Source organism: Aquimarina sp. TRL1 (genome assembly GCF_013365535.1).
GTDB classification, from domain to species: Bacteria; Bacteroidota; Bacteroidia; order Flavobacteriales; family Flavobacteriaceae; genus Aquimarina; species Aquimarina hainanensis.
The window spans coordinates 1,941,271-2,864,016 of record NZ_CP053590.1 but is presented as its reverse complement, the minus strand read 5'-3'; the positions used below and the strand labels follow the sequence as shown (position 1 = coordinate 2,864,016).

Genomic DNA, 922,746 nt, shown 5'->3' with positions numbered 1-922,746 from the left:
CCCTGGATAATTCTCAATTAGACAGTAGTACTTCTTCCGACAATTGTACAAACTTTTTTCCCGGAGAAGGCTGTGCCAAAAATGACGCTTACATCAATGTTTTATACAATAAGTTTTGGAAAGATATTTGGAATGCATATAAAGACGCCCAAAACGACGAATCCCAAAAGCAAGAATTTTATAATACGTATCAAGATCGATTTGTAACCGCTTACGCTTCTACAAATCCAGGAGAAGATATTGCAGAAGTGTTTGCCACATTTGTTACCAAAGACAAAAGAGACAGTAATTCAACAATTGCCTCTCAAAAAATAAACTTGATGTATGAGTATAATGAGCTTATAAGGCTTAGGGACTTTATTAGAAAAAACACGGTTTCTTCCTCTAAATCCAAAAGGGCACTACCTGTTGCCGGACAATGGAAACAAGCATCTAGAATAGGAAAAAATCATGGTCAATGTCGAAGAAAACACTAAAATACACACCTATGAGATTAGTATTAATTGTATCATTGTTCATCACTATAATATCATGTGCTTCTAGTCAAAAAGAGTTGCCCTCCTCTTATATAAAACTTTCAAAAACTTCATGTTTGGGGACATGTCCTGTATATGATATTAAAATATCAAAAAAAGGACTTCTTTTATATAACGGGATTAATCATGTTCCAACGATGGGAGTATTACAGAAACAACTTTCTGATAAAGAACTAAACAAGATCATATCATTGTTTGAAACTTCTAAATTCAAAACGATAAAGCCCGTTATTAAAAAAGAGATTCGAGATATTCCTAAAGTAATTATTTCATACGAAAATCAGCTTTTAAAATTCCATGGAAATCAAGTACCTGAAAGTATTCAAACAATTATTACGTATCTAGAAGCTATAGTACAGCCATAGAAGGGCTCCTAAAATATGTAAAGCCTGCTTCTCAAATAGAAGCAGGCTTTACATATCTATCTCAGCAGAGTGTTATCTATTGAGATAAATATACCCTGTTTTGGTGATAACCTCTCCCTCTTTATTCTTATACTCTAACATATAATAATAAGTACCTGCTGGTAACAAATCTTCTTCTTTTACTGTTGCTCTACCTTTAGAAGCTCCCGTAAAATAAGCTGTACCTGATTGTTCATATCCGCTAGCTTCAAAAACCATTACTCCCCACCTATTATAAATATATAGAGTATTCTCCGGGTATTGTTCCAGCCCCTCAATTCTCAATCCGTCGTTCATTCCATCTCCATTAGGACTAACTCCTGTGTGAACAATTACTTCTCCTCCACAATCTAAAGAGTCAACATCTACAGTCTGGACCAATGTAATGCTTGATTCATTATAATCACAGGCACTAAGACCATCTGTCTGATCTTTTACTTCATCTCCATCAGTAACTCCATCCCCATCAGTATCTTTTCTAAGCAAATCCGTTCCGTTTGTAATTTCATCATCATTGTTTACTCCATCATCATCACAATCCATCGCCATCCAAGAATCACTAACAATATTTATATCCTGATCTTCCTGATTATAACTACAACCATCAAAAGGATCTGTATCATTTGGTCCTGCTTCTCCATCCCTATCAGGATCTACTTCAACTCCATTTACTACACCATCTCCATCACAATCAGACATCGCCCAAACATGATATGTAGCAGAAGATATATTAGGAATTACCTGATTTAAGACACTACAAGCATCCTGAGGATCTGTTCCATTAATAACTTCATCTCCATTACTATCTCCATCTCCATCACAATCCAGCTGTTCCCAATTAGTATCTGGAGATAAACTTATACTAGAAGCATTGTAATCACAATTGTCCAAACCACTAGTTCCATCTGTTTTTTCATCTCCATCTGTCACTCCATCTCCATCAGTATCTGAATCTATAGGGTCAGTACCATCTGTTATTTCTTCTTCATTGCTTACTCCGTCTCCATCACAATCCAGTACGTTCCATGCTTCATTAGGAGTTGTATCTTGATTTATAGCAAGCATACTACACTCACCTATTGGATCTGTTCCATCAATAATCTCTTGTCCATTAGTAACTCCATCTCCATCACAGTCTAAAGCTTCCCATGCTGCACTTGGTGCCGTATCTTGACTAGCCACTAGTATATCACATCCATCAATAAAATCAGTACCATCTATAATTTCCTGACCATTGGTAACCCCGTCTCCATCACAATCTAACATATTCCATGCTACACTTAGTGTAATATCTTGACTGGTTATTAATAAATCACATTCATCTATTGGATCTGTTCCATCAATAACCTCCTGACCGTCTATCACTCCGTCTCCGTCTGTATCTGGATTTGTGGGATCTGTACCAATCTCTTCTTCCTCTTCATTTGTTAATCCATCATCATCCGGATCAATCATATACTCTTTCTCCGAACTCACTTCTGTAGTATTCCCTACCGCATCAGTAACAGAAACACTTCCTTCTATTGTCACATCAGGATCTGTTAATAAAACCGTTCCGGGAACTTCTACAGAGAAAGCCCCTGTGCTATCTACTGTACCTGTATAAACAGAACCGTCAATAACTAAAGTAACAATATCTCCCGTTGTAAATTCTCCTGTTACAACTCCCGTAATAGCTATAACTCCTTCTGCTTCTTCCCCTGTAACAATATTATCTGTCGTAATATCATCTATTGATAAAGTCACCACAGGAGGGGTTGTATCGATTGTTAATTCCCCAGAAGTGGTATCCGTGGCTGTATTACCGGCTGTATCAGTAGCTGTAGCGGTTACATCATAGCTGCCATCTGTAGTTAGTTCATTACCCGCTGGAATCGTTAAGCTCCAGGTATTGTCGCCATTGTCTACCAGGTTCCCGTCTCCTTCGCTATAGGTAACACCATCTACTGTTACTGTTAAGCTGTCTGAAGAATCCGCTGTACCTGTGATCACCGGGGTTGTATCATTGGTGGTCTGACTAACCACTGTTGGAACTGTAGGCGCTACTGTATCAATTGTCAATTCCCCGGAAGTGGTATCCGTAGCCGTATTACCAGCTGTATCAGTGGCTGTAGCGGTTACATCATAGGTACCATCTGTAGTTAGTTCATTACCTGCCGGAATTGTTAAACTCCAGGTATTGTCGCCATTGTCTACCAGGTTCCCGTCTCCTTCGCTATAGGTAACACCATCTACCGTTACTGTTAAGCTGTCTGAAGAATCTGCTGTACCTGTGATCAACGGGGTTGTATCATTGGTGGTCTGACTAACCACTGTTGGAACTGTAGGCGCGACTGTATCAATTGTTAATTCCCCGGAAGTGGTATCCGTAGCCGTATTACCAGCTGTATCAGTGGCTGTAGCGGTTACATCATAACTACCATCTGTAGTTAGTTCATTACCCGCCGGAATTGTTAAGCTCCAGGTATTGTCGCCATTGTCTACCAGGTTCCCGTCTCCTTCGCTATAGGTAACTCCATCTATCATTACTGTTAAACTATCTGAAGAATCCGCTGTACCTGTGATCAACGGGGTTGTATCATTGGTGGTCTGACTAACCACTGTTGGAACTGTAGGGGCGACTGTATCGATTGTTAATTCCCCGGAAGTGGTATCCGTAGCCGTATTACCAGCTGTATCAGTGGCTGTAGCCGTTACATCATAACTACCATCTGTAGTTAGTTCATTACCCGCAGGAATCGTTAAGCTCCAGGTATTGTCGCCATTGTCTACCAGATTCCCGTCTCCTTCGCTATAGGTAACTCCATCTACCGTTACTGTTAAGCTATCTGAAGAATCTGCTGTACCTGTGATCACCGGGGTGGTATCATTGGTGGTCTGACTAACCACTGTTGGAACTGTAGGCGCTACTGTATCGATTGTTAATTCCCCGGAAGTGGTATCCGTAGCCGTATTACCAGCTGTATCGGTGGCTGTAGCCGTTACATCATAGGTACCATCTGTAGTTAGTTCATTACCCGCTGGAATCGTTAAACTCCAGGTATTGTCGCCATTGTCTACCAGGTTTCCGTCGCCTTCGCTATAGGTAACTCCATCTACTGTTACTGTTAAGCTGTCTGAAGAATCCGCTGTACCTGTGATCACCGGGGTTGTATCATTGGTGGTCTGACTAACCACTGTTGGAACTGTAGGCGCTACTGTATCAATTGTTAATTCCCCGGAAGTGGTATCCGTAGCCGTATTACCAGCTGTATCAGTAGCTGTAGCCGTTACATCATAACTACCATCTGTAGTTAGTTCATTACCCGCTGGAATCGTTAAGCTCCAGGTATTGTCGCCATTATCTACCAGGTTCCCGTCTCCTTCGCTATAGGTAACTCCATCTACCGTTACTGTTAAGCTGTCTGAAGAATCCGCTGTACCTGTGATCACCGGGGTGGTATCATTGGTGGTCTGACTAACCACTGTTGGAACTGTAGGGGCTACTGTATCGATTGTTAATTCCCCGGAAGTGGTATCCGTAGCTGTATTACCAGCTGTATCCGTAGCTGTAGCAGTTACATCATAGGTCCCGTCAGGACTGATCTCATTACCCGCAGGAATCGTTAAACTCCAGGTATTATCGCCATTGTCTACCAGGTTTCCGTCTCCTTCGCTATAGGTAACACCATCTACCGTTACTGTTAAACTGTCTGAAGAATCCGCTGTACCTGTGATCACCGGGGTGGTATCATTGGTGGTCTGACTAACTACTGTTGGAACTGTAGGGGCTACTGTATCGATGGTCAGTTCTCCGGAAGTGGTATCCGTAGCCGTATTACCAGCTGTATCCGTAGCTGTAGCAGTTACATCATAGGTCCCGTCAGGGCTGATCTCATTACCCGCTGGAATCGTTAAGCTCCAGGTATTGTCGCCATTGTCTACCAGGTTTCCGTCTCCTTCGCTATAGGTAACTCCATCTACCGTTACTGTTAAACTGTCTGAAGAATCCGCTGTACCTGTGATCACCGGGGTGGTATCATTGGTGGTCTGACTAACCACTGTTGGAACTGTAGGCGCTACTGTATCGATTGTTAATTCTCCGGAAGTGGTATCCGTAGCCGTATTACCAGCTGTATCAGTGGCTGTAGCGGTTACATCATAGGTGCCGTCAGGGCTGATCTCATTACCCGCAGGAATCGTTAAACTCCAGGTATTGTCGCCATTGTCTACCAGGTTCCCGTCTCCTTCGCTATAGGTAACTCCATCTACTGTTACTGTTAAACTGTCTGAAGAATCCGCTGTACCTGTGATCACCGGGGTTGTATCATTGGTGGTCTGACTAACCACTGTTGGAACTGTAGGCGCTACTGTATCAATTGTTAATTCCCCGGAAGTGGTATCCGTAGCTGTATTACCAGCTGTATCAGTGGCTGTAGCGGTTACATCATAGGTCCCGTCAGGACTGATCTCATTGCCCGCAGGAATTGTTAAGCTCCAGGTATTGTCGCCATTGTCTACCAGGTTTCCGTCTCCTTCGCTATAGGTAACTCCATCTACCGTTACTGTTAAACTATCTGAAGAATCCGCTGTACCTGTGATCACCGGGGTGGTATCATTGGTGGTCTGACTAACTACTGTTGGAACTGTAGGGGCTACTGTATCAATTGTTAATTCCCCGGAAGTGGTATCCGTAGCCGTATTACCAGCTGTATCCGTGGCTGTAGCCGTTACATCATAGGTCCCGTCAGGACTGATCTCATTACCCGCAGGAATCGTTAAGCTCCAGGTATTGTCACCATTGTCTACCAGGTTCCCGTCTCCTTCGCTATAGGTAACTCCATCTACCGTTACTGTTAAGCTATCTGAAGAATCTGCTGTACCTGTGATCACCGGAGTTGTATCATTGGTGGTCTGACTAACTACTGTTGGAACTGTAGGCGCGACTGTATCGATGATCAGTTCCCCGGAAGTGGTATCCGTAGCCGTATTACCAGCTGTATCCGTGGCTGTAGCCGTTACATCATAGGTCCCGTCAGGGCTGATCTCATTACCCGCTGGAATCGTTAAGCTCCAGGTATTGTCGCCATTGTCTACCAGGTTCCCGTCGCCTTCGCTATAGGTAACCCCATCTACCGTTACTGTTAAACTATCTGAAGAATCCGCTGTACCTGTGATCACCGGGGTTGTATCATTGGTGGTCTGACTAACCACTGTTGGAACTGTAGGGGCGACTGTATCGATTGTTAATTCCCCGGAAGTGGTATCCGTAGCCGTATTACCAGCTGTATCAGTGGCTGTAGCCGTTACATCATAACTACCATCTGTAGTTAGTTCATTACCCGCAGGAATCGTTAAGCTCCAGGTATTGTCGCCATTGTCTACCAGGTTCCCGTCTCCTTCGTTATAGGTAACTCCATCTACCGTTACTGTTAAACTGTCTGAAGAATCCGCTGTACCTGTGATCACCGGGGTTGTATCATTGGTGGTCTGACTAACCACTGTTGGAACTGTAGGCGCGACTGTATCGATTGTTAATTCCCCGGAAGTGGTATCCGTAGCCGTATTACCAGCTGTATCCGTGGCTGTAGCCGTTACATCATAGGTCCCGTCAGGACTGATCTCATTGCCTGCCGGAATCGTTAAGCTCCAGGTATTGTCACCATTGTCTATCAGATTCCCGTCTCCTTCGCTATAGGTAACTCCATCTACCGTTACTGTTAAACTGTCTGAAGAATCCGCTGTACCTGTGATCACCGGGGTGGTATCATTGGTGGTCTGACTAACCACTGTTGGAACTGTAGGGGCGACTGTATCGATGATCAGTTCCCCGGAAGTGGTATCCGTAGCCGTATTACCAGCTGTATCAGTAGCTGTAGCGGTTACATCATAGGTCCCGTCAGGGCTGATCTCATTGCCCGCAGGAATTGTTAAACTCCAGGTATTGTCGCCATTGTCTACCAGATTCCCGTCTCCTTCGCTATAGGTAACTCCATCTACCGTTACTGTTAAGCTGTCTGAAGAATCCGCTGTACCTGTGATCACCGGGGTGGTATCATTGGTGGTCTGACTAACCACTGTTGGAACTGTAGGAGCGACTGTATCGATTGTTAATTCCCCGGAAGTGGTATCCGTAGCCGTATTACCAGCTGTATCAGTGGCTGTAGCGGTTACATCATAGGTCCCGTCAGGACTGATCTCATTACCCGCAGGAATTGTTAAGCTCCAGGTATTGTCGCCATTGTCTACCAGGTTTCCGTCGCCTTCGCTATAGGTAACCCCATCTACTGTTACTGTTAAGCTGTCTGAAGAATCCGCTGTACCTGTGATCACCGGGGTGGTATCATTGGTGGTCTGACTAACTACTGTTGGAACTGTAGGCGCGACTGTATCGATGATCAGTTCTCCGGAAGTGGTATCCGTAGCCGTATTACCAGCTGTATCAGTGGCTGTAGCGGTTACATCATAGGTCCCGTCAGGGCTGATCTCATTGCCTGCCGGAATTGTTAAGCTCCAGGTATTGTCGCCATTGTCTACCAGATTCCCGTCTCCTTTGCTATAGGTAACCCCATCTACCGTTACTGTTAAACTATCTGAAGAATCCGCTGTACCTGTGATCACCGGGGTTGTATCATTGGTGGTCTGACTAACTACTGTTGGAACTGTAGGGGCGACTGTATCGATGATCAGTTCTCCGGAAGTGGTATCCGTAGCCGTATTACCAGCTGTATCCGTGGCTGTAGCGGTTACATCATAGGTCCCGTCAGGGCTGATCTCATTGCCTGCCGGAATTGTTAAACTCCAGGTATTGTCGCCATTGTCTACCAGATTCCCGTCTCCTTCGCTATAGGTAACTCCATCTACCGTTACTGTTAAGCTGTCTGAAGAATCCGCTGTACCTGTGATCACCGGAGTTGTATCATTGGTGGTCTGACTAACCACTGTTGGAACTGTAGGCGCGACTGTATCGATGATCAGTTCCCCGGAAGTGGTATCCGTAGCCGTATTACCAGCTGTATCAGTGGCTGTAGCCGTTACATCATAGGTCCCGTCAGGACTGATCTCATTGCCCGCAGGAATTGTTAAGCTCCAGGTATTATCGCCATTGTCTACCAGATTCCCGTCTCCTTCGCTATAGGTAACTCCATCTACCGTTACTGTTAAACTGTCTGAAGAATCCGCTGTACCTGTGATCACCGGGGTGGTATCATTGGTGGTCTGACTAACCACTGTTGGAACTGTAGGGGCGACTGTATCGATGATCAGTTCCCCGGAAGTGGTATCCGTAGCCGTATTACCAGCTGTATCCGTGGCTGTAGCGGTTACATCATAGGTCCCGTCAGGACTGATCTCATTACCCGCAGGAATTGTTAAACTCCAGGTATTGTCGCCATTGTCTACCAGATTCCCGTCTCCTTCGCTATAGGTAACTCCATCTACCGTTACTGTTAAGCTGTCTGAAGAATCCGCTGTACCTGTGATCACCGGGGTGGTATCATTGGTGGTCTGACTAACCACTGTTGGAACTGTAGGCGCGACTGTATCAATTGTTAATTCCCCGGAAGTGGTATCCGTAGCCGTATTACCAGCTGTATCAGTGGCTGTAGCGGTTACATCATAGGTCCCGTCAGGACTGATCTCATTACCCGCAGGAATTGTTAAGCTCCAGGTATTGTCGCCATTGTCTACCAGGTTTCCGTCGCCTTCGCTATAGGTAACCCCATCTACTGTTACTGTTAAACTGTCTGAAGAATCCGCTGTACCTGTGATCACCGGGGTTGTATCATTGGTGGTCTGACTAACCACTGTTGGAACTGTAGGGGCGACTGTATCGATGATCAGTTCTCCGGAAGTGGTATCCGTAGCCGTATTACCAGCTGTATCCATAGCTGTAGCGGTTACATCATAGGTCCCGTCAGGGCTGATCTCATTACCCGCAGGAATTGTTAAACTCCAGGTATTATCGCCATTGTCTACCAGGTTTCCGTCTCCTTCGCTATAGGTAACTCCATCTACTGTTACTGTTAAACTGTCTGAAGAATCCGCTGTACCTGTGATCACCGGGGTGGTATCATTGGTGGTCTGACTAACCACTGTTGGAACTGTAGGCGCTACTGTATCAATTGTTAATTCTCCGGAAGTGGTATCCGTAGCTGTATTACCAGCTGTATCAGTGGCTGTAGCCGTTACATCATAGGTCCCGTCAGGGCTGATCTCATTGCCCGCAGGAATCGTTAAGCTCCAGGTATTGTCGCCATTGTCTACCAGGTTCCCGTCTCCTTCGCTATAGGTAACTCCATCTACCGTTACTGTTAAGCTGTCTGAAGAATCCGCTGTACCTGTGATCACCGGGGTGGTATCATTGGTGGTCTGACTAACCACTGTTGGAACTGTAGGCGCGACTGTATCAATTGTTAATTCCCCGGAAGTGGTATCCGTAGCCGTATTACCAGCTGTATCAGTGGCTGTAGCGGTTACATCATAACTACCATCTGTAGTTAGTTCATTACCCGCCGGAATTGTTAAGCTCCAGGTATTGTCGCCATTGTCTACCAGGTTCCCGTCTCCTTCGCTATAGGTAACTCCATCTATCATTACTGTTAAACTATCTGAAGAATCCGCTGTACCTGTGATCAACGGGGTTGTATCATTGGTGGTCTGACTAACCACTGTTGGAACTGTAGGGGCGACTGTATCGATTGTTAATTCCCCGGAAGTGGTATCCGTAGCCGTATTACCAGCTGTATCAGTGGCTGTAGCCGTTACATCATAACTACCATCTGTAGTTAGTTCATTACCCGCAGGAATCGTTAAGCTCCAGGTATTGTCGCCATTGTCTACCAGATTCCCGTCTCCTTCGCTATAGGTAACTCCATCTACCGTTACTGTTAAGCTATCTGAAGAATCTGCTGTACCTGTGATCACCGGGGTGGTATCATTGGTGGTCTGACTAACCACTGTTGGAACTGTAGGCGCTACTGTATCGATTGTTAATTCCCCGGAAGTGGTATCCGTAGCCGTATTACCAGCTGTATCGGTGGCTGTAGCCGTTACATCATAGGTACCATCTGTAGTTAGTTCATTACCCGCTGGAATCGTTAAACTCCAGGTATTGTCGCCATTGTCTACCAGGTTTCCGTCGCCTTCGCTATAGGTAACTCCATCTACTGTTACTGTTAAGCTGTCTGAAGAATCCGCTGTACCTGTGATCACCGGGGTTGTATCATTGGTGGTCTGACTAACCACTGTTGGAACTGTAGGCGCTACTGTATCAATTGTTAATTCCCCGGAAGTGGTATCCGTAGCCGTATTACCAGCTGTATCAGTAGCTGTAGCCGTTACATCATAGGTCCCGTCAGGACTGATCTCATTGCCCGCAGGAATTGTTAAGCTCCAGGTATTGTCGCCATTGTCTACCAGGTTCCCGTCTCCTTCGCTATAGGTAACTCCATCTACCGTTACTGTTAAACTATCTGAAGAATCCGCTGTACCTGTGATCACCGGGGTTGTATCATTGGTGGTCTGACTAACCACTGTTGGAACTGTAGGCGCTACTGTATCGATTGTTAATTCCCCGGAAGTGGTATCCGTAGCTGTATTACCAGCTGTATCCGTGGCTGTAGCGGTTACATCATAGGTCCCGTCAGGACTGATCTCATTGCCCGCTGGAATTGTTAAGCTCCAGGTATTATCGCCATTGTCTACCAGATTCCCGTCTCCTTCGCTATAGGTAACCCCATCTACTGTTACTGTTAAACTATCTGAAGAATCCGCTGTACCTGTGATCACCGGAGTTGTATCATTGGTGGTTTGACTAACCACTGTTGGAACTGTAGGGGCGACTGTATCGATTGTTAATTCCCCGGAAGTGGTATCCGTAGCCGTATTACCAGCTGTATCCGTGGCTGTAGCCGTTACATCATAGGTCCCGTCAGGACTGATCTCATTGCCCGCAGGAATTGTTAAACTCCAGGTATTGTCGCCATTGTCTACCAGATTCCCGTCTCCTTCGCTATAGGTAACCCCATCTACTGTTACTGTTAAACTATCTGAAGAATCCGCTGTACCTGTGATCACCGGGGTGGTATCATTGGTGGTCTGACTAACCACTGTTGGAACTGTAGGGGCGACTGTATCGATGATCAGTTCCCCGGAAGTGGTATCCGTAGCCGTATTACCAGCTGTATCGGTAGCTGTAGCGGTTACATCATAGGTCCCGTCAGGACTGATCTCATTACCCGCAGGAATTGTTAAACTCCAGGTATTGTCGCCATTGTCTACCAGGTTCCCGTCTCCTTCGCTATAGGTAACCCCATCTACTGTTACTGTTAAACTATCTGAAGAATCCGCTGTACCTGTGATCACCGGGGTGGTATCATTGGTGGTCTGACTAACCACTGTTGGAACTGTAGGGGCGACTGTATCGATTGTTAATTCCCCGGAAGTGGTATCCGTAGCCGTATTACCAGCTGTATCGGTGGCTGTAGCGGTTACATCATAGGTCCCGTCAGGACTGATCTCATTACCCGCAGGAATTGTTAAACTCCAGGTATTATCGCCATTGTCTACCAGATTCCCGTCTCCTTCGCTATAGGTAACTCCATCTACCGTTACTGTTAAACTGTCTGAAGAATCCGCTGTACCTGTGATCACCGGAGTTGTATCATTGGTGGTCTGACTAACCACTGTTGGAACTGTAGGGGCGACTGTATCGATTGTTAATTCCCCGGAAGTGGTATCCGTAGCCGTATTACCAGCTGTATCAGTAGCTGTAGCGGTTACATCATAGGTCCCGTCAGGACTGATCTCATTGCCCGCAGGAATTGTTAAACTCCAGGTATTGTCGCCATTGTCTACCAGATTCCCGTCTCCTTCGCTATAGGTAACTCCATCTACCGTTACTGTTAAGCTATCTGAAGAATCCGCTGTACCTGTGATCACCGGGGTGGTATCATTGGTGGTCTGACTAACCACTGTTGGAACTGTAGGCGCGACTGTATCGATGATCAGTTCCCCGGAAGTGGTATCCGTAGCCGTATTACCAGCTGTATCGGTGGCTGTAGCGGTTACATCATAGGTCCCGTCAGGACTGATCTCATTACCCGCAGGAATTGTTAAACTCCAGGTATTATCGCCATTGTCTACCAGATTCCCGTCTCCTTCGCTATAGGTAACTCCATCTACCGTTACTGTTAAACTGTCTGAAGAATCCGCTGTACCTGTGATCACCGGAGTTGTATCATTGGTGGTCTGACTAACCACTGTTGGAACTGTAGGGGCGACTGTATCGATGATCAGTTCCCCGGAAGTGGTATCCGTAGCCGTATTACCAGCTGTATCGGTAGCTGTAGCGGTTACATCATAGGTCCCGTCAGGACTGATCTCATTACCCGCAGGAATTGTTAAACTCCAGGTATTGTCGCCATTGTCTACCAGGTTCCCGTCTCCTTCGCTATAGGTAACTCCATCTACCGTTACTGTTAAGCTGTCTGAAGAATCTGCTGTACCTGTGATCACCGGGGTGGTATCATTGGTGGTCTGACTAACCACTGTTGGAACTGTAGGGGCTACTGTATCGATTGTTAATTCCCCGGAAGTGGTATCTGAAACAGAAATACTTCCAGAAATTGAAGTAGCCGTCACATCATAGGTGCCGTCAGGACTGATCTCATTACCCGCAGGAATCGTTAAGCTCCAGGTATTGTCGCCATTGTCTACCAGATTCCCATCTCCTTCGCTATAGGTAACTCCATCTACTGTCACTGTTAAAGTTGTAGACGAATCATGTGTACCCGTGATCACCGGGGTTGTATCATTGGTGGTCTGACTAACCACGGTAGGAGTTACAATATCACGATAATCCACATCGCCTCCTGAATTTACATCTCCATCTGCATCAGGAAAATTATCTGTCTGCGTATTATCAAAACTACCATTGACATCGGCATAACTATCCCCATTATCATAACTATTATCTAACCCATTAACTCCAACGGCACCACTTAAAGTGAGCCCTGCTTCAGTCGTATCTGTTGCTCCATCATTATCCGAATCTAAATCCAGATAATCCACTTCATCTGTACCATCTGTATTGACAGGAGTCAATCCTTCATTACCGGACCCTTCATATGCATCATCTAACCCATCATTATCTGTATCATTTCCAGAAGGAGCTATATACCCTGTTGTCGATTGGGCTTCTATATTATCAGGAATACCATCATTTTCTGAGTCTAAATCTAAATGATTAGGTATAAGATCTCCATCTGTATCTAACATACATGCACCCGAAGTCTTTGTTATATTTACATCAATTGCTGTATTAAAGACAAATTCTTCAACTAAGAGAATCTCTAATATATCTCCTTCATTCAAGGACACTGACACAAAATTAATGTGGGGAGCTCCTGAATATACATTTTGTTGTTGTCCTATTTTAGTTCCATTTTTATAAATTAGAATATGATCATCTCCATTTGTCAAATCTATTTGGTACGTTCCTACTTCTTCAGTTCTTATTTCTTTTTTAAATAGAATAGCAAAATCATCTTCCCCATCAGCTAATATTGTTCCTGTATAATCGTCTATATCAACATTTGAATTACTCACAGCAGATCCCCAACCGGAAAAATTAATATTGAATGCTTGGTTTGTTCCTGCAAACTCTGAGTAGGTAAACCTACCTATTTCCGTATAACTAGCAGTTGGAAAAGATGTCGAAGAAGAAACCTCTGTCCAAGCATCAAAAACAGCTGCATCATAAACCGTTGCGAAATACCCTTCGAGACTCAATATAGAAGAAGGTTCACAAGTTCCTAATTCATTTATATCCAATATCCCATCATTATCATCATCCAAATCTACAATATCCGGAACTCCATCTCTATCTGTATCAGTTGGACACACTGAAGAATCAGTATTATCAGTGACTGCCGCTACAACTCCTGTATCATAAGCCGCAGCAATTACAGATCCATCTGCATTTACTTCTCCTTCAGCAACAGTTAACGGATCACCAGTTCCATATTGCCCTCCATCTCCTCCATCGGCATTGTATAGTCCATATGCTTCATTCGCATCAGAACACCCATCATCATCGCTATCTAATTCTAAATGATCATATATGGTATCACTATCTGTATCAATCCCTGCACAAGTATCTGATTTTGCAGACATCGTAAAGTTTTCAATTGTAAAAGAACCTCTAGTTAATGTGATTTTATAATCTTCTAATGGAACTGTTCCTGTATAAACAGTTGATCCATTATGAATATAATTCATGTTTCCTGCCGCATCTATTTCAAGTCTAAAGGTAGTCCCTACAATTGAAGGAGTATGCCACCCGCTTACGGATGCTCCATGACGCACATACATACCATTCGAGGCATTAAATTGAAATTTATACCCTCCGTCGTTCCATGTAGCTCCAGTTATTTCTGTTCCGCTAACAGGAAAAATCCCTATCATACCGTTAACTGCGGCAGTGACAGTTCCTTCCATCACAATTGGTAAGGTAAATGTTTGATCAGAATACGCTGTTGACCAGGCAGCGCCTCCTACTTGTAAAGTTGTATTTACAGGAGAAGAAATGTTCCCTGCTGCTGTTCCATGCCATGTCATATCCCCTGGATTCGTAATTTCTACAACATTACAATCCATCTCATCAGTATCATAAATCCCATCATTATCATCATCAACATCAACTATATCTGCTACTCCATCCCCATCTGTATCTGTACATGCATTTTGAGTATCATCTAATGCATATTCATTATATGTTGATGTATAATTTATAGTTCCTGTAGTACCATCTTCGAACTGATCTAACAGACCATTTCCATTAGCATCTGTTCCTGTATTATAGTTTACAATATCATTATTAGCTATGACAGTATTTCCTGCCTCAACACTATCACTACAACCGTCTCCATCGCTATCCAGATCTAAATGATTAAATACCGTATCCGAATCATTATCAACTGAACAATTTTCTTTTGGATGAAGGCTTGGTTTAAAAGTAGTTGGTACCTTTGGAACAATTTCATAAATACGATTATAATACGTTGCTCCTGAAACTCCTAACAATCTGTATTTGCTATATTTCTGCCCTGTCGCATTAAGTGTATAAGTATAGGTGTTATTCGTTGTTTCCGTTTCACTTAATACCCCTGTAACGTCTACCCATGTACTTCCGTTATATCCTTGCCACTTAAACGTTGCAGTAGTTCTGAAAATACTATAGTTGAAAACAACATCAATCTCAGAAAGTTCTACTGGAAATGCCATTTCTAACTCATAGACAGTCTCTCCTGTGATATCCGTATTTAATGCTCCGTAAGAAGCTATATCATTTAGTACTCCATCATATAATTCAGAAAACTGATATGCGGCATTCGTACTGTAGTTGGTCAGTGTAGTAGTTACATCAGTTATTGCCACCTCACTAGCTGTATAATAACAACTTGGGGATTCCACTGCGTCTAAAACCCCATCATTATCATCATCTAAATCAGATAAATCATTAACTCCGTCACCATCTGTATCCGCACAGACACTTAAGAAATCACTTAATGCATATTGATTATATGTTGACGTATAGTTTATATTTCCTGTAGTACCATCTTCGAACTGATCTAATAATCCATTTCCATTAGCATCCGTCCCTGTATTATAATTAACAATATCATTATTTGCTATAGAAGTATTTCCTGCTTCTACACTATCACTACAACCGTCTCCATCACTATCTAAATCTAATCTATCTGGAATAGTATCTCCATCGGTATCTGTTGTACACGTTGGGCTACTATAGCTGGTTACTTGAATATTATCCAGGTATAAATCATTATTCCCTGTATGCACATGGCGCATAACAATTTTCAAATCTACAATACCAGATTCCGTTATTATTCCTGAGAAAGAATAAGGCGTCATTGTTCCTCCAATATTTCCAGGAGCTGTCCCCAATAACTGATTTCCTACATAGACGTCAAACCCATCTTGCGTTTCATAAGCTGTACTGGTGCTTAATGATCCCACATCTATTGAAACTGTGATTTCATCCCCAGGACTCACCGTTATTGACTGAGTCAATGACACCTCCCAATTAGTGTCATTGTTGATTATATAACGCCCCCCTGAAGCATTTCCTAAGGAAGGGGACACATTCCATCCAGTAGCATCATTAGTTCCAAAATCCCCATTAGTTACCACTGGTATTACATCGCATTCATCTATATCTAAAACCCCATCATTATCATCATCGATATCAATTAAATCTCCTATTCCATCCCCATCTGTATCCGTACAAGAGTTTGCCGTATTTATTGTTGCAAAATAATACGTTGAGGAATAGTTTATAGTTCCTGTCGTTCCATCTTCGAACTGATCTAATAATCCATTTCCATTGGCATCAATACCTGTATTATAATTAACAATATCATTATCTCCTACTAATGTATTTCCCGATTCTACACTATCACTACAGCTATCCCCATCACTGTCTAAGTCCAGGCTATTAATTAATGTATCTCCATCTGTATTTACAGAATTACAAACATTTGAAATAATACTAAACCCTTCATCTCTTAAATCTGCAACTCCTGCTAAAGCCACATGAGACGCATTTAGCTCAAATGCGGACGGCAATAAATTGGTATTAAAAATAATCTTCCACGTAGGAGGGCTTGAATTTTCATACTCCGCACCTTGGAAAATAGCTTGTCCAGATGTAATCACTGTACCATCTGCTATATCTAATTGATTATCCGGATCTACTACCACTGCAGAAACAGCTGGTGTCCAGGTAAGTGTAATTGTTTGCTCGTCATTATCATTTTCGGCATCTGTATTCCCTAATAAATCAGGTCCCCACTCAATACTCTCCAGTAAACCTCCTGTTTGAGGGGTGATTGTAATTGTAGTTTCATAATCTCCTAAATTCGTATCATCAACGATATAATGCAATCCTCCTGCTACTGGAACAATATTAGCTGCAACCAGTGCCGCACTTAAATTAGAAAACTGAACATCATAATCTGCAACTCCGGGACCATTCGTAAACGTTCCTTCAATTTGCTGGCTCCCTGCTGTAAGTACCGTATTAGTTACGGCTGCGGCTCCAACCCCACATGCCAACTCAGTTACATCTAATGCGCCATCATTATCATCATCTATATCTACTAAATCATTAACTCCATCCCCATCTGTATCTGCACATGCATTGGTAACAGCACTCAGGGCATAATAATAAGTAGAAGCGTAATTAATATTTCCCGTAGTACCATCTTCGAACTGATCTAATAATCCATTGCCATTAGCATCTGTTCCTGTATTATAATTAACGATATCATTATTAGCAACTGTTGTATTTCCTGCTTCAACACTATCACTACATCCATCGCCATCACTGTCTAAATCCAAATGATTAAATACTGTATCCGAATCGGTATCTATCGAACAATCTCCTTTTGGATGTAAACTTGCTTGATACGAGCTATCAACTTTTGGTACTATTTCATAAATACGATTATAATAGGTTGCTCCTGAAACTCCTAATAATCTGTATTTGCTATATTTCTGCCCTGTCGCATTAAGCGTATAGGTATAGGTATTATTGGTTGTTTCCGTTTCACTTAATACTCCTGTTACATCTACCCATGTACTTCCGTTATATCCTTGCCATTTAAATGTAGCTGTTGTTCTGAAAATACTGTAATTAAAAATTACATCTATTTCTGAAAGTTCTACAGGGAATTCTAACTCTAGCTCATAAACCGTTTCTCCTGTAATATCGGTATTCAAAGCACCATAAGCTGCTATATCATTTGTAACTCCATCATATAATTCAGAGAACTGATAAGCTGCATTGGTGCTATAATTCGTTAAGGTAGTAGTTGCATTGTTAAACGCGACCTCATTCTCAGCATAGTAACATGAAGGTGATTCAACCGCATCTAATGCTCCATCATTATCATCATCTATATCTGTAAGATCATTTACCCCATCACCGTCAGTGTCGGCACAAAAATTAAGAAAATCGCTTAATGCATATTGAGTATATGTCGATGTATAATTTATATTACCAGTAGTGCCATCTTCAAACTGATCTAATAATCCGTTAGTATTTGCATCCGTTCCTGTATTGTAGTTAACAATATCGTTATTAGCGATAGAAGTATTTCCTGCTTCTACACTATCACTACAACCATCGCCATCACTGTCTAGATCTAAATGATCAGGAATGGTATCTCCATCTGTATCAATACTGATACATCCTCCTACAATTGGTACGACCTGATCTCCTTCTAAAATTCGGACTCCATCAACTACAGGATAATTGTAAGCAGCAGACCCTCCTACATGATTATCACTTCCTGAGTGAGCAAAAAATTCTAATCGTTGAGTTTCTCCTGTAGCTGTAAACAATAATCTTTGTTCTTCCCATATCTGATTTCCTTCTCCAAGATAAGGTTGTTCATTACTCGCTTTTGTTTCACTACCAAATAAAATGTCATATCTGGCATTATCATTTAATGCTGTTGTTCCTTCAATTCCAGCATGGGCTTGATAGAAGACAACCGTATATTCCTGACCAATCGTTAGCCCAGAAATATTTGTATAAAAAGATTCTCCTGTTCCGCCATTATTAGTCCATCCTCCCACAAATACACCACCATCAGGTGAAGATGGAGTTCCATCTGCAATTCCTCCCCAGGTACCTGAACCTGTATTAGGCATTGGAGACAACCATGAATCGGCACTTCCCGTTCCATTATTCCAACCACCAGCTGTAACATTACTATTATAAGCATCTGAACTCGCTACCCCTACTAAATCTTCAAAAGTACCGTCAACTCCTAAATCGACTACTGTATTACAATTCGACCCTTCATCTATATCCAAAACCCCATCATTATCATCGTCAATATCAATCAAATCTCCTACTCCATCCCCATCTGTATCAGCACAAACATTAAATACATTATCTATGGCGTATGAATACGTTGAATTATAATCAATAGTTCCTGTCGTTCCATCTTCAAACTGATCTAATAATCCATTTCCATTGGCATCAGTACCTGTATTATAATTAACAATATCATTATCTCCTACTAATGTATTTCCCGATTCTACACTATCACTACAGCTATCCCCATCACTGTCTAAGTCCAGGCTATTAATTAATGTATCTCCATCTGTATTTACAGAATTACAAACATTTGAAATAATACTAAACCCTTCATCTCTTAAATCTGCAACTCCTGCTAAAGCCACATGAGACGCATTTAGCTCAAATGCGGACGGCAATAAATTGGTATTAAAAATAATCTTCCACGTAGGAGGGCTTGAGTTTTCATACTCCGCACCTTGGAAAATAGCTTGTCCAGATGTAATCACTGTACCATCTGCTATATCTAATTGATTATCCGGATCTACTACCACTGCAGAAACAGCTGGTGTCCAGGTAAGTGTAATTGTTTGTTCGTCATTATCATTTTCGGCATCTGTATTCCCTAATAAATCAGGTCCCCACTCAATACTCTCCAGTAAACCTCCTGTTTGAGGGGTGATTGTAATTGTAGTTTCATAATCTCCTAAATTCGTATCATCAACGATGTAATGCAATCCTCCTGCTACTGGAACAATATTGGCTGCAACCAGTGCCGCACTTAAATTAGAAAACTGAATATCATAATCTGCAACTCCGGGACCATTCGTAAACGTTCCTTCAATTTGCTGGCTCCCTGCTGTAAGTACCGTATTAGTTGCGGCTGCGGCTCCAACCCCACATGCCAACTCAGTTACATCTAATGCGCCATCATTATCATCATCAATATCTACTAAATCATTAACTCCATCTCCATCTGTATCTGCACATGCATTGGTAACAGCACTCAGGGCATAATAATAAGTAGAAGCGTAATTAATATTTCCCGTAGTACCATCTTCGAACTGATCTAATAATCCATTGCCATTAGCATCTGTTCCTGTATTATAATTAACGATATCATTATTAGCAACTGTTGTATTTCCTGCTTCAACACTATCACTACATCCATCGCCATCACTGTCTAAATCCAAATGATTTAATATTGTATCTGTATCCGTATCAATACTACATGAGTTTTTAGGATGTAATCCAGCGACATAACCTGAAGCGACATTAGAAGTTATCTCACCGATGGTTGTAGATGTAACTGTCGTACCCCCATTTACACCAACTATTCGATAAAATTTATATTCATTTGAATTAGTACTTGTAAAAACTTTATCAGAAGTTGTAGCCATATCAACCGCTACACTGGCATCTACCCAAGTTACTCCATCGATGGAACCTTGTAATTTTGCCGTTACTCCTGCTCCCCACGTCGTATTATTAATTAAGGTTACATCCGATAATTCCACCAATGATGGATATTCGATTATAAACAAACCTGAACCAATAATATTCTGTCCTGCATCAAAATTGAATGTATAGGTTGTCGCTTCATCATGTAATAACTGAATATCTCCATCTAATTGATCATCATCAGGGCTTGTTAGTTCTGAAGTTATCTTTACAATAGTCCCTATCTCTTCCTCGGAATAAAAACAATCTGTTGCCTCAGATTCATCCAAAATTCCATCATTATCATCATCAATATCTACTAAATCATTAACTCCATCTCCATCTGTATCTGCACAACTATTCAGCACCTCTGATATTGCGTATAATTCATAGGTAGAAGAATAATTTATATTCCCTGTTGTTCCATCTTCGAACTGATCTAACAACCCATTTCCATTGGTATCTGTTCCTGTATTATAATTAACAATATCATTGTTAGCAACTAAAGTATTTCCTGATTCGACTCCATCACTACACCCATCTCCATCACTATCTAAATCCAGATGGTTAGGTATTGTATCTCCATCAGTATCAACATCAGAACAAAAAACTTGCGAATTTCCACTTGCTACTCCAATGTCAATCGTTAGCCCCTGGTTGGCTCCAGCATATTCATTGACATATAACTTCAGTTTATCCCCTTCTTCGAAATAAATATTATTAATTCCTGGGCTAGCTACTGTCCAATTAGGTTCACAAAACAAAACCGTTTCTACCCCGTTGTTATCTTCTTTGATAGCCATTTTACTATCATGTGTTCCTGATGAGGGTAAAATATCATAATACCCTTCTTCTGATGCTGAAAATGTATGAATATGCTCAATAATCCAATAAGATCCTGTTGGGTTGCTTCCTGTAACCGAACCTCCATTAGAGTTTAACGTTGATAATAAGGTAGATGCTCCTCCATTATACCAATCTACTTTTAACTGCCCAGGGAATTCATTCATGGTTCCAGAAGCAATGAGAGTGGCTGCTGCTAATCCTAAATTATCTCCACAACTTGGTCCGCTTCCTCCCTGATATACATTAATATCCCAAGCACTATCATAGTTTGGTGTTGATGAACACTGTCTTTCTACATAATCTAGAATACCATCATTATCATCATCAATATCAATTAAATCTCCTACTCCATCTCCATCTGTATCTGCACAAACGTTAAGTGTATTATCATCGGCATAATCTGTATACGTAGACGTATAATTTATAGTTCCTGTGGTTCCATCTTCAAACTGATCCAATAATCCATTACCATTCGCATCTGTTCCTGTATTGTAATTAACAATATCATTATTAGCAACTGTTGTATTTCCTGCTTCAACACCATCACTACACCCATCTGCATCACTGTCTAAATCCAAACTATTGATCAACGCATCTCCATCTGTATTCACTGCATTACAAACATTTGCAATAATACTAAACCCTTCATCTCTTAAATCTGCTACTCCTGCTAAGGCTACATGAGACGCATTTAGCTCAAATGCAGACGGCAATAAATTGGTATTAAAAATAATCTTCCAAGTAGGTTGACTGGTATATTCAAACTCTGTTCCCTGAACAATTGCCTGCCCTGAATTTATTGTAGTTCCATCTGCAATATCTAACTGATTATCTGGGTCAATTACTGTTGCTGAAATGGCAGGGCTCCAGGTTAATGTTATGGTTTGTTCATCATTATTATTTTCTGTATCAGTATTCCCTAATAATGCAGGTCCCCACTCAATGCTCTCCAATAAAGTTCCTGTTTGAGGTGTTATTGTAATTGTCGTTTCGTAATCTCCTAAATTTGTATCATCAACGATGTAATGCAACCCTGCTGTTACCGGAACAATATTAGCGGCAACCAATGCTGCACTTAAGTTAGAAAACTGAACATCATAATCTGCAACTCCGGGACCATTCGTAAACGTTCCTTCAATTTGCTGGCTCCCGGCAGTAAGTACCGTATTAGTTACAGCTGCGGCACCATTACCACACCCTAATTCAGTTACATCCAGTGCTCCATCATTATCATCGTCTATATCAGCTAAGTCATTAACCCCGTCTCCATCAGTATCTGCACATGCATTCGTAACAGCACTTAAGGCATAATAATAAGTAGAAGTGTAATTGATATTCCCTGTGGCTCCATCTTCGAACTGATCCAATAATCCATTGCCATTGGCGTCAGTTCCCGTATTATAATTAACAATATCATTATTCGCAATAGCTGTATTACCTGCCTCTACACTATCACTACATCCATCGCCATCACTGTCTAAATCCAAACGGTCCGAAATGGTGTCATTATCAGTATCCAAATCTTCACAATAATTCCTCTTAAGGTAAATATCTCCAAAAGCAACATCCTGAGCTGAAGCAGGATTATTCTCATAAATTTCTACTTTAGCAATATTATCACTTGAAGACTGAAAACTAAAAATTGTTCCTCCATCAGGGGCTGTATCAGAATACAACAAATTATCATCTGAGTCATACACATTAAAGTAAATAGTCCCTCCATTTCCAGCAGGATCTCCATGCATTTCTATATAATTCACATCTTGAGTAAAGGTCATCCCAACACCGGACCAGTTTAAAGTTCCAGATGTATTAGTTCCCCCTACTACAAGGTTATCAACAAATCCTCCATGGCTACTTCTGATAACAGAATGATACCCACTCAATGAATAAAATGAAATTCCATATGTAGCTTCTAATTGATTACTTAATTCTGAATTTGCCGCAATAGAAGATAAATCAATTAAAGTTCTTGTTACAAATGATTGAGAACAATCTTTCTCCATAGTATCTAACACTCCATCATTATCATCATCAATGTCTGTGATATCCAACACCCCATCACAGTCTGAATCCCCTGATGTTTCCACCATTGTTGTTCCTTCTCCATTGATCCCACTATAACAATCATCTGATGCGCTGTAAAATGCAGCATAGTATATCCCTGCTGTAACAGCAGCTGGAGTTCCGACTTTATTAGCTGTTGTTGCCGGGGTTCCCGTATGCCATGTAAGTGATGTATTTACAGGTCCATTACTTGCTGTTATACTTGTAAGATCATAGGTATGGACTGGGCATACATTTGATATGGTTGTCGATGATAATGCCGGAGCATCTATCCCCGCCGGACATGGGAAACACTCCTCTGTTAAAACTGTTACTGCATCAATTAACAATAAAGATTGTCCAGCTCCTGCAGGCGTTAACCGAATGTATTGATAGGACGTTGTTACACTGGATGGTATAGTATAACTTATCTGATCATATACTCCTGCTGTTTCTGAGGTCGGTGTTATTTCTGAGGATTCTGTGGTATATGTAATATTATCATCTGAGAAAGCGATTGTCATTCCCCGGGCATACCCACTACTCCATCTTCTAGCATATATCCGAACCTCTGAGCCTCCGGAAAAGGCAGTTCCATAAGATAAGACTGTTGCCGTAGTATTATAAATACTTGTCCGGTTAGCTACTACATCAACTCCTGCTCCATCAATATCCGGAGCTCCTGCTGCTCCATCAACAGCTCCCCAACTAGCATTTGCATTAGGGGATGCTGTCAGTGCATTTTGAGTGTCATTAATAGAACCAAATTCACATACTAATTCAATAGTAATTTCTTTTACACATGAAATTTCTCCTGATGCATTTTCTACCTGCACATAAATACTGTATTCAATCGGATCTGTAAGAGTTGAGCCATCTGCGACAGTTATTTCTCCAGTCGTAGCATTAATCTGAAAAATTCCCAGTAAATCAGCCGGACCAACAATAGTCCAATCTGCTAATGTAGTTCCTGAATCTACATTGGCATCTACAATTCCATTTCCGGGATCGGAAACTCCATCCACGGGATCTCCATTAGAAAATGCATCTACTGTTAATGAAAATTGCTGATTACTTATTATATCTGGAGGGGCAATTTGATTAATATTTACAAACCCACCTGCAAAACCATCTTCCGGGGTAGTACTCGTAGAAGCTGTACCATGAGCTCCTCCTGATACATCTAATGAAATTGCTGCTGGCACAGAAGTTCCTCCTAGGAAAAATGCACCACCCCCACCTCCTCCTCCAGAAGAGTGGTTACTTGTTGCATTACCTCCATTACCTCCTTTTAGAGAAACTGGTATGGTTCCAGAAAAAGTAGTTGCATCGGTATAAAAAGTTCCCCCTGCTCCTCCTCCTGCGGATCCATCTCCTGATGTACAAGTATCTCCATTTTCTCCATTAGCAAGAATACTTCCTCCATTCCCATTAATTTCATTGGCAAAAACGAAAATAATTCCTCCACCGATTCCTCCTATGGAAACTCCGGCATCGTTACTATCTCCTGCTCCTCCTCCACCTCCCATAATTGGGTATCGAACTACTGTAGGTGTCTGACCACCTAACGAACTTCCACATCCTCCGAATGCGTCTCCTCCGATTCCTCCTGATTGAATAACATTAGAACCGGCGTATTCTCCACCTCTTCCTCCTACTCCAAAGTTTCCTCCACCTGCTCCCGCAGCATTAACCCAGTTTCCTGCTCCTCCTCCATTCGCTTGTTTCCCTCGTTTTCTATCTCCTACAGTAAACTTAGCAACCCCTTCTCCTTTTTGTGCTCCCGAGGTTCCTATATATCCAGGAATACTACCGTCTGTAGTATTAATTGCACCTCCTCTGAATCCCGAATTTGAAATATTGATATTGGCATCTAATTGCAAAACATCTGCTTTCAGGGCTATAACTCCTCCTTTTGTCCCATCAAAAGCCACTCCTGTTATTTCTGAAGTTACTGTTGTCAGCGCATTAGACGAATAATCCGGGACTTTTATTATTTGGACTGTACCATTGACATCATATGTATTGGTTATACTCGAAAAAGAAATATCATTTGAAGATATGCCTGAGATAGTGACTAATTCGTAATCTCCTACCCCATTATAATCTGTTACTGTACCGTATTGATCACTATCTGTGGTATTTACTACTGCCCCCTGCATCTGGATAATCATTACCAAATCTCCTATTGAAAAAGAAGAAGCATCGTCTACTGTAAAAGTTGTTCCACTGATACCTGTAACAGAAGCGTAACTATTTACGGTTCCTCCTATATTTTGAAAACTGTATTCGTAATTCGAAACCTGAACAGGGTTTATAGCTTCTCCAATTTCTAATTTCCAATTCCCTCCAGCTCCAGTAATATCTGTAGATGCTGCAACTGAAAGAGATAATTGTTCCTCTAAATACTGAATCGTTTCTTTCCCTACTGTTCCTTTTGCAAAATTGCATCCGTAAATACTCAAGTTCTTTATGGCTGCTCTATCTATTGCTAATGACAGAAACCAGTCGACAATTTCTTCTTTTTTATGCCACTTTCCTTCTAAAAACAATTCTCCCGGTCTGGCATGACTAAAAACCTGGATTTCTTCCGGAGCTTTTGATTCAAAAAACTGCTCCTTACTATATACATCTATTGCTTTTTTTACCGATAAGTGATTTACAATTATTTTAGGTTCTTCTATTCCTTTGTCAATAATTGCCAGCGATGTTTGTGCGGTGCTCCTTATTCCAAACAATAAAGAAAAAGATAATACGATTATTGTTGTTGAAAGATTAAAGATAAAGACAGAGCTAACGTATTTTTTACTCATACAAATGCTGTTAAATGAATATTTATTTAAATAATCAGTATATAAAAATGAGTATATGTGGAATCTTATGTTTTCTCTAAAGAAATACGACATGGGTATGCTTGAGATTGTAAATAACAATCTCAAAATCTCCTTTTCTTACTATATTGCCTTTACAGTTTAGACAGTATTTAATCACACAGTTTCTGTTATCTCCTCATTAATTACATTACTTATCACCGCACTGTTTTATCTAATATGAAATACTTACAACTAAGATTTAATTAACTAAAATTCATATAAAAGCTTTATTATGCGCTTATAAAACTTTACTACTTAAATAGCACTTTTATTCTAAGTGACTATAACTTTTTATATTCTAAATCCAACATTGTTGTATTTACCAATCATAAATCTATGTATAAATAATCAATTCCTATTGATTGAAGAACTCAAAATAAATAAGGCTATACCGTAAAGATTATCAAGAAAATAAGACGAAGAAGAAATTGTTTAAAAAAAAATCATCGACAGAAAAAAAGGAAATTAGATCTACAGTTTTTTGATTGATCTAACACCGCTTTCCTTTTCCTGTCGAACACAAACTTTATTTTTCACCACGATCTGCTATACAAAACAAAGCAAATACAATGGATATATTTTTATCAATAAAAAGCGAGGAAGTAAACACAAAGAGAAAACACCTTAAACCTTCCATGGAGGATAAATCTTATCTAATATTTAGTATATATGAAAGCTAGAACAAAAGAATCTCTATATGAACAATGACTTTCTATGCCTAAGGTATTTTCTCTATAAACAAACCATTCGATTTATCCCATAGCTTTTTATTTTATTATTTCTTTTTTTAAAACTGGTAGCGATAGTATGTTATATCGCTACCATATTTATTGTAGCTGAACAATGACCACAGTTCCTACAAATGTTACTATTTCTGAGTATTTGTCTTAAATGACAGTTATTTTTTTTGAATTATTCAATAACTTAAACTGTCTACAACACCCTTTATCACAATTGCAACACTGTCGCAATATACAGTGTTTTTATTTTAATTGCAATAAAGTCGCATTTAATTTTCAACTTTTTTTCTCTGGTCTTTATATCGTATTAAAAAAAAGAGGAGAAGACTACCTATTACAGGCATCCTTCTCCTCATTGTCAATCAGAAAAAAAAGTTGAGTTTGTGAGTTATTTATTATTTTGTTTTCTGGTCTTTAGACATACTTTCTATAGCATCTTTCAGCTCACTTTTTTTTAAGAGATTTATTAAGGCTTTAAAAGGGTTTACTCCGTATATCTTATTGAAGTTTTCCATGATCGATTTAATTTCTGTTAAGGCTATAAAACCAGCTATAATTTTTAAAAAAGGAATCTCATCAACGATGTGTTCTTCCATAAAATAGGAAGCTAAAATCACCAGATTATAGATGAAAAATTTAGAAATTGTATTTCCTATACGTTCACTACTGATTGGTACTTTGCTTTTATAAGAAGCATAAGAGCCTGTTATAAAGTCTACAACAATCAAGAAAACGATGGTTATCATTACTGCATTAACAGGAGATAAGATTGTCAGCACCCAAAAAATCATATGTGTTACTCTATCCATTTTGCTTATTCTTTATAATGGTTAAACAAATTATAAATAAGTACATATATCATGTACTTTTATGTATTCCCAAGCAATTACTTATTTATCTTTCTGGTATCTTGACTCGCTTCTCTTTCCTGTTTTGTTATTAAATTTTCTAAATTTCCATTTGCTTCAGGTAAGAAATCTGCAAGTCCCCTATTTTCATTGCTTTTATCTTTCAGTACCATATCATTGCATTTTTAGTAATAATTATGATATAATATGACACCGACCTTACCCTTACTATCTACTTGTTTTCCTCCTTCTAATTATTTCTATTCACTTAATCTTTCAGAATATTATAAATAGTTCTTTCAGAGATAAACAAACGTTCTATCAACTCTTCTACAATAACTTTCATTTGTCGATCTGAATTATTTTCTACATAATTCTTTATAAATTGCTTTCTTTTTTCCAACAGCAACTGACTTCTTTGCATACAGATTAAATTGTTTTGGTTTTTTACATATTCTTCCACCCTATCCAAACAAAAGTTTGAATAGTTAGCCGTCAACAGTGTTTTTAAGCGCTTACATCAAAAAAACACCTGAAAATGTTGTAATAGAATTAGTACAAATGTTAGATTTTCATTTCTTTTTTGTATTTTAGCAAATATTTACATGACAAAAATACAACATATTACAGATAAAAACAAACATATTACGGAATAAATTCTGCAAAATGTTAAGATTTAACATTCTCTTCATCTTCGTATAATCCCGTTATATTTAATTGTCTTTACTCCTGTAATACTAAACGAAAAGGGATGGTAGAAATAGATAAGAAAATAAAGGAAATCATTGCATTCTTAGAGCTTAATAATCATTCTTTTGCAAAGAAAATAGGCGTTACCAGCACTACCATTGACAGTATCACTTCTGGGAGATTACAGACTGACGGGTCTAGAAAAAGAACAAAACCTGGGTACGATTTATTAGCGCGTATTATTTCCGAATTCAATATCAATCCTGAGTATTTATTCGGCAAAAGCACTGAATTAATCAAACATAGCACAGAATCACCTAAAACATATGATGGAATCCCGCAAGTTGTAGCAGTAAACCAAGCTGGGGAAGAAAATGTCGTCTATGTACCAATAAAAGCAAGGGCTGGTTACCTGAATGGTTATGGGGATACTGAATATATCGAAACACTTCCTTCTTTTCGAATGCCTCATCTGACAAACGGAACATATCGCTGTTTCGAGGTACAGGGAAATTCAATGGTAAGAACATTCTTTGATGGGGATTTAGTTTTTGGAAAATACATAGAAAACTTAAGTGATATAAAAGATGGTCGTGTTTATGTTATTGTCAGTCACAATGATGGGATTATTCTCAAACGGGTTATTAACAGGATAGAAGAACGAGGTAAGCTAATTCTAAAATCTGATAATAAAGATGGGAATTATCCTACTTACACAATAAATGCAGATGAGATTATGGAGGTCTGGTATGTAACAATGTTCGCTTCCAAACAAATGCCTGAACCTGTAGATGTATATGATCGATTGCATGATCTGGAAAGCAAAATCGTATTCCTTGAAGACAAACTAAAGAATAATCCTACTTACTAAGGGAAGGGATTGATTTACTCCATGGTAACTTCTGACAACCAGGTTAGCCTTTCTTTTGCTTTTATAGTAAGCTCTTTTTCTTCTACCCAGGTATGAGCACTTCCTAAATATTCCATCCCCAAATAGTTGGCCGATTCTCTAAAAGGCATTTCAAAACCTTCTATAGGCTGTCCATCTGAACTACTGCTAATCACTCCTATTTTTTTACCTCTGAATTGTCTTCCTGTTTCTTTTTCTATCATCAGACAATCTGAAATTCTATCAAAGAAGTTTTTCAGTATCCCACTCATCGAATACCAATATACCGGAGTTGCAAATACAATAACCTCATACTGTTGAGCAATGTCCTTGATTAAAGGGAGGAAATCGTCGTATTTATTTTTGAATTCATAATCAAAAGGGGCAATATCTTTACATTTTAGATCTATAAAATCAAATCCTGTTTTATCTTTAAAATACACAACCGCCTTATTCGTATTTCCCTTACTATTAGCACTTCCTTGAATAATAATTCCTTTTTTTAGCATTCTTTTACTTTTTACTATTTCAAAAATATTTCTTTCAGCAATCTCATCCAATAGGGGGTGAATTTTACACTATAAAAAATTTTTAGCATAGTCATTCATCACCTCAAATACCTCTTTTAACGCTTTTCCTTTTTCTGTTAGCGAATAGACTGTTTTTTTAGGGTATACTTCATATACTTCTTTTCGCAATAAATCATCTGTTACCATTTCTCCTAATTGTGTCGTCAGAGAGCGTTTCGATGCTTCTGGCAACCCTTTTTGTACATCTTTTAAGCGAATTGTACTACTCCTCATCAATTCACTTAAAATAGCTGGTTTCCACTTTCCGGAAATTAGTTGTAAAGTTTTTTCAATTCCACAATCTTCTTTTACTTCTGTTTTTCGTTCATATCTCCCCATACCATGTCCTTATTAGCATTAAATTTTCTTTACTTTTTATAAACTGTTTCCTCTCCCTTATAGTATTTAAGTAATACATATGACTGTCAAAAAAGATTGTATTCATCGCTGATATTTCTTAAACAAGATTTTGTTTTCTTGTCTATACTACCTTCCTTATAAAGACATATAACAAGTCCATCTTATACTCCTATAACAAGTTATTGTATTTCTTATTAAAATACAGTACCTGGATCAACATATTTTTTTCTAAAATCAGAGGGAGCTTCTCCTGTGTTATTTTTGAAAAACTTAGAAAAATGGGCATATTCATAATATCCTAATTCCCACGCTATCTCATTGAGATTCCCTCCTGAATACAATAACAATCGCTTTGCTTCAAGAATCACTCTCTCCACAATCAATTCTGTCGTTGTCTTGCCTACTGCCTCCTTGCAAATTCGATTTAGGTGTTTTGTCGATATGTTCATCATCTCTGCATATGCTTTGGATGATTTTTTTTCTTTATAATGCACGTCAATTAACTGTTCTAATTCCAAAATTTTTGAAATTACATTTTTAGATTGTAATGCTTTATGAAGGTTATCATTCACAACCAATCTCGATAATTCGATATAAATCAAATCAATGAGACTTACTATTTTTTGTTTTTTCAAAACCTGTTTCCCTAAACTCTCCTCATAAATATTTTTAAATAAGAATGCCATCTCTTTTGTCTTTGATGTCTCAAGATAGATACATGGTGTATTTTGTTTCGATAAGAAAAAAGGAAATGTATTCAGACTTTTATACCCTCCCATCGACTCGTAAAAATCTCTGGAATGAAAAAAAATATATCCTTTTGCGGCTGTTTCAAACTTCCATAAATGTGTTTGCCCTGGACGCATTACAAATACACTTCCTGGTTGTATATGATAAGATTCAAAATCAATTTCATGAATTCCAGTTCCTTCTGTAAACATTACTACTAAATAAAAGTTATGTTTATGAGCTTTCAATATCTTTTTATGGTTCTTTTTGAAGTGGTTTGTAAAATTATTCGCATAAAAACTACTCAGGTCGCCTTCTTGCTGAAACTGTTCAATATCCAATATGGGTAAACTTTGCATATCAACTTTTAAAATGTCCGAATTATACAAATTTATGAGATAATTATAAAACAACGCTCCTTCTCTCTATAGCTATATTTGTGTTATCTTATATACAATACTTATGGCACGTATCAATAATATTCTTAAGGGGAAATGTCCAAAATGTGAAACAGGAGCTGTTTTTAATAAACAGGAAAATCAATTTTTAGCAATCCCAAAAATGAATGAGAAGTGTCCTAATTGTAACCATAAATTTGAAGTAGAACCCGGATTCTTTTTTGGAGCGATGTACGTCAGTTATGGAATGACTGTTGCAGAGTGTATCGCTATTTATATTATTAGCAGTTTTTTTATTTCTAGTCTTTTGAAAATTTTTATTCTCATTGTTATTTCCATACTCTTGCTCAGCTTTGTAAACTACAAATACTCCAGATTGTTATGGATGTACTTATTTACCAAAAAAGTAGCTACCTCTTAGGCTTCTTTTTTTTGATCGCATTGTTATATAATACCCTTTATTTTTTATCTGACAACAATACTATTATTCCAGCAATATCAGATTTCATCATTTTTTGTGTAATCTGATGCCCTTCAAAAAACACCAATGGTTGTGTATAATCCAAACAGGTTTTACCTTTTAACTGAGGAATGTTTTTAATTTCCCTGGCTAATGATCTTAAAGGAAGATCCCCTATTTTGGGAATAGAGATCCCGATAACATTAGGAGTATCATCTTTCAGGCATTTTGCCAAAAAATTAGGCACATAATTATACACTGATGCCAGTTCTCTTATTTTTCTTTTTGTTTTAAAACTTATGTCCGGATCATCATGAAGTGCCTTAGAGATGGTAGAAATAGAAAAACCTGACAATCTTGATATATCTTTTAATGTGATTCGTTTACTCATTTCTTCTTCTTTTAATTGTTCTTATGCTTTACTTAGAGATAGCCTGATGATAATCTGCTAAAAACCCTGCCAGTCCTTTATTTGTTAAGGGATGTTCCAACAATTTTAAAATTGCCGATAAGGGAGCGGTCATAACATCTGCTCCAATTGATGCACATTGAATAATATGCATTGGAGAACGTATTGAAGCTGCTAGTATCTGTGTCGAGATCTGGTAGTTACCATACACCTTCTTTATCGCTGCAATTAACGCCATCCCATCTGTTGAGATATCGTCTAATCTCCCAACAAAAGGAGACACATATGTAGCTCCCGCTTTGGCTGCCAATAGTGCCTGCCCAACAGAAAAAACTAAAGTACAGTTGGTTCTAATTCCTTTATCTGAAAAATACTTTATGGCTTGAATTCCTTCTTTGGTCATAGGAACCTTCACTACAATCTGTGGATCTAACGCTGCTAAGCGTTCTCCTTCTTCTAACATTTCAGAAAAAGACGTTCCTATGACTTCTGCACTGACATCTCCCTGAACACAATCACAAATCCTTTGGTAATGTGATAAGATCGCTTCTTCTCCTGTTATTTTTTCTCTTGCCATTAACGAAGGATTTGTTGTTACTCCGTCTAAAATCCCTAATGCCTCTGCTGTTCGTATATCTTCCAGATTTGCGGTATCTATAAAAAATTTCATCTTTTTATTTTTTAATTACTAAATTCTCTTCTCCTGTATGCTTATATCTAAAAACCAAAGCAAACAGAACTCCAATAATTAGAGCATATACAGCACATATAAACCAAATACTTGCCCAATCTTTTATCCCATTATTTGCCGTGTAATAATCTACCACAAACCCACTTATGTACGCTCCCAATACAGCTCCAAAACCGTTGACCATCATCATGAATAACCCTTGGGCACTTGAACGTACTTTTGCATCTGACATCTTATCTACGTACAGAGATCCTGAAATCACATAAAAATCGAATGCCATTCCATATATAATCATGGAAGTGATCAAAAATAATAGCCCCATTCCTTCTGGGCTTCCTACTCCAAAAAAGCCAAATCTAAATACCCATGCGAACATGCTTATCAGCACTACTATTTTAATTCCAAACCGTTTTAAGAAAAAAGGAATCGCCAGAATAAAAAGAACTTCAGACACTTGTGATAAAGACATTAAAAAAACAGCGTGTTTGACCACAAAAGAATCTTTATAGGAAATCGAAAAATCATTTAAGAAAGGAACTCCCCAAATATTGGTTATTTGCAATGCTGCCCCCAGTAAAACTGAAAACACTAAGAAAATCGCCAGATTCTTATTCTTAAACAATACAAAAGCATCCAACCCGAAACGTTGAAACAGTGTTCTACTCGTATTTTTTACTATTGGGATTAACGGAAGAGAAAAAGAATACCCCCCTAATAAAACAGAAGCCGCAGCAGCAAGATAAAATTGTTCGTGACTTACTTTCAAGCCTAGTACATCCACCAGCCAGGCTGCAATGATAAATCCAACAGTTCCCCACACCCGGATTGGGGGAAAAGTGACCACCGAATCTAGTCCTTCTTTTTCTAGGTTATAATACGAAATCGAATTACTCAAGGCCAGAGTCGGCATATACACCAAAGCAACTAAAAAAGTAACCATATAAAATGAATTAAAACTCGTCATGGAGGTTAAGACTACAAACAAACCTGCTAACAATAGATGGCTAATCCCAAATAGTTTCTCTGCGGGAATCCATCGATCTGCAATGATCCCAATAACAGGGGGCATAAAAATTGATGCTATTCCCAGAGTAGCATATACAGACCCTATCTGAACTCCTGTAAACCCTAAAGTAGTACTCATATATGCTCCTGCTGAGAGTAACCATGCCCCCCATGAAAAGAATTCTAAAAAATTGAGAATTGTTAATCTCGTTTTAATATGTATTTGATTGAAAAAAGACATTTCGATTTTTCGTATTTATATATTTATGTATCTAAAAACTTTAAAAAAAGGAATAAAAAGCCCTGTCCCAGGAAAAAGCAGTCTTTTTCCGGGAGGTTAAACAACCTAAAAATTTCTGATATTTAGCTATTTATATTTCCCTAGTGCCTGGTATAATATTTCCAGAAAACGTCCCCTATCTGCTTCTAAAACAACTTGTGCGTTTGGAGGCATTCCGGTTGCTCCTGTATAATCCATAGCTGATTGTCCTCTGGAGTAATCGTCATTTGTCAGTATTCTTACATATGCATCTTTAACCACAGTAGCAACATCACTATCCAAAGCTACTGCCATTGCAATCGGATCTGGTAAGTCAAATCCTTTAATACGTGAATTATTCCTTGCATATTCATCACATTTCTTCTGGATGTCTACTGTAAAATTAGCCAGGGACGTCCCTATATCTTTTATTTTCTCTGCATCTGTTTTGTCAAAAACTGCATATGTCCTGGAAATATCCCAGCCTACCATTTTTATAGGCATTCCCGATTCGAAAACAATCTTAGCCGCTTCCGGATCTGCCCAAAAATTATATTCTGCTATTGGAGTAACATTTCCTCTTCCTTCTCCTATACCTCCCATAATTACACACTCTTTTACTTTTGAAGCTATAGAAGGATCAATCAATAAAGCCGTTGCTATATTGGTTAAAGGAGCTAAACAAATCAGGGAAATTTCTCCAGGGTGTTCATTTATTTTTTGAACTAATATGGAAACTGCATGCTCTTTTTCAGGAATATACCCCGATAACAATAAACCAATATCTCCCATACCATCTTTTCCATGAACATGTTCAGCCGTTTCTAGAGAACGAAGCATTGGTTTTCCTATACCTGCATATACAGGAATTTCTTTTTTGCACAATTCAATAGTAAACATTGCGTTTTGAACTCCTTGTTCCAAACTTACATTTCCTGCTACTAAGGTGAAGGCTTCTACTTCCACATCTGGATAATTCATAGCCATTATCAATGCCACTGCATCATCAGAAGCTGTATCTGTATCTATAATGAATTTTCTTTTCATCTTAGTTTATTTTTTATTACTATTTGTAATTTCTAATAGTTTTGTCTGGTCTTTTATAAATGTGTCCCAATCACTTTGTAATTGCTGAAGTGCTTTCTTCTTTTTTTCTAAGGGCATTCCTGAATATTCTATAGAATTAAAAACCATTTTTTTAATTGCTCTAAGATCCAGCTCCCATGCAATACATGCCATTGTAAAATCATAACTAAGCCCCTGATATCCAAAAACCCCGGGGTCATCGCTATTAATGCTGCATTGTAGCCCATTAGCCATTAATACTCTTGCCGGATGATTTCTCAAGTCATTTACATATCCGAGTATCTGATTACTCAGAGGACTTACTTCTATCAACATGTTTTTTTCTTTAATCTGTTCCATTACTTCTGGATATAACAACAAATTCAAACCATGCCCTATTCGTTTATTATTCAACAAAGAGACATCTATCAGGTTTTGGTTTTTACTTGACTTACTTTCTCCTGCATGAAGAAATAAAGGCAACTGAACTCCCAGTGTTTGTTGAAGTGAGTCTATCAGCTTCCAATTTTTTTCATAGTACGCAACAGTATGACCTCTATCCTCTTCTGCTACCAGGTCAAATCCACTGATCAAGTCCGGGTATTTTTGTTTTAAATCAAACGCTTGTTTTATCTGTGTATCAATTGCTTTAACATCTAAAAATTTAAAGCTGGTATAGATTATATTAGCACTAAAATTCGGATTTTCTTCCTGTACTTCTTCGATGACCTTTTTTATATCAGTAATCATCGTTTCTATAGGATAGCTTCCTGTTCTTTCATCATATAAGTGATCTAATATCATACGGATTTCCACGTGTGTTACCTGATCTTCTAGTAATTCTAAAAAAGCCTGTTTATAGTAAGCTTTGAACAAAGGTCTGTAATTGAGTAGCTGAGCAACTCTTCTAAATCGTTCTTCAAAAGCTGTCCAGTAATCTAAGCTATCTGACAAGCTTTGTCGTTTTAATGTAAGTAACCCATATAACTCTTTTTCAAAATCAGGTTTCTGTTTTAGTATATCTTTCAGCAAGACGAATCCTTCTGGTGATTTTTCTTTGAAATAAATACCTAAAGTCCCATACAGATGCTTATCATCTTCTTTTTTTACAAACACGTAACAGTTTGGAATTTCTTTAGCAAATGATATCAGCCATTTTATACTAGTCATTCCAATACTGTGTGTATGTAACAATCCTCCTTTGGGCATTTTTTTTAATACTTTATACAGCTCAGAAGAATCAATTACTGGCTGTACCTGATGAAAAGGCTGATTATAAAACGGAATTTTATTATGTGAAACCGCTGTATTAAAATATGTTTGATAGCTCGAAATAAAACTGTTTAATTTCTGCTCTTCTTCTGTTAAAACAATAGCTGCATCAAAAGATTTTTTTTCATTGCGTTCTATCATTTTTGCTCTTGCTTCCTGATATGAATAGTTTTCTTCTTTTGGTTGGTTCTTAGTTTTCTGTTGACAAGAGACCAAAAGCATCAGTAATACAAGACTTCCTATTATATTATATATGGGGTATTGTAATCTTATCATTACTTTTTTCTTTCTTTTATCTGTTGTTCTTTCTTCATATTCCTTTCATTATCGTTTTGCTTTTAGGGGTCATATCATACGGAAATTTCGTTTCTATATGGGGCTGAAGATTGCGCTCCCATTCTACTCACTCCTATTGAAGACGCTGAATTAGCAAACTCAACTGCTTGTCTCCATGATTTCCCTTCAGCCAGGGCAACCACTAAAGCTCCATTAAAAATATCACCTGCACCTGTTGTATCCATAACTTCTACTTCTTGTATGGGGACTAAAAATTCCTGATCCTTATTTTTGAAAAAGGCTCCGTTTTCTCCCAAAGTAATGATCACATTTTGTACTCCTTTCTCTAAAAAAACAGCTGCTGCTTTTGAAGCAGACACTTCATTTTCTACAGTAACCCCTGTTAGTGCTGCAGCTTCTGTTTGATTTGGAGTAATCAAAAAAAGTTTGGAATACAGTTCATCTCCCAAAGCGACCGTTGGCGCAGGGTTAAGAATCATTTTCTTTCCCATCTGATCTGCCTTTTTGATCACATGTTTTACGGTATCATAAGGAATCTCCAGTTGCATCAAAATAAAAGACGCTTCTGTTACAGCTTCTATACAGTCATCAATATCATTCGGAGACAACTTATCATTTGCTCCAGGATTTACAACAATGCAGTTTTGCCCTTCGTCATTTACTAAAATAGCTGCCGTTCCTGAAGGTGTTTTCATATCCCTAAGTACATACTCTGTACGCATATTATCTATAGAAAACTTTCTTTTTGCATTCTCTCCAAATGCATCATTTCCTACCTTGGTAATAAAACACACATCTCCTCCTAACCTCGCGGCTGCAACAGCCTGATTTGCTCCTTTTCCTCCAGAAAACATTTCTAATTTTCTCGCGGTAACGGTTTCTCCTGGTTCTGGAAAACACGTGGTTCGAAATACCATATCATGATTATAACTTCCTATTACAGTTATAATTTTTTTCATCTTATTTCTTTTTCTATTTAGTATAAAGTACGTATTCTGGTCTTCTTATCATAACTAAAAACACGATCTTTTCGAGTGCTGTTTTTAGCAGTAAGGAAACTCTTGCGACCGATACAAGAGTTTCCCTGATTAATCTCACAAATTGATTTTAAAGTCAACTATGAACAAAACAAGTTTTATAATTACAATTCCTGCCTTTTTTATTAAAAAATATAACGAAGTCCAAATTGCATTTGCCACCTGGACAACAAACTAGCATCTGATCCGAAAGTTTTCTTTAAGTCCGAATTAAATGTATAGGTTGGTGTATTCGTAGTCGTATCTAAAGAAACAGATAGTGGGTTTAATGTTGTTGGTTGAGAAATCACTCCCCAATCAGAATTTAACAAATTTCCAAAATTCAGGATATCAACACTAAATTGTATGGTCTGTTTCTGTTCATTAATTTCGAAATTATAATCCTGCAACACTTTTACATCCCACTTACTTCTCCAAGGAGCTAATGCTCCATATCGCTCTGCAAACTTCCCTCTGTTTTCACTTAGGTAATCATCTTGCCTGATAAACGCTTCGAAAGCCTCTGCTTGCCCTGCTCCCGAAAACTGCATTTGCTGTACTTCTGCTTCGGTTGGGATATACAACAGATCATTATTCTGTCCAGAGCTATCGTTATTTATATTTCCTGCATATGTATAATTAAATCGTCCTCCTTGTGCATACTCAAAAAACGTAGAAATAGTTGTTGACCACTGATCGCTTTTTCCATATTTAAATTGTTTTGACCCAACTCCGATAAAACGATGTGTATCTCCATACTTAGAGTGTGCTAATACATCGCCATTTGCGTTTCCGGATACGGGATTAAAATCAAAAGCATCTCCTGTAATTTCTGCTTCTATAGAGTTGATATCTTTTGCATTCAGATAGCTATATGCTAAACTGGCATACAATCCATTATTAAATGTTTTTTGTGCTTTTAAAGAGGTGTTCCAAATTCTTCCTTTATTAGAATTGATAAAAACATATCCGTTATTTCCTTTATCCGCATCGGTATATACCGGACGATTATCTCCCGGAGCATTTAAGGTTCCCGAAGGATTTCTCAGCCCCCAATTTTGTACATGAGGAGCATTGATATCTTTGGTATACGATATATCTGCCGTTAGTGTTATTCCATTCTCAAATCGGTGATCTGCACCTATATTGGTTCTCCATACCTGTGGAAATTTAAAATCAGGGCTTACGGTCTGATAGAAAAAGGAGTCAACTCCCTGTACCTGATTTCCTATCCAAACAAAAGGGAATCGCCCTGTAAAAACTCCTGATCCTCCTCTTAGCTGGGTTGTAGATTCTCCATTGATATTCCAGTTAAAACCAAGACGTGGAGAGATTAAGAAATCGTCATTAGGCAGTACTTCTGAATCAATAGTTGTTTCTTCTCCTGTATTAGGATTGAAATATACAATTGAGGGATCATAAGTTCCTTTTCTATCGATATTTTCTCTGATTTTATCAGCAGTATCAAAAAACAACGGCTTATCAAAACGGATTCCATAGGTAAGTTTAAAATCATCTGAGATATTCCATTCATCTTGCAGGTAGAATGCTAATTGCCCTACATTGGTTTCTGCCAGGGACCATCCTCCTGGAGCTCCTATTGCCAATTGATTGTTATTCTCAAAGGCATTTTGAGCAAACTGCAAATTCCCTGCTAGTCCTCCTGCCGGATTACTGGCATCATCTAAAAATTCCTGTACACTTCCATAAGGTCTGAATAATCCATAATAATTCCCTCCTGCTGCAAAATTATCATATGCGGTAAGATTAAATGAATTATCAAACTCAAATTTCTCAAACGAAACTCCAACGGTATAAGTGTGATTCCCTCTAAAATAGTTCAGGTTATTGGTTACCTGAAATACTTTCTGGTCTAATTTATTATGAATCGAAAAGGGTTCATGTCCTGCAACGATGTAATTACTTCCCTGCCCATCTTGAATGATAATACTTGGAGCTGGTGCTGATAATGGATTTCTAAAATCATCAAAATAAGAATATCCTACTTGCAATTTATTAGTAATCACATCGGAAAATGTAGAGTTTACTTCTAACTGAAATGACTGTAATCTATTATTGATTTCATACCCGGAATTTTCAAATTGAAGTGTCTGAAAATTAGGTCCTCTTGCAGCAATAGCAGTAGGGTGTGCAGGCAATTCTTTTGAGGCCCTTAAAAAATTATATATGAATGCCATTCGATGTTTGGAATTGATATTCCAATCGAGCTTTACAATTCCTTTTATGGATTCCGAACCATATGTAAATCCTTCATATGCACCTGTATTATATCCCAGGTTACTCAACGCCTGTCTTACAGCAATCAAATCACTTTCTAACACTCTTGTTTCATTAATTGCTCCTGACCCCGTATCAGGGATAAATCCATTCGTACCCAGGTCTTCTCGCTGATCATTCTCTAGGTTAGCAAAAAAGAATAATTTATCTTTCACAATAGGACCTCCCAAACTAAAACCGTATTGATACTGACTTAAATCGGGGCGAATCACTTTATCGCCTTTTACTTTTTCTCCCGTTAGGTTTTCATCTCTAAAAAAACCATATGCTGTTCCGTGAAATTCATTTGTTCCACTTTTTGTCACTGCATTAACAGACGCTCCTGTAAAACCAGATTGTGTTACATCATACGGAGCAGTAGAAACCTGAATTTGATCAATGGCATCCAATGAAATAGGTTGTGCTCCACTTTGCCCTCCGGGAGTTGGCGAATCTAACCCAAAAGGGTTATTAAACACTGCTCCATCTAGGGAGAAGTTATTGAACTGATCATTTCTCCCCCCAAAAGAATTACCACTGGCAGTAGGTTCTAATCGTGTAAAATCTTGTGCAGATCTGGAAATTGTAGGTAATTTTGTCAATTGTCTACTCGTCACACTGGTTACTGCTCCTGTTTTATCCCCATTAAACGTTCCTGACCCATCAGAAACCACAATTACTTCTCCTAATGCTTCTGCATCCGGGGTAAGTACCGTATCAAATGTCATGGTTTTTCCTAGTGAAAGGAATACATCATTCTGTGTTTGTGTTTTAAACCCTAAATATGAAATCGTAATTGTATAAGGTCCACCAACTCTAAGATTTAATAAATTAAAACGACCATCCCCATTGGTAATACTTCCATATTTTGTTCCTGTTGGTGTATGTACTACAATTACATCTGCCCCCAATAAGGCGAGTCCCTGATCATCCGACACCTTCCCCCTGATATTCGATGTCGTTACTTGTGCTGTCATTGTCCCCCCTAGGAACAGTAAAAAAATGACAATAAGAAAATTGTTTCTCATAATTACAGAAAATTAAATTAGCATACTACAATTCATTGTTCTGGTTTTAAGAAAATAAAGATGAACTGTCTTAAAAGGTCTACTCCTCTCTTCGTTTTAAACTTTAGCGAGATTAAAATACGCTTCACAATCCTTTGATTATGTTAACTGTATATTTGCGCAAACGTTTGTGCAATGTAAGTGTTTTTTTTTATTCATCAAAATCCACAGGTACACAAAACACTATAAATCAATGCTTTCTACCCTAGATTTCTACACAAAAACAGGCACTCAAACATATTGATTATCAAAAAATTAGCCCTTGTTAAGAATCTCTTAAAAAAATATTTAAAAAATTAAAATTTTAATAACAAAACACTTTGTAAACTAAAAATATCGTGAAAAAAGGCTTCGATCACTTAATTCTTCGTACAGAATCTCTTTCAATTAGGTGGGTAGGAGCTAAAATACGTTGTACTTCTTCTGTTTCTTCTTCATTAATTTGATTAAACAGCATAGCAACTGCCTTGCTTCCTATTTCATTATCGACATGAGATACTGTAGAAATAGGTGTATAAAGAAGTTCCGAATAATTATTTTCGTCAAATGAAATTAACGAAATATCTTCAGGGATTCGTATGCTTTCTTCTTTAAAAGCTTTTAATACTCCCAATGTGATCTGATTTCCTGTAGAAAAAATTGCTGTCACCTTATTTTTGTGTAGCTCTTTAATAATTTTTTTCGCTTCATTATATCCATTATCATAGCCAAAATCGTTTCCTACGATAAGTGATTCTTCTACCTTCAAACCATTCTTTTTTAAGGCTTTTTTATATCCATCTACCCGCTGTCTATTCTGAGAGGTTCCAACAAGTCCCTGAATGCAGGCAATATTGACATGCCCATAAGAAATCAAGAGTTCATTCGCATCAAAAGCCCCTTGCTCATCATTGGTGGAGACATATGGTAATTCGGCTTTCTCAAAGAAACGATCTACCAATACCAGAGGCATTCCATTTTTATACGACTTTAATAAATGTGAATATTCAATTCCTATAGGTGCCGTTATTATCCCATCTACTTTCCAGTTTTCTAATAGTTTTAATGATTCTTTCTCTACTGTAATATCTCCATTGCTGTTGCACAAAAAAATATTATATCCTCTTTTTCTGGATTCTTCTTCTATCCGCATTGCTATCTTAGCAAACCAGGGGTTAGAAATATCTGGAATTATTAATCCGACGGTAAATGTCTTTTTCAGACGAAGGCTTTTTGCAATATTATTAGGGGTGTAATTGAGCTTATCAGCCGTTTCGTGAATTGCTGCTATTGTTTTAGCACTAATTCTATATTTTTTCCCGACTCCATTCATCACTCTGGAAACTGTAGACACAGAAACTCCGAGTGTATCAGCAATGGATTGTATGGTGGCTTTATTTTTAGGCATCGCACCCGTATATTAGTTAGATCTGGTAAGATTTAATTTTTCGCTTTTCAGTTTTTAAAGGTACTTGTTTATTTTTAATTATCATTTTTCTGGATTTTTTCCCACATTTTATCCGCATTCAGCCGGAAACTTCCCAAATGTTCAAAATTACATTCCTCTGGAGCTATAATTGACAAATAAGGTTGTTCCGTTTTATCTTTATACAAATGATATATTTTCCCAACTACCGGTTCAAAATTAAACTTCGCGTTATAGATAAGATCATTATATGCATATTTTTCCATTAATGCATCGTATTCTTTTTTCAATTCTTCGAACTTTGCTTTTACCTGATTATTTACTTTATTGATATTTGCATTTTTCCAGGCAGCCGTATCGGTGATTGTAATAACAGGAGCTCCCATATCAGTTGCATATGGTTTTAAAGAAGCGTCATACTTTTCTGTTTCTTCATCAAATACTATCGAATCCGGTTTTTTCTGTTTCTTCTCCATAGCTTTTTTAATAAACATTGTATTTTACAAAGATCTATATATTCGATCAATGAATAAAGAAGTCTTTTACTTTATATTCATTCCCTACATCTATTAAAGCATATAATCTTCTATTTCCTCTTCTTTTCCCCTATACCGAAAACCTTATATTTTTCTAAAGCAGGAAGCGAATTCTCTCCTTTTAAAACCAATCGTACAATCTTATTTTTGTTTCCTATTACATATGTAATTCTGGTATTAGAAGTAACTAATGAATGCATCTCAGCCCCCTCAATAAAGTCAGATAACCGAATATTAAAAAAAGTACTGAGTCTTTCTAAATAACTTTTCAGGTTTTCGTTCACCGATATTACTAGTTCCTCAATTCCTTCTACTCCGTTATCATGAGTATGTGCAGTTTTATCAGGGTATTTATACGGGCTATAATCAGACATCACAAAGGGGAAGCTTCTTTCTTTGGGGGCAAATAATCGCCAATAAATCGTGTCTCCATTTTTATTTTTCTTATTCATTTTCAGAAGTTTTGATGACCTATTTTGTACATCCGTATGTTGTTTTTCTATTGCCGAACTATAGACGGAATAATCCAAGAACCTCTCTTTCCAGACAGCATAAGTTCCTATTCTTCTAAATGCGGTTCCTAATAAGGAGAAAAAACCAATTCTGGCAAGAAGCGTATATATTCCCGGAAAGCGACTTGGAGCTACTAATTCTATAAAGCTATGATCCTTAAAATAAATCATTGCATTATATCCTTTTTCTCCAGGATATACTGTAAAACCTTCTTTTCTAAAGTCGCCAATCCCCGTTTCCAGATTATCAACTCTGATCAGGACATGATCTAATCTTTCCATGATTTTAATTCGTTTTAAAGCTCATGAAAGATATCTTTCATTTTATTCTTTATCTCTTAAGAGACTCATAATTTTTGATCAAAAATTGTTCTTTAAATCCCAGTCTGAGATATAGTGATCTCCCCATTGAAGAAGCCTGTAAAACAGCATGTTTGCAGCCTTGATCTTGTGCTATATTTAATGATTTTTTCATGATTTGATCTGCATACCCTTTTTTTCTTTCCTCAGGTAAAATTCCCAGCGAATGTATTCCCATCACATCTTCTGTATTATGCAATAATACGGTTCCTACTACGCGCTTATTTTCTTTTACCACATAGTATGCTATCTTATCACTTGTTTTATATACAATTTCGGTCATGATCTGATAGCCAAAAGAACTCTCAAATGCAATAGCCCACTGACTTGCTTCTTCCTCAGTCTGGACTTTGTGGAGCGTAACTCCAATAGTATCTGTAAATTGATTACCTAGTGTATAATACATTGCTATTTGTTCGAATGCAATTGTATATCCTTTTTTGTCAAAAAAATCAGAGGGAATTATATCATACAAATCCCAAAAAGGAAGTATCATTGGCGCTCCGACTTTCTTCAATTGATTTTCTACATTCTCAATACCTGTCTTCGTTATTCTTTCCTTAAACCATAATCTATTTGGCCAATTACTATTTTCTATGAATACACAGGCATATTCTTCTGAATCTTTATATGCTTCAAATTGATTCCCTACAAGTTCCCAGATGGATACTAAGTTATCTATGTTTTTTCTCTCCATTGTATTCATAACATTCTCATTTAATATTAATTAGTACTATTCCGACAATCATCGTTACTACTCCAATTATTTTTTTCAGTGTCAGCGGTTCTTCTGGTAACTGAAGCCATCCGAAATGCCCAGCTATCACTGCCAGAATTAGCTGACCGCAAAGTCCAAAAGAAATCATGGTACCAACTCCTAATCTGGGAATTGTATAGTAGTATAACAAAATTCCAACCACACTAAAAACCCCTCCTGAAAACCACATATAAAATGGAATATTCCTAACGGTCCCAACTGTAGGCAAAGTTCCTTTCTTGAAGAACACACAAATCAATGCAAATAACACACTTACCCCATACGCTATCACAGTTGCCAGTAAAGGAGATTTTAACAACACTCCCAAACGAGCGTTTAATGCCCCTTGTATTGCCAAAAAAACACCTCCTAAAAATGCTAACAAAATTAAATTAAAGTAGTTCAATGATATTGCCTTTTTTGTTTGAGACAAATGTACCTCAACCTTATTCGCTATACATTTACATATGTTGATTTCCTTTCTTTTTTTGAAAAAACAATGCGCACAAAAAAACCTTGCATTCATATATAAGAAGCGTAATACTTATATACGGCAAGGTCTTAATTTCCCCTATTCATTCATTTTTTATAAAAAATGAAATATCACATATCTAAAAGATGCTTGTTTTGTAAAAAGGTTGCTTTTCTTTTCCTTTTTCTGATTCTTTTTCTCACTAAAAAGACGTAGTTTTAAACCTTAAAACTCTTATAACCATGCCTCATACAATACATCCCCCAACCACACTTGACCCTACGACTACGGTAGTGGAGAAACACATTGCTGATCTCGGAAAAATATATTTGGAGTATACTATCTCTGGAAAGAAAAATGGACAAGCCATTTTATTTGTTCACGGGTTAGGTGCTAATCAAAGTCAATTTGAGTATCAACACCCTTTTTTTAACGAGACATATTGTGTAATTGCTGTCAGCCTAAGAGGTCACGGGAATTCCTCTCCTCCAAAAAAAATGAGAATTTCTGATTTTAGATTAAAAAGGCTTTGCAAAGACTTAATTACATTGCTTCAAGAATTACATATAGAGAAAATACATTACGTAGGAAACTCTATGGGAGGAAATATCGGTTATGAAATGCTAAAATCATATCCGGAAAAATTACTTTCACTAACAACTTTCGGTACAACTGCATACCTAAAAAAATCCCCTTTTGTCGTCGGACTTATTAAATTAGTCTATCAGGTAGTTGGAACAAAGACGCTCAGTCATTTATCTAACGCTGCAGGAATAACTCCATATTCCAAACAAAAAATAAAGGATATGATCGCTGCTACTCAAACATTAACCGTGATGAATCTAATTCCACATTTACGAAAAATAAATTATCTCAAAACCATAAAAAAATCCAGAACAAGAGCTATGATCATCAGGGGGAATATGGATGATGAAATAAATAATGTTCTGGAGAGTACAATTACCTGTTTTCTTTTACGAGGTAACTTTGAATTAAAAGAATTAAAAAACGCAGGTCATTTTGCTAATCTGGATGATCCTGAAAATTTTAATCATACACTTTTATCTTTTCTAAAAACTGTATAGCCAAATAAATATATGACTAATAACCGTTATTAATATTTCAATACATGTAATCATAGGTATCGTATTTAATGTAGTTCCAGTAGCATTCCTCCCCAGGAGTATCCTGCACCAAAAGCTACCAATATTATTGTATCTCCTTTTTTTATGATTCCTTTTTCGATCCCTTCTGCAAAAGCAATTCCTACAGAAGATCCTCCTGTATTCGCATAGCGATCTATATTGATAATTGTTTTTTCTAAAGGCACAGCTAACTGACGTAATCCTTCTTTTATAATATTCAGATTTGCCTGATGCGGAATCACGAAATTAACATCTTCTATATCCAGGTTTCCTTCTTCTAATAGTTCATGAACTGTTGCTGGAAATACTGTTGTTGCATATTCCCAAATATTTCTTCCATTCATTGTAAAATACTGTCGCCCGGATGTTATATTATCGGTAGTGATCGGTTCTGCAATACCTCCTGCTGGAATAAATGCATCATAATACCCTTTAGGGCTTGTATGTAATTTTATATTTTTAATTCCTGGTCTTTCACTTTGCTGAAGTACAAAAGCAGAGGCTCCATCCCCCAGGAATACACAGGTTTTTCGATCTTCCCAATTCACTACTTTAGAGTTCATATCTGCGGAAAGTGCCAAGACTGTTTTATAAGTTCCACTTGCTATATATTGATATGCAACAGACATTGCATAAATAATTCCAGGACATCCGCCAACTCTTATATCAAAAGCGCAAGCATTTATAGCTCCTATTTTCTCCTGAACTTTTACAGCACAAGCTGGGCTTAGGTGATCTGACATATTGGTAGCTAAAACAATCAAATCAATATCCTCCGGGTTTATCGAATACGTACTCAATGCGTTTCTGGCAGCATAGGCAGCCATATCCGATGTCAACATATCTGCAGGAGCAATTCTCCTTTCTTTTATTCCTGTTTTCTGGACGATCCATTCATCTGTGGTGTCCAATGTCTTCTCGAGATCCTTATTTGTTACAATATTTTCCGGAACATAGGAACCAGATCCGATGATACTAACATTATTCATTGCTTTTTTATTTTATTTACACTTGTAATATGGTTGATGCCCAAGTCATTCCTGCTCCCTGAGACAATATCAAAACTTTTTGATTTTTTTGAAGAGAACCATCTTCTAACAGTCGCTGATAATTAACCATCGCATCTGCTGAACTTATATCTCCTGTAGTAGCTATATATTTATAGTTGGTTTTATCATGTTCTATTCCAAAAGCCTGTATTAACTTATTGGTAAAATCGAGTCTCCCATTAGGTAATATGACGAAATCAATATCCTCCATAGTACAGGAAGCATCTTTCAATGCTTTATTTGCCGTATCTAAATAATTCTGAAGATTGGTTGTTTTTAACTCTTCTAATCCTTCTGGATTATCTCCTGTTATATTATAATATTTATCTCCTGGATTATCTCCTTTCAGCCCGTCAATTCGTCCTGTTTTCATTTTAGAAATATTTCCATAATCCCCTCTTCCTGTCACTCCAAATCCCTTGACTATATTATTAGACTCTCCTCTTGACATCAATACTGCAGAAGCCCCATCACTAAAAACATATCCTCCTACAACTCTATTTTCTATAACATGTTCCCATTTTTCTCCGGAACATACCAAAATGTTTCTAATATTCTCTTCTGCCAGCAGTGTATTTCTTGCCATTCTCATTCCTGCTATAAAGCTGCAGCACCCTTGATAAACATCTATAAATCCAGCATGTTTTGCGTTTAAGTCTTCTTGTATTTTACCTGCGGTCTGCCATACTAAATAGTCTGGTAATCCTGCCTGACAACTCAAAATCAAATCGATTTCCAACGGATCAATATTTGCTTTTTCAATGGCTCTTTTTGATGCTTCTACAGCCATTTCTGTAGCGGTGTATTGCTCTTCTAGCATAGAGTGTTGAACCCCGATTCTTTTTTTTTGATCTTCATTCAACGTCGGCAATAGTTCTTCTATGGGAATTACAGCATCTGGCATGTATAACCCTAATCCTTTTATACCAATCATTCTATATTTCTTTAGTACTGAATAATGGAAGCAAACCAAGCTACTCCCCCTAATCCCATATTGAGGATGAGATCCCCTTTTTTTATTTTGCCGTCTTTTCTGGCTTTATCTAATAAGATGTAATTATCTCCTCCACTAAAATGTCCCAGGTCTACCGAATATTCTTTTGATGTCGGCAAATCTGGTCGCTCTAATACTTCCAGTATTTTATCCGGAAAATTATACTGCTGTGTCAAGGTAACCATGTAACTAATATCATCTATAGAAACTCCAATCCTGTCCATGGCTATGGTAGCTACTTCTAAAAACTTTTGAAATACTATGGGTTTTACTTTATCGTAATACAGGTCTTTATCCGCATCAAAATTCTCAATTAAATTATCTTTCCAAACGGATGTTTCTGTAAAAGGTTTCTGTGTACCTCCTATGGGAATTTTACCGAATTTGTGGTATTTAATCAGGTTAGAAGTTGCAAAACTCAAATACCTAAAGTCCGGATGGTCTTTTGTCAAAATAACTGACTGCCCCCCAGAGCTCAAAAATGTAGGCCATCCATACCCAAATAGCTTTTCTCCACAGGTAATCAATACTGTTTTGATACCAGTGTTTGCTTCAATTTGATTGGCTGCTATTTCTGTCGCCTGATAGTATGCGGCACAGCCTCCTGTCACATCCATGGTGGCAGCTCGCTTTGCTCCTATTTCATACTTGACTTTATTCGACATTTTCCACCGGTAATAATCCTTAAAAACACCTACAGCAATAATCAGATCGATCTCCTCTTCAGAAATTCCTGCATCCTCTATCGCCTTTTTAGCAGCTTTTACTGCCATATCTGACGGATGCTCATTTTCCGGGGCTTTATGTATGGTTCGAATCCCTATATTCTCAAACACTTTTCCCGGTAATGCTACCTTCGCGGCTTCTTCTTTAGTACTTACTTTTTCATCAGGAATGTAAATTCCTATTCCTGCGATACCTGCTTTTACTTCTGTCTCCAAACTAAATATTGTTTTTTGGGTTATAATGAAATAGGTTTATGGATCAGCATCCCTTCTAAATTCCCTTCCAGTCCAAGGTTTATAACCAGCATTTTACTCCCTTCTCTTATTTTAGAAGTATTCAAAAACTGATGTAAAATTTCAAAAACGCCTAAACTTCCCAGATATCCTTTTTCGGATAGAGGATCGATCAATTTCTTTGCTGGAAGCATCTTTAACAGTTCTACTGTATAATCCTGGTGAAATCCTGAAATCCCTATATAGTCAAGTGTATGAATATCAAACTTATTCTCCTCACATAATTCATTAATCATCAGACTTGCTTCCTGAATAATGGTATCTAGAATTCCATTTTGATGTTCTTTCGTGATGGTTTCGACCTTAAATGCATTTTGCTGGATTACTTCTTGTGTAATTGGATGCCTAGTTCCACCGTATGGAATTGCATAAGGAGTATTATAGGCTTCTAGAGTTCTCACTTTAATTCCCTGAATCATATCGGGGACCGTGTCTTTTTCTAATACAATAACTCCCGTCCCATCTCCTACATATGTTGGATATAAGAGTCTGTTCTCTGAGTGTGCTCCCCAGATTAGTGATGTCACAATAATTGCTTTATTTATACTAGGATTAGCAATTATCTGATTACTGATTAATTGGATGGTTTGAATTGTTCCTCCTGCTCCTCCGTATAACTGATATGTATGTATTTCGCCATCAACAATTCCTTTGATATCTTCTACGAATGTCTTTGCAGTATCCATATAGATATAGTCATCTACTCCTTCTGAAATCCAGGCAACACAATCAATGCTATCTGCATCTATATTTTCTCTTTCTACTAGTTTTTCAAAAGCCTTTACAGATAATGCAGTAGACGATATTCCTTCATCACAAGTATGTACAGAACGAATTCCATTTGCTAATATCTTTGAGTCTTTATATTCTGATGCACTTGTTAATTCTGCAAAGGTTTTTGTAGCTTCTGGAAAAAAGGTAGCTACTTTTATTGAAATATTTTTCATCGTTAGTTTTTTGGATTTAAAAAAGACGATCCCTCTTTATTTCCCTTTCTCAGGCTCGTCATTTTCATGTGCTAAAAAATTTAGTCTAATCGGTAATTTAATTATGCTAAAAGCTCCATCTCATTCTCAAAAACAGAAGATTTGATTCGCTTTTCTGATGATTTAATGTCATCTCAAATCGTTGCCCCAGTAATGACAACTCAAAATTATCTTTTATCGAATATTGAAGAGAGGGCGTAATGTAATATCCATTTTCTAATGAAGGCATGTAGATACAGGCCAGACTTCCAGACAGTAATGGATTAATTGCATAAGACACCTGACCAAACCAGGAAAACTTACTAAATGTAATAGTCTTCACTGATAACGGAACGGCATATAAGCCGGCAATTCCTTCTATGCCTATTTTATCAAAATAGCTATTATAATTTCCTTCTGCTGTAACGGTAACTGAATTCTTAAATGTATAATTAATCCCTGCAGAGGCTATAACATCTGCTGAGGTATTTTCTGTTTTTTCCTGAGGATAAAAGTATGTCAGTTCTCCATTAAACCCCATCTTCTTTATGTTTCCGGACCAACCTGCTCCCAGCACATAATCTGTCGTATCTATAACTCCTCCTATAAGCTGAATATCGTATCCCCATTTATTAAAACGATACAACCCTGCCATTGTAATATTTTCATCTTTATCAATTTTTATCACTGCTTCTGTCACTGAAGTATAATCAGGATAGTACTGTACCCTGACAGCATCGCTTCCCGGTCTTTCTTCATAATCAAAATCAAAAAAAGAATACGAATTAAAAATATCATTCGGATTCCAAACCATACTCTGCCCCCAATTAATTCTTTGCCTTCCCGCACTTATTGTTATATTTTTATACGAATACTCCAAAAATGCTCTATCAAAAGTGGTATTTATCACATATGATTCTCCTTCACTAAGGTTGTTTGTCAAAAAATGAAAATACCCGGTATCTGCCTCTAGTGAAGCGGCGTAATCGGGATTCAACCTAACCATATCTCCATAAATAATCCGATTACGCATCCCTGCTTTTACAGTAAGATTATCTGCTATATCCCATAGATAATTCAACCGATTGTGTACTAAATTATCTACGACCCAGGTAGAATCTATTTTTGTAAACATACTGGTATTCATATATTTTAGATACCCGTTTACATCCATCGTAGAAAATATGGTTTTCTTTTCCTGTGCTGAGGTAAGAGTAATACTTCCTATAAAAAGGAATACTAGCCAACTGCTTTTCATCAAAGATGTTTTATGCAAAGGATTCTAATTGCCTGTTTATTTTCTTAGCTTGTGTTTTTCGTTCATCTGATACGATTTTTCCATCTTCAACAGTAATGACTCTTCTCGCTTTATTAATTACTCGTTGATCATGTGTAGAGAATATAAATGTAATGCCTTCTTCTCTATTTAATTGTTCCATGATATTCAACAAATTTTCTGTGGATTTGGAATCGAGATTTGCGGTTGGTTCATCTGCCAAAACGAACTTTGGTTTTGATGCCAATGCCCGAGCTACAGCTACTCGTTGTTGTTGCCCCCCTGATAGATTAGATGGTCTGCTATTTATTCTTTCTTTCAGACCTACTGCAGTCAATAATTCTATAGATCTTTCTTTCCTTTCCTGCTTACTCTTTCCCTGTAGCTCCATTATAAACTCTACATTTTCTTTTGCTGTAAGTACAGGGATCAAGTTATATGACTGAAATACAAACCCGATATTATGTAGTCTAAAATCTATCAGTTTAGATGGACTTAACAAAACTATATTTTGTTTATTGACATATATTTCGCCGTCTGTTGGGGTATCTAACCCTCCAATCATGTTTAACAAAGATGTTTTTCCGGAACCGGACGGTCCTACAATAGCGGCAAACTCCCCTTCCTCAAACGATAAATTTACTCCATCAATTGCGTGAACATCTACTTCTGCATTTTTATATACTTTGACCAGATTTTTTATTTCTAATACTTTCATCTGTTTATATTTATTGTTTTTTATTGGTCAGATGGAATGCCATATCATCATACCCGCGGATATCCACATAATTGTTATGGCTTATTTCATGTAATAATCCTTTCTGCTCCTTTATTCAATTACATGTATCCTAATCGTTTCCTCAATCTACTCTTAATGCTTCGGAAGGATTCAGTTTAATAGCTTTTCTAGCTGGATAGATGGAGGCTATAATTCCCGTGATCACTACCAGAAGAGCAACCTTCAACACTTCCATTAACTGAATTTCCGGATAGATGATCGTATCAAATCCTGTTGCTTGTAAACCTTCTGTCCATACTGATAAGTCAATCCCTGTTTTATGGGTAATGGTTATCAATATTACTGCTAATACAATCCCTATGCTTCCTCCTACTATTGCCAGATATACTGTTTCCACGACGATCATTAAGAATATTTTTAATTTATTCATTCCTATTGCCATGATCATTCCCAGTTCTTTTATTCGTTCTAATATGACCATCAACATGGTATTTATAATTCCAAAACCAAGTGCCAGTAAAATAATTCCTACAAAAACATATGTCATTACATTCATATTCTCGTTAATCATTTTTATTTCGGGAATCAATGTTGTCCAGGGAGCCACTTCTAACTGAGGGAATTTGTTCTGTAACTGTTGTACCACCTTATTCTCTATATTATTCTTATTGAGCAAAATGGCTATTTCGTGTGTTATTTCTCCTTCTGCTTTAATCACTTTTTTCATATCTTTTGCTAAAGCATACACTTTTAACTCATCATTAGCCGTATTTGATGTTTTATATATTCCTGCAATTCTAAAAGCCGCTTTGGTGAGTGTTCCATCCAATTCTGAAATGGTCAGTACAATCTTAGAGCGAAGCTTTACATTTAATTTTTTGGCTAATTTCTGCCCAATTACGACTGGGTTTCTTTTAATCCCTTCAAAATACTTCCCTGCTACGATTTTAGTATGCAGATCTGTAACTTTTTGTTCTTCTTCAGGGGTAACTCCTATCAGTTGAATTCCTGATTTTGACTCTGCCGAAGCAATCATTGCATTGCTAATTAATCTTGCTGACACTCCCTGTACTTCTTTTTCTTCCAGGATCTCATCTCTTACCTTCTGAGCAGAGGGAATAAAACGATGTACATCATTTGTTCTCATATATTCTCGTTGGTGAATCTGAATATGAGACACCTCCGTTTTAATCACATTATCTATTCTTTGATTCACCCATCCGTATAAAAACGCAATGATAAACACACCTGCAAATATGCCTAGTGCAATTGCAGAAATAATCACCAGACTTCTGGTTTTACTTCGCCAAATATTTCGCCATGATATTGACCAAATCATAATTTATTAAGTTTTGTTAGCTAGGGTTAAAGGACATCCTTAATTGCCTTTTTACTGGATAATACGACTACCAAAAGGGATACTTAACTCCTCAGGGCTTCTGTTATTTTTAATTTTCTGACTTTCAGAATCGGATAAAGAGAAATCATCAATGTAATCAGAAACACGATAAAAATTTGATTCATAAAAACAGACGGAGTCGTTCCGAAGAAAAAATATGGTTCGAATCCATATTGAGCATAGGTTTCTGCTAGCTCAGGAGGTAACTTAATAGGGTTCTTTCTAAAAAGAAATATAACAGGAACACTTACTAAAAACCCTGCAACAACTCCTATAATTCCTATAAGGATGGTTTCATAAAACAAAATTGTGTATAATCGCATGCGTTGCATTCCGATAGAAATCATTACTCCCAATTCTCTTTTTCGCTCTGCTACCATCATAATAATTGTTCCAAAAATTCCGAAACCAATAACGATATACAACACTCCGATCATTACTAACCCTCCGGATTTATCACTCTCAATAAACTGGACAATTTCCGGGTTTATTTCTTTCCAATCCAACACATTATACTGATTATCGGATAAGTCTTTTATTTGTTGAACTGTAGAGGGAACACTATTATAATCATCTACCATAATCATAATAGATGAGATTTTATCTTCGGCAGAAAAAAACTGTTGCGCTAATTTTAAATCGACAAAAGCTCCCAGGTTATTCATCTGTGGGGTCGAAAATGTGATAATTCCTTTTACAGGGTATTTTGCTGCAGCAGAAACCCCATGATACCCCTGGCTGATCAGCACTACAGTATCTTTTACTCCAACCTTCAGATTTTTTGCTGTGTTTTTGGTCAATAAGATTCCTGTATCTCCTTTTTCTAAAAATGTTCCTTCTGATACCCAATGCTGTATGTTAGAGGTCTCTTTATCTTTTGATGGCTCTATCCCTATCACCGCCCCACCTCGGGTATTGGCTTCTGATGAGAATAAGGCAAATGATTCTAGTCGTTTGGTAATTGTTTTTACTGTTTTAACCTCTTCTATTGAAGATATAAAAGTATCCGTTGGAGAGAAAATAGTATTAATCGACTTTTTTTCATGAAATTTTGGATGTTGAACCTGAATATAACCTGATGATAGTTTGACCGACATCTTGATCATATTACTATAGGTTCCATCCTGTAGAGAACTCATAACCGTAGACAATACGACCCCGAAAAAGATAGAAGCTACCGTAATTATAGTTCTTCTTTTATTCCTCCAAAGGTTTTTCCATGCCATGGATAATTCATTCATAACTTTAATTGATTTTTTTATAGTTTCCCTATTTCTATACAGGAGTTTATTTTCTTAATCGTTTCATTTGTTGCTGAGAGAAAAACCCACTCTTTATAGGTATATTAAATTCGATCTCATTAGTTATCAAAATTGTTTTTTGATTGTCTTTTTCTGCCGGAATGATTTCTATTCGTGTCGGTAATTTTCTTCCTCCAATATCTTTAATCTCTTTCCCATATTCTGTCTTAACCAAGATATCATCTTCATCATAATATGTTGATTTCAGCATTAGATATTCTTCATCCTTACTAATCCACTTAACGACCTTACCCCATACAATAGCAGCGTCTTCTTTGGGTTTCATTTCGATAACCCAACAAGGAATTTCATCAATTGTCTCTTCTTTTATAATCGTATGTACAAAATCAGTGACCATGGAAGATTCTTTTAAGATGTCATCATTCGTATAGTCTGATCCCATCCAACCATCACCCATCATTGATGGAGGCAGTTTAATCATCCTTCCAATGGACGGCATCCAGTTCCACATCTCTTTTTCTCTTTTTAGAAATGTTTGCCCTGCCTCTTTTGCCGGTTTAGTGATCAATGTCATAGAATAGGCATCTCCTAATGTCCAAACTTTAAAAACAATGGTCCGTTTCCACTCAGGTCGTACAATGGTCATTGTCATTTGTCCCCGGCTGGATTTCTCCCCATTCCATTTTTGATCTGCTTTCTTTATTATTTCTGTAGCATCCTGTGCTGTTGAAGCTGTCGAAAAAAGACATAATACTACTGGTATGGCGATCCATATGATCGTTTTTATTTGTTTCATGTGTTTATACAATTGTTTTAGAAGTCACATAGAACTCGCCAAATCAACTATCACGGGACAAGCCCACAAGATACTCAAAGGCAACTACTATAAAATATTGCTTCACAAATGTCGAAGCGTTTAAATCTTATTTAGTAAGTAATCATGTTTGATGTTCTTATTTTTTCATGACTCGCTTCACTGTGTAAAAAAATTAGTTAAGAAGTTACAGCAATGTTGCTATTTTAGGAATCAAAAAGATACTATTGAATTCCTTTTACGTGTGAATTTTTATAAAGAAAGGGGAATAATTAGCTGAGCGATAAACTTCATAGAAAGCACCTATACTCCTATGGATAATAATATTACATACAAGACCTCAATCAACTTACAGCGTTTTCTGCTAGAGGGTGCTCTAATTCGAATTTCTCTACTCCAATCAACTCTACAAAGCTGAGAATTGTAGTTAAACCATCGATTTGTTCTGCCATTAGTTGAACATCAAAATGTTCATCTGCTAACGTAATTAAAAACAGTTTTGACATAGAATCATACTTACTTAATGATTCTAATTCTGTATCTAATTGTACATTTTCATCTTTAGCCAGTTCCAGGTCATCTTTGATAATTTCAATAAACCGATCAATTGTCATTGCTTTCATTTATGTGTGTTTTATAATTAGTGTTTTTTTGTAAAAGTGTGATGGGGATATTTTATAACAGACTATATCTCTACTACAGTCATTGCCCAGGAAAGTCCAACTCCAAAACCTACAAGCATGACTTTATCTCCTGCTTTTATTTTCTTACTGTTCAGACAATCCTGTATTGCGATAGGTATGGTACATGAAACTGTATTCCCTGTATTTTCTAGGTTGATATAAAATTTACTTTCGGGAATCTTTGTTTTTTTTCTCAGATATTCCAGAATATATTTATTTGCCTGATGAAAAATAACAAAGTCTATATCTTCCAGCGTAATGTTATTTTTGGACAAACATTGGGAAACTGCCTGCGGGATATTCTTAATTGTAAAATTAAAAATATCAGGTCCATTCATCATCAGGTGGTTTCTGGAAGTAATATTTCCAGACTTGTCGATCACTTCTTCTGCTGCAAATTCCGTACAATTCCTCATGGCTCCATTATGCACTATTAGCTTATCTTTTCCTCCTCCATCTGTTCCCAGAACAAAATCCATAATCTGTTCTTTATCTGAGGAAGATATGATGGTCGCAGTAGCACCATCACCAAATATAGAGCGATTTCCTCTATCCCTTTTGTGCAAATACTTAGAATAGGTTTCTGCGGTAACTAGTAATACATTCGAAGCTATATTTCCTTTGATCAATCCTTTTGCCATGGCTAATCCGTACACAAAACCGGAGCATCCCAAATTATAATCCAACGCACCAATATCTTTTTTTAGCTGTAATCTATCCTGAAGAATACAGGCGGAGGTAGGTAAAAAATAATCAGGACTTTGCGTACATAAAATCACAAAATCTATGGCTTCTTTATCAAAGTTACTCAACACATTCTCCGAAGCCTTGACTGCCAGATCTAAAGCTGTTTCATTCTGAGCACTGATATGCCTTTTCTTTATTCCTAATTTGGATTCTGTTTTATCTATATCCAGTTCCGGGAATTCTTTTTGTAATTCTTCATTGCTAAGGGTTGCTGTTGGTAAGTAATAAGCTAATTGGGATATTTTCGATGCTACCATAATGATCTATTAACGTTTGTACATTTGTTTTTAATAAAAAAGACTAATTGATAAAGTCTTCTTTACTACACCAATTCACAATGGCTGATCCCCAGGAAAAACCTGCCCCAAATGAAGCTAAGGCAATGGTATCATTTTCTTTTATTTTTTCTTGAGCTACTGCATCTGCTAATGCAATAATTACTGAGCCCGCTCCTGTATTAGCATAGTATTCTAAGTTGGTAAACACCTTATCCATTCCTAATCGCAATGTTTTCATTCCGTGTTTAATCATATTGATATTAGCCTGATGAGGTATTACTAAATCCAGCTTATCAACTTCTATATTTGCCTTGGCAGAAGCTTCTTTAACGATTTTAGGAAAAATAGTAGTTCCAAAATTCCAAACTTCTCGATTGTCCATTCTAATTCTATGGCGGTTTTCTTTGATAAGGTGTTCTGAATAGGTATGTAATGATCCTCCTTCCATCACTACCTTATCTGCTCCCCATTCACTATCTGCTCCCAGTACAGAAGACAAAATTCCTTTTCCTGGCTTGCAGGGTTTTAATATAGCGGCTCCAACCCCATCCCCAAAAAACATGGAAATATTTCGGTCGGACCAATCCAGTAGTTTGGAGTACACCTCTCCAGAAACAACCAAAACAGTATCATACATCCCGGATGTCACAAATTGTTGTCCTATTACCAAGGCATATACAGTCCCTGGACACCCTCCTACATTTACATCAAAGGTAGCTGCATTTTTTGCTTTCAGCTTTTTCTGCAATATATTGGCTGTTGCCGGAATTCTTTTATCCTGGTTCACGGCACAAACAATAATTAAATCAATATCGTCTACTGATATTTCTGCCTTTTCTATCGCTTCATTAGATGCATGATATGCCAGATCTGACAAACATTCATCTTCTGCTACGACTCTTCTTTCTTTGATACCTATTTTATCTTCTATCCAAGAAGAAGAAGTTGCCATATGTTTTTTCAAATCGTCATTACTAACTCTTTGTTCCGGAAAATAAAATCCAGTTCCTGCAATTCCAACGTTTCTAAGTGTTTTCATCTTTATTTATTATAGTCGTAAAAACCTTTTCCTGTTTTTCTTCCCAAATGACCTGACTCTACCATTGTACGCAATAAAGGGTTTGCTCTGTATTTAGGATCTTTAAAATTTTCGAATAAACTGTCTAATGTATACAGTGCAGTATCCAGTCCTACTAAATCTGCCAGTTTTAAAGGACCAACCGGAAGGTTCATTCCTAACTTAGCAATTTCATCGATTGCTTCTGCTTCTGCTACTCCCTGCATATAAATAAAAGAAGCTTCATTCACCAAAGTAGATACTAATCTACTGGCTACAAATCCGGGAAAATCCTTTACCACTACCGGTACCTTATTGATTTGTTTATTAATAGCTATACAGGTATCCAATGTTTCTTTAGAAGTCTCTAACCCCTTTACAATCTCTACTAAGTCCATTACCTGAACCGGAGACATATAATGTAACCCTATTACCTTTTCTGGTCTTTTGGTTTTTTTTGCCATTTTCCCGATAGGAATACTGGAAGTATTTGTAGCAAAAATTGTTTCGGGAGGACACAGGTTTTCCAAAGTATCAAAAAGCGCTACTTTCTCTGCTACATTTTCACTTATATTTTCTATGATTAACTGACAGTCTGCAATCGCAGACAAATCAGTGGTAGAAGTAATCTGTTTCTTTATAGTTGTGTATTGCTCTTCTTCTAATCGTCCTTTTTTTATTTCATGTCGAAAATGATCTTCTAATCGAGTGTCATTATCTCTTCTTTTAACCGCGACTACTTCAAATCCATTTTCTGCATACGAATGAATAATTCCCCTCCCCATTAATCCATGTCCAATAACTCCTATTTTTTCTTTTTGTTGACTCATTTCTGTATGTTTAATTATTTGATTTCTATTAATAAGAATGTACGTTTCTATTCTAAATGCAATTAAATGCTACACCTTAATGAAAAACCAACGATTTTTTATTGTGAAGAACCTGAGTTTGTAAACTGATTATGAACCCGATGAACGTATCGACATCTTCTTATTGATCAAAATAGAACTGATCGCTATTTGATTACTTAATTTAGAAAAGGGGGATTCATAGCATCTGATACAATCCTTAGGAAAATATTGATGTTTATTGATTGTTCACTTATGAGCAAAGCTTCGCTTCTTTAACTCACAATGTTGTCTTTTTTAGAAATTGACGTGATGAATTAATTTTTATATAGTCGACTGCTTAAGATTGTATCGACATCTAAATGCCTGAATATAGCGGCAGTCAAATATAGGTAATTTGCTATTTATGATAGATACACAAAAACCCTACAATAATTACAATAAAACAGTAAAACCAAAACAACAAACTGTTTTACAAGCGCTTACACCTCAAATAATTAACTGTTTTGTAATAAAATTTACATTTTTTTAACCTTATATAAGGATAAAAAAATGGGATTTATACCTTTTAAAGTATAGAATCCCATCTGATTTTTTTATGGAAAAGAAGGTTTAGAAACTCAATCCTTTATAAAAAATATCATTTACCAAGCGAGCACTCCCTAATAAAATTGCATCTTCCTGCAATTCACTTCTATGTAATTCTGTGTAGCACTTTCGCTTTTCTAATTCTTTTTTAAGTATAGGATAGAAAAAATTCCATGCATTTGCAATGTTCCCTCCTATAACAAGTGCACTTGCTTCATATGTGAGCAACCACGGTGCTAAAAACTGCGCCAGATTTTCTGAGAATTCTTTAAAAATTGTTGCTGTAATTAGTTTCTTATCTTCTGCTTCTGTGAGTTCTTTTACTCCTGCAATAGTTTCTCCGGTAAGTTCTGCATATTTCTTGACAAACCAACGGGTAGAGAAATAATCATCTGCAATACCTGCCTTAAACGGCACGTGATATAATTCTCCATCTTTAGGAATATCTTCTCCTGATTGAATCGGAAGCCCGTGAAAAAGAAAAGAAGCTCCAAATCCAGTCCCTAAGGTAATTGCCAGTCCTCTTTTTATATTTTTCAGTTTACCTTTCCATACTTCTCCAATTCCAAAACAGGCTGCATCATTATAAAATCGCATTAATGTATCATCGGATAATTCTAACCTTCTCACTAATATCTCTTTGATATTCATACAAAACAATGCATCGTATTTCTGCTCCATTCTAAAAGCAAAAATACCGTTGTAATAATCAAAAGGTCCAGGTATTGCAATTCCTATTCCTTCCAATGCTCCCGGGGGTATTCCTTTTTTGGCTTCTTTTATAGCATATACCCACCTATCAATAATATCGTCTGCTGTCCCCTGACTATCAACCGGTACACTTACTAATTGAGATTTTATTATTTCTTTTTTATCTATATCAATACAAGCTACTGTAATATGACTTCCTCCTATATCTACACCTAATATCATGTTATTATTCACTATCTGTTTTTACACTCAATTTGATCCAACAAAAAGACAAGTACGTAAAAACTTTTCTTTTTCTGAATTTTTCTCTTTAAAAAAACAAATTGTTTTTTTCTAATCGGATAACACACTCACTTTTAACGTAAATTATTATCTAATTTAATCCTTCAAATTTATACTATTTATTCTCCTTACAATCATCAAATCTAAAGAACAGTTTTTATTCTTTTCAAAAGTTATTTTTCTTATGTTTTTTCCTTTTTAAATCATAAAAAAACAACAAAAACAGTAATATTTACGATCTTCTGCATATTTATTTCAAAATAATGACTCATAAACTAAAAATCTTATATATTACTTTCTAAATTATGAACAGGTAGCTTATTACTAAGCAGTCATGAAATATAAAGAGTGATTATTTAGAACTATTCCCTACTGTTCAAAAGCACATTGCAGAGAAAGAATAAAAAGTGAAGAAAAAGAGTTTTTATTGCTATGGAACTATTAGACAACACAGACAAGACCATTCTTAGAATACTTCAAAGAGATTCTAAAAAAACCGCTAAGGAAATCGCTAACCTGTTAAACCTTACAGTATCCCCTATCTATGAACGTATCAAAAGGTTAGAAAAAAGAGGGTATATTGAAAAATATGTTGCCATCGTCAATAAGAATCTTATCGATTTACCTATTACTGCCTTTTGCCAGGTATCTTTGCAATCACACCATGAATCTTTTATTGACAAGTTTGAAAATCAAATTCTTAATCTAAAAGAAGTACAGGAATGTTACCACATGGCTGGGCAGGTAGACTTTTTATTAAAAATAAATATGAGAAGTCTGGAAGAGTATCATGAGTTTGTAAGAACGAAACTTTCTAAAATTGAAAATATTGGAATTCTCAATACTACTTTTTCTTTAAAAGTCATTAAACAAACTTCCGAATTGTACCTATAATATCTATACTTTATCCGAATAAAATAAAGAGCGTAGCTTCTTCTGCTACGCCCTTTTTTTGAACCCTATTAAATCATATCGTACTCTGACCAAGAACCGCGAGAAGAAAGAATACTTTTTTGAGTAATCCAAAACCAAAGATCATTTATTAAATCATCTGTTGTGTTCTAAAATTGTTATGCACTCTTTCTTATATCTCGCAGTAACTTCACATCAAAATAATCGATATCAATTTATTGTTTCACAAAACGTCCTTTATAGACTACGCTACCGTTATACCTAACCATCATAAAGTACATTTTGCTATCTATTCTTTGTACATCTAATTCATTTCCTTTGGTAACTGTTTTCAGGATCATTCTTCCCTGAATATCGTATACCTCTAATTGAACTGCCTTATTCTTAAGCTGTAATGATCTCTGAATATAGATTTTATCTCTAACCGGATTTGGATAAGTCGAAATTTCGATAGCTTCCTCCAGGTTCTTTTGGTTACTACGCAAACTTGTTTCCTTACCGAATAATTCTATCTCTGATAGCTGAAGAATGTTTCCACTGTTATTTGTTAATGTCAATCTATAATACGAGTACACACCAGCATCTTGTACTGTAAATGTTCTTTTCTCTCTTCTATTAGGGAAGTCCTGATTATTTCTCTCATCTAATACTACCCATGATCTTCCGTTATTAGAACCTTGCAACACCCAGTCTTTTGGATCTCTGGAAGGTGCATCATTCCCAGAAGTAATCGTATAAGATACTAGTTTATATGATTTTTTAGCCTTGTACTGTACCCATGCTTTGTTATGGAATGTCAGATATTTTGTAGTTGACTGATCATCAATCAGATTCTCTATTCCTTCTCTGGAAGGTGAATCCGAATACTCTCCTGATACAGTTCCTCCGTCATTGGTTATATCAACTTCTCCTCCAGGGTCTCCTCCTCCTCCATCAGAACAATCTAATACCCAAGGATAATCTCCATCATAATCTAGTTTTCCATTACTATTAATAAAATTCTTATACTCATTCCATACCTGCTCTACTCCTTTTCCTAATATGCTCTTGAATGAAGCATCAAATGACCATGATTTTCCTAAATCTTTTGCTGCCTTATTAAACTTATAGATAAAGTTTTTGTCATATTTCTGAGTTACATATTGCAAAAAGAAACCTGTAGTAGTATATCCTCCTAGCCATCTTTTTCCATTATTCACATCAGGTTGTCTGGTTTGATGATATCCTGCATAGATTCTAACCCCATCAGCTATTCCTTCTGTATATGCCCAGAATGGAGAAGAACCGTCATATGTTCCTCCTGCCTCTGGGGAATTGTTATATCCATGTGTTACTTCATGGTATAAAATCCCATCAATTTCATCCTTAATCACCTGAGGGTCATTCCCTGAATCTCTATAAATTTTTGTTAAATGTCTCGTACTTACCACAATTCCAATTGCATCTCCATCTCCATATTTATACGCTACAAAATCTCCATCTTTAATCTCAAAAGTTAATTGTCTGAACTTAGGAGCTTCTGATGACCTTCTGTACAGAATCTGAGCAACTTCTAAGCATTTTTGCTGCATATGTCTTTTTGCATCCGGAATCACCTGATGAAACACTTGAGATCCTGTCGAACTTCCATCTGAATCTTTAAAGATTATTGTTGGAGTTAGGAAATCATTCCCCCACTCACAGGTGTCAGTTCCTCTTCTAGTCACAGTAATATATCCTCTTTTTACAGCTGAATCTGACCCTGCGCTATTTGTTACTTTTAGTTGTACATCATATCTTCCTTCTCTATCATATCGAACTACAGGATTTTTAGCTGTACTTGTGGAAGGATTACCTCCTGTAAATGTCCATTCGTATTGCTGTGCTCCCGTAGAAGTATTAGAAAAAGTTATCTGGTTTCCTTCTGTGATCGTTTGCTGGTTCGCCGTAAATGAAGCTACAGGTGCATCTACAACAATATCTGAGTCTTTACCAAACAACTCTACTTCTGATAATTGCAAAATATTTCCGCTATTATTCGTAAGCGTTAAGCGGTAACTTTTAAATGTTCCTGCATTCTGTATAGTGAATGTTCTTTTTTGTCTTCTATTAGGGAAATCCTGATTATTTCTCTGATCAATTACTGTCCAGTTTGATCCATTGACAGATCCTTCTAATGTCCAGCTTTTAGGGTCTCTATTTGGAGCGTCATTCCCAGAAGTAATAGTATACGAAGATAATTTATAGGTTTTTGTCGCTTCATATTTCACCCATCCTTTATTATTAAAAGTAAGGTATTTAGTATTTATATTATCATCAATTAATTGGTTTATTCCTTCTCCGTTTGGAGAATCGTTATGTTGACTTGTTACAACTCCACCATCATTCGTAATATCTACATCATCAGTAGGGTTTCCTCCTCCTCCAGAGCAATCAAGAACCCATGGATAATCTCCATCATAATCCAACTTATTATTACTATTAATGTAGTTTTTGTATTCATTCCATACCTGTTCTACTCCTTTTCCTAATATGCTCTTGAATGAAGCATCAAATGACCAGGATTTCCCTAAATCTTTTGCCGCTTCATTGAATTTATACAAAAAGTTTTTGTCGTATTTCTGAGACACATAGTGCAAAAAGAAACCTGTAGTAGTATATCCTCCCAGCCATTTTCTCCCGTTATTCGGATCAGGAGTTCTGGTTTGATGAAAACCAGCATGTATTCTTACAGCATCTGCGATTCCTTCCGTATATGCCCAAAATGGAGAAGATCCGTCATAGGTTCCTCCTGCTTCTGGAGAATGATTGTATCCATGTGTTACTTCATGATACAATATCCCATCAATTTCGTCTTTAATAATCTGTCCATTATTCCCTGAATCCTGGTAGATTTTAGTAAGGTGTTCTGAACTCACTACAATTGTCAGTTCATTATCTCCTTTTAATAAATATGCAACAAAACTGTTTCCTTGTCCATCTTTTTTCTGGATATTAAATCCTAGTTTTCTGAATCTGGGAGCTTCTTGTGATCTTCTATACAGCACTCTGGCTACTTCCAGACACTTTTGCTGCATATACTGTTCTGGATTAGAAATCATTTGATGGAAAACTCTCGATCCAACGGAGCCTCTGTCTGTATCTTTGAAATCGACAGTTGGAGTCAGAAAACTATTTCCCCATTCACATGGTTGCACATTAATTGAATTTGTTCTTGTTTGATGGTCTCCGGAGGGTAGTTCTTTACCGGAAACCAAAATCGTGGCTATCATACTTAATCCAAGTATGACCTTTGTCTTGGTTTTCATGTTGAGTCTGTGTTATGTTTCTTATTTCTAAGAGACTATTAGTTACCAGTAAAATTACCCATTGAAAAGCAAAAAATTCAATTTTTAAGCAAATTCAGTGAATATTTTTGCCAATACTTCAATAAAAAGTTTTTTTTACTTCGAAATCCTAAAAAGAAAGTCTTTATCCTTTTTTTTTATTAGCCGTTATCCCAGACACTCTTATACTTTCATCCTAAAATTTTACAAAAAAACCTTAAAAAACTACAAAAAAACACTTAATTATTACAATATGTTACCACAAAACCCCATAAAACCTTTCAAATGTTACCATACAACTATCGTATTCTTATCCCAATATAAAAGCCCGATTTATTCTGCTGAATAAACCGGGCTTTGGCTATGCTTAATACCCTACATATTAACTATAGCAATACACTATTTTATCGCTTTACAATTTTACCTCTTACTTTCTCTTTACCTTTAGTAATAGTAAAGAAGTAGAGCCCTTCTTGTAAAGTACTTATATTAAATGTTTTTGTGTTGCTGCCTTTTTCAACTACAGTATTCTTGAAATCCAGTACTTTAATTCCATTAGCATTAAAGATTTCTAATTTAAAATCTGCGTATTTCTGTTCTGACTTCATAGTCACCTGAATTGTTTCTCCTACTACAGGATTAGGGAACACACTGATTTCACTATTATCCAAGAATATTCTGCTAGTACAAGTTCCCGTTTTAGTCCACGCTTGTTGCCAATACGCTCCTTCTCCTGGTGCATATGCCCATGCCGCTGAAGAAGAACACCATCCAGGGATATTACACTTAAACTTTTGCCCAGCATTCTTCACCTCTTCATTTCTAATATAAGAGGTTCCTGCTACATATTGAGGAATGTTAGGACATCCTCCTCCTCCAACGACTTTTACTATAATCTCAACTGACTGTGAAGATCCTGAAGCACCTTTATCATCAGTCGCTGTCGCTGTCAAGGTATAAGTCCCTGCTGCTGCATTCGTAATCGTAGTAGTATATGGAGCTGTAGTACTTTCACCTATTTTAGTTCCATTACTAAAGAACTCTACCTTAGCAATCGTACCATCTGAATCTTTTGCTGTTACATCAACAACAATAGGGGCTCCTTGATCAAAAGTAGCTCCATTCGCTGGGGACATAATCTTAGCTGTAGGTGGAGTATTAGAACCTCCTCCTTCAACAGTGATACTTACTGCAGAAGACATTCCAGTTCCTCCTTCATTATCCGTTGCTTTAACAGTTAACGAGTAACTTCCTGCGGCAGCATTTTGCCATACATATTCATATGGAGCAGTGGTGTCTTCTCCCAGCTTGGTATTTCCTGAATAAAATGCCACTTTAGTTACTGTTCCATCACTATCACTAGCAGTTGCCTGAATTGTAATAGCTGTTCCTGCCTGGAATGTACTGTTATTAGCCGGAGAAGTGATACTCGTTATAGGAGATGAGTTATTAGACCCTCCACAGTCTCCTACTTTAGTCCATGCTTGTTGCCAATACGCTCCTTTTCCTGGCTCATATGCCCATGCTGCATTTGAAGAACACCATCCTGGGACATCACATTTGAATTTTTGACTTGCATTTTTTACTTCTTGGTTCTTAGTATAAGAAGTTCCTGCTACGTACTGTGGGATATTAGCACAATCTCCTCCTCCTACAGTTTTCACAGTAATTGCTACAGCTTCAGACGTAGCCATAGCCCCTTTATCATCAGTTGCTTTTGCGGTTAAAGAGTATGTCCCTACAGCAGCATTTGTAATTGTATAACTATGAGGGCTTGCTGTACTTTCTCCTAATTTCGTTCCATTACTAAAGAACTCAACTTTTGCTATAGAACCATCAATATCTGCTGCTAATGCAGTTACTTCTATGGAAGCTCCTGCATCAAATGTAGCATTATTTGCTGGAGAAGTGATACTCACCGTTGGTGGTTCATTAGGTGTACCATCGCTTACTGTAATAGAAACAGGGAGTGAGTTTTTTGTTGCATTCTCATTGTCTGTTGCTTTTGCTGTCAATGTATAATTTCCTAATGGTACATTTTGCCATGCATATTCATATGGAGCAGTGGTATCTTCTCCTAGTTTCATTGTTCCGTTATAGAACTCTACCTTAGTAACGGCACCATCAGGATCAGATGCATTTGCCTTAATCGTAATTGTTGTTCCCGGAGCTACTGTCGTATTATCAGCCGGTGCTGTAATATCAACCACAGGAGGACGGTTTCCTCCACCACCTCCATTGGCAAATACTTCATTCATTTTATTAATCAATGGGGATTTTACATTTGACCATCTCTTTAGTTTTCTACCAAAAGAAGTCGCTGTTCCACTGATTTCCAAATCTCCATACACAGTCCATACAATTACTCCTCCTAAGTTATTATCATTTATAAACTGTGCTTTTATTCCTACTGACTCTTCATCATCATAACTCAAGAAGAAATTTCCTTTTACTAAATAAGGAACTTTTGCTTCATCATCCCACTTTCTTGTCCATCCGCTATTCGCTCCCAACGCTTTTTGTTTGATAAAGAAATGATTGGGTGTTCCATCATATACTTCTTTAGGCCAGTTCGTATAATCTGCTGCGGTTTCTATAGGCCCGTCTGGTTGGATATTTTCTGATCTTTTTACTGTTTTCACATTCAGATCTGCCGGACCATCTGTTATTACTCCTCTTCCGTAAAACGGAGCTCCGAAACATATTTTATTGCTTGGTACCCCATGCTCTTGGAGCTTTTGTAATGTTGACTGCCAGTTAAAAAATGGAACTTCTGCTCCGGTATATGGGTAAACTGGTGCATTATGTCCTGCAATATTAGACCATCCTCCATTAAAGTCATAAGTCATCATATTAAAGTAGTCCATATCTCTTACCAGATTAGCCCAATTAAATCCATCTAATTTTCTTGGATCCGCAGACATCGCAGAAGTAATCAATTTATCTGGTCCAATCGCTGCACGGATATCTTTTACTAATGATTCGAAGTTTGCAAAATCCGCATCAGTTCCAGTAAAGTTCATTCCTGGATAAGGTCCTGGGTATTCCCAGTCTAGATCAATTCCGTCAAATCCAATAGCGATTAATCTTTTACAATCATCGATAAATTTTGCTTTTTTTACAGGGTCAGCAGCCATTTCCGGAAAATGTTTACACATACTCCATCCTCCAATAGAAGCCATCACTTTTACTCCTTTCTGGTGTGCCATATCTAATAGACCTGCAACACCGTTTTCTTTTTTTAGCGGTAAAGGAAGACCTCCACTTAATCCCCATGTAGGATGAGTCCAGCGACTACTACCTACTTCTACCTGGAATCCTTGTGCTTCCGCTCTTCTTTTTATATCCGCGTTCACATAATTTACATATTCCAATTCTCCAAAAAGAATATGTAAATCCCAGCTACTATATAAATCTGTATAGAACAGATCTTTTGGCTCCTGAGAAACCCCTTGCTGGTAGATCTTTTTGTTTCTGTGATCTCCACTGTGTAGAGAACCGTCTCTTGCTACTCCAAAAAATGAAAAATTCAAAATAGTATATTTCGAATAATCAATATTAAGGTGTGTAAGTGCTCCTGCAGAAGGAACTCCTGCTTTGCTGTTTTTCCATGCATCCCAATTGGTAATATATCCTATTACCTGCTTTTGATGATTTGCCGTTGTCGCACTTCCTCCGGTATTTACCTGAGCATAGGTTAGCCCCGATAAACACAGAAAAAATAAAAATGCAGTAATCTTTAGAGACATTGTCCTTATCCTCCAAAAATTTGATTTTAATTTCGTTTTTTTCATAATTACATTAGTTAAATTAAAATGTTTGTGTGTAATAATTCGTAGAAAAAAATTAGAAAGAATAAATAACCCCAAAAAATTAATTAGCTAAACAACTTAAAACCAACTGTTTTTGGAAGTAAAACAGAACTAAAGTGCATTTTTCCTCTTTTTTTGTTTTTTTAACACTTTTTCTTTTCAAAATTACAGGAAGAAACCACCTCCTTTTTTGTACATACATCCACTCTCAAAAAACCATTTTACTCTTGTCAAAACATCCCTTTTTCTAAAATTGTGAATATCTATTATAACAGGTATCTCCTGAAGGTCTCATTAACATCTATATTTGCTCTCCTAAAAAAAGGAATATGAATACTACCTGGTACGAATGTAAAGTCAAGTATAGAAAAGTTGACGAGTCTGGTTCTCATAAAATGGTAACAGAACCTTATTTAGTTGATGCATTATCTTATACGGAAGCTGAAACTAGAATTAATGAGGAAATGTCTGCCTATATTAGTGAAGAATTCAAAATTACAAATATAAAAATAGCCAACTTTGCAGAAATTCATCCTTTCGAGAATTCTGACCGCTGGTTCAAATCAAAAGTATCTCTTATTACATTTGATGAAGAAAGTGGTAAAGAAAGAAAGTCAAATATGTATCTTTTGGTACAGGCTAATGACATAAAAGAAGCGTTTGACAATACTACTCGTATGATGAAAGATTCGATGAGTGATTATACAATCCCAGCAATAGCTGAATCTCCGATCATGGATGTTTTTCCCTATTTTACTGGAGAAGAAGATCAATTAGAAAAGTTCAAATCGATAAAAGCTTCCATGCATTCAGAAGAAGAAATTCCTCCATCAATTCCACCTACTCCGGATACTGATACTCTTGAAAGTAAAGTACCGGATTTCAGTCCGGAAGAAACAGAAGTTCTCTCTGTAAATGAAACTGATTCAACAGATAGTTCTGAGAATAATATATTCTGAGCTAATAATTTCTATATATACTCAAGGTTGCTTTTTTGGCAACCTTTTTTTTGCAATCCCCTTATGTCTTATAACAAGAAAGCAGCGCTGTATTGTTTTCTCTTATTATTTTATGCACGCTTCTACCCACTTATCTCTTTTGCGTAGTAAAAACTTCTAATCACGTTATAGGCTTTTTAGTGGATAACAATAATTTCGCACTCCATGCCTACTAATGCATATTATCTATACCTCAACACAGAGGTTATTCATACTATTTCATTAGTCGGCAGCTACTTTATACCCAATAACATTGATGAAAAAGAGTTACAAAAAAGGAGACGCAAAAAGATTGATCAGATTTATACACGAATGGATGGGATTAACCTCTGGTTTAATCGTATTTATCGTATCTTTTTCCGGAACATTATTTGTTTTTGCCGATGAGTTTGTCTCATTATGTGCAGGAGATGCTAAGTATGTAACTGTCGACCCCTCAAAAGAAAAACTTCCCGTAGCAACATTAATAGATAAATTTAAAGAACAACAACCCAGGCGAGGAATTTTTTATGTAGACACGTATACTGATTCTGATCGTAGCTTCCGAATTGCCTCGGAAAAAAACATGAAAGATTTCACATATACTTATATGGATCCTTATTCTGGGGAAATTCTAAAAAACTCAAGATCCTATTGGTTTTTCTTTTTCATCGCTGCCCGAATCCATGCCCAAATTTTAATGTATAAGGTTGGACAAACAATCGTTGGTATTGCCACTATTATTTTTTTACTGGAATTAATTAGTGGTCTTATCTTATGGTTTCCTAAACGATGGAACAAAAAAGCGAGAAAAGCTTCTTTTACCATCAAACAAAACACCAATTGGAAACGCAGAGTATATGATCTTCATAAAATCCTTGGGTTTTATGCTTTACTCCCTGCACTTCTAATAACAGTAACTGGATTAATCATGGCATATAAAGTACTGACTGGCATTACTCAAAACAGTTTTGGGGGGGCTGCTGATGGAGAGGCTTTGATAGAAGCCCACCTACCCAAACCCGATCCGACAAGAAAAATGCTTTCTATAGATGAGGTCATCTCTAAAACACAGTTATCAAACCCTGAAACTAAGCAGATAAGAATTGGATTCCCGCATGAAGCAATTGACCCTTATTATCTAACTGTAGTAGGTGAAACAATCGGATTAAAATCATGGATTAAAGGAGATTTCTTTTTTACGAATCGGTATACCGGGGATCGCGTAGTACTTCCTGCTTCCTTAGATAATTATACAAAAATTAACCAAACTGTATTTGACCTGCATGTAGGACATTGGTGGGGATTATTCGGAAAAATTATCACATTTATCATAGGAATTATCTGTTCCAGTCTTCCTGTAACCGGCTTTATTTTATGGTTGAGAAAGAAGAAAAAGGAGCGTGAAAAAAGAAGGACCAAAAAAGTGCGGATTGCATAAGTAATCGTATTCTAAACCTTTTGTTTTAGTGAATATTCTTTTTTCAAATTACTTGGTAAATAGTTAAACTTCTTTTTAAATGCAGTAGTAAAGTGTTGTGGGTTTTTATATCCCACAGCATAAGCTACCTCAGAAACCGTAAGTTCTTCTTCGATAAGCATTTTTTTTGCCTTTTCCATACGTATACTAGTAAGGTATGAAAAAATAGGTTCCTTAAAAACCAACTTAAAATTTGTTTTCAGTTTATGTTGATTAATCCCTGATAGTTTGGATAACTCCAGTATGGTTGGTGGATTCTGAATATTCTCCCTAATTAACCGCTCTGCTTTTAATATTTCTTCATGCTCGTGTTTTTTTAGCACCACACACTTCTCTTCTTTTTTCTCATCTTTCAATTGTGTGAACAGAAAACTAAAAATCTCAATTATTTTAGACTCCAGGTAGACTTGTTTAATTTCTTTTTCATAAGAGCAATTGATGATATCATTTATAATCAACGACAAGTGAGAAGGAATTTCCCTGCTTTCGGGGAACATCGCAAAAGGTATTTTTTTCTCTAAGGCTGCTCCAAAATCAGTACTTACTTCTTTAAAATTGTTTTTAAATATTTTCTTTACATACTGTTCTGTAAAAATAATTTCTAATGACTTTCTTTTACGGATTGGATACCTCAATGTCCCTTTTACTTCTGGAAGATAGAAAAAATTATATTGCCCTCCTTTTATAATAATCGGAATACTTTTGGTATTATCAGGAATATACTCACTATGCCCTTCTATTTCAAAATGAATTTTAAGAAACGGAAAATCATGCATCACCTGCATAATCAGAGGAGGTTTAATAAGGACATTCCCAATATCAATCTTAACCCCATCCAGCATAATTTCATGATTCTCTCCCTGAAAAAAATCAACATCCACTTCGATTACCTTTTCTTCAATTTCATTTGTTCTTAACCCTTCTCTTTCTTTCCTTATTAATTTCTTCCCTTGATACTGCTCAAATTTAAACGTTGATTCCATGATACTTTTTTCTTCTTTATCGCCCCTAAAAACACCAGTTTCCATACTGTATTCCAACACAATAAAACACCACCCTTTTATGTTTTATTCAGTCTAAATTATAATTGCAAAAATACAATAAAAAAAGGGGAAATTAGTTTTACTCTCCATTCTTTTGCGGCATTAAAACTTCTATTTGCGTAGGTACAGGGTGAAGAATCTACAATACTTTTGCTCATTATTTAAACTAAATAAAAATAAATGTACCCGCGTTATTTTGTACTTATCTTTTTGTTTTTGATAAGTCCCCCACTATTAAGTCAGTCTGCTCTTTCAGGAAAAATAACTGATAAACACGGACAACTATTACCTGGAGCATCCGTATTAATCAAAGGAACAACCATTGGAGCTATTAGTGATATCAATGGTTATTTTGAACTTTCTAAAACTCCTTTGGGCAATTATCAACTAGAGGTAAGCATGCTCGGTTTTAAAAAAGAAATAGTTACTGTTTTTCTTCAGAAAGGAAAACCTCTTTTTCTTAGTATTTCCTTATCAGAGACAAGTCAAAACTTAGATGAAATCGTTCTTCAAAGCAAGTCAAAAGTACAGCGAAAACGAGAAGAGCCTATTAAGATCGAAGTAATTGATGTAAAGAAGATACAAGCTCAATCCATCAGTCTCCCTCAAATCATGAATCAAACTTCTGGAGTTAAAGTACGACAAAATGGAGGTATTGGAAGTGGAACTTCTATCAATATTAATGGATTACAGGGGAATGCCATTCGTTTTTTCAAAGATGGAATCCCATTGGATTATCTTGGAAGAGCATTTGATTTGAGCATGGTTCCCATTGATCAATTAACCAATATAGAGATATACAAAGGGGTGCTACCTGTGGATTTAGGAGCTGATGCCTTGGGTGGTGCTGTTAACTTTATTTCTCAAAACAATCACAAAAACCATTTGGACCTTTCTTACGGAGTCGCTTCTTTTAATACACACCAAGTCAATCTAAACGGATATTTGACAATTCCTAATTCTAAATTTTTTGCTGCTGCTACTTCATATTTTATCACATCAGATAATAACTACACCATAAATGTGGATATCCCTGATGCCGACACTGGTGTTCTCAAATCAACTGAGGCTGAACGATTTCACGATGGTATATACAGTTTGTTCCTGGAAACAAAAATAGGTACGCGAGCTACTAAAATCGCCGATTTATTTGAAATTGGATTTTCCAGATTTGACATGCAAAAAGAGTTACAAAATAATATTCGGCTTACGATCCCTTATGGAGAAGCAATATATGAAGAAGATGCATCTATTTTTACAATCAGGTATCAAAAACAGTTCGACAAACTACATCTGGATTTTTTTACTGCCTATAGCGATCGAAATACTCTATTCGATGACACTCCCACATACAGATATAACTGGTTAGGAGAACCACTTCCTATTCCTGATAATGACAATGGAGGAGAGACCAATCAAAATGCTAAATCATATAGGAGACTTAACTTCGATAACTGGACTATTCGTGCCAATGCTAACTACCAACTCCATGAAAACCATCAATTAAACTTTAATCATAATTATATCTATGAAAAAAGAGTTGGCTCTGATCCATTGGCAGAAACTTTTGGAAGAGATGTAGATGTCTTAACGTTTCCTGCAAAATACACACGGAACATTACAGGTATTGGGGTTACCTCTTCTTTTTTAGGTAACAAAATCGACAATGTTTTTTCCGTAAAAAGATATGGGGTTATCACTAGTTCTATCTCTTCGGTTTATGATTATTATGGTGAAGTTCCAGAATTTTCCGATGATAGTTATGGTATAAGTAATTCCATGAAATACAACATTAACAAGCACCGGTACCTGCGAATATCATATGAGCGAGCTACCCGAATCCCAGAGTCTGAAGAGTATTTTGGAGATGCTATATTTATTTCTGGAAATTACAACCTGCAACCTGAGACGAGTCATAATATCAATCTCGGATTTTACTCTAATATCACTAAAAAACAAAACCTCTGGTTAGATATTAATACATTCTATAGAGCTATCGAAAACAATATTTTCCTGCGCCCCTTCAGTCTATTATATTCTCGCTATCAAAATACAGATGATGCCAGAATACTTGGGGGAGAGTTTATGCTAAAAGGGAGCTTGGTTAAAAACATTCGGTTTAATCTAGCCGTAACCTATCAGGATATACGACGAAAAAACACGGATATTAACTCCCGATTACTCGAAGATTCCAGACAACCCAATATTCCATACTTTTTTGGAAATATCGGACTTCGTTATCACCCTAAAAAATTGATCGGAAAAGGAAACTGGCAATTTTACGGCAATTATAATTACGTAGAAAAATACTTACTAAATGCGGTTTCCAAAGAGCAAGAACCCCCTCTATTTGGTGATGTTAATGGCATCACCGGAGTAAATATAATTCCAACTCAAAATCTAATAGATATAGGAATTACCTATAAAGTTTCTGGTACCCCACTCTGGGTTAACGCAGAGATCAACAATATCCTGGATGCCGAAGCCTTTGATGGATTTAGAGTCCAAAAACCTGGAATTAATTATCGTTTAAAAATCAAGTATTCAATTAATTAAAAAGTGAAAAATGAAAAAAATGACCTTTAAGATGTGTGCATACATCCTATCAATGATGTATCTCATAAGTAGTTGTAGTAGTGATGACAATTCTGAACCTTCTAATCCTGATGGAGGAGGAACAAGTCCCGAAAAATCTGGTGTTTCCTTATTTGTTATTACTGACCCTAATACTTCCAGTGGATTGTTAATTTCCTCAGAGGAGATGTTTTCCGGTACAATTGACATTTCTAAAGTCTCTAATGCAACACAAATAGCTGCTGCCCGCACAACCGGATTAGCTATTGATGGAGCTGTATACCATACATCGAACTCTGCAGGGGATAATGGGATACAAAAATTCGGTTATCAGAACAATGCTTTTACAGATGAAGGATTTATCGCTGTTAATGAGAAAATATTTACTTTTGAAGTTGTTAGTCCTACCAAGGGATATTATACAGATGCAAACAGAAGTCGTACGGCAATCCAGACATTTAACCCTTCTACTATGCAGCGAACAGGAGAAATCGACATAACAGAAGCTATTACTCCTATTCTTACCGATGAAGTTACCAGTACCAGAATTGGTTCTTTTATGCTGGAAAGCAAAGGAAAATTATATACTCAAGTATTTTTTCTAAAAGAAGATGGAACACATGCTTTTGATATAAGCTATGTTGCTGTATTTGACACAACAAATGATACCTTCATTGGATTAACTCAGCACAATGATTATATATGGTTAGGTTTCGAGAGAAAAAATTCAAATTATGCAACAGTAGCGGACAATGGGGATATCTATCTTGCAAGTCCAGTCGGGAATACTTCTGATCCTGCTCACTCCAAATGCATTCGAATCAAAGCAGGAAGTAATCAAATCGACCCTTCCTGGAAACTTGATTTTAATGAGTTCATAGGAGGAAATAGTTTTTGTCTAGCAGGACCTGCTGTTGTAGGTGATAAACTATACATAAAGCTTAAATCATCTGCTATTAATTCTGACTATAGTAATCTTGGAGAAGAAGATGTCGATGCATATATGGTAGACATAAACACCAAGAAGATCACAAAAATAGCAGGAATTCCCAGTAGTGGATCTATAAGCTCTAGTATCAGTGGTCCTGTTGTTATTGATGGCTTAGTGTATTTTGCAGTTAGTAATTCTAATTATCAAGGCTATTACACGTATAACCCGGCTAATGGAGAGGTAAATGAAGCTTTCTCTCTTTCTGGAGGAGTTCCCAGCCAGTTAAGTCCTCTATAAAAACATTACAGGTATCGCCTTCTTTTCCTGGAAATTTTATCTATAAAACTAAGAAAAAGAAAGCAATACGATACCATGTGATATGTTATTCCTTTTGCTACATAAAACACTAGGGAGATTGTTCTCCTTAGTGTTTACGTCGCATATCTTTATTACAAATTCTTTTGCAATAACTCCATTAACAGCTAAGCACTAACTTGCGTTCGTCAGTGCTTAGGGAGTTATTCTTTTACATGTACTACCTTAAAAACTCCCCTCTACATGAATAATCAACAAAAAATTCTTATTTCATGGGTATTAATTGCACTGGGTATAGCAATACACAGCACATTAGAAGTTGGAGAAAGTATTTTCTTTAAACCTCTCCCTACAGAACCTTTTAGCAATGGTGTTCCCATTGCCATTCACATCATCCACATTGTAGCGATGATCCTTCCTATGATAATGGCATTCTTAACGTTATTTTACGAACGAAAAGGGTTTAGAATATTCTCTCTCATGTATGCTTTCTTACTCGCCTTATTAAACATCTCTCATGTTATAGAAACCTTCATGGTAAGTAGCACTAATCTCTCTCAAGTTATCTTATTATCGTTTGTTGCAATTATTAATATTGTTTTGATTGTTTTGATTAACAAATGGCGTAAAGAAGTTTAAAACTTCAATATGCAAAAGCCATGTTTACTACATGGCTTTTTTTATGATATGACACTTACTCCCAACGATGATGCTTTAGAGTTGTCCATATTTCCAGAACAGCTCCCATCAATTGTTTGTCTTCATCTGCACTGATATTCGTCATCAGAAACACGCCTACATTACGGCTGGGATTTATAGCAGCAATACTTACTACCCCAGGGTCACTCCCGGAATGATTCAAAGTTCCTTTTTCATTAACTCCCCAAAAAATTCCACTGGATTCTTTTCCTATTTCTGTACGGGTAAACATTTCTTCATAAGATGCTTTTGACAATATCGCACCTTCCCCGTTTCTTCCCCGGATCATTTCTTTCAAATATTCCCCAAATTCATCTGTATTTGTGATCAACCCCCCATCTGAACTCGTAATCAGGTGGTACGCTGGTACCATCGTATTTTTAGTAACATATCTGGAGGCGAATTCCTCCCGATTATTATCGTTTATCTTCCAGGCTGTTTTCTCCATCCCCAAAGGATCAAAAATATACTGTTTTGTAAATTGCTCAAAAGGAACTCCTGTTGCATTTTCAACCACATACGCTGCCAAAGCTGCTCCAATATTACTATAGTTATATCGCTTGCCAGGAGCTTTTTTTGTGAAATTTTTATTTGAATACCATTTTCCATTTTTGGACAACACATTTTCAAAAAACATCGCGTAAGAAAGATCCTCATTCTGCGCGATAACTTTTAGATTCTTTGCAAAATCATCTGGCAAATAAGAATAATCATCTATCGGATTTTCTAACACATATGCTCTTAGATAAGCATTATCATCACTAATTCCCGAGGTATGTTGTGCCAGATGTCGCAACGTAATCGGTACATCAGGAAATTTAGGGTGTATCACCTGGAATGGCAGATATTGATTAATTGGATCGTCTAAACGTAGTTTTCCTAACTCTTGAGCTTTCATAATAGCAGCAGCAATAAATGTTTTGGAAACAGAACCAATATTATGTACCGTATGATTTGTGTACGGCTTTTGGGTCGCTACATCTGCATATCCAAAAGAATTGTTATAAAACACTTCTTTGTCATTTACTACTACAATAGAAATTCCTGTAAGGTCTGAACTTTTGAATATTTCTTCCAGTTTACTATCCAATTCCTGAATTGACTCTGTAGATTCTCCTTTTTGAGAAAAACTATTAGTTATCACTAAAAAGGCTCCCAGGCAGCAGATTAACAATTGTATTACTTTTTTCATGTTCGTTTTTTAGATTTTATACAAATGAACAGATCTTATACATATAAAACGCCCCAACAGATACTTTGGCACCTTTTTTTTCACTTTTAATTCAATTATTTCTTTTAATACTTTTTTTCAAAAAAGGAATATTTTACTATTCATTTTATAATAAAAAATATTAATGAATTACACAATAATTATAAATAAAAATATATCAATAATTAATCTAATATTTGCCCCTGTGAATAAAAATGGAGGAAACTATGAAACGGGTTACTCTGCGTACTACAAACTGTTCTTAGAGTTGCTCGTTTCTTTCTTCACCGGGGCTTAAACAAATAATTAATACTTCTGCTATATAACACGTAGATGCATTCCTATCAGCATACGAATACATTAAAGTAGAAAGAGCAGACATAACGAAAAACTATTAATTATAATTTTTTAACTGATATGACTACAACAGAAGTAATGGACAAGATACAATTGGTAGACAATACATTTACTCCTTCTGAAGCTTCGGATGTTGTGAATGCATTAATAAAAGAAAAAATAAACTTTCACAAACTACACAGGCTTTCTATACATGAAGGAAATCAACATATTGATTCCAGTTATGATGATGAACGCATTGCCCAGTTATTAAAAGAAAAAGAAGCATTTAAAGCTGTTTTTAAAGAAGCAATGACTACGGGAAAAAGAGTTGAAATAAACGGAACTTTGACGATTAAAATTACTGATTAACCCCTCTTTTAAACGTTATGGATTTATGTTTTTGGTTAGAATAGTGCTATAAATCCTACGTTCATTATTTTATTAGAGGGTTTTGAATCTTAATAAAAGAGAGTCAGAATCCTCTTTTATCATCATACAGCAAGTACCCCCTTCCGGTAAATCATAAATTTATAAGCTGAAACTTCTGTCTTATTATTTCATCTTTTCTTTCTTCTACATAGCTTAAAAATGCTGCTGCTACCGGAGAAAATTTTTTGTTCTTTAAAGATATCAGGTTCCATATTGATTTCAAAGGAAACCCCTTTACAGGTATAATCTGTAATCGATTCGCTTCCAAGTCATTTCGTATTCCTATCAATGGCATAATCGAATACCCTAACCCTGCTATTACCGCTTGCTTAACCGCTTCATTTGAGGTCAGTTCCATCTGTTTTCTCGCGACAATATTATTTTGCTCTAAATACTCTTCCATGGTATGTCGGGTTCCTGACCCTGGTTCGCGATAGATTAACGGTAGCTCAGAAAGAATCGAAGTATCATACATTTTTTTCTCAAATGTATCTGTCGTACTCCCCACTAAATACAATTGATTTTCCATCAAATTAGTCTTACTAATCTTCAAATGTTTTGGCAATACCGACACCAGTGAAAAATCAACAGAATTTTCCTCCAGACTTGATACGACCATCTCTTTGTTTGTCACCTCTAATACCAGGTTTACTTCTGAATGTTTTTTCATAAAATCAGACAAGAAATAAGGGATAATATATTTACCTGTAGACACTACTGATATCTTCAACACTCCCGACAACTGTCCTTGGTACGCTAATGTTTTATGACTAATCTGATCAACTTCCTGAATTATTTTTTGAGCTGCCTCTGCTATTTCCTTTCCGAAATCAGTAATGTATATCTTTCTACCTATTACTTCAGTAAGTGGTATAGGAAATTGATCCTGAAAATTCCTAAGCTGAATAGAAACTGCTGGTTGAGTGAGGTGTAATTCCTCTGAAGCTTTGGTGATACTTCCTTTCTCTACTATTTTTAGAAAAATCTGAAGTTGATGCAATGTATAATTCATAAATAAATGTAATATTATTTATATAATTAATAAATATATATATATTCAAAAATAATTAATAACCAACATCTAATGAAAATACTAATGTTATTTTTAAGGAAAAATTTCTATTTTTTATTCTTTATAATATTAAAACTCCCCAGTCCTGATAAACTGAGGAGTTTTTACTCTTTTTAAGATGAAAAAAATAATATAGTCTCTATCATTCAACTAATTCAAATGCTTCTGCAGCCACATATGAAACTTTAGCATATATTCCTGTATCGACAAGCTGTGCTACATTTTCTCCTTCTTTTAAGATAATTTGATTACGTTGATTTTCTATTCCCGTAAAAACCATACTGTGTAAAACTCCATTAACAGTATACTCTACTAATGTTTTTTCTACTGTTCCACTTCCTTCTGCTTCGACAACAATCGATACAAAATACTTATCATTAGGGTTTATACAATCAAAGGTTGTTACAGAAGTTCCATCTTCTTTTACAAAGTTAATATGTATTGGTTTTATAACTGAGGTTTCTGGAGCATCATCTCTAGAGCAATTACAAAATAATACAACGATTATAATCCAAAAAACTGTTTTCATACTCATACTTACTTTTTTTGATTAATGATAATTTCTTTCCGAATAGTTCCCATCTTTACTTCATATGTTGCCGCTTCCAAATTATTGAAAACAGTTTCCCCATTAGTTATTGTCTGACTAGAAAAGTTAACTCCATCCTTCAGTAGCAATACCTCTTCATTATTTCTGGTAGAAACAACTTTAATTGCTCCTCCCTCATAACAAACGGCATTTTTTCTATAGTAAGTGATATCTCCAGAGCTTACTTTGATTTTTATTGTGTATTCTCGTGTTACCGATTGATTTTCTGATACCACTTTATAATCTACTGGGGTACTAAAATCTACACTGTCTTTTCCTGACAGTTGCTCTGTCGTATTCCTATATAACTTTGCTCCCTGGCTAAGTTCAAAGATGGGAACAAGTGCCTTAACATTATCCTCAACATCTAATAAGATTGTTATTTCACTCTCTTTAAAAATCACATCTTTGGCTTTTGTATTCACAAAGCTAAAATCAATGATATCTGCCGCATCACTCAGCCTTGGTTCGGCAATGCTATATGCTCTAAAAACATCCCCGTAATGTTTATTAATTTCAAACACCTGGGTCTCAGACACCTCTGTAGTTTTTTCTTTTTCAGCATCATATATACGAAAATGTATCAATTCATTATTTTGATTTGCAAATACTGTTAAATAGGCATAATACCTATCTTCTGAAGCAACATAAGTTAAATTAGCAACTCCCCGACATACTCCATCTACAAAAGCGCCTACTACATCATTCTCAGTTTCCAAATCTTTTCCATCGACATTCAGAAAAGCTACAAAAGACATCGTATATTGATAATTATTCTCATTCACACTCCAATTAGGATTTTGTGCTTGTAACTGATACCCTGCAAAAAACAATAGTATCAGATAGTAGTTATATCTCTTCATCATTATATTTTTTATGTACTGCCGATACTGTATACCGGCAGTATTGTTTATTTATTTTTTTACTATCATATTTCTCATAATGGTATTATTAACTATCGTATACAGGTAATAGGCTCCGGAAGAAATTTCTGGTGCGATACTAAAAAAAGCTTCCCCTTTATCTACATAAAGCTCTCGTTGGTATACCTGTTGTCCTGATAAAGAATGTATAAACACCCTTACCTTCTGAGATCTATCTGAAAGTACTTTTATCCTAAGTTCATTTTCAAAAGGGTTTGGATATATATCAATCGTTTCTGATACCATCTCTAATAATACTGGGGCTTGTATTGTTCCTACAACTTTATTTGCTGAAAAAGTCATAAGTTTAGTAGTTGCTTCTTCCGTTGTTTCTCCTGACACATAGAACCGCAACATCTCATTAGCCTGTCCATAAATCGTCAGAAAACTAAGTGATTCTTCTCCTACTAATTGATTGCTGGCACTTCCTCTTCGATTGCCTTTCATATCATAAACCACTACTTTGGAATATCCTTTGGGCAGCTGTAAAATAACATTCATATTTTCTGGATACCTTGCATAGGTTACAGCGACCTGATCTTCAGAAGGAGTTTCAGTCTCTTTCTCAATCACCTTTGCCTTCGAGCTCAAATACGTTGGATATTTAAATGTTTGCGCCTTGCCAGATTTAATCATGTATCCATGACCTGCCAATAAATAGTCTAATGTACCTGTCCATCCATTGATCGGATCAAAAATCGCAAATAAATTTTGTGATTTAATAACATCTCCATCTTTTGGATCATAAAAAGCAAGAGCTTCATTTACCGGGGTATTATTCCCTATTATAAAAGGCAGCCAGTTCCAGTTTTCTTTCAATTCATAAGACCACTTGCTGACATCCACTTTTTCTCCTTTTATAATCAGTTCTCCTCCTTTAGCCAAGTTCAGCTTATACATTTTTTCTGTCGTCATCCCACCATTTGCACTTATATTCCCTGACCAACTACTCCTTGTTATGTCTGTTGGGTGTTTATAATAGGTTTCTAATTGTGCAGGGCTTAAACTTAAGATTCTATCTCCTGTTGACAATGCTAAATTCTTGGTCAATTCATTAAGGTTTTTGAAGTTAGGGTCATTTACATCAAAAGATACCCATGTCCATCCCGTGTTTAAAGAAAGGTGCTGTTCTACTACGTTTGTATTTTCGAATAAAGCTGAATTCGATTTTGTCCCTATAACTTCATTTTCCATAAATACTACAGACCTCATGTCATCAACTTCTATTTCCACTATTTTACCTTGAGAAGCATCCCATGCCTTAAATATGATTGCATCTCCAAATGCTGTATTACTAAACACGGTTAAGTATATAAAATACTCATCAAAAGCTTCATCATATAGTAAATGGGTTTCTCCTCTCGGGACCCCATTAACAAAAGCTCCTACTTTATCATATGCATCTGTAGAAATTATTCCATTGATTTTTAATTTTCCGATAAAGTTCATACTAAAATCAAAGGCACTAGGGTTTACTGTCCAATCAGGTTCTGTTTCTAACACTCTAAGATTTAACTGTAGTTTTTGATCAAGCCCAAAATCCGTTTCCAGATATAGGTTCTCTATATATTCCCCAATCGTAAACTCTGGATCAATACTTGCTTTTACTGTCATTTTACTATTAGGATCCAGCGTGCCATAGGTTTTATCTAATGACAACCAGTTCGGGATGTTTTTAATGGCAAAAGTTTGTTTTTTCCCTCCTCTGTTAATCAAAGAGATATCAAATTCATATTCGTCTCCTACAAATTTTTCTATTTCTAAGAGATCTTCTTTATCTGCAACATACCAACTGACCTCATTACGTTCTACAAAAGCCGTCCAGGTAATAGGTGATGCCTGCCTATTTTCAGCTAGATCGAATATCCTATCAACCGTTATATCCAAAACTTGCCCTTCTAGTACTGCCCAATCACTAATCTCCGGAGTAATGATCATCTCATCTCCATTAATTATATGGCGAACATCAAAACTCAATAAGTTCCTTTTAGGTTTCAATTTAGGAGCATCTTCGGAATAATTAGGAACTCCCGAACTTAAGATCGAAAAAACGGCAGGTGTCGTATTATTAGACAATGCATGATAATATTTAGGCCCTTTTCCATTCGGAAGTTCTGGTTGATTCATCGTTGTATAGAGTAGTAATCCCAATGTGGCAGGTGCTATCTCACAGGTACTATCTCTACGAAGTTGTTCTATCGTACGCGCTGTGTTCCACAATCTTACTTCATCTATTTTTCCGGTAAAAAACCTATCTGTTACTATCGTTCCATCTACTTCTGTAAAACCACGTGCTCCTATCCAGAATTTATCCCCTGAAATACCTCCAATATTCTTAGCTGAGTGCGAACTTACTAATGTATTATCTACATACGTTTTTAAGGCTCCTCTACGATTAACAATCATCGCGATATGATGCCAAGAGTTATCTGTAAGACTAGTTTCTGTTAATTTATAAGTAACGCCTTCGTTTGTAAATATCAAACTTCCTTCCTCATCTAATCCTACTTCCCATTTATTACGTTTGCCGTTAGCCTGTACCAGATCTTCAATGGTTCCTCTTCCATTAGAAAACATAGTTGCAACTTCTTTTGATGCCGTTTTCATCCAGAAGGATAATGTTATATCCATTTCGTCATGAATCTGTTTAGCTGCTCCAAACTCTGAAAAATCATTTAGATTCAATTCTATATATTGCCGATCCTTAAAATCATAGGCATTGGTTTTGGGTTTTATATCCCAAGAGGCTTCCATTTTTCCATGAATATACCTTGCCAGATCCTTCATAACATCTCCATGCCCTTCATTCATGGGCCAATACCCTATTAAATCCCGTTCAGATCCTGAAAATTGCGTATACATATTCGCTACTGATTCCGATAAGGATAACGACTTTGTCCACATTCTTAGATCATGCAAATTCCCGGAAAAAGTATTTCCTCCCAGTGTTAACCTCCCTTTATTAGTAAACTCTATCTTATCAACTGTCCTTACTGCTAATTCATAACTATCTTCATAGATTCGGAGTTCTCCTTTTGTCTCGTGATAACTCAACGTATAATGATGAAATACATCATCTTTACTTATTGAAGATTGTATTGTTTGATCTCCTAATGTCCATACTAGTTCTCCATCTATTAATGCTACTTCAAATCCATTTTCCTGCTGCATAATAATTGCATCAGATTTTGAAGAATTATTCATCCAAAATTCGATACTAAAATTTCCGCTAACAACATTGGTTTTATCTATTTCCACACTATTTTCAGGACCATTAAAGTATACTGAAACTCCATGAGAAATCGGCATATTATTTGTCTCTGCTACAATTTCAATTTTACTAATAGCATCATTAAATTGGATCGGTTCACTAAATTGTAATCTCAGATCTTCTCCAGCATTTAATATCCCATCTGTAGGAGAAGGTGTTCCGAATTGTTCTGGCTTATTCAGATCAACTGTTCCTGTTATAACTTTAGATATATATTGGGTGCCATTACTACAGGTAGAGATTGCTCTCAACTCATAAGTACCATCTGACAAGCTTAATTTATCAACATCAAATTCGTATAATTGCGTAGTTTCTGTTATGACAGAATTCTTATCTTCTCCATCAGCTATTGCTGTTGCTAAATAATCTACTAAAACTCCTCCCGCACTTGTAAAAGGTGCTTTATAATAAGTGTGTAAGCGATTCCATGAAGAGGCTGTAGATTTTCTATATTGTAGTTCTATTTTTTTGAAACTGGAAAAACTTGTATCAAATTCAGATAGCTCTATTCCCAATTTATTCGTAGTGCCATCCTGATTATAAATATCTTCATTATTTACTACCCAATTATCAAAGGGTTTTGAGATAACTACTTTAGAACATGAAGGGACAAATGAAGCTGAAACTGAAACACGATCATTCACATTATATTTATCACATAGTGATTCTAAAACAATATCAATATCCTTATACTCATATTGATCTGACACTGATTTCTCTAAAGTTAGTGCAAATGGTATTTTCTTTCCATAGGGAACACGAATAATAGTTCCGTTTAAAGCAATATTATGCTTTACATTATATGGATTTGTGGCTGGATCAATCCTCAGTTTGAAATCCATATCCGTTTCACTAACACTATTATTTTCCAATAGTAAAGTAAACTCCGCAGCACCTGCTTCTGGTACATTAGCAATATTTGCATTTTCTACACTAATAAGAGGAATTTCCACCTTTTGAGTCGCATAGTTTAAAGCAAAATCTCCTGTATAGGTATCAATTTGAGTAATTTCAAAGGAAGGTTTTTCTACTGGAGATGGTGGTGTACAACTAGGGATTTGCCCAGATAGTAATGCCAAAATCACACACCTATCAAACTTTTTCTTATCATCGAGATACTTATCGTATAAGGCTTTCTTTCTCTTATATTCATTAACATCTCTGTTGTAGGCTGTTTTTTCAAAAAACAAAGAAGTACTAATCCCTTCATAGGGGCAGGAGGTACGCCCTCCTATTGTACTAAAAACCGGTCCATTACCATCAAATGCATTAATAACATCCACACTAAGCATATTGGCTTTATCATTATCTTTTAATGTATAGGATACTTTAGTTGTTTCTACATTTTCTGTATTTATAGAACCATCTATTTTTTGCGAAAAAGCTGCTTCTGTTTTATTTAATAGTCCCACTCCATTAAACTTAAATCCTAATTCTATTGCCAATGATTCATCAATAGTTATATTATATGCAGTACTCTCTCCTGAAACAGAAGCTGTAGACATCCCTTTTGTAATATCTCCTACTCCGGCATCAAATGATATATTTTCTTCAAAATTTGCTTCCAGCATAGTTTCCAACCCTTTTAAGTCATCTAATTTTTCTTTGAGTTGCGTCTCAGAATGTAATAAACCTCCTGGTGCCAGATCTCCTTTCTCTATTTCTCTTTCCAACCTTGATTGTTGATCCTCCAGAAAAGATGTTAATTCTTTTTTATATTCACTACGTTCATTCAGCGCTTTATACTTAGTGATTTCATTTCTCAGAATCGCTTTTTTCCATAATGCTATTTGCTGTAGATATTCCTTACGAGGTAGTACCCCTGGTGTATTAGGATCTATAATACCATGATCTATGTTATATACTATCTGTTCTAATTCTGGAATTAAAACATCAATTATATGCCGCTGACTATAGACAAAAAATGTTTCTGACGGCTCTTCTACAAAATACATTGCCTTCTGCTTACTTATAAACAAAGGAATTTCATTTCCTTGAATATCCTTAAAATGTAACTCTAATGCATCTGAATCAGGTAAGTTGGTTGTATTTGCCTGAATGTTATCATAAGAACCATAAAAATAATTACTGGAATTCCCTATGTATAGATCTCCATCAGCTCCCACATAAAATGGGCTACTACTAGTCTTAATAGTTTGATCAAAACTATAGGTTGTTTTTAGACTACGGCCTTTATCCGAAGAAGTTTTTATAGAAATTCCGACTGTGGCATTATTGGTAGCTTTTGACTCAATGACGGGACCTGCTAATCCTCCTCCTGCTCCAAATTTCACTCCTAATAACACCTGTAAAGAATTGGAGATCCCTCCTGTACTGGTAAAACTACTTTTAGTGGTAAAAGAAATACTTTCTCCTTTTTCAATAGCGGCAAAACTATTAGAACCCGGAGGATCCCTAAGAATAATATCCGGAACTTCGGGAGCCGCTGTTACAAATGTCTGACTTCCATCTGACTTCCCTCCTAAGATCAAACCTTCATTATTATATCCATGGGCAGGGGTATCAACATTATTTACCCTGTAATTAATAGATAAGGTTTTTAAAAATGGTTTTGATATTCTAGGGAGTCCTGCCTTAAAACGATACGTAGACTTACTCTTATCGGTATCATTATAAGAGATACTTTCTGTATTTTCTAATGCCAGATTATTGGTTATGATAAACTCTCCATCAGTAATAGGCACTCTCACTTCTTTTCCTGCTGCGAGATCATCGTAATTTTTATATACTTCTGACGTTTCAAAATCAATAAAATATTCTTCAAATTGTTCATAGATAACCAAATCTTGACCATTATGTTTGAGCCCTTCTGTATAATATTCCACTCCACCTATATTAATCATAGGAGCAGAAGTTTGTCTGGTGACATCTAACTGTGGAGCTGATCGATATACAAAACTTTTCTCAAAATGATAAGGATCAGAAACCAATGGTTCCTCTTCTTCTCCTAATGAAAACTCTGACGTCTTAGGAGTTGGCACTGTTCGTAAATCTACTACTTCATTTGCATTTAAAAATGTATGACTAATATTATCTGTATCTATAAGAACAGTAACCCCGTCACTAGTACTCGTTTTTTCTATAACATACTGAAGTGGGGCCAGTTCCCTTCTGTATTCCCCTGAAGCTTTATTTGTTGCAATAGTAACATCTCCTGCTTCATGGCTTAGTTTTATTGTCGCTTGCCCAATGTTATTGACTGCACTCACTGCTACTTTTCGTTCGTTTGGAGTCTGTGGATCAAAAATATGTTCTACATACCCTTCTCCTCCAAAACCGATAGGTTTTTCTCCTTCTACAGACCCTCCAACTACTTTCCCTACAAGGGTTACTTTAGTTTGATCTAAAAAGGTAACAGATTGCTCCTGATGTTCAAAAAAATCAAATTCTGTTTTATGATTTTCAGTAATATACTCAGATTCTTCGGTAGTAAGAGGACTCCCTTTGAGGCGTTCTTCTTGCGCCAGGGCATCTATTATGGTCATTGGGAAACGTCCTCCATAAGTAAAATCATGTCGATCTTTTTTGACCTCGATATAATGATTCCCAATAGGTACTTCAATCACGAATTCCCCATCTTCATCCGTTAATACAGGCTTGTTATCTTTTCCTATTACAATATTTCCATCAATATATATATTGGCTCCTTCGACTCCTACATTCGGCATATCAACGATCGTATTGGGGACTTCTCCCATTTGATAATCTCCTTTTTGGTATGTCCGTTCATTTCCATCTGTCATACTTACCGTATATTCATTATAACCGGTTTCTTTGACTTGTAATACCTCTGGAACAACAACAGTCCCATCATTGTTCCTTATTGGTTCGAATGTCCCTACTACATCCATACGTGCTTTTCCTCTAAAAATAAAAGACGAAATATCTTTAAAATCGATTTTATTTGCTACCTCTGCCCCCTGTCCAAGAAAGATCAGTTGTTGGTTCGGTTCGAACTGATGCACCCCAAAAGAAGGCGTTATATTAAATGACTCTCCTGTTCCTGTGTATGGAATCGCGGCAATCACATAATTCCCATTTTCATCCGTAACCCCTAAAACCCCTAATTGATTTCCTGTAGGTCTATCCGAAATATTACCAGTCCAGCTTGCCAATTGCAAAAGAGCTTTATTCTTATTAAAATCATACCCTTTAGCCGATAAATCATACGCATAAACCCCTTGTCCTTCATTCGCACGCAAGTACATCAATAAATTTGTTTCTGTTCCACTTAAATACCGCTTAAAGTCCTGACGAATTGTTTTGCCATTTAATTTACCTTGCCATAATCGTATTTCGTCAATAATCCCATTCATTTTATCTGCGATTAGTAGACTATTAAAACTATTTGTTGAAGGATATCTATAGGTAGTGTTTATTTCTAATTCAGGAATCGTTCTCTTGTTTATATCTAATTCCTTTTGCTGGGCAGCAATTGTTTCTTCTATAAAAGCCTGATTTAATTGTCTTCCATTAATAAATAGTGCTGGTCTATCTCCTTCATTTAATACTAAAGAAAGGTGAATAAAATGAGCAGCTATTTCTGTAATTGGTTTAAAAATATCATCTCCTCTACCATTTACTTCTCCTGTAGGATAAAACTTTTTTAGTATCACTTTATGTACTCCACTTCCTTCATCTCTAATCAGAATATTCAATGTTTTTTCCTCTTCTACTTCTTCCAATTGTATCTTAGCTTCTGTAGTTGAGTTCGTCAGCTCTCCGGTAAGGAAGTCTCGCTGCTGTAATCTTACCCAAGTAAAATCAGCTGTTTCGGAGATTCGCATCCAAGATTGAAAAGTAGCTGCTGTCGTTATATTTTTATTTAAGTATTGTACTGACAAGTTCCCCTGATCAGTAACGGCAATACTACTTCCTGCTTTGATTTCTGCTCCTTGTGGTTCTGCTCTAACAACTACATCTTTCACAGGGTTTCCTCCATCAAAACTAATATTTCCCGAAACAACAGCTGTAGGATTTCGATACCCTATTCCTGTGATGTATGTTATATACCGTTCTGCAATCGCAGAAACTCCTTGGGCATATACCAGGTATTCATATAAAATACCTCCTTCAATATAATTATCTATGTATTGAAAATCATCTCGACTCAATGTAGTAATAGGAAGCCCGAAAGATGGGTGTGGGACATTCACTCCATTTTGATATTCAAAATAGGAGGTATTTTCATCAATATAAGGACGACGATAGATTTCAATTCGATCAATCGCTTCCTTATTGGCTCCGATTGACCAATCTAATTGGATTTTATCGCCATAATATCCTTTGGAAATATCAAAAGTTTCTTCTGCGAACGTATCTTCCATATACAGCACATCCCAGGGAAAATATCCCATTACCGTACCATTTGATTCTTCGGGAATAGGTAAACTATATTGAAAATAATGTTGACTAGGACCTATTTGTAGGCTCACCTTATCACCATTTGTATTATACGCCTGCTCTTGCAGGGTTGTTGCGCCTGTAATCACTTGCGGATTACTTTGTGCCCAAAGCCAATTAACCATTAGCCCTAAGCAAAGGGATAAAAGTATCTTTTTCATCTGTTTTTGTATAATAGAACACCATCTACTAATAGTCGTACATAAGCTACTTAGTACTACTATTTACTTGATGGTCTCAAAAAGTACTTTTATAATTTTATGATATAATTTACTCCATAGTTTACCGGACGTGTTTCCGCTCCACCTGTAGTATTGCTATTTCCTTTCACGGTATGAGTGTGATTACCGGCACTCGCAGTTGTTCGAGACGTTCTTTTGTTTCCATTATCATCTCCGCTACCTGTACCATGATCAGAGTGATCTGCAACTGAATCTGAATGCGCATAATCATCATATCCATGTGAATGACTTCCATTACTACTAGTAGTTAAGTTTACATAATGATTATGAGATTTGAATGTATCAGATTGAGTAGCTTTTAATCCCGGTCCACTTTGTCCATTAACAGGACTGGTACCTGTTCCTCTTAAAAACATTCCTTGTAAATTAGGTGTGTTATTCCCTATGAGAGCAACCAAAGCAGCTCCTGAAGTAGAAGGATTAGGTATTGCTGTTCCATTACATAACAACCACCCAGGAGGTGCTGTTGCACCGAGATAAGGCATAATAGCTCCTGTTGGAGCCCCATTGTTTGCATGGTATGCATACGGAGCATAGTGAAAAGGTTGATCTGAAATTACTGTCCCATCTAAACTAATAACGAGCTTTAGATGTTCTGTGCTAAAATCAACCTCACTAAAAGTTGTTCCCTGAGGGGTTCCGGTTCCAATCACATGAGAAAATACACCAAAAGCATCCGTCGTCAGGTTTTGTGTTTCTTTATACTTAGAGGTCCCATTCGAGATTTGAATATCAAAAACAAAATTTAAATTTTTGTTTCCTAAGGCTGTTTTACTAGCATCTCTAGCAATTCCCTGAACAGCAATCCCTGTATTTTGAGCAAATAGTACAGCTGTAAATAATACAGCTACAATGAATAGTAGTTTTGTTTTCATAGGTTTTAAATTTGAGTGTGGTTTGATAAAAAATAATAGTAGAAAATTCCCAGACAGATCAAATAATTGGTCTATTACTGGGTTTCATGTTGTAATTATTCAATAGTGATACTCTTCTGTATCAGCTATTTGTTTTGTAAAAAATCATACAGTATGGTTATCCTTTTTGTTTTGGCAGTACTATTGAACTAAAAGAACAGGTCATTTCGGGGCTTTGATACACTATTTTAATACGACAAAGTGCCATTCGAGAAAAACATATCTAAAGATGTTAGTCCCCGAGATTATACTTGTTGGTTAGTCTTTACTTAAAAAAATGTATCCTTACTTTTAAGACCTCTAAACTATACATAATCCTAAAAAAATAATATTTCACTATATTTCAAAGGGTTAAAATCAAATTACATACGGCATAACCACATATAATGTTGGCTATTTTCCAGCATGTATTAAATAAAAAGACACCGTTATGGTGTCTCATTTGAAGCCTAAAGCCATTTATTGGCTTTAGGCTCTTGCGAAACTTTTATTTTTTTCAGCAGATGAGGTAACAATCCAACAATATCTCAAAACAATTACCGAAAAAGGTTCTTTTTTAAAAGTTTCTAATTTTTATTTTTTCAAATTCCTAGAATTTGTTTTTAATACTATTTATCTTTTATGTTATACAATTGAAATTTGCTGTTGTTATTCGCGACAAGCAGTTTCTTTTTATTCTTATGCGTAATCAAGAGCATATCTTTAACATCTCCTGAAGTATAAAGTCCTGTTTCTCTATTTTTTTGAAACGCAAACTTTCCATCGGAAACTCCTTTAAGAAAAACACCTATTCCTGCATCCAAACGTGTTGTTTCTACCTCGGTATGATAATTATTTCCTCCCATAATTAAGTCACGAACCGAATCGTGATCAATATCTTCGTAAATGATAGCAGTAACAGGGCTCATTTGGGCTTCTATTGGGAATGGGGTAAATTCAAAACTATCGCTATTATTTATAAAAACCCCTGATCTGAGCTCTGTTACCTGGTAATGGATTGCTGCTTCAAAACTATCCCCTAACAGTTCCTGGAGATTGCTCGATGCAAATTCTTTATATGTTTTGACTCTTTCTTTTAAGTACGGCATTTGTTGAGCTGTACAATTTTTACCTCTTGCAGGAACTTGCTTCGATTTATAATTTTTTGCCAGAACAATATCTTCTGTTCCATTATTATCAAAATCATGAGTATAAATATGAAATGGTTTTTTCTCCGAGGCTTTATGTTTATAATTCAACCCTAAATTCCCTGCAATGATATCCAGGTCTCCATCCTTATCTATATCTGCCATTACTATCTTATTCCACCAGCCAGTAGCAGATGATAGCTTATCGTATTTCATGTCCTTAGACAACGTACCTTCTTTATTAACAAACACTTCAATCCCCATCCATTCTCCTGTCACGATTAAATCTATATCATTATCATTATCAATGTCCTCCCAAACTGCACTGGTAATCATTCCTATTTCTGAAATATCCGCTGCTAATTCTTTTGTCTTATCCACGAATCTTCCTTCTTCATTGATTAACAGATAACTTTCTGGTGCGTATGGATATTTTCCCGGGACAACACGTCCTCCTATAAACAAGTCTTCATCTCCATCCTGATCATAATCCGAAGCTTTTACAACCCCTCCTGCAATTCGTATCAATGGCAACTTATCAGAAGATCGTCTAAAATTGATTCCTCCATCATTTATGTATAAGCGATCTTCTAATAATGGATCATCAGATCTAAATTCATAACTCCCGCTAACCACATACAGGTCTTGGTCTCCATCATTATCTGCATCAAAAAAACAGGCGCTGACATCTTCATATGCCTGGTCTTTTATAAAATCCGGTACCGTTGCTTTTATATAGCTTCCATCTTCTCTAGCGATCATTAATTGTGATTCTTGCCGGTGTCCTCCTCCTATAAAAACATCCTCCAAACCATCATTATTGATATCTGTTTTGGCAATTGCAGGACCTGTCTGTGATAATTTATGTGGTAATAATAGCTGTTTATCAAAGTCATTGTAAACAGTGTCTTTATGCTCCAAATCAAAGGTTTCTTCTGCAAAAATAAAGTCTGATGCTACTAACTTCTTTTTTTCATTACCAGTACTACTTTCTGTATAATTGAGATGTATTTTCTGATTTACTCCTATATCCGTTAATATTTGAGAATTTCCATCTGCCCACACCACCTCTAATTTGGGTATTAAAGTTTCTTCTCCCAAACCTATATGCAGTACACTTGGCAAAGAAGATAAATACCCTCTGGAGTTTATTAAAGTACGTTTCAAAACAGCACCATTCTTCAAATACAATTTTACCATAGTTCCAACTCCAAACAGGTTTTTCTTTGATCCGGAAAAATCTATTTGCAAAAAATTATTCTTACTAATGTCTCTTGCATTATTCCTTAATATTGTTGCATGCTCATCCAGGTTATTTGTTACGATATCCAAATCACCATCATTATCTAAATCTACATAAACTGCACCATTAGAAAAGGTGGCAGCTTCATCAGACCACCTGGAAGTCATATTATCAAAGGTGAGATTGCCGTTATTTTTAAACAGATAGTTCGTCAGTTTTTGTTGTGGTAATTTCTGAGTAAACTCATAAAAATCCTGCTCTTGCAAGCTTGTCTTGTTCTTATCGATCAATGCATTGATCTCATCATTAACATCTCTATCCACTACATCCCTATAAATACCATTGGTAACATATACATCATTCAATCCATCCAAATCAAAATCTGCAAAAAGTATTGACCAACTCCAATCGGTCTGTGCCAATCCGGATAAGTATCCAATTTCACTAAATCCTTTCGCTCCATTGTTTAACTGCATTACATTATGCATATATTGGTGATGGTGATCTTCTTCTACCATCTTATTGAATCGATCAGCAGACATCATCGCCATCGTGGTTTTTGAGCGTATATGGTCTTCAGGACTCATATCTAACACCATTAAATCCGACAACCCATCATTATTAATATCTCCGATATCGCTCCCCATACTATAGTATGAGATATGTTTGAACAGTGTGTTTCTTTGCTCAGAAAAAGTTCCGTTTTTATTGTTTATATAGGCAAAATCTGGTCCTATAAAATCATTAGACACATAAATATCCAACCACCCATCATTGTTAAGATCTCCTACCTGGGCATTCAAGCCAAAACCTAAATCAGGCATTATTCCTGCTTCTATTGATACATCTGTGAAATTTCCACTCCCATCATTCGCATATAATTTATCACTGCTTTTATACGAATGCGTTTTGGGGTGTTGTTGTACTCGTTTGATATCTGCTATTTTATCTGATAATTCAAAATCCGCAGGAGCATTTGTGATATATACATCTAAATCGCCATCTTTATCATAATCAAAAAATGTAGATGCTATTGAACGGTTGGTATCTGCCAAACCATGCTTGGCAGCTTGTTCTGTAAACGTGAGATCTCCATTATTAATATATAACATATTAGCCAGTTTTTGATCCCCTTTATACCAGCCTGCTCGATTGATATAAATATCCAGAAAACCATCATTATTAATATCGGCAACAGAAACCCCGGCATCAAACCCTGCTCGTTTTTTAATCCCTGCCTGAATTGTAATATCCTCAAACTGAAAATTCCCTTTGTTTAAAAAAAGCTTGTTATGATAAATATTGGATGTAAAGAAGAGATCTTCCAAACCATCATTATTAAAATCAGCAGCAGCAACTCCTCCTCCTATATAGATATATAAGTACTTATAATAATGTAATTTTTCGGATTCCATTATTTTATTTTCAAAGGTTACTCCTGTAATACTTGCCGGAATCCTGGTAAATAATTTATCAACTGGTAAGGAATCGACGGAATCCTGACATGCACATAAAAAAACACAGACAAATACGATACTCCATTTATACATAAAAGCTCTTTTTAGTATATTAAATATAATCCATAAGGAGTTCTAATGAACCCCTTATGGAACCTAATCAATCATTCTGAATAAGAGAAGGTTGCAAAATAATTTGCTGTTCCGGGATAAACTCCACTACTCTGGGGTGTATCGCCGGAATCTCTAAAAAGGCATTCGTACCATTCAGGTGAGTTCCTGGATATTTCCTATCCATGGTTCGACCATTTCGATATACATCATATCGTCGATGCCCTTCATATGCTAACTCTAACCTACGCTCTTCCAAAACAATATCCAATACTGTTTTTCCTGTAGGAATATCGGTTAATGAATATATTGGGATTCCTGCTCTTTCTCTAATAATATTTATATTATCTAACGCTAATTGATCCATGCCTCTTTTAGCTTGAGATTCTGCCAAATTGAGATACATTTCTGATAAACGGGATACCATAGGAGACCACATATGAATATCATTCTCCTGTAATGAAGCTTTGAGAATATAAAATTTAGGATGTCCATTTCTCTTTTTCATATCATATCCTTTGGTCACATCTTGTTTCCCATTTGGTCCGTTGAAATAGTAATTTGTTTTTCCATCTATCTCCTCTGACATTACCGTATAGGTAGTTCCTTCTTCTTCAAAGCTAATAACACCTCCACTTTCACTTGTACGTCTGAATTCATATGCATATGCATCATTGACCCAATATACCGCTGGAATTTTCTCTCCATTTTCATCTTCTTCGAATTGTGGATCAATAAATGATTTCCGAGCATCATCCGGGTTTTTATTAATTAAATCCAGATATGTTCTTGAAGCATACATTTCTCCCCACCCTTTTCCTTGCACATTGGCATAAAAAGATCCTATCGTATACCAATCATCACCTCCTCCCAGGAGATCAGAAGCCGAGCTTAATGTTACAGCAAAAATTGCTTCTGCATTTTGTTCTGGAGTTAAGGTATTCATTTTAGAAAACTGATCTTTAGACAGTAGAGAATATTCTCCTGATTCTATAACCTTATTGGCATACTCCTCTGTTTTTTCATGATCTTCTTTGTATAAATACACTCTGGATAACAAGGCATAGGCTGCTTCTTTGGAAGCAAAAGAGGCTCCTTTGTTTTCTGTCATTAATGATGCAGCTTTTTCTAAATCCTTAATTACCTGTTTATACACTTCTTCTATAGTATGTCTATCTGGACGATCTTCAGTATCTGAAGTTAGTTTTAATGGAATTGACAAGTTAGAGGCTCCCTGATTATACGGTCTCCCAAATACATTTCCCATTTGGAAATATGTCAATGCGCGTAAGTAATAATTTTCTCCTAATAACTGATCTGTTTCTTCGGAAGCTCCTTCCTTGATTTTTTCTATAATAATATTACATCCTACAACGATCTTATACGAATTTCTCCAAAATCGTTCAACCCTTAAATTTGTTGTTATCGATTGGTAATTATAAAGGAAAAACAAATGATCTGTTGTCCCCCCACTTAAGCTCACATTATCTCCTGCATATTCTGATATTCGATGTAAATCATCTACCCAACCATCATAACCTACATCTCCTTTTAACAAAGCATAGTTACCTATAGTCGCTGTTTTTACTGATTCAGGATCAGAAAACAACTCATCTTCTGAAATCTGATCATATGGATTTCTTTCCAAATCACAGGAATACAATATACATGCTATAACTGGCAGCAGTACTATTAATTTTTTCATACTAATTGGTTTTTGAATGTTTTTAAAATGATACATTAACACCTAATGCATAGCGTTTTGGTATCGGATAGGTTATTCCCGGGGTTCCTGATAACCCTATGTTACTTCTATCATTTGGATTCCCTGTTACTGCGGGGTCAACACCACTAAAATCTGTAAATGTCAATAAGTTATCTCCTGACAAGTAAATATTAAAGTTACTAAGACCTAACTTCTTTAAAACCACTTTGGGTAATGTATACGATAAGGTAACATTGGTCATACGCAAGTAGCTTGCGTCTTCCAAATAACGTGATGATCGTTTGTTAGAATTATTATTCCCTCCTTCAACCACCTGAGGATGTGTCGCTATATCTCCTGGCTTTTCCCATCGGTTCCAATCATCCGCCAGTACCTGCTGGTTAAACGTGGGGTATAAACCATCGGAATCAAATAATTCTCGAGCGCTATTATATAGAGTCCCCCCTTTAGTAAAATTAAAATTGGAAGAAAGCGATAGATTTTTATAACGTACTCTTGTATCAAATCCACCGATAAAATCAGGAGAAGAGGTTCCAATTATTTGCAGAGTAGCCTCATTCCAATTAGTCGTTTCTGTTCGTTCTCCTGTATCTGGATCAACTACTTCCCAGAGAGGGCTTCCTGTAGCTGGATCAACTCCTAACCATTTTCTGATATACCATGAATTAGAGTCTTCCCCGATTTTAAAAATCTTACCTCCACTTCGTGGGATTTCTGTTTGACCATCAAACAGCTCTGTTATTTCATTTCTATTGACCCCGATATTAAACCCTACATTCCACTCCAGGTCTTTCGTTTGCAATATATCTACTGATACAGCAGCCTCAAACCCTGTATTAGTTAATCCTCCTACATTCTCCCAGAAACCTTTGTAACCGGTAACATCTGGTAAATCGACAAAGTATAAAAGATCCGATGTATCCTTATTATAATACTCAAAAGTCGCATTTATTCTATTCAAAAATCTTGCATCAATGGCAATATTTGCTTCATACGATTTTTCCCAGCTTAAATCTGGATTCCCTAATTGTTTTAAAATCGCTCCCGGAGTTCCTATATATTGTGTATCCAATCGATATGTTCCCTGATATGGATATAATTCAGAAGGTCTGTTTCCTACCGACCCGTAGCTTACACGTAATTTTAACTCATTAACAGAATTACTTGTAAAAAACGCTTCATTATGTACGTTCCATCCTGCTCCCAGGGCAAAGAAATTACCATACTGATTATTTAATCCAAAATTAGACGCCCCATCTCTTCGTACAGAAGCCTTGGCAAAATACCGACTGCCGTATGAATAATCCGTAGCAAGGAAAAACGATTGCAGTGCATAATCATTCTTGAATCCACTAATATCTCCTGCTTCACTAGCTACATTTAAAATTTCTGTTCCAGCAATGATTCCATTTCCAGACACTTTTAACTGCTCATATTCATAATCATTGTACTCATATCCTCCTAAAACAGACATAAAGTGTTCTCCAAACCCTTTGGAGTATTTTAATGTTTGCGTTGTCAATCTCGTAAAACGCTCTTTTATTTCATCCTCAATACTTCCTTTTGTAGCCAGTCCGTCGATGGATCTTGGATCTGTATATTTTTTTTCCTTTTTCCGATAATAGGTAAAGTTATTTACAGACCTAAATATAAGATCTGGTAAAACCTGAAATTCAAAATCAAAATTAGAGCTTAAATTAAAAACATTATCGGAAGAATAGTTCCATTGTTGATCATACTGATAGTTCAATTCATCTCTTCCTAACCAATCTGAATCATCTTTCGCATTGATCGCATTTCCATCGGCATCGTATGGACTATCCCAGGGTAAGTTCAGGTATAACTGGTATAAAGGTGCTTCTGTTACTCTTCCTCTATCATCAAAACTAAATGATAATTTAGGACTCAACTTCAGACGTTTAGTAATATCATAATCCAGGTTCATTCGATAGGTATACCGATCTAACTCATTCCCTCTTAATGTCCCTGTTTCATTATAATATCCCCCATTAATATACAGGTTTAATTTTTCTGTTCCAGAAGTAAAAGACAGGTTTACATCCCTGACAAAACCATCTCTTGTTCCATTTTCTAACCAATTATAATCTCTTTCTAATAATTCCGGACCAAACCAGGATTGTTCATTTTCGAACTGTGTATGAAGGTCATATAACTGCTGGGAATTCATTACTTCAAAATTTCCAGTATTAAAACGGTTAATAGACACTTTAGAACTTACTGTGATTTCTGAAGCTTTTAAATTTCCTCTTTTTGTAGTGACTATAATAACTCCATTAGCTCCTCGAGATCCGTATAAAGAGGTTGCAGAAGCATCTTTTAATACAGATATAGATTGTACATCATTTGGGTTAACAATAGGAACTTCATGTTGTATCACTCCATCAACAACCCACAAAGGAGTAACTCTCCCCCCTAAAGAAGAAGATCCTCGTATTAATATATTCGGAACAGAACCCGGGCTACCACTAGATGCTCCCAAGCGAACTCCCGCAACTTTCCCTTGTAACATCGTAGTGACATCCGGAGTTGTAACATCTTTTAATTCTTCTGATTTAATGTTGACAATTGATGAGGTTATAGTTGCTTTTTTTTGGGTTCCATAAGCCACCACAATAATCTCATCCAAACTACTGACATCTTCCTTTAATAAGATATTTATTTCTTTTTGATCCCCTACCAGCACTTCTTGTGTGACAAACCCCAAATACGATATAAGTAATATATCTTTCTCCTCTGATTCAATTGTAAAATTTCCATCAAAGTCCGAAGAAGCTCCTGTATTTGTTCCTTTAATTAAAACAGAAGCTCCCACGATAGGCATCCCCGATTCATCATGGACAGTACCTTTTATTATTTTTCTCTGGGCGACCATGCTACTTGTCAAAGCGCATATAAAGATCAATAATATAATCTTCAATTTTTCCATATAGTAATTATTTAGTGTTTAATACTTGCTATTCATCCAATCAAAAGGCTGGCGCTTCACCCACATTCCTCTTGTAAAGTCCGGAAAGTCCTGTGGTTCACCGTTATTCTCTATGGATGCTTCAGATAATGGGGTAATAGCACTCCAGGCAGCTGCATCGTATACATCTAGTGGAGGTGCTATATTCTGTTTTGCAGATTCTACAAAGGCATTTAGAACAAAGAAGTCCATTCCTCCATGCCCTGCACCAACAGCTTGTTGCTCATATTTTTTCCATAAAGGATGATCATATTTTTTAAGCCATTCATCAGCAACATCCCATCGATGTGGATTTGATTCTCCCTCTATATATATTCGATTACCATCTACCTCCCATAATCCATTAGCTCCTTGTACTCTAAACCCTAAAGAATACGGTCGTGGTAAATTACAATCATGGGTAACTATAATCGTTTCTCCTTTGGCCGTTTCAATTGTAGAAGTAATTACATCGCCTTGTTTGAATTTTACGCGAGCATTAGGGTGATCTTTCCCTCCGTGTTTCACAATGTAATTATGTAATCCTATTGCTTTTGATGCATTGGAACTTATAGACAGAAAACGGTTGCCTCTGTTAACGTCGCACATAGTAGCCATCGGTCCAACCCCATGAGTAGGATACACATCTCCATTTCTTAATACGGAATGCTGTGTTCTCCATTTAGATTCAGAAATTCCTTTCTCTCCAAACTCTACTCCTTTTCCATAAGCAGTCTTCCCATCATTTAATTTTACAAATCGAAGATCGTGCTGATATCCACATCTAAAATGAACCAATTCTCCAAATACATTTTGTTTAACCATATTCAAAACAGCAAGTATATCCCGTCGATAGTTCACATTCTCCAGAATCATTAAATGTGACCCGGTTTCCTCATGCGTATTTACCAAATCCCAACACTCCTCCAGCGTATTCGCTGCAGAAACCTCTAAACCTGTATATTTTCCTGCTTTCATAGTATCTACAGCCATCTTAGTATGCCATAACCAGGGCGTAGAAATAATCACCGCATCAACTTCTTTTAATGCCAATAAGTTTCTGTAGTCATAATCGTTTTTTCCAAATACTTTTGGTTTCTTCCAATTCGCCTTATCAATTTTATCTAATGCTACATTAATTCGGTTCGGATCAATATCACAAATAGCAGTTATGGTTACATCCTTTCTTTGTAGTGCATTATTAACATGAACCATTCCCCTTAATCCAACTCCAATAAATGCTAGTTTTAACTTTTCTCCTCTAAGACTTGTCATCTGACCAAATGACATAGTGGGTAATAATGATACTCCAGCACCGGCAAGTACTGTTTTTTTAACAAAATTTCGTCTAGAATTCATTTAAATTATTTTATGTTAAACTGTGATAATTCAAATATGACGGTTCCATTTTGTATTATGGTTGATATTTTAAGCATTTAGGGCGACAAATTCCTCTTCGAGTATGCAAATGCTTATTTTGTACCCTTTTTTGACGAATTACACTCCTATAGAAAAATAACTTACTAACGTTATTTAATTTATGATTTTAATTTTTGTTAATTATCTTAACAAATAATACCAGATTATTTTTAAAAATGTTAAAAAAACAACAATTATACTGCATTTATATTTCTAGCTAATAGTTGTTTTCAGATAACAATGACCTTCATTATAAGGAACTATTTTTATGTGTAATATGGTATGCTTCTAAAAGATGTACTACTAAAAAAGATATTCTATATGCATACGTCAAGATTCTACTTTTTGTTCATTATTAGTATATGGTATTCCTCTTTTTTGCTAGGTCAAAGCCACACAAGTTTCAAGCAACTTTCTCCCGTTAATGACAATAAGTTTGTTATTCCTTCAAAAACAATTCAGGATTCTATAGGGAATATATGGATGTTATGCAGGGAAGGAGTTTTAGTGTATAATGGATATGAATATACACTTCTTAAGAACAAAACGATCTTCCCAGACATTCAGCACAATGACTTTATTAATGATATGATTATTGATGCTGACAAACATATCTGGATTACTTCTAACTTCGGTCTCTTAACAAAATATACCACGACGACCAATACATTTAAAGACATGACTGCTTTCTTTCCTCAAAAGGAAGCTGTAAATGCAATCGTAGCAAAAAAAAATGGAGTCTGGCTAAGTACCAAACTCGGTAATTTATATCAATATACCAATAGGAATATGCAGCATATTACCACAGTTTTGAATCAGGGAACTGAAATCAAAAATATCATTGATATAGAAGTTCTGGGTACTTCTGATGTATATGTAGGAACTAATAGCGGTACGATCTATACCTATTCGCTATCCTCTGGAAAAACAACCGAAATCATAGGGACTTTTACGAATTATCCCGGAAATATTTACCTCACAGCAGATAGTAATGACAAAATATGGATAGGAACCGAAACCTATGGCTTATTTGTTTATGATCCTGTGGAAAAGCAATTTATTCAAGATTCGTTTTTTAAGGAAAAAAAGTTCAATATCAATAAGGAGATGTTTTTGACATTGTATTGTGGTAAGGATGGATATATGTGGGGAGGTACTGATGGAGGAGGACTATATAAAATAAATATTCATACCGGAGAAATCGAATTATTTACCAGGTACTATGCAAATGAGCTTTCACTAAGCAGTAATACCATCTTAGATATCAATCAAGACAACCATAAAAATTTATGGATTACAACCAATTATGGCAAGCTTAATATTTTACCGTATAAAAATAATAATATCATGTACCATGAAGGCTCTGATAATCATATTCCTCTCAGAGTTCTAAGCATGTACAAAAGCTCTAAAGGAATTTTATGGGTAGGTACTGATGGGGCTGGCTTGACAAAAATAACTTATAAACCTGATGGTACATCTCATGAAACACGTTTTTTTGAAGATCCACTATTGAACAAGAATTTTTATGTACAATCCATTGTAGAAGATCAACAATCCAATATCTGGTTTGGCACTTATAAAAATGGATTATGGTTTCACAATACAAATACGAGTACTTTTCAAAAAATTCCGGTTTATAATTCGAGTAACCAAGAAGCAACGGATATTCGCTGCGTTTTTTCTGATTCCAAGGGGCGTATTTGGGTAGGCTCAAACCTTTCTATTAACGTATACAATAAAGAACAAAAATTACTGGCCGTTTTTGATAATAATTCCAATGGACTACAAGGGGTCAATACAGAAAGTATTCTCGAAGATAAAGAAGGTACTATTTGGTTGGGAATTGACGGAGGGGGATTGTTTCAGTGTGATGAGGATCTCTCGGATATCAACCTTTCTACATTCATAGATTACTCTCTAACAAATACAAAATATATCAATGAAATGAAAGCTGCCAGGTCTATGGCTTTTGGGAATTCAAATGAAATTTGGTTGATCGATCGCTCCGGCAGACTACTAAGGTTTGATATTACTAAAAAGGAATACACCTATTTTGACCATATTCCATCTATTGGAGAAATTGTATTTCACGCGGTTCTTACTGATGAAAACGGAGATGTATGGTTGAGTTCGAAAAATAATGGAATTAGTCACTTCGATGTCGAAAAACAAACGCTCAAGACTTTTTATGATACCGATGGATTTCAGGACAACCGGTTCTTACTCAGAAGTAAGTTTAAAGATAAACAGGGGCTATTGTATTTTGGAGGAGTCATGGGAGTCAATAGTTTTAATCCATCGACTATACGAAAAAAAGCTGCTGACCCCAGATTGCATATTCATAGTGTTGAAATCCTTAATCAACCGGTCTACACCATTTTGCCCTCTAAAATGACTCATAGTATTTCCAGTCTTGATTCTCTCGAGTTAGCGCATGATCAATCCTATTTTTCTTTTAGATTTTATGCTGTCGACAATATCCTGAATCCAAGTTATTATTATGCATATCGGTTAAAGGGCTTTGACGAAGATTGGATCATTAGCCAATCTGAACGCTTAGCTACCTATACCAATATTCCTCCCGGGGATTATATTTTTGAGGTAAAAGGAGGAACCAAAAAAGGTGTTTGGGATCTTCCTTCGAAAAGTATTTCGATTCACATTCGACAGCCTTTATGGAATACAATTCCTGCATATCTTTTTTATTTTCTAATACTAGTCTTAACTATATACGGTATTAGAAGGTGGTATTCGCTAAAAAAGAAATTGTTCCTGGAAAAAGTACATTACAAAAAGGAAAGCGAGTTACACGATTTAAAGATGAATTTCTTTGCCAAAATGTCGCATGAGATTCAAACTCCTATTACCTTAATTCTGGGACCTATTGACGATATGCTTCGAAAAGCTGAAAAAAATGGAAACTTACTTCTAAAACAGCGGCTTGATATTATCTCCTATAATACAAAACGACTTTCCAGAATTGCTCGTGAATTAACTCTGGTTAGAAATAAAGAACTGGAAACATTACGATTAATCATAACTAAAAATGATTTATATAAAGATGTGCATACCATTGCCAAATCATTTAAAGAGCTTGCCCGGAAGAGAAAAGTAGATTTCGTAATAAACTGTCCAAAAAACTTAGCTAATACTTGGTATGATAGAGAAAAAATTGAACATATTATCTATAATTTGCTGTCGAATGCTTTCAAGTTCACTCCCAAAGAAGGAAATATTTTATTAAACATTGTCCCCATTAATAATAAAAAGAAAATCAAATTATCGGTAATAGATTCCGGTCCGGGAATCCCTGATGATGAATTACAGCATATTTTCAAATTATTTTATCAATCGGATATTGGCAAAAAAAACAAAGGAACGGGAATAGGATTAGCACTTACCAAAGAGTTAATAAACTTACACAAAGGAAAAATTAAAATCGATTCAAATCCTTCTGAAGGAACTACCTTCACAATCAAATTCCCCGTTACCGAAGAAGCCTATGATGACACAGAAAAAGTAACCGTTACTCATAAGGAGGAACCTAATACAATTACCCCTGTACTAGACGACCCTTCAATTACGGAGAAAGACCTAATGAAAAAAACTATTCTTATTGTAGAAGATAATTATGAATTACAATCTTTTCTGAAAGATCTTCTAAGTGATTTTTATAATATTATTCTGGCAGAGAATGGAGAAGAAGGATACAATTATGCCAAGAATACAATCCCGGACTTAATTTTGAGCGATATAATGATGCCAGAGTTAGATGGTATCGAAATGTGCCAAAAACTTCAGAAAGAGCCTATAACAAAACATATCCCGATTGTGCTGCTTACAGCTAAAAATTCTACTAACGCCAAAATTTCAGGGTTAAAATCGGGAGCTATAGAATACATCAATAAACCATTTAATACCAATGAGCTACTTCTCAAAATAAAAAACATACTAATTACTAAAGAACACATTATTTCTAAATATAGAAAAGAAGTTATTAGTCGCCCTAAAGTAAGTATGGAAAAATCACAGGATGAACTTTTTTTGGAAAAACTTATGCACAATATCAATGCCCGGTTAGACGATCCTAATTTTAAAATGGAAGAACTGGCTTCCTCCCTTCATATGGGATATTCCAGTTTATACCGAAAATGTCAATCCCTAACAGGACATAGTCTTGTTGACTTTGTCCGGGTACTCCGTTTAAAAAAAGCAGCAATTCTAATCACCAAATATGGATACAATATTTCTGAAGCTTCTTTTATGACCGGATTTAATGATCCTAAATACTTCTCAAAATGTTTTAAAAAACACTTCGAAAAAACACCTGTAGTTTTTAAAAAGGAAGCCAAAGAAATAGGTGTAACTACCTACCTCAATAAATATCAAATAGAGATTCCTAAATAGTTTTCTCGAGGTAAACATATCACACCTTATACAGAAAATAGATATTAATTCCGAAGGCGACTTGCGTTGCCTTTATCTGACCATTTTGTTTAATCTACAGACTTTCTTTAAAAAGAAGTAACCGCTTGAATCTTAATATCAGGAAAGCTCTCCGTTATATACACTTTCAGGTCTTCATTCGAATCAACTATTTTCCATTGACCACATTCATCAGAGAAACTTCCTACAAATTGCACTTTTAGGTCTGGAAAACTATTCACTATTTTTACTTTTATATCAGCTTCAGAAGCATACTCCACAAGCTTTACCCTTCCGTACAGTTTTTTTCCCTTAAAAGTACAATCATCTATTCCCTGTGGTTTTGCCCTCTCTTCTGACTTTAGAAAAAATGACACCCATAAAACCAGCATTAGATAGCCTCCTTTCATTTTACTATTTTTTTAATTGCTTTTTGCTACTAAACAAAAGACATCTTCATTTTACTATAACTCTTTAGAATATACATGTACTCTTCCGTAAAAATGTTACGATTAACACAATTGCTTAACACGTATCATACTGACTATTATCCAGCTACCTTCTTTTTATTAGTGTAATAAAAAACCTATAAAACACTGCTGATTTTCTTAAAACTAACCAACCTTCTTATATTCTAAAAAGCACAAAAGTTAAACTAATCATTCATTTTTATGTAAGAAACCAATACTTAAGATAATTAAGTTTGATTCAGATTAATTTATTTTTTTAACATATTTATTACAATAAAGATATTCAACAAACTCTTACGTATAACAATATTTAAAAAAATTGAAAATAATTTATTCACTATGAAAAGAGCGTTACTCATACTTGTCTTGCTTACGACAAGTACTGTGCTATCACAAAAAACGATTACCGGACATATATCAGACACCTCCGGGAATATCATTCCCGGGGCTTCGGTAATCATTGAAGGAACTTCAACAGGCACAACTTCAGATTTTGAAGGTAATTTCACTATTGAATCGTCAGGTAATACACCTACGCTAATTGTTAGCTTTCTGGGTTTTAAAACAAAAAAAATTAGTATTAGCAGTACTATGACAACAATCAGAGTACAGCTAGAAGAAGATGCCTTCCAGTTAGAAGACATTGTCGTTACAGCCAATAAAACGACACAACGATCACAAGATGTTCCGTTAAGTATTACTGCGGTAGGTGCAAAGGAACTAGCCAGAACAGGTTCTGTAAAGGCAGAAGACTATTTTCCTAGTATCCCAAACCTGAGTATCAGTGCTTCTGGAGGGGGAGGCGCCGGGTTAGGAGATGGAAGATCCTCTGGAAAAAATATTGCTATCCGAGGAATTTCAGGAACTAATACCACTGCTTTTTATCTGGATGAAACCCCTCTACCAGAATTTGCTGACCCCAGGTTATTCGACACCGATCGAATCGAAGTATTAAGAGGTCCGCAAGGTACCTTATACGGTTCCAATACGATGGGAGGAGCTGTAAAAGTAATCACTAATCAACCAAATGCCTATAAAACATCAGGTAACATTGATATCTCAGGAGCTTCTGTAAAAGAAGGAGATGCAGACTATAGTATTCAAGGAGTATTTAACATCCCTATTCTCGAAGAAAAACTCGCCTTACGACTAGGGACTTTCTATGCTTTTGAAACAGGGGTCTTTGACAGAAAAAGACAAACTCATTTTAATGGATTCCCTCTAAACACAGGAGATGGTACAGGGGCTAATCCCAATGCCATATGGGATAACCCTGATGGCAGTGGAACTCAAATACCATTTACCGGTGATCCTATCCCGATCACATTACAGAATAGTGATGTTAGTGATACTCATGGTTGGAGAGATGGGGAAACTCAAAAAGAAAATGTAGATGATGAAACTAGTTTTGGAATTAACGCTGCACTTGGTATTTACCCAAGTGAAAACTTAAAAATCGTTCCTAAATTCATCTACCAAAAAACAGAAGGAGATGGTTTGGATTTTGCAGATTTCAGACCGGATAATTTCGAGCAATACCGAATTGGTGGTATCGACGAAAAATACGAACTAGAATTATTACATAGCAGTCTATTAATTCAACTCGGATTGGGAGAATACGGGGAACTTACCAATAATTTTTCCTTCAGTGAGGTGAATCAATTTGACAGAGAAGATGTAACTGAACGAGAAAGTTCTGGGAATTCCAGTACTGAACTAACTCCATTTGACGAAAATGGAGATTTTGCAGACTTATCCGAGGCTTATTTTTATCCGGAATTTATGGATCGCACCGGCGCACTAACCAAAGTGGTAGAAGAGTTGCGATATTCTCTAAACAATCCTGATAAAAAACTAAATGTCACTGCAGGTTTGTTCTTTAGTTCCGAAACTTCAAAATTTGATGGTATACAACCGAGGAACTCCTATCTGGGAGCATTATCTAATTTTTTTGGAAATATTGGGCTTCCTGATCTGCAAGAAATTATCGCTGCTGAGAATTTTATTTGGTTTTCGCAGGATACCGATTTTAAAACAGATGAGTTTGCCCTATTTAGTGAAATATATTGGGATATTACCCCTAAATTAAAAGCTACTTTTGGTTTGCGTTATTTTTCTTACAAACAGGAATTAAAACAAAAACTAGGAGGATTTGTCGCTGCTGGAGGAGGAATCCCTACCGATGAAGAAATTACGGATGATGGGTTTACCCCCAAGCTTAACCTCACGTATACCATTAATGATAAAAGCTTACTTTACGGAAGTGCTACCAGAGGATATCGACTTGGTGGAGCAAATGGTATTGTCCCTGTAATTTTCGCCGAAGCAGATCTGGCTGCCCTGGGACTAGAAGAAGCACCCCGGACTTTCGAATCTGATTTTTTGTGGACATATGAAATTGGTAGTAAAAATACTTTCCTTCAAAATAGATTGATTGCCAATGCTTCTGTTTTTCATACAGTATGGAATGATCTGCAACAACGTGTTTTTCTTCCTTCTGGATTTATTTTTGTAGATAATATTGGTAAAGCAACCATCACCGGATTCGACCTCGAAGTAAAAGGGAAAGTCAGCAAGAATCTTCAGATTGGAGGAGCTTTTGGATATGTAAAGGCCGAAGTAAATGAAGGGAGTATCCTTACCGCTTCAGAAAAAGGAGATAGAATACTAAATGTTCCTGATATTACAGCCAGTGCTAATATTCAATACTCTCATCAACTAAAAACAGATCAATCCATGTTTTACCGCCTGGATTTTCAACATACCGGAGAGCGTGTGAATACATTCTCCCCAGAAACCGAACCTCAATTTATCTTTGATGCTTTCAGTATTCTAAATGCGCGAATTGGGTATTCCTCATCAAAATTTGATATTGCTGTATTTGGCAAAAATCTAACAAATGAAATTGCTAATTTTGGAGATATCATTTCTTTAGCTGCTATTCCTTTTGGAAGATATCGATATGCAGTAGGAAGACCTGCATCCTATGGTATAAATGTGCGATATAAATTTTAAACATATTTTTTGTATTCAGAGACACAATGATAATCATATAGATCCCATATTAATAACCCTCGTGGAAAACTCACAGAGGGTTATTGATCTTGATACAAATCATTACTATTTCTATTACATACATTACTCTTAGCAAACCAACCAATAATAATGAAAAATCGTTTCCTATATAGCTTACTGATTCTTTGTTGTATCAGTTGTAAAAAAGATAATAAACCACCCCTCACCATCTTTCATAATGGTTCAATACTAACCATTAATAAGCAGAATGATATTGTCGAGGCTATGGCTATTAGAAATAAAAAAATAATAGCAATCGGAAATTATCACATCTTAAAAGATTCTTTGCAAAAAATCTATTCCATAAAAGAAGTAGATTTACATCAGAACACTTTAATGCCCGGTATTTATGATTCGCATTCTCATCCAATTACTGGAGCCTTAAAAGATCTTTTTCAATTAAATTTTGAATGGGATATTCCAGCTGATTCTTTACACAAAAGTATGAAGCATTATATAAAGCACGTAAATTCTGAAATCGTCATTGGAGGTGCCTGGGCTAGTGATTTTTTTGAAAAAAATCAGATTGATCACCCCTTAAGATGGTTGGATGCAATCAATAGCACCATTCCTATATTACTAGCAGATGATACGGGTCATAATTTATGGGTGAATAGTGCTGGGTTAAAAATGGGGAACATCAATCGCGATACTCCAGACCCTAAAAATGGAAGAATTGAAAAAGACCCTCAGGGAAACCCCAATGGGGTTCTTCACGAAAATGCTTCCTTTCTGGTACTTGATAAGGTAACCTTCACCGAAGAACAATACGCGAAGTCCATAGAATATGCACAAAAACAATCGCTCTCCTATGGAATTATCGCTATTAAGGATGCAGACGCCAATAAAAAATCCATTGAAACAATGTATAAAATGGATCAAGCTGGTGCTATCAATATGTTTTTTGCCATGTGTCAATCTACACCTAAAATGGCAAGAAATCACCCCCTGGATATCCGGTCTTTTGTAGAAACTGCTAAAAAGAACAAAACCGATAATATCGACCCTTATTTTATCAAATTTTTCTTAGATGGCGTTCCCACTTCCTCTCGAACAGCCGCCATGCTATGCAATTACAAAACGGATCATCATCACCCTACTCCAACTAATGGTTTTTTGCATATTACACCAGAACTACTACAACAAGATATTGCTAATTTCGACAAAGAACAGTTTATCATTAAAATTCATGCTGCCGGAGACAGGTCGGCACGAGAAGCTATTAATGCCGTCGAATATGCTCGTAAAAATAACCCTCAAAGCACTCAAAAACATGAGTTAGCACATGCCAGTTATATACATGAGTACGACCTCCTGAGAATGAAAACACTAAATATCGCAGCAGATCTGTCTCCTTATCTATGGTTTCCAAGTCCCATTATTGATAATATTTTGGCAACCGTTTGTGATGAAAAAAATCATGACTTCTGGCCCATTAAAAACTTGGTAAAGCATGAAGTTCATTGTATAGCAGGTTCTGATTGGCCTTCAGTTGCCGTAAACCTCAATCCATGGGTTGGTATAGAAGCCATGGTAACCCGAAAAAACCCTACAGCAACAAACACTACAAAAGCATTTTGGTCCGAACAAAAAATTCCTTTATCTGATGCCTTGCGAATCTTCACTATAAACGGTGCTATATCAATGAATAAAAACCATGAATCCGGTTCATTAGAAGTTGGTAAAAATGCAGACTTCATCATTCTTGATCAATCCATCTTCGATATTGATCCAGATGATATTAGTGAAATCAAAGTACTGTCAACCTATTACAAAGGAGTTGAATGCCATAGGTTAAAACCATAAACAACAACGCACAAAACCTAAACAAAACATCTATTTTTATGTAGTGTTTTTTTACAAATGATGAATATGTTTGGAGTAGTCATTTTGCTCTTTGATTAACAGAGTTCAAGAAGATGTTATATAAAATCGAATCAGGATTACTTCCGTTTTTGTTATTAATAACAACTTATGGATTTTGAAGTTCAAAAAGACAACTCAGTGATTTGTGAATTCTATTTTACGAATTGCTATAAAAACAAACATTTATTTTAATTCTCTATACAAGCTATGAAATCAAATTTCATAAATGGTAAATGGATTGATGGTTCATCAGACGTTACTTTTAGCATACACAATCCTGCCACCGAAGAAGAAATCCAAACCATCTCAGAAGCAGGAAATATCGATATTGACACTGCTATAAATGCTGCTCATTACCAGATATATCAGGGGGATTGGTATAAAATGCTTCCAAATAAAAAGGAAGCTGTTTTACTCAAATATGCTGATATCATAGAACAACACACTACCGAATTGAGTGAATTACTCGTAGCAGAACATGGAAAACTACTTGCGGATGCCCAAAAAGAAGTGGGTGCTACTGTAAATTGTTTTAGATACTATGCCGGGTGGGCAACCAAAATAGAAGGATCTACCCTGGGAGTATCCCTAAGTGGCGGAAACCATTTTGCCTATACCCAAAAAGAACCCATTGGTGTTGTGGCTGCTATTGCTCCCTGGAATGTTCCTATGATGATGTATGCTTGGAAAATAGCACCTGCCCTTGCCTGTGGCTGTGCTGTAGTTTTTAAACCATCAGAAGAAACCCCTTTAACTGCATTACGACTAGCAGAATTATCTCAGGAAGCAGGTATCCCTGATGGAGTGATCAATGTAGTTAATGGCAGAGGGGCAACCGTCGGAAATTACCTGATCAATCACCCCAAGGTTCATAAAATAACTTTTACCGGGTCTTCTCAAGTAGGTAAAAACATAGGAAAACAAGCCGGACAAAATTTAAAAGAATTCACATTAGAACTAGGAGGTAAAAATCCAGTACTAGTACTCGATGATGCTGATCTGAATTCTCTACCCAAAGGAACTACCAAAGGGATTTTTTATAATCAGGGACAAGTATGTGTTTCCGGCTCCAGAATCTATCTTCCTAAACAAAAATATGATACCATCCTGAGTGATATAGGTGATATAGCCAAAACCATGAAAGTAGGACATGGAATGGATCAAACATCTCAAATGGGACCATTAGTTTCCAAATCACATATGGAACATGTTATAAAGTATATCGATTCTGGAATTGCAGCAGGAGCAGAAGTTATTGCAGGAGGTAATAAGCTATATAACAAAGGATATTATGTAGCTCCCACAGTATTTTCAAACCCAGATAATCATAAAATAGATATTTTAAAACAAGAAATATTCGGTCCTGTTCTCGTAGCTGTCTCCTACGATGGTTTAGATGATTTAATCCAAAAAGCTAATGATACTCCTTATGGACTGGCAGCAAGTATTTGGACAAAAAATGTAAGTAATATGCACTATTTACTGTCTAAACTACATGCAGGGATGATTTATGTCAATTCTCCTGTTCGGTCTGATCCAAATTTACCATTAGGAGGATTTAAACAATCTGGAATTGGTAATGAGCTGGGGAAAGCATCTATAGCAGCCTTCACCAGATCAAAATCCGTAGTAATCTCCTACTAAATCCCCTAATTATCAAATTAGTATATTGTAATCAGACATGTAATCTATTAACATAAAACACTTTTAATACAATTATGAGTACTAGCAATAAAAAAGTTGGAACCCCGACAGGTATCGCATCTATTCTGGGATTAATGCTACTGGCATCTTCTCTATTAACCATTACACAAGGGATTAGCCTGGGCGGCTATGTTTTCTTTATTGCACTGGTAATTTCATATGTATTAATGATGTGTCAGGCAACCAGCTTTGCAGAGCTTTCCGGAATCATTCCAACAGTAGGAGCTGTCTATGATTACATCACCATTGCAATGGGGCGATTTTGGGGAGTTACTGCAACACTCGCTTCTTATGTGATTGTTACTTTTTTTGCTTCATCAGCAGAGGTAGCTGCCGCAGGCTTATTTGCACAAAGTAATTTTCCTATTGTTTCTTCTTTCGTTTCTCCAGAAAATTCCTGGATTATTGGTTGGGGAATTGTAATTCTATGTGCTATAATCAATATTAGAGGCATCAATATGTTTGCTCTGATAGAAAACATCCTATCGTATTCCAAATATGCTTTAATGGTTATTCTAGGAATCATCGGATTGTTTATCATCCCCAAAACCAATTTAGATTTTATTTGGGGTGACTCTTCCATCGGTCATGACATTTCTGCAATTTTCACCTTGGTAGGGTTCACCTTATTCCTATTTGTAGGAGCAGAATATGTAACACCACTAGCCCCTGAAATGAAGGATCCTAATAAGAATATCAAACATTCTTTATTTATCGGATTGACAATGTCATTAATTGCAATGCTGATATTTGGCACCAGTATCGTTCGGTTAGTTCCTAATGAAGTTGTCGATCAAACAAGTAATACATTATTACTGGAAACACCTGAGAGCGCTTTGGTGTATGGTGATGCTATTTTAGGTGAGGTGGGTAAATGGGGTTTTGTTTTGGTAATATTCCTTGCCACAGTTGCTTTAATAAATACCATCATCGCCAGTATTCCCAGAATACTTTATGGAATGGCACTTGATGGAGTCTTGCCTAAAATATTTCTAAAAACACATAAAAAATATGACACTCCCTATGTTGGTATTATTTTTATTGCACTGATCCCTATGCTTGGATCTTACCTCATCGGATCTGATATCAATGGAGTTTTTGCTCTCATCCTGGCAGCTATCTGCTCCTGGATATTTTTTTATATACTGATTAATATTGCTGTAGTCTTACTACGAAAAAGACACCCTAAAATTGTACGCCCTTTTAAGACCCCTTTATATCCTCTCCCACAATTATTGGCTATTATCGGATTATTTATCACCTTTTTCTATTTGGTCCCTCCTTTCTTAACACCATCTCAGATTTATATTCCTTTTTTTGTCATACTCTCTATATGTGCTACTTATTCTTTTGTATGGCTTAAATACAAACAGGAAGTACCGCTCTGGACTCCTCTGGAAATAGAGCATGTTTTGCAAAAACACCCACATCAGGAAACCTCTTGACAAATAGTTTATTTAATCAATAAAAAAAGCACAAAACATAAATATTAATTACACTTTTATGTAAACAAGAATCCTATTTCATTTTTAATTTTAATCAGGAGTAATAAGCAAGTAATGAAAAGAAAAACAATACTTATCGTTGGTACCGCAGATACAAAATCTGACGAATTATTATTCATGAAGCATTGTATCGAAGCGCAGGGAGGAAACCCAAAAGTCATGGATGTAGGCGTTCTGGGAGATCCTGGTTTTGCCGTTGATTATAGTAAACATGATGTTGCAAAAACCATAAATACTACCAACAAAGCTATTATAGCATTAGGAGACGAAAACAAAGCCATGACTAAGACCGCTGAAGGAGCCTCTAAATTAGTCAGTCAATTATATAGTGAAGGAAAGATTGATGGAATGATTGCTTTGGGAGGTACCATGGGTACTGACCTTGCATTGGATGTTGCCTCTTCTCTTCCTTTTGGTGTTCCCAAATATGTGGTTTCTACCATTTCATTTTCTCATTTAATCCCTCCTGAAAGAATATCTCCAGACTTATCGATGATGCTTTGGTCAGGTGGCTTATATGGAATAAACAAAATATGTAAATCTGTATTGAGACAGGCTTGTGGTGCTGTAGTCGGAGCAGCAAGAGCTTCTCAAAAGCTTAAAATAGACAAACCATTGGTCGCTATGAGTTCTCTGGGAAAATCTGCTCTGAAGTATATGGTATATCTAAAACCAGAATTGGAAAAAAGAGGTTTTGAACTGGTTGTATTTCACACAACCGGTCAGGGCGGAAGAGCATTGGAGTGGTTAGCCAGTAAAAAACGATTTGCAGCCGTCCTGGATTTCAGTTTACAGGAAGTTGTCAATGATGTGTTTAATTCTATTGTTACCTCTGGAAAAGATCGGTTAGAAAATACAGGGTTAAACGGAATTCCTCAAATCATTGCCCCCGGTTCTATTAATATTGTTGATATTCCAACCTGGCAAAAACCACCAAAAAAACTGAAAGACCGCCCTTCTCATGTACATAATCGACTGATTTCTTCTGTAGTGCTAGATAAAAAAGAACTTAGAAAACTGGCAGTAAAGATTGCACAGAAAATTGCCAAAGCAAAAGGAAAAACAAAACTACTGCTTCCTCTAAAAGGGGTACTGGAATGGGATAGAAAAGGTCGAGAGTTATATGACCCTGAAACATTACACGTGTTTTTTAACGAGATGAAATCTCTTCATACTCCCAATATTGAAATAGAAGAAATCAACTGCCATATCAATGATCAGGTCTTTGCAGACAGGGTACTTGATGTATTTGATGACTGGATAGAAAAAGGAATTATATTAAAACAGCCTGTAAACGCATGAAAACGCCTATAAAAGCCTTGTTATTGGATTTTGGTAGTGTTATCAGTAAATCGCTGTTTGAGCGCCAGAATATCATAGAAGAAAAACTTCAACTTCCCAAAGGAGTATTAACCTGGAAAGGACCTTTTGACCCAAGTAGTGATCCTTTATGGATGTCCATGCAGCGAGATGAAATTACTGAACGCGATTATTGGGGAACACGTGCTCGGGAAATTGGAGCGTTAATTGGAAAAAAAAACTGGTCAATGCTTGACTTACTGAAATCCATGGGAGAAAAAACCGATTACAGTGAAGTATTGCGACCTCAGGCATTACAAGTAATTGATATTGTAAAAAAATCAGGAGGTAAGGTAGGGATCTTAAGTAATGAAATTGAATTATTCACCGGGAAAGAATTTGTAGACAACCTTCCCTTTCTTAAAGATCTGGATTCTTTTTACGACGCTACTCATAACGCTATTTTAAAACCGAATCCCAAAGCCTATGAAATAGCATTGAACACACTACAATTACACGCCAATGAAGTGTTGTTTGTAGACGATCAATTACGAAACATAGTAGGAGCTATGAAGTCAGGATTAAAAACCCTGCATTTCGACATTACACAACCAGATGCCTGCTATCAATATGTATTACATGTACTAGGCATCAACTCTCTTATCGCAACCAACAATTAAAAAAATAAAAATGGATACAACCTTATTAAATATGGACGCATCATTGAATATAGAAGAATGGAATGGGAAAGAACAATGGCATCCCATGGGACACCCGAATGACATGTTACAAAAGCCTCCTTTAATTATAAAAAAAGGAAAAGGAGTCCACATAGAAGATAATCATGGGCGCAAAATGATTGATGGATTTGCCGGATTATGGAATATCAATTGTGGGTATAATCGGCAAGAAATTAAAGACGCTATTATTAATCAATTGGATGAATTGGTATACTATTCTACCTTTAAAGGTACTTCGCACCCACGTTCGATTGAGTTAGCTCATTTACTGATGGAAATGACCAAGCCAGAAAATATGAAACGGGTCATGTTTAGCTCCGGAGGTTCTGATGCCATGGAAACCGCTATGCGGATTGCCCGTCAATATTGGAAAATGGAAGGGCAAAAAGATCGATATAAATTTATCTCTTTAAAACAAGGATACCACGGCACACATTTCGGTGCTGCTTCAGTAAATGGAAATACTCGTTTTAGAAGAAATTACGAACCTTTACTTCCTGGATGTTCTCATATTGATGCTCCATGGACTTATCGAAACCCGTATACTGAAAACCCAGAAGAATTGGGTAAAATCTGTGCTGAACTACTAGAGCGTGAAATTCAGTTTCAAAGTCCAGATACCGTAGCAGCTTTCATTATGGAGCCTGTTCTGGGAGCTGGTGGTGTAATTGTTCCTCCTGATAATTTTATGCCATTAGTAAGAGAAGTCTGCGATAAATATGATGTCTTGTTAATCGCGGATGAGGTAGTTACCGGTTTTGGTCGATCCGGTAGTATGTTTGGAAGTCGTGCCTGGGGTGTAAAACCTGATATCATGACATTAGCCAAAGGAATTTCTTCTGGTTATATTCCTTTGGGAGCAACACTTTGTAATGAACGAATTGATAATGTCTTCAAAGCAAATAATGATTCCTTCGGCGCTATTGGTCATGGATATACCTATTCTGGTCATCCGGTTGCTTGTGCAGCTGCCATTGCTGCCCTAAACATAGTTATTAAAGAAGACCTTCCTGCCAATGCACGAAAACTGGGAAATCACTTGATGAATCGATTAAAACCTTTTGAAAACACATATAAAACAGTTGGTGATGTAAGAGGAAAAGGATTGATGTTTGCCATCGAATTTGTAAAAGATAAAACGAGTAAAAAGCCCAATAGAGAGATCGTATCTAAAATTCATAAAAAAATGATCGAGAAAGGAGCCTTTGTACGTGCTTCAGGCAATGCCATTATCATCTCTCCCCCTTTGATTATCAACAAAAAAGAATTAGACAGCATTGTGGATATCTTTGAAACTTCCCTTATTGAAGCCGAAGCTTTATAATCCCGTTCTTTTTATCCGACAAGAATTGAAATAATTACAAATCAGTATAAAGGTACAGGTACAGACACCTTATTTTTCTTCTACGATATACCTGTATCCTTATACTTTATAAATCCCTGTTATCATGCCAAGTATTTCCTTAAAAGGGCATCATATGCCTGAATCTCCTGTGAGAAAGCTGGTTCCATTTGCAGAAAATGCAAAAAAAAGAGGTATAAAAGTATACCACCTTAATATTGGGCAACCAGATATAAAAACTCCTCAAATTGCCCTGGATGCTGTAAAAAATAATAGTATTGATGTGTTAGCGTATAGCCGGTCAGAAGGTTCAGAAATATATCGAAAAAAGATCGCTATGCATTACAAGAAGTATCATATTCAAGTAACTCATGATGACATTCTGGTAACTACCGGAGGAAGTGAAGCCTTATTTTTTACGCTTTCCAGCATTGCCGATGCCGGGGATGAAATAATCATTCCAGAACCTTTCTATGCTAATTATAATAGTTTTTCGATCGCTTCTGGAGTGCATATTGTTCCTGTTACCTCAAAAATTGACACTAATTTTGATCTTCCTCCTATTTCTGAATTTGAACAATTAATCTCTGACAAGACAAAAGCCATCTTAATCTGTAATCCAGGAAATCCTACCGGGTATTTGTATACCAAAGAAGAAATACATGCCCTGGCGCAATTGGCAAAAAAACACGATTTATTCTTGATTGCTGATGAAGTATATAGAGATTTCATTTATGATAATACAGAACATTATTCCATATTAAGAGAATCCGAGCTGGAAGAACATGCAATTATGATTGACTCTGTTTCAAAAAAATACAGTATGTGTGGTGCCAGAATTGGATGTATCGTTTCCAGAAACAACACTTTTATCGCTACCGCTTTAAAATTTGCACAAGCCCGGTTATCTCCCCCTACATATGCGCAAATTGCCAGTGAAGCAGCTTTGGATACCCCACAGGAATATTTTGATCAAATTATCAAAGAATACAGTGACCGAAGAAACACCTTGATCACTGAGCTTCAAAAGATACCACATGTAAAAGTTACACAACCAAAGGGAGCTTTTTACTGTATCGCAGAACTTCCGATTTGTGATGCAGATCATTTTGCTCAATGGTTATTAGAGAAGTACCATTACAAACACGAGACAGTTATGGTCGCTCCTGCTTCTGGATTTTATTCAAATACAGCATTTGGAAAATATCAGGTTAGAATTGCATACGTACTTAACAAAGACTCCATTATAAAAGCGGTAACCATTCTAAAACATGCTTTAGACGAATACCGCTACATTGATCACGAAAAGACGACTACTTCTTCTGTTGCATCTTGCGATATTCATTAGGGGTCTTGCCTGTCATCTCTTTAAACAAAGTAGAAAAATAGGCAGGGCTTTCGAACCCTAAATCATAACATATTTCTTTTAAATTGTGATTGGAATATGCCAGTAGTCGTTTGGCTTCCAAAATAATGCGATTTAACAAATAGCGTTTGGCAGTAATCCCACTAAACTCTTTAACCAAATCCGATAATTTTCTTCTGGAAAGGCTCAGCTTCTCTGTATAAAAATCCATACTATGGTTGGTCATAAAATTCTCTTCCAGCAAACTCAAGAATTTAACATACAAGGTTTTTTTATGGTTGCTGGTTGTTGTTTTAGAGGTTATAATGACAATCTCCCGAGCCATTCTTTCAATTTTAAGCATAAAACTCACAAACAAATATTGTACAATAGCCTTACTAGTAAATGCTTCATCTGGTTGCTTATATTCTTCCAATATACTTTGAAAATGTGATCGAATGTTTTTTACATCTTTCTTAGCTAATTTTATATAATTGAGATCAGCAATATATCCATTCAGCTTGGAATAAAAACTAGACTTATAACTTAACCCGGAAGAGGGAATAAATTCATTTTTATACTTTATTGAATATCCCTGTATATTCGTACCTTCAATATACGAATGTACCTGACCAATATTAATCAAGTATAAGGTATTAGGCGTAAATTCAATCAACTCATCATCAATCATATGCTTACCTTCTCCAGAAAACAAAAAGATAATTTCCTTGTATAAATGTTTATTGATTTGATGTTCATTTTTGGTTCTTACGATAGTAGAAGGCAAAGGTTCTATGGCGAATGTACTTTCTCTATTATTTCTCTTAATCATTCCTTTATCTCTTTTATACATCATATTTACTTTTCTTTTACCCAAAATAAGAAACCCCAAGTTAAGCAAATCAAAACTCAGGGTTACAAATTGTTTTGGCTAATATCAAATATCTGTAGATAGTATAAGGCATATGAGACTACTCAATTCCCCCTATACACAAATATTTAAGTTCCAGATAATCATCCATTCCATACTTTGATCCTTCTCTCCCAAACCCACTCTCTTTAATCCCTCCAAAAGGAGCCAAAGTTGTTGATATTAATCCTGTATTTATTCCAACCATTCCATACTCCAGAGCTTCTGCTACTCTCCATATTCTTGCATAATCCTTCCCATAAAAATAAGAAGCAAGTCCAAAGGGAGTATCATTAGCCATTTGAATCACTTCTTTCTCAGTTTGGAAAGAAAAAACAGCCGCTATCGGTCCAAAGATTTCTTCATGGTAAACCTTCATGGAAGTATCCAGATTACAAAGTAATGTAGGTGTATAAAAATTATTTCCAATAGCGCTTCTTGTTCCTCCATAAACCACCTTTCCTCCTTTTGCTACTGCATCTTCTACAAGCTCTTCTACAAATTCCAATGCCTGGTGGTCTATCATCGGTCCAATTGTAACCCCTTCTTCTAATCCATTTCCGACTTTTAATTTCTGAATTGCTTTGGCTAATTTAACGGTAAATTCTTCTTGTATATGTTCGTGTACAAAGATCCTATTGGTACAAACGCAGGTTTGTCCAGCATTTCTATATTTAGATACTATAACTCCTTCAACAGCCTTATCGATATCCGCATCTTCAAAAACGATAAAAGGCGCATTACCTCCTAACTCCATAGAGACTTTTTTGACTGTATCTGCACATTGTTTGATCAATATTTTTCCAATCTCTGTAGACCCGGTAAAAGACAGCTTTCTAATTATCGGATTACGCGTCAACTCTTCTCCTACCGCTCTGGAATCACTAGAAGTTACTACATTAAAAACGCCTTTGGGTATTCCTGCTTTCTCTGCTAAATACGCTAATGCCAAAGCAGACAAAGGAGTATTTTTTGCTGGTTTGACTACCACCGTACAACCTGCCGCCAAAGCAGGTGCTACTTTTCGTGTAATCATCGCATTAGGAAAATTCCAGGGAGTAATGGCTGCAACTACACCAATAGGTTGTTTTAATGTAATGATCCGTTTGTCTCTAGCGTGAGCGGGAATTACATCTCCATAAGTCCTTTTTGCCTCTTCGGCAAACCACTCTACAAACGAAGCCCCATACCTGATTTCTCCTTCTGCTTCTGCTAAGGGTTTTCCCTGCTCCAATGTCAAAATCTCTGCCAACTCCTTGACATGTTCGATTTGTAATTCAAACCACTTACGCAAACATTTGGAACGTTCTGTAGCGGTCTTCATTTTCCAGTCATGGAATGCTATATTTGCTGCCTCAATGGCTTTTTTAGTTTCTTCTTTCCCTAAATCAGCAACCGATGCAATCACAGAATCATCCATCGGATTAATTACATCAAATGTTTTATTATTAGCATCCCTAACCCACGCTCCATCGATATAGGCGCTTGTCTGGAATAACAAGGTATTACTGTTATGTTTCATTCGTTATCTGATAGCATTTTTAGTGATATCTAATCCAGTGATCAACTCTTTGACCTCTGTAGACAATATAATTTCTTTATTAGTGATCTCTTTCTGGAAATACTTTTCCAATAAACTTATTCCAATTTGAGAAAGTTTCTTTCTTACTTCCAGAGAGCGCCCTTCTCGTAATCGAAGCAATAAATTTACCATTTTATAACTGGGATTACCATCAATTATAAAATGGACAGTAGATGGTACTGCTCTACATTTTATTCCCATTGCAGAAACATAGCCTGTTTCAACCAGTTTGTTTTTCAATTCTTCAAAAAAAAGTTTGAAATCCAGCGATACATTATCAGAATATTCCAGTGTAATATGTGGCATCTGTATTAATTTGCTATGATTGGTCTTGCTTCCATTTTAGCCTCTTTTACAGGTGTATTCACAAAAGAAGTCCCATGTTCAAACCAACTTTTGGGTGCTGGTGCTCCCCAAAGCGTCTGTCGCTGTGGATCTTTCAAATCCCACCCTAAGGGTTCCAGATCCGGATCTACTGTAAGATAATCACAGGTGTATATCTCTATTCGATGTCCATCGGGATCTAATACGTACAGAAAAAAAGCATTGGATACCCCATGTCGTCCCGGACCTCTTTCAATGTTTTCAACAAATCCGGATGTTGCCATCACATCTAAGAGGTGAATAATATTGAGTGCTGTAGGCACCCATATAGCCGAGTGATGCAAACGAGGTCCATCTCCATTTGTCAACGCCATATCATGTACATTCCCTTTGCGATGCATCCAGGCGGCCCACATCTCTCCTTTTTCAGTAGTAGTATATTCAGTCAACCGAAACCCAAGCTCGTTTACAAAAAACTCATAGGTTTCCTGTGCATTTGGTGTAAACACATTAAAATGGTCAAATCGTTGCGGATGCATTCCCTGATAGGATTGGTATTCTCGTAGTTTATGAGCCACCTTTTTCATTCTGGCATAAAACTCCAGAATAAACCCTTGTGGGGTAGTGACCTTTAACGTTCTATCTTCTGCATATTTATCTACCCATTCTGATCGTATATTTTTTTGATCCAGATGTTCTTTAAGGGCATCCAAATCTTTTTCAAAAGCTACTTTAAACCCTACTGCTAAGACACAAGGTTCTTCCGTTACTTTTAAAATATAAGAATGATGTTGCTGTTCCTCGAGGCACCTGAGATATAATGCCTCATCCGTTCGTTCGGTTTCTATTAATCCCAGTGTTTCTACATAAAACTTTCTGGAAACCTCCAAATCTCTGACTCCGTATTCTACATGACTACAGCGAATAATATTGAATGGAAGGTTAAAATTGTGCTTCAGGACTTTCATTATCTTTTATTTTTTTAAATTCAGTTGTGTTGTACTTCTATAAGGTAAATCAGGTTAACCAGGTATTTGTCCAACCATTTATGTCATAATCATCCATACATTTTTGGACCATAGCGGTACATTTATCCAGAGATTTAGAAGCCATGGCTTGTCTAAGAAGATCTAATCGTTGTAAATCCTGACTTCCGGAGTAATTTCTTTCATACAAAGAGTGTCTCCCTGCAAACTCAGAATACATGGAATCCCAGATTAATTTGAATAATTTAATTCTATCCGTAGCCTCTAACCCCGTTCCTACATAATACTGCTCTATATATGGTCGTAACTCCACATTCAATAAGTCTTTATTACTAGAAATCGTATACACTGGTGCGCCTCCCAGGACGCTTTCAAAAATTTCGCGTACCCGATCCCAGCAATTGGACATATATAGGCGTAAGGCTGCTGCTACCTCTGCATTTGGAACAACTCCAGTACCACAAGAGACTACATCATTAACCATACTTGTAGTAAGCGACCACAGTGTGTTTTTTATTCCTATTAATTCTCCCGTTCCTGCTTGTACCCCTCTAAACTGTGCTGTACCAGATGCCTTGGTTCCTTCTGAAAATAACCCTATACAAAACTCCAGTTTAATCGCTAATCGAACGGCTGCCTGTAAATTATACCGATTAAAAAAACCAGATTCTTTATAAAACTGTTTGCATCGATCAATATCTCTATATACCAATACGTTTTCCCAGGGAATGAAGGCATGATCCATAATGATTACAGAATCGTTTTCATCATACCTAGAAGACAATGGTGCATCATATGCACTATTTGCATCATGCTCATAAGATGGTCTACAAATCATTTTAAGTCCCGGTGTATTCATATCTGCAAAAAATATGACAGCCATATCTTCATCTCTGTCTTTTTCCATCATAGAAGTAATATTACCGGTAAGCCCTACAAATGTTCCATGCGTCAATACAGAACCTGTAGCGACCATTTTGGCTCCTGAGACATAAATCCCTTTGTCATCCTCTTTATCTACACTCACAAAAACATTCTTTACATTAACCCTGTCTTTGGATCTATCAACTGGAGGATCTACTAATACATGATTCAGGAACAAGCATTTTTCTGCTGTTTTTTTATACCAGTTAATAGCATTTTGTTGAAACTCTTTTTGATAAAACCCAGCATTATCCTGTAAATGCGCCATAAATGCTGCTTTATATTCTGGAGTTCTTCCCATCCATCCATAATTTATGCGCTGACTAACCTCAATAGCTTTTCGAGCTTCATCCAATTCTCTAGGAGTATAACTAGGTGCAAAAAACTTATGGGTAACAATACCATTCTTATCTACCAGCAACAGATCATCCTGATAACGTTCATCATGCATTGCATCATAAAATCTGGCAATACTTCTAGCTGAATTCCTAAAAGCTTTATGTTCTGCTATATTGGTAATTCGCTCTCCATTAAACCAAATTTCTCTACCATCATCCAGAGAATTGAGATACTCCTGCCCAGTAAAAATCTTATTTTCATACTCTTTTGAAAATGGTCTGTTTTTCGCAGTGTTTTGTTCTGTAATCATGATATCTTAGATTAATGTTTTTGTATATGTTTTATAGCCCCCCGAATAATACATCAAAGGGTTTAGCTGTTCATTTCTATATAAATCCTTCACTTCACATAAGACCAAATAATGATCTCCTGCAGGGATGATTTGATTGACTTTAGTCAAGTAATACCCCAGCGCATTTTTGATTACTGGATAATTTTTTATGTTCTCAAATAAGAGATTGTGATCCAGATGGTTTTTTCCTGCAAAATGATTACTGATTTCTTCTTGCTCTTCAGACAAAATGCTAATGGTTATCTTTTTCCCTTTTTCAAGTGTTTCGAACAATCGGGTTCTTGTATCTACAGAAAATAATACCAATGGAGGAGCTAATGAAACTGACAAAAACGAATTTGCTGTCATCGCTCTCACTTCTTCATCTGCATCCCCGGAACTCACTATGGTAATCCCTGTCACAAATCCTCCTGCTACCTGTCGTAGTTTTTTTGTATCCATATCTATTGATTTTTGCCCAGTTGCGGAATGAGGTGATCACCAAGTGCAACTGATATATTTTTAGTTTCCATATAGAAGTCAAAGCTATATTCTCCTCCATCACGACCAATTCCACTGTATTTTACTCCTCCAAAAGGAGCTGGCAGATGTCTTACATTTTGAGAATTAACCCAAACCATACCTGCTTCTACTTCCTGAGCTACTCTATGAGCTCTTCCGACATCTTTAGTCCATATATATGCGGTAAGTCCATACCTTACACTATTAGCTATTGTGATCGCTTCTTCTTCTGTTTCAAAAGGAATCACGGTAAGAAACGGTCCAAAAACTTCTTCTTGAGCAATACGCATGTTTTGAGTTCCATCGATAAAAAGTGTTGGGTTCACATAACATCCCTTTTTAAGTTGATCTGGAGTTCCTCCTCCTACTACAAGAGTGGCACCATCTTCTTCTCCAATTGTTCCATATCGCAATACCTTTTCCTGATGGGTAGGATGTATCATGGGACCAACCTCTGTAACCGGATCCAATGGATTCCCTACCTTAATATTTTTTACCCGTTGAGATAACTTCTTTACAAATTCATCATACACCTTTTTTTGAAGGAGTAACCTGCTACTCGAAGTACAACGTTCTCCATTCAGGCTATACTTCATAAATACGGCTGTATCCAACGCCCTATCCAGATTTGCATCATCAAAAACAATAATTGGATTTTGCCCTCCCAGTTCGAGATGAACTCTTTTTAAGGTAGTTGCTCCCTGTTTCATGATCAAGCTTCCTGTGGTGGTTTCTCCTATAAAGGCTACTGCTTTAATAGCCTCATGCTCTGTTAGTGACTTTCCTGCTGTCTCTCCAAAACCATGTATCACATTCCAAACTCCCTTGGGTAAACCTGCCTCGTGAGCAAGCTTCACCAAATAGTCTGCAGTTATTGGGCTAAATTCGGCCGGTTTATGGACTACCGTACACCCTGATGCCAGTGCAGGTGCAATTTTCCAGGTACTCAACATAAATGGAGTATTCCAAGGAGTAATCACCCCTATAGGTCCGATGGGTTGTCGAATAGTATAATTAATATGATGAGTATCGGGGGTAGACAATCCGTTTGGAGCATCAATCACTTTATCTGCAAAGTATCTAAAGTTTGCGGCCCCTCTAATAGCAGCCTTTTTCATAAAACGGATAGGCTGTCCAGTATCGTAACTTTCCAGCACCGCGATATTTTCGGCATGTTCTTCTATTTTGGCTGCAATAGCATACAATATATTTCTACGCTCCTGATGTGGCATCTTTTTCCAGGATTCAAAAGCTTTCTGAGCTACATTTGCCGCCTGATCAACATCTTCTTTACCTGACAAGGCTACCTTAGTTATAAATTCACTATCAACAGGAGAATGCACATCAAAGGTATCTCCGGAGATGGCTGCTGTTCGCTCTCCTTCTATAAAGTTTTGAATCCCATTTTTCTTAAGACTGGGTAACAGTTGATTCAGTATTTCTAAATTAGTATCTAACATTATGTTTTGAAAAATTAGATTTGTATGAGGTTACTTACTTGATAAAAGTAGTTTAGTCAGAAAAAACACTTTTGCATTTTTATGTAAGAATTATTATACTTTTATGCGTGTTATTTTATTGTATTCATGAGTTTTTGCGCACTATTCGCCAGTAACAATGTATCGACTCCTATACCTAATAAATTAGCTCCTTTACTGCTATAAAAAGCAATCAATTCACTGGATAATGCCAGTACACCTGCCGTTTTATTTTTTTCTCGGATTTTAGTAAGAGCCTTAGCAACCATTTCTTTTACTTGGGGATGCGCTGGATTTCCTAAATGCCCCATAGAGGCAGCCAGGTCTGCAGGACCGATGAAGACTCCATCTACTCCATCAACTGCTAAAATTTCATCAAGATTATCTAATCCTTTGATTGTTTCTACCTGACAGATTAAACACATTTGACTATTTGCTTTAGCAAAGTAATTCTCCAATCGATTCCATTTTGAAGCTCTTGCAAGTGCCGTACCAACCCCTCTATTCCCTTCGGGTGGATAACGCATATCTTTTACTAACTGCATGGCTTGTTCTGCTGTTTCAACCATTGGAATCATTACATTTTGTACACCTATATCCATCAATTGCTTAATTAATACAGTATCTCCTACAGGAGGTCTTACGATTACCTGAGTATCATACGCTGATAAAGTTTGAAGTTGTAATTGTATTTTTCGGATATCGAATGGAGCATGTTCTCCATCTATCAATATCCAGTCAAAATCGGCACAAGCGAGGATCTCGGCAACAACCGTATCTACTAGACCATTCCAGACTCCATAGGTACGTGCTCTATTTACCACCTTTTTTTTCAATATATTATCTTCCAGTTGCTTCATACCTTACAAAAATTTACATTCAACTTTTCCGAGTTCATTATAATCTGCTGTAACACGATCCCCTTTACTTACTTTTATAGGTCTCGTAAATGATCCTGATAAAATGATCTGACCTGCTTCTAGGGCTATACCGTGATTCGCATACTTCTGAGCTAACCAGACAACGCCTTTTGCAGGATGATCTAGTACAGCTGCTGCTACTCCGGATTCTTCAATACATTTATTCTTATATAAAAGCGCGCTGACCCATCTCAGGTCTATTGTTGTCGGTTTCACCTTCTCCTGACCAAGAATAATTGCTGCATTCGCTGCATTGTCTGCAATAGTATCCCTAACCGTACGTGTATATCCATTCTCTGGATGTACTCGATAAGTTCTGGCTGCGATTACTTCTAATGCAGGAGTGACATAATCTGTAGCCGCTATAACATCTTCGACTGTCAGGTATTTTCCAAACAACGGTTTCTTTAATACGAACGCTAATTCTACTTCTATTCTCGGGTCTAAAAAATCAGAAGCTTTGATTGTACAGCCATGTTCAAAGTACATACTATCCAACAATGTCCCATAATCCGGCTCATCTATGGACATAGCTGCTTGCATCACTTTTGAAGTCAACCCTATTTTGTACCCTATTACCTTCTGTCCTTCGTTCTTTTTAATTCGCATCCACTCTTCTTGGATAGCATAGGAATCTTCTATTTGCATTTCAGGATATCTCACTGTAGTTGCTTCTAACTGTAGTCTTTTTTTTTCTGCCTGATGTAACAGAACAGCTTCTTCTTTTATTTGCTTCTTACTAAGCATATTGTATCTTTTTTGTATTGTACATAGTTCGTTATTTATTTAGAATCATGTTTTACAAAAAGTGTATTAATCCTTATAGTTTTATGTAAATTATTTTTTATTTAAACAAGAAAAGAGCTTCATATAAGTTAAAGAAAAGCTACACTTTAATGCAATACAAAAAGAAATTTCAAATCTATTTTTGGAATTCTAAAATGAGCGTTTAACTATGAAATTTGCATCATATAAGATCAATAACAGGATTACCTATGGATCAATAATAGAGAAGGGAAACAGTATTTTCCTGACAGATATTGGAAAAGATCATGGTTTTGACTTATGTCATTGGATCCAGACGGATCGTTTAGAAAAATTAGAAGATATTGCCCGGAATACTGGAATTGCGTATACAGAACAGGAGATCGAATATGTTCCTCCTATATTATCTGGAGAAAAAATCGCTTGTATCGGGGTTAATTATACGAATAGAAATGCTGAGTACAAAGACAATTCTGAATTACCTCAATATCCAAGTTTGTTCTTGCGATATCTGGATTCTTTTACCGGACATCAACAAAACCTGGTTCGCCCTCCTGAATCTCATCAACTAGATTATGAGGGAGAAATTGTCATTGTCATTGGTAAACCGGGAAGACGTATCCCTGAAAATAGAGCACTGGAACATATAGCAGGTTTGACCTTAATGAATGAAGGAACCATCCGCGATTGGGTTCGACATGCAAAATTCAATGTTACACAAGGAAAAAACTTTGAGAAATCGGGTGCAATCGGTCCTTGGTTTGTGACCGCTACTGAGATTACAGATTATACGAACCTAACTATAGAAACTCGTGTCAACGGGGAAGTACGTCAACAGGACACAACCGCTAATCTTATGTTCTCATTCGCTTATATCATTTCATATCTCAGTACTTTTATGACTTTAAAACCAGGTGATATGATTTCGACAGGAACACCTAATGGAGCTGGCGCCAGATTCAGTCCTCCTATCTATTTAGCTCCTGGAGATATCGTTACAGTAAGTGTTCCTGAAATTGGTATTTTAAAAAATGGTGTTGAGGATGAAAAGAGTATGTGAATAACCTTCTTATTCCCTAATGTCATCTGTCATTTTCTATACTACTCATAAAGAAAACACTTCCTCGTTTATTTCTAAGAACAATTGATCAATTATCTATTATATATCAATTCAATAGGTTTAGTTCTTTTTATTATCTGATATTCTTCTACCGGTTTTTGAATAAAAAATGTCTTATATACAAATTCCCCAGACTCATCCAGGGAATTTGTTTGAAAAACAGGTATCACCTCCTAATGCAACAGCAAGTGATATTTCTTTATTACTTTTTCAAAATCTTAAATGTTTTATTTGTCTTTTTACCTGTAATTTTAACGATATAAGTTCCTTTGGGTAAACTCTGAATATTTAAGAAATACTGTCCGATCTGTGTTCTGATCTGATTTATTTTCTTGATATTATTACCTAATGCATCAAATACGTCTATCGTTACTTTTTTATCAAATTTGCGAATCGTTTTGAAATCTATCTGACAAAAATCATGAGAGGGGTTAGGCCATAATAACAATGGTAACTCTGTTGTTTCTTCCGGTCGTTTAGACGTTTCCCCTTCTTTTACTCCAAACAACTGAAATCTTGCATCACATTTCTCGATGTAAGGAGCATACTTTTCTATCTCATGAACAGGTGTCCAGGTAGTTATATCAGGTTGATCTGAAAAAAAGTTTTTACCTAAATAATGAGCGGGAGCTCCTTTTATATCCGAACTATATATGTCATATGTTCCCCAAATCCACTGAGACTTCTCATTCTTTAGGTGAGGTATAATACTTATCCAATAGGTTCCCTCTTCTAATTGAAGTATTGAAGGTAACACTATAGAAATATCTTTATCAAGAAAATCCAGCTTATCTACAGAATACTCTTCTCTTAATGTTCCTGGTTTTCCATTTTGATCATTATACAACTGAATTTTCAAAGAACTAATATCTTCAACGGCAAAAGGTATATATTCACTAGAATGTGTAAAAGCTATAATTCTTCTAATATTCCAAATTTCTCCTGCTGGGATCGTAAAATCGTCTGCTCCTTGTGAGGCATATCCTTGATCATTAGTATACGATGTTAAAAAGGAGTTCACTGTTCCTCGTTGCTTCTGATCATATAACATTGGTTCCTTAGATATAAAAGAGAAACCTTCAGAAGTTTGTTCTTCTCCTTTTTTGGCTATCAGTGTAATTGTAGCACTTCCCACATTTGTATTTCCTTTATAGTTCAGCGTTAACAAATCTCCGTTTAATGCTGCTGTCACTAATGCTGGATTAGAATTGATAAGTGATATGGAAGGAGGGTTTCCATCATCAGTCTCAAATACGTTGGATACATCTATAGAAGTTGTATAATTATCCCGATAATCTACCTCAATATTATCCAGCATCTGTGCCACGTGTATCGTAGGTTCTGGAATTGGATTAAAAAATACCGGGAACTTAGCAGAGAACATTCCATTTCCATGAGATGATATTGCTATAAATCCATCTTTTCTGGTTTGTACTGTTGTTGTCAATGCATTTCCTACTACAAAAGGCTCTTTATACCAGTAGGTGTTTTTTCCTTTCAAATGACGAGTATAATACAACCCTGTACTAGTCGCCACAAAAACAGTTTGAAAATTCACTCCTAGAGCACTATTACTACCTCCCAAAAAAGCAGATGCTTTAGCAGAAGGACCATTTCCTTTTCCATCCGATTGTTCTTCCAGATTCCCTCCGATATCAGTCCAGGTTTCTCCTCCGTCTTCTGTAATAAAAAGACTGGGAATTCCATAATTAGAATAAGTTACTATTGCGCGATCTGAATTTGATGGGTCTACATTTATATGATTAATATACCCCTGAGGTAACCCCTTTCCGGAGCTAATATCTTTTGCCGGTCCATTGGCTACATTGGCATTATCTAGTCGATATATAGTTCCGGTTTTAGTTCCGATATACATTCGGTTCCCTACAGGGTATCTTGATAATCCAATAGCCGATGGCGTTCCTGACACTCCTAATTCTAACCCCTCCCAGTTGATAGTTATATGTTCCTGATTACCGGTAGCAGGAATACTATCCAGGTTATTATTTCTCCACACTGTTTTCCTTCCCAGATAATACATGATGTTATCATTGATCGGGTCTAACATAAACGGAACAATAAAACCATGAAGATTAGCCTCTTTTGGAGACACCACTGTTCCCGAGTCTATTACAGTGCCATTATTATCCTTTTTATATCTAATCACATATCCTCCTTGCGTCGAAACATACATGGTTTTTCCATGATCAGCAATCGCACTGTATCCTCCATCTGCCCCATGAATAAAATCCCAAGGATGATCTGATCTTCTGGAGTCACTATACCAGCTTCCATTATCCTGAAAACCTGCTAATAGTTCTTCTTTTTTAGAATTCGGGTCAAATGAAACATGATATGGTTGTGTTGTATAATATCCATTACTTAAAGATTTCCATTTCATTCCTTCACATCCTTTGCCCATAAGATTATTCGTGAGGTGAACTCCTCCATCATTTGCAGAAAGCATTTTATTAGGATCTGATTCATAAAACCATAAGGCATGTTGATCTGCATGATGGTATTCCATTCCTGTATCAGAACAATACCCCCCGACTCTGTCTTTTATCTCTAAAGGAGTTGTAAGTCCCGTTTCGGAACGAAATAAATTGGCGCCTCCTACAAAAATGATATTTGGATTTGTAGGGTGGACTTCAAAGACCATATTATAACCTCCTTGCGTGGTTAAACTATTTACAAAACCTTGATTCATTAATAGATTTTGACTCAAATCTGTCCAGGGCTCTCTATCAGTTACCTGATATCGGTAAACGTTTGCTGAGTTATAATCCTCTCTCATCGTGGTAACAAATAAATAGATTCGATTCTCATCAGAAGGATCTATTTCAATAATTGCTCTTCCATTAAAATTTTTAGTCATTTCAAGAGGTGGCGAAATATCTTTCCAGGTATTTCCCTGATCTGTTGAAGAGAAAAAAAAGGGTTGGTCAGGATTCTGATAAAAAGAAGAATCTCCATTATATGCCGCATATACCTGACCGGTAGGAGACACTGCAATATTATACCCTGATCCAAAACGTTGATTTACAGGATCAATTGTTCGAATGGTTTCAAAAGTGTTTTCTTCCCAGCGATAAACGCCTTCTGTAGAAGCCACATACAAATTACCGGTAGTAGCGTCAACTGCTAAACTATTTACGAAAGCAAATTCTTTTTTTGCTTTTTTAGTCATAGGCACTACAGAGGAAGATAGTACCGAAAAACTTCTTCCTCCATTCACCGATTTATAAATCCCCCCTGCTTCAAAAGAGATGCCATCTCCGGTTGAACCGTATCGCTCTCCTCCTCCATAATACCAGATATGCTCTTTACCTGGTCTTGGATCCTGAACAATACTGGTTATAGCAGGGTTATCATAGAAACCTGAAATTTGTCTCCAGGAATTCCCGGCATCTTCTGATCGCCACAATCCTCCAGTAACTCCTCCTGCCAGAATTACGTTTTCATTCGTTCGATCAACTGCCAATGCACGCGTACGCCCTCCAACATTTGCAGGTCCTCGTTGCTTCCAGTAGTAATAATTATGTTTTCCTGATTTTTGTTGTTTTGCAACCGATTTTGACAACTCTTTTCCTTCTAAAATTCCTTTGACAAAAGCTATTTCCTTTTTTCGAATATCCTCCGGAAGCTTTTTTGTAGAAGGATCTACTATTTTTTCCATATGATATTCCCAACGAGCTCTAGGGTTATCCCGAGGAGATGTTTGAGAATCCTTCAAAGAAACCTGTCCTTGAAAACCTGAAAAAGTATTAGTAGACGATCTTGTTTGAGTTTGTTGTGCAACTCCTGTAAGTCCGGTAGTCAATACCCCGAAAGTTAAACAGTATGTCCTTAATCGGCGAAAATTTTTTTTCCTATAAAGTTTCATATTAAGTTGATTTTGTGAGGAATAAAGGAAGAAAAACTCACGATTTTTTTTTCTTTAAAAAAGAATAATGTTTTCTTAAAAAGTTATAAAATATATAGTATAACCTTCGAAAAAATCTATATTAACCTTCAAAAATAAACTTTACAACTTATATCTAACCGCGTAAAAAAACAGTGTACAACATAGAAAAAACATTTAAAAACCTATATGCGCACATATATTTATATTGCTTGGGTTACTATAATTTCATGTGCATCAAGTGTATTAAAAATAATACTGGTTTCTCTTTCTACAAACTGCACTTCATAGAGTAACAACTTTTCTTTTACGGTTTCTAAATTCCCTACAAAATTAATTGATTTAAGACCTCTTTTATTTCGGCATAAATCAAAACCTTCTTTATATTCACTCCCCCAATAATATTGAATCTCAATAAACAAATGATTTTGTTGATACATCCATTCTCTATTTTCGATAGCATCAATGTCTGGATTCGGAGGTACTAATTCTCTATCTCCTAAAAAGTAAAGTGTAAACCCTTCTCCCTTTTCTACATACATTCGTACGAATAGCTTTAGTCCTAGAGTGCTCTCGAAAAAACGCAGCATTTTTACCGGATCTTTTGTACGAATCGTCAGTAGACCTAAAACCGGTTGTTCTTTTAAGAAGAACAAATCATTAGATACTGTCTGCCTGCTATGTTGTTCAAATGTTTTCTGAATAAATTCTATCTTATGACTTTCTGTATCCGCGGTGTGCATTAAATACCCGATATCCCCGAATTGGTATGCCTCTCCTGTAGTGTGTTTTATTTGGTTTAATCGATGATATACTCTTTTAATATCATCTACAAATAAACTATACTTCCAATAATTATCCTGCATCTCATGTGCATAACTTATATTCTCACTCTCCTGATTATAGATAAGCTCCAGATCATATCCTCTTGCTTTACTTTCCAGACAAAAAATGGTATGATTTTCAACTTGGTATTGTTCTACAAGTCTGAACCCTATTATATCCTGATAAAAAGAGAGTGTCTCTTCTGGGTGGTTTATATGTAATGAAAAACCTTTAAACTTCATTTTATTTCTCTTAAAAAAGAACTGGCTTTAAAAATATATTAAACCTCATTCTTGTTATATTTATAATATCGATTAATACTGTTTTAAAACCTGAAAATCGTCGTAATCCAATAACCATTTTCCATCTTTTAAAATCCATTTCTCCTGATAAATCTTTCCTTCTCCTATATTCATCGACCAATTAGATGAAAGTACTACTCGGTTTTCTGCTACGGATGTAAATGTAGGGGAGTGATAAATTAAATTTTTAGCACCTCCTTTGATAAGTTCTGTCCAAAATGTCTGTATGCCTTTCTTCCCTATTACCTCAGGAAAAGGAGAAGGGCTTAAAGTTGCATTTTTTGTATAGCCATCACTACATGTTTGAATATTTTGGGTATTGAATCCTGTTGTCCAATGCATAGACGCTTTAATAACTCCTTCTAATGCTTTGTGACTTGCCAATGGGTCTGTTTGTATTGTTTTGGGAGCTCTAAAGTGTTCTAAGATTTCAAAATCATCATAGGTAATTACCCATGTTCCATTTACTTTTTCCCATTTTTCCTGATAGATTACCCCTCTTCCGACATTCATCTGCCAATTGGCAGATAAAAGTACCTGTTTTTCATGTATCACTGCTACATTGACATCAGTATATACCAGATTGGAAGCTCCTGACTTAATAAAATCAATCCAAAACTGTGATATATTTTTATTTCCATTTTTACCCCCTACCGGAATCACACGCATGTAAGCATTTTTTGCATAGCTCTTCCCACATTTTTCTCCTTTTCCTTTATTAAATTCTTCTATCCATTTTTTGCTAGCTGTCAATACTTCTAGCGCTACCTGATGGTGTGCTAACGGAGGCTGTTCTATATAGTTTTGCGCTGTTTTTATCTTTTGGTTTTTAGGTTCCTGCCCTACACAAGATCCTATAAATAGAGTAAATACGCCCGTCAATACCATTAATTTATTCAGATACATCATCATAATTTTTAAACTTAAATTAGGTTGTTCATTATCATTATGATGCAAAATAACCGGGTTTTTTAATGATAAACCTGTGACAAATGTCACAAGCAATAAAAACAAGGTCTAATAACTCAGTAATTAGAAATTTTCCTGCTAAGGTCTTCCCAACCATTAGCAAAACAGGTTCTCTATTTTTGATGTAAAAAAGGGGGGCTTCTATATGGTTCTCTTCTTATTGAAAAGTTTATATTAAAACTTTAATTGTTTTTTGCCCTAACACTAATTTTTTCTCTTGCTCCAGTTTTTTTAAAATCCTAGAAATAACTTCTCTTGTCGTCCCCAATTCTTTAGCTAACTGCGAATGAGAAAGGTATAATGTACTGTCTGAAGATTCCTGGATAATGTAGTCTAACAAGCGATTTTTGAGTGGTTCAAATGCCAATTTGGAATAGTTAAAAGACATGATAGTAAGACTTTCCCTAAATGTATTAATCGTAAAATCATGCCAGGATCGATAGTTAAAACTCCACTCCTTTACAAAGCGGACAGGGATATTTAATAAAACAGTATTTTCTTCTGCAACTGCATTCACATTACTCTTACAATGCTCAAAACACGCAGAAAGTGATAGAATACATGTTTCCATAGCTCTTAAATAGTATACTAAAATTTCTTTATCTTCATATTGCTGATAAACTCTTATTCTTCCTTTGACAACAATTTTAAGAAGTGTGATATACTCATCCTCTTTAATTGCATATTCTCCTTTTTTTAAAATAGTGCTGTACGCATGTTCTTTTAATTCAGAAATCAACTCTTCTTCTGTAATGTGATAATACTTAATAAATTCCTGTAAATATTCCATCTATATCGTACTTAATCTTTCTACTACCTTTGTTACTAGTGCACAAAATATAATAGTAAGATGTAATTTTAATTTCGAGTCCCACTCAGAGCCTACACATCTCGATTATCAAGTAATAAAATATAAATATATAATATCTCAAAGCTTATTTCTTCATAAAAGAATAAGAATTTACATCCCTATCCAGAGAGAAAACACATTTGCTAATGTTATTGCATCCATTATCCTTCTTCATCATTTATTCCTTCTCGGAAAATACAGTATAGTATTATATATTTTAGAGGGGTTTCTAAAAAGCGATACTTATGAGCTGCTGATTAACACCTCATAAGTATCGGAATTATAAAAAAAAGAAATGAAAATATTATCTACCTATTATGTTTATTATTTGTGCCAATGGTACAGGTTTGGTATGACCATTTCTTGTAATATTTTGGTTTCTGTTGATTGTTGGATTATTGTTTGTCAATGCAATAACCGCAGCAACTACAGGAGAAGCAAAAGATGTTCCTGAATCACCAGGTCCTCCTACATCTACATTTCCAAAACGGTCGATAGAAGTCATTTCCACTCCAGGAGCCCAGTAATCAATCACCCTTCCAAACATGGAAGAATCCCACACCTGATCTCTATTATTTATCGCTCCTACAATGTACACATTATCATTTGCAGTACTATTCATAGATTCTACGAAGGGGTTTAGATCTAAATTGATTCCATCATTCCCTGCTGCAATTGCCCCTGGACGAATCCTTCCCAGATTTGCAATAGCAGCCGCTAATAAATCTGCCTGATCTTTAAACCCTCTACGAACCAAGCCTTGGTATGAAGAGGTAGGTCCTCCGCTCATATTCCAAACATCATTAGGACCGATATTTCTGGCTACATAATCATACGCCTCAGTAATCGATGCTAATGTTGCCCCTGTGCCAAATACTCTTATAGACACAACTGTAGCGCCATAAGCTACTCCTACAATTCCTGATCCGTTCATTTTTGCAGCTGCGATGGAAGCTACCCGAGTTCCATGGCTATCTGCCCGTGTATCTTGCCATGCATTTGCTGGCTCCCCAGCAATAAAATTACGACTTAATCTACGATCAATATTCAGTTCATTAACCTCAGCTATTCCGCCATCAAAAAACCAAATTTTTTCTCTTCGACCATCAGCATATCCTACCCTTTGATTAGCATATGGTACAATCTCTCCGTTAGGTAATCTCCTATCAAAAATAGGGTCATTCATTTTTGTCCCTGTATTTTCCTGAGTTGGTAAGTTAACTGGTGTTAAATTAAACTCCATCGGGATATTTTTAATTACACTTTTTACAGCCGGATCCTCCTGAAGTTGATTATACGTATCTTCTGAAATATCATGAAGTACAATTCCTTTGAATATACTTTGGTAATCACTTTTGATCTGATCACTGGTAATTCCATACTTTTTTAATAATCCTAAAGACTCCTGTTTTACTGCATTACTCTTAATACTTTGATTGTGAAATACTACAATGTATTCTCCCTTAACGATCTGAATGTTGCTTTCTTCTCCTAATGTTGGATCTATCCCATCTTCTTCTTTATTACAAGATGTAAAAGTTAAAGCTGCTGATAAAAGCAATGCACAGCTTTTCGGGAACATGTCGTTTTTAATTTTTGATAAATTCATATGAGTTTATGTTTTTAAAAGTTCAGGTATAAAATTAGCCGGAGGGGTACATACATATTTAGTCAAAATTTCCCTTTATGAGATATTTTGTATTTTATTAGCACCTATCCCTTAGATACTTACGGATTTTAAGAAATATCAACTCTTAAAATTGTTAATACATTGCTAATTTTCTGGAACTTCCTCCCTACTCACCTTACTCAATGAAACAAAAAAGACACTAAAGAATAACAAAAACAACAAGTAACTCCCTAATAACTTCTTTTTTGTTAGCAAAACCTCTTGTTAAAAAAGTATAATAACAAATCACCTAAGGTGTCTCATTCCCCATAAAAATCTACTCTATAAAATGTTGTATATCTCCTTAAAATGTCATTTATTTACATTTTAAGGAGATAATTTATGAAAATATTATTACTAATTACAACTGTTTTTATCATGCATACTAAATTAATATCACAGCAAATTTCTTTTAATGATATGAAGTCCTATATAGAGGTTTTTCAAGAAAAATTAAGCATTCCTAATGGCTATCATTTTCATTCGGTAAAAAAAGTTATGGCGGACAAAGTTTCTGCATACCTATTCCGATATCAGAAAAATGGAGAACAATTAATCAGTGAAGAGCATTTTTCCTTTATTATCTCTGAAAAGGAAAAGCAAATTTTAGGTTTTACCCATATGGATACAAAATATGCAACTCAAAAAATGATTTCTAAAGAACAAACTAAAGCAATTGCTATTGAATTTCTAGTTAAAGTTGACTCTACCCTAGCAATAAATGTAAGAAATTTATGGATTGCCCAACACGACGAGAAGATTGTTGTCAATGGGAAGCCGTTGACAATTTCTGGAATGAAATATAAATGTCACCGGGAAATTAAAGATGATTATGCCTGGGTAATTGTTGGTTTTGATGGATCGATAATCACATTTGAGCGGAATATTAAATGGAACTATAGAGATAAAATCAGAATTACAGAAAAATGGTTACATGATTCCTGGATTTCTGAATAAATGGCTATCATGACCTGACCTGATTTTTTTGACTTTCATGAGTGTACTTTTAAATTTTAAAAGACAAAAAAAGCGCCTTTTTAATAAAGGCGCTTTCCTAATTTACTTATTGTAGTACGATATTAATGTTTTAAGAAACGTTTTACATAACTGTTCTTTCCGGATGTTATTTTTAAAATATACATTCCGTTCTCTATTGTTTCTACGTCTATTTTCTTAGCTTTTTCTCCGCTCATAATAACTTTTCCTGTTACATCAAATATGCGATATGATGATGATTTAAGTAGTGCTTCTGGCAGAGAAATTGATAATGTACCAGAGAATGGTTCCTGATAAATTATCAGTTCTATTGCTGATGGCAGGTATGACGCCAGAGAAGTTAGCTTCTTACTTCCATTACATGCACCTAGGTTATCCCAACCTCCTGAAGCATTTTTTTGATACAAGGTATTATTATATACTACCTTATCCCCAGGTTGATATACAACTCCTGATCTCCATGGCTCTACTCCATCACAAATTCCTCCTCCGGGAGTTTTCTTGGTTGTAAATGTTATTATATCCGAATACGGAGCATCTGTTCCTTGTACATTTCCTGTAGTACCACATCTCCCTAAATTATCCCAACCATTCGAACTATTCTTTTGGTACAAGGTATCATTATATACTACCTTATCTCCTGGTTGGTATACTACTCCTGAACTCCATGGGGCAACCCCGTCACAGATATCTCCTGTAGCTCCTGTACAGGTATATTTTATACGTAACTGATAGGTTGTTTCCGGACTAAGATCTCTCAACCCTAAAGTATTTGATGTAGCTTCAACTATTGTATAAGCATTAGCAGTAGTCTTTTTATATTCCACAATATAAGTAGTCGTTCCATCTGCAACATTCCAATCAATAGTAGCTGACACATCTTTTATATCAGAAGCTACTACTCCTGTTACTTTCTGACAATCACCTCCCGTATCTCCTATTGTCTTAACAGAAACGATATTAGAAAATGCCGAATAGTTTCCTGCTGCATCTTTTGCTCTGACTTTAAAACGATATGAAGTATTAGGTGTTAATCCCATTACCTGATAACTGGTAGTAGTTCCCGAAGTTTTCAAAACATCATCTTGATAAATTTCATATCCAGTTACACCTACATTGTCAGTAGAAGCAACCCAGCTAAGATCAATAGTTGTTTGCGTTACATTTCCTGCTGTTAGATTCGCAGGTGCTGTAGGCGCTTGTGTGTCTTCTGATATTGTCGTGGCAGTAACAGTATTACTAGACCTTGATTTATTTCCTGCAGCATCCTTAGCCAATACCTTAAAAGTATACGCTGTCCCTGCTGTTAATCCCACAGCCTGGTATCTTGTTCCAGTAACCGTTCCGATCATGGTATTTCCTTGGTATACCTCATATCCGGTTACACCTACATTATCAGTAGAAGCCCCCCAGCTAAGGTCAATGGTAGTTTTAGTAACATTGCCTGCTGTTAGATTCGCAGGTGCTGTAGGCGCTTGTGTGTCCGATCCTGTTGCGTTACATTTAAACTGTCTTTCCCAGCCTGCCTTGGTAAATTCAAATACTGATTTATATTCTTCTCTCCAAGGTTTCCATTTTGCACGATCTCCTATCTCATAAAACAGTGTTTCATCCGCATCAGGAACTTTATCACAAGCCGTATTGGGTGCAGTTCCTCTGGAAGTAGTCACATTCACTATGTTACTAGCAGAAGAAATGTTCCCTGCCACATCTTTTGCTCTTACGGTATATGTATATGCTGTTTCTGGTGTTAGAGCAGTCGCATTAAACTTTGTATAGTCTGGCTTAACCGTTGCCACCTTTTTTGTCCCTTCATACACTAAATATTCTGTTACCTTTACATTATCTGTAGCTGCTGCCCACGTTAATGTCAAACTGGTTGCTGCTACATTGGATACTGCTAAGTTAAGCGGAGTTGTTGGTGCCTGTGTTTCCAATGTGGAAATAGATATCGCGTCAATAGCAATTCCTGCACGGGAATTTGTCCCTGTAGTGCGATTAAAGCGTAATTGTACTGTTTCTCCAATGTATTCTTTCAGGTCAACTGTTACAGGAGACCAAGTGGTAGTCTGATTATTTGGTGTTTGCCATATTTTCTCCCAGGTAAATCCATTATCATCACTAGCTTCCAGGTATAAAGAACCGGTATCATTCCCTCCATAGTTATAATGCTTAAAGGTAAGCTTTGCAAAACTAGCACCTGATAGATTAAGGCAAGGTGATTTGAGAATTGCTTGTTTATTAGAAGTCCCTTCTGAATTATTTATAAATAAATAATAATCCCCATCAGCAGCATTGATTGGTTCTGTTTGCCCCATTGTACTAAATTTCCAATCTAAATCATCCGCAGTATCCTGAATCCAGTCTCCTAAAGAACTTTCAAAACTTTCTTTATATGATGGATGTGCAGTAATTTCTTTCGAACAACTGGAAGCACACCAAAACGTATATGCCCCACCTTCTGCACCTGTCATTGGATATGTCATTGTCTTTCCATTATTAGAGGTAGCAGACAAATAGTACTCTATCATGTCATTGCTTGAAGCCGAAGATAATGTAATAGCAGATTTCCAATGGTTAGCTGCTTCTTTTGTCATCCTTGTTTGAGTCCAGGTAGTTGTTCCTTTTACTCTTGAAAACAATGTTGCCTGTTTTATTCCACTTTTATTAGTAATCACAGCATCAATCGGATACGAAGATTGACATCTATTTACTTCACCTCTATATGCGTAATGCTTAAATCTAACAGGGTTTTCTGCTGCAAACTCCTTTGTTACACAGTGTATAGAGCCTCCTAAACCTTGTAGAACACGACCATCAACAGTAATAATCTTATACCCAGGATATTTCTTTTTCAAAATATCCAATGCCGCTCTATCTCCTTCTATATTACCGGTTTGACCATCGTTAAATACTGGTTGTATGATTGTTTTATTAACAATTAAATGATTGCTATACGTTCTGTTGGTCCCATTAATACTTTTGGCTGTATCAAATATAGATCCATCATCACGAGTCGGAAAAGGGATGGTATTAAAAGCATAAGGTTTTCCTGCCGAACTTGTTTGTTTTTCTAAAAATTCAATGTTATTCAGGACATTTTGATAATCTACATATTCTGATATATTAGCCATTTCCATAGGCTGCTTTGTATACACGAAAGTGTTCTCATCCGTCATATCCAAATATAAATCAACATGCCCTGTTCCTCCATCATCTATAAGCCTATCTAAAACATATAACTTTTTTAAGTTAAATGACTTTTTTAACATATTTTCAACTTCTGCTTTAGAATAGTCCAAACTATTATTTTCAAACACGGCACTACTTGTAGTTAATGTCTGTTGTCCATCCATCAGGGTATTTCCTCCTTCAAATCTGATCGGCATATAAGTATAGTCTATAGCCATTTCTTTGGCCCATAGTGGAGTTAACTGATCATCCTTACCTCTACCTCCATAATTTAAATCTACCCAACCGATTTTATCATCAGCTCCATAGTAAAAATTAATCGGACCAAAATCTCTGGTCCAAAACTGATCTGAAGGGTTCACTAAAAACTGATAATTAGTAAGTGGTGTTCCTTGTTCTCTAAAATGACGAATTAGAATATCTTTATCCGATTGTTTTCGTACGTTTATATACACCTTAACTCCTGCTTGCTGTATTCCATTGATCAATTCTCTAAAAAATTTTCCATAATATGTAAAATCAGGAGCATTTGCATGATAAGGGTACGTCACAAAGATTCCTTGAACTTCTTCGAACTCTCCCGGAAACCTAGCATCAGCAGGAAGTTCCATAGTGGCATTACTTGCCGAGCTTCGCGATTTTTTACTATTCGCCTTTCGATATTTTTCTAATTCATCGTTACTTATTTTACGTTTACTTTTTTCTTTATATTCTTCTAATTCTTCTTTTGTTAACTTCTTGTTTTTTATATAATTATAAATAACTTCTAATTCTGCAGGTGATGGGTTAAAGTTACTATCGCCTTTTGTATATTTTTCTATTATCAGCTTCTTTTCTTTAGAAGTAAAAACTTCCTGAGCCTTTAATACACCTGTGAAAAATATAGCTACAATAGCTAAAATGAGATTAATTTTTCGCATGATTCATAAGTTGTTTTAATTTGTGTTTAATTAAGTATTATTACCCCCTAAGACATCAAAAAACGAATACCCCCCTAAAACTTATAGGCTAAAAAAATGTTAATATTAAGATGCTATTTTAACACAAAATCAACCAGTTAACATCTTTTCAAGATCATAAAACCATAGTTTTTGACCCTAAAAGAGACTCTTTTGCAATAGCGTGTTTCCTTTAATCTTCTCCTATTTCAAAAAAACATATATAACTATAAATCTTATACTTAGCTCATTTAAAAGTCACATCTCATCACTTTTATCTTCTAATCGACATTGAGTCTGAACAATAATGGTTTTGATTGCCTTTTTCAATGGATAGTAGTATGTTAAAATTATAGGGATATGTTATAAAATTACACCTAAGACATGGGATACCTCACTTATTAAATAACTGAAATTCTTTGATTAAGCATTATATAAAGTCTCCTGAGTTGTTTGTTTAACATTAACAAAAAGACAACTCCCTTTCAAATAAGGAAGAAGAAAACCTCATGATGAATTAATTGTCTTACTTCCTTTATTTTTGAGGTCTTCTAGAGGGTAAAAAATTTGTTGTAATTTTTTTAACAAAATTATTGTAAGAAACCCCTAAAAAGCTAAAATATAGTTAATTACACATAAATCTTCATTTGTATTTCAGCAATAACTCATTTTTAAAATTCAGACGTAAGCACATGAATTATAGACAAATACCCATTAGCACCTCTTTTTTTTGGGTTTAGAGGTTAAATCTTACATTTTTCTTGTTCGAATATGCAATTTTGCCCTCAAAATATTTTGCAATAAGCGGTGTTTAAAAAGAACAAATCATTTTAATTTTTTTAAAACCACTAAATCATGAAAAAGTTTTATGTACTTATTTTAAGCTTGTTATGTTGTGTGATCACAACGCAACTACAAGCACAGGGAAAACCTGGATCTAAGAAAAACCCAACTATGAAAATTAAGAATGGGGAAGATGTTTTAATTGAGAACCATCCATATCAAGCAGACTTAGGAGGTTGTGGAGGTACTATTCTCGGACCAACCTGGATTCTTACTGCGAAACATTGTGTTAATGGAATGGTCGGAAGAAGAATTGGAGTTGGGTACACCAAAAGAAGTGATCGTTCTACCGGGCAAACATCAACAGTAAAAAGAGTGATTAATTTTCCATGTTCGGGATGTGATTTGAGTCTTTTAGAATTAAGCACTCCATTAGATCTATCAGGAAAATATGCAAAATCTATCAGGTATGCTTCTGCAGATGTTTTTACAAAAGGGTATGTTAAACAAGGAAAGGATTGTTACGCTACTGGATGGGGAGCTTTAGGTCCTAATTCAGGTAGTCCAGACCACTTACAAGGAGCCTTATTGAAGTTTGGAGTAGTTCAATTATCTGATGAGCGCATCAGAGTAGAGGAAACAGAAGGAAGAATGGTATGTAGAGGAGACAGTGGGGGACCACTAGTTGTATACAATAGTGACAAGTCAGAAAGAATTTTAGTTGGAGCAGTAAGTGGTGGAGAAGGAACTCCATGTACTGATTATGGTTTTTGGGGGAATGTTGCTAATGCAGCTTCCTGGATCGAAAGACAAACAGGAATTAAACCTTATACAGAAACAGGAGGTTCAGACACACAAGCGCCTACAGCACCTGCGAATCTAACAGCAGGAAATGTAACGCAAACAACTATTGATCTTACCTGGACTGCTTCTACTGACAATGTAGGTGTAACTGGATATGAGGTATATCAAGGAAATACCATGATCGGAACAGTATCTGGAACAAGATACCAGGCTGTGGGATTAACAGCTGGGACAGCGTATACTTTTAAGGTATTGGCTAAGGATGCCGCAGGGAATAAATCAAGATTTAGTAATACCGCCAGAGCAACTACCCTACCAGGAGATACCTCGGATACGCAAGCTCCTACAGCTCCTACTAACTTAACTGCCGGAAATGCCACTAAAACCACCATTGACCTTAGCTGGGGGGCTTCTACTGATAATGTAGGTGTAACCGGATATGGTGTATACCAGGAAAATACCATGATCGCAACTGTAGAAGGTACACGATACCAGGTAACAGGATTAACAGCTAATACCAGATATTCTTTCAAAGTATTAGCGATGGACGCTGCAGGAAATAAATCAAGATACAGTAACACCGCTACGGCAACAACTACAGGAGATACGACTGGTGTTTGTGATGGAGTAGCTCCATGGAGATGGGGGGTTCGCTATCGCGTAGGAGATAAAGTTGTTCACAGAGGAAACCTTTGGGAACTAACGTATAGAGGGTGGAAATTCATTTCATCTTGTAATGGTAATAAATCTGGTAAAATTGCACCTCCAATAGATAAAATCAGTGTGTATCCAGTTCCCTCTAACAAAGAACTAAATATTGTTTTTAATCCAACAGAAAATGCAATGTTTAAAATCGTTGATATGCTTGGTAGAACTGTTATCAAAGGAAAATACCAGTCTACTGTAAATATCTCAGAATTAAACGCTGGTACTTATACGTTAAAGGTTACTTCTAACGGAGCCAATTATACGACTTCTTTTGTAAAAAAGTAATCTGCCAATACCACATAACGTGAATTATAATGCTAAAAAGAGGTTGTCCTGATTGGACAACCTCTTTTCTTTTTTCTTAAAGAGATCACTAATCCTCTCAATAAGACTCCTACAAAAAACGTTTTCTGGTAAAAACAGGAAACCAGCTAAAAACAATTACAATAGAAGATATCGCCTATTTTTATTCAGAGGATAAAATGACATTTATTAAATTAAAAAACGCGGAACGATTACCTATTGAATATTCATTAAAAAATGTTGAACATCTGATAAACCCAAAAGAGTTTTATAGAGTAAACAGAAAATATATTATTCATACTTCTTCTATTTCTAAAATGTATTATTCCTCTAAATCAAAAATTATCCTACACCTTACTCCGGCTACTAAGGAAGTACAGGTTACAGTCGCTATCGAAAAAATCGGTACCTTCAAAAAGTGGTTGGGTGGTGATATTTGATACTGTTATGTAATACAGAATACTCCCGTATATAAAAATAGTAAAGCCAGATAGAAATATCTGGCTTTACTATTTTTTATGTTTCCACTCATATCAAGAATACAGATGGAGAAACACTAAATTCCAAATCCTAGTAAGAAATTTTATGACCTGGACCTGAAGTTAGCTTCTTTAACGGTGGAGCAAATTGAGTTAATTTAATTCCTTCTACTGCCGCTTCATATTCTTCTATTGTAGGAGTTCGCCCCAAAATTGCAGCAAGCACTACCACTGGAGTTGATGCCAATAATGATTCTCCTTTTTTACGATCTGAATCTGCTACCACACGTCCCTGAAATAAACGTGTAGATGTAGCCATTACTGTATCTCCTTTTTCTGCTTTTTCCTGATTCCCCATACAGAGATTACACCCAGGTCTCTCCAGGTACATCATATTATCATATTCTGTACGTGCAGTACTTTTGGGAGCGGCATCATCAAATTCGAAACCGGAATATTTTTGAAGAAGCTCCCAATCTCCTTCTTCTTTGAGTTCATCAATAATATTGTAGGTTGGAGCAGTCACCACAAGAGGCGCGTTAAACTCTACATTTCCATGTTTTTTTTCTAAATTTCTAAGCATATGCGATACGATCTTAAGATCCCCTTTATGCACCATACAAGATCCTACAAAACCAAGATCTACCTTTTTGTCTCCTCCATAGAAAGAGAGTGCTCTAATCGTGTCATGAGTATATCGTTTTGAAACATCTTCATTATGTACATCAGGATCTGCAATCATTGGTTCATCAATAATATCCAAATCAACAACAAACTCTGCATAATACTTAGCATTATCATCAGGTGTAAGAGCTGGTTTTTCACCAGACTTGATTTCTGCAATTCTCTGATCTGCTTTATCAATTAGTCCCTGAAGTACTTGTTTTTCATTATCCATTCCTTTATCGATCATGATCTGAATTCTACCTTTGGCAATCTCCAGAGATTCGATAAGTGTATCATCCTGAGAGATACAAATAGAGGCTTTGGCTTTCATTTCTGCTGTCCAATCGGTAAAAGTAAAAGCCTGATCAGAAGGTAATGTTCCGATATGTACTTCAATAACTCTTCCCTGGAAAACATTCTCTCCTCCAAACTCCTTTAACATCTGTGCCTGAGTAGCATGTACTACATCCCGGAAATCCATATGATCCTTCATTTTTCCTTTAAAAGTCACTTTTACGGACTCTGGTATCGGCATGGAAGCTTCTCCTGTAGCAAGTGCAAGTGCAACAGTTCCTGAGTCTGCACCAAATGCAACCCCCTTAGACATTCTTGTATGAGAATCTCCTCCTATTATTATTGCCCAATCATTTACGGTAATATCATTTAATACTTTATGAATTACATCTGTCATTGAGTGATATGCTCCTTTCGGATCACGTGCTGTAATAAGACCGAAGTCGTTCATAAACTTCATCAATCTTGGAATATTTCTCTGCGCTTTCAAATCCCATACAGAAGCTGTATGACAACCTGATTGATAAGCCCCATCAACGATTGGGGAAATCACTGTAGCCGCCATCATTTCTAACTCTTGAGAAGTCATCAATCCTGTAGTATCCTGTGAACCTACAATATTTACCTCTACTCGTACATAGGATCCTGCATGTAATGTTGCGCCTGAAGTTCCAACAGCGTTTTTATTGAATATTTTTTCTACAGCGGTAAGTCCCTGACCCTCGTGAGAAATTTCTTTGGAAGCTGCAAATACTGGTGGTATCTCTACTCCCAATACCTTAGCCGCAAAAGTCTGAAGCTTTTTCCCAAATACAATAGCATATGACCCTCCTGCTTTTATAAACTCCATTTTCTGAGGAGTCAGTGATGAAGAAATATCAATTAATTCCTCATCTCCTTTATACAATTTCTTCTTTTTAGTATTAATAGTAAGCACTGTACCTGTTTCTACAGAATACGCCTGCTCAAGAACTGGTTCTCCATCCTCATCCAGTACAAGATTTCCTGCTTCATCATACTTTTTTACCCAGTTTTTTAGATCGATCCCAATCCCTCCGGTAACCCCAACAGTCGTAAGGAATATAGGAGAGATTCCATTGGTTCCTGCAACGATTGGAGCTATATTAATAAACGGCACGTATGGACTTGCTTGTTTCCCTATCCAAAGAGCTACATTGTTCACCCCTGACATTCTGGATGACCCTACTCCCATTGTTCCTTTTTCTGCTATGAGCATCACTGTTTTATCAGGATGTTTCTCCTGGAGTTCCATGAGCTCATTTTGTCGTTCTTTATTATGTTCGAACATACACTTACCATGTAGCTCACGATCTGATCTGGAATGCGCATCACTTCCTGGAGAGAGTAAATCTGTAGAAATATCTCCCACTCCTGCTATATAAGTAACAACTTTAATCTCTTCTGCAACCTCTGGTAATTTTGTAAAGAATTCTGCTTTTGCATAACTCTCGATAATTTCTTTGGCTATTTCATTTCCATTTTTGAACGCTTCTTCTAAGCGCTCTGTATCTGCTTCATAAAGGAATACCTGTGTCTTTAGTACCTTTGCTGCTTCATTGGCGATAGAAACATCATCACTTAAAGCTAAATCTAATAACACCTTAATAGAGGGACCTCCCTTCATATGTGATAATTGTTCGAAGGCAAAAGCAGGTGAGATCTCTTCTACAATAGATTCGCCAAGAATAATTTCTTTTAAAAATTCAGCTTTAACACCAGCAGCACTAGTGGTTCCTGGCAATACGTTATAAATAAAGAAATTGAGAGAATCTTTTCGATGTTCATTTGCTACATCTTTGATTTGTACTATGACTTCACTTAGTAATTCTGCTCCATCGATCGGCTTCGGATGAAGTCCCTGACCTTTTCGCTCTTCAATTTCCTTGAGGTATTCAATATATCTGTGCATAAAAAAATTATCTTTTGGGCATTAAGGAAAAATCTATAAGTTTACTCTTACATGTGAAATTAATTAATGCCTCCATATAGTCTATATTTCTAATGTTTTGGTTAAACGAGATTTCAGTTGATAACAGCCGCCGCTTACAATCTGACACTGTCTCCTACAATATTTCTATTGTGCGGGTAGCTAAATTAGTAAATCTTTTATGTTTTTAAACTTTTTTATTGCACCCCACGTATAAATTTTACTTGTTTTGGTTAAGTTCTTCCCTGATAAAATTGATTTTACATCACAATTTTATTATCATAAAATGAGCTCCTAGCCATATAAAATCTTCATCATTCTACTTACTAATTAACAACACCCTCTTTTTAGAATCACCTGTTTAATCAGATCTAAACATTTCAACAATTTATACAGATGCTTCTCTATGTTCTTATTTATTTTATCCCACAAAAATATTCGGAAAACACATAAAATCAAAAAAGGCTTTCGTTTTTAAATCTTTACATCAAATTAATGCCCCCTTGTTACTCAAAACATGTCTTTCGTAGCGTTCCGGTATTGTCCGTATTCTTTTCTTAGCATTCTTTTCTATTCTAGTTTGTCTCAGTCATCTTCTATTCCTTATGTTTTACTAAAATCCTACCATTCCTATCCAGTACATATTTATTCCTAAACCATATGAGTTATTTAAACAATAACTATTGTAATAACTTACTATACAATCATGTATTATTTTTATTTAGTGTTACTACTTTTTTTGAATAAAATCAACATCCATTAAACAGATGTTAATTCGAAAAATACAGATAAGCATAAGATTACTTAATATCTTATAAAATGAAAACAAACTCTTAAAACTTAATTTACAGCGAAAACTACATTTTTAAAATCCTCAACCATATTATTACCTGCCATCATGTGCATTGCAGCTTTATTTACTTCTTGTGAAAAGATAATCAGGAAACAGTAATTATTGAAGAGCTGGAAGTGCTTCAAAAAGGGAATAGGGATATTTCATTTTTAGATTCTGCTAACACTCAAAAAAGGGCAACACTTTGTTAGGTTTTCAGCTGTTTTTAAGGCTAGGGAGTATCAGCGTATTTCTGAACAATATGAATGGAACTCTTCCTTTGCTGGAATCAGTATACACAGAACAACTAACGGAGGGTAAGCTGATATTATCATATCTGGGAAAGCTAAAATCGGGTTCGGTTTTTCTCCTGTAAGGGCTGATTTCTCTGATAAAGCAGGTCGTCCTGTAGAAGGTTTTTAGTCATGACTCATGAGTTAGCTCATACTATAGGATTTCAACATAGTGATCAATCGCAAATCTATTTTATGAAAAATGGAGGTATTAAGAGAGCTTATAACTGGACCGGAATGAGGCTACAGGATAAAGCTGCTATTACAGCTCAATTTCCTGATGTTACTGCCAGATTAGAATTTCATCCATAAGGCTTTACCATTTTTTGGTAAAGCCTTATTTTAGGGATTTTAAAAATCATCCTCTAAGTATTGACAGATATGCTAGTAAAGCAGCTGTTTTCTCAGTATTATTACATCCATTAGTGATTAGAACTTTCTTTCCTCCTTCGGGATTACCACTATAATACACAGAAGTTTTTTCATATCCGTACTCTCCAGAAACAAACCCAAGTTCTTTTCCTCCTTCAGGGTTCCCACTGTAGTATACAGAAGTTTTTTCATAGGCTCTATCATTGGACATAAACCCTATTTCTTTTCCCCCTTCAGGATTTCCACTGTAATAAACCGAAGTCTTTTGATAGAATCTATTATTAGAAACAAACCCTATTTCCTTTCCTCCTTCAGGGTTCCCACTATAATAAACACTTGTCTTCTGATAGAATCTATTGTTAGAGATAAACCCTATTTCTTTTCCTCCTTCAGGATTCCCGCTATAATACACAGAAGTTTTTTCATAACATCTACATTGAGCAGTTGCTGTAACAATACCGATAAGAATAAGAAAGCTTGCCGAAATCATTAATTTTTTCATTTTTGAAAATTGTTTTATAGTTAGTATTTCCAGAAAACTACATGTTCTGGGTTGTCTTTGATCAATTTTGTAAACTGATAACAACCATATAAAAACTTCTCCCCTAGAACTACAAGATGCTTTATTCAGTAAATGAATATTAATTTTGATTCTTACTTCAGAACATTTAGCCCTTACCCCTATCTACTAAAATAACCATTCAACTATTATTATATACAGTCTTTACTCACTCCATTCTTCTTCATTTTCCTAAAAAAAAGAAGCCAATACAATCATAAGCACAATACCAAATCATCTTCCTATCTTTAAAAAAAACATGTATATATGAACAGGTTACGGTTGCTAACACTATAACGAAAGTACATCTTTTGCTTTTAAAAAAGAGGTGGTTTTGAACCCCAAAAACAGAGGAGTTTCCTCCGTTTTTTTTTCACTACCCCTCTTAAATAATTGATAAAGTATTCTATACAAAATTCAAAACACTACATAATAAAGTTTCGTTTTTTTGAATTTTTATTCGTGTATTAAGAAACCTCTACAAAAAATAAAAGAACGTAAACAAGCTCAACACAAACACAGGAACATTTTTTAGAACATAAATCTTAGCCCCAAGAATTAAAATATACATGTATTATACCGCAACCCGAATATCTTAATCACAGCACTCCATAAAACCCGGTATTCTCTTCTTATTACAAAATTTTAAAACCTTCCTTTTTTATTGTAAACACACAGCACAAAAACAAGTTTATTATCAAAAAAATAGGGATAAACCGGTGCAATAGAATGAAATATTTATAGAAAAAAAACACCTTAATTTTAAAAAACACAGGGTATAAAACCCTCAATATAAATACTAACAAAATTTATTATCCTATGAAAAACACGTTAAAAAAAGAACTTGACAACGATATTTTAGAAACTGTAATCGCTGCAGCAATAGTATATGCAGGAATATATATAGCAAGCACTGTAATCGGACCACTAACTGCATATATTAATAGTAAAATAGAAAATAGAAATTTTATTTTACAGGAAATAACCGTGACTCCTACCGGGTTAAACTTCGTTTTTAAGAGAGATCAAAATGTGAACAATGACTTCTTAACTAATGACCTACATAAAGAAGCACTTGCAGTAACTGAAGAAGCTCTTTCTTCTCTTGTAAAAGAAGGTAAAATAACATCTTTCAAAATACTATAAAGGATTTATTTTATTTCTTCAGGAATTCGAGATAAATAATCTTTCTGTTTTTTTATTTAAGAGAACAAGTAGTTTTATTTAGAAAACTATTGGAAAGTCAATTATTTTTTTGAAAACAAAAAGCAACATCTGTCATTTTGATGTTGCTTTTATTCTATTTTCTAATACAAGATTCATTTATTTTATCCCAGAGTAGTTATATACGAATCAACTATTTATATTTCAAAAAGCATTATCTATAACCGAACTTGATAATCATGGATAAATGATTCTGGAAATTGTTTACTCTATAACAATATCAGCAAGTGATTTAAAACTTTTATTCCCTATATTATCCGTAAATATTAAATGAATACCGTATGTTCCAACAGGAATATTATCCGGTATTCTAAAACTTGCATTTTCTATAGAAGAAATTGTCGTTTCATATCTTTCTTTAACCTCTTCCTGATCACCTTCACCTTCAATTTTAAAAAATGACACTGATAATTCATTCTCTTTAGAAACCAGATTACTTGATGTTGTATTTATATGTAGATCGCCACTTATCGTCATAGAAATTTCGTCTCCCCTGGTATAAACCTCTTTATCAATACCCTGAATAACAAGAGGCTCCAGAGGGATAACTTCTATCGAATTTCCCTGATGGTTGACAAATGGAAATTCATGTTTTACTCCATCATCTGGTGTTTCTATAATAAATGTATAATTAGTCCCTGAAACGGCTCCATCTTGTAACATATCACAAACAATGTCTATTTCAACTGTAGAGGATTCTTCATTCCATGTTTCATAAAACTGTGGATAAACTACAAAATCTTTCCCATTTTGTCTCAAATAAAAATTATGAGAAATGCGCTTAGAGATGTCTATATACATTTTGGCTATAAACTTGCTTCTTATATCACCACATTTAGTAAAATTAGTACTATGAGTAGAGAACAACTTTTCTATGGTAGAAAAATTTCCATTCATATCTACTGGTTCCACTTGTACAAAATTTGGTATTCCCTTATCTAGTCGAAATATCTCGCTAACATCATTATTACCGTCTTCGATCGATATTTCTAATCGATAATCACTATTTATATAAGTAGCTGGTAGCTTGGTAGTGATCGTATGAGTATCTTCATCAATTTCCTGAACATCTTGTACAGGGATAGTTATTTTTGATTGTGTAAGAAGATCCGTAAGGTATACGTGAATACGATCTTTTATTTGATGTGCTTCACTGACATTAAAAGTGATAAGATCTCCTGGTTTTTTATTTTTAAAAGCATCAACGAGTCCTTCTTTAAATTTCACCTGATCCAGGTTTCCATCTACCTTTACTATATATTTTTTAATATCTCCATTTTGTGCAGTAACAGTATAAACAACAGGCTTTGTATAATCTAATATCTTCCCTGAGGCTGGTTCAATAACAGCATGTTCACTAATAACAATTCGGGTCTTTAGCGCATTTATTGGAGATAAATAGGGTACTTTAATTGATAAAACATCTGTGTTCGGAAGATCGTTCTCTAACAACTCAAATTTATTAGTAGTGGTGTTTTCCGGTAAATTGATAAACTCAAATGATGTAATACTATTGTCCGCACTGGGTTTCTCTACAGAAATACGAACCGTAAATTTTTTGACATCACCATTTTCTGCCGTCACCGTATATGTTACTGGTTTTGTAAAATCCTGAGGAGTTCCTAAAGCAGGTTTAATCTTTGCCTTATCCGATATTCGAATAGATGGGGTTAAATTTGTAATATCAGTAAGTGCTGGTACTAAAAGGGAGGCTTCTCCGTTTTCAAATGATAATGGGAAGTTTTCCTCATTAACAGTTAGCAAAAAAGAGAGAATGGTATTCTCATTACTTAATCGTATTTCTTGCTCTCCATCATCACCAGAACAAGAAATGTACCCTAACATCGAAATAAAGGCACATAAAAGTATAAATGTATTTTTTTTCATAAAATAAAGATTTTAAAATAGAGGGTTCAAAAAAATTCTGGCGAAATTATGAAAAAGTCATTCGACATTCACACCTCAACACACACTAACAGTTAACCCATTTAAAAACCTTTATTATTTAAAACTAACACACAAACACAAAAAAAAACTACCACACAGTCACAGTAACCACAAAAAAAACACAAATATGAAACCAACAAACAATCGATCTAAACTTTATTTTTTATGTGTTTTTATGATAATTTAACTAAGTATTAGCACACTACACTGCACCACATCACTGATAAAAGTGGTTTTATGCTAAGTAGACAGAGGCATCATCTTTTTCATCTTAGAGAAAAGCAAAATTTCCTTTGTCATTATATTACTTACCTACATATCTCTTTTAGGTAGTTCATATACCAAGGGGTTTGATTGTATTTGTAAAAAAATGGTAATATTACGCTATAAAATTCATTTAGAGCATGGTATCACAAGGAGATTTAATCAATTAATTCTGCAATAGTTGTAAGCCCTGTAATATCAAACGGTCCTGAATACTGTTTTCCAATAGAGAGTAGATCTTCCCAGTTATTGGTTTTTAACGCTATTCTGAATTTTTTCTTTATCTCTTTTTCCTTTCTATTACTTTCCATCATTCCATACATATCGAAATATGCATTAACATGATGTGCATCCAGCTTCTTACAATTCAGATGAAAATTCTCGAAAAAGGCATGAATAAATTCATTTTGTCCATTTATTTCACCAGGAATAGTTCCGTGGGTTTCCAAAAAAGCAATTAATTCGGTAATAGTTCCTCCTAATCCTCCATAATATGGGTTTTCATCATAATCTGCCTGTACTGAAAAAGTATTCTCAATTGCTTCATAAAATTGTTCTGGTGACCTATCAAAACCATTGGGATCTGTAGAAAGAATATCACTCTCCGATTGATCTATACCATAATGTTCCTGATATAATTCAATAACCAATTCTTTAATTTTTTCCTTTTTTGTCCCCATATAATTCCAAAATCTAATAACTACAAATGTAGTAATAAATACGCTGTATCCAACCAAACAAACAACGCAACACACATTCTTTAAAACCTATGTAACAACAACTTACTCCATTCATCACCTTATAAATCACCCGGAAATCCGGAACAAAAACCTATCACAATACATAAGCCCTTAGCTTCCTTATCAATTACCCCTGCTCTCACTATTTAAAACATTCATTTATTCATCCATTACAAAAGGCATAAATAAGTGAATTTCTGTCCCTGTTTCATTTCCCAACAATACTTCAAATCTACAATTGGTATTAAATTCTTTTTTAAAAACCGCTAAGCGTTCTTTTACAATAGCTTCAGAAAAAGAAGTTTCTTTAGAATTCTTTTTAGAAGAATAATATCCTTTTCCATTATCTTTTATGATACAATGCAGTGTTTCTTCTTTTTCTGCTTTTTTTATATGAACATGAATTACTCCTTTTTTTGATAATCCTGAGATCCCATGTTGAATGGCATTCTCTACAAATGGCTGTACTAACATAGGTGGAATACAGGTCATTTCTTCATCTAATTCTTCAGATATCTTCAACTCAAAAGCAAAATTATTTTTAAAATTTGATTCCAGGTCCAGATAATCCTGCAACAGTTGTTTTTCTTCTTCAAGAGTGATAAAATCCTGCCTGGAGTTTTTTAAAATCATTCGTAATAACTGTGATAATTTATTGATATAAGGAATACTGTCTTTTGATTGCTCCCGGATCATGTTACACAAAGTACTCAATGCATTAAATAAAAAATGAGGATTCATTTGTGAACGCAATAACTTATGCTCTAACAATATTTTTTCATAATTTGTTTTCAGTCTTCGTTCTCGTATGTACAAGTATCCTGTCAGGCATAAAAGGATAAAAGATCCTCCTATAACCCCAATAATAATTTTTTGCTGACTAACGATAATTTCCTGTTCTTTATTCTTTTCAGAAAGTACTGCTATTCTTTTTTTCTTTTTCTCTACATCATAAATCGTTTCCAATTCTTGTAACTTTCCTGCTACAAATTCATTTTCATAAGCTTTGAGAAGTTCATCTTTTTTGTCAGATACTGCTATGATGCTTTTAAAATCCTTTTTTTTATAATAGCATTCAATCAAATAGTCATAACACGTATTTTTCAATTCTTTGGTATAATTATCTATTTTCTTGCTTTCCAAACTTTTTAAAACTTCATTTAATTTCATTTCTGCCTCTACAAAATTTCCTTCGAGAATATCCAAATAAGCCATATTAGCTTTTACAAACTTATCTTGATATACAGTTCCCTCTTCGAGACTATCTAGTCCGAATTGCTTCAGCAATTCATTTGCTCTATTAAAGTGATATCTAACCGAGTCTTTATTTTCTTTGAGAAGAAATAAGTGTCCTAAATTATTGTGACTCGCAATGATGCTTCTGGTATTATTTATTTTTTTCACAAAAGAAAGTGCCTGACGATGATAGTAAACTGCAGAATCATACTCTTTTGCATCTTCTTTTGTAAAAGCCAAAAACTGATACCCCCCTCCATAATCTTTGGACAACTTTTTAAAGGTCGTATCCTCCAACGCTATTCTTGCGTATTTATATCTTAGTTTAGCATCTCCCAGTAAATGCTGATTTGATGCGATCAAATAAGCGATATAGCCTTTGTAATTATGAGCTGGATTATACACATCTACAATTTTTAATGCATTAATCAGGTTCCTTGTGGATGCGCTGTACTCTTTTTTCTTATTCAGCATTACGCCTTTTATGTAGTAAGAGATGATAGCATAGTTAATTTCTGATTTAGGAGGCGTCTTTAATTTCTCATAAACCATTATGGCTTTATTCGCATAATACAAAGTAGAATCATGCCGTCTGTTTATTTGATAAAAATATGCTTTTCTCGTATAAAAATATGTCCATCCAATTAAGGTCGTATCGGATTTTAATGCCTTTTCAAAATGATTAAATTTTGCAGCTTCAAAAGGTCGTTTTAATGTCATTGTATCCAATTCCTGTTGTGTATATTTTTTCTGGCAGAAACTGTTTTTCGAAAAAAAAAGAACAACTAACAAAACGCTTATTAATAGATTTTTTCTAATCATTATGTGAAAACATTATATTTATCTCAAAAATAATCAGAATAATTGAACAGTATTATTACATCTATAATTGTCGAAGATCAAGAATGCTCCAGTAATTATCTGAAAAGCGTCCTTAATGATGCTTTTCCTGAAATTCGAGTTTTAACCATTGAAACTAGTATTTCGGGAGCCTTATCCGCAATTGAAACCTATCGACCTGATCTTATTTTTTTAGATATTTATTTATCAGATGGGGTATCATTTGAAGTAATAGAACGTACTTCATATACTGATTTCGAAATTATTTTTACAACCGCCCACGACACCTTCTACCAGAAAGCTTTTGAATACTGTGCTTTTAATTATATATTAAAACCTATAACTGCAGAAAAGCTATCCCCTATTATAGAAAAATTTAAAAAAGTGCTCCCTCCTGCAACAATCAATAAAAAGAAAAAACTGTTACATGCTTTTCTTGATAAAGAAAACCCAAGAATCATCATTAATCTAGGGGATGAAAATCTTTTTGTCCCAATAAAAGATATTGTTGCCTGTAAAGCCGAGGGCAGTTATTGTTCAATTGTCTTTAGTAACAAAAAACACCTCACCTCCAAACCTTTAAAATATTATGAAGAGCTTTTGGAAGGAAGACAGTTCTTTAAGGCTAATCGTTCTACATTAGTTAATATCGCTCATATTACCCGAATCCATAAAAGAGAGACACTTATACTTAGTAATAACGAAAGTATAAAGGTATCCGTTCGAAACAGAAACATGCTTTCTGACTTAATTAACCTCCATATCTAACTATTATAAGCTATCTTTCTACGCTTATCAAGTATTTATCTACGACTATACATCTATCCATTGTCTCAGAAATTCTTCTTTTATTTTTGTCTTTGTAAATCAAAACATTAGATAACAAAAATTGTACTATTCATATGGATACTACCCCAAGATATTTCAGCAAAGGTATTTTCTTGAACACAAAGACAATCATTCCACCTCCCGATTTCTTTTTTATAAACTACCATAGTTTAAGAATATAGAAAATGCTATAGACAATAAGCAGCAACCTCAATTATCGAATAAATAAAATGACACAAAAACCAAGTCTTTTTAATAACAGTAATTGCACCTGCACACTAAATCACTGACATTAATACTACATCTAATAATTACAAAAAATACACCTGTGTAACAACACCTCAAGAACATTCTTTCGCGAAGAATAAAAGACACAAACTGTAGGTGTCTATAAATGGCTACATAAATAAATATAAAACTAATCAAAATGAAAAAAAACATTCTAAACTTAATCGGAACAAGAAAATTAAATAAAAAAGAACAACAAACAATCACTGGAGGAACTGCTGCTGGTAATTTACGAATTGGAGGAGGAATTGGCAGTACTTCTCTTGAACTTTGTGAAGGTTTAACCGGTATGGATTTATACTGCTGTGAGCATCCACAATCATCAGCTTGTACCGCTCATTAATATTTAAAACGAACTATACAGGTCTGTACAAACCTGTATAGTTCTATATCAATAAAACAACTAGGGTCTTCGCGTTTATCAAATTCCACACATCTCACACCTACACACAATACACTATATTATCAAAACTTATTCATCCCTCTTATTTTTAAAGTATCTTTTTCGGGAGCATCAATGATCTATCGCTTCTAAAAAAAGAAAATTCATTAGTTTTGGATATCTAAACCGGGAATGTTATTACAATATTTACAGATCAAATCGTCTGGTTTTACCAGTAATTTTAATAGCTGGTTCTAAGATCATCTCTATTTCGAGATGTTTCCTAACAATGAAATAATCATGCAAAGACCAATTTCAGAAGTTTTTTCAAAACCTAACCGAAGTAAGCTTTGGATCGGATTGTTCTTCCTGATCATTGGTCTGTCTGTTTTACAAGATTACTTATTTAGCCAAATTCACGGTACTGGATTTTACATCTCAGATTCTTTACTTTATAACAGTATTTGGTTTTTTCTCGTCCCCTTCACATTTTTAGAAATTTGGATATTGACACTATTTCATTGCAAAAACAATATCTGGTTAGTTCTTTACAGATTGGCAATAAGCAGCATCCTATCTTTGCTGCACATTCTGATCTTCACCTCTTTTTTTGTATCGGTAAGTTATTTTGTTTTCTCTCCTTCACATCGTTTTGCACGCATCTTTACTAATGCTTTATCCAATGAATTTAGTGCTTTGATACTCTATTATTTTATCGCTCCTTTTGTGGTATTTTTTTTAGAAAAGAAGCTTCCAAAAACTACATCTAATCTTATTTATTCCCAAAATTTCAAAGTAAAAACCGGGCTTAAAACCATCGCTATAAGCTCCCAGTCTATTGAAACTATTTCAACAGACAAGCCATATACTGTTATTACTACGAGCACCAATCGTTATTTTGATACTCGAACAATGAAAGTTTTCGAAACTCTTTTAAATCCTTCGACATTTTTGCGGGTTAATCGTTCTACAATCATTAATACACATATAGTCAAAGAACTTGTATCGAGAAAGAACGGAGATTACGATGCCTTGCTTTCCAATGGCGAAACCGTTCGTTTGAGCCGACATTACAGAGCTAACTGGCAACATCTACTCCAGTAAGCTTATTTTTCACTCCACAAAGCATTTAACCTCACTGATAATCTTGACAAAAACTTTCCTTCACAATAATTTTGAGGCAAAACATTACATTTATGAAAACATTGAGAAAATGGGTCGAGGTTTATAAAACTATATGGTTAATCATACCTTTTACTCTTAGTTTCAGTATTCAGGGACAGGTAGACCCAAGGTGGTTACGTCACTGGAACGAAGCCGATAAAAAAAAGCCTATAGAAATTCCTGCTGCCAGTAGGATTGCTGCCAAAGACGAACAAGGTATTCCTCTTATTATAAAGGGAAAGATCTATAATCCTGATACTACTCCCGCTGAAGGAATCATCGTGCACTCTTACCACAGAGATGGTAATGGGTTTGATTTTGGAAAAAACGATGTTGAGCTAACAACATGGAGATTGCAGGGATGGGCAAAAACCGATAAAAACGGAAATTTTGAGTTTAAAACAATTAGACCTGCTCCTGATTATTTAGGGCGTGAAGGGGCTCATATCCATTTCACCACGATATCCAAAGAATTTGGCAGGCAATGGGCTCCAAAAGTATTCTTATCTGATGATCCAATGCTTACAGAGAAGCAACATAGCGCCTCAAAAAAAGCAGGAAAATTCGGTTGGATTTCCAAAGTCAAAGAGATAAAAGGAATTCAATATATCACAGTAAAAATCCAACTTAAAGAAAAAGGTGATTTTTAAAGTATTTTCTTATTAACAAAAAACAGCAACACAATTAACAGATATTATGTGTACAAAACAGGACAAGAGTCCCCCCTTTTTATCAACATATCTTTTTTGGTGAACCCGACAGAATGATTACTAAAACGATCCCTATAACTAAAAACTCATTATCCATAACCCGAAAAACACTCAAAATACACCAACTTACTATATTGTTATCCCTGAACAGTATTACAAATAGAAAGACCCGAAGCAAATTGCTTCGGGTCTCTAAAAAATATTGAAAGTGTGTTACTGTTTGATGATGAACTTCTTCGTTAGTGTTTTATCATTAGATATCACTGAAAAGAAATACATTCCATTTGGCAAACCGTTTAAAGTTACTTTGTTTTCGGATACTTTTCCACTTCTTACCACTTGACCAATATGATTTATAATTCTATAGTTTGAATCTTTAGCATTCTTCATTCGAATCATGATATAGTCTTTTGCAGGAACTGGAGAAAGCACAAATTCAGAAATTCTCAGATCTGTTTTTGCAATAGTACTACTACTATTGATACTATTTAATTGCGTCGTACCTACACAGAAATTTTTAGTATCTTCAGAAGTAAATGATCCACCAGAAGCTAATACTTCACCAGATGCACTATTACTCAGTTCATAAGAACCATTTCCGTAACTACAGCAAATTCCATCTCCATAGGAGTCTTTAAATACCAAAGTATAACATCCTGTATCCAGTGTTTTGGTTATTGTAAGTGTAGAGCCATCAGGTTGCGCTCCATATGTTCCTCCTGAATGCACTACCTGATTATTAGCATCTTTAATTTCCCAGCTGGTTTCTTCGGGATAATTATCAAAAGTAATACGCAGTTTTACATCATATGTAGAAGATGCTCCTGCGGTAGTTACATTTAGTGTATTACTTGCTGCAGATTCATTTCCTGCTGCATCTTTCGCTTTTACCGTAAACTGGTAGGCTGTATTAGCTGTCAATCCAGCAATATTTCTCGTGGTTGCAGTTACTGATCCAAGATTAGTAGCTCCTTGATAGACATCATATCCTACTACACCTACATTATCAGTAGCAGCATTCCAGGATAATGTAAGGGTTGTTTCTGTAACATTAGAAGCTGTTAATCCGGTTGGAGCAGAAGGAGCCTGAGTATCCGCATCAGAACCTCCTATAGCCACAGTATAGTCTTCTACTTCTCCATAAGTAAAAGATTCACATGAAGTTGGTATTCCATTATACTTCATAGATACTCTCATTCTTGTATTTCCGTTTTTCGCTGTTGCAGGTACTGTAAAACTACCACTTACCGGGGTTGTTTGTGAAGCTGCTTTTGTCCATACTTGTTCTCCTGAATCAGCAAAATCCCCATCTTGATTATAATCAATCCATACACTGTACCCTTCATTATACCTGGTTCCAGTCCATGTAGGAGTAATAGTAATAGTATTAGCATTTCCTTTAGACAAGTTAGTAGATTCGGCAGTAAAATCACTATACCCACTACTTGCTCCTGTCGATGTTTTATTAATCGAACCTAGTTTTACATTACTAATATATTCATCACTTACTCTTTGACCATTAGAATTACAGTAATTAAGCTGTACATCTGTCGTTGTAAAATTCACTGAAGCGCTATAGTCAGAAGTAGTTCCATCAGCACATTTACTTCTTACCTGAACTTCATAAGTTGTAGATGGACTCAATCCAGAAATCACTTTAGAGGTTCCATTTTCGGCAGAAGTTGTCCAATTTGTTGTTCCGGTTTGTCTGTAACGAAGGTCATAGGTAGCACTAGCTACCGCTGTCCATCCTATAGTTGCAGTATCTGCGCCTACAGCCGAAGAAGATACTCCGGCAGGTACGGTTGCCGTACATACAGTAGTTGTTTCTGTTAATCCAGTAACAATAAGAGAAAAGTTTTGGCTTCCTCCTGTTAATGTTCCTTTATGAGTAACTGTAATAGTATACGTTCCTGATGCATTGGCTATATCCACTCTCTCAAATGGATCCACTGTATTATCTCCTGTACCATTTGTAGTAATGCTAGTAAGTTTATATGGGCTAAATGTAGCAGAACCTTTAGTCACTCTAATGTCTAAATCATTAACTAATACAGCTGTATTAGAATTGGTTGCAGACACAGCTGTCCCTGCTCTATCCGTCCAGGAAATAGAAGCAAGTAATGGGCTACTACCATCGGAATCAACAGTGATAGTATACGTCTGCCCACTAGTAAGTGTTAGTTCTTCTATTTTCGAAGCAGTTCCTTTATTAGTAATAGCTTCTGCAGCAACCTTAGCGTTTAATAATCCCCATCCATGAACGGCGTCAGGTCCAGAAGGACCAATATCATCAGCAGTATGAAGTGCTACCCCTTTTAAGGTCGCTGCTTTCATCAAATTTCCATTATTATTATTGTAATGTTGCTGTAGCAATAAAAGTGTTCCTGTTACATTAGGAGCTGCCATTGAGGTTCCTGTGATGCTCCTGTAAGCAGTATCACTGTTATCAAAAGTTGAATATACTCCTGTACCATTACCCGTAATATCTGGTTTAATTCTATAATCATCAGTAGGACCTTCACTACTACTACTATTAATCGTAACACTATTTAAAGTTCCGTCATTACTAATGTTAGCATCTTGAGCATTTGCAACCACCAGATTATTTTTTGAAACAGAATGACCTGATAATTTATCATACGAAGAATTTCCATCTAATGGCCGTCCATTAGAACTATTATCATTTCCATCATTTCCTGCTGCTACTACCATAAGGTAAAAAGGAGCATTATACATAATTTCATCCCATATTCTAGCTTCTTCAATATAGGCTCCAAAATATTGATCGGGAATTCGATCCGCTCTAAAACCATAAGAATGATTTGACAATATCATTCCATTGGCAGCAGCTGTCGTCGCTTCTGAGCTGTCATTTTCCCAATCGTGTGTTTTAGCTTTTGCCTGAGGTGCCATTCCTTTTGCATTGGCTCGTACTCCAGAAGCTACTATCGTCCCTGTAACATGCTGAGCATGAAAACTATTACCATTAAGTATTGTAACACCATCATTAATAATAACTCTGTTATTCCCTCCTGCACCATCAAATTCCTGATGACTAGGTCTTGTCGCTCCTCCATCCCAAACATGGGCCGTCATACTTTGCCCGTCCAGGTTTAGTCCTAAGGAACCTCCAGAGTTTAAGTGATTTGTTCGTGTAGATTTTGCTGCATCTACATTAAATGTAGTGTAATAGATTGGTGCTCCATCCTTTGCTAATCTTTGTAATTCAGAAAAGCTTCCGTCTGTATTCGCTATTTTAACCTGCCATCCATTTCTTTTGGCAGCTGCCACAGCTTCTTTCTTCTGTAATGCTGCCTTACTTGCTAGTTCAGACTGTAATTGATTTAATTTTACCAGATTACTTTGTTGAATAATCTTTGCCTTTTGCGAAGGGGTCTGAGCGAAAAGCCCACCAGATAAAAATAGTATTGCAGAAGCAATAACTATATTTAATTTTGGCAATACTTGCTCATTAAAACCCCTCAACAAAATAAGGCTTTTGTTAGTTGTTTTCATTGTTGTTGAGTTTGAGTTAATGTTATTTTATCTTTTTTGAATTATTCAAATAAAACACTCTAATTTCTTAAATTATTCGTAACGAAAAAAGTTTTTCGATGAAGAGAAATAAAAATACTGCACAAAACACTAATATTATGATAATGCAACTTTGTTGCAAGAAAAATCTTTCTTTTATTTGATCCTATTTAAACAATTAACACAAAACCAACTATTAACAAGCAACTTACAATCTTATTATTATTTAAAATCAAGACATGTACCTCAAAAACAACTTACAAGAAGATATCAGAGATTTACAACACATAACAACAGAGAATTTTTTATTCTACCCACCTAATTTTTGTAAGTTTATTGACCAGAAACTAGCCGATCTTTCTTTTACTTTTTTACATAACAGAATTGAAAAAAAAGTATAGATATTCCCCCTGTATCCCAAAAGACTAAAGAACAACTTCCTGATTGTTTGAAGGGGTTTGAAAATTATGTATCAAAAACTGTATTCTTTTGATCTAATTACCTCTAGAATAAAAAGCGTGAAAAACCTTATCAAAAAATTAAGCAGATATAAGTTTGAAATAATAATATTTTCTTCGTGCACCAAGGATAAAGGGGTTTAATAATTTTATATCCATTACAAAAAACTATGATAAACATAGTTAATTAGTATTTTGATCACGCTTTTTCTAATCATAATTTTACAAACTAAAACTCCTAATAAAGAGATGTTTATATATAAAAATATAAGCAGACAAAATTTATTATTAAAAACAATTTTTAAAATTTATCTAAATGAAATTTTACTTATTAACAACTTATTTGTTAGTCATTTCTATTCTATTTATTTCTTGTAACGATGACAATGAACCAAGAGTTGTACAATGGGATTTAGTTTGGGAGATTAACGATTTGCCAAACCCTGAAAGTGTAGCCTTTGATAAGAAGCGTAATGTATTATATGTTTCTAATCAAAAATTAGGGGGAGAAAACGGGGAGGCCTCAATAGGAATTTTATCTCCTAATGGTACCATTATCGAAAAAGAATGGATAACAGGGATGGATGAACCAAAAGGAATTCTAATAATTGATGACAAGCTGTATGTAAGTGATAAAACAGTATTGATTGAGATTGATATTCCTTCAGCAGAAATAATTAATGAATATGAAGGAGAAGGGGCTCAATTTCTTAATGATGTTGCCAAAGATAATACGGGCAATGTCTATGTTTCTGATATGTTTACCTCTGCTATTTATAGATTAGATAAACAAGGTAACTTTAAGCTTTGGCTACAAGATGAAAACCTCCAAAATCCGAATGGACTATGGATTGAAGATAATTACATGTATATTTCAGCCTGGGGTTCTTTTGATGACCAAAACCCTTTAGGAGCATCAAAAGGAACGGTGTTAAAGATAAATATGGCTAATAAGTCTTTTGAACAAATAGGAAAAGATAATATTGGTCACCTAGATGGTATTCATCCTTATAATAATGGTTTTTTACTTTCTGATTGGATAGAAGGTAAAATATTCACATTTGAAAACGGAGTAACGACAAAGATTATTGATACCGAACAAGGATCAGGAGACATTGTTTATTTAACCGAAAATGATATTATTATAGTTCCGATTGCCCCTACAGGAAAAGTATTAGCTTTTTCCCCGATAAAACTATAGACAGGGTTTTGTATACCATAAAATTAGATACATAATAATACATGTTATTTCCTAAATAATATCTAAAAAGCTATGTAGACAGTAATGGGAAACAACATAAAAAATATGTAAAAAGCCAGTATTTATAAAAATAAATACTGGCTTTATCACTTAATTATAATTATCGGGATATGTAATTATTTCACAATACTAAATTCACTTCTTCTGTTTTCCTGATGTTTTTTGGTAGCACATGGAACGTAATTGAGGATACTCTTTCATCGCTGCAATAATCTTTTGTAATTCCACTTCAGCATCTGGTCGGATCTTTGACGTATCCAAATCAAAATAAATCTCTTCTAATGAAAGTAATTTTGCTAAGTCGTCCCCTTTTTCAACTTCTTTCTCCTCTAAAATGTCCCGTCTTTCCATCTTTACTAAAGGTCGTAGAACCCTATGAAACTTTATATTGATCTTGCCTTTTAGCTTTTTGGGAATACTTAAATCCCTATTTCCTTTTACTACATCTTTAGTCTTCAATCTCAAAAACACACCATCACAGCTAAACACAAGAAATCAACTCCAATACTATAAATATCAGACAATCACAACAAAAGACTTTAGGATAAAAATTTCAGAAGTAAGATTCTGAAGTTGTATAAATGAAGTGGTTTAAACTTTTTCAATGAAATCAATCAACACCTTATCGTATAACATTATTAAACAATAAGGTATTGATTGATTCTGTGTATTATAAAAAAGGAAAAAAAGAGGTTAATTAACTATTATTTTTTTTATTAGTGTTTCTTCTTCGCCGATAGCATTTACTTTTATACAGTATATTCCTTTTTGAAGTTGATCTAACTCAATTATTTCTGAGTTGCTATGATGAGAAAGCGTTTTTATTTCAAATCCATAAATATCAAACACAGAAATTAAATATGCTTTTGCGTTATCAGAAAGGCTTCCTATATAAGAGACATTATTGTTTCTTTTATAGAATAGTTCTTTGCTTTTTCCTATACCAGGTAAATTTCTTTTTTTACCAGAACATTCTTTTTTCCACTTGCTAATCACGTTTAAATTAGTATCTATATCAAAAATACCTCTATCCGTACACTCTAAAATTTTATTATTTCGTCCTGATATTTCATTAGCTTGTCCAACTTTAATTAAAAATTGATCTGCTCCATTACTCCTGCTAGCATCATTTTTTTTAGAAAAAGAGTGAACTATATTATTATTTAACGTTACGGAATTTGTTTGATCAATTCGAATCAGGTAGTTGTTTTTAGGAACTTTATAAAAGTGATTATCTCTAATAACGATATTGGTATGCTTACCGTTATTGGAACTTTCTGTGGTAAGCCAAATAACTTCATTAATATAATTCTCTATAAAAGTATTGTTATATATATCCCAATTTTTAACCGCTACATTCCCCAAAGCATTATCAGCTTTTATAACTGTTTTTATCAATAATGCCTGACCTCTATTTCGCTCTAGGGTATTACCATATAGTATCCCTCCTTTTGATTGACTTACAATAATTCCTCTTCCATGATTATCTCTGACAGTGTTGTTATAAATTTGTCCTCCATCAGGAAGAATATTCGTATTTCCCGCATGATAGGTTATCCCATCATCAGCTGTTCCATAAATTAAACAATTACTGATTTTTGCTCCTATTTTTCCGTTTTCCACGATAACTCCCCCGGCTAAATTGGAATATATCGCTTTTTTTCCATGAAACTGATCATCCGTTCTTCTTCCAACTTCAACATTGTTAATAACGGTTCGATCACAATCTCCTTTTAACTTGAGAGCAACCCCAGTAGCTCTTGTAATCAAAACATTATCTACTTGCATATTATCTGAATCTTTAATAAAAATAGTAGGCACCCCTATTTTCGCTTTTATTGTTATATATTCTCCAACCAGAGTTGATCGCAATGGACAACAAGAAGTATTTTCTAATTCGATTCGATAAATCGATTTGTCTTTGTCTTTTAGAGTTATTTTTTTGATTTTTAAATGATCCGTTTTATGACTTAACCGAGGAGCATTAGCATTACTCGTATAAGCCAATACTGTTACATGATTATTAGCTATATTAGGAAAAATTTTAGGGTTTGTTAATCTAATGGGATCATAAAACCCTTTATGCAACTTCATTTCAATAATATTTGATCTAATATCAGTATTGATAACTGTTCCTTGCGAGGCGTATAATTTTTTCCTTGTAAAGTGAATGTTGTTTATATGGATATTATCTGATTTTGTAATTTCCAGCCCTAATTGATCAAATTGATTAAATTGAAAAACAGTATGATTTGTGCCTTTTCCCGATAGCTCTAATGTTCCTTTTTTAATGTTATGTATTGCTATTGCAGGAGATGACTCATGTGAAAAAACGTATGTTTTTTCATCAAACAAAACACGTAACTTCCCATTATTTCTTTTAAAATAAAGCTTAGCATCTGTAATAATTTGTTTTAACAAGGCTGTTCCCTGTTGTGGAGTATAATCAGGATACCTATCAGCTACATTCCAAACCTTTGTTTGAGAAAAGGATTGTAAGATCCCGAATAAAATAAAGTAAATAGTAATTTTTTTCATAATAGATTTTGGGTTAAAATGAAGCGCGCAAATGTATCTTTCTTATACACTTACAGACAGTAATTTTCTTCATTTAACTTAACAATATGACTTATTAATATATTTTTATATTTTTTTCAGGTACAGCTCTAATCTAAATAATCCTAAAGTATGTTGCAGAATTAATACTTCTTTACAAAACACACTGAGATTACCTTTTTCCAACCTTAAAAGGAAGTATAGACGTAATTCTACTTGTGGAAACTCTCCTATACCAAAATTCGGTAGTAAGATTAGTACCAAATTAAATGGGTAACGTAAAACCTTAATGTACGAAGAGGAAATACCCTAATAATAAAACAAGGATACATCTGATATACCAGGTGTAACTCACTCTGTAATAGAAATTCGTTGATCGCTCACTAAGTTGTATCGTAAAAAAATCTTTGTAAGTAGTACTACTTACAAAGATTTTAAATATTAAAATGAACCCGAACTTTCACGGTTCAAACTTTTTGATCGTTTATTATTTTTTTATGAGTTTCTTTATTGATCTATTACCTCCTATATCTATATATTCTACTAAATAAAGCCCTTTTTTATAAGAACCAATATTTATGTTTAATAGACTATCAGTAATAGGGTAAGACGAAATTAATACTCCTGTAATATCCAATACCCGGATGATTCCTTTTTTGGGAACTAGTATTGACACCATATCTTTTGACGGGTTGGGAGAAATGGATAGTATAGCTCCAGGATTTAAAACAGGATTTTTACTTCTTAAAATTAAAGTCGCAGAATTACTTTGGGTGAGGTTGATCATTATTATATTGTTCGTCCTATCTATTTCATTAATTATGTTATTGGCATTTATCTCAATAAAAAGGTACCCTTCAGGACTATGGTTAAAACGATTTGGTCTTAAGGTTTGCGAAGTTTTAGGACATAAAGAGAAATTTCCATATATTGGATTCACTTGATTAAACCTAGGGAAAATTTTTCTATCCTTAATTTTATCTAAAAAAATATCTTCCGATAGATAATAATTATAAAAATTATTTTGAACACTTGTATTTGCTACAAGTTCAGAATGTCCTTGTCCTAAATTTTTTATATCAAACTCAACAAGAAAACTATTCGATAAAGTGTTTGCCAAAGTCACGTTTTCAATTACCAAATCAGGTTTTTGGTTTTCTATGAACTGTATTGGTATATCAATTTGGTTATTAAGCTTGCTAATTTCATCGTTATTATTGTTTATTGAAATGGATAAAAAAGATGGTCTATTTAAAATATCATTAATTTCTCCACTAATATCAGTACAAATTGGTCGAATGGAAACATTCTTTATTTGACTTTGATTTATTCCTAATGAGGTAACACTAATACTAGATATATCAAAAGATTTTGAAATATTATCATTGATATCAGTAATTATTTTAAAACTGAGTTGCAAAGAGGAAGATGATATGGCTTTATCTCCTCTATTGGTTATTTTAATTTCTATTGGAAAAGTATCCGTAAAATCAATTTCATCAGATATCTCTGACAGAACTTCTATTTTTAAATCAGGCAATAAAAAATCGATATTGGGATCAAAGTTTTTTGCCATTTCTACAGCTGATAGGGCATCCACTCTTTTAAAACCATCACTAGTGATTTTTGCACTTTCTTTTAATATATACTGCACCTGGTAGTTCTTTAAATCCTTGTTAGCTGCCAGCATGAGGGAAGCAATTCCTGCCACATAAGGGGTAGCAATCGAAGTACCAAAGCCATCGATTACATAATCTCCATTAATATTGGTAAATATGTTGGAATTACTTGTCTTTATGCAACTGGTATAACAACTACCAAGAGCACAATTACGAAAACCTGATAACCCTTGATTTACACCTGTAATGTCTGTACTAGGGATTAAAGTCCCGGGAGCCAGAATATCCATTCCCACCCCATAATTACTTCCCCATGAAAGTAAATTACGTCCTTCTTTACGAGTATCCAGATCACAAGAGGTTCTACTTTTTCTTGTATTACAAGGACTTAAAGCTCCCACTCCTATAACCTCTGAATATTGGGCAGGAAAATCTACTTTATTAGTATTGTCATTACCTGTTGCAGCTATTAAGATTGCCCCAGCTTCAATAGCTTCACTTACAGCATTTTTTACTTCCTCTTCTTTAGTGAAATCGGTTGATTTGCCAAGACTCATAGATATGATATTCGCTTTATTACTCCCTCTGTCTTGACTAATAGCATATCGTATCCCTTTAGAAATTTGAATAAACTTTCCAGGACTGGGATTTATCTTAACCGGCATGATCTTGCAATTTTGATCTATACCTGCAATACCAATTCCATTGTTTATTTCTGCGGCAATCAAACCGGCTACATGGGTTCCATGACCACTAGTATCTGTGACATCTGTAATGGTTCTGGTTTCTGTAAAATTCTGTGGGGCTACAATTCTATTAGGGTTTATATCAGGATGATGTATATCCAGTCCCGAGTCCAATATCGCTATGGTAATATCTTCTGATCCCTTCGTTATATCCTTCCATACGTCCAGAATATTAGTATCTATATCATTTACCCCAATAGGAGGAGTTATCTCTGCTGTGGAACAATCTGTGTGAAACGAAAATGCATACGGATGGTTTTCTGGACTATTACTACCCAAGTTATGATGTCCCCACTGTAAGGTAAACAAAGGGTCATTGGGCAAACTATTAGGGTTGGAAATACAACCATCTATCAATGCATCAAAATCAGCTCCTTTTATCGCATCAAAACCATCGGACAGGGTTATTTCCACTCCTGCATTATATATAACATTCGCATTAGTTTGTATAGTGTTCACACCTGTAATTGAGTTACTGGACTGAAACAATCTTGTTTGACCTGATAATACATCAGTTGTTACGATTAGATTTTCTGGACAATCCGAGGATTGTGAAAAAGAGTAATTATATATCAATAATAGAATTACTCCTAAAAAATTATATAACCTATTCATAATTTTAAATTTTAGAAGAATTTATCAAACCCTTTAACTGAACATTTTCACTTTCCAGAGCATAAACTTTTTTGTTAATTTCTATAAGATATAATGTTAACTCTTCTATTTTCTGCAAAAGTTTGGCATTCATTTCACCAATATTGATTCCTTTCTCTTTTACTTCTTTTGCTGATGGAATATTAGGTAAGTGGCCTTCTTTTTTGATATGGTTTTCTATTTCTTTTAAGGTTTTAAGACTATAATCAGGAGAGAATACATAATCTGGCCAACTTTCATATGTTCTGATTTTTAGTTCCTCGGCGATAATATTTCCTTTTACTGCAAGCTTATAACCATTGGTATTGTTAACTCCTATACCGACTTCACCATTAGTTTTTACAATAAAACGATTTCCTGCTCGTCCTACTTGAAATGTCCCATCAGTTCTCATAATTCCTCGATTATGGTAGAAGCTCTTATTACCTGAAGTTCGAATCCAACTGTTATCAATCATTTTAAAACCTCCACCATAATCAGAAAAAACAACACCTTTGTTTCCTTTTAATTGCAAGGTTCCATCGTTTTTGATACGCATACGTTCATTTCCATTAGTAGCACTTGCTGTTGACAGAGTTCCAAATACAATGTCTTTACCTCCTCCACTTCTAATATTAAAATCTCCTATTAGTGAAGTAGTATGATAATGCCCATTTATAGTAGATAATCCGATACCTGCCAGACTTAAATTGTTAGTAGATATTGGAGAAAATATAATCCCCGGAGCAGCTCCTGAGATTAAAGTAATATTGGGAGTACTGCCATGAATATGTAATTTTTGTTGTGGGTTTAAAGTCCCGATGCCTATATTCCCATTTGACGGAAATGTGTTTTGACCATAACCAACAAAAAAACAGAAGGTTAACATAAAAAACGAAACGGTATTTATTGAATTTTTCATGAGTATTTTGAATTTATTTGTGAAACATTTACTTTATTTTCTATTCTTTCTTTTTTAGGGGGGATATAAAGATTTTTCAGAGTATATTTTAATCTCCTATAATGACTTGTAGGTTAAAATCGAGGCAAAACATGAATTAGATGGTTTCTACCTGTAATCACATAATCGCATCAAGAAATAAATGATTAAACGATCTATGCAAAAGCTGATATACTGATTAATTATTGTTATAAAACCTGTAGTATAGCTAGCATTGCAGAAAGAATGACTAACCAATGGATAATAATATTGATGTATAATTTTCTTTTAGAAACTACGTAAATGAGTCCCATAATTATCCCTGTTATAAAAAACCACCAAAACTGATCTAAGGATTTTAAACCATGTTGAAAAACGAATGGAATAGCAGCTATCAGAATGGCACTCCATTTATTTATGTTATGATTTTCTAGTCCATTAATCGCAAAACCTCTGTATACAAACTCTTCTGAAATACCCGCAACTAATCCCGCTATTATAAATATGAATCGTTGTAGAGATGTTTTAGGAGTAAGGTTCGAAAAATCAGATAGTGAATTCAGTTTAGTGCTGGTAATATCAATAGAAGCTAATAAATATTCTATTACACCAAATAATATAAAGGCAAAAATCAGATACCCCAGAATAAAATATAAAGTTTCTTTTTTATTAAATCTGTAGCCAATATCATTGAAACTTAAACATGAAGAATTTAATATTCTTTTTATTATGACAATTTGAACTAAATACCAAACTATAATAATCCCCCAAAAAACACTAAAAAAATCTACCTGTTTAAAAGTAAGAAGGTCTCTTCTTAAAAGGAGCAATGAAATTATTGAAGAAATTATAGGAAAGCCCAAAAGAATTACTAGTAATCTGGATTTAGGAATAACAGATCTATTTTTTACTATTCTATTCATGACACTAAAAGCTGTTTTTAACCTGCTCTATATTAACAGGTTACTGTGTTTAAAAATAACTTCTCTTGTCAAATGTAATTTGTAATGATTAAACAAAAGTTACCATTTGTTAATTGTCATAAAATTAATTCTGAACGAATTCTACTAAGGCTTTGTGGTGTAATCCCTAAATAAGAAGCAATGTATTTTAAGTTTATATGCTTATCAGTTCCATTTTTCTTAATAATTTCGAGATATCTTTCTTTAGCTGTTTTGGTTAAAAGATCTATCTGTTGCTGTTGCTTTTCGATATAGGCTGATTCAAGTGCCAGCCTTGAAACTTCTTCCCCATAGTTTCCTTTTTCAAATACCCGTTGGAAGCTTTGATATGAAACTCTAAAAATCTTACTATCCTCAAACAGTCTTACTTCTATTGGGGATGCTTTTTGTAAAGTAAAAGAAATAAAGTCATTTATCGCATCATTTCTAAAGCTAATGTCTGTACAAACAAAATTATTTTTATCCCAAAGAAGATTCCCTCCACTTCCTTCAAGAACAAATCCCAAATACCTTTCTATACTGTTCGACTCTTTTAGAACTGTCTCTTTCGGGAATTCTATTACTTCTCCTAAGGTTGCAAAATTTTCCCAAACTTGAAGATTTAGATTAATAATGGGATCAAAATATTGTTTTAAAAAAGCTCCTAACATTTTTTAAAATTATTAATAAAAGATACAAAAAAATTAATGCCTTAGCTCCCAAAATATAGATAGTAGTGGGATATAAACTTTGAATCTATTAAAAATAGATCTTTATAATTTATTAAAAAAGTAAATAAAAAATGGAGATCATCTTCGGTAATCTGGTGAGATCCATTTTATGGAACAATTTATTGAAACGCTGTATACAAAAAAATAAAACCCTTGTAAACAACTATATACACAAGGGTTTTATCCTAACTAACAAACTCAACTGTAACTATATTAATACTATTTTATTTTAGTTTTACTAATTTTTCTTTGAAAACAATTCCTCCTGAATTAGGGTCTTTAATAAGGAGGAAATATAAATTTTCATTTAAAAAACTTAAATCTAACATTGTATTATTTCCTTCTTCTTTAGTCTTTAGATGAGTGTTATATACTTTTCTTCCTCTTAGATCATGAATACTGATCTCTAAATCATTTTTATAAAAATTATCAGGAATTTTTATATGAACAATATCCTTAACAGGATTCGGAGAGATAATTAATTTTTCTTTTTCTAATGTTTGATCTTCATCGAGACTATTATCTGATTTATTGGTTATATCATTAGAAACCGTAAAAAAAGTATATTCAGGTTCATCTTCATTATATTGCGATTTAAATACCCAATATTTATTTGGTCCAAAATCACCATTATCAAAAGTTACTTTTTCAGACCAAAAAGTCCATTCCTTATTCTCAATAGTCCCTCCCCATTCTCTATATAAAGTTCCATCAGGGGAGTATATTTCTCCCTGGATTTGATCTCCTACATTTGCATCATGAAAATATGTTACAAATGTTCTTTCTTCTCCTTCCTTAAAATCTCTATTCTCAGTTGTGGTATTATGAAAAAAATCTCCATTAGGATCAAAATCCAATATTTTTAACCCTAATATCTTCCTGTACTCAACATAAAAATAAGTCTTAGAAATACTTGTATCTCCAAGTTTTGCTTCATAATAATACCACCCTCCATCAGTAGCCCAGACATACCCCCAAAAATTCCTGTTTCTCAAAGGTTCTGTTACTATACTTGGATCCCATCCAAAAAGAAGCTCATTATTTTTTACTTTTCTAACTTCATTTTCAAACTTTAGCTCTGGTGTTTGATTTGCGATATAAGAAGTTACCCATATCTGTTCTCCACTTTTAAACCTATAGTGTGAGTAAATTGTCTCTGGATCACTACATTCATCTACAGTTTCTACTCCATTTGGAATTCCTCCTCCTACTGTTACTGGGTTAAGCTTTGGGTAATGACGATGTACGCCTCCTCCTATTACAATAGGATTTAAATAACTTTGTTTTGTTTCCCACAAATCATGAAGATAGGGGTCTAATATTTCTCCGTTTTTTTGTATTTCAAAATGTAAATGAGGAGCATCAGAATATCCGGCACTACCTATATTCCCTAGAAACTCTCCTTTTTTTACAGTTTGCCCTACTGCTTTTCTTGTTAATGAATATTTCTCTAAATGTGCATATATAGTAATTGTACCATCGTAATGCCTTACTTTTACTACATTCCAGGGAGCATTCTCGTCAATATCAGCTAATACACCGCAATTTCTATCAAAGTTTCCATCTACTTTTTCAATAATAATTCCATCTTCTGCCGCCACTGCAAATGCTAATCCCATATCCATTGTAAGCCACGGGTATGGCCACAGTGCAAAATCTGTACCTCTATGACTATCATACGTCCATTCTCCACCTCCCCAATCTTTGATAGAGTTTATACCAGGATCTTGGTCAACATAGTTGGTTATAAAATATAAAGTGTTATACCCGTATGGTAAATATCTTAATTCTATTGGAATTCGAAATTTTAATAAACAATGATTATTTTTTGAAGAATTGAAAACTCTACTTTGATCACCATCGTCTTGATATTCATTTTTCTTTTCTAATAATTTGTGTGTGTGATGTGATTGAATCGCAAAAATACTGGTCGATATGACCATGGCTAGTAAAAATGTTGCTTTTTTCATTACGTTTGTTTTAAAAATAGTTTTGTATGAATTGTTTTTTAGAGCAGTTTTTTTTTTTTAAGAACACTAAACATATAATTGTTTAATAGTGTTAAATTGGTATCCACCCCACCTGACAAAATTTAAATTTTGGATAGCTTATAGTAAATGTTCTGATAATTTATTTTATTCGGATTGAATTACTTCAATTCATAAATACTCGAAGTTATTTCTTGTCTATATAGTAATTGATACTATAAGTATGTTATGTTTTAAAATACAGATTTAATATACTTTTCAGTAATTGTAAAATTCCCATCTGTGGGATGCGAACATTGATAAGTCACTGTAATTTCTCCTCCAGGAGTATAGGTTCCACTACCCCCTGTAATATCAAAGGTATAGCCTCCCGGAGTGCTATAAGAGGTAATCGGCACTACAGTTATAGTGGCATCTGTACACGAAAACTCGAAGAAAACAGGTTGAGAATCAGTCCACCCATAAAAATTAGTACTCGACATTCTATTTGTTATATTAGGATCCAACTGTAACCACAAATCATTTCTATTATCCCAATTCCAGGAATATCCAAAACTATCGCCTGTAGTAATACTATACTTTCCTGAATAAGAGGTCAAATCCTCATTACAATCAGGAACAGGTAATTTTTTAATATTGAGAACAAACATACTTAAGTTACTGGATTCCATACTCATACCATTAACCTCTATCTGAAATACAGCTGTAGCTCTTTCTTCTTCTTCTAATTTATCAGGGTAAATAGTAATTTCAAAACTAGTACTACTACTATTTGTAGGGATATTGATTGAGGAAGGAAAACTAATCTTTTCTTCTGGTAAAGTAAGGTTTGTTTCATCTAGTTTAATCTCTGAAGTGATTACATTTTCTTGTTGTTGTCCTATTAATTGAATATCAACTGTAATTGTTTTCTCTAAAACCTCATCATAAGCAAACTCTTCTGTAGCTTCTCCTATGGAAAAGGCAAGTATTGAATTACCTTTATATAGGTAATTTTCTTCTTTAACACAAGAACATATGCTTATAAAAATTAAAAGTATTGCCCATATATTTTTCATAATATATTGTTTTTGGATTAGTAACCCGGGTTTTGAATAAGATTGTCATTAACATCAGTTTCAGAGACAGGTATATTTGCCAATACCCTAAAATCTTGATAAGAAATATTACATTCTTGTGTACAATCTATGTTTAGTATCCCTTTAGAAATATCGAGTCCTCTTCTTTTAAGGTCAAATATTCTATGACCTTCAAAAGCCAATTCTATTCTCCTTTCTTTAAGAACAGCATTAATGATTTCTTCTTTAGAACCCACCGATTCATTAGGCAATCCAGCTCTATTTCTTATTTTGTTCAGATCATTTATTGCCCCAGATAAGTCATTATTTTCTGCCAAAGCTTCTGCTCTATTCAAGAAAATTTCAGAGAGACGTAGTAATGGGATATTGTCCAAACCAAATGCACCTTGATACCCCAAATATTTTCCAATAAAATTTACATTTTCTCCTGATTTAATAGCAGGAACGTATAAGTTTAGTCTTATATCGTCAGTTTCATGTAGGCTATATAAATCATCTCTTACTACAAAATCACCATATCCAATACCAGTATTGGTATCAATATAAAAAAGCCCTTGTAATGAACCATTTAACCCAGGGTTCTCTATATCACTGTAAGACAATCCAAAAATTGTTTCTGAAGCTTCCGAAAATATTGAAGAATAATCATCTGTTTCAATATCGAAACCTACATTTTGAATAACATAATTTGCTGCAATAATAGAATTTTCCCAATCTTTTTGATAAAGGTATATTCTAGAAAGCAATCCTTGTACAGCTACTTTAGAAGCTCTATTTGATACTCCTGTGGTTACTCCTATTAAATCAAAAGCATTGGTAAGACTTGTTATTATGTGTTGATATACTTGATCTATCGAATTACGGGCTGGTAGTGCAAATATATCCGAAGGATTTGTAATAATGGGGATTCCCAATGGCTCTCCTACCAAATGATTTGGGTTACGGGCATAAGCTCTGACCAGATCAAAATGAGCTAATGCTCTTAGAAATAGCGCTTCGCCTTTTAATTGTTTTTTTTGATCTTCTGTAGCATCTGGTAGATTATCTACTCCTTCTATTACAAAATTGGCAGAATTAATGGTTTCATATGCGTTTTGCCAAAATGTAAAATGTGCGTAGGGTTGATTTTGGGATATTCCATTTAACCGGGAAGTATTGTTTATAGTCTGCCTAATATTATCTGCTAATCCATCTGCAATCACAATGAAATCCCGTTGGTAATAATCAACTCTTCGAAGTCTATCATAGGCTCCTAGTAAAGTAGCCTCTGCACTTTCAAAATCACTAACTGCTCTTTCATTAGATACTCTATCATTTGGTTCTGTTTCCAAAACATCATCACATGCAATCAAAATACACATTAATAGAAAAGACCAAATAATATTCTTGTATAAAGTGTTCATAATTATTCTTTTTTAAAATCCAATATTAACTCCCAATATGTATGATTTGGCTTGAGGATAATCTCCCGTATCATCTCCTCCTAAAAGCTCCGGATCTCTTCCCGAATATGGAGTATAGGTAAAAAGATTGTTACCACTTAAATAAACCGTCATACTCTGAAGGTTCAAGTTTTTTAGTAAGAGTTCTGGAAAATCATATGATATATTTATTTGTTTCATGCGGATGTAATCTCCTTTTTCAATATGTTTGGAGCTATAGGCATTACCTGGTCGTGCATCATAAACAAAGCCATTTAAAGCTATAGGTACATCAGTAATATCACCTGGTTTTTGCCACCTATTTAATTCACTTCGCTGTTGATTTCGATCAGCAAAACTTCCTGAAGCTCTTGTAGAAAATGCCAAACGATTTCTGATATAATTTCCTCCTGAATATTGAAATAATACAGAAAGACTGAGTCCTTTATAGGAAAAATTATTTGTGAATCCTCCATAATACGTAGGGATACTTCCTCCTACTACAATACGATCATCATCAGTTGGGTTAAAAGTAAGCTCTCCATTTCTATCATAGTACATCGGTCTTCCATCAGCAGGATTTACGCCTGCCCATCGTATAGCATACCATGATCCTAAGGATTCCCCCACCCTATGAACTAAACCAAAATCATCATCATTAATTTGTTCTACCTCCCCAGATAAAGCTTTTACCTCATTATGAACCATACTCAAATTAAAACCTGTTGACCATCTAAAGTTTTTGGTTTTAATATTTATCATATTCAGAGATAGTTCAATACCTTTATTTTCTATTTCACCAACATTATCAAAAACACGATTATAGCCACTAGTGGTTGCTAATGGTCTTTCTAACAATAAGTCATTTGTAGTTCGGGTATAATAATCCGCAGAAGCTTCAACCCGCCCATCAAATAACTTTGCATCAAACCCAATATTAAAAGTTTCAGACTCTTCCCAAGCCAAATTAGGGTTTGCTACTGTATCAGGTAGCAAAGCACCTCTTCCTACAAACGTACTAGTGGCAAAGAATCCTCTTGATGCAAAATTGTCTACATTAGCATTACCAGTAACTCCATAACTACCTCTAATTTTTAATTCGGTAATAGCATCTTGAAATCTGCTCATAAATTTTTCAGAAGAGATAAGCCATCCTAGAGAAATTGCAGGAAAAGTTCCCCATCGATTGTCTTTTCCAAATCTTGAAACTCCATCTCTTCTTATAGTTCCTGAAAAAATATATCGATCATCGAAGACATAGTTTATTCTTCCAAAAACACTAGCCATTCTCCATTCTGTATCGAAACCATCTATTTGCTGAACAGAAGCATTTCCTTCTGAAGTCAATGATGAAACTATAAACTCAGTTCCGGTAGCTGAAAAGAAGTTTCGTTTTTCTTGCCGATAATTTACACCAACAAGTGCATCAAATTTATGCACATCATTAAACATCTTGTCATAAGTCAATAGTTGGTCGATCTGCCAATTGAGGTTTCTATTATTGCTTGTTACTATTTCCCCGTTTGAACTTGCTCCTACATTGGCTTTGGGACTAGCAAAATATTTATAATTATTAGTAAGAAAATCTAATCCAAATTTTGATGTATAGATGAAATTTTTTGAGAATTCATAATCTGAAGAGAAAGAACTCAAAATTTTATAAGTAGTTGAGGATTCATCAAACAAACTAGGAACTTTATTTACGAGTGGATTTTCAGAATATAATCCAAAAAGAGGCTCTCTTATAGTACCGTCTTCATCATAAGGGTTATTTGTAGGAACAATAAAAGCAGACGCTATTGCAGGATTATTAAAGAAAAAACCATCATCTCTAGTTGCTTGATTCTGAGTTAAACTAAAATTAGTAGACAAACTAGTTCTAAATTTAGTTCCCAAACCATTATCAAGATTAAATCGTAAGGTTCCACGTTCGAAACCTGTACCAATTACATGTCCTTCTGTTTTATTATATGACCCTGATGCAAAATATCTTGTTCTCTCAGCTCCACCTGATACTGAAAGCTGATAATTACTTACTAATGCTGTAGTAAATAAAAGGTCTTGCCAATCATAATTAGGAGCATCTGAAGGGTTCCCTAAAAACGCTAGCTGATCTTGATATTGATTACTGTTTGTCCCATAGCGATTAGCATATCCTTCTAGTACCAAAGCAGTCCATTCAGGACCAGTCAAAAGATCAAGTCTGTTTATTACACTATTAATCCCCCAATGTGCATTTAGGTTTATTTTTGTTTTACCTCCTGTTGATCCTCTTTTTGTAGTGATAATGACTACACCATTTGCAGCCTGGGCTCCATAGATAGAAGCTGAAGCGTCTTTTAATATATCTATAGAAACTATATCATTTGGATTAATGGTTGATAGTACATTCTCTTGAGTATTAACCTGTGAAAATTGTCCCTGTACTACTTGTACACCATCTACGATATATAAAGGGTTATTTCCTGAGTTAATAGAACCTATCCCGCGAATTCGAACTTGAGTTGCTCCTCCAGGTGCTCCAGAATTAACAATTTGTACTCCAGTGGCACGCCCTTGTATAGCTTTATCAAAACTTTGTATTGAAGTATTTTCTAATTCGTCAAACTCAACTTGTGTAATAGCTCCGGCAATTTCTCTTTTAGCTTTAGAGCCATATCCTACAACCACCACTTCTTCTAATGCACTTGTATCTTCTTCAAGGACGATTTCAATTGTTGAGCGCCCTTTTATTTGAATCTCTTTGTCTTCAAACCCAACATATGAAATTTCTAATATTGCTCGATTATTCGTTAGTATAAGACTAAACACCCCATTAAAATCTGTAACCCCTCCTTGATTTGTCCCTTTAACTAATACGGAAGCCCCCATCAGAGGATAACCATTTTTATCTTTTACGGTTCCATTAACAGTAAATCCCTGTGCACCATTTCTTTGTGAAGAAAGTGACCTTTTTTTACCTTTCTTATTGATATGAACTCCTTCTTTTTCTAATTTTTCAATCTCTGATAAGTGATACAGAGCTTTTTCTAGATATTTACGCCCTCTTTTTGTATTTTCATAAACCACATAGTATTTATTCTCAAAAGACTTGTAATTAAAATTTGTTTTTTTGAGTAATCTTTTGATGGTAACCTCTATTTTTTCATTATCATTAACATCAAAGTCAATTAATACATTATCAAGCTTTGCCGAATTATATGTAAAGAACACTTTATATTTTTGACCTAACTCATCCAAAATCTCTGAAAGAGGCCTACTCTTTGAGTAATTTTTAGCCTCTATTGGAAGAGTTCCTACCATAATAAAACAATAACAGAAGAAGATATATTTAAGATCTTTTCTCATAATTAGTACTTTGTTTTAACGCCTAAAAAAGGGGTATTTATGTTGGTTAATTGTTTTGTCTGACAATTAGTTTGTTCTTATCTTTTATTATTTCAACATCAAGTGAAATTTCAAGAATAGGAATCACTATATCTAAGTTTTTCATAGGAATCCCAATTTTACGAGTCTCATTGTATAAGTTTTCGTCTTCTAATTCTATATTTACACCGTAGATATTTTCTATTTCTTTAAAAATTTTATCTACAGTATCGTTCATTTGTAGTGTTCCTGTTCTCCAGGAAGTATATGATTCTTGAGGAACTTTATTACGGCTAATAATTGTTTGTTTTTTAGAAGAATATGTAATAAAATCTCCTGGATAGAGATATTCTTCCTTATTATTCATTAAGAGTTTTATTTTTCCTTCTTTTAAAAAAACTTTGGTAAGATCCCCTCTGGATTGAACATTAAATTCTGTTCCTAGAACTTCAATAGTTAGATCATTAACAATAACCTGAAATTTACTATGTGTTGTAAGGTTCTTTTCTACATCAAAAAATGCTTCCCCTTCCAACCAAACCTTACGAGTATCTCGATCTTTCCAGTCTTTTGATAACTTTAATGTTGAATTTGCATTTAATTCTACAACGGAAGCATCCGGCAGTTTAACAGTTTGCCATTCTGCATAGTCGGTGGTGTAGTTTTTATTAAATTCATAACTTGACTTATAGAAAAAATATCCTAAAAAAAACAGTACTGCAAATGAGGCTGCAATTGCAAGATGTTGATTTCTTTTATTGAATAAAACCTTTCTTTTTGATCTTAATGACAGAGGAAGTTTCTTGTTAGCTAATTCAAATATATCGGTGAGTTCTAGTTGTATTTCTTCATGAGTTTTATCGTATTGTTCAAAATAGGATTTTCCAGAAAGTAAAAACATTTTTGCTTCATCTACTATCGCTTGTTTTTCTGGGTATTTTTTTAAAAATCCTTTCCAAAAATCATTATTTGATGAAGAAGGAGTATACACCCAACTCTGAAATTCAGGATTTTCTACTAATTCTTCAAAATCCATTTCTTTATATATTTCAAAATAGCTCATACCAAAATAAATATCACTTTAAGAGAATTTATTTAAACACTCCTGATCTAATTTTTAAGGAGTTTTATATGTATGATATATAAAGAAGGAATTTGTAACCCTATTTTTTTAAAAAAAATAGAGATTATGCTTGTGGTGTTTTATTTATCGGAATTTTTTAAGAGGTGAAAAACCAAATATAATGGTAAACAGAAATGTTTTTCCTTTTTCAATTTTAGAACGGATTTTCTGAATTGCTCTGGATACATAATTTCTAGCTACCTGCTTATTTAATGACGTTATTTGTGATATTTTTTCGTAACTAAATCCTTCATAATATCTCAGGTAAATAATTTCTTTTAGATAGGGAGGAAGATTTTTAATTTGCTGCACCATCCATTCCTTTTTTAAAGAGGATGTTTCTTCTTCAATGATACTTTTCTCTCTCGATATTTCGTAGTTTTCTTGATCAACTGAAAGTTTCCGAATAACCCCTCTACGATTATTTTTTTGTTTTTCTGATATCACATTTAACTTGATTGACCGAAACATATAAACCTCTATATTAAGAACATGATTAAGTTTTTCCGGATTTTTAAGTGTTTTCACAAAAAACTCTTGAATTACATCTTCAACAAGACTTGAATCATTACAAAAAAACATTCCATAGCGGTAGAGTTTATTATAATACTTTGTGTAAACCTCACAGAAGGCTAGTGTATTTCCTCTTTTGAAAGATTCAAAGGTTTCGGCTTTATTTTTTATCATTATTTAATGATTTTTTGTAAAAAAAATACGATTTCATATATCATTAACAACGAAAAACATTTTTTTTTATTTTCAGTTTTTTTTGAATATAAACTTCATCTTACACTAAATCAGATTAAATTTTGCAAAACCATTAAATATCAAAATGTAATACTCCCCTAAAGTCAGACCAATGTCCTGGTAAAAAACGAAAGTTTAAATTCAACTAATATTATGAAAGGAAAACGAAGAAAGTTCAGCCCTCAATTCAATACCAATGTCTAAATAGAAGCTATAAGGGAACGCTATACATTGGCAGAGCTTTCTGAAAGCTTAATCTTTGCTCCGTGATGATATCTCCATAGAAAACAGTGCCAAGTTGCGATATTAATAAATCAATTGATAATCAGGTTGACGGTGAGAAGCTTTACGCCCTGATCGGTCAGTTGAAAATGAAGAATGTTTTTTAAAAAGAGCTTCAATATGACAGACCTGTCATGAAAAGAAGGTAATTAATAAAGAGCTGAATTTTTATATTTTGTTTTTAATTTTTCTCTTTTTTAAAAGCCAAATTAAAAATTTGGCGGACTTTCTAAATATACATAAACCTCTCGAAAATCCTTTACCAGCTATGTTTTAGGACACCTTGTTAGGGTTAGTTTTTTATAAATTCAATAACAGGTTCATCAATTATAATATCTGATTTCAAAATAGGTCTTGTTAGTGTAATATTAGAAAGAGTTTTGCACCTACTTAAAGCTACATAAGTTTGCCCGTGAGCAAAACTTCCTGTACCAAGGTCAATTTTTACTTTGTTAAACGTTTTTCCCTGACTTTTGTGTATTGTAATAGCCCAAGCTAATTTTATAGGAATCTGAGTAAATGTTCCAATTTCTTCACGAACAAATCGACCTCGTTTAAATCTATACTTTGATATTTCCCAAGTAAAGGGTAAAACCTCAGTTATGTTTCCATTTTCCAGTTCTACTTCAACAAATTGATAATTTTCATTAGTTTCTTCATCTATTGTAGAAGCAATATTTGTTACATTACCTATTGTTCCGTTCATCCATCTTTTTTTCGGGTCGTTATTTAGAAACATTACTTGAGCTCCAATCTTTAATTTCACTTCAAAGTCATTAGGTTTAAGGTTTTCAATATTGCCAGTATGATGAGCAAAAAAACTAATTTCAGATGTGTTAAGAGTTTGTAGTTTTTGAAAATTTATACTATTTGCTATTGCGTTTGTTGGTACTAGACTGATTTGAAAATTACTATTTTCATCTTCAATAGAAGTTTTAACTTGTTGATTTAAAAGACTCAAATGAGAATCATTGGTTTTGTTTTCTCTAACAGCATTGAGAATATCTATAAATAAAAGGTCTTTTTGACGATAAATGGTTTTGAGTTCTAATGTTTTTTGGATAAATGGTGAAGTGAATAAATCCTTTTGAATAAATGAATGAGCAGAGAAAAAATAAGGAGTCTTGTATTTTTGTAAGAATTTTTCACGTTCATTATTTAATATTACAGGAGGAAGTTGAAATAAATCTCCAAAGAATATCATACGAATACCTCCAAATGGTTCTGATGTATTTCTGATTCTTTGCAGAAAAATATCAACCGCATCTAAAATATCTGCCCTAACCATAGATATTTCATCAATTATTATAGTATGAATAGCTGCATATTGACTAATCATATTATTATTTATACGAACGTGCATAGCCTCATCAAACTCATAACCTGGTTTTAATTTAAAAAAAGAATGTATCGTTTCTCCATTTACATTAATTGCTGCAATTCCTGTTGGAGCTAATACAATAATACTAGAGTCATTCTTTTGTATATATTTTAATAGTGTAGATTTTCCTGTTCCTGCTTTACCTGTGATGAATAGGTTTTCATTTGTGTTATTAACACATTCAATTATATTTATTGCTTCTTTTGAAAACTCTAATTTATCCTGCATTTTTTATTTTATAGAGAGTTTGTTTTTGTGTCGATTGAAATTAAATCTAACAATGTTATATAATCACTAAGGTAGCTTATATATCCAAATATTAAGAAATATAGTGACCTAAATGACTCTATTCTTGAGAATATAAAAAAATCCCCAACAAAAAAGCCAGACAATGTTGTCTGGCTTTTAATACTTTATGCCTCAGGGAGGATTATCTTTGATGATCCTCGATAAACTCACTACTGCAAATACAAAACGAGCAATCGCTCTGGTTCCTTATTTTATTTCAAAACCTCAAAGCCTTAAGTTTTGGGTTTTTCCATAAAACAAAGAACCACGCCAATGGCGTGGTTTTCTTTTTGATGTGACCTCGGCAGGATTATTGTCGAACTTTTTTGAGAATAAAATACTGATAATAAGCAAGTTATTATCAATCCTTCAAATTGTTTAACAATTTGTTAAGAATTTAAAAATTAAACAAAAATTCATGATGACAAAAAGTGATCTCAGGAAAATAAAGATCACTTTTTATTTCTTGTTATCTACTGACCATTTTTAATACAAAAAAAACGTTTTAGATTGCTCCTTAAAAAAGTATGGATACATATCATGCCCGAAAAAGTTGGGATACCTCTATAAAACACCTTGCAAGGCATGGAATTCTGAAAGACATATTAACCCCTGAACAAATAGCTACTATCCCCCGTTCAAATATAGCTCGCTGGAAACAGGAGAAAGAAAATAAATATGCCCTCTGTGAAATAAATACCATTGTAAAACAAGAAATAGAATTAATAAAGCGTATTAATCAATCTTCTAAGATTAAGAAAATCAATGAAGCTTATTTCAAAATAAACGATACGTTTCATCAAATCATTTTTAAAATAAAAGGACTGAAAAGCCTTATCAAAAAACATAAAGATAGTGTCGTAAATGTTATTGAAGAGGTTAAACATGATATCCCTATAGACAAAGCTCTAAAAGTATTTAACATCAATAGAAGCACTTACCAGAATTACAAAACAATTCTTATTCATACATGTAATGCTTCTTATTTTAATTGGTGTACTAAACGGTTCTCTAATCAGCTTTTAAAATCAGAAGTCGAAACAATAAAAAAATATATGCTGCATCAGCAATATAAGCAATGGTCTAAAGCTTCCGTTTATTTAAAGGCTATACGTGATGGAAATTTACAGTGTGCTATAACTACATTCTACAAGTATTGTCAATTACTTGGCTTTAAAAACAAGGTTCAGAAAAGAAAATCAGTGCATTACAACCCTGTTAAAACATCCAAAACCAATCAAATCTGGTGTGCAGATGTCACTATTTTTAAAACCAAGGATCTAACAAAGCATTATATTCATTTCTTAATGGATCATTACTCCAAATACATTCTTGGTTACAAAGTATGCAAAAAACCAGCTTCTAGTGCTATAAAAGAGCTATTAGAAAATGCCTGTAAGCAATATACTCCTGAAAAGATACGCTTCCTAACCGATGGAGGAAGTGAAAATGCAAACCTATTAGTGACTAAATTTATTGATAATTCTAAAATCCCTATTAACCATATTATAGCACAAAAAGACATCATTTTTTCTAATTCTATGGTAGAGGCACTAAACAAAGTAATCAAACATCAATTTCTGTATGCAAAAAAAATCAATAACAGTAAACAACTCTCTGAAGCTTTAGAAGAAGCTGTTTTAGTATATAATACGATACGACCACAAATGAGTTTGAAAGGAAATACTCCTGGTGAAACATGGAATGGGGTTCCTATTGATTTTTCAAAATATAACGCTAGCCTTGATACACATAAAGCCTATAGAAGACAACAAAACAAAAGAAATTCTTGTAAAATAATGTGTAGCTAACGGAAAATAGTTAAAGAAATTACTATTTTTCAACTAATTACCATTTAAGAAACACTTTGTTTTAAAATAGCTATGTAGATAGCAGCGGAACAACCAATCTTAATGCACAAGAACTTGAAGAACGTTATGGTAACAGAGTTCGTTCTCGAATGCGTGAAATGTTTAATCTAATTGGGTTTGATAAAAAGAGTAAGGATAAGAGAAAGTAATATGGATTTCCGTAAGAAACTAACTGCATAATTAGTATCTTTAAGCTTCAAAATAATTGCAGATTACATCGAAATACTAGAGGCTGATGTTAATTCATTGGCTTTTTTATTTATAAAATTTTAAACTCAATGCGTAAGTCCTTTTCAATACTTAATTCTGATCAAATCAATAAATATGGATATCTAATTCCTGTATCTGTAATGGAAGATATGATGTGGGAAAAGGCCACTGTTGGTGTACCAATGCATCTTGGACATAATATGCATAGGCCTATAGGTTGCATGATTCCATATGGTTTATATTTTAAGCCTCATTTGGTTAGACAATTAGGACTTTCTTTAGCCCCCGAATCGGATGAAGATTCAAAGGAAATAATTGATTTTAAACGTTATTCTCAGCTCCAAAATTTAAAAGAAGATATTACCAAAAATGATGGAAAATTGTTGGAATTACTGAAGGATAAATTATCAGATGATTTTAAATATGTTGGAGCGGGAACATTGACCATAAATGATAAAGAAATTACGAGTAAGTACTTTCCCGAACTTTTTGAGGGAACAGACAAAAATGGATTAATTTATATATCCGATATTGAAAAGAAGTTTACTTACAAGTATCATGGGGTATTCATTCATAATGAGTTGCCTCTTTGTATTTATTCGCATGATTATTTTAGAAAATCTCTTTCAAGGTTAAATAATTTTCATCATCTGTTTTTGGATGAATTTATGTCTCATAGAGGAAAAGAAAATGTCACACTCAGAATTGCAATAGATCGTGATATGATTGGTTATGCTCCTGACTTTAGACAAACTCTTGAATTTGAATATTGGTTTGGACCAAAATATAACGATGACATTTCTAACATATCGCCAGGGCTTACTAAACATTCTAGTAGTGAATTTGAGAAATATTATTATGAGGTTAGTTCAACTGAGTTTTATTGGAATAATAATAATAACTATAAGGAGTTCGAATTAGAGGAGTTAAAAGAAAATGAAGCTCCGATGATCGAAGATTTTTATGGATGTAGGTATGTCCATTCTATTTATGATACGAGCAAAAAAACATTTATACATTTTGATGGCGCAATTCGCGGTTATAACACTGAGTTATATCTTGACAGAATAGAACAGAAACTGACAGAGTTTGGTAGAAAAAGTGATTACAAAAAGTTGTTCAGAATTGATGGTAGTTTAAAGTTAAAAGACTGGAAAAGCCTTATCACTAAATATATGCAAGGAAATCCTCTGATCTATGAATATTTTGAAGTTGAAAAACCAGCTTCTCAATTCGATAGATTACCTAAATCAAAAAACTTATTAGAAGAGCTTGTGCCACATAACTTAAGCAAGGAAGATGGTATTCGTTTATTGGTTACGTACCATAAGGAAAATAAATATAAATATTGTAGCTCTCATAATGTTTCTATTTATGATGTTGTTCAATTAGGAGATATTAGTTATTCAACATTAGAGGTTGATGTCCTTGAAATACAGAAGGCACTAAAACGTTTAGGCAAAAATCTTCATATTAAAGAAGATACTCTATTTGGAAATATTAAAGACATATATTGGAACATCCCTTGCATTTTTCATAGCGACAAGAATCCCCAAAAAGATTTAGAGCTTACAATCTCAGCCTTAAAATTGGTATTCTCTAAAATGATCAAAAGAGACTTGGACTCAATTATTTCTTTTACTCTAGCATGGAATATGGAAGATAAAGAAGTTAGAGTTAGCGTGTGCGGACATATAGAGCTACTTCATCATTGGCTTTCTAATTTTGATACAATACCGACGATTAGGAATGATTTTAAGAAATGGCTTGAGAATCAGAGAGAGTATTTGAATTCTAATTTTCAACAAGTAACAGACAAGCCAAGGATATTAGATATTGTGCAATTTGACGGTGTAATCTACTTAAAAAGACAAATAGTTGGAGAAGAATTTAGTCCTGTGCCTAAAGAACAAGATGACTTACTTATATGTGAATACAAAATACCTAACCAAGAGAACGAAAAGTATTCTTCATTAATTGACGGAAGTATAAGACCAGTAATGGCTTATATTATAGATAAACAAGTATGCAGTAAAACGAATCTTGAGTATAGTAAAAGTCCGTATTCAAAATTTTTAGATAATGATGTGCACAAAATTGTGGAAAAAGTAAGTGGATTAAGTTTTTATTGGACAGATAAACCGATATACTAGATTTCGAAATTTAATATGAATAAAGAAATTATTAAAATATTTGAAGTAAATACAGATGCGATTGCTACTAATCGCGGTTTCTATTATCAATATTTAGTTGTATTAAAAAAGTGGATTAATAATTATATAAACAATAAAGATCTTGCCACGGCTACAGAAGTTGACGACGATATTAAAGAGATAGGAGAAGAACTTATTTTTACTCAAGTTAAGTGTTATACTTCTTCATTTAGTTTACATTCTACAGAAGTAAAAAAAGCATTATTTAACTTTTACTTATTGTATTTGAAACATTTAAATTTAAATGAAAAAACATCATTTCATTTTACTACCAACACAAAAATATCTACTAAAGAAAAACTTTTATTGAGATGGGTTCAAGAACATCCTTTAAGGGATGGTGAACTTCTTACACTTTGCACTAATAAAATTGAGACTATTCTTAGTAAGGAATTCAAAATAAGAAAGAACAAACTACTTTCAAAAGTAGTTACTAGTGATAAAAAAGACGAAGTTAAAATTGCTTATGAATCAATAATTGAAGAAATAAATAGTAATAGCACCGAATCATTTGTAAAAAGTATCAATTGGGATTTTAAAAGCAAACTTCCAGAAGACGCTATTGACTCAATTACAAACGAAATTTATGAGCTGCTTGAAAATTCAAAATTTGGAAAAATTCCAAGACACTTATTATTTAGTTCTTTATTGTCAGAAATTTATCGAGCGTCTCAAAGAAAGGTTAAGGCTGACAGATTTTTGACTAACGATTTTATTGATCAAATTCTAAGTCGTACAAATGATGAAATTACCGAACTAATAGATAAAAGATTTACCAAACTTCTAAATATTGAAATAGAGTCTTTAAAATTAAGTGTCAATGAAATACGCAAAACACAAGACCTTCAATTTGAGGAAATAAAAACTTTAAAAGAGAATCTTAAATCAAAAAGAGATATTGAAATCAAAGAATTAAATATTCTTCCAGATTTTTCATCTATTGAGGTTTTTGATTGGGATAACTTTTTAGATGAGGTTAGCTTAAGTCTAAATGATAAAAAAACACTCTCAATTAGCGCTCCTGGAGGTATGGGGAAAACTACTTTTGGTAAGAAGTTTTTGTCAGCATATTATGAAAAATATAATCACATTATATGGCTTGGTGTTGAAGGTTCTATTCAATCTTCATTCATATTAGATAGCGCTTTAAGACAGAATTTGCAAGAAATAAAGGCAGCTAATAATGAAAATGATAGCGAGGTTTTTAAACTCATTTTGAGCAAACTAAATGCATTAGATGGAATTAATTTGCTCATTCTAGATATCCAAAATTCAGTGAATGAGATAAGTGAACTTCAAAACTTAGGACTTTCTAAAAATTGGGAAAAACTCATATTAACTCGCACTAACCTTAAGACAATTCCCAATACAAAGCTACCTAAGATTACTTTTTCTAATTTGAAGAAAATATATTTGAAGAATTGCACAGCAGAATCAAGTGATGAATTGCTGAAAAAGTTATTTAGCCTAGTGGGTTATAATATTTTAGTCGTAGAATTAATAGCTAAAACAATCCACAATAGTTTTGATTTAACTCTAGAATCTTTTTTAGAATCATATTCGGAACAAAGCCTAAATCAAACAAAATTTAAGATAGATATAGATATTGCTAGTGAAGACGAGCCTATTAAAATATTTAGTTATTTATTAGAAAAATTTAGTTTGCCGAATCTTAAAAGTAATGAGAAAAATTATCTTGACTTTTTAGCACTTCTACCTTCAAACAATATAATAATTGAGGATTTAATTCTAATTAACGGTAAAGATTTTTACGAAAAGAATAAAGTTGAAATAATTAACATACTTAATTCACTAGATAAAAAAGGAATTTTGGTCGTAAGTGAGGATAGAAAAAAGTTTGATATTCACAAGATTATAAGGGAAGTAATTATCTATAAACAAAGAGAAGGAATAAGTCCATTTATTTCAAATATGTTTTCCATCAATTGGCTTATCAGGAGAATTGAAGAGGGTTACAATGAGCCTCAAAACTCTTTCAGATTTTTAAGATATGCTGAATCTATTCTTGATTCTATAAAAGAGGAATATAGGCAAAGTATATATCAACCTCTTTTGTTGTTAGAGAACGAATTTCTTTATGCTAAACGCTTTTATACAGGGGCAAAGAGCAACTTAAATAAGTTGATCGATTTAGCAAATAGGGCATCAAAATATACACCTTTAAATAAAAACAACTTAGGAGTAATTTATAATAACTTAGGACTTTGTTATGCAGAAAATGATGAAAAAGATTTGGCTATTTTATATTTTGAAAAAGCGCTAGAATCTTATGTTGATAATGATAAAAGCATTTCAGGATATAGAATAGTTACCTTAAATAACTTATCAAATATCTATCTCCTTGACAATGATTTACCAAAAATGGCTGAGAATTTTAAAAAAGTTCAAAAAATAAGAAAGCAGTACCAGCTTTATGACGATCAACAATTAAGCATAGAATATCGAATATTATCAAAATCATATTCACTTGTAGGCGATTATGAAAAAGCTATTAAATTTTTAAGGGAGGGGATAAAATTACATGAGTCTTTAAATAAAAACCAACGAAATGATTTCTATTTAGCTGCTTACCATAATGAATTGTCTAATTTATTCCTTACGACAGATGAATTTATTAAAGCAATAGACCACCAAGAAAAAGGAATTAAAATTTTAGAAGATATGGGATTAAATAATAGTAGCTATTTACTTACAATGTATGAGATTTCTAGAAATTTATATAGATACCTAAATTTAGAAGAAAAAGAAACTCTAATGAAAGAAAAGATTAAACTATTTAAGGCTTACGAGTCTTAACTAGTGTTTTATATAGTAGTAGAAATAAATCTTTTAAATTTTTCACAATCTCAACAAAAAAATCCTTTATAATTCCAGTTTTAAATAATTAGTAATTCCCATTAAAATGACCTATGCCATGGCTCTAACATTTTTAGGCTTCTTATAATAATCTGCTCTGCTATCTACATAGCTATTTTAAAACAAAGTGTCTCTTAAATGGTAATTAATTGAAAAAACAGTGATTTGTTTCTTATTAAGGATTCAAAAAAAAGAAATAAGGGTAACCTCTAAAAACAGAGGGAAAAGAGTTATTGATTTTCCAAATTTCAGATGAATTGTAGTTTAGATTAACTATTACATATTAACTATTACAATTTTATCCTATTCCTGATCTTACCACACATTTTTCCACTTCCCCTCTTCTTTAAGAAAAATCATCATTCTTCGATCATTTTCTCCGTGAAAACCTTCCTGTGAAATTACATATGATATAACAAACCCAATCGTATGCTTTTTATTAAAAACAGGGTAAGAATAACAAACAACCCATTCTTTTTTTCGATCATTTTTTATTGCCCGCCACCATTCTCTGGAAAACTCCTCATACGCTTTTTTATACGGAGCTAAATCAATCAAAGCTTCTCTGGTAATCTTGTTTTTATATGGATAATATCGTATCGGTTCATTGTTTTCTACAGCAGCTCTTTGTTTTATCAAGTAATCCAAGTCCTTTTCGTCTAAATAGGTTAATTCTTCAATCGGATCTCCTCCATCTCTGGTTATTCCATTATTCTTTTCCCACCACAGAGAATCTGGCGGAATCATCAGCTTATTATTAAGGAGTCTCTCCTCTGCATGTTTTTTATAAAAATCCTCTTCAATAAATCCTAAAATTTGTTGCACATCTTTATCCTTATCATATTGATGACAAGAAACACAGATAAGACATATAAATATACAATACCATTTCATCAGTACTCAGTATTTATTTGACTTCCTTTAGGTATTACTACATTTTTCAATGCCTTATATTTTTTATCATGATCCGTAACTACACTTCTATACAATTTATCTCCAATGAGACCTCGTAAACTCTCCTGGAAAGATTTCATTTTGCGAAGCCCCTCATCACTTATATCTTGTGCATATGCTGCATGGTCATGTTTACCTTTATATCCCGTATCTCTTTGGAATATATCAAAACATGAATCAAGATCATTATTGCACCAAGCTTTCATAGCTGGTATCGCGTTTTTCCATGCATGAATAAAAAACTCATGTCCTATAGAATGACACATCTGTGCAATTACTCGCTCTTCATCCCATTTCTCTTCCTTTGCAGCTTCTATATAGTTTCTTATATAAACTTTAATAATTACTTTTAGATAGAAATTCTTAGGACTGTTCTTTATTCTCTCTTTATTACTTACAATCCAAAATGTTCGCACAGATCTTTCAGCATGCCACTTATACGCCTCTATTTTTCTGGGGCAACGCTGATGAAATTGAGTTATGGTACTCGCTAAAGCACCTCCTTTCATATCACTCATTTCTATAAAATGCAAGGCGTGAATGTCATAAAAATCTCCACGGCAAGTTGCCGTAAACACCTTATCATTATCTAAAACGATGGAGTCTCCTTCATTTAAGAACAACCCAAACACTTCTTGTCCTTCGGGTGTCTTTAAAAACAACTTCAGCGATTTGATAACCCAGGGGTGTATAAATCCATCCTTTTTTTTATCTACTGTTTTAGTTATTTCTGTATCTTCACTTGTCCATATACAGTTCTCTATACAAACTCTACTAACGAGTAATAGAGAAGGAATCTTGCATTCTTGCTCTTTTATTTTCAGTTCTAACGATCTGGAAAAACCTGCGATATTTAATTTAAATTCATTTCTACCCATTTTCAAAATACCATTTGTTGCGTTTCTATATCACTACTCTCTGGCAATACTTCCAAAGCTATCCTCTGTATTGCTGCTTGCACCTGAATGTTTTTTAGAACATCATTTTCTACTAATTTTCCCTCATACTTGAAATCAACATTAGGATTGTGTAAATCAATAGAAAGGAGTTCGCCTATAAGATTCTTAGTTTGGATGGTTAAATACACCGTATCGCCTATCTCTGCACTCGTTAAGCGTTTGTTTGTTTCATCTGTCAGATAGTAGTCTATTAAAGCTGCCTCTTCCTCTTCTGTAATTTTTTTCGTAGTAGTTACATGCGGGTCTGTTTTAGCCCAAGGTTTTGTCAGCATAAGCACTCCATTAAAGAAAGTAGTGGCAGCTGATAACTTTAAGCGATATAAAATAGAAGAGGTGTTATTGGCATCGAATTCCAAATTATAAAATAAACAATGCACATCGAATAATTTATAAGTACTGCTTCTGCTTATTCCGTCCGCAGAAGAAAATATAATTTCACAATGTTTCGTCATTAATGGAGTAACTGCCCATTCAAAAAAATGATCATTGCGTTTATTAGTTCGTAGTACTATATCGTGTATTTTCCAGTTTGGTTTAGAAAATGGTCGCCCGTTATAGTCGCATTGCTGGGTTATTTCTGTAGTGTAGTTAATGATCGTATACGCTTCTCCCTCCAGGAGAAGTTTGCCCTGTATAGTCATAAGTTAGAGGTTTTGTGTGAATAGTAAAGTTACTAAGTATACAAACAAAAACATTGTGGGCAAACCGCAGACTTTTAACAGGTAAATAACTAAAATACAGAATTATATAAAGGTTTTTACTAGTTAAAAGAAGGACAAAATGGAAAAATTACATCTTTTGTATTATAATACAAAATAGTTAAACCAAATTTTCCTATATATTTAAAAGCTATTTCTATATTGTATTTTCATGCTTATGGCGAATCATAAAAAAACATCTAATTACCTAATGCTTACTTTTATTAAAAAGCTATTATCCAATAAAACTATTTCTAACTCTGGTATAAACACAAAAATATATACTAAGTGTGGTAAGCTCCTGGAAGATTATACGGAGGAACAATTATTAGCTATGTATGGAAAAGAAAAAACAGCATTTATCAAAAATAATCCAGATAAATGGATTTGATTTTTCTTCTCTGAATTGCCCTTTTAAGATTTTTTAGCAGACTTTAACATATAAAACACTCTGTGTAAAAGTGCTGATTTTAGGTTGTTTAACACTAATTTTAACATATTTATTATGGTTTTTTAGCACTCAAAGTACTGATAAAAAAGAGGTTACTATGGTCACCAAATGACCACGTATTTTTTTTACGGCATTACCGCAAACATTAAAAGGTGCTGATCACTTATATTTGAATTGTAAGAAGTTTTATTAAAATCGGTAGTTAGAGATATAAGCAAACATTACTTTTTTCCCCAGCGATTATAATTCCGCAAAATAATTATTGCTTAGTAGGTTCTATAACAGAATTATAGTTTCGTTTTGGCAGGAATTTCTCCTGTTTTAATTGTATTTTAGAAAGTCATATTTTTTAAAATACAATATCAAGATGAAAAAAATTATCATTCTATTCGGATTATTTAGTGTACTTCTTTCTATAACAAGTTGTGAAACACAAGATATTAACGATGAGACAGGCTTTGACAAAAGAGAGCAAAAGGCAACAGAGAAAGATGAAATCATTTCACCAGGGAGTGGCTCAGGAGGAGATGAAGACACTGTCGACTAAAAAATATAAAATTGTTTTATTCTTACTAGCTATTGTTGCGTTCATATCATTTAATGCTCCTTTAGCTAGTTTATTTTTTAATGACTCTAGTCAAATAACATCAATAAGAAACGATTTTAAAAAACAAAAAAGAGAAAGGACTAAAATTATAAATGACACATATCAACTTATTGATAATTATGAGAAAGGTAACCTGACCAGTAATGAGTTTATTAAAGAAAGTAGGAAACTTTCAAAATTACATGAAGAAAAACAATTACAAGTAATAAATACTTTTGAAAAGCTTAATTCGACCAAGAAGGAAATTAGTTACTTTAGATTTACATCGTTCAAGGTATTTATTAGTCAATTTGGAATTGTTTTTTCTTTATTTTTAAGTTCTTTAATAATTTTTACAATAAGTGTCGTATTCGTTAGACCAACTCAAGTAAAATCCCTTTTTTATATCGTTTCTTGCTTAGTAGCTATCCCAGCGATATTTTATATATTATGGATTTTTACTCCTGATATTGATCTAAGTCAAACATCATACATCTTTACTTTTATCGTTATTTCTATAGGAGTATCGATCCTATTATTCCTATCCTATAAAGTTATCTTAGAGCTATTTTTAAAAAGAATTAGTTTAAAATCTAAGATTGCTACTTTGTTAAACCTTGTTTCTTCTCTTAGATATAATTATTACTTTCCTCTAGCTAAAAAAGCTGTTAATAAAAAACTTTCAAAAGAAGAAGTCATAGATGATGCTCAAAAGCTTGATGAATCAATCTATAAAACATTCGAAAAAATCCTTTAAGATGCCTAATAAAAAAGAAATAAATAAATTATTGGAGAAGGCGTATTCTGAGTACGGTTTTGGCAGAAATGATGAAATAGTAAAGCTCCAAATAGAACTTGAAGAAGAATTATTAGAAATCACTTCTGAATTAAGCAAAAAGGATAAAAAAATCATTAATTGCAAAAACTTAAAGACGAAAAAAGAAGAGGAAGCCAGTAAGTTTCAAATCCTATTTTTTGAAAAAATATTACTTCGGCAAAACATTGAAAAATTACTATTTAAAATAGAACAAGTAAATATAAATGGTTTCACTAAAGCCATTATTCTCCCTCTTTTAATTGAGCTTTTGTAAGCAGTTCATGTTGATACTTTATAACAGCCTTTTGTTCTTTCAAACTCAAATATTTTTTAAACCTTTCATCTTGCAAAATTATTTCTTCATAAAGGAAAAACACGTCTAAAAATTTACCTACCTCTAATTGCTTATTCTTACCGATAAATAGCGGTTTTTCTTTTTCTGCTATATCATTCTTGAGCATATCTCCTTTCCCTGTGAGTACCCATTCTTTATTTATTCCTGTTTCTGATGAAATCAAATTCAGGTGATATTCTTTTAGTTTATTTCTTACAATGGACAATCTCATTCCTGATTCTGTAATACCAACAATTTCACCTAAAGCTTTATAAGTTAGTCCTAATTGTTTTCTTGCGTAATCTAATCTTTCTCCAGGTTTTTCCATAAAATTATAGCATCAACACAATAAATTACAGTTTTGTATTGTTTTTTTTAGTTTTGTACAGTATATTTGAAACTCAAATTTCTAATCAAACAAATATATGAAAACTCCTGTAAGCAATCCGCCGCCTTTTCTAATAGAATTACAAACTGTTGCCTTAGCTCGACTTTACTAAACATCATAGTAATGGAAGCTACAACAATTACTATTTCTATAGAATTATCCAAGCTGTTAAAATCCTCTTTGACATCAAAACAATTGGAAACTCTTGCTACTAAGCATAAGGTATATATTAATACGATCAGAAGAATTCGTGATCGTAAAACCAAAAAGCCTAATAAAGAGATTTTAATAGACCTTCTTAAGATGAGTATCAAAACTCATAAAAAGCAGATTACAGCTAATAAAACAGCTCTTAGTATGCTACAGCAAGAACTAAAAAAAATATCCCCAAAATAAAACAACAAAAAACTCCCCATTATGAAAAATAACAGCACAACAACGCAAAACAAGTATCTGATTTTTATTGTCAATTCATTACATATGGACATTACCTCTTTTATGCATAATCTATCCTATGGAGATACCTATGAAGTCTTAATCTATAGATGGACAAACAAACTATACAATAAAGGGATTTCTAAAGAACAAGCCTTAAAAATTATCTATAGAGCCAGATGCTTTGCTTTGCCAAAATATCCTATAGAAAAGAACAATACCCCAAAATCATCCCAAAGCCTACCGGAACTCCTGCTAAACTTGCATACACACCCTACTTATAACCGATTGTCTAATCAAACAAAAAAACAAGTCATCAAAAAAATGGAAACAGTATACCATAGCAAACAACCTTTTGCAATAGATACACTATTAGAAAAATTCCTTTGTAAAAGTCCTAAAAAGAAACGTAGTAAAATTAGTTGGTTTTTTTAAGTTGAGTTTGTGTGAAGCTCCCCCTGTCCCTTATCTACCATTACTTATGCTTATTTCTTAGTTGATCTACTATCGTCATCAGTTGCTATTAACAAAGAAATAACTCATCATGAAACACAAAAAACCAATCACCAGAGATCGTGTAGAGAGCTGGCTTATAAAAAACAGACATTTAATAAAAGTCCCTGCACTGGCAGAGGAATTAAACATAGAAAAAGAAGCCATCTATCAATGTTTTAATGTTGGAAAACGCCTTGATGATACTCAAATCCAACTACTACATAAGGTCATTAAAAGAATGAGCCAATGATAGATGATTTACATATTGATAAAACCATTTTTCTAACAGAAGTCATTGCTCAACTAGCCTTAGAACTAGATAGTTTTATGGTTTCTATAGTACATGGAGAACCCTATCAGACTCATATCTACATATGGATCGATAGATTGTATAGTCAGGGAAAAAGCAGTGATAGATCCGCTGAGATCATCCGTAGAGCTATTCGCCTTTTTCTGACCAATGTTGAAAAAAATTAATTCATATATATCGTTTTAGAGCGGATGGTTACCAGTGCCGAAGTATACTTTAGGTAATAGTATTACATATTAATCTATTGATAGGTGCACTTTCCTGTATGCTATTGCTATAGTTGCTTCGGCTATTTTCTGGTAAGCTACTCTCTAAAGTAATAACAGTAAAATTAAAAATATGACAGCCTCTATTATTTTATGTATCGCGATGCTAAATATTGCTTGTCTTCTGATATCTAAAAGGAAAAGCATCAAATGGAGATTCTTTTTAAATGGAATATCGCTTATAATCATTGCTTCCGGGCTTATTTATATAAAATGGTTCTACCCCGATAGTAAAACCATCTCTAAAGAATATCCCCTTCTACATAGCCAAAGAAGTTATAAAGGGCTTTTTGATTTGAATACTCCTCTACTAAAAGCAACCAAAGTACATACATTGTATTCGCTCTCGGGGGTTCAACTCACCTATAAAAGTGAACCTCCCTGTCTTACGCAGGTACATTTATCAAAAAAAGGGATAGAAACAAACCATTTACTTTTGCCTGATAATAAAGGTGGATTAGCAAAACTAGTAGTTAGTTATGATCATATTAAAGATTCTATTTTACAAGTAAGATTAAACAACACCTCTATTTCATTTAGCAGATTACAGCAGCTATTAAAAGAAAACAACCTACTTCCTTCAAATAAAACCCTTTATGGATTAAGGCTTCACAAACTATTTACTGCAACTACTGCAAAAAGGGGAAATTCCCCGATTGATAGAGGGATTTTAACATTTATATTTGCCCCTGAATATAAGCTTATTAACATATTTAGTTCAATCACACAAATAACTCTAAAAAATCATCTTATTATGTAAGCAAAACAGGCAGATCCCAATCTTCCTCCCTTTCACCTACTACCAGATATTGTATTGAAATTACAGTGATCATACCATTAACCAGTTTTAATGGTATAGGGAATTTCATGCCATCATTTAAACATAATTAATAATTCAAATCGATTCATAAACAACAGTTATTAAATAGCTTTTTCATGAAAAAACGACACAAAATCCGGCAATTAACCTTTATTACAGTACTGAGCTGTATTATTGGTATTCCTCTTTCTCTAAAAGCACAAAACAACAAAGTACAAATTCCTAACCCTATTGGTCCTTCTCCAGAGGCTGCCAGTATTGTAAAATACGTGGATATGACCATTAATGAGCATAAAGGGATGGTTCAAAAACAAATTCCTATCTATCAAATAGAAGAAGGTTCCATACGGCTTCCTGTTAGTCTTTTATACGCTTCAGGAGGGTTTAAGGTTACTGAAGCTTCCAGCTCAGTTGGTCTGGGATGGTCTCTGCAAGCTGCCGGGGTAGTAACCAGAACTATGAACGGCTTACCCGATGATATCTCTTCACCTGTTAAAGGGTTCCTTGCCCTAAAAAATGAAGTAGACTATAACTACCTGAGCCATGGAGATAAAAATCAAACCAGATATGGCTACCTTCAGAGTATCGGACAAGGGTGTTATGATGCACAACCGGACATTTTTAATTTTAACTTCAATGGATATACCGGTAAATTTCACTTTGACTGGAATGGAAATATTATTATTTCTTCAGAAACACAAATAGCAATTACCCCGATTCAACATGGGGGAAATGCTTCTACCATTACAGGATGGATATTTACAACTCCAGATGGGGTACGTTATACATTTAAGGCTGCTGAATTTACTGCTAATATAAAATCTGGAAGAAATCTCTGTTATCTGGCTCAGGATGGGTATATCTCTTCCTGGTACATTAGCCAAATCACAGCCCCTGTTAGTAATGCTAATCTGTTTTTTGAGTATACTCCATATACCATTAAAGATCATAACATCTATACTTCCAGAACAAGAAGTCATTTGGTTGGAGGAAGCTCCAGATGTGGAGGAAGTATCAATGATCCTATTCAATATAGCAAGACCGATATCGATATTAATGGAAAAGCGCTTAAAAGAATCTATTCAGACAGCTCCCCTGTAGAGATCTCTTTTATTCCTGCATCCTATAAGGTAATGCCTACCAGTAATGATCTTTTTGCAATCTCCGAGATACAAATCAAAAACCGTGATCAAAACAAACTCATCAAAAAATATAAACTCACTCACTCACAAGCAACAGGGCGTTTGACATTGACCAGACTTCAGGAGATTGGAAGTAACCTTGAAGGGCTTGCTCCTTATGAATTTTTCTATCATCAACAACTTCCAGAGCGGTCTTCACATCAAAAAGACCATTGGGGATTTGCCAATAACAATACCTCCAGAGATATGCTGCCTCCTTACTTTATACAAGTACCAGGCAATGGAGTTGCCAGTTTTGGAAGTGCAGACCGATCAGCTGATCTGGAAGGTTCTAAAAAAGGAGTGCTTTATAAAATAAAATACCCCACAGGGGGCTATGATACTTATTCCTTTGAACAAAATACTTATGGATATGTCGGTGGAAACAGAATCAATGAATTTGTAAGCCAAAAGCACACTGAAAAAGTAACTGCTACAGGAAATTCCGGACAAGGGTGTACAGCTATTAATACCGATACAGATCGTACCTCTTTTACCATTACTGGCGACCCTAATTCCCCTGATAAACCTGTAATGGTCAGGGTATTTGGAAAGGTAGATAAATATACTGATAATTATTTTTCCGGAGGGAAAGCCCCTAAGGCAACCCTATATAATAGCCAGAATAATGTTCTGTTAACAATCTCATTAACCAATAATGATATCGATAAAGGAATATTATTAGCTCCCGGATCGTATTCTCTGGTGGCAGAAGCAACCTGGAGAAACTGTGAGAACACCTCCAGAGATAGCGCCACTATAACCCTGATTCATCATAAAGTAACTAACATTCCTTTATATGAAAAAAAAGCAGGAGGAGTACGGGTAGCATCTATTAAAAAATACGATGCTAATAACAAACTACTTCTTTCTCAGCAATATCAATATAAAGATGCTCAAGGATACTCCTCGGGAATGATACATCAGGAACCTAATTACCTTTTTGAAAAACAAACCCTGCAATGGGTTGGTACAGGAGGGGGAGGAACCAATGTTTCTTGTCAATATATGGTAGCACTGGATACCGACAGGTCTGCTTTAGGAATCACCAACGGGTCTCATATAGGATACAGTAAGGTCAGTAGCATTCAAAAAGGGGAGGATAATCACCAAACTCCCAATGGAGTTGTTAGCACAACTTTTATAAATGCAACGAATATCATCGATCAGGAATTTCCATTTCCTCCACCCATTGACAGAGCACATTCCAATGGAAAGGTGATCACTTCTGTAATTTCCAATAGAAACGGAGAAACTTTACAACAGCAGGAACACAGCTATCAGTTTAAAGAACATTTAACCAATGCGCTAAAAGTTGATTTTAAAGGAGGAGCTGTATTAGGGGAGGAAAACTTTACCATTGGCAGGTATCGTATTTTAATGGCACACAGCCAGCGAAAAAAAGCAGAAACTACCGAGTATCTAAAGGGAGAGCCTTATACTGTTACCAGTGAGTTTACCTACAACACAGCCTTGCAAAAGGTAAAAAGTAAGACAACTTATAATCAGCAGCAAACCAAACGACAACGCTTCTTTTACCCAGAGGAGTATACCTCATTAACCGGATTAAGTCAAGAGGAAAAAACGGCTTATCAGGATCTTATAGATCAATATCGATTAGCCACACCTATCCAAAATGAAGTTTATACCATCACAAACAATCAATCAGAAAAACTAACGGCTATTCAAAGAATACGCTATACCAATGATGGTAAAGCATTGCCTAAAACTATTCTGCAAGCAAAAAACAATAAAACAGCACTCGAAGACCGATTGTATTATCATACCTACGATAGCAAAGGGAATCTTTTAGAACTTTCTAAACCTTTAGCTAGTCATATCGTATATATCTATGGATATCAGGATCAGCTGCCTGTTGCTAAAATAGAGAATGCTACCTATAGTCAGGTAAGGACTTATGTAGCCGCTATTAAAACAGCTTCTAATGCAGATACAGACCATTGTAGTGAGCCGGATTGTAAAGAACAACTTCTAAGAAACAAACTCAATGCATTGCGGGATCAATTACCAGATGCCTTGATCACTACCTATACCTATGATCCAATGATAGGAGTAACCAGTACTACTGATCCCAAAGGAATAACTACTTATTACAGTTATGATTCTCTGGGACGCCTTCACTCTATAAAAGATGCCGATGGAAACCTTATTTCAGAAAACAAATACCACTATAAAAACCAATAAAAATGAAACAGTCATATCAAAAACTACAAAATAGTTATTATAAAGGATCACTGCTGATTTTATTTTTATGCATATCCACTATCTCTTTTGCACAGCAAAGACAGACTCCTGAGCCTGAGCAAACCCCTGAACTGATAAGTGATCCCTCTATTCGAATTCCAGGAGATGGAGATGGAAACTGTACCTGGTACTATAGAGATGAAGATGGAGACGGATTTGGAAACCCAGGACGGGCAACCTGTAAAACCTCCAAACCTGCGGGCTATGTTTCTAACAACAGAGATTGTAACGATGGTAATGCAACCATTAATCCTAATACCATCTGGTATGCTGATAGGGATAATGATGGGTTTGGAGACAAAAACAATACAAAAAAACAATGTACCAAACCCTCAGGATATGTTAGAAATGATGATGATTATAATGATGGGACAGCACTCATTACCAATATTGCTCCCAGAAACTTCTACAAAGATGTAGATAAGGACACCTATGGAAATCCTAATGCAAAGGTATATCGTAGTGTACGACCTTCAGGCTATGTGACAAGAGCCGGAGATTGTAATGATAACAGGGCTGATATAAAACCCGGAGCTTTAGAGATTTGTGATGGGATTGATAATAATTGTAATGCAAAGGTAGATGAATCTCCCAAACCTGCTACCCCTGCCGCTGTAACAGTAGTTAATTCATGTGGAAAGGCTACACTTACCAGAGGTAACCCTCCTTCTGGGATTATCTGGTACTGGCAAAGTGCAGCTTCTGGAGTTAGTAGATCCAGTAACGCAAAAACGATTACAAGAGTAAATGGGTCTCGTTATTACCTTAGGGCTTTTAATAATACAACAAAATGTTGGGGAACTTCCAGAGTAGTCAACTATGCTATAAAACCTGTTCCCTCGGCTCCTCAAAGCCCGTCTGTATCAAATCAATGTGGTAAGTCTGTACTAACCAGAGGCAACCCTCCTTCTGGAATTACATGGTATTGGCAGAGCTCTGCATCTGCAACCAGTACAGCCAATTCCAGTAAAACAATTACAAGAACCAGTGGAAATACCTATTATCTAAGAGCAAGAAATAACAGTAATGGATGTTGGGGAGGCTATGTGAAAATAACCTATTCTATCAAAACAATACCACCTAGCCCCTCACTTCCTACTGTTTCTGATCAATGTGGTAAGTCTGTACTAACCAGAGGCAATCCTCCTTCTGGAATTACCTGGTATTGGCAGAGCTCTGCATCTGCAACCAGTACAGCGAATTCCTCAAAAACAGTTACCAGAACCACAGGAGATGTTTATTACATACGAGCCAGAAATAATCAAACAGGATGCTGGAGTGCTGCCAGAGCGGTATCTTATAATTTACATACAGTCCCAACTCCGCAGAGTGGTCTGATTTCTAAACAATATCACTGTGGGAGTACCACCCTTAGAAGACGAAATGCCTTATATGATCATTTTTGGCAAAAAACACCTACGGGAGTCAGTAAAGCAGAAGGACGAAATTCAATTACACTAGACAGTGGGAATACCTACTATCTAAGAGCCTATGATGCTCAAAGACAGTGTTGGAGTCCTGCCTTAAAGATTGATTATGTTATTCATAGTACCCCGCCTGCTGTACCTGCTTTACCAGCTATTGACAGGCAGTGTAATAAAACAGTGTTAACCAGAAGCAATCCTCCTTCCGGGGTTACCTGGTATTGGCAGAGCACATCTTCGGGAACCAGCACCGATACCTATCAAACAACCAGTACCCATACCACGGGAACTACTTATTACCTAAGAGCTAGAAATAACCAGACTGGATGTTGGAGTACTGCTCGTAGTATTTCTTATACGATACAACGTCCTACTGCCTGGTATGCCGATACGGATAATGATGGGTTTGGAGATCCACAGCATGTTAAAAATGCATGTCAAAAACCTGAAGGATATGTAGCTAATAAGGATGATAAATGTCCGCAGACCTTTGGAACCAATAGCGGATGTGTGCATCTGCCATATAAAACACAAGTATCAGATAACGAAAACTACATCTATACTAAAACCTATCAGACTCCTTTAAAGCGATCACAGGACATACGCTATAACAAAGATGTAATTGAAAGCATTACTTATTTTGATGATTTAGGAAGACCTAAACAACAGACAGCTATTAAAGCAGCCCCCAGTCATAAGGATATTGTAACACATATCACCTATGACAGCTATGGAAGACAAGGCAAACAGTATCTACCCTTTGTTTCTGAAACAGTAGCGGGAAGTTATAAAACAGTGAATGTAGCTACAGATATTGATGCTTATTATAAAAATAATTACCCGCAGGATTTTACAGGCACTAGTGTTAATGCTTATTCAGAAAGTGTTTTTGAAGCCTCTCCTATAAACCGGGTGATCAAACAAGCAGCTCCGGGAACAGCCTGGAAAGCTAACAGTGAGATCAGTGCCATGGCAGCTGATCATACCATCAAAACTGACTGGACAACAAATCAGGCAGATATTCCCTTGTTTGAGGTTACATTTACAGCTGGGGATACTGAAAAACCAGTACTTCGTAAAAATGGAAACTATGCTCCCAATCAATTGCTGGTTACCATTATCAAAGATGAAAACTGGACGAGAGCTGATGAAGATAATCATACCACCAGAGAATATAAAAACAAGCAGGGACAGATAGTTCTAAAAAGAACCTATAATGCAGCAGAAGCGCACGATACTCATTATGTATATGATAGATTTGGGAATTTAAGTTTTGTACTACCTCCCAAGGTAGTTGTTAATGACGGGGTGTCTGCTACAGAACTAGCAGAACTGTGTTATCAATATCGATATGACGATCGAAATAGAGTTATCGAAAAGAAAGTTCCCGGAAAAGATTGGGAGTATATTATCTATAATAAATTAGATCAACCCATACTTACTCAGGATGCTAGTCTGCGAAAAGAAAACTCAGAAAAAGCGTATAATCAGTGGAGATTTACCAAATACGATGCTTTTGGAAGAATAATCTATACAGGGATAACAAACAATGGAGCTTCCCGAAAAGTATTACAAAACAGAGTAAATAACTTTACAGGAGATATTTTTGAGTCCAGAGTAGATACTCCGGTAACATTACATGCCACCTCGGTATATTATACCAATCAGGCATATCCGACTTCTATAAGTGAGTTACATACAATACAGTATTACGATGATTATAAAGCGCCTCAGCTATTACATGGGAATACCATGCCTGCACAAAACTCCTTTGGAGTAACATTAAGTAGGAATGTAAAAGGACTGCCTACCTTTTCACAAACCAGAATATTAGATACCAGCCACTGGATTGAAACTGCTATTGGCTATGACCAAAAAGCAAGAGTTATTACCACAGCTTCCAGAAATACCTTTCTAAAAACAAATGAGATGACAGAATCCCTGTTGAGTTTTACCGGAAGGGTAGAAAAATCTAAAACACTGCACCAAAAGGAAGGAAATGCGCCTGTTATTACCATAGATACCTTTAGTTATGATCATATGGGGAGAATGCTTACCCATCAGCAGTCTATTAATGGAGATTCACCTCAGACCATTGTCAGTAATACCTATGATGCATTAGGGCAATTAAAAACTAAAAAAGTAGGGAATAACCTGCAAACAGTAGATTACAGCTATAATGTACGGGGGTGGCTTACCGGGATTAATGATGTTAACAATCTGGGATCAGATCTGTTTGCCTTTGGGATTAATTATAACAGGGTGACCGAAAATGCTTCCAGAGCTGATAAGCTATACAATGGAAATATTAGTGAGACACTCTGGAAAACTGCCAGTGACAATACCAAACGTTCTTATTCCTATCAGTATGATGATTTAAATCGGATCACTGCCGGATATGCCAATATAGGAAGTTATAACCTATTAGGGGTTACCTATGATAAAAATGGGAATATCCAAACCCTTAACAGAAACGGGCATACCAACGCAGCTGCTACTACCTTCGGGGCAATGGATAAATTAGTGTATTCCTATAATGCAGGAAACAAATTACTAAAGGTAACGGATAGCGGAAATAAAACCTTTGGATTTACAGATGGTAGTAATACAGGGAATGACTATGCATATGATGCTAACGGAAATCAAACAGTTGACAACAACAAAGGGATTTCCGGAACTGTGTATAATCACCTAGACCTTCCCAAAAGAATAAATGTTTCCGGTAAGGGGAATATTAGCTATATTTATGACGCCACTGGGGTAAAACTACGAAAAATAGTAAAGGAAGGAAATAATACCACTATGACCGATTATGTAGGTAACTACATCTATAAAAATGGTAATCTGGAGTTCTTTAATCATCCTGAGGGCTATGTAGAACCTGATACAAATGGGTATACTTATGTATACCAGTATAAAGACCATTTAGGTAACATCAGACTCTCCTATGCAGATACCAATAACAATGGGAGTATCTCAACTTCTGAGATTAAACAGGAAAAACATTACTATCCCTTCGGCTTAGAAAATCGTGGATATGGAGCACCAACAATAGGAAGTAAACATAATTATGGATTTGGAGGAAAAGAGTTCTCAGAAGAAATGGATTTGGACACCTATGATTTTGGCGCTAGGAATTATGATGCTACTTTAGGTAGATGGAGTTCTATAGACCCAGTAACTCATTTTAACATGTCTACTTATACTTCTTTTGATAATAATCCAGTATATTTTGCAGACCCTTCTGGGACTACTACGGTAAGTTCTATAACAGAAGCTTGGAACGCAACTCCTGAAAATGGTAGAAGTGTATGGAGTGCTAATGGTAATGGAGGTTTTTGTAATGATTGTCCACAAGAAGGACAAACACGTAAAACAAAAAGGGTTGTAGGATATGGGCATAGTGCTATGGCAACTTCTGCTATTCAATATTATCATTCAGGAGGGGTACATGGTTCGAAAGAGGGATGGTATTTCGAAGGAGAATATTTTGAATTATTTAGGACTACCATAAGAGCTATAGGTCAAGGAAGAGCATCGATAGAATCTCTCCATAATTATAATTTTACTGATGATGTTTTATCTGCTATGGTAGGTTGGGCTATCCAGGCTCATAATTATTATGGAGGAGAATTTCCATTAGCAAAAGGGAATGTAAATACTATGGGTTTTGATTCACCTATTTTTATGCTAACTTCACTAAGATTTGTTGGAGCAATGTTTTTGAGAACAAACACAATAAAAGCTATTCCTCCATTGAGAGCTGCTTACGAAGCTGAAGTTAAAAACTTATCTTCTCTAGCTCAAAAAATGAAATCAGCAGGTAATTCTTCTGAAGAAATAGCTAGGCACTTACATGGTTTAAGAAGAGAATTAGGAGTAAGGTATAAATCACTTACTCCTGATGAACTTTTGCAAACAATATATAAAAGAAATATTGAGAAATATGGAGATAAACTAGGACCATCTATAGATTATTTAAGACAAAAAGGTAAATCTTGGGATGATATTATAAATAGTGCTACAAGACCAGGAGGAAAGGATTTAAAATTTAAAAAATAAAAAATGATATTGTTAAAAAACTTTGATTTCGCTAAAAAATATTTTGATTTCGAAATGCAAATTGAAAAAGAATTAGAAAATATAGATGTAATAAATGGATGGTATAAAATCATAGACAGTATACTAACAGGTGTATTGGTGCAAAAGAACAAGCTTTATTTCTTATATGGTTCTGATAAATACCATATAACTAAAGATCATAATATTGTTCTAAAAAAAACAGATTCTTCTAAAAACATTAAAACACTTATTCTTTTTGATAAAAAGAATAAAATTGTTAGTTATTCATATACTGACTTTGAAGAAAATTTATACCCAACACCTTTTGATTATATTGATGACGAGGATTCCAAATGGGAGTATTTTATAGAAAAAATTATAAATGATGAAGAGAGGAAAAACAATTTCATATCTAATTTAATGGAGATAGTTAAATAATTTTAAAAAAGATAGTGAAATATGATATGAAAAATCCAAGCAAAAAACTATTAGTTAAATTAAAAAAAACACTATTTAGTTTACAATATAGGATACTAAAAAAGTTGGATTATATCTCCCCTTTAGGGAAATGATTATCAATCAAAATGAAACCTTTTCTTTTTAGGCTCTTGCAAGTCATATTTTATATCCTAATAAACATAAACTATTAAAAAATGATTTAATAAAAGTAAGACACTTTTTTACAGTTCATTAGAACTCATTTTGAGAGTAGTCGTCATTCCTGATGAACAAGACCAAACTCTTTCAAATAAAATTAATAAAAGAGCAAAAGAATTTCTAGGATTAAAACCAGTAAATGCTAGAAGGACTCATCAAAAACTACCATATATTTTAGACTATAATGATAACTAGTTTTTTTAAAGATCATTTTAATAGATATAATATTGATAATAGAAAGGCGAGGGTATTTATACCCTCCCTCTTTATAGCATTTATAGTGTTTTTATTTTGTATTTCAATTATTTTAAAAAAAATATTTCCTTTTGAAGTAGAAGAAATAGTTACTAGAACTGATAAAGATTTAAATGTTTTTAGTACTACATTTTTTTTAGTTTTTACAGCTATTATGGAAGAGTTTAAATATAGGGGGTTATTAACTAAATTTAATTACAAACTAGTAATATTTTCTTTAGCGTTATTAGGGACTAATATTTTATTTCTAATTCTTAAAATTAAAGTTCATTATTTATCTCCAGATTCTATATTTCCAATGCTTCGATATATCATAATGTTTTCTATAACTACAATCGTGATGTATTTTATTTTATTTAAAACTCTATTTGGGTATCAAAGACAAATTAAAAAGGGATTTAATAATTATTTCAATTTAATTTTATGGATGCAGGTTATTCTATTTACTTTATGGCATATTTTTTTTAGTGGTCAAGCTAATGAAAGACATGTTGTAAGTATATTTATTATGACATCTATATCTGCATTATTTTTCACTTATATACGGATTAATTATGGAGTTTTGTATTCAATAATAGTTCACTTTTTTTATAATTTTTTGATAAGTGTATTTCCTATTATTCTAATCAAAATTCTACAAACAGGTAGATAGCAAAGTTCACCACACCCCACTAATAGCGTATATGATAGAGTATATCATATACAATGTATCACTATTATATTCCTAATTTCTTATTAATAGGGAAAGGGATTGTAATGCTAAAAAACAAATAATGTTACGACATATTAACATGCAGTGGTATGGTATAATACTATTACTCTTTATCTGCTGTACACAACAAAAACAAACTGATTCAAAGAAAGAAAGCATAGGAATTGATCCTTATTATACCAATTGGCAACAGGTAGTTTCTATAGAAATACTACAAAAACGAGATCCGGTATTTACTCTTTCTAAAGAGCAAATACTTTCTTTAACAGAAACCTCTTCCGTTTCTGAATTTCTATTACTTCCCGGAATATTAGATACCAATGTATATCTAAAAATGGTGGCTATTGATAGTAATGGAACTTTTTTAGCAGAAGAATGGGCTAAACTCACAGATATGGATTCTCAAAACATCATCGAATTATTAGAGAAAACAAAAAAACAAGATTCAATATCCTTATCTCTTACAACACATAAAAAAAGATGGATACAACAACAAAAGACGGCTTTAAAAAATGAAATAGCATATAGTCTATCAAAAGACCTGTTAGGTGATACAATAACACTTTTAAAAGAGGGGTGTTATATCTCATGGGGGATTGCTAAAAATAGGATGCTTACTCTTATACTATCTCCAATGTCTGATACTACTGATTTTAATATAGTAAAAGAAATACCACCTATAAGAGGGGCTATCAAACTCCATAAAGGGTATTATCGTTTTACCAGAGAATCTCTGGAACAATTTAAATATCGATTGTCGAATAAAGACAACCCTCTCTACAATTAAAAAAAGAAGTAATACACTTAAAACCTACTTCAATATGAAAGAAAATAATGCTTTAGAAGAAAATCAGGACAAGGAATATAACACCCTTGTAAATACATACACTTTTACATGTCAGGTAGGTGATATCATTAGTCAGCCTAGCCCGGTAATAGAAGTACATAAAGCGGGAATACATTTACATTTTCTAAGATACGGTCTCTTTGATCGTAATACTCCTTTTGATAGTGATATAGAAGTCGATGCTCCTGCAAGTCCTACTATTACTCCATACACACATGGGAGTGTGATTCGTATGACCAATGGTACTCCCGAATTAGAAATCCCCCTTAGACAAGACCAACAGCTTAATACCTACTATCCTACGGTAAACTTAGAAGAAGTTACTGTTCTTGGAATAAAAGAACTGCCTAAAAATGATAATTTTTATGTTGCCAGAACTGCTATGCGAGAGGGATATCTATATCTAATTGATGAAGCTGATCCACAAAATAACTTTTTAGAATACGAAATTGATGCGCTAGGTTTTTTACACACTATTTCCTTCAAAAAGAATAAAGACACCAATGGAAACTACAAAGAATATAGAACCGCATCTAAAAAACCAGTTTCACATGTTACTGTAAAAAAAGGCAGTAACTGGTCTATTTGCTACTCCCCTGTACAGTGGGGACTCCAATACCTGCAAAAAGTAACCACTGATACAGATTATAGAAAAAAACGAATGAAGCGTATTGCCTGTACTGGTTTTACAAAAGGAGAAGAACAAACAGAAGACCCACATATTTTACCCTACTACAAAGCAGATGCTGTATTTGATAAAGAATCTGCATATAGCGGCTCATATCATAAAACATTACAACAGATATATGCTACAGAAAGAGCAGAAGAAGTAAGAGGAAATAACGAAACCCTTGAAGATATGTTCATCATCCTTGATGATCCATTAGGCTGTGCCAAAGATATGAATGAAGCTCTTTCTGATAAGGTATTACATCATCAAGCATTAATAGCTGCCATACAAAGTGGAGAAACACAACAAAAAGCCTATGATCGAATATCAAAAGGTGATATAGAAACTCCTACCCCCAAGAAAGCCTACTATGGGCATATTTACTCTTTGGCACTAACTACCTATCAGATGATATATAATGATGCTGAAACAATTCAGAAATATGATGGAGGAGGTCAGGGAAAAGATTTTTTTGAGGTGCATCCAGGAGATTTTACCATTAACAGACGGATTACCAAAGCCGGAACTATCTCTACTAGCAAGAATTATCAAATTGCATTAGGACATGGTGTGAATCGAGAAAAAATCCACGGCATATTAGGAATCAATCAAAGAGCACAAACCAGAAGTGTTGTTAATAGTTATAGAAAAGACTTAGCGACCCTACTACAAAGTGATTACTTTAAACCTACCCTTGATGACTACCTGCACAGTGGTACAGAAAAATGTGTTGAAGGAAGGGATACTTGTATGGAACTATTAGATCATCTAGGAACTACTCCAATGATCTATGAACGACATTTATTACTTCCCAGAGAATACACCAACTCAGATCAATGGGTAAGATGGGTATGGAGTATTATTGATAGTGATAATGAAAGTGAGCATTCAGGAAATAGTAATGCTGATGATTTTAAAGGAATAGATCCCCTATATGGTCTGCTAGGGGTAGGGTTAAATCTTGAAAACATTGCAGGAGATAAATTTAAAACCAGTCAGAAAATAGCTGGAGTATATACCAAACGATTAAAGCATTTGGCAAGTTTAGCTTTTACAACTAGAGAACAGGGAGGTAAAAGTTTTCAGGAGATAGATCAGATGGTTGAATTTACCGTAAAAAAACTCAACAAAAATCTAAAAGTCTATGGAAAAGAAATGTTTGAGGTACGAAAGAGTGAGATTCACCTTCGTTTAGAAGAATTAGGTGTTGAGATTGACCCTAAGTATGTGAAATCAGGAAAATATACAGGTAAAAAGGTTGATGTTTGGCGAATTCTAAAAGAATCTGAAGGTATAGAACTCAGACAAAGTCAAAAGGGTAAACATGTATTAGCCCTTCGAACAATGAAAGAAATGGATGAAGAAACCATCCTTAAAAACGCCAGACATGAACGATTAGCCAAGATGGTAAATGGACGTGCATTTAATGGGGTATTTGCAATATTAGAAGTCTATAATTTTTATAATGCTTTTGTAAAAGCAAAACAAGAAAAAAAAGGAAAAGAAGTGACCAGTTTTATTGCTTCGTCCTTCAAATTAACTGAGGCAGGAATGAACTTACAAAAAGCTTTTATGGAACATTCAGGAAAAGAAGTAACTAGGTTTTTTGAAGCAGGAACTAAAATTGCAGGAACTGTAGGAGCCGTATTTACAGCCGCTATGTGTTTTTGGGATGCAATAGAGGCTGGATCTGCTAGAGATGATGATAAATCACTAGCATTAGTTGGTGCAGGAATGGCATTTACTGTAGCAGCAGGAGTATCAATTACATCTACAGCTACTACTTTGGGTGCAACTTCCGTCGCTGCAACAGGAACTGCTCTTGGGCTTACTGGACCAGTAGGATGGATTGCTGCCGCTGTAGGGGTAGGACTATTGATTGTCTCAGAAATACTTACCGATACAGATCTAGAGTATTATTTTAAACATTATCTCTTCAGTGATTATAAAGACTTCCCTGTCATAAAAGGAGAATCCCCTATGGAATATATAGAAAGACTCTATCAAAACAGAAAACTACTGGTAGATAAAATATCTCCGGATTATCTAATCTTATCAGATCCATATAAAGCAAGTGCTACCCTACTGGATATGACCGTTTGTAATCACGCATTGGTAAAAATAGCATCCTACAAAAAAAGCTTACAACATAAAAAACGTCGTCCATCTCTGGTCATTCATGCAGAAAAAATAACAGTACAGATGACTTTTTTAAAGTTTTTTAATAAACCAGAACAATTAGATTACAAAATATATTATTTCGAAAATGGAATTTGGCAAGGGAATCCAAAGGAATTATCAAATCAAAATAAACCGACCATTGTTTTAAATGAAGCCATTAGACCTTCTGTCCAAATCAGATTTGAAATACCTAAAACGATACAAAAAAGCAGTACTTCTCAATCTGATATGCTCTTTATTTCCAGATTAACAATGGATCAGGCATTAGAGCACTATTTTCCGTATACTTTAGAAAAAAATCAACCGCGTTGGTTGGGAGCTTTATTTAAAATTGCAGGAAATCATTATGGGTTTGATTACAGCATGGAAAAAAAGTTTGTAATTAGTACTTTAGACGATCTTAAAACACCACAGGCATGGCAATAGATTATAAACGTAGTATCACCCATGAAAATTATGGAGAAGCTCAATTGGGGTTACAAAAATACTATCACAAAATAGATAAACAAATCCATGAAATGCCTCGTGATCTAACGAATGAAAAAGTTAAAAAAAAGGGGGTTTTTATTCATGCAGATAATAACTACTTAGTTTTCGAATCAGCAGCTATAGCTATTCCATTATGGGGTGGTGGAATGGCTTTATTTTCTATTTTATGTTTTATTATTTTTCTTGAAGAATGGGATATAACAAGTATTGTCCTAAATACTATCGCAATGTTAATTCTATTATTTTTTATAATCTACTACTTTACAATGCCGAAAAAAGAATACATATTGAACCGAAAAGATGGTTTAATTACATTTTCTGGTTTGTATTGGCAACCAAATATTACCATGCACTTTGACAATGCCATATTTACTTATAGTACTGGAGGAGAAGATGGTACAGGTGCCTATCGTTTAGAAGTAATAAGACCAACTAAAGGACTAACCTTTGCCAGTTTCTATGCTGGTGGGGATTGTTTCTATAGTATTTCCCTTATTACCTGGTATATGGATAAAAACAGACCTTTACCTCCGGGAGATGCTTTTGATAAATATAGGCAACGTGATTTTGAACGTCGTAAAGCAGCAGGGTTCCCCAAACCCTTATATTTCAGCAAAGTCCCAACCCCTGAAGCAACCCCAGAACAACAAGATGAACGTAAACGTATCGGAGGATGGTAAAATTAATCTAAAACTTCATTTATAGTAGAGAATTAGTATCTAAAACACAATAAACCAAAAAACACTTATAATCAACTCTTTAACATTAAAGAGCAAGGCTTCTCTTTCCTAATTTTAAAAATCATTATATCAAAAAAACAACATTAAAAAAGAAAAAATGAATGACGTTTTAATAGATCAAATACTAAAAGACTGTTTGTCTCCAGATTTTAAAGTTCTGCTCGACAGCAGTCTTATAAATGGTGTTCTTATCTCTGAAATGACACATCCTTTTAATAAAGGCAAGACGAATTGTTATGGGGGGCTATTTGGTTCTTTAATTTCGATTGGAAACATGTGCTTAAATAAGGCCTTTTTATGCCCTTCCATTATTGTATTTGATACAGAAGGGTATATCCTTTGTAATGACAAATTCCAGATAACACTTTTTAACAAGCATGCAAAAAGGCACTCTCCTTGTAACTTATATATTTATTTCTGCTATGATCCTTATGAGAATCTAGCCTATTACCATATTGATCACTCTCAAAACAATAGGGTATGCTTTGGTCATATTGATATTACAAAACTCCCTGGTTATTTAGAACAACTCCCACCGAAAACGCTTTCAAACCTTTGTTTTGAACTGCTTTTAAAGCATGATTTTTTGAATGAACCTCATTTAAGATATGCCTATGACGTTTGGATTCATCGTATTAATCTGCATACTGCTATATGGAATATCTACAGACGATAACAATAATAATCACCCCAGATGAAAAACACATACAATGGATACACTAATATCTCTCGAAAAAGACAACGTTTGTCTTTTTCAAAAAACCAAAAAACATACAATATCTCTGACCTTATTGAGCTTGAAAAAGATGCTATTGTAAATATCGCTATACAGCTAATTCGGCAGGAAAAGAGCATGTATGCTTCTATTAATCCTTTTTGTTTTGATTACATCCAAGTACTGACCAATCAAAAGAATATTATCGTTCGATTACAGCAAAATGTGCTTTTAGTGCCTTTATATTCGAGATTCTATTATGGAATTGAATTGGAGCTACCAAGTGGAAAAATAAGGAACACACATTATCGCAATAACTTCTATGGTAATGAAGGGAATTTTTACCCTAAAAGTGGCAGTTCTTTTAACTGTGCCACAAATCTTTTCTTCCCTTCAGTAGAACAAAAACAAACAATAGAAAGTGTTCTTCATGCTATCTATGGAGGCAGCTGTCTTTCTGCTTATCTGTGGGAAACAAAAATGACCATCTATGAGACTAAAGAGATTTTTCAAATTGAAGAAAAATCAGAGAATCCCAATAGCGTATATAAGGGATCATCGTATATAATTGATAAAAATACTGGTGAGATTACAGGTATTCCTATAATAGAAGAAAACTTTATCTCCGCCCCAAAAATTCCCGGGATATCCAAAGAACCTAATAGATTTTATTATTTGGGATATACCGAAATACTATAAACTACTTTTTAAAACACAGATAATGAAACATTACCATACCATTTTAATATTGCTTTGTATTGGCTGCAATAATCAACCCCATAAAGAGGACGTAGAAGACATATTTAACATTTTAAAACACTCTTTTTACTCCCAAAAACGCACCACTATAAAAATTAGTAAAACAGTAAGAACCCCTCCATCTCCATCATGGTTGAAGCATAATAATCCGCTGGTTGATGTAAGTAATGATAGTGCAGAATTCGAATTCGAATATTTCGAGGAAGAGGATTTGAAATATCTTTCTAAACAAAGAAATTATCTAATAGCACATCGGGAGCTTCTCCATCAAATCTCCGACTATTTTTGTGAGGAAGATTTAATTGATATAAGATACTATGCAAAAAAGTACAAAGAATTTTCTCCTGAATGGAAGGCAATACTAAATAAATATGACATGAAATCATTAATGTATTTTTCATATCCGGTATTTAACAAAAAAGGTAATATCTCTTTGGTGGTAGCATATAATTTATTAGGTTATGGAGGATGTACTCCTTGGTACGAAATATTATCTTTTGTTAAAACTGATGGAGTTTGGAAAGCTTCATACCCTCCTTTCCACTAATTTAACTCTCAAATTACTTTCCTAATACGCAACTAAATAGAAATCCTCATGAAAAAAGAATTACCTCCTTTTATACAAATTACATTAATCATTTTGTTTAGCATTATTGTTGCAATGCTCTTTACTGCAATAACAGGATTCAATCCCGATAAAAACGATACCCGTCCTATTGGAGTTGATCCCGAACTTTATTATGAAGATGATGATTATTAATACAAGAGGCACTATTTGTAATATAGGGAGGTAGTCAGAAATTCAGAATGTATTGTTTTAATAAATGCAATTGAAAGTAGTTTTCTCTTTTATTATTTCAAATAAATGGGTTAATTGGTGGTTTAGCACCAGAAGGATATCCCCATGCAATGTTTTGCCGTTTGGTATGGTCGTTATCCAGGTGTACAAACGTTTTTCCAACGCCAATTCGTTTAAATCCTACTAGTTTAGCAATTACTACGATTTTATTTCTAATGCTTTTAGTTGGAGTATGAATATCTACTGCCTTACAAGTAGGTATTTTATGAGAGGAATTTGATACCCCACCTACCTTTTTATTCCAATATGCAGTTCTAGCTCCAGAGTTTATATTGTCAAAAACAGGATATCCTGATTTGTTTTGTAATTGCAGTAGCATTTTAATCAACTTTTTATCCATGCATACCCCTGAGCCAGGGAGATCCGGACTATCAAATTTTTTCAGGTCAACTTTAGGTTGCTTTTTTTTAAGTAATATCCAGCATCCTACCACGACAATAGAAGTTAAAGCTATTGAAAACCAAATATATTCACGTTTTTTTTGAACCACACCTACATTGTTTTTTGGCTTTTCTTTTCTGATGCCATTCATAAATAGAAATTCCTCCTTTAGCAATACTAACAGTTAGAAAGACTCCGAAAATCACATTAATCCATATATTACCTTTATCAGCGTTCATCTATTTAGGTTTACGATTGATTACTACCACACTTATTATCAACAGACTAACTCCCATAAGGATTAAGGGAAGACCTATTTCCTTTTGGTTTTTGTTTAATTTTTTTAGTATAATAATCTGCTGTATTTCTTTCATTATACGTTTAATCTTGTTTGCATAATTGGGGTCTGTTGCATATCCAGCCTTTGCAATTTCTTCAGCAAATCGGTACGGGTTTTTCTTATGATAAAGTGCATTTTGATACCGTCTGCTTTTAAACAACATTCCTGCCCAATCTATAAAAGAATAAAAAGGGGTGGTATAGGCTCTAAATACATCTTTTATCTTATACTTCCATTTTCCATTATTGATTTGTATAGGATATCCCGGATAAACAAAAGGGAAGTTTCTTGTGGGCTTAGAGGAGTATTCTGTGGTAGTGATATACTGAGTATCTCCTTGCCACCCTCCATAATTGATACCTGCTCCTCTTTTGATTCCAAACATCATATTTCCCTTTATATATTTACCCCATCCGGATTCTAATGCACTTTGTGCCAGGGCAAACAATACCGGAATACCAGAAGACTTGGCTGCCTTTTGGGCATAGGAATAATAACGGATTACAAAACGTTCTTTGATTACAGACATTTGCTATTATTTTGATTAAGAAACAATAACAATCAGTGATAAAACTGCTACTCTAATGTGTTCCATACCTTTTTGATATACTGATTTCATACTTATTTACTTAGTAGTAAGGTTGATGCAACAACAAGACTTCCCAGAAGCAACATCTTGTGTAACTTTCCTTTTTTTAGTTTTTGGTTTGTTTGTTTGGCTATATTATTGAGCACAGTAATGTGTTGCTCTTTATTATCAATGATTCCTTTGTAGTTATATAACTGGCTATTTTTAAAACTAATCAGGCTGTCTTTTTTTTGGAGTAAATCAACTAACCGATTATTGGTTATTGATAGTTGGGTAACCAGGGAGTCATTATAGCTTCCCTTCTCAAGTAGTTTAGCCAACTCTTTGGATTGAAAGGAATTGAAGCAAAAATGTTTCTTATTTTTGATCAGTAGTACTTGTGGAGTTAAATCTTGAGAAATACCGAAATAACTCATCATCATTATACCTGCTGATATGATATATTTTTTCATTTTTTCGTTGTTTTAATCCTGTAATTTGTTCTTTATCCTGAATTAGTAAAGTTCTAAGGCTGTCTGCCTGTATCTCCAGCTCAAAAACTTTATCATCCAATATAGCATTGACCTTTGTAAGCATTTGATTATGATGCTCCAGTTCCCTTATTTTTTGTATCGATTTTTTATCCTCCTGATTATTTTCTATGGGAATAATCCATAATAATAGTATAAGAACTAACCCGGCTCCTATAAAAAAGGACAATGCATAGTTTTCCCATTTCATAAGTAATCGTTATTTGATTTGTTTTCTCTTTTGCCAGGAAAAATTCTTTTTGTTAGTAGCTCCAGAATGAACTTGTGAAATACTACAGCAAAAATAAAGGATCTAAAAAGCCTTTCTATCTGAGATAAGGTATAGGCTCTTATAAAGAAAATTACAATTCCGTAGAGCAGTCCAACAAGCAAGACACGATATCGGGTTTTTAGGGTAATTCCTAATCCGTTTTTAATCCATTGGGTAAAGGCATAATGATTAATGGCATAGCACAAAAGTATAAATGTGATAATGTATGACCAGTCCAAAGTATTCAGATAGGCGATGATGTTTTGATATACTGTTTCCATAAAGTGTTATTTAAGTTGTTTTTTAATATCAATGAGTTCTCTTTGAATTGCTCCCAATTGCATATTGGGGAAATAGTTTTTAATCAGGTGAGATATTGCTACTATTGCAATACCAGATACTAAAAAGCTAATAATAATTCGTGTCATGGTCTGGTCGGTAAGAGTAATGGTAACTTCTGTTTTTAACCCGTCCTTATCTACCAGGGCATCCAGGTAGTTAACCAGTTTTCTTTTTTTCTGTACTGCCATATCTTAATTAGGGTTGAAATTGTTGACAAATGGGAATTCCCATTTTTTTCTTTTGATAAGTATGTTTATCTACCTGATCCTTTTTAAGACTTTTTCTAACCAGTTTCAAGGTCTGATCATCATAGATACGGGTGATTTCTCCTTTCCATCCATGATTCCTAAGTAGCCATATCTGTAAACGTTCTACTTCTTTGCCCTTGCTACCAGGTTTTAAAGGAAAAACGCTTTGTTGTGGAATAGGAAGCTGCTCTACTTGGGGCTGCTTGTGTTTCACACTGGTTTGAGTTTGTTGTTTTACTTCAGTAGCAATGGGTCTGAGTATAGAAGGGGTAATTGTATCTGGTGTGTCGTCTTTATTTTTTTTTCGTTGTAACAGGTAATACAAAAGGGTTGCCCCTGTAATTACGGTTGCCATCCAAAATACTTGCTTTGTGTGTTTCTGGGTATTCATCGTTTCATCATTTTTAAACTTGTTTTTATTGACTGGATATCCTCTTTGGTAAATAGATCCTTCTTTAATCGCTGTTTGGCTGCTTTGGCAGTCTTGGCTCCAAATTGCCCGTCTACACCATCTCTGTTTTTACCAGAATATCCCAAATCTTCATTGTAAACCTTAAGGTAACGTTGTAATATCTTTACATCTTCATGGCAGTTCCCATAGGTCAACGGATACTTAGTACTACTACACTTAAACCTTGAAGTCCTGCTCCATAGAGAAGAAGAGGAAGGTCTTATACCAGATTGCCATGTCATACCCTCATTTTCTTTTGCCATCTTACGTTTTCGATACAACCAATACCCAGCTCCTGTTAAAACAGAAAAGGCGGTTATGGCAATCCATACCGATGTAAGGTTATTTTTGTTTGGGACTGACTCTTTTCTCATATCTGATTGTTTTTTGCTCTCTTTTATTTATATCAAGCTGTAGTTATCTAACTTCCTTACAGGACGGTGTACATACTTTTCCATCTCTTTGGCACTTAGAAAACTCCTTAGGTATTGCCACATGTCTTTTTTATAGTCTACCCAGAATGCTTTGGAGATACTGGCTACCTGTGTCTTGTCTTTTATTTGAGTAAAAACACTGGTTACAGCCTGGGTATCATCTCTCCATCTTCCTTTGGCTCTCTTTAGTATCCTTGCATACTCTCTGGCTTTGTTATGAGGTAGTTTTCGTATCTTCCTTTTTCCTAGCCATTTTTTAACATCTTTGAGATAATTCATATCATATGGGTTTTTCCAATTCGGTTCTTCTATTACCCTCTGGGAAGATTGCTCTTTGTCTTCCGGTATTGTTGGAGAAAGCATACCTTTGGTATGGTTCTTTTTATTGTTAATATATACCAGATATCCTCCTATAAGGAATCCTGTTAGGGCAAGTCCTGTTACCGTCCATTGTATATTGTTTCTGGTTTGCATATAGCTGTTGTTTTATATAAGAGTATAAGGATTTAACCGTGTTACTATAGATAGTACTTTTCCGATTTCTTTTGTGTCCAACTCTTTTTGTAATTGCTCCTTTAGAGGTACTTTATACAGATCAAGATATGCTTTGGCTACCTGAGAAACTTGTACTTTATCTTTAAGAGAGGTAAGTACTCCATAGATGAGTTGTTCGTTATCACCTCCCCATACATACCAGGGTTTAAATCCTGAATGCAGTAGCTTTGCCTTGTTTTGTGCAACACCAGGTTTAAGTATGGCGATACGCTCAGGAACGATTTTTATAACCCTCTCAGCATAGGTTTCATCAAAGGCTTTTTCCTGTAAAAATCCTTTTTCAGGGTTAAATTTTTGTAACAATGCCTGTTGCATTTTTACAGAAAGTCGCTTTTGTTTTCTTTTTGTAAAATGCCTGTAGAGTATAACCATAAGTAGCATGGATATCAGTGTGGATGCCCATTGTAATTGTTTGATATGAGATGCTTTTGTTTTCATTTCCCTGCCAGTTTTAATCCTTTCATTGCCCTTCCAGTAGGGGTAAGCATTGTCAGGTCAGACACCTCCATAGTTTTTGAAGTTCTCCAAAGAACCACAATAATTCCAATGAGTAATCCTGCCAGTGTCAAGGGAATTCCCCATTGTAATACAGTAGAGATGTTCTTTCCAAACCCTAATATATTACTACCGATGGCAGAAAAATCGGCCAGGGTACGACTGGCAATGGTAGATACATCTATCTGGTTACTTTGTAGCCATTTGTTAAAATTAGGATTGGTACTACATTGGGTATTGCCATTATATTTCCATGTAATCAACCATAAGGTTCGGGCATTGGAAGTCCCGACCTGTTTTTTCAGGCTGTTAAAATAACTTACCCAAAGCTCACAGGGGTCTTTTTTCTCTGGAATAAGAAAATGTTTATTTTCTATTTGTAAAACAGTTGGCATAGATCATCGTATTATATGATGGAATATTGATTTGATTATCTCTTATGGAAGAATATCTTTTGGATTTCACCCTTGTTATAATGCTGCTTATTTTAACCCGTTCTATTATGTCGCCCCAGAAGTATAAAAGGGAGTATATCTAAGAGCTGTTTTTTCATTTTAGTTACCGATATGTTGTTGTTATCCTTGAGAGGATTTAATATGTATCTGACGAAAACCTAATAATCGTTTTACTGGATAAGCTTTGATACATACGCTATTGTTTTGATTGCCTCCAAGACAATAGATATAATTTCTATTGCGGCTGTGGTTGATGTAAAACCCCACATGTCCTTTCCAGCTACTTAAATGCTCTCTCCAAAATACAACGATATCTCCCACTACAGGGATATAGGTCGCTTGTCCTATTGATAGCCAGGAGCGGGCAGTTAGTTTTCTACTATAATTATAGCCTGCTTTTTTAGCTACCCAACTGGCAAAACAAGAACACCAGGCAGTCTGATCACCTACCACCCATAAGTGACCTGTTTCTTTAAAATACTGAAGGATTCTGGGATTGTGATAGGTAGCCCCTTTATGTTCTGTAACGCCATATTCTGCTAAGGCGATGGGAATGGTTTTTCTCATAACATAGGTGTTTTATAATTTGGGTTTAACTGTTCTCTTTTGATTTGATGATAGTAGATTATCATACTAATGGTCTGACCAGGCTGAATCTTAAATTTCCATCCATGACTACCATCAAGCAGGGAGTCTTTTAAGCCTGTTACCTCATATACTTTTGCGACATTCCGGGGGTGGGTATACTTCGATAATGAAATGGGATAGCTCTTTGATTTTCCACTGATTGTTTGCTTTTCGAGTTCTAATACAGAAATAGGGGAAGCCCCGGAGAAAATAATTTTCACGTGCTCTACCAAAACAGGGTTGTATATAAAATCTTCTCTTTTTTCATAGTACTGCTGGTTGATATGTATTGCCTGAGGATGATTACTATATGAGATAACAGCGATAGAGGCTGAAACCGGATCACTACTGTAAAGCCTGTCGGTAGTAGTATCAATGGCAATACCTGTATTTACCTTTCCTAAAGAAAGGGTCGCCACTACTGTTTGTGTTATATCGATCAGAGAAAAGGTAGCATCCTCTCTGTTACCTACATAGAGCAATTCTGTTTTTGGGTGATATATGATCTTATAAGGATTGTTCCCTACAACTATTGCAGGAGCTACAGTATAGGTTTCCAGATCAATGGGGATTACCTGATTTTGTTGGGAAGCTACTACATACAAATGGTTATTCGCCGGATAATAGGCAGCTGTGGTCAGGGACTCAGCTATATCTGCAATGATTTCAATAACCTGAAAATCGGTATTGAGTACACTGATACTATTGTCTCCATAGGTAAGAACATAAGCATATCCTGTTATAGGATCAATGGTAATAGATCGTGGAGACTTTCCAACACCGACTGTTATTAATACACTTTCTGTTTGGGTGTCAATAATACTTACTGTATCATCAGAGAGATTAGCAACATAGAGCATTTGATTTACCGGGTTAAAACAAATCCCTATTGGACGTGTTCCAACTACAATCGTATTGGTTATCTCCATATCAGAGGTAATCACACTTACAGTATTGTTTAAAATATTCGCCGAATAGACCTTTCCGTAGTTGTTAGAATCAGCAATAGAGTGTACGGTCAGGTCTACCGGCGAAGGATTGTTTACTATGGGGGTGTGCCTAGCAAGGGATAACGTTTGTATCACTCCTTTTGAATGTATTATATCAATAGTACCAGATAGTTGGTATGCGATATAGGTATATCCATTGGCAGGGTTAAAGACCATCCCCTGGGGATAAATTCCTTGTTGTGATGTATTGTTTATAGAAAGCGTATTTTTCTTATGTTTAGGAACATCTCCTGGTAGCAAAGGGCTTATTGGTGGTTTTTTATGACCACTCCACAGGTGTATCTCTCTGGTCTTTTCAGAGGTGTTACCAAGGATTAATTGGGTATCTTCTTTAGAGGACAATAGATTTACAGCTGCGTTGTTTTTCGATTTTTTCCGGGATACCACAGGTGATACAACCGGAGTATGGATAAAATGGTCTTCTGCTTTATAGCTCTTCTGAGGATCAACTACAGGGGCTTTTCTTGGAGATAGCACAAGCTTATTTTTTGATCGGTTATGCAGATACCAAAACCAAAGTAGTGTAAGACCTGTCAGCGTACTTGCTATTACAATGGAGGTGTTTTTTTTCATCTTTCAGTGGTATATTGGTCAATAAAGGCAATAATGTCTTTGGTTCTTTGTATTTGCTTAGCTCCCACCAAATCAGGGTATCTCCCGAATATTTTAGTAGCAGCGTACACAGCTTCTATCTTAGGAAAGCCATAATCCAAATAATGTCGTATTCCACACAGATCAGCTTTTTTTTCACTACGTACATTTAAAAACCAATGACACCCTTCATGAGATAGAATAAATACCCGAACCGGGATGCTCAAGGTTCTAAAGATCTGTTTAGAAATTTGTACCCTTGGCATCTTTCGGTGGATTCGGGCAGGGGTAATTAATTCCTTCCCGCTTGTATCTGTAATAGCTGGCAGGTATTGGAACAAAAACTCTTGTGTAGGGCTATCATAAAACCCAGTGGGCAGGTATCCTGCCTTTTGCGCAAAATCAATGGCAAAATCCATAAAACGTTGTTGTTGCGGACTTGCCCATATTACTGGAGGGGGCATTTTCGTAATCTTAAAATCAGTGAGCTTAAAGCCACCAATGCCTCCCTGTTTATCATAGATTTTCAACTCCAAATATTCTGCACTAACAGGAAGGCATATTTCTATCTTTCTGTTTTGTCCTTTAGAGAGTTGCACTTTTCTTCTAAAATAATGGGTATAGGGACGGTATGGATCATATACCCAGATTCCAATGCTAAGCTTTCGTTTAGCCAGAAAGCGTAACCCGATAGTAAAAGATTCTTTATTGGCAGCAATAGGGATTATCATATGATAGCTTATTGTTTTATAACACCCAGATAATTTTTCTGGTTCTGAGAATAGATCACCGCTCCAATGACAACTACCCCCAGTACTACCGATCCTCCAATAATCCAAGGGGTGTATGAGGGTTTGTTATTTTTTTTGGACGATTCTAAGGCTACTGTGAAATCTTCCTGGTTCTGCACAGAAGACTTCTTGTCAATAGGGTTGTTTAACATAGTATCTATGCTTTTACCAATGGAACCTGCCCCTCCAAGATCACGATAGACCGCTCCTAGTTTAGATAAAAAAGTTCTTCGCTTTTGACGACCTTCCATTTTTGTAGCTTTTATATCCCTTCTTCTTTGGCGCTCAGCGTTTCTTATACGACGCCTTTTTAATCGTCTTGCCTTACGGGCAGCTCGACGTTTTTCACGCTGGGCTTTACTTCTGAAAAAATCATCTTCCAGTAAGTACTCAGTTTCTCCTGCAATCATTATAGTTTTGTTTAATGGTTAATAACACATCTTAAAGTACATACATCACTCTAAGGGTTGATCCCTGAGTATTAAAAGGAATTGCCCTATAGGGCTTTCCGATAAAGGGATAGCTCTTGTCTTCTCCGGGAGCCAGTGCTACCGAATTAATGATAGCAGGACGGCTTCCTGTATTTTTTACTAAGGCAAACAAAAATCCCACTGGAATTTCTCCGGTACCTCTATATTCTTGCTCAGTAATACTTGCTAGTATATCCATGTTTTAGTTCTTTTTTGTGCTTTTATAAATCCATATACCTGCCAATACAACAGTCAGAGTGATCCCTATTTTTACAGATAAGAATAATCCGTTGCCTTTCTGCTTATTTTTGTCTTTTTGAGGGGGTGTTTTCACTGTTGCTTTCGCTTGATGTTTGCCAAAGGTTTCCAATGCGAATCTGTTTTGCATGGGAATATTTTTTCTGATTCCTTTAGATTTTCTGGCAGGAGCTGGAAAATTAAGAGTAACCATTTTAGGTTTCTTTTTCTTTATCTTTTTTGTTGTTGATCTATATCTTGTAGGTTTTGATACTGTTACAGATTTTCTTGGTATTGAATTTATTCTATATGGTTTTTGCCTTGGCAAAACCATTGGGATAGCTCCCTTACGACTTATAAGTTTTCTTTTGTTTATTGGTCTTATACTTCTTGTTCTGGTTTTTTTTCTACGAATTCTTAAGGGTTGTATCCTTCTTTTATGAGATAACCTTAGTGACCTGTGAAAAAGTTTTTTTCTGGATTTAGGTCTTATACCATGTCTTCTTTGTATATGATGTAAAAAGCTATCATCTGTAGCAGAAGGATAAAAACTATAGTTAGCAGGGTTTACAAAAGTGTTCATAAGCTATGGTATCATTATCGGGGAACCCCTGGGGTGAGAGAAATAGCGGGAGTATAGGGCATTTGCATTGCAGTAGCTGGAGTGGCTTTATTCTTTGACAATACGATAAAACCTAAAAGGGTTAATCCGGTAATACCTCCTGCTACCATTAAGATCATATTTCTTGATTTTTTAGCTTTTTCTTCCAGTTCTTTTTCTCTTTGCTTTTGCTTTTCTCGTTGTTTACGAAGTTCTTGCTCTTGACGTTTGATCATCTGTTGCATTTGACGCTGCATATCCCTTCGCATTTGTTCTACCTGTCGTGCAGCCCTTTGAGCTTGTGCCCGGGAGGCAGCCAGTACTGCTGCATGGGATCTGCCACCGCCACGACTATGACTTCTTTGGCTTCTTTTATTTCCTTTTTTCTTACCAATTAATTTCCCTACAAGACCAATCCCTACTTTTGCCAAAGTCCCCCAAAAGGCATCTTCATCCTCTTGTGTAGCATCATAATAAGAAGCATACTCTTTTTGATCCAGGGCTAACATTGCTTTGCCGTTTTTCTGAATATGCAGGGTTATCAAATCCCCTAATGCCTCTTCAAAATCTTGTGAACCTTCTTTTATCTGTTCTAAAACCAAATCAATAAGCTCTTTACGGTTGGGAGGAGTATTAAAATAAGCCCCATAGGATTCCAATAAGGAAACCACCGCATGGGGCTCTGTCAGGATTAAATGGCTAATCAAATTAATCGTCTGGTTATAGGTCTGTTGTCTATGGGTCATCGTATTATCGTTTTAAAATGGAACACACCACAAAACCACCAATAAAGCTCAATCCCATAAATAATATTTCTTCTCGGTTAAAGGAAAGAGACTCCTTTGTAGAAGATCTATCGGATTGTTTAGCTTGATGTAAACGGCGTTGGCGTAATTCGTTCCATACCAGTTGTACTTCACTGGCAAGTGTTTGGTTTTCGGGTTGCTTATTGGATTTGTTAACTATCTGGTGGTAGTACTTTTCTAAAACACCATCGGAAGTATCGGCAAATTGTTGTAAGAACCTGTCCTTATCTACCAGACCTGTATAATTAGAATGTCCACAAAAACCACAATAATTATCCTCACTATTGAAATGGTCGTAGTTGCAAAAATGGCAACTCCCTTTTTTAGATGTAGAAGTATCAGATAAGGAAAGAATGGCTTTCTTATCTGGGTGTATCCTTAACAACCTGGCGATGGTATCTTTTCCCTGTAATCGTACCAGTTCCTTGGTAGCAGATACCAGCTCATGTATATCCGAGGGAGGGATATATCCACTATGATGTATCAGTTTGCGCACAGCATCGGGATTGTTATAAACAATATAGGCGATACTGTTTTGTGCAAATTTTCTATGTCGTTGTTTGTTTATAGTTTTCATAGGCTAGGTATAAAAAGATACAGTCAATGTCTTGCCGTAGCGTTATTGACTGTATCGGGTCAGGGAAGACACAAGTGGATTACCTTCTTCTTTTTAGATGAGAAGCTGCTCTTTTGAGAGATTTTACAGATTTACCTCTGCCACCTCTTTTAGAAGGATACCTGTATCGTGCCATTGGGTTATCCAATTGTGGAAGCCCTGTGGTACGTGGAGTACGAGATAGTTCAGCAACATGTCTTCCTTCCAGTAAATTACTGATATTAGTACGAGCCCGAACGGTAAAGGTAAAAACTGCTGTAGCTCCGGCATTGATTAGAAACTGTATCGAACTTTGACCACTTACATTCATGGAGAATCCTCCGGAATCGACCATCTTAGGATCAAAATTCTGTGGAGAACTTGAGTTTCGTGGTTGCCATACTCTGGTAGTAATGGTTCCCGAAGCTGTTTTATTGATAATCTTTAATACATTATCAAATTGTAAAGCATCCGATACCGAATACTTTAAACCTACGATCTTAAAAGGATTTGATTTACTTTCCTCTTTAACCTCTTTATGGCTACTCTCCTGAACCTCTACTGTTACCCCATCGGGTTGTGGTAAGTCCTGATTCGCTCCAAAGATAATAGCAGTCTTAGCCTCATCTGTAGTGTTAACTACTGTAATGGTTAAGGTACGATCATTGGCGTCAATTCTTCCATATCTTACTCGGGAATAAGAATCATAGTGTTGATCTTCAAAATCATCATCATCTACTTCCTCATCAAAATCATCGTATTGTTCTTCCATGTCAACATCTCCATCAAAATCGTCCTCCTGATCTTCATAGGGTTGCATATTTCCATAATTATCAAAACGATCCTCCGCATCGTCCTGATATCGCATTAATTCGTCATTATGATCTATCATAGTTTTTGTTTTCTGCTGCGATCTCACAGCGTTTGACATTGTTAATTTCCAAAATCCTGATGTCAATAACCTAAATGATCTGTCTCAACTCTTTAAAAGGGTTATGCTTTTTTTAGGATTTGGTTTTTCTTGGTTATAGCAAGTTTTTTTGCTTTTCTTTTCTCCAGCATTGGGCCAACATATACGACCCCTATTGCGGTAAATACTATGGCTGATATTGCAATTACAGCGCCTATAGCTTTATAGTTTAACTCTTTTGATACTGCCATTTCTTTATGTTGTTTTATGAATATTTGGCTTGGTCTATAAACCTTGTGAATGCTAAAATCAGAAGCTATTTTGGAAATTCCACACGCTATTTTCGTACCTGGTGACGTAAAAAAAAACAATCCAGACAATAACAGGGGATATCAGAGGAAATGGGGGTACGAAAAAAAAAGAGTCAAATTCCCTGAAACTTTTTAAAAGGAAGATTCCCTGTAAATTGATGATGTATCATAATTAAAATACGGTAAAACTATATTTTAATTATGGAATAATTCCATTTAATTTATATTTTTGTTGGAAATATTCCAATATGAAACGCAAACTACTTCAGGAAAAATTAGTGTTTAATCAATATGTTTTTGATTATTATTTTGCAGATGCTTTAAAAAATGGAGTGTTAGGTATTGAAAATCAACACGGAAAAGCAAAAATGGATTTAGGAGTTTACTATCTTAACGATGTACCTAAACCTAATATGGCAAAAGATCAAGCCAGGAAGATACTGTGGGGGCTTATTATGAAATATAAAACATTCTATTATTCTGAACAGCGCTTTAAATACAACCCGAAGTATTATGAATATGAACCGGACTCTAAAACCTGGGACGTATATAATAGCCCTTTAAAACAATAGGCTCTTGGGTGGTGTTCCCTTAATTAAAATGAGAGTCTAATACCCAATAGATAGCACTTTTATTGTGTTCTATTTCTATCTCCTCATAAAACTGGATATAACTTTTATTGATACAAACAGATCTGACTTCTTTTACATCCAGGGGTAATTCTTTAAGCATCGTAATACTATATTCCCGGTTGATCCCGGTTACCTTATGATATGCCAATAAAATTTCTTCGATTCCTAATATGTCCATTTTTCCAAAAATAAACATTAGTTACGGTTTTTTGAGAAGGAAAATATCGGGATATGCTATTTTTTAAAAATTGTTTTTTTATCTATTTGATATAATGATTTTTAACAGATTATTCTTATACTACGAAAGTAGAATATAAGACATATCATTTATAATCACTAGGTATTATAAAAACTGAAGAATTTAGAATGATCTAATATTTATATTTGATCATTTAGTATTAAAATTATTACTCTACTTAATGTTAGATATTACCAATTTTTTATTTTTTAGTTGCAAAATACTTCTTGACAACAAATCCCGATTTTGGTTCTTCGGTTTCAAAATCTATATACGAAATCAATAAATATTTATGCCTGGTCTCAATTACAGTTACAATTTGTCCTTTTTTAACCAATCCTATTTTTCTACTATTCTTTTTTGCAGCAAATCTTAAATTAACATTTGTCTTTGCTACACGAGTTTTAGTCATTTTTTGTAACTCGATTGATATTTTCTGAGAAAAATCACTACTTAATTTTTCAAGTTCTTTTTTTGTCTCAATTATTATTTGACTATTTGATTTATCAGTTTTCTGTTGATGTAAAGTATAAAGAGTGAGAACGAATCCAATTACTGTTATTAATTCTATAATAAAATTACGTGCTCGTTCTGAATTACTTTTCGATAATAAATTGGTTAATTTATTTAAGATAGATGTTCTAAATTCTTCTAAATCACTTTGAGTAATAGTTGTAGTTTGATTTAGAGTTTCTTCAGCAATATTTGATATTGTTTCATTAGCTTCTTCTACTATATCAAAATCTTCCCAAGTTTTTGCAATTGCAACTTCTTTCAGAAAACTATTAGAAACTCCTTGTAACGCTACGCTTAAAGTATTAAATTTATTCAAATGGGATTGCTGAATTGTTTGTGCAATCTGACCCAAGTTTCCTGTCACTGTCAATTGACTCGTCACTAGACCCGCAAGTTTATCTGAAACCAGTTTATTTTTTAATTTTAATTGTGATAAAGAAGAAATCAAACCAGATAATACAAAGTTATTTTTAGGCACTTGTAGTGAAGCGCTTTGTACCGCCAAATTACGACCTAGCATTGTATTTTTACTTAATCTTTCCGTTTGTAATACTCTATCTCTTGCAATCTCCGAAATTCCACCTAAACCTGTCAAATTGGAATTTATTTTATTCATCGATTGAATATATTTTGTATTACTTGTTAATCCAGATAAACCAACAGTATTTGGCACTGCATGATTCTGTTTCTGTATTGATTTAATTATATTATTTAAATTATTCATCTCTCAAATTACTAGTAACGGGTTTATATAAAAGTAGTAAGACTATTGTTTTCCTAAATTTAATAAAAAATGGATTTTTAAAGTTTGAAGTATTGCACTATTATCTGATTCCATTAAAAATAAGCAATATGGATTGCTCCAGTACAAGTTGACTTGATGAAAACGAAAATGTGTGCTATTTTGATTTTAATATTTCAATCTGCCTTATAGTTTTTATAAGGTGTTGGCATACATACTTACTCAATTAGTAAGTTATTTTTTAGGCATCCAAGTTCAGACCACGATTTGCCTTCCTTGTTTGGAAACACCACTTCTCCATAGATTCCACTTCCTCGAATTCCAATTTGGCATCGGTCAGGAATATTTCCCCCAAATTCTTTCTCAGCAATTTGCCATAAATCCACTCGATAATCATTTAACAAATGCCAAGTTGCTAACAAAACCATTCCACGGGGGTCTTCATTTTCTTTTGAAAGGTATTTTATCAGAGTGTGTTCTTCAAAAAGAGATCTTTTATCTATTATTTCTTTCAATGGGTTTTTAGATTTAAATTCAAAACCTTCATTTACATCTATTGGCATTCTTGGAATATTGTATAGAGTGCTTAATTTTTCAAATGCTAATTCTGCCTTTTCGTTATTCGACTTTCCCGTTGACTCTATTTCAACTATAAGATCTTGGAGTTTTTTATCACTATCTATCCAATCTTTTAAATACTGTTTCTCCATCTTTTTTCAGTTCAATTTCTTCGCCTTTCCCAGTCAATTCGTAGTGATTGTTTTTATACCAAATCCCAGAGGCTGGTTTTTGTCCCAATAATTCAATTTGTTCCCCGCCATTAAGAAAAATGATTGCTTTATTTGTGGTGTTATTAAAAGTCATATCGAGTGTTTGTCCTGCTTTGTTTTTTACCGTACTTTTTACAATTTCGTCTTCATGAGAAAAAACTACTTCCCCATCTTTTGTTAGTTGTATGTTGTGTCCCTTTCCTGTCAATTTATAGGTTTCATTTTTATAAAGGATTCCCGATGCAACCACTTGTCCGACTAATTCGATAGTTTTTCCATTATATTTTACCGTAGCTGTATTTTTTGTATTGTTAAAAGACATTTTCAACTCGTTTCCTTCTTTATCGGTTGCTGTACTTGTCAAAATTTCTTCTGAGTTTTTTTCTGATGTAGTCTCAACATTTGTTTCTATTACAGCTTCTTTGTTTTTTTCTTTCGGAGTTTCTTTACAAGAGGTGAAGGCTAAAGTTGTCAACATTGCGATTATCAAAAGATTTGGTTTCATATTTGTTTAAATTAATTTGTTGTTTTTTATTCAGTAAATTACCAATAATGTCAGTCTTTCTCAAAACTCATTCTACCTCTATAAGAATCTCATATTTGAAAACTTTCAAAGTCCCCTCTGCCTTATACTAAAATTAAAAAGTGAGGTTTTCAGACAGACTGACGGTCTCATATAACTGTCAGTTACGGGTTAATATGGATTAATTTTCGGTTTAGTACAGACATTAGCAATTCCAAGTGGATTCGGACGAAGTCTAATCCGCAGTAATTTCGGTTATACATTGTTGTCTGCTGGTTTTTCTTTATGTTCCAAACGGTCTTACTTTTTTTTCAACTGTTTTTTCAAGTTCTTCTTTTACTTTTTCTGATAATTGAGTTAAGGTTTGTCTCTTGGTTTTATTTTGCCACATCCCATACAATTCTCTAATATTACGAAAGGCAGTACCTTTTTGTCCACTGTTTATTATCAGAATTATTGGATGAAAATTTTCTACATAATCTAAAAAGGTCTTTCCTACAGTCTGGAATGCTATATCTTCATCCGCAATCTGTTTAGTAAAATGCATAGCAAAGACTTCAAACTCATTTAGGATATTTAGAAAGAACTCACTATTTGCATTAAATATTTTATCCACAGATTCAATTGTTTCTTTAGGATTTGCAACAATTATTTTAGATGAAGAATCCCAACTTTTAATTGGCTCAAGAACTTTCGGATATTGCTTGACTAATTCCACATTGTTTCTTTCAAATTCATTTATTTTCCTGAAAGTTATATCAGTAAATTTTTCACAAAGCTTTGCCGCTTCGTGAGCTGAATATCTTTTTGAAGAAATTGTGAATTCGTCTTTTGCTTGTTGTAATGAGTTTTTTGCGGTTTTTAAACTCTTTACTGCTACGATTAATTGCCAAATTATTATCAAGCTTACAATTCCAACAATTGTCGAACTTAAGTGTGATAAGTTTTCTATCAGAGATTTCGATTGGTCAAATATTTCCATTCACAATGTTTTTTAGCTTGCTAGTAACAATGATATATGTATACCAGCACATATATCCATTATATAAATAACTAAAATAATAAAACTTTTACGTTTTAACGTCACTGTAAGGATATAAAACTCGATAGTTGTACGGGGTACTTCTCTTAAATCAAAACAGAAAATGTAGTACTACGGTTCTTCAATATTAGGCTGATGGTATAGGGTATAATCACTGATCATTTTTATAATAGCAGCATTGCGATTTTTGTATTTGAGTTTTCCTTTAAAATCTCGTTCCTGTAGTAACATTCGTACTTTTTTTCCTTCTTCCTGATCAATAAATCGTTTACAGGCTCGTATAAATGCTGCCCTGCTACACCCCATAATTTTACGTTGTCTCATATTTACATATACAAAGAAACTCTTTTGTTTTTCATATTCTTTTTCAGGGAGCTTACCTTCTAAATAAGCAAGTGTGGATAGGCTGTATTGCTCATCTACAATCAATTGAGCAATACGTACCATTTGATATTTTGGGATTCTTTTTCGATAAGAGGTTGCATCATCCACCTGGTGATGCAAACGAAGCCATGTACAATTTTGCCATTCAGAAGGACTAATCTTCGCAATAGACTGATGGGTAAGTAATAGATCAATTCCCTTATGACGTACCGTACATAATGCCCCAATCATGGATTGTCCTTTTGCACCGACCATGTAATTATCAATATCATCCAGTACTACCATCCCGTTTTTATAATGCTTTAGGATTTTATAGACCACTTCTTTTTTCTGATCATCATCCATAGGGGAGCCATCAGGGTTAAATGGGCGTATTCGTCTACAAGCAATAGCAGTAAGTGCTTTTAAATAATTAGGGTTTACAGTTCTAAATTCAGAGTAATCATCATCATTAGTATCAAATGCCAGGACTTTACGTCCCTTTTTTCCAATTGAGGGGTTATCTAAGAGATACCTTTTTATTTCCTGTTTGTTTCTATGAGTCTTTCCAACTCCGGTTTCTCCACAAACAACAATAATTATATTTTGCCTTTCCAGTTTTTCTTTTCTATAAGAGATCAGTTTTTTTCCACGGGTCGGCGTATTTTTTTTTCTTCCCATATTTCTCTATTGTTTAGCCGGAGAATCTGTGGTTTCTTCCATCTCTTCTTTTGAAGAAACAGTCAAGGGGTCGATAAGGGGGGCTTGCATAGAAAAAGAATCATATTCTTCAGATTCCCCCTCTTGCTGTGACTCTGTATTTTCATTGATTTCACTATAGTCTGTATGTAGTATATCCTGGTCAGCGCTTTGTGGCTTTGTTTTCTGCTCGGAACGTTTTTTTTCCTCGCTAACAATATCCACAATACGATCATAAAGAATTTCATTTTCACCACGCAGTTCCAATACCGTTTGCGTTTTTTTTACAAGAATGGAAAAAACTGCCCCCATTAGTTGCTGTTCAACGGTAAGTTTTTTTGCCTTTTTCTTTAGCATAGCGACAATAAGAGGTTTAAGCATAGTCTTATCTTCCTTATCCAGCTTAACCCGTTGTATATTCTTTTGATTTTGTTGATCAATAAGTTCAACAATTTCGCTATACTGATAGAACTCTTTATTCTTCCGGATTTTAACAAAATAGCCACTTCCCACCCCCAATACATTATTGGTCATTCCCAATATGGTATCTGCTGCCTGTTTTGCTGTAGCGGTAGGCAGTTCAAATGTTTCCTGTGAAGAATCATCGATATCATCATCAGCACTTTCATTTTCCTGAGGATCATTTCCAATTGGTTGTTCAGGGGCATCCAGGGGAAGCTCTGAGATATTACTCTGGAAATTTTCCTGCATATTGTCCTGCCTTTGATCTATCGTATCACTTACTCTTTGATCTTTTGGATTTTCTATAGGATTAGTTTGATGGGTTGGCTTCCAGAGATTCCAGTTTTTTGTAGCTTTACCAGTATCCTTTTCTTTTTCTTTTACAGCCTTATTTAAGGGGCTATATTGTTCTGACTGTAACTCTTCTAAACCAATGGCATCAGGGTCTTTGCTTAAGGTTTCTATTATTTCTTTTTCAACATCTTTCATTTGTGGTTTATTTTAATGTGGTCATGTATTGGATGGTTTTTTGCTCCAGTCTTTGGTATTTGCTGACAAAATCTTTATTGGATTTAGGGATAGACAATAAACTCTCACACTTATTATAATGATGGATTACTGCCCGTTTGGATTGTCCGAATCGTTTTCCTAATTGCTGATAACTCATATTGGTATACTTCTTAATAAGGTGATAGGTTACCATCCTGGAGTCTTTGAACTCTTTAGAGCTTTCTGTTTTGGATTTAGACTGCTTACACTTAAAAAGGTGTTGACTCTCATAGTAAATGTAGGTGAGCAGTAACTGAGTTTTTAATTTTTCACTTTTGACTATTGTCACTGTATCGGTTATTTGTCTTATAATTGCTGCGGTTTTATCAATGCCAAATTTGCTGATAAGCAGCTCAATCCCTTTGCTTAGATCAGCATATCCTACCTTGTTTTCTCTTTGATCCATAGAGCTACTTACTTAGAAATTCAACAATAGGTTTTCCGGTAGTTTTAATAGATGCCAGCAGCTTTTTAATATGTAACCTTTTAGCGATGGGAACGATATAATAAGAAGTGGAATAATCTTCAATTCTAACTAGTTTTAATTTTCCAAAAATGGTTGTATTCCAAAACAAATCGCTTTGTAGTCCCATAGCTTTTAATTCATTGTAATGAATATCTATAGTCCACCTTGTCCTTTTAAGTAATCGGACAATCTCTATGTCATTTTCTGCGGTTTTTAAAATTCTTGCTATCAGGTGTTTTTTTATGTTTTTTAAGATTTCCAGATCCGTTTGTTGCAGTTCATTAACAATGTTCGTCTTAACCTTATCATCCTCTTTGGCAGTGGCTAAGAGTGCTATTTTATGATTAAAAGCGGCAATTTTCTCTTTGATGGATTTGTGAAGGAAATAAGAGCTAATGCCATTGATTTGTAAAAAATCCTGAAATTTTATGGTGCTGTATTGCATGATTTCTGTTCGTTTTATGAATTGATGATGATTGATGATGATCTATTTGAGGGTATTACTACTTTTGTTATCAATAATATCATAGTAGTAATAGAACCATTTTGTTTTGCGCCTCAAGGTGTTTTGACCTATTTGGGTATTTTTTCCAAGCTTTGTTTTTAACCCCATACTTTCCAGCTCTTCCCGGGTTAAATCCCTGGTTCGTCCCATACTGACTAATTCCTTGATTATGGTAATATCTGTACGAATCTTTTGCTTTACTTTCTCTTTGAAGGCTTGTGTTACCAAAGGAGATTTGATCAGCTGCTCGAATCGATCATTATTTTCCAGCTGTTCTTCATATTGCTGTTCTATATCTCCCAGGATTTCATAGTCGAGCTGCTGGAGTTGTTCGATTAATTCCTGTCGGTCAGTATCCATAATAGAATCCAGGAGCTCGTATAGTTTCCAGAAAATATCGATTTTATCTATCAGAGGTTTTGGAAGTTCAGATACCTTAAGCTTGTTTGCGGTTATAAATTCTTTAAATTTTACAGGTTTCATTGTACTTGTTTTTACTATTATTCTTTTTAACAGTTGGTTGTTTAGCTCTTAAAAGATTGCTCAATTTTATACGATAGGATGGCAGTAAGAGCAGATGTAGCTAGTACAACTCCCATATTTTTAACCAGTTGTTTTCCTTTAGGAACCCCGAATTTGAACTTCTTCTTATTGGCGTTTGTTCCCAGGTTATAGTATATCAGCGCCTCTGCAAATCCGATAGCTAATCCTACTGAGGTAATAATTATTACAGTTTTATCAATTTTCATATGCTTTTTTTAAGAGGGTTATTCTTCTAATTTTTCTTCAATCTTTTGAAAGTTCTCTTTGATCTCTGTTTGATCTCGTTTTACATTTTTTAAAGAGGTCATTTTGAAATTATTAAGGATGTCCCTATGGGCTTTCATCAGTATTTTTTTAGTTTCCTGCTGAACCTGTAGATTCTCCTTTAGCCGTGGAGGAATGAGTTTTCCCAATGCCAGGATATGCCTTTTGATCTTTGTATAGCGTGTTGGGGGTGTTTTTTGAGGAAGTGACTTCCTGCGTGCGGCATGAAAGGCTTTTAACTCTTTATTGCATTTTTCTAGTCTGGGACTCATTTTTAAGATATCTTCTTTAGTGGTTTTGGCTGACGGTTTCTTATCTTTTTGAGTTTTTTTCTTTTTGCTCGGTTTTTTAGGTTTGGCAGCATTACCTTGCTTCTTTGTAACAGGCTTTTCCTTTACAGGATCTTCACAAGGATTTTCTTCCGCTGCTTCTTGAATAATTTCAGAGGAATCCTGTTGTACCATTTCATATAATGTCTGCATTACCGATTCAAGATTGGATACAAAAAACTCCTTATCTTCAGCTTGTTTGTATTTCTCGATAATATCCTCTACCTGCTGTTTTATCTCCGGGTTTTTAATTCTTTCAACATCGAGTTGTAAAAAATCTTGGATTATACTCATCGTTTTATTGTTTTAGGATTATGTGTTTTTATGCTGCTGTCTTATTGTTTTTTTCCCTTTTTAAGCGAATAGATAATAAGGCTAGCTCTTTCTCCTTCTTTAGTTTTAAAATCTTGACTTGTTCATTGGTCAGTGTCGTTTTTTCTTTACTTTCTTCGGTATCAACTTTAATAAAAAAGGTATCGGTAAAATCAAAGACATCTTTTGATTGCACCCTTACTTTTTGATTGTCTATACCTAGGGCATATACCTTGTCCCCAGCTTCAAAAGTCGTAAGTGCCTGGTGTTTTGGAATTGGTTTCCATGCGTTTACTATTTCTGGTTCTACTGTAGTTACCACAGTAGCTTCTCCTTTATAGATGGCATATAATAAAGCATCAGCCTGTTCTGCTTTGACATTGGGCTGTGTGAAATCTTTGGATTCTTTTTTAATCAGAGCAAAAGCCTCCTTTGGATTTAATTCACTGCCGATATATTGCACAATCTCTGCCTGATTTTTTATCTCTATTTGTTCCAGGTCTTTTTCTGTCAAATCCTTTGTTTTATACATATTTTATAATTTATGATCTATCGCAAATTCCTGAGTGTATAAGGTGGTCAGTCCCAAAAAGAATGCATTAGCCTCTTTTTGATCTGAATAATGGATAGAACAATGCTGTGGGGTTCCATCCATCTCAAAACATTCGTATCGATAACATTGCACAGGTCGATCTATATTGTCAATGTCAATAGTAGTCCATCGAAGAATTAAGGTATTCACATGCGTTTTGGAAACCATAATTCTAAAGTCCCGACAATGTTCTTTACATTCCTTATTAATTTGCATAGCTCTATCCATAATAGAATGGATTACCGCTTTAGCAATCTGATTGCTTGATTGTGTTTTCATCTGTTTTTTAGTTTTTGATTATAGGTGGTTATGATGCGTATTACCTCCTGGACTACCGAGTGGATATCGTAGCTTTGTTCAAATACAATCCCGTCTGAGTCCAAAGCTTCGACAAAGCTCTTGCCTATATCATCCTTGAGCATTCCCAGGTCATACGGAATAGGTAATTCAAAATAGTTACTTAATGCAATAAGTCCCTTAAACCCACGATAGCGAAAGTACCTTGGATCAGAACTAAGTAGTAACAACATATTTTTATCCAACGGAGCTTCAAAACGCTTTAATCGAATTATCCCAACGGGGTAGCTATTGTTAAAAAAAGTTCCTAAAATGATATTGACTTCCACAGCAATGCCCCGTAGTTCCATATACTCAACTAATATTGCGCATGCTAAACCGACATAAAGCAACTGGTCTCCCATGATTCCGGCATTACCTCCCACAGAGATATAGAGCTGTAAAGATGGGATGGATGTATTTTTGTCTTTGATATAGGCATATACCTCTTTGATAGAGGTTGTTTTATTATCCCTATCCAGTTCAATTTTCATCTGGTTGATATTCTTTTGTATCTTGGGATCTGCTGCGGTTGGTTGTGTTTTAAAAAGTCCCATGGCAGCTCTATCAAAAGCAAACACTCCCAAGCCTTTATCATTATAGCTTAGTTTAGGTTTAGGCAATATCTGGTCTTTTACAAATTGAATATAGTGAGTCAGGTGTTTTCTTATTTTGAGTTCCACGCTTTGAACTAAATGCATTCCTATAAATTGAGTATGGAAATTTAATTCCTTAATACTTTTAGGGGGCGGACTTCCATACCAATTACTTTCATTGGTTATACGATCCAGCGCATTGTTGCGTATCTTTTTAAACACCCTGGCAGTATATCCATTCAATTCTTCCATCTGTGCATCTACAAAATCATGAAAGTCTGATACACTATCGAATATGAGGTAGTGGGCTATCCCTTGGTTTAACGCAACACTATGTTTTAAAGGAGACTTCATTACGCTATCGGTTTCTACGTTTGTATTCTTCTATAAAAACCTGCTTCATTTCTGCCCCTTTGTAGCGGTTTAAAAACTCTACAATATTGACCTCTTTTTTGATATGGTCAGCTTTTTCCCTGCTGATCACTCTAAAGTAGCTCTCTATGCAATCCTTGAGTGTTTTGCCATTTTTAACACCTGATATGCTACGGCCACTATGGTCTTTAATCCCTGTTTCCCGTAACATTTCCTGAAGGTATATTCGTTGAAAATTAAGCATGGTTCTAAGGGTCATAATGTCCTCCATATCTTCAGCAGTATCATCTCTTCCCTCGTATCGTAATATGGAATTTCTAATAGCAATACAGGTATCAGCTAAAGGAGGGTATACCAAAGAACGCTCTAGTGGTTCATTAAAACCAATTTCATAAATACTTCCGCTAAATCGGTCCAATAGGGAAGCATCCTGTTTGTTGTTTCCAATATAGGTGCTGCTTATTGCTTTTCCGATCACATTTCCCGTTGCAATGCATCCAAAGTCAGGATGTTTCTCTATGGGTTTATTAAGCCCATTAAAAATGATAGCGCCTTGTTTTGCTGTTTTTGCTAAAGGGTCATTTAACAATCCGGCAGTATTGGGGTCGAGCTTGGGCAACTCATCAATAATCAAAATTTTACCGTCCCGCCATGCTTCAATAAGCCCTCCTTCCTTATATCCATAGATGGTCTGACCTCCTTTAATATCAATTGGCGAGGTATATTGATTGCACGTAATAATAATAAAAGGCAACTCCTTTTTATCATGCTGCCTTCGCCCAAAATGGGCATAGGCAACTTTTTCTGCTAAAGTGGTTTTTCCTGTTCCGGCAATTCCTTTTAAAAAAACATTATTGCCTACACTGAGATCATCCAGGATTTTCATCACATCTGGAATTTGATCTATCTCAGGAATATCAAGGGTTTGTGTATATGTTCTCATGGGTCTGCTATATCAGAGTGTTTTATTTTATGTTCAAGTCAAAGGGCTGTATGCCAGTTGAAGTTTGTCTAATACGATATCTAAAGCTTCTATAGTGCTAATGGTATCTTCATAGGCAGCCCTTCCTAAATCCCGGGCAGAAAAACGTCCGAAAACAAATTCAGTATTTCCATCCTGGTGGGGATGGTTGGTTATAAAATATCCTAACAACGCTACTGCCTTGTATATGGGTAAACTTTGAGCTTGTTTAACGGTCTGTTTAAAATCTTTGGCAACGGGGCTATCTTTTATAAAGTCCTTCCACTGTAGAAAAGGAACTTCACTATTTTGATAAATAGGAATCAGGGTATAGTTGTATTTCTCCTTATCTTCTAATAGTCGGTCGTATTCTACCACTCCAAAGGGATAGTTACTATCAGGCTCATAGTATTCAACAAACCCCAATGAGGGATTACTTCCCCTGCCATATGACTTGCCCAGCTCATATCGGAAGCGTTGTTTTCCCTGTTGGGTTTGCTCATTCCAATCTTTTATGTTTTCAATCTCCCAATCTTCCAGCTCTTTGGCTTCTCCTTCTATTTTAATACCATAGTTGTCCAGGTGTTGTAAAAAAGATTGCACGTTATCATCGGATAGTACTCCAACCATATGCCCGGCATTTTGAACAAACTCAGGTAACTCATCCGACTGCTGTCCTTGTTGATGCATGATTAACCTGCGTAGTGAAGGGTCAAGGGCTAATTTGTAATACTCTTTTTTACTGATATATACCTCAAGATAGGAGGCACTTATCCGCTTGAATTTTATACCACATGTATGATCCTCCATACTGGCATCAATATCTAATAATCCAATAGTTTCACTTGCCTCTGAAATAGGTAAAAGAGCGTATGGTTCATCCTCTTTACCGTAGTTTCGAGACATCAGTATTCCGTTTTTAATGGTTCCCGTTTTTGTATTATACTTGATTAGCTTGTTTACGGTTCCTATGTGATCGGAAACAGCCAAAATATTCTCTGTCAGGATAAAACGTTTTTCTCTTTTTGAGGATGCTTTTTTAATCAGCTCATTCCACTGCTTTGGAATTTGATGGCGTTCTTCTTCAGTAATTTCTTTACTATCAGCGTAAATACCAGCCAGGTAATCACTTGAGTTTTTTAAATCATAGGTTATGGATTTGCGTTGATCCACTACAGCAAAATGAAATGAAATATTACTTAAAGTATAGGGATTAGCATTGCCTTTTCGCATCTTTATGCCTGTAAAAATACCCCAGGATGCTTCGCGGATAGCCCCTATAAAAGGAACTTTTACTACTTCGCCAATCTTCCAATACTTCGCATATCTCCCTATCTTTTTTTGGATATATTCCATCTCCATTTCATAGGAGGCTAAGGCTCTCTTTTTTTCATCTATTCGATTTTGTTGTCGTTCTCTTTTAATTTGGATTTTTTCATTAACAGCTTCATCTTTTCCTGAACCTTCTTCCGGCATTTGAGAAAGCTCTTTTTCCATCACTGTAATTACTTCCATTCGCTTTGCTTTACGTGCATCCATTATTTGAGGATATCGTTGTTCCATTTCTAACAGAAAGACGGTTTGTAATCGCTCTGGTGTACCTCCCTGTAATTGCTTGGCAATTCGCTGATCTACCTGTTTTTTGGTAAAGGGGCGTTGTAGGTTATTGATGATGGTTTGTTCACGAACTGTATCCATCCCAAATGGAGTAGTGCCTCCTTTTCCCTGATATTGCAAAAAACGCTTTTGCAGCTCTGCATCCAGGGGTAAAAATTCGGTTTCAAGATCATAGGTTCCCTGTTGTTTCTCAATTGTAATTTGATGGTGGTAACGTGCAATCAGGTTATTAAACAATTCTTCTTGCTGTTCTACATAAAGCAAACCAGCACGTCCGGTTACCTGCCGTATTGCCCCTTCTTTATTTTCATTTCGTTTTAACTCCCCATTCCACTTTTTAACAAAGGTTGGATTTCCTAATTGTTCTGCCAGATCAGGGTTCTCACTAACCCAATCCCAGGCAACCTGATCCCCGTACTTATTAAACAAATCAGGACTTTGAAAGGTAGTGTCACTTGTTTTTTGAGATCCGGTGGTATTGGCATCTAAAGATTTTAACTTTCCCTTTAACATTGTCATCAGACGCAATTCCATAGGAATATCACTGGCGATGTAAACATAAGCAGGCTTATTGACCTGTCCTGTTCTATTAATACGTCCAATTTTCTGAACCTCAGTATTGATGTCCAGCTCAAACTGATGACTGATCATAGTACGTTGTCGCCTGTCTTTAAATTCTTTAGAAGAATGGGCAGATTCTCCGGTACTTCCGCTTTGATTAATTAATAAAACATCATATTCCCCACTATTGAATAAACGATAGGATTTGCCCGTGTCACTGCGAAAAGAACTGACTACAGCATGATCGTCTTCAAAAAATAGTCTTTGATTTCTTCCGGTTACCTCGGTTACTTTAAAGTGTTTGCCATTATGGCCTCCAAGAAATGCTGGCTTTTGCTCACTTTCTATAAGATGGATTAACTGATCAATTGGACTAATAGTTAAGCCGGAACTTTCTAAAAGCATCTCTTTTCTAATCCTGTGGTATTCATTAATCCCTTGAGAGGGAATAGATTCCAGGGGGATACGCTCTTTGGTTTTTTTACCCGTAATATCCGTGTAGTTGTAGAAAAATACACTTTCCAGCCCTTTGATAAGGGTCTTGCTAAAATCCAGTTCTTCCATACTCACTATATCGCCTGTGGCTAGCTTCATTTCTTTTAAGAAGCTTCCCATAGTGGATTTAAAAGCAATTACTACTTTTTTATCTTCTTTGAGGAGTTGTATGGTATGCCTGGCAACTTCTTCTACCTTTAAGGCAAACAACATTTGATCTACAATGTTAAATACCCGTGAAAAATAGGGGGCTTGTTTGACTCCAAGACCTTTGGGCTTTACTGTCACAGATTCATCTACTTGTTTAGCTTGTTTATGAATATCACCTAAAACAGGATTGATATACTCCCTCTCAAAATCTACCACTGCATTCATAAGAGTAATAATACGATTGACCCGTTCCCTGTTCAGACTACGGGCAGGTTCTTCATCCAGGATTTTATAGGTTACTTCAATCCCTTCATTAGAGCGCTGACGACGAATAAGCTGCCCACTTTCTGCAAGATTAGAAGCCACAATTTCCTGAAGGGCTAACCCTCCTTTGTTCATTGCCTCAACTAAACCTTCATCACTTAAACCTGTCTCCAATATGGCAGTCTTTTTTCCGTAAAAAGGCATGACCTCCGGGTATTTGGCAAAAGTGGCACTTAAAAAACAACACGATTTTACCATAGGAAGTATCTCCCGCATCCATTCACCAATTTTTGTGCGAAATCCCCCTGCCATATGAGACTCGTCAAGAATCAATACCACCTCTTTGTACTTTTTGCTTCCCTTTACACTATTCTCACATAGACGTTGTAACCAATTGCGTTTGTAGGGATGAGCGCTTTGGATTTGAGAGTAGGTTGTAAAGATGACATTGTACTGATTTGGCAGATGGTCTATACCAAAAGTTAAGGTTACCTCTGGTACTGTTTCAGGGTCAGGAAAGGGAATCCCTGAGGCCTTGTGCCATGCAATAGACTCACTACTTTCAGTAGGATAGGTTTTTTGATAGGTCAACAACTCGAGTTGCTCCTTTGAGCTGAGAGGACTAAACATTACATGTCCTTGTTCATCTTTAATGGATGCTCTATCGGTATTGAGAATAAAGGGACGAATATCTCCAAAATCAATATTTTTTAAATCCTTGTACATCTCACTAAAAAGGCTGGTGGTACGGGTAAAAAAGACAGGTAAATATCCATTGACTATAGCATGACGGATAACTGCTGCTGCCTGTCTGCCTTTTCCGATACCTGTTTGATCTGCAATGATAACCCCTTGATTATTTTCAAATTGTTTTAGATACAGTGCCACACTGTCGACTTGTTCTGCTGCCAAAGCGTTCCATAAGGCGCTGGTAGAAACATATCGCAGTTCATTGCGGAGATAAGTATCAATGTTTCCCTTTTCTCTTACAATCCGGTTTAATGATTTTTGAACCTCAAAGGCCATGTTTTTGGGAATAAGAGTATTCATTACCATAGGCGCGTTAGATTTTGTGACATAAGGGACTAATGCCGTTTGGGAGGCAGCTAATTTTGCTAGTTCTGCTGCATCTTGTGTAAATTCTTCCTGGGTATCTTCGATAAGGTGGTCTTGATGTTGATGCTCCATATGTATAGTACTTTGGTATAACACATTGCCTGCGAATTAGGCTACTATGTTTGTTGTTAATGCTTCCAGGTAGGTTCTTAGCGTTACCTCACTGTACAATTGAATTGCTTCCTTTTGAGCCATTGCCCCAAACATCAAAGAATGTCCAGGCAGGGTCATATCAATACCATCCCAATTTTGCTGTAGCCTCCACAGGGCAGAAACCATCCTATCGTGATAAAATAGAAAAGAGGCAATCTCATCAAGGCTATGACCTCCCACATACGGTGTTTCCAAATATTCTTCAATAAGGGTTGTTGGGGATTCTCCTTCAGCCATAGAACGTTCAATAAGCTCATGTAAATAAATGTATATCCCTGCTTCGTGATCATCATAACTCTCAAAGGGTACAGGGTTACTGACCATGTATAGGATTGCCTGTTGTTTGTCTGGCATTAACTGGTTGTTATAAAATATCATGTTCGTTTTCGATTTTAAGTTTGTCTATCAGGATTTCTAAAGGGGTTTTTATATTCGACTTTATCCGTGCCCACAAATCTTCAAATGTGTTTACAACCACATCTAAACGTATAGCTTCTTTTCGGGTAGGGGCAATAGCGGTATTGGTGGGATTGCGTTTTCGCCCCCTGATAAGCACCAGCATGGTTTTTGCCACTGCTCCTTGTTTGTTATACAGGGTAAATCCATTTAAGTTGATCACATCATCAACCCGATAATGCATATAGAGCCAATTGAAAAAAGGACGGGATTTGGCAATAAAACCCCGGTCATCAAAGTAGATATGCCCCATTAAAATTAAGGCTGCCTTCCCACTATCTTTTAACGTACCAAGTGCCAATCCCGACATTACATGTTCTAATCGTAAGCGGTTTTTATCTAACCGTCGATAGTTGTTAAAATACTGCCTTACAATTCTCTTTTTATCAAAACTATCCGCATCCCAACTACCGAAGGGGGGATTGGTAACCATAACATCAAAAGAACGGGTAAGTTGTTTTGTAAAAGGTGTTGCTGCGTTGATATGAGTTATTGTTGCAAATCCTTGTTGTTCCAGGGAACTCCTACGGTTTTTATCTACCTCGTTGACATGGGTTTTCTTTGGGTCTGCACCTAACACCAATAATCCATTTCCGGCACTGGGTTCAAAAACGCAAGCTGCTGTTGACATAGCAGTATATTCTGCTATCATGGCTCCGATAGGACATGGAGTTGAATACTGTTTGTAGAGTTCTTTACTACTATCAGAATACTCATAACTTGGCTGTACATTATTCCAAAAAGCGATCATTGTCTTTAACCTGCTCATAAATGAACCTGGTTGATGATACAGGTTTTTATACCATAGAAGCCAGCTAAGTTCTACTGCCTCCCATAGCATCCCTTTATTGGGAACTTCTGCCTGATCTTGTATAGCTTCTATCTTTTTGAGGCTAAGATGCCTACCCTCCATATAATGATCATGCATAATAGCAATAACTTTATCCATATAATCTGAAGTTGGGGTAGCCTTGACATTTTCTTTTTGATCAGCAAAATACTCCTCTAGTAAAATGCGTACAGCCTTTCCAATAGACCTGTCAGGATAGTCTTCTATCATTTTTTGCTCAAAAAGTCCCTGCATCATGTAGATACGAAAGGCCTTTATAGTCTCCGACTCTATAGTGTAACCGTGAGCTTCTGCACGCCCTACCATCTCTACAAACAATTCGTCGAGAAACACTCTGTGTTCAAGGGCAACTAATAGTTCTAAAGCTCTGGATTCATTTTGTAAGACAGCAATACGCTCCGCTCTATGCGCCTTACTCTGCCTGCTCTTTGCGTCTTGTTTCTCTTCTAGTACCTTAATTTCTTTGGTAAGAATGTTAATCCAATGAGTATATTCTTTTTCAATCTTTTTGATCAACTTCTCCTGAATATACCTGTGACGTAATTCAAGTTTTACAATGGAAATAGTATTTCTAAATGCATCCTTTCCATTAAAGGGCATAGGGAAGCCCTGTGTTTTAAATTGTTTACGAATATGAGCTGCCCGCTCTAAAGGGATAGGTTCATAGGGTTTTTCAGTATCCCATTTTTGATATTGAAAGAGATCTACATCAGAGCTGTCTTTTTTAGTCTGTTGCGCCTCTTCTTTTGGTATTAAAACCGAAGGTGTTGTATTAGGGGGATTTTTTTGTTTTCCGTCAGAAGGTGTATCCGGTAAAGCCGCCTGACGTTTTTTAAGCACTTTACTGGCTTTGGGACGGTTTATTTTTTTCCAGTTCAACCCTTTTTCTTCTGCAAAGGTTTTGATCGCTTCTAATGCTGAATAGAGAAAAGTATCGTAAGAGTGATACGGCTTTTTGCTTTCCAGGATACTGACCTTAATTTCTAAAACGATTTCTTTTAAGGCTTGTACTAATGCTTTTTGATACGAAGGATAAAAAGAATCTCTATCACCTGCTTTTATAATACATCGCTTTTTAGGGGCAAGGGTTGACCCATGATCTACTCCAAAATAAAACTGACCTTTCTCATTTTTTCTAATCGTTACCCTGGCTGTATAGTTAGCTTTTTCAGGAAAAGGAATTTCTATGATTTCCACCTTAGTATGAGATGGGGCAGGCAGCATTAAGATTTTTGGGGGTATTGCCTTTGGTTTGTTTTGCTTCCCTGTTTTGTTACCCTGTTGTTCTTTGGTCTTTTCTTGATCTGTAGCACCCCTCTTATCCGTGGTATTGGGTGGAAGCGTATCTTTTGGTGCAGTCTGTTGCGTATATACTTGGTGATGATTGGTCAACGACTTCTCTTGAGAGGTTTCCTTTGTTTCAGATATTGATGCTGTAGGTACTTCTACCTCTATACTATGTCCTTCTCTAAATAAATCTTTTGCTTTGCTTCGGTCTTCACGTGGTGTTGCGGTCGCTTCTTTAAAATCTTCTCCATAGGTACGTTTGCCATATTGCTCTGCAATCATAGTAGCAATGGAACGTCTTGGATCAAAAATGACTTTTTCCTCCCAGGTACTACCTCCATTGTCTAAAAAATGAATTCTGGCAATGGAGAAATGCCCGTTTGAAATAGTTTGAAGCTGCGAAGGATACGAAGGCTGAATAGTAATAGTGTCATATGCCTTTCCCTGGCTAAGGTACTTTTCCAGAGTATGTGCAAATTCAATATAGGTTTTTGCCAAAAGTGCATGAAACACATTGGGGACACCTGCATTATGAACAAAGCCTAATCGCCTCAAATAGCTGCGCAATGCTTGAGGAACTTCCTGCTTAAATCGCAAATGGATTTTTCTTACTTCCTTATGAATCGTTATATCGATGTAATTTCCCATAAATACTACACTGGTTTGTAATTCAGATTTCGTACCTGTGGATTTTTGAAAGTGGCGTTTTTTAACTCCCGTTTTTCAAACGCTGATTCAGCGTTTTTTAAATGCCGTTTTTTAACTCCTGATTCAGCGTTTAATAAAATGGCAGTTAAGAATTTGTAAACTACCGTTTAACTCAGTGCTGAACGTGTTAAACGCCATTTTGTAAAATGCTAATTCAGCGTTTTATAAATTGCTGATTCAGCATTTTTTAAATACCATTTTTTAACTCCTGATGCAGTGTTTTAAAAATGGCGTTTGTGACATAGGAGTTTCAAAAATCATCGTACCGAAATACAGTATGGAAAGTTCTTCTTTTTTGGAAGTCACTTTGTGGCTCTTATATGAGCAGAGAAAATCGTATAAATGTATAGATATATAACAGAATCTTTTTAAATAAAAAGTCTCCTGTAATACGATAAAGGGAAAGACCATACCACCTCATTAAAAACCAAGGATATAAAAGGTCTTTCAGTGTCAAATATACTAAGAGTTTTGATAGTGTTTTAAAAAAAATACTAGCAAAAGGTACGTGGCTGGTTATAGGAATCCCGGCATAATTGCTTTAATTGCAGTAACCATCAAATCTCTCATTTTATACCCCCCAATAATTCAAAATGTAAAAAGGGTACGAAATTAATTATTGAAGGGTATAAAATAAAAGAGCTTTTGAAGGCAAACATTGAGGGGTTCTGTCAATGATTTGTAATATGTATGTTGACATCAATGTAGTCGTTTTTTTAGCCTGTATATCCTATATCTGTAATGATATAAGCAGGGATAATACCAACATCTTCCATTTTCCATTTCCTGTGTTCTACAGTCCAGAAATGTTCTTGCTGTATCCACTCAAAAACACATCTACGAATATTTTTATACATAAAATATTCATGAGGTCTACATGAAAAAGTGTTATTGTCTTTACATTTCTTTAGAAAATCCATTACATCAATGGTATCGGTGACATCGGGAAGTGTTGGATAATTCCAGGGTACTTTTTTTAAACGGCGTTCCCCGGCGCCATAGAGAGATGTTTCACTCCATTGCAGCGTTACATTAATCAAATTCATTGGTTGTGTGTAATATTTATGGTTACTACGTTTTTACTTATTGTTTTCTCTCCAGGGGTGAATTCTTGCCAATAGCCTGATATGACAGGGAGATTTATTATTGATCTGACCATAATTGTTGATATTTTTGATATGCTTCATAATTCTTTTTTTCCCAGTCTCCGTAATTTTCCGGATTCCATTGATTCTGTTTCTTATGAGCTGATATATGCCCGTTAAGTTGTTTGGTATCAGCGAAGGTTTTTCTACATTGCGGGCAGGTAAAAGGTTTCGCCTGAAAATCGATACCTGCCTCCATCACCTTTTGTATTGCAATCGCTTTTTTTGATGCTTCTTTAGAAACATCAGTCTGATCATTAGATTTGTCTTTTTTTAAAAATAAATGAGTGAGCGCATAAAGAGTCGCTGATAAATTCACTGATATTAGTAGCCCACTCCAAACACTACCAGGAAAGTAGAGATATACCAGGTTATGTGCCAGGGTTGAAAAAAAGTATGCAAAGGCTGTATAAAGCCAGCCTTTTCTGGTAAATATTAAAATAGCAGTATCCACACCGATAGCATAAGCCATGGCAAACCAAGTGTTTTCATAGCGGCTATGGCTCTCAAATACATATACTGTATGTGCGATCTGTGGCATTAACAATAGCAGAATCACAATAGTACCTGCGAGATTATCATTATCTTTAAAGATTCCTTTTATGTACATTTAAGTTGACAACTTTTTGTTTCCTTGTTTTATGTTTTTTAGCAAATATTTAACACACTTAGTATTAGTATACTTTCTTCTGATTCTAAGACTACTACACGCTTAATCTAGCGGGGACAGATCTAATCCCACAGGCTATCTCTGGCTTTCTATACCCTGCTGTTTCAAGTTTTTTTAAATTCAGGTAATTCCCTATAGCTATGTAAGTAGCGATACGCTTTTTCTCGCAGGGAAACCAGCGTAATATCCAGCCTGATATTTTGTAATGAAACAATATAGATTTGAAAACATATCCAGAGATGGTATCTCAAGCTACAGACTCGCTAAAGGTTTACCAAGACTCATCTGGTATGATCTGCCAACATGCTTATCCAGTGCATCATTAAAACAGATATTCCTATCCGGACAAAAGAGTGTAGCGACTGAGTTTTTTGTGAGTTTATCAATATTCATATATAACGGTTTTTATAATTTTGGTGTGTTATAATCACAAAGTCTACTGCTTGGTTATAGGGACTTCTGCACCTTTGTAATATTTGGCTACTAAGGTATCTGTCGGTCTGTGAAAGATTAAGATAGTTCTGGCCTTATCACCCCAATTATGAATGAGTTTGCGGTAGCGACTAAACCCAATATGGTAATTTTTAGTAGCAGATCGTTCATTTTTCCAATCTCTGGAATAAAAACTTCTTTTTCCTCCATCCTGGAAATATACCCGCATTACATACAAAGAATCTTTTTTGAAATATTGTTTTTTGGGTTTGCTGCTGACTTTACTGCTTTTCTTTCTCATAAGGTGAAATATTTGATAAGTGTTTTTAACGCAATAGATTGAGTGACTTTATTCCCATATACAGCCAGTATTCTTACCTGGCTTTGTTGTGCTAAAAAACAGATGTGAAATTCTGTAGAATCATCACCATGACTTGCTTTTAGATCATCCATAAACCGCAGTATCTTTTCAACAATCTTATATTCCAAACCAGTCAGTTGGGAACTACCACTAAAGAGTTCTATGAGTTCTCCAACAGTGACCTCCCGAACAACTTTTCCATCTTTATGGACATAGGTTTTAATAGTTCCCGGCTGTTTAAACATTCTGACAATGATTTGATCAGAAGGAATTCCCGTATTTTCAGATAACTTTTTAAAATAAGAAATCACATTACGGGTGACACTTTTTTCATACCCAAACACATCGGCATGAAGATGTGCTATTGCATGTTTTAGTTTTTGCTTTAAAGACAGGTTTTTTTGATTTGTTTGTCGTTTCATTGATTGACTTTTTTGATAAATTAGAGTTGTACAATGTTTTGAGCTGCTTTTTCAAAACGGTTTAACAGGATAGGGTCTGCTAGCTTTGAGATATTTTGCCAGCACTCCTTATACACGGTAATACGTGGTCGTCCCTCTGCGGTATCTTTCTGCTCATTGCGTTTAAATTTTTGGATTTGATTACGAAGGATCAGCTCCAGACTCAAGGTCTTTCGATATTCTTTTTGTTTTTTGTACCAGGGTTTTGTTCCTGTAAATCCATGGGGGTTGTCAGGATCAAAATAAAGGGAAGGCAGCTGTACATATCTCTTTTCAGGATCTCGAGCAATGTACTTTTGTACCATTTCAATACGCTGGCAGTAGATTTTATGCACCTTTTCCAGCTTTTGATTGGCTACAGGACTGTACCATTTATATAGTAATGATATAGCACTGTTATATTGGCTCTGGGTCAAATAGGTGTCATTATAGAGTTTTTCCCGGGCCAGTTTCCATAGTTTTTCGGCATACTCCAGCAGGAAAGTGTGGCGGGATGGGACGGTTTGCCAATCGCTTAAGATATTTTTTATCCCTTCTGGTTTGCTAAAAGTTAAACCATCGGACGATGCTTTGCCCCTTATCCCGCCAGCCTCTTTCAACTGTGTTACAGGGTCTTTCAACTGTGTGTAGCTTGTAACATCTAAAAAGCCCGTTCGCCCTAGCGAACACCTTTTAGGTTGCCTATCGCTGCTCAAGGCTTTGGCCAAGGCGGTAATGCTATTGTTTTTGAACTTATCAACAGCTATTAGTATATTATTCTTTTTTCCAGTAGAGTTTCTAGTATCTCTATGAGGACATTTTGTCAAATTATCTTTTTTAATGTATTGATTGTTAGTGGTTTGTGTTTTTATTGGATTTTCTTCCATTTTAGAAGATTTTGGAGTTATCAACCCATTTATCCACAAGATTTTAGGGTTTATCCACAACTCATAATTAGAACGGGAACCATGCCATACTTTACGGGTAATGATCTTAGCTTGTTGTAACCTATCGATATGACGTTGAATCGTTCTTGAGCTTAGTTTGGTGATTTTAGAAAGCTGAATGTTATTAGCCCGTAAAGAGGGTAAATTCTCTGCTGAGATATCAGCCTGTTTATTAGTCTTTAATAAAGCCCTGCCATAGACCCGTACAATCTCTTTTGCCGTATGTAGCATAGAACCTCGTAAAGGATGTCTGTCTGAGGGGCAAGAAGTATTATACGAATCTACATAATTGTCTAAGCGCTCCAGGCAAATGGAATAATTAAGTAACATAAATTGATTTCGTTTTTTAATTGATGGTATAGCTCGCCATACATTCCAATAGCATAGCAGAATGTTTCCGGATTATTTTTTTAATACAACCTTGGATATCTAGCCGGAAGAAGCAATAACAACTTTAAAGACAACTAGCGGCTCTTTGGGAGTTCCATAGCTCTCCCGCCTTCGGATACGTCCTTTGATTATGTTAAGAACTTCTTTGGCTTTTTGATTTCTGATCGTTCTGATTTTCATGTATTTATTTGATGATTGATAAATGACCCGTAACCTTATATTAGTCTTTTTGGATGATTCGTTTGTATTTTAATGTGAGTTGCTGCTGACGCTGCTGATGCTTCTCAATAACATCCAGGCAGATTTCAAATAAGTGTGCTGTATTAGCTGGTTTAATGGGATCTCTGCGTAAAAATCGTTGTATAGTGGTTCTTGATAAATTAGTGTGAGATTCCAGGACTTTGATAGGATCGTGCACAAGATCGTGTAAGGTTGCAATGGTCTTTGCAATATGCTGCTCAGTATACATAGCATCATTCATTTAAATTTAACATTTTTTGTTTCCTTATTCAGGTTGCTTTATTTTGAGGGGGGAGTTTACCAAAAATGGTATCAGGATGTAGTCTAAACCGGGTCAGTTATAGGTCTTTTTTAATTCAATTATTATTTTTTTATAATTTTTTTTATTAATTTTGAACTATAATTAAAAAAGGACGGCTTCATTTTTTTACAGGTAGCCTGCTATAACTGATGTAAATAACTACATGTCAAAGTTATATAAATATTTTTTATAAATCATATTTAAAAATAACTTTTTTTATTCAAAAACAATATTTAAAAACATAAATAACTAATAATCAATATGTTGTATTGATTGTTTTTTCTGATAAATAAGCAATGAAAGATAACCCCATTTTATATTGTATAGACAAACAATTTTTAAAAGCGATTGAGAAAATCCGAAGAATATATTCTTTAAACGACCTTAAACGCCTTAGTGACGCAGGTATAGGAAAAGAAATATACGGGAGTAATGCACATGTAGTTACTCAGGTAAGAGAAGGAGTTAAGCACTTACCGCATTTAGCAATGGTAAATTTTGCAAGATATTTTAATATCCCGATGGAATATTTCTATGACGAATCTATTGAGTTGGATTTCACTATAGAACAAGGAGACATTCATACCTCCCGGATTCACAAAAAAGAGATCGAGGTATTAATAGCTGAAAAAACACAAGAGTTTTTAGAACAAAACAAAGCAAACCAAAACTTTCAGCACACCACGGTAAAAAAAGCATTATTGGAACTTCAACAGGATTTAGCTGTTGAATTAAGCAGTGTCACCTTTATTAAAATACAAAATAACGCTGTACAAACCATTAATTTAGCTTTACAAGCTTTTAAACAAAGCATACTGGCTTTATCTTCTGTGGTTTTAAAACCTACCGGACAAGTTTCTGAATTCATATCTAATGACAAAATCACCCTTTACAAAGAACTCTTACAATCCAACCAGGTAGCTTTAAAAGCTAAAGACAGTGAAAATGAAACCTTAAAAAAATACATCAAATCCCTGGAAAAACAACTAGACAATAATCTGCTGCCCTAAGGTTTGTAATAAAGTAAACACTTGTTTCGTTGGAGTACTATTGAAATAAAAATTTAACAAGAATTACCTTACTGTAACTTGTTTTTACTATATTAGCTGCTCATTATAAGTAAAATACCTAATAAATGACAGTAGAAAACAAAATAGATTATGACATCTACGATATTCTATTAAATGAAAGGCAGTTCGAATTGCGACCTCAAAAAACAATTAGCTCCCGAAGGCTTCACAACTGGCGTAAGATTGGGCTTTTGGAAGACAATAGAGAATTTTCAGGCTCAGGTAATGTTAATTACTTTAGTCCTGTTGATTTAGTTTGGATCAGTATTATTATTGATTTAAAAAACTTACAGGTAGCTGGAGAAAAGATAAAAAATGCTCAAAAAGGACTTTTTACTCCGGTTAAAGCAGGAAATAACAAAATGTATCCGGCATTGCAATATTTTATGACTCATATTTTTGAGACCAATACAGCCGTCTATATGATCTTAAACGATACTCAGGAGTTGCTTATCTTAGATGATAAGCAATACTTTAAAAATCTTAAACAAGGTATCATTGAGAATCACATCTGTATTTATTTAAACAAACAAATCCGAGATACACTGCATGATATATATACCTATCCTGATTTCAAAGATTTTAAAGGATTAAGTTCTAAAGAAATACAGGTATTGAATATTATTCGAAGTAAAGCTTATAAATACATTAAAATCACTTCCAGCAATGGAGAAATGACCAGATTGGAAGGTACTCAGCGAATCAACAAAGAAAAGTCTTTAGCTAAGATTTTAAAAAGTGGGGATTATCAGGATTTGGAAATCAAGCAGCACAGCGGAAAGGTGGTATGGATCGACAGAACAGTCAGAAAAAAGCTGTAAGCCCTCTTTTAAAAAAAAAGTTCTAAAAAGAATATGTCTTAAGAGGTAGGTATAATATCAGAAAACACCCCATGACATATCCCAAACCTCTGGCTTTTAATAGCACTGCTTAAAAAAAACAGAAGCTTCTTTCTAAAAAAAAAAAAAAAAAAAAACAATCGAAAAAGCCCATTTATTAAAGTCAGTAGCCTATAAAAGCAAGAGTAGCCAGTAATCAGAGGTGGACAACACCCGGAGATACAGACCCGCGTGCATGACTGTTAAAAAATCAGAATACCGCGACTTGTAAATACTAAATGTTATCAATTCAGCATTGTAGAAAAAAATTAGAAAAAAACGGAAAAAAATACACAGATAAGCAAATCTTAGAAATAAGAAGGAAAATCTACACACTTATTGATGTGCAGTTACATCACCTAAAACAAACAAATGAAGACACATGAAAAACATTGTTTTATACACCAGGGTATCAACCGATGATCAGGCAGACCACGGGTTTAGTCTTCCGTATCAAAAGGAGATCCTATACAGGTATTGTCAAGCCAAAGAGTATAATATATTGAAACACTTCCAGGAGGATTATTCTGCTAAAACATTCGATCGACCTGATTGGAATATGCTTCTTAAATATTGTAGAGCCAATCGAAAACAAGTTGATCAAATTCTTTTTACCAAGTGGGATCGTTTCTCCAGAAACACAGGAGAAGCCTATCAGGTAATTGATCTGTTGCGAAGAATAGGAATCAAGGTAAATGCTATTGAGCAACCACTGGATCTTGACCAACCGGACAATAAGATTATGCTTGCTGTTTATTTAGCGGTTCCTGAGGTCGAGAATGACAAGATATCGATTCGTACTACAGAAGGGTCAAGAAAAGCAAACAAAGGAGGGTGCTGGACTTCTACGGCTCCTATAGGATATAAAAATCAAAGAACCGAGCAAGGAAAGGCTTCCTTGATTCCGTCGGAAAAGGCACATCTTGTCAGAGAAGCCTTTGAGATGATGACCACCGGAAGACCTGCTGATCAAGTTAGAAAAACAATGTACAAAAAAGGACTGAAAATTTCCCGGTCAAGATTTCATGTTCTTATTAGAAACAAGGTGTATATCGGAAAGGTAAAAGTTCCTGCCTATAAAGATGAAGATGAGTTTTATGCAGAAGGACTGCATCAGGGAATAGTTTCTGAGGTGCTTTTCAACAAAGTTCAGGACATTCTTAATAAAAGAAAACGAAAGACAAAAAAATGGTCTGCAAAAGATGAAAATCTACCCTTAAGAGGTCATATAATATGCTCAAGGTGTGGTAGACCGTTAACAGGTAGCAAGTCTAAGGGTAAAATGGGGGTATATTATCATTATTACCATTGTAGAAACGGGTGCAAAGAACGCCTGAGAGCAAAAGATGCCCATGACATGTTTGACCGTCTTTTAAAGCAGGTGACAATTGATGAAAGTATTAGCGAGCTGTATTGCGATGCCGCTAAAGAAAAACTGGGGGCAAACCAAAGAGTAAGAACCGGAAAAATGAACAAAATAAGAGAAGAAATTACCGCTTTAAAGGAGACCATAGAAAAAGCAGAAGATAGCTTATTTGAAGGAAGATTAGACCCGAATACTTTTGACAGAAGCAAAGCCAGATATATTAAAAGAATAGCAGATTTAGAATTTGAATATTCGGAACTAAAAAATCTAAAAAAGGGATATATGAAACAAATTCAAGGAGCATTAGAATTCCTTGAAAAGCTTGATAAGCTCTACTATAAAGCGAACTGGGAAGGAAAACAGGAAATTTTGAGTTCGATTTTTGACAAAAAGCTGATTTTTGAAAAAAACAAGTGTCGAACTCTTGAGCCCGATCCTTTTTTTGAAAGCATTGGACTAAAAACCAGTGATTTAGAAAACAAAAAAACAGGACAAACATTGGATTTATCAACGTTGTCCTGTCCAGTGACCCAGGGAGGATTCGAACCCCCAACCCTCAGAGCCGAAATCTGATATTCTATCCAGTTGAACTACTGGGCCATTTTATAAAAAGATAATTCCTAATTCGGATCTCTTATACTAATTTTTGTTTAACGATAGTAGAGATTGTTTTTCCATCCGCTTTTCCGGCAAGCTTAGCACTTGCGGCTCCCATTACTTTCCCCATATCTTTCATTCCTGCTGCTCCCGTAGCAGCAATTACTTCTACTACGACTTTTTCGATTTCTTCTTCACTCAATTGTTCTGGCAAGAATTGCTCTATAACTTTTGCCTGCGCTAATTCTGGTTCAGCAAGATCTTCTCTTCCCTGCTCTGTAAAAATAGCTGCACTATCTTTTCGTTGCTTTACTAATTTCTGCAATAATTTTAATTCCTGATCTTCTGATAGCTCCTCTTTTGCTCCACTTTCTGTCTGCGCTAGCAAAATAGCAGATTTTATAGCACGCAACGATGTTAACGCATTACTATCTTTTGCTTTCATAGCTTCCTTCATTGCGGTCATCACTTCCTGCTGTAAACTCATTAATTCTAAGATTTAAAATTACTGTATTATTTAGGATTGCGAAGATAAAAAATAAACCGATAATCTCTATACGGATTATCGGTTTTTATCTACAATCTATTATTTTATTTAATCTACATTGTCGTGAAGAAAAGAATTATTTCTTCTTAACTGAATATCGTCATTGCTATCCGTTCCTAAAGAGGTTCTGGATAATTCAGAAGCATCCGGTTTAGAATTTACATCAATCCCTGCTCTTTTATATGCTGGTTCTTTCTCTATATCATCAATGTTTGCTACATTATTTCTGAACTTATAGTTAAACTCCTTCATCTTTGCTCTTCGTTCTGCTGCTCTTGCTTTTAATGTTTCGGAGATAGGCTGATTTACCGGATCTACTTCTCCTTGCTCTTCCGGTTCTGCAGGGGGTACTGTTTTCTTTTCGAAAATAAGCTCCTCTTCTACAGTTTCTTCTTCTTTTACGGGCTTAGCATCAGTAAGTCGTTTCTCTTCTTCCATATAATCCTCCAGACTATACTTCAATACTTCTCCATCTTTATTTTCACTTACCGGAATTACTTCAATAGGCTCATTTACTTCCATATCCATAATATCATCCGTAAGATCAAAAACAATTGGTTTTTCTTCCTCCACTTCTTTTTCTGCCACAAAAGATTCTTCCGAAATTATCTGTTTCGCGTTTACCTCTTCTTGTGGTGGAGCGGCGTTCGTAGAACTTGGCATATCAAAAGCTAATGTAAACTGATCTGCTCCTTCATTCGTTCCTGCTCCTACTTCATCTGCATCATTTACTTCGATCTGATTCAGAATATCCTGTGCATTAATAATCACAAAATCTTCTTCTGCTTCTGAAAAAGCACTTACTTCTTCACTCTCTACATTAATATTTTTTATAAAATCTGTTGTTGGTATCAACAAGGATTTTTCCTCCTCTTCTTCATCAATCAACTGGTGTTTTATAACCGGTGGGTCTTGCACTGGTTTTTCTTCTACAGGAGTAGTTACTGGAATTGCAGTTGTCGTACTAGTCGATTTTGGTGTAAGATCCTGAGGTGTTGCCTTTTGTTCGTCCTCCAATGTATGAATGATCTTCTTTGTTTCTGTATTGACAATTTCATCCTGCTGTTCTATATCAAATCCAGTGGCTATAATTGTTACAGAAATAGCATCTTCTAAGGACTCATCTTCTCCAACTCCCATAATGATATTTGCTCCATGTCCTGCTTCTTGCTGGATATGATCATTGATTTCTCCTATCTCATCAATAGTAATTTCTTCTTTCCCGGATACGATTAACAGCAATACGTTTTTTGCTCCTGTAATTTTATTGTCATTCAGTAATGGAGAATCTAATGCTTTTACAATAGCATCATTAGCTCGGTTAGCACCAGAGGCATTAGCAGACCCCATTATTGCTGTACCGCTATTGCTAAGCACTGTTTTTGCATCACGCAAGTCAATATTTTGCGTATAATGATGTGTTATTACTTCTGCAATTCCTCTAGAAGCAGTTGATAATACTTCATCAGCTTTAGAGAATCCTCCTTTAAATCCGAGGTTTCCATACACCTCTCTTAGTTTGTTGTTATTTATAACAATTAAGGAATCTACATGTGCTCTTAATTTTTCTACTCCTAACTGAGCTTGCTGGTTACGCATACGACCTTCGAACTGAAAAGGTATGGTTACAATCCCTACCGTTAGAATATCTAATTCTTTTGCCATTTTAGCAATAACCGGAGCAGCTCCTGTTCCTGTTCCTCCTCCCATTCCTGCTGTGATAAATACCATTTTTGTATTGGTATCCAACATTCTCTTAATCTCTTCAAAACTCTCTACTGCTGCCTGCTCTCCTACTTCGGGATTTGCTCCCGCTCCTAACCCTTCTGTCAAAGATACTCCCAATTGTATCTTATTAGGGATAGGGCTATTTTCTAATGCTTGCGCATCTGTATTACATATTACAAAATCAACCCCTTTGATGCCTTGCTGAAACATATGATTGATGGCATTACTACCACCTCCTCCTACTCCAATCACTTTTATCACATTCGACTGATTTTTAGGTAAATCAAATGAAATATTCCCGAACTCCTCATTACTACTCATAATAAATTTGCTAATTTTCTAGTTCTCTCTTTTTCTTAAATATCGTTATAATTATTCGGCATTATCCAAAAAATCTTTGAATTTTTCCGTCCATTTCTCTAATATATTCTTCCGAGGCTTCACTTCCTCTTCCTTATAATTCTCTTCTTTTTCTACAGCATACTCTTCAGTATTATCTGGTGTCATTTCTTCAGTTTTCTGCTGTACCTCTACTTCTACTTTTTGAGTCTTTTTATTTCTTTCTATATGTGCCAATCCATCCATCACAAGCCCAACAGCTGTTGCATACATAGGACTAGTAGTTTCTGAATCGCTATTCCCTGCCAGATGCTCATTAGGATACCCAATTCTCGTATCCATTCCGGTTATATACTCTACTAATTGCTTTAGATGTCTTAACTGAGATCCTCCCCCTGTTAGTACTATTCCGGCAATTAATTTTTTCTTAGGAGATTCATATCCGTAATTTTTAATTTCTAAAAACACCTGTTCCACAATCTCTACCACTCTGGCATGTATGATTTTGGAAAGGTTTTTTAATGTAATCTCCTTAGGTTCTCTACCTCGTAATCCCGGTATAGAAACAATCTCATTGTCTTTATTCTCTCCCGGCCAGGCAGATCCAAACTTAATCTTTAGTAATTCTGCTTGTTTTTCTATGATAGAACACCCTTCTTTTATATCCTCTGTTATTACATTTCCTCCAAAAGGAATTACAGCGGTATGACGAATGATTCCATCTTTAAAAATGGCTAAATCAGTAGTTCCTCCTCCTATATCAATCAAAGCTACTCCTGCTTCTTTTTCTTCCTGACTGAGTACTGCATCCGCAGATGCTAATGGTTCTAAGGTTACATCTGATAACTCTAACCCGGAATTCTTAACACATCTTCCTATATTGCGAATGGAGGTTACCTGTCCGACAACCACATGAAAGTTCGCTTCTAACCTTCCTCCAAACATCCCTACGGGTTCCTTTATCTCTGCCTGACCATCTACTTTGTACTCCTGTGGTAATACATGTAATATTTCTTCACCTGGTAACATCACCAGTTTATGTACCTGATTACACAGCATATCGATATCCCTTTCATCAATCACTTCATCAGCTGTTGTTCTGGTAATATAATCACTGTGTTGCAAGCTTCTAATATGTTGTCCTGCAATCCCTACAGTTACTTTTTCTATTTTATGCCCCGAAATTCCTTCTGCTTCCTGCACCGCTTGCTGAATAGACTGGATTGTTTGTGTAATATTATTTACCACTCCTCTATGTACTCCCAGGCTTTTTGATTTTCCAACTCCCAAAACCTCCATTTTGCCATATTCATTATACCGCCCGACCATAGCAACAATTTTTGTTGTTCCTATATCTAATCCTACCGCTATTTCGTTTGATTCTCTATCCATATTGGTATTATTTTTTTGTACACACTACCTGATTCCTAAACTGCAAGCTAATTGTCCTATATTCTTTAAGGTTTTTATCTTTAATCGCTTTCTTATAAAAAGCTTTAAAATTACTGACCTTACTTTTTAAATTCTCAGCCTTACCAAAATTCACTTTAAACGCATACACACGAAATCCAAGTTCATAATTTCCCTGTCTGTTTCTATACACACTTACCACATGCTTTTTCAGAAATTCATCTTCTCTGATTTCTTTTAAAAGCGGAAATATTTCTGAAACTTCTCTTTCAGAAACATTATACACTAATGGCACATGTGCCGAATAATTATTCGACAAGGGCATTATTTCACCTTTCGTGTCAACATAAAAAGGCGTAACCGCATCTACCCTAGCAATAGGGGTGCGTTGCCTTATACTTACTTTAAGTTTCCCATCTACAGACAGATACACGTCTGAATTTTGAATCATTTCGTGTTGATCCAATTGTTTTTCTACCTTATTCAAAGCTAAAATTTCTTTCCCTACGCTCGTAGCCCGATTCTGATTTTGTATTAACAATTTATTAACCATGGTTTCATTTACATACGGACTCTGTTCTTCGATAAATTCTACCTTAATTTCTTCAATTTTTCTTTCGTGATTTCTAGCTGTTGTAAAAGCATACAACAACACTATTAACAAAAAAAGAACCCCAAATTTTATGTAACCCAATAGCTTTTTCATGCTAATAACGCTTCTCTAATCTTCACCACTTCTTCTCCTATATCGCCAGCTCCTACAGTAAGAATAACTTCTGCATCACTTGATAAAATATCAGCGACTAAATTTTCCTTTACGACCATTTTTTTATCTTCCATATCAATCATTTCCAGAAGCCACTGACTTGTTATTCCTGCAATCGGCAATTCTCTGGCAGGATATATATCTAACATAAACACTGTATCAAACTTACTGAGACTCGCCGCAAATTCTACTCCAAAATCTTGCGTCCTGCTAAACAGGTGTGGTTGAAACACTGCCAACACTTTTTTATCAGGATGCATTTGTCTCACTGCTTGATGTAAAGCTGTTATTTCTGTCGGGTGATGCGCATAGTCATCTATATATATTTTTTCTTTTGTCTTTACCTGATAACTAAACCTTCTTTTCACTCCCTTGAAAGAAGATAAAGCCTTTGCCAGCAATTTGGTTGGGGAGCCATAAAGCATTGCCATGGCAAAGGCTGTAATAGCATTCAACAGGTTATGTTCACCAGGCAAATCAAATCTTAAATCTGCAATTATTTCTTCTGGTGTCTTTAAGTCAAAAACATATGACCCATTTTCTATTTTTATGTTTTTTATACAATAATCTGCATCATCTTCAATACCAAGAGTCATGCCGCCTAATACTAGTCCATTTTTGACCAACAAATGGTCTTTTGCCCGTGATGAAAACTCCACAAATGAGGCATCCAGAGCATCTGACTGCCCATAAATATCCAGATGATCAGCATCCATTGAAGTAACTGCTGCTATATCCGGATACAATTGCAGAAATGATCTATCAAATTCATCTGCTTCCACCACAACAACCTCATCTCCTTCGAGAATCAAATTAGAGTTATAGTTTTCACTAATCCCTCCTAAAAAGGCAGTCACCTTCGCTCCACTTTCTTTTAACAAATGTCCTAAAATAGCTGTAGTGGTTGTCTTCCCATGTGTTCCCGCAACCGCCAAGGTATATTTCCCTTTGGTAATAATCCCTAGCACTTCTGCTCTCTTTTTTATCAGAAAACCTTGACTCTCAAAATAAGTAAGCTCTGAATGATCTGATGGAATTGCAGGAGTATACACTACCAATGTCTCTTCCTTATCCAAAAAACCTTCTGCAATATGCGCTACATCATCATCAAAATGAATTTCAATTCCCAATGCTTTTAGATCTTCTGTAATCTGACTTGGTGTTTTATCATACCCTGCTACATTTTTTCCTGAGAAATTAAAATAACGAGCCAAAGCACTCATTCCAATACCTCCTATCCCAACAAAATACACATTCTTTATATCTTCAATATGCTGATCCATCTATCTCTTTTCTATTTGTCAGATTGCATTAATTTTTCCACTTCGTCTACGATATCTGATGTAGCATTAGGCAATGCTAATTTTTTAATTGCATGTGTTAATTTAATTTTCATTGCTTCCAATTCTAACAATTGCATAATTCGCTTTTGAAAAAATTCTTCCAGTTCACTTTCTTTTAAAACCTTTGCTCCTTCTTTATCAGCTATAGCTTGTGCATTTTTGGTCTGATGATCCTCTGCTACATTAGGAGAAGGAATAAACAAAACTGGTTTCCCTACAATACAAAGCTCAGACACCGAACCTGCTCCTGATCTGGATATAATAGCATCTGCTGCGGCATATGCCAGATCCATTGTATCTAAAAATTCATGTACCTGAATCCCTTTTCTTTTGGAGTGTACCTTATACTCCTCATAATACAGTTTTCCACATTGCCATAGCAGCTGCACTCCTTTCTCTTCAAAAAAGTCGAGATTAGCAGCAATCAGCTCATTAATTCTTCTAGCTCCTAAACTCCCCCCAAGGATCAACACTGTTTTCTTTTCATCATCCAATCCATACTTAGTAATGGCGGTTTCCTTTTTTGTATCAATCTTCAACAAATCCTGACGTACAGGATTTCCTGTTTTTATTATTTTTTCTTCAGGAAAGTATGCCCCTAGCCCATCATAAGCAACACATATTTTATCTACTGTTTTTGACAACCACTTATTAGTAATCCCAGGAATCGAATTTTGTTCCTGGACTACGGTTTTAATCCCCGCACTACTCGCCATCTTCACAATAGGACCACTAGCAAACCCCCCAGTACCAATCACCACATCTGGATTAAAACTTTTGAGTATTTTTTTTGATCTCCACAAACTACTTAGCAGCTTAAAGGGAAATAACAAATTACTAATCGTTAGTTTTCGCTGAATTCCACTAATCCATAAACCTTCAATTTCATACCCTGCTTCCGGAACCTTGGTCATCTCCATTCTATCTTTAGCACCTACAAATAAGATCTTTGCTTCTGGATATCTTTTTTTAAATTCATTCGCGATAGCGATAGCAGGAAAAATATGTCCTCCTGTCCCCCCACCGGATAATATGATTCGTGGTTGTTCATTCATACTGCTTCTCTCAGAACCTCTACCGGGTCTTCTTCTTTATTTTTTATTTCTTTTTCAATTACGGCTTCTCTTTTTCTACTCACACTCAACACAATCCCTATAGCCAGGCAAGTCATCCATATAGATGTTCCTCCACTACTAACCAAAGGCAATGTCTGTCCGGTAACCGGAAATAACTCTACAGCTACCGCCATATTAATAATTGCCTGAAAAACTATCGGAAGCCCCACTCCTATCACTAGCAATGTACCAAATACTTCTTCGCACTTATGAGCCACAATTACCAATCTCATCAATAACAAGATATACAATGACATCAAAAACACTCCTCCTAACAGCCCCCACTCTTCAATGATGATTGCATAAATAAAATCCGAAGATGATTGTGGCAAAAAATTTCTTTGCACACTCTTCCCTGGTCCTTTTCCTATAACTCCTCCTCTGGCGATGGCTATTTTCGCTCTTTCTATCTGATAATCTTCTTGCGTATCTTTATTATCTGCAAAATTCTCCACCCTGCTTATCCAGGTATCTACCCTATTCGGAAACATCCCCGGAAATGCTTTTGCGGTCAACACAAAAAAGGCGAGTGCTACAACTCCTGTTCCTATGATTATCATCAAATATCGGATAGGGTACCCCCCTAAAAACACCAACATAACGACCATTGAAAAGATAATAGCCGTTGTAGAAAAATTTGCTGGAAGAATCAACATCAAAACAACAAATACCGGTAACCAAAGTGGCAATAAAGTCTCTTTAAACGTGATCTTTTTCCCTTTTATTTTTGACAAATATCTGGCTACATAGGCTAACAGCACTACAGCCGCCAATGTGGATGTCTGAAAAGTGACCCCCACAAACGGAATTTTAATCCATCTACTCGCATTCGCACCTCCTATAGTTGTATTTTGCGCCATCGTCAACAATAACAACACAATAACTACAGGTATCATAATAATAGATAACCCTTTAAAATAATGATACGGCACTTTATGGACTGCATAAATAATCCCAAATCCCAGCATCAAATGTGCGAAATGCTTCACTAGGTAGGTAAACGTATCTCCGTTCCCATATAAATATGCCAAATTACTACTAGCACTATATACCGGCAAGAAAGAGAATAGTGCCAATAGCGCCGCTACTGCCCATATTGCTCTATCACCTTTTATATTTGCCATTATTTTTGTCATATTCCTCTTTCTTTAGTATTCTTAAAGCTCCCTTACCGCTTCTTTAAATTGCCTTCCTCTGTCTTCGTAGTTTTTGAACAAATCAAAACTTGCACACGCCGGGGATAACAAAACATTATCATTTCGCTCTGCAATTGAGTAAGCAGCCTTTACTGCTTCTTTCATTGATTTAGCTTCTACTATATTATCCACGCAATTCCCAAAAGCATTGATGATTTTTTCATTATCTATCCCAAGACAAATAATCGCTTTAACTTTCTCGTTGATCAACGGATACAAAAGACTGTAATCATTTCCTTTATCAACACCTCCTACAATCCAAACCGTAGATGATTTCATTGCATCTAATGCATAATATGCCGCATTGACATTTGTAGCTTTCGAATCATTAATATACTGCACGTTATTAATCTTCAACACATTTTCCAATCGGTGTTCCACCCCATGAAAATTTTCCAAACACTCTCGTATCGTACTCTTTCTTATTTTTAACAATTGCGACACAGTAGCTGCTGCCATTGCATTTTTTACATTATGATTTCCTTTTAACGCTAAATCTGATGTTGACATAATAAATTCGTTGTTATCTATTTTTACTACTATATTTTTCTCCTCCAAATACGCCCCCTGATCAAACTTTTTCGTCAATGAAAAAGGCAATAACTGAGGTTTTATCTCATGCGTATTCAGATATTTTTTTATCTCTAGATCATCTGCATCATAGATGAAATAATCTTGTTCTGTTTGATTTTTTATTATTCTAAATTTTGAAGCCACATACTTCTCCAACTTATACTCATATCGATCTAAATGATCTGGAGTAATATTTGTCAAAACAGCAATGTGTGGTGCAAACTTCTCTATACCATCTAACTGAAAACTACTTAGCTCCAGCACATAATTCGCCACTTCTGTAGTTGCCACTTGCTTCGCAAAACTATATCCTATATTCCCTGCCACTCCTACATCAAGCCCTCCGGTTTTCAATATGTGATGTGTCATCATTGTAGTAGTGGTCTTACCATTACTTCCAGTAATTCCAACAATGGTTGCAGCTGTATAATTATCCGCAAACTCAATTTCTGAAACAACAGGCACTCCTCTTTCTTTTAACCGAACAACCAGCGGCACCGTATCAGGTATCCCCGGACTTTTCATCACCACTGTTGCAGTCAGAATTTTAGCTTCTGTATGCTGTTCCTCTTCCCAAGCCACTCCTAACTCATCCAATGTCTTTTTATAGGTCTCTTTTATTTTCCCTTTATCAGACACAAAAACTGTATACCCTTCCTTCTTTCCCAAGATGACAGTTCCGACACCACTCTCTCCTGCTCCCAGTACTACCAGTCGTTTTTCTATATGTCTTTTTTCTTCTCTCATATTTTTTCAGGCATAGAAATTCTTATTTTTCACCTGACTTTTAATGTGATCACGGTAATGATCGCCAAAATAATCCCAACAATCCAGAATCTGGCTACAATCTTACTCTCGTGAATTCCTTTTTTCTGATAATGATGATGCAAAGGAGACATTAGAAAAACCCTTCTCCCTTCACCATATTTCTTTTTTGTATACTTAAACCAACTTACCTGAATCATTACAGAAAGGGTTTCTATAAAAAAGATTCCACATAAAATCGGTATTAAAAATTCTTTTCTTGTCGCAATTGCCAACACGGCGATAATCCCGCCTATCGTCAAGCTTCCTGTATCTCCCATAAACACTTGCGCCGGATACGTATTATACCACAAAAACCCAACAAGTGCTCCAGCAAAAGCTGTAACAAAAATGGTCATCTCTCCTGAGTTAGGGATATACATCACATTGAGATAATCTGAAAAAATTATATTTCCAGACACCCATGCAAACAACGCAAGTGTCAACACGATAATCGCTGAAGACCCTGCCGCCAATCCATCAATTCCATCTGTCAGATTTGCTCCATTAGAAACCGCCGTGATAATGAAAATCACAAAAGGAATAAAAATAAGCCACGCATATTTAGCTAGCGAAGGACTTATCCAGGTGATCAAACTAGCGTAATCAAATTCATTATTTTTAAAAAAAGGAATGGTTGTTTTTGTCGATTTGATCGCTGGATTAAAATCACTTTCTGCCGTTGTTCCTGATACCGATTCTACTGTCTCTACAGAAGACACAATCTCCTCTTTTATGGTTATATCTTCATGAAAATACATAGTACATCCTACAATCACTCCAAGACCAACTTGACCAATTACCTTGAACCAACCTTTTAATCCGTCTTTATTTTTTTTGAGTATTTTCAGGTAATCATCTATAAAACCTATAGCCCCCATCCACAACGTAGTCACTATTAACAAAATAATGTAAACATTATCTATCTTAGCAAAAAGCAGTACAGGCACAAGGGTAGCCAGAATTATAATCACCCCTCCCATAGTCGGTGTTCCTGCCTTCTCCACCTGTCCTTCCAATCCCAAATCACGAATACTTTCCCCCATTTGCTTTTTCTGAAGAAATCTTATAATTCGTTTCCCATAAATCGTTGAGATCATCAAGGAGAGAATTATTGCCAATGCTCCTCTAAAAGTGATAAACTGAAAAAGACTCGCTCCAGGAAACTGATATTCACTCTCTAAATATTCAAACAAATAATATAACATAGCTCTCTTCTTCTAAATACTGTTTTTTAACACGTCAATACAAATCATTTATTTCCCCATTCGCTTTAATTCATCTTTTACGATCTCAAAATCATTAAAGTCATTACGGACCCCATCTATCTCCTGATATGTTTCGTGTCCTTTTCCCGCAATCAGAATAATATCATTCGCCATCGCCAATTGACAAGCGGTTTTTATAGCTTGCGCCCGATCTGTAATTGACAATGTTTTTCTATAGTGTTGAGGCTCGACCCCTTTCTCTATATCTGCAATAATATCTTCTGGCTTTTCTGTCCTGGGATTATCACTGGTAAAAATCACTTTATTACTCAATGAGGAAGCAATATTCCCCATCACTGGTCTTTTAGTTTTATCTCTATCACCTCCACACCCCACAACTGTAATCAAGGTCTCGTTATTTGTTCGTATTTCATTAATAGTATCCAATACATTTTTCAATGCATCTGGTGTATGTGCATAGTCTACAATCGCAGTAATTTTATCATTAGATATCATATACTGAAATCTACCACTCACACTTTCTAACTCACTCAACAATCGCAAAATTTCTAAGGTCTCCAGCCCCAACAATTCTGCTGTTCCATATATCGCCAACAAATTATATGCATTAAAATCACCTATCAACTTTGCCCAAAGTTCATTATCATTAAATTTTAGCAACAACCCGCCGATGCTATTCTCTAAGATCTGACCCCTATAGTCAGCGTATGATTTCAACGCATACGTATATTGTTTGGCTTTTGTATTCTGAAGCATAAATGCTCCATTTTTATCATCTTTATTTGTCAATGCAAATGCTCCCGAAGGCAAACTGTCAAAAAAACTTTTTTTAACATCTCTATATTCTTTAAAAGTTTCGTGATAATCTAAATGATCATGTGACAGATTGGTAAAAACCCCTCCTTCAAACACTAATCCTTCTATTCTTTTTTGATGGATCCCATGAGAGCTTACTTCCATAAAACAAAACTCTACCCCTACCTCATTCATCTCTTTTAAATACCTATTGATCATCAAAGGATCAGGCGTTGTATGAGTTGCTTTATACTCCTGAGTATCTACCATGATTTTCACTGTAGATAACAACCCTACCTTATATCCAGCTTTTTTAAACAGCTGAAATAATAACGTAGCAATTGTGGTTTTGCCATTTGTCCCTGTAACCCCAATCAACTTTAGGTTCTCCGATGGCACTCCATAAAAATTAGAAGCCATAATTGCCAATGCTTCTGCTGCATTTTCTACCTCTACATATGTTACTCCTTCTTTTATGTTTTGTGGTATATCCTCGCAAACAATCGCAATTGCTCCTTTTTCTATCGCTTTCGCTATAAAATCATGTCCATCCGATACCGTCCCTCTAACTGCCACAAAGGCATTCCCCTTATCTATTTCCCTGGAATCAAAATGAACAGCACTAATCTGGGTTGCCGTATCACCAACTACCTTTTCTATTGATACCTTATATAATAACTCCTTTAATTCCATTACGACAACTCTAAACTGATTCTTTGGTTTTGCTTTACTTTTTTTCCCGGTTCTATTGATTGTTTTTTCACAAACCCCTTTCCTTTTATCTCTACCCGAAGCCCCATATTCTCCAATAGTGAGATTACATCCATTGCCGGCATCCCTTTTACATTAGGCATGATCGTCTTATATTTCTGAACCTTTCCATAATATCCGTTATAGCTTCTTTCTACTTTTTTGTTACTCACAACCTCAGCAGAAATCTTATCTTCTACAGGGATATCATTATAAATTTTTTCTGCTATTCTTTTAAAAACCGGTCCAGCAACAATATTCCCATAATACCCTTTTTCTTTGTTAGGTTTATGAATCACGACTATACAAGAATACTTAGGGTCTTCTGCCGGGAAATATCCTGCAAACGAAGAAATGTATTCTCTCTCTTTATGCTTTCCATAATTCCCCCAACAAGTTCCAGTCTTCCCGGCAATCATAAAATTATCTGTCTTGATATTATCTGCTGTTCCTCGTGCCACCACATTCTTCATCATTTCCTGAACTATTTTTGCGGTTTCTTTTGAACAAATTGCGGGGTTCAACACTTCTTTATCATATTGCTCTCTAATCTTATCCCAGGACATCACTCGCTTGATAAACCGTGGTTTTACCATCTCCCCATTATTCGCTATTGCATTATAAAACGCCAAGGTTTGCAAAGGAGTTAAAGAAACTCCATATCCAAAAGCCATCCATGGCAAGGTAGTCCCATACCAATTTTTTTCTCCCGGATAAGGTATCTTAGGGGCTCCTTCTCCTTTTATAGACAGCCCTAATTTATCATTGAGCCCCATATTTATCAGGCGATCCACAAACTTTTTAGGATTATTCTTATAATGTTCAAAAACAATTTTTGCAAAAGCTGTATTTGAAGAAACTTCAAAAGCTCTTGCGGCAGATATTTTTCCATACCCTCCCCAATGAGAATCTTTTACAACTCGATCATAAAACTTTACTCTTCCATTCTCTGTATCTACCACATAACTAGAATCAATCACTTTATCTTCTAAGGCTGCCACCATCGTTACCAGTTTGAAAGACGATCCCGGCTCATGTGACTCACCTACTGCGTAATTCAACTTCTCATAATACTTCCCGGATTTGCCTCTTCCTAAATTAGAAATAGCTTTTATCTCTCCTGTCTTTGTTTCCATCACAACAGCTGTTCCGTGCTCTGCTTCAAACTTTTCCAATTGCGCCAATAAAGCATGATGTGTCACATCCTGAATATTCACATCAATAGTGGAAATCACATCATACCCATCTTCTGGCTCTACCTCATTCGCATCTCCTATTGGCTTCCATTGGTTCTTTGCTATTTTTTGTTTTTTTCTTTTTCCTTCTTTTCCTCTAAGAAAAGGACCATATGCTCCTTCCAGACCTACTCTGGTATAATACCCTTGATCATCTCTACGTTCATATCCAACTGTTCTTTCTGCAATTTTCCCTATAGGGTGCTCTCTCACTGTTCGCTGCTCAATAATCAATCCTCCTCTATTCGCTCCAAATTTCAACAACGGAAATTTTTTAAATCGCATATATCTGGAATACCCAACATTACGCGCCAGCAGCAGATATCTGTTTTTATTCGATTTCGCTGTGCGCAACAGCTTATCATAATACGAAACCGACCTACCCATCTCTTTAGCCAATGCCTCACATAGTGGTTTTATATATTTCCTGAAATCTTTTTCTTTTACCGCCAAGGCATCAAATCGGATATCGTATTTTGGTACTGAAGTAGCCAACAAATTACCATTGGAATCGTATAAGTTTCCACGATTTGCAGGGATATCAAAAGTTTTAAAAACCCGTTGTTGTGCTTTATTTCTATATTCATCTCCTTCTACAAACTGAATATTCACCAATTTTACAACAACAGCAATAGCAAAGATGAGCATACATCCTGCTACAAAATACAATCGATTCAATATGTTCTTATCTGCTACTGCCAAAACACTTACTTGGTTACTATAATTTTTTTAGGAGGTGTAGAAGGTTGTTTTAACCCCTTTTTCTTCATTCTTTCGATTACAGAAGACTCCATTTTTAATCGCATCAATTCTGTTCTTCCATCTACAAACTGCGTCCTAAGCTCTTTTACTTCATTATTTAATTTTGCAATCTCATGCACTTTACTCTCCGCATTATGAGAACTTGCAATCATTATGATTGCCAAAAAGGACAAAAACAACAACATTCTCCAGTTTTTCATAGCATCATCCGCTATCAAGAACTTTCCTTTTAATATGTCATAAATTGTCTGCTTCATTATTTTCTAAACCGTCAAAACGTATACCTATATATTATATACGCTCAGCAATTCGAAGTTTCGCACTTCTCGCTCTGTTATTTTCTCTAACCTCTTCTTCTGTTGGCACTACCAATCCTCCTACTTTTCTGAAAGGCACCGTTACATTACCATACAAGTCTTTTTCCGGTTCTCCTTCAAACATCCCATTACGGATATATCGCTTTACTAATCGATCTTCCAAAGAGTGATATGATATCAAACTTATCCTTCCTCCTTTGTCTAACAATTCTTCCGTTTGCAGCAAGAAATCTTTCAACACTTCTATTTCCTGATTTACCTCTATACGGATTGCCTGATAAATCTGTGCTAATATCTTGTGTTCTTTATGTTTTACTAAAAAAGGTCTTAACACCTCTTTTAGCATTGCGCTTGTTTTAACAGGAGCCTCAATTCTTGCTGTTACTATTGCCCTCGCTAACTTAGGCGCATTCCTCAATTCTCCATATTGCAGCAACACTCTTCTCAAATCCATTTCGTCATAATCATTTACTACATGAAAAGCAGACAGTGCTCCATCCTGATTCATCCTCATATCCAGTTCTGCTTCAAATCGGGTCGAAAACCCTCTTTCTGCAACATCAAACTGATGAGAAGAAACCCCAAAGTCTCCTAAAATACCATCAACCTTTCTTACACCATAAAATCTCAAAAAGCGTTTTATGTATCTAAAATTCTCATTAATCAACACAAAACGGTCATCCTCTAATGCATTGACCAATGCATCCTTATCCTGATCAAATGCAAACAATTTCCCCTTCTCCCCCAGTCGACTTAGTATTTCTTTTGAATGCCCTCCTCCTCCAAAGGTCACATCCACATACACCCCATCTGGCTTAATAGCCAGACCATCTACTGTTTCTTTTAACAATACCGAATTATGATATTCCATCTATCTCGTCTTCAAAACCCATTACTTCTTCCGCCAAATCCGCAAAATCATCTGTAGCATCTTCAATTGCTTTTTCATAAAGATCCTTATCCCACACCTCTATAATATTCACTGCTGACGAAAGAACTATTTCTTTTTTTATACTAGCAAAACCGATCAAATCTTTTGGAATCAAAAGTCGTCCTGTAGCATCTATATCTACCACCTTGACTCCAGCCGTAAATCTTCTTATAAAGTCGTTATTCTTCTTTTTAAAGCGATTTAGCTTGTTTATTTTCGCCATTAATTGATTCCACTCCTGCATTGGATATAGCTCCAAGCAAGGCTGAAAAACTGAGCGCTTCAAAACAAACCCTTCCTCTAACACACTAGCTAACTGCTTCTTAAAAGCAGCAGGCATCATCAAACGCCCTTTAGCGTCTGCCTTACATTCATATGTGCCGATTAGATTTACCACTTGATTTTCCCTGCCTTCTTTTATATTTCAAATATATTGAAAATATTACCACTTTTTACCACAATCTACCACATTGTTAATAAGTTATCGTTAAAATGCTTCTTTACAAGACGAATGACTCTTTAAATTTTTGTCTATCAACCCAATACAAAAAGACAAGTTCCTTCGCTCCCGCAAAAGGATTTCATCGAACATTAAAAAAACATAAATTCGTGATACACTATCAACAAAAAGCTTTGATCTAACTATGAAAGTGCTATATTTGCTGATAATTCTTGTAAGAAATATTAATGAATTACAGATTAAAAAAAAGCGGAAAGTTTAGTTACCTAGAGACAGGAGAAGGAACACCAATTGTTATTTTACACGGTTTAATGGGTGGTCTTAGCAATTTTGATGGTGTTAGTTCTTACTTTCCTAATCACGGATACAAAGTTCTTATACCAGAACTCCCTATATACACATTACCAATCTTAAAAACCAAAGTGGGCACTTTTGCTAAATACCTAAAAGATTTCATAGATCATCTGGGATACAAAGAAGTAGTCCTGCTAGGGAACTCTCTTGGAGGACACATTGCCTTGTTATGTACAAAAATGTTCCCTGAAAATGTAAAAGGCTTAGTCATAACCGGTAGTTCTGGATTATATGAAAGTGCCATGGGGGAAAGCTACCCTAAAAGAGGTGACTATGAATATATTAAAAAGAAAGCCGAGAATGTGTTTTATGATCCAGCCATTGCTACAAAAGAGATCGTAGATGAGGTTTATGCAACTGTAAATGACAGAAACAAATTAATCAGAACACTATCCATCGCCAAAAGTGCAATCAGACACAACATGGCAAAAGATCTGCCTAATATGCACACCCCAACATGTATCATATGGGGAAAAGATGATACTGTTACTCCACCAGAAGTAGCAAATGATTTCAACAAACTATTACCTGATTCTGACCTTTACTGGATAGACAAATGCGGTCATGCTGCAATGATGGAACATCCAGAAGAATTCAACCAATTACTTCATTCCTGGTTTAAAGAACGAGGTATTTAATAAGAAAACTATGAAAATAAGCAGCGCTGAATTTGTAATAAGTAACAGCGATGTTGCTAAATGCCCGAAAGAAAAACTCCCTGAGTATGCCTTTATCGGAAGATCTAACGTAGGAAAGTCTTCTTTGATAAATATGCTTACCAATAGAAAAAATCTAGCCAAAACCTCAGGGCGCCCCGGAAAAACACAGTTAATCAACCATTTTATCATTAACAAAAAGTGGTTCCTGGTCGATTTACCCGGATATGGATACGCTAGAGTTTCTAAATCAGCCAAGAAGGTGTTTCAAAAATTTATCACCTCTTACTTCTCCAAAAGAACACAGCTTGTCAATGCTTTTGTTCTAGTAGACTCTAGACATGAACCTCAAAAAATAGATGTAGAATTCATGCTTTGGCTGGGAGAAAATCAAATTCCATTTTCTATCATTTTTACGAAAGCTGACAAGTTATCCAAAAACAAACTAGAGGTCCAGATAGCAGAGTACAAAAAGAAAATATTAGAGTACTGGGAAGAAATGCCTATTTATTTTATCACTTCCTCCTCTTCTGGTCAAGGAAAAGAAGAATTACTTGCCTATATCGACAATATCAACAAACAATTACAATCATCATAAAAACACAAAAAGCTGAAAATGTATTTTTTCAGCTTTTTTATGCAGTATTAAACAATACCTTCTTTATTTCTTTTTAAGCTCCAGTTTTTCTGCAAAGTAATCACAAAAATCCTTCATAGTATCTGACATTTTCTGATCCTGTGTTGCTCTGTTAAACGTATCACTCATTGACACTAATGTTTGATGAAAAAATATCTTCATTTCATCAACAGGCATATCTTTGGTCCATAAGTCAATTCTAAGACTCTCCTTATTAGCACTATCCCAAACAGACAATAACATTGCTTTTGTCTCTTCATTTTCTACACCCCCATCTTGTGCAGTCCATTTTAATTTTTCCGGAACTCTATTTTCATCTAATTCAATATCTATCTTAATCTCCGATTTATGTACACTCGCCATTATCTTACTGGTTTATATTTTGATTTTTTAAAAACTGTTTCGGCATCTACCATCAACAGATGATGCAAAGATACGTCGTTATTTTCCATATACGAAGAAACAATTCTCTCCCCTATAAATTGCCCTATTTTTCCCGGGGCCTCCTTATCGATTTCCTCCAGATAAAACTTAGAAAAAGGAGCTGGAAACAAAAATCTTGACAACAAAGAAGTATCTGTACTGTACAACAACTGTCTATCTATAAAATACTTCCAAATCTCTTCTTCATTAGCCTCTGACCACGCATATTGTTCTTCTGTATATCCGAGCAATGAAGCTTTGGAGTGCACCGGCAGAAACAATTTTTTGAGATACTGTTCTTTTCCGTAATAAATCATATTCGATAGGAAAGTTCTGTCTTTACTTAACCTTATCATTTTTTTAGCATACATTGAGGCTACATCTGGTACAATTTGCTCCGTTACAAACCCTTGCTTTAAATACACCGAAATGTTTTCATAAAAAAAGTGATCTTTTCCCAAATACGTATCCAAAGAAATAATCAACAATCCTTCATGCAAAATCACTTTATTTCGGTAATCTACATCAGATGTAACAGTGACAATTCTCGGAATTCTCTCTTCTGGAAAATAAAATTTTACATGTTGAAAAAAAGAATGCAGCTCATTTTTTACTGTAGAAAAATCAGAAAATTTCTTTGACACCTCAGTATTAATTTCGACCTGCAAGGTATCAACTGACTTCTTCAACCACACGTCATTTTCATACCGCTCAGGAAAAAGAAAAGGAAAGCGCTCTTTCAGTTCATTCAGGTTTTCTGATGTTACTGCAGCAAAGAGCTCATCAAACCGCTCTACCTCTATCGTTACATCTACTTTAGCAATATCCTCTTCTACCCCCTTATTCTTATTACACGAAATCATCGCTACGTATAATAAACACATTAGTACTTTTTTTATTTTCATTTCAATAATCTGAATAAACCTGTTACTTTGTTCTTTATTTACAGAAACGCTCCCTATTTTTATTAATTTTATGACCGCAAAGGTACTTATTAAAGAATTATTAAATGTAAATATATGCAAACAGAAAAAGTAATCGATCACATTGTTAATTGGTTAAAAGAATATGCTACTAACGCTAAAATGGAAGGTTTTGTTGTTGGAATCAGCGGAGGAATAGACAGTGCCGTTACCTCTTCTCTATGCGCCAAAACAGGCTTAAAAACACTTTGTGTAGAGATGCCTATTCATCAGGCTAAAAGTCAGGTTGATCGTGCTCAGGAACACATCAGTCAATTAAAAGAAAGATACTCTAATGTATCTGATACTCGTACAGATCTAACTTCTGTATTCGAACAATTCAAAAATATCACTCCTGCGACAGAGGCATCTGCCACCCTTGATCTTGCTCTCGCCAACACCAGAGCCAGACTTAGAATGACTACACTGTATTACTTTGCCGGTTTACACAGATTACTTGTTGCAGGAACCGGTAATAAGGTAGAAGATTTTGGCGTTGGCTTCTTTACTAAATACGGAGACGGAGGAGTCGACCTGAGTCCAATAGCTGATTTACTAAAAAGTGAAGTATATACAATCGCAAAAGAGTTAAAAGTTCCTGACTCCATTCAAAATGCAGCTCCAACAGACGGATTATTTGGAGACAGCAGAAGCGATGAAGATCAAATCGGAGCAAGCTATGACGAGCTAGAGTGGGCTATGAAAATGAAAGATTCAGGAAAAACTGCCAATGATTTTAACGGCAGAGAATTAGAGGTTTTCACTATTTTTGATCGCTTAAATACCGTAAACCAACATAAAATGAATCCAATTCCGGTATGTAAAATACCCGTTAATCTAATATAGTGAACACTTGGTCGATAAATTAATAAAAATAAGTTTACGAGTGGGAGTTCTTAGTAATTTTGCAGATGATAAAATACTTTACTACCCCTACAAATAAATGTTTGCCCTTAATCTAAAATTAACATTAACAATCGTAAACAAGAATGACAACAGTACTAATAGCTGATCATCATCCAATCACAAGAAAAGGAATTTCTTCTTTACTACGAAATGCTGAAAACTTTGAAATTATAGGTAAGGTTAGTAATGGGAATGAAATGTATGATGTTCTTAAATCAAACACTCCTGATATTCTCATCATGGAGCTAGACCTTCCACAAATCAACGGAATTACCGCATTACGAACAATAAAGCAGGAATTCACTAAAATCAAGGTCATTATTTTTAGTTCCCATCCTGAGGAAATGTATGCATTGAGCGCCATTAAAGCAGGGGCTTCTGCGTATCTGTCTAAAACAGTATCTACCAAAACTCTAAGAAAGGCTATCGATAGAGTAGCTAGAGGAGGTATCTACCTAAACGACAACCTCACACAACAATTAGCAGATGGAAACACCAAAGAAAGTAATATGGTAGTAAAGTATAAGAAACTCTCCTCCCGAGAAATCGAAGTACTTAATTTACTCTCTTCCGGAAAAAGAAACAAAGATATAGCGGCTACCTTATCTATTAATGAAAAAACGGTAAGCACCTATAAAACAAGGTTACTTAAAAAATTAAAAGTTGATAATCTCGCGGATTTAATCCATCAATCGAGATTGTTACATATCAGCTAATCAAACTACGCGATTTAATTTTTCAAAAAGAATTTTTCGCAATGTAAGATAATCGGAAATATCTTGAATTGTTTCACGATGATCTTTGTCATACTGGGCTTTCACTTCTTGTGAAAGCTCATCTATTTTCTGACTGATCAAAAACCTTCTCAAATTAAGAATAATATCCCGGGTATACTGAGCTACTGAATACTCTTTCTTTTTTACATGAATTTCCTGATCTTCCCAACGATGTAAAGCGTAGCGTTCTTCATTCATCATTATAGCCGTTATTTCTGAAGCTATTTCCTGAGGCACATGATTAATAAAACTTTCTATCTTAAAGTCGTCATCCTGATTCAACCGATCTATCAACAACGCATAGATATCTCTAAAGCTGTTATTTGCAAACTCCACCTCATCATCTTGTAAGTCCAGATATATTTTCTCAAAAACTTTTGCTTTATACACTTCTGGTTCCATCTCCAGATCTCCTTCTTCATTTTCTTTTAACACCCAATCTTCAAATTCTTCTACTTGCTGTCCATAAAGCAACAGTATTTCTATAATCTTACACTCTAACTGATATTGCTCATCTACTTTGGGCTGTTGCGGTTCTTCCTGCGGAACCACAGCCATCGACCTTTTGTTTTTAGTTTTTTTATCCTTTCCTCCTTTTTCTTCCGTTTGATTCATCTGAGCCAATGTATCAAACAGGACATCCTCAGAAACCCCCATAATTCTAGCACATTCCTGTACATAGATTTCTTGCTTTATAACATCCGGAATCTTAGATACACTCGTTACAATATCCCTTATCAACTCTGCTCTTTTTATCGGATCATTTTCTGATTCCCGATGCAATAAAGACGCTTTAAAACTGATAAAGTCCTGCGATTTTTCATTGAGATAATTCTTTAATTCCTCTTCGGTATTCTGTTTTGCAAAACTGTCCGGATCTTCTCCTTCGGGAAACCCGCATACTTTTACATTCATCCCTTGTTCGAGAATCAAATCAATCCCCCTGATTGATGCCCTAATCCCTGCTGCATCTCCATCAAACAACACAGTTATATTTTTTGTCAGCCGATTAATCAAACGCACCTGATCACTCGTCAATGCAGTACCAGAAGACGATACCACGTTTGACACTCCCGTTTGATGAAACTGGATTACATCCGTATACCCTTCTACCAAATAACAGTTATCTTCTTTAGCAATTGCTTGTTTTGCATGGTAAATCCCATACAACACTTTGCTCTTATGATAAATATCACTTTCTGGAGAATTTAGGTATTTTGCTGCTTTTTTATCATTGGTCAGAATTCTTCCCCCAAATCCTAATACTCTTCCTGACATAGACTGAATAGGAAACATCACCCTTCCTTTAAACCGATCAAACTTCTTATCAGTTTTGACAATCGTAAGCCCTGTTTTCTCCAGGTAACTCAATTGATACCCGTTTTTAATTGCTTCATTCGTAAAAGCATCCCATTCATCAGGAGAGTATCCTAATCCAAACTTCTTAATCGTTTCGATTGTAAACCCTCTTTCTTTAAAATACGTTAACCCAATTGCTTTTCCTTTTTCGGTATTCAACAAACAGTCCTGAAAAAACGTATTAGCATATTCACTAACCAAATACATACTTTCTCTTTCATTCGACTGTTGTTTTTGCTGATCTGTCTGTTCTGTTTCCAGTACCTCAATGTTATATTTTTTTGCCAGGTACTTAATTGCTTCGGGATAAGTAAAATGCTCATGTTCCATTAAGAAAGCTACAACATTCCCTCCTTTACCCGTAGAGAAATCTTTCCAGATCTGTTTTACAGGAGAAACCATAAAAGACGGAGTACGCTCATCACTAAATGGGCTTAAGCCTTTAAAGTTACTCCCTGCTTTTTTAAGCTGCACAAAATCACCTATAACTTCTTCTAATCTAGCTGTTTCAAATACAGCATCCACTGTGGTTTTATGAATCATAAACTTTTATTCCAGAACTCTATTTCTATTATACGAGCGATAGACAAAAATAAGACAATTCATATTTATTACCAGCCAAACCCATCAAACAAAAAAAAGAGGGCACTCTTTTGAGCACCCTCTACCATGTTTAAAACGGCTATTATCATTCTTTTACAAATCTTCTGGTCACTTCTATATCTTCTGCCATAAAACGCACAAAATATGTTCCTACACTCAGATCTGACACATCAATTTCTTCTTTAGTTCCTTCAATTTCCTTCACCAGCATTCCATACATAGAAAATATCTTAATTTGATCAACCGTTTTTCCTTTCACATTAATCTTCAATACATTTTTTGCAGGATTTGGATATAAAGAAAAAACTCCAGGATCAACCGATTCCTTATCGGTTAATGCATATGTCTCTAACCTAGCTTTTTTGCTTGCCTTCACACAAAAATCCTTACTCTCCATTCTATCAAAATCGCCTCCTGATACAATCTCTCCAGAAGCACTTGCTACTGTATACGACCCTTCTCCCTGGCTACAGCATATCCCATCTCCAAAAGAATCTTCTATCGTAAACGTATAAGTCCCTTCACTCAATCCTCTAATGTTTTCCACCACTGTAGAACCATCAGGGTTAGCATTCGAATATGTCTTAGAAGCTACTTCAGCTCCTGTCCCATCGGTAATTTTCCAAGAAGTTTCTTGCGGATAATTATCAAAAGTTATCGTCACCGTAACATCTTGTGATGCACAAGAAGATCCGGTATCTCCAGCCGTTAATTTTACATCATCAATCGCCACATCAGCTCTCCAACTTCCTCCGGTTACTCTATTAAATCTTAATTGTAACCCTGATCCTATATAGGCAGACAGGTCAATAGAAGCTTTTCTCCACACATTTCCTTGATTCCCGGATCGATTCCAAACACTCGTCCATGTTTCTCCTTCATCATTAGATGCTTCTACTTCTAATGTTCCCATATCTGAAGATCCATACATATGATATTCAAAAGAGAATACTGCTGAAGCAGCATCATTAAGATCAAAACAAGGAGAGGTAATTACAGCTCTTTTATTAGGGTAACCGACACCTTCTACTGAAGCCTCTACATAAAGATAATGAGTTCCATTAGCCGCTTTACCAGGTCCTGTTCTTCTTGATGGAGTTCCATCTGCATCTAATTCCCAATCGATATCATCATCTTGAGATTGCTCCCATGCACCAATTGTATTTTCGAAACTTTCGCTATACGGTGCAGCTATACCATCTTTACACCCTGGTCCTACTGTACTATCCAAGGTAGTCACCCTAATCGTATTACTAGCTTCTGATTGGTTGTTTGAAGCATCTTTTGCTTTGACATAAAAAGTATAGGTTGTCAAAGGAGTTAAACCGGCAACAGTAAAAGAAGTCTCCGTAACTGTCTTTATCAATGTGTTATCCTGATATACATCATACCCTACTACTCCGATATTATCTGTGGATGCTGTCCAACTCAGTGTTGTTTCTCTAGCAGTAGTGTTTTCCGATGCTAAGTTCGCAGGTGCAGTCGGAGGTTCATTATCTACAACGGCAGGTGCTAATCTAAAAGCTACCACATGACTTTTCCGAACATTATCGGGTCCTTTCATGTACTCACTTATATGCCAAAAGGTTTTATCATCCAGTGGATCTATTGTCAATTGCCCGTAATCTCCATAACGACCGTCTCTTCTATTATTCTGGCTATCTCCATCTGCTGATACCTTCTCTGCAACTGTCATTGTCCCTAACGGGTCTGATGCTAATCTTCCCGTATACCGCAATGATGTATATTTTGTAGTACTAACAATCGTATACGCCAATCCAATATTTCCTAAAGCATCCATCCCAATACTTCCACAAAAGGCACTATGCCCATCTGGTTGCGTATAGGTTCCTTCCTGATATATTGTCCAAGGATCATTATCATTGTTTTGCCTCAATTCATACCAGCGAATTCCTGCCAGACTATCATTCCCATCTAAATCTACTACAAAATTAAGCACAACTGAGTTATGTGTTCCAAACCTTCTATAGTTAGTCATAAACATCATCGTAGCCTGTAGTGCATCTATATCAGGTCCAGATCCTGGCTCATCTAAATTCTGAAAGGAACCTCCATCAAATACACTGTCAAAGGGAGTAGTTGTGATTTCCTGTGGTTGTGAAATTGTTGAACTAGAAGGGTTGGTCCAATCTATAGTGGTGGTCCATACTTTTAAATGATCTTGAGACACTCCTCCCCAACTATCATCCTGTAAGTATACAATGGAATGTTTCACTCCCACTGGTGGCAAGGATGTTCCGGTAGCATTAAAACCTCCTGGACTATAGAATCCGTTTGTTTTAGCTCCTGGCAAAGGAAATCCTATCATCTGTGCCGATGTATTTCCTGCTAACATTTGATCTCTTTCTACTACAAATACTACGTTGTTGGAATCTGGTGCATTTTGGTCTTTGTTTGCTGTAATATAATATCCATCGGACCAAATAGAAAGCTTTTCATAATCAGGAAATGTCCCTGTATTAAAACGATAAGTATACCATCCATCATTAACTGGATCCGGTCCTTTTCCTATGGCAATTAAAAAACCGTTAGGCGTATTACTAAACTCCATAATAATAAAGCGTTCCGCAAAATTATCATACATTACTACCGGGTCTCCAAGGGTTTCCCCTGGAAAAATAGTTCCCAAAGAAGCTTCAGGTACTAACACATTACCAGACCTGTCTAAAATCCCAAATCCGGAATTAAATGCATACACATAATGATTAGGTCCAATTGCCCCTGTGGCATCGTTCAATACTGTTCCCGCATGTGCATCAAACGATGCTATTTCATCAGCAGTTCTTACTTGCGAAGCATTTTTTTGGCTTTGCAATAAAGGATCTCCACCTTTCGGGAATCCTTTTCCGGGAACCACTGTATTTGTTCCTCTTCTTTTTGGAGGGGCAACATGTCCAAAGCCTTTTGCAGCAATGATATTATCCATTGACGACAGAGCTGGAATCTCCCTCATATAGGAGGATGAAGTAACTAAATTCGCTTTTACAGCGCCTTTCTGTGCAAATAGTACCAGACCAGAGAACAGAAAAAATACAAGAAAAAAGTTTTTTGCATTCATTTTTTTAAATTTTGGTTAATTGTTCGTTAAACAAACACCAATGATCGCATAAGCATAGGTTTATCATCGTATTTTGCCCGGGGAAGACAACACACTACGAAATCCGGAAATCAAATAAAAAACAGACGCAATAACTAGATAATCAACGTGTAAGCAAAAGGGATTTGCCTTACTAAAGGAGTAATGTTCATAAGTTTTATTTTAAGTCTTGATTTGTGTGTGACTCAAAATTACAAATTCATTCAATAGATGATATACGGAAAAACACTACCACAGCAATGGGTTAATAATCAATACATTACACTGATCATTAAAACAAAACTCGTTTAAACAAGAAACAAAACAACATTAAATAATTAAAAAACAGATAGTTACATAAAACAAATTTAACCTGAAGCTTCTTCTTTTTTTCTGTGTTTTTTGTAAAATAAAAAATCAAACTATTTAACAGAATTAACTATTCTATTACATTATTTTAACAATTTTAACACAAAAAACTCCAAAAATAACATGATATGACTCAACAAAACATTCAATTTTACGGTTTTAAATCCCTTTAAAAATTGTTTTTAAATAAGAAAAGCCTTCATATGATAGCATATAAGGCTTTAATATTAAGCTAGATATTTTTCACAAATCAAACCTAACTCCCAAAGAAATATTATTTTGTTTTACTACTGCATTTTTAAACAATGGAGACATATCATATTTTGCATACAAAGACATATCCCCAAAACCCAGATATCCTCCTAATCCATACACAAAATTGCTAGTATTATAATCCATTTTAATTTTTTCTTTCACTTTCTCACCTTCTTCTATATATTTTAACTTCTGTCGCGTACTAATATTCAATCCTGCATATCCCCCAACACCTATTCTGAACTTCTTGTGTATACGGTATCTTATTTTTTCTGGGGTTTCTATAAACTTAGAAGGACCAAATTCCAAGTACAACGGCACCACAAGATGATCTACTCTAAATTTAGATTTGTCCAACCCTACTCTGAATTCCTCCAGAACTGTTTGCCCTTCTTTATCTACTAAATATCTATTTCCTGTCGGTTTTAGTCCATTTGATTGATATGAAATTCCATATAGGACTCTTGCAAAATTTGATTTTTCAAAAATTCTAGTCTTCCATACAATTCCCATTTCAAAAAACCTACTCCCTCCAATTCTATAATCAGAGTCTTCTAATGAAGTGCCCTCTGTAAGGACATTATTCAACCCAAAAGCGATAACAAAACTTTCATTCGTTCTCCTGTCATATACTTCTTTTTTATTGGAATTATTACCGTTAATCTTAAAACCAAATATCTCTATTTCTTTTTCAATTTTATTCCTTTCCTCTACCTCTTCATAAGCCTCTCCATTCCTAATTAGAAGTGCTATTTTATTATCTATGATTGTTAGTTGATTTTCTATATTTAACGCTCTTTTATTTGCCGCAGCTTCTTTTAGCATTATTGCTTTTTCTTTCGTAATTTCTCCATCAATTAATTGTTGATTAATCTTCTCTACTTCTTTTTTTAGCTTATTTTTTTCACTTACAACTATTTCTTCTTTGGTTTTCTTTAATTGCACTATCTTACTATTATGTATTGTATCCTGTGCAAATAAATGGGTACATAAAGCCATTGCCATCCACATGGCGATTAAAATAACTGTTTTCATTTTGATGATGATTTTTGATTTCCAACACGTCCTCCCCCTGCATATAAAACACAGGGAAAAGATCGCAATGGTTTTGATTAATGAATGTATTAATTCTCCCGATCTACAATCGAAATATGTAATTTCTTAAATCCTACTTTTAATGCTTCAAAAACTCGTTCCTTAAAGGTTTCATCAAGTTCTAGCTCTACATCATGCAAAAGCGCAGTAGCATTGACCTTATTTGATTTTGTTATTTTTTCTAACAAAATTTTTTGTTGCGCTTTGTACAAAAGCGCTTCAATCTCTTCATCCGACACCTCTTCTTTCTCTTTCTCCAGCGCCACTACTTCTTTTAGCACATTGGCTACTTCCTGCTGAATCATCTCTTTTTCGGTTTTTTCAAACACGAATCCCCTTGATTCTTCTGACGGCGCTATATTTTCTTTTGCTGGTATTTTTATATCTTGCTTTTGTTCCTTGTTCTCCTTATAAACAATGTTATTTTGAGATGTTTTTTTATCGATAGGTTTTTTATCTTCTACTATTTTTTCCAAAACAATTTCGGTGCTCTGAACTGAATCTATTTTATTTTCTAACAATATTGTATCTGTATTGGTAATTCTATCAGAAATGTTTTCTCTTTTTGTAAATCGGAATACGATAACAGCCACAATTCCTATCACGCAAGCTGCAACTAGCATTTTTACCAGCTGAAACCCTTTCTCTTTTCTTTTACCAGCATCCAGCTTCTCCTCCAAACGTGTCCATGTTGCTGCTGAAGGCGTTATTGAACGTCCTTCTAATCTCTTCTTTATTTCTTCATCAAACTTAGACGGTGCCATTATTCATTATGTTTTGATTTATCATTTTTCTCTGTAGCATCTTTCTCGCTTTGAAAAGCTGTGACTTTGACGTGCTTTCCGAAATATCCAACATTTTGGCAATTTCCTGATGTTTATACCCCTCTACAGCATATAGGATAAATACCATCCTATACCCTGAAGGTAAACTATCGATTAACGATTGAATTTCTTCAACCTCCAGTTCTGTTTCTATATTATTCCAGGAAATCTCTTTACCTCCTATTATTTCTTCGGTAAAAAGCTGTGTTTTCTCTTTTCTCAAGTATGAAATAGACTCATTAATCATAATTCTTCGAATCCAACCTTCAAAGCTTCCTTCGGACTTGAATTTATTCAAGTTCATAAATGCCTTCAAAAAACCTGACAACATCACCTCTTCTGCATGGTGTATATCTTTGATATAATACCTACACACACTAAGCATTTTGGCAGCATAACTTTTGTATAGTTTATACTGTGCCTCTTTATGCCCTTTAGCAGCTTTGCTAATGAGTAATGTTTCGTTTTTATAAAATTGAACAATTCTCAAGTCCTTTAATTTTTATGCTCTATATACATAGACGCTCATAAAATTAAAATAGTTGCCTGAGATATAAAAAAAGTATGGTTTGTTATTTTTTTCGGTCTATAACATAGGTGACCATCAACTCTAAAGAGTCTTTGTATTCTGAATCTGGGAAGGATGAAAGAATTGTTAAGGCTTCCTCTTTAAATTCATGCATTATTTTAGTAGCGTATTCCAATCCTCCACTAAGCTTAACAAAGTCAATCACTTCTTTGACTCTCTTTTTATTTTTATTGTGGTTCCTTACGGAATTAATCAACCATTTTCTCTTTTCTTTTGAGCAATGATTTAAGGTATAAATCAGAGGGAGTGTCATTTTTTGCTCTTTGATATCTATTCCGGTAGGTTTTCCTATTGCTTCATCTCCATAATCAAACAAATCATCTTTAATCTGAAAAGTCATCCCTATTAACTCTCCAAATCTTCTCATTTTCTCTACAGCATCAGAATCAGGAGCTACTGAGCATGCTCCTAAACTACAACAAGCAGCAATTAGGGTAGCTGTTTTTTGACGAATGATCTCGTAATAGACTTCTTCTGTTATATCTAAATTTCTAGCCTTTTCTATCTGCAACAGCTCTCCTTCACTCATTTCTCTGACTGCTACAGAGATAATTTTAAGCAGATCAAAATCTCCGTAATCTATAGAAAGTAACAATCCTTTGGACAGCAGATAATCTCCAACTAATACAGCTATTTTATTTTTCCACAAGGCATTTATAGAGAAGAAACCTCGCCTCATATTAGAATCATCAACAACATCATCATGGACTAAGGTCGCTGTATGAATAAGCTCTATTACAGAAGCTCCTCTATACGTTCTTTCATTTAGTTCTCCTTCTGCCACCATTTTTGCTACCAGAAAAACAAACATCGGACGCATTTGTTTCCCCTTTCGGTTTACAATATAATGCGTTATCCTATTTAATAAGGCCACTTTAGAAGACATAGATTGTGAAAACTTTTTCTCAAAAAGTTCCATTTCATCTATGATAGGTCGCTTTATTTGCTCAACTATTTTCAACAGTTACTTCTTAATTCGATCTGATTATTAGCTGCGAAGATAGCATAAATAAGTTTGTATTCTTCTTTTCGCTAATTGATATTGCATTTCTATGAAAATATTAAGATTTCTTATGTTTTGTATCTATGATTTATTCGCTAATTGCCCGCATGCAGCATCGATATCTTTCCCTCTGCTTCTTCGAACATTCACAACAATTCCTTTTGTTTCCAAAGAGCTGATATAACGATCTATTGCATGTGAGTCTGCCTGTTGAAACTCTCCGTCATCGATTGGATTATATTCTATAAGATTCACCTTGCAGGGAACATAGGAGCAAAATTTCACCAAGGCATCAATATCTTCTTTACGATCATTGATCCCTTTCCAGACTACGTATTCGTAGGTAACCTTACTTTTTGTTTTCTGATACCAATACTCTAATGACTCTCTAAGATCGGACAGGGGAAACATTTTATTAAATGGCATAATCCTGGTTCTGACATCATCGATGGCAGAGTGCAGAGAAACTGCCAAACCAAACCGCACTTCATCATCTGCCAGTTTTTTGATCATCTTAGGAACTCCGGAAGTAGAAACTGTAATTCTTTTAGGAGACATTCCCAATCCATCTTCTGAGGTTATCTTCTCTATAGATTTTAATACATTCTTATAGTTCATTAATGGCTCTCCCATTCCCATAAAAACAATATTAGACAAAGGACGGTTGTGATAAAGTCTGCTTTCTTTATCTATTGCCACTACCTGATCATAAATCTCATCAGGGTTAAGGTTTCTCATTCTTTTGAGCCTGGCTGTAGCGCAAAATTTGCAATCCAGGCTACATCCCACCTGAGAAGAAACACACGCTGTCGTTCTTGTAGCTGTAGGGATCAATACGGATTCTACTATTAAACCATCATGTAATCGCACTGCATTTTTTATCGTTCCATCCGAGCTTCTTTGCATCTGATCTACATGGATATGATTAATAACAAAGTGCTCCGCCAGCATTTTTCGGGTATTTTTAGAGACATTCGTCATATCATCAAAGTCATGTGCTCCTTTATTCCAAAGCCACTCATACACCTGATTCCCTCTAAAAGCTTTATCTCCGCTTTCTTTAAAAAAATCTCGTAATTCGTCTTTCGTTAATGACCTAATATCCTTTTTTTTCACCTTCATAATACTGCAAAAATATAAAAGATAAAGAAGTCCTCCAGATATCTTTTATTTCCCATACCAAATCGACTTATTTTCAATCCTTTTTATTGCAAAAAAAAGAGTTTGAAATTCAAACTCTTTTCATCTCTTTATTTTTTAATTCGTTTCCATTTGTGGGTTCCACCACTTCCTTTATAACGAACATTAAGAATATCTTCTTCATCTTCATCTACCCATATCTGACAATCAGACACTTCTCCATTTTTTATATTGGTAAACTTACCCCCTGCATATTTATTCTCTCCTTTGGGACGTAATCTTTTTAAAACAACCAATCCTTCGACTTGTTTATTCTTATCATCTCCTTTACATTCATAACATACCGCATCTCTTTCGGATTGCCTTAGCATTCTTTCTATGACTCCAAAAACACTGTTTTTGATAACGTAAATTTGTACAATACTAGTAGCCACTCCTGTTCTTTTATCATAAACTTTCCATCTTCCCAATACAGGATTCGTTTGCAAACTCCCCAATAAGTCTTCTTTTAATTCTTCATCAGTAGGATTTTCTCCTAACCAGATTTTGAAAAATGCTTTTTTGAAATCCAGGTTATTTAATGTCCCTAGTGATTCCATATTGCGATACACGGTAAGTCCTTTATCCTTTTTGAAAGTAATTTTTAGGATATCGTGTTTATTTACTTCTTTGGGAATATACGTAAAAAACTTTCTGATCTGATCTTCTAAAAGATAGCTATTCCCATCAGTAGCTCTCTCTAATCCATTTCTTAAAACTTCTTTTAGTTTATCCGAGTTTAATGAGCTAGATAATACTTTTATGGTCAATGCCATATTTTCATTTTTTTCAGCTACCAAGATTCCATCATCAACTCCATCAACTTCGAAGTTTAAATATAATCCTATCGCATATAATTTATCTTTTGCTCCTGCTCCATTAAGCATCAGTTCTTCTTCTTCAAAAACATCCGAATTATTAAATTGAACTTCTCCTACTCTTGTCTGAGCAAATGAAAAAACAGAAATTAATAAAACGAAACAAAACCCTATTCTTTTCATATATAATTAAATTAAACTGTCCGAAAACTTTGCGAAACTAGACAATTCAACAACAAAAATTACCCCATATTTTTGCGAATTCTTTTTTTTCGACAAAGTTCATTTTTTATCGTTAAATGACATTTTTATTTTAACAAAACTTTACGGTAAAACCGTATATTTTTTCAAAAACAAGGTGCAAAATTAATTTTTTTTTAGATAAAAAACAACCTAACAATTTAATTTTAAGACAAATAGATGTTAAAACGAAAAAGAGCTCAATTTTAACATTTGTAAAACTGAGCTCTCAAAAAAAATAAATTTTGTAGTATTTTTAGAGGTACTTTATTATATATGCAAATACTTCGTTAAAAAAACATTACAATATTAACATTGCATCTCCATAAGAGTAAAATTTATACTTCTCTTTTACGGCTTCTTCATAGGCTTCTTTTATCAAATCGTGCCCTGCAAATGCAGAAACCATCATTAGAAGCGTTGATTTTGGTGTATGAAAATTAGTAATCATACTATTAGCAATACTAAAATCATAAGGAGGAAAGATAAACTTATTCGTCCATCCTCTAAATTCATTTAATGTTTTCTCAGAAGATACTGAGCTTTCCAAAGCTCTCATCACAGTTGTTCCTACGGCACAAATTCTTCTTTTGTTCTTTATACCTGCATTTATAACCTCGGCTGCCTTTGCAGTAATATAAGCTTCTTCACTATCCATTTTATGTTTGGAAAGATCTTCTACCTCTACAGGGTTAAAAGTTCCTAGTCCTACATGTAATGTTATCTCAGAAAAATCCACTCCTTTTATCTCCAGACGTTTCATCAAGTGTTTAGAGAAATGCAATCCTGCAGTAGGTGCTGCTACTGCTCCTTCATTTTTTGCATAAATTGTCTGATATCTTTCTTCATCTTCAGGCTCTGTTTCTCTTTTTATATATTTAGGAAGTGGTGTCTCTCCTAAATCGGTTAACTTCTGCCTAAACTCATCATAAGAACCATCATATAAAAATCTCAATGTACGTCCTCTGGAAGTTGTATTATCAATAACCTCTGCTACCAGACTCTCATCATCCCCGAAATACAGTTTATTTCCTATTCGTATTTTTCTAGCAGGATCTACCAATACATCCCATAAACGAGTTTCTGAGTTTAACTCTCTAAGAAGAAACACTTCAATTCTCGCTCCAGTTTTTTCTTTGTTCCCATATAATCTAGCAGGGAATACCTTTGTATTATTAAGTACCATAACATCATTTGGCTCGAAATAATCAATAAGATCCTTAAACTGTTTATGTTCTATTTTTTGCTCCTTTCTATTTAAAACCATCAAACGAGACTCGTCTCTGTTTTCTGCCGGATACTCAGCCAATAGCTCTTTTGGGAGATTGAAATTGAAATGTGATAACTTCATTCGTTTTTACTTTTTTGAAGTGACAAATATACAATCTGAAAACAGGGGTTGTCAAGTAATTACCCAGATATATTTTAAATCTCTGAAACTTTAAAGCCTAATTCATTTAGATCTGACCAAAAGTCAGGATATGATTTAGAGACTACTTCTGCTTCGTGAATCTGTATCGACTTCCTCAATGCTAAGGGAGCAAATGCCATCGCCATTCGATGATCATCATAGGTATTAATCGTAATATTCTCTAATACATTTTCTGTCGGAAATAATTTTAAGGTATCATTTGTCACTTCTACCTTTCCTCCCAGCTTTTCTATTTCTGTCTTTAGCGCTTCCAACCTATCTGTTTCTTTTATCTTTAAGGTGTGTAATCCCGTTAAATAGCACCCTAGTCCCAACCCAAAACAGGTAACTGCAATTGTCTGCGCTATGTCTGGAGAATTGGACAAATCAAGTGCTTTAATCTCCCGCGTTAGCGTATCCGTTTTTTTTAGGGTTATCTGATGCTCAGAAAAAATTGTTTCCACTCCTAATTGCCGATAAATCTCAGCCAATGATGCATCTCCCTGATAGCTGTGATCCTTATAACTCCCTAACGATACTGATCGATTATCTGATAATGCTACAATACTATAAAAGTAGGAGGCAGAACTCCAATCCGATTCGACAACTAATGATACCGGCGCTATTTCTTTTTTATGAGATATCTGAATATTATTTCCATCAAAAGAAGCTACTACTCCAATATCTCTAAGCAAACTAATTGTCATATTTATATAGGGTACGGAAGTCACTTTCCCTAACAAGCATATCTTTAACCCTTCTGGCAAGGAAGGTGCTATTAGCATTAATGCAGAAATATACTGACTACTTACATCGGCTTTCAAGGACACTTCATTAGAATTAGGAATACTTCCTTTTATCCGTAATGGCGGGTATCCTTCCTCTCCTTCGTACTCAATATCACATCCCAATTGTCGCAACGCTTCAACTAATACTTTTATTGGTCGTTGCTTCATTCTTTTGCTTCCGGTAAGCAATACTTCTCTTCCCTCCTTACATGCAAAATAAGCTGTTAAAAAACGCATAGCAGTTCCGGCATGGTGAATATCTACTTCTTCTCCTGTGCTTTGCAATGCTTTTTGCATTACTTTTGAATCATCACTATTCGATAAATTACGTATGGTGATTTCCGGGTATAATGCCTGTAAGATTAAAAGTCTGTTTGACTCACTTTTGGATCCTGTAATCTTCAGCTCTTTATTTTCTATATTTGATATACAATCTAATCTTACATCCATCTTTTATTTATTTGATTTAATTTTTCTAGCAGTAAAATAATAGGACATAATCATCCCATATGCAACTCCTCCTACAATTCTGGACAGAAAAAAACGCATCCATCTTCCATTCGCTAATTTTGTTTCTACAAAACCTGATAAAGAAACCCCTCTAAATTGTGACACATGCTCTATGAGGCTAAATACTAATATAAATGCAATCCCTAAATACAATACTGACAACCAATATTTCCTAGAAGTAACAACTTTTTTAAACATTATTTCAGTTTCTCATTATTATGATGACGCTCGTGATCTCTCTTGGTCTTTATATCTAATTTTTTATCGAAAGAAGCCTGCAGATCTATTCCTGTCTGATTAGCCAAACACAAAACCACGAACAACACATCAGCTAACTCTTCTCCTAAATCTTTGTTTTTATCACTCTCTTTTTCACTTTGTTCTCCATATCGTCGCGCAATAATCCTTGCAACTTCTCCTACCTCTTCTGTCAACTGAGCCATATTGGTCAATTCATTAAAATATCTTACGCCGTGATTCTTGATCCATTCATCAACCGCTTTTTGTGCATTTTGAATATTCATATATTATTTTCTTTAAATTTTGTAACACGCTAGGTATAATCAATAAAACAATCACTTAAAGTTTCATTCTTACAACATAGCCCCCATCCAAATACGAAAGCATTCTCAACACATAAACCTAAAGCTATAAAACCCTTTCAATCACATATACAAACCCAGTTCGTTTATATCTTATTTCGGGGATTTATTGATGATTTTATTATTCTTTGTTTTTTGTATCAATAGTAATCGTCACCGGACCATCGTTGACGAGAGCGACTTTCATATCTGCCCCAAAAACTCCTGAACCAACCGGTTTCCCCAAATCTAATTTCAGTAGTTTCAGTAGATTTTCATATAACGGGATTGCAGTTTCTGGTCTTGCAGCTTTGATATAACTCGGTCTATTCCCTTTTTTCGTACTTGCATGTAAGGTAAACTGGCTAACCAGAATAATATCTCCATCAATTTCCTTTACACTTCGGTTCATAACACCTTTATCATCCTCAAAAACTCGAAGACGTGTAATTTTTCCTGATAGCCATACTGCATCTTCTTCTGTGTCTTGTTCTTCTATTCCTACAAGAATTAATAGCCCTTGCCCTATTTCCGAAACTAGTTCTTTATCAACTTCTACGGAGGCATTTTTTACTCGCTGAATTACTACTCTCATATCTCAACTCAAAAAAAACGGTGATTAGTCTTCTGAATAATTATTTTTTCGGTAATGCTCTTCTTCTCCTTCTAGTATCTGAAGGTAACTCTTATATCTCGACCAGGCAATTTCTTCTCTTTCCAACGCCTCCTTTACAGCACATTTTGGTTCATTAATATGCAAGCAGTTATTAAACTTACACATAGGTTTTAGTTCGAAAAACTCAGGAAAATAATCTCCTAATTCTTCCTTTTCAATATCTACTACTCCAAACCCTTTAATTCCCGGAGTATCAATAATACGAGCCCCAAAACTCAAATCAAACATTTCTGCAAAAGTAGTCGTATGCTGTCCCTGCTGATGTTGATCACTAATTTCTGCTGTCTTTAAAGAAAGTCCCGGTTCTATCGCGTTTACCAATGTAGATTTCCCCACTCCACTATGCCCTGAAAAAACACTAACCTTATCCTTCATCAGGTTTTTAACTTTGGCTATGTTTTTTCCTGTTTTAGCAGATATGCCGATACATTCATATCCTATTTTTCTGTAAAGCGCAGCCAGGTATTTTACTTCTAACAGTTCTTCTTCGTCATAGACATCTATCTTATTAAACAACAGCACTGCTTTAATTCCATATGCTTCTGCTGTTACTAAAAAGCGATCGATAAATGCAGGAAACGTTGGAGGGTTATTCAATGTAATAATCAAAAAAACAGTATCAATATTAGAAGCAATAATATGGGTTTGTTTGGAAAGGTTTACTGATTTGCGAATTATATAATTGGTTCGTTCCTCAATCCTTTCTATAATCCCTCTATTTTCTTCCGTATTTTTTTCGACAGAAAACCCGACCCGATCCCCAACTGAAACCGGGTTCGTGTTTTTTATTCCTTTGATTCTAAATTTTCCTTTAATTCTACACTCATACACTTTCCCGTTATCTGTTTTAACGGTATACCAACTTCCTGTAGATTTATAAACAGTACCTGTCATAGAGCACAAAGATGCAAATTATATCTTATGCAGTCTGTACTTTTGATATATTTTTCTGATGATTAATAGACTCCTGGTGAATTGCTTTATAAATTCTCAAAATGAATTCTTCACTCAGTCCATGTTCTTCTCCTTCCAGAATCATTCTTCCCAGTATTTCATTCCATCTTTTGGACTGCAGGATCGCCACATTTTGTTTTGCTTTTACCTTTCCTATTTCATCCGATATTTTCATCCGTTTGGCCATAATTTCGAGTAGCTGATTATCCGCCACATCTATTTTTGCCCGCAACTTATCTAATGCTTTCTGGTACGATTCATTCTCCCCTACTTCTTTTCGTATTCTAAGATCTTTCATAATTTGAACTAAGGTTTCTGGTGTTATTTGTTGTTTTGCATCACTCCATGCATTATCCGGATCATAATGTGTCTCTACAATCAAGCCGTCAAAATTAAGGTCCAATGCTGTCTGGCATAGATCGAAAATCAGATCTCTTCTACCGGCAATGTGAGACGGGTCAAGAATCAGAGGCAAATCAGGAAATCTATTTTGTAAATCAATCGGTATCTGCCACTCTGGGATATTTCTATATTTGGTTTTTTCATAGGTAGAAAACCCTCTGTGTATTACTCCCAGATTTTTGACATCCGCTGTATAAAAACGCTCTACAGCTCCTAACCATAATGACAGATCTGGATTGATCGGATTTTTTATTAAGACAGGGTTATCAATCCCTTTGCACGCATCGGCAATATCCTGTACTATAAAGGGAGATACTGTACTTCTGGCTCCTATCCACAACACATCAACATCGTGCTTTAATGCAAGCTCTACATGGTGTGGATTCGCTACCTCTGTCGCAATTTTCATCCCTGTCTCTTCTTTGGCTCTTTGCAGCCATTTCAACCCTAACGCTCCTACTCCTTCAAAGTTTCCTGGGCGTGTTCTCGGCTTCCAGATTCCTGCTCTAAGCACTGTAGCATCGGTATCCTTGAGCTGGTGGGCTATTTTTAGTACTTGTTCTTCTGTCTCTGCACTACAAGGACCTCCTATCACTAATGGATGCGCCAGATTGTAATCATCTAACCAAGTCCTTAATTCCTTTTTATTCTCCATAGGTTAATTTTTTGATTTGTATTTTTTATCAGTTAATTCCTTTTAAAATTGTCTTTATGTGGTTGGTTTCTTTCATTTCTTTATAGATCTCAGGAAACTTATCTTCTTCTATATTTTTTTTAAATTTCTCCAGATTTGCTATATATTCTTCCAATGTCTCTATCACATTGTCTTTATTTTGTTCGAAAATCGGTGTCCACATTGCCGGAGAGCTTTTCGCCAGCCTCACTGTAGAAGCGAACCCACTTCCTGCCATATCAAAGATATCTCTCTCATTTTTTTCTTTTTCTATCACTGTTTTCCCCAACATAAACGAACTAATATGCGACAGGTGTGAAACATAGGCAATATGTTTATCATGTGAAGCTGCATCCATATATCGAATTCTCATTCCCAATCTATTAAAAATCTCCATCGCTTTTTCTTGCAGTTTAAATGCTGTCTTTTCTACCTCACAAATAATATTTGTTTTTCCTCGGTAGAGATTTGCAATAGCTGCTTTGGGTCCGGAAAATTCTGTTCCTGCTATCGGATGGGTAGCCAAATAGTTTCTTCTTCTGGGATGTTCTGCCACTACCTCACATAAATTCTTCTTTGTAGATCCTGCATCAAACACCAAACATTCCTCGTTTATTTCATCTAATACATCGGGTAATAAGCGAACTGCTATATCAACAGGAGTTGTCAGAATAACTACCTCTGCCTCCTTCAACTGAACATTCGTTGCCGCCTGATCAATCAAGCCTAAATTCAGTGCTTGCTCTATATGCTCTTTGTTACTATCAACTCCATAAATTATTGCATCATTAAAAGCTGCTTTTATATCAATTGCCATGGACCCTCCAATAAGTCCTATTCCTATTACAAATACTTTCATACTGCCACCTGTAACCGTTTCATCGCTTCTTTTATACTTTCTTCATTAATGCATAAGGAAAAGCGAATATATCCTTTGCCATTACTCCCAAAAACATCTCCCGGGGTTATAAAAATGCTGTTTTCATAGAGTATTCTATCTATAAAGTCTACTGCATCTACTCCTTTTGGTAATTTAGCCCATACAAACATCCCTGTTGCATTTATATCATAGGTACACCCTAAAGAAGACGCCAATGACCAAATTAATTTTCTTCTTTCGCTATAAATAGCATTCATAGAATGATACCATTCTTCCGACAAGTGAAGCGCTGTGATCGCACCTCGCTGAATCCCCTGAAACATTCCACTATCCATGTTACTTTTTACTTTTAGAATCGCTTCTATCTTTTCTTTTGCCCCCATTACTTTACCGATTCTCCACCCAGCCATATTGAATGTTTTACTCAGAGAATTTAATTCGAGCGCCACTTCTTTTGCTCCATCAACTGACAATATACTTAGAGGAGATTCATTTAACACAAAACTGTAAGGGTTGTCATTTACTAAAAGAATGGCATGTTTTTTTGCAAACCTGATCAGTTTTTCAAACAACTCTTTACTTCCAGCAGCCCCTGTAGGCATATGAGGGTAATTAACCCACATAATTTTTACTTTTGAGAGGTTATATTTCTTTTCCAGAAAATCCAAATCCGGCTCCCATCCCCCTGCTTCATTCAAATCATAAAACAGAGGTTTAGCTCCTACTAATTTGGTTACAGAAGTATATGTAGGGTATCCCGGATTAGGGACTAACACCTCATCCCCTTCATTAAGGTACGCCATAGAGATATGCATAATCCCTTCTTTTGACCCCATTAAGGGCAAAATTTCATGGTTCGGATCCAAAGAGACTGCATACTTATTCTGATAAAAATCAGCCATTGCTTTTCGAAGTTCCGGCAAGCCCTGATAACTCTGATACTTATGTGCTCCTTCTTGATACAGGGATTCCTGTATCGACTCTATAACTTCTTTTGGCGGAGCCAGATCAGGACTTCCGATAGCCATATTGAGTATCGGTTTACCTGCTGCTGCCAGTGCTCGCACTTCTCTAAGCTTTGTAGAAAAGTAGTATTCTTCTACCGTTTCTAATCGTTTGGCTGTTTGCATTATTATCCTTTATTATTTTTATACTCTCCTAATATTTTTAATTCCAATGCCATTATTTTCATTATTGAAATCGCTTTCCCAAAATCTTCATACTCTTCGAATGTTACATCTACAAAAAAGGAATATTTCCATGGTTTATCAATAACAGGTAACGACTGAATTTTTGTCAAATTGAGATTACAATCACTCATCACATTCAATACTGTTGCCAAGCTTCCTCTTTTGTGATCTGTTACAAACTTTAAAGATGCCTTGTTAACTGCCACTTCATTTGTCGTCTGATTTTCTTTGGAATTGAGAATAAAAAATCGAGTACTGTTTGATTTGATCGTCTGAATATTTTTTGCCAGGACATCCAACTGGTATATATCAGCTGCTGTTTCTCCTGCTACTGCTGCAATTCCTTTCCATTTATTCTCCTGAATCCTCTTAGCCACATCTGCAGTATCTACATCTTCTACCAACTTTATGTGTGGATATGTTTTGAAAAACTCCTTGCATTGTAACAATGCCATCGGGTGTGAATAAACTTCCTTTATATCCTGTACCTGCTGCCCTTCCAATGCCATTAAACAATGATGTATCGGCTGATAATATTCTCCAGTGATTCGTAAGTCCGATTCATCTATGTACGCATAATTAGGTATTATAGATCCTGCTATGGAATTCTCTATTGCCATGACCGCATCCGTACTTTGTTTACTTTCTACACTATGTACTAACTCCTGAAAAGACATGCACTCCAGTACATCTACTTCTTTTCCAAAATACGCTTGTGCTACCCCATGATGATAGGACCCTTTTATTCCTTGTATAGCTACCTTTTGTTTCAACTTACTATTGTATTAAAGCATTCTTATTCTCAAAACATTGTTTTCATCAAATTCATACCATTTCAATTAATTACAAAAAAAAATCCCGATTTTCATCGGGATTTTTACTGTATAAATTTGGTCTCAATTATTTACATAGCCATCCCGCTTCTTTTTTTATAAAAGAAGTAAAAGTAAAATCGGCTCCAAGTAAATAAACTGATCATGTCTTGTCTTAATTATTACAGTGCTAAATTATAGAATAAAATTAAATTTTAAAATTCTTTTTGCTTTTTTCAACTAAAAACAGCAATTATCACGAATTTTCTACTTAATAGCATTTTTATGTAGGTATTTTTTAAAAAAAATGATGTTTGCTTACGGTATTCACATAAAAACAACCACTAACAAACGTTTGTATTTATATCACTTTCAATTCTTTACCTACTTTCACAAATGCTTTCACTGCTTTTTCGAGATGTTCCCGCTCATGTCCTGCAGACAATTGCACTCGTATTCTGGCTTTTCCTTTAGGGACTACCGGGTAGAAAAAACCAATTACATAAATTCCTTCTTCTAGCAATTTTGCTGCAAACTCTTGCGCCAATGTCGCTTCATATAACATAATTGGTACAATAGGATGATCCCCAGGTATTATATCAAACCCTGCATTTGTCATTTCTTCTCTAAAATACTTTGTGTTTTCTTCCAGTTTATCTCTCAATGCAGTAGAAGAAGTCAACAGATCCAATACTTTTATAGAAGCTCCTACAATTGAAGGTGCTACTGTATTAGAAAACAAATATGGTCTGGATCGCTGTCGAAGCATTTCCACGATTTCTTTTTTTGCTGCTGTAAATCCTCCTGAAGCTCCTCCTAAAGCTTTTCCATATGTCCCTGTAATGATATCAACACGCCCCATCACGTCTCTATACTCATGAGTTCCTCTTCCTGTTTTCCCTAAGAATCCTGTAGAATGACATTCATCTATCATCACCATTGCTCCATACGCATCTGCCAAATCACAGATTTTATCTAATTGTGCTATTGTTCCATCCATCGAGAAGGACCCATCTGTAACAATCAATATTCTTCTTGATCCCGAAGCTTGTTTCAGTTGTTCTTCGAGATCCTTCATATCATTATGAGTATAACGAAAACGTTTTGCCTTGCACAAACGAACACCATCTATGATCGAAGCATGATTAAGGGCATCTGATATAATAGCATCTTCTGCTCCTAAAATCGGTTCGAAGACTCCACCATTAGCATCAAATGCAGCAGCATATAAAATACAGTCTTCCATTCCTAGGAAATCAGCCGTTTTTCTCTCTAATTCCTTGTGTATATCCTGTGTCCCGCAAATAAAACGTACTGATGACATCCCATATCCATGTGAATCAATCGCAGCCTTTCCTGCTTCGATCACATCGGGATGAGAAGATAATCCCAAATAGTTATTTGCACAGAAATTCAACACATCTTTATTGGTTTCTGTATCAATTGCTGCTCCCTGTGGAGTTGTAATAATTCTTTCTGCCTTATACAATCCGGCAGCTTTAATTTCTTCAAGTTCTTTTTGTAAACTTTCTTTTATATTAGAAAACATAATGCTTTTAATTTAGATCAGATTCGTTTGGTTCTTATATTGCTCTCTTAATTTTTGGATCATTATCTGAGTGATTTTTTCCAGTGTATATTCCGGTTCCCATCCCCAGTCTTTTTTTGCTTCGGTATCATCAATTGATCTCGGCCAACTTGCAGCAATATCCTGGCGGAAATCAGGTTCAAATTTTACTTTAAAATTAGGATATATTTTTTGAATCTCCGCTATAATTTCATCCGGAGAAAAACTTACGCCAGCCAGATTATAAGATGTTCTTATTTTTATACTTTCCTTAGGGGCTTCCATCAATTCTATAGTAGCCCTTATAGCATCTTCCATAAAGATCATTGGAAGCATCGTGTCTTCTTTCAAAAAGCAGCTGAACTCTTGTTCCTGTACAGCTTTGTGATAAATATCTACTGCATAATCAGTGGTTCCTCCTCCTGGTAATGACTGATATCCAATCACCCCCGGATAACGCAATGAGCGTATATCCACTCCGTATTTCTCAAAATAGTATTGCGCCCAGTTCTCTCCGGCTGCCTTGCTAATACCATATACAGTTGTAGGACTTAGATTCTCATTATTAGGCGTATTCAACGGAGTTGCATTTGCCCCAAATACAGCTATTGAACTCGGATAAAAAACCCGATCAATCGAATTTGTTCTGGCAATTTCCAACACATTAAAAAGTGTTTTCATATTGATATCCCAAGTTCTCAAAGGGACTTCTTCTCCCTTAGCAGATAAAATAGCCGCCAGATGGTATATTTGAGTGACCTTATATCGAGTTACTATTTCCTGAATTCGCTCACTATCAGTAGCATCAATTATTTCAAAAATTCCGCTATACCCTTCTTTTTCCCTTAAATCAGAAGCGATCACATTTTCTTTCCCAAATTTCTCTTGCAAGGTCTGTGTCAAAACAGAACCTAATTGTCCATTTGCTCCAATTACTAATACAACGGTCTGCATATATTTCAAGTTATTATTAAAAGCATTATTTACTAACAAAAGTAACAAACATCGCTTTTACAATCATATACAGAAGAAAATTAAGTAATTTTCGCTTTATTTGTATTCATATGCAGCTGATTTTACTTTTTACAGCTATTCGAACTGAATTTTGAAGTAACTTTTTAAACATAATGGAATATTTAGACCAAACCGACCTAACAATTTTGAGGATTTTGCAAAAAGATGCTAAAAAAACTGCTAAAGAAATAGCAGAAATCCTCAACATTACTCCATCTCCTGTCTATGAAAGAATCCGTCGGCTGGAAAAACAGGGGTACATTAAGAAATATGTTGCCATTCTGGACAAGGATCTTATCAATCGTTCTATTACAACTATATGTCAGGTATCAATGCGATATCACGATGAGGCTTTTATAGAAAAATTCGAAGAACAAATTCAAAGCCTGGAAGAAGTGCAGGAATGTTACCATATGGCAGGACAGATTGACTTTGTTTTAAAAATAAACGTAAAAAGCCTTGAGGAATATCATGATTTTGTCAAGTACAAACTATCTAAGATTGAAAACATTGGTGTACTAAACAGTACTTTTGTTTTAAAAGAGATCAAACATACTTCTGAATTTTTTATCGGATAATCTATCATAATCCCTCATTCCTTTCGTTAGTACATCAAGAAATCAGATACAAATAAATGTACTTTCTTTTGAATTCAAAAAAAGAGTAGCCTTCTTCAGTATCTATTTTCCTATTTTTGAAAAAAATATTATCTCATGTCTATTTCCGTATCCAATATTTCCAAACATTACCAATCTCAAAAAGCATTAGATACTATTTCTTTTTCTATCAAAGAAGGTGAGATTGTTGGTTTTTTAGGTCCTAACGGAGCTGGAAAATCGACAATGATGAAAATATTGACTACATATCTGAATGCTTCAGAGGGAACAGCGATTGTCAATGGTCATGACACGGTTACCGAAGCTCTTTTGGTTCAAAAAAGTATCGGTTACCTCCCAGAACACAACCCCCTCTATACAGAAATGTATGTTAGGGAATACCTGCTTTTCAAAGCACAACTACACCAAATTTCTTCTTCGCGAATTGAGGAAGTAATTTCCCTAACCGGTTTAACAACTGAAGCCCATAAAAAAATCAATCAGTTATCAAAAGGATACAGACAGAGAATCGGGCTCGCCGCAGCTCTTCTACACGACCCAAAAGTATTAATACTCGATGAACCTACCACAGGTCTTGATCCTAACCAGCTGGTCGAAATCAGGGAACTTATCCGTGCGATCGGACAAACAAAAACGATCTTGCTTTCTACACATATCATGCAGGAAGTTGAAGCTATGTGCGACAGAGTTATCATTATCAAAAAAGGGAAAATTGTCAATGACTCTTACTTAAAAGATCTGACAGATGCTTCTTCTCAGATTATTGAAGTAGAATTTGATTACAGAATAGAAGATGCTTTTCTAAAAAGAATTCCTAATATCAAGACAGTCACAAATACGTATGGACTTGTTTATGAGCTAATTTTTGATACTACTACTGATATGCGTACTGCGGTTTTTGATTTTGCCAACGAAAATGAGCTAAAGATTTTACAGCTAAGAAAACAAAACAAAAGCCTGGAAAGCTTATTCCGGGAATTAACTTCTGAATAACCGCTATTGAAAGAGTAGTTTTCCTGTAAAGAAAACTTCTACAGCTACCTCATCCGGTCTGTTTACAGCAATAAGATCTCCTGTACTTCTTATTTCTCCACTCAGCCTATTCACCGGATGAACAATTACTTTATTAGCTCCTCTGTGAAAAACAGATACATCATCTGCAATGAATCGTTCCCCTTCAAACCTTCCTGTTCCCGAAGCAATATTTATGGATAAAGCCTTCGTTTTTCCTTCCAGGAAGAAAGAAGCCACGTTATTTCCTACCACACTTACCCTATTATTATCTATTGTCAGGTGAAATGTTCCATTTGTACTTCCTGTATCTTCTCCAAAATCTTCCGAAAGAATCCCTAAAGATGGGAAGCTCAACACTCCTTCTGAGGCGATATCAAATTGTGTTGCACTCCGTATTTCCGTTATATCAGGAGCCGTCACATAAAAAGTTGTTTGCTTAAAACTTCTCACTAAATTACAATCATTCGTATTATTGAGAATAAGACGCTCGTTTTCTACCACTGCACTTACCTCTTCCAGTAGGTTTTCTCCTGTTTCGACATACACAGAAAACTCATCTCCTTGCTTAATAATCATTTCTATATTTGGATTCACTAAAATTCTGGAAAACCCGGATACCTCAAATTCTTTTCTTATGGTGTCTCCTCCTTTTTGAAAACAATCCGGAGCATTTTCCGAATCACATCCACAAAAAAGTACTATAACGAACAACCAGCTTATATTTTTCATTTCTTCTTATTCTCTAATTATAAACGATACCCAATCGTGAACTCTACTGCTTCGGCCTTCGCTGCATGAGAGCGTACCGTGACAGAACTGATTATTTTATTTGTTATATAAAATTGCAGTCCTAACCTATTGTACAGTTCTCCTTCAAAATCATATGGATAATACACATAGTATCCTAATTGAGTAAGCAATGACAATCTATTAATTCGCAGTTCGTGTCCTGCAAAAACCCCAACTCTTTTAGCATCTTCGTCTCCTGTTGTTTCATTATTAAATCCTCCTACTGCCCTAAAATCTATATAACGTTCTAATGCTTTGGAAAAAAACAACTCTGTTCCCAATTGAATTGCACTTTTTTTATTTAATCGTTTATCAACAAATCCTCCTATGGTATAAAACGGATATTGTCCTGATCCTACTACATCATTTTCATTGACTCCTCCTCTAAAGAAAAAACCTACTCCCACAGGTTCTTTTCCTTTTAGCAAATCATTTTCCTTTTCTACAAATGTATATTCCTCATTATCTACGGCATAATTAACTCCTACAGTAAACAGGAATGTATTGGTACTGGTATTAGGTGCTTTAAAATTAGCATTGGAGTAATGCACCACTCCAATACCAGCTTCAACCCCCACTCCTTTTACAATATTTTCTTTTTTATAGTTTAGCAATGCATATGTAGAACTCATTATATGCGATCCATATGCTATATTTCTATAATTATCATCTATATCATAAGGATTAGTCGTATAAGCTATCCCTTGCGCAATTCGAAACATCAGAGTTCGCTTTAGAAAATAGAAATTATAATGTGCGTAAAGCCCATAATTTTCTCCCAAATATGTATTATCCATATTTTGGTAAATAAATGAAACACCATAATCCGGGTAGTTATATAAACGTTGCCATTCCCGATCTCCAAATGTTTTCCTATCAACTGACAATAAAATCCCCGATGGGTGTCCGGTAATCAGGTGAGATATTGTAGGGTTATGCTTCAACACGGTACCACTAAAAGCAGTAATCCCAACTGTATACTTACGAGCATTCGTTACTTCACTCTCCTGAGCTTTTAACAAAAAGCTTAACATCAAAAATCCTCCAAAGAAAACTTTTTTCACATTTCAAATCTTAATTTGTAACCTCTTTTTATTCAAACAAAAAATGTAATCAATCTACCTAAAGATGACTACATTTCTTTCTTTTGATATCCGGTCAAAAGTACTAATTATCTCTATATGGACAATATCCTAACATATATTTAAAAAATCGCTTCGGCTATCTGTTTAATATTATCAGATTTCCCCATAGAATAATAATGTAAAACCGGTACTCCATAATCTAATAGTTCCTTAGACTGTTGAATAGCGAATTCTACTCCCACCTGTCGCACCTGTTCTCTGGTCTTACATCCCTCTACTGCTCTTACTAATTCATCTGGCATATCTAGTTTAAAAACCTGAGGTAGTAACTGTAAATGTCGCTGTACCGCCACAGGCTTTATTCCTGGTATGATCGGTACTTCAATCCCATGCTCTCTTGCTTTTTCTACAAAAGAGAAATATCTTTTATTATCAAAAAACATCTGAGTCACAATATAGTCTGCTCCTGCATCAACTTTTTCTTTTAATCTTCTTAAGTCTGCATCGAGAGAAGGAGCTTCCATATGTTTTTCGGGATAACCAGCTACCCCAATACAAAAATCTGACTTATTGTCTGATTCTATAACTTCATGTAAAAACTTTCCTTTATTCATATTGGTAATTTGCTTTACCAATTCATTTGCATATGTATGCCCTCCTCTGGTAGGGACAAAGTACTTTTCTTCTTTCATAGCATCTCCTCTTAATGCCATAACATTATCAATCCCCAGATAATGACAATCTACTAATAAATACTCTGTTTCTTCTTTAGTAAATCCTCCGCAAAGTACATGAGGTATTGTATCTACATTATACTTATGTTTTATAGAAGCGCAAATCCCTACAGTTCCCGGTCTCATTCGTGTTAATTTCTTATCCAGCAACCCATCCCTGTCGATATAAATAAATTCCTCTCTAGAAGTTGTTACATCTATAAATGGTGGATTAAACTCCATTAACGGGTCTATATTATTATATAGTTCCTGTATGCTTTTTCCTTTTTGTGGTGGTATTAACTCAAAGGAAAACAATGTTTTCCCTTTGGCTTTTTTTATATGTTCTGTTACTTTCATTCTCGCTGCTTGGTTAATTATGTTATTGCTACTTATGGTCTTTCTGTCAATTACTCTTCTAACAGGTTTGGATTCAACCATTTTCTAGCATATGCTATATCTACATTTTTTCTTTCTGCAAAATCCTTTAACTGGTCTTCTCTTATCTTTCCTAATCCAAAATAAGATGCTTCTTTATTACCAAAGTAATATCCAGATACTGATGCTGCTGGCCACATGGCAATACTCTCTGTCAACGCTACTCCTATTTCTTCTTTTACTTTCAACAATTCCCAGATTGTTAACTTCTCTAAATGATCAGGGCAAGCAGGATAGCCGGGCGCTGGACGAATCCCGATATAAGTTTCTTTAATCAATTCATCATTAGACAACTGTTCATCAACAGCGTACCCCCAGTCTTCTTTCCTTACTTTCTCATGTAAGTATTCTGCAAAGGCTTCTGCCAGACGGTCTGCTAATGCTTTAATCATAATTGAATTATAATCGTCGTGCTCTTTTTCAAAAGCTGTGGCTAACTCCTGGGTTCCAAACCCTGTGGATACACAGAAACAACCGATATAATCTTTCTTTTCACTATCCGCCGGAGCTATAAAGTCTGCCAATGCCAGATTTGGTTTTCCTTTATATTTTTTTAATTGTTGCCTCAGGGTTCTAAAAATCACAGCTGGTGCTCCATCAGCATACACCTGAATATCATCATCATTTATGGTATTTGCTTCAAACAATCCATAAATTGCTTTTGCCGAAAGCAATTTTTCATCAAAGACTCTTTTTAATAGTTCCTGAGCGTCTTTAAACAAAACCGTTGCCTGCTCTCCAACCACCTTATCTTCTAGTATTTTTGGATACTTCCCATGTAAGTCCCATGACCTAAAGAAAGGACTCCAATCTATATAAGGTTCCAAAGTCGTTATATCGAAATTCTCTATCACATGAATTCCTAATTTATTAGGTTTCTTAATCGTTGTGGTATCCCAATCGACTTTGTATTTATTCTCTCTCGCTTCCTGAATGCTTAGGTATTCTTTTCTTTTTGTTCGTTTTAGGAAGCCTTCTCTAAACTTTTCATAATCCTCTTTTATATCTCCGACATATTTCTGATTACTCCTTTTATTCAACAGGTCTCCTACTACAGTTACTGCCCTAGAAGCATCATTAACATGGACTACTGCATTTTTATACTGTGGATCTATCTTAACTGCCGTATGCGCCTTTGATGTGGTAGCTCCTCCAATCAGCAATGGGATTTTAAAGTTTTTTCGTTCCATTTCCTTAGCCAGATATACCATCTCATCCAATGAAGGAGTAATCAAACCACTTAGCCCGATAATATCCACTTGCTCATCGATGGCTGTCTGAATAATTTTTTCAGGAGGCACCATCACTCCTAGGTCTACTATTTCGTAGTTGTTACACCCTAATACCACAGAGACGATATTTTTACCTATATCATGCACATCTCCTTTAACAGTGGCCATCAAAACTTTTCCGGCACTATCACTTCCTCCTACATCTCCTGTTGCATTTTTCTTTTTCTCTTCCTCTATAAACGGCAATAAATACGCTACTGCCTTTTTCATCACCCTAGCAGATTTAACCACTTGAGGCAGGAACATTTTTCCCGAACCAAAGAGGTCTCCTACCACGTTCATCCCTGTCATCAAAGGACCTTCTATCACCTCGATAGGTTTACTTAAGCTTTGTCTCGCTTCTTCTACATCTTCTTCTACATACTCATCTATCCCTTTGACCAATGCTCTTGTTATCCGGTCTTGCAAACTCTCTTCTCTCCATGATAGATCTACCGTTTTTTCTTTCTTAACTCCTTTAACGGTTTCTGCAAAATCCAATAATCGCTCTGTAGCATCTTCTCTTCGATCCAAAATCACATCTTCGACATATTCCAGAAGATCTTTTGGGATATCATCATACACCTCTAACATGGCGGGGTTTACAATCCCCATATTCATCCCTGCTTCAATAGCATGATACAAAAAGACTGAATGCATCGCCTCTCTTACCACATTATTCCCTCTAAATGAAAAAGAGACATTACTCACTCCTCCACTTACACTACAATGTGGCAGGTTCTCTCTAACCCACCTGGTTGCTTCTATAAAATCAATTGCATTTTTTCTATGTTCTTCCATTCCTGTTGCCACCGGGAAGATATTCAAATCAAAAATGATATCTTCTGGCGGAAACCCTACCTGATCAACCAGAACATCATAAGATCTTTTGGATATTTCTATACGGCGTTCATAGTTATCTGCCTGTCCCACTTCATCAAACGCCATTACAATAACAGCTGCTCCGTACATTTTTATCAGCTTAGCGTGTTTTATAAACTCTTCCTCTCCTTCTTTCAAGCTAATTGAGTTAACCACACATTTCCCCTGTACAACCTGAAGCCCTGCTTCAATAATATCCCATTTGGAGCTATCAATCATAATAGGTACTCTGGCAATATCTGGTTCTGAAACTATCAGGTTCAGAAATCGAACCATTGCTTCTTTCCCGTCAATCAACCCATCATCCATATTAATATCAATAACCTGTGCCCCTCCTTCTACCTGATGCCTGGCAATAGCTAATGCTTCATCAAATTTTTCTTCTTTAATCAGGCGAAGAAATTTTCGAGAACCAGCTACATTTGTTCGCTCTCCTACATTAATAAAGTTAGTATCAGGAGTAACAACCAACGGCTCTAAACCTGATAGTTTCAGATATTTTTTTTCTATGGATTGCCCTGACTTATTTTTTGTCATAATCTCTTCGTATTAACAACCTATGATAATTTATTTTTATATTCTTCTCACATGAAGAACAATTCCCCTACAACTGTCTAGGTTTATAATCTTTAGTTAAATCAGCTATTGCTTTAATATGTTCCGGAGTTGTTCCACAACACCCTCCTACAATATTAATCAAGTTTTTATCTAAATATTCTTTAATCTGATCTGCCATCTGTTCTGGAGTTTCATCATATTCTCCAAAGGCATTTGGTAATCCTGCATTTGGGTGTGCAGAAGTAGCAAATTCAGATTTTTGCGACAGTACTTCTAAATGAGGCGTTAACTGATCAGCTCCCAATGCACAATTAAACCCTATTGATAACATGGGGATATGCGAAACAGAAATGAGAAATGCTTCTGCTGTTTGCCCTGATAAGGTTCGTCCACTAGCATCTGTTATGGTGCCACTAATCATGATTGGCACTTCAATCTCTCTTTCTTCTTTTACTTCTTCTATAGCAAATAGTGCCGCTTTTGCATTTAGTGTATCAAATATAGTTTCTACCAACAGTATATCTGCTCCTCCATCCAGTAGTGCTTCTACTTGTTGTTTATAAGCAATTCTCAACTCATCAAAAGTTACTGCTCTATACCCTGGATCATTCACATCCGGAGACATACTGGCTGTTCTATTAGTAGGTCCGATCGATCCTGCTACAAACCTAGGTTTATGCGGTTCTTTTTCTGTAAACACATCTGCTACTTCTCTGGCTATTTTTGCCGATTCATAGTTTAGCTCATATACCAGCTCTTCCATTTCATAATCTGCCATCGCAATGGTCGTTCCTGAAAATGTATTGGTTTCTACGATATCTGCTCCTGCCTGAAAATACAGTTTATGCACTTCTTTAATGGCATCAGGCTGAGTTATACTCAATAAGTCATTATTCCCCTGAAGAGGAACCGGCCACTCTTTGAATCTCTCTCCCCGAAAATCTTCTTCTGTAAATTTATAGCGCTGCAACATTGTCCCCATAGCGCCATCTAAAATCAGAATGCGTTCCTTTATAATCTTATGTATATCTTTCATCGATAACTGTATTCTTTAGCATTATAACACGCAAGCCGAATTAGTATCACACTCTTTTCTAAATAATGAAAAAGAGTCCTGTGATAAAAAACAATATAAATACTCTTACTAAAAACAATGATTACATTTGTTTTAGTGAATTTATAAGGTATCAAGAAAATTAGTGAGGACAGTACAACTGCTTATAGAATTGTTATCTATTTCGCTGCGCGAATAGAATGTAGCACCTTCTTTACCAGATAAAGGGTTGCTAAGGTTTCACAGGGTCTATTCCCTCCACCTTTCTTGATAACATTAAATACGTGTAAGAACTATTTTTTTACGACAATTAGTGCGTATTAAAAAATCTGATGCAAAGAAAAGGCATCTCCTTTTGTTTTGCAAGTTTATTTTTTTGAAAAAGGTCACAGCATATACCATGACCTTTTCTAAAAAAATATTATTCTGGTGCCAATTCTATCTCTAAACCATCTAAGGCTTCTGTAATAGGTATTTGACATCCTAATCTACTATTATCTTCTACATGAAATGCTTCTGCTAACATCATATCTTCATCGTCTCCCATCTCTGGCAATTCATGATCAGACAGTACATAACATTGACAAGACGCGCACATTGCCATCCCTCCACATGTTCCTTCTACCGGCAATTCATATGCTTTGCATACTTCCATCAGGTTCATTGCCATATCTGTTGGCGCTTGTACTTCATGAACCACTCCTTCTCTGTCTTTTATTTTTATTGTTACGTCTGACATATTTTCTCCCAAGATTTACTTTAGCAAAGTAATCTTACTATTATTGAATTAATAATTAGTTTGGTCAAAATATAGAAACTATTGTTTCTATTATTCTTTTTACGTTATTGATTTTACAACTGCTTTTTTAGCTTCTTTTCTACTCCCATCGAATCCATCAATACCACTTACTGTCGTATACTTCATCACATATTTTTTGTCTGGGTGAATTCTCTGGTAAGCACTTTGACACATTAGAGTTGCTTCATGGAATCCACACAGAATCAATTTTAGCTTTCCTGGGTATGTATTCACATCTCCGATAGCATAAATTCCTGGGATATTCGTTTGATAATCTAATGTATTATCCACTTTGATTGCATTTTTCTCTATCTCTAATCCCCAATTCGCTATTGGTCCTAATTTAGGAGATAGTCCGAATAACGGAATAAAGTGGTCTGTATCTTTCACAAACTCTCCTTCTGTTTTGTGCTTTACCGTAACTCCAGTAATATGTTCTTCTCCGTGAAGTCCTACTACTTCTGCTTCGGTAATTAAGTTTACCTTGCCTAACTTCTTTAATTCCGCAACCTTTTCTACAGAATCTAAGGCTCCTCTAAATTCGTTTCTTCTATGAACCAGAGTTACTTCACTTGCTACATCTGCCAGGAAGATTGTCCAGTCTAATGCAGAATCTCCTCCTCCTGCTATAACTACACGCTGATCTCTGTATACTTCAGGATCTCTAATGATGTAAGCGACTCCTTTATCTTCAAAATCTGCAATATTAGCAATTGGTGGTTTCCTTGGTTCAAAAGATCCTAAACCTCCTGCAATAGCTACTACTGGCGCATGGTGTTTTGTTCCCCTATTTGTGGTAACAATAAACGTTCCATCCTCTTGTTTTTCTATTGTATCTGCTCTTTCTCCTAACGTAAATCCAGGTTCGAATGATTTAATCTGCTCCATTAGGTTATCTACTAGGTCTCCTGCCAATACTTCAGGAAATCCTGGTATATCATAAATAGGTTTTTTAGGATAAATCTCTGCACATTGTCCTCCAGGTTGTGGCAATGCATCTATAAGATGACATTTCAACTTCAACAATCCTGCTTCAAATACTGTAAACAATCCTGTTGGACCTGCTCCAATAATTAAAATATCTGTCTTAATCATTTCTCAACTTTTTTAGCTATTAATTCTTTGGTGAATTCGTTCAATCGTTCCACTTTTTCTCCAAAATCACCTTTTATAGTTTTTCTATACTCGTTTAAATTCTTTACTAGATCATCAATATTTTCTGGAATTACTTCTTCAAAAAACTGACGTAGTCTCTTTGCTGTAGTCGGAGATTTTCCGTTTGTAGAAATTGCTATTTTCACATTCCCTTTTGTCACAACTCCCCCCATATAAAAATCACAATAAGGTGGGTTATCGGCTACATTAACAAGAATATTCTTTTTTTGACAATCCTCGAATACTTTTATATTCACCGCTGGCACATCTGTGGTTGCAATTGCTATATGCTTACCTTTCAGAAACTTTTTTTTATATTTTTTTGTGATCATTTTCACTCCAAAATCACTTGCTAGTTTCTTTGTTCCCTGACCAAATTCCGGTGCTACAATTGTAATATTTGCATCAGGACTTGATTTTAACAAAAAAGTAAGCTTTTCTTCTGCTACATTTCCTCCTCCTACAATCAGTACTTTAAGGTTTTTTAGTTTCAAAAAAACAGGATATAAGTTATTTCTTTCCATTACGATCTCAGGTATTACTTATTCTGACGCAACTTCTTCATTTACTCTTTGGTAAATAGACTCTAACTCAACTCTGTTATTCACCACCTCTCCTATAACAATAATTGCTGGTGATGATAATCCTTTTTCAGCTACGACCTTTTGAATAGAATCAATGGTTCCAAAACCGAATTTTTCGTCTTTAGTTGTTCCATTCTGAATGATCGCAACAGGCGTACTTTCTCTATTTTCGTCTGCAAAGATACTAACTATTTCATTCAACTTACCCATGCCCATCAAAATTACAATCGTCGCATTAGACTTTGCCGCCAGATAAACATCTTCTGATAATTTATGAGCCTTTGTTGTACCTGTTATTACCCAAAAACTTTCTGAAACTCCTCTTCTAGTCAAAGGGATTCCCTGATAAGCTGGCACTGCTAATGAGGACGATATTCCTGGGATCATTTCTGTCTGTAAACCAAACTGTTTTACATAGTCGATTTCTTCTGCTCCTCTTCCAAAAATAAACGGATCTCCTCCTTTTAAGCGTACTACATGTCCTTTTTCTTTTGCTCTACTGACAATTAATTCATTGATCTGATCTTGATGATATGCATAGCAGCCTTTTCTTTTTCCTACAAAAATCTTTTCGGCATCAGAAGCATATTCCAGTAATTCTTCATTTATCAATGAGTCATATAACACTACATCTGCCGACACCAACGCTTTAATCGCCTTAAGTGTTATCAAATCTGCATCTCCAGGACCTGCTCCTACTACAGTTAATTTCGGACTTGTGTTTCTTGAAGGAGAAATCACTTTTCTTCCACGCTCCTTATCTCCGATATCATCAGAAAAAATAGTTTTTCTATCTTTTATACATTCAACATTCCTTTTCACTGTTCCCTCCTTCTTTTGTTTTTAGTTTTTTTTTACAGCTTCATGAAGCAACTTCTGCTTCTCTGAATTCTTGTACTTGCTTCAAAAACTTTTCTGCACTTTTTATATAATCTACTGCAAAATCCTGAGTCGGTGCATTTTTTTGCAACTTATACACCAATTCGGCAAAAGATGCTTCTTCTACCTTAATTTTCCCAGTAGTAACAAATTCATCATCAAACTGACTGATCACTTTGGCATGGCTATTTGTTTTCTTCTTCGCTGCCAACAACAATGCTTTTGCTGTATTGACTAAGGAGCTATACGCATGATACACTGCATCAGAGTAGATTTCATTTTCAAAAGATACTTTTGCATTTTCTATCTTCTCTTCGCTTTCCAGAAATAGCGTAGCGATCAAATCAATAACAACTCCGGCACACTCTCCTACTCCAATCGCTTTGACATATTTTTCTTCATTCCCCCAGTCAATAAAATCTTCTTGAGTAAGGTTATCTATTTCTGATAAATCTGTCAGCAACTCATAAAAATATTTTTCTCCTTTTTCCTCATAATACTCTACAAAAGGAGTGTCTTTGGCATTGGATTCGTAATCATTTAATATACGACGTAATGCTTCCGGTCCTCTTTTACTAGGGATTTTCACCACTTTATCTGCGAAGCGAGCATTTCCATCTCCTCTATTTGCTCCTCCTAACAGGACTTGCAAAGCGGGAGCTACCAGTTTATCTTTAGTTCGGATAGACATCCCCTGAAAACCGATATTAGCCATATTGTGCTGTCCACATCCGTTCATACATCCACTGATCTTAATCACTAAATCCTGATTTTCTAGATATTGTGGATACTCTGCTTTGATTACTCGCTCTAATTCTCTAGCAATCCCTGTACTACTGGCAATCCCTAAATTACATGTATCTGTTCCCGGACAAGCAGTAATATCAATCGCTTTATTATATCCTGGAGCTACAAAGCCCAGTTTTTTTAATTCATTATAAAAGAAAGGTACTAAATCTTCCCGAACATAAGGAATCAAAATATTCTGACGGAGCGACAATCTCAATTCTCCAGCTCCATATTTCTCTACCAGATCAGCAAGTAACCTTGCCTTGTCTGTATAAAAATCTCCTAAGAGTACTTTTATTCCGATTGCAACATACCCTTCTTGTTTTTGAGCCATTACATTCGTTGATTTCCACAACTCAAATGCTTCACTATCTTCTATAGTGACTTCAGGTGTTTCTACCGTTGCAGGAACCGAAATCGGATAGGCTTCATAATCAATTGGAACAGACGCGACAGAAACTGCTTTTTGCTCTGCTTCTAAAAGTTCCTTAAACGCTTCCAGACCTATTCCTTTTACCAAAAACTTCAATCTTGCTTTTGCTCTACTTTTTCGTTCTCCATGGCGATCAAAAATTCTCAACACTCCTTCCATCAAAGGAATAATTTTATCTGCTTCCAAAAAGTCATACAATACATCTGCATGTCTAGGCTGAGATCCCAACCCTCCTGCTAACATTACTTTAAAACCTCGAACACCGTCTTTTACCTTGGCGATAAAACCTAAATCATGCATATAAGAAAGTCCTGTATCCTCATCTGATCCTGAAAAAGAAACTTTAAATTTTCTTCCCATCTCCTGACAAACCGGATTCCTCAAGAAGAAACGAAATATTGCATCTGCATATGGAGAAACATCAAAGGCTTCTTTTGGATCAACTCCTGCTGTTTCTGATGCCGTAACGTTTCTTACCGTATTTCCACAGGCTTCCCTAAGGGTTACATCATCTTTTTCTAATTCTGCCCAAAGTTCCGGAGTTCTATTTAAATCTACATAGTGAATCTGAATATCCTGACGTGTGGTAATATGCAATCGCCCTCTGGAATACTCATCTGACACCTCACAGATACGTCGTAACTGATTACTCAGCATCTTCCCATAAGGCAATTTGATGCGAATCATCTGCACGCCCTCTTGTCGCTGTCCGTATACTCCTCGTGCTAATCGAAGACTACGAAACTTCTCCTCATCTACTTTCCCTTCTTTGAATAATTGAATTTTATTGGCTAATTCAATGATATCTTTTTCTACAATCGGGTTTTCTATTTCGGTTCTAAAACTTTGCATTTTTTTTGATATTTACACCCTTCAAAAATGGGCATAGTTATGACTTTTGTGTACTTTTTGTATCGCTTTTAAAAACGTGCTATTCTACTCGATATCAACTACTCTACAAATCCTACCGCAGAGGTATTATTTGTCTGAGAATCGATCAGGATAAATGAACCAGATGCTTTATTTTTTGTATAAGAATCAAAGGCCAAAGGCTTGCTTAATTGAATCTGAACTTTTCCAATTTCGTTTAATTGAAGTTCATTTTTAGAAGCGTCTTCTCCAGAAAAATCCGTTGCAATAGTTCCTTGAATGCTTTTAACTTTTGCTAAGATTCTATTACTTCCACTTTGTAAGAAATAATTAGTTCCGGGGTTCAGTTTTTTACTATCCATCCAGCATAATGTTGCTGAAAGTTGTTTCTCTACTTTTGGTTTTTCGGATATTTTTACAATCATATCTCCTCTACTGATATTAACATCATCTTCTAAGGTGATTGTACAAGAACTTCCTCTTCCTGCTTTTTCAAACTTTTTATCAAAGAAGTAAATTTCTTTTATTTTTGAAGTTGTCAATGAAGGCAATACAGTAATTTCATCACCTACTGCCAGGTCACCGCCATACAATTTCCCTGCATATCCTCTAAAATCATGGAATTCTGCCTGCTTAGGACGAATTACCGTCTGAACAGGAAATCTCAATTGTGATTTTTCAAATAAATCCTGTGCATCTAATTCTTCTAAATGCTCTAATAGTGTCTGCCCTTTATACCAAGGGGTATTTTCTGATGGCGTCACTACATTGTCTCCTTTTAAAGCACTTACAGGAATAAATGTTACATTCTGTTCTTTATAATCACTTTTTTGAATCAGTTTCTCAAAATCTGCTTTTATAGCTTCGTATTTCTCCTGAGAAAAATCTACTAAATCCATCTTATTCACAGCCACTACTACATCCTTTACTCTCAATAAATTATTGATAAAGAAATGTCTGTATGTTTGCTCCACTACTCCTTTTCTAGCATCTACCAAAACGATAGAAGCCTGAGAAGTAGAAGCTCCTGTCACCATATTTCTTGTATACTCTATATGTCCTGGAGTATCTGCAATGATGTAACTTTTTCGTTTTGTAGAAAAATAAATATGCGCTACATCAATCGTTATTCCCTGTTCTCTCTCTGCTACTAATCCATCTGTTGCTAAAGAAAAATCCAAATAGTCAAATCCATTTGCTTTACTTTTTGCCTCAATAGCTTCTAATTTATCTGTAGTCAGGGATTTTGTATCATATAAAATACGACCAATTAACGTACTTTTTCCGTCATCTACGCTCCCTGCTGTTGCTATTTTTAATACTTCCATCTTTTTAGATTGATGGTTGATTGTTTTTTTTCTACATTAACAAACCAACCTTTTCGACACTATTCTTTTTATTCTATCGACCTTCTTTTATAAGCAAGTCCTAACATTATATTTTCAACGTTTATTTTTATATCTCTTAAAAATATCCTTGTTGTTTTCTTTTTTCCATCGCTGCTTCAGATCTCTTATCATCGATTCTCGCTCCTCTTTCTGATATTTCCGAATCCCTGATTTCTGCTACTACTTTATCAATCGTTATCGCATCTGAAAGCACCGCTGCTGTACAGGACATATCTCCTACTGTTCTGAATCGAACCATTCTTTCTTCTACTTCTTCGTGTTCGTCTCTATACACCACATCATCTTCTGCTGACCAAATCATACCATCTCTGATAAATGTTTTTCTTTTATGGGCAAAATAAATAGATGGGATTTCTATTTCTTCTTTTTCTATATAACTCCAAACATCCAACTCTGTCCAGTTACTGATCGGAAATACTCGAACATTCTGTCCTAAATCTATTTTCCCATTTAAATGGTCAAACAATTCTGGTCTTTGGTTCTTTTCATCCCACTGTCCGAAATCATCTCTCACAGAAAAAATACGTTCTTTTGCTCTTGCCTTCTCTTCATCTCTTCTTGCTCCTCCTATGGCTGCATCAAACTTAAATTCTTCCAACGCATCTAATAATGTTGTAGTCTGAAGACTATTTCTACTAGCATATCGCCCTTTTTCTTCTACTACTTTTCCCTGATCGATAGAGTCCTGAACATTACGAACAATTAACTCTACTCCCAATTCTTTCACCAAACGATCTCTAAATTCAATTGTCTCAGGAAAGTTATGCCCTGTATCTATATGCAATAAAGGGAACGGTATTTTTCCAGGGTAAAATGCCTTCTGCGCTAATCTTACTAGAGTTATAGAATCTTTCCCCCCTGAGAATAGTAGTACTGGTTTTTCAAATTGTGCCACCACTTCTCTGAATATGTATATAGCTTCACTCTCTAAAGGATTAACACTAAGAGTTGTTACTCCTTCCTGAGTTCCTAAACCAGAAATTTCTCCTCCGTATTCGTCTTTCTTTTCTACTATTTCCATTTATTTATTTCTTGTTTTTATAATGAGCTTTTATCACTCTAAAAATATCTTTTATCTATTTCTAATTCCCCTTATAATGTATGCAATCCGCACTCTCTATTACTTATTACTTTTGTAGGGTCAAAATACTTAAATTCATTCGGCAATTTATTGTCTAATAAATATCCGTCAAGCTTCTCATCATCATAGTAATAAAAGGGGCTTACTTTTAAGACTCCGTCTTTCCCTAAACTCAGAATATCTAGCGAATCTCTGAGTGCTGTCTGTCCTTTTCTCAAATTCGTAAACCATACATCTGGAGTAAAATCTGCCATTGCTCTTCTAAAGGGCTCTAACTTTACTTGTTCTGTAAATACCTTATGCATCGGATCTTCCACATCGGGAATCCCCATTACTACATCTCTATGAGATGCCGTCTGTCTAGGCACATACAACTGTACATTTAACTGCAGTAACTCTATTACTTTTTCTGCATGTCTATATGTATTTGGTGTATTATACCCCGAGTCACACCATATAACCGGAATGTCTTTTTTCTCCTGTACACACACATTAAGAATGGCTGCTTCATAAGGTCTAAAATTTGTGGTTACAACAGGTTTTTTTGCCCTTGACAAAGCCCAGGAAACAACTTCCTGAGGCGTCTTATCCTTAAGCTCTTTATTTAATTCTTCAATTTCTTTTTCTGTAAATTTCATAGTACACAGCAAATTTTTTCCACTCTTAACAAACTATTCTTCTCTTATGACCCAGATTATTCTCAATATGCTAAAGACTTTCTGAGATGTGACATTTTCGGGATACACTTAATTATTTTCCCCATTTTATACGATTCCATATTCTTTCATGAAAGAAATAAAGAATCATTTTTGTTACAAAATCAATCGATGCTATAGAAGTAGCCAACATCATTTCTCCTGTTAGAAGATAAGATACAATCAAGGTATCTAATGTCCCTACAACTCGCCAGCTAACTGCCTTAGCGATGCTTCGTATTGGCTTCTCTGAAACCTTATCTGACTCATACGATGTTTTCCTTCCAGCTACTTTATCTAATATCATTTGACTTGCTAACATTTTTAAAATTCTATTACCCTATCGGATTAGTAGATTATTCAGCAAATATATACATTAATTTGACACAGAACACATTCTTTATCAATTTTTATCATATTCCCAGTAAAATTAGAATCATTATAAACAAAGCTCAACACACCTCCATAAATACCTAATATTTCGGGTTTTACCTCAGTTTTTTTTAACTAATTATTAATATCCATTTATTCTGTTCTTCCGTTTAATAGCATATTTTAGCATAACTTTTAAAATCTACAAATCAATTTTAATTATGAAAAAGACGATCTTTTTTTTATTAATTATTCCTTTTCTAGCATTCACTTCATGTTCAAGTGATGATGACAATGCTACAGACAACGAGTCTTTACTTACCGGGAAATGGCGATTAACCGCCTTTAGTGTTACAAATGGAAAAAGTATTACCACCGCTCAGGGAGCTACTTTGACTACTGATTTCACATCAGAAGGAAAAGATTTTAGTACAGAGGTTATCTTCACTAAGATTCCTAAAATAGCTGCCAGCACCGGGAAATACACTGCTGTAACCACTACTACTGTTGAAGGACAAACTTCTACGACAGATGTTACCGGAGTCAATTTTGATCTTGTTGGCTTATGGGAAATCCAAGGAAATAAATTAATAGTAGAAGACCCGAATTCTCATGAAAAACAATCAACAACCATTACTGAATTAACTTCCACCAAATTAAGCTTTACGATAGACTATAAGGACACCGTAAACAATGCTGGTGTAACAACAGAAGCTTCAGGAACTGCTAATTATACGTTTACCAAAAAATAAACCCTAGTAGTTTTTTTTACAAAAAAAGACCTTAAATACTATTTTTAAGGTCTTTTTTTATTATTGTTAAATCGCCTGGATTACAGCGATCCCAACGCTTGTTCTATATCTTTGATTACATCTTCCACAGCTTCTAGCCCTACAGAACACCTCACCATTCCATCTGTTATTCCAACTGCCAACTTATCTTCCACAGCTAATTTACTATGGGTAGTTGAGGCCGGATGTGTTACTATCGTTCTAGTATCCCCAAGGTTAGCCGACAAGGAGCACATCTTTATATTATCAAAAAATGTTCGTCCCCCTTCTACTCCTCCTTTTACCTCAAATGCTACAATATTCCCTCCTAATTTCATTTGCTTTTTTGCTACTTCGTATTGAGGATGAGATACCAGAAATGGATATTTCACCCAATTGACTTTCGGGTGTTTTTCCAGGTATTCTGCTAATTTCAACGCATTCTCACAGTGCCTATCTACTCGAACTGCCAATGTCTCCAAACTCTTAGATAACACCCACGCATTAAACGGAGATAACGAAGGACCTGTATTTCTGGAAAACAAGTAAATTTCCCTTATCAACTCTTTCTTTCCGACAGTTACACCTCCAAGAACCCTTCCTTGTCCATCAATCAATTTTGTTGCCGAATGGATCACTAAATCTGCTCCCAGTTTAATCGGGTTTTGCAAATAAGGGGTTGCAAAACAATTATCAACTATAAGCAATAATCCATGTTTCTTTGCTATCGAACTTAACAATTCCAGATCCAAGACATCAACCCCAGGGTTCGTTGGAGATTCGGCATATAGGATTTTTGTATTCGGTTTAATTAACGCTTCTGCTTTTTCTACTTCATTCACCGAAAAATAACTTGTTTCGATATTCCACTTAGGAAAGTACTTAGTAAACAAAGAATGGGTAGATCCAAATACAGACCTAGCAGAGACGATATGATCTCCACTATTCAACAATGCTGCAAAGGTAGAAAACACGGCAGCCATTCCTGTTGCAAAAGCATATCCAGCTTCGGCTCCTTCCAGGTGACACATTTTATCTACAAATTCTGTCGTATTCGGATTACTAAATCGACTATACAAATTCCGTTCTTTCTCTTCTGCAAAAGAAGCACGCATTTCTTCTGAGTCTTCAAATACAAATCCTGAAGTTAAATACAAAGGAACAGAATGCTCCAAAAACTGCGTCTTTTCTGTTTGAACACGAACTGATTGTGTTTCAAAATTCTTATACGTTTCACTCATATGGCTTCATTATTTAACACCACTTGATACACTACTACAGCAGTAGGCTCTAAGGTTTTGGACACAGAACAATATTTATCAAAAGACAACTGTGCTGCTCTCTTAGCTTTATCAGGGTCTATTTCTCCTTCTAAATAAACCGTTACTTTTATCTCTTTGAACGGAGAAGCTCCCCCTATTTTTTCTCTTCTTCCATCAACTTCTGCACTATAGGCAGTTATTTGCTGCCTTTGTTTTTTCAATATTGAAATCACATCAATCGCACTACAGCCCGCAACTCCCATTAACACATACTCCATAGGACTTGGTGCCAAATCATGCCCTCCGTTTTCTGTTTTATTATCAATATGAGTCACATGACCTCTTTCGTTTGTTAACTCGAAATGATAATCTTGATCAATTCTCTTTAATTGTATTTTCATTGGTCATACTTATTTCTTAGTAATTATTTTTTTTAATTCACAGTATTCCTTCCAGTACTTTTTTTTGAACTTATCCTTTTTCTGTCAACCTGAGAATATCTCCAAAAACCCCTCTTGCCGTAACTGCTGCTCCTGCTCCTGCTCCTTGTATCACTACGGGCTGATCTCCATAAGATTCAGTGTAAATTTCAAAAATAGAATCAGACCCTTTTACCTGCCCCAAAGCACTGCTCTCAGGAACCGAAACCAGCTTCACCTCCAAAACTCCCTTTTCCTGTGACAAATCTCCTGATAAATCTCCTATATAGCGCAATACATGTTTCTCTTTCTGATCTTCTTTTATTTTTTCATATACCGGATCCAACTCTTGCAACCTTCCTAGAAAAGAAGCTGCGTCACCATCTCTCAAATTTTCCGGGATCAAATTATCTATCTGAACATCTTCAAACTCATTGCTCAAATCTAATTCCCTGGCAAGTATCAATAGTTTTCTCCCTACATCATTCCCACACAGGTCTTCTCTTGGATCTGGTTCTGTAAACCCTTTATCTATTGCTTCCTGAAGCACTTCACTAAACTTCCTGTTTTCTACTGAGTACGTATTAAACAAGTAACTTAATGACCCCGAAAACACTCCTTTAATTCGGGTAATGTTCTCTCCTGATAAATGCAACAGTTTAATGGTATCAATCAAAGGTAACCCTGCTCCCACATTTGTTTCATACAGATACTGTTTTTGATTTTCTTCTAGTGTCTTTCTCAACTCTTTATAAAAATCAAAACTCAGCGTATTCGCCACCTTATTAGAAGACACCAAATCAAATCCATGCTTCACTAAGGTAATATAATGATCTGTAAATTCTTTACTTGCCGTATTATCAATTGCTATTAAGTTCTCTAAATGGTGTACATCTGCATATTTTATAATTTCTTCGATTTCATATACAACTCCATGCTCCTCTAAATCTCCTCTCCACTCTTTTTTAACTCCATTTTTCTGCAAGAGTACTTTTCTCGAATTCGCTACAGCAAATATATTCAGATGAATTTTCTTACGCTTTTCTATCTCTTTTGCAGATGTCAATATCTGATCAATCAAAGTCCCTCCAACTAAGCCATGACCAAAGATGGCAATATTAACTTTTTTAGAAATTTCAAAAATCTCACCATGAATCACATTTAAAGCTTTATGAAGCTGGTTCTTTTTAACCACCAAACTCACATTCTTTCCTGTAACAGTATTATTAAATAAAAGCGGCACCACCTGATTCCGTATCAATGCATTATACGGCTTGTGAAAGGTACTTAAATCCTGTCCTATTATCGAAATTACAGATACATCCTTCTCCACTGTAATACTACTCACATCTCTTTTGTAAAAATCAGACTCAAACTCTTGCTCTAGCGTCGCCTTTGCCTGTTTTGCTTCATCTGCACTTACCACCAATCCAATTCCTCGCTCTGACGACCCCTGAGATATAATACTTACACTTATATTTTTATACGCCAAAGCTTTAAAAATTCTAGCATCAACTCCCACTTTCCCCAATAACCCTCTTCCTTCCAGGTTTATCAAAGACACATTCTCCAATACAGATAATGACTTAATACCTTTTTCGCTAGCTTCTGAAGTTATAAGAGTTCCTTCATTATTATGATCAAATGTATTCAATATCCGAAGAGGGATATTTTTCTCTATTAATGGAATAATCGTTTTGGCATGTAAAATATTTGCCCCAAAATATGCTAACTCATTTGCTTCTGTAAAAGACAGTCTTTCTATCTTCTTTGCATCTGGCACGAGATCAGGGTTTGCTGTATAAATTCCATTAACATGGGTGAAGTTCTGTAATTCTTCAGCATTTAAATAATTCGCCAATAACGAAGCTGTATAATTACTCCCATTTCTACCTAAAGTCGTTGTTTCATTTTTAGCATTCGAAGCGATAAACCCTGTCACTACATTCACTGTAGTTCCATTATATTTTTCAAAATGTTTCACGACATTTTCTTTAGATAAAGTATCTAACGGTTGTGCATCTCCAAATTGACCATCTGTAATGATCAATTCTCTACTATCTGTAAAATGAGCATTCACACCTCTTTCCTTTAGCAAATGTGTCACCAGCTTAGCAGAAATCACTTCTCCCTGAGACAACACCTGATCTTTGATTCTTTTGCTATAATCTCCCAGCAGTGAAACTCCCTCAAACAACTTGTCAAGAATTTCAAATTCTTCTAAAAAATTAACATTTCCAAAATCTGCGATTTGATATTTCTTAAACGCATCCAACGCCTCTTGGTAATTTTCATTTTTCACAGCTTGCTCCAGAATTGCTTCCAATTCATCTGTAGAAGTCCCTCTTGCCGAAAGCACCACTGTTATGTGTTCTCCTTTTTTTACTTTCTGATCAATAATATCTACTACGGTTTGGATTCCTTGTCCATTTGCCAGTGATTTTCCTCCAAATTTTAAAACTTTCATTATCCGTCTTTATTTTTTAATTCTCAAAGATCTCATCCTTCTGAGCATCCTTGCTTATTTATTTCATTTTAATAGCACGTCTCTAAAACACGTGTTTTAATAATTGATGTAATTGATCATACTCTATAAAAAAAGCATCATGACCATGAACTGATTTAACAACTCCATATGTATGTTTAGGATTGTGTTTTTTCAAAATCTCAAATGTATCTTTGTTTTCTTTTGCTGTAAAAAACAAATCAGAATCTACACTGATCTGATGAATCGCACATTCTACATCTTTTATCACCTCCTCAAATGCCCCCCTGTCTTTTGTGATATCTATATTAGCCAGAATATGATTTAAGGCTTTATAAGAAGACAACCCGAACCTACTTTCGAGTTTCTTTCCGTGATGAAACAACCAGCTTTCTATATTATACATTCCTTTTTCCTCATTAAAACTTCTTTCGAATTTTTGAGAAAAAGATTCCGGGGTTCTATATACCAGCATCGCATGAAGTCTCGCATCATGAACAGGATTATTAGAATGCAATAGAATTTGCTCTTGTACCAGACAAGTTGCTTTTAGCCAATCTGTCGATTTCCAATCTGAAGCAATCGGAACAAGATGTCTGATCAATTTTGGCGCCAATACAGCTAACTCCCATGCTATTCCTCCTCCTACAGACCCTCCTATAACTGCGTATAATTCACCTACTCCTAACCGTTGTAATCCTTCAAGAAAAATGGCTGCAACATCTCTGGCGACAAACGCCTTATAATCCTCTATTTTATTTTCTTCTTCCTGATATCCATTTCCAGGAATATTAAACGATAAAATTGCATACTTATCAGTATCAATACACTTTCCTTTTCCTATAAGACCTTTCCACCAACCATCTTCTCCACACACTGAAGAGTTCCCTGTCAAAGCGTGATTGACTAGCACCACTGGCGCACGCTCCAGTGGCTGCCCAAATACTTCGTAGGTGAGTGATAGTTTTTCAAAACAAACTCCTTGTAATGTTCTAAAGGTATCGATCTGAATTCGTTGCAGCATAATCCTTTTCTAATTCTTTTTTTTAAACCGTTTCTTTAATTACAGCAAATGCGTTTTTTAAATCTGTTTTTAGATCCTCCACATCTTCCAATCCAACCGAAAGACGAATCAAATCACTCGTTACTCCAGTAGATTTTTGCTGTTCTTCTGTTAATTGCTGGTGAGTTGTACTTGCCGGATGAATAATCAAAGACTTGGAGTCTCCTATATTCGCCAGTAAAGAGAATATGCTGGTTTCATCTGCTATTCTTTTCGCTGATTCAAAACCTCCTTTTGCTCCAAAAGTTACAATTCCACTTTGTCCTTTGGGCAAATATTCATTTGCTAACTCATAGTATTCATCTTCTTTTAATCCCGGATATCGAACCCACTCTACTTCATCTTGCTCTTGCAACCATTGTGCTAATGCCAATGCATTTTCACTGTGTTTCTGTATCCTGATTTCCAGCGTTTCCAATCCTTGCAAAATCTGAAAAGCATTAAATGGACTTAGGGCTGCCCCATAATCTCTCAACCCTTCTATTCTGATTTTTGCTATAAATGCTGCAGCTCCCAACGCTTCGTGATATACTAATCCATGATACCCTGCGGAAGGTTCTGTAAACTCCGGAAACTTTCCGTTTGCCCAATCAAATGTCCCTGCATCAATCACCACTCCTCCTAAAGAGGTTCCATTTCCACTAATGTATTTTGTCAATGAATGTATAACGATATTCGCCCCATATGCAATTGGATTTAATAAGGCTGGAGAAGCAACTGTATTATCCACTATAAAAGGGATATTATTCGATTTTGATACCGCTGCAATCTTTTTCAAATCCAATACATCCAGTTTTGGATTCCCTAATGATTCTACAAATATTGCCCTAGTATTCTCCTGAATTGCCGAAGAAAAATTTTCTGGATTAGCAGCATCTACAAAAGTAGTTGTAATCCCTAAGCGCGGTAATGTGACATTGAGGAGGTTATACGTTCCTCCATAAAGACTGCTTGAAGCGACAATATGATCTCCAGACTTCAACAAAGTTAACAGTGTGGTATTAATTGCCGCTGTCCCAGAAGCAGTAACAACAGCACCAATTCCTCCTTCCAGTGTTGCTAAACGCTGCTCTAAGATATCATTAGTAGGGTTATTTAATCTCGTGTAGATAAACCCTGCCTCTGAAAGATTAAACAGATTCGCTGCATGATCAGCATTATTAAAAACATATGAAGAGGTTTGATAAATAGGAACAGCTCTGGTTCCTCCGTTACTCTTCACATCGTGTCCTGCATGCAAAGCATTTGTTGCTAGTTTTTTAGTACTCATGATTTTCTAATTCAATTTTTTTAGACTTTAACTTATTACAATTCTGACGTTGTTCTTCACAAAGTCAATAATGCATTATTTGTTTTTTTCAGAAATCATTAATCTTACAAAACAAATTTTTGCTAAGAGCCCAATACATAGCACACCCTATATTTGTTAGTAGTGTATTGTCATAGAAAATTAAAAAGAAAGGTTTTTCAATTACAGAAAGTAATTGATTTTAGTTATCTATTCCAACAATAAAATACAGTGGATAGAATTTAGCACCTTCTTTACGGATAAAGGGTTGCTAAGGCTTCATCGGGTCTATTCCCTCCGCCTTTCTTGATAACTTACTAAAATGTATAAGAAACTTGGGGTCAAAATTAGTAATTATTTTGAAACTACCATATTTTTCTCTAAAAAAACTTAGTTTAACAAAAAATACTCTTTCATAAACACGCTCATTCGCATCTGATTACATTTATTTTTTTAGTTTTTTTTATTTCTTCAACTGTCTTTTAAGCTTGCATTACTAAGTGTGTTTCCCTTAAAGAGTTCTTAATAAAATCTTTATTTTTCAAAAAAGAAAAATATTGAAACGTCAAACAGGTTTTGGTATGATCATTTTTTATACCTTTGCCGAAATTATTAGGGATAAATTTGACTGATTGCAACCCTAGAGATACCGAAATATCATTTCTGTATCGCTGTTATAGAAACAGAGAAAATGCTAAAACAGTACTTTCAAAAAATCTTTTTTTGAAATCTCTATCTCTGGTAAGCAATACGGTCTTAATCACATTCCTTTTTAAACAGATAAACGAATGGCATATTTATTCACTTCAGAAAGTGTATCTGAAGGACACCCAGATAAAGTAGCAGATCAAATTAGTGATGCGCTATTAGATAATTTTTTAGCTTTTGATCCAGAGTCTAAAGTAGCCTGTGAAACACTGGTTACAACAGGGCAGGTTGTACTGGCTGGAGAAGTAAAATCTAAAACATACCTAGACGTACAGCATATTGCTCGTGACGTTATCAATGCAATTGGCTACACCAAAGGAGCTTATCAATTTAGCGGAGACTCCTGCGGAGTAATTTCTTTAATTCACGAACAATCTCAAGATATTAACCAAGGTGTCGACAGAGAAACAAAAGAAGAGCAGGGTGCTGGAGACCAAGGGATGATGTTTGGTTATGCTACTAAGGAAACTGAAAATTACATGCCATTGGCCCTGGATATTTCTCATAAAATATTAATAGAGCTAGCTAACCTAAGAAGAGAAGGTAAAGAGATTCCTTATCTCCGTCCCGATTCAAAAAGTCAGGTAACTATAGAATACAGTGATGACAATGTCCCACAAAGAATTGTTGCTATTGTAGTATCTACACAGCATGATGATTTCGACAGTAATGACGAAGTTATGCTAGACAAAATAAAGCAAGATATTATTTCAATTCTTATTCCGAGAGTTGTTGCTCAATTACCAGCATACGTACAGCAGTTATTCAACGAAGAAATTGTTTACCACATTAACCCTACTGGTAAATTTGTTATCGGAGGACCTCATGGAGATACCGGACTTACCGGTAGAAAAATTATCGTTGATACTTACGGAGGAAAAGGAGCTCATGGAGGAGGTGCTTTCTCAGGAAAAGATCCTAGCAAAGTAGATCGCTCAGCTGCTTATGCTTCCAGACATATTGCGAAAAACCTTGTTGCCGCAGGAGTTGCCAGTGAAGCCTTAGTTCAGGTTTCATATGCAATTGGAGTGGTAGAACCTACATCTATATTTGTAGATACCTATGGCACTAGCAAAACCGGATTAACTGATGGAGAGATTGCAGAAAAAGTTTCTCAGATTTTTGATATGAGACCTGCTGCCATCGAAGAAAGATTGAAGTTAAGAAATCCTATTTATCAGGAAACTGCTGCTTATGGTCATATGGGAAAACAACCTCAAAAAATTACCAAAGTATTCGAAAGCCCATACTCAGGAAAAATAGAAAAAGAAGTAGAATTATTCACCTGGGAAAAACTAGATTATGTAGCTGCCGTAAAAAAGGCTTTTAATCTATAAAATAACCCATTATAAAATACATTCAAATCAGAACCTGAAACTACTATTGAAGTAGTTTCAGGTTTTTTTATTCTTACCCTAGACAAAGTGTGTGGTTTTGCCGTAATGAATTTTAAACAATATCCTTTATTTTAGCTACATCAAAACCTTAAAAACTTAAAAAACAACAAAATACACAAAACAAAACAACAAACGTTAACTGTTGTTTTTAGATTTTTTAAGAGTTCTATAATACTAAATTTCCTAATTTTAGGTTATACTAAAAAACAAATAGTAAGTATTGTAAATCGTAATTGTAAAACTATTAACCCCAGAATAATGAAAGTAAAAATTGTTCTAATTATTATTGCATTATGGATCGGGCAATTTTCATATGCTCAGGATCACAAAAATGTTACTCAATGCGTAAAATCTCTTGATCTTACGATTGAAGAAGGTACCTATAGTACAGAAAAGAATAGTGACACAGAAAATAATCTTATTTTTAAATCCTCAGAGACTGCATCATATAATGAAACTTTAGGAAGCAGTACTGATTTTTTTAGTCTCGAAGAATGGAAACGAACTAAAAAAATTATTCTTAAAAATAAAGAACGGATTGTAAAAATGGGAACGTATATTACTCGAAAAATAGACACTGTTTTTATCCCAATACCATCTTTTAGTGGTGAATCCAGTATTTCTGGGTGGTAACAGTATTTTCTCACTAAATAATAAAAAAACTTCCTTAGACAGGAAGTTTTTTTATTTTAATACCTTTCTCGAATTCATTAAAATTCTCAATTCATCTATTGAAATCATCTTATGTCATAAATTAATTCCCTAATTTTACGATTAAGAAATCACGCTTTGTTTAACACATCACACAATCCTCTTCAAACCATATGCCTGCATCTAATTATTGCCTTATTGATCCCAAAGGCGGTCCTATAAAAATACAACTTACTGTAAACAATGGAATTCGATCCAACTCTTCTTTTGTTCTATGGGAACTACAAGATGAAAAATGGATAAAAAAAGAAAAGTGGAATTTGATTACTGGGGATAAAGGATTCGACGAATGCATTATCCCTCAAAAACCGGATAAGTTAGAGAACAACTCTCTCGCATGGTCTGTGAACTCATGTGCTATGATTAAAAATCTGGAGCGAGGAGAATTCACCATCCGAATCATTCAGGACACAATACAACGCTGGAAAAAAACGGCTTCCAGGATTGTTCCCTTTGTAGGAGATGGAAAGCAACTTCAATTTGGAAATCACATTATCTTCAAGCATCTTATCGATTCTCAAAACCCCACAACAAACCTATGGAAGCAAATAGACTCATAAACTATCTTTTTCTGTTTGGGTGGTTATATATCGGGATCGCTCAAGAAAACAACACCGAGGCATTTCGTTATAAACTGGATTACAGCATCCCTGAGAGTCCTGCTTTTGCTGTACTTGATGCTAATCCGACAACTGTATTACGGGCTACAGCAGCACAAGAAGTCATTACGCAACTGGCTACAAATTTTATCAGTGGTAATAATGTTAGTCCTGGCTTAGCTATTGATTTTAACCCGTATTTTAACTTTGGTGGAAGATTACAAAATATAGAAGAATACAGAACAAAATACTGGAGTCGCTTTCTGGCAAATCTTCAACTATCTCTTGCTACAATTAACGCTACTGATTTCCCTGACGACATGCTATTCTCCGGAGGGCTCAGGATGACACTTTGGGATAGTAAGGATATTTTATACAATAAGGCTTTAGGTGAGAGTATCGACAGGGAATTACTTCCTAAAGAAGATCCGGGACCTCATCACCACGACCCTGGAACTATTGTAGAAAACAATGCTCTCAAAATCGCTTACGAGAAAACTAAAAAAGCCTATAGACAACAAAAAGGAGGAGCCCTTTCCATCGGATATGCTGTTGCCGGAAGAGCTCGTAATAACGCCTTCAAAACTGATAGTATCATCACCTATCGCCACCAAGCCTGGATCAGCGGGCAATATGATTTTGGAAAAAACGGCATTAGTATCAATAGCATGCTTATGTACCGATATCAACATGGAAATCTTTCTAATTCAGATGGAGTTATAGGAGGGATTGCTCTTAGAAAATACGGAGAAAAGCTCATCATATCTTCTGAGATATACCATAATGGACAAACCGAAAGCATTAATTTTGGAGCCTATGCAGAAGCTTACCTGATTCCAAACATTACGCTTTTTGCCTCCTTAAAAAAAGAAGTCAATGCCATTACAGGAGAAGAAGAAGTTCTTTTTAAACCTGGAATAAAATGGAATCTAAGTGAGTCCAAAAAGTAACATTCTTCTCCCTGCTTTTTCTAAAAACTATTTTTGCATTTATAAATTATATGTAATTCCAAACATCCAATAGCGAGGTTGTATCGCGTACTGAGAGGTACTATTATACACCTCATTAAAATGATCCTGATATATATACGCTGTGTTCAAAAGATTCGTAGCTGAAATAGCATACTCCCATTTCCCCTGAGGTTTCTGATATGATATTTCTCCATTAAGAATTCCATATTCATTTAATGTTCGCTCTTTATTCTGATACAAGAAATAATTGTAAGAAGCATTCCATAAAAATCCTTTTAAGAACTGCCATTCTAATTTTACATACGGTTGTTTTGTATAAAATACATTCTTTGCTCCGTTATTATTATATTCATTGATCGCAAGTTTGTATCCTATATCAACATTCGGACCTTGTTTAAAATTCGTCGACCCTGCTATTTCATATTCCTGAGTAAAGCTTGTACTTTTACTAGCGTCTCCATTCACAATCGTATTATACCAGGCATTATTAACATTTGCCCTCAGTTTCCCTTTCACCTTTCCAAAACTTCTGGAGAATTCACCCATAGCAGCAAATACCTCATCTGCAAAATTGGAATTGACTGGAGTATGTACCTGATTAATCCCCGAAATAACACTAGTATTTTTTATTGGGTTTTGCCGATGTGTATATTTTGCATAAGCATAAACAGTGGTATGATTAAACATATTGAAACTATGATAAGACAGAGACAAATCATTATATAAAGCATTCTCTAAATTGCGATTTCCTCTGTATAATGCATTATATGAATCAAAAACATACCCTAATGCCAGTTTGTTAACATCTGTATAATTAGCCGTCATTTGGTATCGGAAATTAACAGTTTCATTCTTTTTTAGTCGCGCTGTCGCAAAAAAATCAGGAAGGAGTTTCCAGGACTTCCTTACCTCTGTAGTTCCCAACTGTTCATCTCTTAATTGATAATTATGAAGACTAATTCCCGGATTAATTGTAAAAATTCCTTTTATAAATTTATACCTAAGTCCCAGATATGTATCTAAAAACCCATATGTTACCTGATTAGCAAATTCATTATCAGCAAAGGTGTTTTCTTCTTCTTCTAACTGTTGAAAAATTCTGGAGGTAAACCTTTGATGACTCAATGTATTACCAGCATAAAAATTAAGATTACTTTTTTTGGTTAACACTCTATAATAATCTAATCTACTATCTAATTTATTCGTTCTAATTTCTTTTTCCTGATTGATATCATATCGATCACTCTGCTTCAAAGGATAAAATGTATCTTGTGTCGGATCAATCGGATTATGTATTGTAGTAAACACTCCTCTAAAAGGAATATCATCCCGGATGGCATTATATAATGGTATTTCTTTCTGCAATAAATGTTGTGCTGAAAACGAAAAAACATCTTTCGTTGTTGCAGTATAGTATGCATTGATATTTTGTGTTAAAGAAGCTGGTTTATTTTCGCCATTCTCTCTAATATCTTCTATAGCTTCCTCTCTTCTGGACAAAAATGAAGAGGTTTCTTCTAAACTGGATATTTTCCCCAGAAGATCATAATCTATTCTGAGTTTTGTAGAAGGTTTATACACTGCATTTAATTTCAACATTCCTATCTGATTATTTTGCTCCGCAGCTTGCGTAACCTCTTCTATAGTATTATCCGTATCAGAAGGTGTATTATCAATGTATAACCGTCTGATATTAGTAAGCAGACTGGTTCTTGTCTTATTAAAAATACTATAGCCTGAAATATCTAACCCTTTAATTTTATTATACGAAAAGTTAGCTGCTCCAAATTTTGTAGCAACTTCTCTAGCCCTATTATTACCCAGTAGTGAAAGTCCGATATTATCCAAAGAAAAATCAAGACTTGTTCCTCCTTTCTCCAGGTTCCTCAAGCCTCCAGTAAAATTAAAATAGTCCTGTAATGTAAAAGGTACTTCTCCAATATCATTAATATCTCCTAATAGATTAAGACTATAAGCGGGGTTATAATAAAACAACTTTGGTTTCACCAAGTGTCTCTCTGTATTCCCTACTCCAGCGCCAGCTTTAACATCTCCAAACCAAAAATTCTTTTTCCCTTCTTTTAGCTTTACATTAATTGCTACCTGATCTTGAGAATTACTTAATCCTCTCATTTGATCCACCTCTTCGTAATTACGAAGTACTTCTACCTTATCCAAAGCATCGGCAGGAATGTTTCCTGTCGCCAATTTAGAATTTCCGTCAAAAAAATCTTTCCCCTCTACCATAACCTTGGACACTTTCTTCCCCTCTACTTCTATCTCTCCATTTTCTGTAACCTCTATTCCTGGTAACTTTTTTAATACATCTCCTAATTTTTTTTCTGCTCCATTGGTAAATGAATCTGTATTATAAACCACTGTATCTCCTTTTACCACTACCGGCATTTCATATACTAATTCTACTTCATCCAAACTGTTTTCATCCGCTTTCATTATGAAATCTATTGTCTGATCTGTCTTTGATACTTTAATTTCTCTATCATCTGCTGTTAATCCCAGGTAGCTTACTTTTAATGTATACATAGCATCCCCGGGAACTACCAGTTTATATTTTCCCTGATCATTAGAAATTCCATAAGCCACCATCTCTGTTCCTGAGTTTTTATATGCAATTACATTCGCCATCTCCAAAACATTCCCTTTCTCATCCTGAACTTTTCCTGAAAGAACTACTTTTTGAGCAGTCGCTCCCCAGGTCGCTCCTATAAGAAGCAACAACATATATATAATTTTCATGTTCGTTTTTTAATTGATGTTTTTTTGGTTACAAATAATATCTGCACCAACTTCCTTTTACTCTATACGTTAATTGATTTTCCCGTATGACTTATCCTCCTATTTTTATTTCGATACCACCATCTCCTGAACGATGACTAGAATGTATTTTCATTTCTTCTATTTTCTTATTCATAATCTCATTAAATCGTTCCTGAGTAACTACTTTTCCTTTTGCTGGTTCTTTGATCGTTACTTTATTTTTAGGATTGATTACAATTTTTTTGCAAAGCATCGTCTGCTTACCATCATTAACTTCCAATATCAAACCCGGCAGCCCTCCATACATAGAAGGTCCATTACTTACTGGTATCAATGGCGTATACCAGGCTGTTATTAGCTGTTCCTTTTTCTTCTCTTTAGCCTTTTCTTTTTCTCCATTAATTGTAATATTTCTTATTTCAATGCTCTCTACTTTTCGGGTAGCTTTATAACATAAATAATTCCCTATTTTTTTTGTTTCGTTGGTTAACTCCCATTTATTTTTTCGCAATGTATCTTTAATCAAAAACTGTTTACCAAAAATGTCATTACTACTCACATACCTTGATTCTTTTGTATTCTTATACAACACCTCTCCACCACCTGAACCTATCACAATCATTTTAACGCCCTGATTAGAAGCGGGATTCTCTAATTGTTTTTCTTCCTGATATATCGATTCATGAATAGAAAAATCCAATCGGTACTCTTTTTGAAATTGTTTGATCAACATCGCTTCAAGTTGCTCTTTCATTCCGGAAGGAGCTGCTGATTCACCTATATCAAGATCCATTTTGCTGCTTGATTGATATATTGCCACCCCCTGAAAATCCTGAGCAAACAAAGAATTAACAAACAGCATCATAAGTAGTATCATTATTCGTATCATATCTTTTTTGTTTAAATTGTATTTATAAAAAGTTTGAGACAAAGATGAGCACCTATTAAAAATCTTACGGTTAACAAGTGTTAACGAATGTTAACCCATTCATTTAAAACTATTTTAGTATTGTATTTTTGACCTATGCAGAAAAAACGTGATCAACATATTTTGTTTTTTATAGCCATAGTAAGTCTCATCACTATAGGCATACAATTATATTGGAATTACAAAAATTATAAAGCAAGTGAACAACAGCTTATTAACGATGTTCAAATCGGTCTGGATAATGCTGTCAACTATTACTATGAGAAAATTGCTAAGGATAATACACTAGATCTCGCGACGTCTATTAGCCAACATTATTATGAGTTTTCTGAAGTAAAAAGAGACGGTTCCCATCAAAGCCATAAACAATCTCACAAGGATACTTTTCCCTACCCTTATAGTCCACAGAAACATTACCCTAATTTGCAAAAAAATAAAAAACTGAATACAATGAGGGTATATACAGATTCCAGCCTTTCTAATATGGTAAAGTACAACCTTCCTGAAAAATCCCCTGAAAGCACCAGCCAAATTAAGTTTATCACCATACCTAAAACTGGGGACACTATCATTGAAATAGAAAAATTAAAATTGATAGAAGCAGAACCCATTAAAGAACTGGCTTCCAAAATTCTTATTTCTGTTTCGAATGACAATATGAATATTCATCAATTAGACAGTCTTTTGAAACATGAATTTTCCCGAAAACAAATTACCGTTGATTATTCATTAACGTATAACGATCAGTTCAACAATCAAAAAATCATCCCTTTTTCCAGTCCTCCACAAAAGACCTTAACCACTTCCACAACTTCTTTATACTTGCCATATAGCAGTACTATCGGATTATCATATACCAACACAACAACTACCTTACTCAAAAAAAACCTGCTGGGAATACTTCTCTCTTTTATTCTGATTGCTACCGTTATCTATTGCATGTTATATTTATTGAGAATCATCAACCGTCAAAAACAACTTGCAGAAGTAAAAAATGATCTGATCAGCAATATCACACATGAGTTCAAAACTCCTATTACTACCATCAATGCTGCTCTGGAAGGGATTTCTTTGTTTAATAAAAACAACAATCCTGAAAAAACAAAAAAATATGTAACTATCTCATTTGAGCAATTACAAAAACTAAATTTAATGGTGGAAAAAATACTGGAAACCGCCTCCCTGGACAGTGACAAATTACAACTAAATAAAGAACGCATAGAACTCGTTAGCTTTATGAATGATTGTATTGCCAAACATCAACACCAATTATCTCAGAAAAAAAAGATACAGTACCTACCGTCTTCTACCAAAATTTATGCACATATAGATATCTTTCATATTGAAAATGCCATAAACAATATCATTGATAATGCGATCAAATATGGAGGGAATGAGATTCATATAGCGATCAAAGATCACAACAATCAGATAACAATACAGATTAGTGATAATGGTTCTTCTCTATCAAAGGCACACAAAGACAAGATATTTGAGAAATTCTACCGTGTTCCCAAGGGCAATACCCATGATGTAAAAGGATTCGGAATTGGTTTATTCTACACAAAAACAATAATAGAAAAACACCAGGGAACCATTACTGCTACTTTAGATCACCAAATGACTAACTTTATAATTACCCTCCCCAATGAGTAACTTTACAGAAATTATTTTAGCAGAAGACGAACCCTCTCTAGCGCAAATTATAAAAGAGAGTCTAAGCACCAGATCGTTTAAAGTCCATATCGCCTGCAATGGAATTGAGGCTATACAATTATATAAAAACACAGATGCCAAACTACTTGTATTGGATGTAATGATGCCTAAAAAAGATGGATTTACTGTCGCAAAAGAAATCCGACAGATAGATGATACGATTCCTATCATTTTCCTAACAGCAAAGTCCCAAACTGAAGATGTAGTTGAAGGCTTTTCTATCGGGGGCAATGACTATCTAAAGAAACCTTTTAGTATGGAAGAACTCATTGTACGAATCAACAATCTACTTCAAAGAACACTTCTTCAAAAAAAAGCAGAAGTCATGATGATTGGTCAATACACTTTTAATTTCCCCAAACAACAACTGGAGCACAGAAACGAGACGCAGCAACTAACTCATAGAGAATCCCATTTATTGTTCCATTTAATAAAAAACAAAAACCAGGTTTTAGATCGTTCCATGATCTTAAAAAAATTATGGGGAGACGATGATTTTTTTAATGGAAGAAGCATGGATGTTTTTATTACAAAACTCAGAAAAAAACTAAAACACGACCCTCAATTACAGATTATAAACATTAGAGGCTATGGATATAAGCTTATAGATTAGTACCTATACACATTTCAAACCGATAAAACCCAATAACATTCCTTATAATTCCATAAAATTAAAACTCCCCTTCCTCTTCTTGTTCTTCCTGAGGAAAGAAAATAAAAAGGCAGAATAATCTCATCGAAATTACGTTAAAACAGTTTTATGTTAGTCAGGAAATATTTTATATTTACGACCAAACCTAAAAAGGATATTGCTTTAACACCCCAAAAAAAAATAAAAAATGCATATAGCAGTTGCGGGAAACATTGGTGCTGGAAAAACAACCTTAACACGTTTATTAGCGAAACATTACAAGTGGGAAGCTCAATTTGAAGATGTAATGGAGAATCCATATCTGGAAGATTTCTACAATAAAATGGAACGCTGGTCTTTTAATCTTCAAATCTATTTTTTAAACAGTAGATTCAGGCAAATTCTGGAAATCCGAAAAAACGGAAAAGACATTATTCAAGACAGGACAATTTATGAAGATGCTTATATCTTTGCTCCTAACCTGCATGCAATGGGGTTAATGACTAATAGAGATTTCGAAAATTACCGTTCTTTATTTGATTTGATGGAAAGTGTTGTCGAAGGTCCTGATCTTATGATTTATCTGAGAAGCAGTATCCCTAATCTAGTGGCACAAATTCACAAACGAGGTCGGGATTACGAAAACTCTATCAGTATTGATTACCTCAGTAGATTAAATGAGCGCTATGAAGCATGGGTACACGGGTATGACAAAGGGAACTTATTAATTATCGATGTAGATCACATTAATTTTGTAGATAACCCAGAAGATCTGGGAGATATCATTAATAAAATAGATGCACAATTACACGGATTGTTCTAAACTCTAAATTCTATACTCGATAAAATGGACTTTCAGCAGCTTTTTCATTTTTTAGAAAAACTTCAACAAAATAATTCCAAGGAATGGATGGATGCCCATAGGAAAGCGTATCAAAAAAACAGAACTAATTTTATCCAATGGCTAGATGAGCTGAACGATCGACTTGCGGCAATGGATCCTGATTATTTTCCTACTCCCGGAAAAAAAGGAATGAATCGGATCAATAACAATTTACTATTTCATCCTCATAAACCTGTTTACAAAGATCATTTTGGTGCAGGTTTGGACCAGTTGACAAAGCAAGGAGATTTTTATATTCATATCGGGATTTCCGAATGTCTTCTTGCTGGAGGATATTGGAAACCTGAAAACAAGATTCTAAACAGTATTCGGGAAGCAATCGATTATAACGGAGAAGAATTAAAAAAAATAATTACTAAAAAAAGTTTCAAAAAGATGTTCGGGTCACTGTATACAGATGGAAATGACCTCTTAAAAAAAGCCCCTAAAGGCTATACTACAGACCACGAGCATATCGATCTATTAAAACACAAAACATTTGCTGTAATTCACCCTCTGGAAAAGAAACAGGTACTCCAAGATGATTTTACCGATTATGTTGTACAGGTTTACAAAGAAATGCTTCCTTTTAGACGCTATTTGCGACAAGCAGTTTCTGTATAGTCTTTAATCACAAATTCCCAGATGCTGTTATGTACGTCATAATAGTATGAGTAGCTCCGGTATTGCTGTTAATAAAATGCCCTGATATCATCCCGGTTTTTTCTCTAAACTGTTTATCATCGATCAATCTGTCAATAATTACAGAGAATTCCTCCTGAGAAGAAACGGAAAACAAGCCTGCCAGTTTTTGCAATTGCTTCGCTTCCCAAAACTTATCGAAATTCTTTCCGATGATCACCGGAACTCCAAAAGTAGCCGGCTCTAAAATATTATGTAACCCCGAGGTTCCCATAGCCCCACCAACATAAGTGATATCAGCATAACTATATACCCTGGACAGATATCCAATAGTATTCATTACAAAAACCTGATATGAATTCAGTTCCTTACCTTCTCTATCCGAATAACGAATTGTTTTTTTGGTAATTTTATCGACCAATGACGCAACTCCACTCTCCTTGATTTCATGAGGTGCTATAATGAAGCATAATGATGCCGGAGCCCGATTGATATAATTAATAAAGACTTCTTCATCTTCTTTCCAGGAACTGCCTATAACTACACACAATCGCCCCCCTACAAATTCAGAGATAAAATCGACCTTGTTATTCATTTCTATTTGATGAGAAACCCTGTCAAAACGGGTATCACCACTAACTGAAACATTAGAGAATCCTATACGATTTAACAATTCTTTGGAAATCTCATCCTGAACAAAAAAATGAGAAACCGACCTCAGGACAGTACGCATAAAACCTCCATACCATTTAAAAAAAGATTGATTTTCTCTAAATGCAGCAGAAATAATCACAACTGGAATCCCTTCTTTTTTTAACTCCTGAAAATAATTTGGCCAAAACTCGTATTTTACAAATAGTGCCATTTTTGGTTGTACATACTTAACAAATCGCTTGGCATTACGAATCGTATCGACTGGTAAATACAAAACCACATCAGCAAGCGTACTTTTCTTTTTTGCCTCATACCCCGAAGGAGAAAAAAAAGTAACCAACAACTTATAGGTAGGATATTCTTTTTTCAACGATTCCATAACAGGAACTCCTTGCTCATATTCTCCTAGAGAAGCACAATGAAACCAAATAACTTTATCTCCTTTTTTTAGGTTTTTTTCTAATACTGAAAAACTGTGTTTTCTACCATTTGCAAACAATCGCAACTTAGAACTTAAAGTACCTATTAATGGTAATGACCATTGAAACAAAACAGATAGTATAGCGTATAAAATTTTCAAAAACTCGTTTTTTATATAAGCTACAAAAATACATTACTTTCTGATAAGCACATAAAATCTTCAAAAACAAGAAAATCTATCAAATATTCATTATTTTAACATATATATTATGATATTTACAAAAAACAAACACACAAACTCATTAACTATGAAATTTCAACTTATTACACTACTCTTATTTTTTTCACTTACATCTTATACTCAGAATTTTAAAGAAATACAGCTCCCCACACCAACAAAAATAACGAACAATTTTATTGGTCCTCTTTTTCATCCCACCATTCATTATGGAGCCACTCCCGAAAATTATAATGGCAAAGTCATTGTTTTTAATCATGGGTACATTGACCTTAATCAAAGTCAGTTTTTATTCAAAAACACTTTCTATCAAGATGTCTTTAACGAAGGATATCAAGCTGTTTTTGTTGCCACTACCCGAGGAGAAGGACTTTGGACAAATGGAAAATTATTAGCTAGTGCACTGGATATAATCACTCATAAATATGGCATCCCACAGGTATATCTTATTGCGCATAGTAATGGAGGAAAAGCAGCTGAAGCAGCAATGTTTCATTATGGAAAAAAAGATAAAGTAGCCAATGTTTTTGCTTTGGGAACTCCTTTTTGGGGGACTTATCTTGCTGATATTTCACAAGTACCTCTACTAAACTGGATATGGAAGTTAACAGGATTAAACGAAGGAGCAAGAACGTCCACTACTTATTATTGCAGGGATATTGTACGACCATATTTTGACAAACACCCTAGCAATCAACCTCAAAAATTTATTTCTTTTGGAGCCTCTGGTTTTTACAATAGCTCTGTACCTATTGCTGCCCCTGTCTTTTTAGTTTCCGGAGGTGTATTACTCGCTAAGCAAGGAAGTAATGACGGAGTTGCCCCTTATAGTAGTACCTTACGTCCTAATGCCACTATTCATTTTAAAGACAAAGACCCCAACGCTATTTTTGATCATCTCGATATTAGCTTCGGTCAATTTAGCTGGAAACACATCCGTCCATATATAGAGAATGATAACAAAAGAACATTTCTGGAAACTACATCTTTAAAACCATCAACAACCTCATTAGAAAGTAACTATTACCTCATACAATCAGACAAAGAGCACCGCTTACATCTAGAAAAAAGCACCTCCAAAACACAATGGATTGATATTATTCACAAAAAAGAAAATGCTATTTTTCAAACATCAAACACACATAATAAGAAAAAAGATATCATTCCTGTACACAAAATTCCTCACAGAACGATACTACAACCTACTAAAAAAGATATGGCATTACACAGTGATTCAGCATTTATCGCCTTCGTAAAAGACGCAAATGGCCCTGTCATGTCTTTTTCTAATGAAATTTCTTCACAAAAGCCTTTTTTAGAAGTTTCATTTACTACCCCTGAAAAAGAGAAGTTTTCAGTCCCTACAAATTTCGATGTTTGGGGAGTTATTTATGATACTTCTTCAGAAGATATAAACGATCCTGAAGAGATTATTAATTTTACCAAAAACGGTAATAAATTTGTATTCGACCCTTCCGTACTACCCCATGGAGTTTATAGTATCATCATCCATGCAACTAATCATCAAAACATCAAACGAAACTTAATATCTGGCTTTGTACTCGGTAACGAGGATCCTTTTATGACTTTTAATCCAGAGAGTACAACTCCAAAAGAACAACCTAATATCGTCATCACTCCTTCTGTCATAGAAGATACAGCTACGATAAGTATTCTTACTCCGCCACCTTATGATGCTACTATCACAGTGTACACAATTCATGGACAAAAAGTACTCTCACTGCCTCTTCCGGAAAGTCAAAATAATTCATATGACATTTCTGGTCCCTTACAAAAATTACAAAGCGGAGTGTATCTTTTAAAATACGATACTCAAAAAGCAATCCGGTTTATCAAAAAGTAAATAACTCCTATACAGGCAAACAAAACTGTACAATTAGGGGTAGAATGTTAATTTTTTAAACAACTCAGCCCATTAAACCCATTGAGATTTTACAAAACATGATCCCCAATAAGAAGCATTTACTTTTATCATTCAAAATAAGGAAACTCTCATTGGCAATCGTATCATTATTTCGTACTTTCGTGCATCAGAACAAACACACTTTATGAAGAAGATACAAATGGTTGACCTAAAAGGTCAGTACGAACAAATAAAAGAACGTGTTGACTCTTCAGTCCTTGATGTTATAAACTCTTCTGCCTTTATTAACGGTCCTGAAGTACATAGTTTTCAAAAAGAACTGGAAACCTATCTGGGTGTCAAACATGTCATTCCTTGTGGTAACGGAACAGATGCCCTTCAGATCGCCATGATGGGACTTGGGTTAAAACCAGGAGATGAGGTAATTACTGCTGATTTTACTTTTGCTGCTACAGTAGAAGTCATTGCTTTGCTGCAATTAACACCTGTACTTGTCGATGTAGAACCTGATTCTTTCAATATAGATCCGGCTGCTATTCGAAAAGCAATTACTCCTAATACCAAAGCTATTGTCCCTGTTCATCTTTTTGGTCAGAGTGCCAATATGGACGAGATTATGAGTATCGCAAAAGAGCATAATTTATATGTAATTGAAGATAATGCACAAGGAATTGGTGGAGAATATAAGTTTAATAACGGAAGCATCACTAAAACCGGAGGAATCGGTCATGTGGCTTCTACTTCTTTTTTCCCCTCCAAAAATTTAGGTTGTTATGGAGATGGAGGGGCTATTTTCACAAATGACGATGATCTAGCACATACGATCAGAGGGATTGTCAATCACGGAATGTACAAACGTTATCACCATGATGTAGTGGGAGTAAACTCTAGATTAGATTCTATTCAGGCAACTATTCTTAGAGCCAAATTACCGAATTTAGATGCTTATAATATCGCCAGAAATGAAGCTGCTGAAAAATATACTAAAGCTTTTGAAGGCATCGATAACATCATTACACCTAAGATCAGCAAACCAGGAGACTACAAGGCGCATGTATTTCACCAATACACACTCCGCGTTTTAGATACAGACAGAGACGCTCTTGTTAAGCATCTCAATGCAAATGACATCCCTTGTGGAGTATATTACCCTATCCCACTACACAGTCAAAAAGCATATCAGGACGATCGCTATAATGAAGCAGATTTTCCTGTGACAAACCAATTAGTCAAAGAAGTGATTTCTCTACCAATGCATACAGAACTGGATAATGAACAAATTGGCTATATAACTAAAACAGTTATTGATTTTGTAAAAAAATAAAATCAATAAAAAACCGTTTATTTTTTTGGGTATACTGAATTCAGTATACCCAAAATAATTTTAATTCACCCCAAACACTTACCTTTTCTTTCTAAAAATGGATTCTTTCTGTATCTGTTACAATCTTGTCGACCTCGAATATGCCGATGTACCACCGCTTCCGGAAGCCTATATTGCTACGATTTCTAATCAAAAAATTGGCTATATAGAAAAACAAGCCTTACCTGAAATTCTCGATACTTATAAAATCCCCTACCTAGATACTACCCACGCCAGACTACTGGAAATTTGCCAGGCATTAAAGCCTAGTGAATTGACACTTCGTTTTCAAGTCAAAAAAAGGAAAAAAAATTACACCATTGCCGAACTGTTAACAGACAAAAAAACAAAGGAAGTGCTCCTACAATACATCCATAGAAAAATGAGCACATTTTACACCTTACTTTCTGAAAACAGGTTTCCGCTTTGTTATAATGCCAAGAGAAAAGATCACCTGGCTCCTTATATGATTACCCATCAAAGTACTGCTCTCACCCCATTGCTGACCTTTGCAAAAAAAGAACAAGGAATTGAATATTCTTTCTCCATCAAAAAAGAAGACAGACAACTTCAACCAAAAGATCACGACATTCGTATTCTACTAAACAATCCTGCCTGGATTATTCTTGACAAGCAATTAGCTGCTATCGAACATCTTAATGCGAATAAATTAAAACCTTTTTTTAAAAAAAACACCATCTCTATAGAGGAAAAACATGTAAGAACGTATTTGGATAAAATCATTCTGCCTGTTATACAAAAAATAGAGGTCATCACAGAAGGGTTTGACATCATTACTCACCAAGAGGTTACTTCATACGAACTGATTATATCTCATGATTTTATCAGAGACCTATATGTAGGCACTATTAATTACCAATATAATCAGGTTTCTTTTCGTCAGAATGACACTAAGACTTCTACTTCGGATGTACTCATAAATGAGAATAATCATATCCAGATTATCCAAACCAAAAGAAATACTGAGCAAGAAAGCAAAATCGGTCAATTACTAATCGAGAAAGGTCTTTCTCTAAGCAGTAACCTCGTATACGAACTTGTTGAAGAAAAAGATCCCTACGCCATTATGACATGGCTAGGAAACTATCAAAGACAACTGGAAAAAGAAGGATTTAAACTTCCAGAAATACATATACAGGGAAAAAAAATCCATTCCGGGACACCGTCAATCTCTATAGAAAACACCCAACAAAATGATTGGTTTGATATAAAAGGGGTTATCAGTATTGGTCACCATAACTTTCCATTTACAGACCTTATTCAACACATCAAGCAAAACAATCGCGTATTCACTATTGATGACAACACTGCATTTATCATCCCATTAGAATGGATGAATCGTTATAAAAAACTGGCTATTCACGGTAGGGCTTCCAAGAATGCTTTATCTGTAAACAAGAGTAATTATCCCTTATTAAGAGATATTATTCCTGCTGCCGAGTTTACAATTGAAGAAACCTCATTAGTCTATAGCCCCTCTTCGAAATTAAAGGCGACATTACGCCCCTATCAGGAGGAAGGTGTAAAATGGCTCATCGAACATTACAACAAAAAGCTAGGGGCTTGCCTTGCAGATGACATGGGGCTTGGAAAAACCTTGCAAACCATTGCTGTTTTGACATTCATAAAGGAACAACTTATCCCTGAAGAGAATAGTGTGCAAAAAATACAATTTGATCTGTTTAGCAGTCCCCTGGAAATCAAAACCTACCTAAAAGCGCTCATTGTCCTCCCTTCTTCATTAGTGTTCAACTGGGCTCAGGAAATCATCAAGTTTGCGCCTCATTTGAATTGTGTAAAGTACACTGGTGCTGATCGAAAAAAAATCACCCCATATGTAGAGTCTTATGACATTGTTTTATCTACCTATACTACCATCTCGAAAGATATTGAACAACTCAAAAAGTTTCAGTTTAATTATCTAATCATAGATGAAAGTCAGCAAATCAAAAACAAAGAATCCAAGCTTTTTTCGGCTATTAATAGTATCCAGACAATAAATAAAATATCTTTAAGCGGAACGCCTATAGAAAACTCTCTTGCTGATTTATGGTCTCAAATGGAATTTATCAATCCCGGAATTCTCGGAAGCTATTCTTTTTTCAAAAATCACTTTAGAATTCCTATAGAAAAACATCAGGACACAGAGAAAATCGAAGAACTAAAAGAACTAATTAATCCTTTTATCCTAAGAAGAACCAAAGAGCAAGTTGCTAAAGACCTTCCTGAAGTAAGTGAGCAAATCATTTATACCGAGATGCTTCCTCTGCAAGAAAAACAGTACGAATCAGAAAAATCCGCCGCCAGAAATCTTTTATTAGGGATAGACAATCCGTCTACTAATAAAATACACATTATCAATACCCTGACAAAGCTTCGTCAATTAGCAAATCACCCTGCTCTTATCTCTCCTGAAACCAAAGAAATCTCTGGAAAATTTACTGATGTTACCAATTATCTGATGACATTAGTTAAAGCAAACAAAAAAGTATTAGTCTTTAGTTCTTTTGTTTCTCATTTGGACATATATACATCCTGGTGCTCTCAAAATCAAATTTCGTACTGCGTCCTCACAGGACAGACAAAAAGCAGTGACAGGGAACAAATTGTCAATACTTTTCAGGAGGATGATCACCTTTCCATTTTCTTCATTTCTCTAAAAGCTGGAGGAGTAGGACTCAACCTAACCAAAGCCTCTTATGTAGTACTACTAGATCCCTGGTGGAACCCCTTTATCGAAAAACAAGCAATCGCCAGAGCACATAGAATCGGGCAGACTAAAAATGTAACCGTATCTCGTTTTATTACCAAAAATACAATTGAAGAAAAAATCATTCAACTCCAAAACAAAAAGAAATCTTTATCGGACGACATCATTATGACAGAAGGACTACCCGATTACATAGAAAATGATCTGGAAAGCATCCTGAAGTAATTACGATATGTAGTGCTATAAAACATTTATTAAAGGTGATTTTTAAATAGAATCGACCTGACTTATGATCATTAGGCAACCATTAAAAAAATCACAAAAATTCATTTACAAACACTTTTTTAACATAAATTGCAAAAACCCATAAATCCTTTTATTGAAGCTACTTGCTATTTTATTTAATACTTAATGGGCACAAACTTATTAAAACACGAAACTATGAAAGTTGTTTACACCGCACTCTTTTCTTTATGTTGTTCTGTATTAATTGCACAAGACACCTACCTCCATTGCGGAAAGGTTATTGACACTAAAAACGGTACAACGCTCTCCGAAAAAACCATTGTTATTCATGGACGTAAAATTAAAAGCATACAGAATGGATACATTGATAAAAATCACAAAGATGACATTCTTATAGATTTAAAAAACAAAACGGTATTACCCGGTCTGATTGATATGCATGTGCACCTGGAAAGTGAAACCAATCCTAATGCATATCTGGAAAAATACACCGCTAGTGAAGCCGATGTTGCTTATAACTCTGTAGGATTTGCCGAAACCACTTTACTTGCAGGTTTCACTACTGTCAGGGATCTTGGTGGTAGTGGTGTCAATATTTCTTTAAAAAAAGCAATTAACAAAGGACGAATCATAGGTCCTCGTATTTTTACCGCAGGAAAAGCATTAGCCACTACCGGAGGTCATGCAGACCCCACAAATGGCAGCAACCGAAAACTAATTGGAGATCCAGGCCCTAAAGAAGGGGTTGTTAACAGTATCGAGGATGCAAAAAAAGCCGTTAGACAGCGATATAAAAACGGAGCAGATGTTATAAAAATAACTGCTACTGGCGGAGTACTTAGCGTTGCAAAAAGTAGCTCTAACCCTCAATTCTCCATAGAAGAAATTAAAGCTATTTGCGAAACCGCCAAAGACTATGGGTTCCATGTAGCTGCCCATGCTCACGGAGATGAAGGAATGCAAAGAGCTGTTATTGGCGGAGTAAAAACCATTGAACACGGTACTTTAATGAGTGAAAAAACAATGGATCTAATGAAACAATATGACGCTTACCTGGTTCCTACTATTACAGCAGGAAAAGAAGTAACCGATAAAGCAAAAATTGACGGATATTATCCTGCGATCATTGTCCCTAAAGCATTAGAAATTGGTCCCAAAATTCAAAACACATTTGGCAAAGCCTATAAAAGAGGAGTTGGGATCGCTTTTGGTACTGATGCCGGCGTATTTAAGCACGGGAATAATGGAAAAGAATTCGAATATATGGTAGAAGCAGGAATGCCCGCTATGGAAACCCTCCAAAGTGCAACTATCACTAATGCCAAAATTCTTCATATGGAAAATCAGCTAGGGCAAATTACTCCTGGGTTTATTGCTGATATTATTGCTGTAAATGACGATCCTATCAAAAAAATCTCAACTATGGAGCATGTCACTTTTGTAATGAAAGAAGGAAAGATATACAAATCAGAATAAATAAACATTCATCTTATAAATATAAAAAGCCCTTTCTAACAATAGAAAGGGCTTTTTATATTATACATTTGATTGATTTATACAGCCGCAGAAGCTGTTTCTACCGACCTTTCTATTTTCTTAACTAGTCCTTGTAAAACTTTACCTGGTCCTATTTCTGTAAAGACAGTAGCCCCATCAGCAATCATATGCTGTACACTTTGTGTCCATTTTACCGGAGCTGTTAACTGAGCAATCAGATTCTTTTTAATCTCATTAGCATCAGTAACCGCTGTTGTCGGTACATTTTGATAGATAGGACATTTTGGAGTATTAAACACCGTATCTTCAATAGCAGCTGCCAATTCTTCTCTTGCCGGTTCCATCAATGGAGAATGAAATGCTCCTCCTACAGGTAATACCAATGCTCGTTTAGCCCCCTTCTCCTTCATATATTCACATGCTTTTTCGATCGCTGGTATTTCTCCTGAAATTACTAGCTGCCCAGGGCAATTGTAATTAGCAGGAACTACAATTCCATCAATAACAGCACACCCCTCTTCTACTACAGCATCTTCTAACCCTAACACTGCAGCCATTGTAGAAGGTTTTAATTCACATGCTTTTTGCATCGCTAAAGCTCTTTTAGACACCAAACGCAATGCATCTTCAAATTCTAATACTCCATTTGCTACCAAGGCAGAAAACTCTCCCAGAGAATGCCCTGCTACCATATCTGGATTAAAAGATGCCCCCATAACCTTACTCAAAATTACAGAATGTAAAAATATAGCAGGTTGGGTAACTTTAGTTTGTTGTAATTCTTCTTTTGTTCCTTCAAACATGATCTTAGTAATTTCAAATCCTAAAATCTCATTTGCTTTATGAAATAGCGTTTTCGCTAATTCCGAATTTTCATATAAATCAAGTCCCATTCCTGAGAACTGTGCTCCTTGACCTGGAAATACATATGCATTCATATAGTATTGTTTAATTTTTAGCAAAAGTAATGTAAAAGTTATAAAACAGACAAATCGAAAATTCAGATTCCTTACAAACAAGACTCGTTATAGCGTACAACAAACGTTTCAGGACAGATACTGTGCTACGAATAGGAATCCACAATTTTTTTTGCAGACAAATAATATCCTTGTCCAAATAAATTCAAATGTACCAGAATGTAATACAACTGCCAGATTTTAATTCTTTCTTCCCATTTATTCTCTAATGGGAAAATCTCATTATACCTTTCAAACACCTGCATATCAAATCCGCCAAACAACTGCATCATGCTTATATCCATCTCCCTTGATCCATAACACACTGCCGGATCTATCAAACACGGAGCTCCCACTTCATTAACAATAAAATTTCCACTCCATAAATCTCCATGAATGAGTGAAGGGGGTTCTTGCGGAATTTCATTCTCCAGATTTTTATAAAACGTCGCTACTCCAGCAAATAAATATCCCTTTTTTTGCGCTAATTTGAACTGAGGAAATAATCGTTGTTCTATAAAAAAAGTTACCGGATCTGATTGCCAGTCATTATATTGATGAAGACTTCCTATATAATTATCAAAAGACAATCCAAACAGCCAATTGGTCTGTTGATGGATACGTGCTAATTGTTCTGCAAATAAGTTCCAGAAATTAGTCGCTGGTGCAACAGAAGCTATATAGGTTACTAATAAAAAAGAAAATTGTCCAAAGTTACCCTCATAGATAACATCAGGAACGTTTACCCCGTCTACTGCTTTTAATAATTGCAACCCCTTTGCTTCTTTTTGAAACATCCCGGGAAAAGTGGCTTTATCATTTATTTTAGCCACATACCCCTCTTGATCGACCTGCAATAAATACACCTGATTAATATCCCCTCCGGATAAGGGCATATGTGCTGTTATTTTTTTTGACAAAACAACCTCAAAATGAGCTATCAAATTTTCGGGGAGCAAGAATCTTTATTTTTTCTTATAAGTAAGGTATGTAAATGCATATTGATGGCGATCATCTGTTTCGTGTCGTTCTTCCTCGACTACTTCCCAGATATTCGTATCTATTAATGGAAAAAAAGCATCTGCTTCAAAGGTTCCATGAACTCTGGTTAACTCTATACAATCGGCAAATTCCATACCTATTGCATAAATCTCTCCTCCTCCAATAATAAAGGGTTGAGAATCATTTTTGGCAATCTCTAAGGCCGCTTCCATCGAATGAACAACAATAGCACCTTCTGCCTCATATTCCGTATTTCTGGTAATTACCACATGTACTCTATTAGGCAAAGGTTTGGGAAATGATTCGAATGTCTTTCTTCCCATGATGATATGATGTCCTGTTGTTAGTGTTTTGAATCGTTTGAAATCATCTGGAAGGTGCCAGACCAGGTCATTATCTTTTCCCAATGCATTATTTTCTGCCGCAGCAGCAATCATTGTAATCATAGTTTTTACGTGTTTTCTGGTGTTTGAGGCGGCTGAGGTTTTTGAGATTTTTCTACCATCAAATCCTCCTTTTTTTTTAGCAATTCTTCTTTGGGATGCATTAGGTCAACCTCTCGTTGTATTTGCGCAATTTCTTTTTTTTGTTCCGCTATAAGGCGTTCCATTTGACGATCAGTCCAATCTTTTCCCATAAACTTGCTAAATAACCAAACATTACAAAAATGAAGAACAAACAGAAAAGACCAAAAAAGAATCGCAAAAACAAACCAGTCTGTATCCAGAAAAGTTATTTCTTTTCCAAATCCCAATACAAGATTAAATATGATTAAAAAAAGAGAACCTACTATAAAGATTACAAAGTGTTGAAACAGCCTTTTTTTCTGTACAACTCGCTTCCGAGCATGTTCGTATAATTCTCTCTGCAAAGGATCAATCCCAGCAATCTCCTTCTTTCTTGAAAACATCCTAATGGTATATTATAATTCTCAAGTAAATATACTAGTTTTTACTAAAAATCCAGTATACTCTATTGACCTTACCTACACACGAAACAAATTAGATCCCAACTTAATTTGTATCCGAGTAGTTCACAGATATTTTTGATTAATAAAGAAAGAAGTATTTTTATACGATACGCTGTTGATTTAGTAGATTAATACGGGATATTTATGAAGTGAATTAAGTAGCACTACTACTTATAAAAAACCTAGCTAATTTATGAATGCAATCAAATTTTGGGCTTCACAAAGGTTATTGGTACAGTAAAAGCAATTGCAATCGGCTTTTGCCCCCATTTTGCCGGTTCCATTTTTGGAAGTGCTCTAATAATTCTAATTGCTTCTCTCTGCAAATAACGATGTGCTCCTGTTACCTCAAGAACTTCAACTTTTCCTTTTTTGTTAATGATAAATTCTACGGTAACTGTTCCGCTTAATCCATCTTTTAAAGCGATATCCGGATATTGAAAATTCCTGATAATATGATCTCTTAATTTATTATCAAAACACTTAATAGGTGTTTGTCTGGATCGATCACATCTGGGCCAAATTGGGGTAATCCCTTTTTCATTAGCATTTTCTCTGGATAGTATTATATTATCCTGAGCATACGAAGCCATCGTCATACAGACAAGAGCAAAGAATAGAAGTAGTTTGTTCATAATAATTCAGTTTAAATTTAGGGTTAGACTGCGACTTTTCCCTTAATATGTGGGTGTGGGTCATAGTTCTCTAAGATGAAATCATCAAAAACAAAGCCAAAAATATCTTTAACCTCTGGGTTTATTTTAATTACGGGTAATTTTTTGGGGTTTCTAGACAACTGTAACTCCAATTGTTGGGTATGATTATTATAAATATGTGCATCTCCTAAGGTATGCACAAATTCTCCATATTCATAACCACAAACCTGCGCTATCATCATTGTTAATAATGCATAAGAAGCAATATTAAAAGGAACTCCTAAAAAAATATCCGCACTTCGTTGATATAACTGACAAGACAACTTACCATCTGCCACATAAAATTGAAAAAAAGCATGACATGGAGGGAGTGCTGCTTTTCCGTTTGCAACATTTTCTGAAAAAGAAACAGTAGTATCTGGCATTACACTAGGATTCCAAGCAGAAACTAGCATTCTTCTACTATCCGGATTTTTCTTTAGTGTTTCTACCACCTCTTTGATCTGGTCAACTCCCGTACCATCCCAATTTCTCCATTGATGACCATAAACAGGTCCTAAATCGCCATTTTCATCTGCCCACTCATTCCATATTCGGACACCGTTATCTTGTAAATACTTTACATTCGTATCTCCCTTTAAAAACCATAATAACTCATGAACAATAGATTTAAAATGTATTTTTTTTGTCGTAACCATAGGGAAACCTTCACTTAGATCAAAACGCATCTGATAGCCAAATACACTTTTGGTTCCTGTACCTGTACGGTCTCCTTTTTCATTTCCATTCTCCATCACATGACGGACAAGATCAAGATACTGCTTCATAATTTCTGATTACAACTTTTTAAATCGAGTAGTGTTATTACTATATTTCCAAATATACAAAAAATTGCAAATGAAGCTATTTTCAACTCCTTGATTATTCCCTTAGAAAAGAATATTTTTTAACAATTTATTAAGAAAGTGTTAATTACCCAAGAATCATCCCTGCAATAGTGGCTGACAACAGAGAAGCTAACGTTCCTCCTATCAAGGCTTTCATACCAAATTCTGATAAATTTTTGCGCTGTTTTGGTGCCAGAGAACCAATTCCTCCGATCTGTATCCCAATAGAAGCAAAATTAGCAAAGCCGCACAACATATACGTAGCCATGATGATCGACTTATTATAAGTAAGATGAAGAACATTCCCTGGATTTTTTAAATCCGCTAATTGAATATACCCTACAAATTCACTTGCCGCGAGCTTCACTCCTAATAACTGGCCCATCAACATCATATCCTCTTTTGCTACTCCAATCAGCCACATAAGAGGGGCAAAAACAATTCCTAATATCGCTTCGAGAGAAAGCGCTTTATACGGAGTTACTGATGCGATTATTCCATTAAGAGTTGTCACCTCACCTACCCAGGTCAACACTCCATTAAGCATGGCTATCATTGCCACAAAAACCAACAACATCGCTCCAACATTCGCTGCCAGTTTCAAACCTTCTGTAGTACCATTAGCTATAGCATCCAGAATATTTGCTCCTATTTTATCCTGGGTAACTTCTATATTAGAATCTATTTTTTCTGTTTGCGGATATAAAATTTTAGAGATCACTACTGCCCCGGGAGCTGCCATTACTGAAGCCGCCAAAAGGTGTTTTGCAAAAACCAACCTCAATGCTTCATCACTACCTCCTAGAAAACCGATATAAGCCGCCAAGACTCCTCCTGCAACTGTAGCCATCCCTCCAATCATAACAAGCAGGATTTCGGAACGATTCATTTTTTCTAAATACGCTTTAATCATCAACGGTGCCTCAGTCTGTCCCAGAAAGATATTCCCTGCCACACTCAAACTTTCTGCTCCGGATATCTTTAACAACTTAGTCAAACCCCATGCTAATGCCTGAACTATCTTTTGGATGATTCCCAAATAAAACAACAAAGAAGTCAGTGCTGAAAAGAAAATAATAGTGGGCAATACCTGAAAAATAAAAATGAACCCGTAGGAAGAAACATCCATAATGCCTCCCAGTAAAAACTCACTACCAACAACTGTATAATTAAGAACTGCAACAAATAAACCTCCTACAAACTCAAAAAACTGCTGAACAAAACTTATTTTAAGTACCCCAAAAGCTAACAGCAATTGTGCTACCAAACCAATCACTACCGTTCTCCAATTAATTGCTTTTCTGTTACTGCTAAACAAAAATGCTATCAACAACAAAACGACCATCCCTAAGACTCCCCTCCATAGACTGGTAAAGGAAAAACCTTGATTAGGTATGATTGTATCAGCATTTGATTTCAAATTAATATAATCGGGATGCTTTGAAGAAATCAAGGAAACTACCTTGTTCCCTATTTTGATTTTCATAGAAATAGGAGATTCTTCGATCACTTCATAATAAACATCAATTACCTTAGGTACTTTTTGCTTACATACAAGCAACTTATTATTTTGAATCCAATACCCACTGGTGAAGACTTTATTCACTAAGAAACTGTATGTTCCATCTGCTTTGAATTCAATAAAATCTTTTCCTTTATTCACCACATTCTCTGATGCAACAACATCAGGATATGAAACATAAGAAACAGAGCTTACTACTTGCCAAAAATTGGTTCGGGAAGTCTGTTCTTTTTTTTTGACAGAAGGTGTAATATCTGATTGCGCAGCTTGTACCGTAGGTAACAATACTGCACACAGTATGAACAGAAATGCAAAAAAACCTTTCTTCATAAATTGAAAATCATTAAAATATCGGACAAAAGCTAACAGACAGCTATCTATCCTCGTTTAGAAATTTCATCTCGGATTCTGGCAGCAAGTTCATAGTCTTCATTTCCTACTGCTTGCTCTAACAGTCTGGTAAGTTCTTCTAAAGATAAATCCTGATATCCTGCTTCCTTTCCTTCCAATTCAACTTCTTCGGATATTAATTCATCCATATCCAATCCTGAAGCATCTTCATTCCCTTCATCCTTTTTAGGATTTACTTTTAAATAAATTCCTGCCTGATCTAAGATGTTTTTATACGTAAATATAGGTGCCTGAAAGCGAAGAGCTAAGGCAATGGCATCGCTTGTTCTCGCATCAATAATCTCCTCAATTTTATCTCTTTCACAGATAATACTTGAATAAAAAACACCATCAACCAGCTTATGAATAATCACTTGTTTTACCACAATATCAAATCGATCTGCGAAATTTTTAAACAAGTCATGCGTCAATGGTCTGGGAGGTTTGATTTCTTTCTCCAAAGCAATTGCAATTGATTGCGCTTCAAACGCACCAATAACAACCGGCAACTTTCGTTCTCCATCTACTTCGCTCAAGATAAGAGCATACGCACCATTTTGCGTCTGACTATATGATATTCCTTTTATATTTAGGCGGACTAAGCTCATGCATGAAATTTATTAACAAAAAAAAGGCTGTTTGAACAAACGGACTTAAAAATTAGTTCAAACAGCCCTTACGTGGGCACAATTTATGAAAATTATGCGTTATTCGCTTTAAATTCCTTTAATTTTTCTATAAGTTTTGGCACAACTTCGAATGCATCTCCTACGATTCCATAATCAGCGGCCTTAAAAAACGGAGCTTCTGGATCATTGTTGATCACCACTTTAACTTTACTAGAGTTTATTCCTGCCAAATGCTGAATTGCTCCAGAAATACCTACTGCAATATACAGGTTAGATGCTACCGGTTTTCCTGTTTGTCCTACGTGCTCTCCATGTGGTCTCCATCCCATATCACTTACAGGCTTAGAACACGCCGTTGCAGCACCAAGAACATCTGCCAACCCTTCTATCATCCCCCAGTTTTCAGGGCCTTTTAACCCTCTTCCTCCTGATACTACCACTTCTGCATCTGCTATAGAAACTTTATCAGTTGCTTTATCTACAGCAGTAACATGTACTGAGAAATTCTCATCCCCAACAGCTGGTTCAAAATTTTCTACTGCTGCAGAAACTTCATTTTCTATAATTCCGAAAGCATTACTAGAAAGTCCTATCAGCTTTACATCTGAAGAAATCTCAACAACACCAAATGCCTTATTAGAAAAAGCTGTTCTTTTCACCTTAAAAGGAGCTGTACTTTCTGGAAGAGCCACTACATTCGAAGCATATCCTGCATTCAGATTTACCGCCAAAGCAGGAGCAACAAATTTACTATCAATACTAGATCCTACTACCACTACAGTTGCATTTTCTTTTTCTGCGGCCTGCTTTATAACTTCTGCATATGCTTTTGCACTAAATTGCTCTAAATTACCAGATGATACATTTAAAACTTTATCCACTCCATAACGTCCTAGCTCCTCATTATTACTTGCATTAATACTTACTGCAGTCACTGTAGTTCCCAACATGCTTGCTACTTCTTTTGCATATGAAGCAACTTCAAAGGCGGCTTTCTTAAAGTTACCTCCTTCGCTTTCTGTATATACTAAAACTGACATATTTTTTTAAATATTTTATACCAGCACATTACTGGTTATTTTTTATTGATTTACTGTAATTTTTTTGTGATTTCTTAGATCACTTTAGCTTCGTTATGAAGAAGGTCTACTAATTCTCCAATGTTATCCGGAGAAACTAAAGTTACATCTCCTTTTGGCGCTGGCTTCTCGAACTGAACAGTTTTCACTCCTTCTTCAGCTGCAACTGGATCTACCACTGTTAACGGTTTTTTACGAGCCATCATAATCCCTCTCATATTTGGAATTCTAAGATCACTTTCTTCAACCAATCCTTTTTGACCTCCAACAATCAAAGGTAATTTTGCCGTTGCAGTTTCTTTTCCACCGTCAACTTCTCTAGTTACAGTTGCTGTATCTCCTTCTACTTCCAACCCGATGCAAGTATTCACAAAATTAGCCCCGGTTAATGCAGCTAGCATTCCTGGAACCATTCCTCCGTTATAATCGATAGACTCTCTTCCTGCTATCACCAAATCATACCCTCCGTCTTTCACTACTTTCTCTAACTGCTTTGCTACAAAAAAACCATCTGTTGCCTCTGCGTTTACACGAATTGCGTTATCAGCTCCTATTGCTAAAGCTTTTCTTAAAGTAGGCTCTGTTTCTGCTCCTCCTACATTCACCACATCTACAGAAGCCCCTTGTTTCTCTTTAAACCACATCGCTCTTGTCAATCCAAATTCATCATTTGGGTTAATCACAAATTGCACACCGTTAGTATCGAACTTAGTATCTCCCTCCGAAAAATTTATCTTAGAAGTAGTATCCGGCACATGGCTTATACAAACTAATATTTTCATTTTATATCGTTGTTTTTTTTATTATTTGACATTATGGACGAAAGTACAAATAAAAACTTTAAAATACTATGCATGCATAATAATTTTTTAAGGTTTCGGTTTCCTCTAAAAAGGATTAATTGCTACTTTTGCCAACTACGTTGTAGCACAAAAATAATTATTTTATAAATGAAAACAATACAGTTCAGAGAAGCAATTTGTGAAGCCATGAGCGAGGAAATGCGCCGTGATGATTCTATTTTTTTAATGGGTGAAGAAGTCGCAGAATACAATGGAGCCTACAAGGCTAGTAAAGGAATGCTTGACGAATTCGGACCTGATCGAGTGATTGACACTCCTATTTCTGAACTTGGGTTTGCCGGAATTGCTGTTGGAAGCGCCATGAATGGAAACAGACCTATTGTAGAGTTTATGACCTTCAATTTCTCATTAGTAGGAATTGATCAAATCATTAACAATGCTGCTAAAATGCGCCAAATGAGTGGAGGACAATTCAATATTCCTATCGTTTTTAGAGGACCGACTGCTTCTGCAGGACAACTTGGTGCCACCCACTCTCAAGCTTTTGAAAACTGGTTCGCCAATACACCTGGATTAAAAGTTGTCGTGCCTTCTAACCCTAAAGATGCTAAAGGACTTCTTAAATCTGCTATTAGAGATGATGATCCGGTTATCTTTATGGAAAGTGAGCAAATGTACGGTGATAAGGCAGAAGTACCAGAAGGAGAATACACCATTCCTCTAGGTGTCGCTGATATCAAAAGAGAAGGAACAGATGTCACTATAGTTTCTTTTGGAAAAATAATTAAAGAAGCTTACAAAGCTGCTGATCAACTAGCGAAAGACAACATTTCTTGTGAGATCATCGATTTGAGAACCGTTCGCCCGTTAGATTTTGAAGCCATTTTTACTTCTGTAAAAAAGACTAACCGATTAATTATACTAGAAGAAGCTTGGCCTTTTGCTAATGTAGCTTCAGAAATCACTTATCAGGTACAAGCTACTATTTTTGATCATCTGGATGCTCCAATCATAAAAATAAACACTGCTGATACACCTACACCATATTCTCCTGTATTATTAGAAGAATGGCTACCTAATAGTGAAGATGTTGTTAAAGCTGTCACAAAAGTAATGTACAAATAAAATAAAGTATATTAATTTGCGTCTTCGCGCAATCATATAAGCTGTAATCATTTGTTATGTAACTACAGATTTATTATCGAGAAACATACAACCTATGACGACACAAAACAAGTGTATTTAATGAAGCAGAGGATTTTCGTAATTGTATTATTTTTAATCGGCAGCGCAACTCTTTTTTCACAAACAAAAGTAAGTGGAAAAGTGTTAGACAGCAATAGTACACCTATTCCTTTTGCGAATATCGTTTTTAAGAATTCAACCATAGGAACGATTACCGATGAAAATGGAAGCTTCTATATGGAATCAGACAAAAACCACACCTCTATAAGTGTTTCTTTTGTCGGATTCCAAACTAAAAGCATCACGCTAAACAAGAGAACTTCCTACAATATGGAAATTACCCTTGAAGAAGAAGCTGCTGCTCTTGATGAAGTCGTTATATACAAAGGAAAAACCTCGAAAAAGAACAACCCTGCTATTGATATTCTTCGAAAAATATGGGAATACCGAAGAGAAAACGGGATTAAAAAGTTTAAACAATACAGCTATAATAAATACGAAAAACTGGAATTCGATATCAACACCATTGATAGTGCCTTTATAAACAGCAGAATCTTTAATGGTATGGAGTTTATCTTTGATGATATTGACACCTCCAGAATTACCGGGAAAACCTATCTTCCTATCTTCTTAAACGAGGCAATTTCAACCGTATATGGAGACAATACAACCAATGAGCTAAAGGAAGTATTAAAAGGAAATAAAAACGCCGGATTTAGCGATAATCAAACATTAATTGCTTTTGTAAAAGATTTATATTCTGATTATAATGTTTATGACAATTATCTGAAGTTTTTTGACAAAAGCTTTACCAGTCCTCTATCCAGGACAGGTATAAACGTATACAATTATGTATTAACAGACAGTGCGTATATCGACAATAAATGGTGCTACAATATCATCTATTATCCCAGAAGAAAAAACGAACTTACCTTTAAAGGTGATTTCTGGGTTAATGACACCACTTGGGCGATTAAAGAAATTAATCTGGAAGTTACTAAAAGTGCCAATATAAACTGGGTAAAAGATCTCTATATAGAACAAGAATTCAAAGTATTAAATGATTCTATTTTCTTAATTACAAAAGACTATTTCCAATCTGATTTTGCTTTTAATAAAAAAGAAAAGTCCAGAGGTATTTACGGTAAGAGAACCACGTTATACGACGATTACAAATTCGATAGAAAAAAAGACAAAAAATTCTACCGCAGTCAGGTCGATCCTTATAACTACGATGTTTACAACAGAGAAGATTCATTCTGGAAAAATGCCCGAATGGAAGAGCTAAATAAGGATGAAAAAAAAGTATACAAGCTATTAGACACTTTAAAAACAGTTAAAGCTTTTAAACGTCTTTATAATATCGGTACCATCTTAGCTTCAGGATATATTGAATTCAATAATTTTGATTTTGGTCCTTTATTTTCTACTGTAGGATATAATGATATTGAAGGTTTACGTTTAAGAGCCGGGGGTAGAACATACTTCTCTCCTAATGATCGATGGAGAATCGAAGGGTATGGTGCTTATGGTTTTAAAGACAATAAATTTAAATATGGTCTTTCTGGTAAAATACTTGTCGACAGAAAATCCAGATTGATTATCTCTGGCGGGAACCGAAGAGATGTAGAACAATTAGGAGCCAGTCTCACAAACACTAATGATGTAGAAGGAAGAAGTTTAGCTTCCTCTTCGGTAATCATGACGGGAGACAATAACCGACTTACTTCTATTAATTTATCTGCTTTTAACCTTCAGATAGAGCCTGCAAGAAATTTCACTATTGGAGTGACAGGTACTTTCCGAGCTTTAAAGCCTGCAGACAGATCTCTCTTTAGTCTTGATTTTATAGATCCCGATACTAATGAGATAAGACAAGAAATTAAACAAACAGAAATTTCGACCCGACTAACCTATACTCCTGGAAGAAAAACAACAGGATATGGCGTCGATAGAATTGTTGTGAATGATGGAGATTATGCTCAGCTATTTCTTAATTATAGTGCTGGAATAAAAGGGTTATTAGAAAGTGATTTTGACTACGAGAAAATACAATTATACTACAGACAACCATGGAACATTGGCGGATTTGGAGTTTTAAACAGCTCATTAGAGCTTGGAAAAACCTACGGAACTGTTCCTCTAGGGCTCCTAAGTGTAATTCCTGGTAACCAAACCTATCTATCGATATACAACACTTTCCCGTTACTTAATTTTTATGAATTCACAACAGATACTTATGCCTCTCTTCATTTAGAGCATAATTTTAATGGGAGAATTTTTTCCAGAATCCCCTTATTAAGAAAACTAAACCTAAGAGAATTAGTAGGTCTTAGAGGTGTTTGGGGAGAATTATCGGATGAAAATATAGCCATGAGTGCCCCTTCTAATATCCCTCTACTCGCTCCTGATGACGAGGTTTATTGGGAATATAGCTTAGGAGTGGGGAATATTTTCAAAATCTTCAGAATCGATTTTCATTTCAGAGGGAACTATTTTGACAATCCCGATGCCCGAAAGTTTGGAGTTACAGGATCTTTTGGATTTTACTTCTAATATATCATTCTTCGGAAAACCAAAATTATTTTACAGATTTTACAAAATTTCGCCTAGGGTTTTAACGTAAAGTTAATTTTGCGAAAACCATTATATTTTTCGTCTATAAATTTCCCCTACGGCTAAGGAATAACTATATTTGACGCCGATTTAAAAAAATAGAAAAAATATGAGCGCAGCAACTCGTGATAGTTTTGATGTACTAATCGAAATACCTAAGGGAAGTAGAAATAAATACGAATACGACTTTGATATGAAAAAAATACGATATGATCGTATGATTTTCTCTTCAATGATGTACCCGGCTGATTATGGATTCATTCCTGAAACTTTAGCACTAGACGGAGATCCTTTAGACGTATTAGTATTAGTTACAGAACCTACATTCCCAGGTTGCGTAATCGAAGTGAAGCCTATTGGTGTTTTTCACATGGCTGATGAAAAAGGACCAGATGAAAAAATCATTTGCGTTCCAATTTCTGACCCTATTGCTAACAGAATTTCTGATATCAATGAACTAAACCCTCATTTAATCCAGGAAATAGAGCATTTCTTCCAGGTGTATAAAGATTTGGAAAAGAAAAAAGTTGATGTAGGTGACTGGGGGAATGTTACCGAAGCTAAGGACATTATCAAAGCTTGTGTAAAACGTTTTGACGAATTAGCAGATAAACCAAAAGGACTTTTTAGCATTGCATAAATAGCACCTGATATAAAAGCATAAAAAAGCCAACTATTGAACATAGTTGGCTTTTTTATATTGCTATTTTCTACAGAAAAAACCCATATTTTATACTCTTCTTACCTCCTATTTTTCTCTTCAATTCTGAAATAACCTACATCCCGTATTAAAAATACGCGATAAGCTTTCTTTTTATTTTTAACAACTCTTTCCATCACTTTAACATAAAAAAAAGAAGCTTCTCTTTTCCTTCATCTTCTCTATCTTGATGAATTTCATTACATTTAACTACTTATTAACTAAAATCACACATATGAAATCAAACATAATTTATGTGCCAATTGCCTTATCTATATTAGGATTACTTTTCATGTTTATAAAAATGTCCTGGGTAAAAAAACAAAGTCCCGGGAGCGAGAAAATGCAGAATATCTCCAAAAGCATTAAAGAAGGAGCTTTAGCATTTTTAGCCGCAGAATACAGGTTACTACTCGTATTTGTTATTGTAGCTTCTGTTGCATTATTTAGCATATCCTTATTTGTTGAGACAACTAGCTGGATGATTGTTCCGGCTTTTATATTTGGTGCAATTTTTTCAGCACTTGCTGGTAATATCGGAATGCGAATTGCTACTGATGCCAATGCAAGAACAGCTGAAGCTGCCAAAACCAGTCTTCCTCAAGCCCTCAAAGTATCTTTTGGAGGAGGAACTGTTATGGGACTAGGTGTTGCTGGTCTGGCAGTATTAGGATTAAGTATTTTCTTTTTATTCTTCATCAACCAATTTATGGGCAATGAAGGATCTTTCTATACCAATATGACTATCGTACTAGAAGCTTTGGCTGGGTTCTCCCTTGGTGCTGAATCTATCGCTCTTTTTGCCAGAGTTGGAGGAGGAATATATACCAAAGCGGCAGATGTAGGAGCTGACCTTGTAGGAAAAGTAGAAGCAGGAATCCCTGAAGATGACCCAAGAAACCCTGCAACTATTGCAGATAATGTTGGGGATAATGTTGGAGATGTTGCAGGAATGGGAGCGGATCTTTTTGGATCATATGTAGCGACTGTTCTTGCTGCCATGGTTTTAGGTAATTATGTCATTAGAGATATTTCTGCAAATTCCCAGTTTTCAGATGATTTCGGAAATATGGGGCCTATATTACTCCCTGTAGTTATAGCTGGAGTTGGTATTCTAGCCTCGATTATTGGAACTTTTCTGGTAAGTATTAAAGATAACAATGCTAAAGAAGCAAACGTACAGAAAGCACTTGATCTAGGTAATTGGGTAGCAATTGGACTAACTGTAATTGCCAGCTACTTCCTTATTGATTTTATGCTTCCTCAAACACTACAGATGAACTTTTTTGGAGAAGGAATTAAAAACATCTCTTCTCTAAATGTTTTCTATGCTACAATCATAGGATTGGCAGTAGGTGCGTTAATTTCGATGGTTACAGCATACTATACCAGTCTGGGAAAAAAACCAGTTTTAGACATTGTACAAAACAGTTCTACGGGAGCTGCCACCAATATTATTGCCGGGCTATCTGTAGGAATGAAATCAACCTTTTCATCCGTATTATTATTTGCTGCTGCCATATATGGTTCTTATGAGCTTGCTGGTTTTTATGGGGTGGCTATGGCCGCTTCTGCAATGATGGCTACTACAGCTATGCAACTTGCTATTGATGCTTTTGGACCTATTGCAGATAATGCAGGAGGAGTTGCTGAAATGAGCGAACTGGAAGACCATGTAAGAGAACGTACCGATATTCTCGATTCTGTAGGAAACACAACTGCTGCTGTCGGTAAAGGATTTGCCATTGCATCAGCTGCACTAACCGCATTAGCACTATTTGCAGCCTATGTAACTTTTACAGGTATTGACGGAATAAATATTTTTAAAGCAGATGTACTTGCAGCCCTGTTTGTCGGAGGGATGATCCCAGTAGTATTCTCTGCACTGGCTATGAAATCAGTAGGAAAAGCAGCCATGGAAATGGTACAAGAAGTACGAAGACAGTTCAAAGAAATACCAGGGATTATGGAAGGAACCGGAACCCCTGAATATGCAAAATGTGTAGACATCTCTACAAAAGCAGCACTTAAAGAAATGATATTACCAGGACTAATCACTATTATCTCTCCAATCATAATTGGTGTATTATTTGGTGCTGAGCCACTAGGAGGGTATATGGCTGGAGTTTGTGTTTCTGGTGTGATGTGGGCAATTTTTCAGAATAATGCAGGAGGTGCCTGGGATAATGCAAAAAAATCCTTTGAAGCAGGAGTAGAAATTGATGGAGAAATGACCTACAAAGGTTCTGATGCACATAAAGCTGCGGTTACAGGAGATACGGTTGGCGATCCATTTAAAGACACATCTGGTCCTTCTATGAATATCCTGATAAAACTAACTTGTCTTGTCGGTCTTGTAATTGCTCCGCTCCTAGGTAATCACAGTGGAGAAACAGCTGTAGCTGAAACTAAAAAAGAAATACGTGTAGAAATGAAAAAAGAACACGATAGCACAACTGCAACCGTTACAATTTCTTCTACTCAAAAAGGAAAACAACTACAAGAAACACGAACTATTGTAGGTAGTGAAGCAGAAGTGAAGGCTGAAATTGAAAAGATTAAGGCAACCTTACAATAATTTTAAAACAAAATACCTTCAAAAAACCTCGCTTATAAGCGAGGTTTTCTATCTTTATCCCTCATTAACAGATCTATGTTTAAAAAAAAACCATTACGTATCAACTCATATTTAAGCTATGGATCTGCTATTAAAAGCCGAATTACCGGTCGGGCACTAAAGGATAAGAATATTGAATTTAGTAGTGGTCTCGGTATCCGAAAAACTCTCAAAAACTTTTATAAACAATTCGAGAGTGATGAAATTCCTCATATTAAAATCAAGCTAACCCTTGCTGATGGTACTACTTTTATCACCACCACTGACGAAGAAGGGTACTATCATTTTGACAAAGAAAAGATTGTACAGCATACAAATGTTCTAAAAAACACCTGGACTCCTTACACAGTATCTTTTCTGGACTGTAAACAACCTATAACAGCTAATAATAGCTTCAAAGGAGAAATCCTGATTCCAGATTCCATGGCTACCTACGGAGTAATTAGCGATATAGACGATACCATTCTCCACACAGGAGTTACTTCTTTATTTAAATGGCGTGTTATTATAAATACTCTTTTTAAAAACTTCGATAAAAGACTCCCACTAGAAGGCACAGTAGACTTTTATAAAAAACTACACCAAGGAACCAGCCCTTCTCATAAAAACCCTATTTTTTATGTAAGCAACAGCCCCTGGAACCTATACGATTATCTCACTGCATTTCTGAACACTTATAGTTTTCCTAAAGGTCCCATTTTATTAAGAGATTTCAGGACTCCATTTGACAAAACTCCAAAACCAAAAATACCACACAAAGAACAAGAAATCATCAACCTTCTTACAACCTATCCTGAAATGAAATTTATATTGATTGGTGATTGTGGAGAAAAAGATGCTGATATTTATATCGCTATTACCAAAAAATATCCAGATAGAATCCTGGCAATTTATTTAAGAAGTGTAAATCACCAAAAAAAAGAACAGAGAATCCAAAAACTAATTGATACTCACAGCTCTTGTCCCACGCTTATCATTCACTCTTCTGCAGAGGCAGAACAACATGCGCAAAAAGCAGGATTCATCAAATAATTATTTTTTTAAAGATCTCACCTCCTCGGTTAAACTCATCATCGCATCCTGAAGTTTTTTAATATCCAATGTTTCTCCCGTCGTATCAATATTAAAACTCAACTTACTATTGACTTCCCATAATTCCATAATATCGTGAGATGCTATTGTTACCGGAGGATATTCAGGATTCAGAGAAATTAATGTAACTTCGGTATTATCATCACTTCTGCGAATCTTTTTAACCAGTACACTATCTGCCAAGACGACAACACAGATACTATTATTACCAATCTCCGCCAACGATGCAACTCCTTTGCCAATTACCCATTCTTTAGGTTCTAAAGAAGGCAACATACTATCCCCTTCTACCTGAAACCCTCTATAGCTAGCATGTCTGTATTCGGGCAGAGGAATATCAAAAGCCGGTAATTGCTGATACCAATCTACATCTTGAATATTATGTGGATATCCAGCAGCTGCTTTAATATTAACCAAGACCATATTTTCATTATCAGTGCTATCAACCGTTACTACTTTTGGAGAGACATCTACACTATTCCAATAAATTTCTTTTTTATTACTCTCTCCAAACAACCACAGAGGATTTATATTAAAGTGTTCCAACAATTTAGCCACTACTAATCCTGAAATTTTTGTTTTCCCTCTTTCTATATCTGCTGTTGAATTTTTTATTCCTAGTAATTTAGCAAATTCAGATTGTGTATATCTGTGATCTTCCCTTATTTGTTTAAATCGCTTTATAATGTCTGAAGTATCTCCCATAGAAAGAGTATTAGAATATTTTTAAGGTTAAATTTGGAATCTTTACTACACAAAGATACGCAATTTAGGAATATTTCCTTTTTTTATTGTTTTTTATTTGCTGTAAATGGAAATATTCCATAATTTTGGAAAAAATACAAATACAGATACTTTTATGTCAGCATCATATATCTCAACAACTTCTTTTACTACAGAAAAAATCATTCGACATTCATTGGACAACGCCATGTCAACATTAGAAAAATTACATAAAGAATTAATCAAAAAAGGATATAACTTCCTAAGAAACTACACTATAGAAAATTATAAATTTGATTTTTATTGTCCGGTTTCTAAGGTTGCAATAGAAATAGACAGTTATACACATGAATCGTATGACATCTATAATCAGGATGCAACTAAAAAGCTATGTATTCCTTCTCTAGGTATAACCGTATTAAGGTATACAGATTATCAGATACTAATTGATATGGATGAAATATTGAGAAACTTAAAAAACAATCATGTTGCCTCTTCAGTAACTCATACAGCTAACAAAGCAATACACTAAGCAAACCATTATACACAAAAAACTGATAAAAAAGAGTTTACATACACTACTTCATATTTTCACCCCTACAAAAACTATTATTTCTTTTATCAAAACTTATTATTTCTAATAGTTACTATAAAAAAACAGAGTAATATGAAATAAAATATTAAATTTGGAGTTTAATAACCCGTTAAATCATATTTTATCAATTATGAAAAAAGTTTTATTAGGAGCAATTGCTCTAATGTTCTTATCAGTTATCTCATGTAAAGAAGCTACTGATAAAGCTCAAGATGCTGCTGACAAAGTAGAAGAAGCTGCAACTGAAGCAAAAGAAGAAGTAAAAGAAGCTGTTACTGAAGTAAAAGAAGAAGTAAAAGAAGCTGTTACTGAAGCTACTGATGCTGTTTCTTTCAGCAACCCTGCTGTTCAAGAATACGTTAAGGCTTATGATGCATACATTGCTGATTACGCAAAAGCAATCGAAAGCAAAGATGCTACTGCTTTATCTTCTTTAGCTACTAAAGGTCAGGAATTAGCTACTAAAGCTCAGGAATTCACAAAAGATCTTACTGCTGAAGACGCTAAAAAATTAGGAGAGTACACTACTGCTGCTGCTAAAAAATTACAAGAATTAAGCGCTAAATTAGCTCAGTAATTCAACCTATAATTATGCAATACATATTGCATAAAACCAGAAGAGCCACATATATTTATGTGGCTCTTTTTATATCTGTATTTCTGTTTTTTTTACGACATCCATTCTACTTTATCTGCGATCGTATTTCTTTTTGAAACCAGCTCCACATCTTCCTTATCGTAGCCTCCTAAATAAAAGAAGCCTAAACATTTTTCTCCTTCACCTAATTCAAAAAATTCATGCATATACGTTATTAGCTTAGGACTACTCCAATAACACCCAATATCATTCGCCGTGCATGTTAACCACATATTCTGAACTGCCATTGCTGTAGAAGCAATTTCTTCCCACTCTGGAACACGCTCTTTTAAGTCCCGCTGCATGCAAATCGCTATAATCGTATGAGCAGCTTTGCAGTTGTTTTTTATTTTTTTATGCTTAAACGGAGAAAAGTTCTCATCATCAGTAATATCTGCATAAGTATCCGCCAGAAAAGCTCCTAATCGCTCTTTGGCTTCTCCCTGAATCACCTTAAACCTCCATGGTTCAGTCATTTTATGCGTCGGTGCCCAATTCGCATTCTCTAATAAAGTATTTATAAATTCATTGGTAATTGCTGTATCATTATATTGAGCAGGAAAAATCGATCTTCGATTTTTCATCAGCTTATTAATTTCTTTTTCTATCATTATTTTTTAAAATCAAAACATTAAAACGAAGATTTTTGCATCTTCATTATTTTCTTATCGAAGCAACTCCTTATTTCGCAACTATGAGAAATTGTTTTTTACCTTGCTTCTTTAATCTATAGTTCTTCCTAATATCACTTCCCCCATCCAGATCCAGCGAATCAGACACATATGCAATCCAGTCTTCTCTATGTACAATAGCATTATCCAATTTCACAGCTGTCAAATTTGCTTTCTTTAATTTTGTTCCCCAGAGTGTCGCTTCAGACAAATTAGCCCCGGTTAAATCTACTCCAAACAGATTTGCATTTGTAAAATTAACCCCTATCAATTCGGCTTTTTTCATATCCGCTTTGTACAAATTTGCTTGACTCAGGTCTGATTCTGACAAAAAAGTCCCTGTAAGATTCGCCTCTTTAAGCTCTACTCTTTTGAGGTTTCCTTCCACGATCTCCGAACCACTAAAATCAGAATGATTTAGCCTTGCAAACTGTAGTAACGCTCCTCTTCCCAAGTTGGCATTTTTAAGACTTGTGTAGTTAAAATCTCCAGTAAGAAAAATATCTCTCGAAGACTGCTTCCCTATTTGACTTCTCAATAAGGCAAACAACAGCTGTCCCTTTTCTGGGCTAATCGGCTTTTCTATTAACTGATCATTCTCTTTGAATTGATATGGTTTCATCGCCATAGAGAGACTCACAATTCTAGCTTCTAATGTCCTGCTAATACTTCGTTCTCCACTAGCTTTATTTTTTAGTTCCTGGTTTACATCGCTAAGAACATCTCCCATAACAGTTACCAAAGAAGAACGTCTATCTGCTTCTATCAAACTGTTTTGACTTTTAATCATTGCATTTTGATTATACAATAATTTTGTCTGATACAATAAAACCAGAGAAGGGATTACCGCCATTAAAATAGCAAACAAACCAATTCTTGTGACACGCCAAATAACATTAGAGGTTACATCTGATACAGTATCTACTGATACAGATTTCCGTTCTTTATATTCATGAATAGCATTACTAATACTCTTTTTTAAAGGAACTCCAAAAAGAGGTACGCTCAACAAACCAATAAGTCCTTTTTTTATTTTATTTGACTTTTGCTTTTGCTTATTGATTTTACCCAACCGCTTTTTAAGCTCCTTATTTTCATTCTCTAACCGAGTTATATATTCCTGCTGTTCCACGCTAAAAAAATATTAGTATTAACTTAATTCTCCGTAGTATTTTGCTCTGTTGCTAATAAAGCAAAATGCTCCTATAACAATATAGATCATTACAAAAGCATTCGCAACAGTTCTATGTTTAAACGATGCCGGAAATCTCAACAACTTCGTTTACATCCTGATCATAATCAACGCCATCAACTTTAAAACCAAATAGATTAAAGAAGTCTGTTTCATATCCTTTGAGGTCACCGATATCTTGCAAGGTTTCTGTCGTTGCTTCTTTCCATAAAGCAGCTATTTTTTCTTGTACATCCGGTCTCATTTCCCAATCATCAACACGAATACGTCCCTTTTCATCTAATGCTATATCTCCCGTATACAATCGCTCATTAAATAAACGATACATTTGTTCTATACATCCTTCATGTATTCCTTCCTCCTTCATTACCTTATACAATAATGATATGTATAATGGAATCACAGGAATAGCGGAACTAGCTTGCGTAACTAAAGCCTTATTGACAGATACATAAGCTTTTCCTCCTATGTCCTTTAATTTATCGGAAATAGTAAATGCTGTAGCTTCGAGATGATCTTTTGCTTTTCCAATAGTTCCTTTTCTATATACCGGTTCTGTCAGCTCAGGACCAATATAAGAATATGCTATGGTAGTTGCATTAGGAGCTAATACTTCTGCTTTTTTCATGGCATCTATCCATAATTCCCAATCATCTCCTCCCATTACAGCAACCGTATTCTCTATATCTTTATCATCTCCTGGTTGAATTTCTATATCAGAAACAACCCCTGTATGAAAATCTACTGTTTTATTTTTAAAAGAACCTCCAATTGGTTTTAATACAGACTTAAATCGCTCTCCTGTATCTGGGTGTGTACGAACAGGAGAGGCCAGACTATACACAACCAAATCGACCTGCCCCAAATCTTCTTTAATTAATGCGATGGTCTTTTCTTTTATTTCGTTAGAAAAAGCATCTCCATTAATACTTTTGGCATAGATATCTTCTTCGTGTGCAAATTTTTCAAAAGCAGCAGAATTATACCATCCGGGAGAACCAGGTCTCCCTTTAGTTCCCGGTTTGTCAAAAAAGACCCCAACAGTTGCTGCTTTCGAGCCAAAAGCGCTTGTAATACGAGAGGCAAGACCAAAACCAGTCGAAGCTCCTATTATCAATACTTTTTTAGGACCGGAGATTTCTCCTTTGGTCTTTACATATTCTATTTGATTTTTCACATTTTGCTCACATCCTTTAGGGTGTGATGTAAGGCAAATAAACCCTCTAGTTCTTGGTTCTATAATCATCAATAAATCTTTTTAGCGAATTAAAACATATCATCTGATTTTATAAATCTGATCATATTTTGTTGACTAAAATAAGCAATCTACAGTAATCCATTAAGAGAAAATCTCTTAATGTTGAGGAATCTAATTAAGAACGTATATAGAAACAAATACCCTTAGTGTATTGATTCATCAATACCCGGAATAGAAAGATGCATTCTACAGGAATACCTGTAGGAAATTTGCTTGCATATACAACCTCTTCTTTTCTATTGTATATTATTATCAACTAGCATTTCATCATAATCCAGATGAAATAATATCCCCAGAACCAAATCTTCTAATCCTTTGAGTACACCCCTGTCAGCTTTTAAGTTTACTTCAGCTCTTATGGTACTAAATTTTATTGCTTTGTGTCCTTCTTCTTTGCATTTAGGGCATTTGCAAAATACCTGGGCAGACCTAATTACAGATAAAAAACCCCGAACTTCCTCCTTGGTCATAATAAATCCGATATCATCAAGCCATAGTTGTATATTCTCACAAGGTTCTTCTTCTACTATCTGTATTTTATATCCGGAACCATAGTCGTTGCTATATAAAGCAGTTAATGTATGCATGGTTTACTTTTTATTCTACAAATTTATTGATTATTCTTATTTAGAATAATTTAAAATAGATTATTTTTGTTCTTAAAAATTCTAAAAAGAAAAATAGATGAAGAAAATAGGTCTGTTTTATGGTTCTGATACCGGATGTACTGACGACGTAACTAAAGACTTAACAGAAGCTTGGGGAGCTGATCAGATTGATGTTCACGAAGTATGTGATGTTTCAAAAGATGATTTCGAACAATATGACATCCTACTATTAGGGCTTTCTACATGGTACGATGGAGATCTGCAAAGTGATTGGGAAGACTTTTTTGATGAGTTTCAGGAAATTGATTTCACTGATAAGGTAATAGCTATCTATGGATTGGGAGATCAGGTAGGATACACAGAATACTTTGTAGATGGAATAGGGATTCTTGCCGAAGTAATTCTAAAAAATGGAGGGCAAATCATTGGACACTGGCCAGTTGCAGAGTATAACTTCAGAGAATCAAAGGCAGTCATTCCTGATAATGAAGACATGTTTTATGGGCTTGCTATTGATAATGATAATGAATCAAACCTTACTGATACAAGACTCGAAAAATGGATTGATCAGGTAAAAACAGAATTAGAACAAACTACTGTTTACAACGCTGTTGGCTAAATAGCCCTATGCAATACAGTATTGATTATACATACAGTTATATTCGTAGTTGTTATTTATTAGTAACTACGAATATAATTGAACACTACTGTATGCTTTAATTATGAAGAATCCCTTGAAGGTGTATCCTTTGTGCCTTAAGAATAAGATTCAATGCTTCATCCTTAGATTTTCCTTTATAGTATAATTTATCAATCCATAGATAAATTATAGTTTCATAAGGTTCACCATGTGTAAGCGCAATCATAAAACGATTGATATCTAACTTCAGCCACTGTAGTAAATCTGTTAGAAACATGGTTTTATCAATATTTAAATCCGGGGTCATTCCTTATAGTATAACTAATTAAATCAGGTGGTAAAGATATATACATCCTACAAAGGTCTCAAGGGGGATTTTCCCCCTATTTTATTTACTATCAAAAACTTATAAATCCAAAAAGACTAAATCATCCTACAAATCACTATGAAAGCCTGATTATAAACAAAATACCGAAACGGCAAGTACATCTATGCAGTTGATTAAAAATCAACATTTTACGGTTAAACCGTAATTTATATTAGTTTTCAACACAGGATTTAACAAAATTTTACGAGAATCACGCTGCATGAAAAAGCTTACACAAAAATTAAAGCCATAAGATTATCGGCTTTTTTTAAAAAAAGAATACTCTTATCATACCATAACACAGAATTGTCATATACATATATCTTGTATCAAAAGTTTATACGATTATAAACATCCTTAATAGTATCTGAAACAACCTTCCCAATTTTTTCTAAAAAATATAGTATATCTCATTCAATTTTAGAATATTTGTATCACATATGAAAAGAGTTTATACACATAGTACGTCTAAATGGCTCATCAGAACTTTCCTTTGTTCGATGAAACAACCTTATAACTTATTCAAAGAGGACTCTATGTATTTTTAATACTGATACTATAAAAACAGATATTATATATAAGCGTCCGAAAAAATCGGACGCTTTTTTTTTGTACCAAAATCAATCAAAATGAAAAACAAATAAAAAAGTAAAAAATATACGTATTGAGAAGTAAGCAACAGGGAGACAGACAATTGCCATAAAACTCTATTATCCGTAGTATTACGGACAGGGTGCTTATGTTCTAAAAACAAATACTAACACATTGATTAACAGTAAATTAAATCAAAAAAAGATTTGTTTTATTAAATATTATCTACATATTTGCATCAGCAATTCGCTAATCAATTTTATATAATTTATAAATCACTTGACATGAAAAACAAATGTACAATCCAACAACGTAGAAGCTACGTAAAAAAACAAAAAAGCGTCCATAGCCATCAACAAAGATGATAGTGATATTATATTGTTAATACTATGAGACGCCCTTAAAGGCGTCTTTTTTTTGTTTCAATCTCAAAAAAACAAAAGACAGGGTAGCTTAATGGCAAAGCAACAGTCTGCAAAACTGTTTTATTGTGAGTTCGAGTCTCACCCTTGTCTCTTTTGACACAGAAGCACTACTCGTTTTCTGACTGTCTCTCAGAAATACTATACACCTTATACAAAGAGTAGTGCTTTTATTAAAAGAAATTGCTTTTACCAAACAAAAAAAGAGATGTAAATAATCATTACTAAATCATACTATTTTTTTAATTAACAATCAATCAAAATGAAAACGAACATCAATCATAAATACACCGCTTCAAATCTATTCGAAAAATGGTTTCACAGCTACATAAACAGTTTAACAAAACTACTATACCCTCTGGAAGATCCTCCGGTAGGGAAACTCGACCCATCTCATTCTAATGAGAAATTAACCAGAATATTTTATAAATAATTATGATCTGAACAGTATTAAACAAAACGAAAACGATCATAATTAATGTAGTGTTGGATAGTGTACAATTTATTAAAATTGTTTTTCCCTAATTGCTTCGGGAGCGCAATAGGGGCTATCCAACTCAATTTTTATTATAAAGGATTAAGCACTATTTCGAAGAGATCCTCTCCTGTATATACTAGACAAACACTTATTCTACCCTCTCTATACGCATTAAAAAACTACAAATAGCGGTAAATAACCACCCTAATGAAGGTTTTTCCTTCAAAAAATAATTTTATATCGTGTAGAAATTCTACACTTATTTATTTTTTTTCTACATATTTCCACAATATTTTAAAACCTTAACTCTTCAATAGACACATAACAATCTTACTATCAATAAGTTATAATTTAAAAAGATTTTAGCGTATTTGGCATAATTTTCTATAATTCAATGAATTAACTAAGACAATTATATTGTTAACACACAAACTCAAACCACATGAAAAACTTTCATTTCAAAAAAGGAGAGGTGACACCTCGTGCCTTTAAAACACTGCATCTTTTTATCCTATTTGTCATATGCTATGTAGGAATCGTATCCGCACAAGACACCCCATATGTTCTAGGAAAAGAATCCATTTTTCAAGAAGTACTAAACCAACAAAAAAATAGTACACTAACACTTAAAACCTCAGACACCGAAACACTATCTGTCAAAATAAATATTAAAGAAGGAGATAATACAAACTATTCAATTATTGGAAGTGTATTACTTCAGGAAAAATCCAATGGTTTAGAACCACTATTCTCGGTTCGAAAATTCAATGGATTATTAGAAGGAGAAATCATTATGTATGAGCAAAAAAAGGCGTATAAGATTTCTTCTGGAGATCAGGGAAATGTTCTTATTGCTGAAGCTGACATCAATGAACTATTATGTGTTGAATTCGAATCTGAAGAAGTTACAGATTCTTCAGCTCCTGTTAACACCAAAGCCGCAGTACCAAGCTTGGAAAGTCTACCTGGAGCTACTGCTGTTATCTATCTTGATTTTGACGGAGAAGTTGTATCTGGCACCCGCTGGTTAAACGGTCGTACTATTAATGCTAGACCTGCTGGTTTTAGTGATCAGAAGATCTTAACTACTTGGAGAATTATGGCGGAAGATTTTTCTGCATTTAATATCAACGTGACTACGCGAAGAGATGTTTTTGACAGAGCTCCTAAGAATCGAAGAATGATGTGTATTTTTACAACGACTAAAGATGCAGCTCCATCTGCAGGAGGGGTTGCTTATTTAAACTCTTTTAGTTGGAATACAGATGATCCTTGCTGGGTATTTAACCTAGGAAACAGATCTGCCGGAGAAACAGGATCTCATGAAATCGGACATACACTCGGATTATCACATGACGGAATCAGATCTGGTACTACTTACTACTCTGGTCACGGACAATGGAGCCCTATCATGGGATGGAGTGCCAGCAAACCTATTGGACACTGGAGTAAAGGAGAATATAACAATGCAAATCAAAAAGAAGATGATTTAGCGATTATTGCCGGAAGCAGAAACGGATTTGGTTATAAACAAGATGATCATTCTAACTCTACAAATGGGGCTACAGCCATAGTTGCAGATGCTGGTGGAAATGTAAAAAAAGAGGACAATAACGGTATCATTACTACTCGCCAAGATAAAGACCTTTTCTCATTTACCACTTCAGGAGGAAATGCCAGCTTCAACTTTGACCCGGATCCTTATTATCCAAACTTAAACATAAAAGCCCGTATTCTTAATGCACAAGGACAAGAAGTAGCCTCTTCAGATCCTTCCGGGTTAAAAGCAAGTATCTCTACAAACCTTGCGAAGGGTACATACTATATAGAAATTGATGGTGTCGGAGAAGGAAATTTATCATCAGGATACTCTGATTACTCGTCTATTGGATATTTCTCTATTTCTGGAAAATATATTGCCGGAAGCGACGGAGGAGATACTACAGCGCCATCAACTCCAGGAAACCTGACTGTAAGTGCAACTACGCAATCATCAGTTTCTTTATCCTGGACAGCGTCTACAGATAATGTAGGAGTTACAGGATATGACGTATATCAAGGAAATACTATGGTTAGTTCTGTAAGTGGAACCTCTACAACAGTTAACGGACTTACCCCAAGTACTACTTATAGTTTCAAAGTAAAAGCAAAAGATGCAGCAGGAAATACATCTGCTTTTAGTAATACCGTTTCTGCTACTACTCAAGGAGGAGACACCACCTGTGATGCTGTTACAGGAGTGAAGGCAACTAATATTACCAAAACCGCTGCTACAATTAACTGGAATGCCGTAAGTACTCCTACATATACGCTAGAATATAAGAAGTCAACTGACGCTACATATACAAGTACAAAAACCACAGAAGCATCAAAAGTGCTTACTGAACTTTCTCCAAAAACAACTTATCAAGTTAGAGTTAAATATACTTGTCCTAATGGAAATAATGACGGAAACATCTGTGAAGGAGTTCCTCCATATAGAAGAGGTACTGGGTATAGACCTGGTGACAAGGTAACGTATGAAGGAAGCTTATACCAGCTAAACAACAACTACCGCTGGGATAAATTAGGTGCTTGTGGTAGTGGAAGCACTGCTAATAGTACTGATGCTCCTTATTCTACTGTGATATCATTCACCACATTGGAAGATACTACAGGAGGATTATGTGATGGTATAGCAGCATGGCGTCCTTACCCTAAAGTATACAGAAGAGGAGAGAAAGCAGTATACAATGGTATCTTATATGAGGCTCAATACAATGGAACATACTGGAATCCAACATACGGCTTCTGGACACGTTTGGGATCTTGTAGCGGAGGCGCATTTGCTACAGAATCATTTGACGAAACTACTGTAGAAAAACTCAGTGTATTCCCTAACCCCGCAACAGATAGAGTTAGTGTGTCATTTATGGGAGGTTCACAACAAACTTCTCACATACAACTAATCAATCTAGTAGGAAAGGTAATTCTACAGAAAGAAGTAAAAGTAACTCCTGGAAGAAATCTGATTCATTTAGATATTTCTGAAATAGAATCTGGAGTATACTTTATTAAAAACGGAACACTGTCTCCTAAAAAAATCGTTATTAACTAATTAAAACATTGTTTGATTATCAGGCTATATATAGACAAACCCCCAATATTCTTAATCAATAAAAGTGATACTTCGAGAAAAAAGGGTTTCTTTCTAAATTACCAGATATCACTTTTATTATAGTCTGTACATCGAGCACTTTTTGGTTCTTCATTCCCTTCTATTTCAGACCATTGAAGGGAATGATAACCAAATCGAATTCTTCTCTAAAAAAAAGTGACTCGATTACGAGCCACTTTCCAAACATCTCAGTTAATAGTATATATTCTCTATATTTGCATACAGAGTCCCTCTAAAAAACATACCATATACTATATGTCTGTATCATTATACTTTCAGGTATATGTTCCCTCCATTGTCCCCTAAGTATCATAACAACATCAGATGTTTTAACTTTCAAAACTTAACACATACATTATTGTCAGGTATACCACTATACAGGTATTCTATATCACTTTTTTTGATAGATCAATCTCTCAGAGATTATCTTATTCACTAACTTCTACCGATTCATCTTTTGCTGTTTTGGACAGCATCATTAATACAAGTCCTAAAACAGTAAGACCAATCCGAATTCCCCAACCAACGGCTGTCCCCCATGAATCTATCCACATCAATATTCTCAATTCATAGTTCAAAAAATTTAAAACTGTAGAAATTAATCCGATAAAAAATAAATATCTCCCTATTTTACTCATCGTTTTGTTATTTTGTTCGAGACAAATTTATGATCAACCATATTCGTATACATCACTAATATCCGTAAAAGATATCCCCCTGTTTTCAGGGACATTGATCTTGCCATGCACGTATATTTATCCATTCACAATACGCTCTTTTTTATATTTAGAAAGAGTGACCTGCTATTGTATCTAAAATTAAGTGGTTGCAAAGTGTTAATTTTTTTTAACACAAAACGAACTCCTCTTCAAACGCTATATTTTTCTTTTCAAATCATTATCAAGCAGATATCATTTGTTTTTTTCTCTAAAATCATTAACTCTTTTTAAGTTTTCTGTTCTTAATTAACAAACTATCGTTAAAGCTGTAATAGCAGAAATTCCATACTCCTCTCACTAGTATATTTGCAATGTTATTCCCCTATTTAATTACTGATAAGAAGCCTATTTTGAAACCTATACACGGTATTCATATTTATTAACCACGCTTATTAAGTCAAAAGCCCTCATGATTGAGGGCTTTTTCTTTTATACTATATTATCGATACATTCTTTGTTTAAATAGTGGAATGACTTTTAATAGTATTATGTGTATGGAAGTTTTCAAATATGAAAAGTGCCTATGTTTTAAAAAGAATAACACCTAATTGTTGGTTGAGAATTACAAAAAATCCTAAACTACTAAAAAGAGCGTATCGCTCGTACATTAAAGGGATTCACTTTTAATCCATCTCTTTGATTTCCATCCCTAAAAAATTGCCACCAGGCTCTGTCATCACTATATTCTGTAGAACTCCAGTAAATCGAATTAGAAAAACTTCCTACGTTCCCTAATCCCAAAGCATTACCGGGTCCTATATTCTGATACATTAAATGCAGTTCATATTTAGACGGTAAATACCAATCTGTATACCCTCCTGAGTTTAAATCCTGACACAATTCGCTTGCATAGCAAGAACTACATGTTCCCTGCCACCTTCTGATTCCCTGACTATTCCCTTCTCCAGCACCGATACCGTTCCCATATGCGAAGGTATCTTTATCACTTCCATTATACCATTGAATTCCTGCACTTTGGTCTGTAGCCATACTCACTAATCCATGACATCCGGATGCATCCAGATAGAATATAATTCCTCCCTGATGGGTATCTCCAATAGATAATCCACAAGTACTGGTAGTACTAACTACATTGTTTGTAATATCTATTCCTGTTCCGGCAGTATAAACTCCCACCTGATCTTCAAACGATCCTCCTCCTTTCGATAGCGTAATCGTTGTTCCTGATCTACTTATTTCTTGCAATTCATTATTAGGATCTGCATCCCCGTCGGTAACTCCGTCCTGTAAAGATGCAAGATTCGTTATGATTGTCCCCTTTCCATCGGTAACCTCCAAATTTGTCCCATTTAATACAACACTCGTATTCATCTCATTATTCGGATCCGCATCCGCATCAGTAACCCCATCCTGTAGAGAAGAAAGATCTGTAATGATAGTTCCCTTCCCATCAGTAACCTCCAGATCGGTTCCATTTAATACAACACTCGTATTCATCTCATTATTCGGATCTGCATCTGCATCAGTAACTCCATCCTGTAGAGAAGAAAGATCCGTAATGATTGTCCCCTTCCCATCAGTAACCTCCAAATTTGTCCCATTTAATACAACACTTGTATTCATTTCATTATTCGGATCCGCATCTGCATCAGTAACCCCATCCTGTAGAGAAGAAAGATCTGTAATGATAGTCCCCTTCCCATCAGTAACCTCCAGATCGGTTCCATTTAGTACAACACTTGTATTCATCTCATTATTCGGATCTGCATCCGCATCATCAACCCCATCCTGTAAAGATGCAAGATCCGTAATGATTGTCCCCTTCCCATCAGTAACCTCCAGATCGGTTCCATTTAATACAACACTCGTATTCATCTCATTATTCGGATCTGCATCCGCATCATCAACCTTATCGTTGGTCACATTTGCCGCAGTATTAGCATACAAAGCATAAGGAACACTCAACAATTGACCTGTCCCCATCACAGAAAAATCATTTCCTCCATTGCTATCAACAGCGGTTTCTATAAAATAAGGACCATTTGCCCAATCAATACTCTTAAAATCATCTGAAGAGTTCCCTGAGCCAATCTCGAGATTTATCAACCCATATGCATTAGTGCTAACCTCAAAAGTTTCTTTATACACTGCTGCTCCGTTTACATTACCTTGCCGAATCGTTAATTGCATTCCGACTGCCTGATTACTTATAATCATATTTCCAGCATCTCTAATTACAGCCTGATATTTAAAAGTTTCAGGAGCTTGCCCGAAACAGCACATAGTAATCATTGCCATTACAAAAAATGGCAGAATTGTTTTTCTCATGATGTTTTGTTTAGTGTACCTTAACTAGTTTGAATGTCTTTAGCTTTTCTTCCCCAGTCATTAATAAAATTGAATAAAAACCAGCAGACAGATGCCCCGTATCAATAAAGGTTTTTTCGGTAAAAAGTGCACTGTGCAAAACCCGTTTTCCTAGTGCATCATAAATGGAATATGTTACATTTTTATACACCTTCATATGAATATTCAATTCATCATTTATCGGATTAGGGAATAGTACGATTTCCAGATTTGATCCAAAATCTTCCTGATCTACCAAATTCCAATTAGTTTGATGAAATCCCTGAGTGACCTCATTCGCCCCATCAGATAAAGTCTGTGTTACCAATTCTCCAATGGTAAAATCCAAATGAATAAGGTCATTAGTATAGGTGTTTCCTTGTGTAGATAATACCTCCTGCGCAGGTGCAGATATATTCATCAGCATGCATATGAATGCTAAGGCATTTTTAAATAATAATTTCATGTTTTTAGGGGTAGCTAAGTTGGCAAATGTAGAAATTTTAAATGTTTTGTTCAAAAAAAAGAAACCTCGTTAACACCAAGAAATAATGACTTCAAAAACAGTTTCTTCTTTCATTACAATAAATGATAAACCCGTTTATCACATGACGGATAACAACAAAATTCAAAAATCTTAGTTGATGATTTATTGGCACTGTCAAAGGGGATAATATCCCAAGGCTTTCCCTGAAATTGAAAATTTATTTCCAACAAATGTCTCATGAGCTTTCCCAGAGAGAATTTACCCTCTTCAAATAAGCACTTTCAACAACTATAGATCTGATTTTCTTCGTAAATTTAATCCGAAGTTAAATCAAAAATTCTTCAATACCAGAAACCATCTTAATTATCTATAATCAGCCATATGAAGAAAAAACTACGCATCAACGGACATTCTCATTTATTACCTTATCCCGAAGAGATTCCGGAATACATGAAAGAAAAAGGGATATTTTGGGTTGATAAAGACCGGAAATTTATGCTTCAAAAAGACTGGAGCCGCCCCGTAACTGATTCAAGTTTTTTTCTGGATGAAAAACTAGCCTGGATGGAACGTAATTCATTAGATCATGCTGTGGTTCTCAACCTATCCCAACTATACGGAAACGGATTACGACTCGAAGAAATGAAACAAGCCTTGCGTTTTCAAAATGACTTTAATGCCCGTATACAGCATGATCATCCATCTAAATTCACCTGTGGTTTTGTAGTACACCCGGGATTTGTGAGAGGAGCTCTTTGGGAAATCGAACGTTGTGTAAAAGAATTAGGTATGCAGTTACTATGTCTCCCTACGCACTATATGGATACTATAGGTACCTGGAGATGTATTTTTGATGAAGAAAACGAACCCATCTTCGAACTGGCTTCTGAATACAATCTCGCAATAGAAATACACCCTTATGATGGCGAAAAATTCATCAAGCTCGAAAATACAGCCTGGCGCTTTCATTTGATATGGATGTTAGCACAATGTGCAGATGCGTATCATTTTTTAACACTTAATGGTTATGCCGAAAAATTCCCTAACATGCGTACTTGTTTTGCTCATGGAGGACAATTGGCACAGATGAATTTAGGAAGACGTATTCAGGGATTTGACGGACGTCCAGATCTTTTTGAAGGAAAAGCGCATCCCAGAAAATCTGTAGGGCATAAAAATATATTTTTTGATACTCTGGTACATGACACCGGCTCTCTAAAACTATTAGTAGAAAACCAAGGTTATCAACAAGTAGTTATGGGATTAGATGATCCTTACCCACTTGGTGAAATGGAAAGCGAAGTACAATCTTCATACCCTGGTAAAATTTTAGACCTGGCTGTAGAAAGAAAAATATTAAACAAAGAACAATGCGATGCCATCTGGCATGATAATGTTATACAATGGTTATGTGGAGATGATAAAGACGCTAAAAACAAGCTGGTCAATAGAATTTTGAGTTAAAACACCTTCTTCTCTCTCATTGACACAGATTATTCATAAAAGTAAGCGGTAGTCACTTTAAGCTAAAAAGATTATATTAAAAAGACTGTTTCTCGAAAAAAAGAAATGCATCCTCTACCAGGAGTAACATTTTTATTTTTCAAGACATCCTATAGTATAATAATACAGTAAACAGTATACCAATAGTTTCGAGGCAAGCCTTAGCATATTTACACCTCGATTACTAAGTAGATAAGTACTAAATATAGCTTCTTTATCCTTCTGATATATGAAAAAAGTAATACTACAAATCATTATAGGGTTGTTTTTTGCCCCGATTTCTTTTGCTCAAAATCCAGAAAGCGACAGTATTCCTCTACATATCAATACACATAATACAATATATGTGCAGGCTATTCTTAATCAGACAGATACCTTACTACTAAACTTTGACACCGGAACTACAGAACTCATTTTGACAAACAACACCTTGCAGAACAAAATAAAATCCAATATAACATTGTATAATTCTGCCTACACTCTAAAAATCGGAAACACCTATTACAACACCAAGGTATATGATGCCAAACTAACTGGTCATGGCACCGATGGCAGATTTGGCTGGGATTTATTTAAAGATAAAGTAGTGGAGCTCAATTACGATAAAAATCTAATGGTTATACATCCAAAAACCCCAGCAGTTGTTGTAAACGATCAAACATATACAAAGCTTCCTTTTACAATACTAGACAATGTATTTTTAGTAAAAAGTACCCTTACACAAGGGAAAGCAAAAATTACAGGAGATTTTTTATTTGACACAGGTTACCAGAGAACTGTAATGATTGACAATGAAGTATTAAAAAAGACTCGTTTCCCTGTAAATGAAATGAAAGAACTAAAACGAGTTGTTATGAGAGGCGCTCAAGGAAATGAAATCCCTGTAATTACTTTGAACCTGGAACGATTTACCATTGCTGAACATGAATTAATCGATGTTCCTGTCCAATTACTAACCTCTAATAGACCTATAAAAAAACATGCAATTCACTATATTGGAAATGAAGTACTTAAAAGATTTAATTGTTTTTTCGACTTTCCCAAAAAACGAATCTATTTAACGCCAAACTCATTATTCAATCAAGAATACATTGAAAAAAAGTAGATTACTACAATCTATAAGGATTAGCTATGATACAAGGCAAGAAATAAATTTTACTACTGAGGTATTTATACTTTATTACACACTGAATTTACTGATAAAAAACAAAATACGAATGGTGTTACATTTTAATTATCAGTCATACCCAACGCACATATATCAAATAATATTATAAAATATTTACCACCCTCCAATATGTTCTCGCTCTGCTTGTTGCTCAGGCGTCGCTTCTGGAGTAGAGATTTCACTTGGATATAAAGGCTTAGGAAAACCTGCTCCCTTTCTACGTTCATAATCCCGCTGACGATACGGATCAAAAGCATCTCCAGGAGGTAATGGTCTGTTTTTATCCATATACCAAACATAAAAAGATAAAAAATCTAATGTATCTATCGCTACAAAGATAAAATTAGTGATTTTATTCTTATGTGGTGCTTTTAGAACTGGTGCTGCCATTTTCCCCACATTAACAATAAAAAATACCATATCATCAAATCGAGTCACCACTCTTTTTTCCACCCAAAAACCAGGATATGAACAAAGCCCCTGTTCCCTATCCATAATCACTTTTTTGTTCTTAAATAGGTATCCTCTAAAAATAGTCATTATCCCATGGATCATTATCAAGGAGAGCATAATCATAACGATTGTAAATTGTCCATTTTCTAAGGTATTCCCTACAGTAAAAAAAATAACTAATGAAAATAAAACTGCTCCTCCTCCAAATAACAAACCATTCTTTTTATCATTATAGTCTTCTATAAAACAAACATCATCAATCCTTTCTAATTTATTTGTTATAGTTACATTCCTATCCTTCGGTTTTTTTACTATTTCCAAAGCTACATCATACTTAGCTTTCCCTCTCTTGCGAACAACAACTGCTTCTTTTATGTTCAATTTTATTGTTTCCATGTTTTTCTGAGTGAAGGGAACTTTCTTTTACCATCCTCCAATACGTTCTCGCTCTGCTTGTTGCTCAGGCGTCGCCTCTGGGGTAGAGATTTCACTTGGATATAAAGGTTTAGGAAAACCCGCTGCCTTTCTACGTTCATAATCCCGCTGACGATACGGATCAAAGGCATCTCCAGGAGGTAATGGTCTGTTTTTATCCATATACCAAACCATAAAAGACCAGAAATTCAATGGATGAAAATCAACTATTCTATATGGAAAAGCTAAAAACCCTTTGGTTAATGCTTTCAATACCGGATATTGATATTTTCCTTCATTCAGTAAAACAATCCGTGCATCATTAAAAGAAGTAACAATAGAAGGATACCACCAGCTATTAGGATATTGCATCAACCCCTGATCCCGATCTAAAATAAATTCTTTGTCCTTTTTTGTCAGGAACAAAACAATCAATAAACCTCCAAAAAAAATAAAACAACTACCGATAACAACTCCCCCAATATTGAACTCCATTAAAGACATAATAAATATTCCTATAAGAGATATTACTCCTCCTATAATGATCTCTGACATATTATTTTTTGAGGTCCTTAAAAAATAATTATCAGTCACAACCACCTCATCTTCTAATGTTGAATCATTCTTTATGATCTGATCATTAAAAAAATCTGGCATCAATGAAATACACAGCTTCATCTCTGGATCGTCAACCCATTTTCTCTTAGGCAGCTTAGGAATAATTACTTTTTTTGAAGGATCTAATCTTATTTTTTCCATGCTTCTTTGGATAATAGATTCGCTAAGGTATCTATTTTTACCGGAGCCTGAAAATCCGAATCTTTGATTGTCTTGGTATTAAAGAGTCCTTTCTTAATATCTCTCACTTCTTCTAATGTAGTATATTTAGCTCCGATATAACGTGGTTTATTAGCGATATCAATCGGATAGTATTGCTCCATTTCTAATTCTAATCGGCAGACAAAAACAATATGAGAATTGGTATTGTTATTAACTAACTCTGACTGATTCACTTCAAAATCAATAATTGCCTTAGGAATCTTCCCGGGAATTTTCTCTATGCTGATCTGCTCACTTTTTATTCCTATTCGTTGCGGGCTTGTATCCAGTCCATTTTCGAAATAATACACCTCATACTCTAACTGTTCTTCTCTGGTCAAAAATTGCCGTAAGCTAATTTCTGCCTTATACCCCGTAATATCTGATTGGGTTATAGTAACACTTACGGTAGAAGACCAGGGACGTATGGTATTTTTATGTACCAATTTGGTCGGTGTAAAATGAATATGGGCACAAACCAATACATCCAATAGATCCTGATAGGCGGCTTTAAAATCCGTCCATTTTCTATACACATCTGCTCGAAAAAAAGTAGAGGTCGGTGGAGGGATCAATGCATCTCTCCCCACATATAAACGTCGCGAATATTCCCAGGGTTTTTCATCACCTACCAATGGGAAATCCACCTCATCTGATAATACATTATTTTTAAACAGAACTTCTAATGGAGTATCTTTTAGATAATATGCCAAAGCTGTCAACCCTAAGGCAACTCCTGCTATTAGCAAACCAAAAGGCGTAAACCCAAGTCCCGCGACAGCGATTCCTCCAGAAAAAGTAGTTCCTCCAAATGCAAAAACTCCCCAAGCAGCTCCAGCCCCAGTCCATGCCCACATAGCATCATAATCTCTGGCATTATAGCTATCAAAAGCTTCCCAGGAACACATTAAGACAGTTATTCCTGCTCCTAAGTTAGATACATATGGCAACGCTCTACTTGCTAAACCTCTGGTTATTGCCCTTTGCGAAACTCCTCTACTTAAAAGTATTGATCTCCTAAAATGCAAACTAGCCTCCGTAAGTTCTGCTGTTATACCAATAGAGTTAACTATATTTTTATAATCTTCCTTGTTCCCTATAGCATTATATGCATTCATTGCATTAAAGACCTGTAATAAGGCTAAGGAACCTGTAAAAATTTTCCCATCAAATAACTTTTGTGCGAGTTCTGCATTAGAGTACTTATTAACTTGTCTATTCTCAGGAACCGTAAATTTCTGCTCTATTTCATCCAGATACTGTTCTACTTTTACTTCTGGAACAATTTCTGTCTTCTTTACCGGCAATTGTATTTTATTTTCAGCCCGGAGTTTTTGCTTTAGTACCACCTCTTTACTAACCTGAAATCGGGCAATGGGTTTTCCCCCCCTGTACTTCACATATACCACCCGGGATTGATCCAGCTCAAAACTACTTCCCTTAAAATGTGCATCTACTTCTTTGGTTTGCACATCGAGCACCTCTTCCCCATAGACTTTATGTGCCCGCAAACGTCTAAACATTACATCTTCATAACTCTGAACCGTGACTGTTTTATACGTTACTACTTCCCTGGTTTTCATTACAGGTACGCTTCGGGTCCGCTCTACCATAAATACCTTATCGATCTTCAATGTAGCATACGACTCTGTCAAAGCACGGATGACTCCCCCTAACTTATTCTCGATATCGATCATAGGTCCGGTTAAAAAAGCGATCTCCACCGGAGTATCTAATAAGGTCGTTAATTCGTCTGTATCAGGATCTAAAGTATCTGCAAAAAAGCCCTCCCATTTTTTTACAGCATCTTCATACTCGCTTTTGAGATCCAGGTGTCTATCCGCATCATGGGGCTTCTGAGCTAATAATCGCATGTGATTCGTAGCGATATATTTTCCATCCAGTGTATAATCATCAACTCCCTGATTGTAATGACACCAGCCATCCCGGTAGTAGGGACTATTCATTATATATCCCAGATCATCCTGTATACTCCTGATTTTTCTTCTGTGTTCTTTGCGATATTCTACCCCTAATATATTCAGCAATTTAGGTTTATAGACTCCTCCTCCCCAGCCAATTTTTCCTCCATCATAATCTCCAATCATTTTATCATCATTATAGATCAACTGATATGTGGTTAACGCAGTTTGGAACAACGCATAAATCTGCTCTTCTTCATCCGTCAGATTTGTTTTTTCCTCTCCTGCATGCAGGCGTGCTAAAACCGTATCATAATCTTCACCTGTTTGCAATGCCTGAATAATTGCTTGTTGTTCTACAAAAGACACTCCTAATGCATAAGTAACATCTTCTGCACACCCAATCGGATCATGAAGAGCAACAAACATGTCTTCATAAAAATCATTATCTCCTTCTTCTGATTCTTTGGTTTCATCGGCATGGATCTCTCTGAGGTTTGTACGCACTTCTCCCCGTTGCGGATGCTGTTTATACGATACAATCTTTACATCTCTATAGGAGGCGATTTCATCTCCTTCTGGAGGATTTCCTATCTCAATTCCTGAGCAATCAATAAGCTGCATATGTGCCTCCTTCTTTTCATCATTACCATTGATTTCATCAAAGTATGCTCTACTCCATTGTACAGGAGAATATCCTATATAATAGGTCCCCGGTTTAGGAATGGTAATAAATGAATGTGTATTCCCATTTGGTTTTCTCACATCCCCATTATTTCCACGATACCAGATAATCCCGGTCAGCTTCCCGGATTCATTAACCTGATATTCCTTATACTCATTATTATTATCTTTATTAATAATATAGATATACCCTGGTCTTAAAAAAGTACGGGCGCAATAAAAGTTATCCAGTTCTGGTAATTCCGAATTCGATACAGTGACCTCTTCAACAGTAAACTTATCTTTTTTAGTAGTGGTACCATCCGGGTTTTGAGTCCCAATAGTACTTTCATAGTCAAAGGCAGTATCATGCGCTGATTTTGTTTCTACAAGTCCATAACGGAACAAGTGAAGTTTTACTCCTTTTTTTAATGTCTTTACCTTAGCGCTTTTTACGGTATCAGCCACCGCATGAGAACACTCAAAATAATATTCTCCTACAATCTCTTTATATGCTTCTTCTTGATAGCTTATTAATTCCTCTGCCATTGTTTTTCGGTTTTAAAAAAAGAGAATTTTGCATACATATTGGGGTATGGCAAATTCGATTGTCATTTTTATAAAAAGATGGTCTTCTTTCTTTTTGTAGTATGTAGATTTTTATTTCTAAAAATCAATACAGCTCAAAATAGCCGATCATCTATTGTTTATTCTTCTGAGGTTTCTTCTTCTGTAGGATCCTCAAATTCCCATACAACTTCCACTTTTTTGTCTTGTACTGTCCCTGATAAAGTGATTAACTCTTCATCTGCTGATGCTGTCTCATTATCATTAATACGCGATACTGGTTTTTTGATGGTAAAGGTTACGGTATCTCCATCCGGAATGTTGTATACATAAGCTCGTAAGGTTGCTTCTTTGAGCACCTTTGATTTTCGGATCACCTCTCTTTCCTTAACCCATTGCAAGTTGTAAATTCTTGGGTCTCCTTCTTCCTTTTCTTCCTGTAGCTTTTTTTGATTCTCCTCTGCTTCTTTTGCATTTCCTAACAGACGATTCATAATAGATATCTTTGGAAATGGTATTTTATTTTTTGGCATGGTTACAGAAGGAGTAGCACTTCCACTACTGATTAGCACATTGGGTTCTCCTGAGCTAATCACTCCTCCATGGGCCGTCATATCGCCTAAACAAGCTGCTGGTTTTCCATTAAAAAAAACATTAGGAGCTCCCTGAGCTACGGTATCAGGAGGCCCTGCACAGGCACACATACTACCGATAGTTGCGGCTGGTTTATTATTTACCAAAATATTAGGTTCTCCCTGCATAATAGGCCCTCCCACATGTGGTGTTGTTCCACTGTACATGGGGCAGGTATGCATACTTCCTTGGGTGGCTACGGGTCCTGGCATTATACTTTTTTTTAGGTTATATCTACTTTACCGCTAGCTCCCTGTAAGGCGGTCATCTGACCCTGAACAGTCGTCTGTTGTCCTTTTAATTCCGCTACGGATTGTCCTTCTACTACTGCTTGCTGTCCTTTAAACTCAGCATTACTGCTTGCCTCAACCGTTACATTCGCATCACTGTTTATAGTCGTATCTCCTGTAGCCTGAAGGTTTGTCGCTCCTTCTGAGAGAATGGATGTATCTCCTTCTGAGGCTGTATTGATGTTTCCTCTTGCCTGAACATCTATGTTTTCTTCTGCTACAAGTCTTATATTCTTTGCAGTAAACTCCATATTCTCAGCTGACTGAACATATAGTGACTTTGCCTGCGTATCGAAGGTGATGATACTACCTTCATTATCATAGATATTGATCTTTTCTTCTCCTTCGGTATCATTGAGTTCTATGGTATGACCGCTTCGGGTCCGAATAGCCTTGACATTATTCTGCTCGCTCTGCCAGTTCTCTGCCTTAGCGACTCCATGATATAAACTCCCTGCTACATAGGGACGTTCTGAATGGTTATTTTCGAACTGACATACTACGGTTTCTCCGATTTCCGGAATAAAATGAAATCCTTTATCTGCCCCGGCATGAGGTGTTAATACCCGAATCCAGGGAGTGGTCTCTCCGGTAATTTCCTGAAAAGGAAATTGTACTTTTACCCGGCTCATCCCCTCCGGATCAGCATTGTCCGTTACTTTCCCTATTTCGATAGTACTAACCGGATGTTGTAACATAGTGGCTAAAGGATATACATCTATTTCTGTGGTAATTGCCTGAAAGTGATTTTTGTAATTTCCGCCTTCTATATTCGTATGGCGTACCTCAATTACCCGAAAGCTTCCATAGCCTTCGACCTGAATAACTGCTCCTAAATGTACTCCGGGATTGTCACTGACACCATGAGCAATCACCTGCTTGGATTCTATAGCTTGTGTATGGAACTCTACTTGCTGCTCAAAACGTTGTTGGAGATTTTGATCCGTTACTCCGTGATGATAGATATTGGTTTCCTTGCTATAGAGTACATTCCCTTTATTGGTTGCCAGACTGTGATAGCCTGCTGCAGCGGTTGCGACTTCACTGCTTCGTTTCTGATACAGTTCATTAGTTAAGTAATCTTGTGTTGCATAGGCAAATTTATTAGGTTTAGGATGCATTCGTACTGAAAAAGATTCCAGATCTCTTCCGTATACAAGTTGAGTTTCTTCTGAAGAAGGGGTTCCAAAAACCAGTTGTACGCCATCGTAATAGAACCAGTTATTCGTACTAGCTGCTAAGCGGGCACTATAGGCAAAATTACTTTCGTTTTTTTGTACACTATAATGAATGGTATCAGATTGTCTGGGAGTAAAAGCAGTGGCTAACTTCCCTACATCATACCCCTGATAGGTTCGTTCTAACAGCTCTGAAAGAGCTAGATCTATATAGGAAGTCGTGTGGATTCCATCTTCTGCCAATACCGTGGTACTCATTGCTTCAATGATCACAATATCTCCTGAAGCTCCAGACTGATGTGCTTTGGTCGCATTAACTGCTGTGATTAATCCTTTGAACTGTAATTCGCGATAATCTTCATACTGTGTATCTGCTTGTACTTGTACAGTAATCGTTTCTCCTAAAAAATCTTTGCTATCCCCTATAATTTCATCAGAAGCATGCTCTAATACATCGGTTCTACACACCAATTCGAGATGGTGATGATCCCCTAAATGTTGTTGAATAGATAAGCTGCGAAACGAAGGAATGACCCTTCCCGAAATCGCTATTTGGGTAGTACTGAGCGTTGCCATTGACTTGTGTGCTTGTTTAGGTTTATAAATGAATATCTAATAAGATATGCTAAAAGTAGCTATAAGTTTTCTGCTTTCCTATACCGTAAAACAGGGGTTTTTCCTCCTTTTTTAGCCTTTTTTTAGACTTTTAAGATTTCATTAAGACTTTTCTTCCTTTAAAACCTTCTTTTTTTTACTCCTTTTGGGAAGCTTATAACCACAAAACGAGTAATCAATCTACAATCATTTCTTTCTCTTGTTCAAAATGATTAATGATAAAATTTCAGTATCCAAAACTGCCTAAATTTATCCATAAAAGCATCCTTAAAAAACAAATACAACTTCCTAAAAACTACTTTTTTACCGTCGTTAGTATACGGAATAATGTTATTTGTAGATTTTTTTAACACTTACAACGATTATTTTCCTTTTTTCCTGCTTCGCATAATTTTAACATTTAAATTAGTCCTCGCTTAACTAACTAACAATCAACAAATCTAACTAAGCATTATGAAAAAAACTACTTTTAGAAACACCCCATTTCTATATTGTGTGCTCCTACACATTTTTATTTGGGGGTCAAGTTTCACAGACATCGACCCAACTAAAACAACCACTACCACCTCTTATGGATGTAACCTGCAAGTAAATGCAGGGAGTGATATTGATCTCTGTGAAGGAGATGGATACAGAATTACCCCTGTTGTTACCGGGCAATCTACCTGTAGAGACTGTACAGAGTACAGAGTTCGAAACACCAATGATTGTAAAAAAGGAAGAGGACTAGTAATGGTACTATCTTCCCGCTTTGGTGGAGAAAAGGTATTTACCAATGACCATCTGGTTTGGAAAGAAACCGGAAATGGTAGAGCAACTCTCAAAGGAACAATCAAAGAAGGTGGAAAAACCTATGATTTAGATGCTGAGTTCTGGGGAAAAACCACGCAATACTCCCATAATCCATATGGAAATGTTTGTACAGGAGGAGTTCACAACGTAGAAAGCTGGGAATTCTATACAGGTTTTAAAGGTTCTGTCAGAGAACGAGGCTGGTGGTTCCCCATGTCATTTACATTTTCTAGAAGAGGAGGTCCTCTTCAATTAGGTAAGGGAGCAAACACCAATGATAGAGACATCAATAAAGTCGGAAGTTCTTTTTGGTTCAGCACTTCTCATTTCTCTTATACAGTAGGAGATATTCATATCATGATGGATTGTGTTGCTGGAAATAATTACACAAATACAACCTACCAATGGTCTAATGGGGCTACCTCCCCTTCTATTTATGTAACCAATCCCGGAACATATACAGTAACCGTTAAAGACTGTGACAATTGTGTCGCTACAGATAGTATTACGATTAGTGAGGGAGATGCCAGTGTAGATGCTGGAGAAGATCAGACTATTTGCGCAGGAGAAACCGTTACACTAACGGCAAATGGAACAGGAAACTTTAGCTGGTCTACCGGAGCAACGACCGCAAGTATCCAGGTAAGTCCTGATCAGACAACAACCTATAGCGTAACAGCTACTGATGGAAACTGTCAGGCTACCGATGAAGTAACTGTAACTGTAAAAAATCTTACAGTAGATATTGGGGAGGATCAATCTTTCTGTCCTGGAGAAGAAGTTACCTTAACCGCACAAGTAAATGGAGCTTCTGAATGTAACACTATCTCTAAAGTCTATAAAATTACCGATGCAGACACCTCTGGAGGTTGTTTCCCCACTCCTGGTAACGGAGTTATCTTTCAGAGAGGTGCCGGGTGTAGAGGGGCTCATCTTATCTGGAAAGCTGGAAATGATTTAATTCTTACTGAATATGAAGACAATACTGCAACTATTACAGGTACTGTATCCCGAAATGGAGAGGTAGGAATTGTAAATATCACTTTGACAAACAAAACACATGGAGGAAACACCTGGAATGCCCAATGCTATAAAAATGGGTTAGGAAGTGCCAGAACATTCTACAGAACATTCTCTGGTACAATAACAGTAAATGACACTGTGTATACCGTATTAACTCGAGGAGGTAATCACTACATTTTGGCAGACGGAGCATCTCTCGACAGTAATCAATTCGGAATGGGTGCGTGGACAGGAGGATCTTTTGGTGAATGTACCGAATGGTTTGGTGATCTGATGGATATCACTGATACTGCAAATACCGGAGGTATCTCTTATGAATGGTCTACAGGAGAAACCACGCAAAGCATTACCGTTACAGAGGCAGGAAACTACAGTGTTACTGTAAAAGACTGTGAAGGTTGCGAAGCTACAGACGAAGTGAAAATAACATTAACTGATGTGACCGCAGAAGCAGGTGCTGATCAGGCAATTTGTCTGGGAGAAACTGCTACATTAACCGCTGCTGGTGGAGGTAATTATAAATGGTCAACCGGAGAAACCACACAAAGTATTGAAGTGAGTCCACAAGAAACCACTACCTATTCGGTTACGGTTACTGAAAATGGATGTACTGCTATAGATGAAGTTATCGTTACGGTCAATACCGCCAGTATCGATGCCGGAGCAGATCAAACAATTTGTCTTGGAGAAACAGTAACATTAATCGCTACCGGAACAGGAGATTACTTATGGTCTACAGGAGAAACGACAGCCAGTATCGAAGTAAGCCCACAGGAAACCACAACCTATACCGTAACAACATCAAATGATAATTGTACTGCTACAGATGAGGTAATCGTTATAGTAAATACCGTAACAGTAGATGCTGGTGCTGATCAAAGTATCTGTAAAGGAGAAAATATCACACTTACTGCTACCGGATCAGGAGATTTCTTATGGTCTACCGGAGAAACCACAGCGAGTATCGAAGTAAGTCCACAGGAAACTACTACCTATACTGTAACCACTACAAAAAATGGATGTAAAGCGACTGACGAAGTAACTGTTACTGTACATAATCCAACGGTGGATATAGAAGTAACTCCAGCAGAAAGTATCTGTCTTGGAGAAAGTACAACCTTAATTGCTATTGGATCGGGAGATTTCCTATGGTCGACAGGGGAAACTACGAATAGTATCGAAGTAAGCCCGCAAGAAACCACCACCTATTCAGTTATTGCCAAAGAAGGAACTTGTGAAGTTATCAAAGAAATAACCATCACTGTTCACGATGTACAGGTAACTGCAGGAGATGATGAAACGATCTGTTTAGGAGAAAGTGTAACACTTACTGCTACCGGATCGGGAGATTTCCTATGGTCTACTGAAGAAACAACAGCGAGTATCGAAGTGAGTCCACAAGAAACTACCACCTATACCGTAACCACGACCAAAAATGGGTGTAAAGCTACTGATGAAGTAACTGTTACTGTACATAATCCAACGGTAGATATAGAAGTAACCCCAGCAGAAAGTATCTGTCTTGGAGAAAGTACAACTTTGATTGCCATTGGATCCGGAGATTTCCTATGGTCGACAGGAGAAACTACGAATAGTATCGAAGTAAGCCCGCAAGAAACTACTACCTATTCGGTTACTGCTACGGAAGGAAATTGCGAAGTTATTAAAGAAGTAACGATTATCGTTCATGATGTACAAGTAGCCGCAGGGGATGATGAAATGATTTGTTTAGGAGAGAGTGTGACGCTTACTGCTACCGGATCGGGAGATTTCCTATGGTCTACCGGAGAAACAACTGCGAGTATCGAAGTAAGTCCACAGGAAACTACGACTTATACCGTGACTGTAAACAATAATGACTGTACCGCGGAAGACAGTGTTACTGTTACTGTAGATGAACTATCTGTAGATGCAGGAGAAGATCAAACCATCTGTTTAGGAGATGAGATTGTATTAACTGCTACTGCTGAAGCAGATGGAGACTGTGAGATATGTGATGAATACAAGCTACTGGATACCGATTACTGTAGAGGACCACATAACTTCGTCGTATTCATAAATGATAATGGAATCAGAAGATGGTTCAGAAATATAGATATGACCTGGAAAGAAAATGCAGATGGAACTGCTACTGTACAGGGTAGAGTTTTTGAATACAATGTATCAAACACCACCTTTGTGGTAAACGCTACTTTTTCCGGCCTTACCGCAACTCCTCCTGTTGATAGTCCTAAAGGAAACGATTGCCACCAGGAAGAAGACTCTTCCAAATGGGTGTATTACACGGAGCTTACCGGAACCATTACGCAAATTGGAGGTGATCTAAGTTATACCATCAGCCGAAGAGGTCCTGCTTTCCAGTTAGGTATAGATGCTAATAATTTTGAAGCAACTCCTGGAACTAATGGAGGATCCGGATGGTTCTCTATAGAAGGAGATGCAGAATCTTTTGGAGATTTTAATTTTAATCTGGGAGATTGTGTAGAACCTGTAATAAACGTAAGAAGCGCCCAGCAATCTAATACCGATAAGGTTACCTACTTGTGGTCGACAGGTGAAATCACCAGAAGCATTGTCGTTTCTCCTACGGAAACAACTACTTATCGAGTAACCGTAGATGGGTGTAATGACTGTACTGGAGCTGACGAAATTACTGTCTATGTAGAAGACTGTACAATTGCAATTGCTGCAGAAAATACGCTAAAAGTGTATCCGACAATTATTGAAGCATCAGAACATGTTTTTGTTGAGCTATCATCTCCACAAGAAGAAACAATTGATATTATGATTTATAGTTTTAATGGGGAACGCATTGGAAAAGTAGTTTCTAACAGAATTTCAAAAGGAATGAATACGATCGATATCGATTCCGGAGATTTCCCTTCATTATCTTCTGGAATTTACTTTATCAAAGTTCAGGGAGACAAGTGGTCTGCGACGAAGAAAATAGGTATTAAATAAAGTAACCCCCTTCTTTATTTAATCTTAGAAAGCCGGTCAAAATTGACCGGCTTTCCTTTTTTAGATATATCGGCATAGTACATTGCTAGTTAGCGACCTCGGTACAAGCTTACAAAACATTCACATAAAGTATTCTTTTCAAGACCAGTCTCGAAATTAAAAATCACTTTCTGTAAATACTTTATATCCCTGCGATGAGGTAATTTACTTATCTTTTAATGCTGCGCTAATACTTCTGGCATAGCGATATAGTAAAAATCCATCTTCAAAACTATGAAAGCCGACTACTTCTTTCCCCTCTTCATCATAAATAACTTCTACAAAAAAAAGAGCTACGGAATACACCGCAGTTTTGACATCTTCCGTATTAATAGCATGTATAAACTTCCCTGATGAAAAAACAATATCGCATTTGTGTCGATGCGGGAGAATATTAAATTCAAATCGTGTCATTATTTAGTTGGTTTTAAAAGTCTAAGGGTCCCATACCAAATAACAATTCAAAGTACTAAATTAAAACTTCTCTTTTCCCTTCTATCTAACCAATAAAAATAGAAATTGCGATTCTCGCAGCTCTCTTTTTATATTAGATGAAAAAGAAAAATATTCTTTTCTGTTTCAGTAGCTTCAAAGCATCATCGGCATAAGTCTATACAAAATAGTAACTTTAACTTACACAACTCCACTTTTTACAAAAAAATAATATCAAAAAACACGATCAGTTACATCCTTCTTATGACAAAAGACATCTTCCCCTATTTTTCCTACACTAACCTTTCTATTCTATAAAAACCTATTCGTAAAAGAAAAATATTTTTTTTGGAATTAAAGCTGATAATAAACCGGTGTCAACGTTTCTTTTTCTAAGTCTATGACATGATGTGAAACCACATCTTCTTTTTCTAATACTCCATTTTTATTTATATCCTTAACACTTCGAAAAAACAATTTATTGGTCGCTGCAATTACTTTCCAGTCAATCAACTCATGTCCCTGCTGTGTCAATTTGGTAAATCCACCACCTCCCATCGCACCGATATATAAGGATTTCTGATCGAGATAATTTTTAACCCCATCTTTATTTGTATCAGCATCGATCACCTGATATACCAACAGTTGTTTTTTAGTTGTATTAAAAATATCCCGCAAAAAAGTAGCCGAAATAATACGTACATCCTTATTGGTCAACTCATGTGCTACTCCTGTTTCTATATGCTGAAATGTAATCGAGTTCATATTTCCCGAAATTTCATCTCCTACTTGTGTAGAGACCTTGAAGTTTTGCGCCCCATAACCTGAATACGATCCCATTCGCGTCTTGCTTCGTTTTTCTTCTATCTCATATACTCCTACAGGATGTATCAAATACTGGGTACTGTCGATATGAACCGGTAAATCAGCCACTTTTATTTGTTGTACTTTCTTTTTTTCTGCTGTTACTAAGTCTTCCTTCTCGGAATGACGATTATTGGATGTGTTTTCATTCATAAAACAGGAGCTACACAGCATCCCTGCCATCATAATTAGATATATGTTTTTCATCTGTGTTATTTTATAATATCTCGGAAACCTCACTACATTTAATTATTTAAAAAAACGACTAGTCACCGACCATTTATAAAACACTGTAAATCATTTCAGTACACAGCGTTCCTTCCTTGTTTTTTCAAAAAACTATATATTGTTATGGGAATTCTCAAAGATAACCGGAGTCCTTTATTTCTCCTGCTTCGGAATTACAAAAGTTATCTTAAAATGTGAAAGAAGTACACGATCCTTTAGAAAAAACAAAGAGCTGCTTACGCAGCTCTTTTTCAGTACTAATATGAGGAAACTGACAGATGACTCCACGTCTTGAATATGTATAAACTACTACTTCTATCTATAAACCTAACAAATAGGAGTCACTGTCATTCTTAGGGTCAAAAATAGATTTCTTTCTTTGTTCTTCCAGCTACTTTAACGATGATTAATATTCTTTAACGAATTCTTTAGTACTCCTTTCTTCAGGTAAGCATACGAGACATTATAGAAGTAATAATTTTTTAGGAAATACGTATACTTTGAAACTTTCTTAATCGAAGGGTTACGCTCTCTATCTTTCATAAAAAAAGGCCGCCCTACCCGACAGCCTTTTCTACCATTAATTCCTGGATGCACAAACATTTTCTGTTTAGTACGCTCCATAAGTGCTAAAATATCATACTCTTTTATATCCTGATTTACTTTAACGTGTATTAATATTGTTTAACACTTTATATAGAAATTATTGTAGTCATTCCTTATTATTTATTTTTGTCTCCCTGTAAACCGATATATTATGCTTTTAGACCTTCGTACTATTACCCTTTCTGATTTACCTTCTCCCAAGGGACATTTTATAATAGGGCATTATCCACAATTCAAATCCTCTACAAAACATCAGTTTTTAGAAGATGCGGTCCTTACATGTGGTCCATTATTTACGATTAACCTGGTTGGAAAAAGATTTGTAGCATCTGCAATCCCTGAGCTCAATCACCGCATTCTCAAATTGCGTCCCCAGCAATTCAGACGATTACCAAAAATAGATAGTGTACTCCAGGAAATGGGCATTAAGGGAGTATTCAATGCCGAAGGCGAAGACTGGAAACGTCATCGAAGATTAACCGCTGAGTCATTAAGTACTAAAAAAGTAAAAGCGTATTATCCTACTGTACTTCAAAAATGTGAAACCCTTCTTCATAAATTCAAAACATATGCTACCGCAGGCAAACAGATTGATATCCAAAGAGAGTTTATGCTATTTACTATTGATGTGACAACAGCTATTGCTTTTGGATATGAGCTTGATGCTATCAATGAGAAAGATGCTATATTCCAACAACATCTCGAACAGATATTTGCGATGGTTAATGAACGTACAGTGGCACCTATCCCAATCTGGCGTTTTTACAAACGAAAAAAAGACAAGCAGCTACAACAATCATTGCATGCCATTGAAAAAACCATTTATTCATTTATAAAGCATGCTAAAGCTACCTTAGCCAATCACCCTGAACGACATCAACAACCTACTAATTTCCTGGAGGCTCTCTTAGCGGAAAACAACGAAGGAGATTTCAGTGATACTGAAGTATATGGTAACATTTTTACCATGTTGCTCGCCGGAGAGGATTCTACCTCCAGTTCTTTATCCTGGATTATTTATTATCTGTCTCAGCATCCGGAAATGATCAAAAAAGTCCGCAAAGAAGCTTTTGATTGCTATCCGAAAACCGCCACCCCTGTTTCTTATGAACAACATCAGCAATTATCATATGCCAATTCAGTTGTACAAGAAGCAATCCGCTTGCATCCTACGACTACACAACAAATTGTACAAGCGAATGAAGACTGTACTGTTCTGGGACTTCATATCCCGAAAGATACCCGGTTGATTTTATTAAATCGATATCCGCAGCGACAAGATGAATATTTTGACAAGGCAACTCAATTTATTCCAGAACGTTGGGGAGCGGATCAATGCCCTATGCATCGCAAACACCATCCTGATATTGTCAAGGGGTTTGGGGGAGGTCCTCGTTTTTGCCCGGGAATGCATCTGGCAATGGCAGAAATGACCACTATGATTTCCATGCTTTGCAAACATTTTGACTTTTCCCTATCCATATCTCCTGAAGCCGTTACCGAAAAGCATTCCTTTATTGTATACCCTGAAAATTTATACGTGCACTTTACTGCGGTATCTTCTTTCTAAGCTCCTTTTTATAAATAATACCCAAAAAACAAAGGAATCTCTTCCATTTTAGGTAATATCAATTAGTTTTTGTACAATTACTGCGGCTTTATAGAAAGAACTCGTCTATGCTTTTTGACGTTAAGCAAAAATTGGATGATACTAGTGATGTTAAAAGCTTTTTTGAGCTACAGAGCAACATTACAGAAGAAAAAACAGTATTTTTTTTAGCAAATAAAAAAAGTGTAAACAAGTTCTAAGTGTATGTTGCTGAATAACGCATAAAAACAACATCAACGAAACCAAACACCAGTCATGCTATTACGAAAACTATCTTTTATAACGTTACTGTTTTGGACTTTTACTTTTTGTAACTCTCCTAAAAAAATCAAAAAAGAAAACATCAGCTTGCAGGTATGTGATTCCATACATGATTTTGAAGTTCCGGAATGGTGGGGAGAAACAAAGATATATATTAATGATGCTATCATACATGAGTCGACTTCGATCAATGATTATATGACCCTCACCAGAAAAGAAAGAGAAACCTTATACAATAGTTATGAAGAAAACGTAGAAAATTATCAAAAGTGTTACCTCAAAACCAGACATGCGTATACCGCTATAAAAAATGAAAAAGATGAAAATTTCTTATCGCTCCTTTGTAGCGAAATCCCTCACCACCTTTCTGTAGAAATCTGGAAGAAAAAGTTCGAATGTGAGAAAAAAAGCTATATAGCAGAGAGAATTGCGGATGATTATTTTTATATGTGTGATTTTGATCAGGCGCTACAGTTTTATAAAATAGCATTGCAAGTCAATGAAAAAGAAAAAAAACAGGAAACTGATGAAAAACAACTACATAGTTATGATTATTACAGGAAAGAGATCGGAAAAAAAATCCAAAAGTCTCAATCTGCATTGGATGAAAAAAGAGAGGTAGGGTATGTTTGTGACTTTAGAGATACATTAAATGAGCTACTGGAACACATTGAGGATTATAAAAACCCGAAAAGAAAAAAAGCCGTTATGTCTCTTATCAAAAGTCAATACCAAAAAGACATATTACAAGCAATAGCAGATAAGAACACGGACTATTTCTACGAGACTAAATCTGATTATGAAATTGCCTTATGCAATTTACTTTTTGAAGATGCTAAAAAAGAAAATCCTTTGATATTAAATAAGGAACTCAAAAATCAGGTAATACAAAACTTTAAGGATTTTACCATGACAGCTGCCGATTTCGACATTGGTATTAATGATGTGGGTATTCTTAACAGGGATAAGGAAGAATGGCTGATCTCCTTTTGGTCATCCATTGAAGACGTACATGGGATAACAGTTGTTTATTTTAAAGGCTATGAAATTACCAGTGTACATAGTGTGGATTAATAATCCGCTACTGTTTTCTGAAGTTACGAAGTACACTATTAACGAATTCATAGTACATAAAGTCAGTAGTAACTAGTTTCAGTGCAGGAAGACTATTTTATAGTACTTGTTTTAATATTGCGAAGCAAATTGCTAAAAAATGTCGTTTACAACTATAAAAACATAGCTGGCTTTCTACGGCGGGAACAGCATAAATACAGCAATATTTGAGGAACGAGAATACTGGATTTTATGTTGTAAGGATTTTACTTCCCATAATGATAACGACAAGCTGCAATTAGTAATTGGTCATTTTCATATTTGTAAACCAATCGATGTTCTGATGTTATTCGTCTTGACCAATACCCTTGTAAATCACCTTTTAAAACTTCGGGTTTTCCAATGCCTTCAAAAGGTGTTCGCATACAACTTTTAATGAGTTCGTTAATCCGTTTTACTATTTTCTTATCGACTTTCTGCCAATACAAATAATCTTCCCAAGAAGAAATAGACCACGTTAACTTCATCTATTCAATTAAATCTTTTTCTATACCATTTCCTGCTTCCAGTTCTTTGATAGAGTTTAATAAAACATCTCTGTTTTTCCCTGTTAGCAAATAGGTTGTTTCTTTTAGTGAATTGTATTCATCTAATGATATTAAAACGAGGTCTTTTCCGTTTTTACGCTTGATAATAATATCACTTACATCATTGATTACTTTATCGAACCAATGTTTTAGATTTGAACGAAATTCTGTATAATTTACTGTTTCCATAATACAAATATACAAAAAGTACCTAAACAGGTACTTTTAAACTACATAGATCCAAGTTGTTTACCGTTACGTGCATCCTGTCTAATCCTTCTAATTTTATACCGCCTAACACAGTAATTTCTAAAATAATTTTAGGACAAGACAGTTATATAGTACTCTTTTGCTTACTCATTACCGCCACGAGAAAGGATTCTCGCGGTAGCTGTTACTTTGACATACTCCCGCTATCTGGGGATTAATAATCCACAGACCCGATGCTAAAGCTAGATTAGCTTACTCCTAAAACACAAAAAAACTACCTCACAATTTAATGCAAGGTAGCTTTTATATTTATTGTTATTGCTTACTCATACCCGCCACGAGAAAGATTCTCGCGGTAGCCATTACTTTGACATACTTGCGTCATCTGGGGATCAGGATTTACCTTATCTGCTAACTACCCTACCAAACGAAAGGGGTCGTGAGGTAGCTCGAAATTATTAATAACATCAAACTACATTTAGAAAAAGATTATATGACATTTTAATAATCTATTTTAAATATTTAGGTTTAATTGAAATTATTTTTGTTAAATAATAGATTTCTGCTTCTATCTCTTTCCTTAATTCATGGCCATCTTTATCAATAATATAAGTTTTACCCACCCCCCCATAAACACACTCAAAATCAACATCATACAACAAATACTTAAGATTTCCATCAAAAGAATAACTTACATTATGATTTATTGTTTTTTTAGTTTTTTTAATATGCTTTTTAACTTTTCTAATTTGCTTTTTTGTTAAACCATATTTTAATGTATCTGTTTCTATACTTGGGTTTAACATTAAGTCAAAAATTTTCTTTTCTTCTGAAAAATCTATGTCTATTATTTTTAAATAAACTGGGGGTATTTTATATACAACATCATAATTAATTTCCTCATTACTAAAACTAACAAATTCTGGGTTTTTACTAGTTTTTAATGGAGAAAAATTAAAACATAAATTAAATTCTTTTTTATCACACAACTCCAATGCTAGAGTTTTGTTAATTCGCAATACCTTATCAGTTTTTTCTTTGGTTTGAGAAAAAAAAATACTTGGAAACAAATACAATAGTAGTAATAAAATTAAATTAGTCGTTTTCAATAGTAGATCTGTTCGTATTATCATTAATAATAGTTCTTGAATTTTGCATACTCGGCTTGATCTTCCCTTTAGAACCTTCATTACTTTGTAAGCCTTTTTGATCGTATTCGTACTCTCCATTGCCATCACTATCATCACCATGCTTATGTGCTTTTGCCATATTATGACCTCCTTCATGAACAATTATATCTAGTAAAGATAGTTCTGTTTTCCTTTTACTATTTATATATATAAAATTATAATCAGGAAACCCTAAATAACCTTCAGAGACAGCAGCTCCACCTGTATTCGGATCAAATCTATTATTCAAGACCCTAGCAAACTTATAAAGTGTTTTTAAACCATCATTTTTTGTTAAGACAGCTGTTTTATATAATTGGCTTAATTGCCCTTTAGGACTCATTCTATTCATGATTATACCTTTTCCTTTAGGAGCTTCTTTCATAAAATTTATCATTTCATTCACGGTTTTTCCTTTAGAAAGCGTAAAATCATATTCAACGTCAACTTTATAATAGGAAGTAACTCCTGCATCAACAAGTTTTTTTGCATACTTAGCTCTATTTTTGTCTGAAACTTTAGGATTATTAGCTTTTTGAGCCCATTGTAATTGTTCTCCTTCTAAAAATTTAGCTTCACTAGTAGAGGTTGGTAATGTTATTGCATAATCTCTATAATTACCATCTGAAAACCTTTTCCTGAAAGACTTCGGATTAACACTATTTTTCGCTAAACCTCCCAAAGGATTATCTTCTAGAATTTTATAATCTAATTTAATCGTAATCTTTGCCTTACCCGGTTCATTCAATGTTGGATTACTTGATTTAGCAACAATTAGCTTTTCCGCTCCTTCTAAATCAATAGCATCTATAACTCTGTTCTCACTAAAAGCATAAGGACTATTCCAAGGATATTCTTTAAATAACGGATCTACTGCAAAGAACCTACCTACCCGAGGATCGTGCATCCTAAACTTAAAGTTAATTGAATTTCCTTCTCCTTTAACCTCATCATCTTTTTCTTGCCCCTGGAACCCATATCTATAATCATCAGATTGTCCATTTCTGTTCGGCAGTAACATCCCAAACGGATAATAATCATTATAACTAAGAACGTCTGCTGTAAAGGTAATATTATTATTTCCTTCTCCATCTGCTCCGTCAGAAGTCGTAATTGTTACATTATCCAAGATAAAAGTATCTACTACCTCATCTTTATCCCTGGTTCGTGCCCAACTGATATTGGTTACTACCTGAGTCGCCGTAAAAGAAATCTGATGTCTTCCACTTTGCTGAATAATCATATGAGTAAGCAGTTCTCCAAAAACTTCGGTTTCCACTCGTATTTCGGGGGAGGTAAGTAATTCCAGATCAAATGCCACAGTATATTGTTTCCCTGGTTCGGTAAGCATCGTATGGATAATTCCTTCCCTGGCATCATCAACTGCTGCATGCAGTACATCATCAGTAGTGGTAATGACAGCTGGTCCATATGGATTCCAGTCATTGTAATCCTGTATCCGCTCCCAACCGGTAAAATCATATGTATGCAGGATCTGACCTGTTGATCCAGTACCGGTGATTTTTCGATCAGAAACCACACTCAGCACATTCCCTAAATGGTTGCTTAGTTCAAAACGTTTATCTCCTAACTTCTGCGTTACTTTTCTTGGAGCCATTGCTGGTTGTGCTTTTATTCGTACCTTCTTTTCTTCCAGTCCTAAGCGGCTGCTTCCGTAGAGGTGATGCTCTGTCAGTGTTACTTTCTTCTGAGCAGAAATCTGCTCCGGATCGGATTCATTCGTCGTATACACCCCCATTACATTCCCTTGTGCGTCCCGGACATAGGTAGTTACTTTTTCTTTTTTATTCGGGCGTGCTACAATCTTGGCAATTCGGTTTCCTAATCCATCATATGCAAATCGGATTCGGGTTTGATCGGATTTGGTTATTGATTTAACCTTACCATCTACCCGCCATGCAATGGCTGTAATTCCTTCTGCTTCATCCTTGGTCAATTGCCCGATAGCATCATAAGTATAATTCCCTGCTGATTGAGTGGTAATATCATTAAACTTCTTTCTGCGAACTGCATCTGTAACATGATCCAACTGATTCGTATTCGGTTTGTAGGTATAACTCAATTCATCCATACGTACCGGTTTCCCTTTTTTGTTTACTGCCGTTCGGTTCAGGGTTTGTAGGTTTCCATTGCGATCATAACTATAAGAACTCGCATAGTTTGCTGCTGTTGCTCCGGCAATATCATACCCCTGCATGGACTTAATTCGGTTTAGCTGATCATATCGATAATGATTGAACTGTAATCCTTTGGGCTTTTCTTTATGATTCAGCAGTGCTGTTGTCATCTGCTTGATATTCCCATTATACAGGTCTGCCGGGTTCTGGGTTGCTGCAGCTGTTTTTACAAATGCATTGATCGCACCAATGGGTTGATAATCCTGTTCAAAATATCCCAATGCATATCCATATACATCTTTAGCCGTTTGTGCTACTCCATCAGCACCCGGGTCATTTTCTGAATTCAGCATATCCGAATTAACTCCTTTTAACCATCCTTGCAGGGTATAGGTATAATCTTGTCCTTGTACTTGTTCTTCTCCTAATACCGTACGTGCCAATGGACCATGAGCAAAATAGGCATATCCTGCATCTTTCTCCCACAGATACCCATCGGTAGAGGTCGCTACCTCAATAATCCGGTTATCCGCATCATATGTATATCGATGGATCAGCTGATCGACTGCTCCTTTTTGATAAACAACCCTATTTACATTCCCACTGATCAGGTCGTATTCGTATTCTATATGTTTTATCCCGGAAAACGGATCTTCCTGAGACAAAGCCAATAATCTATTGTGCTGTACCAGTTCTTTGACATTTCCATGAATATCATAGTGATAATACGTCGCATGTTGGTAATTGCGCTCCCGGGTTGTATCATCTTTCCAAACGTCATAATAGAAAACAGCAGTTACCCGATTACGTGCTGTAGCAGCAACTGTTTCATCCAATACAGGAATTGTATTAAAAATATCAGCTGCATAACTTACCGGTTCTGTATATCGCGTTCGGGTTACCTCATGTCTGATATCAGAAATCGCATCCGGATACGATTGCAATGACACCACTTCTCCGGTCGTTGTATTCACTAATTTTCCGGTAGTACCCGTAATCGCAACTGGTACTTTGGGTACAAACTCCCCTGCTTCTACTATTCTTCCTAGTCCATCGTATTTTGAGTAGCTAAACGTATTACTTGCTAACTGTTTTGCATTTTGAGATGCAATAATACGTCCCAGAGGGTCATAGGCAAATCGGGTGACTCCTCCATCCGGAGTAGATTGCCATACTAATTGATTTAGTGCATTATATGTATACTGCGTTTGCAATGTATGATCCGGTAATAAAGAAGCATCTTCTATTTCGGTATTAGCAGCCCGATAACTATTAATACGATCATTCAGAGATCCACTTCCCGAATCCGTTTCTAATTCTTCATCTGTAAATCGATCTACTCCCTGAGGAGGTACGGTCTGTATCAGGTTTCCTGCCTGATCATAATAGTACAGTGTATATTGATATTCCTTATCAAAATATTCCATATCAAACTGTTCTACGACTCCTGCAGTTGCCTGCTGGATATAGGCTTTGATAAACCGAGCTCGTTGCTGTTCCAAATACACCTCATAAGTATCCTGCATATACGTCTCATGAATACTCTTGGTCAGTTTTTCACAACTAGGCTCCTGATCAGGTGCTGATATTCCTCCCATATCGATCAGGAAAGGATCCGGAACCGGGATACAGCTTCCTGTAGCTTGTAGTGCTAGTAAATGACTAGTTGTAAATTCTCTCCAGGAATCCCTGTTGTCGGCAGTTGTTCTATCTACATAAGCCTTATACACATTAATTACAGTTTTCATATCGCTATAGCCATAATTAAAATCTGTAGCTCCAAAATCCATAATCGTCATATAAAATAAGGATTGAGTATCCCGGACATTAAAACGCTGTAAATAATAATTATAATCTGAGACTAAATACCCTAGGTGGTACTTACAAAAATCTTCCTGAGTATAGGTTTGTTCGGTATCTCCTATACGTTGTAAAATAGTTTCATAGGTAGCGAAAGCACCCGTACAACTAACCGGAGGTAGTGGTTGTGGGACACAAGGTTCTTCACAAGACGCATTAACTCGTGTAGCAAAAGTAGTTTGGGGAATTGCTCTAAAAGATGTCGGATGTACTACACCTTTTAATTCATCTGATTTTTTTTGAGTTACTTGTACCCTATATTGAGATGTACTCTGAACTCTATGAGCTCCTCCTCCTAAGTCAACACTTAATAATTCACAAAGTGGAATCGCAAAATTATACGTTGACCTTGTATTAGCTGGGTTTACTTCGACACGAAGAAGGTTTAATTCTACATTCTTGGCTAAGCGAACTTCTCCTTGCTTATTGCGATATTCAATACTAGCAAATTGCATTCTACTAGCACTATCTCCTAAAGGTCCTTCATGTACACGAATAATTCGTATATCTAAAATTTCTTCTACATCATAAAAATCTTCTTCAAACAACATTCGAAATAACAAACTTCCTGACCTGTTAAGATTTCCTGGATCAAACATTGCCTGAATATCCATAAATGATTGATTAGAAATATACATATTTCCTTCCAAATCATCCCTTAATGATGTATTGTAATTCCTAAAGGTATTATGATAAATCAAGTCTGGATAATTAGCGTTATAATATGGTTCTAATACTGTTCGAAACCGATCATTCAATCGTATAGTAGTTCCAAAAAATAATTCATCAAAAATACTATCTGCTACTACTGTCCCATTTTGAGATGCTACTAAATGTGCATTAATAATAGTCTTTAATGTTTCCTCTAATTGGTTTTCCAGATTAACACTTATCGGATCCATGCACATATCCACATCTATATTATCCAAATCATCAGGATCTGATTGTAATGGATAATAGTTGTATTTCTCCAACAATTCACAATCAAAGGATAGATTAGAGAAATTTCGACTATTATAGATAGGAATATTCAATCTTTCCTGCGAGACATACGCTACCATACGATTTTCTGTAGTTGTCCCATTAGTGTATAGTATTTCAAAACGAGAGGAATCAATTTGCTTAATTTTCGTAATTGTAATCTTCTCTAAGTCAGTTTCTTTTGGAGCATGAATATAAAATCGAACTCTGGCAATATCTGAAAAACGAAATTCCCAGAAAAAAGAAGAACTCTCATATGTAAAAAGTCCATATACATGATCTAGATTCGAGTAATCAATTCGTTCATCACATTTATTCTGTGGATTAATCTTACAGTAGTGTCCGCTATTAGCGGTAAAAAAGTCTTGCAAAAATGTTGTATACTCAGGGTATTCTTTTATAGGTATTAATTTCTGCAAATTATCCGTCATTGGCTTCCCTCTGGTAATGATTGCATTCATTAAAGTTGTCATATCCTCTCCAAATCGCTGTTCCAGAGAATCATCAATACATATCGGATTCGCAGGGCTCAAATGATCATTTATATCCCCACAACACAAAAAGTTAAGAATGCGTTCTTCATTTTCTCCTGCACTTCCTGCAATCGTCAGTTCTTTTCCTGCCCAGGTAATTTGTACGGTCTGCCCTATGATGGTATTGGACACCCCTTCTTGCAGACCAAAACTAACGGCACTGACTTCTCCCTGATTCGGAAATGATTCGTCCAGATTCCATCGCATTTTTTCTACCCCATCTACAGTAATTGTATAGACTCCTGTTCCTTCTGTATTCCAAAGCACACTGCTTCCTGTACCAAAAAACTGAGCCAGATAACTATCTGCATATGCTGTTAACTGACCTATTTCATAAGAGGTTGCATTAAGTTGTCCTAAAGAGATCAGCTCATTTAATAAGGTAGGTAATGCTTTTGACACAGCACTTTCTATATTACAGTCTCCTGTCTCATCCCAGGTATTTCCTGCTCCTAAAAACACTCCCACCCCATTTGGAGTTCCAACACTACATTCGGCGATACGAGCCTCTGTGATTCCATATACAATAATTTCTTTCTGCACTCCCTGATCTTCTATCATTGCTGCTAGCTGATAGGAGAATTTCTTTTGAGAAGCATTATACACTGAGTATATATTTCCTATATGAGTAATGTGCCATCCCTGTCCATAATCGTTCCAACTAAGCCCTGACGGAATATTGAGTGTATGTGTCGCTCCTTCTATTACGGTTCCTACCTGTAGTTGCTGGGTCAATTGGTTTCCCCTAACCGACCCTACGATCTGTACAGCCTCACTCGCAGGAAAGACACCTCCCATTTCTTCATATAAGGCAATTGTAAAATAGTTCCCCTGGTATTCGTAGGCAGATATCGGACTGACCCCTTGTTCATTAATCGCCATAAAGTATCCTTCCCAGTACATTTCCAAATCTCTTGCTAATGGACATACTCCGGTATTGATATAATAATCGTAGTTAATCTGTTCTTCCATATCAGCAAGTACGGTCTCAATACTTGCTCCGGAGTTATAATACATATCAGTAGGCTCAAAACGTTTTTGCTTATGCCTATAGGCAGTAACTTCGGAATACTCGCATAGGGCATCTGTTGTTCCGTTCAGATAGGTTTGCAAAGCAGATACTGCTGTATAATGATAGGTATCTAATCGGGTAATAATACTTACCGGAGCTTCTGACACCCCAATACATCCATTGTAAAACCCATTTTTCATTGCATACGCATCTCTAAATGTAGATAGAATACGTTGTTTTACCGCGATGTAATTTGTCTTATAGGAATTCCAAAATTTGTTTCTCTGCTCTTCTTGCAAATTACTTACTGCTCCAAAAATAGCTGCAGTAGTTGCCGGTACCGTACATGTCTGTAAGGTATTACATGCAATGGTTTTGTATACAGAAGACATCAATGAGGCATTAGATCCGTCATAATTACTGGTCAACGCTTCTTCTATAATTGTTTTTCTGGCAGTAAAAAGTGTATTACTTTCATAGCCTCCTGAAAGTGCTCTTGAAAAATACGGGTCCTGATCTGATAAAGTAGTTGCCGTAGCGGATAACATTCCTTTCTGCACTGCTTCGTCAAAACTGGTAATCGAATGCAGATATGTATCATACCCATCAGGATTAAAAAAGACATCTGTTGTTCCCGCCTTAGCTACTTTTAGGTCGCACACAGCCTGACTATAACGTAAATATTCATACTCCGGGTGGTATACCAATAAAGAATTGGCCCAGCTATCCTGCCATCTGTCAGGATGTAAAAAATCTGCTACTTCTTTGAGGTATTGAGGTTCTACATATGCTTTAGAAGGGTCATCAGCATCTTCCTCTACAGGGCTTCCTTCCACTATCTCTGGTATATAATTGATTAGTTCTTCTCCATCTTGCGTAGTGGTTACTTCTCGCTGCACTGTTACATAGCTAATGGTACCTTCTCTGTCATAATAGTGTCCAGCGGTATATAATCCTGTCCCTGATGTAGGATTGGAATCATAGATATCATGTCTGGGGTTTCTCCAGCTATTATGTACCTCTTCTGTTAATCGGGTGCTTAACAATCGATTATTGTCGTTAAAAACAGTAATCAAATTAGTACCCCCTGCCTGCAATTCTCCTCCATACTGTCCCAGAGGTCTCATATCTTGCAATAATTGTTGTCTGGCTGACTGACAACTAATTGACCCTGTAGTATCTTCATCTGCGCCTACACTTGCATCAGCACAAGGAGCATTACAGGCTTCCAATGCCTGATCCCATTGTTTAGCGAGACTTTCTTCTAACTGTGTTCTTTCTTCTGCGGTTAGTAGTGCTAACTGTGCCGGATCATAACTCGCTATTTCTTCCTCTACATATGCCTGTCTGGCAGCCGTTACTGAAGCATGTCCTGCCAACAAACTATCCGTACATTCTTCACAGGTACTGAAACATCCATCTAATAACAAAGGGGTAGTATAAATACTGGTAGGTGCTACATAGCATGGATCTTCCGGATTCTGTAACCGGGCGATATAGGCATCTGCATATTCTTGCAACTTATCCTTATGTACCGTTAGTGCCTTACTAATGGCAAAACTTCCTCGCTGTACTGGTACCTCTAAAGGGTCTAATGTTATCCCATTGGATGTTGAGCCTTCCAAAATAATCGGCATACGATCAACTGCTGTAGGCATCAAGCTATTTGCTTCCTCATCTACTATATCTATCGATAACTCATATGCCATTGGATAACGCGCTTCACATACTTGATTTTCTCCTATTGCAGTTTCAAAAATAAAGGTTGGTTGATCATGAGTAAGGGCATACATAAACTTTCTGGTTTCTTGATGCACCGCCATCTTATTGGCCGTATACATCAATCTATCTCTTATTTCTCCCCAATTGCCTGTATTCTGCAAATTATTATTATCCTCGGCTGTATCTGTATCAGTTCGTCTGATCTTCCCTAATAAATCTGTTAATAACTGCTTATGCAATCCACTTTCATCTTTCTCATCATCCAATCCGATCACAGCATCAGGGCTATATCCAGCCAAGGCCGTAGCAATCGTGCGCCCTTCCGGGTCTATATAGTTTATACTTAACTGACGATTAGGATCCAGCACCATATTTTTCTTGTAATGAGAAGCTTTTCCTACTGAGTATCCAAACAAGCGGTTTAATTCTTTTTGTTCAGGTACCCCGTAAAAATATTCCATCTCATGTCCTGACCCCAACTGATGTGTTTCACCTACTCCTCCTTTTCTTCGGATACGTCCTGTATTATCAGCTGTATATTCGATTTGCGACATAGGGTATCCCTTGGCATCCGGCACCCTGTTTCTAAAGGGATCCGTAAGTGTATTTTCTGATGAGTAGTATTGAGCAGCTCCCGACTGGGTGCCCATTCTTTTATCGTCATTAGGGGTATCAATTCTATTTTGAGTGTCTTTATCAAAAGCAGCATATGTATAAGCCTGCCCGGAATGTGTTCGTGTAAAATTCTGATAATACTGTAATTTTTCATCTGCTGTTGGAACGGGTAATACTTCTACAGCAGCCCTTCCTTGTGCATCGTAGATTACTTCTCCTACCACCGCATGATTATCTGTATTTATTTTAGTAACTGTCTGACGATTACGTAAACTTCCATCAAAATAACTTACCACTTCTTTTTTCTTTCCTTCTTCTGCATAGGAAGTCTGGAACTGCCAGTTTTTAGCCGCTTCATGTTCCACTGTTATTTCATAAGTATGCGGCCAGTCTGCTACTGTATTTTTTGGTATGTCTCCACTACTCCACATTCCATATCTCTCCCGGTTTGTATCTTCCAAAAAATGACCAACTGCCCGAATTCTGTATATTAAATATCCTTTGTCGTATACTAAAGGAATACGGTAGGTTCTACCAGATACCCGAACCCTGGTATTATTCTGACGAAATGTTTTTTCTGACAGGGCTATCTGATCTGCTCCTAAAGGGGTTGTATGTTGTGTTCCGTAATTATCTATCCAGGTCCATTCCAGTTCATATGCTTTAGCCCCTGCTACTGGTTCCCATGCAAATTGTATTTCTTTATTATGTATCACAGGGGTGGATACCAGTGGAGGAGTTGTCGATAGCGTTTCAAAACGTTCTTTGGCATGCCCTATCGTCAACTGAATATTTGCCGGAATGGTTCCTTCTGTATCTACCATACCGCCATTGGCAATGTCTTTATAGGAATAGGTACGTATATTTACAACAGCACCATATGCTCCCCTAAGAATACATGCTTTTTGAGCAATATGATGTCCTGCACCTCCTTTTCGATTGTTTTTTACTGTTAATTTATGTACTTCTACATCTGTCGCTATACGTCCATCAGCAAGTACTTGCTGCACTTCTAAAGTTATTGAGAAGTTATAACGGGTATACGGAGGGGTGTCCTTGTTTATTTCCAAACGTACATATCCATATACATCTTCATCTACTGTCTGAGGTGCCTCCAGTAAGGGAGAAGTATATGTTAAAGAGGTCTGCCCCTGATGTGCTTGTTGTATCTGATCAGGTGTAAACGTTTCTTTTTCCTGAGCAAGAAGCCAAAACGGTCCTAAAAGCAGGATAAAAAATCCTATAAAAATGCGGTTAAAATAATGTTTCGTATCGTACATAATAATAGTGTGCTATCGATTGGTTTGATCTATTATGTTATAATTTTTGTAATTGTCTGCAGCTATATATCCTGAGTTTTCAGTGATAACATAGTCTGAAAGTGTAATCGGTGAAACTCGTTTTTCCAATGCCTGCTCTTCGATTTCTATTTCGAGTCGAGCTGTGTCTAATTCATTTCCATCGGTTGTTACAAATGCCTGTTTCTGTGCAAAAAACAATGTTTGTTTCAATAGTATTTTTGTCTCTTTGTGGATATGTAACCTCATTTTCTGGAAAGGGAGCGGTAACTGGCTGTTTTTGACAGCCATTTCTATGATGTAGCGATCTCCTTTTGTCTGCATTGTTACCGGTGCATAATATTGTAGTAACCTGACAATATGGGTTGGGTTTTCTACCTCTTTTACTTTATTTCTTATATATATTTGCTTCGTTTGATGATCTATGTTTAATTGTTTCTTATCAAACTGAACCACTTCATTTTCCATAGCCGTCATACGAAAAGTAGTCCCTTCTTTGTACAAACTTCCTTTATATTGCTCTGTTATTTTATGACCTGTAAATCCCTTATACATAGTATATACCAATGCCAAATCATAGGAATCATTTGTCGTGTAGTTTTTCTCAAAATCTGCTAACACCGCCGCTGCACTTTTCTGTGAAAAACAGCTGTAACACCCAATTGTTACTTGTAATGTGAGCATGAGGATATATCTATATAATGATATCATCGCTTGTTCTTTATTAGTCTGTTGCTTTTACGTTACCTGATCTGCTCTCCTGAATTGTAAATATTCCTTTGGCAGTTTCTTTCTTCACCCGGATCAATCCTCCTTCTGCATCATATTCATAGAAGGTTGCAAAATTATTTTCATCTAATTCTGACATTAATCTTTGTGTTATCGGGTCATATACGAATGTTTTCATAGAGCTATCATAGGGATGAAAACGAATATCATCGAAGTACACATTAATATCCGAGGCTATATTTTTTAGTGACATCGTCATCTGATGTGCTGCTACTGGAATCACAAAAGTTCCAGAAACTTGCTGCCACCCATCAATAACAGGTCCCTTAGGAATAAATACCAGTTTATCTGCCTCCATAACCGTTTCATTAGCATCTTTATATTGTATCTCCACCAGTGCGTTCATATAGGTGATTGGTTGATACCCCGGAATCTCTTCATATTCGTAGAAAGTAACTGTTTCTTCTACCGGGGAAACTCCTGAAACCACATCGGTATGATTGGTTAATGAGGTCGAGTAAGATCCTGCATTATTCATCTCAAAATCGGATATAAGCTGAAGTTGGTCATTTACTACTTTTACATCTGTAAAATCTATTCGTATGTTGTCTGCATTATCTCTGATGGGATAACGATAATCAAGAATACTTACTCCTCCCAGAGTTCCCCTCTTTCTTACTTTGGGGGATTGGTACATTATTTTTGCTGTTTGGTTTTTATTTAAGAAAAAAGAAAAACCAATCGTACGACCATAGGTGTCTTTCTCCAAAGAGAAGTTATAGACGGTTAATTTTCGCTCGTCAATTTCTGTATCTTTTATATAAGATACGATAGGATCAAAATTCAGGTTTGCGGTTTCACTATGTGGTATATATATGGCTGGAATATGATATATATCTGAATCAGCACTAAGTACTTTATCTTTTAAATGATTTAATAACTCGACAAATAATTGGCTTATTTCACTATCATTAAATGCTCTGATATCTGGGTTTACAGGAGTAACTCCTTGCTCTCGTACCCAGGCATTAACCACATATCGATCTCCAATACGGGGTTTAAACTTTTCACACCCGAATAAGGTAGGGGCTTCTTCTGCCAGAATACGAACCAATACTGCCTGCCTGTCTCCTGTACAACCGGCTTCGGATTGCTGTGCAGCGTAATAATATTGTCCATCTACTAATGTCTCAGTAGGTGCATAAGCAATTCCTCCTTCTTCCTGATCATACCAACGAATCCCATTTCCTATTGCCAATAAATTTGCTATGGTATGAGATTGATTGGCATAAAACACTTGTTCTGTAGAAGGTACATACGGAGGAAATACTTCAATAATATTGACTGTTACTTCTTTTCTCTCTTCGCTTTCTCCTCCATATTGATCTAATTGGGTCGCATAATATGTAACCCCATGCACTAATGCTGTAGTAGCAGGAAGTAACTGACCTCCTGTGCGCTGATTATACCACTTAATAGAGGATCCTGCAGCTACCTGTAATACAATATCTGCCAAAGTAGCTCCCTTACAAAGTGTCTGATACCCGTCTCCTTGTGGGGTGTCTGTCTGTAGCATTACCACTACAGCAGCTCGACAGGTAGCATCGGGTCCCTGAGCAAAATAACTTTGTAAATGCTCTAAAGGGGTATCTGCAGGAAGTGGGTTTCCTTCTGCTGGATGTAAATACCATTCGATATTATTTCCTGTAGCTTGTAAGTCTCCAATGGTGGCTTGCATTCCTGCCGAAAATATCTGAAATTCCTCTACTTCTGGCAGATTGGTACTTACCGTAACTACCTGAGGTGTTCGAGTATCAGACCCATCCGTAGTATCGTCCCACCAATAAATAACCCCTCCCGGGTTTTCTGCCTCTGTAGAAATTGGGGTGTTATCCTCTAATGGTGTTCCTCCTGTTTCTGTCAGATACCAGTTGATATGATCTCCATGTGGAATCAAATTATAGACAATCGGATATTCTTCGGTATTCCCTCCCAGGCACAAATCAAAGCCTACCGGGCAATCAGTACATGGATTACAATTGATTTCGAATCCCTTAGTACGCATGATTGTTTCTACTCCGTCCGTATTAATAAATACAATTTCCTCATATGTATTCGCAACATTAATTGCCGAAAAAGACACTATTGATTCACTATACATCGCAGGTGATGAGCTATCTACTTTAAAAATAATGGCATCATTTAACCTAAGAACAAAACTATAATTTAGTCCATTGATATTTTCCCAAACCAAAGTATCTTCTTGTCCTATCTTAAAAAACTCATCAATACAAGTATCAAAAAACGAAGGAACATCTGTTAGTACAAATGGTACTTGAGTATTAGTAATCCCATTATTATTCTTTACAAAATTTAACGCATCTACGATAACCTCCTCACAAGTAAGCGCACTACAATCCTGAGGCTCTTTCACGATCAAAGTAATCGGGTGACGCTCTAATGTCAGACCGTCTACTATTGAATTCGTCGCTAAAAAATGATACACTCCGGCATCTGTCATATCAGCATTAGAAATGGTCAACTCTTTATCTGTAGCCCCTGTTATCGCTGTGGTGGTTCCTCCCACGGTTTTATACCATTGATAACTATTGTTAGGGCTTGTTAAAGCAGTGGTGGTTAATATAATCTCCCCTCCTAGCTGAATTGTGTGGTTCTCCGGCTGATCTACCTTTGCTTGCGGGGCATATTCAAAAAACTGAATTCTCTGTTTGTAAGTAGTATATTCTGATTCGAAATCGGAAAACACGAATTGATTGGTATTAAAAAATAATTTTACAAAACTTATATTGGTAAAACCAGCAGGGATTTTTCCTGATAGTTTATTATCATGTAGAAATAATTGTTTTAATCGGGTCAATCGCGTCAATTCTTCTGGTAAATTGCCTGACAGCTCATTTTTATTAAGATATACATTGGTCAAATTAGTCAGGTTTCCAAGAGATCCCGGAATACTACCGGATAACTTATTGTTTGCTAAATCCAGAATATTCAAGGCCGTAAGCGTTCCTAACGCTACCGGAAGTTCTCCTGATAACTGATTATTGGATGCATATAAACGATTTAAGTTTACCAGTTGCCCTAGTGTAGCAGGAAGTACACCTTCTAATTGGTTGTTATTTACCGCTAGCCATTTTAATTTTGTTAGTTGTCCTAATGAGCTAGGAATACTACCGGATAACTTATTAAAACTTATATCCAAGTATTCCAGATTCGTTATTATACCCAGGTCATTAGGAATGCCTCCTGTTAATTGATTATTGTTTAAGTATAAGTTTTTCAAATTTGGCAATGCACTTAATTCAGGAAGGATTTCTCCCGTTAACTGATTCTTGGCAAACGATATAAAACTTAATTTTTTTAAATCTGCCAATACCTCGGGAATGCTTCCTGTTAGTTTATTACTTTCTAGGTTGATATATGAGAGCTTGAATAAGTTTTCGACACTCATAGGAATCTCTCCTGACAGATTATTGATTCCTAAGCTCAAATGACTTAATTCTGGCAATGAAGCTAAGGGAGCTAATACTAAGTTTCCTGACAAATTGTTCCTCCCTAAGTTTAATCCTGTTACTGTTCCATTATTTACTATAACTCCATACCAATCACATACAGGAATAGCAGGGTCCCAGGGTTTGTTATTTTCTACTGTATTTTTCCAGTTAGGTCCTCCGGTAGCGGTATAGAAGTCTAATAGTGCCTGCTTTTCCACTTCAGAAACTCCACAAGTATCTTCAATGACTGTCAAGGTAATCGGGTGGCGCTCTAATGTCAGATCTGTAACAATACTATTTGTCGCTAAAAAATGATACACTCCGGCATCCGCTGTACTGGCATTAGAAATAACCAGGTTCTTATTAGTGGCTCCTGTAATAGCTGTGGTAGTCCCTCCAACTGTTTTATACCATTGGTAACTATTGTTAGGACTCGTCAACGCTGTACTTGTTAGAGTAATTGATTGTCCGGCATTAATACTTCTGGTTTCTGGTTGATCTACTTTGGCTTGAGGGGCATATGCATAAGATTGCAATGCGGTATAAGAGGGATGTTCATTTTCAAAATCCTTAAAAACCAAATGGTTTTCTTTTATCGTCAGAAAGTATAACTTACTCAATCCACTAAAATCGGGCACACTTCCTTCAAATTCATTATTCGATAAAAAGAGTCGTTCTAATTCAGCTAAGTTCCGTATTTCATTAGGGATATTTCCTGTCAAGCGGTTATAACTAACACTAAACTGTTTTAATGCAGACAGATTTCCTAATTCTTTGGGAATGGTCCCCGTAAATTGATTTCTGGACAGGTTTAAAAAGTACAAGCTTGTTGCATTTGCCAGTTCTTTGGGAATACTCCCAGTAAACCTGTTTCTTTCTAAACTCAAAAAACCAAGCTGACCTAATTGACCTAATTGAGTAGGAATTGTTCCTGTAAAGTCATTCCATGCCAGGCTGAGATATCTCAAAGTACTCATCTCTGCCATTTCTACTGGAATGGCACCAGTCATTTGATTATTTGAGAAGTTCAAATCCCGAATACTGGTCATTCCTTTTAACTGAGGAGGAATACTTCCTGTAAGTTTATTACTTGCAGCACTAAACAATTGTACTTTTGACAGTTGACCAAGCGCTGGCGGGATCGTTCCTGTCAACCTGTTAAAACCAAGATGTAGGTATCTCATATTTGACAGGGAGCCTATTTGTGCGGGGATTGTTCCGGAAATTTGATTTTGTTCCAGGCGTAGTGTCTTTAAATTGGAAAGCAGATTAATATTTCCGGGAATTGCTCCGGATAATGAATTTCCAAATAATTCTAATGCATCTAAACCTGTCAAGTTTGTAATCGAATTGGAAATAGTTCCTACTAAATTATTGTTTCCTAATACGACTTTATACACTTTTCCATTGACCACTGTTACCCCATACCAATCACATACTGGAGTAGCAGGATCCCAGGGCTTATTATTTTCTACTGTATTTTTCCAATTAGCACCTCCTGTAGCAGCATAAAAGTCTAATAGTGCCTGTTTTTCTGCCTCTGAAACCCCACAGGTATCTCCGGCAATGCTAACTGTAATCGGATGACGCTCTAATGTCAGATCTGTGACAACGCTATTCGTAGCGACAAAGTGATACACACCTGCATCTGCTGCACTGGCATTCGTAATAGTTAACTCTTTATTAGTGGCTCCTGTAATGGCTGTGGTAGTCCCTCCAACTGTTTTATACCATTGATAACTATTATTAGGACTTGTCAACGCCGTACTTGATAAGGTGATCGTTTGTCCGGCATCTATTGTTTTGCTCGCTGGTTGGTCTACCTTAGCTTGAGGAGCATACCGATAATTATTCCTGGCCCGGTTTTTATAACTAACATGATTATTTTCAAAATCAGAAAACACAAATTTATTCCCATAAAAAGAGAATGATCTAAGATCACTTTTAGTAAAGTAAGGGATGCTTCCTTCTAATTTATTCTCATGAAAATTAAAACCGCTCAGTTTCGCAGCTAAACTCTCTGGAACCGTTCCCGTTAGTTGATTATTATCAACCGTCAATGTTTTTAAAGAAGGCATATTCCCTAATTCCAAAGGAATCGTTCCACTTAATTCATTAAATGATAAATAAATCCCTACCAAGGCAGTATTATTCACAAAATCTTTAGGGATAGAACCTTGTATTTTGTTATTGGACAAATACAGTAACTTAAGCCTAGGAAGCCTGGTGATCCCATTAGGAATTGCTTTTATTTGATTCTTGCTAAGCTCCAACGTTATCATCGCCTTGAGAGCCTGAATTTCATCAGGAATTGCAACCAAAGCATTGTTATCCATTTTGAGGGTAGTCAGTAATGTCAGGTTTTGTATTTCCTTGGGGATAGCCCCCGTAAAATTGTTAAACCCTATATCGATATGGTTCAGCCTTTTTAGCGCTCCTATCTTAGGAGAAATTACTCCTGACAGCTTATTTTGTCGCATTGTTAATGTCTGTAGGTTTACCAATTCAAAAATTTCTTCTGGAATATTTCCTGAAAATTTATTCTGAGTAAGGTTCAACCCTTTGAGTGTCGTTAGCTTATTTATTCCAGCAGGTAAACTGCTCAACCCGTTTGTACTAAAAATAAGACTTTCAATCCTCGGTAAATTCACGATCCCATTTGGGAGAGTAGTCAGGTTATTTCGCACTAATGCCAGAGTTCTTAATTCTGATAAATTCCCGATAGTTTCTGGTAATTTTGATACCCTATTGGTGTTAAGTGCCAAATAAGATAGTTTTGTGAGATTAGAGATACTTGAAGGAACTTCGCCATTAAGATTATTATTCGGAAGGTTAATTCTGGTCACATGACCATTCGCAACGGTGACTCCATGCCAATCGCATATGGGAATGTCTGACTTCCAAGCCTTATTGTTGGCACGTGTATTCTTCCAGTTTGCACCATCTGTCGCCGTATAAAAATCCAGTAACGCTTGTTTTTCTGTTTCTGAGACAGTACATGATGCCTGACTTGGATACGTGGGTATTATATCATCTGCATATCCCTCTGCCATCCACGCAAAAAGGAATACAAGTTGAAAATATTTGAATATTGTTTTCATGTATCTATTATTATTTTATCAAATAGAGTTTGGTATTTTTCTTATGAGACTAATTGAATATTTTCAATAAATCGCTATTCTCCAGGAATACTAAAAAGTCCTTGTCCTCCCCCATGGCTTTTCCATCCGACTGGGTCCAATTGTATCACTTCACTACTACTTACAGGAGTTTGAACATTATTAGCATGGATCACCCCAAGAATTCTAAAGTCCAGATTAATTCTATTAGGAATAGTGGCCCATCTAAAGGCTCCGGTACTATCTGTCGCCCGATGTGCTCTCGCCTCAAACTGAATAAAAGCACGTCCGGTAGGGTCTAAAGTGACGGTAAATTCCATTTTATCCCTGTTAAACCATCTATCGGTATCCAGCCATCCATTCACATATACCCAGCCTCCTTCATAACCTTGATTATTCACCGTAATTTTGCATACGACTTCGGTATTAGGTGTTCCCTGGATTGTAAAAGTTGCTTGCTTTCTCCATCTTCCAAACTGTCCTGTTTTTTGGATTGATTCTCTCACAATAATAGGTTCTGCAGTATCATCACATACATCTCCGATTCCATCTTTATCATAGTCTGCCTGATCACTATTAAAAGTAAATGGGCAATTATCTTCATCATTATTCCATCCGTCATCATCATAATCATTATCCGGGATGGTTTCTCCCTGAAGTTGTGTAGTAACTCCTGCCTGATTATTGGTTGGAACTAATAAACTGGTATTTCCTGTATGAGCATGATCCGTAGATACCTGAATCCCTTCATTACCGTCTTCTATAACAGGCTCTTTATAGGAAAAATGACCTTGATCTGTATTCAGAAAGCTGTAATCTTCAAAGTTGTCTGCCCCCATATAGCGATACTTACTGTTAGAAGCTACTGCTACCGGTAGTGTATGATTATACCCAAACTGTGCAGATGAGAAACGATTCAATGCATCTCTATTTTCTAACTCTGTCCCAAATGCATTATACTGGGTTATTTCACTGGCAAAAGTCCATTGATTCAAGGCTTCGGGATGTGATCCCCAACGATCCCCTTGTAGTGTATAGAATGGAGTAAATTCTTTATAATATCCTTCTTTACGGGTGTTTTTCTTGGTTGAATTTCCTTGTATAACTCCTATTCGCTCTGTTTGATAAGCATATGATTTCTCTGCTCTCCAATTTCCTCTTACATTGTATAAATAAGGGTTAAATCCATATTCCTCAACCGGCAGGTCTGCCAGTTCCTCTGAATCCGGACTCGCATATGGAATGCTTTCCAAACCATATTCACAAGGACAGTTCCAGAAGTCATCGTATGCAACGGCATTGGCATTTACAATTCGTAATTGATCCGACGGATTTCCATTTGCTGCCTGATAAAAGCTTTGCTCCGTAAGACGAGGAACCCACTGACCATTCGTATTTTTAAGCGGATGATTCATCATCGTAATTCCTCCCATCATTTCCTGTTGTAAATTGCGATACCCGGAGCGCATTACTTTAAATCGGATAGCTCCTCCTTCTGAGTTTATGACCACTCCTTTATGATCCAGTAAAACCACTCCTGTGTTTGATTCATTAAATCGGGCAACCCATGCACGCTCTTCTCTTCCATCCAGATATTGAATTAATAATTCATCTCCTGTCGTCAGATATTTATGGGCATCTGCCAGCATAAAGTAAATTCCGGAAGCTGTTAACGTTCCTTTATTCCCCAGGTTTCTGGATGCCTGCCCCATATTCTCATAACTCCAGTATGCCGGAAGATTAAAAGAATAATACTGATCATCAAATTCATTGACCGTTTTGGTCAATAATATCTGTCCGGTTTCTGCATCCCATACTTCATTAGTCGTCCTAACCTGAGCTCCTAAATCTGTTACTATTTTTTCTTTAAGAATTCCCGTTTGATGAATGACCTTGGTAGTAATAGCACTATGTGCAATATTGATATGGGTATTATCTGTCGGAAAAATAGTAGGAATAATCGCCAGAAAGAATACGGCTACATTGGCATTAAATCCTGCGGATCTGGAAGAAGAATAACTCTCTCTCAAATCATTAATTACATCATATGTGACTCCTATTTGACGATTGGTTTCTATACGTCCGTCTTTGTATAGTACCGGTACTTTGTTTTCTAATTGGGTAGCATCTGATGTATTGGTATGATATATATTTCTTACGGTAGAGATAGGGTCTTTCATCCCTTCCTGATATACGTAACTCCCTTTTTCCTTCCCATCCATATCATTGGTACGGATAACATATCCCTGAGACAGGGTAAAATCATTAGTGACTGTTACCGGCATTCCTAAAAAGCTCTTGATCAAATTCTGAAGCACCTGATCCTTGTTACTACTTAACTGATTATGAATGTTGGTATAGTCTACCCGGGTAGGAAAATCCCTGGTTGTATAGAATTCTGTTACAACTTTTCCTGTTGCATGTCTGGTAATACCTTCTCTTTTCAGGTTTTTTACTGTGACTCTTCCATAGGTAACCTTGGCATTAGGGAAGAACGCTTTTCCAAATGGTTTTTCTACATAACTTGTTTCTCTGGGAGCTATCAAGCGAACGCCTTTGTTATAAAATGGAGTTACAAAAGGGTTCTCTGCACTGTCATTAGGTTCGAAAGTAGCAACTCCACTACTCCCTCCTTCCTCTGAGGTATACTCATAGGTCTGTCCATACACCTGTGTTTCTGCACCACTCATTTGATTCCACTGATCACTCATGATCAGCTGTTTTACCCGAACGCCTCCTCCTAACTTATTTATTTTGGGAGCGGACAATCGAATCCAGGATTTTTCAGGAACAAATCGCTGAGCACATAAATGAGCACTACTGCGTAATTTCCCATTAGGTCCTGAAAATATCTGAGAAACAGATCCAATACTGGAAATCAGTTTTCTGGCTATACTCCCTGCACTTTCCTCAGCTCCGTAATCTGCTGCTAATTCATCATATACAACCCTGTTCATGTATTTACGCCCAAAATACCATCCTGCTTTAGAAATCGGATTGACCAGGTCTGCCCCGTTAACTCCTCCCTCCATTTCACTCCACTTCATAGGAATGGCTGCATAAATCTTATTATTTATCTCAAAGACAGAAGGATTTCCTTCTTTTTCAAAATAACCTGTTACATAGTCAAAATCTGTTTGGCTACTTCCTATGGCTCCTGCTTTTGTCATGTTTAGCATAAAGCGGAAATATATAGGCTTGCTTTGTTGTTCTTTTAGATACTTTGCTGCAAAATTAATATCGGTACTTGTCTCATCTGGCAAAGCTACATAGAGGTATTTTGCTTCTCCCTGTGGTCCTTTATACAGTAATTGATTTTTTAATTCGGTTGTAGTCGCAGGAGTGGGGGTACTTCCTACTCCTGTTACTGTAAACATCTGCATAGGGGATTTGTTCTGTACATACTGATAATCATCACTTTCATAGGTAAGTGACAGGCTTCCTCCCGAAGGAAGCCCTATATCAGTAAGGGACCATGCTGCAGCATAGCGATCCTGATCTGTTTTATTTTGTTGATTGACGTAAGGAAATTCCGGAGCTGTAAGTGTTTGATCTGTAGGCGAACAACTTCCGGTATTGGGTTTATAATTTCCCCAAATATCATATGCTTTCAGGTTATACTCAGGATTATACCCTTTATACTCAAATGTATATGGGGTATATTTTCCCATCTTAGAATTTCCGTAGGTAAAATATACTTTTTTCAATGTTAGTTTTCCGAGGTTCTTCTTTTGCCCGTTACTGTCGATATAATCTATTTCATGAGCATCTAATGCTCCGCCCAGATTGTTTTTCACTCCCTGACACTGCGAATAGTCATATATAAAATGTGCTGTTTTAATCGGGGTTACAGGCAAGTCATTTGTCGCATCATCATCCAGAATTTTTGCTGCAATTGCTTCTGGTTTGGCATATAGACGTATCTGATCTATTTTGTAGAGCTGTTGTTCTCCATTCTGAGGAAGTCCGCCATTTTCTCCACCAGCTCCCCTGCCATCTTTTCTCGGAGACAGGTCAAAAAAGGCTACATGAGTTTTGGTACTAATTTTTCTAACGTACTTAATCTCTTTTTCTCCGTAGAGATAGTTCGCTTTTTGGTCTTTTTTATGAGAATTAAATCCTATATTAAAAGAGGCTTCGCGAGGTTCTTTGCTATATGGAACTCGCCATTGATACTTTCCATTTCCGGCATTCCCTCCTTTTATCTCATAATCAAAGCGGGTATAACTTCCCAGGTCATCATCAGTAGGACCATCACCTGTCAAGTCTTCATAATCTCCTGATAATACTGCTGATAACAGGTATGTATGCGCATAAGCCGGGGTTACTGTTTTATCATAAAAATGATCTATTCCGCTCGCATTAGCTGTTGTATTTTCTCCCTGACGATATGTTACGATCCCGGTAGTACAATCATACTGATTAGATGCAGTAGCAAAACTCACCTCTTGCTTATCGGTATTATAGGCGGTCTCTCCAAAAACATAGGTAGCACCACCTGGCTTTAAGACCCTTATCTCAGCCGTATGATGTTCCTTCGCCGCATCATTAATCCGTGTTTTATGATAGGATTCTTTATAAATTCCTTCAACTTCTTTTCTGGTCAGTTTTTGCACCGACTGATTGCGAAGGTTTCTTTTTTCTCTTTTAAAAGGCTGATTAAACGAAAGTTCTTCTTCATAATTTGATGTCAATGAAGGCTGGTGATATCTCTTTACTCTATACGTATTGGTAGCATAACTATTAAACTTACTTCCTGCTATTTTTAGGGCTATTGGAGCTGTTCCTCCTAATCGCTCTTCGTATAAAGAGGCAGAAGGGTCTACATTCCCCTCTCCGGCAAACCTAAAATAAACAGGTTCATTATTTATAGCCTGTCCGGAAGCGATTTCATTTTCATTTTTCAAATAACGAGAGGCTCTGGTTTTCCATTGCCCTGTATGGCTATTAGAGCTCGCCAATACAAAATTTCCCCCTGCATGAAATCCCGCTCCTCCTTCTACTTCTCCTCCCAGACTAAACCCGCTACTCTCATCTTTTACATATTCATCATATAGCTGTCCTACCTGTGTCCGATGCGGACGAAACATGCCTCCAACCCCTTGTGCATTGACGCTATACAAATCATAGGTATAATTCATAGAAGGCAGTGCCAGTAAACTTTCACTAACTTCACGATCATTCTCTCGATTATAGTCTAATACATCTTGAGGAGTTGCTTGTCCGGTGTGTTCATATCCATAAGCTTTTTCCTTTTTTACCTTATCCTTAATCCGTTGTACTGAAGCAGAAGCTGTTACCTGCCCTTCGATATCAAACCCAAATACATCAGGCCCTACTGAAAACGAAAAGTTACTGTGATTTTCTCTAAAAGCTGTTCGTTTTCTTGGTGTAATGGTAACTGGCGAAAAAGAATATCCGGAAGAACCTCCGGCAAGAGAGTAATTACTACTTCTGTAATTCTCATCCATTGCTGTCACTCCCATAGAAGCCCCCAGATTAAACTGGGATAATCCTTTATTCGAGTTATATGAAACCCCGGCATTTAAAGCTCCTGTTAACTCTCCTGATTGGAGACATGCCAAGTTACTTTTTGCACTTACATTAGGGGAGATTGTGGCACCATCCAGCGTAGAACTTTGCAAATCAATTCCTGTAGAGATGTTGTCATTAAGATTAAACGATAGCCCAAAAGAGGGCTTGAATGTAATTCCATGATAATTACTATACTCCATTCCTAATCCCAACGCAAAATTAACATAGTCCGGCTGTTCTGCTCCCAGTAACTGAGGCTTGAACCGGGCATTAAGTCCTACTGTAACATGCTTTTTTAGATTTTTTTCGTAGGTCATCTCATCTCCTTTAAAATCATCTGGAATTCCTCGTACCTGTCGATTGATCTGCCCGACATTGAGATTCCACCCCAATCCTACCCAACTGGCTTCCTGATCCATTTTAACACCGGCATCATATGCCAGATTCAAAGGATATCCTCCCACATCCATTATTGGAATGTTATAGTTAAAGTTTCCCGTAGACAAGTTTACCATTTCTGAAGTACCTATCGGGGTAAAAGCATTAAACTCGGGTTGCGAGGGACCGCTCGTCAATGCGTATAATGATAGCGGCTGTACTGTCGTTACTACTAATTGTATTGCCAGATAGATAGCAAATACCTTTGTAATTTTACTTACTCTTATTTTCTGAATCATACTGATTTTAATAAAACCTAATAAACCTTTTACCGTATTTGTTTGCTAACATCTAAATTTCTCATCACCATACTAAAGCTCCTTTTCTCTTCTTTGACTCCCGGCACACCATTGTTTGATCCCGGATACTATTTAGAAGAAAGTCATTGCTCTCTTTTCTGATAATCAGATACTATGTTAGCCATAGGCTTCTCACCTATACCTGCTGTTTTTTTATCTGTCATATGGTTCACACCATATAAAACCTTCTGAAATACAGAGTGCACCAGTGCATCTACAAGGAAAGAATATTTAGATTCAGTGCTAAGCTTGTTTTATCTCTTCTCACAAGAGTATCGGCAATTGCCTTTGTACAACTTTAATCTTCTAAAAGTGGTGAAACATCACCTTCATCATGTATTTTATGGTTCCTAATCAATCGGGATCTGTTATTTTGTTATCCCCTGATTGATTTTCTGAACGTACGCTCTTACAAAATACTTTTAGCGCTTCTCATTTGATGTCAAAACCGACTTCCTGTGATTAAAATTTGAATGTCTCGTGTAATTTTCTAACAATACTACTCCCCTTTTATAATGTGTATTAATTCCTGATGTATGTGCTCTATATTATTTTTAATAATTAATCAAGATCAAAATTATTCATCCCTTGCATATTTTTAAAAAAGTAGGAATGCTCGTTTATAAATAGACACAAAAAAATCATTTAATTAATTGATTTTAAATAATTTAATACATTTGTCTAATTAAAAACGCCTTCTTAATTTTTTCTTAAAAAAACAAGGGATTTATAAACGCCTAGTCACATCATACACTTCAATTTTGGAGTTTTATTCTTGCAAAAACATTGATTTTGACATAGAAGTATTGCCTTTTATTGTTAGTCTTCACAAAAGAAAACAGGGATTTGGATCTTCCTAACAACCTATAAGACGTAGTAAACAACTAACGGGGTGTTCTGTATGTATTTTAGGTCGTTCAGACACCCCCTTCAGGGGGGCGAACGGGCTGTTGCCCTTTGCCCCCCTATCAACAGTAGGAAGACGAGTCATCAGCCGTTTTTTACATCTAAAAAGGAATTCTAAACGGGTTCGAGGGCGTTTTATATTGTCTTATATCAGGTATTTATGATCTCCAAGACTAAATTAACCTCCTATAAAACAAAAAAGCTACCCAATCCTTTAGACCAAGTAGCTCTATTTATATATTATACATTTCTTTACTGTACCGCCACTAGCAAATGCTAGCGGTAGCCATCACGTAAACTAGCATCATCAGGGGACTATCTGGCTACACTTAATTTTCTTTTTAAATAATCATAATAATCAAAAGTAAGATAATGTATGTCTACATAATTTTTTTCAAATTTTTCATATTTGTAATTAATATTACCTTGTATAATTTCTGAATCTTTGATTAAATGCTCCTCTATATGTGGTATTAGCACAACGCTCTTAACAAATCCACACGTTTTTAATTTGACTTTAATGAATTTTTCAAAATCATTAAAATCAACTCGTAGGCTGTCTTTTAAGGTGTTATTATCAACTGTTATCAGTTTTTTGTAGTATATATCTTTTTTCTTTAAAATGGTATCTTTTTTAAAGCTACTCGAAGTTAAAATCAAATTGTCATAACCAACCGGATTATAATAAATAGATAAACTATCATTTGAAAATGACTTTTTAAATTCAGCCACAATCTTTGAATCAAAAAAAGCTGTATTATCTAAATAATAATTTATACTATCTATTTTCTTGTTTCTAGCATCTTGTGAAAAAACAAAGACCGAACTAAGAAAAAAATTAGATACAATAATCGAAAAACAAATAGTCTTAATTGTCATCATTACTTTTTTCATTACCGTTACCACTAGATCTTTCTCCAAATTGTTGTTCATAAATAAAATTATAAATCTGTTTTAATTGTTCTGGAGTAAACTCTTTAAAAAGAGACTCAGCATCTGTTACATCTTGCATACCATTTGGTTCTCCAAAAATCATAAAGTTATTACCCATTCTTTCAATCTCTGCTCCACTTGACATGGCAGGTAAATCTCTATTAAGTTGTTCTAATGCCCGCTGATAAACATCCGCAATCTTTTTTATCTGCCTAAAAGTGACACCCTCTTTATTTTTCTCAATTCTATCCCAAACATGTAGCAACCCTAACAAATGACCCATTTCATGTATTATAGTATTTGATAATTCGTCAGCTAATTCTTCTTGAGCTATTTGAGAGAATTCATCACTAAAATCTATTGATTCAGATTTTTTGGTTACGGAAAGGTAAATTTCTGTTCCTCCTATATCATCAACTACTCCACCAGCATATTGAGACATCCATTCAGGATCACCCGTTAATTCACTATGTTTTTTAATGAATGAACCATGATCCATAACTTCTATATTATATTGCTTACTTCCTATTCTATCTTCGACTAATTTCAACTTAAATACTCCTGGTTTTAAATTAAAACTACTAACTTTACCATTTAAAGCTTGCTTATATTTGGTTCGTGTTTTTTCCATCAATATATTATAAAAATCTTCAGAAACACTAGCGCTTTTTATAACTCTAAATTCTGTATTAATATAAACATTTTTAGAATCGTTCGTTATACTAAATTCTCTACCTTCTAGTTCAATACCGTCAATAACTCTATTTTCACTAAAAGCGTAAGGAGAGTTGTATGCATATATTGATTCCATAGGATCAGTACCAAAGAACCTCCCTACACGAGGATCGTGCATACGATACTTATAGTTTAAGCTGTTTCCTTCTCCCTTTATTTCATTGTCCATTTCCTGTCCCTGGAAGCCATAACGGTAGTTTCCACTGTTTCCATTTCTATTAGGTAAAAGCATTCCAAAGGGGTAATAATCACTAAATGAAAGAACATCCGGAGTAAAGGTAGTTAAATTCCCTGTAACAGTAGCAGTCTTGCGATCACTTACCACACTCATTACATTTCCTAAGTGATTGCTTAGCTCATATCGCTTATCCCCAACTGTATTACCCACTGTGGCTTCTGCTACAGCCTGATCACTGCTTAGAGCAATGTTCTTTTCTTCAATACCCAGTCGACTGCTCCCATAGATATGATGTTCCTTTAAGCGCATATCCGTAGCAACTGCCCCACTGGTATTTGCCTGATATACCCCCAATACATTCCCCTGAGCATCTCTGCTGTATAAGGTTGTCTTGTTCTCCGGCAGTACCCGCTTACCAATACGGTTCCCTAGTCCATCATAATAGAAAGATACCTCTGTACCATTGCTCTTACGGATCTTCTTTACTTTACCATCTACCCGCCATTCGATATTGCGAATCCCTTCCTGCTTGTCTTCTATCAATTGACCTATCGCATCATAACTGTAATTCCCGGGATTCTGATCCGACAAATCATTAAATGTACTCCCCGCAATGGTATCGTCTACATGGCTTAACTGATTCGAACGCACTTGCTGCCCTGTCTCCGGATCAGTAACTGTCTTATAGGTATATTGCAAGGCGTCCATATCCACAACCGATCCCTGACTGTTGACCGTAGCCCGATGCAACTGCTGTAAGTTCCCATTCTTATCATAGCTATAACTACTGTGGTATGAAGGTGTTGCTGTCATCCCGGTCAGCTGTGATCCCTGCATCTTCTTGATACGGTTTAACTGATCATATTCATAGTGATTGATCTGGGAAGACAACATCGATTCATTGTTGTCTATCAGACTGGTGACCATCTGTTTGATATTCCCGTTGTACAAATTCTTAGTACTCTCTAATCCGGGACTGTTACTGTATACAAAAGAGCTCCCTGTAGTAGTACCGATCGATTGATAATCTCCTTCGTAATAACTTAAGGAATATCCCAGGGCATCTTTAGCCACATCAGAAGTGGAAGATCCATCTCCTCCCATATCTGCCGTCGGGTCTAAGGACTCTCCATTAACGCCTTTTAACCAGCCCTGAAGGGTATAGGCGTAATCAAGACCCTGTACCTGCCTGGATCCTAGTACTGTTCTGGCTAAAGGTCCGTGTGAAAAATATGCATACCGGGCATCCTCCTCCCATATACGTCCGTTATCTGAGGTCGATACTCCTACAATACGGTTGTCTGCATCATAGCGATACTGATGGATAAACTGATCCGCCTTCCCTTTTTGATAGGTTACCCTATGAACATTACCACTGATCAGATCGTATTCGTATTGGGTACGCTTCATCCCTGAGGTAGGATCATCCAGGGTCAATGCCATCTGTTTATCGTGCTGCACCAGCTCTTTAACATTCCCATGGATGTCATAGTGATAGAAAATCGCATGGTCGTATTGTCGCTCTAAGGTCGTACTGCTATACTGATCATAGTAATAAATTCCTGCCACCCGGTTGCGGGTCGTACTCCGATAGGTCGACTGATCTGATACCGTCTCAAAAATCTCCGCCGCTCCTATCGAAAGATCGTTATAACGGGTACGGGTGACCTCTACCCGATCCCTGGAAATATTCTGAGGGTACTGATCTTCTACCCGGGTCGATACCACATTGCCCGTAGCTGTATAAACCAGTGTACCTGTCTTCTCCCGGATAGAAATCCCAACGGTTGGAGTAAGTGCTCCTGCCTCTACAATCCGACCCAAAGCATCATAAGTGGTATAGCTAAATTGATTGGCGGCTACCTGATTGGCATTCTGTGAAGCGATAATTCTTCCCAGCTCATCATAGGCAAAACGGGTAATCCCTCCATCAGGAGTTTTCTGCCATACCAGTTGATTCAGAGAATTATATCGGTATTTGGTCAATAGCTCATGTGCTGGTAATAAACTACTATTCTCCCGGGCAATATCATTAGTTCGATGCTGATTGATACGGCGATTAAGGGATTCCCCGGAAGCATCTGATGCCTGTAATTCTGTATCCGTAAAACGATCAACTCCCTCCGGAGGAACCGTTTGTAGTAAATTCCCCGACTGATCGTAATAATATAAGGTGTATTGGTATTCCTTATCATAATAGGTCATATCAAAGGTCTCTACTGCATTATCGATCGCTTGTGATAAATACTCAGCTATAAATTCTGCCCGCTTACCTGCTATATAACTATCGTATACATCCCGGGTATATGCCGCCCGAACACTTTTGACAAATTGCTGGCAATCCGTGTCATCAGGAATCGTCACTGTAACTTCTGTAAAATCGGTGAAAAATGGACGGGGAACACAGATATCTTCATTCCCGGAGGTATTCAGATAATCCGTGGTAAAAGCAGTCCAGCTTTTGGCGCTATCGCCACTGCTGCTCACATGAGCCTGATACAGATCAATAACAGCAGAACGCCCCTTATAAGTCCTACGCATCCCCGGATATCCATAGTTAAACTCTGTAGCACCAAATTCACTGATGGTCAGATAGTAAAGATCTAGTGTCGATACTATCCCTAATTTGGTCAGGTAATACTCATAATCGGCTACCAGGTATTGCAACGAGTACTGACAAAAATCTTCTGCACTAACAATATCCTCTGCCTCCGTATCCCCTATCCGACTCATCACCCCTGTATATGCAGAATAGGTCGTTGTACAACTTAGTGGTTCCACTACAGGAGGAATACAAACGGTAGGACCACAAGGAATAGTCTCATCCGCAATTGTCGTGGATTTGGCAGAGGGTGGGTTTGATTTTTTTGAGTTGTTTAGGTCTCGTGCATATGTTGATGTTGATAAGGTCTCATTCTCATTTAGTTCTGATACTATTCTCGTAGGTACCAAAGATACAGGCCATGATAATAGATCACAGAGAAATTGATTTTCATATGTTCGAGGTAGATCTGAAGCTGAAAAAGTTATAATTACATTTTTAGCTTGTTTAAGACCACCTAGACTATCTTTGTAATTGATTGTACAAAATGTTCCTCCTGAAATAGAATTATTAACCCCTTGGGTTAATTCTATATTAGAGCGAACAATTTCAATATCTATTATTTCTGAAATATCGAAAAAGTCTTCCTCTAAACTAAGTTTTATGCTTGTTATATATCCCCCAGATCTAGTAAGGATCAAATGCATAGTTCCTCTAGTCTGTATATGACCAGTAGCAAATCTATGGTAAATTGGTTCTGTTTCTGCAGAATCAAATTGATAGTCATATACAGATGTAGGATCCGTTAAGCCAAAATGGTTTTCTATCCTCTTTTGAAGATTCACATTCCCAAAAAACAATTCATCAAAAATAGTACTTGATACAGGTCTATTTTCTTTCATTGATGTAATCCCCTCATTAAGTGCTATTTTTAAAGCATGCTCTAAATTATTTTCTAATACAGCATCTCCACAAATACCATCTATATTCTCATTATCTAAATTATCCGGATTTTGTGCTAATGAAGTAGCATTATAATCTGTATTACAAAAAAATTGAAATAAGATAGGAGATTTATGATCATTAGGGTCATTTATTTTTACTCCTCTAAAATTATGCAAGGAGGTATATTGTTTACCATTTAAATCAGTAGAAACTACAGTGAATCTTCCATTAGAGCTATGTGTGATACTATCTATTTGTTTTGGTATTTCACCGGAAGGTACATTCAACGGAATTGATACCTGGTGTATATCTGACAAGTTTATACTCAGAGCATACACATTAGAAGATGTACGTGTAATAGAAAACTTGACATGTTCTTTAATCGAATAATCAAAAAACTTATCATAACAAGTTGTACAAGGAAGAGCACTTTTTACAGTCAGTACTTTCTGTATAAAATTTGTATATTCAGGATATCCTTGTAAATTTATAAGCCTTCCCTGATTTATACCTATTCCTGCTAAATCAACATTCCGAAATACGGCATTAACAAGGTGTTTAATATCATTTGCAAATTGATTTGCTTCTGCTATTGCTTCACCTATACAATCCACAGGAGGATCTTCAAAAAACTGACAATCCGGTCTAAATCCACTAACCTGACAAATTGTATTGGTCCGCATTGGTAACAGATTTGCAATACTTCCGGTTGTTGCTATCTCCTGATTGGTACTACGATCTGTATGTGTAAATGCTAATACTCCCTCTTTTTGGATATCCAACTTCGTAATCCTTCCTATATTCAACACGTTAGCTCCATCACTTCTCCGTTGTTGTATTCTAAAAATAGCCCAATTAGAGTCTCCACATTGGGTTGAGTTTGTATGATGAGCAATAGCGGACGCATCTGCTGTTGGGTCTGCTGAGAAAATCAACATTAATTCCTCAAAATGATTGGATCGTCGCAAGAAAAAACAACTGTTAAAATCCGTAGAAACATTAATGCCAGGAATATCTTTTGTATAGCGGGAAATTCGTTCCCGATATTTTGTGTTATTTAAAAAGTCACTAGTCAGGGGAGAACTTATCGTATAAGGAGTATCTAATCGGTTCTCATTGAGAATCCCTTCATTTAATAAGGTCAATAGTCCTGCTTCGAAGGTCTCTTCTGCCTGTTGATTCTGAATACATATAACCTGGTTATCTTCTCCCACCAAATCATTAATATCCCCACAACACAATAAATTAATCAGTCGGCATACTCCGGTAACTACATCACAGGATTCATATAACCTGGCAGTGGCTATTTTAGGGAAATGATCCGCTTCTCTATAGGTAATATTTAACTGTTGCTGGGTTATCTGCCCCTTATCATTATAGAGATAGTTAACATTTGCCCCCGTAATCACCTCTATAACGGCTGGATCTAATACCTGCCCCAATTCCATCGTTAATCTGGTTACTCCCCCAACTGTAAGCTCATAGGTACCCCTACCATCTGCCTTCCAAAGAGCAGCTCCTGCTCCAAAAAATGTAGCCAGATAACTTCCAGAATAAGATGACATACTATTCAAAGAAACATTCCCATTGTTTAGAGTTCCCCGTTGTTCTAATTCATACATCACATCCCGAAGGGCTGTCTCAAAACGGGTCGTATTATTACAGCCTGAAATATCTGTACCACTACCATCCCCTATATACTCCCCAACACCATCAGCTTCTGTGATACTACACGCTGCAATACGTGCCTGGGTCTGACCACTAAGAACAATCTCCTGAGTCGTAGTACCTCCAATAGTCACCTCTGCCAATACCTGATAACGAAAACGCTCACTGCTGGCATCATAACTCGAATAAATCTGTTTTACAGAAGTGATCTGCCAGGTGCCTGCTCCATAGTTCTGCCAGGTATTGCTAAAACTTGCAGGTAAACTAACACTAATAGGAATAGTACCTACTGCCTGATTGTTTTGATAAAAACGAATATCTAATGTCTTATTGGAAGCTGTAAGGTTCGTTCGTATCTCTACTGCTGCATCTGTAGGGTGACTCCCTCCTAAATCTGTAAATAATGCCGGAGTCAGATATCCTCCTCTATAGGTGCTACTAGCAGGAATACCTGAACCATACTCCTTAAAATAGTAATTTAAGTACATCTCTAAATCCCGAGCCTTAGGACATACTCCTGTAGCAATATAATATTCGTAATTAGTAAAATTAGCCAGGTCATTATAGATATCTCCTCCATTATCTCCTGAACTATATAGGTTATCCGAAGGCTTAAATCGTTTTTCCTTTTCTTTATATAATTCGCTGTGAAGATCCGCGCAGATTCCTGCTACACCCCTCTGAATCAATCCTCCTACCTGATTATTGACAGAGGTACTGTATCCCGATAATACCGTTAACAAAGTAGTCGGTGGCGCTTGTTCCCCTATACAACCATTGTAACAGCCATTGTTCATGGCGTAAATATTCGAAAATAAGCTTTGTACAACTTGTTTGGCAACTCCATAGTTCGCTTTATATGTATTCCAAAACTGATCTTGTTTCGATACATCACTAAAACCATCTACCTTTCCTAAAATACTCGCTGCAGTAGGACTGCTTCCTAATCCCAAATCACAACTGCTTATACTATTACAAACCAAAGTACCATAGGAAAATGCCATCGCACTCATTCCACTACCATTATAATTCGACAGAAGGGATTCACGAATTACTGACTCCCGGGCATTTCTGGATGTACTATTCTCTACCGCTGGGATAGTCCCTCTAAAATAAGGATCCGATGCCGATAAGGATTCCAAACTACCTAACAAACCTGCTGCCTTTGCTGCTGCATAGCTCTTAACTGATCCTAAATATGCATCATATCCATCAGAGTTCATCTTGCCTCCTGAAACCGTACTGGTCATACCACAAACTGCCCGGTTATATGTTATATAACAATACTCCGGATGATACACCAAAAGGGAAGAAGTCCAACTGTCCTGCCAGATATCATCTCTTAAAAAATCCGTAACCAAAGCCAGATTTTGTGGCTCTGTATATACATACTCCCGGTCTGCCGACTCCCGAACAACAGCCCCTTCAATAAGCATAGGGTCATAGGTAATTTCTTCTGTCGGTTGACCTGCTACAATACGTGTAGTTATTAGCTGTTTTACTTTGATATAACTAATCTGTCCATCTTCTGTATAGTAATGACCCGAGGTATACAACCCAGACCCGGAAGGAGCCGGATCATGCGCTTCATGACGAGGGTTTCGCCAACTGTTATGTTCCCCGGATGAAGTACGCGTGCTTATCAATTCATTAGATGTACTAAATATGGATAATACGCTGGAATTTTCTATTATACCACTGCCTCCTGTGGTCTGATCATTATAAACAGCTCCTCTATATGCCCCGTATTGACCTAAAGGTTTCATATCATTCCTTAAAATCGAATGGGAAATACTACAACTAAGCGAGGATGAACTAACAACATCTGAAGGGGCACCTCCATCTAAAACACCCTCTTGACAGGGAGCATTACAGGCTCTGATCAAAGCGTCCCACTGTATAGCAAAAACAGCAGCTAAACGCGTCTTTTCTTCCTCTAATTCAGTAGCTGATAAATGGGATAAGGATGAATAATCATATGCCTCTACCTGGGTGGTCACATACTGAGACTTGCTCCCATAATCCGATAGCAGGGCTGCCTCGCATTCACTACAGGTCATAAAACAACCTTCGAAACTAAGAACAGGAAGGTTACTCACTTCTTCCGGACTGATATAACACGCATCATTAGCATCCTGAAGCCTGGCTACATAGGCATCTGCATAAGATGCTAAGGCTTCTCTGTCGACCGACAAACTCTTGCTTATGGTATAACTACCTCTTGGAACCGAAGCCGTCGCTTCCGGCAAAATAAAAGTTCCTGAAGTCACTCTACTCATATCTACCTTTTCTACCACTGGAGTGGCGAGTAAAGAAACCCCGTCCAAATCCTCAATAGCTATTTCCAGATCATAAACAAAAGGATATTGAACAACCGTAGTAGGACTACAATTATCTTCAAAAAAAGGAGCATTCGATAGTGTATAATTAAATCGATAGCCCCTATCAAAGGCTGAAACCTTCGTCCCTCCATATTCCAGCGCGTCATATAAAGGACCAAATCCCCCTGTGCTCGTTTTAATAGTATTATCTAAAGCCGTATCCTTTGCTCCGCGACTGAGTTTGCCCAGTAAATCAACCGTCATTTCCTGATGAAGACTTGTGTCTTGCTCTTCTGAAAGCCCCGTTAACCCTGTCCCCGCTGCATCGCCCGATAAAGCCGTAGCAATGGTACGACCCTGAGGATCGAGATAACTAACACTTGCCTGACCATTAGGATCAATGACCAGATTCTTCTTATAATGACCGTGATGACCTACATTATAACCAAACAAACGGTTTAATTCTTTCTGTTCGGGGGTACCATAATAATACTCCATCTCTTTGCCTCTTCCTAGCTGATGGGTGATTCCTACCCCGCTTTTTCTGCGGATACGACCTGTATTATCAGGCATATATTCTATCTGTGAAAACGGATGACCCCCTGCATCTGCAATACGAGAACGAAAAGGAGTTGTCAGATCGTTTGCCAATCCATAGTATTTACTCGCTCCACTGGAAGGATCCATCCCCTTATCTGTCGTTGGCTGATCCAAAATATTCTGATGATCCAAATCAAAATCTTCATAATCATAGGGAGCTCCAGGCAATAATGAACTCTGATTGAAATCTCGAACATACCCTAATTGTGACCAAGTCGTAGGTACTGGCAACACTTCTATGGCTGATCGACCCTGAGCGTCATAAATAACTTCGCCAACAACAACATGATCGTCCGTATTGAGTTTGGTAACTGTCTGACGATTACGCAACGTACCATCAAAATAACTAACCACTTCCTTCTTCTTCCCTTCTTCTGCATAACTCGCCTGAAACTGCCAGTTCTTGCCTTCTTCATGATCCGAAGTAATTGTATAATAATCAGGCCAATCTGAAACACTTGTTTTAGGAAGAACCCCACTGCTCCAACGACCGTATTGGTATTTTGAAATGTTAGACGTATAATGTCCCACTGCACGAACTCTGTAAATCAAATAGCCTTTGCTGTAAATTAAAGGAATCGAATAACCAGTAGCCTTTGTCTGAATACGAGTACTATTACCTTTAAAATCAAGAGTGCTAAAAGCTATCTGATCCGCTCCTAAAGATGTATTAAAACGATCCCCATAACTATCAACCCAGCTCCACTCTAATTGATAATGATCCGCTCCCGAAATATTATCCCATGCAAACGATAATTCATTACTAACTCCATCAAATGTAGCTCCAATAGTGGGAATCATATCAGATAAAACTCCATAATGTGATACCCATAAGCTAGCTGATAAAGTAATATTCTCTGGGATATATCCATTAACATCTACCGATGAAGTCGATAGATTCTGATAGCGACCCTCTTCTACAACTATATGAGCCCCATAACTATCCCCAATACGATGTTCCCGAACATCAATACTATGCTGCCCTGATCCTGCAACACTATTACTGGAAACTAATAACGTAACAACATAACTCTGAGTAGGATCAAAAACTCCGGTCGATAAACGGGGAGTCACCCGAAGGCGAACCTCATAACTAAACCATCCATAAGGAGGCTGATCCGAAGCCACAGATAATCGTAAATCAGTACCAGAAGAGACCGTAACTCCACTACTGAACATACTCAGATCTGGGCGAAACTCTAATCCAGTACCTGAATTGATTGCTCCAGCGATAACTGACGGATCATAAATAACTTTATACTGACTATAACCCGAATCTATAAAGAATAAAAAGATACAACAGACAAATAGATGATGAATTCTTTTTCTCATGAATACTCCTTTTTAGTGTGAACGATTGATTAAACGATACCCTCGATAAGAACCTTCTAATGAAAGATTGATCAATGCAAAAAGCAATCAACTGATTAAAAATTCTTTAACGATTCTTAAAGTCATCAAAATTAATATCCACCTAAAAAAAAGTATCCTTTTTTATTTCTTTTTCCTGTCTTTGCAGTAAATAGTTTGCAAACAACTAAAAATAAGCATGTACATAATCATTCCGTTCTTTCAGAAAAGAATAAAAGGTGTAATTCGTTAGTAGGGTTAGAAATTTACTTTAGGATATAGCAGAATATATATCTAAAAACAAAAAAAGCCTGATAAACAATGTTTATCAGGCTTTCGTACTGAAGGCGGGACTTGAACCCGCACGGGCATTACTGCCCATTGGATTTTAAGTCCAACGTGTCTACCAATTCCACCACTTCAGCATATATTGGTATTTTGTATGCTCAGAGCGAAAGACGGGATTTGAACCCGCGACCCTCACCTTGGCAAGGTGATGCTCTACCCCTGAGCTACTTTCGCAATAATTACAAAGAACGTTTTTTGTTTTCTTTATTGCGGTTGCAAATTTAATACAATTAAAGGATTAACAAAGCTTTTTTTTAAGTTTTTTTAAAAAAAACTATACTTTAGATGCTTTATTACTGGTTAACAAGCGCTTAATCTCATTTAATTTCATCAATGCCTCTACCGGAGTAAGGGTATCGATATCAATATCGATGATTTCTTCTTTAATTTCTTCTAATAAGGGATCATCTAAATTAAAAAAGCTCAACTGCATTTCATCGTCTTCTTGTACTTTCTTTATTTTATCTGTCAATTCCTCACTACTATGTGACTTCTCTAATTTCTTAAGCATTTTATTGGCCCGGTGTAAAACCTGCTGTGGCATCCCTGCCATTTTTGCTACATGAATTCCAAAACTATGTTCACTTCCTCCTGGTACAAGCTTACGTACAAACAGGACATTATCTTTTAATTCTTTTACAGATACATTAAAGTTCTTGATTCTATTAAAAGTCTCACACATCTCATTTAATTCATGATAATGTGTTGCAAAAAGTGTTTTGGGCTTGGTAGGGTGCTCATGTAAGAATTCACTAATTGCCCATGCGATAGAAATTCCATCATAGGTACTGGTTCCTCTTCCGATCTCATCTAACAATACCAAACTGCGATCAGATATGTTATTAAGGATATTGGCTGTCTCATTCATCTCGACCATAAAAGTAGACTCTCCCATAGAAATATTATCACTGGCACCCACTCGAGTAAAGATCTTATCTACAATTCCTATTCTGGCAGATGCTGCAGGCACAAAGCTTCCCATTTGTGCCAGTAGTACAATCAATGCTGTCTGACGTAGAATGGCTGACTTACCACTCATATTCGGACCTGTAATCATAATAATTTGTTGTTGTTCTCGATCCAGGAATACATCATTTGAAATATAAGGTTCTCCGATCGGCAGTTGTTTTTCGATAACCGGATGGCGCCCATCTTTAATTTCCAGGTCATAGGACGTTTCCATAACTGGTCTCACATAAGAGTTGTCTATTGCTAATTGTGCAAAAGAACTCAAACAATCTAATTGCCCAATCAGAATAGCATTCTCCTGTACTGGTTTGATATATGAATTCATCCATACGATCAACTCCTGAAACAAACGTTGCTCTAATTCCAGAATCTTCTCTTCGGCTCCTAAAATCTTTGCTTCGTACTCCTTTAATTCTTCAGTAATATATCGCTCGGCATTGACTAATGTTTGCTTACGAATCCAGGTTTCAGGTACTTTATCCCTATGTGTATTTCTCACTTCTATATAATATCCAAAGACATTATTAGATGCAATTTTTAAGGAGGTAATTCCTGTAGCTTCTGTCTCTCGTTCTAACATTTTGTCCAGGTAATCTTTTCCAGAAAATGCAATATTTCGCAATTCATCTAACTCATCAAGGTATCCTTCGGCAATCGCATTTCCTTTCAGGATATTAACCGGAGCTTCTTCATTTAGAGTTTCTTTTATTTTGCTGCGCAATACTTCACAATCGTGTAACGTCTCTCCTATCTTCTTTAAGGCCGTATTTTCGCTATGCTGTGCCTGCGCTTTTATAGGTACAATTGCTTCTAGAGAATTTTTTAACTGAATTACTTCTCTTGGGTTTACTTTCCCTGTTGCAATTTTAGAAATCAGACGTTCGATATCCCCGATTTGCTTAATCTGATGTCGTATTTTCTGATGGAGTTGCTCTTGTTCTATAAAGTATTCTACGACTTCATGTCGTTTATCAATTGCCTCTTTATTCTTTAATGGTAATGCTAACCAGCGCTTTAGCATTCGTCCTCCCATCGAAGAAATCGTTTTATCGATCACATCTAATAGAGTCACTGCCTGAAAAGAAGTGGATCCATATAATTCCAGATTGCGAATGGTAAACCGATCCATCCAGATATACTCATCTTCTGCGATTCGCTGTATACTGGTTATATGTTCTAGTTTCTTATGTTGGGTTTCTCCCAGATAATGCAATACAACCCCGGCTGCAATAATTCCTTCAGGTAGGTGATCTACTCCAAATCCTTTGAGAGAAGCAGTCTCAAAATGTTCCTGCAAGGTTTCGTTAGCATAATCCGGCTTAAATACCCAATCTTCCATATAGAAGGCATGGTACTCCGTACCAAAGTCCTGTTCATATGTTTGTTTTTTTGCTTTGGACACCAAAATCTCACTGGGTCTGAAATTTTGTAATAATTTATCAATATGTGCTACATCGCCCTGAGCAATTAAAAACTCTCCTGTAGACACATCTAAAAATGCTACTCCCTGATTTTTTTTCCCGTAATGTACTGCAGCTAAAAAGTTATTGGTCTTACTTTGGAGTACCTCATCATTTAATGCTACTCCAGGTGTCACTAATTCTGTAACTCCTCTTTTTACAATTGTCTTAGTCTGTTTGGGGTCTTCGAGCTGATCACAAATCGCAACGCGCTCTCCTGCTTTTACCAACTTTGGCAAATAGGTATTTAAGGAATGATGAGGGAATCCTGCTAAGGCAGTTTCCTGATCGCTTCCGTTTCCTCGTTTAGTTAATACAATATTGAGAATAGCAGCGCTTCTAATCGCATCTTCTCCAAAAGTTTCGTAAAAGTCTCCTACTCTAAACAACAATAAAGCATCTGGATATTTTGCTTTAATCGCGTTATACTGTTTCATCAATGGAGTTACCTTTTTACTGTTTTTTGCTGCCAAAGGGATTTATTTTTTATGATTTATGCTAAAGTATATATTCTGTGTTTTTTATGGAAATTCAACGCTTTATAAATTAGTTCTTTTTATCCACAAAACACATTTTGGGTAAGGGGACTTAGGGCTTATTTGTATTTCATTTTAGTAAAAATATCCCATATCACTACTCCTGCACTAACGGAGATATTCAAAGAATGCTTACTTCCATACTGAGGAATTTCAATGACGGTATCACTTTTAGATACTACAGATTGCTGTACTCCTTTAACCTCATTACCGAATACCAGTGCATACTTCTTTCCTTTTAGCGGTGTAAACTCATCCAGCATAACTGCATCTGCTGCTTGTTCCACTGAAATCACAACCACTTCTTCTTCCTGTAACTGACGAACCAGTTCATCTGTACTTTCTACATGTTGCCAATCGACTGTATCAGTAGCTCCCAAAGCTGTTTTCTGAATATCTTTATGTGGAGGAACCGCTGTAATACCGCATAGATATATCTTCTCTATCAAAAAAGCATCTGCGGTTCTGAATACAGATCCTATATTATTAAGACTTCTTATATTATCCAGAATAATAATCAATGGTGTTTTATCCGAAGCTTTGAACTCTCCAATAGACTTCCGCTCCAACTCACTATTCTTTAGTTTTCGGTTTTTTTCCATATCTGCAAAAATATTGTTTTCTATAAAATGGTTCCTACCAAAACCAAGGCTCTTTATAGCTTCTTCAAAAAAAACAGGAAATCTCTCTGCTTCTTAACAATTATTTGCTTTGTGATATCACAAAATAAAGAATTAACACTTTTACATAGTATAACAACCTTTATAAACTCTCAACAAACTTGTTGGGGGTGTTTTCTTTTATCAAAGAATACACACACTACTTCCTTACAATCTCCCGCAACAGCCAACAATAATCTTTTCTGTTTTTCACAAAATCAATAGCAGACACATCAATTATTTTTACGGTGAGATCAGGTTGTGTTTTTATAAAATCAATATATCCCTGATGTATTTTTTCTAAATACGCAGCAGGAATATTCTGCTCATATGTACGGCCTCGATTTTTAATATTCTGCAACAAGCGATCTGTATTTTGATACAAATAAATATATTGATCTGGTTTCACCACCTCTTTATACATAATGGTAAAAAGTGTACGATATAGTTTAAATTCTTCTTCCGGAAGGGTTACCTGTGCAAAAATCAACGACTTATAGATATCATAATCAGATACCATAAAATCTTTAAACAAATCTAACTGAGAAGAATCTTCTGTAAATTGGCGATAGCGATCTGCCAGGAAAGACATTTCTAATGGGAAAGCATATCGTTCTTTATCTTCATAAAATTTTGGCAAAAATGGATTATCAGAAAAGCGCTCCAACACCTGTTTTCCATTAAATTCTGCTGCAATCATAGTTGCCAGAGTTGTTTTTCCTGCTCCAATATTTCCTTCAATCGCCAGATAGCTAAAATCACTAAATGAGAAATTCTCTTTAGGATTGATCAGTTGTTCCTTTGCTTTTTTGATCTCGGCAGTATCTTTCGTTTCTCTCAATAATACTTCTATAGTTTTATCAAAAACAGGATGGAGCTCTTGGGCTGCTATTTCTTCTAAAGGAACCAATACAAATTTTCGCTCTTGCATCGAAGGATGTGGTACTTTTAGTTTTTTAGTAGCTACTACTCCACAAGATGACAAAATAACATCCAGATCAATTACCCGTGCCTCATAGCCTTCCCCTTCTTTTCGATGACGTCCCAATTCCTGTTCTATTCCCATCAAGATATCCAATACCTGTTCTGGCGTATACCTTGTTTTAACGGATATACATGCATTATAGAAATCATCACTGGAAAATCCCCACGCAGGGGTCTCATACACTCCGGATATACAAAGCACATCTCCAACTTCTTCATAGATGGCATCAATTGCTTTTTGCAAATATGCCAACCTATCTCCGATATTACTCCCTAATGATATATGTACCAGATGAGATGCTCTCTCCATAAAAAAACCTTGTATTATACATTCTGACCTCATTCGTCTCAGAACCATCCGACAAAAGTAGCTAAACTAAAACCACAGTAAAAAAAATGTTGTTCACATTCTTGACAAAATCATATTAGTTCCTATTTTTTACTCGGATATTCTTCCAGGCTACAAATGTAAAACACTGGTACTTTTGCCTATCTTTACATATAAAAACGAAACATTGACAACTACTCACCTTTCTTCCAAAGACCAATATATTGCGTATCGAACCTATCTAATTCTGGGAGCTCTTTTTATTGCATCACTTGTCGTATCTAATCTAATTTTTCAAAAGTTTTTTTACTGGGATTTTCTGGGAGTCTATACCTTTGAAATCTCGGTCGGGATACTCCCCTATCCAATTACTTTTCTTATTACAGATATTATCAGCGAGATTTATGGAAAGCAAAAAGCGAATCAGATTGTAACTGCCGGAATTTTTGCTTCTTTATTTTCGCTCCTTATTATTTTTGTAGCTGATATCGTTCCTGCAACTTCCTGGTCTCCCATTACCGATACGGTATTCTCAACCGTATTCGGAGCGACTACTATTGCAGTATTAGCATCTATGCTTGCTTATCTATTTGCTCAATACATCGATATTCAGGTATTTCATTTCTGGAAACGGATTACCAAAGGAAAGCATTTATGGCTTCGTAATAATTTTTCCACTTTTTTCTCGCAACTTATTGATACTGCTACCGTACTTTTATTACTATGTGCTAGTCATATTATAGAATGGGATCGTTTCGGTGCTTTATTACTCAATGGTTTTTTGTTCAAAATGCTGGTCGCTGTTCTGGACACTCCTTTGATTTACCTAGGAGTTTATTGTTTTCGAAAAAGATTTTCTCTAAAACAAGGAGAAGAATTAGCACTTACAGTATAAACTAACAAATTTTTAATCTATAAAAACAATAAAATATCAATTCAAAATCGTTATTTTATTCTCTTGAAATCAGCAACACTGATTACAAAGAAATACAGAATCAAAATCCCCAAATAACACTAAAAAATAGTATCGCTACAAAATAAGAAGCAAATGAAAAAAATAGTTAAAATCATCGGAGCCTTTCTTTTAGTATGCATTCTCGCACTGATTGCTCTTCCCTTTTTATTCAAGGGAAGCATTCAGGATAAAGTACTACATTTCATCAATGAACAGGTAAATGCGACTGTTCACTTCTCGGATGTAGATATCAGCTTATTTCAAAATTTCCCACAGGCAACCGTAGTAATCAACGACTTATCAGTTACGAATCACACTCCTTTTGAGGGAGACACTCTTGCTTATTCCAAACGAATCGAATTGGCTATGGGAATGAGTCAACTTTTTAAAACATCTTCTCAGGCAGTCAATGTTACTCGAGTGATTATTGATGAAGCCAGTATCACTATTAAAACGGATAGTCTTGGGAATTCTAACTTAGATATTGCAAAAACTACCGAAAAAGAACAAACGACACCTGAAACATCTTCCAGTGATTTCACCTTTGACCTAAAACACTATGAATTAAACAATAGTAATATCCGCTATCAGGATGATGTAAGCAAAATTAAAATGGATCTTACTACCATCAACCATGTTGGAGAAGGTTCTGTTTCAGGACAAAAAATCATTTTAGACACCCAATCATCTGTAGCAGCTTCCTTAGACATGGACGGCTCTAATTACCTCGACAAAAACAAACTACAATTAGACGCTGAATTAGAATTGGATCTGGAAAATCAGAAATACTCCTTTAGAGAAAATAAATTATTACTTAATCAACTCCCTTTAGAATTTGCAGGATTTGTTCAGCTATTAGAGAAAAGTACCTTATTGGATCTCAGTTTTAAAACACCTACCTCTGATTTTAAAAATTTACTGGCAGTTATTCCTGCCTCTTATGCCAAGGATCTCAATGGGGTAAAAACATCGGGGGATTTTTCGGTTGATGGAATGGTCAAAGGACACATTAGCGACACGCAGATCCCGACCATGGACATTAAAATTCTTTCGCATAATGCTTCTTTCAAATATCCCGATCTTCCCAAAAGTGTTACAGGAATCAATATAGATACTAAGGTAAAGAACGATACCGGAAATCCTGATGACACTTATATTACTATCGACAATTTTACTTTCAAAATTGATCAGGATGCTTTCGCTGCCAAGGGAAGCCTGCGAAACATCACCAAAAATATGCTGGTTTCCATGGGGTTACACGGAACTGTCAATCTGGCTAATGTAAACCAGGCATATCCACTGGAATTGGAACAAAAATTAAATGGAATTGCGAATGCCAATGTTCAGGTGGATTTTGACATGAACGCTTTAGAGAAAGAACAATATCAACACATCAAAAGTAGTGGAAGTGCCGGCATCAAAGATTTTGCATATACCTCCGAAGAACTCCCTAATGAAATCCACATTCAGCAAGCCAATGTCCTTTTCCAACCCGAAACGATTACATTGGAAAATTTACAAGCCACTACTGGAGCTTCTGATATGGAAGCAAAAGGTAGCATTCACAACCTTATGGGCTTTCTTTTTGCCAAACAGGATCTTAAAGGAAACTTTGATGTTTCCTCTACTGTTTTTGATGTTCATGATTTTATGGTAGAAGATACTGCTGCAGATTCTCTACAACAAACCACATCAACGACAGAAGAAGCCTTACAGATTCCTTCTTTTTTAGATGCAACTCTAACTTTTGATGCTAAAAAAGTAATCTACGACAATCTTACTCTTAAAGATGCCAAAGGAACCGTAAAAATAAAGGATGAAACCGCCTATTTACAAAAAGTAACTTCCTCTATTTTTGATGGAGGCATTGCTTTTGACGGGAAAGTTTCTACTAAAGAGAAAAAACCAAATTTTGATATGGCTCTCCAATTAAATAAGATAAACATTGCACAATCATTCAGCAGTTTGGATCTATTAAAAGGTTATGCTCCTATCGCAAAAGCATTAACAGGCTTACTCACAACAGAATTACAACTAAACGGAGACCTAAATGACGACCTTACTCCCGTACTAACCTCTATTAAAGGAAGTGCATTAGCAGAAATACTGAATGCTCAAGTCAACTCCAGCAAAGCTCCACTGATAAGTAAACTGGATGGGAAACTGGATTTCCTGAAGCTAGACAAACTCAATATCAAAAACATCAAAACTCATCTGGATTTTAATGATGGAAAGGTAAATGTCAAACCTTTTAATTTTGATATTAAAGGGGTAAAATTTACTGCAGGAGGTAGTCACGGTCTGGACAAAAACATGGATTACAAGGTAACCATGGACGTTCCTGCTAAGTATCTGGGAAAAGATGTAACTAGTTTGCTTTCTCAATTGAGCCCTCAGGAAGCAAAAAACATGACAATTGGAGTCCCCATCGGAATCGCAGGTAATTTCACAAACCCACAAATAAAATTAAACACTTCCGGAGCAGTAAAAGAAGTAACCCAACGTATTATTGACAAACAAAAAGGAAAGGTAAAAGATCAACTTCTCAATACAGGAACAGGAGTTATTACAGATCTTTTAGGAGGCGCCAAGTCTAAAAGTGATTCCACTAAAACAAACACAACTAATACTCCTGAAAAACAATTAAAAAATGCTGCAAAAGATATTTTGGGAGGAATGTTTGGACGCAAAAAGAAAAAAGACACCACTAAAACTAAGAATTAACATTTTCATAAAATGAATTCCATATATCTTACAAAAACTTATTAAAAATCTCCTAAAACCCCTATTGTTTTCCTACAAAACATAGGGGTTTTATACCCCTGAGAATCAAAGTGATTTAAGTTTTTGTTAAAAAAAAGTAAACCTCCTACACAATAAATCACACAAATATGACTTAACTATTTCGTAAACTGATATCTCAATTTACTGATTACATTAGTTATAATTTTGCAACAATTCGATAACTGATAACCCCTAAAAATCATGAAACTAAGTATCATATCACAAGTCACGTTATTTTTGTTGCCAATCTTTGTTTTTTCTCAAAACAGCTTTAAGGATCACGAAATGAAATGGATGAAAGGGTGGACAAATTTTGACCCTAACCATGAAGTATATCCCGAAGCAGAGGAGACATTACCAACGATCATCGATAGCGATATATTTCTCAGTAATGACATTACTTATTTAATGTCGGGAAATGTATATGTCACTAAAAATGCTTTACTAACTATAGAAGAAGGAACCATTATACGATGTGACTCAGAAAAATCAACCTCACTGGTCATTACCAAGGGGGCCAAATTAATTGCGCAAGGTTCCAAAACGCAACCAATTGTATTCACTTCTAACAAATCTGCCAAAGGAAGAAAAGCAGGGGATTGGGGAGGTATTGTCATCGTAGGAACCGGAACTATTAACTCTCCGACAGGAACAGGCATTATCGAAGGGAACTTTGCTCCACAATATTCTATCTTTGGAGGAGACAAAGATGATGATATCACTACTATTATGACCTATGTACGTATAGAGTATGCAGGTCAGAAAATCAATCGCTCTAAAGAACTCAACGGACTTACCTTATATGCACTGGGGAAACTTTCCGTCATTAATAATATTATGATTAGCCATTCTGCTGATGATTCTTTTGAATGTTTTGGGGGGAATGTAAAAATGAACAATCTTATTTCTTATAAAGCAAAGGATGATGATTATGATTTCACCCTGGGATACAAAGGAGGTATGAAAAACATTGTGGCTATAAGACATCCTTACATTTCTGATTCCAGCGGATCATATGCAATCGAAATAGATGGATATGACAAAAACACTGGTTTTATATCTGAATCATCCTTATCAAAAGTAAAAATAGAGAATGCTGTTTTTATAAATCTTGCAGATAGAACCAACTATCAACATACTACTGCAGCTATTGCTGCTAAAAACATGGCACAATTGGACCTAACCAATTCTCAAATATCTGGATTCGCCAATGTAATAAAGTTTGACAAGTCATTTCAATCGTTTGCAGATATATCAAAGTCATTTACCTTAGACAATAGTGTCTTTAATGTACATGATAAATCTGTTTTGGTTAGCTATGATGAGCCCTATTCAACCACTAAAAAACTACTACAGTATAATATGTTCACAACGTACTTCAAAAGTGCAAAAGACTTATTTACAGACCCAATGAATATTAAACATCCTAAATTTACTTTGAAAGAATCTCTTGGCAATTACACCGTAATGCAGTAAATTTGGGTATGTACGAACATTAACTATCAATACCAATTAAGAATGAAATCGATTACAACACTGCTTTTTGCTATCCTATTTATAAACATCAGCTTTGCCCAATCTAAAGATAACATCTTCTTTGATCAAAAAACATTGATCAATAAGTTTCATACCATTGACGAGTTAGAAGAATTAAAAAAAGGGGAACTTATCAGTTTATATAAATACAGAGTAAGGGAGATACTTACCATTATCCCATATCTGGCATTAGCAAATCAAGCAGATGTTTCTTTGGGAGATAATGGAATTAAGGAAGATAGTCAAAACCTCAAAGTATTAGGGAAACATCACGAAGCCACCACCAAGGCTTTTGAAGTTACTAATAATATGATTTCAGAATTTGTTCCTTATGCTGATACCGAAAAAATAGTTTGGTCAATCCTGTACTTTGAAGAAATTATCAAAAAGATAAGAATAGGTGCCAACGGAAACTTCTAACACCAGACCTCTCTTTTAGTTTGATCCTATCTATTTAGTTTATTCGTATCTGTTGGAGAAACAATTCGCATCATAAGAAAGTTCCTTTACTGAACAGCCTAGCCTCTCCATCAATAAATAAAACCTATATAAAAAGAGTTCTTGGATTAAGAATATAACCGTTTATCATATAAGTATAAAGTAGCTTGTCGAAACAAGCTACTTTTTTTTATACCCAATTTAAAATATCAGCAAAATCACCCTACAACAAACAGCATCTCTCCTGATTTATAGTTTTGCTTTTGCAAGCAGTTCATTTACATTCTTACAGCAAATCACAAAATATCGACAAAAAACAAATTTTACTTATATAATACATTAAAAACCAACACACTCAAAAAACAAACTTCACACACTAAAAATACTCAAAAACCATAATTAACTAATAATCAATATTTTAAATAAAAATCAGAATTTTCATACAAGTAAGACAAAAAAACAATTTAGACAGAAAAAACAACTCTATAAGTAAGAATAAAACTGTTAAATTTTTGTGAAATATAACCAAAATACCGACCAACACACAAAGTTTACGGTAAACACGTAACCACATTTTATCAAAGTGTGTTAACTTGTACATCCCAAAAATATGGAGAAAGAATTTTCCTCCTAATATTATGAACCCCAAAATAGTACTATTATGAGATTAACTAATTTGATCTTGTTATTTACACTTTTAATAGCAAATCTACTTTCAGCCCAAAACTTCAATCAAAATGAACACCGATGGATTAAGGGTTGGACTAATTTTGAGCCTAATAAAGTAAACTACCCGGAAGCAGAAGAAAAACTACCTAATATTATAGATAGCGATACATTCTTACGAAATGACATCGTATATTTATTATCAGGGGATGTATATGTAACCAGTGGAGCTGCTTTAACAATACAAAAAGGAACTGTAATTCGCTGTGACCACGAGAATCCTGCAAATCTTATTATTACCAGAGGTTCTAAACTTATTGCAGCAGGGACAGAAGCCTATCCAATTGTATTCACTTCTAATAAATCTCCAAAATCAAGGACTAGTGGAGATTGGGGAGGTATCACTATTGTTGGTTCTGGAAAAATCAATACCGTATCAGGTAGCGGGGTTATACAAGGTAACTTTAATCCTCAATTTGCTATTTATGGTGGAGATCAGCACGATGAACAAACAACTATTCTTAGGTACCTAAGAATTGAATACGCAGGAAACAAAACCAAAAAAGGGAAAGGATCCCATGCTTTATCCTTATACGGACTAGGAAGCACATCTATTCTAGATCATATCATGATCAGTCATTCTGCTTTAGGGTCTTTTAGCTGGAAAGGAGGTCGAAATAATACCAAAAACCTTATTTCCTATAAAGCAGAAGCTAATGACTATGATATATCTGAAGGATTTAAAGGTGACCTTAATAACGTTATAGCCATCCGACATCCTTACATTACATGTTCCAACGGATCATATGCTCTGGCTGTAAATGGGTATAACCACGAACTGGGATATATAAAGCCAAACGCAGTTACTGACGTAACTATAACGGATGCTACCTTAGTCAATTTATCAGATAGCAGCAACTACCAACATACAACAGCTGCGATCAAATCGTCTAATCTGGCTACTCTGTACATTCACAACTCGAAAATATCCGGTTTTTCTAACGTCATTAAATTTGATAAATCATACTCCTCTGTTGACGTTATCGAAAAGACTTTTAAAATGGATAATAGTTTTTTTAATATTCACGGAGATGGTGTTGAATCTAGAAGTATTGAAAAAACTAGTATTGTAAACATCTTAAAATACAATCGATTCACAAAGGATTTCCTTAGTGCAGAAGATTTATTTAAAGACCCCACGAATATAATAGCCCCTAAATTCCAGTTAAAACAGTCATTAAATAATTATACGGTTATGCAGGAATAGAAATAAACTGCACTCACTTACTTTTTTTGCTCCAAAAATAAAAACAAGTATGAGAATCCATCAAGAACACTTGAGTAAATAACCTACAGATTAACAGGTAATCAACAGCTTCATCTTTTGCAACCTACAATTTATACAACACCATTCGAAAAAGATGAAGCTTTTTACCAAAAAAGATAAACCTAAATAACAATCAAATAAAAAAAATGATATACATACCCAATAGCACACAAACATATTTTGTTAACCACAAAATGATATAACACTTTTTTCACAAACTCAACTTTAGTTTAATTGTGCTATTATGAGTATTATTACTTAGGGTAGAAAGCGGTCATGTGACCGCTTTCTTTTTTTTTAGAATTTTCACCCTTTATATCCAGCAGGATGAGTATCTTTTCAGTGCATAAACTCCTCTGAAACAGACATAGGAGATATCATATAAGAAATGATTATTAATTTTGAGATAAGTACTAAAGCATTTAAATCTCAATGATCAAGTATAACCTACAATCAGATTACTATTTTTTAAAATATTTATACAAGTATAATTACATATAATCGAAGTACCTTTGTGCTAGTAAGACGAAAAAAATATTGTAATGAACGACAATAATCTCAATAATAAATTAATGTTATCCAAAGAAGATATGCTTCAATATGGATACAGAATTATAGAACATATCGTTGATCATTTTGAGAATCAAAACGATAAAAAGCCTGTAACATCAGCTTCTAGACAGGAAATGGATGCATTATTAGCAGAAGATATTCCGCATACACCGACTCCAGCCAATGATGTATTGGATTTTGTAATGGATCATGTAATTCCGCATGGAAATATTGTTTCCCATCCGAAATCCTTTTCTTTTGTTCCGGGACCCAGCAATTACGTAAGCGCTATGGCAGATACCCTTGCCACTGGATTTAATATTTTCTCAGGAGGGTGGGCTGCTTCCCCGGCTGCAGCTGAATTAGAAATACAAACCATGAACTGGTTGTTGGAAATTTTTGGGTTCCCTAAAAAAAATGGAGGAGGGATTTTCACTAGTGGAGGATCCATGGCAAATCTTACCGGATTAGTAACCGCCAGAAGAATAAAATGCGGTGATGATTTTTCTAAAGCAGTGATCTACTTATCTGATCAGGCACATTCTTCCAACATCAAAGCTATCAAAGTGATTGGATTCAAAAAGGAACAAATACGGATCATTCCTACTGATATTGAATTCAAATTATCGATTAACAAATTAAAAAATGCCATTGCCAAAGACCGCCTGGAAGGGTTACACCCCTTCTGCATGATTGCATCTGCAGGAACTACCAATACAGGAACGGTAGACCCACTGGATGAACTTGCTACTATTTGCAAAAATGAAGATCTATGGTTCCACATAGATGGGGCATTTGGAGGAGCAGCCATCTTAGCAAAAGATGGTAAAAAATTCCTCAAAGGAATTGAAAAAGCAGACTCTTTGACCGTTGACCCACATAAATGGTTTTTCCAACCTTATGAAATGGGTTGCTTATTGGTAAAAAACCATAGCTGGTTAAGTGGTACATTCAGTGAAAAACCGGAATACTTACGAGATATTGAAGGAAATGAATCTGAAATTAACTTCTATGACCACGGAATTCAACTAACCAGACGATTCAGGGCGTTAAAATTCTATATGTCACTCAAAACATTCGGGCTGGACGCTTTTAAAAATGCTGTACAATACAACATCGAATTAGCAGAAAAAACCGAGGCTATTCTTCGCAAAAGTGCAAAGTGGGAAGTTATCTCTCCCGCAACTCTGGGAGTGATTAATTATAGATATCACCCTATTAATCATACACTATCAGAAGAACAGCTAGATAAAATCAATCAAAACATCTCAAAAAAAATCACCGCTTCAGGAGATGCATTATTAGTAACCACGATTCTGCAAGGTCAAGTAGTACTTCGCATGTGTCTGATCAATCCCAGAACCACCTTACAACATATTCAGGATACCCTGGATCAATGTGAGGCTTACGGAGCAGAAGAAATGGAAACTATACAAGAAAAATAACTTCCTCTTTCTTCTAAATAAAAAAGCCTTGTACTTCTGTTACAAGGCTTTGTCATATAAATATGCTACCCTTTCTTTTTAAATGCTACCTTTCAAAATATCATTTCCTTCTCTTATTCACACAGAAATAAGTCCTTAATTATTGAAAATCAAAAAAGTAACACCTGTATTCTTATTAGCTATAATAGGTTTGTATTCTAACAACATCAAAAACTAAAAAAGATGAAAACAAGAAAAATGGTAGTATTGGTTATGATAAGCACCTTGATAGGTTTGGGAGGGTGTTTTACCGGGTGTTCGGGAGAAGATGGAGATCTCGGACCACAAGGTCCCCAGGGAGATCAGGGAATACAAGGAGAGCAAGGTATAAAAGGAGATCAGGGAGATCCCGGAACCGCTAATGTCATCTACTCTGACTGGATTAGCAGAAATTTTCTCAATCCTAATGCTTCTTCTCAAAATGCACAAGGACTCGCAACCATAGACACTAGTGAAGTCAATACGAATACAGATGTGATACTTGTTTATGGCAAACGAAATGACAATACAGTCTATCAGCTCCCCTATATTCATGCTCCACAGGAAGAGTACTATGGATTTGCTCTTTTTGAATCCGATAACGGTAGTTACTATAGTTTACAAATACGGGTAAATTCCCTCAATGGAGAAAGCAGAGTGTATACTTTTTTCAGTGATTTTAGATATGTAATCATCCCTGGAGGGCATACTGTACAAGATACAGAAGGAGGCTCCAAAAGAAAAAAGTACACCCAAATGTCATATAAAGAAATCAAGGAGCTTTTTGATATCAAAGAATAAATTATTCTCTACCCCTTTTTTACACCTAAACAGTTCTCCTGATTCGGAGAACTGTTTTTTTTTCATCTAACACCTCTTTAAACTATCACCCAACAACAATCTGTTATTTATATATTATTTTATCGTATATAAATTGTTATTTATATACGGTTTACCTTTAAAATGTATAACTCTTTTCCTGTGTTAAATCTCCTTTTATTTAAAAAAAATGAGCATGTCACTGTTAATTTATTAACAGTATCTCCCCCTTATCATGTTAAAGTTTTGAAAGCAGTCATTTTCACCACAAAACATTCATAAAAAAATAAACTACTAATTATCAGCACATAAAAAACAAATCCCCTTGAAAAAACAACTCTTTTCTCCATATTATTTATCCTATACACTTTGTTAACACACAAAATAACGTTTGTTTTTTTCATTAGTTAGACATGATTATTTGTTGTAAGCGCTTAACATACAGGTAACCAATTATTAACAAAAAAAACACAACTTTATGCCTATCAAAAAAAGCAATTCCAAATCAATAGGATATAGCTCCTATCTAAGGGTAGTTACAGCAGTATTAATCAGTATTGTTATTATCGGATGCCAAACAGAAGAAGACACACTTGAGATACAGAATAAAGAAATTTCACAAGACTCCAGTACTATCGCTGAAAAACTAAAGGACGGAACTTACCTTCCTGTATTTACATCCTCAAACACTGAAAACCAGTCATCAGAAAAGAGCACTACTGCTCCAATCAAGCAACCACTAACAAGAGCCATCGTCGACAAGCTATGGAACACCAAATCAACCAGAAAACGACAACAATTACTACGTTTATTCACCTCGGATGACGGATATGAACCGGATGGAATCTCTTTTAATAAAACTGAAGGAGTTGACTGGTGGGGATATACGGATGATGAGTCTGATTATTTACCTATTCCAAGCGTCTCTCATCGACTTGGGCTAAAAGCCTACACCCAGATAAATCCTCCAACTCTAAAACTTGAATCTCGATCTTCTTTAAATGATATCGGAAACCATCGAGTAGCATATTTGATAAATAAAACAGACCAAATCTTATCTGCTAAACTGGATCAATATCAGGAAACTCAATCCAAAATCACTGTTACTAATGAATACACTCAAGAGTTTACTGTAGGAGCAGAAGCTTCTTTCACTACTGGTATTAAAATGATAGCAGAAGGAAAAATTAAAGTAACCGCCAGTGCAAAAATTGGCTTTAAACAGATCCGTGGAAAAGAAGAAACTTTTATTTCTCGTAATGGGTTAGAAGTTAGAGGGATTTCAGTACAACCAAGGTCCGTATTAAAAGTCACGTATATCGAATTAAAACAAACTGCTAAATGGAGTTTTGAATCCGGAGTATCCATGAATGGAATGGTAGGACTTAATTACGGTCACCCTGTACGAAACAACAATTCGAGTACTGCCCATTATTTTTGGGGATTACCTGCCAGTAGAATCACTGATGGTTTTATAGAAAATAACAAAGGGTATATTGAAACTGAAGGATATATGTTAGCGACTCAGATTGATGTAATCTCCTATGACGAATTTAATGCAGAGGATGCTATCGGTAAAATCATCGATCTATCGAAACAATAAACTACCAAGGCACAAACAAATAACGCATTGTATAAAGAAATAACTCTCTCAAACAAAAAACAGTATAACCGTTACTTTTTTAGGTTATACTGTTTTTCTTATTTTCAACTAATGATCCTGTTTTTATTATCACTCTCATTACTAATAGTGATATCTAATTCCTTAAATCATATCTAACATGGCACAAAATCATCTCATGAAAAATATTATTACGACCCCATTCACATACATTATATCCGCCACGATTGTATTCTTTTCTTGTCAGAATGAACAAGAAGACCACCTTACTAAAAACAATGTAGAAACAACAACTCCCCTTCATATCAAAAAAGGGTATTCTTCTTTAGAAACAATGTTACAACAGGAAACTTTTACATCTTTCAATTCCGGGGACCTCCCTTTTTTAAAAAGAAATGCCAAAATAGCAAAAAGCACTGTTTCTACTCCACTTTCACGAGCAATCGTCGATAAATTGTACAATACCCAATCCTCCCCTAAACGCACTGCTTTATTTAACCTGTTCACCTCAGCTGATGGTGTGGTTCCTGATGCTATTTCATTTAACAAGACAGAAGCTATCGATTACTGGGGATATACAGAAAACACTTCGGATTACATCCCTGTCCCGAATGTATCTCAACAGCTAAACCTTCGCCCTACTATAGATATCAACCCTCCTCATATCAAGGAACTCTCCAGAACAATTAAAGAAGACACTCATACGATTCAATATTTTATCAATACCAGTAATCAAGCATTAGCAACACGAGTATATGCTACTCAGCAAAAAAAATCAAAAATCAGCTGGGTCAACGAATATGAACAAGCGTTCGAATTAAAGACCTCTGCCACATTCAGTACAGGGATCAAAATGATTGCAGAAGGAGAAATTACTGCCACTGTAGGACTCAAAATAGGCTTTAAGCAAATCAGAGGAAGTGAAGAAGTTAACATATTCGCTACAGGTCAGGAATTTCAAAACGTTATTGTCCCTCCTCGATCTGTATTAAAAGTCACCTTTCTCAACATCAAAGAAGAAGCGAGATTCTCTTTTAAATCTAACGTCAAAACAACAGGGGCTGTAGGTGTAAATTATGGTCATCCTGTAAAAAATTACAATAGCGAAACTGCTCATTATTTTTGGGCACTTCCTGCTGAGCGAATTACTCAAGGGTATCTGGAAGACCTAAAAGGAACTATTACCTCTAATGGATACCGTCTTCTAATAAATACCGAAATCATTTGTCTTGATAATTTCACTCATTCCCCTGAAGAAATAGTTTCTGAACTAATAGATCTGACAACAACCGGAAATAGCACTAATCAGAATACGCCTTACCATTGTAGTAGCAATTTTTACAACCCCAGCTGTGTTTCTAACATAGGCTATTCCAGAGAGCTCCTCACCGGAGATTGTTATTTGGAAATCATAGAAGGAAAAAAGCAACTCTTCATCAAACAGGAAATAAACGGGCGTATCAAAAGAACCCGAATTAATTTTAATGATTGTGACCAATGTCTAAATGCACATACAGGAGATGTACTACCTAATCATTAACCTTTGATAAAACTCATAAAAATATATAATAAAAGCTACCTAATTTTGGTAGCTTTTATTGTATATCTACTTTCTTTTTTTTTATCTTTATGTAGATTCTCAATATCAAAAAATCAATTTTATCATTTTTTGAACCGCAAAGATTATTGTAAAAAAGCAAAATTAATACGCTAAAAACCAACCTGCTATCAATAATCGACTCATAACCAAGCTTCTATTTTTTTATTAAAAGACTGTTGAAAAATAATATTTTCAATCTACAGGAACTCCTTGTATCTTTCTTTGCGTATTGACTACTAAACCAATTGGAAAAATGCATGCGTTTTTCCTTTCTTAAAACCAACCAGAATGACCAACCAACTATACCGAGAATTCGTAAAAAAATTTACTTGCCCTACCCCAACGCCCCGTACTATTGGAATTGAATGTGAATTCCCAATTGTAACTCATAAAGGGGAAGCCCCCCCTTTTTCACTAATTCAAAGGCTTTTTATCCATCTAGAAAAAGCAGGTTTCCTGCTAGAAAGAGATTCTTTTACTGGTTTTTATTGTACTGCTACAAAAATGGCAGCTTCGCCATCCTCTACCGCCTTTTATCAAGACAGTATTACGACTGATGTAGGTTATAGCATTCTCGAGATTGTACTTGCCCCGCAACATACATTGTATCAATTGGAAACACGCTTAACCAAAATCCTTCATCATATACTTCCTTTTCTGCTCAAACATCAATGTTATATAATCGGCTATGGAATACAACCATGTGCCACTCCTGGTCATGAGTTGGTCATGCCTAAAGAACGATATCTTTTTTTTAAGCATTTTTCATATCACAACTTCATACCGCCTACAAAAGGGTTTGACTCAGACCATTTAGCCATTACAGCTTCTAATCAATGCCATATCAAAGTAAATGAAACAGAAGCCATTGATGCTGTTAATATATTAAATGCATTTTCAGGTCCTCTTATTGCTATGCAAGCAAATTCCCCTATCTGGAATAACCAACATACTGACCAATATAAAGCAAACCGAGAACTATTATGGAAATATGCTTTTCCTAACCTGTCACAACAGCTTGGTATACCCCCAAAATTTACTTCTCTTTCTGACTACCTGGAACACCTATGTCAGATTTCTACCTTACTTATTCCCCGAGATGGCACCTACTATCAGGTTATCAACAAAACAAATTTCAATACTTATTACCAACAAAAAGGAGTCGCTATAGGACGCGCTCTAAATAAAAAAGAAATCCCCATCACCCCACAGCCCGAAGACCTGCATCACATTGTTCCTTTTAGTTGGTTCAATGCGCGACTCGTCCCTAAATACGGAACTGTAGAAAGTCGAATGTGCTGCCAACAACCTCCTGGAGAAACACTTACTTCTGCTGCTCTTACTTTGGGACTCATTGAGAATATAGATGCTGCTAAAATACTTATGCAGCGCTTATCACTACAAGAATGGAAGCAATTCCGAATGGAGGCTATTAAACACGGAATGGCTCTAAAAAAATCTTCTCATGATATGATCGGCATTATTAAAGAAGTGCTCACTATTGCATATATAGGATTATTACAACGAGGTCAACAGGAGGAACAATTCCTACAGCCTCTGTATAATCGTATTAAAACATTAGAGAGTCCGGCAGATATTGCCCTAGCCCTAATGCATCATGGAGGCATGTCGGCATTCTTATCTCATTACGCATTTCCTACCCCCAAACAAGCTGAATGGCATCAATACCTTAAACACAGTAATTCTTTTTTAAATACTTCTCTTAATACCGTTTGATTATGATAAAGACAGAACAACTTAATGAAATACAAAAAACCGAACACCCGAATCAGGATATTTTTTTACAGCGAATTCCAGAGGAAGTTTATACGGAAATGGTCACTAATTTTTCTAAAGACTATCAGTTTTCTAATGGAGAAGAAAACGGAGGCAATATGCGGATTGCCAATTATTTTGTTGGTATTTCCAGAAAGCTGGCTAATGACTTCGTATCTTTTATCAGAGAGATGCAGCATAAACTGACAGAAGGGCGATTCCCACAACATCAGCTCCCTCCTGGTTTTAAACCTGTACCCAGAAACCTTCTGGCACAGGAAAAAAACGGCAATGGATTCTCCTTTGGAAGTTTCGATCTGGCAGTTTCTGATATCGGATTACACAACATCGAATTTCAGGCAGTAGCCACCTACCCTATCAGTGCTGCCAGACTTAATCGCTTTCTCGCACAAAAAATAGAAAATCCGGATATTTCGATTTTTGCAGATAGCGCTTCTACCACCTGGGAAGAGTTCAAAAAAATATACCAACGAATTCTTGGAGGACGACATCAGGAAGAGGTGTATCTTACAGATATTAATCTCCATTCGCAAAAAACTAATTTTGAGTTTTTCGCTACTCAAAAAGAACTGGATATCTCCGTAAAACTTGCCGACAGAAATGATATTTTTGAATCTGAAAATCGTCTATACCATCAAACTCCGGGAAGTAGTTCTCCGAGCTCTATTCATCGACTTTATAATAGAATTTTACTTTCGGATGCTATTTTTGATCAACATTACCCGGTAGATGAAGAAAGCTGGAAGTTTAGGTTTGATTGTCGATATGACCACTTAAAATTTATAAATCACCCCAGTAAACAGTTTGATATATCAAAACGTTTATCCCCCTATATCAAACATCCATTCAACCCTCCTTGTTTTGAACTTACGGAAGTACTCCCGCTTTTTGAGAAAGGGGTACTAGAATACAAAGATTTTGTATGGAAACACAAATGGGGAGCAGCCGGAAAAGGACTTTTCTTATCTCCTTCACCTGCAACTGCTACCGAGTTACAAGGAATCACTCATCAATATATTGCTCAGAAAAAAATAGCTTATACAACATTCAAGACGGATGACGGACAAGAAAAAATAATTGAACTCCGATTTATGACTGCGCATCATCAAGACCAATGTATTATTGTTCCTATGGCACGAATTGGTCATGTTGTTCGTACCACAGACGGTTCTGTATTCTACAAAATTCACTTTGCAGACAATAACCAAAAAGGATACGGTTTTAGTCCTGTATTAATTTTTGAATAACATAGTGTATTACCCTATAACCAAAACCATTATAAAAAAGAATTACCTCAATACTATTTTATGTATCAAGTGATGTTTTGACACTCCGGAGGATTCCCTGAAACCAAAAGTCAACTTTAAACAAGTACTTCATAGGCTTCCTCCGGGATCACATATCTTATAACAAATATGAATTTTCCTAACTTCATACACAGGTACTAATCATCTGAGGACTGGTGTTCTAATCGCTGCATAAATTTCTCTACATTGAATTTAATATCATCTTCTCCTACCTGATCAAAAGGGTTTTCCATATGCTCTTGTATATTCTCTAAACTCACAAGAATCATTGTTAGTAAAATTGGAATTACAAACTCTAACCCCCATGACATATCTTCTGCCTTATATGCAAAATATGGTCCATACACAACTGGAAGTACTTTTATGAATAACGAGCTAAATGCGCGTAATGTCCTAGGAGTTCTATATTGATAGATATGCTTAATTGATTCGAACGAAATCATCATTTTTTGTAAGTATTGGTTCGTTCTGGAACATTCTCCTGATGAAAGTCCTTCTCCTCTTAGTTCATGTTTTATATACAATGAAAAATCAGAAAAACTATCATATACCTTTTTTTCATTCTCCATAAGTTCAGATTTAGAGCTGGTAAACATAATTCTGAAATTATTAAAAAAGTCATAAATAATCTGATTCATCTTAGCTATATTCTCTGGTTTCGGAGTCTCTAACCAATCTCTGGACACAAAATAAATTGCTCGTAAATACCCTTTGATTGCTGCGTATTCTCTTAAGGCTGCTTCTCTGCGCTTATACGCTCCTCCTATAGAAAAAACAATCGGAAAAATGATAGAGGTAGCTACCAGTGTTAATGGAAATTCTGCCTCGAATTTAAAATAAATACACAAGGCTGTAGACAATACTGCCAAGCCTGATATAATAATGGTTTGAAGATTAATAAGTAGTAAAAACTTTTTTATTTCATGTATCATGTAACTACGGTATATATTGACAAAACTGTTGTTGAGACACTTGCTATCAAGAAGATAAATTCATGCTACAATACTTTCAATTATCTCTATAGAGAAGATCACTAAAATAAAAAGCGTACAACACCTATCTAAGTCGACCTGTTCATAAGTAGATGTTTCAAATATTTTCCCCTTTCCGGATACAAGCATCCGAATATCCCAAGCGGCTAATCTATAAAAACTTGTAAAAGTTTTTTTGATTTTAACAAAATGTAAACGATTCTGGAAAAAATGCACTTCTTTCATCGCTAGCTATCCCTTGTAACAACTAGGCTAAACACTTACTTATGATTCTTTTAATTACGTCAAGAAAAGCGACTTCCACTCCTCCTAAAACAACCAAAAACAACTAAAAATCAATACATTATATTTTTATTTCTCAAAACATTATGATAGATTTGTTGGGCTGGAAAAAAAAGAGCATGCTATTTTTTCTGGTCATATCGATATGTAAAAGACAGCGTATGGCTGCACCTGTCTTGTATTTGGGGGAATACACTATCAGTTCGGAAAAAAAGTAATAGAATCATTTTTTACTATACTAATAATCTACAAACTCACTAAAAAATGAAAAACTATTTGCTTTTGATAGTCATGCTCATGACTGTCACAATTTCTGCACAAAATCCCAAAGAAGATTACGCGCAAAAACCCATGATCATTGCAGATGAATTTAAACTCGATGAATCGACTTCGCACCCGTATACAACAGCAAAATCCGGAAAACAAATTCTCTATCAAAAAGAATTTTACTCTGCCAAGGCTTCTTATGTAAAACTATACTTTAAGAATTTTGATCTGGCACCCGGGGATTATGTAGAAATATATAGTCCTAACAATGGTGAAACGAAAATCTACGGACAAAAAGGAAAAATCATTGATGAACAGATGACTATGATCAGTGATTTCTGGACACAAGCTATTTTCGAAGATAAAATCATTGTTACACTATACAGCTTTGGGCAATCCGATAAGCACTATGGGTTTGATATTACTAAGGTTGCATATGGATATACTTCCGAAAAATTAGAAAAAATTCTAGGTCAAAAATCAATTTGCAATAGTGATAACAAAGAACCTATTGCATGTTATCAGGGTACCGAAATGTTTGCCAAAGGAGAAGCTGTAAGTAAACTGATCATTGGAGGTCGTAGTCTTTGTACGGGATGGCTATTAGGATGTGAAGGAAATCTAATGACTAATAATCACTGTATTGGTAGTGCCTCTGCTGCTCAAAACGTAGATGTTATCTTTAATTACAGGAAAGATGGCTGTAGTGGTTCTGCGAATGCAACCAGTGAAACTGTTGCTACCTCGGCCAGCTTTATCATGACAGATTCCGGGCTGGATTTTACTTTATTAAAACTTCCCGTAAATCCAACACAAAAATATGGATATCTCAGTCTGAGTTCAGTGGCTCCGGCAAAAGGAGACCGTATCTATATTCCGCAACACCCTGGAGGAAGAAGAAAAGAAATTTCTGTAAAATCAGACCGGGATGGAGATACGAATGGATTCTCCAGAGTCTACGCTGTATCAAATTCCGGAGGGCAAACAGTACGTTACTATGCAGATACTGAAGGAGGAAGTTCAGGATCTCCTGTTATCAAGTATGACTCTCACTTGGTTGTAGCCATCCACAATACAGGAGGGTGCCCTAACGGATCATATGGACGAAGCGATGCAATTATTGCCAAAATTGGAAATAGAATGCCTAACTGTGGAGTAGACAATGGGGGAACTCCTATAGACGATTGCAAAACTACAGTTAATAGTTTCCCTTATGTGCAAAGTTTTGAAAACACTATTGGTAATTGGGCACAAAGCACTACAGATGACTTTAACTGGTCAGTGCAAACAGGAGCAACTCCATCCAGAGACACAGGACCTAGTGCTGCTAATGCAGGAAGCCATTACGTATACATGGAGACATCTTCCCCTAACTATCCAAACAAAAAAGCTATTTTAACATCCCCTTGTTTTGACCTTAAAGGGAAAAATACAGCTTCCTTGAGCTTTGCTTATCATATGTATGGAGCTAATACTATGGGAAGTTTACAACTAGAAGCTAGTATTGATGATGGGAAAACCTGGAATTCAATCTGGTCCAAATCCGGGAATCAAGGAAATGCCTGGAACAATGCTTCTGTTAACTTGGCTAGCTACCTTGGAAAGGTTGTAAAACTGCGATTCAACGGAGTTAGTGGTACTACCTGGCAAGGAGATATGGCTATTGATAATTTCAAACTATCTACAGACTCCTCTGGAGGTAATCAGTACAAAGTAACATTGGCAATCACTCTGGATAATTACCCAGAAGAAACAAGCTGGGATATCAAAAACAGTGCAGGTCAGGTTGTCGCATCTGGAGGAACTTACGGATCAGAACCTGATGGTTCTTCTATCAGCGTTTCTGAAAACCTGGATGCTGGTTGTTATAGTCTGACATTTAAGGATTCCTATGGAGACGGCATCTGTTGTAGTTATGGAAATGGTTCTTATACACTTACAGACCAAAATGGACAAACCCTGGCTAGTGGAGGGAACTTTGGTGCTTCTGAAACTAAAAACTTCTGTGTAGGTGGCGCAAGAGAAAGTACAGAAACAGAAGAAACTGTTATTTTAGAACGTACAGATGTAGCAAAAGAAACGCTAACGGCTGCTATGTCATTGTACCCGAATCCGGCAATCAACCATATTCAAATTCAGCTTGCTGCTAAACGAACTACTGCTACTTCATATTCTATTCTAGACTTAAGTGGTAAAACTGTTCAACAAGGAAATTTTGAAAAAACAATTCCTGTGGAACACTTAAAACCAGGATTATACATGATCAAAATACATGTTTCTGGTAGCACACATACTGCTAGTTTTATTAAGAAATAGAAAAAGCACTTATAAATAAAAAAAGCTGCTCTTCTTGAGCAGCTTTTTCTATTTCTGTAAGATAAACATTTAATTCAATTACTGAATTGATAAAGCGACAACAGTTCCTTCATTATTCCTGATATTAAACACTGTATCATCTTCGAAGATAAGGTACTGTCCTTTAATCCCTTTTAGCACTCCAGTATAGTGCGGAGTTTTCTCAAGGTTAAGACTTTTTACTTTCGTCGGATATTGCAATACAGGAAAGTGCAATGCTGTCTCTGTATTGGTCTCTATAAAATATTCCTTTGCTTCTTCAGGTATAAATGGCTTTAAGCGCTCTCTGTAATCAATAAGTTTTTCATCCTCAATATCATTTTTCAGCATTTTTCTCCAATTAGTCTTATCGGCCACATGTTCTTTGAGGGCAACTTCTGTAATTCCTGCCAGGTATCGATTAGGAACCTCTACTATTTCTATTGCCTCATGAGCTCCCTGATCTATCCATCGGGTGGGAACCTGAGATTTTCTGGTTACTCCTACCTTTACATTACTAGAATTTGCCAGGTATACAATATGAGGTTGTAGTTGTACTTTTTTTTCATACTCCAGATCACGATCTTCTATCCCCAAATGTGCTTTACTTAATTCGGGACGCATAACCCAATCTCCTACCTGAGGTTGTTTATAAAAATCATCATAGCAAAATCCCTGTCTGAAAATCTTCTTTTCCAAGCCACATGCCAGACATTGGTATCCTTCTAACGAAATAGTCAATGTTTTATCTAACAATTGATTCATATGGATAAAATCTGATTCAAAAACCAGGTAATACTGAATGGGGTCTGCAATCTCTGTCTGCATTTTAGTAAGTACTCCTTTATATTGCATAAAAAGTCATGTTATATCACTAATCCCGTAATGGAATGTTATTATTTTTATTATTTTAGTTCCTTATTGAGATACTTGAACAGTTTGTATCTCCAGGGTAAAAATTCAGCCTAAATATACATCAAAAAATGCCAATACCTCTAGTTAACTCTATTGCCAGCTGGTTTCTTAAAAAGCGTTTTCACCAAATGGAGCTTTTCTTAAAGTATCCCAATGAAGTACAACACGAGTTATTACACAATTTACTGGAAGTTGCAAAAAACACCGAGGTAGGAAAGGCATATGATTTTGCTTCGATTACCAGTTATGAAACTTTTAAAGAACGGGTTCCTATAAAAACTTATGAGGAATATGAACCTCTTATTGAAAGATCCCGATCAGGAGAGCACAATATATTTTGGCCACGACCTATTAAGTGGTTCGCTAAATCCAGTGGAACTACCAGTGCCAAGAGTAAATTTATTCCTGTAAGTCAGGAATCTCTGGAAGATTGTCATTACGCTGCCGGAAAAGATTTACTCTGTATGTATCTGAACAATAATGAAAACTCTATGCTTTTTACAGGAAAGAGTCTTCGATTGGGAGGAAGCAAAAAACTAAACAAACAAAATGGCACTTCTTATGGTGACTTATCTGCCATCATTATTGACAATATGCCCTTGTGGGCTGAATTTAGCTCTACGCCCAGTAATGAAGTTTCTCTGATGAATGACTGGAAAATCAAAATGGAAGCCATTGTACAGGAAACTATCCAGGAGAATGTAACTAGTCTTGCAGGAGTTCCTTCCTGGATGCTCGTCTTACTAAACAAAGTACTGGAGACCCAACAACAGGAAAACCTATTAGAAATCTGGAAGAATCTCGAGGTATATTTCCATGGAGGTGTCAGCTTTGATCCATACAGGGATCAATATCAAAAAATTCTTCCCCGGGATTCTTTTAAATACTATGAAATCTATAATGCCTCTGAAGGCTTTTTTGCAATACAGGACAGAAATTACTCTTCAGAGTTATTACTCATGCTTGATTACGGTATCTTCTACGAGTTTATTCCTATGGATACCTACGGAACTGATCAACAAATAATAATTCCACTTAGCGAGGTTGAAATTGGCAAGAACTATGCTATTGTAATCACAACCAACGCTGGGCTATGGAGATACCAAATTGGAGATACAGTACGCTTTACTTCAATCACTCCGTATCGCATCAAAATATCTGGTCGTACCAAACACCACATTAATGTGTTTGGAGAGGAATTAATTATCGAAAACACAGAAAAGGCCTTGAGTTTAACTTCTAAAGTTACAGCGAGTGAAGTAGTTGACTACACCGTCGCTCCGATTTTTATGAAAGGTAAGGAAAAAGGAGCCCATGAATGGATTATAGAATTCAAGACACCTCCTAAAGATATTTCTGAATTTGCAGCGATTCTGGATCAGAATTTACAACAGGTAAATAGTGACTACGAAGCCAAAAGATACAATAACACTACCTTAAATATACTTCAAATCCGTACTGCCAGGAAAAACTTATTCCACGATTGGCTTCAAAAAAAGGACAAGTTAGGGGGGCAGCATAAAATACCTCGTCTATCGAATAAACGAACGTATATAGAAGAGCTCTTAGAACTCAATACAAGGCAGTAACAACCTCTGAATCAACCATACACAAAAAGCTGAAATTGACGTTTTTAACGTAAAAATATTGCATATTTTGCCTTTATTTTACGGTTTAACCGTATTAAATAGGTGTTAAATTTATAGTTTTTAAGCACATTTTGTGTTGTTCATCGAACAAACGCATCTATTAGTCTAAAAATTAAAAAAAAGGTTCTTGATTCTATTTTTTCATATTAAATTTGTTTCCAGATAGTTAAAAGATTAACCCAAGCCCCAACATTATGAAAAACTTATTTCTTAACTTAATTTTCACATTCTTCACCATCATCACTTTCGGGCAACAGGCGAATACATCTGCTAAATTTCAAAACACCACGAACACTATTTCTAAACAGAGCAAGTCAACCTCTAACACTAAAGCAAAGGCTTTTGATGTATCTGAAGATGAAAATATATGCTATAGCGAGACTTCTAGAGTTGCTTTTTATGAAGCACTAATTGATAAAAATGGTTTCGATATCGAATTAAGAAACAGTAAAGGTGTAGCTATCAAAAGCACAGAAGAGATCATTTCTAAAGCAAAAAGCTTAATATTATATTCTGAAGAAGATCAGCCAACTCAGACGGACTACTAACTAACTGCACAATTACTAATAGAGAAGTTATTTGGTTATTTCACTATCTATTCTTATCCATAACTTCATTTCTTACACAAACACATCTTATTTAGGAGCTTATTTAGTTTTATTGTAAGCTTTCTTATCACACACTGACAAAACACACAATCATACAGCAAAACCTAGTTTATAAGCAAATAGTACTACTTGAATATAAATATATTCTCGAGATACCCTAAAAAAACCTTTTTTTGCTCAAATAAAAAAAGCTCTTATTACTAATTAGCAATAAGAGCTTTTTTATGTTTTTATTATAAGCTAGCTACTAATACTTAAACAGGCTCTAAGACACTGCTTTTAATTTATTAATAGTTGACTTATTGAGTTTTTGAGCTGCGTACTCTTCCGTCACCTCGAATTCTTTTTCTTCGCTTTCTGGTAACTCATACATCGCATCTGTAAGGATTGCTTCACATAAAGATCGAAGTCCTCTGGCTCCCAATTTATACTCTATGGCTTTCTCTACAATATAATCCAACGCTTTATCAGTAATAGAAAACGCAATATCATCCATTTCAAAAAGCTTCTTATATTGCTTGATGATTGCATTTTTAGGCTCGGTCAGAATAGCCCTCAGCGTCTTTGCATCTAACGGGTTCATGTATGATAGTACAGGAAGACGTCCGATGATTTCAGGAATCAGTCCAAAATCTTTTAAATCTTTTGGAATGATATACTGCAATAAATTATCTTTTTCTATGGTATCTTCACTTTTAGAAGCGCTGAATCCCATAGCCTGCATATTTAATCGTTTCTGAATAATTTTTTCAATCCCATCAAAAGCACCTCCAGCAATAAACAGAATATTCTCTGTATTTACCTCAATGAATTTTTGATCCGGATGTTTTCTTCCTCCTTTTGGCGGAACATTGACGATTGTCCCTTCTAACAGTTTCAATAACGCTTGCTGCACACCTTCTCCTGATACATCTCTGGTGATACTTGGATTATCACTTTTTCTGGCAATCTTATCAATCTCATCAATAAAAACGATTCCTTTTTGTGCTTTCTCCAGATTATAATCTGCTGCCTGTAAAAGTCTGGTAAGAATACTCTCTACATCTTCTCCTACATATCCCGCTTCTGTCAAAACAGTAGCATCAACGATCGCCAAAGGAACATTAAGCATTTTAGCAATTGTTTTTGCTATCAGAGTCTTTCCTGTTCCTGTCTGCCCAACCATAATGATATTACTTTTCTGAATTTCAATATCATCTTCAGTTTGTGGCTGCAATAATCGTTTGTAATGATTATATACTGCTACAGACATTATTTTCTTTGTAAAGCCCTGACCTATTACGTACTCGTCCAAAAACTTTTTAATTGCCATGGGTTTCCGTAGCATCAACTCATTACTCAACTCTCCATTATCTTCTTCTTTTGTCTCCTCCAGTACAATCCCATGAGCCTGAACAATACATCTATCACAGATGTGCGCATCCAATCCTGCTATTAACAAATTGGTTTCAGGTTTCTTTCTTCCACAAAAAGAGCACTCTAAGTCTTCTTTCGCCATAATTTGTATTTTCTATTTCTAAAAAACTGCTTCAGATGTATGCTGTACTTTTATAACAATCATACATCTGAAGTGTTAAAATCATTCTCTTGTTAAAATTTCATCGATCATTCCATATTCCAGTGCTTTATCTGCCTTCATCCAATAATCTCTATCACTATCTTCATACACCTTATCGAATGGCTGCCCGGAATGTTTAGCAATAATATTATATAACTCATCTTTTAGGATCAAGATTTCTCTTGCTGTAATTTCAATATCACTAGCCTGACCTTGTGCTCCTCCTAATGGCTGATGTATCATCACTCTACTATGTGGCAATCCAGATCTTTTTCCTTTCTCTCCTGCACATAATAATACCGCTCCCATAGAAGCTGCCATACCTGTACAGATAGTCGCTACATCTGGCTTAATAAACTGCATTGTATCATAGATTCCTAATCCTGCATATACACTTCCTCCCGGAGAGTTAATGTATATCTGGATATCCTTGGCAGAATCCACACTCTCCAAGAATAATAATTGTGCCTGAATTATATTCGCCACCTGATCATTAATACCTGTTCCTAAAAAGATAATGCGATCCATCATCAAACGAGAAAACACATCAAAAATCGCCACATTCATCTGACGTTCTTCAATAATATTTGGTGTCATCCCCATAGGATACATACTACTTATAATCTGATTATAATAGTTGCTATTAATTCCCTGATGTTTAGTAGCAAATTTTTCGAATTCTTTACCGTAATCCATATATTTTTTTTTGAATTTTTTATTTAAATAAAAAAGGCGTCAACTTTTGATAGTTCAACGCCTTAAATATAAGTATAAATTCCTTTATTTATAAGCAGTTTTTTTACTTATACACCTCTTTTACATAGTCATCAAAACTAATTTCTTTCGTCTTTAGTTTTACATTCTCCTTATAAAAGGTTAATAATTTTTGACTCATTAACTGATCAGAGATTCTTTTTACCTCATCCTGATTTGATAAAATTCTGGCTGCAATATCGTCTAACTCTTTATCTTCAGGATTTGTCTGACCAAATTGTGCCATCTGTCCTTTGATAAGATCTTTTGCAAAACCTTTTAACTCTTCAAAGGTTACCTGTAGGTTATTATCATTGATTACTTTTCCTTCTATTAACTGATAACGCAATCCTTTTTCACTCTTTTCATATTCATCTTTTGCCTCATCTTCCGTCAAAGGTTTCTCTCCTGTTACTCGAATCCACTTTTGCAAAAATGTTACCGGCAAGTCGAATTTAGTATTCTCTAAAACACTCTCAGTAATGTCATTTAACAAACGGCTATCTGATTGTTGCTCAAACTGACGCTCTGCGTCTTCTTTGATTTTATCTTTTAACTCAGTAACTGTCTTTACATTCCCTTCTCCGTAAACTTTATCAAACAACTCCTGATCCAAATCTGCTAATTCTTGTTCATTGATTTCAGAAATCGTAAAAGTTACTTCAGTTTCTAATCCATGTCCTTCGTCATGAGAAACTCCTAAAGCACTTATCAAATCATGCTCATCTGTAAATAATCCTTTTGTTTTCAATGACAATACATCTCCAACTTTAGACCCCACAAATTTATCTAGGTTTCTCTTTCCTTTTATCTTATCTAAAGAAACAGTCGTTTCTTTATTAATTTCTTTTTCTTCATTCACAAAAGTTCCTCTTACTAAAGAATTCTTGTCTGCTTCTTCTTTAGAGGTTAACTTCCCATATTGTTTTTGAATCGTTGTTACCTGATTATCGATCATTTCATCAGAAGCAACAATCTTATAGTGTGTAATGGCTTTTTTACCATTGAATTTCACATCAAATTTAGGAGCTAATCCTAATTCAAATTCAAAAGAGTAGTCTTCGGCATCCCAATCAAAATTCTCTTGTTCCTTGGGCAATGGGTTTCCTAGCACGTCTAGTTTTTCTTCTGTGAGATATTTATTCAATGATTCTTGCAACAGCTTATTTACCTCATCTACCAAAACAGCTTTTCCATACTGTTTTTTCACCAATCCCATTGGTACATGACCTTTTCTAAAACCTGGTATATTAGCGTTTTTGCGATAATCTTTTAAGATTTTCTCAACCTTATCACTATAATCGCTTTTTGCGATATCTACAGTTACTACAGCATTTAATTCGTCTAATTGCTCTTTTGAAATATTCATTATCTCTACTTTTAAGTACTAAAAATCGGGTTGCAAAAGTAATACTTTTTTAACTCACTACAAAGTTTTAACTTTCTGAAAAACAGATATCTTTAATCTTTTTTCAAAACAGAATGTAATATTGACTGAAATACAGCTAATAAAACACTAAAAATCAAGGCCCATAACCACCCATCTACGGTGAAACCCGAAACAAACTCATCAGCTAATAAAATAATTGCAGCATTAATCACCAGCAAAAAAAGCCCCAGTGTAAGAATTGTTGCCGGAAGGGTCAACACGACCAATATGGGTTTTAAAAAAGTATTCAATAATGCCAAAACAGCTGCTACCAAAAGAGAGCTTATATAATTATCTACTGCCACTCCAGGAAGCACCTTCGCTAAAATAAGTACTGCAACGGCACTTAACATAATCTTTAAAATCAAATTCACGTTTCTATTTTTTTTAGTAAAATTATTCACAAAACCTTTACTCCTATTGCACCAGATAAGGGGTCATTTTCAGGAATCACAGCGCTACCATTTCAACTTTACACCAAAAATGAAACGGTACAATGTAAATTAAAAGTAACAAAAAAGACCTACTATGTAATCATAGTAGGTCTTTTATATTTTTATTTATTATCCTCAGCTTTAGTTTACATCATTACTCAATGTTACCGTACCATAATCTCCCGGTCTTACTTTGGGCAAGTTAGCATTATAGGTAGTTTTTAGTGCATTCATGATTCCATTTGCTATAATAGCGTGCCCTCTAGGAGTTGGATGTACTCCATCCAGAGAAAAACCTCCACCTCTAACAAACTCAGAAGTTACCACACCTCCGTCATAAGGAATTCCTACTGTAGCCACTTTTTCTAAGTCTGCTGCTGCATCATAAAATGCCAAACCTTTAGCATCAGCTATTCCTTTTATTGTAAGATTATAGGCAGATTGTGCTGTACTAATCGCTGTTTGCTCTTCTGGTGTCAGCACCCACTTATCTTCTAACGCAACCCCAACTCCAATAACAGATGTTGGTGTATTAGGATCTGCCAAGGTTCCGATAATCGAGCTAGCAGGAAGCACCAACAAATCTTCTGCTGTTGCTTGCCTCAATTTAGGAAGTGCTGCAAATGCAGGGTTAATCGCCCCTAAATCTGTCAGATCTTCATCCTCAATTACTACTGCATTCTGACCTTCTACAAAGGTAATTGTTCTTCTTGCCACTTCTTCTTCTGTTAATAAACCAGTTCCTGCCAAGGCAGCAAGCGCTTGCTGAAGACCTCCATTATACTGCGCATAGGCTAAATTTGCTCCCGCAGCTGTAGTCGCATCCATCGGAACAGGGTTATAAGGAACAGTAGTAAAATAAGGAATTGATGTCACACTAGGCAGACTCAACAATACTCCTTTTGCTCCTCCTGCCAGCATAGCATCTACTAATTGACTATACACCCCGGCAAAAACATTAGAATTGGTAATATCCTGACTTCCATAAGTAGCTGGATCCAGATTTCCTGTTGTATTATGATCCTCTCCTTCTCCTCCAGAAGTAGCATAACTCAATACATCATTATTACCTATCCAAAGACTAAAGAATGTAGCGTTTTGTGCTACTGCATCTGCTATTACTGTTGTAGTAGCAGAAGAAGCGAACCTTGCGAAATACGGATTTGCTGTCCCTGCAGGCACCCCTGCTACATTTCCATAACCTGGGGCTACTAAATGGTAGCTCTTTGCTCCCGGAACCCCCATATTATTAAAAGTATTCCCTAAGTTGTTTGATATCTCAGTTGTTGGTGCTGCCCCTGTATAAATCGCCGGCTTAGGACTACCATCAGCTCCAAAAGCTAACACGAAACGATTGTCCAAAATCTGAGTCCCAGACAACAATGCTCCACCTGCATTATCACTCATCAAAGGCTGAGTAAACTCACCTCCTCCTGCAGATTTAAATTGCTGAGCCAAGATATTAGGATACGAATTTTCCTGCCCTGTAATATACAAAGCTCCATCTGCAAACCCTGCTGTTAAAGAGTTCCCCAGTGCCACATAATTAGAAAAATTCGCTTCTCCACTTTCATAATTCCCTGATTCATCAATAGGATTTTCAAATTCTGGCTCACAAGCAATCATTCCTAATGCCAGTAATGTGATATATTTTATGTTATTTTTCATCTGATTATATTTTTATTACAGAAAAAGAGACCTACTCTTTCTGCTATTACAATTTATATGTTACTCCCAAACCTGGTGAAAAAACACTTGATTTATACGTTCCTCCAAAAGAAGAAAATTGTCCATTAGATTCTGTCGCATAATCATAAGAAGCTTCTACTTCTGAAAATCTCAGGTAAAGAAAAGAAGCATCAATTGCTAATTTTGGAGTAACCGCAAAACTCAACCCACCTGTGAATCCTTGTGAATCATTACGTGGAGTCTCTGGCGCAAAGAACCCAGGACGAACTGGTGTTTCATCATAATAGTACCCTGCTCTCAATGTAATTTTTGGAGTTGCTTCATATTGAGTCCCAAATCTGTAAACAGATGAATTTTTATAATTTCTCAGGTTTCTGGAGTCAGGTCCCGTAGGCGTATTACCGAAATCAATATCTAATGATTTATAAACACTCCAATACTGTCGGTTATAATCAAAGGCAAATAACCATTTTTTATTTAACTGATAAGAAACTCCAACAGTTAATTCTGCCGGTAAAGGCAGGTTGGCATCGAAAGTAGTCGTCCCATTAGAAAACGGAACTCCTGGAGAGTTCGGAACATTACTGAATGTCGCCTCTCCTCCTTCTGCTTTAATAATAATTTCACTTCTATAATTGAATCCTACCCGAAGGCGTTCTGATGGATTAAACATTGCTCCAATACTCCATCCCCAGTTACTAACACCAGAATCATCCAGTGTAACATTCGAACGATTCCCATCGATATCTGCCAGTGTTCTGGATAAATTCCTGTTAAAATTAACAGAACCAGTTACAAATATTGGTCCTCCTCCAATACTAAATACATCCGAAAGCTTAAAAGAAACGATCGGTTGAATATATATGGCTGCAAGTTCTATATTATTCACTAAATGAGAACCTGCCCAATCGGTAGGCCAAACTACTTCACTACCATATGGAGTATACACTCCTAATCCCAATGTCATCCAATCATTGACTTTATAAGAACCATATAATTCTAATGGGGTACCTACCGGATTATCTGTCTCTGATGAAATACCAGTAAGCTCATTCTGGAACGCTACCTGACCGAAAACGGCATTAGCTCCAGCACTAACATTTATTTTACTCTCCAAGTACACAAGACCTGCCGGGTTAAAAAACACCAGCTCAGCACTATTAACTACTGCGACACCCGTATGCCCCATAGCTAACGCTCTCTGTCCTTGAATACTCACTCTATATCCACCCGCATACGTGACCACTGTCACTAATATGAATAGAATTAATGATAAAAGTTTTTTCATAATAAAAAAAAGAATTAATTTATTTTATAAGGATTTGGTAATATTCACATTTCAAATTTAAAGGAAATTACGAATAATCCAACGATTTAACTAAAATATTATGCGTACATAGTATTTTTATGTCAATTTTTAACAAATTTCAACACATTGACCATAAACTCTTTAGGGTTTTCAGCATGAAGCCAATGTCCTGCGTTAGAGATTTCCCCGAAAACAGCCGCAGGAAACTGTTTTAGAATATTTTCTTTATCTCTTTCCTGAATATAATTAGAACGATCCCCTTTAAGAAACAATACTTCTTGCTTATATTGTTCGTTTTCATCAAGAGGCTTTCCTATTTCTGATACATTTTTGACCAAAGCATCCAGATTTATACGCAAACCTAATCGTCCTTTTTCTTTCCAGTACAAATTTTTCATAAGAAACATTCGAACTCCAGGATCACTAACATAGCTACTTAGTTCTTTATCTACTGCTCCTCTTGTTTGTAAAGTCTCGAAATCTAATGACTGTAACCCATCTAATATATCCTGATGGTGAAGTGGATAATACTTGGGACCGATATCTGCAATAATCAATTTATTAATCAACTCGGGATAAGTAACCCCTAACTGCATCGCTACTTTCCCTCCCATAGAATGCCCTAATAAGACCACATCACTTAAATCATTCGCATCACAATACATCTTGACATCTTCTGCCATCACCTTATAACTAAAAACATCACTATGAAAGCTTCTTCCATGGTTTCGTTGATCTATTAGATGCACCTGATAGCCTTCTGCAGAAAAATGTTTTCCCAGCGTTTTCCAGTTATCACTCATTCCTAAAAAACCATGGAGAATTAAAAACGGTCTCCCTTCTCCGATTACATTAGCGTATAGCTTCATCTCTTTTACTATTTTAACTTTCGAAGATACATATTCACCACATTCTCCAGTCCTAAATACAATGATTCACTAATCAAAGCATGCCCTATAGAAACTTCTAAAAGTCCTGGGATATTTTCTTTAAAAAACTTAATATTATCCAATGATAAATCATGCCCTGCATTAACTCCTAATCCAATATCACAAGCTAATTGTGCACAATCTGCATATGGCTGGATTGCTTTCTCATTCCCCAAAGTATAGGCTGCCGCATAACTTTCCGTATACAACTCGATTCTATCCGTGCCTGTTTCTTTCGCCCCTTCAATCATAGCTGCTACGGGATCAACAAAAATAGATGTTCGTATTCCATTAGCCTTAAACTCTGCGATTACTTCTTTCAAAAAATCTTTATGCTTCACTGTATCCCAACCTGCATCACTGGTTATTGCATCTTCTGCATCCGGCACCAAGGTTACTTGAGTTGGTTTAACTGCCAAAACCAATTCTACAAATTTTGGAATAGGATTTCCTTCTATATTATACTCTGTAGAAACTACAGGTTTTAAGTCATAGGCATCCTGGTATCGTATATGACGCTCATCGGGTCTAGGGTGAATGGTTATTCCCTCCCCTCCAAAAGTTTCTACATCGGTAGCAACTTTTAATAGGTTTGGCGTATTTCCTCCCCTAGAATTACGTAGCGTTGCTATTTTATTAATGTTAACACTTAACTTTGTCATAGATTATATTATCAAATTACAATTAGCAAAAATACGAACTTGAAAACGCCTTGCTTACATATTTTTGATTAATTTGCATAAAATACCGCCGCATATGAAGACGAGTCCACATATAATAAATGAAATAGAACCTCTGGGGGTTGACGCCAAAATAGAAGACATACAACTACTATTCAATGAATTAACCTATACACATTTCCCTGTTACAAAAGACAGTATATATATAGGCTGCATCCCCGAAGCTGATATTAGAAGTTTTGAAACTGAAAAAAAATTAGATGCTTACCGATACGCATTAGAAGGCTTTTTTGTCAGAGAACAAAACAATTGGCTGGATACTCTTGAGTCTTTTGCCCAGAACAATACTAACATCATGCCTGTTCTTGATGATGACAATACATATCTGGGATACCTGGAACTCAGTGACATTATGAATTTATTCAATCAAACACCTTTCCTCAATGAGCCGGGCAATATCCTTATAATAGAAAAGGGAGTACAAGATTATTCATTTAGTGAAATTTCTCAAATCATTGAGTCCAACAATGCCAAAATACTAGGTCTTTTTATTTCTATGATTGAGAATGATGTCGCTCAAATTACCATAAAAATCAGTGACAGTGACTTGAACAACATAGTTCAGACTTTCAGAAGGTATAGCTACAACATCACCTCTCACCATCAGGAAGATGCTTTTTTAACCAACCTTAAAGAGCGTTCGAAATATTTGGAAAAATACCTAAACATATAATCAATACATTTTAAAAACTGATTCGAATGAAGATAGGAATTTATGGGCAATTTTATCATGAAAATTCTGGCATATACATCCAACAACTTCTGGAAACTCTTGACAGGAACAAGGTAGAGGTAGTTATCGAAAAGAAATTTCTGGAGCTCATCAACCTCCATGATGATATTGATAAATCTTATTCTCATTTCAGCACCTTTGAAGAGCTGGATGAATCATATGATCTCTTTTTTAGTATCGGAGGAGATGGTACTATATTAAAAACGGTAACTTATGTAAGAGACCTTGGCATCCCAATAGCTGGGATAAACACAGGACGTCTCGGATTTCTTGCTACCATCCAAAAAGAAGAAATAAAAGACAGTATTGAATTAATTCTTAATAAAAAGTTTTACATCTCCCCCAGGAGTCTCTTAACAATAGAAACCTCCCCGAAGAATGATGAATTTGGAGTACTTAATTTCGCAATGAATGAGGTAACTGTAAGCAGGCGAAATACCACCTCTATGATTACCGTACACACCAGCCTAAATGATGAATACCTAAATTCTTATTGGGCAGACGGATTAATTGTATCAACACCAACTGGGTCGACCGGTTATTCATTAAGCTGTGGCGGACCTGTTATCACTCCTGATACTGAAAGCATTGTACTAACCCCTATCTCACCCCATAATCTCAATGTACGACCGTTGGTTATCCCGGATAACCAAGAAGTAAAATTAAAAGCATCTGGAAGAGAAGACACTTATTTAGTCTCTTTGGACTCCAGAATTCACACATTAAAAAATGACACCACTGTAATTATAAAAAAAGCCCCATTCAAGATTAACATGGTTGTTCTAGAAGGAAATAACTTTTTGAAAACACTCAGAAAAAAAATGCTCTGGGGAGAAGATAAAAGGAACTAAACAATAATTCTGAGTAAAAACTGTTTTTAAAAGCATACTATTTTACTCAAATTCTTGTGTAGTAAAGTTAATTGTTATATTTGCAAACTTTTGAAAACCTATGAGGTACGTAGCATCATTTGTAGTAGTTTTATTTTTCGCGCAATTCGCCACATCACAAACGTATGAAATCGGACTGATGGCTGGTGGGTCTAATTATATTGGAGATATAGGTTCTACTACTTATATTTCTCCCAATAAGCTCGCCATTGGTGCTATCGGAAAATGGAACCGAAGCAAGCGACATGCATTTAGAGCATCGTTTCTATATGCTAAACTAAGTGCTGATGATGCCAAAGGAGATCAAAGGAGAAAACAAAGAGGATTAACTTTTACAAATTCTGTAAAAGAAATTTCTGCTGGAATGGAGTTTAATTTTTGGGAGTGGTATTTATATAATGATAAACCTCAGTTCACACCTTATCTTTATACAGGTATTACCACTTTTAATTATGGTGCTTCTGCAGTAGATGCAAACAATCGAATCACTGCCTACGCAGACAAATGGAGTTTTGCAATTCCAATGGTCGTAGGTATAAAAAAGACTTTAGGACGTAATTTAGTAATTGGAGCAGAAATCGGTGCCAGATATACTTTTACCGATAATATAGATGGCAGCAATCCCGACAGTGCGTATGGAAATAGCTTTGGCAATACCGATAATAACGATTGGTATGTATTTACAGGCATCACATTGTCATACACTTGGGGTAGAATTCCTTGCTTGTGTGTATTCTAACATATGACAGAAAAAGATCAACTAAACTCTAACATACCGAAACACGTAGCCATCATTATGGATGGCAACGGAAGATGGGCTAAGAAACAAGGATTATTCAGAACGGCAGGACACAAAAGCGGATCTAAAGCTGTAAAAGAAGCTGTAGAAGCCAGTGCAGAAATTGGTGTTAAATATCTAACGCTATACGCTTTCTCTACTGAGAACTGGAATCGTCCAAAATTAGAGGTGGAAACCTTAATGAAACTCTTAGTCAGCTCTTTAAAAAAAGAAATTAAAACCCTTCAAAAAAACAATATCAAGCTCAATGCCATTGGCAATCTAGATGCCCTCCCGCCCAAAGTAAAAAAAGAATTACTGGAAGTTATTGATTCTACAAAATCTAACGACCGTATGACTTTGACCCTGGCACTCAGCTATGGAAGTAGAGAAGAGATCATAAAAACTATCCAAGAAATAAGCATTAAAATTAAAAATAATGTATTTTCGCCACATCTCATAAATGAAACAGTCATTAATGAGCATTTGTATACCAAAAATCTACCTGATGTGGATTTACTAATACGAACAAGTGGAGAACAGCGTATTAGCAATTTCTTATTATGGCAGATTGCATATGCTGAATTATATTTTACTGAGATATTATGGCCTGATTTTAAAAAACATGATTTATTTGAAGCCATATTAAATTATCAACAAAGAGAAAGAAGATTTGGAAAAACTAGTGAACAGCTTAGTTAAAAGAATGACAAGAAAATTATCAATTGCTTATTTTGCAATCTTTGCATTTTTACTAAACACAGTATCAGTTACAGCACAAGATTTACCTGGTACCAATGGAAAACAGTACATCCTCGGAGAAATCAAAGTAACAGGAATTAGTAGTTACAATGAAAGTACCGTTGTTACTTTTACAGGATTAAAAAAAGGGGAACGTATTTATCTACCCGGAGATAGAATCCGAAAAGTCATTAAAAAATTATGGAACCTTGAACTATTTAGTGATATTAATTTTTATATCACTAAAGTAGAAAATGGAGTTGCCGATATTGAAATACACATTCAGGAGGTTCCCGAATTAAGTGAAGTTCGCGTTGAAGGAGTTAAAAAACGAAAAGGAGAAGAACTCATTAAAGATAATGGACTGACCAAAGGAGTAAAAGTTACCGAAAACCTCATTACCAATACACGTAACTACATTTCTAACAAATACAAAAAAGAAGGGTTTCTAAATACCAAAGTTGCCATTAATGTTTCTGCCGTAAAAGATACTACAAACACGAATAAAGTTAATATGCTAATCCGTGTAGACAGAGGGGAGAAAGTAAAAATTGACAATATTGTTATTAATGGTAACTCCCAGTTAGCTGATAAAAAAGTATTGGCTGCCATGAAAAATACGAAGAAGAAAAAACCACTTCGCTTCTGGAAACGATCGAAATATATAAAAGATAAATATCAGGAAGATAAAGAAAGCATCATTACCAAATACAAAGAAAAAGGATACCGTGATGCCAGAATTGTTTCTGACACCCTAATTGTTAATGAAGATGAAACAGTCTCACTGGCACTGGCTATTGAAGAAGGAAACAAGCACTACTTCGGTGACATTACCTTTTTAGGAAACAGCGTATACACAGATAAGCAATTAGCCCGGCAATTAGTGATCCAGAAAGGAGATGTGTACAATGGAGTTCTTTTAGAAAAACAAATACAAGATCAGACAAAACCAGATGCTAATGACCTTACGAATTTATACCAAAACAATGGATATCTATTCTCTAATATTGATGCTGTAGAGACAAAAATAGAAAACGATACTATTGATTTTGAAATTCGAATCAGAGAAGGAAAGCTTGTACATTTTAATCATATAACTGTTTCTGGGAACGACAAGACGAATGATCATGTAATCTACAGAAATCTTCGTACAAAACCAGGACAACGATACAGTAAGGAATTAGTAGTTAGAACCATTCGGGAAATTGGTCAGTTAGGGTTTTTCGATGCAGAGCAATTAAATCCGCAATTCTTAAACGCTGACCCGAATGCCGGAACAATTGACATTAATTATCCTGTAGTAGAGCGAGGAGCCAGTCAAATTGAGCTCCAAGGTGGATTTGGAGGAGGAGGGTTCGTTGGGACACTCGGTCTGGCCTTTAACAATTTCTCGATGAGAAATATTTTTAACAAAAAAGCATATCGCCCATTACCAATGGGTGATGGACAAACCTTCAGAATCAGAGCACAAGCTAGTAGAATATTTCAGATTTACAGTATCTCATTTGTAGAACCCTGGTTAGGAGGAAAAAGACCTTATCAGCTATCTACCTCTTTTTCTCACTCTATCAACTACCTGTTTAACAGCAGAACAAGAGATGTAGCAAAAGATCAACGATTCCTTAGAACAGGAGCAACTATTGGTATTGCGAAGCGACTTAACTGGCCTGATAATTATTTCACCCTTTCTCAAGCATTAAGTGTTCAACATTTTAATCTAAAAAATTATAACACCCGTTTATTTACTTTTGGAAACGGATACTCTAACGACTTAGCATACACCATCGGAATTAATCGAAACAACACTTCTGTTAACCCGATATTCCCTACTGCAGGTTCTGATTTTAATGTTAGTTTTAAATTCTCACCTCCTTACTCTTTATTCGATGGAGTTGATTATAAAGCTTTAGCTGATGAGAGAAGTGCCCTAGAAGAAGAACTAAGTGAATTAGATAGAAATACAACCGCAGGATCGCTAAGAGCTCAGGAAATCACTGATGAAATTGGAGCGATCGACCAGGAAAGATTTAACTGGCTGGAATACTACAAGATTAAATTCAACGGAAACTGGTACACATCCTTATTTAACATCGGAAAAAAACCATTGGTTTTAAGAACCGGAGCTGAATACGGATTCCTAGGTGCATATAATAGTGATCGAGGAGTTATTCCTTTTGAAAGATTTGCACTTGGAGGAGATGGTCTCGGAGGAGGTAGTCTTGATTCCAGAGAAATTATAGGTCTTAGAGGATACCCAAATCAATCCCTGGTTCCACAAAGTAGATCAAATAATCCAGAATTAATTGACGATGGGGCAACAATTTACAATAAATATTCGTTAGAGCTTCGTTACCCTATTACACTAAAACCATCTGCATCAATTTATATGCTAGGGTTTTTAGAAGGAGGAGCTTCTTACGATAGTTTTAGAGACTTTAATCCTTTCCAATTAAATAGATCTGCTGGTCTAGGTTTACGTATATTTATGCCTGCCTTTGGATTACTTGGAATCGATTTCGGTTATGGGTTAGACCCTATCCCTGGTACAAATACAGGACCAAACGGATGGGAAACTCACTTTATCATAGGGCAACAGTTTTAATTTTGGCATGATTATTTCAATTAACAAAACAGCATTATGAAAAAAAGAGTTCTTTTAGCAGTAACAGTATTAAGTTGGTTATTTTATATTGCTCCTGCGCATGCTCAAAAAGGAATTAGAATAGGATACATCGACATGGATTATATCCTGGAAAACGTTCCCGAATACAACGAAGCCTCTGCTGAACTAGAGACGAAAGTTCAAAAATGGAAAGTCGAGATAGAAGCGGAATTAAAAGTTGTGGAGCAGATGAAAAAGGACTTAAATAACGAACGCGTTTTACTAACCAAAGAACTTATAGAAGAACGCGAAGAAGATATTGTTTTTAAAGAAAAGGAAATACTGGAATACCAACAAAAGCGATTTGGACCAAACGGAGATTTATTCTTGCAGAAAAAACGATTGGTACAGCCCGTACAAGATCAAGTATTTGTTGCTGTGCAAGAAATTGCTAAAAACAAAAGATATGATTTCATATTTGACAAATCGGCAGAACCTGTTATGTTGTATTCTGCAGACAGATATGACATAAGCGATCAGGTATTATTGCGTATCAACAGAACTTCCAAGAGAAAACAATTAAATAGCAAAAAAGAGAAAAAGGCACTGGAAAGAAACGAAAAAAGAAGTGTCGAGCAAGAAAAAGAAGTAAGTCAAAGACAAAAAAACGCATCAAAAAAGGAGGCCGAAAGACAACAATTATTAGAAGAAAGAAAAAGACTTAGAGATTCTATAAGAGCAGTGAAGAAAAAAGAATTCGAAGAAAGAAGAGCAAAACTTATAGAAGCCAGAAACAGAAAGAGAGATTCTATCAACGCTTCAAAAAGTAAAAAAGAAGAAAGTGATGGAGGTATATAGCAACTCCTCTCTCTGATAGTAACACTGCAATTAAAAACTATTATTATATAAAATTTATACACATTTAATATTACTCGAAAATGAAACAATTAAGAACCCTATTAGTAGCTTGTGCATTAGTATTAGGAACATCAGGATTTATGAACGCACAATCCAAAGTAGCTCATATAGCATCTCAGGAGCTTGTTGAATCAATGCCTTCTTTTAAAAATGCTAAAAGCGAGATTCAAAAATTGAACAAGACATATGATGCGGAAATCAGAAATATGGTGTTAGAGCTTCAAAATACGATCAAAAAATATTCTCAAGAAGCAGAAACTAAAACAGACGAAGAGAACTTAAAAAGACAGCAAGAAATCCAAGCAACTGAAAAGAGTATAAACGACTACAGACAGAATGCATTACAGGATCTTCAGAAAAAAGAAGCTGAATTAATGAAGCCTATTTTAGAAAAAGCACGTGCCTCTATCCAAAAAGTAGCAAGAGCTCAAGGATTCCAATATGTATTAGATTCTACAACTGGAACTGGAGTAATTATGGCTGATGGGAAAAACCTGATGGCAGACGTAAAAAAGGATTTAGGTATTTAATCCGATAAACACACAATATCAAAAAAAACAGCAGAGCTTTGCTCTGCTGTTTTTTTTGATATGCACTCGTATTCTTTTTAAAAAGAAATAAATAAACGTTGTAAATTTGACAATAAATCACCTACAATGAACAATGGAGTTATCGGTATTTTTGATTCAGGTTTAGGAGGCACTTCCATATGGAAAGAAGTCGCTTCGGTACTACCTAATGAAAATACGATTTATCTGGCTGATAGTAAACATGCTCCTTATGGCAAACGAAGCAAAGAAGAAATCATTTCTCTCAGCATCAAAAACACTGAAAAACTACTCAACCTTAATGCAAAGGTAATTATTGTAGCCTGTAATACCGCCACTACTAATGCTATTGACGTTTTGAGAAATTCTTATGATATTCCATTTATTGGTATCGAACCAGCTATCAAAACTGCCGCTTTAAAAACAAGAACAAAAAAAGTAGGTGTTCTTGCTACTCAGGGAACCTTATCCAGTAGGCTGTTTAATGAAACTTCGGATCTATACGCTAAAGAAATAGATGTCATTGAAGTAGTAGGAACCGGTTTAGTAGAATTAATAGAATCCGGGGATATCGACAGTCCTGAAATGCGTAGTCTCCTAAATTCCTATATTACTCCTCTAGTACAAAAAAATATCGACCATTTGGTTCTCGGATGTACTCACTACCCTTATTTACTCCCAATTCTAAACGAATTATTACCCCAAACAACTGTGGTTATTGATTCAGGAGAAGCAGTTGCCAAACAGACCAAAAACATCCTTGATAAACACCAGTTAATAACATCACAAACAACAAAAGGCACTCATTCTTTTTATACAAATAAGGAAATTACTCCCTTAAAAAACATACTAGCAGGAGTTTCTTTTCGTCATACCGTAGACTACTTAGATTTTTAGCCTCGTTCTGTAAGTTTATTTAAAGAAATCTAACAACATTTTCTTTTTGGAAGAAGACACCATCAACTCCTTACCTGTAGATAAGATCACACTTCCTCCCTTTCCTTTTTTGTATTTTACAACCATATTCACATTGACCAGGTAACTCTTATGAATTCTGGCAAAACCAAATTGTGCCAGAGAATCTTCAAAAAACTTTAATGTCTTACTGACTAGTTTCTGTCCTTGCTTTAAGAAGATCTTTGTGTAATTATCATCTGCCTGGCAATACACTATATCCGATACATCTAATACCTCAAAACCATCTTGCTGCGGAATAGTAATTTTCCCTTCTACTCCCGACATTTTAGAAACCAGTACCGTATCCTGTAATACCTGCTCTTTTTCTTTTATAAACTGTACATGTTCGACTGCTTTAATCAAGTCATCAATTGCAATTGGTTTTAGTAAGTAATAAGTAGCCTGTGCATTCAATGCTTCAATAGCATAATGATCATAAGCTGTAACAAAAACAGTTTCAAATTTTCTATCAGGAACTTGCTCTAATAGGTCAAATGCATTTCCGTATGGCATTTCTACATCCAAAAACAATATATCAGGTTCTTCATCCGCCAAGAGTTCTAATGTTTCTTTAACACTGGAAGCTTCTCCTAAAATTTCTACTCCTTTACAATATTTATTCAGGTAATTACGAAGAATTTTTCTACTATTTACCTCATCATCTGTAATGATTGCTTTTAAACTCATATATCTCTTTTTAATTTCAACACAACCAAAGTACCTCCCTTATCAACAGTCAGATCAGACACTGCTACTCCTACTCGATTTTTATACATCTTATTCAGAATCTGAATACGTTGTTTGATATTACTCATTCCTTTGGATTGCTGCTTTTTTTGATGCTGTGTCTTTATTTCTTTAGATTTTGCTCTTCCTATTCCATCATCAGCAATTGAAATTTCAATTGTCGATATATCCAGCTTTTTAAATGTGATCTGCAAAACCCCTTTCTCATGCTTATATCTCAATCCATGCCATACCGCATTCTCTACATAAGGTTGTAATAACATTGGAGGAATTTTATAATCCCCGACTTTTATTGACGGATCCACTTCAATCGTATAATCAAACTTATCCTGAAACCTAAAATGTTCTAATTGGGTATAAAGCTCTAATAACTCTATTTCTTTTTCCAAAGGAATAAAGTCCATCTCACTGTTTTCTAAAACGGATCGCATCAATAATGAGAAATCTGTCAGATAACGATTCGCCGCCCGCTCATCATTGGTTGCTATAAATGTGTTTACTGAGTTTAATGCATTAAAAATAAAATGAGGATTCATTTGAGACCGAAGTGATTTCAATGCCAGCATATTATTCGCATAACGTTGTTGCTTCATATTCCTATACATCAAATACCCCATAAACAATAACAATACCGTCAGCCCTATTAAAGAATAGATAATTATCTGCTGCCTGAGACTACGCTGTTTTGATAATTCCTGAGCAGCTAAGGCTAGTTTATATTTACTTTCGCTTAATTCTCTGTCTTTTTCCAGGGTAGAAATACGATTGGCTTTTTTAGTTAATTCTCTACTAAACCGGGCAGCTTGAGAAATCTCCTGTTCTTTTAGGATATACAGCTTATCAATAATAACTTCATATTCTTTAAAAGCTTCGGATGCTTTTTTTAGATCTCCTTTTTCTCTATATACCTCCCCTAATTTTCTGGTAGCATCTTTCTGCACTACTAAGTCATTTTTAGAAGCAGCTTCTTTTATACTTTCTTTCAGATAAGGAATTGCTACATCATAATCTTTTTGGGAAGCAAGAGCATTGGCTATTTTATAATTCTGTACTTGTGGAGATAGGGATTGATCTTCCAGCATATTTGTCGGTTCAGCTTCTTCCAGTTCTTCTATATCTTCCAAGGTTTCTTTTCGCAATTCAATCTCTTTTTCGAAGCTATTTCTCTTGTTATAAAAATCTGCTGCTATAGCACGCTGTTTCGCCACCGTCTTCTTATCTTTTTGATCTGCTAACTCCACTGATTGATCCATATACCCAGCAGCAGCTGATAACTCTCCTTGTTTTTGCAATATCTCTGCCAACTTAGCATTCAATAAGATAACTTTTTCATCTAGTTTCTTTTTACTACGACTTAAGGACAATGCCTGATTGTAACTCTTTTCTGCTTCCTTATACCTGTTTAAGGCAGCATATGCATCTCCTCTTCCCTCATATAAGATTACTTTCTCTTCTTTTTTTATTCTGGTTGATAACAGACTATTAAACGTAAGTAGCGCTTTTTCATACTGCTTATTTGCCAATTGTGCCTCTCCCAATTTAATCTTAACAGCATCTCTATAAGTATTATCCAAACTTGTCTGGTAATTAGCTTCTGCTAAGTCTGCTTGCTTCCAATACAAATACACATCTCCTAAAATTTTATACAACCGAGCTTTCTTTTCATGCCCTAAAGGGTCATCAGCTTCGATACTTGCCAATGCTTTCTCTGCATGACCTATGCTTTTTCCTGCATCTTTTTTCATCTGTTGTAACGATGCCTTAATTTCTTTTTCAAAACTCAGGCTTCGTTTTTTCCTCTCAAACTCTCTTTTTCTCCCCTCTCTACTTTCCTCTACCAAAACTTCTATCTTTTGACCATCTGTTATTTCATGTCGTACCGTATGAAAACTATCATGACTGATAATAAGTTCGTCCCCTATAGCCGCTTGTATTCTAAAATCTCCTAAAGCATTTGTTTCTGTACCACTACCTATAATTGTTTTCACCTCAACCCCTTGAATAGGCTTGAGTGTATTCTTCTCCTTAACAGTTCCCCTTATTGTTATTTTTTTTTCTTGAGAAAAAGTGAGTAATGGAACCACTAATAAAAAAAGTATTGTAAACGTTCTCATCATCTTCTTTGATTTGATATCAAGGTAAACTTAACCTATTTACACAAGAAAATAAAATCCCCTATTTCTTTGACAAGCGATATCTATTGATTTCAAAGAAGCAAACAATGCACTCCCTAAACAAAAGAATATTTTCCCTAACTAAAAAGTCACCTATACTCATTTGCTGTTTTTATCAAAAAAAGTTACTCATAGATTTATACTAATAATTAAAAACAGCGATTCTTATGAAAACAGTATACACCATATTATTTATTAGCTTTCTTTTTTCCTGCAATGCTAAGTCCAACACATATGACCAACTATTCTCTGACAACACTCATGTTGTACACACATCTAAAACAGACCCTAATACCAAGAATATTCAAGTGGCTTTACTACTAGATACTAGTAATAGTATGGACGGTCTCATAGAACAGGCAAAATCGCAGCTTTGGGAAATTGTCAACGAATTATCTTATGCTAAATGTGGTCATCATACTATTGCTTTGGAAATTGCCTTATATGAATACGGAAACGACAACTTAGCATCCAAAGAAGGGTATATCCGACAAGTACTTCCATTCTCAACCGATCTAGACGAGATCTCTAAAGAGCTTTTTTCATTAACTACCAATGGAGGAAATGAGTTTTGTGGAAAAGTTATTACCTCTTCTATTAATCAATTGGATTGGAAAAAAAATGATGATCATTTAAAGTTAATTTTTATTGCCGGAAATGAACCTTTTACTCAAGGTCCTGTACATTATAAAGATGCCGCTACAGATGCTTTGGAAAAAGGAATTACAATTAATACTATTTTTTGTGGTAATTATAATCAGGGGATTAATTCTATGTGGAAAGATGGAGCTAATATTACACACGGAGAATATACAGCTATAAATCACAATAGAGAAACGGTTCATATCATTACTCCATATGACGATATTATCCTACGCCTTAACCAACAATTGAATGAAACATACATATACTATGGCGCAGAAGGCGCACAGAAAAAACACTTACAACGACAACAAGATAAAAATGCACAATCTTATAGTGCTGCGAATGCAGTAAGCAGAACAATCAGTAAAAGCTCCGGATTCTACAAAAACAAAAGTTGGGACTTAGTAGATGCCGCAGAAGATGAAGCTTTTGAATTAAAAACTATTGAATCAGAAGCATTACCAGAAAACCTAAGAAAAAAATCTTCCGCAGAATTAAAACAATATATCACTAAAAAAGCTTCTGAAAGAAAAGAGATTCAACAAAAAATTAAGGATCTAAATAAAAAAAGAGTGCTTTATATCAAAAACCATAAAAACACAAAAGAGACAAGTTTGGAAACAGCTTTGATTAAGGCTATAAAAAAGCAGGGGGCTAAAAAATCATTTACCTGGTAAATCCAATAAAAAAGGAGGCTATTTCTAAGCCTCCTTTTTTATATTTAGTTTACTGCCGGACAATTACAATTCCAGCGTTCTTTTCTCTTACCAAAATCATATCCTAATGTCAGTTGATGAAATCCTCCATCGGTGAGCACTACAGAGTTCATTTGATAACTATATGTATACCCAAACATAAATTTCTTATAATTAGCCCCAACAAATGGAGTTATATATTGTAATTGCTGATTCTCTACCAAAACTCCATCCTGAGAAAACTCAGCACCATCCAAGCTTCTACGATATGATATCCCTGCCCATAATTTTCCAAAATCAAAACTGCGATACCCTTTTAGGTTCATATCAATAGAACGTTCATCTGTTTCATCCGTCGCCATATACATAAATGAAGGTTCTACCGCCCAAAGCGTCCCTATATTTATAAGCCTACCTAAAGAAAACAAATATCTTCTTTGATTATTTGATTCCTTAATCGGCGTATTATTATCAAAAATATTTCTGGTAGTTGGCAATACATTCTTCACTGTAAAATGCGCATACCACTCTAAATAGTTGTATGACATTCCTATATCTACATTAAAATATGCATCTTTCTGAATACGATCGAGAATTACCGGATCTGGATTTGTTACATCATCTAGTCCTCTCAAATCGACATTCGATTGGATAAACCCTGCATTCATACCAAAAGATAACATATTCAAGTCTGTCCTATCTCTAGAAAAAAGAAGATGATATGCCATAGTCGCATAAAAACCGGTTTGGGAAAACCTCCCGTTTTCATCTTTAAAAATCGTACCTCCCAAACCTACTTTATCACTGGTTCTGAAATTAAAGTTGGCTGTTTGCAAATTAGGGGCATTATCAACATCAAACCATTGCTTTCTGGCTGTTAGTCGTATCTTATTCGCATTTGCTGCTCCTGCCATTGCCGGATGTACTAAATACAGATTATCTGATAAATAATCCGCATATACTGGCAATCCCTCTTGTGAAATCACAACTTGAGAAACTAGCAATACAAAAAATAAATAGGTTTTTTTAAAATTCATTTTGGGACGTGTCTTCTTTAACTTTATGTAAGAATATTTCTTTTGGCATCTATAAACAAAAAGTGCATAACCACTTTTGATTAACAGACAATTACAAATTATTTATTTTTAAAAAGTATCATGTGATCGCGATAAAGATATAAATTTTTAATAACAACTAATTCTAACGCTATTAGCTGTTCTATTTTAAGTCCTTACTTTTTCTTAAAAAACAGCCCCTGTACAGATACTATTAAAAACCAATTATATTCTTTTTCAATACAATAGTAGTCAAAATAGCGCAAAGTAGTATGTTATATAAATCTTAAAATTCATAATTCCCTATAAATATAAAAACCGCAGCTCTTTTTAGTAAATTTGCAAAAAATTAGATTATGGAAAAGAATTTTGAAGTAACAATAGAACCTACATCAAATTCCAATATTGTTAAGTTTGAAGCTAATTATTTTTTAACCCAGCATACAAGTCATGAATTTGAAAACATTGACCATGCAAAAAACTCTCCGTTAGCACAACAGTTATTTTATCTCCCCTTTGTAAAAAAAGTATTCATCGCTCAAAACTTTGTGGCAATTGAAAAATATAACATCGTAGAATGGATCGATATACAGGATGAAGTCGCTAAACAAATTGAGAAATATTTAAACAGTGGTCAGGAAGTTATCATAGAAGAACAAGAAAAGAAAGCGAAAAAAGTCCCTGTTTCCATCTATGCAGAAAGTACTCCAAATCCTTCAGTGATGAAATTCGTAGCGAATAAAAAGTTAGTCGTCGCCGGCCATGAATTCAAGAGCATTGACGACACAAGTGAATCACCTCTTGCACAAGCTTTATTTCATTTCCCGTTTGTCAAAGAGGTATATATAGATGAGAACTATATTTCTATAAATAAATATGAAGTAGCAGATTGGAATGAAGTGACAATGGAGTTACGGGAATTTATTAGAAATTATCTGGAAGAAGGAAAAGAAGTACTCACTGCTAATGCTACAATTTCCAAAAAAGAAATTGAGAAAAAAGAAGATACCAACTTCGAAAACCTGGATGAAACCTCAAAAGATATTATCAGTATTATAGACGAGTATATAAAACCTGCTGTCGCAAACGATGGGGGTAATATTTTATTTGATTCTTACAATCCGGAAAGTAAAGTTGTAAAAGTTATTCTTCAGGGGGCGTGTAGCGGATGTCCTTCTTCTACTTTTACTCTAAAAAACGGTATTGAGAATATGCTAAAAGAAATGTTACGAGATAAAGTATCTCATGTCGAAGCTGTAAACGGGTAATTAAACGACATATTCGTCATTACATCGATTAAATACTAAAAAGAACACTTGCCTTTTTTTTAATAAAGCACAGTATGTTGTATCTTAGAAACTGTATACTAGTTTATTAACCATAAAAAAAAGACAATAATGGCAATTGTTAAAGTAATTGAAGTATTGGCTAACTCAGAAAAAAGCTGGGAAGATGCTACCAAACAAGCAGTAAAACAAGCTGCAAAATCAGTTAAAAACATCCGTTCTGCATATGTAGCGGAACAGAGTGTTGTTGTTAATGATAATGAAGTAACTGAATTCAGAGTAAATCTTAAGATTTCTTTTGAAGTAAAATAAAAAAAGATACTGTTTCTTTTTTAAAAAGCATCTCATAGTCTGAGATGCTTTTTATATTTTAGAGGATTTCAATATCAATGACATCCAAGGCATATGAATATCAATCTTCTCCTAGAAAAACTCTTTTTAATTCTTCTGATTATGCTGTTAAGCAATTGCTCTGATCAGAAAAAGAGTACGATAACAGAACCGCTATACACTAATGACCTCATACACGAAACTAGTCCTTATCTTCTACAGCATGCGCACAACCCCGTAAACTGGAAACCGTGGAACAATACAGCACTAACCAAAGCCAGGGAAGAAAACAAATTAATTATTATTAGTGTAGGATATGCAGCCTGCCACTGGTGCCACGTTATGGAAGAAGAAAGTTTTGAAAACAAAGAGGTCGCTGAACTCATGAATAAAAACTTTATTGCTATCAAAATCGACCGGGAAGAACGCCCGGATATAGATCAAATCTATATGAAAGCAGTACAATTAATGACAGGAAGCGGGGGATGGCCTCTAAATGTAATTGCACTTCCCGATGGAAGACCAATATGGGGAGGAACATATTTCCCCAAAGAAAGCTGGCTCACTTCTCTGGAAAAGATTGTCGACGTTTATCAAAAAGAGCCTGCTAAATTATATGAATATGCTGATAAATTAGAACAGGGCATAAAAACAATGGATCTGATCCCTGATAACACAACAGATACTACCTTTGATAAAGCCTTTATACAAAAAGCGGTAGATTCCTGGAGCACTTTATTTGATCATACACTGGGAGGGATTAAAAAAAGCCCAAAGTTCATGATGCCTAACAACTATCATTTTTTATTGAGATATGCACACCAAAAAAAAGACAGCAGTCTACTTAAGTATACCTTAAATACCCTTTCCAAAATGTCATATGGAGGAGTCTATGATCATATAGGGGGAGGTTTCTCCAGGTATTCTACGGATGAGAAGTGGCATGTACCTCATTTTGAAAAAATGCTCTATGACAACGCACAACTCGTAAGTCTATATGCAGATGCATATCTGGCAACTAAAGATTCCTGGTACAAAACAGTGGTATATGAAACCTTAGAATTTGTATCAAACGAACTTACAAATGAGGAAGGAGCCTTTTTCTCTTCATTAGATGCAGATAGTATGACTCCCCAGCAAGAACTAGAAGAAGGGGCTTTCTATGTATGGAAGAAAGATGAACTAAAATCACTTCTAAAAGAAGAGTATGATATTTTTGCCAAGTACTATAACATTAACTCCTATGGAATCTGGGAAGAGAATAAATATGTCCTGATCAAAAATGAAAATGATTCCTTGTTTGCTCAACAACAAAACATGAGTATACAAGAACTCGACCAAGCTGTTTTGCAATGGAAAAGCCTTCTTCTCTCCTATCGAAACAAACGCAAAAGACCTCGTCTGGATGACAAGACACTTACCTCATGGAATGCTTTAATGATTAAAGGATATGTGGATGCTTACCGTGTTTTTGGTGAAAAAAAGTTTTTGGATGCTGCTGTCAAAAATGCGAACTTCATAAAAAAACACTTACTAAAAAAAGATTTTTCTCTATTCCATAATTACAAAAATGGGGTTAGTTCTATTAACGGATACTTAGAAGATTACGCCTCAGTTATCGAAGCATATATTCAATTATATCAAATAACCGCAGAAAACGAATGGCTCTTTACATCTCAAAAACTGGCTGAATATACTCTGACCCATTTTTATGATGCGGAAACAACATTATTTTATTTTACGTCTGACAAAGACCCAAAACTAATCTCCAGAACTATTGACTACACAGACAATGTAATCCCAAGTTCTAATTCCATTATGGCTAAGAATTTGTTTTTACTATCTCATTATTTAGATCAAAAAAAATACAATGTAATCAGTACCAAAATGATTCAGACAATCTTACCAAAAATAGAAGAATACCCTTCTGGATATTCCAATTGGCTAGATGTAATGCTGAATTACACATACGACTTTTACGAAGTTGTCATATCAGGTCCACAAGCATCAAATAAGCTCCCTGTATTGAATCGTCATTATATTCCTAATAAGTTATTAGCTGTTTCTGATTCTCCATCTGATATGCCTCTTTTAAAAGACCGGTATATAGGAGAAGATACTTTTATTTTCGTATGTGTACAAAACACCTGTAAATTACCCGTAGAGAGTGTAGACGAAGCTGTTTCCCTGATCGAAAACAACAATTAGCAAAAAATCACTATATTTCTGCTTATCAAACAATTAAAAACATGAAAAAAAACATATTACTTTTATCCCTATTTTTATCAATAAGTTTTAATGGGATTTCACAAGACACAGCTACTCGAACCAGAACATTACTTGATATGATTTCTCATCATTATGTAACATTAAAAAACTTAAAAGATGTAAATTTAAAGAATGTGCAAGGATCTCCTTATGAATCAAATGATTTTCAAATAGGAACTATTTTTCATAAAATCTCTGGACAAAAGATTAAAGCTTTTTTAAGATATAATGCCTATTCTGATGAAATAGAAGTTAAAAAAGAAAACACTGGAGAGGACGTTAGCAACCTAATAAAGAACCCGAATATTATTGTCATTCTAAATGACAAAGAATACCATTTAAAACAATTCACAACGATTGCTAATAACAACTCAGAAGGTTTCTTAATAAAAGAACCTGAAACCCCTGTATTTTATAAATTATCAAAAGAATACATCCCTGCTACAAAAGCAAAGACATCATATCATCCTGCCAGCCCAGCAAAATTTAAAAACATCAAAAACTATTTTCTTGAAATCAATGATGAAGTAAAAGAGGTTATTCAACATAAAAGCAAGGTCGTTTCTGCCTTTCCTTATAAACACAGAGACGCATTAAAAAGCTTTATTAAAAAAGAAAAATTAAAGTTTAAAAAAGAAGATGACTTGGTTCAACTAATCGCTTTCTACAATACAATAAAAAAGGGATAATTAACAAATATCGAACGATTGTATTTACATCTTTTTTTCGAAAAACACGTCTTTCTTGGGTGAAAAACACATAAAGAAAGTACGTGTTTTTTGTATTTTACAGATTATTTCATTATATTCAAAGACCTTAAATTGAATGTGTTATGATAAAATTTCTACCCTATCTACTTTTTTTCACCTCCACAGTTGTCCTCGCACAGCTCCCCAAATCCCTAGTTGAGCCCTCCGAAAGAGTAACCATGTTTGATGATTATAACGGATCAATCTTTACCAGCTCTAGTTTTAAAGATGCAAGTGTTATACATGAAAAATCCGGTACTTTTGACACCAAATTGCGATATAATATCTATCTGGATATTTTAGAATATAAATCTCAGGACGAACTATATCACGTAACAAAATCTCCTACAGTTCATGCCCGAATAGACGGGGATTATTTTTACTATTGTGATTTTGTAAATCAAAGAGGATTAGAAAGAAAAGGATATTATGTTTTAGTTCAAATGAATGAAAATTATAGTATTTATAAGAAATTTACGCTTAAAATAACAGAACCTGAAAGCGCTTCCAGAATTATGACCTCTACTCCAGAACCTGGAAGGCTCAAAACTATCAGGACTTATTATCTGGAAGAAAACGGAGTCATCATGGAGCTATCGCTTGATAAATCCGAAATTTTAGCAACTTTAGAAGACCATGGAGATGCCTTGAAAAAATACATGAAGTCAGAAAAGATTAAGCTAAAAAAAGAAGAAGACTTAATTCAGTTTGTAGCTAAGTATAATGCATTAAAAAACAGTGAAGACTCTTCTAATCGAAGTCTGATCGTCAATAAAAGCAATTAATTAACCTGCTACAAAATCTTTTAAATAGTACGGTTCGAAGTAAGCAACATCTTCAAAGTCTTTTGCTTTATATTTATCATAGGCTAATTGACACATTTCTCTTGCAGAAGGAAGTTTATCACAGATAAAAGTTGCATTGGATGCTGTACAGATATCTTTGAATTTAGCTACACCATTACCAATAAACACTACCTGATTCTCCTCCTCTAAAAAGGATACAAATGAATCTGTAGTTAATATTTCAGCCTTTGTAGTTCTTACTTCTTCATAAGAAACACCAGAAAACACTGCTGAATACACTTCCATACGTCTGGCATCTAGCATAGGAACGACATAACCTTCATTAGCTTGTACCTGTTTAGCAAGTGATGTGAGGGTAGGAATAGAAATCATAGGAATATTTAAAGCATATGCTAATCCTTTTGCAGCAGATACTCCTATTCGAAGGCCGGTATAAGACCCTGGACCTTTACTGACTGCAATTGCATCAAGAGCATTTATAGAAATAGATGCTGTTGCGATTACATCTTCTATAAATAGATGCAATCGCTCTGCATGAGAGTATTGGTTGCTGTAATCTTCCTTAACAGCTACAATCTGATGATCTTTTGCAATTGCAACGGAGCAGTTGGTCGTCGATGTTTCAATACATAGGATATAGGCCATATTCCCTAAAAATTTAGGCAAATATACAGCCTTATAATCAAATCTTCATTTTTTAATCTTCAGATTCTTTTCCCTTTTTCTTCGCCTGCACCTTATCTCCTGTCTTTAATGTCTTAGTCACTACATTATATGGTCCTGTAATCACCTCCTCACCTTCTGATAACCCTTTTAGAATCTCTATATTGCTATTATCCTGAATGCCCGTTTCTATTACGCGTAATGTCGCTTTTTCTCCTTTTTTAACAAAGACACACTCAAATTTCTGATCCTCGTCAACTTTGCTTTCCTTGACAACCTTTTTTCTTGTAGAAGAAGTATCGTTTTTTATAACAATGGCACTAATAGGTACTCCAACAATCGATTCTCTTTTATTAGTAATAACATCTACTGTAGCAGTCATCCCTGGTCTGAACGGAGAATAATGTGCTGGTTTTCCTTCCAATAAATCTTTATATGATTTTTCCAGAATTCGAACTTTTACCTTAAAGTTAGTAACCTGGTCTGAACTCAAGGCGTTTTCGGCTGAATTTGCAATCTCTGTAACCAATCCTTTAAACTGTTTTTTCAGATATGCATCTACTTCTACCTCTGTAGAATCTCCAACAGAAATTTTTACAATATCATTCTCATTCACATCCACCTCTACTTCCATGTTATTAAGATCTGCAATCCTCATAATCTCAGTACCAGCCATTTGCTGAGTTCCTACCACACGTTCCCCTAGTTCTACATTAAGCTTAGAGACTGTACCAGACATAGGAGCATAAATAGTTGTTCTATTCAAATTATCTTTTGCTTCATTTACTGTAGCCTGAGCACTTCTTACATTATAAAATGCAGATTGCTTAGTCGCCTCAGCAACTTCATAAGCAGAAACCACTCTATCCCATTCTGATTTAGAAATCACTCCTTTTTCAAAAAGCGCTTTATTTCGATCATAATTATATTTTGCCTCCTTCAGGCTTGCCTCCGTTTGTCTTAAGTTAGCTTTTACATTTTGTAGAGAAGCTTGAGATCGGTTTAGACCTGACTGGATAATATCCGGGTTAATCCGAACCAGCAAGTCTCCCTTTTTAACTTGTTGTCCTTCTTTGATAGGCAATTCGATAATCTCTCCGGATACTTCTGATGACAATTTCACTTCTACTTCAGGTTGAATTTTCCCTGTAGCCGCCACCGTCTCAACAATATCAATTTTCTCTATCTTGGTTATTTCTACTTCCTTATAGTTCCCATTTTTACCGAACCATCCTGCTTTTTTTCCATAGACAAGTCCGCCTATCAGGATAATAATTAACACCGAAATAAATATAATAGTCTTTCTACTCATAGCTCTTTTGTTTTGTAAATTACGTCTCTTATATCGCTATTAAAGAATTATTGATCAAAGTTTTATATCAGCTACCTTCACACCAAAATACAGCTCTAATACCTTTAATTTAAAAATATAATCAAACTTAGCTCTTACGGCTTTACTCTGGGCATCTTCCAATCTAAATTTTGACTGGCTAAAGTCAAATGCATTGGTAAGTCCTACATCATACCTGTCTTTTGCATATTCATAGGCTCTTTCTTGTGCTTTTACAGCAACTTCTGATGCTTCATAAGCCTCTGCTGTTCCTCTGGCATCCAAATACGCCTGATATACATTACTATCCAAATCCAGTTTAGCCTGTTCTAATCTAAAAGCGGCCTCTTTTACAGCTACCTTTCTCCTTTTCACATTATTTCTCACAGAAAACCCATTAAATATAGGAACGTTAAGACTTAATCCATACGAAATTCCGTCATTATTAGATAATTGATCGAAAAACGGTAATGGATTTTGTTCTTGTGTCAACAGGTTTGGTTTTTGCGTCGTTACTACTTCTCCTGTACTTGGAACAACTCCTACCGGCATTGTTCTCAATGGATTATCTGGATCTAATACCTGTACCGGAACCTTAGCTCCTGATTCCCTTGTACCATATGAAAAAGAACCATTCAAGGTCGGATAATAATCACTTCTTGCCAACTGCAAATCTTTTTCTGCCAGCAACTGGTTTTGTTCGGCAATCTGAACCTCGTACCGAGCTTCTCTTGCTTTTCCTATTACCTGTTCTACAGGTTTTTCTAAAATTTCTGAAGTAGGGACTAAATAATCTTTTTCTGCTATATCAAAACTTTCATAATCCTTGATCAACAATATCTGTGCTAAAGCTACTCTTGCTATTTTTACAGCATTTTCTGCCTGTACTATTCTTGTAATTTCATCGGCAGAAGTAGCTTCTATTTCCAGTAAATCTCCTTGTGGTAATACCCCTGCCTCTACCTGATCTTTTGTTCTTTTTAGATTCTCTAGGGTGATCTCATGTTGTTTTTCTATTACTTTTAGAGATTCTCTATTTAACAATATCTGCAAGTAACTATTCGCAACAGACAACACAATATCATCTTTTGATTTCCCCAGGTTATACTGACTCAGCAACTGATTCATTTTTGCTCTTTGGAACTGCCGAATATTTTTTAATCCATTAAAAATATTTACTCCTACAGAAACACTGTAATTTGAGTTTCTTGACGTCTGTGTCTTTAAGGTTCCTGTCAAAAAATCCGTAGTAAGTCCTGTATTCCAAAAATTAGAGGCACTTGCATTTACAGTAGGCAGAAAATTTGCAAAAGCATCATTCTTATCGATATCTGCAGTTTCTACACTAAGAGCAGATTGCTTAATGGTAATATTATTTTCCAAAGCATATTCTACACATTCTTGTAATGTCCATTTTTTTTGCTGAGCCTCGGTAGTCCAAACTCCCAGGAGGACGTATAATAAAATTGAAATTTTAATCTTCATAATGCCTATTTGTATGTAATTGACTGATGTTGTTACATTATTTTGAGTAAAAATTAGTTATCAAACTCTGATTTCTTGATTTGATTCCAAACTTTTATTTTATCATTTTTTGAAATTCCTTCTTTAACCTCTACATTAATTCCATCACTGATTCCCAAAACGACATCTCTATGTTCAAACTTTTGCTCTCCGGTTTCTACTTCTACATACGGTTTTTGTGTTTTTACATCATATTGAATTAATGCTTCTTTTAGAGCCATAACGCTATCTACTTTTGCCAAGATGATAGACGCATTAGCACTTAATCCTGCTCTAATAAATGTAGTATCCTTTTTATCTAGCGTTCCTTTTATTTCGAATTGGATCGCTCCATTTTCTTCTTTTCCTTTTGGTGCTATGTAATCTAGTACTGCTTGGAATTTTTTGTTTTCAATTGCTCCTACAGTGATCTCTAATGGTAAATTTTCTTTTATTCTTCCTACTTCACTTTCATCAACTTTCCCTTCGAATATCATTTTACCAATATCCGCGATAGTTGCAATAGTAGTTCCTTCATTAAAGTTATTTGCTTCAATAACCTGATTTCCTTCTTTGACAGGTACTTCTAATACCATTCCATCTACTGTGGAACGTATTAATGTATTCGCAGCCGTTCCCAAGCCTCTGGCACTTCCAGTTTTTACAATCTGGTAATTCTGTAAAGAAGACTGATACGCTTGTTTTGCCTGTTTAAAAGCGACATCAATTCCATCAAATTCATTTGCTGAAATCACACCTTTATCAAAAAGTTCTTTCTGGCGATTGTATATTTTTTCCTGATTTGTCAAATCGATCTTGGAGGTTTCTACTCCATTTCTAGCACTTTGCAATGTAGATACATTAGGAATTACTCGAATTTTAGCAATAAGATCTCCTGACTTAATTTGATCCCCTGCCTCAATATACACTTCTTGGATCACTCCAGAAATATTTGGTTTAATCAACACTTCTTCTTTAGGAACAATATTCCCTGTAGCTACCGTCTTTTTTATAATTGTTTCTGTCGTTGCCTGCTCTGTTTCATACACAACAGGATCTTCCTGGTTCTTTTGATACAACCAATACAACGATCCTGAAAATACAATGGCTATAATAAGTAAAATAATAACTGTTATGGTTTTCTTCATTGTCCTATGAATTTTATCACTTGATGATTATGTTATTTTATTCTGTTCTTAATGCGTCAATAGGTTTTGTTTTTATAGCTACCTGAGCAGGAATTAATCCTGCCAGCAAGCCACTTGTAATCAATATTAGCAATGCTACAAATACCACTGTGAGATCAACACTTGGATTTGCAAACATGGTATCGTCATTGGCTGGCATTCCATCCAACACTTTATTAATAATTAGAATTACTCCAGTCGATACAGCAATGCCCAGCATTCCAGATATAATGGTAAGAAACATCGATTCCAGCAGTATCTGTCCACGAATCGCCCATGGAGACGCTCCAATGGCTCTCCGTATTCCGATTTCTTTGGTTCGTTCTTTTACTACAATCAGCATAATGTTACTGATCCCAATAATCCCGGAAAGCAATACTAATATCCCTACAAAATATGCCACTCCCCGTAAAGCCACAAAGAGACCATTGATCTTGCTAAATTCTTCGTAAAGGTCAAAATTCCCAACTGCTCTATCGTCATCCGGATGAATCGTATGATTCACTTTGACCACATCAATAATATCTTTTTTCAAATTCGTAATTGAATTCTGATCCGTTGCTGTGATAGCCATCCAGCCCACTCTATCTCCATAATTAAATGCCTGAGAAAAGGAAGTAAAGGGCACATAGATTTCTTTTTGTCCTTCTTCTCCATCTCCATCTCCTGATTTCTTCTTATAAGTGCCAATAACCATAAAATTCACTCCCTGGATCTTTATATAGTCTCCAACTGAAACTTCCCCTGGCTTAAACAGTTCTTTTTCTACTCCGTGACCAATAACAGCTACTTTTCGATTATTTTCAATATCGCCATAGTTAATAAATCTCCCTGAGGTAATTGTAATTGGATCTTGTTTTATAATCTCAGGATAGTCTCCATATACATTAAAAGCACCAGTATTAAGTCCTCTTACCACATTATTTGTTCCTCCGAAACCTCCTAATTGATTTCTTGGAGAAACATACAATAATCCAGGAACCTGATCTTTTATAGATACGACATCACCTATTTTAAAATTATACCGCCTTCCTTTAGGCAATCCTTTATAAGGCTTAGACACTACTTGTGTCCACATAAACATAGTATTGGTTGCTATATCTCCGAAGCCTTGCTTAACTCCATTTTCTAATCCTTTTCCTGCAGCAAGCAGAATAACCAGAATAAAAATTCCCCAGAACACTCCGAAAGCAGTAAGAATGGTTCTAAACCAATTTGCTGTTAATGCTTCTAATATTTCATTCCATCGATCTCTGTTAAACATATTATTCGTCTCTAAGTGCTACAATAGGTCTAATACGGGCGGCTCTCCAAGCCGGGAAAAATCCAGCAATTGCTCCTGCCAGAATAAGGATAAAAACAGTTGATATTGCAATATTAAAATTCACTGACGGGTTTGATATAAAGTCTGTTTCTACCATAGGCCCTACAAACTCCAGCAATAGCAATCCTCCTATGAGTCCTGAAAAACCAGCAAAAGTGGTTACAAAAATTGCCTCTTGCAAAATCATCCCTATAATCGAAAGTGGTAATGCTCCTAAAGCTTTTCGTATTCCGATTTCTTTAGTTCGTTCTTTTACGATGATAAGCATAATATTACTAACTCCTACTACCCCTGCAATAATCGTACATACTCCAACCCACCAGAAAAAAGCTTTAATCATAAATATCAGATCATAAAATCGCTTTGCCCTTTCGAGTGAATTATTGATTCCTATTGCTCGTTCATCTTCAGGTGCTATGATATGTTTTTTCTTCAGGTAAGAAGTCATAGATGCTACAAAAGCTTTTGACTTCTCCACTGCTGTCTTAAAATCCTTTTCAGGCTTTAATGTATATGATAGATTATTTATAAACTGTCCCCTATTAAAAACTTGTTGGGTAGTGGTAGATGGCAAGAAAAAGCGATTCTCCTCTCGTTCTCCACCTTTATCAGAATAGACTCCAACTACTTTAAAAAGAATACTATTGAGCTTTACAAACTTTCCGAGAGGGTCTTCTCCGTTTTTGAACAAATCTTTTTGAATTTTATGTCCTATTACGGTAACTTTTTCTTTTTGATCAATATCATTTTGATTCAGAAATCGACCTGAGACCATTTTTTGGTTTTCAATAATTTGAAAACCTGGCGCAACTCCTTCTATTCTATAACTACCGGATTCTTTTTTATATGAAGCAAGTGCTCCCCAAATTCGTACCCTGGGAGATTGTTGATCTATTAATTCTTTATTTTTTTCATATATAACCGAGTAATCTTCATTAGTCATACTAAAAAAACGTCCCGGATTAAGTCCTTTATACTCCACAGAAGTAGCATTTGTCCATACCCAAATACTATTAGAGGCATCATCTTCAAACTCTCTGGAAATTCCGTTTTGCATCCCTTGCCCTACGCCTAGTAAAATTACCAGAATAAAGATTCCAGATGCTACTGAAAGCCCTGTTAGGAAGGTTCGCAATTTATTTTTGCGAATGGTATCAAATATTTCCTGCCAACGCTCTAAACTAAACATGGGCAGAAGCTCTTACTTGTTCTACAAATGTATCATCTATGATCAATCCATCTTTCAGATTTACTACCCGTTTGGTCATATCTGCTATATCGGGTTCGTGAGTAACAATCAAGATTGTTTTTCCTTCATCATTAATTCCCTGAATTAACTCCATTACCTCATAAGACGTTTTAGTATCCAATGCTCCGGTAGGTTCGTCTGCCAATAATACTTTTGGTTCTGATGCTAATGCTCTAGCAACAGCAACTCGTTGTTTTTGTCCTCCCGACAATTCATTGGGGAGGTGCCCTGCCCAATCAGCCAAGCCCACCTTATCGAGATAATGCATCGCTTTTTCTGTCCGTTCTTTCCTCTTTGCCCCCTGATAGTATAATGGCAACGCCACATTGTCTAATGCACTTTTATATGTAATCAGATTAAATGATTGAAAAATAAACCCTAAAAATTGATTCCTGTATTTTGCCGCAATCTTCTCATTAAGATTTTTTATAGGAACATTATCAAGAAAATAGCTCCCGCTATCTGCTTCATCCAGCATCCCAATGATATTAAGTAATGTAGATTTCCCAGAACCGGAAGATCCCATAATAGCAACTAACTCTCCCTCTTGAACATTAAAATTTATTCCTTTTAAAACATGAAGAGAATTGCTCCCCATCTTATAAGATTTGTGCAAATCTTTAATTTCTATCATAACGATATATTAGAGTTATACTACCATTACACCTCAATACCCAATCGCATTGAAATAAATGTACAAGATCTATTTAAAGTCTTGTATTGAGTATAAGACTAAAAGAGAGCGCATTCGTTACAAGTCATATGTTAAAAAATAATTAATATTAATTATTTTTTATACAATTACTCTCATTTCATCAGGGATTTAAGATCAAAAAAATGCAAGTTCATGTTAGGAAAGAAAAACATGAATTAACTTTCTTCTTTTTTCCTTTTCTTATTTTTATAAAGTACATATCCGATTCCTCCTATAAGAATATAAGGAATCACCATCAGATACAGTATACCGTTATTCAGTCCTTTTGCTGTACTCTGTCCTTCCTCACTTTCCAGCACCGCTCTACACATAGCACATTGTGCATCGACAGGAAGGCTAAAGAAAAAAAGTAGTATCACAAGGCTCCAAAGACTCTTTTTTCTTAACATAACCAATTAATTATAATAAGGAGAAATCATCAAATACACAACCACCCCCGTAATTGCTACATATAACCAAATGGGAAATGTAATTTTGGCTATTTTTTTATGTTTATCAAAACGATTAGCCAATGCTTTAACGTAGGTAATCAAAACAAAAGGGATAACTGCGATTGATAATAAAATATGTGTAATCAAAATAAAATAATACACATAGCGTATTACTCCTTCTCCTCCATATACAGTAGAATCACTTGTCATATGATATGCTATATACATGAGTAAAAAAAGCACTGAACACCCTATTGCCAATTTCATCAACTGTTCATGTAGTTTAATTTTATTATTCTTCACTGCCCATAATGCGGTACATAAAATCACAGCTGTCACCCCATTTATTCCTGCATAAATAGGGGGCAGAAACATCATAGGTTCGACATCAAACCCCATTTTTCTGAGGTTCACCCCAAACAAAGCTGCTACCGCCAGCGGAATACCTACTGAAAGAATAACAATCCACTTGTTATATTTTTTCTCCAACACATCACTTTTTTCCATCTTACTTCTTTTTCAATAATTTTTTAATATCCGCTAACAATATAGAAATTTGTTCTTCTTCTCCTTTTTCATCCATCTTCTCCTCTACATCAATGGTTCCTCTATAATAAATAATTGGATTTCCGGCTTTGTCATACCTTGAACGCAAATATCCATCCTGATCGACTAAAGCAAAAAAACCGCTGTGTTCAAATCCTCCTGGGACATTTTCATTTTCTTCTGCATAAATATTAAACCCTTTATTCGCTAACTCAAACAATTGTTCCATATCCCCCGTCATGAAATGCCAATCAGGATTAGTCACTCCATAAGCTGTCGCATATTGTTTAAGTTTTTTTGGAGTATCTCTAGTTGGGTCTATAGTAAATGAGGCAATTCCAAATCCTTCTTCTTCTTTTAATTTATTCTGGAGATAGACTAGGTTTCTACTCATTTTCGGGCAAATAGTAGGACAACTTGTAAAGAAAAAATCAACAACATACACTTTGCCTTTAAAATCGTGATTCGTAATCATCAAACTATCCTGATTCAGAAATGCAAACTCCGGAACTTTTTTAGCCTCTCCGTTAATCTTTAAATAGGCTAGCTTTTCATTTGACACCGGATTATCCGCACTCATTCTATTATTTTTAGTAACAGCATTCCCTTTAATCCTATTAACAATTTTTGGAATAAAAATAATTCCAAAAATCAATACTATAAATGATATCCCAACGTAAGAGTATTTTTTCATTCCAATTTATTTTTCTTTCCTGTCTGCTTTGTATTTTTTTAATGCCAAACGATATTCTGCTAAAATCACTTTCACATCATCCACCATTACATTCGCCAGATCAGCTACTGAATTAGCAAGATATCCGTACACCATTGATTCTCCTTTTTCCGGATCTTCATCTCTTCCTCTAAGAGATCGATTTTTATCTACAATATACACGTAGTTTGTTGCCAGGTTTTCATCCAACGCATGATTCGTGTTTAGGCTATTAAACACCTTTTTGATATTCTCTTCGGTACCAAACATAAAATTCCAACCGGAAACATCTGCTATATTCCCTAACTCTTCTAATAACTTCTTAGCCTCTTCTTCACTTCCAAAAGGTAAAAGCATCACAAATTGAAAATCTTTAAACCCGTGATTTTTTTTATATATCTTTTGATTTAAATTAAAAGCATTCCCTTGCTTATTGTGTAAATTCTTTCCTAAAAAGCCCAGAATTGTAATTTTATCGTTTAGACTTACTTGCTTATTCGTGAGTCCTTCGAACGCTTCCACATCACTTACATTTTCATTCAGTATCGGTAATTTTGCAAAGTTATGTACTCCAGAAGCAAAAAACAGATATGCGACTAATGGTAAGACAAACAGAACCCCGAGAACAACAAATTTTTTCATTATTTTATACGAATTGATTTCCGGTAAATAAACAGCGGGTTTCGCTCTTTTTATATCACCTGTAAATATGATGCAAAAATAAAAAAGACGGTTTAAAAAACCGTCTCTTTATATATTTTTAATACTCTTATCAGCTAAGTTTTAGAAGTCCCAGCTTTTGTACCCTCCTTTAAAAACTTCGTATACATAATCTCCCTCTGTAAGAAGAATAAATACGAGGTAACATATCAGGAAAACAGCTGTCCAAACTACTGATCTTCTCAATCCTTTTGTTTCTCCTTCCATGTGCATAAATGCCCATGTAATCAGATATGCTTTCCATATTGTAAGGATAATAAAGAACCAGTTTAATAATTTCATACTGATCAGATATGTATCAAGCATGAATGCCGGTTTCCATATACCAAAGAATACTTCTACTATGGTAATCGCAGAAAGTATATAAAATACATTCCAGATTCTTTTTGTATTTGATTCGTGATGTCCTGTACCGTGTGCCATTGTTTCTTATTTTTTTTTATTAAACCAAGTAAAAGAATGTAAATACAAACACCCATACTAAATCGACGAAGTGCCAATACAATCCAACTTTTTCAACCATTTCATAACTCTTTCTTCTTTCATAAGTCCCAAGAATCACGTTTATGAAGATAATAATGTTAATGATAACTCCAGAAAATACGTGGAATCCGTGGAATCCTGTAATAAAGAAAAAGAAATCAGCAAACAATGGAACACCATATTCATTATGACGAAGATTTGCTCCTTCTACTACTCCTGTAGCAGTATTCATTCTTTCTAAAGAGAATTCTCTTTTATAAATTGCTTTATGCCCTCTTTCTGTAGGGTTCGCCAATTGTTTTTCCAATCGATTCGCCAACGCTATATCCTTAGGGTTTCCAGAAGCCTTAAGCGCCTGAATATCCGGTACTAATTCCTGCGTTCGGATATAAAGATCTTTATTCCCTTTAAAACCTTCAGCTATCTCTGCAACAGTAAACGAAGGAAGTGCTCCTTCTTTATCGTACCAAATTCCGTTTTTTCTCTGATGTTGTGCTCTTTCGTTATGCGTATTTACTACAGCAATATCTTTTAAGGCAACTCTATGAAACTTTTTTGTACCGTCTTCTAATGTAACAGGCGCTACAAACTGAAGGATGTTTCCTCCTGCTGTCTCTACAGCACCATATTCACCTTTTATAAAGTTTTTCCATTCCCAGGCTTGCGACCCTACGAAGATAAATCCTCCTATGATGGTCAAAAACATGTAGATAATAACCTTATTTTTCTTAAGCTGATGTCCGGCATCCACTGCCAATACCATCGTTACCGATGAAAAAATCAGAATAAAAGTCATTAATGCTACATAATACATCGGAGCATCTACCCCATGTAAAAACGGAAAGTGATTGAACACTTCATCTGCTATAGGCCAAGAGTCTATAAATTTATATCTTGAGAAACCATAAGCTGCAAGAAAACCTGAAAAAGTAAGGGCATCTGACAGGATAAAAAACCACATCATCATCTTACCATAACTCGCGTTGAGTGGCTTATTATTACCTCCCCAGACTTTACCTTCTGTACCTGTTTTAATAACAGTTGTCTCCATAAAAAGTATTTGGTATTGTTAAAATTTCTACAAAAATAATCAATTTTATCATCTCACGAAATATAAAAACAAAAAGAGGTAGACCCATAAAAAATCTACGAAATGCCAATACATAGCACCCAGTTCTAAACCAAGGGTTTGCCCTGTTTTATATCTTTGTTTAAAATGATTATAAATTAGCACTAAAAGCACTATAACACCGCCTATTACGTGTGCTAAATGCGTTACTACAATTGCATAAATGAAAGAAGTCATTACAGTTGATTCACTTCCGGTAAAGAAATACCCTTGCGAAATAATCTGATCAAACCCTCTGAATTGTAAAAAAATAAAAAGTATGGAAAGAGCTAGTGTTACGATCAACAAGCTTGTTGCCAACTTCCTATTATTATTCAAAATTGCTTTTTTTACTAAAAACAATGTGATACTACTTGCTACAATAACCAGCACACTAACCACAAAAGCAACAGGAAACTCCAAGTCTGACAACCAGTCTTTTCTGTTTTTACTCACCACATAAGCACTGGTTAACCCTGCAAAAGTCATCACCATACTTGCCATTGCAAACCACATCATCGTCTTTTTGGCTCTAGCTGTTTTTTCAGCTACCGTACCTTGTGTTAAATCCATATTCGAATATATTTATCTGCTACGTAGATTATCTGTAGTAATGTTATATAAGAAACACTAACCAGCATCAGCTGCCTAGCACTTTTTGTATCTTTATTTTTATATAATCGTATTGCGTATTTCAACAAGAATAACCCTGATAAAAACACCAGAATTCCTGAAACAGGTGTTATATACAGACTTCCTGTTACTCCAAATACCGGAATCAAAGATGTAGCTATGGTCCACACAGTATACATCACTACCTGAGTAGCCGTTGCCTTATTTCTCTTTCCGGTAGGAAGCATAAAAAAACCTCCCTTTTTATAATCGTCAAATAAAAACCAACCTATAGCCCAAAAATGTGGAAACTGCCAAAAAAACTGAATCATAAACAGCGTCCCCGGCTCAATCCCAAAATCATTTGTAGCTGCCACCCACCCTAACATAAAGGGAATTGCACCAGGTATTGCCCCTACAAATACAGCCAAAGGTGTTTTGGTTTTTAGCGGTGTATACAAACTCACATAAACAAATATGGAGATCGCTCCAAACATCGCTGTCTTAGGATTTATTATATACAAAACTGTAAGCCCTAAAATCGTAAAGATACTCGCAATAATAAATGCTGTATTGATAGACATTCTACCAGAAGGGATCGGACGATTCTTGGTTCGATCCATCAACTGATCTAAATCGCGTTCAATTATCTGATTAAAAGCATTCGATGCTCCTACCATTAAATATCCTCCTATAGCTAACAGCACTAATGTAGACCAAGAGATTGTTTCTACTCCCAAAAGATACCCAGCGACAGAAGAAAAAACAACACTTAATGCTAATCGCATTTTAGTAATTTCTTTAAAATCCTGAATAATGGATGTTTTAGAAATATTTACGGAATCAATACTCAAATCTTGCACGTTTTCTGACTATCTTTTTAAAAAGTTGTGCAAAGATATACCTAAAATGCTTTTTAGACAACTTATAACTACTTATAATCCAACTTTTAACACCAAAGCACTTAAAACCAAACAAGAAACCTTCAATTTTTGACACAATAACATTTCTAATTTCACCTCTAAAGACAGTGATCAGTAATGATTCACCACTGATTTCGACCAATTTCAAAACAACATTCATGAAAACAATATTCCTTTTACCTCTTTTTATTTTTTCTTCTATACTCACGGCTCAAAAAAAAGAAATCACTATTGATATCACTCCGATAACTGATAACATATATCTACTTACCGGACAAGGGGGAAACATAGGTGTTTTCAAAAATGAAAAAGGTCTTTTTATTATAGACGATCAATTCGCCAGACTATCAGATAAAATCCTATCCCGGCTCAGTACCATAAGTGATCAAACAGTAACAATGGTTATCAATACACACTACCACAGAGACCATACCGGAGGAAATGCAAATATGACCAAACAGGGCGCCACTATTTTTGCACATGCAAATGTTCGAAAAAGAATGAAAAACAATCAAAAGAAAACAAACAGCCCCACCACTTCATCTCTTCCTGTAATCACATTTGATGAAGGTTTACAATTGTATTTTGACAATGAAGACATTCAAGTATTTCATGTACACAATGCTCATACTGACGGAGACGCCTTAGTGTATTTTAATCAAGGAAACGTACTACATATGGGAGATACATTTTTTAACGGCAGATACCCCTATATAGATCTTACGGCAGGGGGAAATATTAAAGGATACATTGAAGCTGTTCAAAAAGGCATCTTCATTAGTAATGAAGACACTCATATCATCCCCGGGCATGGAAAAATTGCATCTCAAAATGATCTCAAATCCTACCTAAATATGTTAGAAACAATCACCTCTTCCATTGAAAACGAAATAAAAAATGGAGTTCCGAAAAAAGACATCATTAGTAATTCCATACTAACTGAGAAGTATGACATCTTGGGATATGGAAACGGCTTCATCTCTTCAGAAAAATTCAGAGAAACCATTTATAGTAGTTTAACTCAAAAGCAATTATAACAAAAGAGCCTCACAAACGAGGCTCTTTCTTCTTTTTTTCAACAGTGTCTCAATCCTGAACTCTAAAGGTAATCGGAAGATTGTACACCACCTTAACAGGAATATCTCGCTGCATTCCTGGTTTCATCTTAGGCAATAGCCCAGCCACTCTTTTTGCTTCTTCAGCCAAGGCTTTATGAGGCGCTCTCGCTTTTATATTGCGAATTTCTCCATCGGCTCCTACCTCAAATTGCACATAAATTTTCTGAATTCCAGACAATCCATACTTCTCTCCCAAATCTCCATTAAACTTTCTAGACACCAGTTTACTGATTTTTTCAGAAAAACAAGCAGCTCTTTCTTCATTGGTAACGAGTATTTCACACCCGGGATACACTGGGGCAAATTCAACAGCTGAAAACGGAACTTTCTCAATTACGGGCTCTTCTGGTATTTCGACAATATCCCCAGGTTTCACTTCTTCTTCTACAGGAGCTTTATTTACATACTCCTCAATTTCTTTAGCGGTATCATCATCTATTACTTTAGCCTTAGACACATCTACCACTTTCTGCGGTTTTGACCTGACTTCTACTTTCTTTACAGGAACTTTCTCTACAATGATATCTCCCATAGTAAACACCGTTTCTTCGTAAAGATCCCCATAGTCAACTCGCTCTTTTATCACAGGTTTAGCTGTATAAACCTCAAACATTACATACACAAATAAAAGACTTGCTATAAGCCCAATTTGAAAATTCAGAAATGTACTTTTTCGTACATTAGCATCGTGCTTGTTACTCATAATATTTAATTTTAACGTTACAACTAAAATTAAATCAACAAGCATACCAAAAGGGTTCTGCATCTATCCTGATTCAGAACCCTATATATTTAAAAAATTACCGTAACAAAAAAGCCTTCCCAAATAAGGAAGGCTTTTCTATATATTAAATATTAATCTTCTTAGTCTTGCACCTGGAATACAATTGGCAGAGAGTACAATACCCCAACTGCTTTTCCTCTTTGTTTTCCTGGAGTCATTTTAGGAAGTAGCTTCACGACACGTTGTGCCTCTTTTTCTAGTTTTGGGTGTGGTCCCCTTGCCTGAACTCCTACAATATTTCCTTTTTTGTCAATTTTAAATCGAACAAAAATTCTATTGATTCCACTAAGTCCAAGTTCACTTCCTAATTCTGTATTAAACTTACGGTTAATAAATTTCTTAACCTTATCACTCATACATTGTTTCTTTGCTGCATTTCCACCTGCTTTTTCACATCCTGGAAAAACTGGTACATTTTCAATTACAGCAAAAGGTACATCAGCAATCTCTTCTTCTTCTTCAACATCTTCTACCTCTTCTACTTCGACAATCTCTTCTTCCTGATTAGTCTCTGTAGATTCGATAATTGTCTCTTCTACTTCTTCTTCATCTTCAACTACGTCGATAATCTCCGGAGCTGGTGGTGGAGGTGGTGGAGGTGGAGGCGTATTAAGGTTTTGAGTAATTGGAACATCCTCTTCCTCTAATTCATCAAGGTTAACCTGACCAATATCGATATTATCATCTTTATAAGATTTCCATTCTATACCTCTCCAAGTAAGTAAAAGAACTAAAATAAGACCTAATTGTAAGAAGAAGACACTTTTCTTACTTAAGTCTGCTTTAGGGTTTTTCTTTGGTTCCATATTACATTATTATTATAAGGACTGCTAAAATAGCTAATTTCTTTTGTAATTTCCAATTAAACATGAAAATGTAAAACAAAAATTAATTTTTTTAACGTTTTCCTGATTACACAACAACAACCAAACAACTGAATTAAAGATCTTTAAACAGCTATTCAGTTCTCAATTTAGTTAGTTTTTTTTTGATTAAATTCAAGAATAAGGCAGCAAGAATAATGCCAGTGGTGTTTGCTGCAATATCATACCAGTCTGGAGAGCGATAATCAGTTAATACTCCCTGAAGAATTTCCATAAGAGCTCCATACGCTATTCCAATCACTGAAGCGATGGTTACACTATATGTAAAAGTTTTAGACAACTTTTCTGAAAAAAAGAAAAGAGAAAACCAAATGCAACCGAATAAAAAATAGGCTAAAAAATGCCCTAGTTTATCACTTCCTTCAACTCTTATTGGCTCAGGAAGGATAAACTTAGCCAGAGAAAGCCAAGTAATTGCGCTAGTATATAAAAACACCAGCGCAATTATATATTTATGCGCCAATAAGTGCTTTATAATCATCTGCAGATAATAACCCGTCTAATTCTGAAGCATTGCTTACTTTTATTTTTACCATCCAACCTTCTCCATAAGGATCGTTATTTACAGTTTCCGGTTCATCTTCTAACGCTTCATTAAACTCCACTATCTCCCCTGTTATCGGGATAAATAAATCCGAAACGGTTTTCACAGCTTCTACCGTTCCAAACACTTCATCTTTATCAAGTGTTTCATCGACAGTCTCTACTTCTACATATACTATATCCCCTAATTCTCCTTGTGCAAAATCAGTTATCCCAACAGTAGCGATATCGCCTTCTACTTTAACCCACTCGTGGTCTTTAGTGTATTTTAATTCTACAGGAACATTCATCCGAAAAAATATTTTAATTTGTTATTATTTTGATGACGAAAATAAATTTATTTTACTAATTAATTAAAAATGCAACTAAAAAAAAACGATAATTTGTTACAAAAGCATTATTATCCTCATTTTGCGACTACATTTTGATCATTAATTCCCGAAGTTATATCGCAAAGTGAAACCTCCACGAATTGTTGTTTGTGGGAAAGCGGTTGACACTGAATATGTAGAAAACGTATGATCGTAGAAGAACAAAGCTGTCAAATTCTTACTTAGTGCATAATCTGCTGTAAACTTGATCCCGTATATATCTTGTCCTTCAGTTACCTGCGTATCTTGTAAATCCAAATACCTGATCACTGTTTCATTTTGACGTAAAGACAGATCCGCTCTAAAATTCAAATCACTTTTTATCACTTGTTTCTTACCACTAATTCTGGTTACAAACGAAATATCTTTTAGACGATATCCTAACCCTATGATATATTCATTCCCCTGGATATCTGTCAATAGATTATTATCAAAGTTAAGCGACAATGCTCTATCTTTTTTCCATTCCAATAAAAGTTTCACATAGCTTTTGGTTTCAAAATCAAACTTCACCAATGGACTAAATTGCTCTGTCAAATTCACATTCGCATATAATATTGGGTTTTTAAAGTTTCCTGCCTGATCCAATTCTTCATTAAAATCCAAATTCGTCTGGAATTGATTAATGGTGTAATTAGCTCTATATCCATGGGCTACAGAAAATCTTTTGAAACGCTTTCTAAACCATTTTAACTTCATTAAACCTGTATATTTCAAATCCCAGTTCGGCATAGGCACATCTCTAAATGCTCCTTTCTGAATTGATTCTGCACTCGTACCGGTATAAGCTGCTAAAAAGGCAGGCAACAATACCGCTTGATTATTTTTACCGTACCCTACAGGAAATCCATCATCGTCTACATTAGAAGGATCCAAACCTCTATCCCTAGCCAGTCTTCTTGCTACGACCAATCGATTCTCTCTAAACTTATCAAAAGTCTCAGAAGACAAGGCATCACTTTTCTTAAAAGCAGTTTTAATCAATAAAGCAGAAGTAGAATAATTCCCAAAAGTATTTGGTGTTAACGAATTATAATCTAAATCATCTTCATCTACTCTATAGTTTTCTGTATAGGTTTCCAGATAATTTCTATTGGCAGAAATATCAATTTTCAACCCTTTGATAAGCCCCAAAGATGCCTGTACATTAAGTTGTTTACCCTGTTTCTCTGTATATTGCTGATTAAAGTTGTCAAATATCGTTAACCATCCTTTTCTTGCCGCTAACTGTCTAACATCTTCCTGGAATCCGAATGTAAAACCAGCGGTTGGTTTAAGTGTCCCGACAAATCCCGGATCCCTCAGATACCCTGGCAACATAGTTCCTCCATCCTCCTGATAACTCACATTTACTTTCTTGACCATCGTAAGCAACCCTACCAAAGTATTATAAGCTTTATCTCCGGCTTTTAGTTTTCTCCCTCCTGGTTTCTTTTTCGTTCTCGAGTTTTTAGTCCCGGGAGGTGTTCCGGCAACTGCTTTTGATTTCTTTTTAGACTTCCGCTTCTTACTGGTTCTTCTCTTGGTCAATCCCACATATTTATACAACGTATTCATATCCAAGGATCCATTAATACTATGTACTCCTGAGTTTTGAACGGTATTCCCCAAGTCTGGAATATTTTCTAATGTACTAAACACTTCACTTCCTTTTGTCCATTGAAAATCCGAAGTATAGGAATACGTCGTTCTAATAAACTTAAGTACAGGAATCTTAGAGAAAGGAAGTTCATAGTTGACCTGTAACTTTTGATTTAAGGTGTTCGCATCCCCTATATCAAAAAATTCATCCCACACTCCTATGGTATTATCCACCACATTGTTTTCATCAATATAGTTTCTAACAATTCTATTACTAGCCGACGTATAGTTAAAATTCAACGATTTTGTCAAATTATAATTTATTCCATATCCCCAGTTAAACAAGAAATTTCGCTGATATAAAGGCTCTACATCAATACTCCCCTCAGTTAGTGTAACATCTCTAAATATCTGCTCATTGTATTGTCTGTTAATATCCGTATTTACAGAAACACTAGTAGGAAGCAAGTTTACATTAAAATCTTTTACCAGATCAAAATACTTACTTTTCTTTAACAGCTTCATTTTCTTAAATGGTTCCACTTCTACTGGTTGAAAACTAAAGTCATAAGTAGCTCCAACTCTCACGTTTTGATCCAGTGAACTCTTAATCTCATAATCTCTATGTTTTTTAACATTATACGAAGTAGAAAAAGAGAAGTTTTCTACATCATAAGGCTGTGGTCTAGAATCTCCGGTTCTTTCTTTTCGCAATCCGATCACATTAAAACTCTCTCGTTTTGTATAATCAGTAGATCGTTGTTCTATAGCTTTTCTTTCTGTTTCGTTTACCGCATTATCCAATGTGGTCTGCAATTCAATATCTTCGAAGAAAGGATCGTATTGAGGCGTTATCAATTCTTCTCCTCTACTATAGTTAAATGGTATTTGAATTCCCCATTTTTTAGGCAGTAACTGACCCAAATTCACATTAGTAGTCATATCGTATTGCTTTAGGTCTTCCCTACTTCGTTCATTAGGCCCTTGCTCTATTCCTCCGAATCCAATAGTACTAATTCTACCAGAAGCACTCACTGTAGCAAAATCTGCCAAATTTGCATCGACATTCCCGACCACTGCCATCCCTCCTCCATTTTTCAGGTCACTTAATCGCATTTCATTAAACCAAACGGTTCCTGATTGTGCAGAATTACTTTTATTCTTTATCCCTAACATCAATACTCTGATATTACCAAGACTAGGGTTTCCTTTAATCCCAACTCTATAACCTCCTTCTGTAAACTCATTCAGTTGTGTCACATCAAACTGACCTCCTGAACCAAAAACACGAGCTTTTATTTCTTGAAGAATCGATAATGGAAGTTCCAAGCGGTTGGCATCCGGCCAAACCCCTGTCTGACTTCTATCCCCTGTCGCTGTAACTTCTAATGGTATTTCTACCTGATAAAAGTTATCAGTAAAATCATTCCCCATTCTTACGAATGCAGCAAACTCTCCATCATTCAATGTTTGATTCGGAAGACTTTCTGCATGTAAAAACAACTCCAGATTCTCATACTGACGCATATCTACATTAAAGTTTTTATATACTGCTCTCGCATCTTCCGGACGCAAGTTATTAACTGTTAAAGCCAATGCTTGCTCATCTTCTCTAATAGTGGAGTTATTGTTGATCAACTCTTCTCTAACCACTCCCGGAGGGCTTACATATGTAGGGGTCAACTCCTCACTCACGGAAGTTACAACTACTTCTGACTGCCCAAACATATTAATCCCTTCTGTAGGGTTATTGGTAAAGTTTCCTTCTAAGACATAACGTCTATAATCTCCTCTAACCAAATCTAATGTTCCGAAACGCAATAACGTTGGCTGAGTAAAATTGGTCAGAAACATTCTCATAAATCGAATTGAACGAAAATCACTTATATTATGAGCATCAGTTGGCTCATAAATAGGAATCTTAAATCGTACCCATCGGGTTCTTAACACTCCTCCGTTCAACGCTTCTGTTTCTATTTCCTGTACATCTGATATATACCCGGTACCACTATCGTTCCCTACATCCATCCCTTTGAAAACAGGAACTTCATAGACGTAATAACTATCAATGGTATTCATCGTATTATCTCTGTTGATATCCTCTACCGTTGGATATGTGGTATTCCCTCTATCATCATTTGATACATCTGTTGGGGAATTCCCCTGAGTACCATTATATTTCTTATATCGTTCTAAAATCCCTCCGGTTCCCTGAAGATAATACTCATAATTATCCGCAGACGGATCCTCTGTTCCAAATCCTGGAAATGCAATAGCTTCCTGCGCATCGTTTAATCCATCAAATCCAGCATCCTGAACCACTCGTTCCTGTCCTTCTGAATCAAATGCGTAAATCAGTGATTGTTTTACAGGAACCTGTCCGATAGTCCCTGTCGATGGCGTAAAATTAGGATCTGCAATCTTAGGCAATCCATTTTCGTATTGCTTTTTCCCATCCTTAAGGACATCTTCACTGATATTCCCTAAGTTAAACACTATCGTTCCTCCCGGATTATCTACATCATCATATGCAAATGGATCCATCAACCAAAACTCAATAAACTCTACATTAGATTGTTCAAAATTCGTGGAGGTTAATGGTCTCATAATCCCACCGAAATTATCTTGTGGGCTGGTAAATCCACTCCCTGATGCAGATACTTCTGGATTAAAATTATACGCTCCTCTTGTCAACGGATCATAATTAAGGTCTAATGTAAACAGAGCCAATGATTGTCCTGATACAATATCTGTTTCCGGAAAAATCTCATCATTATACACTCTTCTGGTCGCGTTTTGCGATAAATCGTCTACAGAAATTCCACTTGGTCTTCCACTACTATAAAAAATAGGATCAATAGAATACCATGATAATTTTGCTCTTCGATATCCTGCTTCAATTCCCTGAGTATCTCCAAATCCTACGGGAGTACTCGATAGTTCCCATGACAACGGAGAACTTACATCAATAGCTGTTTGCGCTCCTTCAAAATCATCAATATAAGTAGTAACTTTTCCATCAAAATCTGCTCCTTTAGGAGCACCTGCAAATAACTTAGCTACTTCAGTTCTCACTGACACATTAGAAGGAACATCCGTATCAATATTAGGCAACTTATTAACCATTCTTGTCAAAAACGGAACTTCTGTAGCATAGCTAAGGTTAAATCCTAGTATTGTATTATTAATCGGCTCATAATTATAGCTTGATTTTTGGGTTACCGGTCGTTCTCTTAGATTAAGATAAGTTCCCCCGATAATAAAATCATCACTGAATTTATGTTCTATATTTAATCCTGTATATCTTTTGGTTTGCTGCCCGAACACAGCATTATTTTCTGTAGAAACTTCTATAGGGGTATTAGAAGCCTTTAATCCTTCATCCAGAATCGTTACTCTTCCCAACTGATAATTTACTGTGTAATCTACCCCTTCTTGTAATACTCTTCCTCCTGCTGTAACAGTCACAGAACCTTGAGGAACGTTAAATGCCCCTAAAGGGATCCCATCTTGCCCTGAAGATTTATACCGCCCTTTTAACTGAAAATAATTCTTATCAGCAGCTTCTTGTTCTGCTCGCACTTTGGTTTCTGTATACAATTGCCGGAATACATATTTCGCCTGATTAGGATTATAACTTGTTGGATTGTTATAATCTCCTACTGTACCACCACTCAATTTATCAAAGAGATATCTACCAAATGGCTCCACAGTCGTAAACTGAATTCGCCCATTTTCCGAATCAACTGTAATTCCCGGAACATAATCAAAGAAACCGTCTCCTCCTACAACCGGGTCATTATTCACATTCAGTCGATCCATATTAAACACCTTCAACAAGGTTGTTTGTTCTACATCCGCTGGTAATGGAGATCCTTCTACCTCAGAAATATAGTTCACCGGTGAAGGGTTGGTATACAAAATATTTAGTCTAAAGTCATTTTGTTCTAATCGGTAAGCTCCGGTATTATAGATGTTTTTCATCATCAAATCCCAGTTAGGTCGCCCCACATTAGTAATGGAGCTTTTTAGCATTTTCACTACCAAATTCTGACTAGAACCTGCTTCTACATCAGTTCCTGAGTTTTCTCCAATCGTCGCTTCTACTCCATCATTAGCAAACTCTCCAACCTGATAAACCTCACCCCCTACAGTAAACTGAAAAGCTACCGCCAGCACTTCGTCATTATTTAATCGCTGATTTAGGGATATATACCCTAATTGTTGGTGTAATGTAAATTCATTTTGAGTTAATTGACGTGCATTCTCCAGAACAGAATAGTCTGTCCCTTCTGCAAAGGAAGCGATCGGACCTATAAATCCCTGTTTTACTGTTGATATCTGACGAACTGCTTCTGTAACAGGTCCTGCCGCACTAATTGCTCTAGGATCTAAATCATTATTTCCATTATCAGGAAAAGCTCCTGCTCCAGTATTAAACAATGATGCCGGGATATTAAAATTTCCAGCAACCGGAGATTCTCCCAAGTCTTCTAATGCAACAATATTTCTGGCTCCAGTAATCGTCTGTGCACTTGTCGCTCTGTTAGTTACCCAAACTTCTATTCTAGTGACCTGAACATTTGTATTGATAAAAGGATAATTCTCTAATGCCTGATCATAATTATCTCTAAAATAGTGACTCAAAAAATAGTGTCTGTTTTCATCATAATCTAATGCAAAGAACTCAAAATCTTCGATAGTTCCTCCTCCTTCAACTTGTACAGATCTTGTCTCTGATCGTTGCTCTGAAAAAACACCGGTCACAGAAGTTCTTCCGAACTGCAGTCCCATTTTAACACCGAATAAACTCTGGGCTCCCTGAATAAGAGAACTATTCAGAGGCATACTCACATTACCTACTTCAATACTACGTATGATGTCATCTTCTGTAGGTGTATATTCCAGTTTGATTTGGTTCTGGAAATCAAACGTTGATTCCGTATCGTAATTGGCAGTAATTTGTAACCGTTTCCCAACTTTACCGATCAGACTAAGGCTGATTCGCTGATCAAAATCAAAAGTAAAATTACTCCTGTTACGTGGAGAAAAAGCCGGATTATCTTGTTTTGTATATAACATCCCCAGGTCCATTTCTACAGAACCTTGTGGAATTACCTCTATTTCATTCCCTCCAAAAATAGATTCAAAAAGACCTGATTTGACATAAAAGACCGGCAGTAAATTTTTACGTTTTTCTTCACTTCCATCCTTTTTCCCGCTAAATGCATCTATTTTTTCTCTAAAATATGCTTTTCGTTGTTCCTTAGCGACTAATTCTTCAAACTCTTTTGGCGTCAGAAAAAGAGGGTAATTCACATTAAATTCTCCCAATTTCTGACTATAAATATATCGGTTGGTTACAGGGTCGTATTCGTATTTAGAAATAATACTAGTAGGATCCGGCAAGGCAATTGTTCCCAGCGAATAGGTCGTACTAGTAGAATCTCTTACTTTTTCAGTTTCCTGCCCATATAGTACGCCACTATAAAGTGCAATCAAACAAATAATTTTTTTTAAAAAATCAACCTGTAAACACTTTGATAATTTCAACTTTTATAAATTTTTTAAGGCTTGCTTTATTATATTTTCAACTGTTTCTGTGGGGCACTCTTTCAAGATTTTATCGACCACTTTTTTGGCTAGTTTTCGATTAAAACCTAAGGTTTCTAAAGCAGATAACGCTTCTTCTCCATTAGTATTGCTCTGAGGAATAGAAACTTCTCCAATATCGTAAACTTTTAAAATCTTATCTTTTAAATCCAAAATTACCCGTTGAGCGGTTTTTGCTCCAATTCCTTTGATCGACTGAATCGCTGCTACATCTCCAGAAGCAATCGCCTCTTTAATTTGATTGGGATCCATAGAGGATAACATCGTTCTTGCAATACTGGCACCAATTCCTGAAACTGAGATCAATAGCCTAAAAATCTCTCGTTCGGACTTCTGAGCAAAGCCAAATAAAGTATGTGAATCTTCTTTTACCTGTAAGTGGGTATACAGCTGAATAACTTCTCCTTCCGGGAGTAATGAGAAAGTATGTAATGAAATATGTAAAAAGTATCCTACTCCATTACAGTCAATAATAACATCGGTAGGATTTTTCTCTACCAATCGCCCTTTGATATGTGTGATCATTATATGCTCAGATATTAAACCATCAAAAGTACTAAATTTATATTAGTAAATGATTTTAAAAAAAACAGCCTGAAAAACAACATGTTTTCCAAGCTGTATAATGCATTCCAAAACCAGAAAAGCTTTCTTAAGCAGTTACAAAAGATGCGCCTTCTCGTTCTTTCTTTTCTTTCTGTTGAGCATCAATAACTGCGACTGCAGCCATATTTATCATTTCTTCTACACTAGCTCCTAATTGTAAAATATGGACCGGTTTGCGCATTCCCATCATAATAGGACCTATCGATTCTGATTCATTTAATTCTTTTAACAACTTATAGGTACTATTCGCTGAATCTAAACTAGGGAACACTAATGTGTTTACTTTTTTCCCGTTAAGCTTAGAGAATGGAAATTTATCTTTTCTCATTTCTCTATTAAGAGCAAAGTCCATTTGCAACTCTCCATCTACTACAATATTTGGGTGATGCTGGTGAAGGTAATTTACCGCTTCTCTAACCTTAGAAGCATTCGGGTGTTTAGACGACCCAAAATTCGCATATGAGATCATACCTATTACCGGATCCACACCGAACATCTCTACTGTTCTTGCTGTCATCTGAGCAATGGTTGCCAAATCCTCTGCAGATGGCTCTATATTAATCGAAGTATCACTTATAAACAAAGGTCCTTTTGCTGTCATCATTACATTCATGGTAGCAATCCTAGTAGCTCCTTTTGCCAACCCTATCAGGTCTAGCATCGGTTTTACAACAGTAGGATAACTTCTGGAATATCCGGATAACAAAGCATCTGCGTCACCTTCATTAACCATCATTGCAGCAAAGTAGTTTCGCTCCCTCATCAATTTCTGGGCATCAAACAGTGTAATTCCTTTTCGACTATTTACTTCCCAATATTTCTTTGCGTAATGATTTTTCCTTTCAATTTCATCATCTGATTTAGGATCGATAATGGTTACTCCTTCTTTATCAAAGTCTATCTCAGCCATTAACTCGGCGATCACATCTTTTCTTCCCAAAAGTATTGGATACCCTATTCCGTCTTCTTTTACTGTTTGGGCTGCTTTCAGAACATCCAAGTGATCTGCTTCTGCAAACACAACTCTTTTAGGATTTGTTTTTGCCCTATCAGCCAATAAGCGTACTAACTTATTATCATTCCCCATTCTCTCTAACAGCTCATTTTCATACTTCTTCCAATCTGTAATCGGAGCTGTCGCAACTCCTGATTCCATTGCGGCTTTTGCCACTGCAGGAGGCACTTTACTCATTAACCTAGGATCAAATGGTTTGGGAATAATATAATCCTTCCCAAAGTTAAGACGCGTTTCTCCATATGCAATATTCACTTGCTCTGGCACAGGTTCTTTTGCTAGTTCTGCCAATGCTTTTACTGCCGCCATCTTCATTTCTTCATTAATCCCAGTTGCCCGTACGTCTAATGCACCTCTAAATATAAAAGGGAATCCTAAAACGTTATTTACCTGATTAGGGTTATCACTTCGACCTGTAGCCATGATAATATCATCTCTTGTCTCTATTGCCAAGTTATAGTTTATTTCAGGATCAGGATTTGCCATCGCAAAAACAATTGGATTATCAGCCATTGACAAAAGCATGTCTGGAGAAACCAGATTAGCCATTGACAAACCGATAAAAACATCAGCTCCTTTTAGTGCATCTTCTAAAGTATCTAATTCTCTATCTGTAGCAAACTCGGCTTTTTCGGGGGTAAGATTTGTTCTGCTTTTTCGAATTACCCCTTTACTATCGGTCATAACGATATTTTCCGATTTTGCTCCAAATGCTTTATACAGTCTCGTACAGGAAACGGCTGCTGCTCCTGCTCCGCTTACCACTATCTTCACTTGGCTAATCTCTTTTCCTGCCAATTCACAGGCATTCAATAATGCTGCCGCAGAGATTATCGCGGTTCCGTGTTGATCATCGTGCATTACCGGAATATCCAGTTCTTCTTTGAGCCTTCTTTCTATCTCAAAAGCTTCAGGAGCTTTAATGTCCTCAAGATTTATCCCTCCAAATGTAGGAGCTATGTTTTTTACGGTCTCTACAAAAGCATCTACATCTTTAGTATCCACTTCTATATCAAAAACATCGATATCTGCAAAAATTTTAAATAACAGCCCTTTTCCTTCCATTACTGGTTTTGACGCTTCAGGACCTATATCTCCTAACCCTAATACTGCCGTTCCATTAGAGATAACAGCAACTAAATTTCCTTTTGCTGTATATTTATAAACATTCGAGGTGTTTTTTTCTATTTCTAAGCAAGGCTCTGCAACTCCAGGGGAATATGCTAATGACAAATCTCTTTGTGTCGCATATTTTTTTGTGGGAACTACCTTGATTTTTCCTGGTGTAGGTTTAGCGTGATACACTAAGGCCTCTCTTCTTTTACTTTCTATACTCATCTGTAATCATGATATAAATGTACGTTACAAAGGTACAAGTCTGGTTGAGATAGAAAAATTTAAAGGTATAAAAGAAGAGCTCCCCCATTTTTGTTGCTATAAGCTCTCCAAACGACTCTTTCTCTATAGCTAAGAGCAATTTCAAGCTCATTCACTAAATAGTCTCCAATTATTTTTTAACACATTAAGAGTTTAAAAAGTCAATATTTCGTTTTAAACCAGAAAATTTTGTTCTTTTTACTGCCGATTTCTGAAAGACTTTGGAAAACACCTCCTGGGTAATCTCTTCCCAATCTTTTTTGGTCATCTCCAGCAATTCTGGTTTAGGATTAAATAATGGTTCATTATGCGGTTTTGAAAAGCGATTCCACGGACACACATCCTGGCACACATCACATCCAAACATCCATTGATCAAACTGACCTTTGAAACCAGATGGTATTTCGTCTTTTAATTCTATCGTAAAATACGATATACACTTGCTCCCATCAACCACATACGGTTCTACAATTGCCTGAGTAGGACAAGCATCAATACAGGCCGTACAAGTTCCGCAATGATCAGAAACAATTGTATCATACTCCAGATCCAAGTCTATGATCAACTCAGCTATAAAATAAAAAGAACCTACTTTCCTGGTGATCAAGTTGCTGTTTTTCCCAATCCACCCTAATCCACTTTTTGCTGCCCATGCCTTATCCAACACAGGAGCAGAATCCACAAATGCTCTTCCGGAAACCTCCCCTATGGTTTCTGTTATATATTCATACAACTGCTTTAGTTTATCTTTAATTACAAAATGGTAATCTCTACCGTATGCATATTTTGATAATTTAGGAGCCGTATCATCTTTTTGGGTTTCGGAAGGATAATAGTTCAGCAATAAAGAGATAACACTTTTTGCATCATCTACCAGTTTTGTAGGGTCGAGTCGTTTATCAAAATGGTTTTCCATATATGACATTTCTCCATTCATATTTTTAGTCAACCATTTCTCCAGGCGCGGTGCTTCTTCCTCTAAAAAACCGGCTTTGCTAATACCACATGATAAAAAACCAAGTCGTTTTGCTTCTTCTTTAATCAGGGCACTATATTTTGCTTTATTACTCACCGTTATTATTATCTTCCCCAGGTTTCAATTCGTTCTTTGATCAAAAGTCAATCGTGCATTTTTAGGCTTCAACGTTATCAATGGAGTTACTTCAATACTAGTTTCATTAGTTGTTATTTTATAACTTCTAACAATCGAGGATAAAGCAATTACCATTTCATACATCGCAAAATTATTTCCGATACACATTCTCGGACCGGAACCAAAAGGAAAATAACAATTAGAAAAGTCTTTTTTAGCTACTGGATCAAAGCGATCTGGATTAAAGATTTCTGCTTGTTCCCAAAATTGCGAATTCCTATGAATTTCATAAAATGAAATCAAAACCTGAGTTCCTGCCGGGAGCTCCATTCCTTCGAATGTATCATCTGCTATTGACACTCTATCTGAAAAATACGCTGGGGGGTACAGTCGCATCGTTTCTTCAATACACTGCCTGGTATAAGATAGTTCATTCAGGCTTTCAAAAATTGCACCTTTTGGATCGACCTTACTCACCTCTTCAAATACTTTTTGTTGTATTTTCTGGTCTTTAGCTAACAGAAAAAGTGAAAATGCCAAGGCATTGGCCGTAGTTTCATGCCCTGCGACAAACAGAATCAAAATTTCATCAATTAGCTGATCCATACTCATAGCGTTCCCATTGTCATACCTCGACTCCAGCAACATCCCTAATAAATCATCTTTTTTTTCTCCGGAAGCTCTTCTATCTTGAATAATCTTTTCTAGCAATTTCCTAGCATCCTTTGTCAAACGCAATGTTCTTTGTGTTACTCCTGTCAAATAAAACCACCATTTTTTGTATGGTTGCCGTACCTCTTTTATCAGTGTATGTTGAGCTTTTTCCGTTATATATTGCAATCGTGAAATGGTATCCGGATCCTCGTATCCAAACAAAGATTTTGCTACTACTTCAAATGCCAGATCACTCATCAATGGCAATACATCTATTTCTTTATTTTTCGGAAAAGACATAACGCTACTTTCTATAACGTCCCGCATCGTATCCACCAAAATCTTTAGTTTTTTCCTATGAAAAGCTGGCTGAATGAGTCGTCGTTGTTGTAGCCATTTCTCCCCATTTGATGTCAAAAGCCCTTCTCCTATATACTTAGCTAAATCTTTAGTTTGCAGTGATGATTTGTGATATTTCCTATGTTGCTTTTGAAGCATGTGACGTGCCATATTCGGATCTCTGGTAAAAAGTACTTTTTTTCCACCTCCTAAATGGACTCTAAATACATCTCCATGTTTAGCAAAATTACGTCTATGAAAAGGCAATGGATTTAGCAGGATATTTCTAGCATTCTTTATCAGCTCGAGAAAAGATACTTCTCCAAGGACATTATACTTCATCTGTTTCCTAATTTTCTGTAATAATCTGAACTAGCTCACATGCATACTGACGTCTAAAACAATCCTCCCTGAATACCTCCTTTAGTTTTCCCAAGATGCTTATACGCTAATTCTGTAACTTCTCTCCCTCTAGGGGTCCTCATTATAAACCCTTGTTGAATCAGAAAAGGTTCATATACCTCTTCTATAGTTTCTGCACTTTCACTAACTGCTGTTGCCAAAGTGGTAATCCCGACAGGACCTCCTTTGAATTTATCTATTAGCGTAGTCAAAATTTTATTATCCATTTCATCTAAGCCATGTGCATCAACATTTAGCGCCTTTAGAGCATATTTTGCAATTTCTATATCAATTCGTCCATTTCCTTTTATCTGGGCAAAATCACGTACTCTACGCAATAATGCATTCGCAATTCTAGGAGTTCCTCTACTCCTCCCTGCAATTTCAATAGCAGCTTCTAAATTAATCGGTACTTTTAAGATAAAAGCACTTCTTTCTATTATAGAGGCTAATAATTCTGTTGTGTAGTATTGTAATCTGGATTGTATTCCAAAACGGGCTCTCATCGGAGAGGTTAACAATCCCGATCTCGTTGTTGCTCCAACTAAGGTGAATGGATTTAGATTAATCTGAACTGTCCTAGCGTTTGGACCACTTTCAATCATAATGTCTATTTTATAATCTTCCATGGCAGAATACAAATACTCTTCTACTATAGGACTTAAACGATGGATCTCATCTATAAACAGCACATCCCTATCATCTAAATTTGTAAGTAACCCTGCTAAATCTCCTGGCTTATCTAGTACAGGTCCGGATGTTACTTTTATACCTACACCTAACTCATTTGCTACAATATGTGCCAAAGTTGTTTTCCCCAGACCAGGAGGACCGTGAAACAATGTATGATCCAAAGCTTCATCTCTAAGATTAGCTGCTTTAACGAAAATTTTCAAGTTCTCCAACACCTGATCTTGCCCTGCAAAATCCTCAAAGGATAAGGGGCGTAAGGCTTTTTCTACATCCATCTCCTCTGGAGTAAAATGTTCATTGGACGGATTCAAATTATCATTCATAAGCTACCAAACTTCTTATTTTATATAGACTAGTATAAGCAATTAATTTTGCTATCACAAAGATAGTTCAAAAGAAAAAGCCTTTTCACATAATGAAAAGGCTTTCTTTATATTGTTTTATCATCAATTAATGATGTAATACTTCTTCTCCGTCCTGCATTGGATGTGTTTGTGGCGCAAAATCCTGTCCAGGAATCACATACTCTCCATTCTCATCAGTCTTACTATAGTCATATGCCCATCTGTATACTGTTGGTAATTCTCCTGGCCAGTTACCATGAATATGTTCTACAGGTGTAGTCCATTCTAATGTGTTAGAATTCCAAGGGTTCTTTTCTGCCTTTTTACCATAATACATAGAAGAGATAAAGTTATATAAGAAAATGAATTGCGCTGCTGCTGTGATAATAGCAAATACAGTAATCAATACATTTGTATCTTGTAAATCATCAAAATATGGGAAATTAGAATTTGTATAATATCTTCTAGGTAATCCCGCCATTCCAACAAAGTGCATAGGGAAGAATACTCCATATGCTCCGATTGCTGTAATCCAGAAATGCGCATATCCTAAATTCTTATTCATCATTCTACCGTACATCTTAGGGAACCAGTGATATACTCCGGCAAATAAACCGTACAGTGCTGAAATACCCATTACCAGGTGGAAGTGAGCTACTACGAAATACGTATCATGAACGTTAATATCCAAGGTACTATCTCCTAAGATAATTCCTGTAAGTCCTCCTGTAATGAAGGTAGATACCAGACCTATAGAGAACAACATAGCCGGATTAAATTGCAAGTTTCCTTTCCATAAAGTGGTAATATAGTTAAACGATTTTACCGCTGAAGGAATTGCAATCAATAAGGTTGTAAATGTAAACACAGATCCTAAGAAAGGATTCATCCCTGATACGAACATATGGTGTCCCCATACGATTGTAGAAAGGAATGCAATTGCAAGAATTGATGCAACCATCGCTCGATACCCGAAAATTGGCTTTCTTGCATTTGTTGCTATAATTTCTGATGTTATTCCCAGTGCAGGTAATAATACAATATATACCTCTGGGTGTCCTAAGAACCAGAATAAGTGCTCAAACAATACCGGTGAACCACCCTGGTTATGCAATACCTCTCCCTGAATATAAATATCACTTAAAAAGAAAGATGTTCCAAAGCTTCTATCCATAATCAACAACAATGCTGCTGATAATAAAACCGGGAATGAAATAATACCAATAATTGCTGTAACAAAAAATGCCCAGATTGTCAATGGAAGTCTAGTCATAGACATCCCTTTAGTTCTTAAGTTTATTACTGTTACCACATAGTTCAAAGAACCGATCAATGAAGACGCGATAAAAATAGCCATAGAAGCCAGCCATAACGTCATTCCTGTTCCAGAACCACCGATCGCTTGAGGCAATGCACTTAAAGGAGGATAAATTGTCCATCCTGCATTTGCTGGTCCAGCCTCTGCAAAAAGAGATAACACCATGATCACAGCACTTAAAAAGAACAACCAGTATGAAACCATGTTCAGAAAACCAGAAGCCATATCTCTAGCTCCAATCTGCAACGGAATCAATAAGTTACTAAAAGTACCACTCAACCCTGCAGTAAGAACAAAGAATACCATGATCGTACCGTGTATCGTAACCAATGACAGGTACATACTAGGATCCATCACTCCATCCACACCAAATTTTCCTAAGAAAATTTCATACACAGTAAATTTATGATCAGGCCATGCTAATTGCAATCTAAATAAAATAGACATTGCAATACCGATAATACCCATGATCAAACCAGTAACCAAATACTGTTTTGCAATCATTTTATGATCAATACTAAATATATATTTAGTAATAAAAGTTTCCTTATGATGACCGTGATCGTCATGAGCATGTCCGTGTGCGTGATCTTCTCCGTGTGCTATTGCTGACATATCTCTCTATATTTTTTTTATAATAATATACTAAATTTCAATACTAATTAGATGCCTGTGCAGACATTTGCTCCTTAAACGTCTTTTGTGTTTTAATCCACTCCTTATAATCTTCTTCTGACTCTACAACAATCTTCATTTGCATATTATAATGAGAAGTACCACAAATCTTATTACACAATAGGTAATAATCAAATTTATACTCTTCTAAAGCTTCATCACCTGCGGCAACTAATTTCTTACTCTTTTCTTTTCTGATTTTATTTATCGTAGCTACTTTCTCTACCATAAACTCACTATTTCTCATTTCTTCCGAAGTTACTGTAGGAATGTACGAAAACTCAGTGATCATTCCTGGAACTACATTCATTTGAGCTCTAAAGAATGGCATATATGCAGAGTGAAGAATATCCTGAGATCTCATCTTAAAGATCACTCTTCTATTCACTGGTAAGTGAAGTTCACTTGCAACCTTATCATCCATTCCATAGCTATCAGAAACATCTAACCCTAAAGTATTCACTCCTTCTATAAAACGAACATTTGCCTTACCTAACACATTATCTTCTCCTGCATAACGAGCTCTCCATCCAAACTGATACCCATATAATTCTACAATTAAAGGATCTCCTTCTTCTTCATCAAAATTCATAATATCAGTCCAGGTAAATAACCCGTAAATAATCAATCCGGCTAACACTATTACAGGAATAATAGTCCATATAAATTCCAGTTTGTCATTATCTGCGAAGTACAATGCTTTATTACCTTCTTTACCTCTGTATTTATATGCAAAATAATGCAATAATCCTTGAGTAAGTATCAAAACAATCATAATTAACACTACTGATATCATCATCAGAGTATCATAATCTTTTCCATGCTCTGAAGCAGACTCAGGTAAAAAATAAGTATAATAATTAGTAAAACAATATATGGTTAATAAGTATATAAATCCTACAAACGCAAGCATCAACTTACCTTGTGTATCATTATCTTTATCATTGGCAATTTCTGTAGCACCCTCCTTACCTCTGGCCAAATTCATCAGCTTTGACATTTGCCATAAAGAGATCCCGAAAAGAGCTATAACTACTAAGGTTAAGAATACAGTCATTTTTATCTATCTTCTTTTTAAACGATTTTATTTTAATAATGGAAGTGCTTACTTTCCTCAATAAAAGGATTTCCTTTTGCTAATAATGGTGCTTTTGTCAATGCACTAAATACCACGTACAGGAATACTCCCAAAAACAATAGTACTGCGCTAATCTCGCTTAAACCAATAAACCAAGACGCACCTACTGTTGCCGGCATAACCATATTATAAACATCTAAATAATGCCCTGATAAAATAATTACTCCCGCCATCACTACAAACCAGTTAACTCGTTTGAAGTCACTATTCATCAATACCAACAATGGGAAAATAAAGTTCATTGCTACCATACCGAAGAAAGGTAATTTATAATCATCTATACGAGTTATGTAATAGGTTACCTCTTCTGGAATATTAGAGAACCATATTAACAAGAACTGAGAGAACCATAAATATGTCCAAAATATACTAATACCAAACATGAATTTTGCCAAATCATGAATATGGCTATTATTAACAAATTCTAAGTATCCTCTTGATTTAAGAAAGATAGTAATCATTGCGATTGTAGTAATTCCTGAAACAAATAATCCAGCAAAAACATACCATCCAAATAATGTACTGAACCAGTGAGGATCAAAACTCATAATCCAATCCCATGACATCATTGATTCTGTATAAATAAAGAATACTAAAAAGGCAGCAGAAATTTTAAAGCTTTTCTTATACCATTTATTTCCTGTAGCATCTTCATCTTGTTTTCTTGAAAATTTAACTGCAAAATGACGATATAACATCCACCCAGCTAAAAACAATGCTGCTCTGATAATGAACCCCCAAGAGTTCAACCATCCAGATTTCCCCTGAATCAGCTTATCATGTGCTACCACTTCAGGGTCTGCCCAAACAAATAAGTGATTAACATGGAATCCTGATAGCGCTAAAATTACAAACATTATAATCCCTCCAGGCACTAAATATGCTGTAATAGCTTCCATTACTCTGAATAAAACCGGAGACCAGCCTGCTTGTGCAGCTATTTGAATTGCATAAAATGCTAACACTCCTAGTGAAATCATAAAGAAAAAGAACGCGGCTATATACAAAGAAGCCCAAGGCTTATTTTGTAACTGATGTAAAACATGCTCATAATGAGCATCTCCACCGTGTGCATCACCATGTCCAGCCTCTTCACCGTGACTTTTTGTTTCATGTCCTTCTCCATGACCTGCTGACTCAGCATGTGAATTCTTTACTTCATGAGCATTTCCATGACCACCACCATGAGCGTCATGTGCTGCCAGCTGTTCTTTAACTTCTTCTATTGAACTTGGTGTAGTAGCAAATCCAGCTATTAGCCCTATAAGTCCCACAACAACAAGAATGAGAGAAAATAGTTTTAACTTATTTGGTAGCGTATACATATCTTTAATATATCGTTATTCTTTAATTTTAATGGTGCACTTCTTGTGCTGGTTTCTTGTGATCTTCAGCTGACGCATCATGAAGAGCAACTTTCTCTTCATGTACTTCTGGTTTCTTACCTTCTTCTTTATCCAATCTTGGAGTTTTTCCTTCCAAATCAGCTTTCAACTTCTGAACATACTGAACTATTTGCCAACGTTCGTGCTCGCTTGTTTGAGAAGCATAAGATCCCATAGAGTTAATTCCGTAATACATTACGTGATATATACTACCTTCCGTAATAGCTCTTCCAATATCATCATAACTCGGAACTCCTAAAATTTTATCTCTTTTAACTAACGTTCCTTTTCCTTTTCCTTTATCACCATGACATATTGCACAGTAAATCGTATATAGTTCTTTTCCTTTTTCCAGATTTTCTTCTGTATAACGAAGTGGATTTTTCAAGCTATCTTTTGCCTGCTTATATCCAGCTGGAGAGTTTTCATAATCATAAGGCATCCATCCTCTTGGAACTGTTCCTTCTACAGGCAACATTGCTTCCTGACCATCTTCGAAAATTTCATAATCCCCGTAAGTTTCATAGCCCACAGACTCATACATATTAGGCATGAAGACATAGTTAGGACTCTTTTCGTTTTTACAAGAAACAATACTACTTACCAGTATTGCCAGGGCTAATATTTTTATAGTATTCTTCATTATTACTAATGGTTATCTCCTTGCTTATCTTTAACTTTTATTTCTGTAGCTCCAGTTTCTGCCAACATTCCGATCAATTCATCTACATTTTCACTGGTAGCACTCACTTCCATTAAAAAATGGTCATCAGTAGTTCTTACATCTGGATTTTCTGCTTCTTTGAATGGCCATATTCTACTTCTCATATAGAATGTGATTACCATTAAGTGAGCGGAGAAAAATACTGTAAGCTCGAACATTACTGGCACAAAAGATGGCATGTTTTCTATAAAACTAAAACTTGGTTTTCCTCCGATATTCTGTGGCCAATCCTCAATCATGATAAAATTCATCATAGTGATTGCCACTGTTAATCCCAGACATCCATACATAAAAGCAGTAATTGCTAGTCTTGTATGTGGTAGTCCCATCGCTTTATCCAAACCGTGAACAGGGAAAGGAGTAAACACTTCTTCTATATGATGATGCTCTTTACGAACTTTCTTCACTGCGTCCATTAACACATCATCATCCGTATAAAATGCTTGTATAACTTTTGATGCCATCCTTAGTTATTTTTTAAATTTTCAGCTGTATTATCATCAGAAAGATCTTCTCTGATTATCTTCACTTCTACTTTTGGTAAATCTTCTCTAAAATCACGTCCTTCATCCATATATTTTCTATACTTACTTCCTGAAGACTTTAAAATCGATTTTACTTCCGCCTGTGCTACTACCGGAAAGGTACGAGCATATAGCAAGAATAACACAAAGAAGAATCCGATTGTACCAATAAATACTCCTATATCTACAAACGTTGGAGAGAACATCGTCCATGAAGACGGTAAGTAATCTCTGTGAAGTGATGTTACAATAATTACAAATCGCTCAAACCACATTCCTATGTTTACCACAATAGAGATAAAGAATGAAAACATGATACTTCTTCTCAATTTAGGGAACCACATAAACTGTGGAGAAAATACATTACAAGTCATCATTGCCCAATATGCCCACCAGTAAGGTCCCGTAGCACGGTTAAGGAATGCGTACTGTTCGTATTCAACTCCTGAATACCAAGCTACAAACAACTCAGTTATATAAGCTACCCCAACAATAGAACCTGTAATCATAATTACAATATTCATTAATTCTATATGTTGTAAAGTAATGTAGTCTTCTAGTTTAGACACCTTCCTCATCATAATCAACAGCGTATTTACCATGGCAAATCCTGAGAAAATCGCTCCTGCAACGAAATACGGAGGGAAGATAGTTGTATGCCACCCAGGAATAACAGAGGTAGCAAAGTCAAACGATACAATAGTATGTACTGAAAGTACTAAAGGTGTTGCTAAACCGGCTAATACAAGAGACACCTCTTCAAAACGTTGCCAGTCTTTTGCCTTACCACTCCATCCGAATGATAAGATACCATATATTTTTTTATTAAAAGGAGTTACTGCTCTGTCTCTAATCATTGCAAAATCAGGCAATAATCCTGTCCACCAAAAGACAAGAGATACAGATAAGTATGTCGAAATTGCAAATACATCCCAAAGTAGTGGTGAGTTAAAGTTTACCCACAAAGATCCGAATTGGTTTGGTATCGGTAATACCCAATATCCCAACCAAGGACGCCCCATGTGAATAATCGGGAATAACCCTGCCTGAAATACTGCAAAAATAGTCATCGCTTCTGCAGAGCGGTTAATTCCCATTCTCCATTTCTGACGGAAAAGTAGGAGTACTGCAGAGATCAGTGTTCCTGCGTGACCAATACCTACCCACCAAACAAAGTTAGTAATATCCCAAGACCAACCAACGGTCTTGTTCAACCCCCAGGTTCCGATACCTGTAGATACGGTATAGATAATACAACCTATACCCCAAAGGAAAGCTGCTAATGAGATAGAAAATACTATCCACCAAGATTTATTTGCTTTTCCTTCAACTGCTGCTACCACATCCTCTGTTACCTCATGATATGTTTTATCCCCGGTAACTAAAGGTTTTCTTATAGGTGCTTCGTAATGAGACATAATCCTTTATATAATTGAATTTATTCTTTATTTATTTAAGCTTCTGTAGTGTTTCTTACTTTCGTTTGATACACAACATTCGGTTTAACACCAACGTGTTCTAACAAGTGGTATGCTCTATCGTCTTTTACCAAATCTGCAATAACACTTCCTTCTTCATTCACATCTCCAAAACGCATCGCTCCAGAAGAACAAGCTGCCGAACATGCACAAGAATCATTAAACTCTCCTGCTGCCACTGGTCTTCCTTCTCTTTTTGCTTTTAAGATAATTGCCTGAGTAGACTGAATACAGAAAGAACATTTTTCCATCACCCCTCTTGTACGCACTACAACATCCGGATTAAGAACCATACGCCCTAAATCATCATTCATATTGTAATCAAACTCATCATTATTGCTATACAAGAACCAGTTAAATCTACGCACTTTATATGGACAGTTGTTCGCACAATATCTTGTACCTACACAACGGTTATATGCCATATGATTTTGTCCCTGTCTACCGTGTGATGTAGCTGCTACCGGACATACTGTCTCACAAGGTGCATGATCACAATGTTGACACATTACAGGTTGGAATGCCACCTGCGGGTTATCTGCAGGATTTTCCATCTCTCCAAATTCAGAAAGAGAACTTCCTAATCCTGAGATATTATTTTTCTTCTCACTATCTCCGATAAAACTATCCTGAGAAGAATAGTAACGGTCAATTCGAAGCCAGTGCATATCTCTTGATCTTCTTACCTCTGACTTTCCTACTACAGGAACGTTGTTCTCTGCATGACACGCAATCACACAAGCTCCACATCCCGTACATGCATTTAAGTCAATAGAAAGATTAAAATGATGTCCTACAGATCTATCAAACTCATCCCAAAGATCAACTTCAGGAGAAGTTACTTCAAACTCAATATGATCTTTACTTACAACAGGAACTGAATTCCAAACATTTTTATCTTTTGTATTAAATACTTCTAAAGTCGTTTCTTTAATGATATCTCCACGACCCATTAATGTATTATGAAGCTGTACACAAGCAAACTCATGATCTCCGTCCACTTTTTCTATAGACACTTGCTGTACTGCATCCAGATTGTGATATAATGCATAAGCATTAACTCCAACCTTCATAGTATCTTTCATGGCAGCAGTTTTTCCATACCCCAAGGCAAGACCTACAGATCCTTTGGCCTGTCCTGGTTGGATCAATACTGGCGCTACTACAGATACTCCATTTACTGTAACTTTGGCATAACTACCATTTAATGCACCGTTTGCTACATTATAGTTTTCTAATCCTAATGCTTCTGCATCAACTCTTGAAACTGTAAGGTAGTTATCCCATGATACTCTGGAGATAGGATCTGGTAACTCTTGTAACCAAGGGTTACTCGCTTGTTGTCCGTCTCCTAATCCAGTCTTAGTATATAACGTAAGTTCGAATCCATTCGACTCAGAAGCTAATAGTCTTTTTGCTGCTCCACCAAAATCCGGAGTTACTACAGCAGGCGCTTCTACTTCATCACCTTCCTGTGCCTCTATTGCTTCTTCTAATTCCTTTTTAGCTAAAACAGGTTTTACTAAAATACCATCATGCAATGCTTGATTCCATGAAGTACCTCCTAAAATTCCTGTCCATGCATTTTTAATATATTTATTATAATCTTCCGCATTACCTGTCCATTTCAGAAGTGTTTCCTGAAACTGTCTTGTATCAAACAACGGACGAATAGTTGGTTGCGTAAGCGCATAACTTCCTTCTTTTAACTCTACATCTCCCCAAGATTCTAAGTAATGAGGAGTCGTTGCTACATACTGACATTTCTCTGCAGTTGCATCATTGTGCATTGAAAATGCCACTGATAAATCAACTTTTTCCAGACCTGCCTTGAATTCTGCAGCGTTTGGCAAAGAATACACAGGATCTACACCTGCTATTAAGATAGCTCCAATTTTCCCGGCATTCATATCTTTTACGAGTTGAGCTACCGCTTTGCTATCTCCCTGACGTATTTTTCTTGCTCTGTGTTCTGCTACAGCTTTACTATGAATAGCTTTATTAATTGCAATAACTAATAATTGAGCATCTACATCTTGTATCCCTGAAACTACTACTGCGTTTCTTCCTGCTTTCTTAATATGTTTAGCAGCTTTTACTACCTGTTCATTAAGCTCAGGACTCAATGTAGTTTTAGAACTTGTTCCAGTTACATATGCATATAAAGAAGCTAATACTTGTTTTTGCTGAGTTGGTGTAACAGGAATACGATTATCCGCATTAGCTCCAGTCAGAGACATATTAGACTCAAACTGAATATGCTTAGACATTTTACCATTTTTTGGAATACGTCCGGCAGCATATCCTTCATCATATCCACCCCCTTGCCAATCGCCAAGGAAATCTGCTCCAACACTTACAATAGTATCAACTTTACCAAAATCATAATCTACAAGTGCACGTTTCCCATACACTGCTTTATACGCTTCTAGTGCCGCATTTTCTGAAATCGCATCATATACTACATGTGATACATTTCCATACTTTGCCTTAAACTCTCCGATCAACTTAGTAGTTGACGGACTCGCAAAAGTTTGCGTCAACAAAACAATTTGTTTTCCTCCTAAGCTATTCAGCTTAGCAGAAACTTCTTTATCTAAAGCATCCCAGCTAATATCTTTTCCTGCTGCTTTAGGACCTTTCAATCTTGTACTATCGTATAAAGAAAGAACTGATGCCTGCACTCTTGCATTTGCTCCTAAACCTGATTTAGACATCGTATTCTTCTCTACCCTGATAGGGCGTCCTTCTCTCGTTTTGATTAAAATACTTGCAAAATCAAAACCATTCGCTACTGTAGTTGCATAAAAGTTTGCTACTCCCGGAACAATACTGTCCGGCTGCACTACATAAGGAATAGATTTCTTAACTGGTCCTTCACAAGCTGCTAAGGTAGCTGCTGCGGTACTAAAACCTAAATACTTAAGAAAATCACGACGAGAAGTCGAAGAATTCTCCAGAGATTGCTCATCTCCTAAAAACTCATCCGTAGGAATTTCCTGAACGAATTCGTTTTGTTTTAGCGTCTCAACAATAGAGCTATTTTGGTCTAGCTCCTCAACACTTTTCCAGTATTTCTTGTTTGATGACATATATAACTGATATTAACTTCTTTACTAATTTACAACCTAACAGATTTCACTCTGCTTTTAATAATGACATTTTCCACATTCCAGACCACCCATCTGAGCAGCTGTTAACTTCTCAACTCCATACTTTTTAGACAACTCTTCGTGAATCTTCGCATAGTACTCATTTCCTTCTAACTTCACGTTTGTTTCTCTATGACAGTTTATACACCATCCCATTGTCAAAGGAGCATGCTGATACATTACTTCCATTTCTTCTACAGGACCGTGACATTTTTGACACTCAATCCCTGCAACAGTTACGTGCTGTGAATGGTTAAAGTATGCAAAATCTGGTAGGTTATGAATACGAACCCATTTTACAGGAGAAGTTTCCCCAGTGTATTTTTGGTTCTCTGCATCCCATCCAACCGCTTTATATAATTTCTGAATTTCTCCATCGTAGAACTCTTTTGAGTGTTCTGCTGTCGCTGTACTTTCTGCCACTTCACTAATTGACTTATGACAGTTCATACATACATTCAACGATGGTATCCCTGAAGTTTTACTTACTCTAGCAGAAGAGTGACAATACTTACACTCAATTTTATTATCTCCAGCATGAATCTTATGCGAATAGTGTATTGGCTGAACCGGCATATAACCTTGGTCTACCCCTACCTGCATTAGGAATCCATATACAAAATAAGCAGATGACAACAATAATAATATTGTAGTAACAATTACTAAAAACTGATTCTTTACAAATGCTTTCCAAATCGGTGTCTTTCCTTCTTTTGGCAATTCAATTCCATTTGCTACAGCAAATTTCTTCAAGGTACTGTTTACCATGTAAAGGAACACTACCAGCATTAAGAAAACTAACACTAAAGCTCCCAACAACACATCTGTAGAAACGCCACCACTATTTCCGGATCCTCCTCCATCAACCGGAGCTACTCCTGCAGTTTTTGGCGGATCTGCTTTTGGCACCATCACATATGCCAGAATATCATCAATATCCTTATTAGACAATTGAGGGAATGAGTTCATTGGAGTTTTATTATACTCTTCGAACACAGCGATAGCAGCTGCATCTCCTGATGCAATTAAAGCGGAACTATTCTTAATCCAAGAATACAACCACTCTGTACTATGCTTATCTGTCACTCCAAACAACGCTGGCCCTGTCATTTTTTTATAACGCTTATGACATGCCGCACATAAAGATTTAAACAATTCCTCACCCTTCGCAACATCACCGCCGGATGCTTCTTGCGTTGTGACAGCGGCATCACCAGCTGCACCATCCTGTGCAAAAACAGGATTTAAGAAAGTTAATAAATAAACTGTTCCTAGGACAAGGATTCTAGAGGCTGAATTACGGTATTTCACCTGTCTCATATTATAAGTAGAATTATCATCTAAATTGTTGGCACGGTTTTTTCTTTAATGCAACAAATCGCATTAAAAACAGAACCGATTAATTCGACGACAAAAGTACTACAATAAGTCGATTTTAGAAATGTTAGCGAACCGTTAAATATTAATTTATATCTATTCTAAATAATATTTTTCAAGGATTTTGAGTCATTAAACTTTACCTTTGTATCAAATCTATTTGTAATGAGAATTTTAAATAAAAAAAGTAGTATTCTTTTCTTTGGTCTTTGTCTAGCGTATTCCACATTCACACATGCCCAAAATGATTACGAAAACAAACTAGAAGCCACCAATGAAGAGGGAATTAGCACTGAAAACCAAACAAATCCACAAGTAAAAATCAATCAAGACCCTAGAATAAAAAGACTACTAAACATCAAATCCAGCATGGCAAAAGAAGGAGAGTTTAGTGATCGATATAAAATACAGTTATACTACGGGAATTTAAACAAAGCAAATTCGATTTTAAAAGCTGCTGACGAATCTTTCTCTAAATGGGAACCTTCCATACAATGGGAAACTCCAAACTACAAGGTATGGATCGGAAACTACAGAAGTCGTCTTGAAGCAGACAGAGCTCTAAAAGAGATTCACGAGAAGTTTCCAAATGCCTTTATTTTTAAACCTGAAAAGAAATAATAAATCCAACATATAACACAAAAAAGCCGATAAGTAAATTATCGGCTTTTTTTATACTTGTTATTATATTTTTAAAGTTTCTTCTTCACTGCTACTTCTGTATAGGCTTCAATAACATCATTAATCTTGATATCATTATAGTTCTTGATCTGAAGACCACAATCGTATCCTTTTCCTACTTCTTTTACATCGTCTTTAAATCGCTTCAGAGAAGACAGCTCTCCGGTATACACAACAACTCCTTCCCTAATAAGGCGAATTCCTGAGTTTCGGTATATTTTTCCATTTTGAACCATACACCCTGCAATAGTACCTACTTTAGAAATTTTAAAGGTTTCTCTGATTTCCGCAGTACCTGTAACCTCCTCTTTCATAACTGGAGATAACATTCCTTCCATTGCATCCTTAAGATCATTGATCGCATCATAAATGATAGAATATGTACGGATATCAATTTCTTCCTTATCCGCTACTGCTCTTGCATTTCCTGCAGGTCTAACATTAAATCCTACAATAATCGCATCAGAAGCCGAGGCTAGCAGCACATCACTTTCTGTAATAGCACCTACAGCTTTATGAATAATATTGATATGAATCTCTTCTGTAGACAATTTCTGGAACGAATCCGTCAATGCTTCAACAGAACCATCCACATCTCCTTTTAAGATTATATTCAACTCCTTGAAGTCTCCTAACGCAATCCTTCTTCCGATTTCATCAAGTGTTATATGTCTTTGAGTTCTTACAGATTGTTCTCTATGTAATTGAGCCCTCTTAGCAGCAATATCTTTTGCCTCTCTCTCATCTTCCAATACATTGAATTTATCACCTGCCTGTGGTGCACCATCCAGCCCCAGGATAGAGATTGGAGTAGAAGGTCCTGCCTCCTTGACATTATTCCCTCTTTCATCCTGCATAGCCTTAATCTTACCACTATTTTTTCCTGCCAATACATAATCTCCGATTCTAAGTGTACCTGTCTGAACCAGAATAGTAGAAACATATCCTCTTCCTTTATCAAGGAAGGCTTCTACCACTGTTCCACTAGCAGAACGTTTTGGATTTGCTTTAAGTTCTAATATTTCAGCTTCAAGCAATACTTTTTCCAGTAACTCTTTCACTCCTAATCCGGTTTTAGCAGAGATATCATGGGATTGAATTTTACCTCCCCAGTCTTCTACTAAAAGATTCATAGCAGCTAGTTTTTCCTTAATCTTATCAGGATTTGCTGTTGGCTTATCCACCTTATTAATCGCAAAGATTATTGGAACTCCAGCAGCCTGAGCATGACTTATCGCTTCTTTCGTTTGTGGCATCACATCATCATCTGCCGCAATCACGATAATCGCCAAATCTGTTACCTGAGCTCCACGTGCACGCATCGCTGTAAACGCTTCGTGACCTGGTGTATCTAAAAAGGCAATTTTCTGTCCATTTTCTAACTGTACTCCATACGCTCCGATATGCTGGGTTATTCCACCACTCTCTCCAGCAATTACATTTTCCTCACGAATGTAATCCAAGAGCGAAGTCTTACCATGATCAACATGTCCCATTACCGTTACAATCGGTGCTCTCACCACCAAATCTTCAGGATTATCAACGATATCTTCGATAGACTCTTCAAGATCCGATGTTACAAAATCAACTTCATACCCAAATTCATCAGCTACAATTGACAAGGTTTCTGCATCTAGTCGCTGATTCATTGTCACCATAATTCCTAATGACATACAGGTAGATATCACCTTGGTTGTAGGCACATCCATCATCGTAGCCACCTCAGAAACCGTTACAAACTCAGTAACTTTAAGCGTCTTATTCTCTTGTTCTTGTTGTGCTACATCATCCTCCATCTTCTGACGGTGCTGATCTCGCTTATCTCTTCGGTATTTAGCCGCTTTAGACTTATTAGATTTCCCCTGAAGTTTTTCCAGAGTCTCTCTTACTTGTTTTTGTACTTCTTCTTCACTTGGCTCTTCCTTAACCACAGGAGGTCTTCTGTGATTCCCTCCTCGGGATCCACCTTTACCACGGTTATTATTTCCTCCTCGGTTATTATTTCCTCCTCGGTTTCCTCCTTGGTTATTAGATCTGTTTGCTCCTCCTCCGGATCCAGCTCCTTCTTTACTGATTCTTCTTCGACGTTTTTTATTCGCGTCATTAGACTTATTATCAGATTTCTCTTCCTTCTTCTTTGCCGGTTTCTGAAATTTGGTTAAGTCAATTTTCTGACCTGTAAAATTAGGACCATCTAGTTTCTGATACTTCGTCTTTACTTTTTCAGGTTCAGCAGGAACCACCGGTTCCTGAGGCGTTTGCTTAGTTTTTGCAGCGGCTTGTGGTTCCGTTGCTTTTTCCGCCTTCTTCTTTTCCAATTCGATTGGAGCTAATTTTGCCAATTTAATTCCTCTTTTTTCAGGACGATTCGACACTCTTTCCGGAGTAGTCGTTTTTTTATCTTCCTTAGAAACCTTAGCGCTGTCTTTACGTTCAGACTTATCTTGATGCTGTACTGTTTCAGAAGAAGGTTTTTCTTCTTTCACTTCAGGCTCCTCTGTTTTACTTTCTACTTTTTCAGAAGATTTCTCATTCGTTGCTTCGGGCTGCTTAGCAACTTCTTCTTTCTTCGCCAAATCAATCTTTCCTACTTGTTTTGGACCACTTAAATGCGCTTTAGCTTTAACAACATCACGAGCTTCTGCACGTTTCCGCTTTTCTTCCTGCTCATTTTCAATCTGCACACGCAGCGCTTCCTTCTCTTTTCTTTTTTCTTCTCCAACTTCTTTAGAAGCTACTTTTTTACTTTTATCAGTTTGAAATTCATCAAAAAGCAACTTGTAAATCTCCGAAGAAATTTTGGTAGTAGGACGCGCATCTATCTCATGACCTTTGGAACTCAAAAAGTCCACAGCCCGATCAAGCGAGATGTTGAATTCGCGTAATACTTTATTTAATCTCATTGTTTTTGCTTCAGCCATAAATGCCAATTATTTTGCCAAATATAAATTAATTGTGTTTATTAATCTTCAAATTCAGACTTTAAAATTCGAATAACCTCTGTTATTGTCTCTTCTTCAAGATCTGTACGCTTAATCAAATCAGATACATCCTGCTCTAAGATACTCTTTGCCGTGTCTAATCCAATTTTCGCAAATTCTTCTATAATCCAAGAATCTATTTCATCACTAAACTCTGTCAATTCCACATCTTCCTCTACTCCTTCTCTAAAGACATCTATCTCAAAACCTGTCAACTGACCTGCCAGACGTATGTTATGCCCTCCTCGCCCAATTGCTTTTGAAACTTCCTCTGGACGCAACATAACCTGAGCCCTTGTATTATCCTCACTAATCTTTATAGAGGTAACTTTTGCCGGGCTTAATGCTCTTGTAATATACAACTGAACATTATTAGTGTAATTAATTACATCAATATTTTCATTTCCTAATTCACGAACAATTCCATGGATTCGAGAACCTTTCATTCCCACACAAGCTCCTACAGGGTCAATTCTATCATCATAAGAATCCACTGCTACTTTTGCCTTTTCTCCTGGAATCCTCACTACTTTCTTTACAGAAATCAATCCATCAAAAACTTCAGGAATCTCTGATTCAAACAACTTCTCTAAAAATAGCGGAGAAGTTCTAGACATAATTATAGAAGGCTTATTACCTTTTAATTCTACTGCTTCGATGACCCCTCTTACATTATCTCCTTTTCTAAAAAAATCAGACGGAATCTGTCTATCTTTAGGTAGAATCACCTCATTTCCTTCATCATCCAATAAAATAATTGCCCGATGGCGTATGTGATGAACTTCTGCGGTATAGATCTCTCCTTCTAGTTCTTTAAACTGCTTATATACATTTGTATTGTCATGCTCATGTATTTTAGAGATCAAGTTCTGACGTAATGCCAAAATAGAACGTCTTCCCAGATCAATTAACTTCACCTCTTCAGACACATCTTCTCCTACTTCAAAATCAGGCTCAATTTTTCTTGCCTGAGAAAGTGATATTTCCTGATTACTATCTTCTACTTCCCCATCATCTACCACTATCCTATTTCTCCATATCTCTAAATCCCCTTTATCAGGATTTATGATAATATCAAAATTATCATCACTACCAAATTTCTTCTTCAAGGCATTTCTAAATACATCTTCCAAAATCGCCATCAACGTCACGCGATCTATTAACTTATCATCTTTGAATTCTGAAAATGATTCTATTAATGCAATATTTTCCATTTCAGTTTATAATTAAAATGTTATCATAACTTTTGCTTCTTGTATATCTTCAAAACAAAGAGATGCTTCTTTGGTAACGGTTACTTTTCCTTTTCCAACAGGTTTAGGCTCTCTTGCTTTCCAGCGCAGTAACACTGATTCATCTGTCACTGAGATCAACTCTCCTTCAACAGTCTCTTCATTGGTTTTCACGGAAAGCTTTCTTCCAATATTCTTTTTATATTGTCGAATATGCGACAACCCTTCAGAAACCCCTGCTGACATAACCTGCAAAGAAAAATCTTCTTCTTCTCTATCTAAATTATGTTCTATTGATCTGCTTATCGAAATGCAATCTTCTACTTTCACCCCCTCATCACCATCTATAATAACCTCGATATGATTTGAAGGACTTATAGTCCAGTTAATCAAAAACAACTTAGGATTCTCTTTAAGCCCTTCGAGTAAAAATCCTTCAACTTTTTCTTTTAATGACATAGATAGATAAAAAGAGGGGACTTTTCGCCCCCTCACCTCTTAATTTCTCGTTAAACGCTGCAAATATACGAATATTTTTTTAGATAAAAAAAGACATTGACAATCAATTTATTCGTATATTTAAAAGACCCAAGCTACCCGCTAAACTTTCAACGCTTTTATTTATTAACAATTTAAAACCTACGATTATGATAGAAAGAATACTTGTACCCACAGATTTTTCCCCTCAAGCAGAAAGTGCACTAAAAGTAGCTGCTCAGGTAGCCAAAAAGAACAATGCAGAGATTTATTTATTACACATCATCGATCTACCAGACTACTCTAATGACCTAGTCATATCAGGTAACTCTGCTCCGGCACCACCTGCCATCTTGTTTATGCAGCAAACGCATCTCAAGTATGAAGAGTACAAAGACAAGGACTACCTAGAAGGTATTACCGTTAAAGAAACCGTAAGTTTTGAAGGCATGCAAAAGGGCGTTTCCGATACTTGTACCAACAATGATATTGATCTTATCATCATGGGATCCAACGGAGCATCTGGCGTAAAAGAACTGTTTATTGGTTCTAATTCTGAAAAAATAGTGCGTTTTTCAAAAATTCCAGTTTTGGTTATCAAAAATGAATGCGACCTCTTTAATATTAAAAATTTCGTATACGCTTCCAGCTTTGAAGAAGAAGACAAATTAACTTTACTGGCCGCATATAACTTCTCCAAAGAAATAGATGCTACCTTTAATCTGGTATGGATTAACACTTCCAGCAAATTTAGAACTACTCACTATATCGAACATAAGATGAATAGTTTACTCAGCACATTACCCATTGAAGATTACACCTTAAACATCTACAATGATGAAACTATAGAAAAAGGTATTATGAATTTTGCCAACACCATTAAAGCCGGGATTATCGGAATGGGAACTCATGGCAGAACAGGAATATCACATTTTGTAAACGGAAGCATTAGCGAAGACATGGTCAATCATGCCAAAAGACCAGTTATTACATTCAGGATTCCAGCGAACTAAAAAAAACACCTAAGCAACGTACTTTGCTTAGCCGTATAAGCTAAATAAACAAAACAGGAAAGTAAAATTACTTTCCTGTTTTGTTTTACACCACTATAATCAGTTTCCAGACTGATCTATCAGAATTAATTGTTTTTCCTCCCACCACATTAAACAATCTCTACTTCTGATTATTTTACTATTAGCTGATTTACTTCTTTTTGCTGCTTATCATCATAGATCGTAACAAAATACATTCCTGAGAGATACTTTTTTACATCGAGATAAATAGTTGTATTAGGCGTTTTTATACCATTGCTGGCTTTTTCTATAAGCTTACCAAAAACATCATGTATTTCATAAGAAGAAATAAATTGACCATCGGACTTGATCACAACTATATCATCTGCAGGATTCGGATATATCGCAATCTGAGCTCCTCCATCTTTAACAAAAACCTCATTCTTCATATCCAACGTTAAGTTTTTTGAATTTTGCAAACTAAATGGAGTCTGCTCCGAATATCTGAAGCTACCTCCTGAAGCCAAGGTTCTTCCTCCTGATGTCAATTTATAATATCCGTTGCCATACCTACAACAAATCCCATCTCCATATGTATCCTTAATAACAAAAGTGTACTCTCCTGATGGAAGGCATTTTTTTACTGTAATAAGTTCTTTATTATAAGATCCTCCCGAAGCTACCACTTTTCGATCCTTATCTTGTATTTCCCAAGATGTTTCTGTCGGATAGTTATCTGTTTTTAAAGCAAGTGACACCTCCACACATTGACCCAAATTATCATATTCTTTTTGCAAAGCATCAATGGGCTCAAAAACATTTGTTGTAATCCACACATTCAAATCAAGAGAAAGCTTTCCGTGTTCATTATTGGTATCTGACGGATCAGCCACCCGTATATACGCAGAACCCGAACTCACTCCATCCCGCAAACACCTAGAATCAGCCCCGGGTCTTTTAGCCCCTTGCAAGGCTGCCATTAATTTGTCTGCTAAACTCCCTTCGGTTTGCAAAAAAGCAGTTTCCATATCCCTGATAACCTCTTTAGAAAGCAAGATATTCCCAGCTATCGCATAATTAGCCCCCGTAAGATGTAACTTTTCATCAAATACCTTAACCCCAGTATATCCAGCTGTTCTCGGTGCCCCTCCATTTAAATCAACAACAACATATTGCGCATTATCCGGAACCTCTCCATGTTGCACCATCCATTGAATAATTTGCTCAGGAGAATCTCCTGCTTTCATACGCTTAGTAGCTGCTCGTTGATTAGACGGTGTCCATAATGCCTGCGTATTGATTGCCCCTACTCCTAACACAATATCACTTACAGTTATCGCACCATCTTCAGCACTAATACAGGTAGCCCCTGCACTTCCGATTTCACCTGTTTCCGGATCTACTGCTACAATAGAAAAAGTATGTTGCGCAATTAGCGTCATTGGCAATAGCAAAGCAAAGCACAACAAAAAAAAATAATTATTTATATGTCTCATAATGAATTGGTTTTAAGACGTTACTATGTATTCTGGATCTAACATCCTGAAACAAAATAACTAAAAACCCTTTCCTCATTACGATAGCATTTTGTTAAAAAACGTAAAGCTCTTGTTAAATTACAGCATCTTTATCTCACTGACTATCAAAAAGAAACAACCCCAAAACCAGCCTTCTTTGTTTTTCAAACCTTAAAGTATTGCAACCATATCCTACTCACTACAAAGAAACACCCCACTGATGCCTTTTTTCTTTATTGCGCTATCTTTCTCTCTAACCGAAGGAAACTTCTTTACCTCCTCAGAACTACAAGTACATCTTAAAACTTACACAAATAAAAAAAGGGAAGCCTAATTGCTTCCCTTTTTTGTTGGTCTACTAGGGCTCGAACCTAGACTCTTCTGGACCAAAACCAGACGTGTTGCCAGTTACACCATAGACCAATGCGTGATTGCGGGTGCAAATTTAAAACTTTCTTTCATCTCTCCAAACTTTTTCATAAAAAAAATAGATTTTTTTTTCTTTCTCTCTCCATTTGACTGTTTTTGAAACATAAACCTTTTTAATCCGTTTATTAAATAATTCAAAACCGCATTTTATTATTAAATTCGCCACACGTTATATAACTGATAGATCATTATGAACACATTCAACTTTACAAAGTGGAATAAAATTTTAGGATGGGTCGTTTTTGCTATTGCATTACTCACCTACTCATTAACCGTAGAACCCACATCCAGTTTTTGGGATGCAGGAGAATATATTGCTACTTCTTCCAAATTACAAGTCGGTCATCCACCCGGAGCTCCGCTTTTTCAAATGATTGGTGCCTTTGCTTCCATTTTTGCTTCTGACCCTACTCAGATCGCTTTGGTTGTTAATATGACCTCTGCTGTAGCAAGTGCTTTCGCTATTTTATTCATGTTCTGGTCTATCACTATTTTACTCAGAAAACTTATTCTTTCTTCAGAAGAGGAATTTTCTCAAAGCAAAGGAATAGCAGTTTTAGGAGCTGCGTTAGTAGGATCACTTTCCTTTACTTTTACCGATAGTTTCTGGTTTAATGCCGTTGAAGCCGAAGTATATGCAATGGCTACCTGTATTCTATCCATTCTTTTTTATCTTGGATTATTATGGGAACGCGACATGCACAAGCCAAGAGGTAACCGATGGCTTATATTAATTTCGCTAATCGTCGGGCTTTCATTTGGGGTTCACTTTATGGGATTACTATCCATTCCTGCTATTGGGCTTTTATACTATTTTAAAAATTACAAAGTAACCTTGAAAGGTTTTATAACTGCCAATATTATTGTTGTTGCGGTTTTACTTTTTATTTTCAAATTACTACTCCCCAGCACCTTAAAATTCTTCGGAGCTTTAGAAGTCTTTTTTGTGAATAGCATTAACCTTCCTTTTAACTCAGGAACTATTATTGCGGCACTACTGATTTCCACAGCCTTTTATTTTGGGTTAAAATTCACCAGAAAAAAAGAATACGCTCAATTAAATACTTTGTTACTGTGTATCTTGTTTATTTTAGTCGGATTCTCTTCCTGGATCATGCTTCCTATACGTGCTAATGCAGGAACCGTTATCAATGAAAACAATCCTAATAATGCCCGAGAGTTATTAGCCTATTACAACTTGGAGCAATATCCTGAAACTCATTTATTCTACGGTCCTCAATTTTCAGAAATCTATGCCGGATTGGACGAAGATGAACCTTATAAAGAAGGAAAACCTAAATACGAAAAGGACACAAAAAAAGGAAAGTATATAATCGTTAATAAGAATTATAAAAAATCAAGACAAAACCTAGATAACAGGCACAAAGCATTTTTACCCAGAATGTGGAGTACGGAGCACATTTCGAACTACATGGAGTATACAGGACCTTTGAAGTTCACTATAAAACCTGAATATCAAGGCAAAAAAGAGTTGATCGACGTTATAACTGAGTTCAGAAGAGATTATGCCAGAGGAAATATTGATTATGACGATTACCATAAGTTTCTACAATCCTTTGGAGAATATATCAATGTTCAAAAACCCACCTTACTTAGTAATATTCACTATTTAATAGACTATCAAATGGGTTATATGTACTGGAGATATTTTATGTGGAATTTCGTTGGTAGGCAAAATGATGTTCAGGGTAAAATGACGAATTTGGATGGGAACTGGTTAAGCGGAATTAAATTCATCGATGAAACACGTCTAGGATCACAGGAAAACCTCCCTTCTGACGCACTAAAAAACAAAGCGAGAAATACTTATTATTTCTTGCCACTTATTTTAGGGCTACTCGGACTTATATTTCAGGCACAAAAAGACAAAAAGAATTTCTGGATACTCCTTGTATTCTTTCTTTTCACCGGGTTGGCTTTAAAAATTTATCTCAATGAACGCCCATTTGAACCAAGAGAAAGAGATTATGCTTTGGTAGGATCTTTTTATGTCTTTGCTATGTGGATTGGATTTGGAGTTTATGCCTTATTTGATTTACTAAAAGAAGCTATATCTCCAAAGTTATCTGCTCCTATAACAACTGTAATTTGTCTATTAGCAGTTCCAACTTTATTAGCTTCCGAAAACTGGGATGACCACGACAGATCCAACAGATATACCGCTCAGTCAATGGCAAAAATGTATCTCCAGTCCTGCCAAAAAGACGCTATTATTTTCACCATTGGGGACAATGATACTTTTGCTCTTTGGTATGCACAAGAGATTGAGGGATACAGAACAGATGTACGCACTGTCAACACCAGCCTTTTTGCAACTGACTGGTATATTGACCAAATGAAAAGAGCTGCCTACGACAGTAAGCCTATCCCTTCTCAATTGGATCATAAATTCTATGCACATGGTAATAACGATGCCATATTCCATCAAGAAATTACTAAGGACACTATGTTGATCAAAAACTGGATGCGATGGATACAAAGTGACGACCCGAGAACTCAGGGTGATCTGGCTAGTGGGGTAACCGTAAACACATTCCCGACCAAACACATACGAATTCCTGTCGACAAAGAAGCCGTTTTAAAGAACGGTATTGTAGCTCCAGAAGATGCAGACCAAATAGTTCCTTATATCGATATTCATCTCAAAGGAGAGGTACTATACAAAAATCGCCTTATGATGCTTGACATTATTGCCAACAACAACTGGGAACGTCCTATTTATTTTACTGGAGGTAGTTTTGGAGATGATGATTATCTGTGGATGAAAGACTATCTACAATTGGATGGTCTAACTTATAAACTAGTTCCTATTAAAACAAAAGTAGACCCTAGATTACCCTTCGAAATGGGAAGAATTCATACGAAGACCATGTATAACAATGTAAAAAGCTGGGAATGGGGAAATAGTGAAAGCCCAGATATATACCACGATCCGGAAACAAGAAAAAATTCGATTACTTACCGCAGTAACCTCGCTCGATTGGTAGAAGCACTAATCCAGGAAGGTGACATGAAAAAAGCGAAAGAAATTCTTGATTTAGGAATGGAAAAACTTCCGATTGAATACTATGAATATTATACGTTATTAGAACCTTATGTCTCCGGATATTACAAAGTAGGAGAAAAAGAAAAAGCTAGGGCTCTTTGGGTGAAAATTGCTAAAAAATATCAGGAGCAACTTACCTATTTCTCTAACTTAACCTTATTAGAACAGCACAATTACGGAGAAGAAATCTTAATTAACGTTGAACGATACAGAGCTGTTGTGGATCTTTTAATTGAAAACCAGGATAAAGACTGGATCGAAGAAAAGGCAGAAGAATTCAATAGCTACCTCCGAATGTTCTCTAAACTATACAAAGGAGACAGAAGCTATGACGAAGAAGAGGCTATAAGAAAGCAAGAAGAAGATCTAAAAAAGGAATTCAAAAAAGAATCAGATATTCAGGATAGCATAGATTCTATCCCTAATGCTCAATAAGTATTTAATCATAACAAATAACACCAAGCGCTTTCAAAGATATAGAAAGCGCTTTTTTAGTATCTTACAATAACTACAAATAGCATTTATCAATGATCCCTTATAAAACTCCTAAAATCATCAAAAAAATCTTTTCAGGATGTATATGGGATTATTCTAACACACACAAGAAGCACATTCATCTCACCTTTGATGATGGACCAATTCCTGATGTTACAGAATTTGTTCTAGATGAGCTAAAGAAATACAATGCTCGTGCGACTTTCTTTTGCATCGGAGACAACATCAATAAACACCCTTCAGTATTCAAAAGAATTCTATCTGAAGGACACAGCATTGGCAATCACACTATGAACCATCTACAAGCATGGAAGACCCCGACAGACACCTATGTAAATAATATCATCTTATGTGAAAAGCAAATAAACTCACACTGCAAAAGAATGCAACAACCAAAACTTTTTCGTCCTCCTCATGGGCAGATCACACTAAAAACCTATAGAGCTATCAAAAAGATGGGATATAAGATTATTCTTTGGGATGTATTATCGAAAGACTGGGAAGCTTCAATAGATAGAGAAGTGTGCTCTTTAAAAACTATCAAACACACAGAGGAAGGAAGTATTGTTGTTTTTCACGACAGCTTAAAAGCTGCTAATAACATGAAATATGCATTACCTAAGGTGTTGGCACATTTTCATAAAAATGGATATACGTTTAATAGCATCACCTAATTACGTAAACTCTTTCATGATACCAATCAGGGTATTCGCATCCTGCTCCCCACTTTGCCTCCAGACCATTTCACCTCCTTTATAAATCATTAATGTAGGAAGTCCTTTAACCCGTAAAGCAGTTGCTAGTTCTTCATTTTTATCCACATCAATTTTTATAACCTTTCCTCTATCTCCTATCGCAGCAGCAACATCTCTAAGCACTGGATGCATCGCCTTGGAAGGCTCATTCCAATCTGTATAAAAATCGAGCAAAATAGGAATGTTTAAACTAATTAAATCTCCAAACTTTGACATGACATTTATTTTTAATTTTCCGAAAGTGCCTTTACAAAATTCACTTTCTAATTCATTGTAAATATACTACTTTCTAATAATTAAGAAGTTTCGCCCTTTTTTCTTAGCTCTATTATTGATATTTCCGGCCAGATTCCAACTCTTCCCGGAAAAGCATGAAAACCAAACCCTCTATTGACATTCAGATAACGACCATACTCTTGATACATTCCCGCCCATTGTTTATACACATATTGAACCGGACTCCATTTCATAAATCCAGGGATCTCAATTCCAAACTGAAATCCATGTGTATGTCCACTTAAGGTTAAATGATAATGTTCCTGATGTTTTTTCACCTCGTGTTCCCAATGCGACGGATCATGACTCAATAATATCTTAAAATCATCAGCATTTACCTTCTCTGATGCTTTTTTCAGGTCTCCAGCCTGCTTAAAGTTATGCCCCCAGTTTTCTACTCCAATCACAGCAATTTTATCTTCCCCTTTCTCCAGAAAAACACTCTCATTAAGAAGAAGCTTAAAATCAATCTGATCATGTATATTCTTTATTGCTTCAAAATTGGCTGCTTTAGCCTCTTTTGTTTCCCAGCTTACATATTCTCCATAATCATGATTCCCCAAAATAGAATATTTCCCATAGGCAGGGATTTTAATATTTTTAAAAACTGAAATCCAGGGATCCATTTCTTTCGCCATGGTATTAACGATATCACCCGTAAAAAACAACACATCCATTTCCTGTTCATTGATAAGCTCTACCGCATACGCTATTTTCTTTTCATCATCAAAACTACCAGAATGAATATCCGATATCTGTGCTACCCTGAATCCATGAAACGCATCCGGAAGATCATCAAAGTAGAGCGTATATTTTAGTACTTTAAAATTGTATTTCCCCTTAAAAATCCCATGTAAAAAACCTATTAAAGGAATTGCTGCAATCCCAAGAGCAATCTGGCTCACAAACTTTCTTCTTCCCGGAAGGTAGTCTACAGATCTTTTCTCAGCAAAAAAATTAATCAGATACGTCCCAACGGCAACTACCCCTCTAATAATATCCTCTCCCAACAGAAATACAACAATAACCAGTTTAGGAACCAACACTACAAGCAACATCCCTCCTGCTCTCAAAGTTGACTTAGTAGGTCCTATGCTTCTGTCATAAGAATAAAAGACAAACAACACATAACACAATAACACCACTGAAACAAGCAAATAACCCCAATGAAAAGGCTTGCTTTTAATCACCGTTTTAACAGCTTGAAAAGCATAAAATTCAATTAATGACAATAAACTTATTAATAATACCCAACGCATATTTTTCCCCTGATATATTCCAATTAACAAAGCTATTGTTCATTTTAATTATTATTCTATTTTTAAGTAAAAATTAACGATAACTTCATTTTTGACAAATAAAAGTCCTAATTATCCTTAAACAACCACCGAAATGTTAACATTTTATTTCTTATCTAACTTTATTTATTTGTAAATTTGCTGATATAGTGCACTTACACAATACTAAAAGAATGTTTTTTCAGTAAAACAACTACGATATAAACAGTAATTGATAACACTGTTATCAATTTTATTTTGGGGCGAAATGCCGTCTTTTATGACGGCATTTCTTTTTTCTATTCCTGTAGCTTTTTTATGCTAATCAGCTATCCCATACCTTCTAACTCGATCCATACAATATCAAACTCCTTTTTTTGTTTCACATCATACAAATAAATAGAAAATAACTTTGTAGTTTTGACTCCTTATCTATACTAATACTATCATCTTAGTACAGAGAAATCACATTGTTCAACCACAACAATAACAGAAACTTATGTCACAAAACCGTCTTTTTCTTCTCGACGCATACGCTTTGATCTTTAGAGGATATTATGCCTTAATCAAAAACCCCAGAATTAATTCCAAGGGACAGGACACCTCTGCCATTTTAGGTTTTACAAATTCTCTCTTTGATGTGATTAAAAGAGAAAAACCAGATCATCTTGCCGTAGCATTTGACAAAGGAGGAAGTAAAGACCGACTGGAAATCTTCGAAGAATACAAAGCCAATAGAGACGAAACCCCTGAAGCTATAAAAATTGCCGTTCCTATCATTCAGGAGATATTAAAAGCATTGAACATTCCTATTATAGAACTAGAAGGCGTTGAGGCAGATGACCTGATTGGTACACTGGCAAAACAAGCTGAAAAGGAAGGGTATCAAACTTATATGGTAACCCCTGATAAAGATTATGCACAATTGGTTTCTGAAAACATTTTTATGTATCGCCCTGCTAGAATGGGAAATGGAATTGAAATATGGGGAATTCCCGAAGTTCAGAAAAAGTTCGACGTAGAAAGACCTGAACAAGTTATCGATTACTTGGGCATGATGGGAGATGCGGTTGACAATATTCCTGGTCTCCCCGGAGTAGGAGACAAAACAGCTCGTAAGTTTATTGCACAATTCGGTTCCATGGAAACGCTTTTTGAAAATACTGACCAGCTCAAAGGAAAGATGAAAGAAAAAGTCGAAGCCAATCAAGAGTTGGGATTGTTATCCAAAAAACTAGCAACCATTATTACCGATTGCGATGTAACCTTTAACGCAGAAGCCTGTAAGCTATCTGAACCAGACTCTAACAAGGTACAAGAGATATTCGAAGAGCTGGAATTCAGACGACTCAAAGATCAGTTTCTAAAAATCTTTTTTGGAAACGACAACACAAAAACAAACACTAATACAACCAATAAAGCTGCAGGAGCAGGACAATTTTCTCTATTTGGAAGCAATGAAGAACAAGAGGATAAAACAGCCTCTTTCTCTTCCAGAAAGACCATAGAAAACACGGAGCATTTTTACCAAAGTATTGCTCCTGGAATGGCTACCAAATTATTCATACAAAATCTACTGAAACAAGAACAAGTATGTTTTGATACGGAAACAACAGGATTAGATTCTCTTACCGCCGAATTGGTAGGAATCGCTTTTTCTTGGGAAAAAGGCAAAGGATTTTACATTCCCTTTCCCGAAGATCAAAATGAAGCACAGATCCTCATTGAAACTCTTCGTCCTTTCTTCGAATCAGAAGCCATTATTAAAATAGGACAGAACCTCAAATATGATATCAAGGTATTATCCAAATACAATATAACAGTAAAAGGTATTTTATTCGACACCATGCTCGCTCATTATCTTATTAATCCTGATATGAGACATAACATGGATGTGTTATCAGAAACATACCTAAACTACACACCGGTCTCTATAACTGAACTTATCGGAAAAAAAGGGAAAAACCAATTATCTTTCAGAGACGTTCCCGTAGAAAAACAAACCGAATATGCCGTGGAAGATGCAGATATAACATTCCAGCTAAAAGAGCATTTTACACCGGAACTCAATGAAGCGAATATTCTATCACTATTTGAAGATATTGAAATCCCCCTACTAAGGGTCTTAGGAGCTATGGAAATCGAAGGAATTAATCTGGATAAGGATTTTCTCTCTTCTCTCTCTACGGAACTAGAAAACGATATCGATACTCTAAAGCAAAAAATATACGAAAAAGCAGGAGAAGAATTCAACATTGCTTCTCCAAAACAACTAGGTGTCATTTTATTCGAAAAGCTAAAACTTGTCGATAAACCAAAAAAAACAAAAACAGGTCAATACAGCACCTCTGAAGATGTCTTATCCTATCTATCCAAGGACCATGAAATCATCAGAAACATATTAGAATACAGAGGATTATCTAAACTAAAAAGCACCTATATAGATGCACTCCCTAATCAGGTTAATACAACTACAGGAAGAGTTCATACTGACTATATGCAAACTGTAGCTGCAACAGGAAGACTAAGCTCCAACAACCCTAACCTACAAAACATTCCTATCAGAACTGAAAGAGGAAGGCAAGTGCGAAAAGCATTTATTCCAAGAGATAAAGATCATATTTTACTAGCTGCCGATTACTCTCAGATAGAATTGAGGATTATTGCCGCACTAAGCAAAGAAGAAACAATGATTAGCGCTTTTAAAAACGGGGAAGACATTCACGCTTCTACTGCTGCAAAAGTATTTAATGTTCCTATCGAAGAAGTAAGCCGGGAACAACGAAGTAATGCAAAGACTGTAAATTTTGGGATTATTTATGGTGTATCTGCATTCGGATTAAGCAACCAAACAGATTTATCCCGAAGCGAAGCGAAAGAACTAATCGACACCTATTATAAGACATATCCCAAATTGAGAAATTACATTAGTGAACAAGTAGATTTCGCTAGAGAGAACGGATATGTACAGACCGTTCTGGGAAGGCGCCGTTATCTAAAAGACATTAACTCTGCCAATGCTGTTGTCAGAGGTGCTGCAGAGCGAAATGCTGTTAACGCTCCTATACAAGGAAGTGCAGCAGATATTATAAAAATTGCCATGATCAACATACACAAAAAACTAACCGATGGTAATTTTAAAACCAAAATGCTTTTACAGGTTCATGATGAATTGGTTTTTGATGTTTACAAACCTGAATTAGAAAGCATCAAATCGATCATTCAGTCCGAAATGGAAAATGCCTACACCCTCGAAGTCCCTCTTGATGTAGAACTGGGAACTGGTGAAAACTGGCTAGAAGCACATTAAAATACTAAACAAACAAAAAGCTCTGAAAAAATCAGAGCTTTTTGTTTTATACTACCTGGCAGCAATACAAATTAGCTATTTATTTTATCTCTTTATAAAAGTCATAATAATTAAGAAATGTTGGAATCACTGCCCCATTATATGTATTTGGACCATTAAACAAGGCACAAACAGCAATTCCATTTTCAGGATCAATTAACAATTGTCCTTTATACTGATTTACATTCCCGCCATGATACATAATTGTTCTTCCATTATACTCCAGAACCCTCCAGCCTTTGGCATAAAAAGAATCCGTCACTCCTTCCCATAAATTCACATATGTATCCGCATCACTGGTACAGATAACAGGTCTAAAAATTTCTTTCAGGCTCTTTTTTGATATAACATCTGGCCGATGACCGAGCAAGGCTATTAAATATTCCCCCATATCCGAAATAGAAGCATTAATCCCTCCTGCTGCAGCTACATTATAATAGTTCTTATGAAGCTTAGCCAGACTGTATTTTTTAGAATAATGATTCCATTTGTGCGGCAACGCTACATTAGAGTTAGCTTTAATTTCCTCATAACTGGAAGACGCATTACGCATCCCCAATGGTACAAACAAACGTTCTTTAAGAAGCTTATCAAATCTTTTTCCCGTTGCTTTTTCCATCACTTTTTCTACAATCGAAAAAGCTGCATTCTGATATGCATAGTCTGTCCCTTCTCTGGTTATTACTCCGGTACTTCGAAAGGCAGCTACAATTCGATTCAGCGGAAGTCCTTTATGAATCAATCTAGTATTGGTATACTTATAAAATCCACCAGTGTGAGATAGAAGATGTTCTACCCGTAATCTATTTGCTTGTTGTTTATCTCTCAGGTCAAATTGACTTACAGATTCTTTTACTTTTTGCCTCCATTCCAATTCCCCCTGATCCACCATATTTCCAGCCAAGACAGCAGTTACCCCTTTAGACAAACTCGCTATTCTAAAAACTGTATTCTCATCCACAGCATCCTGAGTATGCATATTTTTTACCCCAAATCCTTTCTTAAACAGCACTGTCGAATCTTTAACAATAACCAATGCCGCTCCCGGACATTCGGAAGGGTTAAAATTAGCCTTAAAGAACTTTTCATAATGCTTTAAAAAAGTTTTGAGAGAATCATCTTCTTTTGATACAATTGCCTCATTCAGTTTATTTCCTTCCGAAATATTATTTGACTGCTCTTTTTTACAACTCTGAAACAAAAACAAAAAAACTAAGACAAGACTAATTTTATTCATATACTACAACTCATTAACATTGCCATTCGCTTTGAAATCATTCTAAAAACAATAAAAAACGAATAGCTATTTTTTTTATAAATCCCAAAAATAGGATTTATAACCATCTCAAAGGCAAAACACAGAAAATAATGTAAAAAAATAAGAATGATTTTTTACTAAAAAGATACAGTGACATCAAAATGCTGATCCTCATCGAATCAGTCAATTAAAATAATATCCCTCACCTATTTGCTATATAAATTTATAATTGTAAATTTGCACCCCTGTTTTATACACAGGGAAAGGAATGTTTAATTATTAAATTTAATTAGTGTGGACACATTAAGTTACAAAACAGTATCTGCCAATAAGGCAACCGTTACCAAAGAATGGTTACATATAGATGCTGAAGGACAGACTTTAGGACGTCTATCTTCTGTAGTAGCAAAATTACTAAGAGGTAAACACAAACCTAATTTTACCCCACACGTTGATTGCGGTGATAATATCATTATTACAAATGCCGAAAAAATCAACTTGTCAGGAAAAAAGTGGACTGATAAATCATACATCCGTCACACTGGATACCCTGGAGGGCAAAGAAGTCTTACTGCTCAGGAATTATTTGAAAAAAACCCAGAGCGTTTAATCGAAAAAGCGGTAAAAGGAATGCTACCTAAAAACAAGTTAGGAGCAGCATTATTCCGCAATTTAAAGGTATATGCAGGAGCAACTCACAACCAAGACGCTCAGCAGCCTAAAACTGTTAACTTAAACGAATTTAAGTAATGGAAGTTATTCACAAAATTGGTCGTAGAAAGACCGCTGTAGCTCGTATTTACCTTAAGGAAGGTTCTGGTAATATTACGGTTAACAAAAAAGAGCTTAACGATTATTTCACCACTGCTACGTTACAGTACAAAGTAAATCAGCCTCTTGCTCTTACTAGCAATGAAGAGAACTTTGACATTAACGTTAATGTATACGGAGGAGGAATAACTGGTCAGGCTGAAGCTATTCGTCTAGCTATTTCAAGAGCGATGTGCGAATTAGACGAAGAAAACAAATCAATCCTTAAACCAGAAGGATTACTAACCAGAGACCCAAGAATGGTAGAGCGTAAGAAATTCGGACAGAAGAAAGCTCGTAAGAAATTCCAGTTCTCTAAACGTTAATTCATTAAAAAACAGTATTTGTTGTTACCTGATATTTACAGATTCTTTATTCAGAAAGAACACTATTTATTCAGGATTAGTTTAGCATCTAAATGAATGAGGCCATATCAAAGCGATAGCCACTTATTCATTGCTAATTCAACAGAACGTAAACTATTACAAAGATGGCAAACAATATCGAAGTAAAAGAATTACTTGATGCAGGTGTACACTTTGGACACCTTACAAGAAGATGGGACCCAAACATGGCTCCATACATCTACATGGAGCGTAACGGCATCCACATCATAAACTTATATAAAACTGCTGCAAAAATAGACGAAGCCAGTGAAGCGCTTAAGAAAATTGCAGCTTCTGGTAGAAAAATCCTTTTTGTTGCTACCAAAAAACAAGCAAAAGAAATCGTTGCTGAAAAAGCAAGCAAAGCCAACCAGCCATATATCACAGAAAGATGGCCTGGAGGAATGCTTACTAACTTTGTTACTATCCGTAAAGCCGTAAAGAAAATGGCTTCAATCGATAGAATGAAGAAAGACGGTACATTCAACACCTTATCTAAAAAAGAGCGTCTTCAGGTAGATCGTTTAAGAGCTAAATTAGAAAAGAACCTTGGTTCTATCTCTGATATGACTCGTCTTCCTGGTGCTTTATTTGTTGTAGATATTACTCGCGAGCATATCGCAGTAAAAGAAGCTCAAAAATTAAACATTCCAATTTTCGCAATGGTTGATACAAACTCTGATCCACGTCAGGTAGAGTATGTAATCCCTGCTAATGATGATGCTTCTAAGTCTATCGATAAAGTAATGACATATGTTACAGACGCTATTTCAGAAGGTTTAAGTGAAAGAAAAGCAGCAAAAGAAGCTCCAAAAGCACAACCTGCTAAGAAGGCAGAAGCAAAACCTGCTCCTGCAGCCGTAGCAACAGAAGGTGATACGCAAGAGGAAGAATAAAAACATTCATTAGGTGACTGTTTTAACCAGTAAAACCAACAAAGGTTAAGCTTTATTTAAAGTCTTCTAAATACTAAGAAAACATTAGTTAGACCTAAAAGCAATACCTTTATTAAGAAAATCGATGAGTCGTTTAGTTCTTTACTTCACAGTAGCACTAAACGACTTGTCTTTTAACACAACCACATAAAAATTAACAGATATGGCAAAGATTACAGCCGCAGAAGTAAATAAATTACGTAAAGCTACAGGTGCCGGAATGATGGACTGCAAAAAAGCACTTGTTGAAGCTGACGGAGATTTTGACAAAGCAATTGAACTTCTTAGAAAAAAAGGACAAAAAGTAGCTGCCAATAGAGCAGACAGAGACTCTACAGAAGGTGCTGTTATCGCAAAAGTAAACGAAAGTAGAACCAAAGGAGTTATTGTTTCTCTAAACTGTGAAACTGACTTCGTAGGAAAGAATGATTCTTTCGTTTCATTAGCTCATGAACTTGCTGAATTAGCTTTAACTTCTTCTTCTAAAGAAGATTTATTAGGCAAAGATTTTAACGGAATCTCTGTTCAGGATAAATTAACAGAACAAACCGGAGTTATTGGAGAAAAAATAGAAATCGGTGATTTCAGAATTCTTGAAGCTCCTTTAGTTGGTTCTTACATCCACGCTGGAAACAAAATCGGAGTACTTACAGGTCTTTCTGCTAGTGCTGACGGTGCTGATGTTGTCGCTAAAGATGTAGCAATGCAAGCAGCCGCTATGAATCCAGTAGCCTTAAACGAAGACGGAGTAGACCCATCTGTAATCGAAAAAGAAATAGAAATCGCTAAAGATCAATTACGTCAAGAAGGAAAGCCAGAAGAAATGCTTGACAACATTGCCAAAGGAAAAATCAAGCGTTTCTTTAAAGACAACACTCTTGTAAATCAAGCTTTCATTAAAGATAACAAAAAGAGCGTTGCTGATTATGTAAAAACACTAGGAGATGTATCTGTTGTTGCTTTTGAAAGAGTAGCTTTAGGATAAGCATCAAATACATTTACAAAATACAAAAGCCGCTTCTAATCGAAGCGGCTTTTTCTTTTCTCGTTTACATGACAAGAGCATCTTTAATTTTATTCCCTTCCAGATTTTTTGTCATTCCAAAAAGATCTTCACAAAGAACAAACTCCCCAATTAGTTCTTCATAACCCCCTTTAAAACATCATTAAATCAACAAAAGAAACCTTCTTAAAAACGCTCCGTTTTCAACCTAGCATTTTTTGTTTTCCTGGTACAAACTTATAACAAAGAAACATACCAATCAATAGCTTGAGCAGGGGAAAATTCCCCTTTTTTTATACTTCTATCAAAAAAAATACCACAATCTACATATAGAACATTCTTTCCTATCCAAACTATTTTGTAAATTAAGAATATCATTATATTTGCAGCACAGTTCAAGCACACTATGAAATACAAAAGAATATTACTCAAACTATCCGGAGAAGCTTTAATGGGAGATCGTCAATATGGAATTGACCCAAAAAGACTAGCCGAATACGCGGATGAGATTAAGCAAATAACCAAAGAAGGCGTCGAAGTAGCCATTGTAATCGGAGGAGGTAACATCTTTAGAGGGGTTGCCGGAGCTAGTAGAGGGATGGATCGGGTACAAGGAGATCACATGGGAATGCTTGCAACGGTAATAAATGGACTCGCTCTTCAGAGCGCCCTTGAGGATGCAGAAATCCCTACCAGACTACAATCCGCTGTAAAGATAAATGAAGTAGCAGAACCTTTTATCAGAAGAAAAGCTATCAGACACCTGGAAAAAGGAAGAGTAGTTATTTTTGGAGGAGGAACAGGAAACCCCTACTTCACTACAGATTCTGCAGCTGTTCTTAGAGCTATAGAAATTAATGCTGATGTTATTCTTAAAGGAACAAGAGTTGATGGTATCTATACCGCTGACCCAGAAAAAGATGCTGACGCTACTAAATTTGATTTTATTACTTTTGATGATGTCCTGAGAAAAGGATTAAAGGTAATGGACACCACCGCCTTTACACTAAGTCAGGAAAATGAATTACCTATCATAGTATTCGACATGAACAAAGAAGGTAATTTATTCAAGGTGGTTTCAGGAGAAACCATAGGAACTCAAGTAAACCTATAAGTACTAATTAACTCATTTTTTGATCCATCAAAAGAAAAGACTAAAAAAATGAACGAAGAAATTAATTTTATCATCGATTCCACCAAAGAATCCATGAACAACACGATACAACACTTAGAAAAGAAACTTCTAAACATTAGAGCTGGTAAAGCAACACCTTCTATGCTAGGAGGTGTTATGGTAGAATATTACGGCGCTCCTACTCCGCTAAATCAGGTAGGAAACGTAACCACACCTGACGCAAGAACAATCAGCGTTCAACCGTTTGAAAAATCCTTAATTCCTGAAATCGAAAAAGGAATCCTAGTTGCTAATCTTGGTTTCAACCCTATGAACAATGGAGAAAGCGTTATTATCACCGTTCCCCCATTAACAGAAGAACGCAGAAGAGATTTGGTAAAACAAGCCAAAATGGAAGCTGAAGATTCTAAAGTGGGAATCAGAAATGACCGAAAAAATGCCAATAATGAAGTAAAAAAACTGGAAAAGGACGGATTATCTGAAGACCTTGCCAAAAATACTGAAATTGATATTCAGGAATTGACCAATGCTTTTATCAAAAAAATAGATGAAATGCTTACTGTCAAAGAAAAAGAAATCATGACAATATAAGTCTATTACACCTTTAAAAAAGCGCCTATATACGACAAGGCGCTTTTTTTTGTATATTACCCCTTTTTGAACTCATTCAGATAATGCGAAACATACTCCTTTGTTTATCTTTTCTTACCCCATTTCTTTTATGTTCTCAAATAAATATCTCTGGAAAAATAATAGATCAATCCACCAATAACCCACTTCCCTTTGCCACTATAAAGACCAATCATTCTGATTATGCACTAAGTGATTCTACAGGAGAATTCTCGATTCACTGTCAGGAACTACCATTAAAAATCACCGTTAGCTACATAGGGTATATCACCAAAAACCTGACAATTGCATCTGCAGATATTGACAAAATTGAGTTTTACCTAACTCCAAAAACCGAGAAACTCGACCCAATAGAAATTGATAGTGATGGAAATATTGCTTCCAAAATTATTCGCAAAGCCATCCGAAAACGCCCCCTAAACAACCCTAAAAGCAAATTGAACAGTTACAGCTACAAAACCTATAACAAATTCAAAATCACAGGAAAAAATAAAGGAAAATTAGAAAGCAAAGATACCGCCGATGTAGATATTGAACATATATTCAATGAAACCCATTCTTTTCTTTCAGAAAAAATAAGCGAATACCAATACTTAAAAAACAAAGGAGAAAAAGAAACGATCCTCGCTACCAGAATGACAGGTTTCGAAGAACCCGTCTACAATGTCCTAGGTATCAAAATCCAATCCAACACATTGTACGAGGAAGACTATACCATATTAGACAATAAATATGCAGGTCCCTTATCCAAAAGAGCTATTAAGAATTACTATTTCAAAATCCTAGACACCACTAAAGGAAAAAGACCTGCCTACGTTATTCTTTTCCAACCGAGGCGATCCAAACGTGTGGCCAGCCTGGAAGGAGTTTTATATCTGGACATGGAAACCCTGGCTATCCAAAAAGCAATAGCAGAAGTAAGAGGCGAACTCAATATAATGGCTACTCATAACTACCATTACTACGAAGAACAAAATCTCTGGTTTCCTTCAAACCAGGAAGTCTCCATTCAATCCGGAAAAGGGAGACAGAAAGTAGCCCTTTTTGGAGGAAGAATTTCTATTGGAAGATTGGGGAACACTAAAAAAACAAGCAAAGAAAACAACGGGTTTTTAATTTCAAAAACTGATTATTTTGACATTACCCTAAACCCCCCGATACAACTTTCTGCCAAACGAGCAGCAATCGAAATCCACCCAGAAGCTTCTAATAGACCTGACACATACTGGGAACAATACAGAACTAGTGAAATTACCGAAAAAGACGAAAACTCTTTTCCTGTTATCGCAGATATTGTAAAAAAGCAAAATATCGAACATAAGATCAGGGTTATCCAAAATTTCAATTTAGGGTATTACCCACTTAGCATTATAAATTTTGACCTTACTTATCCGATTAAGTATAACAATTACGAAGGGTTACGTCTCGGAATCGGAATGCTTAGCAACGAAAAGCTCTCTAAAAGGTTTAGGATAGAAGGATATCTAACCTATGGATTCAGAGATAATGCTTTTAAGTATGGTGTCGGAACAGGTGTTTTACTAAACAAAGACGCCAGAACCTGGTTAAACTTCAATTACACAGACGACTTAAGTGAAGTAGGAAGCTTTTTATACCTAACAGACAGAAGAGTTTATTCCCTCTTTGAACCCCGACTTGTTAACATTGATTTTTATTACAAACACCAAACCTGGAGCAGCAGCCTACAGTATCAAATTCTACCCAAACTTCTCTCTGAAGCACAAATATCTCTAGGAGATATTTATCAAACAGGAGGTTACAGATATGTAAAAAATAATATTGCCCATTCCTCATACAAACTTGCAGAATCAACCATAGCGATACGATGGTCTCCCTTTAGCGAATTCCTCAAAACACCAGATGGCTACAGAGAAGTACAGGAAGGGTTCCCAAAAATCACAGCACAATACACTCAGGCATATAAGGGAGTCCTGAACAGTGATTTTCAATATGCCAAATTTGGCATCAAAGCGGAATACACCATCAACAGACTAAACGAATCCAGCACTAGTTTCTTATTGGAAGGGAATTTAGCCAGTGGAGATGTTCCACTCACACATCTCTATCACGCATACCCAAATGCACCTACTAAGGAAACCATCATGCAACGATTCTCTGTCGCAGGCAGAAGTAGCTTCGAAACCATGTATTTCAGTGAATTTTTTAGCAACAAACTTGCTTCATTACAAATTCGTCATACACTCAAACCTTTTAAAATTACCAGCTGGCTTAAGCCAGAACTATCATTTATCAATCGCTATGCTATCGGAGATGTTGACAACATAGAAGACCATCAAGGCATTGAATTCAAATCATTAAAACACGGATATCAAGAATCAGGAATCGAAATCAATAAATTGTTCGCTGGTTTTGGATTGAGTTTTTCATACAGGTACGGAGCATATCACCTCCCTAATTTCGGAGACAACATCGCTTTTAAATTTACCTTCTATCTTAAATTATAATTTAGTATTAAAAATAATTATTTCCCTAAAAGCACTTAACAGTAAAAGCTCAAATCCTTACATTTGCACAACTAAAATAAAGCATGGCAAAGTTATTAAGTTTTGGGTTTTGGAATGCACTGGCAGGCATCATTCTCCGCAACAGACCGGCAATCATTATTCTAATTGTAGGAATTACAGTCTTTCTTGGTTTTCAATGGCAACATATGAGGTTTTCTTTTACAGAAGCTAATTTATTACCTGATGACCACGAAATCAACTTACAATATCAAAAATTCCTTGATAAATTCGGCGAAGAAGGAAATCTTATTGTAATGGCTGTTAATGACAGTTCTCTTTTTTCTCCAGAAAAATTAAAAGCATGGAACAACTTTAACAATTCTTTCAAAACACACGATGAGATAGACCTGGTTATTTCTATCGGAGACCTGCAGAAGTTAGAAAAAAAGGACAACCCTCCCCGATTCGAACTCACTCCATTTATCAAGGACTCAACCTTTACCAAGGATCAGGTTTCAGAATATAAATTCGAACTTTTTAACGAGCTTCCATTCTATCAGGGATTGGTATATAGCAAGCACTCAGAAACAGTACAAAGTGCTCTATATTTAAAAAAAGAAATTGTAAACACCAGCATCCGAAAAGTTTTTATCGAAAAAGTACTAGTTCCTAAAGTAGAAGCATTCGAAAAAAAACACAATATTGACATTAAAGTATCTGGAATGTCATATATCCGTACCATGAACTCTCAAAACATCATGGACGAGATACAAATATTTATACTTGGTGCTCTTTTAGTCACCTCTGTTATTTTCTTTTTCTTTTTCAGATCCTTCCGAGCTACTTTTATATCCATGGCTACAGTTATCATTGGAGTCATGTGGGCTTTTGGTATTCTGGGATTATTAAAATATGAAATAACTGTACTAACCGCCATTATTCCCCCTCTTGTTATTGTAATAGGGATTCCAAACTGTATTTTCCTTATTAATAAATACCAACAGGAAATCAAAAAACACGGAAACAAAGCCAAGTCCCTTCAACGTGTTATCACCAAGGTAGGAAATGCCACTCTGATGACTAACATCACTACCGCTGCCGGTTTTGCCACTTTTGCCTTAACAGAGAGTAAACTTCTGAAAGAATTTGGTATTGTCGCTTCTTTGAATATTGTTGCCTTATTTATTTTATGCTTACTGGTAATTACTGTGATCTACAGCTATATGCCTCCCCCAAAAGAAAGGCATCTCAAGCATTTAGGAAAACAATGGATCGAAAGACTCGTGGATTGGATGGAACATATGGTTAAAACTCGAAGAATAACCATATATGCCTGGTCAGTAATGATTCTTATAGGAAGTATCATTGGTATTTACACCATAAAAGTTTCCGGAAGCTTACTGGAAGACATGCCAAAAGAAGCCCCTTTCTTTAAAGATATTACATTTTTCGAAAAAGAATTTGATGGTATCATGCCACTGGAGATTCTCATTGATACGAAAAGAAAGCAAGGAGTTTTAAAACTCCCAACATTAAAACGAATGGAGAAACTCAGTGAACTTATCGAAGAAACCCCCGAGTTATCAAAACCAATTTCGATTGTTAACTTGGTTAAGTATGCCAAGCAGGCATTTTATAATGGAAATCCAAAATATTATCAAATCCCAACAAGTCAGGAGCGGAATTTCATTCTACCTTATGCAAAGAGTTTTGAATCCAAAGCTGGAGTCATGAAAAGCTACATAGATTCTACCGGACAATATGCCAGAATTACTACTTTTATGAAAGATGTTGGCACAGAGGAAATGGAACGAATCGAAGCTAACCTTACTCCTAAAATAAAAAAGATATTCCCAGAAGACAGGTATGATGTTACCTTCACAGGAAAAGCATTAATATTTCAAAAAGGAACCACCTATCTTGTATGGAATCTGGTTTTTTCTTTAGGATTAGCCATTCTGCTTATCGCTTTATTTATGGCCTGGATGTTCCGCTCGTTTAAAATGATTATTATCTCCTTAATCCCCAACCTACTTCCATTATTAATGACAGCAGGATTAATGGGATTCTTAGGAGTTCCTATAAAACCTTCGACCATTCTTGTCTTTAGTATTGCTTTTGGTATTTCAGTAGATGATACGATTCATTTCCTGGCAAAATACCGACAAGAACTAAAGTCAAATCACTGGAGAATACGCAAATCAGTGTTTGGAGCCTTACGAGAAACAGGAGTCAGCATGTTTTACACATCTACTGTGTTATTCTTTGGATTCTCCGTATTTATGATTTCCAGTTTTGGAGGAACCAAAGCTCTGGGAGGACTTATCTCCATCACCCTAATATTTGCTATGCTTGCAAACCTTCTTTTACTCCCTTCTTTATTATTATCTCTAGAAAGAAGCATTGCCAATAAGAAAACATTAAAAGAGCCGAAGCTTCGCATTATTGCCAATGACGAAGAACTACCAGAACAAAAAGAAAAATAAGAAAATACATCTCTATAAAAAAGAAAGCCCCACCAAGAACTTGGTGGGACTTTTTGTAAGATAGATTACCCCAAAACCTACCTAACTAAACTTAACTTAACTTAATGCACTTATCGTCACAATTGCATATGCAATATAAATGCAGCACGCCATAAATAAAATAGTTTGAAGGGGGGAAAAATCCCCTTTTTTACATTTGGCTTTAAAAAAATGTCAAAAAAATTCTAAAAAAATTGTATTATGTTGATTTTCAGAATATTATAAGTATATGGTTTTTACAAAAAAGTCGTTTTTTTTATCATTTTCGTATGAAATTCTCTTTTACATTCTCTTTTTTTATCGAATCACCTTTCCAAAAAACGTCAAATCACGAGATAGAATCCATAATTAGAGAATCATAAAACCTCACTTTATTCCTTTTTAACTACACAATCTATTTATGACAATCAGATTAAAAAAATTATATTTGCTACCTTAATTTCTACCCTTCGGAATAATTATACCTTTCTGAATGCAATAGGGTAAAAAATTAAACGATATAAAAAAGAAAACTAAATACAAATGAAACACACTAAAGTAATAGAAGTACTACAAAGTGATCAACTATTACAGCCAGTTACCATAAAAGGATGGGTACGTTCATTTCGTAATGATCGATTCATAGCTGTAAATGACGGGTCCACTATAAATAATATCCAATGTGTTATTGAAGACAACACAATTAATCAAGAAATAGTGGATAGAATTAATATTGGTGCTGCAATTGCTGTTTCTGGGACATTAGTAGAAAGTGAAGGAAAAGGACAACGTGTAGAAATCCAGGTATCGGCAATAGAGATAGAAGGAGATGCCAATCCTGAAGAGGTAAAAAAAACCATCTTATCACCTAAGCGCCATAGTTTAGAAAAGCTGAGAGAACAAGCTCATTTAAGAGTACGTACAAATACATTTGGTGCCATCATGCGTCTACGATCTAAATTATCGTACGCTGTACATGACTATTTTCAGAAAAATGATTTTCACTATGTACACACACCAATAATAACAGGAAGTGATGCAGAAGGTGCTGGAGAAGCTTTTAAAGTGACCAATATGGATCTAAATAATATTCCCAAGGACGAAAATGGGAATATTGATCATAGCAAGGACTTTTTTGGGAGAGAAACCAACCTAACTGTTTCTGGACAGTTAGAAGGAGAAACGTATGCAATGGGTCTTGGACAGATATACACTTTTGGACCAACTTTCAGAGCAGAAAATTCAAACACCTCTCGTCACCTGGCAGAGTTTTGGATGATCGAACCAGAAATCGCTTTCTGTGATCTTGACGGAAACATGGATCTAGCAGAAGATTTTATAAAATATGTCATTCAATACGTATTGGACAACTGCCAGGACGATTTAGCTTTTTTAGAAAACCGTTTGGTTCAGGAGGACAAACAAAAGCCACAGGCAGAGCGCTCAGAAATGTTATTGAGAGACAAGCTTCGATTTGTATTAGATAACAATTTTAAACGTGTTAGTTACACTGAGGCAATAGAAATCTTGAAAAATTCGAAACCCAATAAAAAGAAAAAGTTCAAGTACCCAATTGAAGAATGGGGTGCTGACTTACAAAGTGAGCATGAGCGCTACCTGGTAGAAAAGCACTTTAAATGCCCGGTGATACTTTTTGACTATCCAGCGAATATCAAGGCATTCTATATGCGACTTAACGAGGACGGAAAAACAGTTCGAGCTATGGATATTCTATTCCCTGGGATTGGAGAAATTGTAGGAGGTTCTCAAAGAGAAGAAAGATTAGAAGTTCTACAGGAAAAAATGGCTGCATTAGACATCCCGGAAGAAGACTTATGGTGGTATTTAGACACCAGAAGGTTTGGAACCTGTACACATAGTGGTTTCGGTCTTGGTTTCGAACGACTCGTATTATTTGTTACAGGAATGAGCAATATTCGAGACGTAATTCCATACCCCAGAACACCACTAAGCGCGGAATTTTAATACACAGCATTAATTATTATGCTTTTTTAATAAAATCTCAGAGACCAGTCTCCTAAGAATATCTTCTTGAGTTTCCGGACTCTGAGATTTATTTTTCGCCCTCTTGATCTTATCGATATGCGGTATCTTATTAGCCTCCCCCAAAACACGCAAAACATCTTCGAAAAAATCAATTAAAACTGGCATAATAAAACGACTCCCCGGATACTTCTTCTTTATGTATAAAATCTTCTTGCTATAGGCTAAAAAAAGTTGAGGATACTTTGCAAAGCTGTACATAGCGGCAGAAAAATGCTCAAAAACCTCTTGCTTATCATTTCCGTACTGAAATTTCAATTCAGTACCTCCTACTCTTTTCATCACATATAGCAATACACTTTCTCTTATAAAATGGCTATAATCATTCTTTGAATAATAATAAATCTGCATACTGATGTTGGTGTTCACCACTACCACCTCATTCTCTATAGTTTCTTTCAGAAATTGCTGAAACATCTCTACCATTGAAGAAGGCATTAATAATCTCATTTTTGTTTGTCTGGACCGAACACTTACTGACCTGATATTATATGTTTCTGACATATTCATCATTACTAACTATTATAAATATCAGTGTAGCTGTTAGTATACATTTATAATATACAGACAGATCAATACCCAAAGAAAATAACCTACCTAACTCACTAATACATTATATCTCTTTCTATATTCATCTAACAAACATATACTTGTTCATTAAACATTATTTATAAAAGTAATTATAAAAGCAGCATTCTAAATCTCAGTTGAATTGATAATCACTATTTTATCATAACTAAATTTTATAAAATAGTTACTTCATCTTCTTCTTCATATTCAATAATTCCTGTTCGATCATCATTAATTTTTCTTCTACCCCATCAGAAAACTCAGGAATACGTCTAAAAAAAGCATAGCGAATTCTCCACAATTCCTCTATAGATCCAATAGAAAATTCCAGGTCATCTATATTCTTATGATCAGCCCTCAAGACCACATTATTTTTAGTAATGTATAATCTTCTAAAAACAATCTCTCCTTCTACTACCACAAAGACCAGGGTTCCATTATTTAATTTCTTAATTACCGAAGAAGGCACCTTCTCTCCGATCACAATATCTTTGGGAAAAAATCCTTCGTCATGAGAGGTCATCTCCAGATTAGACACTGTATATCCTCTAAATTCTTTCTCGGGGTTTAGTGGCAACTGAAGAACTGGCAATTCATTTATAAATTTTTCCTTATCAAATAAAGAAATATAATCATTCGCAGTAGCATCTGTAATACATGGGACCATCGCAAATTGTTCTCTTTTTATATCTTTTGCCTGTGTTGTAAGATCTCCTTTAAACTTTAACAATTCATTAACCGTCAACTCACTGGTCAATAAATCATCTATTTGGATGCTAAAATAATTAGCTATTTTAATAATGGTTTCTATTTTAGGTTCACTTCTTCCTTCTTCATAAGCCCCTAAAGTACCTCTTTTTAAGTCAAAAATCTCTGCAAAAGCCTGCTGACTTAATCCTTTAACACTTCTTATTTTCTTTATATTTTTTCCAAAAAATGACATTTTTGCTAATTTTATTTGCAAATACAAAAAAATATTGTACTTTTACACTAACAATATTAGCTAATATAATTCAATAATGCTAATTTTAGTAGAAATACTTTCTTATTGTATTTCTTTTCGGGGGAAAAGCTACTACGTTACTAAAATTTTTAGCATGAAAACAAAATCACTAATTAAAAACAATAAAACCAATGATTGTCATATTATGTCTTTTAGCACACAAGGCTATGGATCTCGCAGAACATTTATGTAACTTTTTGTAATATTGATACACATACTAAACATTCTACAAATAATCAATCAAACATAAATTTATGCAGAATCACTTTCAACAGGTAAAGGATTATATACTAGAACTCAACTACAACATCACGCATGAGAACCAAGGGGACGGGATCATTATGATTAGTAAAGAAAGTGAAGGTATTAGTAACCTTATCCTAGGGATTGCCACTCCCATATTAATTATAGAGCAGCATGTTTTTGATATTAAAAACAAAAATGAACAGGTATACAAAAGCCTCTTACAAAAGAATCGAGACATTGTCCATGGGGCATTCGTATTAGACCAAACTGGAGAGCGTGTTATTTTCAGAGACACTCTACAAGTAGAAAACTTAGACCTTAATGAACTGGAAGGTTCCTTAAATTCACTTAGTCTTCTTTTAGGAGAATACTCTGAGCAAATTATCAATTTTTCAAAATATTAAGCTATGAACTTTTTCAAACGATTATTCAAAATTGGGGAGGCAGAAGCGCATTCCGCAATTGATAAAATGGAAGACCCTATAAAAATGACCGAACAAGGGATCAGAGATATGAAATCTGATCTGGAAAAAAGCCTGGAAGCGTTGGCACAGGTAAAAGCCCTGGCTATTCGTTCTAAAAATGAAACCGAAGAATTCCTGGTAAAGGCACAAGATTATCAGCAAAAAGCCATGTTAATTCTAAAAAAAGCACAAAGCGGAGATATCGCAGCTACAGAAGCAGACCGGCTGGCTAAAGAAGCTTTGATCAAAAAAGAAGAATCAAGTAAGCATGCATCTCGAACTAAAGAAGAGTCCGAAAAATTTGATAAGTCTGTAGCACAACTCGAAAAAAATGTACAGGAAATCAAACAAACTATCAGCAAATACGAAAACGAGCTAAAAACATTAAAAGCCAGAGTAAAGGTCTCTAAAGCAACCAAGAACCTAAACAAGCAAATGGCTGAAATTGACAGCTCAAGTACTGTTAGTATGTTAGAACGTATGAAAGAAAAAGTAATACAGGAAGAGGCACTTGCAGAGGCATATGGAGATATTGCTAATACATCAAAGTCTATTGATGAAGAAATTGATAAAGCGATTGACCTTACCGAAGCCAATGCAGAAGATGACTTAGCCAAACTTAAAGAACAATTAGGATTCAATAAAGACAACCAGTAAACACGAACACCTTTGGACAATTTTCTCAACATCATATTTTCACCTGTAAACCTGGTATTAACGCTGTTAATGCTCCTTCTCGTTATATACTGGATATTTACCATGATTTCTGGAATTGATTTTGACCTGGATGTCGACGTAGATATAGACGCAGATATCGATACGGATTTCGAAATCGATACAGACACAAGTATAGAAGGGGGAAACCTGGATTTTGAAGATATTGCCAATACAGAAATCAATAAAGAAGATGTTATTGGCAAAAAGAGAAAACCTCTAAAATGGTGGCAAATATTATTAATTTATTTTAATTTTGTCGGACTTCCCTTCATGTTTACATTTTCTGCTTGGATATTTATCTGGTGGTTATGTACGACAATAACAACAACAATAACGCATACCTATGATCACAGTATGGGATACGTGATTTTCTTAGCAGGAATTGTTCCCTCATTACTGCTAACAAAATTCTTTACCACTCCATTTAAGAGTTTCTTTAAAAACCTGAATCAGGATGGAGATGAAGCCTATGATCTAATAGGAAGAACTGGAATATCACAATCTACTATTGCTGAAAGTAAATTAGGTACCGCAGAAATTGTAATTGACAAAAATCCAATAACAATATATATAAAATCACTTCATGGGGAGCAAATAAACTATAAGGAAAAAATACTGATTATCAAACAATCAGAAGATCACAATCACTATTTCGTACAATCATATAATGACTAAATAAATAAACCAAAAAATGTTAGAACAAATATTACCATTCATTGTAATTGGATTAGGGCTCATTCTATTTCTGATTATTGTATACTTTGCCATCATCGCAATGTTTTACAAAAAAGTGCCACAAGGGCAGGCACTTGTTCGTACCGGGTTTAAGGGAACCAAAGTAGCCACAGACAGAGGACTATACGTAGTCCCTGTATTTCACAAAGTAGAGATTATGGATATCTCTGTTAAGAAAATCCAGATAGAACGATTAGGAAATGACGGATTGGTATGTAAAGACAATATGAGAGCTGACATCAAAGTAGCTTTTTTCGTCAGAGTCAACAACGATGTGGAGTTTATTAAAAAAGTAGCACAAACCATAGGTTGTGAAAGAGCTTCTCACATCTCTACCCTAGAAGACTTATTCGAAGCAAAATTCTCTGAAGCATTAAAAACAGTTGGAAAAAAATTCCAGTTTACAGAATTATATGAAGCAAGACGTGAATTCAGAGATGAAATTGTAGATATCATCGGAACTGACCTCAACGGATATACACTAGAAGATTGTGCTATTGATTACTTAGAACAAACCCCAGTTAGTTTCCTTAAATCCGATAATATTCTCGATGCAGAAGGGATCAAGAAAATTACAGAGCTAACCGCTACTCAAAACATCAAAGCCAATCTCATCAAAAGAGATGAAGAAAAAGTAATCCGCAAACAAGATGTAGAAGCCAGAGAAGCTATCCTGGAATTAGACAAGCAGTTAGCAGAAAAAGAAGAACAGCAAAAAAGAGAAATTGCGAACATCAAGGCAAGAGAAGAAGCTGAAATGTTAAAAGTCGCTGAAGAAGAGCGTCTAAAATCTGAGACTGCCCGAATCTCAACCGAAGAAAAAGTTCAGGTTGCAGAAGAAAATAAACAACGTCAGGTAATTGTCGCTGAGAAAAACAAGCAACGTACCAATGCCGTTGAATCAGAACGAGTAGAAAAAGACAGAATGTTAGAAGCTACCGAAAGAGAGCGTATTGTGACACTGGCACAGATCGAAAAAGAAAAAGTTGTCGAGGTAGAAAAGAAAAACATTCAGGATGTAATCAGAGACCGAGTAATGCTTGAAAAAGGAGTAGTTGAAGAACAAGAGAATATGAAAGATATTCAGGCATTCAAGGGAGCTGATCGAGAAAAGCAGGTAAAAATTACGATTGCTCAGGCAGAAGCAGAAGAAGCACTGATTAAAACAATCAAAGAGGCCGAGGCTCAAAAAGAAGCAGCAAAACAAAAAGCTGAAGAAATTAATATTGAAGCACAGGCACAGAAAGAAGCTAGTGAGAAAGAAGCAGAAGCTAGAAAAACATTAGCAGAAGCACAAGCAAAAGAAGAAGCAACCATCGGAATGTCTGAAGCACAAGTGATGCATGCCAAGGCTGATGCTAACGAAAGACAAGGAATTGTAGAAGCTAGCATTATCGAAAAAACTGCCAAAGCAGAAGCGGCTGGAATAGAAGCCAAAGCAGAAGCACTTAAATCTCAAGGAATCGCAGAAGCAGAAATAATCAGAGAAAAAGCACTAGCAGAAGCGACCGGAAACAAAGAAATTGCACTAGCACAAGCAGAAGGAGATAAAGAAATCGCATTAGCAGAAGCTGCCGGAATCGAACAAAAAGCCGAAGCGATGAAGAAACTAGACGGAGTTGGGAAAGAGCACGAAGAGTTCAAACTAAAATTAGAAAAAGAATTAAAAGTAGACCTTGCTCAAATCAATATCCAGAAAGAAATCGCCGATGCACAAGCACACGTAATCGCAGAAGCACTTAAAGCAGCAAATATTGATATTGTTGGAGGAGAGACAATGTTCTTTGATCAGATTATAGGACAAGTGACCAAAGCCAAAGGATTCGACAGACTGGTTCAACACTCAGACAACATTCAGGATGTAAAAGATGCGATCCTGGGAAGCGATGACATCAAAGGAAACTTATTAGACAAAGTCAAAGAGTTTGCTACGAAATACAATATCTCTACAGAAGATATTAAGAACCTGACAATTGCTAACCTACTGACAACGTTAAAGCAGAAATCAAATGACCCGTCAGAAAATGACTTGTTCAGCAACCTGCTTAATCTTGCCAAAGGAATGGGGTTATCAGATAAAAAGCTTAGATAACAGAACTTCTCTGGATGTATCCCTACAAAAACAAGGATACATCCAGAGAATCCTATGTGAACTTTACCAATGTTTTTTAACTTCTGATATCCAGATTTCAACAACTTTTCCCGATGATGGGGTACGGGGAAAGTCAAAACAGCAATATTAAAAAAGAAGTCCTTGGTATGATAAAAGCGGGTACACTACACAAGTACTCAAAAAACAACAGGTAGACAAGCATATATCCATGTTTCCATCTTGTTTTTATATACACATCATTCGTATATAATGAGGAGTTTACTAAATATATGATCAAACATATAAGCTAACCAGAAGTGACACCCCGCTTATAACGATTACCATCCGATAAGACAAACATCACTTCTATACTAATTTTGATAACATCTAGCGGCAATTGCTATTATGGAAGAAAATAAAGACAATACGCATCTATCATTAGACGGGGGAACCTATGAGATTATTCAAAAGCGATTGCAATCTCAAAAAACGGAACTACAAAAACGTCTGCAAGAACTCAACACAGCGAGAAAAGATGTTTTCGGAAGCGTAGAAACCAAACTCATTGCCAATAACAGAATCAATACAGAAAACAACTGTATCGCCAGAGATATTGTTACGATTGGAAATCACTGTTTATTCGGCTATAACGTACACTTTGGACTACGAACTGAAATCACACTACAAGATGTTTTTAGCATCTACACTTACGAGGAAGATCACTTTGTAGCCCAACCCCTGACCTGCATTGAAGATGAACTCTTCATTAATGATTTTACCAATCTTTACAAATATTATAGAAATACCATTTTTTCCAAATTTGCCATCATAGGCAATTACCTACACATGGTCTTTCAATTAAGTGAGAGTACAACAGACATTAAAACATTTAAATGGCTGATCAATGAAGGAACCTTAACCTATATTGATAATCGAAGCGATCATGAGTATACCTTCCCTACACAACATGACTTTCAATGGACAGAAGTAAACAGAGATATGCACCGATACGGAACGCATTCCCATATTTCTATCATGGACAAAGTTTTTGTAGAAACGATCGGAGGGGATCTCACCATAAAAATAGAAGATAATACAGATGACGGCAAAGGAATCCTGGATGAACCTGTAGTACATGTAGATCAGACATTAGACGACGGGCAATTCAGATACGCTGACCTCGGAAACCTCATCGCTCTGGAAATAAAACCTTTTCAGGAAGCTCCTCGATATTTCGTATACAATCACAAAATACAAGAGGTTAAGAAAATCGAAAGCATTGGGGAATCCTGTATTCTCCTTCCTGATGATCAGGGAATCATTTTCCCTAATGGATATTATCTCCAATCAGGAGCTTTTAAATTATTCGGACTTTCTATCTCTGAATTAAAATTTCAAAAAAAGCTAAGTTCCCCTAACGGAGAAGATTTTCTGTATATTTTCTATGAAGAAGAAAACGGGCATTATGTACTAATGTCATACAATGTCATAGAACAGGAAGTCAAAACTCCTATTGTATGTACTGGATTTACACTGTTAGAACATGGAGAACTCTGCTATTTCAAAACAGAAGATGAGCAAACCAAGCATCATGTAATTCAAATATGGCAGACTCCATTTATCCAAGGAGATGCCATTCCATCAGAACATACTGACACTCTTTTATACAAAATCGGTAATAAAGATATTGTCAAAGCAATGGCAGAGTGTAATGCTCTAATCACCTTGCTTAACAAAGAAGATAATTATGATGGTCTATACAATGATGTATCTCAGGCATCTCTGGACATTATCGATAGCTATTATTGGATTCGCGAAGAAGAAACCTGTAGACTGGATATTCCTTTAGAAGAAATCAAAAATGCCTCTAATGCAGCCATTGATGAATTCGATAAGGTAGTGCAACTACGCAAAACTGCCAAACAAAGCACCAAGGAAACACAGGAAAAAGCCGATCAGGTATTCAATAAGATAAAGAGCAGTTCTTTTAGATCTATTGATGATTTTGTACAGATACTAGCACAACTCAGAACCCTGAGAGGAGAAGTAATCAGTCTTAATGACATTCGATATGTAGATAAAACTTTTATTACAGATCTGGAAAACGCAATAGAAGAGCAAACTGAAAAAATATCTCATCGCTGTGTACAATTCTTATTAGATGATAAGGCACTACTTCCCTATCATCAACGGGTAGAAGAAAAACAAGCCGAATTAGATACTATCAAAAAGGTTATTGAGGCAAAAAAACTCGAAGAAGCCGTCAATCAAATAGCCACAGATTTAGAGATGCTTATTGATATCGTCTCCAATTTACAAATTGAAGATACCGCTCACTCTACTAAAATCATCGATAATATCTCATTAATTTTTGCGACAATTAACCAATTAAAAGCAGGAATTAAAAATGCAATAAAATCTCTTGGAAGTAGAGAAGCCAGTGCAGAATTCGCTGCTCAATTAAAGCTGGTAGACCAGAGTATTATCAATTATCTTGATATTGCACAGACGCCTGAAAAAACGGATGAGTTACTGAATAAAGTTTCTGTACAACTAGAAGATCTTGAAGGGCGATTTGCAGATTTTGATCAGTTTATCACTCAGATTATTGAAAAACGAGAAGAAGTCTATAATGCTTTTGAAGCTAGAAAAAACAGCCTGATTGAAGCCAGAAACAAAAAAGCCGTTGCTTTAGAAAATGCTGCCAATCGAATCCTGAAAGGAGTAAGCAAAAAGGCATTAAGTTTTAGTAGCGTTACAGATATCAATGGGTACTTTGCCTCTGATTTAATGATCGCCAAACTAAGAGATATTATCGATCAGCTAAAAGAGCTTGATGATGTCGGAAAAGCAGAAACTATTGAAACAGCTCTAAAAGTTTCTAAAGAAGATGCTACCCGTAAGTTAAAAGACAAACAAGACCTCTATGAAGATGGAGAGAATGTAATCAAACTAGGGAAACATAAATTTGGTGTAAACAAACAGCCGCTGGACCTTACCATTGTATATAAAGATCAGCAATTACAATACCATCTGACAGGAACCGACTTCTATCAGGAGATACAGAATGAAATCTTATTGAATTCTAAAAAATATTGGGATCAGGAACTCATTTCTGAAAACAATAGTATCTACCGTGCCTGTTATTTAGCATATAAAATCTACAGGCAACAACAAACCGGTACAGCGGACCAGTTACTCAGCATGTCAGAAGAAAGCTTATTAGGACTGGTAAGGGAAGAAAGCAGTAAAAATTATGCCGAAGGCTATGTAAAGGGAGTACACGATTTAGATGCTGCCAAAATATTAAAAGTACTGATTACCAAAGATCATGATCTCGGTTTATTACGATATCCTGCTACAATCAGGGCTTTTGCACAGTATTATTGGAACAACCTAGCAGAAGAGGCACAAACATACTGGAACCACCGCATCAAATCCTCGGGAGAAGTACTGCGTATATTTCCGGATAGTGAAGCATATAAAACAGTAATTCATGCGCTAACTAAGGACATAAAAGAAAGCCTGTTATTGACTTCACTTATAGATGAAATGACCATATTCGAACCAGAGATGGTTGCTTCTTACATTTTTGACGAACTAAAAAACAATGATTTCTTTTGTTATAGTCAAACAGCTCATGAGCTTTACGAAGCTTTCTGTACCACCCTGAAAAAAAAGGACATGTATTCTAAGCTATATCAAAAGTTACATGAGCCTATTCCCGAAGACATTGCACAAACCCATGCCACAGACCGGATTCAGCTTGCTCTTCAGTGGGTCTCGTCTTTTATCAAAACGACAACCCCAGAAAAAGAACAATATGCACACGAGGTCGTATGCCTGTTTTTATACTTACATGAATCAAACACCAATATCATTCATGTAAGCCCTATACAAAAAATCGAAGGCTTAACAGGCAGTCATCCGACAGTTATCGAAGGGCAATTTATATTCGATTATCACCATTTCAGCAATAAACTTCAGCAATTTGCAACTATCGAAGTACCTTCATATGAAGCATATCGAAAAGCAAAACATGAGGTAACGGAGCAGTTAAAAGAAGATATAAAGCTAACGGAGTTTATGCCGAAAGTTCTTTCTTCTTTTGTTCGGAACAAATTAATAGATCAGGTTTATTTTCCTCTTTTTGGAGATAACCTCTCCAAGCAATTAGGAAGTATTGGAGATAGTAAACGTACTGATAGAATGGGAATGTTGCTTCTCATCTCTCCTCCTGGATATGGAAAAACAACCTTAATGGAGTATATGGCGAATCGTTTAGGGCTCGTCTTTATGAAAATAAACGGTCCTGCAATTGGTCATGAGGTAACTTCTGTAGATCCGATGGCCGCTACTAATGCTGCCGCAAGAGAAGAATTAAAAAAACTGAATCTCGCCTTCGAGATGGGGAACAATGTGATGTTATATCTAGACGATATTCAACACTGTAATCCTGAGTTTTTACAAAAATTCATATCCCTGGCTGACGGAACCCGGAAAATAGAAGGGGTATATAACGGTGTTCCAAAAACTTATGACCTCAGAAGTAAAAAATTCTGTGTGATCATGGCTGGAAACCCATATACCGAAAGTGGAGAGAAATTCCAGATTCCCGATATGTTAGCAAACAGAGCCGATATCTATAATCTGGGAGATATTATAGGAGATACTGCCGCCTTGTTTAAGCTTAGCTTAATAGAAAATGCGATGACTTCCAACCCGATATTACATCAGCTAAGTAATAAAAACTTTGAGGATTTGTATCGTTTCGTAGAAATCATAGAAACCGGAAATAGAGAGGGAATCGAATTACAGGGGAATTACACCAAACAGGAAACCGAGGAATATTTGGCTGTACTAGAAAAAGTTGTAACCATCCGAAACACAGTAATGCAGGTGAATGCTACGTATATTAAATCTGCTGCTATGGAGGACTCCTACCGTACAGAGCCTTCTTTCAAATTACAAGGTTCTTATAGAGATATGAACAAACTCGTCGCGAAAGTAGTACCTATTATGAACCAAAAAGAATTGGAAACACTACTTCTTTCTCATTATGAGAGCGAATCTCAAACCCTGACAAGTGCAGCTGAAGCTAACCTTCTAAAATACAAAGAGCTTACAGAAACTATTTCTACAGAAGAAATAACACGATGGAACACCATCAAGGAGACTTTTGTAAAAAACAATAAACTCAAAGGTTTTGGTAATAAGAATGAGATGACACAAGTCTTAGCTCAGATGATGCAATTCAGTGAGCATCTCTCCGGGATACAGGACGTACTAAAAAAAGGGTTAGAAAAATAATTCCCTTTCTCTTATACAAAAAGCCCTTGTTATGAGCATAACAAGGGCTTTTATATCATCATATGTATTAATCTGGCATATCACCTGTCTCCAATGCTGCTGCCAATTCTATAATTTCTTTACAAATCATTCCATTTCTGATTACTTCAGACAGAACAACCAAAGTTGTCGGATCTCCATAAACGGCCAACCGGTCAATTACATTCGCCAAATGACTACTATCCTTTAAGGCACATTTCATTATCAGACAATCCTTTCCTGTAACGCGACTACATTGAATTACTTCGGGAAACTCTTTTATATATGAAACAAAAGTAGCATGGTTCGTTTTTTGTACCTGAATAGAAATATAAGCCGAAAGGGGTAAGCCTGCTTTTTTTAAGTTAATCGTTGTGGCATACCCTTCGATAACTCCTGAATCTTCTAAACGCTGAATCCGCTCTGCTACCGCAGAGGCAGACAACCCAATCTCTCTTCCTATCACGGCATAGGGAGTCCTGGAGTTTTGCTGCAACACTTCCAGTATTTTCCAATCCAAATCATCTTTAATCATAATCCATTGTTTTTTTTCAAAAATACGCTTGCTTTTTTTGTATAACAAACCAAAAACCATGTTTTCCGTGGTGTTTTACCAGCTACTACAATTAATTTTACGCAATCAATAATCATCAAAAAAAGAAACAAATATGTTCGGTATTATTAATTACGAGGTATTTATCCTATCAGGAATATTATTAAATATTACTCCTGGAACAGATACTATGTATATTTTGAGCAGAAGTATTTCTCAAGGTAAAAAAGCAGGTTTTTTATCCGTAATGGGCATAGCTACCGGAGCGTTGTTTCACTGTATATTTACCGCCTTTGGCATTTCATTATTAATTGCTCAATCTCCGGTCGCTTTTGATATCATAAAATATGCAGGAGCCCTATACATGCTGTATTTAGGAGGACAAATTCTCTATACTGAATTCTTTACAACAAAAACCACAACAGTACAATCTGCATCTCCTATTCCTGAAGGGCGAGACATTTACTTTTCAGGGGTGCTCACCAATCTGCTGAACCCTAAAGTTGCATTGTTTTTTCTTGCCTTTTTACCTCAATTTGTAGCAACTAGTCATTCCAAAGAAGCTCTTCCTTTTGTATTGCTTGGCGCCACATTTATTACAACTGGAGTGCTGTGGTGCTTTTCTCTTGTCTTTTTTGCTTCCAAAGCATCTGATCGCATCAGAAAAAATCCGTCTATAAAAAAGAAATTAGACCTCGTAACAGCCGTTGTTTTTATCATTTTAGCAAGTAAACTTGCGTTTTTTTAATCCCCCTCTAATAGGTTACTTCCCTTTCTAAAACTCAAAAAATACAATGCATATACTTTATCCTATGATCAAGATATAAACGTCCTGTATTATTTCTGAAGAAATTTACCTTTTAGGTATCCAATAACGTACTTTCTTCTTATATACTTCATATTCATCTCCAAACCTATTCTTCATATCTTTCTCTTCTATCGGACGAACTACCCATTGCCATAAAACCGCACCAAGTATTCCTTCAAAGATACTATATCTACTTTGCTTTATAGGCTTTCCCCTAAAACGGTAAATAGGTTTTTCTTCAAAAAACAGACTGCTCTGTGTTTCTTTCACTCATATACTCATAATACGAATACTCAATAAATAAAACGTTAGTCATAAACCCTCTTATAAAACTTCAGATATTCTTTCCAGCTGGTGTTCTTTTGTAAAGGATAGAATCCCTTCAATAAATGTATCCGGATCATCTTCCTGAACATAAGTCATTGCCTTATCAACTGCTATAAAAGTAGCATTTGGGAAAATAGATGCTATCCTTTTACCCAATTCAACAGGAAATAATACTGTATCATCCATTCCCCAAAGCAGCAACACAGGTTTTTTAAAATCTTTTAATTTTTCCGCCGCGTTTAGTGTATATTTTGGATCCCAGCCCAAGGCCAATCGTTTAAAATTTTCTCGTATGTGCTTATTTTCAGAAAAGTTCTTTACATAATATTCATAAAGTTCTTCCTTTGTCAACTGATGCGATAACAGCCCAAATGCCATATCCCATTTTAGCGATGGTTTGTAGGAAAACAACTTAGCCATAATCCACATATATCCCGGAACTTTCACCATTGTTTTTAGTGATGCAAACTTTTTAGGAGGAAAAACTTCAAACCCTTCGCAATTACTCAAGACAAGCGCAATTACTTTTTGAGGACATTGTGCTGCAAAAACCTGAGCATATGCTCCTCCTGTATCATTAGCTATCAAGATAGTTTTATTTATAGAAAGTGCTTCCAATACTGCTGAGATAATATCAGCAACTCCCTCCGGATCAAGGTTCATGTTATTTGTTACCGGGATTTTATGTCCCCCTAATGGCCATTCCGGAATGATACACCGAAAATGACTCGCGAGTGCAGGAATTACCTTCCTCCAGGTATTTCCACTCGAAAATGCCCCATGAATAAACAACATTGGAATCCCCTGACCAACCTCTTTATATTCCAGTATATTTTCCCCAATTTTAATTTCTTTCTTAATCGTATTCCCCATATGTTACTGTTTTTACAACAATTATAAGCACCAAAACAAAAACACCTTATGGTTTTTTATGAAATAACAATAAATTAACTAAAAATGAAGTCATATCATCTCTTTTTAGTATGATTTGCAATTGTATACTTTCTTTCTGGTAATTTATACATCGGGATGATAGAAATAAAAAAAGCAACCTCAACCAAAAACATCCATCCTCCTAAAAAGCGGCACTTTGATCAGAGAAAAACGCAAAAAACAAACACTCAGAACAAACGATTGTGCAAAATTGCTGATAATTTGCAAAAAGTAGCTTATTATTTGTTATTTTTATTCCCTTGCTCTAAAAAGAACACTTGTGTCGACCGGATGTTTTTTATTGGAACAAGGTCATTTCTGCAGGTATAAATCACCTTAGAATATGATGATCGGAAACAGGCTTCAACATATAAAAGCCCTTCCAAAACAATATAAAACCAATACCTCTTATCCCGTATTCGTATGAAAGAGATCAAACACACTACCGAAGCTTATATCTATAAGAATATTGATATGCTCCCGCAGGAAGACCAAGTATTAATGAACAACGCCATAGAAGCCAAAAACAAAGCATATGCTCCTTACTCCAAGTTTTCGGTAGGTGCTGCTTTGTTATTGGAAAATGGTCAAATTATTCTGGGAAATAACCAAGAAAATGCTGCCTATCCATCTGGCATGTGCGCAGAACGTGTTGCCATCTGGAAAGCAGGATCTGATTTTCCCGGAGTAACCATAAAAAAACTAGCCATCGTTGCCAGTTCTTCGACATATGTAGTGAATAAACCTATTAGCCCATGTGGAGCCTGCCGACAGACATTATCTGAATATGAAATCAATCAAAACTCAGCTATCGAAATTTTGTTTATGGGAGCCGTAGGAGAAGTGTATAAAGTGGATTCTATCATATCCTTATTACCTTTTTCATTTGACAGCTCTTTTGTATAACAGAAAATCTCCTATGTCTTTATAAACAAATAAGAGGTTCTCGTAAAAGAAATCGACAACCTCAACCAGCTCTCCGGATGTTATAGTAGAATTTAGAATATTAATTTCAAGGTTCCCTGAATATTACAGCTAGGTTTATTGAGGAAACCTCCTTATTGCGCATCCCTCATTATCTCCTGACACATCCTCTGGATATCAGAGGAGCCGGGCATATATAATCCTGTATTTACCTATCTTCAAAAACTGCTTTATTTAAACTTCATTCTATAAATAACACAACCTATTCCTATTTTGTTTTTTTATTGTTATTCTTCTAAAAACTGAAATTCATCTTTCTCAAAAAAACGATAAGCAACTACAAATAAATTAAATAAAAAATAAGACACAACCCCATAAAATTAATACTGGGATAATCCACTTGAATTATTTTCCTATAACCTTTGCATATATTTTTTTATATATTTACTACACCCTTTTTAGTCAATTTTATGTCAAATTCCGATGTTTTATTACTTGAACGTTTAAGCCAAAACGATGCTTCGGCAATGACAGAACTGTATAATCGGTATTGGAAACTACTATACAGTTCCTCTTATAATGTTCTTCGGAATAAAGCGCTTTGTGAGGACATCACTCAAGAAGTTTTCGTAGACGTATGGAACAACCGAAAAAAAATAGAAATAACCACTTCATTAAAATCGTATTTATACGCCTGTACTCGTTATAAAGTTTTTGCTCAGCTTAAGAAAAACAACAAATATATCCACCTTCCATACATCAACAAACTAGATAACAGATCTCTAAATGTTTCTACTGATTCTGCATTACTGCACAAAGAATTATCTGAACAAATCAATACCATCATTGAGTCTCTTCCCGAAAAATGTCGAAATGTCTTTCGGTTAAGTCGTGTAGAACAGATGAGTTATAAAGAGATTTCTCATAAACTTAACATTTCTACAAAAACCGTAGAGAATCATATATCCAAAGCGCTACAAATTATTAGAGCCTCTAAAAAAAACACCTGGTACTCTACAATCACTCTATGGCTCTTACATCAAACATTTTGATTTACACTTTTCTCAAAAAAAAAGAAGTTTCAAGTAGGGGTACTTTCTTTTTTTAAACACTACTCTATTATACCGCTCATAATAAACTATGAAATCTATTTAAAAAATGGATGATAAACATTTTTTATTCTTGCTAGAGAAATATCTCGCAAAAAAGGCAACTCCTGAGGAGGAGCAAATCCTGATGGACTATTACGAAAGTTTTCAGGAAAAGGCTTTATGGAATGAACAGATCGAATCAGAAGACGAAATAAAAAAAAGAATATATTCTAAAATAAAAAATCAAATACAGCAGGACGAAAATAGCATTCGCATAAATAACCTTCTGAAATATGCTGCTGTATTCATAGGTTTGATAGGAAGTCTATATTTTTTTAAAAACACCATTATCAATTTAGTAACTTCTTCGAATACTGATAGCCTAATTAGCAAAAGGGACCATATCACCCTTACACTTGACAATGGGAAAATAGAAACACTTTCAGAAGATGGAATTCATAAGATAGTGGATACGGATGGCAATGTCATTGGAGAAAAGAAAGGGAATGAAATAAAATATTTTAAAAATAAAAAAGCCACCAATACTGCATATAACAAGTTATCTATTCCTTTCGGTAAACGTCTCAACTTAGTCTTATCTGATGGAACAAAGGTAAAACTAAACTCAGGAAGTACTATTAGTTATCCGACACAGTTTTCCGACAAAGAAACAAGACATGTTTCGATCCAGGGAGAAGCGTATTTTGATGTTGTCAAAGATCCCTCCCGCCCTTTTATTGTTGATGCTAACCAAGTTCACATAAAAGTACTTGGAACTCAATTTAATGTATCACATTATGGGACATCCCCTGACATCCAAACAGTTTTAGTAGAAGGAGCTATTGAATTATACAATACCCCAAAAACGGCTATTTCTTCTACCCGTGTTAAACTTACCCCTGGACAAAAGGGAAGCTGGAATAAAACCGCAAAAAAAATAATTGTTGACAGCGTTGATGTTCAACCTTATATAGCATGGATACAAGGAAAATTAGTCTTTAAAAAAATGTCTTTTATACACATTGCAGAGACGCTGGAAAGGCATTTTGATATACAAATAAAGAATGACTATCCATTACTGAATCACCAAATTTATTCTGCCTCTTTTAATGGAGAAACCATAGAGGAAATTCTAAAAACCTTTAGCGAAGACACCCCTTTTTCATTTACAAGAAAAGGAAATATTATATCAATCACTAAATAACTATTATCAAAAACACTATGCCTATGACATAAAAATCAATCCCACAACAGATCATTAATTAAAAAGTGAATCCAGAGAATGTTGGAGCATTTCTGGATTCGGTTAATGATTTAATCGAAATGGTGAAAATCAAAAAAATCAAAACAAAAGTATGAAAAAATTAGACTTAGATAGGTTCTTCTATCGAATACTATTATCCAATTTTGACCTGAAAATGAAGCTAACAACACTCTTATTAATAATTTCTCTTTTTCAGATTAAAGCAAACACATATTCTCAAGACAAGCGCATTTCATTAAAAATGAGCAATGTCAAACTAGAAACTATTCTTACCAAAATAGAGTCAATCTCAGCATATAGTTTCTTGTATAACCATAAGAAAATTGACGTAAACAAAGTTCTTTCTGTTCATGCCAAGAATCAAAAGATATCGAATGTCCTAAAAAAATTATTTTCAGGTACGGATATTTATATGGTGTATCGAAAACATCAAATTATTCTAAAGAAAAAACCTTCCATTCCATCAAAACAAGTAAAAAAGGAGCCGAAGGCAGAAGAACCTCAAGAACACATCTTAGAAGGTAGTGTATATGACCAAAATGGAGTTCCATTACCTGGTGCCAATATTATTGAAAAAGGAACTACTAATGGAACACAAACAGATTTTGATGGAAATTTTACGATTATACTGAAGCATCCCAATCCAATTCTTCACATTTCGTATCTCGGGTTTATTTCCAAAGAAGTTAATATAACGGATCAAACCCAGCTAAAAATTACACTACAGGAAGATTCTGATAAGCTTGATGAAGTGGTAGTTGTTGGGTACGGAACCCAAAGTAAACGAAGAGTAACCGGGTCTATTTCCAGCATAGATGTAATAGAGACCGAAAAAGCAGGTTTTTTAGCTACTGATGATGTTTTACAAGGTCGTGTTCCCGGAGTTCAGATAGCATCTACGTCCGGAACCCCTGGGGGGCAACAAAGGATTAATATCCGAGGAATCGGATCCTTGCAAGGAAACAACCTGCCTCTGATCGTTATCGATGGAATCCCAATCAATAATACAGACCCTTCGTCACTTAATGATCAGGTTTTTGGTACTGTTAATAGTCAGAGTCCATTAGCGCTATTGAATCCTAATGATATCGAAAGTATTGATATCTTAAAAGATGCTGCATCAACTTCTATATATGGTTCCAGAGGAACCAATGGGGTCATTATCATTAGTACCAAAAAAGGAAAACAGGGAAAGGCCAAAGTAAACTTTTCTACCTATGCCGGAATTCAGCATGCTCCTCAAAAAATTCACACTGCGAATACGGCACTTTGGTTAGAAGTTAATAATGAGGCCAGAAATAATTTTAATACCGATCAAGGACTGACTTCTGGTGATTCCGGTTTTTTATCTCCGCTTTCAAATCCTTTATCCCCAGGTCAAACAGAATATGACTGGACAGCAGGAATTACAAATTCAAGTGCGCTCATCCAAGATCACAACCTCTCCATCCACGGAGGAAATGATAAAACCAGATTTTATACTTCGCTTGGGTATTTTAATCAGGAAGGCTGGTTCAAAAAAAGTGAATTCGGAAGGTATTCTACAAAACTTACAATCGAACACAAGTTTAATGCTAAAGCCAAATTCGGAGTCAATATAATAGGTAATCACAGTATTAATAACAGGGTAGCCAGTCATGAAGGAGGTTTACGATTATTGGTTCGGTCTTTAGAACAGCGACCTGCTGATCAACCTTATCACCCCGACGGAAGCTATAATATTGGGGGATCTGCTACATTAACCCGACATAACGGAGTACAGGTTATCAATGAACAAGATTCTAAATACAAAACCTATAGAGGTATTGTAACCGTTTTTGGAGAATTCAAACCTTTCGAAGGGTTTAGTTACACCCCTTCATTTAATCTCGATTATGGTACATATCATGATAATACTTACCGATCTCCCTTACATCCCCGAGGTAGAAATGTAAATGGTCAGGTATTTGATTCGAGAAATATATTAACCAATATTCTGGTAGAAAATCTTTTTAACTACCATAAAAACTGGGAAGACCTTGAATTAAAAGCTACTGTAGCTCATTCGTTCCAAAAACAAGTAATCGAATCTTCATTAATCGATGCGAGAAACTTCCCCTCTCCTTCATTTACTGCAATTTCATCAGCAGCCACTCAGTTTGCATTTGGGGCTAAGTCCGAAAATGCACTGGATTCATATTTGGGACGAGTTTCTTTTACTTTTAAAGATCGATATTTATTAGACACATCTTTTAGACGGGATGGTTCTTCGAGATTTGCTGATGGAAAAAGATATGGAAATTTCCCTTCTGTCTCCACAGGATGGATTCTTTCCAACGAACCTTTTCTAGAAGAAAACTCATGGGTCAGCTTCTTAAAACTAAGAGCTTCTTATGGAGTCACCGGAAGTACTAGTAGTATCGGTAATTATAATTCTTTGGCACTTGTTTCCGGAGGAGCAGACTACCTGGGCAATAGCGGTCTTACAGCAAACCAATTAGCCAATCCTAATCTAACCTGGGAGCAAGCCCGTTCGACAAATATCGGGTTAAATCTTCATCTTTTTGATAGTAGAATCAAAGTAACAATGGATTATTATACCAGGGATACTGATGACTTATTATACGATCGTCCTGTACATGGAACCTCCGGATTCACAACCTTCTCTGAAAATATTGGAAGTATGACCAATGAAGGGTTTGAACTAGGAATAAATACGTCTATTATAAATACTGATTCTTTTTCATGGAATCTGGATTTCAATATCTCTACAGCCAAGAATGAACTTACGTCACTCCTAAGCGAAAAACCCATTCCATTAGGATATAATGTTTTAAAAACAGGAGAAGCTATCGGGTCAATTTATCTCCTAAAACAAATAGGAATTTATCAGTCTGATAGTGACGTTCCTTCTTCATTAGCCGCAAATGGTGTACGAGCAGGAGATGTCATCTATGAAGATATTAACAATGACGGTCTGATTAATGCCAGTGATCGACAAATTGTAGGAAATGCTTTTCCCGATGCTTTTGGAGGTATCAATAATAGTTTTAAATATAAAAATATTGATCTATCTATATTTTCCAGTTTTTCAATAGGAAATGACATCTATGCTGCCTGGCGGTCAGGAGGCTTTCTGGCAGGTGGAGCTGCTGGATCTATCAGAGTTGGTGGAGGAGTCGATGGATTAGGATTCTCACAGTTTGGTATGTTGAGAAGTACGGCTCAAAACAGATGGACCGGTCCCGGAACGAGTAACACAACTCCCAGAGCAATTGCCAGTGGAACAGGTGCTGCTTTTCATAATAATCAAGCATCATCAAGATGGGTTGAAGATGGTTCTTTTTTCAGAATAAAAAACATCACATTAGGATATTCATTACCCGATACCCTTATAAAAAAATTATCTGTGGATAATTTTAGAATCTATACTACCGGAACAAACTTATTTACTTTTACGAAATACTCCGGATATGATCCCGAAGCTTCAGATAGTTCTGACCCTAGAACATTTGGCGCAGATTTCTTGACGGCTCCCCCGTTAAGAACAGTAATATTAGGGTTAACTATAAACTTTTAAATTTTGGGAATCATGAAATTATATAAAAAATACAGTCTGTTTTATATCTTATTCATCATGCTATTAACAGCATCGTGTTCTAATGAATTAAACTTATTTCCTGAAGAGAGTATCGACCCATCTCAATTAACTGCTTCAGATCTGCCACAACTGATAAATGGAGTATATAATAAATCTACTATTGGCATTGGTAACAGGTTTATTGATTTTGATTTGTTAGCACATCACTTTGAAGCAACTCCTCTATTTGCAGGAGATGATGTAAATTATATACGAAACAGACTAAACCCAACACAAACAGAAAGCTGGTGGATAGAACTTTATGAAGCCATCTTCAGTGCTAATTTAGCACTGGAAGTCATCGATAACTTAGAAGGTGATTTCAAAACAGAAGAAGCAACTGCTTTGTATTTCAGGGCACTGTCGTATTACTATCTGGTCACACGATTTGGTGGAGTGCCATTAATATCTAAAAACACCACTGAAATTGTTCAGAGAGGTACAATTGATAGCACCTGGGATTTTATCATTTCTGATCTGACCAATGCGCTCCCTTTAGCCGATGATTTTAGCAATCAAAATTTTGTTTCTAAAGAAGCCATTCAAGCTTTGCTCGCAAGAGTATATATAGCAACAGGGAATCACTCAGAAGCATTGATCATGGCAGAAAATGTTATATCCTCTTCTTCTGGTCAATTTTCATTGGCTACAGATTTTGCCTCCATTTTTAGTATAAATGGAAACAAAGAAGTTATCTTTTCTTTAGGTAATACGCCTGTTGAACTCGTAAGACAATACGTAGTATTTAATCCTAATGATCATCCCATATCAGGATCTCAACAGTTTGCTCCTACCGATATTATATTCAACCAGTTGTTTTCGGATCAAGACTTAAGAAAAAATGCATCTATTACGACATTCAACAGCCAGAATATTGTAAATAAGTATTCCGAAAGCAGAAATATGCCGGTGGTCGTGAGCAGAATGGCAGAAATGTACTTAATTAGTGCAGAAGCACAAGGGTTCCCATCTGGAATGGCTCGATTGAACCAACTAAGAAATATCAGAGGATTAGCATCTCATACGACCATTACCGGTCAGGAAGGATTTATCGATGCAATCCTTGACGAAAGACAAAAGGAGTTTTATGCAGAAGGTTTTTATTGGTATGATTTAGTCCGGACCAATAAAGCATTAGAGCGACTGGAGAATGTAACCGAACAAAATCAGTTATTGCTCCCTATTCCCCAACGAGAAATAGATCTAACCGGAATTAAGCAAAATCCAGGTTATTAATTTGAAGTAGCTTTTGAAAGTTTAGAGAACAAACCAGGATATTCGTTCTCTAAACTTTCTCTTAATAATCATAACACATAGTATTTATGAATCAATGAAAAAATTAGCATATTACATCTTATTCACACTATACGCCTGCTCGAATGTATCTAATGACTCTAAAATTCCCGATTTAGCCATAGGCAGAAAAGGATTAAACCAGCAAGTCAGTTACAAAAAATTAGCAGAAGGATTATTTTTCTATCAAATTCAGCGGGGGAGTCCCTCTCCAAAAGATTATTTTGTTCTTTCTTCGGGAGCTATTTCAGAAAAAACAGAAAAAGACTTACTTAAAAAGTTAAAAGAGAAAGGAACCATTTCATGGATAGAAGAACCAGCTGAAAAAGGACCACATGGTGAATTTCTCGGAAACATTGTCCGGGTTGGAAAATTCGAAAATATCAAGGATGCTCAAAAAAAAGAACAGGAGCTCAAATCAGAAGGCATACAAATGACCGTAAGGCATACAGCTGAAGACAATAAACCAACCTCTGGTCCTTTTCTATTAAGTATTTTAAAAATAGATTTAACTAGTTTTAAAGGGAATATATCTTCTGCTTTAGGGAAAAATGTAATCAAGGAGAAAGCATATGTAACTGATATTTCTAAAAAAAATAATGCCTTAGCTGCTATTAATGGTGGTTTTTTTGCCTGGAACAATACTGTTGGAGTCGATGGAGAACCAGCCGGTATTTCTGTTATAAACGGTGAATTAGTAAGTGAGGCTACTAATGGAAGAAGTGCCCTGGTTATAGACAATAATACGCCCAAAAAAGTTTCAATAGCGAAAAATGTAACTACGCGATTACGACTATTTATTAATGACACTTCTTTTTTAATTCACGGGATAAATAGAGAGGCAGGTAAAGTATTAAACTGCGGAAATCAAATAGACTCGGTAAGATCGAGAATTCCGATTCACGATTTTGTATGTAACAACCCCAATGAAATAATTCTTTTTAATAAGCAATTTGGAAAAAAGAGTATTCAAGGAGAAGGTATCGAGTTTATTATTAATGAAGAAGGAAAAGTAATTTCCAAAAATACATATAGAGGAGGTGAAATTCCGGAAAAAGGATACCTTATACAAGCCACAGGTAGTTATATTGAAGAATTAGATTCCCTCATCGCTAAAAATCAAACTATTCGGGTAGAAACAAAAGTATTTACCGATCAAAAAGAAATTAAATTAAAAAATGGTATCTACTTAATAAATGGAGGTCCTATCTTATTGGATAATGGTAAAATTGACCCTCATGCCAGGTTTAAAGAAGGTTTCGAAACCCAATTTCAAAACTTCAAGGTCTCTGATGATTTTGTCGACAAAAAAGACAAATCATCTATTTCTGATGACGCCCAAAACAATAGAAAAGGGTTTTATCATGGGTGGGTTGTCAGAAGACATCCAAGAACTGCCATTGGAATTAAGAATAACGACGTTTATATAGTTGTAGTCTATGGGAGGCAACCCACAATTACAGCAGGTGCTTCCATTACAGAAATGTCGACATTGTTTAAACAATTAGGTTGTACAACGGCCTTTAACCTGGATGGAGGAGGCTCCAGTATGATGGTCATTAAAAATAGAAAAACGGGAAAATCATCAGACATCTCAGGAGAAAGGGAAGTAGGAGATGCTATTCTAATAACCGAATAAACAATGGATCTATACATCGTATCTGCTAACGTCTAGCTATCAAGGAAAAATGGGGGCAATCTTAGTTTTAGAGAGGAATCCTGATATTATTTTAATTTAAATTAATTGTGGATTGTTAGTTTTAAGTAAAATTCAGGACCTCTCTTTAACATTTAGTATAATGCCAATCAAATTATTGATCCCCACCACACTTTACAGTTGAAAGATACAATAATTAAAACAACTATCCACTCTTATTACAGTGGTAGTAGCTACATTCCCAAAAGAGGAATAAGATTGTTGCTGTTTTATATTCATCCCCCCTACCTATAAAGACATGCTCTTTATGAATAACAGTTATTGAAATGGTATTTTTTTCTTCACTAAAGAAAAAAGCTACTTCATTATGAAATCCCAATACATTATTCTGGCATAACGGATATATTTTTATATCCTCTCTATTTTTTGTATCTTATATTTTCAGTTAGCTGATATACCTCAGCACTTTGCTCGAATTAAAAATCATTATCTCACCCTATAGCTTGTATTTCTATAATAGCGATTATATGGGATACACCATTAGATTAATTACTACTGAGGTATTTCAGGTGGATTTTATATGACTTCTAAAAGGGGATAGTATAAATAAATGAAACGAACAGTAAGAAATTTTATACTACCATTTGTATTTTGAATTTACAGAAAAAGAAAAGTACGATTTTATTCCAGTAGATGTAAAAATGTAAATGGTATCAGTAACTATCAGTAAACTATTAAAAATTAGACGTGTGAAAATTCTTATTACCGGAACTACAGGATACATCGCAAAGCGGTTAGTACTTCGTTTATTAGATCAAGGACATCAACTGGTATGTTGCGTTCGGGACTTACAACGAATTCCTGACGAAATTGAGTCTAGAGATCACATTGAATTTATAAAAATAGACTTTCTAAGACCTGCGGCGGTTACCTTTCCTTCAGATATAGACATTGCTTATTATTTGATTCATTCTATGGCAAGTAGTGCCACAGATTTCCAACAGCTCGAATTACAATGTGCTACCTATTTCAAAAAACTATTAGAAGCAACAGATTGCCTACAACTTATTTATCTCAGTGGTATTGTCAATGAATCTTCGCTTTCCAAACATTTGCAATCTCGTTTTGCTGTGGAGAAGGCATTGCAATCCGATCAGTATGCGCTCACTACATTTAGGGCTGGCATTATTGTAGGCAGTGGCAGTGCTTCTTTTGAAATCATCAGGGACATTGTAGAAAAGCTCCCGCTAATGGTAGCTCCCAAATGGCTACATACCAAAACGCAACCTATTGCTATACGAGATGTATTGAGTTTTTTAGAAAAAGCTATTGCCCGAGAAGAAACGTATAATACATCCTTTGATATTTGTGGTCCGGAAATCCTAACCTACAAAGAGATGTTATTACAATTTGCCGCTGTTCGGGGATTACGCCGCTTTATTTTCATCCTTCCTGTCCTTACACCAAGGCTGTCTTCGTACTGGTTATATTTCGTCACCACGACTTCTTTTAATCTGGCACAAGCCTTAGTAGACAGTATGAAAGTTCCTGTTATTGCCCGATCCAGTACTATTAATCAACTATTAGATATACACCCTATCTCCTATAAGGAAGCAGTAGCACTGGCATTTCAGAAAATAGCACAAAATGCCGTAATTTCCAGCTGGAAAGATGCTATCAGCAGTGGTGTGTTTAAGGATCAGCTAGCCACTCATATTCAGGTTCCTCATTTTGGATGTTTTAAAGATTTACAGGTGGCTCCTGTAATAGATGAAACCTATACCCTACATAAAATATGGACTATCGGAGGAAAGAATGGCTGGTATCGTTATAATTCATTATGGAAACTACGAGGAATCATCGATAAGCTATTCGGAGGGGTTGGTCTCCGAAGAGGACGCACACATAGCACTTATCTGGAACCGGGAGATCCCCTGGATTTCTGGCGCGTGATTCTTGCTGACAAATCTCAAAAGCGACTACTCCTATTTGCCGAAATGAAACTGCCCGGAGAAGCCTGGCTCGAATTTAAGATTGCTAAAAACAAATTGTATCAACGTGCCGTATTTCGTCCTAAAGGAATATGGGGACGTCTCTACTGGTTTGCAGTTGCTCCTTTTCATCTATTCGTTTTTAAAGGGTTGATCAATGCCTTGACCAAAAAATAATACCATTTGTATTTTGGATTTACAAGCGAAGAAAAATACGTTTTTTGTTTCTGTAAAAGCGCAAAAAACGTATTCTAGTATATTTTAATATATCGGCGTCACTATTGCCTGATGCCTCTCCGGGTTCCAGCTATTCTCATGGATCAGCTCATTAAGATATAATTCTCCCACACTGATTCTAAAATCGATATAGGCAGGCTGTGCCGATTCGGCATTAAATCCTAAGTAGTGGTGTAATCTATATGCATTATAGAAATGGATCGTCGTTTCTACGGCGCTCAAATCGTATTTATAGAGGGTGATGGTTCCTTTCTTCACTAAAGAAGGTGAATACCCAATCCACTAATACATCCTCCCAAGTCAGGGAATGCTCCCCGACCAATAAGTACCAAGAGAGGATATAACAAAGCCTATTAAGAATGTAAGCAAGCTATCACTTAAAACATTTTTTTTAAAATCGTGCTATTATATATTATGCTTACCATTTTACTGGTATCCTCTTTACAAAAAAATTATCTGTTTTTGTATCAAAAAAAGTCAATTTAATAGTATCCTTTTTTAGAATACTTGTTGCTAAGGCTGTATATTCTCTCTTAAACTCTAATATATCATTAATATGGTAATCACTTTCTAGTTTTAAATTGCCTCTTTTACTAAAATACTCTTTTTTAAACTTGATTGTATCAATAAAGTGTTTAGAATAAATAATAAAACTTTTGTTTGCTCCTGAACCAATGACAGGTTCTTTAATAGGTTTGATATTTTTATGACCTATTATTTCATATACTTTAGAAAATGTCCCTTTATTATTATAAAGGTACTTATGATCAACTAATTTAATTTGATTTTGGAAAGTATTCTCTATTTCTATTTTTATTGGAATATTAATAGCCCAGAATTGGTTCATATTTGAACTATAATTTACTATAACATTTTCTTGATTATCATTCTGCTTAATTATTAATTCACTAATCCCAGTTTTACAGCCATATAAAAAGAAAAATAAGAATAGTATTTTTATAAGTTTTGTCATTCTAAAATTGATTTAATAGTTAAGAAAAATAGTTTCTATTACTTGAATTATTTGATCTTCTTTGTTTTCCATATTTCTATACAAAATTTTTATAGGTCTTTCAAAACTTTCAATTTTAGCATCAAAAGCTCTTAATTCTTTAAAGGTTTTAAACTCTCCTTTTAATAATTTATTGGCTGTTTGATCTGAAATATCTATAAGTTCCCATTGATAATCTGTGGTATGATCATAACTGCGAACACACTTTTTTACAGCTTCTAATCCTTGTAATTTGGCAGCCAAAAGTTCTTGCTGTACTATTTCCTCCTGTATCTCGTCTAAGTCTGCTTTCATCTCCTGTGCCAATACCCCTGTAAGATCAGCTATTGGCGATAATGGTCCAAAATCTAATGGCAGAGGAGCTGTAGGGTCAATGTCTTGCTCTGCTGCTTTTAGAAAACTAAATACATTAAAGGCATTCCCTACATTCGTAAGCATTCGTAGTACGGTAACTCTTTTCCCGTTTTTAGCAAAATAGTCGTATTGACTAATCCCCTTAGTAGTGGTTAGAGGTTTGCCCTGATGCTTAAACCCAAAGTTTTTTGCTCGTTCTACATTCTCAAAGACTTCTCCGCTATTGGTATACAACTCATGGTATTTATAGACTAATCGTTCATTGGTATACAACTTTCCATTATTATCGACAAGATAGCCTTTATTTAGTTTAGTAAATGCAATTTTCTTGATCTGTTCCGCTGCTTTTTCTTCGATTATTCCCAGTGCTTTATCTTTCAGGTTGCTTTCCAGCATCCCTTTGCCTAATTCCATTAATAGCATCGGTTCTCCTTCATAACTGATAAACTCAGGTAGATCATACCCGCCTACTGGGGTTTTAATATATAAGGTTCTATCGCTTAATGCTACCTTGAGGTAGTCTCTTTGATTTCTGGGCATAGTTGCTGATATGCTAACACCATCATTTTTAGTATAGGAGATATCCCAGTACAACTCTATATGCGGGCTCCAGTCATCGGTTATCACTGGTTCCCAACTTTTTTCTAGTTTTACTGGAACTGTAGCGATACTTTTTCCCTCTACAGCTTGTACAATGGCATTTTTATTTACAGGGTCATTGGGGAATTTATCTGTATCAGCATTTAGATGGTCAAAGCCTAAAGTATTATCGTAATCAAACAGCTGTAACTGTAGTTCTCCACCTGTGGGTATCTCAGCGGTTTCTACATGAAAGTACATGCTCTGTTCTAATTTCAGGGCTATGGTTTCTCCGTCTTTTTCCTGTAGATAGCGATCTTTTCCTTCTCTGTCATACGACCACCAACCTGATACGATTCTGGGGTTTAAAACAGTTTCTTCCTCCCTCGGTGTTACTATCGCCTGATGTCTCTCCGGGTTCCATCTATTCTCATGGATCAGCTCATTAAGATGTAATTCTCCCGCACTGATTCTAAAATCGATATAGGCAGCCTGTGCCGATTCGGCATCAAATTCTAGGTGGTAGTGTAATCCATGTGCATTATAGAAATTAATAGTCGTTTCTACAGCACTCAAATCGTATTTATAGATGGTGATGGTTCCTTTCTTCATTAGAGAAGGTTGCAATACCCAATCCACTAATACATCGTCCCGGGTCATAGGAACCCGAATATCGATAATCCCCGCAGTAATATAGGGATTGGGACGTCCTGTATGATCTGCTGTCTGTGAGAACTCATAATCACAGAGCAATAGCGGATATACCTTATTGTCCATGGTTAATTCAGCTTTAAAGCCCATACTGTTGATGATTTGTGTTTGTATTCATTTTGTTGGTTATATTGATAGCACAATATAACCAATCATATAATACTGTATACAACAGTATCCATATTTTTGCAGTAGCTTCAATAAATAGTGTATTGATGCCCAGTATATAAAGCGTATTCTAGTTATTGGAAATGATCCTGGTTAATAGCTACTTGTTAAGAAGAAGAAGTACGTAAGGGGATAAAAGCAGTGTTTGATACCAAAAAAAGACACACACACTTAGACAGGGGTGACCCCCATCGCAGTCCTCTTATAGCCTGTCTTATAGGGGGGCGATGGGTGCTGATACTCCTTAGAACTCCTTATAGCACGCGTTCGAAGCGTTCCCGAACTGCTTCGAAGAATGCTTTTAATCAATCGAAACATTCATTTAATGCTTGTCTATCCACAGTTTTGGGCAGCACCCCCTTAATAAACGCCCTTTTTTCTATTATTTTGGGCAAACAGCTATTAGTAGTAAGGCTCAGAACCCGTCCCGGAAGCCTTCGAAATATTAATTTAATGTTTCGAAATACTTTTTGCTGGGCTAGACCCCATAGCTGGAGGGGGGCGCCCCCTTGTTTACTGTATACAGCTGTGGAGATTACTTTTTGTCGAGCTCAATAATACTTAAAAACAGCGTGTTAATCTGGCATTAATATCATTTGTATTTCGAATGTACGAACAAAGAAAATCAAGCATAACAGGGCTATGGTTGATTGTTATTCTGAAACTGAGATAGAAAAGAACATTCTATTCCAGTAGATGGAGCACGTAAATGACATCAGATACTTCTTATATTTTCAGGGGGAAATTTCCCCTCCTCTCTATCGGGAAGATTCCCCTATTTGCAGTAGTTTCAGTAAGTTTTATTATTAATAAAACCCTCATTATCAACACAATACTACAAAAACAGCTTCCCTCCTTTTCTCTCCTGTTTGTCAGCGCTATTGAATAAAATAGCTTTATACTCAATAATTACTGATGGAAGCAGGTTTTTCAAAAAAAGGAATACCATTTGTATGTTGCGTTTACCGGCAAAAATCATGCACAGCAATGCTACGGTTGATTTTTTTCTGAAACTGAGATCAAAAAACATTTTACTCCGGCAGATGGAATGTGTAAATGGGATAAGGAGTTCCTTCTTTTTTGTAGCTGTACCTATCGTATCTAAAACCTATTATTATGAAAACTTCACACCGTATGCGACAGGCTTTTTTTGCTGTGGTCGCAACCATCACACTCAGCAGTTGTGAACAAGAAGCCTCTACTGCAGAAACCGCTAATGTATCTCCTCCTGAGCACATGATCTCATTGGATAAAGCAACTACAGAGTACAACAATTTTTACACCACCCGGATAGCTCCCCGTAAAACCGCCACTGAAGAAAACAGAAGTGTATGGTTTGATATCGGGCAATTACGTCAGCATCTGAATCGAATGGATCAAATAGCGGCACAATACCAGATCCCGATAACCAAACTTTCGTTCTTACTAGGTGCCAATGCGCAGGGACAACGTACTGTACTAATTGCTCCTATGACCTTTGATTCGCAATCCGGAAGTCACAGAGCCTTTACCATAGAACAGCAACAACTTCGTTTTTTGCATACGGATCCTTATGATAACTATAGCCTTATTGCCAGTCCAGATACTGAAACCGAAACATCTTTAGTCCTGGGAACATCAGGATTAGTATCTACAGCAGAAACTGTTGCGCAATACAATCGGTACTATGATACCAAGGTAGTTCCTATTGCTGATCAGGTACCGCACGATACTCGTATTTGTTTTTACAAAAAAGGAATTTTTAGTGCCTATCTCGATTACCTGCAGCAACAAGCCGCTGACAACCAGATTACTTTAGATGGTGTTCAGGTTGTATTCGGAGTCTATGACAATACGCCTGAAATGGGAGCCATGGCCAATCATCAAACCTTGTTCTTTGCTCCTACAGAAACCGGTGGAAAAAACAAGCAGACAATCTCCTATTCTATTATAGAGAGCACTAAGGTGATCCTGGATTTTTCTCAAAATACCTTATCCGTACCATCCCATAAAACCGGAGACAACCAAAGCAGTAGTATAATGAATGAATTAAATGGTTCTCCTCCAAGAGGGAATTAATACAACTCAGGAAATCCTTTTTATTAATTTAAGGATTTCCTTCCTTAATATCTTTTCATGTTAAAGCAAGAAAAAATAAAAAAACCGGGTAACAATAAGACTTAGCTGTACATATACCTACAAAAAGAAAGATCACAATAAAAATGACCACGACCTTACTAATAGTAATAAAAGCAATCACCCTGTTAATCAATTGGGTTTTGCAATTCATCTAATTCCGGGAATGACTGTATCATCAAAAATAGCCTACAGAAAACCTTGTACTTTTTTACTAGTTAATACCCCTTTTCCTAAAAGGGTTTTTTCCCCCTAAAAACAAGCTGCACGCCTATGTTACCATCCTTTGACTACTTATTGTTTTTACTTATGTTCCAAACGATTAAACACATAAAAATCGTTTTATTATTTCTTTTCATTTTTATTAATTCGGTAATAGTTCTATTTTTAGTTCATTGAATATAGCATCCATATACGGAACACAGCTATTGATAACAGGCACTATTATCACCTGTGTTTCTTGTTTTTTAATAAAAACAGCGGTATGGTCTCTCAGAAAGCCCAATGAGAAATTCAATAAAAAGGTTGAGGGAATCAACCACGGGAAAATGATACCATTTTCGTTTTGAGATTACCTATTAAAATTTCAAAGCAGAAATGGTCTTATACCCTTTCCATTTTGAATGTACTGACAAAGAAAATTATTATTTTTTTGTTTCAGTGAAGAAAAAAAAAAAAAATCAAGCATAGCAGCACTACGGTTTATTTTTATTCTGAAACTGAGATGAAAAAAGAACATTTTATTCCAGTAGATTTTAAAGTGTAAATGGTATTAACACCACATGATGAGCTTAACCCCTCACCGTGTGTACAAAAACAATAAACTTTCTAATCAAATTTTACACATTATGAAAAAACTACTTTTACCAATGCGCCTGTACAGTTTGGCAGCTTTGATGCTTATCAGTTTGGGGGCGTGTAATCAGGACACTTCAGGGAATGATGCAGTGATCAAAAAGTACAAAGAAAAAATTGAAGCTCAGCAACAGGAGATCGCCCGTCTCAAAGAGGCATTAGGAGAAAACAGAAAAGAGCCTCCCAGTAATATTATCAGCCTGGAACAAGCAGAAAAAATGTATCACCTATATAGTCCAAGGAGTAAAAAAATCAGTAAAGAGGTAGCCAACCGATTGGACAAACCGGATTTTAAAGCTACCCGATCTCTATATTATAAACTAGATGATTTATACCACTACCTAGGATACATCCGAAGGCAATCCAAAAAAGCCAATATCACACCATCCGGGGTTCGCTTTTATTTTGGGATTTATTCGGATGACTATAAAAGACATAAGAAAGATGACTATGCCGGACGTCAATCCCTGTTTTTTACTCCGACGGTAGAAAAGAAAATAACTGTAAACGGAGAAGAAGAAATCGCACATCTGGGATACACATTAGATGACAATTTTAAAATGGTATTGCTCAAAGATGCCATTGGGACAGATAATCGAACCGGAGCTATCCATACCAGTCAATCTAATAAGCAAGCAGCAAGCTTTTTTAAGCTTCGTACATTATCCAGAAATAGTAATAGTTTAATTGGGAATGAAATGGGGAGTTCTCCTCCGATAGGTCATCATTAGAATATGAATATAGATATAGAAATATTAAAATCTATTAGATATATAGGTCTTTTATTTGAAATATTATCTGCTATAATTGGCACTATTTTTTTATACAAATATAAAGATACGTTACTTAAATACTTTTTAGTATTATTATGGTATACTGCTATAAATGACGTTTTAGGAATGTATCTTAGAGAATACATTACAAACTATAATGGATTTATTTATAACATATATTATGTTGTAAACTTTTCTTATTTGTTTGTTTTGTATAAAAACCATGTTTCAAAGACTACATATAAAAAATCCATACTAGTATTTCTTATTCTATACATACTATCAACGATTATTTATGGTTTTTTTGAAAACTATAAAGTACACTTTCAGAGCGTACCATACATAATAGCTTCTTTCTTATTAATAATAAGTATTATTTTCTATTTCATAGAAATCCTTAATTCAGAAAAAGTATTAGTCACTAATAAGAATTTATTGTTTTGGATAAGCATAGGGTTTCTTATCTATTATGTCGGAAATATTCCTTTTCGAATTCTTAGAAATTACTACGAATATTTAACTGATGCTGTAGTTTTATTCTTAGTTAATTTTACACTTACGGTTATTAAAAATATCTGTTTTATTATTGGATTTATATGCAGCGACAAGAAACAGCAATATTAATTGCCAGTATCACTTTAATTGTACTGGTCGTTTTGATTATCTTTTTGTTTTTGATTTTTCAAAAGCGAAAGAACAGTCTCTTAGAGCAACAGGCTGCTGCCAAAAAAGTCTTTGAAAAAGCATTGGCAGAGACGCAGATTGAAATTCGGGAGGAAACCCTGCGCAATATCAGCTGGGAACTCCATGATAATATTGGTCAGTTATTGACATTGGCTAAAATTCAGGTAAATATCGCTCAGGATGATCCTGAGCGATTGCCTGAAGTTACGGATACCATCAGCAAAAGCCTGAAAGAATTAAGAGCGTTGTCCAAACTCATTAATCCGGATGCAATCAAAAATCTCAGCTTAACAGAGGCTTTATCACTGGAGATCGAACGATTTAACCGACTTCAGTTTATTGCTGCAACTATGAACGTAGAAGGTGAGCTTCGATTGATTGACGGCAAAGCAGAAATTATTATCTTTAGGATATTACAGGAGTTCTTTTCCAATACCATTAAGCATTCCAAAGCCGATGAACTAAATGTCCTGGTACACTATAAGACAGATCGGCTGGAAATCAAAGCCCGGGATAATGGAATTGGATTCAATCAGCATACCGCTTCCCCCAGGCAAGGAATCGGATTGCTGAATATGCAAAGTAGAGGTAAATTAATCAATGCTGTAGTGAAATTGCACTCCAGAGAAGGAGAAGGAACAGCCATATTACTAACGTATTATTACAAAAAACCAATTGCAGGAATGGAAGCATGACATACCGGCATTAATCTTTTTAAAATTATAAAGGAAAGCCTGTTCGGTGCAAGTGCACGAAGCATTACACAGAAAAAGGATTAACTCCGGACACCCAGGTTTAGACCTCCAATGGTTCACTTATAATTTTAGTAAAACGGTATGTATTCCCATTCTGATTTGAATATCCCTCATAGGCACTAATGAGGAACCTTTTGACATAGATAAAAAATGTGCCGATCGTACGTAAACCACTTCGGGGCAATTCCCGAAACATGTAATCTCGATGATCGGATAACAAACTATAAAAATATACAGATGAAATATTCAGTTGTCATTGTAGAAGATCACATATTACTATCACAAGCATTAGCAGGTCTTGTGGCAGATTTTGACAAGTTCAAAACCTTATATGTATGCAAGAATGGGAAAGAGCTACTCACTCGTTTTAAAGATCCCAAAAACATTCCTGATATTGTACTGATGGATATCAATATGCCTATTATGAATGGGATTGAAACCACTGCCATTATCCGGGAAGAATATCCACAGGTTAATGTACTGGCTCTTTCTGTAGAAGAAGATGAAAAAACGATTCTCAAAATGCTTCGCGCCGGAGCCAAAGGATACCTCCTCAAGGACACCGAAAAAAGCATTCTGGAACATGCGCTGGAAGAAGTTATAGAGACCGGTTACTACCACACTAAGGACGTAACTAATTTGCTGATCAACTCATTAAATCCTAAAAAAGAAGCTTCTGTTATTCTCAAAGACCGGGAAATTGAATTTATCAAGCATGCCTGTACAGAAAGAACGTATAAAGAAATTGCCAATATGATGTGTCTTAGTCCTAAAACGATCGAGGGATATCGCGATGCTATTTTCGAAAAACTACACTTAAAAAACAGAACAGGATTGGTTATATACGCTATCAAAAACAAGATATTTACCCCTTAAAAATTACTGGATTCCCTTTTCTTTTAATTTTTTTTACCCTGATTGTATATTTTTGGCGCGCTTATTGCGTTATCCAATCGAAACCCCTGTATAAAGAGCTTGTTTTTAGGTGCTGAGGAAGTAACTATAAAAGAAACCTGTAAGACATTCACTTGAAACAACCCTTGTATTCTGAGGCTAATAAGCCCTGAAGTATTTACATCCCCATTATGGAGTAAAAACAAGACTGACAGGAACGATCAAGAACTAACGCCAGCCATTTTATCCTGACAGTAAAAACACCTGGCATATCATATAACCATTGATTACCGGTATAAAATACGCATCATTTTATGTATTTTTGTAGGTAGCCACAGATTTGTATTTTTTATGCTAAAACAACAATTAAATTTTAAACTTTCTCAGAAGTTATCTCCACAGCAGATTCAATTAATGAAATTGATTCAATTGCCTACGCAGGCATTTGAACAACGGCTAAAACAGGAAATGGAAGAAAATCCTGCTTTGGATAGTGGCAAGGATAAAGGAGATGAGTTTGAAGATACCTTTAGCAATGAAAATAGTGCAGAAGAAGATTTTGGAACCGAAAAAATTGAAACCGAAATCAATATCGATGAGTATCTTAGTGATGATGAGATCCCAAGTTATCGATTGAGCTCTAATAATTACAGTGCGGATGATGAAGAAAAAACAGTTCCCTATGCATCAGGAACGACCTTCCATCAGCATCTGATCAATCAATTAAATACCTATCGCCTGTCAGAACAAAAAAGAAATATCGCGGTATTTTTGGTTGGGAGTATTGATGAGAGTGGCTATATCCGACGTTCTGTCCCTGATATTCTCGACGATCTGGCATTTACCCAAAATGTATATACTACAGAAGAAGAAATAGAAGAAGTCTTAAAAATTGTACACCAATTAGATCCGGTGGGTGTTGGTGCCAGGGATCTACAGGAGTGCCTCTTAATCCAATTACGAAGAAAAGAGACCACCATTCCGATCAAGCTGGCAACACTTATTCTGGATTCTTCATTTGATCATTTTAGCAAAAAGCACTATGATAAACTACTCAATAAATTTGATGTTACCGAAGAACAGCTAAAAGAAGCTATTGAAGAAATTGAACATCTCAACCCCAAACCCGGAGGAGCTTATGCCGGAAACAATAAAGTTATCGAGCAGGTTATTCCTGATTTTACGATACGAATTATTGACGACGAATTAGAGCTGACACTAAACGGTCGCAATGCTCCGGAGTTACATGTATCCAGAGAATATAACAATATGCTACAGGCATATAAAGCCAGTAATGAAAAATCAAAGACACAAAAAGATGCCGTACTCTTTATCAAACAGAAACTTGATGCCGCCAAGTGGTTTATCGATGCTGTAAAACAACGACAACAGACACTGTTCGTAACCATGAGTGCCATTATGCATTACCAAAAAGATTATTTTCTTTCGGGAGATGAACGGAATCTAAAACCTATGATCCTTAAGGACATTGCAGATGAGATTCATATGGATGTCAGTACTGTATCCCGGGTAGCGAATAGTAAGTATGTAGATACTCCGTATGGAACTAAGTTGATAAAGGAATTCTTTTCTGAATCGATGACCAACGATCAGGGAGAAGAAGTCTCTACCAGAGAAATCAAAAAAATACTGGAAATTACTATTGCCGAAGAGGATAAGAAGAAACCGCTGACCGATGAGAAACTTGCTAAAATTCTGAAAGAAAAAGGATACCCTATCGCCAGAAGAACAGTAGCCAAATACAGAGAGCAACTTGATATTCCTGTCGCGCGTTTAAGAAAGAAAATCTAATGAATGCATTGCTAAAAAGTTTTTCCTATATCCTACACCCCATTATAATGCCTATACTGGGCGCTATTATTTATTTTAGCAACACCCCTCGTTTCTTTGCCTTTGAACTTGTACAGGCTAAACTGATCGGGCTGTTTATTATGACTGTGTGTATTCCTGTTATCCTTTTTTTTTCGCTGAAAAATCTCGGCTTACTGGACTCCTTTCACCTCGCAACAGTCAATCAACGAAAGATTCCACTAATATTGCAGTCTTTTATCTTGTTGCTGGTCATTAAAATTATTATCGATGCACCTACATTCCCGGAACTGTACTTCTTTTTTCTGGGAGCTCTGATATCAGCGATTAGTGCTACTTTTATTGTTTTGTTTAATATAAAAGCAAGTTTGCATATGATTGGTATCAGTAGCATCACCATGTTTACTATTGCATTGAGTGTTCATTTCGGAATTAACATCACCACTTTAATTGGTCTGCTATTTATTGGAAACGGGGCACTGGCCACCTCTCGTCTTATTTATAAGGCACACACCCATACAGAACTCATTCTGGGCATATCTATAGGAATGCTGCCTCAGCTGATCCTGGTCAATTTCTGGTTATAAAATATAAAACATAAGTCCGATCTTACAAGTATTCATCTCCAGAGATTGTCCATCATCCATTACAGCATTTTTAAAAAGCGGGTTTAAGCTGTAATACACATAAAAATTAAAGGTATTCCACCCAAAAGCAAAGGAAGTTCCTATACGCCAGGGATTGACTTCTTCCACCTTATTTTGTTTTACAATACTCCCATTATTTTCATATCTGGATGTAAAATGATACAAATACCCCATTCGAATTCCCGTGTAGATACGATAAAACTTATGAGAAGCTGCTGTAGAGGTTCTCCATCGAAATTCTAATGGTGCCTCTACCAAATGTGTTACAAATCGATTAGAACCATACCGTACCCCTGATAAGGAGCTAAATATTGTTTTTTCAGCAGTCGTTTCTTCTCCGATATACAAGTTTTGATTATACGTATTAAAAGAATATCCAAGCCCTAAAGCTATCGCTACGTTTCGCTTCTTATTTACAGGCATATCTCTCATATAGCCTAAATGAAGCCCTCCTGAAAACCCAGATTGCTCTATTCCATCAGGAGTATTAAAAAGTAAGTTCATTGTTGCTCCAACATAAAACTGATCTTCTCTATATAAAGAATCCAGTACTATACTTTCCTCCTGTATGGTATCTAATTGACCAAAAGCTGCTTCCCAGCAACAAAGAATCCCAAAAAACAACAAAGAGTATCTCACTTTTTTATAATTTATTTTTCTAGTAGTAATCACCTATACACTACAAAGTAATTTCTATCCATGAAACCGTACTGATAAAAGCTCTAATTCGGATTATGTATTAGAAAAACTATTTTACAATATATCACTTTGTTGTATTTCTCAGATTAAACATAGTACGACTATACTTAATTTGATAAAACATCATACCTGATCGAATTTTCGTACTTCATTATAAAACCCTAATGCGTACTACAGATCAAAACAACCTGCGAAATCTTTTTATCAAGGTTGACTAATAATCCCAAAGCACTAAAATACTTTATATTCTTCAAACAACACCTATACTGCTTAAAATTGACAGGAGCAACTATGCTGACATATACACATACAAAGCAAGCCCAGATATATAAACACGAGAGTAACACATAACGAATTAAGTCGTTACAACAGTAAGTCACCTCGGAGCATTTATTTAAAACAGATTTTAAATTTCAAAGCAAGCTTTGAGAGAATTACACCCATTGGTCTTATCTTTAAATACAAGCCCTACAAACAATCAAAAAGCTTCCCCTAAAGGGGAAACCTTTTGTTGCAAATTACAGGACATTTATTCATCAGTGAAAGACATCTGACAGCGCTCCGGTCCGTGTTGTATAATTAACCTTTAACGCCTGTACAGCCCTCAGCTCTTTTTTAATATCACCAACCAATCCCATATTTGTTTGACCATCTATTTTTAAGGCAGTCACCTGAAAAGGAACTAATTCTTCTCTCATTTTATTCCGCTCTGCCAGCACGTAGGATTGGATATCTTCCAAACTAGCAAACTTATCATTCAATTGAACTCTTCCCTCTGTTCCTGCATTGGATTGATATCTGCTACTTGGTTTCCCGGCATAAATATAGATGACCAGATCTTTTTTCTCTAATTTCTCTACCTGATCAGCTATTGGTAATTTATTCGCTACCATAAGCGTATTTTGCCGCATTGTTGTTGCTACCATAAAAAAGAACAACAACATAAAAACGATATCTGGTAATGAAGCAGTAGATATTGATGGAATTCCTCCTTTTTTCTTTTTATTAAACTTGGACATATTCTTATTGTTTTACGGGTTCTGCTTCTGATAATTTCTCTGGATACATCGCTCGGATAGCGGTTAATTGTGCTTTTAACTGCCCTTTATTATTCGAATCACTAGCTTCTTTATACAACGTGAGCATTTCTTCATATGAGATTCCGTATTTACGCCTAGCTTCCCTATTTCGTAAACTCGTATATGCTGCCAGCAGTTCATTCTGAACCGCGATATACATCTCATAACTTGTTTCACGATCATTAACCAAAGAGATCACTGCCTTTTCGGGGCTGTCTGATAAATTATGATCTCTATTTCCCATACAATACGTACATGAGGATACCCCTGCTCCCCCATTGTCTAAAAAAGCAACAGCTGCTTCTTTCAATCCTTTAACATCCATCATTTGCTCCTCTACCAATAACTGGTTGTCTTTGTTAATCTCCACCCTGAAAAGATTACGTTCTTTAATATGAATATCTTGCGGAGGCTTTTCCAGCAAAGGTGGTAGTTTCCTGCTAATTCCTACATCAGTTTCTATAGTAGTGGTCACTAAGAAAAAGATCAATAATAAAAATGCAATATCAGCCATCGAGCCTGCATTTACTTCTGGTGCTAATCGTCTAGCCATAATTATATAGATTTAATTAATACTCATAATGTGGCTTTCATCGAATCAGAAGTGATACAATCATTATATGTCTAAAACAGTATAGCTATTTTATGTCCGACAGCATAAGGGAGAGAAAATCATCGAACGTTAGCTACTAAATTTATATACATTATTACCATAATGCATATACTATTCGTTCATTGGAGGAAAACTCGCGAATAAAACGTATACTCAATATCACTTAGCGTTTGGATGGTTAGATATTGATATAATAACGATGAAAAAAAATCCCTATTCTTATTGCCCATACCTGATTAACAGGTTTACCCCCATGGGCAATAATGAATAAAGATTAAAGTGAAAGATTATAGGAAATCTTTACATATATACAGTAACAATTGTCATGCCATACCGTATTTTTAATTCTTAAAAAAACAATGGAATAAAAAAAACCTGACCAAAAAGGTCAGGTTTTTTGAAAATACTTATGATTAGAATAGAATATTCTTACTTTTTTAAATTATCTGTAGCACTACCTGTTCTGGTGGTGTAGTTAATTTTAAGTGCTTGAACATCTCTCAATTCTTTTTTAATATCTCCTACTAATCCCATATTAGTATCTCCATCAACTTTTAGGGCTGTAGTAAGGAAAGGAAGCAATTCCTCTCTTTTAGAAGCTCTTTCTGCAAGTATAAACGCTTTAATTTCGTCTACTTCAGCAAACTTATCATTTAACTGTACTCTTGCCTGATTACCTGCACTAGCACGATATCTAGCACTTGGCTTTCCTGCATAGATGTACATAACCAAATCTTTTTTATCTAACTTCTCTATTTGATCTGCTGACGGTAATTTATTGTCAATCATCAATGTGTTTTGACGCATTACAGTAGCCACCATAAAGAAGAATAATAACATAAATACGATATCTGGCAAAGATGCTGTAGAAATAGCTGGCAATTCACCACTTTTTTTCTTTTTAAACTTAGACATAATCTATTTTTTATGTTATTAATTTATTTCTTTGGTTCTGCTTCTGAAAGTTTTTCAGGAAATAACAATTGTACTTTTTTGATATCATCCTTTAATTTTTCTTTACTTCCAGGATAGTTCACATCTTTAAGATCTTTTTCCATTTGGACAAAAGTCTTACCGAATAATCGCTGAGCTTCTCTGTTACGTAATTCTGTATATGCTGCTACCAATTCATTCTGAACAGCGATATAGGTTTTATAACTTGTCTCACGATTATTACGTAGTGATATTACGGCTTTTTCAGGATTATCAGAAGAAGATGGATCTTTTTCTCCTCTACAGTATGAACAAACATCATTTCCTGCTCCTCCTCCGTTATCTAAAAATTTGATGGCTGCCGCACGTAAATCCTTCAATTCCATTGGCTCCTCTTCTACCAACAGGTCATTGTTTTTATTCACCTCTACTACAAAAATATTTTTTTGCTTTAATACAGGTGGTTCAACATCTTCTTCCTGTGGCGGTGGAAGCTTCCTGCTGATACCACTATCGGTTTCGATCGTTGTGGTAACCAGGAAAAATATAAGAAGTAGGAATGCAATATCTGCCATCGATCCTGCATTTACTTCTGGTGCTGCTCTCTTTGCCATATTACTTTATTAATTTTTTGATACCTGAAACAACCATTAATCCTACTGCTATTGCTGACAGGAAGTAGAATACATACAATCCTGCTCCTACCCATCTAGAACCTCCTGCAGAAAGTACTTCTCCATCTTTCAACGGAGTTTCAACTCCCTGAGCTAATCCATATCCAATTCCTACTACTAAAAGGAAAGATACAAGACCAATAGCCGTCTTTTTTAATCCGGCTGGGTTTTTAGCTAATGCAGAGAATACTGCAATTAAGGTAACAACAACAACAATGATAAAGATTACAAGTGTCAGGTTATATAGTGGACTTACTGCAGAACTCGCAGCTTCTAATGAAAGATCACGTGCTTCAGAAACCCCGCTCTCTGCCATTAAATCTCCAATCTTACCGTTCATTACGAACCAAAGGATAATTCCCAAAGCTCCAACAGCAAGAACTACATATGATAGTATTTTTGAAATTTTCATGTGACTATTTTTTAATTTAGGAATGAATAATTCTCAAACCTGATGAATAATAATTATTTTCTTTTTTCGACATCAGTGGTTAGCCGATGTGCACTTGATAGAAAATGCTTATTATTTTTTGTTTTTATAAGCTACCAACATATCGATTAACGTGATTGACGCATCTTCCATGTTGTTCACAATACTATCGATTTTTGCTACAATGTAGTTATAAAATATCTGTAAGATAATAGCAACAATAAGTCCGAATACTGTAGTAAGAAGTGCTACTTTAATACCTCCTGCTACAAGCGATGGCTGCATATCTCCAGCTGCTTCAATCTTATCGAATGCCTGAATCATCCCGATTACAGTTCCCATGAACCCAAGCATCGGTGCCAATGCGATAAATAATGATACCCAAGAAACGTTCTTTTCTAGCTGTCCCATTTGAACACCTCCGTAAGCTACAACTGCTTTTTCTGCAGCATCAATACTTTCGTCTGCTCTATCTAACCCTTGGTAGTAAATAGAAGCGATCGGTCCTTTTGTATTTCTACACACCTCTTTTGCAGCTTCTACTCCACCGCTATTTAACGCATCTTCAACGTTTTGCTGTAATTTCTTCGTGTTGGTAGTAGAAAGATTCAAAAATATAATTCTTTCGATTGCAATTGCAAGACCTAGAATTAAACATAACAATACAATCCCCATAAATTCAGGACCTCCTTCGATGAAACGCTTTTTGATTTCTTGGTGGAAGGATAATTCTTCTTTTGCAGGAGCTGCATCTTCTTGTACTGTAGTAGTGGTAGTTATAGGAGCAAATAATTGCACATTAGTTGATAATAACTGAGCAGGTACAGTAGCTGCTTTCACGTTTCCAAACGCCATTACTGCTGCGATTGCCAGAATAGAGAATAGTCTTTTCATTGCGCTGATTCTTAATTTTAATTAGTTAAATAAAGGGTTAAAGATAAAAAAATATTATAAACTCTCTTAAAAATTTAATAATAATGCAGAGAGGAAGGGATTCGAACCCTCGATACGCTTTTGACGTATACACACTTTCCAGGCGTGCGCCTTCGACCACTCGGCCACCTCTCTAGTTTTTTCTTAAAACGGTGAGCAAATAACAAAAAAAATGTTAACTAATGAAATTTAATGAGTTAATTTTCGGACATTTCCCCTCTTACAGAAGTTTCATAGATGGTTTTTAGGACTTTAGGAGGTAAATTTTCTCCCAGTAAATACATCAATTTTGCGATAGCTGCTTCTGTTGTGATGTCATTTCCTGAAATAACTCCTGCTTTTTTTAGCGCTACACTGGTATTATACTTACCCATTTCGACACTTCCTCCTGCACATTGCGTAACATTTATCACCGGTTTTCCCGTTTTTATAAAAGCTGTCAACGCCTCGATAAACCATTTTTTAGTGGTGGTATTACCAGAACCGTACGTCTCCAAAATCACTCCTTTTATCAGATCAGAAGAAAGAATACCTGTTACGATATTCTCATTAATTCCGGGAAACATTTTCAGAATAACCACATCGTTATCAAAATGGGTATGATAGATCATTTTTTTTCTTCTGTTGGGTTTCCTCAAAAAGGAGCTATTTATTTTCAGATGAACTCCTGACTCTACCAGTGGCGGATAATTAGGAGACTGAAAAGCTTCGAAATGCTCTGCATTTATTTTGGTTGTTCTGTTTGCTCTCAATAATTTATACTCAAAATACAAACCTACTTCTGTAATTACCGGCTTGCCTTTTTCTTGTAATGCTGCGATCTGAATAGCTGTAATCAGGTTTTCCTTTGCATCAGTTCTCAAATCCCCTATCGGCAGCTGAGACCCTGTAAAGATGATCGGTTTTGTTAAATTTTCAAACATAAAACTAATCGCAGATGCTGTATAAGACATCGTATCGCTTCCATGGAGCACAACAAATCCATCATAGTCTTCATATTTCCTATTAATAATCCCTCCTAAATCCTTCCACCTCGCTACATTCATATCCGAAGAATCAATAGGTTCCTCGAAACTAATCGTTTCTATCACACATTCCAATTGTGTCAATTCGGGAATCCTCAATAACAACTCATCAAAATCAAAAGCAACCAACGCTCCTGTTTCAAAATCTTTCACCATACCAATGGTTCCCCCTGTGTATACCAGCAATATTTTTGGTGTAGCCCCCATAATCTAAATTAATTTTATATTCCAAAAACTTCTTTTGAATTCGCAGTAGTAATTTCTGCTATTTCTTCTTCTGATATGCCGTAAATTGAAGATAGCTTTTTTGCCACATGCAACACATACGCACTTTCATTTCTTTTTCCTCTGTATGGAGTTGGTGCCAGATACGGAGCATCTGTCTCCAGAACAAGATCTGTCAATGCAATCTGATCCAGAAACCTATCTATCTTCCCGTTTTTAAAAGTAACAACTCCCCCTATACCCAGTTTCATATTATAAGAGATCGCTTTTTTAGCTTGTTCCAAGGTTCCCGAAAAGCAATGAAAAATACCTCTTAGTTTTTCTCCTTTTTCTTCTTCTAAAATTTCAAAAATCTCATCAAAAGCATCTCTTCCATGAATAACGATTGGCAATCCGTATTTTTTCGCTAATTGTATCTGCCTTCGAAATGCATCTTGTTGCTGCTTCAGAAAGGTCTTATCCCAATACAAATCAATCCCTATTTCTCCTATAGCATAGAAACGTTTTGAAGAGGATGATTCACTTCTTTTTTTTACTTCTTCTTCTACATGTGCCAATTCATCTTCGTAATTTTCTTTGACATGAGTAGGATGTAATCCCATCATCAAAAAGACCTGCTCTGGATATTTTTCTTCTACTGCATACATCGCTTCTGTATAAGCAGAATCAATTGCAGGAACAAAAAAACGTGACACTCCGGACGAAATTGCTCGTTCCATCATTTCGTCCTGATCTTCATTAAAAGATTCACTGTAAATATGTGTGTGCGTATCTGTAAGTATCATGAAGGCAAAAGTAACCAAATTTAATTAGCCACCATTGCTTTTCTATGCTTCATAATAGTTTAAAAACAACGATAAAAAAGCCGATTTTATAGTATTTTATCGAGATCATTTAACTTCCTGTTTCTTATGAAAAAAGTTTAGTAAACTAAAAACACCAAGTGACCTCTCAATAATACCCCATCTATAAAACCGGCTTATACCTTATATAATATCAATAATTCTTTTTAAAGGAATACTCACAAATGAGCTTAGTATGACAACCTTTTTTGTCACTCCCCATACCACAGCTCTTACTTTCTTAATCCCTTCATCATCTGCAAATAAAATTTCTACTTTGTACCGCTCTACTTTACCCAGAAAAGCTGCTCTTTTTAACTGTAAAAAACGATTATTTTCATCGCAAATACATCCTAAAACTTCATATTCCGGAAATTTCAATTGCCGAATTGTATCTTCTTCTACGATTTCAACTTCCACCATACCATTTTTTATTTTTACAATTCTTTTTCTACTCAACAACAGCTCACTCCCAATACACCCTATTTTTTTAATACTACTTTTAGAAAACCTCTTCTTTTTTAAGAAAAATTAACACTGCTACAAAGGATTCAACATACTACATCACATGCTAACACTACCCCACATATCATTGCTCGCTGTTTTATCTTCTTTTTATAGTATTTTTGTCATTCATTTAGCTTTATATTTATGACAACACTCCGGAGGTTACTGATCCAAAAATCCTATACCCGAATCCCATTATCATACACTAAAACAAATCACTTTGAAATAAAAGCTTCTCTCAACGGGATTGAAGGAGATTTCATTTTAGATACCGGAGCTTCTAATTCCTGCGTAGGATTTGAAGGAATTGAAAAATTTCACCTTACCAGTGAAGAAAGCGATGTAAAAGCTGCAGGAGCAGGAGCTATAGATATACACACACAATTATCTAAAAAAAACACCCTTCATATCGGCACTTGGAAAAAAACAAATATCCCTCTTGTATTGTTTGACCTTACACATGTAAATGAAGCATTACAAAATCACGGTGCCAAAACAGTAGATGGAATTATAGGCGCTGATATTTTAAAAAAAGGAAAGGCAATTATTGATTATGAAAACCAATGTCTCTATCTAAAAAACCGAAAAAAGTAACAAAAGACCATTACAAAAACCAACTAACTAACTGATTAAAAGCAGCTTTATTTTTTTTGTAGTATATTTACAAATAGACCTTATCGGACTATGTAAATCTCGATAACCCAAAAAACCCAATCTACTAACTGTAAACCATAAACCCCAAAATTATGAACAGAAGAAGCACACCTACGATACCTATAACAACAGATATTCTCACCGCTACAATCTGCACACTTCCTGTTTCTCCAGATACTTTTTGCAATCAGGGAAACAACCGTAAACAGTTTTACGACGCAATCAAAATACTACTCTAGTATTTCTTTCGAACACAAACCAGGTCCTACAATCATTTTTTGATTGTTCACATTACACATCACACTCTTTTAGAGAACACACTTTCTTAATAAAAACAAATGACCCCCGGAAAAAGACTACCTCTTTATCCGGGAAATAAAACCTTATTCTATAGAAGAAAAACTACCAACCATGAAACACCTACTATTATTTGTTTTGGCATTCCCCATAATGCTAAAAGCTCAAATACAAAATACCCCCATCGATCATCTCGAAGACATTGATTTTATAGCCTATCTCGATAGCGATGATGTTTCTCCAATTCTTACTGAAACCTCAATTATAAAAAACAGCATTGAGATAAACTCTCCTCCTGTCATTTCCGACCTTAACGGAGATACTTTCACCTATACAGAAGGAGATGGGAGTAGACGTATTGACCAAGGAAGCAACTTAACTATCACTGATACTGATTCCCCTGATTTTGATGGAGGAAACCTCACTATATCGATCACCTCTGGAATAGATATCTTTGAAGACCTTCTCTCTTTCGATACTACCGGAGCTATTTCTTTTTCTGGTGCAACAACTGGCAGTAATATCTCTGTTGGAGGAGTTACCATCGGAACACTGGGGAATAATATTTCTACAGGGAATGATCTGATTGTAAATTTTAACGCCAATGCAACGATTACCCATATAGAAAGCCTGACCCGCGCAATTATATATGAAAACACCGACAATGGCCTCCCGACTCCCGGAGCAAGAAACATTCGTGTTACATTACATGATGGAGATGGAGGAGCTTCAGCTCCCTCAGACATATCCATAAATGTGGTTGAAGTAAACGATGTTCCTGTAACCATTAATTTAAATGGTGACTCCTATACCTATAATGAAGGAGACGGAAGTACCAATATCGATCAAGGGGCTCCCCTTTTCTTTATAGATGTAGACTCTCCTGATCTAAACGGAGGAAACCTAACGGTTTCCGTTACCTCAGGAAAAAACCCTTCGGAAGACCTCCTTTCATTTTCAGGCACTGTAACCCTGGAAGGAACCACAACAGGAAGCAATGTCACTGTTGGCGGTTCAATTATCGGGACTCTGGGAAACAATATCGCCTCGGGAAACGACCTGATTGTACACTTTAACACCAGTGCAAACTCTTTCAGAGTTCAAACATTAATACAAGCGATCACTTACGAAAATACCAATACAGACAACCCCTCTACAGCACCAAGAACTATTAAAACAACTATTAATGACGGGGATGGAGGCACCTCTCCAGATGCGAACGTTACTGTCACGATAACAGATATCAACGACCCTCCTTATATAAGCAACTTGACCGGAGACAGTTTCATCTACACAGAAGGAGACGGACAACGCATTATCGATCAAGGAACAAATATTATACTGGATGATATAGACACCCCCATATACAATGGAGGTCATCTAAAAGCTTCTATCAGCAACGGATCTGCCCCTATAGAAGATATACTATCCCTGGCAACTACGGGAAATATATCCCTATCTGGCACCACCTCTGGAAGTACTGTGTCTGTGGAAGGAGTTCCTATTGGTCATTTATTATCCGACCTCTCCCCTGGAAATGAATTATGGGTTGTCTTCAACGGAGATGACACCGCTACCCTCAGCAAGGTTCAAACGCTTTTACGAGCAATCACCTATGAGAACAGTAATACTGACAACCCTATCACTGGTCCCAGGACCATCAGTGTTACCGTGTTTGATGGCATTGAAAAAGAATCTCCTCCTTCTGAAGCTACTATCACTGTTACTGCTACAAATGACCCTCCTGTGATCCATGCATTAAACGGAGGCGCCTGGACCTATACCGAAGGAGATGGTCCCCGGTTTATTGACCGACATTCATCCTCAATTATTTTTGATGTAGACTCTCCTGATTTTGATGGTGGTAATCTTAGTATTGAATTTATTTCCGGCAAAGATGCTTCTGAAGACTTTTTATCTATAGACACCTCCGGAAACATCTCACTATCAGGAACAAGTTACGGAAGTAGTGTTACGATCGGAGGAACAACTATTGGCTCCTTAGGTAGTACAATTGCTACTGGAAACAATCTGATTATAAACCTCAACACAAATGCTACATTTTTTAATGTGCAAAATTTATTACATGCCATTCAATATCAAAATATCAATAACGAAACTCCTACCACTGGAGCCAGAAATATCAGAGTAACTATTAATGATGGTGATGGAGGGACCTCCTCCAATAACGATCTCATCATTACAGTAGATAATCAAAATGACCCCCCTACTATCTCAAACGTAGACGGAGACACGTTTACTTATACTGAAGGAGATAACAATACCCTTGTGGATCAAAATGCAAATGCAAGTATAAACGATGTAGATTCTCCTAATTTTGAAGGAGGAAATATCACCGTAACTATTACCACCGGAAAGGATCCTGAAGAAGATGTATTATCCTTAGACACTTCTAGTGACATAACTCTCTCCGGAACCACCGCCGGAAGCACTATATCTATTAACGGGACTCTTATTGGTACGCTTGGGAATAATATAGCCCCTGGAAACGACCTGATCATAAATTTTAACGCAGATGCAACTCCCACTCGAGCACAAATACTACTTCGAGGAATAACCTATAACAATACCAACAACCAAGCTCCTACTACAGACACAAGAAACATTAGCATCAGTATCAATGATGGTGACGGAGGCACCTCTGCCACCAGCAACATAACCATCTCTATATTAGCTGCCAATGATCCTCCTGAAATCAATAATCTTAATGGAGACGTCATTTCCTATACAGAGGAAGAAGGAAAAGCTATACTTGATCAGGAAGTCACCGCAATAGTATCGGATGTTGATTCCCCTGATTTTGACAAAGGCTCCCTGTACGCCACTATTACATCTGGCAAAGTCTCTTCTGAAGACATTTTATCTATAGATATTTCTGGAATAATTTCTCTCTCCGGAACAAATGCCGGCAGCAATATTATTGTTTCCGGAACAACCATAGGAACACTTAACAATACGATTGCCGAAGGAAATGACCTCCTTATCACTTTTAACACACACGCAACCCTCAATAGCATACAATCCGTATTACAAGCTATCACCTATGAAAACATCAATACGGACAACCCTGCTACAAACACAAGAAATATAGAAATCACATTAAACGATGGGGATGGAGGAACCTCTACCCCATCAAATATAACGGTTGATATAAACAACATTAATGATGTTCCTATTATAACCCATTTAAACAACGACTCTTATACTTACATAGAAGGCAATGGCAATACATTACTAGACCAGAACAACCCGGCAGGTGTCAGTGATGTGGATTCCTTTAATTTTGAGGGAGGCGTTTTGCTAGCCAGTATTACATCAGGCAAGATTCTTACTGAAGATCTTTTATCCATAAACACTTCTGGAGTGGTTTCCTTATCCGGAACAAATGCTGGCAGCAATGTCATTGTTTCCGGAACAACCATAGGAACACTGGACAATACAATTACGGAAGGAAATGACCTGGCAATAACCTTTAACCCCAATGCAACTGCTGACAAAATACAAAAACTAGTCCAGGCACTCTCCTATGAAAACACGAACACTTCTAATATAACAGTTGGCAGCAGAACACTTCATATTTCTATCAGTGATGGCGACGGAGGCACTTCTGCCCTCTCTGTAGTAAAAATCTCGGTGATCAGCAGTAATACTCCCCCAACTTCTGAGAACCTTACTATTTCTTCAATATATCAAAATATCGCATATACATTTTCACTATCTCAAATCATATACTCAGATCCTGATAACGATCCATTGGATCACATTCGAATTACTACAATTCCATCCGGAAATTTATGGATAGACACAAACAACAACAATAATATTGACAATACCGAAACCATTATTACTCCCAATACTATTGTCCCCAGAGTTTCTTTAGAAAACAACCTTCTCAAATATCATCAAACCGATAACATCAATACATCTTTTGATTTTGAAGTTAATGACGGAACAGTATACAGTACGCATACCTATACTGCGGATCTATTAGTAATTCCTTTTCCAGAAGTGTATTTCTCCAACGACTCTCCATCCTCTCCATCCATACAAGAAAACAAAGGAACTTCTACTATAACAGTAGCCTTATCACATGCCTATGGAGCTGATGTAATCATTCATTTAGACTATACCGCTAGCACTGCTACCTACGCTCAGGATTTTGATGCTCAAAAAACTATAGTTATTCCAGCGGGAAATACTCATATCGAACATACCATTACTTCTATAGACGATCTCGATATAGAAACAAACGAATCGATCATCATTACATTCAACACGGTAGAAAATGCACATATTCGGGAGAATGAAATTAACACAGTAATCATTACCGACAACGACACCAACCTTCCTCCCTCTGTTTTATTAAGCTACTCTGGTGCGACTCCTACAAATGCATCACCAATTACCATTCAGTTTGACTGGAACTCAGAAGTTATCGGCTTCTCTATTAATGATATTACCAGTTCTATGGGGATCTTATCTAATTTTACTGTACTTAATTCTAAAACCTATAAAGTGGATATTATTCCAATTACAGAGGGGATAATCACAGTTTACGTCAATGAGAATACTGTAACTGATATAACTGGAACCTCTAATAATAAATCAGAAATACTCACTATCGAATACAAACACACATTACACCCAGCTCCAGAGGTTCCTTTCTCGATACACCCAATACCAGCATCCGAAATCATAACGCTGACCGCTGACACAAACAACTATCTCGAAGTTGCCAGAGTCTACAATTCACAAGGCGCTTTGGTTTTAGAAAAAAAACTAAATGGAAACCGAAAAAACAACCCAATTGACATTTCGGTATTAAGCGCAGGAATTTATTTTATTGAAACTATGAGCAAAAAAGACACTTTCACCTATAGAATCATAAAGCAATAACCTGTTTTTATATCCAAAAATCTTAACCCAAAAAAGCCTTATTGTGATTTTGCAATAAGGCTTTTTCTTTAAAACACGTGTTTATACTTGTTTACTGAAGTTTCTTTTTCCACTACATTTACAACATGATGCTAATAACGAAAACCAACATGAACTTGAGAAAAACGCAGAAGACCTTACTAAAGATCATTCCGCTACTAATTGTAATTTTAATTGTGACGGCACTAACAATGAGCTTATATCTTTTGCTATACCTATACTAGCAACACTTCTTTCTTGAATTACATTCCAGTCCGAATGGCCTCTACAGGATCTAACCTAGATGCTAACCAGGCAGGTATAATCCCTGCAATCAATCCAATAATTGTAGACCAGAACATTCCCCAAAAGACATTGGAAGCAGAGAGAATAAATTCAAAATCTCCGGTAAAATTAGAAACCAACGCAAAAACACCCCACACCATTAATAACCCGATCACTCCTCCAAAAACTGCTAGTACAATTGCCTCAAACAAAAATTGCAGCAAGATAAACTTTCTTTTTGCACCCAGTGCTTTTTGAATTCCAATTAGATTTGTTCTTTCTTTAACACTAACAAACATAATATTAGCAATTCCAAAACCACCTACCAACAAAGAAAACATCCCTATAAAGCCCCCAATCATTGACATCGTACCAGTTATATTATCAATAAAATCCGTAAACCCTTGTAATTGGTTTACAAAAAAATCATCAATTTCATCTGGCTTCAGCCCTCTGAAAGCTCTTAACTTTTGTTTTATCGCCGCTATAAATTCAGGCACATCAATACCTGACTCAGGTTTGACAATAATCCCAGGAATCACAAACTTATTACTATCTCCAAAGATTCGTCTTACAATATTTACCGGTAAAATAACGGTCGTATCTTTGGAATTACCGAATAACCCGGCTCCTTCTTTCTTTAAAACACCGATAACTGTAAATTTCCTGCCATACATCCGAATTTCTTTCCCCACAGGATCTTGTGACCCAAAAAGGCTATTTGCTACTTCATCACCAACCACTACAACCGGAGCTCCCGTTATCGACTCCTGCTCATTATAAAACCTACCTTTCACCACCTGAAGCTCTTCAATATCATAATAATCACTCGTCACAGGCACCACCTCTACATTACTAATACTTTTATCCTCATGCTTAAGAGTTTCCGAATTAACATTTACGATAAAACTAGCTGCTTTAAGATCAGGAAGATCTCTTTTTAGGTGCTGATATTCCTCATAGGTCACATCAGGAAATTGCTCTCTCTTCCATTGAGGCACTGAAGACGGTCCAAAAGAGAACCTCATAATATAGATCGTACTATTATCCAGAGAACTGATACTCCCTTTTATCTCTTTCTCCAGAGAATCCACCGCAGATAAAACAGCAATAATAGAAAAAATACCAATCGTAACCCCTAACAAAGAAAGAAACGTTCTTAACAAATTATTTTTCAGAGCATTAATAGCAAAATTAAAGCTCTCCTTCAGCACTCTTAGATAAATTAACATTTTCTTTTTTTTGACTAAAGTTAGACCTACATAAAGATATGACGTTTTCTAATCAAATTCGTTACAATTATCTAGAACAAATACATACAATTAGGTTATCAGATTATAGACTAAATTGCTACTTTTGCCTTTTATTAACAAAACGACCGATGAGCAATACAAAAACGGCAAAATCCGCATTAATTTCAGTATTTAGTAAAGACGGATTAGAACCTATCGTAAAAAAATTAGATGAACTTGGTATCACCATTTATTCTACCGGAGGTACAGAAAAATTTATAAAAGACCTCAATATTGATGTTATACCAGTAGAAAATGTTACTGATTACCCTTCTATTTTAGGAGGAAGAGTAAAAACATTACATCCTAAAGTTTTTGGAGGAATCTTAAACCGTCAGAACAACGATAGTGATGTTGCAGAATTAGCGCAATATGAAATCCCACAAATAGATATTGTTATTGTAGATTTATATCCGTTTGAAAAAACTGTAGCCTCTGGAGCTTCGGAACAAGATATTATTGAAAAAATTGATATTGGAGGAATCTCCCTAATTAGGGCGGCTGCAAAAAACTTTGCTGATGTTACTTGTGTTTCATCAGTAGCAGACTACAGCGAATTTTTACAAATCATAACAGAAGGAAAAGGGACCATCTCTTTAGCCGACAGAAAACGATTCGCAGCCAAAGCATTCAATGTTTCTTCTCACTACGACACTGCTATCTTTAATTACTTTAATTCTGATCAGGAAATTACTGTTTTTAAAGCCAGCGAACAATCTTCTCAATCTCTTAGATACGGAGAGAATCCACATCAAAAAGGAGTCTTCTTTGGAGATTTTGAAGCCATGTTTGATAAATTGCACGGAAAAGAATTGTCCTACAACAATTTACTGGATGTAGATGCTGCCGTAAATTTAATGGGGGAATTCGCTGGAGAAGCTCCCACCTTCGCGATCTTAAAACACAACAATGCCTGTGGTGTTGCACAAAGAGAGACGGTACTACAATCCTATATTGACGCATTGGCAGGAGATCCTGTTTCTGCTTTTGGAGGAATCTTGATTTCCAATTCCGAAATTGATCTTGCTACCGCTAATGAAATCCATAAACTATTCTGTGAAGTAGTGATTGCCCCCTCTTTTAGCAAAGAAGCCCTCGAGGTATTAAAAGGGAAGAAAAATAGAATCTTATTAGTTCAAAAAGAAGTAAACTTGCCAAAGAATCAGGTTCGCACCTGTCTTAATGGGCTGTTAGTTCAGGATAAAGATTTAAAAACGGATACTGAAGCTGATTTAAAAACAGTAACAAAAGTTGCTCCATCTGATGCACAGATAGACGATTTACTATTTGCTTCAAAAATATGTAAGCATACAAAATCCAATACAATTGTTTTTACTAAAGGGAGACAACTTCTGGCTAGTGGTACAGGACAAACATCCAGAGTTGATGCTCTTAAACAATCTATAGAAAAAGCAACTTCATTTAATTTTGATCTTTCGGGAGCAGTTATGGCCAGCGATGCTTTCTTCCCATTCCCTGATTGTGTAGAAATTGCAGATAAAGCAGGTATAAAAGCGGTTATCCAACCAGGAGGATCTATCAAAGATCAATTAAGCATTGATTACTGCGATGAAAATGGAATTGCAATGGTAATGACCGGAACAAGACATTTTAAACATTAATTTTAGTACATTTACTTAATGATAACCCTTTTTTAAATTTTTATATGGGATTTTTTGATTTTTTCACTGAAGAAATTGCAATAGATTTAGGTACCGCAAACACCTTGGTAATTCATAACGATAAAGTTGTAGTAGACAGCCCCTCTATTGTAGCTAGAGATATTATGTCGGGGAAAATCATCGCAGTAGGAAAAGAAGCTGCTATGATGCAAGGAAAAACCCATGAGAACATAAAGACAATTCGTCCTCTAAAAGACGGGGTAATTGCTGATTTCGATGCCAGTGAAAAAATGATAAGTATGTTTATCAAAGATATCCCTGCATTAAAAAAGAAAATATTCACCCCTGCACTACGAATGGTAATCTGTATTCCTTCTGGTATTACAGAAGTAGAAATGAGAGCTGTAAAAGAAAGTGCAGAAAGAGTAAATGGAAAAGAAGTATACCTAATACACGAACCGATGGCTGCCGCCATCGGTATCGGTGTTGATATCATGCAGCCAAAAGGAAACATGATTGTAGATATAGGTGGAGGTACCACTGAGATTGCCGTAATAGCGCTTGGAGGAATCGTATGTGATAAATCTGTAAAAATTGCAGGAGACGTATTCACCAATGATATCATTTATTATATGAGAACCCAGCACAACCTGTATGTTGGGGAACGCACTGCCGAAAAAATAAAAATAAAAGTAGGTGCTGCCACCGAAGATTTGGAACTTCCACCAGAAGAAATGAATGTTCAAGGTAGAGACTTACTAACAGGAAAACCAAAACAAGTTCAAATTTCGTATCGAGAAATCGCCAAAGCATTAGACAAATCCATCTTAAGAATTGAAGATGCTGTGATGGAAACACTCTCTCAGACTCCACCCGAATTAGCTGCCGATATATACAATACCGGAATTTATCTCGCAGGAGGAGGTTCCATGCTTAGAGGGTTAGACAAACGATTATCTCAAAAAACAGATCTTCCTGTATATATTGCAGAAGACCCTCTTAGAGCCGTAGTTAGAGGAACAGGGATTACTCTAAAAAATATTAACAGATATAAAAACGTACTTATAAAGTAATGCCGTATATAAGAAAATAATAATTTCTATATACCTAAAATTCGAATTTTACGTTATCCTACCTTATACAGTTTCTAAAAGGTAGGATATATCTTTTGAGAAACTATAGACAAAAGTATTGGAAACTTATTTTTAAACAATGCAGCAGATTATCAATTTTTTAATAAGAAATAAGAATTCTCTGTTATTTCTGCTTTTATTAGTATTCTCCTTAATCTTAACTATTCAATCCCATTCTTATCACAAAAGTAAATTTATTAGCTCTACCAATTTTTTTACAGGAGGGATATACAACTGGAGGCATTCCATTTCTCAATATTTTCATCTCAAAGAAGAAAATGAGCGTCTACTGGAGGAAAATGAATACTTAAGAAATAAAGTGGCACTTCTGGATAATAATCAGACAACGGAATCTTTTGTAGACACCAGTTCTTTTGATATCCCCTTTCGATACATCAAAGCCAAAGTGCACAAAAACGATTATAGCAAAAGCGACAATTACATCCTGATAAACAAAGGAGAAAGAGATAGCCTTACTCCTGATATGGGAGTTATTACCGACAAGGGAATTGTTGGAATTATAGAAAACACATCTCATCGGTATAGTCGTGTAATTTCGATTCTCAACAGCAATTCCCGGATTAATGCCGGATTAAAAAGCTCATTTCATTACGGCTCTCTTACATGGAATGGAAAAAACCCGAATTTAGTCCAACTAGAAACCGTTCCAAGGCAAGCTATTTTAAATAAAGGAGACACTATCATCACTCATGGTAGATCTACAATCTTCCCTAAAGGAATTGGTATTGGCACTATCGAAAACTTCACACTAGACCAAAATAAAAGTTACTATCTTATCGATGTTCGATTATTTAATGACATGACCAATATTGGTTTTGTATACGCGATTAGAAGCAATGATAGAACCGAAATAAAAACCATTGAAAACCCTGCGAATGAATAACGATATTGCAACACATACATTTCGGTTTTTATTTCTTGTCCTCATTCAGATACTTATTCTGAATCACATTAACTTTCTGGGATATCTCAATCCGTATCTGTATATTATTTTTATTTTACTAGCGCCGATAACCATCAACAGAAGTTTGTTTCTGGTCGTATGTTTTTTACTAGGATTGTTTATTGACATGGCTGGGGATTCAGGAGGAATTCATGCAGCAGCCTGTGTTACTATTGCCTACTTAAGACCTTTTATCCTTCGTTCCTCTTTCGGGTTGAGTTATGAATTCCAAACGATAAAACTAAACAAAGTCCGTTTTGGAGAGCGATTAGCCTATGTAACGCTGATGGTACTAATTCATCACCTCATTTTATTCTTCCTGGAAACATTTAACTTCTCGCATATAGTGACTGTTTTGAAAAAAACGTTATTTTCCAGTCTATTTACAATTCTAACAACAATGCTTGCACTAGTCTTGTTTAGAAAAAACAATTCATGAGGAAACTTTTGTTATATCTAATTGTCATTACTACCGGAGTTATTTTTATCTCCAGGTTATTTTATCTGCAGATATATAACACGTCATTCGCCTCTCTTTCTGAAGACAATGCTATAAAAGTCATATATGATTACCCTCAGCGAGGGACTATTTATGACAGAAATGGAAGATTACTGGTAACCAATCAACCCTCATATGATGTGATGGTGATTCCCCGGGAATTAAAACCATTTGACACCTTAGAATTTTGCTCTATTCTAAACATAACCAAAGAAAGATTAAAAAAGCAATTAAAGAAAGCCAGAACATATTCTCCCAGAGTCCCTTCTATTGTTATTCCGCAATTAACAAAAGACGAATATGCTTTTCTTCAGGAAAAAATGAGAAAATTCGAAGGATTCTTTATCCAGAAACGATCCTTAAGAGATTATCACACAAGAAATGCTGCCAATGTTCTAGGATATATCAGTGAAGTAAACAATGCACTTATCAGAAAGGACCCTTATTATCACTCCGGAGATTTAATAGGGACAGGAGGAGTAGAAAAGCAATACGAAAAAGAACTCAGAGGTGTTAAAGGTGTAAAATATATTCAGAAGGACCGATTCAACAGAGATATTGGTCCATATAAAGAAGGACGATTCGACACCCTTCCTGTAAATGGTAAAGACCTCACCATTACTCTTGACATTAAACTACAGGAGTATGGCGAAAAGCTCATGAAAAACAAAAGAGGAGGAATTGTAGCAATCGAGCCTTCAAACGGGGAAATACTCGCCTTGATTACTGCTCCGAATTATGAACCCGAATTATTGGTAGGAAGAAAACGCTCCAGAAACTTTACTAAATTATATTACGATACTATTGCCAAACCTTTATTTGACAGAGGCCTTCAGGGAGAATACCCGCCTGGTTCTCCTTTCAAAGCGATAAATGCTTTAATTGCATTACAAGAAAATGTGGTGGATATTAACGAAGGGTTTTCCTGTCATATGGGATATTATTACGGAAAAAAGAAAAGAAGATTTGGGTGCCATTCCCATAGAAGTCCTTTATCTCTGATTCCTGGACTTTCACATTCGTGCAATGCTTATTTTGCCAATGTATATCTCCGCATTATTAATAAATATAGTACCCCACAAGAAGGAATTGACAATTGGAGTAGACATGTGAAAAGTTTTGGTCTCGGAAATTATTTAGGAAATGACTTATCTGCCGGAAAACCAGGAAAAGTTCCTGATGCCAGTGTATACAACAGGAAATATAGTTACCCTAAATATAAATGGTATGCCACAGGAACCCTTTCTAATTCTATAGGACAAGGGGAAATTCTGGCAACCCCTATTCAGTTGGCCAATATGACCGCTGCAATTGCTAACAGAGGGTATTTCTATACTCCTCATATTCTAAAAAAGATCAATGATATCCCCATACAAATAGAACAATACACCAAACCTAAAAAAACGACTATTGACAAAATACATTTTGAACCTGTAATAGAAGGGATGCATCAGGTATATGTTAATGGAACTGCAAAAGCACTACAGATAGAAGGGATTGATATCTGCGGAAAAACTGGAACAGCGGAGAATTTTACTAAAATCGACGGAAAGAGAGTCCAATTAACGGATCATTCTGTTTTTGTTGCCTTCGCTCCAAAGGATGATCCTAAAATTGCTCTTGCCGTATTTATCGAAAATGGATATTGGGGAGCGCGATATGCTGGTAAAATTGCCAGTCTTATGATAGAAAAACACCTCAAAGGAGACATCTCCAGAAAGGACCTGGAACAATGGATTCTAACACATAGCTTAGAAGAAGAATACAAAAAACCATACAGCGGAGAACCGTTTAAAATTAATCAATAATGGCCAAGTCGAGTATAGCTGCTATAGACTGGATATCAGTCGTTTTATTTTTTACGTTAGTCTTATTTGGCTGGGTAAATATTTACTCCTCTTCGCATGGAGAAGAAGCATTTTCGTTTCTAAACTTTTCAAAACCGTATATCAAACAAGCTGTCTGGATTGCATTAAGCGTTGGAATTGTCATTATCGTCCTGGCCATTGAAGCTAAATTTTATGAACGGTTTTCTGGATTGATCTATGTACTATCACTCTTATCATTAGCTGGACTTTTCGTACTAGGAAGCAAAATATCTGGTGCTACTTCCTGGTATCAAATTGGTCCTGCCGGATTACAACCATCAGAGTTTGCTAAAGCCGCAACAGCTCTGGCAATTGCCAAGTTCTTAAGTGATATGCAAACAAACATCAAGCTTTTCAACCATCAGTTAAAGGCTTTTTTAATTATTATTATCCCTGCCTTTTTAATCACCTTACAACCGGACCCCGGTAGTGGCCTTGTATATGCAGCATTTTTTTTCCCTCTTTATAGAGAGGGGTTATCAGCCATGTATCTTATTATCGTTGTATCTGCTACACTTCTCTTTATACTAACGCTGCTTTTTAATCCTTTATGGGTAATACTTGCCATTACTGGAGTGATGATTCTTTTACTGATAAAAAACAGAAAACTACGCCCTAAATACAGTAACTACATACTGACCATCGTCATGATTACTGCCTTTTGTTATTCCGTTAATTATATATTCAACAATGTTTTTGAACAAAGACACAGAGATCGCTTCAATATTGTTTTAGGAAAAGAAGTCGATGCCAAAGGAATAGGTTATAACACCAATCAAAGTCAAATTGCTATTGGAAGTGGTGGATGGACCGGAAAAGGATGGAAAGAAGGAACCCAAACAAAAGGAGGCTTTGTTCCGGAACAGCATACTGACTATATATTTAGTACCGTAGGAGAAGAATGGGGATTCTTAGGTGCCACTGCTGTTGTGGTTCTATTCGTATTACTACTGATCAGATTACTTCAGTTAGCAGAACGGCAAAAATCTCAATTCAGTAGAGCTTATGGTTACGGTGTCGTTGGTATCCTCTTCATTCACTTTTTTGTAAATATTGGAATGGTAACCGGCTTATTACCCACCGTTGGAATACCACTTCCTTTTTTCAGCTATGGAGGATCGAGTTTATGGGGGTTTACTTTATTACTATTTATTTTCATCAAATTAGATGCTAATCGAGTAAACGAATGGTAAGAGCCTAAAATTTCCATTGGGCCGCATTATTTGCTCGTTCCAACTTATCTTCTACATGATCTTCTAGGCTTTTAAAAAAATCTATCCCTGTCATCTTCTCTATTTGATCTACCGGAACAACAAACTCCTTAAGTTTTTTATTTGAGTCTTTTGCAGGTAATAACAAACCAATCATTTTACTTTTATCGGTATCCATTATTACTTTATAAAAATACTCTGGAACGGAAACTGCTTCATAACCAATAGAAGGTAATCCTTTAGTCAGCACCCCTCCAGTCACTACATATACCCCATCGTATCTACGCGCCCAATATCTCACCTGTTGTTCCAGGTCGTTCCATATCCCTGCATTAAACGAGGAGTTTTGAGGAGTGATATTAGAGGTCAGAAACGTCTCTTCGAAAGCCTTATAACTAAACTTTCGATCCGCAGCCGGACATAAATGCCCCTTATCATAACCAGAGTTTTTATAATTCTTCCAATCTGCCGACATGCTTTTCACTTTTCTATCTTCAATAAAATACGGTCTTTTAAACTCTTTTCTGGAAAGATGTTCTTTCTTTAATTCATACGCCACCCATTCTGCCTGTTCATGTGTTTCTGAATAAGACAACGTATAATAATCATGAACTATAATTTTATCAGTAGTTGAAGTTGGTAAATAATAAAAAGAGCTATGCTGCTTCTCTTCATTCTTCGTATCTCCTTTTGTATTTCCTTCAATACTCCCTTCTAAATAATAAAACCCTATAGTTACCAAAATGATCAATATCGGGTAAATATACTTTCTACTCAAAACCTTTTCTAATTCTAAAATTAAACATTTCAAAAGCAAATGTAAGGCAATCTAATTAACTATCAAGACCGTTTTGACGCTAAGAGAAAAGAAAATTTAACAGTCTTCTCCCTTGGTAAAATTGACGTTTCAATAACAGCTTATTTATTGTATATCAACAAAATAAACCAAAAAACCCATTATTTTACGGTTTAACCTTTTATATTTTGAGCAGTGTCCGCATCACTATAAGCCATTAAAATACATACTTTAGTCTAATCGATTTTCCTTAAATCTATAAACCTATTTTTCGACATTTGAAATTAACTCTATGAGTATACTGATGATTACCCCCATACCTCCCTTTCGATCGAATCCTAGAAAAAAAAATACTTTTTCTCTATAAATAGGTATTATGGAAAATAATATAGAAAACATAGTCGAACATTTATTGTTAAGGAATCGAATCCGGAATTATAACAAAAAGGATTTGAAACTTCAATTACGTGTACACCCTAATTTTCCAAGTTTTCAATCCATAACTGACACTCTTGATTATTTTAACATAGACAATGTAGCTGTCGAAGTCCCTAAAAGTTCTTTAGAACAGCTTCCACAGGACTTTGTATCTATCATTCATACAGACAATGGAGACGAGATTGTTTCCGTAAACAAAAAAAACAACCGAATAACTTTAGAAAACACAACTCTAAAAAGTAATGTTTTAGACTACAGTAACTTTTCTTCCATATGGGTTCCAAAAGTAATCGCTGTAGAAAAAGAAGCTAAATCATCGATAATTTCTAAAAAGCCTTCTTTATTTAATCTGTTACTACTGATTACAGTTGCCAGTTTTATTACTATTTTTATCGGGAAGACACATTCTATACCTAGTATTAGCTTTTTCTTATTAAGCATCACCGGGCTTATCCTCAGCTTTTTTGCTGTTCAGGAAAGCCTAGGTATCCAATCACAGACAGTACATCAATTCTGTTCGTCTGTTGGCAACACTAATTGTGGAGATGTTATTAACAGTACTCAAGGAAAACTCTTTAATACCATTTCATTAGCAGATATGGGGTTGTTATTCTTTGGTTCTCTGGTATTGTTTCAGCTATTTTTCGGTTTTAACAGCACATTACTCATCCCGACTCTAATTAGTATTCCAGTTACCTTATATTCGATATACTCGCAAGCATTTGTTCTCAAGAAGTGGTGTGCTTTATGTATTGCTACTATTTTGACTACGGCAGGTATTCTAGCAATCGCTATGACTACCTTACCCTTTCAGTTTAGTTATAGTGGGATTTACAACTTATTAGCGATCTCTTCGTTATTCGGTACTTTCTACATATTTAGCCGAGAAAAAATAGCCGAAAACAAAAAAGCAAAAAGTGAAAACATTGATCTTACAAAATTCAAAAGAGACGAGGAGATTTTTGAATATTTTTTTAAGCAATCAAAGGTCATAGAAGACACTACTAAAATAAGTAATGAAATCATCCTTGGTAATCCTGGTTCCAAGTTTAAAATAATAACATTAACAAATCCGATGTGTGGATACTGCAAGGAAGCCTTTGAAGCATATGCCAGAGTATTAAAAGCACATGGAGAACATCTTCAGGTCACAATACGATTTAAAGTTTCTCAGGATTCTCCAGAAGATCAGGCTCGACAGATCAGCCTGAGGTTAGCTGAGATATACCATGAAAACGGGGCTGAAGCTTTTATAAAAGCATATTCAGATTGGTTTAAAGACAGAACCTATACCGCCTGGATAAAAAAATACAGCACTTCTATTAATAACCCTGATCATATCAGAGTATTAAAGAAACAAGCTGCCTGGGCCGAAACGAATGATTTATTTTATACTCCTGCCAGTATTATAAATCATACCGTTTACCCAACAAAATACACCTATAAGGAATTTTTTCACTTTATAAGCGCCTTAAAAGAAGAACATCGCTTAGTAAAGCTAACGGAAGAAAACCTTGTAGAGGTTTAAAATATCATATCATCATCATGTGGAAATACAAGACATTGAACAAACTTAACTTATTCTTAGAAAAGAATTCAGCACATCTTGATGATTGATTTCGATTATTAAGACTCTTTTTCTTCACACACACAAAGAAGACATGAGCCCCGAGTGTCTATAAATATTCGGGGCATTTTTTCCTAATGAGACCAGCTTTTTTCTTAATCCTGTCTGCAATTCCATTCTAGCTTTTCTACTTTATAGAACTAGCCTCTTCTAACATCCAATGCATCGCGTAATGCATTCCCCAGCAACATAAATGCCATCACCAAACTCATAATCCCTATTCCCGGAATAATTGCCAGATATGCTTTTCCTAAAATAATATATGAATAATGATCTTTAATCATTGCCCCCCAACTAGGTGTAGGAGGTTGCGCCCCTATCCCCAGAAAGCTCAAACCACTTTCTATCAGAATAGCTGCTGCAAAATTAGCTGCAGAAACAACAATTACCGGAGCTAAGCTATTCGGCAGTATATGACGTGTAATTATACGAAAATGATTATATCCCAAGGCTTTAGCTGCTGTTACATATTGCATTTCTTTGACCGCTAAAACCTGCCCCCGAACAACTCGTGCTACTTCTACCCACATTGTCAATCCAACGGCTATAAAAACTTGCCAAAAGCCTTTTCCTAATGCCAATGTAATAGCAATAACCAACAACAGTGTAGGAATCGACCAGGTTACATTAATTAGCCACATGATCAATGCATCAGTTTTCCCACCAAAATATCCTGCTAGTGCCCCTAATAGCACTCCCAGCAATAATGATATCAAAACGGCTACAAAACCAATAGAAAATGAAATACGAATCCCTACGAGCATTCTACTCAATAAGTCTCTTCCATATTTATCTGTACCTAATAAAAATGTTTTTTCCTGAATATAGTGATCTTCAATTTTTTCTCCGGTACTTACCTCCTTAAAGCGCGAAACTCCATATTCTTTTTTCATACCAGCTAAAGCCCCATCTGCATATGGGAGAATCGTTACGGTAGTATCAGCAACTTCATACTGTTCTATCGGGATTTCAATACCACTATTTTTCTCTCCAAAAAACGCTTTATCACCCCAGTTTTGACTGGCTTCATCTTTTGCTGGCAATGTCAAAATTTTTACAGAAAACCCCGGAGGCTTAGAATGTATAGACAAATGCATTTTATTTGCATTCTGGGAGTTATCTGGTGCAATTAAATACGCAAAAACCGCTATAATCCCACAAAAAAGAATAAACCAAAAACTTAAAACGCCCCAAAGATTCTTTTTAAATCTTTGGAGCGCCAATCTACTTAATGAGTTTGATTGTTCTTCTAGCATGTATATTTTTAATTTTTGAGAGAAAGAGAACTCTTTGACTTTCTTATGTTATTAATTTTCATATCCTCTAACACACTCAAAGCTTCTTCTACATAGACATCCTTACTAAGGTTTTCGTGCCACCTTTTTCGCTTTTCTGCCAGTACGGTATCCTTTTGGATTAGCTCCCGCTCATAAGGAAGTGATTGAAATGTCAATGTTGTTTTATAGTCATAAATTGCATCAAAGCGCTTTGCCTGATCCTCATTCTGAGCTCTACTTGCCTTATAATCATCATAATTTAGAGAATATGTGTCGATATCTCTTTTTTCACGTACCCACTTTGCATTTTCATCGATCAGCTTTAACTGCTCACTTTGTGCCATACGGTCCTTACTTCTAGTAATCGTTTCCTCAAAATCTATATAACCATCCCACAGGGTATAATCCGCAGCAGGGATTTTGTCCCATGGCAGTGGGTTTTCCTGGTCTTTTTCTCCAATATCTATATAACTATATCTATCCGGAACGACTACATCACTCTTCACTCCTTCTAACTGCGTAGACCCTCCATTTACTCTATAAAATTTCTGAGTGGTTAATTTTAATGCCCCAAGATCACCAAAATCATTACTTCTCATCCAACGATTAAGATCCATTACATTTTGGACAGTCCCTTTTCCATACGTCTGCTTACTTCCTATAATAATAGCTCTTTTATAGTCCTGCATAGCTGCGGCTAGTATCTCTGATGCAGATGCCGATAATTCATTTACCAAAATTACTAAAGGTCCATCCCACAAAATACTTCTATCTCTATCACTCAACACTTCTGGAGATTCTCCTTTTGTTCTCACCTGCACAATAGGTCCTTTATCAATAAACAACCCAGCGATATCTACTACCGTCTGAAGGGAACCTCCACCATTCCCTCTCAGGTCGATCACAAGACCATCCATATCCTGTTCTTTTAGATGTACTATTTCCTTCTTTACATCATTTGCCGCATTACGTTGATTGTAATCTTGCATATTGAAATAAAACTTCGGCAGATTAATTACGCCATATGTCTTTCCATTTTTCTTAACCATTGAAGATTTTGCATAGGTTTCTTCAAGTTCTATAACATCTCTGGTAATCTCTATATTTTCTACAGTTCCGTCAACTTTTTTAATTGTCAAAATAACCTTAGTTCCCTTAGGCCCTTTGATCAAAGTAATCGCATCATCAAGCCTCATTCCTCCAATACTTACCGCCTCCAGCTCGTCTTCCTGTCTAACTTTCATAATAATATCTCCTACCTGTACTTTATTGTCTCTCCATACAGGTCCTCCGGAAATGATTTCTACAATATTGACATTTCCATTCTTTTTTTGCAAACGTGCTCCTATCCCTTCCAACTTACCTGACATCGCTATATCAAAACGATCTTTATCCTGAGGTGCAAAATAATACGTGTGCGGATCAAATTCTTCTGCAATAGAATTAATATAAATAGAAAACCAGTCTTTTCTTTCTAAATCACTCGCTACATCAAAATATTCTTTTAGTGACGTTCGTGTTATTTCTCTTGCTTCTCCTTCTAATTCTACAGCTGTTTTTCGTTTGTATGTATCATTTTTCGTCAGAGAATCAATTTGTTCTTCTACCTTATCATAATAGCCAGATAACGAGTTAAACTTTAACTGTAAACGCCATCTTTCTTTCATCTCTTCTTTATTGGTAACATAAGAAGAATTTTCATAATCTGTATTTATGGATTCTTTTTTATCAAAATTAAAAGGTGTATCTAAAATTTCCTGATATAATACACTTGCTTCTCCTATTCGCTTTTGCAAACGGGAATAAGTCAGGTTAAAAAAAGAAATATCTTTATTTTTTATCTGATCATCAATTAGTGTTTCGTATTTCTTAAATTCCTCTATATCACTTTTATAAAAAAATCTTTTCAGAGGATCTAACGCTTCTACATAATCCTTATAAACACCTTTAGAGAAGGAGTCATTTATATCTTTAGCATCATAATGTCCTTTACTAAGTACATAACTAATTAAATCAATCAATAACTTATCCTTATCGGGATCTGTTTGGTTTTTGGTAGTAAAACTGCAGGAAACAGCAGAAACAATCACGGTAAGCATCAATACCAGAGCACTCTTTTTCATACGCTTATTATTTTGTAAATTCAAGACACAATAGGGGGCACACTATGCCAATAGTAAGTAATATTACTAAATATTTTTTAAAACAACTAATATTATCCCCTGACGATGTTCACACACCTTTTATAAAAACGAAAAAAAAATACGGATGTTACAAAAAGTTAAGATTGTTTTTTTCTTCAAAAACCAGATACAAAAGCAGGGAATTCTACCACACATTCCCTTGTTTTCATATCTGGATCAATAAAATAAATATTTCCATCATGAATTAAGATCTGAAGCCTGTATTTATACGATAATATTCAATATTTTTACAAAAAAATCCTTCTTATGTCTACTAAAAAACCTCTTATCTTAGTTACAAATGATGATGGAATCACAGCGCCAGGAATCAGAGCGTTAATTGAAGTTATGAATGAAATAGGGGAAGTGGTGGTGGTAGCTCCAGATAGCCCGCAAAGCGCTATGGGGCATGCGATTACAATCAACAACACTTTATACTGCGATGCTATTGTAATCGACAAGGAAGCCCCTCAGAAGGAATATAGCTGTTCTGGTACTCCTGTTGATTGTGTCAAAATGGCTACCCGACAAATTCTACCACGCAAACCCGATCTATGCGTAAGCGGTATTAATCACGGTTCTAATTCTGCTATAAATGTAATTTATTCAGGAACCATGAGTGCTGCCGTTGAAGCGGGAATCGAAGGGATTCCTGCTATTGGTTTCTCATTATTAGATTATTCTATGAATGCCAACTTTGAACCTTCTAAGAAATTTGTAAAAAACATTGTTAAAAATGTGATTGCTAATGGGCTGCCAAAAGGAATTGTTCTCAATGTAAATATACCAAATCTGGATAGAGACGCTATCAAAGGTACTAAAATATGCAGGCAGGCAAATGCTCATTGGGTAGAAGATTTTGACAAGAGAACAAACCCTATGGGACGCGATTATTATTGGTTAACCGGCAAGTTTATCAATGAAGACAAAGGAGAAGACACAGATGAATGGGCTTTACAGAACGGGTATATTTCTATTGTACCCACTCAATTCGACCTAACAGCTCACCATTTTATACAAGAATTAAACAACTGGAATTTAAATGATTAAAAAAGAAATTGGAATTGGTTTTATTGTAGGGCTTATCGCCAATAGTATCGGAGTAATCATATGCACTTTACTATTTTCTTATCTAAGCCCTAACGGTCTATCCTTATCAGAGACATTGTCAGCCTCCGTACAGAATGGAACAATCGGGAGTCTACTGGTTTTGGGAGCTATCCTAAATTTGATTGTTTTTTTCCTTTTTATCAAAAAAAATATGCCATATAAAGCACGTGGCGTACTTCTTGCTACCATTATAGCAGCCATATGCGTAGCAATTAGTAAATTTATTTAGACAGGGCTATACTAATTAAAGGAGGAAGCGAGTTTATAAATCGTACACAAAATTAAAATTTATAACTTATAACAATATAATGCCTACGAGATTAAATAGATACCTCATATAAAGTAATATTCATTGATATCCAGGGCATCATGTGACAACTAAAAACTATTAAAACACATGAAATACTATCTTATTGCCGGAGAGGCTTCCGGAGATCTTCATGGAGCCAATCTTATGAAATCAATTCTTAAGGAAGATCCTGATGCTGAATTTCGATTTTGGGGAGGGGATTTAATGAGTGCTGTCGGAGGAACCCTCGTTAAGCATTATAAGGAACTTGCCTTTATGGGGTTTATTGAAGTTCTTTTTAACCTATCTACGATTCTTAAAAATATTAAGACCTGCAAAAAAGATGTTACTGATTTTCAGCCAGACGCCTTAATATTTATTGACTATCCAGGTTTTAATTTACGCATTGCCAAATGGGCTAAAGAACAAGGTTTCAAAACGCATTACTATATTTCTCCACAAATATGGGCATGGAAAGAAGGAAGAATAAAAGGAATTAAAAAGTGTATCGATGCCATGTACGTCATTCTTCCTTTTGAAAAATCATTTTATGAGGACAAACATAAATTCCCTGTTCATTTCGTAGGACACCCTTTAATCGATGCTATCGGACAGCATAAATTAATGCTTCCCGAAGCTTTTAAAGAAAAAAACGGATTGGACGACCGACCTATTATTGCTATTCTTCCGGGAAGCAGGAAGCAGGAAATAAGAAAAATGCTGGAAGTAATGCTCAGTATAGTCGATGACTTCCCTAAGTATCAATTTATCATTGCCGGAGCTCCCAGCCAAGATGCTTCTTTCTACGCTCCCTTTATAAAAAAAGAAGGAGTTCATCTGGTTATGAATCAGACATATGATCTTTTGAGTCACAGTAATGCTGCTTTAGTCACATCAGGAACAGCAACTCTGGAAACCGCATTGTTTAAAATACCAGAAGTAGTCTGTTATAAAGGAAATGCAATATCGTATCAAATTGCTAAAAAAGTTATTAAGGTAGATTTTATTTCTTTGGTAAACCTCATTATGGGGAAAGAAGTTGTCAAAGAGCTTATTCAAAATGATTTTAATCCCGAACGACTCAAAGAGGAGTTAACTCACATTACCGATGACTATAACCGGGCTGTTTTATTTTTAGACTATTATGATCTGGAAAAGAAACTAGGAGGAAAAGGAGCAAGTGACAATACGGCTCAATTAATTGTTAAAGCTATCAGGACATAGGTTTGCTATACCGGACGATTGTCTGATACAATTTTTCCGGGTTAACAGGCTTACTTAATACTTCATCTATTCCTGCTTCATCAAACTTCTCTTTATTAAGATCTTCTGATAAAGCGGTAAGAGCAATTACCGGTAGTTTTTTATACATTCCTTTAATATGTTTTGTTGCTTCGAAACCGTCCATTTTGGGCATCATAACATCCATTAAAACAAGGGAATACTCTTTCTCCCTGGTGAGAGCAACTGCTTCCTCACCATCATTTGCCGAATCGCATTTAAAACCGTAATTCGTAATAATTTTTTCTGTTATTAACTGATTGACTTTATTGTCTTCTACCAACAAGACATTCAATCTGCTTTTATCTTCTGACCAGGAGTTTTTCAATGCTTTTTCCTGCGGCTTATCTTGTGTCGCTACCCTACCAAATGAAAGATCAAAAGAAAAAGTGGCTCCTTTCCCCAAACTGGATTCCACGGTAGCCTCTCCTTCTAATAGGGTAAGTATTTTTTTTACAATCGACAACCCCAAACCTACACCTCCATATTCTCTGTTTACTTTTACAGATCCCTGATTAAAAATATCAAAGATTTGCTGTCGTTCTTTATCAGACATTCCCCTGCCAGTGTCCTTTATAACAAACCGCACATCTACTGTTTCTTTTCCGCTATGCAACAAAGAAGTCGACACGTAAACATCTCCTTCTTTTGTAAATTTTAATGCATTATCCAATAAATGAGTAACTACCCGAGATACTTTTAGCATATCCCCTGATAAAACTTCTGGAATCTTATCATCTAAGGTACAGTGAATCTTATTATTCTTATTATTTTTAGTAACTAAAGAAGAAGCTACTAAATCCTTTATCAAAAAATTGAGATTAAAAGGTTCTCTCTTAATTTCCTCTCCCCCGTTATTTAATGCATTCAAATGAATTACATCATTAATCATCTCCAACAGATAATCACTGGATAAATTGATTAATTTCATTTGATGTTCTTCTTCGGTATTCTTTTTTCTCTTTTGCAACAAAAAAGAAATTCCCTTTATTGTATTAAGCGGAGTCAACAATTCATGAGTAATTGCATCCATGAAATCAGATTTTGCCTGATATGCCAGATCTACCTTTTTATTTGCCAGCACCAGATCTTCATAATTTTTTGTCAGTTGTTGATTTACTTTTGTTTTATACCTTACCGCTTTAAACTGGTTTGCACCAAAAACAATCAAAATTGCAATTACTATCATACAAAGTATAAAGAGGTACTTCGTACTTTTTAAGCGTTCTTTATTCAATTCATTTTCAACCCGGATTTTATCATTTTCTTTTTCCTGTAGGCGAAGTTTATTCTCCAATGCTATTGAACTACTAATTTCATTCATTTTTTCATAAGCATACTTCTTGTAATGCTTAGAAGATTCTCTATAATGGAATGCTGCTTTTTTAAGCTCATTTTTCTCTTCAAAATAGATTCCCTTGGTATGACTAAACAATCCTTCAAAGTTGTACTGATCAGGTTTGTAATATGCATCTTGTAAAATTGAATCAAAACTAGCCTGAGCAGCAACATATTCTCCTAAATAAATATGACTTGTCGCCAACATCATCTGAAGCCTTTTTACACGATCTTTTTTTACTCCTGTTTCTTTAATTGCTTTTAAAGATGCCAGCGCATGTTCTCTTGATGCTTTCCATGCTTCTTCTCTCAAAAGAATAATCGCCAGATTATAATTTATATCTATTCTGTCAGCTGGTTTTCCAAATTCACTCAACTTATCCTTTGCTTTGATATAAGCAGCCTTTGCCGCTTCCTTTTTTCCTTGCAATGACATTAAAACCCCTAGCACTTCATAATTCAGCCCCAGTTCTCTTTCATCTTTTATCCTATCAATTAATTCAAAGTTTTTATCTATATACTGTTTTGCATAAATTGTATCCCTATTATTTAAGAAAAAATCAATCTTGGCGCTATTTACTTTCAATTTTAGATATGCATCTTGCTGATCCTTTACCAATACTTCTAAAAAATTAAGCAATTTGATCCCTTTTTCTTTTACATCTTTATGGGAGCTTTTTAAATAGGTGGAAGATTTTTCGAGTAATTTCTCTACATACTCTTTGTTAATTTGAGAATTGCTTGTTTTTCCCAAGACTCCGTTTCCAAAGCTCAGCATCCAACAACAACAAAACACAAATAAAAATCTCATCAATAAATCCTTTTAATAAATTGTGTATAACGAACTACAAAAATACACTATTTACTGTATTAACTTACTAAAAACCAGTATAAAACGTAATTAATTAAGGATTTATCTCTTTTTAAGACATGCTGTTTTTAAAAAAAGCAACTTTCATATAACACTATATTGCAACAGGTTGTGTTTTTTTTTATATAGCCGACAAGGAGAGTATCTATATTAAAATCATTAAAAGAAATCATGACATCGATCTTTTATACTTGACAATTGTTTGGTATAGTTTTTCAGGATTTACTGGTTTATTCAACACTTCTTCTATCCCTACTTCATTAAATTTTTTCTTATTTAATTCTTCTGACAATGCCGTTAAGGCAACTACAGGAATATCTTTATTATTCCCTTTAATATGTTTTGTAGCTTCAAAACCATCCATCTTAGGCATCATTACATCCATCAAAATCAACGCATATTCATTTTTTGCTGCTAATGCCACCGCTTCTTCCCCATCATTCGCAGAATCACAACGAAACCCATAATTAGTAATAATTTTTTCTGTTATCAGCTGATTTACTTTATTGTCTTCTACCAACAAAACATTAATTTTTTCTTCGGGGTGTACTACTTCCTTACTTCCTGGTAATATTTCTTCTATTCCTTCTGCTTTATCAAAAATAAAACAAACAAAAACAGTTGTTCCTTTGTGTTTTTCTGAATCTACTCTTATTTCTCCTTCTAATAAGTCTATTATTTTTTTTACAATTGACAAACCTAATCCTACTCCTCCATACAATCTATTCACTGCAACAGATCCCTGGGAAAAATTAGTGAAAATACTCCCCTTCTCCTCCTCCGAAATACCAATACCTGTATCTTTAATCTCACAACTTACAACCACCTTATTTCTTTCGAATTTTGCACCTGCTTTGATATAGATATCCCCTTGTTCAGTAAACTTAAATGCATTGTCTAACAAGTGGGTAATTACCTGCGAAACTTTTAGCATATCCCCCAATACAATATCAGGTATATTTACATCGATATCTGAATGAACTTTATTATCATGTTTATTTTTCGTTAGCAATGAAGAATTCAACAAATCATTGAGTAAAAATTTAAAATTAAATAGCTCTTTCTTTACTTGTTCTTTCCCCCTATCTAAAGAATTCAGGTGAATCACACTATCAATCATACTTAAGAGATAGTCACTTGATACATTGATCAGCTTCATTTGATGTGCTTCTGCTTTACTTCTCTCTTTTTTCTGCAACAGAAAAGAAACCCCCTTAATAGTATTCAACGGAGTCAGCAACTCGTGAGTTACAGCATCCATAAAATTAGACTTGGCCTGTAATGCTTCATCAACTTTTTTATTTGCCACGACCAAAGCTTCATAATTTTTTGACAACTCCTGATTTACTTTTGATTTATACCTGGAAGCTTTAAACTGATTAACTCCAAAAACAATCAATACGATAATGGTAATAACACATAAAATGAAAATATACTTCACACTTCTTAATCGTTCTTTGTTCAATTCATTTTCTACTCGTATTTTTTGATTTTCAGCTTCCTGAAGTTTTAATGTATTTTCTAAAGCCAGAAAAGAGCTCACTTCTTTTGATTTTTCTTCAGCAAAACGAGCATAATCAGCAGAAGATACTCCGTAATAGTATGCCGCTTTTTCATAGGCTTTCTGCTTGTCATAATACAATCCTTTGACCGCATTAAATTTTCCAGAAAAATAAGCAACATCAGAGTAATAAAACGGATCATTCTCTATTACTTGAATTCGTTCCTTCGCTTCTTTTATTTTTCCTTGATTTAAATAAGCTGTTGCTAAAATAATATTCAAATGCTTGAGTTGCGTTTTCTTTAGACCGACCTCCTGTATTGCATTTATGGAGGCTACGCCATAAGTAATACTTTTCTTCCAGGCTTTTTCTTTTAAAAAAGAAAGTGCCAAATTAAAGTTTGCATCAATTAAATCTTCTGGTTTCCCAAACTCCCGTAACAGCTCTTCAGCTTTGATGTATGCCTGTAGTTTTTCCTCCTGTTTCCCTTGCAACCATCTAAGAAGTCCTAAAGCTTCATAATTGAGTCCTAATTCCCGTTTATCATCTATTCTTTTTAGTAGTTCAAAATTTCTAGTTACATATTTTTCCAGGTTAACGGGATCCCTGTTACTTACTGCAAAAATTATTTTGTTTTTATTCACCAAAAATTCCAGATAAGGATCTTCCATCTGCTTCACTAAATTTTCTAGTAGATTTAGTAAATTAATTCCTTTCTCTTTATATTCTTTTTCTGGTCTTACTATATACGAAGTACATTCCTCTAACAATTTCTGAACACTATCCTTACTGATAGCTTCATCCTGGGTTAGAGCATTCATGCATATACAAAAACTAAGAAAACAAAATCCGAAAATTAGCAATGTTCTTCTCATATATTGTATTGTTACACCACTGGAAAACATCAACGTATATCAAATGTACATTATTTAACCACAACCCACTAAAAACCAGCCTTAAATACGAAAACACCCCCTTTATTCTCCTAAAAAACACCCTGTTCCTCATTTGGTTTCCTATAATTTCAGGAAAGATCTCAAGAAAGTATTTCTCCTTATTTTGAAAATCGCTCATAATGGTTTAATTTGCTACGGCATGCCCTATTTTAATTAAAAGACCATCCCTAAGTAATGAGTAATATGAAAAAAATAATTTTCCTACTTATAGCAACCTCACTTTTCTTTTCTTCTTGTGGAAGTTCCAAGCGTTCTAAAAGTTTTGCTTCTGCTAAGAAAACCTCGGTTCACAAAAAGAGCAATAAGAAAATTAAAAGTATTATTTCATATGCAAAAACTTTTAATGGCACTAAATACAAGTACGGAGGAACTACCAGAAGAGGAATGGATTGCTCTGGTTTAATATACACCTCTTTTAAAAAAGAAAATGTACCCCTTCCCAGAACCTCAAGAAGCATGGCATCCAAAGGAAAACCTGTTTCCTTAAAACGAATTAGTCCGGGAGATCTTCTTTTCTTCAGAACGAATAAAAACAAAAAAGTCATTAATCATGTAGGATTAGTTGTTGCCAGTGGAAAAAACATTCAATTTATTCATGCATCAGTTTCCAAAGGAGTAACGATATCCAGCCTGAATGAGCGCTATTGGAATAGCTGCTTTGTCGGAGCCCGAAGAATTTTATGATGAAACTTATTAATATCCCTTTTCTGGTTATTACACTCTCAACCATAACAGGGATTTTAATTAGTGAATATATTCTTATATCTCTCAAATTATCCTTATTACTAGTCGCCATTTGCATTGGCATTTTATACTGTATTAAAATATACACTAAGAGATCTCTAAAAAAAGGATCTCTTTTTTATTGCTGGACAATTATATCTTTTTCTTTTTTTGGTATAGCCCTCAGCAACATTCACAAACCAACAAATTACAACCATCACTATTCGAACATAATCCCAGACCTTAGTTCGCAAAAACATGAAATATACTTCTACGTACGGGAACAATTAAGATCATCCAACTACTACCATCGATATATTGTCAACATTCGTTCTGTTGACGGTAAAAGCGCATCTGGACATCTATTATTAAAAATAATCCGAACCAAAGAAAACCCTGTTCTTATCCCCGGAACTTCTTACATTGTTTACACTTCATTTTCCGACATTCCTTTTGCTAAAAACCCATCGCAGTTTGATTATAGCATCTATTTACAAAACAAATACATCTATCATCAAATCTCAGCATCTTATCCCCAATTAATTAAAAGTAAAGAAAAATTCAATCTTATTCATAACTACACCTACCACCTCAGGGAGCATCTAATAAAAAAATTAGAAGTACATCATTTCTCCCCTACACAGCTTTCACTTATCAAGGCACTATTCTTAGGGCAAAAACAAAACATAGCTACATCCTTACTTACTGATTACAGAAGAGCCGGTGCACTACACATTCTTGCTTTATCCGGATTACATATTGGAATTCTTTTGTTATTACTCCAAAATCTTTTAACACCAATACATCGGTTTGGTAAAAAAGGAAAGTATATTTCTGTCAGCCTTACTATTATTTTTCTCTGGTTTTTTGCCATTCTAACTGGTGTATCTCCCTCTATTCTCAGAGCCACTGTCATGTTTTCATTTATCGCTCTGGGCACTACACTAGCGACTAAAGCAAGTATATATAATGCTATAATTATTTCCATATTTGTGATTCTTTGTTATCACCCTATGTTTATCTATGATGTGGGATTTCAATTAAGTTATGCTGCTGTGCTTTCAATTGTACTGATTAAACCCAGGCTTGATTCTCTTCTCCAAATCAATGGTATCTTTTACAGAAAACTAAGAGATCTTATTACTGTCCCTATTGCTGCTCAAATAGGTATACTGCCAATATCATTATTTTATTTCCACGAGTTCCCTCTTTTATTCCTACTTACCAACTTATTGGTAATACCATTTCTTGGAAGCACTCTTCTTATTGGTTTTATTGCAATTATACTGGTATCTATAAACTTACTTCCCGATAGCATCGCGGCTTTATTAGGTATATTACTCGATGGAATGAACGGTATTATTTCATGGATTTCCTCTCATGATTTTGCGATGATATCCTCAATTCCTTTTTCAGGAATTTCTGTAATTCTGACCCTACTTACCATTTTTACTCTATTCCGAATCACCTATAAAAACAAAAAGACCTCTTATATGTTCTTTTTCTCAAGCCTTATTGTCCTGATCTGTAATTTTAACCTGGAACAGCGTATACGATTAAATACGAACAGGCTAATAATTTACCATACGATAAAAAACAGCGTTATTGGTATACACAATGGTAATAAACTAGTAATATACAGCAGTAATCCTATAACCTCTGCTATACAAAAGCAACTATATTCCTCTTATAAAACCCAATATAATATCCATCAAACAACCTTCGAACAATTAAAAAATATATACCAATACGATGATCAACTCATCATGGTTATAGATAGTAGTATGATATACACCACTAAAAAAACTATTCCTGATGTACTTTTATTGACAAACTCCCCTAAAATCAATTTAGAACGAGTTATCCAAACCTTAGCCCCCAAACTCATTGTTGCTGATGGATCTAATTATAGAAGCATGGTACAGTTGTGGCAAAACACTTGTATTAAAAAACAAGTTCCATTCTATAATACGAATACTAAAGGAGCCTTCATTTTAGAGCGCTAATTCCCTTTTGATAAAAATTATTATATACTATTGCCAATATCATTAACAATTTTACACACCCACTAAAAAAAGCCACCTTTCTCTATCCATTTCTCATACATGCTGCACATCTATAAAACAAACAATTAAACTAACCACACCAAATATAAACATCTATATATAAGAATCTTCATTTTTTATTTTTAGTCAATTTTTTTATATATTTATTAAATTTATTACACATTTATTTTAAATCATTAGAAAAATGACAGAAGAAAAATTACACAAAATCATGCTTGCTTATAAGAAAAAGCATGGGTTTACTTTAGAAAACCATGATAATTACAAGTGGGCATTGGAAACTATCCGAAAACACAAACTAGAAGAAGAAACGAAAGACTCTAAAAACCAAGAAAATTCGTAATCTGATTACTTATCTCACACACTAACTAACTTAAAAAAAGAAATAAAAAAACTCTCTATATTTCTATAGAGAGTTTTTTGATGTTATTATTATCTGCCTACTAATTCTTGAAGGTACTCACAAAAGAAGCCTCATATGCTTTCCATGCCTCTTCTGTTGTCAATTTTTTAAAATCATCTTTATGAATCATCTTTAAGAATAATTCTAATTGCTGAGGCGTCTTATACCCAGCTACGGGAGCGATTACTTTTCCATTTTCGTCAAAAAACACAATACTTGGATACGCATTAATCTTTAACGCATTTGCAAAGAAATGCTGACTATTTCTCCCTTTCCTGTCTGGGTTGTGATTTGGGTTTGTATACGTAAAATCATTATAATGTATCTCCTCCGTACCTTCTGCATTAAATTTCACTGCATAATAATTCTTATTTACATAATTCACCACATCTTCATTATGAAATGTATTTTTATCCAACAATTTACAAGGACCACACCAATCAGTGTATACATCCATAAAAATTTTCTTTGGATGTTTTTTTTGCGCCGCTAAGGCCTCATTCATTGTCATCCAATTAATTTCCTGAGATGAAACTATCCCGGAAATCAAAATACCAAAAATAAATAGTAGGTTTTTCATAAGTAGTTTTTTTTAGTTTAGTCGGAACAAAAATCATTCCTTATAATATGTATTCATTTTTGGGCTTAAAAAACACATATTTTTTATCTTACTCCGTGCATTAATTTTTTAATAATCGGTTCAAAAAGAATAGAAATTGCTCCCACAACAACAGACACAATAGTCAACATCCAAAAGAAATAGCTAATTCCTTCGGTATCTGCAATCTTATCAATATTCTCTCCGAATTTACCCGCTCCTTTCATTCCAATAGCAACAGCTAAGTACCAAACCCCAAACATAAAAGCAATCATTCTGGCAGGTACAAGCTTACTTACATACGAAAGACCAACAGGGGAAATACATAATTCTCCCATAGTATGGAACAGATACACCAAAATCAACCAAATTATACTCACTGAAGCTGTTTTTGCTCCTGGTTCAATTCCATTGGCTCCAAAAGCTACACAAGCCATCCCTATCGCTAATAAGAACATTCCTATACCATACTTCATATTGGCAGACGGATTGTATTTGCTTTCCCACCACTTAGAAAACAAAGGTGCAAAAGCAATTATAAACAATGAATTCAATATCGAAAACCAACTAGCAGGAATTTCTACCGCACTATTGACAGATGAAATGGTAGCGGTTGTTTGCGAAGTTTGGTTTAGGTCATATTTAATCGAATGCGCAATTTTGACCAATATCTCGTCTCCCACATTTAATTCACCCTTCTCTTCAGAAGAAATCTTAACTTTTTTAGAAACAGATTCTCCTAGGCTATTAGTAATAACCACATCTACATTATTAACTGTTGTTCCAAAAGCACCTGGTTTTGGTTCTTTAGAGAATCCTACAACTTTAGCTGCAAGGCATTCTCCTACTTGATTTCCTTTCCCATCAATCAGGTATCCATTCTCTATTTTATTATTTCCATTAGATGCCTCTTTCTGGTCATAAATAGAGAGACTTTGGATATCCTTTATTTTTATAACATCATTTTCTTTATATGCTTCTGAAGAAATTATTTTTACCTCTTCTGTTTTCCCGTTAACATTGCTATAAGTAACGTTATAGGAAGATGCTTTAAATTCATTAGAGATCATCCAGATAGTAACTCCCCAGACAATTACAAAACTAGTAGCCAAAATAATATTCGACCATTTATATTTCGCAAAGGTTTGTTTAAACAACAACCACAATACCCAGGTAATTATCCCTAAAGGCACTATGGCTATAAGCGTGTTTATCACTTTGAAAATATATGCTGAAGTTCCTTCTAGTACTCTATCTGTATAATCTTTAGCGAAAACCGTCAGTGTATTCGGTGATTGTTCGAAAATTGCCCAAAAGAAAATGGTAAGAAATGCAAAAAAAGTAACTGCTATTAGCTTTTCTTTTGTCAACTGAGAATACTTTGTCAACCTATATATTAACAGCCCTAAAAACAAAACAAGCGCAGTTAGAATCACAAAGTTGTTTCCTTCCAGCCCTAACATTTGAAAATCAAAAATATTAAAAGCTCCTTCTGATATTTTAGCTGCCGGATCATTCAAAATCCATAAAATTCCCAGAGCACTACAAATTGTAATAAGCACTAATTGTCCTTTTGAAAAAGGCACCCGTTTATCATTATCTTCTTCTGATGTTGATACTTTTGTTTGTTCTTCCTTCTTTGGTTTTAATCCGATATCTCCAAAAATATTCTGCGCCAGCCAAAATTGAATAAGTCCAAAAAGCATAAAGATTCCTGCTAATCCAAACCCGTAACTCCATCCGATTTTTTCTCCCAGATATCCGCAAAGTAAAATACCAAAAAATGCTCCTGCATTCACTCCCATATAAAAAATCGTATACGCTCCATCTTTTTTCTCTTGATGGTTCTTATACATTTCAGAAATAATTGAAGTCATATTTGGTTTAAAAAAACCATTCCCAAATACCAGTAGTCCTAATCCCATATATATAAAAAATGGGGTTTCTACTGCCATTGCTCCATGCCCTAAGGTCATCAAGAGTGCTCCAACGACAACTGCCCAACGAAATCCTATTATCTTATCTGCAAAATACCCCCCTAGCATTGTAGAAAGATAAACCAGCCCAACATACGAGCCAAACAATGCCGAAGCATGTTCTCTAGGCCATCCCCAACCTTCATCAAATAATGATGCTGTAAAAAACAATACTAAAAGAGCTCGCATTCCATAAAAGGAAAAACGCTCCCACATTTCTGTAAAAAACAGCACAAACAGTCCTGCCGGGTGACCTAAAACTTTATCCTTGAAAAAGTCATTCGTATCTGTAATATTCGAGTTCATTGTTTTCTTTAATTTTAGTTATCAGCTAATTCGAATCCTTCTGCTTCTTCGTTTCTCAAATCTCTCTCATTATCTTCTGCCCCATGCGTCAATACCTTTAGTTTTTTCAGGAATACTATCAATAACAATCCAAAAGCAACTGTAAATACGGTAATTATCGTAAATATGTTATACTCTAACGCATTTTGTTCTTCTTCTATTTTAAATGAAACGCTATAATCTTTTCCATCCCCTTTATTCGCTTCTATTTTAGCCTTTTCTTCATCTTTTTCGAATAACAACTTAGCGTGATATGGGTTTTCTTTTGTTACATTATTTTCTTTTAAGTACGCTAATAGCTGAGAACTCGTATTATGTCCTTCTGAGTTACCCAGAACAAACAACGAATTTAAAGAGGTTCCTTTCTCATAATCCGCAAATTCTACTTTATCACCCTGTGGGTATAATGCTGCTCTTATTTCAAAGTTTTTATCACGATTAATCGCATAATCTTTTTCAGTAATTTCTTTACCATCTACTTCTTTGGTATACTCGGCTTTATTTACAAAAGAATACACAACTTCTTTATTTGCGATCATCTTTCCTTCATATGGTTCTAATTGAGAAGATTCCCCAATTGCTCCTGCCAGTTTATTTCCAAACCCGGTACATGCAAAATATATTCCCATCATAATTGAAGCGTATTTCACAGGAGCTAACTTAGTTATAAATGATAAGGCTACCGGCGAAGCGCATAGCTCTCCAATAGTGTGGAATAAATAAGCCATAAAAATCCAAAACATTGCAGCTTTCCCAAAATTCTCTGCAGCAGCTTCTTTAGAAGCAAACATCATAAATACAAAACCTAGTCCCATAATGATTGTTCCGATTGCCATTTTAAACAGGGAAGATGACTCTTTTCCTTTTTTACGCCACCATACCCAAAATCCGGCTATTACAGTTCCAAAAATGATAATATATCCTGCATTTAGCGATTGGAATACAGCTGCTGGTATTTCTTGTAACCATTCTGGTCCTCCAAATCCGGTAACTCTATTTACTTTTACATCTGTATACAGGTTCATCAATCCTCCTGCCTGCTCAAATGCTCCCCAAAAAACAATTACAATCAAGAAAGAAATCAATAATACAATTACCCGATCTTTTTCTATTTTGGTCAATGGTTTTTTTGCTGCTTCTTTATTTACAGATTCTTTTGCTCCAATAAAATCACCTACTCCTACTAAATATTTCTGTCCCCACATGTATACGATTTGTCCCAGAACCATTCCGATTCCTGCTAAACCGAATCCCCAGTGCCAACCGTATTTTGCCGCTACAATTCCTACAATAATCCCGGCTAAAAAGGCTCCAAGGTTAATCCCTATATAAAAAAGCGTAAATCCTTTATCTCTTCGAATATCTCCTTCTTTATACAATCCTCCTACCATCGTAGAAATATTGGGTTTCAAGCACCCTACACCAAGAATTACCAAAGCCAGTCCTCCAAAGAAAGCGGTACTTGTCGGAATCGCTAATACCCCATGTCCTAAACACAACAACAATCCTCCCAGCATCACCGTTTTTTTCTGCCCCAGCCATTTATCTGCTATAATTCCACCTGGAATAGACATCACGTATACTAACATGGTATACCACCCATACAACCACAGTGCATCTTTTGTCGTCCAACCCAGTCCCGGATCATTCGCCGTAGCCGAAGTTGCAATGTACAACACTAGAAGTCCTCTCATTCCATAGTAAGAGAATCGTTCCCACATTTCCGTAAAGAATAGTACGAACAATCCTACCGGATGCCCAAATAGCTCTTTTTGATGAGCTGCTTTAACTGTATCTGCCATTATGTTTATTTATTATAGGTTCTTTTTAATAAAATTAGTCATTTTGTTATATAAATGTAGTCTTGTATTTCCTCCGTAAATACCGTGATTCTTATCTGGGTAAATTGCCCATTCGAAATCTTTATTCGCCTGCACTAAGGCTTCGATCAACACCATTGCATTCTGTACATGTACATTATCATCTGCTGTTCCATGTACCAATAGATATTTCCCTTTTAATCCATCTACATAATTAACTGGTGAATTTTTATCATATCCTGCGGCATTCTCTTGTGGTGTTGTCAAATATCTTTCGGTATAAATCGTATCATAGAATCTCCAATTAGTCACCGGAGCAACAGCAATTGCCATTGCGAAGGTATCTGCTCCTTTGAACAAACAGTTACTAGACATAAACCCTCCATAACTCCATCCCCAAATACCTATTCTATTAGCATCTATATAATCCAATGCGCCCAACTGCTTTGCTGCTGCAATCTGATCCTGCACTTCTAAATTCCCCAGGTCATTCTGTGTCACTTTTTTAAATTTCGCTCCTTTAAAACCTGTTCCTCTTCCATCAACGCAAACCACAATATATCCCTGTTGTGCTAACATCATATACCAATAGTCATTGGCTCCATACCACCTATTAGCTACTGATTGAGATCCTGGTCCTGAGTATTGATACATTAATAATGGATATTGTTTTGCCGGATCAAAATCTCTAGGCTTAATCATCCACATATTAAGAGATTCTCCATTAACACTTAGCGTAGAAAATTCTTTTGGTCTAAAATCATATGTAGCTAATTCTTCTGTCAATCTTTTATTATTTTTTAGCGCTCGAACGACTTTTCCACTAGAGGAGGCTATTAAGCTATACTCAGGAGGCGTCGTACTACTCGAAAAAGAATTGATAAAATAGGTGAAGTCAGCACTAAAATCTGCACGATTTGTTCCTTCTTTACTACTCAAGCGTTTTTTAGATTTCCCGTTTAATTTTACTGAATAAATATCTCTATTGATACTTCCGTTCTCTACACTCTGATAGAATATCGTTTTGTTTTTATTATCGTATCCGTAATAGGCTGTTACCTCCCAGTTCCCAGCAGTAACCTGATTAATCAATCCTCCTTTATCATTATAGTGATAAATATGATTATATCCATCTTTTTCACTGGTCCAGATAAAGCTATTATCGTCCAAGAAAGTAAGATTATCAGTTATATCGATATAGGCTTCATCTTTTTCATTCAAAACTACACGAGATGTGTTATCAGAAGCATTTACAAAAATTAAATCCAGATTGTTTTGGTGTCTGTTCATTACCTGAACACTCAAAACATCTGGATTTGCAGACCATTTTATTCTTGGAATATAGAAGTCTTTATAAGTGCCTAATTTAATCGGGGCTGATTGCTGTTTCTCTAAATTATAAATGAACAGCGATACCTTTGCATTTTTCTCTCCGGCTTTTGGGTACTTAAATACTTCCTGCCTTTGATATAATTGACTCCCGTATACATCCATAGAAAACTCAGGCACCTCTTTTTCATCAAAACGAATGTAAGCAACTTTCTTACTATCTGCACTCCAATCAAAGGCGCGTACAAAAGCAAACTCTTCTTCATATACCCAATCTGTCACTCCATTTATAATTTCATTCTTTTTCCCGTCGTTTGTTAATTGTACTGTCTTTTGAGAAGCTATATCAAAAACATAAATATTGTTATCAAAGACATATGCTATTTTTTCTCCATTTGGAGAGAAAGTCGGCTCCTGTATTTTTTTATCACTTACTTTTGTCAGCGCTTTGGTTTCCGTATTGTACACATGATAGATTCCTCTTCTGGAATGGCGAAAAATCTGAGCCACTTCACTCGAAAGCAGAATTTGTTTCTCATCTGAACTAAAAGAATATCCCTGAAAAGCTTGAAGATTTTTAATCGCTGCAGAGTTCAATAATGTCTTTGCTTTCTTCCCTGTTGCATAATCATATATTTCTATAGAAGTAGTTCGATTTGATCTGTCCATCTCTAGAACAGAATATTGTTTTCCGTTCTTCATGGAATACAATGACTGCAACCCTTCTGTTCTAAAAGCACCTCTCCATATCTCTTCTAACGTAAAAACTTTTTGTTGTGCATAGGAAAAAACTCCTATAAATAAAGTCACACAAAATAGTAATCGTTTCAATTTCATATTATGTATTTAAATTTATTAGTATCAAAAATTAAAAAATCTGTGAAAAATACAACAATTGACGGAAATTCCAACAAAAAAGCGGGTATTACACCCTCTATTTTTAACATATTATTAGAAAACGATCCCCATTATACCTTTTCTTAGTAAGTAATTTTTAGCATATCCTACGCTTTATCATCGCTTCCTCTAAAAAACACAAAACAGAATGCTATCTTTGACGCTTTATTACAAAACAAAAAATGGCACCAATAGTTTCTGGCTTTTCCAAGCTTTCTAAATCTGATAAAATTCAATGGCTGGCACAGCATCATTTCAACAATAACACTGATGCTATCTCTATTATCAAAAGATATTGGAATTCTGACGAAAAATTACAACAGTTACACGATGAGTTCACTGAGAACACTATATCTAATTACTACCTCCCATTTTCGGTAGCCCCTAATTTCACGATCAACAACAAACATTATACCATCCCTATGACCATAGAGGAGAGTTCCGTTGTTGCCGCTGCAAGTAAAGCCGCCAAGTTCTGGCAGAACAGAGGAGGATTCACAGCAGAAGTCTTATCGGTTTCTAAAGTAGGTCAGGTACACTTTAACTTCTTTGGAGAAACTGAGAAACTCACCTCATTTTTCGAGCAAATCAAAGAGCGACTGCTAGCTTCTACAGAACACATCACTAAAAACATGCAAAAAAGAGGTGGTGGAATAACTTGTATAGAACTTCGAGACAAAACAGCAGAGATTGATCATTACTATCAGCTACATTGCACATTCGAAACAGTTGATGCCATGGGAGCTAATTTCATAAACTCTTGTCTGGAGCAATTAGCCAGTACTCTTCAAAAAGAAGCTTTACAATTCCCTGTGTTTTCTGAAAAAGAAAAGAACATAGAGATCATCATGAGTATTCTCTCCAACTATGTACCAGAATGTATTGTTCGCGCAAGTGTTTCATGCTCTATAGAGGAACTTCCTAAAACAAAAGAACTTTCTTCTGAACAGTATGCACATAAATTTGTTCAGGCAGTAAAAATAGCCCAAATAGAACCTTACAGAGCCGTAACTCATAACAAAGGAATTATGAACGGGATTGATGCAGTGGTTTTGGCAACAGGTAATGACTTTAGAGCTATAGAAGCAGGAGCTCATGCTTATGCAGCGCGAAACGGAAGATACACCAGCCTGACAAGTGCATCTGTCACAGAAAACACCTTTTTATTTAGCATAGAAATTCCTTTAGCTTTAGGAACTGTAGGAGGACTTACTTCTCTTCATCCTTTAGTAAAATTAGCGATGCAGCTACTAGGGAACCCAAATGCTTCGGAATTAATGCAAATTACAGCTGTTGCCGGATTGGCACAAAATTTTGCTGCTATCAACTCCCTGATCACCACCGGAATTCAACAAGGACATATGAAAATGCACCTTATGAACATTCTTAATCAGTTTGATGCTTCAACTAAGGAAAAAGAGCTTCTTGCTTCCTATTTTTCTACAAATACAGTTACACATAGCGAAGTAGTTGCTCAATTACAAAAAATACGCAATCCTCAAACCTAAAAAACACACAATTGACACAGTCATTTTACAGTCACGGAAAACTTTTACTCACTGGAGAATACCTGGTATTAGATAATGCAACCGCACTAGCTATCCCCACCAAAAAAGGACAATCAATGACTGTAATCAATACAGAGAACAGCTTTATTAACTGGAAAAGCTTTGATTCTTCAGACAATATATGGTTTGAAACGGTTTTTGAACTTACAGAAACGGGCATTGCTTCTATCGATAAAGAAAAAATCAGCTCTAACGAACAAAAAACGTTACTTAGCATTTTACAAACTGCCAATCAATTAAACCCTCTATTTTTATCGACTGCACAAGGATATACAGTAACAACACATCTGGAGTTCGAAAGAAACTGGGGACTTGGTTCCTCCTCCACATTAATTAACAACATTGCCCAATGGGCAGGAATTAATGCTTTTGATTTATTGTATCAGAGTTTTGGAGGTAGCGGGTATGATATTGCCTGTGCACAACATGATATTCCTATTTTCTTTAACAGAAACAATAACAAACCTGTTATAACAAGTGCTGTTTTTAACCCTGAATTCCAAGAATCTTTATTTTTTGTTCACCTAAATCAAAAACAAAACAGCAAAGATTCTATAAAACATTATCGTTCTTTATCAATTACAGAAATCACTAAGTTTAAAGAAAAAATAAATACAATTACAGCTAATTTTGAAACCTGTAATACTCTTCCGCATTTTCAGGAGTTAATCGACTCTCATGAACAGACAATCTCCAGTTTAATCAAAACTCCTACCGTAAAAGAACAGCTATTTCACGATTACAAAGGCAGTATTAAAAGCCTCGGAGGTTGGGGTGGAGATTTTATCTTAGTGACAGGAACATCTGATGATATGAATTATTTTAAAGAAAAAGGCTACCAAACCATTCTTCCATATCGCGAAATGGTTCTTTAAGTTTTTAGACAAAAAAAAACCTTGATCTGCTAGATCAAGGTTTTTTTTAATTGTATATATCTTCTCCCTAATTACAATTCCAATGCCTTGGTAACAGCATTGTCCATTAATAATTCTACCGGGTTTTCCAACGCTTCTTTTACAGCGACCAAGAATCCAACAGATTCTTTTCCGTCAATGATTCTATGATCATACGACAGTGCCACATACATAATAGGTGCTACAACAATCTGACCATCACGAACGATAGGTCTTTCTACAATATTGTGCATTCCCAAAATAGCACTTTGAGGAGGGTTAATAATAGGAGTAGAAAGCATACTTCCAAAAACTCCTCCATTGGTAATAGTAAATGTTCCTCCTGTCATCTCATCAACTGTAATCTGTCCATCTCTAGCTCTCAAAGCCAGTCTTTTCACCTCAGATTCTACTCCTCTAAAACTAAGATTTTCTGCATTTCTAATTACAGGAACCATCAGTCCTTTTGGTCCAGATACAGCGATACTGATATCCTGAAAATCATATGACACCATATAATCTCCATCGATCATTGCATTTACAGCAGGATACATTTTAAGCGCTCTTACACATGCCAGAGTAAAGAAAGACATAAATCCTAAACTCACTCCATGCTTTGCTTTAAAAGCCTCTTTATATTCTTTTCTCAGATCAAAAATAGGCTGCATATCCACTTCATTAAATGTAGTCAACATAGCCGTTTCATTCTTTACAGAAACCAAACGTTGTGCTACTTTACGACGAAGCATTGATAGCTTTTTACGTTCTTCTCCACGAGCTCCGGTTCCAGGAGTCCCCATAGAAGGTTTTGCATTTACTGCATCTGCTTTGGTCACTCTACCATCTCTACCGGTACCTGCTACCTGAGAGGCATCAATTCCTTTTTCTGCCAACACTTTCTTTGCTGCAGGAGAAGCAGTTCCTGTAGCGTATGTAGCAGCTGGTTTAGCAGGGGCTTCCTGCTTTTTCTCTTCCTTTTTAGGGGTTTCTTCTTGTACGGCAGCGGTTGTCGTCCCTTCAGGTTTTGCTGCATCCGTATCGATCAGACATACTACCTGACCAACTGCAACAGCGTCACCCTCTTCTGCTTTCAAAGTAATAATTCCACTTGCTTCTGCTGGCAATTCCAATGTTGCCTTGTCACTATCAACCTCAGCAATTGCCTGGTCTTTTTCAACATAATCACCGTCTTCTACAAGCCATTGAGCGATTTCAACCTCTGTAATGGACTCTCCCGGTGAAGGGACTTTCATTTCTAAAGCCATAATTCTGAATTTATCCTTTAAAGTATTCCTGCAAATATGTTTCCTTATTTTATTTTACAGAAATGTGTTTGTTTTTATTAACTATTTCTTTTTTCGCTTCTGATTATCTTTCGTTTTATCAAAAACAAAATCAATAACTTCCCCATGTCTCCTTTTAGATCGGGTAGCACTTCCTGCTGCTGGAGCTCCATATGGACGTCGACTTGCAAATCTAAAACTTTTTGCTTTATCGTAATCCAGTAAAATATGACCTAATGCACCCATATTTCTAGGTTCTTCCTGAGCCCAAACAACATCTTCTGCCTGATACTTATCTAATACAGCATCCATTTCCTGTGTTGGAAGGGGGAATAATTGTTCTATTCTAACCAGCGCAACATCTTCTCTACCCTGTTCTTCTTTTCTTTCTAACAGGTCATAATAAAACTTACCTGTACAGAAGACTAATGTAGTTACTTTATCTGCTTTTGCATCTGCATCATCAATCAATGGCTGAAAAGCTCCATTAGCAAATTCATCTACAGATGATACTACCTTAGGATGTCTCAATAAACTTTTAGGAGTAAAAACCACCAATGGCTTACGATATCCAGCTTTCATTTGCCTACGTAATAAATGGAACATATTTGCAGGAGTGGTTACATCTGCCACAAACATATTATCCTTGGCACATAGTTGCAGGTAGCGTTCCATACGTGCTGATGAATGCTCTGCTCCTTGCCCTTCGTATCCATGAGGCAATAACATGACCAGTCCATTCTGCATCTTCCATTTATCTTCTGCAGAAGAGATATATTGATCAATCATGATTTGCGCTCCATTACTAAAGTCTCCAAATTGCGCTTCCCAGATCGCTAGTGTCTTAGGACTTGCCATTGCATATCCATAGTCAAATCCCAACACTCCATACTCTGATAATAATGAATTATAAATATAGAAATCTCCCTGATCCCCTTTGAGGTGATTTAACAACAACACCTCTTCTTCACTATCTTCCACTTTTACAACAGCGTGCCTATGAGAGAACGTTCCTCTTTCCACATCTTGCCCTGACATACGAACATCATATCCTTCTTTCAATAAAGACCCATAAGCTAACAGTTCTCCCATTGCCCAATCTAATTGATCTTTTTCAAAGAACATATCATGTCGCTGCTTAATCAAACGCTCTATCTTTCTCAAGAACTTTTTATCCTCTGGTAATCTAGTTATAACTTCTGCAATTTCGGTAAGACCTTCTTTTGAAAAAGAAGTATCTACTACTTCCATCATTCTATCTTCCTGAACTCTATCAAAACCAGCCCATTCATCTTGCATAAATGGAGTAATAATCGTTTTCTCCTGCTTTCTAGAATCTTCTAATTCTTCTTCCAGAGAAGCTTTATATTCTTTTTCCAGTTGTTTCACGTGATCTCCCTCAATCACTCCCTCTTTGATTAGCTTTTCTGCATAAATATCTCTAGGGTTTTTATGCTTTGCAATGGCTTTATACAGTTTGGGTTGTGTAAAACGAGGTTCATCTCCTTCATTATGTCCATATTTTCGATACCCCAGAAGATCGATAAAGACGTCTCTTCCAAAAGTCATCCTAAAATCTAACGCAAAATTCATCGCATGTACTACTGCTTCTGCATCATCTGCATTAACATGCATTACCGGAGACAATGTTATTTTGGCTACATCTGTACAATAGGTAGACGATCTTGCATCCAAGTAGTTTGTCGTAAATCCTATTTGATTATTAACCACCACATGAATGGTTCCTCCAGTTTTATATCCATCTAATTGCGCCATCTGCACAATCTCATAAACCAGTCCCTGCCCTGCAATAGCAGCATCTCCATGTACTACAATAGGGAGCACCTGTGAGATATTATCACTATAATGTTTATCTTGTTTTGCTCTTGTTATCCCCTCTACTACTGCACCAACTGTCTCTAAGTGAGAAGGATTCGGAGCAATATTCATATTAATTGCTTTTCCGGAGGTACTTTTTCGCTTTACTGTCCATCCCAAATGGTACTTTACATCCCCATCAAAGATATCTTCCTCATAATCTTTTCCATCAAACTCACTAAAGATATCTTTAGCACGTTTTCCGAAAATATTAGTCAATGTATTCAGGCGACCTCTGTGCGCCATTCCCATCACAAATTCTTTGACACCGTAATCGGCAGCTTTTTCTACCAAGGCATCCAGTGCCGGGATCAAAGATTCTCCTCCTTCTAATGAAAATCGCTTTTGTCCTACGTATTTCGTATGTAAAAATGTTTCAAAAGAAACAGCTTCATTCAATTTCTTAAGGATTCTTTTTTTCTGATCTACAGAAAACTTTGTCCTGTTGGTATTAAAGTTCACCCGATCCTGAATCCATTCTCTTTCTTTAGGATTACGAATATACATGTACTCTATTCCTACAGAGTCACAATATATATTCTCTAAATGAACAATAATGTTGCTTAAGGTATTGGGACCGATCCCGATGATCTCTCCTGCATTAAATACAGTATTAAGATCGCTATGGCTGAGTCCAAAATTCTCTAGCGATAAAGTAGGTGTATACTTTCTCCTGTCTCTTACGGGGTTTGTTTTGGTAAATAAATGCCCTCTCGTTCTATAGCCATCTATTAATCGTACTACCTGAAATTCTTTTTGTACACTTTCGGGAACGGCAACGGTCTCACCCGAATCCTTTTCTACGAAAATGGTTTCTCCTGAGCCATTAGCACTTTCTAGCCCAAAATCGAATCCCTGAAAAAAACTACGCCAACTTGGCTCTACGCTATCGGGGCTTTGTATATACTGATCATACAAATCTGCAAAAAATGCGGTATGAGCCGCATTTAAAAATGAATATTTATCCATATGTAACTATTCAACTCTTCTTTTTTATAGAAAACATGACAAAAGTACAACAATTACACTATATTGAGTATTGAATTATTTATATTTATCTAGTAATTTTTTAGAAATTTAACAATGAATATGATTACTCTCAAAAAAATCTCAATCCTAACGCTGATTTTAACAATAACACTGTCTTTTCATAAAAATTACGCTCAAGAAAAATCTTTTTGGTCCAAAGTACGCTTCGGAGGGCAAATTGGAATTGATTTTCCGAATGATTCGTTTAGTGCTATCATAGCTCCCTCTGCCGTATATGATGTAAATCCGTATGTTAGTCTGGGAACCGGAATTAATTTTGGTTATACAAATGCACGAAATTTTAAAGCAACTAATTATGGTATTAGCCTGATTTCGCTTTTTTACCCTTTAAAAGAACTTCAGATTTCTTCAGAATTTGAATATACCGGAGTAAGTAAAGAATTGGAACTGGACGGAGGAAATATAAAAGAAGACTATTGGTATCCTGCTTTATTCTTAGGTGCCGGATATCGAATAAATGGACTTAGTATCGGCATGCGATATGATGTATTATACAATGAAGATAAAAGTATCTACAGCACCGCCTTTATTCCTTTTGTCAATGTCTATTTTTAACCTCTACACATCTTTAATTGACCATTTATCGGGGAAAAGATTATTTTGTCGGTAATTTCATATTGAATTTACAACAAAACCCTATAAACAAAACTGTTAAACCGTAATTTGTATAAAAATAAATTCGGCAATAAAGATGAAACGATTATTTCTTATTCCATGTATATGTACAACATTATTAATTTCGTGTACAAGTAAAAAAACTGCAACTACTACAGCTGCAACAACAGAAAATACCACCCAGGCTCCAGACACAGAAGAAAACCCTCTCAAAAAGTTTGATCAAAAAGTAAATCAAATAACAGAGCAATACTCGGGAAGTCCGATGAATTCAATCGCCAGATCAGAAATAAAAGAAACACCTTCTGGATATGAATGGAAAGTAATGAATGTAAAATCTGGAAAAAAATACATTATAACTACGGATAAAGATTTTGGATCTGTAGCTATCAAACAAAATAGATAAATTTACTTATTCAGGTAATACATTCCTCGTATTTTTTGCCACTCTCTTTCTATTAATAAAAAGGAAGCATACACTGCTATATCATCTACTACAATCGAGGAAAAGGCTTTAATCTTTTTCTCGGATACATCTACTGCGTATAATAAGTTCAAGAAGGAAGAAAAATCATAATTCATTAAATCCCGCAACAATTCCTTAATCACCCCAAAGAATTGTTCTGGATTCAGCTGTTCAGGAATCTCATAGTCAATTCCTGCTCTAAAAATATCTTTTTGACATTGCGTAACTAATTTTGCAAATAACTGTAGCTTTTCTGCTTCGGAAAAGACATCAGTAATTGCAATTAAGTGAGCGTTTTCAGACATTTCTATTCATTAAATTTTCTCCAAAAGCTCGTAACATAACCTTTCCTTCTTCTGACAGATCCAACTCATCAAGTACGCAAAAAGCCTTCTCTGTATACTTCTTTATTTCTTCTCTTGTCCTTTCTTTTGCTCCTGTACTTTCGAAAAGGTTTTTTACCATTGCCACCTTTTCTGTTGCGTCTTGTGGATGTAACGAGAACAATCCTTCCAATTGTTTCTTCTCATCAGCGGTAGCATGCTCTATTGCCTTGAGATACAAAAAGGTTTTTTTATTCTCTATAATATCCCCACCCAGCTGTTTTCCAAATGTCTTCGGATCTCCAAAGGCATCCAAAAAGTCATCCTGCAACTGAAAAGCCAACCCTAACAATCTTCCAAAATCATAGACAGCATATTGCTGCTCTGAAGAAGCTCCCACTACTACAGCCCCCATTTGCATCGCAGCTCCAACCAACACCGCTGTTTTATATTCTATCATTTTGATATATTCCGGAATCGTTACATCATCTCTTGTCTCAAAATCTACATCGTACTGTTGCCCTTCACATACTTCGATAGCTGTCTTAGTAAATAACTTCGCCAATGCCTTAAAGGTCTCTCCTTCATAGTTTTCAAATAACTGATATGCATTGATCAACATAGCATCTCCTGATAGAATCCCTGTATTCACATCCCATTTTTCATGTACAGTTTCTTTTCCTCTTCTCAGCGGAGCATCATCCATAATGTCATCATGCACTAATGAAAAATTATGAAATACTTCTATAGCCAGGGCTGCGTCTAATGCTTCTTTGTAAGATCCTCCAAACATTTCTGCCGTCATCAATACTAATACAGGTCGTAATCGCTTCCCTCCAAGATTCAGAATATAAGATATTGGTTCATAAAGACTTTTAGGCTCTTTGTTTATTTGATTCTTTGTTAAATAGGCTAGAAAATATTCTTGATATTCAGAAATAGTATGCACTGTCTATAATTTTTGCGCTAAAGTAAATTAAACTTTTCAAAAAAACACAGCTTCTTTCTTTTTGTAATTTTCAAGACTCCTATCCGATATCAAAATTAGCTGATGTTAAAAAAATGTAAAACTTAGGAAACTTTTTATGTTTTTAAAGTTTCCTCACCTACATTTGCAACTGTATTGAATTACTCAAAAGAGAGCGTAAACTTCCATGCAGCATTACGATACTTATTACTGAGTGAATACACATAAAAAATATCAACCACTAAAAAACAATGAAAATCTTTAACTAATACTCCTGCTACCCCCCTTATAACATTAACAATACGGATGAAAGAAAAAATTATAGAAGTAGCAAAAGAATTGTTTCTGAATTTTGGTTTTAAAAGTGTTACCATGGATGATCTGGCATCAGAAATGGGAATTTCTAAAAAAACCATTTACGCCCATTTTCCCAACAAAACAAAATTAGTAGAAGCTACCACTAGCTATATTTTTGATCAGATTTGCGCTGGTATAGACTCGATTATAGAAGAAAATCACGAACCGATTGAAGAGTTATATCATATCAAAAGTTTTATCATGCAACATCTAAAAAATGAAAAGACCTCCCCACAATATCAATTACAGAAATATTACCCTAAACTATATACGCAATTAAAATCAAAACAATTCGATGTCACAAAGGATTGTGTAGCTGAGAATATTACAAGAGGGATAGAAAAAGGGGTATACAGAAGTAATATCGACCCTGAAATAATATCCAGGCTATACTTCACTTGTGTTATTGGAATTAAGGATCAGCATATGTTTCCTACGGAAATATTTAGCATTCCTGAATTAATGGAAAATTATTTGGAATACCACATCAGAGGGATCGCCTCTAAAAAAGGATTAGAAATATTAAACAATCTCATAAAAGATCAACAAAAATGAAAAACACTCTATGGTTATTAGGTTTCGGTTGGTTATTTACACTGATGCTATCAGCACAGCCATCAACCACCGGATCTTCATACTCTTTTACCTTGGATGAAGCTATAGAATATGCTTTGGAAAACAACTATCAGTCTATCAATGCCAGAAGAGAGGTTGCGAAAGCGATAAAAAAGAAATGGGAAACAACGGCAACCGGTCTGCCACAGATCAATGCAAATGTAGATTATCAAAATCGGTTAAAACAACCCGTAAGCTTACTACCCGGGGAAGTAGTAGGTGGGGAACCCGGAACCTTTGTTCCTGTAGTATTTGGTACAGAACAACAATTAGGATTAACAGCCACCTTATCTCAATTAATCTTTGATGGTTCATATCTAGTAGGTCTTCAGGCTGCTAAAACATTTCTAAATTACACGCACAATCTGGAAGAAAAAGCAAAACTAGAAATCAGAAAAGGAGTTATAAATGCGTATGGCAGTGTTTTATTAGCTAACGAAAGTGTGTTAATACTAAAAAACAATAAAGAAGCGCTTGAAAAAAACCTTCATGAGACCTTGAAAATTTTTGAAAACGGTCTGGCAGAAGAAGAAGATGTTGAGCAATTACAAATTACCTTGGCTCAGATCACAAATCAGTTAAGTAATGCAGATCGTCTGGCTAAAATCGCTTTGGAAATGCTCAATTTATCTCTGGGAATAGATATCAATTCTAATGTTACGCTAACTGACGATTTAGAAAGTCTAGTAATGCAGAATATCGATATCAATTTCACAAAACAGGCATTCAACATAGAAAACAATATAGATTATAAAATCGCTTATACATTTACGGAGCAAAGACACCTGGAGCTAAAGTTAGAAAAGAGTAGAGCCTTACCTTCTATTAATGCTTTTGTTAACTACGGGACCATTGCCTACGATAATGAATTTGTATTTTTTGACAGTGATACCAGGTGGTTTCAGTCCTCCATTCTGGGAGTAGGAATTAACATTCCTATTTTTAGTTCATTAGGAAGAAGTGCTAAGACCCAGCAGGCGCGAATTGCTCTAGATCAAGCCAACACAGAGTTTCTCGAAACTCAGCAAAAAATTAACCTGGAACTCAACCGGGCAAAAAGTGATTATCAATTTGCTATCGAAAATTACGAAACATCAAAAAAGAACCTAACTCTGGCAGAAAGGATCGAAAAGAAAAATCAAATTAAATATTCTGAAGGACTGGCAACCAGCTTTGAATTCAGGCAAGCACAATTGCAGCTATACTCTTCCCAGCAAGAAGTACTACAAGCCATGTTAGATATTATTAATAAAAGAGCTGCATTAGAAATCATATTAAACATCCCTAACCAATAACATACAACACATGAAAAAGATATTAACATTATCAACTGTATTCTTACTGATTCTTTCTTGTGGACAAAAAGGAAATAAATCAATTGATTCCGTCATAGAAGGAGGTAATCTCGATGCTATCCGAGAGAAGAGAAAAGAAATTACCGCTGAGCAATTAGCAATCAATGAAAAATTAAAAAAACTAGATGAGGCAATTTCCAAACTAGATACCTCTAAAAAAGTACCATTGGTTACCACTATAACTGCAAAAGACACTTTGTTTAATCATTACCTGGAGTTACAAGGTCATGTAGAAACCAAGCAAAACATTGTACTGTATCCCGAAACTTCTGGTACATTGACACGTATTTATGTTAAAGAAGGACAATGGGTAAGCAAAGGTCAGGTACTGGCCAGAATTGATGACGGAGGGTTAGGACAGCAATTAGCCCAAGCAGAAGTGCAATCGCAATTAGCAAAAACTACCTATGATCGTCAAAAAAGATTATGGGATCAGAAAATTGGTTCGGAAATACAGTATCTGCAAGCCAAAGCTACTTATGAATCACAACAAAATGCTGTAAATCAAATCAAGAGAATGTTAGCCAAAACTACGATTAATGCGCCTTTTTCTGGGATTGTAGACGATGTGATTACAGAACAGGGAAGTGTTGCCGTTCCTGGACAAACTGCTGTACTACGTATTGTAAATCTAAAAAACATGTATATCGAAACAGAAGTACCTGAGTCTCATATCACCAATATCACCAAGGGAAAAGATGTACAGGTATACTTCCCGGTAACCGGACAGACAATCAATACTAAGATACGACAAGTAGGAAACTATATTAACCCGAGTAACAGATCCTTCTCGATAGAAGTAGAAGTACCTAATAAAGATGGATTAATCAAACCAAACCTTACTGCCAAAGTAAAAATTAATGATTATACGAATCCGAAAGCAATCCTAATTCCGCAAAGCATTATTTCGGAAAATGCAGATGGAGATCAGTACACCTATGTTACCTCTGAAAAAAATGCAGAGAACATTGCCATTGCTCAAAAGGTAATCATTAAAACAGGAAAAACAGAAGGAGATTACATCGAAATCCTTGAAGGAATCACTGCTGGAAATTCTATTATAAAGGAAGGAGCCAGAAGTGTTAAGAACGGTCAGGAAGTAAAAATAATAAACTAAGGCCCTATGCAAAACAATCAAAAAAAAGTAGATAAAGAATTTGGGTTATCGTCCTGGGCAATAGACAATAAAACAACCATCTATGTGATGATGGGAATTTTTCTTGTCCTGGGGCTTTCAGCCTACTTCGGGATGCCCAGAGAAAACTTTCCCGAAATTAATGAGACCAAAATATATATCAGTGTTCCTTATCCGGGAAACACCTCTGAAGATATAGAACGATTAATTGTCGACCCGCTGGAAGACAAACTAAAAAACGTAAGTAATGTCGTAGAGATTTTATCTACCTCTCAGGAAGACTATGCGATCATTACTGTAGAATTTGACGAAGATATTAGCGTTCCTGAGGCCAAGCAAAAGGTAAAAGACGAAGTAGATTCGGAAAAAGCCAATGAAGATTGGCCTACTTTTAACGGAGCTAAAGTAGAACCAAATGTCTTCGATCTCAGTATATCTGAGGAAACCCCTATAATGAACATAAATATTACGGGAGATTACCCGGTAGAAAAACTCAAAGAATATGCTGAATATTTAGAGGATGAAATTGAAGATCTCCCGGAAATTAAAAAAGTTGACATTAGAGGTGCACAGGAAAAAGAAGTAGAAGTCGCCGTTGACATCTACAAAATGATGGCTGCGCAAGTAAGTTTTGATGATGTTATCAATACGATCAGAAATGGTAACCTAACCATGTCGGCAGGAAATATGATCAGCAGTGGTCAACGTAGAACCATCCGAATTTTAGGAGAAATTGTCAATCCGGATGATCTGGATAACTTCGTAGTGAAGTCCAATAATGGTGCGGTATACCTACGGGACATTGCTCAGGTATCTTTTAAGGAAGAAGAAAAGACTACCTATGCCAGAGAATTCGGAGAAAGCGTAGTAATGCTTGATGTCAAAAAACGTTCTGGAAAAAACATGGTAGAAGCTGTGGAAAAAATCACCAAAAGACTAAGCACCGCTAAAGAAGATGTTTTTCCTAACGATCTGAATATCACAGTAGCCAATGATCAATCTGCCAAAACAATTAATCAGGTAAACGATTTGGTAAACAATATCATATTCGGAATCATTCTGGTCGTTGGAGTATTAATGTTTTTCTTAGGATTTAGAAATGCACTCTTTGTAGGGTTTGCTATCCCAATGTCTATGTTTATGTCCTTTATGATTTTATCAGCCTTAGGATACACAATGAACACTATGATTCTCTTTGCACTTATTATGGGACTGGGAATGCTGGTAGACAACGGTATCGTAGTAGTAGAAAATGTATATCGCCTAATGGAAGAAGAAGGGATGTCCAGAATTGAAGCTGCTAAAAAAGGAATTGGAGAGATTGCTTTTCCAATTATTATTTCTACCGCAACTACTGTTGCTGCTTTTGTTCCTCTGGGAATGTGGCCTGGTGTAATGGGACAATTTATGATCTATTTTCCTATTACCCTCTCCGTAGTATTAGGCTCTTCATTATTTGTTGCAATCTTTATCAACTCTATGCTGGTATCACAGTTTATGGAAATTGGAGAAAAAGTACTTTCCACGAAACAACTTATTCGATTAAGTATCATTCTTGTTGGAACAGGAACTCTTATCCTCTTCATAGGAGGAGATGTTCGCGCTCTGGGTACCTTAATGATATTTACTGCCATTATGTTTTGGGTATATAAGTATTTCCTTAAAAAAATGGCCAATGTTTTCCAACGAAAAACACTGGTTTGGGTCGAAAACCTCTACCAACGTTTTCTTACATTCGCCTTAAAAGGGTGGAGAGCGTATGCTTTTGTCGTCGGTACATTTGCACTTCTATTTATTGTATTTGCCATGTTTGGTGCATCCATTGGTAGCCAACGAACAAAAGTTGAATTTTTCCCGGATAACAAACCGAATCAAATCATGGTATATATCGAATATCCGCAAGGAACCGATATCGAAAAAACAAACCGAATCACCAAAGAAATTGAACAACGGGTATATGCTGTTCTTAACAACAAAGAATACATAGAAGGAGCTGATTATAATTTCCTGGTGGAATCTGCTGTATCTCAGGTAGGAGAAGGGGCCGGTAATCCACAAACAGACGGAGGAAGTAATGCCGAAATGCCTCATAAAGGTAAGATTACTGCTACCATGAGAGAGTACAAGTATAGAAATGGGAAAGATTCGGAAGCGCTTCGTCAAAAAGTACAAGATGCCTTAAAAGGAATATATCCGGGAGTCGCTATCTCTGTAGAAAAAGATCCAGTAGGTCCTCCTGTTGGATATCCGATCAATATAGAGATCGAAGGACCTGACTATAATGAATTAGTTAACGTCGCAGAAGAAATGCGTAACTTCATCAATACTAAAAATATCCCTGGAATTGAAGAATTAAAGATCGATGTAAACAAAGGAAAGCCGGCAATGCAGGTAGTGGTTAATCGTGAAAAAGCCGGAGAATTACAAGTTGCAGCCGGACAAGTAGGAAATCAGTTAAGACGCTCTATCTTTGGAGAAAAAGCAGGAGTATATAAAAAAGACGGAGAAGACTACGATATCTACGTTCGTTTTAATAAAGAGAATAGATATAACACTAGTGCTCTGTTTAATCAATCAGTTACTTTTAGAGATCCAAATTCGGGAAGAATTATAGAAGTGCCGGTTTCTGCGGTAGCCTCTCAGCGCAATACCTCTTCTTTTAGTGCGATCAAACACAAAGATGCGAAACGAGTAGTAACCGTATATTCCGGACTACAACCCGGATATACAGATGCAGGAGCTATTGTTTCTCAAATTCAGAATGAAATGGCGAATTTCACGACGCTTCCTAAAGGAGTGAAAATCGACTACACCGGTCAAATTGAAGAACAGAACAAACAAATGTCTTTCCTGATGGGAGCCTTTTTTGCAGGATTAGGATTGATTATGCTTTTATTAGTATTCCAGTTTAGTTCTATTTCCAAGCCTACTATTATTATGATTGCGATTTTCCTTAGTTTTATTGGAGTATTCGGAGGAATTCTAATTACCGGAGCCTCTTTTGTTATTATGATGACCATGATGGGAATCATATCACTGGCAGGAATTGTAGTTAATAATGGAGTTGTATTGCTTGATTATACCCAATTACTGATCGATCGTAAAAAAGTGGAGCTCAACCTCAAAGAAGACGAAGTACTTCCTAATGAAGAAGTATTGAAACTTATTGTCAAAGGAGGAAAAGCTCGTCTACGTCCTGTATTACTTACAGCAATTACTACCGTATTAGGTCTAATCCCTCTGGCAATTGGATTTAACATCGATTTCTTCTCCTTGTTTAATGAATTTAATCCTAAGATATACTTAGGAGGAGACAATGTTATTTTCTGGGGACCTCTGGCATGGGCCGTAATCTATGGATTAATTATTGCCACTTTCTTAACACTGATTATTGTTCCTTCATTATTCTTTATTGTCAATCGTATCAAAGTACGATTTGGTAAAAAGAAAGTAGCGGCAGTTCCCGCTGTAACTTCATAAAAGAAGGAGCTTATTCATATACAAAACCTCCTGCTAAAAATTTAGCAGGAGGTTTTTTATCTAATATCGGAAATCCTCTAGTTTTTTAACAATGAGATTGCTCGTTCTATCGCACTATCTTTTTCATTAGTGAAATCATCGTTCGAGAATAATGGAACTCTATTCTCCTCATCTGGACCAACACCAATTGCTTCATAAACCTTTCCATTAGCATCACTATACACTTCGTTAGATAATGCTACTGAGGCTCCATTTGGTAACCTGTGGACTAAAATGTCTGAAAAAACTCCATTTGTATTATCACCAACTAAGGTTACATAGGGTAAATCTTTCATACAAAGTGTAAAAACCTCTGCTGCACTGGCTGTCAAAGGACTTGTTAATAACACTATATCCTCCGTAAACTGAAAATCACCTTTGGGTGCCATCGATACTGATGCACTTTTTGTAAAACTGTCTCCTAATTTTGCTTTTTTAGAAAATGCCAGTCGTTCATGATCTAAAAATCGAGAAGCTATATTCACAGAAGCCATATCATATCCTCCCCCATTAAAACGAACATCAATTATTAATTTTGAAACAGCTGCATCTTTAAGGTCACTCATCATTTTGTTTAATACTGAATTCAACACATCCATTTCACTTTTTGCGTCAGTGCTATATCCTTCCATCCCCAAAATATTAATATATGCAATATCATTACCAATCATCCCCCATACTATCTTTCCTTTTTCATCAGTTTTAAGCTCATTATTTAAGTACTTTGTAGCTATAGTTTGTAATTTCTGATTATAAAGTGCGTTATAAACTTCTTCGGATTGAATAATTAAATCTCCACTTAAACTGGAGTTTAATCTAGAAATCAAATCAGGAGAGCCTGCATTAATATCAATATTATTAGCTTCATCATCAATCCCTACATGTCCATCTTTTAATAGAAAAACTAATTCTTCTAGAATATTATAAAAATTCTCTGAGGTCACTTGTTCTCTTAGGTTCTTGTATTGCGACCAGTTCACATTTCTTGTTTCAAAAAAAGCATAATAGTCATTAAAAATAGTCCAAAAATGATCAAAATTAATCTTTGGATCTTTGGTATTAGCAAGCTGATCAGGGAGGCAAAATTCATTTTGAGTTGACAACCTCTTAAACTCAATATCAGATGCACTAAGTGCTGCAACTCCTATCAATTTGTCTGGACTAGCTAAATTTAGTGGTATCCCCCAAGATTCTTCTGGCACAAAATTCTTTTCTATAACTGTACATCCAATAGAGTTTATACCATATAACACTTTTGTTGTGTCCGTAATCTTTATGACATATCCTTTATCTTCGGCTAACCAAAAGCCATTTATAGTTTTTTCTGGTTCAGGCTGAGGTCGATCATCATCAGATTGACAAGCTGTAAACAAAATCGCTGATACGATTAAAAAACATCTTTTTAAATTTTTAATCCTATGACGTGTATTCATATTAATCTACGTTTTTAAAAGTTACATTTCATTGACAAATAAAAAACTTATCGGTTGCATGAAAAACGATCGAAGCGAGGTCCTCGAAAACATCAAATTACAAATAGACCGATATGTAATTAGTTATAGCCAAAACTAGGTAGGACTTATAAAACCGATGTCCGATATTATTAAAATTTAAGAATTCGAAACCTTTTTATTTTCTAAACATAAGCTAATGAAGTACCAATACGGTTATTTTTTTGAGTAAAATTACAGTCATGAATTTAAGTGCTATAGCAAAGAAGAAATACGCTATTAACCTGACAGCAAATTATTTTGACTTTATTATTCTGGAGCTCAAACAAAAGTGTCTTCTAGGGATTTTGTTGTTAGTTCAACAAAAATGTTAATTGATTCTGAGACTTTGAGTTATTATGTAGCCGAAACATTATTTTTATAGAATCGTTTAACTATTCTTTTTTCTAAATATGATTAAAATTCAAGAAACATCCAGCCTTCATTCGATACATAAAAAAGAAATTTATCAGTTATGGAACAAAGAATACCCTAAGCAATTAGCCTATGCTGATATGTCTGATTTTGATACATATCTCAATTCCCTTATTGACCCTATATACAGGTTACTTATCGATAAGGATCGAATAAAAGGATGGTATACTGATTTCATTCGAGAGGAAAAAAGATGGTTTGTCATGATTATTGACACCTCTCTTCATGGGAAGGGATATGGTCGTAAATTACTACAATTAGCCCAAAACAACAGGTTGGAGTTAAACGGGTGGGCTATTGATCATGATGAGGACAAAAAACAGGATGGTAGTCCATATCGTTCTCCCATCACTTTTTATCAAAAAAACGGATTTATAGTTATCCCTAATATACGTTTGAGATCTGATCTTATCAACGCTGTTAAAGTTCAATGGAAAAACGAAGAGGATGTATCAGGACCTCCTCTTCGCACAACAACACAAGCATTATAGCCAATCTGGCTTTGGGATTCCAGTAGCATCCCCCCAAGCTCTTCGCAATTGCGCTTCCGCCCATTTGTTGCTACTATCCGGTTTCCCTATATTGATCGATTTATCTCCTTTACGAATATTGTAATTTCCATTGGTTAGTTTTACTAAAGACCCTCCCTGATCTTCTACATATTCCTGCAAATCACTTTTCTTTACTTTTGACATACACATTCTTTTTTAAAGATTCTACTTTTATAATTATCAATCATATCCATTTCTTAATTTCAAATTTCACGGAAAAATCTCCTGTCGATTTATAATTTGATATACGCTATATGATCTTCAGTAACCAACAAGAATCAGCAGCTGCCTGATCAAATGATTCTCTCTTGCTTACACTACAAATTTGTATAAGAAATCCTATCAAGGAAACAGGCAATGACAGCAACCTACATATTTAAGTCATGAACAACAATACAAGATGTATGAACTATAAAAAAACAACTTCTTTTTTCCTCAAAAAACTGATCATTAATAAATTCCTACTTCCTTATTTATAAAAAAGCAAGATCATTCCTCCTCACTCTTAAAAACACATAACCAACTAAAAAACAACATAATAACTACAACTAAAAACATGTTTATTTATGAATAAGCACAACACTTTCTTTTTTAAAAGACACTTTCTAAATAGTTTTATAAACCTCTCTGATAAAAAGATTATTAAAAATTTGGTAACGCTTTCATTCCCAAATTTTGATAATAATCTTAAGTAATAAGGTCATTCGTTTCATAAAATTAGGGAGGTGATTGGAGGTGTATTAGGTTGATGTTCTTAAAAAAACTCCTAATACACTCCTTCAATCCATTTATACAAAACAGCAGATAAAAACACAATACATTGGAAACTTCACTCATTGCTCTGGTAGTAAGCTTGCTCAAGAAAAATAAGATCCCATTTGATAAAAAAGAGCTGACTTTTCAGATTCAGAGCCATCCTTCTTATCCTAGTTTACATGCTATAACAGGAGTACTATCTCATTTTAATATAGAGAATATTGCCGCAGAAGTCCCTACAGATATAGAAACGTTATTACAGCTACCGAACTATTTTATTGCTCAAATACAGGATAAACAAGGACCTCAACTAGTATTCGCAGAAAAAAAACAACAACACATTCATCTCAATCATCAAAAAAAGCAAGTGCTTTCCCATAATGAGTTTCTAAAAAAATTCACAGGAATTTTAGTTGCTGTAGAAAAGCCTGAAAACCAGGTTACCAAACCCAAATCTACCTTTTTATTCCCTACACTGCTTATCAGTTTTGTCTGTATTCTCAGTGTATATCTCATAATTTCCCCTCCATTTTCTTTTATTCATTTCTCTTATTTAATCCTAGCTATAATCGGGCTTTTTATTAGCATAACTATTGTAAAACAGGAACTAGGGATTCATACCACTATAGGAGAAGTATTCTGCTCTTCTAACAACAATAAAAAAGACTGTGATGCAGTCCTAAGCTCCAAAGGAGCGACCCTTATCAATGGATATAAATTAAGTGATATCAGTCTCCTTTATTTTTGTAGCCTTACGATAGCAACAGCCATACAATTCAAAACTCCTTCCCTTTCTTACCTCCTTAGCTTATTAGCTATCCCGATAACATGCTATTCTATCTATTATCAATACTTCGTTGTTAAGAAATGGTGTTTATTGTGTTTGAGTCTGGTTGGTGTCCTTTGGTGTCAGGGCATATTAGCAATCATCAATCCCCCTTTCTCTCATTCATGGAACATCCATAATATAGCAGTATATACAATTATCATACTATTTACATTTACCGCATGGTACTATATAAAGCCCTTACTCTTCGAACTTCATGAATTGCGCAAGACAAATATTAGCAACACAAAATTCAAGAGGAATATCACCTTATTTGAGACGATGTTACAACAGTCTCCTCAAATTAACACCCAATTACCAGATCAGAAAGAAATTATTTTTGGAAACCCTAAGGCTTCCCTAGAAATTGTTGTGATTACAAACCCATTTTGCGGGCATTGCAAATCTGTACATACTCAGATACACGATATCTTAAAACAATACGGAGCACATGTAAAAATTATTATCCGATTTAACATTAATACTACTTCCCCAGATCAAAATCCAATAAAAGTAACAACCCGTTTATTAGAACTCTATAAAGAAGAAGGAACCATTAGCTGCTTAGAAGCAATGACTGACATCTATGAAAATGGAAAAGCAGCACAATGGTTAAAAAAATGGGGAGAATGCAGTAACGAAAAAGCCTATCGTGCCGTCCTTGAAGCCGCTTATTCCTGGTGTACCAAACACAACATCAATTTCACTCCACATCTTTTGCTAAACGGGAAAGCTTATCCAAAGCAATACCAACGGACAGATCTGCTGTTTTTTATAGAAGAATTAGCGAACGCTGCTGTAGATTCATGACAATAACAACAAAGCCCATTTATGGGCTTTGTGTAACCATATTCTCTCGCGAAGAATAGACACATACTGGTGAGTGTCTTTAAAGGTTCACCGCAAAAATACTTTTTTCAAAAACAAATTATGAAAAAACAAATCATAAGCTTAGGAAAAGCATTAACTAAAACACAACAACAACAAGTTACAGGTGGTTTTGCAGATTTTACTCATGAAGGGAGCTGCCAAATCTATGATCCAGAGGTAGGATGGATGTCTGGATACTCTGTAGAGGATGCAAGATGGTTATACCACAACGAATCAAGAGTTACTGGATACTGCTGTGCCAGCTGCTAATAACTGATAACAATCAATATTTAATTTATAAAAAATCAATAATGAAAAAATCAATAATGAACATCGGAAGAACATTAAGTAAAGGAGAACAAAAACAAGTTACAGGAGGAGATCACCCAGATTTCTGTAATGACAATAGTCCTTGTCCTGGTGGATATGTTTGCGTAGGAAATTTTGCTTGTGTAAGAGCATAAACCCTAAATAAACATCTGATTACCAAAACTACTGAGGAAATTATAGTTTTCTCAGTAGTGTTTTCTTAATTTCTTAATCAGATAGTCATATACATCCTTAGCTAAAAAAACATGTATTTGCCACGATACTAACTACCAAAACAACTGCTTACTAGAATAATTTAGTGCTATTTATATTAACCCTTACTTTTTGAAAACATTTCCTAATTATAAACAGACAGAAGCCAAAGATTGCGGTCCTACCTGTATCAAAATCATCGCCAAGCATTATGGTAAGGTTATTAATACTCAACAGCTAAGAACATTGAGCGAGACCACCCGAGAAGGAAGCAGTTTATTAGGTCTTAGTGAAGCTGTTGAATCAATTGGTTTAAAATCACTGGGAATCCAACTTTCTTTCAAAAAACTACAGCAAGCACCTTTTCCCTGTATTATACATTGGAATAAGAATCATTATGTAGTACTTTACAAAATAAAAAAAGGCACTGTTTATATCTCAGATCCCGCCCATGGGCTTCTTCGTTTTACACAAAAAGAATTCATTCAACATTGGATAGGAAACAATGCAGATACACATACAGAAGAAGGAATTGCCTTATTAATAGAACCGACCCCGAAGTTCTATCAATCTACTTTTGACAAGGATGAGAAGTTTGGCTTTTCCTTTATATTCAAATACGTATATAAATACAAAAAGTTCGTTCTTCAATTAATAATTGGCTTACTCGCAGGAAGCTTATTACAATTAATTCTTCCCTTTCTCACTCAAAACGTAGTGGATGTGGGAATAAAAAATCAGGATATCAACTTTATCTATCTCATTCTATTCGCTCAACTGTTTCTTTTTATTGGAAAAGCTTCTCTAGAAATCATTCGAAGCTGGATTCTTTTACACCTCAGCACCCGAATTAATATCTCGTTAATTTCTGATTTCTTCATTAAGTTAATGAAACTCCCCATTTCCTATTTTGATGTAAGGATGACAGGCGATTTATTACAGCGAATTAATGATCATAAACGTATCGAACGAATCCTCACTACCTCCTCATTAACTGTACTATTTTCTTTTTTTAATCTGCTAATTTTCGGGTTTGTATTAGGGTATTACAGTCTGCAAATTCTGAGTGTTTTCTTATTGGGCAGCATAAGTTATTTTGGCTGGGTTCTCTTCTTTTTCAAAAAGCGAAAAGAGCTGGATTACAAACGTTTTTCTCAGGTGAGTGATGAGCAGAGTAAAGTCATTGAATTAATCAATGGAATGCAAGAGATCAAACTTCACAATGCGGAAAGACGTATGCGCTGGAATTGGGAGTATGTACAGGCAAATTTATTCAGGGTAGCTACCAAAAGTCTGGCGTTGGAACAAGCACAAAGTGTCGGTTCCAATTTTATTAATGAGTTAAAAAACATGTTGATTACCATTCTCTCTGCCAAGTTAGTAATCGATGGGGAAATTACCTTGGGAATGATGATGGCAATCAGTTATATCGTCGGACAATTAAATGGTCCGATTACACAACTTATCGGTTTCATGAGAGACATTCAGGATGCACAGATTTCATTGGATCGGTTAGGAGAAATTCATCATATGGAAGATGAAGAAAAACCTGAAGATGAAAAAATCGCACATATTCCTGAACATGCTCCCATCAATCTTCATAATATCTCTTTTCGATATACAGGGGGGTTAGAACCTGTTCTCAAAGATCTTTCTCTGGAAATTCCTGCAAATAAAACGACGGCAATTGTAGGCGTTAGCGGAAGTGGAAAAACTACCTTGATGAAACTGCTTCTTGGTTTTTATCAAGTAGAGGCAGGAGAAATCACCATTCAGAATTTCAATACTAAGAACATTTCTCAAAAAGCCTGGAGAAACCACTGCGGGGTCGTGATGCAGGAGGGTTACATCTTTAATGACACCATTGCCAAAAACATTGCTGTAGGAGAAGATTATGTCGACAAAGAAAAATTAGCCCACGCCATCGATGTCGCCAATATAGGAGAATATATTGATACCCTTCCTTTAGGCTATAACACCAAAATCGGTACTGAAGGAAATGGATTGAGTACTGGTCAAAAACAGCGACTGTTAATTGCCCGATCTGTCTATAAAAATCCCCGGTTTTTATTTTTTGACGAAGCTACTTCTGCACTGGATGCAAACAATGAAAAAGTCATCATGGAGAAACTACACACCTTTTTTGCAAACAAAACGGCAGTCGTCATCGCGCATCGATTAAGCACCGTTAAAAATGCCCATCAAATTGTGGTTTTAGACAAAGGAAAAATCATCGAAAAAGGAACACATGATGAACTTATCTCACAAAAAGGAAATTATTATCACCTGGTCAAAAATCAATTAAATCTAGGGAAATAAAACAACAGACACACTCCTTGAGTGTCTTATATAGTTCAGGGAATACAATTACATTTTTTTACTTATGAAAACATCCTTAGCAAACCTTGGTAGAATACTAAATAAAATGGAACAGCAGCACATCAATGGTGGAGGAACATGCCAATACTATAGTGCAAATTCTGGATTAAGACGAGTTGGACTCAGCATGGAAGAAGCAAAAGGACTGCTACATAACGCTGAAGATCACTGGTGTTGTAATAGTTGCAGTACTGCCAGCTGGGCTAATGCTCCAACAGAGGGAGATGGAAAACCCAGAGTTATTTTCGATTAATATTAATAATTAAATCACAACTATTTTATCACTTATGAAAACATCTTTAACAAATCTCGGAAGAGTATTAAGTAAAACAGAACAACAACACATCAATGGTGGAGGGACATGTCAATATTACAGTGCCAACTCTGGATTAAGACGAGTTGGACTCAGCAGAGCACAAGCAATCAATTTCCTGCATGAAGCAGGTGATCGATGGTGTTGTGACAGTTGTGGTACCGCCAGCTGGGCTGATGCTCCATCTGTTGGTCCTACAATGCCTAAAACAGTAATACTGAATTAATGTCCCATAACTACAAGCTACTATTCTATGGTATTGGTTTGAAACATTCTTTAAACAATCCTCATAAGATAGTAAACCATTTCAGTGCGATTGCACCAGACATTATAAAATATGAATTTTAATTTCGAGGAAAGACTTCGAAACATTAACAACTCGATCATCGAGTACACCCATTTATTAATTTAAAAACATGAAAAACATGAAAAAAAACATTTTAGCCCTAGGAAAAGTATTACACCATACTGATCAAAAGAAAATTAAAGGAGGAAGCATGGCGTTTTCTGATGCTTGTGACGAAGACCCTGGTTCCTTGGAATGTATTTGTAAAAAGAAAACAAAACCAAGATTAGTATTATGTGATTAATCTTTTTGGTTGTGTGTATATAATGAAGGAAATTAAAGCCTTTATTTATTAAAAAAGGTTGAGTTTGTTCCCTCAATCTTTTACCAAATTATTAATCCACTTTTTTAGAAGAGGGAAAAAATCCCCTCTTCTTTTTATCAGTAGTTATGCCACAGAGAAATCAACATAGAGAAATCCGAAGCGAAGAAGTTCAGGAAATATTAACCCATGTCCCCAATTGGATGATTCTTTGGGGAAATACCTTATTACTCATTCTTCTTCTTATGATCCTAGGTATTTCCTGGCTTATTAAATACCCGGATATAATCAATACAGAAGTAACAATCACTACTTCCTTCCCCCCAGAAAAAATCTATGCCAGATCCAGTGGTCAGTTCGATGTACTCTTAGCACATGAAGGGGATCATGTTCGTAAACATCAGCTACTGGCAGTTGTTGAAAACAGCGCTTCCTATAAAGATGTATTGCTCCTCAAAAGTGTTGTTGACACTATTGATATGTATCGTCAGGATTTTTCATTTCCTCTGGACAAACTTCCCCCTATGCTTTTAGGAGACATTATGACGAGTTATTCACAGTTTGAGAATGATTATTCTGACTATATACTCCATAAAAAACTCACTCCTTTTGCTGTAGAAAAAACCGCAAACAGCATGTCTCTTCTAGAAGCCAAAGGTCGGTTACAAATCGTACTATCCCAAAAAGAACTCAACAAACGAGAACTCAATTTCAAAAAAAAGGATATTCAGCGGAGCAGAACCTTATTCAATAAAGGAGTGATTTCTGCCAAAGAAAAAGAACAAAAAGAAATTGATTTATTACAAGCAGAACGCGCCTATCAAAGTATACAAACCTCCATTTCCCAATTGAGAGAGTTTATCGGTACTGCCGAAAAAAATCTGGAAGATACTGCTATAAAAAAAACACAAAGCGATCATACAATCCGTAAAAAAGCCATCCAATCATTTTTGTACCTGAAAAAAGCAATCACTGATTGGGAAAAACAATATGCACTGCAATCTTCTATTACTGGTACCGTTTCTTTTCCTTCTTCCTGGAATACACATCAGACCATACACACAGGAGATGTAGTATGTAGTATCATTCCTGAAATCAACACTTCCTATATCGGCAAGGTAAAAGCTCCTCCTGCCAACTCTGGAAAAATTCAAAATGGACAAAAAGTACTCATACAGCTTACGAATTATCCCGCTGATGAATTCGGAGAATTAAATGGGAAAGTACATTCTATTTCTCAGATCCCTGATGAAGACGGACATTATCATATCGAAGTCTCCTTGCCAAAAGAGCTAAAAACCACCTACGGAAATCACATTCTTTTTAAACCGGAAATGAAAGGAACTGCTGCCATTGTCACAGAAGATTTACGCCTGATAGAACGCTTCTTTTATCAGATACGAAATATTATACAGTAGTTTTCTTCCATCACATCTGTCTGTCAGTTTCTCAACCACTTCTTCCGAAACATCTTCCTGACTCGTATCGATTTCAACTTCTTTTAGTACATTCGTAATATGTGCTAATTACACTATACCTCTTATAACCCAAATATGAAATTCGTTCTAAACAACTATATTCAATAGCAATGATACCACCTATGAATCAAACAGCCATTCTCGGATTAAGAACAACTATTTATAAAGTTAATGACCTCAACAAAGCAAAAATGTGGTACACTGAAGCATTTGGAGTTTCTCCTTATTTTGATGAACCTTATTATGTTGGATTTAATATAGGAGGGTATGAACTAGGGTTACAACCAGAGGAGATCGATGCTTCCCCAAAAACAGCTAATGTTATATCGTACTGGGGGGTCAACCACATTCAACAAAGCTATGAGAATTTCCTCCAATTAGGAGCGACCAGCCAAGAAGCTCCATTTAATGTCGGTGGGGAATTAATGACTGCTACTGTCATAGATCCCTGGGGTAATATAATTGGTCTGATCTATAATCCTGACTTTACAATTACAACCTAAAGTTGTCTACGCATATAGACGCCAAATTGATAAACCACTTTAGTGCAAGTACACTATAATATCAGGAAACGAGAGTTAGTTCAGGACCTATCTATGCATATTTAAAATCCACTTCAGTAAGTAAAATATTCGGTCGCCCTATCTAAATATTATCGTCGAAATAATTTGAGATATCGTAGAGATACTCTACGAATAAAAGACAGATCTTACGAAAAAAAGATCAACAGTTCTCCCTCTTTCTTTCATTTTTATTTTTGATATTTAGAAGAACCTTTTTAAATAAAAATGAGATAAACAAAAAATCAATCGAAAATAACACCTATGAAAACCTATCTTTCTCTTCTTGTCCTATGCTGTCACACACTTATCTATGGACAACTCCCCGAACTGCATGCAACTGTGGATATGCCATTTGATTTTGGAACTGAAGTACAACAAAAATGGAAACAAAGAGAAGTTTTACTCGATGCTATTGAAAAAGGTACTAAAAACTGGGATAACCTATCAGTGGCAGAGCAATCCCTGTTCGAAAAATACGATGAAACCTATAGTAGTATGTGGGCAACCGAAGGAGATGGATGTAGTTGGTATTGTGGTGCAGGAGCCTATGAGGTACAAACTTCTTCTGCATTAAAAGCTTCTTCCAATATCACCTATGCTACCCAAAACCTAACCGATTTCAGTTACCAAACTGCTTGGGTAGAAGGAGTTGACGGAGATGGAATTGGAGAATACATCGATGTACGCTTCAAAGCCGAACACCCCAGAGTTACGACCATACGAATTGCCAATGGATATGTAAAAAGCAAAAAAGCCTGGAAAAATAACAGCCGGGTCAAATCTTTAAAAATGTACGTCAACCAAGTACCTTATGCTCTACTGCATTTAAAAGACGTGTATGCTTTACAGTCCTTTACCCTGCCTACCCCATTAGGTCATGCAGACCGCTCTGATTTTGAAAAACTAAAAGAAAAAGGTGACTGGAGTATTCGATTTGAAATTCTTTCTGTTTACAAAGGTTTGAAATATGAAGACACCGTTATTTCAGAGCTCTTTTTTGACGGTTTAGATGTACACTGTCTTTCTGGAGGAACCCTTATTACCATGGAAGATGCCACTGTCAAAACTATAGAATCCTTGAAAACCGGAGATTGTATTCGTTCTTACAATATGGAAACTCATCAATATGAAGCATCAGAAGTCTTAGAAATTGCTACAGCTACTCATGAACACCTTATTGATATTGTTTTTTCTAATCAAAAACGTATTCGCTGTACCAGTGATCATCCTTTTTTATCTGTTTCGAATACCTGGTCTTCCTACACCCCCTTAAAAACACAACAAGAATACCATCTTTCTAAAGTCGTTCCGCTGACTGAAGGCAGCTCATTACTTACAGAAGAAGGACCATTACAAATAAATCGCATCCTCCCTGTTGTTACTCCCGAAATTACCTATACCATAGTTCGGTTGAAAAAAAATCACACTTTTCTGGCCAATGGTGTTATCACCCGAATAGAAAATCCCAAATCGCATAAACACATAATGAATCCCTCACAGGAAACAACTGAATAGACAGCATTTTTTTTGATCACAAGTAAATTTCCTCTCGCATAAATAGAATTCGTAACAAATAAGCTGGTCCTTCGTCCTAAAGAAAAAAGCAGGTCTTATCATTACGAAATACCAAGCATATGGAATCATTAAAAAAAAGAAGCTGGATTCAAATTGCCATTATATATACCCGCTATTTAATTGGAGGGGCTTTTGTCTTTGCGAGTTTGGTTAAAATAAAAGGAAAACGTTTTACTTCAGAGAGTGGGGCTGAAAATGCCATCAATACCGCCTGGCATTTTTTTGAAACCCTATATCAATCCGGATTGTACTGGAAGTTTATAGGACTAGGGCAACTCATTGCCGGAGCATTATTAATGACGCAGCGGTATGCTAAATTAGGCGCGGTTATCAATTTTCCTATCATCCTGAATGTGTTTATGATTACCCTGTCTTATTATTTTGCATATACTCCAGTCATAACAGGAAGCATGTTATTAGCCAATATTTTTCTTATCATTTGGGACTGGAATGAATTACAACTTATCATCAATCGTCCTCCTGTATTAGATCACAGTATTCGGTTAGAAAAAGATATCAGTTGGACACTGACAGGAATTGCGCTCTTTGCATTTACTTGTGTCAATCGTATCTGGACCGATAGCCCCCAGCCATTTTTCTGGCTTGGAGGATGTCTTATCATAGGAAGTATTGGCCTATTCGCAGGGCTTTACAGAGATTGGAAAAGAAGGAAAAAAGAAGCTGTTAGGTAGGGATCACCTTACCTTCTAACAGCTGGGAATTGTCCTTTATTTATAGAAAACATTCTTATCCCAGTTTCTTTCTATTCTATGTTTTTATTTAAAAAACTAAGAATCAAAAAGATAAACAACCCCATAATAAATCGACAGAGTTTCCTTACTTCTTCTCTTTTTTTAACAAAAAAGCTATATTTGCGCATAACGCAAACTCATAATTCACTGAATGAAACTACTGACATTATGCATAGTAACTTTCTTTTTTTCTGTTACTATCTCGGCACAAAGCTTATACGAAGCAGGGTATTTTATAGACAACGATGGGAATAAAACAAAGTGTCTGATCAAAAAACTCCCTTGGAAGAATACCCCTACCTCCTTTGAATGGAAAAAAAATATCTCATCAAGTACTAAAACCGGAGATATAGAAGACATTAGAGAGTTCGGAGTAGGACAGGATTTTGTATTCAAAAGATATATTCTGGAGTTTGACCTTGCAGGAGACAATCTCGGGCGGGCGACAAAATCCAAAGACCCTAATGTAAAAATAAGAAAAATATACCTGAGACAAATTCTACAAAGTAAGGCCTCTTTATTTCAGTATTCTAAAAACGGAGTACATCGTTTTTTCTACACTAACGGAAAAACCTTCTACCCAGAATTATTAGTTTATAAAGTTTACTATACTCCAGATGAGAGCAAGAAAGTAGGAGAGAAAATTATTCATAATGAGAATACTAAATTCAGAGAACAACTGAAGAAATATATCAATTGTGGAAATCAGGAAACGGAAATGGTTACCTACACACTTAGAAGTTTATTGCGTTATTTCAAAGAGTACAATCAATGCAAGGGAGCAAAAATTGATTACATTTTTAAACGAAAAATCAGTCAGACCAAAATAGGGGTTGTAGCAGGGATTGATTTTAATGAGTTTAGTCATCCTTCTCATAACGACACCTCTATGGAGTTGCTATATGAAATAACCAATTCGGCACGATATGGGCTTTTTATAGAGACATTTATTCCATTCTCTAAGGTAGACTTAAGTTTTTTCCTGGAAGGAACCTATACCACTTTCAGCTCGACAGCTACAGACCCTATTGCAGTGAATACGGATTATACATTGGACTATCAAAGTCTTTCTTTTGCATTAGCTCCCAGATTTCATATTTATCTGAGCTCTACTTTCGAACTCTTTTTTGAAGGAGGAGTTTCTGCCAACTTTCATCTCGACACCACGTCGGACGCATTAGAGGAAGTAAAGAATTCTACCACAAATTATTTCTATGGAGGAGGTCTCGGAACCGGAAGAGTAAAAATGGGGTACCGTATATATACCTCTAAAAATATCTCCAGAAACTTATCCCGACCTGACTCTGATCTCCATCATAACAATATTTATATATCGGTTGCTCTTTTTTAATAGGAGAAAGCAATCTGAAACACAAGCAATCCCCATTAAAACAGGCAGATACTATAATCTGTCTGTTTTTATATTATACTGATTCCAATACAAGTGTTTAATAAAAAAGCTCGAAGTGAATTTTAATTTCGGGATACACCCAGAAAGATTATTGAGTAAATCAAAATCTCTTTTGTAATATCCCAACAACAGGGCTTCTACCTAGCATCTTTGACAATCTCATCAAAAAAGCGAATTAGAGCATTAACATTTACTAATGAAAAGATTACAATCATAAAAAACAATCCCCACCAGATTACATATAACTTCTCTGCTGATACTTCTAAAAAGAACAGCAATATCATCATGGCAAAACCTATGATCCAAACCAGGAATAGACTACCATAAATAATCATGTAAAATTTCTTGGCAAAAGAAAAGCGAGAAACCCATTTAAACAATACCATTGCTAAAAGCATAACAACAGGAACTCCAAAGGCTGCCCATAGTACCATATACATTGGATTCTCTATTACCAAATCAATAAATGGCAAAAAATCAAAAGACAACTCCATGATACTCTTTTTCTTCTTCCGATATTGTTAGCAATGATTTTTCCTGATACCCAAGCAATTTTCCCAATAGCACATTAGGAAATTCATTAATTCCAATGTTGTACATATTGACACTTTCATTAAAAAACTCTCTCCTGTCTGAAATAGCATCTTCCAGTTCAGAAATACGGTTTTGTAGGTTTAAAAAATTAGCGCCGGACTTTAATTCCGGATAGTTCTCTGCTACCGCTAATATTTTCCCAATAAATGGAGACATGGTATTGGAGAGTTTGACACGTTCATTTTGAGCCTCAGCTGCTACAAATTGGGTTCTTAATGTTGTTAGTTCAGTCAAGATACTTCTTTCATGCCCCATATACTCTTTGACTGTAGTAATTAAGTTAGGAATTTCATCTGCTCTTTGTTGTAGCAGTACATCGATATTTGCAAAAGATTTATCTACGTTAAACTTAAGCATTACCAATCTATTGTACAGCCTGATAAGACCTACAATAATAAAAAGTCCTACAACCAAAATAATGAGTACCCCTATTGTTTTTTCCATAATTATAAATCGTTTATCAATGGTATGTTATCCCACATGCTTTTATAGTCAATATACATCATATTCTTTGAAACAATCACATCTGCTAAAAGCACAAAAGCAGTAAAAATAAAAAACAAGATTAAAAAAGTAATTCCCGAATGTAATAATGGTTGATACCTATTCCACCTAGATACAGCATTTATACATCCTAATGCAAAGACATCTTTTATCGGTTCATGTCCTATAAAAGGGGTATTATTTTTTGAATTTGCACCTCCTATTAGCAATACCTGATCATCTTCCTTTAGTAAATATTGTGTATACCTTTTAGTGCCATTGCTATATGAATCATCCTTTTTTATCCATACAAACTCAATCCCCTTTGCATGTACCTCAACGGAGCCTGTGTCATCAGAAAGTAAAAAGTTATTGCAAACCGTTTCCTCTTTTATGATTGAATATTGATTTCTGCCTTCGCTATCTTTTGATATTTTCTCTACGGTATATCGATATCCAATACATTCTTTTTTTCCGATTCGGGAAATCACGGGCTCCAACATCGAAGTACTTCCTTCTATCTCTACTAACCCCATAGCCATAGATCTTATTTTAGAAGTAGGCAAATCGAGCTGTAGCCTCAGGAAATTCTTTTTAGTCGTACGAACCAACAAAGATCTGATTATAAAAAATAGCACCCCCAAAAGGACAATATATCCTTGCAGCAAATAAGCCCCTAAGAAAAGACCTGCTATAACGACCACTAGTTGTAGCATAGCTGAGCCAACGGCTTTTTTCTTGTTTTTCTTTTTGGCATATGATCGAATTGTCTTGTACAATACGCCTAGCAAAAAGCTAATGAAAATTCCAAAAAAGTAACTGATAAACACAAAAAAAACAGCCTTAGCAACTAGTATTTTTGTCAATATCAATACCCCAGGGAGCACAACAAAAAATAACCATTTGGGTTTATTTACATTAAAAAAACTGGAAAAAATAACGGCATAAAAGATCCCCATAAACAAACAAAACAATGTCAAAAAAAATGTTTCTATCCAGTTTATTTCCTGAAATAAGATGTTAGAAATCTCTTCCATAAAATTATTTCATTGTTTGATATCGTTTTTTAACTGTTCTATTTTAGTATTCATGCAGGCAGCTATCAGACTTTCTACAACTACTTCTGGAGGATTACACTTAAATAAATATCCTCTTCTCAACCGCAAATAAATACTCATTAGATTTCCCGTACTCCTTATCTGTTTTTACATTCTTTTCCTAAACACTTTTGAATCTCTTCTAATAATAACAGCTTCATTTTTCTAAGAAGGTTCAAGACGTAATTCTACATATTCTATGTTATCTTCGCTTCCTTGAAACAGAATAAAATCAATATCTTTTACAGGAATACCAAATAAAGAAAATATAGTTCCTTCATACTAATATATAATCATATTAGTATGAAACTTCTTTCGTTTCTATTTTAGAAACAAAGATGCACGCTTTAAAAGTATATCCGATCCTTTTTTTGAAATAATTTTGAGATATCGATAGATTCCTGGGAAAATAAAAAAAATGAACTAAGGAGCATTGTTGTAAAAAAAAGACTTAAACAGACTTCACAATATTTCTGTAGTTAATAAAGGCTTCAAATGTCACTCTTTAGTCTATGCTTAACGATCGATCAAAATTATAAATTGCTTGACTTTTGCCTTATCAAGTTTAAATTTAGATCACTAAGAACAAACTGTTCCCTAAAAGATGTAAATAGGAAAAAGCATGCTTCTTAAATGATTTCAAATTTTTGACTCTCTTCAGACCAATAAAATTCGATATCGAGCATCAGTTGTTCCATGGGTTTTTCTTTTTTAAAACACAATGCAGGTTCTCCCGTAAGCCTTCGTAAAGAAGCTATTTTTTTATTGGCAGAATAAACAATGATAGCATCCTCTGCTAAATCTAAGATATCAAATCCATTTTCAAAATCATGAATCAAACCATTTAATCTGGCTCTAGAATCAACTGCAGATAAATACATAGAAGTTGCTATATTTTGCTCTCGATGGGATAGCTTTTGTTTAAAAACATCATACTTCTTATCTAATATAATATCACCAATTTCCAGATAAGCAGCTCTTATTTTCTCTTCTATATGCTCTATATCATCTAATTTTTTTCCTTCTTCCCAAAGCGTATTAAGCTTATAACTAACATTTACATTTAATGTCTGAGTTGATGCAAATGTACTCAAAGGTTGTGCATCCGTAATTTTCGGACTCTTATACCCTTCATAAGTTTCCTGAAGTTGAAACCCATTAGACACATCAAATAAAAGACAGTCATAATTAAAAGATGTTTCCTTAGAAAATTGTGCACTACCAATCACTGGAATTACAGAAACGGTTATTTCTGAAGTACCTGATTCAGCAATTGCATGATTAATGGGAACCTGAGATGTGACTTGTCCATTATCCACATTCATTTGTAAGATCAACCGATCATTTACCTTAATTTCAAAACGACATTGAACAGCACTAAATTTTAAAATATAATATGGTTTTTTCACAATTTCTTTATAAGGGTAAATTATTTTCTAACTCTTCTTGATATTTATTTTTTCCAAAAAAATCATCCTCTTGGTTTTTAACAAAATCCAAATATGTATATTTCTTTTGTTCCTTTACTTCTTTACGGGCATGTATATAATCCAAATACTTACTAAATCCTTCGAATAAAAAATGATTAATCAGCTCTTCTTTTTCATATCTTAAAACTATCAGATTACTACTCATCGTCTGTATCCCTCCTATTTTTGTAGTATAATTCTGCTTTAATAGAAACAATGTGTTATCTACTTCCCAGGCACCATTAAAAAAATCTTCATTTTTATTATAGTAGTTTGGAGCTCCAAATAATTCCTGTATTCTTTTATATAATTCTCTTCCATTTTTATCATCAAATGTTTTTAGGTGAGCTCCTAAAACCTGACCTAAATTATCATCTATAAAAAACTCAACAGATGTGGAACTTTGATATTCATCTGAAAAACTTTTTAAAAAAGTAATTTTATCAAAGACAAACATGTTTTTGTCTTCAGAGGTATACCTGGATAGTTTGTCTAATTTCAGTTTACTTTTTTTAACCTGAAAATCCGGCTTCAGTACCTCGGATGCATCTAATGGCATCTTTATTTTTGAGAAATCAAATATAGATTGTGAAGAACAAGAGGTCATAAGACTACAAACTAAAAAAATGAGTAGGTTAGATAATTTCATTTATCAAGGTTTTATTAATTGGATTTCTGCTTTTCTTTTAGAAATATCTTCTAAATTTTTGATAATATCAAACTCATCCCAGAATTTCCTTTTTTCATTTATATTTATTGGTTTCCAGTCTGCACTAACCACTTTATATGATAGACCTACTTCTATATAGACAACGACTTGAGCAATACACGGATCTATTTTTAAACTAGGCTTATAATAAAGCCCCTTATACGTATCATATTTAATATGATGCCCTGAGGTAATTCCTAATTTAACTCCTGCACTGGCATGCCCTTTAACATGTGCAGATCCAACTTTAACAATAACAACCTTTGCTGTTAGTTCTACTCCCGCAGTCAATTCTACCCCAAGTTTTGTCTCTAAATTAGCGCTGGCACTGTTTTTATCAGAAGCAGTATTACTCTGGAAGTCTACTCCTCCATGAATTGTCCCAGATATGATCAAATCAAACCAGATTCTAAAATTAACTTGTACTTTCTCTGTTTCATATCCTTTTTCTGCCCACTCCCGAATAGCCAGAACAATATCTCCTGCCACAGGATTACCCGTAGTAGCATATGACGCAGCTGTAATTGCACCTCCTAATAAATCTATAATTAACTTAACTCCTATTAGCGGGTCTGATTTTAGATATATTTTATACTCCGTACCTATCTCTTTTATAGATTTTTGATTTACTTCTCCCCTAGCTAATTGCCACTCTGCTCCCAAACAAAAGTTAGGAGGAACCATCTCTACTGAAAAAGGAGCTTTACTTCCTAATGCTTTTGTTGCTTTTCCTTTTGTTGTTTTCGTGATCCCTTTTGACAGCTCTCTCAACGAACTAAAGACGTTATAAATCCATTTAAATTTATCTTCATACTTCGATGTTACTTCAAAATCATCCTTATAATTCGTATCATCTTTTTTGTTCCAACTGGCTTTTAGAACTACTCCTATAGCAGCTTCTGTCTGTTTCCATTTATTTTGTGCTGCTATTTTTCCGTTAACTTTTCGCATCCTTGCAACTCCGGGAGCATCTAGCCCTTGCCATTTAACCGCTAATGGGTTACTTAATTTCAAGAAAAAATGAAAGTCCCATTTAATGTCCGGATAGGCTTTAACAATAACGGTAGGTTTTTCTTTATTAGAATAGTACCGGCAGCTATTGATATAGTACTCAAAATTATTTGTAGTTGTTTTATGTGGCCAGATATATCTTAAAGCATCAACCTTTAATACTGAAACAGAAATATTTGAATATACCTTATGTTTTATATCAGATGTCCCATCATATGTATACGGTCCTTTTTTTCCCTGAGGTGTTAGCTCTAATACTTTTACTTCAGAAGCTTTATGTCTCTGTGTCCCTTTTCGCAAACACTGATCAGTAATATATCCATCTACAGTAACAGAAATTTCTTTTTTGATAGATTTATCAGGAGCTATCGTATCAAAAACTATAGACTGCGCATCATTACTAAAAATTTTAAACTTAATAGTCACCCGTCTGTTTAATTGATGCTCTGCTTCTGAGATATCCTCTCCTTTAATCAATAGCTTTCGTTTTCCATATCCCTGACTAGTTATTGTCTTTCTGGAAACTCCCTTATTTATTAAATACTTTACAGCCGCTGCTGCCCGTTTATTAGATAGTTGATCATTATAGTCATGATCTCCTCTTATATCACAATGTGCTCCTAATTCTGAGGGAACAAATGGGTTATCCAACAACAGGCTGGCAATACCATCCAGAACCTCTTTTGCATCTGCACGTATGGCAGACTTATCAAAATCAAAATGAATAGTTTCCGACACCTGAAATTCTGCCTTTTTTTTATCTGTTAGCTGTAGTTTTTTTTCATCAAATACTGGTACTTCCTTTTTGTCGTCTGTAATGACAATTTTCTCAAAACGGCATAACTCATACCGTTCTACGTTTACTTCTGTTTCTCCTATAATTGCCGGTCTTGTGCTTTCCGCTTTCTCTACTTTTCTGGTGACAATCTTATTATCAATCACAAGAAACTTCCCATGATCCTCTTTTCCGTTCTGATCTTTAATGGTTTCTTTTTTTCCTTTGAGACGAGCTTTTATATAAAACTTCTCTCCATTGGTTCTAAAGGCTCCAGTACCAGAACGCCAGCTATAGGTATTTTTAACACGTAAGTTTACTTCTCCATGTACACATTTTGCATTGGAAATGGTAAGCACTTTACCGTCTGTACCCCATTGATCATTATATACGTCAATATCCAGTGTTGCTCCATTGAGCCCTTCTGTTTCCAGATGCAACCAAATATCATCTCCATATTTTATAGGCGTATCCCCTATGGATTTCCCTCCATTTTTTTTAGACCACTGGCTTTTAATAATTTTTTGTGTCGCTACTCCATTAATAATGAGTTGTGAAGCAGGTCGATTTGTAGGAGCCTCCATAAAAGCTTCTACGATAAACTGTCTGGGACCACAATATTTAGGTAAGATCCTAAGTGTTCTAACATCTCCAATAAGACCTTCATGATCATCCTTAGTAAAAGGGGCTTCTTCCTTTGGCTTTACAATCCATTTTGCAAACCCTTTGAGAGTTTCCGGAGTATCCGGATAGTAATGTGCCTTTACCTCTGTCACCTCATTGGCCTTTACTACCAGATTTTTTACATATCTAACAGTCCCTGAACTATTGACCACCACAACTTTTTCTATTCCTGTAGACATACACTAGTTTTTAACTAACAATAATTTCTTTAACATTTGATGACTGATTCCCTAACGCATTCACATCAGTTAATGGGTTCATTTGATTATGGGTATCCGGATTTGTATTGTCCGTACTAGAAGCACTCACTTCCATGCTTTGCCCATGATGAAGGATACTAATACAAGGGCTTCCTGCAATAGGGCAAATAGCTTTACTATCTTCCAATAGCGTTTTCCCTCCATTACTTAGTTCTACATTTTCATAAAAACCATCCCATTGAGTGACGACAATCTGACATGGTTTAAAACTACTTCCTGTGGGTTGTAACTTGCATTGTCCGAAGGTGTTTTTTTCAAAGGTACTCCCGCCCAGCTCCATAGATGTAGCTATTAATTTTTCTGATCCTTCTGCATCATTCGCATAATATTTTTGATGAGAAAGAATCTTTAACTTATCCGGAAAATCTCCAAATTGACACTCACATATAGCTCCTTGTACTACTGCATATTTCTGGCTCATATCACTAATTATTATCGTTTAAACAATGTAGACCAAAAGTTCTTTTTATTTTCCTTACCCTGTTCCTGATCCTGGCCGTAAGACATTTCATTTTTCTCCAGTAAAAACAACTGTACAGTTGTTTTTTTGGGAGGTGTAAACTCTGTAGAGAAAACCCCTTCACACCCTTCTATAACTCCTGTTTGTTTATTGAGTAAATAAGTGATATTGACATTTCCTTTTAGTTCTTTTTCCTGAGGGTTTATTAATTTATTATATGAAAAATCTAATCCTTGTTCTATATCCAGTATACAGCGCTCTTCTTCAATTTCTCCTTTAATCTCAATCATCAAACCCACTGCCTGAGTCATATCTTCTGTTCCTATTTTTTTAGTAACATTGTAATTAACCGCAGTAGTTGTTCCTGCAATAGGATATTGTATGTGCTCAAAAACATAGCAATCATCAGAATACCATTTATACAAGGAACTAAAGTATAAATTGACAAACCAGTCTTTTGCCATTTTTTCATTCAATACCTCTTGACTATACAGACTATTACTTGTCAGTTGGATATATTTTTCAACTACTGCTCCTTTGTATTTTTCTTGTATTTCTGCTTTCTTCTTATACCAGCGTTCTTTAATTTCTTCAAAATTTACAACACTGAGAAAAGTCCCGTCCTGTAGGGTTTTTATTTGTAACGGATATAAAACACTGCTCACTTCCATCGCCAGTTTATCTATAAAAGAATCTGGTTCACTATCATTGATATATGTTTTTTTATCTCTATTAAGTGTATAGGTATTAAAATACCCCTCTAAGCGACCGGTGTGTTTCACCTTCATTTTATATCGAAGGTGATTTTTAGCTTCTTTTTCGTCAAAAGTAAACATACACCCATATGTTCCTTCAAATCCTTCTGGATGTAGGTTTACGCTATTATCTACCAATGCGTTGTTGCAATTATTCTCTAGGGTATCCATACAATATGCAAAGGACTTAAAACAGTTTTACTTTTTCCTTACTCTGTACATCTACGGTTTTTCCAGAAGCCAACGTCAGATTTTCTTTATTGCTACTTAATACAATCTCATCCGATACATTTTCTTGCTTTTTAGAATCTGTAATAGCTGTTTCCTCTACAATAAAGGTGCTGTTTTTGGTCATTACATTGTAGTTTTCGGCTACACTATTAGCAAAGTCTTTTCCAGCTACCATATTGATATTTTCTTCTGCCCTGATTGCAATATTCTTAGCTGTCAATGTCATATTTTCCAAAGCTGCTATTTCAATATTATTCGTAGCAGTATCAATACGAATGATATTGCTGTTTTTATCCGTAATAGTAATCATTTCTCCTCCTTGCGTATCGTTGAGCTCTATAGAGTGTCCACTTCTGGTTTTGATTGCTTTAATATTATTAGCATCACTCTGATAACTAACCGGTTGTGCTTGCCCATGATAAATACTTCCTGTTACATAGGGGCGTTCTGCATGATTATTTTCGAAATGACAAACAACCGTTTCTCCAATTTCCGGGATAAAATGAAACCCCTTATCTGCCCCTGCATAAGGAGTCACAACCGGAATCCATGGTGTTGTAGTTCCTCCTTCTTCCTGAAATGGAAAACGAACTTTTACACGACTCAACCCTTCAGGGTCTACATTATCAATAACCTCTCCCATTTCAATAGTACTAACAGGCGTATGAAACATATTCATCAACGGATAAACATCTATATCTGAAGCAATAGCTTCAAAATTATTTTTATATTCTCCCCCTTCAATATTTCCATGAGTCACACTAATAATCCGAAAACGACCATAGCCCGACACATTGATAATGGTTCCCAATTGCACTCCTGGATTATCACTTACTCCACTGGCAATTACCTGCCTGGCAGCAATAGCATGTGCATGATTTTCCACCTGTCTTTCGAATCGATGTTGTAATTGTGAGTCCGTATATGGATGAAGGTATTGATTTCCGGTCTTTGCATATAACTGATGCGCTTTATTTGTAGTAAGCGAATGATACCCTGATGGAGGTGTACTGACATCCTTGGTATTTTTTTGATAGTATTCACCTGTCAGATAATCGTATGTATGACAATTAAACGAATTCGGTAAAGGCTCTAAACTAATCGCAAAATGCGATAACCCTTGTCCATAAACAAGGTTCGTTTCTTCCTCAGACGGGAGACCAAATACAAGCTTCACTCCATCGTAATAAAACCAATTATTAGTTGTAGCTGCTAACCGGGCGGTATAAGCAAAATTACTTTCTCCTTTCTGCACACTATAATGAATCGTATCAGATGTTCTGGGACGAAATGAAGTTTCTAATTTCCCGGTATCATATCCTCGATACGTAACATCGAGAATTTCTGCCACTCCCAAATCTAAATAAGAAGTAGTATGTGCTCCATCTTCTGCCAGTATTGAACTACTCATTGCTACAATCTCTATTAGGTTCCCCGATACATGTGGTCTTTTAATTGCCTGCACTTTGGTAATCACCCCTTTAAAGAGTAACTCTTTATATTCGCTAAAGTTCTGTTGTGAGACAACACTGATCGTAATCACCTCTCCCAGAAAATCTTTACTTACTCCTATGAGTTCATCTGAAAATTGTTCCAAAACATCTGCCCGACATGAAAGTATTACCTGATGATGTGCTCCTAATGTTTGATGAATCCTTAGTTCTTTATAAGAGGTAATGAGCCGACCTGCAATAGCGATCTTTGTAGTAGTAAGTGTAGCCATTTGATTGTATGAATTTGGATTGCAAAAGCAATGAACGTATTTACCGTATAAAAATAACGTACTTTCTTCACATTAGCAATGTATTAGAGTCGGAACTCTTTCCCTTTTTAACTCGATCCTAGGGGGTTAACTTCTTGAAACAGCTTCTAAAATTAAAATTCATTTTCAGCATATTGCCTCATAGTACTTGCATTGAGATAGTTTCCTTATTTCCAACACTTTCTATATTTCTCTTTCTTTTTTAGAAAAAACCCTGGCTAAAAAACCGGATTGTTTAACAAATATTTATGAGTTTAAGAGCAGATTTAGAACGCATCTTGCTTTTTGATTCATAAAATAGTATCTCATGAATCCTCATTTGATCCCTGTAGCAGCAACTATTTATGACAAATACTACTGCAAACAAAGAAGGCTCATCCTGTCTACATGTATAAACTAAAAATGAATGCGTTGTCTCCTACACAAAACGAAATAATAGTTCGTGACAAAAGGTAGGTTTTATTCTAGAAAAAAAATTAAAAAAGCTATATCCCTCTCCCTAATAATGTCAGGCTTTTTTGAGAAAAAAAGTTGAGTTTACAAACGTTAAAATTGCTTACAACAAGAAAGAAACAAACCAAAAAAACACAATTTATAAAAAGATTCGTTCTTTAAAAGCAGTGTAAAAACCTCCTCTTTATAATAACTTTTTTACAAGATTTCTTATCTACCAGAATCTAAAAAAACATCTGTTTTTTTAAAAATCATTAAACCTTTTTACTGAAACTACGGAAAAAAATCTCAAAATTTCAATTCATTATATATCCATTATTTACTTTTGACTCCAAAATCCTTTGTAGAAAAACAGCACTTTATCAAAGAAAGAAACAATAGAACAGTTTATATTATAATGAACAAACGGTTAAAAATTAAAAAGAAATATCAAATAAAATCTTTCAATATTCATATTAAAAATTTATGAAACAGTTTCATATATTAATAATCTTTTTCTGTATTACAACTGTCCAATTTTTTGGACAAGAATTTCCGTCATACATCAACAACTCTCCAAACGCTTCTAACTTAGGAAAATACGGCGTATTTCCTGTAAATTTAAATACGGGTATTCCTAATATATCAATTCCTATATATACAATTAAACAAGGAGATTTGTCACTACCCATTAATATCAGTTATCATGCATCTGGAATACGTGTTAACGATTTAGCTTCTATGGTAGGTCTTGGCTGGTCTCTTAATGCTGGTGGAGCTATTGTTAGACATGTAAAAGGAATCCCTGATGAAAAAGCAGTAAAAACTATCCCAGATGGAGAATACTTAAACTTAGAATTCAACAAAACTAATTTTAACACATTAGGAGATATATTCTATAAAAGAGAAGATAGTTCTCCAGATATTTACACTTATAACTTTAATGGAATTATTGGTAATTTCACGATCCTTAACGGTCAGATACATGATCAATCATTAAATCCTATTAAAATAGAAAGAAGGTTTTATAATTTTGAGCCTTATTTTATCATTACTACCGAAGATGGTACTGTGTACAGGTTTGGTGTTGATCTTAATAATAATAGTGCATATGAAAGAACAACCATCATTCCTAGAGAATGTAATGACTGTGGTCCAGTTAAAAATGCTATTACTTCTTGGTTTTTAACTGAAATTGTTTCTAAAAATAAAAAAGACACTATTAATTTCAAGTACAAAGAAAACCTATTAGACAAAGGTTATGAAGTCTCTGGCTCCACTGTTCAGGTAAGAACCTTAGAAGGAAATGCAGCAATGAAAGCTGCAGTGTGCGGATGGCAAACCATGAACTATTCTTGGATCCCTGGTCAATATACTGGTTCTCCCTATGAAGTTATTAATTATAGCGACAGGAATAAAATAGAAGAGAAGATAATTTCGGAAATATCTTTTACAAATGGAAAAGTAATTTTTAATACCACCCTTGACAGAGAAGATATACAGTCATTAAAACTCAATAATATAAAGGTTCTAAATAGCAATAACAAAGAAATACTCTTCTCTAAATTTAAATATCAATATTTTGAAAGAGGAGAAGGTAGATACCCAACAAGTCCTCATTCCTACGAACCTATTGGGGCTTGGAAATCTTTAAAACTTACAGGATTAAGCTTAACTAATAGTAATGATAGTTCTATATCTAAAAACTATTTCTTTGACTATAATTCAACTAAAATGCCCCCCAGGACTTCTTATAAACAAGATAAATGGGGGTATGCTAATAAAAATCCAGAAAATAGTTATGTAGAAAAGCAAGTAGTTGATATTTATACTGGAATTACAGATGAAACAAACTTTTATGAAGTTGGTAAAGCAAACAGATCTTCTAATGAAGAAGCAATGAAAGCCGCTATATTAGAAAAAATAACTTACCCAACAGGAGGGTATACTCTATTTGATTATGAAGCCAATAAAATAGAACATGAATCAAAAAAAATAGTTACAACTAAGGATAAATCTTATAGTGTTACAGGGAAAGGGGCTTCCTACTGTACAGAACATGAATCAACAAATTTTCTTTCTATTCCTGAAGATGGATTTGTTTCCATTCGTGTTTCAATGTCTCCTCCTATAAGAGCCGATGGAGCAGCAATTATTACAATTAAAAACTCATTAGGAACTATTCTCAAAACTTATAAAAGACCCCCTCAGAGTGAGGGACCAAAGGGGCTAGAAAAGGCAGAAAGAATATACTTAAAAAAAGGAACATATGAAATTTACCTTAGAGAATATGGAGAAGGAAGTGTTGGAGCCTCTGAATGCCCCACATCATATATACGAATATCATGGGATGAGACATCTATTGACCACACAAAATGGCTAGAAGATGTGGGAGGATTACGAATCAAGTCTATAAAGAACTTTTCTTCGGAATCTAATAATACTCCTATGACTAGTAAACATTATTTATATACACCAGGGAGACTAAAAGTTCCATTAGAGAATAAATACTTCAAGAAGTATAATTTAAACTTAAATGTTAGCTATCAAGGAAGCGAAGGTAACTTATTTCAGAATATAAAGACGAGTCAAGTACTAAGCGTTTCCTCTTCTCCTTTATATGAGATATCTAATGCGAACAGTAATCCTGTAGAATATACTAAAGTTACTGAATTTCAAACAAACAACAACGGTCAGAAAAATGGTAAGATAGAATACATATACGATTCGACTCCTATTGTAAAATATGAAACTCTAAAACCTTTTATGAAAATGGATGACCCTAGCTCTGTTAATCCAATAATTCTTTCTTGGTTTTCTAAATTCGATCAAAATAACAAAGATTATTTCTATCTTAAATCATGGGCTGGTGGGCAGCTAAAAAGCAAGTACACATATCAAGGCTCTAAAATTGTCCATTCAATTGAAAACACTTATGAAATTCCATATGACAACAAAATAAATTATTTAAGAGTAGCCAATGCGGTCTCTCCTCCTTTTTCAGCTGCAGCGTGTTCCAGTGGAGAGAGTATAACTGCATCGAATAGTTTTATGTATTATTATGCAGCAGGTTTTCATTCCATAGGCAAAAAACTACTAACCTCAAGTAAAGAGACAATTTATGATACAAATGGAGTAAATCCTGTCGTTACAGAAAAAACATTTAGATATAATCATCCGAATTACTTTCTTACTGATTATATTGTAAAGAATAGCCTTAATCAAACAGCTACCACAAAAACGTATTACCCTAATGTCCGTAATGAACTCTCTGACCTGAGTACCACTGATAAAAACATCTATCAGAAACTGGAACAATTACATTGTATTGGAACCCCAATTCAAACGGAAACTTATATTGGTAATACCTTACTACACACGCAGAGAAATTTATATAAGCAAGGTAGCAATCCCAATACTTATTTCCTAAAAAGTGTACAAGCCTCCAAAGGAATCATCACTACAACGAATCCTCTATCAGATCGTATCATATATCATCAATATGATACTCATGGAAACCCGATTGAGATTTCAAAAAAAGACGGGACTCATATTGTTTATATCTGGGGATATAATAATCAATACCCAGTTGCTAAAATAGAGAACACCACCTATAATGACATACAGAATTATGTTACAGCTATTAAGACCGCATCGAATGAAGATTCTGATCGCACCATTGGAACTATCGGAAAAGAAGGAGCACTTAGACTATCTTTACAGACCTTAAGAACCGTATTACCTAATGCGCAGGTTACTTCCTATACTTATGATCCGCTTATAGGGGTAACGAGCATGACAGATCCTCGAGGATACACAATCTATTATGAGTATGATGTTTTTAACAGGTTAAAACAGACTAAGGATCAAGAAGGGAATATTCTATCAGAGAATCAATATCATTATAAGGGACAACAGTAAAAAAAGGATTAATACTCTATGAAAAATAATATCCTATTATGGCTACTGCTAATAGCAATCCATATAACAGCTCAGGAAATACCACCAACAGTAACGATACACAATAAAACGATTAACAGTAGTACTCCAGAGGCAGAAAGAAACCTTCAAGCTTCTCAAGCTATTGTTCTGAAACCAACTACTTGGATACAAGCAGGAACATCATTTTCTGCTAAAATTATTCTTCCTACCTTTTATCCACTTAGTGATCAGAATTATGTTTGGGTGCGAACACCACAGAAACCATATACTACTTTACCAGATGTTCTGGATATAAAGAACATACAAGAACAGGTACAGTATTTTGATGGTTTAGGGCGTCCGATTCAGCAAATCGGGATCGGGCAATCTCCCAGTCATAAGGATATTGTAACACATATTACCTATGACGGCTATGGAAGACAGAGCAAACAGTATTTACCCTTTGTATCCTCTACTGCTACCGGAGCCTATAAAACGGTGAATGTGGCTACAGATATTGATGCATATTATAAAAGTAACTACCCGCAGGATTTTACAGATACTAGTGTCAATGCCTATTCAGAAAGTGTTTTTGAACCCTCTCCTTTAAACCGGGTGATCAAACAGGCGGCTCCGGGAACAGCCTGGAAAGCTAACAGTGAAATCAGTGCCATGGCAGCTGATCATACCATCAAAACTGACTGGACAACAAATCAGGCAGATATTCCGCTGTTTGAAGTTACATTTACAGCGGGTGATACTGAAAAACCAGTACTTCGTAAAAATGGAAACTATGCTCCCAATCAATTGCTGGTTACCATTATCAAAGATGAAAACTGGACGAGAGCTGATGGAGATAACCATACCTCCAGAGAATATAAAAACAAGCAGGGACAGATGGTTCTAAAAAGAACCTATACTGCATCAGAAGCGCATGATACTTATTATGTATATGATAGATTTGGTAATTTAAGTTTTGTACTACCTCCCAAGGTAGTTGTTAGTGACGGGGTGTCTGCTACAGAGCTTGCAGAACTATGTTATCAATATACCTACGATTATCGCAACCGGCTGATTACAAAGAAAATTCCCGGAAAAGGATGGGAGTATATTGTCTATGACAATTTGGACCGACCGGTACTGACACAGGACAGTTTGCTCAGAGCGGCGAATAGATGGTTGTTTACCAAATACGATGCACTGGGGCGAGTAGCGTATACCGGTAGCTATACTGCCCCACAGGATCAGACAGTAACACAGTTACGTACGCTCTTTAAAGATAAAACAGCAACGCAAAACTACGAGCGAAAAACATCCCATGTCAGTATCAATCAGGAAAACTATTATTCCAATGACAATTTTCCTACTACTGGACTGGAACTGTTGACCATTCAGTATTACGATACCTATCAGGGATTCACTAATACCCACTTAGTAACGGCTTATGGAGTAGAGAGTACGACAAAAACAAAATCCTTAGCCACAGCCAGTAAGGTAAAAGTACTGGATACAGACGCCTGGATTACCACCATTACGTACTATGATGATAAAGCCAGACCTATCTATGTCAAAACGGTAAACCCATATCTGAATACCACTGATATTATGGAGTATGAATTGGATTTTACAGGCAAGGTACTGCGTCTGAAAACTACACATACCAAAGGGAATAATACACCCATTGTAACAACGGATGTCTTTACCTATGATCATATGGGACGTTTGCTTACCCAACAACAAAGCATTGGAACATATACAGAAACCATTGCCAGTAATACCTATGATGAGTTAGGGCAACTCATCGCTAAAAAGGTAGGGAACGAATTACAAACGGTAGATTACAGCTATAATGTACGGGGGTGGCTTACCGGGATCAATGATGTCAACAATCTGGGATCAGATCTGTTTGCCTTTGGTATTAATTATAACAGGGTGACCGAAAATGCTTCCAAAGCTGATGAGTTATACAATGGAAATATCAGCGAGACGCTCTGGAAAACTGCCAGTGACAACACCAAACGCTCTTATTCCTATCAGTATGATGGTTTAAACCGGATCACTGCCGGATATGCCAATATAGGAAGTTATAACCTCTTAGGGGTCACCTATGATAAAAATGGGAATATCCAGACCCTTACCAGAAACGGGCATACCAATGCTACTGCCACTGCCTTTGGAGCAATGGATAAATTAGTGTATTCCTATAATGAAGGAAACAAATTACTAAAGGTAACGGATAGCGGAAATAAAACTTTTGGGTTTACAGATGGGACCAATACAGAGGATGACTATACCTATGACGCCAATGGGAATATGACCAGAGATGGCAATAAAGGAATTACAGAGATTCAATATAATTACTTAAACTTACCTAAACAGATAATGCTGGCAGGAAGAGGAAATATTAATTATATTTACGATGCCACTGGTACCAAACTAAGAAAGACGGTAACAGAGGGAAGTTCTTTAACAACGACAGATTATGCAGGGAATTATGTTTATAAAAATGGTAACCTGGAATTCTTTAACCATCCTGAGGGCTATGTAGAACCTGATACAAATGGATATACTTATGTATACCAGTACAAAGATCATTTAGGAAATATCAGATTATCCTATGCAGATACCAATAACAATGGGAGTATCTCAACTTCTGAAATTAAACAGGAAAAACATTATTATCCCTTTGGGCTCGAACACAAAGGGTACAATAATACCATTGTTGGTAGAGAGCATCCGTATGGTTATAACGGTAAAGAAGAAAATGACGAACTTGGCTTAGAATGGTTAGACTTCGGAGCAAGAAATTATGATGCTAGTATAGGACGTTGGATGAATATAGATCCTCTTGCAGAAGCTATGCGTAGGCACTCACCCTATAACTTTGCTTTTGATAATCCTATATACTTTATTGATCCTGATGGGATGATGCCACATGGACCAGATGATGTAATTACAAATATATCTAATGTCAGAGGAGATAAAAACTTTGTCGTTAGAGATGTCAATATAACTGTAACATTAACAGTGCTCAATAATTCAGGAGTTGATTTATCAAAAACTATGTTTTCTGAATCTTCTGGATCAGTTTCTTTAGATAGTTTTAAAGGTTTAGCACAAAAACATAATAGTGCTTTAGGTGTTACAAATCAAGATGTAATAAAAGATTTTACAATAGAATATAATGTAGTGAACTCTATTGATGACATTGGAGAAAATGATCATGTATTAATAATAGCAAACGACATTCCGCAAGGAGATAGAGAAGATAAAATTGATCCTGCAGGTATAGCACAAGATGGAGGTCGAATTAGTGCAATTGAATCAAGTACGATAGAGAGTAATAATTTTGATGAAATTGTTGGACACGAACTAGGCCATAATTTAGGATTGGAAGACAATAGCGGAGGAATTATGAATTGGGGTAAGACTAATGGAAAAACAAATTCCAAGCAAAGAGGACAAGTTGTAGACGGTCAAGTAACTCCTAGAGCTGGAGAAGGAACCTATAAAGACTCTGAAAGTAGTGTACTCTATAATGAATCCATTCAAAGTCAAGTAAGAAAATTTATAAGAAACAACGAAATAGACTATTAATCAATGAGTACTAAATATTATATAATTATAACCACGATTACAGTATCACTGTTTTTTAGTTGTAAATCAGATAAAAGTAATTTAAAAACAATAGAGTTTGATAATATATTTTCTATTGATATACCAAAATCTTGGATTAAGAAGGAGTATGATGCAATTGATTTTAAGGCAAATTTTCTGATTACAGAAAAAAATGATACTATACATATAGAATATGGGAATTATAAAGACTTGTTTGATGATACTGTTCAGGTATTTTCTATGGATCAAATAAAAAAATATGACTCTTTGGGGTTAGATACTAAAAATTTAGTCTTTTCAAAGAAACCTCATATAGATCAATCACAAGGTACTTTTTTGAATGAATTTTATTACTACGATACGATAAGTAATTTACGAGCTAAATTGCGTTTTCCCAAAAATGAAAAATCTGGGATAACAGGTATCAGTTTCGATAGTATAAATAGTTTAGGTAAAGATTTAAAGATTTACGCAAAAAATCTAGATGAAAAAGAAGAAAAATTGCTCAAGGATGCATTTAAAACCATTAAAATTAATGATCAATAATTTGTAATTACAATACAAGATGTTATAAAGCCATCCTTCGGGATGGTTTTTCTTTGTTTTATGAATATGCTTTTTTAGCGTTATAATCCCGTATTAGTGCATCAATCACATTAAAAATCTGGTTTTGGTTATCTGTAGGCATATCGGCAATAGCTTCGATACGTTCTAGAATCTTTTTATCTTTAACCACAGTAGAAGCATTACCCACGAGATAATCCAATGATACCCCCGCTGGGTTATAGTATGCGCTAGTTCGAGTCTGCGACTCGGACTTTCATATGAATAAGCAGATAAAATAAATATAAAGACCAGTTATAGAGATATAGCTGGTTTTTTTATTGCGCCAGTTTTTGCACTTTACGTTTTGTCAGAAAGGCATCAATAAAAGTTTTAATCAGATGCTTGTCTTCTTTATCTAGCAGCTGTACTTCTTTAAACTGTTGTAGTAGTTCTTCATCGGTAATTTGATCTTCATTCCCTCCGCTGATCAAAAAAAATTTTATAGAACCCATCAAAGCTGACATTTATCATACTTAATCTAAGAATCTGATAGTACTTTTAGAATAGAAATTAAAAGTAATGAGCATGAAAAAAAGAACACCAATATCCAAGATTATGACTACTGATGTCATCACCCTTAATCACACCCATGGTTTAGAAACGGCTGAGAAGCTCTTTAAGGAACATAACATACGTCATATTCCCGTGGTGAGCGGAGATGCTATTATAGGAATGCTAAGTTATACAGATTTGTTGCGTATCAGTTTCGCAGATGCCGTTAATGTAGAAACCAATGAAGTAGACACTGTAGTATATGAAATGTTTACAATTGAGCAGGTTATGGCAAAAAACCTGGTTAGCGTTAGTTCTACAACTACGATCAAGGAGGTTGCCGAGATTTTATCAATGAGAGAGTTTCACGCATTGCCGGTAATTGATCATGGCAAACTGGTAGGGATTGTCACTACTACAGATCTAATCAATTTTTTACTAGAACAATTTTAGAAATATCCTTATCGCTAAGCCCTAGATATTTACAAAAGGAAAGCGCCACATTTTGTGGCGCTTTTTTTATCAATACTCCAATTAATTTCTTAGTTGTTTTCTGATAATGGTACCGGAAACACATTAAATATCTGATCTCCTGTTCTATCAATAGGTAACGTATCAGACAAGTCATAACGTCTCAGATCATACATTCTGTGATTCTCACACCACAATGAATACCTACGCTGATTCAGCATTTCTGTTGTTAAGGCATCTGCTGTCTGTGCTCCACTATAATCAGGAAGTCCAGCCGCATTTCTAATTACATTAAGAGCTGTTTCTGCTTCTCCCAGATCATTGGCTAAAATATTTGCTTCTGCATAAACCAATATCAATTCTTCATTTCTTACGATATCAATTGGTGCCACATTAGATGCATACAATCTGGTTTCATGGGTTCCACTAAGATCATCCTGTGTTGTTGGATCTGGTCGTACGGCCGTTTTTTCGGTTACTCTCGTATCTCCTGCTTCTGCTTCGGTAATCCAACTATCATGTACAATAATCTGGTCCCCGTTATTAGGTTTTTCTGCCGATTCTGATGGCACTTTGAATACCGGATTAGCACGATCTCCCCCTCCAAGACCAAAACTAAATCTTGGTCCTTCCTTAAGATCTCCACTCAAATTAAAAAAGGAATCATTTAGTGCTGTCAGAGCAGCATTCCCATCTCCGGAATATACTGCTGCAATAGCTGCTATTGCACGGTTAAATTCGATGAATTTTTCTGGTGTATTATAACTATGACTTAACGAAAATTCAAAAGCATCTCCTGCTCCTTCCAAATTTGTTTTTGCCTCATCAAGCAACGATCTTACTTCTGTAAGAACCGCAGCTTCTTCCAGTATCGCTCCCAGGTTATTGGGGTCAGAAACATCTACTCTTGCCTTTCCATAAGACTTAACCAACTGAATTAATTCATACGCTATCATCGTCTTGGCAAATCCCAGGTATCCTGCTTTTTCCTGATCATTTACTGCTGTGGTATTGGCTATAGCATCGATCAGCAAGTTTGCATTTTTAATACAATTGTAACTTCCAGTCCACTGAGAAGTACTGTAAAAAGAGTTATTATCCAGACTTATTCCATTTTTACCTAATAAATCTCCTGTATTTCTGGGGTCTGCATCAAACACATAAAACTCTCTTGCCATAGTTCCACTTGCGGTTACTTCAACTCCCATTCCGTTTCTGGAAGTCGACTCCACTCCTACGGCAATTTCATTTAGCTGTGTTTTAGAAGCATTACTCAACACTCCTTCTACACTAGGTCCATTAGGATCTACCACCTCATCAATAGTACATGAGGTGACTGTTATAGCAAAAGCTCCTACTGCTATGTATTTTATTGTATTTTTTAGAATATATTTCATCACGCTTACTATTAAAAATTAACATTTAGGTGTAAGTAATATTGTTTTGAACTAGGGAATGGTGTTACCTCAATTCCACTAGATAAACCTGCTCCACCATTTACAGAAACCTCAGGATCGTAACTACTATAGTCCGTAATTGTAAACAAGTTTCTTCCAGACAATCCTAGTTTAATATCACTTACCACTTCTCCGAACCAACTTTTAACTTGTTGTGACGGGAATCTGTAATATATTGCCGCTTCTCTTAATCGCACATAGCTGGCATCTTCCACAAAACGCAAAGCATTTGCTGCAGAAGCCAATCGTGCCTGTCCTTCCGGGGTTTCCAAATCTGAACTAGTTTTTCCTAAATCGGTAAGAAATCTCGACAAGTTCAGGTTATCTCCTCCTTGTTTCCACTGCAATAGGAATGACAGATCTAATTGCTTAAACAAAGTAAACTGGTTATTGAAAGACATCTGAAAATCAGGTTCTACATTCCCTACCTGCTGTAATTCTCCGTCAATATTCCCTACTAATTGCGTTACTGGTTTTCCTTCTTCTATATAAAAAGTCCCTAATCCTGTACCGAAACCAGCTCCGTTTTGAGCAAAAGCAGGAACATCTAGCCTGGTTACTTCAGATCGGTTTAAGTAAAATTGAACTCCGGTGTTCCATCGAAAGTTTTCCTGATCAAAAACATCCCCTCGAAGGGCTAATTCCAACCCATAGTTTCTCAGATCTGCCAGGTTGGTTGTTTCTCTGGTAAATCCAGCAGATGCAGGTAGCGCCCTTGATAAGATCAAATCTCTAACCGTCTTATTATAGTAGGTAGCTTCAAGAGTTAGGTTTTGTAATATTCCCATATCGAACCCTACCTCAAATTCCGTTGCGGTTTCCGGCTCTACATTTGGATCTCCTTTGAGTCCAACTATAGAAACACCTCCGTTACCTCCAGTATTAGAAGTTCCTAAGCTAGTAAACGTAGCTCCAAATGCTGCAGGGTTTCCTGTCTCTCCATAAGCTGCTCTAAACTTTAACTGATTAATAGCATCCAAGCTCCAAAAATCGAAGTTGGTTAAATTAACTGCTAACGAGGCTTTTGGAAATCCGTAAAGCTTATTAGGATCTCCATTTCTGGATGACTTGTCCAATCGATACCCCAAAGTAGCAATAAACTGATCTTTATAATTTCCTTCTACCTGAGTAAAATACCCAAAATCTTCTTCCTCTGAAATAAACTGATCAATCACCTGATTCACTGATTGATCTACATTGGTCTGCCCGGCTGTTAATTGTGACCCTCTGCTATTAACCAAATTTCCTTCTTGTTTTAAATAGGTAACCCCTAATTGTGTCGTTATATCTAATGCATCGGGAATCGCCTGTACATCCCATACTCCAATAGCCTGAGAGTTAAACTGTGTAAAGTTGTTTTTCCCCTGTGCAATAAATCCTCCTTGTCCTCCTATTTGTGCTTGATGGGTCTCTGGTACATATACATAGGTTTCATTCGCCAAGTAATCTACCCCTCCGTTTACGATAAAACGCACCCGGTGAATATCATTGGTAAACAATTTAGTATTTAATTTAAATCCCTGGATAATTCTGTTGTTACTATCTTCATTCTTTGCCTGATCTCTTACAAAAATGGGGTTTCCTGAATAGTTAGGGTTATTAGGATAATTCCCATTTGCATCCGGAAATAAGTTGTTCCAAGGTCTGGTAAATGCCAAGGTATACCCATAACTCAATCCTCCTTCGTTTTCATTTCCTGTAAAACTACGACTGGAATTACTTCTCACGTAATTAGTCGTAGAGGTAAAATCAAATACATCCGAAATTCTATGATCAATATTCGCTCGCAGCGAAAGACGATCAAATCCTGTATTTTGTATAATTCCTTCTTCATCTCTATAGGATCCTCCTACATAAAACTTTGTTTTTTCATTTCCTCCGGTAGCACTAATCCTCGTATCTGATATAAACCCAGTATTTCCATAAATCTCATCTTCATAATCAAACAGTTTTCCATTAGCTGCAATAGTATTTTTAAAAGCTTCAACTTCTGCTTCTGCTGCGGCTCTTGATTTTGCTTCTGCAGCTGGATCATCTGGATTAGGAACAAAAAAAGCATCAAACACACTTTGTTCTGTCCAGGGTCTTAGCCCTAATTTATTCTGAATTACGTTAAACCCACTATCCTGACTAAAGCTAATTTTTGTCCTTCCTCCTTTACCTCGTTTTGTGGTAATAATCACAACTCCGGCATTTCCTCTTTGCCCATATATCGCTGCTGCAGAAGATCCTTTTAAAACCTCTATATTTTCAATATCATTCGGATCTAAATCCGCTAATCTATTTGCTGCATTTTCTTCATTTCCTCTGTTTCCTCCGGAAGCAAATCTCAAGCCCGAAGGTATCTCCACATTATTCACATACACTCCATCTACAATAATCAACGGTTGATTGTTTCCATTAATAGAAGATATCCCCCGTAAACGCAATGCAAATCCTCCTCCTGGTGCTCCAGAAGATGATGTAATATTAACCCCCGTTACTTTCCCATATAAAGCTCCGTCTACGGTTGTCTGCCCTGTATTTCCTACAAGTTCCTCGGAGGTAACCGTGGAAACTGCATTGGCCAGATTACTTCGTTTTACCGAAGATGCTAACCCGGTAACAACTACCTCATCTAAAGATTCGGAAGACTCCGTCACCTGAATAGTGATCGGTCCAGCAGTAGTTACATTCACAAATTTTGTAGAAAACCCTAATGCAAATACTCTTAATTTTACGGGTAGTTTTGCTACTTTAAGACTAAAATTACCATCAATATCTGTAGCGGTTCCATTATTGGTTCCATCTTCCACTACATTCATAAATGAGGCCCCTACACCTGCATCTACATTGACTACTTTTCCTGTGATGGTTTCCTGCGCAAACATTAACACAGGCAGAAAAAATAGCAATAGCAAAGCCCCCTTGCTACGGTTTGTTTGTTTTTTCATAATAACCTATTTTAAATTTTCATGTTAAATCTATTAAATTATTATTAAAAAATTACTCACCACACCTAACATTTGTTAGTTTTTTGTGTTAAAAATTAACATAACACCATTAAAAACATTAAAAAGACAAAAATTTAACTTGTCCAAAATTCCCAAAATTTCTTCTAAAAAAACACTTTATACTCACTATTCAGAAACTCTATTTTTACTACTAAACTACCTCGCCACAAATACATGAAGTGATCCATTGGAAATGATTTTTAATTTCGAGACAAGTCTAAGGGCATTCAACTCTCGATTATCGGGTAAATCTTCTTATTTTTGCAGCTTTAATACTAAGTAACTATGTACAGAAGTCATTCTTGCGGCGAACTACGCTCTTCAGATATCAATACAGAAGTCACTCTTGCCGGGTGGGTTCAAAAAATACGTGATAAAGGATTTATGATATGGGTCGATCTTCGAGATCGGTATGGTATTACACAATTGATATTTGATGAGGAAAGAACTCCCAAGGACGTTACTGAAAAAGCGAAAAAGCTGGGACGTGAATTTGTTATTCAGGTAAAAGGGAATGTTATTGAGCGGGAATCTAAAAACGACGCCATTCCTACTGGAGCCATAGAGATTTTAGTAAAAGAGTTAACCGTTCTTAATGAAGCACTGGTTCCTCCTTTTACAATTGAAGATACTACAGACGGAGGAGAAGACATCCGAATGAAATACAGGTATCTGGATATTCGCAGAAATCCGGTAAAAAACAACCTACTGTTTCGTCATCAGGTAGGTATGAAGGTAAGAAACTACCTATCTCAAGAAGGTTTTATTGAAGTAGAAACTCCTTACCTTATCAAATCTACTCCCGAAGGGGCACGAGATTTTGTCGTTCCATCTCGAATGAATGAGGGGCAATTTTACGCACTTCCTCAATCTCCTCAAACTTTCAAACAGTTATTGATGGTCGGAGGGATGGATAAATATTTTCAGATTGTAAAATGTTTTAGAGACGAAGATCTACGAGCTGACAGACAACCGGAATTTACACAGATTGACTGTGAAATGGCTTTTGTAGAACAGGAAGATATTCTTTCTATTTTCGAGGGGCTAACCAAACACCTTCTCAAAGAAATCAAAGGAGTGAACATCACAGAATTTCCAAGAATGACCTATGATGAAGCAATGAAGACCTATGGAAATGACAAACCTGATATCCGTTTCGGGATGAAATTCGGAGAACTAAATGCTATTGCACAACACAAAGATTTCAAAGTATTTAATGAGGCTGATTTAGTAGTAGCTATTGCAGTTCCCGGTGGGGCTTCATATACCCGAAAGGAAATTGACAAACTCATTGACTGGGTAAAAAGACCGCAGATAGGCGCCCAGGGCATGGTATATGTAAAATATAATGAAGATGGTAGTTTTAAATCTTCTGTAGATAAATTCTACGATCAGGAAGACTTAAAAAAATGGGCAGAAAAAACAGGAGCAGTTCCTGGAGATCTGATCTGTGTACTATCAGGAGAGGCTAATAAAGTACGTTCGCAATTAAGTGCACTTCGTATGGAACTGGCAGAAAGATTACAGCTTAGAAATCCTGAAGAATTTGCCCCCTTATGGGTAGTCGATTTTCCATTACTGGAGTGGGATGAAGAAACAGAGAGATATCACGCAATGCACCACCCGTTTACCTCTCCAAAACCGGACGATATTCCTTTACTAGATACGAATCCCGGAAAAGTAAGAGCTAATGCATACGATTTGGTTCTGAACGGAAACGAAATCGGAGGTGGATCTATTCGTATCCACGATAAGGAAACACAAGCGTTAATGTTTGACCATTTAGGGTTTACTCCTGAAGAAGCTAAAGCACAATTTGGTTTCCTAATGGATGCTTTCCAATATGGAGCTCCTCCTCACGGAGGAATTGCTTTCGGATTTGACCGACTGGTTTCAATTCTGGGTGGACAAGAAACCATTCGCGACTTTATCGCCTTCCCCAAAAACAACAGCGGAAGAGATGTAATGATCGACGCTCCTGCCAATGTGGACAGCGAGCAACTAAAAGAACTAAACATCAAATTAGATCTATAAAAAACGATCCCGCCTTATCCGGCGGGATTTTTTTTCATATCGATTAGCAGATCTCCCTGAAGGCTGCTATCTTTATATATTTCCTTTTTATACCAATACGAATTGTATATTGTTCTGGTAGCAGTTATCATATGGGATCATCAAAAAAGAACATATTATATCGTTTTCTTATCTGGAGATATCGACATATCTCCAATAAAAATTTTATTCTATTACTAAGTATTCTTGTTGGTTTTCTTTCGGGATTAGGAGCTGTTTTCCTAAAAAACAGTACCCACTTACTACAGGACATTCTGGAAAGTGATATTATCTCCTGGCAATCTTCCTTTTATTTTATTATTCCTGTTGCCGGTCTTTTTATCGTCTTTACTCTCACAAAGTACTTGTTCAGAAAAGAAATTACTTCGGCAATCCCTTCTATTCTTTTTTCCTTATCCAAAAAAAATGGTATTATGAAACATATGGAATCATATTTTCCATTACTTCTTGCTCCTATTACTGTTGGATTTGGTGGTTCTGTTGGGCTTTTGGGACCTGCTATCGGATCAGGAGCTGCCATCAGTTCGAACATCAGTACATTATTCCACATGGATAGAAAAACAAGAATTCTGTTGATCGGGTGTGCTGCAGCCGGAGCTATTTCTGCTGTGTTTAAATCCCCTCTGGCTGGATTGGTCTTTGCTGTAGAGGTCTTTAGTCTGGATCTCACACTGGTTTCTTTACTACCATTACTTCTCGCCTCTGTTTCTGCAATTATCACTTCCTACTTTTTTCTAGGGGATGAAGTATTGTTTAAATTTGAGGTATTAGAAACTTTCAGCATCTATGATACTCCTTTTTACATTTTGTTAGGTATAGGAACCGCTTTTGCTTCTATTTACTTCACCAAAATGTATTTCGGCATTATGCGATTTTTCAATCAGTTTTCGAACAAATTACATCGCTTATTAATCGGAGGAATTGCCATTGGAATCATGCTATATTTTATTCCCAACTTATATGGAGAAGGTCTGGGGTTTATCAACAATTTATTGCACGAAGATCATGTTACCGCCTTGGGAAAAACTCCGTTTGATATTCCCAAAAGTAATATTTGGGTGGCTATTGCACTCCTTTTTGGGATCACTATTTTCAAAGCAATCGCAATGACCACTACTTTTGCTGCAGGTGGTTGTGGAGGGATCTTTATCCCAACTATGGTAATGGGTAGTGCCTTAGGCAATGTGGTTTCTAAAGTGATTAATAATCTAGGAATCGGAATACAAGTATCTGAAGCCAACTTCACCCTTCTAGGAATGGCTGGTCTGATTGCAGGAGTACTACATGCCCCATTAACATCCATCTTCCTAATTGCAGAAATTACTACCAGCTACGAACTCTTCGTCCCCCTAATGATCACGGCTGCTATCTCTTTCAGCATTTCCAGAAGTAGTGTTCATTATACAATATACACCCGGGAACTGGCCGAAAAAGGAGAACTCCTTACTCATAATAAAGATCAAACAGTTCTTAACCTTCTAAATATAGAAAGCATTGTAGAAACGAATTTTATCTCCGTACTTCCCAATCAAACACTGGAAGAACTACTCCATAAAGCAGTTGCTAAATCCAACCGAAATATTTTTCCCGTAGTAGATGAACACAATGCTCTTTTAGGAATTGTATTACTAGATGATATCCGGGAGATCATGTTTGATACCAAGCTTTATAAAACCACCACTGTAGAAATGTTAATGAGACAAGCAGAAGAAGTTATACAACTTGAAAAAGATGCTGCCAAAACAGTTATGAAAAAATTTCAAAATACAGGAGCCTGGAATCTTCCTGTTCTCAAAAACGACCAATATTATGGATTTATTTCTAAATCAAAACTCCTTACCGTATATAGAAGAAAGTTGATTAATTTTACCCGATAAAAAAAGCATAGAAAAACAGCAATACCAGACCTATGAAATATATAATTCGTTTTTTATTCATCGCAGTAACTATCGGAATCGGCGTAGGTTACTACTTCAAAAACACAGGAAATCACCCTACAGGGGATAAATGTATTGGCATTAGTATTCTCATCGCTTCCTTTCTTCTTATGCCTCTTTTTATCTACCACCGATGGAAAGATAAAAAGGTAAAAGATTACATGCTTACTGATGAGAATTTAAAAAAGATGAGAGATTTTAATTCGGACGAAAAAAAGTAAGTCGCCTCAGAACGCTCCTTACAGGAAACAAAGAAAATTCCAAAACACGCAACACTCAATTATCGGACAAAATCCCTGAAAACAAGTTCATAAGATTTAGCACCGCAAACCTTAATTTCGAATCTCTCTTCAAGGCTTTAAAATCTTGCTTGATGAACCAACAAAAACATTTTTTTAAAAAATATTTACTTTTTTATAACAACACTTCCCATAATTAAGCCTACCTTTAAGACTATATTAAAATCATTATCACACAAAATGGAAGGAACAGTTAAATTTTTTAATGAGTCAAAAGGTTATGGATTCATTACAAACGACGAAACAGGAAAAGACATCTTTGTTCATGCATCTGGACTTAACGGAGAAGCTCTTAATGAAGGGGACAAAGTAGCGTATGACGAAGAAAAAGGAAAAAAAGGAACTATTGCAGCCAGAGTAAGAGTACTCCACGGCTAACAAAATATAATTTACAGTTTCAAATCATAAAGCTCTGTTATTACAGGGCTTTATTGTTTGCGATAATGTGCTGCCATCTTTATACAATACTCCAAAACAATCAGCTGATCGGGATGTCTGAATACTTCCTGAGTTCCGGGCTGACTATGAATATACGAAACAAATGATTCGTACTCCCCCTCAGGTATTCCGATTTTATGTATCACAAACTGTTTATCATATATCGCTGAAAGAGGGATAAACTTCTTTGGTCTTTTCTTTTTCTTCTTCTTTTTCTTTACAAAACCTGCCACCAGCTTTCCTATTGCTATAAAATTCAAAGGCGTAGCTACAGTCCCATCACTAAATACCTGATTTTTTACCGGAGATTGCGCATCATCCTTAACTACAGGCATAGCACGAATCACCTCTTCAGCATTCCACAAAGGAAAATACTGTTCATATGTCTTTATATTTTTTGCATCTTCTTCTAATTGTCCACTGAGTTTTTGATCTGACAATAATACCGGATCTAATTCATTTACATTTTCACGTAATAAAACATCTAAACGTTCCTCCATTAGTTCTTTACGGGTAATCTTTATCTTTTTAGTTACATATTGTATCGCAGAAAAAGAAAGAGTATCTCCTGCTGCTGCTATTAACTGATATCGTCCGTATTCATCCGTAATTCCTCCTTCTTGTCTGGATAGGTTCAGCACATGAACTCCTGATAGCTTCTGTTGATTAGACATAACAACTCCCTGAATCAGGTGTTGTTCCTGAGACCACACTTGTACAGCATATAGCAATACTATAAAAAGGATTCTTTTTTTCATAAAGCATGGATTGTTCCCATAAAGACTTTATAAAAAGCAAGAAATTACACCTTCCTTAGTACCACTAATACATCACCGTATATTACAACAGCATTTTTACCTCTAAGAATCTAATGGCTCTGCTTATTTTATTCGAAAGAGTCCTTTCATTGATACTTTCCCATTCTTTTTAAGCTTTCCAAGTATTTTTAAAAAAGCTATGGCTGTAATAAACGCATCTCCTGAAGCGGTATGCCTGTCACTTTTGGATATTTTCAGATCCATACACAACTCATCCAAACTATAATGCTTCTCCGGATCATGCATCGTATAAATTTTATGCTTCGTTTTACGGAACAAGACACTTGTATCCAATAGTTTATTTTTTAATTTCCCCAGTTCATGTCGTTTTAATGCAGCATTGATCATTTTCTTATCAAACTCTGCATGATGCGCTATCAAAACAGCATCCTGCACATAGTCTAAAAATAATTCCAATGCTTTCTTTTCGGAAACTTTATCATATTTATGATTTTTCCTGATCTCATGAATAGCCACTGTTTCCGATTTAAAAACTTCCTGTTCTAAATACAATTCTAACTGATCCGAAACATTAATCGCCTTTCCTTTTACAGCAACAGCTCCAATAGACAAAATTCGATCTTCTTTGTAATTAAAACCAGTGGTCTCTGTATCAAACGCAATGATTCGCTCTTCTTCGACTTGCTGATACTTTCTTTTTTTATCAAAAAGCCGTGCGTAATCCTTCCAAAAAACAGGAACTTCTTTTTTATTTTTTTGCTGCCAAAGCCTCATTACTTATAAAGATATCAAATTCATTTTACACCAAATCACATATATGCATTTAAATGAAATCTATGCTTTAACAATTCCTGAATATCCCGTATTGGCTTAAAACATCTTTTAAGTCTCAGTTTATCTGCTTTACTTAGTTGATTCAGCTGAATAAATCGTCCTGAATCCTGATGAATCAACCCTTGCTTGGTTCTGAACTTAATCAATACCCGAAATGCCTTTCCACAACTCTCAAAAAGTTCTTTGTTATTAGGTTCTAAAGTTGCCAGTTTCTCATACCTGAGAATTGTATTATTCACATTTTTCAGATTGTAATACAGCCCTAATATTCTCGCGGCATCAATAAGAACCATCATCGCTCTGGTTTTGATATCAAAAGAATCTTTATGTTCTCCGTTCTGCTCCACCAGAAATTGTTTAAAAAACCCAAGCGGTGAAGGTTTATCTAAGGCACTAACTCCTAATAAACTCAAAAAGCGATTGCTTTTATTCACCCCTTCAAATACTACATCTGATAATCGATCAGCCAGGGTTGGATCACCATACAGGTGATGAAAATCAAAAAAAATAGACGACAACAAAGTACCTTCTTCACTCGGTTTGGTCATCCAGCTTTCGAATTGCTCTTCCCACTTGGATAGCGACATACACCATCGAGGATTACTCGCCATCATTTCTGCCGGGCAGTATTCAAATCCTACCGAATGCAACCCTTTGGTTATTTCTGTAGCCAATACCATAAAATAATGCTGGGTTGCTTCATAATCTTTCTCCGCTACATCTTCAAAAACAATCGCATTATCCTGATCTGTCAATAACAACTGCTCCCGTCTCCCCTGACTCCCCAGAACCAAAAAACCAAATTGTACCGGAGGAGGAACTGACATCTCTTGAATCGCAAGATCAATCACACGTGTAATCACCGCATCGTTAATCTCCGAAATAATATTCAGAATGTGGATGGTAGAAATATTCTGCTCTAAATACTGCTCCAACAATTTTTCTGTTTGCTGTCGTATATATCGAAGCTGTTTTATCTGTTTTACCCGTTTTGTCTCTTTTATTAAAACCGATGGGTTATTCCCAAAAGAAACGACCAAATCGTGATCGGTCAAAATACCAATCAATTTACTATTTCGCGTACCATCTTTGGTAATACACAAATATCCTATTTCATTTTTGATCAATGCGATTTGCGCTTCTACAATAGTGAGGCTTTTGGCATATGTAACCACAGGAGATGTCATTATCTCCCCTACAGAAGCATGAATTGGGAATTCTCCGGTTGCAATTTTAACCCGAAGGTCCCGGTCTGTCACCATCCCTAGCGGATACATTTCACTACTAACTGCAATAATACAACTCACCCTGTACTTTGCCATTTTTCTAGCAATATCCTGTACTGTATCGTCTATGGAACAGGTCACTGGCTTTTTGCGATACGAAACACTTCGCAATGATGATAAGTCCTTTGCTGCTTCTAATGATATCGTATTATCTACTTTTTGCCCTTCTTCATTCTCCGTATAGTAATTTCTGGCATGAGACGCGAACGTCTCTAACAAAAAACGATTAACCTCTGTATTTTTTTGAATAAAAGGATCAAAGACCTTCGCCGGAATTGCATAGACAATGGATTCTTCATCTGCTCTTGCTGACATGCGATAATTCTTCTTTATAATCATAATACGCAAGCCAAACATATCTCCCACATCACACACATCGACCAGATTAGCATCTTCTGCACCTCCTCTATACAATCCTATAGCTCCTTCCCGAACAATATAAAACTCATCATGACATGGTTCTTCTTGCCGAAAGATATATTCTTTATTCTCTACATACAGCACCCGAATTTGCTTTGCGACTTCTAACAAGTCTTCTTTTTGAAATTTTTCGAAAGGAGGGAATTGTTTTAAAAAATCCTGAATTCTTTCTGCAATTGTATTTTTCATGATGTATGCTTCCTATATGAGTTTTTAACGTCCAGGAATTACCTGAGAATAAAAGTTTGTACAAAAGGTGCTCTCAGGACTATCCTTTGAGGTATTAATTAAGGTTCCTTTTCTCGATGAAGAAACGCTTGAGAATAGCACTACATTCTTCTTCCATAACGCCTCCTTCCATGGTAGTTTTTGGGTGCAATTTTGTTCCCATTTCAATACATCCTCTCTGATGATCTCTAGCTCCGTAAACAATCCTTCCTATCTGACTCCAATAAAGGGCTCCAGCGCACATCTGACAAGGTTCTATCGTTACGTACAATGTGCATTCTTTGAGGTATTTTCCTCCCAGGTAATTTGCTGCAGCTGTAATTGCCTGCATTTCTGCATGGGCTGTCACATCATTCAATAACTCGGTAAGATTATGCGCCCTGGCAATAATCCTATCTGCTACAACCACCACCGCTCCTATCGGAATTTCTCCTTTTTCATACGCTGCTTCAGCCTCCATCAACGCTTTTCTCATAAAATGTGCATCATCAAATGGGTCTAACATATTTTTCTTCTTTATTTTAAAAAACGGAGAGTTTCCCCTCCATGGTTGTTCCTCAAAATGCCGACCCTAACAAACTCACAACAGTTCTCCCTCATCCAGAAAGGCTTTCTATTAAGAAACAGACATTAATTCGAAAATAAGTTCCCAGAGTATCCACATCTCGATTATCGAGTAAATCTAAACAAATTCAGCTTGCCAAACAACGATACACTTCACTACAAAACATTCTCATCACAAGTCTCCTACAAAAATCTTCTGCCGATAATAAGCTATATTCCTCTGCTCTTATATAATCCGCAACTTCTCGTCAGCTCTTATTACAAAAGATTACAAGAAAACATCTTAAAAATGATATTTTTGTACTAGCAACTATTTTTATAAACTCCGCATAGTTTATTATGTTTAATCAAAATATCATCTGGTGAAAGATTCTTTACTTTCGCATATTGAGTCTCCCGAAGACCTTAGGAAATTAACTCTCGAACAATTACCTCTATTAGCACAGGAGTTACGCGATTTTGTCATTAACATTGTCGCTACTAAAGAAGGTCATTTAGGGGCTAGTCTGGGAGTTGTAGAACTCACTATAGCGCTACATTATATTTTTAATACTCCTGAAGACTTATTGGTCTGGGATGTAGGACATCAGGCATACCCTCATAAAATCCTGACTGGCAGAAAAGACGTGTTCCACACAAACCGACAGTACGATGGCATTAGCGGTTTCCCAAAAAGGAGCGAAAGCATATATGATACCTTTGGTGTCGGTCATTCTTCTACTTCTATTTCTGCGGTTTTAGGAATGGCTATTGCATCAAGGCTACAAGAAAATCTACAAAAACAACATATTGCTGTCATTGGAGATGCCTCTATTGCCAGTGGAATGGCTTTTGAAGGGCTTAATCACGCTGGAGTAACAAATACCAATATGCTGGTTATTCTCAATGACAATGCCATTGGTATTGATCCTAGCGTAGGCGCCTTAAAACAATATTTAACCAAGGCAAAAGTAGGGTTCAAACCCAGAACAGATAATATTATAGAAGCACTTAACTTTGATTATTTTGGTCCTGTTGATGGTCATGACCTTCCTAAATTATGCGAAACTCTGGAACAGTTAAAATCTATTAACGGTCCCAAACTATTGCATATTATAACAACAAAAGGCAAAGGATTAAAACAAGCAGAGGAAAATCAGGTTACCTACCATGCTCCTGGAAAATTTGATGCAAGAACAGGAGATCTCATTCCTAAAAGTAACAAGAAACAACCTCCTAAATTTCAGGATGTTTTTGGCTACACTCTAGTGGACCTTGCCAGAGAGAATAAAAAAATTGTCGGAATCACTCCTGCTATGCCTACGGGAAGTTCTCTGAAATATATGATGGAGGAGATGCCAGAGCGGGCTATTGATGTTGGAATTGCAGAACAGCATGCCGTAACATTGGCTGCAGGAATGGCAACACAGGGACTAATTCCTTTTTGTACAATTTATTCCACTTTTTTGCAACGAGCCTACGACCAAGTTATTCACGATGTTGCCCTACAAAACCTGCCGGTAGTCTTTTGCGTAGATCGTGCTGGTTTGGTTGGAGCAGACGGTGCTACACATCATGGAGTATTTGACATTGCTTATCTCAATTGTATCCCTAACATACTAATCGCTGCTCCAGGAGATGAAATCGAATTGCGAAATTTACTATATACTGCTTCATTAGGACTACCACATCCTATAGCTATCCGATATCCCAGAGGCAGGGGGGAAATTATTGAATGGAGGAAACCCATGAAAAAAATCACTGTCGGAAAAGCAAAACAACTGACAACCGGAACAAGCATAGCCATTCTATCTACCGGAACAATCCGAAGAAATGTAACAAATGCTATCCAGCAGATCAGCACCCCTACTGAAGTCGCACATTACCACTTCTGCTTTATCAAACCCCTGGATCAACCCCTTCTAGATCATATTTTCTCTACTTACAAAACAATTATTACGGTAGAAGATGGAGTTATTAAAGGCGGTTTCGGCAGTAGTATTCTCGACATGGCAAATCAATCAACATATTCTCCTGATATTACTTCTTTAGGGATCTCTGACGAATTCATCCATCACGGAACTATAGAAGAACTCCATCAATATTGTGGGATTGCTACTGAAGGGATTACTAAAACAATCAGAGAAAAGCTACATTACACCTCATAATACAGATAAAAAAAACAGCCAATGTTAATTGGCTGTTTTCTCTATATTTTACACCTTAAGTCCTCTTATTTTTTGATATTTCAACAGTGCATTTCCATCTGTCAGACTCGCCACATAATTACTAATACTAATCAAACGGGTGTATAAATTTTCATTCTTATAATCAAAATTCCCTTCTTCGGATTTTAGAATAAGTTTATCATAATTAGAACTCGCCCCGGTATGATAATGAGTTGCCGCAGTACAATATCGATCCAAAAGGGTTGCCAGAATCTCATATCCTGCAATTTCTTTTTCGATCACCTCCTGACTTTGATATATTTTATCTCTGCTCAGTTGCAATATATCTTCAATCTGAGCTTCATACCTGCTTTTTTCTATCAAAGCCTGATGAAATTCCCCTGATAATATTTTTTCTTCATTCGCTATAAAAACACTTGCCGCCTCTTGTATAAGCGTGTTAATCGCTAAGGCTCTTAAATAACTTAAGCGATCTGCTGTGGAAGAAAGGCTATTGTACTTAGCGGTATTAATCGCTCCTTTTACCAAATTAATTAAATATTCTAAAGCATACTCCTCTTCTATCAACCCCAGATTAATCCCATCTTCAAAGTCAATAATAGTATAACAAATATCATCTGCTGCTTCTACCAGAAACGCTAATGGATGCCTACAATAGGTATATTCATCTTCAATTTTTCTTTTTATCAGCCCCACTTCTGCAGCGACATCTTCGAAAAAAGAACGTTCACTCTGAAAGTATCCAAATTTTTTATGAGCGATCTCCTTCGTTGGTTTTTTAGGCAGTGATTCTTTTGGATATTTTGTAAAAGCTCCCAAGGTTGCATAAGAAAGTCGCAATCCTCCTTCTACTCCTTCTCTGGACTCTGTAACAATCTTAAATCCATTTGCATTTCCCTCAAAATCGATAAGATCTTGATATTCTTTTGGTGTCAAAGAAGATTTATACTGCTTTCCTGCTCCTGTTTTGAAATACTCCCCAATTGCTTTTTCCCCCGAATGTCCAAAAGGTGGATTTCCAATATCATGTGCCAAGGATGCTACAGCTACTATCGCTCCGAAATCATTTACCTGGTACCCGTGTTCTTCTTGCAAGTACGGATGTTTTTCCAGTATTTTTTTCCCTACCACTCGCCCCAATGAACGCCCTACAACAGACACCTCCAAACTATGTGTCAATCGCGTATGCACAAAACTAGTTTTTGATAATGGAATCACCTGTGTCTTATCCTGCAAGCTTCTAAAAGCCGAAGAAAAAATAATTCTATCATAATCTACTTCAAACCCCAATCTGGTTTCGTCCTGATCTTTTCGAAGTCGTTTATTCGTATCTCCATATCGTTTTAAGGATAGGAGTTGTTCCCATTTCATCATAATTTTTCAAAAATTCGAAGATACAAAAAAGGGAAGTTTTCTAGCGATAACTTCCCTTTTTGTCATTTAAAAAATCGGTTCCCAACGTATTAGGAAATCTTCACAAAATACATTTGTCGTAATATATTAGGATCCACACATTAAACAATCATCTCCTTCTGCAGCTTTTGACTGCTCTATAATAGCTCGTAGTTCTTCTGGTGTTAATGCTGTTCCTTCTGGCACCACTGCTGGCTGTTCCTTTTTAGCTGTTTCTTTTTCTAATACCTGTGCAGCCGCTGCAGCTACTTTTTCTGATTGTGTAGGCTCTTCTTTCGGCTTGCTTTTTAAGGTAAACTTAATTGCATCTACTGCCGATTTTGTTCGCAGGTAATACATTCCTGTTTTTAATCCGCTCTTCCATGCATAGAAATGCATTGATGTTAATTTAGCCATTGTAGCTCCCTCCATAAACAGATTCAAAGATTGTGACTGATCAATGAAGTACCCTCTATGTCTGGACATATCGATAATATCCTTCATACTCATTTCCCAAACAGTCTTATACAATTCTTTAATATCCTGCGGAATAACATCTATATTCTGAACAGATCCGTTTGCTCTCATAATAGCATCTTTCAGGTCATCATTCCACAAATTCAATGCTACTAAATCTTCTAATAAATGTTTATTTACTACGATAAATTCTCCTGAGAGCACCCGTCTTGTATAAATATTACTTGTATAAGGCTCAAAGGCTTCATTGTTTCCTAAAATCTGAGACGTAGAGGCTGTTGGCATTGGCGCTACTAACAATGAATTTCTCACTCCATGCTCCAATACTTCCTTACGCAATTCTTCCCAATTCCATCGTCCACTTAACTCTTCATCTTTAATCCCCCATAGGTTATGCTGAAATTCTCCTTTGGAGATTGGTGATCCTTCATAGGTCTGATATGCTCCGTCAACCTTAGCTTCTTCCATAGAGGCTGTCACAGCTGCAAAGTATAAGGTTTCAAAAATTTCCTGATTTAGTTTCTTTGCCTCATCACTGGTAAATGGTAATCTCAGTTTAATAAAGGCATCTGCCAATCCCTGAACTCCCAATCCGATAGGTCGATGGCGAACATTCGAATTTTCAGCTTCTTTTACCGGGTAATAATTTCTATCAATTACTCTATTCAGGTTTTTAGTAACCCTCTTGGTAATTCTAAATAATTCTTGATGATCAAATGCCCCATCTTTCACAAACATTGGTAATGCGATAGAGGCGAGATTACATACTGCAATTTCTTCCGGGCTGGTATATTCTAAAATTTCCGTACATAGATTAGAAGAGCGAATAGTTCCCAGATTCTGTTGATTGGACTTGCGGTTTGCTGCATCTTTATACAACATATATGGTGTTCCAGTTTCAATCTGAGATTCCAGTATTTTCTCCCACAGTTCTCTAGCCTTAATCGTTCTTCTTCCTTTCCCCTGTTCTTCGTATGCCAAATATTGTTTTTCAAATTCTTCGCTATGAAGATCGAATAAGCCCGGACATTCATTAGGGCACATCAGCGTCCATTCTGCATCATCCTGTACTCGTTTCATAAACAAATCTGGAATCCACATTGCATAGAACAGGTCTCTTGCCCTCATTTCTTCTTTTCCGTGATTTTTTTTCAGATCCAGGAAGTCAAAAATATCCGCATGCCATGGTTCGACATAAATCGCAAAAGATCCTTTTCTCTTTCCTCCTCCTTGGTCCACATATCTAGCAGTATCATTAAACACCCGAAGCATCGGAACAATCCCGTTTGAAGTTCCATTTGTTCCCGAAATATAGGATCCTGTAGCACGGATATTATGAATAGATAGTCCGATTCCTCCTGCTGACTGAGAAATTTTAGCAGTTTGTTTTAGCGTATCATATATTCCATCGATACTATCTTCTTTTGTCGTCAAAAGAAAACACGATGACATTTGTGGTTTAGGAGTTCCTGCGTTGAACAATGTAGGAGTAGCGTGTGTAAAATATTTCTTAGACATCAACTCATAAGTTTCTATCGCCGCATCCAGGTCTCCTAAATGAATTCCGATAGAAACCCTCATCAACATGTGTTGAGGTCTTTCTGCTATTTTACCATTAATTTTCAACAGATATGACCTCTCTAAGGTTTTAAAACCAAAATAATCATACCCAAAATCTCTATTATAGATAATAGTAGAGTCAAGCTTTTCTTTATTTGCCATGATAACCTCATATACATCATCCGCAATTAAAGGTGCTTCTTTTCCGGTTCTCGGGTTTACATATTCATATAAATCTGTCACTACATCCGAGAATGTTTTTTTGGTATTTTTATGTAAGTTAGAAACAGAGATACGAGCCGCTAATTTTGCATAATCCGGATGTGTTGTGGTCATGGTTGCTGCTATTTCTGCAGCTAAATTATCCAATTCACTAGTGGTAACACCATCATACAACCCCTCTATCACTCTCATCGCCACCTTAACCGGATCCACTAACGGATTAAGACTATAACAAAGTTTTCTTACCCTTGCGGTAATTTTATCAAACATTATGGGCTCTTTTCTCCCATCTCTTTTTACTACATACATACGCTACTTTTTTAATTCTTCTTCCTACTGAAGAAATCCTACTATATTTTACCCTTCTCCGTAAAGGCTTTATTTCCAAACAACTACAATTAACTGTTTTTACATAAAGCAATACAAAGTCCTTTTTGATTTTTATGAAATCAAAAAATATCCTACTATTTTTTCTTTATTTCGTTGACTTTTACCCTTAAAATTGTGTTTATACAAACACTGCTATAACATCAAACTGAGCTAACCTATTCAACGGAAGTAGTTAGTCGGATCAGCTCAGAATGAATATTCTTTATATTAATGCGAAGTGATTTTTATTAAAAATCTGCATCAAAACTAATTTTATCTTCTCCGGATTCTTTATTTAGAACTCCTGCTTTTTGATATTCAGAAACTCTCTTCTCAAAAAAGTTGGTTTTTCCCTGAAGAGAAATCATATCCATAAAATCAAATGGATTCGACACCCCGTATTCTTTTTCGCAACCTAATTCTACCAAAAGTCTATCAGTTACAAACTCTAAATACTGTGTCATCAGTTTACCATTCATTCCGATCAGACTTACCGGAAGTGATTCTGTAATAAATTCCCTTTCTATATCTAAAGCATCAACAAGTATTTCTCTTATTTTTTCCTTAGGCACTTTATTGATCAAGTGATTATTATGCAAATGCACTGCAAAATCACAATGCACTCCTTCATCTCTGGATATTAACTCATTAGAAAACGTTAGCCCTGGCATCAGTCCTCGTTTCTTAAGCCAGAATATAGAACAAAACGCCCCTGAGAAGAAAATCCCTTCAACAGCTGCGAATGCTATTAAGCGTTCTGCAAAAGAATCTGACTCTATCCAGTTTAATGCCCAATCCGCCTTTTTTCTAATAGCTGGGAAATTATCGATTGCTTTAAAGAGTATATCTTTTTCTTTTTCATCCTTCACATATGTATCTATCAACAATGAATATGTTTCGGAGTGAATATTTTCCATCATTATCTGAAACCCATAAAAAAACTTGGCTTCAGTATACTGCACTTCACTAACAAAGTTTTCTGCCAGATTTTCATTTACAATTCCATCAGAAGCTGCAAAGAAAGCCAGAATATGCTTAATAAAATATCGCTCATCATCAGTCAGCTTTGTCGTCCAATCCGTAATATCCTGATGCAAATCAATTTCTTCTGCCGTCCAGAAACTTGCTTCTGATTTTTTATACCACTCCCATATATCATGGTGCTGTATCGGAAAAATAACAAATCTATCTTTGTTTTCTTGTAAGATTGGCTCTACGACACTCATCTACCTTTTTTTAATTGTAATTGTTGTAAAATTCTATTGCTATTAGGATAAAACAAAGATCAAAAATTGTGAGAAAAAATCCAGCAAAAACCCATAAACGTTTTCAACAAAGTTTTCAACACGAGGGAAGTTCTTACAAAAACAAACAGTCAAAAAGACACATAGCCAATATACTGTTTATCAGTATATTAAATTTTTAACCCTTAAGACAAATAGCTATATTCATAATACTCAAAACCTTATGTTTTTCACTAGTTCAGCGCTCTTTTTTAGTGGTTTTTTCAATTTATTAAAAAAACATAAATTACGGGTAAACCGTAGTGTTGAAAAAGTGGTTTTTATCGATAAAAAAACCTCATTTTTTTTCATAAAAAAGCAAAACGCCATAAAAAAAAGTGTTTATCCTTACCAAATCAACAGCAATGATTACAAAAAAAACACACTATAACATCAATTGTTTTTTTTACAAGTTCATCACAACAAAAATATAATGCATTAAAACCTATAATCATTGATATTTCGCATCAGATTTAGACACGAGAAACAGCCTTGATAGTACATAACCAGAAAACTCTCTTATCGAAAATTAGTTGGTTGTAAAAATAAAGAGAAACAAATAGTTGAGTAATACTGTTTTTATTCAAAGTTTTTCGCTACTTTTTCCAGTTCTTGATACCAGTCCTGACCAAATTTCCTGATAAGTGCCTCTTTTACAAATTTATAGACTGGAACCTGAAGTTCTTTCCCTAATGTACAGGCATCATCACATATTTCCCATTTGTGATAATTTACTGCAGCAAATTCTGTATATTCCTGAACTCTAACAGGATACATATGGCATGAAATTGGCTTTTTCCACTGAATATCTCCTCGATTATAAGCTTCTTCTATCGCACATAATGCCATTCCTTTATCATCAAAAATAACATATACACAATCTGCTCCATTAATCAGAGGAGTTTCTAGCTCTCCTTCTTCCGTTTCTATATGGGTTCCCTGCACCTCTATCGCTTTAATTGCTTCTTCTCTCAGGTATGGTTTCACGAATGGGTACACTTCTTTTAAACGATCTACTTCTGTAGATTCTAAAGGAGCACCTGCATCTCCATCTATACAGCAAGTCCCTTTACAAGCTGATAGATTACAAACGAAGTCTTTTTGGATAATATCCTCCGAAACAATGGTCTTTCCTAACTGAAACATGCGGCAAAGATACTTCTAAAAGCATCAAAAAATAAAGTTTATTTTTCTTTTTATTATACATTTACATATCGGCACGAAAGGATTCTACTATATTTGTTTCACTAAAACGTAATATCATGAATATGGAACTAAGAGAAATATTTTCAGCATTCACAAGAATTGATTTTAAAGAAATAATTACCGCCAGTATGGTATTATTTGCTGTAATAGATATTATTGGAAGCATTCCGATTATCTTGGATTTACGTAAAAAAGTAGGACATATACAAAGCGAAAAAGCTTCTATTGTTGCTGCTTTACTAATGATTGTTTTCCTATTCCTGGGAAAAGAAATTTTAACCCTCATAGGTATTGATGTCAATTCTTTTGCTGTTGCTGGTTCATTTATCATCTTTTTCTTAGCGATCGAAATGATCCTCGGAATACAACTATACAAAGATGATGAACCGGAAACTGCTGCGGTTGTTCCCTTAGCTTTCCCGTTAATCGCAGGAGCAGGAACCATGACGACATTGCTTTCATTACGCGCAGAGTTTTTTCCTATTAATATTGTAATCGCGATACTGATCAATATCATTTTTGTATACGTGGTACTAAAATCTTCAGGGATTATAGAACGTTTTCTGGGTAAACAGGGAATTAACGTTATCAGAAAAATATTTGGTGTTATCCTTCTAGCAATTGCTGTGAAATTATTTGCTGCTAATATTAAAGGATTATTCTTATAAAACACACTTAGTTCTTGAAAATGAAAACCATTTTCAGTCAACAATAAAAACCACAGTATTATAACAACATATGAAATATTTTATCTATTTACTTATCACTCTGGCAGCTGGTTTATTGATATACAATACAACGATGCTTGATTTTGACAATCTTTTTTCCGGGGATAGCAAAACGGCTGTTATCGGGATTTTAGCTTCTGCCTGTGCTATCTTATTAATGGTAATCCTTCTTATATCGAGAGCCGTGCAAGAAAAAGCAAAATAAAGCAGAGAACTATCAAAAAGCTAAAAAGTAAGCTATAACTACCGGGGGAATTGACACTAATACGAGAATCATAAAAAAATTATGTAATCTTCTAAACATAAGTGCTTTCCCCAACATTTTTTTTAGTTTTTGATCCTCAGTATCATCAATACATTTTTTTATGACTTCACCGGAGACATAAGAAGAGGTTACTAGGATATCGTGTTTTAAAAAGATAGAAGCACTGTTATCCAACAACCTAAAAGCAACCGCCATCACGAAGAATAAAAGAGGGGAACACAATGCTACTACTTCTAAATAACCTTCGAATCCTGACATACTTTATTATTTGTTTTTATTCTTTTTTACTTAATTCCAACACCTTATTAATCATTTTATCATCCTGGTTAAGGATCTCTTCAAATACATTTTTATCAAACAACTGTTCTGCTATTATAGCTCTAAGATACTTCTTTAATTGGTCTCTATACCCTACAAGGTTCAATTCTACTCCTTTTTTTTCGGTGTACGACAAGAAATGATCGACAAATGAATTATCTACGACAAATTCTTTTGTAAAATTTTCTTTCGAAAGACTATTGTAATAAGCTCTTTTTTTATCCAACTCTTCAAAAACATATCTAGCGATATATCCAGACCGAAGCATATATTCCAATGTTTCTCCTACTCTGGTGGTATCCTTACTAACAAAGACATCAGGAATAATCCCTCCTCCTCCATATACAATTTTCCCCCCTGGTGTCCTAAATCGTAAAGAATCAGCTACCTGGATACTATCCGCATGTTGTAATTCCCCATTCTTATACCGTTCCATATATTCCTTGAAATAAGCTTCATTTCCGTTTTTATATGGTTTTTGTATAGACCTTCCTGTAGGAGTATAATATCTTGATATGGTCAATCGCACTGCACTTCCATCTCCCAATGCCATTTCTCGCTGTACTAGTCCTTTGCCATAAGACCTTCTCCCTACGATAACCCCTCGATCATTATCCTGTAAAGCACCTGCTAAAATCTCACTGGCTGAAGCAGAATTTTCATTGAGCAAAATATAAATCCCTCCTGTTTCAAAATCCCCTTCATCAGTTGCATAACTATTATCAATTGCTCCTTTTTTATTTTTTGTAAACATCATCAAGGTCTCATCAACCAGAAATTCATCAGCAATTTTCAGGGCAGGAGCAATAAAACCTCCTCCATTATCTCTAAGGTCCAGGATGAGCTCTTTCATATTATTTTTTTGAAGCTCCTTCAATGCTTCTTTAAATTCCTTATAAGTAGTTTCTGCGAACCTGTTAATTTTTATATACCCCACATTTTCATCAACCATATAAAAAGCATCTACACTTTGTATAGGAACTCTTCCCCTTTTTACCACTACATCAAAAATCCCTGTTCCCCTTCTGTAAACCTTTAACTGTACCTGACTGTTCAGCTCCCCTTTGAGTTTATCTGCCAATTTATCTCGCACCAAACGCTCTCCATATAAGGTATCTTGTCCTGCCATTAATATACGATCCCCTGCCTTTATCCCAGATTTTTCACTGGGACCACCTTTAATCGTATTGATTACCGAAATAGTATCTTTATAAGAATAATAACTCACTCCAATTCCTATAAAATCTCCTTGCATGTTCTCAGTAATTCCTTCTAATTCTTCTGAGGGGATATAGACAGAATGTGGATCCAAATTCTCCAGAATCCTATTAACCGTAACTTCTACAATACTATCCGTATTAATCTCATCTACATACTCATAGTCAATGTAATCAATAAGCCTGTTTAGTTTTTCTTTTTTAGGGTTATAAGAAAAAAGTCTGGAAGAGGAAGCTCTAAAATCCAACTTACTTCCGAGAAAAACACCAACTCCCATAGCTACCCCTATAAGTAATGGCGTATATTTTTTTGAATATCCCATTTAATCCTCTAACTCTTTTATTTGTTCTATAACTACTCCTGCTTTCTCCAAAAATTTCAACCCTGAATTATCTTTATAGTCCGACTGATACACCACCCGTTCTATTCCTGCCTGGTGGATCAGCTTACTACATTCTTTACAAGGAGATAAAGTAATATACAGCGTTGCTCCTTTGCATGATTGTGTAGACGAAGCCACTTTTAAAATTGCATTTGCTTCTGCATGCAACACATACCATTTGGTATACCCTTCTTCATCTTCACAAGGGTTTTCAAAACCTGTAGGTGTCCCATTAAATCCATCAGATATAATCATACGATCTTTTACTATGACTGCTCCTACTTTTTTTCGGGAGCAATGAGAAAGTTTCCCCCATTCTCTGGCAATTCTCAGATATGCCTTATCATACTTGAGCTGTTTATTATTTGACATACGTCTTTTCTCCTCTAAGGTTAATAATTAAAATACGAAGATATTATGACTATGTGTCAAATACAACCTTAACAAACTGTAAATTACCATATTTTATTGGAAATAATCATAGGAATCACCATTCCTATTACGATTGAAGATATCACAAGAATCCAGTCTCTCTTTGAAAATCTAAAAACAGTCTGGATTATAAAACTCAATAAAAGTACTATAAAAACAACTACTATCTGGGCTAACTCCACACCTAGCGCAAATTCAATCAACGGTAATGTCTTACTACTAACATTACTACTAATCACATTAAAATAATTAGAAAACCCCAGTCCGTGAATAATACCGAAAAACACTGTAGTTGCATACAGAACTCCTACTTTCTCATATTTATTGGAATTACTTGCCGTAAAAACATTAAACAGTGCGGCAAAAAATATAGTTATTGGAATTAAAAATTCGACGAGACTAGCATTGACTCGAACCACTCCATACACCGAAAGAAATAACGACATGGTATGCCCCAAGGTAAAAAGGGTGACTAATAACAATACTTTTTTCCAGTTAGAAAATGTATATGCAACTGTTAATACAATAAGGAATAGAATATGGTCATAAGCATTCCAATCAAGTACGTGATAAAAACCTAGTTTTAGGTAAAGCCAAAAATCTGACATGTTTTAAAGTTTTGAGGTGGCGCTAAAAGTACAATTAAAAAAACAAAAGCTAAAGCACCAAAGAATGCGCTTTTTTTAACATCCCTTTTTATGCACTTTATAGGATCTCATATGTCATTTATCGATTTTATAACAAAATCATTTTCCTTTCTTATCATTTATTAGCTACGGATTCCTTTATTTTGGCTCCAGAAAATACATTAATACCTAAAAAAATAAAATACATGGATGCTGAAAAATGGTTAGATAAAGGAATAGAATTCATTATGAATTTCGGTCCAAAAGTTATAGGAGCCATATTCATTTGGATCATAGGATCCTGGATCATAAAAAGGATACTTGGTACCACTGCCATGGTTATGTCCAAAAGAAATTATGATGAAAGCTTACAAAAGTTCTTAACAAACCTATTGGGTTGGGTACTTAAAATTGTACTTATTCTAGCTGTACTGGGAACTGTAGGAGTTGAAACCACTTCTTTTGCCGCGATTCTAGCTGCTGCAGGTTTAGCTATCGGAATGGCGCTACAAGGGTCCTTAGCAAACTTCGCCGGAGGCGTATTGATCATGGTTTTCAAACCTTTTAAAATTGGAGATCTTATCGAAGCGCAAGGAGTTACAGGAGTTGTAAAAGAAATTGAAATTTTTACAACAAAACTACTTACTCCCGAAAATAAGGAAGCAATCATTCCTAATGGAACATTATCAAACGGAAACATTATCAACTACACATCAGAAGGAAAGCTCCGTGTAGATTTGAATATCGGAATCGGATATAATGACGATATTAAAAAAGCAAAAGATGTCATTATGAAAGTACTTACAGACTCTCCTAAAGTATTAAAAGATCCTGCTCCTACTGTTGCCGTTAGTGAACTAGGAGATAATGCAATCAATCTGGTTGTGAGACCTTATGCGGATGTAGTAAATTATTGGGATGTTTATTTTGAAACATTAGAAGACTGTAAAACTGCATTGGATGCTGCTGGAATTAGTATTCCTTATCCACAAAGAGATGTCCACATCCACAATGCAAATTAATAGATAACTCGTTTTTCGAAGCCAACCATCAACTAGAAGCGGTGTATACATAAATATTTTGTATACACCGTTTTCTTTTTCCAAGTAACAGTGTCCCGATCTTCTTCCCTGAGTTTTACTCTTATCCTATTATCCCTTCTTGCGACATATCTCCCAGAAAAAAACCTCTTTCTTTATTTTTAAAAGTTCCCTTTAGCACTCTCCATCTAAGAGAGTGAAAGTCTTTATAATTAATTTTATTTTTAAAAAATAATTATCAGAAATGCAATAAACTAAAAAAGCCTCGTCTTATTAACTGAAAGCCCTTCATAAAAGGTTTTAATGAGTTTAGAATCAGAAAATAGTAAAAAGCTTAGCGAGTTCTTTGGAAAGGAGTATGAATCTCTCAGAAGATACGTGGGTGCTAAAATCAGTAATACCGCCAATCGCGATGCTGAAGACATCATCCAGGACGTAGCTTTGAAACTTTTTTCGGGAGCAGATCGATATGCTCCTATCAATAACGTTGCTGGTTTTGTATACCGATCTATAAAAAACAAGATCATCGATGTAATGCGAACGACAAAAAAAACACAAGCTATTGATACTGATCAGGACATATTAAAACTTGCCGGAGCGTTGTATCAATCAGCTGACAATTATCCATCTGATCAGATGGTATCTGTATTAAAAAAATGCATACAACAACTAAAGCCCGCATATAGAGACATTATTATTGCAGTAGATTTTGAAGGGTATTCCTATAAAGAAATTTCATTTGAGACAGGAATCTCAATAGGAACACTAATGTCTCGAAGGCATAGAGCTATTGGAATATTATATAAAAAGATAGAACAAGAAGTTAACAAAATACAATCGTAGATTATGACAAATTTTTTCACCCATAAATTCAGAAAAAAATCTCCTTTGGAGATTGCAGGAATCATCATCTTCGGAGCTATTGCCATTACAGGTTTGGCAATCCTTTTTGGCTTCGTAATTATGTGGTTATGGAATTGGCTAATGCCTGATATTTTCGGTTTGACAACACTTACTTTTTGGCAAGCAGTTGGTTTATTTATACTATTAAAAATACTCTTGGGAGGCTGCGGTGGCGGAAGCAGTAAAAGCTCTTCCAAAGATTCGGATGATTTGTGCAAATCTGATTCGAAAACAGACTTCTCAAAATGGAAATATTATGATCAGTTCTGGAAAGAAGAAGGTGATGAATATTACAGGCAATATGTGGAACGAAAACTACAGCCCAAACAAGAACCTTCTAATGAATCTAACGCGAATCAGGAACAAGACTAGATATTGCTTACCCCCTGTTAACACAAATTTTAATACGAGATATCTCTCGAAATAACATTCCTTGTTGAGGAAGTAAATTTAATCACTATGGAACTATTAATTTTTTGTACCGACATCAAGTCCAGAAAAAAAGTAAGATCGATTAGCCCTACATTTAATAAGCATTCGGATATTATCAATTGGTCTGTTGACATAGAAGATATCGATAATGTACTTCGGATTGAGGCGACTGAAAATCTATCAGAAGATGATGTGATCAACTTAGTACAAACGAAAGGTTTTTTTATCCAGCCCCTATCTGATTAATCTCTGAAGGAATAAAAAAAAGGCTGGTTATTTCTAAACCAGCCCTGCCTTATTATAAACATTCAACAAAACGACAACAATTGACCTCCTGCTGCCCTAGTTCGATTTGAACAGGATCGGAGCTCCTACCGTCGAGAATTTTTTGTTACTTTTCATAGAGGTCATATCAACCTCTAGAAAGTAAGATTCTGTTTTATTTTGATATGGAATATATGCCTTGTTTTGGTCAAATAATATTTTACTTGCCCAAGCCCCTTTCGTATAGGTATCATTTACCTGCTTTGCTGTTTTATCATATAAATTAAACTGGTACCATTGTGCAATAGGATCGAGATAAAAAGAATATGGATCATCTGGATTAATTGCTGAATTGTCATTTGAAGTTGCAAAGAAGATTCCATTTCCAGCATATTCCATATTGACCACTGAATTCCCATCTCCTTTACTAACAGCTTCTACATCAAAGTAATATTCCTTGTCAAAATCCAGGCTTCCTTTTTTGATTCGGAGAACACAAGCTGGTTTACTGGAAACTCCAGATGCTCTAGCTCCTCCCCACATATTATGTGCTAATAGGTAGATATCTCCTTTTTCGTCAACTGTCATAAAAGAAGATCCAGATCCTGAATTCCAGGAACCTACTCCTACACCTCTGTCGTCACTAATCCATTTAACAACTGCAGCCGAATTATCAGTTCCCGCAACATCTACTTTATTAAGATCAATAACCAGGATATCAGAAGACAAACTTGCAGGTGTAAATGCCTGCATTTCATTTAATAAAAACACCCCGACAAACAAGTGATTATCTCTTACTACCATCTCAGTAACTGTTTCAATATTAACCTTACCTCCTGCAGATGGAAAATCTGTCAGTTCATTTAATCTCGAATGATTACTAAAATCAATAACTCCTGTTTTCGTCATTGTAGACGGATTAAAGATCAAAATTTTACTTGCCGATGATCCTCCTACAAAAGCCGTATTTTTATCCAGGAAATAAGGATTTCCTGCAAAACCAATTTCTTTGGTACTAATAGCCCCGTCACTTACATATACTCCCTTATCATTCTTACTCCACTTCGTTATACTTTTTGAAGTAGCATATTCATTGATGTACAATTTATTATCAAATAAATACACTCCAGCAGCTCCTCCTGCCATAGCCTCTACGGCTTTTTCATTCGTAAAAGAAAGTTCTTTGTCTAAATCCGATATACTTTGTAAATAAAAATTATAATTTACCGAACTTCCAGTTTGTACTCTGGTAAGGAGTGTATACGGATCATCTTTCACTACCGGAGTATCTGATGAGCTGTCATCATCACTGCTACATGAGCTAATTAATATTCCTGTCAATGCGAGTAACAGGATGTTTTTTATTATTGTTTTCATGTCTTATTATTTTGGTTTAACTAGATTCTTTATTGGAGAAAAACTCGAAATTTTACATAAAAGCTTCTCCCTGGTTTTTGAACTTTATAATTGTCATAGACCAATTCATCTGATACATTTCTGCATTCCAGACTCAGGCTATATTTTTTTTCAGGAAATGTATACCCTATAGAAGCATTATGAACAAACTGTCTGGGAATAATCGCTTTAGTTTCATCTAGTCCGTCGTTCTCCCAGGACAAAAAGAATTCCTCTACAAAATTGTTTTGATAGCTTATATGGAAAGCATCATTTTTTTGAAAAGCATGACGGAATTGATAATCTGCTCCAAGGTTTCCAAAAAGATAAGGAGTGTTCGGGATTCTGGACCCTATATGTCTGCTTTCCACTATTCCATAATCATCTACCCCATTCAATGTAACTTTCTGCCAGGTTAGATTTGCATAAACAGATGTATTCTTAATAGGAAAGAGTGTGAATGTCCCTTCTACCCCGATTGTTTTGGTATTAAAAAGATTAAGGTATGCAGAAATCCCGGAGCTAATTGCATTCAGAAATATTTGATTCTCTGTTTTTCTAAAAAATCCATTTACTGATAATTGGACTTTATCTTCCATCCCTTTCCACTGGATTCCTGCATTCGCATTGTGACTTTGTTCCATTTTCAGATTGGCATTAGGTCCGATGATAAGCCCATCTCCAAAAATCTCTTCGCTATCGGGAATACGAATCGCATATTCATATCCTAAAAACCCTGTAAAAGCAGGAGTTATTTCGTATTTTAAAACATTCCCATACCCTAAGGTCTCTTGCTTGCTCTTTATGAATTGATCCAGAGTATTATCTTCTTTTAGGGAAACAGCAAAGCTTTTCCCAAAATAATATTTTGCAGAAATATTATTCGTGATTTTTCCATCCAAAAAAGTACTTTCCAGAGAAATCCCCGTAAATACTTTAGTTAATTCCTGAGGTGTTTTAAAAATATCCTGAGTAAATGTAGCGGCTCCAGCCTTATCTTCTCCGGACACTTCTTCGTATGAAATCAACGAAGTGAGATTTACCTGATGGTTTTCATGCAATTCGTAGTTCATTCCTAAGCGGACAAAAACATTGTCCCTATCGAGTTCAGGGGTTCTCCCATTTACATAGAGACCACTTTCTCCTCTGGTACTTTTAGGGACATAGCTCCCATCCCAATAATAAGTTCTCGCCAGAGTATCGATAAATTGTTCTTTGACCTTATTAATTCCTAAAATAACATCTGAGGTAAGTCTGTCTTTCCATATTTTTTTCTTCCAGGAAAGCAATCCATTATATGAAGTATTTGTATTTTCCACACCTCCCCAGGGAGTAATTGCACTAATTCCATGTTGGAATTCCTTATTAATCTCTGACACAGAAATCCCCACTCTAAAATCATCTGCCCAGGGAACATTTTCAGTACCATATTGTACCCTTCCAAAAGTACTGGTATATGTATCGTGAAACCGTTTTGCTCTCCCTATTGCCGTATTATTTAGTTCATCTATCGGCACTTCGATCTCTTCCATCCAATATGAATTATCGGAATGATTAATCACCGCATCTGCCTGCAAAAACTGATTTCCTTTTTTTCCTAATCTTCTTTTGACACTTATATTTCCTAAATGTGTATTCCACGAACCATAACTATAGGATGCCTCTATATAGTTCTGGTATCTGTTTTTGGTAACAATATTAACCACCCCTCCCAAAATATCAGAACCAAACGAAACCGGAATAACATTCTTATAAATTTCAATACTCTTAATCATATCAGAAGACATATTCCTCAACTCGAAACTGTCACCTAGATAATCCACAGGAATACCATCTATAAACGTACGAATTCCTTTTCCAGATATTCCATTAATCATTACATTGGCTTCACTACCCAACCCTCCTTGTTGTCGAACTTTGACCCCTGATATCTGTCCGATAATATCGGCTACTGGTGTTGATTTTATCTGTAAACTCTCTACATTAATAACTTCTGGTTTATAGACCGTCTCTCTCAATAACTGTGCTTTGCTCTTTCCTGCAATAGTTACTTCATTTAAGTGAGCAACATCTTCTTCCAAAGCAAAATCAACCACAGTCGAAACTTGTTCTATAGTAATCTTCTTTTCCTGAGTTACAAAACCGAGATTCGAAACTATGAGTACAATATCTTTATCAGATTGTAATTCTAAAGCATATGTTCCATGACTATTGGAAACCGTACCGTTATTTGAGTTTTTTATGTAAACAGAAGCATCTGATACAGGAGCTCCAGAGCTAGTGGTTATCGTTCCTGAAATCTGATATTGGGTATAAATGTTCTGACAATACAGTACTATTCCTAGTACTAGCAAATTGACTAAAAGTTTCATTCGAGAAATATTCTAAAAGCCCCCTTATTTACGCTTATTAATAAATAAAAGACAAAAGCAAATGTATATGGAAGCAATTAGCCCTTATCTACTGTATACGGAATTAAAACTACGTTAGACGGAATTCTTAACGGATAAACCACATTAATTAGAAAACTTTGGAAGTACATTTTCCTTCTTTTAAATAACTTGGAGGAATTCCAAACTTCTTTTTAAAAGCTGTAGAAAAATGCTGTGGGTTTTTATATCCTGTAATGTCTGCCACTTGGTTAATAGACATTTTTTGCTCTAATAGTAATTTTTTGGCATTGTTCATTTTGGCATCCTGAATATAACCAAAAACCGTTGTCCCAAAAACTTTCTTAAAGCCTTTCTTCAAGGCACACTCATTGGTTCCTACCTGTTTCGCCAGATCGGATAATGTCAGGGGATCACTTAATCGATTCGTGATCACTTCCTTTGCCACTGTCATTCGTTCAATATCAACCGGATCAGTTACAATTGTTCCTCTCTCACTTATCTCTTGTATCTGTTTCATTTGCAGCATTAACAATTCTAATACTTTTGCTTCCAGAAACAGCTTTCTGTAATGTCCCTTCCACTGACACTTTATAATCTCCCTAATGATAAAATGCATCTCTGGAGTTATGGGATAGTTATGATTGCTCATAAATCCTGCCTGATGATTTTTAATCAACTCCTTAAAGCTATCAAACATTTCGTCTTTTGGAAGGTACTTTGTAAAAAAATCAGGATTTAAATTGACTTCAAAAATATGTGAATGCTTAGAGCACATCTGAAAGGAACCTCTGGAATTACTACAGTAAAATATATTGTGTTCATTACTACAGAATGAAAAATCCCGATGCATGCTATCCATACTCGTTTTTGTATCTCCATTTAATGAAAAGTGCATTTCTACCGTTTCATTTTCAAAATCAAATAATAAAGTCGTCTTTTTATCTAAATAACTGCATCCATATCCAATCCTGAAATTCTCTAAAACAATCTCTTTAAAAGACCCTTTTACTCCTCTATATTCAAAAGAATGATCATACTCTTTTGTGCCTGCAATATCTATTAAGTAATTGACATTACCTGAGTTAAAGGTAATCTCCTCCAAATCTTTATAGTGCAATTTCAGTCCCATAATTATTCCTTTATGCGTATAAAATATTACGTCTTGCGTAACTCCTAAGCTGATTAACAAATTAAATTTGTTAGTCAATATTATCAATTTAAAATCGATCTAAATAAAAAATAACACTTTTTTAAGCGTTTGTTATGACTTTTTATCCTTGTTTCAGTATAACGTTTTCAATTCCCCTTTCTTGTTATTGGGAGTCAAGTGTTATAAAAAACGAAGGGTATACAAGTACTAATTCGCTTTTTTCATTGGATTTTTCCATGTTGAAAAACCATCCTAGAGTGCGCACTATTCTCCATAAACTGACATATGCTTCTCTTCTCATTTCGATGGGTTGCATCAAAATATACTCCGCTACCGTAACCACCTTAACACTCGTATTAAAAAAACAACAATAACACCTTATATCATGAACTTCATTTAATTTTTTCAATGAATACTTAATCAAAAACAAAAAAAACATAATAGTGTATGCAATCAAATGCATTCATACATCTATAAAACACACTTTTTAACTTCCCTTCACTGACGAAGAAGGAACAATACCATACCAAGATGCAACTCGAAATAAAAAACCTCAGCAAAACATACCCCAACGGAGTGCAAGCCTTACAAAATGTGTCCTTAAAAATAGACAAAGGCATGTTTGGTCTTTTGGGACAAAACGGAGCAGGAAAGTCAACGCTAATGCGAACCATAGCAACACTTCAAAACCCTGATCAAGGGCATATATGCTTTAATGATATTGATATTCAAGAACACCCTGAAGAACTGAGAAAAGTATTAGGATATCTACCTCAGGAATTCGGAGTATACCCATCTTCAACAGCTTATGAACTCTTGCTTCATATAGCAGACATGAAAGGAATCACCAATGTATCTCAAAGAAATCAGCAAGTAGAAAGCTTATTAAAGAAGGTCAACTTATGGGATGTACGAAATAAAAAACTAGGAGGATACTCTGGAGGAATGAAACAACGTTTCGGCATTGCTCAGGCATTATTAGGGGATCCAAAATTAATTATTGTTGACGAGCCTACAGCTGGTCTGGATCCTATGGAACGCAATCGGTTTTATAACCTCTTGTCAGAAATTGGAGAACATATTGTCGTTATCCTCTCCACACATATTGTAGAAGATGTCAGTACCCTCTGTAATCAGATGGCAATTATTGGAAAAGGAAAAGTATTATTACATGGAAACCCGGAAGAAATTTCCAGTAGATTAATCGGACATGTTTGGGAGAAAAAAATTAACAAAGAAGAATTAGCTTCTTATGAAAAAAGTATGAATGTTATCTCTACCCGATTACATTTGGGTAAAATGGTTATCACAGTTATTTCTCCATACCCTCCTGACAGCCAATTTACAGCTAAAGAGCCTACATTGGAAGATGTGTATTTCCAAACACTATCAAACAAGAAAAACAACACGAAAGAACCAATCCCCACTCCTGCCTTATGATCGCTAAAATTTTAAAATTCGAAACTAAAACCAGATGGAAAAAACCTATCTCATGGTTCTTTTTTCTATTGATGATTTTTCAATCTATTTGGTTTACTCAGGGGGCATATACTTATTATGCTAATGAAGCTACGTTGATGAATGGGGCTGCGCTCTTTTATAAGAATTTTGCCGGAGGCGGTATGATTATGATCATTATTGTAGCCATAGTCACTGGTGGAGTACTCTTTAAAGACATTCAGCATAAAAGTGCCGGTATTTTATACACTATGCCGATCAACGAAAAATCTTTTTTTCTAGGACGTTTCCTGGCAGCTCTATCAACCAACCTCATCCTCGGAACAGGTCTTTTTGTAGGGATGTTATTAGTCCCATATTCAGGAATTGGCTCTGCTGATAAATTTGGTCCCACTCCATGGGGACAAATGCTCGAAGGTTTTTTTCTACTCACGGTTCCCAACCTTTTTCTATTAACAGTTGCCTGCTTTGCAGCATTAGTTTTTTTTAGAAAAATGGCTGCAGGATACTTAGGCATTTTTGTAGTTGCAATTCTCTTTATGGTTACAGAAACCATTCGTCCCAATACCCCCTATACTACATTTCTTCAATTATTGGATCCATTTGGCTACGGATATACTACAGAAATACTGGACACACTACCTGCCACTGCCAAGAATACTACCTATCTCCCTTTAACCTATATGTATTTTATTCATAAAGCAATCTGGACCGGAGGGGCTATTCTACTACTGATAATTTCTTATAAAAAATTCAGTTTTAAATATTTTATCAAAGCCTTATCACCTAAAGCAAAGAAAAATATAGTTCCTGATACAGAGACCACCAGTTTCAGTAGTGATATAGGGGTTCCAGAAGTTCAACTTTTCTTTTCTGCTAAAGAATTTATAAAAAAACTATCTCGACTTGCCGTATTGGAGTTTAAAAATGTTATTCGTCCGGTAAATTTTAAAGTCATAATGATCATGGTTGCCCTTATGTTCTTTTTACAAAACCTGGTATGGAATCCAACCTACTATCTCGGGGCTCAGCTTCCTACCACAGCTTCTATGACATTGACCCGAATTACCACAGGAGCTGCCATAATGATTTTATTAATGATCTGGTCGGTAGAATTGTTCTTTAAAGATAAAACTTCCAATATTTGGCAAATTACAGATGCGCTTCCCGTTCCTGTATGGGTTAGCCAATTCTCCAAATATCTAGCTATGTGTGGAGTTGCTTTTATCTTATCGGTCACCATCATTTTATGTGGTATTCTTGCTCAGGTCGCCAAAGGAGGGTGGGAACATATTGATCTCTGGTTATATGCAGAAGATCTTCTGGGATATAAATGGGGATGGCTCACCTATGTCCTCAATATTTCCTTCGCTTTTTTTATCGCAGGACTTACTGGTAATCGATTTGCTACACATGTACTAACAGTAGGGTATTACCTATTTAATCTAATAAGTGTAGAATTCGATATCATTGAAGAAATCAGATATACTTATACCCTAACGCCCGGGGTAGAAGATTTTTCAGAAATTAGTGGATATGGAATATGGAATCTAGCTTCAAACTGGTTCTTCCTTTTATGGGCTACATTAGCCATTATTTTTGTACTCTTAGGAATTCATTTTTGGAGAAGAGGAAAAGCATTCGATTTCAAAAGAAAGATTACTTTCCGAACCAATCAACTAAATATATATGGAAAAGGGGCTGTGCTCCTTATGGTGATTGCCTTTATTTCATTACAATCATTTATTGTCAGTGAGGTTAATGAAAAAGGGAATTTTCAACCAGAAGAAGTTCTAAATTCACAAGCCGCTTCTTATGAAAAAAAATACAAACGAATTTTATCTGAACCACAACCCAAAATCACACATGCTGAACTCGATATTGCTTTATATCCTGAAGAAAGAAAAGCCATTTCAAAAGCAGCCTTGACGCTTACCAATGATTGTAATCACTCAATTGATACAGTATATTTAAGTATGGCTCCATTTACAACGATCAAAAAACTATTATGGAATCATTCTCCTATCAAAATAAGTAAAAAAGATGAGGAATTACGAATGTACGCTATTCCACTATCTATAGATACGGCAGCAAGTGGAGTACTATCCGTATATAGTCAAAAAGAATACAGTGGATTCACTCAAAAGGGCGAAAATCCCCAACCCGAATTGTTGTTTAACGGTTCTTTCTTTTCTATCAGGGAGATTATCCCTACCATTGGATACGATGTGCATCGTGAATTAAAAAAGAACAGAGAACGCATCGAACATCAACTCCCCAGAGTAGAAAACCGAATGCCTTCTATAGAGAATGCTATAGCTATGCAACAGGACGTTTTTGCTCCAGATGCCAAATGGCTCACTGGTAAAATACAGCTAAGCACCAGTAAAACGCAATTTGCTGTCGCTCCTGGAAAACTGGTAAAAACATGGAATGATCAACAGCGAAGCCATTATATGTATGAAATTACGGAACCTACTCCATTTGCTTGGTATATCAGTTCATCTGAGCAGGAGCAACTTCAATTCCGCACTCATGATGTCGATGTTTCAATCCTTCATCACAAAAAACATCATTATAACCTTATTCATTATCAAGAGGCAATTGACAACACATTAGATTTTATTAATACTCAACTTGGGAATTATCCATATTCAGAGAATCGAATGGTAGAAATTCCTTTTTATCAGGAAAAACAATATAGTTATGCGAATACAATCGCTACTTCAGAAAAAGAAGGGTGGATTGCTGATATACAAGAAATCCCTGAACAATCCTATCTTACTTTTTTAACAGCTTCACAACTCATCAGACAATGGGTATATAGAAACATACACATTGCTAATGTACAAGGAGCTGACATGTTACAAACAGCACTTCCTGAAGCGCTGGCTTTACAAATTGTTTTGGAAAAACATGGAGCAGAGGGAGTCCATAGTATTTTAGAAAAAAAATACAACGCTTATATCAAAGAAAGAGGAAATGATCCCAATACAGAAATTCCTTTGCTCTATACTGATGGGGCTCCGTACCTGGCACAAAACAAAGGAACTCTTGTTTTATATAAAATGATGAAAAAAATGGGCGCTGATACTTTTACTCTAGTTGTAAAAAACAGTATCCGACAATTCCGAGATACTCCTGTTCCCTTTACAGCTTTATACCGCCGATTTTTAGTAAATCTTTCCAAAGAAGATCAAATAGAAATAAAAAAAGATATTGAAACTGTTCAGGAAATTCCTGCACTTCTTTATGACAAAGCGATATAACGCATAAAAAAACAACCTATAGAGACAGCGCTAATGATATGATTTCTATCATTAGCGCTGTAATTGATATGATCGCATAAATTTTTCACACAAAAATGACTGCTATCCTGATGCTACTTTTTATTAAAAAGCTACATGGTCATTTCATTTCAAAAACAAAATAATACTACTCATGAAATCCATCATTGAAATCTTACAGTACAGAGCAGAAGACAGCCCTGATACGATCGCTTATAATTATATAGATCTAACTGGTAATATTACCAGCATAACATATGGAACACTTTTAACCAAAACGATATTATATGCTTCTTATTTAAAAAGCAAAAAAATCCACAAAGGAGATAGATGCCTCTTATTATTTCCGCAAGGCATCTCATTTATTATCTCTTTTTTAGCTTGTAACTGGATTGGTGCAATTCCCATTCCACTGAATATTCCTGGAAGAAACAAACCTCTCTTCAAATGGGAAAAAATCGCCTCTGATGCAAACCCTGTATCGATCATAACAACTCCTTCTCAAAAAGATTTTATTACCACAACTTTAACCCCTTCATCGATACTTTCATCGCTTCCGGTACTAGCTATTAAAGAAGATTTCCTTACCAAAAAAAACGATTCTCCTTCCCCTGATACTATTGCTTTTCTTCAGTACACATCTGGTTCTACAGGAGCCCCGAAAGGAGTAATGGTTTCTCAGCACGCTTTGATCAACAATCTCAAAGAGACAAAAAAATTGTTCTCTTTCTCAAAAGAAAGTAAAATGGTTAGTTGGCTTCCTTTCTACCACGATATGGGGTTGATCCTTGGAATTTTACAAGGTTTATACAGCCAGTGCCCCGTTTACTTAATGAGTCCAGCTGATTTTATGAGCCACCCGCTTCTATGGGTAGAAATTATTACTAAATACAAAGGAACTCATACTGCTGCCCCTAATTTTGCCTATGAATTAATCGCCGATAAACTAAGTGATAAAAGTCGAAAAAACTATTCTTTCGCCTCGTTGGAACGAGCTGTTTGCGGAGCCGAACCTATCCATCTATCTACCATGGTTCGGTTTCAGGAAATCGCTGCATCATATGGATTAAAAGATCACGTTATTTCGCCCGGATATGGTCTGGCAGAGGCAACATTAGTAGTTTCATCTCACACGGTTTCTCAACCAGTAAAATGGTTGGAGGTTGATAAAAAACTCCTTCTGGAAAATACGGTTTCCAAAATCAATCAGGGTATACTAAACGACACAAAAGAAAGTACGTTAAAAAAAGAAGATTTCTCCTCTTATCTCGTTAGCAATGGGCATTGTATTGACAATCACACCATTACAATAAGAGATCCGGAAACTGGTATCTTGTCTCCTCCACAGCAAATCGGAGAAATTTGTTTTTCTGGACCTTCATTACCCACGGGATACTGGAATAACCCTAAGGTGACCTCAACTACTTTTATTCGAGAGATAACCACAATCCCATATATCAAAACAGGAGATCTGGGCTTTTTAGATTCCGATAATACCCTCTATGTCACAGGAAGAATCAAAGACCTTATTATCATCAGAGGAGCAAACTATTATCCTCAGGACATAGAACGAACAGCTTTTTCATGTAATGAAAACCTAAGAACCGATGGTGCCGCTGCTTTCTCCATTCTCAAGGAAGGACAGGAAAAAGTGATTTTGTTCCAGGAACTCACAAGATCTGGTATTCGAACTCCTGATTACAAACTCTGGGAACAACATATAAAACAAGAAATTATACGTACGCATGGTATTATCCTGGAAAGTATTTTCTTCATTCCTCCCATGCATATCCCCAGAACAACCAGTGGAAAGATACAACGAAGTAAAGCCAAGTCAATGTACCTTAATAATGAATGGAAAAAGATTATACATTCCTATACCCGCCAACCTCCTCTATACACAGCTACAGATATCACCTCTCAGGCACAATTAGAACAATGTATTACAACACTTGTTGCCGAACAATTAGGAGTTTCGGAACAATCTTTAAAGTATAACACTCCCTTTATAGAATTAGGTATTACTTCAATGATGTCCCTTCTGATAAAAGACACTCTGGAAAACATACTCGATATTCCTATCCCCAGTACGACCTTATTCAATTACAATACGATTCCGTTGTTAAGTCAACACCTATATCAACTAAAAGAACAAACTGTAACAAATCATATTCCTATCACGACACCGGAAGAAAACTATGATCATTATTCTGAACAAGAACTACTCTCACTACTAGAAAAAGAATTAAACGACTAATTATGAACACCCTCTCAGATAAGAATACGATTTTAAAAAAAGCCCTTTCAGAAATCAAACGCCTAAAAAAGGAAAAAGAAGAAGTTTCCTTCTTTGAACAGGAAGCAATTGCAGTTATAGGGATAGGGTGTCGATTCCCTGGAGGAGTTACTTCTCCTGAATCTTTTTGGGATGCCTTATTAAAACAAAAAGATCTAACAGCAACAATTCCTGAAAACAGATGGGAACAATACGATAAAGAAATTCTCAATAAGAATCCTTATTTACAAAAAGGTGGTTTTTTGACGGATGACATTTATAATTTTGATCATCGATTATTCAGGATGTCTCCAAAAGAAGTAGAAAAGACAGACCCACACCAACGACTATTCCTAAAAGTATGCTGGGAGGCATTAGAGAATTCAGGATATGCTCCCTCTTCGCTCCGAGGTACAAAAACCGGAATCTATGCCGGAGCGTCTGTCTATGATCATATTCAACAGATACAAGGAACGCAAGACCTCCATAACCCGGATCCCAATGACGTAATGGGAACCGGTTTTTCCTTTATTTCGGGAAGAACTTCTTATTATTTTGGTTTCCAGGGACCTGCCATTACTATTGATACTGCTTGTTCCTCTTCACTAGTAGCTATTGACCAGGCATGTAAAGGACTCTATGCAAAAGACTGTAATATGGCAATTGCGGGAGGTGTAAATTTGATGATCTCCCCAGATACAACGCGCTTAATGGGCTCTCTAAATGTTCTTTCTCCTGATTGCCAAAGCAGAGCATTCGACGCTTCTGCAAATGGTACTGTCCGAGGAGAAGGGTGTGGTATTGTCATATTAAAAAGGCTTTCTGATGCCAAAAGAGATGGAGATCATATCCATGCCTTAATAAAGGGAAGTGGTGTAAACCAAGACGGTATTAGTTCTGGTTTAACAGCTCCCTATGGTCCTGCACAGGAACAGCTCTTACAAGAGGTCTGGAAACGAAGCAATATCAATCCACAACATATCGATTTTATTGAAACTCATGGAACAGGAACAGCACTGGGGGATCCTATAGAGATTACAGCATTGGACCATATTATTCCTAATCAAAGAACAACTCCAGTATACCTTGGAGCTTTAAAAACCATGACGGGGCATTTAGAAGCAGCAGCAGGTATTGCCGGGCTAATAAAGACTATACTCGCCATAGAGCATGGGAAAATTCCAGGGAATTTACATTTTAAGACTCCTACTCCGCACATTGACTGGTCTCGTCAAAAATTCGAAATTCCAACAACTACACTTTCATGGGAAACCACACACAAAAGAACAGCAGCTGTTAGTTCTTTTGGTTTAAGCGGGACAAATGCTCATGCGGTTATAGAACAATATACTCCTGTTGCCAAGGTTTCTGTTTTATCGACAAAAGAACAAACAATCCCCGAAGGAAAACAATGGCCATTTAAATTTAGTGCTCCTTCTCAAAAAGGCATCCTTTTACAGTTAGAAACATTTCTTTCATTTTTGGATCAAACCTCAGATGATCAGATTCAACATCTAAGCTATAGTCAAAATAAAGGAAGGGCGGATCTTCAGGAAAGAATTGTCCTATGGGCTGAAAACATTGAGGAGCTAAAAACAACTATTGCAGATGCAATAAAAGGCATATCCAATCCTTCAATTATTAGAGGAAAAGCTCCTAAAAAAACTGTATTCCTGTTTAGTGGAGGAGGATCGCAATACCCTGAAATGTTTCATGAGTTTTATGCTGAAAATCCCATTTTCAGAAAATACATGGATCAGTGTAATGCTTTCTATAAAAAGCATACACAACAAGAGCTGCTTCCTATTATTTTTTCTTCAGGAAATACAGTTCATCAGATGCGTTATACACAGGTTGCTTTATTTGTAGTCGAGTATTCCCTTGCTCGTATGTGGATGGAATACGGAATCACTCCTGATATTTGTATAGGGCATAGTACCGGAGAATATGCTGCTGCATGTCTCTCGGGAATATTTAGTCTGGAAGATGCTATTAAGCTAATTACTACCCGAGGAGAATTAATGTATGCGCTTCCTAAAAATGGAACTATGGCGGCTGTATTTGCAAATGAAAAAGTAGTTTCAGAAAAACTGACTAAGTATCCCAATGTAAATATCGCAGCAGTAAACACCCCCGATCAAACCGTTATCTCCGGAAAAGAAAAAGAGATACATGAATTCTGTGCATTTTTAACAAAAGAAGGCATTGATTCTAAAATCTTAGCACTTTCTCATGCAGCACATTCTCCATTAATGAGACCTATGATCGCTGATTTTGAAAAATTAGCTACAACGATTACTTACCGCCCCCCATTAAAAACAATGTATTCCACAGTAGTCGATACAACTACTGATCCTCATATTTTTGCGACCGCTCAGTATTGGAGCAATCATATATTATCTCCTGTCAGATTTTGTAAAACAATTCAACGTCTTAAAGATACAGATAACTATACCTTTGTAGAAATCGGTCCTGCTCCTGCCCTTATAGGAATGGTTGAAGAAATTATAGAAACAGCAGTAGAGACCATTGCCAGCAACTACAAAGATGAAAAGACAACACATCAAATAGAGAAAGCTCTTTTCCAACTATATGTTCATGGAGCAACCATCAACTGGTCATCTTTTTATGACTTCTCTTCCTTCCAGAACATTCGAATTCCTAATTACACCTTTACGGAAACACATTTTAGCCTTCCTTCCTCCTTCCAAAATATTATTGCAAAAAATCAATGGGATTCTATACTCTCTACAGCCGATACCTCTTCTCTAAATGAAGAGGCAAAAGCTCAACTCCCTGTCATTGTTGAATATTTAAAGACCGCTCAAGAGAAAGCCAGTACCTCTGACGAGATATCACCGGAGACAACATTACCTATTGTCAATTCTACACTTACTTTTAAAGAAGTTTCCGACGTTATTACCTATATAAAAACAATCCTTTCCAAAGAATTAAAAATCGATATCGAAGAATTAAATGAACAGGAAAATTTATTGCTTTTTGGGATTAACTCTATTGTCGTCGCCCGTCTGGTTACCCGTTGGAAAAAAGAATTTGACATAGCTTTGAAACCTTCTTTCTTTTTAAAAAACAATACCATCTCTCAATGGGCTTCCTTATTGTTTAAAAAGCTCAATACTTCAAGATCTATCTCTGGAAAAAGAACCGTTCCTTCCTTTATAGCATATCCAGAGAAAAAGTTTGCTCCTTTTCCTCTCAATGAGATTCAATATGCGTATTGGGCAGGAAGGAACCCTGAATTAGATTGGGGAGGTGTCAGTTGCAGCGCCTACTTCGAAATTGATATGGAGACATTGGATATCCCGCAATTTATTTCTGCCCTGGAATCCTTAATTAACCGACACGAAATGCTTCGGTGTCGTATTGATGCTGATGGGAAACAGCAGATACTGCCAACCATCGAGACTCCATTGAGGATTTATCCCCAAGAACAACAAAATCAGTCAGAAAATCACTTAGAGAAAATTCGTTCTGAAATGTCCGAATTGTCAATCCCTCTGGGGGCTCCCATGTTTGACATTCGAATATCCTCTTTAAAAAGTGAGGGCTATCGCATTCATTTTTTAATTGATTTCCTCATCGCAGATGCACTAAGCTTATTTGTCTTTTGGAAAGATCTTTCTTTGTTATATACAGGGGAAGAACTTCCTCCTCTACAAATCTCATACAAAGATTATCTGGAATATCATGAGCAGCGAAAGCAAACTACGGAGTACCTCGACGCGGAGCAATATTGGTTACAACGCACCAAGGGTTTTCCGTTTGCCCCTCAACTTCCAATAAAGGATGTCACCAAAACTCATGCAAATGGAACTTTTATTCGGAGACAACAATGGATTGATCAACATTCATGGCAAAAATTCACAGAAAATGCTGCAGCACAAAATCTAACCCCATCGGCAGCTTTACTCACCCTGTATTCAGAAGTACTTTCTGCATGGGGAGGAGGGAGTCACTTTGCTATTATGCTTACTGTATTTGACCGAGAAAATATACATCCTCACATCAATCAAATTATCGGAGATTTTACGGAACTAGCCCTTATAGAAATACAAAGAAAGCAACAGGCTATTGGTCTAAATGGAGTAGGTATTCAGGAACAAATGCACTCAGATTTGGAACATAGTACGTACTCTGCTATTAATTTCGTAAAAGCACTAAATGAAACATCAGAACAGAAAGACAGAATGTATCCGTTTGTATTCACAAGTGCATTAGGAGTAGATGAGCTAAATACTCCTGTTGAGAACAACGATTTCTTATCTCACTTAAGCTGGTCTGTTTCTTCGACTCCTCAAGTATGGATTGATCATCAAGTATATCAGGAAAAAGAAGGTATTACCCTATCCTGGGATACTTTAGATGCCGTATTCCCTGAGAATATGGTCAATGCTATGTTCGAAAAATATACCGAATTAGTCATGCAGGCTATTGCTGATAACAATTTTTGGAATAAAGAAATTCTGGATGGGAGAACCTCTTCACAACAACAGGCACATACACTGGTTAACAAAACAAATCGCCCAACAAGAAATATGCTGTTACATGAAGGAATAATGCAGCAGATAAAAGAGAGTCCTCTCAAAACAGCAATCATCCATGATGCGAAAGAATACAGTTATCAAAAGCTAAGCAAACGATCAAATCAGGTAGCAGATCTTCTGCAGAAAAATGGTATCAAAAAGGGGGATAAAATCGCTATCCAAATGAGAAAATCTTTTGATCAGATTGCCATTGTTTTGGGAATTCTTCAAACGGGTGGAGTTTATGTTCCTTTTACTTATGATCAACCTGTAAACAGAAGTTATAACATTCTGAAAAAAGCCAATATTCAATTTATTTTTACGGATAATTATCTGGCATTTCCCTCTAAAAAAATAACCCAGTTTATCCCTAAAGATATTGATCTGAGAAGAGGAGTTTGGAGACCAGTCGAAATCTCTCCTGAAACTCTGGCATATATTATCTTCACATCTGGTTCTACAGGAACTCCTAAAGGTGTTTGTATTCAACATCAGGCAGCAATGAATACGATATTAGATGTCAATCACAAACTGCGGATTACCGCTGACGATCGGGTTCTCGGGCTTTCTTCTTTGAGTTTTGACCTATCTGTCTATGATATTTTCGGACTACTTCATACAGGAGGAACTCTTATCCTTCCTACCGAAGAAGAGCGCATAGATCCCAAAAGCTGGAAACACCTCTCAGAAACATACCTCCCAACACTATGGAATTCCGTTCCTGCATTGATGGATATTTATACGGATTACATCTTGCAGAATCCTACAGTTAAAAAGGATCTTTATATTTCGAGAATCATCCATTCCGGTGACTGGATTCCCCTGGCTCTTATTCCAAAAATTAAATCTGCCCTACCAAATGCTCAATTAACCAGTATGGGGGGAGCTACTGAAGCTTCTATCTGGTCTAATTACTTCCATGTTACTACACTAAATCCTGAATGGAAGTCAATTCCATATGGGTATCCCTTGGCGAATCAGGCATTCTATATTTTAGATGAATTTAACCGCCCTTGTCCTGAGTGGGTAGAAGGGAAACTTCATATCGCCGGAAAAGGATTAGCCACAGAATATTTTAATGAAAAAGAGCTGACAGCCGCTGCTTTCTTCTATGAAAAAAATCTGCAACACAGACTCTATGACACTGGGGATTACGGTCGTTACCGACAAGGAAATATAATCGAATTTCTGGGACGTAAGGATACCCAATTAAAGATCAACGGGTATCGGGTAGAAATTGGAGAAATACAAGCTGCTTTCGAAAAATGTGATGCTTCTTTAACTCCACTTATTCTCCCTATTGGAAATCAAATGGGACATAAAAAGTTAATTGCTTTTGTGAAAAAAGCTCCTTCATCATTTGATGAAACTTCTCTAAAGAAGAAACTCCGGCAGCACCTCCCTGGATATTTTATTCCTGAGAAGATTATTGCTCTAGCAGAATACCCAATTACAGCTAATGGTAAAATAGACCGGAAGCAACTGAAAATAAAGTATACTTCCCAACAGGAAACTACCACATCTCTAACACCTTCTTCTGATGTCATTTCTGCACAACATCCAGTTTTGGAACTAACGAAACAAGTACTACACTTATCATCTATAACTCCTACTGATAGTTTTGGTTCATTAGGAGTTTCTTCTGTAGACATGATCCGATTAGCTAATGAACTGGAAACTCATTTTTCTGAGCGTCCTTCTGTAGGTGATATGATTCGATACGAAACCATTGCCCAATTAATCGATTTCTACGCAGATAAGCACATTATTACGCCTGATGAAAATCAAAAAGAGGGAATTACTTCTTACGAGTTTAGTCTATTCTCCAAAGAACAAATACAACATTTAAAATCCATGCCTATCATTGAAGAGCATGAAGATTTTGTGTCTTTTAAAAACACAACTAATACACTTCGCCCTGATCTGGATACAGGTAAAAACATTCCTTTATTACTTGACTCTAAACTCCCTTTTATTCCTCTGTCAAAAGATATGGAGGCATCCAAAGAGACCATTTCATTTGAGGATTTTGTCCATTTTATAAAACTACACCTAGAAAAAGAAACAACAGTGCTTAGTGAAATAGGGTTTGAGGCTAAAGATGAGGCATATCCTATACAAATATACCTAAGCATACTTCCAAATAGTATTGAACATATAGAGGCTGGGAATTATTATCTACGTATGACAGATCCCTCTCTTCGAAAAATTAGCTCGCTTTCAGAAGAAACCATCACAGAAATCAAAAAGCAGCATCCTCATGCTTCATTTTTGCTTCATTTTATTGCCGACCTCAAAGCTATTTATCCACTACACAAGGAGAAGTCATTACAGTTTTGCTTTATGGAGAGCGGATCCATTAGTCAGGTATTGTCTGCTGGGGGTACTTCTCTTCAAATAGGGAGTACTCCTCTAAATTCCTATAATCTACAATCTTTGTCTGATGCATTTGGTCTTACAATCGATCACTATTATCTAAATTCTCTAATCGGAAGTGGCATCAATTCAAATGAGGCAACACTTCCTTCTATTTCTTCCATAGATGCAACCGCCTTAGAGTCCGCTAAAAAGTTATTGACCAACTGTTATGATCAAGGAATAACTTTATATCTGAAAGAACAACAATTAAAATATAAGGCTCCACAAGGAACCATCACTAAAGAGCTACTTTTAGAGTTAAAAAGGTATAAAACCACATTAATCGCTCTTCTTTCTGATACTGCAGAGAAAAAACAACTGTCCCGTATCATAAAAAAACATGAACCTTTTCGACTCACACCTGTTCAACTCGCATATATGTTGGGACGTTCTTCTGATTTCGAATTAGGGAATATCAACACGCACTATTATATCGAACTAGAATGCAACAAACTGGAACCTAAAAAACTGGAAATATCATGGAATCAGGTCATCAAACGACATGAGATGCTACGCACAAAAATATATAGTGATGCCAGCCAGCAACTAATGAAGCAAACTCCTTACTTTGAAATCCCGGTATCTGTTATTGCGCAAGAAGAAGAATTAACTTCCATCCGGGAACAATGGTCTCACCATAAATACGAATTAGGAAGCTGGCCTATGTTTCATCTGCAAATAAGCCAAATCAATGATCAACGATCCCGACTACATTTTAGTCTTGATTGTTTGTTATTGGATGCCTCCAGTACGGAGATGATTATTCAGGAGTTATTTGCCACTTATAATGGGGTTCAAATTCAAAAACCAGCATTTAGTTTTAAAGACTACCTGCTTCAGGAAGAAGAATGGTTATTGCAGCATAGTAATATCAAAGAAGCCACGGAATTTTGGAATACTCAATTAAAGAAATTGCCTCCTGCTCCTGAGCTCCCTTTAAAAACGCCTTATCACCTTATTAAACAACCTTCATTTAAACGATGGAAAATTGTACTTAATACGACAGAATCTCGCATCTTTTCACAAAAAATAAAAGAATACCGATTCACTCCTTCCGCAGTGGTATGCACCATCTTTATGAAAGTATTATCCGAATGGAGCACTAATAAAGACTTTACCATAAATCTGACTATTTTTAATCGGCTACCTATTCATAAAGAGGTTCCTAAAATTATTGGGGATTTTACCAATATTACTCTTATTTCTTATGAGAAGAAAACAAATATTTCTTTTCTGGAAGAGGTTGCTGCTGTACAAGATCAACTGTGGAAAGCGGTAGAATATCGCACGCAAAACGGTGTAGACTTATTAAGAAGGCTTAGTAAAAACACTCCTGGAAAAGCAATCATGCCAATTGTATTTACCAGTCTTCTATTTGGTGATACTACTGAAAATCAAACCTATTACCCTAATGAACTTAAAGAAGTATATGCTATCAGCCAAACTCCACAAGTAGCAATGGATCATCAAGTATACGAAAGAAACGGTCATATTCATATTAATTGGGATATTGTAGAGCATGTTTTTGATCCTGATTGGATCGAAGAAATGGTCACTGCTTACCACCAAATGCTTCAACAATTAATACAAACAACACAGTGGGAAAACTTCGAATATCAAACACTTTCCCTTATGGATAAGTAATTAACAAATCATCTAACTTTAATCGTGTGAAAAATATAGCAAAATGGTTCCCTTATGGAATCCCGGATACGAAAACTGCTTCTGTCAATGTCTTCTGTTTTCATTATGCAGGAGGAAGTGCAACCGCTTATAAAGATTGGGCACTATCAGATACTTCTGTGTCTTTTATTCCTATCGAACTCCCTGGCAGAGGTACTAGAATTATGGATCCCCTTATTGAGGATTTTTCCATATTGATACCGGAGCTGGTTACCATCATTCTTCCTTTTATTACTCCTACTATTCCTTTTTACTTTTTTGGTCATAGTATGGGGGGAGCTATTGCATTCGAACTGGCATATCAATTAGAACATCATCATCAGTTATCACCTGACAAGATTATTATTGCGGGAAGACATGCCCCACATATGCCTGATCCTTCTACCTTGCATAGTTGGCTCAATGATGAGAAGCTGATTGAGGAATTAAAAGTATTAAACGGAACGCCTAAAGAAATACTGGAAAATAAGGAAATGATCCAATTCTTACTTCCAATGATACGGGGAGACTTAAGACTTCATGAAAGTTTTACTTATAAAAACCAAAAAATTACTGCTTCTATTGTAGCGCACGCTGCCAATAAAGATAAAGACGCAACTAAAGAAATTATGGTGCATTGGAAAGAGGTTACCACCGGAGAGTTTGACATCCAAGAATTCGCCGGAGATCATTTTTTTGTCCAACAGTTAGGCAAAAATTATATCGCCCTTCTTCAAACATTGTTACAAGCAAACGTTATTGAATAACAAAACCGAAGCTTAAAAAAGATCCCCCCTTATCTATAAATTAACATTATTGATAAGGGGGTACATTAATTATTTCAATATTAAAGATGTAAATGCTCTAGGACTCACTCCAACTAACATTATTTCTTATGTAATGACACTATCTGTTTACCTTTAGACTGAGATAATTTACTGTCATGCATTCGCTCCTTGCATTAGGGGGACCTGTTTATCCTCTCTTAATCTTCTGAATTCCAACAACAATAATGTTAGTGTATATGCGATGATAACTGTATCGATTATAGTTGATCCTAAATAAATCCATTGAGTGCCAAACATTGCAGGAAGAATAAGCATCACTGGAACATAAAATATCAATTGTCTTACCAATCCAATCACAGCAGCAGGTTTTCCTTTATCAATTGCCGGAAAGAATGTCATTGCCATAAAAACAACCGGTAGTAGAGGGAGAACAGAAATAAATATTCTAAAATTGAAAATGCTTTCACTAGTTAAACTTCCTTGCTCCAACATCGTACTTAATACTAGTTTAGGGACTGCCATCATCAACAGCCAGAAAGGAAGTATAATCAACACTCCTGCAATGGTAAAAATCCAAAAACTCTTAATAACACGATGAAATTGTTTAGCTCCATAATTAATCCCAATAACGGGTTGCAGAGCTCTCATTAATCCATAGATTGGAGTCATTAAAAAGTTTAATATTCTAAAGGCAGCACCATAAAATGCTAATTCAAAGATTGTCCCATAAGATGAAATGGCATTAAAAATAACAATAGCCTGTACAATGGTCATTACTGTCATAATTAAAGATGGAACCCCCATAGAAAATATCGACTTGATAATCGCACGATCCCAATATATTGTTCTTGGAAATGACGGAAAAGAGGTTTTTTTACTTGTGAAATACAAGAAGCCCAGCACAGCATAAACCAACATTCCGATATTTGATGCCCATGCTGCTCCTTCTACTCCATATTCCATCACTACTACGAAAACATAGTTAAATACTGTATTAATCAACAACCCTCCAGCCATCATTACTGCTGCAGTTTTCATTTTACCTTCGGCTCGAACAACCATATTGGCAGCAAGCCCATATATCCAAAATAGCGAGCTTATTACTGTTATTTTGAAGTAAGAAACTCCAAATGCCAATGGAATCCCTTCCCCTCCCATCATCTTCACTAGCGGTTCTGCAAAAATAAATGCAGGAATCATATATATGGCAGTACCTACCAATGTCAAAGAGTTTAGGTTTCCTAATAGTTTTTTTTGTGTTGCTTCATCATTCATTCCCAAAGCAATGCTTAATAACGAGCCTGCTCCCACTCCTATCAAAGATCCTATCCCCATCGTAAAAGACGACAAAGGGTATACAATAGAAACTCCTGCCAAGGCTTTTTCCCCGACAAAGGTTCCTACAAAAATAGCATCTAACAGCACATTGAGTCCATATAAAACCATGGCAATTATTGCAGGCCAAGAGAGTTTCCACATAACCGGCCACATTTTTCCGGTAAGTATAAATTGTTTTTGTTTTTGATTATTCATTTGTATGGTTTGTTTATTGGTTTAGAAACGGTGCTGAGATTTTAGGCACTAAATCATCCAAATGAGGTGGTTCTATACATGAGAAGTGATCGCCTCCTATTTCCTCAACTGTCATCTCTCCCAGACACGCTTCTCTCCAATACGCAATTGTCTTCTCATCTGTTCCCGGCAAGAATCCTGAATTTCCTGCTGCATTAAGGAATCTGATATCTCCCATATATGGAAGTGGTGTAAACGTAGAAGCAAGATAACTCTGTCTATATACTTTGAATAAACCTTCTGCCATCTCAACTTCCATGTTTTCTCCTGTAATGCTAGCAATCGTATCTACATAGCTGGTAAATCGCTCTCTCATGGTACAATTTTCCAATTCTGTAAATAGTTCACTTACGCTAACAAGCCCTTCATCTCCATGCAATTGTCTTGCAGCTCCATCTGGAATTACACCTTTATTTTCTTCGATAATTTGTATAAATCCTCTGGCTACATCCATCGGATTTACCTCTCTGAATCCTGCCTGTACCATCGAAATATTCAGATTAGGGACAAATAGTGATTCTATTACCAGGTCATCTTTTACATCCACATATACTGGATGACTATCGATCAATACCATATCGACAACCTCTATCTCCTGCTCTAATAATCTTCTAGCGACCTCAATTGCGAATTGTCCTCCCATACAATATCCAATCAACTGCATTTCTTTATGTCCGGTCTCTATCAGGCGATTTGCATAATCTTCTGCTACTGATTCTATTAATTGATATGGATCGTGCTCGCAATACAAGTCTGTATCTTTTACAGTTACCCCTACTATAGGACCGTAATCTTCTTTTTTTAATTGTTCTAACATTGGCAGGAAGCAGTTCATTGTTCCGATACCTGCATGAAAAATAACTCTCAGAGGCCCATTCGTACTATCTCCATAATATGTTAATACACCATTACTCCCTGCTGTAATATCCTGTTCATCCGTAGAAGATTTATCTATCTTTCCTGCCCTTTTTTCTTCAATAAAAAGTGCCAAAGACTCAATTGTAGGAAAGTTCAGCATTTGTCTTAGCAATGCATCATAAGGAATTTCATTATACGTTACATCATCTCGTAATTGGTCTCTTAATTTCCCAGCCATCTGTGCCATCACCAATGAGTCTGCTCCCAAATCATAAAAGCTTTGTCTTTTTCCTATTGCGGAAATTCCTAATGTATCTTTCCATTGTATTGCCAAAGAACTTTCTAATTCATTCATGGAATCATCATCATGTGTCAGAGAAGCATTAGTATGAAAATCCGATGCCCAACGAGTGATCTCTTTTTTATTTATTTTTCCATTTTTTGTTACCGGAAGTACCTCTACAACCTGAATATGGGCTGGAACCATATATTCAGGAATTTGGGTTCTCACATATTGAATGAGTTCTTTTTCCTGATTTTCTTTTTGTGTCTGTATCACAACTACTGCAAATAGAGATTGGTTCTCCCTCCCTCCGGCAACTACAACTCCAGCTTCTTTCACATTATGATGTTTCACCAATGCAGCTTCTATTTCTCCAAGTTCGATTCGATGACCTCTTATCTTTACTTGATGATCTTCTCTACCTAAAAACTCTATCTCTCCTCCTGGAGTATAGCGTCCTAAATCTCCTGTCTTATACAATCGTTGTCCATCTACAGGATGAAAGAAAAAAGCATTTTCCGTTAATTCTTTATCATTTAAATATTCATCTGCTAATCCTACCCCTGTAATGTAAAGATCTCCTGTACTCCAAACGGGACAATCAGATAAATGACCATCTAACACTCTGAATCCTTGATTCGCCAAAGGTTTTCCATATGGAATACTACTCCAATCTTCTTCTATTCCCTGATATACATGGTGAATGGACCAAATAGCGGCTTCGGTAGCTCCTCCTAAACTTATCACCTCAATATCCGGAATGATATTTTTCATACTATCTGGTAATGTAAGTGGTATCCAATCCCCAGATAACAGCGCTAACCGAAGAGTCGATAAAACCGTATCTTTTTCTGCTTCTAAATACGTTACCAGCATCTGCATAATTGCCGGTACTGTATTCCAAACAGTAACTTCATATTCCTGAATCAATGTTGCCCAATGAGATGGGTCTGTTTGTCTTTCTTTAGATGGGATCACCAGTGTTCCTCCTACTGAAAGCAACCCGAAAATATCATAAACAGACAGATCAAAACCAAGCTGTGCCAGACTTAATACAGTATCACTGCTTGTTACCCCAAAACGATTATTGATATCAGTAATCGTATTAACAGCCGCTTTATGACTTATAACAACTCCTTTGGGAAGTCCGGTAGAACCGGATGTGTAAATTATATATGCTGGTAAAGAGGTATTATTAGTAACCTGTAAATTAATTACTGATGAAGATTCTATTGTTTCTACAGGGATAAGTGGAATTGTATTTTCTATATCTTTCCAGGTTGTTAAATTCTCTTCATGAAGAATTGCAAAACGGATTTCTGCATGGTGCAACATATGGTTTCTTCTTTCTACTGGTTGAAAAACATCAATCGGCACATAAACCCCTCCTACTGAAAGTATCGCAACTGCTGAAATAATTTGTTCCATGCCTTTTTCTAAGGAAATTGCTATACGATCCTGAGGTTTGCACCCTAACTCCAGTAACTTATTTGCTAATGCGGTAGCTCTTTTTCCTATTTCGCCATAGGATATCTTTTGCCCATTATCAATAACTGCAATCGCTTCTGGTGTGTTTTTAATACTTTCTACCAACTGATGATGCAGTGTTTTGTCTGCTATATCTTTTTCTGTAGCATTAATCGCATTTCTTTCTATGATTTGCCATTCGGGTAAAGCAACAACTGTTCTGTCTTCCCAGCAATTTTTGTCATGCACCAGCTTTCGTAATACCTCTGAAAAAGCATGAAACATATCATCAATTACTCCTTCTGGAAAAACACCTTCTCTAATATCCCAATTCACATGTAGTCCTTCTACCGTATCCATTGCCTGACAATCAATAAATACTTGTGGGGTCTGACTGATTCCATGACCACTCAATTTTCCTTTTATCTGATTTCCTTCTTCCGGATTGGTTAATCCAATTGCACTGGTAAACACATAAGGCATTAATGCTTCTCCTCTTCCTCTCTGGCGTGTAATTTCTCTTATTACCTCCACTCCAGAAAACAACCTGTGATCTAAATCATCAAACAATTGGTTACTGATTTTTTTTATTCTTTCCAGAAACGTTTCTTCTGATTTCCAGTTTATTTGTAACAAACTCACAGAAGTAAAATCTCCTACAATAGCATTAACTTCTTCATGCAATGGCAAGCGATTTAACACTGTAAGGTTCAGACAAAAATCCTTTGTCTTGCTCCACCGTTCAATTACTGCTGCATATGCAGTCATAACAACTGTTGTGGGGGTAACTCCTAATTGCTGACAGTATGATTTTAACTCGTTCCATTCTCCTGTAGTAAGTTTCACAAAACGCCTTGTAAAATGCCCTTTCCCGGAAGGGACATGGTTTCTTGCCATTGGGAGATCAGGAGCTCCGGGAATTTCCTGAATTCTATGCATCCAATATTGCTTGTCTTTTGCATAAGAAGTAGTTTCCCTCAGTCCTCTTTCTCCTATTAAATAATCTCTAAAACTTAAATGAATCTCTGGCAATACTGTCTTGGGATAATTGTATAGCTTTTCAAATTCTGACAGTAACATCCATATACTAGCCCAATCTGCTATTAAAAACTCTATTGAAAAATGAAATACGGATACCTTATTTGTACGAGTTACCTGAATATCAAATAGTGGCCATTGACTTGTTTCATATACACGATGCCCCATTTCTGTTCGAATTTCCTCCAATATAGCTGTACAAGTTGTTTCTTCTTTCCCCTTGGCATCTATATAAGTTACTTTAAACTCAGGTACTTCTTCCAACACTTGTTGGTATCCTTCTTTATCTATTACAGCCCGAAGCATTTCGTGTCTGGCAATTAATTGATTCCATACCTTTTCCGTTTGTAAAGGATCTAAATTATCATAGGTGAGTTCCATATAAATATGACATGCAACCCCCCCGTAATTAAACACTTCGTTTCTTCCTAACAGATAAGCAGACTGCACATCTGTTAGTGGAAAAGGGGTATATTTTTTTTCGGGATTTGATACAATTGTCACTTGTTTTTGTTCTGCCTGAAGTAAAGAAATAATTGCTTCTTTGTGCTGTTTTAACTCTTCTATATCTTCCTTTTTCAAGACCCCTTGTGGTGCTTTATAACGAAGTTTTCCTCCTTCTTCCCACAATTTAATTCCTTCATTTCTGAGTTTTAGTAATAAATCTGCTGTTGTAATAGTGTTTGTTAACATGGCTTGATGTGCGTTTAAAAAATGTATTTGTTTTGGAAAGAAAGTCAAGAGGTTTTAAATACTGCTCCGTGTAATAATTGAGGGTCTAATTCATTTCGCAACCCTGTTAGCCCAACTTCAAAAACTTTCGTCTCTGTATCTGGTATGGTTTTGATAAAAGGAGTTGTTCTTATCAAATGGTGAAATTCTTCAGTATATGTACTATCGACACCCATCTTAACCCAATTGATCTTCGTAGCTCCATTTGGGTGTTTGATTTTTTCAGGTTTTTGAGGGGAATCATATCCAGAAAAAACAAAAGGAAATCCTGTTGCATTTGGACAAAAAATACTGTACTTTATTTTTACTCCTTCCGGGCTAACTCTTTTGTTTTTTATTATTCTGGAAGAGCGAACTCCTGTCTTATCCATCTCTTTTTTTATGGCTTTTAAATCAACTGGAGGCATAAAAGAAGTAGCAAGTATTGTTTCTTGACTCTCCAAAGCCATATCGCACCACCCCTCAGGGCTTTTAGACCATTTAGTCCATCTATCCCCTGCTCCCCGACCGTAAAACATCTTTAAAGGGTAACTTAAGACCTCAAATTTTTTGGGCAGCTGAAAGAATTCTATATAAGGTCCCTCTTCAAACCACAGCAAGGCATTATGTGCTTTTTCTTTCCGGCTTCCCCAAATTAGAGAGAAACCTAATTTTGTATAATCTTCTACTAGTTTATGGATATTATCTACTTTGCAAAGGATGTGACTACATTGTAACATAATTATTATTCTTTATTATATAGGGTATATGATCCAATCCGACAGAATACTTCTGCTGTAGTAATGTCTAACACTACCTTTCATACAAAAGTTCTGCCTGACTCTTTTCTTCTCCTGCTTCTAATATGGTCGATACAGATAAAGGCTGGTGTACACTATTTGGTACCATAGAAGGATACCCCAACATGTTTGTTATATCCTGCCACTGTTTGGAAATTAGCAGTTCATTTTGTGATTTAGTCTGAAATTTTGTTCCCGTGACAATTCCTTCCTTAATTTCTAATAAATCAACTCCGATAGCAGCAGGCCATTGTTTGGTTAATATCTCCCTGTAGCTTAATGGTGTATGTTTTCCTAATATTTCTACACTATTAGCAGTAAGGAAAGAGGCTTCCGCTTCTGATAATTCTTTCATCGTACCAACATCTTCCGGGACGTGCATTCTTGGATTCCAGACGACTGGTCCATGCGTATCCGTTAATGATAAACTCCCTCCTTCAAAACCAATGGTAATCCGATGTAATAAATGCAAATGATTATCTGGATCATTAGGATTTACTTCGTTATGAACTCTTAAGATCAACGGAACTCCTCCTACTACTCCAGTTAGCACCTGAAAAGGTCCTTTTGTTTTTGAAACTTGATCCAGACTCCAGGGACGGGTGGTTGTCAATGCTTCTGATAAAATATGTAATAACGGGTATGACACTTGCGATGCGTACGCTGCTTCTATATATATTGGTTTTTGTTGTTTTGACAAACTTCTACAACAAGTAATAAACCGTCTAACTTCAGGCAGGTGTATATAAAGATCCCCGGTTCTAAACAGAACTTTATTCTTTTGAGCTGCCCGTAAACAAGCTGCCAGGTCTTTATGATGAACCGGATGCTCCTGGAGCACATGAATTCCTTTTTCTAATAAGGTAAGAGATAGTTTTGTTCCTTCTCCTCCCATTACTCCTGATCTTAGAACCACACAGGCTAAATCAACAGTATCTGGTATTTCTTTAATACTTGTTAATAGTGGTACCCCATATTGTTTTGCACATTTTTTAGATCGATCACTCCCTCTGGATAACAGACCAACAACCTCGAAATGATCTTGTAATATTTTTAATGATGCCAGATAAAACTGACCAAATGTAGCACCACAAACAATCGCTTTTAGTTTATTAGGTTTCATTTACTTTTATTTATTATTTAATAGACCTCTTTTCTATCAAAACCAATAGTTTTATTGTATTTGATAAAAAAGCTCCCTATCTACAATCAAAATCTTATTTCTTAATTCTAGATCTCCCCTTCCACTTCTTCACATAGAGATTCGATAGATGCTTCTAGTACTATAAATTGTTTTAATATCCCTGAGTTCTGTAAACGCTTTATTATTTTTTGAGGTTCGGGAATAGATGCCGCTGGACCAATTCCCGGGGTAACTTCTTGCTCTAACACAGCCATACTCACAAGAGCCGTTATTGTACCCGTTAATTGGGAAACATTCTCCGTTTGTAACAACGCTGTTACTGTTTTATCTGTAGTATCTTTTAGTCCGTCTAATTGTAATAATATATTACAGTATGATTTCCTACCTTCTAAGTCTAACGCAGCTGCCATACATAACTTCTCTACTGCTTTCACAGGGTCATTTTCAAACTGTAGCCGAACTTCATTAAGTACTTCCGGAGCATGTTCTCCATCGATCACTAAACTCCAATCTCCATTTACAAGCTTTAGCGCATTAGCCACCAACAATGATTCTTTATCAAAAAAAGGAAATACGGAAACTTCTCGAGGAAAAAAGGGAAGGTGTACTGCAGATTTTCTTTTTGAGGCAGTTTGTCGTTTCTGACCATCTCTCCATGCTGCCAATGGTTCATTTGATGTGTCCAACACTCCTACCAGATAATCTTCTGCTCCTGAAGGAGTAAACGTATCCAGAGCTCCTGTATACATTTGTAATGAAGTTACCGAATCAAATTCTGATGCCAACCATTGTGGCAAAATTCCGGTTAATCCAGGGGTCATTCCTGCTCCATATCGGATACAGGTCTCTGCGTCGATAGCATTCATCTCCTCCAATACTTTATCAATTCCTGCATCTACCAAATGACAATTTAATGACAAGCATACTTTTGCTACTCTGGAAGACACCTTATGAGAAGGACCAACACAATTGACAATGATTATACAATCCTTTGCAAAATCAGCAATACTAGTATCATTAAAGACATCGACATACGACCACCTGACATCCGGGAATTCTTTTTTTAGCTTTTCTCTAGCTTTTTCAGGATTCCTGCCTCCTATTTTTAATGGATATCTATTCCATTTTTTTAATATCTGTACTGCTGCTATTCCGACAGCTCCGTATCCTCCTATTACTCCTATCATATCTCCCCTTCTTCCATTAATTCCATTGTTTCGCATAGCTCAGAATATTTATCCTTTATGATCGCTGCTACATCTCTTAGCTCAGGAGTTTCAAACATTGCTCTAAGTGATAATTCTATCTCATATCGTTCCTTTACCATAGCCAGGAACCGGGTCGCCAACAAACTATCACCTCCAATCTTAAAAAAACTGTGGTTTCTGCCAATATTAGTTACCTGAAGTAGTTCCTGCCACATAGAAGCTATTTCTGTTTCCACACCTTCTTCAGGGGTTTCTTCTATAGAAATTTCTTCCTGGAAATCAAATGATTCAGCAATAGACAGCCTGTCAATTTTTCCGTTAGATGTCAATGGAAAGACAGGTAGAATTGCTATTTGTTCCGGTATCATATGCTCTGGAAGCTTGCACGACAATTCTTCTAAAATCGAGTTTGGAAAAAGTAGTTTTCTATCCTCTGAACTCTGTGCTTCTATTATTTCTGTAAAAGAATCAGGAATTCCTTCATATTGTACATCTAGCAACCCTTTTTTCACAAAAAACTCACTCCATTGTTTTCCTGTCAGCATTGGATTATATCTGACTTTTCTTTCATATTCAAAATCTACATACCCTCTATCCAAAATAGAAGAAGTCACCATCGCTATCGGACTCAATGCCGCATGTTCTAATGCTAATATTTTTCCTCCATTATTAACCAATAAAGTTGCCAGTCCAAGCCCTTCATCAATACATTCATATCTATGCAGTGCATTAATCGCTAGAACAATATCAAAATGGTATCGGTACGCTTCGGTTATATTGTTTTTATGTATTTTTTGACAATCTACATAAGAAGAAAACTCCCTAAGGTTTTGTTTTGCCATTGCAATCATTGAAGGAGCGGTATCAAGTAATGTGCAATGCATTTCTTCTGCTGTTAATTGTTTGGCTAACCGAACTGTCATTACTCCTGTTCTTCCTCCTAATACAGCCACCCGTACTGGTCTCTTTTTGGAAAAAGATAATTTCTTAATTTTTTCAGCAATTATATCTATTCCCTTAATAGTTCCAGGGTCATTTACGGATAGATACTCAGGAGACAAAACGGCATCATCTAATAAAACAGCTGCTTCTAGTTTTCCTGCTAAAATTGCTTTATAATCCAGTATTCTTTTTCCTAACTGTGCTCCAACTTTTACTAGTAACGAGGAATCGTTTTCTGTTTTCTCTGTCAGCTTCTCTGATACCTTTTCGTAGACCTCATAGAATCTTTTTCCGGGTTTATAAGAATTGCCTTCTAAATACAGTAATTCCCTAGTTAATAACCACTCCATCCACATCTGTACTACTCTATGGTGTTCTTCAGAAATATCAAGCGTAGCGATCGGGTTCCATTGTTCTTTTTCTAGTAATAAATTATCTATTTTCAGCAATCGGTATAAAAACATTTCTATTACTTCTGATTGCTTTGTAATTTCTTTTTGTCTGAATTTCTGGATTGCACCAGATACTCCTTTTTGTTCGGAAGAAACAGTTCCTTGTGGAAGAGTAGAAACAACTGCTGCTACCAGGTGCTGTACCTGTTCTCTTGACACGACCGAAGCAATTGCCTGATCGATTCCTTCATTTTTTTTGAGCGCTACTTCTATCTCTCCCAATTCTATTCTATACCCTCTAAGTTTTACCTGACGGTCTTCTCTCCCTAAAAACTCCAGAGTACCATTTTCCCAATAACGTCCTAAGTCTCCTGTTCTATACCAACGTTGCTCCCCTTCTACAATAAATCGTTCAGCTGTAAGCTTTGGATTTCCCAAGTAACCTCTAGCAACTCCACTACCTCCTATCCATAATTCTCCAGGAACTCCATTGGGACGATCTCTTCCCAATGAATCTACTACCCGGTAGCATTGGTTCTCCAGCGGGGTTCCATAAGGAATTGATTTCCATCCTGAAGCCACCTCGGTTACCGGAAAAACATTGGACCAAATAGCTGCTTCTGTAGCTCCTCCCAAAGCAAAAAGTTTTGTTTGTGGCGCCACCTTTTCCAAACATTCTAAAAGGTCTAAACCAACCCAGTCTCCTGAAACCATTGCCAATCTCAGCGAAGACAGTTCACTTTTTTCTACATTACTAATCAATAGCATTTCTAACAAGGCCGGAACAGAATTCCATAAAGTTACTTTATGTCGTTCTATCATCTCCCGCCAAATGGTCGCCTCTCTTCTTGTTTGCTCAGATAATAAAACAAGAGAACCTCCCACTGACAATAATCCAAAAATGTCATATACCGATAAGTCAAAATCCAATGCTGATAAGGCAAGGGCTTTGTCTTTTTCTGTCACTAAGAACCGCTTATTTATATCTTGAATAGTATTATAGGCTGCTTCATGTGTAATTTCTACTCCTTTGGGTGCCCCTGTAGAACCTGATGTAAAAATGACGTAAGCTAATTCATCGGTTGATATATCTACAGATGTCAAATCAAATACCCCATGATTCAAATCTGTTACTGAGATTGTCTGAATCGCCGGATATCCTATTTTCTCTTCATATTCGGGAGTAACAACTACATGTTTAATCTCTCCTATTTGGTGAATTGTTCTCTGTCTTGATATCGGTTGATTAACCCCAATAGGAACATAAGCTGCCCCTATTGATACAATTCCCATTACGGCTATAATCTGATTGGGACCTCTGGGAATTGTAATTCCTACAAGATCTCCTTTTTTTACCCCTTTGGCTTGTAAGGTTGCTGCCAGAGAAAGTACTTTATGAGCTAATGCTTCATATGTCAACTGCTCATAATTTCCTTCTTCATTATAATATTGTAAGGCTATATTTCTAGTTGGTTGTAAAAAAAAGTCGTGATGTAACGTCTTTTTTACAATAGGTATCTGGGTATTATTTATCGAGTTCCTAACTTCTCGTTGGTTCACTGGTAAAATATCTGGTAATGGTTTTTCCCATTCTTCATCTTGTAACCAGTCCAGTAAAGATATCCATGAAGTAAACATTTCATGTACCTTTCTCTCTTCGAAAAAACGAGAATCAACTTCCCAACACACAGTTATTCCTCTATCATTTTCTACAATCGAACACAAAAGACCTTTTTCATCATTTTCTACCTGAGGCATTGTCCACAAATTAGATCTAATACTAATAGGAATGCCATTTTCTGCATCTACTGCTCTTATTTCATTCTGTAGTTGCTCCTCTATGTATTTTGTTATCGTAATCCAGGGCGTTTTTTGAACAATCAGTACCTGCTCTGCAAATGGGAGATCTTCCTCTGAAGGAAGAATAGACGTTTCAACTAAAAAAGAGCTTTGGGAACTCCATCTTTCCAAAATCGGGATCAAACTATTTAGGAATAGTGAACACAAATCTATTTCATATTGCTGTGCTTTATTTTTTAAACACTTCCAATCCGAAGATGTAATCACATGTTCAAAAGAGAAAAAGGAAATACCAACCCCTCTCTCTCCTAATTTGTCTGTTTTGCTTTGAATATTTTTTATTTCTTCAGACGTAATATACCCTATAAGAGGAGGTATATTCTTTTTTCTTGATATAACATTTGGGGTCTTTGATTTCTTATTATCATGCATCATTGTGTAAAGAAAAAATAGAAAGTTACTTTAATAATTTTATGCTATTGTCCTGCAAATGAAATCATTGAGTGACTAGGTTTTAAAGCGTAATTTAGAATGGCTTTAAATCAAAAGTAAAAATTAAAGCAGCGCCTCTTCTACGTATGACGGAATATAACCTACGTAAAGAGGAAAATGCATGAGAAACGACATAGCTCCTCTAAAGAACAGTGCATTAAAGTTTCAGAAAGTGAACATTAGTATTCTATACTTTTAATTGGGAAGAATTAAGAAAATAAAAGTATGATGAGGCAGAATAAATTGACCTTGTGAAGATGTCTTCAAAAAACAAAAAACCTTCTGAAAACAGAAGGTTTTTTTATCTGGTACTCGAGGTGGGAATCGAACCCACACTCCCGAAAGAACTGGATTTTGAATCCAGCGCGTCTACCAATTCCGCCACTCGAGCATCTTATCGGTCGGCAAAATTATAAAAATATTTCTTTCTTTCCATAAAATAAGTAATAAAATAAGAGTTACTCTTCAAATAAATTTATAAATTTGCAGCTCGTTTTTACAAAAATTAGTTTTAAATAATTACAACACAACACTTTAAACCCTATGTCAAAAACAGCAATTGAGGCAAAGTTTTTTGCATGTAGTCAGAGTACAGAGTTAGCAGAAAAAATTGCAGCTTCATATGGTGCCACATTAGGTAATGTCATTACGTCTACTTACAGTGATGGAGAGTTTCAACCTTCTTTTGAAGAATCTGTAAGAGGAGCCAGAGTTTTTATTATCGGATCAACACATCCGAACTCTGATCATTTAATGGAAATGTTATTAATGTTAGATGCCGCTAAGAGAGCTTCTGCAAGACATATTACTGCTGTTTTACCATACTACGGATGGGCTCGTCAGGATCGAAAAGACAAGCCGAGAGTTCCTATCGCTGCAAAACTAATCGCTAAAACGTTAGAGACAGCTGGAGCTACACGAATTATCACTATGGATTTACATGCAGCTCAAATTCAAGGATTCTTCGAGAAACCAGTTGATCATCTTTTTGCTTCTACTATATTTTTACCATATCTACAGTCTCTGAATTTAGACAATCTTACGATTGCATCACCTGATATGGGAGGATCAAAAAGAGCATACGCATACTCCAAAGCACTGTCAAGTGACGTAGTAATCTGTTACAAACAGCGAGAAAAGGCCAATATAATTTCTCATATGGAGCTTATTGGAAATGTAGAGGGAAAAAATGTGGTTTTAGTTGATGATATGGTAGATACTGCCGGAACATTGACAAAAGCTGCCGATGTAATGATTGAAAGAGGTGCAAAAAGTGTTCGTGCAATTTGTACACACCCTATCCTATCAGGAAGTGCTTATGAAAGAATCGAAGGATCTAAACTGGAAGAGCTAATTGTAACCGATTCAATCCCATTAAAAAAAGAATCTAAAAAAATTAGAGTTGTATCATGTGCAGATTTATTTGCCGATGTGATGTACCGAGTACACCACAACGAATCAATCAGCTCTAAATTTCTTATGTAATTAATAAACATTAATATATATCAAAATGAAGTCATTAACAATCAATGCATCTCAAAGAGAAAGCGTAGGTAAAAAAGCAACTAAAGCCTTACGTAATGCTGGACAGGTACCTTGTGTTATTTACGGTGGAGACACTATTGTACACTTTTCAGCACCAGAAATTGCTTTTAAAAACTTAGTGTACACTCCAGACGTTCATACCGTGGAAATTGTATTGGATAATGGAACAACCATCAATGCTATCCTTCAGGATATTCAATTCCATCCTGTAACAGACAAAATCTTACACATTGATTTTGTTCAGATCTTTGACGACAAGCCAATCACAATGGAAATCCCATTCGAAACTACAGGAAACTCAAGAGGAGTTCGTGCCGGAGGGGTATTGCGTTTCAACTTACGTCGTATCAAAGTAAAAGGATTAGCATCAAAGCTTCCTGACGTAATTCAGGGAGATATTACAGAGTTAAGAATCGGAAACAAATTATATGTTACTGATGTAGCTAGTGAAGACTACACAATCTTACACCCTGACAACACTGTTATTTGTCAAGTGAAGACATCTCGTAATGCTGTTGCTGAGGAAGAGGAAGAAGGAGCAGAAGAGGATGCTGCATAAGCAAAATCTTAGTTTATATTATTAAAAAGAGCATTCTGAATATCTTCTAAGATCAGAATGCTCTTTTTGTTTTTTAACTATATTTCTATAAACTTATCAGATCATTTTACCCCCTACCCAAAACATCGATATGTTTTCCTTTTTAAAAAAAATATTTTCCAAACAACCCCTTTCGGAAACCTCAGAAGATCTCATGAAAAAATTTCTAATTGTCGGCTTAGGTAATATTGGTCCTAAGTATAAAAATACCCGACACAATATCGGTTTTAAAATACTAGACGCCCTAGCAAAAGAAGAAAACATCTCTTTTGAAACTGAAAAATTAGGGGATATTTCTAAGTTCAAACACAAAGGAAGAACGATTACGCTCCTCAAGCCAAATACATATATGAATCTCAGCGGAAAAGCAGTCAAATACTGGTTAACCAAAGAAAAAATAAACATTGAGAACCTATTGATTATCACTGACGATATCAACCTGTCTTTTGGTACTATTCGTGTAAAAGGAAAAGGAAGTTCCGGCGGGCATAATGGACTAAAAGATATCGAAGCCCAACTAAACACCTCTGCCTACCCAAGGTTTCGGTTTGGCGTAGGTGCAGATTTTCACAAAGGCAGACAAGTTGATTACGTACTGGGAGAATGGAATTCAGAAGAAGAAGCTGCTATGCCTGAACGACTTGATAAAGGAACTCAACTAATCAAATCATTTATTTCGGGAGGGCTAGCCAATACAATGAATACGTTTAACGGAAAATAATACGTTTTTTCCCAACAATTCATTAATTTTATCCAATTATGTTTAAAATAAAACACATTCGCTACGCAACTAAACACACCTACCCCAAAAGCATATGGTCGTTTTATTTTTATGCTACTTCCTGTGTTATTTTCCTTTATCTAAGTTACACTAAAATCTACATTTCTTGAAACGCTACGACTCCGCCGATACATATGACACTTCTATTCCATCCGTGGTTACCATTGGGACTTTTGATGGAGTACACATCGGTCATAAAAAAATAATAGAGCGCCTGGTAGAAACTGCAAAAAAAAACGATCAGGAATCTCTGATTCTTACTTTTTTCCCACACCCAAGAATGGTGCTTCAAAAAGATACCGGGATCAAATTGATAAATACGATAGAAGAACGTATTCAGATTTTGCAAAAGACAGGATTAGACAATTTAGTCATTCACCCTTTTACCCAGGAATTCTCCAGACTAAAAGCCGGAGAATATGTAGAACAAATACTGGTGGATAATCTAAATGCCAAACACATCATCATAGGATACGATCATCGATTCGGAAGAAACAGAAACTCTGATATTAATGATCTGATCAGCTATGGAAAAACGTACAATTTCTCAGTGGAAGAAATCAGTAAACAAGACATAGAAGATGTAGCAGTAAGTTCTACCAAAATAAGGCATGCTTTATTAGAAGGAGATATCACCAAGGCAAACAAATACCTTGGATATAATTTTATGCTTACCGGAAAAATTGTAAAAGGGAAAGAATTAGGACGAAAATTAGAATATCCTACTGCCAACCTACACATTCCAGAACCGTATAAATTAATCCCAAAAAAAGGAGTTTATATCGTAAAATCAATTATCGATAACAAAACGTGTTTTGGCATGATGAATATTGGAAATAACCCTACTGTAAATGGTACTAAACAATCTATAGAAACGCATTTTTTTGATGCTTCTTTTAATTTATACGAAAAGAAAATACAAATCGAACTGTTAACCCGAATCCGAGATGAGAAAAAATTCGATTCTATTGAGGAGCTAAAAGCGGCAATGCAACAAGACGAAGATTTCTCCAGAGATTATATTAATTCCTTATTATGATTAACCGTTGGTTGTTTACCCATATAGATAACAGTCCTCTTATTGTATTTCGGATTATCTTCGGGCTATTGATCGCCCTCGAGGCTATAGGAGCTATTTTTACTGGATGGATTAAAAGAACACTGGTTGCTCCTGATTTTACATTCAACTTTATAGGATTTGATTTCCTACAGCCATTACCAGGAAATGGCATGTACTATTACTATGCAATCATGGGAATCTTCGGATTATTAGTCATGATAGGGTACCGATATAAACTTAGTATGAGTGCATATACTCTAATGTGGGCAGGGGTGTATTTTATGCAAAAATCCTCTTATAACAATCACTACTATCTGCTACTACTCTTATGCTGTATTATGATTTGCCTGCCTGCTGCTGATTATTACTCTCTGGACACGAAACAACATCCCGACAAGAAAAAGCTCAGTATGCCCAGATGGTGCTTATTACTTATCATTGGTCAAATGTGGATTGTATACACCTATGGATCAGTTGCCAAATGGTATCCAGATTGGCTTGATTTTACCGTTCCCAAAAACTTAATGGCCGCAAAAGCCCATTACCCTATTATTGGAAAGGTGTTACAAAATCACTGGGCACATGTAAGTATTGCTTATACCGGTATACTATATGATTTATTAATTATTCCACTACTCCTCTGGAGAAGAACAAGATGGCTTGCTTTTGGAGCAAGTATCTTTTTTCATTTATTTAATTCCATTGTTTTTCAGGTTGGTATTTTTCCATACCTGTCATTAGCATTCAGTTTATTTTTCTTTCCTAGAGAAGTTATTAACCGACGTTTTTTAAAGGAAAAACCGTTTTACACCAAAAACGAACTAATTATTCCTAAGTTCAGTACTATTATTATTCCTGTCTTTTTTATCTACCTTCTGGTACAAATAGCACTCCCTTTGAGACACTGGATCATTCCCGGGGATGTCTTATGGACAGAAGAAGGACACCGAATGAGCTGGCGCATGATGCTTAGAAGCCGAGCAGGAATTACTAATTTCTATATTAAGGAAAAAGACAAAGATGAACGTGTATTCATCAATAAAAGTGACTACCTATCCAATAAACAAATCCGAACAGTATCTACCAAACCTGATGCGATGTGGCAATTTGCTCAACGTTTAAAAAAAGAATATCATCAGCAAGGCAAAGAAATTGAAGTATACATCGATAGCAAAGTCTCTATCAACGGCAAAAAAAGACGTCTGTTTATTGACCCTGAAGTTGATATAGCCAATGTCCCGTGGAATTATTTTTCTACAAATCCATGGATCATAAAATACCCTAAAAAAACAAAAGAAAACAGCCTTCCTCATCAATAAGAAAAGACTGTTTTCAAAAATTAGGTACCCCTACCTAAATTAGTATAAAAATTATCTGTTATACAACGCTCTTATAACCGCCAAATCTCCTTGGCTAAATCCTGAATTAGAATTAGACAATCTGGATCTAAATGGTTTTCGATCTGAAGCTCTTATTACATCCCATTCTCCATTAGACTGTCTTCTTGATGGATACAACATAATAGAGTCCCAGTCAAAGCTACCAAAAGTAACCCCTTCTTTCTTATACTGGTCTCTCAATCTCCCCCTTAAAACGTTAGGGTTAACTGCGATATAATTATCCCTATCTGCTCTTTGATGTTCATGCGCCAACCCTATTGTATGCCCTAATTCATGCACAGTCGTAGCAAAAGAAGCCGAACTACTAATTGAAAAAAACTGTCCTGCTCCTCGCATTCCTACTTCAGCTGCATTTCCTCCTTGCTCTATAGAAATATAAAAACCATTCCCTTTTCCAAAAACAAATCTCAAGCTCGTTACCGACTCAATATACCTCATAGCACTAGCTACTTTATCTTTTACCGTCTGACTTGGGGGACCATAAAGGTTATCATATTGATAATACACAACCCCATTTGTCCATATTCTTGGCATTCCATTTTCCCCTACATTAGCTTTCTCATTTGCCACCATCCTTTCAAGACCTTCCTTAGTCACAAACTGATCTCTATTAATAATAAAACCTCTACCAGGTAATCTCTGTACCACAATCTTCTTTCCATTTATCTCAACCTCTTCATATGGTATATCCGGATACCCAATAGACACATCTGGTATATCAGCATCTATCGAGAACCCTTCTGTCAGTTCCGTACTTTCACTTAATTCAAAATTGTTATCTTTTTCGCAAGAAGTAAATAACACACTCACCCCTAGTAAACCTAGAGATAGCATCGATAATAGTTTTTGTCGTTTTTTCATCTTAATTATATTTAATTATCAACATTAAATGTTAAAAAAGAGGAAATCGTATAAAATTAACAATTGTTTTAAGGAAGTTTAACTTACAAAAAGAAACAAAAAACAACAAAACACTTAATTATTGAAACCATAAATATTTTTTCATCTCTTATTCCTTATTTATTTTCTTCATACGCCTAAAACGACTTTTCATACTTATTTTCGACACATTAATACCTTAGTTTGCATCATTTTAGCCTAGCATTCTTTTTCTAAACAGAAGACAACACCCCATAACCTCTGGATAGTAAATCAAGTTTTTACATTAATCTACCTTTTAACATTTAACGTCTTTTGTTTTGTTTTAATTAACTCTTTATTTTCCAAAAGACCGAGGAGGGACTCCGTTACTCTTTTTTATTCAAAAAACATATCTTTATAACATCAACTAAATTAATTCCATATATTACCTGCTCCATCTCAATAAACAAGCGCATATTTTCATGGCATCAAATCAAAGTAACGAAACCAAAGGATTAGCATTAAAAAAAATCAGTTACGCTCCGAATTCTCCCACTATAGTATTCCTTCATGATTCTCTGGGGTGCATAGAACTTTGGCGGGATTTCCCTGAAAAACTAAGCTCTTTAACCAAGTGCAATGTATTGATATATGATCGCCAGGGATATGGACAATCAAAAGCGTTTTCTTCTCCTAGAAGAACTAGTAATTACCTCGAAATAGAAGCTGCTATTTTAGCCCGGTTATTACGAGAAAACAGCTGCCAAAATGCTATTTTATTTGGACATAGTGACGGAGGGTCAATTGCCTTAATAGCCGCCGCCCAATACCCTGAGTTAATTTCTGGAATTATAACAGAAGGCGCGCATATTTTTGTAGAAGATATAACAATAAAAGGAATTAAAGATGCTGAAAAACTATATCGGGAAACCAATCTAAAATCTCGATTACAAAAATATCACGGCTCTAAAACAGAAGCTATGTTTTGGGCTTGGGCAAGCACCTGGACCACTCCAGAGTTCAGAAACTGGAATATCGAGCATTTTCTTCCGAAGATCTCTTGTCCTGCGCTTATTATCCAAGGAGCAGATGACGAATATGGAACCATAGAACAGGTTCAACGTATTCATCAACAAGTCTCAGGAACCACACGAACACACATTATCCCAAACATAAAACACACTCCTCATAAAGAAGCCCCCGAAATTGTATTACAGCTTGTAACTACATTTATCCATCAATATCTGTTTCCCAGCAAAAAATAGCTGATTTTCACCTCAGAAAACACTCTTTAAAATTGGCGATAAAATCCTGAATATACCGTTTAGACCGATCTTCTTTTCTCACCACCAAATAGTGCTTTCTCTTTAGTCCTTGTTTCAGGATTTTTTTGAAAATCAAATCATCTGGCAACACAAAAGAATTCGCACCCCATCTCGGCATACACATAACCCCCATATTAGCAGCAACCATTTCCAGAGACACCTCTGTTAATGGAATAGCTGATATCTTATATGGCATCACATGCCGAGGCTTTAAAAAATGCTCATAAACAGCAACTGTCTCTAAAGGATAAGAATGAATAATCAAATGCATCTCTACAAAAGAATCCGGTTCGAGGTAAGGCAATTCTGCGAATTGATTCTCTTTATGCATCACTGCAAAAATTTCATCTTCAAAAAATGCTGTACTCACTAATGAGTTATCTTTTGGTTTTGCTGTCACTATCGCGATATCTATTTCTCTGGAAACAACCTTAGAAATCGGTTGATGTGTTGCCTCCAAATCAAAATCGACTGTAATCTCCGGGTAAAGCAGCTTCATTTTCTGAATAAAACCCGACAACCCCTGATAAAAAGAATAACACTCAGTACTAATTTTTATATTTCCTTTAGAGCCTTCCTGTATTTGCGCTATATCTTGAAATCCTTTTTCTATCGTATCCAAAATCCGGTTTCCCAACTTATATAAAGCAACCCCTTCATCTGTCAATGTCCATTTATTCCTCGTTCTATAAAACACCTTAAACCCAAGTCGCTCTTCCAACTCTTTTAGCTGGTGACTCAATGCTGATTGTGTCAAAAAAAGCTTATCAGATGAATTCGCAAGGTTTCCTTCTTCCTGTATCGTCTTAATAAGTTTAAAATACTTAATGTCCATAAAACCAAATGTACAACAAACTCAAGTACTTTGATCATGAAAATAATTCAACTGTACTTTATAAAAAATCAAAAAAATCTCTTCTTTTTGACCTCATACATGTAGCCCTTTCCATATGTTTTTCTAAAAATTATTTCTTTCAGAAACATTCGTTTTTCCCTTTTTAAAAAAAAGGAAACTATTTTTCCTGTTAGTTTCTTTTGGATATAGTGGTTAAAAAATTATGTTTTCTTTACTTTTGTTTTTTTTAAAATTGCGAATCAACTATTCGATAACTCTTCTGAGCGAAAATAACACACAGGAAGTTATCGTTTTTTTATTACTCATCGGAATGAGTACTAAAATCGCCAAAAACAAATATCATGTTATTAGTACAACAAATCATTGAAAACAAAGAGGAATTTATCCAGGCTTTAGCAAAGCGGAATTTTGATGCCGCTTCTTCTATAGAAAAGATAATTTCTCTTGATGAAGAACGTCGTGCCACACAGGCGAAACTTGATAACACCTTAGCAGAATCCAATAAAATATCTAAAGAAATTGGGATATTATTCAAAAATGGAGAGCAACAAAAAGCTACTATCTTAAAGGAAAAAACATCGCAATTAAAAGAAACATCCAAAGAATTATCAGCTAAGCTAAATACGGTTCAGGAAGAACTAACCGCAATATTATATACGATTCCTAATATTCCACATAGTTCTGTTGCCCCTGGAAATACAGAAGAAGACAATGAAGAAATATTCAAAGAAGGAACAATTCCTGCTTTGGAAGAAGGAGCATTACCTCACTGGGAACTTGCTAAAAAGTATGACATCATTGATTTTGAACTAGGCGTAAAAGTTAGTGGTGCTGGTTTTCCTATTTACAAAGGAAAGGGAGCAAGATTACAGCGTGCATTAATCAATTATTTTCTGGACAAAAACACTGCTGCGGGGTATAAAGAATTCCAGGTACCTCATTTGGTAAATGAGGCTTCGGGATACGGAACAGGACAATTACCTGACAAAGAAGGTCAGATGTACCATGTAACAGGAGATGACTTATACCTTATTCCAACTGCAGAAGTGCCCGTAACGAATATGTACAGAGACAATTTATTACAGGAAAGTGATCTTCCTATTTGCTGTACCGGATACACTCCTTGTTTTCGAAGAGAAGCCGGATCTTATGGAGCACACGTAAGAGGTCTTAACAGATTACACCAATTCGATAAAGTCGAAATTGTAAGAATAGAAAAGCCTGAAAATTCTTATGAGGCACTAGAAGGAATGGTTGATCATGTCAAAGAAATCCTGGGAGAGTTAAAACTTCCATACAGAATTCTTCGATTATGCGGAGGGGATATTGGTTTTACAGCAGCCCTGACATATGATTTTGAAGTCTTTTCGACAGCACAAGATCGCTGGTTAGAAATCAGCTCTGTATCTAACTTCGAAACATTTCAGGCAAACCGTTTAAAACTGAGATACAAGGATAAAAATGGTAAAAAACAATTAGCACATACCCTTAACGGAAGTTCTCTGGCACTTCCTAGGGTACTTGCCGGTATTCTGGAAAATTACCAAACATCTAAAGGTATCAAAATTCCGGAAGTACTTGTACCATATTGTGGATTCGAATATATCGACTAAGATTAATCCACTGTCATAACGACTCTAAAAGCGCATTTTGCTATATTTACAAAAAAACTTGCAAAATGCGCTTTCTTTATTTCATCCTATTATGTTCATTACCAGTATTTGGTCAATCCATACAGCTGGCTAAAAACTATACGGACCAAGGGGAGTACGAAAAAGCAATCTCAGTATACAAAAAGCTATATAAACAAAACCCGTATCGACTAAATTATATCTTAGGACTGACCAGCGCGTATCAGCAACTGGAAAAGTTTAACGAGGCGGAAAAAGTCTTAAAAGAAGCAATTAATAAATCCCCAAAAAACTTACAATTTCTTGTCGAGTTAGGTCACCATTTCGATCTTCAAGGACTAAAAGAAAAAGCAACGTTCGAATACAATAAAGCCATCGATTCATACGATCAAAACAACACGAATCAAGCATACTCTTTGGCACAAGCTTTTGAAAAATACAGTTTATTAGATCAGGCCGCTCTGATCTACGAAAAAGGGATGACGTATAATCCCGGAGCAAATTTCAATCTTCGTCTGGCTAAAATTTATGGAGAGCAAGGAAAGGTCGAGAAGATGTTTCAAAGCTATCTTTCTCTGATAAAAACACAACCTAGTTACAAAAACATTATCCTTAGAAACTTTAGCGATTACATTACAGAAGATCCTCTTCATGAGCCCAATATCATCTTTAGAAAACTGTTAATAAAAAATCTACAAAAGAATCCTGATATTTTATATAACGAAATGCTAAGTTGGTTTTTTGTTCAGCAAAAGCAATTCAACAAAGCCTTTGTACAGGAAAAAGCCATTTATAAAAGGAAAAATGAAAGCTTACAGCGCATTATTGATCTTGCCAGAATTGCTATAAGCCATAAAGATCTGGAAGCTGCCACCATGATTTTGAATTACATATTAGAAGCCGAAGATGCCCATAATGACATGAAGCTTACAGCTCATAAAATTATTCTCAAAGCCAGAACGGATAAAGCCAGCAAGAAAGAATACAAAAAAATAAACGAACAATACCTTCATGTGTTTGACACCTACGGGCGATCCAGAGAAACCATTGGCCTGCAAACTGATTATGCTCATTTTCTGGCATTTAATCAAGATATGAAACAAGAAGCCATCACCTTCTTAAAAGACATCTTAAAAAAAGAACGGTTATCGAGATTTCAATCCTCCCGGATCAAAATGAAAATAGCAGACATTCTTGTACTCGACCAAAAATTTAACCAGGCACTTATCTACTATACCCAGGTACAGAATGCATTAAAAAACAACTTCTTAGCTCAGGATGCCCGGTTTAAAGTTGCCAAAACAAGCTATTATAAAGGAGATTTTAAATGGGCTCAAACTCAATTAGATGTACTAAAATCATCTACCTCTCAGCTAATTGCTAATGACGCTATGGAACTCAGTCTAATCATTAGCGATAACTCATTAGAAGATTCTACCTATACTGCATTAAAAATATATGCCAAGGCAGATCTTCTCGCTTTTCAAAATAAAAACAGAGAAGCTATTGAAACTTTAGAAAAAATACTCGTATCTCATAAAGGAGAAAAAATCGAAGACGAAGCCTTCTACAAACAGGCAAAACTTTATGAAAAAGAAAAAGAATACGAAAAAGCAAAAGTAAACTACCTGAAAATCATAGAATTTTACAGCACTGATATTTTGGCAGATGATGCCTATTATGCTTTAGCTGCATTATACACTCAACATTTGGGGCAACCGGAAAAAGCAAAAGAGTTGTATGAAAAAATAATTTTTAATCATGCAGACAGTATTTATTATGTAGATGCCAGAAAAAAATATCGTGCCTTAAGGGGGGATGATATCAATTGAGATTTGTTCATGACCTGAACAATCAAATATATCATTCATAAGAATACCTGACTTTCCATTAGATAAACTTATCTTTGCAGCATTATCAACACCGTACTTAATTAATTTCTTATGTACATTTACAATGTGACCATCAACGTAGAAGAGAGCATCCATGAAGAATGGATTGAATGGATGAAAAAAGAACACATTCCACAAATGTTAGCTACTGGAAAATTCAGCAAAGCCTTAATGACTCGTGTTCTGGTCGAAGAAGAGATGGGAGGAATCACATATTCTGTTCAGTACACGACAGAAAACAAAGAAACTTTGCAGCAATACTATACTGAGAATGCCGAGAAACTACGTGCAGAATCCAACCGATTTGCTGGTAAATTTGTTGCTTTTAGAACAGAATTAGAAATCCTTAGTGAACAGCATGTCTAAATCCAAAAAAAATAGAAAGCACTCATCAAGAGACTATAACAGACCTGAAAAAACTGCCGTAAAAGCAAAAAAACATTTAGGACAACATTTCTTAAAAGATGAGAACATTGCTCAACAAATTGGAGATACGCTAACATTACAGGGATATAAAAACGTATTGGAAATTGGTCCGGGAATGGGAGTACTAACCAAATACATTCTCCCCAAAGACGTGGACTTTATAGCAATGGATCTAGACACTGAATCCATTGAGTACCTTATGAATAGTTTTCGGATTGAACATGCCTCATCTATTTCTCATAAAAAATTATTTCAGGTACTAGAAGCAGACTTTCTTAAATACGACTTAGACAATCTTTTTGAGAAACAACAATTTGCCATTACAGGAAATTTCCCTTATAACATTTCTTCTCAGATCATTTTCAAAATGTTAACCCATAAGGAAAGGGTTCCCGAATTAACAGGAATGTTTCAAAAAGAGGTAGCACAGCGTATATGCGAAAAAAGCGGCACTAAAGCCTATGGGATTTTGTCTGTCCTTACCCAAGCGTTCTACGATGCTGAGTATCTATTTACAGTACCTCCTGATGTTTTTAATCCCCCTCCCAAAGTCGACAGCGGTGTTATTCGACTAATTCGAAAAAAAGAAACTTCTCTTCCCTGTTCTGAAAAATTGTTTTTTACTGTTGTAAAAACTGCTTTTGGACAACGTCGCAAAACACTTAGAAACAGCCTGAAATCTTTTTCGCTGAATGATGAAAAAAAATCACTCGACATTATGAACAAACGTCCAGAACAACTCAACGTACAACAATTCATAGAACTTACATTATTACTGGAACAAGAATAAAAGCTTCTTCGTTCGTTATACTATAAAAAAACATTTTTGATTTAACACATTCCTAAAGTTCAGTTAAATTCTTTGATTATCTTTGCGAAAAGTTTCTAACCCCCTATTAAATTATACTGTATGCCATTTGAGATATCAGGCGAACTTATCACCAAGGTCAAATCTTTTATTGAAGAAAAGGACAATGCTCAGCTAGAAACTTTCCTCAATGAATTTCATTTTGCCGATATCGCAGAAATCATTACAGAACTCACCATTAAAGAAGCGACCTATTTAATAAAACTATTAGATAGTGAAAAAACCTCTGAAGCCTTAATGGAGTTAGAGGAAGACTTAAGGGAACGTATTCTAGAAAACTTATCTGCAAAGGAAATTGCAGAAGAAATTGAAGAAATGGACACCGATGATGCTGCGGATATCATTTCTGAACTTCCTGAGAACAGAGTAGAAAACATCATTGCTCAAATCGAAGATGAAGAACATGCGGAGCATATTGTTGAGCTTCTAAAATACGATGAGGATACCGCTGGAGGACTCATGGCTAAGGAGCTTGTAAAGGTAAAAGAAAGCTGGACTGTAGCCGGTTGTGTCAGAGAAATGAGAGCGCAGGCAGAAAATGTAACACGAGTACACTCAATTTATGTAGTTGACAAAGATGGAAAATTAAAAGGAAGATTATCTTTAAAAGATCTCCTGACAGCTTCTACCAAATCTCATATCAGCGAAGTCTACATAAAAAAAGTAGACTATGTAACAGTAGACACAGAAGGTGAAGATGTTGCCAGAATTATGCAAAAATATGATCTAGAAGCTATCCCTGTCGTAGATAATGAGAACATCCTTGTCGGACGTATTACCATAGATGATATTGTAGATTTCATAAAAGAAGAAGCCGAAAAGGATTATCAGTTAGCAGCTGGTATCTCTCAGGATGTTGAAGCGGATGATAATGTATGGGAACTAACAAGAGCTCGTCTCCCCTGGTTAATTTTGGGATTATTAGGAGGACTAGGAAGCGTATTCATTATGCAGGATTATGAAGAAATCATGAATGATGACCGATATAAAACCTTATTCTTTTACACCCCGTTAATTGCTGCGATGGCAGGAAATGTAGGAGTTCAATCTTCTGCAATTATCGTACAGGGATTAGCAAACGATGTTGTCAAAGGAAGCTTATGGAACCGCCTTCTGAAAGAAATTAGTTTAAGCCTTATCAACGGAACTGCTTTAGCCGTATTGGTTATTATTTTTGGATTTTTCTTTGGAAATCCTTTGCCATTTAGTCTCACTATAGCAGCAGCTCTTATGTGTGTTATCATAGTAGCAGCATTGATCGGAACTTTTGTTCCTATTATTCTAGACAAGAGAGGAATTGATCCAGCCATTGCCACAGGTCCTTTTATCACTACCAGCAATGATATTTTTGGTATTTTTCTCTTTTTCTTTATTGCCAAAATCATTCTTGGAATCTGAGTAACACTTTATGCTTCGATTTATATTCATTTTTATAATTAAACGTTAACACCCCTTCAAGCACCCGGAAAAATACGTATCTTGTTTGTTATTATTCGTTATAACATGGAAGTAATCAACATCCAAAAAAAGCTTTCTAAATTCGACAAGCAATGGCATCCTCACCGTATCACTATAGTAGATGACCACCAAGTATATCTTTCTAAAATTTCAGGAGATTTTATATGGCATACTCATGAAGATTCTGATGAATTATTCCATGTAGTCAAAGGAACCTTATACATGAAATTTAGAGAAAGAACAGTGCAGGTAAATGCCGGAGAGATGCTTCTTGTCCCTAAGGGAACAGAACATTGTCCTTCTACTAAAAATGGCGAAGAAGTACACCTTCTTGTATTCGAAAAACTAAATACGAAACACACAGGAAATACAACTACAGAAAAGACAATTTCTGATTACCCAACAATTTAAACCATTTCATGAAGATATTACACCTAGACAGTAACCATCCTTTATTAAAAAATGAATTATCCGAATTAGGTTTTACCAACCATGAAGATTTCTCTTCTACTAAAGAAGAAATTGAAGAGATAATCTACGCATATGATGGAATTATCATTCGCAGTCGATTTGCCATTGACCAAACCTTTCTGGACAAAGCTACAAACTTAAAATTCATTGGAAGAGTTGGTGCTGGTCTAGAAAATCTAGATACCACTTATGCAGCATCAAAAGGAATTCGTCTTTTTAATGCTCCTGAAGGCAATCGAAATGCAGTAGGAGAACATGCGCTGGGAATGCTTTTATCCCTCTTCAACAAACTAAACAAAGCTGATCACGAAGTAAGAAACGGACAATGGCTTAGAGAAGACAACAGGGGTATCGAATTAGACCTAAAAACAGTAAGCATTATTGGATATGGAAACATGGGACGAGCATTCGCCAGAAAACTTCGAGGTTTTGATGTAGAGGTCATCTGTTATGACATCAAAGAAGATGTAGAAAACAGCGATGCCACCCAAGTTGATTTGCAAGAAATTTTTGAAAAAACCGATGTTTTGAGTCTTCATACCCCAGAAACTCCCGAAACCATTGGAATGATTCATAAAGAATTCATTAATAAATTCGCCAAACCTTTTTGGCTCATCAACACTGCGCGGGGAAAAAGCGTTGTTACCGAAGACCTGGTAGATGCCATGGAAGAAGGGAAAATCCTCGGTGCCGGACTCGATGTGTTAGAGTACGAAAAATCATCATTTGAAAACCTATTTACTTCAAAAAATGAAATGCCTACTCCTTTTAAAAAATTATTAAATATGCCTAATGTCCTTTTGAGTCCTCACGTAGCCGGATGGACAATAGAGTCCAAAGAGAAGTTAGCCTCAACCATTGTACATAAAATAAAATCTGAGTTTTGCTAAAACAAGTGTTTCTTAACCTATGCGAATCATATACTGATGATTTCCTAAAAACTACCTCCTTGTGGAATGAGATAGAAAAAGAACACACAAAACCTAATCGATATTATCACAATATTTCACATCTAGTGCATGTATACCAACAGCTCTTATCCATAAAACCAGAAATTATCGACTGGGACATATTACTTTTTTCTCTGTTTTATCATGATTTTATATATAATATCCTAAAGAAAAACAATGAAGAAGCAAGTGCTGACAAAGCTGTCCAAGTACTCAACAGTCTACAACATATTTCGAAAGAACGCATCGACAATTGTCATCAAATAATTTTAGCTACTAAAAATCATCAAATCAACACCAACAGCGATGTTAACTATTTCACAGATGCTGACTTATCGATTCTCGGAGCTTCCTGGCAAACATACACCACTTACATCAATAACATTCGCAAAGAATATAAATTATACCCAGACTTTCTTTACAACAAAGGCAGAAAACAAGTGCTCCGGCAACTATTAGCTATGCCACAGCTCTACAAAACACCTCATTTCAAAAAACAATACGAGCTTCAAGCAAGGCAAAATATCACTGCTGAGATAAAGCTTCTAGAAAATTAACAGGCATAATTTTAGTATATTTAACTACTATATTACTCGCTAACATAAAATTCGCAGCTGTGAAATCCAATGCTACAACCCCCGAAGAATACATCGCTTCATTACCAGAGGAAAGAAAAAAAGCCATTGCTGCCTTGAGAAAAGTAATTTTAAACAATATTCCCGAAGGATTTTCAGAAGTAATAAGTTATGGGATGATCGGGTATGTAATTCCTCATGAAATATACCCAGAAGGATACCATTGCGATCCGGAATTACCCTTACCTTTTTTAAACATTGCTTCACAGAAAAACCATATTGCTGTTTATCACGCCGGTATATATGCTGATAAAAAACTACTTGACTGGTTCACTAATGAATACTCAAAACACAGCACAAGAAAGTTAGATATGGGAAAAAGTTGTATTCGTTTTAGAAAAGCAGACCAAATACCCTTAGAACTTATTGGAGAATTAGCTTCAAAGATCTCTACATCAGAATGGATTTCTCTTTATGAATCAAACATAAAGAAGAAATAAACTGAACCCCAACCACTTATTAATATCACAAAACACAATAAAGCTTTTCTTTAGAAACATTCTATGTAAATTAATTTTTGTACTTTTCCTTTCAATTTAATACTAATCAATTTTAATAAACCACTATGAGCGAGGAAAACAACAACCTTGGGGATGATATTAAAAAAGGAGCAGAAGAAGCTTTTGAAACTGCCAAAGAAACCGCTAATGAGTTTGCAGAAGAAGTAAAAGACACTTTTAACAACGCTTCTGGCGAAAACAAAAAAGTTATGGCAGGAATCTTAGGAATTCTTATAGGTTCTTTAGGTATCCATAAATTCATTCTGGGATATACCAAAGAAGGTATTATTCAAATTATCATTACGTTCGTAACTTGTGGAGCAGGTGGACTAATAGGATTAATAGAAGGTATTATCTACCTTACCAAGTCTGACGAAGAGTTTTATCAAACATATCAGGTAGGCAAAAAACCCTGGTTCTAAACACATAAAAAACCGAAAAACACCACTTTCGGTTTTTTTTATTTATTCTATTATCGTAATATTGCAATATTAAGTTAATAAAAATGGGAATTACTAAAAACCAAATTTTCAGTCAGGAACAAAATGAACTTGCCCAATTCTTTAAAGTACTGGGACATCCGGCAAGAATTGCAATTTTGCAATACATAAGCACTCAAAACACATGTATATGTAATGATATTGTAGAAGAAATAGGATTGGCACAAGCAACCATCTCTCAACATCTTAGAGAGCTTAAAAGTATTGGATTATTAAAAGGTGAAATCGACGGAAAAAGTATTTGTTACTGTATCAATATCGATCGATGGAATGAAATCCATCAAATTTTACATTCCTTTTTTAATACTACAAAAAACAACTGTTGTTAAACCGGCATAAAATAAAACACAATGAACACATCAGAATTCATATCTATACTAACTGAGCACCCTCATTCACAACTCATTTTCGAATACACTCCAGGGCAATTTGTCGGCACGAATTACCATATCACAGAGGTAAAACACATCTCAATAGAATCTGTAGACTGTGGAGCCGGAACAAGTTCCTGGAAGGAAACGGTTATCCAATTATGGGAAAGCCCAAAGGAAATCGGCAAAAAAGAATATATGAAAACCCAAAAGGCAATCGAAATATTAGCCAAGGTTGGACAAATAAAGCCATACCAAATGGACGCCCCTCTAAAAATAGAATACGGAAATAACACATTCCACACTTCTCAACTCCATATAGAATCATATGAAAGCACAAAAGAAGATCTAATTATAAAACTTTCTCTTGATCAAACAGATTGCAAGGCTAAAGAGACATGTGGCGTTCCTGCAAAAGAAACCTTCCAACAAGAAACAACCTGCTCTCCGGGTAGTGGTTGTTGCTAAAAAAAACATTAATGATCACATTTTCACATTTTGACAAAGAAGACTGGCCTGATATTTCCGAGATCTATCAGGAAGGAATCAATACAAAAATGGCAACTTTTGAAACGCAACTTCCCGATTGGTCACAATGGGATCAAACCCACATTCAACGTTGCAGAATAAAAGCGCTAAAAAATGGAATCATCATTGGTTGGGCTGCACTCTCCCCTATTTCCAAACGAGAAGTATACAAGGGAGTTGCAGAAGTAAGTATATACATTTCCAAATCATTCAGGCATCAGAAAATAGGCACTCACCTTCTACACACATTAATCGAAGAAAGCAAAAAAGAAGGTTTTTGGACACTACAAGCAAATATATTCAGTATCAACACTGCAAGTATACGACTTCATCAAAAAGCAGGGTTCAGAGTTGTTGGCATTAGAGAAAAAATTGCTCGATTAGATGGTGAATGGTACGACAACACCTTATTAGAAAAAAGACACAATTAAACAAAACAAATATAATCATCATGAAAAAAATCCTCGTTTTATGTACTGGTAACTCTTGCAGAAGTCAAATGGCAGAAGGCTATCTCAGACATTTTGCCAAAGAAGCAACAACGATATATAGTGCTGGAGTCGAAACACACGGCGTAAACCCCAGAGCTATCAGCATCATGAAAGAAGACGGTATTGATATTTCCTCTCACACATCCAATAACCTGGATGAATATCTCGATATCACTTTTGACTATATTCTTACAGTATGTGACAATGCAAAAGAGCGATGCCCTTTCTTCCCTGGAAAAGCAGAAAGATTTCATTACAATTTCTTTGACCCTTCCAAAATAACAGGAACAGAAGAAGAAATTCATAAAGCATTTGAAAAAACAAGAAATGAAATCAAAACTTACTGTGATAATTTTATTGAAGATAACGTAACTTAAACAAAAAGGCAGCTATTTGCTGCCTTTTTTATTTTTCTTCTACTGCTTTAAAATATTTTTGTTCCAACTCTGCCTGAAATTCTTCCATTACAGGTTTAACCGTACTATCGGGCAGATCCGAAATCCTGATATACATCAATCCATCCACTGCATTGTTAAATAACGGATCTACATTAAATGCCACTACTTTTGCATTTTGCTTGATATACTTTTTAATCAATACAGGGATACGAAGACTTCCTGGTTCTATCTCATCTATAATCTTATCAAACTTGTTCAGATCACTTCGACTCTCATCAAAAACAAAATCTTTATCCGCATCATTCAACTTTACCTTAAATTCTTTTTTAGGCCGTACGTATTGAGCCACATATGGATCGTAATAATGCGACTTCATAAACTCGATCATTAACGATTTAGAAAAGTTACTAAACCTATTACTAATACTAACTCCTCCTATCAGGTATTTATGTTCCGGAAAGCGAAGCGTACAATGAACGATTCCCTTCCACAATAAAAATAGTGGCATTGGTCGTTGTTGGTACTCTTTAATAATAAACGCTCTTCCCATTTCGATAGACTCGCTCATCATCTTATGAAGTTCTGGTTCAAATCGAAAAAGATCCTGAAGATAAAAACCATCTATTCCAAACTTAGCATAGATTTCCGATCCCATTCCCATTCGGTATGCTCCAGCTATCTTCTTAGCATCATTATCCCATAAAAACATATGATGATAATAATCATCAAAAGGGTCCAAATCAAGTGAATTATTAGTTCCTTCTCCTATTGCTCTAAATGTAATCTCCCTAAGACGCCCTATCTCATGAAGAATATTGGGCACACACTTCTTAGTTGCCAAAAACACCTCATAATTTTTACTTGCCAAAAGACGCTTATCATTCTCCCTACAAAATTGTAATTCAGCTTCTATTTTATTTTTATTTCCTTCCAAAGCAATTTGTTTTGGAAGTTTAGGAAGTTTGAGATTTTGAGGGATTGATTCTCTCAATGTTTTCTTCTCGTACGGATTTGCCAGCATATATGTCTTCTTTCTCAGAAAACTGGTAAAATCTTCCAAACATGTATGTTCTTGCTGATCTTTTACTGAGACGGCATGACCAATCCGAACTTTTATCACTCGTTTTTCCTGAGAAAATAGCTCACTTGGTAATTTTGCTGTTCTCAAACTGTCATGAATAGCTGCTAATCGGTAAAACAAACGACTATTTCTCGCGTGAAAATAAATAGGTACAACTGGTACGTTTGCCTTCTGCACCAAGCGCATAGCTCCCGGCTCCCACGGTCTGTCTACAATATTTTTACCTTCTTTAAAGGTTGAAACTTCTCCTGCAGGAAAAATCCCTATCGGATGTCCTTCCGAAAGATGCTGAATCGCTTCTTTAATTCCTTTTAGACTTGACTTTGCATCTTTTTTATCTTCAAAAGGATTTACTGGTAAAATAAATGGTTTTAGCGGATCAAAGTTCTGCAATAAAAAATTCGCCATTATCTTGGAATCCGCTCTCTTCTCCAATAATAATTTTAATAAAATAATTCCGTCTAATCCTCCCAAAGGATGATTAGACAATGTGATAAAAGCTCCATTTTTTGGTAACCTTTTTAAGTCTTCTTCAGGTACTTCAAAAGTAACTCCATACATCTCCAAAGCTTTTTCAAGAAATTCCAATCCTTCAAAATGACTTATAGAGCTATATTGCCTGTTAATTTTTGACAACCTTGTGATCTTCAGAATGATCCATCCAATAAAAGTCCCAATAAAACCTAACTTATCCAATTTTAGCCCTTTGGCTACTTCTCTTGAGGTTACTATCGACATAAATCTGTTTTGCGCGCTAACTACAAATATAGCAAATTCGCTGAATTCAATGAGCTATTGTTTAACAATCATCTGAAACGTTTCTCTTGTGGATTGCTTCAATAAAACGTCCTTATCCCCCTCTATTTTCTGCACTGCCTCTTTTGTAAAATGCCGTATGGTATACAAGGATACGTTTTTCTCAAAATTAACAGCAAATTTCAATTTCAACTTATCTGCCACAGTGTCAAACAGATTAAATTTATCTTCTACACACACAGAGAAACTTATAGCCGAATTTTGTATCAAATCTACCTTTAATTTATAGCGGTCAAAAAGCTCAAATATTTCGCTTATATTTTTTTCTACAATAAATGAAAAGTCCAGAGATGAAAGTGAGAGTAATATCTGATCTTTTTTTACAATATAGCATGGCATATATGGCACAAGGGCTTGTCCTTTTTTTACTGATGTCCCAGGATTAGCAGGATGCAAAAAAGATTTGACATACAAAGGAATTTCTTTTCGTTGTAATGGTTGTAGTGTTTTGGGGTGAATCACCGAAGCCCCATAAAAAGCAAGCTCTATTGCTTCCTCATATGAAATTTCCTGTAGCAACTCTGTCCCTTCGAATACTCTTGGGTCTCCATTTAGAACACCCGGAACATCTTTCCAGATAGTGACATTTTCTGCATGCAAGCAGTAGGCAAAAATCCCAGCCGTATAATCACTTCCTTCCCTCCCCAGTGTAGTAGAAAAGTTATTGATATCAGAACCGATAAATCCCTGAGTAACATAAATTCCCCCTTCTGACACTACTTCTTTCCTAATATTCTCTTCCGTCCAATCCCAATCCACCTTAGCTCGTCTATACCCGTTATCTGTCTTAATTACATTTCTAGCATCCAGCCACTGATTAGCAACTCCTACAAACATTAAATATTCACTCAAAATAACAGTAGAGAACAATTCTCCATACCCCACAATCTGATCATAACAATAATCATATTGTTTTGATTTATTTCTTTCCAACGTTGTTCTTAAATCCAGGAATAACGCCTGAATTTTATCCTTGACATCCGTATCGTTATCTCCGAACAATTCTTTGATGATTTTAGTATGAAAATCAAATATTTTCACCAATGATTCCTCTAGACTATCCGGATGTTGCAGGTAGTTTTCTACAATAACCTCCATAGCATTTGTAGTTTTCCCCATAGCAGAAACTACAATGACTAAATCGGTAAATTCTACTGTTTTCAGAACGCGGATGACATTCCTTACTCCAGCTGCATCTTTAACCGATGCTCCCCCAAATTTGAATATTTTCATTATGTAATAACTCTTTACGGTTTATTAGTTTTAATCACCTCGCACTTCCATGAATCCCCTTCTTTGGAAGCAAGAAGAATCCCTTCCCCTTCGCTCTCCAACATTCCTATCCTATTTCCTTTTGAAGACCACACAGCACTCTTACCTGCAGACTCATAACCTCCAGAAGGTCCTCCATGATTACTCATCATTACAGTCAGGTTATAATTCATCGCGTATCGCTTTAACAAAACTTCATCTGCTTCATACCCTCCTGGTGTAATCAGAACACTTGCTAGATACACTGTAGCCTTATGCTTAAATGCTTTTTCCGGATGTGCTTCCTTTGAGATATCTGCACAGATAGCATTGTAAATTCGCTCTCCCTCATAATCAATCAACAACCCTTCATCTCCTGAACTAACATAGTTTTCTTCTCCGTCGTGGAGGTATTGTTTTTTATAGACATCTGTTGTCCCGTCGGGGTACAATACGAACGAAGCAATATATAACTCACCCTCTTCAATGTAGGGCGCGCCAATAATCGTGATAATATGATGTTCATTAGCTAACTCATGTAATCTATGCAATCGAGCATCTCCAATATCAAAACACAATTCTTTTGCCAATGCCAACTCATAGCCGGTAAGAGAAAGCTCTGGAAAAAGAATAATATCAGCTCCTGCCTGAGAAGCCTGACGAATCATTCGCTCATGTGTGAGAATGTTCTGATCGACATTCCCTTTTTTTGAAATAGATTGAGCCAGCGCTATTTTCATGATTTTTTTATTTCACTGATTGTACATATCGATCCAAGCCTGCTTCATCCATTTGTACTAAATACCAATCTTTGAGTAAGGTCGCACCACTCTTCTCATAAAAGTCAATGGCTCCTTGGTTCCAGTTAAGCACTGCCCATTCTACTCGCCGAACTCCTTTTTCCTTTGCATAGGTAAGTACCTTAGAATATAGCGCTTTACCCAATCCTGTTCCTCTCATAGATTCCCGCACAATTAAATCCTCTAAGTGAACCGAACGTCCCTTCCAGGTAGAAAACCGATCGTACACCAATGCAATTCCTACTATTTCTTTTTCCACCTCAGCAACAAAACAATGAAACAATGGATGTGCTCCGAACCCTTCTTTCACCATCTCTTCTACAGTTACCTCTACAGCGTCAGGCTCTTTTTCAAAAACCGCCAATTCCTTAATCAAACCAAGTACTGCCGGCATATCTTGTTCCTTCGCTTCTCGTATTACGTAATCCATAATTTGGTATTTTCTTCAAAACTAAAAATTATGAACTAATCCATCCTCCTTTTAATTATTAATATTCCAAAAAAAATAAAGTTTTCAAATAGCTTGCACGAAAACGATATAGTTAAACAAAAAATAATAATTTTGCAAAAATCTTAAACTCACTAAAATGCCAAAAAGCAATCAAACTCTTGGAGAATTTATCATTGAAAATCAAACAGATTTTCCATACGCCAGCGGAGAGCTTTCCCGCTTAATAAATTCTATCCGATTGGCTGCAAAAATGGTTAACCACGAGGTTAACAAAGCTGGTTTAGTAGACATTACAGGAGCAATAGGGGAAACAAATATACAAGGTGAAGACCAACAAAAATTGGATGTTTTAGCCAATGAAACTTTTATAAACACATTAACGAACAGAGAAATTGTATGTGGAATCGCATCAGAAGAAAATGATGATTTCATCACGATCAAAGGGCATAAGAACGATCATAAAAACAACTATGTTGTACTTATGGATCCATTGGATGGTAGCTCTAACATAGATGTTAATGTATCTGTGGGAACCATTTTCTCTATCTACAGAAGAATTACACCAACAGGAACCCCTGTTACTCTTGAAGACTTTCTTCAACCAGGAAATTTACAAGTTGCCGCAGGATATATAATTTATGGAACCTCGACCATGTTAGTATACACGACCGGTAATGGGGTAAACGGATTCACACTAAATCCGGCATTAGGTACTTACTACTTATCACATCCGAATATGAGATTTCCAGAAGATGGTAATATCTATTCTGTAAACGAAGGGAATTATATCCATTTCCCTCAAGGGATTAAAGATTATATAAAATATTGTCAGGAAGAAAAAGAAGATCGTCCATACACTTCCAGGTATATAGGCTCTTTAGTTAGTGATATTCACAGGAATATGATTAAAGGAGGAATATACATGTATCCTAGCACTTCTAAGTCTCCTAATGGGAAGCTCCGATTACTTTACGAATGTAATCCGATGGCATTTCTTACAGAGCAGGCAGGAGGAAAAGCTAGTGATGGTCATAGAAGGATTCTGGATATAAAACCTTCTGAACTTCATCAAAGAACTCCCTTTATTTGCGGTAGCAAAAACATGGTAGAAAAAGTGGAATCCTTTATGCAATAAATTCATTATTAGCAAGCTTATTATTGTTTTTAGCTTTTTTATAACTATTTTTACAATAACAGCTAGAAAATTAAACAAATAACACAGAATGGCTAAAGATACAAAAGCGACAGACCAACCTGCTGCTAATGATCAGGCTTCCAAAATTGAAGCGATCAAGAACCTCATTTTCGGAGATAATATCGCCGCATATGACTCAGAGTTCGAGCAGGTTAAGAAAGATATTTCAACAAAAAAAAATGAATTAGAAGATTTCATTGAAGAAACTCGCAAAGAACTTCATCAGGCAATCGATAATTTAAGTACCGATATAAATATCAGAATTACAGAATTGGAAGATAAGGTCGCTGATAAAGTAGAAATGCTCAACACTAAAAAAGTAGATAAAAAAGTACTGGGTGACTTACTTATCGCAATGGGTGAAAAAATCATCCAAAAGTAATCCAACTATTCCAGAAATATGGGGGAAAAGGATAAACTTAAATTACTAAAAGATCTTCTACTTACAGAAGAGCATGAGTTTGCGGATTCTATCAGCAAAAAAGTTGAAGAACTGCGTACTATTGTCCTCCAGAAAAATGAATTGTCCGAGAAAGTCGATCCGATTATCGACGATAGACTGGATGAATTCGTACAGGAAATCCCCAGCACCCTTGGGCCTACTATTACAGAAGCCCTAAAAGAAGAAATTAAAAATTCACAGGACGCTGTTGTCGAAGCATTATTTCCAATCATTGGTAAAATGATCAAGAAATATATCGCTCACGAAATGAAACTTCTCAGCGAAAATATTAGCAACAAAACCAAAAAAGCATTTTCCTTCAAAAACTGGTTCAGGAAAACAAAAGCGAAAGCACAGGGAATCAGCAGTGGAGATTTAGCCATATCCGATTATGCAAAACCAAGATTGGTGCAAATGTTTGTCATAGAGAAAAACTCAGGTATATTAATAGCCGATTATAGCCCTCTTTCAAAAGACACTATAGATAAGGAAATGGTTGCCGGGATGCTTACCGCTATCAAGAGCTTTGTAGAAGATGCTTTCGAAGGAGGAGATCAGAATCTGGAAATGATCGAATATGAATTATTCACTATTCATATTCAGAATTTTTACTCCTATTATATTGCCGCTGTTATTTCCGGGGCATATAGTATGATGTTCAAAGAAGTACTAGAAGATCAGATCATAGACTTTGCTAAAAATCATATTTCCAGAAGAGATATTGAAAACAGCGACCTATTCACTAAAAAATTAAAAAAACATTTTGCCGATGAAATTGTCTAAAAAAGTTGTATTGTTAGGACACTTCGGTGTAGGGAAATCATCGCTATTCAGACGTTTTATAGACGATGCTTTTTCTGAAGATTACAAAGTAACCTTAGGTGTTCAAATCAAGAAAAAAGTCATTCAGCTCCCTGAAGGGAAAGAACTATCTATGATTATATGGGACACAGAAGGGCATACCGATATTGAAGAAACAAGAAAATCATACTTATTAGGATCTCACGCCTTTATATATGTGTTTGATGTTACCCGACCAGATACGTATAAAAACATTAACAGAGATCTGGAATATCTAAAAAACAACTACCCCAACGTATTTCTAAAAACGATTGGAAATAAAATCGATCTAGTAAACCAAAAAGAAACGATTGCTAAACTGAAAGATGAACAAGTGACTTATGACTGTTTAACCAGTGCTAAGACCAGCAAAAATGTTCATGATTTCTTTGCTGAGCTAGCTCAGCAAATAACAAAATAATCATATGTCACACCAAGAAGAAAGATTACAGTTTAATAAAAAAATACAACTGATCTCAGTTTCCTTGGATGGTATTATAACAGAAACAGACGATCACCTGTTTGATTGGAAAGAAGGTAGTTCTATATATGATGCTCACCCATTTTTTGAGATTCTCAGAAGTTTTTTAGAAGACCCTGGTGATGCTCCATCCGAATATAATTTTCCCTGTATCCATATAGAGAACAAAGACACGGAAAAAATTTGCGATGTTACTCTTAAAATAGATTCCAAAGACATTCTTATCATTCTATTTGATTATACTGTAAAATATCACGAACTGAATGCATTTGCTCAACAAAAAAACGAATCTATTCTCAGAGCTACCAAACTTGAACTCAAGAATAAATATCTGATCGAAAAAGAAAAGTTCAAAAACAACTTTATTGCTAATATCAATCACGAAATCAGAACACCGCTTACCAGTATTCTAGGTTTTATTGAAGTATTAGAAAAAACAAAGCTGAGCTTTGAACAAAGCGAACTTTCCAGGATCATTAAACGAGAGAGCCTTCATTTGAATGCCTTAATTGATGATATGATCGATATCTCTAAAATTGAATCCGGAAAACTAAGACTGGTAGAAGAACGGTTTGCTTTCCAGGATTTGGTAGATGGATTTGTTGAATCCTACTCAAAAGTAGCCGAGAAAAAAGGAATTGCTTTTGAAACCAATATCGATCCTAGTATACAGGAATATCTCATCGGAGATAGCGTCCGTGTATATCAGATCTTAAACAATGTCCTTAATAACGCTTTTAAGTTTACCGAAGAAGGAAGTGTCAAACTATCCATAACCAAAAACTACCAGCGAACTAACAAGTTAACGATCAACTTCAAAATAGAAGATACCGGTATTGGTATTATGGAAGAAAACCTCGAACACCTCTTCGAGCGTTTTACACGATTTAATACCGATAAGCAAATTTCGGGAACAGGATTAGGGTTAGCCATTGTTCAAAACCTGGTTGACCTGATGAATGGAGATATTAAGGTTAGCAGTGAGGTTGATAAAGGAACCATTTTTAATATAAAACTTCCATTTAAATTTGAGATTTCGAAACCTACTCCTAAAAGGAAGAAAAAGAAATATTCACTTCCTACCTCTAAGAAAAAATTCAGGATTTTACTTGTCGAAGATGAAGAAGTAACTCAATACCTAGTCATGAAAATACTCATCACACAAGGGAGTTTCTTTGTTGATCTTGCCATTGATGGGGAAGAAGCTATTAAGTGTATAGAAAGACGAAATTACGATTTGATATTAATGGATCTTAAACTGTCGAAAATTGACGGTTATAAAGCCACCCATATGATACGAAATAATTATGGGGACAAAGTTATTTCTGAAGTACCTATAATCGGATTTACCGCCAAAGCAAATGATGCCGAAAGAGACAAATGTCTTCGATCCGGAATGGATGATTTTATAACAAAACCCTTTGAACAAAAAGATCTTTTATATAAAATCATACGACAAATAGCAAAAAAAGCTGCCGATTAAGGCAGCTTTTCTTTATCTCTAGATCAATAACAATAAGTTACTATTGATTCATACTTTTAATTTCTGCTGCAAACGTATCTGCATCAACCCCCTGATCAACCAAGCATAATGCTTTGTCAACAATGTATTTTACATTATCCGTTCTAAAGCCAAGACCTACTCCTAACCTTTCAAGGATCGTTACCTGATCTTCTCCTTTTATATGATCTGCATATACCATTCTAGACAAATCAAAAAGGCGCTCTAATCTGGCCTCATAATTTGTTGGAGGATTTATCGGGTGACTTTTATAATCTTTAAGTATCTCTTGATAATCATCTTCAGAAATATTAAGCTTTCTGGCTAATCTGTCCAAAAACGCCTTTTCTTCATCCGTAATTATATCATCACTCATTGCTACTCTTACAATAGAAGCAAAGTGATCCTGATTTCTTTTTTGAAATCCACTATCAAACAAATCGGATATTGACATGTATCTTTAGTATTTTATTTCCTGCTTATTTATATTGCTGCAAATATAAATAAACTCCATTCCTTTTAAAATCAAAATCAAAACAATTTTAATTCCAGGAATAGAAGCCAACCTTACTTCCTGAAAAATAAACCCTAATTACTCCTTATAACTATATATTCAAGAATAGTATATTTGCTACAAATTTATGCCCGTGGACACTACTTTAATCGCGCAGATTTTTTCTCAGTCTCTGCAACTGCAGAAACTAGGGAAAGCTATTTCCAATACTGAAGAAACAACGAACACATTTCCTAATATACACCTCCAAGGATTAATCGGATCTTCGACCTCTTTCACCATAGCAAATACCTTCAAAAATGCAGACAAACCTTTTTTATGCATTTTTAATGATAAAGAAGAAGCCGCGTATCACCTGAATGATTTAGAACAAATCCTAGGAGATCAACAAGTTCTTTTCTACCCTGGAAGCTACAGAAGACCTTATCAGATAGAAGAAACGGATAACGCGAATGTACTTCTACGTGCCGAAGTACTGAACAGAATTAATTCTCGAAAAAAACCGGCTCTTATTGTAACCTACCCTGATGCCTTGTTCGAAAAAGTTGTTACGAAAAAGGAATTAGAAAAAAACACTTTAAAGATTGCGACAGGGGACACATTATCGCTCGATTTTGTCAATGAGGTTTTATTCGAGTATGAATTTAAACGAGTAGATTTTGTCACAGAACCTGGAGAATTCTCTATAAGAGGGGGAATTGCTGATGTTTTTTCATTTAGCAATGACGAACCATATCGCATAGAGTTTTTTGGAGATGAAGTAGATAGTATCAGGACTTTTGACATAGAAACACAATTATCGACAAAACCGGTAAAAAAAATAACGATTATCCCCAATGTAGAAAACAAATCCATGCAGGACTCTCGGGAGAGCTTCCTCAGTTATATTTCGTCAAAAACAGTAGTTTTCTGCAAAGACCTATCCATATTATCAGCGCGAATTGATAAAAACTTCAAAAAGGCAGGAGAGGCTTTTTCCTTATTATCTCAAGAAATCAAACGCAGCTCTCCTGAAGCACTTTTCTGCACTTCTGAATTACTAACAAAACAGCTGATCGATTTTTGTTTGGTAGAGCTAGGGTCTCAACCACTCACAAAAGCAGACTATACAATTGTTTGCAAAACAGCTCCTCAACCTTCTTTCAACAAGCAGTTTGATTTACTGATCAACAATCTGAATGAAAATACTAAAAAGGGTATAAAAAACTACATCTTATGTGTTAGTCAACAACAAGCAAAACGCTTTCACGACATTTTTAACGATGCAGATCTCAACGTAGAACAATACGAAACTATTGTTTTTTCTGCACATCAGGGATTCATTGATCAGGAACAAAAAATTGCCTGCTATACAGATCATCAGATATTCGAGAGATACCACAAATTCAATCTCAAAAACGGATACGCAAAAAAACAGGCCATCACACTAAAAGAGCTGACTAATTTGGAAATCGGTGATTATGTAACTCATATAGATCACGGAATTGGAAAATTCGGAGGACTTCAAAAAATAGATGTCGAAGGCAAAAAACAAGAAGCTATTAAACTTATATATGGAGAAAGAGACATTCTATACCTAAGCATACATTCTCTTCATAAAATATCGAAGTTTAATGGCAAAGACAGCAAACCTCCTCAGATATACAAACTAGGGTCAAAAGCATGGAAAAGCTTAAAACAAAAAACAAAAGCTCGTGTCAAACACATCGCTTTTAACCTGATCCAATTATACGCAAAGAGAAAATTACAAAAAGGGTTTCAATACAATCCGGACAGTTATCTTCAACACGAACTGGAAGCCTCTTTTATCTATGAAGATACTCCAGACCAAAGCACTGCTACTGAGGCTGTCAAAAAAGATATGGAAAGTGAACGCCCTATGGATCGTTTAGTATGTGGAGATGTCGGTTTTGGTAAAACAGAAGTTGCTATACGAGCCGCTTTTAAAGCTGTTGACAATGGGAAACAAGTAGCTGTTCTGGTTCCGACAACAATTCTCGCATTTCAACATGCCAAAACATTCAGAGAACGACTCAATGATTTTCCCGTAACGGTAGATTACGTTAATCGCTTTAGAACTGCCAAACAAAAACGCGAAACACTGGAGGATTTAGCTGCCGGTAAAATAGACATTATCATAGGAACACACCAATTAGTCAATAAAAATGTAAAATTCAAGGATCTCGGCTTACTAATCATTGATGAAGAACAAAAGTTTGGCGTGTCTGTCAAAGACAAACTCAAAACAATAAAAGAAAATGTCGACACCTTAACACTTACCGCGACTCCTATACCAAGAACCTTGCAGTTCAGTTTGATGGCAGCAAGAGATCTATCTACGATAACGACTCCTCCTCCCAACAGGTACCCTATAGAAACTAATGTAATCCGATTTACAGAAGAAACAATCAGAGATGCCGTAAGTTATGAGATACAACGAGGAGGGCAGGTTTATTTTGTACATAACAGAGTAGAAAACATCAAAGAAGTAGCAGGGATGATCCAACGATTAGTTCCTGATGCCAAAGTAGGCATTGGACATGGGCAAATGGACGGAAAAAAACTGGAAGAATTAATGCTTTCATTTATGAATGGAGAATTCGACGTACTTGTCGCAACTACTATTATAGAAAGTGGTTTGGATGTTCCGAATGCCAATACCATTTTTATAAATAACGCTAATAACTTTGGTCTTTCTGACCTTCATCAAATGCGAGGTCGTGTAGGAAGAAGTAACAAAAAAGCATTTTGTTATTTTATTACCCCTCCTTATTCTGCTATGACAGATGATGCCAGAAAAAGAATAACAGCATTAGAACAATTCTCCGAATTAGGAAGCGGTTTCAACATAGCGATGAAGGACCTGGAAATCAGAGGAGCTGGTGACCTTCTTGGAGGAGAACAAAGTGGTTTTATTAATGAAATCGGATTCGACACCTATCAAAAAATTCTCAATGAAGCAATCGATGAGCTCAAGGAAAATGAATTTGCAGAATTGTACAAAGAGCACAATGAGAACAAATCTTACCTGAAGGATACACAAATTGATACGGATTTTGAATTGTTATTCCCGGATAGCTATATCAATAATATTGCAGAACGATTAAATCTATACACAGAACTCAATGAAATCAAATCAGAAGAAGAACTTCTTTCTTATGAAAAACGATTAATCGATCGTTTCGGAAAACTCCCCCCTCCTGCTCAGGACTTACTTAATTCTGTCCGGATCAAATGGATTGCTACCAATATCGGAATTGAAAAAATAGTAATGAAGCAGCAACGTTTAATAGGATATTTTATCAGTGATCAACAATCCGATTTTTATCAAAGTCCTGCTTTTACCAATATCTTACAATTTGCACAATCCCACCCCAAAACCGCTAAGTTAAAAGAAAAACAAACGCGGAATGGATTACGACTATTACTTACATTTGAGAATATAAACTCAATTGACAAAGCATTATCTGTATTACAACCTTTATCCCAGAAAGAGGAAATGTCGAATTAATAATTTAACAAGAAAATACGCAACCATATTTCACATTACACATCATTTAAGTAAATATACCGTAGAAATGATAAAAAGAACAGAGATTCTTATCGGAGTGCTATTCCTTATTTTCCAAAGTTGCTCTACCAGTCAGGAACAAATTACTTTTTCCAAAGAAGAGCAGATGAAAAAAGACAGGGAATCACTTGATATGATGTATGAAGAAATTCTCACGATATCTCACTCCAATGAATGTACCACTCCTGACAATTGGACTTTTACTAAAATAGGAGCAAAAGCATGTGGTGGACCGACACATTATATCCCTTATCCTACCAATATTGAACGTACTGCTTTCCTCGAAAAAGTAACAAAATACACAAAAGCTGAAGATCAGTTTAACAAAAAATGGAAACTAAACTCAGATTGTATGATTCCAGCTGCACCAACAGCTATTAAATGCGAAAACGGAAAAGCAATATTAGTTTTCTAATAACTCAAATAAACCGAAATAAGCCCTCTTTATTCTTCAAAAGAATATAAGGGGCTTTTTTTTGCAAAAAAGAATTCAACAACCCTACTCTTATGAATCAGTTTCTAATGCTTATCAACTCTTTCTTATAAAATTAATTCCCTCCCTCATTGGGCTACATTTTTTACTTCGAATACCTCTCCCAAACATCTCTATTATTTTGGATTTCTTTTTTCAAAAAAACAAAGGTTTACATCTTACGGAAAGACCTTACTTTTAATGATTCAAAAAAGTAACCCCCTTCGAAACAATATTTTAACTAAAAACCAACTTCTTTTTTAACAATTCCATAACAGTCTTTCTTTAAAACGAAAAAACGCTGGTATCCACCTCCATGTCCTGCATATATAAAAGTATACCATTCGTATATTTTTTTTTGTCAAAAGTCGATAAAAAACCAACTTAGAAGGCTTAGTCAGCATAACTGACTAAATTATTTAACACAAAATTTAATTACTAAGTTAAAATTCAACTTAATTCATGTAACTATGAAGAAAAAAACTAATTGCAAGAAAAAGAAGCTTTTTCACAGAAGTAGTTTCTCTAAACTATTACTGTTTTGTATAGCCTTTGTCAGCTATACAGGATTTGCTCAAATTAACTCTGGCGGAAGCCATACGACAGCAGATCACACAAAGCAAGTTATCGGGTACGTTCCCAACTGGGACGCATGGAAAGGACCCAAATTTGATGTCCTTGCCAAATCTTTAAACCATTACAATATTGACTACTCTCAATATACAATACTAAATTTTTCATTTTTTGGTGTTGCTGTAGATGGTTCATTACACAGTGGAGACTTAAGGAATAAAAAAATATATGCTCCAGATGAAATTCAGCAACCAGCAGATCTATTGCACCCTGATGAAAATAGTAGTCACGATAAAGCCTTTGTTCTGGGACAACCAAAAAAGTTCTGGGGATGGGATGAAAAACTACGTGCTTTAGGATATGAACCGAACCCTGGAGGGGCTTATCTAGGATGGATAAGAACTGCTACAGGAGAAGAAGGAGCATGGCCATTAGAAGAATATGTAGAAAAAAGCATGATCGCTATCGCCAAAGAAAACGGAGTAAAAGTAATGGCGTCTATTGGAGGATGGAGTATGTGTAAGCATTTCCCTGAAATGGCTGCTGATGTTACTAAAAGAGCCCGTTTTGTTGCTGATTGTAAAAAATTAGTAGACGAATATGGCTTCGACGGAATTGATCTTGACTGGGAGTACCCAGGACCTTTTGCAGGAATGAATTTCACCGGAACAGAAGCTGACTACAGAAATTTTACGATACTCGTAAAAGAAATAAGAGCAGCAATAGGTCCAAATAAATTAATCACCTCTGCAATGTCTGCCGCTCCTAATAAACTAGGAGGACTTGAATGGGCTGAATTAGACAAGTACATGGATTATTATAATATGATGACCTATGACTTTAATGGAGGATGGTCTAACAAAGCAGGGCACAACTCTCCTTTATACGACTACCCAGAAGCCGAATATGCAAACTTCTCACTAGATGCTACTTATAAAAGATTAGTAGAATTAAACGTAAACCTATCAAAAGTAAACTTAGGAGTTGCTTTTTACGGACGAGGGGTGATCACTGACGGAGCGCCATCATTAGGAGCGAAAACTAAAAAAACATCTCAAACTTTTTCTGTAGACGGACCTGTTGAATCTGCTTCAGATTTAGTTCGTTTTAAAGACATGGAAGGAACTCCATATTACACGACTATCCTAAAAGAGCTTGCCTCAGGAAACTGGACAGAACACTGGGATGATACTGCAAAAGTACCTTACCTTACTCATAAGACAGCTAATGCTTTTTTAAGCTATGACAATGAAAAGTCATTGACTTTAAAAGCGAATTACATTTCGAATAAGAAGCTTGCTGGTTGTATTGTATGGGAAGTATTCAGTGACTTTATCGTTGGTCCTGAATCTAAAAAAATCGGAAAATACCCATACTGCCCTACAACAAAAGCTCCTCTGGCAAACGTAATAAACAAGGCTTTTGCTACTACTGACGGAGGAAATAACAATCAAGCTCCAACACTTACAGTTGTTGCTCCAACTGCACAGGAAGATATCAAGCAAGACGCTTTACAGGCAATTACTTTAGTAGCAGAAGCTAATGATGTTGATGGATCTGTAGCCAATGTTACTTTTGAAGTTGACAACCAAGTATTAAATGCTACGTTAAGCAACAATCAATATACAGCTTCCTGGACACCTTCTGCTTTTGGAAACTACACCGTAACAGTTACTGCTACTGATAACGAGCAAGCTACCGCTAGAAAATCGGTTCCTTTCTCTGTTTCCAAAACAACAGGAACTCCTAATGAAGCACCTACCCTGACAATCGTTGCTCCTACCACACAAGAAGATATCAAACAAAGTACATTACAAGCAATCAATCTTGTTGCTGAAGCAAATGATACTGATGGTACAGTTTCTTCTGTAGAATTTACTATTGGAAACGAAACCCTGCAGGCTGCTTTATCAAATAACCAGTACACTGTATCATGGACTCCTAGCTCTTTTGGAGCTTTCACAGTTAAAGTTGTCGCTACCGATAACCAACAGGCAACTACAGAGAAAACAGTGTCTTTTTCTGTATCCAAAAGAACAACAAATCCAGGAGGAGGGCACCCATTAGTTTCTAAAGAACTATGGAATACTTTATTCCCATACCGATTCGGTTCTAAAGATACTGGAGGAGGTGTATGGGTACTCGATCCAAAAGACGATTTCTATACATACGAAGCGTTTATCGAAGCAATTAACAGAATGGGCAAAATCAAAGTTCTTTTCGAAAGAAGATGTGGTACTAATGCCTATAAAATTACCAGAACAGATAAAACTACAGGAGTATCTAAAGTAATCCGTACTGATGTAGATTACAATGCACCAAGAAATGTAGATAAAGAAGTAGTTTCTGAAGAGGTAGATTATGCTTCTTTCCTAGAAGAAGGAAATTTAGAAACAAGACAAAGAGAGATAACTGCCTTCTTTGCTAACATCTCTCATGAAACAACTGGAGGATGGGATACTGCACCAGGAGGGAAATACTCTTGGGGATTACATTTCCGAGAAGAAAACACAAATGCACCTTATGCATATCCAGATACAAACTATCCTCCTACTCCAGGAAAATCATATAAAGGAAGAGGACCTATACAATTATCATACAATTATAACTATGGCCCTGCCAGTGAATTTATTTTTGGAGATAAACAAATTCTACTAGACAACCCAGACAAAGTAATTCAGGATGCTGCCTTAGCTTTCCAAACTGCTATCTGGTTCTGGATGACTCCTCAATACCCTAAACCATCTGCACATAACGTAATGGCAAACAAATGGGTACCTAATGATTTAGACAAAACTAAAAACAGAGTTCCTGGATTAGGAATGACGGTTAATATTATCAACGGAGGAGTTGAATGTGGACAAGGAACAGAAAAGCCTCAAGTACTTAGTAGAATAGGATATTACCAGCGTTATACCGGTATTTATAATATCGGAACAGATATGGATGGAGTTCATGACTTATCAGATTGTGGATGTAAAGACATGAGTAAGTATGGTGGTGATTCAGCTGATTTAACCGCTGAACCATGTGCGCAAAAACCTGCCATTACTTTCACATCTCCAATAGACAATCAGGTAATTCTTCAAGATGCTTTCAGTGCCATAGCAGTAAACATAGAAGTTGATGAGAAAAACTCTGTTTTACAGTCACTAACTACAACCATTGGTAGTCAAACATTTAATGGAAAGACATTCTCCTGGACTCCTTCGTCTTATGGAACACATACATTTACAGCAAATGCAACATTCCAAAACGGTCTTACAGCTTCTTCATCTATCAAAGTAATTATCTGGGATGGAGTAAACCTTGACTGTACTGATATTCCTGAGTGGAGATCTACAAGGATTTATGAAAAGCCAAATAACTACGTAAAATACAAAAACGTAGTTTATAGAAATAAATGGTATGCAGCAATCGGAGCTACTCCTGACACCAATGGTGTATGGGAAAAAGTAAAAGATTGCGGAACAAGTCCTGGAGCTGCTCCTGTAGTTACTTGGGAAAGTCCAACAAGCGGTCAAGTAATCGAAGGAAACACAATCCCTACAGTAAGCTTATCTGCTACTGCAACTGACAGTGACGGAACTGTACAATCTTTTTCTTTCTCCTACAATAACAGCACAATCAACGCTACAAAAACAGGAGATCGATACACAGCAGATCTTACTCCTGTAGCTTTTGGTCAAGTAACCGTTACCGCTACAGCTACTGATAACAGTAATAAGACGACAAGTAAAGACATTACATTTACTGTACAACAAACAGGGCAAAATACAGCTCCTGTAATATCTCAGGTTTCTCCTGCTGACGCAGCTGTTATAGAGCAAGCACAACTTGCAAGTATTGAGCTAAAAGCAATCGTAAAAGACAACGCTTCAGTAAGCTCCGTAGCATTTGTTGTGAACAATGCAACTGTAGCAGTTACTGCTAATCCAGCAGACAGCTATACCGCTACATGGACACCAACTGCTTTCGGAAATGTTACTTTCGAAATAACAGCTACTGATAACGAAGGTGCTAGCACGACAAGCACAACTACCTTCACTGTTAAAAAGAAAAATAACAATACTGGATGTAATGGAACTCCTGCTTGGGAACCTAAAGTATATGCAACATCTGGTCAATTAGTAGCATTTAACGGTATCGTTTACAAAAACAAATGGTACGCCAGTGCTTCTGAAGAACCAGGAAGTAGTGATGTATGGGCGTATGTTAGAGATTGTAATGGAGGGTCATCTGATGAATTCTGTGGACACAATCGATGGATTTCTTCTTTAGTATACAATACAGGAGACAAAGTATACTATCAGGAAAAAATATACACAGCGAAATGGTGGACTCAAAATAACACTCCAGGAGCTAGTAATGAGTGGGCGTTTGATTCTGATTGCCCTCAAACTAACCCTACAAACATTATTTCCAGAGTATACCCTACTGTAGTAACTGATCAAGTTAACTTCAGTATAGAATCAGACAAGAATGCATTTGTAAAAATTGTATTATTCGATTACTCAGGAAAACGTGTAAAAACATTAGTAAATGAAAACATCCAAAGTGGCGCAAGAACATTTACTAAAAGTCTTGGGACTCTTAAAAACGGACTTTACATCTATAAAATCTATATGGATGGAAAGATTCAGACAGAAAAACTAATTAAAAATTAATAATTATTAACCACAGAGCTGGTTTAATTAACTATTAAACCAGCTTTCTTTTAAACCAGTAAATAACCAAAACACACAAGGTCATGAAAAGAACGCTTGTATTACTCAACTTTATATTTTTGAGCGTATTGCTACATGCGCAATACCAATTCCCTCCCTGCCACCCGGCATGGGATTCGACAAGGGATCATTACAAACAAGGAGAAAAGGTATCTCTGGACGGTATTAACTACACCGCTAAGTACTACACCTCTGCCAGACCAGGGCATGGTTCCTGGCAGCGCGAAGGAGGGTGTGGAGACGGAGGATTAGGTCCTGATTATCCTGGAAAACAACGAATCATCGGGTACCTTCCTACCTGGATTCCTGACTATGATATTAAAAACAACTTCAACCCTGAAGTAGTAACTAATATCAACGTATCCTTCTTAATGTTCAAACAGAACAATAAAGATTATAACAGTGCTAACTTTGCTTCTATTTCTTTTGATGAATTTCAGTTAAGAAAAGTAGACTCTGTATTAACAGATTGTAATGTATTATCCAAAGCAAGAGCAAAAAACGTAAAAGTATCTGTAGCGCTAGGAGGAGCAACGGATTACGCATTCTTATGGCTAATGACAAAATATTACAATAATGATCAAAAGCTAGAAGAAATTGCTAATTTATTAGCTGATTACATTACTGTTCGTGGATTAGACGGTATTGACTTAGACTTAGAATGTTGGTGGGCTGACCCAGCCATCGCAGGAACTTCTGACCAGGGAGGTCGTGTAAGAGGTAGTAAATGGGGAGACGGTGATCAAGGACCTCACCCGGCAGCTATCGGACTAACAAACTTAAGTAAGAAACTAAGACAAAAACTTCCTAATAAACTTATTACCGCAGCTGTTTTTGGTACTTCTTGGTACGGAAACAATTACGATGCTAAAATGGCAGACTATATGGATTGGGTTGGTTTAATGACCTACGATTTCACTGGTTCTTGGGATAAGTCTCCTATTGGACCACATGCTTCGTTATACAAACTTCCATTGGGTACATATTCCGGACAATCCGCAGACAACCCTATTTATTCTGCTCAAGATGCTTTGGAATACTGGTTAGGAATTGCAGAACCTACCTGGAACCATGCAGGAGGATTTGGAATGAAAAAAGCAAAATTAGTTATCGGAGTACCTATGTACGGGTATGATTTTTCTGAGAAAAAGCCTGATGGTGGTAATGGTGTAAAATTTGTACCATACAAAGACATCATAACTGAATTCCCTAATGCAGCTACCAGCTATGACCCAAAAGATCCGAAGAAACTAAATGGACATATCGGATTAAACGGTAAAAATATTTATTACGAAACACCTAAGCAAGCAGGTGAAAAAATTAAGTATACTAAGAATTACGGACACCAGGGAGTAATCATCTGGGAACTTACCCAAGACGCAGATTACAACTCATCATCCAGTATCTTAAAAGCTATTAATGAAGCAGCAGGGAATAACAATCCTATTAACAATGCTCCTGTAGTTACATGGCAGAATCCTTCAGAAGGTCAAGTAATAGAAATGGATACATTATCTGCTATTACATTAAAAGCAAAGGCTGTTGATAGTGACGGTACTGTAAAATCTTTTAGTTTCAAGCATAACGGAAGTGTTATCAACGCTACTCAAACAGGTAATGAGTATACTGCTAGTTTTACTCCTACTGCTTTTGGTCAGGTATCAATCACAGCAACTGCTACAGATGATAAAAATGCTACTTCAGAGCGTGTCGTAACATTTACTGTGAAGAAAAAATCCAACGTAAACACTCCTCCATCTATAACAATGGTAGATCCTGCAGATAATAGTACAATTGAGCAAACAGCTTTATCTCCTATTACCTTAAAAGCGACAGTAACAGACAATGGTTCTGTAAGTGCGGTAACATTTATGGTTGGAAATACAACATTGACTCCTTCAAATGCAAACGGAGGAAATGTGTATACTGCTAATTTTACCCCTACTGCTTTTGGTCAGGTTTCTTTCAAAATTACAGCAACAGATAATACAAACTTATCTTCTGAAAGCATGACCAGCTTTACTGTAAAAGAAAAAACTTCTACCAATACTTGTGTTGATATTGCTCCATGGGAACCAAAAGTATATGCTGCCAGTGGACAAATTGTAAAATACAATGGTATTGTTTATAAGAATAAATGGTATGCTAGTGCTTCTGAAAAACCAGGTAGCAGTGATGTATGGGCATATGTTAGAGATTGTAATGGAGGATCATCTGATGAATTCTGCGGACACAATCGATGGATTTCTTCTTTAGTATACAACACCGGAGACAAAGTATATTATCAGGAAAAAATATACACAGCGAAATGGTGGACTCAGAACAACACTCCAGGATCTAGTAATGAATGGGCCTTCGATTCTGACTGCCCTCAAGCTCCAGCTGCTGCAAACGGATTGACTTATCCAACGGTAGCAAGTGAACGTATTGATATCAGTATCAATCCTCAATTGAATTCTAGAGTAAAAATTGAACTTTATAATTTTTCAGGAAGATTAGTTAGAACCTTATTAGACGATACAATGTCTAAAGGAAATAAATCTTTCTCTAAAGATGTATCTGATTTAGAAAGCGGTCTTTACATCTACAAAATTAATATCAACGGAGATATTATTACAGAAAAATTACTGATTAGAAAGTAACCGCTATTTAAAATAACTATAAACCAGGGTCGATTATTTATCGACTCTGGTTTTTTATTTTTTATCTCTCCCCTGCCCTCTTTACCAGACTAGTTTTAGAAATGGTAAAATGCATTTTCCAAGTGTGTAACATCTAATATCCCTCCTTTGTTAATAATCGAAATAATATCAAACCGAACTTCCATATCTATATCTTTCTCTACTATATAATGGTCAATTGCCTTGACTAGTGATTGAATCTGTTTAGGCTTTACAAACTCATGGGGAGCTCCATAAACTTCAGAACTTCTGGTTTTAACCTCAACCACAATAATCAATCCTTCATTTTCTGCTATTATATCTATTTCTGATTTTTGAAAACGATAGTTTTCCTCCAGAATCTTATACCCTTTTTGGACTAAAAAGTCCACAGCTAACTTTTCTCCTTTCTTCCCTAATTGATTATGCTCTGCCATATATCTATTTATACATTACCAACACTTGATCTGTTGTCACTTCCATTTTTGCCTTTACACCGAAAACAAGCGCCCTATTATCTTTAATATGCCCCATTGGAAAATCAAATACTACAGGATATGAATACTCCTTTACTACATCTAGTATAATTTCTTTCGCGTTCATCCCAAAAGGGATAGTATTATCGTGCAACTGAGTCATTCCACCAATAATAAGCCCGGATAGATCTTCAAGTATTTTGTTTCGTTTCAAATTCTGAAACATTCTATCGATATGATATAAATACTCATCCAAATCTTCTATACATAGAATTTTGTCTTTTGTATCTATAGAAGAAACCGAGCCACAAAGAGAGTACAAAATAGATAAATTCCCACCTATTAAAACCCCTTCACCAGTTCCTGTAATGTTTTTCTTATGACTAGAAATCTGATACTTAATTGGTGTTCCAAAAACTGCATTTTTCAAAGACATTTTTGCCTCTAACGTACATTTATGGATATCAATTGGCATAGGACCATGAATAGATGGTATTGCCAATGTATGTAAATGTGCATGTAGTACTGTAATATCAGAATACCCTATCACCCATTTAGCACATTTATTTTTTAAAGAAAAATCAATCGCATCAATAATCCGAATAGTACCATAGCCGCCTCTTGCACACCATATTGCTTTTATAGAAGGATCATTCCACATTTCCTGAAAATCTTGAGCACGAATAGTATCTGAGCCTGCCAATTGATTTTCTCCGATTCCAATTGTTTTTCCCACTACCGGAACCAAGCCCCATTCCATAAGAAGGCTCACTGCAAAAGATACTTTTTTTCTATCAATCTTTCTTGCAGTAGAAATAATACCTACTCTATCTCCTTTTTTAAGCCTTTCTGGCAACATAACCATATTTTTTAAAAAACTTTAACACAATAATTAACATAAATTTTCGTTATTACCCATTACATCGACATGAAATCACTAATAACCTACTAAATACAAAAAGATACAGCCATGAGTTTTAATCCTTCCTGTAATCTAGATCCACTCGACCCCTATATTCCTACTCCTGAAAACCCATGGAATGTAAGTAAAATAAATCACTTATACAGGCGTGCTGCTTTCGGTGCCAAAAAAAATGACGTAACTGATGCCCTTGCTCAGAATGACCCATCTGCACTAGTAGATATGTTAGTCGACGAAGCAATTAGTGCCATTCCGACTCCAGACCCTTCCTGGGGGTATTGGACAGGGGATAATTTTGAAAATGCCCCTGAAGAAATGTCTCACTATATTGCCGAGGGAAAAAAAATGATGTTTAATGATTTTACAAATCATAAGCTTAGAGATCGTTTATCTTTATTTTGGAGCAACCATTTCGTAACCGAAGATGATGAATACAGAAGTGCAGCCTATCAATATCAATATTATAATTTATTACAATTTCACGCCATCGGAAATTTCAAAGATTTCGTTCATGATATTGGTATTTCCGCTCCCATGCTGGTGTACCTCAATGGGGATCAAAATATAAATGACCGCCCCAATGAAAACTATGCCCGCGAACTCTATGAACTCTTCACACTCGGAATTAATAATGGCTACAATGAAGATGATATTATCGAAACATCCAAAGCATTAACCGGATGGGTTAATACCAACGACATCTCATTAGGTCCCATTACTTTTGACCCCGAAAAGTTTAGCAATGAAACCAAATCAATTTTTGGGCAGACAGGTAACTGGGGGTATAGTGACGTTATTGATATTTTGTTTGAACAACGAACTGATAAAATTGCTACGTTTATTTGTTCCAAGCTTTATCGCTATTTTGTCAGTCCAGTTATCCAAGATGATATTATAGCCGGAATGGCACAAACATTTATTACAAATAATTTTGAGATTGGTCCTGTATTACGTCAACTCTTCAAAAGCCAGCACTTTTTTAATCAATATGCTTTTTCTGTAATTATTAAAAGCCCCATTGATTTACTGGTCACTAATTATAATGAAACAGATTTCACCCTACCTGCTGATCTTGATTATCTCAATTATTTTAGAAATACATCAAGAGTTTTAGGACAGGATGTATTTAACCCTATTGATGTTGCGGGATGGCAAGGTGATAGTGACTGGATTAGCCCGGATTTGTTAATTGGCAGATGGGATGGAATACGCTATCTCATCAATAGATCATGGCAACACAATGAAATTCAGTTTAAGAACTTTCTGATTGGGCTTCCTATTGGAACAGCTGCAGAAGGCGTATTGGCTACTACTACTGACGATGTCATATTAGTGGTAAGAGCAATCACAAATTACTTTTTCGCTAAGGGGGTAGAAGACCCTATTATATTCAATGAGCTGTTAGGTGTTTTTAAAGGAGATAGTGTTCCTGAAAATTACTATGAAGATGGAACCTGGACACTTGACTATCCTGGAGTTGAACAACAATTATACAATTTATTACTGTACATCTCTGAAATTCCGGAATTCCAATTAAAATAAAAAACACCCGCAACAAGAATAGTTTATAACATAGTAAGGTAATTGAACGTATATAGAAGCAAAGTAGATAAACAAAAAGTGTCATGAGCTCTCAAAGAAGCTAATTCAGCATCTATTCCTGTGAAATAAGCCATAATAAAGTGCATGCTGGCTAATTTCATCTAATACATTACCTGATTAAAAAAAGAACAGATGAAAAAACAATATACCCAATCGAAAACAGCATTTGACAAACAAACAGAAAAAGGATGCAACCCTGATGATCATAAAAAATGGAGCAGACGATCTTTTCTTCAAACTTTAGGGCTTGCAGGAGGAGGATCAATGATGTTGGCAAACACACCTATTTCTGTATCCAGACCCTCACCTCTTTCAGTAGCACTTAACAGTGTAGAAAATGACAAAATTTTAATCATATGCCGTCTTAGCGGAGGAAACGATGGGTTTAATACGATAATACCTGTATACGATTACGACACCTATGCCAATGCCCGTCCCTTGATCAAAATTCCTCCAAGTGAATTTATTACTTTGAACGATGATTTTGCAATGGCAAAGTCTATGAACAAACTTGAGCGTTTATGGGGAGATGGTCAAATGAAAGTAGTACATGGAGTAGGATACGAAGATTCCAGTTTATCACATTTTCACGGATCTGATATATGGGCAAATACCAACCTAACAGAAGAAGACAGAACAGGATGGTTAGGGCGCTACTTTCAGGAATTATATCCTGATTATATTTTTAATCCTCCTACCAGTCCTCCTTCTATTCAAATCGGAAGTATTGGAAATTTAATTTTTAAAGGACCTGAAAACGATTTCTCTTTTGCAGTTTCAGATCCTCGAAGGTTATTGCAAATTGCCGAAAACGGAACTTCATACGGTCTTGATACCTTACCTGATTGTACTCATGGACAACAAGTAAAATACTTAAGAGAAGTCACCAATACTACTTTTACCTATGCAGATGTTATTAGCCAGGCTTATGAAAATTCCACTGATTTTGGAGGATATCTCGAAGATAGTCTGGGTAGACAACTCAGTATTATTGCACGTCTTATAAAAGGAGGATTAGGAACTAAAGTATACATGGTTACACTAGGGGGATTTGACACACATTCTGGTCAAATAACCAGACACCAAACATTGATGAATAGTTTTTCTGAAGCAGTTAGTACTTTTTATCAAGACTTACAAGCTGCTGGATGGGATGATAAAGTACTGACCATGACAATTTCCGAATTTGGACGTCGATTTAAAGAAAATGGTTCCTTAGGAACTGATCATGGCACTGCCGCTGCTGCTATGTTCTTCGGCACTGGATTACAAGGAAGCGGATTTGTTGGAGAACATCCAGATTTATCAGATCTTACTCGTGGTGGAAATGTATACAACACTAATGATTTTAGACAGGTATATGCCACGGTCATGCAAGAGTGGTTATGCATCCCAAAAGACATGGTATCACAAGCTCTTTTAGGCACTTCTTTCGAATCTTTGGATTTAGGATTTAATTGCTCTGGTAGTATTGATCCTATAGATGGAGAAGCCATAGGACATACAGTTACGTACAGAAACAATCAAACCTATATCCACATCACCACACCTTCTACTGCACATACCGACATCACCTTATATAATATTATTGGACAAAAAGTAGCTACCTTAAGAAATGAGGTGCTCTTTGAAGGTTCTCATGAAATTGATGTCAAAGAAACTGCACAAACCCGATTAAGCACTGGTCAATATGTATATCGTATTGAAACAAACGGAGCCAGTTATAGTCGCTCCTTATTAATTTCTTAGTCCCTACAAAATACAACGTGCTTTTTTTGCAAAAGAGCATATCAATTAAAAAAACTTATGGATATAATCCATAAGTTTTTTCCTTTTGCTCAATCCTCATTGTTTTCACAATGTTTTAACGCGACTTAATTGTAACAGCAATTTTTCTTTGCTTAATTTACATTCTCACTACTAATAAATACTACCCAATGAATTACGAAAAACAATTTGATGTCATCATCATAGGAGGCAGTTATGCTGGACTCTCTGCTGCTATGACACTAGGAAGGGCACTTAGAAGTGTTTTGGTTATAGATGGCGGAACTCCCTGCAATCGAAATACTCCCTTTTCTCACAACTTCTTAACTCAAGACGGGGTTCCTCCTCAAGAAATTTCTCGTATTGCCAAAGAACAGGTATTACAATATCCCACCATAGCTTTTTATGAAGGAATTGCTATTGAGGGCACCCAGACATCTGAGGGGTTTGAGATTTTAACCTCGTGTAGGCAACACTTCAAGTCTAAGAAGCTAATTTTCGCAACGGGTCTACAAGATCAATTGCCAAAAATAGAAGGATTTACTCCTTGCTGGGGTGTCTCGATTTTACATTGTCCATACTGTCATGGATATGAAGTAAAGCACCAAAAAACAGCTATTATTGCTAATGGAGAAACGGCTTTTGAACTCACTAAAATGATAAGCAACTGGACAAAAGAAATTACAATATTCACTAATGGAGTCTGTATGCTGTCTGATAAACAAATAGCGATTCTCTCCAACCTAGATATCACTATTATTGAATCTCCTATTCAAGAAATCAAACATACAGACGGGTTCCTAAAAAGTATCAAGACCGAAAACGGAACCTCTATAGTACTATCTGTCGCATATACCCGTTTACCTACAACACAGCAATGTAATATCCCACAAACATTGGCATGTTCACTTACTGAAGAAGGAAAAATCGAAGTAAATGAATCATTACAAACAACGAATTCTGGAATATGGGCTTGTGGAGACTGTAGCTCGTTTCGATCAGTTCCAACTGCTGTATATACTGGTGCTATAGCCGGAAAGTCTGTCAATAAAATACTAACAGAAGAAGCCTTTACCCCTACTGCTTCTTTGACATAAAAAAACCCTTGTATAAGTTACTTATACAAGGGTATACTATTTTTTAAATTATATAGCTACGGCATTACTGACGTATCAATTCTTTCTAACACAAAGACATCTACCACTCCGGAAACCTTTAAGTCATTTCTTGTGCTATTATCTACTGCCGCTACATCAAATGCAAAAGAAAATTTTAAATTATTCGTAGTCTCATCAAAACTATAATTTGTTATTTCCAGATTCGTAATCTCTGAATCAAAATAGTTATTTATTTCAAAATATTTATTGTCATTAGAAACCACATAATAACTAAGACTCAATTTAAAATCAAAACTTTGATCTGCCTCTCCAACTCTATTTACATTTAATACAATATCAGATATAGAATATTGATATGTATCATCAGGAGCAGTTAAAAACCTACGAACTCCAAACTCATAATTATTTGTTTTATCGGCATTTTCTGTTCTAAAAAGGTTATTATACGGTCTCTCTCCATAATCTAAAACAGAAGTAAATCTAAAACTAGTTGTATCTTTAAAAACAATATTATCTGGTCTGGTTCCATCCAGCATGATGGTAATATTTCCGTATTTTACCAGTTCATCAAAGCCTTCTCCATTCGTCCCATCTGCTCCATTCGCCCCATCTGTTCCATTTACTCCATCATGACCATCTTTTCCATCTACTCCGTTAATTCCATCTTTTCCATCGAGACCATTAGTCCCATCTTCGCCTTCGCAAGAAAGTAATCCAATTAGTTAGAACAACCATCATTCCTATTTTCCTAAGTAATGTTAATTTCATATTATTTGTTTTGTTTATTAGCGCCGGCAAATTTATTCTTAGAAGAAAAAAAATCATCATCCACAATGTTAAACCCCACTTATAAATAATATCAAAAAAAAGCTTCCTAAATTATCATTTGACACGAAAAACCCTAAAACACAAACATATTTTAATAAAATCAACCCATTAAAACTACACTCTCCCATCTTCCCTAGCTTTAATTTAGTTTCACTTAACAACAAAAAAAGCTTCCTTTATAACTCATCCTTTATCTCATAACATTTCGCTTCTTTTTCTATTGATATATTACGTCCGTGTTTCTTACCTTTGTTCCCTTATTTATGAAAGATATGAGCACAGCAAAACGATATACAATTACAGCAGCATTACCTTATACCAATGGTCCTATCCATATTGGTCATCTTGCCGGCGTTTATGTACCTGCGGATATATACGCACGTTATTTAAGGCTTACCGGAAATGATGTCGCCTATATTTGCGGAAGTGATGAACATGGGGCTGCTATTCCTATGCGTGCCAAAAAAGAAGGAGTCTCTCCTCAGGTAATTATCGACAAATACCATACAATCATTAAAGATTCCTTTCTTGATTTTGGAATTTCTTTTGATAATTATTCGAGAACATCTGCTTCAATACATCACGAAACTGCTTCTGAATTTTTCAAGAAGTTATATGATGATCAAAAATTTATAGAAGAAACCACTGAGCAATTATACGATCCTGAGGCAAATCAATTCTTAGCAGATCGATTCGTAATCGGGACTTGCCCAAAATGTTCCCATGAAGAGGCTTATGGAGATCAATGTGAAAAATGTGGAAGTTCACTGAATGCTACTGATTTGATTAATCCTAAATCAACTATATCGGGAGCAAAACCAACATTAAAAAAAACCAAGCATTGGTTTCTTCCTCTAGATCAATATGAAGATTTCTTAAAAGAATGGGTGCTTGTTGGTCACAAAAAAGACTGGAAAGCCAATGTATATGGTCAAATTAAATCCTGGATTGATGACGGACTAAGACCTAGAGCCGTTACCAGAGATTTAGACTGGGGAATTCCTGTTCCGGTTCCTGATGCAGAAGGAAAAGTACTATACGTATGGTTTGATGCCCCTATCGGGTATATCTCTTCCACCAAAGAGTGGGCAGCAAGAGAAGGGAAAGACTGGGAACCTTACTGGAAAGATGAAAACACAAAATTAGTTCATTTCATCGGAAAAGATAATATTGTATTTCATTGTATTATTTTTCCTAGTATGCTAAAAGCAGAAGGAAGTTATATTCTTCCTGAAAATGTTCCAGCCAATGAGTTCCTAAACCTAGAAGGAAATAAACTATCTACTTCTAAAAACTGGGCGGTATGGCTACATGAATATCTGGAAGAATTTCCTGGAAAACAGGATGTACTAAGATATACATTGACAGCAAACGCTCCAGAAACCAAGGATAATGATTTTACCTGGAAAGACTTTCAAGCCAGAAACAACAATGAACTTGTAGCCATTTTTGGAAATTTCATTAATCGTGTTATCGTCTTAACGAATAAATATTATGATGGAATTGTTCCTGAAGCAGGAACATTAACCGATACTGACAAGCAGACTCTACAAGAGTTAAAAGCGTATCCTGCAGTAATTGCGAGTTCTATTGAACGCTATCGATTTAGAGAAGCAAGCCAGGAGCTTATGAATGTAGCTCGTTTAGGGAATAAATACCTAGCAGATGAAGAACCGTGGAAATTGATAAAAACAGATGAGGAGCGAACAAAAACAATAATGTATGTCGCACTACAAATTGCTACTGTCTTATCAACACTTTCGGAGCCTTTCTTACCTTTCACCTCAGAAAAATTAAAAACAATGCTTAATTTTTCTTCATTGAGATGGAACGACATCAATCAACAAGAGGTATTCCTTACCACAGGACATCAGATACAAAAAGGAACATTACTATTCTCTAAAATAGATGATAAAGAAATCCAGCAGCAACTGGATAAACTAGAAGCTACTAAAAAAGCAAACGAGGTAGCTAATAAAATTGTAGAACCACAAAAAGACATTGCTACTTTTGAAGATTTTACCAAATTAGATATTCGTATTGGTACTATCGTAGAAGCAGCCAAAATGCCTAAAGCTAAAAAACTACTCGTGCTAAAAGTAGATACCGGAATTGATGTACGAACAATCGTATCCGGAATAGCAGAGCACTTTTCTGCAGAAGAAGTCGTAGGAAAAAAAGTAAGTGTCTTAGTCAATTTGGCTCCGAGAAAACTCAGAGGAGTTGAAAGCGAAGGTATGATTCTAATGACTGAAACTCCGGAAGGGAAACTAGTTTTCCTTAATCCAGAAGAGCAAGAAGTTACCCCTGGAGCTGTTGTTAGCTAAACAACAGCTTTTTGGTTTAAAGCACAAAAAGAAATGCTTCATATTGCCTATCACCCTATGTATACCCATCCTCTTCCGGACGGGCATCGGTTTCCTATGATAAAGTATGAATTGTTGCAAAAACAATTGATTCATGAAGGCACTTGTCATCATGATAATTTTTTTACTCCGGTGTTTCCCGATGAAGAAAACATTCTGGCTGTTCATACCCAAGCATATTATCAACAACTTATTGATCTTACTCTTTCTCCTAAAGCTTGCAGAAAAATCGGTTTTCCATTATCAAAAGCATTAATTGATCGTGAGTTACTGATTGCAGACGGTACGATCAAAGCCTCTAAATATGCTATTGAATACGGTATTTCTTTCAATATTGCCGGCGGTACACATCATGCATACTCCGATCACGGAGAAGCCTTTTGCTTATTAAATGATCAAGCAATCGGGGCTCAATACCTCCTAACACATAAGCTTGCTTCTAAAGTTCTGATAATTGATCTGGATGTACATCAAGGAAATGGAACTGCAGAAATTTTTAAAGATGAACCTGCTGTTTTTACATTCTCTATGCATGGCGCCAGTAACTACCCTTTTAGAAAAGAGGAATCAGATCTAGATATTCCTTTACCTGATACAACGGGGGATGTAGAATTCCTCAATCTATTAGAAAGAACCGTTCCTCAGTTAATTGAAACCGAAAAACCTGATTTTATCTATTACTTATCCGGAGTTGATATTTTAGCTTCTGACAAATTAGGCAAAATTCAATGTTCTATGGAAGGGTGCAAACAACGAGATCTTTTTATTCTAACTATTTGTAAGGAAAAAGAAATCCCTGTTATGTGCTCTATGGGAGGAGGTTATTCTCCTGATATCAAAACAATCATTGAAGCACATGCCAATACATACAGAGTAGCACAGGACGTATTCTTTTAAAAAAAGAAAGCACTTGAATTATCATATTTAATCCAAGCGCTTTCCTAATTAAAAACCCGAGATATTCTTTAATACCAAGGAAGTATATACATTCAAAATTTGAAATAATTATAATTACATCGACTCCGTCCAGGTATCGATATAAAACACATGTTGATTCCTTTAATGCTCAAATTAATCATGTAGTCACCTAGCTAAAAAGCAGGTAGGTAACTTCCCTGACTATCGTAAACTTAAAATTGTGCAGTTTTATTTTACAAATTAATCGCTTTAACACAATAAAATTGATTTTTAAAAATAAAAACACTTAAAAAAATCACGCTACAACATTAAAAAACAACCGATTAACCTATGTTTTTTATTTCTAATTAATTTCCAATATTCTTATAAAAAATTATAATGACCTCTGGCACTACACAAACGGTATTACCTCCATATTTTTCTTACAAAACCATATTTTTTATCCGTTATTCATACGACATAATTATCGCCAAATTTCCTTTTCAAGAGCTTTTGAAAAAAAAATTTAACTTTGTTCGTATACACTCTTTCAGCTGAATTAATTACCTTGTACAAGTGATCTGCTTTCAAAACAAGATATTCTATACTACCTTGAAAGCTGGAATCACTGTAGTTAATAAGCCTATTCTATACCCCTTTTTGCAATAAGAGAGACGAATTATAAACCCCTCTTTGGTTTTTTCATATACTCTAGTAGTAAACCTCTTCGGTACAACTCCCGAAGCATTTAAATCTCGACTATCGAGTAAAAACCTTAATTAAATAGAACTTAGAATATGCATAGAAAATGTCCTGAATGCGGAGGTAAAATTTTAGGTAGATCTGATAAGAAATTTTGCTCCGATTACTGTAGAAACGCTTTTAACAACAAACTAAACAAAGACAGCAAAAACCTTATTAGAAATACTAATAATTATTTAAGGAAGAATTATCGGATACTGGAACGGTTAAATCCTAAAGACAAAACGAAAACCACAAAATCCCGACTTATTTCAGAAGGATTCGATTTTCAGCATTTTACAAGTATTTATACAACCAAAACAGGAACCATGTATTACTTTGTTTACGATCAGGGATATCTCCCTTTAGAAAATGAGTTTTACGCACTAGTAAAAAGAACAAGTTGAAACGTTTTCACTATAAACATTTCAACTGTTTTTTACTTACCTTGTTTTTAGAAAAAATTACTTATTCCAGTTTTGACCATTTAGTTTCAAGGCTGCCTTTAGCACATCTTTCTGACTAATCAACCCTACTAGTTTCCCATTCTCTACAATCGGGAATCGCCTTCTCTTGGATTGTAAAAACTTATTGGCCGCATCAAACACACTGAGATTTCCTTCAATTGTTTCTACATTCGTAATCATGAACTTCTCTACACTTGCGTTTTCGATAGGCATATTATAATACCTACTTTCGTTAATTTGCTTGATACAATCTCCTTCTGAGATAATTCCCAACAATTCATTTTTCTCATTAACTACTGGTCCTCCGGAAATTTTATTCTTAATTAATGTCTCTACTACTTCCATTACGGATTGTTTTGGAGAAAAAGTTATCAGCTTTTTGCTCATATAGTCAGAAACCTTAATCGGAGTTTCATCTATTTTCTTTCCTTTTGGTCTAGCTCCTTGAAAATTAATTATACCCATAACCACTCATTTTTAGTTCTTATTAAATATAGTGATTTACAGCAACTTATCAAATCCACAAGTACAGAAGAAATCATCTCTTCTTATTTTACTATCTTTATCTAAACACAACATTTCATGAAAAAATTCCCTTCTTTATTTTCATTGGTTTTAATTCTTTTTGCAATCTGGTATACTTTTTACAGTAGCATGCCACAACGAATCTCCCAGCAGGACGCTCCCGAAACTAGCTTTTCTACCATGAGAGCCCTAGAGCATGTAAAGCAAGTTGCCAAAAAGCCACACTATACAGGAAGTAAAGAACAAGAAGATACTCGGGATTACATCATTAGCCAATTAAAAGCATTAGACCTTTCCCCTACAATTCAAAAAGGTTTTACAATATACAAACAGGGAGAATGTAGCGATGTTCAAAATATTATTGCTAAAATACCAGGGTCAGAACCCGGTAAAGCTGTCTTACTACTTACACACTATGATAGCGATCCACATTCATCAATAGGAGCCAGTGATGCCGCAAGTGGAGTAGCCACTATCCTAGAAGGTGTTCGTGCTTTTTTAAGTCATAATAAAACCCCTAAAAATGATATTATTATTTGTTTCTCGGACGGAGAAGAAATCGGCTTATTGGGAGCTGATCTATTTGTAAAAAAACACCCATGGGCTAAAGACATAGGAATTGCCTTAAACTTCGAAGCCCGAGGAAGTGGAGGGAATTCTTTTATGCTTATGGAGACAAATGGGAAAAACAAAAATATGATTGAAGCTTTCTCAAAAGCCAATCCTTCCTATCCTGTAACCAATTCTCTGGCTTATAGCATATATAAAATGCTTCCTAATGACACTGACCTTACAGCCTTGAGAGAACAAGGGAATATTGACGGGTTTAATTTTGCTTTTATTGATGATCATTATGACTATCACACTCTCAATGACACATGGCAAAACCTGGACAAAAACTCCTTACAACATCAAGGAAGTTATTTAATGCCTTTACTAACTTACTTCTCCGAAGCAGATCTTCACAATCTAAAATCTGACAAAGATTACATTTACTTTAATGCTCCTCTTGTAAATATGGTAACCTATCCTTTTGATTGGATTTATACTCTCTTAATAATTGCTACAATACTATTTATAGCGGTCATTATCTACGGACGTGTATCTTATAAAATTTCCATCAAGGACACCTTTAAAGGAGGAATTGCATTACTCATATCTCTTTTGTTAGCAGGAGGAATTACGTTTGGAGGGTGGAGTCTTCTCCAAATAATATACCCTCATTATTCAGAAATCCAACATGGTTTTACCTATAATGGGCATCAGTATATCGCTGCATTTGTTTTTCTTTCTATTGGTATTTGTTTTAAGGTATATGCTCATTTTACATCTCACCAAACCCCTACTAGTTTTGCTATCGCCCCAATTGCAGTATGGATTCTCATTTGTTTATTATCCTCTTTATACCTCAAGGGAGCCAGTTATTTTACCGTTCTTATTTTCTTTTCTATCCTTTCAATCCTTGTCTTGATCAGACAAACAAAACCGAATGCCGTTTTAATGGTGTTATTATCTGTTCCTGCTATTTACATTATAACTCCTTTTATTGCCACTTTCCCAGTTGCTTTAGGATTAAAAATTCTTTTTGTATCGGCAATACTTACGGTTCTATTATTTGGATTATTACTTCCTATTCTTGGGTTTTACAAAAGAAAAAAGAGCCTTGGAAATATTGCTTTTCTATTAGCACTAGTATTTCTCATCTCTGCCCATTTTAAATCGGACTTTACAGAAACCAGGCAAAAACCAAATAGTCTTGTATACATATTAGATACCGATGAAAACAAAGCGGTTTGGGCTAGCTATGATGCTATTTTAGATTCCTGGACCAAAAACTACATCAAACCGGGTGAAAATATCGCAGAAACCTATAACAAAAATACTATTCAGAATAAATATGAAAGAGGATTCGCTTTTGCCTCGATAGCTCCTTCAAAAAAAATACCTGCACCATCACTAGAAATCATAAAAGACACCATCACTGGTAGCAGCAGAATCCTTTCTTTATCCATCATTCCTAACAGAAATGTAAATAGAATAGATTTATACACTAAGAAACTGTTTAATTTCGAATCCTTAGAAGTCAATAACGAAACCGCAATTGATTTCACTTACAAAGACAATAATACATATAATGCCTTTACTAAAAGATGGAGCAAGAACCTATTGACGTATCATACTAACGGAAGAAAACCTTTACATGTACAAATGAAATTCCATAAGGACTCTATCCCTACACTCATCGTTTATGAATCTTCTTATGACTTATTAAATAACCCATTGTTCTCTATTCCTTCCAGAAATAAAAAAATGATGCCAAAGCCTTTTATTCTCAATGATGCTATCGTCACTAAAAAATCAATACGGTTAGCATATATTGAAAAAATCAAAGACACCATACAAACAGATTCTATCAACCTGCAAAAAACGCCTGTAGTCCCTTCTATAACAACCTCGAAGGAAAGCATGTAACCTTATATTTATTTTTTTACAGAGATTTTTGAAAGATTTATCAATTTAGAAGCTATTCCGATTTGTCCCAAGTGATATATATCATGTTGGATGATTCCTTCGATCATATACTTATAGGTATATGATTTCCCTGGCACTATCACATCCAGTATCGCATCTGTTTCGGACAGAAGAAGCTCTTTTATCCGTGACTGAGACACGTACAATGTACTTACAAGATCCTTCCAATCTTTTTCTGAGTGAATAGTAATTTCCGGCCAATCAGCAGCTGTATTCAACTGAATATCAAAAGTTTTATTTTTTAGCAATTTTTCTATCACAAAATCTCTCCAACTTACCATATGCCGGACAAGTTTAGCAATGGAATTTACTCCATCCACAGGAACTGTCCCTACATCTTTATAATCAATCGTATGTAACTTTTCTAAAACAGAAACGCCATACCAGGGCACTCCTTCAAAACAATCATCCAAACGTGCTATATACTTTCTTATTTCTCCTTGATTCATACATTAATTAGTATAGTTTTCTTGTTCATCTAACATAAGAAACACTCCTATAATATGTTCTACCGCATCAAAATAAAACTCAGGCTGAATTCCTTCAAATTCATCTGTCTCTTTATGATAGTCTGGATGATCTTCTTCCCCAAAATATAAAAAGGGAATTTTTTTCTGATAAAAAGGACCGTGATCAGATGCTTCTGTCCAATCATCCTTACCATCTGAACCATCATGCCCTATCAAAAGTTTTACCTTATTCGTTATCGGATTATTTTTTACAGCATCAGCTAATGATCTGTGATACCGCGTTCCTACAACATAGAGTTCATCGTTAACATTTCTCCCTATCATATCCATATTTATATTCAAAACAATATCACCTCCTGCAAGCATATCGTAATTCTCGACAAAATAAGAAGCTCCCAATAACCCTATTTCTTCTGCATCAAAAGCAATCAAAACAACAGAGTGCTTTGGTGGGTTTTTCTCAAAATGTTCTGCAAAAGCAAACAATGCACTAACTCCGGATGCATTATCATCTGCTCCATTATAGATTGCCTCATTCTTTATCCCTAAATGATCATAATGAGCTGTAATGACAATATACTGGTCCCTGTAGGTAGTTCCTTTTACTACTCCTATCACATTGACTCCTGTTAATTCTTCTACTCCCCTGTTTATAGTAAATTGTTGTTCAAAAGAGGTCGTTACAGGTACTACATTTAGTTTTTTAAACGTTTCTTTTATAAAACCTCTAGCCATTTCATTTCCTCTTGTTCCTGTTTTTCTACCTTCATAGGAATCTGAAGCTAATTTTTCTAATCGTTTCAAAAGCTCCACCTTATCAAAATAAGGAGACACCAGTTCTTCTGAGGTAACTACAGGAGCATTTATTATTGTTTCAGGTGCTTTTTTACGCTCCTTACAAGAAGACACACAAAGCACACTAATCATTATCGCAGTTACTATCTTTTTCATTTTATACTACAGGTATTTAATCTATCAGGTATACTACAAAAATACTATTATATTTTACTACACTTATTTTTGAGTTTATTATAAAATACAAAATCCAAACTTTAAATAAGTTTGGATTTTGCATAAAAGTATATTATGTTATTTTCTTTATCCTTTCAAGCTTGCTTTAAGAAACTCACTATTCATACGAGCAATATTTTCTAAAGAAATTCCTTTAGGACATTCTATCTCACAAGCTCCTGTATTGGTACAGTTACCAAATCCTTCTTCATCCATTTGATTTACCATTGCCAATACTCGATCTGCTGCTTCAACCTGACCCTGAGGAAGTAATGCATACTGAGATACTTTTGCTCCAACAAATAACATTGCAGAAGCATTTTTACAAGTTGCTACACATGCCCCACAACCGATACAGGTAGCTGCATCCATTGCTTTATCAGCAGCTTCTTTTGCAATAGGAAGCGCATTTGCATCCTGAGTATTTCCAGAAGTGTTTACCGAAATATACCCTCCTGCATGTTGTATTCTATCAAAAGAAGATCTGTCTACAACCAAGTCTTTTATTACAGGAAATGCTTTGGCTCGGAAAGGTTCTATTGTAATTGTATCCCCATCCTTGAACATACGCATATGCAACTGACAAGTCGTAATTCCTCTATCTGGTCCGTGTGCTTCTCCATTGATAAACATAGAACACATTCCGCATATTCCTTCCCTACAATCATGATCAAATGCAACAGGCTCTTCTCCTCTAGCAATTAGCTCTTCATTAAGAACATCCATCATTTCTAAGAAGGACATGTGCTCTGATATATCTGACACCTGGTAGTCTACCATTTGCCCTTTATCCTTAGGACCTTTCTGTCTCCAAATTTTAAGCGTTAAATTCATAATCTCTTCTTATTTGTACGAACGTTGTTTTAGTTCAATGTCTTTAAATTCTAATTCTTCCTTATGCAGAACCGCATCTCCTGGTTCTCCTTTATATTCCCAGGCAGCTACATATGCATAATTCTCATCATCTCTTTTTGCTTCTCCTTTTTGCATTCCATCCAACTCCACAGACTCTTCACGGAAATGTCCTCCACAAGATTCATTTCTTTCTAAAGCATCCTTAGCAAACAGCTCCCCTAATTCTAGGAAATCAGCAACTCTTCCTGCTTTTTCTAACTCAGGGTTCATTTCATCTTTTCCTCCAGGAACCGTCACATTCTTCCAGAAATCTTCTCTTAACGCTTTGATTTCTGACATTGCTGTTTTTAGTCCTTCTTCATTACGAGACATTCCGCATTTCTCCCACATAATTTTACCAAGCTTCTTGTGATAATAATCAACTGAATGCTCTCCTTTATTATTAATAAAGAAATCGATACGTTCTCTTACAGACTTTTCTGCTTCATCAAACTCTTTTGTATCTGTAGAGATTTTTCCAGTTCTAATATCATCTGCCAAGTAATCTCCTATTGTATATGGTAATACAAAATATCCATCCGCTAGTCCCTGCATCAAGGCAGAAGCTCCTAATCGATTCGCTCCGTGATCAGAGAAATTCGCCTCTCCAATAGCATAGCATCCTGGAATAGTAGTCATCAGGTTATAATCTACCCAAATTCCTCCCATCGTATAATGAGTCGCCGGATAGATCATCATAGGAGTTTTATATGGATCTTCGTCGACGATTTTTTCATACATCTGGAATAAGTTTCCATACTTAGCCTCTACGATTTTTTCTCCCAATTCAGTTATTCTCTCCTTAGAAGCATTTGAAATTCCTTGAATTTTAGCCTGTTCTTTTCCGTAACGTTCAATCGCAGATTTAAAATCAAGATATACTGCTTCTCCGGTTGCATTTACTCCATAACCTGCATCACATCTTTCCTTAGCCGCTCTTGACGCTACATCACGAGGCACCAAGTTTCCAAAAGCAGGGTATCGTCTTTCTAAGTAATAATCTCTATCTTCTTCTTCAATTTGAGTAGGTTTTAATTTCCCCTCTCGAATCGCTAATACATCTTCCATTTTCTTGGGAACCCAAATCCTACCATCATTACGCAAAGACTCTGACATCAAGGTTAATTTAGATTGATAATCTCCTGATCTCGGAATACATGTCGGGTGAATCTGCGTATAACATGGGTTTGCAAAAAAGGCTCCTTTTTTGTGTATTTTCCATGCTGCTGTGGCATTAGACCCCATTGCATTAGTAGACAGGAAATAAACATTCCCATATCCTCCAGATGCTATAACAACGGCATGTGCCGAATGACGTTCGATTTCTCCTGTCACCAAGTTTCTAGCAATAATTCCTCTTGCTTTCCCATCAACGATGACAATATCCAACATTTCATGTCGGTTAAACATCTCTATCTTTCCACGAGCAATCTGACGATTCATCGCAGAGTATGCTCCCAGTAACAGTTGCTGTCCTGTTTGCCCTTTTGCATAAAAAGTACGAGATACCAATACCCCTCCAAAAGAACGGTTATCTAATAACCCTCCATAATCACGGGCAAAAGGCACTCCCTGAGCAACACATTGATCTATAATATTTGCTGAAACTTCAGCTAAACGATATACATTTGCTTCTCTGGATCGATAATCTCCTCCTTTTACCGTATCATAAAACAAACGGTAAAAAGAATCTCCATCTCCCTGATAATTCTTTGCTGCATTAATCCCTCCCTGAGCGGCAATTGAGTGTGCCCTTCTTGGAGAATCCTGATATGCAAACGCTTTTACATTATACCCTAATTCTGCTAATGTAGCAGAAGCAGAGCCTCCAGCTAATCCTGTTCCTACAACAATCACATCAATAAGACGCTTATTCGCTGGATTTACTAAGTTGATTTTATCTTTATAAGTAGTCCATTTATCTTTTAATGGCACTCCCTGTGGTACTTTTGAATCTAATATTGCCATATCCTCGTCGAATTAATGTGGTTGATTGAAAAAGTGAAACAAAGCAATGATTATAAATCCTAATGGTATTGCTATCGCATATAATTTCCCAAAAGTTTTCAATCCTCTTGTGTATTTATTATTAGCTCCTACTGATTGAAAAGCCGAATTAAATCCATGCAGTAAATGCAATGACAAGAACACAAATGCTAATATGTAAATCCCAACTCTTACCGGACTGACAAACTTATGTTGTAATTCCGTAAAATAACGATATCCTTCCTGACCTTCAATTACTCCTGTCCAATCACCATCTACAAATTTTGTTTTCAATTCCGGAATCCAGAAATCGTAAAAATGAAGCCCCATAAAAAACAAAATCACCAATCCACTCAAAATCATATTTCTTGACATCCAAGTAGAGTTAGCTGCTCCGTTATTCTTATAATACTTCACTTCTCTCGCGCCTCTGTTTTTTAATTCTAAAATAAATCCCATCACAAAGTGAAAAACAACTCCAAAAATCAAAACAGGCTGTAAAGCGTATTGAACAGCTGGATTTGTACCCATAAAATGAGATAACTCATTGAATACATCCGCACTAAAAATTGAAGTTACATTAATCGCAAAATGTTGTAGTAAAAAAAACATTAGGAAGAAAGCTGAAAGTGCCATGGCTACCTTTCTCGCTATTGAAGATTTTATCAATCCACCCATTATTTAAAAATGTTTAATATTTCGGTTTACAAAAGTAAGGTTCAGGTATGTTTTTAACAACATTTACGATTTCTTTATTCAGTATTTATAATGAATAAAAATACCGAGCTGTTTTTTGTTTAATAAAATTCTTAAAATTAGGTCGAATCAGCTATTCTGACTAAACAAATTCTTTTTTCTTTTCAAAAAAGTTACTTTTACGAGATGCAAGATCTTATTTCCAAACTTCCGACGGTTTCCACCAATATTTTTAGTGTCATGAGTCAATTGGCAACGACACATAATGCATTAAATTTATCACAAGGTTTCCCTAACTTCGAAACAAGCCCAACGCTCATTCGTTTAGTTTCTGAAGCGATGCAAAATGGGTATAATCAGTATGCTCCTATGGCAGGATTACTCCCTTTACGAGAGATAATCTCTAAAAAAACAGCCTCTCTATATCAACGGAATTATAATCCTGAAGAAGAAATCACAATTACTTCTGGTGCCACTCAAGCCATCTTTACAATTATTGCCGCTTTTATCCGACAGAATGACGAAGTTATTCTCCTGAAACCTGCATATGATTGTTATGAACCCACAATTGAATTATTTGGAGGAAAACCTGTTCCTGTACAACTAAATGGTCCTGATTTTTCGGTAAATTGGGATGAAGTGGCTTCAAAAATCACAAAGAAAACCAAAATGCTGATTATCAACACCCCTCATAACCCTACCGGAACTACTTTGCAGAAAAAAGACATGCTCCGTCTGGAGCAAATTTTAAAAGACACTAACATATTGCTCCTTAGTGATGAAGTGTATGAGCATATCGTTTTTGATAATAAATCGCATCAAAGTGCTGCTTTATTTCCTCATCTGGCAGAACGCAGTTTTATTACAGCTTCTTTTGGAAAAACATTTCATACGACTGGCTGGAAAATGGGATACTGCCTGGCTCCTAAAGAATTAATGAAGGAATTCAGAAAGGTACATCAGTTTAATGTTTTTTGCAGTAATCATCCTATGCAACATGCACTAACAACCTACCTAAAAACTCCCGAAAATTACACTTCACTTCCTGAGTTTTTTCAAAAAAAGAGAGACCTGTTCCTATCGTTACTAAAAGATTCTAAATTTACTTTCACCCCTGCATCAGGGACTTATTTTCAATTACTGAATTATCGCAATATTACTGATGAATCGGATGTTACTTTTGCCAAAAGACTCACTATAGAGCACAAAATTGCTTCTATCCCTGTATCTGTTTTTAATATGAATCAGCAAGATGATAAATTATTGCGATTCTGCTTTGCTAAAACAGATGATGCACTACAAAAAGCAGCTGAGATTCTATGCAGTATCTAAATCTCATATTCGAATTAAAAATCAAATTTTAATTGAATGATTTCGATTTCTTTTTTATCTTTTTTATCGACGTTGGCTGTATTCAAATTAGACAAAGAAATTCCCAGCAAACGAACTGAGTTTTTCATCTTCTCCTGATACAATAATTCTTTTGCCGTCTCTAACAACAAAGCCATATCATTTACAAAATACGGCAATGTCTTACTTCTGGTCTGGATTGTAAAATCGCTATATTTTATCTTTAGGGTGATAGTCCTTCCTGCTACACCACTTTTTTTAAGCCTTTTTTGCAATTCTTCAGCTATGCTTTGCAAACGCTCCAGCATATACACCTCTGATGCTATATTCTCACTAAACGTTCTCTCAGCTGCTAATGATTTTCGTTCCCTATTGGGTTTCACAGGACTATGATGAATCCCCCTTACAATGTGGTAATAATGTTTTCCTGCTTTCCCAAAATTAGCTGTTAAAAATTCCAGTGATTTTGCTTTTAAGTCCGCTCCGGTATAAATCCCCATTTGATACATTTTGGCTTGCGTCACTTTTCCAACTCCATAGAATTTTTTGACATCCAACCCTTCTAAAAACGCTACTACTTCTTCTGGATTTACTGTTTTTTGACCATTAGGCTTATGATAGTCACTTGCAACTTTAGCTACAAATTTGTTAATAGATATTCCTGCTGAGGCCGTCAATCCTACTTGATCGTATATCTTTTTTCGTATCTCTTCAGCAATAAGAGTAGCGCTGGGGTTTCCTTTTTTGTTTTCTGTTACATCCAAATATGCTTCATCCAGAGACAAAGGCTCCACCAGATCAGTATATTCAAAAAATATTTTTCTGATAGTAGTGGAAATTTCTTTGTATCGATCATATCTGGGACGTACAAATATCAGCTCCGGACAATTGCGTCTAGCTGCCATCCCACTCATCGCTGAATGAACTCCGTATTTTCTTGCTTCATAACTCGCTGCACTGACGACCCCTCTTTTTCCGCCACCACCAACAGCCAGTGGCTTTCCTTTTAACTCAGGGTTATCCATCTGCTCTACAGAAGCATAAAATGCATCCATATCCACATGTATAATTTTTCTATATCCCTCTTTTTCTCCCATGAATTACAAAAATAAACATCTCTCGCCATTTTAATCTCTAATAAACATACAGAAGAACTCGTACCTTTGTCTCTTTCTTAAAAATTGTTTTTATGGTAGAAATAGAAAGAAAATTTCTGATCAAGTCTTCCGATTTTAAAAAAAATGCTATTAGCAAAGCGAGAATTACTCAGGGATTTTTATCCACTGATCCCGAAAGAACTGTTCGAATTCGAATCTATGGCCAAAAAGGGTTCATCACAATAAAAGGAAAAGGAAACGCTACTGGCACTACGCGATTCGAATGGGAAAAAGAAATTAATCTGAAAGAAGCAAAACAGCTGTTATCGCTTTGTAAAAAAGGAATTATTGATAAAACTCGGTATACCATACCTGCAGGAAATCACACTGTAGAGGTCGATGAGTTTTTTGGAGAAAACTCAGGTTTAATCATTGCAGAAATTGAATTAACCCATGAACACGAGCAATTCGAACGTCCTATTTGGTTAGGAGAAGAGGTTACTGGTGATAAAAAATATTACAACTCACAATTGAGCAAACATCCATTTGTCGAATGGAGTATTTAGATTCGTTAACTAAAAATTAACAATTTTTAACATTAAGCAATTCTTAACAAAAGCGTCTAAAGCCATTAACATTTAATTTTTTCACAATGAATCTTCTACACAAATCACTAAATTCACTGGCTCGTCTTTTGTTTTTTTTACTTCCTATTTGGAGCTTTTCTCAAACTCCAATCAACGGGTTTTATCACAAAAAAAATGAGCTGACGATTGCCACTACTTACACTGCCAAAAGCTATGATCAATTTTACAGAGGTACCACGCTTACTGATGGAAATCCTGCTGGTTTTGGTAAAATATCTTCCTCAATTTTTAGTTTTTTTGGGGAGTACGGAATCACTGATTGGTTATCTACCACAGTAACACTTCCGCATATATCAATAAAAAGTAATGACGGAGCTATTGATCCTGTTCAAGGAAAAAGTAAGGTTTCAGGATTACAAGACTTACAACTATTTTTAAAAGTCAAAGCCTTTGAAAAAAAATTCAAAGATAATTCCAATATTACCATTGGTGCAGCAGCAGGAACAAGCATTCCTGTTGGGGGGTATGATGGTAGAGGAATTCTATCCATAGGTACTGACGCAACCACATTCGATGGTTCAGCAGTATTACAATACACCACCTCTTTTAACTTATTTACAGAAGTACAGGCAGGATATAGTCTCCGGAATAATTCTGATTACGATGTTCCCAATGCTTTCTTAAGCAGTTTTAAAGTAGGCTATTTTAATGACTCTTTTTATGCGCATGCCAAAATTGGTCTTCAGAATTCCACATCTGGTTTTGATATTGGGTCTGATGAATTTGTCGCAGCCGGAGGTCCTAGTTCACTTCCTCAAACAGAAGTTGACTTCACCAATTTGCATTTTGGGCTTTATGTACCATTATACAAAAACATTCTTGGAATATCTTCGGGATATGGACTTGCAATAGATGGTAGAAACTACAACAAAGAATCTACTTTCTCCTTTGGAGCCGTATATAAGCTATACTAAACAATCATTTTTTATAGAGAAGGGAACCTTATCAAAATAAGACCTTTCTCTTATTTTCTTATAAATCTTTTCTGATAGCTTCGTCCATTAGATATCACCTCTAAGATATACATCCCTGACGGCAACTTCCCAACTGGTAAAAATGATTGAAATTTCATTTTTGTTACTACGTGCCCACCAACATCATACACATACATCACAGCATCATTGTTTGCTTTAAAAGAAACATACAACGTATTCTCTAAAATTGGATTCGGATATACTTTCAGCTCATTTTTTACAGGAGGAAACTCAATCGACCCCTTAATCTCCCCTTCTCCACACACTCCTATGTATGACCAGCCTATTTCGGAATAATCTTTAAAGAAAATACGCTCTTTATATACCACCATATTCCCTTGCTCGTACTCAGTTCCTGCTTCCCAGACAGAAATTTCTTCACAGGGTTTTTCCGGCAATGTCTCGACAAGCACTTCCTCACTGAAATCGGACTCATTACCTACTTCGTCTCTTGCTTTTATTTTTATTATATACTGAGTCCCGCCTCTTAATTCCGATAGAAGTACTGTTGTGTCTTCCACAAAAGCAGATAACTTATCATTCACATACACATAATACCCTATAACGTTACGGTTATCTGTTGAAGAGTTCCAAGAAACACGAATCGTTGTTTCCTGTACATCATCTACTCTTACTCCAGTAACTTTTGTTGGTCGCTCATTATCTACAATATCACTTATTATCGGTTGATATCCATCCATCACTTTCTCTGAGCATCCTGGAGCTAACCACTGACATATATTTGGATAAGTAACTGATAATCTACCATACCAATCACTATCAATAATCCCGCACGCAGCATCGCCCCCATGCAGTTGCCCTATAATTCTTTTTTCCGGATTAAACAGTGCAGACCCCGAAGACCCTTTTTCTGTTGTACCACTTTCCCAATTTTTGACATGCCAATGAGTAATCCCACTTCCTTTTTCTCTATCATAATACTTTGTAACCTCAGGAGCATCATGATCAAAAGATATCTTCTTTATATCTCCCCACGGGTGATGAATTCCAACTGTATTAGTTGGTATTATTTCTCTAGCATCCCATCCGCTGTAATAAACATTATATCGTTCTGGAGGAGTAACACTCAACTCCAGCAACAAATAATCTGAATCTACACCATTAGCCAATACCCGACATCCAGATATCGAATCATCCGTACTCACTTCTACACTCTCACAAGAAGGAGATTCGTAATTAAAAATAAAAATCCAATTAGCAGGATTTCTTCCTTCATCTTCTGTGCAGTGATTTGCCGTCAGAAAATAAGGAGTTCCATCATTTTTAGAATTATTTATCAATGTTCCCGTACACCAGCGCGTACCATTTCCTAGAGTAACTAGAGCCACTGATCTACTTTGGTCTTTCCATCCATCTCCTTCATCACAATTAATATTATTATGACAACTTCCTGAATCACCAAAATCTTTGGCTAATTTATATATTCCTTTATAATCATGCGCAACAGTACTAATTTGCAACCTGGATTTTCCTTTTACTGTTTTAGGTTGGTAATATTCTAAAATGATCTTATCCCCTTTAACTGGTGCAATACTAAAATCCCCAGTCTTTTTATTATTAAAAGAAGTAAAAGCTCCTTTTACCATTGTCTTTCCTTCATTATAGACAAACAGAGACGCCCCTTCAGCCATAAAAAACTCATCAAATGTTATATTTAGTGACTTTGCTCCTGTAGATTCTATTTCCAGCAACCAGAACTTATCTCCATTTTTAGCCGTAAACCAATTTCCTGAATTCTCGAAATTCAATACCACTTTATGCCCATAGGCAAACCTCATCGGTACACCTTTTTTTTCTTCTTCGATATCTTCTTTTTCTAATTTTTCAATATCTAAAGAAGGTAGATGCACCTTCATCATTTTTGCAGATTTAGCCACCTTTCTTCCTTCAAAAACCGGAGTTCCTTTTTGACTAACCTGAGATTGTCCTTCTAAAAAAACCAGGAACAATGCTACTAAAAACAGCAATATTCTTTTCATAATTTCAATTAGATGATTGTGTTTTACTAATTTAAAATTACAAAGTCACTTTAAGTCCTCGATCTTTTTTTAACTTTTTTATCACTAAAACCCTGTTTTTTAAGACTTTTTAGTACTTTTTAACATAGTGAATTCCTTTGAGACAGATACACAAAGCATTACAATATCAAGAGAGTTTACTTTCTGCACAAACTTCCATCTATAAACCTTAATAACCAAGAAAACCTTATTCTCTTATTTCAATAACTCGCTTAAGAGTATTTCCTAACTCATCTACTACAGTAATTGTATGTTCTCCGATACTAGGTTGTATGGCTTTTTCATGGAATTGTTCTGTAGTTCCTATATAACGATCATCTACATACCAAAACACTTTCAACCCGGGGTGATTATGTGCTATTTGCAAAACAACTTCGCTGGTTTTTCCTGTAAAATCCTTAGGTAAAAATACACTACTATTCGGTTTTGGAAATATGAAATCCATCATTTGCTTTCCTTCTTTCTGACAATCTGTTCTAAAAGGAGGCAATGATCTATACGTAGCATTTTTCTGCTTATAATAAAACTCTTGTAGTGGAGAAAGTACAAACCAGGATTCATGTACTATATCCGAAATGGGCTCACACGATGAGTTAACTCTATATTTCTTTTCTGCGTCCAAATGAACCAAGGTGTGGTATGCACATGGCGATGACCATATTCCTGTTACCGGGATGTGATTAAGTACTCTCGGACAATTGCTGCCGGCTACATATCCACTTTTTTTGCATATTTCGATTTCCTTCAAATCATCATATGGTTTTTCAAACCACTTGGTATCAGGCAACAAATTAAACACATCAAAAAGAACTGGAGCTGCTGCATTTAACCCGGTAAGTTCCGGTCTTCCTTCTCCATCTGCATTTCCAACCCAAACTCCTACTACATTATTCCTGGTAACTCCAATTGCCCAGGCATCTCTATTCCCAAAACTCGTCCCGGTCTTCCATGCAATTTCTCTAGATGAATCATAAAATTTCCAGGCTTCTCCTTCTTGTGGACGGTTTACTTCTTTCATTGCCTCAAAAGTAGCCCAGATACTTCCTGCTCCCAGAAACTCTTTCTCTTTCTTCAAACTCCCGAAATCAATCTTTTGTTCTGCAAGTAAAATAGGCGTAACAAATTCAGACTCGTAATATTCACTAGAGCTTTCTGTGTAATTGGTCAATATCCCTGAGAACCCTGCATACGTCTTACATAAATCCCACAAGCTTGCCTCTGCTCCTCCCAGAATCAGTGACAACCCATAATGATCTGCACTAAATGAAATTCCTTCGATATCAAAAACATTCATTTCATCTCTGAATCGCTGCAGCCCATACTGCTGTAACAACCGTACTGCCGGAACATTTAACGAGCGTGCCAAAGCTCTATCTGCTGATACTACTCCACTAAATTTCTCATCAAAGTTTTTAGGCTGATACCCTGAAATAACTGTAGGGACATCTGATATCAGTTGCTTAGGCAACAACTCTCCCTTATCCATCATCAAAGCATATAACAACGGCTTTAATGTACTTCCCGTACTTCTTGCTGCTTGTACAATATCCACATCTTTTTGATGTGTTTTAGTGGTAGGCGTATTTCCAATATAACTACGCACTTTTCTTGTATTTACATCCATTACTAATACTGCCATATTATGTACATCGTTTTGTTTCAGCACTTCATAATGTTGTTTTACTACCACATTTACTTGCTTCTGCAATACCTCGTCAATAGTAGTTCTCAGGAGCTCTCCTTTATGTGTTTTTTCTAAAAAATCGATAAGATGCGGAGCATGTCGCGGAAGAGGAAAGGGTTTTTGAGGCAAGGTTTCTGCAACAGAAAGCGTATAGGTTATACTATCAATAATTTCTTTTTCCAATAATCTTTTTAAAACGAGATCTCTTTTATTTTTTAGTCTTATCTGGTTTTTTCCCGGATAAATTAACGATGGAGCATTAGGCAATACTGCTAATGTGGCCGATTCCGCCCATGATAATTGATAAGCTGGCAACCCAAAATATCGCCATGACGCCATATCGATTCCTACGACATTGCCTCCAAAAGGAGCATGTGATGCATACAGGCGTAAAATATTCTTTTTGGATTCTTTTAATTCCAGACGAGTCGCCTGAATTAGTTCAATTATTTTTTCTGTATATGTTCTTTTTTTTCCTTTTCTCGATAACCGTATCAACTGTTGTGTAAGTGTACTCCCTCCCCTGACAATCCTTCCTTCTTTGGCATTTCTCTTTATCGCCTGAAAAATAGCCACAGGATTAAAACCTGGATGGTAATAAAATTGTTGGTCTTCGAACATCAACAATGATTGCTCAAACTTATAGGGAACACTATCAGTTTCAGGAAAGCGCCATTGTCCATCTTCTGCTATTTTTGCTCCCAGAAGCCCTCCATCTTTCCCAACAACAACCGTAGAAGTGGGCTCCTTAAAAAGCGTAGCAGGCAAACAGAAATAAAACCATAAGAATACCCCTCCTATTACAGAAGTTAACAAAGGTCTTTTCTTAATTATACCTAATAGTGTATGTCGTATCACCTTCAACAAAATTCATTAAATACAGCGAACTACTTCAGAACGGGTTTATAATATTCTACCACAGGAAAACGAATCACAGAAATGACGAAGTAATTCTTTCCATTTCTGATATTCATCTGAATCGCTGAATCCCTTCTTATCTTCTCCTATACATTTTAATAAACCGTACTTTATATATCCACTAGAAGATTGCATGTATTTTGCTGCTTGTCTAAACAGTTCTTTCAAATACACTTTTCTCTCCTTTGGCGAATAACACCGATTACTCTAATCCCAATTTCCTAACTTCAATGATTAAAACATCAATAAAAGGAGGCTGAAAATAACTCACTCTACTGAACTACTTCCACCCACTTCCCTTTCGTTCTTGATATATATGAATTATTATACATAGCTTCACTTTGTACTCCAGGTAAATAATATCTCCCTATATAGGATGCATTTAGTAAAATCGTAAATGTTTTACTCTCCTGTGCTTTTAAATCAAAATAAAAATGAACACGATCATCCCGTATATCGGTATAGGTTGCTTCACTTGGTCTAAAAATACCGTACTCAGTAAAACGCGTATTGACAATTTCCCATCCTGAAGGAAACATTTCTGACAAAGCAACATTTGTGATCTCTTCATGAGTCGTATTTGTAATCGTAACTTCTGCAACAAAATCCGTTCCCTGAGACAATTGTTCTACAGCTATATTACTTCCTTTTTTATCTTTGTAATCAATAATTGTTCTTATTTTTTGCTCTAGAACCTTTTCTTTTCCAACCTCCAATACTCCGCTATTTGCTATCTGAACAAACACTGTGTTTTCTCCTGAATTTTTCAATGATAACGCATTCATTTTCTTCAGTTTCATCGCTGGAGTGTTCATCATTGTTTTAGAGGAAGAAATACTATTTGATATCCCATTTAGCACATATTGTGCTTTCACTCCCTTTCCTCCTACGAAAAGCACATATTTAGACATTGCCTGTAACACATAAGCCGTTGTCTGAGTACTCATCCATTCATCAGCACTTAATGCCTGCGCTAGTTGATCTGCAATTTCTTTTGCCCCAATTTTATCTTGTAAAATCATTTTGGTTTCCAGTACCATTGCCTTATTTCTATATTTAGAACCATAGGTATATCTATTATTTTTCTCTTTTTCTTCTTTAGGTTTCTTAACCTCTTTTAAGAGATCTTCTGCTATTACTTTCTGACCTATCAATGCGTAAGCAGCAATTAACCGTATTCCTGCATTATATGATATATTCTTTGTTTCCCGCAATCTATTCATCGAAGCTAAATCCGGTCTGCCGGCTAATGCTAATGTATATAAGCGATATGCCTGCGCTAAATCGTTTCCTCCTCTTCTCCACTGGCGAGCAACTCTTTGTTGATATCGTACCCAGTTATTTTTAAATCCTATCGGTAATACATATCCTTTTTTAGAGGCTTCTAACAGGAAATGTCCTGCATAAGTAGTTCCCCAGTCATTTGCATTTGTCGCACCCGGCCAATAGGACAGTCCCCCATCTGGTCGTATATAACGTTTAATCTTATCAATAGCAGTTTCTACATTTTTTTGAACACGATGTTTCTGATCGGAAGATAAGTCAAAGATATCTCCTACAAACAGCTGAGGAAATACAGAAGATGTTGTCTGTTCTACACATCCATGAGGATATTGGATCAGATATTGTAATCGAGATTCAAAATTCATAGGAGGAATCGAAGAGAACTCCAACACAACTTTATTACTGTCTGCTATTCCAAAAGAAGCAATATCTATTGATTTTTCGCTATTAGGTTCTAATACTACCGAGGTCACTTCCGTGGTTACCGGATTAGGATTCACAATTTTTATTGGAGTATTATAGGATGACTTAGCACCATTTCCTGCTGCTATCACCTCAATATTTGTAGCCCTTACACCAGGCAAGACTTCTATATCGAAATACACCATCTTTTCATCTGGATTAGGGAAAGAGATTTTCTTTGTTGTTTCTCCTACGACTGTAAATCCTGCCTGAGGTTTGATAGAAACCGTTACATCTTTTATTTTGTTTTCCATCGCAAAAACCGTAACTGGAACAGTCACTCTTTCTCCAGGAGTTATTTTTCTTGGAACGGAGGTTAATACCATCAATGGTTTTCTCACCGGAGTAGTTTTTTCTACGCTTCCATATGCAGCATTCTTGGCATCTGATGCAACAACCATTGTTCTTACAGACCCTATATACTTAGGCATTTTGATCGTATGTGTCTTTGTTTTTCCCTTTTCTAGTTCAAAAGGACCTAAATAAACCACCATTGGCTTAAATCGATTTGCCTTTTTAGATTTACTTCCTCCTGCTTCGGCATCTCCTCCAATACTAAAAATCTGATTTATACTCCCCCCGTAAGCTCCTATCACATCATCGTATACATCCCAGGTTTTTACTCCCAGGGCTTCTTTGGCATAGAACGTATCCCATGGATTTGGTGTTTTAAATCGGGTAAGGTCTAATAATCCATCATCGACAATAGCAATAGCATATGTCATTTCCTTTCCTTTTTCTTCTCCTACTTTTACCTCAATCGTTTCTTCAGGTCTTAACACTGATGGCATTTTCAGTGTTGGGACAATTCTGGTAGCAGGATCTTCGACAGCAATTGGTACTACTCCATATAGTCGGATTGGTAAATCATTCTGTGTAAAGGCATGTGGCTGTAATAAGGTTATATGTATATACACATTTGGTGTATAAATAGCTTCTATCGGTAATTCAAATTTTGTTTCTTCTTTCTTAGCAGAAACCCAAAACGAATTAAGAACTTCTGTTCCATTTTCTACAGTTACCAGAGCTCTTCCTCCTAAACTCGATGGGAAAGTAATGGTTGCTTTTTCCCCTACCTTATAAGAATCTTTATCTGTAGAAAATAATAGCATTGTAGCTGCCGAAGGATCATTTTTTCTTGATTTCCCTGCCCATCCCGGCCAATCAATATACATTGTTTTTCCGGTAGCATGCCCTCCTTTAGTATCAACTACTCTAACCAGATAACGACCCCATTCAGGGTATTTCAGCTCAAAATGAAAAGTAGCTTTTCCATTATTTCCCGTTGTCACATTCTTTTTGAAAATCTGCGTATGATAACTACTCCCATTATATGATGACAAGTTATCCTCTGAAGTATCCCACCACCATTTCCAGTTTACTTTATAAATACGCACTTCTAATTCTCTATTCCCTACTATTTTCCCCTTATCATCAACAGAAACTACTTCGAACTTATGTGGTGTATCCGTCAGTAGCATCCCTCTTGCTTTATCTCCTTTTGGCGTATTTAAACCTACATATGCCTCATAAGGAGAAAACTCTTTGGATATTACATCTGTGCTAAAATCTCCTCCATTTTCATACACCTTCGTCACAAAAGAAGCATTTAATTTTCCTGCTGCTTTTTTATGTAAAACCGGTCTCAAATCAAATGAGGCTTTTCCTTCGGATGAAATATTGCCCTTAAAAACTTCTTGCTCCTCCGTTCCGAATTCTCTCGTAGGGTCATCGAATACATAACCAGGAAATGTCGAAAAATTAGTTTTTTTAGCTGAAAAACGTGCAGTAACATCAGCTTTCAGATTTCTAGCAACCGCTCCATGTAACCAAAGCACTTCTACCCCTCCTTTTATTAAGGTATTATTCTTTAATACCTCATTCTCAAAAGTAGTTTTGATCTTTAGTCTGTTGGGTTTTATGGTTTCAATCTTTAACTGCTTATTAAAACTGGCTCCACCTACCGCTATTTTGGCATTCCAGTTTCCTGTAGGGTCTTCTTCGGAAGTAATAATTTCAAAAGCATAGAAATTATTGACTCCTGTTGTTTTTGTTTCTTGATGTACTAACTTCCCATATGGATCTCTAAGTTCCAGTTTTACCGGGTGATTTTCCGGTAGCTTATTCGCATTATCATTCAACATAAACGAGAGAAAGATTGTATCCCCAGGTCTCCACACTCCTCGCTCTCCATATATAAATCCTTTTATTCCTTTTTTCAGCTTTGCTCCAGCAACATCAAACTTACTCACTGATAACGCATTACCATCATTAAGTTTGACATAGGTTTGTTGCTTTCCAGAGGTTACAATAGCAAAAAAGGCAGCAGATTCTGCATCTATGATTACCATTCCCTCTGCATCTGTAGTTCCGACTGCAACCTCTTGTTGCTGATAATTGAATAATTGTACTTTGGCGTTAGAAATAGGATTTGTAGTAATAATATCATTTACTGCGATCATACATGAGTTATTCGCCCCTTTTTTGACAACAACTCCCAAATTAGAAGCCAGTATATTCGCTCCTACTTTTTTATCATAATAGTATGAATTCGTACATGGATCATTTCTATCCCTCCAGTTGTAATCATAATTATAATCATAATAATACTGTGCACTATCCCAATAGCTGGATTCTTTGTTCTCTTCATCAAAATTATCTTCCAACTCTTTTAATGGACTTGTATCTACAACACCATTACATTTGTATAATGAATATTCTTTTTTATAGGTTAGTTCTACCCTGTAAACAGCTCCTAAATCCGGAACGATTAATTCCTTTAGGTCAATTGCAAACGCATTCCATTTGCTTAGATTCTTAGTCTTGTTATTTTGAAGATTAATGAGTTTTCTTGCTATTGGTCTTCCCACACTACGAATATCACTAGCTCCCCCCAGGTTATTGCTTTGCAAAAACTGAAGTACATTATTTTTATAGATTTTTACAACTTCAACCTCTACAGCTCTCAGATTTATCGCTTCAAAATTAAACTTCAGATCGTCCGATGTTGGAAGAATTACCCCACTTTGTAATAACCGAAGTTCTGGATTGGGTTGCTGAAAAGAAACTCGCTGCTTATAGGTTTCTTTGATTTTATACCCATCTTCACTTTTTATCCCTTGAAAAACCATCACTTCTAACATTCCCACCGGATCACTCTTTGGATATACCTTAAGAATATTTCTATCTACAGTATATCTCAAATTTTTAACTCCAGAAATTGTAACCAGTCCATTGAAGTTTTGATTTTTTTGTAAAGGGTCAGAAAAATTAATTTCAATATATTTTTCTTCAGTATCTGCTATATCCACTGCTAAAACAGAAAAGTTATCCTTCCCAGGAATCTTTATCAGGTCTTCTCCTTCTGAATCAATATTAAACGAATCCCCAGACCACACTAACTTTACTTCAGAATCCTTATCGAATCGCTGAATACTATCAATTCGAAAAACGAATTCCCTTCCTAACACAGCCTGATCTTCAAAATCTATTGACAATTGTTTTCCTTTCTGAGAGGCGTTTACTAATTGCCTCACTGTCTCTATTTGCAATTGATCACTGGAAGTGATGGTTCCCTCGACATATTGCCATTTTTTATCATATGATTGTATGTGATCTGTAAACACAGAAAATTGCTGCTCCAAAGTTCGTACTCCAAAAACAAAATCATTACTTAGATCTTCTGTTACCTGAACTCCCAGTTTTTCTAAATCCAACGTAAATGTGTAGAAAGTGTCTTGTGCTAGTTTTTCTTCTGGCTCAAAAGAAAGTGTTCTATTGTTTACTGCTATTAATTTCCCTTTAACAGCTGGAGATATTTCTATAATATCATTTGATAATTCCTGATGATCACTCCAACCTGCTATCGGATTTTGCAATATTACCTGTATCTTATCATAAGCTGATATCACTCCTGTTGATACCTGAGAAATATACTCCTCATACTTATGGGGTTCACTAAGGTTTTCTATTTTCTTCTGATCGCTATTCTTACAAGAAATAAGTAAGACTAACGCAATTAAAAAAGCGTTAATTTGTTTACAATTCATCTGGATGGACTTTAGTTGTTTTCGGATCTGTAAAATTAACCAATAAAATACGAATTATATCACTGAAAACAGTGGTTTTGCTACTTTTATTAAATAAAAAAGATCTCCTCAAAAGGAGATCTTCAAAAAGCATCTTATCAAACTTTTTCTATTGTAATACATCCCTGTAAGAACTTAGTTCTACAGAGGGTTATTTTACTCTTCTTTATAAATTCCTACGGTAACATCTCCTTTTGCATTCATTGCCGCTCTGTACATCCCTGCTGTATTGAATTCCATAGCTATATTTCCTTCATGATCTATTGCGACGATACCTCCATCTCCACCAAGGTCTTTCACCTTTTTCTGTATGACCAGACTTGCCGCTTCTTTTAATGACATTCCTTTATAATCCATTAAAGCGGAAATATCATGTGCAACCATAGCTCGTATAAAATACTCCCCCCATCCTGTACTAGACACTGCACATGTTTTATTATTCGCATATGTTCCTGCTCCGATGATTGGAGAATCTCCTATACGATTCCATTTTTTATTTGTCATTCCACCCGTAGATGTTCCTGCCGCAAGGTTCCCGTTTTTATCAAGAGCAACACAACCTACAGTTCCGAATTTCGAATCTTTTATCGTTGCATCATAAAAGGCTGTCTTTTTTCCGGCTGTCTTTTGCGCTTCTCTTTCTTTTACACGCTTCAATGTATTCATTCTTGCCTCGGTATAAAAATAAGAAGGGTCTACAATCTCTATCCCTCTCTCCTTTGCAAATTGCTCTGCTCCTTTTCCAGACAACAATACATGTGGAGAATTTGTCATTACTTGTCTAGCCAGATTTATCGGGTTCTTTACAGTCGTTACCCCTGCAACAGCTCCTGCGTTTAGTGTAGCCCCATCCATTACAGACGCATCCATTTCATTCGTTTCATGATGGGTAAAAACAGCTCCTTTTCCTGCGTTAAACAAAGGAGAATCTTCCAAAATATTAATCGTTTTTTCTATCGCTTCCAGACTGGTTCCCCCTTCTTTAAGAATTGCATGCCCAACTCGAACAGCTTCTTCCAATTTGGCTTTATACTCCGCTTCTTTTTCTGGAGTCATATTTTTCTTAAGTATGGTTCCTGCTCCCCCGTGAATTACAATTCCAAAATTCTCTCCCGTTTGTTTTTTTACCGGTTCTTCTACACTCGCTTTTGTGTCTTTTTGAACTTCTTCTTTTACTTCTTTTTTGCAAGAAAAAAGTAGTGTCAGTCCTACTAATAAAAATAGCTGTTTCATCCTGATATGTGTTTCTTTATTACTGTAATGATTTATGGATTATCAAAATCTTATTAGGAGTAAAAATATTGTTTTTTCTATAATCTACCTATTCCACAATTATCCATATACATATTTATTCTTAATACAATAATTGGATTTATTCCTATTTTATTAGTATTTATTCCAAAATATATTGTATTTTGCTCATAAAAAATTGAAGTCAAAAAACTACATAAAAGGAAGGGGAGCACAAGAAAACATCAACAATTCTTTTTTTTCACACACTCATGAGGTCAGAGATGATTTCCTAAATTATTGCTTCCATGAAGGAGAACACATCAGAAAAAAAGAAACATCCTTTATAAATGTATTCCCAAAAACAATCGTAAATAAGGTAAAAAGCCCGGATGTAGGCATGTATTATTCATTAAATCCATACCAAGGCTGTGAGCATGGATGCGTATATTGTTATGCCAGAAACTCCCATGAATATTGGGGATATGGAGCTGGGTTAGATTTTGAGAATACAATTTTAATTAAGAAAAATGCTCCGGTCTTATTAGAAAAAAAACTAAGAAGCAAACACTGGTCAGCCTCGCCTATTTCCTTATCAGGGAATACGGATTGCTATCAACCAATAGAGAAAAAACTACAAATTACCAGAAGGCTTCTCTCTTTATTTTTAAAATACAAACACCCGGTTACAATTATTACCAAAAACGCACTCATTCTTCGAGACCTGGATATTTTATCACAATTAGCAAAAGACAATCTCATTGCCGTTATGATTTCTATTACTTCTCTGGAAGAAAAAACCCGAAGAATTCTGGAACCCAGGACTTCCAGTATAAAAAAAAGATTAGAAACTGTAGAGGCACTAAATAAAGCTCTTGTTCCCACCAATGTAATGATGGCTCCAATTATCCCCTCAATCAATAGTCATGAAATCTTACCTCTGACCAAAGAAGTTGCTTCCCGGGGAGCTCAAAGTATTGGATACACTGTGGTTCGATTAAACGGGGCCATCGGGCAGATATTTACCACCTGGTTAGAAAACACTCTTCCTGACAAAAAAGACAAAATATTGCACCAAATTGAAGAATGTCACCTGGGAAAGCTCAATGACAGTACTTTTGGTCATCGTATGAAAGGTTCCGGGAAAATTGCAGAGCAAATCCATCAACTCTTCGCAATCGCCCGAAAAAAATACTTTCCTGTAGACAATGAAGCGATACTTCTTAATTGTGAATTGCATCAGCAGTATAAAGATGGACAATATCGATTGTTTTAAAGTTTTTAAGTACATTTGAATACAGCAACCGTTTTATCTACATTACTTCATGAGTACGTTTCGAGTACTATTTTTTTTCTTATTTGCTATTCAATCTACAATAGCACAGTATGATGCTATTACATCTAATAAAACGATCGAAAACTTGCTGCATAGCATACGGTCTCTAGAAGAAAGTGAAGTTGACGAAATAACGTCATTGAGTAAATTACTCTATAAAACTGCTTTCGAAAAAAAAGACACCGACAATATGATTATTGCTATGCAATACCTAAGTACTGCAGCACTAAACTCTGGTGAAAACAAGCTTGCTATACAATACATTGATAATGCAATTAATATTGCCAGAGACAATGAATTAAAACCTCAAATATTAATCAATTTAATCACACTTAAGGGGAATCATTATTTCGATATCGAAGAGTATGATCATGCTACTACCATTTATTACGAGGCATTATCAATAGCCAAAAAAACAGAAGACACTTTTCTATCATGGGCTTTAAATGCTAATCTTCAGTTTATAAAATTACGTACAGGAGATGCCCATGGTGCGCTGGAAGGACTACAGCAAAGCGAACAAACGATTCCCAATATCAGACCACGCTTAAAAAAACGAAATTTAGCACTTGTCCTTGCTAGAAAAAGCGAAGCTTATATCCTATTGAATCAACTGGATAATGCTTTACTAACTAACAACAGAGGAATCGCTATCGCTAAAGAAATTAAAAACTACAACATTCATATAGATCTTTTAATGCATAGAGGTCTTATTTATATGAAGAAAAAAGCCTATCCAAAGGCATTGACCTTCTTAAAACAGGCAAAAGAGTTATCTCATGAGGCGAATGACATTGTTTTTTTAGGGAAAATATTAAATTTTACTGCTGAATGTTTTTACGAATCGCGAGATTACCAAAAAAGTATTGCTTCACTAGAAGAAGCCTTACCTCTCCTAACAAAAAAATACCGGAATTCCGATGAGCTTAGCAAATGCTACAAACTATTAGGAATGGCTCATAAAAAGAGTGAAAACATCGAAAAATCAAACACTTATTACGAGCTGTATATCTTAAGTCTAAGTAAATTAAACAATAAAAAATCTACCGTTTCTCAAAAATTACGAGAAGCAACTATTGCAGGATATGAGGGGCAAATAAATTCGCTTCAGCAACAAAAAAAACAACAGCAAAACAGACGTACTTACTCTGAAATCGCTTTAGCCATTGCAGGAGCAGGTTTACTGACATTTTCTTTCTTTTTTATTCATATAAAGAAAAGAAACCAAAAGAAATTTAATGCATTACTTTCCAGAATAGAACAACAAGAGGCTATTCGAGTTCACAAGAACGACCAAATAGAAAGCACCTCAAAACAGATTGAAAAATCCTCCTTAACAGAATCCCATGATATTAATGAGAGCTTGCATAAAAACATTTTGAAAGGGTTGGAAAAATTAGAACAACAAGAATATTTTTTGAATACGGATTGTAACCTATACAATGTCGCTAAGAAGATAAACACAAATACTTCTTATTTATCTAAGGTTATCAATACTCATTTTGACAAAAATTTTCATGCATACATAAATGACTTACGAATTAATTATGCTATTCTCCGTTTAAAAAACGATCCAAAATTCAGATTATTTTCGATTAAATCTATTGCTAAGGAAGTAGGATATAAAAGTTCAGATTCTTTCTCTAAGTATTTTAAAATTCACACAGGACTTCTTCCATCTTTTTATATTAAAAAACTGAAATCTCAGGACAAAACTTCTCAAAAAACACCCTAAATTCATAAAAATAGGACTGATAGCTTCTTTCTTCTCATTCCGAAACAAATAAAACACAAAACACTTATAACCAATATCTTAATACCTTAAAAAGCACCCGTTTTTCATAAAAAGAGGGAAGCTTTTCTTGTATATAGCATATAAATGGAGGTACTTTGCTATTGTAAAAATTTCTGATCAAAAAAACCATTGATGAAACAGCAGATCGCTTTATTTATTTTAGGTGCCATCGTAGGAGGAGCAATTATCTTCTCTACTCTATCCAATAAAAAAGAAGATAAATCGACTGCTATATTAAACGTTTTGGAATCCTATTGTGATTGTGAAGAGATCCAACAACTAATCTACATCAAAGGATTAGAATCTACTGAAAAGGGAAGTTCTACAGAAAGTGCTGAATACGAATTAAAAAATTGCCAGTATTCGGATTTAAAAAAAGAAACAAAAAGAATCAATCAGTTACTTATAAAGAAAGTGACAGATTACAAAGACATCGATCGGTTTACGCTTTCATTCGTGAATCAACGAGAAACAAAGCTAGTAACAATTTATAACGGAAAAATTAATTACTGAATCATGGTAGCATTACTAAAACTCCTATTAAACTTCATTTTAAGTTATTTTATCATTCTAATAAACTTTGCTATTAGCTTTTTTAGCTAAAAAGGCATGCCCAATCAAAAAACGAACTTTCCAATCATATGAAGGTAGGAGCTGAATTAACTCCTACCTTCCCACTCATTATAAAATTGTGCTAAAAATTGCTCCATAAACTCATGCCTCTGAGCTGCAATTTTTTTTCCTGTTTCTGTATTCATACGATCTTTGAGCAACAACAGTTTTTCATAAAAATGATTAATAGTAGGAGCTGTTGATGCTTTGTATTCTTCTTTGGTCATGGACAGATTTGGTAAGATTTCAGGATTGTACAAAGCCCTGTTCTTATACCCTCCATAATTAAAACACCTGGCAATTCCAACCGCTCCAATTGCATCTAATCTATCTGCATCCTGAACGACTAAAAGCTCTGGTGAAGAAAAACTTCGTTTTACATTTCCTCCTTTAAACGAAATATTCTCAATAATCTTAACTACATGATCTATTGTCTGAGAATTAACCTGTTGCTTCAATAAAAAATTTCTAGCTATTTCTGGTCCAATTTCTTCATTCCCGTTATGGAATTTTGAATCAGCTATATCATGTAATAACGCAGAGAGGCTTACGACCTCCAAATTTACATTTTCGCCTTTAGCAATTAGCAAACTAGTATTATAAACCCTCTCTATATGAAACCAATCATGTCCCCCCTCTGCCTCTTTTAATTCTTCTTTGACAAAAGTAATTGTATTCGAAACAACAAGATCGAAGGCACTCATAGTATTTATTTTTTATTTAGCCAAAGCCGGAGCTACCCAGTTAAACTGAAAAACTTCATTAGGGATTACCAATCGCTCATTAATTCGCTTCATTCTCGCCGGTAATTTCATCACATAATCACGTGCTCTTTCTGCTTCGTCAGTTAAGTCGACTAGTTTGTCTATTTCCCATCTGCTTATCAATCGTTCCATTATATCTATATAATCCTGAGAAGTATACACACCTATTCGCTGTGCTGCCCATGAAAACTCTTCGAATGCTGTTCCTATAGACTGACCCGACTCTCTCAAGAAATGAGCAGGCATTATGATTTTCTTTTTCATCATATCACAAAAAGCAACCATCATCTGGCTGGGATCAACCTCAAAAATGCTTTTTACAAACTCGCTATATGCGTTATGGTGTCTCATCTCGTCTCCTGCAATAATTCTACACATTTTTGATAAAGACTTATTAGAATATTGTTTTGCAAGTTTTGCTACTCGATTATGAGAAATGTACGTTGCTAATTCCTGAAAACTTGTATAGACAAAGTTCTTATACGGATCCCTATCAGTTCCTATATCAAACCCGTCATTAATCAGGTGGTGGGTTGTCCTTTCTACTTCGATCATATTCACCCTTCCGGATAAATACAAATACTTATTTAGCACATCTCCATGCCTATTTTCTTCTCCTGACCAATATCGCACCCATCTGGACCATCCATTACCTCCTTCTTGCTGATTAATTCCTTCCACATCCATTAACCAGGACTCATACGTAGGCAACGCCTCTTCTGTTATGGTATCACCTACTAAAACTACCCAAAAATCATATGGTAATTCCTTCGCCAATTCTCTTAATTCTTTTACCTCATCAAAAAACGTATCTTCGTTTTGTGAGTCAGGTAAAAAGTCTGTCGGCTGCCAAATCTTTTCTACCGGAATAAGAAACTTATCTATAAAAGAATCAATTTTCTTTTCCAGTAATTGCATTACTTCTAATCTAATATTATCTAACGCCATAATAATATAACTTTTGTTTACTTATCGTATTCCTTCCACAACTCGTTGCTCTAAGGTCTCTATCAAGACATCTGTCTTGGTTGTTTTGATCTCTAATGGTTCATGTACTTCTAATGATAAATGAAGCCCTATTCCCATCGGAAAATTACCATAACGTACCAATTTCCAACTATTATTTATCGTCACAGGTACAGCAACTGCATCGGGAGCATATTTAAATAAAATTTTTAATCCTGTTTCAGCAAATTTTCTCGGTTTACCATTTCGACTTCTTGTTCCTTCAGGAAAAATAACCGCCGAAAATGTATGTTCGGAAATGAATTTTCCGAATTTTGATAAAGCCGGGATCGACTGTTTCGGATTCTTTCTATCAATTAACACATTCCCCCCGTGTTTAAGATTAAAAGAAATACTAGGAATTCCTTTTCCTAATTCGATTTTAGAGATAAATTTTGGTTTCCATTGTCTCATATACCAAGAGATTAATGGGATATCAAACATGCTTTGATGATTAGAAACTATTATTAAAGGACGATCATCAGGAAGTTTATGTTTGTTTTTAAAACTAAACTTTACTCCTAAAAAATGAAGACAACGAAGTATTGCTAAATTCATAATATTAACAACTCCTCTGTGGCCTTTGACTCCTCCTAATTTTAAACCAAGCCATTGCAATGGATGGAACACCAATAATGTCAATCCAAAAAGTAACAAAAAAACAGCACTTAACGGATAAGATATGATCTTTTTTATTAACTCCATAAACGTATACATCATTGACAAAAAACTGTTTAGAGATGCAAGCAGTTTGTTTATCAAAAATTATCAATTAAAAACGCTGCAAGGTCTGATATTATTTTTAGGAAACCAATAGTTTCCTAAAATAAAAACCGTTTGATAAACAAACGGTTTTATATTTTATCTGCTAAAAAAATCATTAGCAGTGCTCGTTATATGCATCTTTTAGATTTTCTGCAATCATATCAGCTGGTCTTCCCTCTATATGATGACGCTCTAACATATGCACTAGTTCTCCATCTTTAAATAAAGCCATAGAAGGAGAGGATGGAGGAAACGGAATCATATATTCTCTGGCTTTGTTGGTGGCATCTTTATCAACCCCTGCAAAAACCGTCACCAAATGGTCTGGTTTTTTTCCATTATCTAAAGAAGCTTTCGCTCCTGGCCTAGCATTTGCCGCTGCACATCCACATACTGAATTTACAACAACCAATGTAGTTCCTTCTCTATCTATTGCCTTATCAACAGCTTCTGTTGTATGTAATTCTTCGAATCCGATATTCGTAAGATCTTCTCGCATTGGCTTCACTAAATCTGCTGGATACATATTCTATTGTTTTGTTTTTCTATTTTTCTTGGTAAAGATACAAATAATGTACCACACCCTTACTTTCATGACAAGTCGTCTGCTATCATGAAATAAAGCAATTATTACTATTGTAAAAACTGTCATAATTTACGCAACACGCCATCTCTTCCCATCCTAAATAGACAACTATTCTTATCCCAAAAGCAGCCCCCTTCTTAAAAGTAAAAAAATCTTCCTACTTATAAAAAAGTGTTATTTGTTTTGTGGTTTTCATCGTTAAGAATGGTCTTACAACGAATGTAAAGTCAATTTAACCTTCCAAAATGTTTATTCAAAAAGGGTATTTTGTATTTTAGGTAATAAGATGAATTACAAACCAATACATTCTCGTTCATCTACCCGTTTATTGTACAAACTTAAAACCATTATTAAATGAATTCACCCTATTTACACCGTTATAGAAACGGAGAATATCTACAATACATGAAAGATATTCTAGAATTAGTTAACGAGCAAGACACAAATGCTTTACAACTAACAAATTATGTAAATAATTTATTACCCTTAATAGACAAGATAGAAATTGCTTTTTTAAAAAGTCAAGGAAACGGATTGACCAAAGATATCCTTGCCCTTGACGAACGAAGGGACAGAGCTATTGTCGGCTTACGAGGTTTAACCGATAGTTATAAATATCATTTTGACAAGAAAATCTCAAAAGCAGCGACAGCTCTACACGACAATATTATCTTACACGGAAACAATATACAACGCATGAGCTTTCAAGAAGAAACCACTGTTCTCAATAGCATTATTACTGACTGGGAAAGAGAGGAAGATCTCATTGCTGCTGTACAAGTTCTAAAGCTGGGAGATTGGCTTTCTGATCTAAAAAGTACAAATATTGATTTTTCTACCAAATATATTGACCGTGTTGGCTCTGCTGCTGTGAACTCTTCTTCTAACATCTCCAAATTGAGAGAAAAAGCAACCAATGCGTACAAACATCTCGTATCCCGTATTCATGCAGGTTCAACTCTTGCTATCTCTCCTGAATATGACATCTTATTAGATCAGATGAATATTCTTGCCGGACAATACAACTTTGTTGTAGACAACAGAACCGGTCTTAAAAAAAAATCAACAAACCCCTCTACAGAATCTTAATATCTATTCGAAAATACTATTACTTACAAGCAACCATATTTTACAAAAACACTAATTTGCTTTAAGAGGTAGGTTAGTGTTTTTTTCTCTTATTAAAAAACCGAAACTTCCTTACAATGTAACAAAAACATCAATCTTTCTACCTATTCTACAAAGTAGCACTATCCTTCACTGGAAAAAATACTACTATCTTTACACTCGAAAAAATACCAATGTATGTTTAAATGGATTACTGCCTTTGCAGGATATGCTTTCTTTAATTTCCCAGGAGCCATATTGGGGTTTATCATCGGTAGTCTTATTGACGCTGTTACAGGAAAAAACAGTGCGACTATAAAACAAGTGTTCTCTAATGAGACAACCGTAAGTCCCGGAGATTTTGAATTAAACTTACTATCTCTTTGTTCTATTGTGATTAAAGCTGATGGAAAAGTAAATCAAACAGAGCTTGATTATGTTCGTCAATATTTTGTCAATGCCTATGGAAAAGAAAGAGCGAATGCGACATTCAGAACGTTTAATGATGTTATCAAAAAAAGGGAGGTCTCTGCACAGCGAATCTGCCTATACCTTTCTCATAAAACCCGGTATGCTTCTAGATTACAAATTGTTCATTTTTTATTTGGCATTGCTAATGCAGACGGACATGTCAGTAGTGCAGAAGCCGAAGAAATTCGTAAAATAGCTGGTTTTCTAAGAATAAGTGCAAATGATTTTGAAAGTATTAAAGCTATGTTTTTCAAAACTGAAGATCATGCATATAAAATTCTGGAGATAGACAAGAATGCCTCGGAGGCAGAAATAAAAAAAGCATTTCGTACGATGGCAAAAAAATATCATCCCGACAAAGTACAACATTTGGATCCGGTACACATAAAAGGAGCCGAAGAAAAGTTCAGACAAGTACAAATGGCTTATGATCAAATTCGAAAAGAAAGAGGTATAAAATAAAATCTGCCGGAGAAACAGCTCCTCTTTTTTATGTATCTTGTAGCAACTAACAATTATAAATGGTATGCTTCGCTACTTGCTATTAATGATCGCTTTGCTATTTATGCATTCCTGCAAAGCTCAAAATACCGCTATTAATCGGCAAACAGAACTATACATTGGGCAATCACTGGATTTTGATAATACCATTATCACCCTCATCGATGTCAAAAATGACTCCAGATGCCCTTCAGATCTGACATGCATGTGGTCTGGAAGTGTTCTAGCAATTATATCCATCCAAAAAACAGGTACCCCTACTGTTACAAAAGAACTTACATTTGGTGTTAATAATATCAACCCTAAAAACCCTGCTTCTTTATTCCAAACTAAGGACAAGACCATTATCACTCATACCATAAAACCATACCCTTCTTCTAAAAAGACTTTTCATAAAAAAGACTATTACATAGAAGTATTAACACAATAAAAACAAATGGATACTTCTATAGTTTTTGTTTCTTTGTCAGATGATATCCAATACTGTTAAATCTCATCTTGCTTTATTAAGTGTCAATATTATATATGGAGCAAATTATTTAGTCGCCAAAGGGTTAATGCCTCATAAAATTGAAGCTTCTGCATTGGTTTTTTTGCGAATAGGAGGAGCCGGACTTCTTTTCATTGTTCTCAAAACATTCATCAAAGAGACTGTAGCAAAAAGAGATATTGCACGTCTGGCATTATGTGGATTTCTCGGAGTAGCTGCCAACCAATTTTTCTCTATGAATGGTCTAAGTCTCACTTCTCCGGTTGATGCAGCAATCATTGTGACTGCAATGCCGATTTTTACAGTAATTATGAGCTACTTTATTTTAAAAGAACCTTTGACTATTTCCCGGATTCTCGGAATATGTATAGGTGGGGGCGGAGCTGTTATTCTTATCTATCTAGGAAAATCAGGTACAGGCACAGGATCCATACTGGGAAACTTTTTTATTTTTATCAACGCATTGGTTTTTTCTTTGTATTTGGTTTTAGTTAAACCTATGATGTCTAAATACAAACCCATAACTGTTATCGGATGGACCTTTTTATTTGGCTTCCTATTCATGCTTCCTTTTTGCTTTTCTTCATTGATGCGAACTGATTTTACTTCCTTTGCTCCTACGAATTGGACAGCTCTTTTTTATGTAGTTTTAGGACCTACCTTTTTAGCATACCTACTTAACATGTTTGCTTTAAAGCATGTAAAACCAACGGTTTCCAGTAGTTATATTTATGTGCAACCTGCTGTAGCAATGATCTTAGTAGCAATCGTATCCTATATGATTCCTGATAGTCTTTACAAAGGAGACATTACTGCTTCCAAATTATTATGTTGCGGATTAATCATTATCGGTGTTTATTTAATTAGTAGCAATCGTTCTTTTGGCAAACAAAAAAAACATCTATAAACTAACAGTTGCAATCATGTTTGCTACAGCCTTTTTTTTGTTTCCCTGATGATTTTACAAAAAAAGATATACCAATGAATCTTGTTATCAAAAAGAAAACAGCCCATCCTATAATTAGCACAACGATAATATTCTGTGTAAAAATATTCATTTCACCTAATCAATTATATCAATAGTTGATATGCTATTAGTGCTATAATATACGCAAAACCACTCATAACGAAAAACTGAAGCATTGGCCACTTCCAGCTATTAGTCTCTCTTTTTACAATAGCTAGTGTACTCATACATTGCATCGCAAAAGCATAAAACAGCAATAAAGAAATCCCACTCGCCAAATTATATAATGGTTTTCCTGTTACCGGATGTATTTCTGCTGCCATTTTATTCTTAATCGTATCTTCATTATCTCCATCAATACTATAAATTGTTGCTAGTGTTCCTACAAACACTTCTCTTGCTGCAAAAGAACTAATAACTCCAATTCCTATTTTCCAATCATACCCTAAAGGGGCCACTACTGGTTCTATAGCCTTTCCTGCATACCCAATAAATGAATGTTCCAATTGATAAGAGGCTATTCTATGTTCTTTTTCTTCCTCTGTCAAGGATGGATATTTCTCAGTTATTATAGTTGCTGCATTATTAAAATTCTCATTAGGACCAAAACTTGCCAATCCCCAAAGCACAACAGATATCGCCAGAATAATCTTCCCCGCATCAAATACAAAAGCTTTTGTCTTATCAAGTACTGTAATCAGAACATTTTTAAACAACGGAACCTTATAATCCGGCATTTCTATTACAAAATAGGAGATGTTTTTTATTTTTAACAACTTATTGAGCAACCAGGCTCCTCCCACAGCGCTTACAAAACCTAAAATATACAACACTAACATTGTCAGCCCCTGATAACTGATTACTCCTCCTATTTTTTCTTCTGGTATAACAAGAGAGATAATGATCAAATACACTGGTAATCTTGCTGAGCATGTAGTAAAAGGCACAACCAGGATCGTAATGAGTCGCTCTTTCCAGTTTTCTATATTCCGTGCCGCCATCACAGCAGGGATTGCACAGGCAGTTCCTGATATAAGAGGAACAACGCTTTTTCCACTCAATCCGAATTTTCGCATCGTTCTATCCATTAAAAACACTACCCTACTCATATAACCACTCTCTTCCAGCATAGCGATAAAGAAAAACAAAAATGCAATTTGAGGAATAAAAATCACGACTCCTCCTACCCCTGGAATGATTCCTTCTGTTATCAGATCTACTAAAGGACCTGAAGGTAAAATGATTTTTGATTTCTCACTCATCCATGCAAATAATGCATCAATTGCATCCATAGGGTATGACGACCAATCATAAATCGCCTGAAAGACCAGCAATAAAATCATAAAGAAAATAATATACCCCCAGAACTTATGAACCAAAATACGATCCAGTCGTTCTCGTATTCCAGTTGCCTTTGCCGTATCTACAGAGAAAGCTTCTTTTAGTGTATTATTGATAAATTGATACCTAAGGATCGTTTCCTTTTGTTGAAAACGCTTTAATGCCGCTACAGAATCTACTTCATGAGCAAAAAAATCGTGTAATTGCTCTTCTTTTTTCTGTTGAAAATAAATCTCCTGTGTTCTTTTTATCCAGGCAACATATTTTAATTGCTCTGAAGACCTTTTTTCCAACGCCTGAAAATACTCTGGTGCAAATCGCAATGCATCTAAACAAGGTTCTAAAGACAACTCTTTAAAAGATAGAATACTCTCTTTTAGCGCTTCAATTCCCATTTTTTTCCTTGCACTGATCAGTACTATTCTGGTCTTTAATTCTTCTTCCAGCTTCGGAATATCGAGAGAAATGCCTTTCTTCTCCATATTATCTACCATATTGATCGCTAAGACAACAGGAACTCCAAGCTCTTTTATTTGGGTAAAAAGAAGCAGGTTTCTTTTGAGATTGGCAACATCACAGACTACGACAATAACATCAGGATAGTTCACATCTTTCTTATCCAATAAAACATTAACCGCTACATTCTCATCCAGAGAAGATGCATTCAGGCTATAGGTTCCTGGAAGATCCATTATTTTTGCACTTACCTTTTCAGATAATTGACAACTCCCTTCTTTCTTATCTACCGTAATACCAGGATAATTACCTACCTGCTGATTCAAACCTGTCAACACATTAAATACAGATGTTTTTCCTGTATTTGGATTTCCGATCAGTGCAACTTTCAATTTTGTACCCATTTCGTTCTATTATCCTATAATTTCTACTTCAATTTGTGTTGCAATATTTCTGCGAATTGCCAAATGAGTACCATTAACCATCAAATACATAGGACAGTCAAAAGGAGCCAATTGTAAAAGCTTGACTTCATTTCCCGGAAGACATCCCATTTCCAGTAGCTTTAGTGGAATATTATCGGCATTTATCTCCTTTATGATAGCCTTCTGCCCTATTTTAAGATTTGCAATAGTCGTAATCAATGTTTCGTCGGATGAAGTTAAAAGAATACAAAAATAACACAAAAACACAGATCAAAAAAGCTAAAACCTTACCCCAAAACTAACATCAACTTTATATTATGCAGGTGTACTGCGTTCCTTTATCCTTTGCAAAAAATAAGAAAGTCTCTTTTCTGATTAGACAAATCATGAGCTGGCAACTTTTCGAGCAAAAACGCAAGTATCCGCGAAAAATTTAAATTCTAAACCTCAGCTTCTTCTGACGAATTAGCCATTTCTTCCTGAAAAATAGCCCGAAAAGCTTTAAACTTACTTCTGGATACAGGAACACTATGCGTAATCCCCTCAAAGAATAATCGATAATTCCTAGCATTTCCTTCTGTAAAACTAATCCTGCGAATATTAACCAAAAACGAATTGTGGGTTTTTACAATAAATTGATAAGATGCTAATTGCTCCTCTATTTCGTTTAACGACTGGCACAACTGTTTTTTCACTGGTTTATCCCCCTCCATTAAATACACTTCTATACAATTCTCTTCTGCTTGAATAAATAATATGGTATGAACAGAAACGGTAAGAATATTATTGGTTTCCCCTGTCGAAAATAAGGTAACTTTTTCTTCGACTGTCATTTTTTTTTCCTCCATCTCTAATTCTTTCCTTATTATTTCATTAAGTTTTTCATTATATGCTTTAACTTCTAAAAGATTCTTTTTTAAGAACATTTTATAATTAACCCATATAGCAATGCTAAAAGTAGGAGCACTCCCTACTACAATCACCCAAAAGAATATTTTTGCAATATAATTAACACTTAACAAAACGGATGGTTTTGAACTAAACAGAAAAGAGACTCCATAATTCAATAAAGTAATAACTGTAAGCAAAAAAAATATTAATAAAGATTCCTTTCCAATTGTCCATTCATCTTTATTTTTCTCTGTTATACCTACCTTAGGAAACCACTCAAGAACAAGAAGAGTCCCTAAAAAAGTATTAAAACCATATAATAATCCCAGTGTAGTTCTGGATATCCCCATATACCCTTTCAGCACTTGTCCATCTATTAAGAGCGTACTGACAACAACTACAAATAATCCTATTAAAACAGCCCCCAGGATGTTTCGTTTGAAAGAATGTAGGTATGGATATGGTTTATTTAATAAAGCGCGCATCGTATATACGTTTCAAAGAAACAAAATAACTTATCAAGTAAGACCCTAAAAACCCTTGTTTGTTACAAATTATTGTATAAAAAACAATCTAAATTTTTATCATCTTATCTCTTATTGATTTAAAGAAAAAACGAATTGCAAACAGCAAAACACACAAATCTCTATGATCAAGAAAACCACAACGTTAATTAGTGTTAACAGGCGTAACAATTTAAAAACAATACATACTAATTAACAAACATGTATAATCACTTTGGAATGTGTATAAAACCAGTATCTTTATTCTGTTATTTGATCTGTATATAAATACACCCCGAAGTAGTACTATTTACAAAACAACCAGTTAACAATCTAAACTCATGTACAAGTCAATTTTAATTTTATTGTTCGGGGCCATAACAAATTATAGTATGCAAGCCCAAGAAACAAAGAAAAAACTACCTGGAGACACAACGCTCCCTTCTTCCAAGGAAGAACTTGCTTCATTAGCAAAACTCGAAAAGCAAAAATATGCATATTCCGTAGAAGATTATTTCCAAAAACCAAAACAGAGTTCTTTTAAGTTCTCTCCTAATGGTTTATTCTTTTCTTATAGAGAAAAAGATCAAAACAACAAAAACCATGTCTACATAAAGAATACGGAAACAAATGAAATAAAAAGGGTTATTGAAGAAAAAGAAGATCTAATCAGAGGATACGGATGGGCTAATAACAGCCGCCTGATCTATGTCAGAGATAATGGAGGAGACGAAAACTATCATTTATTCGCAGTAGATCTAGACGGAAAAAATGATACCGAGCTAACACCATTTGAAGGGGTGCAGGTAAGCATCCTTAATTCCTTAAAAGATCAGAAGGATCATATGATTATCCAAATGAATAAAGATAATCCTCAAATCTTCGAACCTTATAAGATAAACATCAAAACCGGAGACCTTGTAAAATTATTCGAGAATAAAGATCCTAAAAACCCTATCAGTGGTTATGATTTTGACAAAGACGGAAACCTGAAAGCATACACCCAACAGCAAAATGGAACCGAATATGTTTTATACTACAGAACGGATGAAACAAAACCTTTCGAAAAAATTGTAAAGACCACCTGGAAAGACAATTTTTATATCGCGGGATTTGATTATTCGACTAACAACCCTCATGATGCTTATGTTATCTCTAATTTAGAAAACGATACGAACGAAATCTTACTTTATGATTTTGCAAAAAAATCAGTAATTAAGAAAGTCTATGCCAATAAAACATTCGACGTAGGAGGTATCAATCGCTCCAGAAAAAGAGGTTACGAAGTAGATTATTATCATTATAACGGGGAAAAGTCTGTTGTAATCCCTGTTAGTGAAACCTACAAGAAATTACACCAAAAATTCACTACTCAATTTGGAGATAAAGAATTTTCTATTGTCAATAAAACTGATGATGAAGATAAATACCTTATCTATGTAGGTAGTGACAAATTATATGGAGTTTACTATCTGTACGACACCACAAAAGATTCTTTTAAAGAAATCTTCAACCTTATGCCTCAACTCAAGGAGGCGGATATGGCAGAAATGCGACCTATTAAGTTTTCTTCCCGAGATGGTCTTACGTTATATGGTTACCTAACCATTCCAAAAGGAGCCAGTGCAACAAATCAAGTACCTTTAATCGTCAATCCACATGGAGGTCCTTACGGTCCCAGAGATTACTGGGGGTTCAATCCGGAAACACAGCTATTTGCCAGTAGAGGATATGCCACATTACAAATCAACTATAGAGGATCAGGAGGATTCGGAAAGAAATTTTCTATGGCAGGAAATAAACAGATCGGTAGAAAAATGCTCAATGACCTGGAAGATGGAGTTGCCTATGCCAAATCTCTCGGGTTTATCGATGAAAACAAAATAGCAATTTACGGTGCTAGTTACGGAGGACTTGCTACTCTGGGAAGTTTGGTAAAAACTCCAGATCTATATACTTGTGGAGTTGATTATGTTGGGGTTTCTAATCTCTTTACTTTTTTCAAATCATTCCCTCCCTATTGGAAACCATATCTAGGACAGGTATACGAACAATGGTATGATGAAAACTCTCCAGAGGATCAAAAAATCATGAAAGAAGTATCTCCTGCACTTAATGTTGAAAAAATCAAAAAACCATTATTTGTAATTCAAGGAGCAAATGATCCTCGTGTAAACATTGACGAGTCAGATCAGATAGTTACCAATCTGAGAAAAAGAGGATTTGATGTTCCTTACATGGTGAAATATAATGAAGGACACGGATTTGGTCATGAAGAAAATAAAATCGAACTATATAAATCGATGATGGGATTCTTTGCCAAACACTTAAAATAACACTTAAACACAAAAAAACCACCTGAAATAAGGTGGTTTTTTTGTGTTCTTTCTTTATTTGGTAGTTTCCCCTCCCATTTGAGTAAAAACATGATCTACCGGCTCCCATAATTCTATCTTATTACCTTCAGGATCCATAATGTGTACAAATTTACCGTACTCAAACTCTTCTATCTCATCCACTATAGTGACTCCTTTTTCTTTTAATTTAACCACAAGTCCTTCAATGTTCTGGACCCTGTAATTAATCATAAATTCTTTTTTCGAAGGATTAAAATATTCCGTTTTTTTATCAAACGGACTCCATTGAAGATAGTTGATGTTTTCTGGGTGATTTGCATTTCTAAATTCAAAAGAAGAGCCGTAGTTATTAACCGCTAACCCCAGATGCTCTCCATACCATTCTCTTATTTTTTTGGGATTCTCCGAGCGAAAAAAAATCCCTCCTATTCCTGTCACTTTTGGTGTTGAATCATTCATAATTCATTGTGTTTTTCTTAGAAAGTGCGTGTCTGTATAACTTAACCCTGTTATCAAACCTCAAGCACTCTTACAAGATATTAAATCCTTTGCTTACTTTATAACACTCCCAACTTTAAGACATAAAAAAAGAGGTTGTATACTAAGCCCAAAAACAACCTCTTCCTTAACCCGCTAACAAATAGTTACCTTTTTTACTCTATTGTAAGCACTATATTTTATTTTTTTCAGATGATAATCATCTGATTTTTTCTTGTAATTACACTTTCTTAATCAAGAACATATCAAAAATAAAACAATACTCCTTATAAAGAAATCAGCAAAAACACCTGTTTTTCAATTAATTAATCTTTTTTTTCATTTTCATCAAACCATTTACATTCTTTATAAACAAATACGAAACAAGTCACATCTCCTCCTTCTTTATTTTACAATTGTTTTCTTCCTTATCTTTGAGAACGTAACAAAAAACACATGTTTTCTATTCCTCAATTAAATTATACATATGAAATTAACAACAATCATCACATGCCTCCTGTTTAGTCTTACTTTAATAGGACAGACTGCTACCAGGAATGACAACTCTACTGAGACGAAGAAGATACAAGAACTATTGGATAACTGGCATCAAGCTGCTGCTAATGCTAATTTTGACACGTATTTTGGTTATATGACCGAAGATGCCATTTTTATAGGCACTGATGCAACCGAACATTGGGATATGAATGCATTTAAAGCCTTTTCCAAACCTTATTTTGACAAGGGAAAAGCATGGAGCTTTACTGCTATAGAAAGAAATGTTTTTCGTCAGGAATCCAGTATTGGCACATTTGCCTGGTTTGATGAACTACTCAATACACAAATGGGAATATGCAGAGGAAGCGGGGTTGTTGAGAAAACCAAAACAGGCTGGAAAGTAAAACATTATGTTCTTTCTATTGCGATTCCTAATGAGAATGTATCTGATGTCACTTCTTTGAAAAAAGACTTCGATGCTGCTCTAATAACAAAACTAATAAACAATTAATCTGAAAAGAAATAACTTTGGAGCTCTTCTATTGAATCAAAATAATGCTGAGCTCCTAATTTTATTAATTCCTTTTTATTTTTGGAACCTATTCCAACAAAGTCTAATGACATCTCTTTTGCGGTTTTCAAATCCCAAACTCCATCTCCTACAGAGATAATTTTAGAAAACCCAGAGGTGGCATAGTATTTTTTAGCCTTTTCTATAGCTTCTGCTACAAATCCCGTTCTTGCTTCATGTGTTTTGGAAGTTGCCAAAACAGCTTCATCGCACCAAATACCACTTTGCTCCATTTTTAGCAATGCAGGTTTTGGCAAGGATCCCGTCGCAAAACAAAAAGGAATCTTAGCGGTTTTCAGAAAATCAATAAATCGCCCAGCTCCTTTAATTTCTGTCACCGGAGAAAATGTTTTCATTTCTTCTATCAAAGCTTTCTCAAACAGCGTAAGTATTTCTTTAGTATAAGGAATTTCAAAATTCCGTTCATAATTAAATCGCAAAGCATAGCTATCCGAGTGATGCTTATATGCGTTATAGTCTGTATCTATCTCTTTGATTCCAAGAGCGTACATTGCATTTGTAACTGCCATTAAATACATTGGCACACTGTCAGTCAATGTTCCATCAATATCAAAGACAAAAAGGGTATTCGTATTAGCGAAGTGCGACATTTATAATGAGTATTTCATGGATACAATAAAATTTCTTCCCGCAGCTGCGATTCCAGAAGAATAGGGGCGATACCGTTGATCTGTTATATTCTCGATAGCAAAGGTTCCCTGAAGGTTCTCAGATAGCTTGTATTGAGTCCGAAGGTTCACGGTATACCAAGAAGGCGAATAAGGATTCCCTTCACCATCTATGGCATATAAATATTCTTTATTCTGTTCCGAAGGGGATAAATCATCAAATTTTAAAGTTCCATTATAAACAGTAAATGCATCAATGGTCCACGATTTGGAATTAAATACTAAATGCGTATTTCCAAATTGTGGAGCTACATGTCTGGAAGGAGCTACCGTTCCATTATCCAACTCCTCTTCTCCTCCTGTAATAGTATATTGAGATGTCAACTTAAAATACTTAGCGAATGATACTTGAACCCCTGCTTCAAATCCATAGATTTTTGCTCTAGCAGCATTCTGAATTGCCTGCACTCTACTAGGCTCTCCTTTATAAATAATCTCTGACTCTCCATTGAGCAAAAAATCTCTTCGCACTAATGCATCGTCTAAATGAGTATAATACGTCGCCAAATCAACCACAAAAGCTTTTCCTAATTTTGCCCTCACTCCTAGTTCTCCTGTATAAGAATATTCAGGATTCAAATCAGGATTAGGCACAACAACAGCTCCTGGTTCCGAATCAAAAACTTTTCCGATATCATCTACATTAGGAGATCTGAAAGCTGTTGAAAAATTCAGTTTCCAATTCAAGATCTCGTTAGGCAACCAACTAATCCCTGCAGATCCCGTCAAGGCTCCTGTATTAATAGCTGCCTCATTAAATGGGAATTCAAAAAATGTATTATCAAATTCAGATTTCAATAAAATCTGATTGTACCTCAAACCACTGTTCAGTCTTACTTTTTCACTAAACCTATGTTTAATGCTAAGATATGCCGCAATTGATTGCCATGTCGATCCATCCGGGTACCTAGAAGGAGCAGCAACCACCTCTTCTGTTCGAATATTTTTTTCTAGTCCTATAGAAGAGACCTTATTAAAGACATATTCTCCTCCATAATAGAACAATGTATTTTTAGCCAATCGCTTTTCAAAATCCATATTAAACGAATACGCCTCTACTTGTTCTTCTGTCATTCCTAAAATATCTTTTCCAAAATCGCGATCATTCCTGCTTTCTTCAAAATGCTGATATGCTGCTGTTAGTTTCATTTTATCATACAACGCATTCCCTGTGTGTTGCTCTATGTGTATATTCCCCATCAACCATTTTTGTGGTCCATAGTACCATTCTGCAGACCTCAGACTTCCTTTTCTTCTGCGAATTAACCTATCGTATCTAGGATAATCTGAGGTAGTCGTATACACGAGTCCCGCATCAAAATCCCATTGTTTATTTGGTTTAAAACTAATTTTCTGAAGAAAATTAATTTGGTTATACCCCGTATAGATTTGTGTTTCGGGATCACTATTAGCCACTACTTTATCTACTCCATCGGATACTTCTACATATTCATTTCTCAGATATTCTTCCGGACCATGACTCCCCATTTTGAGGTCATCAAAATCCGTATAACTCACACTTGTCAGAAATGCCCATTTTTTCAATCCTATATTCACATCAAAGTGAGCTGTTTTTTCTTCACTCGCGCTAGCATACCTGGCAACGGCATTTACATTAAAAAGCGGAGATTCTTGTTTCGAAAATCTAGGAGATGAGGAATAAAAATTCATCACCCCTCCAATCGCATCACTTCCATACACTACTGATCCCGGTCCCAAAATCACTTCTGTTCTTTCTATAGAAAACGGGTCAATAGAGATTACATTTTGTACATTTCCTCCTCTAAAAATAGCATTGTTCATACGTACTCCATCAACCGTGATCAACAACCTATTGGTAGAAAACCCTCTAATCATAGGACTTCCTCCTCCTAACTGACTTTTCTGGATAAAAACCTGTCCACTTCCCTGCAATAGATCCGCTGAAGTTTGTGGAGTTGCCAGTGCTATATCTTTGGATCGTATACTTACTATTTTTTGAGACACATCTTTTTCGTCCTCTTCCCATTTAGAAATAGAAATCACTACCTCGGAAAGTTTATTCTCGTCTGTTTCCAGATACACTACATTTCCATTGGCAATGATTTTCTCTTTTGTTATCTCGAACTCTTGATGAGAAACATGTGTAAAATACAGCAGTTCTGTTCCTTCAAAATCAGAAATATCTGCCATCCCATCAAAATCAGTAATTGTACTTTTCTCTTTTTGTTTATTATAAATTGCGACATTAGATATTGGTTGCCTAGTAGTTTTATTTAGCACTTTTATCTTTTGAGCCATGATTGTCTGCATAAAAACAAACATCAATAAGCTTAGGGTGAATAATCGCATTTTATTTATCTAAAAATTTCGTTTATAATTGAAAGTGACTTTGGTTTACTAAAACCTTGCAAATGTAATTCAAAATAACCTAATATCATGTTAAGAATATCTTTACGCACTTTCTTCGTTAACTTGATATTCATACTTCCCTCAAATGTCATTCCGAAAAACTCTTTAAACGCTTCTACATGTACTCCTTCTACACAAAAAGCATCGGTACTTATTGACTGAAAACATCCATCATACATATTAAACCAACTAAATTGCATTTGTGATATATCGGGATAACATCCCAAATATTGCATCAGCTTAATTAAAAAAATAATATGGAAGTTCCCTATCTGGTCATGCGCATCTAACCATAGAAAGGTAGTTTCCAGATACTCATATAGTTCCTCATTCGTTTCTTCCTCCTGAATTAAACTCTTTAGCATTTCTGAAATAAAAAAAACCATGGATGTTTTTACAAAATCAAGATGAAGTGTCTGATAAGGCATTCGGACTTTGGCTTCCTTTATTCGTTCCAGCGTATTTTTATCTTTATGGACTGCTTCTATATCTAATAAGGTAAGTGGCTGGAATAAAGCTGCTCTTAACTTTCCTTTCTTAGACTTTAGCACCCCTTTGAGAAGATAGGAGCGCACTCCATATTTTCTAGTGAATAACGTCACTATCAAATCTGCCTCTCCATATCGCAATGAATGAATAACAATTGCCGCAGTTGTAACAACCATATTGTTTTACCCTTTACTCATTTTGTGAAATTTTACTTTTACAGAGATATCTCTACATTCAAAAACTGTCACAAACCAATATCTCACAGATTTGCTACAAAGTTATTATCTATAAATGCTAATCTCCAAAAATAAAAAAGACCACTTTAAATAAGTGGTCTTTTCCGGTTTCATTATATAAAAAGCAGTATTTATACTACCCCTTGTGCCAGCATGGCATCTGCAACTTTTACAAATCCAGCGATATTTGCTCCTTTTACGTAGTTTACAAAACCATCTTCTTCTGTTCCGTATTCTACACATTTAGCGTGAATATCATTCATGATCTGATGTAATTTTGCATCTACTTCTTCTCTTGTCCAGTTATAACGAAGTGAATTTTGAGACATTTCTAATCCCGAAGTAGCTACTCCTCCCGCATTGGATGCTTTTCCTGGAGAGAATAAAATCTTAGCTTCTAAGAACACTTCTACTGCATCTGCTGTACAAGGCATATTTGCTCCTTCTCCTACACAGATACATCCATTGCTCACCAATGTTTTTGCATCTTCTTCCTGTAGTTCGTTTTGTGTCGCACAAGGTAGTGCTATATCACATTTTACAGTCCAAGGCGTTTTTCCTTCTACGTATGTTGCTTCCGGATATTTCTCCACATATTCTTTAATACGACCTCTTTTTACGTTTTTAAGTTCTTTTACAAACGCTAGTTTTTCTGAGTCAATTCCTGCTTCATCAACAATATACCCTGAAGAATCTGATAATGTAACTACAGTAGCTCCCAGTTCAATTGCTTTTTCTGTTGCAAATTGCGCTACATTTCCTGATCCAGATATAACTACTTTCTTCCCGTTAAAATCTTCTCCTCTGGTTTTTAGCATACTTTCTGCAAAATATACTGTTCCATATCCGGTAGCTTCTGGTCTGATCAGAGATCCTCCATACTCCAGTCCTTTTCCTGTAAGTACTCCTGTAAATTCATCTCTCAAACGTTTGTACTGTCCAAACAAGTATCCTATTTCACGAGCTCCAACACCGATATCTCCTGCTGGTACATCCGTATTTGCTCCGATATATTTAGACAACTCTGTCATAAAGCTCTGACAGAAACGCATTACTTCAGCATCTGACTTTCCTTTTGGGTTAAAATCTGACCCTCCTTTTCCACCTCCCATAGGAAGTGTTGTCAAACTATTTTTAAACGTTTGCTCAAACGCTAAAAACTTAAGAATACTAAGGTTCACAGATGGATGGAATCGCAATCCTCCTTTATAAGGTCCTATTGCAGAATTCATCTGTACACGAAATCCTCTGTTAATCTCTATTTCTCCCTGATCGTTTGTCCAAGGAACTCTGAACATAAATACACGTTCCGGCTCGACCATACGCTCTAGAAGCTTTGCATTCTGATACTTTTTATTTTTATCTATAAAAGGTATTACTGTTTCTGCTACTTCTCTAACAGCTTGGATAAATTCTGGCTCGTTAGCATTACGCTTCTCTACAGAACTAATGAAATTTTCTATCCTTTCTTTCATTATCTATTCAGTTATGTTATAACTACTTTCGTTGTTTGTTTAGTAAAATAAAAAGAAAACTACTTTTGTCTTAAGGCTTTCTTCTCCATTGAGTTGTCAAAAGTAAAGATATATTATTACACAATTATAATTTTATTAAAATTTTAAGCCTCATTTTTTAAGAATTTCGCATTTCGAAAACGTTCTCGTGTAATTTCCTTTTATTTTTAGTGATTCCGTTAATTTGATAATGCTTGTTCCAAATCAGCAATCAAATCATCCATATCTTCTATTCCCACACTCAATCGAATCAAAGAATCTTTAACACCTGTTTTCTCTCGTTCTTCTTTAGGAATAGAGGCATGTGTCATACTTGCCGGGTGACCTGCCAAGCTTTCTACACCTCCCAGGGATTCTGCCAAGGTAAAAACCTTTAACTTTTCAACCACCTGTACAGCTCCTGCTAATGAGTCTTCTTTAGTTGTAAAAGAAATCATTCCTCCAAAACCATCCATTTGTTCTTTGGCAATATGGTGATTCGGATGATCCTCGAAACCAGGCCAGTATACTTTATCTACTTTGGGGTGTGTCTTTAGGTATTTCGCAATTGCTTCTCCGTTTTCACAATGTCTTTGCATTCGGACATGTAATGTCTTAATTCCTCTTAGCACTAAAAAGCTATCCTGAGGACCACAAACAGCTCCACTCGCATTTTGTATAAAATACAGGCGTTCTGCTATCTTTTCATCTTTAACAATTAAAGCCCCCATCACCACATCACTATGTCCGCCTAAGTATTTTGTTGCACTATGCATAACGATATCTGCTCCCAAGTCCAATGGTCTTTGCAGGTATGGGGTAGCAAATGTATTATCGACCGCCAAAAGAATCTGATGTTTTTTAGCAATAGAAGCAATAGAAGCTACGTCAATAATATTCATCATAGGATTGGTTGGAGTTTCTACCCAAATAAGTTTCGTCTTATCTGTAATATAACGCTCAATTTTATCAGCATTCTCCATTCCTACAAAATGAAATTTAATCCCAAATCCTTCAAAGATCTTGGTGAATAAGCGGTACGTTCCTCCATATAAATCATTTGTACTGATCACTTCATCTCCTGGTTGTAATAGTTTTATAACTGCATCAATCGCTGCCAACCCGGAACCAAAAGCCAATCCATGTGTTCCGTTTTCTATACTTGCCAGAGAATTCTCCAAAGCATTTCTTGTAGGATTATGCGTTCTACTATACTCATATCCTTTATGCCCTCCAGGGGTAGTTTGTGCATAGGTAGATGTCTGATAGATTGGTGGCATTACCGATCCATATGCCGGATCATGTTCTTGCCCTCCATGTATCGTTTTTGTATTAAATTTCATTCTTTTATTTTTTTAGTACAATTGGCTACTATATTAATAGTATTTTCTCTTTTACCTGATTCTCAATATCTTTTAATGTCTTATATGGTTATCCTGAGATAATTCATTTGCTATACATTCTTAAACAGGGAAAGATGCTAAAGCTAATTTTAAAAATACGACAAAAGGAGGTCTTTTTATAATTTTTCAGCTCCTCTTCTTTTTTTACGCTACAATTGGGATTTAAATATCTCCAAAGCTTGTCTCTAAATAACATCTAACACCTCATATGCTTACCCCAAAGCGATTTATTTTATCAAGCAAAACAATCATTATAAACCTTTTAGCATATAGCTATATCAAAAGGCACTACAAAAATATCATTTAATTCGTTCTAATCATATTCATTCAGTACCTTTAGTGGATGATTTGGACAAAAACTTACTTCTCTAAAAATATAATTGGAATTCTCTGTATTTCTATCCTCTTATCTGCCTGCAATAAGGTTGAATCATTAACATTCCAAACCTCAAAAATAACCACCGACTCTTTATTTCCTGAAGAATGTAGAGATATTGATTGTGCCAATATCGAGATAAACCTTATTGAAGCAATCGAAAACTCGGCATTAGCAGAAGCTGTAAATTCAGAAATAGAAAAGGTAATCACTGCTGATCTAACCATGAGTCAGGAAACCGCCGAATCTACCATACAAAAAGCAGCTATAGATTTTAATGATGTGTTTAAAAAAAATATTGAGGAATTCCCTGACGAAACTCATCTTTATGAGGCGATCTTTAATACTTCAGTTTCTCTTCAAAATGACTATTTAATATCTATTCTGGTTAATAAGTACACATACACAGGAGGAGCCCATGGAAATAGTTATTCTACTTATCTAAACATTTCAAAAAAAAATGGTAAGCTTATACCAACTGATCAATTATTTGCCGACAAGCAGTTATTTCTGAAAGTAGCAGAGTCTGTTTTTCGAAAATCTCAAAAAATCCCTTCTGACGCTCCTATAAACAGTACCGGGTTCTTTTTCGAAAATGATGTTTTTTCACTTCCTGAAAATATTGGATTCACAGATCAGGAAGTGATATTATATTACAACACATATGAGGTAAACTCCTATGCGAATGGTCCTATCGAAGTAAAAATTAACAGGGAAGAGATTGATACGGCTCTTTCTTCAGAAGTTTTATAATCCTTTTTTCATCGCCAGTATATACCCCAAATGGATCCCTTCATGAAAGTTATTAAAATCCATCGCATCTTCTATTGTTTCTAACACGAATCCTGTACTCGTCGGATACTCTGTATATTTCTTAAATACCCCCGCTTCTATATCTTTCTCTGTTTGATCTAAAGTAGCGAATAACAGTTCTTTTACTTTATCAACTTCTTCCTGAGTAGCATCTCTTTCTGTTTTAGTCCCTTTTCTGTATGTCTCGACCATTTCCTCATCCAACATCATAGGCAACCCACTCAATTTATACACCAGTAGTTGCTGTGTCACAACAACATGCGCTACGTTCCAAATTAAGTTATTAGAAAACCCTTCCGGAACAGTATTAAGTGCCTCTAAAGAATAGGAGTCTAATATTTTTTTCATTAATTTCCTGTTCACATGAGTGATACGAAGTTTTTCTTTCATTTCTACTGTTATTTTTTTCTCAAAAGTATGATTTTTATTTTCAAAAGAATTTCCTTTGCATCAAATACATATTTCTAGTTTAGCAGTCATGCTTATAAACTAAAAAAGATCACACAATCTTAATTGTAACAAAACGATACCCTATGAAAAAAATATATCACTTATCCAGCTGTGATACCTGCAAGCGAATTTTGAAAGAACTTGCTCCTGATACGAGTTTTGAACTACAAGACATAAAGTCTGATGCTATCACTCCTGAGCAATTAGAAGAAATGAAAACACTTGCCGGGAATTATGAGTCATTGTTCAGCAAAAGAGCTCGTTTATACAAAGAAAGAGATCTCAAAAACCAACACCTAACCGAGGGAGATTTCAAAGCCTTACTATTAGAACATTATACTTTTTTGAAACGTCCAGTTATTATCAACGGAACATCCATATTCATCGGAAACTCAAAAAAAACGATAGAAGCCGCCAAAGCTTCCATATAAATTACCTATGAGTAAAAGAACTCTTGCCCTTATTGCTGCTAGCTTTGTAGCTATATTCTACGGTGCGAATTTTACTATTGCCAAAGATGTAATGCCACATTACATTCAGCCTTTTGGTTTTATTGTTCTTCGGGTATTAGGAACCATGCTCTTATTTTGGGCAATTAGTTTCTTAGGACCAAAAGAAAAGATAGCTCCCAAAGATTTTAAACGTATCACTGCAGCTGCTTTTTTTGGTGTAGCTCTAAACATGTTGGCTTTTTTTGAAGGGCTAAACTTAACTACTCCTATCAGCGCATCTGTATTAATGATCACGGCTCCTATTATTGTTCTTATTCTATCCGTTATTTTTCTAAAAGAAAAAGCCAGCATAATAAAAATCATAGGAGTGCTCACCGGGCTTTCGGGGGCATTATTGATCATTTTATACGGAAAAGGAAATAGTCTAACGGCTTCGAATCCTACATTAGGTAATTTTTTGGTTTTCGTCAATGCTGCATCCTATGCTTGTTATATTATTGTAGTAAAAAAAATCACGCAAAAGTACCACCCATTTACCTTTATGAAGTGGATGTATACCATTGGTTTTTTTATGGTACTTCCATTTGGCTACGAGCAAATCACCCAAATGCAACCAGCACACATCCCTCTTGATGGGTATTTAAAAATAGGATACGTAATCCTTTTTGCGACATTTGGAACCTATGTTTTAAACATCTTTGCTATCCGTGAGCTAAAACCAACTACTGTTGCTGTTTTTATTTATTTACAACCACTTTTGGCATCTATTTTTGCTATTGCTCTAGGAAGTGATCATCTGGACAGCATTAAAATTGTAGCAGCCATTATAATCTTTACAGGAGTATACCTGGTAACCAAACCTACTGCTCAAAACAAAAAAAAGATTAACTCATAGCTATATCCTTTGGCTTTTTGCCGTGTTTCCTTGTATCTTCTTTTGTTAGAATTCTGAAGTTTTCAGCTTTGGGAAAAGCTGCTATTATCCCTTTAACAGAAGAGGGTAATGGGTTGATTTTTCTATCTCTTAGATTCATCCATGCTCCCATCATCTCACAATATGCCAGGTTTCTTCCCTTGTAGTCATAAAAATTATGTGTAAACTCAAAAAAAGCACCATCTTCACTCAACCCTGTTAACTCCAAACTTACTGTAATTGGCTTCCCCTGAAAAGCTTCCCGATAATAATAAATATGTTCATAAAAAATAACGGGACCTATCTCAAAATTCGCCATTTCTTTATGCCCAAAACCATACGCTATCAAAAATGCCATACGGGTATGACTCATAAAATTTTGATAAGCACTATTTGCTAAATGACGATTCGCATCAATATCGCTCCATCTAATGTCAAAATCTTTTGTATACATCTATATTATTCTTTAAAAATCAATATCATTTCCACAGGTACTTCCTTATCAAGAAAGACCTGTTAAAACTACAATTATTTTGACATGATCGGAATATAAAAACCTTTGATTTCTGAAAAATCAATGTATTTTTGAAATCACGCTATTTTGTACTTCTTTTATGCCTATAATTTCATCATCCTACTCCCCTTCTTATCTATTTAGAAATGGTCATATCTCTACTATATATCCTAATCTTTTCAGAAAAGTAAGTGGAGTCATCCAACAACGAGAAAGAATCGAATTAAAAGATCGGGATTTTATCGACCTTGATTGGAGTTATAGCACAGTGCAAGCCTCTAAATTATGCATCTTAATTCACGGTCTAGAAGGGAATGGACAACGACAATATATAACCGGACTCGCCAAATATCTAAATCAAAACAATTGGGATACTGTAGCGATCAATCTCAGAAATTGTAGTGGAGAACCCAACAGGAAATACCGTTCGTATTACGCTGGAGTTAGTGAAGATCTGGATTTCATTATCAATTACATAAGTTCTTCTTATGCATATTCATCCTTATCAATCTGTGGATTTAGCCTGGGAGGTAATGTATTACTAAAATATCTAGGAGAGGGAAGAGAAATCCCATCTCAAGTATGCTCAGGGGTAGCCATTTCTACCCCATGTAATTTATATGATTCCTTACTTCAGTTAAACAAGCCTGAAAATGTACTCTATAGAATACGTTTCTTGAGACACCTAAAAAAGAAGTTACTGGAAAAACAGATCTTATTCCCTGATAAAATTAGAATCTCAGACATTAAAAAGTGTAAAAACCTGATCGACATTGATAATTTATATACAAGTGTAGCTCATGGGTATACGAATGCGCTGGATTACTATCAAAAGTGTAGCAGCAAACAATTTTTACCTTCTATCAAGATTCCTTCCTTAATTATCAATGCTAAAAATGATACTTTTTTAGGAGCAGATTGCTATCCATATACCGAAGCATCACAAAATAAAAATGTATTCTTAGAAACTCCTGATTTTGGAGGGCATGTAGGATACTATCTACCTAATCACGTCTTTTACAATGAAATTAGAACCTTTGAATTTATTGAGGAACACCTTTGATTTTATTTTTTCTCTAAACTATAATCGCGAAATCAAAATGTACACAACTTAAAATTCAAAATGTACACAAAAAAGCAAAACTTTAAAGTATTTCTTTAATTCTTGTTTGCTTCCAATCTTTTGTTTTTTTGTATTCAGAAACACAATCATCCAAAATAGCTGCCTTTTCGGAATCAGATAATATATATATTATACTAGGTGAGATAATTCTTGTACGTGTCTTTTCGTCTAATCTCTTTCGGAATCGACAAAAGGATTTAAACATAGGCACAACCCCTATAAAATAACGATCAATCAACAAAAAAAGCTTGACTTTCATACGCTATCGTGTTTCATCTTTTGAACCAAAAGTTCAATCCTTAGTTCTGTTTTGTTTAAAGGAAACCTCCCAAAAGCTAAATAAAATCGAGCCACACTGTCTATAGAGCTATCTAATTCATTGATTTTGGAAACCACAGTAGTTATAGGTGAATTAGATACAAGCATTAATTTCTGAATATCGCTTTCCCATTTGATTTTTTCTTTCAACTCCATTATTTCTATTTTTTTTAAATAACTCATACACAAATATACGATTATATCTTCGTGGTTTCCCGCAAACCAACAGCACAAGTATTTTCTTTTCTTTGCAATAAGAAACAACAATTGTACACAATGATTATTGATATATATTCTATTCGAATAGAAAGGAGTAAATATAATTGGATTGGAATTCTGGAAAAAGGAAGCTTTGATGCTAAGACACTTTTACAACAAAAAAAAATAGAACAAAAAATTACCGCAGATAATCAATTTGAGATGATGCAGAAAATGTTTGAAAGTGGTTTTTTTGCTCGATTGGAAAGCAACTCGCTGATGTTTCCATAACTAAAAACACCGTTTAATGTCCGTTTAAACGGTGTTTTTTCTTTGTTTTAATTTATCAATACACAGGTTTAATTAGTGCAAATACTTTGTATTTTGGACGATTTTCATGCGGTAGACCTTCTCCTTTTTCATTAGTTGTGAAGGAATGCGAATGACTTCCTACAGTGTTTGTTGTAAAGGGATGTGTGTGAGCGCCAGAAGAAGCAATATCAACAGTATGCGAATGTTCTCCGTTTGAGTTGATTAATAGAGAATGTGAATGATCTCCTGCGGAGCGCCCTTTTTGAGATCTTCGGTCGTAATTTTCTATTTTAAAGTGTACACCTTCACCATTCTGATGTTTTTCTGCAGGGACATCGTGCCTGTGACGCCCTGCGGTGTTTGTTCTTCCTGTATGGGAGTGAGCACCTGCAGCGTTTGTTCTTCCAGTATGGGAATGAGCACCTGCAGCGCTTGTTCTTCCAGAATGGGAATGGTTTCCTGAAGCGTTTGTTCTTCCAGAATGAGAATGCTTTGGGAGCTGATCTTCTGTCAGTGTAACTGTATTTTCTCCTCCTGTTTTTAATATTTCGTTATAGTCAGGATTGGAGGGATCAAAAATAGCAGGAAAGTGACCTGAAAACAATTCGCAAAGTTCCCAGCCCTTAGGAATGTCTTCAATCGCTCCAACATACGGCAATCTGATGTCTTTAAAAAAGGTTTTGAAGATTTGTGATGTTATCCCTTCAATAAATGGCTTTAAGGCGCTAAAACGAAATATTTTCGCACCATCTGAACCAAATCTAACATATCTTTTTCGATAAGCTATTTTTTCATCACGTTCGCCATCTCCATCCTGATCTGATGCATATTTTACTTTTTGGACTTCTTCAACAATGGTAACATCTGGCTGAATTGTTCCTCCTTTAAAAGGTAATATTTCCCCTTTATAAACAATTACACCATCTGTCACTGTATCATTTTGTTTTGTTACTCCTGAGAGTATGTATGTATCTCCCCCTCCTAATGCAGAAAGAGCAGCAACCATTGTTGTTTGTGACTGAATAAACTCCAATGTGTTGGTTTCTAACGGAAAACCTCCTTGATAAAATTCTAAACTATCCACTATTGCTTTTTTATAATTCGATATGTTTTACTTACTAATTTGTAATATTTAACTAAAGCATGAAAACGAGTTAACATGTCATCAGTTAAATTGAAATCTTTAGGAACCACTATCAAAAAATCAACGTCTATTAGCGCTAATTCTTCTGAGGTGTATAAATATTGTGTTCCAATATAAACAGGCTTATCTTCCTGATGAGTGTAGACATAAGTTGGGTCATAAAACACTCCATCAGTTATATAAATACGCCTTTGTTGACGGTCGAAATGATCATTGAGCACTTTCTGCAGGTACACAACTTGACCATTGTGGGTGATTTTGTAAATCGTTGCCTGTTTAAATTGCAAAAACTCCCGCTTCAAAATCTTAATCGGAAATATTAACACAGAAAGGAAAGCTTTTATCTTTCTTTTTCGTAAAAAAGTAGGAATAAGCATTTGAAGTAATCTATCGTAATCAATATTTGCGTTATACATCTCTTTTAATCCAATTAATTTTTAATTCTTCAATTTTCATATGTCCTGCGTCAGTCTGATATATCTCGTCTATTTTCGTCCATGTTGGATTATTCCCATACTTATAGGCGGCATATTTAATTACAGGCATTTTGATTCCTTTAATCTTTTCTAAGTGATTAACTAGCTTAGTCAATACCATCTCCCCGTTGAATTCAAACTTTTTTAAATATTCTTTGATTCCATTTTGGAGCGGTTCATTGTCGCTGCCGTCAATTCTTGCTCCCTGAGTATCGAGTAACGAAGGATCGTAATACGCATCTATATGAAGCGCCAGTAAATCCGCAGGACGATTGATTATTTTTATTTTTACCCCCGCATCTCTTATCAGACTCAAATAATGCTGCAGCGCTTGCACTTGTTCTGTTGGAAGCATGATTCTTTCTCCGTCTTTTTCTCCGGCTACTTTAATATATAATCGGGAAGATATTTCAACAACAGCAGCATATTTTACTACCTTACTTTTAATGATCTGCGCAGTTGTGAGGTTTTTGTTGTCGTAGTAATCGCGCTCTGGTTTTAAAGCATGCCCATATTGAAAGAGGAGTGTCTTATCTCTATACCATGAAGGCGTATGTGGTCTTAAGCGATAAATTAAATCGAGAACTTGCTCTTTTAGTAAATCGAAAGATTTTTCGATTGTCCAAATAGAAACAGCTACGACATACAAAAACAATCGCCATATAGCTACTTTTGAAGTAGATGTTAGTTCCACTAACGAATTCAACTCACTATCGATTAACGTCTCTAAGGCATTTAACTCCTTGGTTCTTGATAATTCAGAGAGCATTTGTTGTTGTATTTCCTTAATTTTTCTAGCCATAATTAAGCCGTGATTGTTTTATCTATATTTTGAAAATTTTCTGTTTCCAGACCAAACGTCCAGCCGGAAAGCCAATCAGCTGCTGAGGCGTATTGATTATTATTATCATATCTGAAAATATCTTTCACGACTATTTTCGGATAGAAAGAACGCTGGTTCAATTCTCCAATATAGATAACAGGCTTTGTACCGTTGTGCCCAAAACGAAGAGTAGGACGAAAATCTGTATTTTCCTTTGAGGTAGAAAGAGAGTAGGTGACAGACTCCCATCTTTGATAAGTCGCATCCTTTCTTTGATAAGCGGATACGAAAATTTTCGAAGATAAATTATCCCTATAATCAAATACGTGAAATTCCATAGAAAACATGGAGTTAGTCCAGTCGTTCGGGAAAATAATTTTAAGTGCACCATTTTTTGACCCATGCCCAAAATTCACAAAGGCATCTGTCGGAAGAATTCGCATTCCCCCTGCCATTGGTATCAGGTTAGGGTTAGATGTTTTTAGATTCTCTAATTTTTCCTTGAACGTATCTGAGAAATCATTCGAACTTAATGTTTTCCCGTCTTCAATATCTACTTTTTGAGACAATGTAGTCTCCAAATCTTTCAATAAATCCAAAAGACCTTCTACATAAGAAATAGGAACAGAAGAAGGCGGGGTGTAATTTTGCAAGATTTCCAGTTTTTCTTTTAATTCACCGGAAAAATTTTCATCACTTAACTGCTTGCCTTCTTCTTTTTTTACTAAAGAATTCAAGCGAGCTGAAAGGTTTTTTATTTCACTAATAGAGTGTTTTTCAGGATGAGTGTAATTTTGCAGATTTTCCAGTTTTCCTTTTAATTCAGTGGTAAAATTTTCATCACTTAACTGTTTTCCGGGTTGCTTGGAAACTTTTGCCTCTAAAGCATCGACCAATCCCTCTATAAATGTTAGAGGCTTTTGATCCGGCAATACAGATTTAGGGATGTTTATTTTCTCACCATCACTCAAAGATACTTCAATGTCACCATTTTCTTTTTGAGTATGCCCCAGGATAATTTGCCCACTGTCTTTATGATGAAAGGAATCGATTAAATCAGCGAATTGGGATTGTGATGGTTTGGAATATTCTACGAAATAACTTTTTAAAATGTCAAGGGTTTTTATCATTTTTTCAATTGTTTTTAATGTTTATATTTTGTTATTCTGGGGAAACAATAAAATCTTTTCCTATCTGGTAATGATTTATACCCGTATCAGGCTGTACAATAAAATCAATACCAAGCTGCCAATTATTTACACCATTTTCTAAGTCATTCCCTGATACTATAAAATCAATACCAAGCTGCCAATGATTAATCCCTGAGGAGGTATCGATTGGAATTGTTGTTACTGCTGTTGATGGAGATATATTATTCTGTCTATAAAAGGCAACAATTTCTGGGACTAAAGGTTCAGGGACAAATATTTTCTGATTGTTTGTTAATAAATCTGTAATACTTATATCGTTCTCTCTAGCTAGATCGAAGACTGCTTCCAAGCTTCCCAGATGTTGAATTGCAACATCTGCTAAAGATTGATTATTCAATACCTGTATCTCTTTTTTTTCCATCGAACTCAAATTTTTCGTTATATTTTCTTAGAATTATTCCGACGATTGTTTTTGATTCCTTGTAACCTAATGTGCCGAGATTTTCTAAGTAAGAAACAAACAGCTGAAATACGATTGCAAAAAAGACTGTATAATACAACCAAGAAAAAGGATTAATTTCTAATCCTGCGATCTCAGGAACAGAGATTGCTTTTGAAAAAGAAAAGAGCAAAAAGATAACAAACAGGTAAATACAGATTTTAAAAATCATTCGCCCGGCTTTGCGACTTTCAAATCGTTTTCCCTGTTTTCTGGCTGCTTTAATACCTGTTATATACTCTGCAATAATTAGTAATACGAAGGCAAAAAATACGATAAGGTCTAATCCTAAATATTCCTTTAAAAACAGTTCAAAAACCGCCAAAAAGCAAGACCATTTTATAGCCTTTAAACTAATTGCGCCAAATGTAGATTTATAGAAATCATCGGTATTTAAAAAGCCAAAGGCTTGGATTAAAAAATTTATAGTTTTCATTTAAGTTGGTTTTAGTTTTTATGTTATAATTCCCGTTCCTGTAACTGTAGCACCATCACTTGAAACACCAGTAACTGTAGTGGTGCGCCCAACAACAAATTGAGCAATGGCAGCTGCTTGTTTTTTAGCAAAGCGTCTTCTTGCTTCTTCGGGTGAAACACCTGTATCCGCTTCTGCATCGTAGGCGAGTTCTAATAAATTTGCTAATTGTGCTTCTGTCATATTTATGTTAAAAGATTATTTAACCGCTGTTTAATTGCATTCATTGCTGGCACATTTATACTTGTGCCTTGTATTACTATTATTTTATTTATTTCGTCTATTAAGTCATTCATGACTCTTTTTAAACTTTCTTGATTCGCATTGATTTTATACCCGGATTGATCGATTAAGAAATTTACACCCGAAATATTCCCTTCTATACTTTCTATTTCATTGGCAGCGCAGACAAACAAAGTATTATCATCTCCTGATATTTTCCCTAACAATACAGTGCTGCCAACACTAGGAAAGCTTATGACTTTGTTTGTTTTATTATCGATAGCTGCACTTAATCGGACATCTGAATATTCCATCTGATCAGTATCTAATGCTGTAATTGTTTTTTCTTCTTTATTAACACTCATTACAGTAGCAGAGAATATTTGCTCCTGAGATGGAAAAATACCTTTAAATGCTTGTTGCAACTCTTTATCTTTACTCATAGCTTAATTTTCTTCCAAGTTCAATCTTCCGTCGTGCTCCGTTTACTCCAAATGTGGTTGTCACTTTCGATACAAAATAGATTCCGTTTCGCTCTGGAAAATTGGAATCCCAAACACTTACACTCATACCTCTAGTTACATAGGGTATTAAAAAAGAGGTGAGAGAACCTTCATAACCTGTGTATTTAAGGTTTTTTAATTCACTTTGCCCGATACGCTTTAGTATCCCTTTATCAGAAACATTATATTTATGCAATGTTCTTTGCTCACCGTCTGTATCGCCAACAACCACCTCTATTTTTGTGTTGTCTTTGTTTACTCCAATGACTTTAACCATTAAGCGAACATCTTCTTCACGTCTATACCTTAGATCGTGAGACACTACATTTTTAAACAAATCGAAATAGACCGTTTTTGGGCTGGCAATTTCTTGCCGTAATCCTGCATATAGCTGTTGTTGATCGTTTAAATAGATTGCCAAGCCATATTCTTCTGTTATCTTCTGTAACGCCTTACAGCCGTTTACATTTTTCAGGATGAATTTGTCAAAATTTACAGTTGGAATATTTCCAGCTAATTGTATGTCTGTACCTGAAACTATGTGAGAGATAATTGTTTTTAATGTTGTGGAGCCAAAATTCTTATGAATGCGCTTTTTACGCAAAAAATACATAGCATCTTCACACTCTATACTTACAGTAGGAGTATTTGGCTTTACAAAAGCCACATACCCTATAAATTCTGTATTTTCATATTCTCCCTTATAAGACAGTTGTATTTTTACAGGATCACCCGCCTTTATCTGATTTTCAAGACGAGACTTTTTAAAGCCTGTATTTTCATTGCCAAACATTGCAGATGCCGGCATTTTTATTACTGCAGTATCAGAAAGTAAGTCAACAGATTTTACGATGCTGACTTCATTTATTCTGGTAAAGATGTAATCACCTATAAATATCTTACTTGCTAATACGTACATTATCTTTCTCTTTTATAATGGCGTAAAAATCTTCATCCGAAATCGCATTAATAATATATTTCTGCATATGTGGCTGCCCTTGCATTTTATCAAATGAGTATGATTTAATCACAAGGGAATGCACATTGAAAAGCTCCAAAAGATCATTTTTTACTGGCAAAGCTCGATTTTCTTCACAAATAGAAATTATTTCCTCTACTTGTTTTTGAGGATATTGCCGCTTTTGATCAAAACATATTCCCTCTATTCTTATTCTGTAATCATCTGCAGAAATAAGCTCTTTAACTGTTCCCCTTCGGTTGCTTCCGGTTACCACTGTTTCGACAATTCGTTTTTGCCCATTAATTGTAATTAATGGTTCATTCGGAAATGTTTTTCCATCAATTATCAAATCCATAAAATATGGCGTACCCAAATGATTTTTCCTAAGGGAAGTTCCCACTCCTATGTTAGATTCTTCTGTCTTCTTATAGGCAGAATAATCCCCTAATGTTTTACGCTTTAAGGCGTCGATTGAAAAATTAGCCATTACTTGTTTGCATTTGATTTATTGAATTCATTACACGGAGCAACATTTCCTTTAATTTATCTTCCATCTCTTCAAATCCTTCGCTAACAGTTGTTGTTTTTAGTATGAAATTTTCGATTTGCTTTTCAAAAGAGACGTTAATATTTGTTTGTCGGGAGCCACCTCCATTAATAGCGGATATTCCTTTTTCGGCTCCGGCTGCTGCTAATGCATTTTGTGTTTGTTCTATTCCTGAATTTCCAAAGCCTAATTTTGAAGCTAATCCGCCTGTTTTGAAAAACTTTGACTTATTGGCTTGTTCTACTCCTTTGGAATAAGCGGTTCCGGCGGTTTTACCTAAATCAATCGCCTTTTTAATAGCGGTAGAAGATGAGTTTAATCCTAGTAAATCATTTCCTGCTTTTTTTCCGACTTCCCACGCTGCTTTCCAATCTCTTTTTACAAACAGAAGGTGAAAAGCTTCTGCCAATCCTGACAGCCCTTTGATGAGCTCTTGAACTCTATTAACAGCATATTCCTTTATTATATTCGCAAATCCTTTGATTGTCTCCCATGCTGCCATTACACCACCACGGAACCAGCCGACTTTATTGTATGCGTATACAATTGTACCTACTAAAGCAACGATCGCACCAATAACCAAGCCCACCGGATTAGCATACATAACCACATTTACCGCGATCATTGCTATTTTCCACAATCCATAAGCAATCGTTACATATCGGATTAGCGGAGCAAGCGGTTTTAACCAATTAAGCATTGTAGATATACCCAAAGAAGCAACTTCAAGCACCACCGAAGCACCATCGATTATGGTGGTAAAAAATGACACTGATGTGGCAGCTGCATTGGATTCAGCAGAAAGTCCCAGAATCGCGGATAATAACGAGGTGATTGAATTCCATAAAGGAGACAATTTAGAAAAGAAAGAAATCGAACTGTTTTTTATCTTATCAAAAGAATTCACAAGCGCAATTCCAAAATCTATCCCCTTGACAATAGTAGGAACAAGATACTTTTCTGCAAAACCTGCTAGATTGGTTTTAAGATTCCCCGTGAAGGTTGATATTTTGCCAAGCCCCGTCTGGCTTACTTTTTCCATCATTCCCGAAAATCTCCCCCCTTTGGAGGTAGCTGTTTTAAATGCATCTTCTAAGACTGTAGCCGATATTTTCCCTTTACTCATTTGATCTTTTAAATATCCGATGCTTTTCCCTGTCTTGCGGGAGATAACTTCCAAAGGGTTGAAACCAGCATTTATCATTTGGAGTAAGTCTTGTCCCATTAATTTTCCTGCACTTCGAGCCTGTGCGTATGCAAGTGTTAAAGAGTTAAGCTTCTCTTTGTTTCCCCCGGAAATATCTCCTAACATCTTAAGGGAGGGAAGTACTTTCTTTTCAGCCATACCGAAATTCAAGAGCAACTCTGCGTTTTTCTGCAGCTCTGCGTTTTCAAAAGGCGTTACATTGGCAAATTTGTTAAGAGATTGAATCATACTGTTTGCCTGCGATACCCCACCTAGTAATGTGGCAAATTTCACTCTTGTTTGCTCTGCATCTAGTCCGAGTTGCACCACGCCTTTTACGCCATTAAAAAGACTCATGGCTCCGAAAGCGCCGACGGCTGCACCTGCCCATCCTTTCATTGCGCCACCAACACCATTAAGACGGTTGATCATGCTCTGAGGAGGCATATTTTCAAGCTTTTTTAACTGGCGAGATGTTCTGTTCACCTCTCTGTTTATCTTACGTACCTCTCTTACTGTAGTGGCTGCCCCTCTTTGTCTGCCTAATGAATCTAACTTTGCATTTAGCCCGTTAATTGATTTTGCAGATTGAAATGTTTTTGATTGGAATTTATCTTGTGTATTGGTGATTTTTGAATACACACCAGTGGCGACTGTTCCTACTTTCATGAGCTTAGAACTCATGAAGTCTTTAAGGTAAACTGAATAACTGTAATTTGACATGATAAATTAGTACAAGCAAAAATGAATTTGTGGTGTGTTGTTGTTTTAAAAGTTAGACAGTAGTGCTGCGCTTCCTTTCGTCTTCTCTTATATGCTCTAGGATGGCAAATTTTTCTGCCCACTGATCGTCTGTTAGTGAAGTAGGATCGATACCCAAATGATATTGCATAAGGGTATCGATATATACTATACTATTTTTTTCTACGGGAGTATTTCTCCAGCGGGCTAAAGCTTTTCCACCTCAATAGCTTTTACTTCCAGAATTTCATCGATCTTTGGAAGAATTCCCATCAGCGCGCCTTTGTCGGTTTTGATCTTTTCGTCTCCTTCTAACCAACAGTTTTCCAGGATAGTTTCTGACATGGCTAAGGGATCCTCCCTGCTGGCAGACATCGCAAAGCCTAAAGTTGGTCTATCCGGGGTGTGTATGTAAATATCCCCATATTTGTCTGATTTTAATCTAAATACTCCTTCGGGGTGCTCCGATTTCCACTTGTCTATTTGCTGTTGATCAACTACTGTTTTCATTTTATATCTGTGTTTTTTTATGGTTTTAAATTCTTTTTTAGCTATTAGGTTAAATTGGATGATTCGGTGTCTTATGCAGCTAAACGCTTCAAGAACATAATTGGCAAGGTGATTTCTGAGAACTTGTCGCCTTGCTTCATTTCTCTAGTGTCGTCTGTGAATTCACATCCCTTTAATATGTATGTGCGTATTTTTGTAGTACCTTTTTTTACAAAAGAAACTGTAACATCAAAAGGAGGCATATCGGTCAAATCTTCATCTGGTTCCAAAAGGTCTTGAAGCCTTTCAACCTCTGACTGAGCTAAGATCAACTCACCTTCTGGTGTTTTATTCCCGCTTTGAATAGAGTGCGGGTCTTCCCCTCGAGCATGGAAATACTCTTTCTCTTTTTTTATCGCAAATTTCACCCCTCTGATCCTTGTTAAAATCCGACCATCCATTGACACTTGCGTGTCAGACCATCTGTATTCCGGAGCGGAGCTGTCAAATGTTTTAGGCATCTTTATCTATTTTTACACGGTCGCAAAACCAAGATTAATAACTATATTTCCTGCATTACCTACTGGCTGAATATCTAGAGACAATTGCAATTGATCGTTGCTTAAAATATCTTGATCAGGAGGGATATTTACTCTAATAGACGATATTTCTCCTTTAGCAGTCATTTCTCTGTTTAAAGTAGTATCTATTTTTGCTTCCCATCCCTTAATTAAAGCCGGAGCAATTTTACCAGAGGCATCTATAGGGATTTCTTCCAATATTTCGTCTATAAACACATTATAACTCAATCTTCGTGCTTTATAAATTGTTCGAACTCTTGGAATTGTGTTAAGATTGTTTTGAGCAGTCACTGCAGTTGGGGCGTGGGAAAAGAAGTAACCTGATCTTCCGGCAAATGACCTCATGATTATATACCCTTTTTTGTGAAGAGTATTCCAATGATTTTCCTGATTATCTACCTTTTCTTTATTGGTTAAATACCCCTGCAAAATCGGAAGAGCACCCGATCTGACGCGCCCAGGGTTTCTTTGTACAGGGTCTTTTGCCAGGCGTCCTAACAACAATCCAACACAAGCGTTAGTCGATCCGTCGGAGTTTGCAAGCAAAACACTCACAAACTCATCATTATTCTGAGTGTAGTCTTTTAACTCGGTTGGTTCTCCCGTGTAATTTGCTCCGTCAATAATTACAGACGCTTCTTTGAAACGAGGAGCATATTCTTCGATAAGCGATTGAGCTTTTAAAACCGACAGCTCTACATCTTTATCAATACCATTTTCCGTTTCTGCAGGGAGTGTCGCTTTTCTGGAAACACCCAGTAAACGAATTGTGCCTTTTGAACTGTTAAACAAGGTCTTGGAATATTCCTTGTTTTTGTCGAGCATATCGGAGGTTAAAACGTCTGCAGAAACCAGCATTATCCAGAGTTCCGCGCCTGACTTTGCTTCATCATAGAACTGCTGAATTTGCTTATAAGCATAATCATTCCGTCCTGTAGCTGTTATTCCTTTACTTTCTGCATCAGATACACTATAAACCACCTCTGGCGTATTTAGCTGTATTTTTCCACTAACGGCAGCTCCTGTTAAGATCATTCCTGCAATTCCATCTTGTGTTTGAAGAGATTGAGAAATTCCTTCGGTATTGATATTTATTTTTACATCGGGTAAATTACTCATGAGTCTTTTTTTTTTAGATTTTCGATTTGCTCTTTTTTTCTTACGGATTTCTCTGGGAGTTTCTTTTTTTTCCTGACTGATATTTGTATCTGGCAGAAATTGAAGCGTACCTCCTTTTTTTAAGTGCAGACCTCTTAAGTTGTTCTCCACTTTTATTCGATCTTGCGATGCCATTTTTATCACCTTGTTTTGTAAAGTGTCTAAAGTCACTTTTAACTGTTGGTGAGATTTTGACAATTCATCGTATTTCCCTTTAATTTCTTGGGTGGGGCTGTTGCCTATGAAATAACCGATTATTAAGATTGCTAATCCGGCAATTAAATGGCGTACAATGGGTATTTTTAAAAGTTTTAAAAACATAATTATAGATTTTTGTATTCCTTGATTGCGTCAAAGCAGGGACATGCTTTCAACCACTCAAACCGCTCTATTTTTCCATTGCCATTACGATCTGGGGAAAGATCACGATGTCCTTTTATTTTTGCATTTCGGAATTGGTTTTTTAATTTTTTGAGTTCCGTTTTTAATGATTTCTTTTGCGCGCTTGTTCGCGTATCTTTTGGCGATCCATTTTGATCTAACCCTCCCACATAAGCAACACCAATAGTATCCTCGTTTTTTCCTTTTACATGAGCTCCGATTTGGTGAAGAGGGCGCCCGTTTTGCACACTTCCATCTAAAAGAATTAGCTTGTGATATCCTACACATCGAAAACCTCGTTTTTTGTGCATTTTATCGACATCATTGATATCGTAATACTCACCTTCGATTGTTGCTAAACAATGAACTACTATTGTTGTTATTTCTCTCATAAGACAAGGATTTTACCCCGTAGGGTACAAGCCTCCTGCGAAATGGCAGGACAGGCTCGTAAATAAAAATGATTAGCTTTCTGGGGTACTATCTTTATCCGCTTTCTTCTCTGGGGTGATCGTTTTCACGGTTTTGATTTTCAGCGTTGCTGCATGTTTGTTTGCTAGAAAAGGATCGGCAAATAAGAAACTATCGGAAGTCTCGAATAACTTTTCTACACTAGGACGTCTTTTAAAAAAATCCTGAGCAGGGGATTTCTCGGATGATTTATTACTTGGTTGTTTATCTTTATTTTCCATACTTATTTAGATTATTGCTCCCAGATATTTAGGATTGTTGGCTCGAATGTTTCCTACCAATCCTCGTTGTGCATAAGACAACAAATCAGCTTGCGTTTTTGCTTTTTTCTCTTCTAGAAAAGCTTCTGTATCTCCAAAACATCGAAACGTTTCGCTTGAAACCCAGGAAAAAGAACTTCTTCTATCTCCGGCTAATGGTACTGCTCCGTAAGGTTTTTTAATTCCTGTTTCAGTAAAGACAGGAGTTTGGGAGTACGTGAAAATCTTAAAATCACAATAGATTTTGTTTTTTTCAGCGATCAGTTCTTTGTAAAGCTTTTTGTCTTCTTTTTTAATACGAGCCCAATGACCAGCATTTAAGCATAAATTCAAATCTTCATTTATATCGTGATCCATATAGAATGCACGCAAATCAGTAATAGCGTCAATAATAGAATCATTGGCAGCTAAATCCATTTTTGAGTTAAACTCGTTGCCCTCACCCGGAGTCCACATATACGCTGCTTTTCTCCCTAACTGTTTAGCCAAAGCATTTCTATGCCTGTTAATCACTGACTGTCTGCGACCATACGAAAGCTCCACCTCTTCTAACTTACGATGCCTTGTTACAGCCGTACTATAAGTCGACAACAATACTTCGTGTGGAATATCATCAACCGCCATGATGGGTAATTCCGCGTCTGGATCAGCAGCGAAAAAATTCTCATAAACAGTAGGTTCAATCCCTGCTTCTTGTAGATGCAGAGTGTTGTTGTTTACATATTCGGATTTCTCCTCGCTTTGATAAACAAAACTTGTATCAGGAATGGGATTTTCCTTTAAGTCTGCCTCCCATACTTCTGTCTGTAGTGCCATTGTTTTACTTTTTTTTGAAATTATTTATGATATCGAACTCCCTTTTTATAATCAGCAGCCAATTGAGTGTAAAGCTGCGGGTCGTTTTCTTTTATTCTTGCGAGCTCCTGTTGATTATGCTTCTGTAGATAATCAAAGGTTGATTCCTTATCTGAGGAATCTCCACTTCCTCCAACATCTTTCATAAAAGCGGAAAGCTCAGTATTTGAAGTTTTTTTAGCAGACGCAATGTTGAATAAATTGGAAAGTGCAGATTTAGCACTTTGATGATCTGCTTTAAAAAGTGTGGTGTAACTTTCTTCAAAGCTTTCCTTTGCATCGCCTGTCAAACCTAATTGTACTGATGCCTTTTCGATCAACTCTTTTGACTCTTTATCCTGTTGTGTTTGTTGCTCTTTTTTGAGAGTGGTAAGCTCTGATGACAAATCAGTATTACTTTTTTTTAAATCATTGATCTTTTGCAATTGCTCAATTTCGGTAGCATCGCTTTTCAGCCCTAATGCTAGGGCAATGGTTGAAGTACTCATATTGTCTTTAGTTTCTGTTTTTTGTTTTTGAATTGAAGGAACACTGGCTAGAGCTGTTTTAAGTTCCACTTTGTTGTTGTCTGCGTCATAAAAGCTAAGTGCATTGTCATTTGCTCCTTGATCTACAATGGAGATTTCAACCAAACGACATTTTGTAACGGTCGCTCTTGCTTGTCCTTGTAATAAATATTTAGGGTCTTCACTAGTCTCTATAATTTCTATTCCGATACTAGCCATTCGCAATACATTTCTTTCAACCTTCCCCCCAATAAGTGCAGCAAAACTTTCTTTATCATCAAACCAAGGAACTGCAGTCATTTGCCCTGCGTCATTAGTTTTTAATTTTTTCCAGCCACCGATCACTTCTGTACCATCAGGATTCCATTCCCGACGATTATGCATATAATACATAAGAGGGTTTCTGTTAAATTGAGAGGTATCTATTCCAGAGGTCAACACACGGAAACCATAATGGTTTATTACGTTCTCATCAGTTACAACAAATGTCTTCATACTCTAATTATTTTCATGGCAAAATTGCAGTATCATTTTTCGTTAAAAAAAAAAGACATCAACCATTGCTAAATCCTTCGCAACCCTTGTGTTTAAAGGGGCAAAGCTTGTTTATATTTTTTTCGCTCCCCCTGCATTATTACACCTTTGTAAAGAATTAAATACCAAAAGAGATGAAAGATTTTTTATTAGATCAGAACGACGACTTGCTGATCAAAAACGGAGATTTTGTTACAGGAGATAGTACAGACAAACACCAAGAACATATTTTAATCGCTCATAAGGGAGAGTTTAAGGAGTTTCCGGCAATTGGCGTGGGAATATCGGATTACTTATTAGAGGACAATTTAAAAGACGCTATAAAGGAGATAAAACGGCAATTTGAGTATGAGGGGATAAAAATAAATAAGATAGAAGTAGCAAACGGAGAAATCAATATCGACGCGAGTTATTAAATAATACTGTAAACGATGAGTAAAAAAAAAGCACCTCCCCGCAAAGGCAGACTCCCTAAAGCCGTATCAGAAAAGCGTAGAAAAGACGGAAAAAGAATGTTTATCAACGGTCTTTCTTATGCTGATATTGCAGAAATTTTAGATACACATATTGATACTGTCAAAAACTGGTCGAAGCTAGATAATTGGGAGGAAGCAAAAAAAATGCACACTATTTCTATTAGTGAAATGAGAGCGGAGATTCTAAACACGCTCCATTCGCTGAAAAATGGAGAAAAGCCAAAAGTATCCGCAGACGCTATTCGCAAAATAGTGGCAGCTTTTCAAGAATTAAATGATAAGCGTAAAAATGCTGCCTATGCGATTGAAAACTTTGACACCTTACTGGATGCCTTTATTTCTAAAGCATCGGAAGCAAAATCACAAAGGGAAAGGTTACATATTCTTGACATGATGAAATACACCGCAAATGTAGCGCAGGAAGTAGTCAACAAACTATATATCGATTCAATCAAATGACAAGCAAGGAACTAAAAGAGGCAAAAGAAGAATTTAACAAGCGTTGCAAGTTCTTAAAAGTTGCTACTTATGACAGTCTGTTTAAAGAAACCGCAGCACAACAAGAAGAACGTATAAAACATCTGTTGAAGCCGGAGAATTACTTGGAATTCTTCGACTACTATTTTGGTATGAATACTCCTATACCTTTGGCAGACGCACCTTGTGCAGATTTTCATTTGAGCAGTTATTTAAAAGTATTTCGCAACCGTAAAATAAAACTACAAAGGCGCTGGTTTAGAGGTGCTGCGAAATCCATCCACACGAATGTTGGGAATGTAACTCATTTAAAAGAAAACAATGAGTTAAATTTTGGATTGATTATCGGAAGAGCTGAAAAACAATCAAAATTATTACTTGCCGATGTGCAAGCGCATTTAGGTCACAACGAACGGTATATTAAAGATTTTGGAATGCAAATGCAATATGGTAGCTGGGCAGATGGAGCATTCGAAACCAACGATAACAAGTTCTTCATGGCATTGGGGTTAAATCAGCCGTTTCGTGGGTTACGAAAAGGAGCCGACCGCCCCGACTTTGCTTCTATGGATGACCTAGAAGACAGAGAAGCTGCAAAAAACAAAGAACTTACAGCTAAAAAAGTTGAGAAAATCACAGGCGATTTAGGTAAGGCAGGACACAAGGACAGATTTCGTCAGATTATGCCTAATAACTATATTGTTAAAGATGGTATTGTCGATGGATGGGCAAAGAAAAACAAGGATTCGAAAAACTTTGAAATAGAAACAATCAATTTATGCGATGCTGATTTCAATCCCTCATGGCAACAACGATACACCTCTGAAGAATGTATGGAAATAGTTGAAGACTCAGACTACTATACTAGTCAGCGGGAAGACTTTAACACTCCTATCGAAGAAGGGAAACAGTTTAAAGAAAAAGAAATCCGATTTAAAAAAGTACACGGCAATAAACACTGGGATTGTCTGGTCGAATTTTGGGATTTATCCTTTACAGAGGGAGGAGATTACAAAGCAGGGGTTGTTTTAGGTTTTGAAAATGGAAAAGCACACGTACTTGAATTATTCTACCGTCAGTGTGAATCGTCGGTTGCAATGGATAAACATTTTCAATGGCAAGGGAAATACAATGCGCGTGGTATGGCAATTAACAGCTATTACGATGCCACAGCATCACAGAAAGCGGTGCATGACCCTAACTGGCTTATTGCCTGTGAGCGAAATGGAGGAAGTGGAATTCCTTTGCCCGATCATGCAACCGGCGACAAACACGAGCGTATCGTAGCGACGCTAAAAACCATGTTTTTTAACCGCCTGTTAACCTTTGATGAGCGATTAAGAGATAGCGAAGACATGGAACAGGGAATTATTCATATCCTCGCTTTTGAGAAAAAATGTTCGTCCCCAGACGATTTACTAGACGCTCTTGAATGCGCAGTAAGAAAAGGGAGACTCCTTTTTGGGGCTGAGATTTCTTCTGATACAAGCAAGAGAAAACCAATAATTAGAATACGAACCAGAGGAGGGTTTTAACTATTATGAAAATACGCAGACTGGTGAAAAACACCTTTAAAAAGGAATTAAAGGAAATAACGATTTACAAATGGATTGATCTTTGGAAAGGGCAATTAAATGGCGATAGAAAAAGTTATCCGCCATCTTTTCCTGCAGCATATATTCATATTAGTGATATTGATTACACTGATCGAACAGTGCAGCTTCAAGAGGGGGAAGTAAGTGTATCCGTATATCTGTTTTTTCATCAAGGCACCGATTCTTTTGTTGGTGCAGCTGATGAAGCTAAAGAGGATGATATTCTCAATATTGTAGAACAAACAGCAAATACACTTCAATGGGTGCAAGAGGACACTTTTCCCGATGGTTTTACCTTGATTCACGACAAAGATTTGAGCGATCAATATCGACGCCCGGCATATAAATTAACATTTCAGGCAGTAGTACGTACCGCCATAGATAACAAATACAATTATGTTTATTGAGAAAGACGATTTAAAAACGATATCAGTCGTACAAGTGATAAATAATCTTATTAACGATAATGATGAGATAGTCACAGAAGTAATTGAAGAAAGTATCGATGATATGATGGGGTATTTAAAAAAATATGCGCATCATAATATTTTTGATAAAAGAGGAACGGAGAGAAATCCAACCATCAAAAAGCACTTAAAGCGAATAGTCAAGTACGAATTATACAAACGAAAAGATATTCAAATTGATGACGATACACGCATCGATTACGATGAAACGCGGACTTGGTTATTCGACATCGCTACCGGGAAACTTGATATAAATCTACCTGAAAAAGAAGCAGAGCCAGAAACCTCGGGAGATGGATTTATAAAATTAGGCGGTATGCCTAAATACAAAACAGAATGAAAGAACTAGCAGAAGCGATAAAGCATAAAGCAAAAAGAGTCGCAGAGTTTCTTGCTCGGGAAGGAATCGAAATAGTGATTGTCGAAGAAGAAAATCACATTCAGGAAAATTTCCAAAATGAAGGTTTTACAGACGGGGGTGTAGAAAAATGGAAAAAACGAAAAACCGAAGACAAAAAAGGAAGGGATATCACAAGATACAGAACGAATCGAAGAGGAAAAAGAGGAAATAAAACAGCCTATGGAAGAAAGAACGAAGGACGAGCAATTCTTACCGGGCATGGCACAGGAGGAGACAAGCTGAGATATTCATACAAATCCAGCAAAAGTGGCAACAAAGCAACTTTCACAAGTGATAAAGCTTACGCAGAAATACATAACGAAGGAAAAGGAAATATGCATAAAAGGAAGCACATCGGAGCAGCGAAAAGCAAAACCGCTAAGATTAACCGGAAAGTAAAAAAAGGGTTGGATAAAATTCTAAAATAAACAATGGAAAATATTACAATTAACAATAAGGCAATGCCGGGAAACACTTTAGAATTGGCAAAAAAAGCACAAGAAATAACACTTGATTTAGCCAAGGTTAAACAATCAGTATATCGCAGGGAAATTAACCACCACCAACGCGCAAGAATGATGCGCCAAAGCGCTAATCCAAAAACATATCTGCAGCAAGAAGTATACAAAGATGCAATGATGGATAGCCACTTAACAGCGGTGATAGAAAATCGTATTCTCAGAATTCAAAACCGTCGGTTTGTGATTACCAACAATAAAGGCGTTACCATTTCTGACAAAAATAAGATTATCGAAAAAAAATGGTTCAGCGACCTTTTGAGGTATCTGATGGAAAGCATTTTTTTCGAATACTCGCTGATGCAAATTTTGAAAGAAGGAAACGAAATAAAAGCGGTAAGAAACATTGAAAGGGCGAATGTGATTCCTGATACGGGGATGGTTGTAAAAAACATTACAGACGACAAAGGACTGGATTTTACCGCCTTTCCTGACGATCTGTTGTTTGCAAAATTACACCAAGGGCATGGACTTCTCGAAAAAGCGGTTCCGCTGACGATTTTAAAAAGACATTCCTGGGCGAGTTGGGACGAGTTCGAACAAATTTTTGGTATTCCAATACGTATTGCCAAAATTTCATCAACAAACGATAAGGTAAAACAAGAAGTTGCACAATGGTTGGAACAGATGGGAAAGGCATCACATGCCGTGTTTCCTACTACTGCAGAAATAGAAATAAAAGAAAACAAAAATCAGGACGCGTTTCAGGTATTCTTTAAAAAAATAGAAGCAGTCGACAGTCAGGTTTCTATTTTGATTAATGGGCAAACCATGACAGTTAAAGATGGCTCTTCCAAGAGTCAAGCCGAAGTGCATGAAAGAACAGAAGAAGAAATAACCAAAGCCGATTTGAAAAACTGCCTGTTCTGGCTGAATGATCATTTAGTGCCTGTATTGAGAAGATTAGGACATCTATCAGAAGAAGAGAGAATCGGAACTGAAACTTCTACAGATCCTTTAGAGAGGATAAAAACCGATCAGATCCTTATGAAATCATCCGGTTTTAGATTAACAAAACAATATCTAGAAATCACCTATGGGGCAGAACTAGAAGAAAAGCCAAAAAAAATAAAAACACCGCAGAGCGAAAAAAAGAATTAACGGCACTTGATTTGTTGTATAGATCGCATTGTTGCGAAAAACACACTTTAAGTGCCGATAAAAATCAGGCTATAATAGATATCACGATAATTAATAGAATGATATCGGACATTTATAAGGGTAAAAAAATTAACAGAAAAAAACTGCTTAAAAACACAATAAAAGTGTTACAAAAAGCAGTAACAGAAGGCTATGGAAAAACCTTAAGCGAAGTTGGTTACATTTCTCCTGATTGGGAAATGATCTCACATTTAAAGTATAATGTTGGAGTATTCGCAGCGTTTAAAAATCATCACCAAATCGAAGAGACAGTAAAACTACTGATCGATGATAATGGAGAAGCCCGAAGTTGGGAAGATTTTAAAAATGCAGCGCTTGCACTTAACACGCGGTATAATTCGGTTTGGCTAAAAACAGAGTATCATTTAGCTAAAACAAGTGCAAAAGCAGCACGAAGATGGCAAGATATACAGCGTACAAAACACATATACCCAAACTTAATCTACGTAGCAGTAAATGACGGAAGAACAAGGGAGCTGCATAAAAAATGGCACGGAATAATTTTGCCTGTTGACCATGTATTCTGGAATACACATTACATACCAAATGATCACGGGTGTAGATGTAATGTCTTTAGAACAGATAAAGCAGTTGACACAAAAGGATATAACGTTGAAAACATGCCGGAACTACCGCCTATGTTTAATCAAAATACCGGAAAAACAGGAGTTGTGTTCGATAAAAGCCACCCATATTTTAAAATCAAAAATTACAAGAATATTGCCGATATGGCGCACAAAGCAATTATGAATATTCAGACTCAGCAAATAAAACAATACATTGTAAAACAACAGCTGCTTGACAAATCATTTAATTCTCAATTGGGGAAAGTAAAAATATTACCAGAGGCGGTGGATCGAATACTCCAACAAAAAACAGAAAACAGCTACCAATTAAACGCTGTTTTTTATGACCTAAAAAATGTAATTAAAAATGCATTGTACATTAAAACAAAAGAGAAGAAAGGAAGTAAATACCATTTTTTACATCTGCAAATTAAAAACAAAAATGTATACTTAACAATTAAGGAGGAAGACGAAAAATATCAGCTATATAACATTACTGATAAATTATAAATCAAAAAAGCGATTGTTGACTTTGCAGTCTTTTTTGATCAGCTTGTTTGCTGTAAGGCTTTTCCTCATTTATGATAGCTGCAATTGTTCGTACAGATAAGTAGAACTGAACAGAAACTTCATTTAAGATAGCGTTGTAGCGCCAGTTAGGGTGTTTCTGCGAAATCTCATGAAAACGCTTTCTAATGTTCTGATTACGTAGGATTATGAGGTGTGAGTTTCTTGGCATACCACAAATGTATAAAAACGTAGCGTAAAACAAAAAAAACCGCCAAAAAGCAATTTTTTGGCGGTTTTTTCATTGTTTTTTAGACTTTCAATTTTTAATTCCTAGTACGTATTTTTCAAAATCAGAAAGTCCATCAATATATTTTTCTCTCTCCGATCTAAAATCCAAATCGTAATCTTTTAAGTTTTCCTTAGCCCATTTCTTTTTAATATACATTTTCTCACCTTTGTAATACAAGGCATCCAAATTGTATAATCTTCGTACTAATAATTGAATACCATATTGAGATTTATTTGCAAGCATTTCTCTAGCACATAAATCATCAAAATCACAAGGTTTTGCATATATCAAAGCCGCTATATCATTGCGTAATGTGGTTAATTCATTCATCGTTTATTTAGACTTTTTATTATTTGGAATTCTATTTAAAGGAATAGAGCCAAAAGCTCTTAAAGCTTTCTGTTTTTCATACGTCTTCATCTATATCACATATTTCACACCCCCAATCAAAAAAATCTGACTCACCTGTCTTTTTATATAGCCACTCTGAGCATTCAATGCCATCAGAGAAGAAAATTATATCATTGTTCTTGTTTGCTTGAACTATCTGACTATATACCACTTCAGGTATATCCACATCGTAAATATCTACCATGTACCTTACTTCTACTGATATTCTTTTTACTCTTTTCATTGCTTTAATTATCTTGGTTCTACTAATTTTATTTCTTAAAGGATATTGTGATTCTCACTTTATTGCATTTGTAAAAAACATCGTTTTTACAATGTTTTATCGGCTTAATTGATACCTTAAAACCTTTATGTCTTTTTCTGAAAAAACGTACAGCAATTAACCGCTCCATTCCTGCCCCATCCCAAATGTAAATTTGAAATTTTATCCTGTACTTCCCACTTTTTGCGGTTTTGCGAAGAGCTTTTTTAATTGCTCTGTACTGCTTGATAGCTACTTTTTTACTCCTTCTGTTTTTGACTTTTGTAGCTGTTTTGTATAATTGTAATGCTTTCATATTTAAACCCTTATTTATGGTCTTTTACTTTCCATGCTATTAATGTTTAAGTCCGCAATCTGAACAATACCAATTCTTTTTTATATCCTGTAGTACTGACGTTTCAATTTCACATTCAAAACAGTGTAATTTAAATTTTAAAGGAGTCTTCTTCTTGAAAACTCTACGAATCATATTAATACACAATTTAAACAGCGATTGTTTTTTTCTTTGCATTTTCTCGATTTTAAATTTGTTATTTTATTTCTACTTAAGAATTTATATTGGTAATTCTTTTATTTAAAATACCTTTTGATTTCTTCTGCTGCCCATATACCTACAGGTACGGAAACTCCGTTACCAATCATTCTGTATGCATAGGTATCTGAACAATTAAATTCGTACCAATCAGGCACTCCTTGTAGCCTTGCGTATTCTCTAACTGAATAGGGTCTAACCCCTAACGGAAATCGTTTATCTTTTACTAGCCTGGTCGACTTATCTTTTGCATAGTGCGCCACGCATGTTGGAGCAATGTCGTTTCTGTTCGGGTCTGAAATAATTGGTAAGTCTCGATATTTCCCGTTCATTCTTTGTTTGATAGCTTTTGGTAATGTTACCCTAGGGTTTATCTCCAAAATATCTTTAAGCTTTACAGGTGTTGCGTTTTTTGGAGGGCGCCAATTAAACGGCTTTTTGCTTCCAAAAATAATAAGTCTGTCTCTTCTTTGAGGAAGCCATGTTGATGTCTTAATAGGACAAAAAGTAGTCACGTAATAATTAGGAAGCTTTGTCATCGCTTCCATTACCACTGGAAATGCTCGCATTCCGGGTACGTTCTCTACCACAAATACTTCCGGGTCTGAGATAGCTATATGCCGGAAGGCATGTAAGAATAGTTCGTCTCCTGTTCTTGTTCCATGAATATCCGCAATTGTACTGTATTTAGTACATGGGTAGGTGAATACCTTTACGTCTGAATCTGATTCATCAAACACAAGCTTCTTCGCAATATCTGATTCAATTACATCGTGATTAAGGTTGTCACGCTGTACCTTACAACAATACTTATCGATCTCAAAAGATTGTTTTATTTCGATTCCGGCGAGCAAAAACCCTAAATCAAATAATCCTGCACCTGAAAAATATGAATTAATTGTAACCATGTTCTTTTATTTTACTTCTAGATATGGGATTGATTTCCAAGCCTTAATTTTTACTGTAAAGGAATCCAAAGCATAAATTACAGATACAGCAATGTATTCCTTATTGTTTAATCTGTTGTAGATGTTTATAACATCGTCTTTGATAACATAATCAATACTGCCATTACGATAAGCTGCAGTGTTTTTTATCGCGCTCAAAATGGCTTTTCGGCGTTTTTTTAGCATCCTGATTTTAATACACTAAGTAAATCAAGCAGTCCATATATAGCTGTAGCCATACATATAAGACAAGCTGTTAATATTAGTTTTTCGAACGGTGTGAATTCTGGTTTTAAGTTCATTTTTTTTGCTTTTGTTTAGTTGCTGGAATATTCATCTTCCCAATATTTTTGATTTAAATATGTTGCCGCATTTGCCTTTTCTCGCCCGGGTTTTCTATAGAGAAAATTGTTGTATTTTTTGACGCCTTTTAAAGCATTTAGTCTGTCTGCTTTCGAGAGTTTCTTCCATGCTCTTTCCGAAACTACTTTCTTAATTTTATAGCCATATACATTCCAAAATGTTTGAAAGCTTAAATCTGGAGCTCCGATAATAATTTCAAAATTTTTAATGCTCTTCCATTTTTTTATCACTTCTTCTTTGTACGGAAATTTTGAAGAAAATAGCCAGTCTATTTGTGTTTGATTCAGTGAGCCATCTATTTTAAAGGAGGTTAAAACACCGTTTAAATCATATTTAAACTCCCAAATAGTCGGGTAATTTTTACTTTTAACAGTATAGGTTGTTGTTACTTCCATTTACGCTAGAATTTGATCTAATTGATTGTAAATACTTCGAACTGCATTTTTTTGATATTCACCCAGCGAAGTGGCATCAAAATATATTGAGAGGAATCTGTGCATATAATATGCTTCATGATATTTAATGGATATTTTGAAGGTTTTTTTTGAAGGTTTTGCATTTACTGCTTTGGTCGCTAATTTGATAGCAACAGGGAGTAATATACTTCGTAGTACCTTTGCGTCCTGAATGTGGTAATTTAAATGGGAGAAGACCTGATTAAGTACTTCTAATTGAGATAATGTTATTTTTAATTTTACTAAATCCATTGACTGTTTATTTTAATGGTGAAGTCTGAGTATTCTTTATTGTATTCTGAAACTGTTAATTGTTCAAAAAGTCTGTTTTGCATTGAAAGCCTTGCTATTTCTTCGTTAATCTTTATCCTGTCTTCAAAAGACAAAGGCGTATTCATTAAAAATGAATCATATAGCGCCATCAAACGAATATTTTCTCTGTGCTTTTGCTTACTTGTCATGCTTCTGTTTTCTTTTCGAATTCTTGTCCGCATTTCAAACAATAGACAACTATCTCTTCTACGGTGCAAGAACCTCCAACCACTTTAATCGCTAGTTGTTTATGCTTACACAAAGGAGGTTGCTTTTTGTTTTTCATTTTGAAAGTACTTGCTCTAATTGATGTATGGTTGTAGATACTTCTGAGGGGGATTGAGCAAGCAGTGGTTTTTTGGCTTTGGAATTTTTCTTTATAAACTCCCCAAGCCGTTTGGTATCAGGAACTAACTTGTATTTAGGATGATCAGTAACCCATCCTAATTGTCTGCAGAGAGACAAGATATACTTGTGTTGAGAGTTGTTTTTATCGAATGCTCCATATTCCATACTAGTTGCGTTTTTTTAAGAAGGGAGACTCGAAAGTCTCCCGGGTTGTTTAAAGGGAGGTTTCTTTATAATAATCGTGTTTAATAATTGCTGAAACACCAAATATTATGACAGTTGACAGAATGATTTTCGATAATAAAACAAAATCTATCTGACTCCATATTAATAGATATAAAAGCATTATAATAGCTATTAAAGATGTTTTGTTAATTATATTTATAAGCGTTTTCATATTGCAGAAAAATTTAAAGGAATAGTTTCCCAGTTATTATCAGAGGAGGTATTTTTAGTTTCAAAAGAAAAGCCAAAGCCTTTTAATTCTAGGTTGTAAGATTCTTTTAAGAGTCGAAGGCCCTCTTTCCATCGAGGGTCTGTATAATTATCTTCTAGCGATAATAAATGCATGACTTTTTGATACTCTAAATCGCCATCTTTGTTTTTCTCGAGAAAGACCATAATGACTTTAAAGTCTTGAATATTCCGAATTTTCACAGTGTCTTGCAGAAATTCCTTTAATAAATCTGTAGCTTTTGAGGAGCGTTCGTCCCACGTGGGAGATGTCTCCCGGTGACGGCGTATGCGAAAAGTTGCTGCGTTATTTTTGATACTAAACCCTCCTTTTGAATTAGAACGCATTGCACCATATTTGCTAATTTCTAAGGCTTGATTTTCCATAGCCGAACGTACCTTTTCTTTGAATTTTTGCAATTTGACACTTATCTCTATTGCTTCTTCTGAAAGAGACATAACTGTTTCTTCTCGCTTTGCTTCGTATATCTCCCGTTGTTTTTTTCTCTCTCGAGCTGCTTCTTTTTTGCGCTTGGTGAGAAGGTGTTGGAGTTCATCTATAGATAAATTAGAGGCGCTTACAAACTCCGGCTCATTTACTTTTATATCTTCTACTTTTTTCATGATATTGTTTTTTTAAATTTTCGCAGGAAGTGTTCTGCGGTTGCTATAGTAGCACTATTGAAGGCGTCTGAACTTGTTTCTCCCTCGACATTAGCAGTAACTTCAATATCATCGATTATTGAGGTTATAATTAAAACAGGTGTGTCGTCAGGATATGACAAACGGAATAACACTTGTTCCTTACTGAATACTTTGCAAAAAATCATTCTATAGTGTATTGTATTGAGTAGTGAAATTCTTTTTTTAAGACTTTAATAGGATTGGATGGCTTTATTTGATATGCCAAATAAATTACCTTGTGGTCGGTACAGTACCTAATGTTTTGCGCTCTCAGCTTGCTTAACATTTGACTCTCTCTGTTTTGTGTTTTGCAACAGCTCATTAAAATCGGTTTTTTTGCGTTTCCATTGAGTTTCCTTAATTATCATTTTTATCTTTTTCACCTTAATATTTATATCGTTAGGAATAACATAAACAGGATAATCATGAACTCCTTCTTGTACCTTCATCTGAGCTGCTATCTCTTGATGACATAAAATGCCCTGGGCATAGGATAAAAATTGGCGCTGCTCTCTGCTATATGCAATAGCATCTCTTAGCTCGTCGATTCGCAATGATGATGGCGACAGAGCAAAGTTCACATCTGATTTGAGTGATTTTAACTCATTCTCGATTCTACTCTTGTCTTTTAGAAGCATTGAGTTATCGGCTAGATTAGCTCCAAATAATATTTTGTTGATAGATTCTAATTGGGAGGAGAGTTGTTCGATTCGTTCTTTTTCTGATCTCATTTAATATGTGTTTTGGATATGTGTTTTGGATAGAGTTGATTTTATGAAGTAAAAACATTTTAAGAGTTGGGGTAGGGAACATTTGTTGTGTCTCTACAAACTCCCTCTCTTTTAAGTTTATCTCCCGTTTATACCATTCAAATAGTCTACTACTTGTTAGTAAAAGTTGGAGATGATTTTCGGTATAACTGTATTCTAAACAGTATTTAAAAAAACAATCCCATATCAATTCCTGATATTCTGATTGTGTAAAACCGAGACGGTTTAATATCTTGTCATTTAAGAATTTCTGACCCATGATAAAGTGCTGCTTTTTCTTCGTTGATTATTAATTTACCGCCGGGGCACCTACCCGAAACAAAACATGTGAGTCCTTGTACTCTGCATATTATATCTGCCAGTTTTTTGGCGAGTTTGGCGGTCGCTGAATAAGGTTCGTTTGCTTCCTCGTGAGCAATAAAAACAATTAGCTTGTTGGAATGTTTCTTGCAAAATTTTCGCAATCCCCCGCTTTTAAGTTCGTCTAGATACACAGTTATGTTATCTATAAATATGTATTTCGGAGCTTGGCGGGAGGAGATTTTTATGTCTAATTCTGCGAGTGAGATGTATGGAACGAATTGGAGATTTTTGTTGTCTAAATCTATTTTAGCACGCTGCAGGGCGTCAGAGAAAGTTTTTCGTATTCCTTCCTCTGCAGAAACATATAATGTTCTGCCAAACGAACTAATATACTCAGACATTAACAAGTTAAATGTTGTTTTTCCATGTTTTTCGCGTCCGTATACTATCCAGATTCCGGAAGTTTCGGGAGCACCCAGAACATCTTTCCAAATACCTGAGAAATTGAAACAGTTGAACTGTTGAGAAAGAATAGTTCTTGCCGATAGTGATCTGCGTATTTTCTTTTTCGTCATTATATGTTGTTGTTAATTTTAACAATTTTTTTTAAATAGCGGAGGCGAGAATCCTCGGCTAATGTCATTTTTACAATCTTGTTGACCTTTGATTTATCTTTGACATTGGCATAGGCTACATCTTGGTACAATTCGCTCAGAAAAGAGCGTTTGTCTTCTCCTTTTGGAGTAAAGCTTATGTATTCGTCTAGGAAACGGCTTTTGATCGCTCTAAAGCCTTTCTTTTGATTTTCAATCGAACGTTCAAACGTCTTTTTTAACGACTCATCACCTATCATGTACCAACTACATCTATCTTCTGTGGAGTTCCACAATTCGGGTATTTCTAAAAATGCTGAATAGTCGAGGTATCCTACATCATCCAATACAAAAAGCGGATTAACCAGCACTGCGTTTATGTAGTATTTCAGATTTTCTTTCACATCATGATACCTACCTGTATCGTTTATCCCTACCACCTTTGCTATATATCTGACAAAGCGCTGCTTTGTCTTTGCTTGCGAGCAGTCTATATAAAAAGAATCGTGCATTCCTTGTACAATGTGACGCGAACAGGCACTTTTTCCTATTCCACAATCATCAATCAAGATCATCGACTCCGTATGTTGTTTGCAAAAATTTAAATTAGACTCTAATTGTTGGTAGACAGATGTTTTTACAAGCTTCCATGTATTCGAAGAAGTTTGAATATTTAGCTTTCTTGCTATTTGAAGTATTAGCGAATCAGATATTAGTTGGTGCGACTCACCATTTTTTAACCGACTATATACAGATGGACTTAAATCCAACGATTTCGCATATTTACTGTCTGAACCGGAAAAATTTTCTCGACGAGTAATAATTTCTGATATTACCTGTTCTTTAAAAGTGGTTTTTAATTCCATAACTAGCTGTTTTTTTGGTGAATTCTGTTCGATAATACTCGAGATAATTGCTGTATTGAATTATCCCATATTTTAACATCTTGTTTTGAAGACAAGGGAAGAGCTAAAAAATCATGATGTAAATCTTTTATTCTGTTTATGAGATCAATTTCTTTCATACTATCATATTTGAATTCCAGTTATTGTTGTTATTACCTCTTCTTGGTAGTGGTAGCTCTTCGTCATATATAGGCACTTCTTTGGCGGGTTCTTGCTTTGGAACATACTTTCCAATCGAAGCAATTTGAAACTTGTTATTAAGTGTTTTTGGAGTGTTGTCGATAACTACAATGTTATCGATTGAATTCTTCTGACTGCGCATATATCCCTGAACAGTAGCTACATATTTAGACATTAAATCACGTGCCAATTCATCTGACGGACTACGCTCTATAATTGCTCTTGGATATGATGGTTTTGGCAATATTTCGCAGATATAACGCCCTTTTACATATACAAAGGCTTTGAATATATTCCCTGAATTATCATCTAAATAGTAGACATCAAAGTTTTTTGCCTCTATTTCTTTCATTAATCTAATAAGAGAATCACCCGTACAAATTCGTCCTTTATCTCCCAATAGCCATTCAGTACGTTGTAGCTTAACTATTCCGGCATTACATGAGGTTTTTGAAGAATACCCCAAGTAGGGAAGAATTTCTTTGTAATTCGTTGCAGAAACGTTTGGATTTTGCGTTTCCAAAAACACTTCCCACCTTGTTTTTCCTTTTATTTTTGAGTGTTCCATATTATTCCATGTAACAATATCGATTAAACACTCCTCTACTAGTCGATCATAAGGAATTATTTGTTTTTTCTCGTTGCTGATCTGATTTGGTTCAGACTGAGCAAACGGGCGAGCAAGCCATCCTTCTCGTTCTTTTTCTAATTCGTATCGTAATGGCTTAAAATAAGCTTCAATTCGCTTTCCTCTTGCGTTATTTGCTTCAATTCTGACATTTTGGAACATAGCCCCATCTTTTAAGAAAGTGTCTTTAAAAGATGCGTTTAAAGACGATTCGCATTCTAACCCATCAGGCAAAGGAATATTCCATTCATGATAATTACGAACTAATTGACGGTAGAAATCAATTATAATTCCTTCTTTGCTCTTTCCCCACACCCAACAAGTAAAAGCTTCGCTACCTGTGTCTATTGCGTTGTAAAACCACATTCTTTTCCCCTTTTGATACTCAAAAGGTGGTTGCCGATCGTCGATTGAAAGTAACGAATTGGCATATTTCGCCTGTTGGAGGGAATGATAAGGGATTAGTTTTTGGTTAAGTTTTTGCCTGTTGCCATTTCGAATAGCATGTGTTCCTATTTGAGAATCCCATGACGACAAATAAGATGTAATAGCAGAAAGCGATAATGCTTTGAATTCTTTTGGGTCAAAAATTAAACCTGTATCGGTATTTACAATCTTTACGTAACCAGAAAGAAAAGCTTCGTATTGTTTCGCAACTTTTGTCGGTGTAGGCTTACTCTTTTGTTTCGCAAACATGGCATTTAGCAATGATATTGTTTCCGGTGTCATTTTTAAAGCGTTGCTCTTTCGTGAGCCTTTTGCGTCTTTTACAAGTGATATCAATCCAAATTCTTCGAAATCTCGCAGCGTTTTGTAAAAACGTTGAGATAAAGGAAGGTTATGAGTAGGTTTCTGCTGTTTTTGGAGTAGTTCGTTGTAGCTCTTAGCTTCTAATAGTAAAGATTTATCAATACCTCTAATGGATGCACCTTTAGACAATCTTTCGGCAGTACGGTCTTTTTTTAGCTCTAAAAGCGCATAAAGAACAGATGCATTAATAACATATTTATCTTTTGTTTCAGGTAAGAGGTATCGTCCGTCATCATATTGGAAATCATAATAAAAATCGATCGTGGATTTAGAGACTTTGTAATACTGCTCGAGGAGATGACCAATTTTTCTCGGATCACCTAATATTTCCTGATGTTTCTTAGATAAAGAATCAAAATCAACAAGAAGTTGGCGTCCGTTGCCTCCTGATTGTACTCGCTTTATTCCGTAATTCTTGTCCTTATATCTCCATAGCTCATTAGATAAATTACTGTATGTTCTATAACAAGCTGGCACAAGTTCTTCCTTTGTCGCAACCCATATCTTATTTTTCCAGAGATGTGGCATAATAAACTATCGGTTATAATTATCTAATCGTTTTCTTAGGTCAGCCAAAAACATTCCGCCTTTGGAATCTTTTTTACGCACACCTGTACGCAAAATTCTGTTTGCGTAATTTGCAGTAGGACTTATATCATGCTCTTTTGCGACTGTTTTGATTTTTACGAAACTTTTTAGGCGTTTTATCTCGTCGGAAGTGAAAGAATTTGCGTATTTTTTCATATACTTGTACCATTATTGTGGTACAAATATACGCACAAATTTGCGTATTATCAAAATAATGCGACGCACATATTCAAAAACACGCACAGAAACACGCACAAAAGATTGTATATGAATAATTTAAGTTTCAAAGAATTACGTACCGGAATAGGTTTAACCCAAAAAGAGGTAGCGGGTATTTTTGAAATTAGTCTAAGAAGTGTACAAAACTATGAGTATGACAATAGAAAAGTACCTCATCCAATAATGAAATCATTACAGGAGATGTATATTTCGCACGCAAAGAACACGCACAAAGACGAAAATACGCACACGGATAACAAATCCGTTGTTAAAAATTCTGGAAAAAATGATTCTGGTTTTATTTCAGAAGAAGTAGAAGCGATATTAAATAATTTACCTAAAAAACAAATTGTTGCTTACATTGAGAAACATAAACAAAAATTCGAGGAGGAAAGAGAGTATAATTTGTTTGTAAAGCTTTTGATTAAGGACGGTGTGATTAAAGAATTATTAGAACGACTTAGGGGGAAAAAATAAATTCCCCTTATTTTTTTTACGCTATTCTTTTATTGGTATACTCTTTATTAATAGCTTTTAATTCCTCGTTAGCTTCTTCTGTTAAGGAATCACTTTCTATAAAGCTTAAAAGTCTCAAAATAACTTCCTCTTTTTTATCCAATTGATCCAACAAATATTCATCAAAAGATTTTGTTGAGTTATCTAAATCCTGCTCCTGTAGCCCAAATTCAGCTAGACGGGAAAGAAGCTTTTCTTTATAAGAATCTTTATTTACTGCCATGCTTTAAGCTATTGTTTTTAAGGTTTCTTCTACTTCAACATCCAACTTTTGTAATTCTTCCCTAATTTTTTCCTTTTTAGATTCTTTTTCTTTAGGATTACTCATAGCCATTTTGGCAAATGGAAAAGTATAGTTTATTTTTATTCTGGATAATAATTTGATTAAAGAAACCAAATTTCTTTTTTCAAACTCTAAATCTTTTTGTAATGTGGAAATATGTTTTGAAATCAAAAAAGCAGAGGTTATAGAAAAAATAGCAATAATTATTCCTGAAATTAGATACGTAGTGCCTTCAAAATCAAGTTTTGGATAAAATGTGTATACCGAAAAGGCAACTGCGAAAAAAGCTATTATAGATATTTTTATTTTTACTGATAATAAGTACAAATTCGAAGTACTCATTCTATTTCTATAAAACAAAATAAAACATACAGAAGAATATATTAAAAAGATAGAAATTCCTAATGTGTATAAGAATTTTTCCATATTAGGAAACAGAAAAACTTTACTATCTTTCCTCACCTTTTTTATATGCTTGTAAAGACTTAAAGCATTATCGTATTTTATTTGATATTCTTTCTGCGCGTTAAATAAATCAGTTGCTATTGATAAGTTATTAGGATCAGATTCTAGTTTTAGAATTAAATTGCTCTTAACCTTATTACTTGAAGTCACTTCTTTATTTAAGGCGACATATTGTTTAGTTTTTAACTTTAGATAATCATTTATAAAAGGAACATGCCAAAAAAGCGCAGAAGTAAAAACTAATGCGCCTAATATATTCAAAATAAAGATTATATTTTTAGTTTGGTTCCACCACATCTTCGTCGACAATAGGGTCGTCTTTTCCTGTTGCCTGTTCTTCGTTGAATTCAATTCCAATCTCCTCATTTAATGCGTCTTTTTCACAAGCTAAAACAAAAAATAAGCTGAACACACTTAATAATACTACTTTTCTCATGTCTATTTTTTTAGGGGTTAATTTTCTTTAAAACCCAAAAATAAATCGGACACTTATTAAAAGCAAAGAATGGGGAAATATTTAAGTAATTGATATGGTTTTAAGTGTGTATTATTGCTTTATGCTAGTCATTTTAATGTTCTTGACAAACATACTACTTTTTGTATAAAAATAATTACGGTTTAACCGCAAAGTACTGCAACTACTGCACAGATGATAAACTTTTTCTTTTTTAATCTTTTCTAATTTTGACTTAATAAGCTGTAAAACAACTAATTGAACTCATGTTGTTAAAACAAAAAAGATACAATAAAGGGGTTTCAGTTGTTAAAAAAAAGAATGTAAATGCTAAAAAATGTTAATTATCTATGTCTAAAACACATCAAAAATAACATGGTGTTTTAAACCCAACTTTAAACCCAACTTTAAATGCAACTAAAAAACAAGGGGTTATGCAAAACTTTTTGCCGTATATAAAAAGATGGTGATTTCACGAGTATTTTAGAGCTGTTTAAAGAGCTTTTAAGCCTTTATTCGTAAGGGATTAGGTATTATGTTGTATTATTGTATTAAATACCATGTAAACGAAGAACTAAAACGGTATTTAAAAGAATTAATAAGGGTATTAATATGGTATTTTAGGGTATTTAGTATACATTTTGTTTTTTCAAAAAAAATTCAAAAAAAAGCCCAAATAGCCTATAAACAAAGACTTTTCGGACAATTTACAATTACTATGTTAGTATACATTTTGTTTTATGGGGGGTAAAACTACCTCATCAAAATCAACTTACCTGGTTGATTCTCTCTTTCAGAAAAAATACAATGTTCCTCCTCAATACAAGTACGCAAGGGATCTAACTCTCAATTATCCCGCAACCCCTTACCTAAAAATCATTCTGTCTCAGAAAAACAAAAGAAGGCAATACAATCCCAGTGCTTAATCATCTGATACAAGAGGACGTTACTTCTTGTTTGTAATCTTTTTTCTTACAAAAACAAAAAATCATTTCAAAATCATATCGATTATTTCACAAAAATGTTCGAACACACTAATTTATTTGCATTTTATCGAAAAGTCTGTTTTTTCTATATTTTTTTTAAGAAATTTGGGACTAACTACTAACTTTTTTTAACAAACTCAACGTCAAACAAATGAAATCCTATAAACGCCCTTGTCTTAGTTTCCTCGTCAAACTAACCAACACACGTACATCATACAGTATTTAACGATTTAATTCTATACACAGATAGCATCGAGGTTAATCGAAACCTACTTGCATTTGTTCTTTATTCCCCGTATTTAGGCAGCCTAACTAACTTCCTATATAATACCAAGACACGCAAGTAGCTATTAATAGCTATGCTTATCTTATGTAGATACCATAATAAACAAACACAAACTTTAGAATTAAAATTTAACTAATTTAACACAAGCTCAACTAATGAAAAAAACATTAATTGCCTTAATTGGCCTGACCTGTGGTATCAGTCAGGCTCAATTTAATCCTGATGCACCATGGGTAAACCAGGGGAACAAAGCCAAATCAGGAAAAACGATGGAATTCCAAGAAGTAAGTCAAGCTTTTGACTCTTATTGGAAAAATAAAGACCACACCAAAAAAGGAAGTGGATACAAGCCTTTTATGAGATGGAGAGAGTACTGGAAGCATGCATTACTTCCTGATGGAACAGTGCCTACTCCTCAGTTCTTCTGGAATGCCTGGGAGCAAAGAAAAAAAATGACGGCAACTACCAAAAATGCTTCAGCAGCTACCTGGACTCCTATGGGACCATTTGATCACAATCAGGCAAATTCCTGGTCTCCAGGACAAGGACGTGTCAATGTAGCCATCATAGATCCTAACAACCCTAGCACTTTTTATGTAGGAGCACCGGGAGGAGGAATCTGGAAATCTACAGACAGAGGAGCTAACTGGACGCCACTATCCGACAAACTCCCTCAAATAGGAGTTTCTGGAATTGCTATTGACCCGAATAACTCTAAAGTTATTTATATCTCTACAGGAGATGATGATACCAATGATAATTACAGTATTGGGGTATTAAAATCTACTGACGGAGGTGCTAGCTGGAACAAAACCGGACTGACCTTCACCAGTAGCAGAGCATCCAGTAATGATATCTACATTGATCCGAATAACTCCAATACCTTATGGGTAGCCACCGATACGGGAGTTTATAAAACTACCAATGCAGGAACAAATTGGACAAAAACACTGAATGGTAACATCAAAGACATCAAACTAAAACCTGGAAATTCTAAGGTGATTTATGCTGTTACCAGTTCTAATTTTTACAAATCTACTGATGGAGGAAATACATTTAGTCAAAAACAGAGTGGCCTTCCTTCCCGATCAGGACGATTAGTGATTGATATTACTCCAGCTAACCCTGAGTATGTATATGTATTAAGTGCCAACACTAGAAATTCTTTTCAAGGTCTATACAAATCGACAAACAGCGGAGAAAGCTTCACTAAAACACAAGAAACTCAAAATATTTTTGAGAGTACTCAAGCTTGGTATGATTTAGCTCTTGGAGTATCTGACAAAAACCCTGACATTGTTTTTGTAGGATGTCTTAATGTGTGGAAGTCAACTAATGGAGGAAACAGATTTACCAAAATCAACAATTGGAGTTCCCCCAGACAAGCAACTTATACACATGCTGATATCCACTTTTTGAGATATTATAACGGAAAACTATTTTGTGGTAGTGATGGAGGAGTATACCTTTCTGAAAACGACGGAAGTAGCTTTAATGATTTAACCAAAGGATTACAGATCGGACAGTTCTATAGAATATCTGTAGCTCAAAACAGTAGTGCTAATCGATTAGTTGGTGGCCTACAGGACAATGGAGGATATGCCCTCAACGGAACAGAATGGAATAACTATTACGGAGCCGATGGAATGGATTGTGCTGTAAGTGGTAATAATTCTAATACATATTATGGCTTTATACAAAATGGGCAACAACTATATGTTACAACCAACAGAGGAGTTACGCAGCGTCAAGTAGCAAGAGGGCCAGAAACAGGAAATTGGATTACTCCACTTGTCTCAGATAAAAATGGGGTATTATATGCTGGATATAGCAAGTTCTACAAAGTGAGTAACAATTCCTTCCAAAAAGTGTCTAATTTTAACTTTGGCGGAAAAATAGACCATATAGAATTAGATCCTAACAATGCCAATAATATGTATGTGGCAAGAGATAGAAATTTATATAAAAGTACGGACAAAGGAGTTAATTGGAGTTCTATCCATACTTTCCAAACAAATATCTCTTCTGTAGAAGTTCACAATGACAATTCTAACATTATCTATGTAACCACCAGTGGTTCTGGTAACGGAGGAGTTTTTAAGTCTACTAATCAGGGAACCAATTTTAGCAATATTGCAGGAGGTCTTCCTGGAGAAGCAAAAATTGTTGTTCGTCACCAAAAAGGAACAGAAAATATCTATCTGGGAACTTACCTGGGGGTATATTACAAAAGTGGTAATAACAATTGGGTAAACTATTCTTCGAATCTGCCAACTATTTCTGTAAGAGACCTGGAGGTTAATTTAAAAGATCAGGTACTGATAGCCGCTACTTACGGTCGTGGTGTATGGAAAGTTCCTCTTGCCGGAGCATCCGGAGGAGATACACAAGCTCCAACTACTCCGACGGCTTTAGTCGCTTCTAATATCAGCAGCACTTCTCTTACATTATCATGGAATGCCGCTACAGACAATGTAGGAGTAACAGGGTACGATGTTTATCAGGGAAGTACTATTGTTACGTCTGTATCAGGAAATTCTGCTACTATTACAGGGTTAACTCCGAATACCAGTTATCAATTCAGAGTTAGAGCTAAAGATGCAGCAGGAAATCAATCCGCTCTGAGTGATGCGGTATCTGCTACAACAAGTGGTACCGGTGGAGACCAATGTACTGCAGCAGTACAGACATTCCCTTATAACCAGGGATTCGAAAACTCCTTTGGTTCATGGAAGCAAAGCAATAATGACAATATTGACTGGTCAACAAGAACCGGACAAACACCATCAAATGGAACTGGTCCTTCCAGTGCACATCAGGGAAGTTATTACATCTATGTAGAAGCATCTGTAACCGGTACTGGTCATCCTAACAAAAGAGCTATTCTTACTTCTCCTTGTTTCGACCTGACAAATTTGACTCAGGCAACTGTAAGCTTCAACTACCATATGTATGGAGATAATGACATGGGAAGCATCGCTCTGGAAGCAAGTAAAGATAACGGTGCAAACTGGGTAAGCCTATGGAGCCAAACTGGTAACAAAGGAAACAATTGGCTATCTGCCAGTATTGATCTGTCTGCATACTCAGGAGGAACGGTACAACTTCGTTTTAACAGACTAACAGGAGCTACCTGGAAAGCAGATATTGCTATTGATAATTTTGCTTTAAAAAGCGCAGGAACAACTGGAGATATCTGTGATGGTATTGAAGAGTGGAGATCTGGTCAAACATATCAGGTAGGTGATAAGGTTACTTACCGTGGTTATCTGTTTGAAAGAATTGCTACAGGAAGTGGTTGGAAAAGATTAGGTGCTTGTGGCACAACTTTTACGAGAGACCAAAAGACAGCTTCTCTAAATGTAGAATATCCTCCGGTAATCAACAAATTGGTCATAGAACCTAATCCGATAAAAGGAAATATTTTACACACTCTATTTATTCCTTCTAAGGATGCCACATACTCTATCATTGATATTCAAGGAAAAATTATTAGAGAAGGAGACTTCTCTACTGATATCAATGTTACAGGAATTCCAAAAGGAGTCTATATTCTTAAAGTCCTTTCAGATAAAAAAGAACATACACAACGCTTTATTAAATAATAAATATTAGGGCACATTTATTATTTAAAATCCCTGTGATTTCTAAAATAGATCACAGGGATTTTTACATGTAAAAATATATATTTTACTTTGTCATATCAACTAGGTAGTTTGTCATATATTCATTGTTTTTGGTCGAAAAAACAATTCTAACCATCTTTTTTTTCGGAAATTTGAAATGCAAAACCTAATTAATAATCATCAAAAAAAGATACACTAACTAACATACTCTTTCCTTGTTATTTTTCGGAAAAGCCAACTTCTTTTCAAACTCCCGAAAATTAATACCTCTAATTAAACCTAATCATTTTTACTCACACCGAAACCTATGCAAGAAAGAAAAAACAAACCCAAAACTGGTATATCGTAATCAATATACTTCCATTCGTATTATTTATAATGTAATTACTTAACTGCCACTATTTATTTCAAATAGTTCCCAGAAGTAAAACTGTATTCTTTTGTCATCAATATTCAAAAACATTGAATATTGATTGAAGGGAGCCTGTACTCTTTTCCGAATTTCGAATACATTTTTTCTTCAGGATTCCTATACCCTACTATCAAGGAAATTACAACTAAATAAACTATTAAACCTTTAAAATCATTACGATGAAAAAACTACTATTGGCCGTTTTCGGCTTAAGTTGTTCATTTATCCAGGGGCAATATGTATCAGGTGCTCCGTGGATGGAAACCTTACAGCAAAAAGAGCGTTCCGTTAATTCTCAACAACACACTCCTACTCTGGAAGAAATAACCGCTGCTTTTCAGGAATATTGGAAAGACAAAGATCACACCGTAAAAGGAAGTGGATACAAACCCTACATGAGGTGGCAGGAATATTGGAAATACTCCGTACTTCCAGATGGGACAATTCCATCGAGTGATATTCTCTGGAATGCCTGGGAAAAGAAGGAAAAATTAAGTATCGAGAAAAACAGCAGTAATACTTTCTGGGCACCAATGGGTCCTTTTGATCATAACCAGAGTGTTTCCTGGTCGCCTGGACAAGGTCGGGTTAATGTCGCAATGCCAGACCCTAACAACCCAAACATCCTATATGTAGGTGCTCCTGCAGGAGGTCTTTGGAAATCTACCGATAGAGGAGCTAACTGGATTCCGCTAACAGATAAAATTCCACAGATAGGAGTATCTGGAATTGCCATTGACCCTAATAACTCTGATATTATTTATATCTCCACAGGAGACGATGACAACCGAGATTCTTATAGTATTGGAGTGTTAAAATCTACCGATGGCGGAGCTACCTGGGCTAGGACAGGTCTGGTATTCTCTTCCGGAAGCCCTTCCAGTAATGATATATATATCGATCCTTCGAATTCTAATGTCCTATGGATAGCCACCAATTCAGGAGTATATAAAACTACAGATGCCGGAGTTTCATGGAGAAAAACATTAAACGGAAATATAAAAGACATTAAATTAAAACCAGGGGATGCATCTGTAATATATGCTGCTTCTACCAGTGCTTTTTATAAATCAACAGATGGAGGAAATAACTTTACACAAATCACCGCTGGTTTACCTACTCAATCCAGTCGTTTAGTAATTGATGTAACGCCTGCTGATCCTAATTATGTATACCTAGTCAGTTCGGATTACAGTTATGTTTTTCAAGGGCTATACCGTTCTACGGATAGCGGAACAACTTTTACAAAAACAAGAGAAACGAAAAACATCTTTGAAAACACCCAATCATGGTACGATTTAGCACTTTCTGTTTCAGATACGAACCCAAATGTTGTTTTCGTCGGATGCCTCAACATCTGGAAGTCTACTAACGGAGGGGATACTTTTAATAGAATTAACTATTGGGCTTCTCCTAAACAAGTAACCTATACTCATGCAGATATCCATTACCTAAGATACTTCAATGGGGAATTATACTGTGGTAGTGATGGAGGTTTTTACCTTTCTAATAATGATGGTGCAACATTCACCAGTTACACAAAAGGGCTACAAATAGGTCAGTTTTACAAAATTTCTGTAGCTCAAAATTCAAGCTCAGACAGGCTTGTGGGAGGATTACAAGATAATGGAGGATTCGGACTAAGAGGTACTCAATGGAATGTATATCACGGAGCCGATGGAATGGATTGTGTAGTCGATACCAGAAATCCCAATGTCTACTATGGATTTATTCAATACGGTCGCTACTTATACAAAACAGAAGACAGAGGTCTTTCTAACAAATATGTAGCAAGTGGTCCCTCTACAGGAAATTGGGTGACTCCATTAGCAATGGATACTGATGGGGTAATTTATGCAGGATACAAAGGCTTCTATAAACTAGAAGGAAATGCATTTACAAAAATATCCACTTTTAATTTTACCGGAAACATTGATCATATAGAAATAGACCCACATAATAACAGTACCATTTATGTAGCTCATGATTACAATCTACACAAAAGTACCGATAAAGGAATCAACTGGACAAAAATACATACTTTTAGAGAGCCTATTACTTCTATAGAAGTAAACAATGACAACGGTAATACGCTATATGTAACTACAGGAGTAACTTATAGCGGAGGGGTATATAAATCTGTAAACCAAGGAGTAGATTTCGAAAACATCACTGGAAACCTCCCTCATGAATCTAAGTTTGTTGTCAAACATCAAAAAGGCTCTGATATTATTTATTTAGGGACTTATCTTGGAGTATACTTAAAGAATGGAAACGGAGAATGGATTAATTACTCAAACAATCTTCCAAATGCTTCGATACGCGATCTGGAAATAAATTTACAAGACAATGTATTAATAGCAGCAACCTATGGGCGTGGTGTATGGAAAGTCCCATTATCTAGCTCTAATCAAGGAGAAAATCCATCTGCCCCTACAAACTTTTCTGCGAAGCAGATCAACAAAACCAATGTTAACCTGGTATGGGATGCTTCTGTCGATAATACAGAGGTTGCCGGGTATAAATTATATCAGGATGGAATTCTAATAACCACTACTAATAAGAGAAGCGCTACTATTTCTCAATTAAACCCATCAACTTCTTATAACTTTAAAATTAAAGCGTTTGATATTGATGGCAATGCATCGGAATATGGAAACTCTTTAACTGTTACAACTACAGACGGATCTATAGAAGGATGTAGCAGTACGATCTCTGTTTACCCATACCATGAAGGATATGAAAACACATTGGGAGCCTGGGTACAATCCTCAAATGATCACTTAGACTGGACAATTCAAAACGGGAGAACTCCTACCGCTGGAACCGGACCTTCTTATCCACAGGAAGGCACCTACTATCTCTATGTAAAAGCTTCTGAAAACGGAGTTGTAAACTCCAATAAACAGGCGATTCTAACATCTCCTTGTTTTAACCTAAGCTCAGGACCTGACCCTGTATTCTCTTTCAGCTATCATATGTATGGAGATGGTGATATGGGGAATTTATCTTTAGAAGCAAGTGCAGAAGGAGAAGCAAACTGGATCAGCTTATGGCATCTAACTGGAAACAAAGGTGACGGCTGGTACAACACCACAGTTAGCTTATCTCCTTTCTTAGGAAGAACTGTAAAACTTCGTTTTAACAGAGCTGTCGGGGCTTCTGAAAAAGCAGATATTGCGATTGATAATATTGCCTTATCCTTATCAGGAAATAACAGAGTAAAAACCAGCTATACCTGTAGTGGTATTGCTCCCTGGGATAGTCAAAAGATTTACAAAGTAGGAGAAAGAGCATTGTTTGAAAATACAGTTTCTGAAAGAACAACATCTGGATGGAAAAACCTGGGATCTTGTACTTCCAGTACAAATGGGGCAACATCTTTAAACATTATTTCTGCAAAAACACCTCCTGCTAATAATGAATTAATGATAAAAAACAACCCTGTAACCAACGGTACCCTTACTGTCTCACTAAAAAATCCTGCTGAAAATGCTTCTTATCAGCTGATAGATCTACATGGAAAAACAGTAGGAACAGGCCTATTAAAGACACACATTACCGTAGACCGATTAAAACCCGGAACGTATTTACTAAAAGTAACTACAAATGAACATGAATTTTTAAAACGCTTTGTGAAACAATAAGCTAATAAACCTATTAATTTATTGATTTTTCAAAAAGCCCTGAGATTATTTCTCAGGGCTTTTATTCATTTATACAGAAATTATCTCTTCCTCATCCAGTAATTCTTCTTGTCGCAAGCGCAAGAGAATCTGCGCAACTGCTACCGTATCCTTTTCACAATACAGAATGATCCGATCAATATCTTTCTCTTCGTAATAAACTTCTCGAACCTGACTGCCATCAATATCATCTTTTGGAGAAGGAATTCCCAGAATAGCCGTCATTAGCTTTAGGGAAGTATAATGTTTATAATCTCCAAATTTCCAAAGATCTAATGTATCCAAATGTGCTACCTCCCATGGCTTTTTACCAAATAGATTCAGTTTCCCAGGGAGCGATATTCCATGAATAATCATCCTTCTGGCGATATATGGAAAATCAAACTCTTTTCCATTATGAGCACACAACAAATGATGAGGGCGCGAATAATAGGCTTCTAATAAATGCTTAAATGCTATCAAAAGTTCTTTTTCATCACCAAAAAAAGATTTCGTTCTAAAAGAGCGACTATCTCCACGCAATACGAAATACCCAACAGAAATACAGATAATTTTTCCAAATTCTGCCCAAATACCTGCCCTCTCATAAAATGCTTCTGCTGAGAATTCCTCTTTGCGCTGATATCTGGTTTTATCAGCCCATAAGTATTTCATCTCCTCACTTAAGTCCTGATAACTTTCATGCAAAGGAACTGTTTCTATATCCAGAAATAATATATGTTCGAGATTAATTTTGTGAAGCATTTTCTAACATTTTATAGGCTTCTTCAACATACACATAAAAATCATCTGTAAAATCCTTATCCCCTTCAAAAACACCTCGTTTATGCCCTAACCGGACAATCACCAAATTATCTTCGGGAATAGAAATTACATATTGTCCTAATATGCCTCTCATCAAAAAAATCTTTTTTCCCATATGGTTCGATAACCAGTATCCATACCCATAAGGAGTTCCATTTCCAAACCGGGGATTGGTTGCTATATCTACAAACTCTTTTGGAATAATTTGTCGACCATTAAACATTCCTTCATGATTCATCAAAACCCCAAACTTGGCAAAATCTCTGGCATTACTAGAAATACAACAGTAGGCTTTTTCCATTCCGTTTTCTTCACTATCCAATTGCCACAATGCATCTTGCTGCATTCCTAAAGGTTTCCACAACGATTCACTCAGGTAATCCGACAAGTTTTTCCCTGTGGCTTTTTCCAGTACCATTGCTAATAACTGAGTATTACCACTAAGGTATTTATACGATTTTCCTGGCTCCTCTATTATCTTAAGGTTTTTAAATATCGGTCGAATATCGTCATCGTAATAGGTTCTGGCAGTAATAGAAAAAGGACTTGTATAATGCTCTGTCCAGTCCAATCCTGATGACATGGATGATAAATCTCCTACAGTAACTTTAGCTGCTATTCCTTCTGAAAACTCTGGTAAAAAATCTCCGATTGGCTGCTCTAGGTTTTTGACATATCCATCCGCTATAGCTTTTCCCAACAGTAATGTCACAATACTCTTAGCCATTGAAAAAGAGTTTGTCTTCGAGCTTACTCCATACCCTTCTTCATACTTCTCATACCAGATTTGATCATCTTTTATGATGAGATAAGCAACCGTTCCGTATTTTTCGTTTGTAGCAATTAGCTTATCCGTAGCGGTAGCTGTATTATATCCCGGGTGTTGTTTCCAGGCAATAACTGTCTCTCCTTTTTTTATTGTTCTATTATCAAAACTGGGATAATCATCTATATAAGCAGAGGTATATCCTTTGAGATACACAACCCTGACTCCTTTTAAAATATAATCGTAGTCAAAAATATACAATAGGAGTATAATCAACCCTAAAAGTAACAGAAGACCTTTAAAAAATCGTTTGATGTATTTCATGCTTTTATATTTATAAATGAGCTTATTATTAGCTAACGGCGCACTCCTTATGTACTGATAAGAACAGCTCTACTAATTTATAAATTTAATCCCTGAGATTGTACTCTAGAATAAAGATTGTTGTTTCACAGGATTTTCATGATCCAATAGCCATTTTTTTCGCCATAAACCTCCTGCATAACCTGTAAGGGATCCATCACTTCCTATAACACGATGACACGGTACAACGATCCACAATGGGTTTTTTCCATTCGCAGTAGCCACTGCCCGAATTGTTTTAGGATCTCCCATTTTCTTCGCCATATCCATATAGCTCCAGGTTTTCCCATATGGGATCTCCAATAACATTTTCCAGACTTTTTTTTGAAATACCGTTCCTTTGGGGTTTAATTCCAAGTCAAATGTTGTTCGTTTCCCTTCGAAATAAGCACTTAACTGATCTGCAGCTTCCTGAAGACACGAAGGTATTGCTGCTGATTGTTCTATATCTGTCTCTTTAGTAACTGTAATTTCGCAAACTCCCATATCATCTCCAGAGATAATTGCTTTGCCTAAGGGGGTTTCTATTACAATTGAATGCATTACGAATCTGGTTTATCATTAATCAGCCCCATTTGTTTTGCTCGTTTTTCCCAGTTTTTTCTTGCCAGATCCTGCATGTCTTTTTCTGCATCACTTTCATCAATAATTTCTAATCCTAACAGGGTTTCTATAACATCTTCCATAGTTACCAGACCACTTACGGATCCATATTCATCAACAACTAAAGCGATATGGTTTTTTTTCTCTATAAAAGTGTTAAACAATTCAGGAATTGGAACATTTCTATGAGTATATAAGATTGGTCTTTTTATATCAGTTAATCGGATATTCCCATTGTTATTGGCCATCTCTCTAAACACTTCATCTTTCAGAACAACTCCTGTAATATTATCCGAATCATCTTTATATATCGGTATTCTGGAAAACCTAAGTTGTGCGTTTTTATCAAAGAATTCTTTTACTGTAGTATCTTCTGATGCAATTTTCATCACAGTTCTGGGGGTCATCACATCTTTCGTCATTACTTCCTTAAAGGTTAGCAAATTTTTAATCACTGTCGACTCCGAATCTTCAAACACTCCTTCTTCTCTGGCAATATCCGCCATTGCAGAAAAATCTTCCCTACTCAAAATAGAACCATGATGCCCTTTTTTCCCAACTAGCTTAGTTGCCAATCTCAGAATCCATAAAATCCCGGTCCATTGTAGTACAACTATAAAAATTTGCAATACGGTTGCTGTAAATCCAGATAGTTGTTTCCAATAAGTAGCTCCTATTGTTTTGGGAATAATTTCTGATAATACCAGAATCAAAATAGTCATAACAACCGACACTATCAAGACTCCATTTCCTTCATCTCCAAAAGCTTTCTTTGCTTCCACTCCAACCAAAATAGCTCCTACTGTATGTGCTAGTGTATTGATTGTCAATATGGCAATTAACGGTTTATCAACGTCTTTTTTCAGGTCTTCTAATTTTGTGGCATACGATTTCCCTTCTTTTTTCTTTACATTGATAAATGTGGAGGTCACACTTAGCAAAACAGCCTCAAGGATTGAACATAAAAAAGAAAAGAAAATAGATAGTAGCCCGTATACTAGTAAAAGTGTCATAAAATGTGTTCCAAAAATTGTTTTTGCTAAGGTACGCATTTTGGTCTGTATTTTCAGGATTAAGAACTCCTGATCCTTTTTTTACTTGATAATCGAGATTGAAACACCCTGGGGTTTCCCCTTGAAATTAAAATGTTCTTCTATATAGCGCCTTGTACAATTGTCTCAACAAAAGTTACCATTTAGATGCTGTTTTTGCTTTGTGGGTTATCTTCATTACAAATGCTGTTTTTGCTTTTCTATATGAAATCCTATCAGTAGCAAATTTAGTTGCCAATTCGACTTTTAACCTTCCATATTCTTCTGCTATATCAGGATGTGTTCTCAGATAATCTCTAAAAAAAATGCGTTCCCAGATTTCTTCGTGACTCAAGGTCGTCATATGAATAAAAAACCGCTGTTCTGCTCCTTCTCCACATTCAAATCCCTTTACAAAAATCATATAATGAGGATGACTTTTTTCTTGCTTAAAATACCGATACCCGTATTTCTTCATTTGCGATATAACTTCTGGATCAAACACCTTTTCCTCTGGGATTCCAATAATTACATCAATGACATCCTTAGAACAAACCCCATCTATAGAAGTACTTCCGCAATGCTCTATGCGTTTGATTGTATGATCTGGAAGTATTTTTTCTAACAACTTCTTCTCTTGCAAGAAATTTGTATTCCATTCTTTTTTATGTGGTCTTATTATCACCGGAAATAACATTCCCCATTCTTCTACGGTTAACTCGTCTTTTTTCATAGGTTTTAATCGTTCTCAAAAATTTACTTCCCACAGAAAATTGCCTTGCCACCCATCTCTAACATTAATTGTCTTCATTTGTATACTTTTTCAACCTTCCATCAGAAAAAGCTCTTCATAAAAACGATATCTTAGTCCTCTTTGATTTCTATGGAGAAACAATAAAAAGAATCTGGTTTCTTTGTTTATTGCTGGATCTTAAATATATAGACTTTATCACAAAGTTCCTTATCTAATCTGCAAAAAACCTCTATTCTATCTATTTTGACCTCAATCCTTATATGAAAAATATCAGAGGTTAAGTATTCCAAAATTTGTCTCAAAATCAGTACTGATCTCCTCTTAATGCTGCGTACATCTCATTCTGAGGGAATTTACGTACCAAGTATTTTTTATTTAAAATACGACCACTACTCTTAATACAATAGTAGCTTTTTAGTAATCAGCAGATAGCATCTCCCTTCTACTTTTGTTTCACAAACAATAAAAAACGCAAACCATGAAATTTCGAGTACTTATCCCCTTATTTTTCTGTTCTATATTTTTAGTTTCCTGTTCTAAAGATGATGATACCACGCTACAAAACACGATACAAGAGAGTTCTTCTAAAGTTCCTTTTATACAAGAATCATTGCACGTAATGAGCTATAATATTTTTCATCTACCTGGTATTGCTTCGGTTAGTCATTACAAAGAAAAAGAACGTGCCATTGCCCAACTGGAATACCTAAAAAGCATGCGCAATTCTATTGATGTTATTGTTTTTCAGGAAGGCTTTAACCAACAAGCAGAAACCTATTTACTAGATAAACTATCACGTTATTATCCATATAACACCCGTCTGGTAGGTCAATTTTGCTATGCGGGAAACTACTGGAACTCAATCAGCGGCAACTGCTCTAACAGCCCGTTTGTTGTCAACGGAGGAGTAACCATATACAGCAAATATCCTATTTTAGAAAAACATCAGCTGGTTTTCGAGCATTCGGGATATGGAACTCCGGATTATTATGCAAACAAAGGAGCTGCTTTTGTAAAAATCAAAAAAGACAACTACATATACAACATCGTAGGAACACATCTTCAGGCGGATCATAATGCTTATAACGGAAGTAGCGTACGACTGCGTCAACTTCGGGAAATAAAAAACTGGATCACTGGCTTTTCTATTTCAAAAAATGAACCTCTTATCTATGCAGGGGATATGAATGTCGAATACACAAACCCCTCTGATTATGCTCAAATGAAGCATATTCTACATGCTGAAATTAATTACACATTCAATCCTTCTACAGAAATGGGGACCTATTCGAATCAAAATACAATCGTTGTTAAAAATTATCCGAACTACAATGATTCTTTAGATTACATCTTACATAGTACAGAACACAAATCTCCTGTAACACCTCCTGAAATGAAGGTATTGAGACCTATGAAAAACGGTGAAGATTTATCGGATCATTTCCCAGTATTTACAAAATATTCATTTCGCTATTAAACGTAATGCAATTACGTCTACATTTCTTTTAAATCAAGATCGCAGGGAGTTTTCTATGCTCCCTGTTTTTATTTTTCTTGCGTACTTACCGTAAAGGTCGTTTCCAAGTACTTTTTCTTCCACTCTCCATCTATTAATTCCCCTACAATAAAAGAGTAAGTGGCATCATTTACATACTTCCACATATCCGTAAGCAACACTTCACCATAGCGATATTGGTAATAGATATCTTTCCCCTTGCTATACATTGTCCCTGTAGTCATATTACCAAACACATCAAACTCCCAGAAAACCAAGGTATTTGAAGCTACATCTACCTGTCGCACTCCATGAGCACGTTTACCCCATTCTTTTTGATCTTTATCTACAAAACCATAACTATCTGCAGTAATTATAGTTCCATTCAAATCATATGAAAAGATTAACTCCTGTTTAAAGTTACTCCCATCTCCCCAGGTTCCTTCGGCCACCCATGTTTTATTCACTAAATTTTCAAATACATCCAGTGACACTTTTTGACTAAAAACCCATACAGGTATCAACCAGCAAATCAATACAGTTTTCATGCACATATAAGTATGTTTTACGTTTTCGATTCATAGAAAAAGTCCTCATGCTCACTCTCGTCAACAAAGAAAACCTATAGTGTTTCCACTACCTTTTTTATCTTATCAGAGACCATTTCCCATCCTTGATTGATATGGTGTAACCGATCATAATTCCCATCAAAAGTCTCGTTGATAATTTTTAATATTGTTTTATCATTTTCACTAGATATCAGATAACTCACATGGATATAGTTCTTCGGGATATCTTCCAGACCGAAATTAGGATCAAAAGTGGAATATTTTATCTTTTCATAAGGAATTATTTCGATTACTTTACCTTTTTGAAAAGCTTCATACCCTTCATAGGTCCCTTCCCAAACAATCGTATCTCCTGCTTCCCAATTGGAAGTTACAGCACAATTAAACATATATTGTTTCGTATATGTTGATTCTGTTAGCACCTTCCACAGATCTTTTGCGTCTATTCGCAATGTCAAAATTCGCTCCGATTTCAATGAGTGATCCATCGTTTTTTTATTAGTTTCTAGGTCGCACAATATACTCAAAAAACAGAAGGAGACAACACCTCTTTTCTCTTGTCTTTACTTCTCATTTTTCTTTGCGCCCAGCGTGCATATTCCTTTGCAGCTTTAATAATACCTTGTTCCTGTTTGGGGTTGCATGGTAATTTTCCTAGTCTTTTTTTTAACAAATTCACCTCATCAAGTAACTGACATACAGCAGGGACACTTTCTCCTATTTCCTCTGCAAATGTTTTGAAAAAGAGCAATGTTCTTCCTGTTTCTTTTATTCTTCTATCATTTTCAGAAATCGTTACATATTGATTTTTATAGATTTCGAAAAGCATTTCTGATATTGTCCCATTTCTTATTTTTTGTAATCTATTCCTTAGCCAATCTTTAATAGTTGGAATTTTTTTATCAGCCCCCAACACCATTCCAATTTTTAACTGTTCATTGAACACTTCTTCAAATAGTATTGCATATTGGTGACGCAAGGCGTAAAGCGCTACTTTTATTTTATTTCCTTTTGCTGCTAACAATTGCTCTCCATTATCACATATGGCTGCTCCATTGATTGCTGCAATTGGAGAACCTAAAGATGCGAATAGAGGTCTCCCTCCATCTACAAATGTGTCTGTATCCTTATTAAATCCACATACCTCATTAAAAAAGTGTATCAGAATACGTCTAAGATTTTGATCTTCATAAGCTAATGGTATAGCACTTTTTACCCCTTTTATATTGATGATCTCCTCTTTCCCGTATTGTTCTTTTTCTCTCGTAGAGAACACAGGAGAATAAGCTACTATCCCCGAAAAAAAATCATCAGAAGACATCATCCAATTTGCCCCAAACACTCCCGGAAAAATCAAAAAAGGAATCTTTTTATCTTTTATGTATTCTTTTTGTTCATAGTTTAATTGATAGACATTATCATATTCAGGAAATAACCCACAATACAAAATAAGGTCTGCTTTCTTTATGAGATCATCTAAAGAATATGTTATTTCTGGTTTAAATACATCTTTTGGAGGTACGTTTATATTTTTTGCACTGTTTCGGATTTTTATGTTTTCTCTAAAAATCCCTGACTTATTTACGCTTTCTTGTTTGCTTTTATTCTTAAAAGCGATTACTTGTTTTCCTGATTTTTGAATAAAGTAACCGATGCCACAACCTACTGCACCAAGACCGATGATTCCAACTGTACTAATTTTTTTCAATGCTTCCTTTTAGTTTTAAGAGTTTATCACTCTCGAAACTAAAGGAATTAAGATTCTAAATTTTACGGAAAACCATAACCAAGTCAATTATTTATTTCCAATCATTGGTTTTATTTTACTAACAAAAACCCATGTGCTTCTTGTTCTTTTCCGTTTAAAATCAAAGAAATCTTATGCTTTCCCACATAGAATTTTCTCGTAGTAATGATCTTAAAGGATTGTTTTCTACTAATAGGAGTTACCGAGTTTCCTGCATATGATTTTTCACTGATCTTAAACACTTTTTTTGCCAGTTGCCCATTCGCCTTCATATAGTAAAGCCCGTATTCTACCCTGATTTTTATAGCATGGGAGCTGGTATTCTTTACTAAAAATGAAAAACGGAGTGCATCCCCGATAATCACCGTTGGCGTGTGTATCGTAAAATCACTGATTGTTATCATATCTACCGCTCCAAAACCAAATAACTGTAATACCTTTGTATTTCCTGCTTTCAACAATGTTCTGGAGGCATGTTTCACTACCCAATCCACCTCTTTAGAGATTCCTTTCCACTTTTGAACCAGATCAATAACGATCTCGGGATTATCCTTGGAAATATCATTAAGGTTATTGGCTACACTTCTCCGTACAGATGCTGATTCATCCGTTTTTAATTGTTCTAAAATAGCGAGAATTGGCGCTGGATTCTTTTTGAGTTCTGGTAATGCCATCGCCCAAGGCAAGCGGGGACGGCAACCTTCTGTTGCTAACCTCCTTACCATAGGATGTGTATGTGTTGACCAGAGTAGCATCTGAGAAATCGTCTTTTCGGGATATTTGATAATAAACGGACGAATTGCAAATTCACAACTGGTAAACTGTGTAATTCTTTCAATGGCTTTTATCGATATTTCATATTGTGATATCCCATACATTTCTATAAAATCTGGAAAAAACATGAATTCTATACTTTCTTCTCTAATCCCCTCTTTTTCCAGCATATCAATAACATCTGTAATTACAGCAGCCTGATCAGAAAATGTCCCTTTAAGACAGCTATGTAGCACTTCTGTTATATGACGCATTCGTTGCTTCAGCTCTTTCTTTTCCCAATCTTTATCAACTATTTTTCGGATAAACTCTTCAGCTTCAAAATACGGGACCACTTTTTTTACATAAGGAATTATCTTATTAAAAAAAGAGAGGTTGTATATGTTTTTGAATAATTCTGCCATGAATTCTTAGTCTTATTAAAGCACACAAAAAGGAATAAAAACGATCCCTTACTTAACTTACTAAAGTAGGCTTAAACGCTCTGACACTTCTGTCTTACAATTTTATAGTAGTTTCTTTTGAATACTTTGCAGGCTTTGCCCTGAGGCAGTTGCCTTCTGTCACTTCTTAAGAATGCTTCTTCTTGCTTATTATCCGATAAGTTTTACCGCATCTTTTGCAAAGTAACTCGCTATTACAGATGCTCCTGCCCTCTTCATTGCTATCAATTGTTCCATCATGACAGCATCATGATCCAACCATCCTTTTTCGGCAGCTGCTTTGATCATTGCATATTCACCACTAACTTGATATACCGCTACAGGGACATCAACCACATCTCTCACATCTCTGACAATATCCAGATAACATAATCCTGGTTTTACCATTACAATATCAGCTCCTTCATCAATATCCATCAACGTTTCTTTTATCGCCTCCTCTCTATTGGAAAAATCCATCTGATATGTTTTCTTATCTCCAAAACCGGGAGCAGAATCCAGTGCATCTCTAAATGGACCATAGAATGCGGAGGCATACTTAGCACTATAACTCATAATTCCCGTATTAAAAAAACCTTCTTTTTCTAACAAGGTTCTCATTGCGAGAATTCTACCGTCCATCATATCACTGGGTGCGACAAAATCTGCTCCTGCCTGCGCATGAGACAATGCCATTTTTGCTAAAACACCGCATGTCTTATCATTCACTATATATCCTTCTTCAACTATCCCATCATGTCCGTAAGAGGAGTATGGATCCAATGCTACATCTGTCATAACCAGCATATCGGGCGTAGCATTTTTTACGGTTTTTATGGCTTGTTGCATCAATCCATCAGGATTAACAGCTTC

At 35.7% G+C, this 922,746-nt stretch carries 713 protein-coding genes, 7 tRNA genes, 1 pseudogene and 2 riboswitches (2 of these 723 cut by a window edge); of the genes and pseudogenes, 279 read left to right on the top strand and 442 right to left on the bottom strand.

Annotated elements, in window-relative coordinates; translation table 11 throughout:
• Together HN014_RS11480 and HN014_RS11475 are read left to right on the top strand one after the other, a co-directional pair.
• On the top strand, positions 1-476 hold the 3' portion of the coding sequence (locus tag HN014_RS11480; RefSeq protein WP_176029014.1) for a putative zinc-binding metallopeptidase. The gene continues 511 nt to the left of window position 1, outside the view; only the last 476 of its 987 coding nucleotides appear in the window; its start codon lies beyond the left edge, outside the window; it ends in the stop codon at positions 474-476.
• An 11-nt stretch (positions 477-487) separates the two neighbouring features.
• Entirely contained in the window at positions 488-901 is a 414-nt protein-coding gene (locus HN014_RS11475) for a DUF6438 domain-containing protein (protein ID WP_176029013.1), read from the top strand.
• A gap of 72 nt (positions 902-973) precedes the next feature.
• Here the strand turns inward: HN014_RS11475 and HN014_RS11470 are convergent, their stop codons facing one another.
• From HN014_RS11470 to HN014_RS11460, 4 genes are all read right to left on the bottom strand, one after another.
• The gene (locus HN014_RS11470; protein ID WP_176029012.1) at positions 974-25,954 is read right to left on the bottom strand and encodes an Ig-like domain-containing protein; all 24,981 of its coding nucleotides are present in this window, start codon (positions 25,952-25,954) and stop codon (positions 974-976) included.
• A gap of 1,195 nt (positions 25,955-27,149) precedes the next feature.
• Positions 27,150-27,563, bottom strand: coding sequence for a phage holin family protein (locus tag HN014_RS11465; protein ID WP_176029011.1), 414 nt, complete (start codon positions 27,561-27,563; stop codon positions 27,150-27,152).
• Between the two features lie 77 nt (positions 27,564-27,640).
• Entirely contained in the window at positions 27,641-27,775 is a 135-nt protein-coding gene (locus HN014_RS22730) for a hypothetical protein (RefSeq protein WP_303246380.1), read from the bottom strand.
• A gap of 95 nt (positions 27,776-27,870) precedes the next feature.
• Positions 27,871-28,026: a hypothetical protein gene (locus tag HN014_RS11460; protein ID WP_176029010.1), complete on the bottom strand. Its 156-nt coding sequence runs from the start codon at positions 28,024-28,026 to the stop codon at positions 27,871-27,873.
• Positions 28,027-28,353: 327 nt separating this feature from the next.
• On the opposite strand from HN014_RS11460, the gene HN014_RS11455 reads away from it, so the two are divergent.
• Positions 28,354-29,163 carry a LexA family transcriptional regulator gene (locus tag HN014_RS11455; protein WP_176029009.1) on the top strand — a complete coding sequence of 270 codons (810 nt, stop codon included), beginning with the start codon at positions 28,354-28,356 and terminating at the stop codon, positions 29,161-29,163.
• A 14-nt stretch (positions 29,164-29,177) separates the two neighbouring features.
• Here HN014_RS11455 and HN014_RS11450 read toward each other — a convergent pair whose 3' ends face one another.
• From HN014_RS11450 to HN014_RS11440, 3 genes are all read right to left on the bottom strand, one after another.
• The gene (locus HN014_RS11450; protein ID WP_176029008.1) at positions 29,178-29,690 is read right to left on the bottom strand and encodes a flavodoxin family protein; all 513 of its coding nucleotides are present in this window, start codon (positions 29,688-29,690) and stop codon (positions 29,178-29,180) included.
• Positions 29,691-29,759: 69 nt separating this feature from the next.
• Positions 29,760-30,089: a helix-turn-helix domain-containing protein gene (locus tag HN014_RS11445; protein ID WP_176029007.1), complete on the bottom strand. Its 330-nt coding sequence runs from the start codon at positions 30,087-30,089 to the stop codon at positions 29,760-29,762.
• Positions 30,090-30,304: 215 nt separating this feature from the next.
• Entirely contained in the window at positions 30,305-31,198 is an 894-nt protein-coding gene (locus HN014_RS11440) for a helix-turn-helix domain-containing protein (protein ID WP_176029006.1), read from the bottom strand.
• 103 nt (positions 31,199-31,301) lie between these two features.
• Between HN014_RS11440 and HN014_RS11435 the strand changes: the two genes are divergently transcribed.
• On the top strand, positions 31,302-31,658 hold the full coding sequence (locus HN014_RS11435; RefSeq protein WP_176029005.1) for a DUF983 domain-containing protein: 357 nt from the start codon (positions 31,302-31,304) through the stop codon (positions 31,656-31,658).
• A gap of 37 nt (positions 31,659-31,695) precedes the next feature.
• Here HN014_RS11435 and HN014_RS11430 read toward each other — a convergent pair whose 3' ends face one another.
• The 12 genes from HN014_RS11430 to HN014_RS11375 all read right to left on the bottom strand — a co-directional run bounded on the left by HN014_RS11430 (position 31,696) and on the right by HN014_RS11375 (position 45,031).
• Positions 31,696-32,088 carry a LacI family DNA-binding transcriptional regulator gene (locus HN014_RS11430; protein WP_176029004.1) on the bottom strand — a complete coding sequence of 131 codons (393 nt, stop codon included), beginning with the start codon at positions 32,086-32,088 and terminating at the stop codon, positions 31,696-31,698.
• Positions 32,089-32,116: 28 nt separating this feature from the next.
• Complete coding sequence (fsa, locus tag HN014_RS11425) at positions 32,117-32,776, bottom strand: fructose-6-phosphate aldolase (RefSeq protein WP_176029003.1); 660 nt, start codon at positions 32,774-32,776, stop codon at positions 32,117-32,119.
• Positions 32,777-32,780: 4 nt separating this feature from the next.
• The gene (locus tag HN014_RS11420) at positions 32,781-34,025 is read right to left on the bottom strand and encodes a nucleoside permease (RefSeq protein WP_176031093.1); all 1,245 of its coding nucleotides are present in this window, start codon (positions 34,023-34,025) and stop codon (positions 32,781-32,783) included.
• Between the two features lie 144 nt (positions 34,026-34,169).
• A complete protein-coding gene (locus HN014_RS11415; RefSeq protein ID WP_176029002.1) occupies positions 34,170-35,108 on the bottom strand; it encodes a nucleoside hydrolase in 939 nt (312 codons plus the stop codon).
• 6 nt (positions 35,109-35,114) lie between these two features.
• Entirely contained in the window at positions 35,115-36,674 is a 1,560-nt protein-coding gene (locus HN014_RS11410; RefSeq protein WP_176029001.1) for an adenosine kinase, read from the bottom strand.
• Positions 36,675-36,748: 74 nt separating this feature from the next.
• Positions 36,749-37,654: a ribokinase gene (gene rbsK, locus HN014_RS11405; protein ID WP_176029000.1), complete on the bottom strand. Its 906-nt coding sequence runs from the start codon at positions 37,652-37,654 to the stop codon at positions 36,749-36,751.
• 203 nt (positions 37,655-37,857) lie between these two features.
• The gene (locus HN014_RS11400) at positions 37,858-41,016 is read right to left on the bottom strand and encodes a TonB-dependent receptor (RefSeq protein ID WP_176028999.1); all 3,159 of its coding nucleotides are present in this window, start codon (positions 41,014-41,016) and stop codon (positions 37,858-37,860) included.
• A gap of 394 nt (positions 41,017-41,410) precedes the next feature.
• Positions 41,411-42,442, bottom strand: coding sequence for a LacI family DNA-binding transcriptional regulator (locus HN014_RS11395; protein WP_176028998.1), 1,032 nt, complete (start codon positions 42,440-42,442; stop codon positions 41,411-41,413).
• 74 nt (positions 42,443-42,516) lie between these two features.
• Entirely contained in the window at positions 42,517-42,936 is a 420-nt protein-coding gene (locus HN014_RS11390) for a DUF2452 domain-containing protein (RefSeq protein WP_176031092.1), read from the bottom strand.
• Between the two features lie 110 nt (positions 42,937-43,046).
• Positions 43,047-43,790, bottom strand: a complete 744-nt coding sequence (locus HN014_RS11385) for a VOC family protein (RefSeq protein WP_176028997.1) — start codon at positions 43,788-43,790, stop codon at positions 43,047-43,049.
• A 49-nt stretch (positions 43,791-43,839) separates the two neighbouring features.
• Positions 43,840-44,574 carry a GNAT family N-acetyltransferase gene (locus tag HN014_RS11380; RefSeq protein WP_176028996.1) on the bottom strand — a complete coding sequence of 245 codons (735 nt, stop codon included), beginning with the start codon at positions 44,572-44,574 and terminating at the stop codon, positions 43,840-43,842.
• Positions 44,575-44,581: 7 nt separating this feature from the next.
• Positions 44,582-45,031, bottom strand: a complete 450-nt coding sequence (locus HN014_RS11375; protein ID WP_176028995.1) for a DMT family transporter — start codon at positions 45,029-45,031, stop codon at positions 44,582-44,584.
• Between the two features lie 308 nt (positions 45,032-45,339).
• Between HN014_RS11375 and HN014_RS11370 the strand changes: the two genes are divergently transcribed.
• The gene (locus tag HN014_RS11370) at positions 45,340-46,182 is read left to right on the top strand and encodes an alpha/beta fold hydrolase (RefSeq protein WP_176028994.1); all 843 of its coding nucleotides are present in this window, start codon (positions 45,340-45,342) and stop codon (positions 46,180-46,182) included.
• Between the two features lie 65 nt (positions 46,183-46,247).
• On the opposite strand, the gene HN014_RS11365 is transcribed toward HN014_RS11370, so the two are convergent.
• The 14 genes from HN014_RS11365 to HN014_RS11300 form a co-directional block, all read right to left on the bottom strand.
• On the bottom strand, positions 46,248-47,231 hold the full coding sequence (locus tag HN014_RS11365; protein ID WP_176028993.1) for a 3-oxoacyl-ACP synthase III family protein: 984 nt from the start codon (positions 47,229-47,231) through the stop codon (positions 46,248-46,250).
• 16 nt (positions 47,232-47,247) lie between these two features.
• Positions 47,248-48,225 (bottom strand): 3-oxoacyl-ACP synthase III family protein, encoded by a 978-nt coding sequence (locus HN014_RS11360; RefSeq protein WP_176028992.1) that lies wholly within the window; start codon positions 48,223-48,225, stop codon positions 47,248-47,250.
• 11 nt (positions 48,226-48,236) lie between these two features.
• Positions 48,237-49,226: a 3-oxoacyl-ACP synthase III family protein gene (locus HN014_RS11355; protein ID WP_176028991.1), complete on the bottom strand. Its 990-nt coding sequence runs from the start codon at positions 49,224-49,226 to the stop codon at positions 48,237-48,239.
• A 20-nt stretch (positions 49,227-49,246) separates the two neighbouring features.
• Entirely contained in the window at positions 49,247-50,251 is a 1,005-nt protein-coding gene (locus HN014_RS11350) for a hypothetical protein (RefSeq protein ID WP_176028990.1), read from the bottom strand.
• A gap of 106 nt (positions 50,252-50,357) precedes the next feature.
• Positions 50,358-51,527 (bottom strand): hypothetical protein, encoded by a 1,170-nt coding sequence (locus HN014_RS11345; protein ID WP_176028989.1) that lies wholly within the window; start codon positions 51,525-51,527, stop codon positions 50,358-50,360.
• A 10-nt stretch (positions 51,528-51,537) separates the two neighbouring features.
• On the bottom strand, positions 51,538-52,263 hold the full coding sequence (locus HN014_RS11340; RefSeq protein WP_176028988.1) for an ABC transporter ATP-binding protein: 726 nt from the start codon (positions 52,261-52,263) through the stop codon (positions 51,538-51,540).
• 142 nt (positions 52,264-52,405) lie between these two features.
• Positions 52,406-53,623 (bottom strand): FtsX-like permease family protein, encoded by a 1,218-nt coding sequence (locus tag HN014_RS11335; RefSeq protein WP_176028987.1) that lies wholly within the window; start codon positions 53,621-53,623, stop codon positions 52,406-52,408.
• A gap of 83 nt (positions 53,624-53,706) precedes the next feature.
• Positions 53,707-54,924 carry an FtsX-like permease family protein gene (locus HN014_RS11330; protein WP_176028986.1) on the bottom strand — a complete coding sequence of 406 codons (1,218 nt, stop codon included), beginning with the start codon at positions 54,922-54,924 and terminating at the stop codon, positions 53,707-53,709.
• A 46-nt stretch (positions 54,925-54,970) separates the two neighbouring features.
• Complete coding sequence (locus HN014_RS11325) at positions 54,971-55,741, bottom strand: outer membrane lipoprotein-sorting protein (RefSeq protein ID WP_176028985.1); 771 nt, start codon at positions 55,739-55,741, stop codon at positions 54,971-54,973.
• Between the two features lie 362 nt (positions 55,742-56,103).
• On the bottom strand, positions 56,104-56,382 hold the full coding sequence (locus HN014_RS11320; protein ID WP_176028984.1) for a hypothetical protein: 279 nt from the start codon (positions 56,380-56,382) through the stop codon (positions 56,104-56,106).
• 62 nt (positions 56,383-56,444) lie between these two features.
• On the bottom strand, positions 56,445-57,446 hold the full coding sequence (locus HN014_RS11315) for a 3-oxoacyl-ACP synthase III family protein (RefSeq protein WP_176028983.1): 1,002 nt from the start codon (positions 57,444-57,446) through the stop codon (positions 56,445-56,447).
• Between the two features lie 43 nt (positions 57,447-57,489).
• Positions 57,490-58,506, bottom strand: coding sequence for a 3-oxoacyl-ACP synthase III family protein (locus HN014_RS11310; RefSeq protein WP_176028982.1), 1,017 nt, complete (start codon positions 58,504-58,506; stop codon positions 57,490-57,492).
• A 2-nt stretch (positions 58,507-58,508) separates the two neighbouring features.
• Positions 58,509-59,354, bottom strand: coding sequence for a 3-hydroxyacyl-CoA dehydrogenase family protein (locus HN014_RS11305; RefSeq protein ID WP_176028981.1), 846 nt, complete (start codon positions 59,352-59,354; stop codon positions 58,509-58,511).
• Positions 59,355-59,984: 630 nt separating this feature from the next.
• Positions 59,985-60,905, bottom strand: coding sequence for an ROK family protein (locus HN014_RS11300; RefSeq protein WP_176028980.1), 921 nt, complete (start codon positions 60,903-60,905; stop codon positions 59,985-59,987).
• A 480-nt stretch (positions 60,906-61,385) separates the two neighbouring features.
• Here HN014_RS11300 and HN014_RS11295 point away from each other — a divergent pair, with 480 nt between their 5' ends.
• Complete coding sequence (locus tag HN014_RS11295) at positions 61,386-61,847, top strand: Lrp/AsnC family transcriptional regulator (protein WP_176028979.1); 462 nt, start codon at positions 61,386-61,388, stop codon at positions 61,845-61,847.
• 233 nt (positions 61,848-62,080) lie between these two features.
• On the opposite strand, the gene HN014_RS11290 is transcribed toward HN014_RS11295, so the two are convergent.
• Positions 62,081-65,152: a basic secretory protein-like protein gene (locus HN014_RS11290; protein ID WP_176028978.1), complete on the bottom strand. Its 3,072-nt coding sequence runs from the start codon at positions 65,150-65,152 to the stop codon at positions 62,081-62,083.
• A 422-nt stretch (positions 65,153-65,574) separates the two neighbouring features.
• Positions 65,575-68,964: an Ig-like domain-containing protein gene (locus HN014_RS11285; RefSeq protein WP_176028977.1), complete on the bottom strand. Its 3,390-nt coding sequence runs from the start codon at positions 68,962-68,964 to the stop codon at positions 65,575-65,577.
• Positions 68,965-69,311: 347 nt separating this feature from the next.
• Between HN014_RS11285 and HN014_RS11280 the strand changes: the two genes are divergently transcribed.
• Entirely contained in the window at positions 69,312-69,941 is a 630-nt protein-coding gene (locus tag HN014_RS11280; protein WP_176028976.1) for a DUF4494 domain-containing protein, read from the top strand.
• A 295-nt stretch (positions 69,942-70,236) separates the two neighbouring features.
• Positions 70,237-71,400, top strand: coding sequence for a PepSY domain-containing protein (locus HN014_RS11275; RefSeq protein ID WP_176028975.1), 1,164 nt, complete (start codon positions 70,237-70,239; stop codon positions 71,398-71,400).
• A gap of 11 nt (positions 71,401-71,411) precedes the next feature.
• Here the strand turns inward: HN014_RS11275 and HN014_RS11270 are convergent, their stop codons facing one another.
• A complete protein-coding gene (locus tag HN014_RS11270; protein WP_176028974.1) occupies positions 71,412-72,422 on the bottom strand; it encodes an AraC family transcriptional regulator in 1,011 nt (336 codons plus the stop codon).
• 240 nt (positions 72,423-72,662) lie between these two features.
• On the opposite strand from HN014_RS11270, the gene HN014_RS11265 reads away from it, so the two are divergent.
• The 3 genes from HN014_RS11265 to HN014_RS11255 all read left to right on the top strand — a co-directional run bounded on the left by HN014_RS11265 (position 72,663) and on the right by HN014_RS11255 (position 76,941).
• On the top strand, positions 72,663-75,038 hold the full coding sequence (locus HN014_RS11265; RefSeq protein ID WP_176028973.1) for a TonB-dependent receptor: 2,376 nt from the start codon (positions 72,663-72,665) through the stop codon (positions 75,036-75,038).
• Positions 75,039-75,048: 10 nt separating this feature from the next.
• Complete coding sequence (locus HN014_RS11260) at positions 75,049-76,284, top strand: DUF4374 domain-containing protein (protein WP_176028972.1); 1,236 nt, start codon at positions 75,049-75,051, stop codon at positions 76,282-76,284.
• Between the two features lie 261 nt (positions 76,285-76,545).
• Positions 76,546-76,941, top strand: a complete 396-nt coding sequence (locus HN014_RS11255) for a hypothetical protein (RefSeq protein WP_176028971.1) — start codon at positions 76,546-76,548, stop codon at positions 76,939-76,941.
• Between the two features lie 55 nt (positions 76,942-76,996).
• Here HN014_RS11255 and HN014_RS11250 read toward each other — a convergent pair whose 3' ends face one another.
• Entirely contained in the window at positions 76,997-78,193 is a 1,197-nt protein-coding gene (locus tag HN014_RS11250; protein ID WP_176028970.1) for a serine hydrolase, read from the bottom strand.
• A 435-nt stretch (positions 78,194-78,628) separates the two neighbouring features.
• On the opposite strand from HN014_RS11250, the gene HN014_RS11245 reads away from it, so the two are divergent.
• Positions 78,629-78,919: a hypothetical protein gene (locus HN014_RS11245; protein WP_176028969.1), complete on the top strand. Its 291-nt coding sequence runs from the start codon at positions 78,629-78,631 to the stop codon at positions 78,917-78,919.
• Between the two features lie 151 nt (positions 78,920-79,070).
• On the opposite strand, the gene HN014_RS11240 is transcribed toward HN014_RS11245, so the two are convergent.
• From HN014_RS11240 to HN014_RS11200, 9 genes are all read right to left on the bottom strand, one after another.
• Entirely contained in the window at positions 79,071-79,991 is a 921-nt protein-coding gene (locus HN014_RS11240) for a LysR family transcriptional regulator (protein WP_176028968.1), read from the bottom strand.
• Positions 79,992-80,193: 202 nt separating this feature from the next.
• A complete protein-coding gene (locus HN014_RS11235; protein WP_176028967.1) occupies positions 80,194-80,580 on the bottom strand; it encodes a hypothetical protein in 387 nt (128 codons plus the stop codon).
• Between the two features lie 8 nt (positions 80,581-80,588).
• Positions 80,589-81,506 (bottom strand): hypothetical protein, encoded by a 918-nt coding sequence (locus HN014_RS11230; protein WP_176028966.1) that lies wholly within the window; start codon positions 81,504-81,506, stop codon positions 80,589-80,591.
• Positions 81,507-81,554: 48 nt separating this feature from the next.
• Positions 81,555-90,419 (bottom strand): LamG-like jellyroll fold domain-containing protein, encoded by an 8,865-nt coding sequence (locus tag HN014_RS11225; protein WP_176028965.1) that lies wholly within the window; start codon positions 90,417-90,419, stop codon positions 81,555-81,557.
• 89 nt (positions 90,420-90,508) lie between these two features.
• A complete protein-coding gene (locus HN014_RS11220) occupies positions 90,509-91,375 on the bottom strand; it encodes a tail fiber protein (protein WP_176028964.1) in 867 nt (288 codons plus the stop codon).
• Between the two features lie 647 nt (positions 91,376-92,022).
• Entirely contained in the window at positions 92,023-95,334 is a 3,312-nt protein-coding gene (locus HN014_RS11215; protein WP_176028963.1) for a VCBS repeat-containing protein, read from the bottom strand.
• Positions 95,335-95,401: 67 nt separating this feature from the next.
• Complete coding sequence (locus HN014_RS11210) at positions 95,402-97,057, bottom strand: RagB/SusD family nutrient uptake outer membrane protein (protein ID WP_176028962.1); 1,656 nt, start codon at positions 97,055-97,057, stop codon at positions 95,402-95,404.
• A 22-nt stretch (positions 97,058-97,079) separates the two neighbouring features.
• Entirely contained in the window at positions 97,080-100,025 is a 2,946-nt protein-coding gene (locus tag HN014_RS11205) for a TonB-dependent receptor (RefSeq protein WP_176028961.1), read from the bottom strand.
• 18 nt (positions 100,026-100,043) lie between these two features.
• Entirely contained in the window at positions 100,044-101,402 is a 1,359-nt protein-coding gene (locus tag HN014_RS11200) for a Gfo/Idh/MocA family protein (protein WP_176028960.1), read from the bottom strand.
• Between the two features lie 381 nt (positions 101,403-101,783).
• Here HN014_RS11200 and HN014_RS11195 point away from each other — a divergent pair, with 381 nt between their 5' ends.
• On the top strand, positions 101,784-105,872 hold the full coding sequence (locus HN014_RS11195) for a two-component regulator propeller domain-containing protein (RefSeq protein WP_176028959.1): 4,089 nt from the start codon (positions 101,784-101,786) through the stop codon (positions 105,870-105,872).
• Positions 105,873-105,979: 107 nt separating this feature from the next.
• Here HN014_RS11195 and HN014_RS11190 read toward each other — a convergent pair whose 3' ends face one another.
• Positions 105,980-106,300 carry a hypothetical protein gene (locus tag HN014_RS11190; RefSeq protein ID WP_176028958.1) on the bottom strand — a complete coding sequence of 107 codons (321 nt, stop codon included), beginning with the start codon at positions 106,298-106,300 and terminating at the stop codon, positions 105,980-105,982.
• Positions 106,301-106,699: 399 nt separating this feature from the next.
• On the opposite strand from HN014_RS11190, the gene HN014_RS11185 reads away from it, so the two are divergent.
• The 8 genes from HN014_RS11185 (at position 106,700) to HN014_RS11150 (ending at position 119,239) form a co-directional block, all read left to right on the top strand.
• A complete protein-coding gene (locus HN014_RS11185) occupies positions 106,700-109,375 on the top strand; it encodes a TonB-dependent receptor (RefSeq protein WP_176028957.1) in 2,676 nt (891 codons plus the stop codon).
• 150 nt (positions 109,376-109,525) lie between these two features.
• Positions 109,526-111,241, top strand: coding sequence for an amidohydrolase (locus tag HN014_RS11180; protein WP_176028956.1), 1,716 nt, complete (start codon positions 109,526-109,528; stop codon positions 111,239-111,241).
• Positions 111,242-111,508: 267 nt separating this feature from the next.
• Entirely contained in the window at positions 111,509-112,945 is a 1,437-nt protein-coding gene (locus HN014_RS11175) for an aldehyde dehydrogenase (protein WP_176028955.1), read from the top strand.
• A gap of 74 nt (positions 112,946-113,019) precedes the next feature.
• The gene (locus HN014_RS11170) at positions 113,020-114,450 is read left to right on the top strand and encodes an APC family permease (protein ID WP_176028954.1); all 1,431 of its coding nucleotides are present in this window, start codon (positions 113,020-113,022) and stop codon (positions 114,448-114,450) included.
• Between the two features lie 114 nt (positions 114,451-114,564).
• Entirely contained in the window at positions 114,565-115,812 is a 1,248-nt protein-coding gene (locus tag HN014_RS11165) for a Tm-1-like ATP-binding domain-containing protein (RefSeq protein WP_176028953.1), read from the top strand.
• Positions 115,809-116,489, top strand: a complete 681-nt coding sequence (locus HN014_RS11160; RefSeq protein WP_176028952.1) for an HAD-IA family hydrolase — start codon at positions 115,809-115,811, stop codon at positions 116,487-116,489. The genes HN014_RS11165 and HN014_RS11160 overlap by 4 nt, the downstream gene beginning before the upstream one ends.
• Before the next feature lie 10 nt (positions 116,490-116,499).
• Positions 116,500-117,873, top strand: coding sequence for an aminotransferase class III-fold pyridoxal phosphate-dependent enzyme (locus HN014_RS11155; RefSeq protein ID WP_217704324.1), 1,374 nt, complete (start codon positions 116,500-116,502; stop codon positions 117,871-117,873).
• Positions 117,874-117,997: 124 nt separating this feature from the next.
• Complete coding sequence (locus tag HN014_RS11150) at positions 117,998-119,239, top strand: pyridoxal phosphate-dependent aminotransferase (protein WP_176028951.1); 1,242 nt, start codon at positions 117,998-118,000, stop codon at positions 119,237-119,239.
• On the opposite strand, the gene HN014_RS11145 is transcribed toward HN014_RS11150, so the two are convergent.
• The 9 genes from HN014_RS11145 to hpaH form a co-directional block, all read right to left on the bottom strand.
• On the bottom strand, positions 119,205-120,092 hold the full coding sequence (locus tag HN014_RS11145) for a helix-turn-helix domain-containing protein (RefSeq protein WP_176028950.1): 888 nt from the start codon (positions 120,090-120,092) through the stop codon (positions 119,205-119,207). The genes HN014_RS11150 and HN014_RS11145 overlap by 35 nt on opposite strands.
• Positions 120,093-120,207: 115 nt before the next feature.
• A complete protein-coding gene (locus tag HN014_RS11140) occupies positions 120,208-121,668 on the bottom strand; it encodes an NAD-dependent succinate-semialdehyde dehydrogenase (protein ID WP_176028949.1) in 1,461 nt (486 codons plus the stop codon).
• 3 nt (positions 121,669-121,671) lie between these two features.
• Positions 121,672-122,034: a 5-carboxymethyl-2-hydroxymuconate Delta-isomerase gene (locus HN014_RS11135; protein ID WP_176028948.1), complete on the bottom strand. Its 363-nt coding sequence runs from the start codon at positions 122,032-122,034 to the stop codon at positions 121,672-121,674.
• Positions 122,035-122,039: 5 nt separating this feature from the next.
• Positions 122,040-123,020: a 3,4-dihydroxyphenylacetate 2,3-dioxygenase gene (gene hpaD / locus HN014_RS11130; protein WP_176028947.1), complete on the bottom strand. Its 981-nt coding sequence runs from the start codon at positions 123,018-123,020 to the stop codon at positions 122,040-122,042.
• Between the two features lie 49 nt (positions 123,021-123,069).
• A complete protein-coding gene (locus tag HN014_RS11125) occupies positions 123,070-124,611 on the bottom strand; it encodes a 4-hydroxyphenylacetate 3-hydroxylase family protein (protein WP_176028946.1) in 1,542 nt (513 codons plus the stop codon).
• Between the two features lie 6 nt (positions 124,612-124,617).
• Positions 124,618-125,094: a flavin reductase family protein gene (locus tag HN014_RS11120; RefSeq protein WP_176028945.1), complete on the bottom strand. Its 477-nt coding sequence runs from the start codon at positions 125,092-125,094 to the stop codon at positions 124,618-124,620.
• Between the two features lie 2 nt (positions 125,095-125,096).
• Positions 125,097-126,614, bottom strand: coding sequence for a 5-carboxymethyl-2-hydroxymuconate semialdehyde dehydrogenase (gene hpaE / locus HN014_RS11115; RefSeq protein ID WP_176028944.1), 1,518 nt, complete (start codon positions 126,612-126,614; stop codon positions 125,097-125,099).
• A 110-nt stretch (positions 126,615-126,724) separates the two neighbouring features.
• On the bottom strand, positions 126,725-127,492 hold the full coding sequence (locus tag HN014_RS11110) for an aldolase/citrate lyase family protein (protein ID WP_176028943.1): 768 nt from the start codon (positions 127,490-127,492) through the stop codon (positions 126,725-126,727).
• A 3-nt stretch (positions 127,493-127,495) separates the two neighbouring features.
• Positions 127,496-128,299, bottom strand: a complete 804-nt coding sequence (gene hpaH, locus HN014_RS11105) for a 2-oxo-hept-4-ene-1,7-dioate hydratase (protein ID WP_176028942.1) — start codon at positions 128,297-128,299, stop codon at positions 127,496-127,498.
• A gap of 208 nt (positions 128,300-128,507) precedes the next feature.
• Here hpaH and HN014_RS11100 point away from each other — a divergent pair, with 208 nt between their 5' ends.
• The gene (locus HN014_RS11100; protein ID WP_176028941.1) at positions 128,508-129,377 is read left to right on the top strand and encodes a fumarylacetoacetate hydrolase family protein; all 870 of its coding nucleotides are present in this window, start codon (positions 128,508-128,510) and stop codon (positions 129,375-129,377) included.
• A 262-nt stretch (positions 129,378-129,639) separates the two neighbouring features.
• Here the strand turns inward: HN014_RS11100 and HN014_RS11095 are convergent, their stop codons facing one another.
• The 5 genes from HN014_RS11095 to HN014_RS11075 all read right to left on the bottom strand — a co-directional run bounded on the left by HN014_RS11095 (position 129,640) and on the right by HN014_RS11075 (position 137,896).
• Positions 129,640-133,260, bottom strand: a complete 3,621-nt coding sequence (locus HN014_RS11095) for a T9SS type A sorting domain-containing protein (RefSeq protein WP_176028940.1) — start codon at positions 133,258-133,260, stop codon at positions 129,640-129,642.
• 284 nt (positions 133,261-133,544) lie between these two features.
• Complete coding sequence (locus HN014_RS11090; protein WP_176028939.1) at positions 133,545-134,408, bottom strand: VOC family protein; 864 nt, start codon at positions 134,406-134,408, stop codon at positions 133,545-133,547.
• 72 nt (positions 134,409-134,480) lie between these two features.
• The gene (locus HN014_RS11085; RefSeq protein ID WP_176028938.1) at positions 134,481-135,425 is read right to left on the bottom strand and encodes a hypothetical protein; all 945 of its coding nucleotides are present in this window, start codon (positions 135,423-135,425) and stop codon (positions 134,481-134,483) included.
• Positions 135,426-135,606: 181 nt separating this feature from the next.
• Positions 135,607-136,227: a Crp/Fnr family transcriptional regulator gene (locus HN014_RS11080; RefSeq protein ID WP_176028937.1), complete on the bottom strand. Its 621-nt coding sequence runs from the start codon at positions 136,225-136,227 to the stop codon at positions 135,607-135,609.
• Positions 136,228-136,591: 364 nt separating this feature from the next.
• Positions 136,592-137,896 carry a S8/S53 family peptidase gene (locus HN014_RS11075; RefSeq protein WP_176028936.1) on the bottom strand — a complete coding sequence of 435 codons (1,305 nt, stop codon included), beginning with the start codon at positions 137,894-137,896 and terminating at the stop codon, positions 136,592-136,594.
• A 402-nt stretch (positions 137,897-138,298) separates the two neighbouring features.
• Between HN014_RS11075 and HN014_RS11070 the strand changes: the two genes are divergently transcribed.
• Positions 138,299-138,913 carry a hypothetical protein gene (locus tag HN014_RS11070; protein WP_254883989.1) on the top strand — a complete coding sequence of 205 codons (615 nt, stop codon included), beginning with the start codon at positions 138,299-138,301 and terminating at the stop codon, positions 138,911-138,913.
• Between the two features lie 122 nt (positions 138,914-139,035).
• On the opposite strand, the gene HN014_RS11065 is transcribed toward HN014_RS11070, so the two are convergent.
• On the bottom strand, positions 139,036-143,064 hold the full coding sequence (locus HN014_RS11065) for an agmatine deiminase family protein (protein WP_176028935.1): 4,029 nt from the start codon (positions 143,062-143,064) through the stop codon (positions 139,036-139,038).
• An 873-nt stretch (positions 143,065-143,937) separates the two neighbouring features.
• Between HN014_RS11065 and HN014_RS11060 the strand changes: the two genes are divergently transcribed.
• Entirely contained in the window at positions 143,938-145,662 is a 1,725-nt protein-coding gene (locus HN014_RS11060) for a trypsin-like serine protease (RefSeq protein WP_176028934.1), read from the top strand.
• 125 nt (positions 145,663-145,787) lie between these two features.
• A complete protein-coding gene (locus tag HN014_RS11055) occupies positions 145,788-146,120 on the top strand; it encodes a LytTR family DNA-binding domain-containing protein (RefSeq protein ID WP_176031089.1) in 333 nt (110 codons plus the stop codon).
• A gap of 130 nt (positions 146,121-146,250) precedes the next feature.
• Here the strand turns inward: HN014_RS11055 and HN014_RS11050 are convergent, their stop codons facing one another.
• On the bottom strand, positions 146,251-149,049 hold the full coding sequence (locus HN014_RS11050; RefSeq protein WP_176028933.1) for a bifunctional aconitate hydratase 2/2-methylisocitrate dehydratase: 2,799 nt from the start codon (positions 149,047-149,049) through the stop codon (positions 146,251-146,253).
• 1,275 nt (positions 149,050-150,324) lie between these two features.
• Between HN014_RS11050 and HN014_RS11045 the strand changes: the two genes are divergently transcribed.
• Positions 150,325-150,504 carry a hypothetical protein gene (locus HN014_RS11045; RefSeq protein ID WP_176028932.1) on the top strand — a complete coding sequence of 60 codons (180 nt, stop codon included), beginning with the start codon at positions 150,325-150,327 and terminating at the stop codon, positions 150,502-150,504.
• Positions 150,505-150,550: 46 nt separating this feature from the next.
• Here HN014_RS11045 and HN014_RS11040 read toward each other — a convergent pair whose 3' ends face one another.
• The gene (locus HN014_RS11040; RefSeq protein WP_176028931.1) at positions 150,551-151,066 is read right to left on the bottom strand and encodes a hypothetical protein; all 516 of its coding nucleotides are present in this window, start codon (positions 151,064-151,066) and stop codon (positions 150,551-150,553) included.
• 876 nt (positions 151,067-151,942) lie between these two features.
• On the opposite strand from HN014_RS11040, the gene HN014_RS11035 reads away from it, so the two are divergent.
• Positions 151,943-152,269 (top strand): hypothetical protein, encoded by a 327-nt coding sequence (locus HN014_RS11035; protein ID WP_176028930.1) that lies wholly within the window; start codon positions 151,943-151,945, stop codon positions 152,267-152,269.
• Between the two features lie 282 nt (positions 152,270-152,551).
• Here HN014_RS11035 and HN014_RS11030 read toward each other — a convergent pair whose 3' ends face one another.
• The 3 genes from HN014_RS11030 to HN014_RS11020 all read right to left on the bottom strand — a co-directional run bounded on the left by HN014_RS11030 (position 152,552) and on the right by HN014_RS11020 (position 157,254).
• Positions 152,552-154,234, bottom strand: a complete 1,683-nt coding sequence (locus HN014_RS11030; RefSeq protein WP_176028929.1) for a hypothetical protein — start codon at positions 154,232-154,234, stop codon at positions 152,552-152,554.
• 482 nt (positions 154,235-154,716) lie between these two features.
• Positions 154,717-155,238 carry a hypothetical protein gene (locus HN014_RS11025; RefSeq protein ID WP_176028928.1) on the bottom strand — a complete coding sequence of 174 codons (522 nt, stop codon included), beginning with the start codon at positions 155,236-155,238 and terminating at the stop codon, positions 154,717-154,719.
• 219 nt (positions 155,239-155,457) lie between these two features.
• Positions 155,458-157,254 carry a sensor histidine kinase gene (locus HN014_RS11020; protein WP_254884140.1) on the bottom strand — a complete coding sequence of 599 codons (1,797 nt, stop codon included), beginning with the start codon at positions 157,252-157,254 and terminating at the stop codon, positions 155,458-155,460.
• A 144-nt stretch (positions 157,255-157,398) separates the two neighbouring features.
• On the opposite strand from HN014_RS11020, the gene HN014_RS11015 reads away from it, so the two are divergent.
• From HN014_RS11015 to HN014_RS11000, 4 genes are all read left to right on the top strand, one after another.
• Positions 157,399-158,142 (top strand): LytTR family DNA-binding domain-containing protein, encoded by a 744-nt coding sequence (locus HN014_RS11015; protein ID WP_176028926.1) that lies wholly within the window; start codon positions 157,399-157,401, stop codon positions 158,140-158,142.
• Positions 158,143-158,629: 487 nt separating this feature from the next.
• Entirely contained in the window at positions 158,630-158,833 is a 204-nt protein-coding gene (locus HN014_RS11010; protein WP_176028925.1) for a hypothetical protein, read from the top strand.
• A 339-nt stretch (positions 158,834-159,172) separates the two neighbouring features.
• Positions 159,173-159,976, top strand: coding sequence for a LytTR family DNA-binding domain-containing protein (locus HN014_RS11005; RefSeq protein WP_176028924.1), 804 nt, complete (start codon positions 159,173-159,175; stop codon positions 159,974-159,976).
• Positions 159,977-160,068: 92 nt separating this feature from the next.
• On the top strand, positions 160,069-160,686 hold the full coding sequence (locus tag HN014_RS11000; protein ID WP_176028923.1) for a hypothetical protein: 618 nt from the start codon (positions 160,069-160,071) through the stop codon (positions 160,684-160,686).
• 273 nt (positions 160,687-160,959) lie between these two features.
• On the opposite strand, the gene HN014_RS10995 is transcribed toward HN014_RS11000, so the two are convergent.
• The gene (locus HN014_RS10995) at positions 160,960-164,265 is read right to left on the bottom strand and encodes a GEVED domain-containing protein (RefSeq protein ID WP_176028922.1); all 3,306 of its coding nucleotides are present in this window, start codon (positions 164,263-164,265) and stop codon (positions 160,960-160,962) included.
• Between the two features lie 792 nt (positions 164,266-165,057).
• Between HN014_RS10995 and HN014_RS10990 the strand changes: the two genes are divergently transcribed.
• Positions 165,058-165,942 carry an SMP-30/gluconolactonase/LRE family protein gene (locus HN014_RS10990; RefSeq protein WP_176028921.1) on the top strand — a complete coding sequence of 295 codons (885 nt, stop codon included), beginning with the start codon at positions 165,058-165,060 and terminating at the stop codon, positions 165,940-165,942.
• Positions 165,943-166,137: 195 nt separating this feature from the next.
• On the opposite strand, the gene HN014_RS10985 is transcribed toward HN014_RS10990, so the two are convergent.
• The 13 genes from HN014_RS10985 to HN014_RS10925 all read right to left on the bottom strand — a co-directional run bounded on the left by HN014_RS10985 (position 166,138) and on the right by HN014_RS10925 (position 185,783).
• Positions 166,138-166,467, bottom strand: coding sequence for a hypothetical protein (locus HN014_RS10985; protein WP_217704385.1), 330 nt, complete (start codon positions 166,465-166,467; stop codon positions 166,138-166,140).
• A gap of 228 nt (positions 166,468-166,695) precedes the next feature.
• Positions 166,696-168,540 carry a right-handed parallel beta-helix repeat-containing protein gene (locus HN014_RS10980; RefSeq protein WP_176028920.1) on the bottom strand — a complete coding sequence of 615 codons (1,845 nt, stop codon included), beginning with the start codon at positions 168,538-168,540 and terminating at the stop codon, positions 166,696-166,698.
• A 505-nt stretch (positions 168,541-169,045) separates the two neighbouring features.
• On the bottom strand, positions 169,046-171,538 hold the full coding sequence (locus HN014_RS10975) for a S8 family serine peptidase (RefSeq protein ID WP_176028919.1): 2,493 nt from the start codon (positions 171,536-171,538) through the stop codon (positions 169,046-169,048).
• A 4-nt stretch (positions 171,539-171,542) separates the two neighbouring features.
• Complete coding sequence (locus HN014_RS10970; RefSeq protein WP_176028918.1) at positions 171,543-172,478, bottom strand: hypothetical protein; 936 nt, start codon at positions 172,476-172,478, stop codon at positions 171,543-171,545.
• Between the two features lie 227 nt (positions 172,479-172,705).
• Entirely contained in the window at positions 172,706-173,419 is a 714-nt protein-coding gene (locus HN014_RS10965) for a CPBP family intramembrane glutamic endopeptidase (protein ID WP_176028917.1), read from the bottom strand.
• A gap of 116 nt (positions 173,420-173,535) precedes the next feature.
• Complete coding sequence (locus HN014_RS10960; RefSeq protein WP_176028916.1) at positions 173,536-174,108, bottom strand: Crp/Fnr family transcriptional regulator; 573 nt, start codon at positions 174,106-174,108, stop codon at positions 173,536-173,538.
• A gap of 284 nt (positions 174,109-174,392) precedes the next feature.
• The gene (locus HN014_RS10955; RefSeq protein WP_176028915.1) at positions 174,393-176,138 is read right to left on the bottom strand and encodes a peptidoglycan DD-metalloendopeptidase family protein; all 1,746 of its coding nucleotides are present in this window, start codon (positions 176,136-176,138) and stop codon (positions 174,393-174,395) included.
• Between the two features lie 251 nt (positions 176,139-176,389).
• Complete coding sequence (locus tag HN014_RS10950; RefSeq protein WP_176028914.1) at positions 176,390-177,214, bottom strand: hypothetical protein; 825 nt, start codon at positions 177,212-177,214, stop codon at positions 176,390-176,392.
• A gap of 17 nt (positions 177,215-177,231) precedes the next feature.
• Entirely contained in the window at positions 177,232-178,638 is a 1,407-nt protein-coding gene (locus HN014_RS10945) for a RagB/SusD family nutrient uptake outer membrane protein (RefSeq protein WP_176028913.1), read from the bottom strand.
• A gap of 12 nt (positions 178,639-178,650) precedes the next feature.
• A complete protein-coding gene (locus tag HN014_RS10940; RefSeq protein WP_176028912.1) occupies positions 178,651-182,004 on the bottom strand; it encodes a SusC/RagA family TonB-linked outer membrane protein in 3,354 nt (1,117 codons plus the stop codon).
• Between the two features lie 46 nt (positions 182,005-182,050).
• Positions 182,051-183,085 carry a FecR family protein gene (locus HN014_RS10935; protein ID WP_176028911.1) on the bottom strand — a complete coding sequence of 345 codons (1,035 nt, stop codon included), beginning with the start codon at positions 183,083-183,085 and terminating at the stop codon, positions 182,051-182,053.
• A gap of 144 nt (positions 183,086-183,229) precedes the next feature.
• Positions 183,230-183,832, bottom strand: coding sequence for an RNA polymerase sigma factor (locus HN014_RS10930; protein ID WP_176028910.1), 603 nt, complete (start codon positions 183,830-183,832; stop codon positions 183,230-183,232).
• Between the two features lie 634 nt (positions 183,833-184,466).
• Positions 184,467-185,783, bottom strand: a complete 1,317-nt coding sequence (locus HN014_RS10925) for an ATP-dependent RecD-like DNA helicase (RefSeq protein ID WP_176028909.1) — start codon at positions 185,781-185,783, stop codon at positions 184,467-184,469.
• 587 nt (positions 185,784-186,370) lie between these two features.
• Here HN014_RS10925 and HN014_RS10920 point away from each other — a divergent pair.
• The 4 genes and pseudogenes from HN014_RS10920 (at position 186,371) to HN014_RS10910 (ending at position 192,954) form a co-directional block, all read left to right on the top strand.
• Positions 186,371-187,654 carry a DDE-type integrase/transposase/recombinase gene (locus tag HN014_RS10920; RefSeq protein WP_176028908.1) on the top strand — a complete coding sequence of 428 codons (1,284 nt, stop codon included), beginning with the start codon at positions 186,371-186,373 and terminating at the stop codon, positions 187,652-187,654.
• 89 nt (positions 187,655-187,743) lie between these two features.
• Positions 187,744-187,863, top strand: a pseudogene (locus HN014_RS22625) (ATPase); the annotation flags it as partial.
• A 129-nt stretch (positions 187,864-187,992) separates the two neighbouring features.
• Positions 187,993-190,077 carry a hypothetical protein gene (locus tag HN014_RS10915; protein ID WP_176028907.1) on the top strand — a complete coding sequence of 695 codons (2,085 nt, stop codon included), beginning with the start codon at positions 187,993-187,995 and terminating at the stop codon, positions 190,075-190,077.
• A 15-nt stretch (positions 190,078-190,092) separates the two neighbouring features.
• Entirely contained in the window at positions 190,093-192,954 is a 2,862-nt protein-coding gene (locus HN014_RS10910; protein WP_176028906.1) for a tetratricopeptide repeat protein, read from the top strand.
• A gap of 375 nt (positions 192,955-193,329) precedes the next feature.
• On the opposite strand, the gene HN014_RS10905 is transcribed toward HN014_RS10910, so the two are convergent.
• Genes HN014_RS10905 through tssD (HN014_RS10895) form a run of 3 tightly spaced genes read right to left on the bottom strand, consistent with a single transcriptional unit; the run spans position 193,330 to position 195,568 of the window.
• On the bottom strand, positions 193,330-193,908 hold the full coding sequence (locus HN014_RS10905) for a hypothetical protein (protein WP_176028905.1): 579 nt from the start codon (positions 193,906-193,908) through the stop codon (positions 193,330-193,332).
• Positions 193,908-194,846, bottom strand: coding sequence for a hypothetical protein (locus HN014_RS10900; RefSeq protein ID WP_176028904.1), 939 nt, complete (start codon positions 194,844-194,846; stop codon positions 193,908-193,910). Before HN014_RS10900 ends, HN014_RS10905 begins: the two co-directional genes overlap by 1 nt.
• A gap of 2 nt (positions 194,847-194,848) precedes the next feature.
• Entirely contained in the window at positions 194,849-195,568 is a 720-nt protein-coding gene (tssD, locus tag HN014_RS10895) for a type VI secretion system tube protein TssD (RefSeq protein WP_176028903.1), read from the bottom strand.
• Positions 195,569-195,803: 235 nt separating this feature from the next.
• Between tssD (HN014_RS10895) and HN014_RS10890 the strand changes: the two genes are divergently transcribed.
• From HN014_RS10890 to HN014_RS10875, 4 genes are all read left to right on the top strand, one after another.
• Entirely contained in the window at positions 195,804-196,016 is a 213-nt protein-coding gene (locus tag HN014_RS10890; protein ID WP_176028902.1) for a hypothetical protein, read from the top strand.
• 427 nt (positions 196,017-196,443) lie between these two features.
• On the top strand, positions 196,444-196,623 hold the full coding sequence (locus HN014_RS10885; RefSeq protein ID WP_176028901.1) for a hypothetical protein: 180 nt from the start codon (positions 196,444-196,446) through the stop codon (positions 196,621-196,623).
• Positions 196,604-197,419, top strand: coding sequence for a hypothetical protein (locus HN014_RS10880; protein ID WP_217704371.1), 816 nt, complete (start codon positions 196,604-196,606; stop codon positions 197,417-197,419). The genes HN014_RS10885 and HN014_RS10880 overlap by 20 nt, the downstream gene beginning before the upstream one ends.
• A gap of 1 nt (position 197,420) precedes the next feature.
• Entirely contained in the window at positions 197,421-197,753 is a 333-nt protein-coding gene (locus HN014_RS10875; RefSeq protein ID WP_176028899.1) for a hypothetical protein, read from the top strand.
• Here the strand turns inward: HN014_RS10875 and HN014_RS10870 are convergent.
• Positions 197,722-198,141, bottom strand: a complete 420-nt coding sequence (locus tag HN014_RS10870) for a hypothetical protein (protein ID WP_176028898.1) — start codon at positions 198,139-198,141, stop codon at positions 197,722-197,724. The genes HN014_RS10875 and HN014_RS10870 overlap by 32 nt on opposite strands.
• Before the next feature lie 183 nt (positions 198,142-198,324).
• Here HN014_RS10870 and HN014_RS10865 point away from each other — a divergent pair, with 183 nt between their 5' ends.
• The 16 genes from HN014_RS10865 (at position 198,325) to HN014_RS10790 (ending at position 218,244) form a co-directional block, all read left to right on the top strand.
• Complete coding sequence (locus HN014_RS10865) at positions 198,325-198,597, top strand: hypothetical protein (RefSeq protein ID WP_176028897.1); 273 nt, start codon at positions 198,325-198,327, stop codon at positions 198,595-198,597.
• Positions 198,598-198,618: 21 nt separating this feature from the next.
• Positions 198,619-199,071: a hypothetical protein gene (locus HN014_RS10860; protein WP_176028896.1), complete on the top strand. Its 453-nt coding sequence runs from the start codon at positions 198,619-198,621 to the stop codon at positions 199,069-199,071.
• A gap of 109 nt (positions 199,072-199,180) precedes the next feature.
• Entirely contained in the window at positions 199,181-199,381 is a 201-nt protein-coding gene (locus tag HN014_RS10855; RefSeq protein ID WP_176027652.1) for a hypothetical protein, read from the top strand.
• A complete protein-coding gene (locus HN014_RS10850) occupies positions 199,378-199,608 on the top strand; it encodes a hypothetical protein (RefSeq protein ID WP_176028895.1) in 231 nt (76 codons plus the stop codon). The genes HN014_RS10855 and HN014_RS10850 overlap by 4 nt, the downstream gene beginning before the upstream one ends.
• Before the next feature lie 172 nt (positions 199,609-199,780).
• Entirely contained in the window at positions 199,781-200,467 is a 687-nt protein-coding gene (locus HN014_RS10845) for a hypothetical protein (protein ID WP_176028894.1), read from the top strand.
• Positions 200,468-200,643: 176 nt separating this feature from the next.
• Positions 200,644-203,913: an RHS repeat domain-containing protein gene (locus HN014_RS10840; protein WP_176028893.1), complete on the top strand. Its 3,270-nt coding sequence runs from the start codon at positions 200,644-200,646 to the stop codon at positions 203,911-203,913.
• Between the two features lie 2 nt (positions 203,914-203,915).
• Positions 203,916-209,459, top strand: a complete 5,544-nt coding sequence (locus HN014_RS10835) for a DUF6443 domain-containing protein (protein WP_176028892.1) — start codon at positions 203,916-203,918, stop codon at positions 209,457-209,459.
• A 3-nt stretch (positions 209,460-209,462) separates the two neighbouring features.
• On the top strand, positions 209,463-209,897 hold the full coding sequence (locus tag HN014_RS10830; protein WP_176028891.1) for a hypothetical protein: 435 nt from the start codon (positions 209,463-209,465) through the stop codon (positions 209,895-209,897).
• A 403-nt stretch (positions 209,898-210,300) separates the two neighbouring features.
• Positions 210,301-211,023 (top strand): CPBP family glutamic-type intramembrane protease, encoded by a 723-nt coding sequence (locus tag HN014_RS22795; protein ID WP_176028890.1) that lies wholly within the window; start codon positions 210,301-210,303, stop codon positions 211,021-211,023.
• 121 nt (positions 211,024-211,144) lie between these two features.
• The gene (locus HN014_RS10820) at positions 211,145-211,870 is read left to right on the top strand and encodes a hypothetical protein (protein WP_176028889.1); all 726 of its coding nucleotides are present in this window, start codon (positions 211,145-211,147) and stop codon (positions 211,868-211,870) included.
• Between the two features lie 34 nt (positions 211,871-211,904).
• Positions 211,905-215,207: a toxin VasX gene (locus HN014_RS10815; protein WP_176028888.1), complete on the top strand. Its 3,303-nt coding sequence runs from the start codon at positions 211,905-211,907 to the stop codon at positions 215,205-215,207.
• Complete coding sequence (locus HN014_RS10810) at positions 215,198-215,950, top strand: hypothetical protein (protein WP_176028887.1); 753 nt, start codon at positions 215,198-215,200, stop codon at positions 215,948-215,950. Before HN014_RS10815 ends, HN014_RS10810 begins: the two co-directional genes overlap by 10 nt.
• Positions 215,951-216,107: 157 nt before the next feature.
• Positions 216,108-216,686, top strand: coding sequence for a hypothetical protein (locus HN014_RS10805; protein ID WP_176028886.1), 579 nt, complete (start codon positions 216,108-216,110; stop codon positions 216,684-216,686).
• 18 nt (positions 216,687-216,704) lie between these two features.
• Positions 216,705-217,424, top strand: a complete 720-nt coding sequence (locus HN014_RS10800) for a hypothetical protein (RefSeq protein ID WP_176028885.1) — start codon at positions 216,705-216,707, stop codon at positions 217,422-217,424.
• A 22-nt stretch (positions 217,425-217,446) separates the two neighbouring features.
• Complete coding sequence (locus HN014_RS10795; protein ID WP_176028884.1) at positions 217,447-218,031, top strand: hypothetical protein; 585 nt, start codon at positions 217,447-217,449, stop codon at positions 218,029-218,031.
• A 48-nt stretch (positions 218,032-218,079) separates the two neighbouring features.
• On the top strand, positions 218,080-218,244 hold the full coding sequence (locus HN014_RS10790; protein WP_176028883.1) for a hypothetical protein: 165 nt from the start codon (positions 218,080-218,082) through the stop codon (positions 218,242-218,244).
• A 97-nt stretch (positions 218,245-218,341) separates the two neighbouring features.
• On the opposite strand, the gene HN014_RS10785 is transcribed toward HN014_RS10790, so the two are convergent.
• The 22 genes from HN014_RS10785 to HN014_RS10680 all read right to left on the bottom strand — a co-directional run bounded on the left by HN014_RS10785 (position 218,342) and on the right by HN014_RS10680 (position 230,302).
• Entirely contained in the window at positions 218,342-218,833 is a 492-nt protein-coding gene (locus HN014_RS10785) for a D-Ala-D-Ala carboxypeptidase family metallohydrolase (protein WP_254884134.1), read from the bottom strand.
• Positions 218,814-218,963, bottom strand: coding sequence for a hypothetical protein (locus tag HN014_RS10780; RefSeq protein WP_176026873.1), 150 nt, complete (start codon positions 218,961-218,963; stop codon positions 218,814-218,816). The genes HN014_RS10785 and HN014_RS10780 overlap by 20 nt, the downstream gene beginning before the upstream one ends.
• Positions 218,964-219,593, bottom strand: coding sequence for a glycoside hydrolase family 73 protein (locus HN014_RS10775; RefSeq protein WP_176028881.1), 630 nt, complete (start codon positions 219,591-219,593; stop codon positions 218,964-218,966). It abuts the gene before it with no gap.
• Positions 219,594-219,685: 92 nt separating this feature from the next.
• Positions 219,686-220,105: a hypothetical protein gene (locus tag HN014_RS10770; protein WP_176028880.1), complete on the bottom strand. Its 420-nt coding sequence runs from the start codon at positions 220,103-220,105 to the stop codon at positions 219,686-219,688.
• Positions 220,011-220,373 carry a hypothetical protein gene (locus tag HN014_RS10765; RefSeq protein WP_176028879.1) on the bottom strand — a complete coding sequence of 121 codons (363 nt, stop codon included), beginning with the start codon at positions 220,371-220,373 and terminating at the stop codon, positions 220,011-220,013. Before HN014_RS10765 ends, HN014_RS10770 begins: the two co-directional genes overlap by 95 nt.
• Entirely contained in the window at positions 220,370-220,714 is a 345-nt protein-coding gene (locus HN014_RS10760; protein WP_176028878.1) for a hypothetical protein, read from the bottom strand. The genes HN014_RS10765 and HN014_RS10760 overlap by 4 nt, the downstream gene beginning before the upstream one ends.
• A gap of 6 nt (positions 220,715-220,720) precedes the next feature.
• Positions 220,721-220,963: a hypothetical protein gene (locus HN014_RS10755; RefSeq protein ID WP_176028877.1), complete on the bottom strand. Its 243-nt coding sequence runs from the start codon at positions 220,961-220,963 to the stop codon at positions 220,721-220,723.
• A gap of 7 nt (positions 220,964-220,970) precedes the next feature.
• Positions 220,971-221,414 (bottom strand): hypothetical protein, encoded by a 444-nt coding sequence (locus tag HN014_RS10750; protein WP_176028876.1) that lies wholly within the window; start codon positions 221,412-221,414, stop codon positions 220,971-220,973.
• The gene (locus tag HN014_RS10745; protein WP_176028875.1) at positions 221,411-221,848 is read right to left on the bottom strand and encodes a peptidoglycan-binding protein; all 438 of its coding nucleotides are present in this window, start codon (positions 221,846-221,848) and stop codon (positions 221,411-221,413) included. Before HN014_RS10745 ends, HN014_RS10750 begins: the two co-directional genes overlap by 4 nt.
• 27 nt (positions 221,849-221,875) lie before the next feature.
• Positions 221,876-222,382: a hypothetical protein gene (locus HN014_RS10740; RefSeq protein ID WP_254884133.1), complete on the bottom strand. Its 507-nt coding sequence runs from the start codon at positions 222,380-222,382 to the stop codon at positions 221,876-221,878.
• Between the two features lie 12 nt (positions 222,383-222,394).
• Positions 222,395-222,901: a hypothetical protein gene (locus HN014_RS10735; protein ID WP_176028874.1), complete on the bottom strand. Its 507-nt coding sequence runs from the start codon at positions 222,899-222,901 to the stop codon at positions 222,395-222,397.
• Positions 222,898-223,353: a hypothetical protein gene (locus HN014_RS10730; protein WP_176028873.1), complete on the bottom strand. Its 456-nt coding sequence runs from the start codon at positions 223,351-223,353 to the stop codon at positions 222,898-222,900. Before HN014_RS10730 ends, HN014_RS10735 begins: the two co-directional genes overlap by 4 nt.
• A gap of 180 nt (positions 223,354-223,533) precedes the next feature.
• Positions 223,534-223,980, bottom strand: coding sequence for a TIGR02594 family protein (locus HN014_RS10725; protein ID WP_176028872.1), 447 nt, complete (start codon positions 223,978-223,980; stop codon positions 223,534-223,536).
• Positions 223,977-225,623, bottom strand: a complete 1,647-nt coding sequence (locus HN014_RS10720; protein WP_176028871.1) for a YncE family protein — start codon at positions 225,621-225,623, stop codon at positions 223,977-223,979. Before HN014_RS10720 ends, HN014_RS10725 begins: the two co-directional genes overlap by 4 nt.
• Positions 225,620-226,372 (bottom strand): hypothetical protein, encoded by a 753-nt coding sequence (locus HN014_RS10715; RefSeq protein ID WP_176028870.1) that lies wholly within the window; start codon positions 226,370-226,372, stop codon positions 225,620-225,622. Before HN014_RS10715 ends, HN014_RS10720 begins: the two co-directional genes overlap by 4 nt.
• An 8-nt stretch (positions 226,373-226,380) precedes the next feature.
• On the bottom strand, positions 226,381-226,842 hold the full coding sequence (locus HN014_RS10710; protein ID WP_176028869.1) for a hypothetical protein: 462 nt from the start codon (positions 226,840-226,842) through the stop codon (positions 226,381-226,383).
• A 31-nt stretch (positions 226,843-226,873) separates the two neighbouring features.
• Positions 226,874-227,101, bottom strand: a complete 228-nt coding sequence (locus HN014_RS10705) for a hypothetical protein (protein ID WP_176028868.1) — start codon at positions 227,099-227,101, stop codon at positions 226,874-226,876.
• Between the two features lie 3 nt (positions 227,102-227,104).
• Entirely contained in the window at positions 227,105-227,722 is a 618-nt protein-coding gene (locus HN014_RS10700) for a hypothetical protein (RefSeq protein ID WP_176028867.1), read from the bottom strand.
• 14 nt (positions 227,723-227,736) lie between these two features.
• The gene (locus HN014_RS10695) at positions 227,737-228,486 is read right to left on the bottom strand and encodes a hypothetical protein (protein WP_176028866.1); all 750 of its coding nucleotides are present in this window, start codon (positions 228,484-228,486) and stop codon (positions 227,737-227,739) included.
• 4 nt (positions 228,487-228,490) lie between these two features.
• Complete coding sequence (locus tag HN014_RS10690) at positions 228,491-229,123, bottom strand: hypothetical protein (protein ID WP_176028865.1); 633 nt, start codon at positions 229,121-229,123, stop codon at positions 228,491-228,493.
• A gap of 79 nt (positions 229,124-229,202) precedes the next feature.
• Positions 229,203-230,033: a hypothetical protein gene (locus tag HN014_RS10685; protein ID WP_254884132.1), complete on the bottom strand. Its 831-nt coding sequence runs from the start codon at positions 230,031-230,033 to the stop codon at positions 229,203-229,205.
• Between the two features lie 101 nt (positions 230,034-230,134).
• On the bottom strand, positions 230,135-230,302 hold the full coding sequence (locus tag HN014_RS10680; protein ID WP_176028864.1) for a hypothetical protein: 168 nt from the start codon (positions 230,300-230,302) through the stop codon (positions 230,135-230,137).
• Between the two features lie 308 nt (positions 230,303-230,610).
• Between HN014_RS10680 and HN014_RS10675 the strand changes: the two genes are divergently transcribed.
• Positions 230,611-230,934, top strand: a complete 324-nt coding sequence (locus HN014_RS10675) for a hypothetical protein (protein ID WP_176028863.1) — start codon at positions 230,611-230,613, stop codon at positions 230,932-230,934.
• Positions 230,935-230,953: 19 nt separating this feature from the next.
• Here the strand turns inward: HN014_RS10675 and HN014_RS10670 are convergent, their stop codons facing one another.
• The 26 genes from HN014_RS10670 to HN014_RS10545 form a co-directional block, all read right to left on the bottom strand.
• Positions 230,954-231,190: a hypothetical protein gene (locus HN014_RS10670; protein ID WP_176028862.1), complete on the bottom strand. Its 237-nt coding sequence runs from the start codon at positions 231,188-231,190 to the stop codon at positions 230,954-230,956.
• Positions 231,191-231,434: 244 nt separating this feature from the next.
• On the bottom strand, positions 231,435-232,472 hold the full coding sequence (locus HN014_RS10665; RefSeq protein WP_176028861.1) for an SH3 domain-containing protein: 1,038 nt from the start codon (positions 232,470-232,472) through the stop codon (positions 231,435-231,437).
• 236 nt (positions 232,473-232,708) lie between these two features.
• On the bottom strand, positions 232,709-233,200 hold the full coding sequence (locus tag HN014_RS10660; protein ID WP_176028860.1) for a hypothetical protein: 492 nt from the start codon (positions 233,198-233,200) through the stop codon (positions 232,709-232,711).
• A complete protein-coding gene (locus HN014_RS10655) occupies positions 233,166-233,765 on the bottom strand; it encodes an MliC family protein (protein WP_176028859.1) in 600 nt (199 codons plus the stop codon). Before HN014_RS10655 ends, HN014_RS10660 begins: the two co-directional genes overlap by 35 nt.
• A 301-nt stretch (positions 233,766-234,066) precedes the next feature.
• Positions 234,067-234,765: a hypothetical protein gene (locus HN014_RS10650; protein ID WP_176028858.1), complete on the bottom strand. Its 699-nt coding sequence runs from the start codon at positions 234,763-234,765 to the stop codon at positions 234,067-234,069.
• 171 nt (positions 234,766-234,936) lie between these two features.
• Positions 234,937-235,869, bottom strand: a complete 933-nt coding sequence (locus tag HN014_RS10645) for a hypothetical protein (protein WP_254884131.1) — start codon at positions 235,867-235,869, stop codon at positions 234,937-234,939.
• A gap of 6 nt (positions 235,870-235,875) precedes the next feature.
• Positions 235,876-236,838: a hypothetical protein gene (locus tag HN014_RS10640; protein WP_176028857.1), complete on the bottom strand. Its 963-nt coding sequence runs from the start codon at positions 236,836-236,838 to the stop codon at positions 235,876-235,878.
• A gap of 7 nt (positions 236,839-236,845) precedes the next feature.
• Entirely contained in the window at positions 236,846-237,304 is a 459-nt protein-coding gene (locus tag HN014_RS10635) for a hypothetical protein (protein ID WP_176028856.1), read from the bottom strand.
• Between the two features lie 4 nt (positions 237,305-237,308).
• Positions 237,309-237,809 carry a hypothetical protein gene (locus HN014_RS10630; RefSeq protein ID WP_176028855.1) on the bottom strand — a complete coding sequence of 167 codons (501 nt, stop codon included), beginning with the start codon at positions 237,807-237,809 and terminating at the stop codon, positions 237,309-237,311.
• A gap of 42 nt (positions 237,810-237,851) precedes the next feature.
• Entirely contained in the window at positions 237,852-238,352 is a 501-nt protein-coding gene (locus HN014_RS10625) for a hypothetical protein (RefSeq protein WP_176028854.1), read from the bottom strand.
• A 41-nt stretch (positions 238,353-238,393) separates the two neighbouring features.
• Positions 238,394-238,618, bottom strand: coding sequence for a hypothetical protein (locus HN014_RS10620; RefSeq protein ID WP_368660075.1), 225 nt, complete (start codon positions 238,616-238,618; stop codon positions 238,394-238,396).
• A gap of 18 nt (positions 238,619-238,636) precedes the next feature.
• On the bottom strand, positions 238,637-239,299 hold the full coding sequence (locus HN014_RS10615; protein WP_176028853.1) for a hypothetical protein: 663 nt from the start codon (positions 239,297-239,299) through the stop codon (positions 238,637-238,639).
• Between the two features lie 28 nt (positions 239,300-239,327).
• Entirely contained in the window at positions 239,328-239,849 is a 522-nt protein-coding gene (locus HN014_RS10610) for a hypothetical protein (RefSeq protein ID WP_176028852.1), read from the bottom strand.
• Between the two features lie 3 nt (positions 239,850-239,852).
• Positions 239,853-240,188, bottom strand: coding sequence for a hypothetical protein (locus HN014_RS10605; RefSeq protein ID WP_176028851.1), 336 nt, complete (start codon positions 240,186-240,188; stop codon positions 239,853-239,855).
• Positions 240,185-241,195, bottom strand: coding sequence for a hypothetical protein (locus tag HN014_RS10600; protein ID WP_176028850.1), 1,011 nt, complete (start codon positions 241,193-241,195; stop codon positions 240,185-240,187). Before HN014_RS10600 ends, HN014_RS10605 begins: the two co-directional genes overlap by 4 nt.
• Positions 241,196-241,199: 4 nt before the next feature.
• Complete coding sequence (locus HN014_RS10595) at positions 241,200-242,156, bottom strand: AAA family ATPase (RefSeq protein ID WP_176028849.1); 957 nt, start codon at positions 242,154-242,156, stop codon at positions 241,200-241,202.
• 33 nt (positions 242,157-242,189) lie between these two features.
• Positions 242,190-246,449 (bottom strand): strawberry notch C-terminal domain-containing protein, encoded by a 4,260-nt coding sequence (locus HN014_RS10590; protein ID WP_176028848.1) that lies wholly within the window; start codon positions 246,447-246,449, stop codon positions 242,190-242,192.
• Between the two features lie 36 nt (positions 246,450-246,485).
• Positions 246,486-246,884: a hypothetical protein gene (locus HN014_RS10585; protein WP_254884130.1), complete on the bottom strand. Its 399-nt coding sequence runs from the start codon at positions 246,882-246,884 to the stop codon at positions 246,486-246,488.
• Between the two features lie 10 nt (positions 246,885-246,894).
• Entirely contained in the window at positions 246,895-249,771 is a 2,877-nt protein-coding gene (locus HN014_RS10580; RefSeq protein ID WP_176028846.1) for a hypothetical protein, read from the bottom strand.
• Positions 249,772-250,547: 776 nt separating this feature from the next.
• Positions 250,548-250,877, bottom strand: a complete 330-nt coding sequence (locus tag HN014_RS10575) for a hypothetical protein (protein ID WP_176028845.1) — start codon at positions 250,875-250,877, stop codon at positions 250,548-250,550.
• A 97-nt stretch (positions 250,878-250,974) separates the two neighbouring features.
• Complete coding sequence (locus tag HN014_RS10570; RefSeq protein WP_176028844.1) at positions 250,975-251,586, bottom strand: C2H2-type zinc finger protein; 612 nt, start codon at positions 251,584-251,586, stop codon at positions 250,975-250,977.
• Between the two features lie 496 nt (positions 251,587-252,082).
• Complete coding sequence (locus HN014_RS10565) at positions 252,083-252,379, bottom strand: hypothetical protein (protein ID WP_176028843.1); 297 nt, start codon at positions 252,377-252,379, stop codon at positions 252,083-252,085.
• Entirely contained in the window at positions 252,376-252,861 is a 486-nt protein-coding gene (locus HN014_RS10560) for a hypothetical protein (RefSeq protein ID WP_176028842.1), read from the bottom strand. The genes HN014_RS10565 and HN014_RS10560 overlap by 4 nt, the downstream gene beginning before the upstream one ends.
• A 20-nt stretch (positions 252,862-252,881) precedes the next feature.
• Positions 252,882-254,057, bottom strand: a complete 1,176-nt coding sequence (locus HN014_RS10555) for a hypothetical protein (RefSeq protein WP_176028841.1) — start codon at positions 254,055-254,057, stop codon at positions 252,882-252,884.
• A 198-nt stretch (positions 254,058-254,255) separates the two neighbouring features.
• Entirely contained in the window at positions 254,256-254,396 is a 141-nt protein-coding gene (locus HN014_RS10550; RefSeq protein WP_176028840.1) for a hypothetical protein, read from the bottom strand.
• Positions 254,397-254,436: 40 nt separating this feature from the next.
• Positions 254,437-254,697, bottom strand: coding sequence for an HD domain-containing protein (locus HN014_RS10545; RefSeq protein WP_176028839.1), 261 nt, complete (start codon positions 254,695-254,697; stop codon positions 254,437-254,439).
• Between the two features lie 356 nt (positions 254,698-255,053).
• Here HN014_RS10545 and HN014_RS10540 point away from each other — a divergent pair, with 356 nt between their 5' ends.
• The 3 genes from HN014_RS10540 to HN014_RS22790 all read left to right on the top strand — a co-directional run bounded on the left by HN014_RS10540 (position 255,054) and on the right by HN014_RS22790 (position 258,644).
• The gene (locus HN014_RS10540; protein WP_176028838.1) at positions 255,054-255,767 is read left to right on the top strand and encodes a hypothetical protein; all 714 of its coding nucleotides are present in this window, start codon (positions 255,054-255,056) and stop codon (positions 255,765-255,767) included.
• A 125-nt stretch (positions 255,768-255,892) separates the two neighbouring features.
• The gene (locus HN014_RS10535; RefSeq protein ID WP_176028837.1) at positions 255,893-256,648 is read left to right on the top strand and encodes a hypothetical protein; all 756 of its coding nucleotides are present in this window, start codon (positions 255,893-255,895) and stop codon (positions 256,646-256,648) included.
• A 439-nt stretch (positions 256,649-257,087) separates the two neighbouring features.
• Positions 257,088-258,644 carry a recombinase family protein gene (locus HN014_RS22790; RefSeq protein WP_368660076.1) on the top strand — a complete coding sequence of 519 codons (1,557 nt, stop codon included), beginning with the start codon at positions 257,088-257,090 and terminating at the stop codon, positions 258,642-258,644.
• Here the strand turns inward: HN014_RS22790 and HN014_RS10520 are convergent.
• The 15 genes from HN014_RS10520 to mraZ all read right to left on the bottom strand — a co-directional run bounded on the left by HN014_RS10520 (position 258,598) and on the right by mraZ (position 274,905).
• Positions 258,598-258,671, bottom strand: a tRNA-Arg gene (locus HN014_RS10520). The genes HN014_RS22790 and HN014_RS10520 overlap by 47 nt on opposite strands.
• Before the next feature lie 34 nt (positions 258,672-258,705).
• Positions 258,706-259,155 carry a GatB/YqeY domain-containing protein gene (locus HN014_RS10515; RefSeq protein ID WP_176028836.1) on the bottom strand — a complete coding sequence of 150 codons (450 nt, stop codon included), beginning with the start codon at positions 259,153-259,155 and terminating at the stop codon, positions 258,706-258,708.
• A gap of 108 nt (positions 259,156-259,263) precedes the next feature.
• Positions 259,264-261,264: a cell division protein FtsZ gene (ftsZ, locus tag HN014_RS10510; protein ID WP_176028835.1), complete on the bottom strand. Its 2,001-nt coding sequence runs from the start codon at positions 261,262-261,264 to the stop codon at positions 259,264-259,266.
• A 51-nt stretch (positions 261,265-261,315) separates the two neighbouring features.
• Positions 261,316-262,674, bottom strand: a complete 1,359-nt coding sequence (ftsA, locus tag HN014_RS10505) for a cell division protein FtsA (RefSeq protein ID WP_176028834.1) — start codon at positions 262,672-262,674, stop codon at positions 261,316-261,318.
• Positions 262,675-262,681: 7 nt separating this feature from the next.
• Entirely contained in the window at positions 262,682-263,398 is a 717-nt protein-coding gene (locus HN014_RS10500; RefSeq protein ID WP_176028833.1) for a cell division protein FtsQ/DivIB, read from the bottom strand.
• On the bottom strand, positions 263,395-264,741 hold the full coding sequence (gene murC, locus HN014_RS10495) for a UDP-N-acetylmuramate--L-alanine ligase (protein ID WP_176028832.1): 1,347 nt from the start codon (positions 264,739-264,741) through the stop codon (positions 263,395-263,397). The genes HN014_RS10500 and murC overlap by 4 nt, the downstream gene beginning before the upstream one ends.
• A gap of 11 nt (positions 264,742-264,752) precedes the next feature.
• On the bottom strand, positions 264,753-265,856 hold the full coding sequence (gene murG, locus HN014_RS10490; protein ID WP_176028831.1) for an undecaprenyldiphospho-muramoylpentapeptide beta-N-acetylglucosaminyltransferase: 1,104 nt from the start codon (positions 265,854-265,856) through the stop codon (positions 264,753-264,755).
• A complete protein-coding gene (locus HN014_RS10485) occupies positions 265,853-267,052 on the bottom strand; it encodes an FtsW/RodA/SpoVE family cell cycle protein (protein ID WP_176028830.1) in 1,200 nt (399 codons plus the stop codon). Before HN014_RS10485 ends, murG begins: the two co-directional genes overlap by 4 nt.
• Positions 267,053-267,073: 21 nt before the next feature.
• The gene (gene murD / locus HN014_RS10480; RefSeq protein ID WP_176028829.1) at positions 267,074-268,432 is read right to left on the bottom strand and encodes a UDP-N-acetylmuramoyl-L-alanine--D-glutamate ligase; all 1,359 of its coding nucleotides are present in this window, start codon (positions 268,430-268,432) and stop codon (positions 267,074-267,076) included.
• A gap of 29 nt (positions 268,433-268,461) precedes the next feature.
• Positions 268,462-269,697, bottom strand: a complete 1,236-nt coding sequence (mraY, locus tag HN014_RS10475) for a phospho-N-acetylmuramoyl-pentapeptide-transferase (protein WP_176028828.1) — start codon at positions 269,695-269,697, stop codon at positions 268,462-268,464.
• A gap of 48 nt (positions 269,698-269,745) precedes the next feature.
• Positions 269,746-271,206: a UDP-N-acetylmuramoyl-L-alanyl-D-glutamate--2,6-diaminopimelate ligase gene (locus HN014_RS10470; RefSeq protein ID WP_176028827.1), complete on the bottom strand. Its 1,461-nt coding sequence runs from the start codon at positions 271,204-271,206 to the stop codon at positions 269,746-269,748.
• Positions 271,206-273,200: a penicillin-binding protein gene (locus HN014_RS10465; RefSeq protein ID WP_176028826.1), complete on the bottom strand. Its 1,995-nt coding sequence runs from the start codon at positions 273,198-273,200 to the stop codon at positions 271,206-271,208. The genes HN014_RS10470 and HN014_RS10465 overlap by 1 nt, the downstream gene beginning before the upstream one ends.
• Positions 273,201-273,205: 5 nt before the next feature.
• Positions 273,206-273,517 carry an FtsL-like putative cell division protein gene (locus HN014_RS10460; protein WP_176028825.1) on the bottom strand — a complete coding sequence of 104 codons (312 nt, stop codon included), beginning with the start codon at positions 273,515-273,517 and terminating at the stop codon, positions 273,206-273,208.
• 34 nt (positions 273,518-273,551) lie between these two features.
• Positions 273,552-274,448, bottom strand: a complete 897-nt coding sequence (rsmH, locus tag HN014_RS10455) for a 16S rRNA (cytosine(1402)-N(4))-methyltransferase RsmH (RefSeq protein WP_176028824.1) — start codon at positions 274,446-274,448, stop codon at positions 273,552-273,554.
• Positions 274,435-274,905, bottom strand: coding sequence for a division/cell wall cluster transcriptional repressor MraZ (gene mraZ, locus HN014_RS10450; RefSeq protein ID WP_176028823.1), 471 nt, complete (start codon positions 274,903-274,905; stop codon positions 274,435-274,437). Before mraZ ends, rsmH begins: the two co-directional genes overlap by 14 nt.
• Positions 274,906-275,195: 290 nt before the next feature.
• Between mraZ and HN014_RS10445 the strand changes: the two genes are divergently transcribed.
• Positions 275,196-275,960, top strand: coding sequence for an alpha/beta fold hydrolase (locus tag HN014_RS10445; RefSeq protein WP_176028822.1), 765 nt, complete (start codon positions 275,196-275,198; stop codon positions 275,958-275,960).
• Between the two features lie 10 nt (positions 275,961-275,970).
• Positions 275,971-276,576 carry a ribosome biogenesis GTP-binding protein YihA/YsxC gene (gene yihA, locus HN014_RS10440; protein ID WP_176028821.1) on the top strand — a complete coding sequence of 202 codons (606 nt, stop codon included), beginning with the start codon at positions 275,971-275,973 and terminating at the stop codon, positions 276,574-276,576.
• Positions 276,577-276,639: 63 nt separating this feature from the next.
• Here yihA and gldC read toward each other — a convergent pair whose 3' ends face one another.
• Together gldC and gldB are read right to left on the bottom strand one after the other, a co-directional pair.
• The gene (gene gldC, locus HN014_RS10435; protein ID WP_176028820.1) at positions 276,640-276,978 is read right to left on the bottom strand and encodes a gliding motility protein GldC; all 339 of its coding nucleotides are present in this window, start codon (positions 276,976-276,978) and stop codon (positions 276,640-276,642) included.
• Positions 276,978-277,922, bottom strand: coding sequence for a gliding motility lipoprotein GldB (gldB, locus tag HN014_RS10430; RefSeq protein WP_254884129.1), 945 nt, complete (start codon positions 277,920-277,922; stop codon positions 276,978-276,980). Before gldB ends, gldC begins: the two co-directional genes overlap by 1 nt.
• 135 nt (positions 277,923-278,057) lie before the next feature.
• On the opposite strand from gldB, the gene nadE reads away from it, so the two are divergent.
• Both nadE and HN014_RS10420 read left to right on the top strand, forming a co-directional pair.
• On the top strand, positions 278,058-278,846 hold the full coding sequence (gene nadE / locus HN014_RS10425; RefSeq protein WP_176028818.1) for an NAD(+) synthase: 789 nt from the start codon (positions 278,058-278,060) through the stop codon (positions 278,844-278,846).
• 143 nt (positions 278,847-278,989) lie between these two features.
• Complete coding sequence (locus HN014_RS10420; protein WP_176028817.1) at positions 278,990-279,622, top strand: response regulator transcription factor; 633 nt, start codon at positions 278,990-278,992, stop codon at positions 279,620-279,622.
• Here the strand turns inward: HN014_RS10420 and dnaG are convergent, their stop codons facing one another.
• The 20 genes from dnaG to HN014_RS10320 all read right to left on the bottom strand — a co-directional run bounded on the left by dnaG (position 279,623) and on the right by HN014_RS10320 (position 302,511).
• Entirely contained in the window at positions 279,623-281,584 is a 1,962-nt protein-coding gene (gene dnaG, locus HN014_RS10415) for a DNA primase (protein WP_176028816.1), read from the bottom strand.
• A gap of 145 nt (positions 281,585-281,729) precedes the next feature.
• A complete protein-coding gene (locus HN014_RS10410) occupies positions 281,730-284,723 on the bottom strand; it encodes a T9SS type A sorting domain-containing protein (protein ID WP_217704370.1) in 2,994 nt (997 codons plus the stop codon).
• A gap of 630 nt (positions 284,724-285,353) precedes the next feature.
• The gene (locus tag HN014_RS10405; RefSeq protein WP_176028815.1) at positions 285,354-286,400 is read right to left on the bottom strand and encodes a hypothetical protein; all 1,047 of its coding nucleotides are present in this window, start codon (positions 286,398-286,400) and stop codon (positions 285,354-285,356) included.
• An 89-nt stretch (positions 286,401-286,489) separates the two neighbouring features.
• Complete coding sequence (locus tag HN014_RS10400) at positions 286,490-287,224, bottom strand: hypothetical protein (RefSeq protein WP_176028814.1); 735 nt, start codon at positions 287,222-287,224, stop codon at positions 286,490-286,492.
• The gene (locus HN014_RS10395; RefSeq protein WP_176028813.1) at positions 287,211-287,774 is read right to left on the bottom strand and encodes an RNA polymerase sigma factor; all 564 of its coding nucleotides are present in this window, start codon (positions 287,772-287,774) and stop codon (positions 287,211-287,213) included. The genes HN014_RS10400 and HN014_RS10395 overlap by 14 nt, the downstream gene beginning before the upstream one ends.
• A gap of 82 nt (positions 287,775-287,856) precedes the next feature.
• On the bottom strand, positions 287,857-288,834 hold the full coding sequence (locus HN014_RS10390; protein WP_176028812.1) for a polyprenyl synthetase family protein: 978 nt from the start codon (positions 288,832-288,834) through the stop codon (positions 287,857-287,859).
• A gap of 123 nt (positions 288,835-288,957) precedes the next feature.
• The gene (gene rlmN, locus HN014_RS10385; RefSeq protein WP_176028811.1) at positions 288,958-289,998 is read right to left on the bottom strand and encodes a 23S rRNA (adenine(2503)-C(2))-methyltransferase RlmN; all 1,041 of its coding nucleotides are present in this window, start codon (positions 289,996-289,998) and stop codon (positions 288,958-288,960) included.
• A 128-nt stretch (positions 289,999-290,126) separates the two neighbouring features.
• On the bottom strand, positions 290,127-291,056 hold the full coding sequence (locus HN014_RS10380; RefSeq protein ID WP_176028810.1) for a chalcone isomerase family protein: 930 nt from the start codon (positions 291,054-291,056) through the stop codon (positions 290,127-290,129).
• A 358-nt stretch (positions 291,057-291,414) separates the two neighbouring features.
• Complete coding sequence (queA, locus tag HN014_RS10375; RefSeq protein ID WP_176028809.1) at positions 291,415-292,464, bottom strand: tRNA preQ1(34) S-adenosylmethionine ribosyltransferase-isomerase QueA; 1,050 nt, start codon at positions 292,462-292,464, stop codon at positions 291,415-291,417.
• A gap of 74 nt (positions 292,465-292,538) precedes the next feature.
• The gene (locus HN014_RS10370; protein WP_176028808.1) at positions 292,539-293,762 is read right to left on the bottom strand and encodes a 3-phosphoshikimate 1-carboxyvinyltransferase; all 1,224 of its coding nucleotides are present in this window, start codon (positions 293,760-293,762) and stop codon (positions 292,539-292,541) included.
• A 3-nt stretch (positions 293,763-293,765) separates the two neighbouring features.
• Positions 293,766-294,020, bottom strand: coding sequence for a hypothetical protein (locus HN014_RS10365; RefSeq protein WP_176028807.1), 255 nt, complete (start codon positions 294,018-294,020; stop codon positions 293,766-293,768).
• Positions 294,020-294,346, bottom strand: a complete 327-nt coding sequence (locus tag HN014_RS10360) for a nucleotide pyrophosphohydrolase (RefSeq protein ID WP_176028806.1) — start codon at positions 294,344-294,346, stop codon at positions 294,020-294,022. The genes HN014_RS10365 and HN014_RS10360 overlap by 1 nt, the downstream gene beginning before the upstream one ends.
• Before the next feature lie 199 nt (positions 294,347-294,545).
• Entirely contained in the window at positions 294,546-294,998 is a 453-nt protein-coding gene (gene dtd / locus HN014_RS10355) for a D-aminoacyl-tRNA deacylase (RefSeq protein ID WP_176028805.1), read from the bottom strand.
• Between the two features lie 24 nt (positions 294,999-295,022).
• Positions 295,023-295,973, bottom strand: a complete 951-nt coding sequence (gene rsgA, locus HN014_RS10350) for a ribosome small subunit-dependent GTPase A (protein WP_176028804.1) — start codon at positions 295,971-295,973, stop codon at positions 295,023-295,025.
• Between the two features lie 25 nt (positions 295,974-295,998).
• Positions 295,999-297,090 (bottom strand): bifunctional 3-deoxy-7-phosphoheptulonate synthase/chorismate mutase type II, encoded by a 1,092-nt coding sequence (locus tag HN014_RS10345; protein ID WP_176028803.1) that lies wholly within the window; start codon positions 297,088-297,090, stop codon positions 295,999-296,001.
• Positions 297,091-297,118: 28 nt separating this feature from the next.
• Positions 297,119-297,967, bottom strand: a complete 849-nt coding sequence (locus tag HN014_RS10340) for a prephenate dehydrogenase (protein ID WP_176028802.1) — start codon at positions 297,965-297,967, stop codon at positions 297,119-297,121.
• Positions 297,964-299,121, bottom strand: a complete 1,158-nt coding sequence (locus tag HN014_RS10335; RefSeq protein ID WP_176031082.1) for a pyridoxal phosphate-dependent aminotransferase — start codon at positions 299,119-299,121, stop codon at positions 297,964-297,966. The genes HN014_RS10340 and HN014_RS10335 overlap by 4 nt, the downstream gene beginning before the upstream one ends.
• The gene (locus HN014_RS10330; RefSeq protein ID WP_176028801.1) at positions 299,121-299,951 is read right to left on the bottom strand and encodes a prephenate dehydratase; all 831 of its coding nucleotides are present in this window, start codon (positions 299,949-299,951) and stop codon (positions 299,121-299,123) included. Before HN014_RS10330 ends, HN014_RS10335 begins: the two co-directional genes overlap by 1 nt.
• 400 nt (positions 299,952-300,351) lie before the next feature.
• On the bottom strand, positions 300,352-301,539 hold the full coding sequence (kbl, locus tag HN014_RS10325; RefSeq protein WP_176028800.1) for a glycine C-acetyltransferase: 1,188 nt from the start codon (positions 301,537-301,539) through the stop codon (positions 300,352-300,354).
• 12 nt (positions 301,540-301,551) lie between these two features.
• Positions 301,552-302,511, bottom strand: coding sequence for an NAD-dependent epimerase/dehydratase family protein (locus tag HN014_RS10320; protein ID WP_176028799.1), 960 nt, complete (start codon positions 302,509-302,511; stop codon positions 301,552-301,554).
• Between the two features lie 173 nt (positions 302,512-302,684).
• Here HN014_RS10320 and HN014_RS10315 point away from each other — a divergent pair, with 173 nt between their 5' ends.
• The gene (locus tag HN014_RS10315; protein WP_176028798.1) at positions 302,685-303,149 is read left to right on the top strand and encodes an Lrp/AsnC family transcriptional regulator; all 465 of its coding nucleotides are present in this window, start codon (positions 302,685-302,687) and stop codon (positions 303,147-303,149) included.
• A gap of 135 nt (positions 303,150-303,284) precedes the next feature.
• On the top strand, positions 303,285-304,181 hold the full coding sequence (gene gldA, locus HN014_RS10310) for a gliding motility-associated ABC transporter ATP-binding subunit GldA (protein WP_176028797.1): 897 nt from the start codon (positions 303,285-303,287) through the stop codon (positions 304,179-304,181).
• 3 nt (positions 304,182-304,184) lie between these two features.
• On the opposite strand, the gene HN014_RS10305 is transcribed toward gldA, so the two are convergent.
• From HN014_RS10305 to HN014_RS10240, 14 genes are all read right to left on the bottom strand, one after another.
• The gene (locus tag HN014_RS10305; RefSeq protein WP_176028796.1) at positions 304,185-304,931 is read right to left on the bottom strand and encodes a head GIN domain-containing protein; all 747 of its coding nucleotides are present in this window, start codon (positions 304,929-304,931) and stop codon (positions 304,185-304,187) included.
• A 17-nt stretch (positions 304,932-304,948) separates the two neighbouring features.
• Positions 304,949-306,055 (bottom strand): acyloxyacyl hydrolase, encoded by a 1,107-nt coding sequence (locus tag HN014_RS10300; protein WP_254884128.1) that lies wholly within the window; start codon positions 306,053-306,055, stop codon positions 304,949-304,951.
• 140 nt (positions 306,056-306,195) lie between these two features.
• Entirely contained in the window at positions 306,196-307,149 is a 954-nt protein-coding gene (metF, locus tag HN014_RS10295) for a methylenetetrahydrofolate reductase [NAD(P)H] (RefSeq protein WP_176028795.1), read from the bottom strand.
• Positions 307,150-307,199: 50 nt separating this feature from the next.
• Positions 307,200-309,917, bottom strand: a complete 2,718-nt coding sequence (metH, locus tag HN014_RS10290; protein ID WP_176028794.1) for a methionine synthase — start codon at positions 309,915-309,917, stop codon at positions 307,200-307,202.
• 67 nt (positions 309,918-309,984) lie between these two features.
• Positions 309,985-310,974 (bottom strand): homocysteine S-methyltransferase family protein, encoded by a 990-nt coding sequence (locus tag HN014_RS10285; protein WP_176028793.1) that lies wholly within the window; start codon positions 310,972-310,974, stop codon positions 309,985-309,987.
• 190 nt (positions 310,975-311,164) lie between these two features.
• A riboswitch (SAM riboswitch) is annotated at positions 311,165-311,269 on the bottom strand.
• Between the two features lie 144 nt (positions 311,270-311,413).
• Entirely contained in the window at positions 311,414-311,731 is a 318-nt protein-coding gene (locus tag HN014_RS10280) for a 2Fe-2S iron-sulfur cluster-binding protein (RefSeq protein WP_176028792.1), read from the bottom strand.
• A gap of 99 nt (positions 311,732-311,830) precedes the next feature.
• Positions 311,831-312,886: an NAD(P)/FAD-dependent oxidoreductase gene (locus HN014_RS10275; protein ID WP_176028791.1), complete on the bottom strand. Its 1,056-nt coding sequence runs from the start codon at positions 312,884-312,886 to the stop codon at positions 311,831-311,833.
• A complete protein-coding gene (locus HN014_RS10270; protein WP_176028790.1) occupies positions 312,883-313,470 on the bottom strand; it encodes a bifunctional precorrin-2 dehydrogenase/sirohydrochlorin ferrochelatase in 588 nt (195 codons plus the stop codon). Before HN014_RS10270 ends, HN014_RS10275 begins: the two co-directional genes overlap by 4 nt.
• An 18-nt stretch (positions 313,471-313,488) precedes the next feature.
• The gene (gene cobA, locus HN014_RS10265; RefSeq protein WP_176031080.1) at positions 313,489-314,268 is read right to left on the bottom strand and encodes a uroporphyrinogen-III C-methyltransferase; all 780 of its coding nucleotides are present in this window, start codon (positions 314,266-314,268) and stop codon (positions 313,489-313,491) included.
• Positions 314,269-314,392: 124 nt separating this feature from the next.
• The gene (locus HN014_RS10260) at positions 314,393-316,483 is read right to left on the bottom strand and encodes a HEPN domain-containing protein (RefSeq protein ID WP_176028789.1); all 2,091 of its coding nucleotides are present in this window, start codon (positions 316,481-316,483) and stop codon (positions 314,393-314,395) included.
• A gap of 98 nt (positions 316,484-316,581) precedes the next feature.
• On the bottom strand, positions 316,582-317,829 hold the full coding sequence (locus tag HN014_RS10255; RefSeq protein WP_176028788.1) for a sulfate adenylyltransferase subunit 1: 1,248 nt from the start codon (positions 317,827-317,829) through the stop codon (positions 316,582-316,584).
• A 136-nt stretch (positions 317,830-317,965) separates the two neighbouring features.
• Complete coding sequence (gene cysD, locus HN014_RS10250) at positions 317,966-318,931, bottom strand: sulfate adenylyltransferase subunit CysD (RefSeq protein WP_254884127.1); 966 nt, start codon at positions 318,929-318,931, stop codon at positions 317,966-317,968.
• Between the two features lie 71 nt (positions 318,932-319,002).
• Positions 319,003-319,629 (bottom strand): phosphoadenosine phosphosulfate reductase family protein, encoded by a 627-nt coding sequence (locus tag HN014_RS10245; protein ID WP_176028787.1) that lies wholly within the window; start codon positions 319,627-319,629, stop codon positions 319,003-319,005.
• 112 nt (positions 319,630-319,741) lie between these two features.
• Positions 319,742-319,993 carry a DUF2061 domain-containing protein gene (locus tag HN014_RS10240; protein WP_254884126.1) on the bottom strand — a complete coding sequence of 84 codons (252 nt, stop codon included), beginning with the start codon at positions 319,991-319,993 and terminating at the stop codon, positions 319,742-319,744.
• A gap of 286 nt (positions 319,994-320,279) precedes the next feature.
• Between HN014_RS10240 and HN014_RS10235 the strand changes: the two genes are divergently transcribed.
• Positions 320,280-320,810: a hypothetical protein gene (locus tag HN014_RS10235; RefSeq protein WP_176028785.1), complete on the top strand. Its 531-nt coding sequence runs from the start codon at positions 320,280-320,282 to the stop codon at positions 320,808-320,810.
• Between the two features lie 80 nt (positions 320,811-320,890).
• On the opposite strand, the gene HN014_RS10230 is transcribed toward HN014_RS10235, so the two are convergent.
• From HN014_RS10230 to HN014_RS10210, 5 genes are all read right to left on the bottom strand, one after another.
• Positions 320,891-322,069, bottom strand: coding sequence for a PLP-dependent aspartate aminotransferase family protein (locus tag HN014_RS10230; protein ID WP_176028784.1), 1,179 nt, complete (start codon positions 322,067-322,069; stop codon positions 320,891-320,893).
• A complete protein-coding gene (locus HN014_RS10225; RefSeq protein ID WP_176028783.1) occupies positions 322,066-322,491 on the bottom strand; it encodes an OsmC family protein in 426 nt (141 codons plus the stop codon). The genes HN014_RS10230 and HN014_RS10225 overlap by 4 nt, the downstream gene beginning before the upstream one ends.
• A gap of 70 nt (positions 322,492-322,561) precedes the next feature.
• Positions 322,562-324,976 carry a bifunctional aspartate kinase/homoserine dehydrogenase I gene (gene thrA, locus HN014_RS10220; protein ID WP_176028782.1) on the bottom strand — a complete coding sequence of 805 codons (2,415 nt, stop codon included), beginning with the start codon at positions 324,974-324,976 and terminating at the stop codon, positions 322,562-322,564.
• Positions 324,977-325,058: 82 nt separating this feature from the next.
• Entirely contained in the window at positions 325,059-326,018 is a 960-nt protein-coding gene (locus tag HN014_RS10215) for an alpha/beta fold hydrolase (RefSeq protein WP_176028781.1), read from the bottom strand.
• Between the two features lie 22 nt (positions 326,019-326,040).
• Positions 326,041-327,327 carry an O-acetylhomoserine aminocarboxypropyltransferase/cysteine synthase family protein gene (locus HN014_RS10210; protein WP_176028780.1) on the bottom strand — a complete coding sequence of 429 codons (1,287 nt, stop codon included), beginning with the start codon at positions 327,325-327,327 and terminating at the stop codon, positions 326,041-326,043.
• 221 nt (positions 327,328-327,548) lie between these two features.
• A riboswitch (SAM riboswitch) is annotated at positions 327,549-327,661 on the bottom strand.
• Between the two features lie 472 nt (positions 327,662-328,133).
• Between HN014_RS10210 and metK the strand changes: the two genes are divergently transcribed.
• From metK to HN014_RS10190, 4 genes are all read left to right on the top strand, one after another.
• A complete protein-coding gene (metK, locus tag HN014_RS10205) occupies positions 328,134-329,390 on the top strand; it encodes a methionine adenosyltransferase (RefSeq protein ID WP_176028779.1) in 1,257 nt (418 codons plus the stop codon).
• A gap of 318 nt (positions 329,391-329,708) precedes the next feature.
• Entirely contained in the window at positions 329,709-330,083 is a 375-nt protein-coding gene (locus HN014_RS10200; protein WP_176028778.1) for a hypothetical protein, read from the top strand.
• A gap of 191 nt (positions 330,084-330,274) precedes the next feature.
• Positions 330,275-330,721: a hypothetical protein gene (locus tag HN014_RS10195; protein ID WP_176028777.1), complete on the top strand. Its 447-nt coding sequence runs from the start codon at positions 330,275-330,277 to the stop codon at positions 330,719-330,721.
• The gene (locus tag HN014_RS10190; protein WP_176028776.1) at positions 330,700-331,710 is read left to right on the top strand and encodes a hypothetical protein; all 1,011 of its coding nucleotides are present in this window, start codon (positions 330,700-330,702) and stop codon (positions 331,708-331,710) included. The genes HN014_RS10195 and HN014_RS10190 overlap by 22 nt, the downstream gene beginning before the upstream one ends.
• A gap of 39 nt (positions 331,711-331,749) precedes the next feature.
• Here HN014_RS10190 and HN014_RS10185 read toward each other — a convergent pair whose 3' ends face one another.
• Positions 331,750-334,488 carry a carboxypeptidase-like regulatory domain-containing protein gene (locus tag HN014_RS10185; protein ID WP_176028775.1) on the bottom strand — a complete coding sequence of 913 codons (2,739 nt, stop codon included), beginning with the start codon at positions 334,486-334,488 and terminating at the stop codon, positions 331,750-331,752.
• Positions 334,489-334,579: 91 nt separating this feature from the next.
• Positions 334,580-335,398 (bottom strand): GLPGLI family protein, encoded by an 819-nt coding sequence (locus HN014_RS10180; RefSeq protein ID WP_176028774.1) that lies wholly within the window; start codon positions 335,396-335,398, stop codon positions 334,580-334,582.
• Positions 335,399-335,533: 135 nt separating this feature from the next.
• Between HN014_RS10180 and HN014_RS10175 the strand changes: the two genes are divergently transcribed.
• The 4 genes from HN014_RS10175 (at position 335,534) to HN014_RS10160 (ending at position 339,291) form a co-directional block, all read left to right on the top strand.
• Positions 335,534-337,093, top strand: a complete 1,560-nt coding sequence (locus HN014_RS10175; RefSeq protein WP_176028773.1) for a sensor histidine kinase KdpD — start codon at positions 335,534-335,536, stop codon at positions 337,091-337,093.
• Positions 337,086-337,766, top strand: a complete 681-nt coding sequence (locus HN014_RS10170; RefSeq protein ID WP_176028772.1) for a response regulator transcription factor — start codon at positions 337,086-337,088, stop codon at positions 337,764-337,766. Before HN014_RS10175 ends, HN014_RS10170 begins: the two co-directional genes overlap by 8 nt.
• Positions 337,767-337,992: 226 nt before the next feature.
• A complete protein-coding gene (locus HN014_RS10165) occupies positions 337,993-338,607 on the top strand; it encodes a deoxynucleoside kinase (RefSeq protein WP_176028771.1) in 615 nt (204 codons plus the stop codon).
• 24 nt (positions 338,608-338,631) lie between these two features.
• A complete protein-coding gene (locus HN014_RS10160) occupies positions 338,632-339,291 on the top strand; it encodes a DUF2461 domain-containing protein (RefSeq protein WP_176028770.1) in 660 nt (219 codons plus the stop codon).
• 7 nt (positions 339,292-339,298) lie between these two features.
• On the opposite strand, the gene HN014_RS10155 is transcribed toward HN014_RS10160, so the two are convergent.
• Positions 339,299-340,543 carry a 3-deoxy-D-manno-octulosonic acid transferase gene (locus tag HN014_RS10155; RefSeq protein WP_254884125.1) on the bottom strand — a complete coding sequence of 415 codons (1,245 nt, stop codon included), beginning with the start codon at positions 340,541-340,543 and terminating at the stop codon, positions 339,299-339,301.
• Between the two features lie 148 nt (positions 340,544-340,691).
• Between HN014_RS10155 and HN014_RS10150 the strand changes: the two genes are divergently transcribed.
• From HN014_RS10150 to HN014_RS10135, 4 genes are all read left to right on the top strand, one after another.
• On the top strand, positions 340,692-342,485 hold the full coding sequence (locus tag HN014_RS10150) for a T9SS type A sorting domain-containing protein (protein WP_176028769.1): 1,794 nt from the start codon (positions 340,692-340,694) through the stop codon (positions 342,483-342,485).
• A 205-nt stretch (positions 342,486-342,690) separates the two neighbouring features.
• Positions 342,691-343,830 carry a DegT/DnrJ/EryC1/StrS aminotransferase family protein gene (locus HN014_RS10145; RefSeq protein WP_176028768.1) on the top strand — a complete coding sequence of 380 codons (1,140 nt, stop codon included), beginning with the start codon at positions 342,691-342,693 and terminating at the stop codon, positions 343,828-343,830.
• A gap of 97 nt (positions 343,831-343,927) precedes the next feature.
• On the top strand, positions 343,928-346,825 hold the full coding sequence (locus tag HN014_RS10140) for a DEAD/DEAH box helicase (RefSeq protein ID WP_176028767.1): 2,898 nt from the start codon (positions 343,928-343,930) through the stop codon (positions 346,823-346,825).
• Between the two features lie 216 nt (positions 346,826-347,041).
• Entirely contained in the window at positions 347,042-348,322 is a 1,281-nt protein-coding gene (locus tag HN014_RS10135) for an amidohydrolase family protein (protein ID WP_176028766.1), read from the top strand.
• A gap of 77 nt (positions 348,323-348,399) precedes the next feature.
• On the opposite strand, the gene fabD is transcribed toward HN014_RS10135, so the two are convergent.
• From fabD to HN014_RS10085, 10 genes are all read right to left on the bottom strand, one after another.
• Positions 348,400-349,281: an ACP S-malonyltransferase gene (fabD, locus tag HN014_RS10130; protein WP_176028765.1), complete on the bottom strand. Its 882-nt coding sequence runs from the start codon at positions 349,279-349,281 to the stop codon at positions 348,400-348,402.
• 125 nt (positions 349,282-349,406) lie between these two features.
• Positions 349,407-350,258 carry a fructosamine kinase family protein gene (locus tag HN014_RS10125; protein ID WP_254884124.1) on the bottom strand — a complete coding sequence of 284 codons (852 nt, stop codon included), beginning with the start codon at positions 350,256-350,258 and terminating at the stop codon, positions 349,407-349,409.
• Positions 350,259-350,264: 6 nt separating this feature from the next.
• Positions 350,265-350,747 carry a dihydrofolate reductase gene (locus tag HN014_RS10120; RefSeq protein WP_176028764.1) on the bottom strand — a complete coding sequence of 161 codons (483 nt, stop codon included), beginning with the start codon at positions 350,745-350,747 and terminating at the stop codon, positions 350,265-350,267.
• Between the two features lie 5 nt (positions 350,748-350,752).
• Positions 350,753-351,211: a 2TM domain-containing protein gene (locus HN014_RS10115; protein WP_176028763.1), complete on the bottom strand. Its 459-nt coding sequence runs from the start codon at positions 351,209-351,211 to the stop codon at positions 350,753-350,755.
• A 263-nt stretch (positions 351,212-351,474) separates the two neighbouring features.
• A complete protein-coding gene (locus tag HN014_RS10110; RefSeq protein WP_176028762.1) occupies positions 351,475-351,906 on the bottom strand; it encodes an energy transducer TonB in 432 nt (143 codons plus the stop codon).
• A 23-nt stretch (positions 351,907-351,929) separates the two neighbouring features.
• Positions 351,930-352,754, bottom strand: a complete 825-nt coding sequence (locus tag HN014_RS10105) for a thymidylate synthase (RefSeq protein ID WP_176028761.1) — start codon at positions 352,752-352,754, stop codon at positions 351,930-351,932.
• 145 nt (positions 352,755-352,899) lie between these two features.
• Positions 352,900-354,666: a NupC/NupG family nucleoside CNT transporter gene (locus HN014_RS10100; protein ID WP_176028760.1), complete on the bottom strand. Its 1,767-nt coding sequence runs from the start codon at positions 354,664-354,666 to the stop codon at positions 352,900-352,902.
• A gap of 47 nt (positions 354,667-354,713) precedes the next feature.
• Entirely contained in the window at positions 354,714-355,334 is a 621-nt protein-coding gene (locus tag HN014_RS10095; protein ID WP_176028759.1) for a bifunctional nuclease family protein, read from the bottom strand.
• 92 nt (positions 355,335-355,426) lie between these two features.
• A complete protein-coding gene (locus HN014_RS10090) occupies positions 355,427-356,395 on the bottom strand; it encodes an electron transfer flavoprotein subunit alpha/FixB family protein (RefSeq protein WP_176028758.1) in 969 nt (322 codons plus the stop codon).
• Between the two features lie 74 nt (positions 356,396-356,469).
• Positions 356,470-357,216, bottom strand: a complete 747-nt coding sequence (locus HN014_RS10085; protein ID WP_176028757.1) for an electron transfer flavoprotein subunit beta/FixA family protein — start codon at positions 357,214-357,216, stop codon at positions 356,470-356,472.
• A 168-nt stretch (positions 357,217-357,384) separates the two neighbouring features.
• Here HN014_RS10085 and HN014_RS10080 point away from each other — a divergent pair, with 168 nt between their 5' ends.
• The 5 genes from HN014_RS10080 to HN014_RS10060 all read left to right on the top strand — a co-directional run bounded on the left by HN014_RS10080 (position 357,385) and on the right by HN014_RS10060 (position 365,387).
• A complete protein-coding gene (locus HN014_RS10080) occupies positions 357,385-358,362 on the top strand; it encodes a pyruvate dehydrogenase complex E1 component subunit beta (protein ID WP_176028756.1) in 978 nt (325 codons plus the stop codon).
• A gap of 120 nt (positions 358,363-358,482) precedes the next feature.
• On the top strand, positions 358,483-360,978 hold the full coding sequence (locus HN014_RS10075) for a DUF5686 and carboxypeptidase-like regulatory domain-containing protein (protein WP_176028755.1): 2,496 nt from the start codon (positions 358,483-358,485) through the stop codon (positions 360,976-360,978).
• 169 nt (positions 360,979-361,147) lie between these two features.
• A complete protein-coding gene (locus tag HN014_RS10070) occupies positions 361,148-361,678 on the top strand; it encodes an inorganic diphosphatase (protein WP_176028754.1) in 531 nt (176 codons plus the stop codon).
• A gap of 295 nt (positions 361,679-361,973) precedes the next feature.
• Positions 361,974-364,316 carry a sodium-translocating pyrophosphatase gene (locus tag HN014_RS10065; protein ID WP_176028753.1) on the top strand — a complete coding sequence of 781 codons (2,343 nt, stop codon included), beginning with the start codon at positions 361,974-361,976 and terminating at the stop codon, positions 364,314-364,316.
• Positions 364,317-364,391: 75 nt separating this feature from the next.
• The gene (locus tag HN014_RS10060) at positions 364,392-365,387 is read left to right on the top strand and encodes an App1 family protein (RefSeq protein ID WP_176028752.1); all 996 of its coding nucleotides are present in this window, start codon (positions 364,392-364,394) and stop codon (positions 365,385-365,387) included.
• Here HN014_RS10060 and HN014_RS10055 read toward each other — a convergent pair whose 3' ends face one another.
• A complete protein-coding gene (locus HN014_RS10055) occupies positions 365,388-366,152 on the bottom strand; it encodes a LexA family transcriptional regulator (protein WP_176028751.1) in 765 nt (254 codons plus the stop codon).
• Between the two features lie 154 nt (positions 366,153-366,306).
• On the opposite strand from HN014_RS10055, the gene HN014_RS10050 reads away from it, so the two are divergent.
• A complete protein-coding gene (locus HN014_RS10050) occupies positions 366,307-366,702 on the top strand; it encodes an endonuclease domain-containing protein (RefSeq protein ID WP_176028750.1) in 396 nt (131 codons plus the stop codon).
• 193 nt (positions 366,703-366,895) lie between these two features.
• Positions 366,896-367,342, top strand: coding sequence for a hypothetical protein (locus HN014_RS10045; RefSeq protein WP_176028749.1), 447 nt, complete (start codon positions 366,896-366,898; stop codon positions 367,340-367,342).
• A gap of 92 nt (positions 367,343-367,434) precedes the next feature.
• Here HN014_RS10045 and HN014_RS10040 read toward each other — a convergent pair whose 3' ends face one another.
• From HN014_RS10040 to HN014_RS10025, 4 genes are all read right to left on the bottom strand, one after another.
• Positions 367,435-368,013, bottom strand: coding sequence for a nitroreductase (locus tag HN014_RS10040; RefSeq protein ID WP_176028748.1), 579 nt, complete (start codon positions 368,011-368,013; stop codon positions 367,435-367,437).
• Between the two features lie 70 nt (positions 368,014-368,083).
• Positions 368,084-369,205 (bottom strand): pentapeptide repeat-containing protein, encoded by a 1,122-nt coding sequence (locus HN014_RS10035; RefSeq protein WP_176028747.1) that lies wholly within the window; start codon positions 369,203-369,205, stop codon positions 368,084-368,086.
• Between the two features lie 118 nt (positions 369,206-369,323).
• Positions 369,324-370,511: an enoyl-ACP reductase FabV gene (gene fabV, locus HN014_RS10030; RefSeq protein WP_176028746.1), complete on the bottom strand. Its 1,188-nt coding sequence runs from the start codon at positions 370,509-370,511 to the stop codon at positions 369,324-369,326.
• Positions 370,512-370,759: 248 nt separating this feature from the next.
• Positions 370,760-371,110, bottom strand: coding sequence for a hypothetical protein (locus HN014_RS10025; RefSeq protein WP_176028745.1), 351 nt, complete (start codon positions 371,108-371,110; stop codon positions 370,760-370,762).
• 97 nt (positions 371,111-371,207) lie between these two features.
• Between HN014_RS10025 and HN014_RS10020 the strand changes: the two genes are divergently transcribed.
• A complete protein-coding gene (locus HN014_RS10020; RefSeq protein WP_176028744.1) occupies positions 371,208-371,750 on the top strand; it encodes a flavodoxin in 543 nt (180 codons plus the stop codon).
• A 97-nt stretch (positions 371,751-371,847) separates the two neighbouring features.
• Here the strand turns inward: HN014_RS10020 and HN014_RS10015 are convergent, their stop codons facing one another.
• Positions 371,848-372,078 (bottom strand): hypothetical protein, encoded by a 231-nt coding sequence (locus tag HN014_RS10015; RefSeq protein ID WP_176028743.1) that lies wholly within the window; start codon positions 372,076-372,078, stop codon positions 371,848-371,850.
• A gap of 1,093 nt (positions 372,079-373,171) precedes the next feature.
• On the opposite strand from HN014_RS10015, the gene HN014_RS10010 reads away from it, so the two are divergent.
• The 3 genes from HN014_RS10010 (at position 373,172) to HN014_RS10000 (ending at position 376,726) form a co-directional block, all read left to right on the top strand.
• A tRNA-Cys gene (locus HN014_RS10010) sits at positions 373,172-373,244 on the top strand.
• A 169-nt stretch (positions 373,245-373,413) separates the two neighbouring features.
• Positions 373,414-373,584 (top strand): hypothetical protein, encoded by a 171-nt coding sequence (locus tag HN014_RS10005; RefSeq protein ID WP_176028742.1) that lies wholly within the window; start codon positions 373,414-373,416, stop codon positions 373,582-373,584.
• Positions 373,585-374,071: 487 nt separating this feature from the next.
• On the top strand, positions 374,072-376,726 hold the full coding sequence (locus HN014_RS10000) for a fibronectin type III domain-containing protein (protein WP_176028741.1): 2,655 nt from the start codon (positions 374,072-374,074) through the stop codon (positions 376,724-376,726).
• Positions 376,727-377,214: 488 nt separating this feature from the next.
• Here the strand turns inward: HN014_RS10000 and HN014_RS09995 are convergent, their stop codons facing one another.
• The 3 genes from HN014_RS09995 to HN014_RS09985 all read right to left on the bottom strand — a co-directional run bounded on the left by HN014_RS09995 (position 377,215) and on the right by HN014_RS09985 (position 380,278).
• Positions 377,215-377,424, bottom strand: coding sequence for a hypothetical protein (locus HN014_RS09995; RefSeq protein WP_176028740.1), 210 nt, complete (start codon positions 377,422-377,424; stop codon positions 377,215-377,217).
• A 663-nt stretch (positions 377,425-378,087) separates the two neighbouring features.
• Positions 378,088-379,794: a DUF1566 domain-containing protein gene (locus tag HN014_RS09990; RefSeq protein WP_176028739.1), complete on the bottom strand. Its 1,707-nt coding sequence runs from the start codon at positions 379,792-379,794 to the stop codon at positions 378,088-378,090.
• Positions 379,795-379,804: 10 nt separating this feature from the next.
• A complete protein-coding gene (locus HN014_RS09985) occupies positions 379,805-380,278 on the bottom strand; it encodes a T9SS type A sorting domain-containing protein (protein ID WP_176028738.1) in 474 nt (157 codons plus the stop codon).
• A gap of 402 nt (positions 380,279-380,680) precedes the next feature.
• Between HN014_RS09985 and HN014_RS09980 the strand changes: the two genes are divergently transcribed.
• Together HN014_RS09980 and HN014_RS09975 are read left to right on the top strand one after the other, a co-directional pair.
• On the top strand, positions 380,681-381,763 hold the full coding sequence (locus HN014_RS09980; protein WP_176028737.1) for an amidohydrolase family protein: 1,083 nt from the start codon (positions 380,681-380,683) through the stop codon (positions 381,761-381,763).
• 268 nt (positions 381,764-382,031) lie between these two features.
• On the top strand, positions 382,032-382,907 hold the full coding sequence (locus tag HN014_RS09975) for a clan AA aspartic protease (RefSeq protein ID WP_176028736.1): 876 nt from the start codon (positions 382,032-382,034) through the stop codon (positions 382,905-382,907).
• A gap of 177 nt (positions 382,908-383,084) precedes the next feature.
• Here the strand turns inward: HN014_RS09975 and HN014_RS09970 are convergent, their stop codons facing one another.
• From HN014_RS09970 to HN014_RS09950, 5 genes are all read right to left on the bottom strand, one after another.
• Positions 383,085-383,819 carry a hypothetical protein gene (locus HN014_RS09970; protein ID WP_176028735.1) on the bottom strand — a complete coding sequence of 245 codons (735 nt, stop codon included), beginning with the start codon at positions 383,817-383,819 and terminating at the stop codon, positions 383,085-383,087.
• 27 nt (positions 383,820-383,846) lie between these two features.
• Positions 383,847-384,596 carry a hypothetical protein gene (locus HN014_RS09965; RefSeq protein WP_176028734.1) on the bottom strand — a complete coding sequence of 250 codons (750 nt, stop codon included), beginning with the start codon at positions 384,594-384,596 and terminating at the stop codon, positions 383,847-383,849.
• Entirely contained in the window at positions 384,584-387,790 is a 3,207-nt protein-coding gene (locus HN014_RS09960; RefSeq protein ID WP_176028733.1) for a toxin VasX, read from the bottom strand. The genes HN014_RS09965 and HN014_RS09960 overlap by 13 nt, the downstream gene beginning before the upstream one ends.
• A gap of 158 nt (positions 387,791-387,948) precedes the next feature.
• Positions 387,949-388,653, bottom strand: coding sequence for a PAAR domain-containing protein (locus tag HN014_RS22785; protein ID WP_176028732.1), 705 nt, complete (start codon positions 388,651-388,653; stop codon positions 387,949-387,951).
• 11 nt (positions 388,654-388,664) lie between these two features.
• On the bottom strand, positions 388,665-390,485 hold the full coding sequence (locus HN014_RS09950) for a type VI secretion system Vgr family protein (protein ID WP_176028731.1): 1,821 nt from the start codon (positions 390,483-390,485) through the stop codon (positions 388,665-388,667).
• A gap of 492 nt (positions 390,486-390,977) precedes the next feature.
• Between HN014_RS09950 and HN014_RS09945 the strand changes: the two genes are divergently transcribed.
• Positions 390,978-395,300 (top strand): T9SS type A sorting domain-containing protein, encoded by a 4,323-nt coding sequence (locus HN014_RS09945; protein WP_176028730.1) that lies wholly within the window; start codon positions 390,978-390,980, stop codon positions 395,298-395,300.
• Between the two features lie 204 nt (positions 395,301-395,504).
• Here HN014_RS09945 and HN014_RS09940 read toward each other — a convergent pair whose 3' ends face one another.
• Positions 395,505-395,753 carry a hypothetical protein gene (locus HN014_RS09940; protein WP_176028729.1) on the bottom strand — a complete coding sequence of 83 codons (249 nt, stop codon included), beginning with the start codon at positions 395,751-395,753 and terminating at the stop codon, positions 395,505-395,507.
• Positions 395,754-396,125: 372 nt separating this feature from the next.
• Complete coding sequence (locus HN014_RS09935; RefSeq protein ID WP_176028728.1) at positions 396,126-396,842, bottom strand: hypothetical protein; 717 nt, start codon at positions 396,840-396,842, stop codon at positions 396,126-396,128.
• A gap of 778 nt (positions 396,843-397,620) precedes the next feature.
• On the opposite strand from HN014_RS09935, the gene HN014_RS09930 reads away from it, so the two are divergent.
• Together HN014_RS09930 and HN014_RS09925 are read left to right on the top strand one after the other, a co-directional pair.
• Positions 397,621-399,039: a cytochrome P450 gene (locus HN014_RS09930; RefSeq protein WP_176028727.1), complete on the top strand. Its 1,419-nt coding sequence runs from the start codon at positions 397,621-397,623 to the stop codon at positions 399,037-399,039.
• A 294-nt stretch (positions 399,040-399,333) separates the two neighbouring features.
• A complete protein-coding gene (locus tag HN014_RS09925; RefSeq protein WP_176028726.1) occupies positions 399,334-400,413 on the top strand; it encodes a hypothetical protein in 1,080 nt (359 codons plus the stop codon).
• A gap of 245 nt (positions 400,414-400,658) precedes the next feature.
• On the opposite strand, the gene HN014_RS09920 is transcribed toward HN014_RS09925, so the two are convergent.
• The 14 genes from HN014_RS09920 to folK all read right to left on the bottom strand — a co-directional run bounded on the left by HN014_RS09920 (position 400,659) and on the right by folK (position 443,593).
• A complete protein-coding gene (locus tag HN014_RS09920) occupies positions 400,659-400,919 on the bottom strand; it encodes a Txe/YoeB family addiction module toxin (protein ID WP_176028725.1) in 261 nt (86 codons plus the stop codon).
• Positions 400,920-401,168: a type II toxin-antitoxin system Phd/YefM family antitoxin gene (locus HN014_RS09915; RefSeq protein WP_176028724.1), complete on the bottom strand. Its 249-nt coding sequence runs from the start codon at positions 401,166-401,168 to the stop codon at positions 400,920-400,922.
• A 530-nt stretch (positions 401,169-401,698) separates the two neighbouring features.
• The gene (locus HN014_RS09910; protein ID WP_176028723.1) at positions 401,699-402,298 is read right to left on the bottom strand and encodes a hypothetical protein; all 600 of its coding nucleotides are present in this window, start codon (positions 402,296-402,298) and stop codon (positions 401,699-401,701) included.
• Positions 402,285-412,499 (bottom strand): RHS repeat-associated core domain-containing protein, encoded by a 10,215-nt coding sequence (locus HN014_RS09905; RefSeq protein WP_176028722.1) that lies wholly within the window; start codon positions 412,497-412,499, stop codon positions 402,285-402,287. The genes HN014_RS09910 and HN014_RS09905 overlap by 14 nt, the downstream gene beginning before the upstream one ends.
• A gap of 12 nt (positions 412,500-412,511) precedes the next feature.
• On the bottom strand, positions 412,512-413,201 hold the full coding sequence (locus tag HN014_RS09900; protein WP_176028721.1) for a hypothetical protein: 690 nt from the start codon (positions 413,199-413,201) through the stop codon (positions 412,512-412,514).
• A gap of 40 nt (positions 413,202-413,241) precedes the next feature.
• Entirely contained in the window at positions 413,242-419,859 is a 6,618-nt protein-coding gene (locus HN014_RS09895) for a leucine-rich repeat domain-containing protein (protein ID WP_176028720.1), read from the bottom strand.
• A 74-nt stretch (positions 419,860-419,933) separates the two neighbouring features.
• Entirely contained in the window at positions 419,934-426,089 is a 6,156-nt protein-coding gene (locus tag HN014_RS09890; protein ID WP_176028719.1) for a thrombospondin type 3 repeat-containing protein, read from the bottom strand.
• A gap of 1,281 nt (positions 426,090-427,370) precedes the next feature.
• Positions 427,371-427,937 (bottom strand): hypothetical protein, encoded by a 567-nt coding sequence (locus HN014_RS09885; protein WP_217704369.1) that lies wholly within the window; start codon positions 427,935-427,937, stop codon positions 427,371-427,373.
• Positions 427,924-438,309, bottom strand: a complete 10,386-nt coding sequence (locus HN014_RS09880) for an RHS repeat domain-containing protein (RefSeq protein WP_176028717.1) — start codon at positions 438,307-438,309, stop codon at positions 427,924-427,926. The genes HN014_RS09885 and HN014_RS09880 overlap by 14 nt, the downstream gene beginning before the upstream one ends.
• A 357-nt stretch (positions 438,310-438,666) precedes the next feature.
• Positions 438,667-438,752, bottom strand: a tRNA-Leu gene (locus HN014_RS09875).
• Between the two features lie 25 nt (positions 438,753-438,777).
• A tRNA-Gly gene (locus tag HN014_RS09870) sits at positions 438,778-438,849 on the bottom strand.
• 100 nt (positions 438,850-438,949) lie between these two features.
• Complete coding sequence (mutS, locus tag HN014_RS09865) at positions 438,950-441,541, bottom strand: DNA mismatch repair protein MutS (protein ID WP_176031076.1); 2,592 nt, start codon at positions 441,539-441,541, stop codon at positions 438,950-438,952.
• A gap of 158 nt (positions 441,542-441,699) precedes the next feature.
• Positions 441,700-442,242 carry a TrmH family RNA methyltransferase gene (locus HN014_RS09860; RefSeq protein WP_176028716.1) on the bottom strand — a complete coding sequence of 181 codons (543 nt, stop codon included), beginning with the start codon at positions 442,240-442,242 and terminating at the stop codon, positions 441,700-441,702.
• A 217-nt stretch (positions 442,243-442,459) separates the two neighbouring features.
• Positions 442,460-443,593: a 2-amino-4-hydroxy-6-hydroxymethyldihydropteridine diphosphokinase gene (folK, locus tag HN014_RS09855; RefSeq protein ID WP_176028715.1), complete on the bottom strand. Its 1,134-nt coding sequence runs from the start codon at positions 443,591-443,593 to the stop codon at positions 442,460-442,462.
• A 175-nt stretch (positions 443,594-443,768) separates the two neighbouring features.
• Between folK and HN014_RS09850 the strand changes: the two genes are divergently transcribed.
• From HN014_RS09850 to HN014_RS09800, 11 genes are all read left to right on the top strand, one after another.
• The gene (locus HN014_RS09850; protein ID WP_254884123.1) at positions 443,769-444,506 is read left to right on the top strand and encodes a queuosine precursor transporter; all 738 of its coding nucleotides are present in this window, start codon (positions 443,769-443,771) and stop codon (positions 444,504-444,506) included.
• 153 nt (positions 444,507-444,659) lie between these two features.
• Positions 444,660-447,290 (top strand): AsmA-like C-terminal region-containing protein, encoded by a 2,631-nt coding sequence (locus tag HN014_RS09845; protein ID WP_176028714.1) that lies wholly within the window; start codon positions 444,660-444,662, stop codon positions 447,288-447,290.
• A gap of 261 nt (positions 447,291-447,551) precedes the next feature.
• Positions 447,552-448,826 (top strand): hypothetical protein, encoded by a 1,275-nt coding sequence (locus tag HN014_RS09840; RefSeq protein ID WP_176028713.1) that lies wholly within the window; start codon positions 447,552-447,554, stop codon positions 448,824-448,826.
• 42 nt (positions 448,827-448,868) lie between these two features.
• Positions 448,869-449,306, top strand: coding sequence for a hypothetical protein (locus HN014_RS09835; protein WP_176028712.1), 438 nt, complete (start codon positions 448,869-448,871; stop codon positions 449,304-449,306).
• A 679-nt stretch (positions 449,307-449,985) separates the two neighbouring features.
• A complete protein-coding gene (locus tag HN014_RS09830) occupies positions 449,986-451,257 on the top strand; it encodes a hypothetical protein (RefSeq protein ID WP_176028711.1) in 1,272 nt (423 codons plus the stop codon).
• Between the two features lie 602 nt (positions 451,258-451,859).
• The gene (locus HN014_RS09825; RefSeq protein ID WP_176028710.1) at positions 451,860-453,314 is read left to right on the top strand and encodes an aminotransferase class V-fold PLP-dependent enzyme; all 1,455 of its coding nucleotides are present in this window, start codon (positions 451,860-451,862) and stop codon (positions 453,312-453,314) included.
• Positions 453,315-453,536: 222 nt separating this feature from the next.
• Entirely contained in the window at positions 453,537-454,133 is a 597-nt protein-coding gene (locus HN014_RS09820) for a collagen-like protein (protein WP_176028709.1), read from the top strand.
• 496 nt (positions 454,134-454,629) lie between these two features.
• On the top strand, positions 454,630-455,754 hold the full coding sequence (locus HN014_RS09815; protein WP_176028708.1) for a hypothetical protein: 1,125 nt from the start codon (positions 454,630-454,632) through the stop codon (positions 455,752-455,754).
• 196 nt (positions 455,755-455,950) lie between these two features.
• Positions 455,951-457,312, top strand: coding sequence for a hypothetical protein (locus HN014_RS09810; protein ID WP_176028707.1), 1,362 nt, complete (start codon positions 455,951-455,953; stop codon positions 457,310-457,312).
• A 348-nt stretch (positions 457,313-457,660) separates the two neighbouring features.
• The gene (locus tag HN014_RS09805; protein WP_176028706.1) at positions 457,661-459,109 is read left to right on the top strand and encodes a glutamate-cysteine ligase family protein; all 1,449 of its coding nucleotides are present in this window, start codon (positions 457,661-457,663) and stop codon (positions 459,107-459,109) included.
• A 2-nt stretch (positions 459,110-459,111) separates the two neighbouring features.
• Positions 459,112-460,416 (top strand): hypothetical protein, encoded by a 1,305-nt coding sequence (locus HN014_RS09800; protein WP_176028705.1) that lies wholly within the window; start codon positions 459,112-459,114, stop codon positions 460,414-460,416.
• 197 nt (positions 460,417-460,613) lie between these two features.
• Here the strand turns inward: HN014_RS09800 and HN014_RS09795 are convergent, their stop codons facing one another.
• Positions 460,614-461,408, bottom strand: coding sequence for a hypothetical protein (locus HN014_RS09795; protein WP_176028704.1), 795 nt, complete (start codon positions 461,406-461,408; stop codon positions 460,614-460,616).
• Between the two features lie 606 nt (positions 461,409-462,014).
• Between HN014_RS09795 and HN014_RS09790 the strand changes: the two genes are divergently transcribed.
• Positions 462,015-464,333 carry a trypsin-like peptidase domain-containing protein gene (locus HN014_RS09790; RefSeq protein ID WP_176028703.1) on the top strand — a complete coding sequence of 773 codons (2,319 nt, stop codon included), beginning with the start codon at positions 462,015-462,017 and terminating at the stop codon, positions 464,331-464,333.
• Positions 464,334-464,411: 78 nt separating this feature from the next.
• Here HN014_RS09790 and HN014_RS09785 read toward each other — a convergent pair whose 3' ends face one another.
• Positions 464,412-465,206 (bottom strand): DUF2797 domain-containing protein, encoded by a 795-nt coding sequence (locus HN014_RS09785; RefSeq protein WP_176028702.1) that lies wholly within the window; start codon positions 465,204-465,206, stop codon positions 464,412-464,414.
• A gap of 128 nt (positions 465,207-465,334) precedes the next feature.
• Here HN014_RS09785 and HN014_RS09780 point away from each other — a divergent pair, with 128 nt between their 5' ends.
• Both HN014_RS09780 and HN014_RS09775 read left to right on the top strand, forming a co-directional pair.
• The gene (locus tag HN014_RS09780) at positions 465,335-466,855 is read left to right on the top strand and encodes a GH3 auxin-responsive promoter family protein (RefSeq protein WP_176028701.1); all 1,521 of its coding nucleotides are present in this window, start codon (positions 465,335-465,337) and stop codon (positions 466,853-466,855) included.
• Between the two features lie 254 nt (positions 466,856-467,109).
• The gene (locus HN014_RS09775) at positions 467,110-467,463 is read left to right on the top strand and encodes a hypothetical protein (protein WP_176028700.1); all 354 of its coding nucleotides are present in this window, start codon (positions 467,110-467,112) and stop codon (positions 467,461-467,463) included.
• Positions 467,464-467,788: 325 nt separating this feature from the next.
• Here HN014_RS09775 and clpX read toward each other — a convergent pair whose 3' ends face one another.
• From clpX to HN014_RS09735, 8 genes are all read right to left on the bottom strand, one after another.
• Positions 467,789-469,021 carry an ATP-dependent Clp protease ATP-binding subunit ClpX gene (clpX, locus tag HN014_RS09770; protein ID WP_176028699.1) on the bottom strand — a complete coding sequence of 411 codons (1,233 nt, stop codon included), beginning with the start codon at positions 469,019-469,021 and terminating at the stop codon, positions 467,789-467,791.
• Positions 469,022-469,102: 81 nt separating this feature from the next.
• Positions 469,103-469,777 carry an ATP-dependent Clp endopeptidase proteolytic subunit ClpP gene (gene clpP, locus HN014_RS09765; protein WP_176028698.1) on the bottom strand — a complete coding sequence of 225 codons (675 nt, stop codon included), beginning with the start codon at positions 469,775-469,777 and terminating at the stop codon, positions 469,103-469,105.
• A 103-nt stretch (positions 469,778-469,880) separates the two neighbouring features.
• Positions 469,881-471,203: a trigger factor gene (gene tig / locus HN014_RS09760; protein WP_176028697.1), complete on the bottom strand. Its 1,323-nt coding sequence runs from the start codon at positions 471,201-471,203 to the stop codon at positions 469,881-469,883.
• 92 nt (positions 471,204-471,295) lie between these two features.
• On the bottom strand, positions 471,296-471,637 hold the full coding sequence (locus HN014_RS09755) for a phage holin family protein (protein ID WP_176028696.1): 342 nt from the start codon (positions 471,635-471,637) through the stop codon (positions 471,296-471,298).
• A 201-nt stretch (positions 471,638-471,838) separates the two neighbouring features.
• Positions 471,839-473,365, bottom strand: coding sequence for an SGNH/GDSL hydrolase family protein (locus tag HN014_RS09750; protein ID WP_176028695.1), 1,527 nt, complete (start codon positions 473,363-473,365; stop codon positions 471,839-471,841).
• A 46-nt stretch (positions 473,366-473,411) separates the two neighbouring features.
• Positions 473,412-474,674, bottom strand: a complete 1,263-nt coding sequence (locus HN014_RS09745) for an OmpP1/FadL family transporter (protein ID WP_176028694.1) — start codon at positions 474,672-474,674, stop codon at positions 473,412-473,414.
• A gap of 122 nt (positions 474,675-474,796) precedes the next feature.
• Positions 474,797-475,564 (bottom strand): alpha/beta fold hydrolase, encoded by a 768-nt coding sequence (locus HN014_RS09740; RefSeq protein ID WP_176028693.1) that lies wholly within the window; start codon positions 475,562-475,564, stop codon positions 474,797-474,799.
• Between the two features lie 8 nt (positions 475,565-475,572).
• Entirely contained in the window at positions 475,573-476,286 is a 714-nt protein-coding gene (locus HN014_RS09735; protein ID WP_176028692.1) for a pyridoxine 5'-phosphate synthase, read from the bottom strand.
• Positions 476,287-476,380: 94 nt separating this feature from the next.
• Between HN014_RS09735 and HN014_RS09730 the strand changes: the two genes are divergently transcribed.
• The 8 genes from HN014_RS09730 (at position 476,381) to murI (ending at position 484,471) form a co-directional block, all read left to right on the top strand.
• Positions 476,381-477,037 carry a CBS domain-containing protein gene (locus tag HN014_RS09730; RefSeq protein ID WP_176028691.1) on the top strand — a complete coding sequence of 219 codons (657 nt, stop codon included), beginning with the start codon at positions 476,381-476,383 and terminating at the stop codon, positions 477,035-477,037.
• A 26-nt stretch (positions 477,038-477,063) separates the two neighbouring features.
• Positions 477,064-477,948 (top strand): NAD kinase, encoded by an 885-nt coding sequence (locus HN014_RS09725; protein ID WP_176028690.1) that lies wholly within the window; start codon positions 477,064-477,066, stop codon positions 477,946-477,948.
• A 100-nt stretch (positions 477,949-478,048) separates the two neighbouring features.
• Complete coding sequence (locus HN014_RS09720; RefSeq protein WP_176028689.1) at positions 478,049-478,726, top strand: DUF6089 family protein; 678 nt, start codon at positions 478,049-478,051, stop codon at positions 478,724-478,726.
• Between the two features lie 3 nt (positions 478,727-478,729).
• Entirely contained in the window at positions 478,730-479,467 is a 738-nt protein-coding gene (locus tag HN014_RS09715; protein WP_176028688.1) for an isoprenyl transferase, read from the top strand.
• Positions 479,468-479,471: 4 nt separating this feature from the next.
• Complete coding sequence (locus HN014_RS09710) at positions 479,472-482,108, top strand: outer membrane protein assembly factor (protein ID WP_176028687.1); 2,637 nt, start codon at positions 479,472-479,474, stop codon at positions 482,106-482,108.
• A gap of 36 nt (positions 482,109-482,144) precedes the next feature.
• Positions 482,145-482,966 carry an OmpH family outer membrane protein gene (locus HN014_RS09705; RefSeq protein WP_176028686.1) on the top strand — a complete coding sequence of 274 codons (822 nt, stop codon included), beginning with the start codon at positions 482,145-482,147 and terminating at the stop codon, positions 482,964-482,966.
• An 80-nt stretch (positions 482,967-483,046) separates the two neighbouring features.
• Entirely contained in the window at positions 483,047-483,556 is a 510-nt protein-coding gene (locus tag HN014_RS09700) for an OmpH family outer membrane protein (RefSeq protein ID WP_176028685.1), read from the top strand.
• A 126-nt stretch (positions 483,557-483,682) separates the two neighbouring features.
• Positions 483,683-484,471 carry a glutamate racemase gene (gene murI, locus HN014_RS09695; protein WP_176028684.1) on the top strand — a complete coding sequence of 263 codons (789 nt, stop codon included), beginning with the start codon at positions 483,683-483,685 and terminating at the stop codon, positions 484,469-484,471.
• Between the two features lie 15 nt (positions 484,472-484,486).
• On the opposite strand, the gene HN014_RS09690 is transcribed toward murI, so the two are convergent.
• Together HN014_RS09690 and HN014_RS09685 are read right to left on the bottom strand one after the other, a co-directional pair.
• Entirely contained in the window at positions 484,487-485,218 is a 732-nt protein-coding gene (locus HN014_RS09690) for a LytTR family DNA-binding domain-containing protein (protein ID WP_176028683.1), read from the bottom strand.
• Positions 485,215-487,395, bottom strand: coding sequence for a histidine kinase (locus HN014_RS09685; protein WP_176028682.1), 2,181 nt, complete (start codon positions 487,393-487,395; stop codon positions 485,215-485,217). Before HN014_RS09685 ends, HN014_RS09690 begins: the two co-directional genes overlap by 4 nt.
• Positions 487,396-487,619: 224 nt before the next feature.
• On the opposite strand from HN014_RS09685, the gene HN014_RS09680 reads away from it, so the two are divergent.
• Complete coding sequence (locus HN014_RS09680; RefSeq protein WP_176028681.1) at positions 487,620-488,774, top strand: VWA domain-containing protein; 1,155 nt, start codon at positions 487,620-487,622, stop codon at positions 488,772-488,774.
• A 44-nt stretch (positions 488,775-488,818) separates the two neighbouring features.
• Here HN014_RS09680 and HN014_RS09675 read toward each other — a convergent pair whose 3' ends face one another.
• Positions 488,819-489,829 carry a type IX secretion system membrane protein PorP/SprF gene (locus tag HN014_RS09675; RefSeq protein ID WP_176028680.1) on the bottom strand — a complete coding sequence of 337 codons (1,011 nt, stop codon included), beginning with the start codon at positions 489,827-489,829 and terminating at the stop codon, positions 488,819-488,821.
• A 374-nt stretch (positions 489,830-490,203) separates the two neighbouring features.
• Here HN014_RS09675 and HN014_RS09670 point away from each other — a divergent pair, with 374 nt between their 5' ends.
• From HN014_RS09670 to HN014_RS09650, 5 genes are all read left to right on the top strand, one after another.
• Positions 490,204-491,115, top strand: a complete 912-nt coding sequence (locus HN014_RS09670) for a NifU family protein (protein ID WP_176028679.1) — start codon at positions 490,204-490,206, stop codon at positions 491,113-491,115.
• Between the two features lie 129 nt (positions 491,116-491,244).
• A complete protein-coding gene (locus HN014_RS09665; protein WP_176028678.1) occupies positions 491,245-491,445 on the top strand; it encodes a dodecin family protein in 201 nt (66 codons plus the stop codon).
• Positions 491,446-491,538: 93 nt separating this feature from the next.
• Entirely contained in the window at positions 491,539-493,671 is a 2,133-nt protein-coding gene (locus HN014_RS09660) for a thioredoxin domain-containing protein (protein WP_176028677.1), read from the top strand.
• A gap of 41 nt (positions 493,672-493,712) precedes the next feature.
• The gene (locus HN014_RS09655) at positions 493,713-494,420 is read left to right on the top strand and encodes a hypothetical protein (protein WP_176028676.1); all 708 of its coding nucleotides are present in this window, start codon (positions 493,713-493,715) and stop codon (positions 494,418-494,420) included.
• A 143-nt stretch (positions 494,421-494,563) separates the two neighbouring features.
• Positions 494,564-495,265: a hypothetical protein gene (locus HN014_RS09650; protein WP_176028675.1), complete on the top strand. Its 702-nt coding sequence runs from the start codon at positions 494,564-494,566 to the stop codon at positions 495,263-495,265.
• Here the strand turns inward: HN014_RS09650 and tsaB are convergent, their stop codons facing one another.
• The 15 genes from tsaB to cyoE form a co-directional block, all read right to left on the bottom strand.
• On the bottom strand, positions 495,266-495,931 hold the full coding sequence (tsaB, locus tag HN014_RS09645; protein ID WP_176028674.1) for a tRNA (adenosine(37)-N6)-threonylcarbamoyltransferase complex dimerization subunit type 1 TsaB: 666 nt from the start codon (positions 495,929-495,931) through the stop codon (positions 495,266-495,268).
• Positions 495,932-495,983: 52 nt separating this feature from the next.
• Positions 495,984-497,261: an efflux RND transporter periplasmic adaptor subunit gene (locus HN014_RS09640; protein WP_176028673.1), complete on the bottom strand. Its 1,278-nt coding sequence runs from the start codon at positions 497,259-497,261 to the stop codon at positions 495,984-495,986.
• Between the two features lie 54 nt (positions 497,262-497,315).
• Positions 497,316-498,764: a TolC family protein gene (locus HN014_RS09635; protein ID WP_176028672.1), complete on the bottom strand. Its 1,449-nt coding sequence runs from the start codon at positions 498,762-498,764 to the stop codon at positions 497,316-497,318.
• A 53-nt stretch (positions 498,765-498,817) separates the two neighbouring features.
• Positions 498,818-499,930 carry an efflux RND transporter periplasmic adaptor subunit gene (locus tag HN014_RS09630; protein ID WP_176028671.1) on the bottom strand — a complete coding sequence of 371 codons (1,113 nt, stop codon included), beginning with the start codon at positions 499,928-499,930 and terminating at the stop codon, positions 498,818-498,820.
• A 37-nt stretch (positions 499,931-499,967) separates the two neighbouring features.
• Positions 499,968-501,233, bottom strand: a complete 1,266-nt coding sequence (locus HN014_RS09625) for an ABC transporter permease (RefSeq protein ID WP_176028670.1) — start codon at positions 501,231-501,233, stop codon at positions 499,968-499,970.
• A gap of 1 nt (position 501,234) precedes the next feature.
• Positions 501,235-502,482 carry an ABC transporter permease gene (locus HN014_RS09620; protein WP_176028669.1) on the bottom strand — a complete coding sequence of 416 codons (1,248 nt, stop codon included), beginning with the start codon at positions 502,480-502,482 and terminating at the stop codon, positions 501,235-501,237.
• Positions 502,475-503,176 carry an ABC transporter ATP-binding protein gene (locus tag HN014_RS09615; protein ID WP_176028668.1) on the bottom strand — a complete coding sequence of 234 codons (702 nt, stop codon included), beginning with the start codon at positions 503,174-503,176 and terminating at the stop codon, positions 502,475-502,477. The genes HN014_RS09620 and HN014_RS09615 overlap by 8 nt, the downstream gene beginning before the upstream one ends.
• A gap of 236 nt (positions 503,177-503,412) precedes the next feature.
• Entirely contained in the window at positions 503,413-503,646 is a 234-nt protein-coding gene (locus HN014_RS09610; protein ID WP_176028667.1) for a hypothetical protein, read from the bottom strand.
• A gap of 6 nt (positions 503,647-503,652) precedes the next feature.
• Complete coding sequence (locus HN014_RS09605) at positions 503,653-504,195, bottom strand: DUF420 domain-containing protein (RefSeq protein ID WP_176028666.1); 543 nt, start codon at positions 504,193-504,195, stop codon at positions 503,653-503,655.
• Between the two features lies 1 nt (position 504,196).
• Positions 504,197-504,928, bottom strand: a complete 732-nt coding sequence (locus HN014_RS09600) for an SCO family protein (protein ID WP_176028665.1) — start codon at positions 504,926-504,928, stop codon at positions 504,197-504,199.
• Positions 504,929-504,934: 6 nt separating this feature from the next.
• The gene (locus HN014_RS09595) at positions 504,935-505,588 is read right to left on the bottom strand and encodes a hypothetical protein (protein ID WP_176028664.1); all 654 of its coding nucleotides are present in this window, start codon (positions 505,586-505,588) and stop codon (positions 504,935-504,937) included.
• A gap of 141 nt (positions 505,589-505,729) precedes the next feature.
• On the bottom strand, positions 505,730-506,089 hold the full coding sequence (locus HN014_RS09590) for a cytochrome C oxidase subunit IV family protein (RefSeq protein WP_176028663.1): 360 nt from the start codon (positions 506,087-506,089) through the stop codon (positions 505,730-505,732).
• Positions 506,090-506,108: 19 nt separating this feature from the next.
• Positions 506,109-507,200 carry a cytochrome c oxidase subunit 3 gene (locus tag HN014_RS09585; protein WP_176028662.1) on the bottom strand — a complete coding sequence of 364 codons (1,092 nt, stop codon included), beginning with the start codon at positions 507,198-507,200 and terminating at the stop codon, positions 506,109-506,111.
• Positions 507,201-507,248: 48 nt separating this feature from the next.
• Positions 507,249-507,830 (bottom strand): cytochrome c oxidase subunit 3, encoded by a 582-nt coding sequence (locus HN014_RS09580; protein WP_176028661.1) that lies wholly within the window; start codon positions 507,828-507,830, stop codon positions 507,249-507,251.
• The gene (cyoE, locus tag HN014_RS09575) at positions 507,821-508,723 is read right to left on the bottom strand and encodes a heme o synthase (protein WP_176028660.1); all 903 of its coding nucleotides are present in this window, start codon (positions 508,721-508,723) and stop codon (positions 507,821-507,823) included. Before cyoE ends, HN014_RS09580 begins: the two co-directional genes overlap by 10 nt.
• Positions 508,724-508,950: 227 nt before the next feature.
• Here cyoE and HN014_RS09570 point away from each other — a divergent pair, with 227 nt between their 5' ends.
• Positions 508,951-509,829, top strand: a complete 879-nt coding sequence (locus tag HN014_RS09570) for an MBL fold metallo-hydrolase (protein ID WP_176028659.1) — start codon at positions 508,951-508,953, stop codon at positions 509,827-509,829.
• Between the two features lie 49 nt (positions 509,830-509,878).
• Here HN014_RS09570 and HN014_RS09565 read toward each other — a convergent pair whose 3' ends face one another.
• The 18 genes from HN014_RS09565 to HN014_RS09480 all read right to left on the bottom strand — a co-directional run bounded on the left by HN014_RS09565 (position 509,879) and on the right by HN014_RS09480 (position 537,923).
• A complete protein-coding gene (locus HN014_RS09565; protein WP_176028658.1) occupies positions 509,879-510,613 on the bottom strand; it encodes an energy transducer TonB in 735 nt (244 codons plus the stop codon).
• A 161-nt stretch (positions 510,614-510,774) separates the two neighbouring features.
• A complete protein-coding gene (locus HN014_RS09560; protein WP_176028657.1) occupies positions 510,775-511,500 on the bottom strand; it encodes an energy transducer TonB in 726 nt (241 codons plus the stop codon).
• Positions 511,501-511,651: 151 nt separating this feature from the next.
• Positions 511,652-512,059 carry a VanZ family protein gene (locus tag HN014_RS09555; protein WP_176028656.1) on the bottom strand — a complete coding sequence of 136 codons (408 nt, stop codon included), beginning with the start codon at positions 512,057-512,059 and terminating at the stop codon, positions 511,652-511,654.
• Positions 512,031-512,411, bottom strand: a complete 381-nt coding sequence (gene gcvH / locus HN014_RS09550; protein ID WP_176028655.1) for a glycine cleavage system protein GcvH — start codon at positions 512,409-512,411, stop codon at positions 512,031-512,033. The genes HN014_RS09555 and gcvH overlap by 29 nt, the downstream gene beginning before the upstream one ends.
• 141 nt (positions 512,412-512,552) lie before the next feature.
• Complete coding sequence (gene sprA, locus HN014_RS09545) at positions 512,553-519,575, bottom strand: cell surface protein SprA (RefSeq protein WP_254884122.1); 7,023 nt, start codon at positions 519,573-519,575, stop codon at positions 512,553-512,555.
• A gap of 54 nt (positions 519,576-519,629) precedes the next feature.
• On the bottom strand, positions 519,630-520,211 hold the full coding sequence (gene ruvA, locus HN014_RS09540) for a Holliday junction branch migration protein RuvA (RefSeq protein ID WP_176028654.1): 582 nt from the start codon (positions 520,209-520,211) through the stop codon (positions 519,630-519,632).
• A 127-nt stretch (positions 520,212-520,338) separates the two neighbouring features.
• Complete coding sequence (locus HN014_RS09535) at positions 520,339-522,645, bottom strand: NADP-dependent malic enzyme (protein WP_176028653.1); 2,307 nt, start codon at positions 522,643-522,645, stop codon at positions 520,339-520,341.
• A 184-nt stretch (positions 522,646-522,829) separates the two neighbouring features.
• Positions 522,830-523,756: a tRNA epoxyqueuosine(34) reductase QueG gene (gene queG, locus HN014_RS09530; protein ID WP_176028652.1), complete on the bottom strand. Its 927-nt coding sequence runs from the start codon at positions 523,754-523,756 to the stop codon at positions 522,830-522,832.
• A gap of 24 nt (positions 523,757-523,780) precedes the next feature.
• A complete protein-coding gene (locus HN014_RS09525; RefSeq protein ID WP_176028651.1) occupies positions 523,781-525,112 on the bottom strand; it encodes a cytochrome P450 in 1,332 nt (443 codons plus the stop codon).
• Between the two features lie 53 nt (positions 525,113-525,165).
• Positions 525,166-526,188, bottom strand: coding sequence for a Holliday junction branch migration DNA helicase RuvB (gene ruvB / locus HN014_RS09520; protein ID WP_176028650.1), 1,023 nt, complete (start codon positions 526,186-526,188; stop codon positions 525,166-525,168).
• A 127-nt stretch (positions 526,189-526,315) separates the two neighbouring features.
• The gene (locus HN014_RS09515) at positions 526,316-528,142 is read right to left on the bottom strand and encodes a cbb3-type cytochrome c oxidase subunit I (RefSeq protein ID WP_176028649.1); all 1,827 of its coding nucleotides are present in this window, start codon (positions 528,140-528,142) and stop codon (positions 526,316-526,318) included.
• A gap of 43 nt (positions 528,143-528,185) precedes the next feature.
• Positions 528,186-529,259, bottom strand: a complete 1,074-nt coding sequence (locus HN014_RS09510; protein ID WP_176028648.1) for a cytochrome c oxidase subunit II — start codon at positions 529,257-529,259, stop codon at positions 528,186-528,188.
• Positions 529,260-529,291: 32 nt separating this feature from the next.
• On the bottom strand, positions 529,292-530,665 hold the full coding sequence (locus HN014_RS09505) for a quinol:cytochrome C oxidoreductase (RefSeq protein WP_176028647.1): 1,374 nt from the start codon (positions 530,663-530,665) through the stop codon (positions 529,292-529,294).
• 28 nt (positions 530,666-530,693) lie between these two features.
• Positions 530,694-531,368 (bottom strand): cytochrome c, encoded by a 675-nt coding sequence (locus HN014_RS09500; protein ID WP_176028646.1) that lies wholly within the window; start codon positions 531,366-531,368, stop codon positions 530,694-530,696.
• A gap of 5 nt (positions 531,369-531,373) precedes the next feature.
• Positions 531,374-531,913, bottom strand: coding sequence for a DUF3341 domain-containing protein (locus HN014_RS09495; protein WP_176028645.1), 540 nt, complete (start codon positions 531,911-531,913; stop codon positions 531,374-531,376).
• A gap of 2 nt (positions 531,914-531,915) precedes the next feature.
• Positions 531,916-533,391 carry an NrfD/PsrC family molybdoenzyme membrane anchor subunit gene (nrfD, locus tag HN014_RS09490; RefSeq protein WP_176028644.1) on the bottom strand — a complete coding sequence of 492 codons (1,476 nt, stop codon included), beginning with the start codon at positions 533,389-533,391 and terminating at the stop codon, positions 531,916-531,918.
• Between the two features lie 35 nt (positions 533,392-533,426).
• Positions 533,427-536,543 carry a TAT-variant-translocated molybdopterin oxidoreductase gene (locus tag HN014_RS09485; protein ID WP_176028643.1) on the bottom strand — a complete coding sequence of 1,039 codons (3,117 nt, stop codon included), beginning with the start codon at positions 536,541-536,543 and terminating at the stop codon, positions 533,427-533,429.
• Between the two features lie 57 nt (positions 536,544-536,600).
• On the bottom strand, positions 536,601-537,923 hold the full coding sequence (locus tag HN014_RS09480; RefSeq protein ID WP_176028642.1) for a c-type cytochrome: 1,323 nt from the start codon (positions 537,921-537,923) through the stop codon (positions 536,601-536,603).
• 222 nt (positions 537,924-538,145) lie between these two features.
• On the opposite strand from HN014_RS09480, the gene HN014_RS09475 reads away from it, so the two are divergent.
• On the top strand, positions 538,146-538,601 hold the full coding sequence (locus HN014_RS09475; RefSeq protein WP_176028641.1) for an SPOR domain-containing protein: 456 nt from the start codon (positions 538,146-538,148) through the stop codon (positions 538,599-538,601).
• Between the two features lie 71 nt (positions 538,602-538,672).
• Here the strand turns inward: HN014_RS09475 and infB are convergent, their stop codons facing one another.
• Genes infB through rimP form a run of 3 tightly spaced genes read right to left on the bottom strand, consistent with a single transcriptional unit; the run spans position 538,673 to position 543,333 of the window.
• Complete coding sequence (gene infB / locus HN014_RS09470; RefSeq protein WP_176028640.1) at positions 538,673-541,582, bottom strand: translation initiation factor IF-2; 2,910 nt, start codon at positions 541,580-541,582, stop codon at positions 538,673-538,675.
• Between the two features lie 41 nt (positions 541,583-541,623).
• Positions 541,624-542,856 carry a transcription termination factor NusA gene (nusA, locus tag HN014_RS09465; RefSeq protein ID WP_176028639.1) on the bottom strand — a complete coding sequence of 411 codons (1,233 nt, stop codon included), beginning with the start codon at positions 542,854-542,856 and terminating at the stop codon, positions 541,624-541,626.
• Between the two features lie 12 nt (positions 542,857-542,868).
• The gene (rimP, locus tag HN014_RS09460; protein WP_176028638.1) at positions 542,869-543,333 is read right to left on the bottom strand and encodes a ribosome assembly cofactor RimP; all 465 of its coding nucleotides are present in this window, start codon (positions 543,331-543,333) and stop codon (positions 542,869-542,871) included.
• Positions 543,334-543,521: 188 nt separating this feature from the next.
• Here rimP and HN014_RS09455 point away from each other — a divergent pair, with 188 nt between their 5' ends.
• The gene (locus tag HN014_RS09455) at positions 543,522-544,364 is read left to right on the top strand and encodes a universal stress protein (RefSeq protein ID WP_368660074.1); all 843 of its coding nucleotides are present in this window, start codon (positions 543,522-543,524) and stop codon (positions 544,362-544,364) included.
• 170 nt (positions 544,365-544,534) lie between these two features.
• On the opposite strand, the gene HN014_RS09450 is transcribed toward HN014_RS09455, so the two are convergent.
• Together HN014_RS09450 and HN014_RS09445 are read right to left on the bottom strand one after the other, a co-directional pair.
• Positions 544,535-545,860: a DUF1028 domain-containing protein gene (locus HN014_RS09450; protein ID WP_176028637.1), complete on the bottom strand. Its 1,326-nt coding sequence runs from the start codon at positions 545,858-545,860 to the stop codon at positions 544,535-544,537.
• 371 nt (positions 545,861-546,231) lie between these two features.
• Positions 546,232-546,304: transfer RNA gene (locus HN014_RS09445), tRNA-Gln, on the bottom strand.
• Between the two features lie 196 nt (positions 546,305-546,500).
• On the opposite strand from HN014_RS09445, the gene HN014_RS09440 reads away from it, so the two are divergent.
• Both HN014_RS09440 and HN014_RS09435 read left to right on the top strand, forming a co-directional pair.
• Positions 546,501-549,812, top strand: a complete 3,312-nt coding sequence (locus HN014_RS09440; RefSeq protein WP_176028636.1) for a DUF2723 domain-containing protein — start codon at positions 546,501-546,503, stop codon at positions 549,810-549,812.
• A gap of 92 nt (positions 549,813-549,904) precedes the next feature.
• Positions 549,905-550,546 (top strand): polysaccharide deacetylase family protein, encoded by a 642-nt coding sequence (locus HN014_RS09435; RefSeq protein ID WP_176028635.1) that lies wholly within the window; start codon positions 549,905-549,907, stop codon positions 550,544-550,546.
• On the opposite strand, the gene HN014_RS09430 is transcribed toward HN014_RS09435, so the two are convergent.
• Together HN014_RS09430 and HN014_RS09425 are read right to left on the bottom strand one after the other, a co-directional pair.
• Positions 550,547-550,843 (bottom strand): co-chaperone YbbN, encoded by a 297-nt coding sequence (locus HN014_RS09430; RefSeq protein WP_176028634.1) that lies wholly within the window; start codon positions 550,841-550,843, stop codon positions 550,547-550,549.
• Between the two features lie 80 nt (positions 550,844-550,923).
• Positions 550,924-552,162 carry a metallophosphoesterase gene (locus HN014_RS09425; protein ID WP_176028633.1) on the bottom strand — a complete coding sequence of 413 codons (1,239 nt, stop codon included), beginning with the start codon at positions 552,160-552,162 and terminating at the stop codon, positions 550,924-550,926.
• Between the two features lie 517 nt (positions 552,163-552,679).
• Between HN014_RS09425 and polA the strand changes: the two genes are divergently transcribed.
• On the top strand, positions 552,680-555,490 hold the full coding sequence (gene polA / locus HN014_RS09420; protein ID WP_176028632.1) for a DNA polymerase I: 2,811 nt from the start codon (positions 552,680-552,682) through the stop codon (positions 555,488-555,490).
• Between the two features lie 79 nt (positions 555,491-555,569).
• Here the strand turns inward: polA and HN014_RS09415 are convergent, their stop codons facing one another.
• Positions 555,570-556,766: a serine hydrolase gene (locus HN014_RS09415; protein ID WP_176028631.1), complete on the bottom strand. Its 1,197-nt coding sequence runs from the start codon at positions 556,764-556,766 to the stop codon at positions 555,570-555,572.
• 315 nt (positions 556,767-557,081) lie between these two features.
• On the opposite strand from HN014_RS09415, the gene rplM reads away from it, so the two are divergent.
• The 9 genes from rplM to asnS all read left to right on the top strand — a co-directional run bounded on the left by rplM (position 557,082) and on the right by asnS (position 568,662).
• Positions 557,082-557,537, top strand: coding sequence for a 50S ribosomal protein L13 (gene rplM, locus HN014_RS09410; protein WP_176028630.1), 456 nt, complete (start codon positions 557,082-557,084; stop codon positions 557,535-557,537).
• A complete protein-coding gene (gene rpsI, locus HN014_RS09405) occupies positions 557,537-557,923 on the top strand; it encodes a 30S ribosomal protein S9 (protein WP_176028629.1) in 387 nt (128 codons plus the stop codon). Before rplM ends, rpsI begins: the two co-directional genes overlap by 1 nt.
• A gap of 164 nt (positions 557,924-558,087) precedes the next feature.
• Entirely contained in the window at positions 558,088-558,879 is a 792-nt protein-coding gene (rpsB, locus tag HN014_RS09400; protein WP_176028628.1) for a 30S ribosomal protein S2, read from the top strand.
• Positions 558,880-559,081: 202 nt separating this feature from the next.
• Positions 559,082-559,903, top strand: a complete 822-nt coding sequence (gene tsf, locus HN014_RS09395; RefSeq protein ID WP_176028627.1) for a translation elongation factor Ts — start codon at positions 559,082-559,084, stop codon at positions 559,901-559,903.
• A gap of 424 nt (positions 559,904-560,327) precedes the next feature.
• A complete protein-coding gene (gene pyrH, locus HN014_RS09390; RefSeq protein WP_176028626.1) occupies positions 560,328-561,035 on the top strand; it encodes a UMP kinase in 708 nt (235 codons plus the stop codon).
• 48 nt (positions 561,036-561,083) lie between these two features.
• Positions 561,084-561,647 (top strand): ribosome recycling factor, encoded by a 564-nt coding sequence (gene frr / locus HN014_RS09385; protein ID WP_176028625.1) that lies wholly within the window; start codon positions 561,084-561,086, stop codon positions 561,645-561,647.
• 83 nt (positions 561,648-561,730) lie between these two features.
• Complete coding sequence (locus HN014_RS09380; protein WP_176028624.1) at positions 561,731-564,172, top strand: DUF5686 family protein; 2,442 nt, start codon at positions 561,731-561,733, stop codon at positions 564,170-564,172.
• Between the two features lie 83 nt (positions 564,173-564,255).
• The gene (locus HN014_RS09375; protein ID WP_176028623.1) at positions 564,256-566,658 is read left to right on the top strand and encodes an RND family transporter; all 2,403 of its coding nucleotides are present in this window, start codon (positions 564,256-564,258) and stop codon (positions 566,656-566,658) included.
• A 561-nt stretch (positions 566,659-567,219) separates the two neighbouring features.
• Positions 567,220-568,662, top strand: coding sequence for an asparagine--tRNA ligase (asnS, locus tag HN014_RS09370; protein ID WP_176028622.1), 1,443 nt, complete (start codon positions 567,220-567,222; stop codon positions 568,660-568,662).
• A 9-nt stretch (positions 568,663-568,671) separates the two neighbouring features.
• On the opposite strand, the gene HN014_RS09365 is transcribed toward asnS, so the two are convergent.
• Together HN014_RS09365 and HN014_RS09360 are read right to left on the bottom strand one after the other, a co-directional pair.
• Positions 568,672-569,244 (bottom strand): hypothetical protein, encoded by a 573-nt coding sequence (locus tag HN014_RS09365; RefSeq protein WP_176028621.1) that lies wholly within the window; start codon positions 569,242-569,244, stop codon positions 568,672-568,674.
• A 250-nt stretch (positions 569,245-569,494) separates the two neighbouring features.
• Positions 569,495-570,253 carry a helix-turn-helix transcriptional regulator gene (locus HN014_RS09360; protein ID WP_176028620.1) on the bottom strand — a complete coding sequence of 253 codons (759 nt, stop codon included), beginning with the start codon at positions 570,251-570,253 and terminating at the stop codon, positions 569,495-569,497.
• A gap of 314 nt (positions 570,254-570,567) precedes the next feature.
• On the opposite strand from HN014_RS09360, the gene HN014_RS09355 reads away from it, so the two are divergent.
• From HN014_RS09355 to HN014_RS09335, 5 genes are all read left to right on the top strand, one after another.
• On the top strand, positions 570,568-570,963 hold the full coding sequence (locus tag HN014_RS09355) for a YbjN domain-containing protein (protein WP_176028619.1): 396 nt from the start codon (positions 570,568-570,570) through the stop codon (positions 570,961-570,963).
• Between the two features lie 3 nt (positions 570,964-570,966).
• Entirely contained in the window at positions 570,967-571,680 is a 714-nt protein-coding gene (locus HN014_RS09350; protein ID WP_176028618.1) for a PspA/IM30 family protein, read from the top strand.
• 12 nt (positions 571,681-571,692) lie between these two features.
• On the top strand, positions 571,693-572,415 hold the full coding sequence (locus tag HN014_RS09345; RefSeq protein ID WP_254884121.1) for a hypothetical protein: 723 nt from the start codon (positions 571,693-571,695) through the stop codon (positions 572,413-572,415).
• 16 nt (positions 572,416-572,431) lie between these two features.
• On the top strand, positions 572,432-574,567 hold the full coding sequence (locus HN014_RS09340) for a flotillin family protein (protein ID WP_176028617.1): 2,136 nt from the start codon (positions 572,432-572,434) through the stop codon (positions 574,565-574,567).
• 405 nt (positions 574,568-574,972) lie between these two features.
• The gene (locus tag HN014_RS09335) at positions 574,973-579,877 is read left to right on the top strand and encodes a DNA repair ATPase (protein WP_176028616.1); all 4,905 of its coding nucleotides are present in this window, start codon (positions 574,973-574,975) and stop codon (positions 579,875-579,877) included.
• 67 nt (positions 579,878-579,944) lie between these two features.
• Here HN014_RS09335 and HN014_RS09330 read toward each other — a convergent pair whose 3' ends face one another.
• Positions 579,945-580,430 carry an Lrp/AsnC family transcriptional regulator gene (locus tag HN014_RS09330; RefSeq protein ID WP_176028615.1) on the bottom strand — a complete coding sequence of 162 codons (486 nt, stop codon included), beginning with the start codon at positions 580,428-580,430 and terminating at the stop codon, positions 579,945-579,947.
• 133 nt (positions 580,431-580,563) lie between these two features.
• On the opposite strand from HN014_RS09330, the gene HN014_RS09325 reads away from it, so the two are divergent.
• On the top strand, positions 580,564-581,196 hold the full coding sequence (locus HN014_RS09325; protein WP_176028614.1) for a LysE family translocator: 633 nt from the start codon (positions 580,564-580,566) through the stop codon (positions 581,194-581,196).
• 105 nt (positions 581,197-581,301) lie between these two features.
• Here the strand turns inward: HN014_RS09325 and HN014_RS09320 are convergent, their stop codons facing one another.
• Together HN014_RS09320 and HN014_RS09315 are read right to left on the bottom strand one after the other, a co-directional pair.
• Positions 581,302-581,526, bottom strand: a complete 225-nt coding sequence (locus HN014_RS09320) for an isoprenylcysteine carboxylmethyltransferase family protein (protein WP_176028613.1) — start codon at positions 581,524-581,526, stop codon at positions 581,302-581,304.
• A 54-nt stretch (positions 581,527-581,580) separates the two neighbouring features.
• On the bottom strand, positions 581,581-582,456 hold the full coding sequence (locus HN014_RS09315) for an alpha/beta fold hydrolase (RefSeq protein ID WP_176028612.1): 876 nt from the start codon (positions 582,454-582,456) through the stop codon (positions 581,581-581,583).
• A 483-nt stretch (positions 582,457-582,939) separates the two neighbouring features.
• Here HN014_RS09315 and cdd point away from each other — a divergent pair, with 483 nt between their 5' ends.
• From cdd to HN014_RS09280, 7 genes are all read left to right on the top strand, one after another.
• On the top strand, positions 582,940-583,422 hold the full coding sequence (gene cdd / locus HN014_RS09310; RefSeq protein ID WP_176028611.1) for a cytidine deaminase: 483 nt from the start codon (positions 582,940-582,942) through the stop codon (positions 583,420-583,422).
• A 488-nt stretch (positions 583,423-583,910) separates the two neighbouring features.
• A complete protein-coding gene (locus HN014_RS09305; protein WP_176028610.1) occupies positions 583,911-584,492 on the top strand; it encodes an RNA polymerase sigma factor in 582 nt (193 codons plus the stop codon).
• Between the two features lie 106 nt (positions 584,493-584,598).
• A complete protein-coding gene (locus HN014_RS09300; protein WP_176028609.1) occupies positions 584,599-585,735 on the top strand; it encodes a FecR family protein in 1,137 nt (378 codons plus the stop codon).
• Positions 585,736-585,886: 151 nt separating this feature from the next.
• Positions 585,887-589,354 carry a TonB-dependent receptor gene (locus HN014_RS09295; RefSeq protein WP_176028608.1) on the top strand — a complete coding sequence of 1,156 codons (3,468 nt, stop codon included), beginning with the start codon at positions 585,887-585,889 and terminating at the stop codon, positions 589,352-589,354.
• Between the two features lie 12 nt (positions 589,355-589,366).
• Positions 589,367-590,650, top strand: a complete 1,284-nt coding sequence (locus HN014_RS09290) for a RagB/SusD family nutrient uptake outer membrane protein (RefSeq protein ID WP_176028607.1) — start codon at positions 589,367-589,369, stop codon at positions 590,648-590,650.
• A gap of 94 nt (positions 590,651-590,744) precedes the next feature.
• Positions 590,745-592,346, top strand: coding sequence for a phosphodiester glycosidase family protein (locus tag HN014_RS09285; protein ID WP_176028606.1), 1,602 nt, complete (start codon positions 590,745-590,747; stop codon positions 592,344-592,346).
• 767 nt (positions 592,347-593,113) lie between these two features.
• Positions 593,114-594,532, top strand: coding sequence for an SDR family oxidoreductase (locus HN014_RS09280; protein ID WP_176028605.1), 1,419 nt, complete (start codon positions 593,114-593,116; stop codon positions 594,530-594,532).
• An 84-nt stretch (positions 594,533-594,616) separates the two neighbouring features.
• On the opposite strand, the gene tssD (HN014_RS09275) is transcribed toward HN014_RS09280, so the two are convergent.
• The 3 genes from tssD (HN014_RS09275) to tssD (HN014_RS09265) form a co-directional block, all read right to left on the bottom strand.
• Positions 594,617-594,850, bottom strand: a complete 234-nt coding sequence (gene tssD, locus HN014_RS09275; RefSeq protein ID WP_176028604.1) for a type VI secretion system tube protein TssD — start codon at positions 594,848-594,850, stop codon at positions 594,617-594,619.
• 160 nt (positions 594,851-595,010) lie between these two features.
• A complete protein-coding gene (locus HN014_RS09270; protein ID WP_176028603.1) occupies positions 595,011-595,565 on the bottom strand; it encodes a hypothetical protein in 555 nt (184 codons plus the stop codon).
• 12 nt (positions 595,566-595,577) lie between these two features.
• Complete coding sequence (gene tssD, locus HN014_RS09265) at positions 595,578-597,338, bottom strand: type VI secretion system tube protein TssD (RefSeq protein WP_176028602.1); 1,761 nt, start codon at positions 597,336-597,338, stop codon at positions 595,578-595,580.
• A gap of 1,194 nt (positions 597,339-598,532) precedes the next feature.
• Here tssD (HN014_RS09265) and HN014_RS09260 point away from each other — a divergent pair.
• The 6 genes from HN014_RS09260 (at position 598,533) to HN014_RS09235 (ending at position 605,909) form a co-directional block, all read left to right on the top strand.
• Positions 598,533-599,474 carry a hypothetical protein gene (locus HN014_RS09260; RefSeq protein WP_176028601.1) on the top strand — a complete coding sequence of 314 codons (942 nt, stop codon included), beginning with the start codon at positions 598,533-598,535 and terminating at the stop codon, positions 599,472-599,474.
• A gap of 905 nt (positions 599,475-600,379) precedes the next feature.
• On the top strand, positions 600,380-601,117 hold the full coding sequence (locus HN014_RS09255) for a hypothetical protein (RefSeq protein WP_176028600.1): 738 nt from the start codon (positions 600,380-600,382) through the stop codon (positions 601,115-601,117).
• Positions 601,118-601,755: 638 nt separating this feature from the next.
• Positions 601,756-602,538, top strand: a complete 783-nt coding sequence (locus tag HN014_RS09250; RefSeq protein WP_176028599.1) for a sensor histidine kinase — start codon at positions 601,756-601,758, stop codon at positions 602,536-602,538.
• Positions 602,539-602,835: 297 nt separating this feature from the next.
• On the top strand, positions 602,836-603,474 hold the full coding sequence (locus HN014_RS09245) for a response regulator transcription factor (protein WP_176028598.1): 639 nt from the start codon (positions 602,836-602,838) through the stop codon (positions 603,472-603,474).
• Positions 603,475-603,843: 369 nt separating this feature from the next.
• Entirely contained in the window at positions 603,844-605,304 is a 1,461-nt protein-coding gene (gene rpoN / locus HN014_RS09240) for an RNA polymerase factor sigma-54 (RefSeq protein ID WP_176028597.1), read from the top strand.
• Complete coding sequence (locus HN014_RS09235) at positions 605,304-605,909, top strand: hypothetical protein (protein WP_176028596.1); 606 nt, start codon at positions 605,304-605,306, stop codon at positions 605,907-605,909. The genes rpoN and HN014_RS09235 overlap by 1 nt, the downstream gene beginning before the upstream one ends.
• On the opposite strand, the gene HN014_RS09230 is transcribed toward HN014_RS09235, so the two are convergent.
• The 11 genes from HN014_RS09230 to HN014_RS09180 form a co-directional block, all read right to left on the bottom strand.
• Positions 605,904-606,608, bottom strand: coding sequence for a porin family protein (locus tag HN014_RS09230; protein ID WP_176028595.1), 705 nt, complete (start codon positions 606,606-606,608; stop codon positions 605,904-605,906). The two genes, HN014_RS09235 and HN014_RS09230, sit on opposite strands and share 6 nt — an antisense overlap.
• Before the next feature lie 596 nt (positions 606,609-607,204).
• Positions 607,205-607,687 carry a biopolymer transporter ExbD gene (locus HN014_RS09225; RefSeq protein WP_176028594.1) on the bottom strand — a complete coding sequence of 161 codons (483 nt, stop codon included), beginning with the start codon at positions 607,685-607,687 and terminating at the stop codon, positions 607,205-607,207.
• Between the two features lie 4 nt (positions 607,688-607,691).
• Positions 607,692-608,300 carry a biopolymer transporter ExbD gene (locus HN014_RS09220; protein ID WP_176028593.1) on the bottom strand — a complete coding sequence of 203 codons (609 nt, stop codon included), beginning with the start codon at positions 608,298-608,300 and terminating at the stop codon, positions 607,692-607,694.
• A gap of 489 nt (positions 608,301-608,789) precedes the next feature.
• Positions 608,790-609,275, bottom strand: coding sequence for a biopolymer transporter ExbD (locus HN014_RS09215; protein ID WP_176028592.1), 486 nt, complete (start codon positions 609,273-609,275; stop codon positions 608,790-608,792).
• Positions 609,276-609,298: 23 nt separating this feature from the next.
• Positions 609,299-609,907: a biopolymer transporter ExbD gene (locus tag HN014_RS09210; protein WP_176028591.1), complete on the bottom strand. Its 609-nt coding sequence runs from the start codon at positions 609,905-609,907 to the stop codon at positions 609,299-609,301.
• Position 609,908: 1 nt separating this feature from the next.
• Positions 609,909-610,379, bottom strand: coding sequence for a hypothetical protein (locus HN014_RS09205; RefSeq protein WP_176028590.1), 471 nt, complete (start codon positions 610,377-610,379; stop codon positions 609,909-609,911).
• A 111-nt stretch (positions 610,380-610,490) separates the two neighbouring features.
• On the bottom strand, positions 610,491-611,291 hold the full coding sequence (locus HN014_RS09200; protein ID WP_176028589.1) for a MotA/TolQ/ExbB proton channel family protein: 801 nt from the start codon (positions 611,289-611,291) through the stop codon (positions 610,491-610,493).
• A gap of 86 nt (positions 611,292-611,377) precedes the next feature.
• Positions 611,378-611,465: transfer RNA gene (locus HN014_RS09195), tRNA-Ser, on the bottom strand.
• A gap of 62 nt (positions 611,466-611,527) precedes the next feature.
• The gene (locus HN014_RS09190; protein ID WP_176028588.1) at positions 611,528-612,562 is read right to left on the bottom strand and encodes an asparaginase; all 1,035 of its coding nucleotides are present in this window, start codon (positions 612,560-612,562) and stop codon (positions 611,528-611,530) included.
• Positions 612,563-612,576: 14 nt separating this feature from the next.
• Positions 612,577-613,365, bottom strand: a complete 789-nt coding sequence (locus HN014_RS09185; protein WP_176028587.1) for a TatD family hydrolase — start codon at positions 613,363-613,365, stop codon at positions 612,577-612,579.
• Between the two features lie 201 nt (positions 613,366-613,566).
• Complete coding sequence (locus HN014_RS09180) at positions 613,567-613,845, bottom strand: hypothetical protein (protein WP_176028586.1); 279 nt, start codon at positions 613,843-613,845, stop codon at positions 613,567-613,569.
• A gap of 228 nt (positions 613,846-614,073) precedes the next feature.
• Here HN014_RS09180 and HN014_RS09175 point away from each other — a divergent pair, with 228 nt between their 5' ends.
• The 3 genes from HN014_RS09175 (at position 614,074) to HN014_RS09165 (ending at position 619,797) form a co-directional block, all read left to right on the top strand.
• Positions 614,074-614,523: a retropepsin-like aspartic protease gene (locus HN014_RS09175; RefSeq protein ID WP_176028585.1), complete on the top strand. Its 450-nt coding sequence runs from the start codon at positions 614,074-614,076 to the stop codon at positions 614,521-614,523.
• A gap of 152 nt (positions 614,524-614,675) precedes the next feature.
• Entirely contained in the window at positions 614,676-614,822 is a 147-nt protein-coding gene (locus tag HN014_RS09170) for a hypothetical protein (protein ID WP_176028584.1), read from the top strand.
• A gap of 172 nt (positions 614,823-614,994) precedes the next feature.
• On the top strand, positions 614,995-619,797 hold the full coding sequence (locus tag HN014_RS09165; protein WP_176028583.1) for a T9SS type A sorting domain-containing protein: 4,803 nt from the start codon (positions 614,995-614,997) through the stop codon (positions 619,795-619,797).
• 281 nt (positions 619,798-620,078) lie between these two features.
• Here HN014_RS09165 and HN014_RS09160 read toward each other — a convergent pair whose 3' ends face one another.
• Positions 620,079-621,332, bottom strand: coding sequence for an ABC transporter permease (locus tag HN014_RS09160; protein ID WP_176028582.1), 1,254 nt, complete (start codon positions 621,330-621,332; stop codon positions 620,079-620,081).
• 149 nt (positions 621,333-621,481) lie between these two features.
• Here HN014_RS09160 and purH point away from each other — a divergent pair, with 149 nt between their 5' ends.
• The 6 genes from purH to rodA all read left to right on the top strand — a co-directional run bounded on the left by purH (position 621,482) and on the right by rodA (position 628,671).
• The gene (gene purH, locus HN014_RS09155; RefSeq protein WP_176028581.1) at positions 621,482-623,014 is read left to right on the top strand and encodes a bifunctional phosphoribosylaminoimidazolecarboxamide formyltransferase/IMP cyclohydrolase; all 1,533 of its coding nucleotides are present in this window, start codon (positions 621,482-621,484) and stop codon (positions 623,012-623,014) included.
• A gap of 44 nt (positions 623,015-623,058) precedes the next feature.
• Positions 623,059-624,087 carry a rod shape-determining protein gene (locus tag HN014_RS09150; RefSeq protein WP_176028580.1) on the top strand — a complete coding sequence of 343 codons (1,029 nt, stop codon included), beginning with the start codon at positions 623,059-623,061 and terminating at the stop codon, positions 624,085-624,087.
• A gap of 139 nt (positions 624,088-624,226) precedes the next feature.
• Positions 624,227-625,051: a rod shape-determining protein MreC gene (gene mreC / locus HN014_RS09145; RefSeq protein WP_176028579.1), complete on the top strand. Its 825-nt coding sequence runs from the start codon at positions 624,227-624,229 to the stop codon at positions 625,049-625,051.
• Positions 625,044-625,550 (top strand): rod shape-determining protein MreD, encoded by a 507-nt coding sequence (locus HN014_RS09140; protein ID WP_176028578.1) that lies wholly within the window; start codon positions 625,044-625,046, stop codon positions 625,548-625,550. Before mreC ends, HN014_RS09140 begins: the two co-directional genes overlap by 8 nt.
• Complete coding sequence (mrdA, locus tag HN014_RS09135; RefSeq protein WP_176028577.1) at positions 625,547-627,418, top strand: penicillin-binding protein 2; 1,872 nt, start codon at positions 625,547-625,549, stop codon at positions 627,416-627,418. Before HN014_RS09140 ends, mrdA begins: the two co-directional genes overlap by 4 nt.
• Complete coding sequence (rodA, locus tag HN014_RS09130) at positions 627,418-628,671, top strand: rod shape-determining protein RodA (protein WP_176028576.1); 1,254 nt, start codon at positions 627,418-627,420, stop codon at positions 628,669-628,671. Before mrdA ends, rodA begins: the two co-directional genes overlap by 1 nt.
• 4 nt (positions 628,672-628,675) lie before the next feature.
• On the opposite strand, the gene HN014_RS09125 is transcribed toward rodA, so the two are convergent.
• Positions 628,676-629,467: a DNA/RNA non-specific endonuclease gene (locus tag HN014_RS09125; RefSeq protein WP_176028575.1), complete on the bottom strand. Its 792-nt coding sequence runs from the start codon at positions 629,465-629,467 to the stop codon at positions 628,676-628,678.
• A gap of 394 nt (positions 629,468-629,861) precedes the next feature.
• On the opposite strand from HN014_RS09125, the gene HN014_RS09120 reads away from it, so the two are divergent.
• A complete protein-coding gene (locus HN014_RS09120; RefSeq protein ID WP_176028574.1) occupies positions 629,862-631,451 on the top strand; it encodes a vitamin K epoxide reductase family protein in 1,590 nt (529 codons plus the stop codon).
• Positions 631,452-631,690: 239 nt separating this feature from the next.
• On the opposite strand, the gene HN014_RS09115 is transcribed toward HN014_RS09120, so the two are convergent.
• Complete coding sequence (locus HN014_RS09115) at positions 631,691-632,806, bottom strand: ABC transporter permease (protein ID WP_176028573.1); 1,116 nt, start codon at positions 632,804-632,806, stop codon at positions 631,691-631,693.
• A gap of 8 nt (positions 632,807-632,814) precedes the next feature.
• The gene (locus HN014_RS09110; RefSeq protein ID WP_176028572.1) at positions 632,815-634,950 is read right to left on the bottom strand and encodes a carboxy terminal-processing peptidase; all 2,136 of its coding nucleotides are present in this window, start codon (positions 634,948-634,950) and stop codon (positions 632,815-632,817) included.
• Positions 634,951-635,277: 327 nt separating this feature from the next.
• Here HN014_RS09110 and surE point away from each other — a divergent pair, with 327 nt between their 5' ends.
• From surE to lpxB, 3 genes are all read left to right on the top strand, one after another.
• Entirely contained in the window at positions 635,278-636,060 is a 783-nt protein-coding gene (gene surE / locus HN014_RS09105; RefSeq protein WP_176028571.1) for a 5'/3'-nucleotidase SurE, read from the top strand.
• Entirely contained in the window at positions 636,053-636,349 is a 297-nt protein-coding gene (locus HN014_RS09100; RefSeq protein ID WP_176028570.1) for a hypothetical protein, read from the top strand. Before surE ends, HN014_RS09100 begins: the two co-directional genes overlap by 8 nt.
• Before the next feature lie 168 nt (positions 636,350-636,517).
• The gene (gene lpxB, locus HN014_RS09095) at positions 636,518-637,633 is read left to right on the top strand and encodes a lipid-A-disaccharide synthase (RefSeq protein ID WP_176028569.1); all 1,116 of its coding nucleotides are present in this window, start codon (positions 636,518-636,520) and stop codon (positions 637,631-637,633) included.
• Here lpxB and HN014_RS09090 read toward each other — a convergent pair.
• Positions 637,623-639,839 carry a response regulator gene (locus HN014_RS09090; RefSeq protein WP_176028568.1) on the bottom strand — a complete coding sequence of 739 codons (2,217 nt, stop codon included), beginning with the start codon at positions 639,837-639,839 and terminating at the stop codon, positions 637,623-637,625. The two genes, lpxB and HN014_RS09090, sit on opposite strands and share 11 nt — an antisense overlap.
• 229 nt (positions 639,840-640,068) lie before the next feature.
• The gene (locus HN014_RS09085; RefSeq protein WP_176028567.1) at positions 640,069-642,222 is read right to left on the bottom strand and encodes a response regulator; all 2,154 of its coding nucleotides are present in this window, start codon (positions 642,220-642,222) and stop codon (positions 640,069-640,071) included.
• 318 nt (positions 642,223-642,540) lie between these two features.
• Between HN014_RS09085 and HN014_RS09080 the strand changes: the two genes are divergently transcribed.
• The 3 genes from HN014_RS09080 (at position 642,541) to HN014_RS09070 (ending at position 645,489) form a co-directional block, all read left to right on the top strand.
• The gene (locus HN014_RS09080) at positions 642,541-643,041 is read left to right on the top strand and encodes a C40 family peptidase (protein WP_176028566.1); all 501 of its coding nucleotides are present in this window, start codon (positions 642,541-642,543) and stop codon (positions 643,039-643,041) included.
• On the top strand, positions 643,038-645,086 hold the full coding sequence (locus HN014_RS09075; RefSeq protein WP_176028565.1) for a ComEC/Rec2 family competence protein: 2,049 nt from the start codon (positions 643,038-643,040) through the stop codon (positions 645,084-645,086). Before HN014_RS09080 ends, HN014_RS09075 begins: the two co-directional genes overlap by 4 nt.
• 244 nt (positions 645,087-645,330) lie before the next feature.
• Complete coding sequence (locus HN014_RS09070; protein WP_176028564.1) at positions 645,331-645,489, top strand: hypothetical protein; 159 nt, start codon at positions 645,331-645,333, stop codon at positions 645,487-645,489.
• Positions 645,490-645,589: 100 nt separating this feature from the next.
• On the opposite strand, the gene HN014_RS09065 is transcribed toward HN014_RS09070, so the two are convergent.
• The 4 genes from HN014_RS09065 to HN014_RS09050 all read right to left on the bottom strand — a co-directional run bounded on the left by HN014_RS09065 (position 645,590) and on the right by HN014_RS09050 (position 652,454).
• Positions 645,590-646,129 carry a thioredoxin fold domain-containing protein gene (locus HN014_RS09065; RefSeq protein WP_176028563.1) on the bottom strand — a complete coding sequence of 180 codons (540 nt, stop codon included), beginning with the start codon at positions 646,127-646,129 and terminating at the stop codon, positions 645,590-645,592.
• 83 nt (positions 646,130-646,212) lie between these two features.
• The gene (locus HN014_RS09060; RefSeq protein ID WP_176028562.1) at positions 646,213-648,429 is read right to left on the bottom strand and encodes a peptide MFS transporter; all 2,217 of its coding nucleotides are present in this window, start codon (positions 648,427-648,429) and stop codon (positions 646,213-646,215) included.
• A gap of 14 nt (positions 648,430-648,443) precedes the next feature.
• A complete protein-coding gene (locus tag HN014_RS09055) occupies positions 648,444-650,270 on the bottom strand; it encodes a peptide MFS transporter (protein ID WP_176028561.1) in 1,827 nt (608 codons plus the stop codon).
• Between the two features lie 12 nt (positions 650,271-650,282).
• On the bottom strand, positions 650,283-652,454 hold the full coding sequence (locus HN014_RS09050) for a S9 family peptidase (protein ID WP_176028560.1): 2,172 nt from the start codon (positions 652,452-652,454) through the stop codon (positions 650,283-650,285).
• Between the two features lie 242 nt (positions 652,455-652,696).
• Between HN014_RS09050 and HN014_RS09045 the strand changes: the two genes are divergently transcribed.
• Both HN014_RS09045 and HN014_RS09040 read left to right on the top strand, forming a co-directional pair.
• Complete coding sequence (locus HN014_RS09045; RefSeq protein WP_176028559.1) at positions 652,697-654,022, top strand: hydroxymethylglutaryl-CoA reductase, degradative; 1,326 nt, start codon at positions 652,697-652,699, stop codon at positions 654,020-654,022.
• Positions 654,023-654,033: 11 nt separating this feature from the next.
• Positions 654,034-654,957 (top strand): GYDIA family GHMP kinase, encoded by a 924-nt coding sequence (locus tag HN014_RS09040; RefSeq protein WP_176028558.1) that lies wholly within the window; start codon positions 654,034-654,036, stop codon positions 654,955-654,957.
• A gap of 71 nt (positions 654,958-655,028) precedes the next feature.
• On the opposite strand, the gene odhB is transcribed toward HN014_RS09040, so the two are convergent.
• Together odhB and HN014_RS09030 are read right to left on the bottom strand one after the other, a co-directional pair.
• Positions 655,029-656,240, bottom strand: a complete 1,212-nt coding sequence (gene odhB, locus HN014_RS09035; RefSeq protein ID WP_176028557.1) for a 2-oxoglutarate dehydrogenase complex dihydrolipoyllysine-residue succinyltransferase — start codon at positions 656,238-656,240, stop codon at positions 655,029-655,031.
• An 81-nt stretch (positions 656,241-656,321) separates the two neighbouring features.
• Positions 656,322-659,105, bottom strand: a complete 2,784-nt coding sequence (locus HN014_RS09030) for a 2-oxoglutarate dehydrogenase E1 component (RefSeq protein ID WP_176028556.1) — start codon at positions 659,103-659,105, stop codon at positions 656,322-656,324.
• Positions 659,106-659,219: 114 nt separating this feature from the next.
• Here HN014_RS09030 and HN014_RS09025 point away from each other — a divergent pair, with 114 nt between their 5' ends.
• Both HN014_RS09025 and HN014_RS09020 read left to right on the top strand, forming a co-directional pair.
• Complete coding sequence (locus HN014_RS09025; RefSeq protein WP_254884120.1) at positions 659,220-659,741, top strand: hypothetical protein; 522 nt, start codon at positions 659,220-659,222, stop codon at positions 659,739-659,741.
• A gap of 136 nt (positions 659,742-659,877) precedes the next feature.
• On the top strand, positions 659,878-660,207 hold the full coding sequence (locus HN014_RS09020; RefSeq protein ID WP_176028555.1) for a hypothetical protein: 330 nt from the start codon (positions 659,878-659,880) through the stop codon (positions 660,205-660,207).
• A gap of 2 nt (positions 660,208-660,209) precedes the next feature.
• Here HN014_RS09020 and HN014_RS09015 read toward each other — a convergent pair whose 3' ends face one another.
• Both HN014_RS09015 and HN014_RS09010 read right to left on the bottom strand, forming a co-directional pair.
• The gene (locus HN014_RS09015; protein ID WP_176028554.1) at positions 660,210-660,572 is read right to left on the bottom strand and encodes a hypothetical protein; all 363 of its coding nucleotides are present in this window, start codon (positions 660,570-660,572) and stop codon (positions 660,210-660,212) included.
• Positions 660,565-661,539: a polyprenyl synthetase family protein gene (locus HN014_RS09010; protein WP_176028553.1), complete on the bottom strand. Its 975-nt coding sequence runs from the start codon at positions 661,537-661,539 to the stop codon at positions 660,565-660,567. Before HN014_RS09010 ends, HN014_RS09015 begins: the two co-directional genes overlap by 8 nt.
• 324 nt (positions 661,540-661,863) lie before the next feature.
• Here HN014_RS09010 and HN014_RS09005 point away from each other — a divergent pair, with 324 nt between their 5' ends.
• From HN014_RS09005 to HN014_RS08990, 4 genes are read left to right on the top strand one after another with little or no spacing between them, the layout of a single operon-like run.
• Complete coding sequence (locus tag HN014_RS09005) at positions 661,864-662,469, top strand: TetR/AcrR family transcriptional regulator (RefSeq protein ID WP_176028552.1); 606 nt, start codon at positions 661,864-661,866, stop codon at positions 662,467-662,469.
• Between the two features lie 44 nt (positions 662,470-662,513).
• Positions 662,514-663,824 (top strand): TolC family protein, encoded by a 1,311-nt coding sequence (locus tag HN014_RS09000; protein ID WP_254884138.1) that lies wholly within the window; start codon positions 662,514-662,516, stop codon positions 663,822-663,824.
• A 10-nt stretch (positions 663,825-663,834) separates the two neighbouring features.
• Entirely contained in the window at positions 663,835-665,001 is a 1,167-nt protein-coding gene (locus HN014_RS08995) for an efflux RND transporter periplasmic adaptor subunit (protein ID WP_176028550.1), read from the top strand.
• Positions 665,002-665,007: 6 nt separating this feature from the next.
• The gene (locus HN014_RS08990; RefSeq protein ID WP_176028549.1) at positions 665,008-668,499 is read left to right on the top strand and encodes an efflux RND transporter permease subunit; all 3,492 of its coding nucleotides are present in this window, start codon (positions 665,008-665,010) and stop codon (positions 668,497-668,499) included.
• Between the two features lie 77 nt (positions 668,500-668,576).
• Here HN014_RS08990 and HN014_RS08985 read toward each other — a convergent pair whose 3' ends face one another.
• Positions 668,577-669,971, bottom strand: coding sequence for a S41 family peptidase (locus tag HN014_RS08985; protein WP_176028548.1), 1,395 nt, complete (start codon positions 669,969-669,971; stop codon positions 668,577-668,579).
• 470 nt (positions 669,972-670,441) lie between these two features.
• Between HN014_RS08985 and HN014_RS08980 the strand changes: the two genes are divergently transcribed.
• A complete protein-coding gene (locus HN014_RS08980; RefSeq protein WP_176028547.1) occupies positions 670,442-670,954 on the top strand; it encodes a GNAT family N-acetyltransferase in 513 nt (170 codons plus the stop codon).
• Here HN014_RS08980 and HN014_RS08975 read toward each other — a convergent pair.
• Positions 670,949-671,158 carry a hypothetical protein gene (locus HN014_RS08975; RefSeq protein ID WP_176028546.1) on the bottom strand — a complete coding sequence of 70 codons (210 nt, stop codon included), beginning with the start codon at positions 671,156-671,158 and terminating at the stop codon, positions 670,949-670,951. The two genes, HN014_RS08980 and HN014_RS08975, sit on opposite strands and share 6 nt — an antisense overlap.
• Positions 671,159-671,834: 676 nt before the next feature.
• Here HN014_RS08975 and HN014_RS08970 point away from each other — a divergent pair.
• The 12 genes from HN014_RS08970 (at position 671,835) to HN014_RS08915 (ending at position 683,007) form a co-directional block, all read left to right on the top strand.
• The gene (locus HN014_RS08970; protein ID WP_176028545.1) at positions 671,835-673,406 is read left to right on the top strand and encodes a thioredoxin domain-containing protein; all 1,572 of its coding nucleotides are present in this window, start codon (positions 671,835-671,837) and stop codon (positions 673,404-673,406) included.
• Between the two features lie 120 nt (positions 673,407-673,526).
• Positions 673,527-673,736, top strand: a complete 210-nt coding sequence (locus tag HN014_RS08965) for a hypothetical protein (RefSeq protein ID WP_176028544.1) — start codon at positions 673,527-673,529, stop codon at positions 673,734-673,736.
• Between the two features lie 41 nt (positions 673,737-673,777).
• Entirely contained in the window at positions 673,778-673,930 is a 153-nt protein-coding gene (locus tag HN014_RS08960) for a hypothetical protein (RefSeq protein WP_176028543.1), read from the top strand.
• A 190-nt stretch (positions 673,931-674,120) separates the two neighbouring features.
• Positions 674,121-676,307 (top strand): peptidase domain-containing ABC transporter, encoded by a 2,187-nt coding sequence (locus HN014_RS08955; RefSeq protein WP_176028542.1) that lies wholly within the window; start codon positions 674,121-674,123, stop codon positions 676,305-676,307.
• 64 nt (positions 676,308-676,371) lie between these two features.
• Positions 676,372-676,620 (top strand): hypothetical protein, encoded by a 249-nt coding sequence (locus tag HN014_RS08950; protein ID WP_176028541.1) that lies wholly within the window; start codon positions 676,372-676,374, stop codon positions 676,618-676,620.
• A gap of 34 nt (positions 676,621-676,654) precedes the next feature.
• Complete coding sequence (locus tag HN014_RS08945; protein WP_176028540.1) at positions 676,655-676,906, top strand: hypothetical protein; 252 nt, start codon at positions 676,655-676,657, stop codon at positions 676,904-676,906.
• 199 nt (positions 676,907-677,105) lie between these two features.
• Entirely contained in the window at positions 677,106-677,270 is a 165-nt protein-coding gene (locus tag HN014_RS08940) for a hypothetical protein (RefSeq protein ID WP_176028539.1), read from the top strand.
• A gap of 146 nt (positions 677,271-677,416) precedes the next feature.
• Complete coding sequence (locus HN014_RS08935) at positions 677,417-678,706, top strand: HlyD family secretion protein (RefSeq protein ID WP_176028538.1); 1,290 nt, start codon at positions 677,417-677,419, stop codon at positions 678,704-678,706.
• A 182-nt stretch (positions 678,707-678,888) separates the two neighbouring features.
• Positions 678,889-679,269 carry a VOC family protein gene (locus HN014_RS08930; RefSeq protein WP_176028537.1) on the top strand — a complete coding sequence of 127 codons (381 nt, stop codon included), beginning with the start codon at positions 678,889-678,891 and terminating at the stop codon, positions 679,267-679,269.
• A 321-nt stretch (positions 679,270-679,590) separates the two neighbouring features.
• A complete protein-coding gene (locus tag HN014_RS08925; protein ID WP_176028536.1) occupies positions 679,591-680,844 on the top strand; it encodes a Hint domain-containing protein in 1,254 nt (417 codons plus the stop codon).
• 119 nt (positions 680,845-680,963) lie between these two features.
• A complete protein-coding gene (locus HN014_RS08920) occupies positions 680,964-681,596 on the top strand; it encodes a hypothetical protein (protein ID WP_176028535.1) in 633 nt (210 codons plus the stop codon).
• 211 nt (positions 681,597-681,807) lie between these two features.
• The gene (locus tag HN014_RS08915) at positions 681,808-683,007 is read left to right on the top strand and encodes a hypothetical protein (RefSeq protein WP_176028534.1); all 1,200 of its coding nucleotides are present in this window, start codon (positions 681,808-681,810) and stop codon (positions 683,005-683,007) included.
• A gap of 197 nt (positions 683,008-683,204) precedes the next feature.
• On the opposite strand, the gene HN014_RS08910 is transcribed toward HN014_RS08915, so the two are convergent.
• From HN014_RS08910 to HN014_RS08870, 9 genes are all read right to left on the bottom strand, one after another.
• Positions 683,205-683,561 carry a hypothetical protein gene (locus HN014_RS08910; protein ID WP_176028533.1) on the bottom strand — a complete coding sequence of 119 codons (357 nt, stop codon included), beginning with the start codon at positions 683,559-683,561 and terminating at the stop codon, positions 683,205-683,207.
• Positions 683,545-684,105 (bottom strand): LemA family protein, encoded by a 561-nt coding sequence (locus HN014_RS08905; RefSeq protein ID WP_176028532.1) that lies wholly within the window; start codon positions 684,103-684,105, stop codon positions 683,545-683,547. The genes HN014_RS08910 and HN014_RS08905 overlap by 17 nt, the downstream gene beginning before the upstream one ends.
• 2 nt (positions 684,106-684,107) lie before the next feature.
• Positions 684,108-685,181, bottom strand: coding sequence for a hypothetical protein (locus tag HN014_RS08900; RefSeq protein ID WP_176028531.1), 1,074 nt, complete (start codon positions 685,179-685,181; stop codon positions 684,108-684,110).
• Positions 685,182-685,870: 689 nt separating this feature from the next.
• A complete protein-coding gene (locus tag HN014_RS08895) occupies positions 685,871-686,650 on the bottom strand; it encodes a hypothetical protein (RefSeq protein ID WP_176028530.1) in 780 nt (259 codons plus the stop codon).
• Between the two features lie 7 nt (positions 686,651-686,657).
• The gene (locus tag HN014_RS08890; RefSeq protein ID WP_176028529.1) at positions 686,658-687,359 is read right to left on the bottom strand and encodes a hypothetical protein; all 702 of its coding nucleotides are present in this window, start codon (positions 687,357-687,359) and stop codon (positions 686,658-686,660) included.
• Positions 687,360-687,362: 3 nt separating this feature from the next.
• Positions 687,363-690,068, bottom strand: coding sequence for an OmpA family protein (locus HN014_RS08885; protein ID WP_176028528.1), 2,706 nt, complete (start codon positions 690,066-690,068; stop codon positions 687,363-687,365).
• 10 nt (positions 690,069-690,078) lie between these two features.
• Positions 690,079-690,570 (bottom strand): DUF4280 domain-containing protein, encoded by a 492-nt coding sequence (locus tag HN014_RS08880; RefSeq protein ID WP_176028527.1) that lies wholly within the window; start codon positions 690,568-690,570, stop codon positions 690,079-690,081.
• An 11-nt stretch (positions 690,571-690,581) separates the two neighbouring features.
• The gene (locus HN014_RS08875; RefSeq protein WP_176028526.1) at positions 690,582-691,535 is read right to left on the bottom strand and encodes a hypothetical protein; all 954 of its coding nucleotides are present in this window, start codon (positions 691,533-691,535) and stop codon (positions 690,582-690,584) included.
• A gap of 16 nt (positions 691,536-691,551) precedes the next feature.
• Positions 691,552-693,318, bottom strand: a complete 1,767-nt coding sequence (locus tag HN014_RS08870) for a type VI secretion system Vgr family protein (protein WP_176028525.1) — start codon at positions 693,316-693,318, stop codon at positions 691,552-691,554.
• Positions 693,319-694,275: 957 nt separating this feature from the next.
• Between HN014_RS08870 and HN014_RS08865 the strand changes: the two genes are divergently transcribed.
• From HN014_RS08865 to HN014_RS08855, 3 genes are read left to right on the top strand one after another with little or no spacing between them, the layout of a single operon-like run.
• Entirely contained in the window at positions 694,276-697,710 is a 3,435-nt protein-coding gene (locus HN014_RS08865; RefSeq protein ID WP_176028524.1) for an RHS repeat protein, read from the top strand.
• Positions 697,711-697,728: 18 nt separating this feature from the next.
• Entirely contained in the window at positions 697,729-701,307 is a 3,579-nt protein-coding gene (locus HN014_RS08860) for a DUF6443 domain-containing protein (RefSeq protein WP_176028523.1), read from the top strand.
• A 3-nt stretch (positions 701,308-701,310) separates the two neighbouring features.
• On the top strand, positions 701,311-701,874 hold the full coding sequence (locus tag HN014_RS08855) for a hypothetical protein (RefSeq protein WP_176028522.1): 564 nt from the start codon (positions 701,311-701,313) through the stop codon (positions 701,872-701,874).
• Positions 701,875-701,932: 58 nt separating this feature from the next.
• On the opposite strand, the gene HN014_RS08850 is transcribed toward HN014_RS08855, so the two are convergent.
• Positions 701,933-702,094: a hypothetical protein gene (locus tag HN014_RS08850; protein WP_176028521.1), complete on the bottom strand. Its 162-nt coding sequence runs from the start codon at positions 702,092-702,094 to the stop codon at positions 701,933-701,935.
• A gap of 115 nt (positions 702,095-702,209) precedes the next feature.
• The gene (locus HN014_RS08845) at positions 702,210-702,386 is read right to left on the bottom strand and encodes a hypothetical protein (protein WP_176028520.1); all 177 of its coding nucleotides are present in this window, start codon (positions 702,384-702,386) and stop codon (positions 702,210-702,212) included.
• Between the two features lie 73 nt (positions 702,387-702,459).
• On the opposite strand from HN014_RS08845, the gene HN014_RS08840 reads away from it, so the two are divergent.
• The gene (locus HN014_RS08840; RefSeq protein WP_176028519.1) at positions 702,460-702,879 is read left to right on the top strand and encodes a CBS domain-containing protein; all 420 of its coding nucleotides are present in this window, start codon (positions 702,460-702,462) and stop codon (positions 702,877-702,879) included.
• 89 nt (positions 702,880-702,968) lie between these two features.
• On the opposite strand, the gene HN014_RS08835 is transcribed toward HN014_RS08840, so the two are convergent.
• Complete coding sequence (locus HN014_RS08835; RefSeq protein WP_176028518.1) at positions 702,969-704,294, bottom strand: RagB/SusD family nutrient uptake outer membrane protein; 1,326 nt, start codon at positions 704,292-704,294, stop codon at positions 702,969-702,971.
• Between the two features lie 11 nt (positions 704,295-704,305).
• Positions 704,306-707,287, bottom strand: a complete 2,982-nt coding sequence (locus HN014_RS08830; RefSeq protein WP_176028517.1) for a SusC/RagA family TonB-linked outer membrane protein — start codon at positions 707,285-707,287, stop codon at positions 704,306-704,308.
• Positions 707,288-707,632: 345 nt separating this feature from the next.
• Between HN014_RS08830 and aspS the strand changes: the two genes are divergently transcribed.
• The 4 genes from aspS to HN014_RS08810 all read left to right on the top strand — a co-directional run bounded on the left by aspS (position 707,633) and on the right by HN014_RS08810 (position 712,034).
• The gene (gene aspS, locus HN014_RS08825; RefSeq protein WP_176028516.1) at positions 707,633-709,381 is read left to right on the top strand and encodes an aspartate--tRNA ligase; all 1,749 of its coding nucleotides are present in this window, start codon (positions 707,633-707,635) and stop codon (positions 709,379-709,381) included.
• 131 nt (positions 709,382-709,512) lie between these two features.
• Complete coding sequence (locus tag HN014_RS08820; protein WP_176028515.1) at positions 709,513-711,297, top strand: chloride channel protein; 1,785 nt, start codon at positions 709,513-709,515, stop codon at positions 711,295-711,297.
• A gap of 32 nt (positions 711,298-711,329) precedes the next feature.
• A complete protein-coding gene (locus HN014_RS08815) occupies positions 711,330-711,578 on the top strand; it encodes a hypothetical protein (protein ID WP_176028514.1) in 249 nt (82 codons plus the stop codon).
• A gap of 258 nt (positions 711,579-711,836) precedes the next feature.
• A complete protein-coding gene (locus HN014_RS08810; RefSeq protein ID WP_176028513.1) occupies positions 711,837-712,034 on the top strand; it encodes a cold-shock protein in 198 nt (65 codons plus the stop codon).
• Between the two features lie 50 nt (positions 712,035-712,084).
• Here the strand turns inward: HN014_RS08810 and HN014_RS08805 are convergent, their stop codons facing one another.
• The 4 genes from HN014_RS08805 to HN014_RS08790 all read right to left on the bottom strand — a co-directional run bounded on the left by HN014_RS08805 (position 712,085) and on the right by HN014_RS08790 (position 716,146).
• Positions 712,085-712,852 carry a carboxypeptidase-like regulatory domain-containing protein gene (locus tag HN014_RS08805; RefSeq protein WP_176028512.1) on the bottom strand — a complete coding sequence of 256 codons (768 nt, stop codon included), beginning with the start codon at positions 712,850-712,852 and terminating at the stop codon, positions 712,085-712,087.
• Positions 712,853-712,975: 123 nt separating this feature from the next.
• Positions 712,976-713,647, bottom strand: coding sequence for a PolC-type DNA polymerase III (locus tag HN014_RS08800; RefSeq protein ID WP_176028511.1), 672 nt, complete (start codon positions 713,645-713,647; stop codon positions 712,976-712,978).
• A gap of 35 nt (positions 713,648-713,682) precedes the next feature.
• The gene (locus HN014_RS08795; protein WP_176028510.1) at positions 713,683-715,602 is read right to left on the bottom strand and encodes a DUF294 nucleotidyltransferase-like domain-containing protein; all 1,920 of its coding nucleotides are present in this window, start codon (positions 715,600-715,602) and stop codon (positions 713,683-713,685) included.
• Between the two features lie 94 nt (positions 715,603-715,696).
• On the bottom strand, positions 715,697-716,146 hold the full coding sequence (locus HN014_RS08790) for a nucleoside deaminase (protein ID WP_176028509.1): 450 nt from the start codon (positions 716,144-716,146) through the stop codon (positions 715,697-715,699).
• 421 nt (positions 716,147-716,567) lie between these two features.
• Here HN014_RS08790 and HN014_RS08785 point away from each other — a divergent pair, with 421 nt between their 5' ends.
• Complete coding sequence (locus HN014_RS08785; protein ID WP_176028508.1) at positions 716,568-718,352, top strand: 1-deoxy-D-xylulose-5-phosphate synthase; 1,785 nt, start codon at positions 716,568-716,570, stop codon at positions 718,350-718,352.
• 48 nt (positions 718,353-718,400) lie between these two features.
• Here the strand turns inward: HN014_RS08785 and HN014_RS08780 are convergent, their stop codons facing one another.
• From HN014_RS08780 to HN014_RS08765, 4 genes are all read right to left on the bottom strand, one after another.
• Positions 718,401-719,744 carry a deoxyguanosinetriphosphate triphosphohydrolase gene (locus tag HN014_RS08780; protein ID WP_176031070.1) on the bottom strand — a complete coding sequence of 448 codons (1,344 nt, stop codon included), beginning with the start codon at positions 719,742-719,744 and terminating at the stop codon, positions 718,401-718,403.
• A gap of 129 nt (positions 719,745-719,873) precedes the next feature.
• Positions 719,874-722,333: a ribonucleoside-diphosphate reductase subunit alpha gene (locus tag HN014_RS08775; protein ID WP_176028507.1), complete on the bottom strand. Its 2,460-nt coding sequence runs from the start codon at positions 722,331-722,333 to the stop codon at positions 719,874-719,876.
• A 308-nt stretch (positions 722,334-722,641) separates the two neighbouring features.
• Positions 722,642-723,619, bottom strand: a complete 978-nt coding sequence (locus HN014_RS08770) for a ribonucleotide-diphosphate reductase subunit beta (protein WP_176028506.1) — start codon at positions 723,617-723,619, stop codon at positions 722,642-722,644.
• Between the two features lie 636 nt (positions 723,620-724,255).
• A complete protein-coding gene (locus HN014_RS08765; RefSeq protein ID WP_176028505.1) occupies positions 724,256-724,822 on the bottom strand; it encodes a DUF3109 family protein in 567 nt (188 codons plus the stop codon).
• Between the two features lie 122 nt (positions 724,823-724,944).
• Between HN014_RS08765 and HN014_RS08760 the strand changes: the two genes are divergently transcribed.
• On the top strand, positions 724,945-725,550 hold the full coding sequence (locus HN014_RS08760; RefSeq protein ID WP_176031069.1) for a MarC family protein: 606 nt from the start codon (positions 724,945-724,947) through the stop codon (positions 725,548-725,550).
• A gap of 70 nt (positions 725,551-725,620) precedes the next feature.
• Positions 725,621-725,815 carry a hypothetical protein gene (locus HN014_RS08755; RefSeq protein WP_176028504.1) on the top strand — a complete coding sequence of 65 codons (195 nt, stop codon included), beginning with the start codon at positions 725,621-725,623 and terminating at the stop codon, positions 725,813-725,815.
• A gap of 12 nt (positions 725,816-725,827) precedes the next feature.
• Here HN014_RS08755 and HN014_RS08750 read toward each other — a convergent pair whose 3' ends face one another.
• The 4 genes from HN014_RS08750 to HN014_RS08735 form a co-directional block, all read right to left on the bottom strand.
• Positions 725,828-726,133 carry a hypothetical protein gene (locus HN014_RS08750; RefSeq protein WP_176028503.1) on the bottom strand — a complete coding sequence of 102 codons (306 nt, stop codon included), beginning with the start codon at positions 726,131-726,133 and terminating at the stop codon, positions 725,828-725,830.
• 16 nt (positions 726,134-726,149) lie between these two features.
• Positions 726,150-727,733, bottom strand: coding sequence for a S41 family peptidase (locus HN014_RS08745; RefSeq protein ID WP_176028502.1), 1,584 nt, complete (start codon positions 727,731-727,733; stop codon positions 726,150-726,152).
• Complete coding sequence (locus tag HN014_RS08740; protein WP_176028501.1) at positions 727,734-728,165, bottom strand: dCMP deaminase family protein; 432 nt, start codon at positions 728,163-728,165, stop codon at positions 727,734-727,736.
• Positions 728,166-728,248: 83 nt separating this feature from the next.
• Positions 728,249-728,833, bottom strand: coding sequence for a HupE/UreJ family protein (locus tag HN014_RS08735; protein ID WP_176028500.1), 585 nt, complete (start codon positions 728,831-728,833; stop codon positions 728,249-728,251).
• Between the two features lie 224 nt (positions 728,834-729,057).
• Here HN014_RS08735 and HN014_RS08730 point away from each other — a divergent pair, with 224 nt between their 5' ends.
• The 4 genes from HN014_RS08730 to HN014_RS08715 all read left to right on the top strand — a co-directional run bounded on the left by HN014_RS08730 (position 729,058) and on the right by HN014_RS08715 (position 731,472).
• Positions 729,058-729,873: a mechanosensitive ion channel family protein gene (locus HN014_RS08730; protein ID WP_176028499.1), complete on the top strand. Its 816-nt coding sequence runs from the start codon at positions 729,058-729,060 to the stop codon at positions 729,871-729,873.
• 321 nt (positions 729,874-730,194) lie between these two features.
• Complete coding sequence (locus tag HN014_RS08725; protein ID WP_176028498.1) at positions 730,195-730,734, top strand: RNA polymerase sigma factor; 540 nt, start codon at positions 730,195-730,197, stop codon at positions 730,732-730,734.
• Positions 730,735-730,737: 3 nt separating this feature from the next.
• Positions 730,738-731,166 carry a hypothetical protein gene (locus tag HN014_RS08720; protein ID WP_176028497.1) on the top strand — a complete coding sequence of 143 codons (429 nt, stop codon included), beginning with the start codon at positions 730,738-730,740 and terminating at the stop codon, positions 731,164-731,166.
• Positions 731,167-731,253: 87 nt separating this feature from the next.
• Complete coding sequence (locus HN014_RS08715; RefSeq protein ID WP_176028496.1) at positions 731,254-731,472, top strand: hypothetical protein; 219 nt, start codon at positions 731,254-731,256, stop codon at positions 731,470-731,472.
• Positions 731,473-731,568: 96 nt separating this feature from the next.
• On the opposite strand, the gene HN014_RS08710 is transcribed toward HN014_RS08715, so the two are convergent.
• The 3 genes from HN014_RS08710 to HN014_RS08700 form a co-directional block, all read right to left on the bottom strand.
• The gene (locus tag HN014_RS08710) at positions 731,569-732,867 is read right to left on the bottom strand and encodes a hypothetical protein (RefSeq protein WP_176028495.1); all 1,299 of its coding nucleotides are present in this window, start codon (positions 732,865-732,867) and stop codon (positions 731,569-731,571) included.
• Positions 732,868-732,896: 29 nt separating this feature from the next.
• Entirely contained in the window at positions 732,897-735,257 is a 2,361-nt protein-coding gene (locus HN014_RS08705) for a TonB-dependent receptor (RefSeq protein ID WP_176028494.1), read from the bottom strand.
• A gap of 148 nt (positions 735,258-735,405) precedes the next feature.
• Positions 735,406-736,407 carry an AraC family transcriptional regulator gene (locus HN014_RS08700; protein ID WP_176028493.1) on the bottom strand — a complete coding sequence of 334 codons (1,002 nt, stop codon included), beginning with the start codon at positions 736,405-736,407 and terminating at the stop codon, positions 735,406-735,408.
• Between the two features lie 552 nt (positions 736,408-736,959).
• Between HN014_RS08700 and HN014_RS08695 the strand changes: the two genes are divergently transcribed.
• From HN014_RS08695 to HN014_RS08675, 5 genes are all read left to right on the top strand, one after another.
• Positions 736,960-737,868, top strand: a complete 909-nt coding sequence (locus HN014_RS08695) for an ABC transporter ATP-binding protein (RefSeq protein ID WP_176028492.1) — start codon at positions 736,960-736,962, stop codon at positions 737,866-737,868.
• Complete coding sequence (locus tag HN014_RS08690) at positions 737,865-741,155, top strand: ABC transporter permease (RefSeq protein WP_176028491.1); 3,291 nt, start codon at positions 737,865-737,867, stop codon at positions 741,153-741,155. The genes HN014_RS08695 and HN014_RS08690 overlap by 4 nt, the downstream gene beginning before the upstream one ends.
• A 172-nt stretch (positions 741,156-741,327) precedes the next feature.
• On the top strand, positions 741,328-743,430 hold the full coding sequence (locus tag HN014_RS08685; protein WP_176028490.1) for an AMP-binding protein: 2,103 nt from the start codon (positions 741,328-741,330) through the stop codon (positions 743,428-743,430).
• Between the two features lie 2 nt (positions 743,431-743,432).
• Positions 743,433-752,054, top strand: coding sequence for a non-ribosomal peptide synthetase/type I polyketide synthase (locus tag HN014_RS08680; RefSeq protein ID WP_176028489.1), 8,622 nt, complete (start codon positions 743,433-743,435; stop codon positions 752,052-752,054).
• Positions 752,055-752,080: 26 nt separating this feature from the next.
• Positions 752,081-752,839 (top strand): thioesterase II family protein, encoded by a 759-nt coding sequence (locus tag HN014_RS08675; RefSeq protein WP_176028488.1) that lies wholly within the window; start codon positions 752,081-752,083, stop codon positions 752,837-752,839.
• A gap of 174 nt (positions 752,840-753,013) precedes the next feature.
• Here HN014_RS08675 and HN014_RS08670 read toward each other — a convergent pair whose 3' ends face one another.
• The 7 genes from HN014_RS08670 to HN014_RS08640 all read right to left on the bottom strand — a co-directional run bounded on the left by HN014_RS08670 (position 753,014) and on the right by HN014_RS08640 (position 765,958).
• Positions 753,014-754,393, bottom strand: a complete 1,380-nt coding sequence (locus tag HN014_RS08670) for an MATE family efflux transporter (protein WP_176028487.1) — start codon at positions 754,391-754,393, stop codon at positions 753,014-753,016.
• A gap of 13 nt (positions 754,394-754,406) precedes the next feature.
• The gene (locus HN014_RS08665; protein WP_176028486.1) at positions 754,407-758,771 is read right to left on the bottom strand and encodes a non-ribosomal peptide synthetase; all 4,365 of its coding nucleotides are present in this window, start codon (positions 758,769-758,771) and stop codon (positions 754,407-754,409) included.
• Between the two features lie 44 nt (positions 758,772-758,815).
• The gene (locus tag HN014_RS08660; RefSeq protein ID WP_176028485.1) at positions 758,816-759,529 is read right to left on the bottom strand and encodes a VOC family protein; all 714 of its coding nucleotides are present in this window, start codon (positions 759,527-759,529) and stop codon (positions 758,816-758,818) included.
• Between the two features lie 73 nt (positions 759,530-759,602).
• Complete coding sequence (locus HN014_RS08655) at positions 759,603-760,712, bottom strand: Gfo/Idh/MocA family oxidoreductase (protein ID WP_176028484.1); 1,110 nt, start codon at positions 760,710-760,712, stop codon at positions 759,603-759,605.
• 107 nt (positions 760,713-760,819) lie between these two features.
• Entirely contained in the window at positions 760,820-761,956 is a 1,137-nt protein-coding gene (locus HN014_RS08650; protein WP_217704368.1) for a saccharopine dehydrogenase NADP-binding domain-containing protein, read from the bottom strand.
• Entirely contained in the window at positions 761,917-765,510 is a 3,594-nt protein-coding gene (locus tag HN014_RS08645) for an amino acid adenylation domain-containing protein (protein WP_176028483.1), read from the bottom strand. Before HN014_RS08645 ends, HN014_RS08650 begins: the two co-directional genes overlap by 40 nt.
• A 363-nt stretch (positions 765,511-765,873) precedes the next feature.
• A tRNA-Leu gene (locus HN014_RS08640) sits at positions 765,874-765,958 on the bottom strand.
• Between the two features lie 152 nt (positions 765,959-766,110).
• Between HN014_RS08640 and HN014_RS08635 the strand changes: the two genes are divergently transcribed.
• From HN014_RS08635 to HN014_RS08615, 5 genes are all read left to right on the top strand, one after another.
• Positions 766,111-767,052, top strand: a complete 942-nt coding sequence (locus tag HN014_RS08635; protein WP_176028482.1) for a ribose-phosphate pyrophosphokinase — start codon at positions 766,111-766,113, stop codon at positions 767,050-767,052.
• 25 nt (positions 767,053-767,077) lie between these two features.
• Positions 767,078-767,671, top strand: a complete 594-nt coding sequence (locus HN014_RS08630) for a 50S ribosomal protein L25/general stress protein Ctc (RefSeq protein ID WP_176028481.1) — start codon at positions 767,078-767,080, stop codon at positions 767,669-767,671.
• Positions 767,672-767,801: 130 nt separating this feature from the next.
• Complete coding sequence (gene pth, locus HN014_RS08625; protein WP_176028480.1) at positions 767,802-768,431, top strand: aminoacyl-tRNA hydrolase; 630 nt, start codon at positions 767,802-767,804, stop codon at positions 768,429-768,431.
• A 166-nt stretch (positions 768,432-768,597) separates the two neighbouring features.
• Positions 768,598-769,530: a bifunctional riboflavin kinase/FAD synthetase gene (locus HN014_RS08620; RefSeq protein ID WP_176028479.1), complete on the top strand. Its 933-nt coding sequence runs from the start codon at positions 768,598-768,600 to the stop codon at positions 769,528-769,530.
• On the top strand, positions 769,527-770,870 hold the full coding sequence (locus tag HN014_RS08615; RefSeq protein ID WP_176028478.1) for an HTTM domain-containing protein: 1,344 nt from the start codon (positions 769,527-769,529) through the stop codon (positions 770,868-770,870). Before HN014_RS08620 ends, HN014_RS08615 begins: the two co-directional genes overlap by 4 nt.
• Before the next feature lie 51 nt (positions 770,871-770,921).
• On the opposite strand, the gene HN014_RS08610 is transcribed toward HN014_RS08615, so the two are convergent.
• Positions 770,922-771,812, bottom strand: coding sequence for a M12 family metallopeptidase (locus HN014_RS08610; protein ID WP_176028477.1), 891 nt, complete (start codon positions 771,810-771,812; stop codon positions 770,922-770,924).
• A gap of 482 nt (positions 771,813-772,294) precedes the next feature.
• Between HN014_RS08610 and HN014_RS08605 the strand changes: the two genes are divergently transcribed.
• Positions 772,295-773,077, top strand: coding sequence for an alpha/beta fold hydrolase (locus HN014_RS08605; RefSeq protein WP_176028476.1), 783 nt, complete (start codon positions 772,295-772,297; stop codon positions 773,075-773,077).
• Between the two features lie 7 nt (positions 773,078-773,084).
• Here the strand turns inward: HN014_RS08605 and HN014_RS08600 are convergent, their stop codons facing one another.
• Positions 773,085-773,972: a LysR family transcriptional regulator gene (locus HN014_RS08600; RefSeq protein WP_176028475.1), complete on the bottom strand. Its 888-nt coding sequence runs from the start codon at positions 773,970-773,972 to the stop codon at positions 773,085-773,087.
• A 362-nt stretch (positions 773,973-774,334) separates the two neighbouring features.
• Between HN014_RS08600 and serS the strand changes: the two genes are divergently transcribed.
• The 14 genes from serS (at position 774,335) to HN014_RS08530 (ending at position 785,091) form a co-directional block, all read left to right on the top strand.
• Complete coding sequence (gene serS, locus HN014_RS08595) at positions 774,335-775,606, top strand: serine--tRNA ligase (protein ID WP_176028474.1); 1,272 nt, start codon at positions 774,335-774,337, stop codon at positions 775,604-775,606.
• 65 nt (positions 775,607-775,671) lie between these two features.
• Positions 775,672-777,456 (top strand): tetratricopeptide repeat protein, encoded by a 1,785-nt coding sequence (locus tag HN014_RS08590; RefSeq protein WP_176028473.1) that lies wholly within the window; start codon positions 775,672-775,674, stop codon positions 777,454-777,456.
• A 111-nt stretch (positions 777,457-777,567) separates the two neighbouring features.
• The gene (locus HN014_RS08585) at positions 777,568-777,882 is read left to right on the top strand and encodes a DUF4286 family protein (RefSeq protein WP_176028472.1); all 315 of its coding nucleotides are present in this window, start codon (positions 777,568-777,570) and stop codon (positions 777,880-777,882) included.
• Positions 777,875-778,732: a 16S rRNA (adenine(1518)-N(6)/adenine(1519)-N(6))-dimethyltransferase RsmA gene (rsmA, locus tag HN014_RS08580; RefSeq protein ID WP_176028471.1), complete on the top strand. Its 858-nt coding sequence runs from the start codon at positions 777,875-777,877 to the stop codon at positions 778,730-778,732. The genes HN014_RS08585 and rsmA overlap by 8 nt, the downstream gene beginning before the upstream one ends.
• A 120-nt stretch (positions 778,733-778,852) precedes the next feature.
• On the top strand, positions 778,853-780,208 hold the full coding sequence (gene mgtE, locus HN014_RS08575; RefSeq protein ID WP_176028470.1) for a magnesium transporter: 1,356 nt from the start codon (positions 778,853-778,855) through the stop codon (positions 780,206-780,208).
• A 105-nt stretch (positions 780,209-780,313) separates the two neighbouring features.
• Positions 780,314-780,679, top strand: a complete 366-nt coding sequence (locus HN014_RS08570; protein WP_176028469.1) for a cupin domain-containing protein — start codon at positions 780,314-780,316, stop codon at positions 780,677-780,679.
• Positions 780,680-780,687: 8 nt separating this feature from the next.
• A complete protein-coding gene (locus tag HN014_RS08565) occupies positions 780,688-781,629 on the top strand; it encodes a 2-hydroxyacid dehydrogenase (protein ID WP_176028468.1) in 942 nt (313 codons plus the stop codon).
• Positions 781,623-782,246 (top strand): hypothetical protein, encoded by a 624-nt coding sequence (locus HN014_RS08560; protein ID WP_176028467.1) that lies wholly within the window; start codon positions 781,623-781,625, stop codon positions 782,244-782,246. Before HN014_RS08565 ends, HN014_RS08560 begins: the two co-directional genes overlap by 7 nt.
• Before the next feature lie 59 nt (positions 782,247-782,305).
• Entirely contained in the window at positions 782,306-782,764 is a 459-nt protein-coding gene (locus HN014_RS08555; protein WP_176028466.1) for a DUF1801 domain-containing protein, read from the top strand.
• Positions 782,765-782,889: 125 nt separating this feature from the next.
• The gene (locus tag HN014_RS08550; protein ID WP_176028465.1) at positions 782,890-783,246 is read left to right on the top strand and encodes a TM2 domain-containing protein; all 357 of its coding nucleotides are present in this window, start codon (positions 782,890-782,892) and stop codon (positions 783,244-783,246) included.
• Between the two features lie 83 nt (positions 783,247-783,329).
• Positions 783,330-783,653, top strand: coding sequence for a helix-turn-helix transcriptional regulator (locus HN014_RS08545; RefSeq protein WP_176028464.1), 324 nt, complete (start codon positions 783,330-783,332; stop codon positions 783,651-783,653).
• A gap of 21 nt (positions 783,654-783,674) precedes the next feature.
• Positions 783,675-784,163, top strand: a complete 489-nt coding sequence (locus HN014_RS08540; protein ID WP_176028463.1) for a DUF6428 family protein — start codon at positions 783,675-783,677, stop codon at positions 784,161-784,163.
• Positions 784,164-784,174: 11 nt separating this feature from the next.
• Positions 784,175-784,654, top strand: coding sequence for a GNAT family N-acetyltransferase (locus HN014_RS08535; protein ID WP_176028462.1), 480 nt, complete (start codon positions 784,175-784,177; stop codon positions 784,652-784,654).
• Between the two features lie 20 nt (positions 784,655-784,674).
• Positions 784,675-785,091: an arsenate reductase ArsC gene (locus HN014_RS08530; protein WP_176028461.1), complete on the top strand. Its 417-nt coding sequence runs from the start codon at positions 784,675-784,677 to the stop codon at positions 785,089-785,091.
• Between the two features lie 28 nt (positions 785,092-785,119).
• Here the strand turns inward: HN014_RS08530 and HN014_RS08525 are convergent, their stop codons facing one another.
• Genes HN014_RS08525 through HN014_RS08510 form a run of 4 tightly spaced genes read right to left on the bottom strand, consistent with a single transcriptional unit; the run spans position 785,120 to position 789,490 of the window.
• Positions 785,120-786,931 (bottom strand): lysophospholipid acyltransferase family protein, encoded by a 1,812-nt coding sequence (locus HN014_RS08525; RefSeq protein ID WP_176028460.1) that lies wholly within the window; start codon positions 786,929-786,931, stop codon positions 785,120-785,122.
• A gap of 54 nt (positions 786,932-786,985) precedes the next feature.
• Positions 786,986-788,242, bottom strand: a complete 1,257-nt coding sequence (locus HN014_RS08520) for an aspartate kinase (protein WP_176028459.1) — start codon at positions 788,240-788,242, stop codon at positions 786,986-786,988.
• A 14-nt stretch (positions 788,243-788,256) separates the two neighbouring features.
• A complete protein-coding gene (locus tag HN014_RS08515; protein ID WP_176028458.1) occupies positions 788,257-789,000 on the bottom strand; it encodes a carbon-nitrogen hydrolase family protein in 744 nt (247 codons plus the stop codon).
• Positions 789,001-789,007: 7 nt separating this feature from the next.
• Positions 789,008-789,490 carry a GNAT family N-acetyltransferase gene (locus HN014_RS08510; protein ID WP_176028457.1) on the bottom strand — a complete coding sequence of 161 codons (483 nt, stop codon included), beginning with the start codon at positions 789,488-789,490 and terminating at the stop codon, positions 789,008-789,010.
• A 157-nt stretch (positions 789,491-789,647) separates the two neighbouring features.
• Between HN014_RS08510 and fbp the strand changes: the two genes are divergently transcribed.
• From fbp to HN014_RS08485, 5 genes are all read left to right on the top strand, one after another.
• Positions 789,648-790,646, top strand: a complete 999-nt coding sequence (gene fbp / locus HN014_RS08505; RefSeq protein WP_176028456.1) for a class 1 fructose-bisphosphatase — start codon at positions 789,648-789,650, stop codon at positions 790,644-790,646.
• 88 nt (positions 790,647-790,734) lie between these two features.
• Entirely contained in the window at positions 790,735-791,088 is a 354-nt protein-coding gene (locus HN014_RS08500; RefSeq protein WP_176028455.1) for a fructose 1,6-bisphosphatase, read from the top strand.
• Positions 791,089-791,106: 18 nt separating this feature from the next.
• A complete protein-coding gene (locus HN014_RS08495; protein ID WP_176028454.1) occupies positions 791,107-791,931 on the top strand; it encodes a cell envelope biogenesis protein OmpA in 825 nt (274 codons plus the stop codon).
• The gene (locus tag HN014_RS08490) at positions 791,918-792,409 is read left to right on the top strand and encodes a Rab family GTPase (protein WP_176028453.1); all 492 of its coding nucleotides are present in this window, start codon (positions 791,918-791,920) and stop codon (positions 792,407-792,409) included. The genes HN014_RS08495 and HN014_RS08490 overlap by 14 nt, the downstream gene beginning before the upstream one ends.
• 4 nt (positions 792,410-792,413) lie before the next feature.
• Positions 792,414-793,952 carry an ATP-binding protein gene (locus HN014_RS08485; RefSeq protein WP_176028452.1) on the top strand — a complete coding sequence of 513 codons (1,539 nt, stop codon included), beginning with the start codon at positions 792,414-792,416 and terminating at the stop codon, positions 793,950-793,952.
• Positions 793,953-793,992: 40 nt separating this feature from the next.
• Here HN014_RS08485 and HN014_RS08480 read toward each other — a convergent pair whose 3' ends face one another.
• Positions 793,993-794,424, bottom strand: a complete 432-nt coding sequence (locus tag HN014_RS08480; protein ID WP_176028451.1) for a TerB family tellurite resistance protein — start codon at positions 794,422-794,424, stop codon at positions 793,993-793,995.
• Positions 794,425-794,617: 193 nt separating this feature from the next.
• Here HN014_RS08480 and mfd point away from each other — a divergent pair, with 193 nt between their 5' ends.
• From mfd to HN014_RS08460, 4 genes are all read left to right on the top strand, one after another.
• On the top strand, positions 794,618-797,995 hold the full coding sequence (gene mfd / locus HN014_RS08475; RefSeq protein ID WP_176028450.1) for a transcription-repair coupling factor: 3,378 nt from the start codon (positions 794,618-794,620) through the stop codon (positions 797,993-797,995).
• A 67-nt stretch (positions 797,996-798,062) separates the two neighbouring features.
• The gene (locus HN014_RS08470; RefSeq protein ID WP_176028449.1) at positions 798,063-798,470 is read left to right on the top strand and encodes a hypothetical protein; all 408 of its coding nucleotides are present in this window, start codon (positions 798,063-798,065) and stop codon (positions 798,468-798,470) included.
• Between the two features lie 527 nt (positions 798,471-798,997).
• Positions 798,998-803,767, top strand: coding sequence for a glycoside hydrolase family 19 protein (locus HN014_RS08465; RefSeq protein ID WP_176028448.1), 4,770 nt, complete (start codon positions 798,998-799,000; stop codon positions 803,765-803,767).
• 83 nt (positions 803,768-803,850) lie between these two features.
• Entirely contained in the window at positions 803,851-806,469 is a 2,619-nt protein-coding gene (locus HN014_RS08460; protein ID WP_176028447.1) for a glycosyl hydrolase family 18 protein, read from the top strand.
• A 95-nt stretch (positions 806,470-806,564) separates the two neighbouring features.
• Here HN014_RS08460 and HN014_RS08455 read toward each other — a convergent pair whose 3' ends face one another.
• Together HN014_RS08455 and HN014_RS08450 are read right to left on the bottom strand one after the other, a co-directional pair.
• Entirely contained in the window at positions 806,565-806,924 is a 360-nt protein-coding gene (locus HN014_RS08455; RefSeq protein WP_176028446.1) for a YraN family protein, read from the bottom strand.
• 4 nt (positions 806,925-806,928) lie between these two features.
• Complete coding sequence (locus tag HN014_RS08450; protein ID WP_368660073.1) at positions 806,929-807,822, bottom strand: LD-carboxypeptidase; 894 nt, start codon at positions 807,820-807,822, stop codon at positions 806,929-806,931.
• A gap of 111 nt (positions 807,823-807,933) precedes the next feature.
• On the opposite strand from HN014_RS08450, the gene HN014_RS08445 reads away from it, so the two are divergent.
• From HN014_RS08445 to HN014_RS08435, 3 genes are all read left to right on the top strand, one after another.
• Positions 807,934-809,427: a DUF1800 family protein gene (locus tag HN014_RS08445; protein ID WP_176028444.1), complete on the top strand. Its 1,494-nt coding sequence runs from the start codon at positions 807,934-807,936 to the stop codon at positions 809,425-809,427.
• 192 nt (positions 809,428-809,619) lie between these two features.
• The gene (locus HN014_RS08440; RefSeq protein ID WP_254884119.1) at positions 809,620-811,236 is read left to right on the top strand and encodes a DUF1501 domain-containing protein; all 1,617 of its coding nucleotides are present in this window, start codon (positions 809,620-809,622) and stop codon (positions 811,234-811,236) included.
• Between the two features lie 188 nt (positions 811,237-811,424).
• Entirely contained in the window at positions 811,425-812,351 is a 927-nt protein-coding gene (locus tag HN014_RS08435; protein ID WP_176028443.1) for an NAD(P)/FAD-dependent oxidoreductase, read from the top strand.
• 56 nt (positions 812,352-812,407) lie between these two features.
• Here HN014_RS08435 and HN014_RS08430 read toward each other — a convergent pair whose 3' ends face one another.
• Positions 812,408-812,908, bottom strand: a complete 501-nt coding sequence (locus HN014_RS08430) for a hypothetical protein (RefSeq protein WP_217704367.1) — start codon at positions 812,906-812,908, stop codon at positions 812,408-812,410.
• A 564-nt stretch (positions 812,909-813,472) separates the two neighbouring features.
• Here HN014_RS08430 and metG point away from each other — a divergent pair.
• The 3 genes from metG to HN014_RS08415 all read left to right on the top strand — a co-directional run bounded on the left by metG (position 813,473) and on the right by HN014_RS08415 (position 817,611).
• A complete protein-coding gene (gene metG / locus HN014_RS08425; protein ID WP_176028442.1) occupies positions 813,473-815,527 on the top strand; it encodes a methionine--tRNA ligase in 2,055 nt (684 codons plus the stop codon).
• Between the two features lie 33 nt (positions 815,528-815,560).
• The gene (locus HN014_RS08420) at positions 815,561-816,463 is read left to right on the top strand and encodes a histone deacetylase (RefSeq protein ID WP_176028441.1); all 903 of its coding nucleotides are present in this window, start codon (positions 815,561-815,563) and stop codon (positions 816,461-816,463) included.
• A 797-nt stretch (positions 816,464-817,260) separates the two neighbouring features.
• Entirely contained in the window at positions 817,261-817,611 is a 351-nt protein-coding gene (locus HN014_RS08415) for a DUF2116 family Zn-ribbon domain-containing protein (protein WP_176028440.1), read from the top strand.
• Between the two features lie 57 nt (positions 817,612-817,668).
• Here the strand turns inward: HN014_RS08415 and HN014_RS08410 are convergent, their stop codons facing one another.
• Positions 817,669-818,136 (bottom strand): CBS domain-containing protein, encoded by a 468-nt coding sequence (locus tag HN014_RS08410; RefSeq protein WP_176028439.1) that lies wholly within the window; start codon positions 818,134-818,136, stop codon positions 817,669-817,671.
• Between the two features lie 117 nt (positions 818,137-818,253).
• Between HN014_RS08410 and HN014_RS08405 the strand changes: the two genes are divergently transcribed.
• Positions 818,254-820,668 (top strand): M28 family peptidase, encoded by a 2,415-nt coding sequence (locus HN014_RS08405; RefSeq protein WP_254884118.1) that lies wholly within the window; start codon positions 818,254-818,256, stop codon positions 820,666-820,668.
• A gap of 8 nt (positions 820,669-820,676) precedes the next feature.
• Here HN014_RS08405 and HN014_RS08400 read toward each other — a convergent pair whose 3' ends face one another.
• The 5 genes from HN014_RS08400 to HN014_RS08380 all read right to left on the bottom strand — a co-directional run bounded on the left by HN014_RS08400 (position 820,677) and on the right by HN014_RS08380 (position 825,767).
• Positions 820,677-821,177 carry a DinB family protein gene (locus HN014_RS08400; RefSeq protein WP_176028438.1) on the bottom strand — a complete coding sequence of 167 codons (501 nt, stop codon included), beginning with the start codon at positions 821,175-821,177 and terminating at the stop codon, positions 820,677-820,679.
• A 3-nt stretch (positions 821,178-821,180) separates the two neighbouring features.
• Entirely contained in the window at positions 821,181-822,149 is a 969-nt protein-coding gene (locus HN014_RS08395; RefSeq protein WP_217704366.1) for a M20/M25/M40 family metallo-hydrolase, read from the bottom strand.
• 147 nt (positions 822,150-822,296) lie between these two features.
• A complete protein-coding gene (locus tag HN014_RS08390) occupies positions 822,297-823,043 on the bottom strand; it encodes a succinate dehydrogenase/fumarate reductase iron-sulfur subunit (RefSeq protein ID WP_176028437.1) in 747 nt (248 codons plus the stop codon).
• 9 nt (positions 823,044-823,052) lie between these two features.
• Complete coding sequence (locus HN014_RS08385; protein WP_176028436.1) at positions 823,053-825,071, bottom strand: fumarate reductase/succinate dehydrogenase flavoprotein subunit; 2,019 nt, start codon at positions 825,069-825,071, stop codon at positions 823,053-823,055.
• Between the two features lie 12 nt (positions 825,072-825,083).
• Entirely contained in the window at positions 825,084-825,767 is a 684-nt protein-coding gene (locus tag HN014_RS08380) for a succinate dehydrogenase cytochrome b subunit (protein ID WP_176028435.1), read from the bottom strand.
• A 204-nt stretch (positions 825,768-825,971) separates the two neighbouring features.
• On the opposite strand from HN014_RS08380, the gene HN014_RS08375 reads away from it, so the two are divergent.
• On the top strand, positions 825,972-827,117 hold the full coding sequence (locus tag HN014_RS08375; RefSeq protein ID WP_176028434.1) for a methionine aminotransferase: 1,146 nt from the start codon (positions 825,972-825,974) through the stop codon (positions 827,115-827,117).
• A 14-nt stretch (positions 827,118-827,131) separates the two neighbouring features.
• Here HN014_RS08375 and dinB read toward each other — a convergent pair whose 3' ends face one another.
• A complete protein-coding gene (dinB, locus tag HN014_RS08370; RefSeq protein WP_176028433.1) occupies positions 827,132-828,232 on the bottom strand; it encodes a DNA polymerase IV in 1,101 nt (366 codons plus the stop codon).
• A 92-nt stretch (positions 828,233-828,324) separates the two neighbouring features.
• Here dinB and HN014_RS08365 point away from each other — a divergent pair, with 92 nt between their 5' ends.
• Positions 828,325-828,798, top strand: coding sequence for a CYTH domain-containing protein (locus tag HN014_RS08365; RefSeq protein WP_176028432.1), 474 nt, complete (start codon positions 828,325-828,327; stop codon positions 828,796-828,798).
• An 86-nt stretch (positions 828,799-828,884) separates the two neighbouring features.
• Positions 828,885-829,793 (top strand): transporter, encoded by a 909-nt coding sequence (locus HN014_RS08360; protein WP_176028431.1) that lies wholly within the window; start codon positions 828,885-828,887, stop codon positions 829,791-829,793.
• Between the two features lie 50 nt (positions 829,794-829,843).
• Here HN014_RS08360 and HN014_RS08355 read toward each other — a convergent pair whose 3' ends face one another.
• The 5 genes from HN014_RS08355 to HN014_RS08335 form a co-directional block, all read right to left on the bottom strand.
• On the bottom strand, positions 829,844-831,853 hold the full coding sequence (locus HN014_RS08355) for a T9SS type A sorting domain-containing protein (RefSeq protein ID WP_176028430.1): 2,010 nt from the start codon (positions 831,851-831,853) through the stop codon (positions 829,844-829,846).
• 226 nt (positions 831,854-832,079) lie between these two features.
• Positions 832,080-834,392 (bottom strand): penicillin-binding protein 1C, encoded by a 2,313-nt coding sequence (gene pbpC / locus HN014_RS08350; RefSeq protein WP_254884117.1) that lies wholly within the window; start codon positions 834,390-834,392, stop codon positions 832,080-832,082.
• Positions 834,393-834,479: 87 nt separating this feature from the next.
• On the bottom strand, positions 834,480-834,662 hold the full coding sequence (locus tag HN014_RS08345; RefSeq protein ID WP_176028429.1) for a hypothetical protein: 183 nt from the start codon (positions 834,660-834,662) through the stop codon (positions 834,480-834,482).
• 104 nt (positions 834,663-834,766) lie between these two features.
• Positions 834,767-840,289 carry an alpha-2-macroglobulin gene (locus HN014_RS08340; RefSeq protein ID WP_176028428.1) on the bottom strand — a complete coding sequence of 1,841 codons (5,523 nt, stop codon included), beginning with the start codon at positions 840,287-840,289 and terminating at the stop codon, positions 834,767-834,769.
• A gap of 195 nt (positions 840,290-840,484) precedes the next feature.
• Positions 840,485-841,561 carry an isoaspartyl peptidase/L-asparaginase family protein gene (locus tag HN014_RS08335; RefSeq protein ID WP_176028427.1) on the bottom strand — a complete coding sequence of 359 codons (1,077 nt, stop codon included), beginning with the start codon at positions 841,559-841,561 and terminating at the stop codon, positions 840,485-840,487.
• Between the two features lie 196 nt (positions 841,562-841,757).
• Between HN014_RS08335 and HN014_RS08330 the strand changes: the two genes are divergently transcribed.
• The 3 genes from HN014_RS08330 (at position 841,758) to HN014_RS08320 (ending at position 845,202) form a co-directional block, all read left to right on the top strand.
• Positions 841,758-842,834 carry a PA0069 family radical SAM protein gene (locus HN014_RS08330; RefSeq protein ID WP_176028426.1) on the top strand — a complete coding sequence of 359 codons (1,077 nt, stop codon included), beginning with the start codon at positions 841,758-841,760 and terminating at the stop codon, positions 842,832-842,834.
• Between the two features lie 49 nt (positions 842,835-842,883).
• Positions 842,884-844,629, top strand: a complete 1,746-nt coding sequence (locus HN014_RS08325; RefSeq protein ID WP_176028425.1) for a helix-turn-helix domain-containing protein — start codon at positions 842,884-842,886, stop codon at positions 844,627-844,629.
• 192 nt (positions 844,630-844,821) lie between these two features.
• On the top strand, positions 844,822-845,202 hold the full coding sequence (locus HN014_RS08320; RefSeq protein WP_176028424.1) for a hypothetical protein: 381 nt from the start codon (positions 844,822-844,824) through the stop codon (positions 845,200-845,202).
• Between the two features lie 146 nt (positions 845,203-845,348).
• Here HN014_RS08320 and HN014_RS08315 read toward each other — a convergent pair whose 3' ends face one another.
• The 4 genes from HN014_RS08315 to HN014_RS08300 form a co-directional block, all read right to left on the bottom strand.
• A complete protein-coding gene (locus HN014_RS08315; protein ID WP_176028423.1) occupies positions 845,349-846,005 on the bottom strand; it encodes an HD domain-containing protein in 657 nt (218 codons plus the stop codon).
• A gap of 12 nt (positions 846,006-846,017) precedes the next feature.
• A complete protein-coding gene (locus tag HN014_RS08310) occupies positions 846,018-847,013 on the bottom strand; it encodes an acyl-ACP desaturase (protein WP_176028422.1) in 996 nt (331 codons plus the stop codon).
• Positions 847,014-847,034: 21 nt separating this feature from the next.
• Positions 847,035-847,790, bottom strand: coding sequence for a 1-acyl-sn-glycerol-3-phosphate acyltransferase (locus HN014_RS08305; protein WP_254884116.1), 756 nt, complete (start codon positions 847,788-847,790; stop codon positions 847,035-847,037).
• 160 nt (positions 847,791-847,950) lie between these two features.
• Entirely contained in the window at positions 847,951-848,361 is a 411-nt protein-coding gene (locus tag HN014_RS08300) for a BrxA/BrxB family bacilliredoxin (protein ID WP_176028421.1), read from the bottom strand.
• Between the two features lie 414 nt (positions 848,362-848,775).
• Between HN014_RS08300 and HN014_RS08295 the strand changes: the two genes are divergently transcribed.
• The 4 genes from HN014_RS08295 (at position 848,776) to HN014_RS08280 (ending at position 851,897) form a co-directional block, all read left to right on the top strand.
• Positions 848,776-849,510, top strand: coding sequence for a DUF6261 family protein (locus HN014_RS08295; protein ID WP_176028420.1), 735 nt, complete (start codon positions 848,776-848,778; stop codon positions 849,508-849,510).
• Between the two features lie 216 nt (positions 849,511-849,726).
• Positions 849,727-850,461, top strand: coding sequence for a TerB family tellurite resistance protein (locus tag HN014_RS08290; RefSeq protein ID WP_176028419.1), 735 nt, complete (start codon positions 849,727-849,729; stop codon positions 850,459-850,461).
• 64 nt (positions 850,462-850,525) lie between these two features.
• A complete protein-coding gene (locus HN014_RS08285; protein WP_176028418.1) occupies positions 850,526-850,930 on the top strand; it encodes a hypothetical protein in 405 nt (134 codons plus the stop codon).
• 40 nt (positions 850,931-850,970) lie between these two features.
• A complete protein-coding gene (locus HN014_RS08280; RefSeq protein WP_176028417.1) occupies positions 850,971-851,897 on the top strand; it encodes a DMT family transporter in 927 nt (308 codons plus the stop codon).
• Between the two features lie 164 nt (positions 851,898-852,061).
• Here the strand turns inward: HN014_RS08280 and feoB are convergent, their stop codons facing one another.
• From feoB to HN014_RS08265, 3 genes are all read right to left on the bottom strand, one after another.
• Positions 852,062-854,158: a ferrous iron transport protein B gene (gene feoB, locus HN014_RS08275; protein WP_176028416.1), complete on the bottom strand. Its 2,097-nt coding sequence runs from the start codon at positions 854,156-854,158 to the stop codon at positions 852,062-852,064.
• 9 nt (positions 854,159-854,167) lie between these two features.
• Entirely contained in the window at positions 854,168-854,398 is a 231-nt protein-coding gene (locus HN014_RS08270) for a FeoA family protein (RefSeq protein WP_176028415.1), read from the bottom strand.
• 221 nt (positions 854,399-854,619) lie between these two features.
• The gene (locus HN014_RS08265) at positions 854,620-855,555 is read right to left on the bottom strand and encodes a LytTR family DNA-binding domain-containing protein (RefSeq protein WP_176028414.1); all 936 of its coding nucleotides are present in this window, start codon (positions 855,553-855,555) and stop codon (positions 854,620-854,622) included.
• A gap of 410 nt (positions 855,556-855,965) precedes the next feature.
• On the opposite strand from HN014_RS08265, the gene HN014_RS08260 reads away from it, so the two are divergent.
• Positions 855,966-857,909, top strand: a complete 1,944-nt coding sequence (locus tag HN014_RS08260) for a S9 family peptidase (protein WP_254884115.1) — start codon at positions 855,966-855,968, stop codon at positions 857,907-857,909.
• Positions 857,910-857,963: 54 nt separating this feature from the next.
• On the opposite strand, the gene HN014_RS08255 is transcribed toward HN014_RS08260, so the two are convergent.
• On the bottom strand, positions 857,964-858,389 hold the full coding sequence (locus HN014_RS08255; RefSeq protein WP_176028412.1) for a VOC family protein: 426 nt from the start codon (positions 858,387-858,389) through the stop codon (positions 857,964-857,966).
• 505 nt (positions 858,390-858,894) lie between these two features.
• On the opposite strand from HN014_RS08255, the gene HN014_RS08250 reads away from it, so the two are divergent.
• Positions 858,895-859,416 (top strand): nuclear transport factor 2 family protein, encoded by a 522-nt coding sequence (locus tag HN014_RS08250; protein WP_176028411.1) that lies wholly within the window; start codon positions 858,895-858,897, stop codon positions 859,414-859,416.
• Here the strand turns inward: HN014_RS08250 and HN014_RS08245 are convergent.
• The 5 genes from HN014_RS08245 to HN014_RS08225 form a co-directional block, all read right to left on the bottom strand.
• Entirely contained in the window at positions 859,413-860,087 is a 675-nt protein-coding gene (locus tag HN014_RS08245) for an HAD family hydrolase (RefSeq protein ID WP_176028410.1), read from the bottom strand. The two genes, HN014_RS08250 and HN014_RS08245, sit on opposite strands and share 4 nt — an antisense overlap.
• Complete coding sequence (locus HN014_RS08240; RefSeq protein WP_176028409.1) at positions 860,088-862,496, bottom strand: TonB-dependent receptor; 2,409 nt, start codon at positions 862,494-862,496, stop codon at positions 860,088-860,090.
• Positions 862,497-862,501: 5 nt separating this feature from the next.
• Positions 862,502-863,221 (bottom strand): DNA repair protein RecO, encoded by a 720-nt coding sequence (gene recO, locus HN014_RS08235; RefSeq protein ID WP_176028408.1) that lies wholly within the window; start codon positions 863,219-863,221, stop codon positions 862,502-862,504.
• A gap of 191 nt (positions 863,222-863,412) precedes the next feature.
• Complete coding sequence (gdhA, locus tag HN014_RS08230; RefSeq protein ID WP_176028407.1) at positions 863,413-864,756, bottom strand: NADP-specific glutamate dehydrogenase; 1,344 nt, start codon at positions 864,754-864,756, stop codon at positions 863,413-863,415.
• 218 nt (positions 864,757-864,974) lie between these two features.
• Positions 864,975-866,117, bottom strand: coding sequence for a cystathionine gamma-synthase (locus tag HN014_RS08225; protein WP_176028406.1), 1,143 nt, complete (start codon positions 866,115-866,117; stop codon positions 864,975-864,977).
• 403 nt (positions 866,118-866,520) lie between these two features.
• Between HN014_RS08225 and HN014_RS08220 the strand changes: the two genes are divergently transcribed.
• Complete coding sequence (locus HN014_RS08220) at positions 866,521-867,306, top strand: DUF3298 and DUF4163 domain-containing protein (protein WP_176028405.1); 786 nt, start codon at positions 866,521-866,523, stop codon at positions 867,304-867,306.
• On the opposite strand, the gene HN014_RS08215 is transcribed toward HN014_RS08220, so the two are convergent.
• Entirely contained in the window at positions 867,301-867,756 is a 456-nt protein-coding gene (locus HN014_RS08215; protein WP_176028404.1) for a DinB family protein, read from the bottom strand. The genes HN014_RS08220 and HN014_RS08215 overlap by 6 nt on opposite strands.
• 143 nt (positions 867,757-867,899) lie before the next feature.
• On the opposite strand from HN014_RS08215, the gene HN014_RS08210 reads away from it, so the two are divergent.
• Both HN014_RS08210 and HN014_RS08205 read left to right on the top strand, forming a co-directional pair.
• The gene (locus tag HN014_RS08210) at positions 867,900-868,247 is read left to right on the top strand and encodes an arsenate reductase family protein (RefSeq protein WP_176028403.1); all 348 of its coding nucleotides are present in this window, start codon (positions 867,900-867,902) and stop codon (positions 868,245-868,247) included.
• Between the two features lie 7 nt (positions 868,248-868,254).
• Positions 868,255-869,163, top strand: a complete 909-nt coding sequence (locus HN014_RS08205) for a DMT family transporter (RefSeq protein ID WP_176028402.1) — start codon at positions 868,255-868,257, stop codon at positions 869,161-869,163.
• On the opposite strand, the gene HN014_RS08200 is transcribed toward HN014_RS08205, so the two are convergent.
• The gene (locus HN014_RS08200; protein ID WP_176028401.1) at positions 869,153-869,635 is read right to left on the bottom strand and encodes a thioesterase family protein; all 483 of its coding nucleotides are present in this window, start codon (positions 869,633-869,635) and stop codon (positions 869,153-869,155) included. The genes HN014_RS08205 and HN014_RS08200 overlap by 11 nt on opposite strands.
• Positions 869,636-869,795: 160 nt before the next feature.
• Between HN014_RS08200 and HN014_RS08195 the strand changes: the two genes are divergently transcribed.
• Positions 869,796-870,758 carry a YheT family hydrolase gene (locus HN014_RS08195; RefSeq protein WP_176028400.1) on the top strand — a complete coding sequence of 321 codons (963 nt, stop codon included), beginning with the start codon at positions 869,796-869,798 and terminating at the stop codon, positions 870,756-870,758.
• Between the two features lie 82 nt (positions 870,759-870,840).
• On the opposite strand, the gene HN014_RS08190 is transcribed toward HN014_RS08195, so the two are convergent.
• Positions 870,841-871,077 carry a hypothetical protein gene (locus HN014_RS08190; RefSeq protein WP_176028399.1) on the bottom strand — a complete coding sequence of 79 codons (237 nt, stop codon included), beginning with the start codon at positions 871,075-871,077 and terminating at the stop codon, positions 870,841-870,843.
• Positions 871,074-871,292: a hypothetical protein gene (locus HN014_RS08185; RefSeq protein ID WP_176028398.1), complete on the bottom strand. Its 219-nt coding sequence runs from the start codon at positions 871,290-871,292 to the stop codon at positions 871,074-871,076. The genes HN014_RS08190 and HN014_RS08185 overlap by 4 nt, the downstream gene beginning before the upstream one ends.
• Before the next feature lie 120 nt (positions 871,293-871,412).
• On the opposite strand from HN014_RS08185, the gene HN014_RS08180 reads away from it, so the two are divergent.
• On the top strand, positions 871,413-871,625 hold the full coding sequence (locus tag HN014_RS08180) for a hypothetical protein (RefSeq protein WP_176028397.1): 213 nt from the start codon (positions 871,413-871,415) through the stop codon (positions 871,623-871,625).
• Between the two features lie 55 nt (positions 871,626-871,680).
• Here HN014_RS08180 and HN014_RS08175 read toward each other — a convergent pair whose 3' ends face one another.
• From HN014_RS08175 to HN014_RS08090, 18 genes are all read right to left on the bottom strand, one after another.
• On the bottom strand, positions 871,681-872,730 hold the full coding sequence (locus HN014_RS08175; protein ID WP_176028396.1) for a hypothetical protein: 1,050 nt from the start codon (positions 872,728-872,730) through the stop codon (positions 871,681-871,683).
• Positions 872,730-873,206, bottom strand: a complete 477-nt coding sequence (locus tag HN014_RS08170) for a hypothetical protein (RefSeq protein ID WP_176028395.1) — start codon at positions 873,204-873,206, stop codon at positions 872,730-872,732. The genes HN014_RS08175 and HN014_RS08170 overlap by 1 nt, the downstream gene beginning before the upstream one ends.
• Entirely contained in the window at positions 873,199-874,068 is an 870-nt protein-coding gene (locus HN014_RS08165; protein ID WP_176028394.1) for a nucleotidyltransferase, read from the bottom strand. Before HN014_RS08165 ends, HN014_RS08170 begins: the two co-directional genes overlap by 8 nt.
• Before the next feature lie 2 nt (positions 874,069-874,070).
• Entirely contained in the window at positions 874,071-875,219 is a 1,149-nt protein-coding gene (locus tag HN014_RS08160; protein WP_176028393.1) for a hypothetical protein, read from the bottom strand.
• Positions 875,220-875,250: 31 nt separating this feature from the next.
• Complete coding sequence (locus HN014_RS08155; protein WP_176028392.1) at positions 875,251-875,661, bottom strand: hypothetical protein; 411 nt, start codon at positions 875,659-875,661, stop codon at positions 875,251-875,253.
• Positions 875,630-876,175 carry a phage holin family protein gene (locus HN014_RS08150; protein WP_176028391.1) on the bottom strand — a complete coding sequence of 182 codons (546 nt, stop codon included), beginning with the start codon at positions 876,173-876,175 and terminating at the stop codon, positions 875,630-875,632. Before HN014_RS08150 ends, HN014_RS08155 begins: the two co-directional genes overlap by 32 nt.
• Positions 876,176-876,193: 18 nt before the next feature.
• Positions 876,194-876,397 carry a hypothetical protein gene (locus HN014_RS08145; protein ID WP_176028390.1) on the bottom strand — a complete coding sequence of 68 codons (204 nt, stop codon included), beginning with the start codon at positions 876,395-876,397 and terminating at the stop codon, positions 876,194-876,196.
• A gap of 2 nt (positions 876,398-876,399) precedes the next feature.
• Positions 876,400-876,879 carry a hypothetical protein gene (locus tag HN014_RS08140; protein WP_176028389.1) on the bottom strand — a complete coding sequence of 160 codons (480 nt, stop codon included), beginning with the start codon at positions 876,877-876,879 and terminating at the stop codon, positions 876,400-876,402.
• Entirely contained in the window at positions 876,872-877,858 is a 987-nt protein-coding gene (locus tag HN014_RS08135; RefSeq protein ID WP_176028388.1) for a late control protein, read from the bottom strand. Before HN014_RS08135 ends, HN014_RS08140 begins: the two co-directional genes overlap by 8 nt.
• Positions 877,839-878,387, bottom strand: a complete 549-nt coding sequence (locus HN014_RS08130) for a DUF6046 domain-containing protein (protein ID WP_176028387.1) — start codon at positions 878,385-878,387, stop codon at positions 877,839-877,841. The genes HN014_RS08135 and HN014_RS08130 overlap by 20 nt, the downstream gene beginning before the upstream one ends.
• Positions 878,380-880,302, bottom strand: a complete 1,923-nt coding sequence (locus HN014_RS08125; RefSeq protein ID WP_176028386.1) for a tape measure protein — start codon at positions 880,300-880,302, stop codon at positions 878,380-878,382. The genes HN014_RS08130 and HN014_RS08125 overlap by 8 nt, the downstream gene beginning before the upstream one ends.
• A 279-nt stretch (positions 880,303-880,581) precedes the next feature.
• Positions 880,582-880,884, bottom strand: coding sequence for a hypothetical protein (locus HN014_RS08120; RefSeq protein ID WP_176028385.1), 303 nt, complete (start codon positions 880,882-880,884; stop codon positions 880,582-880,584).
• Between the two features lie 71 nt (positions 880,885-880,955).
• Positions 880,956-881,384 (bottom strand): hypothetical protein, encoded by a 429-nt coding sequence (locus tag HN014_RS08115; protein WP_176028384.1) that lies wholly within the window; start codon positions 881,382-881,384, stop codon positions 880,956-880,958.
• A 12-nt stretch (positions 881,385-881,396) separates the two neighbouring features.
• On the bottom strand, positions 881,397-882,923 hold the full coding sequence (locus HN014_RS08110) for a DUF2586 family protein (RefSeq protein ID WP_176028383.1): 1,527 nt from the start codon (positions 882,921-882,923) through the stop codon (positions 881,397-881,399).
• Between the two features lie 2 nt (positions 882,924-882,925).
• Complete coding sequence (locus HN014_RS08105; protein WP_176028382.1) at positions 882,926-883,375, bottom strand: N-acetylmuramoyl-L-alanine amidase; 450 nt, start codon at positions 883,373-883,375, stop codon at positions 882,926-882,928.
• 72 nt (positions 883,376-883,447) lie between these two features.
• The gene (locus HN014_RS08100; RefSeq protein ID WP_176028381.1) at positions 883,448-883,675 is read right to left on the bottom strand and encodes a hypothetical protein; all 228 of its coding nucleotides are present in this window, start codon (positions 883,673-883,675) and stop codon (positions 883,448-883,450) included.
• 6 nt (positions 883,676-883,681) lie between these two features.
• Positions 883,682-884,530, bottom strand: coding sequence for a hypothetical protein (locus tag HN014_RS08095; RefSeq protein ID WP_176028380.1), 849 nt, complete (start codon positions 884,528-884,530; stop codon positions 883,682-883,684).
• Positions 884,531-884,550: 20 nt separating this feature from the next.
• Positions 884,551-885,570 carry a hypothetical protein gene (locus tag HN014_RS08090; protein WP_176028379.1) on the bottom strand — a complete coding sequence of 340 codons (1,020 nt, stop codon included), beginning with the start codon at positions 885,568-885,570 and terminating at the stop codon, positions 884,551-884,553.
• 173 nt (positions 885,571-885,743) lie between these two features.
• Here HN014_RS08090 and HN014_RS08085 point away from each other — a divergent pair, with 173 nt between their 5' ends.
• The 8 genes from HN014_RS08085 (at position 885,744) to HN014_RS08050 (ending at position 891,779) form a co-directional block, all read left to right on the top strand.
• Positions 885,744-886,025, top strand: a complete 282-nt coding sequence (locus HN014_RS08085; RefSeq protein ID WP_176028378.1) for an oxidase — start codon at positions 885,744-885,746, stop codon at positions 886,023-886,025.
• Between the two features lie 15 nt (positions 886,026-886,040).
• A complete protein-coding gene (locus tag HN014_RS08080) occupies positions 886,041-886,544 on the top strand; it encodes a phage terminase small subunit-related protein (protein ID WP_176028377.1) in 504 nt (167 codons plus the stop codon).
• Positions 886,545-886,714: 170 nt separating this feature from the next.
• Positions 886,715-888,097 carry a hypothetical protein gene (locus tag HN014_RS08075; RefSeq protein ID WP_176028376.1) on the top strand — a complete coding sequence of 461 codons (1,383 nt, stop codon included), beginning with the start codon at positions 886,715-886,717 and terminating at the stop codon, positions 888,095-888,097.
• A gap of 5 nt (positions 888,098-888,102) precedes the next feature.
• Positions 888,103-888,564: a hypothetical protein gene (locus HN014_RS08070; protein ID WP_176028375.1), complete on the top strand. Its 462-nt coding sequence runs from the start codon at positions 888,103-888,105 to the stop codon at positions 888,562-888,564.
• On the top strand, positions 888,554-888,964 hold the full coding sequence (locus tag HN014_RS08065) for a phage protein Gp36 family protein (RefSeq protein ID WP_176028374.1): 411 nt from the start codon (positions 888,554-888,556) through the stop codon (positions 888,962-888,964). Before HN014_RS08070 ends, HN014_RS08065 begins: the two co-directional genes overlap by 11 nt.
• Complete coding sequence (locus HN014_RS08060) at positions 888,961-889,452, top strand: phage morphogenesis protein (RefSeq protein WP_176028373.1); 492 nt, start codon at positions 888,961-888,963, stop codon at positions 889,450-889,452. The genes HN014_RS08065 and HN014_RS08060 overlap by 4 nt, the downstream gene beginning before the upstream one ends.
• A 3-nt stretch (positions 889,453-889,455) precedes the next feature.
• Entirely contained in the window at positions 889,456-890,643 is a 1,188-nt protein-coding gene (locus HN014_RS08055; protein ID WP_176028372.1) for a DUF935 family protein, read from the top strand.
• 164 nt (positions 890,644-890,807) lie between these two features.
• Complete coding sequence (locus HN014_RS08050) at positions 890,808-891,779, top strand: phage minor head protein (RefSeq protein ID WP_176028371.1); 972 nt, start codon at positions 890,808-890,810, stop codon at positions 891,777-891,779.
• A gap of 316 nt (positions 891,780-892,095) precedes the next feature.
• On the opposite strand, the gene HN014_RS08045 is transcribed toward HN014_RS08050, so the two are convergent.
• From HN014_RS08045 to HN014_RS07970, 16 genes are all read right to left on the bottom strand, one after another.
• On the bottom strand, positions 892,096-892,398 hold the full coding sequence (locus HN014_RS08045) for a hypothetical protein (protein ID WP_176028370.1): 303 nt from the start codon (positions 892,396-892,398) through the stop codon (positions 892,096-892,098).
• 76 nt (positions 892,399-892,474) lie between these two features.
• Positions 892,475-892,702 carry a hypothetical protein gene (locus tag HN014_RS08040; protein WP_176028369.1) on the bottom strand — a complete coding sequence of 76 codons (228 nt, stop codon included), beginning with the start codon at positions 892,700-892,702 and terminating at the stop codon, positions 892,475-892,477.
• A gap of 609 nt (positions 892,703-893,311) precedes the next feature.
• Positions 893,312-894,181, bottom strand: a complete 870-nt coding sequence (locus tag HN014_RS08035; RefSeq protein ID WP_176028368.1) for a DNA cytosine methyltransferase — start codon at positions 894,179-894,181, stop codon at positions 893,312-893,314.
• Between the two features lie 6 nt (positions 894,182-894,187).
• The gene (locus HN014_RS08030) at positions 894,188-894,379 is read right to left on the bottom strand and encodes a hypothetical protein (RefSeq protein WP_176028367.1); all 192 of its coding nucleotides are present in this window, start codon (positions 894,377-894,379) and stop codon (positions 894,188-894,190) included.
• 158 nt (positions 894,380-894,537) lie between these two features.
• On the bottom strand, positions 894,538-894,978 hold the full coding sequence (locus HN014_RS08025) for a hypothetical protein (protein WP_176028366.1): 441 nt from the start codon (positions 894,976-894,978) through the stop codon (positions 894,538-894,540).
• Complete coding sequence (locus HN014_RS08020; RefSeq protein ID WP_176028365.1) at positions 894,979-895,290, bottom strand: hypothetical protein; 312 nt, start codon at positions 895,288-895,290, stop codon at positions 894,979-894,981.
• Positions 895,281-895,499 carry a hypothetical protein gene (locus tag HN014_RS08015; protein ID WP_176028364.1) on the bottom strand — a complete coding sequence of 73 codons (219 nt, stop codon included), beginning with the start codon at positions 895,497-895,499 and terminating at the stop codon, positions 895,281-895,283. The genes HN014_RS08020 and HN014_RS08015 overlap by 10 nt, the downstream gene beginning before the upstream one ends.
• Positions 895,496-895,636 carry a hypothetical protein gene (locus tag HN014_RS08010; RefSeq protein ID WP_176028363.1) on the bottom strand — a complete coding sequence of 47 codons (141 nt, stop codon included), beginning with the start codon at positions 895,634-895,636 and terminating at the stop codon, positions 895,496-895,498. The genes HN014_RS08015 and HN014_RS08010 overlap by 4 nt, the downstream gene beginning before the upstream one ends.
• Complete coding sequence (locus tag HN014_RS08005) at positions 895,633-895,863, bottom strand: hypothetical protein (RefSeq protein ID WP_176028362.1); 231 nt, start codon at positions 895,861-895,863, stop codon at positions 895,633-895,635. The genes HN014_RS08010 and HN014_RS08005 overlap by 4 nt, the downstream gene beginning before the upstream one ends.
• 228 nt (positions 895,864-896,091) lie before the next feature.
• Entirely contained in the window at positions 896,092-896,775 is a 684-nt protein-coding gene (locus HN014_RS08000; RefSeq protein WP_176028361.1) for a DUF3164 family protein, read from the bottom strand.
• Positions 896,772-896,981 (bottom strand): hypothetical protein, encoded by a 210-nt coding sequence (locus HN014_RS07995; RefSeq protein ID WP_176028360.1) that lies wholly within the window; start codon positions 896,979-896,981, stop codon positions 896,772-896,774. The genes HN014_RS08000 and HN014_RS07995 overlap by 4 nt, the downstream gene beginning before the upstream one ends.
• 108 nt (positions 896,982-897,089) lie before the next feature.
• A complete protein-coding gene (locus HN014_RS07990; protein ID WP_176028359.1) occupies positions 897,090-897,566 on the bottom strand; it encodes a hypothetical protein in 477 nt (158 codons plus the stop codon).
• A gap of 275 nt (positions 897,567-897,841) precedes the next feature.
• Positions 897,842-898,483 (bottom strand): hypothetical protein, encoded by a 642-nt coding sequence (locus HN014_RS07985; protein WP_176028358.1) that lies wholly within the window; start codon positions 898,481-898,483, stop codon positions 897,842-897,844.
• Positions 898,483-899,367, bottom strand: a complete 885-nt coding sequence (locus HN014_RS07980; protein ID WP_176028357.1) for an AAA family ATPase — start codon at positions 899,365-899,367, stop codon at positions 898,483-898,485. Before HN014_RS07980 ends, HN014_RS07985 begins: the two co-directional genes overlap by 1 nt.
• A gap of 154 nt (positions 899,368-899,521) precedes the next feature.
• Entirely contained in the window at positions 899,522-901,552 is a 2,031-nt protein-coding gene (locus tag HN014_RS07975) for a hypothetical protein (RefSeq protein ID WP_176028356.1), read from the bottom strand.
• Positions 901,553-901,558: 6 nt separating this feature from the next.
• Positions 901,559-901,768, bottom strand: a complete 210-nt coding sequence (locus HN014_RS07970) for a hypothetical protein (protein ID WP_176028355.1) — start codon at positions 901,766-901,768, stop codon at positions 901,559-901,561.
• Positions 901,769-901,879: 111 nt separating this feature from the next.
• Between HN014_RS07970 and HN014_RS07965 the strand changes: the two genes are divergently transcribed.
• Complete coding sequence (locus HN014_RS07965; protein WP_176028354.1) at positions 901,880-902,308, top strand: DNA-binding transcriptional regulator; 429 nt, start codon at positions 901,880-901,882, stop codon at positions 902,306-902,308.
• A 16-nt stretch (positions 902,309-902,324) separates the two neighbouring features.
• Here HN014_RS07965 and HN014_RS07960 read toward each other — a convergent pair whose 3' ends face one another.
• From HN014_RS07960 to HN014_RS07950, 3 genes are read right to left on the bottom strand one after another with little or no spacing between them, the layout of a single operon-like run.
• Positions 902,325-902,570, bottom strand: a complete 246-nt coding sequence (locus HN014_RS07960; protein WP_176028353.1) for a hypothetical protein — start codon at positions 902,568-902,570, stop codon at positions 902,325-902,327.
• A 3-nt stretch (positions 902,571-902,573) separates the two neighbouring features.
• Complete coding sequence (locus tag HN014_RS07955; protein WP_176028352.1) at positions 902,574-903,356, bottom strand: hypothetical protein; 783 nt, start codon at positions 903,354-903,356, stop codon at positions 902,574-902,576.
• Positions 903,357-903,372: 16 nt separating this feature from the next.
• Positions 903,373-903,531: a hypothetical protein gene (locus tag HN014_RS07950; RefSeq protein ID WP_176028351.1), complete on the bottom strand. Its 159-nt coding sequence runs from the start codon at positions 903,529-903,531 to the stop codon at positions 903,373-903,375.
• Positions 903,532-904,976: 1,445 nt separating this feature from the next.
• Between HN014_RS07950 and HN014_RS07945 the strand changes: the two genes are divergently transcribed.
• Positions 904,977-908,426 carry a fibronectin type III domain-containing protein gene (locus tag HN014_RS07945; protein ID WP_176028350.1) on the top strand — a complete coding sequence of 1,150 codons (3,450 nt, stop codon included), beginning with the start codon at positions 904,977-904,979 and terminating at the stop codon, positions 908,424-908,426.
• A 612-nt stretch (positions 908,427-909,038) separates the two neighbouring features.
• Positions 909,039-912,506: a T9SS type A sorting domain-containing protein gene (locus HN014_RS07940; RefSeq protein WP_176028349.1), complete on the top strand. Its 3,468-nt coding sequence runs from the start codon at positions 909,039-909,041 to the stop codon at positions 912,504-912,506.
• A 69-nt stretch (positions 912,507-912,575) separates the two neighbouring features.
• Here HN014_RS07940 and HN014_RS07935 read toward each other — a convergent pair whose 3' ends face one another.
• From HN014_RS07935 to HN014_RS07915, 5 genes are all read right to left on the bottom strand, one after another.
• Positions 912,576-913,289, bottom strand: a complete 714-nt coding sequence (locus HN014_RS07935; protein WP_176028348.1) for a 3'-5' exonuclease — start codon at positions 913,287-913,289, stop codon at positions 912,576-912,578.
• Positions 913,273-914,439 (bottom strand): serine hydrolase, encoded by a 1,167-nt coding sequence (locus HN014_RS07930; protein WP_176028347.1) that lies wholly within the window; start codon positions 914,437-914,439, stop codon positions 913,273-913,275. Before HN014_RS07930 ends, HN014_RS07935 begins: the two co-directional genes overlap by 17 nt.
• A 105-nt stretch (positions 914,440-914,544) precedes the next feature.
• Positions 914,545-915,021 carry a methylated-DNA--[protein]-cysteine S-methyltransferase gene (locus HN014_RS07925; RefSeq protein WP_176028346.1) on the bottom strand — a complete coding sequence of 159 codons (477 nt, stop codon included), beginning with the start codon at positions 915,019-915,021 and terminating at the stop codon, positions 914,545-914,547.
• The gene (locus tag HN014_RS07920; RefSeq protein WP_176031061.1) at positions 915,021-916,094 is read right to left on the bottom strand and encodes a hemolysin family protein; all 1,074 of its coding nucleotides are present in this window, start codon (positions 916,092-916,094) and stop codon (positions 915,021-915,023) included. The genes HN014_RS07925 and HN014_RS07920 overlap by 1 nt, the downstream gene beginning before the upstream one ends.
• Before the next feature lie 175 nt (positions 916,095-916,269).
• Positions 916,270-916,845: a GrpB family protein gene (locus HN014_RS07915; protein WP_176028345.1), complete on the bottom strand. Its 576-nt coding sequence runs from the start codon at positions 916,843-916,845 to the stop codon at positions 916,270-916,272.
• Between the two features lie 499 nt (positions 916,846-917,344).
• Between HN014_RS07915 and HN014_RS07910 the strand changes: the two genes are divergently transcribed.
• A complete protein-coding gene (locus HN014_RS07910; protein ID WP_176028344.1) occupies positions 917,345-918,343 on the top strand; it encodes a sphingomyelin phosphodiesterase in 999 nt (332 codons plus the stop codon).
• A 68-nt stretch (positions 918,344-918,411) separates the two neighbouring features.
• Here the strand turns inward: HN014_RS07910 and HN014_RS07905 are convergent, their stop codons facing one another.
• From HN014_RS07905 to hemB, 5 genes are all read right to left on the bottom strand, one after another.
• On the bottom strand, positions 918,412-918,909 hold the full coding sequence (locus HN014_RS07905) for a hypothetical protein (protein ID WP_176028343.1): 498 nt from the start codon (positions 918,907-918,909) through the stop codon (positions 918,412-918,414).
• A 74-nt stretch (positions 918,910-918,983) separates the two neighbouring features.
• A complete protein-coding gene (locus HN014_RS07900; RefSeq protein WP_176028342.1) occupies positions 918,984-919,418 on the bottom strand; it encodes an SRPBCC domain-containing protein in 435 nt (144 codons plus the stop codon).
• A gap of 35 nt (positions 919,419-919,453) precedes the next feature.
• Positions 919,454-920,638 carry a 2-dehydropantoate 2-reductase N-terminal domain-containing protein gene (locus tag HN014_RS07895; protein WP_176028341.1) on the bottom strand — a complete coding sequence of 395 codons (1,185 nt, stop codon included), beginning with the start codon at positions 920,636-920,638 and terminating at the stop codon, positions 919,454-919,456.
• 110 nt (positions 920,639-920,748) lie between these two features.
• The gene (locus HN014_RS07890) at positions 920,749-921,855 is read right to left on the bottom strand and encodes a DNA alkylation repair protein (RefSeq protein WP_176028340.1); all 1,107 of its coding nucleotides are present in this window, start codon (positions 921,853-921,855) and stop codon (positions 920,749-920,751) included.
• 189 nt (positions 921,856-922,044) lie between these two features.
• Positions 922,045-922,746, bottom strand: the 3' portion of a protein-coding gene (gene hemB / locus HN014_RS07885; protein WP_176028339.1) for a porphobilinogen synthase. It continues 273 nt past the right edge of the window; 702 of the gene's 975 nt are visible here — the last part of the coding sequence; its start codon lies off the right edge, out of view; its stop codon occupies positions 922,045-922,047.

Excerpts from the sequence above, each read along its gene's own strand:
- HN014_RS10650 (WP_176028858.1), bottom strand. The coding sequence starts at position 234,765 with ATGGAAATATTTGACCAATCGAAATCTCTGATAGAAAACTTATCACAC.
- HN014_RS08485 (WP_176028452.1), top strand. The coding sequence starts at position 792,414 with ATGTCACACCAAGAAGAAAGATTACAGTTTAATAAAAAAATACAACTG.
- HN014_RS08815 (WP_176028514.1), top strand. The coding sequence starts at position 711,330 with ATGAAATATATAATTCGTTTTTTATTCATCGCAGTAACTATCGGAATC.
- HN014_RS10160 (WP_176028770.1), top strand. The coding sequence starts at position 338,632 with ATGGACTTTCAGCAGCTTTTTCATTTTTTAGAAAAACTTCAACAAAAT.
- HN014_RS08790 (WP_176028509.1), bottom strand. The coding sequence starts at position 716,146 with ATGTTAGACCCATTTGATGATGCACATTTTATGAGAAAAGCGTTGATG.
- purH (WP_176028581.1), top strand. The coding sequence starts at position 621,482 with ATGAGCAATACAAAAACGGCAAAATCCGCATTAATTTCAGTATTTAGT.
- HN014_RS10110 (WP_176028762.1), bottom strand. The coding sequence starts at position 351,906 with ATGAACAAACTACTTCTATTCTTTGCTCTTGTCTGTATGACGATGGCT.
- HN014_RS10060 (WP_176028752.1), top strand. The coding sequence starts at position 364,392 with ATGTTTAAAAAAAAACCATTACGTATCAACTCATATTTAAGCTATGGA.
- HN014_RS10745 (WP_176028875.1), bottom strand. The coding sequence starts at position 221,848 with ATGAGAAAAGAGTCAGTCCCAAACAAAAATAACCTTACATCGGTATGG.
- HN014_RS11110 (WP_176028943.1), bottom strand. The coding sequence starts at position 127,492 with ATGAAGCAACTGGAAGATAATATATTGAAAAAAAAGGTGGTAAATAGA.
- HN014_RS10720 (WP_176028871.1), bottom strand. The coding sequence starts at position 225,623 with ATGAAAAAAAACACCTCCATTGTAATAGCAAGTACGCTGACAGGTCTT.
- HN014_RS09805 (WP_176028706.1), top strand. The coding sequence starts at position 457,661 with ATGACCAACCAACTATACCGAGAATTCGTAAAAAAATTTACTTGCCCT.
- HN014_RS09055 (WP_176028561.1), bottom strand. The coding sequence starts at position 650,270 with ATGGCAGATACAGTTAAAGCAGCTCATCAAAAAGAGCTATTTGGGCAT.
- HN014_RS10865 (WP_176028897.1), top strand. The coding sequence starts at position 198,325 with ATGGAAGCTACAACAATTACTATTTCTATAGAATTATCCAAGCTGTTA.
- HN014_RS08420 (WP_176028441.1), top strand. The coding sequence starts at position 815,561 with ATGCTTCATATTGCCTATCACCCTATGTATACCCATCCTCTTCCGGAC.
- HN014_RS08920 (WP_176028535.1), top strand. The coding sequence starts at position 680,964 with ATGGAATCATTAAAAAAAAGAAGCTGGATTCAAATTGCCATTATATAT.
- clpP (WP_176028698.1), bottom strand. The coding sequence starts at position 469,777 with ATGGATTACGGTAAAGAATTCGAAAAATTTGCTACTAAACATCAGGGA.
- HN014_RS07970 (WP_176028355.1), bottom strand. The coding sequence starts at position 901,768 with ATGAAAAAATACGCAAATTCTTTCACTTCCGACGAGATAAAACGCCTA.
- HN014_RS08775 (WP_176028507.1), bottom strand. The coding sequence starts at position 722,333 with ATGTATGTAGTAAAAAGAGATGGGAGAAAAGAGCCCATAATGTTTGAT.
- HN014_RS10025 (WP_176028745.1), bottom strand. The coding sequence starts at position 371,110 with ATGCATACATTAACTGCTTTATATAGCAACGACTATGGTTCCGGATAT.
- HN014_RS09555 (WP_176028656.1), bottom strand. The coding sequence starts at position 512,059 with ATGATTATAAAGCACTTATTGGCGCATAAATATATAATTGCGCTGGTG.
- HN014_RS10680 (WP_176028864.1), bottom strand. The coding sequence starts at position 230,302 with ATGGCAGTATCAAAAGAGTTAAACTATAAAGCTATAGGCGCTGTAATT.
- queA (WP_176028809.1), bottom strand. The coding sequence starts at position 292,464 with ATGAAGTTATCACATTTCAATTTCAATCTCCCAAAAGAGCTATTGGCT.
- HN014_RS11140 (WP_176028949.1), bottom strand. The coding sequence starts at position 121,668 with ATGAAACATAACAGTAATACCTTGTTATTCCAGACAAGCGCCTATATC.
- HN014_RS10715 (WP_176028870.1), bottom strand. The coding sequence starts at position 226,372 with ATGATAATCCCTATTGCTGCCAATAAAGAATCTTTTACTATCGGGTTA.
- HN014_RS11200 (WP_176028960.1), bottom strand. The coding sequence starts at position 101,402 with ATGAATTCTAGACGAAATTTTGTTAAAAAAACAGTACTTGCCGGTGCT.
- HN014_RS11250 (WP_176028970.1), bottom strand. The coding sequence starts at position 78,193 with ATGAAAAAAGTAATACAATTGTTAATCTGCTGCCTGGGAGCCTTTTTA.
- HN014_RS11180 (WP_176028956.1), top strand. The coding sequence starts at position 109,526 with ATGAAAAATCGTTTCCTATATAGCTTACTGATTCTTTGTTGTATCAGT.
- HN014_RS10870 (WP_176028898.1), bottom strand. The coding sequence starts at position 198,141 with ATGGAAAAACCTGGAGAAAGATTAGATTACGCAAGAAAACAATTAGGA.
- HN014_RS08585 (WP_176028472.1), top strand. The coding sequence starts at position 777,568 with ATGTACATTTACAATGTGACCATCAACGTAGAAGAGAGCATCCATGAA.
- HN014_RS11430 (WP_176029004.1), bottom strand. The coding sequence starts at position 32,088 with ATGAGTAAACGAATCACATTAAAAGATATATCAAGATTGTCAGGTTTT.
- HN014_RS09840 (WP_176028713.1), top strand. The coding sequence starts at position 447,552 with ATGAAACTAAGTATCATATCACAAGTCACGTTATTTTTGTTGCCAATC.
- HN014_RS10370 (WP_176028808.1), bottom strand. The coding sequence starts at position 293,762 with ATGGATGTAAGATTAGATTGTATATCAAATATAGAAAATAAAGAGCTG.
- HN014_RS09110 (WP_176028572.1), bottom strand. The coding sequence starts at position 634,950 with ATGAAAAAGAGTGCTCTGGTATTGATGCTTACCGTGATTGTTTCTGCT.
- rbsK (WP_176029000.1), bottom strand. The coding sequence starts at position 37,654 with ATGAAAAAAATTATAACTGTAATAGGAAGTTATAATCATGATATGGTA.
- HN014_RS09700 (WP_176028685.1), top strand. The coding sequence starts at position 483,047 with ATGAAACAATTAAGAACCCTATTAGTAGCTTGTGCATTAGTATTAGGA.
- HN014_RS09685 (WP_176028682.1), bottom strand. The coding sequence starts at position 487,395 with ATGATGAGAACGTTTACAATACTTTTTTTATTAGTGGTTCCATTACTC.
- HN014_RS11075 (WP_176028936.1), bottom strand. The coding sequence starts at position 137,896 with ATGAATTTATCAAAAATTAAAAACGACATGTTCCCGAAAAGCTGTGCA.
- HN014_RS10540 (WP_176028838.1), top strand. The coding sequence starts at position 255,054 with ATGAAAGATAACCCCATTTTATATTGTATAGACAAACAATTTTTAAAA.
- HN014_RS08700 (WP_176028493.1), bottom strand. The coding sequence starts at position 736,407 with ATGGGACTGAAATTGCACTATAAAGATTTGGAGGAGATTACCTTTAAC.
- HN014_RS08185 (WP_176028398.1), bottom strand. The coding sequence starts at position 871,292 with ATGGAGTTGAAAGAAAAAATCAAATGGGAAAGCGATATTCAGAAATTA.
- cdd (WP_176028611.1), top strand. The coding sequence starts at position 582,940 with ATGAAAGAGATCAAACACACTACCGAAGCTTATATCTATAAGAATATT.
- HN014_RS10500 (WP_176028833.1), bottom strand. The coding sequence starts at position 263,398 with ATGAAAAAGCTATTGGGTTACATAAAATTTGGGGTTCTTTTTTTGTTA.
- HN014_RS09300 (WP_176028609.1), top strand. The coding sequence starts at position 584,599 with ATGGATGATAAACATTTTTTATTCTTGCTAGAGAAATATCTCGCAAAA.
- HN014_RS09440 (WP_176028636.1), top strand. The coding sequence starts at position 546,501 with ATGAACACATTCAACTTTACAAAGTGGAATAAAATTTTAGGATGGGTC.
- HN014_RS08260 (WP_254884115.1), top strand. The coding sequence starts at position 855,966 with ATGCAAGCCCAAGAAACAAAGAAAAAACTACCTGGAGACACAACGCTC.
- cysD (WP_254884127.1), bottom strand. The coding sequence starts at position 318,931 with ATGGAAATAGTAGAAAAGAAAGACGAATACGGAGGAGAAATTTCTGGT.
- HN014_RS09705 (WP_176028686.1), top strand. The coding sequence starts at position 482,145 with ATGAAAAAAAGAGTTCTTTTAGCAGTAACAGTATTAAGTTGGTTATTT.
- HN014_RS10095 (WP_176028759.1), bottom strand. The coding sequence starts at position 355,334 with ATGAGCTTAGTCCGCCTAAATATAAAAGGAATATCATATAGTCAGACG.
- nrfD (WP_176028644.1), bottom strand. The coding sequence starts at position 533,391 with ATGTCTCATTACGAAGCACCTATAAGAAAACCTTTAGTTACCGGGGAT.
- HN014_RS10970 (WP_176028918.1), bottom strand. The coding sequence starts at position 172,478 with ATGAAAAATTCAATAAATACCGTTTCGTTTTTTATGTTAACCTTCTGT.
- HN014_RS10405 (WP_176028815.1), bottom strand. The coding sequence starts at position 286,400 with ATGAAAACAGTTATTTTAATCGCCATGTGGATGGCAATGGCTTTATGT.
- HN014_RS11370 (WP_176028994.1), top strand. The coding sequence starts at position 45,340 with ATGCCTCATACAATACATCCCCCAACCACACTTGACCCTACGACTACG.
- HN014_RS09670 (WP_176028679.1), top strand. The coding sequence starts at position 490,204 with ATGGAAAAGAATTTTGAAGTAACAATAGAACCTACATCAAATTCCAAT.
- HN014_RS10115 (WP_176028763.1), bottom strand. The coding sequence starts at position 351,211 with ATGTTTTCAAGAAAGAAGGAGATTGCTGGGATTGATCCTTTGCAGAGA.
- HN014_RS10900 (WP_176028904.1), bottom strand. The coding sequence starts at position 194,846 with ATGGGTAGAAATGAATTTAAATTAAATATCGCAGGTTTTTCCAGATCG.
- HN014_RS11185 (WP_176028957.1), top strand. The coding sequence starts at position 106,700 with ATGAAAAGAGCGTTACTCATACTTGTCTTGCTTACGACAAGTACTGTG.
- ruvB (WP_176028650.1), bottom strand. The coding sequence starts at position 526,188 with ATGAATGATAATTTGAATCCGTCCAATGAACATTTTACTCCAGAGGAG.
- HN014_RS09205 (WP_176028590.1), bottom strand. The coding sequence starts at position 610,379 with ATGAAAATTTCAAAAATACTATCATATGTAGTTCTTGCTGTTGGAGCT.
- HN014_RS08870 (WP_176028525.1), bottom strand. The coding sequence starts at position 693,318 with ATGGCTACACTTACTACTACAAAGATCGCTATTGCAGGTCGGCTCATT.
- HN014_RS09330 (WP_176028615.1), bottom strand. The coding sequence starts at position 580,430 with ATGATTAAAGATGATTTGGATTGGAAAATACTGGAAGTGTTGCAGCAA.
- HN014_RS11260 (WP_176028972.1), top strand. The coding sequence starts at position 75,049 with ATGAAAAAAATGACCTTTAAGATGTGTGCATACATCCTATCAATGATG.
- feoB (WP_176028416.1), bottom strand. The coding sequence starts at position 854,158 with ATGGGTACAAAATTGAAAGTTGCACTGATCGGAAATCCAAATACAGGA.
- HN014_RS08040 (WP_176028369.1), bottom strand. The coding sequence starts at position 892,702 with ATGAAAAGAGTAAAAAGAATATCAGTAGAAGTAAGGTACATGGTAGAT.
- HN014_RS10945 (WP_176028913.1), bottom strand. The coding sequence starts at position 178,638 with ATGAACACTTTATACAAGAATATTATTTGGTCTTTTCTATTAATGTGT.
- HN014_RS09605 (WP_176028666.1), bottom strand. The coding sequence starts at position 504,195 with ATGGAAAAAAGTGATGTGTTGGAGAAAAAATATAACAAGTGGATTGTT.
- HN014_RS09170 (WP_176028584.1), top strand. The coding sequence starts at position 614,676 with ATGAACAGAAGAAGCACACCTACGATACCTATAACAACAGATATTCTC.
- HN014_RS08655 (WP_176028484.1), bottom strand. The coding sequence starts at position 760,712 with ATGAAACCTAATAAACTAAAAGCGATTGTTTGTGGTGCTACATTTGGT.
- HN014_RS10830 (WP_176028891.1), top strand. The coding sequence starts at position 209,463 with ATGATATTGTTAAAAAACTTTGATTTCGCTAAAAAATATTTTGATTTC.
- HN014_RS08025 (WP_176028366.1), bottom strand. The coding sequence starts at position 894,978 with ATGGAAGTAACAACAACCTATACTGTTAAAAGTAAAAATTACCCGACT.
- folK (WP_176028715.1), bottom strand. The coding sequence starts at position 443,593 with ATGGAGAGAGCATCTCATCTGGTACATATATCATTAGGGAGTAATATC.
- HN014_RS10470 (WP_176028827.1), bottom strand. The coding sequence starts at position 271,206 with ATGGAATTAAAGGAGTTATTATATAAGGTATCAATAGAAAAGGTAGTT.
- HN014_RS09925 (WP_176028726.1), top strand. The coding sequence starts at position 399,334 with ATGCTATTACGAAAACTATCTTTTATAACGTTACTGTTTTGGACTTTT.
- gldB (WP_254884129.1), bottom strand. The coding sequence starts at position 277,922 with ATGTGTTTATTATACGTAGCGATGATTTCGTGTAATAAGAATAAGGGG.
- HN014_RS11255 (WP_176028971.1), top strand. The coding sequence starts at position 76,546 with ATGAATAATCAACAAAAAATTCTTATTTCATGGGTATTAATTGCACTG.
- HN014_RS11025 (WP_176028928.1), bottom strand. The coding sequence starts at position 155,238 with ATGGGGACAAAAAAGGAAAAAATTAAAGAATTGGTTATTGAATTATAT.
- yihA (WP_176028821.1), top strand. The coding sequence starts at position 275,971 with ATGAAAATAAGCAGCGCTGAATTTGTAATAAGTAACAGCGATGTTGCT.
- HN014_RS09995 (WP_176028740.1), bottom strand. The coding sequence starts at position 377,424 with ATGAGTAAAATAGGGAGATATTTATTTTTTATCGGATTAATTTCTACA.
- HN014_RS10995 (WP_176028922.1), bottom strand. The coding sequence starts at position 164,265 with ATGAAAACAACTAACAAAAGCCTTATTTTGTTGAGGGGTTTTAATGAG.
- HN014_RS09960 (WP_176028733.1), bottom strand. The coding sequence starts at position 387,790 with ATGGCAGAGGAATTAATAAGCTATCAAGAAGAAGCATATAAAGAGATT.
- HN014_RS08800 (WP_176028511.1), bottom strand. The coding sequence starts at position 713,647 with ATGAGGCTTTGGCAGCAAAAAAATAAAAAAGAAGTTCCTGTTTTTTGG.
- HN014_RS09190 (WP_176028588.1), bottom strand. The coding sequence starts at position 612,562 with ATGGGGGCTACACCAAAAATATTGCTGGTATACACAGGGGGAACCATT.
- HN014_RS11270 (WP_176028974.1), bottom strand. The coding sequence starts at position 72,422 with ATGGAATCAACGTTTAAATTTGAGCAGTATCAAGGGAAGAAATTAATA.
- HN014_RS08160 (WP_176028393.1), bottom strand. The coding sequence starts at position 875,219 with ATGATAAAAACCCTTGACATTTTAAAAAGTTATTTCGTAGAATATTCC.
- HN014_RS08035 (WP_176028368.1), bottom strand. The coding sequence starts at position 894,181 with ATGGTTACAATTAATTCATATTTTTCAGGTGCAGGATTATTTGATTTA.
- HN014_RS11315 (WP_176028983.1), bottom strand. The coding sequence starts at position 57,446 with ATGGTAGCATCGAAAATATCCCAATTAGCTTATTACTTACCAACAGCA.
- HN014_RS10960 (WP_176028916.1), bottom strand. The coding sequence starts at position 174,108 with ATGTTAGGAGCTTTTTTAAAACAATATTTTGATCCCATTATTAATCTA.
- HN014_RS08755 (WP_176028504.1), top strand. The coding sequence starts at position 725,621 with ATGAAATATTTTATCTATTTACTTATCACTCTGGCAGCTGGTTTATTG.
- HN014_RS09895 (WP_176028720.1), bottom strand. The coding sequence starts at position 419,859 with ATGAAAACAATATTCAAATATTTTCAACTTGTATTCCTTTTTGCGTGG.
- HN014_RS08220 (WP_176028405.1), top strand. The coding sequence starts at position 866,521 with ATGATTTGGACAAAAACTTACTTCTCTAAAAATATAATTGGAATTCTC.
- HN014_RS08730 (WP_176028499.1), top strand. The coding sequence starts at position 729,058 with ATGGATGCTGAAAAATGGTTAGATAAAGGAATAGAATTCATTATGAAT.
- HN014_RS09340 (WP_176028617.1), top strand. The coding sequence starts at position 572,432 with ATGTTAGAACAAATATTACCATTCATTGTAATTGGATTAGGGCTCATT.
- HN014_RS09090 (WP_176028568.1), bottom strand. The coding sequence starts at position 639,839 with ATGAGATTTTTATTTGTGTTTTGTTGTTGTTGGATGCTGAGCTTTGGA.
- HN014_RS08060 (WP_176028373.1), top strand. The coding sequence starts at position 888,961 with ATGAAAGAACTAGCAGAAGCGATAAAGCATAAAGCAAAAAGAGTCGCA.
- HN014_RS08355 (WP_176028430.1), bottom strand. The coding sequence starts at position 831,853 with ATGAAAAGAATATTGCTGTTTTTAGTAGCATTGTTCCTGGTTTTTTTA.
- HN014_RS10305 (WP_176028796.1), bottom strand. The coding sequence starts at position 304,931 with ATGAAAAATATAAGCTGGTTGTTCGTTATAGTACTTTTTTGTGGATGT.
- HN014_RS08305 (WP_254884116.1), bottom strand. The coding sequence starts at position 847,790 with ATGATGTATACGTTTATGGAGTTAATAAAAAAGATCATATCTTATCCG.
- HN014_RS11340 (WP_176028988.1), bottom strand. The coding sequence starts at position 52,263 with ATGAAAGTATTAGAAATAAAAAATCTGGTCAAAGTATATAAAAATGCA.
- HN014_RS09505 (WP_176028647.1), bottom strand. The coding sequence starts at position 530,665 with ATGTATACGCTACCAAATAAGTTAAAACTATTTTCTCTCATTCTTGTT.
- gldC (WP_176028820.1), bottom strand. The coding sequence starts at position 276,978 with ATGGCGAGTGTACATAAATCGGAGATTAAGATAGATATTGAATTAGAT.
- HN014_RS09200 (WP_176028589.1), bottom strand. The coding sequence starts at position 611,291 with ATGAAAAGACTATTCTCTATTCTGGCAATCGCAGCAGTAATGGCGTTT.
- HN014_RS08495 (WP_176028454.1), top strand. The coding sequence starts at position 791,107 with ATGGGGGAAAAGGATAAACTTAAATTACTAAAAGATCTTCTACTTACA.
- HN014_RS08690 (WP_176028491.1), top strand. The coding sequence starts at position 737,865 with ATGATCGCTAAAATTTTAAAATTCGAAACTAAAACCAGATGGAAAAAA.
- fsa (WP_176029003.1), bottom strand. The coding sequence starts at position 32,776 with ATGAAATTTTTTATAGATACCGCAAATCTGGAAGATATACGAACAGCA.
- metF (WP_176028795.1), bottom strand. The coding sequence starts at position 307,149 with ATGAAAGTAACAGAACATATAAAAAAAGCCAAAGGGAAAACATTGTTT.
- rimP (WP_176028638.1), bottom strand. The coding sequence starts at position 543,333 with ATGTCATTAAAAGAAAAAGTTGAAGGATTTTTACTCGAAGGGCTTAAA.
- HN014_RS11330 (WP_176028986.1), bottom strand. The coding sequence starts at position 54,924 with ATGAATGAATTATCCATGGCATGGAAAAACCTTTGGAGGAATAAAAGA.
- HN014_RS10380 (WP_176028810.1), bottom strand. The coding sequence starts at position 291,056 with ATGAAAAGAATAGGGTTTTGTTTCGTTTTATTAATTTCTGTTTTTTCA.
- HN014_RS10065 (WP_176028753.1), top strand. The coding sequence starts at position 361,974 with ATGAAATCAAACATAATTTATGTGCCAATTGCCTTATCTATATTAGGA.
- HN014_RS09325 (WP_176028614.1), top strand. The coding sequence starts at position 580,564 with ATGTTCGGTATTATTAATTACGAGGTATTTATCCTATCAGGAATATTA.
- HN014_RS11050 (WP_176028933.1), bottom strand. The coding sequence starts at position 149,049 with ATGCACAGATATATTGAATACCTCAAGGAAATTGAAGAGCGAAAAGGT.
- HN014_RS11000 (WP_176028923.1), top strand. The coding sequence starts at position 160,069 with ATGAAAACATTGAGAAAATGGGTCGAGGTTTATAAAACTATATGGTTA.
- mraY (WP_176028828.1), bottom strand. The coding sequence starts at position 269,697 with ATGTTATATTATTTGTTTGAATATTTAGAGAGTGAATATCAGTTTCCT.
- HN014_RS08705 (WP_176028494.1), bottom strand. The coding sequence starts at position 735,257 with ATGAAACTTTTAGTCAATTTGCTAGTACTAGGAATAGTACTGTATTGT.
- HN014_RS08110 (WP_176028383.1), bottom strand. The coding sequence starts at position 882,923 with ATGTTTTTAAAACTTTTAAAAATACCCATTGTACGCCATTTAATTGCC.
- HN014_RS08010 (WP_176028363.1), bottom strand. The coding sequence starts at position 895,636 with ATGAAAAACAAAAAGCAACCTCCTTTGTGTAAGCATAAACAACTAGCG.
- HN014_RS08770 (WP_176028506.1), bottom strand. The coding sequence starts at position 723,619 with ATGAGTGTCGTAGAGCCAATCTTACAAGAAAACAAAGATAGATTTGTT.
- ruvA (WP_176028654.1), bottom strand. The coding sequence starts at position 520,211 with ATGATCACACATATCAAAGGGCGATTGGTAGAGAAAAATCCTACCGAT.
- gdhA (WP_176028407.1), bottom strand. The coding sequence starts at position 864,756 with ATGAAAGAAAGGATAGAAAATTTCATTAGTTCTGTAGAGAAGCGTAAT.
- HN014_RS09290 (WP_176028607.1), top strand. The coding sequence starts at position 589,367 with ATGAAATTATATAAAAAATACAGTCTGTTTTATATCTTATTCATCATG.
- HN014_RS10195 (WP_176028777.1), top strand. The coding sequence starts at position 330,275 with ATGCCTGCATCTAATTATTGCCTTATTGATCCCAAAGGCGGTCCTATA.
- HN014_RS08315 (WP_176028423.1), bottom strand. The coding sequence starts at position 846,005 with ATGAGTGCCTTCGATCTTGTTGTTTCGAATACAATTACTTTTGTCAAA.
- HN014_RS08545 (WP_176028464.1), top strand. The coding sequence starts at position 783,330 with ATGGGAATTACTAAAAACCAAATTTTCAGTCAGGAACAAAATGAACTT.
- HN014_RS07930 (WP_176028347.1), bottom strand. The coding sequence starts at position 914,439 with ATGAAATACATCAAACGATTTTTTAAAGGTCTTCTGTTACTTTTAGGG.
- HN014_RS22730 (WP_303246380.1), bottom strand. The coding sequence starts at position 27,775 with ATGGTACTGAAAGATAAAAGCAATGAAAATAGGGGACTTGCAGATTTC.
- HN014_RS07985 (WP_176028358.1), bottom strand. The coding sequence starts at position 898,483 with ATGACGAAAAAGAAAATACGCAGATCACTATCGGCAAGAACTATTCTT.
- HN014_RS10685 (WP_254884132.1), bottom strand. The coding sequence starts at position 230,033 with ATGATAGATCATAATGACGAATTAATGCGATATCAGGACGATGCGGAG.
- HN014_RS11100 (WP_176028941.1), top strand. The coding sequence starts at position 128,508 with ATGAAATTTGCATCATATAAGATCAATAACAGGATTACCTATGGATCA.
- HN014_RS08005 (WP_176028362.1), bottom strand. The coding sequence starts at position 895,863 with ATGGAATATGGAGCATTCGATAAAAACAACTCTCAACACAAGTATATC.
- HN014_RS11445 (WP_176029007.1), bottom strand. The coding sequence starts at position 30,089 with ATGGGGAGATATGAACGAAAAACAGAAGTAAAAGAAGATTGTGGAATT.
- HN014_RS10565 (WP_176028843.1), bottom strand. The coding sequence starts at position 252,379 with ATGAGAAAGAAAAGCAGTAAAGTCAGCAGCAAACCCAAAAAACAATAT.
- HN014_RS09735 (WP_176028692.1), bottom strand. The coding sequence starts at position 476,286 with ATGACAAAGTTAAGTGTTAACATTAATAAAATAGCAACGCTACGTAAT.
- HN014_RS08605 (WP_176028476.1), top strand. The coding sequence starts at position 772,295 with ATGGCATCAAATCAAAGTAACGAAACCAAAGGATTAGCATTAAAAAAA.
- HN014_RS10835 (WP_176028892.1), top strand. The coding sequence starts at position 203,916 with ATGAAACAGTCATATCAAAAACTACAAAATAGTTATTATAAAGGATCA.
- HN014_RS08170 (WP_176028395.1), bottom strand. The coding sequence starts at position 873,206 with ATGTATAACGCAAATATTGATTACGATAGATTACTTCAAATGCTTATT.
- HN014_RS09580 (WP_176028661.1), bottom strand. The coding sequence starts at position 507,830 with ATGGATTTAACACAAGGTACGGTAGCTGAAAAAACAGCTAGAGCCAAA.
- HN014_RS09880 (WP_176028717.1), bottom strand. The coding sequence starts at position 438,309 with ATGAGAAAAAGAATTCATCATCTATTTGTCTGTTGTATCTTTTTATTC.
- HN014_RS11215 (WP_176028963.1), bottom strand. The coding sequence starts at position 95,334 with ATGTATAAATGGAGTATCGTATTTGTCTGTGTTTTTTTATGTGCATGT.
- HN014_RS09365 (WP_176028621.1), bottom strand. The coding sequence starts at position 569,244 with ATGTCAGAAACATATAATATCAGGTCAGTAAGTGTTCGGTCCAGACAA.
- HN014_RS10270 (WP_176028790.1), bottom strand. The coding sequence starts at position 313,470 with ATGGAAAGAAATAACTTATATCCTGTTTTTTTGAAACTAAAAAACCTT.
- hpaD (WP_176028947.1), bottom strand. The coding sequence starts at position 123,020 with ATGAAAGTCCTGAAGCACAATTTTAACCTTCCATTCAATATTATTCGC.
- HN014_RS08055 (WP_176028372.1), top strand. The coding sequence starts at position 889,456 with ATGGAAAATATTACAATTAACAATAAGGCAATGCCGGGAAACACTTTA.
- HN014_RS09985 (WP_176028738.1), bottom strand. The coding sequence starts at position 380,278 with ATGAAATTATTATTTAAAAATGCCTTAGCATTCATATGCATGCTGATG.
- HN014_RS10930 (WP_176028910.1), bottom strand. The coding sequence starts at position 183,832 with ATGATAAAAAATAAAGCCGAAACCTTTGAATCTTTCAAAAGAGGAAAT.
- HN014_RS07995 (WP_176028360.1), bottom strand. The coding sequence starts at position 896,981 with ATGATTTTTTGCAAAGTATTCAGTAAGGAACAAGTGTTATTCCGTTTG.
- HN014_RS08470 (WP_176028449.1), top strand. The coding sequence starts at position 798,063 with ATGATAAAAAGAACAGAGATTCTTATCGGAGTGCTATTCCTTATTTTC.
- HN014_RS10625 (WP_176028854.1), bottom strand. The coding sequence starts at position 238,352 with ATGAAACCTGTAAAATTTAAAGAATTTATAACCGCAAACAAGCTTAAG.
- HN014_RS10755 (WP_176028877.1), bottom strand. The coding sequence starts at position 220,963 with ATGGCAGTACAGAAAAAAAGAAAACTGGTTAACTACCTGGATGCCCTG.
- HN014_RS10000 (WP_176028741.1), top strand. The coding sequence starts at position 374,072 with ATGAAAAACTTTCATTTCAAAAAAGGAGAGGTGACACCTCGTGCCTTT.
- fbp (WP_176028456.1), top strand. The coding sequence starts at position 789,648 with ATGCCAAAAAGCAATCAAACTCTTGGAGAATTTATCATTGAAAATCAA.
- HN014_RS08810 (WP_176028513.1), top strand. The coding sequence starts at position 711,837 with ATGGAAGGAACAGTTAAATTTTTTAATGAGTCAAAAGGTTATGGATTC.
- HN014_RS11065 (WP_176028935.1), bottom strand. The coding sequence starts at position 143,064 with ATGCGAAAAATTAATCTCATTTTAGCTATTGTAGCTATATTTTTCACA.
- HN014_RS08000 (WP_176028361.1), bottom strand. The coding sequence starts at position 896,775 with ATGAAAAAAGTAGAAGATATAAAAGTAAATGAGCCGGAGTTTGTAAGC.
- metK (WP_176028779.1), top strand. The coding sequence starts at position 328,134 with ATGGCATATTTATTCACTTCAGAAAGTGTATCTGAAGGACACCCAGAT.
- HN014_RS10595 (WP_176028849.1), bottom strand. The coding sequence starts at position 242,156 with ATGAGAACATATACACAAACCCTTGATATTCCTGAGATAGATCAAATT.
- HN014_RS09250 (WP_176028599.1), top strand. The coding sequence starts at position 601,756 with ATGCAGCGACAAGAAACAGCAATATTAATTGCCAGTATCACTTTAATT.
- HN014_RS09455 (WP_368660074.1), top strand. The coding sequence starts at position 543,522 with ATGATAGAAAGAATACTTGTACCCACAGATTTTTCCCCTCAAGCAGAA.
- HN014_RS08125 (WP_176028386.1), bottom strand. The coding sequence starts at position 880,302 with ATGAAAGTAGGAACAGTCGCCACTGGTGTGTATTCAAAAATCACCAAT.
- HN014_RS08630 (WP_176028481.1), top strand. The coding sequence starts at position 767,078 with ATGAAGTCATTAACAATCAATGCATCTCAAAGAGAAAGCGTAGGTAAA.
- HN014_RS10950 (WP_176028914.1), bottom strand. The coding sequence starts at position 177,214 with ATGAAAAATATATGGGCAATACTTTTAATTTTTATAAGCATATGTTCT.
- HN014_RS09785 (WP_176028702.1), bottom strand. The coding sequence starts at position 465,206 with ATGCAATATAAAGGAGTACTTACTAAAATGCAGACAGAGATTGCAGAC.
- HN014_RS09375 (WP_176028623.1), top strand. The coding sequence starts at position 564,256 with ATGGCAAAGTTATTAAGTTTTGGGTTTTGGAATGCACTGGCAGGCATC.
- HN014_RS08400 (WP_176028438.1), bottom strand. The coding sequence starts at position 821,177 with ATGAATCAAGGAGAAATAAGAAAGTATATAGCACGTTTGGATGATTGT.
- HN014_RS09720 (WP_176028689.1), top strand. The coding sequence starts at position 478,049 with ATGAGGTACGTAGCATCATTTGTAGTAGTTTTATTTTTCGCGCAATTC.
- asnS (WP_176028622.1), top strand. The coding sequence starts at position 567,220 with ATGAAACACACTAAAGTAATAGAAGTACTACAAAGTGATCAACTATTA.
- HN014_RS11175 (WP_176028955.1), top strand. The coding sequence starts at position 111,509 with ATGAAATCAAATTTCATAAATGGTAAATGGATTGATGGTTCATCAGAC.
- HN014_RS08090 (WP_176028379.1), bottom strand. The coding sequence starts at position 885,570 with ATGAAGACATTTGTTGTAACTGATGAGAACGTAATAAACCATTATGGT.
- HN014_RS11125 (WP_176028946.1), bottom strand. The coding sequence starts at position 124,611 with ATGATTACAGAACAAAACACTGCGAAAAACAGACCATTTTCAAAAGAG.
- HN014_RS09830 (WP_176028711.1), top strand. The coding sequence starts at position 449,986 with ATGAGATTAACTAATTTGATCTTGTTATTTACACTTTTAATAGCAAAT.
- HN014_RS09305 (WP_176028610.1), top strand. The coding sequence starts at position 583,911 with ATGTCAAATTCCGATGTTTTATTACTTGAACGTTTAAGCCAAAACGAT.
- HN014_RS09140 (WP_176028578.1), top strand. The coding sequence starts at position 625,044 with ATGAATAACGATATTGCAACACATACATTTCGGTTTTTATTTCTTGTC.
- HN014_RS11410 (WP_176029001.1), bottom strand. The coding sequence starts at position 36,674 with ATGATAAGATTACAATACCCCATATATAATATAATAGGAAGTCTTGTA.
- HN014_RS10695 (WP_176028866.1), bottom strand. The coding sequence starts at position 228,486 with ATGACCCATAGACAACAGACCTATAACCAGACGATTAATTTGATTAGC.
- surE (WP_176028571.1), top strand. The coding sequence starts at position 635,278 with ATGTCTACTAAAAAACCTCTTATCTTAGTTACAAATGATGATGGAATC.
- rsmA (WP_176028471.1), top strand. The coding sequence starts at position 777,875 with ATGTCTAAATCCAAAAAAAATAGAAAGCACTCATCAAGAGACTATAAC.
- rsmH (WP_176028824.1), bottom strand. The coding sequence starts at position 274,448 with ATGGAATATCATAATTCGGTATTGTTAAAAGAAACAGTAGATGGTCTG.
- murG (WP_176028831.1), bottom strand. The coding sequence starts at position 265,856 with ATGAATGAACAACCACGAATCATATTATCCGGTGGGGGGACAGGAGGA.
- HN014_RS10320 (WP_176028799.1), bottom strand. The coding sequence starts at position 302,511 with ATGCAGACCGTTGTATTAGTAATTGGAGCAAATGGACAATTAGGTTCT.
- HN014_RS08460 (WP_176028447.1), top strand. The coding sequence starts at position 803,851 with ATGAAAAGAACGCTTGTATTACTCAACTTTATATTTTTGAGCGTATTG.
- HN014_RS08645 (WP_176028483.1), bottom strand. The coding sequence starts at position 765,510 with ATGATGCATGATAATAAGAAATCAAAGACCCCAAATGTTATATCAAGA.
- HN014_RS09335 (WP_176028616.1), top strand. The coding sequence starts at position 574,973 with ATGGAAGAAAATAAAGACAATACGCATCTATCATTAGACGGGGGAACC.
- HN014_RS07920 (WP_176031061.1), bottom strand. The coding sequence starts at position 916,094 with ATGACACTTTTACTAGTATACGGGCTACTATCTATTTTCTTTTCTTTT.
- HN014_RS08210 (WP_176028403.1), top strand. The coding sequence starts at position 867,900 with ATGAAAAAAATATATCACTTATCCAGCTGTGATACCTGCAAGCGAATT.
- HN014_RS09905 (WP_176028722.1), bottom strand. The coding sequence starts at position 412,499 with ATGTACGATACGAAACATTATTTTAACCGCATTTTTATAGGATTTTTT.
- HN014_RS08410 (WP_176028439.1), bottom strand. The coding sequence starts at position 818,136 with ATGGGTATAATTAATTTTCAAGGAGCTAGACCAAAAGGAAAGAAAATA.
- serS (WP_176028474.1), top strand. The coding sequence starts at position 774,335 with ATGTTATTAGTACAACAAATCATTGAAAACAAAGAGGAATTTATCCAG.
- HN014_RS11280 (WP_176028976.1), top strand. The coding sequence starts at position 69,312 with ATGAATACTACCTGGTACGAATGTAAAGTCAAGTATAGAAAAGTTGAC.
- HN014_RS11380 (WP_176028996.1), bottom strand. The coding sequence starts at position 44,574 with ATGAATACAATGGAGAGAAAAAACATAGATAACTTAGTATCCATCTGG.
- HN014_RS09715 (WP_176028688.1), top strand. The coding sequence starts at position 478,730 with ATGACAGAAAAAGATCAACTAAACTCTAACATACCGAAACACGTAGCC.
- tssD (WP_176028903.1), bottom strand. The coding sequence starts at position 195,568 with ATGACTATACAGGGCAAACTTCTCCTGGAGGGAGAAGCGTATACGATC.
- HN014_RS10555 (WP_176028841.1), bottom strand. The coding sequence starts at position 254,057 with ATGCTACATACGGCAAAAGAGATTGTACGGGTCTATGGCAGGGCTTTA.
- HN014_RS08650 (WP_217704368.1), bottom strand. The coding sequence starts at position 761,956 with ATGCGAAACAATGGAATTAATGGAAGAAGGGGAGATATGATAGGAGTA.
- HN014_RS08280 (WP_176028417.1), top strand. The coding sequence starts at position 850,971 with ATGATATCCAATACTGTTAAATCTCATCTTGCTTTATTAAGTGTCAAT.
- HN014_RS08075 (WP_176028376.1), top strand. The coding sequence starts at position 886,715 with ATGAATACTCCTATACCTTTGGCAGACGCACCTTGTGCAGATTTTCAT.
- HN014_RS08360 (WP_176028431.1), top strand. The coding sequence starts at position 828,885 with ATGAATCTTCTACACAAATCACTAAATTCACTGGCTCGTCTTTTGTTT.
- HN014_RS08015 (WP_176028364.1), bottom strand. The coding sequence starts at position 895,499 with ATGACAAGTAAGCAAAAGCACAGAGAAAATATTCGTTTGATGGCGCTA.
- HN014_RS08120 (WP_176028385.1), bottom strand. The coding sequence starts at position 880,884 with ATGAAAACAGTAGTTGATCAACAGCAAATAGACAAGTGGAAATCGGAG.
- hpaH (WP_176028942.1), bottom strand. The coding sequence starts at position 128,299 with ATGCTTAGTAAGAAGCAAATAAAAGAAGAAGCTGTTCTGTTACATCAG.
- HN014_RS08600 (WP_176028475.1), bottom strand. The coding sequence starts at position 773,972 with ATGGACATTAAGTATTTTAAACTTATTAAGACGATACAGGAAGAAGGA.
- HN014_RS10980 (WP_176028920.1), bottom strand. The coding sequence starts at position 168,540 with ATGAAAAAAATTACTATTTACTTTATTTTATTCGGGATCTTACAATCC.
- HN014_RS09060 (WP_176028562.1), bottom strand. The coding sequence starts at position 648,429 with ATGAACTCGAATATTACAGATACGAATGACTTTTTCAAGGATAAAGTT.
- HN014_RS10315 (WP_176028798.1), top strand. The coding sequence starts at position 302,685 with ATGGAATATTTAGACCAAACCGACCTAACAATTTTGAGGATTTTGCAA.
- mreC (WP_176028579.1), top strand. The coding sequence starts at position 624,227 with ATGCAGCAGATTATCAATTTTTTAATAAGAAATAAGAATTCTCTGTTA.
- HN014_RS08930 (WP_176028537.1), top strand. The coding sequence starts at position 678,889 with ATGAATCAAACAGCCATTCTCGGATTAAGAACAACTATTTATAAAGTT.
- HN014_RS08135 (WP_176028388.1), bottom strand. The coding sequence starts at position 877,858 with ATGTACGTATTAGCAAGTAAGATATTTATAGGTGATTACATCTTTACC.
- HN014_RS10235 (WP_176028785.1), top strand. The coding sequence starts at position 320,280 with ATGAAAAAGACGATCTTTTTTTTATTAATTATTCCTTTTCTAGCATTC.
- HN014_RS10665 (WP_176028861.1), bottom strand. The coding sequence starts at position 232,472 with ATGAATAATTTAAATAATATAATTAAATCAATACAGAAACAGAATCAT.
- HN014_RS09615 (WP_176028668.1), bottom strand. The coding sequence starts at position 503,176 with ATGATAGAAATTAAAGATTTGCACAAATCTTATAAGATGGGGAGCAAT.
- HN014_RS10090 (WP_176028758.1), bottom strand. The coding sequence starts at position 356,395 with ATGTCAGTTTTAGTATATACAGAAAGCGAAGGAGGTAACTTTAAGAAA.
- HN014_RS09025 (WP_254884120.1), top strand. The coding sequence starts at position 659,220 with ATGAATATGATTACTCTCAAAAAAATCTCAATCCTAACGCTGATTTTA.
- HN014_RS08725 (WP_176028498.1), top strand. The coding sequence starts at position 730,195 with ATGAGTTTAGAATCAGAAAATAGTAAAAAGCTTAGCGAGTTCTTTGGA.
- HN014_RS07965 (WP_176028354.1), top strand. The coding sequence starts at position 901,880 with ATGAATAATTTAAGTTTCAAAGAATTACGTACCGGAATAGGTTTAACC.
- HN014_RS08925 (WP_176028536.1), top strand. The coding sequence starts at position 679,591 with ATGAAAACCTATCTTTCTCTTCTTGTCCTATGCTGTCACACACTTATC.
- HN014_RS10645 (WP_254884131.1), bottom strand. The coding sequence starts at position 235,869 with ATGGGAAGAAAAAAAAATACGCCGACCCGTGGAAAAAAACTGATCTCT.
- HN014_RS09920 (WP_176028725.1), bottom strand. The coding sequence starts at position 400,919 with ATGAAGTTAACGTGGTCTATTTCTTCTTGGGAAGATTATTTGTATTGG.
- HN014_RS09500 (WP_176028646.1), bottom strand. The coding sequence starts at position 531,368 with ATGAAGAATACTATAAAAATATTAGCCCTGGCAATACTGGTAAGTAGT.
- HN014_RS10560 (WP_176028842.1), bottom strand. The coding sequence starts at position 252,861 with ATGAAACGACAAACAAATCAAAAAAACCTGTCTTTAAAGCAAAAACTA.
- HN014_RS10820 (WP_176028889.1), top strand. The coding sequence starts at position 211,145 with ATGTTACGACATATTAACATGCAGTGGTATGGTATAATACTATTACTC.
- HN014_RS09535 (WP_176028653.1), bottom strand. The coding sequence starts at position 522,645 with ATGAGTATAGAAAGTAAAAGAAGAGAGGCCTTAGTGTATCACGCTAAA.
- HN014_RS08610 (WP_176028477.1), bottom strand. The coding sequence starts at position 771,812 with ATGAAAAAACGACAAAAACTATTATCGATGCTATCTCTAGGTTTACTA.
- HN014_RS10285 (WP_176028793.1), bottom strand. The coding sequence starts at position 310,974 with ATGAAAGATATACATAAGATTATAAAGGAACGCATTCTGATTTTAGAT.
- HN014_RS11070 (WP_254883989.1), top strand. The coding sequence starts at position 138,299 with ATGAAAATATTATTACTAATTACAACTGTTTTTATCATGCATACTAAA.
- HN014_RS08720 (WP_176028497.1), top strand. The coding sequence starts at position 730,738 with ATGACAAATTTTTTCACCCATAAATTCAGAAAAAAATCTCCTTTGGAG.
- HN014_RS10260 (WP_176028789.1), bottom strand. The coding sequence starts at position 316,483 with ATGCAAAGTTTTAGAACCGAAATAGAAAACCCGATTGTAGAAAAAGAT.
- HN014_RS08380 (WP_176028435.1), bottom strand. The coding sequence starts at position 825,767 with ATGGGTGGATTGATAAAATCTTCAATAGCGAGAAAGGTAGCCATGGCA.
- HN014_RS10815 (WP_176028888.1), top strand. The coding sequence starts at position 211,905 with ATGAAAGAAAATAATGCTTTAGAAGAAAATCAGGACAAGGAATATAAC.
- HN014_RS09360 (WP_176028620.1), bottom strand. The coding sequence starts at position 570,253 with ATGTCATTTTTTGGAAAAAATATAAAGAAAATAAGAAGTGTTAAAGGA.
- HN014_RS10750 (WP_176028876.1), bottom strand. The coding sequence starts at position 221,414 with ATGAATACCCAGAAACACACAAAGCAAGTATTTTGGATGGCAACCGTA.
- HN014_RS10020 (WP_176028744.1), top strand. The coding sequence starts at position 371,208 with ATGAAGAAAATAGGTCTGTTTTATGGTTCTGATACCGGATGTACTGAC.
- HN014_RS10100 (WP_176028760.1), bottom strand. The coding sequence starts at position 354,666 with ATGAAGAAAGGTTTTTTTGCATTTCTGTTCATACTGTGTGCAGTATTG.
- murD (WP_176028829.1), bottom strand. The coding sequence starts at position 268,432 with ATGAGAGAAGAAAAAAGACATATAGAAAAACGACTGGTAGTACTGGGA.
- polA (WP_176028632.1), top strand. The coding sequence starts at position 552,680 with ATGTCACAAAACCGTCTTTTTCTTCTCGACGCATACGCTTTGATCTTT.
- HN014_RS07900 (WP_176028342.1), bottom strand. The coding sequence starts at position 919,418 with ATGGATCACTCATTGAAATCGGAGCGAATTTTGACATTGCGAATAGAC.
- HN014_RS08490 (WP_176028453.1), top strand. The coding sequence starts at position 791,918 with ATGAAATTGTCTAAAAAAGTTGTATTGTTAGGACACTTCGGTGTAGGG.
- HN014_RS08290 (WP_176028419.1), top strand. The coding sequence starts at position 849,727 with ATGTTTAAATGGATTACTGCCTTTGCAGGATATGCTTTCTTTAATTTC.
- HN014_RS08395 (WP_217704366.1), bottom strand. The coding sequence starts at position 822,149 with ATGAAAAAGATAGTAACTGCGATAATGATTAGTGTGCTTTGTGTGTCT.
- HN014_RS09710 (WP_176028687.1), top strand. The coding sequence starts at position 479,472 with ATGACAAGAAAATTATCAATTGCTTATTTTGCAATCTTTGCATTTTTA.
- HN014_RS10795 (WP_176028884.1), top strand. The coding sequence starts at position 217,447 with ATGAAACATTACCATACCATTTTAATATTGCTTTGTATTGGCTGCAAT.
- HN014_RS10365 (WP_176028807.1), bottom strand. The coding sequence starts at position 294,020 with ATGTTTAAAAAAGTTGTTACTTCTAGGAAATATTGGTTGTCAGTATTG.
- HN014_RS08250 (WP_176028411.1), top strand. The coding sequence starts at position 858,895 with ATGAAATTAACAACAATCATCACATGCCTCCTGTTTAGTCTTACTTTA.
- HN014_RS08695 (WP_176028492.1), top strand. The coding sequence starts at position 736,960 with ATGCAACTCGAAATAAAAAACCTCAGCAAAACATACCCCAACGGAGTG.
- nusA (WP_176028639.1), bottom strand. The coding sequence starts at position 542,856 with ATGGAAAATATTGCATTAATAGAATCATTTTCAGAATTCAAAGATGAT.
- HN014_RS11385 (WP_176028997.1), bottom strand. The coding sequence starts at position 43,790 with ATGGAAAGATTAGATCATGTCCTGATCAGAGTTGATAATCTGGAAACG.
- HN014_RS09160 (WP_176028582.1), bottom strand. The coding sequence starts at position 621,332 with ATGTTAATTTATCTAAGAGTGCTGAAGGAGAGCTTTAATTTTGCTATT.
- HN014_RS09795 (WP_176028704.1), bottom strand. The coding sequence starts at position 461,408 with ATGATACATGAAATAAAAAAGTTTTTACTACTTATTAATCTTCAAACC.
- HN014_RS10445 (WP_176028822.1), top strand. The coding sequence starts at position 275,196 with ATGAATTACAGATTAAAAAAAAGCGGAAAGTTTAGTTACCTAGAGACA.
- HN014_RS08180 (WP_176028397.1), top strand. The coding sequence starts at position 871,413 with ATGATTATTGATATATATTCTATTCGAATAGAAAGGAGTAAATATAAT.
- HN014_RS11345 (WP_176028989.1), bottom strand. The coding sequence starts at position 51,527 with ATGAAAAGCAGTTGGCTAGTATTCCTTTTTATAGGAAGTATTACTCTT.
- HN014_RS09045 (WP_176028559.1), top strand. The coding sequence starts at position 652,697 with ATGGCACCAATAGTTTCTGGCTTTTCCAAGCTTTCTAAATCTGATAAA.
- fabD (WP_176028765.1), bottom strand. The coding sequence starts at position 349,281 with ATGAATGCATATGTATTTCCAGGTCAAGGAGCACAGTTCTCAGGAATG.
- clpX (WP_176028699.1), bottom strand. The coding sequence starts at position 469,021 with ATGGCGAAAGAAGACTTAGAGTGCTCTTTTTGTGGAAGAAAGAAACCT.
- HN014_RS09660 (WP_176028677.1), top strand. The coding sequence starts at position 491,539 with ATGAATATCAATCTTCTCCTAGAAAAACTCTTTTTAATTCTTCTGATT.
- HN014_RS11230 (WP_176028966.1), bottom strand. The coding sequence starts at position 81,506 with ATGATGAAGAGATATAACTACTATCTGATACTATTGTTTTTTGCAGGG.
- HN014_RS11145 (WP_176028950.1), bottom strand. The coding sequence starts at position 120,092 with ATGATGTATAAAAGAGATAAAGGAATGATTAAGAGAAATAATAGAGAA.
- HN014_RS09065 (WP_176028563.1), bottom strand. The coding sequence starts at position 646,129 with ATGAAAAACCTACTATTTATTTTTGGTATTTTGATTTCCGGGATAGTT.
- HN014_RS11470 (WP_176029012.1), bottom strand. The coding sequence starts at position 25,954 with ATGAGTAAAAAATACGTTAGCTCTGTCTTTATCTTTAATCTTTCAACA.
- HN014_RS11160 (WP_176028952.1), top strand. The coding sequence starts at position 115,809 with ATGAAAACGCCTATAAAAGCCTTGTTATTGGATTTTGGTAGTGTTATC.
- HN014_RS08715 (WP_176028496.1), top strand. The coding sequence starts at position 731,254 with ATGGAACTATTAATTTTTTGTACCGACATCAAGTCCAGAAAAAAAGTA.
- HN014_RS10345 (WP_176028803.1), bottom strand. The coding sequence starts at position 297,090 with ATGGAGAATAAAAAGGAATTAAGGACTTGGTTAGATGATTACAATCTG.
- HN014_RS11235 (WP_176028967.1), bottom strand. The coding sequence starts at position 80,580 with ATGAAAACAGTTTTTTGGATTATAATCGTTGTATTATTTTGTAATTGC.
- HN014_RS22790 (WP_368660076.1), top strand. The coding sequence starts at position 257,088 with ATGAAAAACATTGTTTTATACACCAGGGTATCAACCGATGATCAGGCA.
- HN014_RS09245 (WP_176028598.1), top strand. The coding sequence starts at position 602,836 with ATGAAATATTCAGTTGTCATTGTAGAAGATCACATATTACTATCACAA.
- HN014_RS11060 (WP_176028934.1), top strand. The coding sequence starts at position 143,938 with ATGAAAAAGTTTTATGTACTTATTTTAAGCTTGTTATGTTGTGTGATC.
- HN014_RS10255 (WP_176028788.1), bottom strand. The coding sequence starts at position 317,829 with ATGGAAGTATTAAAAATAGCAACAGCAGGGAGCGTAGATGACGGAAAA.
- murC (WP_176028832.1), bottom strand. The coding sequence starts at position 264,741 with ATGGATCAGCATATTGAAGATATAAAGAATGTGTATTTTGTTGGGATA.
- HN014_RS10640 (WP_176028857.1), bottom strand. The coding sequence starts at position 236,838 with ATGAAAGATGTTGAAAAAGAAATAATAGAAACCTTAAGCAAAGACCCT.
- tig (WP_176028697.1), bottom strand. The coding sequence starts at position 471,203 with ATGAATATTTCAAAAGAGCAATTAGACGAATTAAATGCTGTAGTAACT.
- HN014_RS10085 (WP_176028757.1), bottom strand. The coding sequence starts at position 357,216 with ATGAAAATATTAGTTTGTATAAGCCATGTGCCGGATACTACTTCTAAG.
- HN014_RS08985 (WP_176028548.1), bottom strand. The coding sequence starts at position 669,971 with ATGAATACACGTCATAGGATTAAAAATTTAAAAAGATGTTTTTTAATC.
- kbl (WP_176028800.1), bottom strand. The coding sequence starts at position 301,539 with ATGTTTTCTAATATAAAAGAAAGTTTACAAAAAGAACTTGAAGAAATT.
- HN014_RS09255 (WP_176028600.1), top strand. The coding sequence starts at position 600,380 with ATGAAAAAACTACTTTTACCAATGCGCCTGTACAGTTTGGCAGCTTTG.
- HN014_RS10170 (WP_176028772.1), top strand. The coding sequence starts at position 337,086 with ATGAGTAACTTTACAGAAATTATTTTAGCAGAAGACGAACCCTCTCTA.
- HN014_RS10705 (WP_176028868.1), bottom strand. The coding sequence starts at position 227,101 with ATGGATATACTAGCAAGTATTACTGAGCAAGAATATAGAGGTACCGGA.
- HN014_RS08830 (WP_176028517.1), bottom strand. The coding sequence starts at position 707,287 with ATGAAAAAACAAACAAACCGTAGCAAGGGGGCTTTGCTATTGCTATTT.
- HN014_RS08295 (WP_176028420.1), top strand. The coding sequence starts at position 848,776 with ATGAATTCACCCTATTTACACCGTTATAGAAACGGAGAATATCTACAA.
- HN014_RS07990 (WP_176028359.1), bottom strand. The coding sequence starts at position 897,566 with ATGAGATCAGAAAAAGAACGAATCGAACAACTCTCCTCCCAATTAGAA.
- HN014_RS09635 (WP_176028672.1), bottom strand. The coding sequence starts at position 498,764 with ATGAAGATTAAAATTTCAATTTTATTATACGTCCTCCTGGGAGTTTGG.
- HN014_RS09085 (WP_176028567.1), bottom strand. The coding sequence starts at position 642,222 with ATGAATGCTCTAACCCAGGATGAAGCTATCAGTAAGGATAGTGTTCAG.
- HN014_RS08285 (WP_176028418.1), top strand. The coding sequence starts at position 850,526 with ATGCTTCGCTACTTGCTATTAATGATCGCTTTGCTATTTATGCATTCC.
- HN014_RS09495 (WP_176028645.1), bottom strand. The coding sequence starts at position 531,913 with ATGGCATCAAAAGTTATACAAGCATTTTATACGGATGATGATGTGTTA.
- HN014_RS08465 (WP_176028448.1), top strand. The coding sequence starts at position 798,998 with ATGAAGAAAAAAACTAATTGCAAGAAAAAGAAGCTTTTTCACAGAAGT.
- HN014_RS07935 (WP_176028348.1), bottom strand. The coding sequence starts at position 913,289 with ATGCTTCACAAAATTAATCTCGAACATATATTATTTCTGGATATAGAA.
- dinB (WP_176028433.1), bottom strand. The coding sequence starts at position 828,232 with ATGGGAGAAAAAGAGGGATATAGAAAAATTATACATGTGGATATGGAT.
- HN014_RS09990 (WP_176028739.1), bottom strand. The coding sequence starts at position 379,794 with ATGAGAAAAACAATTCTGCCATTTTTTGTAATGGCAATGATTACTATG.
- fabV (WP_176028746.1), bottom strand. The coding sequence starts at position 370,511 with ATGATTATAGAACCAAGAACTAGAGGGTTTATTTGCCTTACATCACAC.
- rpoN (WP_176028597.1), top strand. The coding sequence starts at position 603,844 with ATGCTAAAACAACAATTAAATTTTAAACTTTCTCAGAAGTTATCTCCA.
- HN014_RS08900 (WP_176028531.1), bottom strand. The coding sequence starts at position 685,181 with ATGGAAGAGATTTCTAACATCTTATTTCAGGAAATAAACTGGATAGAA.
- HN014_RS11195 (WP_176028959.1), top strand. The coding sequence starts at position 101,784 with ATGCATACGTCAAGATTCTACTTTTTGTTCATTATTAGTATATGGTAT.
- HN014_RS08760 (WP_176031069.1), top strand. The coding sequence starts at position 724,945 with ATGGAACTAAGAGAAATATTTTCAGCATTCACAAGAATTGATTTTAAA.
- HN014_RS09860 (WP_176028716.1), bottom strand. The coding sequence starts at position 442,242 with ATGGAAAAAAACCGAAAACTAAAGAATAGTGAGTTGGAGCGGAAGTCT.
- HN014_RS11455 (WP_176029009.1), top strand. The coding sequence starts at position 28,354 with ATGGTAGAAATAGATAAGAAAATAAAGGAAATCATTGCATTCTTAGAG.
- HN014_RS10955 (WP_176028915.1), bottom strand. The coding sequence starts at position 176,138 with ATGAAAAAAGCAACATTTTTACTAGCCATGGTCATATCGACCAGTATT.
- HN014_RS10550 (WP_176028840.1), bottom strand. The coding sequence starts at position 254,396 with ATGAAAATCAGAACGATCAGAAATCAAAAAGCCAAAGAAGTTCTTAAC.
- HN014_RS08950 (WP_176028541.1), top strand. The coding sequence starts at position 676,372 with ATGAAAACATCCTTAGCAAACCTTGGTAGAATACTAAATAAAATGGAA.
- HN014_RS10225 (WP_176028783.1), bottom strand. The coding sequence starts at position 322,491 with ATGAAAATACAATTAAAGAGAATTGATCAAGATTATCATTTCGAGTTA.
- HN014_RS10420 (WP_176028817.1), top strand. The coding sequence starts at position 278,990 with ATGACAACAGTACTAATAGCTGATCATCATCCAATCACAAGAAAAGGA.
- HN014_RS08200 (WP_176028401.1), bottom strand. The coding sequence starts at position 869,635 with ATGTATACAAAAGATTTTGACATTAGATGGAGCGATATTGATGCGAAT.
- HN014_RS09430 (WP_176028634.1), bottom strand. The coding sequence starts at position 550,843 with ATGTCAAAGTTTGGAGATTTAATTAGTTTAAACATTCCTATTTTGCTC.
- HN014_RS08265 (WP_176028414.1), bottom strand. The coding sequence starts at position 855,555 with ATGCGCGCTTTATTAAATAAACCATATCCATACCTACATTCTTTCAAA.
- lpxB (WP_176028569.1), top strand. The coding sequence starts at position 636,518 with ATGAAATACTATCTTATTGCCGGAGAGGCTTCCGGAGATCTTCATGGA.
- HN014_RS22785 (WP_176028732.1), bottom strand. The coding sequence starts at position 388,653 with ATGCCAGGACCCGTAGCCACCCAAGGAAGTATGCATACCTGCCCCATG.
- HN014_RS07980 (WP_176028357.1), bottom strand. The coding sequence starts at position 899,367 with ATGGAATTAAAAACCACTTTTAAAGAACAGGTAATATCAGAAATTATT.
- HN014_RS08435 (WP_176028443.1), top strand. The coding sequence starts at position 811,425 with ATGAATTACGAAAAACAATTTGATGTCATCATCATAGGAGGCAGTTAT.
- HN014_RS07915 (WP_176028345.1), bottom strand. The coding sequence starts at position 916,845 with ATGAAAAAAGACGAGTTAACCGTAGAAGAATGGGGAATGTTATTTCCG.
- HN014_RS10180 (WP_176028774.1), bottom strand. The coding sequence starts at position 335,398 with ATGATACGAATAATGATACTACTTATGATGCTGTTTGTTAATTCTTTG.
- HN014_RS11435 (WP_176029005.1), top strand. The coding sequence starts at position 31,302 with ATGGCACGTATCAATAATATTCTTAAGGGGAAATGTCCAAAATGTGAA.
- HN014_RS09030 (WP_176028556.1), bottom strand. The coding sequence starts at position 659,105 with ATGGATAAATATTCATTTTTAAATGCGGCTCATACCGCATTTTTTGCA.
- gcvH (WP_176028655.1), bottom strand. The coding sequence starts at position 512,411 with ATGAATGTTCCTGTAGAATTAAAATACACTAAAGACCACGAGTGGGTT.
- HN014_RS11010 (WP_176028925.1), top strand. The coding sequence starts at position 158,630 with ATGAAAAAAAACATTCTAAACTTAATCGGAACAAGAAAATTAAATAAA.
- HN014_RS10005 (WP_176028742.1), top strand. The coding sequence starts at position 373,414 with ATGAAAACGAACATCAATCATAAATACACCGCTTCAAATCTATTCGAA.
- HN014_RS10340 (WP_176028802.1), bottom strand. The coding sequence starts at position 297,967 with ATGAAAGTATTTGTAATAGGAATAGGACTTATTGGAGGGTCCATGGCA.
- HN014_RS07925 (WP_176028346.1), bottom strand. The coding sequence starts at position 915,021 with ATGCATTCAATTGTAATAGAAACCCCCTTAGGCAAAGCAATTATCTCT.
- HN014_RS08875 (WP_176028526.1), bottom strand. The coding sequence starts at position 691,535 with ATGGATACCCTAGAGAATAATTGCAACAACGCATTGGTAGATAATAGC.
- HN014_RS11390 (WP_176031092.1), bottom strand. The coding sequence starts at position 42,936 with ATGGAGAAGAAACAGAAAAAACCGGATTCGATAGTATTTGATGAAGAA.
- HN014_RS11150 (WP_176028951.1), top strand. The coding sequence starts at position 117,998 with ATGCCAAGTATTTCCTTAAAAGGGCATCATATGCCTGAATCTCCTGTG.
- rodA (WP_176028576.1), top strand. The coding sequence starts at position 627,418 with ATGGCCAAGTCGAGTATAGCTGCTATAGACTGGATATCAGTCGTTTTA.
- HN014_RS08665 (WP_176028486.1), bottom strand. The coding sequence starts at position 758,771 with ATGTTAACAAACACTATTACAACAGCAGATTTATTACTAAAACTCAGA.
- HN014_RS10515 (WP_176028836.1), bottom strand. The coding sequence starts at position 259,155 with ATGAGTTTACAGCAGGAAGTGATGACCGCAATGAAGGAAGCTATGAAA.
- HN014_RS10210 (WP_176028780.1), bottom strand. The coding sequence starts at position 327,327 with ATGAGTACTAAAAAACTAGCAACAAATGCTTTGCATGCAGGACACGAT.
- HN014_RS10890 (WP_176028902.1), top strand. The coding sequence starts at position 195,804 with ATGGCGAATCATAAAAAAACATCTAATTACCTAATGCTTACTTTTATT.
- HN014_RS10175 (WP_176028773.1), top strand. The coding sequence starts at position 335,534 with ATGCAGAAAAAACGTGATCAACATATTTTGTTTTTTATAGCCATAGTA.
- HN014_RS22795 (WP_176028890.1), top strand. The coding sequence starts at position 210,301 with ATGATAACTAGTTTTTTTAAAGATCATTTTAATAGATATAATATTGAT.
- HN014_RS11400 (WP_176028999.1), bottom strand. The coding sequence starts at position 41,016 with ATGAGAAACAATTTTCTTATTGTCATTTTTTTACTGTTCCTAGGGGGG.
- HN014_RS10190 (WP_176028776.1), top strand. The coding sequence starts at position 330,700 with ATGGAAGCAAATAGACTCATAAACTATCTTTTTCTGTTTGGGTGGTTA.
- HN014_RS09080 (WP_176028566.1), top strand. The coding sequence starts at position 642,541 with ATGAAAAAAATAATTTTCCTACTTATAGCAACCTCACTTTTCTTTTCT.
- HN014_RS10400 (WP_176028814.1), bottom strand. The coding sequence starts at position 287,224 with ATGGCACCGTCTAAGTTTGATGAAGAAATAAAGAAGAGATTAGAAGGA.
- HN014_RS10730 (WP_176028873.1), bottom strand. The coding sequence starts at position 223,353 with ATGCCAACTGTTTTACAAATAGAAAATAAACATTTTCTTATTCCAGAG.
- HN014_RS08565 (WP_176028468.1), top strand. The coding sequence starts at position 780,688 with ATGAAGATATTACACCTAGACAGTAACCATCCTTTATTAAAAAATGAA.
- HN014_RS11335 (WP_176028987.1), bottom strand. The coding sequence starts at position 53,623 with ATGATTTGGTCAATATCATGGCGAAATATTTGGCGAAGTAAAACCAGA.
- HN014_RS11365 (WP_176028993.1), bottom strand. The coding sequence starts at position 47,231 with ATGAATAATGTTAGTATCATCGGATCTGGTTCCTATGTTCCGGAAAAT.
- HN014_RS09690 (WP_176028683.1), bottom strand. The coding sequence starts at position 485,218 with ATGAGTTTAAAAGCAATCATTACAGATGATGAGGTAAATAGTAGAAAA.
- HN014_RS11190 (WP_176028958.1), bottom strand. The coding sequence starts at position 106,300 with ATGAAAGGAGGCTATCTAATGCTGGTTTTATGGGTGTCATTTTTTCTA.
- HN014_RS10615 (WP_176028853.1), bottom strand. The coding sequence starts at position 239,299 with ATGAGTATAATCCAAGATTTTTTACAACTCGATGTTGAAAGAATTAAA.
- HN014_RS09180 (WP_176028586.1), bottom strand. The coding sequence starts at position 613,845 with ATGGTGGAAGTTGAAATCGTAGAAGAAGATACAATTCGGCAATTGAAA.
- HN014_RS09315 (WP_176028612.1), bottom strand. The coding sequence starts at position 582,456 with ATGGGGAATACGATTAAGAAAGAAATTAAAATTGGGGAAAATATACTG.
- HN014_RS10735 (WP_176028874.1), bottom strand. The coding sequence starts at position 222,901 with ATGAAAACAAAAGCATCTCATATCAAACAATTACAATGGGCATCCACA.
- HN014_RS08070 (WP_176028375.1), top strand. The coding sequence starts at position 888,103 with ATGAAAATACGCAGACTGGTGAAAAACACCTTTAAAAAGGAATTAAAG.
- metH (WP_176028794.1), bottom strand. The coding sequence starts at position 309,917 with ATGACAAAAAATAAGTCAGGGCAATCCATAGAAAAAAAATATCTGAAA.
- HN014_RS08980 (WP_176028547.1), top strand. The coding sequence starts at position 670,442 with ATGATTAAAATTCAAGAAACATCCAGCCTTCATTCGATACATAAAAAA.
- HN014_RS10975 (WP_176028919.1), bottom strand. The coding sequence starts at position 171,538 with ATGAATAGGTTATATAATTTTTTAGGAGTAATTCTATTATTGATATAT.
- HN014_RS08780 (WP_176031070.1), bottom strand. The coding sequence starts at position 719,744 with ATGAAATGGGAACAACTCCTATCCTTAAAACGATATGGAGATACGAAT.
- HN014_RS10145 (WP_176028768.1), top strand. The coding sequence starts at position 342,691 with ATGAAGAAGATACAAATGGTTGACCTAAAAGGTCAGTACGAACAAATA.
- HN014_RS09655 (WP_176028676.1), top strand. The coding sequence starts at position 493,713 with ATGAAAAAAAACATATTACTTTTATCCCTATTTTTATCAATAAGTTTT.
- hpaE (WP_176028944.1), bottom strand. The coding sequence starts at position 126,614 with ATGTTAGATACTAATTTAGAAATACTGAATCAACTGTTACCCAGTCTT.
- frr (WP_176028625.1), top strand. The coding sequence starts at position 561,084 with ATGAACGAAGAAATTAATTTTATCATCGATTCCACCAAAGAATCCATG.
- HN014_RS09510 (WP_176028648.1), bottom strand. The coding sequence starts at position 529,259 with ATGACTGTATTCTTAACCTTAGTAGTTATAGCTCTTTTCGGGATCTCT.
- HN014_RS09480 (WP_176028642.1), bottom strand. The coding sequence starts at position 537,923 with ATGAGACAGGTGAAATACCGTAATTCAGCCTCTAGAATCCTTGTCCTA.
- HN014_RS09225 (WP_176028594.1), bottom strand. The coding sequence starts at position 607,687 with ATGTCCAAGTTTAATAAAAAGAAAAAAGGAGGAATTCCATCAATATCT.
- HN014_RS11005 (WP_176028924.1), top strand. The coding sequence starts at position 159,173 with ATGCAAAGACCAATTTCAGAAGTTTTTTCAAAACCTAACCGAAGTAAG.
- HN014_RS08860 (WP_176028523.1), top strand. The coding sequence starts at position 697,729 with ATGAAAAATAATATCCTATTATGGCTACTGCTAATAGCAATCCATATA.
- HN014_RS09020 (WP_176028555.1), top strand. The coding sequence starts at position 659,878 with ATGAAACGATTATTTCTTATTCCATGTATATGTACAACATTATTAATT.
- HN014_RS09215 (WP_176028592.1), bottom strand. The coding sequence starts at position 609,275 with ATGTCTAAGTTTAAAAAGAAAAAAAGTGGTGAATTGCCAGCTATTTCT.
- HN014_RS10585 (WP_254884130.1), bottom strand. The coding sequence starts at position 246,884 with ATGCCAGACAAACAACAGGCAATCCTATACATGGTCAGTAACCCTGTA.
- HN014_RS09800 (WP_176028705.1), top strand. The coding sequence starts at position 459,112 with ATGATAAAGACAGAACAACTTAATGAAATACAAAAAACCGAACACCCG.
- HN014_RS10230 (WP_176028784.1), bottom strand. The coding sequence starts at position 322,069 with ATGAGTGAAACGTATAAGAATTTTGAAACACAATCAGTTCGTGTTCAA.
- HN014_RS09235 (WP_176028596.1), top strand. The coding sequence starts at position 605,304 with ATGAATGCATTGCTAAAAAGTTTTTCCTATATCCTACACCCCATTATA.
- HN014_RS10240 (WP_254884126.1), bottom strand. The coding sequence starts at position 319,993 with ATGATATTAGATAAAGTAGCTGGAAGGAAAACATCGTATGAGTCAGAT.
- HN014_RS09825 (WP_176028710.1), top strand. The coding sequence starts at position 451,860 with ATGAACGACAATAATCTCAATAATAAATTAATGTTATCCAAAGAAGAT.
- HN014_RS11240 (WP_176028968.1), bottom strand. The coding sequence starts at position 79,991 with ATGAATTATACATTGCATCAACTTCAGATTTTTCTAAAAATAGTAGAG.
- HN014_RS08710 (WP_176028495.1), bottom strand. The coding sequence starts at position 732,867 with ATGAAAACAATAATAAAAAACATCCTGTTACTCGCATTGACAGGAATA.
- HN014_RS09355 (WP_176028619.1), top strand. The coding sequence starts at position 570,568 with ATGCAGAATCACTTTCAACAGGTAAAGGATTATATACTAGAACTCAAC.
- HN014_RS09590 (WP_176028663.1), bottom strand. The coding sequence starts at position 506,089 with ATGGCACACGGTACAGGACATCACGAATCAAATACAAAAAGAATCTGG.
- HN014_RS09915 (WP_176028724.1), bottom strand. The coding sequence starts at position 401,168 with ATGGAAACAGTAAATTATACAGAATTTCGTTCAAATCTAAAACATTGG.
- HN014_RS10570 (WP_176028844.1), bottom strand. The coding sequence starts at position 251,586 with ATGTACATAAAAGGAATCTTTAAAGATAATGATAATCTCGCAGGTACT.
- HN014_RS10940 (WP_176028912.1), bottom strand. The coding sequence starts at position 182,004 with ATGAGAAAAGATCTTAAATATATCTTCTTCTGTTATTGTTTTATTATG.
- HN014_RS08945 (WP_176028540.1), top strand. The coding sequence starts at position 676,655 with ATGAAAACATCTTTAACAAATCTCGGAAGAGTATTAAGTAAAACAGAA.
- HN014_RS10810 (WP_176028887.1), top strand. The coding sequence starts at position 215,198 with ATGGCAATAGATTATAAACGTAGTATCACCCATGAAAATTATGGAGAA.
- HN014_RS08880 (WP_176028527.1), bottom strand. The coding sequence starts at position 690,570 with ATGAGCCAGAAATATGCAGTAGTACAAGGAGCTATATGTGAGTGTCAA.
- HN014_RS08510 (WP_176028457.1), bottom strand. The coding sequence starts at position 789,490 with ATGGATTACGTAATACGAGAAGCGAAGGAACAAGATATGCCGGCAGTA.
- HN014_RS10015 (WP_176028743.1), bottom strand. The coding sequence starts at position 372,078 with ATGACCCCGGATTTAAATATTGATAAAACCATGTTTCTAACAGATTTA.
- HN014_RS09625 (WP_176028670.1), bottom strand. The coding sequence starts at position 501,233 with ATGTTTAACAGAGATCGATGGAATGAAATATTAGAAGCATTAACAGCA.
- HN014_RS08500 (WP_176028455.1), top strand. The coding sequence starts at position 790,735 with ATGGCTAAAGATACAAAAGCGACAGACCAACCTGCTGCTAATGATCAG.
- HN014_RS10765 (WP_176028879.1), bottom strand. The coding sequence starts at position 220,373 with ATGAAATGGGAAAACTATGCATTGTCCTTTTTTATAGGAGCCGGGTTA.
- HN014_RS08245 (WP_176028410.1), bottom strand. The coding sequence starts at position 860,087 with ATGTCGCACTTCGCTAATACGAATACCCTTTTTGTCTTTGATATTGAT.
- HN014_RS10740 (WP_254884133.1), bottom strand. The coding sequence starts at position 222,382 with ATGCAAACCAGAAACAATATACAATGGACGGTAACAGGACTTGCCCTA.
- HN014_RS10050 (WP_176028750.1), top strand. The coding sequence starts at position 366,307 with ATGTCAGCATCATATATCTCAACAACTTCTTTTACTACAGAAAAAATC.
- HN014_RS10770 (WP_176028880.1), bottom strand. The coding sequence starts at position 220,105 with ATGAAAAAATATATCATATCAGCAGGTATAATGATGATGAGTTATTTC.
- HN014_RS10460 (WP_176028825.1), bottom strand. The coding sequence starts at position 273,517 with ATGAAGCAGACAATTTATGACATATTAAAAGGAAAGTTCTTGATAGCG.
- HN014_RS09900 (WP_176028721.1), bottom strand. The coding sequence starts at position 413,201 with ATGCTCACATTACAAGTAACAATTGGGTGTTACAGCTGTTTTTCACAG.
- HN014_RS08805 (WP_176028512.1), bottom strand. The coding sequence starts at position 712,852 with ATGAAAAAAAGAATCCTTTTTATAGTATTGCTATATGCTGTACAAGTG.
- HN014_RS09485 (WP_176028643.1), bottom strand. The coding sequence starts at position 536,543 with ATGTCATCAAACAAGAAATACTGGAAAAGTGTTGAGGAGCTAGACCAA.
- HN014_RS09820 (WP_176028709.1), top strand. The coding sequence starts at position 453,537 with ATGAAAACAAGAAAAATGGTAGTATTGGTTATGATAAGCACCTTGATA.
- HN014_RS08845 (WP_176028520.1), bottom strand. The coding sequence starts at position 702,386 with ATGGGTTCTATAAAATTTTTTTTGATCAGCGGAGGGAATGAAGATCAA.
- HN014_RS11020 (WP_254884140.1), bottom strand. The coding sequence starts at position 157,254 with ATGACATTAAAACGACCTTTTGAAGCTGCAAAATTTAATCATTTTGAA.
- HN014_RS10580 (WP_176028846.1), bottom strand. The coding sequence starts at position 249,771 with ATGGGAAATTACATCGATATAACGATTCATAAGGAAGTAAGAAAAATC.
- HN014_RS10910 (WP_176028906.1), top strand. The coding sequence starts at position 190,093 with ATGAATAAAGAAATTATTAAAATATTTGAAGTAAATACAGATGCGATT.
- thrA (WP_176028782.1), bottom strand. The coding sequence starts at position 324,976 with ATGAAAGTTTTAAAATTTGGAGGAAAATCACTGGCAAATGGACAAGGA.
- HN014_RS09730 (WP_176028691.1), top strand. The coding sequence starts at position 476,381 with ATGAAGACGAGTCCACATATAATAAATGAAATAGAACCTCTGGGGGTT.
- pth (WP_176028480.1), top strand. The coding sequence starts at position 767,802 with ATGTTTTCCTTTTTAAAAAAAATATTTTCCAAACAACCCCTTTCGGAA.
- murI (WP_176028684.1), top strand. The coding sequence starts at position 483,683 with ATGAACAATGGAGTTATCGGTATTTTTGATTCAGGTTTAGGAGGCACT.
- HN014_RS09260 (WP_176028601.1), top strand. The coding sequence starts at position 598,533 with ATGAAAACTTCACACCGTATGCGACAGGCTTTTTTTGCTGTGGTCGCA.
- mgtE (WP_176028470.1), top strand. The coding sequence starts at position 778,853 with ATGCCATTTGAGATATCAGGCGAACTTATCACCAAGGTCAAATCTTTT.
- HN014_RS11170 (WP_176028954.1), top strand. The coding sequence starts at position 113,020 with ATGAGTACTAGCAATAAAAAAGTTGGAACCCCGACAGGTATCGCATCT.
- ftsZ (WP_176028835.1), bottom strand. The coding sequence starts at position 261,264 with ATGAGTAGTAATGAGGAGTTCGGGAATATTTCATTTGATTTACCTAAA.
- HN014_RS09970 (WP_176028735.1), bottom strand. The coding sequence starts at position 383,819 with ATGGAAACAATAAAATTGAACATAAAAGAAGCAGTTGTTGTTCGCAAG.
- HN014_RS10200 (WP_176028778.1), top strand. The coding sequence starts at position 329,709 with ATGAAAGTAAAAATTGTTCTAATTATTATTGCATTATGGATCGGGCAA.
- HN014_RS10150 (WP_176028769.1), top strand. The coding sequence starts at position 340,692 with ATGAAATTTCAACTTATTACACTACTCTTATTTTTTTCACTTACATCT.
- HN014_RS09815 (WP_176028708.1), top strand. The coding sequence starts at position 454,630 with ATGCCTATCAAAAAAAGCAATTCCAAATCAATAGGATATAGCTCCTAT.
- HN014_RS09285 (WP_176028606.1), top strand. The coding sequence starts at position 590,745 with ATGAAAAAATTAGCATATTACATCTTATTCACACTATACGCCTGCTCG.
- HN014_RS11285 (WP_176028977.1), bottom strand. The coding sequence starts at position 68,964 with ATGAAAAAAACGAAATTAAAATCAAATTTTTGGAGGATAAGGACAATG.
- HN014_RS10775 (WP_176028881.1), bottom strand. The coding sequence starts at position 219,593 with ATGTCTGTAATCAAAGAACGTTTTGTAATCCGTTATTATTCCTATGCC.
- dnaG (WP_176028816.1), bottom strand. The coding sequence starts at position 281,584 with ATGATTCATAAAACCACAGTGGATGCTGTATTTGAAACAGCTAGATTA.
- HN014_RS09075 (WP_176028565.1), top strand. The coding sequence starts at position 643,038 with ATGATGAAACTTATTAATATCCCTTTTCTGGTTATTACACTCTCAACC.
- HN014_RS11155 (WP_217704324.1), top strand. The coding sequence starts at position 116,500 with ATGGATACAACCTTATTAAATATGGACGCATCATTGAATATAGAAGAA.
- HN014_RS09515 (WP_176028649.1), bottom strand. The coding sequence starts at position 528,142 with ATGTCAGCAATAGCACACGGAGAAGATCACGCACACGGACATGCTCAT.
- HN014_RS08910 (WP_176028533.1), bottom strand. The coding sequence starts at position 683,561 with ATGGAGTTGTCTTTTGATTTTTTGCCATTTATTGATTTGGTAATAGAG.
- HN014_RS10070 (WP_176028754.1), top strand. The coding sequence starts at position 361,148 with ATGAGCGCAGCAACTCGTGATAGTTTTGATGTACTAATCGAAATACCT.
- HN014_RS10165 (WP_176028771.1), top strand. The coding sequence starts at position 337,993 with ATGCATATAGCAGTTGCGGGAAACATTGGTGCTGGAAAAACAACCTTA.
- HN014_RS11090 (WP_176028939.1), bottom strand. The coding sequence starts at position 134,408 with ATGAAGTTTAAAGGTTTTTCATTACATATAAACCACCCAGAAGAGACA.
- HN014_RS11290 (WP_176028978.1), bottom strand. The coding sequence starts at position 65,152 with ATGAAAACCAAGACAAAGGTCATACTTGGATTAAGTATGATAGCCACG.
- HN014_RS08940 (WP_176028539.1), top strand. The coding sequence starts at position 677,106 with ATGAAAAAAAACATTTTAGCCCTAGGAAAAGTATTACACCATACTGAT.
- HN014_RS10840 (WP_176028893.1), top strand. The coding sequence starts at position 200,644 with ATGAAAAAACGACACAAAATCCGGCAATTAACCTTTATTACAGTACTG.
- HN014_RS08750 (WP_176028503.1), bottom strand. The coding sequence starts at position 726,133 with ATGTCAGGATTCGAAGGTTATTTAGAAGTAGTAGCATTGTGTTCCCCT.
- rsgA (WP_176028804.1), bottom strand. The coding sequence starts at position 295,973 with ATGACAGGTACTGTTTATAAATCTACAGGAAGTTGGTATACCGTTAAA.
- HN014_RS08140 (WP_176028389.1), bottom strand. The coding sequence starts at position 876,879 with ATGAGTAAAGATAAAGAGTTGCAACAAGCATTTAAAGGTATTTTTCCA.
- HN014_RS08405 (WP_254884118.1), top strand. The coding sequence starts at position 818,254 with ATGAAAAAATTCCCTTCTTTATTTTCATTGGTTTTAATTCTTTTTGCA.
- HN014_RS08440 (WP_254884119.1), top strand. The coding sequence starts at position 809,620 with ATGAAAAAACAATATACCCAATCGAAAACAGCATTTGACAAACAAACA.
- HN014_RS10630 (WP_176028855.1), bottom strand. The coding sequence starts at position 237,809 with ATGCAATACAGCACCATAAAATTTCAGGATTTTTTACAAATCAATGGC.
- HN014_RS11245 (WP_176028969.1), top strand. The coding sequence starts at position 78,629 with ATGACTACAACAGAAGTAATGGACAAGATACAATTGGTAGACAATACA.
- HN014_RS08765 (WP_176028505.1), bottom strand. The coding sequence starts at position 724,822 with ATGTTTCAGTTAGGAAAGACCATTGTTTCGGAGGATATTATCCAAAAA.
- HN014_RS08335 (WP_176028427.1), bottom strand. The coding sequence starts at position 841,561 with ATGAAACAGCTATTTTTATTAGTAGGACTGACACTACTTTTTTCTTGC.
- HN014_RS08045 (WP_176028370.1), bottom strand. The coding sequence starts at position 892,398 with ATGAATGAATTAACCACATTACGCAATGATATAGCGGCTTTGATATAT.
- HN014_RS11450 (WP_176029008.1), bottom strand. The coding sequence starts at position 29,690 with ATGCTAAAAAAAGGAATTATTATTCAAGGAAGTGCTAATAGTAAGGGA.
- HN014_RS08820 (WP_176028515.1), top strand. The coding sequence starts at position 709,513 with ATGGGATCATCAAAAAAGAACATATTATATCGTTTTCTTATCTGGAGA.
- tsf (WP_176028627.1), top strand. The coding sequence starts at position 559,082 with ATGGCAAAGATTACAGCCGCAGAAGTAAATAAATTACGTAAAGCTACA.
- HN014_RS10725 (WP_176028872.1), bottom strand. The coding sequence starts at position 223,980 with ATGAGAAAAACCATTCCCATCGCCTTAGCAGAATATGGCGTTACAGAA.
- HN014_RS09890 (WP_176028719.1), bottom strand. The coding sequence starts at position 426,089 with ATGATTCAGAAAATAAGAGTAAGTAAAATTACAAAGGTATTTGCTATC.
- HN014_RS08865 (WP_176028524.1), top strand. The coding sequence starts at position 694,276 with ATGAAACAGTTTCATATATTAATAATCTTTTTCTGTATTACAACTGTC.
- HN014_RS09790 (WP_176028703.1), top strand. The coding sequence starts at position 462,015 with ATGAAAAACTATTTGCTTTTGATAGTCATGCTCATGACTGTCACAATT.
- HN014_RS09295 (WP_176028608.1), top strand. The coding sequence starts at position 585,887 with ATGAAAAAATTAGACTTAGATAGGTTCTTCTATCGAATACTATTATCC.
- HN014_RS08215 (WP_176028404.1), bottom strand. The coding sequence starts at position 867,756 with ATGAAAGAAAAACTTCGTATCACTCATGTGAACAGGAAATTAATGAAA.
- HN014_RS11320 (WP_176028984.1), bottom strand. The coding sequence starts at position 56,382 with ATGAAAGCAATGACAATTGATCGGTTTATTGAAATTATCAAAGATGAC.
- HN014_RS08740 (WP_176028501.1), bottom strand. The coding sequence starts at position 728,165 with ATGTCAAATAATAAACAGCTCAAGTATGATAAGGCATATCTGAGAATT.
- HN014_RS11030 (WP_176028929.1), bottom strand. The coding sequence starts at position 154,234 with ATGAAAAAAAATACATTTATACTTTTATGTGCCTTTATTTCGATGTTA.
- HN014_RS08445 (WP_176028444.1), top strand. The coding sequence starts at position 807,934 with ATGAGTTTTAATCCTTCCTGTAATCTAGATCCACTCGACCCCTATATT.
- HN014_RS10920 (WP_176028908.1), top strand. The coding sequence starts at position 186,371 with ATGGATACATATCATGCCCGAAAAAGTTGGGATACCTCTATAAAACAC.
- HN014_RS09415 (WP_176028631.1), bottom strand. The coding sequence starts at position 556,766 with ATGAATAAAATTAGTCTTGTCTTAGTTTTTTTGTTTTTGTTTCAGAGT.
- HN014_RS09165 (WP_176028583.1), top strand. The coding sequence starts at position 614,995 with ATGAAACACCTACTATTATTTGTTTTGGCATTCCCCATAATGCTAAAA.
- HN014_RS10185 (WP_176028775.1), bottom strand. The coding sequence starts at position 334,488 with ATGAAAATTATATATATGTTGTTGCTTCTTATAGGAGCGACCTGGGGA.
- HN014_RS09620 (WP_176028669.1), bottom strand. The coding sequence starts at position 502,482 with ATGTTTAGTTTAGAGCGTTGGCAGGAAATATTTGATACCATTCGCAAA.
- HN014_RS09565 (WP_176028658.1), bottom strand. The coding sequence starts at position 510,613 with ATGAGTAACAAGCACGATGCTAATGTACGAAAAAGTACATTTCTGAAT.
- metG (WP_176028442.1), top strand. The coding sequence starts at position 813,473 with ATGAGCACAGCAAAACGATATACAATTACAGCAGCATTACCTTATACC.
- HN014_RS11295 (WP_176028979.1), top strand. The coding sequence starts at position 61,386 with ATGGAACTATTAGACAACACAGACAAGACCATTCTTAGAATACTTCAA.
- HN014_RS10845 (WP_176028894.1), top strand. The coding sequence starts at position 199,781 with ATGACAGCCTCTATTATTTTATGTATCGCGATGCTAAATATTGCTTGT.
- HN014_RS09270 (WP_176028603.1), bottom strand. The coding sequence starts at position 595,565 with ATGACAAAACTTATAAAAATACTATTCTTATTTTTCTTTTTATATGGC.
- HN014_RS09425 (WP_176028633.1), bottom strand. The coding sequence starts at position 552,162 with ATGCGTTGGGTATTATTAATAAGTTTATTGTCATTAATTGAATTTTAT.
- HN014_RS11460 (WP_176029010.1), bottom strand. The coding sequence starts at position 28,026 with ATGCAAAGAAGTCAGTTGCTGTTGGAAAAAAGAAAGCAATTTATAAAG.
- HN014_RS09675 (WP_176028680.1), bottom strand. The coding sequence starts at position 489,829 with ATGAATTTTAAAAAAACCTATTTATTTTTTGTATTGCTAGTTTCTCAA.
- HN014_RS10915 (WP_176028907.1), top strand. The coding sequence starts at position 187,993 with ATGCGTAAGTCCTTTTCAATACTTAATTCTGATCAAATCAATAAATAT.
- HN014_RS08975 (WP_176028546.1), bottom strand. The coding sequence starts at position 671,158 with ATGTCAAAAGTAAAGAAAAGTGATTTGCAGGAATATGTAGAAGATCAG.
- HN014_RS08255 (WP_176028412.1), bottom strand. The coding sequence starts at position 858,389 with ATGAATGATTCAACACCAAAAGTGACAGGAATAGGAGGGATTTTTTTT.
- HN014_RS08915 (WP_176028534.1), top strand. The coding sequence starts at position 681,808 with ATGAAACTACTGACATTATGCATAGTAACTTTCTTTTTTTCTGTTACT.
- HN014_RS08115 (WP_176028384.1), bottom strand. The coding sequence starts at position 881,384 with ATGCCTAAAACATTTGACAGCTCCGCTCCGGAATACAGATGGTCTGAC.
- HN014_RS09350 (WP_176028618.1), top strand. The coding sequence starts at position 570,967 with ATGAACTTTTTCAAACGATTATTCAAAATTGGGGAGGCAGAAGCGCAT.
- HN014_RS10860 (WP_176028896.1), top strand. The coding sequence starts at position 198,619 with ATGAAAAATAACAGCACAACAACGCAAAACAAGTATCTGATTTTTATT.
- HN014_RS09650 (WP_176028675.1), top strand. The coding sequence starts at position 494,564 with ATGATAAAATTTCTACCCTATCTACTTTTTTTCACCTCCACAGTTGTC.
- HN014_RS08085 (WP_176028378.1), top strand. The coding sequence starts at position 885,744 with ATGAAAGATTTTTTATTAGATCAGAACGACGACTTGCTGATCAAAAAC.
- HN014_RS10360 (WP_176028806.1), bottom strand. The coding sequence starts at position 294,346 with ATGAATATTCAAAATGCACAAAAAGCGGTTGATGAATGGATCAAGAAT.
- HN014_RS09975 (WP_176028736.1), top strand. The coding sequence starts at position 382,032 with ATGAAAAAAGTAATACTACAAATCATTATAGGGTTGTTTTTTGCCCCG.
- HN014_RS10675 (WP_176028863.1), top strand. The coding sequence starts at position 230,611 with ATGAAACGCAAACTACTTCAGGAAAAATTAGTGTTTAATCAATATGTT.
- HN014_RS09210 (WP_176028591.1), bottom strand. The coding sequence starts at position 609,907 with ATGGCAAAGAGAGCAGCACCAGAAGTAAATGCAGGATCGATGGCAGAT.
- HN014_RS08190 (WP_176028399.1), bottom strand. The coding sequence starts at position 871,077 with ATGAAAGTCAAGCTTTTTTTGTTGATTGATCGTTATTTTATAGGGGTT.
- rpsB (WP_176028628.1), top strand. The coding sequence starts at position 558,088 with ATGGCAAACAATATCGAAGTAAAAGAATTACTTGATGCAGGTGTACAC.
- HN014_RS07940 (WP_176028349.1), top strand. The coding sequence starts at position 909,039 with ATGAAAAAACTACTATTGGCCGTTTTCGGCTTAAGTTGTTCATTTATC.
- HN014_RS08905 (WP_176028532.1), bottom strand. The coding sequence starts at position 684,105 with ATGGAAAAAACAATAGGGGTACTCATTATTTTGGTTGTAGGACTTTTT.
- HN014_RS09120 (WP_176028574.1), top strand. The coding sequence starts at position 629,862 with ATGGAAAATAATATAGAAAACATAGTCGAACATTTATTGTTAAGGAAT.
- HN014_RS10990 (WP_176028921.1), top strand. The coding sequence starts at position 165,058 with ATGAAATTTTACTTATTAACAACTTATTTGTTAGTCATTTCTATTCTA.
- HN014_RS08670 (WP_176028487.1), bottom strand. The coding sequence starts at position 754,393 with ATGAATAATCAAAAACAAAAACAATTTATACTTACCGGAAAAATGTGG.
- HN014_RS08105 (WP_176028382.1), bottom strand. The coding sequence starts at position 883,375 with ATGAGAGAAATAACAACAATAGTAGTTCATTGTTTAGCAACAATCGAA.
- HN014_RS08990 (WP_176028549.1), top strand. The coding sequence starts at position 665,008 with ATGCAAAACAATCAAAAAAAAGTAGATAAAGAATTTGGGTTATCGTCC.
- aspS (WP_176028516.1), top strand. The coding sequence starts at position 707,633 with ATGTACAGAAGTCATTCTTGCGGCGAACTACGCTCTTCAGATATCAAT.
- HN014_RS09665 (WP_176028678.1), top strand. The coding sequence starts at position 491,245 with ATGGCAATTGTTAAAGTAATTGAAGTATTGGCTAACTCAGAAAAAAGC.
- HN014_RS09630 (WP_176028671.1), bottom strand. The coding sequence starts at position 499,930 with ATGAAGAAAACCATAACAGTTATTATTTTACTTATTATAGCCATTGTA.
- HN014_RS09185 (WP_176028587.1), bottom strand. The coding sequence starts at position 613,365 with ATGATACTTACAGATACGCACACACATATTTACAGTGAATCTTTTAAT.
- HN014_RS10080 (WP_176028756.1), top strand. The coding sequence starts at position 357,385 with ATGAAAACAATACAGTTCAGAGAAGCAATTTGTGAAGCCATGAGCGAG.
- ftsA (WP_176028834.1), bottom strand. The coding sequence starts at position 262,674 with ATGGATAGAGAATCAAACGAAATAGCGGTAGGATTAGATATAGGAACA.
- recO (WP_176028408.1), bottom strand. The coding sequence starts at position 863,221 with ATGGTTGTTACAACTGCGGCAATTGTTATTCATTCATTGCGATATGGA.
- HN014_RS10880 (WP_217704371.1), top strand. The coding sequence starts at position 196,604 with ATGAAGACACTGTCGACTAAAAAATATAAAATTGTTTTATTCTTACTA.
- HN014_RS08095 (WP_176028380.1), bottom strand. The coding sequence starts at position 884,530 with ATGGCACTACAGACAGAAGTATGGGAGGCAGACTTAAAGGAAAATCCC.
- HN014_RS07905 (WP_176028343.1), bottom strand. The coding sequence starts at position 918,909 with ATGAAAACTGTATTGATTTGCTGGTTGATACCTGTATGGGTTTTTAGT.
- HN014_RS07950 (WP_176028351.1), bottom strand. The coding sequence starts at position 903,531 with ATGAGAAAAGTAGTATTATTAAGTGTGTTCAGCTTATTTTTTGTTTTA.
- HN014_RS08570 (WP_176028469.1), top strand. The coding sequence starts at position 780,314 with ATGGAAGTAATCAACATCCAAAAAAAGCTTTCTAAATTCGACAAGCAA.
- HN014_RS11080 (WP_176028937.1), bottom strand. The coding sequence starts at position 136,227 with ATGGAATATTTACAGGAATTTATTAAGTATTATCACATTACAGAAGAA.
- HN014_RS11275 (WP_176028975.1), top strand. The coding sequence starts at position 70,237 with ATGAAAAAGAGTTACAAAAAAGGAGACGCAAAAAGATTGATCAGATTT.
- HN014_RS09780 (WP_176028701.1), top strand. The coding sequence starts at position 465,335 with ATGCCAATACCTCTAGTTAACTCTATTGCCAGCTGGTTTCTTAAAAAG.
- HN014_RS10855 (WP_176027652.1), top strand. The coding sequence starts at position 199,181 with ATGAAACACAAAAAACCAATCACCAGAGATCGTGTAGAGAGCTGGCTT.
- HN014_RS07890 (WP_176028340.1), bottom strand. The coding sequence starts at position 921,855 with ATGGCAGAATTATTCAAAAACATATACAACCTCTCTTTTTTTAATAAG.
- HN014_RS11360 (WP_176028992.1), bottom strand. The coding sequence starts at position 48,225 with ATGATTGGTATAAAAGGATTAGGGTTATACATGCCAGATGCTGTAATT.
- HN014_RS08735 (WP_176028500.1), bottom strand. The coding sequence starts at position 728,833 with ATGTCAGATTTTTGGCTTTACCTAAAACTAGGTTTTTATCACGTACTT.
- HN014_RS09595 (WP_176028664.1), bottom strand. The coding sequence starts at position 505,588 with ATGAAAAAATTTGTTGTTCTCGGGGTTCTGTTTGTCTTACCATTAGTC.
- HN014_RS10135 (WP_176028766.1), top strand. The coding sequence starts at position 347,042 with ATGAAAGTTGTTTACACCGCACTCTTTTCTTTATGTTGTTCTGTATTA.
- HN014_RS10935 (WP_176028911.1), bottom strand. The coding sequence starts at position 183,085 with ATGAGCTATTTTGAAATATATAAAGAAATGGATTTTGAAGAATTAGTA.
- HN014_RS09775 (WP_176028700.1), top strand. The coding sequence starts at position 467,110 with ATGAAAAACTTATTTCTTAACTTAATTTTCACATTCTTCACCATCATC.
- nadE (WP_176028818.1), top strand. The coding sequence starts at position 278,058 with ATGCAAACAGAAAAAGTAATCGATCACATTGTTAATTGGTTAAAAGAA.
- HN014_RS08205 (WP_176028402.1), top strand. The coding sequence starts at position 868,255 with ATGAGTAAAAGAACTCTTGCCCTTATTGCTGCTAGCTTTGTAGCTATA.
- HN014_RS09220 (WP_176028593.1), bottom strand. The coding sequence starts at position 608,300 with ATGGCTAGACGATTAGCACCAGAAGTAAATGCAGGCTCGATGGCTGAT.
- HN014_RS10075 (WP_176028755.1), top strand. The coding sequence starts at position 358,483 with ATGAAGCAGAGGATTTTCGTAATTGTATTATTTTTAATCGGCAGCGCA.
- HN014_RS09725 (WP_176028690.1), top strand. The coding sequence starts at position 477,064 with ATGAAGATAGGAATTTATGGGCAATTTTATCATGAAAATTCTGGCATA.
- HN014_RS08995 (WP_176028550.1), top strand. The coding sequence starts at position 663,835 with ATGAAAAAGATATTAACATTATCAACTGTATTCTTACTGATTCTTTCT.
- HN014_RS10590 (WP_176028848.1), bottom strand. The coding sequence starts at position 246,449 with ATGGAGCATCAACATCAAGACCACCTTATCGAAGATACCCAGGAAGAA.
- HN014_RS11395 (WP_176028998.1), bottom strand. The coding sequence starts at position 42,442 with ATGCCTAAAAATAAAGCCACCATACAATCCATTGCTGATACACTCGGA.
- dtd (WP_176028805.1), bottom strand. The coding sequence starts at position 294,998 with ATGAGAGTAGTAATTCAGCGAGTAAAAAATGCCTCCGTAGAAGTTGAT.
- HN014_RS08515 (WP_176028458.1), bottom strand. The coding sequence starts at position 789,000 with ATGAAAATAGCGCTGGCTCAATCTATTTCAAAAAAAGGGAATGTCGAT.
- HN014_RS08965 (WP_176028544.1), top strand. The coding sequence starts at position 673,527 with ATGAAAAAACAAATCATAAGCTTAGGAAAAGCATTAACTAAAACACAA.
- HN014_RS08795 (WP_176028510.1), bottom strand. The coding sequence starts at position 715,602 with ATGAAAAATACAATTGCAGAAAGAATTCAGGATTTTTTAAAACAATTC.
- HN014_RS10690 (WP_176028865.1), bottom strand. The coding sequence starts at position 229,123 with ATGAAAACTATAAACAAACAACGACATAGAAAATTTGCACAAAACAGT.
- HN014_RS10805 (WP_176028886.1), top strand. The coding sequence starts at position 216,108 with ATGAATGACGTTTTAATAGATCAAATACTAAAAGACTGTTTGTCTCCA.
- HN014_RS11305 (WP_176028981.1), bottom strand. The coding sequence starts at position 59,354 with ATGAGTCAACAAAAAGAAAAAATAGGAGTTATTGGACATGGATTAATG.
- HN014_RS09980 (WP_176028737.1), top strand. The coding sequence starts at position 380,681 with ATGAAGAAAAAACTACGCATCAACGGACATTCTCATTTATTACCTTAT.
- mutS (WP_176031076.1), bottom strand. The coding sequence starts at position 441,541 with ATGAAACAGTATAACGCGATTAAAGCAAAATATCCAGATGCTTTATTG.
- HN014_RS08100 (WP_176028381.1), bottom strand. The coding sequence starts at position 883,675 with ATGGAAAATAAAGATAAACAACCAAGTAATAAATCATCCGAGAAATCC.
- HN014_RS08385 (WP_176028436.1), bottom strand. The coding sequence starts at position 825,071 with ATGGCAATATTAGATTCAAAAGTACCACAGGGAGTGCCATTAAAAGAT.
- HN014_RS08890 (WP_176028529.1), bottom strand. The coding sequence starts at position 687,359 with ATGAAATTATCTAACCTACTCATTTTTTTAGTTTGTAGTCTTATGACC.
- HN014_RS09740 (WP_176028693.1), bottom strand. The coding sequence starts at position 475,564 with ATGAAGCTATACGCTAATGTAATCGGAGAAGGGAGACCGTTTTTAATT.
- gldA (WP_176028797.1), top strand. The coding sequence starts at position 303,285 with ATGTCTATTTCCGTATCCAATATTTCCAAACATTACCAATCTCAAAAA.
- HN014_RS08130 (WP_176028387.1), bottom strand. The coding sequence starts at position 878,387 with ATGGCTAATTTTTCAATCGACGCCTTAAAGCGTAAAACATTAGGGGAT.
- HN014_RS08195 (WP_176028400.1), top strand. The coding sequence starts at position 869,796 with ATGCCTATAATTTCATCATCCTACTCCCCTTCTTATCTATTTAGAAAT.
- HN014_RS08375 (WP_176028434.1), top strand. The coding sequence starts at position 825,972 with ATGCAAGATCTTATTTCCAAACTTCCGACGGTTTCCACCAATATTTTT.
- HN014_RS08310 (WP_176028422.1), bottom strand. The coding sequence starts at position 847,013 with ATGGCGTTAGATAATATTAGATTAGAAGTAATGCAATTACTGGAAAAG.
- mrdA (WP_176028577.1), top strand. The coding sequence starts at position 625,547 with ATGAGGAAACTTTTGTTATATCTAATTGTCATTACTACCGGAGTTATT.
- HN014_RS08550 (WP_176028465.1), top strand. The coding sequence starts at position 782,890 with ATGAGCGAGGAAAACAACAACCTTGGGGATGATATTAAAAAAGGAGCA.
- HN014_RS10885 (WP_176028901.1), top strand. The coding sequence starts at position 196,444 with ATGAAAAAAATTATCATTCTATTCGGATTATTTAGTGTACTTCTTTCT.
- HN014_RS10905 (WP_176028905.1), bottom strand. The coding sequence starts at position 193,908 with ATGAAATGGTATTGTATATTTATATGTCTTATCTGTGTTTCTTGTCAT.
- HN014_RS09745 (WP_176028694.1), bottom strand. The coding sequence starts at position 474,674 with ATGAAAAAACTTTTATCATTAATTCTATTCATATTAGTGACAGTGGTC.
- infB (WP_176028640.1), bottom strand. The coding sequence starts at position 541,582 with ATGGCTGAAGCAAAAACAATGAGATTAAATAAAGTATTACGCGAATTC.
- HN014_RS09835 (WP_176028712.1), top strand. The coding sequence starts at position 448,869 with ATGAAATCGATTACAACACTGCTTTTTGCTATCCTATTTATAAACATC.
- HN014_RS10410 (WP_217704370.1), bottom strand. The coding sequence starts at position 284,723 with ATGAATGCAAAAAACTTTTTTCTTGTATTTTTTCTGTTCTCTGGTCTG.
- HN014_RS09435 (WP_176028635.1), top strand. The coding sequence starts at position 549,905 with ATGATCCCTTATAAAACTCCTAAAATCATCAAAAAAATCTTTTCAGGA.
- HN014_RS08635 (WP_176028482.1), top strand. The coding sequence starts at position 766,111 with ATGTCAAAAACAGCAATTGAGGCAAAGTTTTTTGCATGTAGTCAGAGT.
- HN014_RS09930 (WP_176028727.1), top strand. The coding sequence starts at position 397,621 with ATGCTTTTAGACCTTCGTACTATTACCCTTTCTGATTTACCTTCTCCC.
- HN014_RS10850 (WP_176028895.1), top strand. The coding sequence starts at position 199,378 with ATGATAGATGATTTACATATTGATAAAACCATTTTTCTAACAGAAGTC.
- HN014_RS09475 (WP_176028641.1), top strand. The coding sequence starts at position 538,146 with ATGAGAATTTTAAATAAAAAAAGTAGTATTCTTTTCTTTGGTCTTTGT.
- HN014_RS09950 (WP_176028731.1), bottom strand. The coding sequence starts at position 390,485 with ATGGCAACGCTCAGTACTACCCAAATAGCGATTTCGGGAAGGGTCATT.
- HN014_RS10485 (WP_176028830.1), bottom strand. The coding sequence starts at position 267,052 with ATGACAAAAATAATGGCAAATATAAAAGGTGATAGAGCAATATGGGCA.
- HN014_RS08325 (WP_176028425.1), top strand. The coding sequence starts at position 842,884 with ATGAGTACGTTTCGAGTACTATTTTTTTTCTTATTTGCTATTCAATCT.
- HN014_RS10610 (WP_176028852.1), bottom strand. The coding sequence starts at position 239,849 with ATGTATAAAACAAAGGATTTGACAGAAAAAGACCTGGAACAAATAGAG.
- HN014_RS08530 (WP_176028461.1), top strand. The coding sequence starts at position 784,675 with ATGAAAAAAATCCTCGTTTTATGTACTGGTAACTCTTGCAGAAGTCAA.
- HN014_RS10600 (WP_176028850.1), bottom strand. The coding sequence starts at position 241,195 with ATGAAGTCTCCTTTAAAACATAGTGTTGCGTTAAACCAAGGGATAGCC.
- HN014_RS08020 (WP_176028365.1), bottom strand. The coding sequence starts at position 895,290 with ATGGATTTAGTAAAATTAAAAATAACATTATCTCAATTAGAAGTACTT.
- rlmN (WP_176028811.1), bottom strand. The coding sequence starts at position 289,998 with ATGAAGGTGAAAAAAAAGGATATTAGGTCATTAACGAAAGACGAATTA.
- HN014_RS11225 (WP_176028965.1), bottom strand. The coding sequence starts at position 90,419 with ATGAAAAAGATACTTTTATCCCTTTGCTTAGGGCTAATGGTTAATTGG.
- HN014_RS10780 (WP_176026873.1), bottom strand. The coding sequence starts at position 218,963 with ATGAACGCTGATAAAGGTAATATATGGATTAATGTGATTTTCGGAGTC.
- HN014_RS11135 (WP_176028948.1), bottom strand. The coding sequence starts at position 122,034 with ATGCCACATATTACACTGGAATATTCTGATAATGTATCGCTGGATTTC.
- HN014_RS09640 (WP_176028673.1), bottom strand. The coding sequence starts at position 497,261 with ATGAGTAGAAAGACTATTATATTTATTTCGGTGTTAATTATTATCCTG.
- HN014_RS10140 (WP_176028767.1), top strand. The coding sequence starts at position 343,928 with ATGGATTCTTTCTGTATCTGTTACAATCTTGTCGACCTCGAATATGCC.
- HN014_RS10275 (WP_176028791.1), bottom strand. The coding sequence starts at position 312,886 with ATGATTAAGACAGATATTTTAATTATTGGAGCAGGTCCAACAGGATTG.
- HN014_RS10040 (WP_176028748.1), bottom strand. The coding sequence starts at position 368,013 with ATGATAGAAAAAGAAATTAATAAGCTGATGAAAAATCGAAGATCGATT.
- HN014_RS08455 (WP_176028446.1), bottom strand. The coding sequence starts at position 806,924 with ATGGCAGAGCATAATCAATTAGGGAAGAAAGGAGAAAAGTTAGCTGTG.
- HN014_RS09525 (WP_176028651.1), bottom strand. The coding sequence starts at position 525,112 with ATGAAGTATAATGTCCTTGGAGAAGTATCTTTTCTCGAGCTGATAAAG.
- HN014_RS08615 (WP_176028478.1), top strand. The coding sequence starts at position 769,527 with ATGATTAACCGTTGGTTGTTTACCCATATAGATAACAGTCCTCTTATT.
- HN014_RS11205 (WP_176028961.1), bottom strand. The coding sequence starts at position 100,025 with ATGGAAAAATTGAAGATTATATTATTGATCTTTATATGCGCTTTGACA.
- HN014_RS08745 (WP_176028502.1), bottom strand. The coding sequence starts at position 727,733 with ATGGGATATTCAAAAAAATATACGCCATTACTTATAGGGGTAGCTATG.
- HN014_RS11415 (WP_176029002.1), bottom strand. The coding sequence starts at position 35,108 with ATGAAAAGAAAATTCATTATAGATACAGATACAGCTTCTGATGATGCA.
- HN014_RS09600 (WP_176028665.1), bottom strand. The coding sequence starts at position 504,928 with ATGAAAAAATACTCTTACGTTGGGATATCATTTATAGTATTGATTTTT.
- HN014_RS08935 (WP_176028538.1), top strand. The coding sequence starts at position 677,417 with ATGCCACAGAGAAATCAACATAGAGAAATCCGAAGCGAAGAAGTTCAG.
- HN014_RS10055 (WP_176028751.1), bottom strand. The coding sequence starts at position 366,152 with ATGGGAGATACTTCAGACATTATAAAGCGATTTAAACAAATAAGGGAA.
- HN014_RS10120 (WP_176028764.1), bottom strand. The coding sequence starts at position 350,747 with ATGATTACAATGATTGCTGCTGCGGCAGAAAATAATGCATTGGGAAAA.
- HN014_RS09100 (WP_176028570.1), top strand. The coding sequence starts at position 636,053 with ATGATTAAAAAAGAAATTGGAATTGGTTTTATTGTAGGGCTTATCGCC.
- HN014_RS10545 (WP_176028839.1), bottom strand. The coding sequence starts at position 254,697 with ATGAATGATGCTATGTATACTGAGCAGCATATTGCAAAGACCATTGCA.
- HN014_RS09570 (WP_176028659.1), top strand. The coding sequence starts at position 508,951 with ATGAAAACAATATTCCTTTTACCTCTTTTTATTTTTTCTTCTATACTC.
- HN014_RS10655 (WP_176028859.1), bottom strand. The coding sequence starts at position 233,765 with ATGAAACCAAATCTTTTGATAATCGCAATGTTGACAACTTTAGCCTTC.
- HN014_RS10710 (WP_176028869.1), bottom strand. The coding sequence starts at position 226,842 with ATGATTGCAGGAGAAACTGAGTACTTACTGGAAGATGATTTTTTCAGA.
- HN014_RS10245 (WP_176028787.1), bottom strand. The coding sequence starts at position 319,629 with ATGAAATTTACAGAAAAAGAAATTGAAGAATTAAATAAAGAGCTTAAG.
- HN014_RS11210 (WP_176028962.1), bottom strand. The coding sequence starts at position 97,057 with ATGAAAAAATTAATAGTACTGCTGCCAGTTATAGCATGTATATTGTAT.
- HN014_RS08450 (WP_368660073.1), bottom strand. The coding sequence starts at position 807,822 with ATGTTGCCAGAAAGGCTTAAAAAAGGAGATAGAGTAGGTATTATTTCT.
- HN014_RS09380 (WP_176028624.1), top strand. The coding sequence starts at position 561,731 with ATGCGAAACATACTCCTTTGTTTATCTTTTCTTACCCCATTTCTTTTA.
- HN014_RS09680 (WP_176028681.1), top strand. The coding sequence starts at position 487,620 with ATGAAAACAGTATACACCATATTATTTATTAGCTTTCTTTTTTCCTGC.
- HN014_RS09450 (WP_176028637.1), bottom strand. The coding sequence starts at position 545,860 with ATGAGACATATAAATAATTATTTTTTTTTGTTGTGCTTTGCTTTGCTA.
- HN014_RS10965 (WP_176028917.1), bottom strand. The coding sequence starts at position 173,419 with ATGAATAGAATAGTAAAAAATAGATCTGTTATTCCTAAATCCAGATTA.
- HN014_RS09150 (WP_176028580.1), top strand. The coding sequence starts at position 623,059 with ATGGGATTTTTTGATTTTTTCACTGAAGAAATTGCAATAGATTTAGGT.
- HN014_RS11265 (WP_176028973.1), top strand. The coding sequence starts at position 72,663 with ATGTACCCGCGTTATTTTGTACTTATCTTTTTGTTTTTGATAAGTCCC.
- HN014_RS09000 (WP_254884138.1), top strand. The coding sequence starts at position 662,514 with ATGCTATCAGCACAGCCATCAACCACCGGATCTTCATACTCTTTTACC.
- HN014_RS08320 (WP_176028424.1), top strand. The coding sequence starts at position 844,822 with ATGAAACAGCAGATCGCTTTATTTATTTTAGGTGCCATCGTAGGAGGA.
- HN014_RS09015 (WP_176028554.1), bottom strand. The coding sequence starts at position 660,572 with ATGTCTGAAAACGCTCACTTAATTGCAATTACTGATGTCTTTTCCGAA.
- HN014_RS09885 (WP_217704369.1), bottom strand. The coding sequence starts at position 427,937 with ATGATGACAATTAAGACTATTTGTTTTTCGATTATTGTATCTAATTTT.
- HN014_RS08525 (WP_176028460.1), bottom strand. The coding sequence starts at position 786,931 with ATGTCGATAGTAACCTCAAGAGAAGTAGCCAAAGGGCTAAAATTGGAT.
- HN014_RS11040 (WP_176028931.1), bottom strand. The coding sequence starts at position 151,066 with ATGAAAAAATTAATGATTTCGGCAAGCTTTCTTATTCTTATCGGTATT.
- HN014_RS10790 (WP_176028883.1), top strand. The coding sequence starts at position 218,080 with ATGAAAAAAGAATTACCTCCTTTTATACAAATTACATTAATCATTTTG.
- HN014_RS08685 (WP_176028490.1), top strand. The coding sequence starts at position 741,328 with ATGAAATCCATCATTGAAATCTTACAGTACAGAGCAGAAGACAGCCCT.
- HN014_RS08165 (WP_176028394.1), bottom strand. The coding sequence starts at position 874,068 with ATGGCTAGAAAAATTAAGGAAATACAACAACAAATGCTCTCTGAATTA.
- HN014_RS09585 (WP_176028662.1), bottom strand. The coding sequence starts at position 507,200 with ATGGAGACAACTGTTATTAAAACAGGTACAGAAGGTAAAGTCTGGGGA.
- HN014_RS09610 (WP_176028667.1), bottom strand. The coding sequence starts at position 503,646 with ATGTTAAGAAAAAAGAGTCTTTGGAGCCTTGTGATACTACTTTTTTTC.
- HN014_RS09845 (WP_176028714.1), top strand. The coding sequence starts at position 444,660 with ATGAAAAAAATAGTTAAAATCATCGGAGCCTTTCTTTTAGTATGCATT.
- HN014_RS08855 (WP_176028522.1), top strand. The coding sequence starts at position 701,311 with ATGAGTACTAAATATTATATAATTATAACCACGATTACAGTATCACTG.
- HN014_RS08480 (WP_176028451.1), bottom strand. The coding sequence starts at position 794,424 with ATGTCAATATCCGATTTGTTTGATAGTGGATTTCAAAAAAGAAATCAG.
- tsaB (WP_176028674.1), bottom strand. The coding sequence starts at position 495,931 with ATGGCCTATATCCTATGTATTGAAACATCGACGACCAACTGCTCCGTT.
- HN014_RS09560 (WP_176028657.1), bottom strand. The coding sequence starts at position 511,500 with ATGGAACCAAAGAAAAACCCTAAAGCAGACTTAAGTAAGAAAAGTGTC.
- HN014_RS09945 (WP_176028730.1), top strand. The coding sequence starts at position 390,978 with ATGAAAAAAACTACTTTTAGAAACACCCCATTTCTATATTGTGTGCTC.
- HN014_RS08430 (WP_217704367.1), bottom strand. The coding sequence starts at position 812,908 with ATGCTGGATGGAACCAGACCAGATAATATTGTTTTTAAAGATACAACT.
- HN014_RS07975 (WP_176028356.1), bottom strand. The coding sequence starts at position 901,552 with ATGCCACATCTCTGGAAAAATAAGATATGGGTTGCGACAAAGGAAGAA.
- HN014_RS11310 (WP_176028982.1), bottom strand. The coding sequence starts at position 58,506 with ATGAAAACACTTAGAAACGTTGGAATTGCAGGAACTGGATTTTATTTT.
- HN014_RS08065 (WP_176028374.1), top strand. The coding sequence starts at position 888,554 with ATGTTTATTGAGAAAGACGATTTAAAAACGATATCAGTCGTACAAGTG.
- HN014_RS08150 (WP_176028391.1), bottom strand. The coding sequence starts at position 876,175 with ATGAAAACTATAAATTTTTTAATCCAAGCCTTTGGCTTTTTAAATACC.
- HN014_RS10760 (WP_176028878.1), bottom strand. The coding sequence starts at position 220,714 with ATGGAAACAGTATATCAAAACATCATCGCCTATCTGAATACTTTGGAC.
- HN014_RS10635 (WP_176028856.1), bottom strand. The coding sequence starts at position 237,304 with ATGGATCAAAGAGAAAACAAGGTAGGATATGCTGATCTAAGCAAAGGG.
- HN014_RS08960 (WP_176028543.1), top strand. The coding sequence starts at position 673,778 with ATGAAAAAATCAATAATGAACATCGGAAGAACATTAAGTAAAGGAGAA.
- HN014_RS07960 (WP_176028353.1), bottom strand. The coding sequence starts at position 902,570 with ATGGCAGTAAATAAAGATTCTTATAAAGAAAAGCTTCTTTCCCGTCTA.
- HN014_RS10215 (WP_176028781.1), bottom strand. The coding sequence starts at position 326,018 with ATGCTGCAACGAATTCAGATCGATACCTTTAGAACATTACAAGGAGTT.
- HN014_RS10875 (WP_176028899.1), top strand. The coding sequence starts at position 197,421 with ATGCCTAATAAAAAAGAAATAAATAAATTATTGGAGAAGGCGTATTCT.
- HN014_RS08340 (WP_176028428.1), bottom strand. The coding sequence starts at position 840,289 with ATGAATTGTAAACAAATTAACGCTTTTTTAATTGCGTTAGTCTTACTT.
- HN014_RS09750 (WP_176028695.1), bottom strand. The coding sequence starts at position 473,365 with ATGAAAAATAACATAAAATATATCACATTACTGGCATTAGGAATGATT.
- HN014_RS08840 (WP_176028519.1), top strand. The coding sequence starts at position 702,460 with ATGAAAAAAAGAACACCAATATCCAAGATTATGACTACTGATGTCATC.
- HN014_RS10105 (WP_176028761.1), bottom strand. The coding sequence starts at position 352,754 with ATGAAGCAGTATCTTGATCTTGTCCGTCATGTGATGGAGAATGGAAAT.
- HN014_RS10575 (WP_176028845.1), bottom strand. The coding sequence starts at position 250,877 with ATGAATTTGATTAATGTAACGCTGCAATGGAGTGAAACATCTCTCTAT.
- HN014_RS10700 (WP_176028867.1), bottom strand. The coding sequence starts at position 227,722 with ATGAACACTTTTGTAAACCCTGCTAACTATAGTTTTTATCCTTCTGCT.
- HN014_RS11350 (WP_176028990.1), bottom strand. The coding sequence starts at position 50,251 with ATGAAAAATATTTCAATAAAAGTAGCTACCTTTTTTCCAGAAGCTACA.
- HN014_RS09005 (WP_176028552.1), top strand. The coding sequence starts at position 661,864 with ATGAAAGAAAAAATTATAGAAGTAGCAAAAGAATTGTTTCTGAATTTT.
- HN014_RS09940 (WP_176028729.1), bottom strand. The coding sequence starts at position 395,753 with ATGACACGATTTGAATTTAATATTCTCCCGCATCGACACAAATGCGAT.
- HN014_RS10045 (WP_176028749.1), top strand. The coding sequence starts at position 366,896 with ATGAAAAAAGTTTTATTAGGAGCAATTGCTCTAATGTTCTTATCAGTT.
- HN014_RS09115 (WP_176028573.1), bottom strand. The coding sequence starts at position 632,806 with ATGCTAGAAGAACAATCAAACTCATTAAGTAGATTGGCGCTCCAAAGA.
- HN014_RS10660 (WP_176028860.1), bottom strand. The coding sequence starts at position 233,200 with ATGGAGAAACAGTATTTAAAAGATTGGATAGATAGTGATAAAAAACTC.
- tssD (WP_176028602.1), bottom strand. The coding sequence starts at position 597,338 with ATGGGCTTTAAAGCTGAATTAACCATGGACAATAAGGTATATCCGCTA.
- HN014_RS11120 (WP_176028945.1), bottom strand. The coding sequence starts at position 125,094 with ATGGATACAAAAAAACTACGACAGGTAGCAGGAGGATTTGTGACAGGG.
- HN014_RS07910 (WP_176028344.1), top strand. The coding sequence starts at position 917,345 with ATGAAATTTCGAGTACTTATCCCCTTATTTTTCTGTTCTATATTTTTA.
- HN014_RS09175 (WP_176028585.1), top strand. The coding sequence starts at position 614,074 with ATGACAACACTCCGGAGGTTACTGATCCAAAAATCCTATACCCGAATC.
- HN014_RS08590 (WP_176028473.1), top strand. The coding sequence starts at position 775,672 with ATGCGCTTTCTTTATTTCATCCTATTATGTTCATTACCAGTATTTGGT.
- HN014_RS11045 (WP_176028932.1), top strand. The coding sequence starts at position 150,325 with ATGACTCATGAGTTAGCTCATACTATAGGATTTCAACATAGTGATCAA.
- HN014_RS10280 (WP_176028792.1), bottom strand. The coding sequence starts at position 311,731 with ATGTCAGACGTAACAATAAAAATAAAAGACAGAGAAGGAGTGGTTCAT.
- HN014_RS08680 (WP_176028489.1), top strand. The coding sequence starts at position 743,433 with ATGAACACCCTCTCAGATAAGAATACGATTTTAAAAAAAGCCCTTTCA.
- HN014_RS08520 (WP_176028459.1), bottom strand. The coding sequence starts at position 788,242 with ATGAAAATATTCAAATTTGGGGGAGCATCGGTTAAAGATGCAGCTGGA.
- HN014_RS10535 (WP_176028837.1), top strand. The coding sequence starts at position 255,893 with ATGACAGTAGAAAACAAAATAGATTATGACATCTACGATATTCTATTA.
- HN014_RS08240 (WP_176028409.1), bottom strand. The coding sequence starts at position 862,496 with ATGCGATTATTCACCCTAAGCTTATTGATGTTTGTTTTTATGCAGACA.
- HN014_RS09965 (WP_176028734.1), bottom strand. The coding sequence starts at position 384,596 with ATGGAAAAAATAAGATTAGATCCTTCAAAAAAAGTAATTATTCCTAAG.
- HN014_RS10800 (WP_176028885.1), top strand. The coding sequence starts at position 216,705 with ATGAAAAACACATACAATGGATACACTAATATCTCTCGAAAAAGACAA.
- HN014_RS11165 (WP_176028953.1), top strand. The coding sequence starts at position 114,565 with ATGAAAAGAAAAACAATACTTATCGTTGGTACCGCAGATACAAAATCT.
- HN014_RS10605 (WP_176028851.1), bottom strand. The coding sequence starts at position 240,188 with ATGAAAACACAATCAAGCAATCAGATTGCTAAAGCGGTAATCCATTCT.
- HN014_RS08365 (WP_176028432.1), top strand. The coding sequence starts at position 828,325 with ATGGTAGAAATAGAAAGAAAATTTCTGATCAAGTCTTCCGATTTTAAA.
- HN014_RS10670 (WP_176028862.1), bottom strand. The coding sequence starts at position 231,190 with ATGTTTATTTTTGGAAAAATGGACATATTAGGAATCGAAGAAATTTTA.
- HN014_RS08835 (WP_176028518.1), bottom strand. The coding sequence starts at position 704,294 with ATGAAATATATTCTAAAAAATACAATAAAATACATAGCAGTAGGAGCT.
- HN014_RS08415 (WP_176028440.1), top strand. The coding sequence starts at position 817,261 with ATGCATAGAAAATGTCCTGAATGCGGAGGTAAAATTTTAGGTAGATCT.
- HN014_RS11475 (WP_176029013.1), top strand. The coding sequence starts at position 488 with ATGAGATTAGTATTAATTGTATCATTGTTCATCACTATAATATCATGT.
- HN014_RS09935 (WP_176028728.1), bottom strand. The coding sequence starts at position 396,842 with ATGAAAAACATATATCTAATTATGATGGCAGGGATGCTGTGTAGCTCC.
- HN014_RS08080 (WP_176028377.1), top strand. The coding sequence starts at position 886,041 with ATGAGTAAAAAAAAAGCACCTCCCCGCAAAGGCAGACTCCCTAAAGCC.
- HN014_RS11325 (WP_176028985.1), bottom strand. The coding sequence starts at position 55,741 with ATGAAACAAATAAAAACGATCATATGGATCGCCATACCAGTAGTATTA.
- HN014_RS10925 (WP_176028909.1), bottom strand. The coding sequence starts at position 185,783 with ATGCAGGATAAATTAGAGTTTTCAAAAGAAGCAATAAATATAATTGAA.
- HN014_RS08390 (WP_176028437.1), bottom strand. The coding sequence starts at position 823,043 with ATGAATTTAACGCTTAAAATTTGGAGACAGAAAGGTCCTAAGGATAAA.
- HN014_RS08225 (WP_176028406.1), bottom strand. The coding sequence starts at position 866,117 with ATGAAATTTAATACAAAAACGATACATGGAGGGCAAGAACATGATCCG.
- HN014_RS07945 (WP_176028350.1), top strand. The coding sequence starts at position 904,977 with ATGAAAAAAACATTAATTGCCTTAATTGGCCTGACCTGTGGTATCAGT.
- pyrH (WP_176028626.1), top strand. The coding sequence starts at position 560,328 with ATGAAATACAAAAGAATATTACTCAAACTATCCGGAGAAGCTTTAATG.
- HN014_RS08300 (WP_176028421.1), bottom strand. The coding sequence starts at position 848,361 with ATGTATCCAGCAGATTTAGTGAAGCCAATGCGAGAAGATCTTACGAAT.
- HN014_RS08535 (WP_176028462.1), top strand. The coding sequence starts at position 784,175 with ATGATCACATTTTCACATTTTGACAAAGAAGACTGGCCTGATATTTCC.
- HN014_RS10620 (WP_368660075.1), bottom strand. The coding sequence starts at position 238,618 with ATGAAAATTGATAAAACTGTAATAATTATTACCTCAGTAGGATTAGCT.
- HN014_RS09050 (WP_176028560.1), bottom strand. The coding sequence starts at position 652,454 with ATGAAATTGAAACGATTACTATTTTGTGTGACTTTATTTATAGGAGTT.
- HN014_RS11440 (WP_176029006.1), bottom strand. The coding sequence starts at position 31,198 with ATGCAAAGTTTACCCATATTGGATATTGAACAGTTTCAGCAAGAAGGC.
- HN014_RS08540 (WP_176028463.1), top strand. The coding sequence starts at position 783,675 with ATGAACACATCAGAATTCATATCTATACTAACTGAGCACCCTCATTCA.
- HN014_RS09810 (WP_176028707.1), top strand. The coding sequence starts at position 455,951 with ATGAAAAATATTATTACGACCCCATTCACATACATTATATCCGCCACG.
- HN014_RS11035 (WP_176028930.1), top strand. The coding sequence starts at position 151,943 with ATGAAAAACACGTTAAAAAAAGAACTTGACAACGATATTTTAGAAACT.
- rpsI (WP_176028629.1), top strand. The coding sequence starts at position 557,537 with ATGGAAGTTATTCACAAAATTGGTCGTAGAAAGACCGCTGTAGCTCGT.
- HN014_RS11465 (WP_176029011.1), bottom strand. The coding sequence starts at position 27,563 with ATGGATAGAGTAACACATATGATTTTTTGGGTGCTGACAATCTTATCT.
- HN014_RS08660 (WP_176028485.1), bottom strand. The coding sequence starts at position 759,529 with ATGTTACAATGTAGTCACATCCTTTGCAAAGTAGATAATATCCATAAA.
- HN014_RS11220 (WP_176028964.1), bottom strand. The coding sequence starts at position 91,375 with ATGAAAACAAAACTACTATTCATTGTAGCTGTATTATTTACAGCTGTA.
- HN014_RS08145 (WP_176028390.1), bottom strand. The coding sequence starts at position 876,397 with ATGACAGAAGCACAATTAGCAAATTTATTAGAACTCGCCTACGATGCA.
- odhB (WP_176028557.1), bottom strand. The coding sequence starts at position 656,240 with ATGGCTTTAGAAATGAAAGTCCCTTCACCGGGAGAGTCCATTACAGAG.
- HN014_RS08885 (WP_176028528.1), bottom strand. The coding sequence starts at position 690,068 with ATGTCTACAGGAATAGAAAAAGTTGTGGTGGTCAATAGTTCAGGGACT.
- HN014_RS09070 (WP_176028564.1), top strand. The coding sequence starts at position 645,331 with ATGACAGAAGAAAAATTACACAAAATCATGCTTGCTTATAAGAAAAAG.
- HN014_RS08155 (WP_176028392.1), bottom strand. The coding sequence starts at position 875,661 with ATGGAAAAAAAAGAGATACAGGTATTGAATAATCAATCTTTAGCAGAT.